The organism is Geomobilimonas luticola (genome assembly GCF_018476905.1).
GTDB classification, from domain to species: domain Bacteria; phylum Desulfobacterota; class Desulfuromonadia; order Geobacterales; family Geobacteraceae; genus Geomobilimonas; species Geomobilimonas luticola.
Genome location: NZ_JAHCVK010000001.1, coordinates 568,525 through 1,418,186 on the forward strand (window position 1 = coordinate 568,525; position 849,662 = coordinate 1,418,186).

Annotated in this window: 785 protein-coding genes, 3 tRNA genes, 1 other RNA gene, 8 pseudogenes and 9 riboswitches (1 of these 806 running past the window's edge); of the genes and pseudogenes, 439 read left to right on the top strand and 358 right to left on the bottom strand. The window is 57.9% G+C overall.

The window, feature by feature from the left end; translation table 11 throughout:
• The 5 genes from KI810_RS02725 to cdd all read left to right on the top strand — a co-directional run.
• Window positions 1-981, top strand: partial view of an AIPR family protein gene (locus tag KI810_RS02725; protein ID WP_214173937.1) — the 3' end only. The gene continues 1,098 nt to the left of window position 1, outside the view; the window shows 981 of its 2,079 coding nt (coding positions 1,099-2,079); the start codon falls outside the window, past its left edge; its stop codon occupies window positions 979-981.
• 193 nt (window positions 982-1,174) lie between these two features.
• Entirely contained in the window at window positions 1,175-2,761 is a 1,587-nt protein-coding gene (locus KI810_RS02730) for a sigma-54-dependent transcriptional regulator (RefSeq protein WP_214173938.1), read from the top strand.
• 619 nt (window positions 2,762-3,380) lie between these two features.
• A complete protein-coding gene (locus tag KI810_RS02735; RefSeq protein ID WP_214173939.1) occupies window positions 3,381-4,502 on the top strand; it encodes an HAD family hydrolase in 1,122 nt (373 codons plus the stop codon).
• Between the two features lie 3 nt (window positions 4,503-4,505).
• On the top strand, window positions 4,506-5,750 hold the full coding sequence (locus KI810_RS02740) for a hypothetical protein (RefSeq protein ID WP_214173940.1): 1,245 nt from the start codon (window positions 4,506-4,508) through the stop codon (window positions 5,748-5,750).
• Window positions 5,747-6,178 (top strand): cytidine deaminase, encoded by a 432-nt coding sequence (gene cdd / locus KI810_RS02745; RefSeq protein ID WP_214173941.1) that lies wholly within the window; start codon window positions 5,747-5,749, stop codon window positions 6,176-6,178. Before KI810_RS02740 ends, cdd begins: the two co-directional genes overlap by 4 nt.
• A gap of 262 nt (window positions 6,179-6,440) precedes the next feature.
• On the opposite strand, the gene KI810_RS02750 is transcribed toward cdd, so the two are convergent.
• From KI810_RS02750 to KI810_RS02760, 3 genes are read right to left on the bottom strand one after another with little or no spacing between them, the layout of a single operon-like run.
• Window positions 6,441-7,334 (bottom strand): plasmid partitioning protein RepB C-terminal domain-containing protein, encoded by an 894-nt coding sequence (locus tag KI810_RS02750; protein ID WP_214173942.1) that lies wholly within the window; start codon window positions 7,332-7,334, stop codon window positions 6,441-6,443.
• Between the two features lie 5 nt (window positions 7,335-7,339).
• Entirely contained in the window at window positions 7,340-8,206 is an 867-nt protein-coding gene (locus KI810_RS02755; protein ID WP_214173943.1) for a ParB/RepB/Spo0J family partition protein, read from the bottom strand.
• Window positions 8,172-9,776, bottom strand: coding sequence for a recombinase family protein (locus KI810_RS02760; protein WP_214173944.1), 1,605 nt, complete (start codon window positions 9,774-9,776; stop codon window positions 8,172-8,174). Before KI810_RS02760 ends, KI810_RS02755 begins: the two co-directional genes overlap by 35 nt.
• 135 nt (window positions 9,777-9,911) lie before the next feature.
• Here KI810_RS02760 and KI810_RS02765 point away from each other — a divergent pair, with 135 nt between their 5' ends.
• Window positions 9,912-10,103 (top strand): hypothetical protein, encoded by a 192-nt coding sequence (locus KI810_RS02765; protein ID WP_246525119.1) that lies wholly within the window; start codon window positions 9,912-9,914, stop codon window positions 10,101-10,103.
• Between the two features lie 4 nt (window positions 10,104-10,107).
• Here KI810_RS02765 and KI810_RS02770 read toward each other — a convergent pair whose 3' ends face one another.
• Complete coding sequence (locus KI810_RS02770; protein WP_214173946.1) at window positions 10,108-10,458, bottom strand: hypothetical protein; 351 nt, start codon at window positions 10,456-10,458, stop codon at window positions 10,108-10,110.
• 295 nt (window positions 10,459-10,753) lie between these two features.
• Here KI810_RS02770 and ffs point away from each other — a divergent pair.
• The 7 genes from ffs to KI810_RS02805 all read left to right on the top strand — a co-directional run bounded on the left by ffs (window position 10,754) and on the right by KI810_RS02805 (window position 18,753).
• Window positions 10,754-10,852, top strand: an RNA gene (gene ffs, locus KI810_RS02775) — signal recognition particle sRNA small type.
• Between the two features lie 74 nt (window positions 10,853-10,926).
• Complete coding sequence (gene dnaX, locus KI810_RS02780) at window positions 10,927-12,660, top strand: DNA polymerase III subunit gamma/tau (protein WP_214173947.1); 1,734 nt, start codon at window positions 10,927-10,929, stop codon at window positions 12,658-12,660.
• A 72-nt stretch (window positions 12,661-12,732) separates the two neighbouring features.
• Window positions 12,733-13,047: a YbaB/EbfC family nucleoid-associated protein gene (locus KI810_RS02785; RefSeq protein ID WP_214173948.1), complete on the top strand. Its 315-nt coding sequence runs from the start codon at window positions 12,733-12,735 to the stop codon at window positions 13,045-13,047.
• A 196-nt stretch (window positions 13,048-13,243) separates the two neighbouring features.
• Window positions 13,244-13,837, top strand: coding sequence for a recombination mediator RecR (gene recR, locus KI810_RS02790; RefSeq protein ID WP_214173949.1), 594 nt, complete (start codon window positions 13,244-13,246; stop codon window positions 13,835-13,837).
• A gap of 78 nt (window positions 13,838-13,915) precedes the next feature.
• Window positions 13,916-17,500 (top strand): pyruvate:ferredoxin (flavodoxin) oxidoreductase, encoded by a 3,585-nt coding sequence (nifJ, locus tag KI810_RS02795; RefSeq protein WP_214173950.1) that lies wholly within the window; start codon window positions 13,916-13,918, stop codon window positions 17,498-17,500.
• A gap of 155 nt (window positions 17,501-17,655) precedes the next feature.
• Window positions 17,656-18,147: a roadblock/LC7 domain-containing protein gene (locus KI810_RS02800; protein WP_214173951.1), complete on the top strand. Its 492-nt coding sequence runs from the start codon at window positions 17,656-17,658 to the stop codon at window positions 18,145-18,147.
• A gap of 18 nt (window positions 18,148-18,165) precedes the next feature.
• Window positions 18,166-18,753: a GTP-binding protein gene (locus KI810_RS02805; RefSeq protein ID WP_214173952.1), complete on the top strand. Its 588-nt coding sequence runs from the start codon at window positions 18,166-18,168 to the stop codon at window positions 18,751-18,753.
• Between the two features lie 87 nt (window positions 18,754-18,840).
• Here KI810_RS02805 and mobA read toward each other — a convergent pair whose 3' ends face one another.
• Window positions 18,841-19,431, bottom strand: a complete 591-nt coding sequence (gene mobA, locus KI810_RS02810; RefSeq protein WP_214173953.1) for a molybdenum cofactor guanylyltransferase — start codon at window positions 19,429-19,431, stop codon at window positions 18,841-18,843.
• An 81-nt stretch (window positions 19,432-19,512) separates the two neighbouring features.
• A complete protein-coding gene (locus tag KI810_RS02815) occupies window positions 19,513-20,433 on the bottom strand; it encodes a DMT family transporter (protein WP_214173954.1) in 921 nt (306 codons plus the stop codon).
• A 198-nt stretch (window positions 20,434-20,631) separates the two neighbouring features.
• Here KI810_RS02815 and KI810_RS02820 point away from each other — a divergent pair, with 198 nt between their 5' ends.
• The 6 genes from KI810_RS02820 to KI810_RS02845 all read left to right on the top strand — a co-directional run bounded on the left by KI810_RS02820 (window position 20,632) and on the right by KI810_RS02845 (window position 26,012).
• Window positions 20,632-21,390 carry a basic amino acid ABC transporter substrate-binding protein gene (locus KI810_RS02820; RefSeq protein WP_214173955.1) on the top strand — a complete coding sequence of 253 codons (759 nt, stop codon included), beginning with the start codon at window positions 20,632-20,634 and terminating at the stop codon, window positions 21,388-21,390.
• Between the two features lie 105 nt (window positions 21,391-21,495).
• Window positions 21,496-22,284, top strand: coding sequence for an amino acid ABC transporter permease (locus KI810_RS02825; RefSeq protein ID WP_246525120.1), 789 nt, complete (start codon window positions 21,496-21,498; stop codon window positions 22,282-22,284).
• Complete coding sequence (locus KI810_RS02830) at window positions 22,271-23,017, top strand: amino acid ABC transporter ATP-binding protein (protein WP_343213457.1); 747 nt, start codon at window positions 22,271-22,273, stop codon at window positions 23,015-23,017. The genes KI810_RS02825 and KI810_RS02830 overlap by 14 nt, the downstream gene beginning before the upstream one ends.
• Window positions 23,018-23,072: 55 nt before the next feature.
• Window positions 23,073-24,389 carry a hypothetical protein gene (locus KI810_RS02835; RefSeq protein WP_214173956.1) on the top strand — a complete coding sequence of 439 codons (1,317 nt, stop codon included), beginning with the start codon at window positions 23,073-23,075 and terminating at the stop codon, window positions 24,387-24,389.
• Window positions 24,390-24,468: 79 nt separating this feature from the next.
• Window positions 24,469-24,753: a hypothetical protein gene (locus KI810_RS02840; protein ID WP_214173957.1), complete on the top strand. Its 285-nt coding sequence runs from the start codon at window positions 24,469-24,471 to the stop codon at window positions 24,751-24,753.
• A gap of 74 nt (window positions 24,754-24,827) precedes the next feature.
• Window positions 24,828-26,012 carry an ABC transporter substrate-binding protein gene (locus tag KI810_RS02845; protein ID WP_214173958.1) on the top strand — a complete coding sequence of 395 codons (1,185 nt, stop codon included), beginning with the start codon at window positions 24,828-24,830 and terminating at the stop codon, window positions 26,010-26,012.
• Between the two features lie 90 nt (window positions 26,013-26,102).
• Here KI810_RS02845 and KI810_RS02850 read toward each other — a convergent pair whose 3' ends face one another.
• A complete protein-coding gene (locus KI810_RS02850; RefSeq protein ID WP_214173959.1) occupies window positions 26,103-26,819 on the bottom strand; it encodes a FadR/GntR family transcriptional regulator in 717 nt (238 codons plus the stop codon).
• 207 nt (window positions 26,820-27,026) lie between these two features.
• Here KI810_RS02850 and pruA point away from each other — a divergent pair, with 207 nt between their 5' ends.
• From pruA to KI810_RS02870, 4 genes are all read left to right on the top strand, one after another.
• On the top strand, window positions 27,027-30,038 hold the full coding sequence (pruA, locus tag KI810_RS02855) for an L-glutamate gamma-semialdehyde dehydrogenase (protein ID WP_214173960.1): 3,012 nt from the start codon (window positions 27,027-27,029) through the stop codon (window positions 30,036-30,038).
• Between the two features lie 101 nt (window positions 30,039-30,139).
• Window positions 30,140-30,931, top strand: coding sequence for an amino acid ABC transporter substrate-binding protein (locus KI810_RS02860; RefSeq protein ID WP_214173961.1), 792 nt, complete (start codon window positions 30,140-30,142; stop codon window positions 30,929-30,931).
• A 201-nt stretch (window positions 30,932-31,132) separates the two neighbouring features.
• Window positions 31,133-32,146: an ABC transporter permease subunit gene (locus KI810_RS02865; protein ID WP_214173962.1), complete on the top strand. Its 1,014-nt coding sequence runs from the start codon at window positions 31,133-31,135 to the stop codon at window positions 32,144-32,146.
• The gene (locus KI810_RS02870) at window positions 32,133-32,909 is read left to right on the top strand and encodes an amino acid ABC transporter ATP-binding protein (RefSeq protein ID WP_214173963.1); all 777 of its coding nucleotides are present in this window, start codon (window positions 32,133-32,135) and stop codon (window positions 32,907-32,909) included. The genes KI810_RS02865 and KI810_RS02870 overlap by 14 nt, the downstream gene beginning before the upstream one ends.
• 150 nt (window positions 32,910-33,059) lie before the next feature.
• On the opposite strand, the gene KI810_RS02875 is transcribed toward KI810_RS02870, so the two are convergent.
• Window positions 33,060-33,980, bottom strand: a complete 921-nt coding sequence (locus KI810_RS02875; protein ID WP_214173964.1) for a DMT family transporter — start codon at window positions 33,978-33,980, stop codon at window positions 33,060-33,062.
• A 357-nt stretch (window positions 33,981-34,337) separates the two neighbouring features.
• Here KI810_RS02875 and KI810_RS02880 point away from each other — a divergent pair, with 357 nt between their 5' ends.
• The 5 genes from KI810_RS02880 to KI810_RS02900 all read left to right on the top strand — a co-directional run bounded on the left by KI810_RS02880 (window position 34,338) and on the right by KI810_RS02900 (window position 38,873).
• A complete protein-coding gene (locus tag KI810_RS02880; RefSeq protein ID WP_214173965.1) occupies window positions 34,338-35,213 on the top strand; it encodes a branched-chain amino acid ABC transporter permease in 876 nt (291 codons plus the stop codon).
• A 4-nt stretch (window positions 35,214-35,217) separates the two neighbouring features.
• Window positions 35,218-36,147 (top strand): branched-chain amino acid ABC transporter permease, encoded by a 930-nt coding sequence (locus tag KI810_RS02885; protein ID WP_214173966.1) that lies wholly within the window; start codon window positions 35,218-35,220, stop codon window positions 36,145-36,147.
• Window positions 36,148-36,203: 56 nt separating this feature from the next.
• The gene (locus KI810_RS02890; RefSeq protein ID WP_214173967.1) at window positions 36,204-36,974 is read left to right on the top strand and encodes an ABC transporter ATP-binding protein; all 771 of its coding nucleotides are present in this window, start codon (window positions 36,204-36,206) and stop codon (window positions 36,972-36,974) included.
• A gap of 139 nt (window positions 36,975-37,113) precedes the next feature.
• A complete protein-coding gene (locus KI810_RS02895) occupies window positions 37,114-37,818 on the top strand; it encodes an ABC transporter ATP-binding protein (RefSeq protein ID WP_214173968.1) in 705 nt (234 codons plus the stop codon).
• 155 nt (window positions 37,819-37,973) lie between these two features.
• Complete coding sequence (locus tag KI810_RS02900; RefSeq protein ID WP_214173969.1) at window positions 37,974-38,873, top strand: DMT family transporter; 900 nt, start codon at window positions 37,974-37,976, stop codon at window positions 38,871-38,873.
• Window positions 38,874-38,993: 120 nt separating this feature from the next.
• Here the strand turns inward: KI810_RS02900 and KI810_RS02905 are convergent, their stop codons facing one another.
• Entirely contained in the window at window positions 38,994-40,442 is a 1,449-nt protein-coding gene (locus tag KI810_RS02905) for an aminotransferase-like domain-containing protein (protein ID WP_281412532.1), read from the bottom strand.
• A 209-nt stretch (window positions 40,443-40,651) separates the two neighbouring features.
• On the opposite strand from KI810_RS02905, the gene KI810_RS02910 reads away from it, so the two are divergent.
• From KI810_RS02910 to KI810_RS02940, 7 genes are all read left to right on the top strand, one after another.
• Window positions 40,652-40,921 carry a DUF2917 domain-containing protein gene (locus tag KI810_RS02910; RefSeq protein ID WP_214173971.1) on the top strand — a complete coding sequence of 90 codons (270 nt, stop codon included), beginning with the start codon at window positions 40,652-40,654 and terminating at the stop codon, window positions 40,919-40,921.
• A gap of 182 nt (window positions 40,922-41,103) precedes the next feature.
• Complete coding sequence (locus KI810_RS02915; RefSeq protein WP_246525122.1) at window positions 41,104-41,598, top strand: YbaK/EbsC family protein; 495 nt, start codon at window positions 41,104-41,106, stop codon at window positions 41,596-41,598.
• Window positions 41,595-42,542 carry an EamA family transporter RarD gene (gene rarD / locus KI810_RS02920; RefSeq protein ID WP_343213458.1) on the top strand — a complete coding sequence of 316 codons (948 nt, stop codon included), beginning with the start codon at window positions 41,595-41,597 and terminating at the stop codon, window positions 42,540-42,542. The genes KI810_RS02915 and rarD overlap by 4 nt, the downstream gene beginning before the upstream one ends.
• Before the next feature lie 14 nt (window positions 42,543-42,556).
• On the top strand, window positions 42,557-43,456 hold the full coding sequence (locus KI810_RS02925; protein ID WP_214173972.1) for a DMT family transporter: 900 nt from the start codon (window positions 42,557-42,559) through the stop codon (window positions 43,454-43,456).
• Window positions 43,449-44,156 carry an AzlC family ABC transporter permease gene (locus tag KI810_RS02930; protein ID WP_343213459.1) on the top strand — a complete coding sequence of 236 codons (708 nt, stop codon included), beginning with the start codon at window positions 43,449-43,451 and terminating at the stop codon, window positions 44,154-44,156. Before KI810_RS02925 ends, KI810_RS02930 begins: the two co-directional genes overlap by 8 nt.
• A complete protein-coding gene (locus KI810_RS02935) occupies window positions 44,143-44,469 on the top strand; it encodes an AzlD domain-containing protein (RefSeq protein ID WP_214173973.1) in 327 nt (108 codons plus the stop codon). The genes KI810_RS02930 and KI810_RS02935 overlap by 14 nt, the downstream gene beginning before the upstream one ends.
• Window positions 44,470-44,696: 227 nt before the next feature.
• Window positions 44,697-44,918 carry a ferredoxin gene (locus KI810_RS02940; RefSeq protein WP_214173974.1) on the top strand — a complete coding sequence of 74 codons (222 nt, stop codon included), beginning with the start codon at window positions 44,697-44,699 and terminating at the stop codon, window positions 44,916-44,918.
• A gap of 80 nt (window positions 44,919-44,998) precedes the next feature.
• Here KI810_RS02940 and cysN read toward each other — a convergent pair whose 3' ends face one another.
• The 9 genes from cysN to KI810_RS02985 form a co-directional block, all read right to left on the bottom strand.
• On the bottom strand, window positions 44,999-46,666 hold the full coding sequence (gene cysN / locus KI810_RS02945; RefSeq protein WP_214173975.1) for a sulfate adenylyltransferase subunit CysN: 1,668 nt from the start codon (window positions 46,664-46,666) through the stop codon (window positions 44,999-45,001).
• A 59-nt stretch (window positions 46,667-46,725) separates the two neighbouring features.
• Window positions 46,726-47,631, bottom strand: coding sequence for a sulfate adenylyltransferase subunit CysD (gene cysD / locus KI810_RS02950; RefSeq protein WP_214173976.1), 906 nt, complete (start codon window positions 47,629-47,631; stop codon window positions 46,726-46,728).
• Window positions 47,632-47,813: 182 nt separating this feature from the next.
• Window positions 47,814-48,509, bottom strand: a complete 696-nt coding sequence (locus KI810_RS02955) for a phosphoadenylyl-sulfate reductase (protein WP_214173977.1) — start codon at window positions 48,507-48,509, stop codon at window positions 47,814-47,816.
• A gap of 25 nt (window positions 48,510-48,534) precedes the next feature.
• Window positions 48,535-49,557 carry a sulfate/molybdate ABC transporter ATP-binding protein gene (locus KI810_RS02960; RefSeq protein ID WP_214173978.1) on the bottom strand — a complete coding sequence of 341 codons (1,023 nt, stop codon included), beginning with the start codon at window positions 49,555-49,557 and terminating at the stop codon, window positions 48,535-48,537.
• A 125-nt stretch (window positions 49,558-49,682) separates the two neighbouring features.
• Entirely contained in the window at window positions 49,683-50,552 is an 870-nt protein-coding gene (gene cysW / locus KI810_RS02965; RefSeq protein WP_214173979.1) for a sulfate ABC transporter permease subunit CysW, read from the bottom strand.
• Window positions 50,553-50,706: 154 nt separating this feature from the next.
• Window positions 50,707-51,537 carry a sulfate ABC transporter permease subunit CysT gene (cysT, locus tag KI810_RS02970; RefSeq protein WP_214173980.1) on the bottom strand — a complete coding sequence of 277 codons (831 nt, stop codon included), beginning with the start codon at window positions 51,535-51,537 and terminating at the stop codon, window positions 50,707-50,709.
• 39 nt (window positions 51,538-51,576) lie between these two features.
• Window positions 51,577-52,587 (bottom strand): sulfate ABC transporter substrate-binding protein, encoded by a 1,011-nt coding sequence (locus KI810_RS02975; RefSeq protein WP_425513887.1) that lies wholly within the window; start codon window positions 52,585-52,587, stop codon window positions 51,577-51,579.
• A 373-nt stretch (window positions 52,588-52,960) separates the two neighbouring features.
• Window positions 52,961-53,914, bottom strand: a complete 954-nt coding sequence (gene cysK / locus KI810_RS02980) for a cysteine synthase A (RefSeq protein WP_214173981.1) — start codon at window positions 53,912-53,914, stop codon at window positions 52,961-52,963.
• A gap of 69 nt (window positions 53,915-53,983) precedes the next feature.
• Window positions 53,984-54,445 (bottom strand): RrF2 family transcriptional regulator, encoded by a 462-nt coding sequence (locus KI810_RS02985; protein WP_214173982.1) that lies wholly within the window; start codon window positions 54,443-54,445, stop codon window positions 53,984-53,986.
• Between the two features lie 181 nt (window positions 54,446-54,626).
• On the opposite strand from KI810_RS02985, the gene KI810_RS02990 reads away from it, so the two are divergent.
• The 5 genes and pseudogenes from KI810_RS02990 (at window position 54,627) to KI810_RS03005 (ending at window position 58,344) form a co-directional block, all read left to right on the top strand.
• A tRNA-Asn gene (locus KI810_RS02990) sits at window positions 54,627-54,702 on the top strand.
• Window positions 54,703-55,285: 583 nt separating this feature from the next.
• Window positions 55,286-55,351: riboswitch (Fluoride riboswitch) on the top strand.
• Between the two features lie 35 nt (window positions 55,352-55,386).
• Window positions 55,387-56,247 (top strand): annotated as a pseudogene (locus KI810_RS17235) (cation:proton antiporter); the annotation flags it as partial.
• 73 nt (window positions 56,248-56,320) lie between these two features.
• Window positions 56,321-56,611 (top strand): DUF190 domain-containing protein, encoded by a 291-nt coding sequence (locus tag KI810_RS02995; RefSeq protein ID WP_214173983.1) that lies wholly within the window; start codon window positions 56,321-56,323, stop codon window positions 56,609-56,611.
• Window positions 56,612-56,629: 18 nt separating this feature from the next.
• Entirely contained in the window at window positions 56,630-57,322 is a 693-nt protein-coding gene (locus KI810_RS03000; RefSeq protein WP_214173984.1) for an iron-sulfur cluster assembly scaffold protein, read from the top strand.
• Window positions 57,323-57,339: 17 nt separating this feature from the next.
• Window positions 57,340-58,344 (top strand): GGGtGRT protein, encoded by a 1,005-nt coding sequence (locus KI810_RS03005; protein WP_214173985.1) that lies wholly within the window; start codon window positions 57,340-57,342, stop codon window positions 58,342-58,344.
• Between the two features lie 49 nt (window positions 58,345-58,393).
• Here KI810_RS03005 and KI810_RS03010 read toward each other — a convergent pair whose 3' ends face one another.
• Window positions 58,394-59,173, bottom strand: a complete 780-nt coding sequence (locus KI810_RS03010) for a plasmid partitioning protein RepB C-terminal domain-containing protein (protein WP_246525123.1) — start codon at window positions 59,171-59,173, stop codon at window positions 58,394-58,396.
• 551 nt (window positions 59,174-59,724) lie between these two features.
• Here KI810_RS03010 and KI810_RS03015 point away from each other — a divergent pair.
• The 12 genes from KI810_RS03015 (at window position 59,725) to KI810_RS03070 (ending at window position 70,970) form a co-directional block, all read left to right on the top strand.
• Window positions 59,725-60,072, top strand: coding sequence for a hypothetical protein (locus KI810_RS03015; protein ID WP_214173986.1), 348 nt, complete (start codon window positions 59,725-59,727; stop codon window positions 60,070-60,072).
• Between the two features lie 243 nt (window positions 60,073-60,315).
• Window positions 60,316-60,894 carry a peptidoglycan-associated lipoprotein Pal gene (gene pal / locus KI810_RS03020; protein ID WP_214173987.1) on the top strand — a complete coding sequence of 193 codons (579 nt, stop codon included), beginning with the start codon at window positions 60,316-60,318 and terminating at the stop codon, window positions 60,892-60,894.
• A 166-nt stretch (window positions 60,895-61,060) separates the two neighbouring features.
• Entirely contained in the window at window positions 61,061-63,778 is a 2,718-nt protein-coding gene (locus KI810_RS03025) for a cation-transporting P-type ATPase (RefSeq protein ID WP_214173988.1), read from the top strand.
• A gap of 162 nt (window positions 63,779-63,940) precedes the next feature.
• Window positions 63,941-64,423, top strand: a complete 483-nt coding sequence (locus tag KI810_RS03030) for a Na+/H+ antiporter subunit E (RefSeq protein ID WP_214173989.1) — start codon at window positions 63,941-63,943, stop codon at window positions 64,421-64,423.
• A complete protein-coding gene (locus KI810_RS03035; protein WP_214173990.1) occupies window positions 64,420-64,731 on the top strand; it encodes an MrpF/PhaF family protein in 312 nt (103 codons plus the stop codon). The genes KI810_RS03030 and KI810_RS03035 overlap by 4 nt, the downstream gene beginning before the upstream one ends.
• On the top strand, window positions 64,718-65,026 hold the full coding sequence (locus tag KI810_RS03040) for a monovalent cation/H(+) antiporter subunit G (protein WP_214173991.1): 309 nt from the start codon (window positions 64,718-64,720) through the stop codon (window positions 65,024-65,026). The genes KI810_RS03035 and KI810_RS03040 overlap by 14 nt, the downstream gene beginning before the upstream one ends.
• Before the next feature lie 35 nt (window positions 65,027-65,061).
• A complete protein-coding gene (locus KI810_RS03045; protein ID WP_214173992.1) occupies window positions 65,062-65,973 on the top strand; it encodes a hydrogenase subunit MbhD domain-containing protein in 912 nt (303 codons plus the stop codon).
• Entirely contained in the window at window positions 65,966-66,283 is a 318-nt protein-coding gene (locus tag KI810_RS03050) for an NADH-quinone oxidoreductase subunit K (RefSeq protein ID WP_214173993.1), read from the top strand. The genes KI810_RS03045 and KI810_RS03050 overlap by 8 nt, the downstream gene beginning before the upstream one ends.
• The gene (locus KI810_RS03055) at window positions 66,276-67,715 is read left to right on the top strand and encodes a complex I subunit 5 family protein (RefSeq protein WP_214173994.1); all 1,440 of its coding nucleotides are present in this window, start codon (window positions 66,276-66,278) and stop codon (window positions 67,713-67,715) included. The genes KI810_RS03050 and KI810_RS03055 overlap by 8 nt, the downstream gene beginning before the upstream one ends.
• The gene (locus tag KI810_RS03060; RefSeq protein WP_214173995.1) at window positions 67,712-69,220 is read left to right on the top strand and encodes a complex I subunit 5 family protein; all 1,509 of its coding nucleotides are present in this window, start codon (window positions 67,712-67,714) and stop codon (window positions 69,218-69,220) included. The genes KI810_RS03055 and KI810_RS03060 overlap by 4 nt, the downstream gene beginning before the upstream one ends.
• Before the next feature lie 126 nt (window positions 69,221-69,346).
• Window positions 69,347-70,498, top strand: a complete 1,152-nt coding sequence (locus KI810_RS03065) for a Na+/H+ antiporter NhaA (RefSeq protein ID WP_214173996.1) — start codon at window positions 69,347-69,349, stop codon at window positions 70,496-70,498.
• 7 nt (window positions 70,499-70,505) lie between these two features.
• A complete protein-coding gene (locus KI810_RS03070; RefSeq protein ID WP_214173997.1) occupies window positions 70,506-70,970 on the top strand; it encodes a hypothetical protein in 465 nt (154 codons plus the stop codon).
• Here the strand turns inward: KI810_RS03070 and KI810_RS03075 are convergent.
• From KI810_RS03075 to KI810_RS03115, 9 genes are all read right to left on the bottom strand, one after another.
• On the bottom strand, window positions 70,930-73,542 hold the full coding sequence (locus KI810_RS03075) for a glycogen/starch/alpha-glucan phosphorylase (protein ID WP_214173998.1): 2,613 nt from the start codon (window positions 73,540-73,542) through the stop codon (window positions 70,930-70,932). The genes KI810_RS03070 and KI810_RS03075 overlap by 41 nt on opposite strands.
• Window positions 73,543-73,546: 4 nt before the next feature.
• The gene (locus tag KI810_RS03080; RefSeq protein WP_214173999.1) at window positions 73,547-73,825 is read right to left on the bottom strand and encodes a hypothetical protein; all 279 of its coding nucleotides are present in this window, start codon (window positions 73,823-73,825) and stop codon (window positions 73,547-73,549) included.
• A 74-nt stretch (window positions 73,826-73,899) separates the two neighbouring features.
• Complete coding sequence (locus tag KI810_RS03085) at window positions 73,900-75,312, bottom strand: hypothetical protein (protein WP_214174000.1); 1,413 nt, start codon at window positions 75,310-75,312, stop codon at window positions 73,900-73,902.
• A gap of 126 nt (window positions 75,313-75,438) precedes the next feature.
• Entirely contained in the window at window positions 75,439-76,266 is an 828-nt protein-coding gene (gene ppk2, locus KI810_RS03090) for a polyphosphate kinase 2 (protein ID WP_214174001.1), read from the bottom strand.
• Between the two features lie 105 nt (window positions 76,267-76,371).
• Window positions 76,372-77,136: an MlaA family lipoprotein gene (locus tag KI810_RS03095; protein ID WP_214174002.1), complete on the bottom strand. Its 765-nt coding sequence runs from the start codon at window positions 77,134-77,136 to the stop codon at window positions 76,372-76,374.
• A gap of 19 nt (window positions 77,137-77,155) precedes the next feature.
• Window positions 77,156-78,394, bottom strand: a complete 1,239-nt coding sequence (locus tag KI810_RS03100) for an alpha/beta fold hydrolase (protein ID WP_214174003.1) — start codon at window positions 78,392-78,394, stop codon at window positions 77,156-77,158.
• A 150-nt stretch (window positions 78,395-78,544) separates the two neighbouring features.
• Window positions 78,545-82,972 carry an efflux RND transporter permease subunit gene (locus KI810_RS03105; protein WP_214174004.1) on the bottom strand — a complete coding sequence of 1,476 codons (4,428 nt, stop codon included), beginning with the start codon at window positions 82,970-82,972 and terminating at the stop codon, window positions 78,545-78,547.
• Between the two features lie 28 nt (window positions 82,973-83,000).
• Window positions 83,001-84,227, bottom strand: a complete 1,227-nt coding sequence (locus tag KI810_RS03110) for an efflux RND transporter periplasmic adaptor subunit (protein WP_214174005.1) — start codon at window positions 84,225-84,227, stop codon at window positions 83,001-83,003.
• Between the two features lie 84 nt (window positions 84,228-84,311).
• Complete coding sequence (locus tag KI810_RS03115) at window positions 84,312-84,941, bottom strand: NAD(P)H-dependent oxidoreductase (RefSeq protein ID WP_214174006.1); 630 nt, start codon at window positions 84,939-84,941, stop codon at window positions 84,312-84,314.
• A gap of 193 nt (window positions 84,942-85,134) precedes the next feature.
• Between KI810_RS03115 and KI810_RS03120 the strand changes: the two genes are divergently transcribed.
• The 13 genes from KI810_RS03120 (at window position 85,135) to KI810_RS03180 (ending at window position 105,149) form a co-directional block, all read left to right on the top strand.
• On the top strand, window positions 85,135-86,730 hold the full coding sequence (locus tag KI810_RS03120) for a sigma 54-interacting transcriptional regulator (RefSeq protein WP_246525124.1): 1,596 nt from the start codon (window positions 85,135-85,137) through the stop codon (window positions 86,728-86,730).
• Between the two features lie 560 nt (window positions 86,731-87,290).
• Window positions 87,291-87,899: a hypothetical protein gene (locus KI810_RS03125; protein ID WP_214174007.1), complete on the top strand. Its 609-nt coding sequence runs from the start codon at window positions 87,291-87,293 to the stop codon at window positions 87,897-87,899.
• A gap of 200 nt (window positions 87,900-88,099) precedes the next feature.
• Window positions 88,100-88,175: riboswitch (cyclic di-GMP riboswitch) on the top strand.
• Window positions 88,176-88,319: 144 nt separating this feature from the next.
• Window positions 88,320-88,396: riboswitch (cyclic di-GMP riboswitch) on the top strand.
• Between the two features lie 206 nt (window positions 88,397-88,602).
• Complete coding sequence (locus tag KI810_RS03130) at window positions 88,603-89,991, top strand: L,D-transpeptidase family protein (protein ID WP_214174008.1); 1,389 nt, start codon at window positions 88,603-88,605, stop codon at window positions 89,989-89,991.
• Window positions 89,988-90,290 (top strand): Lpp/OprI family alanine-zipper lipoprotein, encoded by a 303-nt coding sequence (locus KI810_RS03135; protein WP_214174009.1) that lies wholly within the window; start codon window positions 89,988-89,990, stop codon window positions 90,288-90,290. Before KI810_RS03130 ends, KI810_RS03135 begins: the two co-directional genes overlap by 4 nt.
• 223 nt (window positions 90,291-90,513) lie before the next feature.
• Window positions 90,514-91,488, top strand: coding sequence for a L,D-transpeptidase family protein (locus tag KI810_RS03140; RefSeq protein ID WP_246525125.1), 975 nt, complete (start codon window positions 90,514-90,516; stop codon window positions 91,486-91,488).
• A gap of 667 nt (window positions 91,489-92,155) precedes the next feature.
• Window positions 92,156-92,476 carry a hypothetical protein gene (locus tag KI810_RS03145; RefSeq protein ID WP_214174010.1) on the top strand — a complete coding sequence of 107 codons (321 nt, stop codon included), beginning with the start codon at window positions 92,156-92,158 and terminating at the stop codon, window positions 92,474-92,476.
• Between the two features lie 46 nt (window positions 92,477-92,522).
• Complete coding sequence (locus tag KI810_RS03150) at window positions 92,523-97,217, top strand: CxxxxCH/CxxCH domain c-type cytochrome (protein WP_214174011.1); 4,695 nt, start codon at window positions 92,523-92,525, stop codon at window positions 97,215-97,217.
• A 28-nt stretch (window positions 97,218-97,245) separates the two neighbouring features.
• Window positions 97,246-100,692 (top strand): CxxxxCH/CxxCH domain c-type cytochrome, encoded by a 3,447-nt coding sequence (locus tag KI810_RS03155; protein ID WP_214174012.1) that lies wholly within the window; start codon window positions 97,246-97,248, stop codon window positions 100,690-100,692.
• 110 nt (window positions 100,693-100,802) lie between these two features.
• Window positions 100,803-102,089 (top strand): rhodanese-like domain-containing protein, encoded by a 1,287-nt coding sequence (locus KI810_RS03160; RefSeq protein ID WP_214174013.1) that lies wholly within the window; start codon window positions 100,803-100,805, stop codon window positions 102,087-102,089.
• Entirely contained in the window at window positions 102,082-102,618 is a 537-nt protein-coding gene (locus tag KI810_RS03165) for a hypothetical protein (protein WP_214174014.1), read from the top strand. The genes KI810_RS03160 and KI810_RS03165 overlap by 8 nt, the downstream gene beginning before the upstream one ends.
• A 2-nt stretch (window positions 102,619-102,620) precedes the next feature.
• Window positions 102,621-103,562: a hypothetical protein gene (locus KI810_RS03170; protein WP_214174015.1), complete on the top strand. Its 942-nt coding sequence runs from the start codon at window positions 102,621-102,623 to the stop codon at window positions 103,560-103,562.
• A gap of 41 nt (window positions 103,563-103,603) precedes the next feature.
• On the top strand, window positions 103,604-104,935 hold the full coding sequence (locus KI810_RS03175; protein WP_214174016.1) for a cytochrome c biogenesis ResB family protein: 1,332 nt from the start codon (window positions 103,604-103,606) through the stop codon (window positions 104,933-104,935).
• Window positions 104,925-105,149: a hypothetical protein gene (locus KI810_RS03180; RefSeq protein WP_214174017.1), complete on the top strand. Its 225-nt coding sequence runs from the start codon at window positions 104,925-104,927 to the stop codon at window positions 105,147-105,149. The genes KI810_RS03175 and KI810_RS03180 overlap by 11 nt, the downstream gene beginning before the upstream one ends.
• 161 nt (window positions 105,150-105,310) lie before the next feature.
• Here the strand turns inward: KI810_RS03180 and KI810_RS03185 are convergent, their stop codons facing one another.
• The 7 genes from KI810_RS03185 to KI810_RS03215 form a co-directional block, all read right to left on the bottom strand.
• Complete coding sequence (locus tag KI810_RS03185) at window positions 105,311-106,006, bottom strand: ABC transporter ATP-binding protein (protein WP_246525126.1); 696 nt, start codon at window positions 106,004-106,006, stop codon at window positions 105,311-105,313.
• On the bottom strand, window positions 106,003-107,187 hold the full coding sequence (locus KI810_RS03190; protein ID WP_214174018.1) for an ABC transporter permease: 1,185 nt from the start codon (window positions 107,185-107,187) through the stop codon (window positions 106,003-106,005). The genes KI810_RS03185 and KI810_RS03190 overlap by 4 nt, the downstream gene beginning before the upstream one ends.
• Complete coding sequence (locus KI810_RS03195; protein ID WP_214174019.1) at window positions 107,184-107,822, bottom strand: hypothetical protein; 639 nt, start codon at window positions 107,820-107,822, stop codon at window positions 107,184-107,186. Before KI810_RS03195 ends, KI810_RS03190 begins: the two co-directional genes overlap by 4 nt.
• Before the next feature lie 53 nt (window positions 107,823-107,875).
• A complete protein-coding gene (locus KI810_RS03200; protein ID WP_214174020.1) occupies window positions 107,876-109,603 on the bottom strand; it encodes an ABC transporter substrate-binding protein in 1,728 nt (575 codons plus the stop codon).
• Window positions 109,604-109,650: 47 nt separating this feature from the next.
• Entirely contained in the window at window positions 109,651-110,094 is a 444-nt protein-coding gene (locus KI810_RS03205; protein ID WP_214174021.1) for a hypothetical protein, read from the bottom strand.
• Window positions 110,095-110,141: 47 nt separating this feature from the next.
• Window positions 110,142-110,660 (bottom strand): nitrous oxide reductase accessory protein NosL, encoded by a 519-nt coding sequence (locus KI810_RS03210; protein WP_214174022.1) that lies wholly within the window; start codon window positions 110,658-110,660, stop codon window positions 110,142-110,144.
• A gap of 104 nt (window positions 110,661-110,764) precedes the next feature.
• Window positions 110,765-111,202: a DUF134 domain-containing protein gene (locus KI810_RS03215; protein WP_214174023.1), complete on the bottom strand. Its 438-nt coding sequence runs from the start codon at window positions 111,200-111,202 to the stop codon at window positions 110,765-110,767.
• Between the two features lie 272 nt (window positions 111,203-111,474).
• On the opposite strand from KI810_RS03215, the gene KI810_RS03220 reads away from it, so the two are divergent.
• The 8 genes from KI810_RS03220 to KI810_RS03255 all read left to right on the top strand — a co-directional run bounded on the left by KI810_RS03220 (window position 111,475) and on the right by KI810_RS03255 (window position 119,586).
• Window positions 111,475-112,179 carry a hypothetical protein gene (locus tag KI810_RS03220; RefSeq protein ID WP_214174024.1) on the top strand — a complete coding sequence of 235 codons (705 nt, stop codon included), beginning with the start codon at window positions 111,475-111,477 and terminating at the stop codon, window positions 112,177-112,179.
• 858 nt (window positions 112,180-113,037) lie between these two features.
• Window positions 113,038-113,196 carry an FmdB family zinc ribbon protein gene (locus KI810_RS17515; protein ID WP_343213468.1) on the top strand — a complete coding sequence of 53 codons (159 nt, stop codon included), beginning with the start codon at window positions 113,038-113,040 and terminating at the stop codon, window positions 113,194-113,196.
• Between the two features lie 272 nt (window positions 113,197-113,468).
• Window positions 113,469-115,214 (top strand): cytochrome c3 family protein, encoded by a 1,746-nt coding sequence (locus KI810_RS03230; RefSeq protein ID WP_214174026.1) that lies wholly within the window; start codon window positions 113,469-113,471, stop codon window positions 115,212-115,214.
• A 69-nt stretch (window positions 115,215-115,283) separates the two neighbouring features.
• A complete protein-coding gene (locus KI810_RS03235) occupies window positions 115,284-115,952 on the top strand; it encodes a cation efflux transmembrane domain-containing protein (protein WP_246525128.1) in 669 nt (222 codons plus the stop codon).
• 57 nt (window positions 115,953-116,009) lie between these two features.
• A complete protein-coding gene (locus KI810_RS03240) occupies window positions 116,010-116,609 on the top strand; it encodes a class I SAM-dependent methyltransferase (protein ID WP_214174027.1) in 600 nt (199 codons plus the stop codon).
• A gap of 339 nt (window positions 116,610-116,948) precedes the next feature.
• Window positions 116,949-117,647 (top strand): class I SAM-dependent methyltransferase, encoded by a 699-nt coding sequence (locus tag KI810_RS03245; protein ID WP_214174028.1) that lies wholly within the window; start codon window positions 116,949-116,951, stop codon window positions 117,645-117,647.
• Complete coding sequence (locus KI810_RS03250) at window positions 117,644-117,862, top strand: hypothetical protein (RefSeq protein WP_214174029.1); 219 nt, start codon at window positions 117,644-117,646, stop codon at window positions 117,860-117,862. The genes KI810_RS03245 and KI810_RS03250 overlap by 4 nt, the downstream gene beginning before the upstream one ends.
• Window positions 117,863-117,909: 47 nt before the next feature.
• Entirely contained in the window at window positions 117,910-119,586 is a 1,677-nt protein-coding gene (locus tag KI810_RS03255) for an FAD-dependent oxidoreductase (protein ID WP_214174030.1), read from the top strand.
• A gap of 29 nt (window positions 119,587-119,615) precedes the next feature.
• On the opposite strand, the gene extS is transcribed toward KI810_RS03255, so the two are convergent.
• The 11 genes from extS to extH form a co-directional block, all read right to left on the bottom strand.
• On the bottom strand, window positions 119,616-120,413 hold the full coding sequence (extS, locus tag KI810_RS03260) for a selenite/tellurite reduction operon c-type cytochrome lipoprotein ExtS (protein ID WP_246525129.1): 798 nt from the start codon (window positions 120,411-120,413) through the stop codon (window positions 119,616-119,618).
• Window positions 120,389-120,802: a selenite/tellurite reduction operon b-type cytochrome membrane protein ExtQ gene (gene extQ / locus KI810_RS03265; protein ID WP_214174031.1), complete on the bottom strand. Its 414-nt coding sequence runs from the start codon at window positions 120,800-120,802 to the stop codon at window positions 120,389-120,391. The genes extS and extQ overlap by 25 nt, the downstream gene beginning before the upstream one ends.
• Window positions 120,799-121,419, bottom strand: coding sequence for a cytochrome b N-terminal domain-containing protein (locus tag KI810_RS03270; RefSeq protein WP_214174032.1), 621 nt, complete (start codon window positions 121,417-121,419; stop codon window positions 120,799-120,801). The genes extQ and KI810_RS03270 overlap by 4 nt, the downstream gene beginning before the upstream one ends.
• A gap of 1 nt (window position 121,420) precedes the next feature.
• Window positions 121,421-121,834 (bottom strand): QcrA and Rieske domain-containing protein, encoded by a 414-nt coding sequence (locus tag KI810_RS03275; RefSeq protein WP_214174033.1) that lies wholly within the window; start codon window positions 121,832-121,834, stop codon window positions 121,421-121,423.
• Window positions 121,789-123,039, bottom strand: a complete 1,251-nt coding sequence (gene extO, locus KI810_RS03280) for a selenite/tellurite reduction operon b-type cytochrome iron-sulfur cluster-binding subunit ExtO (protein WP_214174034.1) — start codon at window positions 123,037-123,039, stop codon at window positions 121,789-121,791. Before extO ends, KI810_RS03275 begins: the two co-directional genes overlap by 46 nt.
• Window positions 122,984-124,831: a selenite/tellurite reduction operon c-type cytochrome ExtM gene (extM, locus tag KI810_RS03285; protein ID WP_214174035.1), complete on the bottom strand. Its 1,848-nt coding sequence runs from the start codon at window positions 124,829-124,831 to the stop codon at window positions 122,984-122,986. The genes extO and extM overlap by 56 nt, the downstream gene beginning before the upstream one ends.
• Window positions 124,832-124,968: 137 nt before the next feature.
• A complete protein-coding gene (extKL, locus tag KI810_RS03295; protein WP_425513892.1) occupies window positions 124,969-126,321 on the bottom strand; it encodes a multiheme c-type cytochrome (seleno)protein ExtKL in 1,353 nt (450 codons plus the stop codon).
• A 43-nt stretch (window positions 126,322-126,364) separates the two neighbouring features.
• Window positions 126,365-126,682, bottom strand: a complete 318-nt coding sequence (extJ, locus tag KI810_RS03300) for a selenite/tellurite reduction operon protein ExtJ (RefSeq protein ID WP_214174037.1) — start codon at window positions 126,680-126,682, stop codon at window positions 126,365-126,367.
• 60 nt (window positions 126,683-126,742) lie between these two features.
• Window positions 126,743-127,060: a hypothetical protein gene (locus KI810_RS03305; RefSeq protein ID WP_214174038.1), complete on the bottom strand. Its 318-nt coding sequence runs from the start codon at window positions 127,058-127,060 to the stop codon at window positions 126,743-126,745.
• A gap of 115 nt (window positions 127,061-127,175) precedes the next feature.
• Entirely contained in the window at window positions 127,176-128,381 is a 1,206-nt protein-coding gene (gene extI, locus KI810_RS03310) for a selenite/tellurite reduction operon porin ExtI (RefSeq protein WP_214174039.1), read from the bottom strand.
• Window positions 128,382-128,446: 65 nt separating this feature from the next.
• Complete coding sequence (gene extH, locus KI810_RS03315) at window positions 128,447-129,775, bottom strand: selenite/tellurite reduction operon rhodanese-like protein ExtH (protein WP_214174040.1); 1,329 nt, start codon at window positions 129,773-129,775, stop codon at window positions 128,447-128,449.
• Between the two features lie 217 nt (window positions 129,776-129,992).
• Between extH and KI810_RS03320 the strand changes: the two genes are divergently transcribed.
• Complete coding sequence (locus KI810_RS03320) at window positions 129,993-130,928, top strand: LysR family transcriptional regulator (RefSeq protein WP_214174041.1); 936 nt, start codon at window positions 129,993-129,995, stop codon at window positions 130,926-130,928.
• A 118-nt stretch (window positions 130,929-131,046) separates the two neighbouring features.
• On the opposite strand, the gene KI810_RS03325 is transcribed toward KI810_RS03320, so the two are convergent.
• Window positions 131,047-132,558, bottom strand: coding sequence for a sigma-54-dependent transcriptional regulator (locus KI810_RS03325; protein ID WP_246525130.1), 1,512 nt, complete (start codon window positions 132,556-132,558; stop codon window positions 131,047-131,049).
• Between the two features lie 184 nt (window positions 132,559-132,742).
• Between KI810_RS03325 and KI810_RS03330 the strand changes: the two genes are divergently transcribed.
• The 11 genes from KI810_RS03330 (at window position 132,743) to KI810_RS03380 (ending at window position 148,672) form a co-directional block, all read left to right on the top strand.
• The gene (locus KI810_RS03330; RefSeq protein ID WP_214174042.1) at window positions 132,743-133,735 is read left to right on the top strand and encodes an amidohydrolase family protein; all 993 of its coding nucleotides are present in this window, start codon (window positions 132,743-132,745) and stop codon (window positions 133,733-133,735) included.
• A gap of 148 nt (window positions 133,736-133,883) precedes the next feature.
• A complete protein-coding gene (locus KI810_RS03335; RefSeq protein WP_214174043.1) occupies window positions 133,884-137,273 on the top strand; it encodes an acyl-[ACP]--phospholipid O-acyltransferase in 3,390 nt (1,129 codons plus the stop codon).
• Window positions 137,274-137,353: 80 nt separating this feature from the next.
• Window positions 137,354-137,920 carry a hypothetical protein gene (locus tag KI810_RS03340; RefSeq protein WP_214174044.1) on the top strand — a complete coding sequence of 189 codons (567 nt, stop codon included), beginning with the start codon at window positions 137,354-137,356 and terminating at the stop codon, window positions 137,918-137,920.
• Window positions 137,921-138,246: 326 nt separating this feature from the next.
• Window positions 138,247-140,982 carry a DUF2339 domain-containing protein gene (locus KI810_RS03345; RefSeq protein ID WP_214174045.1) on the top strand — a complete coding sequence of 912 codons (2,736 nt, stop codon included), beginning with the start codon at window positions 138,247-138,249 and terminating at the stop codon, window positions 140,980-140,982.
• Window positions 140,979-142,358 carry a DUF3999 domain-containing protein gene (locus KI810_RS03350; protein ID WP_214174046.1) on the top strand — a complete coding sequence of 460 codons (1,380 nt, stop codon included), beginning with the start codon at window positions 140,979-140,981 and terminating at the stop codon, window positions 142,356-142,358. Before KI810_RS03345 ends, KI810_RS03350 begins: the two co-directional genes overlap by 4 nt.
• Before the next feature lie 115 nt (window positions 142,359-142,473).
• Window positions 142,474-143,058 (top strand): fused DSP-PTPase phosphatase/NAD kinase-like protein, encoded by a 585-nt coding sequence (locus tag KI810_RS03355; RefSeq protein ID WP_214174047.1) that lies wholly within the window; start codon window positions 142,474-142,476, stop codon window positions 143,056-143,058.
• Between the two features lie 48 nt (window positions 143,059-143,106).
• Window positions 143,107-144,672, top strand: coding sequence for a YiiX/YebB-like N1pC/P60 family cysteine hydrolase (locus tag KI810_RS03360; protein WP_214174048.1), 1,566 nt, complete (start codon window positions 143,107-143,109; stop codon window positions 144,670-144,672).
• A 97-nt stretch (window positions 144,673-144,769) separates the two neighbouring features.
• Complete coding sequence (locus KI810_RS03365; RefSeq protein ID WP_214174049.1) at window positions 144,770-145,102, top strand: cytochrome C; 333 nt, start codon at window positions 144,770-144,772, stop codon at window positions 145,100-145,102.
• A 62-nt stretch (window positions 145,103-145,164) separates the two neighbouring features.
• Window positions 145,165-146,598 (top strand): pyruvate kinase, encoded by a 1,434-nt coding sequence (gene pyk / locus KI810_RS03370; protein WP_214174050.1) that lies wholly within the window; start codon window positions 145,165-145,167, stop codon window positions 146,596-146,598.
• 38 nt (window positions 146,599-146,636) lie between these two features.
• On the top strand, window positions 146,637-147,767 hold the full coding sequence (locus tag KI810_RS03375; protein ID WP_246525131.1) for an NADH:flavin oxidoreductase: 1,131 nt from the start codon (window positions 146,637-146,639) through the stop codon (window positions 147,765-147,767).
• A complete protein-coding gene (locus KI810_RS03380) occupies window positions 147,767-148,672 on the top strand; it encodes an AEC family transporter (protein ID WP_214174051.1) in 906 nt (301 codons plus the stop codon). The genes KI810_RS03375 and KI810_RS03380 overlap by 1 nt, the downstream gene beginning before the upstream one ends.
• A 185-nt stretch (window positions 148,673-148,857) precedes the next feature.
• On the opposite strand, the gene KI810_RS03385 is transcribed toward KI810_RS03380, so the two are convergent.
• Window positions 148,858-150,441 (bottom strand): peptide chain release factor 3, encoded by a 1,584-nt coding sequence (locus KI810_RS03385; protein ID WP_214174052.1) that lies wholly within the window; start codon window positions 150,439-150,441, stop codon window positions 148,858-148,860.
• 231 nt (window positions 150,442-150,672) lie between these two features.
• On the opposite strand from KI810_RS03385, the gene KI810_RS03390 reads away from it, so the two are divergent.
• From KI810_RS03390 to KI810_RS03405, 4 genes are all read left to right on the top strand, one after another.
• Complete coding sequence (locus KI810_RS03390; RefSeq protein WP_425513888.1) at window positions 150,673-151,536, top strand: TatD family hydrolase; 864 nt, start codon at window positions 150,673-150,675, stop codon at window positions 151,534-151,536.
• Between the two features lie 65 nt (window positions 151,537-151,601).
• Complete coding sequence (locus KI810_RS03395; protein WP_214174053.1) at window positions 151,602-152,381, top strand: tRNA threonylcarbamoyladenosine dehydratase; 780 nt, start codon at window positions 151,602-151,604, stop codon at window positions 152,379-152,381.
• Window positions 152,382-152,463: 82 nt separating this feature from the next.
• Entirely contained in the window at window positions 152,464-152,961 is a 498-nt protein-coding gene (locus KI810_RS03400) for a ferritin-like domain-containing protein (RefSeq protein ID WP_214174054.1), read from the top strand.
• Between the two features lie 8 nt (window positions 152,962-152,969).
• Window positions 152,970-153,281 carry a hypothetical protein gene (locus tag KI810_RS03405; protein WP_343213460.1) on the top strand — a complete coding sequence of 104 codons (312 nt, stop codon included), beginning with the start codon at window positions 152,970-152,972 and terminating at the stop codon, window positions 153,279-153,281.
• Between the two features lie 70 nt (window positions 153,282-153,351).
• Here KI810_RS03405 and KI810_RS03410 read toward each other — a convergent pair whose 3' ends face one another.
• Window positions 153,352-153,675 (bottom strand): hypothetical protein, encoded by a 324-nt coding sequence (locus KI810_RS03410; protein ID WP_214174056.1) that lies wholly within the window; start codon window positions 153,673-153,675, stop codon window positions 153,352-153,354.
• A 15-nt stretch (window positions 153,676-153,690) separates the two neighbouring features.
• On the opposite strand from KI810_RS03410, the gene KI810_RS03415 reads away from it, so the two are divergent.
• On the top strand, window positions 153,691-154,845 hold the full coding sequence (locus KI810_RS03415; protein WP_214174057.1) for a class I SAM-dependent methyltransferase: 1,155 nt from the start codon (window positions 153,691-153,693) through the stop codon (window positions 154,843-154,845).
• Window positions 154,846-154,912: 67 nt separating this feature from the next.
• Here KI810_RS03415 and KI810_RS03420 read toward each other — a convergent pair whose 3' ends face one another.
• Entirely contained in the window at window positions 154,913-155,893 is a 981-nt protein-coding gene (locus KI810_RS03420) for a beta-ketoacyl-ACP synthase III (protein WP_214174058.1), read from the bottom strand.
• A 245-nt stretch (window positions 155,894-156,138) separates the two neighbouring features.
• On the bottom strand, window positions 156,139-156,471 hold the full coding sequence (locus tag KI810_RS03425) for a hypothetical protein (protein ID WP_214174059.1): 333 nt from the start codon (window positions 156,469-156,471) through the stop codon (window positions 156,139-156,141).
• A gap of 145 nt (window positions 156,472-156,616) precedes the next feature.
• Between KI810_RS03425 and KI810_RS03430 the strand changes: the two genes are divergently transcribed.
• Window positions 156,617-157,198, top strand: a complete 582-nt coding sequence (locus KI810_RS03430) for a HEAT repeat domain-containing protein (protein ID WP_214174060.1) — start codon at window positions 156,617-156,619, stop codon at window positions 157,196-157,198.
• Here KI810_RS03430 and KI810_RS03435 read toward each other — a convergent pair.
• Complete coding sequence (locus KI810_RS03435) at window positions 157,195-158,532, bottom strand: HD-GYP domain-containing protein (RefSeq protein ID WP_214174061.1); 1,338 nt, start codon at window positions 158,530-158,532, stop codon at window positions 157,195-157,197. The two genes, KI810_RS03430 and KI810_RS03435, sit on opposite strands and share 4 nt — an antisense overlap.
• Before the next feature lie 3 nt (window positions 158,533-158,535).
• Window positions 158,536-160,134 (bottom strand): HEAT repeat domain-containing protein, encoded by a 1,599-nt coding sequence (locus tag KI810_RS03440; RefSeq protein WP_214174062.1) that lies wholly within the window; start codon window positions 160,132-160,134, stop codon window positions 158,536-158,538.
• A 182-nt stretch (window positions 160,135-160,316) separates the two neighbouring features.
• On the opposite strand from KI810_RS03440, the gene radA reads away from it, so the two are divergent.
• From radA to KI810_RS03460, 4 genes are all read left to right on the top strand, one after another.
• A complete protein-coding gene (gene radA, locus KI810_RS03445; RefSeq protein ID WP_214174063.1) occupies window positions 160,317-161,666 on the top strand; it encodes a DNA repair protein RadA in 1,350 nt (449 codons plus the stop codon).
• 95 nt (window positions 161,667-161,761) lie between these two features.
• A complete protein-coding gene (gene dksA / locus KI810_RS03450) occupies window positions 161,762-162,118 on the top strand; it encodes an RNA polymerase-binding protein DksA (RefSeq protein ID WP_214174064.1) in 357 nt (118 codons plus the stop codon).
• A 52-nt stretch (window positions 162,119-162,170) separates the two neighbouring features.
• Window positions 162,171-164,513 carry a GAF domain-containing protein gene (locus tag KI810_RS03455; RefSeq protein WP_214174065.1) on the top strand — a complete coding sequence of 781 codons (2,343 nt, stop codon included), beginning with the start codon at window positions 162,171-162,173 and terminating at the stop codon, window positions 164,511-164,513.
• A 90-nt stretch (window positions 164,514-164,603) separates the two neighbouring features.
• A tRNA-Ala gene (locus KI810_RS03460) sits at window positions 164,604-164,679 on the top strand.
• Between the two features lie 51 nt (window positions 164,680-164,730).
• Here KI810_RS03460 and KI810_RS03465 read toward each other — a convergent pair.
• The 6 genes from KI810_RS03465 to KI810_RS03490 all read right to left on the bottom strand — a co-directional run bounded on the left by KI810_RS03465 (window position 164,731) and on the right by KI810_RS03490 (window position 174,954).
• The gene (locus tag KI810_RS03465) at window positions 164,731-166,602 is read right to left on the bottom strand and encodes an RCC1 domain-containing protein (RefSeq protein ID WP_214174066.1); all 1,872 of its coding nucleotides are present in this window, start codon (window positions 166,600-166,602) and stop codon (window positions 164,731-164,733) included.
• Window positions 166,603-166,655: 53 nt separating this feature from the next.
• Window positions 166,656-167,390, bottom strand: a complete 735-nt coding sequence (gene bamJ, locus KI810_RS03470; RefSeq protein WP_214174067.1) for a BamJ family beta-barrel-assembly machinery protein — start codon at window positions 167,388-167,390, stop codon at window positions 166,656-166,658.
• A 92-nt stretch (window positions 167,391-167,482) separates the two neighbouring features.
• On the bottom strand, window positions 167,483-169,834 hold the full coding sequence (locus KI810_RS03475) for a multicopper oxidase domain-containing protein (protein WP_214174068.1): 2,352 nt from the start codon (window positions 169,832-169,834) through the stop codon (window positions 167,483-167,485).
• 482 nt (window positions 169,835-170,316) lie between these two features.
• Window positions 170,317-172,173 (bottom strand): cytochrome c3 family protein, encoded by a 1,857-nt coding sequence (locus tag KI810_RS03480; protein WP_214174069.1) that lies wholly within the window; start codon window positions 172,171-172,173, stop codon window positions 170,317-170,319.
• Window positions 172,174-172,474: 301 nt separating this feature from the next.
• Entirely contained in the window at window positions 172,475-174,352 is a 1,878-nt protein-coding gene (locus KI810_RS03485) for a B12-binding domain-containing radical SAM protein (RefSeq protein ID WP_214174070.1), read from the bottom strand.
• A gap of 56 nt (window positions 174,353-174,408) precedes the next feature.
• Window positions 174,409-174,954, bottom strand: coding sequence for an MXAN_5187 C-terminal domain-containing protein (locus tag KI810_RS03490; protein ID WP_214174071.1), 546 nt, complete (start codon window positions 174,952-174,954; stop codon window positions 174,409-174,411).
• Window positions 174,955-175,120: 166 nt separating this feature from the next.
• On the opposite strand from KI810_RS03490, the gene glmU reads away from it, so the two are divergent.
• Window positions 175,121-176,500 (top strand): bifunctional UDP-N-acetylglucosamine diphosphorylase/glucosamine-1-phosphate N-acetyltransferase GlmU, encoded by a 1,380-nt coding sequence (glmU, locus tag KI810_RS03495; RefSeq protein ID WP_214174072.1) that lies wholly within the window; start codon window positions 175,121-175,123, stop codon window positions 176,498-176,500.
• A gap of 73 nt (window positions 176,501-176,573) precedes the next feature.
• The gene (gene glmS / locus KI810_RS03500; RefSeq protein WP_214174073.1) at window positions 176,574-178,403 is read left to right on the top strand and encodes a glutamine--fructose-6-phosphate transaminase (isomerizing); all 1,830 of its coding nucleotides are present in this window, start codon (window positions 176,574-176,576) and stop codon (window positions 178,401-178,403) included.
• 176 nt (window positions 178,404-178,579) lie between these two features.
• On the opposite strand, the gene KI810_RS03505 is transcribed toward glmS, so the two are convergent.
• The gene (locus KI810_RS03505) at window positions 178,580-179,239 is read right to left on the bottom strand and encodes a flavodoxin family protein (RefSeq protein ID WP_214174074.1); all 660 of its coding nucleotides are present in this window, start codon (window positions 179,237-179,239) and stop codon (window positions 178,580-178,582) included.
• Window positions 179,240-179,472: 233 nt separating this feature from the next.
• On the bottom strand, window positions 179,473-180,387 hold the full coding sequence (locus KI810_RS03510; protein ID WP_214174075.1) for a LysR family transcriptional regulator: 915 nt from the start codon (window positions 180,385-180,387) through the stop codon (window positions 179,473-179,475).
• A 117-nt stretch (window positions 180,388-180,504) separates the two neighbouring features.
• Here KI810_RS03510 and KI810_RS03515 point away from each other — a divergent pair, with 117 nt between their 5' ends.
• The 4 genes from KI810_RS03515 to KI810_RS03530 all read left to right on the top strand — a co-directional run bounded on the left by KI810_RS03515 (window position 180,505) and on the right by KI810_RS03530 (window position 182,761).
• The gene (locus tag KI810_RS03515) at window positions 180,505-181,638 is read left to right on the top strand and encodes a cysteine desulfurase family protein (RefSeq protein WP_214174076.1); all 1,134 of its coding nucleotides are present in this window, start codon (window positions 180,505-180,507) and stop codon (window positions 181,636-181,638) included.
• Between the two features lie 15 nt (window positions 181,639-181,653).
• Window positions 181,654-181,911, top strand: coding sequence for a GSU3529 family protein (locus KI810_RS03520; protein WP_214174077.1), 258 nt, complete (start codon window positions 181,654-181,656; stop codon window positions 181,909-181,911).
• Window positions 181,908-182,168 (top strand): GSU3529 family protein, encoded by a 261-nt coding sequence (locus KI810_RS03525; protein ID WP_214174078.1) that lies wholly within the window; start codon window positions 181,908-181,910, stop codon window positions 182,166-182,168. Before KI810_RS03520 ends, KI810_RS03525 begins: the two co-directional genes overlap by 4 nt.
• 152 nt (window positions 182,169-182,320) lie before the next feature.
• On the top strand, window positions 182,321-182,761 hold the full coding sequence (locus KI810_RS03530) for a hypothetical protein (RefSeq protein ID WP_214174079.1): 441 nt from the start codon (window positions 182,321-182,323) through the stop codon (window positions 182,759-182,761).
• A gap of 57 nt (window positions 182,762-182,818) precedes the next feature.
• On the opposite strand, the gene KI810_RS03535 is transcribed toward KI810_RS03530, so the two are convergent.
• From KI810_RS03535 to KI810_RS03555, 5 genes are all read right to left on the bottom strand, one after another.
• Window positions 182,819-184,378, bottom strand: a complete 1,560-nt coding sequence (locus tag KI810_RS03535; protein WP_214174080.1) for a sensor histidine kinase — start codon at window positions 184,376-184,378, stop codon at window positions 182,819-182,821.
• 133 nt (window positions 184,379-184,511) lie between these two features.
• The gene (locus KI810_RS03540) at window positions 184,512-185,324 is read right to left on the bottom strand and encodes an energy transducer TonB (RefSeq protein ID WP_214174081.1); all 813 of its coding nucleotides are present in this window, start codon (window positions 185,322-185,324) and stop codon (window positions 184,512-184,514) included.
• An 87-nt stretch (window positions 185,325-185,411) separates the two neighbouring features.
• Window positions 185,412-187,451, bottom strand: coding sequence for a TonB-dependent receptor domain-containing protein (locus KI810_RS03545; RefSeq protein ID WP_246525132.1), 2,040 nt, complete (start codon window positions 187,449-187,451; stop codon window positions 185,412-185,414).
• Between the two features lie 230 nt (window positions 187,452-187,681).
• On the bottom strand, window positions 187,682-188,164 hold the full coding sequence (locus KI810_RS03550) for a hypothetical protein (RefSeq protein WP_214174082.1): 483 nt from the start codon (window positions 188,162-188,164) through the stop codon (window positions 187,682-187,684).
• A 35-nt stretch (window positions 188,165-188,199) separates the two neighbouring features.
• Window positions 188,200-188,457, bottom strand: coding sequence for a hypothetical protein (locus tag KI810_RS03555; RefSeq protein ID WP_214174083.1), 258 nt, complete (start codon window positions 188,455-188,457; stop codon window positions 188,200-188,202).
• Between KI810_RS03555 and KI810_RS03560 the strand changes: the two genes are divergently transcribed.
• From KI810_RS03560 to KI810_RS03590, 7 genes are all read left to right on the top strand, one after another.
• Window positions 188,443-190,689, top strand: coding sequence for an ATP-dependent helicase (locus KI810_RS03560; protein ID WP_214174084.1), 2,247 nt, complete (start codon window positions 188,443-188,445; stop codon window positions 190,687-190,689). The genes KI810_RS03555 and KI810_RS03560 overlap by 15 nt on opposite strands.
• A 158-nt stretch (window positions 190,690-190,847) precedes the next feature.
• A complete protein-coding gene (gene gatC / locus KI810_RS03565; protein ID WP_214174085.1) occupies window positions 190,848-191,135 on the top strand; it encodes an Asp-tRNA(Asn)/Glu-tRNA(Gln) amidotransferase subunit GatC in 288 nt (95 codons plus the stop codon).
• A gap of 137 nt (window positions 191,136-191,272) precedes the next feature.
• The gene (gatA, locus tag KI810_RS03570) at window positions 191,273-192,730 is read left to right on the top strand and encodes an Asp-tRNA(Asn)/Glu-tRNA(Gln) amidotransferase subunit GatA (RefSeq protein ID WP_214174086.1); all 1,458 of its coding nucleotides are present in this window, start codon (window positions 191,273-191,275) and stop codon (window positions 192,728-192,730) included.
• A 126-nt stretch (window positions 192,731-192,856) separates the two neighbouring features.
• A complete protein-coding gene (gene gatB, locus KI810_RS03575) occupies window positions 192,857-194,296 on the top strand; it encodes an Asp-tRNA(Asn)/Glu-tRNA(Gln) amidotransferase subunit GatB (protein ID WP_214174087.1) in 1,440 nt (479 codons plus the stop codon).
• Between the two features lie 179 nt (window positions 194,297-194,475).
• Window positions 194,476-195,516, top strand: a complete 1,041-nt coding sequence (gene mtnA, locus KI810_RS03580; RefSeq protein WP_214174088.1) for an S-methyl-5-thioribose-1-phosphate isomerase — start codon at window positions 194,476-194,478, stop codon at window positions 195,514-195,516.
• On the top strand, window positions 195,513-198,686 hold the full coding sequence (gene glnE, locus KI810_RS03585; protein ID WP_214174089.1) for a bifunctional [glutamate--ammonia ligase]-adenylyl-L-tyrosine phosphorylase/[glutamate--ammonia-ligase] adenylyltransferase: 3,174 nt from the start codon (window positions 195,513-195,515) through the stop codon (window positions 198,684-198,686). Before mtnA ends, glnE begins: the two co-directional genes overlap by 4 nt.
• Window positions 198,687-198,719: 33 nt before the next feature.
• Entirely contained in the window at window positions 198,720-199,358 is a 639-nt protein-coding gene (locus tag KI810_RS03590) for an endonuclease III domain-containing protein (protein ID WP_214174716.1), read from the top strand.
• Here the strand turns inward: KI810_RS03590 and KI810_RS03595 are convergent.
• The 5 genes from KI810_RS03595 to htpX (KI810_RS03615) all read right to left on the bottom strand — a co-directional run bounded on the left by KI810_RS03595 (window position 199,341) and on the right by htpX (KI810_RS03615) (window position 203,960).
• The gene (locus KI810_RS03595) at window positions 199,341-200,264 is read right to left on the bottom strand and encodes a diguanylate cyclase (RefSeq protein WP_214174090.1); all 924 of its coding nucleotides are present in this window, start codon (window positions 200,262-200,264) and stop codon (window positions 199,341-199,343) included. The two genes, KI810_RS03590 and KI810_RS03595, sit on opposite strands and share 18 nt — an antisense overlap.
• A 17-nt stretch (window positions 200,265-200,281) precedes the next feature.
• Window positions 200,282-200,854, bottom strand: coding sequence for a CoA pyrophosphatase (locus tag KI810_RS03600; RefSeq protein ID WP_246525133.1), 573 nt, complete (start codon window positions 200,852-200,854; stop codon window positions 200,282-200,284).
• A 79-nt stretch (window positions 200,855-200,933) separates the two neighbouring features.
• Complete coding sequence (rpe, locus tag KI810_RS03605; protein ID WP_214174091.1) at window positions 200,934-201,599, bottom strand: ribulose-phosphate 3-epimerase; 666 nt, start codon at window positions 201,597-201,599, stop codon at window positions 200,934-200,936.
• A gap of 48 nt (window positions 201,600-201,647) precedes the next feature.
• On the bottom strand, window positions 201,648-202,994 hold the full coding sequence (rsmB, locus tag KI810_RS03610) for a 16S rRNA (cytosine(967)-C(5))-methyltransferase RsmB (RefSeq protein ID WP_214174092.1): 1,347 nt from the start codon (window positions 202,992-202,994) through the stop codon (window positions 201,648-201,650).
• Between the two features lie 111 nt (window positions 202,995-203,105).
• Window positions 203,106-203,960, bottom strand: coding sequence for a zinc metalloprotease HtpX (gene htpX / locus KI810_RS03615; RefSeq protein ID WP_214174093.1), 855 nt, complete (start codon window positions 203,958-203,960; stop codon window positions 203,106-203,108).
• Window positions 203,961-204,168: 208 nt separating this feature from the next.
• Between htpX (KI810_RS03615) and KI810_RS17250 the strand changes: the two genes are divergently transcribed.
• The 3 genes from KI810_RS17250 (at window position 204,169) to cls (ending at window position 206,294) form a co-directional block, all read left to right on the top strand.
• Window positions 204,169-204,270, top strand: coding sequence for a thioredoxin family protein (locus KI810_RS17250; protein WP_246525134.1), 102 nt, complete (start codon window positions 204,169-204,171; stop codon window positions 204,268-204,270).
• 15 nt (window positions 204,271-204,285) lie between these two features.
• Complete coding sequence (locus KI810_RS03620) at window positions 204,286-204,738, top strand: tetratricopeptide repeat protein (RefSeq protein ID WP_214174094.1); 453 nt, start codon at window positions 204,286-204,288, stop codon at window positions 204,736-204,738.
• 122 nt (window positions 204,739-204,860) lie between these two features.
• Complete coding sequence (cls, locus tag KI810_RS03625; RefSeq protein ID WP_214174095.1) at window positions 204,861-206,294, top strand: cardiolipin synthase; 1,434 nt, start codon at window positions 204,861-204,863, stop codon at window positions 206,292-206,294.
• 88 nt (window positions 206,295-206,382) lie between these two features.
• On the opposite strand, the gene KI810_RS03630 is transcribed toward cls, so the two are convergent.
• A complete protein-coding gene (locus KI810_RS03630; protein WP_214174096.1) occupies window positions 206,383-207,144 on the bottom strand; it encodes a sugar phosphate isomerase/epimerase family protein in 762 nt (253 codons plus the stop codon).
• Complete coding sequence (locus tag KI810_RS03635; RefSeq protein ID WP_214174097.1) at window positions 207,137-208,192, bottom strand: potassium channel family protein; 1,056 nt, start codon at window positions 208,190-208,192, stop codon at window positions 207,137-207,139. Before KI810_RS03635 ends, KI810_RS03630 begins: the two co-directional genes overlap by 8 nt.
• 166 nt (window positions 208,193-208,358) lie before the next feature.
• On the opposite strand from KI810_RS03635, the gene KI810_RS03640 reads away from it, so the two are divergent.
• The 12 genes from KI810_RS03640 to cysS all read left to right on the top strand — a co-directional run bounded on the left by KI810_RS03640 (window position 208,359) and on the right by cysS (window position 223,151).
• Window positions 208,359-209,057, top strand: coding sequence for a GntR family transcriptional regulator (locus KI810_RS03640; protein WP_214174098.1), 699 nt, complete (start codon window positions 208,359-208,361; stop codon window positions 209,055-209,057).
• Window positions 209,058-209,175: 118 nt separating this feature from the next.
• Window positions 209,176-210,558: an L-seryl-tRNA(Sec) selenium transferase gene (selA, locus tag KI810_RS03645; RefSeq protein WP_214174099.1), complete on the top strand. Its 1,383-nt coding sequence runs from the start codon at window positions 209,176-209,178 to the stop codon at window positions 210,556-210,558.
• Window positions 210,559-210,847: 289 nt separating this feature from the next.
• Window positions 210,848-211,549, top strand: a complete 702-nt coding sequence (gene ispD / locus KI810_RS03650; RefSeq protein WP_214174100.1) for a 2-C-methyl-D-erythritol 4-phosphate cytidylyltransferase — start codon at window positions 210,848-210,850, stop codon at window positions 211,547-211,549.
• A 15-nt stretch (window positions 211,550-211,564) separates the two neighbouring features.
• Entirely contained in the window at window positions 211,565-212,038 is a 474-nt protein-coding gene (ispF, locus tag KI810_RS03655) for a 2-C-methyl-D-erythritol 2,4-cyclodiphosphate synthase (RefSeq protein WP_214174101.1), read from the top strand.
• Between the two features lie 25 nt (window positions 212,039-212,063).
• Window positions 212,064-213,749 carry a glutamine--tRNA ligase/YqeY domain fusion protein gene (locus tag KI810_RS03660; protein ID WP_246525135.1) on the top strand — a complete coding sequence of 562 codons (1,686 nt, stop codon included), beginning with the start codon at window positions 212,064-212,066 and terminating at the stop codon, window positions 213,747-213,749.
• 68 nt (window positions 213,750-213,817) lie between these two features.
• Window positions 213,818-215,656, top strand: coding sequence for a CheR family methyltransferase (locus KI810_RS03665; RefSeq protein WP_214174103.1), 1,839 nt, complete (start codon window positions 213,818-213,820; stop codon window positions 215,654-215,656).
• Window positions 215,657-215,683: 27 nt separating this feature from the next.
• Window positions 215,684-216,229, top strand: coding sequence for a chemotaxis protein CheW (locus tag KI810_RS03670; protein ID WP_214174104.1), 546 nt, complete (start codon window positions 215,684-215,686; stop codon window positions 216,227-216,229).
• A 67-nt stretch (window positions 216,230-216,296) separates the two neighbouring features.
• Window positions 216,297-218,033, top strand: coding sequence for a methyl-accepting chemotaxis protein (locus KI810_RS03675; protein WP_214174105.1), 1,737 nt, complete (start codon window positions 216,297-216,299; stop codon window positions 218,031-218,033).
• A gap of 1 nt (window position 218,034) precedes the next feature.
• On the top strand, window positions 218,035-220,086 hold the full coding sequence (locus KI810_RS17520) for a hybrid sensor histidine kinase/response regulator (RefSeq protein WP_214174106.1): 2,052 nt from the start codon (window positions 218,035-218,037) through the stop codon (window positions 220,084-220,086).
• Window positions 220,087-220,186: 100 nt separating this feature from the next.
• Complete coding sequence (cheB, locus tag KI810_RS03685) at window positions 220,187-221,212, top strand: chemotaxis-specific protein-glutamate methyltransferase CheB (protein WP_214174107.1); 1,026 nt, start codon at window positions 220,187-220,189, stop codon at window positions 221,210-221,212.
• A 2-nt stretch (window positions 221,213-221,214) separates the two neighbouring features.
• Window positions 221,215-221,586 (top strand): response regulator, encoded by a 372-nt coding sequence (locus KI810_RS03690; protein WP_214174108.1) that lies wholly within the window; start codon window positions 221,215-221,217, stop codon window positions 221,584-221,586.
• Between the two features lie 98 nt (window positions 221,587-221,684).
• Window positions 221,685-223,151, top strand: coding sequence for a cysteine--tRNA ligase (cysS, locus tag KI810_RS03695; protein ID WP_214174109.1), 1,467 nt, complete (start codon window positions 221,685-221,687; stop codon window positions 223,149-223,151).
• Between the two features lie 74 nt (window positions 223,152-223,225).
• Here the strand turns inward: cysS and KI810_RS03700 are convergent, their stop codons facing one another.
• Window positions 223,226-223,411 carry a ribbon-helix-helix protein, CopG family gene (locus tag KI810_RS03700; protein ID WP_214174110.1) on the bottom strand — a complete coding sequence of 62 codons (186 nt, stop codon included), beginning with the start codon at window positions 223,409-223,411 and terminating at the stop codon, window positions 223,226-223,228.
• A 211-nt stretch (window positions 223,412-223,622) separates the two neighbouring features.
• A complete protein-coding gene (locus tag KI810_RS03705) occupies window positions 223,623-225,920 on the bottom strand; it encodes a sigma 54-interacting transcriptional regulator (protein ID WP_214174111.1) in 2,298 nt (765 codons plus the stop codon).
• 403 nt (window positions 225,921-226,323) lie between these two features.
• Here KI810_RS03705 and KI810_RS03710 point away from each other — a divergent pair, with 403 nt between their 5' ends.
• Complete coding sequence (locus KI810_RS03710) at window positions 226,324-226,536, top strand: hypothetical protein (RefSeq protein ID WP_214174112.1); 213 nt, start codon at window positions 226,324-226,326, stop codon at window positions 226,534-226,536.
• A 158-nt stretch (window positions 226,537-226,694) separates the two neighbouring features.
• A complete protein-coding gene (locus KI810_RS03715; protein ID WP_214174113.1) occupies window positions 226,695-228,149 on the top strand; it encodes a transglutaminase-like domain-containing protein in 1,455 nt (484 codons plus the stop codon).
• Between the two features lie 22 nt (window positions 228,150-228,171).
• Here KI810_RS03715 and KI810_RS03720 read toward each other — a convergent pair whose 3' ends face one another.
• Both KI810_RS03720 and KI810_RS03725 read right to left on the bottom strand, forming a co-directional pair.
• Window positions 228,172-229,485 carry a M16 family metallopeptidase gene (locus tag KI810_RS03720; protein ID WP_214174114.1) on the bottom strand — a complete coding sequence of 438 codons (1,314 nt, stop codon included), beginning with the start codon at window positions 229,483-229,485 and terminating at the stop codon, window positions 228,172-228,174.
• A 40-nt stretch (window positions 229,486-229,525) separates the two neighbouring features.
• Window positions 229,526-230,188, bottom strand: a complete 663-nt coding sequence (locus KI810_RS03725) for a YqaA family protein (protein WP_343213461.1) — start codon at window positions 230,186-230,188, stop codon at window positions 229,526-229,528.
• Here KI810_RS03725 and KI810_RS03730 point away from each other — a divergent pair.
• The 4 genes from KI810_RS03730 to KI810_RS03745 all read left to right on the top strand — a co-directional run bounded on the left by KI810_RS03730 (window position 230,187) and on the right by KI810_RS03745 (window position 233,762).
• The gene (locus KI810_RS03730) at window positions 230,187-231,395 is read left to right on the top strand and encodes an RCC1 domain-containing protein (RefSeq protein WP_214174115.1); all 1,209 of its coding nucleotides are present in this window, start codon (window positions 230,187-230,189) and stop codon (window positions 231,393-231,395) included. The genes KI810_RS03725 and KI810_RS03730 overlap by 2 nt on opposite strands.
• Window positions 231,396-231,694: 299 nt before the next feature.
• The gene (gene aroF, locus KI810_RS03735) at window positions 231,695-232,714 is read left to right on the top strand and encodes a 3-deoxy-7-phosphoheptulonate synthase (RefSeq protein WP_214174116.1); all 1,020 of its coding nucleotides are present in this window, start codon (window positions 231,695-231,697) and stop codon (window positions 232,712-232,714) included.
• Window positions 232,715-232,795: 81 nt separating this feature from the next.
• Window positions 232,796-233,287 carry a hypothetical protein gene (locus tag KI810_RS03740; RefSeq protein WP_214174117.1) on the top strand — a complete coding sequence of 164 codons (492 nt, stop codon included), beginning with the start codon at window positions 232,796-232,798 and terminating at the stop codon, window positions 233,285-233,287.
• A 55-nt stretch (window positions 233,288-233,342) separates the two neighbouring features.
• Window positions 233,343-233,762, top strand: coding sequence for a hypothetical protein (locus KI810_RS03745; RefSeq protein ID WP_214174118.1), 420 nt, complete (start codon window positions 233,343-233,345; stop codon window positions 233,760-233,762).
• A gap of 12 nt (window positions 233,763-233,774) precedes the next feature.
• Here the strand turns inward: KI810_RS03745 and KI810_RS03750 are convergent, their stop codons facing one another.
• A complete protein-coding gene (locus KI810_RS03750) occupies window positions 233,775-235,952 on the bottom strand; it encodes an ATP-binding protein (protein WP_343213462.1) in 2,178 nt (725 codons plus the stop codon).
• Between the two features lie 240 nt (window positions 235,953-236,192).
• On the opposite strand from KI810_RS03750, the gene KI810_RS03755 reads away from it, so the two are divergent.
• The 8 genes from KI810_RS03755 to KI810_RS17660 all read left to right on the top strand — a co-directional run bounded on the left by KI810_RS03755 (window position 236,193) and on the right by KI810_RS17660 (window position 243,729).
• A complete protein-coding gene (locus tag KI810_RS03755; protein WP_214174119.1) occupies window positions 236,193-238,565 on the top strand; it encodes a peptidase U32 family protein in 2,373 nt (790 codons plus the stop codon).
• Window positions 238,566-238,634: 69 nt separating this feature from the next.
• On the top strand, window positions 238,635-239,180 hold the full coding sequence (locus tag KI810_RS03760) for a hypothetical protein (RefSeq protein WP_214174120.1): 546 nt from the start codon (window positions 238,635-238,637) through the stop codon (window positions 239,178-239,180).
• Window positions 239,171-240,061, top strand: coding sequence for an Hsp33 family molecular chaperone HslO (gene hslO / locus KI810_RS03765; protein ID WP_214174720.1), 891 nt, complete (start codon window positions 239,171-239,173; stop codon window positions 240,059-240,061). Before KI810_RS03760 ends, hslO begins: the two co-directional genes overlap by 10 nt.
• Window positions 240,058-240,618, top strand: coding sequence for a hypothetical protein (locus KI810_RS03770; RefSeq protein ID WP_214174121.1), 561 nt, complete (start codon window positions 240,058-240,060; stop codon window positions 240,616-240,618). The genes hslO and KI810_RS03770 overlap by 4 nt, the downstream gene beginning before the upstream one ends.
• 84 nt (window positions 240,619-240,702) lie before the next feature.
• Window positions 240,703-241,155: a hypothetical protein gene (locus KI810_RS03775; protein ID WP_214174122.1), complete on the top strand. Its 453-nt coding sequence runs from the start codon at window positions 240,703-240,705 to the stop codon at window positions 241,153-241,155.
• Between the two features lie 16 nt (window positions 241,156-241,171).
• Complete coding sequence (locus tag KI810_RS03780) at window positions 241,172-241,537, top strand: translation initiation factor Sui1 (protein WP_214174123.1); 366 nt, start codon at window positions 241,172-241,174, stop codon at window positions 241,535-241,537.
• Window positions 241,538-241,697: 160 nt separating this feature from the next.
• Complete coding sequence (locus KI810_RS03785; protein WP_214174124.1) at window positions 241,698-242,606, top strand: GGDEF domain-containing response regulator; 909 nt, start codon at window positions 241,698-241,700, stop codon at window positions 242,604-242,606.
• A 592-nt stretch (window positions 242,607-243,198) separates the two neighbouring features.
• Window positions 243,199-243,729, top strand: coding sequence for an HVO_A0114 family putative DNA-binding protein (locus KI810_RS17660; protein WP_246525137.1), 531 nt, complete (start codon window positions 243,199-243,201; stop codon window positions 243,727-243,729).
• A 104-nt stretch (window positions 243,730-243,833) separates the two neighbouring features.
• Here the strand turns inward: KI810_RS17660 and KI810_RS03795 are convergent, their stop codons facing one another.
• On the bottom strand, window positions 243,834-245,624 hold the full coding sequence (locus KI810_RS03795) for a GspE/PulE family protein (protein WP_214174125.1): 1,791 nt from the start codon (window positions 245,622-245,624) through the stop codon (window positions 243,834-243,836).
• 169 nt (window positions 245,625-245,793) lie between these two features.
• On the opposite strand from KI810_RS03795, the gene KI810_RS03800 reads away from it, so the two are divergent.
• A complete protein-coding gene (locus KI810_RS03800; protein ID WP_214174126.1) occupies window positions 245,794-246,471 on the top strand; it encodes a cyclase family protein in 678 nt (225 codons plus the stop codon).
• 83 nt (window positions 246,472-246,554) lie between these two features.
• Window positions 246,555-247,067: a BCAM0308 family protein gene (locus KI810_RS03805; RefSeq protein WP_214174127.1), complete on the top strand. Its 513-nt coding sequence runs from the start codon at window positions 246,555-246,557 to the stop codon at window positions 247,065-247,067.
• A gap of 262 nt (window positions 247,068-247,329) precedes the next feature.
• Here the strand turns inward: KI810_RS03805 and KI810_RS03810 are convergent, their stop codons facing one another.
• From KI810_RS03810 to KI810_RS03820, 3 genes are read right to left on the bottom strand one after another with little or no spacing between them, the layout of a single operon-like run.
• Window positions 247,330-250,803 carry a UvrD-helicase domain-containing protein gene (locus tag KI810_RS03810; RefSeq protein WP_214174128.1) on the bottom strand — a complete coding sequence of 1,158 codons (3,474 nt, stop codon included), beginning with the start codon at window positions 250,801-250,803 and terminating at the stop codon, window positions 247,330-247,332.
• Window positions 250,800-251,720 carry an RluA family pseudouridine synthase gene (locus KI810_RS03815; protein WP_214174129.1) on the bottom strand — a complete coding sequence of 307 codons (921 nt, stop codon included), beginning with the start codon at window positions 251,718-251,720 and terminating at the stop codon, window positions 250,800-250,802. The genes KI810_RS03810 and KI810_RS03815 overlap by 4 nt, the downstream gene beginning before the upstream one ends.
• Complete coding sequence (locus KI810_RS03820) at window positions 251,717-252,238, bottom strand: NUDIX hydrolase (protein WP_214174130.1); 522 nt, start codon at window positions 252,236-252,238, stop codon at window positions 251,717-251,719. The genes KI810_RS03815 and KI810_RS03820 overlap by 4 nt, the downstream gene beginning before the upstream one ends.
• A gap of 302 nt (window positions 252,239-252,540) precedes the next feature.
• Between KI810_RS03820 and KI810_RS03825 the strand changes: the two genes are divergently transcribed.
• Together KI810_RS03825 and KI810_RS03830 are read left to right on the top strand one after the other, a co-directional pair.
• Window positions 252,541-252,756: a dodecin gene (locus tag KI810_RS03825; RefSeq protein ID WP_214174131.1), complete on the top strand. Its 216-nt coding sequence runs from the start codon at window positions 252,541-252,543 to the stop codon at window positions 252,754-252,756.
• Window positions 252,757-252,881: 125 nt separating this feature from the next.
• Window positions 252,882-253,334: an FKBP-type peptidyl-prolyl cis-trans isomerase gene (locus tag KI810_RS03830; RefSeq protein WP_214174132.1), complete on the top strand. Its 453-nt coding sequence runs from the start codon at window positions 252,882-252,884 to the stop codon at window positions 253,332-253,334.
• 94 nt (window positions 253,335-253,428) lie between these two features.
• Here the strand turns inward: KI810_RS03830 and KI810_RS03835 are convergent, their stop codons facing one another.
• The 3 genes from KI810_RS03835 to KI810_RS03845 form a co-directional block, all read right to left on the bottom strand.
• Window positions 253,429-253,896 (bottom strand): ferritin family protein, encoded by a 468-nt coding sequence (locus tag KI810_RS03835; protein WP_214174133.1) that lies wholly within the window; start codon window positions 253,894-253,896, stop codon window positions 253,429-253,431.
• Between the two features lie 79 nt (window positions 253,897-253,975).
• Window positions 253,976-257,092, bottom strand: coding sequence for a PD-(D/E)XK nuclease family protein (locus KI810_RS03840; protein ID WP_214174134.1), 3,117 nt, complete (start codon window positions 257,090-257,092; stop codon window positions 253,976-253,978).
• Window positions 257,093-257,150: 58 nt separating this feature from the next.
• Complete coding sequence (locus KI810_RS03845; protein ID WP_214174135.1) at window positions 257,151-257,588, bottom strand: hypothetical protein; 438 nt, start codon at window positions 257,586-257,588, stop codon at window positions 257,151-257,153.
• Window positions 257,589-257,708: 120 nt separating this feature from the next.
• Between KI810_RS03845 and KI810_RS03850 the strand changes: the two genes are divergently transcribed.
• Window positions 257,709-258,593, top strand: coding sequence for a complex I NDUFA9 subunit family protein (locus tag KI810_RS03850; protein WP_214174136.1), 885 nt, complete (start codon window positions 257,709-257,711; stop codon window positions 258,591-258,593).
• Window positions 258,594-258,641: 48 nt separating this feature from the next.
• Window positions 258,642-260,585: a GspE/PulE family protein gene (locus KI810_RS03855; RefSeq protein WP_214174137.1), complete on the top strand. Its 1,944-nt coding sequence runs from the start codon at window positions 258,642-258,644 to the stop codon at window positions 260,583-260,585.
• Between the two features lie 8 nt (window positions 260,586-260,593).
• Here KI810_RS03855 and radC (KI810_RS03860) read toward each other — a convergent pair.
• Window positions 260,594-261,284: pseudogene (radC, locus tag KI810_RS03860) on the bottom strand (RadC family protein).
• Window positions 261,285-261,443: 159 nt separating this feature from the next.
• Window positions 261,444-262,259: an undecaprenyl-diphosphatase UppP gene (gene uppP, locus KI810_RS03865; protein ID WP_214174138.1), complete on the bottom strand. Its 816-nt coding sequence runs from the start codon at window positions 262,257-262,259 to the stop codon at window positions 261,444-261,446.
• Window positions 262,260-262,452: 193 nt separating this feature from the next.
• On the opposite strand from uppP, the gene KI810_RS03870 reads away from it, so the two are divergent.
• Window positions 262,453-263,070 (top strand): DUF47 domain-containing protein, encoded by a 618-nt coding sequence (locus KI810_RS03870; protein ID WP_214174139.1) that lies wholly within the window; start codon window positions 262,453-262,455, stop codon window positions 263,068-263,070.
• Window positions 263,063-264,064, top strand: coding sequence for an inorganic phosphate transporter (locus tag KI810_RS03875; RefSeq protein WP_214174140.1), 1,002 nt, complete (start codon window positions 263,063-263,065; stop codon window positions 264,062-264,064). Before KI810_RS03870 ends, KI810_RS03875 begins: the two co-directional genes overlap by 8 nt.
• 89 nt (window positions 264,065-264,153) lie before the next feature.
• Here the strand turns inward: KI810_RS03875 and KI810_RS03880 are convergent, their stop codons facing one another.
• The gene (locus tag KI810_RS03880; protein WP_214174141.1) at window positions 264,154-264,639 is read right to left on the bottom strand and encodes a DUF2062 domain-containing protein; all 486 of its coding nucleotides are present in this window, start codon (window positions 264,637-264,639) and stop codon (window positions 264,154-264,156) included.
• Between the two features lie 205 nt (window positions 264,640-264,844).
• Here KI810_RS03880 and KI810_RS03885 point away from each other — a divergent pair, with 205 nt between their 5' ends.
• The 9 genes from KI810_RS03885 to KI810_RS03925 all read left to right on the top strand — a co-directional run bounded on the left by KI810_RS03885 (window position 264,845) and on the right by KI810_RS03925 (window position 273,849).
• Window positions 264,845-266,191 carry a TolC family protein gene (locus tag KI810_RS03885; protein ID WP_214174142.1) on the top strand — a complete coding sequence of 449 codons (1,347 nt, stop codon included), beginning with the start codon at window positions 264,845-264,847 and terminating at the stop codon, window positions 266,189-266,191.
• On the top strand, window positions 266,188-267,303 hold the full coding sequence (locus KI810_RS03890) for an efflux RND transporter periplasmic adaptor subunit (protein ID WP_214174143.1): 1,116 nt from the start codon (window positions 266,188-266,190) through the stop codon (window positions 267,301-267,303). Before KI810_RS03885 ends, KI810_RS03890 begins: the two co-directional genes overlap by 4 nt.
• Window positions 267,304-267,483: 180 nt before the next feature.
• Window positions 267,484-270,723, top strand: coding sequence for an efflux RND transporter permease subunit (locus KI810_RS03895; protein WP_214174144.1), 3,240 nt, complete (start codon window positions 267,484-267,486; stop codon window positions 270,721-270,723).
• Window positions 270,724-270,817: 94 nt separating this feature from the next.
• On the top strand, window positions 270,818-271,240 hold the full coding sequence (locus KI810_RS03900) for a C-GCAxxG-C-C family protein (protein WP_214174145.1): 423 nt from the start codon (window positions 270,818-270,820) through the stop codon (window positions 271,238-271,240).
• Window positions 271,241-271,335: 95 nt separating this feature from the next.
• Window positions 271,336-271,734: a DUF302 domain-containing protein gene (locus tag KI810_RS03905; protein WP_214174146.1), complete on the top strand. Its 399-nt coding sequence runs from the start codon at window positions 271,336-271,338 to the stop codon at window positions 271,732-271,734.
• Between the two features lie 49 nt (window positions 271,735-271,783).
• Entirely contained in the window at window positions 271,784-271,996 is a 213-nt protein-coding gene (locus KI810_RS03910) for a YgaP family membrane protein (protein ID WP_214174147.1), read from the top strand.
• Between the two features lie 81 nt (window positions 271,997-272,077).
• Complete coding sequence (locus tag KI810_RS03915; RefSeq protein WP_214174148.1) at window positions 272,078-272,908, top strand: MBL fold metallo-hydrolase; 831 nt, start codon at window positions 272,078-272,080, stop codon at window positions 272,906-272,908.
• Between the two features lie 69 nt (window positions 272,909-272,977).
• Window positions 272,978-273,355: a rhodanese-like domain-containing protein gene (locus KI810_RS03920; RefSeq protein ID WP_214174149.1), complete on the top strand. Its 378-nt coding sequence runs from the start codon at window positions 272,978-272,980 to the stop codon at window positions 273,353-273,355.
• 221 nt (window positions 273,356-273,576) lie between these two features.
• Complete coding sequence (locus KI810_RS03925; RefSeq protein WP_214174150.1) at window positions 273,577-273,849, top strand: ArsR/SmtB family transcription factor; 273 nt, start codon at window positions 273,577-273,579, stop codon at window positions 273,847-273,849.
• Here KI810_RS03925 and KI810_RS03930 read toward each other — a convergent pair.
• Entirely contained in the window at window positions 273,824-275,527 is a 1,704-nt protein-coding gene (locus KI810_RS03930) for a methyl-accepting chemotaxis protein (RefSeq protein ID WP_214174151.1), read from the bottom strand. The two genes, KI810_RS03925 and KI810_RS03930, sit on opposite strands and share 26 nt — an antisense overlap.
• A gap of 417 nt (window positions 275,528-275,944) precedes the next feature.
• On the opposite strand from KI810_RS03930, the gene yihA reads away from it, so the two are divergent.
• The 30 genes and pseudogenes from yihA (at window position 275,945) to nikR (ending at window position 303,588) form a co-directional block, all read left to right on the top strand.
• Window positions 275,945-276,541, top strand: coding sequence for a ribosome biogenesis GTP-binding protein YihA/YsxC (gene yihA / locus KI810_RS03935; protein ID WP_214174152.1), 597 nt, complete (start codon window positions 275,945-275,947; stop codon window positions 276,539-276,541).
• Between the two features lie 202 nt (window positions 276,542-276,743).
• Window positions 276,744-276,924: riboswitch (cobalamin riboswitch) on the top strand.
• Window positions 276,925-277,003: 79 nt separating this feature from the next.
• Window positions 277,004-277,525 (top strand): bifunctional adenosylcobinamide kinase/adenosylcobinamide-phosphate guanylyltransferase, encoded by a 522-nt coding sequence (gene cobU, locus KI810_RS03940; RefSeq protein ID WP_214174153.1) that lies wholly within the window; start codon window positions 277,004-277,006, stop codon window positions 277,523-277,525.
• A 188-nt stretch (window positions 277,526-277,713) separates the two neighbouring features.
• Entirely contained in the window at window positions 277,714-278,775 is a 1,062-nt protein-coding gene (gene cobT / locus KI810_RS03945) for a nicotinate-nucleotide--dimethylbenzimidazole phosphoribosyltransferase (protein ID WP_214174154.1), read from the top strand.
• A gap of 29 nt (window positions 278,776-278,804) precedes the next feature.
• Window positions 278,805-279,548 (top strand): adenosylcobinamide-GDP ribazoletransferase, encoded by a 744-nt coding sequence (gene cobS / locus KI810_RS03950; protein WP_214174155.1) that lies wholly within the window; start codon window positions 278,805-278,807, stop codon window positions 279,546-279,548.
• 169 nt (window positions 279,549-279,717) lie between these two features.
• Complete coding sequence (cobC, locus tag KI810_RS03955) at window positions 279,718-280,320, top strand: alpha-ribazole phosphatase (RefSeq protein WP_214174156.1); 603 nt, start codon at window positions 279,718-279,720, stop codon at window positions 280,318-280,320.
• 150 nt (window positions 280,321-280,470) lie between these two features.
• Window positions 280,471-281,892 (top strand): cobyrinic acid a,c-diamide synthase CobB, encoded by a 1,422-nt coding sequence (locus KI810_RS03960; protein WP_214174157.1) that lies wholly within the window; start codon window positions 280,471-280,473, stop codon window positions 281,890-281,892.
• 147 nt (window positions 281,893-282,039) lie between these two features.
• Window positions 282,040-283,347 (top strand): phosphomethylpyrimidine synthase ThiC, encoded by a 1,308-nt coding sequence (gene thiC, locus KI810_RS03965; RefSeq protein WP_214174158.1) that lies wholly within the window; start codon window positions 282,040-282,042, stop codon window positions 283,345-283,347.
• Between the two features lie 169 nt (window positions 283,348-283,516).
• Window positions 283,517-284,254: an energy-coupling factor ABC transporter permease gene (locus KI810_RS03970; protein WP_214174159.1), complete on the top strand. Its 738-nt coding sequence runs from the start codon at window positions 283,517-283,519 to the stop codon at window positions 284,252-284,254.
• Window positions 284,255-284,351: 97 nt separating this feature from the next.
• Window positions 284,352-284,564, top strand: a pseudogene (locus tag KI810_RS03975) (hypothetical protein); the annotation flags it as partial.
• 4 nt (window positions 284,565-284,568) lie between these two features.
• Entirely contained in the window at window positions 284,569-285,324 is a 756-nt protein-coding gene (gene cbiQ, locus KI810_RS03980) for a cobalt ECF transporter T component CbiQ (protein ID WP_214174161.1), read from the top strand.
• Complete coding sequence (locus tag KI810_RS03985) at window positions 285,308-285,748, top strand: GxxExxY protein (RefSeq protein WP_246525138.1); 441 nt, start codon at window positions 285,308-285,310, stop codon at window positions 285,746-285,748. Before cbiQ ends, KI810_RS03985 begins: the two co-directional genes overlap by 17 nt.
• A 59-nt stretch (window positions 285,749-285,807) precedes the next feature.
• Complete coding sequence (locus KI810_RS03990) at window positions 285,808-286,656, top strand: energy-coupling factor ABC transporter ATP-binding protein (protein ID WP_214174162.1); 849 nt, start codon at window positions 285,808-285,810, stop codon at window positions 286,654-286,656.
• Between the two features lie 264 nt (window positions 286,657-286,920).
• The gene (locus KI810_RS03995) at window positions 286,921-287,304 is read left to right on the top strand and encodes a sirohydrochlorin chelatase (protein ID WP_214174163.1); all 384 of its coding nucleotides are present in this window, start codon (window positions 286,921-286,923) and stop codon (window positions 287,302-287,304) included.
• Entirely contained in the window at window positions 287,304-287,948 is a 645-nt protein-coding gene (locus tag KI810_RS04000) for a precorrin-8X methylmutase (RefSeq protein WP_214174164.1), read from the top strand. Before KI810_RS03995 ends, KI810_RS04000 begins: the two co-directional genes overlap by 1 nt.
• 140 nt (window positions 287,949-288,088) lie before the next feature.
• Entirely contained in the window at window positions 288,089-288,631 is a 543-nt protein-coding gene (locus KI810_RS04005) for a pyridoxamine 5'-phosphate oxidase family protein (protein ID WP_214174165.1), read from the top strand.
• 175 nt (window positions 288,632-288,806) lie between these two features.
• Window positions 288,807-289,925 (top strand): cobalt-precorrin-5B (C(1))-methyltransferase, encoded by a 1,119-nt coding sequence (locus KI810_RS04010; RefSeq protein WP_214174166.1) that lies wholly within the window; start codon window positions 288,807-288,809, stop codon window positions 289,923-289,925.
• Between the two features lie 98 nt (window positions 289,926-290,023).
• On the top strand, window positions 290,024-291,241 hold the full coding sequence (cbiE, locus tag KI810_RS04015) for a precorrin-6y C5,15-methyltransferase (decarboxylating) subunit CbiE (RefSeq protein ID WP_214174167.1): 1,218 nt from the start codon (window positions 290,024-290,026) through the stop codon (window positions 291,239-291,241).
• Between the two features lie 161 nt (window positions 291,242-291,402).
• Window positions 291,403-292,113 (top strand): precorrin-2 C(20)-methyltransferase, encoded by a 711-nt coding sequence (cobI, locus tag KI810_RS04020; RefSeq protein WP_214174168.1) that lies wholly within the window; start codon window positions 291,403-291,405, stop codon window positions 292,111-292,113.
• A complete protein-coding gene (locus KI810_RS04025) occupies window positions 292,110-292,583 on the top strand; it encodes an endonuclease domain-containing protein (RefSeq protein ID WP_214174169.1) in 474 nt (157 codons plus the stop codon). Before cobI ends, KI810_RS04025 begins: the two co-directional genes overlap by 4 nt.
• A gap of 93 nt (window positions 292,584-292,676) precedes the next feature.
• Entirely contained in the window at window positions 292,677-293,462 is a 786-nt protein-coding gene (cobM, locus tag KI810_RS04030; protein WP_214174170.1) for a precorrin-4 C(11)-methyltransferase, read from the top strand.
• 40 nt (window positions 293,463-293,502) lie between these two features.
• On the top strand, window positions 293,503-294,558 hold the full coding sequence (locus tag KI810_RS04035) for a cobalt-precorrin 5A hydrolase (RefSeq protein ID WP_214174171.1): 1,056 nt from the start codon (window positions 293,503-293,505) through the stop codon (window positions 294,556-294,558).
• Window positions 294,555-294,983, top strand: a complete 429-nt coding sequence (locus KI810_RS04040; RefSeq protein WP_246525139.1) for a GxxExxY protein — start codon at window positions 294,555-294,557, stop codon at window positions 294,981-294,983. The genes KI810_RS04035 and KI810_RS04040 overlap by 4 nt, the downstream gene beginning before the upstream one ends.
• A 40-nt stretch (window positions 294,984-295,023) precedes the next feature.
• Complete coding sequence (locus KI810_RS04045; RefSeq protein WP_214174172.1) at window positions 295,024-297,384, top strand: cobyric acid synthase; 2,361 nt, start codon at window positions 295,024-295,026, stop codon at window positions 297,382-297,384.
• 202 nt (window positions 297,385-297,586) lie between these two features.
• Entirely contained in the window at window positions 297,587-298,543 is a 957-nt protein-coding gene (gene cbiB, locus KI810_RS04050; protein WP_425513893.1) for an adenosylcobinamide-phosphate synthase CbiB, read from the top strand.
• 275 nt (window positions 298,544-298,818) lie between these two features.
• Window positions 298,819-299,898 carry a threonine-phosphate decarboxylase CobD gene (cobD, locus tag KI810_RS04055; protein WP_214174174.1) on the top strand — a complete coding sequence of 360 codons (1,080 nt, stop codon included), beginning with the start codon at window positions 298,819-298,821 and terminating at the stop codon, window positions 299,896-299,898.
• Between the two features lie 92 nt (window positions 299,899-299,990).
• Entirely contained in the window at window positions 299,991-300,419 is a 429-nt protein-coding gene (locus tag KI810_RS04060; RefSeq protein WP_214174175.1) for a Fur family transcriptional regulator, read from the top strand.
• Window positions 300,416-301,357, top strand: a complete 942-nt coding sequence (locus tag KI810_RS04065; RefSeq protein ID WP_214174176.1) for a metal ABC transporter substrate-binding protein — start codon at window positions 300,416-300,418, stop codon at window positions 301,355-301,357. The genes KI810_RS04060 and KI810_RS04065 overlap by 4 nt, the downstream gene beginning before the upstream one ends.
• Window positions 301,348-302,100, top strand: coding sequence for a metal ABC transporter ATP-binding protein (locus tag KI810_RS04070; RefSeq protein WP_214174177.1), 753 nt, complete (start codon window positions 301,348-301,350; stop codon window positions 302,098-302,100). The genes KI810_RS04065 and KI810_RS04070 overlap by 10 nt, the downstream gene beginning before the upstream one ends.
• A 219-nt stretch (window positions 302,101-302,319) precedes the next feature.
• Window positions 302,320-303,144, top strand: coding sequence for a metal ABC transporter permease (locus KI810_RS04075; protein WP_214174178.1), 825 nt, complete (start codon window positions 302,320-302,322; stop codon window positions 303,142-303,144).
• Window positions 303,145-303,168: 24 nt separating this feature from the next.
• Window positions 303,169-303,588, top strand: coding sequence for a nickel-responsive transcriptional regulator NikR (nikR, locus tag KI810_RS04080; protein WP_214174179.1), 420 nt, complete (start codon window positions 303,169-303,171; stop codon window positions 303,586-303,588).
• A 107-nt stretch (window positions 303,589-303,695) separates the two neighbouring features.
• On the opposite strand, the gene KI810_RS04085 is transcribed toward nikR, so the two are convergent.
• The 5 genes from KI810_RS04085 to KI810_RS04105 form a co-directional block, all read right to left on the bottom strand.
• Window positions 303,696-304,094: a hypothetical protein gene (locus KI810_RS04085; RefSeq protein WP_214174180.1), complete on the bottom strand. Its 399-nt coding sequence runs from the start codon at window positions 304,092-304,094 to the stop codon at window positions 303,696-303,698.
• A gap of 20 nt (window positions 304,095-304,114) precedes the next feature.
• Window positions 304,115-305,929: a bifunctional homocysteine S-methyltransferase/methylenetetrahydrofolate reductase gene (locus KI810_RS04090; protein ID WP_214174181.1), complete on the bottom strand. Its 1,815-nt coding sequence runs from the start codon at window positions 305,927-305,929 to the stop codon at window positions 304,115-304,117.
• Window positions 305,930-306,233: 304 nt separating this feature from the next.
• Window positions 306,234-306,638, bottom strand: coding sequence for a hypothetical protein (locus KI810_RS04095; RefSeq protein WP_214174182.1), 405 nt, complete (start codon window positions 306,636-306,638; stop codon window positions 306,234-306,236).
• 171 nt (window positions 306,639-306,809) lie between these two features.
• A complete protein-coding gene (locus KI810_RS04100; protein WP_214174183.1) occupies window positions 306,810-307,985 on the bottom strand; it encodes a vWA domain-containing protein in 1,176 nt (391 codons plus the stop codon).
• Between the two features lie 136 nt (window positions 307,986-308,121).
• Complete coding sequence (locus KI810_RS04105) at window positions 308,122-308,619, bottom strand: dioxygenase family protein (RefSeq protein ID WP_246525140.1); 498 nt, start codon at window positions 308,617-308,619, stop codon at window positions 308,122-308,124.
• A gap of 64 nt (window positions 308,620-308,683) precedes the next feature.
• Between KI810_RS04105 and KI810_RS04110 the strand changes: the two genes are divergently transcribed.
• Window positions 308,684-309,820 carry a PQQ-dependent sugar dehydrogenase gene (locus tag KI810_RS04110; protein WP_214174184.1) on the top strand — a complete coding sequence of 379 codons (1,137 nt, stop codon included), beginning with the start codon at window positions 308,684-308,686 and terminating at the stop codon, window positions 309,818-309,820.
• Window positions 309,821-309,827: 7 nt separating this feature from the next.
• Here KI810_RS04110 and KI810_RS04115 read toward each other — a convergent pair whose 3' ends face one another.
• Genes KI810_RS04115 through glpK form a run of 3 tightly spaced genes read right to left on the bottom strand, consistent with a single transcriptional unit; the run spans window position 309,828 to window position 313,368 of the window.
• On the bottom strand, window positions 309,828-310,286 hold the full coding sequence (locus KI810_RS04115; protein WP_214174185.1) for a hypothetical protein: 459 nt from the start codon (window positions 310,284-310,286) through the stop codon (window positions 309,828-309,830).
• The gene (locus KI810_RS04120) at window positions 310,283-311,866 is read right to left on the bottom strand and encodes a glycerol-3-phosphate dehydrogenase/oxidase (RefSeq protein ID WP_214174186.1); all 1,584 of its coding nucleotides are present in this window, start codon (window positions 311,864-311,866) and stop codon (window positions 310,283-310,285) included. Before KI810_RS04120 ends, KI810_RS04115 begins: the two co-directional genes overlap by 4 nt.
• The gene (glpK, locus tag KI810_RS04125) at window positions 311,863-313,368 is read right to left on the bottom strand and encodes a glycerol kinase GlpK (RefSeq protein WP_214174187.1); all 1,506 of its coding nucleotides are present in this window, start codon (window positions 313,366-313,368) and stop codon (window positions 311,863-311,865) included. The genes KI810_RS04120 and glpK overlap by 4 nt, the downstream gene beginning before the upstream one ends.
• Before the next feature lie 99 nt (window positions 313,369-313,467).
• Between glpK and KI810_RS04130 the strand changes: the two genes are divergently transcribed.
• From KI810_RS04130 to KI810_RS04140, 3 genes are all read left to right on the top strand, one after another.
• Window positions 313,468-314,490 (top strand): ribonuclease Z, encoded by a 1,023-nt coding sequence (locus KI810_RS04130; RefSeq protein WP_214174188.1) that lies wholly within the window; start codon window positions 313,468-313,470, stop codon window positions 314,488-314,490.
• 124 nt (window positions 314,491-314,614) lie between these two features.
• Window positions 314,615-315,058, top strand: coding sequence for a tetratricopeptide repeat protein (locus KI810_RS04135; RefSeq protein WP_214174190.1), 444 nt, complete (start codon window positions 314,615-314,617; stop codon window positions 315,056-315,058).
• A gap of 34 nt (window positions 315,059-315,092) precedes the next feature.
• A complete protein-coding gene (locus tag KI810_RS04140; RefSeq protein ID WP_214174191.1) occupies window positions 315,093-315,494 on the top strand; it encodes a secondary thiamine-phosphate synthase enzyme YjbQ in 402 nt (133 codons plus the stop codon).
• Window positions 315,495-315,582: 88 nt separating this feature from the next.
• On the opposite strand, the gene KI810_RS04145 is transcribed toward KI810_RS04140, so the two are convergent.
• The 14 genes from KI810_RS04145 to KI810_RS04210 form a co-directional block, all read right to left on the bottom strand.
• Window positions 315,583-315,921, bottom strand: coding sequence for a PilZ domain-containing protein (locus KI810_RS04145; RefSeq protein ID WP_214174192.1), 339 nt, complete (start codon window positions 315,919-315,921; stop codon window positions 315,583-315,585).
• Between the two features lie 206 nt (window positions 315,922-316,127).
• On the bottom strand, window positions 316,128-317,432 hold the full coding sequence (locus KI810_RS04150; RefSeq protein ID WP_214174193.1) for a pyridoxal phosphate-dependent aminotransferase: 1,305 nt from the start codon (window positions 317,430-317,432) through the stop codon (window positions 316,128-316,130).
• Window positions 317,433-317,664: 232 nt separating this feature from the next.
• Window positions 317,665-318,288 (bottom strand): SH3 domain-containing protein, encoded by a 624-nt coding sequence (locus tag KI810_RS04155; protein ID WP_214174194.1) that lies wholly within the window; start codon window positions 318,286-318,288, stop codon window positions 317,665-317,667.
• A 4-nt stretch (window positions 318,289-318,292) separates the two neighbouring features.
• Entirely contained in the window at window positions 318,293-318,763 is a 471-nt protein-coding gene (locus KI810_RS04160; RefSeq protein WP_214174195.1) for a WbuC family cupin fold metalloprotein, read from the bottom strand.
• Between the two features lie 298 nt (window positions 318,764-319,061).
• Entirely contained in the window at window positions 319,062-319,415 is a 354-nt protein-coding gene (locus KI810_RS04165) for a VOC family protein (protein WP_214174196.1), read from the bottom strand.
• Window positions 319,416-319,590: 175 nt separating this feature from the next.
• Window positions 319,591-319,908 (bottom strand): nucleotidyltransferase family protein, encoded by a 318-nt coding sequence (locus KI810_RS04170; RefSeq protein WP_214174197.1) that lies wholly within the window; start codon window positions 319,906-319,908, stop codon window positions 319,591-319,593.
• Window positions 319,890-320,288, bottom strand: a complete 399-nt coding sequence (locus KI810_RS04175) for an HI0074 family nucleotidyltransferase substrate-binding subunit (RefSeq protein WP_214174198.1) — start codon at window positions 320,286-320,288, stop codon at window positions 319,890-319,892. Before KI810_RS04175 ends, KI810_RS04170 begins: the two co-directional genes overlap by 19 nt.
• 77 nt (window positions 320,289-320,365) lie before the next feature.
• A complete protein-coding gene (locus KI810_RS04180) occupies window positions 320,366-320,800 on the bottom strand; it encodes an acyl-CoA thioesterase (protein ID WP_214174199.1) in 435 nt (144 codons plus the stop codon).
• 21 nt (window positions 320,801-320,821) lie between these two features.
• On the bottom strand, window positions 320,822-321,757 hold the full coding sequence (locus KI810_RS04185; RefSeq protein ID WP_214174200.1) for a D-2-hydroxyacid dehydrogenase: 936 nt from the start codon (window positions 321,755-321,757) through the stop codon (window positions 320,822-320,824).
• Between the two features lie 83 nt (window positions 321,758-321,840).
• On the bottom strand, window positions 321,841-322,089 hold the full coding sequence (locus KI810_RS04190) for a BrnA antitoxin family protein (RefSeq protein ID WP_214174201.1): 249 nt from the start codon (window positions 322,087-322,089) through the stop codon (window positions 321,841-321,843).
• Window positions 322,079-322,345, bottom strand: a complete 267-nt coding sequence (locus KI810_RS04195; RefSeq protein ID WP_214174202.1) for a BrnT family toxin — start codon at window positions 322,343-322,345, stop codon at window positions 322,079-322,081. The genes KI810_RS04190 and KI810_RS04195 overlap by 11 nt, the downstream gene beginning before the upstream one ends.
• Before the next feature lie 170 nt (window positions 322,346-322,515).
• Window positions 322,516-322,833: an NTF2 fold immunity protein gene (locus KI810_RS04200; protein ID WP_214174203.1), complete on the bottom strand. Its 318-nt coding sequence runs from the start codon at window positions 322,831-322,833 to the stop codon at window positions 322,516-322,518.
• Window positions 322,834-322,908: 75 nt separating this feature from the next.
• On the bottom strand, window positions 322,909-323,733 hold the full coding sequence (locus KI810_RS04205) for a hypothetical protein (RefSeq protein ID WP_214174204.1): 825 nt from the start codon (window positions 323,731-323,733) through the stop codon (window positions 322,909-322,911).
• 142 nt (window positions 323,734-323,875) lie between these two features.
• Window positions 323,876-324,679, bottom strand: a complete 804-nt coding sequence (locus tag KI810_RS04210) for an SGNH/GDSL hydrolase family protein (RefSeq protein ID WP_246525141.1) — start codon at window positions 324,677-324,679, stop codon at window positions 323,876-323,878.
• A gap of 536 nt (window positions 324,680-325,215) precedes the next feature.
• Between KI810_RS04210 and KI810_RS04215 the strand changes: the two genes are divergently transcribed.
• From KI810_RS04215 to lipA, 7 genes are all read left to right on the top strand, one after another.
• Window positions 325,216-326,817, top strand: a complete 1,602-nt coding sequence (locus KI810_RS04215) for a thiolase family protein (protein WP_214174206.1) — start codon at window positions 325,216-325,218, stop codon at window positions 326,815-326,817.
• A gap of 159 nt (window positions 326,818-326,976) precedes the next feature.
• Entirely contained in the window at window positions 326,977-328,068 is a 1,092-nt protein-coding gene (gene gcvT, locus KI810_RS04220; protein ID WP_214174207.1) for a glycine cleavage system aminomethyltransferase GcvT, read from the top strand.
• 207 nt (window positions 328,069-328,275) lie between these two features.
• A complete protein-coding gene (gene gcvH, locus KI810_RS04225; protein ID WP_214174208.1) occupies window positions 328,276-328,653 on the top strand; it encodes a glycine cleavage system protein GcvH in 378 nt (125 codons plus the stop codon).
• Window positions 328,650-329,990, top strand: coding sequence for an aminomethyl-transferring glycine dehydrogenase subunit GcvPA (gene gcvPA, locus KI810_RS04230; protein ID WP_214174209.1), 1,341 nt, complete (start codon window positions 328,650-328,652; stop codon window positions 329,988-329,990). Before gcvH ends, gcvPA begins: the two co-directional genes overlap by 4 nt.
• A complete protein-coding gene (gene gcvPB, locus KI810_RS04235) occupies window positions 329,987-331,432 on the top strand; it encodes an aminomethyl-transferring glycine dehydrogenase subunit GcvPB (protein WP_214174210.1) in 1,446 nt (481 codons plus the stop codon). Before gcvPA ends, gcvPB begins: the two co-directional genes overlap by 4 nt.
• Before the next feature lie 49 nt (window positions 331,433-331,481).
• A complete protein-coding gene (locus tag KI810_RS04240; protein WP_214174211.1) occupies window positions 331,482-332,300 on the top strand; it encodes a lipoate--protein ligase family protein in 819 nt (272 codons plus the stop codon).
• Window positions 332,297-333,160, top strand: coding sequence for a lipoyl synthase (gene lipA, locus KI810_RS04245; RefSeq protein ID WP_246525142.1), 864 nt, complete (start codon window positions 332,297-332,299; stop codon window positions 333,158-333,160). Before KI810_RS04240 ends, lipA begins: the two co-directional genes overlap by 4 nt.
• Before the next feature lie 21 nt (window positions 333,161-333,181).
• Here the strand turns inward: lipA and KI810_RS04250 are convergent, their stop codons facing one another.
• Window positions 333,182-333,991, bottom strand: a complete 810-nt coding sequence (locus tag KI810_RS04250) for a dienelactone hydrolase family protein (RefSeq protein WP_214174213.1) — start codon at window positions 333,989-333,991, stop codon at window positions 333,182-333,184.
• A gap of 198 nt (window positions 333,992-334,189) precedes the next feature.
• Between KI810_RS04250 and KI810_RS04255 the strand changes: the two genes are divergently transcribed.
• Window positions 334,190-334,753: a M23 family metallopeptidase gene (locus KI810_RS04255; RefSeq protein WP_214174214.1), complete on the top strand. Its 564-nt coding sequence runs from the start codon at window positions 334,190-334,192 to the stop codon at window positions 334,751-334,753.
• A gap of 6 nt (window positions 334,754-334,759) precedes the next feature.
• Here KI810_RS04255 and KI810_RS04260 read toward each other — a convergent pair whose 3' ends face one another.
• On the bottom strand, window positions 334,760-335,155 hold the full coding sequence (locus KI810_RS04260) for a DUF309 domain-containing protein (RefSeq protein ID WP_214174215.1): 396 nt from the start codon (window positions 335,153-335,155) through the stop codon (window positions 334,760-334,762).
• Between the two features lie 21 nt (window positions 335,156-335,176).
• Complete coding sequence (locus tag KI810_RS04265; RefSeq protein WP_214174216.1) at window positions 335,177-335,389, bottom strand: hypothetical protein; 213 nt, start codon at window positions 335,387-335,389, stop codon at window positions 335,177-335,179.
• Window positions 335,390-335,596: 207 nt separating this feature from the next.
• Between KI810_RS04265 and KI810_RS04270 the strand changes: the two genes are divergently transcribed.
• From KI810_RS04270 to fsa, 6 genes are all read left to right on the top strand, one after another.
• Window positions 335,597-337,144, top strand: coding sequence for a carotenoid oxygenase family protein (locus KI810_RS04270; protein WP_214174217.1), 1,548 nt, complete (start codon window positions 335,597-335,599; stop codon window positions 337,142-337,144).
• 141 nt (window positions 337,145-337,285) lie between these two features.
• Window positions 337,286-338,344: a hypothetical protein gene (locus tag KI810_RS04275; RefSeq protein WP_214174218.1), complete on the top strand. Its 1,059-nt coding sequence runs from the start codon at window positions 337,286-337,288 to the stop codon at window positions 338,342-338,344.
• A gap of 20 nt (window positions 338,345-338,364) precedes the next feature.
• The gene (locus KI810_RS04280) at window positions 338,365-339,243 is read left to right on the top strand and encodes an alpha/beta fold hydrolase (RefSeq protein WP_214174219.1); all 879 of its coding nucleotides are present in this window, start codon (window positions 338,365-338,367) and stop codon (window positions 339,241-339,243) included.
• Window positions 339,244-339,290: 47 nt separating this feature from the next.
• A complete protein-coding gene (folK, locus tag KI810_RS04285; RefSeq protein ID WP_214174220.1) occupies window positions 339,291-339,779 on the top strand; it encodes a 2-amino-4-hydroxy-6-hydroxymethyldihydropteridine diphosphokinase in 489 nt (162 codons plus the stop codon).
• Window positions 339,780-339,792: 13 nt separating this feature from the next.
• Window positions 339,793-340,029, top strand: coding sequence for a transcriptional regulator (locus KI810_RS04290; protein ID WP_214174221.1), 237 nt, complete (start codon window positions 339,793-339,795; stop codon window positions 340,027-340,029).
• Between the two features lie 182 nt (window positions 340,030-340,211).
• Window positions 340,212-340,856 (top strand): fructose-6-phosphate aldolase, encoded by a 645-nt coding sequence (fsa, locus tag KI810_RS04295; RefSeq protein WP_214174222.1) that lies wholly within the window; start codon window positions 340,212-340,214, stop codon window positions 340,854-340,856.
• A gap of 94 nt (window positions 340,857-340,950) precedes the next feature.
• Here the strand turns inward: fsa and KI810_RS04300 are convergent, their stop codons facing one another.
• Entirely contained in the window at window positions 340,951-341,559 is a 609-nt protein-coding gene (locus KI810_RS04300) for a DedA family protein (RefSeq protein WP_425513889.1), read from the bottom strand.
• Window positions 341,560-341,642: 83 nt separating this feature from the next.
• Here KI810_RS04300 and KI810_RS04305 point away from each other — a divergent pair, with 83 nt between their 5' ends.
• Window positions 341,643-343,289, top strand: a complete 1,647-nt coding sequence (locus KI810_RS04305) for a putative manganese-dependent inorganic diphosphatase (protein ID WP_214174223.1) — start codon at window positions 341,643-341,645, stop codon at window positions 343,287-343,289.
• 256 nt (window positions 343,290-343,545) lie between these two features.
• Here the strand turns inward: KI810_RS04305 and KI810_RS04310 are convergent, their stop codons facing one another.
• Complete coding sequence (locus tag KI810_RS04310) at window positions 343,546-344,847, bottom strand: NCS2 family permease (protein WP_214174224.1); 1,302 nt, start codon at window positions 344,845-344,847, stop codon at window positions 343,546-343,548.
• Window positions 344,848-345,162: 315 nt separating this feature from the next.
• On the opposite strand from KI810_RS04310, the gene KI810_RS04315 reads away from it, so the two are divergent.
• Window positions 345,163-345,342: a hypothetical protein gene (locus KI810_RS04315; RefSeq protein ID WP_214174225.1), complete on the top strand. Its 180-nt coding sequence runs from the start codon at window positions 345,163-345,165 to the stop codon at window positions 345,340-345,342.
• Window positions 345,343-345,346: 4 nt separating this feature from the next.
• On the opposite strand, the gene KI810_RS04320 is transcribed toward KI810_RS04315, so the two are convergent.
• From KI810_RS04320 to KI810_RS04340, 5 genes are all read right to left on the bottom strand, one after another.
• Window positions 345,347-345,928, bottom strand: coding sequence for a putative metallopeptidase (locus KI810_RS04320; protein ID WP_214174226.1), 582 nt, complete (start codon window positions 345,926-345,928; stop codon window positions 345,347-345,349).
• Between the two features lie 157 nt (window positions 345,929-346,085).
• A complete protein-coding gene (locus KI810_RS04325) occupies window positions 346,086-346,370 on the bottom strand; it encodes a cytochrome C (protein WP_214174227.1) in 285 nt (94 codons plus the stop codon).
• Window positions 346,371-346,492: 122 nt separating this feature from the next.
• On the bottom strand, window positions 346,493-347,257 hold the full coding sequence (locus KI810_RS04330; RefSeq protein WP_214174228.1) for an acyl-CoA dehydratase activase: 765 nt from the start codon (window positions 347,255-347,257) through the stop codon (window positions 346,493-346,495).
• Window positions 347,258-347,308: 51 nt separating this feature from the next.
• Entirely contained in the window at window positions 347,309-348,301 is a 993-nt protein-coding gene (locus tag KI810_RS04335; RefSeq protein ID WP_214174229.1) for a 2-hydroxyacyl-CoA dehydratase family protein, read from the bottom strand.
• A gap of 4 nt (window positions 348,302-348,305) precedes the next feature.
• On the bottom strand, window positions 348,306-348,647 hold the full coding sequence (locus KI810_RS04340; protein ID WP_214174230.1) for a hypothetical protein: 342 nt from the start codon (window positions 348,645-348,647) through the stop codon (window positions 348,306-348,308).
• 203 nt (window positions 348,648-348,850) lie between these two features.
• On the opposite strand from KI810_RS04340, the gene murI reads away from it, so the two are divergent.
• The 45 genes from murI to yedE all read left to right on the top strand — a co-directional run bounded on the left by murI (window position 348,851) and on the right by yedE (window position 417,917).
• The gene (gene murI / locus KI810_RS04345) at window positions 348,851-349,687 is read left to right on the top strand and encodes a glutamate racemase (RefSeq protein WP_214174231.1); all 837 of its coding nucleotides are present in this window, start codon (window positions 348,851-348,853) and stop codon (window positions 349,685-349,687) included.
• Window positions 349,671-350,261 carry a GerMN domain-containing protein gene (locus KI810_RS04350; protein WP_246525144.1) on the top strand — a complete coding sequence of 197 codons (591 nt, stop codon included), beginning with the start codon at window positions 349,671-349,673 and terminating at the stop codon, window positions 350,259-350,261. Before murI ends, KI810_RS04350 begins: the two co-directional genes overlap by 17 nt.
• A gap of 56 nt (window positions 350,262-350,317) precedes the next feature.
• Entirely contained in the window at window positions 350,318-352,732 is a 2,415-nt protein-coding gene (locus KI810_RS04355) for a homocysteine S-methyltransferase family protein (RefSeq protein ID WP_214174232.1), read from the top strand.
• Window positions 352,733-352,917: 185 nt separating this feature from the next.
• Entirely contained in the window at window positions 352,918-353,409 is a 492-nt protein-coding gene (locus KI810_RS04360; protein ID WP_214174233.1) for a RomY N-terminal domain-containing regulatory protein, read from the top strand.
• Window positions 353,410-353,450: 41 nt separating this feature from the next.
• Window positions 353,451-354,281 (top strand): transketolase, encoded by an 831-nt coding sequence (locus KI810_RS04365; protein ID WP_425513890.1) that lies wholly within the window; start codon window positions 353,451-353,453, stop codon window positions 354,279-354,281.
• A 68-nt stretch (window positions 354,282-354,349) separates the two neighbouring features.
• On the top strand, window positions 354,350-355,288 hold the full coding sequence (locus KI810_RS04370; protein WP_214174234.1) for a transketolase family protein: 939 nt from the start codon (window positions 354,350-354,352) through the stop codon (window positions 355,286-355,288).
• Window position 355,289: 1 nt separating this feature from the next.
• Window positions 355,290-355,832, top strand: a complete 543-nt coding sequence (locus KI810_RS04375; protein WP_214174235.1) for a type II secretion system protein — start codon at window positions 355,290-355,292, stop codon at window positions 355,830-355,832.
• Window positions 355,833-355,877: 45 nt separating this feature from the next.
• Window positions 355,878-357,404, top strand: coding sequence for an ATP-binding protein (locus tag KI810_RS04380; protein WP_214174236.1), 1,527 nt, complete (start codon window positions 355,878-355,880; stop codon window positions 357,402-357,404).
• Window positions 357,401-358,771: a sigma-54-dependent transcriptional regulator gene (locus KI810_RS04385; protein ID WP_214174237.1), complete on the top strand. Its 1,371-nt coding sequence runs from the start codon at window positions 357,401-357,403 to the stop codon at window positions 358,769-358,771. Before KI810_RS04380 ends, KI810_RS04385 begins: the two co-directional genes overlap by 4 nt.
• 318 nt (window positions 358,772-359,089) lie before the next feature.
• Entirely contained in the window at window positions 359,090-359,944 is an 855-nt protein-coding gene (locus KI810_RS04390; protein ID WP_214174238.1) for a cytochrome c3 family protein, read from the top strand.
• 319 nt (window positions 359,945-360,263) lie between these two features.
• Window positions 360,264-362,969 (top strand): Ig-like domain-containing protein, encoded by a 2,706-nt coding sequence (locus KI810_RS04395; protein WP_214174239.1) that lies wholly within the window; start codon window positions 360,264-360,266, stop codon window positions 362,967-362,969.
• Between the two features lie 70 nt (window positions 362,970-363,039).
• Entirely contained in the window at window positions 363,040-366,237 is a 3,198-nt protein-coding gene (locus KI810_RS04400; protein WP_214174240.1) for a CxxxxCH/CxxCH domain c-type cytochrome, read from the top strand.
• An 87-nt stretch (window positions 366,238-366,324) separates the two neighbouring features.
• Complete coding sequence (locus KI810_RS04405) at window positions 366,325-371,007, top strand: CxxxxCH/CxxCH domain c-type cytochrome (protein ID WP_214174241.1); 4,683 nt, start codon at window positions 366,325-366,327, stop codon at window positions 371,005-371,007.
• A 103-nt stretch (window positions 371,008-371,110) separates the two neighbouring features.
• Window positions 371,111-376,465 (top strand): glycine-rich domain-containing protein, encoded by a 5,355-nt coding sequence (locus KI810_RS04410; RefSeq protein ID WP_214174243.1) that lies wholly within the window; start codon window positions 371,111-371,113, stop codon window positions 376,463-376,465.
• A gap of 532 nt (window positions 376,466-376,997) precedes the next feature.
• Window positions 376,998-378,617 (top strand): ArnT family glycosyltransferase, encoded by a 1,620-nt coding sequence (locus KI810_RS04415; RefSeq protein ID WP_214174244.1) that lies wholly within the window; start codon window positions 376,998-377,000, stop codon window positions 378,615-378,617.
• Window positions 378,618-378,660: 43 nt separating this feature from the next.
• Window positions 378,661-379,767: a non-hydrolyzing UDP-N-acetylglucosamine 2-epimerase gene (gene wecB / locus KI810_RS04420; RefSeq protein ID WP_214174246.1), complete on the top strand. Its 1,107-nt coding sequence runs from the start codon at window positions 378,661-378,663 to the stop codon at window positions 379,765-379,767.
• Between the two features lie 44 nt (window positions 379,768-379,811).
• Window positions 379,812-380,723: an NAD-dependent epimerase/dehydratase family protein gene (locus KI810_RS04425; protein ID WP_214174247.1), complete on the top strand. Its 912-nt coding sequence runs from the start codon at window positions 379,812-379,814 to the stop codon at window positions 380,721-380,723.
• The gene (locus tag KI810_RS04430) at window positions 380,723-381,748 is read left to right on the top strand and encodes a radical SAM protein (RefSeq protein ID WP_214174248.1); all 1,026 of its coding nucleotides are present in this window, start codon (window positions 380,723-380,725) and stop codon (window positions 381,746-381,748) included. The genes KI810_RS04425 and KI810_RS04430 overlap by 1 nt, the downstream gene beginning before the upstream one ends.
• 1 nt (window position 381,749) lies before the next feature.
• Window positions 381,750-382,745: a glycosyltransferase family 2 protein gene (locus KI810_RS04435; RefSeq protein ID WP_214174249.1), complete on the top strand. Its 996-nt coding sequence runs from the start codon at window positions 381,750-381,752 to the stop codon at window positions 382,743-382,745.
• A 3-nt stretch (window positions 382,746-382,748) separates the two neighbouring features.
• Window positions 382,749-383,393 carry a PIG-L deacetylase family protein gene (locus KI810_RS04440; RefSeq protein WP_214174250.1) on the top strand — a complete coding sequence of 215 codons (645 nt, stop codon included), beginning with the start codon at window positions 382,749-382,751 and terminating at the stop codon, window positions 383,391-383,393.
• Complete coding sequence (locus tag KI810_RS04445; RefSeq protein ID WP_214174251.1) at window positions 383,393-384,616, top strand: glycosyltransferase family 2 protein; 1,224 nt, start codon at window positions 383,393-383,395, stop codon at window positions 384,614-384,616. The genes KI810_RS04440 and KI810_RS04445 overlap by 1 nt, the downstream gene beginning before the upstream one ends.
• Before the next feature lie 54 nt (window positions 384,617-384,670).
• Window positions 384,671-386,176: a hypothetical protein gene (locus KI810_RS04450; RefSeq protein ID WP_214174252.1), complete on the top strand. Its 1,506-nt coding sequence runs from the start codon at window positions 384,671-384,673 to the stop codon at window positions 386,174-386,176.
• Between the two features lie 167 nt (window positions 386,177-386,343).
• A complete protein-coding gene (locus KI810_RS04455; RefSeq protein ID WP_214174253.1) occupies window positions 386,344-387,792 on the top strand; it encodes a hypothetical protein in 1,449 nt (482 codons plus the stop codon).
• 284 nt (window positions 387,793-388,076) lie between these two features.
• Window positions 388,077-389,720 carry a tetratricopeptide repeat protein gene (locus tag KI810_RS04460; RefSeq protein WP_214174254.1) on the top strand — a complete coding sequence of 548 codons (1,644 nt, stop codon included), beginning with the start codon at window positions 388,077-388,079 and terminating at the stop codon, window positions 389,718-389,720.
• Between the two features lie 97 nt (window positions 389,721-389,817).
• Window positions 389,818-391,464, top strand: coding sequence for a tetratricopeptide repeat protein (locus tag KI810_RS17530; protein WP_214174255.1), 1,647 nt, complete (start codon window positions 389,818-389,820; stop codon window positions 391,462-391,464).
• The gene (locus KI810_RS04470; protein WP_214174256.1) at window positions 391,439-393,064 is read left to right on the top strand and encodes a tetratricopeptide repeat protein; all 1,626 of its coding nucleotides are present in this window, start codon (window positions 391,439-391,441) and stop codon (window positions 393,062-393,064) included. The genes KI810_RS17530 and KI810_RS04470 overlap by 26 nt, the downstream gene beginning before the upstream one ends.
• A 12-nt stretch (window positions 393,065-393,076) precedes the next feature.
• Window positions 393,077-394,957, top strand: coding sequence for a tetratricopeptide repeat protein (locus tag KI810_RS04475; RefSeq protein ID WP_214174257.1), 1,881 nt, complete (start codon window positions 393,077-393,079; stop codon window positions 394,955-394,957).
• Between the two features lie 15 nt (window positions 394,958-394,972).
• Window positions 394,973-395,656: a glycosyltransferase family 2 protein gene (locus KI810_RS04480; RefSeq protein WP_214174258.1), complete on the top strand. Its 684-nt coding sequence runs from the start codon at window positions 394,973-394,975 to the stop codon at window positions 395,654-395,656.
• Window positions 395,657-395,723: 67 nt separating this feature from the next.
• Window positions 395,724-396,734: an ankyrin repeat domain-containing protein gene (locus tag KI810_RS04485; protein WP_214174259.1), complete on the top strand. Its 1,011-nt coding sequence runs from the start codon at window positions 395,724-395,726 to the stop codon at window positions 396,732-396,734.
• 399 nt (window positions 396,735-397,133) lie between these two features.
• On the top strand, window positions 397,134-398,072 hold the full coding sequence (locus tag KI810_RS04490) for an NHL repeat-containing protein (RefSeq protein WP_214174260.1): 939 nt from the start codon (window positions 397,134-397,136) through the stop codon (window positions 398,070-398,072).
• Window positions 398,073-398,155: 83 nt separating this feature from the next.
• Window positions 398,156-404,311: a CxxxxCH/CxxCH domain c-type cytochrome gene (locus tag KI810_RS04495; RefSeq protein ID WP_214174261.1), complete on the top strand. Its 6,156-nt coding sequence runs from the start codon at window positions 398,156-398,158 to the stop codon at window positions 404,309-404,311.
• Window positions 404,312-404,631: 320 nt separating this feature from the next.
• Entirely contained in the window at window positions 404,632-405,423 is a 792-nt protein-coding gene (locus tag KI810_RS04500) for a carboxypeptidase-like regulatory domain-containing protein (protein ID WP_214174262.1), read from the top strand.
• Window positions 405,424-405,758: 335 nt separating this feature from the next.
• The gene (locus KI810_RS04505) at window positions 405,759-408,206 is read left to right on the top strand and encodes a right-handed parallel beta-helix repeat-containing protein (RefSeq protein WP_214174263.1); all 2,448 of its coding nucleotides are present in this window, start codon (window positions 405,759-405,761) and stop codon (window positions 408,204-408,206) included.
• The gene (locus KI810_RS04510) at window positions 408,203-408,907 is read left to right on the top strand and encodes a carboxypeptidase-like regulatory domain-containing protein (RefSeq protein WP_214174264.1); all 705 of its coding nucleotides are present in this window, start codon (window positions 408,203-408,205) and stop codon (window positions 408,905-408,907) included. The genes KI810_RS04505 and KI810_RS04510 overlap by 4 nt, the downstream gene beginning before the upstream one ends.
• Window positions 408,908-408,969: 62 nt before the next feature.
• On the top strand, window positions 408,970-409,518 hold the full coding sequence (locus KI810_RS04515) for a glycine betaine ABC transporter substrate-binding protein (protein WP_214174265.1): 549 nt from the start codon (window positions 408,970-408,972) through the stop codon (window positions 409,516-409,518).
• Window positions 409,519-409,540: 22 nt separating this feature from the next.
• Window positions 409,541-410,449 (top strand): cytochrome c biogenesis protein ResB, encoded by a 909-nt coding sequence (locus KI810_RS04520; protein ID WP_246525145.1) that lies wholly within the window; start codon window positions 409,541-409,543, stop codon window positions 410,447-410,449.
• On the top strand, window positions 410,440-411,384 hold the full coding sequence (locus tag KI810_RS04525; protein ID WP_214174267.1) for a HoxN/HupN/NixA family nickel/cobalt transporter: 945 nt from the start codon (window positions 410,440-410,442) through the stop codon (window positions 411,382-411,384). The genes KI810_RS04520 and KI810_RS04525 overlap by 10 nt, the downstream gene beginning before the upstream one ends.
• A complete protein-coding gene (locus KI810_RS04530) occupies window positions 411,381-411,935 on the top strand; it encodes a tetratricopeptide repeat protein (protein ID WP_214174268.1) in 555 nt (184 codons plus the stop codon). The genes KI810_RS04525 and KI810_RS04530 overlap by 4 nt, the downstream gene beginning before the upstream one ends.
• Window positions 411,932-412,921 carry a NosD domain-containing protein gene (locus KI810_RS04535; protein ID WP_214174269.1) on the top strand — a complete coding sequence of 330 codons (990 nt, stop codon included), beginning with the start codon at window positions 411,932-411,934 and terminating at the stop codon, window positions 412,919-412,921. Before KI810_RS04530 ends, KI810_RS04535 begins: the two co-directional genes overlap by 4 nt.
• A 7-nt stretch (window positions 412,922-412,928) precedes the next feature.
• Entirely contained in the window at window positions 412,929-413,243 is a 315-nt protein-coding gene (locus tag KI810_RS04540; protein WP_214174270.1) for a GeoRSP system PqqD family peptide chaperone, read from the top strand.
• Window positions 413,233-414,255 carry a GeoRSP system radical SAM/SPASM protein gene (locus KI810_RS04545; protein ID WP_214174271.1) on the top strand — a complete coding sequence of 341 codons (1,023 nt, stop codon included), beginning with the start codon at window positions 413,233-413,235 and terminating at the stop codon, window positions 414,253-414,255. The genes KI810_RS04540 and KI810_RS04545 overlap by 11 nt, the downstream gene beginning before the upstream one ends.
• A gap of 46 nt (window positions 414,256-414,301) precedes the next feature.
• On the top strand, window positions 414,302-415,165 hold the full coding sequence (locus tag KI810_RS04550; RefSeq protein ID WP_214174272.1) for a GeoRSP system SPASM domain protein: 864 nt from the start codon (window positions 414,302-414,304) through the stop codon (window positions 415,163-415,165).
• 34 nt (window positions 415,166-415,199) lie between these two features.
• A complete protein-coding gene (locus KI810_RS04555; RefSeq protein ID WP_214174273.1) occupies window positions 415,200-416,105 on the top strand; it encodes a phosphate/phosphite/phosphonate ABC transporter substrate-binding protein in 906 nt (301 codons plus the stop codon).
• Between the two features lie 204 nt (window positions 416,106-416,309).
• A complete protein-coding gene (locus KI810_RS04560; protein WP_246525146.1) occupies window positions 416,310-416,855 on the top strand; it encodes a tetratricopeptide repeat protein in 546 nt (181 codons plus the stop codon).
• A complete protein-coding gene (gene yedE, locus KI810_RS04565) occupies window positions 416,856-417,917 on the top strand; it encodes a YedE family putative selenium transporter (protein WP_214174274.1) in 1,062 nt (353 codons plus the stop codon).
• A 245-nt stretch (window positions 417,918-418,162) separates the two neighbouring features.
• Here yedE and KI810_RS04570 read toward each other — a convergent pair whose 3' ends face one another.
• A complete protein-coding gene (locus KI810_RS04570; RefSeq protein WP_214174275.1) occupies window positions 418,163-419,269 on the bottom strand; it encodes a DUF362 domain-containing protein in 1,107 nt (368 codons plus the stop codon).
• Window positions 419,270-419,482: 213 nt separating this feature from the next.
• Here KI810_RS04570 and KI810_RS04575 point away from each other — a divergent pair, with 213 nt between their 5' ends.
• The gene (locus KI810_RS04575; RefSeq protein ID WP_214174276.1) at window positions 419,483-420,220 is read left to right on the top strand and encodes a response regulator; all 738 of its coding nucleotides are present in this window, start codon (window positions 419,483-419,485) and stop codon (window positions 420,218-420,220) included.
• 109 nt (window positions 420,221-420,329) lie between these two features.
• Window positions 420,330-420,701, top strand: coding sequence for a hypothetical protein (locus KI810_RS04580; protein WP_214174277.1), 372 nt, complete (start codon window positions 420,330-420,332; stop codon window positions 420,699-420,701).
• A 19-nt stretch (window positions 420,702-420,720) separates the two neighbouring features.
• On the opposite strand, the gene KI810_RS04585 is transcribed toward KI810_RS04580, so the two are convergent.
• The 8 genes from KI810_RS04585 to KI810_RS04620 form a co-directional block, all read right to left on the bottom strand.
• Window positions 420,721-423,531, bottom strand: coding sequence for a GPMC system transcriptional regulator (locus KI810_RS04585; RefSeq protein ID WP_214174278.1), 2,811 nt, complete (start codon window positions 423,529-423,531; stop codon window positions 420,721-420,723).
• 99 nt (window positions 423,532-423,630) lie between these two features.
• Complete coding sequence (locus KI810_RS04590) at window positions 423,631-425,475, bottom strand: TIGR04442 family protein (RefSeq protein WP_214174279.1); 1,845 nt, start codon at window positions 425,473-425,475, stop codon at window positions 423,631-423,633.
• An 84-nt stretch (window positions 425,476-425,559) separates the two neighbouring features.
• Window positions 425,560-426,312: a GPMC system MBL fold metallohydrolase gene (locus KI810_RS04595; RefSeq protein WP_214174280.1), complete on the bottom strand. Its 753-nt coding sequence runs from the start codon at window positions 426,310-426,312 to the stop codon at window positions 425,560-425,562.
• Window positions 426,313-426,415: 103 nt separating this feature from the next.
• Window positions 426,416-429,388: an NAD-glutamate dehydrogenase domain-containing protein gene (locus KI810_RS04600; RefSeq protein ID WP_214174281.1), complete on the bottom strand. Its 2,973-nt coding sequence runs from the start codon at window positions 429,386-429,388 to the stop codon at window positions 426,416-426,418.
• 14 nt (window positions 429,389-429,402) lie between these two features.
• Window positions 429,403-430,506, bottom strand: a complete 1,104-nt coding sequence (metX, locus tag KI810_RS04605; protein WP_214174282.1) for a homoserine O-acetyltransferase MetX — start codon at window positions 430,504-430,506, stop codon at window positions 429,403-429,405.
• Window positions 430,507-430,643: 137 nt separating this feature from the next.
• A riboswitch (SAM riboswitch) is annotated at window positions 430,644-430,848 on the bottom strand.
• A gap of 98 nt (window positions 430,849-430,946) precedes the next feature.
• The gene (locus KI810_RS04610; protein ID WP_214174283.1) at window positions 430,947-432,872 is read right to left on the bottom strand and encodes a diguanylate cyclase; all 1,926 of its coding nucleotides are present in this window, start codon (window positions 432,870-432,872) and stop codon (window positions 430,947-430,949) included.
• Window positions 432,873-433,089: 217 nt separating this feature from the next.
• Window positions 433,090-433,944, bottom strand: a complete 855-nt coding sequence (gene rpoH, locus KI810_RS04615) for an RNA polymerase sigma factor RpoH (RefSeq protein ID WP_214174284.1) — start codon at window positions 433,942-433,944, stop codon at window positions 433,090-433,092.
• A gap of 118 nt (window positions 433,945-434,062) precedes the next feature.
• Complete coding sequence (locus KI810_RS04620) at window positions 434,063-434,518, bottom strand: hypothetical protein (protein ID WP_214174285.1); 456 nt, start codon at window positions 434,516-434,518, stop codon at window positions 434,063-434,065.
• Window positions 434,519-434,682: 164 nt separating this feature from the next.
• On the opposite strand from KI810_RS04620, the gene KI810_RS04625 reads away from it, so the two are divergent.
• From KI810_RS04625 to KI810_RS04655, 7 genes are all read left to right on the top strand, one after another.
• On the top strand, window positions 434,683-435,756 hold the full coding sequence (locus tag KI810_RS04625) for a branched-chain amino acid aminotransferase (RefSeq protein ID WP_214174286.1): 1,074 nt from the start codon (window positions 434,683-434,685) through the stop codon (window positions 435,754-435,756).
• A gap of 4 nt (window positions 435,757-435,760) precedes the next feature.
• Window positions 435,761-435,916 carry a hypothetical protein gene (locus KI810_RS04630; RefSeq protein WP_214174287.1) on the top strand — a complete coding sequence of 52 codons (156 nt, stop codon included), beginning with the start codon at window positions 435,761-435,763 and terminating at the stop codon, window positions 435,914-435,916.
• A complete protein-coding gene (locus KI810_RS04635; RefSeq protein WP_343213463.1) occupies window positions 435,913-436,152 on the top strand; it encodes a 4Fe-4S dicluster domain-containing protein in 240 nt (79 codons plus the stop codon). Before KI810_RS04630 ends, KI810_RS04635 begins: the two co-directional genes overlap by 4 nt.
• Before the next feature lie 183 nt (window positions 436,153-436,335).
• Window positions 436,336-438,930 (top strand): ATP-dependent chaperone ClpB, encoded by a 2,595-nt coding sequence (gene clpB / locus KI810_RS04640; RefSeq protein ID WP_214174288.1) that lies wholly within the window; start codon window positions 436,336-436,338, stop codon window positions 438,928-438,930.
• A 159-nt stretch (window positions 438,931-439,089) separates the two neighbouring features.
• Entirely contained in the window at window positions 439,090-439,932 is an 843-nt protein-coding gene (gene ispE / locus KI810_RS04645) for a 4-(cytidine 5'-diphospho)-2-C-methyl-D-erythritol kinase (protein ID WP_214174289.1), read from the top strand.
• Between the two features lie 7 nt (window positions 439,933-439,939).
• A tRNA-Gln gene (locus KI810_RS04650) sits at window positions 439,940-440,014 on the top strand.
• Between the two features lie 845 nt (window positions 440,015-440,859).
• Window positions 440,860-442,275 (top strand): S16 family serine protease, encoded by a 1,416-nt coding sequence (locus KI810_RS04655; protein ID WP_214174290.1) that lies wholly within the window; start codon window positions 440,860-440,862, stop codon window positions 442,273-442,275.
• 917 nt (window positions 442,276-443,192) lie between these two features.
• Here KI810_RS04655 and KI810_RS04660 read toward each other — a convergent pair.
• The 8 genes from KI810_RS04660 to KI810_RS04695 all read right to left on the bottom strand — a co-directional run bounded on the left by KI810_RS04660 (window position 443,193) and on the right by KI810_RS04695 (window position 451,290).
• A complete protein-coding gene (locus KI810_RS04660) occupies window positions 443,193-443,909 on the bottom strand; it encodes a hypothetical protein (RefSeq protein WP_214174291.1) in 717 nt (238 codons plus the stop codon).
• 304 nt (window positions 443,910-444,213) lie between these two features.
• On the bottom strand, window positions 444,214-445,743 hold the full coding sequence (locus KI810_RS04665; protein ID WP_214174292.1) for a DUF2779 domain-containing protein: 1,530 nt from the start codon (window positions 445,741-445,743) through the stop codon (window positions 444,214-444,216).
• Window positions 445,688-446,395 carry a hypothetical protein gene (locus KI810_RS04670; protein WP_214174293.1) on the bottom strand — a complete coding sequence of 236 codons (708 nt, stop codon included), beginning with the start codon at window positions 446,393-446,395 and terminating at the stop codon, window positions 445,688-445,690. The genes KI810_RS04665 and KI810_RS04670 overlap by 56 nt, the downstream gene beginning before the upstream one ends.
• Before the next feature lie 24 nt (window positions 446,396-446,419).
• Window positions 446,420-447,340, bottom strand: coding sequence for a hypothetical protein (locus KI810_RS04675; RefSeq protein WP_214174294.1), 921 nt, complete (start codon window positions 447,338-447,340; stop codon window positions 446,420-446,422).
• Entirely contained in the window at window positions 447,337-449,586 is a 2,250-nt protein-coding gene (locus KI810_RS04680; RefSeq protein WP_214174295.1) for an ATP-binding protein, read from the bottom strand. The genes KI810_RS04675 and KI810_RS04680 overlap by 4 nt, the downstream gene beginning before the upstream one ends.
• A 14-nt stretch (window positions 449,587-449,600) precedes the next feature.
• Window positions 449,601-450,167 carry an ATP-dependent Clp protease proteolytic subunit gene (locus KI810_RS04685; RefSeq protein WP_214174296.1) on the bottom strand — a complete coding sequence of 189 codons (567 nt, stop codon included), beginning with the start codon at window positions 450,165-450,167 and terminating at the stop codon, window positions 449,601-449,603.
• Between the two features lie 158 nt (window positions 450,168-450,325).
• Window positions 450,326-450,601 carry a hypothetical protein gene (locus KI810_RS04690; protein ID WP_214174297.1) on the bottom strand — a complete coding sequence of 92 codons (276 nt, stop codon included), beginning with the start codon at window positions 450,599-450,601 and terminating at the stop codon, window positions 450,326-450,328.
• A gap of 29 nt (window positions 450,602-450,630) precedes the next feature.
• Window positions 450,631-451,290 (bottom strand): hypothetical protein, encoded by a 660-nt coding sequence (locus KI810_RS04695; protein WP_214174298.1) that lies wholly within the window; start codon window positions 451,288-451,290, stop codon window positions 450,631-450,633.
• Window positions 451,291-451,418: 128 nt separating this feature from the next.
• Between KI810_RS04695 and KI810_RS04700 the strand changes: the two genes are divergently transcribed.
• A complete protein-coding gene (locus KI810_RS04700) occupies window positions 451,419-452,417 on the top strand; it encodes a helix-turn-helix transcriptional regulator (RefSeq protein ID WP_214174299.1) in 999 nt (332 codons plus the stop codon).
• On the opposite strand, the gene KI810_RS04705 is transcribed toward KI810_RS04700, so the two are convergent.
• On the bottom strand, window positions 452,400-452,774 hold the full coding sequence (locus KI810_RS04705; RefSeq protein ID WP_214174300.1) for a hypothetical protein: 375 nt from the start codon (window positions 452,772-452,774) through the stop codon (window positions 452,400-452,402). The two genes, KI810_RS04700 and KI810_RS04705, sit on opposite strands and share 18 nt — an antisense overlap.
• Window positions 452,775-452,941: 167 nt before the next feature.
• On the opposite strand from KI810_RS04705, the gene KI810_RS04710 reads away from it, so the two are divergent.
• From KI810_RS04710 to rplI, 9 genes are all read left to right on the top strand, one after another.
• Window positions 452,942-453,673 carry a tyrosine-type recombinase/integrase gene (locus tag KI810_RS04710; protein WP_343213469.1) on the top strand — a complete coding sequence of 244 codons (732 nt, stop codon included), beginning with the start codon at window positions 452,942-452,944 and terminating at the stop codon, window positions 453,671-453,673.
• Between the two features lie 313 nt (window positions 453,674-453,986).
• Complete coding sequence (locus KI810_RS04715; protein WP_214174301.1) at window positions 453,987-454,931, top strand: ribose-phosphate pyrophosphokinase; 945 nt, start codon at window positions 453,987-453,989, stop codon at window positions 454,929-454,931.
• A 63-nt stretch (window positions 454,932-454,994) separates the two neighbouring features.
• Window positions 454,995-455,582, top strand: a complete 588-nt coding sequence (locus KI810_RS04720) for a 50S ribosomal protein L25 (protein ID WP_214174302.1) — start codon at window positions 454,995-454,997, stop codon at window positions 455,580-455,582.
• A gap of 15 nt (window positions 455,583-455,597) precedes the next feature.
• Window positions 455,598-456,182, top strand: a complete 585-nt coding sequence (gene pth / locus KI810_RS04725) for an aminoacyl-tRNA hydrolase (protein WP_214174303.1) — start codon at window positions 455,598-455,600, stop codon at window positions 456,180-456,182.
• Window positions 456,183-456,272: 90 nt separating this feature from the next.
• Window positions 456,273-457,367: a redox-regulated ATPase YchF gene (ychF, locus tag KI810_RS04730; RefSeq protein WP_214174304.1), complete on the top strand. Its 1,095-nt coding sequence runs from the start codon at window positions 456,273-456,275 to the stop codon at window positions 457,365-457,367.
• A gap of 316 nt (window positions 457,368-457,683) precedes the next feature.
• Window positions 457,684-458,052, top strand: coding sequence for a 30S ribosomal protein S6 (gene rpsF, locus KI810_RS04735; protein WP_214174305.1), 369 nt, complete (start codon window positions 457,684-457,686; stop codon window positions 458,050-458,052).
• Window positions 458,053-458,077: 25 nt separating this feature from the next.
• Complete coding sequence (gene rpsR / locus KI810_RS04740; protein WP_214174306.1) at window positions 458,078-458,353, top strand: 30S ribosomal protein S18; 276 nt, start codon at window positions 458,078-458,080, stop codon at window positions 458,351-458,353.
• A gap of 14 nt (window positions 458,354-458,367) precedes the next feature.
• The gene (locus tag KI810_RS04745; protein WP_214174307.1) at window positions 458,368-459,312 is read left to right on the top strand and encodes a YybS family protein; all 945 of its coding nucleotides are present in this window, start codon (window positions 458,368-458,370) and stop codon (window positions 459,310-459,312) included.
• A gap of 22 nt (window positions 459,313-459,334) precedes the next feature.
• Entirely contained in the window at window positions 459,335-459,781 is a 447-nt protein-coding gene (gene rplI / locus KI810_RS04750; protein WP_214174308.1) for a 50S ribosomal protein L9, read from the top strand.
• A gap of 73 nt (window positions 459,782-459,854) precedes the next feature.
• On the opposite strand, the gene mutM is transcribed toward rplI, so the two are convergent.
• On the bottom strand, window positions 459,855-460,670 hold the full coding sequence (gene mutM, locus KI810_RS04755) for a bifunctional DNA-formamidopyrimidine glycosylase/DNA-(apurinic or apyrimidinic site) lyase (protein ID WP_214174309.1): 816 nt from the start codon (window positions 460,668-460,670) through the stop codon (window positions 459,855-459,857).
• 224 nt (window positions 460,671-460,894) lie between these two features.
• Between mutM and glyQ the strand changes: the two genes are divergently transcribed.
• From glyQ to KI810_RS04775, 4 genes are all read left to right on the top strand, one after another.
• Window positions 460,895-461,770 carry a glycine--tRNA ligase subunit alpha gene (glyQ, locus tag KI810_RS04760; protein ID WP_214174310.1) on the top strand — a complete coding sequence of 292 codons (876 nt, stop codon included), beginning with the start codon at window positions 460,895-460,897 and terminating at the stop codon, window positions 461,768-461,770.
• A 3-nt stretch (window positions 461,771-461,773) separates the two neighbouring features.
• Window positions 461,774-463,837 carry a glycine--tRNA ligase subunit beta gene (gene glyS, locus KI810_RS04765; protein ID WP_214174311.1) on the top strand — a complete coding sequence of 688 codons (2,064 nt, stop codon included), beginning with the start codon at window positions 461,774-461,776 and terminating at the stop codon, window positions 463,835-463,837.
• Between the two features lie 77 nt (window positions 463,838-463,914).
• Window positions 463,915-466,578 (top strand): pyruvate, phosphate dikinase, encoded by a 2,664-nt coding sequence (gene ppdK, locus KI810_RS04770; protein ID WP_214174312.1) that lies wholly within the window; start codon window positions 463,915-463,917, stop codon window positions 466,576-466,578.
• Between the two features lie 63 nt (window positions 466,579-466,641).
• Window positions 466,642-466,872, top strand: a complete 231-nt coding sequence (locus KI810_RS04775) for an outer membrane protein assembly factor BamD (protein WP_214174313.1) — start codon at window positions 466,642-466,644, stop codon at window positions 466,870-466,872.
• Window positions 466,873-467,148: 276 nt separating this feature from the next.
• Here the strand turns inward: KI810_RS04775 and KI810_RS04780 are convergent, their stop codons facing one another.
• The 14 genes from KI810_RS04780 to KI810_RS04845 form a co-directional block, all read right to left on the bottom strand.
• Window positions 467,149-467,805 carry a fumarylacetoacetate hydrolase family protein gene (locus KI810_RS04780; RefSeq protein ID WP_214174314.1) on the bottom strand — a complete coding sequence of 219 codons (657 nt, stop codon included), beginning with the start codon at window positions 467,803-467,805 and terminating at the stop codon, window positions 467,149-467,151.
• A 54-nt stretch (window positions 467,806-467,859) separates the two neighbouring features.
• Window positions 467,860-468,819 carry a tRNA modification radical SAM protein MnmL/YtqA gene (gene mnmL / locus KI810_RS04785; RefSeq protein WP_214174315.1) on the bottom strand — a complete coding sequence of 320 codons (960 nt, stop codon included), beginning with the start codon at window positions 468,817-468,819 and terminating at the stop codon, window positions 467,860-467,862.
• Window positions 468,820-468,822: 3 nt separating this feature from the next.
• Window positions 468,823-469,476, bottom strand: a complete 654-nt coding sequence (gene thiE / locus KI810_RS04790) for a thiamine phosphate synthase (RefSeq protein WP_214174316.1) — start codon at window positions 469,474-469,476, stop codon at window positions 468,823-468,825.
• Window positions 469,473-470,258: a thiazole synthase gene (locus KI810_RS04795; protein WP_214174317.1), complete on the bottom strand. Its 786-nt coding sequence runs from the start codon at window positions 470,256-470,258 to the stop codon at window positions 469,473-469,475. The genes thiE and KI810_RS04795 overlap by 4 nt, the downstream gene beginning before the upstream one ends.
• Before the next feature lie 87 nt (window positions 470,259-470,345).
• A complete protein-coding gene (gene thiS, locus KI810_RS04800) occupies window positions 470,346-470,543 on the bottom strand; it encodes a sulfur carrier protein ThiS (protein WP_214174731.1) in 198 nt (65 codons plus the stop codon).
• Window positions 470,544-470,625: 82 nt separating this feature from the next.
• Window positions 470,626-470,733, bottom strand: a riboswitch (TPP riboswitch).
• 139 nt (window positions 470,734-470,872) lie between these two features.
• Window positions 470,873-471,421 carry a menaquinol oxidoreductase gene (locus KI810_RS04805; RefSeq protein WP_214174318.1) on the bottom strand — a complete coding sequence of 183 codons (549 nt, stop codon included), beginning with the start codon at window positions 471,419-471,421 and terminating at the stop codon, window positions 470,873-470,875.
• An 86-nt stretch (window positions 471,422-471,507) separates the two neighbouring features.
• Window positions 471,508-472,314, bottom strand: a complete 807-nt coding sequence (locus tag KI810_RS04810; RefSeq protein WP_214174319.1) for a HAMP domain-containing protein — start codon at window positions 472,312-472,314, stop codon at window positions 471,508-471,510.
• An 18-nt stretch (window positions 472,315-472,332) separates the two neighbouring features.
• On the bottom strand, window positions 472,333-473,322 hold the full coding sequence (locus KI810_RS04815) for a cytochrome c3 family protein (protein ID WP_214174320.1): 990 nt from the start codon (window positions 473,320-473,322) through the stop codon (window positions 472,333-472,335).
• Between the two features lie 172 nt (window positions 473,323-473,494).
• Window positions 473,495-474,133: a cytochrome b/b6 domain-containing protein gene (locus KI810_RS04820; RefSeq protein WP_214174321.1), complete on the bottom strand. Its 639-nt coding sequence runs from the start codon at window positions 474,131-474,133 to the stop codon at window positions 473,495-473,497.
• Window positions 474,134-474,135: 2 nt separating this feature from the next.
• Window positions 474,136-475,188, bottom strand: a complete 1,053-nt coding sequence (locus tag KI810_RS04825; RefSeq protein ID WP_214174732.1) for a cytochrome c3 family protein — start codon at window positions 475,186-475,188, stop codon at window positions 474,136-474,138.
• Window positions 475,189-475,270: 82 nt separating this feature from the next.
• On the bottom strand, window positions 475,271-475,507 hold the full coding sequence (locus KI810_RS04830) for a hypothetical protein (protein ID WP_214174322.1): 237 nt from the start codon (window positions 475,505-475,507) through the stop codon (window positions 475,271-475,273).
• Between the two features lie 42 nt (window positions 475,508-475,549).
• Window positions 475,550-475,786 carry a hypothetical protein gene (locus KI810_RS04835; protein ID WP_214174323.1) on the bottom strand — a complete coding sequence of 79 codons (237 nt, stop codon included), beginning with the start codon at window positions 475,784-475,786 and terminating at the stop codon, window positions 475,550-475,552.
• Between the two features lie 53 nt (window positions 475,787-475,839).
• A complete protein-coding gene (locus KI810_RS04840; RefSeq protein WP_214174324.1) occupies window positions 475,840-476,226 on the bottom strand; it encodes a response regulator in 387 nt (128 codons plus the stop codon).
• A 51-nt stretch (window positions 476,227-476,277) separates the two neighbouring features.
• Window positions 476,278-476,526 carry a hypothetical protein gene (locus KI810_RS04845; protein WP_214174325.1) on the bottom strand — a complete coding sequence of 83 codons (249 nt, stop codon included), beginning with the start codon at window positions 476,524-476,526 and terminating at the stop codon, window positions 476,278-476,280.
• Window positions 476,527-477,072: 546 nt separating this feature from the next.
• Between KI810_RS04845 and KI810_RS04850 the strand changes: the two genes are divergently transcribed.
• Window positions 477,073-478,488, top strand: coding sequence for a sigma-54-dependent transcriptional regulator (locus KI810_RS04850; RefSeq protein ID WP_214174326.1), 1,416 nt, complete (start codon window positions 477,073-477,075; stop codon window positions 478,486-478,488).
• 14 nt (window positions 478,489-478,502) lie between these two features.
• On the opposite strand, the gene KI810_RS04855 is transcribed toward KI810_RS04850, so the two are convergent.
• Window positions 478,503-480,134 (bottom strand): ATP-binding protein, encoded by a 1,632-nt coding sequence (locus KI810_RS04855; RefSeq protein ID WP_246525147.1) that lies wholly within the window; start codon window positions 480,132-480,134, stop codon window positions 478,503-478,505.
• Window positions 480,135-480,412: 278 nt separating this feature from the next.
• Between KI810_RS04855 and KI810_RS04860 the strand changes: the two genes are divergently transcribed.
• From KI810_RS04860 to KI810_RS17270, 18 genes are all read left to right on the top strand, one after another.
• Window positions 480,413-481,222: a polysaccharide deacetylase family protein gene (locus KI810_RS04860; protein ID WP_246525148.1), complete on the top strand. Its 810-nt coding sequence runs from the start codon at window positions 480,413-480,415 to the stop codon at window positions 481,220-481,222.
• A complete protein-coding gene (locus tag KI810_RS04865) occupies window positions 481,207-481,869 on the top strand; it encodes a glycosyltransferase family 2 protein (protein WP_214174327.1) in 663 nt (220 codons plus the stop codon). The genes KI810_RS04860 and KI810_RS04865 overlap by 16 nt, the downstream gene beginning before the upstream one ends.
• Window positions 481,870-481,898: 29 nt before the next feature.
• On the top strand, window positions 481,899-483,281 hold the full coding sequence (locus tag KI810_RS04870; RefSeq protein WP_214174328.1) for a radical SAM protein: 1,383 nt from the start codon (window positions 481,899-481,901) through the stop codon (window positions 483,279-483,281).
• Window positions 483,266-484,216, top strand: a complete 951-nt coding sequence (locus tag KI810_RS04875; RefSeq protein ID WP_246525149.1) for a lysophospholipid acyltransferase family protein — start codon at window positions 483,266-483,268, stop codon at window positions 484,214-484,216. Before KI810_RS04870 ends, KI810_RS04875 begins: the two co-directional genes overlap by 16 nt.
• Window positions 484,217-484,474 carry a phosphopantetheine-binding protein gene (locus KI810_RS04880; protein ID WP_214174329.1) on the top strand — a complete coding sequence of 86 codons (258 nt, stop codon included), beginning with the start codon at window positions 484,217-484,219 and terminating at the stop codon, window positions 484,472-484,474.
• Window positions 484,471-485,772: a B12-binding domain-containing radical SAM protein gene (locus KI810_RS04885; RefSeq protein ID WP_214174330.1), complete on the top strand. Its 1,302-nt coding sequence runs from the start codon at window positions 484,471-484,473 to the stop codon at window positions 485,770-485,772. The genes KI810_RS04880 and KI810_RS04885 overlap by 4 nt, the downstream gene beginning before the upstream one ends.
• Window positions 485,773-486,615, top strand: a complete 843-nt coding sequence (locus KI810_RS04890) for an acyltransferase domain-containing protein (RefSeq protein WP_214174331.1) — start codon at window positions 485,773-485,775, stop codon at window positions 486,613-486,615.
• Window positions 486,612-487,028 carry an acyl-CoA thioesterase gene (locus KI810_RS04895; RefSeq protein WP_214174332.1) on the top strand — a complete coding sequence of 139 codons (417 nt, stop codon included), beginning with the start codon at window positions 486,612-486,614 and terminating at the stop codon, window positions 487,026-487,028. Before KI810_RS04890 ends, KI810_RS04895 begins: the two co-directional genes overlap by 4 nt.
• Entirely contained in the window at window positions 487,029-488,408 is a 1,380-nt protein-coding gene (locus tag KI810_RS04900; protein WP_214174333.1) for a lipid biosynthesis B12-binding/radical SAM protein, read from the top strand.
• Window positions 488,409-488,439: 31 nt separating this feature from the next.
• Window positions 488,440-489,180, top strand: coding sequence for an SDR family oxidoreductase (locus KI810_RS04905; protein ID WP_214174334.1), 741 nt, complete (start codon window positions 488,440-488,442; stop codon window positions 489,178-489,180).
• 183 nt (window positions 489,181-489,363) lie between these two features.
• Window positions 489,364-490,569 (top strand): beta-ketoacyl-[acyl-carrier-protein] synthase family protein, encoded by a 1,206-nt coding sequence (locus KI810_RS04910; protein WP_214174335.1) that lies wholly within the window; start codon window positions 489,364-489,366, stop codon window positions 490,567-490,569.
• Window positions 490,566-491,624, top strand: coding sequence for a beta-ketoacyl synthase N-terminal-like domain-containing protein (locus KI810_RS04915; RefSeq protein WP_246525150.1), 1,059 nt, complete (start codon window positions 490,566-490,568; stop codon window positions 491,622-491,624). The genes KI810_RS04910 and KI810_RS04915 overlap by 4 nt, the downstream gene beginning before the upstream one ends.
• Window positions 491,584-491,997, top strand: a complete 414-nt coding sequence (locus tag KI810_RS04920) for a hotdog family protein (RefSeq protein WP_214174336.1) — start codon at window positions 491,584-491,586, stop codon at window positions 491,995-491,997. Before KI810_RS04915 ends, KI810_RS04920 begins: the two co-directional genes overlap by 41 nt.
• A 56-nt stretch (window positions 491,998-492,053) precedes the next feature.
• Window positions 492,054-492,665, top strand: a complete 612-nt coding sequence (locus tag KI810_RS04925) for a LolA family protein (protein WP_214174337.1) — start codon at window positions 492,054-492,056, stop codon at window positions 492,663-492,665.
• Between the two features lie 49 nt (window positions 492,666-492,714).
• Window positions 492,715-496,212, top strand: coding sequence for an alpha-amylase family glycosyl hydrolase (locus tag KI810_RS04930; RefSeq protein WP_214174737.1), 3,498 nt, complete (start codon window positions 492,715-492,717; stop codon window positions 496,210-496,212).
• Window positions 496,205-496,894 carry an outer membrane lipoprotein LolB gene (locus KI810_RS04935; RefSeq protein WP_214174338.1) on the top strand — a complete coding sequence of 230 codons (690 nt, stop codon included), beginning with the start codon at window positions 496,205-496,207 and terminating at the stop codon, window positions 496,892-496,894. Before KI810_RS04930 ends, KI810_RS04935 begins: the two co-directional genes overlap by 8 nt.
• Before the next feature lie 6 nt (window positions 496,895-496,900).
• Entirely contained in the window at window positions 496,901-499,462 is a 2,562-nt protein-coding gene (locus tag KI810_RS04940; protein ID WP_214174339.1) for an MMPL family transporter, read from the top strand.
• Window positions 499,459-500,742 carry a B12-binding domain-containing radical SAM protein gene (locus KI810_RS17270; RefSeq protein WP_214174340.1) on the top strand — a complete coding sequence of 428 codons (1,284 nt, stop codon included), beginning with the start codon at window positions 499,459-499,461 and terminating at the stop codon, window positions 500,740-500,742. Before KI810_RS04940 ends, KI810_RS17270 begins: the two co-directional genes overlap by 4 nt.
• Here the strand turns inward: KI810_RS17270 and KI810_RS04950 are convergent.
• The 7 genes from KI810_RS04950 to KI810_RS04980 form a co-directional block, all read right to left on the bottom strand.
• Window positions 500,739-501,326, bottom strand: coding sequence for an acyloxyacyl hydrolase (locus KI810_RS04950; RefSeq protein WP_214174341.1), 588 nt, complete (start codon window positions 501,324-501,326; stop codon window positions 500,739-500,741). The two genes, KI810_RS17270 and KI810_RS04950, sit on opposite strands and share 4 nt — an antisense overlap.
• A 257-nt stretch (window positions 501,327-501,583) precedes the next feature.
• Window positions 501,584-502,477 (bottom strand): ATP phosphoribosyltransferase, encoded by an 894-nt coding sequence (hisG, locus tag KI810_RS04955; protein WP_214174342.1) that lies wholly within the window; start codon window positions 502,475-502,477, stop codon window positions 501,584-501,586.
• 241 nt (window positions 502,478-502,718) lie between these two features.
• Complete coding sequence (hisI, locus tag KI810_RS04960; protein WP_343213470.1) at window positions 502,719-503,183, bottom strand: phosphoribosyl-AMP cyclohydrolase; 465 nt, start codon at window positions 503,181-503,183, stop codon at window positions 502,719-502,721.
• Window positions 503,184-503,201: 18 nt separating this feature from the next.
• Window positions 503,202-503,516: a HigA family addiction module antitoxin gene (locus KI810_RS04965; protein WP_214174344.1), complete on the bottom strand. Its 315-nt coding sequence runs from the start codon at window positions 503,514-503,516 to the stop codon at window positions 503,202-503,204.
• 8 nt (window positions 503,517-503,524) lie between these two features.
• Complete coding sequence (locus KI810_RS04970) at window positions 503,525-503,806, bottom strand: type II toxin-antitoxin system RelE/ParE family toxin (protein WP_214174345.1); 282 nt, start codon at window positions 503,804-503,806, stop codon at window positions 503,525-503,527.
• 156 nt (window positions 503,807-503,962) lie between these two features.
• A complete protein-coding gene (locus KI810_RS04975; RefSeq protein WP_214174346.1) occupies window positions 503,963-504,448 on the bottom strand; it encodes a VOC family protein in 486 nt (161 codons plus the stop codon).
• Between the two features lie 106 nt (window positions 504,449-504,554).
• Window positions 504,555-505,529, bottom strand: coding sequence for a homing endonuclease associated repeat-containing protein (locus KI810_RS04980; RefSeq protein WP_214174347.1), 975 nt, complete (start codon window positions 505,527-505,529; stop codon window positions 504,555-504,557).
• 162 nt (window positions 505,530-505,691) lie between these two features.
• On the opposite strand from KI810_RS04980, the gene KI810_RS17535 reads away from it, so the two are divergent.
• From KI810_RS17535 to KI810_RS05000, 4 genes are all read left to right on the top strand, one after another.
• Entirely contained in the window at window positions 505,692-506,564 is an 873-nt protein-coding gene (locus KI810_RS17535) for an EamA family transporter (RefSeq protein ID WP_214174348.1), read from the top strand.
• 332 nt (window positions 506,565-506,896) lie between these two features.
• The gene (locus KI810_RS04990; protein ID WP_214174349.1) at window positions 506,897-507,091 is read left to right on the top strand and encodes a hypothetical protein; all 195 of its coding nucleotides are present in this window, start codon (window positions 506,897-506,899) and stop codon (window positions 507,089-507,091) included.
• A gap of 19 nt (window positions 507,092-507,110) precedes the next feature.
• Entirely contained in the window at window positions 507,111-508,175 is a 1,065-nt protein-coding gene (locus tag KI810_RS04995; RefSeq protein ID WP_214174350.1) for an NADH:flavin oxidoreductase/NADH oxidase, read from the top strand.
• Window positions 508,176-508,184: 9 nt separating this feature from the next.
• Complete coding sequence (locus tag KI810_RS05000; RefSeq protein ID WP_214174351.1) at window positions 508,185-508,661, top strand: DUF2127 domain-containing protein; 477 nt, start codon at window positions 508,185-508,187, stop codon at window positions 508,659-508,661.
• Window positions 508,662-508,779: 118 nt separating this feature from the next.
• Here KI810_RS05000 and KI810_RS05005 read toward each other — a convergent pair whose 3' ends face one another.
• A complete protein-coding gene (locus tag KI810_RS05005) occupies window positions 508,780-509,988 on the bottom strand; it encodes an MFS transporter (RefSeq protein ID WP_214174352.1) in 1,209 nt (402 codons plus the stop codon).
• Between the two features lie 551 nt (window positions 509,989-510,539).
• Here KI810_RS05005 and htpX (KI810_RS05010) point away from each other — a divergent pair.
• Window positions 510,540-511,397 (top strand): zinc metalloprotease HtpX, encoded by an 858-nt coding sequence (htpX, locus tag KI810_RS05010; protein WP_214174353.1) that lies wholly within the window; start codon window positions 510,540-510,542, stop codon window positions 511,395-511,397.
• Between the two features lie 49 nt (window positions 511,398-511,446).
• A complete protein-coding gene (locus tag KI810_RS05015; protein ID WP_214174354.1) occupies window positions 511,447-511,668 on the top strand; it encodes a ribbon-helix-helix protein, CopG family in 222 nt (73 codons plus the stop codon).
• A gap of 10 nt (window positions 511,669-511,678) precedes the next feature.
• Here the strand turns inward: KI810_RS05015 and KI810_RS05020 are convergent, their stop codons facing one another.
• The 4 genes from KI810_RS05020 to KI810_RS05035 all read right to left on the bottom strand — a co-directional run bounded on the left by KI810_RS05020 (window position 511,679) and on the right by KI810_RS05035 (window position 514,396).
• Entirely contained in the window at window positions 511,679-512,521 is an 843-nt protein-coding gene (locus KI810_RS05020) for an epoxyqueuosine reductase (protein WP_214174355.1), read from the bottom strand.
• Window positions 512,522-512,537: 16 nt separating this feature from the next.
• On the bottom strand, window positions 512,538-513,104 hold the full coding sequence (locus tag KI810_RS05025; RefSeq protein ID WP_214174356.1) for a flavin reductase family protein: 567 nt from the start codon (window positions 513,102-513,104) through the stop codon (window positions 512,538-512,540).
• 28 nt (window positions 513,105-513,132) lie between these two features.
• Complete coding sequence (locus KI810_RS05030) at window positions 513,133-514,143, bottom strand: YhdH/YhfP family quinone oxidoreductase (protein WP_214174357.1); 1,011 nt, start codon at window positions 514,141-514,143, stop codon at window positions 513,133-513,135.
• Between the two features lie 106 nt (window positions 514,144-514,249).
• On the bottom strand, window positions 514,250-514,396 hold the full coding sequence (locus KI810_RS05035; protein ID WP_214174358.1) for a hypothetical protein: 147 nt from the start codon (window positions 514,394-514,396) through the stop codon (window positions 514,250-514,252).
• A 282-nt stretch (window positions 514,397-514,678) separates the two neighbouring features.
• Window positions 514,679-514,755: riboswitch (cyclic di-GMP riboswitch) on the top strand.
• A 126-nt stretch (window positions 514,756-514,881) separates the two neighbouring features.
• Window positions 514,882-514,958: riboswitch (cyclic di-GMP riboswitch) on the top strand.
• 66 nt (window positions 514,959-515,024) lie between these two features.
• Between KI810_RS05035 and KI810_RS05040 the strand changes: the two genes are divergently transcribed.
• Window positions 515,025-515,633, top strand: a complete 609-nt coding sequence (locus KI810_RS05040) for a cytochrome c3 family protein (RefSeq protein ID WP_214174359.1) — start codon at window positions 515,025-515,027, stop codon at window positions 515,631-515,633.
• An 80-nt stretch (window positions 515,634-515,713) separates the two neighbouring features.
• Here KI810_RS05040 and KI810_RS05045 read toward each other — a convergent pair whose 3' ends face one another.
• Entirely contained in the window at window positions 515,714-515,914 is a 201-nt protein-coding gene (locus tag KI810_RS05045; RefSeq protein WP_214174360.1) for a cold-shock protein, read from the bottom strand.
• Between the two features lie 420 nt (window positions 515,915-516,334).
• Here KI810_RS05045 and KI810_RS05050 point away from each other — a divergent pair, with 420 nt between their 5' ends.
• The 6 genes from KI810_RS05050 to KI810_RS05075 all read left to right on the top strand — a co-directional run bounded on the left by KI810_RS05050 (window position 516,335) and on the right by KI810_RS05075 (window position 523,630).
• A complete protein-coding gene (locus KI810_RS05050) occupies window positions 516,335-516,598 on the top strand; it encodes a DUF3553 domain-containing protein (protein WP_214174361.1) in 264 nt (87 codons plus the stop codon).
• Window positions 516,599-516,821: 223 nt separating this feature from the next.
• Entirely contained in the window at window positions 516,822-517,397 is a 576-nt protein-coding gene (locus tag KI810_RS05055) for a TetR/AcrR family transcriptional regulator (protein WP_214174362.1), read from the top strand.
• A 225-nt stretch (window positions 517,398-517,622) separates the two neighbouring features.
• A complete protein-coding gene (locus KI810_RS05060; protein ID WP_214174363.1) occupies window positions 517,623-518,819 on the top strand; it encodes an efflux RND transporter periplasmic adaptor subunit in 1,197 nt (398 codons plus the stop codon).
• 62 nt (window positions 518,820-518,881) lie between these two features.
• Window positions 518,882-522,049, top strand: a complete 3,168-nt coding sequence (locus KI810_RS05065; protein ID WP_214174364.1) for an efflux RND transporter permease subunit — start codon at window positions 518,882-518,884, stop codon at window positions 522,047-522,049.
• 1 nt (window position 522,050) lies between these two features.
• Window positions 522,051-523,463: an AdeC/AdeK/OprM family multidrug efflux complex outer membrane factor gene (gene adeC, locus KI810_RS05070; RefSeq protein WP_214174365.1), complete on the top strand. Its 1,413-nt coding sequence runs from the start codon at window positions 522,051-522,053 to the stop codon at window positions 523,461-523,463.
• Window positions 523,464-523,465: 2 nt separating this feature from the next.
• Window positions 523,466-523,630 (top strand): hypothetical protein, encoded by a 165-nt coding sequence (locus KI810_RS05075; RefSeq protein ID WP_214174366.1) that lies wholly within the window; start codon window positions 523,466-523,468, stop codon window positions 523,628-523,630.
• Between the two features lie 116 nt (window positions 523,631-523,746).
• Here KI810_RS05075 and KI810_RS05080 read toward each other — a convergent pair whose 3' ends face one another.
• Window positions 523,747-526,977 carry a molybdopterin-dependent oxidoreductase gene (locus KI810_RS05080; RefSeq protein WP_246525152.1) on the bottom strand — a complete coding sequence of 1,077 codons (3,231 nt, stop codon included), beginning with the start codon at window positions 526,975-526,977 and terminating at the stop codon, window positions 523,747-523,749.
• Window positions 526,970-527,719 carry a 4Fe-4S dicluster domain-containing protein gene (locus KI810_RS05085; RefSeq protein WP_214174368.1) on the bottom strand — a complete coding sequence of 250 codons (750 nt, stop codon included), beginning with the start codon at window positions 527,717-527,719 and terminating at the stop codon, window positions 526,970-526,972. The genes KI810_RS05080 and KI810_RS05085 overlap by 8 nt, the downstream gene beginning before the upstream one ends.
• Before the next feature lie 397 nt (window positions 527,720-528,116).
• On the opposite strand from KI810_RS05085, the pseudogene KI810_RS05090 reads away from it, so the two are divergent.
• The 21 genes and pseudogenes from KI810_RS05090 to KI810_RS05190 form a co-directional block, all read left to right on the top strand.
• A pseudogene (locus KI810_RS05090) lies at window positions 528,117-528,319 on the top strand (acetyl-CoA hydrolase/transferase C-terminal domain-containing protein); the annotation flags it as partial.
• 71 nt (window positions 528,320-528,390) lie between these two features.
• Window positions 528,391-528,855 (top strand): MarR family winged helix-turn-helix transcriptional regulator, encoded by a 465-nt coding sequence (locus tag KI810_RS05095; RefSeq protein ID WP_214174369.1) that lies wholly within the window; start codon window positions 528,391-528,393, stop codon window positions 528,853-528,855.
• Entirely contained in the window at window positions 528,852-530,861 is a 2,010-nt protein-coding gene (locus tag KI810_RS05100; RefSeq protein WP_246525154.1) for an FUSC family protein, read from the top strand. Before KI810_RS05095 ends, KI810_RS05100 begins: the two co-directional genes overlap by 4 nt.
• The gene (locus tag KI810_RS05105; protein WP_214174370.1) at window positions 530,849-531,181 is read left to right on the top strand and encodes a DUF1904 family protein; all 333 of its coding nucleotides are present in this window, start codon (window positions 530,849-530,851) and stop codon (window positions 531,179-531,181) included. The genes KI810_RS05100 and KI810_RS05105 overlap by 13 nt, the downstream gene beginning before the upstream one ends.
• Before the next feature lie 53 nt (window positions 531,182-531,234).
• Window positions 531,235-531,969 carry an SDR family oxidoreductase gene (locus tag KI810_RS05110; protein ID WP_214174371.1) on the top strand — a complete coding sequence of 245 codons (735 nt, stop codon included), beginning with the start codon at window positions 531,235-531,237 and terminating at the stop codon, window positions 531,967-531,969.
• 213 nt (window positions 531,970-532,182) lie between these two features.
• Window positions 532,183-532,632, top strand: a complete 450-nt coding sequence (locus KI810_RS05115) for a MarR family winged helix-turn-helix transcriptional regulator (protein WP_214174372.1) — start codon at window positions 532,183-532,185, stop codon at window positions 532,630-532,632.
• A gap of 76 nt (window positions 532,633-532,708) precedes the next feature.
• Window positions 532,709-533,299: a YceI family protein gene (locus tag KI810_RS05120; RefSeq protein ID WP_214174373.1), complete on the top strand. Its 591-nt coding sequence runs from the start codon at window positions 532,709-532,711 to the stop codon at window positions 533,297-533,299.
• A 201-nt stretch (window positions 533,300-533,500) separates the two neighbouring features.
• Entirely contained in the window at window positions 533,501-534,154 is a 654-nt protein-coding gene (locus tag KI810_RS05125; RefSeq protein WP_214174374.1) for a hydrolase, read from the top strand.
• A 36-nt stretch (window positions 534,155-534,190) separates the two neighbouring features.
• On the top strand, window positions 534,191-536,062 hold the full coding sequence (locus tag KI810_RS05130) for an amidohydrolase (protein ID WP_214174375.1): 1,872 nt from the start codon (window positions 534,191-534,193) through the stop codon (window positions 536,060-536,062).
• Between the two features lie 63 nt (window positions 536,063-536,125).
• Complete coding sequence (gene ygiD / locus KI810_RS05135) at window positions 536,126-536,905, top strand: 4,5-DOPA-extradiol-dioxygenase (protein WP_214174376.1); 780 nt, start codon at window positions 536,126-536,128, stop codon at window positions 536,903-536,905.
• An 88-nt stretch (window positions 536,906-536,993) separates the two neighbouring features.
• On the top strand, window positions 536,994-538,076 hold the full coding sequence (locus KI810_RS05140) for an ADP-ribosylglycohydrolase family protein (protein ID WP_214174377.1): 1,083 nt from the start codon (window positions 536,994-536,996) through the stop codon (window positions 538,074-538,076).
• 32 nt (window positions 538,077-538,108) lie between these two features.
• Window positions 538,109-539,350: a bifunctional alpha/beta hydrolase/OsmC family protein gene (locus tag KI810_RS05145; protein ID WP_214174378.1), complete on the top strand. Its 1,242-nt coding sequence runs from the start codon at window positions 538,109-538,111 to the stop codon at window positions 539,348-539,350.
• Window positions 539,351-539,428: 78 nt separating this feature from the next.
• Window positions 539,429-540,337: a YceI family protein gene (locus tag KI810_RS05150; RefSeq protein ID WP_214174379.1), complete on the top strand. Its 909-nt coding sequence runs from the start codon at window positions 539,429-539,431 to the stop codon at window positions 540,335-540,337.
• Between the two features lie 11 nt (window positions 540,338-540,348).
• Complete coding sequence (locus KI810_RS05155; RefSeq protein ID WP_214174380.1) at window positions 540,349-541,251, top strand: pirin family protein; 903 nt, start codon at window positions 540,349-540,351, stop codon at window positions 541,249-541,251.
• 39 nt (window positions 541,252-541,290) lie between these two features.
• Window positions 541,291-542,058, top strand: a complete 768-nt coding sequence (gene ku, locus KI810_RS05160) for a non-homologous end joining protein Ku (RefSeq protein ID WP_214174381.1) — start codon at window positions 541,291-541,293, stop codon at window positions 542,056-542,058.
• A gap of 81 nt (window positions 542,059-542,139) precedes the next feature.
• A complete protein-coding gene (gene ku, locus KI810_RS05165) occupies window positions 542,140-542,922 on the top strand; it encodes a non-homologous end joining protein Ku (RefSeq protein WP_214174382.1) in 783 nt (260 codons plus the stop codon).
• Entirely contained in the window at window positions 542,919-543,821 is a 903-nt protein-coding gene (gene ligD, locus KI810_RS05170) for a non-homologous end-joining DNA ligase (protein WP_214174383.1), read from the top strand. The genes ku (KI810_RS05165) and ligD (KI810_RS05170) overlap by 4 nt, the downstream gene beginning before the upstream one ends.
• Before the next feature lie 321 nt (window positions 543,822-544,142).
• A complete protein-coding gene (gene ligD / locus KI810_RS05175; RefSeq protein ID WP_214174384.1) occupies window positions 544,143-545,735 on the top strand; it encodes a non-homologous end-joining DNA ligase in 1,593 nt (530 codons plus the stop codon).
• 2 nt (window positions 545,736-545,737) lie between these two features.
• Window positions 545,738-546,445 (top strand): DUF72 domain-containing protein, encoded by a 708-nt coding sequence (locus KI810_RS05180; protein WP_214174385.1) that lies wholly within the window; start codon window positions 545,738-545,740, stop codon window positions 546,443-546,445.
• A 69-nt stretch (window positions 546,446-546,514) separates the two neighbouring features.
• Complete coding sequence (locus KI810_RS05185) at window positions 546,515-546,844, top strand: c(7)-type cytochrome triheme domain-containing protein (RefSeq protein ID WP_214174386.1); 330 nt, start codon at window positions 546,515-546,517, stop codon at window positions 546,842-546,844.
• 184 nt (window positions 546,845-547,028) lie between these two features.
• A complete protein-coding gene (locus tag KI810_RS05190; RefSeq protein WP_214174387.1) occupies window positions 547,029-549,329 on the top strand; it encodes a Tex family protein in 2,301 nt (766 codons plus the stop codon).
• Window positions 549,330-549,331: 2 nt separating this feature from the next.
• Here KI810_RS05190 and KI810_RS05195 read toward each other — a convergent pair whose 3' ends face one another.
• The gene (locus KI810_RS05195; RefSeq protein ID WP_214174388.1) at window positions 549,332-550,132 is read right to left on the bottom strand and encodes a class I SAM-dependent methyltransferase; all 801 of its coding nucleotides are present in this window, start codon (window positions 550,130-550,132) and stop codon (window positions 549,332-549,334) included.
• A gap of 236 nt (window positions 550,133-550,368) precedes the next feature.
• Between KI810_RS05195 and KI810_RS05200 the strand changes: the two genes are divergently transcribed.
• Both KI810_RS05200 and KI810_RS17665 read left to right on the top strand, forming a co-directional pair.
• Window positions 550,369-550,608, top strand: a complete 240-nt coding sequence (locus KI810_RS05200) for a DUF4160 domain-containing protein (RefSeq protein ID WP_214174389.1) — start codon at window positions 550,369-550,371, stop codon at window positions 550,606-550,608.
• Window positions 550,568-551,095 carry a DUF6429 family protein gene (locus tag KI810_RS17665; protein WP_214174390.1) on the top strand — a complete coding sequence of 176 codons (528 nt, stop codon included), beginning with the start codon at window positions 550,568-550,570 and terminating at the stop codon, window positions 551,093-551,095. Before KI810_RS05200 ends, KI810_RS17665 begins: the two co-directional genes overlap by 41 nt.
• A gap of 44 nt (window positions 551,096-551,139) precedes the next feature.
• Here KI810_RS17665 and KI810_RS05210 read toward each other — a convergent pair whose 3' ends face one another.
• Complete coding sequence (locus KI810_RS05210; protein WP_214174391.1) at window positions 551,140-552,675, bottom strand: B12-binding domain-containing radical SAM protein; 1,536 nt, start codon at window positions 552,673-552,675, stop codon at window positions 551,140-551,142.
• Window positions 552,676-552,939: 264 nt separating this feature from the next.
• Between KI810_RS05210 and KI810_RS05215 the strand changes: the two genes are divergently transcribed.
• A complete protein-coding gene (locus KI810_RS05215; protein WP_214174392.1) occupies window positions 552,940-553,887 on the top strand; it encodes a hypothetical protein in 948 nt (315 codons plus the stop codon).
• A 107-nt stretch (window positions 553,888-553,994) separates the two neighbouring features.
• On the opposite strand, the gene KI810_RS17550 is transcribed toward KI810_RS05215, so the two are convergent.
• The 10 genes from KI810_RS17550 to KI810_RS05265 form a co-directional block, all read right to left on the bottom strand.
• Window positions 553,995-554,153, bottom strand: a complete 159-nt coding sequence (locus tag KI810_RS17550; RefSeq protein WP_214174393.1) for a YqaE/Pmp3 family membrane protein — start codon at window positions 554,151-554,153, stop codon at window positions 553,995-553,997.
• Between the two features lie 69 nt (window positions 554,154-554,222).
• Window positions 554,223-555,002, bottom strand: a complete 780-nt coding sequence (locus KI810_RS05225; protein ID WP_214174394.1) for an EcsC family protein — start codon at window positions 555,000-555,002, stop codon at window positions 554,223-554,225.
• Window positions 555,003-555,040: 38 nt separating this feature from the next.
• Window positions 555,041-556,330 (bottom strand): NAD(P)/FAD-dependent oxidoreductase, encoded by a 1,290-nt coding sequence (locus KI810_RS05230; RefSeq protein ID WP_214174395.1) that lies wholly within the window; start codon window positions 556,328-556,330, stop codon window positions 555,041-555,043.
• 51 nt (window positions 556,331-556,381) lie between these two features.
• Window positions 556,382-556,567, bottom strand: a complete 186-nt coding sequence (locus KI810_RS05235) for a hypothetical protein (RefSeq protein ID WP_214174396.1) — start codon at window positions 556,565-556,567, stop codon at window positions 556,382-556,384.
• A gap of 67 nt (window positions 556,568-556,634) precedes the next feature.
• Window positions 556,635-558,644, bottom strand: a complete 2,010-nt coding sequence (locus KI810_RS05240) for a transglycosylase domain-containing protein (protein ID WP_214174397.1) — start codon at window positions 558,642-558,644, stop codon at window positions 556,635-556,637.
• 120 nt (window positions 558,645-558,764) lie between these two features.
• Complete coding sequence (locus tag KI810_RS05245) at window positions 558,765-559,439, bottom strand: spermidine synthase (protein WP_214174398.1); 675 nt, start codon at window positions 559,437-559,439, stop codon at window positions 558,765-558,767.
• Between the two features lie 43 nt (window positions 559,440-559,482).
• Complete coding sequence (locus KI810_RS05250; RefSeq protein ID WP_214174399.1) at window positions 559,483-560,562, bottom strand: GTP pyrophosphokinase; 1,080 nt, start codon at window positions 560,560-560,562, stop codon at window positions 559,483-559,485.
• A gap of 11 nt (window positions 560,563-560,573) precedes the next feature.
• Window positions 560,574-561,077, bottom strand: a complete 504-nt coding sequence (locus KI810_RS05255; RefSeq protein WP_214174400.1) for a hypothetical protein — start codon at window positions 561,075-561,077, stop codon at window positions 560,574-560,576.
• A 226-nt stretch (window positions 561,078-561,303) separates the two neighbouring features.
• A complete protein-coding gene (locus KI810_RS05260; RefSeq protein WP_214174401.1) occupies window positions 561,304-564,414 on the bottom strand; it encodes an efflux RND transporter permease subunit in 3,111 nt (1,036 codons plus the stop codon).
• Window positions 564,414-565,529: an efflux RND transporter periplasmic adaptor subunit gene (locus KI810_RS05265; protein ID WP_214174402.1), complete on the bottom strand. Its 1,116-nt coding sequence runs from the start codon at window positions 565,527-565,529 to the stop codon at window positions 564,414-564,416. The genes KI810_RS05260 and KI810_RS05265 overlap by 1 nt, the downstream gene beginning before the upstream one ends.
• Window positions 565,530-565,740: 211 nt before the next feature.
• On the opposite strand from KI810_RS05265, the gene KI810_RS05270 reads away from it, so the two are divergent.
• Together KI810_RS05270 and KI810_RS05275 are read left to right on the top strand one after the other, a co-directional pair.
• Complete coding sequence (locus KI810_RS05270) at window positions 565,741-566,064, top strand: hypothetical protein (RefSeq protein ID WP_214174403.1); 324 nt, start codon at window positions 565,741-565,743, stop codon at window positions 566,062-566,064.
• Window positions 566,065-566,137: 73 nt separating this feature from the next.
• On the top strand, window positions 566,138-566,782 hold the full coding sequence (locus KI810_RS05275; RefSeq protein WP_214174404.1) for a DUF6448 family protein: 645 nt from the start codon (window positions 566,138-566,140) through the stop codon (window positions 566,780-566,782).
• Between the two features lie 59 nt (window positions 566,783-566,841).
• On the opposite strand, the gene KI810_RS05280 is transcribed toward KI810_RS05275, so the two are convergent.
• Window positions 566,842-567,264: a magnesium chelatase subunit ChlI family protein gene (locus tag KI810_RS05280; protein ID WP_246525155.1), complete on the bottom strand. Its 423-nt coding sequence runs from the start codon at window positions 567,262-567,264 to the stop codon at window positions 566,842-566,844.
• Between the two features lie 59 nt (window positions 567,265-567,323).
• Between KI810_RS05280 and KI810_RS05285 the strand changes: the two genes are divergently transcribed.
• A complete protein-coding gene (locus KI810_RS05285; RefSeq protein ID WP_214174406.1) occupies window positions 567,324-567,851 on the top strand; it encodes a helix-turn-helix domain-containing protein in 528 nt (175 codons plus the stop codon).
• On the opposite strand, the gene KI810_RS05290 is transcribed toward KI810_RS05285, so the two are convergent.
• Genes KI810_RS05290 through KI810_RS05300 form a run of 3 tightly spaced genes read right to left on the bottom strand, consistent with a single transcriptional unit; the run spans window position 567,814 to window position 569,465 of the window.
• Complete coding sequence (locus KI810_RS05290) at window positions 567,814-568,062, bottom strand: GSU3529 family protein (RefSeq protein ID WP_214174407.1); 249 nt, start codon at window positions 568,060-568,062, stop codon at window positions 567,814-567,816. The two genes, KI810_RS05285 and KI810_RS05290, sit on opposite strands and share 38 nt — an antisense overlap.
• Window positions 568,063-568,064: 2 nt before the next feature.
• On the bottom strand, window positions 568,065-568,316 hold the full coding sequence (locus KI810_RS05295) for a GSU3529 family protein (RefSeq protein ID WP_214174408.1): 252 nt from the start codon (window positions 568,314-568,316) through the stop codon (window positions 568,065-568,067).
• A 15-nt stretch (window positions 568,317-568,331) separates the two neighbouring features.
• Window positions 568,332-569,465: a cysteine desulfurase family protein gene (locus KI810_RS05300; RefSeq protein WP_214174409.1), complete on the bottom strand. Its 1,134-nt coding sequence runs from the start codon at window positions 569,463-569,465 to the stop codon at window positions 568,332-568,334.
• A 119-nt stretch (window positions 569,466-569,584) separates the two neighbouring features.
• Here KI810_RS05300 and KI810_RS05305 point away from each other — a divergent pair, with 119 nt between their 5' ends.
• Window positions 569,585-570,499: a LysR family transcriptional regulator gene (locus tag KI810_RS05305; protein WP_214174410.1), complete on the top strand. Its 915-nt coding sequence runs from the start codon at window positions 569,585-569,587 to the stop codon at window positions 570,497-570,499.
• A 199-nt stretch (window positions 570,500-570,698) separates the two neighbouring features.
• Here KI810_RS05305 and KI810_RS05310 read toward each other — a convergent pair whose 3' ends face one another.
• The 14 genes and pseudogenes from KI810_RS05310 to secD all read right to left on the bottom strand — a co-directional run bounded on the left by KI810_RS05310 (window position 570,699) and on the right by secD (window position 585,867).
• Complete coding sequence (locus KI810_RS05310) at window positions 570,699-571,283, bottom strand: LOG family protein (RefSeq protein WP_214174411.1); 585 nt, start codon at window positions 571,281-571,283, stop codon at window positions 570,699-570,701.
• 83 nt (window positions 571,284-571,366) lie between these two features.
• Window positions 571,367-571,795, bottom strand: coding sequence for a nucleoside diphosphate kinase regulator (gene rnk / locus KI810_RS05315; RefSeq protein ID WP_214174412.1), 429 nt, complete (start codon window positions 571,793-571,795; stop codon window positions 571,367-571,369).
• Between the two features lie 50 nt (window positions 571,796-571,845).
• On the bottom strand, window positions 571,846-572,118 hold the full coding sequence (locus KI810_RS17275; RefSeq protein WP_246525156.1) for a rod shape-determining protein: 273 nt from the start codon (window positions 572,116-572,118) through the stop codon (window positions 571,846-571,848).
• A gap of 161 nt (window positions 572,119-572,279) precedes the next feature.
• Window positions 572,280-572,720, bottom strand: a pseudogene (locus tag KI810_RS17280) (rod shape-determining protein); the annotation flags it as partial.
• Complete coding sequence (locus KI810_RS05325) at window positions 572,717-574,708, bottom strand: monovalent cation:proton antiporter family protein (protein ID WP_214174413.1); 1,992 nt, start codon at window positions 574,706-574,708, stop codon at window positions 572,717-572,719. The pseudogene KI810_RS17280 and the gene KI810_RS05325, both read right to left, overlap by 4 nt.
• A 34-nt stretch (window positions 574,709-574,742) precedes the next feature.
• Complete coding sequence (locus KI810_RS05330) at window positions 574,743-575,234, bottom strand: DUF3124 domain-containing protein (protein WP_214174414.1); 492 nt, start codon at window positions 575,232-575,234, stop codon at window positions 574,743-574,745.
• A 74-nt stretch (window positions 575,235-575,308) separates the two neighbouring features.
• Complete coding sequence (locus KI810_RS05335; protein ID WP_214174415.1) at window positions 575,309-575,806, bottom strand: universal stress protein; 498 nt, start codon at window positions 575,804-575,806, stop codon at window positions 575,309-575,311.
• A gap of 164 nt (window positions 575,807-575,970) precedes the next feature.
• Entirely contained in the window at window positions 575,971-577,449 is a 1,479-nt protein-coding gene (locus tag KI810_RS05340; protein ID WP_214174416.1) for a potassium/proton antiporter, read from the bottom strand.
• A 75-nt stretch (window positions 577,450-577,524) separates the two neighbouring features.
• Window positions 577,525-580,251, bottom strand: a complete 2,727-nt coding sequence (locus KI810_RS05345) for a cation-translocating P-type ATPase (RefSeq protein ID WP_214174417.1) — start codon at window positions 580,249-580,251, stop codon at window positions 577,525-577,527.
• A gap of 354 nt (window positions 580,252-580,605) precedes the next feature.
• Window positions 580,606-580,863, bottom strand: a pseudogene (locus tag KI810_RS05350) (protein translocase subunit SecF); the annotation flags it as partial.
• Window positions 580,864-580,886: 23 nt separating this feature from the next.
• Window positions 580,887-581,882 carry a sensor histidine kinase gene (locus KI810_RS05355; RefSeq protein WP_214174418.1) on the bottom strand — a complete coding sequence of 332 codons (996 nt, stop codon included), beginning with the start codon at window positions 581,880-581,882 and terminating at the stop codon, window positions 580,887-580,889.
• 49 nt (window positions 581,883-581,931) lie between these two features.
• Window positions 581,932-583,155, bottom strand: coding sequence for a cell division protein FtsA (ftsA, locus tag KI810_RS05360; protein ID WP_214174419.1), 1,224 nt, complete (start codon window positions 583,153-583,155; stop codon window positions 581,932-581,934).
• A gap of 165 nt (window positions 583,156-583,320) precedes the next feature.
• Entirely contained in the window at window positions 583,321-584,256 is a 936-nt protein-coding gene (secF, locus tag KI810_RS05365; RefSeq protein WP_214174420.1) for a protein translocase subunit SecF, read from the bottom strand.
• A gap of 9 nt (window positions 584,257-584,265) precedes the next feature.
• Window positions 584,266-585,867 carry a protein translocase subunit SecD gene (gene secD, locus KI810_RS05370; protein WP_214174421.1) on the bottom strand — a complete coding sequence of 534 codons (1,602 nt, stop codon included), beginning with the start codon at window positions 585,865-585,867 and terminating at the stop codon, window positions 584,266-584,268.
• Window positions 585,868-585,985: 118 nt separating this feature from the next.
• On the opposite strand from secD, the gene KI810_RS05375 reads away from it, so the two are divergent.
• The gene (locus KI810_RS05375; protein WP_214174422.1) at window positions 585,986-586,270 is read left to right on the top strand and encodes a hypothetical protein; all 285 of its coding nucleotides are present in this window, start codon (window positions 585,986-585,988) and stop codon (window positions 586,268-586,270) included.
• 430 nt (window positions 586,271-586,700) lie between these two features.
• Here KI810_RS05375 and KI810_RS05380 read toward each other — a convergent pair whose 3' ends face one another.
• The 7 genes from KI810_RS05380 to KI810_RS05410 all read right to left on the bottom strand — a co-directional run bounded on the left by KI810_RS05380 (window position 586,701) and on the right by KI810_RS05410 (window position 590,613).
• Window positions 586,701-587,639, bottom strand: a complete 939-nt coding sequence (locus KI810_RS05380) for a TerC family protein (RefSeq protein WP_214174423.1) — start codon at window positions 587,637-587,639, stop codon at window positions 586,701-586,703.
• A 43-nt stretch (window positions 587,640-587,682) separates the two neighbouring features.
• A complete protein-coding gene (locus KI810_RS05385) occupies window positions 587,683-587,862 on the bottom strand; it encodes a PGPGW domain-containing protein (RefSeq protein ID WP_214174424.1) in 180 nt (59 codons plus the stop codon).
• A 15-nt stretch (window positions 587,863-587,877) separates the two neighbouring features.
• Window positions 587,878-588,177 carry a TFIIB-type zinc ribbon-containing protein gene (locus KI810_RS05390; RefSeq protein ID WP_214174425.1) on the bottom strand — a complete coding sequence of 100 codons (300 nt, stop codon included), beginning with the start codon at window positions 588,175-588,177 and terminating at the stop codon, window positions 587,878-587,880.
• A gap of 63 nt (window positions 588,178-588,240) precedes the next feature.
• Window positions 588,241-588,465 (bottom strand): ribbon-helix-helix protein, CopG family, encoded by a 225-nt coding sequence (locus KI810_RS05395; RefSeq protein ID WP_214174426.1) that lies wholly within the window; start codon window positions 588,463-588,465, stop codon window positions 588,241-588,243.
• Between the two features lie 52 nt (window positions 588,466-588,517).
• Window positions 588,518-589,081, bottom strand: a complete 564-nt coding sequence (locus KI810_RS05400) for a formylmethanofuran dehydrogenase subunit E family protein (RefSeq protein ID WP_214174427.1) — start codon at window positions 589,079-589,081, stop codon at window positions 588,518-588,520.
• 29 nt (window positions 589,082-589,110) lie between these two features.
• Window positions 589,111-589,968, bottom strand: coding sequence for a zinc metalloprotease HtpX (gene htpX, locus KI810_RS05405; protein ID WP_214174428.1), 858 nt, complete (start codon window positions 589,966-589,968; stop codon window positions 589,111-589,113).
• Between the two features lie 309 nt (window positions 589,969-590,277).
• Entirely contained in the window at window positions 590,278-590,613 is a 336-nt protein-coding gene (locus KI810_RS05410; protein ID WP_214174429.1) for a hypothetical protein, read from the bottom strand.
• 113 nt (window positions 590,614-590,726) lie between these two features.
• On the opposite strand from KI810_RS05410, the gene KI810_RS05415 reads away from it, so the two are divergent.
• Both KI810_RS05415 and KI810_RS05420 read left to right on the top strand, forming a co-directional pair.
• Window positions 590,727-591,371: a DUF6448 family protein gene (locus KI810_RS05415; protein ID WP_214174430.1), complete on the top strand. Its 645-nt coding sequence runs from the start codon at window positions 590,727-590,729 to the stop codon at window positions 591,369-591,371.
• A gap of 194 nt (window positions 591,372-591,565) precedes the next feature.
• Window positions 591,566-592,051, top strand: coding sequence for a helix-turn-helix domain-containing protein (locus tag KI810_RS05420; protein ID WP_214174431.1), 486 nt, complete (start codon window positions 591,566-591,568; stop codon window positions 592,049-592,051).
• Between the two features lie 57 nt (window positions 592,052-592,108).
• On the opposite strand, the gene KI810_RS05425 is transcribed toward KI810_RS05420, so the two are convergent.
• Window positions 592,109-592,447 (bottom strand): helix-turn-helix transcriptional regulator, encoded by a 339-nt coding sequence (locus tag KI810_RS05425; protein WP_214174432.1) that lies wholly within the window; start codon window positions 592,445-592,447, stop codon window positions 592,109-592,111.
• A 234-nt stretch (window positions 592,448-592,681) separates the two neighbouring features.
• Here KI810_RS05425 and KI810_RS05430 point away from each other — a divergent pair, with 234 nt between their 5' ends.
• From KI810_RS05430 to KI810_RS17285, 9 genes are all read left to right on the top strand, one after another.
• Entirely contained in the window at window positions 592,682-593,131 is a 450-nt protein-coding gene (locus KI810_RS05430; RefSeq protein ID WP_214174433.1) for a Fur family transcriptional regulator, read from the top strand.
• A gap of 189 nt (window positions 593,132-593,320) precedes the next feature.
• On the top strand, window positions 593,321-593,824 hold the full coding sequence (locus KI810_RS05435; protein WP_214174434.1) for a ferritin-like domain-containing protein: 504 nt from the start codon (window positions 593,321-593,323) through the stop codon (window positions 593,822-593,824).
• Between the two features lie 56 nt (window positions 593,825-593,880).
• On the top strand, window positions 593,881-596,091 hold the full coding sequence (gene katG, locus KI810_RS05440) for a catalase/peroxidase HPI (protein WP_214174435.1): 2,211 nt from the start codon (window positions 593,881-593,883) through the stop codon (window positions 596,089-596,091).
• Between the two features lie 107 nt (window positions 596,092-596,198).
• A complete protein-coding gene (locus tag KI810_RS05445; RefSeq protein WP_214174436.1) occupies window positions 596,199-596,699 on the top strand; it encodes a rubrerythrin family protein in 501 nt (166 codons plus the stop codon).
• A gap of 75 nt (window positions 596,700-596,774) precedes the next feature.
• Window positions 596,775-598,265 carry an FAD-dependent oxidoreductase gene (locus tag KI810_RS05450; protein ID WP_214174437.1) on the top strand — a complete coding sequence of 497 codons (1,491 nt, stop codon included), beginning with the start codon at window positions 596,775-596,777 and terminating at the stop codon, window positions 598,263-598,265.
• Between the two features lie 37 nt (window positions 598,266-598,302).
• Window positions 598,303-598,743: a DUF4149 domain-containing protein gene (locus KI810_RS05455; protein ID WP_214174438.1), complete on the top strand. Its 441-nt coding sequence runs from the start codon at window positions 598,303-598,305 to the stop codon at window positions 598,741-598,743.
• A 30-nt stretch (window positions 598,744-598,773) separates the two neighbouring features.
• A complete protein-coding gene (sodC, locus tag KI810_RS05460) occupies window positions 598,774-599,301 on the top strand; it encodes a superoxide dismutase family protein (RefSeq protein ID WP_214174439.1) in 528 nt (175 codons plus the stop codon).
• A 164-nt stretch (window positions 599,302-599,465) separates the two neighbouring features.
• On the top strand, window positions 599,466-600,116 hold the full coding sequence (locus KI810_RS05465) for a cation efflux transmembrane domain-containing protein (protein ID WP_214174440.1): 651 nt from the start codon (window positions 599,466-599,468) through the stop codon (window positions 600,114-600,116).
• 105 nt (window positions 600,117-600,221) lie between these two features.
• Complete coding sequence (locus tag KI810_RS17285) at window positions 600,222-600,707, top strand: helix-turn-helix domain-containing protein (protein WP_214174441.1); 486 nt, start codon at window positions 600,222-600,224, stop codon at window positions 600,705-600,707.
• Window positions 600,708-600,764: 57 nt separating this feature from the next.
• Here KI810_RS17285 and KI810_RS05475 read toward each other — a convergent pair whose 3' ends face one another.
• Together KI810_RS05475 and KI810_RS05480 are read right to left on the bottom strand one after the other, a co-directional pair.
• Entirely contained in the window at window positions 600,765-601,103 is a 339-nt protein-coding gene (locus tag KI810_RS05475) for a helix-turn-helix transcriptional regulator (protein ID WP_214174442.1), read from the bottom strand.
• Window positions 601,104-601,218: 115 nt separating this feature from the next.
• Window positions 601,219-602,745, bottom strand: a complete 1,527-nt coding sequence (locus tag KI810_RS05480) for a Fic family protein (RefSeq protein WP_214174443.1) — start codon at window positions 602,743-602,745, stop codon at window positions 601,219-601,221.
• A 357-nt stretch (window positions 602,746-603,102) separates the two neighbouring features.
• On the opposite strand from KI810_RS05480, the gene KI810_RS05485 reads away from it, so the two are divergent.
• Window positions 603,103-603,333 carry a hypothetical protein gene (locus KI810_RS05485; protein ID WP_214174444.1) on the top strand — a complete coding sequence of 77 codons (231 nt, stop codon included), beginning with the start codon at window positions 603,103-603,105 and terminating at the stop codon, window positions 603,331-603,333.
• Here KI810_RS05485 and KI810_RS05490 read toward each other — a convergent pair.
• Complete coding sequence (locus KI810_RS05490) at window positions 603,271-603,576, bottom strand: helix-turn-helix transcriptional regulator (RefSeq protein ID WP_214174445.1); 306 nt, start codon at window positions 603,574-603,576, stop codon at window positions 603,271-603,273. The genes KI810_RS05485 and KI810_RS05490 overlap by 63 nt on opposite strands.
• 233 nt (window positions 603,577-603,809) lie before the next feature.
• Between KI810_RS05490 and KI810_RS05495 the strand changes: the two genes are divergently transcribed.
• From KI810_RS05495 to KI810_RS05540, 10 genes are all read left to right on the top strand, one after another.
• On the top strand, window positions 603,810-604,238 hold the full coding sequence (locus KI810_RS05495) for a MarR family winged helix-turn-helix transcriptional regulator (protein WP_214174446.1): 429 nt from the start codon (window positions 603,810-603,812) through the stop codon (window positions 604,236-604,238).
• A gap of 15 nt (window positions 604,239-604,253) precedes the next feature.
• Entirely contained in the window at window positions 604,254-604,991 is a 738-nt protein-coding gene (locus KI810_RS05500) for an SDR family oxidoreductase (RefSeq protein WP_214174447.1), read from the top strand.
• Window positions 604,992-605,052: 61 nt separating this feature from the next.
• Window positions 605,053-605,466 (top strand): monooxygenase, encoded by a 414-nt coding sequence (locus tag KI810_RS05505; RefSeq protein ID WP_246525158.1) that lies wholly within the window; start codon window positions 605,053-605,055, stop codon window positions 605,464-605,466.
• Between the two features lie 249 nt (window positions 605,467-605,715).
• Window positions 605,716-606,930 (top strand): IS256 family transposase, encoded by a 1,215-nt coding sequence (locus KI810_RS05510; RefSeq protein ID WP_214174448.1) that lies wholly within the window; start codon window positions 605,716-605,718, stop codon window positions 606,928-606,930.
• 284 nt (window positions 606,931-607,214) lie between these two features.
• Window positions 607,215-609,488, top strand: coding sequence for a PAS domain S-box protein (locus KI810_RS05515; RefSeq protein WP_214174449.1), 2,274 nt, complete (start codon window positions 607,215-607,217; stop codon window positions 609,486-609,488).
• 99 nt (window positions 609,489-609,587) lie between these two features.
• Window positions 609,588-609,911 (top strand): OsmC family protein, encoded by a 324-nt coding sequence (locus tag KI810_RS05520; RefSeq protein ID WP_343213473.1) that lies wholly within the window; start codon window positions 609,588-609,590, stop codon window positions 609,909-609,911.
• Between the two features lie 96 nt (window positions 609,912-610,007).
• Window positions 610,008-610,856, top strand: coding sequence for a YeiH family protein (locus tag KI810_RS05525; RefSeq protein ID WP_246525159.1), 849 nt, complete (start codon window positions 610,008-610,010; stop codon window positions 610,854-610,856).
• 20 nt (window positions 610,857-610,876) lie between these two features.
• Complete coding sequence (locus tag KI810_RS05530; protein ID WP_214174452.1) at window positions 610,877-611,659, top strand: FeS-binding protein; 783 nt, start codon at window positions 610,877-610,879, stop codon at window positions 611,657-611,659.
• Window positions 611,660-611,726: 67 nt separating this feature from the next.
• Window positions 611,727-612,170 (top strand): thioredoxin family protein, encoded by a 444-nt coding sequence (locus KI810_RS05535; RefSeq protein WP_214174740.1) that lies wholly within the window; start codon window positions 611,727-611,729, stop codon window positions 612,168-612,170.
• Window positions 612,171-612,176: 6 nt separating this feature from the next.
• On the top strand, window positions 612,177-612,662 hold the full coding sequence (locus KI810_RS05540; RefSeq protein WP_246525160.1) for a DUF2127 domain-containing protein: 486 nt from the start codon (window positions 612,177-612,179) through the stop codon (window positions 612,660-612,662).
• Window positions 612,663-613,009: 347 nt separating this feature from the next.
• Here the strand turns inward: KI810_RS05540 and KI810_RS05545 are convergent, their stop codons facing one another.
• The 10 genes from KI810_RS05545 to KI810_RS05590 form a co-directional block, all read right to left on the bottom strand.
• A complete protein-coding gene (locus KI810_RS05545; RefSeq protein ID WP_214174453.1) occupies window positions 613,010-613,444 on the bottom strand; it encodes a PAS domain-containing protein in 435 nt (144 codons plus the stop codon).
• A 132-nt stretch (window positions 613,445-613,576) separates the two neighbouring features.
• Window positions 613,577-614,062, bottom strand: coding sequence for a hypothetical protein (locus KI810_RS05550; RefSeq protein ID WP_214174454.1), 486 nt, complete (start codon window positions 614,060-614,062; stop codon window positions 613,577-613,579).
• Window positions 614,063-614,214: 152 nt separating this feature from the next.
• Entirely contained in the window at window positions 614,215-615,336 is a 1,122-nt protein-coding gene (locus KI810_RS05555) for an ABC transporter permease (protein ID WP_214174455.1), read from the bottom strand.
• Between the two features lies 1 nt (window position 615,337).
• Window positions 615,338-616,447, bottom strand: a complete 1,110-nt coding sequence (locus KI810_RS05560) for an ABC transporter permease (RefSeq protein WP_214174456.1) — start codon at window positions 616,445-616,447, stop codon at window positions 615,338-615,340.
• Between the two features lies 1 nt (window position 616,448).
• Window positions 616,449-617,375 (bottom strand): ABC transporter ATP-binding protein, encoded by a 927-nt coding sequence (locus tag KI810_RS05565; protein WP_214174457.1) that lies wholly within the window; start codon window positions 617,373-617,375, stop codon window positions 616,449-616,451.
• Window positions 617,372-618,298: an ABC transporter ATP-binding protein gene (locus tag KI810_RS05570; protein ID WP_214174458.1), complete on the bottom strand. Its 927-nt coding sequence runs from the start codon at window positions 618,296-618,298 to the stop codon at window positions 617,372-617,374. The genes KI810_RS05565 and KI810_RS05570 overlap by 4 nt, the downstream gene beginning before the upstream one ends.
• Window positions 618,299-618,308: 10 nt before the next feature.
• Window positions 618,309-619,292 (bottom strand): HlyD family secretion protein, encoded by a 984-nt coding sequence (locus KI810_RS05575; protein WP_214174459.1) that lies wholly within the window; start codon window positions 619,290-619,292, stop codon window positions 618,309-618,311.
• Window positions 619,289-620,611, bottom strand: coding sequence for a TolC family protein (locus KI810_RS05580; RefSeq protein WP_214174460.1), 1,323 nt, complete (start codon window positions 620,609-620,611; stop codon window positions 619,289-619,291). Before KI810_RS05580 ends, KI810_RS05575 begins: the two co-directional genes overlap by 4 nt.
• On the bottom strand, window positions 620,608-621,240 hold the full coding sequence (locus KI810_RS05585; RefSeq protein WP_214174461.1) for a TetR/AcrR family transcriptional regulator: 633 nt from the start codon (window positions 621,238-621,240) through the stop codon (window positions 620,608-620,610). Before KI810_RS05585 ends, KI810_RS05580 begins: the two co-directional genes overlap by 4 nt.
• Window positions 621,241-621,303: 63 nt before the next feature.
• Entirely contained in the window at window positions 621,304-621,906 is a 603-nt protein-coding gene (locus tag KI810_RS05590; RefSeq protein WP_214174462.1) for a TetR/AcrR family transcriptional regulator, read from the bottom strand.
• A 227-nt stretch (window positions 621,907-622,133) separates the two neighbouring features.
• Between KI810_RS05590 and KI810_RS05595 the strand changes: the two genes are divergently transcribed.
• A complete protein-coding gene (locus tag KI810_RS05595) occupies window positions 622,134-622,511 on the top strand; it encodes a hypothetical protein (RefSeq protein WP_214174463.1) in 378 nt (125 codons plus the stop codon).
• Window positions 622,512-622,522: 11 nt separating this feature from the next.
• Here KI810_RS05595 and hcp read toward each other — a convergent pair whose 3' ends face one another.
• From hcp to KI810_RS05720, 25 genes are all read right to left on the bottom strand, one after another.
• Window positions 622,523-624,124 carry a hydroxylamine reductase gene (gene hcp, locus KI810_RS05600; RefSeq protein ID WP_281412539.1) on the bottom strand — a complete coding sequence of 534 codons (1,602 nt, stop codon included), beginning with the start codon at window positions 624,122-624,124 and terminating at the stop codon, window positions 622,523-622,525.
• Between the two features lie 149 nt (window positions 624,125-624,273).
• On the bottom strand, window positions 624,274-624,969 hold the full coding sequence (locus KI810_RS05605; RefSeq protein ID WP_214174464.1) for a type 1 glutamine amidotransferase: 696 nt from the start codon (window positions 624,967-624,969) through the stop codon (window positions 624,274-624,276).
• Window positions 624,970-625,037: 68 nt separating this feature from the next.
• Entirely contained in the window at window positions 625,038-626,489 is a 1,452-nt protein-coding gene (locus KI810_RS05610) for an ammonia-forming cytochrome c nitrite reductase subunit c552 (RefSeq protein ID WP_214174465.1), read from the bottom strand.
• 238 nt (window positions 626,490-626,727) lie between these two features.
• A complete protein-coding gene (locus KI810_RS05615) occupies window positions 626,728-627,099 on the bottom strand; it encodes a DUF488 domain-containing protein (protein ID WP_214174466.1) in 372 nt (123 codons plus the stop codon).
• 14 nt (window positions 627,100-627,113) lie between these two features.
• Window positions 627,114-627,602: a ferritin-like domain-containing protein gene (locus KI810_RS05620; RefSeq protein WP_214174467.1), complete on the bottom strand. Its 489-nt coding sequence runs from the start codon at window positions 627,600-627,602 to the stop codon at window positions 627,114-627,116.
• Window positions 627,603-627,663: 61 nt separating this feature from the next.
• On the bottom strand, window positions 627,664-628,998 hold the full coding sequence (locus KI810_RS05625) for an FAD-dependent oxidoreductase (protein WP_214174468.1): 1,335 nt from the start codon (window positions 628,996-628,998) through the stop codon (window positions 627,664-627,666).
• Window positions 628,999-629,075: 77 nt separating this feature from the next.
• On the bottom strand, window positions 629,076-630,371 hold the full coding sequence (locus KI810_RS05630) for a diguanylate cyclase (RefSeq protein WP_214174469.1): 1,296 nt from the start codon (window positions 630,369-630,371) through the stop codon (window positions 629,076-629,078).
• Between the two features lie 59 nt (window positions 630,372-630,430).
• Window positions 630,431-631,357 (bottom strand): CopD family protein, encoded by a 927-nt coding sequence (locus tag KI810_RS05635; protein WP_214174470.1) that lies wholly within the window; start codon window positions 631,355-631,357, stop codon window positions 630,431-630,433.
• 92 nt (window positions 631,358-631,449) lie between these two features.
• Window positions 631,450-632,142: a hypothetical protein gene (locus KI810_RS05640; protein ID WP_214174471.1), complete on the bottom strand. Its 693-nt coding sequence runs from the start codon at window positions 632,140-632,142 to the stop codon at window positions 631,450-631,452.
• 74 nt (window positions 632,143-632,216) lie between these two features.
• A complete protein-coding gene (gene ric, locus KI810_RS05645) occupies window positions 632,217-632,930 on the bottom strand; it encodes an iron-sulfur cluster repair di-iron protein (RefSeq protein ID WP_281412540.1) in 714 nt (237 codons plus the stop codon).
• A 73-nt stretch (window positions 632,931-633,003) separates the two neighbouring features.
• Window positions 633,004-634,335 carry a cbb3-type cytochrome c oxidase subunit I gene (locus KI810_RS05650; RefSeq protein ID WP_214174473.1) on the bottom strand — a complete coding sequence of 444 codons (1,332 nt, stop codon included), beginning with the start codon at window positions 634,333-634,335 and terminating at the stop codon, window positions 633,004-633,006.
• Window positions 634,336-634,344: 9 nt separating this feature from the next.
• Window positions 634,345-635,046, bottom strand: coding sequence for a cytochrome c (locus tag KI810_RS05655; protein WP_214174474.1), 702 nt, complete (start codon window positions 635,044-635,046; stop codon window positions 634,345-634,347).
• Between the two features lie 91 nt (window positions 635,047-635,137).
• A complete protein-coding gene (locus KI810_RS05660) occupies window positions 635,138-635,434 on the bottom strand; it encodes a Rieske (2Fe-2S) protein (RefSeq protein WP_214174475.1) in 297 nt (98 codons plus the stop codon).
• Window positions 635,435-635,448: 14 nt separating this feature from the next.
• A complete protein-coding gene (gene acnA, locus KI810_RS05665; protein ID WP_214174476.1) occupies window positions 635,449-638,256 on the bottom strand; it encodes an aconitate hydratase AcnA in 2,808 nt (935 codons plus the stop codon).
• A gap of 20 nt (window positions 638,257-638,276) precedes the next feature.
• The gene (locus tag KI810_RS05670) at window positions 638,277-638,879 is read right to left on the bottom strand and encodes a hypothetical protein (protein ID WP_214174477.1); all 603 of its coding nucleotides are present in this window, start codon (window positions 638,877-638,879) and stop codon (window positions 638,277-638,279) included.
• A 19-nt stretch (window positions 638,880-638,898) separates the two neighbouring features.
• Window positions 638,899-639,123: a hypothetical protein gene (locus KI810_RS05675; RefSeq protein WP_214174478.1), complete on the bottom strand. Its 225-nt coding sequence runs from the start codon at window positions 639,121-639,123 to the stop codon at window positions 638,899-638,901.
• A gap of 99 nt (window positions 639,124-639,222) precedes the next feature.
• Window positions 639,223-639,366 carry a rubredoxin gene (locus KI810_RS05680; protein ID WP_214174479.1) on the bottom strand — a complete coding sequence of 48 codons (144 nt, stop codon included), beginning with the start codon at window positions 639,364-639,366 and terminating at the stop codon, window positions 639,223-639,225.
• Window positions 639,367-639,418: 52 nt separating this feature from the next.
• A complete protein-coding gene (istB, locus tag KI810_RS05685; protein WP_214174480.1) occupies window positions 639,419-640,156 on the bottom strand; it encodes an IS21-like element helper ATPase IstB in 738 nt (245 codons plus the stop codon).
• Window positions 640,143-641,663, bottom strand: a complete 1,521-nt coding sequence (gene istA, locus KI810_RS05690; protein ID WP_214174481.1) for an IS21 family transposase — start codon at window positions 641,661-641,663, stop codon at window positions 640,143-640,145. The genes istB and istA overlap by 14 nt, the downstream gene beginning before the upstream one ends.
• Before the next feature lie 179 nt (window positions 641,664-641,842).
• Entirely contained in the window at window positions 641,843-642,037 is a 195-nt protein-coding gene (locus tag KI810_RS05695) for a ferredoxin (RefSeq protein WP_214174482.1), read from the bottom strand.
• 71 nt (window positions 642,038-642,108) lie between these two features.
• A complete protein-coding gene (locus KI810_RS05700; protein ID WP_214174483.1) occupies window positions 642,109-642,741 on the bottom strand; it encodes a DUF6448 family protein in 633 nt (210 codons plus the stop codon).
• 34 nt (window positions 642,742-642,775) lie between these two features.
• Window positions 642,776-643,378 (bottom strand): TetR/AcrR family transcriptional regulator, encoded by a 603-nt coding sequence (locus KI810_RS05705; protein ID WP_214174484.1) that lies wholly within the window; start codon window positions 643,376-643,378, stop codon window positions 642,776-642,778.
• Window positions 643,379-643,855: 477 nt separating this feature from the next.
• Window positions 643,856-644,545 (bottom strand): hypothetical protein, encoded by a 690-nt coding sequence (locus tag KI810_RS05710; RefSeq protein WP_214174485.1) that lies wholly within the window; start codon window positions 644,543-644,545, stop codon window positions 643,856-643,858.
• A gap of 6 nt (window positions 644,546-644,551) precedes the next feature.
• Window positions 644,552-645,055, bottom strand: a complete 504-nt coding sequence (locus KI810_RS05715) for a PIN domain-containing protein (protein WP_214174486.1) — start codon at window positions 645,053-645,055, stop codon at window positions 644,552-644,554.
• Complete coding sequence (locus KI810_RS05720; protein ID WP_214174487.1) at window positions 645,052-646,116, bottom strand: ImmA/IrrE family metallo-endopeptidase; 1,065 nt, start codon at window positions 646,114-646,116, stop codon at window positions 645,052-645,054. The genes KI810_RS05715 and KI810_RS05720 overlap by 4 nt, the downstream gene beginning before the upstream one ends.
• A gap of 573 nt (window positions 646,117-646,689) precedes the next feature.
• On the opposite strand from KI810_RS05720, the gene KI810_RS05725 reads away from it, so the two are divergent.
• The 13 genes from KI810_RS05725 to KI810_RS05785 all read left to right on the top strand — a co-directional run bounded on the left by KI810_RS05725 (window position 646,690) and on the right by KI810_RS05785 (window position 654,544).
• Complete coding sequence (locus KI810_RS05725) at window positions 646,690-647,496, top strand: DNA/RNA non-specific endonuclease (protein ID WP_214174488.1); 807 nt, start codon at window positions 646,690-646,692, stop codon at window positions 647,494-647,496.
• Window positions 647,493-647,747 (top strand): hypothetical protein, encoded by a 255-nt coding sequence (locus tag KI810_RS05730; RefSeq protein WP_214174489.1) that lies wholly within the window; start codon window positions 647,493-647,495, stop codon window positions 647,745-647,747. Before KI810_RS05725 ends, KI810_RS05730 begins: the two co-directional genes overlap by 4 nt.
• Window positions 647,748-647,766: 19 nt before the next feature.
• On the top strand, window positions 647,767-648,051 hold the full coding sequence (locus KI810_RS05735; protein WP_214174490.1) for a YheU family protein: 285 nt from the start codon (window positions 647,767-647,769) through the stop codon (window positions 648,049-648,051).
• 8 nt (window positions 648,052-648,059) lie between these two features.
• On the top strand, window positions 648,060-649,640 hold the full coding sequence (gene xseA, locus KI810_RS05740) for an exodeoxyribonuclease VII large subunit (protein WP_214174491.1): 1,581 nt from the start codon (window positions 648,060-648,062) through the stop codon (window positions 649,638-649,640).
• Window positions 649,633-649,839 (top strand): exodeoxyribonuclease VII small subunit, encoded by a 207-nt coding sequence (gene xseB, locus KI810_RS05745; RefSeq protein WP_012468324.1) that lies wholly within the window; start codon window positions 649,633-649,635, stop codon window positions 649,837-649,839. Before xseA ends, xseB begins: the two co-directional genes overlap by 8 nt.
• A gap of 21 nt (window positions 649,840-649,860) precedes the next feature.
• Complete coding sequence (locus KI810_RS05750; RefSeq protein WP_214174492.1) at window positions 649,861-650,136, top strand: integration host factor subunit alpha; 276 nt, start codon at window positions 649,861-649,863, stop codon at window positions 650,134-650,136.
• A gap of 288 nt (window positions 650,137-650,424) precedes the next feature.
• Complete coding sequence (locus KI810_RS05755; RefSeq protein WP_246525161.1) at window positions 650,425-651,360, top strand: 3'-5' exonuclease; 936 nt, start codon at window positions 650,425-650,427, stop codon at window positions 651,358-651,360.
• A 20-nt stretch (window positions 651,361-651,380) separates the two neighbouring features.
• On the top strand, window positions 651,381-651,974 hold the full coding sequence (locus tag KI810_RS05760; protein WP_214174493.1) for a GNAT family N-acetyltransferase: 594 nt from the start codon (window positions 651,381-651,383) through the stop codon (window positions 651,972-651,974).
• Window positions 651,971-652,141: a hypothetical protein gene (locus KI810_RS05765; protein WP_214174494.1), complete on the top strand. Its 171-nt coding sequence runs from the start codon at window positions 651,971-651,973 to the stop codon at window positions 652,139-652,141. The genes KI810_RS05760 and KI810_RS05765 overlap by 4 nt, the downstream gene beginning before the upstream one ends.
• Complete coding sequence (locus tag KI810_RS05770; protein ID WP_214174495.1) at window positions 652,138-652,908, top strand: SagB/ThcOx family dehydrogenase; 771 nt, start codon at window positions 652,138-652,140, stop codon at window positions 652,906-652,908. Before KI810_RS05765 ends, KI810_RS05770 begins: the two co-directional genes overlap by 4 nt.
• Window positions 652,905-653,522, top strand: coding sequence for a LysE family translocator (locus KI810_RS05775; RefSeq protein WP_214174496.1), 618 nt, complete (start codon window positions 652,905-652,907; stop codon window positions 653,520-653,522). Before KI810_RS05770 ends, KI810_RS05775 begins: the two co-directional genes overlap by 4 nt.
• 12 nt (window positions 653,523-653,534) lie before the next feature.
• Window positions 653,535-654,284, top strand: coding sequence for an alpha/beta hydrolase (locus tag KI810_RS05780; RefSeq protein WP_214174497.1), 750 nt, complete (start codon window positions 653,535-653,537; stop codon window positions 654,282-654,284).
• Window positions 654,281-654,544, top strand: a complete 264-nt coding sequence (locus KI810_RS05785; protein WP_214174498.1) for a GIY-YIG nuclease family protein — start codon at window positions 654,281-654,283, stop codon at window positions 654,542-654,544. The genes KI810_RS05780 and KI810_RS05785 overlap by 4 nt, the downstream gene beginning before the upstream one ends.
• A gap of 6 nt (window positions 654,545-654,550) precedes the next feature.
• Here the strand turns inward: KI810_RS05785 and KI810_RS05790 are convergent, their stop codons facing one another.
• The 4 genes from KI810_RS05790 to lexA are packed head-to-tail and all read right to left on the bottom strand — an operon-like array spanning window position 654,551 to window position 657,399.
• Window positions 654,551-655,312, bottom strand: coding sequence for an SOS response-associated peptidase (locus KI810_RS05790; protein ID WP_214174499.1), 762 nt, complete (start codon window positions 655,310-655,312; stop codon window positions 654,551-654,553).
• 3 nt (window positions 655,313-655,315) lie between these two features.
• A complete protein-coding gene (dinB, locus tag KI810_RS05795) occupies window positions 655,316-656,548 on the bottom strand; it encodes a DNA polymerase IV (RefSeq protein WP_214174500.1) in 1,233 nt (410 codons plus the stop codon).
• A complete protein-coding gene (locus KI810_RS05800) occupies window positions 656,548-656,793 on the bottom strand; it encodes a hypothetical protein (RefSeq protein ID WP_214174501.1) in 246 nt (81 codons plus the stop codon). The genes dinB and KI810_RS05800 overlap by 1 nt, the downstream gene beginning before the upstream one ends.
• A 3-nt stretch (window positions 656,794-656,796) precedes the next feature.
• Window positions 656,797-657,399: a transcriptional repressor LexA gene (lexA, locus tag KI810_RS05805; RefSeq protein ID WP_214174502.1), complete on the bottom strand. Its 603-nt coding sequence runs from the start codon at window positions 657,397-657,399 to the stop codon at window positions 656,797-656,799.
• Window positions 657,400-657,510: 111 nt separating this feature from the next.
• Between lexA and KI810_RS05810 the strand changes: the two genes are divergently transcribed.
• From KI810_RS05810 to KI810_RS05935, 26 genes and pseudogenes are all read left to right on the top strand, one after another.
• On the top strand, window positions 657,511-658,017 hold the full coding sequence (locus tag KI810_RS05810) for a lytic transglycosylase domain-containing protein (protein ID WP_214174503.1): 507 nt from the start codon (window positions 657,511-657,513) through the stop codon (window positions 658,015-658,017).
• Window positions 658,004-658,714 (top strand): hypothetical protein, encoded by a 711-nt coding sequence (locus KI810_RS05815; RefSeq protein ID WP_214174504.1) that lies wholly within the window; start codon window positions 658,004-658,006, stop codon window positions 658,712-658,714. Before KI810_RS05810 ends, KI810_RS05815 begins: the two co-directional genes overlap by 14 nt.
• Complete coding sequence (locus KI810_RS05820; RefSeq protein ID WP_214174505.1) at window positions 658,689-660,062, top strand: type IV secretory system conjugative DNA transfer family protein; 1,374 nt, start codon at window positions 658,689-658,691, stop codon at window positions 660,060-660,062. The genes KI810_RS05815 and KI810_RS05820 overlap by 26 nt, the downstream gene beginning before the upstream one ends.
• Window positions 660,059-661,525, top strand: coding sequence for an HD domain-containing protein (locus KI810_RS05825; RefSeq protein WP_214174506.1), 1,467 nt, complete (start codon window positions 660,059-660,061; stop codon window positions 661,523-661,525). Before KI810_RS05820 ends, KI810_RS05825 begins: the two co-directional genes overlap by 4 nt.
• Window positions 661,522-662,361 carry a conjugal transfer protein TraF gene (locus KI810_RS05830; protein WP_214174507.1) on the top strand — a complete coding sequence of 280 codons (840 nt, stop codon included), beginning with the start codon at window positions 661,522-661,524 and terminating at the stop codon, window positions 662,359-662,361. The genes KI810_RS05825 and KI810_RS05830 overlap by 4 nt, the downstream gene beginning before the upstream one ends.
• A 40-nt stretch (window positions 662,362-662,401) precedes the next feature.
• Complete coding sequence (locus tag KI810_RS05835; RefSeq protein ID WP_214174508.1) at window positions 662,402-663,886, top strand: conjugal transfer protein TraH; 1,485 nt, start codon at window positions 662,402-662,404, stop codon at window positions 663,884-663,886.
• Between the two features lie 21 nt (window positions 663,887-663,907).
• Window positions 663,908-664,309 (top strand): hypothetical protein, encoded by a 402-nt coding sequence (locus tag KI810_RS05840; RefSeq protein WP_214174509.1) that lies wholly within the window; start codon window positions 663,908-663,910, stop codon window positions 664,307-664,309.
• 519 nt (window positions 664,310-664,828) lie between these two features.
• On the top strand, window positions 664,829-665,248 hold the full coding sequence (locus KI810_RS05845) for a single-stranded DNA-binding protein (RefSeq protein WP_214174510.1): 420 nt from the start codon (window positions 664,829-664,831) through the stop codon (window positions 665,246-665,248).
• 113 nt (window positions 665,249-665,361) lie between these two features.
• Window positions 665,362-666,318, top strand: a complete 957-nt coding sequence (locus KI810_RS05850) for a hypothetical protein (RefSeq protein WP_214174511.1) — start codon at window positions 665,362-665,364, stop codon at window positions 666,316-666,318.
• A 124-nt stretch (window positions 666,319-666,442) separates the two neighbouring features.
• A complete protein-coding gene (locus tag KI810_RS05855) occupies window positions 666,443-666,607 on the top strand; it encodes a hypothetical protein (protein WP_011734152.1) in 165 nt (54 codons plus the stop codon).
• A gap of 12 nt (window positions 666,608-666,619) precedes the next feature.
• Window positions 666,620-667,594, top strand: coding sequence for a hypothetical protein (locus KI810_RS05860; protein WP_214174512.1), 975 nt, complete (start codon window positions 666,620-666,622; stop codon window positions 667,592-667,594).
• A gap of 84 nt (window positions 667,595-667,678) precedes the next feature.
• Window positions 667,679-667,879, top strand: coding sequence for a hypothetical protein (locus KI810_RS05865; protein WP_011734154.1), 201 nt, complete (start codon window positions 667,679-667,681; stop codon window positions 667,877-667,879).
• Window positions 667,876-668,145: a hypothetical protein gene (locus KI810_RS05870; protein ID WP_214174513.1), complete on the top strand. Its 270-nt coding sequence runs from the start codon at window positions 667,876-667,878 to the stop codon at window positions 668,143-668,145. Before KI810_RS05865 ends, KI810_RS05870 begins: the two co-directional genes overlap by 4 nt.
• 99 nt (window positions 668,146-668,244) lie before the next feature.
• Entirely contained in the window at window positions 668,245-668,658 is a 414-nt protein-coding gene (locus KI810_RS05875) for a TSCPD domain-containing protein (protein WP_214174514.1), read from the top strand.
• On the top strand, window positions 668,648-669,571 hold the full coding sequence (locus KI810_RS05880) for a CbbQ/NirQ/NorQ/GpvN family protein (RefSeq protein WP_011734157.1): 924 nt from the start codon (window positions 668,648-668,650) through the stop codon (window positions 669,569-669,571). The genes KI810_RS05875 and KI810_RS05880 overlap by 11 nt, the downstream gene beginning before the upstream one ends.
• A gap of 10 nt (window positions 669,572-669,581) precedes the next feature.
• Complete coding sequence (locus KI810_RS05885) at window positions 669,582-669,914, top strand: WGR domain-containing protein (protein WP_011734158.1); 333 nt, start codon at window positions 669,582-669,584, stop codon at window positions 669,912-669,914.
• Between the two features lie 77 nt (window positions 669,915-669,991).
• Window positions 669,992-670,876, top strand: a complete 885-nt coding sequence (locus KI810_RS05890) for a DUF3150 domain-containing protein (RefSeq protein WP_214174515.1) — start codon at window positions 669,992-669,994, stop codon at window positions 670,874-670,876.
• 9 nt (window positions 670,877-670,885) lie between these two features.
• A complete protein-coding gene (locus KI810_RS05895) occupies window positions 670,886-672,604 on the top strand; it encodes a cobaltochelatase CobT-related protein (RefSeq protein WP_214174516.1) in 1,719 nt (572 codons plus the stop codon).
• A 76-nt stretch (window positions 672,605-672,680) separates the two neighbouring features.
• Window positions 672,681-673,124, top strand: a complete 444-nt coding sequence (locus KI810_RS05900) for a hypothetical protein (RefSeq protein ID WP_246525162.1) — start codon at window positions 672,681-672,683, stop codon at window positions 673,122-673,124.
• Complete coding sequence (locus KI810_RS05905; RefSeq protein WP_214174517.1) at window positions 673,121-673,333, top strand: hypothetical protein; 213 nt, start codon at window positions 673,121-673,123, stop codon at window positions 673,331-673,333. Before KI810_RS05900 ends, KI810_RS05905 begins: the two co-directional genes overlap by 4 nt.
• Window positions 673,334-673,417: 84 nt before the next feature.
• Entirely contained in the window at window positions 673,418-674,116 is a 699-nt protein-coding gene (locus KI810_RS05910; RefSeq protein WP_214174518.1) for a hypothetical protein, read from the top strand.
• A 1-nt stretch (window position 674,117) separates the two neighbouring features.
• Window positions 674,118-674,639, top strand: coding sequence for a hypothetical protein (locus KI810_RS05915; RefSeq protein WP_214174519.1), 522 nt, complete (start codon window positions 674,118-674,120; stop codon window positions 674,637-674,639).
• An 88-nt stretch (window positions 674,640-674,727) separates the two neighbouring features.
• Window positions 674,728-675,183 carry a hypothetical protein gene (locus KI810_RS05920; protein ID WP_214174520.1) on the top strand — a complete coding sequence of 152 codons (456 nt, stop codon included), beginning with the start codon at window positions 674,728-674,730 and terminating at the stop codon, window positions 675,181-675,183.
• Between the two features lie 36 nt (window positions 675,184-675,219).
• The gene (locus KI810_RS05925; protein ID WP_214174521.1) at window positions 675,220-675,735 is read left to right on the top strand and encodes a CHC2 zinc finger domain-containing protein; all 516 of its coding nucleotides are present in this window, start codon (window positions 675,220-675,222) and stop codon (window positions 675,733-675,735) included.
• Between the two features lie 191 nt (window positions 675,736-675,926).
• Window positions 675,927-676,301, top strand: a pseudogene (radC, locus tag KI810_RS05930) (RadC family protein); the annotation flags it as partial.
• Window positions 676,302-676,751: 450 nt separating this feature from the next.
• Window positions 676,752-678,281: a Fic family protein gene (locus KI810_RS05935; RefSeq protein WP_214174523.1), complete on the top strand. Its 1,530-nt coding sequence runs from the start codon at window positions 676,752-676,754 to the stop codon at window positions 678,279-678,281.
• A 3-nt stretch (window positions 678,282-678,284) separates the two neighbouring features.
• On the opposite strand, the gene KI810_RS05940 is transcribed toward KI810_RS05935, so the two are convergent.
• The 4 genes from KI810_RS05940 to KI810_RS05955 are packed head-to-tail and all read right to left on the bottom strand — an operon-like array spanning window position 678,285 to window position 680,875.
• Window positions 678,285-678,740: a ubiquitination-like system serine protease family protein gene (locus KI810_RS05940; protein WP_214174524.1), complete on the bottom strand. Its 456-nt coding sequence runs from the start codon at window positions 678,738-678,740 to the stop codon at window positions 678,285-678,287.
• Window positions 678,727-680,187, bottom strand: a complete 1,461-nt coding sequence (locus tag KI810_RS05945; protein ID WP_214174525.1) for a HesA/MoeB/ThiF family protein — start codon at window positions 680,185-680,187, stop codon at window positions 678,727-678,729. The genes KI810_RS05940 and KI810_RS05945 overlap by 14 nt, the downstream gene beginning before the upstream one ends.
• On the bottom strand, window positions 680,184-680,600 hold the full coding sequence (locus KI810_RS05950; protein WP_214174526.1) for an E2/UBC family protein: 417 nt from the start codon (window positions 680,598-680,600) through the stop codon (window positions 680,184-680,186). The genes KI810_RS05945 and KI810_RS05950 overlap by 4 nt, the downstream gene beginning before the upstream one ends.
• On the bottom strand, window positions 680,600-680,875 hold the full coding sequence (locus KI810_RS05955) for a multiubiquitin domain-containing protein (RefSeq protein WP_214174527.1): 276 nt from the start codon (window positions 680,873-680,875) through the stop codon (window positions 680,600-680,602). The genes KI810_RS05950 and KI810_RS05955 overlap by 1 nt, the downstream gene beginning before the upstream one ends.
• 126 nt (window positions 680,876-681,001) lie before the next feature.
• Between KI810_RS05955 and KI810_RS05960 the strand changes: the two genes are divergently transcribed.
• The 7 genes from KI810_RS05960 to KI810_RS05990 all read left to right on the top strand — a co-directional run bounded on the left by KI810_RS05960 (window position 681,002) and on the right by KI810_RS05990 (window position 686,572).
• Entirely contained in the window at window positions 681,002-681,853 is an 852-nt protein-coding gene (locus KI810_RS05960) for a WYL domain-containing protein (RefSeq protein ID WP_214174528.1), read from the top strand.
• Between the two features lie 7 nt (window positions 681,854-681,860).
• Window positions 681,861-682,637 carry a nucleotidyltransferase domain-containing protein gene (locus KI810_RS05965; RefSeq protein ID WP_214174529.1) on the top strand — a complete coding sequence of 259 codons (777 nt, stop codon included), beginning with the start codon at window positions 681,861-681,863 and terminating at the stop codon, window positions 682,635-682,637.
• Complete coding sequence (locus tag KI810_RS05970; RefSeq protein ID WP_214174530.1) at window positions 682,634-683,113, top strand: putative molybdenum carrier protein; 480 nt, start codon at window positions 682,634-682,636, stop codon at window positions 683,111-683,113. Before KI810_RS05965 ends, KI810_RS05970 begins: the two co-directional genes overlap by 4 nt.
• A gap of 86 nt (window positions 683,114-683,199) precedes the next feature.
• Window positions 683,200-684,438 (top strand): MBL fold metallo-hydrolase, encoded by a 1,239-nt coding sequence (locus KI810_RS05975; RefSeq protein WP_214174531.1) that lies wholly within the window; start codon window positions 683,200-683,202, stop codon window positions 684,436-684,438.
• A 12-nt stretch (window positions 684,439-684,450) separates the two neighbouring features.
• A complete protein-coding gene (locus KI810_RS05980; protein ID WP_214174532.1) occupies window positions 684,451-685,974 on the top strand; it encodes a hypothetical protein in 1,524 nt (507 codons plus the stop codon).
• Between the two features lie 83 nt (window positions 685,975-686,057).
• Window positions 686,058-686,207: a hypothetical protein gene (locus KI810_RS05985; protein ID WP_214174533.1), complete on the top strand. Its 150-nt coding sequence runs from the start codon at window positions 686,058-686,060 to the stop codon at window positions 686,205-686,207.
• Between the two features lie 98 nt (window positions 686,208-686,305).
• On the top strand, window positions 686,306-686,572 hold the full coding sequence (locus tag KI810_RS05990) for a hypothetical protein (RefSeq protein WP_214174534.1): 267 nt from the start codon (window positions 686,306-686,308) through the stop codon (window positions 686,570-686,572).
• Window positions 686,573-686,582: 10 nt separating this feature from the next.
• Here KI810_RS05990 and KI810_RS05995 read toward each other — a convergent pair whose 3' ends face one another.
• From KI810_RS05995 to mads2 (KI810_RS06075), 17 genes are all read right to left on the bottom strand, one after another.
• A complete protein-coding gene (locus KI810_RS05995) occupies window positions 686,583-687,062 on the bottom strand; it encodes a hypothetical protein (RefSeq protein WP_214174535.1) in 480 nt (159 codons plus the stop codon).
• Entirely contained in the window at window positions 687,059-688,147 is a 1,089-nt protein-coding gene (locus KI810_RS06000; RefSeq protein ID WP_214174536.1) for a tyrosine-type recombinase/integrase, read from the bottom strand. Before KI810_RS06000 ends, KI810_RS05995 begins: the two co-directional genes overlap by 4 nt.
• Before the next feature lie 431 nt (window positions 688,148-688,578).
• Window positions 688,579-688,842 (bottom strand): WGR domain-containing protein, encoded by a 264-nt coding sequence (locus KI810_RS06005; protein WP_214174537.1) that lies wholly within the window; start codon window positions 688,840-688,842, stop codon window positions 688,579-688,581.
• 470 nt (window positions 688,843-689,312) lie between these two features.
• Window positions 689,313-692,603 carry a helicase-related protein gene (locus KI810_RS06010; RefSeq protein ID WP_214174538.1) on the bottom strand — a complete coding sequence of 1,097 codons (3,291 nt, stop codon included), beginning with the start codon at window positions 692,601-692,603 and terminating at the stop codon, window positions 689,313-689,315.
• Window positions 692,564-694,411, bottom strand: coding sequence for a phospholipase D family protein (locus KI810_RS06015; RefSeq protein WP_214174539.1), 1,848 nt, complete (start codon window positions 694,409-694,411; stop codon window positions 692,564-692,566). Before KI810_RS06015 ends, KI810_RS06010 begins: the two co-directional genes overlap by 40 nt.
• On the bottom strand, window positions 694,404-695,627 hold the full coding sequence (locus tag KI810_RS06020) for a DUF6361 family protein (protein ID WP_214174540.1): 1,224 nt from the start codon (window positions 695,625-695,627) through the stop codon (window positions 694,404-694,406). The genes KI810_RS06015 and KI810_RS06020 overlap by 8 nt, the downstream gene beginning before the upstream one ends.
• A gap of 123 nt (window positions 695,628-695,750) precedes the next feature.
• The gene (locus KI810_RS06025; RefSeq protein ID WP_214174541.1) at window positions 695,751-696,191 is read right to left on the bottom strand and encodes a hypothetical protein; all 441 of its coding nucleotides are present in this window, start codon (window positions 696,189-696,191) and stop codon (window positions 695,751-695,753) included.
• A 114-nt stretch (window positions 696,192-696,305) separates the two neighbouring features.
• Window positions 696,306-697,175, bottom strand: coding sequence for an ImmA/IrrE family metallo-endopeptidase (locus KI810_RS06030; RefSeq protein ID WP_214174542.1), 870 nt, complete (start codon window positions 697,173-697,175; stop codon window positions 696,306-696,308).
• A 72-nt stretch (window positions 697,176-697,247) separates the two neighbouring features.
• The gene (locus KI810_RS06035) at window positions 697,248-697,931 is read right to left on the bottom strand and encodes a hypothetical protein (protein ID WP_214174543.1); all 684 of its coding nucleotides are present in this window, start codon (window positions 697,929-697,931) and stop codon (window positions 697,248-697,250) included.
• 60 nt (window positions 697,932-697,991) lie between these two features.
• On the bottom strand, window positions 697,992-698,564 hold the full coding sequence (locus KI810_RS06040) for a YkgJ family cysteine cluster protein (protein WP_214174544.1): 573 nt from the start codon (window positions 698,562-698,564) through the stop codon (window positions 697,992-697,994).
• Window positions 698,545-699,447, bottom strand: coding sequence for a GIY-YIG nuclease family protein (locus tag KI810_RS06045; RefSeq protein WP_214174545.1), 903 nt, complete (start codon window positions 699,445-699,447; stop codon window positions 698,545-698,547). The genes KI810_RS06040 and KI810_RS06045 overlap by 20 nt, the downstream gene beginning before the upstream one ends.
• 71 nt (window positions 699,448-699,518) lie before the next feature.
• The gene (gene mads8, locus KI810_RS06050) at window positions 699,519-704,978 is read right to left on the bottom strand and encodes a methylation-associated defense system ATP-binding protein MAD8 (protein WP_214174546.1); all 5,460 of its coding nucleotides are present in this window, start codon (window positions 704,976-704,978) and stop codon (window positions 699,519-699,521) included.
• Window positions 704,975-706,657, bottom strand: a complete 1,683-nt coding sequence (mads7, locus tag KI810_RS06055) for a methylation-associated defense system protein MAD7 (RefSeq protein ID WP_214174547.1) — start codon at window positions 706,655-706,657, stop codon at window positions 704,975-704,977. Before mads7 ends, mads8 begins: the two co-directional genes overlap by 4 nt.
• Complete coding sequence (gene mads6 / locus KI810_RS06060; RefSeq protein ID WP_214174548.1) at window positions 706,654-710,796, bottom strand: methylation-associated defense system protein kinase MAD6; 4,143 nt, start codon at window positions 710,794-710,796, stop codon at window positions 706,654-706,656. Before mads6 ends, mads7 begins: the two co-directional genes overlap by 4 nt.
• On the bottom strand, window positions 710,796-712,199 hold the full coding sequence (mads5, locus tag KI810_RS06065) for a methylation-associated defense system restriction endonuclease subunit S MAD5 (protein WP_214174549.1): 1,404 nt from the start codon (window positions 712,197-712,199) through the stop codon (window positions 710,796-710,798). The genes mads6 and mads5 overlap by 1 nt, the downstream gene beginning before the upstream one ends.
• Complete coding sequence (gene mads2, locus KI810_RS06070; protein WP_214174550.1) at window positions 712,196-714,217, bottom strand: methylation-associated defense system DNA methyltransferase MAD2; 2,022 nt, start codon at window positions 714,215-714,217, stop codon at window positions 712,196-712,198. Before mads2 (KI810_RS06070) ends, mads5 begins: the two co-directional genes overlap by 4 nt.
• The gene (gene mads2 / locus KI810_RS06075; RefSeq protein ID WP_214174551.1) at window positions 714,214-716,217 is read right to left on the bottom strand and encodes a methylation-associated defense system DNA methyltransferase MAD2; all 2,004 of its coding nucleotides are present in this window, start codon (window positions 716,215-716,217) and stop codon (window positions 714,214-714,216) included. The genes mads2 (KI810_RS06070) and mads2 (KI810_RS06075) overlap by 4 nt, the downstream gene beginning before the upstream one ends.
• 160 nt (window positions 716,218-716,377) lie before the next feature.
• On the opposite strand from mads2 (KI810_RS06075), the gene KI810_RS06080 reads away from it, so the two are divergent.
• Entirely contained in the window at window positions 716,378-716,728 is a 351-nt protein-coding gene (locus tag KI810_RS06080) for a helix-turn-helix domain-containing protein (protein ID WP_214174552.1), read from the top strand.
• A gap of 685 nt (window positions 716,729-717,413) precedes the next feature.
• On the opposite strand, the gene KI810_RS06085 is transcribed toward KI810_RS06080, so the two are convergent.
• From KI810_RS06085 to trxB, 34 genes are all read right to left on the bottom strand, one after another.
• Window positions 717,414-717,737: a hypothetical protein gene (locus tag KI810_RS06085; RefSeq protein WP_214174553.1), complete on the bottom strand. Its 324-nt coding sequence runs from the start codon at window positions 717,735-717,737 to the stop codon at window positions 717,414-717,416.
• 3 nt (window positions 717,738-717,740) lie between these two features.
• Window positions 717,741-721,358 (bottom strand): conjugal transfer protein TraG N-terminal domain-containing protein, encoded by a 3,618-nt coding sequence (locus KI810_RS06090; RefSeq protein WP_214174554.1) that lies wholly within the window; start codon window positions 721,356-721,358, stop codon window positions 717,741-717,743.
• Complete coding sequence (locus KI810_RS06095) at window positions 721,336-722,076, bottom strand: hypothetical protein (RefSeq protein WP_214174555.1); 741 nt, start codon at window positions 722,074-722,076, stop codon at window positions 721,336-721,338. The genes KI810_RS06090 and KI810_RS06095 overlap by 23 nt, the downstream gene beginning before the upstream one ends.
• Before the next feature lie 8 nt (window positions 722,077-722,084).
• Window positions 722,085-722,336: a hypothetical protein gene (locus KI810_RS06100; RefSeq protein ID WP_012468392.1), complete on the bottom strand. Its 252-nt coding sequence runs from the start codon at window positions 722,334-722,336 to the stop codon at window positions 722,085-722,087.
• Between the two features lie 10 nt (window positions 722,337-722,346).
• A complete protein-coding gene (locus KI810_RS06105) occupies window positions 722,347-722,841 on the bottom strand; it encodes a S26 family signal peptidase (RefSeq protein ID WP_214174556.1) in 495 nt (164 codons plus the stop codon).
• Window positions 722,819-723,211, bottom strand: a complete 393-nt coding sequence (locus KI810_RS06110; RefSeq protein WP_173201747.1) for a hypothetical protein — start codon at window positions 723,209-723,211, stop codon at window positions 722,819-722,821. The genes KI810_RS06105 and KI810_RS06110 overlap by 23 nt, the downstream gene beginning before the upstream one ends.
• Window positions 723,212-723,234: 23 nt before the next feature.
• Window positions 723,235-723,972, bottom strand: coding sequence for a type-F conjugative transfer system pilin assembly protein TrbC (locus tag KI810_RS06115; RefSeq protein ID WP_343213465.1), 738 nt, complete (start codon window positions 723,970-723,972; stop codon window positions 723,235-723,237).
• Window positions 723,973-724,196: 224 nt separating this feature from the next.
• On the bottom strand, window positions 724,197-725,219 hold the full coding sequence (locus tag KI810_RS06120) for a TraU family protein (RefSeq protein WP_214174557.1): 1,023 nt from the start codon (window positions 725,217-725,219) through the stop codon (window positions 724,197-724,199).
• Window positions 725,203-725,673 (bottom strand): hypothetical protein, encoded by a 471-nt coding sequence (locus tag KI810_RS06125; protein ID WP_214174558.1) that lies wholly within the window; start codon window positions 725,671-725,673, stop codon window positions 725,203-725,205. Before KI810_RS06125 ends, KI810_RS06120 begins: the two co-directional genes overlap by 17 nt.
• Window positions 725,670-726,326: a hypothetical protein gene (locus KI810_RS06130; RefSeq protein WP_214174559.1), complete on the bottom strand. Its 657-nt coding sequence runs from the start codon at window positions 726,324-726,326 to the stop codon at window positions 725,670-725,672. Before KI810_RS06130 ends, KI810_RS06125 begins: the two co-directional genes overlap by 4 nt.
• Window positions 726,323-729,697: a conjugal transfer protein TraN gene (gene traN / locus KI810_RS06135; protein WP_214174560.1), complete on the bottom strand. Its 3,375-nt coding sequence runs from the start codon at window positions 729,695-729,697 to the stop codon at window positions 726,323-726,325. Before traN ends, KI810_RS06130 begins: the two co-directional genes overlap by 4 nt.
• A 5-nt stretch (window positions 729,698-729,702) precedes the next feature.
• The gene (locus tag KI810_RS06140; protein ID WP_246525319.1) at window positions 729,703-731,700 is read right to left on the bottom strand and encodes a hypothetical protein; all 1,998 of its coding nucleotides are present in this window, start codon (window positions 731,698-731,700) and stop codon (window positions 729,703-729,705) included.
• Window positions 731,663-734,110, bottom strand: a complete 2,448-nt coding sequence (locus KI810_RS06145) for a TraC family protein (protein WP_214174562.1) — start codon at window positions 734,108-734,110, stop codon at window positions 731,663-731,665. The genes KI810_RS06140 and KI810_RS06145 overlap by 38 nt, the downstream gene beginning before the upstream one ends.
• Before the next feature lie 2 nt (window positions 734,111-734,112).
• On the bottom strand, window positions 734,113-734,607 hold the full coding sequence (locus KI810_RS06150; protein WP_173201755.1) for a TraV family lipoprotein: 495 nt from the start codon (window positions 734,605-734,607) through the stop codon (window positions 734,113-734,115).
• Complete coding sequence (locus tag KI810_RS06155) at window positions 734,604-735,884, bottom strand: TraB/VirB10 family protein (RefSeq protein ID WP_214174563.1); 1,281 nt, start codon at window positions 735,882-735,884, stop codon at window positions 734,604-734,606. The genes KI810_RS06150 and KI810_RS06155 overlap by 4 nt, the downstream gene beginning before the upstream one ends.
• The gene (locus KI810_RS06160; RefSeq protein ID WP_214174564.1) at window positions 735,874-736,821 is read right to left on the bottom strand and encodes a type-F conjugative transfer system secretin TraK; all 948 of its coding nucleotides are present in this window, start codon (window positions 736,819-736,821) and stop codon (window positions 735,874-735,876) included. Before KI810_RS06160 ends, KI810_RS06155 begins: the two co-directional genes overlap by 11 nt.
• A complete protein-coding gene (locus KI810_RS06165) occupies window positions 736,821-737,399 on the bottom strand; it encodes a type IV conjugative transfer system protein TraE (protein WP_078788889.1) in 579 nt (192 codons plus the stop codon). The genes KI810_RS06160 and KI810_RS06165 overlap by 1 nt, the downstream gene beginning before the upstream one ends.
• 22 nt (window positions 737,400-737,421) lie before the next feature.
• Window positions 737,422-737,688, bottom strand: coding sequence for a type IV conjugative transfer system protein TraL (locus tag KI810_RS06170; RefSeq protein WP_173201758.1), 267 nt, complete (start codon window positions 737,686-737,688; stop codon window positions 737,422-737,424).
• Between the two features lie 58 nt (window positions 737,689-737,746).
• Entirely contained in the window at window positions 737,747-738,046 is a 300-nt protein-coding gene (locus tag KI810_RS06175; RefSeq protein WP_078788887.1) for a hypothetical protein, read from the bottom strand.
• Between the two features lie 54 nt (window positions 738,047-738,100).
• Complete coding sequence (locus KI810_RS06180) at window positions 738,101-738,853, bottom strand: DsbC family protein (protein ID WP_214174565.1); 753 nt, start codon at window positions 738,851-738,853, stop codon at window positions 738,101-738,103.
• Entirely contained in the window at window positions 738,850-739,455 is a 606-nt protein-coding gene (locus KI810_RS06185; RefSeq protein ID WP_214174566.1) for an OmpA family protein, read from the bottom strand. The genes KI810_RS06180 and KI810_RS06185 overlap by 4 nt, the downstream gene beginning before the upstream one ends.
• A gap of 279 nt (window positions 739,456-739,734) precedes the next feature.
• Complete coding sequence (locus KI810_RS06190) at window positions 739,735-740,955, bottom strand: type II toxin-antitoxin system HipA family toxin (RefSeq protein ID WP_246525163.1); 1,221 nt, start codon at window positions 740,953-740,955, stop codon at window positions 739,735-739,737.
• 61 nt (window positions 740,956-741,016) lie between these two features.
• Window positions 741,017-741,298: a helix-turn-helix transcriptional regulator gene (locus KI810_RS06195; RefSeq protein ID WP_239077418.1), complete on the bottom strand. Its 282-nt coding sequence runs from the start codon at window positions 741,296-741,298 to the stop codon at window positions 741,017-741,019.
• 198 nt (window positions 741,299-741,496) lie between these two features.
• On the bottom strand, window positions 741,497-741,814 hold the full coding sequence (locus KI810_RS06200; protein WP_214174568.1) for a hypothetical protein: 318 nt from the start codon (window positions 741,812-741,814) through the stop codon (window positions 741,497-741,499).
• A gap of 9 nt (window positions 741,815-741,823) precedes the next feature.
• Window positions 741,824-742,705: a ParM/StbA family protein gene (locus tag KI810_RS06205; protein WP_214174569.1), complete on the bottom strand. Its 882-nt coding sequence runs from the start codon at window positions 742,703-742,705 to the stop codon at window positions 741,824-741,826.
• 214 nt (window positions 742,706-742,919) lie between these two features.
• The gene (locus KI810_RS06210) at window positions 742,920-743,516 is read right to left on the bottom strand and encodes a hypothetical protein (RefSeq protein ID WP_078788880.1); all 597 of its coding nucleotides are present in this window, start codon (window positions 743,514-743,516) and stop codon (window positions 742,920-742,922) included.
• 87 nt (window positions 743,517-743,603) lie between these two features.
• The gene (locus KI810_RS06215; RefSeq protein ID WP_078788879.1) at window positions 743,604-744,065 is read right to left on the bottom strand and encodes a hypothetical protein; all 462 of its coding nucleotides are present in this window, start codon (window positions 744,063-744,065) and stop codon (window positions 743,604-743,606) included.
• 55 nt (window positions 744,066-744,120) lie between these two features.
• Window positions 744,121-744,765 (bottom strand): sigma-70 family RNA polymerase sigma factor, encoded by a 645-nt coding sequence (locus tag KI810_RS06220; protein ID WP_214174570.1) that lies wholly within the window; start codon window positions 744,763-744,765, stop codon window positions 744,121-744,123.
• 146 nt (window positions 744,766-744,911) lie between these two features.
• Window positions 744,912-745,241 (bottom strand): hypothetical protein, encoded by a 330-nt coding sequence (locus KI810_RS06225; RefSeq protein ID WP_214174571.1) that lies wholly within the window; start codon window positions 745,239-745,241, stop codon window positions 744,912-744,914.
• 262 nt (window positions 745,242-745,503) lie between these two features.
• Complete coding sequence (gene trfA, locus KI810_RS06230) at window positions 745,504-746,271, bottom strand: plasmid replication initiator TrfA (RefSeq protein ID WP_214174745.1); 768 nt, start codon at window positions 746,269-746,271, stop codon at window positions 745,504-745,506.
• A gap of 13 nt (window positions 746,272-746,284) precedes the next feature.
• The gene (locus KI810_RS06235) at window positions 746,285-746,398 is read right to left on the bottom strand and encodes an ATP-binding protein (protein WP_425513894.1); all 114 of its coding nucleotides are present in this window, start codon (window positions 746,396-746,398) and stop codon (window positions 746,285-746,287) included.
• Window positions 746,399-746,596: 198 nt separating this feature from the next.
• Window positions 746,597-749,551: an RCC1 domain-containing protein gene (locus KI810_RS06240; RefSeq protein WP_214174572.1), complete on the bottom strand. Its 2,955-nt coding sequence runs from the start codon at window positions 749,549-749,551 to the stop codon at window positions 746,597-746,599.
• A 171-nt stretch (window positions 749,552-749,722) separates the two neighbouring features.
• Window positions 749,723-749,800: riboswitch (cyclic di-GMP riboswitch) on the bottom strand.
• Window positions 749,801-749,858: 58 nt separating this feature from the next.
• Window positions 749,859-750,881, bottom strand: a complete 1,023-nt coding sequence (locus KI810_RS06245) for a YifB family Mg chelatase-like AAA ATPase (protein WP_214174573.1) — start codon at window positions 750,879-750,881, stop codon at window positions 749,859-749,861.
• Window positions 750,882-751,011: 130 nt separating this feature from the next.
• Entirely contained in the window at window positions 751,012-751,962 is a 951-nt protein-coding gene (gene trxB / locus KI810_RS06250) for a thioredoxin-disulfide reductase (RefSeq protein ID WP_214174574.1), read from the bottom strand.
• A 157-nt stretch (window positions 751,963-752,119) separates the two neighbouring features.
• On the opposite strand from trxB, the gene KI810_RS06255 reads away from it, so the two are divergent.
• The 3 genes from KI810_RS06255 (at window position 752,120) to ilvA (ending at window position 755,232) form a co-directional block, all read left to right on the top strand.
• Window positions 752,120-752,866 (top strand): hypothetical protein, encoded by a 747-nt coding sequence (locus tag KI810_RS06255; RefSeq protein WP_214174575.1) that lies wholly within the window; start codon window positions 752,120-752,122, stop codon window positions 752,864-752,866.
• A gap of 55 nt (window positions 752,867-752,921) precedes the next feature.
• Entirely contained in the window at window positions 752,922-753,953 is a 1,032-nt protein-coding gene (locus tag KI810_RS06260) for a cation diffusion facilitator family transporter (RefSeq protein WP_214174576.1), read from the top strand.
• Window positions 753,954-754,023: 70 nt separating this feature from the next.
• Window positions 754,024-755,232: a threonine ammonia-lyase gene (ilvA, locus tag KI810_RS06265; protein WP_214174577.1), complete on the top strand. Its 1,209-nt coding sequence runs from the start codon at window positions 754,024-754,026 to the stop codon at window positions 755,230-755,232.
• A 44-nt stretch (window positions 755,233-755,276) separates the two neighbouring features.
• On the opposite strand, the gene KI810_RS06270 is transcribed toward ilvA, so the two are convergent.
• The 4 genes from KI810_RS06270 to KI810_RS06285 form a co-directional block, all read right to left on the bottom strand.
• Window positions 755,277-755,963 (bottom strand): TIGR04282 family arsenosugar biosynthesis glycosyltransferase, encoded by a 687-nt coding sequence (locus KI810_RS06270; protein WP_214174578.1) that lies wholly within the window; start codon window positions 755,961-755,963, stop codon window positions 755,277-755,279.
• A gap of 241 nt (window positions 755,964-756,204) precedes the next feature.
• A complete protein-coding gene (gene folE2 / locus KI810_RS06275; RefSeq protein ID WP_214174579.1) occupies window positions 756,205-757,089 on the bottom strand; it encodes a GTP cyclohydrolase FolE2 in 885 nt (294 codons plus the stop codon).
• Entirely contained in the window at window positions 757,086-757,799 is a 714-nt protein-coding gene (queC, locus tag KI810_RS06280; RefSeq protein WP_214174580.1) for a 7-cyano-7-deazaguanine synthase QueC, read from the bottom strand. Before queC ends, folE2 begins: the two co-directional genes overlap by 4 nt.
• The gene (locus KI810_RS06285) at window positions 757,796-759,181 is read right to left on the bottom strand and encodes a DEAD/DEAH box helicase (RefSeq protein ID WP_214174581.1); all 1,386 of its coding nucleotides are present in this window, start codon (window positions 759,179-759,181) and stop codon (window positions 757,796-757,798) included. The genes queC and KI810_RS06285 overlap by 4 nt, the downstream gene beginning before the upstream one ends.
• Before the next feature lie 303 nt (window positions 759,182-759,484).
• Here KI810_RS06285 and trmB point away from each other — a divergent pair, with 303 nt between their 5' ends.
• The 6 genes from trmB to KI810_RS06315 all read left to right on the top strand — a co-directional run bounded on the left by trmB (window position 759,485) and on the right by KI810_RS06315 (window position 765,416).
• Window positions 759,485-760,108 (top strand): tRNA (guanosine(46)-N7)-methyltransferase TrmB, encoded by a 624-nt coding sequence (trmB, locus tag KI810_RS06290; RefSeq protein ID WP_214174582.1) that lies wholly within the window; start codon window positions 759,485-759,487, stop codon window positions 760,106-760,108.
• 89 nt (window positions 760,109-760,197) lie between these two features.
• On the top strand, window positions 760,198-761,406 hold the full coding sequence (truD, locus tag KI810_RS06295; RefSeq protein WP_214174583.1) for a tRNA pseudouridine(13) synthase TruD: 1,209 nt from the start codon (window positions 760,198-760,200) through the stop codon (window positions 761,404-761,406).
• A gap of 110 nt (window positions 761,407-761,516) precedes the next feature.
• Window positions 761,517-761,852 carry a DUF4212 domain-containing protein gene (locus KI810_RS06300; RefSeq protein WP_214174584.1) on the top strand — a complete coding sequence of 112 codons (336 nt, stop codon included), beginning with the start codon at window positions 761,517-761,519 and terminating at the stop codon, window positions 761,850-761,852.
• On the top strand, window positions 761,845-763,374 hold the full coding sequence (locus KI810_RS06305; protein WP_214174585.1) for a VC_2705 family sodium/solute symporter: 1,530 nt from the start codon (window positions 761,845-761,847) through the stop codon (window positions 763,372-763,374). The genes KI810_RS06300 and KI810_RS06305 overlap by 8 nt, the downstream gene beginning before the upstream one ends.
• Window positions 763,375-763,387: 13 nt before the next feature.
• On the top strand, window positions 763,388-764,614 hold the full coding sequence (locus tag KI810_RS06310; RefSeq protein ID WP_214174586.1) for a putative nucleotidyltransferase substrate binding domain-containing protein: 1,227 nt from the start codon (window positions 763,388-763,390) through the stop codon (window positions 764,612-764,614).
• 7 nt (window positions 764,615-764,621) lie between these two features.
• Window positions 764,622-765,416, top strand: coding sequence for a sugar phosphate isomerase/epimerase family protein (locus KI810_RS06315; RefSeq protein WP_214174587.1), 795 nt, complete (start codon window positions 764,622-764,624; stop codon window positions 765,414-765,416).
• Here KI810_RS06315 and KI810_RS06320 read toward each other — a convergent pair.
• Complete coding sequence (locus KI810_RS06320) at window positions 765,406-765,861, bottom strand: universal stress protein (protein WP_214174588.1); 456 nt, start codon at window positions 765,859-765,861, stop codon at window positions 765,406-765,408. The genes KI810_RS06315 and KI810_RS06320 overlap by 11 nt on opposite strands.
• Before the next feature lie 411 nt (window positions 765,862-766,272).
• On the opposite strand from KI810_RS06320, the gene KI810_RS06325 reads away from it, so the two are divergent.
• Window positions 766,273-767,055, top strand: coding sequence for an IclR family transcriptional regulator (locus KI810_RS06325; RefSeq protein WP_214174589.1), 783 nt, complete (start codon window positions 766,273-766,275; stop codon window positions 767,053-767,055).
• 80 nt (window positions 767,056-767,135) lie between these two features.
• On the opposite strand, the gene coaE is transcribed toward KI810_RS06325, so the two are convergent.
• Both coaE and KI810_RS06335 read right to left on the bottom strand, forming a co-directional pair.
• A complete protein-coding gene (gene coaE, locus KI810_RS06330; protein WP_214174746.1) occupies window positions 767,136-767,744 on the bottom strand; it encodes a dephospho-CoA kinase in 609 nt (202 codons plus the stop codon).
• 20 nt (window positions 767,745-767,764) lie between these two features.
• Complete coding sequence (locus KI810_RS06335) at window positions 767,765-768,895, bottom strand: aminopeptidase (protein ID WP_214174590.1); 1,131 nt, start codon at window positions 768,893-768,895, stop codon at window positions 767,765-767,767.
• A 237-nt stretch (window positions 768,896-769,132) separates the two neighbouring features.
• On the opposite strand from KI810_RS06335, the gene KI810_RS06340 reads away from it, so the two are divergent.
• Both KI810_RS06340 and KI810_RS06345 read left to right on the top strand, forming a co-directional pair.
• Window positions 769,133-771,151 (top strand): FAD-dependent oxidoreductase, encoded by a 2,019-nt coding sequence (locus KI810_RS06340; protein ID WP_214174591.1) that lies wholly within the window; start codon window positions 769,133-769,135, stop codon window positions 771,149-771,151.
• A 58-nt stretch (window positions 771,152-771,209) separates the two neighbouring features.
• On the top strand, window positions 771,210-773,735 hold the full coding sequence (locus tag KI810_RS06345) for a molybdopterin-dependent oxidoreductase (RefSeq protein ID WP_214174592.1): 2,526 nt from the start codon (window positions 771,210-771,212) through the stop codon (window positions 773,733-773,735).
• A 76-nt stretch (window positions 773,736-773,811) separates the two neighbouring features.
• Here the strand turns inward: KI810_RS06345 and KI810_RS06350 are convergent, their stop codons facing one another.
• The 9 genes from KI810_RS06350 to KI810_RS06390 all read right to left on the bottom strand — a co-directional run bounded on the left by KI810_RS06350 (window position 773,812) and on the right by KI810_RS06390 (window position 783,602).
• Window positions 773,812-775,758: a response regulator gene (locus KI810_RS06350; RefSeq protein WP_214174593.1), complete on the bottom strand. Its 1,947-nt coding sequence runs from the start codon at window positions 775,756-775,758 to the stop codon at window positions 773,812-773,814.
• On the bottom strand, window positions 775,727-776,812 hold the full coding sequence (gene mltG / locus KI810_RS06355) for an endolytic transglycosylase MltG (RefSeq protein ID WP_214174594.1): 1,086 nt from the start codon (window positions 776,810-776,812) through the stop codon (window positions 775,727-775,729). The genes KI810_RS06350 and mltG overlap by 32 nt, the downstream gene beginning before the upstream one ends.
• Before the next feature lie 176 nt (window positions 776,813-776,988).
• Window positions 776,989-777,576, bottom strand: a complete 588-nt coding sequence (gene plsY, locus KI810_RS06360; RefSeq protein WP_214174595.1) for a glycerol-3-phosphate 1-O-acyltransferase PlsY — start codon at window positions 777,574-777,576, stop codon at window positions 776,989-776,991.
• A gap of 75 nt (window positions 777,577-777,651) precedes the next feature.
• On the bottom strand, window positions 777,652-778,080 hold the full coding sequence (locus KI810_RS06365) for a MauE/DoxX family redox-associated membrane protein (protein WP_214174596.1): 429 nt from the start codon (window positions 778,078-778,080) through the stop codon (window positions 777,652-777,654).
• Window positions 778,077-778,601, bottom strand: coding sequence for a rhodanese-like domain-containing protein (locus KI810_RS06370; RefSeq protein ID WP_214174597.1), 525 nt, complete (start codon window positions 778,599-778,601; stop codon window positions 778,077-778,079). Before KI810_RS06370 ends, KI810_RS06365 begins: the two co-directional genes overlap by 4 nt.
• Window positions 778,602-778,615: 14 nt before the next feature.
• Complete coding sequence (locus KI810_RS06375) at window positions 778,616-781,021, bottom strand: heavy metal translocating P-type ATPase (RefSeq protein ID WP_214174598.1); 2,406 nt, start codon at window positions 781,019-781,021, stop codon at window positions 778,616-778,618.
• Window positions 781,002-782,069, bottom strand: a complete 1,068-nt coding sequence (locus tag KI810_RS06380; RefSeq protein ID WP_214174599.1) for an AI-2E family transporter — start codon at window positions 782,067-782,069, stop codon at window positions 781,002-781,004. Before KI810_RS06380 ends, KI810_RS06375 begins: the two co-directional genes overlap by 20 nt.
• Window positions 782,070-782,072: 3 nt before the next feature.
• Window positions 782,073-783,119 carry an AI-2E family transporter gene (locus KI810_RS06385; RefSeq protein WP_214174600.1) on the bottom strand — a complete coding sequence of 349 codons (1,047 nt, stop codon included), beginning with the start codon at window positions 783,117-783,119 and terminating at the stop codon, window positions 782,073-782,075.
• A 48-nt stretch (window positions 783,120-783,167) separates the two neighbouring features.
• Window positions 783,168-783,602: a UPF0158 family protein gene (locus tag KI810_RS06390; RefSeq protein WP_214174601.1), complete on the bottom strand. Its 435-nt coding sequence runs from the start codon at window positions 783,600-783,602 to the stop codon at window positions 783,168-783,170.
• A 101-nt stretch (window positions 783,603-783,703) separates the two neighbouring features.
• Between KI810_RS06390 and KI810_RS06395 the strand changes: the two genes are divergently transcribed.
• Window positions 783,704-784,420 (top strand): UDP-2,3-diacylglucosamine diphosphatase, encoded by a 717-nt coding sequence (locus KI810_RS06395; RefSeq protein WP_214174602.1) that lies wholly within the window; start codon window positions 783,704-783,706, stop codon window positions 784,418-784,420.
• Here KI810_RS06395 and KI810_RS06400 read toward each other — a convergent pair.
• From KI810_RS06400 to KI810_RS06465, 14 genes and pseudogenes are all read right to left on the bottom strand, one after another.
• Complete coding sequence (locus KI810_RS06400; protein ID WP_214174603.1) at window positions 784,411-784,665, bottom strand: YkgJ family cysteine cluster protein; 255 nt, start codon at window positions 784,663-784,665, stop codon at window positions 784,411-784,413. The two genes, KI810_RS06395 and KI810_RS06400, sit on opposite strands and share 10 nt — an antisense overlap.
• Before the next feature lie 171 nt (window positions 784,666-784,836).
• The gene (locus tag KI810_RS06405) at window positions 784,837-786,195 is read right to left on the bottom strand and encodes a penicillin-binding transpeptidase domain-containing protein (protein WP_214174604.1); all 1,359 of its coding nucleotides are present in this window, start codon (window positions 786,193-786,195) and stop codon (window positions 784,837-784,839) included.
• 95 nt (window positions 786,196-786,290) lie between these two features.
• A complete protein-coding gene (locus KI810_RS06410) occupies window positions 786,291-787,649 on the bottom strand; it encodes a YhjD/YihY/BrkB family envelope integrity protein (RefSeq protein WP_214174605.1) in 1,359 nt (452 codons plus the stop codon).
• Window positions 787,650-787,725: 76 nt separating this feature from the next.
• On the bottom strand, window positions 787,726-788,040 hold the full coding sequence (locus KI810_RS06415) for a YtxH domain-containing protein (protein WP_214174606.1): 315 nt from the start codon (window positions 788,038-788,040) through the stop codon (window positions 787,726-787,728).
• A 1-nt stretch (window position 788,041) separates the two neighbouring features.
• Entirely contained in the window at window positions 788,042-788,434 is a 393-nt protein-coding gene (locus KI810_RS06420; RefSeq protein ID WP_214174607.1) for a DUF948 domain-containing protein, read from the bottom strand.
• Between the two features lie 153 nt (window positions 788,435-788,587).
• A complete protein-coding gene (gene sucD, locus KI810_RS06425; protein ID WP_214174608.1) occupies window positions 788,588-789,463 on the bottom strand; it encodes a succinate--CoA ligase subunit alpha in 876 nt (291 codons plus the stop codon).
• Between the two features lie 180 nt (window positions 789,464-789,643).
• Window positions 789,644-790,801 carry an ADP-forming succinate--CoA ligase subunit beta gene (sucC, locus tag KI810_RS06430; RefSeq protein ID WP_214174609.1) on the bottom strand — a complete coding sequence of 386 codons (1,158 nt, stop codon included), beginning with the start codon at window positions 790,799-790,801 and terminating at the stop codon, window positions 789,644-789,646.
• Between the two features lie 274 nt (window positions 790,802-791,075).
• A complete protein-coding gene (locus KI810_RS17670; RefSeq protein WP_214174747.1) occupies window positions 791,076-791,183 on the bottom strand; it encodes an RCKP-type rubredoxin-like domain-containing protein in 108 nt (35 codons plus the stop codon).
• A 63-nt stretch (window positions 791,184-791,246) separates the two neighbouring features.
• A pseudogene (locus KI810_RS06440) lies at window positions 791,247-791,900 on the bottom strand (acetate--CoA ligase family protein); the annotation flags it as partial.
• Window positions 791,897-793,240, bottom strand: coding sequence for an acetate--CoA ligase family protein (locus KI810_RS06445; RefSeq protein ID WP_214174610.1), 1,344 nt, complete (start codon window positions 793,238-793,240; stop codon window positions 791,897-791,899). The gene KI810_RS06445 and the pseudogene KI810_RS06440, both read right to left, overlap by 4 nt.
• Window positions 793,237-794,421: a dihydrolipoamide acetyltransferase family protein gene (locus KI810_RS06450; RefSeq protein WP_214174611.1), complete on the bottom strand. Its 1,185-nt coding sequence runs from the start codon at window positions 794,419-794,421 to the stop codon at window positions 793,237-793,239. Before KI810_RS06450 ends, KI810_RS06445 begins: the two co-directional genes overlap by 4 nt.
• Before the next feature lie 135 nt (window positions 794,422-794,556).
• Window positions 794,557-795,519, bottom strand: a complete 963-nt coding sequence (locus tag KI810_RS06455) for an alpha-ketoacid dehydrogenase subunit beta (RefSeq protein ID WP_214174612.1) — start codon at window positions 795,517-795,519, stop codon at window positions 794,557-794,559.
• Window positions 795,520-795,567: 48 nt separating this feature from the next.
• Window positions 795,568-796,626, bottom strand: coding sequence for a pyruvate dehydrogenase (acetyl-transferring) E1 component subunit alpha (gene pdhA / locus KI810_RS06460; RefSeq protein ID WP_214174613.1), 1,059 nt, complete (start codon window positions 796,624-796,626; stop codon window positions 795,568-795,570).
• A 208-nt stretch (window positions 796,627-796,834) separates the two neighbouring features.
• Window positions 796,835-797,044, bottom strand: a complete 210-nt coding sequence (locus tag KI810_RS06465) for a hypothetical protein (protein ID WP_214174614.1) — start codon at window positions 797,042-797,044, stop codon at window positions 796,835-796,837.
• A gap of 186 nt (window positions 797,045-797,230) precedes the next feature.
• Between KI810_RS06465 and dapF the strand changes: the two genes are divergently transcribed.
• The 12 genes from dapF to KI810_RS06525 all read left to right on the top strand — a co-directional run bounded on the left by dapF (window position 797,231) and on the right by KI810_RS06525 (window position 805,580).
• Window positions 797,231-798,070 (top strand): diaminopimelate epimerase, encoded by an 840-nt coding sequence (gene dapF / locus KI810_RS06470; RefSeq protein WP_214174615.1) that lies wholly within the window; start codon window positions 797,231-797,233, stop codon window positions 798,068-798,070.
• Window positions 798,071-798,141: 71 nt separating this feature from the next.
• A complete protein-coding gene (locus KI810_RS06475; RefSeq protein ID WP_214174616.1) occupies window positions 798,142-798,558 on the top strand; it encodes an HIT family protein in 417 nt (138 codons plus the stop codon).
• A 153-nt stretch (window positions 798,559-798,711) separates the two neighbouring features.
• Window positions 798,712-799,566 carry a deoxyribonuclease IV gene (locus tag KI810_RS06480; RefSeq protein ID WP_214174617.1) on the top strand — a complete coding sequence of 285 codons (855 nt, stop codon included), beginning with the start codon at window positions 798,712-798,714 and terminating at the stop codon, window positions 799,564-799,566.
• Window positions 799,567-799,621: 55 nt separating this feature from the next.
• Window positions 799,622-799,912 (top strand): AbrB/MazE/SpoVT family DNA-binding domain-containing protein, encoded by a 291-nt coding sequence (locus tag KI810_RS06485; protein ID WP_214174618.1) that lies wholly within the window; start codon window positions 799,622-799,624, stop codon window positions 799,910-799,912.
• Window positions 799,890-800,348 (top strand): PIN domain-containing protein, encoded by a 459-nt coding sequence (locus KI810_RS06490; RefSeq protein ID WP_214174619.1) that lies wholly within the window; start codon window positions 799,890-799,892, stop codon window positions 800,346-800,348. The genes KI810_RS06485 and KI810_RS06490 overlap by 23 nt, the downstream gene beginning before the upstream one ends.
• 29 nt (window positions 800,349-800,377) lie before the next feature.
• On the top strand, window positions 800,378-800,656 hold the full coding sequence (locus KI810_RS06495; RefSeq protein WP_214174620.1) for a hypothetical protein: 279 nt from the start codon (window positions 800,378-800,380) through the stop codon (window positions 800,654-800,656).
• Between the two features lie 96 nt (window positions 800,657-800,752).
• On the top strand, window positions 800,753-801,271 hold the full coding sequence (locus KI810_RS06500) for an O-acetyl-ADP-ribose deacetylase (RefSeq protein WP_214174621.1): 519 nt from the start codon (window positions 800,753-800,755) through the stop codon (window positions 801,269-801,271).
• The gene (dtd, locus tag KI810_RS06505; protein WP_214174622.1) at window positions 801,268-801,714 is read left to right on the top strand and encodes a D-aminoacyl-tRNA deacylase; all 447 of its coding nucleotides are present in this window, start codon (window positions 801,268-801,270) and stop codon (window positions 801,712-801,714) included. Before KI810_RS06500 ends, dtd begins: the two co-directional genes overlap by 4 nt.
• A gap of 169 nt (window positions 801,715-801,883) precedes the next feature.
• Complete coding sequence (locus tag KI810_RS06510) at window positions 801,884-802,753, top strand: TIGR02757 family protein (RefSeq protein WP_214174623.1); 870 nt, start codon at window positions 801,884-801,886, stop codon at window positions 802,751-802,753.
• The gene (gene pabB, locus KI810_RS06515) at window positions 802,750-804,534 is read left to right on the top strand and encodes an aminodeoxychorismate synthase component I (protein ID WP_214174624.1); all 1,785 of its coding nucleotides are present in this window, start codon (window positions 802,750-802,752) and stop codon (window positions 804,532-804,534) included. Before KI810_RS06510 ends, pabB begins: the two co-directional genes overlap by 4 nt.
• Before the next feature lie 15 nt (window positions 804,535-804,549).
• Window positions 804,550-805,413 (top strand): NAD(P)-dependent oxidoreductase, encoded by an 864-nt coding sequence (locus tag KI810_RS06520; protein WP_214174625.1) that lies wholly within the window; start codon window positions 804,550-804,552, stop codon window positions 805,411-805,413.
• Window positions 805,410-805,580 (top strand): hypothetical protein, encoded by a 171-nt coding sequence (locus tag KI810_RS06525; protein WP_214174626.1) that lies wholly within the window; start codon window positions 805,410-805,412, stop codon window positions 805,578-805,580. Before KI810_RS06520 ends, KI810_RS06525 begins: the two co-directional genes overlap by 4 nt.
• Window positions 805,581-805,615: 35 nt before the next feature.
• On the opposite strand, the gene KI810_RS06530 is transcribed toward KI810_RS06525, so the two are convergent.
• Entirely contained in the window at window positions 805,616-806,683 is a 1,068-nt protein-coding gene (locus KI810_RS06530) for a GGDEF domain-containing protein (RefSeq protein ID WP_214174627.1), read from the bottom strand.
• 326 nt (window positions 806,684-807,009) lie between these two features.
• On the opposite strand from KI810_RS06530, the gene typA reads away from it, so the two are divergent.
• From typA to KI810_RS06545, 3 genes are all read left to right on the top strand, one after another.
• Window positions 807,010-808,812 carry a translational GTPase TypA gene (typA, locus tag KI810_RS06535; RefSeq protein ID WP_214174628.1) on the top strand — a complete coding sequence of 601 codons (1,803 nt, stop codon included), beginning with the start codon at window positions 807,010-807,012 and terminating at the stop codon, window positions 808,810-808,812.
• Window positions 808,813-808,951: 139 nt separating this feature from the next.
• Entirely contained in the window at window positions 808,952-809,707 is a 756-nt protein-coding gene (locus KI810_RS06540) for an outer membrane protein assembly factor BamD (protein ID WP_214174629.1), read from the top strand.
• The gene (locus KI810_RS06545; protein ID WP_214174630.1) at window positions 809,707-810,108 is read left to right on the top strand and encodes a nuclear transport factor 2 family protein; all 402 of its coding nucleotides are present in this window, start codon (window positions 809,707-809,709) and stop codon (window positions 810,106-810,108) included. The genes KI810_RS06540 and KI810_RS06545 overlap by 1 nt, the downstream gene beginning before the upstream one ends.
• A 7-nt stretch (window positions 810,109-810,115) precedes the next feature.
• Here the strand turns inward: KI810_RS06545 and KI810_RS06550 are convergent, their stop codons facing one another.
• Window positions 810,116-811,393, bottom strand: coding sequence for a sensor domain-containing diguanylate cyclase (locus tag KI810_RS06550; protein WP_214174631.1), 1,278 nt, complete (start codon window positions 811,391-811,393; stop codon window positions 810,116-810,118).
• Window positions 811,394-811,769: 376 nt separating this feature from the next.
• On the opposite strand from KI810_RS06550, the gene KI810_RS06555 reads away from it, so the two are divergent.
• Window positions 811,770-812,201, top strand: a complete 432-nt coding sequence (locus KI810_RS06555) for a hypothetical protein (RefSeq protein ID WP_214174632.1) — start codon at window positions 811,770-811,772, stop codon at window positions 812,199-812,201.
• 551 nt (window positions 812,202-812,752) lie between these two features.
• On the top strand, window positions 812,753-813,175 hold the full coding sequence (locus KI810_RS06560) for a hypothetical protein (protein ID WP_214174633.1): 423 nt from the start codon (window positions 812,753-812,755) through the stop codon (window positions 813,173-813,175).
• 151 nt (window positions 813,176-813,326) lie between these two features.
• On the opposite strand, the gene KI810_RS06565 is transcribed toward KI810_RS06560, so the two are convergent.
• The 19 genes from KI810_RS06565 to KI810_RS06655 form a co-directional block, all read right to left on the bottom strand.
• Window positions 813,327-814,949: an ammonia-forming cytochrome c nitrite reductase subunit c552 gene (locus KI810_RS06565; RefSeq protein WP_214174634.1), complete on the bottom strand. Its 1,623-nt coding sequence runs from the start codon at window positions 814,947-814,949 to the stop codon at window positions 813,327-813,329.
• A 175-nt stretch (window positions 814,950-815,124) separates the two neighbouring features.
• Window positions 815,125-816,507 carry a NarK family nitrate/nitrite MFS transporter gene (locus KI810_RS06570; protein ID WP_214174635.1) on the bottom strand — a complete coding sequence of 461 codons (1,383 nt, stop codon included), beginning with the start codon at window positions 816,505-816,507 and terminating at the stop codon, window positions 815,125-815,127.
• 36 nt (window positions 816,508-816,543) lie between these two features.
• Entirely contained in the window at window positions 816,544-818,034 is a 1,491-nt protein-coding gene (locus KI810_RS06575) for an MFS transporter (protein WP_214174636.1), read from the bottom strand.
• Between the two features lie 54 nt (window positions 818,035-818,088).
• Window positions 818,089-818,763, bottom strand: a complete 675-nt coding sequence (locus KI810_RS06580; protein ID WP_214174637.1) for a respiratory nitrate reductase subunit gamma — start codon at window positions 818,761-818,763, stop codon at window positions 818,089-818,091.
• Window positions 818,757-819,311 carry a nitrate reductase molybdenum cofactor assembly chaperone gene (narJ, locus tag KI810_RS06585; RefSeq protein WP_214174638.1) on the bottom strand — a complete coding sequence of 185 codons (555 nt, stop codon included), beginning with the start codon at window positions 819,309-819,311 and terminating at the stop codon, window positions 818,757-818,759. The genes KI810_RS06580 and narJ overlap by 7 nt, the downstream gene beginning before the upstream one ends.
• Window positions 819,308-820,759, bottom strand: a complete 1,452-nt coding sequence (gene narH, locus KI810_RS06590; RefSeq protein WP_214174639.1) for a nitrate reductase subunit beta — start codon at window positions 820,757-820,759, stop codon at window positions 819,308-819,310. Before narH ends, narJ begins: the two co-directional genes overlap by 4 nt.
• Before the next feature lie 4 nt (window positions 820,760-820,763).
• Window positions 820,764-824,336, bottom strand: coding sequence for a nitrate reductase subunit alpha (locus tag KI810_RS06595; protein WP_214174640.1), 3,573 nt, complete (start codon window positions 824,334-824,336; stop codon window positions 820,764-820,766).
• Window positions 824,337-825,131, bottom strand: coding sequence for a c-type cytochrome (locus tag KI810_RS06600; protein WP_214174641.1), 795 nt, complete (start codon window positions 825,129-825,131; stop codon window positions 824,337-824,339).
• A 343-nt stretch (window positions 825,132-825,474) separates the two neighbouring features.
• Window positions 825,475-825,948 (bottom strand): dihydrofolate reductase, encoded by a 474-nt coding sequence (locus KI810_RS06605; protein ID WP_214174642.1) that lies wholly within the window; start codon window positions 825,946-825,948, stop codon window positions 825,475-825,477.
• Entirely contained in the window at window positions 825,945-827,018 is a 1,074-nt protein-coding gene (locus KI810_RS06610; RefSeq protein ID WP_214174643.1) for a phosphatase PAP2 family protein, read from the bottom strand. Before KI810_RS06610 ends, KI810_RS06605 begins: the two co-directional genes overlap by 4 nt.
• A 60-nt stretch (window positions 827,019-827,078) precedes the next feature.
• Window positions 827,079-829,439 carry an endonuclease MutS2 gene (locus KI810_RS06615; protein WP_214174644.1) on the bottom strand — a complete coding sequence of 787 codons (2,361 nt, stop codon included), beginning with the start codon at window positions 829,437-829,439 and terminating at the stop codon, window positions 827,079-827,081.
• 165 nt (window positions 829,440-829,604) lie between these two features.
• Window positions 829,605-829,994, bottom strand: a complete 390-nt coding sequence (locus KI810_RS06620) for a peptide chain release factor family protein (protein WP_214174645.1) — start codon at window positions 829,992-829,994, stop codon at window positions 829,605-829,607.
• 118 nt (window positions 829,995-830,112) lie between these two features.
• Window positions 830,113-830,481 (bottom strand): bactofilin family protein, encoded by a 369-nt coding sequence (locus tag KI810_RS06625; protein WP_214174646.1) that lies wholly within the window; start codon window positions 830,479-830,481, stop codon window positions 830,113-830,115.
• 30 nt (window positions 830,482-830,511) lie between these two features.
• Window positions 830,512-831,348: a M23 family metallopeptidase gene (locus tag KI810_RS06630; protein ID WP_214174647.1), complete on the bottom strand. Its 837-nt coding sequence runs from the start codon at window positions 831,346-831,348 to the stop codon at window positions 830,512-830,514.
• A 223-nt stretch (window positions 831,349-831,571) separates the two neighbouring features.
• On the bottom strand, window positions 831,572-832,633 hold the full coding sequence (lpxD, locus tag KI810_RS06635) for a UDP-3-O-(3-hydroxymyristoyl)glucosamine N-acyltransferase (RefSeq protein WP_214174748.1): 1,062 nt from the start codon (window positions 832,631-832,633) through the stop codon (window positions 831,572-831,574).
• 375 nt (window positions 832,634-833,008) lie between these two features.
• The gene (locus KI810_RS06640; protein ID WP_214174648.1) at window positions 833,009-834,598 is read right to left on the bottom strand and encodes a glucose-6-phosphate isomerase; all 1,590 of its coding nucleotides are present in this window, start codon (window positions 834,596-834,598) and stop codon (window positions 833,009-833,011) included.
• A gap of 230 nt (window positions 834,599-834,828) precedes the next feature.
• A complete protein-coding gene (gene arsS / locus KI810_RS06645; protein ID WP_214174649.1) occupies window positions 834,829-835,788 on the bottom strand; it encodes an arsenosugar biosynthesis radical SAM (seleno)protein ArsS in 960 nt (319 codons plus the stop codon).
• A gap of 83 nt (window positions 835,789-835,871) precedes the next feature.
• A complete protein-coding gene (locus tag KI810_RS06650; protein ID WP_214174650.1) occupies window positions 835,872-836,558 on the bottom strand; it encodes a TVP38/TMEM64 family protein in 687 nt (228 codons plus the stop codon).
• A gap of 2 nt (window positions 836,559-836,560) precedes the next feature.
• Window positions 836,561-838,087: a mercuric reductase gene (locus KI810_RS06655; RefSeq protein ID WP_214174651.1), complete on the bottom strand. Its 1,527-nt coding sequence runs from the start codon at window positions 838,085-838,087 to the stop codon at window positions 836,561-836,563.
• Between the two features lie 138 nt (window positions 838,088-838,225).
• Here KI810_RS06655 and KI810_RS06660 point away from each other — a divergent pair, with 138 nt between their 5' ends.
• Window positions 838,226-838,702 (top strand): MaoC family dehydratase, encoded by a 477-nt coding sequence (locus KI810_RS06660; protein WP_214174652.1) that lies wholly within the window; start codon window positions 838,226-838,228, stop codon window positions 838,700-838,702.
• Window positions 838,703-838,825: 123 nt separating this feature from the next.
• Entirely contained in the window at window positions 838,826-839,161 is a 336-nt protein-coding gene (locus KI810_RS06665) for a hypothetical protein (protein WP_214174653.1), read from the top strand.
• 76 nt (window positions 839,162-839,237) lie between these two features.
• Here the strand turns inward: KI810_RS06665 and KI810_RS06670 are convergent, their stop codons facing one another.
• Window positions 839,238-840,521, bottom strand: coding sequence for an O-acetylhomoserine aminocarboxypropyltransferase/cysteine synthase family protein (locus KI810_RS06670; RefSeq protein WP_214174654.1), 1,284 nt, complete (start codon window positions 840,519-840,521; stop codon window positions 839,238-839,240).
• A 171-nt stretch (window positions 840,522-840,692) separates the two neighbouring features.
• Window positions 840,693-840,950 (bottom strand): hypothetical protein, encoded by a 258-nt coding sequence (locus KI810_RS06675; protein ID WP_214174655.1) that lies wholly within the window; start codon window positions 840,948-840,950, stop codon window positions 840,693-840,695.
• A 278-nt stretch (window positions 840,951-841,228) separates the two neighbouring features.
• Here KI810_RS06675 and KI810_RS06680 point away from each other — a divergent pair, with 278 nt between their 5' ends.
• From KI810_RS06680 to KI810_RS06695, 4 genes are all read left to right on the top strand, one after another.
• Window positions 841,229-841,591, top strand: coding sequence for a hypothetical protein (locus tag KI810_RS06680; RefSeq protein WP_214174656.1), 363 nt, complete (start codon window positions 841,229-841,231; stop codon window positions 841,589-841,591).
• Between the two features lie 36 nt (window positions 841,592-841,627).
• Complete coding sequence (locus KI810_RS06685; protein WP_214174657.1) at window positions 841,628-842,080, top strand: PAS domain-containing protein; 453 nt, start codon at window positions 841,628-841,630, stop codon at window positions 842,078-842,080.
• A 45-nt stretch (window positions 842,081-842,125) separates the two neighbouring features.
• Window positions 842,126-842,458, top strand: coding sequence for a cupin domain-containing protein (locus tag KI810_RS06690; protein WP_214174658.1), 333 nt, complete (start codon window positions 842,126-842,128; stop codon window positions 842,456-842,458).
• Between the two features lie 369 nt (window positions 842,459-842,827).
• Window positions 842,828-849,004, top strand: a complete 6,177-nt coding sequence (locus tag KI810_RS06695; RefSeq protein ID WP_214174659.1) for a CxxxxCH/CxxCH domain c-type cytochrome — start codon at window positions 842,828-842,830, stop codon at window positions 849,002-849,004.
• Window positions 849,005-849,662 lie beyond the last annotated feature (658 nt).

Here is an 849,662-nt window from a genome sequence, read left to right on the forward strand (position 1 = left end):
CCGTTCCACGTTGAAATGGAGAAGATTTCAAGAAGGCTGTCTGCACCCCAGAAGGAAGGGGCATTCACTTCCGCAAAATGGTTCTACGAAAGAGCGAGAGGTCAATACCGTAATCAGCTTGCTAAAGGCAAAGCATCTGACCGGAAGAAATTCGAGGCGGAATTCCCAAGTGATCAGATTATCGCGAAGACTGATCTTGCGAAATATGTGCTGACATTTGAGCGCCTGCCCTATTTGGTGAGTCAGGGGGCACAGAAATGCTTCATGCATTTTGCCGACCGTATAGGCAAGGAGTGGGAAAACAGAGCGGACAGCTTCAATGAAGGCTATTTCAAGGATGCCATAGCGATGGCGATCATCTTCCGATGGGCCGATCAGATGATCGCCAAATCTGAGTGGTACCGGGAGGACCGGGGCTACAAGGCACAGGTCGTCACATACTCTATCGCGCTGCTCGTTCATATACTGGACAGAGCTGACGGGAAGAGAATCAGTCTTCAACAGGTCTGGAACAGACAGACACCCGGAGACGCCCTGAAGAAGATTCTAGAAAAAATTGCAGTGATGGTTGCGGCACGCATAAAGGATGCCCCATCAAATGTCAAGAATATAGGAGAATATTGCAAACAGCAGGCGTGCTGGAATGCTGTTACCGGGCTTGATGTTGGAGTACCGGCAATCTTGCTTAAGGAGCTTGTCGACAAGGATGATCACCGGCAGCAGAAGCGTGACGATGTTGCGGTAAAGAAAATTGATAAGGGAATTGAGTTCGATGAAATGCTTCTCAAGTTGAATCCATTTGTTCCAGCGATCAGGGAATTCGCTCAATCAACAAAAATTCTTTCGCCAGCTGCTGATGCTGCACTGGCAAAAGTTTCCAGAGGAAATATCTCCCTCACTTTTGCTGAGAAGAATGCTCTCGTCGTGATTCTGAAGAATATGGATGATGCTGGGCATGATATGAAAGGTATATCTGTATGATCGCCATTCCGCTTCCTTCTCACTTAATATTTATCAGTTTGAAAAAGTCGAGGACAGCAATCTCCTTGAATCTGTCATGTCGTTGATGGCACTTTGATGTGCTGGGGCTGTTTTTGCAGTCGTAGCTAATCATTAGGCATGTATATAATTCATTTCCCCAATCCTTATCGTGTGGGAGCCAAAGGACTGTAACATGTCTCATGCATACAAAAAAATATTGGTGTCATGGGTTGCACGCTCAAACGACCCTTATGAATGGGATGCAAAAAACGCCCGTGTTGCAGTTGATGAGGCTAACAATCCGATCTATGGCCCGACGTTAACATTGCTTCTTGATCGACATTCAGAGCATCAAAATATCAACAAAGCATTTTTTTTCTTCAGAACAGCATCGGATGCTGAAGCGCTAAATGGGATTCGCAGTGTTCTGAAAAAACAACGCCCGACCTTTCAGTTTGAAGCACTTCCTTGGGCTGGGAACGATCCGACAGACCACAAAGCACTTTTCAATTATCTGCAACCCGAGCTGAAACGAATACGCGAGAATCATCCGGATGATGAGCTTGTAATCAACGTAAGTCCAGGTACACCTGCTATGCATACTGTTTGGGTGCTTCTTGCCGAAGTAGGATATATCCGGCAACCGGTAACGCTCGTCCAGTGCCATCGATCACGAGAACGCAACGGTCGCCCACCAGTGGAGAGGATATCAATAGGAGTCGAAAACTATTTCAAACAGTATCAAGACACCATGAGCTACTTGAATGAACAGTCGGATTCCAGTGTTTCATGGAATCCACTCGACTTCCGCTCTGAAAAACTGAAAGCACTAGAACGTGAGGCCCGTAGATTTGCTAAAGTCAAAACCCCTATTCTTATACTGGGTGAGAGGGGAACAGGAAAAAGTACCTGGGCTGTTTGGATTCGTTCAAATAGCCCTTATAGACGACTGAAAAAAAATTGGGCGGGTGTTGCGTGTGGACAATTTACCTCAGACCTGATGCGTTCAGAGTTGTTCGGTCATGTAAAGGGTGCATTTACTGGGGCTGAAAGAGACAAGACAGGTTTATTGCAACGCATGGACAAAGATACCCTTTTTCTTGATGAAATCGGGGATATCGACGCCGATACACAACGACTATTGATAAAAGCTCTGGAAGAAAAAGAATTTCAGCCGTTAGGTAGCGAACATTCAGAGAAAAGCGATTTCAGGTTGATTACAGCTACCAATCGTCCACTTGAATCCTTGCACAATGAGATACATAAGGATTTTTTTGACCGTATAAGCCCGTTAATACTGATAATACCGCCTCTGAGAGAAATCCCTGAAGACATCCCTTGGATTTGGCGAGATGTTTATGCGCATGCACAGTCCCTAGCAGCAGTAGATCGCAGCAAGGCAGTATTCAGCAAAGTGGATCATGCAGCCATTGTTAAATATTTGCAGTGCCATACCTTGCCAGGCAATTACCGCGACCTATATCGGGTTGCATATCGTTTAATTGCATTTCTTAATGACTGTGATGCTAAAGAGAATCCAGAAGATGCGTTACACTATGCCTTGTCATCAATACAGCCGACTTCAAGTGAGCCATCAGCATTGTCCGGCTCTGCCCTGCCAACCTTGAATGAAGGTTTCTCGATTGAAGCGTACCTTTCAGATATTCGGCGCAATTTGATTCTTCATGCGTTGGAACAATCTTCTGGCAACCAGCGAAAAGCAGCTGCTCTTCTCGCGATCTCTCCCCAGGCGATCAGTAAATTCAAAAAGTCGCCGTGATGTCATCAATAATCCATGCGATAGACTTCCCCGTTGGGCATGAAATCAACTTAAGTTGTCATCTATGATGGATTGTTCGCGTGTGAACTAACCTCTTGTTGTCGCTTTATTCAGTTTTTTTAGCATGTTAACTGTCATCGTCTTTATTGGCACGCTCTTGGCTATAACGATATCAAATCGTCAGGAGGCACAACCAATGGACACAAGATTCGACAAAATGATCAGGCGCGTTGGCCAGGGATTCTATATCAATTACATAGGCTCCATACGGGACGCGGTTGCAGATGACTCTCTTGAATCATTAATCCGGAGGGTCAGTAACAACCGAAAAGACATTGTTACCGTTGAATTCCGTCTCAGGGCAATGGCTTCGGCAGTCCGCCAAGGTTATGCACGATAGGAGGGGAAAAAACATGACACCTACTGGACAGGAATACCAACAGATGTATCCAGAACGCTTCAAGGATGGGAAAATATACTGTGCGTGCGGCTCAAGTAATATCCGTGCATTTTGTGCACCTGCTAATACTGGTGACATTTTCTATGCCTGTGCAAGTTGCTGGACGACACTATTCACTGGAACAATTTACGAAAAGTATCCGATAGCGGGGGTGGGGTGGTGAAAAAGATCAAACTGGCAGTATTCGACATGGAGGGAACGCTTCTCAAGCGTTCATGCCGTTTCGATTTTATCAAGGACCGCTTCCCCCAAAACTGGAAGAATTTATGTCTCTGCCATGGGGAGGCCGTATTGGCGACAAAGCAGTTCAGCAGCGCATGGACGCTTTTGTGTGATTTGCTTGGACCTGAAGCGAGCAAAAAGAATCAGGCAAACTGGGAAAAGTGGCGGGATGGCGGCTATCCCGGTTACAGCGAGTGGGTCATTGACACAATTAAGCTGCACAAAGAGTACAGGCTCACCAAGGAGTTGTTCGATGCCGTTATTCATGACTCAGCAGAATATTTTTCTGGCGTTTCAGAAACATTCCAGGCATTGCGAGCGCACGGTATCACCATCGCCCTGGTTTCCGGCGGACTGAAAGCGATGGCCGATCGGGTATCACTTGATTTCAACCTTGAACATTGCTTCACATCTGCAGAATATTTCTGGAATCCTGACGGGACAATCCGCCACTGGAATTGTCAGCCAAGCGATTTCATCCACAAAAAGCATCTTGTGAAACTGCTGCTTCATGATCTGGGTTTTTCAAAGGAGGAGGCCGTATTCATAGGTGATGGCGGTAATGATCGTGAGGCTGCCCAGTATGTAGGACGCTCAATAGGATTCAACCCGAAACAGCACCATGAGTTTTTCTGGGATACTGTTGTAAGAGGTGATGACCTGCAACAGGTGCTTGAACCACTTGGATTCCAAACAACTGAATCAGTCAGCAACAGTAAGCGTTCAAGATCTGATAACACCAGGCCTGATCAATCAACCAAAACAGCATTCAGAAAATTCTTGGTTGAGCATGGCGGTCTGACGGAAAACTCATCCCGCTCCTACATTACGTATCTGAACAGTATCCTCATCAATATGCAGGGAGCTAAGGCCGAAACTTCTAGCAGTCGAACACCGCTCCAATTACTTGTTGAAGCGGCAAAAGCGGCAAAATCAGAAGCCTCATTCATCAAGGCGCTATCAAAACCCTTGTCTGGTCCTGAAGGAAGAATTGGCGATCTTACATCAACGGCGAAACAATTTTACCGGTTTACTCATTCGCTCGTAACGGAAGGATAAAATATGGAAAACCGTGAAACCCTCCTTGCTCGGTATATGGTCGGTCGTTACCGCCTTGGGTATGAAAATCTAGCTTTCTACCTTGCCGGGGCTTTGTTTGAGAAAATAATCGATAACAAATTGTTAACCCAGGAAACATTGAGCGCTTATGAACTGAACAGGATAAGTTTAGAAGACAAAATCGATCGGTTAAGAGATGAGGTTCTCAGGAATGATACTCTCTACAGTGATCAATGGAGAGATATTTTTTGCTGGTACATGGATACTGATCAAAGGCCTGCACTTAGAAAACCGCTTTCACAAAACACTGATGCCGTTAGAAAAAGATTGCATAATTTTAGATACTTAAGAAATTCGATTATGCACGGCAGTTTGGAGAGAATGCGAGATGATGAAGATAACAAAAAAGAGAATCTCATAACGTATGTCTGGCGTGAGTTGGCACCTAAATCATTTGAAATGGCATACCCGCATCGCCACGAACGAGGCGGCATTATCAGCTCTATGCAGGAACATACCGCAGATTACCTTGTGAGAGATATTGATGAGATTGATATAAAACCAAAAGACAAAAAAGTTGCCTTCGCTAAAGATGAGCCCCTTAAAATCCTTAGTGAAGATTTTGAAAATTTATATAAATTGCGTCGTAAGTTAGTGCCTTTCAAAAACTTTCTCGAAAACTGGGTGAACCAGTTCGGTCTATTTACTGATATTCTCACAACAATTGATACGACAAGCGGCTATATCTGGTTACCGCTTACAAGAAAAGACCCCGCAACAAAGACCGGAATTTTGACATGTTCAGTCTCAATGCTTGCAACACCGCTTGATTTCAGGATTTATATGGATTTTGGCGGGCGAGCAAAAGAAGAGCGAAAATTGTATTACCGTTTTATAAATAGTGATGAATATCTCCAGTTTGTTGAACAGAACACACAATCCGATCTGAAAGTTTTTGATATAGATTGGTACAGCCACAAGTTCAATATTCGTAACGCTGATAAGAATTGGATTGATAACAGACTGGCATCCATAGAATCAGCAGCATCAAAGATTGACATGTTGCCTGAAAAATCTGATGACCCGCTAACATGGAATCGTATGCTTCATGGATACATATTTCAAAAAGACGAATTTGGTGTGATTGAAACTATTACATTTAAGAAAATTGAGCCGAAACTCAGAAGCATTATTGACTTTTACAAGACATTCAAAAAATTTGCCCATAAAGAAGGGGTTACAATATGAGCACAAAATCAATTAAGAACTGTATCGATGCATCTACTGAACAAGTTGAATGTTACCTTAAACTTCTTGCGGATGCCCACAAGGCAAAAGATAATGCTTATTGCCGCTATTCTAATTTCCAAGTGGGAGCTGCTGTCCTAGCAAAAGATGGAAATATCATTAAGGGATGTAACGTAGAAAATGCTTCCTATGGCCTGACCATGTGTGCGGAACGGACAGCTCTCTTCAAAGCTACGTCTGAAGGTTACAAGCCTGGAGATTTCGAAGCAATTGCGATAGCAGCCAGCGCGGATGATTTTTCTCCCTGTGGCGCCTGTCGTCAGGTTATCAACGAGTTTGGTGACGACATGGTTGTCATTTTCGAATTTGGTGGTGAAACGGTCATTAACACACTCGCCGGTATTTTGCCTTATAACTTCAAACTATGAAGAAATACCAAAGGCAGTATCAAGTCGGATTACCATGATAAACGGAGTTAACCATGAGACCGAGAGATGATGAAGATGACGGACCGTTTCCGAAGCGTGTTTTTCCAACAAGCGTTTTCCCAAGGCGGATCTTCCCTTGGATGGGAGGCGACGATGATACGGAAGATAACAAACCAACGGCTTATGAATCAAGCCTGGGAAGGGAAGATCGGGGAAAGGAATAGAGACGCTTAGTTGGCGACAGAACGTCCGCATTAGCCCCTCACGCCATATTTTTCAGTCTGAAAAAGTCAAGCTCCGCAATTTCCTTGAACTTGTCATGGATAGGACCATGAAGCTCCCGCAGGTATTTTGCCACCGCGTCATTGCCGAGCAGACTTTTCAGATACGCCTGCATGGATGTCATGTCAATCATCGCGGTACCGTACTGCTCCTTCAATGAGCCGATCTCCCTTGACAGGGCAAGGCTCTCTTCTTCAAGCCGAGCCTGGCGGGCCAGTATCGCCGGAGTCTCCTTTTTCGGCCTGCCTTTATTGACAAGCTGATTCGCCGGCGTTGCGTCCAGAAGGGCCTTGGCATAGTTGGAGGTGAATTTGTTCTGGTCATTCATCAGCATGGCGGCGTTGATCTGCCGTGGCGCCTTCATTTTTTTCAACACCCTGAACACCGGTTCCGGTACAGCCTTGTCCTTCAGCAGTTCGACCGCTTCGGGGCAGATGCCTTCAAGCAGACATTTCTTGTTCCTGATGGTACTGATATCAAGGTTCAAGGCTCTGGCGAGCTTTTCCTCGGAGACGCCCGACTGCACGGCCTTCATGATCATGCGATGTTCCTGAATTGCCGAGAGCCGGTTGATGTATTTGTTGTAGGTATAGGTCTCATCATCGGTGGAGATCAGACAGGAGACACTCTCCACCCCCAATTCCTTCAGGGCCATGATCCGCAGATGGCCATCGAGCAGCAGATATCCTTTCCCTTTCTTGAGCGGAGCAACCACAGGGGCTTCGATAAGGCCCACTTCCCGGATGGAGGAAAGAACCTGGCCATACTTTCTGCACTTCATTGCATAGATGGAAACGCTTTTGGTGGTGAGCAGATCCTCCACGCCAAGTTCGATCAGATTTTCCTGGAATCCTTGCTTTATTATGTTTGCCATAGCCGCTACCTTTTCAGAAGATCCGTTACATGCAGAGGTATTTCATTCATGCCGACGGCCTTCAGCTGATTGGTGAAATGGACATCGTTCAATAACTGGCGCATGGCCATGGCCGTGTAGTCCAGGACATCCTTGATGTAGTTCGACTGAGCCAGCAGCCGCTTCTTCTCTCGGGCGCCATTCTCATAGGCCGCGATCAGATCCTCTGCAGAAAGGTTCGCCTTTTCGCGTTGCGGAGCTGAGAGCCCCTTGCCGTAATGTTTGCGCCGGGAAATGATCTTCTGCACAATGACCAGTTTTTTTCCGGTCAATGCCCCAGATTCATACGCTTCCGTCAGGGCCGTCTGTACGGCGGCGTCATCTTCGGCCGCGATGTTCAGCGCCTGGTATAACGGGATTCGCCCCTTTTCCACGGCATTGACAAGATATTCCTCTCCCTCTTCGAGCAGACGGATGATGCCGCGAATATAGTCTCTGCCGAGGTTGGTCTTGGCAGCGATGGAATCGTCAGCGTATCCCTGGCCTTTCAGATACTTGATGCTCTGCAGGAGTTCCAGGGCGCTGTTGTTGCGCCGGGCGATATTCTCCACCAGGCTCATGATGTGTGCGTCTTCTTCACTCACTTCTCGAATGACAGCAGGGATTTCCGTTTCACCGGCGGCAATAAATGCCTCGATCCTCCCTTGACCGCATACGAGGTCATATTTCTTGCCGTTTTTCGCGTCTTTCCGGGGAGCGACCGTTATGGGCCGTTTCAGGCCGATGCTCCGAATGTTCTGCCGGATCTCTTCGGCAATGATCTGGTTGCGCACCCGTGGGTTCAGGATGTGAATATCTTCAATGGAAATAAGCGCTATGGCCCCATGCTCCATGGTGCACCGCCTTGTCGAGAGAGATGTTGACGCTCAGCTTCAGCAAGTTATCCAGCGTGTCATTACGAAAGCCGTCCAGAAATCCCGCGTTCTCCTCCGACAGCTTCAACTGCCCGTCTGAAAATTCCAGCGCAGGCAGGATGTAGTAGTCCCGGATCGCTTCATTACGGACATCCATGCGTACTGCTACGGTTATGTCGGGACGGAGACCGCTGTCGAAACGGATCTTCCAGCGCCGTGTTCCGGATGGCGTGGTGAAACAGCGGCTGATGACGACGGAAATGAACAGATTGTGATTCAGTTCCAGCAGGCAGCTTTCCGGGTCCATGGGAATCCGCCTGCCGCAGAGGGTTTCAATATCACGGACAACATCGGCCACGATCTCGGCATGGAGGGAACGCAACCGCTGGTTGATGGCAACATACTGATAGTCGCGTTTCGGGGTATACCCTATCATCTGATAGACCCGCAGCAGGCCACCAAAACGATTGCGGATCAGGCTGCAGGGTGGCAGGAAATCAGCTTCGTCAATGATCAGCGCCGATAGCCGTCCTTGCCGGGCGTATAAATCCCGCAGTCCCTGCAGCAGCTCTTCGTCAGTAGCCTTCTTGTTCCGCTCCCGATAAATCCCCTGAACGGTGTAGAAACGCTCCATGTCCACTACGGGCTCGAAGGCGTGCTCCTTGCGGACCCATTCGCTTTCCGGATTCGGCTTGGCTCTGCTCTTCATCTTGCCGGAAGTGCGGTTGAACAGATTGTTGCCGACATACTTCTCATTGGTTAGCACTTCGCACACGGTTCCTCGTGACCAGGGGCGACCGAAATGGGTTTTCAGCCCTTGAGCGTTCAGCTGCGTTGCAATGTCAGTTTCGCTGCTCCCGGCGATGAACTGGTCATACATCCAGAGCACCGTCCGGCACTCCTCATCCGGTCCCGGCATCAGAATAACCCGCTCAGTGAGCAGGCTTTTCCGCTGCCCCATCGCCAGTTCCTGCTTGGGGCGACCGGCCTCGTCCAGCAGCATGCGCCGCAACCCGAACCCCGCCACACCTCCCTGCCGGTATCCTTTTGACACCAGGTTGCACTGTCCCGCCCACACCTTCTGGGAAAGCTGGCGGCAATAGTCGCTGGCGCTTTCATCCCGCAGCAAGGTCATAATCCGGTCGGCAAGGTTGCTGGTCAGCGTCACCGGCTTTTCGCAGGACTGGCAGACGACGTTTCTGCGTTCCAGCCTCATACGGTGATACTCAGCTTCGCGGCTGTCTACAAACCGTCCCCAGCGGCTTTCATCCAGATACAGGACAATGTTGTATCCGTTGCGACCCTGTTCCACATCGTCGATCAGGGTCTGAAACTGCTCCCGCTTTTCCGTGTTGATCCCGCTGACACCCAGATCCGCATAGGTCTTGATGATCTCTATGCCGTACTCAGCGGCATAGGCACGTATTGCCCGCTCCTGGTTTTCCGGTGACTCCACCTGCAGCTCTGTGGACATACGGATATACATGGCACCTTTCAGGCGCAGGCTCTTGATTTCAGCCGCCGTATATGCCGTTCCTGCTGGTTGCATCCCGGGTATCTCCTTAATTCCACACAGAATATTCCGGTAATACTTTCAACCAATAAGGAACGTATGTCTACAATGATTCTGTGGCAGATCTGCCACAAAAATGAACTCAACAATGGGGACCTGACGAGGTATATTGTGAAGTTGCTGCGGAAGCGGAAGATCACGACAAAGCAGGTGGCTCGCGACCTCAACATACCCGTCGAACGAGCACGGAACTGGTATTACAAGGACACGGGAATGACGGCTCTCGATCTGCTGAGGTTGATGCAGGAATATGAGTTTGTCAGGCAGGCGATTGATGGAGAATTGTCGCGGGATGACAGCTGAACGATTACCACCAGTAATACCAGCGCCAGTACCACCATGGGACATAACAGGGACGATAGTCTGTGCTGGAGAAGGCGTACTTGAGCAGCGTCCAGCACGGTTTCCCCTTCACATAGCCGTGGTAGAGCCGCACTTGTACCCGGTCCATCAGGATGTACGGTAGCGAGATTCCGGCGATGCCGATTGCCCAGTACCAGAATGTTGCAGAGAAACAGATGCCGACCAGCAGGCCGGCAGACACACTTGTCAGTAGCGTTACGGTAGTGGCAACAAGCAACGCAGGTAGCTTTGCCCGTTTCGGTTGCCGTTCCTGGAGCCATTGCTGGGCATCATAGTATTTGATGGTGTTTGACATATGGACCTCGTATTGCCGTATGTGAAGCTAAATAGTCTGCCCTCCGACAGGTTCTTCCCGTAATTGTGCTTGCTCCGAAAGCCGTCTTTATGGTAGAAGGAATATTCCATTCAAAAGCTCACGAAATTCTTTTGTGGTATTTTTTATGGTAGCAGTGTCAAGGCGGGTTGCTGATTCTTTTTGAAATCAGCAGGTTGAGTTTGAAGTTCAATGGACTCTCTCGCCAGTATTTTTCAGCATTGTCACCGGCCCGCTTTTCAGCTCCCCCGGTGCAGCACTTGCGGTCAGAGCTGATAGCTGGGTCCCGCGCAACGGAAGGTTATGAATCCCGTCAGGTCCGGAAGGAAGCAGCGGCAGTAACTGGCTCCGTGTGCCGTGGGGGTGCCCAGCTATCAGTTCTGACCGCAAACCCGCGACTCCACCCCCTCCCTACCGCAATCCTGTAACTGCATATGAGGTTATCATCCCTTGTCATATCTTGTGTTAGCGAGAAAATGGCGGCCGCAGACCTTCCGTGACCTGATCGGGCAGGAGCACGTCAGCCAGACCCTCCAGAATGCCATTGATTCGGGCCGGATCGCCCATGCCTTCCTCTTCACTGGCGCCCGGGGGGTGGGAAAGACCAGTTCCGCCCGGATTCTTGCCAAGGCCCTCAACTGCGAACAGGGAACGTCGACCGAGCCGTGCAACAGCTGTTCAGCCTGTACAGAGATAACGGCGGGGACGTCGGTGGATGTCTTCGAGATCGACGGAGCGTCCAATACCAGCGTGGACGACATACGCGAGTTGCGGGAGAACGTCAAGTACCTCCCGTCCCGGTGCCGCTACAAGATATTCATCATCGATGAAGTGCACATGCTGTCCACCAATGCCTTCAACGCGCTTCTGAAAACCCTGGAAGAGCCTCCTCCCCACGTCAAGTTCATCTTCGCCACCACTGAACCCCACAAGCTTCCCATCACCATCCTCTCACGCTGCCAGCGCTTCGATTTCAAGCGGATACCGCTGCCGAAGATCGTCGACCGTCTCCGTTTCATCGTCGACCAGGAGCAGGTCGGCATCAGTGACGGGGCTCTAGCCATGATCGCACGCAAAGGGGATGGGAGCATGCGCGATTCCCTTTCCACCCTGGACCAGGTGCTGGCGTTCTGCGGCGAGCAGGTGGGTGACGAGGATGTGGTCGCCCTTCTCGGTGTCGTCGACCGCCGCCTGTTGCAGGATGCGGCGCGGTTGATCTTTGCCCGGGATTGCCGGGGAGTGCTGGACATCGTGCGACAGGTGGACGGCTTTGGTTACAGTATGCGCCATTTCGGTCAGGAGCTCATCGACCAGTTCCGCACGCTCGTCATACTCAAGGCGGTGGGTGATGCTGCCGAATTGGCCGAGCTTTCCGCCGGTGAACTGGCGGAATTGCAGGAACTGGTTGAATGCGTGACCCTGGGGGACCTGCAGCGCCATCTGACCCTGCTGCTGCGGGCCGATGTGGAGATGGCCCAGAGCAGTTTCCCGAGGCTGGTTCTGGAAATGGCGCTGCTGAAAATGGCGAACCTGGCGCCGGTCATCCCGGTCGACGAGCTTCTGGCCCGTATTCAGTCATTGGAAAAACAAGGGAACGGGGTGGTGGCTTCCGGTAGACCGACCTGGGAGGCGCCTCGCTCCCGCCAGGCGGAGCCGCCTGCCATCCGTACCCGTCCCGTTGCATCTTCCGCAAAACCTTCTCCTGCCGTGGAATGCGAGGCCGACTCCCCTGCTTCGGCATCCGCTGCGCCACAGACTGAGACCCCGCACAATGGGGGTGACTGGGAGGGGTTTGTCACGTTCGTGAGGGGTAAAAAGCCGCTGCTGGCTGCCCTTCTGGAGCATGGCCGGCCGCTGCGGGTTTCTGCCCAGATCGTGGAATTGGGTTACGGCGCCGGCTCTTTCCAGTACAACAAACTGAAAGACGCCGACGTGCTTGCCGACCTGACAGGTCTGGCCCAGGCCTATTTTCGCGGGGCTACCACCCTCCAACTCAAGCCGTTGAGCGGGAATGTGGATGGACTTCCCCCAACGCTCCTGGAAAAAAAAAGCCTTGACCAGTCCGCCCGGGAGCAGGAACTGAAGGCGGCTGCTGTCAATCATCCGCTGGTGGCGGCCGCACTGGAGATTTTTGATGGTGTGATCGAATCGGTAAAAGAGGGAGATGTTTCAAATAAAGTATAACCGCGTTTTAGTATTATAAAATAAGTTCAGCGTGAGTAAAAAAATACACAACTAGCCTAAGGAGGGTTCCGGATGTCGAAAGGTTTGGCGCAGATTATGAAACAGGCCCAGATGATGCAGCAGAAGATGGCGAAATTGCAGGAAGATGCCGCACAGAAAACCGCTGAGGCCACGGTGGGCGGAGGCATGGTGACAGCGGTGGTCAACGGCAAGAATCAGCTTCTTTCCCTCTCCATCAAAAAAGAGGCGGTGGACCCGGAAGACGTCGAAATGCTTCAGGATCTTGTTGTGGCGGCGGTCAATGAAGCCCTGACCAAGGTACAGGGGGAACTGTCCGAGCAGATGGGAAAGATAACGGGCGGCCTCAGCATCCCCGGGCTGTTTTGAGCCCGGAGCCACGTCAATACCAGTTTATTTTCAACTCCCTGCTACGGGGGAGTTCTTCCGAACAGGGGCGGGCAGAGTGAACCTTCTGCCCGCCTGCAACATAGCGAAACAATTATTTATTATGCAATTTTTTTATGCATAATAAATTTTTTTATTTAAAGTATAATAAAAAAATGTTTTATCTTATTGGGAAAATATGTTACATTTTTCTGCGTCATTGACTAGGCTTCTTGGTGAATTGAAGAAACTGCCGGGAGTTGGGGAAAAAACCGCATTACGGCTCGCCTTTCACCTGTTGAAATCCCCTGCGAATGTTCATGCTCTGGCTGAAAGCCTGGTGGAAGTTGGCAGCAGGGTGCGCTTCTGTTCCACCTGTTTCGGGATCACCGAGGCGGACCCCTGTCACATCTGCACGGGAGACCGCGATTCGGCGCTTCTCTGCGTGGTCGAAGAGCCACAGGACATGCTGGCCATCGAGCGAAGCCACTCATTCAAGGGGCGTTATCATGTGCTCCACGGAGCGTTGTCCCCCTTGAGCGGCATTACGCCGGGACAGCTGAACATTCGTGAACTGATGGAGCGTCTGGAACAGGGTGGGTGCAGCGAGGTGATACTGGCCACGAATTTTACCGTGGAAGGTGAGGCGACGGCACTCTACCTGGCCCGCCTCATCAAACCGCTGGGGATACGGATCACCCGGCTCGCCCATGGCATCCCCCTCGGTTCCGACCTGGAGTACGTCGATCTGGCAACAGTGCAGCGGGCCATGGAGGGACGGTCCGAGGTTTGACGGTCGACTTATCGAGAGCACATGAAGCAGACGGGATTGCGTTTCGAATAATCCACGAAAATGAGACAGGAGGAGTTTATGAGTCGCAAAATGGTAACCATTGACGGCAACACTGCGGCGGCCCATGTGGCCCATGCCACCAACGAGGTGATTGCCATCTATCCCATTACGCCGTCATCGGTGATGGGGGAGATATCCGATGCCAAGAGCGCGGTCGGCGAGAAAAACATCTGGGGCAACGTCCCCTCCGTGGTCGAGATGCAGTCCGAGGGGGGCGCCGCCGGTGCCGTTCACGGCGCCCTGCAGGCAGGCGCGCTGACCACCACCTTCACCGCCAGCCAGGGGCTTCTGCTGATGATCCCCAACATGTTCAAGATCGCCGGTGAGCTCACCTCCACGGTCTTCCATGTGTCGGCCCGGGCGATTGCCGCCCAGGCCCTCTCCATTTTCGGCGACCATTCGGACGTCATGTCCTGCCGCTCGACCGGTTGGGCCTTTCTCTGTTCCAACAACGTGCAGGAGGTTATGGACTTCGCCCTGATCGCCCAGTCCTCCACCCTGCGCAGCCGGGTACCTTTCCTGCACTATTTCGACGGCTTCCGTACCTCCCACGAAGTGCAGAAGGTTACCGAGCTGACCTTTGACGAGATGCGCGCGATGCTGGACGACAAGTTGATCGCCGAGCACAAGGGGCGTGGCCTCAACCCCGACAAGCCGGTAATGCGTGGTACCGCCCAGAATCCGGATGTCTACTTCCAGGGTCGCGAGACCGTCAATCCCTACTATCCGGCCTGTGAGAAGATCGTGCAGGAGGAGATGGACAAGTTCGGCAAGCTGACCGGCCGCAAGTACAAGCTGGTCGACTATGTCGGCGCCAAGGATGCCGAGCGGGTTGTTGTGGTCATGGGCTCCGGTGCCGACGTGGTGCAGGAGACCGTCGAGAACCTGGCCAGAAAGGGGGAGAAGGTCGGTGTGGTCAAGATCCGGCTCTATCGCCCCTTCCCACTGGATGCCTTTATCAAGGCCCTTCCCAAAACCGTCAAGAAGATCGCCGTGCTGGACCGCACCAAGGAGCCTGGCTCCCTGGGCGAGCCGATCTACCTGGACGTGCGCACCGCCATCGGCGAGGCCATGGCCAGCGGCAAGTTCAAGTGCGACGGCTACCCCGTCATCGTCGGCGGCCGCTACGGCCTCGGCTCCAAAGAGTTCAACCCTGCCATGGCCAAAGCGGTTCTGGACAACCTCAAGGTTGCAAAGCCGAAGAACAAGTTCGTGGTCGGCATCGAGGAAGATGTCACCGGATGCAGCCTGAAGGTGGACTACTCCTACAAGAACCCGATGGAAGGGGCCTACCAGGCCATGTTCTACGGCCTCGGTTCCGACGGCACCGTAGGGGCTAACAAGAACTCCATCAAGATCATCGGCGAGGAGACCAGCAACAACGCCCAGGCCTACTTCGTGTACGACTCCAAGAAGGCCGGCTCCATGACCACCTCCCACCTGCGCTTCGGCAAGAAGCCGATCCGCGCTCCCTACCTGGTGCAGGAAGCCGACTTCGTCGCCTGCCACAACTTCTCCTTCCTGGAGAAATACGACATGCTGTCCAAGGCCAAGAATGGCGCTACCTTTCTGCTGAACGCCCCCTTCGGGCCCAAGGAAGTCTGGGACACCATGCCCAAAGAAGTGCAGCAGCAGATCATCGACAAAAAAATGAAATTCTTTGTGATCGACGGCGTCAAGCTGGGGAACGAAATCGGCCTGGGACCCCGCATCAACGTCATCATGCAGACCGCCTTTTTCAAGATATCCAACATCATACCGCTGAAGGACGCCGTGGCTTCCATCAAGGATGCCATCAAGAAGTCCTACGGCAAGGCGGGCGAGAAGGTGCTGGAGATGAACTACAAGGCCGTCGAAGCCGGCCTGAACAACTTCTACGAAGTGAAGGTTCCTGCCAAGGCATCCAGCAAGCTGAAAATGGCTGCCGCTGTCTCCGCCAAGGCGCCCAAGTTCGTGAAGGATGTCACCGGCGTGATCGTCGCCGGCCTGGGGGACAACCTGCCGGTATCCAAAATGCCGGCCGACGGCACCTTCCCGACTGCCACCTCCCAGTACGAGAAGCGCAACATCGCCATCGACATCCCGGTATGGGACGAAAAAATCTGCATCCAGTGCGGCATCTGCTCCTTTGTCTGCCCCCACGCCTCGGTGCGGATGAAGGCCTACGACGCCAAGGAGCTGAAGTCGGCACCCAAGACGTTCAAGTCGGTCGATTGTACCATCCCCGAAATGAAGGGTAAAAAGCTGACCGTCCAGGTGGCTCCGGAAGACTGTACCGGCTGCGGCGCCTGCGCCCACAACTGTCCGGCAAAGGACAAGCAGAACCCGAACCACAAGGCCCTGGACATGGCATTCCAGCCGCCGCTGCGTGCCCAGGAGGCCGAGAACTTCGACTTCTTCCTCAAGCTGCCCGATGTGGATGCGACCCAGGTCAAGCTGGAGACCTTGCGCAGCAACCAGCTGGTCCGCCCGCTGTTCGAGTTCTCCGGTGCCTGTGCCGGCTGCGGCGAGACCCCTTACCTGAAGCTTTTGACCCAGCTGTTCGGCGACCGGATGCTGATCGCCAACGCCACGGGCTGTTCCTCCATCTACGGCGGCAACCTTCCCACCACCCCTTACGCTCAGCGGGCTGACGGCCGCGGGCCGGCCTGGTCCAACTCCCTGTTCGAGGACAACGCTGAGTTCGGTTACGGCATGCGGTTGACCGTGGACCAGTTCACCAAGTCGGCCCTTGAATACCTGAACGAACTGATCGGCTGCGACTGCAAATCCTGCAAACCCAACGTCAAGCTGATGAAGGAGATCGTTGCCGCCGATCAGACCGGTCAGGCCGGTATCGAAGCCCAGCGCAAGCGGGTCGACGAACTGAAGAAGGCGCTGAAAGGGTGCAAGGAACGGGCAGCCAAACTGTTGCTGCCGATCGCCGACTACCTGGTGAAGAAGTCGGTCTGGTGCATCGGTGGTGACGGCTGGGCCTATGACATCGGCTTCGGCGGCCTGGACCACGTCATCGCCTCCGGCAAGAACATCAACCTGTTCGTGCTGGATACCGAGGTCTACTCCAACACCGGCGGCCAGGCCTCCAAGTCGACACCCATGGGAGCCGTTGCCCAGTTTGCCGCAGGCGGCAAGCCGGTTTCCAAGAAGGACCTGGGGATGATCGCCATGTCCTACGGCTCAGTGTACGTTGCCAACGTGTCGCTCGCCAATCCTGGCCAGTGCGTCAAGGCCATGCTTGAGGCCGAGGCTTTCGACGGCCCGTCTATCATCATCGCCTACTCCCACTGCATCGCCCACGGCATCGACATGACGGCTGGCGTGGATGCCCAGAAGAAGGCAGTGCAGTCGGGCTACTGGCCGCTCTACCGCTACAACCCCGCCCTGGCTGCCGAGGGGAAGAACCCGCTGCAGCTGGACAGCAAGGCGGCCACCATTGACTTCATGGAGTACGCCAACAACGAGAACCGTTACCGCATGCTGAAGAAGGCCAACCCCAAGGCGGCCGATGCATTGATGAAGCAGGCCGGTGAATGGGCCAAGACCCATTTCGCCTATTACCAGAAGCTGGCTGCCCTCAACTTCGAGGATTCCGGCAAGAAATAATCGTTGCACCCACGTTGTCCGAAAGCCCCGGCGGGAAACTGCCGGGGCTTTTCCGTGTTTAGCCGGTAAATGGTCGAAAAACCTTGAAAGGGTAGCTTGTTTCTGCTATATCTAGCCGCTGCCGGCAAATTCTCTCACCGCACAAGGGGTGCTCCATGGCGAATCCTCAGATGGTGATGTATGATGAGGAATTCAAACAGATAAACGTCGTTATCGAAAAGCTGCTGCGGGAAGCCAATGCCAAGGTGATTTTTCTGGTGGACAAGAACGGTCAGCTGATTTCCGGTGTTGGCGAGGTGGAGCGGTTCGATACCACGTCGCTGGCGTCCCTGACCGCCGGCAACATCGCCGCCACCGGTGGGCTTGCCAAACTGATCGGCGAAAAGGAGTTCTCCATCCTCTTCCACGAAGGGGAAAAAGACAACCTCCACATCTCCATCGTCGGCGGGCGGGTTATCCTCGTGGTGCTGTTCGATAGCCGTTCCTCCCTCGGATTGGTCCGGCTCCGGGTGAAAAAAGCGTCTGACGAATTGACCACCATCTTCAACCGGCTTCTCGAGAAGGCCGAGGAGAAGGAAAAGAGCGGCGAAACCGATTTCCCCTTCGCGGAAATCACCGACGACGACATAGACAATCTCTTCAGCTGAAACTTGAGGTAACGGCAGATGTCCTTTATCAACTACGCATCCCGGGAGATAAACTGCAAGATCGTTTATTACGGGCCGGGCCTGTGTGGCAAGACCACGAACCTGCAGTTTGTCTACCAGAAGACCGCCCCCGACGCCAAGGGGAAGATGATCAGCCTGGCGACGGAAACTGAGCGGACCCTTTTCTTCGACTTTCTGCCGCTGGCTCTGGGGGAGATCCGGGGGTTCAAGACCCGGTTTCACCTCTACACCGTGCCGGGGCAGGTGTTCTATGATGCGTCCCGCAAACTGATTCTCAAGGGTGTGGACGGTGTCGTCTTCGTTGCCGACTCGCAGGAAGAGAGGATGGACGCCAACATCGAATCGCTGGAGAACCTCCGAATCAACCTGGTTGAGCAGGGGTACGACCTGGACAAGATTCCCTACGTTGTCCAGTACAACAAGCGCGACCTCCCGAACATCGTTACGGTCGAAGAACTGCGCCGGGAACTGAATCCGACCAATGTCCCCGACTTCGAGGCATGTGCCTCCACCGGCGAAGGTGTGTTCGAGACCCTCAAGGCGGTGGCGAAACTGATTCTCATCGACCTGAAAAAGGGTAAATAGCCGGCTCAACACTGTTGCCGCAGATAACAAAGCCCGTGAGACGCTCTCACGGGCTTTTTGCGTTTTCGTTGGTCGAATGGTGCCTATTTATTTTCCGCGTGCTCTTTCGTAGTCGTCCGGGGTGTTGAGGTTGAGAAAGGAGGTGCCGGATGGATCGAGAGCGTTGAGTTCCGCCTTCTCGACGTAACGGGTCCTGACGTGGGAATAGAGATCGTTGATGCGGACATTGCCCGTCTCTAGCATCTGGCGCATCGGCTCCAGGCATGCCTTTGCATAGACGGCAAAGAGGGGTTCCGCACCGTGGGCGGTAATGGGGACCACGGCATCGTAGTCATCCCGCCGTGAGATGAGATACTGCATGATCGCTGCGTTTGGAAAGGGGATGTCGCAGGGGATGGCGAAGATTGCAGGGGTGATTGCATGGCTCAGACCGGTGTAGAGGCCACCCAGGGAGCTGCCGGGATAGATGTCGGCCACCATCGGCAGAGCGTAGGCGCCGAACCGTTCCGGCCGGTTGCCGACCAGGAGCACCGTGCCGCAGACCTCCCGGCAAACCTCCAGAGCCCGCTCGATGAGCGGTCGGCCGTCGAGGTCGAGAAACGCCTTGTCAGTTCCCATCCTGCGGCTCTGGCCACCGACGAGGATGACGCCGGTTATGTCGGGGTTGGAGGAGGACATGGGTGGTATAGTACCGTGTTCTCCCTTTGGCCGTCAAAAGAATTCGCGGGTTGTCGTCAGTTCCGGTAGAGTGGGTCTGCGTCAGGACGGCTCGGGGTCGGTGAGCTCTTCGATGGGAGGCGCGATCTGCTCTTGAAGCGGTTCGGACCTTCCGGGCATGATTTCCGAAATCAGCATGCCGGCAATGATCAGGACTGCGCCGAGGTAGCCGATCATGCCGAGCCGCTCGCCGGCGGCAAGGTAGGCGTATATCGCCGCGAAAACCGGTTCGGTGCAGAAGATCAGCGCGGTATGGGTAGGGCTGATCCAGCGCTGCATGGATGTCTGGACGAGGAAGGCGAATACTGTGGCAAACAGCGAACAGATGAGGAGGGCGGGGAGAATCCCGGGGTGGTAGACGGCCACCGGCTGGTGGTTGGCCGTGGCCATCACGGCACTGAGAAACGCCACGGTGCCGATCTGGAGCGTGGTGAGCCAGTAGATGTCGCTGCCCGGTTTCCGGGCGAAACTGCTCGTCAGCAGCAGGTGGAGCGCGACACAGACGGCGCAGACGGCGGCCAGGATATCGCCGTGGTTGAACGTCCAGCTGCCGTTGGTGCAGAGGAGGAACAACCCCGTCACGGAGAAGGTCACCGCCAGTTTGATGTTGGCCGGGATCGGCTGGCGCAGGACGAGGGAGGCGATGATCGGCACGAAGACCACGTTGAGCCCTGTCAGGAAGCCGGTGTTGGAAGCTGACGTAGAGAGAAGCGCGACGGTCTGGAAGGCGAAGGCGGCGAACAGGAAAGCCCCGAGCACGACGCCGTCCATGATGGTTCTGCCGGTCGGGAGGGGTCGCCGGATCAGCACGAAGGCGAGCAGTATGACAAAGGCGATGGTGAACCGCTGGGCAAGGAAGACATACACATCGACCTGGGAAATCGCCTCCTTGACGACGGTGAAGGTGATTCCCCAGAAGAAGGTGGTGATGAGCAGCAGCGTAGCGGCGAGGAATTTGTTCATAACAGGTGATCTTTCCATGGAGCAAGGCCGATAACGGGATGGACCTCCTCCGTCACGACGCAGCAGGCCAGTCATTTTGAACTTGATGGAGCTGAAAAGTCAATTGGAAAAGTTAGATGGTCTTACCAAAGCGGTTGACTTCATCAAAAAAACGTTTTATCTTTCCGAAAATAAATTCCACATGTGCATGGAGGTAGTATGAAAAAACTGAGAACGCTGACTCTGCTTGCCGCCGCGAGTATTCTTACGTTTGCCGTGTCTTCGACGGCTTTTGCCGGCAAGGACCTGAAGTCCGTGACCTTTGCCACTGACGCGACCTGGCCCCCCATGGAGATGGTCGATGCCAACAAGAACATCGTCGGATTCGAAATAGACCTGATGAACGAGATTGCCAAGGCTGCCGGATTCACGCCGGTTTACAAGAACACCGCCTGGGACGGGATTTTCGCCGGACTTGCCACCGGCCGCTACGACGCAGTCCTCTCCTCCGTCACCATCACGGATGAGCGGAAGAAGCAGTTCGACTTTTCCGATCCCTACATCAGCGTCGGTCAGATCCTCGTTGTCTCCAAGAAGGAGGGGAACGTCAAGGTGCTTGCGGACCTGAAGGGGAAGAAGGTCGGTGCCCAGATCGGCACGACCGGTGCCTTTGAAACCAAGAAGGTTGCCGGGGTCGAACTGAAAACCTACGACGAAGTCGGGCTTGCCTTCGAAGACATGGCGGCCGGCCGTATCTCCGGCGTCGTCTGCGATGAGCCGACCGCTGCCCATTACGCGCTGCAGCGCCAGGAGTACAAGGAAAAGTTCAAGATCGTCGGTAAGTCCTTTACCTCAGAGGCCTACGGCGTTGCCGTCCAGAAGGGTAACAAGGAACTGGTTGCCCTCCTCAACAAGGGTATCAAGGCGGTCAAGGCGAAGAAGATCGACGAGAAACTGAAGAAGAAATGGCTCAGATAAGATACGCCAAGATCGGCAAGGCCGGAAAGGGGCTACCGCTTTCCGGCCTTGCCGTGTAAAAAACGGGTCGGACCTTATCCCCTGACGGAGACGCAAGCTGAACGTATGATGAATATGGAACACGACAACAAGCCAATTGAAGTGGGAGATGGCGCTGCCATTCCGACCAAGGCGGACGCCGGACTCTTCACCGCCTGGCGTATCTCTTTCCTGGGGGCGGTCGGCGCTCTTGCCTATCTTGTTATTGCAAAGCCCGATCCCTACCTGAACATCCTCAAATTCGTTCCCGATGGCATCGTCGTTACCTTCAAGGTTACGATCGGAGCGATTCTCCTCTCCCTGGTACTGGGTCTCCTGACGGGGCTGGGGCGGATATCGGGCAACCGGTTCTTCAACGGCATCGCCTCGGTCTATGTCGAGGTCATTCGCGGCATCCCTCTGCTGGTCCAGATTTTCTACATCTATTACGCTCTGGGGCGGATCGTTCACGTTCCCGACATGCTGAGCGCCATTATCGCCATGGCTGTCTGTTATGGCGCCTATATGGGGGAGGTCTTCCGGGCGGGGATACAGTCCATTCCCAAGGGGCAGATGGAGGCGGCCCTCTCCCTCGGGATGACCCGTTCTCAGGCCATGGGGCACGTCATTCTCCCCCAGGCGGTCAAGGTCGTGCTCCCTCCCATCGGCAACGAGTTCATCGCCCTGCTGAAGGATTCGTCCCTCGTCTCCATCCTGGCGGTATCCGACCTGCTCCGGCGGGGACGAGAATACGCGTCGGAATCCTTTGCCTACTTCGAGACGTACACGATCATTGCCCTGGTCTATCTGATCATCACCCTGATCCTGTCGAAGCTCATCGGCATGATGGAGGAGCGTATCAATGAAAACAGGTGATCAGCGCCGGATGATAGAGGCACGGGACGTAGTCAAGTATTTCGGGCGGTTCAAGGCGCTCGACCGGGTTTCCTTCGATGTCCGGGAAGGAGAGAAGGTGGTCATCCTCGGGCCGAGCGGTTCCGGCAAGAGCACCCTGCTCCGCTCCATCAACCAGCTGGAAACGATCGATGCGGGGCGGATCGTGGTCAACGGCATCGACATCAACGATCCCGCCACCGACATCACCCGGGTGCGGGAAGAGGTGGGGATGGTCTTCCAGTCCTTCAACCTCTTTCCCCACAAGACCGTCCTGGAAAACCTCACCCTTGCCCAGGTGGTGGTGCGCAAGCGCTCCCGCCAGGAAGCCCGGGAAAAGGGGCTGGAGCTTCTCCGGAAGGTCGGCATCGCGGAAAAGGCGGACGTCTTTCCCGGGCGGCTGTCCGGTGGGCAGCAGCAGCGGGTAGCCATCGCCCGCTCCCTTGCCATGGACCCCAAGCTGATGCTCTTCGACGAGCCGACGTCGGCACTGGACCCGGAGATGATCGGCGAGGTCCTGGATGTCATGAAGGGGCTTGCCCGGGAGGGGATGACCATGGTAGTAGTGACCCACGAGATGGGATTTGCCCGGGAAGTGGCCGACCGGGTCATCTTCATGGACCACGGTGCGATCGTGGAGGAGGGGACGCCGGAACATTTCTTCACCTCCCCGACCCACGAGCGGACCAAGCTGTTCCTCAGCCAGATTCTGTAGAAGTGCTGCAAAATTTTATTGTCATGTGTAGTACCTAACCACAAAGGAGGTAGTAATGCGTATCAACAAGAAATGTCTCGCAGTACTCGCCGCCGCCACGTGCATGGCGGCCACCGCGGTTCCGGCCCTGGCGCTGGAGAACGAGTTCCACGGCATGTTCCGCCTGTTCTCCGCCGTGACCAACTTCAATGCCACGCCGGTTACGGACAACGTGTTTTATCTGCCGGAAGGGCTGGACAAAAAGCCCGACACCGCCACCTACATCGCCCAACGGGCCCGGCTCATGTACATCGCCAAGGCCAATGACGATCTGAAGCTGGTCACCCACTTCGAGATCGATTCCCGCTGGGGGGACAACTCCTACACCACCAGGCGGAACGTGGGTGGCGCCATCGGTGCCGACACCGTCAACCTGGAGACCAAGCATGTCTATCTCGATTTCAACATCCCCAAGACACCGCTCAACGTGAAGCTCGGGATGCAGCCCTTTGATGACGCCTTCAAGGGGGTCTTCGTCGGGGCCGACATGGCCGGCGCCCTTGCCTCCGCCAGTTACGGCAAGTTCAACTCGTCCCTCGGCTTCTTCCGGTTCAATGACGACGCGACCGGGTCGGTGCCCGGCAAGCGGACCCGCGACATGCTCGTCATCGACGAGAAATACAGCGTCTCCAAGGAGCTGAAGGTGGGAGGCGCCTACTACCTGGTGAATGACGACCGTCCCACCAACAGCATCGTCCACACCCTCGGTGTCAACAGCGAAGCGGTCTTCGGGCCGGTCACCGTCGATGGTTTTGTCATCTACCAGTTCGGCAACCTGGAAGCGAATCCTGCGAACCGCCAGCACCTGAGCGCCTTTGCCGCCAACGTGGGAGCCCGGGGCAAGGTCGGCGCCGGTACCGCCCGAACCGAGTTCCTCTATGTCTCTGGAGAAGGGAATCCGGGGGGCAGGGGGACCAGCAACGCCTTCCAGAGCATCGACGACGAGCACGGTTTCTACAACGGCAACATGCAGCTCCTCTTCCGCGACGCCTACGCCATGACCATCGACAATGCCATCGTCTACACCAGCAACAACCTGGACCGCGGCGTTATCGCCGGGTTCGTCGGCTACGATATGCCGTTCACCTCCAAATTCTCCGCCAGCGCCAACGCCGGCTTCGCCGCGGTGGCCAAGGATGCTGACAACCGCAAGAGCAACTACCTCGGCACCGAAATCAACGCCCAGGCCGACTACAAACTGTACGACAACCTGACGGCCACGCTGCGCGGTGCATACGTCATTCTCGGCGACTACTACAAAGGTGTTGCCCTCAACGGCCAGGATCCGGAAAACCCCTACATGACCAGCTTCATGATGAATTACTCGTTCTAGGTAATAGGGGGCGGTGGCTTGCCACCGCCCCCCTTCCTGATATTATTTTTCGTAGTCAACCTATACGAGGAGAATTGCCATGAAAAAGATCGCCGTACTCGTGATGACCGCCGTAGCCCTTTCGTCAGCCGTTCCGGCCATGGCGCAGATGACCAAGGAGGAGAAAGACCAGTGCCTCCTCGCTTCCAAGAACTGCATGACCGAAGTGGACAGCATCCAGAAGCGGATCAAGAAGCTCAACACCGAGATCAAGAAGGGGACGAAAGTTTACTCCGCCGATGAGATCAAGAAGCTGGAGCAGAAGCTCAAAGAAGCCAATGAGATCCTCTCTACCCTGGAAAAGCAGGGTGGCGGCGGCAAATGAGCGGAGTCTCCGCCCGTTTGTCCTGGGATGATTGAACGGGCATGCATGCCCGGAGATTTTTACAAGGAGGCAGTATGACTATGCGTAAGGCAGTATCGTTTCTGACCGTGGCAGCCCTCGTGGCAGCATTGGGTGCTACCGTCGGCTGCAAAAAGAAGGAAGGTGGCGAAGCCGCCAAACCTGCAGGGGACACCGTTAAGATCGGTTTCCTCGGCGCGCTTACCGGTGACGTGGCCATGTTCGGCAAGCCGACCCTGGAAGGGATGAAGATGGCCGCGGAGGAGATCAACGCCGCTGGCGGGGTGAATGGCAAGAAGATCGAGATCGTCGAGGCGGATAACCGCGGCGACAAGCAGGAAGGTGCTTCCGTCACCCAGAAGCTGATCACCCGCGACAACGTGGTGGCCATCGTCGGCGACCCGACCACCGGCATAACCAAGGTGGCCGCCCCCATCGCCCAGAAGGCCCAGGTCGTGCTCCTCTCCGCTGGCGCCACCGGCCCGGGGGTTGTGGAGAACGGCGACTTCATCTTCCGCGACACCCTGCTGGACAGCGTCGCCATCCCCGCCTGTATCGACTACTTCGCCAAGGACCTGGGATACAAGAAGGTGGCGGTCATTACCTCCGACAACAACGATTACAGCGTCGGCCTCTCCCAGACCTTCCGCGACGCCGCAAAAGGGAAGGGAATCGAAATCGTTGCCGACGAGAAGGTGAAGGACGGCGACAAGGACTTCAGCGCCCAGATCACCAACATCAAGGCGAAGAAGCCGGATGTCATCTTCTTCTCCGGTTACTACACCGAAGGCGCCCTCATCATGAAGGAAGCCCGCAAGCAGGGGCTCAAGGCCAACATGTTCGGCGGCGACGGCCTCTTCTCGCCGAAGTTCATCGAGCTGGGGGGCCCGGCGGCCGAAGGCTCAATGTCCGCCCTCGGCTTCTCCCCCGAGCAGGCTTCGCCGGTCACGGCGAAGTTCGTCGAGGCGTTCAAGAAGAAGTTCAACGGTGCGGAGCCGGGACTCTTCGATGCCCAGGGGTATGACGCCATCACGCTCCTGGCCGATGCCATGAAGCGGGCTGCCAGCAACGATCCGAAGGTGTTCAAGGATGCTCTTGCCAAGACCAAGGGGTTCGAAGGGGTATCCGGCACCATCACCATCCGCGACAACCGCGAACCGATCAAGTCGCCGCTGGCGCTTCTGGAGGTCAAAGGGGGCAAGTTCGCACTCAAGGCCAAGGTTCCGGTCAAGATGGACTAGAAGCACCCATCCGATTCCCGGACGTTCGTATAAAAAGCCCGGCAGATTCGTCTGCCGGGCTTTTTTCGTTCATGGGGTGAAAGCCGTCCGCTACGTGACTCCCTGCTGCTCCATGTGGGCGGTGAAGCGACGGACGTGGTCCTGGGCTATGGTTCTTGCCTCGTCCGGTTGTCGTGCCTCTATGGCGGTGACGAGGTTCACGATGTCCTGGTGGTTTTCCCGCAGGAGCGGCTCCTCCATGGGGAGGTAGCTTTCGTAGTAGGTATGGATGTTGTGGGAGAGGGTGGCCAGCACCGAGATGTAGAGGGGATTGTGGGTCGTTTCCGCGATGGCAAGGTGGAGCTCCTCATCCGTCCGGATGAAGGAGTCCCAGTATTCGGGACCCTTGTCGAGATAGGCTGCGGCTTTGGCGAGCAGCGTCTTGAGCCGTGCGACATCTTCGCTAGTAGCCCGCTCGGCGGCATGTGCTGCCACATCCCCCTCAAGTCCCACGCGGAACTCGGCCAAGTTCTGGAGAGAAACCTTCTTGTAGCGGATGAGAAGGTCGAGGCTTTCGCTTACCTGCTGGGTGCTTACCCCCTTGACGATGGAGCCGCCGGCAACGCCGGTCCTGATCTCGATGAGTCCCTTCTGCTCCAGTACCCGCAGGGCTTCACGCAGCGTTCCCCGGCTGATGGTAAAGAGTTCCTTGAGCTCCCGCTCGGGAGGGAGCTGGTCGCCGGCCTTCAGCTTGCCGGAGACGATGGCCTCCTGGATCTGTTCCACCACGTCCTGAAATATCCGGTTCTGCTTTGCTTTGTGAAACATTCGTCCAATCCTTGGTAAACTTCAGATGTGCAACGATTCGGCCGGTGCGGTTCATGGGCTTCTGTCACGGAACCTGCACATGGTCTAACCTTTATAACATGTTAATCCTGTAATGGCAACAAACGAGCGTGTATCAAGGAGTTGACAGCCTTGGGCAAATGGTATATGTAATGGTTAAACCATTACAAAACAGACGGGAGTCATTCCATGGAACAGGAACTGAACGGCAGGGTCGTGGCGCGGGGGAAGGAGTTCTTCTCCGCAATCTCGGGTGAGAAGCCCTCTCTTTTCAACAAGGGGGCATGGATGGGGAAGGTTATGGACTGGAGCATGCAGAACGAGCAGTTCAAGATCCAGATGTTCCGGTTCGTGGACGTCTTCCCGTCCCTCACCACCAGCAAGCTCCTGACGGAGCATATCCGCGAGTATTTCGGCAACGAGCAGGAGATGCCCGCGTTCATGTCCACCGGCGCCAAGGTGGCGGGGATGCTCGGCTCCCTCGGCGGGGCGGTGCTCAACAAGGTGCTGACCTCCAACATCGAAGAGATGGCGCGGCAGTTCATCGTCGGCGAGACGACGAAGGAAGCGGTGAAGAACCTGGAGAAGCTGCGGAAGGAGGGCTTCGCCGCCGTTATGGACGTGCTGGGGGAGGCGACCCTTTCCGAGGAAGAGGCGGAAGCCTACACCAACACCTATCTTGAGCTGCTCGAAGCGCTGAAGAAAGAGCAGGGGAGCTGGAAGGGGCTGCCGGGGAAGGGGGGGGACCCGAACCTGGACTGGGGGCATGCCCCCAAGGTCAACGTGGCGGTGAAACCGACCGCCCTCTTCTGCCTTGCCAACCCCCAGGATTTCGAAGGGTCGGTGGTGGCGATCCTGAACCGGATGCGCCGGATCATGATCAAGGTCGTCGAACTGAACGGCTTCCTCTGCATCGACATGGAGTCCTACCGGCACAAGGAGATCATTCTCGAGGTATTCCGTCGCCTGAAGCTGGAGTTCAGGGAGTACCCCCATCTGGGGATCGTGCTCCAGGCCTACCTGAAGGATACGGACCGGGATCTGGACGACCTGCTCGGCTGGGCACGGCAGAACGGGGTGCAGATTTCCATCCGCCTCGTCAAGGGGGCCTACTGGGATTACGAGACGGTGAAGGCCAAGCAGAACGACTGGGAGGTGCCGGTCTGGACCATCAAGGCGGAGAGCGACGCGGCATACGAGCGCCAGGCGCGGAAGATCCTGGAGAACCACGCCATCTGCCACTTCGCCTGTGCATCCCACAACATCAGGACGGTCTCCGCGGTCATGGAGATGGCCAGGGAGCTGAACGTTCCCGAGGAGCGCTATGAGTTCCAAGTGCTGTACGGCATGGCCGAACCGGTCCGCAAGGGGATACTGAAGGTTGCCGGCCGCATCCGCCTTTACTGTCCCTACGGCAACATGGTGCCGGGAATGGGGTATCTGGTGCGGCGGCTTCTGGAGAATACGGCCAACGAGTCGTTCCTCCGCCAGAGTTTTGCCGAGGATGCCCAGATCGAAAAGCTCCTTGAAGACCCGGCGGTTACCGCCGAGCGGGAAAGGACGGCCCGCCTGCTCATGCCTAAGAAGGAACGGACCGGCCCCGGCGGACTCAAGGCCTTTTACAACGAAGCCATGGTGGATTTTACCCGCGCCGACCACAGGGCGGCTTTTCCGTCCGCCATCGCGGCGGTCCGCGCCCAGCTTGGCAGGACCTATCCCCTCTTCATCAAGGGGAGCGAACTGACCACCACCGACCTGATCCCCACCGTCAACCCCAACAAGCCATCCGAGGTCCTCGGCCAGATCTGTCAGGCCGGCACGAAGGAGGTGGGGGACGCCGTGGCCGCAGCCAAGGCTGCCTTCCCCGCCTGGCGCGACACCGATCCCCGTACCAGGGCGGAATATCTCCTCAAGGCGGCCCAGGCGGCCCGCAAGCGCATTTTCGAACTCTCCGCGTGGCAGATCCTGGAAATCGGCAAGCAGTGGGACCAGGCCTATGCCGATGTCACCGAGGCGATCGATTTCCTGGAATACTATGCCCGCGAGATGATCCGCCTGGGTGAGCCCCGGCGGGTCGGGCATGCGCCGGGCGAGCTTAACCACTACTTCTACGAGCCGAAGGGGGTGGCCGCGGTCATCGCTCCCTGGAACTTCCCCCTTGCCATCAGCATGGGGATGGTCTCCGCCGCCATCGTCACCGGCAACTGCGTGGTCTTCAAGCCGTCGGGCATTACCTCCATCATCGGCTGGCACCTGGTGGAGCTCTTCCGCGAGGCGGGGCTCCCTGCCGGCGTCTTCAACTACACGCCCGGGCGGGGTTCGGTCATGGGGGACTACCTGGTGGATCATCCCGATATCAGCCTTATCGCCTTTACCGGCTCCATGGAGACGGGGCTGCGGATCATCGACCGTGCGGCGAAGGTCCATCCGGGGCAGGCCAACGTGAAGAAGATCATCTGCGAGATGGGGGGGAAGAATGCCATCATCATCGACGACGACGCCGACCTGGACGAGGCGGTCCCCCACGTTCTCTACTCCGCCTTCGGTTTTCAGGGGCAGAAGTGCTCCGCCTGTTCCCGGGTCATCGTCCTGGATGCGGTGTACGACAAGTTCGTGGCCCGGCTGGTCAGCATGGCCAGTGCCTCCAAGGTCGGCCCCTCGGAGGACCCGACCTTCTATATGGGGGCGGTGGCGGACGACAAGGCCCAGAAGAGCATCAGGGAGTACGCCGAGATCGGCAAGAAGGAAGGGCATCTGCTTTACGAGAGCCCGGTGCCGGCCGGCGAGGGGTATTACGTCCCCATGACCATCATCGGCGGCATCACGCCGGAGCACCGCATCGCCCAGGAGGAGATCTTCGGCCCGGTCCTGGCGGTCATGCGGGCGAAAGACTTCGACCAGGCCATCGCCTGGGCCAATTCCACCAAATTTGCCCTTACCGGCGGCATCTTCAGCCGCAGTCCCGAGCATCTGGCCATGGCTCGGCGGGAGTTCCGCGTCGGCAACCTGTACATCAACCGGAACAATACGGGCGCCCTGGTGGAACGCCAGCCCTTCGGCGGCGCCCGCATGTCCGGGGTGGGGACCAAGGCGGGTGGTCCCGACTATCTCCTCCACTTCATGGACCCCCGCGTCGTCACCGAAAATACCATGCGGCGCGGATTTGCGCCGGTGGAGGCGGACGACGACTGGGTGGCGTGATGGAGGCCTTGACGCTCGGCAGCTTTTCTGCAATAATCCGCGTTCGGTAAGGTAGAATTCCTGTTTGACGAGGTTAAATTTTTCTGAAAGAGGTGCCGCACGTGAAAAAAATTGTTCTGCTGGGCATGTCTGTTCTGCTTGTCGTCCTGGCCGCCGTGGCGTTTGCCGCTGACGGCTCCTGGAGCCGGGCCAAGGGTGCCGGGAAACTGGTCATCGGTCTGGATGACTCCTTCCCCCCCATGGGGTACCGTGATGCGTCGGGGAAACTGATAGGCTTCGACATCGACGCCGCCGAAGAGGTGGGCAAGCGCCTCGGCATCAAGATAGAGTGGCAGCCCACCGCCTGGGACGGCGTAATTCACTCTCTCAACGCCAAGAAGTTCGACTGCATCTGGAACGGCATGACCATTACCGACGAACGCGCCAAGCAGGTGGCCTTCACCAAGCCGTACATCATGGACGGCCAGATTGCCATCGTCAACTTCAAGGAAAAGCGCTTCAAGGGGCTCAAGGATCTGAAGAACTTCAAGGCCGGTACCCAGAAGGGGTCCTCCGGCGTGGAGGCGGTCAAGAAGCTTGCCACCGCACCGACCGAGCTGAAGGAGTACGAGGACTATCCCAAGGCGCTCCTCGATCTGGAGGCGGGCCGCATCGATGTGGTGGTGGTGGACAACGTCACCGGCCGCGATATGATTGCCAAGCGCCCCGGCAAGTTCAAGATCCTCCCTGGCATGATCAGCAAGGAGCCCTTCGGCGTCGCCTTCCGCAAGGAGGACACCGAGCTGCGCGGCAAGGTGCAGCAGACCCTGGACAAGATGGTCAAGGACGGCACCATGGCGAAGATCTCCCGGAAGTGGTTCGCGGAAGATATAACGAATCCGAAAAAATTCTAGACCGTTCCACGAGGCAACACGAAACTTGAAATTCGACGCAAAGGCGCAGAGACGCTAAGAAAGGCAAAACGCAGGCTTTGACGTCAATCAGAAATTGGTTTCAGATTTTGATTCTCTTTGCGCCTCTGCGTCTTTGCGTCAATAAATGGTTTTGGTTTCCTTTCGACTCTTCGTGACCTCGTGGACAAAAGGTTTTCGTCTATGCAAAAGACATTCAGCAGGGTCGCTACGGCCCTGCTTTTTTTGTGGATGGCCGCCGCCGTGGTTTTCGGTGCCGCTGCCGACCCGGATCGGCTGACCCGGCAGGCCAACGAGCTCATGGGACAGGGAGACCTGGCCGGGGCGGTGGAGGTGCTGAAACAGATTCCCCCACCGGCCGGCGGTGGTGAGGGGGAGGCGTTCGTCCGGAGCCGGCTTCAGATCGCCCGTCTCCATTTCTCCCTGGGGGAGATGGACAAAGCCCTGGCGGCCGCCCGGGAGGTCCTGGCACTCTATCCGGACAACAGCGAGGCGAAGAATTTCGTTGCGTCGGTGGAGCAGGAGGGGCAGCCCCGCTACGTGACTTTCCTCAAGGACTGCATCCGTTTCCTCCCCGCTTTGGCCAAAGGGGCCGTCATGACGCTGCTGCTGGTCCTCTGCACCATCGTGATCTCCCCCATCGGCGGGCTCCTCATCGCCCTCGGCCGGCTCAGCACCTTCCGCCCCATCTCGGCCGCCTGCTGGTTCGTCATCTGGTTCTTCCGGGGGACGCCGCTGCTGCTCCAGCTCTTCTTCATCTACTACGGGCTCCCCTCCCTCGGCATCACCCTTTCTCCCCTGACGGCGGCGGTCATCGGTCTCGGCGTCAACTACTCCGCCTATCTGGGGGAGATCATCCGGGGGGGGATCCAGAGCATCGAGCACGGGCAGATGGAGGCGGCCAAGGCCCTGGGGATGACCTACGGGCAGGCCATGCGCCGGGTCATCATTCCCCAGACCTACAAGCGGCTCATGCCCCCCATCGGCAACGAGTTCATCGCCCTCATCAAGGACACGGCGCTGGTCTCCACCATCGCCATGGTGGAACTGATGCGGGCGGCCGACCAGCTCTTCAACACCTACTTCAACGTGACGGCCCTCGTCCTGGCCGCCATCGTCTACCTGGTCTTTACGACCGTATTTACCTTCATCTTCGAAAAGATCGAGTACCGGGCGGGGATTTATGAACACCGATAGGCAGCCCCTCATCCAGCTTGAAGGGATCATCAAGCGCTACAAGAACCTGACGGCGGTTAACGGCGTGAACCTGGCGGTCTATCCGGGGGAGAAGCTGGTCATCATCGGGCCGTCCGGGTCGGGGAAATCGACCCTGCTCCGCTCCATGAATTTCCTGGAGGAGATCGATGCCGGGGTGATCCGCTTCGAGGGGCGGGAGGCGGGGTACGTCCACCGTCACGGCAGGCTTCACCTGGACCGGCAGCAGGTGGTCTGCCCCCTTCGGGCGGAGATCGGCATGGTCTTCCAGCACTTCCACCTCTTCCCCCACATGACCGTGCTCGGCAACGTGATGGAGGGACCGCTCACGGTCCAGAAGAAGCCTGTCCCGGAGGCCCGGGCCATCGCCTACGACATGCTGGCCAAGGTGGGGCTTTCCGACAAGCGGGACGTCTTTCCCGCAACCCTTTCCGGTGGCCAGAAACAGCGGGTGGCCATCGCCCGCGCCCTGGCCATGCGTCCCAAGCTCATGCTGTTCGACGAACCGACGTCGGCCCTGGACCCGGAGCTTGTGGGGGAGGTGTTCGACACCATCCATGCCCTTGCGGACGAGGGGATGACCATGATCATCGTCACCCACCACATGGGGTTCGCCCGGGAGCTGGCGGACCGGGTCATCTTCATGGATGGAGGAGTGTTCGTGGCGGAGGGGACACCGCAGGAAATCTTCGACGAGCGGATGCAGAATGAGCGGATCAGGACCTTTCTGAGCCGCATAATTTAGTCGTGAATCAGAGAGGGGTGAGCGCCCCGTTCCGCTCAGAGTCCCCTCGTACCGCAGCTGTAAGGCTCATTTCGCGCCGGCCGTCCGTCCGGCTTTGCTCCATGTCGCCAACACCGGCTGGCACTCGGGCACATTCGCTCCACGGGGCACTCACCCCTCTCTGTTTCCTTTTAAAACCTTTCCAGCCTTTGACGGTATCGATACCAGCAGAACAGCGGCAAGAATGACAGCCCCGCCGATGAAGAACGATGCTCCCAGATGCTCGCCGAGGATGAGCCAGCCGAGGAAGGCCCCCACCACCGGCTGGAGGAAGAAGAATACCGACCCCACGCTTGCCTCCACCAGCTGCAATCCCTTGTTCCAAAGAAAAAACGCACCCGCCGTGGCGACCACCCCCAGGTAGAGGACGGCCAGCCAGAGGAGCGGACGGTCCAGGCCGGTCACCGGCACGAATTGCCATTCCAGCACCATGGCGGGGGTGGTGAAGAGGCCTCCCCAGAAGATGGCGTAGGTGGTTATCACCAGTGGCGAATAGGTGATGGAAGCCCGCCGGGCGAGGACCGACAGGATCGCCCAGGTAACGGCGGCACCGAGGAGGGCGATGTTCCCCAGGAGCACGCGGTTGCCGGAGCCTCCCCCCTCCAATCCCACGACGATCAGCACCCCGGCGGTGGCCATAGCGACCGACGCGATCTTGCGCAGGTTGAGCCGTTCCCCCAGCATGGTCCGGGCGAAGATGATGATGAAGGCAGGGCTTGCCGAGGTGAGGATGGCCCCCATGTGGGCGCTGGAGAGACGGGTGCCGATGAACTGCAGCCCGACGGAGACGAAGTAGCCGATGAAGCCGATGGTCATGAAGGTGCGGCGGTCCCGGGAGAAGGGCTGGGCGAGGCCGGTCCGTACCACTAGCGCCCAGAGGACGGCGAATCCCACCAGGTAGCGGAGCCAGAGCAGGGTAAAGGGTGGGATGAAATCGAGGGCATACTTACTCACCACGTACATCCCTCCCCAGATGGATGCAGCCCCCCCCAGGGCGAGGTATCCCGCCAGATTCTGTCTGTTGTCGTGCATTTCGTCTTCCCCTGCGGTTGTGATTGTGTCGGCGCAGGATAAACTTGTTTGACCTGCCGGGGCAATAGCAAAAAAGTGAGTGTGGTGCCGTGTTCAAAGAAACGGAGGTAGCGGCTGGCACGTAACCTGCCGATAAGCAACGATAAATGAGCCACTGTTTATTTTGGTCAAACCATTTTTTATTTTCTTGCTCCCGGAGTTAAATCATGGTAAAAACCGTGAACTTTCTCTGTTCTGTCTCCGGTCCTGCGCACATCGATGGTTTTTGCCTGGCAACATCAGTCCGGCGGAGCCAGGTAAACCTGCGATGATTGTGCACCGCCGCACTTCACTCAGTTTGCCCCATAAGAGGAACCCATGTTCTTACAACAACTCATCAACGGCATAGCCCTCGGGAGCACCTACGCCCTGATCGCCCTCGGGTATACCATGGTGTATGGCATCATCACGCTCATCAACTTTGCCCATGGCGAGATATTCATGGTCGGTGCCTTCGTCGGCCTCCTGCTGGTCTCCTTTTTCAAGCTCAATATCTTCGTCGCCATGGTACTTTCCATGTGTTTCTGCATGGTGCTGGGCGTTGTCATCGAACTGATCGCCTACCGGCGGCTGCGGCGCTCGTCGCGGCTCTCCGCCCTCATTTCGGCCATCGGTGTTTCCATCTTCCTCTCCTCCCTGGCCCTGATGGTATTCGGCGCGGATGCCAAGGGGTTCCCCGAGGGGGCATTCCCCCTCCACCAGCTCCACATCGGCAATGCAGATATCTCAACCCTCCAGCTCACCATCATTGGTGTTGCTGCCCTCCTCATGCTGGGGCTGGAATTCATCGTCCAGAAGACGAAGATCGGCAAGGCGATGCGGGCGACATCGGAAGACTACGCCGCAGCCGCCCTCATGGGGATCAACGTCAACCGCGTCATCTCCTTCACCTTTGCCCTCGGCTCCGCCCTCGCCGCCGCCGGGGGGGTGCTGGTAGGGCTGCTGTACAACGCGGTGTCCTTCAACATGGGACTCATGGCTGGCCTCAAGGCCTTTGCCGCTGCGGTTCTCGGAGGGATAGGCTCCATCCCCGGAGCCATGCTCGGGGGGGTGCTCCTGGGCGTAACCGAAATTTTCGGCGTGGCGATCGGCTACTCCTCCTACCGGGATGCCATCGCCTTTGCCATTCTCGTCCTGGTGCTCCTGTTCAAGCCCACGGGTCTCCTCGGCCAAAAAATCCAGAAGAAGGTCTAAGCATATGGCGGAATTTCTCCAGAATATCGTCGGGATTGTCGATCCCTACACCATGCAGGTCATCGTCAATATCGGGATTGCCATCCCCCTTGCCCTCGGGCTGAACATCATCACCGGCCTGACCGGTCAGCTCTCCCTCGGGCATGCCGCCTTCATGAGCATCGGCGCTTTCATCAGTGCCATCTGCACCATCCGCCTCGGCTTCCCTTTCGCCCTGACCCTCGTGACCAGCGGCCTCGTGACCGCCGCCATCGGCGCCATGATCGGGTTTCCGATCCTCCGGCTGTCCGGAGATTACCTGGCCATCTGTACCCTCGGGTTCGCGGAGATCGTCAAGGTCATCTTCCTCAATCTCGACATCACCAACAAGGCCCTCGGCCTCTCGGTTCCCGCGCCGAAGTCGTTTCTCCCCATGCCGATTTACGTCTGGGGGATTGCGATTCTCAGCATAGTCTTTGTCGCGTTTCTCCAGTCCTCCCGTTTCGGCCGGGCGCTCAAGGCGATCCGGGAAGACGAGATCGCCGCCGAGGCCATGGGGATCAACCTGGCCCGTTACAAGGTCCAGTCCTTCGCCATCGGTGCCTTCCTGGCGGGAGTGGGGGGCGGTCTCTACGCCCATTTTCTCGGGTACATAAATCCCTCCGACTTCGGTTTTCTCAAGTCGGTGGACATTCTCAGCATGGTGGTTCTCGGCGGACTGGGGAGCATTCCCGGTACGGTAATCGGCGCGGCGGTTCTGACGGCGGCTCCGGAATTTCTCCGTTTCATGTCCGAGTACCGGATGCTCGTCTATGGCGCTCTTCTCGTCAGCCTGATGGTTTTCCGTCCCAACGGTCTGCTGGGGGGGGTGAATTTCACGGGGCTGCTGCTCAAGGCCATCGGCCGGAACATCAACGAGTCCATTCCCCGCGACAAGGGGCGGCGCGATCTTTAGCGCTTACAAGTTCTTAACCGGCCACTGTGCCGTCACTAAGCATGTGCAGGGATTACATGGCGATTCTCACACTCGATAACGTTACCATCCGTTTTGGCGGACTCGTTGCCGTCGACAAGGTAAACCTGGCGGTGGAAGAGGGGAACATCCAGGCGTTGATCGGCCCAAACGGCGCCGGCAAGAGCACCCTCTTCAATCTCATCACCGGAATCTATACCCCGACCGAAGGGGAGATCCGCTTCAATGGTGAGGTGATAAGCGGCAGGCAGACCCACCAGATTGCGGCCCTCGGCATCGGCCGGACCTTTCAGAACATCCGGCTTTTCAACGAACTGCCGGTCATCGAAAACGTGCTGATCGGCGCCCACACCCGCGGGAAATGGGACCTGCTCGGCTCCATCCTGCGTCCCGCCCCCTGGGTGAAACGGGAGGAAGAGCAACTGCTCGACTGGGCCATGGAATGCCTTGACCGGGTGGACCTTGCCGGCAAGGCGTGGGAAATTGCCAGCAACCTCTCCTACGGCGAGCAGCGGCGGCTTGAAATCGCCCGGGCTCTGGCGTTGAAACCCCGGATACTGCTCCTGGACGAACCGGCGGCCGGCATGAACCCCTTCGAAAAGCAGGTTCTCATGGAGATTGTCCAGAAGATCCGCCAGACGGGAATGACCGTCTTCCTCGTGGAGCACGACATGAAGTTCGTCATGGGGATATCGGACCGGATCGCCGTACTCGACTACGGGGTGAAGATCGCCGAGGGGAAACCGGAAGAAGTCCGCGTGAATCCCCAAGTTATTGAAGCGTACCTGGGCAAGGGAGCCAAACATTAAAGAGAAACGCGGCTTTTGCCCAATCTCTACGTAAGTCATCGGAATTGCTTGTGCGACGTACTTCCAGTACGTCTCCGCGAAATTCCTCGGCAGCCTTGATCTTGAACAAAATCCGCGTTTCTCCGATAAAGGACTAGTGATGCTCGTCGTCGAAGATCTCTACGTTAACTACAAGGCGATCAAGGCCCTGAACGGCGTCTCCTGCCAGGTGCAGCAGGGGGAGATCGTCGCCCTGATTGGCGCCAACGGTGCCGGCAAGACCACCATCCTCAATACCATCTCCGGCATCGTCTCTGCCTCTGCTGGCAAGATTGTCTTCGAGGGGAAGGACATTACGGAGATCCCCCCCCACGAGATCGTCAAGATGGGGGTCTGTCAGGTGCCGGAAGGGCGGCGGGTCTTTTCCAAGATGAGTGTCCTGGAGAACCTGGAGATGGGAGCCTTCGTCCGAAACGACAAGAAGGGGATACAGGAGGCGATGGAACATGTCTTCCAGCTCTTCCCCCGCCTCGCGGAGCGGAAGAAGCAGCCGGCCAAGACCCTCTCGGGGGGAGAACAGCAGATGCTCGCCATGGGGCGGGCACTCATGTCCAATCCCCGCCTGCTCCTTCTGGACGAGCCCTCCATGGGGCTTGCCCCCATGCTGGTGGAGAAGATCTTCGAGATCATCCAGGAGATCAACAAGGCCGGCACCACCATCATGCTCGTGGAGCAGAACGCACACATGGCCCTCTCCATTGCCAACCGTGCCTACGTCCTCGAAACGGGCTCGATCGTCCTCCAAGGGAATGCGGCGGAGCTGGCGGCGAATCCGGATATACGCAAGGCGTACCTGGGGGAATAGAACAGGAAACGTGCCTTTTCCGCAATCTCTGCGTTGGTCTTCAGGACTGCTTGTGCGACGTAGCGCTGTTTATGCCCGATGTTTGGGTACTACGTCTCCGCGCAATCCTTTGATCGCCTTGACCTTGCGAAAAAATCCCGTTTCCAGGGTTAGGTATGTCTATCACTAATGAAAGTCCCCGGCCGTTGATCAACCCCTACCTGGCAGTCCTGGTGGGGGTTTTTGCCGTCTCCTTCTCGGCGCTCTTTGTCCGCCTTGCCACCGCCCCCCCTCTCATCATCGCCACCTACCGTCTCCTTTTCACTTTCCTCATCCTGCTCCCCGTTGCCATGGCGGGCGGGTTCCGGGGTGTGCGGGGAATGACCCGCCGCCAGGTTGGGCTGGCAGCCGCGAGCGGGCTGTTCCTCGCCCTCCACTTCGTTACCTGGTTCACGTCCCTTCTCTACACGAGCGTTGCCAGTTCGGTGGTGATCGTGACTACCCAACCGGTTTTCGTCGTTATCGGTTCCTGGCTCTTCTTCCGGGAGCGGATATCACGGCTCGCCATGTTTGGCGGTCTGCTGGCGCTGTCGGGGAGTTTCGTCATCGGGGCGGGGGACTTCCAGATAGGGATGGGGGCATTTGTGGGAGACCTGCTGGCCCTTGCGGCGGCGATCCTGGTTTCAGGCTATCTCCTCATCGGCCGCCGCCTCCGGGGGAGCGTGGAGTTGTCCGGTTACACCTTCGTTACCTACGGCATGAGTTCCCTGGCCCTCGTGGCGACGAGCCTCGTTGCCAAGGTGCCGTTCTACCCGTACTCTTCCCGGGACTGGCTCCTCTTTCTGGCCCTGGCGGCAGTCTGCACCGTTCTCGGTCATACGGTCTTCAACTGGGTGCTCCGTTACATCCCCGCATCGGTGGTGTCGGTCAGCATCCTGGGTGAGCCGATCGGGGCGATCATCTGGGCTGCCGTCTTTCTTGGCGAGAACCCGACCCCTCGCCAGCTGGCCGGCGGGGCGCTGATCTTTGCCGGGCTTGCCATATTCACCCGGGTGTCGGCCCGGCATTCATCCTGAACGCACAACGCCCTATTCGAGCCTCACTGCGCTGCCCGTTGTCGACCTCATCAACGTACTCTCTGTACGCTTTCGGGGGCTCCGCCTCGCAGCCTGGTGATCATCCCTAATCTGGCGTTGTTATCTGACAGCATGCCCCATGGCCCCCGCCAGCTGTCCCAGGGTTTCGATGGCCCGCTCGACCCGTTCCGACCAGTAGCCGGCGTTGAGCCGGATGCAGTTCCGGTATTTCTGGGCGGCGGAGAAGATCGGCCCGGGGGCGATGGTGATGCCTGCCGCGAGGGCCTGCTCGTAGAGGACGAGGGAATCGACCCAGGGGGGGAACTCGACCCAGAGGACGAACCCGCCGGCGGGACAGGTGACCCGGGTCCCCGGTGGGGAATAACGGCCTACCGCCTGGGCCATGAGGGCTGTCTGCCGGGCGTGGATGCGGCGCAGGCTCCGGAGGTGATGGTCGTAGCCGCCGTTGGCGAGGAACTCGGCGATGGCCAGCTGGGGAGGGGTGGCATCGGCGATGGTGAGGATTCCCTTGAGACGCTCGATCTCCGTCTGATACCGTCCCGGCGCGATCCAGCCGACCCGGTAGCCGGGGGCGAGGGTCTTGGAGAATGACGAACAGAGGAGCACAAGCCCCTCCCTGTCGTAGGACTTGGCGACACGGGGCCGCTCGTGGGAAAAACTCAGGTCGCCGTTGAGGTCGTCCTCGATGAGGGGGATGTCACGACTGGCCAGAAGCTCAACCAGTTCTTGCTTTCTGTTATTCGGCATGAGGCTGCCGAGGGGGTTGCTGAAGTTGGTGCAGACCAGGCAGGCGCTGATCCGGTTGTGTTCCAGCGCGTAGCGGAGGGCATCCAGGCTTATGCCGTCCCGGGGGTGGGTTGGAATCTCCAGAGCCTTCAGACCGAGGAGTTCCAGCGCCTGCAGGAAGTTGTAATAGGTCGGGGACTCGATGGCGACGGTATCGCCGGGGCGACAGAGAGCCAGAAGCGCCAGGTTGACCGCCTCCATGCAGCCGCAGGTGGTGACGATCTGGTCCGGGGTCAGGGTACACCCCGCCGAGACCATCCGCCGTGCCACCTGCACCCGCAACTTTTCGCAGCCGGGGGGGATTTCGTAGGAGACGCTCTGCACCCTGTGCCGGCGGGCTTCCGTGGAGAGCATCCGGTTGAGACGATCGATGGGGAGGTGTTCCGGATCGGGGATCGCCGCGCCCAGCGGGACGAGGCCGGTATCCCGTGTATCCCGCAGGATCATCCGGCTCAGTTCCTTTGTGGTGACCCGCGTCGGGCTCAGGGCGGGACGGGACATTCCCGGCTCGGCGGGGAGGTCCGCCAGTCGTGCCCGGACGTAGTAGCCTGACTGGGGGCGGGCCTCGATGATCCCCCGGTCTTCCAGGAGTCCGTAGGCCTCCATGACCGTGTTGATGCTGACCGAGAGCTGGCGGCTCAGGGTCCGGACCGAGGGAATCCGTGCACCGGGGCCGAAGGTCCCTTCCTCGATGAGGCGGGACATCTGGCCGGCAACGCTCTCATAGAGCGGTGTTTTTTGCTGGCAGAGCGTGGTATCCATAGTCATGTCTCCCATCATAGTCCGGCAACCGGCCGGACAACAGTAACAGTTTTCTCCTTATTCTAGGGGTACAGTTGTAGTATTGTCAAACTGTTATGGTTACAAATAGTATTTAATGCATCTGTTATTGTTGTTCCCTCTCCTCTATAGTGCGGTCATCGTATCGGAAGATGACGGTTTTGCCTGCTACAGGCGGGAAGGGGGGAGTCGTGGAAATCGGGCTCGACAACGGTGCAGTGCTCGGAATCGACGGGAGGGGGCAGGGGTTTGTGCTGCGTTGCCTGGCGGGATGCCTCTGGGTGACGCGGGGGGATGGCCGGGATTACTTCATCAAGGCAGGGAAGACGATGGAGTTCGGCCGAAGCGACAGCGTCGTCGTGGAGGCGTGGGGGGAGGCACGGGTGCTCTTCGTGACCCCGGTCGGCAAGGAGCGGGAGGGGATAGTCGCCCCTGCCTGGCACCTGGTCAGCACGCCGTAACGTACAACGGCACGTGAACGCAGACTGACGCTGTTAAAGGCAGATTGACGCCGTTACAACAATGGGACAGAAACCGGCACACTTGCCCTGGGTCCTGGGAAGTCCCGATCCGCGTAAATCAATGAAAATCAGATTGTTTCTGCGTGAACATGCATTTTCAGGCTGAAGGTAGTGGGAAAGGGATGATGATGGATAAACCGTTGAGCAAGAGCGCCCAGAGGGTCCAGGATGCCCTGGCCGCCCTCGGGCTCGCGTGCCGGGTGATCGAGTTGACCGAAAGTACCCGGAGCGCCGAAGATGCGGCCCGGGCGGTGGGGTGTGACGTGGGACAGATCGTCAAGTCCCTGGTCTTTCGGGGAGAGACGAGCGGCAAGCCGCTGTTCGTTCTTGCCAGCGGCCGCAACCGGGTCGCCGAGGCGCGTCTTGCCGAACTCGCCGGGGAACCGATCGGCAAGGCCGATGCCAGGTTCGTTCGGGAGAAGACCGGTTTCGCCATAGGCGGGGTCGCTCCCCTCGGCCATGCGGAAGTGCTGGAAACCTACATCGACGAGGACCTCATGGAGTATCCCGAACTGTGGGCCGCAGCCGGAACGCCGAGCGCCCTCTTTTGCCTCACGCCGGCGGAACTCAGGCTCATGACGACCGGCCGGGTGGCAATGATCAAGGAAGTGGCGTGAGCCACGGTCTGACGTCGACACCTGCAGCCTCCGAAGCCGCTGCCACCCGGCAGGGGGTGCTGTGCGGCCTGGCTGCCTACCTGGTCTGGGGATTCTTCCCGGTCTACTTCAGGGCGGTAAAGCATGTGCCGCCGCTGGAGGTGGTTTCCCACCGGATCGTCTGGTCCATGCTCTTTCTCATGCTGCTCGTGACGGTGACCCGTCGCTGGGGCGAAGTAGGGGGGGCCGTCCGGACATCAAGGACCATTCTGACCCTCTGCGGAACGACGCTCCTCATTGCCGCCAACTGGCTGATCTTCATCTTCGCCATCGAGCGGGGAGAGGTCCTGCAGTCGAGCCTCGGCTACTTCATGACCCCCCTCGTGAACGTCTTCCTCGGCTTCGCCCTTCTCGGCGAGCGGCTCCGTCGCTGGCAGATCGTGAGCCTGGTGCTGGCGGCGGCAGGGGTCCTCGTCCTGGCGCTCCGTGTCGGCCAGATCCCCTGGATCGCCTTGGTGCTGGCGGTCACCTTCGGCCTGTACGGCCTGCTCCGCAAGACCGTCGCCGTCGACTCCCTCGTGGGACTTTCCATCGAAACATTTCTGGCGGGACCGGTGGCACTTGTCTTCCTCGGCTGGCTCGACGTGACGGGGAAGGGGGCCTTTCTCGCCGGCTCCCTTCACGACAATATCATTCTCCCCCTGGCCGGAGTGGTCACGGCGGTGCCGCTCCTCTGGTTCACCGCCGCCGCTCGGCGCCTGCGGCTTGCCACCATGGGGTTTCTCCAGTATATTACGCCGAGCATCCAGTTCATTCTGGCGGTCTGGGCCTTCGGGGAGCGGTTCACGCCGACCCATCTCACGGCATTCGGCTGCATCTGGGGAGGACTGGCCCTCTATTCCTGGAGCGCCATCGTCACCGCCCGCCGCGTTGCCGCACAGGTCGCTCCCGGTCATAACCAGTAGGGCATCTTCTTTTCATGAACGATTCAACCAAGGGTACAATCTTTGCCACCCTGGCGGTAATTCTCTTCGCCACCCTCGGGACCGGCTTCAAACTGAGCGTCGCTCGCCTGGATGGCTACGTGGTCGTCGTCTACATGGGAGTTTTCGCGGTCGCCGCCCTCCTGACAAACCTCCTGCTGACCGGCAAGGGGAAGGATATCCTCCCCGAGTTCCGCCGCAAACCCCTGTTCTTCATCCTGACCGGCATCATCGGGCTGGGGGTGCAGCAACTCCTCTGCGTCAAGTCCTATGAATACCTGCCGGCCGCCCAGGTGGTGATCCTCACCTATACCTATCCCCTCATGATGATCGTGCTGGCGTGGGCCGTCTATCGGGAGCGTTCCACCCCCCGCTCCGTCGCCTTCGTCCTGGTCGGCTTCTTCGGCGTCTATGTCCTCATTTCCCGGGGAACCTTCCTGCAGATCGACCTGAACATCGGTACCGTTCTCTCCCTCGCCTGTGCCTTCAGCTTCGCCCTGTTCTGCGTGCTCATCAAGCACGCCCGCTTTCACATCGGCGTCGGCATGTTCCTCTTCAACCTCTTCGGGCTGCTGTTTCTCCTCTGCCTGCTCCCGCTCTACGGTTTCACCTGGCGGCTGTCGGCGCCCCAGCTGCTGGGGCTCGTCTACCTGGGGGTATTCCCCACCGCCGTCGCCTTCATCCTCTGGAACAAGGCGCTCCAGCTCTGCCGGACAAGCCACAGTTCCAACTTCGCCCTCCTGACCCCCGTCCTTTCCCTCGTCTGCATCGCCGCCGTGCTCGGGGAGCGGATCGTCCCCTCCCAGGTAGCCGGCATGGTCATCATCGTCGGCGCCGTCTTCCTCAATGTCAATTTCGGTGGCGTGGGGGGCGGGGAGGAGCGGGCGCGTGGCTAGGAACGGTATGGCGGTATTGCGGGAAGGGTTCGGCGCAGCCTGGCCCATCTGCATGGGGTTCATACCCATCGGGCTCTCCTTCGGCGTTCTTGCCCAGAAAGCGGGGCTCGGCCCGCTCCAGGTGCTCCTCATGTCGACCCTGGTCTTTGCCGGCGGCTCCCAGTTCATCGCGGTGGCCATGCTCGGGAGCGGCGCCTCCCTCCCGGCCATCGTCATGACCACGTTTGTCGTCAACCTCCGCCATTTCCTCATGGGGTCGGCCCTGGCCGTTCATCTGCCCCGGGTGAACCGGTGGTTCCTCTCACTCTTTGCCTACGGCCTTACCGACGAAAGCTTTGCCGTCAACATGGCCCGTTTCCGGGGGGAGGGGTGGGACCGGTGGCGGGCCCTGACGGTCAACCAGATAACCAATGCCACCTGGATAGGGAGCACCGTCGCGGGGGTCTACGTGGGGAATCTCATTCCGGCCGGCGCTTTCGGCATCGACTATGCGCTGACCGCCATGTTCATCTGCCTCTTCACCTTCCAGCTCCGGGAACGGATCCACGTCCTGACCGCCGTGGTTGCCGCTCTCCTTTCCGTTACCCTCTTCCTGGTTCTCCCGGGGAATTTCTACGTCATCGGCGCATCCTGCGGCGCGGCGACCATCGGCCTCCTGGTCAAACGACTGACGAAAGGGAGGCACCATGTCCCTGCCTGACTACCTCCTGCTCATGGTCGGCATGGGGGCCGTTACCTATCTCCCTCGTTTCATTCCTCTGGCGCTTCTCTCCCGGCGACAACTCCCCCGCTGGCTCGCCGACTGGCTTGACCTGGTGCCGGCCGCCATCCTGAGCTCCATCATCGCTCCCATCCTCTTCGCGACGGAGAAGACCAGAACCCTTGACCTGGGACGGAAGGAACTGCTCGTTGCCGTTCCGACCCTTCTTTTCGCCCTGAAGACCCGTTCCCTGGCGGGGACGGTGGTCGTGGGGATGGCGCTCTACTGGCTGGCGGGGATGATCATGGGGTAAGGTAAAGGGTTGCCTCCCCCTCCCGCAAGGAAGACCGTACACCTGGAACAGACCTGCCCGGTTTGTATTCCCCGATAAGCGTAGTAACCTTAAAGTGACCCTTGGGACCTGAGCATCCGGTTATGTCTGAGTCCCTTGCGGATTATGCTTACTTCAGGACGTGACACCTGCTGATGATGTACGTATCAAGAGTTCAGGTTGTTATCAAATCAGAGGGGGAGGGGCGCATGAAAAAGGCACCATGGATTGACAAGGATGAATGCATAAGCTGCGGGCTCTGCGTTGCCAATGTTCCCGACGTGTTTCGCTTCGACGACGACAACAAGGCGGAGTGCTATGACCCTGCCGGCGCACCCGAGGAGGAGATCCAGAGCGGTGCCATTGACGCCTGCCCGGTTTCGTGCATCAGTTGGAACTCCGACCTGGAATACCTGAGGAATTTCGGCTAACGAGGAGCGTTTTGAGAGTGTGATGATCGGCAGGCGGAGTCGTCCGGACGAATGAGGACGCTCCGCCTGCCGTTTCAGGTTTATATGCCGGTCCCGCCATCAGCGGACACGCCGCTTGCGGGCCGGGTGCCCCGTTTGAAGATCAGGATGCTGACCCCTTCCGCCGTGCGATCGAATTCAAACGACAGAGTCTGTTCGTACGCCAGCAGCACCACCGCTTCCAGTTGCTCCAGACCCCGCAGGCGGAAAAGTATCCGGTTGCCCTTTCCAAGGTAGTCGAGGAAGGTGGATGAGGCGTCGAGCTCGACCGGACCCCATTCCCCGGTCAGGTCGACCACGCTTACGCCGGTGCCGTTGATGGAGGCTTCATTCAGGCTGATACGCCGGGGGTGGCCGCCACTCGTGCCTGACAGGTCCGCAACGTGTGCCGTCTGCGGTTCCAGGGGCGCTGCCGCGATGACCATCCCGGCCGCCACGGTGGCATTGGTGATGCGGTCAATAAGGATGAAGCTGCCGGTATCCCGGTTCTGCCGGTAGGGGTCGAAGGAGATCGGGCGGTCAAGTTCCAGACGGGCAACGCCGATTTCGTTCAACCCCAGTGTCGGTACCTGCTTCTGCTCCAGGGTATTCACATCCACCGCATACTGCACGGCGGTGACCCGGCCGGGGGTCACGGCAGTCGCGGTTTTGACCAGGTAGATCTGCCCCGGCTGCAGGGGCTCGTCGTGCATCCAGACCAGGTGCGCCTCCGGGTGCCGGGCGTGGGTCGGCGGGGCATCGGGTGCGGTCAGCATGTCACCCCGGCTGATATCGATCTCATCCTCCAGCGTCAGGGTCACCGCCTGGCCTGCGGTAGCCTCCGGCAGGTCACCGTCCATGGTGACAATGCGGGAGACCCGGCTGGTGCGCCCGGACGCGGCGACCCGCAGCTCGTCACCCGGCCGGATGGTTCCCGCTGCAACCGTGCCGCAGAAACCGCGGAAATCCAGATGGGGGCGATTCACCCACTGCACCGGCATCCGGAACGGCTGATCCCTGTTGTCCCCTTCCAGCCGGACGGTTTCCAGGTAGTTCATCAGGGTAGGCCCCGTGTACCAGGGGGTGTTGGCGCTCGGTTCGATGATGTTGTCGCCCCCCAGTGCCGAGATGGGGATTGCCGTAATCGAGGCAAAGCCAAGGGGCGCGGCGAACTGTACGTACTCGCGCAGAATGGATGCGTAACGCTGCTGGTCGAAATCAACCAGATCCATCTTGTTGATCGCCAGCACCACATTCCGGATGCCGACCAGCGAAACCAGGAAACTGTGGCGCCGGGTCTGGGTCAGCAGCCCCTTGCGCGCATCCACCAGGATCACCGCCACCTGGGCGGTGGAAGCGCCGGTTACCATGTTGCGGGTATACTGTTCGTGGCCGGGAGTGTCGGCGACGATGAACTTGCGCTTGTCGGTGGAAAAGAAACGGTAGGCCACATCGATGGTGATCCCCTGCTCCCGCTCCGCCTGCAGTCCGTCCAGCAGGAGGGCGTAGTCGATTGCCCCCCCCTGGGTTCCGACCTTTTTGCTGTCCGCCTCCAGCGCCGCCAGCTGATCCTCGAAGACCATTTTGGAATCCCACAAAAGACGCCCGATCAGGGTGCTCTTGCCGTCATCCACGCTGCCGCAGGTGATGAAGCGGAGCAGGGATTTCTCTTCCTGGCTCTTCAGGTAGGCGAGGATGTCTTTTTCGATCAGTTCCGATTGATGTGCCAAGTGAAATTCCTTTGTGCTTTAAATAGGTCCTATGGGACCCATACGACCTAGAGGACCTATTAGAAGTACCCTTCCTGTTTCTTCTTCTCCATGCTCCCCGCCTGGTCATGGTCGATCAGCCGCCCCTGGCGCTCCGAGGTGCGGGTCAGGAGCATCTCCTGGATGATTTCGGGCAGGGTGGCCGCCGTCGATTCAACGGCGCCGGTCAGGGGGTAGCACCCCAGGGTGCGGAAGCGGACCGATTTGTACTGCACCTCTTCGCCCGGCTTCAGCTCCAGGCGGTCGTCATCCACCATGATCAGCATGCCGTCCCGTTCCACTACCGGCCTCACCGCCGCATAGTAGAGCGGCACGATGGGGATGTTCTCCAGGTGGATGTACTGCCAGACATCCAGCTCGGTCCAGTTGGAGAGAGGAAATACCCGGATGCTTTCCCCCGGCTTGATGCGGGTGTTGTACAGGTTCCAGAGCTCCGGACGCTGATTTTTCGGGTCCCAGCGGTGATTGGCACTGCGAAAGGAGAAGATCCGCTCCTTCGCCCGTGATTTTTCCTCGTCCCGACGGGCACCGCCGAAGGCGGCATCGAACTTGTACCTGTCCAGCGCCTGCTTCAGCCCTTCGGTCTTCATGATGTCGGTGTAGAGGGCCGACCCGTGGGTGAAGGGGGAAATCCCCTGACGGACCCCCTCCTCGTTGACGTGGACGATCAGGTCCATGCCGCATTCGGTGGCCATCCGGTCCCGAAACTGGATCATCTCGCGAAACTTCCAGGTGGTGTCCACGTGCAGCAGGGGAAAGGGGGGCGGTGCCGGGTAAAAGGCCTTGCGGGCCAGGTGCAGCATGACCGCCGAATCCTTGCCGATGGAGTAGAGCATCACCGGGTTGCCGAATTCGGCAACGACCTCGCGGAGGATATGGATGCTCTCGGCCTCTAATTGCTGCAAATGAGTAAGATTTTTGTTCATGTATTTTTTCTCCCGGATTGGACAACTGAAACAAATATGAAACATTGAATGGAACGCGGAAAAAGCGGAAAAAACTGATAAGGGCGGATCAGGCCTTTAAGGCGAACCCAGAATCATGGCTTTTATCCGATTTTTCAGATGGTATCAGCGCTCAATTGCCTTGTGCCTTTTACGTTGCCACTTCAGCGGCGATGAAGTCCGCATTCCTTGTTCTCCGGATTCTCCCACCACCATCTCCCGGCACGTACATCCTCCCCCGGCTTCACCGCCCGGGTGCAGGGTGCGCAGCCGATGGAGCGGTACCCCTGACTGTAGAGACGGTTCCTGGGGAGGCGGTGCTGATCGGTGTAGGCGATCAGTTCGTCTTCGCTCCAGTTTATGAGCGGGTTTATCTTCAGGATGCCGCCGTTCAATTCGTCCCGCTCGATGGGGGCCAGTTCGCCGCGGGTGATGCTCTGCTCGCGCCGCATGCCGGTGACCCAGCCTGCCAGCCCCTTGAGCGCCCTGGAGAGGGGCTCCACCTTACGGATGCTACAGCACTCGTGGCGTTTGTCCAGGGATTCGCGGAACGAGAAAAGACCTTCCGCCCGTTCCAGCGCCTCCACATCCCCGTGCCGGGGGAAATACCAGTCGATCTTCAGCCGGTAGCGTTCCGTCAGGGCATCGGCCACCTCGTAGGTCTCCTCGTTCAGTCGCCCGGTGTCGATAGCGAATACCCCCAGTTCCAGACCAGCTTCATGGGCGAGGTGGATGATGGCCACATCCTCCAGGGAGAAAGAGCAGGCCAGGGATACCGGCCCACCGGCCGCTTCGATGCCGGCACGGAGAATATCGGCCGGGGTGGCGTCGGACGGTATGTCGGGAATGTTTTTTGACATCAGGAACCTCTCTCTTGTTTTTCAGCTATATCTGGTAGTCTTCGACAAATACTCTGACTTGTCTGGGCCGTACGTACACCTGCTCCCCCTGCTGCAGACCGAGATTCTGGAAAGCGTCCCGGGTCAGTTCCGCCTCGATCGGTTCCCCGCTGGCCAGGGTCAGGGTTACCCGCACCGACGGCCCGAGCTTCTGGATATGCCTGATCTCAGCCGAAAGGGAGCTGGAATCCTGCTGGCTGCGGTCGATGTCGATATCGTGGGAGCGGACATAGGAGACCGTCTTCCGTTCTCCCTGTGCCGGCTGGGGTATCCGCCCGTGGAACAGGTTGACGTTCCCCAGGAAATTGAGCACGAACGGGTTGGCCGGGTGCTCGTACACCTGGTCCGGCGTGCCGGCCTGCTCGATTCTCCCCTTGTTCATCACCACGATCCGGTCGGCGACTTCCAGCGCTTCTTCCTGGTCGTGGGTGACGAAGACGCTGGTAACGTGGATTTCGTCGTGGAGCCGGCGCAGCCAGCGGCGCAACTCGGCCCGAACCTGGGCATCCAGGGCGCCGAACGGTTCGTCCAGCAGGAGCACCTGGGGCTCCACCGCCAGGGCCCGGGCCAGGGCGATGCGCTGACGTTGGCCGCCGGAGAGCTGGGAGGGGTAACGTTTCGCCATCCCTTCCAGTTGCACCAGCCGCAAGAGTTCCATGACTTTCTCCTTTATGGCGGACTTGGAGGGGCGGCTGTCCCGCGGCCTGACGTTCAGGCCGAAGGCCACATTGTCGAAGACGGTCATGTGCTTGAACAGGGCGTAGTGCTGGAAGACGAAGCCGACCTTGCGCTCCCGCACGTGGCGGTCGGTGGTGTCCTCGCCGTTGAAGATGATCCGGCCGCTGTCGGGGGTCTCCAGGCCGGCGATAATCCGGAGCAGGGTCGTCTTCCCGGAACCGGAGGGTCCGAGCAGCGCCACCAGCTCTCCCGAAGGGATGGAGAGGTTGATATCGTCCAGGGCGGTGAAGCTGCCGAACTGCTTGCCGATGTTTTCTATTTCGATGCTCATAAAATTCCCCGTGATAATGGAACGCGGAAAAGACGGATTAAAAGGATCAAGGCGGATCAAGCGTAGATCCGAAATCCGGTGTTATCCGTGTATTCAGAAGTGATCCATCCCCTTTTGCATTTGCCTTACTCTCTCTCCAACTGCTGCTGCACCTTCCATTCGGCCACGGTCTTTACCACCAGCGTTACGAGAGCGAGGAGGGCGAGAAGGGAGGCGACGGCGAAGGCGGCCGTGTAGTTGTACTCGTTGTAGAGGATTTCCACATGGAGCGGGACGGTGTTGGTGCTTCCGCGGATGTGGCCCGAGACGACCGAAACGGCGCCGAACTCTCCCATGGCCCGGGCGTTGCAAAGGATCACCCCGTAGATGATCCCCCACTTGATATTGGGGAGGGTCACCCGGAGGAAGGTCTGCAGGCCGCTTGCCCCCAGGACCAGCGCCGCCTCTTCCTCGTCCTTTCCCTGGGCCTCCATGAGCGGGATCAGCTCCCGGGCGATGAAGGGAAAGGTGACGAAGATAGTGGCAAGGATGATGCCGGGGACCGCGAAGACGATCTTGATGTCATGGGCATCCAGCCAGGGGCCCAGCCACCCCTGCCGGCCGAAGATGAGGACGTAGATCAGGCCGGAGATGACCGGCGAGACCGAAAAGGGGAGGTCGATCAGGGTGATGAGCAGGTTCTTCCCCGGAAAGGTGAACTTGGCGATGGCCCAGGAGGCGATGACGCCGAACACCAGGTTGAGCGGCACCGCTACGGCGGCGGTGATCAGGGTCAGCTTGACGGAGGAGAGGGTGTCAGGCTCCCACAGCGCGGCCAGATAGGTTTCCCATCCCTTGGCGAAGGCCTGGCTGAAGACTGCCGCGAGCGGCAGAGCCAGAAAGAGGGCGAGGAATGCCAGGGCGATGGCGGTCAGCAGCCAGCGGACGGGGGCCGGTTCGGTGATGCGGTGGTTGCCGTTGTTCTTGCCAGTGTATGTCGTGGTTGGTGCGGCCATTACATTCTCCAGATCAAAACCTTGAGGGAACACGGAAAAAGACGGATTGTACGGATCAAGGCGGAGTAACCCGCACTTCGTTGCTTTTTATCCGATTTTATCTGTTGTTTCAGATGTGATCCGCGTTCCATTGCCTTGATTTTTCAACTTCTTATCAATCAGCATACCTTCTACTCCAGCGCTGCAGAAGGTTTATCACCAGCAGCATGGTGAAGGATGCCACCAGCATTACCGTGGCGATGGCGGTGGCGCCTTGGTAGTCGTACTGTTCCAGCTTGGTGATGATCAGGAGCGGGGTGATCTCCGAGACCATCGGCATGTTGCCGGCGATGAAGATGATCGACCCGTATTCCCCCACCCCCCGGGCAAATGCCAGGGCGAAACCGGTCAGCACCGACGGGGTCAGGAGCGGAAAGAGGACCCGGCGGAAGGTCTGCCAGCGGCTGGCTCCCAGGCAGGCCGCGGCTTCCTCGATTTCGGCGTCGAGCTCTTCAATGACCGGCTGTACGGTGCGCACCACGAAGGGGAGGCCGATGAAGGTCATGGCGACGATGATCCCGAGGGGGGTGAAGGCCACCTTGATGCCGTGGGGTTCCAGGTATTTCCCCGCCCAGCCGTTGGCCGAGTAGACCGTGGCCAGGGTGATGCCGGCCACGGCCGTGGGGAGGGCGAAGGGGAGGTCCACCAGGGCGTCCACCAGCCGCTTGCCGGGGAAGGGGTAGCGCACCAGCACCCAGGCCACCAGTACGCCGAAGACCGCGTTGATTCCTGCCGCTGCCAGGGCCGCGCCGAAGGTGATCCGGTAGGAGGCCAGCACCCGCGGGGCTGCCACGGCTTCAAGGAAGTCGTGCCAGGAAAGACCCGCGGTCTTGAACACCAGCGCCGACAGGGGGATCAGCACGACCAGGCTCAGGTAGAGCAGGGTATACCCCATGGTCGGGCCGAAGCCGGGGAGGACGTTGTTAGTGCGTTTCAAGATTTTCATAAGTCCAATGGGTCCTGTGAGTCGTATAAGTTTTATGTGCTACTTCCTGCCAGCGGCGCCGGTGATCTGGTCGAACACCCCCCCATCGACAAAGTGGGTTTTCTGGGCCGACCGCCAGCCGCCGAAGACCTGGTCGATGGTGTAAAGCCTGACCTTGGCCAGTTTGGACGGGATCTTGGGATCGGTCGGCCGGTAGTAGTGTTTGGCGGCGATCTTCTGTCCTTCGTCGGAGTAGAGGAATTTCAGATACTCCTCTGCCGCCTTCCGGGTCCCTTTCTTGTCCACCACCTTGTCTACCACCGTCACGGGCGGTTCGGCCAGGATGCTCTCGGAGGGGGTCACGATCTCGAACTTGTCCCGGCCCAGCTCGTTGATGGCGAGGAATGCCTCGTTCTCCCAGGCCAGCAGGACATCTCCCAGGCCGCGCTGCACGAAGGTGTTGGTGGAGCCGCGGGCGCCGGAGTCGAGCACCGGTACATTCTTGAAGAGCCGGGTCACGAATTCCTTCGCCTTGGCGTCATTGCCCCCTTTCTGGTGCAGGGCGTAGGCCCAGGCTGCCAGGTAGTTCCAGCGGGCGCCACCGGAGGTTTTGGGGTTGGGGGTGATGACCGAAACCCCCGGTTTTACCAGGTCGTCCCAGTTTTTGATCTTTTTGGGGTTCCCCTTGCGGACGAGGAAGACGATGGTGGAGGTGTAGGGGGAGCTGTTGTGGGGAAGCTCTTTCTGCCACCCCGGTTTGATCAGTCCCTTTTCAGCTATGGCGTCGATGTCGTAGGCCAGGGCCAGGGTCACGACGTCGGCGTCCAGGCCGTCGATGACCGACCGGGCCTGTTTGCCGGAACCGCCGTGGGACTGCCTGATCGTTACTTTCTGCCCGGTCTTTTTCTGCCACTGCTGGGCGAAGGCGGTGTTGACCTCCTGGTACAGTTCCCGGGTAGGATCATAGGATACGTTCTGCAGGGTGACGCTATCGGCGGCGAATGCGGGGAGCGCCGAGATGGTGGCAAGGGAAAGTGCAACGAGAAGGGTTTCGATGTTCTTGGTATGCACAATGATATCTCCTTTTATCTATAGTTATAGTAGATTGTTTGCTTAAAAAATATATGGGGTGTTTCAGGCTTTGCAGGTCGGCGGTTCGGGAAATCGATCCTGGCTGACGAAGTTACGCCGGGCCACCTATCTGCTCAGTTTTTGCATATGTTGAGAGCATATCGTAAGCGCACAAATGTTGTCAAGAATTATTTTTATTGTCTATAGATTTTATATACTATAAGCGCAGATGGCGGCATCGCCAGTCACTAGCCCAGACCAGTCACCAATGTCGAGTCGACGGGGGCCTCCACTCTCCATTTTGGACAAAAAAGGCCGGGGCATGCCTTCTGGCATAAACCCCGGCCCCGGGTTGTCCGGTCAGCTCGGCTTCCTAGATCCCCTCGAAAAGTGCGGTGGAAAGGTAGCGCTCGGCGCCATCCGGCAGAATGACCACGATGGTCTTGCCGGCAAATTCGTCCAGCTTGGCAAGCCTGACAGCGGCGGCCGCGGCCGCGCCGCAGGAGATACCGACCAGGATGCCCTCTTCCCGGGCCAGGCGCTTGGCGAACTCGATCGCCTCGTCGCTGGAGACCTGCTCCACCCGGTCGACGATGGAGAGGTCGAGGGTGTCCGGGATGAAGCCGGCGCCGATCCCCTGGATCTTGTGGGGGCCGGGTTTGATCTCCTGGCCGGCCAGCTTCTGGCTGATGACCGGGCTTTCCTTCGGTTCCACGGCGACGGAGGTGATCTGCTTCCCCTTCGTATTCTTTATGTAGCGGCTGATGCCGGTGATGGTGCCGCCGGTACCCACCCCCGACACGAGGACGTCGATGGCGCCGTCGGTGTCGTTCCAGATCTCGGGACCGGTGGTCTTCTCGTGGATCTCGGGGTTGGCCGGGTTCTTGAACTGCTGGGGGATGAAGTATTTTTGGGGGTCGGAGGCGGCGATCTCCTCGGCCCGGTTGATGGCCCCTTTCATCCCCTCGGCGCCAGGGGTAAGGATCAGGTTGGCGCCCAGCGCCGCCAGCACCCGTCGCCGCTCGATGCTCATGGTTTCCGGCATGGTCAGGGTCAGCTTGTAGCCGCGGGCCGCAGCCACGTAGGCCAGGGCAATACCGGTATTGCCGCTGGTCGGCTCGATGATCTCGACGCCAGGTTTCAGCACCCCCCGTTTCTCGGCGTCCCAGATCATGTTGGCGCCGATGCGGCACTTGACGGAATAGGCTGGATTACGTCCTTCGATCTTCCCCAGGATGGTCGCCTTGGTGCCGTCGCCGATGCGGTTGAGTTTCACCAGGGGGGTGTTGCCGATGGATTGGGAGTTGTCTGCATAGATCTTGCTCATGGATGATCTCCTCTCGTTGGCCGCTGTGTTAAAGTCTATAGACATACTAGTTTATTATAGCAAAAAAAATCAGATACTGAAGTCTACCACGTTTTTTCGTTTGCTGATCTCGTTCTCGCTCCGCTCGATCATGTCCGCCAGGGTCAGGTTTTCGAGGACGGAGGAGAGGGTCTTGTTCACATCGTCCATCACCAGTCTGATGCCGCAGGTCGCCTCGTCACGACACTCCTCGCAATGGGCATGGTTCGTCTTGCTCAGGCAGGGGACCGGGGCCAGGTCACCTTCGAGGATGCGGATAACGGCGCCGACGGTTATCCTGTTCGGCGGCAGGGCGAGGGAGTATCCGCCACCCTTGCCGATCCTGCTCTGGAGTATCCCCCCCTTGCGCAGGGAGAGCAGGATGAATTCCAGGAATTTCTTCGGTATATTCTCGTCCTGGGCGAGATCGGCAATCAGTATCGGCTGGCCGTTCGGCTGGCCGGCCAGATTGATGAGCGCCAAGAAGGCGTATTTCGTTTTCTTGGATATCATATCTATTAAAGCTATAGATAAACAATTTGTTCGGAGAAGTCAAGCGGTTTTTTCCGATTATTTTTCGGAGTTTTCTCCTGTCCGGAAGTAGAGGTTGACAGTGAGTAATCACCTTGGCCTGTTTGAGCATTTTTCGGCTTGACATAAATTTCGATGCATGTTAAACAATCTTTCTCTTTATTCCCCAGTAGCTCAGTCGGTAGAGCGGGTGACTGTTAATCACCATGTCCGTGGTTCGAGTCCGCGCTGGGGAGCCAAATCGTACAAAGGTCACTTTTCGTCTGAAAAGTGACCTTTTTTTGTTGGTAGGTACGGTTGGTAACTGTGCCTGCGGTAGGCTGCGCCAGATCGCGGTAGGAATCGGTGGTTCGGTCTACATGCCGTTGTCCACCCCGCAACTCCTGGACGAATATTTCCAGAGGGCTCTCGATACGGCTGCCGCCATCTCAGATCCCTTTGAGCAGGCATTCTTCGCCTTGGTGTGCACCTCTCTTATCTGCAACCGTTTGAAGATGTCAACAAGCGGGTGGCACTTGCACTCCTGGAACTGCTCCTTACATACGCCATTCCATTAAAGGATGTTCAGCAGCTTGCAAAGTGTCTCATTGCCGAATTTAACAGCCTTGATGGCGTACTTGCCGCAGACATTGACTCTCTTGTTACACGGTTATCTTTACTCCGGTTGGCAATTGGCCTTCGGTGGAAATTGACGTTCCTGATTATGCCTTCCGCAAGCTAGCGATCCAGGGGAGGCCCCGGTCAGCATATTTTTCAAGGCGGAAAGTCTGTTTATTTTGCCTGAACATTGACATTTGACCTAATTCAGGCTATTTATAATCCATAATTTACGGCGATGGAGTTCGCCACTAACCGCTTCTTCACGAAGCTAATGACTCCTACCTTGCAAGCGAGGTAGGAGTTTTTGTTTGTGGAGGTTCCACATGCACGAAGTCTGGGGACAGGCGGCGTTGTGGCTCGGATTGGCGCTGGTTGCAACGCTTATTTCCATTTGGTTGCGAATTGCGACGGCATTATCGGAAATAATAGTAGGCACCGTGGCGCAGCTTGTGATTGGCGCCTTGGTCGGCTCAACCCTGGGGGCTGATCAGCCGTGGATCAAGTTTCTTTCGGGTACGGGCGCTATTGTCCTTACCTTCCTGGCCGGTGCGGAACTTGATCCAACGGTTTTTCGCGCCAAATGGAAAGAGGCTTTTGCCATCGGATTCATATCGTTTCTGGCACCATTCCTTGGCTGTACCGCCATCGGTTACTATCTGCTGGATTGGACGCCGAAAGCCAGCTTGCTGGCCGGCGTCGCCATGTCAACGACGTCTGTGGCCGTTGTCTATGCAGTCATGCTTGAACTTGGCCTGAACCGTACGGATTTCGGCAAGGCAGTGCTGGCGGCATGTTTCGTTACCGATTTGGGGACAGTAATCGCCTTGGGAGCGATTTTTGCCCCATTTACCATGCGAACCGTTACTTTCGTTGGAGTGGCGCTCCCATTTTTCTTCATCCTCCCGTATTTAACCCCCTGGTTCTTCAAGCGCTATGGCGGCCGGCCCTCTGAACTGGAAGCAAAATATCTTCTCCTGATCCTATTCGGTCTCGGTTCGCTGGCGGTTTGGGCTGAGAGTGAAGCTGTGCTGCCCGCCTATGTGGTAGGGATGGTCCTTGCGGGAACCGTGGGGAAAGACCACCAGCTTATTCGTCGCCTGCGCACGTTAACCTTTGGTCTCCTCACGCCTTTCTACTTCATCCGCGCCGGCTCATATGTCTCCATTCCTGCATTGCTCAGTGCGCCACTGCCGTTGCTAGCCATGTTTATCGGTAAGATGATCACCAAAATCATTGGTGTGTATCGGAGAGTCAAAGATGTATGGCCATCGTCCGCTTTACGAGGCACTGACAGATCTGTTCCTGAAGGAGGGGTTTGCTGGAACTACGGTCCTGCGAGGCATCTGTGGCTTTGGCGCCCACAGGGTCTTTCATACCATGAAACTGCTGGACCTCTCCGCCGATCTTCCCATGATTATCGAGGTCGTTGACTCCCAGGAGAAGATAGACAGCGTTATGCCAAGGATCGACGAAATGGTGGATAGCGGCATGATCACGCTGGAGAAGGCCACGGTAATCCGCTACACCCACAAACATGAACAAGAATAAACGACAAGGAGGCAGTCGATGATCTATTCGTCAGAAGTAGACAAGATGACCTGTGTGGCCAAGGGACCGAACCATGGTCCGGCACCGATTCCGCAGGAGGGGAGATGGGTACAGGCAAAGGAGATCAAGGACATCGCCGGTCTGACCCATGGTGTAGGTTGGTGTGCCCCGCAACAGGGAGCGTGCAAGCTGACACTTAATGTCAAGGATGGTGTCATTGAAGAGGCCCTCGTGGAGACCATCGGCTGTTCCGGCATGACCCATTCGGCAGCCATGGCGGCGGAGATCCTGCCCGGCAAAACAATTCTGGAGGCCCTTAACACCGACCTGGTATGTGACGCCATCAATACCGCCATGCGTGAACTGTTCCTGCAGATCAGCTACGGTCGAACCCAGACAGCATTCTCCGAAGGCGGTCTCCCCATCGGCGCGGGACTTGAGGACCTTGGCAAGGGGATGCGCAGCCAGGTCGGCACCATGTACGGCACCACCGCCAAAGGGGTGCGATATCTGGAAATGGCCGAGGGGTATGTCACCCGGCTGGCGCTGGACGATAACAGCGAAGTCATCGGGTACGAGTTTGTCCATTTGGGCAAGATGATGGAGATGATTCAGAAGGGGACCGATGCCAATGAGGCTTTGAAAAAGGCAACATCTTCCTATGGCCGCTTCGACGAAGCAACCCGCACCATCGATCCGCGTCACCAATAATACGGGAGGAAACCGACATGGCTCTGTTTGAAGGATATGAAAGAAGAATCGATAAAATCACGGCTGTGCTCAGTCATCATGGTATCCCTTCTCTGGAGGAAGCACGGAACATGTGCGAGGAAAAGGGGGTGGATGTGTATGGCATCGTCAAGGGCATACAGCCGATCTGCTTTGAAAACGCCTGCTGGGCCTATATCCTTGGTGCTGCATTTGCCATCAAGAAAGGTGAATCAAAGGCGGTAGACATCGCCCGCACTCTGGGTGAAGGATTGCAGGCTTTCTGCATTCCCGGTTCAGTTGCTGAAGACCGCAAGGTCGGCATCGGCCACGGCAACCTGGCCTCCATGCTGCTTTCGGAAGAGACCAAATGTTTCGCCTTTCTGGCGGGTCACGAATCGTTTGCCGCTGCCGAAGGGGCCATCGGTCTGGCTCGCTCCGCCAACAAGGCCCGTACCGAGCCGCTGCGTGTAATACTGAACGGTCTTGGCAAGGATGCGGCCCAGATCATCTCCCGCATCAACGGCTTTACCTATGTGCAGACCAAGTTTGACTACACCACCGGTGAACTGGCAATCGTGCGTGAGGTGGCCTACTCCAAGGGTGAGAAGAGCAAGGTGCGCTGCTACGGAGCCGATGACGTTCGGGAAGGGGTCGCCATCAACCATCATGAAGGTGTGGATGTCTCTATCACTGGCAACTCCACCAATCCAACCCGTTTCCAGCACCCGGTGGCTGGTACCTACAAGAAGGAGTGCGTCGAACAAGGAAAGAGCTACTTCTCCGTGGCTTCCGGCGGAGGTACTGGCCGCACCCTTCATCCCGATAATATGGGCGCTGGACCAGCTTCCTACGGCATGACCGACACTATGGGCAGGATGCATTCAGATGCCCAATTCGCCGGTTCGTCGTCGGTCCCGGCCCATGTTGAGATGATGGGGTTCCTTGGCATGGGGAATAACCCGATGGTGGGTGCATCAGTGGCCGTGGCTGTTGCACTGGAGCAAGTCTTTCAGGTTACATGAACGCAGTTCCGAAACTCGGCTTTTTGAGCAGCTATTTTTTCGTGGGTAATTACTGAAGTGATACCCCGTGGCTTGCCGCGGCGTAGTTCATTTTGTCGTGGATCGGCCCATGAAGCTCCCGCAGGTATTTAGCGACAGCTTCATTGCAGAGCAGACTTTTCAGATATGCCTGCATGGATGTAATGTCGATCATCGCGGTACCGTACTGCTCCTTCAATGAGCCAATCTCCCTGGAAAGGGCAAGACTTTCCTCCTCAAGACGTGCCTGGCGGGCCAGTATCACCGGTGTCTTCTTCTTTGGCCTGCCCTTATTGACGAGCTGATTCACCGGTGTTGCGTCCAGAAGGGCCTTGGCATAGCTGGAGGTGAACATGTTCTGGTCGTTCATCAGCATGGCGGCATTGATCTGCCGGGGCGCCTTCATTTTTTTCAACACCCTGAACACCGGTTCCGGCACGGACTTGTCCTTCAGCAGTTCGACCGCCTCGGGACAGATGCCCTCAAGCAGGCACTTCTTGTTCCTGATGGTGCTGATATCGAGATACAAGGCCCTGGCGAGTTTTTCTTCCGAAACTCCTGACTGTATGGCCTTCATGATCATGCGATGTTCCTGAATCGCAGAGAGCCGATTGATGTATTTGTTGTATGTATAGGTCTCGTCATCGGTGGAGATCAGACAGGAAACCCGCTCCACTCCCAATTCCTTCAGGGCCATGATCCGCAGATGGCCATCGAGCAGAAGATAGCCTTTGGCAAGGGAACCCTCGGCAAGGTGCCGGCGAAGATAGAGGAGATGATGAAGCGCATCGCGTGACCATGTCCAACTCATCGATGGGGTTGGCGGTGCGAACAGAAAAAGTTCCTTATTTCGTCCGCCAGGGGGAGCCAAATCGTACAAAGGTCACTTTTCGTCTGAAAAGTGGCCTTTTTTTGTTGGTAGTTTTGGATGGTAACTGCCAGTAAATCAAAGGGTTTTTGGTGTTCTGTCGACAGAGCGCCGTCCTTCCAAAACGAGTTCGAAATGAGCTGCAGCCCATGTGTATCCCGAGGCTCGTTGACAGGACCATTTTTGAATTTATGCGACGCGAATTTTCATTGGGAAGTAGCGGTCCGATTGTCAAGGTCCGGGCCAAGTCATGGCTTGAGGTCGATGAGGAAATCCTGGTCGGCAAGGGGCATGCGTGCTTACTCCCTATGAAACCGGATTTATCAGTGCTCTTGCCAAAACCTTGGGGTTGCCGTTCCGGTGACCTCAAGGATATAGAAGAACACCTGAAGCTGACTTTCGTAGAAAAGCGCCAATCAAAGCTTCTTCTACTACTTGACAATATTTATTGTTTAGTCTGTAATGAAATCCGTTATGATGTACGGTGAAAAACCATGAAACGCTTTCGACCAACAATCAGATTTTCGGCGTTACTGCTGCTGGTACTGATGCTGTGCCTGCTCGCGCAAGCGTTTGTTTCGCCACGGCTTGAGTTTGTCTGGCTGCAGGAACATGCTGCAAGCTCAGCTTCTCTTACAGATAATGACAGTGAAGAGCAAAAAGAAATGGGTGATTTCAAGCCACCCAAACATTCATTTCTCGACTATTCAAACTTCTTTGCATCCAGTTGCCTTCTTCCCGCCTATAACCCGGCAGTTTCCCGATTGCTGGTATACGAGCCATTCGCTTCGCTATCAACAGTTTATATGGAGATAGTCGTTCCCCCGGATAGTCTCGCCTGATTCCCCTTGTCTTACAATTGCTCTTGATGCACAACTAGTATGCGGTTTGTCACTGAACACCGATTAACTCCGTTACTGTGCTGTTCACGCTTGCCCAATGGGAATTGCCGGTCGAGCTGCCTCATACCGGATTCATGGCATTTCATGGACACCCGGCTCTGGCCCCGCAAGCTCACGGTACAGGGATGGTGCATGCGGGTGTTGATCCATACCACATAAACACTATAAACAGGAGACCATGCCATGATCATACGCTCATGTATTGCATCAGTAATCATCTGCAGCATTGTCGCTCTGACAGGTTGCGCCAGCAAGGAAGTCGTGAAAATGGATTCCGGCTCAGCCGCCACTCTTTCGCCATCAACCTCGGAGCCCAAAGAGGGCATTCCAGAAAAAATTGACCAGGGACAGATAGCCGGGGCAGTCATTCCGGAGCATATTCCCACGGCAAGTGACGCAGCGGAGCCGATTAATGATCCCCGAAGTGAATTTCATCTCGACCCGGTTTATTTTGATTTTGATTCATATCTGCTCAGAGCCGACGCACGGGATACCCTGTCCCGCAACGCCCGCTGGCTAGCTGACAACCGGATTACGCGAGTCACCATCGAAGGCCATGCTGACGAACGGGGCTCCGATGAATATAACATGGCGCTTGCCGAAAAACGGGCTTTGGCAGCCCGGCGCTATGTGGAAACCCTCGGGGTCAGTCCGGAACGACTGGAAACCATCAGTTACGGTGAAGACAAGCCCGCTGTTATTGGCCACGATGAGGATGCGTGGTCAAAAAACCGTCGGGTCGAGTTTGTTATAAGTAAATAGACAGAGAGTGAAATGCGGGATGGGGCCCACAGTCCCCATCCCCTTCATATCCAAGGGAGAGTGAAATGATTCGAGATTCTGACAGGTTAGAAATTTCTGATACTATGTAACGAGGCGGAATATGATATGAATCTGTGGCAGGTAACTGCTTCTGGGAGGTAATTTCATGAAAGAGATCCTGGAAGAACATTGGCATCATCTGCCGGATGCAGAAGTTATCGAGTTACTGGAAACGGATCTGAACAGGGGGCTGGACACCTTTGAGGTGGGGCACCGGCAGGCGCAGTTCGGAACTAATGCGATAACCCAGAAAAAAGGCACCAGTCCACTGGTTCTGTTTCTCATGCAGTTCCACCAGCCGCTGGTCTACATCCTGCTGGCTGCCGTAGTTATTACCAGCCTTCTCGGAGAATGGGTAGACTCAGGTGTCATTTTCGGGGTAGTGCTGGTCAATGCCGTCATCGGGTTCATCCAGGAGGCCAAGGCGGTCAAGGCGATTGAGGCTCTGGCCCAATCGCTGACGACCACGGCAACCGTCATCCGGTGCGAGGAGCGCCGACAGATTCCGGCAACGGAACTGGTGCCGGGCGACATCGTCTTGTTGCAGTCCGGGGACAAGGTGCCCGCCGACATGCGGTTGCTAACCACCCGTGAGTTGCAGATCGACGAATCGGCCCTGACCGGCGAATCGGTGCCGGTGCAGAAGCAGAACGGCCTGCTCCCCCACGATACGCTGCTGGCAGACCGCTTGAACATGGCCTATTCCTCGACGCTCGTCACCTATGGCATCGCCACCGGTGTGGTGGTGGCGACCGGCAACAGCACCGAAATCGGCCGGATTAACGAATTGATCGCCTCGGCTGACATCTTGACCACCCCGCTCACCAAAAAGATCGCCCGGTTCAGCGGCCTGCTGCTGTACGTGATTCTTGGCCTGGCCACCATCACCTTTGTCGTCGGGATACTGCGGGGCGAATCCTGGCTTGAAATGTTCATGGCAGTGGTTGCGCTGGCGGTGGGGGCGATTCCCGAAGGTCTGCCTGCAGCGGTGACAATCACGCTGGCCATCGGGGTTGCCAAGATGGCCAGGCGCAATGCGATTATCCGCAAACTCCCGGCAGTGGAGACGCTGGGAAGCACGACCGTCATCTGCTCCGATAAGACCGGAACCCTGACCCAGAACCAGATGACGGTCCAGGAGCTGTATGCCGGCGGCGATCTGTTCCTGTTCTCCGGGACAGGGTATGCACCCGAAGGTCAGATTACCCGTGATAACAAAGCGATAGCACTGCCAGAGTTGCCGGCGCTCCGTGAATGCCTGATCTCGGGGTTGCTGTGCAACGATGCATCGCTGCTCAGGGTAGATGATGAATGGCGGGTGGAAGGTGATCCGACCGAAGCGGCCCTGGTTGTAGCAGCCCGCAAGGCGGGTCTTGAGCGGGATGTCTGTTCAGCAGATCTGCCCCGCTTGGACGCCATCCCTTTCGAATCGCAGTATCAGTACATGGCAACGGAGCACGGCACAGCGGGCTATCGTGTCATCTACCTGAAAGGGTCGGTTGAAAGCGTGCTTGATCGCTGCAGCAATACCCTTTCCCGCACCGGAGAGCTACTGCCCAATGATCCTGGCCGCTGCCTCCGGGCAGCGGCAGAGATGGCCGGAAAGGGGCTGCGGGTACTGGCGTTTGCCCGGCTGGGACGCGAAATTTCATCAACGGCCCTGGGGCATGGCGATGTCGCGGGTGGGCTGACCTTTCTCGGCCTGCAGGGGATGATAGATCCTCCCCGTCCCGAAGCGGTCGAGGCGGTGCGGGCCTGTCAGGGTGCCGGCATCCAGGTCAAGATGATTACCGGCGACCATGTGATTACCGCCGCAGCAATTGCCCGGCAGATTGGCCTGCTGGGTGACGCCGGCGAGCCAGGCGAGCCGCTGGCTCTGAACGGACGGGATCTGGCAGCCCTGAGCGATGCAGAGTTGATTGGAGTTGCCCAGCGGAGCGCCGTCTTCGCCCGGGTCGCTCCCGAACAGAAACTTCGCCTGGTGGAGGCGCTTCAGGCGAGCGGCAATATCGTCGCTATGACCGGTGACGGGGTCAATGACGCGCCGGCGCTGCGGCAGGCCGATATCGGCGTAGCCATGGGGATAACCGGCACCGAGGTTGCCAAGGAAGCAGCCGATATGCTGCTGACCGATGACAACTTTTCCTCAATCGAGGCTGCCGTAGAGGAAGGGCGTGGGGTCTACGACAACCTGGTCAAGTTCATCACCTGGACTCTCCCCACCAATCTCGGCGAAGGGTTGGTCATTCTGGCGGCGGTCTTTGCCGGCGTCGAACTCCCCATCCTGCCGGTGCAGATTCTCTGGATCAACATGACCACGGCGGTGCTGCTGGGGCTGATGCTGTCCTTCGAGCCAAAAGAACCGCGAATCATGCAGCGACCGCCCATCGACCCGCAAAAGCCTCTCTTGACCAGGGAATTGGTCATTAAGATTTGGATCGTCGGTTTCCTGCTGCTCGTGGGGTCTTTCGGCCTGTTCGAATGGGAACTGCAACAGGGGAGCAGCGTGGCCGTGGCACGGACCTGTGCAGTGAACCTTTTTGTTTTTGGTGAGCTGTTCTACCTGTTCAACTGCCGCTCCCTGCGCCATTCCATACGCAGCCTGGGATTTTTCAGCAACCGCTGGCTCCTGCTGGGCGTCGGCATCATGATTCTCCTGCAGCTGCTGTTCACCTACCTGCCTGTTATGCAGAACGCCTTTGGCAGCCAATCGATCGGTTTGCGGCATTGGGGGCTGATTATAGGTACATCTTTCACTATCTATGTCGTCATCGAGATTGAAAAGTGGTTTCGCCGCGGACAACTGGCCCGAACTGAGTGCTGACAGTTGCTCAGATTCAGGACATCACCTGAGCCTTCCTGAGGTTGCTATTGAGAAGGGATGGCCGGTTACCTTCAGTATCGGAAAAAAGTCGGGGGAGAATTAGTTACGAAGTGTTGTAATACACGAAAGACAAACGTGATGCGTTATTACGGAGGCTTGGAAATGGGGCTGTTTATCGCCTCTCTGCTGCGGCGCACCGTCGGCTTTGCCCTGATCTGGTGGATTGCCGCTGAGGGGAGTCTTGTCGCCTGGCCGCTGGCTGTGATTGCTGTTGCGGCATCGGTGGCCGTCAGTCTGCGGCTGCTGCCGCCGGGCAAGGCTTCAGCCATCAGCGTGATCGGGCTTGCGGGGTTCCTGGGCTACTTTATCAGACAGTCCATGCTGGGAGGATTCCAGGTGGCCCGACTGGCCCTGCAGCGCCGCCCGCAACTCCATCCGGCTATCCTGGCCGTGCCGCTGACCCTGCCGCAGGGCCTTCCCCGCATGCTGCTTACCGGAACTCTCGGATTGATGCCCGGTACACTGGGAGTCAGGCTTGAAGATGAATTTCTGCATATGCATGTACTTGACCGCGGCATGCCGATCACAGAAGAGGTAGAGCAGCTGGCTGCCCATATCGCCCGGTTATTCGGAGTGCAGCGATGAAAAGCCTTGAGCTGCCCCTGGCCCTGTTTCTGTTGATCAACCTGGCTGCAGCCCTGATACGGGCAACACGGGGGCCTACAGCGGCCGACCGGATGCTGGCGGCACTGCTGTTCGGCAGCACCGGCGTCGGTATACTTGTGCTTCTGGCGTTTGTCCAGCGCTCTTTTGCCCTGATCGATGTGGCGCTGACCCTGGCACTGCTGGCGGCCATCTCTGGCATCGCCTTTGCCCAGCGTACCTGGGGCCTGACAGGTCGCAGCAGGCAACGGAGAGCAGTGGAAAGGGAGGACGACCATGCTTTTCGTTGAGCTTTTGAGCAATCTATTGCTGCTGACAGGCGGGTTCTTTTACCTGGCCGGCACGGTGGGGCTGCTCCGCTTCCCTGATGTCTATACCCGTCTGCACACCCTGTCCAAGGCCGACAATCTTGGGCTGGGCTGCCTGCTGGCAGGCCTGGCACTGAAGGCCGACAGTCTGGTGCTGGCATTGAAACTGCTGGCCATCTGGCCCCTAACATTGATTGCCAGCGCTGTGGTCGGCTATGCCATTGCTCACCGCGCCGACCGGCTGGGCATTCCAGCCTGGCAAAGGGAAAAGCCATGACGACCGCCCTGGCCTTTGAGGCGTTGCTGGCGCTGTTGCTGCTCTGGAGTGCCTGGCAGACCCTTGCCACCCCGCAGATGGACCGTGCCGTGATCATGTTCATCGTGTTCGGTCTGCTGCTGACCCTGGTCTGGTCCCGGCTGCAGGCACCGGATATTGCCCTGGCCGAGGCGGCCCTTGGCGCCGGACTGACCGGCACCCTGCTCCTGGATGCCCTGACTGCCTTCCGCCAGCCCAACCGGTCTGCAAAGCACGGCAGGGTACTGGCAGCATTCAGGCGCTTTCCGGCGTTGCTTGCTCTTCTATTGCTGGCCGCTGCACTGTTGACTTCCCTGACCCGGCTACCATTGCCGGCGGTGGATCTGCCTGCTGCTGTGGCCGGTCAACTGGGTAGCAGCGGTGTCAGTCACCCGGTCACGGCGGTGCTTCTCAACTTCAGGGGTTACGATACCCTACTTGAGGTTGCGGTTTTGCTGCTTGCTCTTACGGGAATACTGGCGGTCGGCCTGCCTGCCGAACGTCCACTGCTCTCTCTCAATCAGCTTGTGCCGACCCTGGCCCGCTCTGCCGTACCGTTGATGGTGTTGGCGGCGTTCTATCTGCTCTGGGCCGGTGCCCACCGGCCGGGTGGAGCCTTCCAGGCAGCAGCAGTGCTGGCCGCCGCCGCGGTGCTCCTGAACCTGTCGCAGCTGCAATCCCGTTGGTTGCCGACGCAGCACTGGATACGGCTGGTGGTCGGCGCCGGGCTGTTACTGTTTGTCGGCATTGCAGCAGCACTATTGGCAGGTGGCGGCTTGTTGCGCTTTCCACCAGGACAGGCTGGTCTGCTGATCCTGCTGATTGAGAGCGGCCTGACGGTCTCGCTGGCCGTCAACCTGGCGGCCTTCTATCTGTTGCGGACGTCATCGTCAGGTCAGTGGGCTGGTCAGGAGGATAGCCATGAGTAGCGGACTGCTATTTGCGGCGGTGGGGTGCCTGCTGCTGGTACTGGGGGTGGGGGGAGTCCTGCTACTGGATCACCTGGTGCGCCGGATCTTGGCCTTTAACCTGATGGGGTCCGGGATATTTCTGGTGCTGGTGGGGCTTGCCCAGCGCAGCGGCAGGATCGATCCGGTGCCCCAGGCCATGGTGCTGACCGGCATTGTGGTTTCGGTGGCTGCCACAGCCCTGGCGCTGGCCCTGGCCCGCCGCCGGTATGCCGATAGCGGTTCTACCACGCTGCAGGACAAAGCACGCCGTGAGGATCGGCATGATTGAACACTTGTCTACTCCGCTGGTCTGGCTGATCCTGCTGCCGCTGGTCTGGGCCACCCTGGCCTTTTGCCTGGGGCCGGGACGCGGTGCCCTGTTGGGCCTGTCCGGTCTGGGGTTGCAACTGCTCTGTGCCATCCTGCTTGCGGTTGAGGTTGCTCCAAAACAGACCGTGACCCACCTGGTTGGTGGCTGGCAGGAGCCGCTGGGGATTCTGCTGGTTGCCGATGGCCTGTCGGTGACCATGCTGCTGCTGACCCAGGCCGTGTCACTGCCGGTTGCCCTGTATGCCTACAGCTACCTGAAGCAGGGCCAGCACTGGTTCTGGCCCCTGACCGGTTTTCTGCTGGCTGGCATTAACGGTCTCTACCTGTCCGGTGACCTGTTTAACCTGTACGTAACCCTTGAGCTGATCGGCCTGGCAGCGGTGGGCTTGGTGGTAACAGGTGGTGCAGCCGGACAGGTTACGGCGGCGATGCGTTACCTGTTGGCCAGCCTGGTGGGTTCGGGCGGTTTCCTGCTGGGGGTGGCGCTTTTGTACGGCTGCTTTGGCACGGTTTCCATCAGACTGCTCACCAGCTTGATCGGCTCGCAGGCACCCTTGGCAGTATGGCTGGCAGCAGCGGTGATGGTGGCCGGCCTGTTGCTGAAGACCGCACTCTTTCCGTTTCACTTCTGGCTGCCGCCGGCCCACGGTGGCGCACCGGCTCCGATTTCGGCGCTATTGTCGGCTCTGGTGGTCAAGGCCTCGTTCTATGTGCTGCTTAGACTCTGGTTGGGCCCCTTTGCCGGGTTTGTCTCGCCGCTGGCATGGCTGCCCGCGCTGTTGGGTAGTCTGGCAATTCTGTGGGGTGGATGTCAGGCGATCCGCGCAGAACGCCTGAAGATGATGGTGGCCTATTCCACCGTGGCCCAGTTGGGCTATCTGGTACTGATCTTCCCCCTGTTCGGTACCGGCAGCCATGCGATGCAGATCGGTCTGTTGCAGGCAACAGCCCACGGCCTGGCCAAGGCAGGGATGTTCCTGGCAGCCGGTACGCTGGTCAAGGCAAGCGGCAGTGAGTTGATCGACGGCATTGCAACCATGGCCGGAAGACTACCGGTAACCCTGTTTGCCTTCGGCCTATCAGGAGTGAGCCTGATGGGGCTGCCGCCGTCGGGTGGTTTTCTGGCCAAGTACATGCTCATTGATGCTGCCCTGGCTGTTGGGCATATCTGGATTGCGGTGATAGTAGTCACCGGAGGCCTGTTGGCCTCGATCTACGTATTTCGTGTGCTGCGGCTAGCCTTCCTTGGGCCGGGTGACGAGAGGCAGGTTGCTCTGCAACCGGTTTCCGCTGTCATGGAGTGGACAGCCTTCATGCTGGCAGTCTCTGCCATTGTGCTGGGGCTGGCTGCGATGCCACTCTTCAGGTTGCTTGAGGGGGTGGCTGGATGAGCTACAACGAGCTGCTGCCATTGTTGGTGATTGCGTCGTCTCTGCTGCCTGGTTTTATCATCTTCATTCTGCCGGAACGGCAGATCGTGCTGCGTACCATGTTTAATCTGCTGGGGGCTGTCACCAAGCTTTGGCTGATCGGTCTGCTGCTGGTTGGGGTGACGGCCGGCGAACAGTACGGATTCCGTTACTTCCTGGCCCCCAACATGGAGCTGGTGTTCAAGGCCGATGCCCTGGCTCTGCTGTTTGTCAGCCTCTCGGCCTCTCTCTGGCTGTTAACCACCCTCTATGCCATCGGCTACCTGGAGCATGCTCCTCATCGCAGCCGATTCTTCGGGTTTTTCAGCCTGTGCGTCACCGCCACCATGGGGATAGCCATGGCCGGCAACCTGCTCACCTTCTTTATCTTTTACGAGCTGCTAACCTTAGCCACCTTTCCGCTGATCGTTCACCGCGGCACCCCCCAGGCGATGCGGGGGGGGACGGTCTACCTGGCCTACACCCTCTTTGGCGGTGCACTGCTGTTGATCGGCATCGTCTGGCTCAATCAGATGACTGGCCAGACCGAGTTCACCCAGGGAGGGATACTTGCCGCCACGGATGGAATCTCCAGGACGCATCTCAAGCTAGTCTTTCTGCTGCTGATCGCCGGGGTCGGGGTCAAGGCCGCCATCGTGCCGCTGCACGGTTGGCTGCCCCAAGCCATGGTGGCGCCGGCGCCGGTCTCGGCCCTCCTGCATGCGGTTGCCGTGGTCAAGGCCGGTGCCTTTGGGGTGGTGCGGATCGTGTACGAGATCTATGGGATCGAGTTTGCTCAGAGCCTGGGGCTGCTACTGCCACTGGCAGTGGCAGCTGCGGTCACCATCCTGTGGGGTAGCCTGCGGGCCTTGTCCCAGGGTGATCTTAAAAGACGACTGGCCTTTTCTACAATCAGTCAGGTCTCTTACATAGTGCTCGGCGTCGGTATCTTCGGTACGGCCGGTACCGTAGGCGGTCTGGTGCACCTGGTGCACCAGGGGATCATGAAGATCACCCTGTTTTTCTGTGCCGGGAACTACGCCGAAACCCTGGGGATTCACCGTGTAGACGAGATGGACGGCGCAGGCCGCCGGATGCCGGTGACTTCGCTGGCCTTTTCCATAGGCGCCCTGGGAATGATGGGGGCGCCCCTGACCGCCGGGGCCGTCAGCAAATCCTGGCTCAAGACCGGCGCCCTGGCGGCCCAGATGCCGTGGGCGATCTGGGTGCTGTCCGCCTCAAGCCTGCTGAACATGGCCTATTTCCTGCCGATCCTCTATCGGCTCTGGCTGAAACCGTTGCCTGCTGCCTGGCCCCATGAGGAGATTCCAGTCAATGGTGTGCGGGAGACCCATTGGCTTTTGCTGCTGCCGCCGCTGGTCACGGCTGTAGCAACTGTAGCTGCTTCTACCTTCAGCGACGCCTGGATCAGTCCCCTGACTTTTGCCCGGATGATTATGGGGATTGAGTACCATACCCCGCCGTAAGCAACCCACACCGCGGGGCTTGACTATGGAATGGTATCAGCAGGATCACCATCAGGGTGACAATAATATGATGAGCAGAAAAAAACAGCCACATACTTGCCGTTAACTTGCGCAAAGGACTAAATCGTGAAAAAACATATCAACATGCTGCGTGAATTTTCAGTACCTCTTATTTCGGGAGTAGCTGTTGCTCTTCTCTGGGTGAATCTGGCTCCTGAAAGCTACTATCATTTCGATTTCGACAAGCGTTTTGGACTATTCAGCTTCCACTTTATCGTTAATGATTTCTTCATGGTACTGTTTTTTGGCATCGCAGCGGCTGAAATCACCCAGAGCTGCCTGCCAGGCGGGGACCTGCATCCTTTGCGCAAGGCAATCAATCCGTTGTTAGCAACTGTTGGCGGGGTTGTTGGGCCGGTGGTGGTTTATCTTGCCCTCAATGCGATCATTGGTGACCCGTCACTCCGCCGGGGATGGGGAATCCCGACCGCGACAGATATCGCCCTTGCCTGGCTGGTTGCCAGCCTGGTATTTGGCAGGCGGCATCCAGCCATTTCATTTCTGTTGCTTCTGGCCATTGCCGATGACGCCATCGGGCTGGCAATCATTGCCATATTCTACCCAGATCCTACCGTGCCGGTAGCACCGCAATGGCTGGTACTCGTCGTAAGCGGCATGGGGGTTGCGGCACTGTTACGTCGCCGTAACACCCAGAGCTACTGGCCTTATATCATCCTGGGTGGCGGACTCTCCTGGGCGGGGCTGTTCATGGCACATCTGCATCCTGCCCTGGCACTGGTGTTCATAGTGCCGTTTCTACCCCATCCGCCACGCGAAACCAAGCATATTTTTGAAGAAGACCCCCAGGACCTGTCGCCCCTGGCAAGTTTCGAACATGAATGGAAAGTGATGGTTGACCTGGGGTTGTTCATGTTCGGCCTGGCCAATGCAGGAGTGCAGCTTACCACTATTGGGGATGCAACCTGGCTGGTATTGGCAGCCCTCGCCATCGGCAAAACCGGCGGAATCTTCATTATGGGTTGGCTTGGTCAAAGGCTTGGCTATCCTCTCCCATCAAAGGTAGGCATGAAGGAATTAGCTCTCGTTGGCTTGATAGCGGGGGTTGGCCTGACCGTTGCCCTGTTTGTGGCCGGTGAGGCATTCACCGATTCCATAAACCAGGGAGCTGCCAAGATGGGTGCGCTGTTAAGTGTCGGTTGCGCGATTGTGGCACTTATCGCCGGGAGAGTTATGAACGTGCGACGTATTGAGGGGTGACAACGGTATGACGAGCAAATTAAACAGCCATATACTTGCCGTAGTCATGCTGACAACGCTGATCACGTACCTGCATTTCGGCGTTATGCGCCAGTTCTCGCCTGCCGTTATTCTGGAGGAGCTTTTCTATTTGCCGCTGCTTCTGGGGGTGTTCCGGTTCGGTGTAAAGGGGACGATTCTCTCCTGGCTGTTCGTGTCCGCAGCCTACCTGCCTTTCTTTTTTGGCACCTGGGCAACGACATTTCCTCAATTACTGGATAGGATCCTGCACATCGTGTTTACGGCAGTATTTGCCTTCGTCGCCTGTTTCCTGGCGGGCGTGAGCGAAAAAAACAGAAGCAGGTTGAGCGTGAGCGGTATCTCGCCGGCATCGGTCAGGTTGCCACTGTCATTGTCCATGACCTGCGTCTTCTTTTATAAGTCAGGAGTGCCTAGGAAACCAGTGGCGATTCAGTTGTCTTTGATCTTCTGATCCTTGGCGTCGGATGTATTCCCGTATCTTCCCCTTTTTTACTGTCACGTCCCTTACTCCCGGCATAGACATATTTGGTCGGGTCGATAATCGCCGTCGTCTTCCAGATCTTTTCCCCGTACTCCCTGATGGCCCGGTCGGAAGAGAATTTTCCCATACCAGCCACATTGAGGATTGACATCTCGGCCCATTTTTTCTTGTCGCAGTATGCCGCACTTACAAGGTCCTGGCAGTCGATGTACGACTGGTAATCCGCCAGAACCAGATACTCGTCACGGTTGAGAAGGTTGTCCACCAAGGGACGGAAGAGTTGCCGGTCGCCGTTGGAAAAGGTTCCTGCGTCGATCTGATCGATGGCCTGCCGAAGTTGTTCGTTCCCTTCATACCAGCATCGAGGGTTATAACCGCCAGATTTGAGACTCTGAGCCTCAGCAGCTTCGAGACCAAAAAGAAAGAAATTCTCCTTGCCGACCTCTTCACGGATCTCGATGTTGGCGCCGTCCAGGGCGCCGATGGTCAGGGCGCCGTTGAGGGCGAGCTTCATGTTGCCGGTACCCGACGCCTCTTTCCCGGCCACGGATATCTGCTCGGACAGGTCTGCCGCAGGCACGATCAACTGGCTGTTGGTAACGTTAAAATCCGGGAAGAACACGACTTTGAGCCTTCCGGCCACGTCGGGATCGGTATTTACGACGTCAGCGACCGAGGTAATCAGCTTGATGATCAGTTTGGCCATGTGGTAGCCCGGCGCCGCCTTGCCGGCGAAGATGAAGGTCCGTGGGGTGATGTCGGCCGTGGGGTCCCGTTTGATCCGGTTGTAGAGGGTGATGATGTGCAGCACGTTGAGGTGCTGTCGTTTGTACTCGTGGATACGCTTCACCTGCACGTCGAAAAGGCTCGCAGGATCGACCTCGATGCCGATCCGTTCCCGGATGACCTTTGCCAAAGCGATTTTGTTGGCCTGCTTGACCTTCAGCCATTTTTGCTGAAATGTCGTATTCTTTGCCGCACCCTGGAGCCAGGCGAGTGCCGTCTCAATGCTGCTGAGCCACCCCTCCCCCAGTTTCGACGAGATCAGCTTCGCGAGCTCCGGATTGCTGAGCGCAAGCCATCTGCGGGGGGTAACACCATTGGTGATATTGTGGAATTTTTCGGGAAAAAGTTCGTAAAAGTCATGGAGCACGGTCTTTTTCAGAAGGTCGGTATGCAGGGCTGCCACTCCGTTGATGGCATGGGAGCCGACGCAGGCCAGGTTTGCCATCCGCACGTATTTCTCGCCGGTCTCGTCGATCAACGACAGGCGCGCGATTCGCTGGTCGTCTTCCGGGAATAGGCCGCGTACCTCATCGAGAAAGCGCCGGTTTATTTCAAAGATGATCTCCACGATCCGGGGAAGGACACTGGCCATAAGCGGCAGGGGCCACTTTTCCAGTGCTTCTGACAGGAGCGTGTGGTTGGTGTAGGCAAACGATTCCCGGGTTATGCGCCACGCCTCGTCCCACTCCAGATGATGTTCATCCACCAGGAGCCGCATCAGTTCGGCTATCCCCATGGATGGGTGGGTATCGTTGATCTGGATGGCGAAGCTCTCGGAAAAGCTTTCGATGCCTCTACCCAAGGAGAGGTGGAACCAGATCATGTCCTGTAGCGAGCAGGAGACAAAGAAGTATTGCTGGCACAGGCGCAGAAACTTGCCGATTCCCGGCTCGTCGTTGGGGTAAAGCACCTTGCTGATGGTTTCCGAGAGGACCTTGTCGTCGACGGCTTTGTAGTACTCTCCGGCATTGAAGGCCTGGAAATCGAACGACGCCACGGCCTCCGATTTCCAAAGACGCAGCACCGCTACTCCCCCGGAACGGTAGCCGGCAACGGGAGTATCGTAGGCGACGCCTTTGATCACCTTCTCCGGAATCCAGCGAACCGCCAACCGCCCCTCGGGATCGTGCGCAAACTCCGTATGCCCTCCGAATTTCACTTCATAGGCTATATCAGGTCGCCGGACCTCCCAGGGATTGCCGTTCTTGAGCCAGTTGTCCCCTTTTTCAACCTGCCAGCCGTTGTGAATCTCCTGGTCAAAGATACCGAACTCATAACGGATTCCGAAACCGACAGCTGGAACCCTCAGTGTAGCCATTGATTCGAGATAACAGGCGGCAAGGCGGCCGAGACCGCCATTTCCCAGGCCCGGCTCCACCTCTTGGGCGAGAATGGCCTCCAGATCCTGTCCCAGCGCGGACAGTGCCTTACGGACCGATTCCGAAAGCCCCAGATTGACCAGATTGTTTCCCAGATGCGGACCCATAAGGAATTCCGAGGAGAGGTAACTGACGATTTTATGCTTTTCCCTTGGAGAGGACATGAAGATATCAAAGGTTGTCAGCCAGTTATGAAGCATCTGGTCCCGAACAGAATGTGCAGTTGCCATATACCAGTCGTTACGTGTAGCAAAAGGTAGCGGTTTTGCCTGAGTGTAGTGGAGGTGATTTAGAATGGACTGTTGTATCTCGACAGAACTCTGACCGGTCCGCATGGTGCCGTGATTGTTGCATCCGTTTTTTGTTGCTCGTGCCATAGCGTTACTCCTTATTGTCTGTCTTCAACTTCGCAAGAGTTACTTTGAGTTTTCCCGCTGTCAGTTGAAACTCCCTTGACTCGGCACTATCCCCCCGGAGACAGAAATTTTCCGTTATTTTCTCCTCAATCAGCCAAGATACAAGCGCAGCGTCTGCGATATCGAGAGTATTTAAGAATTCCATCATCAATTCCGGATCCTCTTCGAAAAGTTGATATGCTATGTCTCGGATGAAGGATCGTGCCGCGACGGATGAGTAAAATTTCCTGGCTTCTTTTTGCACCACGGAACCCCTTTTTCTTTGTTCTTTAGACCTGATCATGTTCTTTGGAGCAACTTCGGTTGCTCCATCTGCGCTTATCCAATAGTTTCCAGTCGACGGCGCTGCACAATGGCAAAGCGGGCAATTATCTTGTCGGAATCGTAGTCCCGGCTGATTCCTACCAGGTCGAAGAGCCCCCCGAAACGCACGTCCCCTCCTGCAAGAGCTCCGAGCTTTCCGTTCTTCATCACCATATACCCGTCGAAATGGGTCCATAACGGTTTCTGCCCCCAACTCCTCTGATGCCCGACTCGCCCGTAGACATCGGGAGGAATGCAAATTAGTCGAAAAACGCGGGGATCCAGCCCAATGTCTCGGACTATCGTGTTTCCCCGGTCAAAGAGGGCTTTTTCTATGCTAATACGACTGAGACCTCGGCGATCCTCAAAGCCGAGGGCTGAGAGGAGCGCGGAAGCAGGAGCCTCCGTGCCGGGATCCGGTTCATCGAAATCCTCAACCAGCACGTCTTCCTCTGCGAGGACGGGAACAAACCGCGCGCCACCGGAATTGACAAAGGGATGGAGTGTGAAGAGCTCAACGAGATCCCGAAAGTTTGCAGGAGCATTGGCAGGGAGCTGGATTTCCTTCTTCCGGCTAATCTCGTCGGTAAAGTCTGGTTGCCAGAGATGGTGATAGAGGGAAGCCAGGTCATCAGATGAGAGATTGAGAAACTGGCTGCCGGCTTCCATCCGAATCGGAGACAGACCTTTATCCTGGGCGCGTTCCAATATCTCCTGCGAAAACTGGATGGTTAGCTCCTGAGCTTTTCCAGTGAAACGCCAGGTGGAGCCAGTAGTCCTCTCCGCTCCGCACGATTCTTCCCTTCCCATCAGAGCGGCCATTTTTTCCAGGTTGGCAAAATCACCACTATTCAGAGCTTCGAAAGCCTTATGCTCGATCCGCGAACCGGTCAATTCTGCGTCCTCGGAGGCTTTCGATGAATACGTTTTTATAGTTGCCATGGAAATCTTTCGGGCCGCATAGAAACCCTGCCAATAAGGATCGGCTGTCTGCAGCCGTTCTAATTGTGTTGACAACTTATCCAGCAGCGCCTGGGGATCACCGTTCCTCGCCAATCCCTGAAGTCCCGGGGAGAATGGGTCTAAAGGAGGCTCCCCCGGTTTGTAGATCTTTTCCCCGAGCTTGCGGATGTTTTCTTTCTCCGTCAGAGTCCGCTTCAAGCTTGACATCCGGGAGCTCAAATCCTTTACCTCCATCCACCTTGCTTCCTTCATGGCGACAAAAATACGATTCGGCAGGTTCGATGCTTCGTTCTCCAGCAGCTGAAGTGAGGCGAATTCTGACTCGCTCATGGCCGGTTCCAGAAAATCTCGAGCACGCTGCAGATACAGGTCCCGGTAAACCGTATCGACGAGAGAAGCTTCCACGATATCTTCCGCCAGTCGCCAGCGGTCTGCGGCTGAGATGTTTTTCTCACGCTGGTTCATGATTCACTCCTTTATCGTGTCTGACTTCTGTTGGACGGACATCTATTGCACTGTTAAATTCACAGCCCAAATCTGTTGGTATCATCCTTATCCACGGCATTCCTTTATTTTCGGTCCGCTCGCAGATCAATAGATATCGGGGATATATGTGAACGGGTAATCGGGGGACTTGTACGCCCCTTCCTTCTGCCGCTTCGGGAGTACCACCTTCTTGCGAGGCGCTTCCTTGTACGGTATCCTGCCGAGCAGGTGGGTAATGATATTCAGCCGCACTTTCTTCTTGTCGTCGGATTTTGCTACGTACCACGGCGCCCACGCTGTGTCAGTCGCTGCAAACATTTCGTCGCGCGCCTTGGTGTAGTCGTCCCAGCGGCTATACGACTTGACGTCCATGGGGGAGAGCTTCCAGATCTTCCGGCCGTCGTTGATGCGGCCTTCGAGCCGGCGAGTCTGCTCTTCCGGGCTTACCTCCAGCCAGTACTTGAGTAAAATGATGCCGGATTCCACTGCCAATTGTTCGAAAAGGGGCGTAACTTGCAAAAAGCGTTTTGCCTCCTTCTCGGTGCAGAACCCCATCACCCGCTCCACCCCGGCGCGGTTGTACCAGCTCCTGTCGAAGATGACCACCTCGCCGGCTGCCGGGAGATGGGGCATGTAGCGCTGGGGGTACATCTGCGTTTTCTCCCTCTCCGTCGGGGCCGGGAGAGCTACGACGCGGAAGACGCGGGGACTCACCCGCTCGGTGATCGCCTTGATGACCCCACCCTTGCCGGCGCCGTCGCGCCCCTCGAAGATGATGCAGACCTTCAGCCCCTTGAGCTTGACCCATTCCTGGAGCTTGACCAGCTCCACGTGCAGCTTGGCCAGCTCCTTCTCATACTCCTTGGTTTTCAGCTTTTCACCGGCTTTTGCGGTGTTTTTCTTCCCCTTTTCCTCTCCTTTTTCAACTTTCATCGATATCAATCCTTTCTCCGAGATTTTCATGTCCCCCACGTCATGACAGACGCACAGGGGAAAAAGAGCTCACGTGTGCGACGGTCTGTAATCCCCTTCCCAACGTTATCTCAGGATTTTCAACTCCCGCTCCTGGCTGAAGAGATATCGGACCATGTAGTATTCGAACGGATAGTCGCTGTCGTAATACCGGAAACTTTCCCTGTAGCGCAGATCCACCGTCTCCAGACCGGTAATTCCCGTCTCGATCTCGGTACTGGCCCCAGTCCCGCCGAACGGGTCGATGGCGTTGGCAATAGCCCAGCGGACCCCGCCGTCGACCGCAAGGCCACCCGCACTCCGGGCCGTATTCGGACCGAGAATGGGCAAAACCAGGAATGGACCGGTGCCGACCCCCCAGGTTTCCAGGGTACGATCAAAGTCTTCGTGTTCCTGCCTCATCCCGAAGGCGGTTGCCGGGTCGAAGAGTCCGCCGATACCGATGGTCGAGTTGGTAAGAAACCGCCCGAGGGTCACCAGGGACTTCTTTCCCTTTGCCTGCAGGATGCAGTTGTAAAAGGTCCTGACTTCTCGGATGTTGGCGAAAAAGTTGCTCACGCCGGTCCGGGCAAACTGCGGAACTACGGCCTCGTACCCGGTAACCACCGGAAGGAGTACAAAACGGTCGGCTTCATAGTTGAACTTGTACATGCTCCTGTTGAAGCCCTCCCACGGGTCGCGGGTGCGCGAAACGTTCTCGTCGTCTCTGAACTCGTCTACCGTGTGCATAGGCGGCACTTCATCGGGGAGGACCGCTGGCCTCCCGGCACAACCGGCGAGCACCAGGAACACAACAGTGATGATTACCAACTTGATGCTATTGCTGTACATACCGTACCTCCCGCCTTGCCTACCGCGTTGCCGAGCGCAGCCGATCGATCAGAAAGGCCATGTTGTCCCGGTACTCGAGATTGCCAAGGTGCCCGCCGCTGGGATAGACCTTGAGCCGGTGGCCGAAAACCCGGCGCAGGTAATCTAGCTCCCCCGGAGCCAGGATGAAATCATCTTCGTTGGTAATCACCATTACCTTCGCCGAGGAAGCGAGGTAACTCTCGATGCTTCTGATGCTTAACGCTTCGAGGAGTTTCTCCCTGGTGAGGCCGGGGTGCCTGCTCTGGAAATAGGGGACGAAATACTCATTGAAGTAGTCCAGGAAGGAGAGGTGCAGATAGGTCCAGAAGTAGTCGTCGAGGGAATCACTGTTTTCCAACTCCCTGTCCTTCGGCACCACGTAGCCGCCATGGGTCATGACATCGGAAGCGAAGATCATCCCGGCAGAGCTGATGCGGAAGGAGACCGCGATCATCCCTCCAGCTTCGTCCCGGTTCAGCACCTGGGCCTGGTACGCCGCGAAAAGGAAATCGTCGTCGATGGCAACGAAGTCACCCTTACGATAGAAGTCGGTACTTTTCGCCATGACGCGATTGTAGAACGCGCCGATCCTTTTGGGGCCTCCGGGAATGTGTTCCAAGAGCCCCTCTATCCTCGACACCGAGTTGTAGAGGCTCACCGCCGGGTTGAGCATCAGCACCCTGCGGAAATCGAAGACTTTTCTTTCCTCGTCCAGCCTGGCGACAAAGGCGGCCTCGGTCCCGCCGAGGCTGTACCCGACAAGGGAAAAATCGGTGACCTCGATGCGCCCCTTGGTTTGGCTCCAGATCTGCTCCATGACCCGATAGAGATCGGCGGCGTCATCGGACAGATGCCCCGGGACATGGGTGGTGGAGGCGTCGATGATGAAGTTGGGAAAGGTCGGCGAGGGGAGCGCGATTACGTGGAACCCTGCGTGATACAGGTTCGTAATGAGGGCGGTTATCTTTGCCGATCTGCTGCTGCCGCCTGTCCCCGCGATGAGAAAAACCAGTGGAGCATTATGGTCCTGAAACGCCACCGTGTAGCGCAGCCCCCGGTCATAAAAGAAGATCTCCGGCTTCTTCAGGTCCGTTTCCAGGACCATGGTCTTGATCGGAATATCTCCGGGAATATCCGGCCTCAGGTTCTTCGGAGTGCCCAGAATCGTCGCCGCGTAGGAGTCGTCAATGGGATACCCGTAACCTGTGCTGCCTGCCCAGGCAAAAGCTGGAAGCATCAGCAGTGCACCTATAATCCATCCCGAAATTCTCATACCTGCTCCATTTCAGCCCAAACCGCTCACTCCACGCGATACTTGGGTTGTTCGTGACTTTAAAAAAGTCTCCCACCCCTTGAAGGAGGGCAACCGGGGTGGGGGCAATCGTAGTCAGTGACTTGCAGTCAGGTCGCCGGTAATCCGCCTTAGTTCGGAATTGGCAAGCCGATATTGCAGCGAAGCCTGCAACTCATCCATTTCTGCTTTTTTCAGCATGGCAACCACTTCAGCATGTTTTGCAGTCGTAACAGTTCCCGCCTTGATGCCGTTTTCACTCAGCCGGGCATTCTCACGGGACAGGGAAAGGGCCTCGCGGGCGACGTCCACCATCTGTTTCGAACGCTCCAGCTTCCGGTACACCTTGTCGATTTCGATGCCGATCCGTTTGTCAATCCGTGCCAGGTTCTCTTCTGCCTGCGCCTGTTGAGCGACCCTCTGTCCGATCTCCCCCTTGCGCTTCCCCCAGTCGAAGATGTTCCAGGTCAGCTCGGCCCCGAAGATGCCGATGTTATCCTTCAGAAACGGCGCTCCGTCCTGGTAGCCGTGCTTGGCAAAGAGTGTCACGTCGGGGATGTACTCGTACTTGGCCGCCTTCACCGCGTGGTGCGACTTTTCCAACGTTTGGCGAGCGGCTATAAGCTCGCTGTTTCTCGTTCTGGCCTCGTCATATGACTGGTCTTTTGCCAGTTCTGTCTGCTCCGGCAAACCTGCCTCGGTCACTTCCAGGATAGTGTCGCTCGGCAGACCCAACAGGTCATCGAGCTCCGAGGTTACGTCCGAGATGCGGTTTTCCGCTGCAATGAGCGCCTGCCTGGACTGGAGCTGATTGGCTCTGGCCGAGATGAGAACAACATCGAGCACATTTCCCGCCTTTACCGCCTCCCCGGCCTCGCGCAGGTTCTCCTGCGCGGCTGAAAGAGAGGCATGGGAGGCATCCCTCTCCTTGTACGCAACCAGCAGGGCGTAATAGAGCTGGTGCACCTCAAGAACCGTCTCGTTTGCCGACTTGGTCAACTCCGCTTCCGCAATGCCTCGATCGGCTCGGGCAATCTGATTGGCCTCATGAATCTTGAGAAGCTGCGTCGTCGGTTGGGCGAGAGTCGTTTCGCTATAGAGCATGGTGGAGTTGCCCTGCTTTAGTTTTACATCCTGGTTCGGGAAGGGGCTCCCTGAGACATTCCCCAGGCTGCCGGCGCCAATGGTGATCTCTTGTCTGTCCGAGAAGGCCATGAGCTTGGTGTTGTTGGAAAGCTGCGGGAAATATTGGGACCGTGCCGAGGCGATCTTCTGGTCGCTCTCCGTCACCTTGAAGCGGGCGATTTTGAGTCCTGAGTTATGCTGCAGAGCCAGTTCCACCGCCTGAGAGATGGTCAGGGACTGCTTCACCGGCTCCGCAGAGGCATCCCGTCCACCGGCGAGAAGCACACATGCCATGATCGCAATGGTGACGACTGCACCGTGCTTACCTGCCCCATCCTTGGCGGAGCGGGACTTGACCGCCACAAAAATGACCGGAACGACCAGAAGCGTGAAGAACATGGAGAAGAGGAGGCCGAAGGCGATAACGCTTGCCAGCGGAGCCCAAAGACTTGACCCGGAGATAATCATCGGCGTTACCCCCACGGCGGCAGCCATGGTGGTAAGGAAGATGGGGCGGAGACGCCGGGCCCCGGCGTCCCGTGCCGCCTGCTCCAGAGTTTCTCCCTCGGCGACCCGTTCATTGCAGTAGTCGACAAGGATGATGCCGTTTCGAACCACGATCCCGCACAGGCTGATGAGCCCCATGAACGCGGTGAAGCCGAAGGGGTTATGGGTGATGATGAGCCCGAAGATCGCCCCGAACAGGGTGAGCGGGATAGCGGCCATCACTATCAGCGGGTCGGAGATGTTCCTGAACTGCACCAAGAGGACCAGGAAGATCGCCACCAGGCTGGTGGCCAGGGCAACGAGCATCTGCGGGAATGTCTCTTCCTGATTGTTCTTTTCACCGCCATAGGTGATCCGGTATCCCGCCGGCAGCTCCAGAGCCTTGATCTTCGGCATTGCCTCCTCCAGTATTTTTGATGCGTAGTACCCAGGTTTGGCAAAAGCCCGGATCGTCAGGGTGCGTACGCCGTTTCTGCGGACGATCCTGCTGGTCTGCCACTCGGGCGACAACTGGGCAATAGCGCGCAGCGGCACCCGGGCACGGGTCAGGTCCGAGTTGAGGTAGGTGTTCCCGATGTCCGAGAAACTTGATCGCGAAGGCTGGTCCAGCCGCAGCTTGATGGTGACCGGGCGGTCCCCCTCCCAGAAGGTGCTGACCGCTGCACCGTCAAAGGCGCCGGCGAGAGTCTGGGACACCGATGCGTCCGTTATGCCGAGTCTGTTGGCCAGTTCGTCGTTCACTTTCACATCCACCATGTACGAGTCGTTGAAATAGTCCCGGAAGACGTAGTTGGCATAGGTCGTGTTCTCCAGAATCCCTTGAACCTTTTCTCCCAGCCCCTTCAGCTCATTGATATCGTCACCAGAGATGTGCACCTCGATGGGCGCCTCCATCTGCGCTCCCTGCTGAAGCTCCTTCACGATCACCATCGCTTCCGGCGCCACTTTTGCCAGCGCCGGGCGCAGTTCCTTCACCAGCCGCGAGGTGTCCTTTACCGATGCTGTGTTGACGATGAACTGGCCGTAGGCGCCATCGGGCTGTTGCGGATTCACGTTATAGTAGAATCGCGGGGCGCTTTGACCGACGAAGGTGGCATAGTGTTCTACCCCTTTGCTATCAGCCAATTTTTTCTCGATCCGGGTCATCACTGCGTCGGTGGTCTCGATGCGCGTTCCCTGCGGCATCCAGACATCGATCACGAACTGGTCGCGCTCGGCGGAAGGAAAGAACTGCTGCGGCACCAGCGTGAAGAGCACCACCCCGAAGGCGAACGCACATCCCCCGAGGGTGAAGGCGAGCCACTTCCGGTTCATGAAGATGCCGATCCAAATACCGTACTGCTCCTGGAGCCGATCGAGGAGGCTCTTCTTCTCCTTGCCGTGACTTTCCACGGCATCGTGGTCATGCAAACCCTTCTGGATGAAGGTTCTGCACAGAAGAGGGGTCAGCATGACCGCCACGATGAAGGAAACCGCCAGGGCGATCGCCACCGTGACCGGCAACGCCATGATGAACTCACCCACCGAGCCGGTCAGGATGAGGAGCGGCAGGAAGGAGGCGATGATGGTGATGGTAGCGGTGAGGACCGGCACGAAGACGTCACTGGCACATCGCCACGCCGCCTCCGCCTTAGGCACCTTGTGGTCCAGGAGTTCCACGTATTGGTCGGCAATCACGATGGCATCGTCCACCACGATACCGAGAACCACGATGAGCCCGGCGATAGAGACCTGGTGCAGGGCGACGCCCATCGAGTTCATCACACCGAGGGTGCCGCAAAGCGTCACCGGTATGGCAAGCGCCGCGATGAGGGCGACCCTCAGGGGGAGGAGGACTATGGTAACGATAACCACCGAAATGATGGCCAGCAGGAACTCATGGCTCAGATGCGAAATCCGCTCTTTGACGACCCCCGGCTGGTTGGCGACCAGGTCCAGTTGCACGTCAGGCGGGAGGAGCACTTTGAGGCGCTTGAAGACCGTATCCAACTGTTCGCCCAGTTCGACAATGTTCTTCCCCTTCTGCATCTCCACGGAGAGGAGCAGGCACGGGTCGCCATCATAGCGGACCATGAAGGTCGGGTCTTCATACCGGCGCTCCACGTTGGCGAAATCCTTGATGTAGGCAGGATGACCGTCCCTGGAAACGTCCACGAGCACGTTGCGGATTTCGTTTTCGGAATTGAAAATTCCGGTGGTTCTCATCGGGATCTTCGAAGTGTCGGCCTCAAAATTCCCCCCGCTTTGGATGGCGTTTCGCTGTCTGAGGGCGTTCACTATCTGGCCCGGGTTGGTCAGATACTGCGCCACCCGTTCCAGGCTGCTGGTAATCCAGACCTCTTCATTCTGGTTTCCGTAGGTTACGAGTTTTCCCACTTCACGGACGGTGCGCATCTCGTCATGAATCTTGTCCGCAAAATCTCTCAGTTCACGATATCCGTACCGTTTACCGCGGACCGAAATCAACATGGCGACGGTATCGCCGAAGTCGGAGTCGACCACCGGCCCCTTTACGCCGTCCGGGAGTTCCGTTGAGCGCACCACGTTCAATTCGTGGCGCAGCTTGGCCCAGAACTGGTCGGAGTTCTTGACGGTGTCCTCCAGTTCGACGTTGATGATGGCGACGCCGGGACGGCTCGTGGAATAGGTCTTTTCCTTCCGCACCTCGGGAAACTTGAAGATATGTTTCTCCAGGGTTTTGGTGACCTGCTTTTCCACCTGTTCGGAGGTCGCGCCGGGATAAAGGGCGGCCACCAGGCCGGTCCTGATGGTAATGCTTGGGTCTTCCGTCCGTTGCATCTTCAGAAAGGCATGAATGCCTATGGATACCACCATTGCCGTCAAGATGAGGGTGACGGCGGGATATTTGAGCGAAAACTTTATCGGTTTCATGTAATCTGTCCCTTTCGCGGTTTCCGGTCTATTTCCGGACCGGCTGTTCAGTTGCCGCTACGGCCTGACCGTTTTTCAGCTTCGTCTGGCCGGCCAGAACGATCAGTTCGTCACCGGAAAGTCCGCTCTTGACCGCGACGTTCTTGCCGACTACCGCGCCGACTTCCACGCGCTTGGCGTACACGCGCTTCTGGTCCGGATAGTAGACATATACCTGGGTCGCCCCCTGCGGATCGCGCACCACAACATCCCCGGGAAGTGTTACCATGGCAACCGTCCGGTCGCCGCGAATGCTCGCTTCCGCTATCATTCCGACCCGCAACTCACGCTCTGAATTGGCCACACTTATTCTGGTCATATAGGTTCGGGTGCTGGGGTCCGCTGAAACATTGATGACGCGCACCGTCCCCTGGAATGTCTTTCCCGGTAGAGCTGGGACACTGATATCAGCTTTCTGTCCGATTCTGACAAGATGCACGTCCGTCTCCGGCACGCCAACATTGATCTCCACCGGGTCCATCTGCACGATCTCGAAGACCGTCCGCCCCGCAGCAGCAGTATCGCCGGGCTCTATCGACCTTTTGGCGATGTAGCCGTCCATCGGTGCGCATAGCGTCGCATCGGAGAGCGCTTTCCTGGCAATGTCAAGGTGTGCGGCAGCCTGATTGAATGATGCCTTTGCCAGGGCCTTGTCTTCCTTCTGTCCCCCGATCTTTGCCTGCTCATAGTCCTGTTTTGCCCGGTCATATGCGGCCTTGTATTTTAGATAGTCATTCGGTGCCAGGCTCTTCGAGTCGTAGAGCATTTTCATGCGTCGATGCTCGTCTTCGGCTCGCTCATAGACTATGCGGGCCTGCTCCAGAAGTTCGGGTCTCGCGGAATTCATTGCCTTTTCCAGGGATGCTTGAGCAGTAGCCGCCTGCGCTGCAGCACCTTTTACAGAAAGGTTGAAGTCGGTGGGGTCGATCCGGGCCAGGACCTGCCCCTTTCTTACGTATGCCCCTTCGCGCGGCCCTACGAACACGACTTTACCGGAAACGAGAAATGACACGTTTGCCGGTGAATTTGGCGTGGCAACCGTTCCGCTCACCGATACTGTTTCACGTTCCTGAACGTGTTGAACTCTCCCAACTGCTACGGGAACGGCCTCGCCGTTCGACTCCTTTTTCTGCTGCTCACTTTTGCAGGCGGTCAGAGAGATGCCAATAATGAACACGGAAACAGTTACCAGAATGGATTTGAATGTGCCTTGCATGTGTTGACTCCTTGTATTGAACTCATCAATCTGCGTCTTCAGCTGATCTGCGGTGTTCGCCATTTCGCACGACGTTTATCTCTCTCAAAAGCGGTGGGCAAGTTCCAGCAGACTGTGCCGGGCCTTTTCGTGCTCCCCTCCGGAAACCCGTTCTAGATCGTCGCCCTCAAGGAGTAACGTTTCATGATCAGTAACCCCCAGATAGCTCAGCACCGAGCGCAGGTAGGCAACGCTCAGTTCTTGCTCCTGCAAGAAGTCGTGAGGCGAACATGCATGCAAATGCAGGGATTTTCTGCTTTGGCCGGGTAGCATGCTTTTCGCCGCCAGCGGCGTCATGCAGCTGGTAGGGTCGGGAATTCCGATCGCATCTATGTACATCTTGAATTCGGCCGGGAACCACAGGTTAAGGCTACACGTGACGAAAACGTACTTATCGCACCTGCGAAACTGATCGGCGAGACGAAAAAGGCGGGCGATCTTGTTCCGCTCTCCATCCGAAACGAAGCTGTAATCCTCGCCGCGTTCGATCCGCCACCAGACGTTGAGCACGTCCAGATCTATGCGCTGAATGCTGTCGCGGTACAGGTCAAGGATTTGCACCTCGTCCTGCGGATTCCTGCGCAGGTATTCCTCCAGGAATTCATTACCCAACGAAAGGGTACGGGATCTATCCTGAGGTCTGACATTGCAGGTGACATAGAGCAGGTTGGCCATGAAGTTCTCCTTCGTATTGATATTGTCCTCCTAATAGCGGCAACCGTGCCAAACCGTTATATCATTTGATTACAGGCGGTTACGCAGTCACAATCTACATGTCTTCGATATTTCATGTTTTGCATTGCGAAATATCAAGGAAATCTGGTACTCTGTGATATATCGTGGATTTTGATGGGAGGTCTATAAACAGATGGGAAAAAATACGGAAGACAAGCGAACTACCCACGTGGTGAGCGGCAAGGGTATGACCGGTCGCGACGAATTCACCAGGGAGATAACCCTCAGAATCTGCGGCAGCCTGGAAATAAAAGAATCGTTGCGCAGTGCCTTCGAGTATCTGAAGGAACAATTCCGCCTCGAAGCCTTGGTCCTCTTCGTCATAGACGAGCGACTGGGGGCGGTCCGGCGAATTGATCATGCCTCTGAAAACGTCGCTCTCCCTCCCCAACTCATCCCGCTGCCGGAAGGGATGCTGCAGAAAATCGCCGCCCGGAATTATTCAGAGCCATTTATCGTGGACATTGAAAAGGATGAGATTCTTGGTGCGCTCGCACCAGTACTGAAAATCGAAGGGAACACACACTTGATCGTTCCTTTGCGCATCAGGGGAGAGCTGATCGGGGGGCTGACGTTACAGGCATCGGGAGAGGGACGCTACGGTGAAGAACTTCTTGAGCTCGCCGGGTGCCTTGCGGAGCCGTTTGCGATTGCCCTTGCCAACACCCTCGCTCACGAGGAGGTACTCCGCTACCAGGCCATCCTATTGGACGACAAGCGCTTCCTGAACCGGGAGTTGTACGGTGACGCCGCGGACGGGATCATCGGCGGCAATACGGGGCTGCGCAATGTAATGGAGATGGTGCGCCAGGTGGCACCGCTCAACAGCACCGTGCTCATCCTTGGCGAGACCGGGACCGGCAAGGAGATGATCGCCAACGCGATTCACTTCTCCTCGCCGCGCAAGAATGGACCTTTCATCACGGTGAATTGCGGCGCGTTGCCGGAAAACCTGATCGACAGCGAGCTCTTCGGGCATGAGAGAGGGGCATTTACCGGGGCGGTGGCCGAGAGCCGGGGGCGTTTCGAGCGGGCCGACGGCGGGACCATCTTTCTGGATGAAATCGGCGAACTCCCGCTAAACGCACAGGTGCGGCTGCTACGGGTGCTGCAAAACCGCGAAGTGGAGAGAGTTGGCGGGAAGCGCCCGATCCCCGTCGATATACGGGTGATCGCGGCAACGCACCGTAATCTGCAAAGCATGGTGGCGGAGGGAAACTTCCGCGAGGACCTCTGGTACCGGTTGAGCGGCTTTCCCATCATGGTGCCGCCGGTGCGGCAGCGGAAAGAGGACGTGCCGGCCCTTACCCGCTACTTTGTGGCGGTCAGGAGCAGGGACCTCGGCATCGGGGTGCCCCCGTCAATCGCGCCGGGTGCACTGCAGCGGCTCATGGAATACGACTGGCCCGGCAACGTCCGAGAGCTGGAGAACCTGGTCGAGCGTGAACTCATCCTGCATCGTGGCGGGGCGTTGACCTTCAGCACGATTCTGCCGAGCTCGGAACAAAAGGACATGTCGCTCGTCGCCGGCAATAACCGCTCACTTTATCCACTCAACTTGGACGAGGCAAACGCTGTGCATATCACCGAGGTCCTTAAACTGGCCAAGGGGAAGATCGATGGACCAGGAGGTGCAGCAGAGTTGCTGGGGATCAACCCAAGCACACTGCGTTCGCGCCTGGACAAGCTCGGCATTCTTTACCGGCGTAATCGTAATGTTGCGGGTTAAATTGCTAATCTAGGACATCAGGTTATGCAACAATCTAGGCGTCAGCATTCGATGAATGAGATAGTAATTTTTATACTGTCGCCCCCGTTCTACGGAACATATACTCTGCTCGTGGGTGATTTTTCTTGATGGGACAGAAATCCGAAGTTGTATGCGAAAAAGTTCCTGATTTCGTCTGCCAGGGGGAGCCAAACAAGTCAACGGTAGATTTCTTCAATGAAATCGGCTGTTTTGTTTTTTAATGTTGTGGAGCTGCTCCCGCCAAGCCAAGAATAATCATAATTAAATACAACATTGCTGTGACGAAACGGCTCTTTGCCATCGGCCTCACGGAGCCGCAGTCAGCAGGAGCACCCCATCTGTTCGACCGGAGCGCCGTGGTCAGGGTCAGGAAAGTCCTGGGCCTGAAACGGGTCTCGGCCTCAATTCCGATGTCATGGCCCTGGTGGTGGAGCTGCTGGACCGCATTGACGAGTTGGAACGGAGATTCAATGGGTGACACAGGTAAGGTCGTGGTGTAGAGTGTCGGAAGCAAAATCCCCCATTATGGAAGGAACCGCATGCCTCAGACAATCGATGACCTTATACGACGGATCAGGGAGCTGCAGGAAGAGCTCGAAGTCGAGTTCAAGAAGAAACGGGACGAATTCGAGTTCATCATTGAGAAAAAGCGGGTCCGGTTTGCCGAGGAGGTCGCGAGACAGCAGCGCCGGCTGAAAATCGGCTGGTTCAGGTACCTGGTCAGAGCAAAACCGTTAAACGTATTGACCGCTCCGATCATCTACGCAGGGTTCATTCCCTTCATCCTGCTGGATCTGTTTCTCTGGTTTTATCAGTCGATCTGCTTTCCAGTCTATGGCATTCCCAAGGCGAAGCGATCTGAGTACCTGATCTTCGACCGTGAGGATCTACCGTATCTAAATGTCATCGAAAAGTTCAACTGCTTCTACTGCTCCTACGGCAACGGCCTCATGGCCTACGGCCGGGAGATCGCGGCCCGTACGGAACAATACTGGTGTCCGATCAAGCACGCCCGCCGGATCAAGGCTGCCCATGACCATTATCCGCGCTTCTTCGAATATGGCGATGCTGAGAGCTGGCAGAAAGGGCTGGAACGGCTGCGACGACAGTATCCAAAAGAACAGCAACCTGCAGCCGACGTAAAGTGACATGGCTATGGCAAGCTACATCGTTGCCTGCCCGCCCTGTGGTACCGGCAACCGCATCCCGGCGGACAAAGAGGGGCTCGCGGACGCTGCGGCTCTTGCGGGAGCGCAACCGCTCGATGCGTGCTCGATCTGACATGAGAAAAAATGTTGACAACCCCCCATGGAAATGTAAAATTCACGAAAATTATTTGAGAATCGATAGACGATAATACTTAACCATTCGCAAGAATGGGGCGGAAAGCCTAAGGGTCTTACTGAGACAGCCGGGTTGCCGAAATATCATGGGATATTCGGTCCCGGCTTTTTTGTTGCCCGAAAAATGCGATACCAGACAAAGCTGTCTGCGAACACGTTCCACGGCGGCAGGAAGTGCGCCTTTAAAGCGCGCCACTGTATGCCGGCATGTGAACAGTCGGTGGTATACGATAATACTCAACCATCCGCGAGGGTGGGGCGGAAAGCCTACAGGGTCTCACTGAGACAGCCGGGTTGCCGAAATGTCACCATACCTTCGGTCCCGGCTTTTTTTTATCAATCGAGGCTCTTGCAAAAAGATAAAAACTGCAGAATCTGTAACCCCCCTGCTTCGCTCCGCTCGCTTCCCCCCTTAGATAAGGGGGGATTGAAGGGGGTTATGATGCGCATACACCGGATCAACCAGATACTTTTGCAAGAAGCTCAATCATCATCGAGAAAGGTCCCCATGTACCGAACCGCAGACCTGCCACTCCTGGCCAATTGGCGCTGTTTTGCAGCTCTCTGTACAGCGCTTGTCGCTCTCAATGGATGTGCCGCCATGAGAACTGTCCAGGAGCCAGGCCATCCTGAAAGCGAGATCAAACGAAACACGTTTCCGGTTGCACGGGGAGAAGACGTAGTCGGCCGGCTGGCAGTCATCAGGCTTGAAGAGGGGGATACGTTGCCGGATATTGCGCGGCATTTCGGCCTGGGGGTCAATGCGATCAGCGCCGCCAATCCGGGTGTGGATCTCTGGGTGCCCGAGGCCGGAAAACGCGTCACGCTGCCCCTGAGGTATATCCTGCCGGACGCGCCCCGGAAAGGGATCGTGATCAATCAGGCCACCATGAGGCTCTTTCAGTTCAAAGGGGATGGCCCGTCCTTGGTGGTCTCGACCTATCCGGTCGGTGTCGGAACCGAAGAGCGGCCTACCCCCATGGGGCAGACGCGGGTGGCGCGCAAGGCAGCCCGGCCGACCTGGCATGTGCCCGCTTCAATTGCCGAGGACCATCGGAAAAAAGGGGATATCCTGCCGGCAAAAGTTCCGCCGGGGCCTGAGAACCCCTTGGGGGAGTATGCGCTCTATTTGAGCAAAACGGGCTATCTGATCCATGGCACCAATAAACCGGCCAGCATCGGTCTCAGGGCAACCAACGGCTGCATGAGGCTCTATCCGGAAAACATCGAGATGCTCTACCGGGACACCCCGGTCAATACCCCGGTACTCATTGTCAACCAGCCCTATCTCATAGGGCAACGGGATGGAGTGCTGTACCTGGAAGCCCATACCCCGTTTGAAGGCTCGGGCACTGGCGAGCTGGAGAAGATATATGCCAAATTGAGAAGCATTGAAAAGCAGTCGGCCCACACGCTTGACTGGAAAAAAGTTCAGGAGGTGCAGGCCGAGGCCCGGGGGATTCCCGTCCCCATCTTCGAGATGGGGCAAGGAGGTTCCCAGGAGGATGTGAAACCCCTGAACGTCGAACATCCGGACGCGCTCTACGGCAGACCGGCTCTACCGGAACTGAAACTGGAGGCATGGTATGTCCTGGCCGCGGATGTGCGTGAAGAGATCGATGCCCGGCGGCTTGCCGCCATCATCAACCACCAGGGGCCGCCAATACCGGCGAGGGTGCTGTCGAAGAGCAGCGGTTACCGTGTTGTCGCCGGCCCTTTCAATGATGTCTCTGCGGCCAGAGAAGCGGCCAGACGCCTGAAAATCGATCTGGACATAGACGGTATCGTGATAGAACCGGTTAAGCAGATAGAGAATCGAAAGGAGGTGATGGGAGTCGAGGCGAAGTCTTTTGGCAATCACCACAATAAACCGAACAAAAAGGAGGAGTTAATATGAAGACACGTCTATTGGTGATCTCGGTGATGCTTGTTCTTGGTGCTGGACTGACGGGTTGTGCGACATCCGGTGATCTCGAGAAAGTGCAGGCGCAGCAAAACCTGATCAATGCGAAAGCCGAGCAGGCATTGCAGGATGCGCAAGCTGCCAAGGCGGCAGCCGATGCGGCCAAGTTAAAGGCAGATGAAACATCGGTCCGTGCCGAAAATGCCGAGAAAGCGGCAGCGGAACGGGAACGGATCGCAGAAGAAAAGGCGCAACGGGCTGATGCAGCTTTCCAGAAATCCATGAGGAAGTAGCCGTTTTTAAGGAACATGCTGACTACTCGACATCGTTTCTTCCCCCACCCACCCCTCTCCCGCTGGGGGAGGGTAAAGATTTCTCCCCCCGGAGGGGGGAGTTAGAGGGGGGAATGTCGAGTAGTCAGATTCCGCCTTAGTTAACGGGCTGTTAACGTTACCGGCATTCCATGTCTTTCAGGACATTCAAACAAATGACTTCAGGTTAGCGGGTTTGTCACATATGGCTAAACAACAGATCAGGATGGGTGAGCTCTTTTGCCGTTTCTTTGTCGGCATCGTACTGGTACCAATGCTCGTATCCGGATGCGGTCACTTCAATGGAGGCTCTCAGGCCAGGGCAACCTTCAAGGAAGCGAATGACCTGTTCACTCAGGGAAACTACAACGCCTCTCTGGACAAATATGAGCAGATCGTTGCGAAATATCCCGCGAGGGGAGACCGGGTGCTCTTCGAGATGGGTATTATTTATGCGTATCCGAAGAATGAGCACAAAGATTATCAGAAAGCGCTGGGGTGTTTTCAGAAACTGATACAGGATTATCCCGAGAGCGGGTACCGGCAGGAGAGCGAGATGATGGTATTCACCATCAATAATGTCGCTCTCAAGGACAGGACGATTGCCACGCAGCAGGCACAGATCGAGACTCTCCGGCAAGAGCTTGAAAGCAGGGGGAATGAAGTCACTGCGCTGCAAAAAACGATTGAAACGCTTGAACAGGAGATCAGGAACAAAGAGACCGAGAAGTTGAAACTGTTTGCAAGCCGGAAGGGAACAGCAGACAAGATCCTGGTGGAAAAACAGGCACGCCGATTGACGTTGATGTCAAAGGGTGAGGTGCTCAAAACCTACAGGATAGCCCTGGGGGGAAACCCTGTCGGCCCGAAGGAAAGGCAGGGGGACAACAAAACCCCGGAGGGAATCTACAGCATCGATGCAAGGAACAAGGACAGTCGTTATCACCTGTCCCTTCATGTTTCCTACCCGAACGAGAGAGACAGGAAGCGGGCAAGAGAGCTGGGCGTTTCTCCGGGCGGTGACATCATGATCCACGGCATCAAGAATGGTTTTTCGTGGGTTGGTGATGCTCACGCAGGGGTCGACTGGACGCAAGGGTGCATTGCCGTAACCGACGAAGAAATAGAGGAAATCGGCACGTTGGCGCCAAATGGCACGACGGTTGAGATACGGCCTTAGAAGGACATGACGCACCGTGCTCTGGCCGCAAATCCCGCCACCGGAATTCAATTGTTTTTAGGGGGACAGGCGAAAGCTTGTCCTTTTTTCTTTTCCGAATCCACTTCCGTGCGTAAGTCCTTCGCGTCTCCAGCCCTCTCGATCAGAATGTTTATTTCTATGCAATTTATTGTATTTTTGCAGTGTCTACAGGTGTGGAAGCTGTGGCCTCTGTGTTGCCATGTATATTATATAACTATAAATAGTCTAGCTTGAAGTAGTGGTAGCATGACCCGCTTCTTTTGCTTGTCGACGGCACCGTTTCGTCTCGTTGGTTTTAGCTACGACTCGCTGATATATTATTGCTCAGAGATTGTTGCATTGGCACCTTACTTGCTCTTAATCACAGATGTATGAATAATGTAATACCTTGTATGTGGACCAGTACAGGCGGTTTTTAAGACTGTTTGAAAGAATTCATAATAATGTTAGGTGGTTGGCGGGATTGTGTGATGTTCGCTTCCCCTAAACCAAGATGAGTCACTTGACGGCACATTTTCGTTTATGTGCGGTGATTTGGCGCCGTTTTTTTTTTGCGCCATATGGCTATTGTTTAGAGAAAACAGCAACTTACAAAAGGTGTGATGTCCAGCTTTAATGAGACATGGACGACGTGCGGAGAATCGGTATGGCCGGAAACAGTTTCAATCCTTTCATCATAACGGGTGAAAACACCTCCATCATCGAGGATATCTACCTGCTGGCGGCCCTGATTACCTTCGACCCTCGCATCACGTATTCCCTTCGTTACGACAAGGTGTCCGGTCGGGTTGCGTACGAGGTGCACGGCAGGGTATCGGAGCCGATGCGCAGGTATTATGCCGGCGAGGTCGCTTCGCTGAAAACCTTCATCGGTCACGTCAAGGCGCTCCGCTCCGCGGCATTCGCGCTGAAGAATTCCGTGAAGGGTGAAGGTGCGAAAAATATTGTGAATGTAGATATCAGGTAGTCGGGATTTTCTTACGATTGAAAAATTTCAGAGTGCTGAGGATGTCATGGGCAAAACACTGAAAAGAAAACTGCGTGGCATGAATCTGGCTGCAAAAATCGGTCTTGTGGTTGGGATGACCCTGCTGACGACGTTATTCATGTATGGTAAGTGGGTAGATGCCCTCAACCAGAGCCCCAACTCCAGCTTCGAAACCGCAGGAGCAACGGCTGACTTGGCCCAGAACTGGACCGAGGGGGGCACGAGCTCGGCGGGAGGCACCAAGACCTTCCAGAGAAATACCACCGCTGGCACGGGGGCTAATGGCAGTTACTGGTATTATGGCCAGTGGAACGGTACTGCTAACAATCAGGCAACCAATATCACCCTTACCTCGGCAAATATCACAACCCCTGCCTATGCTACGAACGCAATTCTGAGAGGAAGTTACAAGAGGGATTATAAAGCAGCGGTTGACAGTTCCAGCATCGCTCTGGAGTTGTGGCAGGGGGCTGCGTTGGTCAGCGGTTCCACCACTACACTCTACACCATCTCCAATCCGGGAACCGGTGTTACTGACGCTGCCTGGCAGGGGCCGGTTGACACAGCCACCTCCTTCCCCCTTGCGGCGAGCACTGCATACAACGTTCTGGTGCGCTGGCAGTGTCAAACCGACAATACGGAATGGGGGGGTGGCGCGGTAGATGCGGTTTATCTCAACATCTCTCCCGGCAATCTGGCCGCAACTGCCAACGCGACAACGCCGAAAAATGCGGACCTGACCTGGCTCAACCAGAACCCCTCCACCGGTTCTCCCGCTCTGCATGCTACTACACCCTACAAGATTTATCGCGACACTACGAGCAATCCGGGAACGCGCACTTTTCTCGCCAATACAACCACTCTGTCTTATTCTGATACGGCTACGACAGGGAACACAACCTATTACTATGCTGTAACAAATCTCGATACCAATTCCTTCGAATCCCCCTATTCGCCCGAGGTGGCACTACTTACCAAGCCGGACGTCCCCGGTACCCCGTCATACACCTCCGTTGCAGATACCAGCCTGACAGTCAACTGGACTGCGCCGACCGGCGGGGCAGCTACCTACGATGTCTACCGGGCGCCCGACAATGCCGGAGCACCCGGTGCGTTTGCCCTGGTAGGTGCCGATGTTGCTGCGCTCAGCTACGGGGACAGCGGCCTCGCTCCAACCACAAAATACTGGTACCGTGTCGTTGCCAAGAATGTCTCTGGCTCAGGTCCGAACTCCGCCGACAACAGCGTAACCACTGCAACGCCCGTAAATAATTTCACCACGCCCGGGGTTGCAACTGCTTCCGCTGCCAGCACGACAACGATTAGCGTAAGTATGCCTTACGGCGATGACCAGAATGCAAGCAACACTTACACTGTTGACTACAAGCTGTCTTCCTCGGGCAGTTGGTCCAATTGGGTGACAAATGCTTCCCACTCGGCAAGCCCCTACAGCACTACTGTCACTTCCTTAACTCCAGGAGAGAGCTACGATGTCAGAATGACCTATAATGACGCCGATGGTTTCTCCGGCGCCAATCCTCAGATACAGACGGTTAACGGCATCCTCTTGCCTGGCGGAGGCGTGAACGGCACCACGGCCGGCACGGCAACGGCTGTTCAGGCCAGTTCGACATCCATCAGTGTCACCATGCCGTACACCGATGACATTAATGGAAACAACACATACCTTGTGGAGTACCAACAGGGGGCGGGCCCCTTTATTGTCTGGCCTCCCAATCCCCAGGGTCATACCGCCAGTCCCTTTACCACGACCATCACCGGCCTGACCGTCGGCCAGACCTATACCGTCCGCGTCACCTATCAGGATGCGGAGGGGATCGTCGGCGGAACCGCGGTTCAGACTCTCGCGCCGGTCACTCTCGTCTCCTGGACCGACAGCAACCTTGTTCACAACAGCAATCGTTTCCCCGGCACCACCAAGTGGGGCGGGAGCTGGGGTATCCCGGGCGGGCAGTACGGCGCATTCGACTGCAAGACCTGCCATATAGCCGGTTCGTCCAACATCAAGCGGGTACGGACCTCCGTCACCGCTCCATCGGGGAGTTTCCCCGGCGGTGCCGTCGTCTTCAACTCCATGACCTCGTTCGGCAACGATACCGGCGGGCATACCGCTTCACTCCATATCTGCGAGGCCTGCCACAGCCAGAACAAGTACCACAACTTCGACACCACCAATAATACCGGCGGCCTGGCCCACGAGAACAACAGCGACTGTACCACCTGCCATCCCCATAATGCCGGTTTCCGGGCGGGCTGCGATGTCTGCCACGGCAATCCACCGACGACGGCCGACAATGACGGGAGCACCGCTACCGGGCTTGCCTGGAAACCTGCTGCCACCGGCGCGACGAGCCCCGGCGCCCACAACATGCACGCCATCGCCAGGGGGATGAAGTGCGTCACCTGCCACAACGGCAACACCATGCCGACGGTGAGCAACACCATCCAGATGGGCTTCGCCATGGACAAAACCAACGTCCCCGGATTCAGTGGCACCAAGGTCGGCGGCAGCTATGACGGCTTCGTCCCCGCCGCTCCCTACAGTTTCGTTTCCGGTGACGGCGGGACCACGACGGTCACCCAGGCGGGGAGCAACAGCTGTTCGAACCTGTACTGCCATGGCGGCTGGACCGGGAGCAACGGGAGCATAACCACCCCGTCCTGGACCGGCGGAGCGACCCAGGCCGCCTGCGGCACCTGCCATGGCACGACCGCTGCGACTGCACCGACCGCCGGCAGCCACGGCCGCCATGCGGCAAACGGCGCCGGCCAGCTCGCCCTGTTGTGCAGCAGTTGCCATGGAACCGATCCGGCAAACAACAATCACGTGAACGGCAGGATATACTGGAACCTGGCGACCGGCGACAACCGCTTCGGTGCCAGCGCCACGTACAAAACCTTTGCCAACTCCTCGACGGCGGCACTCGCTCCCTACGGCAGCTGTACCGTCTACTGCCACAGCTCGGTCCAGAACGCCACCGGCTCGGCGGTGGCCTCACCGACCACGTCGGCCGTCTGGGGGACGGCGGCACCCCTGAGCTGCGATACCTCCAACTGCCACGGCAATCCACCCGCCGGGGGTAAACACAGCATCCATGCCGCCTACTCCTATGCCTGTGCCACCTGCCATTCCGGCGCCGGCAACGAGACCGCCAAGCATGCCGACTACAAGATCGACGTTGCATTCAGCGGTCTCGGCACTGGCGGAAGCTATACCCAGTCCGCCATCAACCCCCCGGGGAACGGCTTCGGCAGTTGCAGCACGATTTATTGCCACAGTTCGGGCCAGTCGGCCGACGGTCTCAGCGCCACGCCGGTCTACGCCGGTACGAATCCGGCCTGGGGCGGGACCGCAGCCTGCGGGAGCTGCCATGCAACGACGACGATGACGACCGGCAGCCATACCCAGCACCTGGCGCTTGACACCAACTGCGGCAACTGCCACACCGGCGCGAGCGCAGCAGCATACAGCGACGCGGCCCACGTCAACCAGCTGATCGACGTTGCCGGCAGCTACACCTTGGGGGGAACCCCCGGCAACGGGTACGGCACCTGTTCCACCGCCATCTGCCACGGCACAAACTCACCTGTCTGGGGTGCCAACACTACGAATGCCACCTGCACCAAGTGTCACGGCAAGCCGACAACCGTTGCCAACTACAGCACCGCCAGGGCCTGGCAGGCAGCACCCGGCTACGGGACGACGGGCAAGGATGTGGCCGGTCAGACCGGCACCTTCACCAACGGTGTTTCCAACGATCCCCAGGTCGGTGCCCACGATGCCCACCTCCGTACCTTCAACGGCTATAGCGACCGGCAGGTACTCTGTACCGACTGCCATGCGATACCGGCCAGCGGCACGCATGCCAACGGGGCTACCGACTTTGCCTGGAGCGATCTATCCAAGAACATCGGCACGACCGGCTCGGTCAGCAGCCGCGGCGCACTGGTGCCGACATACGTCACCGGCACCTGTTCCACCAACTACTGCCATGGTGGCAAACTGGCTGGCGGTTCCGACACGACACCGGGCTGGACCGAAACGGGCTACCTGACCGCCTATGCCAAGAACGCTACTAACTGCGGCAAGTGCCACGGCGCGCCGCCGACCGCAGCCCCCTCGACATTCGCCCATACGGGCATTGCGATCGCCGACGATTGTGCTGGCTGCCACAATCATAACGGTAGCGGTCCCACCCATATCGATGGTACCCTGTACGGTGCCGGCAACTGCGATTCCTGCCATGACTATGACACGGTCGGTGCTACCTATGCTGCCGGTAGATGGACCGGTGGCACCTGGGGCAAGAATTACCTGGACGGTACGGTACACGAAGGGTGGGGCGCCCACGCCAAGCACATCAACTACATCAAGACGCGGCTTAGCATAGCCACGGCGCTCGATCCGGCCGGGCAGACATACGGCTTGGCCGGGACAAACCCGGAAAAGGTATGCGGTACCTGTCATTCCAATGATACGGGGAACCACTCCATGGGCGGCAGCACGGTACGCTCGATCAATTTCGGTGACGGAACCTTCAAGATGGGTGGAGCGGCTGCCGGTACCAGCCTGCTGTTCGGTACGACATTCCCGGCACAGAACCCGCTCTACAACGGTGTGAGTGGTACTCTTTCGTCCACGACAGCCAAGACATGTTCGAACCTCAGTTGTCACTATTTCACCACACCATCCTGGTAGCCGCGTAAATCAGGGGAGGAATATAGTAATGGGAAAATTCATTCAAACCAGACCGGTGCTGACCCTTGCGCTGCTTGTCTCTATATCCATGGGCCAGGGGCTGTTCCGGCCGGTTGAATCACTTGCTTCGGGAACCATCACCACCTGCAGCGGCTGCCACGAAAATCCACCGGTTGACGGGACGGCACGCAATACTCCCGCGGGCCGCTTCCAGGGCTCCCACACTACCCATACGGGTACGGCGGCAGGTCAGTACGGGTTTCTCTGCACCAGGTGCCATGCCAATAACGGTACCAACTACGCCCATGCCGACGGGATCATCCAGATCAACAGCCCGCTCAACGGCGAGGGGGCCGGCAGGGTCTACAGCCGCACCAATCCTCCGGCAGCCAACACCTTTACCCCGGGAACCTGCTCCACCTATTGCCACAGCGACGGCAAGGCAACCCCAACTACCTACGCCACACCGACCTGGGGAACGGCGGCATCGGGCAATTGCGGTACCTGCCACCGGGTGCAGAACACCCTGGCGAACATGCAGGCCGCAGGGTCTCCCTCGGCCCTGTCATCTGCCCACTACGAGCATCTGGCAACCGACCGCTACGGCCTGAACGCCGCCTACAACTGCGGCGCCTGCCATGCCGAAACCGCCAGCGACAATACGACCCTTATCGTCGCCGGTGCCGGCTCGAAGCACGTAAACAGCGCCCGGGACTGGAAGTTCGGCACCTTTGCCGGGCTCAACCAGAGCGGCGGCACCTACACCACGAGCTGCTCCTCCACCTACTGCCACAGCAAGGGGCGCTCCACCACCGCTCCTTTCACCGCTCCGATGACGAGCATTACGTGGGCATCGGGCTACAACTCCGCCACCTGCGTAACCTGCCATGGGGGGAACGACACGACGGCCAACGTCACCGCAAACGGCCCCTTCGACAGCCATGTCGACCACATCGCCACCGACCAGTACAACTTTAAGTGCGATGAATGCCACGCGGAAACCGTGGCCAACGACAGCAGCACGACCATCAACGCCACTACTGGCTATACCAAACATGTCAACGGCGCCAAGGACTACAAGTTCTCCGCCACCATCAAAGCAACGGCTATCAGCCAGGCGACGGGAACATACACAACCGGCACCTGTGCCAATCTTTACTGCCATTCCATGGGAACCCGGAGAACTGCTGATCCCACAACCTATCCCTACACCGGTGCCGGCATCGCGCCGGTAACGGCACCAGGGTGGACCGCTACCCTCGCCTGCAACGGCTGCCATGGCGACAGCGGCAGTACGACGGGTCGTCCTTCCTATACCAACGGTACTCCCAAGGCCAACAGCCACGTGGCACATGGCTCGCTCACCTGCGAGAAGTGCCATTACACCACCACTGCCACCGGCACCACCATCGCTGCCACCGGGTTCGCCAGCCATGTTGACACGACCTACGACGTGAACAACCAGGCAGGGACCATTACCTATACGGCCGGCACAGTCGCGGCAACTGGCATACCCGCCGGCGGGACCTGTGCCGGTACCTTCGGCTGCCACGGGGGCGCTACCTGGGGGGGAGCTTCCATGTCGTGCGTCTCCTGCCATAACGCCCCCCTCGGCAACCGGCGGCAGGTCACCGCGACCGGCACCGCCCCCGACGGAACGGGAGGGACGACCGGCGGCGACTTTATCCGGGCCTCCCGCCATGTAAGCAACGGCACTACCACTCAGATCGTCAAACAGTGGGACTGTATCGTCTGCCACCTGGAGGGAGATACGGCTACCGGCAAGACGAGCGGTCAGCACGCCGGAACCCCCAACAGCAACGCCGACGTCAACCTGCGCAATGTGGACAACTACACCACCGGCTGGATATGGAACCGGCTGACCATCGGTGGCCTGTCGGCGGCCAACCAACAAATCATGCGCAATGATATGGACCGTTTTTGCGTAAGCTGCCACGATTCCGACACCTCCTCGAACAACACCGTGGTCCTGCTGACCAATGCCGCCGGCAGCAACACCACCAACTGGAACTTCACCGGTGTGACCAACTACTATGCCGTCTCAGACAACGATGCGGATACCACCTATGACCGAACGACTACGGCTGCTGCCACTATGACGGTAAACATGGACGACCTCTCCAAGTGGAAGGGGATGACGTGGAACATCACGTCGGTGACCGTCAAGGCCCTGGTCCGTTCCGAAGCCACCACGGCAACCGCCAAACTCGCACTCAAGTCGGGGGCGACCACATACAAGTCGGCGTCTGCTGTGGCAATCAATACAACGTACGCCACCATTTCAAATACATGGGCTACAAACCCCAACGGTAACGTGGCTTGGACCGTTGACGCCATCAACGCACTGGAGGCAGGGGTGGAAGCTACAACCATTTCCACGGCCACCCGCGTCACCCAGGTCTGGATTGAACTGGACGTCACCAACACCAACCGTGACATCGGCGCAGGAAGCAACAAGCTCACGTGGGGACCGAATAAGGGTGGCGCATCCACCATCGCCGTGAACGCCACCAACAACGGCATGCTTACCTCTACACCGGGGACCAAGGTTGCTCGGGCCATGACTCCGTTCAATACCTCCGACACCCAGCAGAATGCCAAAGAGGCCTCGGTTGCCCTCAAGACCTACCGCAACGGTCGAGGGGTAACCGACGTACGGGGCGCCTTTAACTACCAGGGTTTGCGCGGCAAGAGCTGGGCCAGTCATCACAATCTGAGCATCTTCCAGAAGCGCTACTCGTCGGCTGGTACGTACATCGGCAGCGGTGGATGGAACGCCATTAATACCAAGGATGGTCAGGCCTTGCAGACTGCCCAGGAGACCACCAGCCTCCACTGTTCCGACTGTCACCTGAACGAGGTCAATGCCCACGGCTCGCAGAACAGCTTCTATATGCTGCAGAACTCCAGCGGGAACGATGCGGCGTTTACAAATATCGCCTCTACCAGTACCACTGACAACTGTGCCCGCTGCCATGCGGCTGCGGCCTATAATGCGGCCTCCACATCCGGCCATTCCAACGCCCATAACGACGCCTGCTCGTCCGGATGGTTGGCTACCAAGGGGATAGCCTCCATGGGGAGCACCACCAACGTCGTGTTTGCCGAGACGGGCACCACCGAGCTGTTCTGTGTCGGCTGTCATGGCGGCTACCAGCTGGGTGGCATCCACGGCGTGAACAACTTCTACAATCCTTACAAGCAGGCGGGCTGGAAATCACGCACCTACCGGTTCATGGGAACCGGCGGTTCCATGCGCTGGTATTCACCGATCTCCAATAACCTCCCGGCTACGGCCGATCCGGACGTGGAATGGGAGCAGATGGACCAGAGCATTGGCTGCTATACCATCTCAAGCACGGATGCTGTCACCTTTGGTGCCTGCGACCATCATAATGCCGGACGTTCGACAACCACCAAGGCCCCCAACAATGCCCGGCCACTGACCTATTGATACCGGCAAGGTATCTGCCCACAACGGGGCATGCTTCGGCATGCTCCGTTTTTTTCTGGAAGAACGTCAGGATGTCAGCTATGGTACGGACCATGAAACTACGACATCACATGAGATGGGCGATAGCATATGCCTGTATTGGCACGCTGCTGTTTCTGCTGCAGGCGGCACCTGCCTTTTGCTCCGGGCGGTTTGAAGGGCGTCTGCTGAGTTACGCCCAAGGATTCCTGTTGATCCGCGACGGCAACACGGACCGGGTTGTGCGGGCTCTCCAGGGTACGTCACTGAAGAACTTCACGGAACTTTCCGATTTGCGCGACGGGGACCTCATTACGGTTTCATTTGAGTCCACCAGTCAGGGGGTGGTCCCGGCTGTATCGCTGGAACGTGTGCTTGAAAGGGAGGCAGCGGGAATCCCTGCCGTTACGAGTCGCGAACTCTTCGAATTCATGGACCACCGGGTTCCCTACATGCTTATCGATCTGCGGGAACGGAATAAGTTCACCGTTTCGCACATTCCCACGGCGGTTTGGGTGGCGGATGGGGGAACTCCGTTGACCCTGACGAACGGTGCCGGGGAGATGCCGATCATCCTGTATGGGGCAGATTTGCGCGATGACCGTGTGGCACGGGTAGCTGCAAAGTTCATGCAGGGAGGGAACAGAGGGGTCAAGGTGCTGTCCGGGGGGCTGGAGCGCTGGCAGTACGACGGTTATCCCGTGGCAACGACCATGGAAAACCTCAAGCGCATGGAGCAGCGTAAAGAGCCGGTGGTATTCATCGACTGCCGCCCCCCGGCTGTGGCAGGGGAGGGGTCAATACCGGGGGCAATGAACGTGCCGCCGGGGAAGTTGAGTGGTGATCTGCTTGTTCGGGGCGATGGGGGATACCCCCTTGTCTTCTTCGGAAGCGATATGGATGACGGTTCCTCCTGGTTCCAGGCCATGATTGCCTCCATGATCGGTTACACACGGCGCTTCGACGCACCGGTCATGATCCTCGAAGGGGGACTCGCGGCGTGGCGCGCGGCAGGCAAGCGTGTGCAGCGGGGGGAGTTGTCCCGCTCCCTTGAAGCAATGCCGCGCCCCCCGGCCCCCGCTGCTGTCGCTCCCGGCGAGTTCAGGGAGGAATGGGGCAGGCGGGACAGTGGCATCCTCCTGTTGGATGTGCGCAATCACGACGAACTGCCGGCGAGGATGCCTTCCCGTGTTGCGATTATGCCTCTCAGCCAGCTTCCGGAGCGGCTTCACGATCTCCCCAATGACAAACAGATTTTCGTCTATTGCAAGACCGGGCGACGGGCCAGAATTGCCTGGCACATCCTCACGGCGAACGGATTTCAGGCCAGGTACTACAACCATCCCGTAACCAACCGGCAGGATGGTTCCCTTGAATAGCGCCAACCCCAAGCCCATTCTCTGTCTGCTCATATCAGTGATGCTCTTCAGCTTCCTCGGCATGGCAATCGACCGACCGCTTTTCCCCTTTATCGTGAGAGGAGAACGGTCCGAGCGGGTGGAGATTACCGAAGCCATCAACCTGTACAACAAGATCCTCACGGACATCTACGTTTCCGACGGCGTTCCCAAACTGCTCAACGAATTGCCGGCAACGAAGCAGGTGAGGCATGGCTTGTTCCGGGACATTGGCCACTTGCAGGCCCTTGACAGAATACTGATTTGCGACAACGCCTCAATGGCGGTTGCGCATATCGACTGGCGCTCTCCCCGCTCGGTCGATGTGGTGGTCTACGAGGAATGGAACTATGCGTACCGGCGGCGCGGGGATCGCGCATTGACAGCTCCCGTCAAGGGGCTGGGTATAGGTATCCGGTACCACTTGGTACGGACCCGGAACCGCTGGATCGTGAGCGGCTGGGAACCTTATGATGTCAGGCCCGCAAATGCGAAGGAGTTCAAGTACTGAGCATGGACCGATTTTATCGTTTTTTCAGCCCATTGCTGATCGCCTGCCTTGCGTTCCCCATGGTACTCTGGGCAGGACTGGTCGTACTTGTCCGCAGGCAGCAGATAACCGTTGCCTTCGACAGCACTACCTGCAGGATTTTTGGTATCCTGCTGGCAGCAGTCCTTCTGATGAGGGTGATCGGCTTATTCTGGCAACGCTCGTTTCCCCTGGCACTGGTTACGGCAGGAACTCTTGTTTTTCTGGTACAGGGGGGGGTGAACTACGGTTTCCGCTATACCGCCACTGCCGCCTTGGGCGAAGAGGAGTACCTCTCCTCTTTCCATAAGGTCAGTGCAGGGCCTTGGGCGCAACGTCCGACCTTCCAGCTGATGGCGCGCGGGATCAAGGCGTATCCGGGGAAGGTGTCACTGTTGTTGGATGGCTATGAACATACGGTTGAACCGAACACGCCGTTACATTGGCATGGATTGACGTTTAAGCTCGAGCGGGTTGATCAGGCTCCGCTCATGGTTTTGCGAAACGGTCGCGACAAGGTGATGGATGGTGCTTATATCAAGCTTCTGACCGACAGCCCTGATACCAGCTACTTCCAGTTTGCTGAGTTACCTCACCGGTTTTATGCCACGTGGGAAGGTGATTCCCACATAACGTGGCGTCAGGAGTCGGGAGAATGGGTGCAAAAAGAGATGCCGACTGCCGGAGGAGCCCGGGCTCACGATAAACTCCGTCTTGCCGTCGTGCGGGGCAAACTGCCGATTGCGGAATCCACTCTTATCAAGGATGGTCGGTTGTCCTTTGAGGGGTACTCCCTTGCCTTTGAAAATACTGCGCCGTGGGTTCTTATTACCATCAGCAGGCACCTGCCGTTATGGGGGCTGTATGCGGGTCTGATATTCTGGGGGGCTGGAGGGTACTTGCTGGTCAGGAGCCGTCGGTCATGAACTTTTTGAAAAGGTTTCGTAGATTCGGCTTGATATGGGTCATGATCTGGTTGATCGGGGGACTCGGAAGCGTCAGCCTCTTAGGGCTATGGGTTCCGCAGCGAAGTGTCGTCCCACCCGGGGTCTACCGGGAATGGCAGATGTCGTCCCCCATGCTGGTTGCCTTTCTTGAATCGCTCGGTCTGACGGAAATTTATGCATCTCCCTTTACCCTTACAATCTGGGGGACATTTTTTCTCTATCTGGCATTGGTGGCTTGGTGGCGCTGGCCTGCTGTAAGAGACAGCATTCATCCCTCTTCCGATAACTATGCGGACCCGGAATCGGTAAACCATTACCCACACAAGACCAGTCTCATGCTAAGGGGACCATCGTCCCAAGAGCGGATTACTGCTGCACTGGCACAGCAGGGATACACAGTCTGCCCCGCTGCACAAGGCTTCTATGCGATTAAGAACCGTTTCGCTCCGGCGGCAAGCCTTATGTTCTACCTGAGCATCTTCCTCCTCCTGTTGGGAGTAGTGCTTACTGTCTACGCCCGTTTTACCGGCATCGTCGAGTTAGCGGAAGGGGAAGTGTTCAAAGGAGAGATTGCACAGTATGTCTCCCGGTCAGTCCCACCCAAGATCGGCGAGCTTCCGCAAAGCGCATTCCTCGTCGAACAAATCTTACCGACAATTGCCGGGCAGATTGCAACGGATGTTGCCGTTACGCTCCAGGATGATTTCGGCAAACATCACACACTGCGTACCAACCAGCCGTATGTTGCGGCTGACGGCACATCTTTCATGTATAGCGATTTTGGGGTGGCCCCGCTGATGGTCATCTATGACCCGACTGGCCGCGAGGTGGATGGTGCCTATGTGAAGTTGAAGGTGCTGCAGGGGAAACAGGACCATTTCTCCCTAGCGGGTTACCAGTTCGACGTGACGTTTTTCCCGGACCATGTCGTGAAGGAAGGGAAGGACAGTTCTATAAGTCAGGAATTCCACAATCCGGTTTTCAGGATACAGGTGTTCCGTTACAATCGACAGGTGGCCAACGGGCTCGTCCGTCCCGGGGGCGTTCTTCCCTTTGATAGTCACCTGTTGGTCATGCAAGAGATGCCCCTATGGGTCACCCTGTCTGTGGTCAAGGGGAGGGGAATGCCATTTCTCTATGCCGGTTTTGCCATAGCCATTGTGGCACTTACCTTCCGACTGCTCTGCTACCGGCGTGAGGTGGTGGGAAAACTCGTTTCGGAGGCTGAGGGACAACGGTTGTTCCTGGCGGGGCGTGCCGAATTCTTTCGAGTGCTTGCCGAGAAGGAATTTCAGCTGCGCTTGTTCCCAACGTTGTTGGCTAAGCTGGAAGAGCAGGAGCATGAACCATGAACGCCCCGAGACCTTCCATGGCTGTGAAATTATCGCCGAGATTGTAGAGCAGGGGTCGCAGATGCAGATCTCCCCGGAGTTCGATGATGAACAACTATCTGTTCGCATTGGAAACCGGATAAGGAAAAGGGCACGGCGTGAAACGTCGTGCCCTTTTCATATCATGCCTCACAACCGGGAGCACCAGCGTGCAGTTTTGCCGGAGCATTGGTAAAAAACGCTATACGAACATAACAGCTCCGTATATACAGCTGTAATATCGCCGGCTATGGGTGTCTGGCATTTACTTCTAGAGCCTTGATAAAAATAAAAGGGGGTTACGGCATGAGCCGTAACCCCCCTTTTCTGTTCGTGTGCCTTTGGTTCAACCCACCTTCAGATTTCGTGCGCCTTGCCGTCACGCATCTCCACAAGCCGTCCCCCGAGTCGTGCCAGGTCAGGGTTATGTGACACCATGACGATGGTGAGACCGGTGTTCCGGTTGAGGTCCTGCAGGATGTCTCCTATTTCCCCCGCCCGCTTCGTGTCGAGATTCCCCGTCGGCTCGTCGGCCAGGAGTATTTCCGGACGGTTCACCAGCGCACGCGCGATGGCAACCCGCTGCATTTCCCCGCCCGAAATCTGCACCGGCAGGTGGTCCATCCGGTGCTCCATCCCGAGCATCGCCAAAAGCCTCTCCACCTCCGCTTCCACCCCTGGCTTGCGGTAGAACGCAAGGGGGAGCGCCACGTTTTCCCGGACGGTGAGTGTGGGAATAAGATAGAAATTCTGGAAGATGTAGCCGAAGACCTCCCGCCTTACCCGGGTGAGGGCCCGCTCGTCCAGTTTCTTCCCGCCGCCGAAAATGCCCCTGCCGGCGAGGTCCAGTTCCCCGGCGGACGGGTTGTCGAGGCAGCCGAGCAGGTTCACCAGGGTTGTCTTGCCGGAACCGGACGGCCCCATGAAGGAGACGAACTCACCACGGCGGATGGCGAGTGATACGCCATCGACAGCCCGGATTTCCTCGCTCCCCCTGCGGTACACCCGGGTCAAATCCCGTGCCTCCAGCACTACCTTCGACTCGGTCGTCATCCGTCCCTCCTGATCGATTCAAGAGGTCGCACCCGTCCGGCCTTCCATGCCGGGTAGAGGCCGCTCAACAGCCCCGCGGCAACGATGCTCCCCAGGGTCAGCAGGGCAAGCCCCCCGTCGATGACCACGAGCCCGCCACTGGGGGCGTACGGAAGTATCCTGCGTACCAGCAGATCGGTGCCCCGGGCGAAGAGCAAGGCGAAGCCTATGCCGGCGACCCCGCCGATACCGCAGAGAATAAGAGTCTCCGTCCAGACCAGGCGGAAGATGTCGCCAGGCATGGCCCCCATGGTCTTGAGGATGCCGATCTCCGGCATCCGTTCCAGGACGGACATGAGGACGGTGTTCACCACGCCGGCCATGGCGATCAGGATGGCGACTATGGCGATGGAGAGCACCATGACCCGGGCGGTGGAGATGAGCTTCATGATCGTCTGCTTGACCTGGCTGAAGCTGACAACCTGCACGTCCTTGAGCTGGTAGAGCTTGTTTTCCAGTTTCGTAATGTCGGCGTCCTTTTTGACCTTGATGCCGATGGTGGTTATCTTGTCGATCTCCGCGATCCGCTGCAATGTCTTCAGCGGGACGAAGATCGTCCCGTCGTCCTGGGTGCCGGTCCGCTCCAGGATACCCACGACCTTGAGCTGGACGTTCTTCTCCGGCACGAGCGTCATGTCCCCCACCTCGCGCTGCTCCAGTTCTGCCGCCTCGTATCCCATCACCACTTCGGCGGCGGAATTGTCGCGGAACCAGCCGCCGCTGCGGAAACGAAAAAACGGCTTCATGGCGGGGTAGCTGTCGGGATCGACGCCGAAATAGCCGGCAATCCCTCCGCTTTCCCCCTTGTTGGGATCGAAGAAGGCCTGCATCAGGATCGGGGTGATCTTGTCCACCTCCGCTTCCTCCATGATGTCGTTTACCATGGACTGTTCCATGTAGCGCAGTCCCGTCCCCCCCTGGAGCATCATGGTGGCCGCCTCGTAGGGGCACCCCTTGGCCATCACCATGAGCTGATACCCCATGTTTTCGATGTCGCGATTCAGGGCCTTCTCGTAGCCGCGGTTGAAGCCGAAGAGGCTTACCAGCACCCACGTGGAGAGCATGATCCCCACGAGGGTGAGAAGGGTGCGCACTTTCTTGCGCAGCAGGTTCTTGCAGGCGACCTGAAAGGGAGTGATCATGGTTTCCCGCGCTCCATCGAAAAGACGAATTCATCCATGAGGACGAGGTTTTTCTTGAGGCCGCGAAGCACGCCGTAGTAATCGGTGACCATGTCGGGTGCGGGGTTGGCGATCTCGGCAATCCTCCCGGTCCCCTTGCCGCTCACCGGATCGTAGGAATCGAAATCCCTGATCGACAGGCCGACGAACTTCCTGGCAAACGCGGCATCGCGAAATCTGCCGGCCGACTTGCCGGTTATTTTCTGGATGTAGAACGTCTTGATCCTGCCGGTGAGATCCTGGGCGACAAAGACCTGGATGCCGCCGAACTGCCCTTTCTGGTTCACGCCATGGATGTAGCCGACCTTTTTCTTGTCGCGGTAGATCTCATAGAGGGTGTAGGGGACGTCGATCGGGGCGTAGAGCGCAATGTACGCGTTTCCGAGGCGGTTTTCGATCTTTCTCTGGAAGGGGGCGCCACCCCGTTGCGCGATGGAGAAATAGACCGTCTTGTAGCTCGTCGATTCCGGGAAGAGCCGCGGCACATCCCGGGCCGGGTCGTTCAGGTCGCACCCCACCGCCGCCAGAGCCGGCAGAGGCGAGGTGCACGCCAGCAGCAGGGCGAGGCAGGCGATTTTCATCATGACACTACGCATGTTGACCTCATCGGTGCGCCACCTTCTTCATGGCGCGCCACCGGATAAATTTGTCACTGAATTTCCCAGCCGCTTTTCTTGACCAGTTCCGGCGTGTCGCCGGGGGAAAGCTGGACTATGTAGCACCCCCTGGAAGCATAGCGATGGCCGGCGGCAAAGCTGATCTGTCCATAGACGGGATGCTGCTCCTCCATCATCGTCCCGGTAACGTCCAGAAGATTGTCGCGATAGTAATTGCCTTTCAGCTCTATGAGCAGGGACGTCAAGAGCTTTGTCACCGCGTTGGTCTGGCTCGTTATCATCTCCACCTCGTTTTTGAGGGGGATGTCCGCCTGTCGCAGGGTCTTTTGCGCATCGCCCTGCAGCTGCGGTTTTCCCATGCCAGCGGTGGGGAAAAATGAGTAGGGGTAGGTAAGGTAGGTGAAGTCCCGTACTGATTTCTTCAAGCTCCAGACACTCTCCCCGAGGTAGCGGGCAGAGAGAAAAACCATCGCCGGCCGGCCGTCGTGACGGGCGAGCCACTCCAGCGCGGGGATTGCCGCGGCGTCATCCCAGATGACCAGAACGGCGGTAGTGTGGCTGGCAAGCAGCCGTTGCAGGAAATCGCCGTCCAGCACTTTTCCCCGGGGCAAGGACACCGTCACCGGCGCCTTGTGCCCAAGACCCTGCCACGTCTGCTGAAAACCTGCCGCGAGGGCTGCTGCTTCCGGTGAATCCCGCACCACCTGGACAACCGGATGTTCTCCCGGCAGATCCGCCGTGTTGTTTAGATAGCGGGCGGCGCCTTCTCCCTCCTGGTAGTATCCCTTGGATGCGTAGAGCGTGTACCAGTCGGTATCGGAAATCACCGGAACGTCGGTGTTGGGGAACAGGCACGGAATCCCGTTCTCCTCGCAGAACTGGTGAACGGGTTGCCATTGGCCGCTGACCATTCCCCCCAGCAGGGCAAATACCGGTTCCTTGCCGTTGTATGCCTCCAGCTGGCTGCGCCACGTCTCCGGTGGGCCTTTCAGTATCCAGCGTGAAAGGGAGGTCGTCCTGGTTGCCAGTTCCTTTGAGCCGAACATTTTTTCCGCCATCCGGCGGTACGACCCTTTGCTCCGGGGATCGGCGACGGCCCGTACCTGGGTGTTCCGCGAATCGAAGTAGGCGTCGAAGGCAGCGAGCATTGCCGTGCTCTTTTCAGGGGGGATATCCTCGGATATCACGGTGGCGAAGCGAATGGCTGTATCGCTCACGCCGGGGGAGAATTGTGCGGAGAGGGATCTGAGGTAGGCTACGAGAACCCGGGCATCCTGGTCGTCGAGAAGGTAGCGGGGCATCACCTCACTCAGGACCCGGCCTTTGGGATCGCTGCCGGTTCGAAGCACCTCGATCAGGGATTCGTCGGTATACGCCGGGCGAAGGGGGGGCTGTGCGCTCAGTTCAAGCCCCCGGTGGAGTACGGGGCGCGGCTTGAAAAGCTTGGCGCCGTTGGTGGGAGGGGTATAGACCCCCTCCTCGAAAGCTCCGAGCCCGCTCCGCAGATGGCAGCTGACGCAGGCAAAGGTCATGCCGGGGACCGCACTGTCTCCTTTGATGGAGACGCGCAGCGGCTTCCCCGACGGGAGGATCCCCTCGCGGTAGATCCGTTCCCCCAGCCGGAGCGTCTCCTGGGAAGCGACAGCAGGCGCAGGCGATGGGGACACTTCTGCCGATACGGGTGACGCCGAAAGGGAGGTACAGCAGATCACGACGGTTGCAAGGAGCAGGGCGAGGCCGCGTTTCTTCAGTCGCTTCATGGGATCTCCATCTCCCGAGACCCGTGTCCCGGGCACTGAAAGTAATGCTACAGATCGAAAAGGTAGGCGCCGCGAAAGACCGTTTTCCCCTTCTTCTCGAACGTGAACCTGATTTCCCAGTCCCCCGGCATGACGAGATGGACCGGGAGGAGATACACCCCTTTGGCGGAGAGGGAGAAATCCTTGTTCCCCATGGCGTGGGCTCCCCTCATGGAGGGCATGTCCGCGTCCCCCTTGATGGTGAACGAGGTGTCCCGCTGCCCGTCGCGGGTGAAAACTTCCACCCGCATTATGGCCATGCCGATCTTCGGCTGCTTGTCGAAGCCGAAGGTAAAGTAGTGGCCGGCGTCGATCGGCACCTTCGTTCCCGGCTTCGGAAGGGGCTGGTACACGCCCTGCGCCGTGGGAGGAGGCGCGGCGAGGGCCAACGGAGGGACCGCAACTCCCAGGCAGAAAAACACCATCAGAACCCCTAACAGATGCCTGATCATAACCACTTCCTTTTTTCAGTAAGGTACGAACCGTTTTAAGCCCGGGATCAATGATGTGCCGCGCCTTCCTGCTGCTTGAGCCGCTTCATTTTCCGGAATTCGCGGATCATTTTCGTATCCTGGTACATGTCGTCATAGGCCGCTTTGATCGCTGCGTCGAAACTGGCAATGGTGCCGCCGTTTGCCTTGACGAACCGCTCAGCCGCCTCCCGGGAGGCAAAGGCCCACTTGGCATGGCCGGTCATTACCCCTTTCTTGCTGCCGCCTATCACCCAGACGGCTTTTTCGGCATCGATGAGCTCTTTGCTGTCGTAGTCGGCGACGCTCACCATGACCGGCATCCTGTCGATGGTGTTGGCCAGTTCAACCGATGTGCAATGCAGGCTGCAGGTGGCGACCCGCGAGCCGTCCTCATACTCGATGAGCATGCGGCTGTGGCTGAACGTTCCCCGGTTCATGCCGCAGTGGTGGCACGCGGGGGATTGTACCACGTCGGCCGGCGGGGCTGCCAGCGCTGCCGGCGCCGTTGCCAGGCAGAGCCCGACGAGCAGTAGAAAAATGCGCATAACGTCTCCTTTTCGTCTCGGGGATTCGGGAGCGTCAGCAGCTTGCAGACTGCCGATGCCCCTCATGCAGTGTTCATTGGCGAGGCGAGGATGCCCGACTCGTCCTATCCTCGCCAGGGACAGCTCAGCGGGCCTTGGCACGGTTCGGAGTCGTCGTTTCCGCATGAACTGTATCCTTGGACCACCATGCCCTTTTCATGCTCACTGTCGATGGAGGGGGCGACGTCGGGTGGCTGCATCTGCACCGTCGGCATTTCACCGACGATCACCAGGGTTTTCTGCCCCACCAGCACGTCGACCATTTTCTTGCGCGCTCCGGCAAGAAGCCTCTGCACCGTCCCCCGGGAAACGCCCATCATCTCACCGGCCCGCTCCTGGTGGAGATCCTGGCCGTCGCAGAGGTAGAACGCCTCCAGTTCGTCGCGCTCCAGCGCAACGATCTCCATATCCCTGAGCGGCGTGCCGGCCGGGTTGAATACCCGGCCCACATTCCCCCGGAGAGGGCAGGTACAGGTACGTGTCTTTTTCTTGCGTGGTGACATGACGCCCTTTGCGCAGGATTAGTGCCGTCGTGGTCTCCTGTATAAAATGTGCGTATGCACAATTATGCACAAGGAGGTATGAATGTCAACTCAAGCCCGGCATATCGCCAGGGCGGGTCGAGGTGCACGACAGAAGCCATCCTCCACTCCTGATTGACGGTTACTTGATCTAAGTCAAAGCCAATTCCGGCCTCGATGGTAATCTGATGTCACCGGATAGTTTGAACAAATGGTTGTGCAGCAGGTTGGTTGCAACCCGAGAAAGGATATGTATGCGTCTCATCACCTGCCATGGTTTCCGACTGGGTCTTGTCATGGCCCTTCTGCTCCCGATGCCGGCATGGGCCATCCCCGCCATCACCTGCCACTGTTTCACCGACCGTTCCTATGACCCGGCGCACCCCACGGTGGCCGATCCCTATTTCCTGGCCACGACCCAGAACTCGTTTTTTGCCGCAGCCTTCGGTGTCGAGAAAAAAACCATCGTGGTCAAGAAGCAGAAAGGGAACTCTGCGGATGACCTGTGGGTAGCCTACTGGCTGGCGGCAAAGTCCGGCGCCGACCCGGAGTCCCTGTTGCAGGAGCGCAAAGCCAAAGGGGCCTGGCGGCAGGTGGCAGCCCCGCTGGCACTTCCCGCCACGTCACGGGGAGGCAGGGTTGTTGAGGCACTGAAGGCCAATGCTGCTGATGACCGCCTGGCCAATGCGGTGGTCGACGAACTGCTGCTGCGCTTCCGTTTTTACGGCGAACCGGAATTGGCGGCACTTCGCAAGGCCGGCGCCGGAAACCAGGAACTGATCATGACGGGCCTGATAGCAGCAAAGACGCGTCAGCCGGCAACTCAGCTCTATCGTGATGTCAAAGGGGGGGGGACGAGTTGGGGGGGACTGCTGCAGCGGGCGAAGGTGGAGCCGTCGGAAATCCAGTCCGAGGTTGCTGCCCTGGTCAGGGCATCGAGTGAATCCCGGTCAAAATGATGAACGTATGAGCCTTGCACGGCGGCGGGCAATGTCTCGTACATGAAGCTTCAGTGCAGGCAGCTTGAATATATCCGGCTGCAACACACGAGGGGCCAGGCATACGCCTGGCCCCTCGTGTCGTTTGCGTGAGCCCCCCTCATTCCGTGCAAAGCTGCAAGGATGCCTGTCGGGGCTAAGCGGTTTCTATCTCGAAGCGGCGGTGGTCTGGATGGTGACAGAAAAATTTGTCGCGTACGAAAATGGCATGCCGGCACTGGGGATCCTCAATCAGGCACCGGGAGAATTTAGGGCCCAAGGGAAGGGCACGGCATTCATCTGTCTTTGGTTCAACTACGCGGCGCTGAACTCGTGATGCTGACATTTTAGATCCTCCTGAATTATCGCACGTTAATATAATGCTTTTAATGCGCCCTGTAAACAAAAAATCCGGAAAATAGTTTAAACTTACGGATAACGTTTGAGCAGGAGGCACGAGGGGATATGCAGAAACTTCCCGACCCGAAGATATGTCGCACCCGCAGGTTATTCGAGACAGGATACTTCCTCTGCCTGGTTGATGATCCGGGCACCTGCCCGCAACTGAACATCATCAGGGGCACCTTTATCTGCAATCATCATTTCCGGAGGAATTTCTCAGAAGAGGCTGATGTCCGAAGGGCAGGGAATGAGTCCAGACAGTAACGCTACCCTTTACCAAGGAGAGCAATGCTTCAGGGGGGTAGGCAAGAGGCCTGACCCCGTTTTGCTCTTGAAAGGGTTCAGCATTGACAGAACCGCCATGCCTGGGGTATTGTATTCAAAAATATGAATATTGCGGGAGGAGGATGAATTATGCCGCTGTTCGAGTATACGTGCATGGCATGCGGATGCCGCTTTGAAACATTGCAAAAAGCCGATGTTGCCTATCAAACGGAGTGTCCCTCATGCGGCTCCGTCGAGGTTAATAGGGAACTGTCGACCTTCTCGTCGGTGGGGAATCCGGCATCGGCAGCCGGCTGTTTCAGCGGTGGCTGAAGGGTCTGACGACGCCAGGTCGGCGTTGTGACGAAAACAGAAGTTGACTCGATGGGGGGCATCTTGAGAACGGTTTTGCTGGTGATCGCATTTCTGGTTATCTGGTTTGCACTCATAGCCATGGTACCACGGTTCCGGGCCCCCACCTGAAGGTCCGATGTCCGCGACCTCGGGGACCGGGGTACTATCGGCAAACAAGCAGTTCTCTGTCAGGGGAACGGATGACGGTTGACGAGCGTATTGCTTAACGCGGCTGGAAGGAGGTTATCGCCATGATACGGGCAATCCTTGTGGGTATCATGATCGCGGGAGCAGCGATCACCGTCGAGGCTTCGGACAGCTGCATCGAGTGCCATGGCAATCGTCAGCGGATGGAATCCCTGGGATATGGCCACTTTACCATGAACAGCAAGGAGGTGGGGGCGCAGACGCGCATGCCGGCCACCTGCAGCGAATGCCACCTGGGGAACCCGGTTGCAAAGGAGAAGGAGGGAGCCCACAGGGGAATGGCCCGCCTCCTCGTCGTGGGGAAGAAAGGGTTCACGGTCATCACGTCGGCCCGGCGCTACCCGCTCGAATATGGCACGAACCCCATGAACCGCCTCTATACCGTTGCCGGCAAGGATGGCATGCCGGTGAAGGACACATCGGTGACCGCCATCTCGTGGCACGACAAAAGAGTCGACACCCTGAGCCAGGACTTCGAGGTCATGGGGAAGACCTGTGGCGCATGCCACCGGAAGGAGTTCGAGGAGTTCTCCCGCAGCACCATGGCGATCAACGGCAAGCAGAGCCAGTACAAGGGGTGGATTACGCCCGAGCGCGGTCCCCACAACTGCGGCCCCTGGTTCGAAGGGAACTTCGGGGCGCTGCAGGCAAACACCCAGCTCCCCCTGTCGCCAGAGGGTAACCGCATCAACCAGAAGGCCTGCAATACCTGCCATGTGGGCTGCCTGGACTGCCATTTCAATCCGCAAAAGAAAAATAACGCCGACCCCTCCCGCGGGCCCCACACCTTCGTGAAAACCCCGCCGTCCGAGAGCTGCTATGGCAACGGCCGGGCCTCCATCTGCCATGCGGGGCCCGAGGACCGGCGCCGGGGGGCGGGCTATTTCGGTGGTTCGTTCTCCTTCCCCGAGGGGAACGAGCCGGATGTCCACCTGAAGGCCAGGGTCGGCTGCCTCGACTGCCACGAGAGCACGAAAAGCAACCCCGCCATCGGCCACGGCATGGTCAAACGGCAGGCCCAGGACTCGTGCGGGCGGTGCCATCCCGAAGCGGTGAAAACCCACGCGACGTCCCGGCACCGGGATCTCTCCTGCGAAGCGTGCCACATTCAAAAGGTGGCCGGCTACCAGGGGACCTACTGGGGACCGGGGAAGATCGCGGGAACGGCGACCCCCTATTTCAAGTACAAGGCCTATTACGGCTACATGCCGGAGCCGGTCCTGATCAAAGACCAGAAGGGGCGCTGGATACCGGTCAAACCGTTCCCCATGGCGGTCATGAACCAGAAAGGGTCCCCCTTCACCCCCGGCCTGCACTGGCGCTATCCGTCCGACCTTCCGGAGCTGAAGCGGACGGACGATGCCTGGGGCTATGTGGGGCTGCTTGACGGCCTGCCGGAGAACAACAAGGCGCTGCTCTGGATCCAGATGGACAAGATGTCACACAAGCTGGGGAAAAGCCGCTCCTGCGATTCGTGCCACGGCTCGCCGGACGGCGCCCAGTTGCAGAAGGTCACCTGGGAATACAGCGATCCCGGCGCAATGCCGTTCAACGGCAGCCACGAGGTGCTCGCCGACCGCAACGGCCTGTTCATCAAGGGAATGCGGTCGGAGAAGATCGAGCCGGAACAGGGGTATTCCCTTTCGGCGTTCGCCCCGTGGGTCTACCTGAAGGACGCATGGCGGATCGGAGGGGACTTCTCCCTGCCGGTCATCAAGGACAGGAAACGGTACGAGACGTTCAGGGACAGTCCCGATACCAGGGAAAATGCCGGAATTATGCACCACTGACGCTCGTAACCGTCGTGAGGCCGGTTCTCCAGGCAGTACAAGCTATTTCATTCCCTACGGAGTACGATAATGTTCTGCCCCACCATGCTCAGGCTGCGGGAGCTCTACCGCACCGCGGCGCTCCTGGCGCTCATCACCATCTTCTACAATATCGCCGAAGGGGTAATCTCTGTCTGGCTCGGCGCCGCCGACGAGACTATCTCGCTTTTCGGCTTTGGGCTCGATTCCTTCGTGGAGGTGATCTCCGGCATCGGTATCTGGCACATGGTCCGGCGGCTCGGTCACGGGGAGACGGCAGACAGGGACCCCTTCGAGCGGCGGGCCCTCACGATAACGGGGGGAGCCTTTTATCTCCTTGCCGGCGGGCTGCTGGCGACGGCAGTCATCTCCTTTTTCGAGCGCCACCGGCCGGTGACCACCACCTGGGGGATCGTGGTCGCCCTGGTCTCCATTGTCGCCATGCAGGCGCTCATCCACTACAAGGTCAAGGTGGGGACCGCTCTCAACTCACCCGCCATCCTGGCGGATGCCGCCTGCACCCGGACCTGCCTGCAGCTCTCCGTGGTGCTCCTGCTGGCCAGTGCCGGCTATACCCTGACCGGCATCGGCTGGCTCGACTCGATCGGTTCCCTCGGCATCGCCATCCTCTCCTTCCGCGAGGGAAGGGAAGCGTTCCAGAAGGCCAGGGGACTCGCCTGCTCCTGTTCCTGCTCCGGGAACTGCGATACGGTTTCCTGAAGGTATTTTTCCTCCCATCTATGACCTTTAAGCAGAAGCCGATGAAAGGATTGCACCATGGACTGGAATGAACGGTACAGTGAACCGGGCTTTGCCTACGGGACGGCACCGAACGAATTTCTCGCCTCCGTGGTGGACCGGATTCCGAAAGGAAAGATTCTTTCTCTTGCCGAAGGGGAGGGGAGAAATGCCGTCTACCTGGCATCGCGCGGATATGAGGTGACTGGTGTGGACGGCTCGGCAGTGGGGCTCAGCAAAGCCCGGGAACTGGCGATCCAGCGGAACGTCACCCTTGCCACCATCCATGCCGACCTGGGCGAGTTCGTGATAGGGCCGGAGGAGTGGGACGGCATTATCGCCATCTACTGCCACCTCCCGTCAGCCATCCGCATTCCGCTTCATCAGGCTGCTGTCAGGGGGCTGAGGCCCGGCGGGGTCTTCGTGCTGGAGGCGTTCAGCAAGGAGCAGCTTGCCTATGGCACCGGCGGCCCCCAATCCCTCGACATGCTCATGTCGTTGGATGAGCTGAAACGGGAGCTTGCCGGACTGGAATTGGTCCATGCCGTCCAGGTGGAACGGGACGTGCTTGAAGGGCGCGGCCATACGGGGCTGGCTTCGGTGGTGCAGATCCTGGGCGTCAAGGTATGTGAGCTGTAACGCGGAGTCGCATCGCCCGTGGAGGAATGTTGTGACGGACATGAGAGGTGGGAATGGCCTGTCGATTGCTGGATTGCTGTCAGCTTTTTAAGGATCTGGAGAGTTTTCCCCGGACAGCGGAGTACATACGGGAGAAACTGTGTCTCGGTGATTATGAATCCTGCAGCAGGTTCAGGATGTTCAAAGGATATGAGGGGAAAGACCCTCTCTTGTATCTTGATCCCGGCGATGAGGAATCGGTGAAAAATGTCATACGATGTCTGCAAAACAAAGAGGAGTCCGGCGGCGACTGATCTGTTGCAGATTGCCGCAAACAGCCCACAGTAACGGGAATACCATATGATTCCGGACCCTACGGACCAGTACATCACAACTATTCTGTCCCAGTGCGACATACGCGGCACGGAGCTCCTCGAAATAGGGTGCGGCAAGGGGAGGATCACTCGCGACCTGGCGCGGCATGCCGGGCGGGTTGTGGCTGCCGACCCTGATGGAACCTCGTTGAAACAGGCCCGGGCCGTCGTCGTGGCGGACAACGTGCAGTTCATGCATGCGCCGGCAGGGGTGCCCGATCTCCCCCCTGGCAGCTTCGACCTGGCCATCTACACTCTCTCCCTCCACCACGTTCCCGTCGAGGAGATGCCTGGCAGTCTGCGGAAGGTGGCTTCTCTTCTTCGGAAAGGGGGAGTAATCGTGGTTGTCGAGCCTGGGGACGGTGGCTCCCTGACTGAGGCTAAGGAGCATTTCGGAGCGGGGAGCGGCAATGAGCGCCCTGCCAGGGAAGCGGCGATTCGTGCCATGCACGCCCTGGAGGGGTGGACGGTTGGAGAGACGGTCCAGTTCCGGACCCTGTTCCTGTTTGCCGACGACGATGATTTCTTCGCCAGCATGCTGCCGGGCTGCCGACAACAGCCGGAATCTTTCCAGGTGGAAGTAAGGGCGTTTCTCGACCAGCACCGGACCGGCAACGGAATTTTTCTCGATGCCGACCGGCGACTGAATGTGCTGCGACCTTGTGGAAATGGAGAGTGTGCGTGAGAACTCTGCTGGACTACAAACTGCTCATCCCGCTGGTGCTGCTTCTTGGCTTTGCACCCTTCTATCCCCAACCCCATATCGTGGAAAAGCTCAGGATGTTGCTGTCGGGCACGCTGAAAAGGCCGATAGATATATTTGATCTCGTTTGGCACGCCTGGCCCTTTGTATTGCTGTTATACCGGGTAGGGCGGGACATGGGACAGCGAACGGGATAGTTCCCCTCTTTTTATTACAGTCTACGAAATTGTTAAGGAGTCCATCCATGAAGATGCGCATTGTGGTGATCGGTGCGAATGCCGCAGGGGCCAAGGCCGCGTCCAAGGCGAAGCGGATCAATCCCCACGCTGAGGTTACGCTTGTAGACAGAGGGAACTTCATCTCCTACGGGGCGTGCGGCATTCCCTATTATGTGTCCGACACCGTGGCCGATGTGAAGGAGCTGATGAGCACACCTGTCGGTGTTGTGCGTGATGCCTCCTTTTTCAACAAGGTGAAGGGGGTGAAGGTCCTCACCGGCACGGAGGCCGTTGCCATCAACCGGGAAGTCAGGACGGTGGAACTTTTGGAGACGTCTACTGCGAGAAGATACGTCCTCGACTACGATCGGTTGGTGCTCGCAACCGGCAGCACTCCGTTCCTTCCCTCCTTTGACAACAACAATCTCCAGGGGATCCTGACGGTGAAATCCATCGAGGATGCGGAGCTGCTCAAGTCCCATGCTGTTGCGGGGAAACAGGCCTGCATCGTGGGGGCCGGGCTAATCGGACTGGAGACGGCGGAGGCACTCAGGCAGAAGGGGCTCGATGTCACGGTGATGGAGATGCGGGATCAGGTGCTGCCGGGGGTGCTGGATGCCGAGATGGCCGCACTGGTGGAGAAGCATCTCCGGATGAACGGCGTGCGGGTCATGACCTCCTGCCGGGTCACCGGGTTTACCGGTGCCGGCCGGGTGGAGGGGGTTATTGCCGACAAAGGGGGGGTGGCCGCCCAGCTGGTGGTGGTTGCGCCCGGCGTCCGTCCCAACAGCGGGCTCGCCCGGGAGGCGGGGCTTGAGATCGGTGCCACCGGGGCCATTGCCGTCGACTCGCGCATGCAGACCAGCGACCCCCGCATCTTCGCCTGTGGCGATTGCTGCGAATCCCTCCACCTGGTCACGGGGGGGAAGGTGTTCGTTCCCCTCGGGAGCACGGCGAACAAGCAGGGGAGGGTGGCCGGCATCAACGCGGCGGGGGGAGAGGCGACATTTCCGGGGATTCTGGGGACCTCCATCCTCAAGGTCTTTACCATAAATGCGGGGAAGACGGGGCTGACCGAAGCCGAGGCCAAAGCCTGTGGCTACGGGGTGGAGACGGTCCTCTCTCCCGCTCCCGACAAGGCCCACTTCTTTCCCGGCGCCAGGCCGATTGCATTGAAGATCGTGGCGGAACGGGAGACCGGCAGGATCCTCGGTCTCCAGGCCGTGGGCGAAGGGGCTGTGGACAAGCGGCTGGATGCGGCTGCCGCCGCCATCACCTTCAAGGCCACGGCCGATCAGCTCTCCCAGCTCGATCTCGCCTATGCGCCCCCCTACTCGGCGGCCATGGACAATCTCATCGTTGCCGCCGACATCCTCAAGAACAAGCTGGCCGGCCATGCCCGCGGCATCTCTGCCGGTGAGGTGAAGCGCAAGCTCGACGAGGGGGACGACTTCATCCTGTTGGACGTCCGTTCCCCCGCCGAACACGCAGAAGTGGGGATCGAGGGGGCGAAGCTCATCCCGCTGGGAGCGTTGCGGGAAAAACTGGATTCCCTCCCCAGGGACAAGGAGATCGTCACCTTCTGCAAGATCAGCCTTCGGGGGTATGAGGCCCAGAAGATCCTGGACGGGGCAGGCTTCGGCAAAACCCGCTTCCTGGATGGCGGCATCATGATGTGGCCCTATGAGTTGAGGCGGGGGTAGCCTCACGAGCTGCGGCGGTTGGGAGGGGGTCAGCGCTCCAGATGGTGAAGCAGTTCCGGCAGCTTCTCTTCCTCCAGGGGCACGGGGCGCATGGTGGAGCCGTGGCGCACCCTGCGCGGGTTCTTGAGCCACGTTTTCAGCCTCTCCACGGTCCACGGCAGCTTCCCTTCAAATGTGCGGGGGTAGAATTCGGAGAAAATCCCGGAAAGATTCGGCCCCGCATCCCCCGTCCCCAGTCCGCCGTACTGCTCCGAAAGGAGCCGGTGACACGGGCCGCAGCTGGCGGCAAACCCTTCCTCCCGTTTCCCCCCCCTCTCCGCGAAATGCACGACCTGCGGCAGTTCCCGCCGCTCTTCCCCGGCAGCCATCCCCCCCGCCATGATCGCGTTGACCAGTGCAACCCCCTGTCGGTCGGTGACGTGGAAATCGGGCATGAACACCGCGGGACGGGTTATGGCCTGCTGGATGGCCAGGGGAGGGGTCGTTGCGTAGAGCCTGTCCAGGTTGGAGGCGCGCCGGTTCCCCTTGCCGGCAATCCGGTGGCAGCGCCGGCAGGCGAACCGGTCGATCAGCTGTTTCCCTTCCCGTACCCGGGGGGAATCGCCGCCAAGGGTGAAGTAGACCAGGCTGCCAGGGATCATGTCCCGATGGGCGATATTTTCCCGGTCGGAGCGGTCGTTTCCCCGGTGGCACGAGGTGCAGCTCCCCCGGCCGACATAGTGAGGGGCGTGGCAGGAGAGGCAGAGGGGTGGCCTCTTTCCTGTCCCGGCCTCGGCTCCACCGGCGATCACGAGGAGCAGCATCAGAATGGCGACACGAAATTCCAATTCTCCCCCCGGAAAAACAGCGCGACGATGGTAAGCAGCACAATGGCGAGGAATATGGCCAGGGTGAAGATGGTGAGAGGGAGGCGTTCCCGGGCACACCACCGTCCCCGCTCCGGAACGGGGAGGAACCCGAACCATGGCAGGAAAAGGAAGATGAGGGCGATGCCGATCACGCCGTAGATGAGCGTTTTGTCGTAACTCACCAGTTCCTGTATCCAGAGGAGAAACCAGGCAGATTTCACCGGGTTGGGAACGTTGCCGATGGAGGCCTGTTCCTGGAGCGGAGCGGGGATGAGTGCCGCCAGGGCCAGGAGAACGCAGACGGTCAGCGCCAGGGAGCGCTTTACCAGCCGGAAAAAAACGGGGGAGCTTTTTACGTAGCCTCTCATAGGTAAGGGAGCACCCCCTTGTTCTTGCGGATATGGTAGAAGTGGAGCAGTGAAAGGAAGAGGGTCAGCGTCGGCACGACGATGATGTGGAGCGCATAGAAACGGATGAGGGACAGGGTCTCACCCACGCCGTCGGGCACCAGTATCCCCTTTGCCATATTCCCCAGGGGTGCCGTTTCCAGCAGTTTCATGCCGGTCTGGGTCGCCCAGAGGGCGAGCTGGTCAAGGGGGAGGAGGTAGCCGGTGTAGGCCTCGAATATCGCCAGGCAGAGGAGGGAGAAGCCGATGACCCAGTTGCGCTGCCGGGGCTTTGCGTATGCCCCCGTGAGGATGACCCGCAGGGTGTGGAGGAAGATGAGCAGCAGGAACCCGTGGGATGCCAGCCGGTGGAGGCTTCGCACGTAACGTCCGCCGAAGACGGAGGTTTCGAGAAAGAGGATGGAGTCGAACGCCTCCCGCGGCGACGGCCGGTAGTAGAAGAGGAGCAGGATGCCGGTGGCGACGAGCACCATGAAGGTGGTGAACGCCATCCCCCCGAGGCAGAAGGTATAGCTGATCCGAAGGTTCTTCTTGAGAACGACCCGGGGGAAAAGATGCTTGAAAAAATCCTTGAACATGTCAGGCGTTCCCTCCCCGCGATCTCCCCGTGACCACCAGGTATTCTCCGTCCGATGCCACGGCCAGCGCCGCGAGGGGCTCCGTGGCGGGCCCGCTCAGCAGTTCCCCCCTCTGGTTGAACCTGCTGCCGTGGCAGGGGCAGACCATCCCCGTCGGGGTGACTGCTACTGTGCAGCCGAGGTGGGGGCAGACGAGGCTCAGGGCGATTATATTCCCTTCCTCACGAACGAGGGCGATGCGCGATTCCCGGTAGACAAGGGCGCCGTGGGAGGGGAGCTCGGCTTTCGGCACCCGGAGCAGCATCTCCCGTTTTGCCTTCCGCGGCACGAGAAACCGCCATATCCCGCCCGCAGCGGCCAGTAAGGTCACTAGCGCGACGATGAACTGTCGACGCGATTGACGAGGCTTTTCCATTTCTCCACGTACCCCTTCGTGTAGGCCGGCGTACGCGCCGACATTTCCCGGTACCGCTTCTCCTCCAGGAACGAACCGTTTACCATCCGCTGGCCGGTGCGGTCCCAGAAGGAATCCAGCGACATGCCGTCCTCCCGGAGCCGGTAGATGCGCTCCTCCGGCTTTTCCAGGAGGAAGCGGCGCCGGTTGTCATGGCACCCGTCGCACAGGGGGGTCCCCCGCCGGACGGTGTGGGGGAAAAAAGCGCGCCATTCCGCCGCCAGGAGCCGGTTTTCGGCCCCGGACACGTTGTCTCCCCTGATCTCGGTAAAGTAGGCGATAAATTCCGGCCGGACGGGACTGACCCGGCCGGCAGCGTTGACGCCGAGCGGTGGCGCATCCTGCGTCTTCAGGTAGACGCTCTTTACGTACTCGCCGTCGTTGTTTCGCAGCCGGTACTGGTTCTGGAGAGTGCTGTCGATGAAGCGGAGGTAAAAAGTACCGTACTCCTGGGGAGCCCAGGCGGAATGGCATGCGTAACACTCCATCTTTTCCAGATGGGCAGCAATCCGGTGTTCGAGGACCTTCCTGTCCGGCCGGTGACAGTCGGTGCAACCCCTGGCGGACTTCCGGCCGGAGAGAAAGCTTGCCATGTCGTGGCAGGCGGCACAGCCAAGTCCTTTTTCGAAGTGGACGTCGGGGAGCATCTTCAGGAACGGTTCCCCCTGGAACTCCACCCCCCGCTGGTAGCGCCCATGTTCCTCCCGCGGGGCCCTCCCCGCAAATTCGGCGCCGGTAAAGTACCCCTTGTGACAGGCGAGGCAGGCACTGTCATGGGGGCGGGCGACCCGGTGTCCGTTGCCGCCGTGACAGTCCAGACAGCTCCGGACGTGGCATTCGCCGCAGTTTTTCGCGAAGAACGCCGGGTCGTGCCGCCCGTAGGTGCGCTGTACGAAATCCCGCTCGCTGCTCCGGGTGGCCATGACATGTCCCGCCATCCCTTCGTACCCCCGGTGGCAGCCGGTACAGCCGGTGGCCTTGCCGGCAAAGGAGGCGGGGTCCGGGGACGGACGCGCTTCGTTCCCGTGGCAGGAAAGGCAGGAGAGCCCTCCGTGCTTACCCGTCAGGGTAACCCGGTGGCAGACCGTGCAGTTTTCAGCCCCCCTGGCGTCAGCGGGACCGGTTGCCATCCAGAAGACGGCGATGAAGAGCATCATCCAGCGCACGGTAATCGATCCTTTTCCGGTAGATGGGGTCCGCTGCCTTGTCATGGCAGACCAGGCATTCGTTGAGGGCCAGCGTCCGCTTGACCTCTCTCCCGTCGAGGGGGCGGGAGTTTTCGCGGGTAATGGCGGAGAAGGCTTTCACCTTCCCCTCCCGCATGGTGAGGAATCCGTCGAGGGGCTTGTCGGCAGATTTCTCGCAGATAAGGGTCCCCCGGATGGTCCCCCCCTCCACCACATGCTGGCCGAAGCCGAGAAACGCCGGGTTCCCGTGGCACTCGGAGCAGCCGACCGCCCTCGTGCCGGTGTTGTGGGAGTAGAACGGCGCGAAGCGGAGCTGGGGTTTCCCCTTGTACCGGGCGACGTATTCGTTCCGGGACAGGGTGCCGTCAGGTTCCACGACGGTGACGAAGGTCTGGCAGCCGGGGGTGACGGGGGAGATCCTGCCCCGCTGGTTCAGTGCCAGGGGGAAGGGGTAGAGCATCCGGTAGTCCTCGGTTTCGCTGAACCGGCCGGGGGTCTCCCGCTTCTTGATGAAATCCATCCCGTCCAATGTCTTGTCGTAACGGGTGTGGCACCCGTAACACTGGACCACCGTGCGGGAGTGGCAGGCATGGCATTCGAGCCGGCCATGGCCGACGATGGTGTGTTCCGGCGTGCCGGTGATCACCTTGCTCCGGAAAACCCTGCCGCTTTTCTTGCCGAGGAGCAGGACATTGCCGTCGGCGACAAATACGTTGGAGTAGGGGCGCCCCTTGGCGGTCAGGACCATCTCCATCCCCGGCCGCATCTGCATCCTGTACCGCTTCGACTCCCTTACCGGTTCCTCGTTCTCCCTCGTGATGACGGAGAAGCGGGGGGGGGATTTTTCGCTGCCGTGGCAGTCCTCGCAGGCGATTTCGGTCTGCTGGTACATGTTCTCGTAGGCATAGCCGTCCCCCATGGTGTCGCGGGAGGTGTGGCAGTCGATGCACTCCATCCCGGCGGCGTGGTGGACGTCCGGGGCGATCCGGACCACGTTGCGTCCGCCGCTGATCATGGCGGGCCCCGGCTTCCCGCCGCGGGTGGGAACCAGGCTGTTGTTGCCGTCGTAGAGCCCCTGGTAGGAAAGGGCGATCCTCCCGCTCCGGTTGTGGCAGCGGAAGCAGACGTCGTTGCCGGGCAGAGCGGCAAGGGCATGGGATGCCGCAGCGGGGAGTTTCCCCCGTATGGTCCGGTCGTTCCCCCCGTAGGTCCCCTGGTCGTTGTAGGGGAAGTGGCAGGCAGCGCAGCCCGACCCATGGCTCGCCGCGAGGACATTACTCGTTTCGCTTCCCACGTGGCATTGGGAGCAGAATTTGCGGTACAGCTCTCCCGACAGGTTGTTCAGCTCAACGACGCCGGCCAGCTGCAACGGCCTGCCCGCCCCGTCGAACGTTCCGGTCTGGCGGGTGGCGAAGAGCCGCGGGTCGTTTCCTTCCCACGTGAGCTGGATGTTCTTGATCATCCCCGTGTTCGTCTGCATGAGGTTCGATTGCACCCGTTCGAGCTGGTAGCGGTGACAGGTTCCGCACGATTTATCCCACGTTTCGGGGTCGGCGGGGTTGTTCCGGCCATACATGCCGCGGTGGGATGCATCCTTCTCCTTCACCCGGTCATTCCCGCCATGGCAGGATGTGCAGGAGGGGTGACTGGCGGAGGCCGCTTCTATCCCCCGGTGACACGATTCGCAGGTCGACGTTCCCCTGGTGCAACCGGTGAGAAGCATGAGCAGCATCGAAAAAATGATGACGGCACTGTTGGGTATGATAGGCATGGCCTCGGCAGGGACGCTTTCCGGAATGGCCTACTATACTGCAACCATGGGCAAATATCCAGTTGCTCGCCGGTCCGGTCCGAAAAAAATGGCCGGCGAAGGGCTCGCCGGCCAAGAACATGAAGGAGGTTGCAGCATTATTTTCCGGTCTTGCTGATGCTGACCGTCTTGCTGGCTTCCTGCCAGAGGAACGGGTCAGTTTTTTTCGTGCCGAAGGGGAGATACCAGAGCTTGACCTCGATATCCAGGTCGTAGGCGGCCGGCCTGCTGACAAACTTGCCGTCCACCTCGAGCTCCTCGAGGGGGAACATGATGTCGAACCGTTCGTGGACCGTTTTCCCCGGAGGCAGTCCGTTGTCCTCGATGATGCCGCTCTTCTCGTAGGGGCCGCGCCCCATCCGGTCACCCCGTCCCAGTTGCTGGGGAACCGGCATGTAGATCTTCTCCTGGTTGAACACCTCAACGCCATCCTTGGTTTTTGCTATGACCGACAGAACCAGTCGGTTGGGGGTCGGTCAGCCATCGGGGATGGAGTGCCCGGTACGGTTGGTCATTTCCACTTTTACGACTGCCTTCGGCTTGATCTCGGCGCCGTCACGCCAGTGGTAGCCGTAGGATTCCATCTTGAAATCCACCGCCGCCTTGGCCATGGCCGGGTCACGGTAGGACTGGATGTTGTGACCGAGCTTGCTCTTCTTCATGTGGCATTCCTGGCAGCTGTCCTGGCCCCCCTCCGACTTGTAGGCCCAGAGATAGCTCCCGTAGGAGGTGCAGCACTGGGTCGGTTCGTCAAGCTCCATGTTCGGTCCCATGCCATGGCACTGGCCGCACTGGATCGCTTCGCTCATGATGGGGCTTACTGCCATTTTGGGGAACTTGTCCGAGGGATGGTCGCCGTCCTTCGACCCGTAAACCACCCCTGCCTTCGGGTAGCCGTCCTGCCACTTGTGGGTGATGGCATTGCGGTTGTGGCAGACGAGGCAGTTGATGTTGACGCTCTTGAGCTTGTCTTCAAACTGCTTGGCTGCAACCTTGTCTTTCTTTTTCTGGGCGTCCTTCCAGCTGTAGAGGGTGTTGACGAGCTCCTGGGCCACCGAGTCCTCCGCATCGGCCAGCTGCGGCAGGTGGCACTTGGCGCACCCCATCAGGTGCTCCACCTTGACGTCCTTCGGGCTCTTCACCCCCGAATAGGGCTGTTCCATGAGCCCGTTTTCGATGGCGGACATTATGGTCGACGCCGTTCTTCCCGTTCCGTAGATCGAGCGCGAATGGATGGACTTCTGCGCTTCGTCATGCTTGTCCTGGTGGCATTCGATGCAGGAGCTGGAGTCGTACATCTTTGCCAGTTCGGCAAGGGTTTTCGCCTTGCCCGACTTTGCGGCAATGGTCTCTTTCAGGCCTATGCCCGCCTTGCCGTCGGCCAATGCCGGTCCGGTCAGGAGGGCAGTGGCCGCCAGAAAGGCCAGGGTGCCGGTTACGCTGAATTTCATCATCTTCCTCCCCTGTAGTGATAAGACGCGGAATGCAGCCGTTTCAGCACCCCTGGAGTTCGTCGCCGGCAGATTCGCTGATGGTCATGGTGCTGTCGGCCTTGATTTTTGCCGCCTTGGCCTTGCCGAATTTCAGCACGACCGTATTCCCCTTTACCTCCACTACCATGGGGGCTCCCCCCATCGCCTCGACGTTGGTGCCTTTTTTCACCCAGGCGGGGATATCCTTTTCCGCCGTCACCGTTACCTTTTCCCCGTCAATGGCGGATACTTTTCCCTTGAATGATTCGGCGGCAAAGGCTGCCGTGGCAAAGGCGGCCATGGCGAACAGAACGGAAATTTTCGTGAGCAGTCGTTTCATTGCAGATTCTCCTTTTGTTAGTGATGGTTCGAACGTTGAGAAGCGTGGAGGGGTTTGCGGTCATTCCACCGGGGGTGCCCATTCGATGCGGACGGGCGGTTTGCCGACTGCCGTAGGTGTGCCGGTATTGCGTTGGGGCGTTGGTGCCGTTTCACCGGCCGTTTTGCTGCTGTCAGCTTTCGGGGGTGATGGCGGGGTGGCGGCGGCTGCGTTGTCGTCCTGATAGCTGATGCTTACGATCCCGCTGCTCGGTTCGTCGAGGCGAAAGGTCTGGACCTTGCCGGAGCGGTATTGTATCTGTACGTAGTCGGCGCAGGCCGCGCCTCCTGCCAGGGCAAGGCAGACCGGCAGCAGTATCAGGGTGGTGAGGGGCTTCATCGCGTTTCCTTCCATGCTTCCTTTGTGCCGCCTGGATGTGCGGCGTGACCTCTGGGGGGAGGGACGGTCCGTGGTCGTGAGAGCCTGCACCAGGGACCGCCCCTTGTCCGGTTTATCAGAATATCAACTGCAGCTGGGCGATGAAGGTGGTGAAGTCTTTGCTCCTCAGCCCACCAACGGTCCCCTCGGTGCCGAAATCGGTGCGGGAGACCTCCGCGGTAAGTTTCAGATTCTGACCACGGAAGTAGTAATTTGCGCCGCCGCCATACCAGTCGACTTTCTGGTCGAAGATGTTGTTGAGGCTGGCGAAACGCCACTTCTCGTAACGGCCGAAGAACTGCAGCGGCAGGTTGGGGAGCATGTAGCCGGCCTTGGCGTACCAGCCGTTCTTCTGCCCGTTGATGCCGATGACCCCTTGGTCGGGATTGGCCCCTTTGTAAGCGTCGTCCAGGTCAACGTCCTCATAGGCTGCGGAAGCGGTGACGGTGCCGATCCCTTCGAGGGGATACTCGAAGAAGCCGTCGACCGTCCAGGCCTGGTAGTCCTTCCGGTCGGTCCTGGTGACCGTGTCGCCATAGGCGACCTCCGGCTCGAACTGGTAGGCGCCGCCGATGGTCAGGACCTTCTTCTTGCCCAGGTAGGTTCCCTTGTAGCCATAATCGTTCTCGGGGTCGAGCAGTGATACGTGACCACGGACAGAGTAGCGGAAGTTGGAGCTGGGAGCGGTATCCCCCGAAACGGCCTTGCGCCCTTCCATGGCGTCGACGCGGTACTGGAAGATGTCGTTGAACAGGTTCCCCCACACTGCCACGCCGGTGTCGCGGGTGGTGGTATAGGCGGTCCGGACGAAGAGCGACCGGTCGAGGGTCAGGGGCATTTCGCATGCCTCCAGGTTCTCGCGGGAGAGGTTGTACTTGAACTTGCCGGCGTTCACCCGGAAGCTGTCATGGAGCTTGAAGCGCATTACCGCGTCGAGGAGCTGGAATTCCGTCCCCTGGTTGGCGCTGGCGACGCCGAGGGTGGAGATGTTCTGGTCCTCGGTGAATTCGGTCTGGACATAGAGGCTCAGCATGTCGCCGTACTTGCCCATGAGCGCCAGCCGGTTGCGCCGGAAGTTGAAGTTGGTGGTGGTGTCGTCGTTGTTGTCGCCGCTGCCGGTATCCCGGACGGTCATCTGGAACTGCCCCTTGTAGTCGATCTGCAGGGCACCCTCGTCATCCGGCCCGAAGGTCATCTTCGGCCCGGCGAAGGCGGTGCCGGCGACCAGGAGCAAACCGGCCGCCATGGTGGAAATTCTTCCTGCCTTGGTGATCTTTATCATGCATGAACTCCTTTATTTGTCGGGTTTCCCCCTGCCGGGGCAGGGGGTGTCAAGCCATGACGCCATCAGCAGCCGCCGCCACCGCCGGCCGTTGCCCCTCCGCCGGTCGAGGTGGTAACGGGGCTGCGGTAGGCTGCGTCAGCCTTTTCGAGCTGGTTGCCATCGGCAAGAGACGGTTCGGGATTGTTGAGGCGGGTACTGTAGTTGATGATGTGGGTTGTTGTCAGCACTGTCGGTGTTCCAGAAATAGAGACTGTTTTTCCCACATTGTAGGTGAGACTGTCGGTCAGGAGACTCGTATCCCACACCGAACCGGCAATAAGCTTGCCGCCATTGGCGGTGCTGGATGACATTAGGCCCCACTGGCCCCAGGAGCCGTCGTACCAGACCGCTTTCATGGCGCCGGTTTCGACTTCGTTGTAATAGGCGTAGCCGTCAATGGCGAAGAACAGGGCAGAGGCGATATTGCCGGCCCGACAGATGGCATAGACCGATGTGGCCGTGGCCGGGATGTTCAGGCCCGTCTTGATGTCGGCAATGGGTTTGAACTGCTTCGTCGTTGCGTCAATAAGGTTGGCGTAGCTGTATGCCCGACCACCCTTTACCAGTCCCTCGAAGACGACGTATTTCGTCCCGTCGATCAGGTCGGTAGTCGGGCCGGGGACCGCCGGGGAGGTGGCGCGACCGTCAATGAAGTCGTTGGTTGAGGTACCGGCAGTGACAGCGGCAATCATCTCGGGCAGAGAGGCCCGCAGGTCGGTGCGGATTCTGCTGATGTTGTTGGGAGTTACACCGTAGGTGGATTTGGTGATGGTTGGAATCTCGGTAGTCATGGCAAAACCGGCAGCCTTCCAGGCCTTGTTGCCGCCATCCAGAACCTTCAGCCGATTTTTGGGAAAGCCCCAGTAACGGAACGTGGCATAGCCGCGGGTAAGGTTCCAGGGGGAGCCGACCTCGGTTTCGGAGGAGGTGAAGACGATGGTCGTGTTGGCGTCAATCCCCAGTTTCTGGATCAGAGCGTCCATCTTGGCGCCGGAAAGCACCATCTGCCCCGCCAGCATGGGGCCTTCATAACGGTTTTCCATCAGGTCGTTCGTCAGGTTGACATACTGGGCTCCCGGTATGTGGGCTCCGTTGTAGTTGGTTTCGGTGCTCACTTCGAGGAGGACAACCCGGTCATATCCCCCCGCCTTGTTCACCAGTCCTGCATCTGCCCACTGTTTCAAATCGGCTGCCTGAATCAGGGCGGTTGGCGTCTGCGTCGTTACCGCCGCGGCAGAGGGGTTGTCATACCCGCTTGTTCCGCATCCCCACAGACCGACGAGCGTGAGCATGGCGACGCCGAACAGCCCCGCCAGCATGATCCGCCCTTTTCTCCATACCTGCTGTGTCATAGTACCTCCCATCGAAGTGAATTCCGGCCGGGATGTCCCGGGCTCGGATGACAACCAATACGGGGTGAAACCTTCCTTGTTTTGATGCTAAATTACTAATATTAAAAACAATTAAAGTATTGACATTATACAATAAATTTAGTTTAACTATGAGTGAGTAATTCGCATGCCCCCCTTGCGTAAAACGCATGGGTACAAAGTCGCAGAGGGTACTTCCATGGATTTCGTACTCCTGAAGACATTCCTGAAGGTTGCGGCGGTCGGCAGCATCACGAAGGCCGCTGCCGTCCTGTTTGTCACCCAGTCGGCAGTCTCGCGGCGGATCAAGCTGCTGGAAGAGTACGTGGGGAGTCCGCTCTTCGAGCGGGCGGGGACGGTTCTGAAACCGACGGCTGCGGGGCAGCTGCTGATCGACCGGGGGCGCAAGATTCTCGAAATCGAGCATGATTTTTTCGACAACCTCACGACCCGCCAGGACAAACAAAAGATTTCCTTCTGCTGTACCCCTTCCCTCGGCATGCACCGCCTCTCCGGGTTTCTGGGTTCCTTCGTCGCCAGTCATGGCAAAACCATCGATCTCAGCTGCGTCTTCACCATGCCGGAGGAGGCACTGGCAGGCATTGACAGCGGGAGGTTCGACCTTGCTCTCATCGAGCATTGTGACGAAGTCGACCTGAAAAACCACGTCACCCACCAGCTCCCCGACGACGAAGTGGTGTTTGTCAGCAGCCCCTCACGGGGGATTCCCGAGGGGGAGGTAGGGGTGGAACGGCTCTTCGAAGAGCGGCTCTACCTGAAAAACCAACACGGCTGTGCCAAGCGGTTCATCGACAAGAACCTCCGGACGCTGGAACGTTCCTGCGGCGACTTTGCCGGCGTCGTTTACTTCGATGACCTTTCCTTTGTCATTAACGAGGTGCTGGCGGGAAACGGGATCAGTTTCGTGTCGAAGGGGTTTGTCGAAAAGGAGTTGCGGGCCGGGCAGCTGGTTTCCCACAGGGTTGCCGGCTTCCATCACTTCCGGCCCCGTACAATGATCCTTGCCAGGGAGCACCTGTCGCCCCTTGTGGAATCCTTCGTCCAGGCACTCTTTGCCGAATTCCGCATCAGCGGTTCATGTCGTTCCGGTACGAAGGCTGCTTCCGGTGCCTGAAACTGTCATGGCGGGAGCGAAACAGGGGCCACTTTTCAGAAGGAAAGGGGCCTTTTTTGCGAGCAGATGAGGGGGAGATGACATGCGGAAGGAGGGGGTGTCGGGAAGAGGCTATGGTTCATTCCACGTCCGGGCCGGCCGGGGCGGTCCGCTGGATGTACTTCTTCACCGTCCGCCGGTCGAGGCCGGTCCGGCGGGCGACCTCCTCATAGGTGCCGTGTCGTTGATGGAGGAGTGAGCAGTATGCTGCCAGCAGGGTCTGGGCATCGGTGGTTCCGGTCTCTATGTCGACACAAAGCTGTTCGCGCAGGCCGCTGCATGCACCTTGGCGGTCACCGTGATAATGCCGGCTGAGGATGAAGCGCCGCACCGCCTGTTCCAGTTCCCGGACGTTCCCTTTCCAGGGGTAGTGGGGCCCCAGGTCCCGCCGGATTCCCTCGCAGACCATTTCCGCCATGGACTTCCCTTCCGGACCGATCATGCGCGTCAAGATGCCGCCCACCAGCATTTCCAGCTCTTTCGGCTCCTCTTGCACCCTTTGCCGCAGCGACGGCACGGTGATGATATCGGAGCAGAGCCGGTAGTAGAAGTCATCGCGGAACTGTCCCTGTTGCCGCATTTCGTCCAGGGGTCTGTTGGTGGCGGCGATGACCCGGCCGTTGAAGCGGAGCCGGTCGTGCCCTCCTACCGGTGAAAAGGTCCGTTCCTGGAGGATCTGGAGAAGCTTGATCTGCACCGGTATGGAGACGTCGCCGATCTCGTCGAGGAATATGGAGCCGTGGGGGGTGCAGCGGGCGAATACCCCCTGGTGGTTTTCGATGGCGCCGGTGAAGGCGCCTTTTTTGTGGCCGAACAGTTCCGATTCCAGGAGCGATTCCGGGTACTGGGAGAGGTTGAGGGGGATGAAGTTGCGGGTGAAGCTCTCGCTGAAGCACCCCTTTCGCTCGTCGAAGGGGATGAAGCCGGAACGGCCGATGGCTGCCGCCGCCGCTCCCTTGCCGGTCCCGGTCTCGCCGAGCAGGAGGGTGGAGAAATCCTCCATCCGGTTCCAGAGATGGTTTTCATACCAGGTGATGTCGGAGGTGAAGACGTTGTTCCAGAGGTTCAACCGGAGGGTGTCCATGGAGGGGGCGAGGCCGGTGAGGGAATTTTCGATGAAGTAGAAGGCGCGGCGGATCTGGTAGAAGATGGCGAAGTAGCGCCGGGCATCGTCGCTGCCGATCCCCTGGGCGACCAGACCGGCAAGGACGTCACGGGCGAAGGGGACCTGGCAGGGGGTGTCCCCCGCTTCGATCTGGCGGAGGATGAAGGCGTCGAATTCGAAGCGGAAACGGTGGTAGACATCGAACAGGACCACCGTCCGGACGATTTCCCGGTCCTCTCCGGTGTAGCGGCGCAGGTCGGCTTTTCCCGCGGCCATGAGGCTGCGCACCCGTTCCTCCACACGGGCGATGGTCCTGGTTATCAGTTCGTCCCGGGAAACGGCCTGCGCCGCCCCGGCGATCTGCCGGTCGAACTCCACCCGCTCCCGGCTGAAAGGGTTGGTGAAGGCGGCTCGGGCCACCGTGGCGAAGAATTCCCTGTCCGTTGGGGACAGTTTCAGAGTCGGTTTCATGCACAAAATGTACATGACCCCTTCATGCAGTGTCAAGTGACTCCACGCTAAATTTTAGCTCTTTCCCATTTTCCTGCTTTATTTCTCCAGCACTATCGGTATGATAGGCGGACGTATCCCTCCTGGCACGGTCCCTGCGTTACCAACCCATGGAAACCCTCTCCCCGCCGGGGGGGACGCACCCGAGGAGCTGGAATTCATGACCGACTTTCCCATCATCGACATGCACTGCCACACCGCCGGTATCGGAGCGGGGGGGAGCGGCTGTTTCGTCTCTCCCGGTCTGCAGCGAAGCTGGAAATACCGGATCTATCTCAGGGCCTTCGGCATAACCCAGGCGGAACTGCTCCGCGAGGGGGATGGCCTGATACCGCGCCGCCTCTCCCGGACTCTCGCCGGGTCGCGCCGGGTCGCAGCCGCCGTGGTCCTGGCCATGGACGGCGTGGTTGACGAGAGGGGGGAGCTGGAGCGGGGCCAGACCGAAATCTATATCCCCAACGAATTCATCGCCGCTGCGGTGCGCTGCCATCCCAACCTCCTCTTCGGGGCGAGCGTCAACCCCTGCCGGGGCGATGCCCTGGAGCGGCTGGAGCGGGTCCATGCCGAGGGGGCGGTGCTCGTCAAGTGGCTCCCCTCCATCCAGCATATCGATCCGGCCGATCGGCGGCTCGTCCCGTTCTACCGCCGGCTCCGGGAGCTGGAGCTGCCCCTTTTGACCCACACCGGCGAGGAGAGCTCCTTCACCCGGTCGCGGGATGAACTGGGAGACCCGGAGCGTCTCCGCCTCCCCCTCCAGGAAGGGGTGACGGTCATTGCCGCCCACGCAGCGAGTAACGGCAGGAACGGGGGGGAGCCGAACCACCGGCGTTTTCTAAGGCTCTGTGCGGAGTTTCCCAATCTCCATGCCGACATCTCCGCCCTGACCCAGGTAAACCGGCTCGGACAGCTCTCCCGGCTGCTGAAGTACGAGGAGTTGCACGGGCGGCTCCTCTACGGTACCGACATGCCGCTTATCACCACCGGCATAACCTCCCCCTGGTTCCACGCCTATCGGCTGCCCCCCCCCACCCTTGCCCGGATTCTCGCCGAGAAGAATCCCTGGGACCGGGACGTGCTCCTCAAAGAGGCGTTGGGGGTGCCGGCAGAGGTATTCGGCAATACGGCGAAACTCTTGAGGCCACTCCTCCGGTGAGAGGCACAAACAAAAAAAGAATGGAACACGGATCGAATCTGAAAAAGGGATCAAAGCGGATTTTGAAACCAGGGGTCAGGTGTCATCCGCCGTTATCGGATGATTCCGTCGATTCCGTGACCGATTGCCTTTCGACAGGAGTTACTGCATGAATACAACCGTACCGGTAACCGCTCCCGGCGTCTTCAACCGCCTGAACCTGGCCCAGGCCCTGGGGGCGCTGAACGACAACCTGATCAAGTTGATCATCGTCTTTTTTCTTGTCGGCCGGCAGGGCCCGGCAGCAGCCGGTACCATCGCCGCCATCGGCAGCGCCGCCTTCGTCGCCCCCTTTCTCGTCTTCTCCGCCCTGGCCGGCTCCCTGGCCGATCGCTACCCGAAACAGCGGGTCATCGTCGGCGTCAAGCTCCTGGAGGTCGGCATCGCCCTGCTGGCCGGTGCCGGCCTGTATTTAGGGGTCTCCCCGCTGCTCTATCTGACGGTCTTTCTCCTTGGTACCCACAGTGCCCTGCTGGCGCCGGCCAAATACGGCATCGTCCCCGAGCTCGTGGAACGGGAGGAGCTCTCCCTGGCCAACAGCCGCCTGGAGATGTTCTCGTTCATGGCGATCATCGGCGGCACCGCACTGGCACCTTTCCTGGTTCAGGCGAGTGGCGGCCGTCACGGCCTGGCTTCCTTGGCCGGCGTCGTGGTTGCCGGCGCCGGCCTGCTGCTTGCCCTTTCCCTTCCCCCGACCGCCACGGCCGGCCCCGGCCGGCGACTTACGGTCATGCCGACCAGCTATTTCCGTACCCTCCGGGACCTGCGCGGTGATGGTTACCTCCTCCTCACGGTGCTGGGGGCGGCCTATTTTCTCTTTGTCGGCGCTTTCTGCCAGCTGAATCTCCTCCCTTACGGCATGGCCCGTCTCGGCCTCAGCCAGGAGGAGAGCGGCTACCTGTTCCTGGCCGCCGCCTTCGGCATCGGTCTCGGTTCGCTTCTTGCCGGGCGCCTGTCCGGGCGGACCGTCGAATTCGGCGTGGTTCCCATCGGCGCGGTCGGCCTTACCCTCTGCGCTTTTGCCCTTCATGCCGCACCGGCCGCCCTTCCGTTCGTGCTCCTCCTGGTTTTCCTGTTCGGCATCTCCGCAGGGCTCTTCATCGTCCCGCTCCAGGCCTTCATCCAGCTCCGTAGCCCCGCCGACCGGCGGGGGGAGATACAGGCTGCATCCAGCTTTCTCAGCTGGGTCGGGGTGCTCCTCGCCTCGGGGCTCCTCTGGTTTCTCTCCGGCCCCCTCGGTGTCTCGCCGGGCGGGTGCTTCACGGTGCTCGCCTGCATCACCATGGTCCTCTCCCTCATCACCCTCCGGGTGCTTCCCGACTTCCTCCTTCGTTTCGTCGCCCTCATGGTGATGCGGGTCTGCTACCGGATCAGGGTCGTCGACGGCCGCTTCGTGCCGAGCGAAGGTCCGGCGCTTCTGGTCGCCAACCATGTCTCCTGGGTGGATGCCCTCCTTCTCATCGCCACCCAGCAGCGGCGCATCCGCTTCGTCATGGACCGGCAGATCTATGAAACGCCGGTGCTGAAACAGCTCTGCCGGCTGATGCGGGTCATCCCCGTCTCGTCGAAAGACGGCCGCAAGGGGTTGGTGGAATTCATTGCCACCGCCCGCGCGGCACTGGATGAAGGGTATCTGGTCTGCATCTTCGCCGAGGGGGCCATCACCCGGAGCGGGATGCTCGGCGAATTCAAGGGGGGCTTCGAACGGATCGTCAAGGGGACCGACTATCCGATCATCCCGGTCTACATCGGCGGTGCCTGGGGGAGCATCCTCTCCTATGCCCATGGCCGGCTTCTCTCACGCTGGCCGACCCTCTTCCCCTACCGGATGACCATCATCTTCGGCGCACCCCTCCCGGCGGAGAGGGCGGCGACGGACGTCCGGCAGTCGGTCATGGAGCTTTCCTGCGCCTGGTTCGAGTCGCGCAAGCCGCGGCGCCGCTCCCTCGCGGAGCAGTTCGTTGAATCTGCGCGAGGTAACTGGAGCCGGCACGCCATCTCCGACACGGGGGGGAAGGTACTCCGTTATGGCGAGGCGTTGACCGGGGCGGTTCTCATGGCCGGGAAGCTGGACGGTCTTGTCGCCGGCCAGGATAAGGTCGGCCTCCTCCTCCCCCCGTCGGCGGGGGGGGCTCTGGCGAACATCGCCGTAACCATGATGGGGAAAGTGCCGGTCAACCTCAACTACACGGCATCTCCCGAGGGTATCCGTTCGGCAGTGGAGCAGTGTGGCATCCGTGCCATCGTTACCTCCCGGGCCTTCCTGGAAAGGCTCGGCTCTCTCCCCGAACTGGAGGGGATGGTTTTCTTGGAGGAGATCATGGCAGGAACCACGCCGGGTGAGAAGCGGGTTGCCTGGCTCAAGGCCCGCTTCCTGCCGCGCAAAGCCCTGGTCAGTACGGAAGCCTTTTCCGCAGACAGCGTCGCCACCATCATCTTTTCCTCAGGCAGCACCGGTGAGCCCAAGGGGGTGGTGCTCTCCCACCACAATATCCAGTCCAACCTGGAGGCGCTCCGGATGGTGTTCCGGGTCTCCCCCCGCGACAACATCTGCTCGGCGCTCCCCTTTTTCCACTCCCTGGGGTTCACCGGCACCCTCTGGCTGCCGCTGGTCTCCGGCTTCTCCGCCGCCTATCACCCCAATCCCCTTGACGGCGAGACCATCGCGCGGGTGGTCCGGGAACACGGCTCCACCCTCCTCATTGCTACCCCCACCTTCCTCCTTGCCTACCTGCGGCGGGCAAAGAAGGAGGACTTCGCCACCCTGCGCCTTGTCATCACCGGCGCCGAGAAGCTGAAGGCAAGGGTGGCCGACTCCTTCCAGGAAAAGTTCGGCATCCGCCCCCTGGAGGGGTACGGCGCCACCGAACTGTCGCCGGTCATCACCCTGAGCCTGCCGGACGTGGAGATCGACGGGGTGCGGCAGAAGGGGGTGAAGGAGGGGAGCGTCGGCCACCCGATCCCGGGGGTGGCGCTCAGGGTGGTCGATCCGGAGAGCGGTGCAATCCTTCCCCCGGGGGAGGCGGGACTCGTGCTGGTCAAGGGGCCGAACGTCATGCTCGGCTACCTGAATCGCCCGGACAAGACCGCCGAGGTGGTCAGGGACGGCTGGTACGTCACCGGCGATATCGGCGTCATGGATCAGGACGGCTTTCTCCGGATTACCGACCGGTTGTCCCGCTTCAGCAAGATCGGCGGGGAGATGGTCTCCCACGGGGCGGTGGAGGACGAACTGCACGCCCGGCTGGGGGAGCAGCAGGTAGTTGCGGTCACCTCCATCCCCGACGAGAAGCGGGGAGAGCGGCTGGTGGTCCTCTATACGAAAGGGATTACGGATAGCGCGAGCCTGCACCGGCTCATGGGAGAGAGTTCGCTTCCCAACCTCTGGAAGCCGGGGAAGGAGTGCTACCTGGAGGTGGAGGCGTTGCCGGTTCTCGGGACCGGCAAGCTCGACCTGAAGGGGATCAGGGAGATTGCCCTGGCGGCGCTGGGGGAGTAGGTCCCTGGATGGTTTGACTTGATGCGCAAAGGATTTAGACTTGGTACTACCGTAACGCCATGTTGCAAAGGATGTGGTTGATGAAATCGAATGTCCTGATACTTGGTGCCTTCCTGATTGCCATCGGCGTCGTTTCCGGCTGCGCCTCCCTTCTCCCCTCCGGAAAGGATGAGACCCGTTCTCCCTGGAAGAGCTTCGACGAGGCCAAGGCCGCCTACGACCGGGTCGTTCCCAACAGTACGAACGTGGCCCAGCTCCGGGACATCGGGTTCAACGTCTATTCGACGCCGAACGTGCGGATCCTCAACTACGTGGATATCGCCCAGGCCACCCAGACCATCGGAAAGGAAGAGCTTGCAGAAGGTTTCCGGAAGTGTCTCCAGGCAAAAAACGGCTGCCGGGGATATGTGCTGGAGCCGAAGAACATCCGGAGCAAGCGGCACGGCAATCTCTTGCTCGATATCCTTAATTTCAGAAGAAAGTCAAAGGAGACGGGATGGAGATTCAGGGTGCTGTTTGTCGTCGTTGACGATATTGTCGTCGAAAAACTCTGGAGCGGCGAACCGATGATCGAGGCGGAGAGGGATGTGAAGAACCCCCTCGGCCCCTTTCAGGAGGCAGGCTCCCTGCTGCCGAAGCTCTGGTAGCGTAATCCGACTATCTTCTTCATCGACCGGGTCGCATTGTGTAGGGACATAACACGTACATTCTATGTGCATCAAATGCATATCACGTTCCGGCCCATATCCTCCCTGGTTCACACTCCCCCACGATAATGCCAATGATATCCGCGTAGTACCATCACCTGCCCGTCTTTGGCACGCTCCCTGCCATAGTGGATTCAGAAGCCACAATGCCGCAACAGGGAGGGAATCATGGAAAGCTTTTTTCCCAGACTGGCCGTTGCCGTTATTCCGCTGGTCCTCCTCGTCACGCTGGTCGTCATTCTTGATAGCCGACAGACGGAGGACGTATGAACCCGGTCTCTATCATCATCGGCGCCCTCATCGGCGGGTTCCTGGGAAAATGGGGAGGTATGGTCGGCGGGGCTGTGATCGGTTACCTGTTGGGGGAGCTGGCAGGGATGGGGGAGCGGCTGGCGGAACTGGAGAACGATGTCGTACGTCTGCGGAAGCTCGTGAAACCAGGAGCCGATGAGTTTTCCAGGCCGGCGGCGCCGCAATCCGCCCATCCGTCATCGTCCGGCAGCGCACCTGAGACACCCGTCGCCACCCTGCAGGTTGCGACCTCAGGCGAATCCCCCTCCCCGGCCAGGGAAACCGCTCCTTCGGCGGTAACGGTTTCGCATCGGGAAGAAACGGCCCAGACGGATTTCGTGTTCCAGAGGGTGGAAGAGCCGGTTCCTCCCCGTTGTGAGCCACATCCGTCAAATCCCGTCAGTGACCTGTTGGGGCGTCTCTTCAGCGGTGAGAACCTGCTGGTGAAGGTCGGCGTGGTCATTCTCTTTTTCGGCGTTTCGTTCCTCGTCAAATACGCCGCTCAGCACGGCATGTTTCCGCTGGAGCTGCGGCTGGCGTCTGCTGCCCTTGGCGGCTGTGTCCTTGTCGCCACCGGCTGGCACCTGCGCAACCGCCGCGCTGCCTATGCCCAGGTCATCCAGGGGGGCGGGGTCGGCATCCTCTACCTGACCACCTTCGCGGCCATGCGGCTCTACCATCTCGTTCCCACCATGGCCGGCTTTTTCTTCCTGGTGACGATCTGCGCGCTCGCCGCCATGCTGGCGGTCATGCAGGATTCTTCCCCTCTGGCGGTACTCGGTACCGCCGGCGGCTTCCTCGCTCCCGAGCTTGCCTCCGTCGGGAGCGACAGCCCAACAATGCTCTTCAGCTACTACCTGGTCCTTAATGCGGGTATCATCGGCATTGCCCGGTACCGTGCCTGGCGCAGCCTCAACCTGCTCGGTTTCGTCTTCACCTTCATCGTCAGTGCGGCATGGGGGGGACGGTATTACCGACCGGAGTACTTTGCTGCGGTGGAGCCGTTCCTCATCCTCTTCTTTCTTGTCTACACCGGCGTGGCGATCCTTTTTGCCCGGCGGCAGCAACCGGCATTGAAGGGATACCTTGACGGCACCCTGGTGTTCGGCACCCCCATCGTCGCCTTCGCCCTCCAGGCCGGGCTGGTGAACAACTTTGAATTCGGCCTGGCCTGGAGCTCCTTTGTCCTCGGCCTCTTCTACCTGGGGCTCGCCCTCGTCCTTTTCCGCCTGGCCCCCCATACCATGCGCCCCTTCTGCGACGCCTTCCTCGCCTTCGGCATCGTCTTTGCCACCCTGGCCATTCCGCTCGCCTTCGATGGGAGATGGACCGCCGCGGCCTGGGGAGTGGAGGGCGCGGCCCTCGTCTGGGCAGGGTTGCGACAGGAAAGGCTGATGGCACGAGGCTTCGGCTACCTGCTCCTCATCGGCTCCGGCGTGGCATTCTTGGCCGATGCGGGGAGCCCGACCGGCAGTTGGCCGGTGCTGAACGGTTTCTATACCGGCTGCCTCATGCTGAGCGGCGCCTCCCTCTTCTCCGCATACCAGCTCTATCGCCAGAACCACCGGCTCGATTCGTGGGAAGCCGGTGTCGGCACGCTGCTGTTTGCCTGGGGGATGGTCTGGTGGTTCGGCAGCGGTCTCCATGAAATCGACCGTCATCTGCCTGCCGACGTCCGCTTCGGCTGCTTCCTCACCTTCATTGCGCTTTCCTGCGGCAGCTGCCAGCTTATCCGTCCCCGCCTCGCCTGGCCTCTCCTGGATGTCCCCTTCCTGGGGCTTCTGCCGGCCATGGTCGTCTTTGCCGCGGTGCAGCTGCTGACCGGCGTGGCACATCCGGCGGGGGAGGGGGGATACTTCGCCTGGCCCCTTGCTTTCGTCGTGCTCTACGCCATTCTGTGGAACCAGGAAGAACGCTACTCCCTCTTCGGCAGCTTCCACGCAGCCGCCCTCTGGCTTCTGGCAGCCCTTGGCGCGTGGGAACTCCATTGGCAGATCGGCTGCCGGCTGCCGGGAATGGCGACCTGGGCCTTGACCGCCTGGGGAGTGGTCCCTTCACTGCTGGCGCTCATGGTCATCCGCCGGGGCGAAGCCATCAATTGGCCGGTTGCGCGGCATTACGGCGCCTATTTCGGACTCGGGACCGGTCCGCTTGTGCTGTGTGCTTGGCTCTGGGTCATCGGCGTCAACCTCACCAATGGGGGGAATCCCTGGCCGCTTCCCTATCTGCCGTTTCTCAATCCTCTCGACTGTGCCACCGCTCTGGTGCTGTTCACGCTGGCAGCCTGGTACCAAAAAGCTGACACCATGTACGCCGACCTTCCCCACGGTGCCCTGCGGACGCTCTTTGCCGCCACCGGCTTCATCTGGCTCAACGCCATCCTGCTCCGCACCATCCATCACTGGGGAGGGATACCGTTCACCACCCACGCCCTTTTCCACTCCATGCTCGTCCAGGCGGCCCTCTCCATCTTCTGGAGCCTTCTGGCGCTGGTGGTCATGACCATGGCCACCCGGCGCACCCTCCGTGGCCTCTGGGGCACGGGAGCCGGTCTTCTCGCCGCCGTGGTGGGGAAGCTCTTTCTCGTCGATCTGGCAAGCAGCGGTACCGTGGAGCGGATTGTCTCCTTCGTGGTGGTCGGCATCCTCCTCCTGGTCATCGACTGGTTCGCGCCGGTTCCACCGCGTACCGGGGAAGGGGGTGGGGCATGAAACGGCTGGTCCTCGGATCAATTCTCTTTCTCGCCACGGCAACGACCGTCCTGGCCGATTCACCTGCCCCGCGGGATTTCGCCTGGGGGCAGTCGCTGATAACCACCGAAAACGAGGCGCTCCACGAACTGTCCCTTCCGGTCGATGTCTATCTCTGGTCACGGCAGCCGGGCCTGGCCGATATTCGCGTCTTCAACAACAACGGTGAACTGGTTCCCGCCATCCTCCTGCCAGCTCTCGCACCTCCGCCAGTGCCTGTTATTACCCGGCCTTTGCGGCTCTTTCCGGTGAAGGCTGCATCGATCGGGAACGCTGGGGGTATGGCGCTCCACGCCAGGACCGACCGGAACGGCACCATCATCACTCTGAACACCAGCCAGGCAACTGCGGGGGAGAAACCGCCGGCCGTCTACATCGTCGATGCATCTTCACTTGAACAGCAGGTGGCGGGGATGGAGTTTGAGTGGGAAACTCCGTCCCGCAATTACCTCGGCATGGTAACGGTTGCTGCCAGTGATGACCTCCAGAACTGGAAAACCCTCGCCATTGCACCCGTAGCAAGCCTCCGGCAGAAGGGGGACGTCCTGGAACAGCGGACGGTGGAATTTACTCCCATCAGGTCAAAGTATTTCCGGCTCACTCTTACGCCGCAACAGGAGGCGCCTCGACTCGACGGTGCGGCTGTCCGACTGTCCACCGCAACCGCCGAACCGAACCGGCAGTGGCGTCCCCTGGCCACCGTTCCGGGCAGGGAGCGGGCCGGCGACTACCACTTCGATACCGGCGGGCAGCTGCCGGTGGACCGCCTCCGGGTCCGGTTTCCGGAAACCAATACCCTGGTGCGGGCCTGCATCTACTCCCGCCCAAACGACAAGTCCCCCTGGGCATTCCGGCAATCGGCGCTTCTCTACCAGCTTAACCAGGGAGGCGGTGAACTGGCCAGTCCCCCCACGTCATTTACCGCGTGTGCCGACCGTTACTGGCTTGTGCGGGTCGAGCAGGATGGCGGCGGCATCGGCACGGGGCGTCCCCAGGTGGAGATCGGCTGGATTCCCCACCGGCTCGTTTTCGTTGCCCGTGGCCCTGCACCGTTCCTCCTCGCCTACGGCAGCGGCAGAGACGGTCTCTCTCCCCTCGGGGACGACGCGCTGCAGACAGGGCTCCGCAAAGACCAACGGGAACGGCTCATGCCTGCGCCAGCCAGTGTCGGCCCCCGCCAGGAGCTTGGCGGGAAAGAAGCCCTTCGTACCCGCATTCCCCCGACTACCTGGAAAAAGCTGTTCCTCTGGGGAATTCTCACCCTTGGTGTGGCGCTGCTGGCCGGGATGGCGTGGCGGTTGCGGCGGGAGATGGGCAGAGAGGACCGCCCGCAATGATGCGCAGGCATAGGAGTGCGCCCGAATTTTACGAGTCCTCCCCGGAAAACCGGTTGTCTTTGCGCGTTAATCACAGTATCTTTGCCATGGTCTGCTTCCGGGGAGGTGTACAACGATGAAAATGGCTATTAACGGCGTTGCAGTCATCCTGGTCGCCTTCATGGCACCATCCCCGATCCTTGCCGGCAACGGAGTCGTCTCTCCTTCCGCCGTCCACCTCCCCGAAAGTGCCCGCATCTCCGAGCGGATCTACAACCTGCCGGGACTCTCCAACGTGGGGAGGATCGCACCGGGGATCTACCGGGGGGCGCAGCCGGGGGCGGAGGGGTATGGGACCCTGAAGAAGATGGGGATCAGGACCGTCATCGACTTCCGCACCACCGACAACGAACGGCGGCAGGTGGAAGAGGCGGGAATGCGGGCTATCGCCGTCCCTATCGAGATGTCCCGTGACGGCCTCAGGGAGAAGGTGGACCGGGTGGTGGCACTCATGGCCGACCCGGCCAACCAGCCGGTCTTCATCCATTGCCGTCATGGCCAGGACCGGACCGGTATCGTCGCTGCCGCCTACCGGATGAAGGTGGAAGGGTGGTCCTTGAAGGACGCGGAGACTGAGATGCAGTCTTTCGGCTTCAACGACGTCTGGGTGAACTTCAAAAAGTTCATCAGGAATTACGCCCAGGACACCACGAAGAGGTAGGTGCGGGGGCACGCCCCCTATGAGATTTTGCGTACGGAGACTATATCCATGAAATTTTTCACCCCTTCCATCGCCTGCCTGCTCGTCATTGCCCTCTCCCTCCCCGGTCCCGCTGTATCCGGCTCCCTGCGGGAATTGGCCCGGTCCGGGACGAAGAAAGGGGCGCCGGAAGGTTGCCCCGGCCACCTCGTCACTGCCCACGGTGCCGGCCGGGCGGCCATCGAAGCCTCGCTGAACAACGAGATCATCAATTTCCGGACTCTGGCGGAACATGCTCTGGCCCTGCGTGCGGAAACCATCAAGGTAGGGAAGAGCGTAAAGGAGAAGATGGAACAAGGGAAACCCCTGTCGGGAGATGACCTGGATCTCCTCAACCAGGGCATTGTCCAGCACCTGGCGCTTCGCGAGGAGCTCCTGGCCGTGGCGGAATCCCATGAGTGCTGGCTTGACGCATCTGGCAAGGAGCTTGACGCTCTCGGCATAACCCCGGAGACCCGTCTCAAAGGGGTAATGCTTTCCCTTTCCGCGGCCCTCGTCCTCTACGACAACTACCTGCTGGCGGTGTCCCTCTTCGAAGGGGACGGCAAACTGCGGCGGTTGCTCAACGAGCGGGACCCGGGGTACGCGGTGAACAGCGCGGCCCTGGCCAGGGTTACCCTCAACTACAACTCCATCGTCAACCGGAACAGGGTGCGCAAGGCGATCAAATTCTACGAACAGGAGGCGGGCAAGCAGGGACTCACCGAAACCCCCGGGATGTCCTACGTGAATACCCTCATCGCCCAGAGTCCTTCTTTCTCAATGGTCAAGGAGTGGTCCCCCTTCTACATCGTGGGCCGCAAGCTCGGCTTCCTCGGCGCCGTGACCAGTGATACCGTGACCGGCTTGGAGCGGGACGGGGTGAGTCTCTTCAGCATGGTTTTCGGCAATGCGGTCGGTCTGGTGGAGACCCGCAAGGGGAAGCTCTACGGCCGGAAGGAGGTACTGGGTGAGGTGAAGGGTTCCCTCCGGGCGGGGGACATTCTGCTGGAGAAGACCCCCTTCCGGCTGACGGACAAGCTCATCCCCGGCTACTGGGGGCATGCGGCGGTCTGGATCGGCACGGAAGGGGAGTTGAAGGAACTGGGAATATGGAATAACCCGGTGGTGGCCAGCCATCACGAAGATATCCGCTCCGGCAGACTGGTGGTGGAGGCGCTCCGCTCCGGGGTGGAGATGAACAGCCTGGACCACTTCCTCAACATCGACAGCATCGGCATCCTGCGCAAGCCCGCCAGCGGCAGGGAGGAGCGGGCCCGGACCATCATCCAGGCCCTGCGGCAGGTGGGGAAACCGTACGATTTCAATTTCGACGTGGAGTCGAAGGAGCGGGTCTACTGTTCCAAGCTGGTCTATCTCTGCTATGGCGGCATGGACTGGCCCACCAAGAAATCCCTCGGCCGGACCACCTTCACCCCCGATGATGTGGCGAAGAAGGTGACCCGGGAGGGGACCCTCCAGCTTGTCACCTTCTACCATGACGGCAAACGGGTAAACGAGACGCCGACGGCCCGGATGGCGGAGTTGATGGGGATGGCGAACGGAAAGCAGGTGTCGTTCAACAGTCTGCGGTGATTACCGGGTTGTTTTGCCCTGCCGTTGTGGTATGATTTCTCCACCGATGTTCCCCAGAAGCCTTTCTGTATCTCTTTTCCGTCAAGGAGTGCCCATCATGAAACCGTTTGCCCTTATCCTGCTCGGGGCCGTTACCTGTATTTCCGGCTGCGCCATGTTTACGGCATGGAAGACCATCCCGCCTCCCGGGGGGTGCGACCAGTGCCATACGGTACCCATCAGCGCCAACTGGCAGGTTGCCTACAAGGCGCCCATGCTTTCCGACGAGCGGGGAGGGGAGTATTTCCAGACCGCCCAGCAGACCATGCCCCAGCCCTCGCGTCCCGCCTCCGCCCTTGAACTGCGCAAGGTGGAGGAACTTGCCTGCTTCGAATGCCACAAGTCTCCCACTCCCGCCCATACGGGCCGGAAAGGACGCTTCCACCATTAAACGGTCGGCGGAGCCCACAGCTTCGCGTCAGGCGCCATCCCACATCAACAGGTTGTCATTTCATGCAAAAAAACAATCGCAGAACCAAGATCATTGCGACCATTGGTCCCTCCAGCGCCGCACCGGCCATGATCGAGCAGTTGATCGTGTCGGGCGTGGACGTCTTCCGGCTCAACTTTTCCCACGGTGCCAACAAGGACAAGGCGGAGATCATCGCTGTGGTCCGGAGCATTTCCGGACGTCTCGGCAAGGCCGTGGCAATCCTGGCCGATCTCCAGGGGCCGAAGATCCGGACCGGCCGGATGGAGAACGGCGCCATCCAACTGCTCAAGGGTGATCGCCTCGACATCACCACGGACGAGGTGGTCGGCCGACCGGGGCTCATCTCCACCATCTACAAGCCACTTCCCCAGGATGTGAAGCCGGGGTCGCGCATCCTCATGGACGACGGTCTCATCGAGCTGAAGGTGCAGTCGGTGACCGGCAACACTGTCCACTGCACGGTGGTGGAGGGGGGGACCCTCAAGGACCTGAAGGGGATAAACCTCCCCGGCGTCAACGTCTCCAGCCCTTCCCTTACCCCCAAGGACCGGATCGACCTGGAGTTCTGCCTTGAGCACGGGGTTGACTATCTCGCCCTCTCCTTCGTCCGGAAGAGCTCCGACGTGGAAGAGTTGAAGCAGATCATCGCCGACCGCGGTCTGTCCACTCCGGTCATTGCCAAGATCGAGAAGCCCGAGGCGCTTCGCAACTTCAAGGCGATCCTCAAGGTGACCGACGGGGTGATGGTGGCCCGGGGGGACCTGGGGGTGGAGATCGAGGCGGAACGGGTTCCCCTCATCCAGAAGAAGATCATCCAGGCCTGCAACGCCGCCGGCAAGCCGGTCATCACCGCCACCCAGATGCTGGAATCGATGATCAACCATCCGCGGCCGACCCGTGCCGAGACCTCCGACGTGGCCAACGCCATCCTCGACGGCACCGACGGGGTCATGCTCTCCGGCGAGACCGCCTCGGGACAGTTCCCGGTTGAGGCGGTCCGGACCATGGTCAGGGTGGCCCGGGACGTGGAGAGCACCGGCCTGGTCCTCCCCCCTGCCGGTTCGGGGGCGCGTCGGTACAGCATTGCCGAGGCGGTGGCGGAGGCGGCTTGCCACGCCGCGGCGACCCTGAAGGCCCGGGCATTGGTGGTCTTCACCCAGTCGGGGAGTACCGCCGCTCTTATCTCCAAGTTCCGTCCCCAGCTGCCGATTTTCGCCTTCACCCCCTTCCTGGAGATCGAGCAGCGTCTGGCCCTCTACTGGGGGGTGCAGACCTTCCATGTCGGGAGCATGTCGGGAACGGACCAGCAGATCGAGGCCGTGGAAGAGACCCTGCTGGCTGCCGGTTTCAAGATGGGGGACGTGGTAGTTATCACCATGGGGGTGCCGATCGAACTGCGGGGCTCGACCAACCTGATCAAGGTGCACAAGCTGGGAGAGGGTTCCTGTATGTGAGCAGGACCTCCGGGCTGCTGGCGGCCATAGGGGAGAAAATGGCTATGAGAAAACTGTTCGACGAAACCAGGCTCAACGGCATGCTGCTGCAGAACCGGCTGGTCCGCTCCGCCACCTGGGAGGGGATGTGCGAGGATGACGGCCGGCCGACGGCGAAGCTCGCCGCCTACTACGGTACCCTGGCACGGGGAGGAGTCGGTCTCATCATCACCGGCTACGCCTTTATCCGCCCCGACGGCAAACAGCTTCCCGGCCAGCTCGGCATCCATACGGACAGTTTCGCCACCGACATGCTCGCCCTTACCGATGCGGTCCATAAGGAGGGGGGGAAGCTCTGTCTCCAGATGGTCCACGTGGGGGGGCAGACGAGCTCCAAGGCCATCGGCACGCAGCCGGTGGCACCATCGGCAATCAAGGTGGACCAGTATCCGGAGGAACCGGCCGAGCTCTCTTGTGACGACATCGCTGAACTGGTGGCGCTTTTCGCCGAAGGGGCTTGCCGGGCCAAAGAATACGGCTTCGATGCTGTCCAGCTCCATGCCTCCCATGGCTATCTCATCAACCAGTTCCTCTCCCCCCTCACCAACCGGCGGACGGATACTTACGGCGGAAGCGTGGAAGACCGCTGCCGTTTCCTCATGGAAGTCTACCGGAGCGTCCGGCGGGCGGTGGGCAAGGAATTCCCGGTGCTGGTCAAGCTCAACGGTGCCGACAACCTTGCCGGCGGACTCACGCTGGACGACGCGCTGGTGGCGGCCCGCCTCCTGGACGAGGAGGGGGTCGATGCCATCGAGGTGAGTGGTGGCACCCCCGCCTCCGGTGAGGAGACGCCGGTCCGGCAGGGGATCGAGACCCGGGAGCAGGAGGCCTACAACCTCTCCCTCGCCTACCGGATCAAGCAGACGGTCTCCTGCCCGGTCATGGTGGTGGGTGGGCTCCGCTCCTACGGGATCGTCGAGGGGATCGTCCGGCGGGAGGAGGCGGACTACGTCTCCATGGCGCGCCCCTTCATCCGCGAGCCGGGCCTTCCCCGCCGCTGGCAGGGGGGTGACGAATCCCGCGCCCGCTGTATCTCCTGCAACGGCTGCTTCAAGCCGGGGCTGAAAAGCGGCGGGATTTACTGCGTGGTGGACAAGATCGAGCGGGAGAGCAGGGGAACGTCGCTGTAATGGTCAATGTGATACTGCTCGTCGTCTGTTTCGGTGCCGGCATCTTTCTCCAGAAGACCGGCCGCTTTCCGACAGCCACCCCTGCGGTTCTGAACGGCTTCATCATCCACATCTCCCTCCCTGCCCTGGCGCTCCTCCATATCCACCGGCTCCACCTGGATACGTCCCTCCTTTATACCGCGGCCATGGCCTGGTGCCTGTTCGGCGCCGGCGTTCTCTTTTTCCGGGCTATCGGCAGACTGGCGGGTCTTTCCCGGGGTACCACCGGCGCCCTCATGCTCGTGGGGGGGCTGGGGAACACCTCCTTCGTCGGGCTTCCCATGATCGAGGCCTACTACGGCAAGGAATTCCTCGGGATCGGGCTCATCGCCGACCAGCTCGGGTCCTTTCTCGTCCTTTCCACCCTCGGCATCGTGGTGGCGACGGTCTACTCCTCCGGAGATCTCTCCCCCCGCCTTATGGCGCGGAAGATACTCCTCTTCCCTCCGTTCCAGGCGCTGGTCCTCGCCTTTCTCCTCATCCCTGTCCCCTTTCCCGACTGGCTCCCCCTCATCCTGCAGAAGCTGGGGGACACCCTTACCCCCCTGGCCCTTGCCTCCGTTGGCTTCCAGCTCCGCCTGAGCCACATCCGGGGGGAGCTCAAGCCCCTCTCCCTCGGTCTCCTCTACAAGCTGGTCCTCGGTCCCGCCCTCCTCACCCTTCTGTTCGTCGGTCTTTTCGGGGGAAGCGGCACGGTGATGCAGGTCACCCTTTTCGAGGCGGCCATGGCCCCCATGATCACGGCAGGGATCATCGCCGTGGACCACGACCTCAATCCCCCCCTCGTCACCCTCATGCTCGGCATCGGCATTCCCCTCTCCTTCGTCACCCTGCCGGTCTGGTGGTGGCTGCTGCGGGGGGTGTAGCGGGACAACGAAAAAGCCCTCCGAAGTGGAGGGCTTAAACGGCAATTGAACGCGGATGACGCGGATCAAGACGGATTAACGCTGAAACTGATACAGCGGAAATCTGCAGGACAACTTTTCGGGTTAACCTCTGAAGGTTCAACACCGCGTATATCTGCGTTTAAATGTCCTGAAGAACTGTTTCCCTAATTATGCTCACGTGTGGCGTGGAACTGCAGCTCCTTCCAGTTGTCCATGGTATTGTCCAGCCGCCACTGGCTCCCCGCCAGGTAGGCGAGGTTCCCTTCCCCGTCCCGGTAAAGGTTCATGGCTTCTCTCTTTTCGAACTCCTCCAGCTTCTTCTTCTCGCCGGTTACCCAGCGGGCGGTGACGTAGCTGACCGGCTCGTAGGTGGCCTTCACGTTGTATTCGTGCTCCAGGCGGTGCATGACCACGTCGAACTGGAGGAGCCCCACGGCGCCTACTATCCAGTCGCTCCCCATGAGGGGGCGGAAGACCTGGGTGGTCCCCTCTTCGGCCAGTTGGACGAGCCCCTTCTCCAAGGCCTTTGATTTCATCGGGTCGAGGAGCCGTACCTTGCGGAAGTGCTCCGGCGCGAAGTTGGGGATGCCGGTGTACTTCAACTCCTCACCCTGGGTAAAGGTGTCGCCGATCTTGATGGTGCCGTGGTTGTGGATGCCGATGATGTCGCCGGGGTAGGCCTCGTCCACGTTGGTCCGGTCCTGGGCCATGAATATGGTGGCGTTGGCGATCTGCACCTCCCGGCCGAGGCGGTTGTGCCGGACCTTCATGCCGCGGGTGAACTTCCCGGAGCAGATCCGGAAGAAGGCGATCCGGTCGCGGTGGGCCGGGTCCATGTTCGCCTGGATCTTGAAGGTGAAGCCGGAGAACGGTTCTTCGTAAGGGGAAACGACCCGGCTCTCGGTCTCACGGGGAAGCGGCGCCGGAGCATGCTCGATGAAGGTGTCCAGGAGTTGCTGCACGCCGAAGGTGTTGATGGCGCTGCCGAAGAAGACCGGTGTCTGCAGACCTGCCAGGTACGCCTCCTGCTCGAAGGGGTGGGCCGCCCCCTCCAGAAGTTCCACGTCGTTCCGGAGCTCCTCCACCTGGGAGCCCAGAAGCTCGTCGAGGCGCGGGTCGTCCAGTCCCTTCACCGTCTCGATCTGGCCGGTCCCGCGGTCGGCCGCCGGATCGAAGAAGGTCAGTTCCTTGCTGTAGAGGTGGTAAGTGCCGCGGAATCGCTTTCCCATCCCCACCGGCCAGGTCATGGGGGCGCACTGGATGTTGAGGGTGCTCTCGATGTCGTCCAGGAGATCGAGGGGCTCGCGCCCTTCCCGGTCCAGCTTGTTGATGAAGGTCATGATCGGGGTGTGGCGGAGCCGGCAGACCTCCAGGAGCTTCTTGGTCTGGCTTTCAACCCCCTTCACCGAGTCGATGACCATGAGGACCGAGTCGACGGCGGTGAGGGTGCGGTAGGTGTCTTCGGAGAAGTCGTTGTGACCAGGGGTGTCCAGGAGATTGATCTCGTAATCCCGGTAGGTGAACTTCATGACCGACGAGGTGACGGAGATGCCCCGCTGTTTTTCCATCTCCATCCAGTCGGAGGTGGCGTGGCGGGCCGCCTTGCGAGCCCGGACCTCGCCGGCCTGCTGGATGGCTCCGCCGAACAGGAGGAGTTTTTCGGTGATGGTGGTCTTACCCGCGTCCGGGTGGCTGATGATGGCGAAGGTGCGCCGGCGGTCGATTTCCTGCTGGTTGTGCTTGATCACTGCTCTGCTCCATTTATTTCGTTTGAATCGTAAAGAGTGTGTGAAGGGCGAGCGCCCCGTTCCGCTCAGAGTCCCCTCGACTGCCGCTGTACGGCTTATTTCGCGCCGGCCATTCGGCCGGCTCTGCTCAATTTCGCCTACATTGGCTGGCTCTCGGGCACATTCGCTCCACGAGGCACTCACCCTTCATGATGTAGAAGACACAAGAACGGCGAAGAGGAGGTCTTCGCCGTGAGAGAAATAATGACACGGGGGGGGCAAAATCGCAACAGAAAACTGCCGTTTGCCCGAGAGAAACCCCTTTCATTTTTTTGCCCCGAAATGGTACATTTTCTCATGTTCATCGACACCCACTGTCATCTCGACGACCCCTCTCTTCGTAACCGTCTCGGGAATGTCCTGGCTGCAGCGGCCGCAGCAGGGGTGGAGCGCTTCGTCGTGCCGGGGGTGGCGCCGGAGGGATGGGACGACATCATGACGCTTGCCGCCGGTGATTCCCGCATCCTTGCGTCTCCCGGCATCCATCCGATGCATGCGGAGCGATGCAGTGACGGGGAGCTGCACCAGTTGGAGACGCTTGCCTGCAAGGCTGTCGCAATCGGCGAGATCGGTCTCGACTACACGTACGATGTATCACGGGACGCCCAGCAGCGGGCATTCCGTGCCCAGCTCCGGCTGGCAATCCGTCACGGACTGCCGGTGCTGATCCATTGCCGTCGGGCCTTTCAGGACCTGCTTCGTATCCTGCGGGAAGAGGGGGCCGGGCGGGTCGGGGGGGTGATGCACGCCTTTTCCGGCAGTCCGGAAATCGCCGCAGAGTGCATTGGTCTCGGCTTCCTCATCTCCATTGCCGGGACGGTCACCTACGGGAATGCCGTCCGGCCGGTCGAGGTGGTACGCAGGACTCCCCTTGACCATCTTGTCCTGGAGACCGATGCCCCGGACATGACGCCGGAGCCGCATCGGGGGCGGCCCAATGAGCCGGCCTTTCTCCCGGAGACCGCGAGGAGGGTGGCGGAGATCAAGGGGGTCCCCCTTGGGGAGGTGGCGGCGGTGACGACCGCCAATGCCCGGAAGGTGTTTAAGCTGCAATAGTACGGCGACCATTACATTTCTCAACATTGGGGCGGCAAGCAGCGCCCCTGCAAAAGGTTTCGATCATGTCCAATCTGCATCGTTTTTCCCGCACTGAAATTCTCATCGGCCCCGAGGGGCTGGAAAAGCTGAAGAATTCCACCGTTGCCCTGTTCGGCCTGGGGGGGGTGGGGAGCTATGCCGCCGAGGCCCTCTGCCGTGCGGGGGTCGGCCGGCTCGTCCTCGTCGATTTCGACGATATCTGTCTCACCAACGTGAACCGCCAGCTCCATGCCATGGACGGCACCGTCGGGCACCCCAAGGTCCAGGTCATGGCGGAGCGCCTGCGCCGCATCAACCCGGCTGCCGAGATCATTCCCCACCGGGAGTTCTACAGTGGGGAAAGCAGCGACCTGCTTCTGGCGGACCACTACGACTACGTCCTCGATGCCATCGATCACTTCACCAGCAAGATCCACCTCATCACAAGCTGCCGACGGCGGGGGATCTCCATCGTCTCCAGCATGGGGGCGGCCATGAAACTGGACCCGACCCTGGTGCGGGTGGGGGACATCGCCGAAACGAGCAAGTGCCGGATGGCCCGGTCGGTGCGGAAACTGCTGCGCAAGGAAGGGGTCGAACGGGGGGTGAAGGTGGTCTATTCCCTGGAGGAGTTCCGGGCGCCGAAGATGCAAGATGCCGGCTGCAAGGGAGACTGCATCTGTCCCAACAAGGACGACCAGCGTTTTTCCTGCGAACACCGGCGGGTCATCCTCGGGAGCATCTCCTTTATTCCCTCCATCTTCGGTCTTACCATGGCCGGAGTGGCAGTCAATGACCTTCTGGCGGAGGTCAAAAATAAATAATCCCGCCGTTGACCCTGTTTTATTTTCCGATACACTTTTTACAAAATCGGAGTGTTATTAATTATGCGGGGAGGAACGGATCATGGGAAAAGAATACACGATGCAGGAGGCGCTTAAGCTGGCCATTCAGGGAGAGAAGGACAGCATGGATTTTTATCGCCGTGCTGGTGCGGCCACCAAAAATGAGCGGGCAAAAAAGGTCTTCGACCTTCTGGCCAACGAAGAGGTCGGCCATCTGAAGGCGTTCTTCGACCATTACAAGGGGAGCGAGTTCGGTGACCTGAAGAGCTACATGGAGTCCCCTCCCGACAAGAAGTCGGCCACCTACCTGGCTCTGGAGAAGGCTATTGACGAGAACGTTCACGAGCAGAAGGCACTGGAGATCGCCCTCAAGGAAGAGAAAGCGTGCATCGACCAGTACTCCATCCTGGTCAAGGACATCATCGATCCGCTGGTCCGCAAGGTGTTCGAGCAGGTGATCAAGGAGACCCAGAACCACTACGACATGATCGAAGACGAGTATATGCATGTGATGAAGATGGTGGACAAGTCCGATCAGGACATCTACGTGAGGGAATAATGGGTCGCGTGAGTCATATACTGGGTCCTGTGGCGATGCTGCTTGCGGTCCTCGCCGGAACGGTCGCTGCCGAGGACGTACGGGGAGTGAAGCTGCGCCAGCAGGAGTTGAAAGTGATCGAGGAGAAGTGCCTCGTCTGTCATAACCGGCAGCGGATCGATGCGGCTGCTGCTGAGAAGAGGGACATGGACAAGATCCTGCGCCGGATGGAGCAGAAGGGGGTCCTCCTTACCGAGCAGGAGCGGCAGGTGATGGGCCATTTCAAGGGGCAGAAGGTGTTCAGTCCCCCTTCCGGCGGAGATAAGCCGGTTGCCAAGTAGTCGTCGCAGCCATCGGAAAATTGAGGGCGGTCGGGAATTTCCCGGCCGCCCTTTTTCGTGGGAACATTTCCTAGCGCATGGCAGTCAAGGTGAGTCCGTTCCCGTCGGCGGTGACACGGCAGGCGGAGAAACCCAGCCGCTTCAGGCGAAAAAGGAGAAAGGGTGCAGCCAGGGGAAGCGCACCGGGGAAAAGGAGGGAAAGCTTGCCGGCGTCATTCAGGGCGTCGCTGGGGTTGGCAAGCAGCCAGGACAGTTCCACTGCCGACACCGGCCGGGGGGACGGGAACGGATTGCCCGTTTGGCCGGGTGAAGGGGGTTCGGAGAGAAATTGCCCGGGAACCAGGGCATGGCGGATAATGAGCAACGAAAAATGGAGCCTGGCAAAAAAGGACATGGCTCGTACTCTAGCATGTTGGACAGGAAGGCTCAAGCTTTCGCGGATTGCCATTTTCCCCTTTCTTCGGGCACCGATTGTGGCTACAATCCCGGCATGAGTCACCCCTCGCTCCCGTACACCCCGTCGTTCGATGATGCTGCTGTCCAGTCCGGATTGCAGCAGTTGCTGGTTCCCGGCCCGCTCCGTGACGATGACCTGGAACGACGCAGTATCCGCTTGACCGGAATGTTCAGCCTGTATGCCACCTTTTCTCCCCACGGACTATGGGCGCCCGGGCTTGTTCTGACCCACGGAATGCGGAGTCTCGCCGAGCAGTGTCTTCCTGTGGCGGAGATAGTGCGTTCCCTTGAACGGATGATTGTACGGTCTTTGCGGGTTTCACCGGTGCTGGCGGGGTCTGTCATCCGCAATGCGGCCACCTGGCTCGATCTTCTCGACCAGCTTCAGCCGCTTGTCCGTCACCCCGACCCGGGCCGGCTCCTGCGGGAACTCATGGCTGATGACGGGAAGCGCCGCCGTTTTCTCTGGCGGATATTCCTTCCTCCCCGCTACGGGTGCGACTTCGACCGCTACCCCGCGCAAGGGGCGGTTCTCCGGAACTGGCTCTCCAGGAACCGGCTCTCTGCCGGCAGCGTGGTGCGGTGCCTGGATGCCGCCTGTGGCACCGGTGAAGGGACGTACGAGCTTGCACGGATTGTCCACGAAGCGGTTGCCGGGTGGGGGGGCTGGCGGGTCGACGGTACGACACTGGAGCCGCTGGAGCTCTTTTCCGCCGCCCATGGCTACTTTCCCCATGATCCGGAACGGCAGGCGGCATTTCGTTCCCGGGTGGCGCCTCTCCTGACCGCTGTTCCGGCGAAGCGCCTCTCCTTCAGGCAGGGGGACCTGACGCTCCCTGCTCCCGCCACTGGCCACGGTTACAGGATCATCGTCTGCAATGGCGTGCTGGGGGGACCGCTTCTTCACGAAAAACGGCAACTGACGGAGGGGGTGGCCAACCTCGTGGCACTGCTCGAACCGGGCGGCATACTGCTGGCTGCCGACCGGTTCCACGGCGGATGGAAGAAGCGGGTTTCCCACAACGATCTCCGGGACCTTCTGGTGGGAGGCGGTCTGCAACCCCTTGCCGTAGAGGACGGGGTTGCCGGGGTAAGGCCCTTGGCGTGAAATGAAAAAGCGCAGCCGGGCGTTGCCGGTTGCGCTTGTTATTGCGGAAATGCGCTGGGGTCGGAAGTCAGAACTGGAGCAGCATTCCCCCCCAGGAAAGGCCTCCGCCGAAGCCCATCATGAGGACCCGTTGGCCCGGCTTGATGGTGCCGTTCTGCAGGTTTTCGTCGAGAGCGAGCCCCACGGATGCGGCGGCGGTGTTACCGTAGCGGTCCAGGTTGAGGAGGAAGCGCTCCTTGGGGATTCCCATCTTCTTGGAGATGAAGTCGATGATCCGCAGGTTGGCCTGGTGAGGGATGATATGGTCGAGCTGGTCGGGGGTTATGCCGGCCCGACCGGTAAGCTCCTCGATGATCTGGGGGATGACGTCGGTGGCGAAGACGAAGACGCTTTTCCCCGCCATCTTGAATGTATTCTCCCGTGCGGTTATGGTCTCGGCGGTGATCGGCTTGCGGGAGCCGGAGGAGGGGACCTGAATCAGTTCCCAGCCGTTGCCGTCGCTCTTGACGAGGCTTTGCAGAATCCCCTTCTTTTCCGGCGAGGCTCCCAGGATCATGGCGCCGGCGCCGTCGCCGAACAGGGGGCAGGTGGTCTTGTCCTGGAAATCGAGGATCTTCGAGTAGGTGTCGGCACCGATGACGAGGACCTTCTTGTACTTGCCCGACCGCACGAAATTGTCCGCGGTCTCCACGGCGAAAACGAAGCTGCTACAGACGGCGTTCATGTCGAAGGCGAAGGCGTTCTTTGCGCCGATGTTTTTCTGCACCATGCAGGCGGTTGCGGGGAGGATCATGTCGGCGGTTGAGGTCCCGACGATGACGCAGTCAAGTTCTTCCGCGGAGATGGATGCGCGCTGCAGGGCCTGTCGGGCCGCGGCGGTAGCGAGGTCCGACGTCGCCTCGTGTTCGGCTGAAAAGCGCCGTTCGCGAATCCCGGTACGGGAAAGTATCCAGTTGTCGGCATCTTCTACCAGGTAATTGAAGTGACTGTTGGGGACAATCCGTTCAGGGACTGCGCCGCCGGTCGATAGAATGTGAGAATATACCATGAACTTACCTCGATTCCCCGAATGCTCCAAGGTGCAATCTTTTCGTGGGTCAAATTTGGGGGTGGTTTTGCAAATATTGTTTTGCTGCATAGTGGTTGCGTGTCAAGCCAGTGCAACTTGGCTGGTGAAAGCCTCTCTCAGAAGGCTTCGTGGCACGTTGCGATACGTCGTTTCACTGACATCGTAATGGACTTTTATCGCACACCTGCAGCTTGTTTGTCAAAACAATATTCCGCAGGGTAGAATTACCGCGTTGCGCTGTTGTCGCTACATTTTGCGAGGGCTGCATCGACAACGGCATAGAGCCAGAGACCAAAAAAGCTTGCCAACAGCAGCCGCGCCATTGGTGAATGTTGCCCCAGCTGCTCCATCACGCTGCCCGCATCGATTCCGCTACGGCTTCCTGTAGCCAGCACCAGTTGTCCAACCCCTTGCAGGACAAGCCAGAGGGCGGCGAGGAGGAAAAAATTCACCAGGATGACGAGAATAATCCCTTTCCTGCGGTCTCCTTTGTAGAGCTGACCCAGTCCTGGCAGAACAAAAGCGGACAGGAGCGCTGCCTTGATGTTCACCTGCATAATTGCACGCCCCGTATCATTTCTTGTCAGTCCTTCCCGCGTGCAATCGCCGGTGTGGGTAAAACATGCACGGTTAAGGGCTGTGTGCCATGTGGAAATATAAATGTTGTCGTTGATGCAAATTTTTTGTAATAATGCCCTTGCTATGGAAACGGTGACGACGGCAAAACGGCGAACAGCCCTGACAGCTCTATTGAAAGACTCCGAGGAAGAGGTCCGTCTCGCGGCAGCACACGCTCTGGAGCAGCTGGAAGGCATCGGCAGTCTGGAGGAAGTGCTCGATCTTCTGAAAAAGGGAGATCATGCCACCAGGATCAAGGCCATCTACGCATTGGGGCGGATCGGCGGGGAGAAGGCGTTGCCAGCACTCCTTTACTGTATTGCCCGGCCCGAAGAGGATATCCGGGCGGCCGCCATAGAGGTCCTCGGCCGGCTCGGCCATCCCGGAGCCAAAGGGCCACTGTCGGAGAAACTCAAGGATCCGAGTCCCGCCCTTCAGTCCCAGGCCATTGCCGCTCTCGGCAATTTTCGGGACCCTTCGCTCATCCCGCTGCTGGTGCCCTTTCTCGATGCCGGCGACGGCCTGCTGGATGCCGAGGCGGCACGCGCTCTCGGCAAAATCCGCGCCGCGGGCTGCGAAGAAAAAATCATCTCCCTGCTCCAGTCTCCCCATGCCGCCACCCGGCAGGCGGCCGCCCTCGCTCTGGGAGAACTCCCGGTCAGCTAAAGATACCGTCCCACGTCGATGTTCTTCAGGAGCGGGTCAACCACCGTCACGATGCTGGCGTACCGGTTGCCCGCGTCGTTGACCAGTCGCAGCATGGGCGGTTCGGCCACCATTTCCCCCGCCGCATTGATCACTACCTTTATGATAGGCGCTTCCTGATTGGCCGGATTCGGCCTGACGACGAGGGCAATCTCGTTGTTGTCGAGCCTTACCAGGGTGCCTACCGGATATTTTCCCATCATTTCCACAAACCGCTGTACCATGTTGCTGTCAAGATAACTGCCGGCAAGGGTTCGCATCTGGTCCAGGGCGGCCTTCGGGTTGAGAGGGTTCTGGTAGACCCTGAGGGTGGTGATGGCGTCGTAGCAGTCGGCCACCGCAATGATCTCGCTCAATGTGTCGAAAGGAAGCTTGCGTGCCCATTCCGGATAGCCGAGCCGGTTGTTCCGTATATGATGACCCAGCACAGCCTGGGCGATCTGGGGGCTTACCCCGTCCATTTCGCTGATGATTTTCGCCCCGAATTCGGGGTGCTTTTTCATTTCGTCGAATTCGGCGGCGGAGAGCTTGCCCGGTTTGTTGAGTATCTGCCTGTCCACCTGCGTCTTGCCGACGTCATGGAGAAAGCCGGCGATACCCGCTTCCTCGATGCCCGCCTGGTCGAACCCGAGTGAGGCGGTAAGGGACATGGCGAGAACCCCCACGTTGACACTGTGGTTGAAGGTGTAGTTGTCGTAATCCTTGATCATGGAAAGGCCGAGAAGGGTGGTAGGGTCTTGCATGGTGAGAGTGACGAGCTTCTTCACCACGCCGATCACCTTGCCGCCGCTGGGGATCCTCCCCATTTCTATGTCCTTTATGACGTCGCGGATTACGTCGAGGGCCTGTCCGTAGGTTTCGAGGGCCCCTCCCGCCTCTTCTTCGGCAACTTTCAGCTTGATGCTCGTTATCTGCCGCTCTTCGAGCTTCCTCGCCATTTCGGCCCCACACACGCCTTTCTGGGCCAGAAGGGATATGAGGAAACCCAGGTCCTCCCGCGATACACCACGACATATGGTGAGGCCGCTGATCTCCTTTTCCAGGAAGCGGTCCGCCAGTTCCGTCATTGCGGGGGAGGGCGTGACGAAAAGGTGCTCCTCCACGAAGAGGATACCATCGATGACTCCCATGCGAATTTCGGGACTGGTCGCTAGAATCCCCTGGCAGCCGGCGTAAATCTCCTGCAACGGCTGCATTATTGCCGGATGCCCCACCGGGTAGAGATGCAGCCCCTTGGTTGCGCCGGAAATGAGCGTGACCAGTCGCTGCGCGTTCTGTAGGGTAATGGTTCCCATCCTCTACCCTGCCAGCCGTTCGATATTATCGACAGCTTCACCGCATGCCCTGCCGAGACCACCGCCGGCGGACATCCGTGCTTTCAGGGCGGGAATGGCTGCTTCGTCGCCAAGTTGGCCCAGCGCTGCGGCTGCTGCAGTTTTGAGCTCTTGCCATCTGCTCCAGGCAAACCAGTGCCAGCTCTGCAGAAGTCCTGTGAGGTAGGGGGTTGCCCGTCGATCACCGATACGGCCGAGGGCTTGGATAGCCTCCTTTTTAAGGGGAAGCGATTTCATGAACAGGTCCCGCTGGGCCACGATCCCTATGAGGGGCTGGACCGCAAGCTGGCTTTTCATGAGGCCGAGGGAAAGGATTGCCTGCTTTACAATGGTGATGTCGCGATCATCCAGCATGCCGATGATGGTGGATTCTGCCTCTTTGCCGCCGATGTTCAGGAGGGAGCGGATGGTTTCCTTCCTGACCCGGGGGTCGGCGTGACCGACGGCATGCTGCAGTTCCCCGACGCATTCTTGACTGCATATTTCGCCCAGGATGGCGACCATATTTCTCACCACGTACCAGCGCTCATCCTGCAGGGCCGCCACCAAGGGAGGTATGGCTGCCGGTCCGATCTTGACGATGGCGGTTGCCAGCGCCTTTCTGGCAAGCAGGCTGCTGGCGATGCAGAGGCGCTGGACGAGGACGTACACGACCTTTGTCCCCAACTGCCGCAGGACCCGGTAAATCATCTCGCTGCTGGAGGGGTCACGCTGCTCCAGTTGCTGCAGAAGGAAGTCAGTGGCCGGCCCCGCCGTAACCTGCTCCAGGGAAAAACTTGCATATTCGCGCTGGATGGTGCTTTTCCCCTGATCGTCAGTCTGCTCCAGGAGCCCCTGCATTACCGGCAGAAGAGGGGCGAAATCCCCCGTTCCCTTGCAGGTTTCGGTTTTGCCGATAAGCGTCCGGGCTAACTGGAGATAACGGTTATCGTCCGATTCTTTTTTCATCAGTGACAGCAATTCGTTGAGGGAGTACTCCCTGGCTTCTTCCTGGGCCTCGGGAGGCGTGAGGTCTTCGCCCAGGGAACCGGCATCGCCTTCTTCCTCCGCCTCTTCCTGCACGGCTTCCAGTTCCTGCCGCTTCTGCCAGATCACGGAGAGGTCGATCTCGTTGGGCCAAATGGTTGTGATGCCACGCTGTGACATGAGCTTTTCCATGCCGCCGGCGGCATGGACCTGCTGGTGGTCAAGGGCAAGCAGCAGGAGAAAGGACTGCAGGTCGGTATCGGTCAGGTCGGCCATGAACGTGAGATGCTGGATGCGCCGGATGAAGAGTTCCCGCGCCAGTGACTGGGCCATGGGGCTGACGTCGGGAAGGGGGTCGCCGGCATTGTTCACGAAACCCTTGCGGGAGACATGGAGCGTCAGTTCCTGGCCCGCCAGCAGGCGTGCCAGTGAACCATGGGCAGTGCCCAGGTTTTCCCCGCGGAGAGGATGCCCCGCCGGGTAGAAGCTGAGGGCCTTGAGGGCCTTGTGAAGGTCGGTGAGTGCTGTCCCGAGCAGGTGCGCGGCGTCGTCCTTCGGTTTTACCAGTCTGAGTGATGCATCTTTGGTCGTGGGCATAATTGATCCTTGGCTGATTTCAGCCGACAGGTGTTCCCCAGGATAACAGGCGAATTTTATCGTAGTGGCGAAAACTTTGTCAAACTTTATGCATCGTTCCCGGGATTTTCTTGCCGTCTGCCGCTGTTGACAGGGGGGGGCAAAGGGGATACTATCCGGACAAACATGGTAACGAGGCGCCCTTGAAGACGAAAACCCTGTATACCTGCCAAAAATGCGGCTATCAGTCGGCCAAATGGCTTGGCAAGTGCCCGGACTGCGGTTCATGGAACAGCCTGGCGGAAGAGATCGTCGGTCGTGACGGTACCGATACGACCGCGGGCGTTTCAGTACCTCCCGTTTCCATCAGCCAGGCGGGTGGCGAACCCGAGCGCCGCCATACCTGTGGTATCGCCGAATTCGACCGGGTTCTCGGCGGCGGACTGGTGGAAGGTTCGCTGGTCCTGGTGGGGGGTGATCCGGGGATCGGGAAGTCAACCCTGCTTCTCCAGGCCACCGACCATCTTGCCAGGTCTCTCGGCAGTGTCCTCTACGTCTCCGGAGAGGAATCCCCCCGGCAGATACGCATGCGCGGTGCCCGCATGAAGGTGCAGGCTCCGGAACTGCTCATTCTTGCGGAGACCATGCTGGAAAAAATCCTGACCCAGGTCCACCGCGTGAAACCGGCGGTGCTGGTGGTCGATTCGATCCAGACGGTATTCACGTCCGCCCTGGAATCGGCCCCGGGGAGCGTGAGCCAGGTTCGCGAAGTGGCAGGCCGTCTCATGATGCTGGCCAAGGGGAGCGGCATCCCCGTCTTCATCGTCGGCCATGTAACCAAGGATGGCTCCATTGCAGGTCCCCGGGTGCTGGAGCACATGGTGGACACCGTCCTCTATTTCGAAGGGGATGCCGGCCACCCCTTCCGGATTTTGCGGGCGGTAAAGAACCGGTTTGGGTCCACCAACGAGATCGGGGTGTTCGAGATGAAGGATGGTGGGCTGTGCGAGGTGAAGAACCCGTCCGAGCTGTTCCTTGCCGAGCGTCCCCTGGGGGTTTCAGGATCGGTCGTGGTGGCGACGCTGGAGGGGAGCCGTCCCCTGCTCGTCGAACTGCAGGCCCTGGTAACCGCGTCATCCTTCGGTGTTCCCCGCCGGACCACCATCGGCGTTGACCACAACCGGCTGGCGCTTCTCGTTGCCGTGCTGGAGAAGAAGGTGGGATTGAGTCTGGCGGGACAGGATATCTTTCTCAATGTTGCCGGAGGAGTCAGGCTGAACGAGCCGGCCGCCGACCTGGGGATGGTGGTGGCGGTCGCCTCAAGCCATCTGGACAAGACGGTAGAACCCCATACCATAATGCTTGGCGAGGTTGGCCTTGCGGGGGAGGTCCGGGGGATTACCCAGCCGGAGGTGCGGGCCAGGGAAGCCGCCAAGCTCGGCTTCAGCCGCTGTCTCATGCCTGCGGGGAACGTAAAGCAGGTGAAGGGGGTAAAGGGATTGGAGCTGGTCGGGGTGAAATCGGTCGAGGAGGCACTGGAAAAGCTCTTCTGAGGAGGCAATCCCCTCCCGTGCAGGAAAATTTTCCTTTACTTGACGAAGATATTTTCTTAATATTAAAAGGATTTATATACCTACGGAGAGCTTATATGGACGCAGAAAAACTGGAATATTTCCGGGGCATACTGTTGGAAGAGATGCGCACCCTTCTGGGTGAGGCCGGCAAGACAGTATCGGAGATGACGGCGGACAACACCAATTTCCCCGATCCGAATGACCGGGCCACCCAGGAATCGGACCGCAATTTCGAGTTGCGTATCAGGGACCGGGAACGGAAGCTGATCAACAAGATCAGGGAGGCCCTGGAGCGGATCGATGAAGGTACTTTCGGTACCTGCGAGACGTGTGGCGAGGATATCAGCGAGGGAAGACTCAAGGCCCGGCCGGTAACGACTCTCTGCATCGATTGCAAGATCGAGGAAGAAAAGCGCGAAAAAGTGCCCTGAAACGCCTCATTGCCGTGCCTTCCCCTCGCAGCGGGGCGCTTCCGGAGTACTCATGGCCGATCTGGACCGATATAACCTGCTGAGTCGCGCGGTAAGGATAGCCAACTCTGCCACTCTCTCCTATCCGGCAAGATTGAAATCCCTTGCCCAAACGGTAGAACAAACCCTCCCCATTTCCTCGTGTGCAATTTACACCCTTGACGACGATCAGCGCGTCCTGTCCCTGCTGGCAGCAAGCACGGGGGCTGGCCTGCCCGCCGCTGAGCCAGTCCCGGTAGGCGAAGGGATTGCCGGGCGGTGTGCCACCCTGAAATCGTTCGTGCACGATCGCGCCGCTTCATGTCACCCCGCCGAAGCCCTGCAGGAGACCAGCGATCACATTATGGCACTGCCGGTACTCTCGTCAGGCCGGCTGTACGGTGTGATGGCTCTCGGTATGGACGACGGCGCCATCTCGCCTGCTGAAGTGATGGTGGCGATGGAGGATGTTCCGGTGGTGGTGGCCGGTGTCATGCAGGGGTTGCGGATGGCAGCCGGTTCTGCCCGCCGTGTCAGGAATCTGTCCATCCTGAGCGAACTGGGGCAGCTCCTCAACAAGTCAGCCCCTCCCCGCTCCCTCATTCCTCTTATTCTCAATGCAAGTCATGCCTATGCCGGTGCCTGCTGTACTCTGCTCCGCCTGAACGGAAAGGGGGGGATGCCGGGAGGAATCTACCGAAAGTGCCGCACGCGCTTCCGCCCCGTCCTGCGGACCCTGCTTGACATAGAGCTGGACTGCTCGGCCAGGGCCCAGGCCAGCGGAGTACCCATTCTGACCCGGGATCTGGTCAGCAACGAAGACATTCCCCTTTCGTATATCTGCGTGCCACTGGTTTTTGAATCCAGAGCCATGGGGAGCCTGACTTTTTTTGGCAAGAAGGAGCCAAACGGTCCCCGCCAGAATCTGGACGAGGAAGACCGGGAACTGTTCGAGAGCATGGCCATGCTCATTTCCAATGCGCTGACCGGCTCTGCCAATTACCAGCAGATGCTCAGCCTGAGTGTCGAAAACGACAAGAAGCTGAAGGAACTTTCTTTCCTTTACCGGATCAGCAACACCATGCTCTCCACGATCCGGCTCAACAAGCTGATTCATCTCATCCTTACCGCCCTGACCGTCGGCGATAATCCTTTTTTCGACCGGGCCATGCTGTTTCTCATCAACAAGCGCTCCGGCGTCATGCAGGGGATGCTCGGCGTTACCCGCGAGACGTCGGCTGATCTCCATAAACCGTTGGCGGACCTTGGCGACCTGCTGGGGAGTCGCTGGGATATAACCGACGAAGATATTGCCCGGCAACGGGATGCCGATTTCAGCCGCCAGGTCAGGTCGATTCGCCTTGAACTGAACAGGGCAAAAAATATTTCAACACGGGCGGTACTCGAAAAACGCCTTGTCTTCGTGCCGAATGTCGCCACCGAGAAGCGCGTGGACCGTGAGTTCGTCCGGCGCTTTGGCATAACATCCTTTGCGTCGGCACCCCTTATCGCCAGGGAAGAGGTTGTCGGTGTTATGGTGATCGACAACGGGATAAGCGACCGTCCCATCAGCCAGGAGAACCTGCGATTCCTGCAGCTCTTCACCAACCAGGCGGGGATGGCGATTGAGAATTCGATTCTCTACAACCGGATCGAGGACGCCAATCGCAGCCTGCGTGAGGCACAGGAGAGGCTGATCCAGGGAGAGCGCCTGGCGACCATTGGCGAGATGGCGGCGGGAATTGCCCATGAGTTGAAGGGACCATTGGTGTCGATCGGGGGATTTGCCCGGCGTCTGGAGCGAAAGCTGCCGGAAAAGAGCCCCGAATGGGAATATGCCGACACCATAGTCCGGGAAGTCCTCCGGCTGGAAAAGATGTTGACCGAAATCCTTTCGTTCACCAGGAAAACCACTATCTGCTACAGCTGTTGCTGTATCACCGACATCATCGAGGATGCGCTGGCGGTGGTGGTTCTGGCATTCGAAGAGAGTCGCATACAGATCGTCAGGAACTACCCCCGGAGACCGATTTCACTGATGGCCGATTGCAAGCAGGTGGAGCAGGTATTCCTCAATCTCTTCTTCAACGCGCAGGAAGCCATGAAAGAGGGGGGAGAATTGACGATCACGGTCGCTCCCGCCCGATTGGGGGGGAAACGGGCCGTGGCGGTGAAGGTCGCCGATACGGGGGGGGGAATTCCCTTTGAAGTGCTCAACAACATCTTCAACCCGTTTTACACCACCAAGGAGACCGGAACCGGCCTGGGGCTCCCTATTTCCAACCGGATCATCCTGAATCACGGGGGTAAAATCCAGATTGATAACCAGCCGGGAAAGGGTGCCACCTTCTCGGTGCTTCTGCCGCTGAACGTCTGAGAGATTTTGCTTTGCTTGCGGAACGGTTTGAGGTATAAAATACAAATCCTCGCGGGGAACGGATCCTGCGGGTGGCGTATGATTGTTCGAGGGGATGTAGCTCAGCTGGGAGAGCGATGCGTTCGCAACGCATAGGTCGACGGTTCGATCCCGTTCATCTCCACCAATACAATAAAGGGGTTATGCCTTGAGGCATAACCCCTTTTGACTTTAGTCCTCACCAGTTTCCGACTACGGGAACCACGTTGGGGAGGCCGGTGCCGAAGGCTCCATGGGTGTCCGTCGGCTCACCGTTCCAGTCCCAGCTGTTGTTCTTGTCAAGATACCAGTTTCCGTCGCTGTATATCCCGATTTTAGTGATGCCATCGCCGTTCCAGTCACCGGTCACCGGGAGCGCGTTCGGGAGACCGGCGCCAAATACGCCATAGGTGTCTGGGGGAACGCCATCCCAACTCCAGTTCCTGTTCCTGTCCAGATACCAGCTGCCTTCACTATACACGCCGATCTCGGTGATACCGTCGCCGTTCCAGTCCCCCGTCACCGGCTTGGCATCGGGAAGGCCGACACCGAACAGACCTCGAATATCCACCCCTTCGTCCCAAGTCCAGTTCTGGTTCGTATCGAGGTACCAGATGCCATCCGCGTAAATTCCGATTTTGGTCTTGCTGTCGCCGTTCCAGTCTCCTGTGACCGGCCTGGCATTGGGTACGCCGATACCAAAGATGCCACGAACATCGATCCCTTCTCCATCCCACTGGCCGTTGCCGTTCATGTCGAGGTACCAGATGCCGTCCGCGAACACCCCGATCTCGGTTGTGCCGTCATTGTTCCAGTCACCGGTCACGGGAATCGCTCCGGCAATGCCAAGGCCGAAAATGCCGAGGTGATCGATGGTGGTACCGTCCCATGCCCAATTCCGGTTCGTGTCAAGATACCAGTAGCCATCACTGAAGATTCCGATCCTGGCAGGTTGCGCAAGCGTGATCACTGGTACTGGGGAAAGGCGTTGGGTCGTCGTCCCGTCGCCGAGTTGACCAAAATAATTGTCACCCCAGGCCCAGACCGTCCCGCCGCTTTTCAGGGCAACCGTATGTAAATCTCCCGCGGCTAAGGCACTCGTCCCGCCAAGGCCCGTCACGTCGGCCGGAACATGGCTTTCTGCTGTCGACCCGTCGCCCAGTTGGCCATAATAGTTATCCCCCCAGGCCCAGACCGTTCCGTCGTTTTTCAGGGCAATCGTGTGGACGCCCCCCGCGGCAATGTTGATTACACCGGCAAGGCCTGCAACCTGGACCGGAACATGGCTTTCTATAGTCGACCCGTCGCCAAGCTGGCCATAGTAGTTGTCCCCCCAGGCCCAGACCGTCCCGTCGTTTTTCAGAACAACCGTGTGAGACCATCCCGCGTCAATGGCAACCACCCCGGTAAGGCCTGTCACTTCGACCGGGGCATGGCGTTCAATAGTTTTTCCATCACCAAGCTGTCCATAAGAGTTGATACCCCAAGTCCAGACCGTCCCGTCATTTCTCAGGGCAACGGTATAACCATATCCTGCTGCAATGGCGACCACTCCGGAAAGTCCTGCCACTTGGACCGGAGTATGGCGCTCCGTGACCGTTCGGTCGCCGAGCTGGCCGTAAAAGTTGTCACCCCAGTCCCAGACTGTCCCGTCATTTCGCAGGGCAACGGTATGCGCATCCCCTCCGGCTATGGCGGTCACCCCGGCAAGGCCCGTCACCTTGACCGGTGATTGGCGTTCCGTAGCCGTACCGTCACCGAGCTGGCCACAGTAGTTGTCTCCCCAGGTCCAGACCGTTCCGTCGCTTTTCAGGGTAACGGTATGATAATCTCCTGCTGCAACGGCAGTTATGCCGGCAAGTCCCGTAACCCGCACCGGAGCGTGCCGCTCCGTGGTTGTGCCGTCGCCGAGCTGGCCGTAATAATTGTCCCCCCAGGCCCAGACCGTTCCATTGTAATGCAAGGCGGCCGTGTGGGCGGACCCGGCGGCTATATCTTGAATGTTGCTGAATGCAGCAGCCGTGTTCACTGCTATCACCAGCATGAGAAAAGCTGCAAGAATTGGTCTCAATCAACGCCTCCAGACCGCACGTGGAGTGTGTTGCGAGCGGCGGCCATGCCGTTTCAGTTCTCCGTCGCCGGTTTCTGTTCGACTCCCCTGGAATCAGCTTCCCTTTCGATGGCGAGCAGTTCGACCTCGAAAATAAGGGTGCTGTTGGGGGGAATGCGGCCGAATTGCCGCGTACCGTAGGCAAGTTCGGCAGGGACGAAGAGCTGCCATTTCGCACCCGTTTTCATGAGCTGAAGCGCTTCGGTCCACCCCTTGATCACGTCGTCGACCCTGACGGTAGCCGGCCCGCTCGGGCCGAACGAACTGTCGAATTCAGTGCCGTCAACCAGCGTCCCCCGGTAGTTCACCTTCACCCGGTCCGACGCCTGGGGGCGGGGACCGTCCCCCTCTTTCAGCACCGCATACTGCAGACCGCTGGGAAGGGTGGTCACTCCTTCCTTTGACTTGTTGACGGCGAGAAACTTCGTCCCTTCTTCTTTGGTATTCGCAGCCTGCCGCTTGCTGCGCAGGTTGTAGCGGATCAACACCTCCTTGCGCAGCTGTTTCAGGTTGTCCCGCATCTCATCGGGTTTCATCGCGGGCGCTTTACCCTCGAGCGCTTCGTGGATAGCAGTGATGAGTACGTTTTCATCCAGGTTGACTTCCTGCGTCCTGAGGTTGTTGCCGAAATCGTAGCCAAGGCTGTAGCTGTCCTTTGCCTTCTTGTCAGCCAGAGGAGCCCTTTCCTCCGCGCGGCAGACAGCAACCGTCAAAACTAAAACCGCAACAATCGTCATCAGCCTTATCATCTGCATTCTCCGGTCAGGATTGGATGTGAATTTCACTCAGCGGTAGAAGAAGGAGGGCCGCCGTTAAGCGACCCTCTGAAGGCTGGCAGGTATTACTTGCTGACCCTGTACGGCCGCATCATGTCCTGGTCCTCGTGATCCACGATGTGGCAATGCCAGACATAGCCGGGGCCTGCAGTCGGATCGAAGGGGTAAAGGTTTTGTCCCATCGTCGATTTGGGGGTTACCGGGACGGACGTGGGGGTGAACCGGATGAGGAATCTCAAAACCTGACCCGGGTACGCTTTCGCCGTGTCCTTCCAGCCAGATTCTTCCGGGGCTGGCTGCGTGGCCGTGCCGATCAGGTAAGGACTTATGGCGGGGTTCCCCCCCAGGGCGCCGTCGGCATTGGGAACCTGGTAAGGAAGCGGCGGACCGTAGCCGGGGCAGAACTGGCCGGCCGTACAGCCGGGGAAGAGCGCTGCCATGGTCGGGTCGCTGCCAAACGCCGCATTCCAGGCCCCCAGATACCCGCCAGCTATACCAGACCCCATGGTTCCGTCAATGTCGTATGGCTGCCGGTTCAGGATCTGGAACTGTGCCAGATGGGTATGCATCGGGTGCGCATCCATCGTCAGGTTGATGATCTCCCACTCTTCGACGGAACCCTGCTGCGGCACTTCGGTGATGCCGTCAGGGAAGAGGCCTGCATCGACACCGGGGGACATGGTACCCATGAACTGGGTATTGTTGACGAACACCATGAGTGGCCCGCCCGGGCCCTCGAATTCCTTCAGGATAAACTGGCGTTTTTTGTCAATCGTGACATTGCTGGCAATATTCCCCTTGCCGTCGGTCAGCCTGATTATCGGGTTCGGCCTGCGGCAGTCGATTCGCGGGTCGCAACTCCTGTCCTTGGAAGAGAGGGACGTGCCGACCACGAATTGCATGATGCTCGCCATCTGCGGCTGGTCGGCAGGGCAGATGTGGGTAACCGGGTCGCAGGCAGGATTCAGTGGGTCGACATACGGTACGGGTGAAAGCCCCGACGGGAACGGGACCGGCGCATCGTTGGTGACCGTGATGGTCTGACCTGCCAGTCTTGTGAAGTCGACGATCACGTCGGCACGCTCGCCGGGAGCGAGGAATATCGTGCCGTTCGCAGGTCTGAGCGGTTTGTTGAAATAGCTGTCGTCAGCGCCGACCACGTAGACGGTTGCAGGGCCGAAATCGAGGTTGTAGAAGCGGGCGTTGGAGCCGTCCAGGAGATGGAAGCGGTAGCGCCGCGGTTCCACATTGAGCTTCGGCCAGGGGGCGCCGTTCACGATGGCCACGTCTCCGGCAAATTCCGGAATCCAGAACGGATGGTTCAGCGGATTGGGGGGGCCGCCGTTCAGACAGGGGTCGCCCGGCAGGCCGGAGCCACACCCTGCGCCGCTGCCGTCGGGGAAGAACAGCTGGGCGTTGGTGTCGAACTGGCGGTCCTGGATGGCCATTTCAATTTCATAGGGGCCGTCCGGAAGCCGAATGGGCTCGTGCGAGGGGTCGCGCAGGAAATAGAACGCCGCCATGCCGCTGTAGACGTTGGTCCGGGTCTGCCCCATGACATGATCGTGGAACCAGAGGGTGCCGGGCTCCTGGGAATTGTCATAGGTAAAGACGGAGCTGCCGGTACCGGCATTGAACTGGGTGTAGTAATCCTTCCCTTTATGGCCGTCCGGGGTGAACCATTGCAGTGGGCCGCCATCGACAAACGATGAACTCTCTCCGCCATGGAGGTGGGCAACTGCGGGTGGGGATCCCTGGTATGGCGTGTTGCAGTAAGGATTAAGGTTTGCGTTGGTGGCAAAGACGTTGGTCGGGTCCTGCGGGAACATGGTACAGCCGTTTAACGCCGCGTCGCCGAGGGGGTCGGCCCAGTCGATGGTCTGGTCGACCGTGACCAGACCCTGGACGAGACCGGTTGTCTCCACACCGTTAATGGTAACCGGATCGCCGAACCTGGGGAGCACGTTCTTGTAGGTCAGCGTCGTCGGGACCCCGCGTTTCGCTTCCACGGTCACCGCCGGCCAGTTGGCAGGCGCGAGTGTTTTGCCCGTTTTGGTATCCGCTATTCCGTAGGCCCATACTCGGGTCGGCTGAATGTTGAGATCAGCTGGGGCCGGACAGTTGAGGAACGAACCGGCAAACGCGTCATAGTATTGTGCGTTGTAGAGGGCCGTGTCGGTCGGCAAGACCGCCTGTGCGGTCTCCTCCATGGTGACGGTGATGTTCTTGTACTTCAAGGCGTTCACCCGGGGAATCGGTCCTGCCGGGCCGAAGACCGGCAGGTTTACGGCGAACTGCGGAATACACCCCCCCGGCAGGGCCGCCTGTGGCACCAGGGTGCTGGCGCCGGCAATCCCGGCAGTTGCCGCAAGGAGAAGCGGGCAGATTACGGAGGCTAACTTCGATCGCTTTTGCATTGCTTCCTCCTTTCATAAACCTCCTGCCCCGTATAGAGACAGGGTTGTTTTACCTGCGTGGCCGGTTTTGGAGGTCGCCCTGAATTCCCACATACTAACTATGCCGAGCGTTCGCACGTCAGCAGGGTGTTTTCATGGCCGGTTCGACGGTGCACATCTTCTAAGTGCCTGATTGCTCGCGATTCCTAATGTAGTCTAGCACCTGGTTTAAGATACAAAATTAGTGTAATGTCTGTTTTTGCCCTAAGACACTTGAATTAAATGGTAAGTGCATTTGAGTGCGTTTACTAATCCTTGGTCTTACAAGGGGTAGGAAAAGACCTACAAAGCCGAGGAATAACGGTGGGTTGGGAGTGCCTGGCATGCAGGGAGGTTCCGGAACCTTACGGGGTGCCAGGCATGTCGCGGGAAGGAACATCAGCAAAAAAAGGGGGGGTGCCGTTATGGCACCCCCCCTTGGTTTTCATCTGACAGGCCGGATGTTAGTGGGAACCACCCGCCACGAAGGCATAGATCATGAGGAACAGCAGGGTGAGGCCGGTGAAGAGGGCCAGGAAGCCGAAGCCCTTGACGAAGAAGTCGTACATTATCCCGCTGGTGTGCTTGGCGCGGAATTTCTCGGTAATGCCGTCTTCCTCATACCGTTTCCACTGGTCGCCACGCTCTTCGATCATCTCTTCCTTGGATATCTGGCCATTGAAGATGACGAAGTCCATGGGGAACTTCTCCGGGCGGCCATGGGTGTTGAAGAAGTGGACCGAGAAGATGAAGCCGGTGGCCAGCAGTGCTTCGTCGGAGTGGACGATGGTCGCCACGTTGAACATCCAGCCCGGCAGGAAGGCGCCGAACAACTCGGGGAACCAGAGCATCAGCCCGGAGCCGCCGATGGCGAACATACCCCAGAAGACGGCGATGAAGTCGAATTTCTCCCAGTAGGTCCAGCGTTCGAAGGTCGGCTTCGGCCCCCGGAAGAGGAACCAGCGGACCATGCCGGTGACATCCCTGATATCGCGGAAGTTGGGGCAGAGGGAATCGGGCCCGAACAGCCGCTGGAGGAAGTTCCCCTTGATGTCCTTCCGGATGAAGAGGAAGTGTACGCTCATGTAAAGTGCCGAACCGAAGTAGACGAAGGTGATGCCGGCGCAGATGCGGTGGAGGAGGCCGGCATTGGCCGAACCGCCGTAGAGGTTCATGAACATCTTTGCCCACTGCTGGTCGCTGAACTTGAGCGGCAGACCGGTCAGGGAGAGGCCGAGGAAGCTGATGATCACCAGCAGGTGCAGGAAGATGTGGATCCGGTTGAAGCGGCGGTACTGGGCATGGGCCTCGGGAACATGGTGGGGAACATGGCCTTCCATGAGCGCGCGGGCTTTCTCGCGGTTTTCCACGAAGCCGCGGAACATCCAGAGGAGGGTGTGGACCCAGAAGACGGCGAAGGTGGAGACCAGCAGGCCGGTCATGGCGATGAAGGTGTAGAAGAGGATCGGGTATTTCTCACGGTCGTTGTGCTCGCCGTGGGAGTAGAACTTGGTGAACAGACCGGTCGCCCTGGTATGGCACTGGGCACAGGTCTTGACCAGGTTTTTCGGGTTGACGCTGGAGTTGGGATCCTTGGCGGGGAGGACGCCATGGGCCGTATGGCAGTCGGCGCAACCGGCGACCTTTTCCGGGAAGCCGAGACGGTAGTTCTTGCCGTGGTAGCTTGCCATGTAGGACTCGACCGCGACGGTGGTGACATTGTTCCGCTGCATCATCTTATGGTCAGCATGGCATTTCATGCAGACCTTGGTGTGGAACTCCCGGGTATCGTGGGAGGTCTTGTCTCCCAGCGGTTTTATCTCGTGGAGGTTGTGACAGTCGTTGCAGGCTGCGGAGTCCTGGTTCCCTGCCGCTACCCCTTTGCCGTGGATGGACTGCTGGTAGCCGGCCTCCTTGTCATGGCACTGGATGCACTTGGCGACAACTTTCCGCTTGTCTTTTTTCCAGTAGGTATGGGTATGGATGTCGGTATGGCACTCGGCGCAGCGGACATCTTTCTGGGCGTGGACGCTGTTGTAGTGCTCGGCGTTCTCTTTCTTGTGGCAGCGTTCGCAGGCGACCTTGGCAACCTTTACCTCACCCTTCATGTGTTTGGAGAGATCGGTGATTTCCACGTGGCAGCTTGTACAGGCGTTCTTGCCGTGCACCGATGCAGCGAAGGCAGTGGCGGATATCTTGTTGCTGTGGCAGCCGAGGCAGGTGGCCGGGTCGATGGCCATCCCCTGCTCTGCCGCTGCGGGCCCGGCAAGGCCGATGACGATCAGCAGGGCAGGAAGAAAACGAAAAATGTTCTGCAGCATGCAAACTCCTCCTAACTATTGTGTATTTAGTCCTTTGCTGGATTAATAAAACAGTATATTGACTTTGTTTGTCCGGGAAAAATTACAGTTGTGGCTGAAGTGGTTAAGGGTAAATAATAGTTAGTTATTATAATCGGTTATGGTGTGGCTGCGGCTCAGAATATTTTCAAACATGGGTATAAAAATAAAATATAACACATGAATGAAAGTCAATCCGTGAAATAGTAATACATGGCGGGGCGAAAAAGCAACAAAAATGTATAGTTTTTTTATACGGTTTAGGCAGTTGGAAGGGGGTGGGTTACGGGGCGCAGGCGCTCGTCGCTATTCCTTCGGCTGCGGCAAATTCGACGAATTCCCTGGTTTCGGCGGTGGGTATGCCAAGGTTGGCGGCGAGTTGCCCAACCGGCGTCCTCCCGTCCAGGCTCTCCAGCAGGCGGAAGTACGGCTCGATGAGTGATTCGGTAAAGACCTCGTTTCCCCGTGGGTAGATGACGGCCCATGACCCTGTCGGCTCGAAACAGGCGGTGAACTCGCGGAGGTCGATTTCTCCGGTTTCCAGGAGATCGTAAATTTCGTAGCTGAAGGTGGCCAGCCGGGCGGAGCCGGCGAGGGAAAAGGGCTCGTCCAGGAGTTCCTGCCGCTCCAGGCTCCGGTCGGTGGGGATATCAGGGGGGGGGGACATGAGGGCGGCGGCGAAGTGGTAGTGGTAGTCGACCAGGTCGAGGGCGGCCGGCAGCAGTCGCCCCTGCCTTTTTTCTTCATACAGGTGGCGGAGAAATGTCCGCTGCATCTGCCAGATGGCGTCGTCGGAAAAATGCTCTTCGTTCACCCCGGCCCCGATGGCGCTCTTCATCCAGCAGGCGAATGAGCGGAGCACCCTGGCGGGAGTCAGCTTGACCCCCTTGCAGACGGCAATGAACCAGGCAACCGCTTTCCCCCGGCTGTAGAAGATGTCGCAGGCCGTTGCCAGGGAGGCCGCCTCTCCCATGGCTTTTGCAGGAAAAGCCGGCGAGGCGAGGACGGTGTAGGGGGGGGACGGCAGGTAGTCGAGCCCCAGCGACGGGGCGTGGGCGGCCAGGGGGGTGCCGGGGAGGACCGCAAGGGGAAAAATGTCCAGATGATTCGGGTAGAGTTCGAGGGCAAAATCGAGGCTCTGTTCGAAACCCGCCAAGGTGTCGCCCGGAAGGCCGTACATGAGATCGAAACCGAATATGGCACCCGACTGGTTCAGCAGGTCCGCCCGGGCGCGGAAATCGGCCGGGTCCAGTGTGCGCCGGAGCCCCTTGAGGACCGTGGGGTGTGCGCTCTGCAGTCCTATCTGGAGCGAACAGGTGATGGCGCTGAAGAGCCGCGCCAGTTCGGCGTCAATGAATTCGCTCCGGACCTCGAAGTGGAAATGGATGTGGGGCGCCACCTTGCGTATCATGCGAAGGACGGCCTTGGCGAGGGGGAGGTCGCGGTTGAAGGTGGAATCGAGGACAAAGACCTGGGCCACCCGGTGCTGTACGAACCAGTCGAGCTCCTGTCCGATCCGCTCCATGCCGAAGCGCCGAACCCCTTCCGCACCCTGGTAGTCGAAGCAGAAGTCGCAGCCGAAGCTGCATCCCCGTGACAGCTGCCAGAGGGCGCCTCCCCCCGGTTCGATGTGGATCCGGCCTGTCAGGTAGGGGGAGGGGAGGGTGTCGAGGAAAGGAACGGGGGGGCGTGGTTGCCGCAGTACCCGTCCCTCCCCGACAACGGCAATCCCCTTGATTCCCCGGACCGGATTGCCGGCGGACAGCATTCCCATGGCTTCGACGAAGGTGTGTTCTCCTTCTCCCAGGATCAGGAAGTCAAAGGGGAACTCGGCCAGCACCCCTTCCGGAGCGGCGGTCGGTTCAGGGCCTCCGGCAAAGAGTGTCAGCCCGGGTCGTGCTTCCCTCAGCAGGCGGGCAATTTCCAGGCATGCCCCGCGGTTCCAGAGATAGATCGAGAATCCGACGGCGTCCGGCTCGGCAGACAGAATTGAGGCCGCACAGGTGGCCGCCGGATCACCGGCGAAAAAGTCGCACAGCGTGACCCTGAACCGCTCTGCCAGCCCTTCGTCGGCTGCCAGGCTTGCCGTGAGGTAGCCGTTGGCGAGGGGGATCGCCTGGGGCGAGGGGTAGGGATGGATGGCGGTGAGGATTACGTTCATCGGTGTGCCCTGTATCAATGACGGCATTTCGTCGTGGCAGCGGCCGGTTCCGGGCGCTACCGTTTCGGCCGGGCCTTTATCTTCGGCTTGCCGTCCTCGATGACGACCTTGAACTCAATCTGTTCGCAGTGGTATTTCTCGGTAAGCAGCGGCTTTTGTTTCGCGATGGTGGAGGCGATGAGGTCGAGGGTGATGGTGCCGGTCGGGAGGTGACAGGCCTTGCGGGCTTCCAGGTACTGCTGGTAGAGACGCTCGGCTTCCGCGCTCCCCACGGGCTCGTGAAGGTGCCGGCCATTGTCCCCCCCCTGCTCATGCAGCTTCATCTTGAACTGGTCCCGGGAGTATTTACCCTCTTCAATGAGGCGGACGATCCGGTTCCAGTGCTGACGGTAGCTGTTGAACCGGGCAATGAGGGCATTGTACTTGAACCTGTGCATCGTATTGACGATGTTGGCGGGGGTATACTTCCGGGAGGACTTTTCCACCGTCTGCAAGAGCTTGAGCGGTTCCCGCTTCTCAATGCCGAGAAAATACTGTTCATACTTTATGATCAGCTCCCCCAGGTCCTGTTCGAACCGGGCGATATCTTCCGGAATTGCCATGGCGTTTCTCCTGGCGGAACTATAGCAGAACGTCCCTGCAGGGTAAAGGGTAAAAAGGTGCGCTGTCTAGGCCAGTTAGCGTGCCAAGAGCCCGGATTTCCTTGACTTGGCCGAGGGCATTCGTTTAAACTAGACCGATTTTTCGCGAAGAAAAGGAGCGTTACCCATGGCGGATATAGCGGCACTGGTCCTGGCGGCAGGGAAGGGGACACGGATGAAATCGGACCTGGTCAAGGTCATGCACCCCCTTGCCGGCTGTCCCATGGTGGATTACCCGGTGACGGCGGCACGGTCCGCCGGTGCGGGCCGGCTCGTGCTGGTTATCGGTCACCAGTCGGAGAAGGTCCGGGACCATTTTGCCGGCGCGGCGGATGTGGCCTTCGCGGTGCAGGAGGAACAGCTCGGTACCGGCCATGCCGTCGGCTGCGCCGCAGGGGCACTGGCGGGGTTCAGCGGCCGGGTGCTCATCCTCTGCGGGGACGTGCCCCTCATCCGGGAGAATACCCTGGTCGAACTGCTTGCCCGGCACGACGAGCGGCAGGCGGTGGTGACGGTCCTGACTGCCCACCTCGACGAACCGACCGGCTACGGCCGGGTGGTCAAGCGGGAGGGGGGGCGGATTCTCCGCATCGTGGAAGAAAAGGACGCCTCCCAGGAGGAGCGGAGCATCCGGGAGATCAATTCGGGCATCTACTGCGTGAACGGCGACTTTCTCTTCGAGGCGGTTGCCTCCCTTTCCAACGACAACGCCCAGGGGGAATACTACCTGACCGATATCATCAGGATGGCCGCTGACCGTGGCCTCCATTGCTATTCCCTGCCGGTGGACGACCCGGCGGATGTGATGGGGGTGAACGACCGGGTGCAGCTGGCCGCGGCCGGCAAGATCCTCCAGTCGCGGATTAACGAGGCGCTCATGCTGGAAGGGGTGACCATCGTCGATCCGGCCGCCACCTATATCGAGCCGGGGGTCCGGGTCGGCCGGGATACGACCATACATCCCGGTGCCCAGATCGGCGGCGCCACGGAGATCGGGAGCGGCTGCACCATCGAGTCGAACGCCGTGCTCCGGGGGTGCCGACTCGGCAACGGCGTCCATGTCAAGGCGGGCTCGGTCATGACCGACGCTCTCCTCCACGACGGGGTGGCGGTCGGCCCCATGGCCCATCTCCGCCCCGGCACCGAGCTCATGGCCCACGTCAAGATCGGCAACTTCGTGGAGACCAAGAAGATCGTCATGGGGGAAGGCTCCAAGGCCTCCCACCTCACCTATCTCGGGGACGCCACCATCGGGAGCAACGTCAACGTCGGCTGCGGGACCATCACCTGCAACTACGACGGGGTGAACAAGCACCGGACGGTGATCGGGGACGACGTCTTCGTCGGGAGCGACGTCCAGTTCGTGGCGCCGGTCACCATCGGCCGCAATTCCCTCATCGCCGCCGGCACCACCGTGACCCGGGACGTCCCCCCCGACTCCCTGGCCATCGCCCGGGCGCCGCAGGTCAACAAAGAAGGATGGAAACTAAAAAAACGGGACCCGTGACCGGGAACCGGGAACTGGTAAGAAGCCTTTACCGGTCCCGGATCACCGGTCCCGGATCACGACGGAGTTTATTATGTGCGGAATCGTCGGCTATATAGGGGAGCAGGAAGCGGCCCCCATCATACTGGATGGTCTGAAAAAGCTTGAGTACCGGGGGTACGACTCGGCGGGGATAAGTGTACTCACCGCCGGCCGGGCCGATACCCGGCGCAGCGAGGGAAAGCTTGTCAACCTGGAGCGGCTGGTGATGGCGAAACCCCTGGCCGGTTCCATCGGTATCGGCCATACCCGCTGGGCCACCCACGGCCGCCCCTCCGAGGTCAACGCCCATCCCCACCAGGCCGGTTCCGTCATCGTCGTCCACAACGGCATCATCGAGAACTATCTGCAGCTGAAGGAGATGCTCAAGGGGCTCGGCCATGACTTCCTGAGCGAGACCGATACCGAGGTGATCTCCCACCTCATCGAAGAACGCCTGAAGGAGAGCGGCGACTTCGAAACGGCTGCCCGCCGGGCCCTCCAGGAACTCAGGGGTGCCTACGCGGTCTGCATCCTCTGCGAAAAGGAGCCGGAGACACTCATCGCGGCCAAGCAGGGCTCCCCCATGGTGGTCGGCCTCGGGGAGGGCGAGTTCTTCGTCGCCTCGGACATCCCGGCCATCCTTGCCCACACCCGGGAGATGATCTTCATGGAGGACGGCGAAATGGCCCTCTTCCGCGACGGCATCCCGGCCTTTTCCTCCGTGGCTGGAGAACCGCTCGTCAAGAAGCCGCGTCACATCGACTGGTCCCCCCTCATGGCGGAGAAAGGGGGCTACAAGCACTTCATGCTCAAGGAGATCTTCGAGCAGCCCCGGGCGGTGCAGGATACCATAACAGGCCGGCTCCTCGGGGAAGAGGGGGACGTGCTGCTGGAGGAGATGAAGCTTTCCGCCGCCGAACTGAAGGAGGTCGCCAGGGTCTGCATCGTCGCCTGCGGCACCTCGTGGCATTCGGCCCTGGTCGGCAAATTCATGATTGAGGAGCACTGCCGCATCCCCGTGGAAGTGGATATCGCTTCGGAATTCCGCTACCGCAAGCCGGTCGTCGACGGGAAGACCCTCCTTCTCGTCATCTCCCAGTCGGGGGAGACCGCCGATACCCTGGCGGCACTCCGGGAGGCCAGGAACCTGGGGGCGAAGACCGCCGCCATCTGCAACGTGGTCGATTCCTCCATCGCCCGCGAGGCCCACGGCGTCCTCTATACCCACGCCGGGCCGGAGATCGGCGTGGCATCGACCAAGGCGTTCGTCACCCAGCTCGTCGCCCTCTACCTGTTCACCATAAAATTCGGGCGTTCCATCGGCCGGATCGACAAGGCCAAGGGGCAGTCGATGATCGACTCGCTAGTCAAGGTTCCCGGCCTGCTGGAAAAATCGCTGGAACTGAACCCGGAGGTGGAAAAGGTCGCCAAGCGCTACATGAACGCCCGGGATTTCCTCTATCTTGGTCGGGGCAACAACTATCCCATCGCCCTGGAAGGGGCGCTCAAACTCAAGGAGATTTCCTACATCCATGCCGAGGGATACCCCGCCGGGGAGATGAAGCACGGACCCATCGCCCTCATCGACGAGGAGATGCCGGTGGTGATCCTGGTTCCGAAGAACAGCACCTACGAAAAGGTGGCCTCCAACATGGAGGAGGTCATCGCCCGGGGGGGGCGGGTGATCGCCATCTGCTCCCAGGATGACGTGGAGATCAGGGCGAAGGCCGAAGAGGTCCTGGAAGTCCCCTCTGCCGGCGAGGACCTGACCCCCATCCTCCTGTCGGTTCCGCTCCAGCTCCTGGCCTACCACGTGGCCGTCCTCAAGGGGACCGACGTGGATCAGCCGCGCAACCTGGCTAAATCGGTTACCGTGGAGTAAGTTCGTAGGACGTATAGAGGGAATTGTAGGTCGAAAATAAAGTTGGAAACTGAAATGGCTGCCAGATCGCTGGCAGCCATTCCTGTTTCTGTACAGTTGTCTACTTCGCAGCGGACATCAGACGGAGTTTCGTGATGTCCCGTAGCGGCGGAGCACCGAATTCTCCTTTTCCGCTGCTATGCCGCTACGCTCTCCGCCCCGGCCAGCCGCCGACCCAGTTCAAAGGCGCGTTGGCACTCCAGGGGCAACGCCTCCGTACGGCGTTTAGCTTTGTGAATCGGATCGAAGCTTTCGATCATCACCTTCGAGTAATCATCCACCTGGCAGGTGTCAAAAGCGCACAGCGACTCGGCAGGGCCAAGGAGCAGCTGCGCATAGCGCTCATTGGTGTTGAAGATCTGTTCGTATCCGTATTCCCTGCTCAATTTTTCCGGGACATTCATAGTGTAGATGAAACCGGTCTTGATCTGCTTCGAGAGCAGGGTGCCATACGGTACCGTATAGGTAAGGTATTGAAACAGCAGTCGTTCGAGAAAGCTGCGCGTCTCGCCGGTGACCGTGCCGAAGTAGATCGGTGAACCGATGACGAGGGCATCGGCGGCGGCGATCTTTTCCAGCACCGGCGCCAGGTCGTCGCGTAGGACGCATTTCCCGTAGCTTTTACCCCCGCGGGTCTTGCAGGCGAAGCAGCTTATACACCCCTTAAAGTCCAGATCGTAAAGATGAACCAGTTCCGTAGTGGCCCCTTGTGCAGCGGCGCCCTCCAGCGCCTTGGCCACCAACGTAGCCGTGTTCCATTGTTTCCGCGGACTGCCATTGATTCCGATGACGTTCATGTGTGTTGCTCCTTTCGTGACGGTTGACACGTCCCCTTATTGATTACCTTATTCACATCCCCGCCACTGCGACCTCTCGCCTGCTTTGTCCTCTCGGGGAACGACTCGCACAAAAAGGATTCCCCAACGCACAATCAGGCAATAATGCAACAGGATCAGTCTATCAGATTTAGCGCTTTCTGGAGTACCGTAAAATAAATCTGAGAAGTGCCACCAAAATAGAACTTCTGTGATCAGGGCAACGGAAACGTACCCGCTGCCTGGGTGAGCAGGTAATATTCGTCCAGTTCCTGGATGAGAAAGTCGACAAAGGCACGGTTTGCCCGGGAAAGATACGAATTTTTCTTCCACGCAATGTGAAGATCCATGAAAAGTGGCGGATCACATGATAGGGCGGCTACTTCGGCATCACGTGCAACCACCATCTTGAGGAAAAACGCCAGCCCCAGCTTCTCTTTGACCAGGCTCCGGATGAGGGAGAACAGGTTCGATTCCGCCACCACCGCCGGAGTAATCCCTTCCCTGGCACAGAGCTCGTCAATCAACTCGCGCAGGTGATATCCCTCCTTGTAGTGAATCAGCGGTTCTCCAAGCAGTTCTCGCAGTCCAACCTTTTTTCGCCCGGCAAAGGGATGCCCCGGGTACACGCAGGCAACGATCTCCTCCCGTAACAGGTGATGGGAGTCCAGCCCCTCCGGCACTTCTCCGGCGATAACGCCGATATCCAGCTCACCGGACCCGATGCTGCGCTGGATGCTCCAGGCACTGTCTCCGGAGATGGAAATCCTGAGGCCCGGATGGCTCAGCTTGAATGAAGAGATTATCCTGGGGAAGAAAAAACTGCTCAGCATCGGGGTGAGACCAACCCGCACCTCTCCCTTGAGCAGACCACGGAGATCGGCAATCTCCCGTTTCGCGTTGCTGACCCCCTGCAGTATGGCATGGGCATGGAGCAAGAGCGCTTCACCTTCGGCAGTTAGAGAAATCTGTCTGCCCCTTCGGTTGAACAGCAGCACATTCAACTCTTCCTCCAGCTTTTTGATGGCTATGCTGAGGGCCGGTTGCGCTATATGCAGTCGCTCCGCAGCCTTGGTAAAACTTTCGGATGCCGCCACACCCAGGAAGAATTTCAACTGTCGCACATCCATTGATTCGGCCCCCGCAATGTTATTCGAAATTTATATGACGTTGATAAAAACAATATATTTTTCTTATATACATGCAGTCCGTATACTTGGCAATGACTTCCGGTGAGAGGGGAATGTATGGCTATCTATCTGGACTGCAATGCGACAGCGCCGGTGGAACCGTCGGTTGCATCGGTGGTGGTGCGGTTTCTGGAAAAGGATTACGGCAATGCTGCGAGCCCGATCCATGACTACGGCGTGTTTGCACTTGCAGCGGTGGAACATGCCCGGGGGCAGGTTGCCGAGGTGGTCAGTGCGCGCCGCGACGAAGTGGTTTTCACCAGCGGCGCCACGGAGAGCAACAACCTGGCGATACTCGGTCTTGCCGAGGCGGGAATCCGGAGTGGACGCCGCCATCTGATTACCACGGCCATCGAACACAAGGCGGTGCTCGAACCGTGTGACGAGATGGCCCGGCTGGGCTTCGAGGTGGAAATTCTGCCGGTACAGGAAGATGGCCGCTTCGATCCGCAGCGATTGGCGGAGGCGCTTCGTCCCGACACGCTTCTTGTTTCAACCATGCAGGTCAACAACGAGACCGGCGTACGCCAGCCGCTGACGGAGGTGGCGGCTATGTTGTCGAACCGTGACATCTGGTGGCATGTCGATGCCGCCCAGGGATTCGGCAAGGAGTTGGAGCAACTCCGGCACCCGCGTATCGACCTCATCTCCATGAGCGGTCACAAGATATACGGCCCCAAGGGTGTCGGCGCCCTCATTGCCCGCAAGCAGAACCGTCAGTTTCCCCCGCTGCGCCCTCTCATGTTCGGCGGCGGGCAGGAACAGGGACTGCGTCCCGGCACTCTGCCCGTTCCTCTCATTGCCGGTCTCGGCGAGGCGGCAAAGCTTGCCGTGCGAAACAGCGGCGAGCGGATCGGGCACTGCCGGGCATTCCGCGAAAAGGCCCTGGCAGCGTTCTCGGCGCTTGGGGCGGAGCAGAACGGCGCTGAAGAGCATACGCTGCCCCATGTACTCAATATTTCGCTGCCGGGGATCAATTCGGAGAGGGCAATCAAAGCTCTCAAGAACACAATAGCCGTATCCAGCACCTCGGCATGCACTTCACACACCCGTACGCCAAGCCATGTCCTGACTGCAATGGGGCTGCCGTCCGAAAAGGTGGAACAATCGATTCGCCTGTCATGGTGCCACATGACTCCGGAAGTGGACTGGCATGAAGTGGAATCTATTCTCCGTGCGCTGCGCGGATAAGGAAGGCGGTGCGAAATGAACGATCTGTTCAGTGAACTGGAAGAGGCTGCCATTGAGCAGTATGACCACTCCGATCTGCCGAAATGGCTTGCCGATCCCGTACTCGTGGTGGCGAGAAACCCCGAGGCCTATCGGGGGAAGGAGTATCTGGTCGAGATACTCTTGGCCCAGGTCCGGGAGTACGACGTCTACGCCGAAGCGGGCTGCTGCAAATGGGCGTACGACCATGAAGATATCAAGCGGACACTGCGCTGGCTGGAGGAAGAGCGATGACCGCATTCGAAAAACTGCGATCAGTTACGGTAACGGCCCAGAACGAACAGGAACTGCCGGATTTTCTGGCGGAGCGTATCTTCCGGATCATTGAAAACCGGGACAGATTCCATGCCAGGGAAGCCGAGATAGACGACCTGGCGGAAAAGGTGGCGAACTACGATACCTACGGCCAGACCGGTTACCTCGGCATGGGGGTCAATAATGTCATCCTGGAAAAGACCGTGAATCGTCTGGAGGAAGTACTACGCTGTTGACTGCTGCGGATAACGTTATTTCCAGGCACCCGGCAGCGCTGCTACCGTGCGATATGAGGGGGAAGAATCCCGGGCATGGGAACACCGGTGAGCCGAACGAAGAGAATATTGGGTTTGACAACGGAAAGAATTGATACAAAGATAAAGGCGAGATGCTTTCTACCTCCAACCTTACTATTGAGTGGGTCAAGCCGGACATTGCCGCCGAACGGTGGGAGTTTACCAGTCACCCCGACAAGCAGGGCTTCTACCTGCGCCACGACATTGGCTGGGACCAGATTGTGGCCGGTTTCGATGCCGGGCGGCTGGTGGCCTATCCCCGCGCCGAGATGGTCAACGGGGTGCCGGTAGGGCTCTCCTACAGCAGCTATGACGACTATGCCCGCTACCTGGCCAAAGCCAAACGGGGCTACCGCAGAAACTATTCCCTGATGGAGGAGTCGCTGCAGCGCCGCGGAACGCTGACACTTCCGGCGCCGATCATCCTGCAGTGCGGCGATGAAGCGCTGCTCTTCTCCGGCTACCGCCGACTCTGCCTGGCCTGGAACTACGGGATGGTCCCCTTCGTCTGGCTGCTGCCCGCAGGAAAATAAAAAAAGGCTCCAGGCCATCGGCAGACAGTCTGGGGCCTTTTCTTGTAACGCAGCGGATCAAAGGGTGAAATAGAACGTCGCCCCTTCCCCCTTTGCCCCTTCCGCCCAGACCCGCCCCCCATGGCGCCGGATGATCCGTTCCACCGTGGCCAGGCCGATGCCGTGCCCTTCGTACTCTTCCGTGCCGGGCAGCCGCTGGAACGGCGCGAACAGGTTGTCCGCTTCGCTCATGTCGAAGCCGGCGCCGTTGTCGCGGACGAAATATGTCCGCTTCCCTTCGATTTCGGTAACGCCGAATTCGATGCGCGCCTCTTCCCGCTTGCCCGTATACTTCCAGGCGTTCCCCAGCAGGTTCTCCAGCACTACCCGCACGAGCTTCGCGTCGCCGTTCGCCACGACCCCGTCCGCGATGGTCAACTCCACCCGGTGATCGGGCTCCCGCTGGAGATATTCGTAGGCAATTCCCATCGCCAGCTCGCTCAGGTCGATCTCCTCCCGCGTTATCTCGCTCCGGGTCAGCCGGGAAAAATTCAGCAGGGTATCGATGAGCCGGTTCATTCTCATGGATTGGTCGTGGATCCCCTGGAGAAATCCCCGGCACTGTTCGTCGAGCCTGTCGGCACACAGCTCCTGCATGATCTGGCAGTAACCGTTTATGTTGGACAACGGGCGGCGGAGGTCGTGGGAGGCGGTGTAGTTGAAGGCCTCCAGCCCCTGGTTGGCGTCTTCCAGTTCGGCGGCCCGCGCGGCGAGGTGGGTGTTGAGCTCTTCGATCTTCTCTTCCGCCCGTTTATGATCGGTTATGTCGATACCAACCCCGATGAGGTAGGTTTTCCCGTCCGCGGTCATGGGGGAGCCGGTGCAGTAGAAGGGGACTTTTTTCCCCTGCCGGTCGAGGAGCAGCAGTTCGGCGTCGGCATCCCGGTGCATCGTGAAGACTTCCCGGAGCTTCGAGTCGAGCAGCGCATGATGCTCTTCCGCTACGACTGCAGCCGGGTCCAGGGCTGCCATCTCGTCATCCGACCGTCCGGAAAATTCGGCGAATCTCCGGTTCCAGCGGGCCATCCGTCTCTGCTCGTCAAACACGTAAAAGATGCCGGGCATGCTGTTGATGACCGTGTCGACAAAGTCCTTCTCCCGGTGCAGCGCCGCTTCCGACCGTCTGCTCTCCGTAAGGTCCTTGGTGAGTGCGAGGAGGCACTTTTCACCCCCCAACTCGATGACCTCCGCCGATACCAGCCCTTCGATGGTCGAGCCCGCCTTGTCCCTGAAACGGACCTCGATGTCGCGAACGCGTTCGTGGTTCTCCAGTGCCTCGACCATCCTGGCCCGGTCGGTCGGGTCTTCCCAGATGCCGAGTTCCCTGGTGGTGCGACCGATAACTTCCTCGCGCCGGTATTTGAACGTCCTTTCGAACGCCCCATTGACCTCGATATATCTGCCGTCTACCAGGCTGCTGATGGTAAGGAGGCTAGGGGTCGCCTCGAAGGCTTTGGCGAATTTGCGCTCCGATTGCCGGAAGGTCTCTTCGCTGGTGCGCAGACGTGCCTCACAGGCCTCCAGTTCCTTGGTCCGCTGTTCCAGCAGTGCCTTCATGTCGTCGGAGCTTTCAGGCATGGAGTGGTCTCCCTTTCCGGCATCGGTGTGTCGATGACGTGGCTGGCTGAACATAGCACAGGTTGCACAGGCTGACAACCGGTTGGAGAAGAGTGGGGAGGCTGAGTGCTGCGGTGTGTGCGGCACATTCCCCTTACCGGCCGGAACTCCCGGTAAGGCGGAAAGAGATGGGGACCTCGAACGAGACGTCGGGGCAATCCCCCTCATGGGGAGGGGGTGGAAACCTGCCGACGTTGTTCACCGCCCGCAGGCCTGCCTTGTCGAGCGTGCCGTACCCGGAAGACGATACCACGTCGACCGATTTGACGGTACCGTCGCACGCCATGGTGCAGCGTACGTTGCAGGTCCCCTGCTGTCCCGCCTTGCGGGCAAAGAGCGGATACTCCTTGTTCCGGTCGATGAGGGAAGCGATCAGCGTCCGGTAGGCCGCCCTTGCTTTGGCCAGCTTGTCGGTATCGCCCGCCTTCACGGGAGCCAGGTGGGGTACAGGCGGTGCAACGGGGGGTAGCGCCGCGGGTTTTCGTTCGGCAGGGGGGCCTGCCGGAAGATTCATCTCTCCCCTTGGCGTTGAATGCCCGGCGTTCTCTCCGATGGCGGCGGCAGGGACGGGTGGGGCGGCGGGCACCGGCGGGACGGAGTTCTGACGGCTGGCCACCGGTGGTGACGGCGCCCGGGTTCTCGCCGGCGGAGTAGGGGTGGCGATTCTCGCCGCAGGGGGAGCGATTGCAACTGTCTTCGTTTCGTGGGGTTGCGGCAGTGTCAGATCGACCATGAACAGCCGGGGAGGGGCATTCGTCGGGGGCTTGTTGTCGTGCGCAAGTAGCGTAAAAACCGTAATATGGAGCAGGAGCGAGGCAACAAAGACCTTCCCGAACAGGCGGTCGTAATGGGCCTGCCGGTGTCCCGGATATTCCTCAGCGTTGATTTCGAGTGCCTGGGTTGCCATAAGTCCTTCGTGGGATCCCGGTGGGTTGGGCCCACCGGCTGAACGGGCCGGGACACAGGTCCCGGCCCGCGCAAGAAAGCATCTGCTTCAGAACGTGTACTGTGCCGTTATGTAGTAGTTGCGACCGTTTTCCGGAACCTTGGCTCCGCTGGCGAAGGGGTCGCGCTGGTACGAGAGGTAGTTGTAGTACTGCTTGTCGAGAAGATTGTTGACCCCGGCAAAGACAGACAGTGCTTTGAACCTGAATCCTCCCTTGAGGTCAGTGGTGGCGTAGCCGGCGGTGGGTTGCTCCTTGAGGTTAAGGTCGACCCGCTCCTGGCGGGATGAGAGGTTTTCCGCGACTTCCGCGAAGAATGCGTTGTTGTCGTAGCGTACCCCGATGGTTCCCCGCAGCGGCGGAATTTCGGAAAGGGGGGCGTGGGTATCGTCGTTATCCCCCCAGGTGTAGGAGAGGGAGCCCTTCAGGAAAAAGTCGCGGGGGAGTACTACCTGGGAACCCACCTCGTAACCCCACATGGTCGCGTCGACGTTCCGGTAGCTCTTGAGCGTGGGACTCGCCTGGTAATAGTTCACGTAATCGGACAGGTCGCTGTAGAAGAACGAGCCGGTGATGAAGAAGGTTTCGGTATGGTATTTGAGGCCGAGATCGACCTGATGGTTGACGGTCACCTTGAGATCGGCGTTTCCCCGCTGACCGGGATTGAGCACTCCCGGCATCACGATGGCCGGCAGGTCGATGTACAGTTCCTGGGGATCGGGGGTCCGGGAGCCCCTGCCGAACCCGACGTAGGTTTCCACCCCCTTCAGCGGGGTATAGGTGAGCTGCACGTTAGCGTTCACCGTCCTGAAATCCGTGCTGTCGTTCTGGGGGGTCACATACACGTTGGAAGCGTCGGCCTCTGCCCAGGCCAGGTCGCCGCGGACCCCGGCGGTCAGCTTCACCCTTTCGCCGAGGGGGACCGTGTACTCGCCGAACAGGCCGAGGTTGTCGATGGAAACGTCGGGAATCATGCGTACCGGGAGATAGTTCATGTACATCTTCCGGACGTTCGTCGCGTTCCAGTTCCGGTTGTAGTAGTCGATGCCGGTCCTGAGGTCTCCCGGCCCCACGGCCAGCGTGCCGTTGATCTTGGCGCCGTACACCATGGTGTCGGCATTGGTCTGCATGGAGTAGTCCTGCGGCAGGCCGAGGGAACTCACCCGGTACTTGTCGCTCATCAGGTGCGTGATGTGGTTCCAGTACCCCTGGAGCCTGATTTCCTTCAGCAGCGGTGAGATCCTGGCTGCCGTATAGCTCCAGTTCACCCGGTTGGTCGTGTCGGCAGTGCCGTCCATGAGGAGATAGGGATACAGGACGTGCAGCGCCTCCTGGAGAGAATAGCCGACTTCCATCCGGGAGTTTTCGTTCGGGTTGAACCCGAGCCGGGTCCAGGCGGAATTGATGGAATAGGCGGCGGAGTCCATGTCGGTGTCGCGATAGCGGTTCTTGCTGGTGGCAGGATAGATGTCGGTTATGAGTTTTCCGTCGCCGGATGTGGGAACGCGGGAAAATTTGTAGGCGTAGCCGAGAAGCCCGTCAAACTTCTCGCCGCCGTAGGACCCGACTGCGGAGGCATTGACGCTGTCATAGGAGCCGCCGGTGGCGGAAATGTCGGCGTCGAAGCCTTTCTTCGGCTTCTTGCTCCGCGCCTCCACCACTCCCCCCAGTCCGCCCGGATTGGCGAGGTCGTAGGGCCCCTTGATCACCTTGATCTGCTCCACTTCGGCAAAGTCGTAGTGGAAGGAGGGTGGGTCCATCCGTGAGGGGCAGGCTCCGTGGATCCGCTCCCCGTCGAGAAAAACGTTGATGTTGTCCTTCTGGAAGCCGCGGATCACCACATCGTTGGCGATGGCCCCCTTGTGGACGATGGAGACACCCTCAACCGCCTTCAGCGCCTCGCCGATATCGCGGGCCGGACTCTCCCGCACTTCCCGGATGGTCAGGCTTTCTTCCCGGGGGGATTCCTTCTCCCCCCGTACCACGATTTCGTCGAGCATGAGATTGTTGCTATTGTCAGCCCCGAAGGCCGGGACTCCTGTCATCAGGCCGGCGAGCAGCAGGCCGGCAAGAAGTTGACGTGATTTCATGGTATCTCCTCAAATGGTCAGTATTCATGGTGAGTTATGTTGCATTCCCTGCATCGTCGTATCTCCATCTCACAGAAATGGTGCGTGCAGGCAGCCGTTGCAGGAAAACGAGAGCTGTGCCACTGCCGCCTGCCGTTTGCTGGCCAGGGCATCCGTGGCGGGATGCACCTCGCCTGTTCCACATGACCGGGTTTCCGGAAGCGTGAATGATGCGGGGAGACAGGCAATTGTCAGGAGGGGATGACGAGTTTTGGAGGGGGGTCGGGGGGGGCGCCGTGACGGTCCGTCTGGCGACGTTGCTCATGGGGGGTGATGCGTTCCTCGTTGACGACGGGGAGTCCATCGCTGAAATGAAACGGCAACTGCTCGAATCGTTCCGTACCTGAAAAAAGGGGTGATTGCCGGTCGCCGCACGGGCAGGCGCAGGTCAGCACGGGTGTGGTGTCGCGCTCCTTTTTCTTGCAGCAGTCGGGCACCTGCTCCTGTTCCTGTTTTCGCTCGTCCTGCAGCTTCTTCTGCCAGCAACAGCAGGTGCGGCTGGCGCTCCTCTCGGGAGAGCAGTCGCAGACGGAGCAATCTCCCGCGCATTCACCCGTAATGGCATGGGCGATGGCCGTCGACGGGAGGACAAATGGCTCCAGGGGGCTCAGGGCGATCAGCGTATAGACCACTGCAAGGACCAGAGCCTTTATGTGCCGTGAGGGACGTTTCATGGGTTGTTACCATAATCTATGTGCTGGACGGTAAGTTAGATGCAAGGATACACCATATTTTCAAAAATCAAACCATTGACCGGCAGGGGAGTACGATTTCCGTTCGCCGGCCGGAAGATGGTCTGCTCCGGAAACCGAGCCGTCGTAAAAAACCAGTGCCCGAAGCGTAGGTTCCCGGGCAGAATTTTGCCTTGCCTTGCCGTCGCAAAAATCTTACAGTGGTCTCCCTCTGCAGGTTTTTCAGTCCATGCATCGACACCATCCCCGAAGGACGTCCCATGAAGCTTCTCCACAATCTCAACCCTCCCCAGAAGGAGGCGGTCCTCCACGGCGAGGGGCCGCTCCTGATCCTGGCGGGGGCCGGTTCCGGCAAGACCCGGGTGATCGTCCACCGGATCGTCCACCTGGTCACCGAGCGGGGCGTCCCCCCCTGGCAGATCCTGGCGGTCACCTTCACCAACAAGGCAGCGGGGGAGATGCGGGAGCGGGTGGAGCGGCTCCTCGGGGGGGGGGAACTCCCCCTCATCTCCACCTTCCACTCCGCCTGCGCCCGGATCCTGCGGCGGGAGATCCACCATCTCGGCTACGACAGCAGCTTCGCCATCTACGACGACAAGGACAGCGAGAAGCTCCTCAAGGAAATTGTCACCCAGATGGGGCTCGATGAAAAGCGGTTCTCAGTGAAGTCACTCTCAGCGGCTATCGACGACTGCAAGAATGCGGGGCAGTCGCCCGAGGAGCTTCCCGCCGGCGACTTCTACGTGGAGAAGCTGGCGAGGGTCTACGCCGCCTACCAGGAACGGCTCCGGAAGTGCAATGCCCTCGACTTCGGCGACCTGGTGCTCCTGACCGTGCGCCTCTTCGAGGAGCACCCTGAGGTGCTGGATCGTTACCGGGAGCGGTATCGCTGGATCCTGGTGGACGAGTATCAAGACACCAATCCGGTCCAGTACCGGCTCGTGCGCCTTCTGGCCGGTGAGCGGCGAAACCTCTGCGTGGTAGGGGACGACGACCAGTCCATCTACCGCTGGCGGGGGGCCGACATCCGGAACATTCTCGATTTCGAAAAAGATTTTCCCGGCGTGAAGGTGGTGAAACTGGAGCAGAACTACCGTTCCACCCGGACCATCCTCGCCGCCGCCGGCAAGGTGGTGGCCCGGAACCGGGGGCGCAAGCCCAAGACCCTCTGGACCGATAACCCGGAGGGGGAGCGGATCGTCTACCGCCGGCTGGAGGACGAACGGGGGGAGGCGCGCTTCGTCTGCCGGGAGATCGAGCGGTACGTGCGCCAGGGGGGCGACCTGCGGGGGGTGGCGGTCTTCTACCGGACCAACGCCCAGTCCCGGGTGGTGGAGGACGCCATGGTGGCCGACGGCATCCCCTATCACATGGTGGGGGGGATGCGTTTCTACGAGCGGCTGGAGATCAAGGACATCCTCGCCTACCTGAAGGTGCTCGTCAACCCTGCCGACGAGATCGCCCTGAAACGTATCATCAACACCCCGGCGCGGGGTATCGGCGCTGTCACCGTGGACAAGATTGCGGAGATGGCCTCCCGCCGGGGGCTCATCTTTTTCGATGCCCTCCAGGAAGCGGCCACGGGGGGGCTTCTTGCCAGCGGCCCCCGGGGGAAGATCGCCGGCTTCGTCCAGTTACTGGAGCGGTTCCAGGGGCTGGTCGCCACCCTCTCCCTGGCCGACCTGGCGGCGCGGGTCATCCAGGATACGGGGTACGCCGCCCGCCTCCAGGAGGAGCGAAGCGACGAGGCGGAGGACCGGCTCGCCAACCTCCAGGAACTGGTCTCCGCCCTGACGGAGTTCGAGCGGACGAGCGAGGAGAAAACCCTTCCGGCGTTCCTGGAGCAGGTGGCCCTCATCTCCGACCTGGAGCGGGGGGAGAAGGGGCAGGAGTCGGCGACCCTCATGACCCTCCATTCGGCCAAGGGGCTGGAGTTTCCCCTGGTCTTCATCATCGGCATGGAGGAGCGGCTCTTCCCCCACGTCCGGGCTCTGGACGACCCGGAACAGATGGAGGAGGAACGTCGTCTCTGCTACGTGGGAATGACCCGGGCCCGGGAACGGCTTTTCCTCTCCAACGCCCGCCGGCGGCGGATCTTCGGCCAGGAGCAGTACAATCCCCCCTCCCGGTTCCTGGACGATATCCCGCGGGAGCTTTTGGAGCTGGAAGAGGAGTATCAGCCTCGGCTGGGACTCGGGACCGGGGACCGGGGATCGGGAAACTACGCAAAGCAGGGTCTTGCGAGCAGGGAACCGGCAGGACACAACCTGGCGGCGGTGTTCGAGGCGGAGATGGAGCCGGAATTTGACAACGAGGTGCGGATGGTACCCGACGACGAGCCTGAGGAAGGGGTCTGGCTCGGGATGAAGGTGCGCCACGGCAAGTTCGGGGTCGGCGTCATCCGGAAGATCGAGGGGCGGGGTGACGAGCAGAAGGTGATCGTCTGGTTCAACTCCGTCGGTCCGAAAAAGCTCCTTGTCCGCTTTGCAGGACTCGAAAGGGTTTGAAGGCAGGCGCGGGGCGCTGGGCTATGGGCAATGGGGAAACCTCCATGCATTCAAGCCTATTGCCCCTTGCCTCTCGCCCATCGCCCATTGCCTAAAAATTCCTTTCATGCTAAAAATACACTCTTCTGTAACGACTTTTATTCCCCTTGGAGACCCCCATGAAAATAACCCGCGCCGACGTGGAGCATGTGGCGAAACTCGCCCGCCTGGAGCTGACTGATGAGGAAGCGGCCACCTTCACCGGCCAGATGGACGCCATCCTTGCCTACGTGGACAAACTGAACGAGCTGGACACTTCCGCCATCGTCCCGACGGCCCATGCCGTCCCGATGGAGAACGCCTTCCGGGATGACGTGGCAACCGACTCCATCGGCATCGACAACGCCCTGGCCAATGCGCCGTCGCGAGTGGAAGGGTTCTTCCGGGTACCGAAGGTCATCGAATAATTCGGGAATTAAACGCAGAAGGACGAGGAGAAAAACGGATCAACGCAGTTCTTCGGTTATGGAGACTTAACCGTGTTCATCCAAAAAATCCGCGTCAGTCAGCGTTGAATGGCATTTGATTCTATGTGGAGAAAACGATGGAACTTTATGAACTGACCATACACGAATTGCACGACAGGCTGAAACGGAAGGAGGTCTCCTCCGTGGAGGCTACGCGGGCGCTCCTTGCCCGGATCGAGGCGACCGACCCCAAGGTCAACGCCTTCATTACCGTGACGGCCGACGAGGCGCTGACGGCCGCCCAGGAGGCGGACAAGCGGATCGCCGCCGGGGAGATGGACGTTCTCACCGGCATCCCCGTGGCCCTCAAGGACATTTTCCTCACCAGGGGGGTGCGAACCACCTGCGGCTCGAAGATCCTCGCCGGATTCGTTCCCCCCTACGACGCCACGAGCTGGGAAAGGCTCCGGGAGAGGGGGGCGGTGCTCGTCGGGAAACTGAACCAGGACGAGTTCGCCATGGGCTCCTCCTGCGAGTCCAGCGCCTTCGGCTCCACGAAGAACCCGTGGGACCTGGCCTGCATCCCCGGCGGCTCCTCCGGCGGTTCCGCCGCGGCCATCGCCGCCCGGCAGGCGACGGCGACACTGGGGACCGACACGGGGGGCTCCATCCGCCAGCCCGCCTCCCACTGCGGCTGCGTGGGGCTCAAGCCGACCTACGGCCGGGTCTCCCGCTATGGGGTCATCGCCTACGCCTCGTCCCTGGACCAGGTGGGGCCGGTGACCCGGGACGTGCGGGATGCCGCCATTATGCTCGGCGCCGTGGCGGGTCACGACCCGAAGGACTCCACGAGCGTGGACCGGCCGGTCCCCGACTACACCAGATCCCTCGTCCCGGACGTGAAGGGTCTCAAGGTGGGGCTTCCCCGGGAATACCACATCCCCGGGCTCGACCCCGACGTAAAGCAGGCCATGGACGCCGCCATCGCGACCTACCGGCAGCTGGGGGCCGAGTTCGTGGACATCTCCCTTCCCCACACCGACTACGCCGTGGCGACCTACTACCTCATCGCCACCGCCGAGGCGAGCTCCAACCTGGCTCGCTACGACGGGGTCCGCTTCGGCCACCGGTCGGCGGAAGCGGGGGGGCTTGTGGACATGTACAACAAGAGCCGGGCCGAGGGATTCGGCGCCGAGGTGAAGCGGCGGATCATGCTCGGCACCTACGCCCTCTCCTCCGGTTACTACGACGCCTATTACCTGAAGGCCCAGAAGGTCCGCACCCTCATCATGCACGACTTCCTCAAGGCGTTCGAGACGGTGGACGTCATCCTCACCCCCGTGGCGCCGACCCCCCCCTTCCGGATCGGCGAGAAGGTGAACGATCCGCTCCAGATGTACCTTTCGGACATCTTCACCATCCCGGTCAACCTGGCCGGTACCTGCGCCGTCTCCGTCCCGACGGGGCTGAGCCAGTCCGGGCTCCCCATCGGCCTCCAGCTCATCGGCCGCCCCTTCGGCGAGGAGAGCATCATCAAGGCGGCCTACGCCTTCGAACAGGCGACGGAGTGGCATAAGAAGAAGGCTGATATCTGAGAATTAAACGCGGACAGACGCGGATTTTTCCGGAGTTACGCAGCAAGCCCGGTTTGTTGTCAGATCCGCGCAAATCCGTCTTGTTCCGTGTCCATCCGTGTTGAATCGAATTTTGGAGATTAATGCATGAACTACCAAGCCGTCATCGGTCTCGAAGTCCACGTCCAGCTTCTCACCAACAGCAAGATATTCTGCGGCTGCTCGACCAAGTTCGGCGCCGCTCCCAACTCCCAGACCTGCCCGGTCTGCCTGGGGCTCCCCGGCGCTCTGCCGGTGCTGAACAAGAAGGTGGTTGAGTACGCCATCCGGGCGGGACTTGCCACGAACCACACCATCGCGCCCCGGAGTGTTTTCGCCCGGAAGAACTATTTCTACCCGGATCTTCCCAAGGGGTACCAGATAAGCCAGTACGAGCTTCCCATCTGCATAAACGGCCACCTGGACATCGAGGTGGAGGGGGAGGCGAAGCGGATAGGCATCACGCGGATCCACATGGAGGAGGACGCGGGGAAGCTGGTCCATGCCGACGTCCCCGGCGTGGGTGACGATTCCTGCGTCGACCTGAACCGGGCCTGCACCCCTCTTCTGGAGGTGGTCTCCGAGCCTGACCTCCGGAGCGCCGACGAGGCGGTGGCCTACCTGAAGAAGCTCCACCAGATCGTGGTCTACCTCGGGATCTGCGACGGGAACATGGAGGAGGGGAGTTTCCGCTGCGACGCCAACGTCTCCGTGATGCCGGTGGGGTCCGCTACCTTCGGGACCCGGGCGGAGATCAAGAACGTCAACTCCTTCCGGTTCGTGAAGCAGGCGATCGAATACGAGATCGAACGGCAGATCGAGCTGATCGAGGAGGGGGGGAAGGTGGTGCAGGAGACCCGGCTGTTCGACCCGAACAGCGGCACAACCCGCTCCATGCGGGGGAAGGAAGAGGCCCACGACTACCGCTACTTCCCCGACCCGGACCTGGTGCCGCTCGTTATCTCCGACGACTGGGTGGAGGATGTGCGCCTCTCCCTTCCCGAGCTCCCCGCAGCACGCCTTGCGCGCTACCAGGCGGAGCTGGGCCTCCCCTTCTACGATGCGGAGGTCCTGACCGCCAGCCGGGAGCTGGCCGACTACTTCGAGGCGTGCCTCAACCGCTACCCCCAGGCGAAGCCGGTGGCCAACTGGGTGATGGGGGAGGTGACCCGCGGGCTGAACGACAGCGGGCTCGCCATTACGGCCTGTCCGGTGTCGCCGGAGCTGCTGGCGGAGCTCCTGAAACTCATCGACGCGGGGACCATCTCCAATAAAATCGCCAAGACCGTCTTCGACGAGATGTGGCAGAGCGGCAAGGCGCCAGCGGCCATCGTGGAGGAGAAGGGGCTCGTCCAGGTCTCGGATACGGGGGAGATCGAAAAGATCATCGACGAGATCCTCGCCGCCAATCAGGGGCAGGTGGAGGAGTTCCGCGGCGGCAAGGAGAAGGTGTTCGGCTTCTTCGTCGGCCAGGTGATGCGGGCCTCCAAGGGGAAGGCGAACCCGGCGGTGGTGAACGACCTGCTGCTGAAGAAGCTCAAAGGTTGATGTAACACCTTACCACAGAGGCACAGAGACACGGAGAAAACCTATTTAGCTGCGAAGTAATGGGCACAAAACAAATAAGTCCTTGGATTTGTTTTTGTAGCCTGCTGTGTGGTTAACTGTTTCTCCGATGTGTGCTTTTCTTCTGTGGCTCTGTGACTCTGTGGTGAAAAGAGGTTTCCATGTCCTTCAGAACGATCGAATGGCGCGACGACAAGGTGGTGATGATCGACCAAACCCGGCTCCCCGGCGAAGAGGTGTACATCGAGTACAGCGACTTCAAGAGTGTGGCGGAGGCGATCCGGGGGATGGTGATCCGCGGCGCTCCCGCCATCGGGGTGGCGGCGGCCATGGGGGTCGCCCTCGGGAGCAGGGAGATCATCGCCGATACCCACGAATCATTCTACCAGCAGCTCAGCAACGTCTGCGACATCCTGGCCCGTACCCGCCCGACGGCGGTCAACCTGTTCTGGGCCATCGAGCGGATGAAGCGGGTCGCCGAGGCCCATCGGGACAAGGACCTGAACAGCATCCGCGCCTTCCTCAAGGCAGAGGCGATCAGCATCGAGCAGGAGGACCTGCAGATCTGCCGGGCAATCGGCAGGAACGGCGCTGCTCTCATCAAGGAGGGTGCCACCATCCTTACCCACTGCAACGCCGGCGGTCTGGCCACGGCCGGTTACGGCACGGCACTCGGGGTGATACGTGCCGCCCACGAGGCGGGGAAGAACATCCAGGTCTTTGCCGACGAGACCCGCCCCTGGCTCCAGGGGGCGCGATTGACCGCATGGGAGCTGATGAAGGACCACATCCCGGTGACCCTCATCTCCGACAACATGGCCGGTTTCTTCATGAAAAAGGGGGAGATCTCCTGCTGCGTGGTGGGGGCGGACCGGATCGCCGCCAACGGCGACACCGCCAACAAGATCGGCACCTACAGCGTGGCGGTGCTGGCCAGGGAGAACGGCATCCCCTTCTACGTGGCCGCCCCCATCTCCACCCTCGACCTATCCCTTGAAAACGGCGAGGCAATCCCCATCGAGGAGCGGCACTCCCGGGAGGTGACTCATCTCCAGGGGCTCCCCGTGGCGCCTGAGGGGATACGGGTTCGCAACCCCGCCTTCGACGTCACTCCCGCCAAATACATCACCGGCATCATCACCGAAAAAGGGGTGGTGCGGGGTGACTACGAGCGGGTACTGAAGCGGCTGGTGGGTCAATGACCCGGAGCGCCGAATTCGCCGCGGCGCTGGAGCATTCCCTGACGGGAGAGCCGGCGGCGGAAAAGGACCGGCACCTCAGTACCTTCCTTGAACGCCACGGATTCGCCTACGGCGCCCGGTCGGCCACCAATCTGCGCCTGCTGGCCGATGTCCTCCCCCTCGACACCCTGAAGTCCATTGCCATCGCTGCGCTTGGCACGGCACTCCCCGATATGGCCCTCAACGGCCTGGAACGGATCAGCACCGTCGTCTCCCGCGACGAACTCCTTGCCGTCTGCGGCAGGAAGCAGCGGCTGGCTCAATTGATAACCCTCTGCGGCGCCTCCCCCTTCCTCACCAACATCATCGTGCGCGATCCCTTCTATTTCCGCCAGCTCTTCCATGAGCGGCAGATCGATCTCTGTCGCACCGAGGAGGAGACCCTTGTGGTCCTGCGGGGACTGGCAGGGGAAACGGACGACTATCCCGCCATTTTCAGGATCCTGCGCCGCTTCAAATTCGCCGAGATCCTCCGGATCGCCGCCCGGGACCTGAACGGCCTTGCTCCCCTCGAAGAGGTGACCGGTGAACTCTCCTCCCTGGCCGCCGCCTCACTCCAGGTGGCGTACGAGGTTGCCCGGCGCCGGCTCGTCGCCGAGCATGGCGTGCCGCTCATGCAGACCCCCCAGGGGGAGCGGGAGGCGGACCTGACCGTCATCGGCATGGGGAAATTCGGCGGTCGCGAGCTCAACTTCTCCTCGGACATCGACATCATCTATTTCTACTCCTCCGATCAGGGAGAGACGGCCGGCGTTCCCGACGGCCAGGGGGGGGTGAAGGGGAAAATCTCCCTCCACGCCTTCTTTGTCAAACTGGGGGAGATGATCTCCAAGGCGGTTTCCCAGGTAACGGAGGACGGCTTCGTGTTCCGCGTGGACATGGGGCTGCGCCCGGAGGGGAAGAGCGGCGACATGGCCTGTTCGCAACGCTCCGCCGAGGTGTACTACGAATCGTGGGGGCAGTCGTGGGAACGGGCCGCCATGCTCAAGGCGCGGCCGGTTGCCGGCTCCATTCCCCTGGGGGAGCAGCTGCTGGCGGCTATCGAGCCCTTTGTCTACCGCAAGTACCTGGATTACAACCTGGTGGAAGACATGATGGGGATGAAGAAGAAGATCGACGCGTCCCTTGCCCGCTCCCAGGAGGGGGAGTACAACATCAAGCTCGGCCGGGGCGGCATCCGGGAGATCGAGTTCTTCATCCAGGCCCTCCAGCTGGTCTATGCCGGCAAGAACCCGGCACTGCGCCAGAAGAACTCACTCCAGGCTCTGGCCGCCCTTCTCGAGGCACGCATCATCAAGGAGGACGACTACAGCGCCCTTCGCGACGCGTACCGTTTCCTCCGCACCGTCGAGCACCGGATCCAGGTGGTGCAGGAACGCCAGACCCATTCGCTTCCCCACAAAGAGGAGGAGATGAGGGCGCTCGCCCGCCGTTGCGGGTATCTGCGCGCCAACGGCCTGGAGAAGTTCCGGCAGGACCTGGAAGTGCATCGCACTGCTGTTTCCGTCATCTACGGCGGGCTCTTCCTCTCCCGGGATGAAAAACTGCGGGAAGAGGTGAATCCTGACATCTATTTTTTCCTCGACCGCAAAGCCGATCCGGACCTGATCAAGGACATGCTGGCGGAACGACGCTTCGAAAGGGTGGATGCCGCCTACGACCATCTGCTCCTCCTGCGGGACGGCCCTCCCCGGGCCAATCTCACCGAGCGGGCACGGCGGCTCCTGGAGAAGATCGCCCCGCTGCTGCTCCAGGAGATATTCGCCTCCCCCGACCCGGACATGGCACTGACCAACCTGGAACGCTTTCTCTGCGCCATCGGTTCCCGCTCCTCTTTCTATGCCCTCCTTGCGGAGAACCGGGAGATCCTCAAGCTGCTGGTTTCCCTGTTCGGGATGTCGGAATTTCTCTCCAAGATATTCTTCGGCCACCCTGAACTGCTTGACAGCATGGTGTCCCGCACCTATGCCACCTTCATCAAAGAGCGGGAGGAGATGGAGGCTGAGCTTGCAGGGCTTCTCGACCTGGCGGAAGACTTCGAGGAGCGGCTCGACGTGCTGCGCCGTTACCGCCATGAGGAGTTCCTCCGGATCGGGATGAACGACACCTACGGCAAGCTCGGCCAGACCGAGATCGCCACCCAGCTCACCAACCTGGCGGATATCTGCCTGGCGGCCGCCCACCGGATGGCGCAACGGGAGCTGGCCCGGTTCGGCCGGCCCACCTGGACCGGCGCCGACGGGGTGGCTCGGGAAGCGGATTTCGCGGTGATCGGCATGGGAAAGATGGGGGGGTACGAGCTCAACTATCACTCCGACCTGGACATCATCTACATCTACGATCACCAGGGGGTGACCGACGGCGAGAAGCAGCTGACCAACCACGAGTACTTCGCCAAGCTGGCCCAGAAGATCATCTCTATCCTCACCACCCAGACCAGGGAGGGATACGTCTACAAGATCGACACCCGCCTCCGTCCGTCGGGAAACGCCGGCCCGCTGGTCACCTCCCTGGAGTCATTCCGGAACTACCACCGGGAGGAGTCCCAGCTCTGGGAGCGCCAATCCCTCACCAAGGCGCGGGTGGTGCTGGGGGGGGAACTGCTGAGGGGGAGCATCGAGGAGATTATCCGGCAGACGGTGTACGGCGTCTGCGTGACCGATGATGCCCGCCGGGAGATCCACCGTCTCCGGATGCGGATGGAGAACGAGATCGCCCGGGAGAGCGAGGGGAGCTACAATATCAAGACCGGCCGGGGGGGGATGGTGGATGTGGAGTTCATCGTCCAGTACCTGCAGCTGCGGCATGGTTGCGACCATGTCGGTATCCGGAGTTTCAGCACCCTCACGGCCCTGAAGGGGATGAAGGGGGACGGCCTGGTCGGCGAGGAGGACTTTGCCGTGCTTTCCCACGGCTACAAGTTCCTGCGGCGGCTGGAGAACCGCCTGCGGATCCTCCACGACCACTCCATGAACGACCTGGGGGGGCCGCGGGAGTACCTGGACAAGCTGGCCCGGCGCCTCGGTTACGATCCGAAGCTGAAGCATCCGGGGGATGTGCTCATGCGGGACTACGAAGAGGTGACGGAGCAGGTGCGGCGGGTGTACGACAGGATTCTTGGCGAGGAGTGAAGGGTGAGGCGCGAGGTGAAGTCAGGGCGTCTCATGGAGATCTACGGCCTTCTCCTGGCCCGCTACGGGCACCGCCACTGGTGGCCGGCGGAGACCCCCTTCGAGGTCTGCGTCGGGGCGATCCTGACCCAGAACACCAACTGGGGGAACGTTGAGAAGGCGATCGCCAACCTGAAACGGGACCGGCTCCTCACCCCCGGGGCGCTCCGCGACGTCCCTCTCGACCTGCTCGCGGAGGCAATCCGTCCCTCCGGCTTTTTCAACGTGAAGAGCGTCCGTCTGAAGGGGTTCGTGTCGTGGCTGTTCGAGCGGTTCGGCGGGAGCCTGGAACGGATGTTCGCCGGGGAGTGGGGGGAGTTGCGGGAAGAGCTCCTGAAGGTGCCGGGAATCGGCCGGGAGACCTGCGATTCGATCCTGCTCTATGCGGGGGAGAAGCCGTCCTTCGTGGTGGATGCCTACACCAGGCGGCTCTTCGCGGCCCTCGGTCTCGTCTCGGAGAAGGCCGACTACGAAACGGTCCGTTCCCTCTTCATGGCTGATCTTCCCGCCGATCCCCGCCTCTACAACGAGTACCACGCCCTCATCGTCCAGCACGGCAAGGAACATTGCCGCAAGCGCCCCCGCTGCACCGGCTGCCCCCTCCACGTCTGTCCCTCAACAATGCTCCCGTGACTCTACCCGGTTGCGGCCGTTTTTCTTTGCACGGTAGAGTGCCTCGTCTGCACTCCGCACCAGTTTGTCAATGGAGTCGATCTGCGGGGAAGGGAAGGTGGCGACGCCGATGCTGATGGTGACGGTGAGTGGCTGGAGTCTGCCGGAAAAGGTGAGCGCTTCGACCCCCTTGCGCAGTCTTTCAGCAAACTGGATGGCCTGGGCGGCGTCGGTATCAGGAAGGATCACGGCGAACTCCTCGCCGCCGTAACGGGCAGCAACGTCGTAGCGGCGGATCAGGTTGCGGATGAAGGTGGCAACTGTTGTCAGGACCATGTCACCTTCCTGATGGCCGTACGTGTCGTTGATCTTTTTGAAATAATCGATGTCTCCCATGGCGAGGGAGAACGACTCGTTTTTTCTGACGGAGCGAGGAAATTCCCGTTCGAGTGTTTCCGCGAAGTAGCGACGGTTGCTGAGCCCGGTCAGGGGATCCGTATTGGAGAGCTCCGTGAGAAGCTCGTTGGACCTTTTCAGTGCGTCCTGGAGGGCCTTGATCTTGAGCTGTACCTTGACCCGCGCCACCAGTTCGCCGGCGTCGAAGGGCTTGGTGACGTAGTCGCAGGCCCCCTGTTCCAGCCCCCGGATTTTCAATTCGGTGTCTTCGCGGCCGGTCAGCATGATGACCGGGATGTCTTTAAGCCCCTTCTGGGACTGCATCAGGGCCAGGAACTTGAAACCGTCCATCCGGGGCATCTCCAGGTCGCAGAGCACCAGATCCGCCGGTTCGGTGATCAGGGCCTTGAATCCTTCGATACCGTCGCCGGCCTCACGGTACTGGTCGAACAGGGTGCATTTCCGCAGGGTCTGGATTATCTGGTCACGGACCATTTCCGAATCATCGATGACGAGAACGCTGGTTGGCATGGATTCCATTACTCCGATCAAGGCTGTGTCAGACGTCCAAAGACCAGGTCGAGGAACTGCTTCAGAATGGCTGCGGTGAGCCCCCAGATTTCGTCATCGCCGAAGGTGTAGAAATGGACCGGATGCTGGCGCCCCTTCCAGTTCCAGTCCTCGGTCCGGAAGACCTCGGGACGGAGCAGATGGGAGAGGGGGACTTCCAGTATCCGTTCGATCTCCCAGCTGTTGACCTTGAGGGGGTAATCGGCGGGAAAGAGGCCGACGTAGGGGGTGACCAGGTAGTTGTGAATGGAGTAGAAATCGTCCAGCACTCCCAGGATATCCACGTCCTCCGGCGCGATCCCCACCTCCTCCCAGGTTTCCCGCAGGGCGGTCTGGAGCAGGTCGGTGTCGTCCGGGTCGGCGCTGCCGCCGGGAAAGGCTATCTCCCCCCGGTGGTGGTTCAGGTGCTCGGTCCGCTTGGTGAGGAGGACGTGGTATTCCCCTGACTTCGGAAAGAGGGGGAGGAGCACCGCCGCCGGTACCGGCCCGGGAGCCATGGGTACCCGGACATGGGCTGCCAGGGCGGTCTTTATGTGATCTTTCAGGTCCATGGGAACGTCAATTTTGGATTTTGAATTTTGAGTTCGGGATTACAATTCAAAATTCATAACTCAGAATTCAAAATTGCCTCTAAAGTACCGGCTCCTTCGCCCGCCGCTTCAGCTCCGCGATGGTGGCGGCGTAGTCCGGGCTGCCGAATACGGCGCTCCCCGCCACGAACACGTCGGCGCCGGCATGGGCGATCCGGGCGATGTTGTCGGTCTTGACCCCGCCATCCACCTCCAGTTCCGTCTCCAACCCCCGCTTGTCCAGCATCCCCCGCAGGGCATGGATCTTGGGGAGGCATGCCTCGATGAACGACTGGCCGCCGAACCCCGGGTTGACGGTCATGAGCAGCACCAGATCGAGCTCGTCCAGGATGTATTCCAGGAGGTTGAGGGGGGTGGCCGGGTTGAGGGAGACACCCGCCTTCTTGCCGAAGGATTTGATGAGCTGGATGGTCCGGTGGAGGTGGTTGGTCGCCTCGGCGTGTACCACGATGATGTCCGAGCCTGCCCTGGCGAATTCGGGGATGTAGAGGTCGGGGTTCTCGATCATCAGGTGGACGTCCAGGGGGAGGTCAGTCACCCGTCGCACTGCGTCCACCACCAAGGGGCCGATGGTGATGTTGGGGACGAAATGGCCGTCCATGACATCCACGTGGATATAGTCGGCACCGGCGGCCGCCACGGCCCGCACCTCGTCGCCAAGGCGGGCGAAATCGGCGGAAAGGATGGATGGGGCGATCTTTTTCATGTAAACCTCCGAACATAGGTCCTATAGGTCGTATAGGTCCTATGAGACCTATGATAATCTTTTCAGCCGGGCGGCGAAGAAGCCGTCCATGCCGTGGCGGTGGGGCCAGCTCCGGAAGAAGCCCCGGTCGGTGAACAGTTCCCGGTGAGAGGGGAAGAGCTCACGTAAATCTTCTACCACGAACTCTCCCTGTTCGGAAAGAAAATCCTCGATGACCGTGTCGGTTTCCTCCCGGTCGGTGGAGCAGACGCCGTAGAGAAGGGTCCCCCCCGGCATGAGAATCTCTGCGGCGTTGTGGAGGATAGCCCTCTGGGTCCGGGCCAGGGCGGTTATGTCGGCCGGGCTCTTCCACCATTTCCCCTCTGGATTGCGGCGGATGACCCCCAGGCCGGAGCAGGGGGCGTCCACCAGGATCCGGTCGAACCGCTCCCCCTGCAGGTCTGTGAGGGGTTTGGTCCCATCGACGGGTCTGGTGGTGATGATGGTGATGCCGAGGCGGTGGGCGGTCTCCTCGATGAGCCGGAGCTTGCGGGCGCCGATGTCGCAGGCGAGGATGGTCCCGCTGTTTCCCATGCGCTGGGCCAGGTGGGTGCTCTTCCCCCCGGGGGCCGCGCAGAGATCAAGGATGCGCTCGCCCGGCTTCGGGTCCAGAAAGATGGCCGCCAGCTGGGACGATTCGTCCTGGACGGTGCAGAGCCCCTCCCGGAAGCTTGCCAGCCTGCCGATGGCGGTCGGTGTGTCGACACGGACCCCGTCAGGTGAATAGCGGCAGGGGGTAGCGGTGATCCCTTCCCCTGCGAGCCGGGCCTGGAGTTCGTCGCGGCTTGTCCGGAGCGTGTTGGCGCGGATGGTAAAGGGTGCCGGTTCCACCATGGCCCGGGCCAGGGCTTCCGCCTCTTCCCTCCCCAGCTGGTCGAGCCAGCGGGCGGTGAGCCACGCCGGTTCGGACCAGGCGGCTGCCAGGTAGGCGGCCGGCTTGTTCACGGGATCAGGAAAACGGATGTTCTGCCGTTCCCGGTCGGCCTGGCGCAGCACGGCGTTGATGAAACCGCTGGCACGGGGTGCCAGGGTCTTGGCGAGTTCCACGGTGGCATGGACTGCCGCGGCGGTCGGAATCCGGTCCAGGTAGAGAAGCTGGTAGAGGCCGAGGCGGAGCAGGAGGTGGACGGAGCGCTCCAGGCGGCTGCACTTCTGGCTGGCGAACTGGTCGATGACATGGTCCAGGGTACCCTGGCGCCGGAGCACGCCGTAGACCAGCTCGGTCAGGAGTCCCCGGTCGGGCCCCTGCAGCGTCCCGTGGGTCAGTTCATGGTCGAGGAGGATGTCGGCGTAGGAACGCTCCTTCTCGATGCGGAGGAGGATGTCGAAGGCGGCGCGGCGCGGGGTCGTAGTCACGTTGGCTCCTCAGTGGGGATGATTGAACGTGGGGGACGAGAAAAGCGCGGAGCGGGAAGGTGACAGGCTAGGCTTCCGCACGTCCGCGCTTCGAACTTCCGGGTTGAGGCGTCAGCCTCTCGGCCCGTACGCCATCTCTTCCAGGCGTCGTACCCGTTCCTCCATGGGGGGATGGGTTGAGAAGAGGGACATGAGCCCTCCCCCCGTGAGGGGGTTGACGATGAACATGTGGGCCGTGGCGGGACTCGCTCCCCCCATGGGGATCTGCCGGTTGGCCATCTCCAGCTTGCGGAGTGCATTGGCCAGGTAGAGGGGGTTGCCGGCGACCTGGGCGCCACCACGGTCGGCGCCGTATTCACGGGAGCGGGAGATGGCCATCTGGATGAGCATGGCGGCGATGGGGGCGACGATGGCCATGACAATCAGACCGAACCCTCCCCCTTCCTCGTCCCGGTCGCGGCTACCGCCGAAGATCGCTGCCCATTGTGCCATCTGGGCCAGATAGGTTATGGCGCCGGCTATGGTGGCGGCGACAGAGGATATGAGGATGTCGCGGTTCTTGACGTGGGACAGTTCATGGGCCATGACCCCCATCAGTTCTTCACGGGTCAGAATCCGCATGATGCCGGCGGTCGCCGCTACGGCGGCGTGTTCCGGGTTGCGCCCCGTGGCGAAGGCATTGGGGGTTTCCGAGGGGATGATGTAGACCCGGGGCATGGGGATGGCGGCCCGCGTTGCCAGTTGGCGCACCAGCCCGTAGAACTCGGGCTGCTCGGACTCGGTCACCTCTTTGGCGCCGTACATGGCGAGCACGATCTTGTCGGAGAACCAGTAGGAGACGAAGTTCATCACCCCGGCCATGATGAGGGCGAAGGTCATACCCCCCCTGCCGCCGATGGCGCCGCCGGCCAGGACCAGCAGCATGGTGAGCATGGCCATGAGAAATGTCGTCTTCAGTGTATTCATAAGGGGTCCATCCTTTGGGCTCGTAATTTCTGCGGTATCTGTCCGTTACCAAGCCAGTATAATCATTGCCGGACGAAACTGCAAGGGGGAGCGCCTGCGGCCGGGTCTCCTTGACTCCGGTGGTGAGTGAGCTAGGATTTTATCCATGACCTGATGTGCCGACGAAGACATGGTTAACGACGCTCGAGCAACCAGAGGAGGTAGCGCCATGGCAAGTGTCATAAACTGGGAAACCGATTTGAACAGGGCTCTCGCCCGGGGGCAGACCGAACACAGGACGATTCTGCTGGACTTCTTCAATCCTGGCTGAATCGGCTGCAAACAGATGGATGCGGTCACGTATCCCAATGTGAAGGTCTTCGATTTCATCAACGCGAACGTAGTGCCGATCCGGGTTCCGGCGGACAGCAAGCCACTGGCCGATGACTTCAAGCTCACCTGGACCCCCACCCTTATCACCCTCGATTATTACGGGAAGGAGCACCACCGGACCGTCGGCTTCCTCCCCCCCGACGACCTGATAGCCTCACTGATCCTCGGGATGGGGAAAATCGATTTCGATGCGGGAGATTTCAATGATGCCATCGTCCACTTTGATCGGGTGCTGGCCGAATTTCCCCAGAGCGGTTTTGCCCCCGAGGCGGTCTATCTCCGGGGTGTGAGCCGGTTCAAGGCGAGTCACGATGCCGCGGCGCTCAAGGAGGCCTACGAGAAGCTGAAGGCCGAATACCCCGCCAGCGAATGGGCGAAGCGGGCGGAGCCGTATAGTTTGCTGTAGAGAAGCTCCTGCAGGGGTGATTGGACGGGGGCGCAGTCTTGCCCCCGTTTTTTGTGCCTGTATTTTGCCCTGACTTATGTTATGTAATTAATTAACAAGTCCATGGGGAGCCGGGGGGGCGATTGGACCACTTTCTGCTGGGGATACTGATCTCGTTAGTCGTGGCGCTGTCGCTCACGTCGGCGCTCCACGCGCTGATCATGAAACGTGATCCCCGCTCTGCCCTGGGATGGATTGTCACCAGCATCACCCTGCCGGTAATCGGGCCGTTCTTCTACTGGACCATGGGGGTGAACTGGATTTACCGGACGGCCCGGCAATGGCAGGATAGCGGACGGCTCTTTGCCGGTTGGGATAAGTTCTCCGACCGGCTGCAGTTGCGGGTGGCCGGAGAACTTCCCCCCGAATCCCTGTACCTGCGGGAACTGCGGGCGCTTTCCGACCGGCTGGTCAGTTCCGCGCTTCTGTCGGACAACCGCATTGAACCGCTCATAAACGGCGAAACCGCCTATCCTGCCATGTTGGCGGCAATAGATGCCGCCACCCGTTCCATCCACCTGAGCACCTATATTTTCGATTCCGATGCCACCGGCCGGCGGTTTGGCGAGGCGCTGAAATCGGCAGCCGACCGGGGGGTCGATGTGCGGGTGATCATCGACAGTCTCGGTGAAAAATACTCCCGGCCCACCATCCGCAGCTTCCTGCGCGGGTCGCGCGTCAAAATCGGCCGGTTTCTCCCCCTGCGTCAGGGGGGGTACGTCAACCTGCGCAACCACCGGAAGATCCTCGTGGTGGACGGCCAGACCGGCTTTACCGGCGGGATGAACATCGGCGACCGCCACCTGGTGGAGAGGAGCGGCAAACCACCGGCGGTAGCGGACATGCATTTCCGGGTGGAAGGGCAGGTGGTGGCCGACCTGCAGCGGATTTTTCTGGAGGACTGGTACTTTGTCACCGGCGAACTACTGACAGACCGAAGCCATTTCCCCCCCTTGGCACAAGCGGGGAGCGCCATCGCCCGTGTTGTCGGCGATGGCCCGGACAAGGAGTTCCGCAAGCTCCACTGGATCATCATGGGAGCACTGGCCTGTGCCCGCAAGCGGGTTCTGATCATGACCCCCTATTTCATACCCGACCGTCCCCTGGTCTCCGCCCTTATCACCACGGCGCTGCGGGGCGTCGACGTGGCGCTCGTGCTTCCGGCCCGCAACAACCTTCCCTTTGTGCACTGGGCCAGCCGGGCCTATCTCTGGGAATTGCTGCAACTGGGGATAAAGGTCTATTACCAGCCGCCACCGTTCGTTCATACCAAGCTTTTCCTGGTGGACGGCGTCTGGAGTCTCATCGGTTCGGCGAACATGGACCCCCGCAGTCTCCGGCTCAATTTCGAGCTCGACCTGGAAGTCTACGATGCCGGGTTTACCCGCCAGCTGGAAGAGTATTTCATGGCCGCCGTGGCCCGTTCCCACCAGGTCTCCCTGGCGGAGATGGATGCCCGCAACCTTCCCGTCAAGGTGCGGGATGCTGCAGCCAAGCTGTTTTCTCCGTATTTATGAAGGTGTGAACTGAACTGACGGTGGGATTGTTGGAAGGAAGCCGGCGGGGAGGACCCGCCGGCTTTTTTTCATGGGTGAAAATATGCGCTTACAGAAACGTCTGAATGTTCACAAGGGACCGGTCCAGGTCTTCCTTGCTGTGGGCCTCGATGGTCCAGGCGGCCTGGGGTGCGTATCGGGCCATGAGCCGGAAGAAGAGGTGGAAATCAATATTTCCCTCCCCCACCGGGGCGTGGTCGTCGCGCCGGCCGTGATTGTCGTGGATATGGGCCTCGGCGATGAGGCTGCCGACGGCGGCGAACCACTCCTCCATCCCCACTTTGGTGAACAGGTTCCAGTGGCCCACGTCAAAGCAGTGCCGAAGCTGGGGGAGCGCCCCGAACAGCGCCTGGAGGGTGGACGGCTCCTCTTCGAAGATGTTTTCCACCGCCACGGTAAAGCCGATTTCCGCGGCGCGCGGCAGTACCTCCTGCCAGGTGTCGATACTGTGCTTGAGCCATTTGTCCTGACTCTCCCCGTAACGCCAGCGGTCGTACCCTGGATGGAAGACCACAACCCGCGGTTTGAGAATGGCGGCGGCATCGAGCACCTGGGCAAGGCGGTGGCGGGTGACGTCCCGGATGAGCCGTTCCACGGAGCCGGGGTTCAGGTCCATGAAGGGGGCGTGGATGGTGGTCGCCAGGCCGCTGCCGGCCAGGGTGGCGGCGATGGCTGCCAGTTCCTCGGGAATAAGGGCGTCGAGCATGTCGCCGGAGAAGAATACTTCCGGGTTGACCCCTTTGGCAAGGACCAGCTCCAGGTTCTGTTGCAGGAATGAGTAGGGAACGTGGACGAACAGTCGGTCATTCATGGGGAGTCGGTTCTCCCTTGTGTTTTTGTATGATGGCGGCTGCGGAGTTACTGCAGCTGATCAGCTGCTCCAGTTTCTGGATGGCCGCCGGCTCGCCGAGGACGATCAGGGTGTCGTTCGCCTCCATCTTGGCGTGGGGATTGGGGTTGAACACCATCTTGCCGACGGCTTTCTTGATGCCGATGATGATGACGCCGGTTTCCTTGCGGAAGCCTGAGCTGACCAGGTTCTCCCCGGCAAAGCTCGAATCGGCCGGAATCAGGATCTCTTCCATCTGCAGTTCCAGGTGTTCCCGGCCGGTGGCGATCTCGATGAAGTCCACCACGTTGGGGCGAAGGATTGCCTGGGCCATGCGACTGCCCCCAATCACATACGGAGAAACCACCTTGTTGGCGCCGGCCCGCTTCAGCTTGATTTCCGACCCTTCTTCCCCCGACCGGGCCAGGATGAACAGGTCGGGGTTGAGCCCCCGTGCGGTAAGGGTGATGTACACGTTCTCCGTATCGGACGTGACCACCGAGATGAGCCCCTTGGCCCGCTTGATTCCCGCCCTGAGCAGGGTTTCGTCCTCGGTGGCGTCCCCCCTGATGTGGAGGTACTCCTCCTGGTGCAGCTTGTCGTGTACCTCGGGGTGTTTTTCGATGACCAGAAACGGGAGGGGCTTGGCGGCGAATTCCTTGCATATCAGGGCGCCGATGCGGCCGAAACCGCAGATTATGTAGTGATCCTGCAGGGCATCGATCCTCTTTTCCACCTTTTTCCTCCCGATAATCCGCTGGAACTGTCCTTCGAACATGATCTGGGCAAGGCTTCCGACGATGTAGCCGAGGACGCTGACGCCGACCACGATCAGTCCCACGGTGAACAGCTTGCCGGCATCGCTCAGGTCGTGGACTTCCCTGAATCCCACCGTCCCCAGGGTAATGACGGTCATGTAGAGGGCGTCGAGGAAATTCCACCCCTCGATCCCCATGTAACCGGTCACGCCAACACTGATGAGCAGGCCGAGTACGAAGACCGAAATTTTCAGATGCCGGACAGGATCCATGCCGAGCTCCTTGCGGGAAACAAGATTACTATCTGGAAGCGCAAAATTCAAGATAATTGCATGGTTTCAGTTTCGCTCATGCTCGACTGGAAGCCGGATTTGAGGGAATTTCTTGACAAATAATGTATACTGTATACAATTCACCTATCCTCATAAGGGGGCATTTATGAAGAAAAGCATTGAAAAACACCTGACCCTCAGGGAAAAAATACTGGAAACGATCCGCGACGCCATTATGAGCGGAGGACTGAAGCCGGGTGAAAAAGTGGCCGAGCCCGAATTGGCGGAGCGGTTCGGCATCAGCAGGACTCCGATACGGGAGGCATTCCGGCAACTGGAGTCGGAAGGGTACCTGACGGTCATCCCGCGTAAGGGGGCGGTCGTGACCGCCTTTTCCCCACGGGATGTGGAGGAGTTTTACGCCATAAAGAGTATCCTGGAAGGATATGCGGCACGATGCGCGTGCGAAAAGCTGTCGGACAAAGACCTTGAGAAGCTCGATGCGATCAACGCCAAGCTGCGACAGATGGCGGACGAAGGTGACGTGCGGCACTTCTTCAAGATTCACAATGATTTTCATGATCTGTTCATCCGGGCGTCAGACAACGATAAGCTCCAGGAATTGATCTCCAATCTGCTCAACAAGTTCCAGCGCCTCAGGGTTGCCTCCCTGAGCCTCCCCGGCCGGATGCACATCTCGGTGCAGGAGCACGAAAAGATCATCGAGGCGTTCCGCAAGCGGAATGCCGACCTGGCCGAAAGGCTCGTGCGCAAGAATGCGGAGTACGGCGGCAAGGTGCTCATGCAGGGGAGTTCGCCCCTCAAGGCTGCGGAACGAAAAGCTGCCCTCCATATGGATATCTGAATTCCCGCCATAACCGGAAAGCGAGCGCCGGTCAGAGACTGGCGCTTTGCCGTCTCTTCTGCTACACTCTCCCCTCCGAGCCCTTCGCTCCATCTTCCCTCTTTCCCAAGGAGTTTTCGTGTCGATCCTCAAGAATATTCCCAAGGTTGACAAGGTGCTGGAGTGGCCCGCGGTCCAGACGGTGCTGGCTGCCTATCCCCGTTCGGTGGTCCTCAAGGGGGTGCGGACTGTCCTTGAGGCTCTGCGCCGGGAAGCCAGGGGGGAGGCATCGCACGTGGTGCCGTCGGAGGAAATTGTTGCGGCCAGAATAGCTGCGGCGGTGGAGCGGATTACGGCTCCGAGCCTGAAACGGGTAGTGAACGGCACCGGGGTGGTCATCCATACCAATCTTGGCCGTTCCCCCCTCCCGGAGAAGGTCAGGGCGCAACTTGAAAAGATAGCCTACGGCTATTCCAACCTGGAGTTCGATCTGGCTGAGGGAGCGCGGGGGAGCCGCTATTCCCATGTGGAAGCGCTCCTCTGCGAGCTGACCGGCGCCGAAGCGGCGCTGGTGGTGAACAACAATGCAGCTGCCGTCATGCTGGCGCTGGCGTCGATGGCTGCTGGCCGGGAAGTGGTGGTTTCCCGGGGGGAACTGGTTGAGATCGGCGGATCGTTCCGGATTCCCGACATCATGGGACAGAGCGGAGCCCTGTTGCGGGAAGTGGGGACGACCAACCGGACCCATGCTGCCGATTATCGTGCCGCCGTAACCGCCGAGACGGCCCTGTTCCTCAAGGTGCATGCCAGCAACTTCGCCATGACCGGCTTTACTGCCGAAGTGACAGCGCCCCGGCTGGTGGAGCTTGGCAGGGAGTGCGGCCTGCCGGTCATGGCTGACGTGGGGAGCGGCAATCTTGTTGATCTGGCCCGTCTTGGCGTGGGGAGCGAGCCGACGATCCAGGAATTCGTCCGGGCCGGCGTGGACGTGGTCACCTTCAGCGGCGACAAGCTCCTCGGCGGCCCCCAGGCGGGGGTCATCGTCGGTAAAAAAGCGTGTCTCGACCCGATGAAGAAACATCCGCTGCTCAGGGCATTCCGGATCGACAAGCTCACCCTTGCGGCTCTGGAGGGGACCCTGGCGCTCTACCGGGACGAACGGCAGGCCCTTACCTCCATTCCGACCCTGCGCATGCTCACGGCCGGTCCCGCCGAACTGGCGGAAAAGGGGCGGCGCATCGTCCGGCTTCTGCGCCGGAATCTGTCCTCCCGTATCGAGGTCGCCCCGGTGAAAGGGGTCTCCCAGGTAGGGGGAGGGGCTCTTCCCGGTCAGGAGCTTCCCACGGTTCTCCTGTCCGTCCGGGTGGCCGGCCTTTCCCCCCAGGAACTGGAAACCCGCCTCCGTTCCGGTGCCGTGCCGGTCGTCGGCAGGATTGCCAAAGGGGAGTTCCTCCTCGATATCCGGACCATCCTCGATACCGATGTCCCTCTCCTTGTTGCCGCGCTCAAAGCATTGGGGTGATGCTTCTGCAAGGCCCTCCCTTTTTCCCTCTCTCTGTTCAGTTGGCCCATTCCGTTAAATAACAGGTTGCTTCTTTGCTGAGTGCCCCATCATGGGTTGAATTTCATCTCCCGGAGCGGAATAAAAGCTGGTTTTTTTCGTTTTATTTTGTATAATAAAACGGCTTTTTATATATACGGGGATTTTTTCGTTGACCGGGAAAGTAACCGGTCGTTATAGTTGGGCGAGTTTTGTTTGATTTTTATGTGTTGCGCCGTTTTCCACCGGCGCAGCGCCAGGGACCCTGTTCATGAAAGTGATTGCGCTCATCCCCGCTGCGGGAATGGGAAAACGGATGGGTGCCGCCATCAACAAGCAGTACCTCCTCCTGAACGAAAAGCCGATAGTCGCCCATACCATCGGGGTATTCGAGTCCCTTCCCGAAGTTGACGATATTTACGTCATTTCGCCGGAGGCGGAGATCCCCTATTGCCGTGAACAGGTGGTGGAACGGTGCGGGTTCCGCAAGGTGCGGGACATCGTGGCTGGTGGTGCCGAGCGCCAGTATTCGGTGCTCAACGGGTTGCGGGCCATCGACGGGACACCGGACGATGCGGTGATCCTCATCCACGACGGCGTACGGCCGTTCATTCCCGTGGCGGTGCTGGAAAAGGCGATCCGGGTGGCGGCGGAACATGACGGCGCCCTCGTGGCGGTGCCGGCCAAGGATACGGTCAAGGTGGCAGTCGACGGGATCATCCGGGAGACCCCGCCGCGGGAACAGCTCTGGCTTGCCCAGACCCCCCAGGCGTTTCGTTACGGCGTGATCCGGGCCGCCCACGAAATTGCCGCCGCCGAGGGGTACCTGGGGACCGACGACGCCTCCCTGGTGGAGCGTCTCGGGAAGGATGTCCATGTGGTCATGGGTGATTACCGCAACATCAAGATTACGACGCCGGAGGACCTTGTCCTGGCGGAAGCATTCATAAAATCCGTGAAACGTGAAGAGTGAAAGGTGAAAAGTTCTATGCGCATTGGTCACGGGTATGATGTGCACCGGCTGGTGGAGGGGCGGAAGCTTATTCTTGGGGGGGTGGATATCCCGTGGGAGAAGGGGCTTCTGGGACATTCGGATGCGGATGTTCTGCTCCATGCCATCTCCGACGCCATCCTCGGTGCCATCGGCGAGGGAGACATCGGCCGGCACTTTCCCGACACCGACCCCCAGTTCAAGGGTGCGGACAGCCTCAAGCTGCTGGCCCATGTCATGGGGCTGGCCGACCGGAAGGGATACCGGCTGGAGAACGTGGATGCCACCATCGTTGCCCAGCGTCCCAAGCTCGCTTCCCACATTTCCTCCATGCGGGAGAACATCGCCAGGGTTTTGGCCGCGAATACGGACCAGGTCAACGTCAAGGCGACAACCACCGAGGAACTCGGGTTCTGCGGGCGGGGGGAAGGGATCGCCGCCCATGCGGTGGCGCTCATGGAAGTAAAATAACCATGCTGGAAGGTAGATGAAATCAATGAGTACATCCGAAACTGACACGAAACAGGCTACTGCCAACTTCATCCGCACTATTATCGATGACGACCTGCAGAGCGGCAGGCATACGTCCATCGTGACCCGTTTCCCGCCGGAGCCCAACGGCTACCTTCACATCGGCCACGCCAAGTCCATCTGCCTCAATTTCGGGCTGGCCCGGGATTTCGGCGGCCGCTGCCACCTCCGGTTCGACGATACCAACCCGGCCCGGGAGGAGATCGAGTACGCCGAGTCCATCAAGGAGAACGTCCGCTGGCTCGGCTTCGACTGGGGAGAGCACCTCTACTACGCCTCCGACTACTTCGCGCAGCTCTACCAATGGGCGGAACAACTCATCCGGCAGGGTGACGCCTACGTGGACGACCTCTCCGCCGATGAGATCCGCGCCCACCGGGGGACCCTTACCGAACCGGGGAAGGAGAGCCCCTACCGGAACCGCCCCGTCGAGGAAAATCTCGACCTTTTCCGGCGGATGCGGGCCGGCGAGTTTCCCGACGGTGCCCGGGTGCTGCGGGCGAAGATCGACATGGCTTCGCCGAACCTGAACCTGCGCGATCCGGTCATGTACCGGATACTCCATGCCCCCCATCCCCATGCCGGCGATGCCTGGTGCATCTACCCGATGTATGACTACGCCCATGGCCAGAGCGACTCCATCGAGGGGATTACCCATTCGGTCTGTACCCTGGAATTCGAGTCCCATCGTCCTCTCTACGAATGGTTCCTCGTGCGGCTCGGCATCTATCGCCCCCGCCAGTACGAATTTGCCCGTCTCAACCTGACCTACACGGTGATGAGCAAGCGGAAGCTCCTCCAGCTGGTGCAGGACGGCGATGTGGCGGGCTGGGACGACCCGCGCATGCCGACCCTTGCCGGCCTCCGGCGGCGCGGCTATACCCCCGGCTCCATCCGCACCTTCTGCGAGCGAATCGGGGTGGGGAAAAGCGACAGCTGGATCGACATGGGAGTCCTCGAGGAATGCGTCCGCGACGACCTGAATGCCAACGCGACCCGGGCCATGGCGGTGCTCCGCCCCCTGAAGCTCGTCATCGAGAACTTTCCCGAGGGGGACGTGGAGGAGTTCACGGCGGCCAACCACCCCCAGCGGCCCGAACTGGGGAGCCGCCAGATTCCCTTCTGCCGGGAGGTGTACATCGAGCAGGACGACTTCATGGAGACCCCGGTCAAGGGGTTCCACCGCATGGCCCCCGGCCAGGAGGTGCGGCTGCGGTACGCCTACATCGTGAAGTGCACGGAGGTGGTGAAGGACGGGGAAGGAAATGTGGTGGAAGTCCGCTGCACCTATGATCCCGATACCCGCACCGGCGGACCTGCTGCCGGCCGGAAGGTGAAGGGGACCATACACTGGGTATCGGCGCGCCATGCCGTAACGGCGGAAGTACGCCTCTATGATCGCCTTTTCTCCGTTCCCCATCCGGACAAGGGGGGACAGGAGTACAAATCGTTCATCAACCCCCGCGCCCTGGAGGTGCTGCCTGCCGCCCGTCTGGAACCGGGCCTGGCGGACGCTGCAGGGGAGAGCCGTTACCAGTTCGAACGGCAGGGATACTTTACGGTCGATGCACGGGATTCCCGCCTTGGTGCGCCGGTGTTCAACCGGACTGCCACCCTGCGGGACTCCTGGAGCCGGGAGCAGTCCGCCTGACGTTGGATCGGCTGGACTCTTCAGCAGGACCTCAATTCTTGCATGGCATTGCGAAGAGAGGATAAGCCATGCCCCGTACCATTCTTCTGGTTCATGCCAATGAGGCCCTCGGGCGCTTCCTGACGGTCCTGCTGGAGCAGGACGGCTACGGAATCGTTCCGGCAGCCTCCGTGAAGGAGGCGCTGCGGATGGTACCGGCAGCGGCACCGAGCGTGGTGATCATCGAAGACGGCTGCCCGGAGATATCCACCGTCGATCTGGTGCAGCGGCTGCAGCGAGGGGAGGGGAAGCATCTCCCCGTCATCGTCATTTCCGCCGATCCGGCGATGGAATACGAACTTCAGCAGGTATTCGATTTTCTCCTCAAGCCGGTGGACGTGAACCGGCTTCGCCAGGATCTGGCGCTTCTCTCCCGAGGGGGACGCAAGCGGGCGTCACCTGCGCCGCCGGGGCACCTGACGGAGGATGAAAGCCGGCTTTACTGCGACTACCTCCTGACCAACAGCGGTCTCCACTTCGAACGCCGCAACCAGAAGATCCTGGAGCGGGGGATAACCAGCCGGATGGCTGCCCTCCACATCGCCTCGTACCGGGACTACTTCGACTACCTGGCCGAATACGGGGAAAGCCGTCAGGAACTGCAGAAGCTTCTCCAGCACCTGACCGTCGGCGAAACGTTTTTTTTCCGCTACCGGGCCCATTTCGATGCCCTCCGCCAGCTGGTGAGCGGGGAGATGGCCGACAAGCCCCTCCGTATCTGGTCGGCCGGCTGTTCCACCGGCGAGGAACCCTATTCACTGGCCATGACCATCATGGAGGCCCTGCCTGACTGGCGCAAGCGTGACATCAGGATCCTGGCCACGGACATCAACAACCGGTCGCTGCAGCGGGCCCGGGAAGGGGTGTACCGCCCCTGGTCCCTGCGGGCCACGGAACCGCGCTATCTGGAACGGTACTTCACCCGCGTGGGGGACAGCTATCTCGTCCGTGACGAGGTGAAGCAGCTGGTGGAGTTTTCCCACCTCAACCTCCAGACAGCCGCGTTCCCCCAGCCGGACGGCCCCTTGCGGGAACTGGACGTCATTTTCTGCCGCAACGTGACCATCTACTTCACCCTGGCCACGACCCGGCAGATCGTCGACAAATTTGCCGCTACCCTTGCACCGGGGGGATACCTGTTTCTCGGCCACGCCGAAGCCCTCACCCATATTTCCACCAGGTTCGAGCGGGTGAGCCGGGAGAGCGGTTTCTATTACCGGAAAAAATCCCCGTCGGCCCCCGGGGTGCCGGAGCTGAAGCCCCCGCGGCCCCGGCCGGTGAAAAAGACGGTTGAACCTCCTCGCCCGGCGGTATCGCTGCATCCTTCGAAGATGCCGCCGCCGATCCCGCCGCCAGCGCCGGTACCGACACCGGAAGAGCTCTATCGCCAGGCCCGGGAGCTTTTCGACGGAGAGAATTTCAAGGAGGCCGAGGCGCTGCTCGGGGAGATTCTGCGGCAACGGCCCGACCATCTGGACGCCCTGGTCATGAAGGGATTCATCCATGCCAACAGGGCCCAGTTCCGGGACGCTCTGGCCCTGTGCGACCAGGTGCTGGCGAGGAACGACCTTCACCCCGATGCCTATTTCCTGCGGGGGCTGGTCCTGGAGATCGAGGAACAGCTGCCCGATGCGCTGGTCGAATACCGCAAGGCACTGCTCCTCAGCATGGATTTCGTCATGCCCCACTACTGCATGGGGCGGCTCTACTTCCGTATGGGAAAGGAGCGGGACGGGATGCGGGAGTTCCGCAACTGCCTCAGACTCCTGGAGCAGTCGCCCGAGGGGAACGTGGTTCCCTATGGAGGAGGATTGTCGCGGGAGGTATTCATGGAGCGGGTGAGGACGGAACTGGCACGCGTTGCCTAAAGAGACGGTTTTCGGGAGAGTTCGGCAATGGAAGAGGGGAAGAAGGTCGGCTACAACATCGATGACATCCTCAGGGAGATGCGCGATGAGTACTGGCAAGGGCTGGAAACGGTGGAGGAAGCACTCGAAGAGCAGCTGGAGTGCGTGACGTTCACCCTCGGCGGAGAAACCTACGCCTTTGAAACGGTTCATGCGGCGGAGGTGCTCCGCATCCCGCGACTGGTGAAGGTTCCCAAGGTGCAGGAGCTGATAGTCGGGGTGTTCAACCTGCGGGGAGAGATCGTCGCCGCCATGGACATCCGGTCCCTCCTGGGGCTTCCCCAGCTCCCCTTCGGCCCGTCGGGTCGGATCATCGTGGTGAAGGGGGAGAAATTCCACACCGGCCTCCTGGTGGAGTCGGTCAAGGGGGTTACGGCGCTCCCCCTCGATACCTTCGAGGTAGCGGTCAAATCCCTGAGCGGCGCCCAGCGCGACTATCTGCGCGGCCAGCTCCAGCTCCCCGACGGTCTGGTGATCCTGCTGGACATCAAGCGGCTCCTTGCGGCGCCGGAAATCGTGGTGGACAACGGCTGAGCGGCCTTTCACATTTTCTGTATTCACGATCACCATTTGCAACCTTATCGGGTAAGGAGTGATTCACATGTTCAATAAACTCTCAGTCAAGATCGCCGGTATTCTCATTCTGGTCATGATCGTCATCATGTCGATCTTCACCATCTACTTCGTCCGGTCCCGCAGCGCGTCCATGGAAGAGGAGCTTCTCTCCAAGGGGCGGATGGAGGCCCTGACCGGTGCCAAGCTGATGGAGCGGATTCTGGAGGATGCCATTGCCAGCGGCCGTTTTACGGCGGAGGATATCTTCGATACGAACTACGTACCGATCCCCGGCACCGATCCCCAGAAATACCATACCAAATACGATACCTACCTGGACAAGACCATTCAGGAGCTGGAGGACGAGTACCTGAAGGACGACCAGGTGGTATTTGCCGTCCTGGTGGACCGGAACGGCTATCTGCCGACCCACAACACCAAGTACTCCCAGCCCCTTACGGGTGACAAGGAAAAGGACAAGGTCGGCAACCGCACCAAGCGTCTGTTCAACGACGAGGTGGGGCTGAAGGCCGCCAAGAACGAGCAGGAACTCCTGAAACAGGTCTACTCCCGGGATACGGGGGAGCGGATGTGGGATATCTCGGCGCCGGTGTTCGTCAACGGCAAGCACTGGGGGGGATTCCGCATCGGCTTCTCCATGGAGAAGACCGACAAGAAGATCGCCGCGCTCCGGACCCAGATCATCGTCGCCATGCTCATCATGCTGCTGGTTGCCAGCTGTACCATCTACCTGGTGGTCAGCGTCACGGTTCGCCCCCTTCTCCGCCTGACCCAGGTGGCCCGGCGGATCGCCGACGGCAATCTGGATGAAACGATCCCCATCGAGAGCGGTGACGAGATCGGGACCCTGGCCGAGGCGTTCAACAAAATGACCAACGTCATCGTCAAGAACCTGAAGGGGGAGATCGAAAAGACGAACCGTCTCGTTGCGTCCATCAAGGAGGCAATCATCCAGCTTTCCAGCTCGGCCAACGAGATGATGGCCATCAGCGCCCAGCAGTCGGCAGGGGCGACGGAGCAGGCGACGGCGGTGCAGGAGGTATCCACCACGTCCGAGGAGATTGCCATCACCGCAAAGCAGATCACCGACAACGCCAAATCGGTGGAGTCGATGGCGGAGGAGACCACCCGGAGCTGCATGGCCGGCACGGGGGACGTGAGCAACGCCATCGAGGGGATGGCGAACCTCAAGAGCCAGGTCCAGAGTATCGCCCACAGCATGCTGCAGCTGGGGGACAACAGCCAGAAGATCGGCGGTATCGTGGAGATCATCGACGAGATCAGCGACCAGACCAACCTCCTGGCGCTGAACGCCGCCATCGAGGCTGCCGGAGCAGGTGAGGCGGGAAAACGCTTTGCCATCGTGGCCCAGGAGGTGCGGCGTCTGGCAGAGCGGACGGTGGAGGCGACTCGGCAGATCAAGGGGCTCATCGAGGAGATCCAGAAGGCGACCAACAGCACCATCATGGTGACGGAAGAGGGAACCAAGGGGGTGGATGCGGCAGCGACCCTGGTGGACAAGGTGCAACTCTCCTTCGGCAACATCATCGGCATGGTCGAGGAGACGGCCCGTTCCGCCAAGGAGATCACCCTCTCCACCCAGCAGCAGACCTCGGCCTGCGAGCAGATGGCTGAAACCATGGCGGAGGTGCGGGATGTGGCCCAGCAGGTTGCGGGAAGCGCCCGGGAGACCGAACAGTCCATCAGGGAGATCATGGGGCTCACGGAGCGGTTGAAAGACCTGGCGGAGGAAGAGGGGTAACGTGTCCAGCAAGTACCTCGACATCTTTCTCCGCGAGGCTGAGGAGCACCTGACCTCCCTCCAGCAGGGGTTGTTGCGGTTGGAGAAGGAACCGGCAAACAAGGTCCTTATCCACGAACTGCTCCGCAACGCCCATACCCTCAAGGGGTCGGCGCGCATGCTCGGCTTCGAAGGGGTCAGCAATGTTGCCCACCGGCTGGAAGACCTGCTCAAGGAGATCGAGGACGGGGAGCGGGAGGTGGACGAGCGGGGAGTCGATATCCTGTTACGGGGGAGTGACGCCATGGCCCGGTTGGTCGGTGCCCTGGCCAAGGGGGAGGCTCCTCCCTTCGCCGTGGAGGATTTCCTGGCGGCACTGGACCGGGGGGACGTGCCGGAGATCGTCGCACCGGAACCGGTGGGGAGGGACGAGGAAGGGCTGGGCGACACGGTGCGGGCCCGGGTCAGGACCCTGGACAGTCTGGTGAATCTGCTCGGGGAACTGATCATCAACAAGAAGCGGCTTGAAGCCAGGGTAACCTCACTGAAGTCGCTCGTCCGCGGCAGCGAACCGCCGTCGCTCCGGGAACTGGGGCAGTTCCAGCGGGAACTGGAGGACGACGTCCTCTATCTCGACTACCTCATCCAGGAGCTGCACGGCGAGGCGATGGAGCTGCGCATGCTCCCCCTGCGCACCATAACCGACGGATTCCAGCGGCTGGTGCGGGACCTGGCGCGGGAACAGGGTAAAGAGGTGGAGCTGGTCATGGAGGGTGACGGCATCGAGCTGGACCGGGTCCTCCTGGAAAGCCTGAAGCCGATGTTTCTCCACATGCTCACCAACGCCGTCGATCACGGTATAGAACTTCCCGACGAGCGGAAGGCCAAGGGGAAGCCGGCTAAGGCGACCATCAGGATAAGCGCCCGCCACGAAGGGGACAGCGTGCAGATCCTCGTCCGGGATGACGGACGGGGGATGGATCCGGCCCGGATCAAGCAGGCGGCCCTGCGCCGCGGGGTGATCGACAAGGAGGAGGCTGAACTCCTGCGGGACGAAGAGGCCCTCTATTTGACCCTCCGTCCCGGTTTTTCCACGAGCGAGATTGTCACCGACGTTTCCGGACGGGGGGTCGGCCTGGACGTGGTGCAGAAAAACCTGGAGCGGGTCAAGGGAACCCTTTCCCTCCGGAGTGAAGTCGGCGTCTGTACGGAAATCAGCCTCCAGCTTCCCCTGAGCCTTTCGGTCGTGGAGGCTCTGCTTGTGGCGTGCGGCGGAGAATGCTACGCCGTCCCGGCCAGTTACGTGCTGGAAACCATCAAAATCCGGAGTGAGGACATCATCACGACCGGCGGCAAGGAAGTCGTCTCCCTGCGGGGAGTTACGGTGCCGCTGGTTTCCCTGGCGTCCCTGTTCGGGCTTCCGGGACAGAAGGAACTGCTGGAAACGGGGAAGGTTACGGCGGTCGTTCTCCGGCTGCGGGAGCAACTGCTTGCCTGTACCGTCGACCGCCACCTGGGGAGCGGAGAAGTGGTCGTGAAACAGCTGGGAGCCCAGTTGAAACGGGTGACCTTCGTGTTCGGCGCCACGATCCTGGGGGACGGCAATCCCGCCCTGATTCTCAATGTCCCCGACCTCTTCGCCCACGCCGAAGGGGGGGCGACGACCGGCTTCCGTCGTGCCTTCGCGGAACACGAGGCGGCGCGCGTGCGCGGGCGCATCCTGGTGGTTGATGATTCCATTACTACCCGTACCATGGAACGGAGTATCCTGGTGAGTCACGGTTACCAGGTGGAGGTGGCGGTGTCGGGAGAGGATGCGCTGGAGAAGGTGGCCGGTTTCCAGTTCGACCTGGTGGTCTCCGACGTGGAGATGCCCGGCATCAACGGATTCGAGCTGACCCGGCAGTTGCGGGGACTGGACGCCTACCGGGAGATCCCGATCATCATCGTGTCATCCCTTTCCCGTGACGAGCACAAGCGTCAGGCGCTGGACGCCGGGGCGCAGGCCTATATCGTCAAGGGGAGCTTCGACCAGGGGACGCTCCTTGATACGGTCGAGACGCTGATAGGATGAAACGTTCTACAAGGCACGTTCGAGGGGGCGCGGCGTCCGGACGATCCGGCTTCGCGTGCCTGCTCCGGCGCTGCCGGGAATACGGGGAAGTGGCGGATACATGATCAAGGTGCTTCTTGCAGACGATTCGCCCCTGGTGCGGGCGGTCCTGAAGGATATTTTCGCAGCGACCGACGATATCCGGGTGATCGGGGAGGCTGCCGACGGCCGGGAGGCGGTGGAGCTTGCCGCGCATCTACGGCCGGACCTGATCGTAATGGATCTCATGATGCCGGTACTCGACGGACTGGCAGCCATCGAGGAGATCATGTCGGGCTTTCCGGCGCCTATCCTTGTCCTGTCGGGAACCCTGGACGATCATGAGGTGAACCGCGCCTTTGCCGCCATCAAGAAGGGTGCTCTGGACGTCATGAGCAAGCCGGACGGCGGCGGACTCACCAGCCCATCGGAGTTCAGCGCCGGTATTGTAGAGAAAGTCCGGCTTCTGGCGCGCATCCGGGTCATACGGCGCCCTTCCCGGCACCGGGAACAGCCGGCGCCGCCTCCCCTGGCCGGGGGGAGGAAGATCCTCGCCATAGGCGCATCCACCGGCGGACCCAAGGCGGTGATGAGCATAGTCCGGAAGCTCCCCGCCGACTTCAGGGGGACGGTCCTGATCGTGCAGCACATCGCCAGCGGGTTCGACCGGGGATTCGCCCAGTGGCTCGACGGGGAATGTCCGCTCAAGGTGAGACTCGCTGCTGAAGGGGACGCGCTGAAAGAGGGGGAAGTCCTCGTGGCCCCCACCGACTGTCACCTGATGGTGGTCGATGGGCGGACCCGGCTGACGTACGGGCCGCAGGTCAACTGCTGCCGCCCTTCCATCGACGTGCTGTTCTCGTCGCTGGTTCCCCTGGGCAGTCAGGTGGTCGGCGTTCTCCTTACCGGCATGGGGAAGGATGGCGCCCAGGGGCTGCGCGGTATCAAGGAACAGGGTGGGGTGACGATCGTGCAGGACGAGCAGAGCTGCGCGGTCTTCGGCATGCCCAAGGCGGCAATTTCACTGGAGGCGGCCGATCGGGTACTGCCGCTGGATGCGATCCCCGCCGCCATCATCAAACTGTTTGCGAATTCGACGGAGGAATAGATATGGCACAGAAAAGGATTCTCATTGTAGACGACAGCGAACTGGTGCTGGTCATGGCCAAGGACGCCCTGGAAGCTGCCGGCTACGAGGTGTTCACCGCCTCCAGCGGCATCGAGGCCAACAGCTACATCTTCTCTCCCCGCAAGCCGGACCTGATCATCCTCGATGTCATGCTTCCCATGCTCGACGGGAACAAGAAGGCCAAGCTGCTCCGGGAAAAGGAGTTCAGCCGGGAAATCCCGATCCTCCTCCTCTCGTCGAAGAGCGAAGAAGAACTGCGCCACATGGTTGTGGAGTCCGGGGCCGACGGTTTCATCCGGAAACCGTTCACCAACGAGGGGATTGCCACTCGGGTCCGGTCACTGCTCGGCTGATCTTCATCTTGCCCCCAACCGACTGGAAATCGCTTCACATGGGGGGAGCATTGTGGTAAAAATCGGGGTCTGCAGTCAATTACCCTGTGAGGATGATCATGGCATTGCGAGTTTACAATACCCTCTCCGGCCGGAAGGAGGAGTTCGTTCCTCTCACGCCGGGTGAGGTAAAAATGTACGTCTGCGGCGTCACGGTCTACGACCATAGCCACATCGGCCATGCACGGGCCAACGTGGTGTTCGACGTGATCTACCGCTATCTGCGCACCCGCTATGCGGTCACCTACGTACGGAACTACACCGACATCGACGACAAGATCATCAACCGGGCCAACAAGGAAGGGGTGACCTACGACGTCATCTCCGAGCGCTACATCAGGGCGTTCGACGAGGACATGGCGCGGCTGGGACTGGTCAAGCCCACGATCGAACCGAAGGCGACGGAGCACATCGCCGAAATCATCGCCATCGTCCAGCGGCTCATCGACAAGGGGTGTGCCTACCAGGCGGAGGGAGACGTCTATTTCTGCGTGGAGAAATTCGATTCCTACCTGAAGCTCTCCAGGCGCAACCTGGACGAGATGCAGGCGGGGGCCCGGATCGAGGTTGACGAGCGGAAGCGGCATCCCATGGATTTTGCGCTCTGGAAGGAAGCCAAGCCGGGTGAGCCGTTCTGGGAGTCCCCCTGGGGGAAGGGGCGGCCGGGGTGGCACATCGAGTGCTCGGCCATGAGCATGAAATACCTGGGGGAGAGCTTCGATATCCATGGCGGCGGCAAGGACCTGATCTTTCCCCACCACGAGAACGAGATCGCCCAGTCGGAGGCCGCCAACGGCAAGCCCTTCGTCAAGTACTGGCTGCACAACGGGTTCGTCAACATCAATGCGGAGAAGATGAGCAAGTCCCTGGGGAACTTCTTCACCATCAAAGAGGTCCTGGATAAATACGATCCGGAGGTGCTCCGCTTTTTCCTCCTTTCCGCGCACTACCGCTCCCCCCTCGATTTTTCCGACCAGAACCTGGCCGAAGCAGGGTCTGGGCTGGAGCGGATTTATTCGGCGCTGGCTGCGATCGGGCGGGTTGAAGGAGTGACGGCAGGGGAGGATGCCCCCGCCGGGACAGAGGCAGAGCGGGAATTGCAGGAGAAGCTGGGTGGCTTCATGGGCCGGTTCGAGCAGGCGATGGACGACGATTTCAACACCGCCCAGTCCGTCGGCATCGTGTTCGAGCTGGTCCGGGCGGTGAACCGGGTACTGACGGAAGACGGCGGGGAGTCGGCGGCTGCCCGTGCCATGTTTGTGGCGGTGCGGAAGACCGTTGCCGAAATCGGCAGTGTGCTGGGGGTGTTTACCTCGGAGCCTGAAGAGTATCTGGAGCGGATCAAGGGGAGAAAGGTGGCCGGGATGGAGATGTCAGCCGCCGAGATAGAGAAGCTCATCGAGGAGAGGAGGGTTGCCCGCACGGCGAAGAACTTCGCGCGGAGCGACGAGATCCGGGATTATCTCCTGTCCCGGAACATCCTCCTCCTGGACGGGCCCCAGGGGACGACCTGGAAGGTGAAGTAGACCGGTTCGCGTCGTACCGTGCTTGCAACAGAGAAGGGCCGCACTCACTTGTGCGGCCCTTCTCTGTTGCCGTTTCAGGCGGCGCGCTGACTGAAGTTTTCTCGGTCGATGCGGGTCTTGAACAGGTCCATCGCTTCCCGCATGATGTCGGAGACACTCTTGTGGGTGGACTCCATGATCATCTGGAGGGTTTCCCTCTCCTCGTCGCTGATCCGCATGGAAATTACATTGTACCGGGGGTTCTCTCTCATTCTGCCCATTGCTGTTTCCTCCTTCGTATGTCCCTATGGTGAGTGTTTGTTTTTGTCGAATACACTATATAATGCCATATGCGTGCCAACTTTAACCATCTGTTGTATGGCCCGTAACATGCCGAAATCAAAAGATATTGAAACGTTAATGATGTCTAATTGTGTGGCAGAGGGGGTAGGCCTGTGCCGAGTTTGGCACAGGTGTGTCCAGAATTGCACACTAGGGGGTGGCCGTCACGTCGGCAAGCGGCGACTTGACGCTTTTTCCCTTGAGCCCGTACTTGTCCAGGAGACGGTAGAACGTCCTGCGGGGGATGTTTGCCAGTTTGGCCGCCTTTGACACATTGCCGCCGGATTCGGCCAGATAGCGCTGGATGAGGTGCTTTTCGGTCCGGGTGACCTGTCGCTCCCGTTCGGCCTTGAAGGACGTCTTGGTGTTGATGGTCAGCGGGGGGCCGTCGGCGTAGCTTTCGGTAAAGATGATGGGGAGGTTCTCCAGCCGGATGATATCGTCGTGGGTCAGGACCGCGGCCCGTTCGATGATATTTTGCATCTCCCGGATGTTTCCCGGCCAGGGGTACTGGAGCATGGCCTTGATGGCCCGCTCCTCGATGGCGACAATCTTCTTGTTCAGCTTGGTGCTTGCCTTTTCCAGGAAATGATGGGCGAGGAGCGGGATCGATTCCACCCGGCTGCGGAGGGGTGGCATGGTGACCGCGAACACATTGAGTCGATAGTAGAGGTCCTCCCGGAACCACCCTTCCCGGACCCCCTCCTCCAGTTTCTTGTTCGTGGCGGCGATGAGGCGTATGTCGACTTTTCTGGATGCCGTTCCCCCTACTGGCCGTACTTCTCCCATGTCGAGAACGCGCAGAAGCTCTGCCTGAAGCTTGGGGGTGATGTCGCCGATTTCGTCCAGGAAGATGGTGCCGCCGTCGGCTGCCTCGAAGAGCCCCTTCTTGTCAGCGATGGCGCCGGTGAAGGATCCCTTCTTGTGGCCGAACAGCTCGCTTTCCAGGAGGGAGTCGGTGATGGTGGTGCAGTTGACGGTGACGAGCGGTTTGTCGTTCCGCTTGCTGTAACGGTGGATGGCCCGCGCCGTCAGTTCCTTGCCGGTGCCCGATTCGCCGCGAATGAGGACGGTGGTGGGGGTGGGGCCGACCTGCTTGATAAGGTCGAGGACTTCCAGAGTCTTGCGGTCGGTGCCGACAATGAATTCGTCGCCGTACTCCTGGTCCAGTTCCCGTCGAGCCAGTTCGTATTTCTGGATCAGACGCCCGCGGTCCTCTTCCAGTTGCTGCAAATTGTAGGGGAGACACATCTCCAGGTTTGCCAGCCCCTGATGCACGGCAACCGCGTAATCCCGGCAGGTGCGGTAGCCGCAGGCGCGGCAGTTGAGTTCATCCTTCTGGGCGAACTTGTTGGTGCTCTGGAGGATTTTTCTGACGTCGTCCCCCCGTGGCACATCAAGTTTGGATGATTTGTTGGCGAAGGCCCTGGCGAGGTTCGGTCGTTTCTGCCGGTGCAGGTAGTGGGGAGCCGTTGCGTAGGGGACGGCACGCTTGAAGTGGGATATGACCAGGTTGCGCTTGTAGAGGCCGGTCAGCTCCTTGTTGCGGCCCGGGCTGCCGATGCAGCCGTCATAGCAGAATCTGACATCGGCAATGCGGGGGTTGATCCGGCCGCTTGCCAGGTCGCGGATGATTTCCATGACGTTCGCCTCCCCCTCGGCGGTGATGATCTCGCAGTCCAGGGGGTCGGTGGCGATGGAAAAGGCCTTGAAGGTCCCCTCGGAGATGGGGAAGATGCGACCCAGGCGGGGCTCCATGCCGTCAAAGGGCTCTTCCTTGAGGGAAGGGACACCGATTTCCCGGTTGCGGAACATCCCTTCCAGCTCCCGGTAGGTAAGGACGATATCGATGGCACCGCCGGTCTCGTCGGCCTGGGCTTCGAATTTGCCGGCTATGCAGGAACTGATGTACACGACTTTCGTCTCCGGCCCGCAGGTCTCTTTGAGGAATCTTCCCATGGCCACCATGGGAGAAACGGTGCCGACCAGGTTCTTGATCAGTTTGGGGTAGTGTCGCTCGATCAGGTCGACCACCGCCGGACAGTGGGATGAAATGAGGGGGTGGGTCGCTTGTTCGATGGCCCTTGCGTAGCTTTCCGCGATCAGTTCGACGCCGTACGCCCCTTCATGGACTTCGGCGAAGCCGAGCCGCTTCAGGCCGGCTGCCAGCTGTCCCGGTGAAACATAGTGGAAGAAGGCGGGGTAGGAGCTGCCGAGTACGGCGATGACCCGCTGTCCCGAGGAGAGAAGCTGGGTGGTGACCTCTACCTTGTCGCAGACGATCTTGGCCTTCTGGGGACAGTTGCTCAGGCAGTTGCCGCAGCCGATACAGCGGTCGAAGATGATGTCGGTATAGCTCTGGTCGACCTTGATGGCCTTGACAGGGCAGCTCCGGACGCAGGAGTAGCATTTGCGGCACTTGTCCTTGACGGTTACGATCGGTTCCATGTTCCCTCGGCAGAAAAACGAACTGAAAATTTTCCCTCACCATACCCTAAAAAAACGTAATGTGCAAGTATTGGCACAATGGTCCGCTAATGCGCCATGCATGGCACACGTGAAGGCAAAAAAACACCCTAGCGACTAGGAGGGCAAGTCAGCTAGGGCATAATGAGAGTCTCGCGACTCTCGCAACTCTGTGTAGTTTTATTATACTCCCACCTCGGGTTTTGACAAGTGAAAAAATTAGCTAACTAACTAAAAATTATGGATATTTAACGATTGCCCGCCAATGGTGACATAGGGCCGGGCAGGGTAATGCATGGCACGGTGGACGGCCATTGTCGGATTGTATCGGTTGCCGGATTATGGTATAAAAGCCGTAATGAATCTGGAGGAGGATAGTGAGCCTATGGACCTGAATCTGGAAGAACAGAAACTCCTCGCCGACTACAGGAGGCTTGACGGTGCCGGCCGGCAGGAACTCCTGAGGCTTGCCGACCTGCTCGTGAAAAAAAGCCATGTCCTGGGGATTGATGAGCCGGCACCGGCGGGCAACCAGTGCAACCTCCCTTCCCGGGAAAAACGGCCGGAATCCGACAAGGAGCCGATTTTTACCGAATGATGGCGGATTTTTTTCACGGCAGGACCCGGACCGTCCGCCGCTTGACCGGTTCGTGCGCTGCAGATTCAAGGTCTTCTGTCGGTGCCGTCCCCTCACCTCAGTTTAAACGGCAGACTGTAAAGACTGCACTCCCTCCCCACCCTTAAGGAATTCCCGTTATGAAGGCTTGTCGGCGTTCCCTGTTCCTGTCGTTTTTCGTCTCGTGCGTTCTTCTGCATCTCTCCATCACCGCTTTTGCCGGACCAACGCCTTCCCTGACCCAGCTTCCCCTCGGAGTGCGCTGGTTCAGTATCAGCATGAACGGAGAGCGGACAGGATTTTCCCGTCTCGCCATCGATTCCGTACCGGAGGGGTACAGCATTTCCGGTGAAGGAAGTGTCAAGATGCTGGTGCTCGGCTTTTCCCGTGAGGCATCGTCCCAGGAAAACTACCGGGTGACAAGGGACCTGGCCCTGAAGTCGTTCAGCGTCTCCCAGACCATCGACGGAAGTCACATGCAGGTTACCGGCGAAAGGACCACCCGTGGGGTCAAGGTGACCGTCGACACGGCGGGGAGTCGGAAAGAGAAGCTCCTCAAGACGAAAGTGCCGGTCTATCCCATGGCCGCGCTGAACCTTCTTCCCCTCCTGCGGGGGACGCCGCCGGGAAAAACCATCCAGGTGTCGGTGCTCGATGTCGAGGCAGTGAAGGTCAAGTCGGTGGAGATACGGGTCATCGGCCGGGAGCCTCTTCCCGCAGGGGGTATGGCGACCCATCTGCGCAACGACCTCTATCCCTTCGTGGACAATGATGTCTGGGTTGATGACGCGGGGAATACGGTGCGGGAGTCGGTGCGCAACGACCTGATCGTAACCGAGGCCGAAGATGCCGCCAGCGCTGCACGCTTCCTCGCCGAGGCGGCCGTGGCGAAACGCGACCTGGTCCTCGACTTCAGCCTCATCAAGGTTGCGACACCGATCGAGCGTCCGGCGGATGTGCGGCAGTTGGTGGTCGAGCTGTCGCCCCTGCCGGCCGGGTTCATCCTGCCGGCAGGGGCGGGTCAGACGGTTGTGCGCGGGGATGAAGGGCGGGCGGTCGTGACGGTTGAACGTGGCGCGGGAACAGCCGGGGAAAAGAACGGTACCGAAGACCATTCTCCCTATCTGCAGGAAACCGGGCGGATACTCTCCAACAGCAGGGAGATCAAGGACCTTCTTCCCGGAATCATCGGCTCTGAGCAGTCACCGCGCGGCAAGCTGGACTGGCTGGTGCGGTGGGTTGCCGCCAATGTGGACGAGGCGGTGACCGACAGTTTTTCCCCCCTGGAAACGCTGGCAAGCCGCAAGGGGAATTGCCAGTCTCATGCCCGGCTTTATGCCTCCCTGGCCAGGGCGGCCGGCATTCCGACCCGTTTCGTGTCGGGGCTGGTCTACGTTTCCGGCAAGGGGTTCCTCTATCACAGTTGGGCGGAGAGCTTCGCAGGGGGATGGGTGGCCGTGGACCCCACATTCGGCCAAGTGCCGGCTGATGTCACCCACATCAAGCTGGTGGAAGGGGATTCGCCGGAGGAGATGGCGGCCATTGCAGGTTTAGTGGGGAAAATTTCGGCGCGGGTTGTGGAGCAGCGCTACTGACCGGGCGCGGGACTTCAATCGGTCAGCAGCGGCATGATAACGCGCACGGGAAGTCCCTGGCGTAGGCCTTTACCAGTTTTTCCACCTGTCGTTTCATGTCGGCACGCCATGGCCCGACCGCAACCAGGTTGAGGTTTTCCGGGGCAAACAGGACTGCCGCCGTTGACTGAACCGTTGCCGCGTCGATGGATGCCGCTTCGGCCCGGTCCTCCTCCGTGTCCCGCACCATTCCCATCAGTTCTCCCCAGCCGTAGCGCACCTGCATCTCGTAGGTGGAATCCCTGCTGTACTCCAGGTCGAAGAAATATCCCTGGCGGACCCGTTCCAGTTCCTGAGCGGGGACGGGCTCCCGCGCGAGGCGTCCCGTCTCTTCCAGCACCCGTGCGACCGCCAGGGGGAGGTTCTCCTGGGCAGTGGAGAGTTCTATGGCGAAGCTGCCCGTTTCCTCGTAGGCGGAAATGGATGCGTCCACCGCGTAGACGATGCCCAGTTCCTCCCGCAGGGCGAGATGAAGGCGGGAGCTGCCGCCGCCGCACAGGATGCGCCGCAGCAGGCGGGTCGGCATGATGCGCCGGTCCTGGCGGGCGAAACCGCGGAAGGCGAGTTGTAGGTGGACCTGGCTGTCCGAATCCCTGACAAAGAGAGTGGCGGCGCTCTTCTGTCCCCCCGTTGCGGGCTCGGCCCCGGGTGCTGGCGCACCCTGCCAGTCGCCGAAAGCGGTGGCACACGCGGCAAACACCCGGTCGGCTTCAATGGCGCCTGCCGCAACCGCGACGGCGTTGGACGGGACATAGTAGCGGGCAAGATGGTTCCGCAGGTCGTTGACCGTGAAGCCGGCGATGGTGTCAAGGTAGCCGATGGTCGGCATCCCCAGAGGCTGGTCGGGCCAGAGCAGGCGGCTTGCCAGGTTGTGGGGGTTGATCTCCTCTCCCCGCTCGTTGATGTCCTCCAGGGCTTCCTCGGTGATGATCCGCTTTTCCACCTCAAGGCCGGCCAGGGCCGGCCGGAGCAGCATGGAGGAAAAAAGCCGGAAACCCTCGGCCACGTGGCGGGGATGGATGCGGGTGTAGTAGCAGGTAGACTCCTCGTCGGTGGCCGCATTGACGTTCCCTCCCAGCGCCTCGAAGGCGGTTTCCAGTTCAAGGGAGGTGGGGTGCTCGGAGGTGCCGCGGAACAGCATGTGCTCGAGGAAATGGGCAAGGCCGGCCGTGGACCGGCTGTCGTTGCGGCCGCCGACCTTGAGGTAGACCGCGATTTCGGCACTGTGGAGATGGGGCATTTCAACCGCCACCACGCGCAGGCCGTTGGAAAGGGTCGTGGACCGGCTGGTGATCATGGCTATCCTTTCAACTGGGGAGGATGTGTGTCGAAACCCTTTACCCTTTTGCCAGCAAATCCGCCCCGCGCAGCGTAAGCCAGGCGACCACGGTGTAGCGGGCAAGCTTGCCGGTCAGGACCAGCAGGGTAAAACGCCGCATCCCGACCTGTAATATCCCACCCACCAGGCAGAGGGGGTCGCCGACAACCGGCAGCCAGGATACGAGGAGGGACCAGGAACCGTAACGGTCATAAAATAGCTCTGCCTTTTCCCTTGTGGCGGTGTCGATACGCAGCAGTTTTTCTGTCAGCCATGGCCCGCCGTATCTGCCGATAAGATACGTCGTAAAGGCCCCCAGGCAGTTGCCCGTGGTGGCTACCGCCACGGTCATGAACGGATTGTGCCGGTCGAGGAGCATTGCCACCACCAGCCATTCCGAACCGAGGGGGATGAGGGTCGCGGCGAGGAAGCTGAGCAGAAAGAGCCCCGGATAACCGAAACTGGCAAGCAGATCATGCATGGTGTCAAGGTAGCGGAAAGGGGGGAGGTTGTCAAAGGGTTTGGCAGAAGGGAATACCCCGTTTTCAGCCAGCCGGCTTGACTTTTTACGGCGGCTGGTGTTAAATCCGCAGGCGAAGTTACTCTGTCTGACGAGGAAAAGAGGACGTTTTATGGGAACCATCTCCAGGATGTGCACGTGGATAATCGCGGGCGCTCTCATGACGGCGCTGCTGCAGGGATGCGGCGGAAAAAGTTCGTCTTCCGTCGCTGTCTCCACCACGGCTCCCGGCATATTCTACGGCAACAGCGTGGTGTTCTCCAACCATTCCACCGCCCTCACCTGGGGGAACAACTCCTACGGGCAGCTGGGGAACGACACCATAAACAGCGGCCCGGCTCCCGTCACCATTTCTCTTGCCACCGGCCTGAAGAGTGCCGTGGCGGGGGGGACCCACACCCTGGCGTTAACCAATGAGAACGGGGGGACCGCCTGGGCCTGGGGGAACAACGGCTATGGCCAGCTGGGGGATACGTCGACGACCGCGCGCATGAGTCCGGTCCGGGTTGTCAACCTGACGGGACTTACGGCCGTTGCCGGAGGGGGCCAGCACAGCCTCGCCCTCAAGTCGGACGGTACGGTCTGGTCCTGGGGATATAACGGGTCCGGCCAGTTGGGGGACTCCACGAATACAAACCAGAGTGCCCCCGTACAGGTCAATTCCCTGGCCGGTGTGACCGCCATAACGGCCGGCGGAAGCCACAGTGTTGCCCTGAAGGGGGATGGGACCGTGTGGTCCTGGGGGTACAACGGTCTCGGGCAACTGGGGAACAACGGCACGGCCAATAGTGCCGTACCGGTTCAGGTGGTGACGGATGCCGGCAACACGCCGCTTGCCGGCGTGACAGCCATAGCGGCCGGGGGAAGCCACACGGTCGCCCTGAAGGGGGATGGGACCGTCTGGTCCTGGGGATACAACGCGCTCGGTCAGTTGGGGAACAATACCATCATCTCCAGTCTGCTGCCGGTCCCGGTCGTCATGGCGGACGGGGTGACCCCGCTTTCCAATGTGACCGCAGTCGCTGCCGGCCTCGACCATACCGTTGCCCTGAAGGGGGATGGGACCGTATGGGCCTGGGGATTCAACGGCATCGGCCAGCTGGGGAACAACGACGCCATCTCCAGCACGGGGTTCAGGACTACGCCGGTCCAGGTCGTGTATCTTGACGCTAACAGTACGGCGCAACCCTTGACCGGTATCCGGAGAATCGTCGTCATCGGACACCATACCATAGCCATTGATGGCTCGGGAGCCGTCTGGACATGGGGCGACAACAAGTACGAACAACTCGGTGTCCCAACATCAAGCACGCCGTTGTTCTACAGCAAGACCGCGATCCGGGTGCCGGGAGTGGTCGTTAAACCCTGACGGTGCGGGCACAGGCAGTTTTCTCTTGACAGACGCGGGACGATTACGCGAAGATGGCGCCATGGTAACCACGGGCTTCAGCTATTTTAACTTTTACTTTTGGTACGGCTTTTATTTTCGGCCGTCTGCCCAGGGTAGGGGTTTGAGGTAGGGAAGCACACCACATCAAACAAACCGAAAGCCGAGGGTGGACGAATCCATCCCCGGCTTTTTCTTTTTCAGATACTGGGATAGTATCGACAGGGCCGGGGAGAAATCTCCGGCCCTGTGCGTTTCGGGAATCGGAAAGGAGAGGGGAGATGATCATTGTCATGAAGGCGGGTGCGGTTAAAAAGGATCGGGACGAGGTGTTGAAGCGGATAAAGGAACTAGGGTACAAACCCCATGTCATCCACGGCACGACCCGGGACGTGATCGGGGCGGTGGGGGACGAACGGGGGAAGCTGGTCCTCCAGACCATCGAGTCGATGCACGGGGTCGAGAGCGTCGTTCCTATCCTGCAGCCCTACAAGCTCGCTTCGAAAGAGGTGAAGAAAGAGTCGAGCGTGATTGCCGTCAGCGACACGGTTGCCATCGGCGGTCGGCAGATCGTCGTCATGGCTGGCCCCTGCTCGGTGGAGAGCGAGCGCCAGATCATCGAATCGGCCATCGCCGTGAAGGCTGCCGGGGCCCATATCCTGCGCGGCGGGGCGTTCAAGCCGCGAACCTCACCCTATTCGTTCCAGGGACTGGAAGAGGATGGGCTGAAGCTCCTTGCCAAGGCGCGGACGGAAACCGGGCTCCCCGTCGTCACCGAGGTGGTGAACCCGGAGACGGCGGACCTGGTGGCGGAGTACGCCGACATTCTCCAGATAGGTGCCCGCAACGCCCAGAATTTTGCTCTCCTCAAGAAGGTCGGACAGCTGAGGAAACCGATCCTCCTCAAGCGGGGGATGTCCATGACCATCCAGGAGTTCCTCATGAGTGCTGAGTACATCATGAGCGAGGGGAACCAGGCAGTGATCCTTTGCGAGCGGGGTATCCGCACGTTCGAAACGGCCACCCGCAACACCCTCGACCTCTCCGCCATACCGGTCCTCAAGGAGCGGACCCACCTGCCGGTCATCGCCGATCCGTCGCACGGCACCGGCAATTACCACTACGTGGCACCCATGGCGTGCGCCGCCGTGGCTGCCGGTGCCGACGGGCTGATTATCGAGGTCCATCCCGATCCGGAAAGGGCTTCCAGCGACGGGCCCCAGTCATTGAAGCCGAAGAAATTCGCCGTACTGATGGATCAGCTGCGGCGCATCGCCCCGGCGATGGAGCGCGAGCTGTGACGTCGGCCTGACCGCTTTTATGCTTGCCCTGCCGGGAACTTTTCATTACCATGAGAAAAACTTCATCATAGGGGGGTGGGGATGGGAAAGCTCATGGCAGTGGCGGTGTTGGTAGGTATTGCCTGTTTTGCGGGGACGGTGCGGGAACTGCCGGCCGCCTCCGCCGACAGTGGCGTAGAGGCCGAGGTCAAGCGGGACATGGAGTTTGCCCTCGACCTGTGGCGGGATGGCAGGTATGATGATCTTTACGAACAGGTGGTTCCCGGCGGCAAGCAGAGCAAGGAGACGTTCGTCAGAAAAATGCAACTGGCGACCAGGCGTCCCGCCTGCTGCTGGGAAAAGGTGCAGGAGGTACGGGTGACGGTGAAAAGCGAAACGAGCGCGACGGTCCGGGCCAAACTCGGGTTCGAAGAGGGGGTCGGGACCGAATACCTCACCCGTACCTTCAAGGTAGTGAAGCAGGGAGATACGTGGCGGCTGGCCCAGGCGGACGTTGTCTCTCTCGCTGCGGTGAGCAAGAAAAAGCGCTATGTGACAAAGCGCCGGAGCGACCATGGGGAGAACGGCAGATAAAACTTTTCACCAGCGGTGGTTATGGCTGTTGCTTCTGACAGTGTGCTGTCTCTTTATGACCGCGCCGAAGCTTCTGGCCGACCAGGTGGACGATGAGATCGCCGCGCGTCAGGGGTTTGAGGAGATCCTTGACCTCTGGCGCGGCGAAGAGTTCGAGCTCCTTTCCCTGCGGGTGACCCCTTCTGACGGCAGCCGTGGTTACTTCCTCGAACGGATGGTGTATGCCAGCCGCGTTCCGGCATGCTGCTGGGAAAAGCTGCAGGATGTCAAGGTGACCTGGCAGGGTGAGGGGAGGGTTTCCCTCGCTGCGCGGGTAGGGCTGGAAGCGGAAGGATTCGGGGTCCGTTTCGTGAACCATGTCTTTTCCCTCGTGCGGGAGCATGGCGTCTGGAAAGTACCGGCCGTCGACATCCTCACCCTCGCTGCCCCCAACCCGCAACGTGTTCCGCGCAAGATACCCCTGCGGCAGGAATAGGGTATGCCGATTTCAGGCAGTTGAGGAGGGGGCTGATTCCGCGGTCTCCTTCGCCGCCACCGGCAGCGCGATGTAAAAAGAGCTTCCCTTCCCCGGCTTGCTTTCGACCCAGGCCCTCCCCTGGTGGGCGTGGATGATTTCCCGGACCAGGGACAAACCCAGCCCCGTTCCGCCGATGGTCCGGCGGTCTGTATTGTCCACGCGGTAAAATCTCTCGAAGACCCGCTCCAGTTCCTCCGTTGGAATGCCAATCCCTTCGTCCCGCACCCGGACAATGACCATTTCCTCTTCGTGGCGGGCGCCGATGGTGACGGTGCCCCCATAGGGTGAATATTTGATGGCGTTGGAAATGAGGTTGGTGAGCACGTGGTATAGCTGTGCGCCGTCACCATGCACCTTCGGCAGGCCGGTGGGACAGTCGATCACAAGGTGATGCTTTTCCGATGCGGTCTGAAACAGGGCGACCGCTTCTCCTATCACATCTTCCATGGCGAGGGGGGCGAAGACGAATGATTGGCGCCGGGCGTTGAGACGCTGCAGGTCGAGGAAATTGCCGATCAGTTCGTTGAGCCGCAGCGTTTCGCGCTGCATGGTGCCGAGATAGGTCTGCTGCTCTTCCCGCGGGACTTCGTTCTCGAGCATGAACTCCGTAAAGCCGAGCATGGCCGTCAAGGGAGTACGCATTTCATGGCTCACGGCGGAGACCATTTCGTCCTTGAGCCGTTCCAGGTCTTTGTGCTCGGTGATATCGACGGCGATCTCCATCCTCACCAGCCGACCGTCTATCCAGCGGATCGCCTTGTCGGTGCACTGGTACCATCTGCCGGTCCTGGTGTTCTGGAATTCCCAGACACAGGGGGGGAGCGGCTCGCCATCCTTTACCAGCCGGTCATTGGTGCAGAAGTCGCAGGGTCTGGTCTGCCCCTCCTGAAGAACCTCGTAGCAGGGTCTTTCCCGCCAGTCTCCGCCGAAGAGGGTGGCAGCGTAGTTGTTCATGTAGAGAAGCCGGTAATCCTCCAGGCCGGCGACATACACGATGGCATTGAGGGAGTCGAAAATGGTGCTGATCTGGCTGAACTGGGTCAGCATGGCTGTTTCGGCCCGCCGACGTTCGGTCACGTCATTGGCCAGCACCAGTTTGGCCGCCTTGCCGTCGAAGGTTAACGTATGCGTGGTGATTTCCACGTCGATCACCGTGCCATCTTTTTTCCGGTGTCGCCAGTACCCGGACTGGCCAAGTCCAGGGGGAACCTGCGCAATGCTGTCAAGGAGCCGGGGGAGGTCTTCGGGAGGACGGATATCCCTGATGGTCATGGCGAGAAATTCTTCGCGCGAATAACCGTAGTGGCTGACGGCTGCATCGTTTATTGCCAGGAAGGCGAGGGTTTCCAGGTCGTAGACCCACATGGGGTGAGGATTGCTCTCGAACAGGAGGCGATAACGTTCTTCAGCGGCCCGCAGGTCGTCCACCCGCTTCTTCCGTTCCAGTTCCGCCGCGGCCCGCACCGCGAAGATCCGGAACATTGCCTCCGCCTCGTCCTTGCCTTCAAGGGGCTGGCAACCTAAAATAGCCATGATCCCGAGGACATGCCCTTCCGAGTCGCATAGCGGTACACCGACGTAGCTCTCAATCCCCATGGCGGCAAGCAGATGATCCTGGGGAAACTGTCGTGCTGCGCCCGCCGGATAGCAGCAAATCCTCCCCTCTCCCTGGGTAACGTCAGCGCAGGGGGTCCCGGCCAGGTCGTACTCGAAGTTCTCCATGGGGTTCCCCTTGCCGAATACGGCAATGGTCCGCACCCTTGCCAGTCCTTCGCCGGTCAGTTCGCCGACCAGGACATAATCGACCCGCAGGAGCTCCGCAAGTTTCCGGACCAGGGACTGGAAGAATGCCTTGCCGGTGGTCGCCGATACCCCCTGGACGACCTCGAACAGATTGTCGTCCTTGCGCTGGAGGGCCTTGACATAGCGGTACACGAGGAAATAGAGCAGATTGGCGGTTACGACGGTAAACAGCCACCCCTTTGCGATGGAAATCCGGGTGATGGTAGTCGGGTTCTTGAACAGCAGATGGAGCAGTTCGTCGGAAAGGAGTATCCAGAGCCCGGCCACGGCGGCATAAATCAGTGCGATCTTGAGGGGGATCAGGGAGCCGTAGTTATTGTTCAGGACCCGGGGGCGCTTTTTCACTCTTCCTTCTCTCCTCGTGGCAAATAGTGACGGACATACGTAAGGACGAAAGCAGCATTGCAGAATGGAGGCGCGGTGACAGCCGTCGCTGCGCCCACCATATTCTAGCAAAGGAGTGCAGAATTGTCAGCCCTTCTCCGGAGAAAATACATGACGAAGTGAAAAACCGGCCAGCGCGTGTCAGTGTTGGTGGGGGGAATGGAACTTGACGCAAATTTTTGCATCGGGTAGTGTGAAAGGATGTCACCTATCGTAACCGAACGGAAAAAACCGGAGCTCCTCTCTCCGGCCGGATCACTGGAGTCGTTTTTCGCTGCCATGGAAAAGGGGGCAGATGCCGTCTATGCAGGCCTCAAGGAATTTTCCGCCCGGGCCAAAGCGAAGAACTTCACCCTGTACGAGATGGAGCGGCTCACCGCCTACGCCCATTCTCTCTCCCGCCGGGTCTATGTCACCCTCAATACGCTCGTCAAGGAGCAGGAACTCCCCCAGCTGGTGGAAACCCTGGCGGACCTGGAGGCAATGGGGACGGACGGCGTGATCCTCCAGGATCTGGCGGTGGCCCGCCTCATCCGCCGGCATTTCCCCGGCATCCCCCTCCACGCCTCCACCCAGATGACCATCCACAACTCGCTCGGGGTCCGCCAACTGGAGGAGCTCGGCTTTCAGCGGGTGGTGCTGGCACGGGAACTCCATATCGACGAGATCGCAACCATCGCGAAACAGAGTACGGCCGAGATCGAGTGCTTCATTCACGGCGCCCTCTGTTTCTCCATCTCGGGACAATGTTACTTCTCCTCCTTCCTCGGCGGCCACAGCGGCAACCGGGGGCGCTGCGCCCAGCCCTGCCGCCGCCAGTACACCTACCGGGGGAAGGAAGGGTACTACTTCTCCACCAACGATTTTTCCTCCATCGACATGCTCCCCCAACTCGTGGAGGCGGGGGTCGCCTCCCTGAAGATCGAAGGGCGGATGAAATCGGCCGAGTACGTGGCGAGCGTCATCGGCGCCTACCGGCTCGTCCTCGATGCTCCTCCCCACCGGCGCGACGAGGCGATTGCCGGGGCCAAGGAGCTCCTGAAGCTCTCCTTCGGACGAGTTCCCACCAAGGGATTTCTCGCCTCCCACCAGCCGACCGACATCGCTACGCCGTCCCTCAAGGGGGCCACCGGCCGTTTTCTCGGTGAAATCCGCGCCATCCAGGGGGACCGGATCAGCTTCGAAACCCGGGACCGCCTCCATGTGGGGGACCGGATCCGGGTCCAGCCGAAAAGCGACATGGCGGGGCGCGCCTTTACCATCAAGGAGCTGTACACCGGCCGGCAACAGGTGAAGAATGTCCGGGAAAAAACCGTCGTCAGCACCGTTTCCCCCTTCCCCTTCAAGATAGGGGACACGGTGTTCAAGGTCTCCTCGGAAACCGCCTTCACCATGAGCGAGAGCGCCTGCAGAAAGCGGCTGGAGGGGGTGAAAGGGGGCAAGTTCCCCTGCGATCTCAACCTCGCCCTCGACGGTGACGTCATGCGGATAACAGGAAGGGTTGCCGGGTGCGAGATCGTCGAGGAGTACCCCCTCGGCGTCCTGGAGCCGGCCCGCACCAGCGACATGGCCGGGGTGCTCCAGGCCCAGTTCTCCCGGAGCGGCGACACCCCCTTCGAACTGCGAAGCCTCTCCGCCGTCGGCTTCCCGGCAGTGCTCATCCCTCCGGCCCGGCTCAAGGATATCCGCCGCCAGTTCTACCAGTCCCTGGCGGACCGGGTGCTTCCCGACCTGCAGAAACGGCGCGGCGCGGCGAAGAGGGGTGCCTTGGCGGAGCTGGTGAGGCCGCGGCCGACCCGGAATTCCCGTCGCAGCGAGCTGATCCTCCGCCTGGAACATCTGCGGGATTATCATCTCCTCCACCGGGAGGGGGTGGACGTCATCGGCCTCCCCGTCTCCCGCGCCAACCTCCACCAGCTGCCGCTCTTTGCCCGGAAGCTGCGGGGGCGGGAAGAGCAGGTGCTCTGGCGGCTTCCCTTCATTATCTTCGAGGCGGACCTCCCTTTTTACCGGCAGGGGGCGGAACAGATCGTCGCGGCCGGCTTCCGCCGCTTCGAGGCGGCCAACCTCTCCCACTTCCCCCTGCTCAAGGGACTGGACGTGGAGGTTTCAACCGACTACCGGCTCTTCTCCCTCAACAGCCAGGCGCTCCAGTCCTGGCAGGAACTGGGTGCGGTTGCGGCCACACTCTATATCGAAGACGATGGGGAGAACATGGCGGCACTCCTGGCGGCGGACCTTCCCATCGGCCGACGGGTGCTGGTGTACGGCGGGGTTCCTGCCATCACTTCCAAGATCGCCATCCGGAGCGTCAAGAACGATGCGCCGGTCCTTTCCGACCGGGGTGACGGGTACGAGGTGACGGTAAAGGACGGCCTGACGGTGATAACCCCGACCCGCCGCTTCTCCCTCACCCGGTTTCGGGGGCGGTTGCAGGAGATGGGGTGCTCCAGCTTCATCGTCGACCTCTCCGGCGTTCCCCCGGACCAGTGGCCCTCTGTCCTGGAGGCATTCGGCCGGGGGCAGGAGATTGCGGGGACGTCGGAGTTCAATTTCACCATGGGGCTTGTTTAGAAAAACCGTTCAACGTTCAAGGTTCAGGGTTCTGTCCTTCAATGTTGAACAAGGTTTCGGAGGATAGAGGTGGGTATTTTCGACCGTTTGAACAACACCCTGAAGAACCCGGCGTTCAAGGAACTGCTCAAGGACCAGCGCCTGAAGGAAGTGGTGACGCGGCGGGAGTTCCGGGTGACGGAGGAGTATTTCCAGCGGGAATTTCTGGATCTTGCCATGGACGAGGAACTGCGGGGACTTTCCCTCCGCTTTTTCGACGGCTACGGGGAGATCGCCGGTGAGGTGAAGAAACGGCTTCTCCCCTTTGCCATTCCGTTCACGGCCCGGTTCACGGTGCAGAAAGTCGCCTTTACCACGTGGGAGAAGCAGGTCTACCTGCAGGTGGAACAGATCAAACCCCTGGATCTGGAGTGGGTGACCGCCCGCCTGGTGGGAAAGATCCCCTTTCTCTCCTGCCGGGACGGGGTCATTGCCTGTGACCTGGCCCGGGTGCCGCGCCTGGCCGAATTTTTCAGCTACAGCCTGAAAGGGATGCGGCTTGCCGACATGCTCACCGTGAAGGAACTCTCTCTCCGCGAAGGTGAACTGGTGGGACGTCTGGGGGTCTGCCTGTGAGCGATTACCGCGATTACCTGGTGCGGATCATCAGCCGGTCCGGCAGCTTCCGGGCCCTGGCCTGCGTTACGACGGAACTGGTCCGGGAGGGGTGCCGCCGTCACGAAACCAGTCCCACGGCGTCGGCAGCCCTGGGACGTGCCTTGACCGGCGGCGTGCTCATGGGGGCGCTCCTCAAGACCGGCCAGCGGGTGGGGCTCAAGTTCGAAGGGAACGGGCCGATCCGGAAGATTCTCGTGGAGGCGGAGAGCAATGGCGCGGTGCGGGGGTATGTGGGAGAGCCTGCCGTCGATCTTCCCCTCCGGAACGGCAAGCTGGACGTGGCGGGAGCTCTGGGGCGGGCCGGCTTTCTCACCGTCACCAGGGACCTGCGGATGAAAGAGCCGTACCATGGCACGGTGCAGCTCTACTCCAGCGAGATCGCCGAGGACCTGGCCTATTACCTTACCGACTCGGAACAGGTGCCGTCGGCGGTCGGACTGGGGGTCTACCTGGGGACGGACGGCAGTGTGGCGGCAGCCGGCGGCTTCCTGATCCAGGCCCTTCCCCCTCAGGATGAGGCGGCCATCGACCGGCTCATGGAGCGGATTGCCGAACTCCCCCCCCTGTCCGAACTCCTGCTCCGGGGGGAGACGCCGGAACTGCTCCTGGAAAGGCTGTTCGAGGGGATACCCTGCGACACCCTGGAGAAGCGGGCGGTGGCCTTTGCCTGCTCCTGCAGCCGGGAAAAGATCGAGCGGGTGCTCATCTCCCTCGGTCGGGAGGAACTGACCTCCCTGCTGGAAACGCAAGGTGAAGCGGAGGTGACCTGCGAATTCTGCCGGGAACGGTATCACTTCGAACGGGCCGAACTGGAGCGGCTTCTCGCCGAGCTGCCATGAATCCGGGGGGGATTGACGCGACAACCGATCATTTTTTCGGGCTCATCCTGGTCATCGTCCTGACTGCCGTCCATGGCCGGATCGGCACCGCCGGTCCCCTCTGGCAGATACTCTATGCCCTTCCCGCCACCCTGCTCCATGAGCTTTCCCACCTGGTCGTCGCCTTCATTACCGGCGGCCGCCCCACCGGCTTCAGCATCATACCGACGCCGCGCTTCATCCCGCTGGCGGACGGTACGGTGCGCCGCGGCTGGGTGCTCGGCTCGGTGACCCTACGCAATGCCGGCATCATTGCCTCCTTCCCGACCGGCCTGGCGCCGCTTCTCCTCATCCCCCTCGCCTGGTTTCTCTATCGCCACTGGTTCACCTGGTTTCCCGCCGACCTGTACCATGCACTGTATCTCTACCTGGCGGTCTATCTCTGCGCGGCCGGCGCGGTCCCCTCGGCCCAGGACCTCCGGGTCGCCTTTTCCAGCCTTTCCGGGGTGGCGCTCTACGGCACGCTGCTGGCCCTTGCCTGGGTGTGGCGGAGCGAACTGGCGGGGCTGTTTGTCTGAAACATAAAAGTAATCGGCAAAGGATTTGAAGCGGCGGCAGTTCCGGGGTAGACTGGAACGAGGAAAACGAAAAGGGGGACAAACATGATACTTCGACAATTCATGGCGGTTATGGTGTTTTCACTGCTGGCGGGAGGCATGATGCCCGGCTTCACGGGAAGCGCCCGGGGAGGAGAACCGGAATGGGCGGAGGTGGATTCCATCCCGGACCATTCCACCTTCACCTATGACAAATCGGCGGTGGCCCGGCCGGCACCGGGGATGGTGGGAGTGCTGACTCGTCTGGTGTACCTGCCGGAGGGGAAGGCGGAGACCCTGGAACTCCTGGGGAATGCCAGGAAGTACGAAGGGCTTGCCGTCTCCTTCTTCAGCTATGACATCGACTGCAAGGGGGTAAAGAGCCGCCTCACCCGGGTGGTGCATCGGGACGGAGAGGGGAAGGCCATCGCCGAATTCGACCTGGCGGGGAAGACCGAATGGGAGGATATCCCCCCCGACTCGCGGCTCGACATGATCCGGGAGGTGGAGTGCAAATGAGAAGGGGAGCAAGGCCATGACCACACGCCGGTCCGACGATTACCGCCTCGTCTACTCCTCGGAGCAGGGGCGCATCTGCCCCGGCTGCGGCCAGCCGGCGGGAAAGTGCGCCTGCCGCACGTCCAAGGCGCCACCGGTGGGTGACGGCATCGTGCGGGTGGGGCGGGAGACCAAGGGGCGGGGGGGAAAATCGGTGATTACCATCAGCGGCCTCCCCCTGGACGAGGAAAAACTGAAAACCCTGGCGGGTGAGCTGAAGCGGCGCTGCGGCACCGGTGGGACCGTCAAGGACGGGGTCATCGAGATCCAGGGGGAGCATCGCGACCTGCTGGTGGGTGAACTGGAGAAGCGCGGCTACCGGGTGAAAAAGGCCGGCGGCTGACAAGCGGAGCGGGAAAACGCCTGCCACAAAGCAGGCGTTTTTTTACGCCCGTGATTGTACAACGCTTTGAGTGTGTTAATCTCATTAGGCGCAACTATGATAAAGGCCCGCAGGCAGTTCCCCTGATGCCGGGACCTGGAACTTCACGCAAGGGAAAACCATGAAGTTATTGATTGCAGAAGATGATACCAGCCTTCGAAATCTTCTGAAACTCTATCTGTCCCGATGGGGCTACGACGTCATTGAAACCCGGGACGGCAACGAGGCGTGGCAGGCGCTGAATTCCGAGGATGCGCCACGGCTTGCCCTCCTGGACTGGCTGATGCCGGGTCTGAACGGTGTGGATATCTGCCAAAGGGTGAGGGCCGAACTGAAAGAACCCTATACCTACATAATTCTCCTCACCGGCCAGCACAAGGAGCAGGATATCATTGCCGGCATGGAATCGGGCGCCGACGATTACATTACCAAGCCGTTCAAGAGCAACGAGCTGCGGGTGCGGCTGCGTGCCGGCAGGCGGATCCTGGAGCTGCAGGACGAACTGCTGATGGCCCGGGAAATACTCCGGGCGAAGGCCTCGCGCGACTCCCTCACCGGGCTCTGGAACCATGCGGAGATCTACCGCATCCTCGTGGACGAACTGGCGCGGGCGCAGCGTGAACGTGCCTGTGTCAGCCTGATCATGGCAGATCTGGACAATTTCAAGATGGTCAACGACACCTACGGCCATCTGGTGGGGGATGCGGTGCTCCGCCAGTCTTCGGAAAGGATGCTCTCCCTCATGCGTTCCTACGATTACGTGGGGCGCTACGGCGGGGAGGAATTCCTGATCGTCATGCAGGGATGCGAGCGGAAGGACGCCGAAGGGCTGGCGGAACGGCTCCGCTATTGTATATGCAGCGAACCGATGGATACCCCGGAGGGGATGATCCCGGTCACCATCAGCCTCGGCCTCGCCATGAGCAGTCCTGACAACCGGCTGGATGCGAACGCGCTGGTGAAGGCCGCCGACAAAGCCCTCTACCGGGCAAAGGAAAAGGGACGCAACCGGGTGGAGATGGACGGCTGAGTTCCGGCGCTACCGGGAAAAGACGAAAAGCTCTCAACGGCCTGCTCACGCAGGCTTTTTTTTGTCTGACGACGCGGCAGGGCTCCCCTTCCCCTTTCCTGCCATATTCCCCTTGACAGCCGGAACGCGGAGGGTTACAAACGTCTCATCTTTCTGAATGCGTCACCGTCCGGGAGCGCGCCATGAACAGCCTTCTTACCTCGTTGAAACCGCCCACGCCGGCAATACGCCGGCCGGGCGGTTTTTTGCGTTATGAAGTGCATCGCAAAAGCTGCAAGGGGGAGCGTCTAGAAAACTAGGGGCAATTCAGGCTCTAACTGCTCAATAACTAGTTATAGGGAAAGAGAAAAATGAAACTACAATACCTCGGAGACTCGAAGGATAGCTTCAAGTGGGACTATCATGACTTTCTCGCCGATACGCTGAAAGTGCCATCTCTTGACGTGCTTTTCATGATGACGCCTGATGACGGTGGAGACGACGGCAATAAGCGATGCTGGATGGCAAGATTCTATGGAATATCGCTACTTGAAGTCTCTCGCTCAGAACGGCAACGACTGGGCCAGGGTGACATTGGAAACAAACATTAAAAATGGCATGGCTGGATATCCCCGCCAAAAATAGATGCGGGATGGAAATCTTGATAGCCAATATGTGTCTCAACCAGGTCCATGGATGCCGCCCTCCCGAAGATGTCGGGCGGGCGGGTCATGGCCCGCACCGTTGCACTAAGGTCTGCCGAAACTTCGACGCACTAAAAACCCTCCTAGGAGGCCTTGATATGCGTACCGTGACATTGGAAGTATCTTCCCGCGAAAAGATCAACCGTAGGTTCCTCCGTGCGTTCGATGAAGAATCGCAAGGGGAATTCATCAGCTTTGAATCGCCCGAACTTCTTTTCAAGGTGATCTCCGGCAAACGGTGGGAACTCATCAAGATAATGACGGGGGCCGGGCCAATGACGATTCGCGAGGCGGCTCGGCGAATGGAGAGGGATGTTAAGGGGGTGCATGGTGATGTGCATGCGCTTCTCAAGGCAGGAATATTTCAGAAAACCGAAGAAGGGCTGATTGTTTTCCCCTTCGACGCCGTCCATGTGGATTTCCTGCTGAAAGCGGCATGATCGTCCAGAAACAACCGGTCGACATCGTTTCACACCTGCCAGTAACAAGAAAGCCCGCTGCATGAGCGGGCTTTTTCGTGTGCGTCTGTCTGTCGGAAGGAAATCTACCCCGTTATCCCGATCACCTCGGCGTAGGTGGTGACCCCTTCCAGCATCTTGTGGATAGCCACCTGGCGCAGGGTGGTGAGCCCTTCGGCCTGGGCCGCCTTCTGCAGGGTCCGCAGGTCCATGTTCTCGGTGATGACCTCCTTGATCCCCTCGGTCACATCGAGCACCTCGAAGATCCCCGTTCGCCCCTTGTAGCCGGTCCCCCGGCACTCGCCGCACCCCTTCCCCTCGTAGACCCGGTACGCCTTCTTTTCCAGCTGCAGGTAGCTGATCTCCTCGTCGGTGAGCATCCGCTCGGTCTTGCAGGTGGGGCAGATGCGCCGCAGCAGGCGCTGGGCGACGATGCCGATGATCGTTGAGGAGATGAGAAAGGACGGGATCCCCAGGTCGAGGAGACGGGTGACGGAGGACGGGGCGTCGTTGGTATGGAGGGTGGAGAGGACCAGGTGGCCGGTGAGGGCTGCCTGGACGGCGCTGTCGGCCGTTTCCTTGTCGCGGATCTCGCCGACCATGATGATGTCCGGGTCCTGGCGCAGGATGGTGCGCAGGATGGTGCCGAAGCTGACGCCGATGGCCGACTGCACCCCCACCTGGTTGAACTCCTCCATGACCATCTCGATGGGGTCCTCGACGGTGACGATGTTGATGTCCGGCGACGACAGCGCCCGGAGGGACGAGTAGAGGGTGGTGGTCTTGCCGCTGCCGGTGGGTCCGGTGACGAGGATGATGCCGTTGGGGCGGCGGATGAAGGAGTTGTAGAGCTGGTATTCCCGGGGGTAGAAGCCGATCTGGTCGAGATCCTGCATCAGGACCTCCGGGTCGAAGATGCGGATGACCACCTTTTCGCCGAAGGCGACCGGCAGGGTGGAGACGCGGAGCTCGACCTCTTTCCCCTTGGAATCGGTCTTGATCCGGCCGTCCTGGGGGCGGCGCTTCTCGGCCAGGTCCATCCGGGAGAGGAGCTTGATGCGGGAGACCATGGGGGGATGGAGCTTGCGGGGGATGGTGTGGATGTTGTGGAGGACGCCGTCCACCCTGAGGCGGATGAGGGAGAATTCCCGCTTCGGCTCGATGTGGATGTCGCTGGCGCGCTGGTCGAAGGCGTAGTGGAGAAGGAACTCCACGGCGCTGACGATGTTGGCGTCGCTCCCCTCCGCCTCCATGTCACCCTTGAGGCGGACGAACTGCTCCATGTTCGCCAGGTCGATCCCCTCGGCGAGTTCGGACTGGGCGGCCAGCACCGATGCGCGGAAGCCGAAGAACTCCCGGACGACCTTGATGATGTCGCTCTTGGAGGCGAGAACCTGGCGGATTTCGATCTTGCGGGCACTCTGCAGGTCGTTGATGACGTCGGTGTTGAACGGGTCGGCAACGGCGACGGTGACTATCCCTTCCGCCTCGGCTATGGGGACGATCAGGTGCTTGATGGCGAAGGGGCGGGGGATATGGGCGGTGACGACGTCCAGGTCGAGCTTGAGGGGGTCGATCTTCACGTAGGGGACCCCGACCGTCTCGGCGATCGCCTCGGTGATGATGTCTTCGGTCAGCATCCTGCCGCTGCCGCTGGGAATCTCCAGGTTGAAGGAGGAGATGACCTCGGCCGGCGAGGGGATGTCGGTCCCCGGGCGGAAGCGGCGGGAGTAGCCCGCCTGCTGGTGGCTCTGCAACCGGGTTGACTGGGCTTCACCCTTGGCGAGGATGAGCTGGTAGTGGGCGGTGGAGATGAGCCCCTTCTTGCCGAGGAGTTGGGCGACATTCTTGATGGTGAGGGTTTTCCTGTGGGACATGGGGGCCTCGTCGTGGGTAGGGCTGAACTGCATGCTGCACAGCGGGAAGAATACCAGAATTGAGAAGTTTAGGAAACCCCTCACCTGTTAACGTGCCGGGGTCGCAAATTATCCGGGAATTGGTATACTTTACGCTACGCACCCCTAGCACGAACGGGACGAGGTGACCATGAAGATCTACGACATTTCCATCCCCCTATCGGCCGATCTCCCCGTCTATCCGGGTGATCCCCCCGTCACGATTGAACCGGTGACCCGCGTCAGCCGGGGGGATACCGCCAATGTCTCCCGCCTCACCATCTCCACCCATTGTGGAACCCACCTCGATGTGATGCGGCACTACAGCGAGCACGGCATGGGCGTCGACCAGGTTCCCCTGGCCCTTCTCGTGGGGAAGGTGCTGGTGGTCGAGCTCTCCGGCGTGCGGGAGATCGGCCGTCGGGAGCTGGCCCGTTTTCCCGTTAAGGGGGAGGACAGGGTACTCCTCAGGACCGACAACTCCCTCCTCTGGGCGCGCCCCGGCTTCCACGAGGAGTATGCCCACCTCACCGCAGAAGGTGCCCGTTTTCTTCTGGATGTGGGGGTCAAGCTGGTCGGCATCGACTATCTCTCCATAGAGCGGTTCGACGGTGACGGGGAGGTGCACCGGCTGCTGCTCGGTAACGGCGTGGTGGTGCTGGAAGGGCTGAACCTGGACGGGGTGGCGGCCGGTCATTACGAACTGATCTGCCTGCCGTTGAAGATCAAAGACGGCGATGGCGCACCGGTCCGGGCGATCCTCCGGAGCAATGAACGGGCATCTCCCTCCACCCTGGAACCCCACACGAGCAGGTGGCCCCTTTCCTGATTTTCCCCTCCGCGCTGCGTCATGGTGGGGGAAACGTGATATACTGAACTTACCAGGGACTTCCTGGAGAAAGGAGTTGTCCTATGGCACGTCTGTCCAACAAATTGGGAGTCGACGAGAAGGGGCAGCGGACACCCCGGAGCACCAGTGTCTATCTCCCCAAGGGAGGCACCGGGGAGGTTGCCCTCTGCCGGAAATGCGGCGCCCTCTACCGGAACAAGCGTTGGTGCATCGACGAGACGGAACTGGTCAAGCTCCGGGGGGAAGCCGACACAGGCAAGGTAGTCTGCCCGGCCTGCCAGCGGATGGAGGACCATAACCCCGCCGGCGTGATCACCCTGAGCGGCGAGTACCTGCTCCGGCACGAGGACGAGATCCTCAACATCATCAAGCACGTGGAGGCCAAGTCCCGGGCCAAGAACCCCCTCGGACGGATCATGGAGATCCAGCAGGAGCGGGACGTGATGACCATCGGCACCACGGAGGACAAGCTGGCCCAGAAGCTGGGGCGGGAGATTTACAAGGCCCACAAGGGGGAACTCCACTACCAGTGGAGCCACGACCAGGAGTTCGTGCGGGTCAGCTGGTCGCGGTGACATAGTCGTTTCGACGCAAAGAAAGGCCTTCCGGGAGGAGGGCCTTTTCTTTTTGAGCTCCCGGGATTGGGGCATCCGCCGCAGCCTCGTCCGTTCTGGTCGGCCCTACGCTGCGGACCCTGACCAATTCAGTCAGAAGGGGATGGGGTGCCGTTTCCAGCATGGCTCGAAATGCAGGATTTCGGCGGGTGTCCGCTTGCCGCTCGGGCTTTCCCTTCGCTTCCGAGCCTGCGACGGATTCCCCGAACATGCCTGAAGAACTTTAACCGTATGCTGCCGCGCCACACCGTTGCCGGAAGGGGCAGTGACTCCCGTCGCACCCCGCCATCAGGGCAAAATCCCTTTCCCCGCTTCTCTCCCGGATGGCGTCCATGAGTCCCAGAAGCTGCGCCTCGAAGACCTCCGGATCGCATGTCACCGGTTCATTCCCCCTGTCCTTGAGGAACAGCAGCCGCGCTTCGAGCCGTCGGCCGGGAAAGGCCCGGCCAAGGGCGACCAGGTAGGTGCTGAGCTGGAAACGGTATCCTTCCAGGTCCGCTCCGTCCCGCGCCATGTATTTGTAGTCGTAGACGGTCACCAGGTCGTTCCCCACCGCAACCAGGTCCATGGCGCCACGGATGTAGTAGTCGGCGGCACCCTTCAGATGGAGGGTGAAGGGGAGCTCACGCAGGAGCCGTGCCGTGGCGAGTTCTTTCCCGAGGGGAGAGGAGGCGAGTGCCAGGACCTGTTCGACCACCTCCTCCGCTTCCGCCTCGCCCGAAGACAGGGAAGCGGCCAGGCGCTGGCACTGGCGGTGCCGGGTGTCCGCATCCGCGCCGAAATCGAGCCGTTCCAGGATGGCATGGGCCAGGTTCCCCTGTTCCAGGGGTGACATCCCTTCCCGTGTTTTCTGCCGCGAAGTACGGCGGGGAGCGAGGAGCCGGGCAAAGAGCCCTTCGTCGAGGCCGAGCACCCCCTTGTAGTAATATTTGCGCGGGCAGTGGGCGAAATCCTCCAGCGCGGTGGGGGAAAAGACCATGGCGGAAGGAAGGGGGGGAACGTAGTGGAGGGCACGGTCCGCCGCCAAGGCGAGAAGCTCCCGCGGCAGGGGCTCCAGCTCCATGATCGCTGGTTCTGGCGGCATGGCGCTCTCCGCCAGCATCTGTTCGACTTCGACGGTTGCCACCTGGCTCCCCTCCGGTCCCGCCCGGAATGCGTCGATCCAGCCGCGCCACTCGCCTCTTCCCTCGCCGGAGAGGATCAGGTAGTCACGGGCCCGGGTGACCGCCACATAGAAGAGCCGTTTCAGTTCGGCCGCCTCTTTGGCCTTGCGGCGGTCGACTATCGCCCGGTAGGCAAGGGTGGGGCACGGGATGCCGCCGGGAAGGGAGAGCTTGAGGCCGAGTCCGAGGTCGGGGTCGTGCTGGACGGCGGCGTGGTTTCCCGGCTGCCCTGCCCCCAGTTCGGGGACGAAGACGAGGGGGAACTCCAGTCCCTTGCTCTGGTGGATGGTCATGAGCCGAACCACGTCCTCTCCCTCGGCGGCGATGGCCGCTTCCGCCTCGGTCGGCTCCCGTTCCACCAGGTCGGTCAGGTGGTTGATGAAGCGACGCAGCGAAATCTCGCCGGGACGGGTGAAGGAGCGGGCCAGTTCGATCAGCTTGCGCAGGTTGGCCACCTTCTGGTCACCCTGGAAGGTAGTGAGGAGGGTGGAGGCGAAGTCGCTGCCGGTGAGGATCTCTTCCAGGAGCTCTGCCAGGGTGAGCCGGTCGCGGAGGGGACGAAGCCGGTTGACGAGCGCTGCCAGGGATGCGAGCCGTTCCTGGTCGGCCGGGGCTATACGGTCTAGAATCGGGGACCGGGGACCGGACCCAGAAAACGGGCCTAAAGGGACCGGGGACGGGCAAAACCAGGTAAGGCAGGTGGCGAGGCCGCCATCAGCGCGGGCGAGCCAGTAGAGGGTTTCATCGGATATCCCGCAGAGGGGGGAGCGGAGGACACCGGCCAAGGCGGTCAGATTCCTCCCGTACTCCAGGAAGGTGAGGAAGTTGAGGATGTCCAGCACCTCCTGGCAGCGGTAGAACCCCCGCCCCTTCACCACGTAGTAGGGGATGCCGGCCCGGCGAAGTTCCCGTTCGAACAGCTTGAGGTTGCTGAAGCGGCGAAACAGGATGGCGATGTCGCCATAACGGGGACGGCGTGGGGTGAAATCCTGCCGGGCGCGGTCTTTATCATAGGCATGGATGTCGGCCGAACCGCTGACAATCTCCCTGATCCGGCGGGCGATGGCGGCCGCTTCCCGGCGCCTTCTGGTGTCGGCGTCCCCCTCGCATGAACCGGCGAGCAGTTCGACGCAGGGGGTGCCGTCCCCGTCCCGCCGGCTCGGTTCCATGATGTCGCCGTCACCGTAGGAGGGGTCGAAGTCGGCGCCGCTTCCTCCCATCACCTGGCCGAAGAGGCTGTTGACGAAACGGATGATCCCTTCCCGGGAGCGGAACGACTCCTGGAAATAGAGGTTCTGGCCGCCGGTTGCCCGTATTTCCCTGCTGGTCTGGAGAAACACCCCCACGTCCGCCCCGCGGAAGAGGTAGATGGACTGTTTCGGGTCTCCCACCACGAAGAGCCGCTGTTCCGGGCCGCAGAGAAGGCCGACCAACTCTTTCTGCAGGGGGTTGGTGTCCTGGAACTCGTCCACCATGAGCACCCGGTATCGCTGCCGGTAGTCGTTCCGGACGGCGCTGTTTCCTGCCAGGAGATCGCGGCATGTTGTCTGGAGATCGTCGAAATCCAGGGCACCGCGCCGCGCCTTGCGCCGGCCGTAGGCGGCGGCGACCTGTCCGGTGAGACCGAGGAGGGCTTCCGCCACCGGGGCACTTCGGATCTGCCAGTACGCCAGCTGCAGCTGCACGAGGCATGCGGACAGCCTGTCCCTGACCGGTTTTTCCTTACCCCAGTTGCCGGCGATACAATCCGCCATGGCCTGGAGCCGTCTGCCGGTCCCGGGGTCGGACAGGTCGAGGGGGCCTGCCCCATGCAACGTCGGCAGCGGGGCGAGGGAGCGGTGGAAGGTAAGTTCCTTCATGCCGAGAATCCGCCTGACCTCGCCCGCCAGGTCGGCCAGTTCCCGGCAGTCGGATGCGAACAGCGCCTCTGCCTCTGCCTGCCATTTCGCCCCCTGCCAGTCGGCGGCCGCGAGAGTCGCTTCCCGGCGGAGCAGGTCCCGCACGTACTCGCGGAGTCCCTTGCCGTGGCCGTGGCCGGAGAGGGGAAAGTTCCCGAGCAGGAGCCGGATGGCAGGGGTGCGGGCGGCCAGTTCGGCCTCGATCACTTCGTCCAGGGCAGCTTCCAGCTCTGCCCCCGCCTCAAGTTCGTCCATGAGGGAAAAGGCGGGATCCACCCCCGCTTCGGCCGGATTCTCACGCAGAATGCGGGCGCAGAAGGAGTGGAAGGTGCTGATGCCGGCCGCCGCCAGCTCCCGCTGCCGATCTTTCCAGAGCCGCTCCCCCGTCAGCTTCAGGCGCTCCCCGACTCCCTCCCGGACCCGCTCCCTCATCTCCGCCGCCGCTTTGTCGGTGAAGGTGATGGCGACGATCCGGTCGACGGCGAGCGGTTCCCCCAGGGAGGTCTCGCCGGCGAGCAGGCGGAGGTAGAGCTCCACCAGGGCGGCTGTCTTTCCCGAGCCGGCGCCGGCAGAAACCGCGATGTCGGTGTCGAAACGGAAGAGCTGCTGTTTGGCGTCGGACCAGTGCATCGTCATGGGGTTGCGTTCTCCGCCGGCGGGGTCAGGAGGGGGGCAAGGTCGATCCCGTGTCCGGCGCAGAAATCGGCAAAGGCCGCGTCAACCGGCGCCGTGGCTGCGACGGTGCGGCCGTCGCGGGCGATGAAGGACATGGAACGGCAATGGAGCATCATGCGCGGCGCGGGAAGGCCGCCGTAGGGGAGATCGCCGACGATGGGGAGGCCGCAATGGGTCAGGTGGACCCGGATCTGGTGGGTCCGGCCGGTGATGGGGCGCGCTTCCAGGAGGGTGGCGCCCCGCCCGGCGGCCAGGACCCGGAATTCCGTGCTCGAATCCTTTCCCGGCAGGGCGACCCCGTAACGGAACTTGCTGATCTTGGCGACGGGGGCGTCGACCCGCCAGGCATCCTGGTCGGGGAGGTCGGCCACCAGCGCCCAGTAGACCTTGGTGACGAGCCCCCCCTTGAGCTGCCAGGAAATGTGGGTGGCGGCCGGCTTGTGCTTCGGGAAGAACATGACCCCGGAGGTCCCCCGGTCGAGGCGGTGGATCACCCGGGCCGGCTCGGCGCTCCCCTCCCCCTTGAGGTACATGGTCACGGCGTGTTCCACCGTTCCCTTGAGCTGGTAGGGGGTGCGCTGGCAGTTGAGCCCGGCCGCCTTGTTGACCGCCAGGTACTCGCCATCGTCCGTGAGGAGTTCGTCCCGCCGGTAGGTGAGTTCCACGTAGCGTTCCGGTTCCATGACGCCGAGGATGATCTCCTCACCCCCCTTGAGTGTCCTAGAGGCGACCCGCACCATGGTCTGGGCGACGGTGCATCCTCCCCAGTCGATGATCTTCCTGATCTGCCCCTTGGAGAGCTGGGGGAAGAGGGCCTTGGCAGCGTCATCCAGGCGCATTCCCGCCTGTTCGGCCGTTACGGTGGCGGTCAGGATCATTCTCCCCTCCCGGCTGCACGGAACAGGGCGGCAATGGTCTTGCCGTCGCTGATCCGGCCGTCACGTGCCATCTCTAACGCTTCGGAAAGGGGGATCCTGACCGTTTCGATATCCTCGTAGGCCTCCGGTGCCGCTTCTCCCTGGGTGAGGTCCCGGCCGAGGAAAAGATGGATCACCTCGTCGAACACCCCGGGCGAGGAGTGGAGTATCCCCAGCGGTTCCAGGGTGCCGGCGGTGAGCCCCGTTTCCTCCATGAGCTCGCGCCTGCCGCAAACTGCCGGTTCCTCTTCCGGAGCGAGCCTCCCGGCGGGGACCTCCAGGAGCTTCCCCCTGGCGGCGGGGCGCAACTGCCGGATCAGGGTGACGCTGCCGTCGGCGTGAAGCGGCAGCACGCCGACCCCACCCGGGTGGCGGACGATCTGGTAGGTGTGCCACCCCTTGTGGCCTATGTTCACCTCCATCTGTTCCAGGTTTACCACCAGCCCCCGGAACAGGATGGCGCGGTTGCGGGTCTCCATGACGACAGTCTCTCCTTTCGGACTACAAAAAATAAAGATATCACCGGGGGGCGGGGAAGGGAAGTGTTGAGTTGCGGGTGACGGGTGGTACACTTGTCAATAATACCGTGAGTTTGTGAGGACTGAACACACTGTTCCGCTCAGAGTTCCTTCGAACCGCCGCTGTACGGCTCATTCCGCGCCGGCCGTTTGGCCGGCTCTGCTCCATTTCGCCTACAGTGGCTGGCTCTCGGGTACATTCGCTCCACAATGCATTCAGTTCTCACGGGTTCAGGAATACACTGGCTGGAAGGAGGTTACCTATGTACGGAGCGAGCAGGGTCTACAAGAAGGTCGAAGTGATCGGCGTAGCCAAGGAGAGCATCGAGGCGGCCATTCAAGCGGCGGTGGCCAAGGCCCATAAAACCCTGGAAAAGATTTCCTGGTTCGAGGTCCAGGATGTGCGGGGGCATGTGGGGGAGGATGGTGCGATTACCGAGTACCAGGTGGTGCTCAAGGTGTCGTTCGAGCTGAAGTAGCAGGGCCGGTTTTTATGGTGTTTGGCGCCAGCGCGCCGCTTGCGGCGTCCGTTTATAATGGCATAATCCCTTCCGCTCTGCTATAGTCGCGCCTGGGGTAAAATCGATCGGGAAAGGCGGGAGCCATGGCACAGGCAAAGAAGGGGGACCGGGTCAAGGTCCACTACACGGGAAAACTGTCGGACGGCGAGATATTCGATTCATCGGAGTGCAGGGAGGGGGATTGCGACTGCACCTCGGACCCCCTGGAATTTACCATCGGCGCGGGTGAGGTCATCCCCGGCTTTGAGGATGCAATTGTCGGCATGACTCCGGGAGACAGCAAGACGGTCGTCATCCCGGTCGACCAGGCCTACGGCGAGCGGGTCGAGGAGATGGTGGCCGAGGTGGAGCGGTCGGCCCTCCCCCCGGACATGACGCCGGAACTCGGCCAGCAGCTGGAGGTGGAGCAGGAGGGGGGCCATGTCTTCCAGGTGGTCATCACCAATGTGACCGACACCATGGTAACCCTGGATGCCAACCACCCCCTGGCGGGGCGGGACCTGACCTTCGACCTGAAACTGATGGAAATCTGCTGACAGCCTGCGTTGCGGGCCAGGGAAAACGAAAAGGGGCCACGTGGTGAACGTGGCCCCTTCTTGCGTCTGCAGCTGACGGCCGACCGGGTCGGTCTCAGTTTTCCGTCATGAAATGGTCTTCGTACATGTCCTCCAGGGACTGGAGGTGGCGGCTTTCGTCGGCCAGAAGCTGCTCGAACAGTTTCGCCATGGGCGCCCCGGCGCAGCCCGTCGCCATCCGCTTGTAGAAGTCGATGGCTCCCTTTTCCAGGTGGATGGCGTAGGCCAGTGCCTGGCGGGCGTCGGAATCCTGGCGCAGTTCCTGCTTTGCCAGCACGTAACCCAGGTTCATGGTGGGTACCGGCTTGCTGAGCCCTTCTCCCCCCTCCATCTGCCCGTCGACGAGCGCCTTTTCCAGTTCGTGCTTGTGATTCAGCTCGTCCAGGGCTGCATCCCGGAGGATTTCCCGGGCGCCCTTGTTCTTCACCACCCGCATGGCGTCCAGGTAGTGCCTGAACCCCTCGTCTTCCATCTTCACCGCCATTTCCACGGCGGCCTCAAAGGTATAACATACGTCGCTCATCGTGTCAGCCTCCCCTTGAAGGATATGATTCTTTTAACATACCGGGAAGATGAGCACAAGCACTTTGTATACAGTATACTCATTCTCCCCCCTCTCCGTCCCGCAGGCCGACCGCCACGTAGCGGCAGACGCTGGCAAAATCGCACCGCTCGCATTCCCGGGGAGTCACGGGGAACTCTCCCCGTTTCATGGCCCGGACCTTTGCGCAGAGCCGGTTGAGAAAATTTCCGTCACCCAGCGCGCTTCTTTCCCTGGGGTCGGTGGCGAAAAAAGCTGCAGATTCGCCGCCTCCGAACGGCCTTTCCAGCGATTCCACCTTGCGAAGCAGCCAGTAGCGGGCGCTCATCTTCCGCAGCGGTCCGTGCCCCTGTCGTTCCAGTTCCGCTGCGGCGGCAAGGAGGTAGACCGGGACCTGGAAAGATATCTCCCCCAGGTTCTCCTCTTGCATCAGTTGGCGGTAGCGCTGGGAATTGCCGGCCAGCTTGTAGTCAACCACCCGCACATCTCCGTCGGGGGAGACGTCTACCCGGTCGATCTTCCCCCTGAGGAAAATACTGCTCCCGTCCAGGTCGATTACCTCCAGGTCGGTGAAGGGAAGTTCGCAGGCCGTCGGGACGAGTCCCGCGTCGTCCGCCGCTTCCAGTTCCACCAGCCGCTCCAGGAGCGGGAGGAGCTTTTCCTTCCCCAGTTCCCACAGAAGCGGCTCCCCTGTCGTCCGTTCCGCCTCCCAGCGGGCGAAGACTTCGGCGGCAGCGGCGGCCATGGCGTCTTTGTCGGCTGTATCGCCCCGCAGGGGAAGGCGTCCCCCCTCCTGCCGTTCCTCGAAGAACCTCTGCAGTATCTCGTGGACCAGGCTCCCCTCGTCCTTTACCGCCAGCTCCAACTCCGGCTTTTCCACCGGAGCGAGGCGGACGAGCCGTTTCAGGAAATAGCGGAACGGGCAGCAGCCGAACTCTTCCAGGGTGGTGGGGGCGAACCGGTTGCCGGGGGACGAGGTATAGTAGGCGCGGAGGTCGGTCTGAATGGCCGGATCACGCAGGGTGCCGGTGTAGGGGGTGGAAAGGGCGGCCCGGACGGCCACCTCCTCGGCGTTGAAAAAGGCTTCCCGTTCCGCTTCGATGGCGGCCGTGGCGGCGATGCGCTCGATGGCCGGCGCGAGTTCGGGCACTGCAAGGGCCGCATCGAACCGGCGGCTGCGGGCGAGGGAGTTGAGAAGCTCCTCCCGCTCCCGGCAGTCGGCCGGTTCGGGAATGAGGCGGTTCATGGGGATCCGCACCTCCGCAAGGGGGACGGCGGCCAGCAGTTCGTCCAGGAGGGGCGAACGGAGCATGTCGTTTCCCCGCCCGTCCACATAGCTGTAGGAAAGGGTCAGGGTTTCACCGGCGCAACCGATGGCGAGGTAGAAGAGGAGCGGCTCCTCCTCACCCTTTTCCACCGCGGTGCGGAACGGGCGCGTTCCGGCTGTTTTCTGGAACGGGAGCTTGTCGTTGTCCTTGAAGAGGGGGTGACCGTCGTGGCGCGGGGGACAGATCCCCTCGTTGAGGCCGGCGATGAAGACATGGGGAAAGCGGAGCCCCCGGGCGTCGTGGAAATTCATGATGCTTACGCCGCTTTGCCGTTCCCCCGCCAGGAAAACCCCGGTCATCCCCTGCGGGAGGAGTTCCAGAAAGCCGGCCGGCGTGAAGGTCCGTTCCTCCATGCCGAGGACGCGAATGTCCCGTGCCAGATCGGCCAGCACCTGCTGGAGAAGGGTGATGGCCGAGGCGTCCCGCTTCAGCGCACGGGGGTCGGCTGCGTCGATGGCGCGGCGGTAGAGCCGGTGGCGGTCAATGAATTCCGCCAGCAGGGTGCTGAATTCTTCGAAGGTCCTGGCTCCGCCGAAACGGCGCAATTCTCCGATAAGTGGCCCAAGCTCCCGCGCGACTGCCCTGGTGGAGGCAAGACGGCGCTCCGTTTCCCGGTCCTCCCGGTTGGCGGCATGTCGGCGGCTCAGCCAGGCGATACGTCTCTCCAGAAGCTCCTCCAGTCGCCCGAAGGTTTCGTCCAGGTAGCGGACGTCCAGGAGGACCTCCTCCAGTTGGTCCGGGTCGAGGCCGTGGGAGGCCAGGTCGAAATAGCCCGACTTGAGGAGGGCGAGGAGCTCTTCTCTTCCCAGCCGGGCCTGCACCAGGGTCAGCGGAGCGAGGCAGGCGTGCACCAGCGGTGCCGTGGCAAGGGGGGCGCCCCGCCGGTAGGAGACCGGGATGGCGAAGCGGCGGCAGACGTCCTCCAGCATCGGGCCGTAGTTCCGCAGGTCACGACAGATGACGGCGATGGAGGCGGGATCGGTTCCTTTTTCCATGAGGTCGCGGATTCGCCGGCCGATCTCCTCGCATTCACGGTAGGAGCCGGGGGCGGACATGAGGGAGAGGCTGGCCGGCGGGACGATCGGCCTCTCCTCTCCGGTGCTGAATACCGCCGACCGGAGGAGGGAGAGGAACCTCCCCTGTGGCTCCTCGAATACCGGCTCAAGGAGCAGGTCGCTGTCGCCAAGCGACTCGATCCGGTCGGCAGTCCGGGCCACATAGGCATAGAGAGTCTCCCGGTCAGGGTTGTAGGGGAGGTGGAGAGTCACGGGCATGCGTCGCGACAGTTCGGCAATGAGGGCAAGCTGGAGGGGGGTGAAATCGTAGATGGCATGGACGGTCACCCCGGTGATGCCGTCGAACAGGGGAGGGAGACGTTTCCCGTTTCGCAGCTCCTCCAGCGCCAGGTGTTCCTGGTCGTGGCTGTCCAGGAGTCCCTGTTCCGTCATCGTCTGGCAGTACAAGCCGTAGAGTGCGGCAAGTTCGGTGAGGCGGCCGTTAGCCGGCATGGCACGGACAGTGACGGTAAAGGCATCGGCGGTGATGAGTGCCTGTTTCAGTTCGCCGAACAGGCTGTCCAGGCTGGTGACGAAGCCGGGAAAACCGATCAGCCGGGCCAGCACGCCGGCGCCGTCTGCGTAATGCCGTGTTGCCACATCCCCCAGAAGGAGTTTTCGCCCCACTGCCGAGATCGGCCGGCGTTCGTCGTCGGCAGCGGCGTACAGTTCCTCGCTCAGCCGCTTTAACGTGAGCGCCCGGGTCCCGAACCGTATCCCCCTCTCCGCCAGGGCATCGCGGTCGAACGCCTCCACCGCGGCGGTGGAGGGGAATATGTGGAGTCTGTCGGTCATGGTCTGTTTTCAGTTACGGAAGGTTTGGAGTGGCGGTCATAGTCTGGGTTTCCCGCCGTCAATGGGGCATGCCGCCCATTCCGCCATGTCCCTGGCCGCTGCCACCATCGCCGCTGCCATACACCCCCTTCAGGCAGAGTATCTCATGGTCGTCCACCATCAGGGCAAGGTCCTCCGGAGGAAGCCCGGCCATGATCTTGTCTACCTCCGGTCCCGACTGGAGCGCCATGCCGGTATAGAATCGGGCAATGAAACCGGCATCGCCCAACGAACCCTTGTATCCGCGGGAAGCGAGAAGTTTTTCCGCGGATTCCACCATGTTTTCCGGTGAACTCTTCGCCTTGATCTTCAAGAGCTCGACGGCAAGTTCCGCGGTCACGCGGCAGTCCAGGGCGATTGCCTCCTCGCTTGCATCGGGCAGGCCGATTCCCCCTTCTCCCGCAGCAGGGGAGAAGAAGAGTAGTGACAGCAGGCAGGTGATGAGGGGTACACGCATGGTTGTTACCTCCGGAGTAGAGCGACGGGCCGATTATAACCGAGCCGGCCCGGGGTGGCAAACGTTCAATTATGCGCTACACTCTTTCCATATCTCATGAGAACGGGTAGGGGGGAAGCCATGAAGATATTTCTCACCGGCGGGAGCGGCTTCATCGGCGGGCATCTGCGCCGGGAACTCCTCTCCAGGGGCCACCAGCTCCGTCTTCTCGTGCACAGGCGCGAGGCAAAACCGGAGCATGGTGTCGAGTTCGTCGAAGGGGATGTGACCCGACCGGAGAGCTTTGTCGGCCAGGTGGCCGGCTGTGATGCGGTCATCAACCTCATCGGGATCATCCGGGAGTTCCCGGGGCGGGGGATTACCTTCGCCGGCCTTCACGTGGGGGCGACCCGCACCATGCTGGATGCTGCCCGGCAGGCGGGGGTGCAGCGCTACCTGCAGATGTCGGCCCTCGGCACCCGTCCCGATGCCATCTCCAATTACCACAAGAGCAAGTTCCAGGCGGAGGAACTGGTCCGTGCCTCCGGCCTCGACCATACCATCTTCCGTCCCTCCATCGTCTTCGGTCCCCGGGATGCCTTCATAAACCTGCTGGCCGGCTATATCCGGAGCTACCCGGTTGTACCGGTGATCGGCGACGGCAGGTACCGGCTCCAGCCGATCGCTGCCGATGACGTGGCTCGCTGCTTCGCTCTGGCGCTGGAGATGCCGGAAACCGTCGGCCAGACCTTCGAGTTGTGCGGTCCGGACCGCCTCACCTACAACGAGATGCTCGACACCATCGGCCGGGTGCTGGGCAAGTCCTCTGTCCCCAAGCTTCCCAACCCCCTCGGGATCATGAGGCTGGTGGTCCCCCTGCTCCAGGGGTTTTCGTTCTTCCCCATCACCATGGACCAGATTGCCATGCTGACGGAGGAGAATATCTGCGATGGTCGATGGCGCGACACGTTCCGCTTTGAACCGGAGCATTTTCTTCCCGGGATCAGCAAATACCTGCGTCCGTGAATCACATTCATAGTGCTGCGATGACATTGAGGGAACAGGAGGTGGAAGATGCCGGAAAAACTGGGTGAATTGCTCATTCGTAATGGACTCGTTTCGGAGGCCCAGTTCATGGCGGCCCTGGAAAAACAGCAGGAGTTTCCCTGCGTCCCCATCGGCCAGGTCCTCTGCCAGCTCGGCTTTCTTTCCTCCGTGGATCTCAACATGGTGCTCGACTACAACCGGAAGCGCCTCAAGCTCGGAGAGATCCTGGTCAAGCAGAACCATCTGGACGAGGCAAAGCTGAACAATGCTCTGCAGATAGCGGAAAAAGAGCATATACCCCTGGGGCAGGCCCTGGTCAGGCTCCATTATCTCGACGAGGAGAAGGTGGCCCGTGCCATTGCCGCCCAGTATGACCTTCCCTTCGTCCCCCTCGACACTTTTTCCTTCGACCCGGAACTGGCGCGGCTCATCAATGTCAACTATGCCCAGCGGCACCGGATAGTCCCCATCGGCAAGGTGGGGAAAGTCGTTACCCTGGCCATGGCCTTTCCCCTCAGAAGCGCGGAGCTTCACGAACTGGCGGCGGTCATCGACATGGAGATCAAGCCGGCCATCGCCCGGGAGAGCGACATCACCACCGCCCAGCATCGGATATACCGCATCGTCGCCCGCACGTCCCAGACGGAGAAGGAGAACCTCCATTTCGAGGTGTCGGAAGACATAGTGCGGGAGAGCGGCAAGTCCCGCTATGTGGACGACTTCATCAGCGCGGACGTGGACTATCTGGTCAAAAAGATAATCTCCGTCGCCATCAAGACGGCAGCAAGTGATATCCACCTGGAGAGCAGGGAGCACGGGATGGAAGTCCGGTTCCGGATCGACGGCGTGCTCCAGTCGCTGGACCTGGGGCAGGATGCCGTGGTTATCAACGACAATGCAAAGCAGATCGTCTCCAAGATCAAGATCCTCTGCGACATGGACATTGCCGAGAAGCGCCGTCCCCAGGACAGCAGTTTCAAGCTGAAGGTGACCAGGGACGGGGCGGTGCGGAGCGTCGATTTCCGGGTTTCCACCGTGCCGACCCAGTTCGGGGAGAACGTGGTAATCCGTATACTGGACAAGCGGGGCGGGGCGATTTCCCTCGACACGCTCGGGTTTCAGCCGTCCCACGTGGACAGCCTCTGCCGGACCCTGGAGAAGCCGACCGGCATCTTCCTTGTCACCGGTCCGACCGGTTCGGGGAAGTCGTCCACCCTCTACGCCATCCTCAACCGCATCAGCAGCAACGAGGTGAAAACCCTGACGGTGGAGGACCCCATCGAGTATTCCATCGACGGAGTCTGTCAGTCGGAGGTGAACGAGGCGATCGGCAATACCTTTGCCAGGTTCCTCCGTTCCTTCCTCCGCCAGGACCCGGACAACATCATGGTGGGAGAAATCCGTGACCTGGAAACGGCGTCCATCTCGATCCGCGCGGCGCTGACCGGTCATACGGTCATGAGTACCCTCCATACCAACGACGCCACGAGCGCGTTCACCCGGCTCATGGACATGGGGGTGGAGCCAAGCCTGCTTTCCTCGACGCTTCGCTGTGTGCTGGCCCAGCGGCTGGTGCGGCGCATCTGCGATCACTGCAAGGTGAGGTATACGCCGGCGAAGGAGATTCTCGGGGAGTTCCGCTTTCCCGAGACCACGAGCCACCCTTTTGCCCGCGGCAGTGGCTGCGTGCGGTGCAATTTCACCGGCTTTGCCGGCCGCCGGCCGATTGCCGAGCTCTGGGTGCCGACCGGCGGCGAAGTGCTGCTGTTCAACAAGCGCCCCGACAATCAGACACTGCGGGAGATGGTATTCAACCAGGGGCAGAGGATGACCTTGATAGAAGACGGGCTGCGCCGGGTGAAAACGGGGGAAACGACCCTGGAGGAACTGCTGCGGGTAGTCCCCTACGAACACGTGGAGGAGTGCCGCAACCGCATGGCCGCAAAGCTGTTCAGCTGGGATGCCCTGTAACTTTGAAGTTACAGCATCCCTTCACTGGTGAAGCTGACGAAGGCGCCGTCGCCGATGATGATGTGATCGAGGACCTTGACCCCCATGAGGTCCCCCGCCTCCTTGAGGCGGCGGGTGATCTCCCGGTCCTCCCGGCTCGGTGCCGGGTCGCCGGTGGGGTGGTTGTGGACGAGGATGATGGCGGCGGCCGATTCCCGGACCGCCGGATTGAATACTTCCCGGGGATGGACGATGCTCTGGTTGAGCGATCCCTCGGATATACGGACCTCGCGGATCACCCGGTTCTTGCCGTCCAGCAGCAGTGCCAGGAAGTACTCCTTGCGCCGGTCACGGTAGGTGAAGTTGTAGTGCTCGTAGACCTGCTCCGGCGAAGTGAACCGGTCGCCGTTGGCGAGTCGCCGCCCCTGGCAGCGGTTGGCCAGTTCCAGGGCCGCAATGATGGATGCGGCCTTGGCCGTGCCCGCCCCTTTGACCCGGCAGATTTCCGCCACACCGGCGGCCGCCAGGGTGCGCAGGTCGCCGAATTCCAGCAAGAGCTGTCGTCCCAGGTCGATGGCGCTCTGGCCGGTTGCGGCATCCCCCGTCCGGAGGGAGGATGAGCGCCAGAAGCTCCGCGTCGGTCAGGGTGTCCACTCCCTTGTTCAGAAGCTTTTCCCGGGGCCGTTCGGCCTCGGGCCAGACCTTGATCCCCCCTGCCATGCATTCCCTCCGTTGCGTCCTGGTTTACAAAAGTCGACGGCAGGTTAGCACGGAAAAAGTCATATTAAAATAATTTTATGAAATAATATTGCCCTCTCTTGCGGAAGAAGCCCCCACCTTGGCCCTCTCCCCCGGGGGGAGAGGGAACATCGTGCCGGGTCAGTGAAAGAATGCAAGATAGGCGAGGACACCGCTCCCGGCGACCAGTCGGTACCAGACGAAGGGGTAGAGGGTATGGCTCTGGACGAAACGGAGGAGGAAGGCGATGCTTGCGTAGCCGAAAAGGGCCGACGTGGCGATGCCGATGACGAGCGGCTGTACATCACCGGCGGGGATGCCCTGGCTGATCAGATGGCCGACCTTGAGAATGCCGGCGCCGGCGACGATGGGGAGGGAGAGGAGAAATGAAAAGCGGGCCGCTGCCTCCCGGTTGAAACCGAGGAACAGTGCAGCGGTGATGGTTATGCCGGAACGGGAAACTCCCGGTACGAGGGCAAGGCACTGGGCAAGGCCGATGATGAGAGCGGCCCGCAGGGTTAGCCCGTCCATTTTCCAGCGTTTGGCGCCGATGGTGTCGCTGAGGGCGAGAACAAGGCCGAAGACGATGAGGAAGGTGGCGATGAGGGCAGGGTTGCTGCGGAACAGCTCTTCAATGGGGCCTTCAAGGGTCTTGCCCGCAATTGCCGCCGGGATGGTGCCGGCGATGATATAGAAGGGGAGTCGGTCGGAGGAGGTATGGAAACCGCCGCCGGAGATGCCCCGGAAGAAATTGAAGGCCAGTTCGATGATATCCCGCCAGAAATAGAGGGAGAGGGCGAGGAGGGTTCCCAGGTGGAGGGCCACGTCGAAGGTGAGTCCCGACTCGGGCCAGTGGAGTAGCCAGGGAATCAGGATCAGGTGGCCGGAACTGCTTATGGGGAGGACTTCGGTCAGGCCCTGGAGTGCGCCGAGAACGGCGGAATGAAGCGGGTGCATGGAATATCTCCTCGCATGTATATCGGGCAGGAAGAGTAGTTGATACGGATGGCAAAATCAAGTTAATTCCCGTCTGTTTTTCCGTCGTCCTGTAACATTAATGTGGTACGAACGGTGAAATTATGCTATGAATGGCAGGTTTCTAAAATCAACCGGCTCCGCGTGTAAGCGCACCGGCCGTCTGGAGGCAGCAATGTTCGGATTGATCCCCAAGGAAGAAAAATTCTTTGTCCTCTTCAAGGATATGACGCGCAATATTAACGAAGGTGCCCTGTTGCTGAAGGACATGCTCGACAATTTCACCGATCCCCAGGGGAGCCAGCGCAAGATCAAGGATGTGGAGCACAAGGGTGACTCCATAACCCACGAGATCATCCAGAAGCTGAACAAGAGTTTCGTCACCCCCCTCGATCGGGAGGATATCTATGCACTTTCGGGTGCCCTCGACGATATCCTTGACCTGATCGACGCGTCGGCCCAGCGGGTCGTCATGTACAACGTGGAAAAGCCGACCCCGGAAGCCAAGGAACTGGCGTTCATCATTCTCAAGTCCTGCCAGACCCTGGAGAAGGGGGTTTCCCTCCTGGGTGGCAAGCTTGAGCACATCAGCGAGTGCTGCGTCGAGGTGAACGCCCTGGAAAACGAGGCGGACCGGGTCTGCCGCGAAGCGGTCAGCAGGCTGTTCGACGAGGAGAAGGACCCGATCCAGCTCATCAAATGGAAGGAGATCTACGAAACCCTGGAGCGGGCTACCGACAAGTGCGAAGACGCCGCCAACATCCTGGAAAGCGTGGTGGTAAAAAATGCTTGATATCACCCTCGTCATGCTGGTCCTCGTGATCGCCGTGGCGCTACTCTTCGACTATATCAACGGCTTTCACGATACCGCCAACGCCATCGCCACCTGCGTCTCGACCCGGGCGCTGTCGGTCAAATGGGCGATTATCATGGCTGCGGGGTTGAACTTCGCCGGGGCCATGATCTCCACCAAGGTGGCCGCCACCATCGGCAAGGGGATCGTCGACGCGAACAACGTCACCCAGATGGTGGTGCTGGCCGGTGTGGTGGGGGCGATCATCTGGGACCTCATCACCTGGTACTACGGACTCCCTTCTTCCTCCTCGCACGCCATCATCGGCGGCATCATGGGGGCGGTCATCGCCCACGCAGGTACGGCGGCGCTCCACTGGGCCGGACTGCAGAAAATACTCCTCGCGCTGGTTATCTCCCCCATCCTCGGCACGATCATCGGCTACATCTTCATGCTGCTCATGATGCAGATATTCCGCAACAGTTCCCCCTATGGCCTCAACAAGGGGTTCAGAAAACTGCAGATCGTTTCTGCGGGATTCATGGCCTTTTCCCATGGCACCGCCGATGCCCAGAAATCCATGGGGGTCATCACCATGGCCCTGGTAAGCTACGGCATGCTGCCGAGTTTCGATGTACCGACCTGGGTGAAGATCGCCTGCGCGGTAGCCATGGCGCTCGGCACCGCAGCCGGCGGCTGGCGGATCATCAAGACCGTCGGACACGATTTCGTCAAGCTTCAGCCGGTGCATGGCTTCTGCGTGGAGACCGCCTCGGCCGGCGTCATTCTCGGGGCATCCGCCCTCGGAATGCCGACCAGCACCACCCACGTCATTACCTCCAGCATCCTCGGGGTCGGCCTCTCCAAACGGATCACCGCCGTCAACTGGAACGTCGCCTATCGCATTCTCTGGGCATGGATACTCACCATCCCCGCGTCGGCCCTGGTTGCCTACATGACCTACATGGTGATGAGCCCCACCCTCGGCAAATAGCAGTTCTCTCCGCAAGATACGAGAATAAAAGAAGGGGCGGTCGTCGATGACCGCCCCTTCTTTGTTTGCTTCTCCCTGCAGGTTTTTCCCTACTCATCCAACTCCTCTCCCGTCTCTTCCATCTCATCCGTCAATTCAGCCAGGGCTTCGTCCTTCTGCCGGAAGCGGACAACCAGGTAATAGCAGAAGAAGTAGGCAATAACGGCGGCGATAAAACCGAAGATGGACGTGCCGAGAAGGAGGGATGCGGCGTGCCCCTTCATTGCCTGCCACTCAAGGCTCTTCAGGTGCAGCTCCTGGGGGGGGAGTCCCCGGATCGTGCGTCCGATCTTGTAGCTGATTGCCAGCACCGGAAAGACAGTAAAGGGGGTGTTGACCCAGGCGCCGGTTATGCAGGTAAGCTTGTTAAGGCGGAAGATAAAGGCAACAGCGATGGCCATGGCGGTGTGGAAGGCGAAAAACGGCGTGAAGCTGATGAAGACCCCAACGGCGAAGCCGGCGGCGATGTGACCCGGATGGCTGTCGAGGGAGAGGATCTCCTTGAAGCGCTTTTTCCATTTTGCCTTGTCCAGCATTGCCACCTCGCCGAGAAAGAGCCTCAAGTCTAAGGGGCGCTACCCGGTTTGTCAACAAATTCCCCCCGGACTGTCAGTAATGTGAGGAAGTTTTCATGGCATGGCTGCACATCGGGATTAATTCAGCTATAATTTGACTTGACAATATAATGCTTGCAATATATATAAAAAACCATATATTCATCAAGTTGCTTCACGGTGGAGGATGACGGTGAAAAGGATTTTCACGCTGTCGTGGTTGATGGTGATGTTCCCCTTGGGGGCATTTGCAGAAAGTGACCGGCTTGGACTGGGGGATTCGATTCGGCTGGCCCTGGAGAAGAACCATCTCCTCAAGGCGGCTCTCTACGAGCGTAAAGCCGCAGAACGAAGCGTTGCCATCGGTCGTGGCGGCTATCTTCCCAGGGTCTATCTTGAGGAAACGGCCGCAGTCTCCAACTCACCGACCCGTACCTTCATGATGAAGCTGGACGAGGGGCGCTTTGGCCAGAGTGACTTCGAGATCGGCAACCTGAACAATCCGGGACGTTATAGCGATTTCCGCACCGCCTTAACCCTGGAACAGCCGCTTCTGGACTTTCGCATCGGCCGCGCCCTGGAGATGGCCCGTGCTGAAGACGCATCCCGCTCTTTTGCCCTGGAGCGCCGCCGCCAGGAGGTGGCGTTTCTGGTGTATGGCGCCTATCTGGAGGTTCAGAAGGCAAAGGCGGGCCTCGCCGTTGCTGACCAGGCCGTCCGGGATGCCCGGGAACACCAGCGGCTGGCCCAAGTCCGCACCGCCGCCGGCGTCGGTCTGAAGTCCGACGAACTGCGGACCCGCACCTTCCTGTCGGAGATGGAACAGCAGCAGATAACGGCCGCCAATAATGTCCTTCTCGGCAAACTGCGGCTGGCCCAGGTAGTGGGTATGGAAGCGGGAGAGACCATCGATACGACCGAGAACCTAGATGCACCTGTGCTGAAATACACCAGTCAGGAGTTGGTCCAGGAGGCGCTCGCGACCCGACCGGACCTGAAGGAACGGGAACAGGGGACGGAAAAGGCGGACGCAGCGGTGGCGATGGCCCGGAGCGCCTATCTTCCCACGGTTTACGGGAGTGCCACTTACCAGGTGAACGACCATGATGTCCCCTTTGGGCGGGACAACGATTCGTGGGTGCTGGCAGCCAATCTTCGCTGGGACCTGTTCGATGGCATGCGGAGGTACAACGAGGTCGGCCGTGCCCGGTTGCAGCAAAGTGCAACAGCCGAATACCTGGAAAGCTACCGCAAGGAAGTCGCCCTTCAGGTGCAGGAAGCCTATCTGCGCCGGGAGGAGACGGGTAAACGGCTTGAAGTCGCCCGCCATACCGTTCTCGATGCAGAGGAGGCCGTACGCCTGGTCAGCCGCCGCTACGAAAACGCCCTCGCCACATCGGTGGAGCTGCTCGATGCCCAGACAGCCCTGAACCGGACGAGGGTGCAGCTGGTGGATACGGAGAGCGGGTACGCCCTGGCAACGGCCCGGCTCTACCATGCAGCGGGAATATTCCTCAAGGAGGTTGCGCAATGAAAGGAACTGCGGCGCTGATAGCCGTTTCGCTGATGACGGTTGCCGTGCTGGGAATTGCCGGCTGCGGCGACAAGGGCAAAGATGAGGCAGGGAAAACCGCTCCCCGGGTCATACCGGGGGTGGCCGTCCAGGCAGTGGCGGAGGAAACGATCGCCGACCGGCAGGAAGCCGTCGGCACGGTCCGGGCGAAGAACGCCTTTGCCCTTGCCGCCCGTATTCCCGGCACGGTCAGCTCGGTGCTGGTGAAGGAGGGGGACCGGGTCGCGAAGGGGAAGCTTCTTCTGACCCTGGACGCGGCGGAGAGCACCTCAGGAGCAGCCAGTGCCCAGGCCGGCGTGGAAGAGGCGCGGCACGGTGTGGAGGAGGCCCGGGCCCGCAGGCAACTGGCCGATGCGACCTTCGAGCGTTATCACAAACTCTTCGTCGAGCAGGCGGTTACCCGCCAGGAGTTCGATGGCCGCCAGACCGAAAAGGAAGTGGCTGCCCAGGGACTGGCCCGGGCCGAAGCCCGGCTGGCCCAGGCACGTGAAGCCGCCCGGACTGCCGGTGCTGTTGCAGGCTACACCCGCATTACCTCTCCTCTCGCAGGCATCATCACCGGCAAATCCGCGGATGTGGGGATGACGGTTTTTCCCGGCACCCCGCTTCTCACGGTGGAAGGAGAGGGGGGGTACCGGCTGGAAGCGGCTGTGCCCGAATCGCTGCTCGGCACGGTGCGGACCGGCCAGCAGGTGAGCGTCACCATCGACGGTGTTGCCGGAGCGCTCTCCGGAAAGGTCGCCGAAGTAGTGCCGATTTCGGATCCCGCCAGCAGGACCTTCACGGTCAAGGTGGATGTTCCGGCAAAGGGACTCCGTTCCGGAGCCTATGGCAGGGTCGAATTCCCGACGGGCTCCCATCAGGGAATCCTGGTGCCGAAAACCGCCGTTGTCGAGCGAGGTGCCCTCACGTCGCTCTGGGTGGTGGAGAAGGACAAAACCGTCCGGATGCGGCTGATCAGGACCGGCAAGACCTATGGCGAGAAGGTGGAAGTGCTTTCCGGTCTTACCGCCGGGGAGGCCATTGTCACCGGCGGTATGGAGAAGGTCGTCGACGGAGCGCGGGTGGAATAGAAAACCATCTACAGAGATAACTGAGATGTGAGGAGATCAAGAGCAAAAGCGTTCCCCCCTCCTGCCTCCCCCCTCCGGGGGGAGAACACTTTGCCCTCCCCCAGCGGGGGAGGGGTGGGTGGGGGAAGCTTTTATGTTTTTCTCTGTGGCAGATTTTGACTGATTTGGGAGATGATTTACATGCAAAACCTCGGGTTTGCCGGCCGGATTGCCCGCGCCTTCATTAATTCCAAGCTGACCCCCCTCATCGTTGCGGCATCGCTGCTTCTCGGCGTCTTTGCGGTCAAGGTGACCCCCCGTGAGGAAGAGCCCCAGATCAAGGTGCCGATGATCGACATCTACTTCCCCCTTCCCGGCGCGTCTCCGAAAGAGGTGGAAGAACGGGTCGTCAAGCCGTTCGAATGCAAGATGTGGGAGATCAAGGGGGTCGAGTACGTCTATTCCATGAGTCGTCCCGGCCTCGGTGTCGTCACGGTCCGTTTCCTGGTCGGGCAGAATACGGAAGAGTCGCTCGTCAAGGTCTACAACCAGATCATGAGCAGCCGCAAGCTCCTTCCTCCCGGGGCGGGCGAGCCGTTGGTGGCCCCCAAGTCCATCGACGACGTGCCGATCCTGACGCTCACGCTCTGGTCCGAGCGGTACGACCACCATATGCTCCGTCGCATCGCCCGAGAGGTGTGCGACGATCTCAAGAAGAGCCCGGAAGTCGCCGAAACGGATATCAAAGGGGGGCTTCCGCGACAGGTGCGGGTCCAGCTCGATGCGGGCCGGTTGGCGGCCCGGCAGCTCTCCCCCTTGCAGGTGATGTCGGCGCTTCAGAAAGGCAATGCGGCGCTCCAGACCGGCAGCATGGCCACCGGCAACCGGCAGTACCTGGTGGAGACCGGTGAGCTTCTTGGTGATGTGGATGGGGTCCGGCGGCTGGTGGTGGGTGTTGCCGCCGGCAAGCCGGTCTATCTGGCCGATGTGGCCACCGTGGAGGACGGCCCGGAGGAGCCGAAGAACTACGTCTTCTTTGGTCTAGGTGCAGCCGATAGGACCTATGGGTCCCATGGGACCTATAACAAAAAAACCGATTACCCCGCCGTAACCGTCTCCGTCGCCAAACGAAAGGGGGCCAACGCCACCTGGGTTGCGGAGGACCTGGTCAAGCGGGTGGAGAACCTGAAGGGGAAAGTCATTCCTTCCGACGTGCAGGTAACGGTTACCCGCAACTACGGCGAGACGGCACGGGACAAGAACAACGAACTCCTCTTTCACATGTTCCTGGCGGCCATTTCGGTCACCATCCTCATTGCGGTCTTCATGGGGTGGCGCGCCGGGGCCGTGGCGGCCATCGCCATTCCGGTCACCCTGGCCCTGACCATGCTGATCTTCTATCTCATCGGCTACACGCTCAACCGTATCACCCTCTTTGCCCTGATCTTTTCCATCGGCATCCTGGTTGACGATGCCATCGTGGTGGTGGAGAACATCCACCGCTACTTCACCACCACCCGCCTGAAACCCTTGGAAGCAGCCGTCCGGGCGGTTGACGAGATCGGCAATCCGACGGTGCTCGCCACCTTCGCGGTTATCGCCTCCATCCTCCCCATGGGATTCGTGGGGGGGCTGATGGGGCCCTACATGCGGCCGATTCCGGTGGGCGCGAGCATGGCCATGCTCTTTTCGCTCCTGATTGCCTTCATCGTGACCCCCTATTATGCCTATCGCTTCATGAAGGGTGAGTCCCATTTTGATTCCACCGCCGAGCCGGAGGAGTCCAGGCTTACGGCGTTCTACCGCCGGGTCATGGGGGCGCTCCTCCACCGGAAACCGGTCCGGAACGGTTTCCTGGCCGGGGTGGTGGTGCTTCTCCTCCTCTCCTGCTCCCTCATATATTTCAAGCTCGTGACGGTCAAGATGCTCCCCTTTGACAACAAGAACGAGCTGCAGGTGATCATCGATACCCCCGACGGCAGCACCCTGGAGGAGACGGCGCGGCTGACGGCGGAGCTGGGGGACGCCCTGCGCAAGGTGCCGGAGGTGACCGATTTCCAGACGTATGCGGGGACAAGCGCCCCCTTCAACTTCAATGGCCTGGTGCGGCATTATTACCTGCGCAGGGGGCCCAATGTGGCGGACATCCAGGTCAACCTGCTCCACAAGGAAGAGCGGAAGGAGCAGTCCCACGACATCGCCCGCCGGATACGGCCCCAGCTGAAGGCCATTGCCGACAGATACGGGGCGCGGATCAAGGTGGCGGAGATCCCCCCCGGACCACCAGTTCTTTCCACGCTGGTTGCCGAGGTCTACGGCCCCGATGACGCCACCCGGTCGGATATCGCCCGGCAGGTCAAGGAAATCTTCAGCAAGACTCCCGGCGTGGTCGACGTGGACTGGTACCGGGAGGATGACCAGACCAAATATACCTTTGCCGTGGACAAGGAGAAGGCGGCCCTTGCCGGCATCGACACCGCCGAGGTAGTGAAAACCCTCCGCATCGCCCTGGACGGTGAGGATGCGGGGCTTCTCCATGTCCCCCACGAAAAGGAGCCGGTCGCCATCAACCTGCGTCTCCCCGTGGCGGACCGGAGCTCCGTGACGAGCCTCTCCTCCATCTACGTACCGGGAGCACGGGGTAATGTTCCCCTCTCCGAACTGGTACGGGTAACGAGCGGCAACGAAGAGAAGTCCCTCTATCGGAAGAACCTGAAAAGCGTGGTCTACGTCACCGGCGACGTGGCGGGGGTGATCGAGGCGCCGGTCTATGCCATCCTGAAGATGCAGAAGGAGATCGAGAATATCCCCCTGCCGGGGGGGTACCGGATCGAGCAGCTGGCTTCCCGCCAGCCCTGGAGCGAGGAGAAGCCGGGGCTCAAGTGGGACGGCGAATGGCACATAACCTACGAGGTGTTCCGCGACCTGGGGCTCGCCTTCGGGGCGGTCATGGTTCTCATCTACATCCTGGTGGTGGCCTGGTTCAAGGACTTCACCACCCCACTGGTGATCATGGCCCCCATCCCCCTCACCCTCATCGGCATTCTGCCGGGTCATGCCGTCATGGGGGCGTTCTTCACGGCGACGAGCATGATCGGCTTCATCGCCCTGGCGGGGATCATCGTCCGGAACTCCATCATCCTCATCGACTTTGCCGAGATGAAACGGCGGGAGGGGATGGCGCTGGACGAGGCGATCATCGAGGCGGGGGCCGTCCGCTTCCGTCCCATGCTGCTGACGGCCGCTGCCGTGGTTGTGGGGAGTTTCGTCATCGTCTTCGACCCCATTTTCCAGGGGTTGGCGCTTGCCATGATGTGCGGTGAGATAGCCTCCACGGCTCTTTCCCGGATCACTATTCCGGTTTTGTATTTCATGGTACAGTCATGGAAAGAGCGGCATCAGAGGGTGGTGAAGGAGAAAGATAAGTCATTGACCCCCTAGAGATGGGGCGAGGGGGCGCTCCGAAACAGATCAACAACGCCGAGTTGCCGTGCATGATGGGGTTTTGACGGGAAGCAAAATCAGGGGAGGCTGGATGTTCTGGCAGAAAAGTAAACCGGTTGGGAATGAAGGGATGGGCCTGGCGGAAAAAGTGGCGACGGAGGCGGAGGGGTTCTACCGCTCCAAAAAGATGCACTGTGCCGAGGCGGTGCTCCTGGCGGTGAAGAACAACTTCAGGCCGGAGGTCCCCGACTCGGTTATAGAGGTGGCGATCGGTTTCGGTGGTGGCTCGGGTACCGGCTGTCTCTGCGGTGCCGTGGTTGGCGGGACCATGGCCTTCGGGCTGGTCATTCCCCACGACCAGAAGCGGGTCAACAAGCTTACCCAGGAGCTTCACCACTGGTTCAAGAGCCAGTACGGCGCTGTCTGCTGCAGGACCGTCCGCGCCAACCATAAGGGGATCTGTGCCGAGTTGACGGGGGCCGTGGCGGGCAAGGTCGCGGAGTTGCTTTCGTAGAGGCTGGGCGCGATCTTCCGACCATCTCGCCGAAATCTCGCACCCGAGAAACGTTCAGGAATCCAGGTAAGGTACTCTCGCGAAGGAGGCCAGCAATGGAACTTACGACGGCGTATGCATTCGGCAAGACCGTTTCACTCCCCTATGCCGAGGTGGAACGGAAGGTGCGGGAAGAGCTTCTGAAGGAAGGATTCGGCGTCCTGACCGAGATCGACGTGAAGGAGAAGTTCCGGGAGAAGCTCGGTCGGGAATTCCGGAACTACATCATCCTTGGCGCCTGCAATCCGGCCCTTGCCTGGGAGGCATTCGGCCGGGAACTCGCTATCGGGACGCTGCTCCCCTGCAACGTGGTGGTCTATGCCGGCGACGACGGACAGACGGTGGTGATGGTTATGGACCCGGTGGCGGCCCTCGGCGTGATCGGTAACCCTGAACTGACCGACCTGGCCGGAATTGTCAGGGAAAAGATGGAACGGGTGCTCGCGGCGCTCTGATCAAACACCTTGGGGGAAATTCCCCCCATTACACAAAGAGGAGAATTGCATGTATATCGATCGACTGCTCAGAATCATCGCCGGCAGCTTCATCGTCCTGTCGCTGCTGCTGGCCCACTTTCACAACATCAACTGGCTCTGGTTCACCGGTTTCGTGGGGCTCAACCTGTTCCAGTCCGGATTCACCAACTGGTGCCCCATGATTACCATCCTGGAGAAGGCGGGGGTGCCCAGGTTTCCCAAGGAGTGCTGCGGGAAGTGAGAGGGAGATATTCCCCCTCCCTTGATGGGAGGGAAACTTTGAGTTTTCAAGATGTGAGTTGCATGCCAGCGGGAGGGGACCATGAGCTACCGGATTACCGTTCTGTGCGACAACAGCGTCGGTCCCATGACCGGCACCCTTGGCGAGCACGGGTTTGCCGCCTTCGTGGAGTACGCTGGAGGGGCACTCCTGTTCGATACCGGCCAGGGGGAGACTTTGATCCACAACGCCCGGCGGATGGGGAAGAACCTCTGTAGGACGGACCGGGTGGTGCTTTCCCATGGGCACTACGATCATACCGGTGGTCTGAAGCCCCTGCTGCAGACCTGCGGATCGAAGGAGGTGCTGGCCCACCCCGGTGTCTTCGCGAGCCGCTACCGGGTGAAGGATACGGGGGAGAGTGTCCCCATCGGCATCCCCTTCGGGGAGGCAGAACTGCTCAAGTTCGGTGCGACCTTCGATCTTTCCTCCTCCTTCCGGGAGATAGGGCCGGGGCTTTTTCTCACCGGGGAGGTGCCACGCCTGACCCCGTTCGAGAAGGGAGACAGCGGCCTCTACTGCGACGAAAAGGGGTGCCATGCCGATACCCTGCCGGACGACCAGTCCCTGGTAATCACCACCGGCAAGGGGCTCGTCCTGCTGCTCGGCTGCTGCCATGCCGGGCTCGTCAATACCGTCCGGCTTTCCCGGGAACGGACCGGGGTGGCGGACGTTCATGCCGTGGTGGGCGGGACCCATCTCGGCTTTTCCTCGCCGGAACAGCTGGAAGAAACTATAAAGGCCCTGCGCGGCTATGGCATGCTGAAGCTCTGCGTCAGCCACTGTACCGGTTTCAACGCGGCGGCACGGCTGGCCCGGGAGTTTCCGGCGGAGTTCCACCCGGCACAGGTCGGCTACACGCTGGAAGTATAATACCGGCACAATCAAACTGCCGAGGTTTGGTCTGGTCGGTGAAATAATAATGAGAGAGGTTCTCCATCGATGAAGACGGTTCTTGCTGTTACTGCAATCGTAACGGTCCTGGCGGCATCGGCTGTTGCCGCGGGATACAAAAACATCGCGTCCGGTGAAGCCAAAGGGCTGCTGGCAAAGAAAAAGTCGGTCTATCTGCTGGATGTCCGGACGCCGGACGAGTACCGCCAGGCACGTCTGGCGGGATCGGTGCTGATTCCGGTCAACGAGATCGAGCGGCGGCTGGGTGAGATCCCGAAGAACAGGCCGGTGCTGGTCTACTGCGCGGTCGGTTCCCGTTCCGGAATGGTGGCCGGTTATCTGGCGGGGAAGGGGTACGGGGAGGTGTACAACATGCAGGACGGGATTGTGGGATGGTATCGCAACGGTTACCCCATCTCACGTTAGCAAACGTGAGTTTTGTGAGTGATGAGTGCCCCGTTGCGCTCAGAGTCCGCTCGCCCCGCCGGCTGTACGGCTCATTTCGCGTCGGCCGATCAACTCACCCTGACGGGCTCGAACAGGATCGACCGACTTTGCTCCATTCGCCTACAGCGGCTGGTTCTCGGGCACATTCGCTCCACGGGGCATTCACCCCTCACTGATTCGGGAAAAGAAGGAATGGATTTATGAACAACGGTTTTCAGGAAAAGGCATCGCTGCTCAGGGTGCTCGGGCATCCGGTGCGGCTCAGGATCGTGGCAGGACTGGCCCGGGAAGGGGCCTGCGTGAAGGATATCTGGGAGTGCCTGGAGATACCCCAGGCGGTGGTGTCGCAGCATCTCAAGGTGATGAAGGAGCACGGCATCCTGGAGGCGCGGCGGGATGGTACGCGGGTCCGTTACGCCCTGCGGGGTGAGATGCTGACGGAGCTGGTCAGGGTTCTCCGGCTTGCGATTTGAAGGGGTTCAGCTCCTTCTGGAGTTTGGTGTTCAGGTCGGTGATCGCCTCGATCTCTTCCATGTTCTGCTTTGCCAGGGCGGCGTTTGATTCGATGAGCCGGCCTGCTTCACGCACGTAGTTCAGAAGCACATCCCCCATCATGATCTGCTGGATGCTCGTATCCCGGAGCTTCTTGACCTTTTCGTTGTCCTCGAGCACGCTCTTGAGGTAGAGACGGTTTCCCCGCGCCTGCTCCTGGGTGGAGGTGGTGATCCGCTGGGAGAGGAGCCGCATCTGCTCCAGCGCCTTGACGATCATGCTGATCCCCCGCTCCTGCTCCTGGGTGGCCCGCGTCACCTGTTTGACCCGTTCCAGGTTCTTTGCCGCCTCTTCGGTGATGAGCCGGCTGCCGGACGCCTGCTCCACCGTGGCGGTGGCGATCCTCTGCACCATGTCCGATGCTTCCGCCGCCCCCGTTTCGATCCTCACCAGGGCCTCGTTGGTCATGGCCGAGATCTTCACCCCCTCCTTGATCCGGTCCTTTCCCTGGGCCACCGATCGCTGCACGGCGGCGGTCTCCTTCTGAATGTCCTTCACCAGATCGTCGATCTCCCTGGCCGATTGGGCGGTACGGTGGGCCAGGGAACGGACCTCTTCGGCCACCACGGCGAACGCCTTTCCCCGTTCCCCCGCCTGGGCGGCGATGATGGAGGCGTTGAGGGAGAGAAGGTTGGTCTGCTCCACCACGTCCTGGATCACTTCCAGGAAACTGCCGATGCGGGCCGAATGCACCGACAGGCGGTGGATAGCCTCGTAGGATTCCTCGGTGCTTTTTTCGATGGCATTCATGGCTTTCATGGTGGAAGTCATGGACTGCAGGCCATCCTGTGCCTGCTTGCGGACTCCCTCGGAACACTCGGCGGTCCGCTGGGCGTTGTCGCGGACGTTGCTGATGGCGGCCCCGATCTGGCTGATGGAGCTGGATGTCTGCTCGGTGGATATGGCAAGCGCCTCGATGTTGTCCGCGGACTGGCGGATGCTGAGGGCCATCTCCTCGATGGAGGCCGAGGTCTCCAGGACCGCGGCGGAGTAGTCCTTGATATTCTCGGCGATGGTGTCGGTGGTGGCGCTCATCTCCGTCGAGATCGACGCCCGCTCGTCGGTCCGCACCGCCAGTTCCTCGATTTCCCGGATCAGGACGTTCAGGAAGGCGTTCATCTCCTCCACCGCCCGCAGGGTTTCCGCCTCCTTTTCCGCCTGCTGCTCGTTTCCCGTCACCATGGTGAGGGATTTCTCCTTCAGGTGGCTGTGGAGGGGGGTCACCCGGTCCATGAGGAGCGAGATGTTCTCCGCCATGGAGAGGACCTTGCCGAGCATCGTGTCGTAACACCCCATGAGCGCGTTCAGTTCGTCGCCGTTTCCGGTCAGCGTGGCAGCGCAGTCGCTGGTGGATATCCGGCTCAGGGCTTGCCACTGGCGCTCAAGGTAGATTTTCATCACCTGCTTGATGATGTAGTAGCAGAAGGTGCCGACCAGGACGCCGGCAGTGAGGCAGCCGATCACATAGAGGGGGGTGAAGGCGCGGGCGCCGAAGAAGAGTGCGGAATAGAAGGGAAAGACAAGCCCCATGAGAAGGCCGAAGCCGAGCATGAAGTAAAAGGTGCTCCGGAGGGACGACAGGTATCTGCGCAGGTCCATGGAACGCTCCCGTTCGAGGATGTTCGTCTAAGTGGCGAATTTATCACGGTCTCCGGGGGGTGTCAACGAAATTGGCGGGTGTTCATCGGTCTTGGCACACGTCGGGTGCGTGAACGGCGGAGGGGGAGCCGGCAGCGGAAAGCTGCCGGCTCTTTTCGTCTGTGGTCCTTGTCCATATCTGCCTTGACACGTTCTGTTGAAAAGATTACAGCAGGAAACAACCATAACTCCTTGGCACAGATCAGGGGGAAAATGTACCTGGTTCCCCGTGACAATGCTACGGTTTAGACTCTTGCGCGACACAGTCGCGCAGGTCACGCCGTGGCCTACCCCCAGCCCCTGCCACGAAATTCACATTGCCAGTCGCCTCCCCGCAGTCTATACTACCGCCTCAATCAAATCCCATCGGGGAAAACCGTGCTCGTCAAAACCACCGAATTCATAACCAGCGCCACCAGGCCTTCCCACTATCCGCCGGGGGAGATGCCGGAGGTCGCGTTTGCCGGTCGCTCCAACGTGGGGAAATCGTCCCTCATCAATGTGCTGCTGAACCGGAAGAACCTGGTCCGGACCAGTTCCACGCCGGGGCGGACCCAGCTCATCAATTTTTTCGGGGTCAACGGCGCGTTCATGCTCGTGGACCTGCCGGGATACGGCTTTGCCAAGGTTCCCCTGGCGGTGAAGAAACAGTGGGGCCCGATGATGGAGACCTACCTCTCCAGCCGGGAGAACCTGCGGGTGGTGGTGCTGATTCTGGACATCCGCCGGGTGCCGACCGCCGAGGACCGGCAGATGCTGGAGTGGCTCCGTGCCTACAGTGTGCCGCCTCTGCTGGTCGTGACCAAGTGCGACAAGGTCTCCAAGAACGAACGGGCCCGCCAGGCGGCGCTCATCGCCCGGACCCTGGAGGTGGAGAAGGAGGAGCTGCACTTTTTCTCCGCCCTCTCCAAAGAGGGTAAGGACGCCATCTGGGTGGCGATCGAACGACTGCTGTCCGCGCCCGAAACTGCGTGATTCCCGCTTCCGGCGCAAGACGGCGCGGCTCGGCCCGCCGGCAGTAGGCGTCAGCCAAACAGTAGGCGTCAGCCAAATAGTGTTTGACTTCGGCCGGCCACTCTGCTAGAAATTTTCCTACAACCGAATAAGCAGAAATGCAGCGTCAGATTTGAGATGATCACAAGGCGGCGACGAGCCAACGCAGTGAGCGCTCGAATGTGGCGTCGCGTATCGATCTGGTGCTCTGAAAAGAGTTAAAAGGGAAGGGGGTGCGAATCCCCCACTGTCCCGCAACTGTGAACGGTGATGAACGCCGCACGACGCCACTGAGTTTTATCGGGAAGGCGCGGCTAGTAAAGTGACCCGTAAGTCAGGAAACCTGCCAGGCTGAACCCAGTACGTAACCTCCGAAGGAGAGGGGCCGGGCAGACCAGTACCTGTTGACACCCCCTTTCCCTTGCGGAAGCGGGGTGTTTTTTTATGGCAAAATTGACCTTCATTACCGGCGGAGCCCGGAGCGGCAAGAGCCGCTTGGCGGAAAGCCTGGCTGTGGCCTATGGAGAGCCCCTCGGCTACCTGGCCACTGGCCATGCCGGCGACGGGGAGATGGCGGAGCGGATCGCCCGGCACCAGGCCCGGCGCGGTGCGGAGTGGCAGACCATGGAGGAGCCCCTGGACCTGGCGGGGGTGCTGAGGGGGCACGACTGCTACTTCCGGGCAGTGCTCGTGGACTGTGTAACCCTCTGGTTGACCAACCTCCTCCTCACTCACGACGATCCGGCCCGGGTGATGGAGGAGGTGAGAAGCCTCGCCGACCTCCTTCCGACGCTCCAGACCCCGGTCATCCTCGTCTCCAGCGAGGTGGGGATGGGGATCGTCCCGGAGAACCGCCTGGCCCGCACCTTCCGCGACCTGGCAGGGGAGGCGAACGAACTGCTGGCGACGGCGGCGGACGAGGTGTACGTCATGTTCTCCGGCCTGCCGCTGAAGCTCAAGGGATAAGCGTTTTTTACCAGAGAGGACACAGAGTAAAGGCGAAACCCTTAATGGAACACGGAAGAGGCGGAACCTCCCGATAAAGGCGGATTTAACGCCAATAACCAGACCCAATGTGATCATATCCGCCTTTATCCGGTTTTTTCCGCTTTTTCCGTGTACTATTCCGGTTATCTTTGAACAAAGGAGCTGTAATGAACCTTCTGACTGAAACCCTGGCCGTTATCAAGCCTGTCGACGCCGCCCTTCTCCAGGAGGCGCAGCGCCGACTGGACAACAAGACCAAGCCCCTCGGCTCCCTCGGGAGGCTGGAGGAGTTCGCCCGCCGCTTTGCCGCCATCAGCGGCTCCCTGGAGCCGGACACGACGAAGAAGGTCATCTACACCTTTGCTGGTGACCATGGGGTGGTGGAGGAAGGGGTGTCGGCTTTTCCGAAGGAGGTGACCCCCCAGATGGTCCTCAACTTCCTCAACGGGGGGGCGGGGGTCAACGTCCTGGCCCGCCATGCGGGGGTGGAAGTCCGGGTGGTGGATGTGGGGGTAGATTATGACTTCGGGCAGGCTCCGGGGTTGCTGAACCGCAAGGTGGCCCGGGGGACGCGGAATTTTGTCAAGGGACCGGCCATGACCAGGGAAGAGACGGTGGCGGCCCTGGAGGTGGGAATCGAGCTGGCGAGAGAGGCAAAGCGCGAGGGGGTGGCCATGCTTGGCACGGGTGAGATGGGGATCGGCAACACCACCCCGTCGTCGGCCATCATCGCCGCCTTTTCGGGAAAAACGGTGGAGGAGGTGACCCACCGGGGGACCGGGATCGGCGACCGGGCGCTGGAAAACAAGGTCCAGGTCATCGAGCGGGGTCTGGCGGTGAACCGCCCCGATCCGAAGGACCCCCTCGACGTGCTCGCCAAGGTGGGGGGACTGGAGATCGCCGGCATCGCCGGGCTCGTTCTGGGCGCTGCCGCCAACCGGATACCGGTGGTGGTGGACGGTTTCATCTCCACCGCCGGGGCGCTCATCGCCTGTGAACTCAACCCCCATGTGCGGGGATACATCTTCGCCGCCCACGAGTCGGTGGAGATCGGCCATCGCTTCATGCTGGAGCGGGTCGGCGCCGAACCGATCCTCGACCTCCACTTCCGCCTTGGCGAAGGGACCGGCGCGGCCCTGGCCATGGGACTCATCGAGGCGGGTGTCAAAGTCTTGAAGGAGATGGCAACGTTCGAGCAGGCAGGTGTTGAAGGGAATACGGTGAGGTAAAGGGCTCGGGATAGGGGGTTGGGGAATTTATGAGACTTTATTTCATCGCACTGCAGTTTCTCACCATCATCCCCCTCCCCTTTTCGGTTCGCTGCGAAGAGGAGGACCTGGGGCGTTCCATGGCCCTCTTCCCGGTGGTGGGGCTGACCATCGGCCTCTTTCTGGTGGGGCTCGACTACCTGCTGGGGTTCGTCTTTCCCCGGCCGGTGACCGACCTCCTCCTCGTTACCGCCCTGGCTGCGGTTACGGGGGCGCTCCACCTGGACGGACTGGCGGATGTGTGCGACGGCCTGGCGGCCCGGGGGGGGAAGGAGCGGTTCCTGGCGGTGATGAAGGACTCCCGTACCGGGGCGGTGGGGGTGGTGGGGCTGGTGCTGGGACTTCTTCTCAAGTACCAGGCACTTCTTCATGTTCTGCCGGACCAGAAGCGGGCGGCACTCCTCTTCTTTCCCATGGTCGCTCGCATGGCCCAGGTACAGATGACGGTCGGCGCATTGAAGGCGCGAACCGACGGTCTTGGCGCCGCATTCGTCGGAGGCGCCGGGGCGGTCCAGTTCGCCGTCGCCTACATTGTCACCCTTTCTGCAGCGTTTCTCCTCCTGGGGGTGCCGGGGATATCCTGCTGCATCATCCTCTATCTCCTCACCTGGGGGCTCAAGGCCTGGTTCCACCGGCGCCTCGGCGGGATCACGGGGGACATCATCGGTTGCGCCAGCGAGCTGAACGAGATTGCCGCACTCCTGGCGATTCTGGCATTGACAAAATTGACCTGAACAAGGCGAATGGAACGCGGAAAAGTCGAAAAAAACAGGATAACGGCGGATTTAAGCCACTACGGCAATCGACGTAAGGATGAAATCTGAAATCCGGGGTTTATCCGCATTTATCAGAGATGTTATCCGCTTTTTCCGCGTTCGAATGCCGTTACACAAGAGAATGCCAATGACACCGAAAACGAGAATCTATCTTATCCGCCACGGCGAGGTGGTGGGGGCGGGAACTCCCCGCTACAACGGCCATGCCGACGTGGGGCTCACCGAGCGTGGGGTGGCCCAGTACCACGAACTGACGGGGCGCTTTGACGGGGCGCGGATTTCCGCCTGCTATACGAGCGACCTGACGCGCTGTACGATCGGGGCCGGCATACTCGGCGGTCATTTCGGCGTTGAGCCGGTGCGGGAGGCGAACCTCCGGGAGCTGAACATCGGCATCTGGGAAGGGATGACCTGGCAGGAGCTGATGGCCACCTACCCGGTGGAGTGGCAGGCGCGCCTGGACGACATCGTCAACTACCGGGTGACGGGTGGGGAGAACATGCTCGACCTGGAGAGCCGGGTCATGCCGGTCATCGACGGCATCGTGGAGCGGCACCGGGGTGAGGAGGTGCTCGTGGTGGGTCACGGCGGGGTGAACCGGGTTATCCTCCTCAATGCCATCGGCGCGCCGCTGTCGGCGCTCTTCAATATCGAGCAGAACTACGCCTGCCTCAACATCATCGATTATTATGGGGACGGCAAGACAGTCGTGAAGCTGCTGAATGGATGAAACGCGCCTTTTCCGCAATCTCGGCGTTGCCTGCATCATCGCTTGTGCGACGTAGCGCTGCTACGCCTCCGCGCTCTTCCTTGGCGCCTTGACCTTGCGAAAAAATCGCGTTTCATGGGTATGTTGTTTGATGTCTGAGGAATAAATGCCATGAAATCCATCATCATCGCTGCCCCCATGAGCGGGTCGGGCAAGACCACCGTCACCCTCGGCATCATGGAGTGCCTCAAGCGGCGCGGGCTGAAGGTCGCTCCGTTCAAGGTGGGTCCCGACTACATCGACCCGGGCTACCACCGGCTCGTGACCGGCCGTCCCTCCATCAACCTGGACGGCTGGATGTGTCCTCCCGACTTCGTTCGGGAAACGTTCCTCCATCATGCCTCCGGCGCCGACATCTCCGTCATCGAGGGGGTCATGGGGCTGTTCGACGGCGTGGGAGGGGTACGGGAAGAGGGGAGCACGGCCCAGGTGGCCAAGCTGACCGGCGCACCGGTCATCCTGGTGGTGGATGCCCGCGGTCAGGCCCGGAGCATGGCGGCGCTGGTCAAGGGGTTTGCCGAATTCGATCCCCAGGTGCGGGTTGCCGGGGTGATCTTCAACAATGTGGCGAGCGAGAACCATGCCCGTATCCTGCGGGAGAGCGTGGAATCCCTCGTGAACGGCCCGAAGGTGGTGGGGTGGCTTCCCCGGGAGAGCCGGCTTGCCATCCCGTCCCGCCACTTGGGGCTCCTGACCGCGGAGGAAAACCCGCTCCCGGCAGAGTACCTGGACCACCTGGCTGCGGTCACCCGGCAGCATATCGACCTGGGGCTGATCTGGGCCATGGGGACGTCCCCCGCGGACCGGCCGCTCCCCTTCGATACGCCGGCGCTGGCGGTGACTCAGGGCTCGTCGGTGCGCATTGCCGTGGCGCGGGACGAGGCGTTCTGCTTCGTCTACGAGGACAACCTACGGCTCCTGCGGCGGGCGGGGGCGGAGATCGCATTCTTCTCGCCGTTGCGGGACGAGGCGCTTCCTTCTGATATCGGGGGGATCTACCTCCCCGGCGGCTACCCGGAGGTCTTTGCCGATGCCCTGGCCGATAACGGCGCCATGAAAGGGGCCATCCTCGATGCCATTGCCGCCGGCATGCCGCTCTATGCCGAGTGCGGCGGGTTCATCTACCTGACCCGGGGGGTGGAGGACTCACCACCCCCCATCCCCCTCCTGAATCAGGAGGGGGTGCCCGGCAGGGCGGGGGTGGTAGATTTTGTCGGGGTCTTTCCCGTCACCACCCGCATGTTGCCGCGCCGCAAGGCCCTCGGCTACCGGGAGATCGAGACGGTCGCCGACTCCATCATCGGCCCCACGGGGACCATCGCCCGCGGCCACGAATTCCACTACTCGGAGATGGAGGAGATTCCGGCGGTGGCCGAACGGCTCTACCGGGTACGGAGGCAGGGGGTCGAGCTGGAGCCGGAGGGATACCGCTTCAGGAGCTGCCTCGCCTCCTACATCCATCTCCACTTCGGCAGTTGTCCGGAGATGGCGGCGGCATTCGTGGAGAGTTGCCGGAAATTCAAAAGCATGTAAAGACGGATGGGACGCAGATTAACGCAGAGGTACGCAGATAAAACCTCAAACCAATAAAGGGTTTGTTTCTTGACTTAAATCCGCATTTTCTGCGTTCATCTGCGTCCCATAACAGTTTGATTTTATGAATTTAGTCAAGGAGATGCCATGAAAACCCAGATCGAACTGGCCCGGGAGGGTATCGTTTCCACCCAGATGGCCAGCGTTGCGAAGGACGAGGGGGTGTCGTCCGAGTATGTGCGGCAGATGGTCGCCGAGGGGAAGATCGTCATCCCCTGGAACCATGGCCGCAAGCCCCGGGCCGTCGGTATCGGCAAGGGGCTCCGGACCAAGGTGAACGCCTCCATCGGCACCTCGTCGGACATCGTCGATTACGGGGCCGAGGTGCGCAAGGCCAAGGCTGCCCAGGAATCGGGAGCCGACACCCTCATGGAACTCTCCGTGGGGGGGGACCTGGATCGGGTGCGGCGGGAGGTGATCGCCGCCGTGGACCTTCCCGTGGGGAACGTTCCCCTTTACCAGGCCTTCTGCGAGGCGGCCCGGAAATACGGCGATCCCAACAAGCTGGACGAGGAGATGCTCTTCGACCTGATCGAGAAGCAGTGTGCCGACGGGATGGCCTTCATGGCGGTCCATTGCGGCATCAACCTCTACACCATCGAGCGGCTCAGGAAGCAGAGGTACCGCTACGGCGGCCTCGTCTCCAAGGGTGGGGTCTCCATGGTCGCCTGGATGCTCGCAAACAAACGGGAAAACCCCCTCTACGAGAAGTTTGACCGGGTGACCGCCATTCTCAAGAAGTACGACACGGTCCTCTCCCTGGGGAACGGCCTGCGGGCCGGGGCGATCCACGATTCCTCCGACCGGGCCCAGATCCAGGAGCTTCTCATCAACTGCGAACTGGCGGAGATCGGCCGCGAGATGGGGTGCCAGATGCTTGTGGAAGGCCCCGGCCATGTGCCGCTGGACGAGGTGGAGGGGAACATCCAGCTCCAGAAGCGGATGAGCGGCGGCGCGCCGTACTACATGCTCGGCCCCATCTCCACCGACGTGGCGCCGGGCTTCGACCACATCACCGCCGCCATCGGCGCGGCCCAGTCGAGCCGTTTCGGTGCCGATCTCATCTGTTACATCACCCCCGCTGAGCACCTGGCCCTCCCCAACGAGGAGGATGTGCGCCAGGGGGTGAAGGCGGCCAAGATCGCCGCCTACATCGGCGACATGAACAAGTACCCGGAGAAGGGGCGGGAGCGGGACCGGGAGATGTCCAAGGCGCGCCGGGACCTGAACTGGGAGAAGCAGTTCGAACTCGCCCTTTACCCCGAGGATGCCCGGGCCATCCGCGCCAGCCGCACCCCCGAGGACGAAGCCACCTGCACCATGTGCGGCGACTTCTGCGCCTCGCGGGGGGCGGGGAAGCTGTTTGCTGCTGATTTGCGCGGTGATAAAATCTGATAGACGAAAACCTAAAAGGGACACGGAAAAGGCGGATAAATCGGATAAAATCGGATTAATTAAGGGGCAAGGCAACGTCTGTATAATCTTCATTGCGTTAGAAAAATAATCCGCCGTTATCCGTTTTTTCAGATTTGATCCGCGTTCCATTCAATGTTTTGAGGTTTTGATGCAAAAGATTCTACCCATAATGTTGCTTTTCCTTACCACCCCCGCCCACGCCATGCACATCTCCGAAGGTATCCTCCCCTTTTCCTGGGCGGCGCTCTGGTTCGCGGTGGCGGTGCCGTTCGTAGCTCTGGGGATCAAGCGGTTGAACGATCTGGCGAAGGACGATCTCTCCTTCAAGCCGTTGGTGGGGCTGATGGCGGCGGTGGTGTTCATCATATCCTGCATGCCGGTCCCGGTTCCCACCGCCGGCACCTGTTCCCACCCTTGCGGGACGGGTATCGCGGCTATCCTGGTCGGCCCCTTCGTCAGCGTGGTTATCACGGCGGTGGCGCTCCTCATCCAGGCGCTCTTCCTCGCCCATGGCGGACTTTCCACCTGGGGTGCGGACATCGTCTCCATGGGGGTGGTCGGTTCTTTTGCGGGGTGGTTTACATTCCGGGCACTTCGCGCGATGGGGGCGAGCCTTGGGGTAGCGGGGTTCGCGGCGGGGCTTCTGGCCGACTGGGCCACCTACGCCACCACCTCTCTCGTCCTCGCCGCCGGCATCCGGGGGGACTCCCCCTTTCTACCCCTGGCGGGGAAGATCGTCCTCGCCTTCATCCCGACCCAACTTCCTCTCGGTCTTCTGGAAGGGGCCATGACCGCCGGGATGGTGATGCTTCTCCAGAGAAAACGCCCTGAACTCCTCGTCAGGATGCGGGTCATCACGGAAAAGGAGCTGACAGCCCATGCCTGAACGGAAACGGAAATGGAGGATTTTCCTCCTGCATATCATCCTTCTGCCGACGGTGATGTACGTCTTCTACTTCTTCACACTCGGCCCCAAGCCCTACACCGGCGTGGACGAAGCGGTGGTGGAGAAAATCGCGAAGGAGCATGGCCGGGAGGCGAGCCCCCCCCTGATCAACACGGAAGGGGATATGCTCCTCTTTGTCTTCCTCCTTGCCGGGGCGGTTGGCGGTTTTGCGGCCGGCTACGCCTGGCGGGTGCTGGTGAGCGAGAAAAAGGTCAAGACCCCTCCCGACGATGCCGGGCCCAAGGGATAGCGGCATGCACCACTTCGTCCGACAACCTGCACTTGACGATCATCCCTTGACCCGCCTCGATGCGCGGGTGAAGCTCCTCAGCGCCCTGGCGCTCCTGTTGATGGTGATCAGCTGCAGGGGGATCGTTTTCCCCCTGCTGGTGGCGGGGATCTGCGGCGGAATATGTCTCTCTCTCGGCGTCCGCCCCAGGGTGCTGGCGCTCCGTTTCGCCGAACCGCTCTTCATCGCAGGGATGGTGCTGGTTCTCAAGCTCTTCTTCACCGGCACTGAGCCGCTCTTTTCCTTTTCCCTCGCCGGGTGGGAGGTGGTCGGCCATCGGGACGGGCTCATGGAAGGGGTCCGGATTGCCAGCCGGATCGCCGGGGCGGTAACGGTGGTGGCGGCGATAGGTTTCGCAACCCCCTTCACCGACCTGATGGCGGCCCTGGCCTGGCTCCGGGTGCCAAAAGGGTTCATCGAGGTTGCGCTCTTCGCCTGGCGCTACCTGTTCCTCCTCCTGGACGACGCCCAGGTGGTCTATGCTGCCCAGAAGAACCGCCTCGGCTACGCCTGCTACCGGCGGGGGCTCCGTTCCTTCGGAACCCTGGCCGGGGCCCTGGTCATCAAGGCCTTCGACAACAGCCAGAACATTACCACCGCCATGGTACAGCGGGGCTACGACGGCACCATGCCGCTCATGAAGCACCGGCCGTTCCATGTCGGGGAAGTAGCGGTGGCACTGTTGGTTGTGGTCGGAATGGGGTTTGTCTGGAGTCTTTGAAAAAACGGAATGGAACACGGAAAATGCGGAAATAACGGATAAAGGCGGATTTGTGAAACAGAAAGAACTCACTGATGCAATAATCTGCTGTTTCTATACGGTCTACAACACACTGGGGTACGGTTTTTTGGAAAAGGTGTACGAAAATGCTCTGAAGGTTGAACTGGGAAAAAGAGGACTTAAAGCTAAAGTCCAATATCCCATTACTGTCCAGTATAATGGTGAGCCGGTTGGAGAATATTTTGCCGATATTCTTGTCGAAGACGAAGTGATTGTCGAAATCAAGGCTGCAAAAACGTTACTGAATGAACACGAGGCGCAGCTTCTCAATTATCTGAAAGGTACCGGCAAAGAGGTTGGACTTCTGTTGAATTTCGGACCATCGCCCCAAGTTAAAAGAAGGGTGTTTGACAATAGCCATTGATCCGCTTTTATCGGTTTTTTCCGAATTTTCCGTGTTCCATTGAGGTTTAAGCTTTTTACATGACGGAATTACGAATTTCTCTAACCATTGAAAGTTATAAATACCCCGACGGCACGTTGGCGCTGGCGGATATCCGTCTTGACGTGAAACAGGGTGAGTTCTGCGGCATTCTCGGCTCCAACGGTTCGGGGAAGACGACGCTGCTGAAGATCATGGACGGCCTGATCAAGGAATACACCGGACAGGTTGCGCTGGATGGGGAGGACGTGCGCCGGCTCCACCCCCGCGATATCTACCGGAAGGTGGGGCTGGTGTTCCAGAACCCGGACGATCAGCTCTTCGCCCACACGGTGTTCGAGGACGTGGCCTTCGGCCCGCGCAACATGGGGTTCGACGAGCCGGAGGTGAAGCGGCGCGTGGAGGGGGCGTTGGCGAGCGTGGAGATGGCCGAGTACGGGGGGAAGAACATCCATGCCCTCAGCTTCGGCCAGAAGAAGCGGGTCTGCATCGCCGGACTCCTTGCCATGGGGCACGGGATACTCCTCCTCGACGAGCCGACCGCCGGCCTCGATCCCATGGGGGAACACCGGATGCTGGAACTGCTCACCAGGCTCAACCGGGATGAGGGGGTGACCATCGTCATGGCGACCCACAGCGTCGACCTGGTGCCGCTGTTCCTCCATCGTCTCCATATTCTGAGCAAGGGAAGGCTGGTGCGCGGCGGCACCCCGGAAGAGGTGTTCACCGCTCCGGCCGAGCTGGAGCAGGTGAAACTCCGTCTCCCCCACATTGCCGAGCTGATCCATCGGCTCACCCACGAGGACGGCCTTCCGTTTCAGCGCCTCCCCCTCACCGTCGGCGAGGCACGGCGGGAGATTGTGGAAATGGTGCAGAGAAAACCGAATTAACAGGGATATTCAGGATAATCAGGATAAAATTAAAAATCTATAAATCCAAACGGCAATTGAACACGGAAAAAGCGGATAAGATCAGATAAAGGCGGATGAACCCCAAATTTCAGGTTTCACCCGAAAGTCCATTGAGGTTGTGGCCTGAATCAGTAGCTGTCCTGGTTTTTCGACATTTTTGTGTTCCAAATGCTTTTTTCAGTTTCTTGTCTTAATCCTGATTATCCTGAATATCCCTGTTAAATATGCTTATGTGAGGTTTGTATGAAAACTGCAATTCTGCTCATGGCCCACGGGAGCCGCATCCCCGAGGCGAATGACGCCGTGCACGAGATCGCCGCCATGGTGAAGGAGATGACCGGGTACGACAACGTGGAGGTGTCGTTCCGGGAGCAGCACAAACCCGACATCCAGCAGGGGATCGACGCCTGCGTGGCGAAAGGGGCTGAGCGGATCATTCTCATGCCGTACTTCCTCTTCATCGGGGCCCACGTGCAGGAGGACCTGCCGGCGGAGATGGCCGAGGCGCGCCAGCGTCATCCCCAGGTGGAGTTTGCCATGGGAAAACACCTGGGGGTGCACCGGAAGCTGGCAGAGGTGGTGGTGGAGCGGATCGCCGAGTCACTGACCGCCACGGGGTGGCACTGATGTCGGTACATCTCCGGCCGGAAGAGATCGAAGCCCGGTCGTTTGCCATGATCGAGGCCGAGGTGGGGGCTCACCCCTGGTCCGCCGTCGAGTGGCCGGTGGTGCGCCGGGTGATCCACACGAGCGCCGATTTCGAGTATGCCCGGTCCATGGTCTTTTCCTCCACCGCCATTGCGGCGGGGGTTGCCGCCCTTGCCCGCGGGCGCGGCATCGTCACCGACACCACCATGGCCCTGGCCGGCATCGCCAAGCCGCGCCTGGCACGCTTCGGTATCCAGGGGAGCTGCTTCGTGGCCGATCCGGAGGTGGCGCAGAAAGCCAGTTCCCTCGGTATCACCCGCTCCATCCTTGCCATGCGCAAGGGGGCGGCCGATCCGGGGAACGGCATCTTCGTCATCGGCAACGCCCCGACCGCGCTGTTCGAGCTGATCCGCCTCATCCGGGAGGAGCATATGCGCCCCGACCTCATCGTCGGCCTTCCCGTCGGCTTCGTAGGCGCTGCGGAAAGCAAGGCGGCCCTCGTGGAGCTGGAACGGGAGTTCCCCGATCTTCCCTTCATCACCAACCGGGGACGCAAGGGTGGGTCCAACGTGGCGGCGGCGGTGGTGAACGCGCTGTTGATACTTGCTGAAGAGAATAGCTGATGGGGCGATGATGAGCGCGAATAGCCACGAATAAAAGCAAATAGGACACGGAAAAGGCGAAAGCTGCGGATAAAGGCAAGAAAAAGGGTGTTTCGATCAGATTGTTTCGTTTCTTCCGCGTCCTATTGACAAAGGTAATCATGCGCAAACAGAACAAGAAGATCATCGATTCGGCGGTCATCATCAACCTGCTGGACACCTGCCCCGTAGGACGCCTCGGGACGGTGGGCGCGGACGGCTGGCCCATGGTGAAGCCGCTCAACTTCGCCTACCGCGAGGGGCGGATTTACTTCCACTGTGCCCTGCAGGGGGAGAAGCTGGACGATATCCGCCGCGACCCCCGTGTCTGCTTCGAAGTTGACCTCCCGATCGCTTACGTGAAAGGGGCTCCCGACAACCCCTGCCGGGCCGAGTACCTCTACCGGAGCGTCATTATCCGGGGGCGGGCCGTTATCGTGGAGGATCGGGGGGAGCAGATCGCCGCCCTCGACGCCCTCATGCGCAAGTACCAGCCGGAAGGGGGATACGGCCCCTACCCGGAGGAGAAGCTTGCCCTGACCGGCATCGTCCGGATCGATATCGAGGATCTGTCGGGGAAGGAGGAACTGGGGAAGGACGGGATGCGGGAACGGGCGTTGCAGCTTATGGCCGAAGAGGCACCGCTGCCGGTGGTTTTTGAGTAGTAATCACGTCGTTGCATATGAACCTTTTAAAATTTCCCCCCTCCCTCGATGGGAGGGGGTCGGGGGGAGGGTGATCTGCACATGACAGATTCCTTTGGCACATTCACCCCCACCCTGGCTCCCCCATCAAGGGGCGGGGGAACACTCCAAGATTTTGTTTTTCAGAGATTTCACTATGGGCAGAAAAAATCTTCGCCACGGCTATACGACCGGCGCCTGTGCGGCGGCGGCCGCCAAGGGGGCTGCGCAGATGCTGCGGGACCAGGCTCTCGTGGATGCGGTCGACCTCAATCTGCCGACCGGCGAAACAGCCCGGTTCACGCTCCATGGCCAGCAGCTGACGGATACCACTGCCTCCTGCTATGTGGTCAAGGACGCGGGGGATGATCCGGACGTGACCAATGGCGCGGAAGTCCATGTGACCATCCGGGTGGAGTTCTTCACACCCCACCGGATCGTCATCGAGGGAGGGACGGGGATCGGCAGGGTGACCAAGCCCGGTCTGGCGGTGCCGCCGGGGGAGTGGGCCATCAATCCCGTGCCGCGCCGGATGATAACGGAGGCTATCAAGGAAGTGCTGGCCATGCGCTGCATGCCGGCGACCCTGACGACGACGGTCAGCATCCCCAACGGCGCGGAACTGGCGAAAAAGACGCTGAACGAGCGGCTCGGCATCGTCGGAGGGCTCTCCATCCTGGGCACCACCGGCATCGTCCGTCCCATCTCGGCGAAGGCGTGGACCGACACCATCGATACCTCCCTCGACGTGGCCCTGGCCTGCGGCTGCCGGACGGTGGTCCTTTCCACGGGGCGGACCAGCGAACTGGTGGCGCAGAAAGCCGGGATCGGGGACCCGGGATCCGGGACCGGTGAAGCCCTTGAGGAAGAAGCCTTCGTTATGATGGGAGACCATGTGGGGTATGCCCTGCGTGCCTGTGTCCGGAAAGGAGTGAAAGGGGTGGTCATCGCCGGTCAGTTCGCCAAGCTCCTGAAGATCGCCTGCGGCCATGAGCAGACCCACGTCAGCTCGTCGGAACTGGACCTGAAGATGTTGGCCGAATGGTTTGCTGATACCAGTCCCCGGTCCTTTAGGCCCGACGTCTGGGTCCCAATCCCCGGTTACTGCCGCAATGCCAACACCGCCCGCCACGTGCTGGAGGCGTCGGGAAACGACCGGTCGCTGGTGGAAATGGTCTGCGACAGGGTGAAGCGGTTTGCCGGCGAGGTGGCGCCCGGTGTCGGGGTGAAAGTTTTATTGGCAGGGTACAACGCAGAAGTGCTATATTTCGGGTAAAATTTAGACGGTTTTTTTATGTGGTGCGGTTTATAACTAGTGTTGCCGAAGAGTTGCGCAGATAGTGCGGAAAAGAGTTCATTTCACAGGAGGGGGATATGCCTCAGCAGAAGGTCTATCTGGTCGGTGCCGGCATCGCGGGATGGGAAGGATTCGGCTCCAAGGCGCTGGAGGTGATCAACAAGGCCGACGTACTCATCGGGCACAAGCGGCACCTGGATATTTTCCCCGACTTTGCGGGGGAGAAGCAGGTGCTCGGCGATCTTTCCCTCATGCTCGACTTTCTCAAGAAGACGGAGAAACGGGTGGTGGTGCTCGGTTCCGGCGACCCGAACTTCTTCGGGGTGGGACGGTTCCTCCTGCGCAACCTTCCCAAGGAGCGGGTCGAGATATTCCCCAACGTGACGAGCATCCAGTACGCCTTCGCCCGGATCAAGGAGCCGTGGGACGATGCCATCTTCGTCTCCGTCCACGGCCGGGGGATGAAGGGGGCCATCGACCGGATCATCGCCGCGGAGAAGGTGGCGATCCTTACCGACGAGACCAATTCGCCGGCGGCCATAGCGAAGGAGCTGATCGCCCGCGGTGCCGAGGGTTACGATGCCTGGCTCTGCGAGGATCTGGGGATGGCGGGCGAGAAGTTCACCAGGACCGACGTCAAGGGGCTGGTTGATATTTCCGCCTCGGCGCTCAACATCCTCATCCTCATCAAGGCGTGGGAACCGTCTCTTACCCAGTATCCGCTCATGGGGATCGACGACGACGAGTTCGCCACCGCCAAGAAGCTCATCACCAAGCAAGAGGTGCGGGCGGTCACCCTGGGGAAACTGCAGCTTCAGGACGACCTGATCATGTGGGACATCGGCGCGGGGAGCGGTTCGGTCTCCATCGAGGCGTCCAACCTCCTCCCCAACGGCCGGATATTCGCTTTGGAGAAGAACCCCCAGTACCTGGCATTCATCCGGGACAACCTGAAGAAGTTCGTCGCCCGCAATGTCATGCTCATCGAGGCGTACGCGCCGGAGGGGCTGGACGATCTTCCCGATCCGGACCGTGTCTTCATCGGTGGCTCCGGCGGCATGCTCGACGAGATCATCGATGCGGTAGCGCGGCGTCTGAAGCCGGACGGACGGATCGTCCTCAATGCCGTGACCCTGGACACCCTCACCAAGGCGGTGGAATTCCTGGAGGACCACGGCTACACCGTGGAGGTGACCTGTGTCAACATCGCCAAGACCCGGGGGCTGACCGAGTACAAGATGTTCGAGGCGCATAATCCGGTGTACATTGTCGCCGCCTGGAAAGGCGAAGAGTAGGCGAATCCGCCTTCACGCGGATAGCTGCGTTGCCGCGTCGTCGCTCTCCTCGACGTAGCGCTGCTACGCCTGCGTCGGCTCCTCCTTGCTGCCTTGCTCTTCGCGCGAAATCGGATTCGCTGCTGGTGCTTGTTAAAATCTGGTTCCGAAAGGATCGGTGAATGGCAAAGATATATGCGGTCGGGGTGGGCCCCGGCGACCCGGAACTTTTGACCCGCAAGGCCGAGCGGATCATCCGGCAGGTCCCGGTCATCTGCTCCCCCACCGGCGCCGCCGATGCCGCCAGCTACGCCCTCTCCATCGTCGAGGAGTTCCTCGACCGTTCCCGCCAGGAGGTGCTCGTCCAGGTATTCCCCATGAAAAAGGACCCGGCCGACCTGGAGCCGTTCTGGCAGGAGGCCGCCGCCCAGGTGGCGGAGCGGGTCCGCCATGGGCAGGACGTGGCCTTCATCACCATCGGCGACCCGTTCCTCTACTCCACCTTTCTCTACCTTTACCGCATCTTCCGCGAACAGTATCCCGAGATCCCCGTCGAGGTAGTTCCCGGTATCTCCAGCGTCGGCGCCGCCGCCGTTGCCGCCGGGCTCCCCCTCGGCATGGCCGCCGAGCGGATCGCCATCCTTCCCGCCACCTTCGAGACGGAGAAGCTCCTCAAGACCCTCATCGACTTCGACACCGTGGTCTTCATGAAGGTGCACCGGGTCTTTGACCAGGTCTACGGCATGCTCAAGGCCCTGGGGCTGGAAAAGAAGGGGGCCTTCATCCGGCGGGTCGGGTCGGCGGAGGAAGAGGTGGTGTACGACCTGGCGTCCCTGGTGGGGCAGAAGCTGGATTACCTGTCGTTGCTGATTATCAGGAAAGACGAGCGATGACCAGGTCTTCCCGATTACCTACCCCGGTTGGCCACGAAGAAGATTGGGCACCCTCCCCTGATAAGGGGAGGGAAGGGGAGGGGTTAGGGCAGGTTGGGGAAAGGAATCCTTTCCTTCCTTACAACAAGAAACTTGTTGAACTTGCCAGGAATAATCGCAAGAGTCCCACTTGTACTGAAAGCAAGATATGGAACGAGGTGCTTCGTAAGAGACAGTTTTCCAGCTACAAGTTTCTTCGCCAAAAGCCGATTGACAACTTCATCGTGGATTTCTACTGCTCGGAATTGCGGTTAGTGATAGAGGTTGACGGTGATGGTCATGCAGGGACAGTGGAATATGACAACGAAAGAACGCGCGTACTGGAGGCTTATGGGCTTACTGTTGTGCGCTACACCAACGATGAAGTTCTGCGCAATATCGAAGGGATTTACGAAGATTTGTCGAGACGTGTTCGGATCCTGGAGTGCTAACCCCTCCCGACCTCCCCTTGTCAGGGGAGGAGCCGTCTGGTTTACGTAGGTATTGAATATATTCCAGATTTTGAGGTCTTCTCCGTGTCCTCTGTGGTTGAAAAAAATATCGTTCATTTCGTCGGCGCCGGACCCGGCGATGCCGAGCTCATCACCGTGAAGGGTGCCCGGCTTCTGCGGGAGGCGGACGTGGTGGTCTATGCCGGGAGCCTGGTGGACCGGGAGCTGGTCCGGACCCATGCCCGCGACGCGGAGGTGCACGACTCCGCCGGGATGACCCTGGAGGAGACGACCGCCGTCCTTGCCCGGGCAGTGGCGGACGGGAGGCGCGCGGTGCGGCTCCATACGGGGGACCCCTCCATTTACGGAGCAATCCAGGAGCAGATGGCGGAGCTGGACCGGCTCGGGATCGGTTACGAGGTCGTGCCGGGGGTGACGAGCGCCTTCGCCGCGGCGGCGACCCTGAAGCAGGAGCTGACGCTCCCGGAGGTCTCCCAGACGGTCATCATCACCCGCCTGGCGGGGAAGACGCCGGTTCCCGAGGGGGAACGGCTGCGGGAACTTGCCCGCAGCGGCGCTACCATGGTCATCTACCTCTCTGTCGCCATGATCGACCAAGTGGTGGCAGAGCTCCTGGCAGGGGCCTACACCCATGCGACCCCCGTGGCGGTGGTGGCCAGGGCCAGCTGGTCCGACGAACAGGTGGTGGAAGGGACGCTGGCGGACATTGCAGGGAAAGTCCAGGTTGCCGGGATCGGCAAGCAGGCGCTCATCCTCGTGGGGGACGTGCTGCGGGCGCGGCGGGAAGGGCTGAAGGCGAAGTCGCTCCTCTACGACAAGGGGTTCAGCCATGGTTGTCGTGAGGGGATAATTACGTAGTTTTCTCTCGGTGACCTCTGTGGCAGAGGAGTTAGGCGTCATGCATATCGCTATCATCGCCATAACCCGTAACGGAGCCCGGCTCGGGACACGGTTGAGGGAGGGCTTCCCCGATGCCCGGCTGTTCGTCCTGCAGAAGTATGCGGGGCAGGCGGGGAAGGGGGCGCAGGGGTTCACCGGCGAGTTGTCCGGCCTGGTGCGGTCACTCTGGCCGGAGGCGGAAGGGTTCGTGTTCGTCATGGCCGCCGGCATCGTGGTCCGGCTGGTGGCGCCGCTTCTGGAAAGCAAGGAGAAGGACCCGGCGGTGGTGGTGATGGACGACGGAGGGCGGTTCGCCATCTCCCTCCTCTCGGGCCACCTGGGGGGAGCCAACGAGCTGGCCTGCCGCTGCGCCTTCATCACCGGCGCCCGGGAGGTGATAACCACCGCCACCGATGTGAACGACCTCCCCTCCTTCGACTTGCTGGCAAAGGAAGAGGGGTGGGTGATCGACGACCTCTGCCGCGTCAAGACCCTCAATGCCCTGCTCCTTGACGGGGAGGAGATCGCCGTGGTGGATCCTACGGAGCGGGTCCGTTCCTACTGCCGAGGCCGGGGGAAACTCTCCTTCTTCGATACCTTTGTGGAGGCGCTCCAGAGTCCGGCCAAAGGGTATCTTTTCGTCACCAACCGGTTTCTCCCCCCCCAGCTCCAGTCGGAGCGGCTGCTGGTGCTCCGTCCCCAGAACCTGGTGCTCGGCATCGGCTGCAACAGCGGCACCTCCGCCGATGAGATCGAAGAGGTTGTGCTGGCGAACCTGAAGCGGCTTTTCCTGGCCATCAGGAGCGTGAAATGCGTCGCCACCGCCCTTGCCAAGCGGGACGAACCGGGGCTGACCGCCTTCGCGGCGAAGTACGCCCTTCCCCTCGTCTGCTACGGGAGCGAAGAGTTGAACAGTATCCCGGTCCCTTCCCCACCGTCTCCCCATGCCCAGACGGCCATCGGCGCCATCGGCGTGGCCGAGCCGGCTGCCATGCTTGCCTCGGAGGGGGGGAACCTGCTGCTGAAGAAGGTGAAGAGCGGGAACGTGACCCTGGCGGTCGCGGAAATGGCATGAAGCAAATTAACAGGGATATTCAGGATAATCAGGATGGAAGGCACGATCCTATGCTCTATGAAGATTTGACCAAAAGCATTCTTGGAGCCTGTTTTGAAGTTATGAATGAACTTGGAGCGGGATTTCTTGAATCTGTCTATGAAAAAGCCTTGATGATAGCACTCTGTGACAGGGGGCTCGCAGTTCACTCTCAAGTGCCACTTTCGGTTTTATTCCGCGGCGAAAAAGTCGGCGAATTCTTCGCAGATATTTTTGTCGAAGGAAAAGTAATTGTGGAGTTAAAGGCTACCAAATCCCTTGCTCCAGAGCACCAGGCCCAGCTCATCAACTATCTCAATGCTACCGGTAAAGAAGTTGGTCTTCTCGTCAATTTCGGCCCGACGAAGCTGGAATACAGAAGATTAGAACGTAAGATTTTATCCTGATTATCCTGAATATCCCTGTAAATTGATTGAGGTTTTTTTTATGTCCAAGTTATTCGTCGTCGGGACCGGTCCCGGCGATCTGAAACATATGACCTACGAGGCCCGGTCGGCACTGGAGGCGGCGGAGGTGGTGGTCGGCTACAAGACCTATCTGGACCTCGTCGCCCCTCTTCTCTGGGGGAAGGATGTTGTGTCATCCGGCATGCGCGGCGAGGTGGAGCGCTGCCGCGAGGCGCTCCTCATCGCGTCGGAAGGGCGCGACGTGGCCCTGGTATCCGGCGGCGATGCAGGGATCTACGGCATGGCCGGGCTGGTCCTGGAACTGGCCCGGGAGCTGCAAAGTCCGCCGGAGGTGGTCATCGTGCCGGGGGTGTCGGCGGTCCAGGCGGCTGCTGCGGTGCTTGGCGCCCCCCTCATGCACGACTTCGCGGTAATCTCCCTTTCGGACCTGCTGACCCCGTGGGATGCCATCGAGCGCCGGCTGGCGGCGGTGGCGGCCGCCGATTTCGTGGTGGCTCTCTACAACCCCCGCAGCAAGGGGCGGGTGACCCAGATCGAGGAGGCGCAGCGGATCATGCTCGCAGCCCGCTCCGCAACGACGCCGGTGGGGATCGTCCGGAACGCCCTGCGCGCCGGGGAGGAGCGGGTGGTCACCACCCTGGAGGAGATGCTCGATCACGACATCGACATGTTCTCCCTTGTCATCATCGGCAATTCAACCACCTTCGTGGACGACGGGGGGAGGATGATCACGCCGCGGGGGTATGATGCCGGGACCAGGAACCCGGGACCAGACTACGGGCCTGAAGGACCCGGGACCGGGAAATCCCTTAAAACGACCGCCGAACACCGGTTCCCAGTCCCCAATCCCCGGTCCCTGATGATCTGCGGTACCGGGTCGGACGTGGGGAAGTCGGTGCTGACGGCCGGCCTCTGCCGCATCCTGAAACGGCGCGGGCTCAATGTAGCTCCGTTCAAGTCCCAGAACATGGCCCTCAATTCGGCGGTGACGCCGGAAGGGGGGGAGATCGGCCGGGCCCAGGCGGTACAGGCTGCGGCGTGCTGTCTCCTTCCCCATACCGACATGAACCCGGTGCTCCTGAAACCCAATTCCGACACGGGAAGCCAGGTAATCGTCCAGGGGAAGGTGGTCGGCACCATGGCGGTCCGGGAGTACAACGCCTACAAGCCGAAGGCGTTCAGGAAGGTGGAGGAGAGCTACGGCCGGCTGGCGTCGGCCCATGACTTCGTCGTCATCGAGGGGGCGGGGAGCATCGCCGAGATCAACCTGAAGGCCCACGACATAGCCAACCTGCGGGTGGCGAAGATGGCCGGCTGTCCGGCCATTCTGGTCGCCGATATCGACCGTGGAGGGGTGTTCGCCCAGATCGTCGGTACCCTGGAACTGCTGGAGCCTTCCGAACGGGCGCTGGTCAAGGGGGTGGTCATCAACAAGTTCCGTGGTGACCCTTCGCTGCTCACCCCGGGGATCGACTTCGTGGAGCGGCGGACCGGCGTGCCGGTGCTCGGGGTGGTGCCGTACTTCACCGGCTTCCGCCTGCCGGAAGAGGACAGCGTCGCACTGGCAAGGCGGGGACCGGGGACCGGGGACCGGGGACCGGGAACTGCCAAAGACAAAATCAATGTTGGCGTGGTGAAGCTGCCGCGCATCTCCAACTATACGGATTTCGACACCCTGGAAGCAGAGCCGGACGTGGAACTCCGCTACATCGAGCATCCCCATGAACTGACGGAACTCGACCTGCTCATTCTGCCGGGGAGCAAGTCGACCATCGCCGATCTCTTCTTCCTCATGGAGAACGGGCTGTTCGGGGCGATACTGGCGTTCCCCGGGCAGATCGCCGGCATCTGCGGTGGTTTCCAGATGCTCGGCAAGCATATCCTCGATCCGGTCGGCGTGGAGTCGTCCATTGTGGAGGCTGACGGACTGGGACTTCTCGACGCCACCACCACCATGCTCCCCGAAAAAGAGACCCACCAGGTGGAGGCCCAGCTGCTGCAGGGGGGGAGCATGGTCGCTCCCAAGTGCCGGTCCGCGGAACTGAACGGCTACGAGATCCACATGGGGGAAACGCTGGTCGGCGAAGGTTCGCGGTCGTTCGCCTTCATCTCCAGCCGGTCGGGCAACCCGGTGAAGGTGCGGGACGGCGCGGTCTCTTCCGACGGGCGGGTGTTCGGTACCTACCTGCACGGCATCTTCGACAATATCCCGTTCCGCACCGCCTACCTGAACCGCATCCGGAAAGAAAAGGGGTTGCCGCTGCCGGTCACGGCTGGAGTGACGGACGACCCCTTCGATCTCCTGGCTGTGCACCTGGAAAAGCACCTGGACATGGAGCGGCTGCTGGCGATCTGCGGCCTGGAAACCACCGAAGGTTAACCGATGAGGCAGAAACAAAAATCCTGGTAAGGAAACACGGAAAAAGCGGAAGCTACGGACAAAGGCGGATTTAACGGCAACACCACATTCGATTATGATTTTATCCGCCGTTATCCGGTTTTTCCGCTTCTTCCGTGTGCTATTCCGGATTGGGGCTGTTTATCCCATCCCATAGTTGCGAACTGTTCAGGGCTACGTGATAGTGCATTTTCCCCAGACTACGGCAGTGATCCTTGCCGCCATCATCCTCGACCTTCTTCTCGGCGACCCGCGCTGGTTTCCCCATCCCGTGGTGGGGATCGGGCGGCTCATCACGTTCCTGGAGCCCCGCCTGCGCCGGCTGATTCCTTCCGAGCGCGCGGCCGGCTTCGTCCTCCTCGTCATGACGGTCGGCATCACCGCCGGTCTTGCCTTTGCTCTCCTGCGGGGCGCCTATTCACTCAACGCCGGTGTCGGTTTCGTCGTTGCGGTCGTTCTTGCCTGGAGCTGCCTTGCCGCCCGTTCCCTCCACCGGGAATCCCGGCTGGTGGCGGACGCCCTGGAGCGTGGCGATATTGGCGCGGCGCGGCGCTCCCTCTCCTGCATCGTCGGGCGGGACACGGCGGCGCTTGAGGAACCGGAAATCTGGCGGGGGGTGGTGGAGACCGTGGCGGAGAACAGCTCCGACGGGGTGATCGCCCCCCTTCTCTGCCTCATGCTTGGCGGCCCCCCCCTTGCCCTGGCCTACAAGGCGGTCAATACCCTCGACTCCATGGTAGGCTACCGGAACGAGCGCTACCTCCAGTTCGGCTGGGCATCGGCCCGTTTTGACGACCTGGTCAACTGGCTGCCGGCCCGGCTGACCGGCCTCCTCATGGTTGCGGCTGCTCCCCTTGTTGGTCTCTCCGGGACCAACGCCTGGCGCATCATGCGGCGCGATGGCCGCAACCACAGCTCCCCCAACAGCGGCATTCCCGAGGCGGCCGCCGCCGGGGCGCTGGGGGTGCAGCTGGGGGGGACGAATTTCTACTTCGGGAAACCGGTGGAGAAACCGACCATCGGCGATCCCGAAAAACCCCTTGGTTTGGCTGCCTACCGGGGGGTGGTGCGGCTCATGTACGGATCGTTGTTTCTGCTGGTGGGAGTGTGGATTGCCATGCGGGGAATAGCATTGTTGTGACAGAGTCAAAGACGGAATCGGACGCGGATAAAAGCGAAACCGGCGGATAAACCAGACCCGAATAGTACACGGAAGAAGCGGAAACCCTGAATAGCACACGGAAACGGCGGAAACTTCCGATAAAGGCGGATTTAACGGCAAAATCCAGGTTGAAGGTTTTTTTATCCGCTTTTATCCGGTTTTTTCCGCCTTTTCCGTGTCCCCTTAAAGGGTTCCAGCTTTTAATCCGTGTCCCGTTCAATTTCGAGATCTCTGTGCTGAAAGGTTTTAACGTAATGTCCACTGACTTCGAACATGGCGGCAATGTCTTTGCCGTTGCCCGTTCCCTCGGGATCGCCCCGGAGGAGCTGCTGGATTTTTCCGCCAGCATCAATCCCCTCGGTATGGCCCCCGCCGTGCGGGAGGCGGTCATGGCCTCCTTCGACCGGCTGCTCCACTACCCGGACAGCGAGGCGACGGAGCTCAGATGTGCCCTGGCGGCGCTCCACGGGGTGACCGAGCAGAATATCTGCGTGGCCAACGGTTCCACGGAACTTATCTACCTGGCTCCCCGGCTGGTGGAGGGGAAGCGGGGGCTGATCGTCGCTCCCCCCTTTGCCGAGTACGCCAAGGCCCTGACGCTGGCCGGCTGGTCCGTGGACTATCACGAGCTGCGCCCCGCGGACGGGTTTGTACTCGATCCGGAACGGCTGAGGGAGCAGCTGGGGGGGGGATACGACATCCTCTTCCTCGGCAATCCGGGGAATCCCACCGGTCGGCTGGTTCCCCGGGCCGAGGTGGCGGAACTCCTGGATATCTGTCGTGCCGCGGGGACCTTCCTGGTCCTGGACGAGGCATTCATGGACTTCTGCGAGGAGGGGTCGGCGAAGGAGCTGGTGTGCCGGAACGACCGGGCCGTGCTTTTCCGCTCCCTGACCAAATTTTATGCCCTCCCCGGATTGCGGCTCGGGTGCGCCATCGGTTCCCCCAAGGTGATCGCACGGTTGCAGGCGCTGCGTGGCCCCTGGAGCGTGAACGGCGTGGCCCAGGTGGCGGGGCTTGCCTCCCTGGCCGATGGAGAGTATCGTGGACGGACTCTCGCCCTTATCGACAAAGAGCGGGAACGGCTTCTGGCCGGCCTTGGCCGGATAGCGGGGCTGAAACCATACCGCTCGGCGGCCAACTACCTGCTCGTGGAGATCGTGCAGGGGCCGGCAGCCGGCGAGCTCTGCCGCAAGCTGCTCGCGGAACGGATTCTCCTGAGAAACTGCGCCAATTTTGCCGGGCTTGACAATCGTTTCTTCCGGGTGGCGGTACGGGGCCGGGAAGAGAACGAACGGCTCCTGGCAGCTCTTGCCACTGTCCTGGCCACCTGACGACATCTCCCCTTCCCCCTTTCTCCTTGACAAGCGGTCCAGGACCGGTATCATCTGGATGGAAACCATTTTCATTTAGGACGGGCCCCCCCATGCCCCACGATTTCCCTTCCATGCTGAAAGAGCTGCATCTCAAGGTAACCCCCCGCCGGCTGGCAACGCTGGCCGCCCTTGCCACCGCCACGACCTACGTCAGCCCGGAGGAAGTTCACAAGCGGCTCCAGGGGGAATTTGCCCGGATCGGCCTTCCCACCGTCTACCGCAATCTGGAGGAACTGGCCGCCGGTGGCGTGATCACCAAGGTTCTCCATCCCAACCGGCAACTCTATTACTATTTTTGCCCCAACCGGAGCCACCACCACCACTTCGTCTGCCTGGCCTGCCGGACGGTGGAGGACCTGGAATGCTGCGGACTGGAGGAGGTGGAGAAACAGGTGGGGGGGCGGGTGCTTTCCCACATCGTCCAGGCCAACGGCCTCTGCCAGGCATGTCTCCAGGCCGGACGGGAGGCTGCGGCATGAAACGTCTCCTCTGGTGTGCCGTACTGCTGTTGATCCTTCCCCTTGGAGCCTGTACGCAAAAGGAACCGGCACTAGGGAAGGGGAAAGTGCAGGTCGTCACCACCATCTTTCCCCTCTACGATTTTGCCCGGGTCGTCGGGGGGGATCGGGTCGAGGTTGTCCTTCTCCTCCCCCCCGGGGTGGAGCCCCACAGCTTCGAGCCCACGCCGGAGGATATGGTGCGGATCAGCCGGGCCGGCCTGTTCGTCTATACGAATCCGTACATGGAGCCGTGGGTGGCCGGCCTTCTCAAGGGGATCGACCGGCAGCGGCTGACGGTGGTGGATGCCAGCGCCGGTGTCTCGTACCTCCCCGCCGCTGGGGAGGACAACGGCCACGACGTGAACGAGGGGGGACATCACCATGGCGGCATGGATCCCCATGTCTGGCTCAGTATCCCCAATGCCCGGAAAATGGTGGAGAACATTGCCGCTGCCCTGGGGACGAAGGACCCGACCAATGCCGCTTTTTACCGGCAAAATGCCGCTGTCTACGAACAGAAGCTGACGGAGCTGGACCGGAAGTTCCAGGTGGGTCTCGGCAACTGCCGGACGCGACGGTTCCTCCATGGCGGCCACTACGCCTTCGGCTACCTGGCCGACCACTATGGGCTCCAGTACGTCTCCGCCTACGCCATCTCGGCCGACGCAGAACCGCGCCCGAGGAAGCTCGTGGAGATGATCGCCCTCATGCGGAGCAGCGGAACCAGGTATATCTTCTACGAGGAGCTGATCTCCCCCCGGGTGGCGGAGACGATCGCCCGGGAGACCGGCGCAACCCTGCTGCGGCTGAACGGTGTCCATAACCTCAGCCGGGACGAACTGCAAGGGGGGGCCACCTACCTTTCCCTCATGGAACAGAATCTAGTCAATCTCAGAACGGGGCTGCAATGTCGCTAGATCTGGTTGCCACAACAGAGCTCTGCTTCAGCTACAACGGTGCCGAGGTCCTCGACAAGGTGTCGTTCCGCGTCCGGCAGGGGGATTATCTGGGTATCGTCGGTCCCAACGGTTCGGGCAAGAGCACCCTCGTCAAGACCATTCTCGGGCTCAACCGCCCGGCCCACGGGACGGTAACCCTGTTCGGCAATCCCCAGGAGCAGTTCGCCGACTGGCAGAAAATCGGCTATCTCCCCCAGCGCCTGAAATTTTTCAATCCCAATTTCCCCGCCACGGTGGAGGAGCTGGTGCGGCTGGGACTCCTGGCCGGCAAGAATTTTCCCAAACGTCGGGCAAGGGGGGATGACGCCGCGGTGGAGGAGACCCTTGCCATCATGGGGATCGCCGACATCCGAAAACGCCTGATAGGAGAGCTGTCCGGCGGCCAGCAGCAGCGTGCCCTGTTGGCCCGGGCCATTGTCGGGAGGCCGGAACTCCTCATCATGGACGAGCCGACCACCGCCCTCGACCCGGAAACCCGGGAGCGGTTTTACGAGCTTTTGCAGCTCCTGAACCGGGAGCGGAACACTACGGTCATCCTCGTTACCCACGACACCTGGAGCATCGGCAAGTATGCCACCCGTTTCCTCTACATCGACAAGCGGGTGGTGTTCGACGGCACCTTCGACCAGTTCTGCCAGTCGGAGGAGATGACGGGGTTTTTTGGGGAGCATGCGCAGCACATCATCTGCCACAGGCATTGACAGAGGAAACGCGGCTTTTCCGCAATCTCCGCGTTGATCTTCGGGGTTCCTTGTGCGGCTAGTCCCTCATCCTATCCTTCTCCCAGAGGGAGAAGGGACCCAATTACCCTCTCCCTTCGGGAGAGGGTGGCCAAAGGCCGGGTGAGGGGACCTCGCACAAAATCCACGTTTCTGCACCATTGTCGATTAGTAACAAAACCGGCGTTAGGAATTTACTGCATGACCATCACCGAAATCCTCAGCTACGGCTTCATCCAGCGGGCGCTCGTTGCCGGATCGCTCATCGCGGTGCTCTGCGCGGTGCTCGGGGTGTTCCTCGTGCTGCGCCGACTGTCGCTCATCGGTGACGGGCTTGCCCACGTCACCTTCGGCAGTGTCGCCATCGCCCTCTTTCTGCGCATCAACCCGGCCGTGGTGACGCTTGCCGCCATTCCCCTCGTGCTCCTGTCGTCCTTCGGCATCCTCAAGCTGACCGACAAGGCCCGTATTTACGGCGATGCGGCCATCGGCATCGTCTCGTCGCTGGGAATCGCCTGTGGCGTGCTTCTGGCGAGCGTGGCGGGGGGCTTCAACATCGACCTGTTCAGCTATCTGTTCGGCAACATCCTCGCCATCGGCACCGGAGACCTCCTGCTGGCGCTGGTCCTTTTTGCCATCGTGCTGCTGGCGGTGTTCTTCTTCTATTACGACCTGGTCGCCATCACCTTCGACGAGGAGCTTGCCCGGAGTTCGGGCATCCACACGAAGACCATCAATACGGTTCTCGTGCTCCTGACCGCCCTTACGGTCGTGCTCGCCATGAAGCTCGTCGGGATCATGCTCATCTCGGCGCTCCTGATCCTGCCTGCCGTGACGGCACTCCAGGTTGCCGCGAGCTTTCGCGTCACCATCCTGGTTGCCGCCATGCTCGCCGTCGGGTCGGTGGTGTTGGGGATATTCGGCTCGTTCATCCTCAACCTTCCCACCGGCGCGAGTATCGTCGTGGTGAATTTCGCCGTCTTCATGCTGGTATTTTCCGTCAATAAACTGCGGCAGGCCCGCTGACAAACGTCTGACGAGGGAGAGACCATGGGAGAGACCATCCGTTTCGGCATATCCATCGACGACAAGCTTCTGGAGAGTTTTGACCGGCTCATCGAGGAGAAGGGGTACCTGAATCGCTCCGAGGCGATCCGCGATCTGATACGGGGTGCCCTGGTGGAGGAGAAGTGGGAGGGGGGGGATGCGGAGACCGTCGGAACCGTGACCCTGGTCTACAATCACCATGTCCGCGATCTTTCCGACAAACTGACCGAGCAGCAGCACGTCCACCACGACCAGGTCATCTCGGCGCTCCACGTCCACCTGGATGCCCACAACTGCCTGGAGGTTCTCGTGGTGCGCGGAAAGGCCCGGGACGTGAAAAAGATCGCCGACGAGCTCATCGGCGTGAAGGGGGTCAAGCACGGCAAGCTGGTGATGACCACCACCGGGGAGGAACTGCATTAGGAATCTGCAGTTCCCTCTAAATCTCCCCTTATCTGAGGGGAGACTTCCCTTATTAGGCAAGGTGGGACTGAGAGGGGCGCCTTTGCGTTAAAGATTTCAGGGATATCTCACTGAAACGCGGGGGGCATGCTCGTGAGTCTCCACCCGTCCTTTTCCACGTAGTGCCACTGCTGCCGGTCTTCCACCGTCCTGAGGGTCAGGCCCGACGGGCCATAGTAATCGAATTCCACCAGCACCTCTGCGCTTTTCTTCTCTTCATCGTAGTCCACACTTTTCACCCGGAAGTCGGCGATTTTCACCCCCCTGGCGGCGGCGAGATGTTTTTCATACTCGGAGCGAGTGGCCTTGTCCGCATAGTTGACGGCGGCCTGGTTCAACTCCGACCAGCGGACCATCTTGTTGTAGTCGCGGGAGCTTTTGTCGAACTGCTCCCGGTAGGGGTAGAGCGTCTCGCAGGCGGTAAGAAGCGCCGTGAGGCAGAGGAGTGCGATGATGGATCTCCACATGGTGTTTGCCTTTCGGGGTGTTATCCCTTGATGAATTTGACCAGCTCGACGGCGATCTCGTACTTGCCGAAGGGGGGGATGAGGTAGAAGCCCCCCACCCGGCTCCGCACCGTTTCGATGAATTCCCTGGCGATGGCGAGCCCCTCCCGTACCCCGGCATCCTTCTCCTTCCCCCGCATCCGTTGCCGGATCCCGTCGGGGATGACGATTCCCGGCACCTCGTTGTGGAGGTATTCGCAGTTCCGCTCGCTCACCAGCGGCAGGATGCCGGGGAGGACCGGAATGCCGAGGGGGGCGGTCCGTTCCAGCATCTCGTCCAGTCGGGCAACGTCGTAGAGCGGCTGGGTCTGGGCGAATACGGCGCCGTTTGCCACCTTTTTCTCCAGCCTGGCCGCCTGCACCTCCATCCTGGGGGAATTGGGGTTGAAGGCGCAGCCGATGGTGAAGCCGGTGCCGTCGCCGATGGGGTTCCCCAGGCCGTTGACGCCGGCGTTCAGATCAGCCAGGAGCTTGATGAGGGTGAAGGAGTTGAGGTCGAAGACCGACGTGGCGCCGGCGTGTTCCCCGAGCCGGGCCGGGTCCCCGGTCACCGCCAGGATCGAGCGGATGCCGAGGAGGCTTGCCCCCATCAGGTCCGACTGGAGGCCGAGGAGGTTCCGGTCGCGGCAGGTGATGTGGACGATCACCTCGATCCCCACCTCCCGCTGGATGAGGCTCGCCAGGGCGATGTTCCCCATGCGTACCCGGGCCAGGGGGTTCTCCGCCAGGTTGATGGCGTCCGCCCCGGCCGCTTTCAGGGCACGGCTGCCGGCAAGCACCTTGCCGCAGTCCATCCCCCGGGGAGGGTCGAGTTCCACGGTGACGACCGGCTCCTTCCCCCAGCGGGCAAGGAAACCTGCTGTCTGGGGTGGGGGCTCCGGCTTGCTCTCCACGACACCCGCAGCGACGGCAACCTGCCGGGCCACGGGGCGCATCCCGGCGAGCCGCTGGGCCAGGAGCCGGATGTGATCGGGGGTGGTGCCGCAGCAGCCGCCGATGAGGCCGGCTCCCGCCTCCACCATCTCCCGTGCCCGGTCGGCGAAATAGTCGGGGGTGGTGCGGTAGATGGAGCGGCCGTCCACGTATTCGGGAAAGCCGCTGTTGGCGAAGGCCGCCAGGGGGAGGTCGGTGGCTGCCGCCATGCGGCGCAACGTAGCGAGGATTTCCAGCGGTCCCGCCCCGCAGTTGGCTCCCACCAGGTCGGCACCGGCCTTGGTCAGCTCCCGTGCGGCCGTTGCCGCCTCGGTACCGCCGCCGGTACGCCCCCCTTCCAGGAAAGCCATGCTGGCAACCACGGGGAGTCCGGTGGCCCTGGCGGCCGCCAGGGCGCAGAGAAGCTGGGGAAGGTCCGAAAAGGTCTCCAGCTGGAAGAGGTCGATCCCCCCTTCGACGAGGGCTTCCGCCTGCTCCCGGAAGATGGCGGTCATCTCCGCCGGCGACAGCTCCTTCTCCTCCCCCTTCAGCCGGGCCAGGGGGCCGATGGAGCCGGCGACGAAAACCTCCCGTCCGGCCGCAGCCTGCCGGGCCAGCTCCGCCCCCCGCCGGTTGATCTCCCGGACCTTCCGCTCCAGGCCGATGGGGGCAAGTTTCGTATGGTTGGCGCCGAAGGTGTTGGTCTCGATGACCCGGGCGCCGGCCGCAAGGTACTCGGCATGGAGTTCGGCCACGAGGGAGGGACGGACCAGGTTGAGGTGCTCGAAGTTGGCATCCAGCCCGACACCCTTGCCGTAGAGCATGGTGCCGATGGCGCCGTCGCCGACGAGTATTTCGTTGTGCAGCCGTTCCAGGAAATTCACGAAAACTCTCCACTACAATTTCACCGCAGAGGTCACGGAGGGGCGCGGAGTAAGAATACTAAACGGAAGATATCCCATGCACCGGTGCAAATCAATACACAAATCGGTAAGGGGCGAGTGCCCCGTTGCGCTCAGAGTCCCCTCGTACCGCCGCTACGAGGCTCATTTCGCGCCGGCCGGTCGGCCGGCTCTGCTCAATTTCGCCTGCAGCGGCTGGCACTCGGGCACATTCGCTCCACGGGACACTCGCCCCTTACCGATCATCTCTAAGCGAACATGCTGGAGTTATTCCCACCGTTTGTCACTATATATCTCCCGTCAGTTCCTGCAGCAGGTAGAGTTTAGGGTTCAGCCCCTGCACGCAGGCGATGATTTCCTTGAGTCGCTCCTCTTCGATCCCTTCCTCCAGGTCGGTCCCCTGGAAATAGGGATACCCCTTGGGAAGGGGGGAATAGCTGCCGTCCTTCAAGAGCGACACGTCCACCATGTCATTGACCCGTCCCGCCCCCTCCCACGGGTCGCGGTAGTTGAACTGGCGGGCGACGACGTGGAGTCCCATGCCGTTGGGGAAGACCCCCTTCACCTCGAAGGAAAAATCCCGCGGCGAGCCGTAGTGCTCGGACCGCCCATCACGGGCCATCACCTGTGCCCCCGCCGCTTCCAGCAACTGCCGCACGGAGTCGGCGGTCATCGGTGCAAATTCGCTCATGGATAAAGTCCTTTCAAAATCGTTTCAAAATTGTTTTACCGCAGAGGACACGGAGAAAAAATCTGAGTAAAACCTTAAAATCGCTTTTTTGGGTTAAACCCCTAAAGGCATTTGATTCTGGTTTTCCTCCGGTTTACTCCGTGTCCTCTGCGGTAAATGCTTTTTTGACAATCACACATCCAGTCGCAGTTCCACTCCCCACGGCACCGGCTTCTCCCCCTCCCGGGTCAGCACCCAGAGGGTGGGGAATTCCATGGTTTCCGGCGCCTCGCCGAAGCCGTCGGTGAGGTAGATCACCGCTGCCGGGCGGGGGTGGAGAGTCCGGGCGTGGTCGAAGACCGGCCGAAGATCGGTGAAGCCGCCGCCGTGGTAGCTCTCCACCGCCACTCCGCTCCCCTTGAGGCTGGCGATACGCTGGATGCGGCTGTTGGCGTAGAGGACGGTGATCTGTGCTTCCCTCCCCCGGGCGATCCGGACCAGTTCCCGGGCGAACTCCTCCCGCAGTTCCGGCGCATTGGTGGAGTCGCTCACGTCCACCCCCACGAGAAGGTTGAGACGATGGCGCTTACGGATGCCGGGGGTGAGGTGTTCGAAGCGGCGATGCTCCCGGCCCCAGGTGGTCTGTCGCCCGACCCGGCCGGCGGTTGCCACGAACTGGCGCAGCACCTGCCGCCAGGGGATGGGGGACGGCGCGAGGAGCCCCCCCACCAGTTCACGTACGTCCGCCGGCACCTCTCCGTCGCAGGCGCGCCACGCGTCCCGGACCATCCCCCGCACCACCTCCTCCGCCAAGCGGAGCGGCGTGCTGTCCGCTTCGTCCCAGAGGGTGTGGTCGTCCACCGTGGTCCCCGCCAGTAAGGGGAGATCCCCTTCCCCCGGTCCGGCATGGCCGCCGGCGTCCCTGCTGGCGTTGCCGATGCCGCTTCCTTCCATATTGCCGGTGTCGAAGGGGGGGGTGAGCCGGGCGTAGTATTCCTCGGCGGCCAGACCATCCGGCTGACGATAGGCGGCGGGGAGCGGCGCATCGTCGGGAAGTCTGGCGATGGAAGGGTTGATGGCCAGGTCGCAGGAGATGTCCCAGTCATGCCGGTTCCGCCCCTTGCGGCGCGCCATGTGAAGGTGGAGGACGTGCTTGATGGCATGCTCCAGGAGCCCCTCCTGCACCGCCGGTTCCAGCCGGGCGAACGTTTCACCGTTCACCGCCAGCACCGGTACCCCGGCGCGGATGGTCACCCCGAGGGGGTGCCCGCTTCCCACCTCCTCCCGGCGGAAGCCGAGGAGAAACTGGCCATAGAAGGGGCGCTCCCTGAGGAGGCGGACGACGGCGTTTTCCAGGATTCTGTTCATAGAGTCAATTCTGTTGCCGGAAAGAAACTGCACGGCGTCACGGTGAAAGCAGTTGTCACCGGTACGGCACTGTCTGTGAGTGTAATTAACAAGCGGCGGATTCGTCAAATACTAATCTCGGATGTGGTGTTTTCTGTCAGCGGGTGGGGAGGGGTGGCATGCCCAGGTCGAAGCTTCCCTTCCTGGTGCCGGGACGGGGATAATGCTGGGTGACCAGTTCGTCGAAGCCGGGGGCGGTGACGCGGATGTGGATGTGGGGTGGGCGGCTGTAGAAGGGGGGCGGGACGTTGCTGGTGAACCGGTATCTCCCCTTTCCGTCAGTTATGACGGTGGCCCGATGGGCATCGTCGTACTGTCCCTGGGGTCCCACGAGCCACAACTCGATGCGTGCCCCATTGACGGGGCGGCAGTCGGCGGCCGACCTGACCGTGCCCCGGAGCAGGTAACCGCTCCCGACGCTTGAGCGGAGCGGCGCGTCCGGTCGATAGAAGGGGCCCATTTCATCCTGGGGGGTCGGTCTGCAGGAGGCGGCATTTCCCGACCCCGCCAGTGAGATGACGATGGCCAGAAGCGGCAGCGCGGCGCGCCGCACGATGTTTGCGGGAGAGCGGTTCATGGGTATACTGTAACCCATTACGCCCCGTTGACAAGCGGGTCCGCCGTGGGATCGAGGGGAACGGCTCCGGCAGGGAGGGACCATGGACAGAAAAGACGATGCGGGTGGCTTGAAGGTTCTGACGGCAACGCTCTTCCTGCCGCTGATCCTCATCTGGTGCTGTACGGCCTGCGCTGCCCGCGAACTTCCCCTGGGAGACATCCGCCTCCCCTCCGGCTTCGCCATAGGCCTTTACAGGGAGAAAGTGCCGGGAGCCCGCTCCCTGGCCGTCGGCGCCCGGGGGACCGTCTTCGTCGGCAGCCGTTCCGCCGGCAAGGTCTACGCCCTGGTGGACACCAAAGGTGCCGGCAGGGCCGATACGGTCCACACCATCGCCAGCGGCCTCGATTCACCCAACGGCGTTGCCTTCCGGGATGGCGCCCTCTATGTGGCGGAGATCCACCGGGTGCTTCGCTTCGACGACATCGAGTCGCGCCTTGCCAATCCCCCCAAGCCGGTGGTGGTGAACGACACCTTCCCCCGGGAGGGGCACCACGGCTGGAAATTCATCCGCTTCGGCCCCGACGGCCGCCTCTACGTGCCGCTTGGGGCACCCTGTAATGCCTGCGAGAGCAAGGACCCCCGCTTTGCCTCCATCATGCGGATGAAGCCAGACGGGAGCGGCCTGGAGGTATTCGCCAGCGGGGTGCGCAACACGGTCGGCTTCGACTGGCACCCGGTCACGGGGGAACTCTGGTTCACCGACAACGGCCGGGACTGGCTGGGGGACGACCAGCCGCCGGACGAGCTGAACCGGGCGCCGGTCAAGGGGCTCCATTTCGGCTTCCCCTACCGCTACGGCCGGAATATTCCCGATCCCGACTACGGCAGAAAACGGCCGACGGGTAATTTCGTCCCTCCCGAACAGGAACTGGGACCTCACGTGGCGTCGCTCGGCATGCGCTTTTACACCGGCAGCATGTTCCCTCCCCCTTACCGCAACCGGATCTTCATCGCCGAGCACGGCTCGTGGAACCGGAGCGATCCCCTCGGCTACCGGGTCACCATGGTGCGGCTGGAGGGGAATCGCCCCGTGGCCTACGAGGTCTTTGCCGAGGGGTGGCTGCAGGAGGGGAATGCGTGGGGACGGCCGGTCGATCTGGAAATGCTGCCGGACGGGAGTCTGCTGGTTTCGGACGACAAGGCGGGGGCGGTGTATCGGATAACGTACCGGCGCTGAACGCTGCCTATCCGGTAGGTTTGCCTGGTGAGCCCGGCACGCCGAGCCAACCGGTGCCCAGGACCATCAGGGAAGCCGTCGTCACCATCAGCCCGCCAAACGAGCCGCTGAACAGCGACACCAGCAGGGTGGAGAGGGGGAAGAACGCGACGTAGATGACCATCTCCCCTACCCCCATGGGCGTTTTCATCGTCTTCGCGTAAAACAGCAGGTAGTAGAGCGGCCCGCCGAACCAGATGCCGAGCAGCATGGCCATGGCAGACGTCATGAGGAGCGCCTGGGACGAAGTCCTTTTCACGAAGAACCAGCAGGTCAAGCCGCAGGCAAGGGGAAGCAGGAGTATTTTGACGATGATCCATACCGCGGTGGAGAGTTCGGTCGCGAAACGGGTGATCAGCGCGTCACCCCCCCAGAACACAAGCCCGCCAAGCAGGGGGCATATGAGCCAGATGTGAGATTTCTTCATGGGCTTCCCGCCACGGCGATACCAGGGAGGTATCCCGTTGCCAGCCGCCGGTACGCATCGGCCTGGTCCCTCTCCCAGGCGGCATCCCTCCCCAGTTCCACCGCCATGAGCTGTGCCACCGCCGGCGCCATCTCCATGCTGGCCCGGGCATCGAGGAAGAGCGCCCGGGTCCGGCGCGCCAGGACATCTTCCACGGTCCGGGCGTATTCCAGCCGCACCCCCCAGATCACGTCGACCCCCCGCCAGTGGTATCGTGGATGAAGCATGTCCCTCCAGGCGGGGTTCTCCTCCGCCAGCCCTTCCACCTCTACGGCGTCGCTGCCGTACTCCCCGCCGGTCATCCCCTTTTCGGTAGCTTCTCTCCACCCATGGACCCGCAATTCCTGCGTGACCGGTGGTCGCTCGACGAGCCCGGCAACCGCGGCGGCAGCCGTGACCGTCTCTTCCCCCATGTGGCGGTAGGTGGTCCATTTCCCCCCCGTAATGCTGACGAGGCCGGAGTTGCTGACGAGGAGGGTGTGGTCGCGGGAAAGGGAGGCGGTTGTTCCCCCCTTGTCACTCCTGACCAGGGGGCGCAGGCCGGCGAAGACGCTCAGCACGTCATCGGGTGCCGGGTCGCGGGTAAGGTAGCGGGCGGCGTGGGCGAGGAGGAAGCCGATCTCCTCTGGCAGGGGGCGCGGTTCGAGGGGGGTGCTGTCCACGGGGGTATCGGTGGTGCCGACGATGACCCGGTCGTGCCAGGGGACGGCGAACAGGACCCGGCCGTCGTCGGTGTGGGGGACCATGATGGCGCTGTCGCCGGGGAGGAAGGAGCGGTCGAGCACCAGGTGCACCCCCTGGCTCGGGACGATGACCGGCGCACATTCCGGTTCGTCCAGCCGCCGGACACCGTCGGTGAAGACGCCGGTGGCGTTGACAACCACCCGGGCCGGGAGCTCGAACTCCTCGCCGTTCTCCTCGTCCCGAGCTGTCACCCCGGTCACCAGACCGTGCTCCTTCATGAGTCCCGTGACCCGCACGTAGTTGAGCGGCGTTCCCCCCAGGTCATCCAGGGTCCGGGCCAGGGCGACGGCCAGGCGGGCATCGTCGAACTGGCCGTCGTGGTAGATCACCCCCCCCTTGAGCCCCTGGGGTTCGACGGTCGGGATGCGGGCCAGGGTCTCCTCCCGGGAGAGGAGCTGGGAAGGCCCCAGGCCGAGCTTTCCCGCCAGCATGTCGTAGAGCTTCAGGCCGATGCCGTAGAACGGCCCTTCCCACCAGTCGTAGAGGGGGACCACGAAGGAGAGGTTGTGCACCAGGTGGGGGGCGTTCCGGATGAGGAGACCCCGCTCCCGCAACGCCTCCAGCACGAGGGAGACGTTTCCCTGCTGGAGGTAGCGGACCCCGCCGTGGATCAGCTTGGTGCTCCTGCTCGACGTCCCCTTGGCGAAGTCGTGCTGCTCCAGGAGGAGGGTGCGGTACCCCCGCCCGGCGGCATCCACCGCGGTGCCGAGGCCGGTGGCCCCGCCGCCGATGACGATGATGTCCCAGGGAGTTCTGTCCTCCAGCCGCTGGATAAACCGGTCGCGGTCGCTATTCATGACGAGGGTTCTCCCGGCACGGCCCATCCCTTGGCCCTTTCCAGCGCCCGGCTCCAGCCGGCGCGCAGTTCCGCCGCCCGTTCTGCCGGGAGCGTGGGGGCGAAGGTCCGGTCCAGCTGCCAGTGGGTGGCGATCTCTGCCTGGTCCTTCCAGTAACCCACCGCCAGCCCGGCCAGGCAGGCGGCACCGAGGGCGGTGGTCTCGTGAACGGTGGGGCGGGTCACCGGTACCCGGAGGAGGTCGGCCTGGAACTGCATGAGCAGGTCGTTGCCAGCTGCGCCGCCATCCACCCGGAGCTCCGCCAGGGGGAGGCCTGCGTCGTCCTCCATGGCCTGGAGGAGATCGGCCACCTGGAAGGCGATCCCTTCCAGGGTTGCCCGGGCGATGTGGGCAGCGGTGGTCCCCCGGGTGATGCCGACCATGGTCCCCCGGGCGTACTGGTCCCAGTGGGGGGCGCCGAGCCCGGCGAAGGCGGGGACCAGGTAGACCCCGCCGCTGTCCGGTACCGACGCGGCCAGCGGTTCAACCTCGGCGGCGGAACGGATGATGCCGAGCCCGTCCCGCAGCCACTGTACGGCGGCACCGGCGATGAAGACGCTCCCCTCCAGGGCGTAGTCGGTACGGTCGCCGATGCGCCACGCCACGGTGGTGAGGAGGTTGTTCCGGGAAGGGACTGCCGTGGCGCCGGTCTGCATGAGCATGAAGCAGCCGGTGCCGTAGGTGTTCTTGGCCATGCCAGGACGGGTGCAGGCCTGGCCGAACAGGGCTGCCTGCTGGTCGCCGGCGATGCCGGCGATGGGGACCGGCACGGCGAAGAGGCCGGGAGTGGTCTCGCCGTAGACCTCGCTGGAGCCGACCACCTCGGGGAGGAGGTTAGCCGGTATCCCCAGCAGTTCCAACAGTTCCCCGTCCCAGCACCCCCGGTGGATGTCGAACATCAGGGTCCGGGAGGCGTTGCTCACGTCGGTAAGGTGGCGTCTCCCCCCTGTCAGGTTCCAGACCAGCCAGGAGTCGACGGTGCCGAAGGCGAGTTCGCCCGCTTCGGCCCGCTCCCGGGCACCGGGAATGTTGTCCAGGAGCCAGGCGAGCTTGGTCCCCGAGAAATAGGCATCCAGTACGAGGCCGGTCCGCTCCCGGAAGAGCGGCTCCCTCCCCGCTTCCTTCAACCGGTCGCAGGCGGCCGCGGTGCGGCGGTCCTGCCAGACGATGGCGTTGTGGAGCGGTTTGCCGGTCTGCCGGTCCCAGAGAAGGGTGGTCTCCCGCTGGTTGGTGATGCCGATGGCCGCGATGTCGGCCATGGTCAGTCCCGCCCGGGTGACCGCCTCCATGGCGACCCCGACCTGGGACGCCCATATCTCGTTCCCGTCCTGCTCCACCCACCCCGGCTGGGGGAAGAACTGCCGGAACTCCCGCTGTGCCATTCCCCGTATGGTGCCGGCCCGGTCGAATACCATGGCTCGGGAGCTGGTGGTCCCCTGGTCGAGGGCGAGGATGAATTTCATGGTTCCTCCGCGAAAAGTGGTCTGCCATCCAGTATACTTGAAGCAGTGCAAAGGGCAAAGCGTCGTCTTTGCCCGGTCCGCCACGGAGAATGACATCCCATGCGCCCCAGCTTCCATCCATCCCTCATAAACGGCCCCTTCGACGACCCGGGGGTCTACGTCGATTTCCTCTTCGAGCGGCGGGCGCTCCTCTTCGACCTGGGAGAGCCGGGCCCCCTTACCCCCCGCAAGCTTCTGCGGGTCAGCCACATCTTCGTCTCCCATACCCACGTTGATCACTTCATCGGCTTCGACAACCTGGTGCGCCTCTGTCTGGGGCGGGACAAGCGCATCCATCTCTTCGGCCCCACCGGTTTCACCGACCGGGTCGGCCATCGGCTCGCCGGGTACACCTGGAACCTGGTGCAGGACTATCCCACCGATTTTACGGTGGTGGCCACCGAGCTCTACCCGGACGGCACCGCTCTGACGGCGGAATTCCACTGCCTGCGCCAGTTTGCCCGGGAAGCGGACCGTCGTGAAACCTTTTCCGGCGGCATCATCCTGGACGAGGAAACCTTCCGGATCCGTGTCGCCTTTCTCCAGCACCGGATTCCGTCTCTCGCCTTTGCCCTGGAGGAGAAACGGCACGTCAGCGTCCGGAAGAACCGGCTGGAGGAACGGGGATGGCGGGTCGGGCCGTGGCTCGCCGAACTGAAGCGGGCCATCCTTTCAGAGACGGCGGACGATGTCCCGTTCCGGGTCTGGTGGCGGGAGAGAGGAGCGGTACACGAGGAGTTTCACCCCATCGGCGTGTTGAAAGAAGAGATCGTGACCATTGTCCCGGGCCAGAAGATCGCTTACGTGACCGATGCGGTCTTTACGGCGGAGAATGCCGACCGGATCGTGGAACTGGCCCGGGGGGCCGACTACCTGTTCATCGAGGCGGTGTTCCTCCATGTCGAGGAGGAACGGGCTTTTGACCGCTGCCACCTGACGGCGCGCCAGGCGGGGGAACTGGCCCGGGCTGCCGGGGTGGCCCGGGTGCAGCCGTTTCACTTCTCCCCCCGCTACCAGTATGTCGAAGAAGAGGTGCGGCGGGAGGTGTCGCAAGCTTTCGCCGGCAGCGGAACGCCGGAGTGAGGAAGGGGCTGTCGCCAGATGTCACCTTCATTTCGGTTTATTTTTGCGGATTTTCCTCTATAATTACTCTGGCGTTTTTGCTGGCTGCGCGGGGTGTCGCCTGGTGCGGGGAGAGGGGGACAAGATGACGTTTGACCAACTGGAAGAGCTCTCTGCTGCCGCGATGGAGGCCATGCAGGAGGGGGACACGGCTGCGGCCCTCCTCTGTTTCGAGAGGCTTTTGGCCGTGGAACGCCGCCCCCTGTACGTCTCCTGCCTGGCGTACTGCGTGGCCCGGGAGCGGGGGGAGTTCAAACGGGCTGTATCTCTTTGCAAGAACGCCATCAAGGATGAGCCGAAAAACGCCGCACATTTCCTGCTGCTTGGGCGGATCCACCTGCTGGCAGGACAGAAAAAAGACGCCATCAGGATATTCCGGATGGGTCTTCGGCATCAGCGGAGTGTCGACATCCAGAGGGAACTCGATCGGCTGGGGGTGAGAAGGGACCCGCCGGTCCCCTTTCTGCGGCGGGATAATCCGGTCAACAGGGTGCTCGGCAAAGCGCTGAAAATAATCGGCGTGAGGTGACCAGGCGTTCGAAAGGTCCAGTTCAGGGGGGAGAATGATTCGTCATATTACCTTGAAGAGCCATGCCAGGACCGAATTTATCGACATCACCGGTGACGTGAGGGAGCTGGTGAAGCAGGCCGGCATCAAGAGCGGGGTCCTCCACCTGTTCATCCTCCACACCACCGCGGCAATCACCGTGAACGAGGGGGCAGACCCGGCAGTGCAGCGGGACATCAGTCGTTTCCTCAGCAAGCTGGTTCCCAACGATCCCTACTTCACCCACAGTGAAGGAAATTCCGACGCCCACATCAAGTCGTCACTGGTCGGCACCTCCCAGACCCTGCTGGTGGATGGGGGAAAACTGGTGCTCGGCACCTGGCAGGCGGTCTACTTCTGCGAGTTCGACGGGCCGCGGGAGCGGAAGGTCGCCGTGCGGATCGCCGCCGACGACTGAAACAGCATCCCTTCAAACACGAACGGCACCATTCCGGTGCCGTTTTTTATTCCCTGGTGTCTCAGGAGTGGGTCGTACCCCCAGTCCGTCAGCGGGCCATGAGCTCGTTGCACAAATTCTGATAAATTTCTTCTCCGTTGATGAAACGGGTGATCCTCACTCCCATGCCGCACTTCTTGACGATGTGGATCATCTGGGGGGGAACCTTCTTGGCCCACATGACCCGTCCTTCGAGGTGGAGGATCTGGTCGTTGGAGATGGTCAGGATGATCTTGATCTTGGTTCCCGGCGGACAGATGTTGGTGGTCTTGATGAACAGTCCTTCGGGGGAAATGTCCTCCGTGAAGGCCATGCGAACCGGTTCATCCACCCCGAAGCGGAGCGCAAACCGCTTGCGCAGCCGTATGATGTCCCGTTTCTCCGCCATTCCCCGATCCTCCCCCCGCTAATTAAAAGAGTCGACCCTAACCTATCATTTTTTTTGCCAATGTAAATAATTTTTTAAAGAAATAATTAATGCGGGAGGCGAACAGGAGGGTGTCCGGAGAGGAGAAATATCTTCTTCCCTCCATCTGTCTGGAGCCGCGAGGGGTGAGCGGCATGGTGCGCTCACCCCTCGCGTGTCGCAGGTTATCAGGATTTGAGGTAGGCGCCGATTTTTTCCGCCAGGGTCCGATAGATACGCTCGCACTCCGCCGCGTCCTTCTCCAGGAGGGTGACCCGGAATCCCTGGAGGGGGGAGTTGAAGGAGGAGAGGGGGACGATGCAGATGCCGGTGTGGGCGAGGATGTAGTAGACGAAACGCTTGTCGGGCGATACGCCGGGGGCGTTGACGAGCCCTTCCACCAGCTCCTTCACCTCCGGATTGGAGATCGGGAGGCTCTGGCGGTGATTGAGGAGGCCGTCTTCGAAGGCGACCGCCATGTAGAAGGCGCCGTTGGTCCGGTTGACCATGAGTCCCGGCACCTCTTTCAGGCAGTTGTAGGTGATGTTGCTTGCCTTCTCGTAGCAGGCTATCCGCTCCGCCAGGTAGGAGGCGTAGAGGGGGTGCTGCATGATCGCCGGGATGGTCCGCTGGGGGAGGGTGGTGGAGCAGACCTCGTTCATCTTGGAGGTGAGGATGGCATTGATGTACTTCTTGAAGCGCTCGTCCCGGCCGTAGTTGTAGACTTCGGTCCAGCCGCAGCGGGAGCCGGGCCAGGGGAACTCCTTGGAGATACCCTTCATGGCGATGGCGGGGACGTCACCGATGACGTCGGAGATGGGGACGGTCCGCTCGCCGTTGTAGACGATGTTGTTGTAGACCTCGTCGGCGATGATGAAGAGGTCGAACTCCCGGGCGATGGCGACGATTCCCCGCAGGGTTTCCACGGGATAGACCATCCCCGTCGGGTTGTCCGGGTTGATGATCATGATGCCGGCGATCTGGGGATTGTACTTGACGTGGTTGCGGAGATCCTCAAGGTCCGGGAGCCAGTTGTTGGCGGGATCGAGCCGGTAGCAGACCGGCGCGGCGTGGGCGTGGGCCGCTTCGCCGAGTGAGTGGGTGGTGTAGGTGGGGGAGGGGAGCAGGACCCGTGTTTCGGGCCGCAGGCAGCCATATACCTTGGCGATGGCGTCCCCTAGGCCGTTGAAGAAGATGATGTCGTCCGGGGTGATCTGTGCCCCGCCGCGACTGTTGGTAAGGTTGCAGATGAATTCCCGGGTCTCCAGCACGCCGCGGGTGTGGCAGTACCCCCAGCTCTCGTTGTGCATAGCCTCGCGGGCCACGATTTCCTTCATCCACTCCGGGATGACCTCCCCCTTGACGATGGGGTCGCCGATATTCTCCCAGTTGATCTTCACGCCGTGCTTCTGGAGCTTCTCCGCCACGTTGACGATGTTCCTGATCTCGTAGGTCAGTTCCCCCGCGCCGTGGCTTACAATGTCGCTTCGCATGATGCCTCCCTGATGCTGTGTAATGGTGAACGGTGTCCGTGTTTCAAAAACAAAAAGGCCGTGGGGGATGCCCACGGCCATTAGGTAGAAGATAAGCGGAGAGTGCTTACATGGCGGCGGGCGAACCTGCGGCGAAAGACGCCGCGGCGCTGATAGCTCGTGCCGGTGCTGCTGCCATGTTCAGTGCGATCCTTTTCATGCTGTTTCGAATACCACAGAACATTGGCCTAAGTCAACGTTTTTGTGGGTCAAATGTCTCGTCGATGACGACGAGGAAACGGCCGTCACCGTCCCGCCACCGTATCCAGCCGGCTGCGGCCAGGTCGATCATTGCCAGTGCCCAGTCCTCCTGCACCTGGATGACCCGCAGGTTGCGGGAGGCGGAAAGAGTCTGTACTTCGGGGGAGGTGGTGGCCGGCTCCTTCCGGAGACTGTACAGGTTCTTTTTCATGCCGGCAAACAGCCGCACCACCCGCCCTTTCAGAAAGGTGTCCCAGTCGTCGTACTGCCAGTGCCGCTGGAGCTGGACCCACCCCTCCCGTCCCGCCTCGTCATAGGCGATGCGCAACCATGCACCCCTTTTACCCTGGACCGCCACCGCCGTTTCCCCTGGCGCCGCTTTCAGCACCTGGCTCAAGGTGGGGAGCTTTGCCGGTGGCAGCTCTGCCAGCCGGCCGACTCCCGGTTCCCGGTAGAGGGTGATGGTGCCGGGCGCCACGGTATCCGTCGGCGAAGCTGGGCGGATCAGAAGGATGCCGATCCCCGCGAACGGGCGTGGCTTGGCGGCAGCGTGCCCGACAGGGGGTACGAGCAGGGAGAGCGAGAGGAGAACGGCGAGAAACAGTCGGGTCGGCATCGGTTTACGGGGTGAAGAGGGCTTTCAGGCGGGCGAGGTATTCCACGCTCTCCGGCGATCCCTCCTCCGGTGCCCAGGGCGCCAGTTCGTCGGCGGTCAGGGGGCGGTAGGGGCCGGCCTTGGCCTCGAAAAAGACGGTGCCCGGCTCCAGGCTGATGGCGGTATGGTACCGGCCGTGGGGGATGTCGACGGCGAAGGTCTCCCCGCCGGCCGCGATGATCCTGGTCTCCTGCACCCGGCCGTCGTCGTCGAACGCCACCACCCCCATGCGGCCCCGCACCATAACCATGGACTCATCCTTGTTGGGATCGGCGTGGCGATGGGGGCGGATGTAGGTGTCCGGTTCCACGGCGTTCAGGAGCCGGTGGCAGCAGAAGTCGTCGGTGGGGTGGAGATTATGGTTCTTCCGCTGGCGCGGCGCATCCTTGGCCGCGGCGGAGAGCCGGTCCAGGAGTGCCTGGTCGAGGTAGTTCATTTGGTGCTCCATAAACGGCAATTGAACACGGAAAAGGCGGATAACATCTCTGATAACGGCGGATAAAAACCCACAAAAGGTTGTCGCTTCAAATCTGCAGTTATCCTGTTTTGCCGGTTGATATGTGCTCTTGAATCTCAAAAAACGGCAATTGAACACGGAAAAGGCGGATAACGTTACGGATAACGGCGGATAAAACCCCCAAAAAGGTTGTTGCTTCAAATCCGCAGTTATCCAGTTTTTTTCTGCGTTTTCCGCGTTCAAATTAGGTTTTTCAGGTTTTCCCGATTTTTCAGCGTTACCCCTCCACCAGGGCGAACTGGTTGCCGTCCGGGTCTGCCACCACCGCCATCTTCCCCCAGGGGGACTTCTCCAGCGGCTCGGGGAACGTTACCCCTGCGGCGACCAGCTCCTGGTACAGTTCGTCCAGGTTGCTCACCACCAGGGTGATGCCGGTGTGTCGTCCCACCAGCGGCATCGCCGCCTCGTGCATGGCGAGCGCAACGCCGAGATTCGAGGTGGCGCCGGGGAAAAACTCCATGGTGGCGACCGACTCCTGGGAGAGGGGAAGCTTCAACTGCTCCTTGTAGAAATGGCGGGCCTTGTCCAGATCGCGGACGAAGACCACCACGTTTTTCATCTTGGTGACCATGGCGAATATCCTTTTCTAAAGGGTTTAGGGGAAGAAAATAGCAGAGCGGCGCACGGCTGGCAAGGGCAATTTGCTCCACTGCCGAGGTGAATAATCCGGTATGGGTAATGCCGGCATTTTCCGCTGATCACGTCCGATTGGATGGGGGGGCTGAGGTTGGGGCTGCGGGGAGGCGTTAAAGGGGATAGAACAGCTGGCCGTGCCTCATGATGCTCTCCTTGAGCTTCTGTTCCCCCAGCCTGTCCCAGTGGAGCACGTCCAGCTTGAATACGAGCGGCAGGGCATCCAGCTCGTTCCAGAGCCGATTGAACTCCTGATCGTTCATGTTCGGGGCCACCACCGCCAGGTCGATGTCCGATGAGGGGGTTGCCGTACCCTTGGCGCGGGAACCGAAAACAAGCACCCGCTCAATGTTTGGATAACGGACGAATATTCCCGCAAGATCGGTGTAGTGCCGTTCCGCTATGCCGAATATCAGGTTGTCGTCTGCCATGATGTTGCCTTCTCGGCCAGTTGCCGGAACAGTGTCACCGCATGTTCGGTGACGTAAGCATACACGTCATCGGCAAGCTGCTCGTTGTACGTGTGGCTGGTGAGGTTGCGCATTTTCTGCAGATCGCTCCAGGCGTTGCCGTCATCGATCAATCCTGCCTGCAAGGCTGCCTGCAGGGTTTCGCGGGGAGTCCTGACAAAAACATCCTCGGCCTCCAGCCGGAGCTTGAGCATCTTCCAGGCGATTTCGTGGGTGAATTCGAAGCGCTGGATGACTGAATCACGCAGGAATTCGTCCTTGGGCTGCTGCGCCGCCTTCACAAGCTGGTCAAGTGCTTTGAGGTAGTCTGCAATCCGTTCCTGCAGGCGTTCAGTATCCATTGATGCGCTCCTCGTTTCGACTTCATGCGTGTATTACGGTTATGGACAGAAATTTCACCTACGTCAAACCCTTTTTCTCACATTTTTGTTGCAAGCTGTACCCGGTTTTCCAGGGAATGGATCTTTGCCTTCAGGGTGTCGGGTATCTTGAGTTTCGTGTTGGCCGCAAAGTCGAAGAAAACGATGATGTCGGTGACCTCGGTGGCGAGTTCCCCCTTGTCGTCATAGATGTAATGCTGCAGGGTGAAACTGGTGTTCTTGATGGCGCTTACCGTCGAATAGACGGTTACATTGCCGGGGTAGAACAGCTGCTTCTTGAACTGGGTGCTGCTGGAGGCCAGGACCGGCCCCTTCCTGTCGGTGAGTTGCAGCTGCATGAGGCCGAGCGCCTCCAGGTAGTGGGTCCGCGCCGACTGGACATACCGCAGCACCGATATGTTGTTCACGTGGTGGAACATGTCGATGTCACACCAATCGATGCGGAGTTTCATCTTGCTGGCAAACTGTTGCATTGAAGCTCTCCCTGTTTGACGTCAATTCGGGGTCGGACGGAGGACCCCGAGCAGTTCCTCGATGAAGAGGTCGATATACTCCCGGCTGATGGCGCTGGAATGGGGGGTGATCAGCACCTTCGGCTCATGCCATAAAGGGGATTCTGGGGGAAGCGGCTCGGCGGCGAAGACGTCCAGCCCCGCCCCGGCCAGCGGGCCGTCGTGCAGGGCCTGCAGCAGGTCCGCCTCACGGTAGCAGTTGCCCCGTCCCAGGTTGTAGAGGCAGGCTCCCGGTTTCATGGCGCTGAAATGCCGGCCGGTGAAGATCCCCTCGGTTTCCCTTCCCCCCGGCAGGAGGAGCACCACGTGGTCGGCATGGGGCAGCTCCTCCTCCAGCCGGTCGAAGGGGACGACCCTGTCGACCACCGGGGGGGCCGCGTACCCTTCCACGCTCCGTTTCACCCCCGTGACCCCGGCCCCGAACGCCTTCAACAGTTCCGCCACGGACTTCCCCAGCGCGCCGAAACCGACGATGAGCACCTGCTGGCGGAAAAGCGCCACGCAGTCGCTGTACCCCATCCGTCCCCAGACCCTGTTCCTCTGGTCGTCCAGGGATGTGCCGATGCGCTGGTTGAAATGGAGCATCATGGAGAGGAGGCTCTCCCGCATGATACGGCCGTGGAAGGTGCCGTAGCGGGTCATCACCCGGCCGGAAGGGTCTTCGTCAACCCAGTCGTGGCCGGCGGCAGGGGTAAAGAGCGCCTGAAGTTTCGGGGCGTTATGGTACCATTCCGCCTTGAATCGCCAGGCCAGGACGCATTCCGCATCGGGGAGGCGGGCCAGGAAGTCATCGGTGTCCCGTGCCACGGTGATGGGAATATCGGGAAGCGCCGCGCGGAGCTGGTCGAGGTGACGCGGCTTGAAGGCAAAGGCGTCGATGGTGTGATGGAGATGGATGAGGAGGTTGGTTGGTTTCATGATGGTTTCAGTTGTTTGTATAAATGGGAATGTCCGTGATCAAGCCGGTGCCTGCCGTTGGTTGTGCGTTTGCCGTTGTAGAATCAGGCGGCCCGCCCCATTTCTTCACGAATGACTTTGCGCAGGGTCTCTTCAAGGGTGCCTGAATCCTTCGAGAGGTACTCTCGTAAGGCATCATTAATCAGGGTCTGATACCCTTTGCCTGCCGCATCAGCACGTTTGCGAAACTCTTCGAGAACAGCATCGTCAAGATACATGGTGATGCGCGTTTTTCCGGTCTGCGGCACGACAGCGCCACGCTTTGCTTTGGAAAAATCGTATTCAGCTTTCATAGTATCCCCTTTCTTTCGCGGTTGCGGGGCGTGCCGAAATCAGCCGGATTTCCTCACCGCGGTACATGAAGACGACAACAAGAACTCTCCCGGTTGCATCCACACCAATCGTAACGAATCTCTGCTCTCCGTCCGCGTCTTTATCCTCGCGCGTTAAGGCCATCGGATCAAAAAGCACCGCTTCAGCATCGGAAAACCTGATCCCGTGCTTACGGTAGTTGGTAGCAGCCTTGTTCGGATCGAAAGTGATTCTCATAGTCTATCTTGATTGTATGTATTTTGTATGTATATGTCAAGGAGGGAAACCGGCAGGATATGTTTGGGCTGAAGCTTATTCGCATGGAAGATTAAAGGGGCGGAACCATGCATTTGACGCATCAGCTCTCTTATTGTCAAATGCGTAGGTCTGACCCCTTATTCCCTTCCCTATTTCCCGTGGCTTACCCGAAGGATTCGACCATCGTCTTTGCTGATCTCAGCCTCCGGTACGCCACCTTTCCACCCGTGGGGGAGGGAGCCCCTCACCTGCCAGATTCCATCCTTGAGAATTGCTTTGTAGGGCTTTTTCCCTTCTACCCGGTCTTTCCCATAGATCGGTACCCAGACGGCAACCGCAATCGCGATGGCGGTCGCTTCATCGGGAACATACCCTTCAGCAGGCTTCCCGGCTGCGTGCAACACTCCATGGGGTGCAATTACTGCAAACAGCATGACAATCGTTATCATTCTTTTTATTGTCTTCATGTTGACCTCGCAACGGGGCTAGGCGAGCTTTCTTGGCCGGTGTTGTGCTTAGTTGAATAGTTTTTTAGCCGCAAACTATTCGTATTTCTTATATCTTCCCCATTGATATAGTAGATGGTCTAAATGAAAAGGACTCATTTTGAGGGAATTTGCAATGGACTGAGACAATACAAAATGATCTTTAGAACTAAGCTTATTGCAATCGCTATAACCAAGTAATGCTGGAAATTCATTCTTAAAATGATGGTCAACTTTCACAAATTGGTCACATCCAATATCTTTCAAAAAATCGCAAATAAGGGCTGTCCCCACATTATAAATGTTGGTTGAGAACCCAGATACATAGGCCCAGATTTCATATCCTGATTTACCATTTATCTCTTTCAGTTCAGAATAAAAAGACTCTAAACCTAATTTAAGCCGGCGATCCATTTCCATGCTTCCGTCCAACAGAACAGAAATCATCCTAGGTTGAAATTGATTTGATTTTAGGTCGAACTTTTCTCGTGCTTGGATATTTTCAGCAATCTCATGGAGTTTCAGAGGGGTCCAGTTTTGGTCTAAAAGAAAGGCCTTTTCAGAATATATCTGTGACAAACAATCAGGCAGCATCTCAGGGGTTGGGATACTCCCCGCTATTGAGGAAAGATATTTTCTTAACGGAGCGTAGGTAAAGCAGCAAGTGAAAAACGTCTTCATCAAATCAGGAATGCACACCGGTCTTTTGGGGAGTTCCCATCGCTCGAAAAATGTGACTATGCATTCTCTATCCAGATTTTCCATCGAGATTTGATTGTCATGGGCAAAATTTATTAATAAATCCCGCCTTCTCATCAATTCAGAGTGTACCCGATTTACTTCGTCGGGACTGATATATGAATCAAATCTTGCGAGTTTCATTATGATTGCCTCCAGTCTTGTATCATTCAACGACATAAATCTGACCGGCTGTTTTAGTGTAGGTCTTGGCGCTAGTTGAGCATTATCCTTTCAACACAAAATAGATCTGTCCCGGGTTTTCCCTATTCGACTGAATTTAGAATTACACGTATCTTCCTGTATCCACGACACTCAGATCAAATGTTGCAGGGGCGGCGACGATGTCGGAAACCTTCTTGAAAAAATCGACACGCACCATCTCGATCCCGGGAGACCCTGCCAGTGACGCCAATAGTGCGTCGAGCCCCGCGTTGAATGATATCGATAATACGTGGGCTGACTGGGCTGCACCGGGGATTATTTTGTCGAGTGTGAGAATAGCGGGGGTCAGGGAGATGTCGGGTGCGTTGCATACGAGGAACTTCCTTGCACCTGCCGCATACAGGGCACCGACATTGTTGCCGATGGAGGTGAGGGCGCTGGCGAGGATGGTAGGATCGGCTGCCGCCAGTGCGTCGCGGACGTCGTTGCTGCCGAACTCGATCACGTAGAGGGCATCGGCCGGGGCAGTGCCGCCAAAGGCGTTGAGAAAAGCGTTCACCTGGAAGCCGAAACCGGCGTTGCCCACACCTTCGCGCGCCCTGGCGCCGCCGACCGCGTAGTTGGTCGCGTCGGTTCCCAATTCCCGGAAGGCGGGACGGGTATTCCCGGCGAACCCCAGCGGCCGCGCGAGCTGTTCGATCCAGGTCGCACCGTTACTGAAGTGGAGTCCCCCTTTCGCGTAGGGTCTGTCCGGAATGAGGAGCTGGTCAAGGTACGCGTAGGGTGGCGTGTTCGCCGCACCTACGAAAACAAATGCGTTGCCGGGGTCTGACAGGCTGTCTCCGAATACCACGATGCGGCTGAACGTGGTTTGGGCCGCGGCCCAGCCCGGCACCTGCAGTACGAGGATCAGTAAAATGCCCATAACGGTCCATCTGGTAGTGCTCATCGTTTTCATATGTGTATAGTCCTCACTGGTTGTCGATTGAGTCGGCCCCCACCCAACCCTCCCCCGCTGGGGGAGGGTAAAGAGTTCTCCCCCCGGAGGGGGGAGGAAGGAGGGGGGCATGGCGAAATAGTTAACAGAACTAATCCCTGCAATTGTGCCGATGGTGACGGTGCCGGATTCACCCCCTTTTGATGTGGATTGATTAATATTTTCCAACACATCCTACATCAATTCGTGGGCATTGCAAGGTTCACCATAATGACAATCAATCGACAAACTGCAAATTGTCATACCCCGTCCCATCGGCTACAATGTGAGTCACACTACGCAAAGCCGGGTTCTCCTTGTAACCCCACACGTCCTCCCCCTCACTCGGCCTTTAGCCACCCTCTCCCAGAGGGAGAGGGGAACTGAATCCCTTCTCCCTTCGGGAGAAGGATAGGATGAGGGCAGGGGCAAAGGGAGTTATGGTCCGGATGAATAATCATGAATTGCCGAGGAAGGAATCAGCCATGAAAACCGCTTTCCACCCCCGCAGGGTCTATGTCGCCGCATCCTACATGGCGCCGGTCGGCCGGTACAACGGCAAGGAGCGGGAGGAGCTTTCGTTCCTCGGGCTGGCGGAGAAGAGCGGGGCGGTGTTCGAGGGGAGCCCGGTCCGGCGCAAGGAGATCGAGGCGGTGGTCGTGGGATGCCAGAGCCCGGTCGCTTTCTCCCGCGTGGACAACACCGCCGCCAAGGTGGCAGGGGTGCTGGGGGTGTCGGGGACCAAGTCGATCCTCATCGACACCGCCTCCTCGTCGGGGGCGACCGCCTTCGAGGTCGCCTACCAGATGGTCGCCTCGGGGAGCTGCGATCATGTGCTGGCCATCGGCATCCAGAAGATGAGCGACGTCTCCACCCCGGAGGCGACCCGGATCGTGGCGGGGGTGATCGACCGTGACGAGGCGGAGTTCGGCCTGAGCATGCCCGCCTGCGGGGCGCTGGTGGCGCGGGCGCTCATGGAACGGCTCGGACTGTCTCTGGACGAGTGGACCGCTTTTTCGTCGCTGCTCACCCAGCGGGCCCACCGCTACGCCGCAAAAAACCCCGACGCCCACCTGAATTTCGAGATCGAGGTGGAGGAGTACTACCGCCAGATCGTCAGCGGGAAGAACTACCCGTACTGGTGGCCGCTCCGTTACCACGACTTCTGCCCCATGTCCGACGGGGTGGCGGCGGTGATCCTCACTTCCCGTCCCCAGGAGGTGCTGGCGGCCGGGGTCGGGAGCGCCACGGACATCCCGACCATCGCCGACCGGAATTACTTCCACTCCTTCCCCGCCACGGTCCGGGCCGCCGCCGAGGCGTACGGCATGGCGGGGCTGAAGGAGGTCCGGAGCCTGGAGGGGATTCTCCACGTGAACATGCACGATCCCTTCAACGGTTTCGGCCCCATCAACATGGTGGACCTGGGGATTCTCCCCCGCCACCGCCTGCTGGACGGCCTCCTGGACGACGAACTGACGGGGGAGAAGGGACTGTTCCCCACCAACCTGACGGGGGGGCTGAAGGGGCGGGGGCACCCCCTGGGGGCGACGGGGATGATCCAGGTGGTGGAGAACCACCGCCTCATCCTGGAGCGGGGATTCGGTGCCGGGCTCTCCCACTCCATCGGCGGCCCCATCAATAACAACGTGGTGATTCTGCTGGAGCGGGAGGACCATTTCGACAAGCGGCGCCACGAGCCGTTCAAGCCGTGGGGATTGCCGTCCCTCGGGCGGACCAAGCCCGCCAACATGACGGTGGAGGCGCTCCTGGCACGGAACGGGCCGGTGGAGGGGGATTTCGTCACCGCCACCACCCGCTTCGACCACAAGAGCGGCGAGCCGCTCAACACCGTCATGGTGGTCTCCTGCCGCTGCGAGGCGGGGGAGCGCTACAACTTCCTCTTCGGCATCGGCGGCGAGTTCTACGACCGGACCGCCCCCCTGACGGCGGGGGACCGGGTCACCCTGGAGCGGTCGAATGGGGATATCCTCGTCAACCGGATGCCGGTCCGGCGCTTCTACCGGCGGACCCTGGACGGTCTGGTGGAGCTGGCGGAAGCGGCGCGGCGCAGGCTCATGGGGTGAGGGAACGGCGAAGGGAATAATGCCCGTAATGCCCCATCCAGAGCCGGTTTGTGCATGCCTCTTCCGCTCCTGAAAAAATCCCAACAAACCTGTTTACAAACCGTCCGTATTTTTTTACAGTGGGACCTCCATTCGATGTCGCACACCAGGGAGAACGCCATGGAACAGCTGCAGAGCACCCCGCTTCTGGCGGAACACGAACGACTCAAGGCGCTTCTTGCCCCCTTCGGCGGCTGGAACATGCCGATCCAGTACGAGGGGATCATCGCCGAGCACCGCTGGTGCCGGGAAAAGGCGGCACTGTTCGACATCTGCCACATGGGAGAGTTCCTCTATAAGGGGGACCTGGAGGCGGGGGGGCTGGAGGACGTCTTCACCTTCTCCGTCAAGACCATCCCGGTCGGCCGCTCCCGCTACGGCTTCCTCCTCAACGATGTCGGCGGGGTCATCGATGATCTCATCGTCTTCCGCCTCGGCGAGGACGAGGCGATGATCGTGGTGAACGCCGCCACCATCGCCAACGACTTCGCCGTCATCCAGTCCCGCCTCAAGGATGGCGCCCTCTTCGCCAACATATCCGCCGATACCGGCAAGCTCGACCTCCAGGGACCCCTCGCCCGCCAGGTGCTGGTGGACGCATTCGGCCCGGAGATCGGCCAGATCCCCTATTTCAAGTTCATCAGGACTACCATCCTCGGGGTGGAGGCGATCGTCAGCCGGACCGGCTACACCGGCGAACTGGGATACGAGCTTTTCCTCCCCGCCGACAAGGTGGTGGAGCTCTGGAACCTGCTCCTGGCGGACGGGCGGGTGAAACCGGCCGGCCTCGGCGCCCGTGACGTGCTCCGCCTGGAGGTGGGGTACAGCCTCTACGGCAGCGACATCGACGAGGCGACCACGCCGCTGGAGGCGGGGCTTGACGCCTTCGTCAACTTCGACAAGGCGTTCGTCGGGAAGGATGCGCTCCTGAAACAGCAGCGGGAAGGGGTAAAGCGGACTAAGGTCGCCTTCCAGGTAGGCTCTCGCCGCTCCCCCCGCCACCACTACGAGATATGCTTCGAAGGGGAAGGGATCGGCACCGTAACGAGCGGGGTCTTCTCCCCCATGCTCGGCTGCGGCGTCGGCATCGGCTTCGTCCGCCCCGACGTGGCCGCCCTCGGAGCTCCGCTTACCATCATGCACGACAAGGTGAGCATGGAGGCGACGGTGGTGGAATTGCCGTTCTATAAAAACGGCTCACTGAGAAGCTAACCGGATAGCCTGCTCCAGAGTTGCATAGCGAGGTGCATTTATTGTTTTGAACCCTTCTCCCTGAGGGAGAAGGTGGCTGAAAGCCGGATGAGGGGTTTCTCCCCCTCACCCTGTCCCTCTCCCTCAGGGAGAGGGAACGTTGATGCTGCCTGTGGCGGATGTTCAAGAAACTTTATATATCTCAACAATACAGGGGAGGGGAATGTTATGGCTGAGACTTATTTCACTAAAGAACACGAGTGGGTCAAGATCAAGGAAGGGATCGCCAGCGTCGGCATCACCGAGTATGCGGCCCACCAGCTGGGGGACGTGACCTTCGTGGAGCTTCCCCAGGTGGGGAAGACGGTCAAGCAGTTCCAGGTGCTCTGCGCCATCGAGTCGGTGAAGGCGGCGAGCGACATCTACTCCCCCGTTTCCGGGACGGTGACCAAGGTGAACGAGGCGCTGGAGGACCGGCCGGAGATCGTCAACGAGGCGGCCGAGGATGCGGGGTGGATGGCCTGGATCGAGATGAGCGACCCCTCCGAGGTGAAGGCGCTCATGGACCGGGCCGCCTATGACGAGTATCTCCGGGGTCTGGAATGAGCGATTCCCATTACTGTCCCAATACTCCCGACGAAATCCGGGAGATGCTCGCCGCCATCGGTGTGGCGAGCGTGGAAGAGCTGTTCGCGCCGATCCCGGCGGAGCTTCGGGCCAGTTCCTTCGACCTGCCGGAGGGGATGTCGGAGTTCGAGCTGTTCCAGCGGATGCAGTCCCTGGCAGGGCAGAACGCCCAGGGGATGACCAACTTCATCGGCGGCGGCTACTACGATCACATCATCCCGGCGGTGGTGGACCACCTCTCGGGGCGGGCCGAGTTCTATACCGCCTATACTCCGTACCAGCCCGAATGTTCCCAGGGGACCCTCCAGGCGCTGTTCGAGTACCAGACCGCCATCTGCCGCCTGACCGGGATGGAGGTCGCCAACGCCTCCCTCTACGACGGGGCGACGGCCCTGGCGGAGGCGGCCATGATGGCCCTGCGGGTGACCAACCGGAACCGGCTCGTCATGGACGGCGGGGTGAGCCCTTTCACCCGGCAGGTGGTGCGGACCTACCTTGACAATCTCGACGTGGAGATCGTCGAGATCGCCCCGCAGCAGGGGGGCACGGATCGGGCGGCGCTGCTGGCTGCCCTGGACGACCAGACCGCCGCGGTGCTGGTGCAGAATCCCAACTTCTTCGGCACCCTGGACGACCTCACCGGCCTGGCGGATGCCGCCCACGCCAAGGGGGCGCTCCTGGTGGCGTCGGTCTACCCCATATCCCTCGGGCTGGTGCAAAGCCCCGGCGCCATGGGGGCCGACATCGTGGTGGGTGACGGCCAGAGCCTGGGGAATCCCCTCTCCTTCGGCGGTCCCTCCTTCGGCTTCATCGCCACCACCAAGAAGTACATCCGGAACCTCCCGGGACGGATCATCGGCGAGACGGTGGACAAGGAGGGGCGGCGCGGCTTCGTCCTCACCCTCCAGGCCCGGGAACAGCACATCAAGCGCCACAAAGCGACCTCCAACATCTGCAGCAACCAGAGCCTCTGTGCCCTGCGCGGCCTCATCTTCCTCGCCAGCATCGGCAAGCAGGGGTTCGCGGAACTGGCCCGGCTCAACCATGACAAGGCGGAATTCGCCAAGAGCACCCTCGCCGCCATCAATGGTGTGACCGTCGTCAACCGCGGCGCCACCTTCAACGAGTTCACCCTGGCGCTGCCGAAAAACGCCGACGAGGTGGTGGCGAAGCTCCTCCAGTCCCATACCGCTGCCGGCGTACCGCTCGCGGCCTATTACCCGGGGATGGAGAACTGCCTGGTGGTGACGGTGACGGAGAAGCGGACCAAGGACGAGATACTGGCCCTGGCCAGGGAACTGGAGAGGGCGCTATGAAACTGATCTACGAACAATCCGTTGCCGGTCGCCCCGGCGTGAAACTGCCGGCCGCCGACGTCCCCCGGGCAGCCGACCTCCCCGCCGGCCTGCTCCGGGACGAGCCGGCCGGTCTTCCCGAGGTGAGCGAACTGGACGTGGTGCGCCACTACACCAACCTGTCGCGGCGCAACTTCTCGGTGGACACCAACTTCTACCCCCTCGGCTCCTGCACCATGAAGTACAACGCCAAGGTGCTGGAGAACGCCGCCGGCCTTTTCTCCCCCTACCACCCCATGACGGCGCTTCTCCCCACCGGCGAGCGGTTCAGCCAGGGCTCCCTCGGGATGCTCCATGAACTGGGGAGGTGGCTGGCGGAGATCACCGGCATGGACGAGGTGACCACCCAGCCCCTGGCCGGCGCCCACGGCGAGATGACCGGCATCATGCTCATCGCCGCCTACCACAAGGCGAAGGGGAACAGGAAGAAGTACGTGGTGGTCCCCGACTCATCCCACGGCACCAACCCGGCATCCGCCGCCATGGTGGGGTACGAGATCATCACCGTCCCGACCGCCCCCTACGGCGACATGGACCTGGAGCTGTTCCGGCAGGCGATGAACGACGAGGTGGCGGCGGTCATGATGACCTGCCCCAACACCCTCGGCCTCTTCAACCCCCATATCAGGGAGATCGCCGACATCGCCCATGCCCACGACGCCCTCATGTACTACGACGGCGCCAACCTGAACGCCATCCTGGGGAAGGTGCGGCCGGGAGACGTGGGGTTCGACGTGATCCATGTCAACCTCCACAAGACCTTCGGCACCCCCCACGGCGGCGGCGGGCCGGGGAGCGGTCCGGTGGGGGTGAAGACGTCCCTCGTTCCTTTCCTCCCCATGCCGCGGATCGTCAAGAAAGATGACGACAGCTACGCCCTGGAAACGGACCGCCCCGCAAGCATCGGCCGGACCGCCAACTTCTTCGGCAACTTCGGGGTGATGGTCAAGGCCTTCGCCTACATGGCCATGCTCGGCCGGGAGGGGCTCATCCAGGTGAGCGAGCAGGCGGTCCTGAACGCCAACTACATCATGAGCCAGTTGAAGGATTACTACGACCTCCCCTACGACCAGACCTGCATGCACGAGTGCGTCTTCTCGGCGGGCAAGCAGCTCAGGCACGGGGTGCACGCCATCGACATCGCCAAGTACCTCATCGACCGGGGATACCATCCCCCCACGGTCTACTTCCCCCTCATCGTCAAGGATGCGATCATGATCGAGCCGACCGAGACCGAGAGCAAGGCGACCATGGACGCCTTCATCGCGGTGATGCGGGAGGCGGCCGCGGCGGCGGAGAAGGACCCGGAAGCCCTCCATACGGCGCCGGTCTCCATGCCGGTCTCCCGTCTCGACGAGACCAAGGCGGCGCGGGAGCAGAACGTCTGTCACATGAAATGGTAACGATGGGCGGGGTGGGGAGTTCCTCCCACCCCTTTCCCGCAGCTCCGCTATGAACAGTTCCCCTTGCCACTGGCGCCTCATCGATACCGGCTCCCTTTCCGGCCCTGCCAATATGGCGGTGGACGAGGCGCTCCTCGACAGTTTCGACCCGGCCGTTTCCCCGCCGGTGCTCCGCCTCTACGGGTGGGAGCCACCGGCTTTTTCATTGGGGAAATTCCAGGTGGCGGAGGAGGTTCTGCGCCTGGACCGCTGCCGGGAGGCGGGGATCCCGGTGGTCCGGCGGGTGACGGGGGGTGGGGTCATCTACCACGCCGCCGAGCTGACCTACAGTATCGTCTGCACCCAGCGCCACATCCCCGATGCCACCTCCGTCAAGGGTGCGTTCCGCTCTCTCTGCGGGTTCCTGCTCCTTGCCTACCGACAGCTCGGCCTCGATGCCTCCTTCGCCGTCGACCGGCATTCCGGCCACGGGCGGCTGGGGGGGCGGACCCCCTTCTGCTTCGCCGGCAAGGAGGAGTACGATATCGTCGTCGGTGGCCGGAAGGTGGGGGGGAATGCCCAGCGCCGCGTCCGGGAGACGATTTTCCAGCACGGCTCCATTCCGCTGGAAAACAGGGTTGCCATGGCACTCCCCTTTCTCCGGGAACGACCGGCGGGGGTGGAAGAAGGGACCGCCAGCCTGGCGGAGCTGGGGGTGACGCTGCCGGTGGAGCGGCTCAAGGGGGTGCTCGTGACGGCGTTCCGGGAAAACCTGGGGGTCGAACTTCGCGAAGAGGGGCTCACTGCCGCCGAAGCTGCCCTGGCGGAAAAGCTGCAGCGGGAGAAGTACGAAACCGACGGATGGAATCGGGAAGGAAGAGAGACATGAAGATCACCCGCCGGCCGGAATGGCTGCAGAAGAAGATATCGCCCGCTGCCCACGCCGACATGGAGCGGCTCCTGGGGGATCTGCGACTCCACACGGTCTGCCAGGAGGCCCACTGCCCCAACATCTCCGAGTGCTTCCGCCAGCGTCAGGCGACCTTCCTCATCCTCGGTCGGCTCTGCACCCGCCTCTGCTCCTTCTGCAACGTCACCAAAGAGGCGCCGGAACCGGTGGACCCGGCCGAACCGGGGCGTGTGGCGGGAGCGGTCGTCCGTCTCGGCCTCAGGCACGTGGTGATAACGAGCCCGACCCGGGACGACCTGCCGGACGGGGGAGCAGAGCATTACGCGACGACGGTTGTGGCCATCCGGGAGAGTGCTCCTGAGACGCGCATCGAGCTTCTCGTCCCCGACTTCCAGGGGGAACGGGCCAGCCTTGCCGTGGTGGTGGCGGCCCGGCCCGACATCGTCGGCCATAACCTGGAAACGGTCCCCCGTCTCTACCATATCCGCCAGGGGGCCGACTACATGCGCTCCCTCCGTGTCCTGGCAACGCTGCGGGAACTGGCACCAGACCTCCCCACCAAGTCGGGGCTCATGCTCGGCCTTGGTGAGGAGGAAGGTGAGGTTATGGAGGTACTGGCCGACCTGCGGAGGGTGGGGTGCGCGTATCTGAGCCTCGGGCAATACCTTGCACCGAGCAAGGGGCACCAGCCGGTAGAGCGCTTCGTCGAGCCGGCGGAGTTCGAGCAGTACCGGGAGAAGGCACTGACCATGGGGTTCGCCCACGTGGAGAGCGGCCCCTACGTCCGGAGTTCCTACCACGCGGAGCAGTACGGCTCCCTTAATACGTCCCAAGCTTGAAAAGCCAAACCGACACTCATATCATTCCACTTTGAAATTCGATGGCGCGGAAATCTGCCGGAAGATTTCCCCGAAAAACACCCGCATCGCTTCCCAGGAACGCATATCCGCCTTCTTGTTGTAGGCGGCTCCCTTCAGGTGATAGCCGTCCGCTTCCGGGTTGGTGAAGCTGTGGACCGCTCCGCCATACTTGACGAGCTGCCAGTCCACTCCCGCCTGGCGCATCTCGTCCTCGAAGGCCGCAATCTGCTGTGCCGGAACGAAGGGGTCGTCGGCGCCGTGGAGGACGAGGACCTTCGCCTTGATGGCCCCGGGCTTGGCAGGGAGCGGCGTGTCCAGATTGCCGTGGAAGCTCACCACCCCCGCCAGCGGCGCACCACCCCGTGCCATCTCCAGGACCGTAGTGCCGCCGAAGCAGTAGCCGATGGCAGCCACCCGTGCGGGATCGGTCATCTTCTGCTGCAGCAGGACATCGAGCCCCGACCGGGCCCGGGCGCGCCCCAGGGGGCGGTCATTCTTGAACTGTCCCGCCAGCTTTCCCGCCTCTTCGGGGGTCTTGACGAGCACCCCCTTGCCGTACATGTCCAGAGCGAAGGCTATGTAGCCGAGTTTTGCCAGCTGCTCGGCGCGATGCCGGACGTAAGCGTTGTGTCCCCACCATTCATGCACCACCAGCACACCGGGGCGTTTTCCCTTCACGCTGTCATCCCAGGCCAGGTACCCCTGGAGCAGGGTGTCGCCGTGGCGGTAGTCGATGGCCTTGGTCCGGACCTTCGCTTCGGCGGTGCAGGTGAAAAGCAGGATCACGAGAAGAGGGAGCAGAACTTTCATGGTTCACCTCCTGGGCACAAGCGGCCCGGTTTTTGCTGTCGGTTTACCTACAGGTGGAGTTATACCACGTCGGTGATGCATTGCAATGTGGCGGAGATCGCCGGCCGGCGGCCGTTTGCGCGGGTGGGGTTGACCTTCCCGGTTATGACGGGGTATAACTGGAATGTATCGAATGGTTATGAAGGAGATGGTGAAGGTATGAAAAATTTGCGGATATGGTGTGCCGTCCTGCTGCTTGCTCTGCCGACCGGTGCTCTGGCGGCACGCCAGCTGCCGGTGGATTGCGGAACGGTCACCTCCGGCATCGGCTGGCGTCTCGACCCCTTCGGGAGCGGCAGGATGATGCATCATAATGGCGTGGACATCGCCGTCCCGCTGGGGACCCCTGTCTATCCGACCCAGGTGGGGACGGTCTATTTTGCCGGGCTGTACAAGGGGTACGGCAACATGGTCGCCGTGGACCATGGCAACGGCTATATCTCCATCTATGGCCACAACGGGGAGATCAAGGTTCAGCCGGGACAGAAGGTCGATACTTCCACGGTGCTGGCCCTCTCCGGCAATACGGGGCGTTCCACCGGTCCCCATGTCCACTATGAAGTCCGGCAGCTTCCCGGTTACGCCAAGGTGCGTCAGGAGCAGCTGGAGCGAAGCGTCGAGGCGGTGGTCAGGAAGAATATCGACAGCTGGGCTGAAAACATCGTCAGCGGCAAGGGTGGCCCCGAGCCGGAGAGCTTCCTCCCGGAGGACCTGAACGAGTAACGTCCGTCAGCCGAGCAGGCGGATGCGGGGGAGCATATCCCGCTCCAGTTCCCCCATCCGTTCCGGTCCCAGTGCCTCAAGCCGTTCCCGCAGGCGGTCCGCATCTTCCATCAGTGCCGCCAGGTCCACCCCATGGCAATCTCTCTCCACGTGTCCCAGCAACCCGACCCCCTTGCGCAGCAGCGATACCGAGCCCCCGTAGTTCCCCTCCCGCCAGTGGTGCAGGCCGACCGCAATCTGCAGGATTCCCTGGTACATGTCCCGAATGAGCCCCGGCTCGCCGATCCAGAGATCTTCGAGGGTTTCGTGGCAGTCGTACCACTCCCCGTTGTTGAACTGGGCTATTCCCTGGAGAAGCCCGTGAGGGGGTGGCTGGCGACAGTCACCTTCAGGCCGGTTCATGCCCATTTCCCGACCTTGTCCTTACCGCTCACCGCAACCGTCCCGCTTGCCGTACACCTCCATGGCGAGGGGAACGGTACTGATGGCACCGACGAGGAACAGCGTCCACCCCACCGAACGGCGCTGCTCCTTCGTGAGGCGGTCGGCGAGCAGCAGGGCGACACCCGCCCCGAGAGCGCCACGGGTCCCTGCGATGAGCGCCAGTTCCGGTAACGTCAATTTCATTTCCTTCATAGTGCCTCCCTGGTGCATCATGGAGGTCAACGGGAAACGGCACCTGCCCCGGGCTCCCGCTGTACCTCATGTTCTGCCTGTCACCAGTTTACCGCAAACGGGAGAGCGGTGCAGGAAAAATCATCTGCCGAAGGGGCCGGCATGGCTGTCGGCAGTGGCGGGGAAAAGCTGCTATAATGGGACGTGAGTACACATTCCGGAGAACCGATGCCGACCCGTCGTCAATTCCTTCAACTTGCCGGGGGTGTGGGGGGTGCCTTCCTCCTTCCTTCCTGCGCTTCCCATCCCCCCTTGAAAAAAGGGATCTTCCCCGATTTCGGCGATGCAGATCGCCCCTACCTGGGGCTGGCCACCTCCCTGGCCGCCGAGAACGATTATCTCGCGTCGGTGGAGGGACGGCTGCCGACGGAGGTCCGCGGGGTCCTCTACCGGAACGGACCGGGGCTGTTCGAACGGGGGGTGCTGCGCAAGCGGACCCTCCTTGACGGCGACGGGATGGTGCAGGCGTTCCGCTTCCACCCGGAGGGGGTACGCTACCAGAACCGCTTCGTCCGGACCCGCAGATTCGTGGATGAGGAGAAGGCCGGCACGTTCCTCTATCCCTCCTGGAGCACCCAGGCACCCGGCGGCTGGTGGGCCAATGTCTGGGCGGTGGACAGGCTGCTGAGCCAGGCCGGCATCACCGTTTACCTGCGGAACAACCGGCTCTACGCCTTCGACGAGTCGAGCTTTCCCTACGAACTCGACCCGGCCACCCTGGCGACCATCGGGGAAAGCCGCCTCGGCATGCCGGCGGATGGTGTCCTCTTCTCGGCCCACAGCAAGATCGACCGGCGGACCGGCGAATGGCTGCTGTTCGGCATACAGTACGGGCCGTCTCCCCGTCTTCACCTCACGCAGTTCGCCGCCGACGGCTCCCTGCGGCGCTATCGGGCCATGGACCTGCCGCGCAATCTCTATTTCCATGATTTCTTCGTTTCCGACCGGCACGTGATCTTCAACCTTCAGCCGGTTGAGGTCGGCGTCTGGAGCTTTCTCCTCGGCCGGGAGAGCATGGCCGAGTCCCTCACCTGGCGACCGGAGCAGGGAAGCGAGATCCTTGTGCTGGAACGGGAGGGGAACAGTCCGCCGCTAAGATTGACGACGGACGCCTGCTTCATGTGGCACTCCTTCAATGCCTGGGAGCGGCAGGGGGAGATCGTCGCCGATTTCATCGGCTATGCCGACCCGGACCATGTGATCGGCAGCGACCCGGTCGCCTTCGCGGTGATGGAGGGGCGCCGGGGGAATTATCAGTATCCCGGCGAACTGCGCCGCTACCGGATCGACCCCGGCCGGCGGACCATCCACCAGGAGATCCTCGACCGGGGGAGCTATGAATGGCCCCGGATCAACGATCTCCACCTCTGCCATCCCTACCGGATCGGTTACGTGGGGAAATGCCGGCCGGGGGAGTTCTTCTGGTCCATCATCACCCGCATCGACATGGCGACCGGGGCCACCGTGAGCTGCGACTTCGGGGCGGGGAGCTACTGCAGCGAGCCGGTCTTCATCCCTTTCCCCGGCCATCGCTATGATCCTGACGATCCCCGGGAACCGGGGTGGCTGGCCACGGAGGTGTACGACAGCCGGACCCGCCGGAGCTACCTGGCGGTGCTTGCGGCGGAACGGCCGGAGGAGGGGCCCCTGGCAAAGATCCATCTCGACCACCATGTACCGTTCAGCTACCATGGGTTCTGGCAGCCGGGCGGATGAAGATGGCCATATCCCCTTTGTCGGGCCGGAAAAAACTGTTGACCCCCGGAAAGGGTAGGGGGTACCATTGAAAAATTGCGCCATATCATGGCGTTATCACGCCGGCTGCTGCCGGCCATGCAAGGAAGAGATTGGCCAGCCATGAATGTGGAACAGATGAAAGCCGTCCTGCGGGAAATCCTGACCAAGACCGACCTGACCCCCTGCGTCGTGGGACACCGTGGGGTGGGGAAGACCGCCGGCATCATCCAGGTCTGCCGGGAGATCGGCCGGAGTTATGTGCCGCTCCGGCTCGGACAGATGGAGGTAGGTGACCTGGTGGGGATACCGTACCGGGAGGGGAAGGTGATGCACTGGTCCCGTCCTTCCTGGTGGCCCGCCGACGAGGCACCGGAGACCATCGTCCACTGCGACGAGCTGAACCGGGCCCAGCAGGAGGATACCCTCCAGGCGATCTTCCAGTTCGTGGAGCCCCCCGCCGAGGGGCAGCAACGGGCGCTTCACACCCACAAGCTTCACCCCCGCCACAAGGTGGTAGTGACCATCAACCCCCCCGACGGCACGTACCAGGTCGCCACCCTCGACCGGGCGCTCATCGACCGGATGGTGATGCTCTACGTGGAGACCGACTACGGCTGCTGGGCCCGCTATGCCCTGAGCCGGGAGCTGGACAGCGGCGTGCGAGGGTTCCTGGCCGGCAATCCCCATTTCCTCTCCCGCCAGGGTAGCCCCCTCGACATGGAGGTGGAGCCGACGGAACGGGGATGGGAGATGGTGAGCACCCTGCGTCGACTCTGCCGCTTCCCGAAAGAGCTGGAGATGGAAGTCTATGCCGGCATCGTCGGGAAGGAGGCGGCCATCACCTTTCTCCGCTGGTGCGCGGACCGTCTGAACCGGCCGGTTGCGGCTGCCCAGGTGCTCGACAACTGGCCGGCCGTGGCGGAAGAGGCTGCCGGTCAGCGTGACGACGCCCAGGCTGCGACCATGAACGAGCTCGTCACCCTCCTGCAGTCAGCGCCGGGGCTCACCGAGCCCCAGGAGGAAAACCTGGTGGCCTATCTGGACTGTCTTCCCCGGGACATGCGTTTCGGCCTCGTCAAGTCGCTCATCAAGATACCCCCCGTGGCGCTGGCCCTGGCCCAGGATAAGTACGACGGGGTGGTGCTTGATGCCATCGCGGCGATCAGCGCCGAGGCGTGAGATTCGGGAAACAGCCCGCCATGTCTGAACCGGGAAACCCCAGGGAAATCTTTTCCTACTCCGCCACCGTGGAGATCGCCTACGAGCGTCACGGCCACGGTCCGACCCCCGTCGTCTTTCTCCACGGCTTTGCTGCCGCTCTCACCACCTGGCACGACCTTGTCCCTTTTTTCCCGCAAGAGAGCCACACGCTTTATCTCCTCGATCTGAAAGGGTTCGGCTTTTCATCAAAGCCCCGGGACCGCCGCTACACCATGGAAGATCAGGCCGCCATCGTGACCGCCTTCCTGGAACGGATGGGTTTGTCGAACGTGGTGCTTGTCGGTCACTCACTGGGGGGCGGGATCGCACTGCTTACCTGTTTGCAGGCCCGTGACGGAGGAAAGGACGACATCGTCGGCCGGCTCGTCCTCATTGCGCCGGCCGCCTACCCCCAGCGGCTGCCGCGCATCATGCGCTGGTTGAGGAACCCCCTCCTCGGATGGAGCATCCTCCACCTCCTGCCCCTCCGTTTCATGGTCCGCTACACCCTGGAACATGTGTTCTACGACCACCGAGCCATCACGGCGAAGCGGATCGCCCGCTACATGACCTGTTTCGGCCGGCGGGGGATCGGCTATGTCTTCATCACCACCTGCCGCCAGCTTGTTCCCGAGCGATATGCCCATCTCCCCGACCGCTATCCGGCCATTGCCGTTCCTACCCTCATTATCTGGGGCGAGCATGACCGGATCATCCGGCCGCGCCACGGTGAAAAACTCCACGCCGCCATCCCCGGGTCACTGCTGACGGTAGTTCCCTGCTGCGGCCACAACCCCCACGAGGAGCGACCCGGCGAGACGTACGAGATTCTGGAGGGATTCCTCAGGAATGATAACCCGTTCGATAACGTTCCCTAATCCCGTTCCCGTTGAAAAATGCGGCGATATGTGTTCTAATCGGACCTGTGGAAAGCGATGTGTTTATATCCCTCGGCTCCAACCAGGGGGACCGGGAACTGAACCTGCTGCGCGCGGTCGCGGAGATCGGCAAGCTGCCCGGGTGCCGCATCACGGCCCTTTCCAGCTTTTACGACACGGAGCCGGTGGGAGGGGTGGAGCAGGACAGCTTCCTCAACGCCGTCCTGAGACTGGAGACGGCATTCGACCCCCGGGAACTCCTGGGCCGGCTGCAGGGGATCGAAACCGATGTCTTCCATCGCCGGCGCACCGTTCCCAACGGACCGCGGACCATGGACCTGGATATCCTTTTCTATGGCAGGCAGGTGGTGGCTGAGGAAAACCTGGTCATTCCCCACCCCCGTCTCCACGAACGGCGCTTCGTGCTGGTGCCGCTTGCCGAGATTGCCCCGGAATTCATCCATCCCCTGCTGCAGACAACCGTGGCCGGGCTGCTGACCGCGCTCAAATCGGACGAGCGGGTCACCAGGATATAGGGAATACAGTATCGTGCGATTTCTGATCTGGGCACTCATCGGTTACTGCGTCTACCTGATGTTCAAGGGGCGCGCCCGCAAGGAAGTGGAAGCGGCGAAACCGGCCGGTGAGGAAACCCACAAGGACCCGGTCTGCGGCACCTACGTGACCGAGGACGATGCGGTTATCGGCCTGGTGGAGGGGGAGCGGGTCTACTTCTGTTCCATGGAGTGTCTGGAGAAATACAGGGATAAGCTGGAACAAAAATAAGATTTTTTGGCACCATACATACCACAAACATGAAACGTGATTTTTTCGCAAGATCAAGGCTGTCGAGGGAGAGCGCGGAGGCGTAGTACCCAAACGGCGGGCATAAACAGCGCTACGCCGCACAAGCGAACCCGAAGACTTACGTAGAGATTGCGAAAAAAGCGCGTTTCCCCGGAGGAACAATGAAGTTTTTTATCGACACTGCCGACGTCAAAGAGATCCGCGAAGCCCACGAGCTGGGTGTGGTGGACGGCGTTACCACCAATCCGTCCCTCATCGCCAAGTCGGGGCGCAAGTTCGAGGAGGTGATCAAGGAGATCACCGCCATCGTGGACGGTCCCATCTCCGCCGAGGTAATCTCCCTCGATCACGACGGGATGATCAAGGAAGCGAAGAAACTGGCCAAGCTCCACAAGAACATCGTCATCAAGCTCCCCATGACCCCGGAAGGGCTGAAGGCGACCAAAACCCTGTCTGACATGGGGATCAAGACCAACGTCACCCTCATCTTCACCCCGATGCAGGCGCTCCTGGCCGCCAAGGCCGGCGCCACCTACGTCTCTCCCTTCGTCGGCCGGCTGGACGACATCTCCCAGGACGGCATGGGGATCATCGAGGAGATCCGGACCATCTTCGACAACTACGGCTACACCGCCGAAATCATCGTGGCGAGCGTCCGGAACCCGGTCCACGTCCTGAACTCAGCCCTCATCGGCGCCGATGTCGCCACCATCCCCTACTCGGTCATCATGCAGCTCGCCAAGCATCCCTTGACCGACGCGGGGATCAAGAAGTTCCTGGAGGACTGGGAAAAGGTGCCGAAGTAGGCATTTACTGCTTGATCACAACAAAAACCCCCGGCAGATGGCTGTCGGGGGTTTTTGCATAAATCGTTATGAAGGGGCCGTCTGGGCCCCATTTTTATTCCTGCGCCGCCTTCCGCCGGTGCCGCCAGACGTAGACCGCGACGAGCAGCACGCTGAAGAGCACCACGCCGATGACCGCCTGGTGGGAGTACTTCATGATGAGCTCCTGGTTCTGGCCGATGAAGTAGCCGATCCAGGTGAGCACCGTGCACCATATGCCGGCACCCAGGAGGGTGTAGATGCAGAACTTGGTATGGTGCATTCCCGCAAGCCCGGCGGGGAGTGAAATGAGGTGGCGGATCACGGGGAGAAGTCGGCCGATGAAGGTTGAAATCTCACCATGTTTGTGGAAGAATGTTTCTACTTTGGCGAACTTTTCTTCAGTTATCCAGACATATTTCCCGTACTTGAGGAGGAGCGGCCTTCCCAGGTAGTGGGCCGCGAAATAGTTGGCGTAGGCGCCGACCAGGCTTCCCACCGTCCCGCAGAGGATGGCGGCGAGCATGTTCATCTCCCCCTGCTGGGCGAGATAGCCGGCGGGGGGCATCACCAGTTCGCTGGGGATGGGGATGACCGAACTCTCCATGGCCATGAGCAGGAAAATGCCTGGATACCCCAGGGCGCCGATGGTTGTCAGGAGCCAGTTGATTGCTTCGTGCAGCATGCAGGACCTCTCTCGTGGAATTCAGGCGCGGGCATTGTAGCCCTGCCGGGCGAAAAACTCCAGCAAAACCGCAAGGACTCCCCATGGAAAAGAAAGTTTACGTCATCGGCCACAAGAACCCGGACACCGATTCCGTGGCGTCCGCCATCGCCTATGCCGAGCTGAAGCGCCGGCAGGGGTGGTCGAATGTGGTGGCGGCCATGGCCGGCGAGCCGAACCCCCAGACCCGCTTCATCCTCGACAGGCTCGGGCTTCAACCTCCCCTCTATCTGGCGGATGTCCACCCCAAGGTCCGGGACGTGCTCCAGCGCACCCCGGTAACGGTCGATGCCGCCACCCCCCTGCTGAAGGGGCTGGAACTGTTCCACCAGAACAACATCCGGGTGCTGCCGGTGGTGGACGGCGCAGGAATACCGACCGGACTCGTCTCGCTCCTCAAACTGTCGGAGAAGTATCTCCTGACCGGACAGGACCGGCTGCGGGGGGTCGACACCTCCCTCGAATCCCTTTGCCACTGTCTGCAGGGCACGTTCCTCGCCGGCAGTCCGGTTGGGGAGATGGAACACCTCCACCTCTTCATCGGCGCCATGCTCGAAGAGTCGTTCTCGGCCCGCATTGACGGGTATGACCCCGCATCCCTCCTCATCATGACCGGAAACCGTCGCACCATCCAACAGGCTGCCATCGAGAAGGGGGTGCGCCTCCTCGTCGTCACCGGCGGACTTGCGGTGGAGGAGGAACTGGTGCAGCTGGCCACGGCAAGCGGCGTCACGCTCATCAGCACACCCTTCGACACGGCGACTGCCGCCTGGCTGGCGAGGCTTTCCACGCCGGTCGGCCACTTCGCCGAGGGGAAATTCGAACAGGTCGGCGTCGCCGAGCCCCTCTCCCACCTTCGCCTGAAACTTCTCCACGGGGGAGAATCTGCGGTGGTGGTGGTGGAAGAAGACGGCACCCTGGCCGGTATCGCCACCAAGTCGTCCCTCCTTGCCACGGTTCCCTATGCGCTCATCCTGGTGGATCACAACGAGCTGGTCCAGGCGGTCCCCGGCGCCGAGGAGGTGGAGATCCTGGAAGTGATCGACCACCACAAGCTGGGAAATCCCCCGACCAACCAGCCGATCTCCTTCATCGCCTCGCCGGTGGGGAGCACCTGTACCCTGGTGGCAACCCTCTACCGCCAGCAGGGGGTCGAGCCGCCGACGGAGATCGCGGCGCTCCTCCTGGCCGGTCTGTTGTCCGACACGGTCATTCTCAAGTCCCCCACCACGACCGACCAGGACCGGGAGCTGGCGCTCTGGCTGGAAACGAAGGGAGGGATGGACCATCTCGCCTTCGGCCGGGAGATATTTTCAGCCAGTTCCGGGCTTGCGAGCTACGGCTCGCCGGAAAAGGTGATAACCACCGATTTCAAGAGCTTTTCCGGCAGCGGCGGCGCCTTTGGCGTCGGCCAGGTGGAAGTGATCGGTTTCGACGAGTTCCACAGCCAGAAGAACGAGCTGCGGCAGGCACTGGCGCGGATCAAGGAGCGGGACGGGCTGCAACTGGCGGGGCTCATGGTGACCGATATCTATTCGGAAACCACCCTCTTCCTCGTGGAGGGGGGAAAGGCACTTGCCCATGTCATGGACTACCCCCAGCTGGAGCCCCATCTCTACGAGCTGAAGGGGGTCATGTCCCGCAAGAAGCAGATGGTTCCCCATCTGCTGAAGGTGCTGGGGAAGCTCTAGCCCCTTTTGGCAACAGGTGAATGCGTGAATGGTGAATGGTGAGTGCGTGAGGGGAGAGTGCCTCGTGGAGCGAATGTGTCCGAGTGCTAGCCGCTGTGGGCGAAATTGAGCAGAGCCGGCCGAATGGCCGGCGCGAAATGAGCCTTACAGCGGCAGCACGAGGAAACTCTGAGCGCAACGGGGCGCTCTCCCCTCACTGATTATGGAGCATCAGTTAAAGGGGTGCGCGGCAATGCCGGCGCACCCCTTTTTTTGTCTATTTGTAGGGATAGAAGATGTAGAACGACAGTGACAGGGCGGCCAGAACCCACATGCCGGCCCGCACCTCTTTCCCCCTGCCGGTGAGGGTCTTGAGGAGCGGGTAGGAGAGGAGCCCGGCGGTCATGCCGACACCGATGTTGTAGGTGAAGCTGATCAGGACGATGGTGAGGAAGGCGGGGATCAGCTCGGTGTAGTCGCTGAAGTCGATCCTGGTGATGGGGCTGATCATGAAGACGCCGATGATGATGAGGGCAGTCCCGTAGGCGTGGGGGGGGACGGCGGTGAAGAGCGGGGCGAAGAAGAGGGAGAGAAGGAACAGCCCGGCCACCACCAGGGAAGTGAAGCCGGTCCGGCCCCCTTCCTCGATGCCGGCCGCCGATTCGATGTAGGCGCCGGTGGTCGTGGTGCCGAGGACCGGCGCCACCATGTTGGCAAGGGCGTCGGCCAGCATCGGTTTTTCGATCTCCGGGAGGTTGCCGTTTTCATCCAGGAGTCCAGCCCGCGACGAGAGGCCGATGAGGGTTCCCACCGTATCGACGAAGGCCATGACGAAGATGATGAGCACCACCGGCAGGGCCTGGGGGGAGAGCGCACCCCTTATGTCCAGCTGCATGAAGATGGGGGTCGGGTCGGGGGGGAGGCTGACCAGTTCCCGGGGGAGCGGGGTGATGCCGAGGATGAAGGAGAGGACCGTTGCCGTGAGGATGCCGATGACGATGGCGCCATGAATCCGCTTCACCATGAGCCAGGCGATGACCGCGAATCCCAGGATGGAGAGGAGGACCGGTGCGGTGTTCACCTTGCCGAGGCAGACCGGTGCGCCGGCCACCCCGAGGGCGACGATTCCCGTTTCGTTCAGGCCGATGAAGGTGAGGAAGAGGCCGATTCCGACGGAGAAGCTAAACTTCAGGCAGGAGGGGATGGCGTCGGCCAGCCAGCTCCGGACTTTGAATACCGTAAGGACCGTGAAGAGGGCTCCGGCGATGAAGATGGCCCCCAGCGCCGTCTGCCAGGAGTAGCCGAGGACTTTCACCACGGTATAGGCGATGAAGGCGTTTTCGCTCATGTAGGGGGCGATGGCGAAGGGGCGCTTGGCGTAGACCCCCATCACCAGCGTGCCGAAGGCGGCGGAGATGATGGTGGCGGTCATGGACGGCCCCTTGGGGATGCCTGCCGCCTCAAGGATCGCCGGGTTGACGATGATGATGTAGGCCATGGTGAGGAAGGTGGTTATCCCCGCGATGGTTTCCTGGCGGTAGCTCGTTTCGTGGCGGGCGAAGTCGAAATAGCGGTGCATGGCTTCTCCGTTGCGGTCAGGTGTCGTGCTCTATCCGTTGTAGGGGAAAATGGGGCGGCAGTCAAGATGGAGGATAGCATGACCGTTCCGCTTTGCTATACTTTTCAGGGGGAATATGATGCTAAAGGGGGCGGGGGCTCTCCCTCCGAAAAGAGCCAAGCGTCACTGGCCCGCTTTCTGGCAGACAGACTGCTGTTTCAGATGCTTTCGCTTCGATTCCGAGAGGCGTTTTTCTGCGGGACTCTTTTCTCCACGAGAACCCCCGCCCCCTCTTAGAGGTTGGCAACGTATCAATGTGCGGAAAGGAGAAACACCATGGTGCGATTCTATGATCCCAAGGATGAGGGGGAACAGGTCCGGGTGGAGAGGGTGCTGCGGAAGGGGGGAGTGGAATACTTCCTGCGCCGGAGCGGGGAGCCGGGGATCGGCCCCCTGGAGATAATGGTTGCCGAGGAAGATATTCCCACTGCCGAAGAGTTGCTGAAGCGGGGATAGACGGTCAGGCGGAAACCAGCAGCTTCGGCACCGGGTATTTCCGGGCAAGGACCTTGTCGTGGCGCGCCCGGAGAGTATCCATGTCGCCGTCGAGGAAACTGGCCAGGTCCTTTGCCTCCGGTTGTGCCAGATAGACATCGACCAGTTCGGCCATGCGGGCGTTGTACGCCTTGGTGGAACGGCCGTGGGCGTAGTTGCGGCCGGGGAAGCGGCGGAGGTCGCCGTTGCATTCGGGCGCGATGTGGTAGAGTTCGTGGAAGACGGTGATGAGCTTCTCCCGCAAGGGGAGATCGAGGAAGCGGGGGACGAGGAAGTAGATGAGGTAGAGCATCTCCCGCCCCTGGAAGGTGACGGCCGGCATGGTGCAGGTGAAGGTGCGCCGGCGTCGCCTGATGGTCCGGCTGGTGGCCCCTCCGGCGAAGCGCAGAGGGTGGATCTTGGCGTAGGTGCCATGCACCCCGCCTCCGCGGGTGCTGGTGACGCAGAGGAGCAGTCGCTGGGGGTCGATGTGCCCCAGTTCCGGAACCCGGTCAGTGATATCCTTGATCAGCCGTTCCAGTTCTGCCGTCAGGTTCAGTGTGCTCATAGTGACGATTGTGTAGGTCGGGGTGATGAGTTGTTGCCGCACTGTAATGTGGATTTTTCGCAAGGTCAAGGCGATTGAGGGATGACGCGGAGGCGTAGCAGCGCTACGCCGCACAAGGAATCCCGAAGATCAACGCAGAGATTGCGGAAAAGCCGCATTACTTTTGCAGCTTGTGACAGAAGAGGCAGCGCATGGGCCCATCCTTCGGCTTGACCGGGTGCTTTTCCGGAAACGGCACCCCTCCCGGCTCGTAATGACAGGCGGGGCACCCCTTGTCCGCCTCCATCTTGCTGCCTGTCTTTTGGAAAATCTCGTAGGAGGGGCGGTGTTTGTCGTCAAGGGGGACTTTCTTGGTCTTTTCCTCCCCCGAGATGGCGATGAAGATGAGCAGCACCGCGCCGACGATGGCGATGAATATCCAGTCTTTTTTCCCGATGGCCATACAATTCTCTCCTGTTAACGTGCATACGGTCTGCGGAAAACGTTCGGTAACGATACGAAGAATCCGTTTTCGCGAGCGTTCCTGTCTTGGCGCCTTTGCGCCTTTGCGTCAATTGATTGTATTCACTCCATTGCAGCGCAGCCGATGGCGCCGTTGTGCTGGGGATGGGGCGGGACGACGACCTCCCGGCCGGTCTCCTGCTCCAGGAGCTTGCCCAGAGCCCCGTTCAGTGCCACCCCGCCGGTGAGCACGATGGTTGGCGAGGGGAACCTGTGCAGGAGCGGCAGCACCCGCCGCACCAGCGTCATATTCACGCCGGCGCAGAGCCGTGACACCGGGTGTCCCCGCAGGATCTGGCCGATCAGTTCCGATTCGCCGAAGATGCCGCAGGTGGCGTCGAGCTTCACCGGTTCTTCCCAATGGGAGGAGAGCTCTTCCAGGCTCACCTCCAGCACCGCGGCCATGTTTTCCAGGTACCTGCCGCTGGAGGCGGCGCACTTGTCGTTCATGACGAAGTCGGTAAGCCGTCCACTCTGCACCTGGGCCACCTTGGTGTCCTGCCCCCCCATGTCGAGCATGGTGAAGTCGCGCCGGCCGGTCTGCAGGACGGCGCCGGCCACGTGGGCACGGATCTCGGAAATGACCTTCGCACCCTTGAGCCCCAGGGAATTGCGACCGTAGCCGGTCACCCGGATAATGGCCGCGTCCAGTTCTTCAGCGTCGAACAGGCCGGTGCCGGCCAGGTCAAGGGTAAGCTCCTCCCCTTCCAGACGTCCAAACCGTTTGTAGAAGGTGATGGTGTCGTAATCCGCCAGACGGATTACCCTGTCTTCTTCCAGCACCGCAAACTTCGCCTTCCTGCTCCCCAGGTCAATCCCGATCTTCATCAACGTTCCTTCTCTCGTATGTCCCGGTCACTGGTCCCCAGTCCCTAGTCCCTAGTCCCTAGTCCCTCGATCTTCCAGCATTTCCAGAAAACCCTCGATACGGATCCTGGTCCGGGCGTCGAGGGGTGACGGCTTGTCCCCCTCCAGGGTGAGCACCGGCACGGTCAGCTTTTTCCGGATGATCATGTCCTCGATTTGGCGGAAACAGAAGGACTGGACATAGTGGACCACCGCATCGACCCTGCGCCTCTCGATCTCCAGGAGGATGTCGGCCAGCCGGTGGAAGATGTCGTAGGGGTACGTGTAGGCCCGGTACTGTTCGACCAGGTCGGTGATCCCGTAGGGCATGGCGAACTGGCGCTGGGTTTCGTTGAGGACCACCCGGGCGCCATGTTTTTCAAGGAACGGGTAAATATCTTCGAAGATGGGGGGAACCCCGATGTAGGCGAGGCGCAGCCGCTCCCTCTGCGGCTCGCGGGAGGCCGCTGCGAGCAGGAACGCGTCCACTTCCGCTTCGAACGTGTCGGGATCGCCGTTCATGTCCGAGGTGCAGACCTGGAAATAGTGGTTCTCTCCGCCGGTGACCCGGTTCTCCTCCCAGGTGAGCCGGTCGATCTCCCGCACCTTGTGCCGGATCCGGTCAAGCCGTTCCTTGGCGGCAACGACATCCGGCCACGTCACCCCGAAATGTTTCATGAGTTTTTCGATCTCGTTCCGGAGCGTAGTTCCGTCCCGGTCATGGGGGTAGGCGAAGGGGACGACGGCCACCCCCTCCAGGGAGAGCACCTCCATGAGCGCCCTGGTGTAGCTGCAGTCCCCTTCGGTGACCGCCACCATCTCCCGGATGCCGCTCTCCACCACCGCCCCGTAGATCCCCTTGATCCAGCCGCAGACGTTGCGCGGGAAGCCGGCGAGTTCCGCCTCTTCCATCATCCGGTGGCTCCGGTCGCTGGTGATGAAAATATTGTTCAGATCGACCGGGGTGCGGTGGGCGGCAACGAGGATTTCCAGCGGGATGGTAGTGGTGAAGCCTGTTCGATTCAATGACTTATTCCGATTTGATGAAGACGAAATAGATCAGTGTCGCCCCGATGGCGAGGGCTCCGAAGGTGAAGGGGAGGGTGGACTGGAGAGTCAGTTCGTTCCCCGTTTCTCCCATGAGGGTGTAACGGATGAGGAACATGATGGAGATGAAGGCGAAGAGGGAGACGAGGACCGCTTTGGAGCGCTTGACCACCGCGAAGAAGAAGATGATTATCAGAAACCCGAGGAGCCAGGGGTTCTCCATGACCGATTTCATGCTCATGTTCTTGAGGAACTCGACAATATGCTCGGTTTCAAAGGGGGACAGGGTCTCCCGGGTCTTGTCCAGCATCTCCTGCTTGTCCATGGCCCCTCCACTCGGGAATCCGGCGGCTTTTCGCTTCAACTACACATAGTTCAATAGCAGATTTTTCGAAAAATTCAAAGCTGGATTAACGGCTTTCCGGCCACGTGCAAATGCCTTGACAACTCCACGGCCGGCAAACTACTATATACTGCTTGTGCGCAGGGTGTAAAAACCTGCGGAATTTTGACGGCTTGGAGCGTGTTTTGACCTGGAAAGCGATCGGCATATTCGATTCCGGGGTCGGTGGCCTGACGGTGTTGAAGGAGATAGTCAGGACGCTTCCCCAGGAAGATACCATATATCTTGGCGATACGGCAAGGGTTCCCTACGGCACCAAGTCCCCCGAGACAGTCACCCGCTATGCTCGACAGATCACGGCGTTTCTCGTCCAGCGGGACATAAAACTGCTGGTGGTGGCGTGCAACACGGCATCGGCCGTCTCCCTCGATGCGCTCAAGGAGAGCTTCGACCTTCCCATCGTCGGCGTCATCGAGCCGGGGGCGCGTCGGGCAGCAGCGGTGACCCGGACCGGCAAGGTCGGTGTCATCGGCACTGCCGGGACCATCAAGAGCAGTGCCTATTCCAAGGCGATCAAGCGGATCAATCCGGAGATCCAGGTAGTTACCCGTGCCTGTCCCCTGTTCGTCCCGCTGGCCGAGGAGGGGTGGGTCGACAACGAGATAGCCAGGCTGACGGCGCACGCCTACCTGGAGGGGCTTCGGGAGGAGGGGGTCGACACCCTGGTGCTCGGCTGCACCCATTACCCACTGCTCAAGGGAATAATTGCCGACGTTATGGGTGATGACGTGAAACTGGTCGACTCGGCCGAGGAGACTGCCCATACCGTGGCGGAAATACTGGGTCGGCAGGAGATGCTCCGTCCCGAGGCGGAGCGGGGAAACCATCACTACTTCGTTACCGACGTTCCCGCCGGCTTCATCAGGGTCGGCAACCGTTTCCTCGGCGGCAAGCTGGGGGATGTCTACCAGGTCAATCTGGATGAGGAAGATGTGGGGGAGGTAGATGGTGAAACGTCCTAGGCACCCCCGGCGGGGGATGACCATTCTTGGCTTTGCCTTCGTTATCTCGGCCGCGGTGTTCGGTGCGCTCATGCTGCAGAGGTACGAACAGCGCCGGACCCCTCCTCCTGCTCCTCCCCAGACCCAGGCAGGGGGAACGGTTCTCGTGACCCTGTTCTTCGCCGCACCCGACGGAACAGGTCTCGTGCGCGAGGGGCGCGAAGTGGATGCCTGTGACGGGCCGGAGGAATGTATCGGTGGACTCATCGAGGAACTGGCCAGCGGCCCCCTCGGTGAACTGGAACCGATTCTCCCTCCCGCCACGTCAGTGCTGGGGGTCGAGGTGACCGGCGATCTCGCGATGGTCGACCTGGGGCGGGAGTTCGTCGATGGCCTGCCCGCCGGCAGTTCTGCGGAGATGACGGCCATCTATTCGATCGTCGATACCGTCGCGGTCAACTTTCCCCAGATACACCGGGTCGGCTTCCGCGTGGAAGGAGAGCCGGTCAGCACCTTTGGGCATCTGGACTTGAGCCGGCCGCTGGCGCCCGACTTCTCCCTGGAACAAAGGAACGTCCCTCCTCCGGCCAGATGAACGTACGGCCGATTTCTTCCCCTTCCACAAACTACTACGGCAAAGGATATCTCTCCATGAAGCAGCCTTTTCTGCAGGCCATACGCGAGCGGGTGCTGGTGCTGGACGGTGCCATGGGAACCATGCTCCAGGAGCGGGGTCTCAAACCTGGCCAGTCCCCGGAGGAACTCAACCTCACCCTGCCCGACGTGGTGGCGTCGGTCCATCAGGATTACCTGGCGGCGGGCGCCGACATCCTCGTCACCAACACCTTCGGTGGAACCCGGGAAAAGCTTGCCCACTACGGGCTGCAGGACCGGCTCGTGGAAGTCAACGCCCGTGCCGTGGAGATCGCCCGGCAGGTGGCGGGGGACCAGGCCTATGTCGCCGCATCCATCGGCCCGACCGGCCGGTTCGTGGAGCCGGTGGGGGATCTTTCCTTCAATGCCATGGCGGATCTGTTCCGGGAACAGGCAGCGGCGCTCATCGGGGCCGGCGCCGATCTCGTCACCCTGGAGACCTTTCTCGACATCAAGGAGATCCGGGCTGCGGTGATCGCCATCCGGGAGATATCTCCCACCATCCCGGTCATCGCCATGCTCACCTTCGACGACAAGGGGCGGAGCGTGCTCGGCACACCTCCCGAGGCGGCGGCCATCACCCTGGAGGCGGTCGGCGCGGACATCGTCGGTTCGAACTGCGGTCTTGGGGTGGATGGCATTTATGACATTCTTGCCGCCATGCGCCGGGTCACCCGCCTGCCCCTCATTTCCCAGGCCAATGCCGGTCTGCCGGTGCTCAAGGACGGCAAGACGGTTTTCCCCGGCACCCCCGAGGAGATGACCGCCTACCACGACAGGATGCTGGCGCTGGGGGTGCGGATCATCGGCGGCTGCTGCGGCACCACCCCCGCCCATATCAGGGCCATAAAAGAGGCACTGTCGGGGCGGGAGCAGGTGCTTTGCCCCGCGGGCCCCCCTGCCGGAACGACCTTCCTCTCCAGCCGGAGCGGTTACGTTGCCATGGGGGGGAATAATCCGGTGACCATCATCGGCGAACGGATCAACCCCACCGGCAAGAAGGGGTTCGCCGCCGAACTGCGGGACGGCAAGGTGGCCTATATCCGTCGCGAGGCGATGGAACAGGTGGCGGCGGGCGCTCACCTGCTGGACGTGAACGTCGGCACCCCCGGCATCGACGAACCGGCAGCCATGGAACGGGCGGTATTCTGCGTCACCGGGGCGGTATCAGTCCCGCTGGTGCTCGACTCATCAAGTCCGGAAGCCCTGGAGCGGGGACTCAAGGCGGCGGATGGCAAGGTGCTGGTGAACTCGGTCAACGGCGAAGCGAAGAGCCTGGCGCGGGTACTCCCCCTCGTCAAGAAATACGGCGCCGCGGTGATCGGCCTGACCCTGGACGAGACGGGGATTCCGGATACCGCCGATGCCCGCTGCCGGGTGGCCGAAAAGATCGTGACGGCTGCCGGGGAACTGGGCATATCCCGGGACAACATTATCATGGACTGCCTGACCCTGACGGTGAGCGCCGAGCAGAAGCGGGCCATGGAAACCCTGGCAGCCATCAGGCTGGTGAAGGAACGCCTGGGGGTGAACACGGTCCTCGGGGTGAGCAACATCTCCTTCGGGCTCCCCTGTCGTCCGGTCATATCCTCTTCCTTTTTCGCCATGGCCATGGCGGCCGGCCTCGATGCGGCGATCGTCAACCCCAAGGAACAGGCGATGCTCGACGCCTGGCGCTCCGCCATGGTGCTCCTCAACCGTGACCCCAATGCCGCTGCCTACATCGATGCCTACAAGGGGGCGGTGGCGGCCTCCGCAGATATTCCGGCTGCCGACGCACCCCGGGATATCCGATCGCGCATTTCCCGTGCCGTCATCGACGGTGAGCGGGAGACCATCATCGGCCTCGTGGAGCAGGCGTTCGCTGAAGGGGTGACCCCCCTGCAGATCAGCAACGAGGCGCTCCTCCCCGGCTTGGAAGAAGTGGGGCGGCGCTTCGAGAAGAACATCTTCTTTCTCCCCCAGGTGATGCTGGCTGCGGAAACCATGCAGACCGCCTTCGGCCGGCTGAAGCAGGAGATGAAGGGGGAGGCGTTCGCAAGCCTCGGGAAGATCCTGATGGCCACGGTGGAGGGTGACATCCACGACATCGGCAAGAATATCGTCTGCACCCTTCTGGAGAACCACGGTTTCCAGGTGGTCGACCTGGGGAAGAACGTGCCGGCGGAGAAGATCATCGCCGCGGCGCGGGAGCAGGGGGTCGACGCGGTGGGGCTGTCGGCACTCATGACCACCACCATGGCCGAGATGGAAAACGTCATCGCCCGCCTCAAGGAGGCGGGAATCAGGACCTTCACCATGGTGGGGGGGGCGGTGGTCACCCAGGATTACGCCGACCGGATCGGTGCCGACCTGTATGCCAGGGACGCCATGGAGGCGGTGGCGCGGATCAGGCAGCTTCTCGGCAAGTGAAAGGAGACCGGGATTCGTCCCCTGTCCCCCAAGGATATCATTCGGGGGGAAACGGATAATCGCCGAGATACCTGAAATCTTTCACCCTTGCCGTTGCCCGAACCTGGATTTTTTACTTGTTGCAACTATTTGATTTATGTGGTAGTTTGCATTAAATTACGCCATTTGACGGACAGGAAGCGGCCATGGTAGTGGGATTCAATCACAACGTGATGTACAAGGGAGATGTCTTCCATATCCAGACCGAGGACAGCGGCGTCAACAACCCCCACATCATCACCCTCCTCTACCGGGGAGGGACCATAATCTCCTCGAAAAAGACCAGCTATGCCGACATCCTCAAGGTGAACAACCTGGAGCAGGTCGTCGAAGAGCTGATGAAAGAGCAGCACAAGGACATGCTGCGCCGCCTCAAGGGGGGCGAATTTGACGCCCGCGCCTTTGGCGGAGCAGCGGCATCTCACCCGCCGGCAGCTCCCGCTCCTCGGCCGGCGCCTTCCTCCGCACAGCCGGCAGCACCCCAGCCCGTACAGCCTTCCTCCCCCGCAGCAAAACCGGCGGCGTCCCCGTCTCCCCCTTCCGCCTCCCCCCAGAAAGCTTCACCCGAGGCTTCACGCCCCAAGCAGAGCCTTGATGAAATCATTCTCGACTACCTGGTTGCCGGCGACGACAAGTAGGTGCAGAACCATAACTCCGCTGCTGGAAAGGACACATACTGGTGAACGAACTGGTTACCCATCTGGAAGAAAAGGCCCGGCAACTCCGCGTTGCCATCGTCAAGACCCTCCATGCGTCACAATCGGGACATACCGGCGGCTCCCTGTCTGCCATCGACATGGTGACCGCCCTCTATTTCCATAAAATGCGCCACAATCCGGCGGACCCGTCCTGGGAGGGGCGTGACCGGTTTGTGCTCTGCAAGGGGCATGCGGCTCCGGCCCAGTACGTGGCCCTTGCGGAGGCGGGATATTTCCCCAGGGAAGACCTGATGATGCTGCGCCGTCTCGGCAGTCATCTGCAGGGGCATCCCGACAGCAAGGGAACTCCCGGCGTCGAAGTCTGTACCGGCTCCCTCGGCCAGGGGCTTTCCATGGCGGTCGGCATGGCTCTGGGCCTCCGGCTCGACCAGCGGGACAACCGCGTCTACGCCCTGCTCGGCGACGGCGAGCTGCAGGAGGGGCAGGTATGGGAAGCGGCCATGGCGGCCGCCCACTACAAGACGGACAACCTCTGCGCCATGGTGGACGCCAATGGCCTGCAGATCGACGGTGACGTGACGAAGGTGATGAATGTGAACCCCATCGCCGACAAATTCCGCGCCTTCGGCTGGCAGACCCTGGAGATCGACGGCCACGACATGGCGGCCATCCTTGCCGCCCTCGACCAGGCGGAAACCCTCAAGGGAGGGCCGACGGTCATCGTGGCCCGCACCGTCAAGGGGAAAGGGGTTTCCTTCTTTGAGAACAAGGCTGCCTACCACGGGGTTACTCCGAGCGACGAGGAGCTGCCCAGGGCGCTGGAGTGCCTGGGGGAGCAGTGCAACCTGTAAGGGTGAGTTGACCCTAGGCCTCATGAGGCCTAGGGGACTTATACGACCTATTGAAAGGAATTTGACATATGAGTTCAATGATCGCGACGCGTGATGCGTACGGGGAAACACTGGCGGAGCTGGGGGGGGAGGACCCCCGGATCGTGGTGCTGGATGCCGACCTGTCAGGCTCCACCAAGACCGGGGTGTTTGCAAAGAAATTCCCCGAGCGCTTTTTCAACATGGGGATTGCCGAGGCCAACATGGTCGGCACGGCTGCCGGGCTGGCGGCCATGGGCAGGGTCCCCTTCGTCTCCACCTTTGCCATCTTCGCGGTGGGCAGGGCCTGGGAACAGGTACGCCAGTCCGTCGCCTATCCCAAGGCCAACGTGAAGATCGTTGCTACCCATGGTGGCGTCACGGTCGGCGAGGACGGCGGTTCGCACCAGTCGGTGGAGGATGTGGCGATCATGCGGGCGGTTCCCAACATGACCGTCATCGTGCCGGCTGATGGTGTGGAGACCAGGGCGGCCATTCGCGCCGTGGCTGCCTACAAGGGGCCGGTCTACGTCCGCCTCGGGCGGAACAAGGTGCCGACCGTGTTCCCGGCAGATTACCGGTTTGAAATCGGCAAGGGGACCGAACTGGTGGCCGGCACCGACCTGACTTTCGTCACTACCGGGCTTATGACCGCCCAGGCGGTTGCCGCCGCGGAGCAGTTGAAAAAGGAAGGGGTCAGCGCACGGGTCGTGCATATCGGCACCATCAAGCCGCTGGACCAGGAGCTCATCGTCAAGGCTGCCCGGGAAACGGGCGCCATCGTGACGGCAGAGGAGCATTCCATCGTCGGCGGACTGGGGAGCGCGGTGGCAGAAGTGCTGGCTGAGCAGTGCCCGGTGCCGCTCAAACGGATAGGGGTCAACGACCGGTTCGGGACCTCCGGCAAGGCGGAAGAGCTTTTGAAGTACTTTGGCCTCACCGCGGAGCATCTGGTGGAGGCGGGCCGGGAGATGCTGTCGAGGAAATAGCATGGGAACCAGTCCTGTCGGATCGAACCGGGGCTTTACCTACATAGTGGTGCTGATGATGGTGCTGATCATCGGCATCATGCTCGGGGCTGCGGGACAGGTCTGGACGACGGTCATGAAGCGGGAGCGGGAGGCTGAGCTCCTGTTTCGCGGTGGTCAGATCCGGAACGCCATCGAACAATGGCATACGTCGTTCAAGCGGGGAGGACCGCCACCCCATCCGATCGTCGATCTCAAGGATCTGCTGCAAAACCCCTATTCCCTGCAGAAAATACGCTACCTGCGCCGCCTCTACAAGGACCCGATTACCGGCGAGGACTGGGTTATCGTGAAGGACCCGGCGAAGGGGATCATCGGGGTGGCAAGCTCCAGTGAGCAGACTCCCCTCAAGCAGGGGGGGTTCCCCGAACCCTTCACCGATTTCGAGGGAAAGACCAAGTACAGCGACTGGCAGTTCGTCTACCGCCAGACGGTACCGGGTGCGACGACGGCGACGACGTCGGGTGCGACGACGGTGATGACACCGGGACAGAAGAGTAAGTAAGCACGGCTGCCGTCCTGCCGGGGACAACTATTCAATGGAGGCAGGTTGGTCTTCAAAAGTCTGACAACCAGGGTCATCATCCTTACCATAAGCCTTCTGGCCTTCGGTATCAGCATCTATACCTACCTTAATCTCAAGCGGGAACAGACCCAGCTCATCAATGCCGCACGGGAAAGCACCGAACTCCTTCTCAATACCATCGAGCGAAGCATCTACAGCTCCATGCGGATCGGCAACACGGAGGATACGCGGGCCATCCTGGAAATGGTCGGGCAGAACACGAAGCTTGCCGGGGTGCGGATATTTCATCCCCACGGAACGATACTCAAATCCTCCATACCGGGAGAAGTGGGGGGGTTGCTCAACCCTGCGGATTACCAGCTTTTTCTGCAGGGAAAGAACGAGGGTGTATTTACGCAAGACGGGCGGGGGGAAGTGCTCGTCATGCAGAAGCCGATTTACAACGACGAGCCGTGCCACATCTGCCATGGCAATAAAAGCCGGATAATCGGCATCCTGGACGTCAACTATTCGCTTCAGGAGACGAGGAGGCGGATGTGGGAGGCGACCAGACTGTTCATCCTCTCCACGGTGGCGATCGTCTGTTTTCTTGCGATCACCATCTCGCTGGTCATGTTCAAGTTCGTCAAGAAACCACTCACCCGCCTCACGGAAAAGATGGCCCTGGTGGAGCAGGGGGACCTGTCGGTCAGGATGCAGCCGTTCGGGAAGGACGAAGTGGGGCGGCTCATGGCCAGTTTCGACTCCATGGTGGAGCGACTGGACAATGCCAAGCGCGAGCTCGAACAGTTGCACTTCCAGCAGATGGAGCGTGCCGACCGGCTGGCGTCGGTGGGGGAGATGGCCGCCGGCATAGCCCACGAGATCAAGAACCCTCTGACCGGCATCGCGGCGGCCATCACGATCATCAAGGACGATTTCACCCCCACGGACCCACGGACGGAAATCGTCAACGAAGTGCTTGAACAGGTGAAGCGGCTGGACAAGACGGTCAACGATCTGCTCTTCTTTGGCAAGCCGACACCGCCGGAACCGACCTACGCCGATCTGAACGCCCTGCTGAAGAAGACACTCATGTTTGCATCCCAGCATCGGGGCGTAAAGAGCATCGAGAAAAGACTGGAGCTGCAGGAAGACCTGCCGCCGGTATATGTGGACGGCAAGCAGATCCAGCAGGTGCTGCTGAACCTGATCCTCAATGCCGTCCAGGCCATGCCGGCCGGCGGCCTGCTGACCATAACAAGTCAGCTGGCTGAACAGGATGGCAAGCGGTGGGTGCGGGTCAGTATTGCCGATACCGGCCAGGGAATCCCCCCCCTGATTCTGGGGAAGATTTTCACACCGTTTTTCACCACCAAGGCCCAGGGAACCGGGCTTGGTCTGGCCATCTGCCACAAGCTTGTCACGCAGCATCAGGGAACCATTGCCGTTACCAGCGAGGACGGGCGGGGAACCGTTTTCACCGTTTCCCTTCCCGCCGATCAGTTGCCGGGCGACCCTGACCATGATCGACCGACCGACCCCATTCCGGTAGAAAAGGAGCACCTGTGAAAAAAACGAAAATTCTGGTTGTTGACGACGAGCATCTGATCCGCTGGTCGCTCGAACAAAACCTGAAGAAGCAGGGATACGAGGTGACTTCCGCGGGTAACGGGGAAGATGCCCTGAGACTGGTGCGGGAGGACCAGCCGGATCTGGTGCTCCTCGATATCCAGTTGCCGGGGATCAACGGTCTGGAGGTCCTGGAGCGGATCAAGGAGATCGACGAGGAAATCATCGTCATCATGGTCACCGCCCACGGGGGGCTGGAAACGGCGGTCAACGCCATGCGCCTCGGCGCCTATGACTACATTAACAAGCCATTCAATCTGGACGAGATGGCGATCGTCATCAAGAAGGCGCTGGAGACGTCCGACCTGCGCCGCGAGGTCGCCCGGCTGCGGAGCGAGCAGAAGAAGATCGGCCCTCCCCAGATAATAGGCACCAGCAAGCATATGAAAAATGTCCTGGAGATGATGGACAAGGTGGCCAAGAGCGATGCCACAACCGTCCTGATCCAGGGAGAATCGGGGACCGGCAAGGAACTGGTCGCCAAGTGGATACACTACGAGTCGAGCCGCGCGGAGAAGCCGTTTGTTGCCATCAACTGCGCCGCCGTCCCTGCCACCTTGCTGGAAAGCGAACTGTTCGGTCACGAAAAAGGGGCCTTTACCGACGCCAAGGCGACCAAAAAAGGACTCTTCGAACTGGCCGACGGCGGTACCGTGTTTCTCGACGAAATCGGCGACATGGAGATGGGGATGCAGGCCAAGCTCCTCCGCTTCCTGGAAGACCGTACCTTCCGCCGGATCGGCGGTTCCAAGGTGATGAGCGTCGATGTCCGGATCGTCTCCGCAACCAACAAGGACCTGCTCAAGGCAATCGACGATAAATCATTCCGCAATGACCTCTATTACCGGCTCCAGGTAATCCCCATTTTCCTCCCCCCCCTGAGGGAGAGGAAAGACGACATCCTCCTCCTCGCAAAGTATTTCATCGAGCACTACTGCAAGGAATTCAACAAGCATGTCAGGAGCATATCCAACATGGCGGAGAAGCTCCTGGTGGAATACCACTGGCCCGGCAATATCCGCGAACTGAAGAACGTCATCGAGCGTGCCCTGATCCTGGGGAGCGAGGAAACGCTGCTGCTGGAGCATCTCCCCCTGGAGATCGTGGCCCGGGCCTCCTCATCCGTGGCCCCCGTGGCGACCTTCAAGCTTCCATCCGAAGGGGTCGACATCGAGGAGGTCGAGAAGGAGCTGATCCGCCAGGCGCTGGAGATATCCGACTGGAACCAGTCCAAGGCGGCAAAAAAACTGAGTCTCGGTATCGACGCCTTCAGGTACCGGATGAAAAAATTCGGGTATCTCAAGTAAGCGGCGAGTACGCGCAATCCCAGCAGGCAGATCGACAGACTTTGACCAGGGTTTATCCATATTAATGATTATGGCACCGTTGTTGCACTTTTACTGCCGTGCGTAGATGTGGCCGGCAGGGAGCGCACCTTGTAACATTCTGAAATAAGGCTGCTTCGGGGAAATTGGTTGCAAGGTCATACGGTCCCGAATGTGCCCGTTGTTGGCTATTTCGCCGTAGCGTACGTGCTATTTCGCGATTATGAAGCGTAATGGGATTCTGGGCAGCTGCCTGCATGCGATCGAAGCTGTGGAAAGCCTGAAAGAGGTGTGGATTACATGAACAAGATAGTCGGAATGATGGCAGCGGTTGGCGTATCGCTGGTGATGGCTTCGACCGTCCTGGCCGCAGCGGGAAAAGTCGCCTATACGGTGCACAACATGTCCAGCACCAACCCTGGTGGCCTTAATCGCTATATAAAAAGCGATACGGAGACCCAGATATGCATCTTCTGCCATACCCCCCATAATGCCCGTCCAGCGGTTCCCCTCTGGAACAAGGTCATGCCCTCCCAGGCGTTCAACATGTACACGTCATCCTCGACCCTGTCACCCGCCGCCAGTGCGGTCACCGCTCCGGGACCGGAGTCGCTCCTCTGTCTGAGCTGCCATGACGGTCGAACCGCCATCAACGTGCTGCACAATTCGAGGAACCCCGCTGCCCAGTCAGTCGGGACGGACAAAGTTGTCAGTCTTGACGGGTTTGCCTATAACGACCCGAATGTGCCGGCCAATGGTACGGAGGGGATTGGCGTCGGGATTGGTATATCCATGGGAACGCTCGGGTTCATTGGCAGCTACAGTCCGAACATCGGCAAGACCTCCAGCGACGACTATTACGGCGGCAACCTCATGGATGACCATCCCATTTCGTTCTCGTATACTGATGCCCAGGGAGACAAGCCGGCCAAGCTTAACAGTCTTGCGGACGTAGGTTCCAAAAGCGGTTATGCGATCCGTTTTTTTGGCCCTGAGAGACGGTTGGAATGTTCCAGTTGTCACGATCCCCACGTTGCCTACCAGGCGGACCGGATGGGAACGCCTGGTTTGACGGAGGGTGACCCGAAGCTCAGGCCGTTCCTCGTCATGTCCAACGAAGGAAGCGCGCTCTGTTTTGCCTGTCATAACAAATAGGCGTGCGCTGGGAATAAGGAAGGGATAGTTAGTATGGGGATCGAGCAGGGGCCTGAGTAATGGCGACTGACGATCCCTATATTTTTATGCGTTATTTAGCGTACCGGTTTTTATTTCTTAGCAATATACTGTGGGCGGCAATCTCTGTTGTAAAGCAGATAGGTGAATAATTATCGGCAATTGAAAAATTTCATCACTCCCCCGTTTTTAGTGCCTGCTGAAGGCACCTATATTGCATTGTTAGTGTTACCGCGGGACTCTTTATTTATTCGACATAGTAATTAACCATCTGTTTTTATTAGTATCCGGAGGCATTCACATGCTAACCAGATTGTACACCATGCTCGTAATCGCTGTCATCATGCCGGCTGTTCTGGTTATATCGCTGACCAGCACGTCTTCTGCCGCCACGGTGCCTGTTGTAACCGTGTTGAGTCCTGTCACGCGAAACGTCAGTTCACCGGTCAGGATTGTGCTGGATCAGCAGGGGAATTACTATGTGACCGATCCCCGTGCCGGTGGTGTGTCGAAATTCAACACCTATGGCCGACTGATGAAGAGCATTCCGACCCCGCTGCCGCCCCTCGGTGTCGCGCTGAACGACCAGGGGAACCTGGTGGTGACCCAGGGGAGTTACGTGGTGGTCCTGGACCAGAACGGCGCAGAGCTGGGACGGCTCGGTTCGGGTGCCGGACAGTTCAAGAAGGCAAACGGCATTGCCATCGACGGAAATGGCTACATATATGTCGTGGACAGTCTCGATGATAATGTCAAGGTGTTCACGGGTGACGGGCAGTATGTCAAGGCTATTGGCTCCACCGGGACTGCTGTCGGGCAGTTCACCATGCCTACCGCCATCGCCTACGAAAAAAAGGCCAACCAGATCGTCGTGACCGATACACTCAACGGGCGGGTGCAGTTTTTCAATGCATCGACCCATGTTGCGGAGAAAAGCATCGGCAAGCTGGGGGCCAATGCCCTGCAGTTCAGCTCACCCCAGGGGATTTCGTTTGAGTATGACGCAACCGGCACTGCGAGCAGGATGTACGTGGTCGATACCTTCCAGAGCACCGTACAGGTGATCGACCCGGCGGGGGCAGGGACGTTTCTCGCCTTCATCAGTTCCTTTGGCACCGCTAACGGCCAGCTGGTCGTACCCGGGGATGTCGCCTACGATCCGCTCAACAAACGCCTTATCGTCACCAATGGTTACGGTTATCTGACCATGTTCGGCATAGATGGCGGAACCAATCCTGCCAAGACCACCCCGCCTGTCCTTGCCATCGATCCGGTGGCTGCCAACGTCAGCACGTCGAACATAACTATCAGCGGCACCGTCGAGGCCAGCAGCACCGTTGCCGTCGCGACCGGCAGCACCGCCGTGGCCTCCGCGGTTGCCTACACCTCCGCAACGACCTGGACATGCGACATCACCGGGCTTCTTCCCGGCAGCAACGTCATTACCGTTACCGCTACCGACGGGGCAGGAAATACGGCCAGCCAGACGGCAACGGTCGTCTATACCCTTCCCGCACCCTCGCTGACCTTGAACGCAGGGCTGCCTACTCTTGTCAGGGACGCAAGTCTGACCATGTCGGGTTCGGTCGAGGCGGATGCGACCGTAACGGTCAGCAACACCACCACCGGCACGACTGAAGCTGCCACAATTGCCGGTACTGCCTGGAGCTACACGGCAACCCTGGCTGCCGGGGTGAACAATATCACGGTTACCGCCCAGAAGCCGGGTAGCAGCCCTGCCGTTATCAGCACCAGCGTGACGCTCGACGCGGTCGCACCGGTACTTGCGGTTTCCGCCCTTCCCACCGGCAGCTATACCAGCACACAGACCCAGAACATAAGCGGCACAGTGAGCGACGCGAACCTGGACAGTGTCACCGTTAACGGCCAGCCGGTCGTCGTGACCAACGGCACCTTCAGCACGTCGGTGACCCTTGTCACGGGCGCCAACACGGTGAACGTCGCCGCCAGCGACCTGCTCGGCAACACGAGTTCCGACACCAGGACGATCTACTTCGATGCGGCGACGCCGGTCATCATCGTCGCGTCCCCCGCCGACAACGCCATGACCAACGCGACGACACTCACCGTCAGCGGCAGCGTGGACAAGGCCGCGACCGTGACCGTCGCCGGCAAGGCCGCCAAGGTGGACGGCAGCAACAACTGGACCGCCAATCTCGAACTGCTGGCCGGACAGAACACCATCACCATCACGGCAGTGGACCTGTACGGCAATACGTCGACCCTGAAGCGAACCGTGACGCTTGACGCGGCAAACCCCGTACTGGCAATCACGTCGCCGTCGCAGGACCTTACTACCAAGAAGCCCAACGTCGTCCTTGCCGGTACCGTCAGCGATTCCAGCGAGGTTGCCCTGTCCAGCTCGGTGAACGGTGTCATAACCCCGCTTGTTGCCGTGGCTGGTACCTATTCGTTCAACGTGGATTTCACGGCGGAAGGGACGTACCCGGTCCAGGTCATCGCGACCGATGCGGCGGGCAACTCGACAACAACGACCAGGACCATTACCTACGACAAGACTCCGCCGAAACTGACCGTCAACAAGAGCAGTGCCTACCAGCCTGCCAGGTTGAGCGGCACGGTCGAACCGGATGCGACCGTGCAGGTTAAAGAGGGGGAGGTTGTTCTTGCCACTGCCGCAATCAGCGATGCTGCGTGGAGTGTCGACCTCGGTACCGCCACCTATGATCCCGCCGCCCTCAGGATCTTCGCATACGACGCCGCCGGCAACAGCACTGCCCTGGGACTGACCTACCAGTTCCCGGACGGCGACGTGGACGGCAACGGGACGGTCACCATGGCCGATGCCCTTACGTCCATCCGGCTTGTGGTCAATAACGGAACGCCGACAGCCGCACAGCTTGCCCATGGCGACATCGGCCCGCTGGTCAACGGCAAGCCCAATCCTAACGGAACCATCGACCTGGTCGATGCGCTGCTCATACTGAGAAAAGCGGTGGGCCTGAAGAGCTGGGACCTGCCGTAAGCGGTAGCACAGGTGACGCAGGATGCTGAGTACAACGTTTAATTTCATAAAGCTTTTCGGGAGCGCAACCATGAAAAGACGATTTGCATACACTCTGGGGGCCGTGGCGCTTGTTCTGCTGACGACGACCGCGGCACTGGCCATAGACGCACCGCACAATTATAACTGTACGGTCTGTCACGTCACCCACCGGACCCTGGGGCTCAATAACACGGTCAACATCTGTCTCGCCTGCCATGCGTCTCCCTCGACCACCACGCACAACTTCAGACCGATGGACCAGGCGAATCCCTTCGGGACCGTGTCGCTGGGGAGTTACACGTCTTCCACCAAGGGGCGGCAGACCTCCCACAACTGGAATGCTCCCGACACTCTCCCCGCCGCCGCGGCGACCCCGCCGGCAACATTGGCCATGAATACGCCGTCTTCCATCACGAAGACCGTGACATGCGCCCGTTGCCACTCGATCCACGTCGGGTATGCCGATTACACCGGGACCAATCCCAAGCGCTCCAAGCCGCTTCTCAGGATGAGAAACGACGAGGACCAGATGTGCATGGACTGCCACAAGAGCCGCAACCAGACGACATCCACCCAGGGAACGCACCCGGTCAACTTTGCCTACAACGACGCGAGCCGTGGACCTGCGACCAAGCCGAACAACTATTACAGTCAGCCGGTAGCCAATGCCGCCAACCCGACCGCACAGATGAAGCTCATCAACGGCAAGGTGCTCTGCTCGACCTGCCATGCTCCCCACTTTGCCGACTCCAATGCCAGCACCTTCGACAACAATTCCAGCGCGGTCATGGGACGGCTCTCCTCGTCGACGGGGCTCCTGCTGCGGACCAATCTGAAGGGCAAAACGGTCACCGACAGCAATATCTGCGTCAACTGCCACAAATCGGCCGACAACCCCGCCAATCCCCTGGCCTCCATGCGTAACCACAACGGGGCGAAGAACCAGAACATCCAGTGCGCCGACTGCCACGGCGGCCACGTCGATTACGATCCCCTGGGGGATCCGAACGGGCTCAAGAATGTCTATCTCATCAACCGGTACATGAACGTCTCCACCCAGTACGGGGCGGTGAGAAACGTCCGGGTGCTGTACCAGTACACCTCGGCCGCCAAGAAAAATTTCAACAAATCCACGGGGGGCGGCGTCTGTCTTGGCTGCCACTCGCCACTCCCCAATACTGTTGCCGACCATGCCTACGAGAATGCCAGTGAATGTCTCAAGTGCCACAGCCACTCCCAGGGGTTCTCGGCCAACTGTACTTCCTGCCACGGTTATCCTCCGACCCTGAATGTCGCCAAGGGGCCGAGCGGTTACGCGGTCGATGGACCGAGGGATTATACGACTTCCGGCGTATTCAAGGATGAGTCCCAGACTCCCCACGGTGCCCACGCCGCCGGCGGTACCGGCTACAACTTCGGCTGCGTCGAGTGCCACAAGGGGAACAGCCACAACAACGGCCAGTTCCAGCAGGTGTTCATCACCAAGACCGGCATCATCGCCGCCGGTGGCGGTGCTGCCAACCCGACCTACAACACGGCGTCAACCGGTACCTGTACAACCACCTACTGCCACAGTAACGGCAACCCGGCAGGCGTCGGCATCGCCTATCCCGGCACTGCCCCGAAATGGGCGGGCGGGAAGGATGACATCATTGCGCTTGGTGGTGCTGCCCGCTGCGGATCCTGCCATGCGGCAGTCCCCGCCACCAACGCCCACACGAAACACGTTGCCGGTACGGCCGGGAACATGTCGTATGGTTGTGCCCAGTGCCATGCCGCGACGGTGAGCGGCAACACGACCCTGCTGGATGCTGCGCGCCAGTCGGGCGGAACCCACGTCAACGTCGTCAAGGACGTTCTCTTCTCCGGTACCGTCGGCGCCAGGGTCCTGAGCGGTTCCAGCTGTTCCACCGTTTACTGTCACAGCAACGGCGGTGCCGCGAGCACGACCGGTGTGGCTGCTGTTTACTCCAATCCGGTCTGGACCACCCCTGCTTCCGGTCAGTGCGGCTCCTGCCACGCAACCAACGCACTTGCCACCAACGGCCATGCCGCTCACCTTACGGCAACCTATGGGCCCAATTTCAACGGGTCGGCACTGCCGGTAAACTGCCAGAACTGCCACGATACCTACGTCAATGAAACCTCCGCACCGCATGTGAGTGGCACCATTGACTATAACGCCACCGCCTGTACCCCCTGCCATCCGACGGCAGGCACCTATATCTGGAACACCGGTCGCGTCACCTGCCAGAGCTGCCACTCGGGTGCGACCCTCTCGGTCATCGGCGGAGCGGCTGCTCCGTTCAAAGACGGTGCCGTCTTTACCGCCGGTGGTCACGGCCAGTATCCGGCGAGCAACACCTGCCAGAGCTGCCATGATGCCAACAAGGCACATATCTCATCGGTTGCGTTGGCAGATCCCAAGCGTCTCACCGCGGCAAATGACAACAACCTCTGCATAAACTGTCACAACGCGAACGCTCCGGCGGAGAAGCAGGTGCCGACCCATGTCACCGGCAAGAACGCTTCCCAGGAATCGAATCCGACCATGGACTGCAAGGTCTGTCACGACGTCCACGGCACGACCTTCAGCAGGATGGTCAGGGCGAAGATCAAGTTCGGTACCCTTTCATCCACTACCATCAACTACAACGGCAGCAACTTTGTCCAGCTGACCCCGCCCTACAAGGGGCTCTGCCAGGTCTGCCACACCTTGACGACCCATTACCGGAACGGGGTCAACGAGGGGACCAATCACCCGACCACCAACTGCCTCGGGTGCCACGCCCACAAGGATACCTACGCGTTCAAGCCGAAGGCCTGTGACCAGTGCCATGGTTATCCGCCGGTTCCGAGCACGGAGCTTGCCGGTCTGCGCATCCAGGGTAATTACACCAGCGCCAGGGCAGAGGATTACAACTACGGCGGCGGTGTCCATGCCCGGGCCGGCCACATCAAGAAGGACGCCCGGCCGTCCGAAGGGTGGGCCAACTGTACGGTCTGTCATGCTAACGGGTCCATGGCCCCCACAACCCACATCATAACGGTGCCGGCACCGTACACCCCGGTCCAGCGGGACATCACCATCGACGTGGATGATGCCTACAAGTTCAACAACGGTACACCTCTTGGCCGCGCCCAGTACAGCGGTCCGCTGAATGGCACAGGCACGACGGGCAACACGGCCGGCAGCTGCTCCAACGTGAGCTGCCACTTCAAGCCCACACCGAATTGGGCTCCGTAACCTGCTGACGTTAAATTCGGGGGTGGCGACACCACCCCCGCTGAAAAAAACATAGAGTTCGGTTTGCTTATTTATAAGGAGTTGGCAATGAAAAGACATCGTGTAGCTGGGAACAGTCTGATACCCGTGATTGCTGTCTTGTTCTCGCTAATGGCGTTACTTGTCCAGACAGGCATCGTATATGCTGCACCGATAACGGACTGTGCCGGCTGTCACGGCATGCCGCCGCTGGACGATGCCACACGCAATATCACGACTGGCGGATTTCAGGGGAACCACCAGACCCACCAGCCTGCAGCCGCAGTGGCGGGTAACTGCGGAGCCTGCCACGGTGGCGGGGTAGTCGGCTACAACAACGCCCACCGCGACGGGTTTATCCGGTTCTCCTCCAGCATCAACGGCTCACCGGCAACCGGTGCCTACTCCAGAGGAACATTCTTTGCCCAGTCCGCCACGCCGGCGTTGGGTACCTGCTCCAATATCAATTGCCACTTCGAGAAAGTGACCCCCACCTGGGGAAGCGCCAGCTTCACCTACACCGACAGCGCCACCAATGACTGCGACCAGTGCCACGGGGCAGCCCCCAGTGACGGCAACCATCCCGTCACCGGCCAGAAGCATGCAGCCTACTACGGCACCACCACCGGTTCCTGCGTAAAATGTCACTCCGACCACACCGCCGAGGCGAACAAGTTCGCCCACGCCACCAGCGCCGGCAACCGCGGCCTGCAGGTGCTCTTCACCGCCGCACCCAACGACAGCGGCACCTACAGCGGCAACGTCAGTTATCCCAACTACCTGCCGAGCAAGAGCCCCGCGCGCAACGGCACCTGTACCAACCTGTACTGCCACAGCCCCGGTACCAAGGCGACCGGCGTCGATCTTCCCAATGCGACCGCAACATGGGGGGGGACGCTCGACTGCAGGGGGTGCCACAAGGCCGATTTTAACGGTACTGCAGGCAGTGATATCCAGACCGGCAGTCACCGGGCCCACGTCAACGGGTTCGGCGTTGCCTACAACACCATCAAATGCGTAACCTGCCATGCCGTTACCGCTACCGCAGGCATGACCATAGCTACCTACGGCAACCACGTCGACAAGCAGGTCCAGGTTGCCTTCGACAACACGTCCAGTGCTGCGGCCGGTTCCTACAACGCCCAGCTTGCCACACCCGCTTCGCCGTCGGTCAAGGCCCCCGGATCCGCAGTCGGCCAGTGCTCCAATGTCTACTGCCATTCCACCGGCCAGGGGGCAAACGGTTCCTGGCCCCCGACCTACCAGACTCCCACCTGGGGGACCCCTGCAACCGGCAGATGCGGTACCTGCCATGCCGTCAACAATGACCATAGCGGCCAGGCGTCGGTAGCTCCCGTGAACAGCGGAAGCCACACGAAGCACCTGACCTACACATTCGGCATTGCCCAAGAAGAAACGCGGTGCGCCGCGTGCCACATGACGTCCACGAATCAGGCCGATTTCAGCCCGTCAGCCTGTAGCTCCAATGCCTGCCATGCGGTCATGAACCAGAAACATGCCAATTACGAGATCAACGTTGGCATGCCTGACTACTTCGGCGTGTCTGCTACCTACAACGGCACCACCAAGCCGGGTGACGGGTACAACTCCTGTGTCTCCGTCTACTGCCACAGTGACGGCCAGGGAACCCCCACCTACGCACCGGCGGTTACCTGGGGAAGTGGAACGCTCAACTGCGCCTCCTGCCACGGCACTGCCGCGGCCAATGGCGCCGGCGGCTCGGCCCTGTCCGGCAAGCATGCCGCCCACGTGAACAATGCCGCGGCCTTCGGTACCAACAACAGCTTCGGCTGCGTTGACTGCCATCAGAAGACGGTGGCGGACAACAGCACCCTGAATGCCACCACCGGCACCACCGTCCACGTCAACAAGTTCGTGGATTACACCGGACTCCGGGCTGGCGGATCTGCCCGCTACAACAGCGGTACCAAGCAGTGCTCCAACATCTACTGCCACTCCAACGGCAATGCCACGAGTCTCGTCTACGTCAATCCGGCGGCGTGGAACTCGGCCACCTCTTATGGCTGCAACGGCTGCCACGGTACCAGCAACGCGACCACCGGCGCACCCGATTACGCGAGCGGTGGCGCCGACAGCGCCACCCGCAACAGCCATACCAAGCATGTGGCCGGTGCTGGTGTTACCGATACCACCGGTTGCGCCACCTGTCACTACAGGACGGTCGATGCGGCGGTTGCCGGCAAGCTGCGCAACTACTCCACCATGCACCTGAACGGTGCAGAGAACGTTGCCTTCAAGGTGATCGCTGGCAAAACCGGCGTCTACAACGCGGACACAACCTGTTCCGCCACCTACTGCCATGGTACCGCAGCTTCGCCCAAGTGGGGACTCACCGTCGGCGTGCCGCTGGCCTGCAACACCTGTCACGGTGCCAGCAATGCCCTGCCCGGTGCTCACGCCCAGCACTGGGAGACGGCAACACTCGCCACCAGCTATACCCTCACACCGGTCAACAGCGGCAACGCCGGTTCATACCAGTTCAACTGCTCCTCCTGCCACCGGCCCGGTTCCGCCTACGCCGTCCATGCCACCGGCCCGGCCCATGCCAACGGCGCCGGCCAGGTGTTCTTCGGCTACACCTCTGCCACCCGCAAGGGGACCTATACCTTCGCGACCACCCAGGGGAACGACAACGGCTTCACCTGGACCAACGGCACCTGTGCTTCCACCTACTGCCACAGCAACGGCAACGGTGCCAACCCGGTCAACGCTGCATTCACCTGGGCATCGCCGAACGGCACCCTCAACTGCGGCGGCTGCCATAACAAAGCGGGTGACGCCACCTGGTCGGGAAGCGCCTCCCATCTCAAGCACGTCACCGCCTACTCCGGCAGCAACACCATATCGTGCGGTTCATGCCACAGCCTGACGGCATCGAGCAATACCGCCGTGAGCGACAAAACGAAGCATGTCAACAAGGTGAAGGACGTCAACTTCTCTGCGTGGGCCGGCGGTACCTGGTCGGGTACAACCTGTTCCAACACCTACTGCCACAGTACCGGCGTTAACCCGGGCGCACCCACCCATGCCGCCATCTCCTGGGCTGCGCCGCCGACGGTCAACTGCGACAGCTGCCATGGCGGCACCGCAGCCAATCCGCCTGCATCCTCTCCCCACGTCAAGCACGTGGGTACCGCTGCCGGCTATAAATTCGCCTGCGTCAAGTGCCATGCGCGGACCGTCAAGGCCACGGCCGATTCCACGACCTTCGCCACCATTTCCAGCGTTCACCTGCACCTGAACAAGCTGAAGGATGTGGCGTTCGACAGCACCGTGAACGGAAGCTGGGACGGCACCACCTGCAGCGCCACTTACTGCCACAGCAAGGGAACCGGCGGCACCTCACAGACCGGTGATGTCCGCCCGATCACCGCCGGCACCAACCCGACCTGGTCGGGGACGCTGAACTGCGGTGCCTGCCATGGCGGCGGCAATGCCAACGGCCAGCCGGAGTACGCTAACAACTCGCTCAAGACCAACAGCCATGGCAAACACCCGACGGATTGTTCCCGCTGCCACTATGCCACCACCACCGACGGGACAACCATTGCCACCCCGGCCAACCATGCCAACAGGACCTATGACCTGCTGCAGAAAACCGGCACCATCTTCAGCTACACCTATGCATCCAACGGCGGTACCTGTTCGGGGATCGGTGTGGCAGGGGCTGCGGGCAGATGCCATTTTGCCGGCAATGCCCAATGGGGAGAGACCCTCACCTGCGACAGGTGCCATGATATCAATACCCTGTCCGGCGCACACAAACGGCACGTCGGCGGACTCAACCTGGCAACCATCCCCTTCTATGCCTACACCGCCAACCAGTCGGTGGGCGGCGACACCGACGGCGTAACCTGGAAAGCCTACTCCTTCGGCTGCGCCAACTGCCACCCGGTAGACCGGGGTGTGTATCACGCCAACGACTCCGTTCAGGTGCAACTTGACAACAGGGTCGGTGTCAGCAAACTCCGGAGTCTGAACCCGGTCACTGCCGCCACCAGCAAGGCGCCGGGTGCAGGTGACCTCCAGTGCCTGAACATCTACTGCCACAGCGACGGCAAGGGGAACTACGTGACGACCCCGGCCTGGAATACGACTGTCTCGGTCGCCAACCGTTGCGGACTCTGCCACGGCAATTCGCCCACCGGAGACTCCCATGCGGCCCATACGAACTACGCCTCCATCCACGAGGCTGACATATACCAAGGTCCGGGCTACTCCGGGAAGCTTTCGACGAGCACCGTGTCCAAAACCCACGGTGATCCGGCCCAGTCCACAACCATCAGCTGTAACATCTGTCACAAGGATACGATCAACTTTGCCCGTAACAAGTACAACAGCAGCTGTTCCGCGGCGAGCTGTCACGGTAACGCCACGGGCAACAACGCTGATGCCCTGGGCGCCGCCCGGATCACCGGTCTCGACAAGCACGTGAACGGCACGAAGGATGTCTCCTTCACCACCGTCGCCGTGAAGTCCAAAGCCCAACTCCGGCCGGCCAGCTACGACTCCACGGTCTGGACGCGGAGCGCTTACAAAGGTGGCCCGACAGCCTCCGGTTCCTTCGACACCGCCAAGACCGCACTCAGCAACACCATGTTCAGCGGCGGCAACTGCTCCAACATCTCCTGCCACAACGGCAAGTCGGTCAACTGGACCAACGATTACGGCAAGGCGGTCAGCTGCACCATCTGCCACGACAGCCTGTAGTTAACGCAACGCCTGCCGGTCTGCCTCGAAAGGGTGGACCGGCAGGCATACTGATGCTATAGTTCCGTTTCCAACGACGATAATTATCTGAGGTGAGGTCACCATGGGAAGAGTCATAGCGAAGAAAATCCGGGGGATGAATCTGTGGGTCAAGGTCGGTCTGGTGACGACCCTCACATTGCTCGTCAGTGTTTTCATGTACCAGGGGTGGTACAAACCGAAAGCGTCTCAGGCAGTTGTTACTGACACCTTCACAACAGCCGGGACGGGTACCTGGACCGCACCAGCCGGAGTAACTTCAGTAACTATCGAATGTTGGGGGGGCGGCGGCGCCGGTGCGCAAAGGTCGACTAACGGCAATGGCGGTGGTGGTGGTGGTGGCGCGTACGCAAAAGTAAATACCTTCAGCGTTACTCCCGGTAACAACTACTCTTATACCGTCGGTGCTGCGGGTACTTCGGCAGCTACGCCGACAAATGGCGGAGCATCTTCCTTTAACGCCACTACCTGCGTAGCTGCAGGTGGGACCAGTGCTGCTACCAACTCGGCCACTGGTGGTGCTGGTGGTCTCGCATCTGCATCAACAGGTAATGTGAAGTATAATGGTGGCAACGGATGGACGGCAACCGGTACTGGTGGCGGTGGGGGCGGGAGCTCCGCTGGTACCGCATCGGCAGGTAATAATGCGACGTCTTCCACTGGTGCCACAGCAGTAACCGGCGGCGGTCCCGGCGGAAATGGTCGGACCGGATCACAGGGAGCAGGCTCACCCCCGGCTTCTGGCCCCGGTGGCGGTGGCGGGGGAGCCTATAGGACAGGTTTCGGCACAGTCGTCGGCGGTGACGGCTATGCCGGTCAGGTCAGGATCACCTATGCCGTCAATATGACCACTGCAGGGGCAGCCACGGCGACTGCCGGTACCAGCAGCAATATCGCTGTCAGTATGCCGTACACCTATGACGAGAACGGTACCAACACCTACACGGTAGCCTACAAGCTTTCGTCTTCCAGCGATTGGACGAACTGGGTGACCGATGCTCCCCACGTGGCAAGCCCCTACGCAACGACCATTACCGGCCTGGCAGCAGGGCAGACTTATGACGTCATGGTCACCTATGATGACCCGGACGGTGTTAACGGGACGAACCCCCAGACCTTTACCGGCATCGCGGTCACCGATACCAGAACGGTCACCGGCATGGCGACGGCAACAGCAGCGAGTACGACGACCATTGCCGTGACCATGCCGTACCTGGCGGATTCCAATGCAAACAACACCTACACGGTGGCTTACAAGCTGACATCTTCCGGCACCTGGACGAACTGGGTAACCAATGCCGCCCACACGGCAAGCCCGTACACGACGACGATCACCGGCCTCACTGCGGGAACCGCCTATGATGTGAGAATGACCTACAACGATGCCAACGGTATCATCGGCAGCAACAACCAGATTGTCACCGTGGGTACACCGTTTGCTCCAGCCACTGTCACGTTTACAACCGCTGGAACGGCTAACTGGACCGCGCCCGCCGGGGTCACTTCCGTCACGGTCGAATGCTGGGGAGGTGGTGGTGCCGGTGCGCAAAGAACTACCACTGGCAGTGGCGGGGGCGGGGGCGGGGGCGCCTATGCAATGGCAACGGTAGTTGTTGTACCTGGTAACAGTTATTCCTATACCGTCGGTCCCGCTGGTGTCTCAGGAGCAACGCCGACTAACGGCGGCGCTTCTTCATTCAACACTACCGCCGTTGTAGCTGCCGGCGGGACCAGTGTCGCTCAAAATACGGCGACCGGTGGTGCCGGCGGTCTCGCATCGGCATCCACCGGTGATGTGAAGTATGACGGGGGTAGTGGTTTTACAGCTGCTGGTGGTGGCGGTGGTGGTGGCGGCTCCGGCGGCACCTCATCGGCAGGGAATGCTGCTACCTCCTCGACCGGCGCGGCTGCAGTCGCGGGAGGCGGTCCTGGGGGTAGCGGGCGGACTGGTACGTCTGGTGCTGGTACTGCGCCTGCATCAGGCCCCGGTGGCGGTGGCGGTGGTGCTTACAGAACAACAAACGGCACATCGCTTGGCGGTAACGGCTATGCCGGTCAGGTGACTCTTACCTATACCCCCGGGGTTTTGGCGACAACTGTCGGTATAGGGACAGCGGCTGACGGTGGTGCCGGCAACATCGACGTCACCATGCCGTTCGTATTTGACGATAACAACAACAACTCGTACACGGTGGAATACAAGCTGTCGTCTTCCGGCACCTGGACAAACTGGGTGACCAACTCGCCCCATGTTGACAGCCCCTATGTCACGACCATCGCGGGACTGACACCGGGTAGCTCTTATGATGTGAGACTGACCTGGAATGACCCGAACGGCGTGAACGGAACAAGTCCCCAGACCATTTCCGGCATTGCGGTTACCGATAAGAGGACTATCGCCGGAACGGCGACGGCTGTGCGTTCGTCGACGACAACTATCGACGTGACTATGCCCTACTCGAACGATGGAAACGGCAACAACACCTATACCGTGGATTACAAAGATAGCACATCCGATACCTGGACGAACTGGGTAACCGCCGCGCCTCATACGGCAAGTCCTTACACCACGACGATCACGGGGCTAACTGCGGGAAACTCCTATGACGTGAGAGTGACCTATGACGACCCTGATGGTGTTGTGGGGGCGAATCCGCAGACATTCATCCTGGGTACCCTTGCCGGGGAAGCGTCTGTTGTGTCGAATGCGACCAGCATCAGCTACACCATGCCGTATACCGGTGACTCGAACGGTAACAACTCATACACTGTGGAGTACAAGCTGACGTCCTCCGGTACCTGGACGAACTGGGTAACCAACGCGCCCCACGTTACATCTCCCTATACCGCTACAATCACGGGCCTCACCGAAGGGCTCTTTTACGACATTCGTCTGACGTACAATGATTCCGATGGGGTTAGCGGCACCAATCCCCAGACCTTTACCGACATCTTTACCATAAACCCGTTGCTTCATAACAGCGTCACGACGACAAACATTTCCAAGAGCGCTCCCTATTGGAGCCCATCGACTCCTCCTGCCACCGTTGCCGGATGGGGAATAACCGGGGCAAAATACGGGAAATTCGACTGCACCACCTGTCACATCCCGGGGACGACCAATATTTCCCGGATCAAGTTGACTCTCACCCCGCCGGATGCGACAACCTTCCCCGGCAGTGCGGTGCTGTTCCAGTCCAAGACGACTAAAAATGACGCCGTCAATCCGAGCTTCGGCGTCTACTCGACGACCATCACCAACTCCAAGCAGATTTGCGAGGTCTGTCACACCTATACAAGCTACCACAAGCAAAATCAGCCGCTCCCGGTAGTCAGCCACGAAAACCTGGCGAAGCAGATAGACTGCATCGAGTGCCACAAACATAACCAGGGATTCAAAGCCATCGGCGGCTGCACCATCTGTCACAAGTACGTCCAGCGTAAGAATCCTTTAGGTACCGCAACCCGCACGCCTGTCATGAGCCAGTTCAGCAGCGGCAACTCACACCATATCCAGGGTGTGGAAGTAACGGACAAGCTTTGCTACCAGTGCCACTGGGAAGCGAACAGCGACGGTACCGTTAATGTCAAGTATCACGGGGGTACGCTCAAACCCAATTCACCGGTCAATCTGGTGGTTTACCAGGGGGGGGCACGTCCGTCAATACCCAACTCGACGACGTTCATCTCCTATAGTGCGACCGGTACCAGAAACGACGTGGGCAAGCTGAACAAGGTCTGCCTCGGTTGTCACAGCTCGGCAAATGACGCCGCAACTCCCTTCGGGGACGGAAAGACTCCCAAGCAGTATGCATGGGACGACCGGAGCATCGACGAGCGGTACAGCCAGACCGGTACGACGCCGTGGGGCAAGAAGAGCGGTAACAACACCACCCCCAAGGCAAGCGTCACCAAGGCGTTCTCCGCCCACGGCAATGCCGCCAACAACCAGCAGGGCTTTGCCCATAACACCCTCAATGCCGCTACGGAAGCGTGGACAAATAGCACCGGTTCGGGCAAGGTCGTCTGTTACGATTGCCACAACTCACACGGCTCCAAGGTTGCCGGCGTGACCAGCAGCTACTCCAGCGCCACCGGCAAAGGGCGGGGTGCGATACTCAAGGACACGACGGCAGGCCAAGGGGGCTACACTGTCACCTACAAGCCTGCAGCGGGCGGTTCGGCCGCTACCAAGAACGTGTATAACGCCGGTGCCGGAATCTGCTTCGACTGCCACCAGACCGCAAGCGCCGGGACAACCCCATGGGGTTATGGAACCTATGGCGCAACCAAGTCCATCCTCGGTTACTGGGATACCCCCTATTTCGGCGCAGCGGGTGGCACCTTCCCTCCCACGCAGCGCTACACCTACAAGGCGGGGACTGCCGGTGCCAAGAATGCCAATGCGGGTGGCCACTTCGGCGCATCATCGACTCTCGACAATCCTCCCGACGCTGCCCACCAGATCGGTGGCCTCTGTACGCCTTGCCACGACCCCCACGGCGTCACCAAGAACACGGCGAAGGTCAGCGACCAGAACTACGCGGTACCGTTGCTGAAGGGGACCTGGGTCACTTCGTTCTACCAGGAGGACCTGGCTCCTGCCGCCACCAACGATAAGCGGGGCGGTGGCAGCAAGCAGGCTATTTTGGCTGGTGGTAGTACGCCGGCGTACAAGATCGACCAGAACACTCTGCAGGCCAATAAGGCTGCGGTTTCCCAGAACTCGACGGACACCAACCTTGCCTGGACCTGGGGCACCGCGGGGAGTTCGCTCAATACCCTGACGGAAGACCAGTTTGCCGGGCTCTGCACCACTTGCCACAACAAGTCGGCCCTTGCACCGAAGGCGGGGCAGAATACCGCGCCGGATGCTTGGAAGTCGCGTTCCAGGATCCACGGCACGGTTGAAGGATGGGCGACCACGGCCTCCGCGACAGATGCCAACGCCAACAATGCCATCCACGCGTTCACCTGCTCCAAGTGCCATACGCCGCACAACTACCGACTGCCGCGGCTGATGGTCACCAACTGCCTCGACTACAGCCATCGCGGAAAGGTGGCTTCTGGCGGGACCGTTGCTGCTACTCGCGGCAATAATGCCACTACCAATAACGGGAACATGATGTCCAGCGCCTACAGCACCGGTAACGGTGCAGGCCGTTTCCCGAGCGGCGGTGCGCGGTACAACGGGACCAGGGGGATTGGCTCCAATAACAGCAGCGCCCATTACCCCGGTCCCTGGTTCTTCGGTATCAATATGGATACTAACAGTCAAACTCCGCCCACGGTTCCGCCCACAGAGACATCGCCGCTCTCGTACTCAACGTATTGTCATGATACTGCCAATGCTGGGCGCAGTGGGGACACACCCACCTATCCCGCAAGCCAGCGATGGAATAGCAAGACTCCGTGGTAATGGGACATAGACGGATGGGACGTAAGAACAGATTTTTCAGTGTGGAGTGAGAACAGAGCACGAAGAATTGCCGTGCGGAAAGGAGATGAAACGATGAAGAAGCGTACCTACACTGCACCGAAGGTGGTTGGCTCGGCAAACGTTCATCCCTGCTAAGCCACGATGCACTGGGGTGAGGCTGTATCGGCCTCACCCCGTTTTTATGTATTTCTCATCCTTGTGCTAGGATTGTGTTGCTCGTTCATGCAACCCCGCTTACAATCTGTGTATCCCCTTGGCATGGGCTGTTGCCCATCGCTCATACAATACTCCTACAGTCTAATTCTAAAGAAATCTTTTGTGCCATAGGGGTAACTCGTGGCAATATTGTGCATGCCAGATAGAGTGTCATACCGCTTGAGACAAAATTTGTCGTCTTACGGCACGCATGCGGTACGATAGTCAGGATAATTGCCTGATGGGAAAAAAAGTGTCAATATCAGGCCATAAGACTAGTCTGGTCTGTTGTTAGAACGTCATCGGGAAACAGCTCATGGCCTCATCTTCATATAATGGTTTGTTGCGGCGACGTTTGCTCGTTATCTTGCTGCTTTCAGTTTTCTTCATTCAATCCTACAGTAGTCTGAAGTCCAAATCTGCAAGCTTCGACGAAGTCATCTACTTCGGCATAGGCAAATACTTGCTGCTAAACCAGAAGTGGGACATCATGGGTTCTATTGTCCACCCACCCCTCACCTACTACCTTAACAGCCTGCCTTTCCTGTTTGTTGACGAAGATAAGAGCTTGTGGCAGTACGAAAATGTCGAACGTGACCTGATATTTCTGGGGGCGTCCGATATCTATCGAGGACAGAGGTTTCTTGCTTCGCCTGAAAACCATAATGACCGGCTACTTATACAATCGCGAATGATGACACTACTGGTCGCTTTGCTGCTAGGCTGGTACGTGTACCGTTTCGGCAGGGACCTCTACGGCGAATGGGCCGGTCTGTTGGCGCTACTGCTCTTTACTTTCTGCCCCAATACCCTTGCTCTCTCCGGCATTGCTGTACCGGATATCCCGCTGACTGCCTTCAGTTTTATCTTCATCTATTATCTGTGGAAATGTCTGAGAGATAGGGGCACTCTAAATATCCTCCTGGCAGGATTCTTTCTTGGCCTGGCATTGTTATGCAAGTTTACCGCATTGATTCTTCTCCCCATTGCCGGAATGCTCTGCCTGATGGTTGCCTGCTTCGAGCAGAAGAGGGTTGTTACGCCAGCATTGATTATCGGTGGAGTTTCAATTTTTCTGCTGCTGGCAGGGTACGGGTTTCAACTCACCCCTTTTCTGCAAGGCATGATCTACCGCATCAACCAAGTGGAGGGGGGGCATCTCTCGTTTCTCATGGGAGAATACTCTCACAAAGGATGGTGGTATTACTATCCGGTCGCTTTTTTGTTGAAAACGCCGTTGGCATTTATCATGATGCTAAGCGTCGCTCTGGTGTTTCTGGCAAAAGCACGGGGCGCAGCCTTGCGTGATGCGCTGTTTCTCTTTATTCCCGCTGCGGTCATATTTCTCCTGTTCTGCAGTTCATCCTATTCGGTCGCGCTGCGCTATATTCTGCCCATGTATCCTTTTCTTTTCGTTCTGGCGGGGAGTCTCGCCACCGAGGAGACAAGATTCAAGCCGCTTATCGTGGTGGGGGTACTCTGGTACATAGGGGCATCACTGTACATTGCCCCTCACTATCTTGCCTACTTCAACGAATTGGCCGGCGGGCCCGACAACGGCTACCGGTATTTGGTAGACGGCAATCTGGACTGGGGGCAGGACCTCAAGGGCCTGAAGAAATTCATGGACAACAACGGAGTCCAGCGGATCACTTTCAGCTATTTTGGCGCAGACTCGCCCCGTCGCTATGGGATCGACTATGATTGGCTCCCCAGCTACCACCTGGAGAATCTGCATCCGGACAGGCCAATCCCCGCGCCGGAGGAGCAGCTGGTTGCAGTCAGCGCTACCAATTTAATGGGTACTTACCTGGAACCCCACGACCAGTATGCCTTGTTGCGGAACAAGAAGCCCGTTGCCAAGATCGGTTACAGCATCTTTGTTTATGACTTCTCCGGGAAGAGTCGGACATACAAGACCAATACGAAGTTTTAACACGGTCGTTCGTGAAAGAGCGCACGGGGCTGGGGGGCAATAGATGAAGATCATCAATGTGGTAGGAGCCCGCCCCAATTTTGTGAAGATGGCGCCGATCATGACGGCCATGGCCCGGTGCCCGGAGCGCATCCAATCGCTGTTGCTGCATACGGGACAGCATTATGACTGTCAGCTGAGTGGGACGTTCTTTACACAGCTGGGGATGCCCCGACCTTCGGTCTGTCTAGAGGTGGGCGATGGCACACCTGCGGAGCAGACAGCCCGGATCATGATCGGCTTCGAAAAGGTCTGCCAAGTGGAACGGCCCGATCTGGTACTGGTGGTGGGGGATGTGACCTCAACCCTAGCCTGCGCTCTGGCTGCTCGTCAGTGCGGAATTGCTGTTGCCCATGTGGAGGCGGGGCTTCGCTCCTTTGACTCGACCATGCCGGAGGAGTTGAACCGCCGCTGCACGGATCAAATGAGTGATTACCTCTTTACCACCGAGCCGAGTGCCGGCGAAAATCTGCTGCGGGAGGGGATAGGGGCGGAAAAGATTCACTTTGTGGGTAATGTGATGATTGATACTTTGCTCCAGCAGCGCCAACGTGCTGCCGAACGTTCCCTGCTCCGGAACTGGTGCCTGCAGCCAGGGGAATATGGCCTCCTGACCCTACATCGCCCGGCGAACGTGGATTCACCGGAAGTGCTGGCGAGATTGCTGGAAGTACTGGCTGTGGTTGCCCAGCAGCTGCCGCTGATCTTCCCGGTGCATCCGCGAACCCTGAAGGTCATTGACCGGGCGGGGCTGACCGGCTTTTTCACCCGCAGTTTTGGGACCGTCGGTATACGGCTCGTGGATCCCCAGGGATACCTGGATTTCCTCCACTTGATGATGCATGCCCGACTGGTTCTCACTGACAGTGGTGGAATACAGGAGGAGACTACGGTGCTCCGCGTACCCTGTCTTACCCTGCGGGACAATACAGAGCGGCCGGTGACCTGCGAAGTTGGGACCAATGTACTTGTGGGCAGCCGCGGGGAGCGACTCCTGCAAGAGGCCGGGGGGATCCTTGCTGGCAGGGGTGTAGCAGGGGCTGTTCCTGAGAAGTGGGATGGTAGGGCGGCCGAGCGGATTGTCGAGGTACTGCTCAATCGCTTGCCATAAGTTTCAGAGGGGTTATAGATTGGTGACAAGGAGATCCTGATTCGATGAAAATATTCATTACCGGCATTTGCGGGGTGGTGGGTTCGGAACTAGCACGGGAGTTGCGCAGCAGGGGGCACCTGGTTACGGGGTGCGACCTCGAGCACACTCACCTAGCCGATTACTACCGCTGCGACGTTGCCGACTACCGGCAACTGCGCTTGGTGCTGGAGTCAGTGAAACCCGATTATGTCTATAACGCTGCTGCCGAGTTCGGTCGCCGCAACGGTGAGGAGTATTATGAGCAGTTGTTCCGCACCAACATGATCGGTACTAAAAACCTGATTACCCTGGCGAGGGAATTCGATTACGGCATCGTCCAGTTCAGCTCCAGCGAGGTTTATGGCGATTATGACGGGGTGATGACCGAGGATGTCCCGGAACGAGTGGTAATAAGGCCGCTGAATGATTATGCCGGCACCAAGATCTTCAACGAGTGGCAGATGGTTAACGGCCATGCCATGTTCGGCATCCGGTACGTGACGGTGCGTCTGTTCAATCTCTACGGCAACGAACCTTATTCCCCCTACCGGAGCGCCATCTGCAGATTCTGTTATGATGCCCTCACCGGCAGGCGTATTACGGTCCACCAGGGTCATCAGCGCTCGTTTATCTATATTGCCGATGCTGTGCATACCCTGGCCAACATCGTTGACACTTTCCAGTGCGGGGAGGTGTACAACATCGGAAATTCCAGGGAGATGTTCCGCATCGAGGAGGTGGCGGAACTGATCGTGCGCAAGGCCGGCGCCTCACCGGCACTTCTGGATATCCGGGAGGCAGAGCCCCTGACCACCCGCATTAAGGTCTGTGACACTACCGCGGCAGAACGGGCTCTGGGGCACCGGATTACGGTCGGCTTCGAGGAAGGGATTGAACGCACCCTGGCTTTTTTGCGTGCAGAGCACTGGTTATAATGTTTCTCTCCCATTTCATTGATTTCCAGCTGCGTCGTAGTCTGCAGCACCTCATCATCCAGGTGACCGACCGGTGCAATATGCAGTGTGGCCACTGCTTTGTCACTGGAAGGGACGGTGCGGAGCTGTCGCTGGAAAACTATCGGAAACTGGGGAGGGAGGCGGGTAAACTCCTCTGGCTGGATGTCGCCGGGGGTGAGCCGTTCCTGCGGAGCGATCTGCCGGAGATCGTTGCCTCCTTTGATGCCGAGGTGGTGCAAATTCCGACCAACGGCAGCATGACTGAGGAGGTAGTTGCAGGGGTGCGGCGCATCAGGGAGAAGTCTTTGGCCCAAGTGGCTGTGTCGGTAAGCATCGATGATTTCCCGGAGGAGCATGACCGGCTGCGGTGCCAAGCCGGCTCCTGGGAACGGGCCTGGCAAACCTTCGAGGCGCTTCGGGCGCTCAAGGTACCGGTCAAGATCAATACGGTGCTGACCAGCAATAACCTGACCCGGATGCCGGAGCTGATGACCCATGTGCGGCAGCGTAACCCAGATTTTCACTCAGTTATCTTCCATCGTGGCATTTCTCGGGATCCTTCCATCCGTGTGCCGGAGGTGGCGGAGTTGAAACGCCTGGCCCCCCGTGCATTGCAGATTTTGGGGAGCTATGACTATGGCCGGAGGGGCTGGACCGCCCGCATTCTCAGGAACTATCACCGCTTGCTCTGGGCCACCAGTATCCGGGTACTGGAGGAAGGGATGCAGGTAGTTCCTTGCCTGGCCGGCGCCGCCCAACTGGTGGTTTATGCTGATGGCGGAGTAGCACCCTGCGAACTGCTGCCCGCGATAGGCAATGTGCGGGAAGAGTCGCTGGCCGATATTCTGATGGGGGAGTCCCTGCGTCGTCAGCGTGCCACCATTGCGGCTAATGGCTGCCACTGTACCCATAACTGCGCTTTGCTGGACAGCATCCTATTCCGGCCCGGAAGTATTTTCCCACTGTTGTACCACCCCAGTACCTCTTCTCAAGAGGCTGCCTAGAATGGGAGATGAACGGAAGATGACCATTGCGTCGGAACAAAGGCCGCTGCTGTCGGTGGTGGTTCCCTGTTTTCGGGCGATGGGCACACTGCCGGCCCTGCTGGAGAGCCTTGAGCTACAGACCATTGGCCGGGACAACTTTGAGATCATCATTGTCGATGACGGTTCCGACGATGGGACCTGTGATTATCTTGCGGCGCAGCCGGCGATCCGGCTGGTACGCCAGGAGCGGCGTGGCCCCGGAGAGGCACGGAATGTCGGTTTTGCCATGGCTGCGGCTGAATTGGTGCTCTACCTGGACGCTGATCTGGTGGCATCCCCCAGTCTTTTAGAAGCCCACTTGCTTCACCATCGACAGAATCCGCACCTGGCTGCAACGGGGGGAAGTGTCGCGCCGGCCAGATCGTATCCCCTGCTCTCCTGGGGTCTGGTGGATCATCTCTGCAGCTGGTTCAATGCCTATCCGGACTTTGATCATGGTGGGGAACCTGAGTATCTGCCAAGCCTGAATTTCTGCGTCAAGAAGGGTGATCTGCTGGCAGTAGGCGGGATTGCCTGGCAGGACGGACTGACCGTGACCGGCGAGGATGTTGTGTTCTGCTATGCGCTACACCGGGCAGGCCTGGCCATTGCCTTTGTTCCGGAAGCCGTAGTGTATCACCGGGATCGGGAGACCATGGCAGGCTATCTACGCCACATGTTCCGCTGGGGGGAGCATGCCCCGTCGGTGCGGGGTACTTATCGGGACCTGAAGTACAGTTTTCTATTTCCTCCAAGCCGTGGCAGGCTGCTCGTAACTATTCCTGTCATCGTGCTGGGCTATACTTGGTTTCTCTGGTATTCCTGGGCCAAGGTGCGGCCGCTGGCAGTCACCCTGGCTCTACCCCAGATCTTTCTCGGCAGGCTGGCCTATGCCTGGGGGGTCTGGCAGGGGATGGTGCTGGCGTCGCGTGGAGCTGGGTCATCCCGTCTCATAACCGAAATTGACAGAGGATAACATATGAACATTCTCGCTGTCGGCTGCCATGCTGACGACATCGCCATTGGCTGTGGCGGGACCCTGGCCAGGTACGTCCGGGCCGGGCACCGGGTTTACGGCATGACCCTGACCGACTCGGAAACCCATTTTGCATCCAGGAACATTCACCGCAGCCGGGAGCAGGCCCACGCGGAGGAGTGTGCTGCCGCTGGGATTATCGGTTATGAAATGGTTGACTGCCGGGAGGTCCAGTGTGTTGTCGGAGAATTGCACTATTCGGTGGAGATGATGCGCTATCTGGAGCAGTTCCTCTTTGCCCGCGACATCGGAGTGGTGCTTACCCACTGGCGCAATGACCTGAACATGGATCACCAGGAGTGCTACCGCCTGGTCAGCACGGCAGCACGGCATGTGGGGAGTCTATTTACCTTTCGTGCCAACTGGTATTCAAATGCCGCCAGCACCCTGAGCGAAAACGTGTTCTCAGATATCAGCGAAACGGTGGAGATCAAACGGGCAGCGCTCAATGCCTTCCAGTCGGAGATCGGCAATCGGGGGGCGGAATGGCTGCACAGCTTTATCGAGTACAACCGGATTCTCGGTGGCTGGCATGGTACCGGTTTTGTTGAGCCGTTTGAGTGCGTCCGGCTGAAGCTGGAGGTGTGATGACCCGTATGGCCACTGACAGCTTACCGGCGCTTCTGGCTTCGACAATTGCCCCGCAAGCGACCATCCTTTATGTGGGGGAGGCCATTTCCCGGGAACTGATGCTGTCACTGCAGCCTGCCCGGGTGCTGGTGTGTACTCAGGGGCAGGTTCAAGACGGAGAAGATGGTACAGTTCTGGAGTATTGCCGGACGCCGCTGGAGGCGCTGGCTCCCGAAACCTTCTTTGATTGTGTCATTGTTGCTGATGTCCTGCAGGATCAGGAGGCTATTTCCCGGACCCTGCACATCCTGCGCGGGCTGTGTCGGGAGGGGAGCACCTTGGTCATTTCGTCAGGAGAACGTCCGTCCCTGGCGCACCGTGCCCTGACGATCTTCTCTCATTATGACGGCATGCGCGCCAACTGGCTTCCCCCGCAGTTGTTACATAGTCTACTGGAGATAGCCGGTTTCTGCTTGGCAGAGTCTGCCGGCCCCTGGTTGCGGGCCCAGGCAATGCCAGTACGGGAGCGGCGGCGCTACAGCTACTCCATCATGATCCCCTGTTACAACGAGGAGGGGAACATCGCCGAATGTGTGACGCGGATTCCCGACCTGCAGCGGGACTGTGAAATCATTGTGGTTAATGACGGGTCCACGGACCGGACGGCGGAGGTGGTTCGGTCACTAATGCCGAGCCGGCCCAATCTCCGACTGGTGGATTATGGGGATAACCGGGGCAAGGGCTATGCCACCATGGTGGGGCTCAATGCCGCCACCAAAGAGGTGCTGATGATCCTAGACGCAGACATGGCGGTGCGCCCGGAAGACCTCCCCCTATTCATGGAGCCCTTTGAACTGGCAGATGCGGAATTCGTCAACGGCACGCGGATGGTCTATCCCTTCACCCGGGAAGCCATGGGACCAGTGCACGTGTTCGGCAACCGGATGTTTTCCTGGCTTCTGTCACTCCTGCTGGGCTCTCCGTTCACCGATACCCTGTGCGGGACGAAATGCCTGTTCCGACACGATTACCTCCGCCTCCAGTTGAAGGATTTGGATTGGCCCGATTTTGACCTCCTGTTTGGCGCTTCCCGATTGAAGCTGAAAACCGTGGAGGTCCCGATCCGCTACCAGCCGCGCCTGGCCGGCGTGTCGAAGATGAAAACCTTCAAACATGGCTTCCTGATGTTCATGGCGTCCATTCGCGGGTATTATTACCTCAAGCTGAATTCCCAGTCATAACGTTTTCAGAATAGCTGCCCGGTTTAGTGAATTCAGCAGGTGGTGTCTTTTCCTATGGTTGATAACCAGGTCATTACGAATGTAACTAGCCATCCGCGTCGGGAGGGCTGGTGGCGGGTGCCCGCCTGGCTTCTCTTCTTTACCTTCCTCGTCTGCCTGCTCCAGTGGTATATCCCCCATCCCCTCGATGATGACACCGCCTACCACTTCTCCGTCGGGCAACTGATGGCACGGCATGGCATTCTCCACAACTTCCCCTGGACCCCTTTCAGCTGGCAGTTCGACCACTACGCGGACAAGGAATTTCTCTTCCATCTGCTCTTCGTACCCCTTGGCGGACTCGGATTAGTCAACGCGTCACGGGTAGTGGGTGTCGTTGCAGGAACATTGATTCTATCCACCCTCTACCTTATCCTGCGGTCGGAAAAAGTCATGTTGGCGGGGGTATGGGCCTTGATTCCCCTTGGTGCCAGCGCGTTTGTCTATCGTTTTGCCATGGTCCGCCCCCATCTGCTGTCCATCGCCCTGGCCCTTATCGTGCTCTGGGCATGCGCCCGTGGACGGCTGTACATCCTTGCGTGTGCCGCGGTCATCTATCCACTGGCCTACGTGGCATTCTGGCAGATCCCGCTGATTCTCCTGCTCGCCACGGAATCGTCACGACTCTTCACCGGCGAACGCCTGCGCTGGAAACCGGCCGTCACGCTTCTGGCCGGGATCGTCGCCGGTGTACTCCTTCATCCCAATACCGCAAATCTTCTCGGGATAAACTGGATCCACATGGCCGATATTCTGTTCCGTAACGCCTGGGGGGAGAAGGTGGAGTTCTCTTTGGGCACTGAATTCAATCCCTTTCCCCTGAGCGGCTGGTGTTACTACCTGCTGGTTGCCCTGTTCATGGCCGCGTTTGCGCTGGTTCTTGCCTGGCGGGAGCGGCGACAGGATTCTTTTCCGCTTGCCTGTGCCATCGCTACCATGGTTTTCGGTCTTCTCACCGTTAAAAGCGGCCGGTTTCTGGAATATTTCGTCCCCTGTGCGGTCCTCAGCCTGGCTGTGACCACCCGCCACAGGGGAAAGAGGTTCATTGCTCCCGTGCTCCTCGGTATCTCGCTGCTCTATACTCTGTTATTCGGGACATATCCCTATACTGTCCTGGGGTCACTGGATGACAAAGCGGCCTACCTGGAACCCGCCACCGCAGAATTTTTTGCACAGCAGGTCCCGGTCGGGGCGCAGGTCTTTACCACAAATTGGGACTACACGGGGAACCTGATGGTGGCGTTGCCGGAACGGCAGTTCCTGGTGGCGGCGGACCCGACTCTTTTCTACAAGAAAGACTCGCAACTTTATGCTCTTTGGCAGCGCCTGCTCGAAACTGCCCCTCCCGATGCGGCGGAGCAAATCCGCAGGTATTTCAGCAGCAGGTTTGTCATCAGCCGAAACGACCCGAAATTCTGGCCATTTTTCGATGCCCTTGCCAACGATTCCCATGTAAAATGCCTTTTCGCCGACAAGAAGTGGGTGATGTTCGATCTGGGAAGCTTTACCGGGCCACAGTAGCCCGGCGAGCTGCCAGCGTGTCGTCCCGGTGGCATTGCAAGGTCACCGTCACAACGATGATCAGATAATGAGATTCCTATCCTGAAAAAGGTTGTGTCTACGCTATGCACAAGGATCCACTGCCCGAACAATTGACTCCGCCTTCTCATCTGGACACCAGGTGGACCGTGTCGGGCTGGATACTTCTCTTCATCCTGCTGGTAAGCCTGCTCCAGTGGTACGTCTCTTATCCCATAGACGATGACACCGCCTATCACTTCTCCGTTGGCCAGCTCATGGGCAAGCACGGCATCCTCCAGAGCTTCCCCTGGACCCGCTTCAGCTGGCAGTTTGACCATTATGCCGACAAGGAGTTTCTATTCCACCTGCTTTTCGTGCCGCTGGGAGGGCTTGGCTTCGTCAATGCTTCACGGGTCGTTGGCGTGATCGGGGGCGTGCTGGTGCTGACTACGCTCTATCTTATTCTGCGTTCGGAGCGGGTGCGGTATGCGGGCATCTGGGCATTGTTACCCCTTGGTACAAGTGTGTTTGTCTACCGCTTTGCGCAGGTCAGACCCCAACTGCTGTCGATCGCTCTTGCACTGATCGTGCTCTGGGCCTATTCCCGCGGCAGGTTGCGAATCCTGGCGGTCGCCGCTTTCCTCTATCCCTTGACCTATGTCGCATTCTGGCAGATTCCCCTGATCCTCGTCATTGCTGCCGAAGTTGCGCGCGCCTTTAACCGTGAATGGTACAGCTGGAAGCCTGTGGCGACCCTGGTGGCCGGAATAGTTGCCGGTGTTGCCCTTCATCCCAATGCCTCCAACCTCCTGGCCATCAACTGGATCCATATGACCGACATCCTGCTGCACAACGCCTGGGGGGCGAAGGTGGAGTTCAACATGGGGGAGGAGTTCGATCCCTTTCCGCTCATCACCTGGGCACAGTATCTGACGGTCACGGTGCTGATGGCGGGTGCTGCCCTGGTGCTTGCCTGGCGTGAACGCAAGAAGGACTCGTTTCCCCTTGCGTGTGCGCTGGCCATGCTGCTTTTCTGGCTGCTGACCATCAGGACCAACCGTTTTCTGGAATATTTCGTTCCCCTTTCCGCATTGGCCCTGGCAGTGGCGACCCGCTCGTCGGGAAAGAGGCTTCTGGCCCCGGTTTTTGTGGGGATTTCCATCTTCTATACCGTCCTGTGCGGTATTACTCCTTACCGTTATCTAGCTTCTTTCGAACTGAAAAACTGGTACATGGAGCCGGAGGTGGTGAAGGTTTTCGCCCGGGAAATCCCGGTTGGGGCAAAAGTATTCACGACTGGCTGGGAATATACGGGGAGCCTGCTCCTGAACCTGCCGGATCGTTATTATATGGTGGCCCTGGACCCTACTCTTCTCTACAAGCGGGACCCGGGGCTTTATGACGTGTGGTATCGTACTCTGCTCGATGCCCCGGCTGATTCAGCGCGGATTGTCCGTACCCGCTTCGACAGCCGATTCGTGGTTGCCCAGAACTACCAGCCGCTCTGGCCGTTCTTTTCCGCTCTGCAGGCCGATCCGACGGCCCGGCTCATCTTTGCCAACGACAAGTGGCTCCTCTTTGACCTGGGGGAACCGCCGCCGGTAACGGGGCGCTAAGGATGACCAGCGCAATCTCTGCCTTATCGGGTTCGCACTCGTGTTTGTTGGGCTCAGTTTCATGAACCGACTGGATGCGGGGATCCGCTACCTGTTGCCGGCGTATCCATTATTGTGCTACCTTTAAGCTGCAATTTTGCGGACTGCTCCGACCGTGAACGTTGATGGACGTTGCTGTTGACGGTGACACCCCGTGTTGCCGGTGGTTCGCGTCGAGCCATTATACGGAGCAGTATGGCAATTCATTCATGATATTTCGTGTCAGGTAAAGGGAAGAGAGTCCGGTGGAGATTGGCAGAAAAATCGCTATTTCAAGCGCAGTCGCCGCGGGGATGATCACTCTGCTGGTCTACCTTCGGGCACTTACCTGCGGGTTCGTCAACTTTGATGACACGTTCTACGTTGTGCATAACCTCGATATACGTCACCTTGACGGGAGCCTTTTTTCCCAAGCTTTCACCACCCCATTTGTTGAATTATGGATGCCGCTTACCTGGATATCCCTTGCCGTCGACTATCATTTCTGGGGCTTGAACCCGATGGGATACCACCTGACGAACATCCTTCTCCATGCCGTCAATACGGGCCTGGTGGTCCTCATCGCTGACCGGTTCTGCAGGGAAAGATTTATCGGGTCGGACGACGAGCCTGCCAGCCCCAACTACCTCTATCCTGGCATGTTGCTTCTGGCAGGTCTGCTGTTCGGCATTCATCCGCTGCGCGTGGAGTCGGTTGCTTGGGTGGCGGAGAGAAAGGATGTCCTGAACGGGGTGTTTTCCCTTGGTGCGATTCTCTGGTATCTGCGGTATGCACAGTTAAGGGATATGGCGGAAAGCAGAGGTGCTGCTGTCCGTTCCTATGCGTTCTCCCTGGTTTTTCTGTTGATGTCTCTGATGGCCAAACCGGTGAGCGTCGTTATACCTGCGATGCTTCTGGTGGCCGACTGGTACCCCTTGGGGAGGTTCCGGCGAGAAGAGATCGGCCGAGTCTTGTTGGAGAAGGTTCCATATTTCACTCTTTCGGTGGCATCCTCCGTCGTGACGATCTACTTTGCACAACAGATAAATATCATGGTGCCGCAGAGCGACCTTTCTCTTGTGCAGAGGTTCATGTTGTCGGGCAATGCCGTTTTTGAATATTGCAGGATGCTGCTTTATCCGGTGGGGATTCTCCCCCTGTATCTGATTCCGAACCCAATACCTGTCGAGTTTGCAGTGACAGCTGCGCTGGTTGCAATCTTTACCTGCGTCTGCCTGGGTTTCGGAAGAAAGTATCCCTGCCTCACAGCCACCTGGCTTTGTTTTATCATCCCGCTGTTGCCTGTGCTGGCGTTTTTCCAAAATGGTGTCCAGGCTTTTGCCGCCCGCTATACCTATCTCCCCTCCGTGGCGCTCTCCGTTGCCATGGCTGCCATGATTGCCGGGGCTTACAGGTCGCTGACAAATGCTGGCCGCGGATATGTGCGCTTCGTGGTTGCCGGCGTCATGTCGAGCATTCTCTTGTTCTACGCGGGGATGACGGTACATCTCATCGGCTCGTGGAAAAACACAGAGACCCTCTGGACACGGGTCATCACTATCAGGCCAATCGGGAGGGCTTTTTACTTCCGGGCAGAATATTACCTGGAGACCGGGAAGCATCAGGCCGCGGCTGATGATCTGCTGACATCCATCCGCATTGCGGAGAGTGCGGGTAATCCGGAGGCATTCAATCTTTACGCGCTTCGGGGAGACGCGCTGAGCAGAGCGGGACGCCATGAGGAATCGGTGCGGGATTTTACGGCTGCCATTGAAAGGTATCCGGAGCCAAACTATTTCTATCACCGGGGGGTTGCGTTGAAGGCCATGGGGAAAGCGAACGAGGCGGAAGCGGATTTCAGACGGGCCGGCACGGCAACCGGCCCCATTCAGTGGGTCAACTTGCAGTGAAGGTGCCGATCCGTCCGGTGAAAAGCGGTGCGGCATGCCAGATGATGTACGGTGTCTGTGCGGCGCAGCATGCAAAATCTGGCAAGATGGAGATACGGTGAGAGTTTACGGGAAGACCACGGCCATTGTGGCGTTGTCTGCAGGAGTGGTCTGTCTGCTGGTCTATCTGCGGGCGCTCTCCTGCGGGTTCGTCAACCTGGATGACCCGGACTACGTGCTGAACAACCCGCTGATCCGGCAGCTGGACGGCAATCTGTTCAGAGCGGCATTCACCCAGGCCCATGTGGGGTGGTGGATGCCCCTCACCTGGATTTCCCTTGCCGTGGACTACCACTTCTGGGGGCTGGATCCGGTCGGCTACCACCTGACCAATATCCTGCTGCACGCCGCCAATACCGGGCTGGTCGTAATTATTGCCGACCGCCTTTATCAGTATGCATTGCCGGAGTCTGTTCGGATGGGGAGTCACCGCTTTCTCTATCCGGTGACCCTGTTGCTGGCCGGGCTCCTCTTCGGCCTGCACCCGTTACGGGTGGAGTCGGTGGCGTGGGTGACGGAGCGCAAGGACGTTCTGAACGGCCTGTTTTCATTGGGGGCCATCGTCTGCTACCTGCGTTATGCGGAGGAACGTGCTCGGGGAGGGGCGGGAGCGGTCAGGCTGTACATGGCCTCCCTGGGGCTCTTTATCTGTTCGCTGATGGCGAAGTCGGTGAGCGTTGTGCTCCCGGCGATGCTGCTGGTGCTGGACTGGTATCCCCTGGGACGCTGGCGGCAAAACGCTGCCCGGCAGCTGCTGGGTGAAAAGCTTCCCTTTCTGGTTTTGTCGCTGTTGATGTCGGTGGCGACCTTGTATTTCACGGCACAGACCCGGTACCTCGTCTCCTACGACATCTTCCCGTTCATGCAGCGGCTCGTCGTTTCCGGCACGGCGATTTTCGAGTACTGTCGTCTGCTGCTGGTGCCTGCTGGCATCATCCCGTTGTTCATGATCCCCGATCCCATACCGACGGCCTATACCGTCAAGGCGATTGCTGCCGGGATCATCTGCATCGGCATCTATTTCGGCCGGAAACATGCCTGGCTGCCCGCAACCTGGCTGGCCTTCGTCCTCCCTCTGCTGCCGGTATTGGCCTTCTTTCAGAATGGCGACCAGGCCTATGCCGCCCGATTTACCTATCTTCCGTCGCTGGGGGCGAGCATTACCGCTGCCGGTCTGCTGGCGGTCGGGTATGGAAGGCTGGCGGCCCTGTCCCGGTGGTGGGGTGGCCTAGTGGTCACGGCCATTCTGGCGCTGCTGGTGTGGTATGCCGGCACGACGCTACGTCTCATTGCCGTCTGGGACAATCCGGGAACGCTCTGGTCGAGGGTGATCGCTTTTGAGCCTAGGGCCCAGGCCTACAAGGAGCGTGGCGTCTACCACTACAATGCCGGCGACCATGGGGCAGCGGTGGCCGATTTTACGGAAGCGATCAGTCATGTGACGAACGTCTGGCAGCCGTATGCATATAATCTCTACGCGCATCGCGGCGAGGCGCTGCGGGCGGCGGGACGCTATGATGAGGCTGTACGGGATTTTACGGAGGCGATCGAGCTCTATCCCCATCCCTCGTATTACTACTATCGCGGACTTTCCTTGCAGGCATTGGGCCGGAAACAGGATGCCGCCGAAGATTTCCGTCGCGCCGGGCCGGCTCCCGGTTCGATCGACTGGTACTGGGATGCACGCCAAGACAGCAGAAAATAGCGCGTCGCGCGTTGCGCTGGTTGCCGGCCTGATCTGCCTGCTGGTCTATCTGCGGGCACTAGGGTGCGGCTTCGTCAATTGGGACGATCAGGATTACATCCTCAACAACATCGCCATCAGGACTCTCGATGCGAACCTGGTCAGCTGGGCATTCACCAACCATGCCGTTGGCTGGTGGATGCCGCTGACCTGGCTGTCCTTTGCCCTTGATTACCATTTCTGGGGACTGAACCCCCTTGGGTACCACCTGACGAACATCGTCCTCCACGCCGTCAACACGGGGCTGGTGGTTCTTATCGCAGCTCGCGTTGCCAATTACGCTGTTCCGGAGTCCGTTTCGGATTGCCCACGCTGGTTGTTTGCGGGTGCATTGCTTCTGGCGGGGCTGCTGTTTGGCATCCACCCTCTGCGGGTGGAATCGGTCGCCTGGGCGACGGAGCGCAAGGATGTTCTCAATGGGCTCTTTTTCTTCGGGGCCGTGCTCGCCTATCTGCGTTATGTCCGGAAACGTGACACGGGGGGAGCGGGGGCGGGACGTGACTATCTGCTTGCCGTTGTCCTGTTCTGCTGTTCCCTGATGGCCAAGCAGGTAAGCGTCGTCCTGCCGGTCATGTTGCTGGTGCTGGACTGGTATCCGCTCGATCGGCTGCGGCGCATGGGCCTTCGCGCGGTCCTTCTGGAAAAGGTGCCGTTCCTTGCCCTTTCAGTGGCCATGACGGTTTTCACGATAACGATTGCCATGCAGGACAACGCCCTGGCTCTGGGTTTGTCCTTCGGGCAGCGGCTGGTCATCTCAGGCAATGCCGTCTTTGAATATGTACGGCTCCTGCTGTATCCGGTAGGAATTATCCCGGTCTACATAATCCCCCAGCCCATCCCGGGGGCCTATACCGCTAAAACGATTATTGCCGTACTTGTCTGTGTCGGAGTCGCTGCCGGCTGGAAGCGGGCGTGGCTTCCGGCAATCTGGCTCTGCTTTCTGCTGCCGTTGGTACCGGTGCTTGCCTTCACCCAGAACGGGATTCAGGCCTTTGCGGCCCGGTTTACCTACCTTCCGTCCGTGGCTCCATCCATAGCGACTGCACTGGCGCTCATTGTTTTTTTGCCAAAACTGGCTGGAGCGGTGGGCAGGTGGGGGCAATTCTTCGTCGTGAGTCTGCTCGTGATGGTGCTTGTGCTGTACGGCTTGACGACGCAGCGACTCATCAGCGTGTGGCACGACTCGGGAACGTTCTGGACCCGGGTGATCGAGTATCAGCCGTTTGACAGGGCATATTTTTATCGGGGCCTGTTTCATGTGGATGAAGGTGCTTATGACGCTGCGGTGTCCGACTATACGGCGAGCCTGACGCTGGCTCTCAAGGATGGTTTCCCCGAGGCGTTCAATATCTATGCTTTTCGCGGAGAGGCGCTGGTCAAGGCCGGACACTATGCGGATGCCGTGGCTGATTTCACGACGGCCATCGACCGCTCCCCCCATCCGCTCTATTTTCACCACCGTGGACTGGCGTTGCAGGCACAGGGGAGGATGGCGGAGGCTGCAGCTGATTTCTTGCGAGCCGGCCAGGCCCGGGGGCAGATGCGCTGGTTCCCGCAATAGGGAAGGTGGTCATTGAATACGCCACAAAACAACGGGATTCGTTTCCACGGTGGGGTTCTGCTGGCATTGCTGGTTGTCACCGCCTGTGTCTATGGCCGGATTCTTGGCCACGAGTTTCTCCATAACTGGGACGACAATATCTACATCACGGCCAATCCGGCCATTCAGGGTTTTTCCTGGGACCATGTCCGTACCGTGTTCAGTACCTACTATGCCGGCAACTATGCACCCGTGCAGATGTTGTCCTACATGGTGGACTACCAGCTCTGGGGATTGTGGCCCGGTGGATTTCTCCTGAGCAACCTGCTGATCCATGGCGTGAATGGGATGTTGGTATATGGCCTGCTGCTGCGCTGGCATAATGATCGCTTGCTGGCCATTGTCGGCGCGTCGGTGTTTCTGCTCCATCCGGTGCAGGTGGAGTCGGTGGCCTGGATATCCCAGAGGAAGAACCTGCTGGCGATGCTTTTTTTTCTGATGGCCTGGGAACGGTACTGCTCTTATCGGGATGGCGAGACGGAAAGACGGGGGTGGGCGTACGCCGCATCGGTTGTCGCGTTTGTCCTGGCTCTTCTGGCAAAGTCAGCGGCGGTGATTTTGCCGGTAGTGCTTGTCGTGCATGACCGATGTTTTGGGATGGGTGTCCGGCGGGCACGTTGGCTGGACAAGGTGCCGTATCTCGCCTTTGCGGGCATTGTTGCTGCCGTTGCCCTGCATAGCCAGTTACCGAACGATCAGGTGATGGGTGAGGGCGGAGGGCGGGCAACCGGTTACCACGGTGGTAGTCCGCTGGCGACCTTTTTTACAATGCTGCCGATCTTCTGTCGCTATCTTGGTCAGTTGGTCTGGCCGTTTGGACTCAGTGCGGAATACGATCCGGCCATTCACAGGACCCCTGATTTAACGGTTATCGGTGCAGGGCTCGTTTTTGCCGGCATGGTCTGGCTGGCGGTGCGGCTCTACCGGAACAACCGCCAATACGGTTTCTGGCCGATATATATTCTCATCGCGTTTCTGCCGGTATCCCAGGTTGTGCCGCTGGTGACTCTGATGAACGACCGTTATTTCTATTTTCCTCTGGTCGGCGCGGCGGCACTGGCCGGAATCGGGGCGGTTCAGCTTCGGCAGTGGCTAGGAGAGCGTCGAAAGGGATGGCTCTATCCGGTACTCCTTGTGCCGCTGGTGTTTCTGTCGTATTGTTCCTTCCAGAGGGCCGCTGTCTGGCGAAACGCGGTAACGCTCTGGCGTGATGCCGTCACCAAAACCACCCACAAGGCGAGCACGTGGGAGCGTCTTGGGGAGGCATGTCACTATGCCAATCAGCCGCTACGGGAGGAGGCGGAACGGGCTTACCGGCGCGCTCTGGAACTTGACCCTAAGTTCGACCTGTCGTGGTATAACCTTGGCGTGCTGCATACCGAAATGGGGGAGTATGACAAGGCGTTTGCATCCCTCGGCTCTCTGCTGAAGAACAACCCGACCCATGTCATGGGACTGGCGGCGCTGGGTGACGTGCATTTTGCGCGCAAAGAATACCTTGCAGCGGAAAGAGCCTACAAGCGGGCCAATTCGCTCCAGCCGGAGGCGATGCAGGTGGTGATGCTCTTGGGGGGGGTGGCTTTCGCGCAGGGGAAACTCGATGAAGCTCGCGACTATTTCCGCCGGGTCGAAGCGCAGTGGCACGACCCGGAGAGCGCATTCCGGCTGGCAACGGTTGAAGCACGCACTCTGCGGAAGGATGAGGCCCTGACATGGCTGGAAACGGCCCTGGCCCGAGGTTTTGCCGATGAGGGGCGCATCGCGTTGAGCCAGGAACTGGCAACGCTACGCGATGACCCGCGTTTTGCAGCGCTGGTATGGAGATACTTTCCCGAGCGTCCGGCAGGAGAATGAACAAGGAGGGATAGGGTGAAGTTATCTGTCGTCATACCGGTCTATAATGAAAAGGACACCATTTGCCGTCTTCTTGATGAGGTACGTTCGGTTCCCATTGCCAAGGAGATAATCCTGGTCGATGACTGTTCCAACGATGGCACTCGCGAGATTCTGACAGGGCTGGCTGACGACACTACCCGGGTGGTGCTGCACGAGCGAAATATGGGCAAGGGCGCTGCCCTTAGAAGCGGTTTCAGAAGGGCTACTGGAGATATCGTGATCATTCAGGATGCCGACCTGGAGTACGATCCCCGCGAGTACCCGAAGCTCATTCAGCCGATCTTGGATGGCAAGGCCGACGTTGTGTACGGGTCCCGCTTCGTAACCGGGGAGTACCGACGGGTACTGTTTTTCTGGCACATGGTAGGGAACAAGTTTCTGACTTTTTTGTCAAACATGCTGACCAATCTGAACCTCACTGACATGGAGACCGGCTACAAGGTTTTTCGGCGACAGGTGCTGGAACGGATAACCATTGAAGAAGACCGTTTCGGTTTCGAGCCGGAGATTACGGCAAAGATCGCCCGGCAGAAACTGAGAATTTATGAGGTTGGTATTTCCTATTCCGGCAGGACTTACCGGGAAGGGAAGAAAATAGGCTGGAAAGACGGCATTTCCGCATTGAGATGTATTCTCAAGTACAACTTGTTGCGGTAGCTGTCCATTTGAACGGTTTCAGGTTGTCGGAGCAGCAATCGATTTCAACTATGGTGGGAGGATATAGATGAAAAACTTTATACTTTTTACGGCAATGACTGTGCTAGCAATCAGCACTCCTGCATATGCCAGGGATGTGGCTACCAGCATTGAGGATATGACGGCCGACCTTGGCGTGCCGGCACAGCACAAGAAAAACAACGGCAAGGTCCTCAAATGCGAGCATAGAGGGACGAAGCAGGTAACACTATCTTCCGACAACGAGACGACAACCTATAAAGCCACGTATTTGAACTGCAGGGAAAAAGGCACGGTGCGGGACGGTATTTTTGAAATCGTCAAGAAGGGGGATGAGGTGGTGGCGAATACTGCCAAACGTTCCGTGAATGGGGAATTGTTCGACGCAGTGCTTGCCAACGACACTGGAAAAGTAAAAACACTTCTCAAAAAGAAGGCAGATGTCAACTATTCCGAAAGCATAAACAAAGCCAAAGGTGGTGCCATAGACGAATGGACGCCGCTCATGTCCGCTGTCATGAACGAAAATACCGAGATGGTAAAGCTGCTCGTCGGAGCTGGAGCATGGGTGAATTACATGAACAGCGAAGCAGTCAATGCCCTTTGGATAGCTGCAAACAAGGGTAACCTCCCTCTAGTGAAATACCTGGTAAGTCGCGGGGCCTATATCGATAATCAAGGTGTAGATGACATGACACCTCTGATGCTGGCTGCAATTAACGGAAACTATGCACTCGCTAAATTTTTGATCAAATCAAGGGCTGATCTTAATTTGAAACATAAGGAAGGGGACAGCGCATTGATGTTTGCCGTATCCCGCGGACATATGGAAATGGCAAAACTTCTCATCGATTCAGGAGCGAATTTGAACATTCAAAACAAGTACGGCATTACTGCTCTTATAATTGCCTCTGTGGAGGGAAATTCTGAAATTGTGGAAAAACTGGTAAATAGCAAGGCCGATCAGACCTTGACGACCGATTTCGGAAAAACGGCGTTGGAAATCGCAACCGCCAAGGGACATACAAAGATAGTTGAACTGCTTACGCAGCACCGGTAGCAGGAATACTCATTCTTTCTTCACAGCATTTCATGCCGCTGCTTTAATCGAGCCGCTGGCGCTAGTCGTCAGCGGTTTTTTTATGCTAGTATCGCAATTGCCTCGTTCTCGTCACATTGTCCTTTCCAACTTTCCCCTTAGAATAGCCGGATACAACAACAGGCATCACATGTCCCCATCGCCTCGCCCCGAACAATACTAAAAAAAACTAATCTTTGTGTTTACAAATTAGAAAAAATTTGGTATTAGTCTCCTACCGACTGACGCGCATTTTCCTCCCCGTCTTGTAAATGCCACTCCTACCCCGCCATAACTTCATGTAGTAACGCAGTCGTGAGGCTGATTCCGACCTCGTGGTCGAGTTGTTTTCTCAATGAACCAACGTCCGGAGGCATACAGATGCTAACCAGATTGCAGAAACTCGTTCCCGCTGCCGTCATCCTGCTGACCATCCCGGCAATTTCGCCGACAACCGCTGCGCACGGGGCCACGGTGCCGGTGGTAACCGTTCTGCCGCCGGTGGCGGAGAATGTCGGTTCGCCCCTTCGTCTCGTGTTCGACAGCAAAGGGAATTTCTACGTGACTGACCCCCGCAAGGGAGGCGTCTCAAAATTCAACTCCACCGGCCAGTTGATCGGGGTGCTGAAGACCCCGAACCTCCCCCAGGGGATCGCCTTCAACGACAGGGGAAATCTGCTGGTGAGCCAGGGAGACGCGGTCGTTATTCTCGATATGGCCGGTACGGAGATCGGCAGGCTCGGATCAGGCGCCGGCCAGTTCAGGAAGGCGAACGGGATCGCGGTCGATGCTGCCGGTTACGTGTACGTGGTTGATACGCTGGACAACAGCGTGAAGGTTTTCACTGCGGCGGGTCAGTACGCGCAGACGATCGGTTCCCGGGGTGCTGGTAACGGAGAATTCTCCCTGCCGACCGGGATAGCCTATGAGAAGTCGACCGACCAGATCGTTGTTGCCGATACGGAGAACGGGCGGGTACAGTTTTTCAATGCCTCGGGCAATCACGAGTTCATCAAAAGCATGGGGACGATCGGGATCAAGCCCCTTCAATTCAAGTCTCCCGTGGGTGTCGCCTTTGACTACGATGCCGCTGGCGGACTGAACCGGATGTACGTGGTGGATACCTATCGGAATGATGTGCAGGTGATGGATCCCTCCGGTGAGGGGGCATACCTCGCCACCATCGGCGGCGACGGCCTGGCCAATGGTCAACTCACTGTGCCGATGGATGTGGCCTTTGACCCGGCCAATCGGCGGCTTGCGGTTGTCAATGGCTACGGTTACCTGACCATGTATGGCATAGACATCAGGAAAAAGTAGCGTCGGGTCCTCTCAACATCGGCAAATAGGGCGCATATCCGGCCTTAAACCTTCATACCAAATCTTTTTTCCGGAGTTAGACCATGGCACGAGCAATGGCAGGTTTGTTGAGTACGTTGTTGAGCGTTCTGCTGTTTGCAGTCACGGCACAGGGGGTTGAATCGCCGCATACGCCGACTCTCGGCTGCACCGGCTGCCATGCACTTATCCCTTCGGGTAGCGGCGGTTTCGAATTCGACATGTCCAATACAGTCGGTGTCAACAATCTCTGCCTTACCTGCCATAACCCGGCGATGATGAACAAGGCGTTCAATCCAAAGGATATAGCCAATCCGTTCGGCAGTACGGACACGGGTGTCTACACAGCAGGCCAGATGCAGACTTCCCACAACTGGGCAGCGCCGGTCAGCGTGCCGGCGGCAGGTGCCAGCACGCCGCTGAACGCGGATATCAACTCCCTCCGTGCAACACGGCAAGGGGTCATAAGCTGTTCAAGTTGCCATTACCAGCACGGCGTCGAGGGGAACAACCTCTTCCGGTTTCCCAATGACCGTGACCAACTCTGCTTCGACTGCCACCGGTCCCGCAACCAGAGGACCCATCTGACCGGTACCCATCCCGTCAACTTCAGCTATACCAGTGCCACCTCGAAGGTCAAACTCAAGCCGGCCGACTATCTCCCCCTGCCGGTGAACGCCAATCCCGCCAACCCTACGGCGGCCATGAAACTGCCGGGGGGGCAGGTGCTCTGTACGACCTGCCACGGCGTCCATTTTACCGATTCCAATGCCCGGACCTTCGATAATGCGTCGTCTTCCACCTTCGGCAGGCTCTCCTCGTCCCGGGGGGATCTGCTGCGGACCGATTTGAGAGGGGGGACGGCCAACGGGATCAACGTCTGCACCAACTGCCATGCCAACAAGACGGCCCACAACAACAAGGGGCAGAATATCCAGTGCGCCGACTGCCATGCCGCCCATGTGGATTCGGGTGACGGTACGGCTCCCAACGTCTGGCTCGTCCGCCGGTACATGAACTACTCGGCCGGGGTTAAGCTGGATTCGTACCGGAGGAAGGTCCTTAACCAGTTTACGGATGCCCAGAGCAACTGGTCCGGTCCCGACGGCGTCTGCCAGGGATGCCATAACGTTCCGGTCGGCGGTGCGTATCCCCCCGAACATGCCAGCACCAATCCGGATCTCTGCCGGTCGTGTCATTCCCACGGCAGCAGGAGCGGCTCCTTCTCGGCAGACTGCCAGGGGTGCCACGGATTCCCGCCGGTGCAGAACACCCCCGGTGGGCCGAACGGCTATGCCAATACTCCCCATAACTATGCCAGTTCACCTGCATTCAAGGACGAATCCAAAACCGGCCATGGCGCCCACGCCGGAAAGGTGCTCCTGAGTTACGGCTGTAACGAGTGCCACGCTGGCAATACCCATGCTTCGGGCAATTTCCAGCAGGTATTCATCGCCAAGACCGGCATCATTGCCGCAACCGGCGGTGCCATTCCCCAGTACGACACAAGCACGGGGACCTGTACCGTTACCTACTGTCACAGCGACGGGAGGCAGACCTACGCCTCTCCGGTATGGACGAACCCCGCCTCCGGCGCCTGCGGCACCTGCCATGCCACGACGCCGTACATTGGTGGCCCCTTTATCAACAGCAACGGCCACTTTGCCCACTTCAGTTCCAATGGCAGTTCCTATGGGCCGATGCTGACTCCGCGGAATGTGAGCGGATGCCAGGCCTGCCACACAGCATTCACCGGCGAGTTCGGTGCGACCCATGTGGACGGGGCCGTTCAGGTCATCTCCTCCTGTAATCCCTGCCACCGCCAGGCGGGTACGTACGTCTGGGCGACGGGGCCGGTTTCCTGTGAAAGCTGCCACACCGGCATTCTGTCCGAGATCAACGGTGTCACGGCACCAGACAAGTCCCCGTTTGCCTCCCTTGGTCATGGCAAGTTCTCCGGCAAGAGCGACCGGTGCCTCAACTGCCACGTACGCAGCGACCGGCACATCACCTCGACCCCGGGAGCCCACGTGACCCGTCTCGGCAGCAGCTATCAGGGAATCGGCCAGAATGATCTCTGCGCCTCCTGCCACAATGATCCGGCCATCGTGACGACCCCTGCCCGGCAGAATATGGCGACCCACGTGACTGCCAAGACTGATCCGCCCCAGCCGGGCGTCTGTTCCGCATGTCACGATGTTCATGGCACCACCAACCTGAACGCCATCAACTCCAGGTTTACCTTCAGCGGCACGTCAACTGCCACAGTGACGTTCACCAATACGTCCACAGGATTTGTGAACAACAAGACCAATCGCGGTATCTGCCAGATCTGCCATACCCGGACCAACCACTTCAAGCGCGACGTGGCGGAAAGTGCCCACCCGGTCAGAGACTGCCTGGCCTGCCATAGTCATAAAGACACGTATGCCTTCAAGCCGAACGGCAACTGCGACACCTGCCATGGTTACCCGCCGGTCTCATCCATGGCCGGTCGTGGCGTAAGCGGCAACTACTCCAGCGCCCGTCCTGAGGTTTTCAATGGCGGTGGTTACGTGAATGGTGGTGGCTCCCATACTGTCTCCGCACATGTCAATCCTGGAGCCGTATGGCAGCAGGCCTGGTCAAACTGCGGTGTGTGCCACGATTCCGCCAGGCATAAGATGGTGATGCCGCTCCAGCAGAAGGGGATCAATGTCACCTTCGACCCGGCGACCTGGACAGACAGCACCATTCCCGCCACGTACTCCGGTCCGCTCAGCGGTACCGGCACGGGACCCCAGGTCACCGGTTCCTGCAGCAACCTCTATTGCCACAGTAATGGTAACGGAGCAGCGCCGAACAATACCGCCTTTACCTGGTCGTCGCCCCGGGGAACCCTGGGCTGCACGGGGTGCCACGGCAACAACGCGGCGAGCAGCAGCCCGATTACGACCGGCAAGCATACTGCTCACATCAGTACCGCCACGCTGGGTACCGGCAACGCCTTCGGCTGTGTGGAATGCCATGCCAAGACGGTCGACAATGACACGCACATCAACAATCCGGCGAACCATGTCAACAGGTTCAAGGATTACTCCGGCGTCAAGGCCGGCGGTAGTTCCAACTACAACACCGCGACCAGGCAGTGCTCGAATATCTACTGTCACTCCAACGGGAACAAGGGGGCGCTGGTCTACAGCAATCCGGCTGCCTGGGATTCCGTCACAACCTATGGCTGCAACGGCTGCCACGGTACCAGCAACGTCCTGGGAGCTCCAGACTATGCCAATGGAGGACTCGGGACAGGCAGTGCCAACAGCCACAATGCCCATACCGCCGGCTACGCCGATACGAGCGTCTGCTCCAGTTGCCACTTCACGACGGCCAGTACCATCGGCGGCAAACTGGTCACCAATTCGGCCCACCTCAACAGGGTTGTCAACGTCGTATTCAATACGGCGGTGGCCGGTACGAACGCGAGCTACGATCCGGCCACCGGTCGGTGCAGCAATGTCACCTGTCACGGCAATGCTCCCATACAATGGGGAGACAAGGCCGGCTGCCTTGCCTGCCACGCCGTGTCGATCAACGGTCGCGCCGCTATCTCACCCCAGTTCAGCGGGAACTCCCACCATGTCCAGGGGGTCACGGCGACGGGTGAACACTGCTACCAGTGCCACTGGGAGGCGAACAGCGACGGCACCATCAATCGCACCTACCACCATTCGAGCACTCCTGGCGCGCCGGTAGAACTGGTGATCTACGGAGCGGGGACAAGACCTTCGACCTACATTGCCGGAACCACGGCCGTCCCGTACACGGCGAACGGCACGAGGGCCGAAATGGCCAAGATCAACACCCACTGCATTGGCTGCCACAACGACCAGAACAAGGCGATCCAACCGTTCGGCGATGGCAAGAGCCCAAGCGCGTATGCCTGGGACGGGAACAGCATCGGTGCGAAATACGGCGATACCGGCACGACCCCGTGGGGCAAGTACAGCGGCGGGAATACCACGCCGAAAAACACCGTGACGAAGGCCTTCTCCGCCCACGGAAACGCCAATGCCAACAAGGGTGGGTGGAATACCAGCGAAACCTGGCCAGACCGGATGGCCACGGTGAACGTCCTCTGCTTCGACTGCCACAACTCACACGGTTCGAACGTAAACGGCACCACCACCAGTTACACGAGCGCCACGGCCAATGGCGGTATCCTGAAAGAAACGGTAGCCGGAAACGGTGGGTATTCGATGACATACAAACCGGCTGCCGGTGGATCAGCTGCCGACCACAACACCTACAATCCAGGTGCCGGTCTCTGTTTCGATTGCCACCTCAATCCATCTGCAGAAACGACCCCGTGGGGATACAATACCACCTTCAGCTCCACGCAGCAGATCATGAATTACTTCGATACGGCCTACTTCGGCAACTATACCTCCGGGCCCGGGCATCGGTATCCTTACAAGGCAGCATTGGGCAACATGGGGGGGCACTTCGGCGCGTCGTCGCCGCTTTCCGTCAACGCCTCCCGATCCATCCAGGGGCTCTGCACGCCCTGCCACGATCCCCACGGGGTCAGTCCGACCCTCGGGACCAACAAGCAGTACAGCGTACCCCTTCTCAAGGGGACCTGGCTCACTTCTCCCTACAAGGAGGATGTGGCAACTGCTGACAATGTGGCGTACAGGTACATGAACGCCAGCGCGAGCGGAGACGATGCGCCACAGCCCTTAGCCGGCACCGCCAACGCGTACCTTGCAGCGAAGAACTCGTACAAGATCGACCAGAATACCTTTGCCTCGGGTACCATCACCGAGACGGACCAGCAGTTCGCGGGGCTCTGTCTCAACTGCCACGCCAAGCAGACCCTCACCAACGGCACGAACCACACCTGGAAAGGCAAGGACCGGGTCCACGAGTCGGTGAAGGGGTGGAAGACCGCTAACGCCACCGTCAAGCACACCTACTCCTGTTCCAAGTGCCATGCGCCCCACAACGCGACCCTGCCGCGGCTCATGGTTACCAACTGCCTCGACGGCCGCCACCGCGGTCAGGTAACATACAACGCCAATGCCGTTACATCCGGCAGTGGCACGGGATCGAAGGGTAACGGGTCCGGAGGGATGCCGGGCTTCTGGGCAGGTGGCAGAGAAGGCGATCGCGGCGGGTACAGCACTTCCTCCAGCGATGCTCCGGCCGTCAAGCCATCCCCGAGTGTCGGTTCCTGCCACGAGGGGAACGACACCACTCAGCAGTGGAACGTGAAGACGCCGTGGGGTTCCACCACTGCAACCACCGGCCCCTCGTTACCGGTGTTGATCACCGAGCCCAATGGCACCTGCTCCAGTTCCTGTACCGTTACGCTGCAGTGGAACGCCTCCACCAACCCGGGAGGTGGGGCGGTGCAGTACCAGGTGCAGGTAAGTTCCGACGCCACATTCGCGACGGTCAACTACTCATCGGGCTGGATCACCGGCACGAGCTATACGCGAACATTGGCTAACGGCACTTGGTACTGGCGCGTCCAGGCCCGTGACGCCGTAGCCACCACCAAGGTGTCGGCATGGTCAACCGTGGGGAGCTTCACACTCTCATCATCCAGTTCCTCATCCACACCCACAATACCTGTGCCGATAGCCGAAGCGGACAGCACCTGTTCGGGGTCGTGCGCAACAACCCTTGCGTGGAACGCTTCGACCATCTCCAGCGGCACCATCCAATACTCGGCGCAGGTCAGCTCCAGTTCATCCTTCTCGACCATCACCGCATCGTCCGGTTGGATCAGCGCCACAAGCTGGACACCGAACCTGGGTGTCGGCACCTGGTACTGGCGCGTCCAGGCGCGCAACGCAACCAGTACGTCGCGTGTTTCTTCCTGGTCGACGGTCGACAGCTTTGTCATCTCAGCCCCGGCAACAGCCAATCCGCCAACGGCACCAGTTCTGGTGGCAGAACCGAATGGGAGATGCTCTAACTATTCAGGTTGTTCCATTGGTATGGCGTGGAACTCCTCCACGAACCCGAGCGGAGGATCGATACAGTACCTGGTACAGGTCAGTTCCAGTTCCTCGTTTTCTTCCATCAAGACTCAATCGGCCTGGCAGTCCGGAACCAGCTGGAATGCCACGCTGCCGAGTGGCACCTGGTACTGGCGCGTCCAGGCCCGGGATGCGGTGAGCCAAAAAACGTCACCCTGGTCCACGGTCGATTCCTTTGTGCTTAGTCGTTATTAAGGGTTATCTCCCGATACCAATGGAAAGGAGGGTGAACATATGAAAAAGCAGGCCTACGTCAAGCCGAGAATCGTTGGTTCAGCAGACGTCCATCCTTGCTGAGAGTCATGGGCTGCGGATTCGTGGCTGAGCGGCTGCACAAAACGTGCAGCCGCTCTTTTTCGTGGTGTGCAATGACGCTTTTCAGCATGCCGTCAGCCTTCCTGTGGGGGGCGCTGATGGAAAAGTACATGTATTTGTGACCGTTTTTGTGGTAGGGTGAAAGGCGGTTTATGAAGGGATATTCTTATCGTGTGGCAGTGGCGGGAAGGAGGAATGCGATGACAAAAATCTGCGGGTTTCTCATGGTCTTTTTACTGTGCAGCGTGGCAACGGCGGTCGGTGCCGAGGATGCCAGGACGGGAACCATTTCCGGCAAGATGAAGATCAAGAACGGGGGGCCGCTGGCGAACGGGGTCGTCTTCTTTTTCAATGAGGCTTCCGGGCCGCCGCCGTCACCTGAAAAATACTGGCGGGTGCCGGATGAGATCGTCGGTACCGATGGTGAAGGGAATTTCAAGGCGGTGCTCCTTGAAGGGAAGTACTACCTGGGGGCAAGCAAGCGAAAATCGGGGCAGGAGGTCGGCCCTCCCCAGGAAGGTGATTATTTCCTGCCGGCAATGGAAGAAAAGGGCGTTTCCAAGACGTTCCATGTGGAGAAAGGGAAGACGGCCGATATCGGCACTATTGCGGAAGCGATTCCTTTTTCCCGGGCAACCGTCAAGACCGGTAGCGGCATCACTGCCATCGAGGGTTCCATTACGGATGCGGAGGGGAAGCCCCTGGAGAGGGCCATGGTGTTTGCGTTTCTCACTCCCGCCATGGTGGGGAAGCCCCTCTTCGTCTCCGAGCGGACGGGCAAGGACGGGAAATACCTCCTCAGGGTCAACCAGGGGGGGGATTACTATCTCAAGATCAGGGACGTGTATGGTGGGGGTGCGCCGAAGGTAGGAGAGATCATGGGGGGGTACGGGCAGGACAAGCCGATGCCGGTTACCGTAAAGACGGGGACGACCGTCAAGGGGATAGACATAAAAGGGGTGCGTTTTCTCGGGCGGGGACCGAATCAATAATAACGTTTTGCAATGATTTTTCTGTATTTACCTTTGTCCCGTTGACACGGTATAATGGCACCGTCTGCAAGATTGCCACTGCTTTTGCCTAAAATGGTCGTACCAATTATGATGGAAGGAGGCACTCCCAGGCGATGAAAAGAAAAAAGTATGTCAGCCCAAGAATTGTGGGGAACGCCGTGGTACATCCCTGCTGATGCCGTCGTGAACTTTGGAGAGAGGCACTGGGACCCCGTTTTCAGTGCCTCTCCATTATTTCAGGTTCTCTGCCATCAATGGAAAAACTCGTGAAACTCGTGAATAAACATTCAGCTGCATGGGTACGCAATGCAATAATGCTTGCGTTTTTTATTGTTGTCTCTCCGTCTGGTGTGCGTGCCGGCGTTATTGCGACGGACACCGTCTGGCAGGGAGAGGTCAGGGTTGCCGAGGATGTGTTGGTGCCCGAAGGGATCACCCTGACCATAAAGCCCGGAACGGTCATCAGGGTCGTTTCTGCGGAAAGCACGAAGACCGATCCCGAATATGTGTCGCCCCTGACGGAGATAACGGTCCGGGGAAGCCTGAAGGTTGAGGGGACGACAACGTCCCCCGTGGAGTTTGCCGGCGAAGAGAAAAAAGCGGGGAGCTGGGCAGGGATCGTGGTCGACCATGGCTCTGCCACCCTTGCGGGGTGTCAGATAGCCCATGCGGAGACGGCGATTCACGTCTTTGACGGGAACCTCCGGCTCAACGACTCGACCATCGGGGAAAACCGCTACGGTGTGGTGGCCCAGGGGGAGAAGAGCGGAATTTCGGTCGAAAATTCCCGTATTGCCGACAATGACTACGGCCTGTTCTCCCTTCAGGGGGCACACGTGGCAACCACTGCCTCTGTCGTCAGGGGGAACAGGAAAAAAGACGTCTATTCTGCCCCTGGCAAGGAATACCGGCCGGAAGTATTTCCTGCCGTTGTCGGGGAACCTCCCGTGGGCAGGACGTATGGGGATGAAGTCGTGCGGGGGGACACCGTCTGGCAGGGGAGGGTCGAGGTTGGCGGGATCGTCAGGGTTCCCGAGGGGAGCAGGCTGATTGTCATGCCGGGAACGATTGTCGAATTCTCCAAAAAGGATACCAATGGTGACGGTATCGGCGAAAACGGCCTCCTGATCCAGGGGCGCCTCATCGCCAAGGGAACCAGGGAGCACCCCATAATCTTTCGGTCTGCCGCAAAAGGGAAACGGATGGGTGATTGGGACGCCATTAACATCATGAATAGTGCCGGGGCCCAGAATCTCATCGAGTATTGCCGGATAGAGCATGCGTACCGCGGGCTCCATTTTCATTTTTCAGCGGTTGTGGTGCAGCAGTCGGTGCTGATGAACAACTATCGCGGTATCCAGTTCCAGGAGTCGTCGGTTGACATAAAGGGGAATCGTCTCTATGCCAATAAGAGTGGCGTCCAGGGAAGGGACTCCGACATAACATTCTCCGATAATGTTATCGCTGACAACTATGTCGGCGCCAATTTCTTCCGCACCAACATCATTGGCCGCGGCAACAGGATCGTGGGGAACTGGAAAGAGGGGATGAGAGTCCGGGAGGGGGTGTCGTCACTGCAGGAAAACCTTTTCGACGGCAACCGGTACGGTCTCATGGTGGCGGATACCTATTACGGCGACTACAGCCGCAATGGCATCACCAACAATCTGGAAACCGGGCTCTCCCTCAAGAATGTCGACAATGTGGAGATACAGGGGAACGTTGTCGCGGCAAATGGCATCAATGGTTTGAATGTCCAGGATAGCCGGGCAATTATCAAGGGGAACCAGATAGCCGACAACGGTGAACGGGGAATGGGGGTTATCTCCTTTGACGGGGTGATCACGGAAAACAATTTCATCGCCAATGGTCTGTACGCCATCGATCTTGACGGACCCAAAGACGTTTCAGCCCCCTCCAACTGGTGGGGTGGTGGTGATGTTGACACGGTTCTTCTCGACAGGAAGGATGATCCTTCACGTGGCCGGGTCGTGTATGAAAAAACGGGCGATGGCCCGTATCCGTTTGCCTGGCCGTTACGGTCCGTGTCGACGGATACGACGTGGCGTGGCGTCATCAACGTCACGACTGCCGTGACTGTTCTTCCCGGTGCCGTCCTGACGGTTGCTCCGGGGACAAAGGTGGTTTTTTCTCCGGGGACCGGCCTTGCCGTTAAAGGCAGAATAATTGCAAAGGGAAGGGATGACGGGAAGATCCTGTTCACGTCGTCACAAAGAACCGGTGCATCCGATTGGGATGAAATCCTCCTTGAATACGCCACCGGCAGCGAGATAGCCCACGCCGTTTTTGAATATGCCACGTGGGGTATTCACTGCCATTTCACCAATCTTTCCATTTCGGACAGTTATTTCAAGCAGAATTATGGGGGGATGCGGTTCAGAAGCGGCCCCGTTCAGGTTAGCCGCTCGGTTTTCGAGGGGAATGTGATCGGCATCAGGGCATACAGGGGAAATGCCGTAATCCGGGAAAACATTATAACAAAGAATGAGACGGGTATTTTTGTCCGCGAACAAGGGGGAGGGTTGACCATTACGCGGAATAACATCTTTGATAACAGCAACTACAACATCCGCGTTGGGGATTTCAATAACGAAGATATCGACGCAAAGGGAAACTGGTGGGGAGCAGGGGATCCGCTTCAGACCATATTCGATGGAAGAAATGAGCCTGGCATAGGAAATGTCCTGTTCGAGCCCCCCCTCAAGGAACCGGTGAAGCCGGGAGGCAGGGATCTGTCATGAAGTGGGTGGTTCTGTTCAGTGTGCTGTCGATGGCAGTCTGTGTCCTCGCCTTGTCTCTCAATGGATTTGCTGTGGAAACCTCCCTGCTGAAGGTGCAGGTCCTCGATAGCGAAGGAAGGCCTGCCGAGGGGGCCAAGCTGTTTATCTATGGCAGCTCGAATGTGAAACGGCAGGCCGACTTTATATCGCCGATGTCCGGCAGCGACGGGCGCATGCTGATTACCTTGCCGGCAGGAAAATACTGGGGAGTGGCACGGCTGAAAAAGGATGGCAATTACGGGCCGCTCATGCCGGGGGACAAGCATTCGGGAGAACCGGTCGAAATAGAAATGGAAGCCGGCAGGGATACCGACGCCAGTTTTGTGGTCGCCGATATCCGCGAGGTCGGCCAGAAGAAGCGTGCCGATGCTGCCGATTCGGTGAGGTTGTGGGGTCGGGTCGTGGACGCCCAGGGGAATCCCGTTGCCAATGCCTATGTCTTTGCCCACAGGGCAAAAGACGTTGACTATGTTCCTGACTATCTCTCGGCATGGACCGACGAGACGGGCAATTACTCCCTTTCCATCCCTGCAACGGGAAGATACTTCGTTGGAGGTGCCCGGCAATTCCCGCTCACGTCGAAAATCACCGTGGCGAAGGAGATTGGACCCGCGCCGGGGAAATCAGATATTGCCTTGGATATTCAATTAATAGTATATTGATTGCTGTAGTATTGTACTCAACAATTGTTACACGTGTCGCAAACCTAGATGGGAGTGAAAAAATGAAACGGGTTATCTCATGGTGTCTCGTCGTATCGATCTTCGCTGTGGTCCAGATATCGTCTGCCTGTGTCGGCAAGACAATCCACCTGGGGGTAACCAGTGCCGCCGGTGAACGGTTGCTTGCCGAGATGGCATCCATCCTGATCACCGAGCGTACCGGTTCTTCGGTCAAGATAGATGTCTACAAGGACTCAAAAGAACTGTATAACGCTGTCAAGCAGGGGAACGTGAACGTTATTTTCGAAAACCCCGGTCGAGCGGCGGAGGTTGTGGGGAAGCCCAAGGATTCAACGTACGACCAGATCAAGAGCGAGTACAAAGCCAGGCTGAACCTTACGTGGCTTGAACCGATCGGCGGCTCCCTTAAATTTGCGCCGGTCCTGACGGCGGACACGCTCGCCAACTATCCGGCCCTCCCCAAACTGTTGAACAAGCTTTCCGGTGCGCTGGTAAACGACACCTACCCGAAGCTGCTCAAAACTGCGGAGTCGGATGAAAAGTCGAAAAAGACCGCAAAAGAATTCCTGAAGGGAAAGAAGCTGATATAACGGGATGACGATACCCGAGGGAATGAAGAAGAAACTATCCTGGCTGGCTTCAACCGAATGTGCGGTCGTACTGTTCCTGGCGATTGCTGCCCTTGCCATCCCGGGGACCTTCACCGAAAGCAGGACCATCTATTCGAGCCCCCCCTTCCTGTTGCTTCTGGGCTGCTTTGGACTGAACCTCGCGCTCTGTACCATTAAGCGGCTCAAGACCCTGTCGAAGCCTGTCCTGGTCATGCATGGCGGCGTGCTTCTGACGCTGGCGGGATGTATCGCCACGTCGTTCGGCTTTGTCGCCACCGTCAATGTCTACGAAGGGGATATGGTGGATCAGGTTTACCGTTGGGACCGGGAGCAGGATGTCCCCCTCGGTGCGGAACTGGTCGTGAAGAAGGTAAACCGGGAATTTTACCCCATCCCGGTAAAGGTTGGTGTTCTGCGGGGGGAGGCGAAAGAGGGGCTTTTTGTCCTGAAGACGGGGGAGAGTTTTGACCTGAAAAACTACCGGGTGAAGGTCGAGTCCCTGGAATTTCCGGCGGAAACCCTGAAGCTTTCCGTATTTGACCAGGGCCGGTTGATAGGGAATTGTGATACTTCAGGGGCCTCAACCCTTCCTCCTGGATTCCCCTACGCATTTAAGCTGGTTGCCTACCAGAATCCTTCACTGAAAAGGCTCTGGGTTGACCTGGAACTTGCCCGCGGTTCCGAAAAGCTGGTCGAGGGGACTTCCGAAGTCAATAGCCCGTTTCAGTGGAACGGCCTCTATTTCTACAACACACGGGTTGACCGGGATGCTGCCGGCGCGGTGTACGCCGGTATTCAGATCGTACGGGATCCGGGAAGACCCTATGTCTTTGCCGGTTTTGCCATCATGGGCCTTGGAGCGGTATTGTCCTTCATAAGGCGCTTTTACGGGAAGGTTCTATGGAGATAACGAGTTCGGGGATGTTCGGCATCTATGTTGCCGCCTTTTTTCTGGGTGCTGCCCATTCCCTGGAGCCGGGGCATGGGAAGACGGTGGTGGCCGCCTATCTGGTCGGTTCCCGCGGGAGAAACATCGATGCCATCATTCTTGGTCTCGTCGTCACCTTCACCCACTCCTTCAGCATCATCCTGCTGGGGCTGCTGGCGAAATTTTCCGCCCGGTACCTGTCGGAACAGGAGATTCATGCCTATCTCGGGATCGTGGCAAGCATCATCATCCTGGGCATCGGCCTCTGGATGCTGCGGCAGCGGTGGATCTGCCTGAGGGACCCTTCACGCGCCCATGACCATTTTCACCTCTTCGGCCACAGCCACAGCCACCATGGCCACCCCCATAACCATGACCATGGCCATGGGCACAGCCATTCCCCTGACCACGATCATCATGATCACGACCATGGCCATTCGCACCCCCACGATGCCCAGGACCATGTTCACGACCACCATACGCATGGTGACCACGGCCACGACCACGACCATAGTCACGGGGGGCACGACCATGTAGACGCACACGTCCATTCCCACCACCACGGGCATGGCCATCATCATCCGGCCGGCGACAAGCCGCTTGGTCCGTTGGGGCTGATTTTGCTCGGGATATCCGGAGGGATCGTCCCCTGTCCGGCGGCACTGGCCATTCTGCTCGCCTCGGTTTCCGTCGGACAGGTGGCAAAAGGTCTTGCCATGGTCCTTGTCTTCAGTCTCGGGCTTGCCGCCTGTCTCGTCGCCATCGGGCTTGCGGTGGTCAACGGCGTGAAGGCGACAAAGCGCTTTCTGGATACGGAACGGTATGCTCCCAAAGTCGCCTTTGCGAGCGCTCTCATTGTCACGCTCATCGGCATCGTCACCATGTATACGTCGATAAGCCATTTCAGGCAGTTATGAACTATTTCACCGTTCTGCTCATAAGCGCTCTCCTCTTCGCCCCCCATGCGGCGTCTGCCCACCCTGAAACCGGCCTGCTTCCCGATGCCATTGCCGAAACCGAGTACAAGATCGTGCTGGAGATCAATCCCCGGGATATTCCGACCAGGACCAAGCTCGGGATGGTGCTGTACCGGAAAAACAAGCTCAGGGAAGCGGAGCAGCAGATTGCCGAGGTGCTGAAGTCGGCCCCGAAGGATTTCGATGCCCATGACGTGATGGGGCTGATCCGGCTGAAGGAGAAAAAACCGGCCGAGGCCATTGCCTGGTTCCAGAAAGCCATCGCCCTGAAAAGCGAGGATACTATGGTCCATCACAGTCTTGGCCTGGCATTGGAGCAGAGTGGGCGGTACCAGGAGGCCGAGGCGTCCTATCGCCGGGGGCTGGAGGTCAACGACAGGCTGCTCCGCAAGGGAGCGAACCGGGAGAAGGAGAAGGAGCGTCGGAATACGCTTCTCTCGGCATTGCAGGGAGTTGAGTCCAGGCTGAAAACATCACGAGGGGGGATATGACCATGCGTGCAACCATGAAGTCGCTGTCGCTTGCCGTTGCTGCCGTAGCGCTCATCACACTGGCCGGCGAATGCCGGGCGGCAACGCGGGAAATTGGCATGATGACGATCGCGAAGGACGCCACCTGGGAGGGAGACATCGTGATTACCGGCGATGTCCATGTCCCCGCAGGCATTACCCTCACCATTGCACCGGGGACGACAGTCAGATTCAGAAAGATAGCTCCCGATGGCGACCGGAACCTCTTCGGGGTTGAATCCCCCTATTATCCCCAGGCCGAGATTATCGTCACGGGAAGGCTCATTGCCAGGGGTACGGCCGGGAAGCCGGTCATCTTTACCTCTGCTGAAGCGAAACCCGAGCCTGCCGACTGGGGGTCCCTCAATTTCCTGGGGAGCAAGGGGAACGTGATCGAACAGTGCCGGATCGAATACGCCTATAACGGTGTCCACTCCCACGGCGGACAGGTTTTCATCAAGGATAATACGTTCGTGAAAAACGCCGTGGCCATCAGCGTCAAGAAGGAAGACGAGGCGGTCGGTACCCCCGGATTCGGCATCCCCGCCGATATCACGGTCACCGGTAACCTCGTCGAGGAGAACAAGGGTGGCATCAACGTCCGCATCTCGAAAGGAGTCATCACCCGCAACACGGTCCGCGGCAACAAGTTCTTCGGCATCTGGATCAAGGGGAAGTGCGAGGGGGAGATCAGCCGCAACGAAATCACCGCCAACCAGAAGGGGATCTTCTTCTACAAGGCCGGCGGGATGACCATCAAGGATAACAATATCTTCGACAACATCGACTACAACCTTGCCATTGCCGACGAGCAGGGGCAGGATATCCCGGCTGCCGGCAACTGGTTCGGCACGGTCGACCGGGTGAAGATCGAGGAACTGGTCTTTGACGGCAAGGCAGACCCGGCCCTTGCCCGGATCGTTGTCGAGCCGTTCCTGTCGGAGCGTGTCAGGGATGCGGGGAGGTAGGTTGCCCATGCCCACGATACACCGCAATCCGAATGTCATGTGGCGCGAGGAGGATGACGCCCTTGCCGAAGCGGGCGACGCCCTTGCCCGCGGCGAGGATGCCGGCGAGATCGGCACGGCGGTCCTCTTTTCCGGTGGCACCATGCTGTCGGTCAATTACCTCGGCATGGAAATCTGGAAGCTGTGCGACAACCGGACTGTCGACGGGATTGTGGCCGAGCTGCTGGAGCAGTTCGAGGTGGAGGAGGACGTGCTTCGCACCGATGTCCGTGCGTTTCTCGACGAACTTGCCGTGAAAGGGTTCATCGTCTATGCGGAATGATACCATCCCCCAACTGCAGGCACCCCTCACCATCAACTGGGCCATCAACAACAGCTGCAATTTTGCCTGCAGCCACTGCTACAGCCGTGAGGATACCCACGAGGAGCTGCCGCGGGACGTGCTCTACGCCTGTCTGGAAAAGGTTGCCAGGGCGGGGGTCTTTTCCGTCAACTTTGGCGGTGGCGAGCCGTTGCTCCATCCCCAGCTTCTGGAGATTGCGGCATTCGCCAGCGGACTGGGACTGCGGGTCTCCATGAACAGCAACGGCTGGCTCCTGGACGGCGAGAAGGCGGTCGCCCTCAAGGCGGCCGGTTTCACCAAGGTCGGGATCAGCATCGACAGTCACATCGCCGATGTCCATGACACCTTCCGCGGAGTGGCCGGAAGCCATGCCCGCGCCCTTGCCGCGCTCGGCCATCTCCAGTCGGTCGGTATCGCCACCTCCATTTCCACGGTCATCTGCCGCATCAACAGCACGACCATCGATGAACTCGTGGAAATGGCCCTCAGGCATGGGGCGGGCCAGCTCAATTTCCACAACTTCAAATGTTCCGGTCTCGGCCTGGCCAACAAAGACGATCTGGATCTCACGCCCGATGAGTGGAAAGAGTTCTACCGCCATGCCCTCGTTGTGAAAAAAAGCGTGAAAGGGCTCGATGTCTCCCTCGACGACCCGATCATCGCCCTGCTCGGCGAACGGGACGCGGGAAGCCTCGTCAAGGGGAGTGTCTGCGGCAAGCTTTCGCTCAACATCAAGGCCAACGGTGACATGACCCCCTGCGGCTTTATCCCGATCGTCATCGGCAACATCGTCCGGGATGACCTCCGGCAGGTCTGGAAGGATTCGGCGGTCCTGGAGAAGATGCGCAACAAGCAGCCGACCGGCAAATGCAGCGGCTGCAGCAAGTACGAAGACTGTCTGGGGGGGTGTACCGCCCGGGCACTGGCCCTGACCGGCGACATGAACAGCCCCGACCCGCACTGCTGGGGAGACGACGAACCGTCCCGGTGACGCGCTGCGGTCCGCCCGCAGCGGTTCATGGCCGAGGAATATCTGCATGGAACTGGCTACACCGATCACCGTCTACTGGGACCTGGCGCCCGGCGCTCCCGCCAGCGATTACCTCGTGCGGATAGCTGCCGACATCATCGCGAGCCGCCCGCTCATGCTCCAGCTGTACGACCCGTCACCCCGGCCCGGAAAGGCCCTGCATGTCGTTCTGGAGCAGTTGAAAGGGACGTCGGTCGCCGTTTCGCTCACCATGACCCCCGGCTCGTTTTCGCTTCTCGACGGGAATGCTATCGAGGAGCTTGGCGTCAAGGAAATCCTTCTGGCTGCCGACTCTCTCGATGAACTGGAGAGCCTGGCCGGTCGGCCTTCCCTCGGTATTTCCTGGTCGGTGACCCGTGATGCCTGGCGTGTGCTTCCGGATATCGTTGCGACCTGCCGTGCGCGGGGATTCAGCCGTCTGGTGCTGCCGATGCAGCGTCTGTACAATGGTGAGACTCCGTTCTTCCTGTCGCGGAACGAACAGGGGAAACTTGAGAGAGACCTCGCGGCATCCGGTGGCACGGAGGGGATTACCCTTACCATCCACGACCCTTTCCTCTGGCGCCCCTTCAACCCGGGGGTGCCGTTTCCCCAGGGGGGGTGCCAGGCAGCCAATACCATGATTGCCATTTCTCCGGATGGTGGCGTCTACCCCTGCCCGTCCCTCCCGGTCCGCCTGGGCAAGATCGGCGCAACATCGTTGAAGGAGATCATCGCCTCAACGGGGAAAAAGGAGTTCAGGCGCAGGCTCCTGCTCGATCCCGAAGGGTGCCGGGATTGCCGGGAACTGGCTGAATGCCGGGGAGGCTGCCGGGGGAGGGGATACGTCATGCATGGCACCCTCGACGGCATGGATGAAGCGTGCAGATGACTACTATTTCAATGTATCACTACAGGAACCCACCATGCGGATAACTCAACTGATGAGACTGTTCATCGTCCTGGCCCTGCTGCTGGTCGTTGCCGGTTGCAAGACCGAAGGGAAACGTCCGGTCGTCAAGATCGGCTACATGCTCTGCAACAGCGAGGAGGAAACGACCCAGCGTTTTCTCCCCCTGACCCGCTACCTGTCGGACAAGGTGGGGGTCGACTTCGTCATGGTGCCGGTGGATACCCACGACTTCGAAAAGCGCTTCAAGGCGGGCGAATTTGCCTTGACCCATACAAACTCGCTCCTCTACATCATCCTCCGCGAAAACGAGGGGGTTGAGATCATCGCTTCCGAAAAGCGGGGCAAGTTCGGTGCCCGCACCGCCGGGGCGATCATCGCCCGGAAGGGGAGCGGCATCGAAAAACTGGCCGACATCCGGGGGAAACGGCTGGCGTTCGGCCCGATGCTTGCGCCGACCGGCTATCTGGCGGAGTACGACCTGATGCTCGCCGCGGGAATCAACCCGGAGAATGACCTGGCGTTCTACTCGATCCCGCCGGGCTCCTATAAGCACGAAAAGCTCATCTACGGCGTCCTTTACGGCAAGTACGACGTGGCCGCGGCACCGGTCCTGGATCTGGAGACCATGGCCCGGGAGGGGAAAATAGCCCCTGACGATTTTGTCGTTCTTGCCCAGAGCAAGCCCATTCCCTACTGTACCTTCGCCGCGGCCAAGGGGACCGATCCCGCGCTGGTGAAGAAGGTGAAGGAGGCGCTCCTCGCCCTGAAGCCGGCGGACACCGCCGAGGTTGACGGCGAACGGCTGAAGGTGATGAAGGCGGCCTGGATCGACGGCTACGAGGAGCTTCCCGACAGCGACTACGACCCGATCCGGGAGATGGCGAAGCGGGTGAACATGCCGCCGTATCAGAAATACTGACCCGTGGTTGGCAGGTGGTGCTGTCCTGCGTTCGTTCCGAGAGCTCTGTTTCTGTAGCTCTAAGGCTCATTACGCAGCAGCCGATCAACTCGCTCTCAGGGCTCAAACAGGATCGGCCGCTTTTGCTCCACTTCGCCTTGAGCCACAACGAAACAGCGCTCAGTCACTCTCTCCGGACAGCACCAGCTGCTGATTCCATGGTTAATGACTATGTTTAAAGACACCTTCGACAAACTATGCTGGGCATCTCTGGCGATCGTCCTTATCGCCCTCCTCGTCCTTCTCGGCATGAACGCCGGTTCAGAAGGGAAAGCTGCTTCAGGTCTGGACAAGGCGGTGGAGCGGGAGATGGCCTACCACGCCCGTGTCGAGCTCATTGCCAAACTTTACGGTCCGGTAGACGGGTTGCGCAAGGAGGGGAAGAATCAGGAAGCCCTTCTGAAACTGGACGAACTCGTCCGCAAGTACCCCGGTGAGGCCCATGGTCATATTCTCCAGGGTGAAATCTTGCGGGAGATGGGGGCTCTGGACGAGGCGGTGGCATCCTACGTCGCCGGGGTCAAGCTGAACGGTGATTACCTTGACGACAAGAGTCCCCTGTCGCGACGGGGGGACATCCAGCGGCTCGTGGATGAAGGGCTGAAAAGAATTGGTGCACGGGCCGCGGCCAATCCGGGGAATCGGACTATTGCCGCTTCGTTGCAGAAGGTCAACTATCTCCGGAGCCGTTTGGCGGGAGGATGCGAGTAGATGGTGCGCGACCGGCATTTCTGGATAGTGGTGGCGGCGGGACTTCTTCTCGGGGGGCTCGGCGTGTTGCTGGCGGTGTGGGGGAACCCGGAAAATTCGGGGATCTGTGTCTCCTGCTTCATCGAAAACAGTGCGGGGGCTCTCGGTTTTCAGGATAATTCCCGCATGCAGTACCTGCGCCCCGAATTGATCGGCTTCGTTCTCGGCTCGCTGGCGAGCGCCGTCATCTTTCGGGAATTTCGCTCCCGTGGCGGGAGTGCACCTTTGCCGCGGCTTATTGCCGGGATGTTACTCATGATCGGCTGCGCTGTGTTCATCGGCTGCCCCATCAAGCTTTTCCTCCGTCTGACTGCCGGCGATCTGACTGCTCTGGCAGGTGTGGCCGGACTGGTGGCCGGTGTGTGGATAGGGGTACGGGGGCTTGCCAATGGAGTTGAGCCCGGTCCTGCCGACCGTGGCGGGAGAGGGGAAGGTCTTCTCATACCTGCAGCCTTCCTCTTCCTGCTGGTACTTCTTTTTGCCCGTCCCGGATTTCTCGTCTTTTCGGCGCGGGGGAGCGCCGCCCAGCATGCACCTCTGCTCATATCGCTTGCCGCCGGCTTGCTGCTCGGGTTTATCGCACAGCGCAGCCGCTTTTGCATCACCGGCAGCGTCCGCGACATCATGCTGATCGGATTCAGGTCCTACATGCTCTGGGGGTTTCTGGCTTTTCTCGTGGCGGCCGTCGGATTGAGTGTTGTCAGCGGCACATTCAATCCGGGGTTCTACGGCCAACCCGGCGCCCATCTGGAACATGTATGGAGCTTTCTCGGGATGGCCCTGGTGGGGTGGGTTTCGGTGCTTATCGGGGGGTGCCCGTTCCGGCAGCTGATCAAGGCTGGCGAGGGAGACGCGGATGCCGGCCTCGTGGTGGTCGGCATGTTCATCGGCGGGGCCCTCGTGCAATCCTGGGGCATTGCTGCCACTGCTGCCGGCGTTTCTCTCTACGGCAAGGCGGCAATTCTCGTGGGGTTTGCGGTTGTCGCGGCGGGATGTCTCCTGTTTCGCGAACGGAGCGTGTAACGCCTTTCAATTTCAACCAAATGATTTGCCGTGAAAAAGGCCGGGAGAAATTCCCCGGCCTTTTCAGCTACTGATAGCGTAATGATGAAAAAATCAGCTGGGACAAGGAAGATGGGGAAAAATCGGGGTAACGGCGGATTCGGTCCACAACCCCAACCATCCATTACCTGAGACCCGAAATCAGGGGGTTCATCCGCCGTTATCGGGTGTTTTCCGCTTTTTCTGCGTTCAATTGCCGTTTGTGGTTAAATCCTCACCAGTTCATACTTCCGTGACCCCAGCCCGATCTTCTCGCCGTGCTCCAACTGGATCTCCCAGTCAATGTCGGGGTGGACGCCGCGGAACTTGTCCCCTCCCGGCTCAAGCCCGCTGGCGAGGGCCGTGTCCGGGTTGCCCCGGGCGGCGTTGACCAGGTCGGCACAGGCCTGATCGAGGGCCACCGGATCGGTGGAGGCGCAGATGCCGATGTCATTGACGATGGGGGCGTCGGCGTGGCCGTAGCAGTCGCAGGCGGGGGATACCTGGGTGATGAAATTGATGAACAGGGACTTGTGCTCCTTTCCCCGGATCGCCCCCAGGGCGAACTCGCTCATCTTCTTCATGACCAGGGGAGTGGCCTCGTTCCACTGGATGTTGATCGCTTTCAGTTGGCAGGTGGTGATGCAGCGGCCGCAGCCGGTGCACTTTTCCGGGTCGATCCGGGCCTTTCCCTCGACTATGGCGATGGCGTCGTGGACGCAGGCCTTGAGGCAGAGGGCGCAGCCGGTGCAGAACTTTTCCGCCACCTTGGGGGCCACGTTGGAGTGCTGGGTCAGTTTCCCCTGCCGGCTGGCGCATCCCATGCCAAGATTTTTCAGTACGCCGCCGAAACCGGTCAGCTCGTGGCACTTGAAGTGGGAAACCGCCACGAGGGCGTCCGCCTCGACGATCTCCGCACCGATCTCCACAGACTGGAGCAGTTCGCCGGGAATGGGAACCTTGACCGCCGTATGGCCGCGAAGCCCATCGCTCATGATGAGGGGGGCACCGACCACTGCGTAGGCAAAGCCGTTTTCGATGGCGCAGGTGAGGGCTGAAACCGCCTCTTTCCGCTCCCCCGGGTAGAGGGTGGACGAGTCGGTAAGGAAGGGGCTGGCACCGCAGCTCTTGAGCTCCTCCACCACCCGCCTGACGAAGATGGGACGGACGAAGGCGTGGTTTCCCCGTTCGCCGAAATGGGCCTTGACCGCCACCAGGTCGCCGGGGGCGACCCGCTCCCTGATGCCGCATTCCTGCATGAGCCGGCCGATCTTGCCGAACAGGTTTTCCTTGTGGCCGGCGCGCATATCGGCAAAGTACACGGTGCTTGACATGATCATTCCCCCTTGTGGACTTTCCTGGCCGGAGGTCGGGATGGGGCATTATCCGGTCCCCGATTCCCGGTCCGCTTTCCCGAACGCTACCACATACCGGCGCGGTTTTCAACGGGGGAGAGCTGTCCGGGGAGAAACTTTCTTTGCGGTGGGCGGAAAATGTGGTATCTACTTAATTAAGGACGATGAACGCCGACATAACGGGAGCGTCTTATGGCTGCAACGGCGAACGAACGGGAACTCTGGATAGTGGGGCTGGGTGACCGGCCGGAGCGGGGTGAAATCGTGGCAAGGTACCTGGCGGCTGCCGGCTATGGCACCCGTATTGCGGAGCCCCACGAACTGGCATCCGGCAGGCCGCTCGGGGTCGTCCTTGACCTGTCTCCCCATTCTACCGATGGATGGGGAATCCTGCTGGCCATGAAACACGATCCCGCAACCCGGGATATACCGGTTCTTCCGGTGTTCCTCAGCGAGAGGGGGAGGGTCGGAGGGGTCTTCCCCGTCTCGGGCTTCTTCACCCTGCCCGTTGACAGCGATTATCTGGCGGAACGACTGGCCGTGTTCGGTCTTACCGAGGACGTTGATGACTACGATCTGCAGGCTCTCATCATTTCCCGCAAGGGGGAGGAGAGGGTTGCCAGGACAGTGGAAACCCTCGGTTTCGAGGTAGTCAACGCCTACACCGGCAAGGAGGGGATGGCGCTCGCCACCACCGGCCGCCAGTACCTGATCTTCTGCACCCTCATGCTTCCCGACATGTCGGCCTTCGAGCTTGTCGACCGCTACCGCCTCTATCCCCAGACCCGCAACATCCCCTTCTTCGTCCTCGTGAAGGACGGGATGAAACAGGGAGAACGGGGGGCCATGAGCCGCCAGATAGAGCATCTGGTCCGGAAGAAAGAGCTTTCCCAGGAGGAATTCCTCTCCTACCTGCGGCGGCGGGCCTGACGAGGATTTTCACCGTCTTGTGGACTTGAAGATATTAAATGACAGAACGTTGTAAAAAACCGGCCTCCCTTCCCAGGGTGAGCCGGTCTTTTGTCAAGAGGTGTAATCAGTGTACGAAATATCTTATCATTCCAAGACCACCTACCTTCATGCCATTATTACGGGTGATTGTAATAAAATGAATGTATTGGGATTTCTGGAAGAAGTGGTCAGTAAATGCTTTGAACTTAACCACAAGAAGGTGTTGTTCGAAGAAAGACTGATAGGCCCTCGCATAGAGACCGAAGATGTATATCGCATTGTTTCCAGTATGTGCGCTAAAGTCGACGGTTTCTTCGAAGCGGTAGCGTTCGTTGATACTGAGGCGGAAAGTGTAATAAATACGAAATTTGCGGAAAGCATTGCTGATAGACGCGGAATTCCGCTAAGGGTATTCTTTAAGGTTGAAGATGCTAAAAAGTGGCTGAATAGCAAGAAATGATCTGGTGTGATCGGCTCCTTCATATCTTCACCGTCTTGTAGAGAAAATTCTTGAACTTGAAAAACCGCTTCCGCTCTTCCTCATCCCCGTTCACGTCGCCGTTGATCGCCTTAAGGTCCCGGGCGACCTGGGGCATCCCCTTGCCGGCCCTTCCCCTGCTCTGTTCGATCACGAGCCGTACCACGTCCCGTGAAATCATGTTGCGCGAATAGGGCTCGTAGACCGCAGTCCAGAAATCCTTCCCCTTGTCGATGTCGGTCAGGATCTCCCCCGCCACCTGTTCGTTGAGGGTTGCGGCTGCCAGGGGGAGGGCCTCCCGTATCCCGTCCCTGATGGCTCGGCGGATATCGTCCCCCGCCACCACCTTCCCCTTGCGGAAGAAAAGCGCCCGCAGAAGGATACTGCGCAGTTCACGGATGTTCCCTTCGTAACTGTGGCCGACGAGCACCTGCTTGGCGTCGTCCGAAAGCGCGGGGGGGTCGTCACGCGTGTCATCCTTGCCGCGGTAGGTCCGGTAGAGCTTGCCGAGGAAGTGGACGGCAAGGTCCGGGATATCCTCACGCCGCTCGTTGAGGGACGGAACCTGCATGGAGAGTTCCGAAAGTCGGTGGTAGAGGTCTTCCCGGAAATTTCCCCTGGCGATCTCTTCCCGCAGGTTCCTGTTGGTGGCGGCCACCAGAAGAACACGGCTGTAGCGCTCCAGGTTGTCCCCCAGGCGGACGAAGCCGCCGTTGTCCAGGAAGCGGAGCAGCTGCACCTGGGTCTTCGGGTCGGCGTCGCCGATTTCGTCGAGAAAGACGACCCCTCCTCCCGCCTCTTCCAGTATCCCTTTCCGGTCGCTGTAGGCTCCGGTAAAGGCCCCCTTCTTGTGGCCGAACAGCTCCGAATAGGTCAGTTCCCCGCTGTACGCCGCGATGTTCGTCTTTTTCACCGGGAGTTCGCCGTTGGGGTTGATTTCGCTCCGGTACATCTCGTTCAGCTTGTTGTAGAGGTTGTTGAAGAAGAACTCCTTGCCGGCGCCGGTCTGGCCGAGGACGAGGATGGAGGGGAGGCCGATGGTCGCCTCCTGGAGAATGTTCTTGCTCCAGAGGGTGATCCGGTTGAAGAGCGGCACCGAGACCGTGTTGATGAAGTCGACGATCTCCTGGGCCTTGCGGCTGTTGCCGATGATGTTGCCGAGCCGGTAGGAGGAGACGTGGGGGTCCTTGTAGGCCACGTCCGACTGGAGCCGGGTCACTTCGTCCTGGAGCCGCTCGATCCTCTGCAGGTCGGAGATGTGGCGGCTGGTCAAGCGCTCGATGATCTGGAGTATCCGCTTGTGTTCTTCGGTGAAGAAGGCCGGTTTGAGGGAGTTGAGGCAGATGACGGCGATCACTTCGTCATCGCTCACCACCGGCACGGCGATTTCGCTCTTGATGAGTTCGTGCATGGAGCGGTGGAATCCGCCCCGCTGCTGTTCTTCTTCCACGTGGTGAATGATTTTCGGCTGCTTGGCCCAAGCCACATAACCGGTCAGGCTCCGTTCGGGAGCCGCCAGTTCGGGACCGCCGACACGGAACGGGGGAATGTTCTTCTTCAGCCATTCCTTGCTCTTGGCGCCGACGATGGCGCCGGTTTCATCCTCCACCACGAGCCATTTCCCTCCCTCCCGCTCCGCGACGACCGCGATGCTGCCGGTGTCGGCACCGATGAGTTCGGTCGCCTTGGAGAGGACCTTGGTCAGGAAGGGGTGGAGCTCTTCGTTCCGTTCCCGGAGCAGTTCGGTGATTTCGGCGAGCACTTGAATCTCCAGGTGTTCGCCGCCGATTTCGGTTATGACCCGTTCCACCATCTCCGCGTGGGTCTGGAGAAGCCCCATTTCGAAATCCGAGAACCGGTACAGCTCGTGGGTGAAGTAGTTGATGAGGCAGATGACCTTGCGGGTTTCCGGTTCGTAGCGGGGGACGACGTAGAGTGAACGGAGTGCCATCTGCTCGGTAAGAGCCCGTTTTTGCAGGGTGTGCTGGGTCAGGTCCGGGATGTAGAGCGGACGGAGGAGGCGATTGTCGGCGATGACCGCATCGTCCCGCAGGTAGGTGGCGAAGAGGGATTTCCCCCGCTGAAGGACGATGTCCCCCTGGGCGTCGTACTGGGCCTTCAGTTCCGGGTCGTCCGAGTGGCTGGCGAGGATCGCCAGGGTCCGGGTCCCTTCCGGGCCGCTTACCGGTACGAGCACCGATGCCAGGGAAAGCCGGTCGATCAGCTGCACCGCCGAGCGGACCATGAAGCCGGCGGCTTCCCGCTTTTTGTACTCTTCCACGCGGCGGGCGAGGAGGAGTTGCTGGTGATACTTCCGGGCATGGTCGAGCCGTTCGGCCGCAGTCGTGACGAATTCGCCGAGGAGTGCCTTGCCCCGCGCCTGCAGTACTTCACCGGACCGGTCATTGTCGATGCAGACCACGCCGATGGATTTTCCCTGGCTGGTGATGGGTATCAGGTAGGTGGCGGCGATGCCGAAACGCTCGGCCCAGGTACGGTCCAGTGCCAGCCCGTGACGGTGGGTGTCGCGGAACTCCGCCGGGTACTGGGAAACGAACACGCTCGAGACCATGGCGTCGCCGGAGATGATCGGGAAGGTCGCCTCACGGAGTTCCGCAGCATGGGGGCCGGTTGCGTAGACGCAGGAGAGGGCGCCGCGGGTCAGGTCCTCCAGGTAGACCCGGAGCTGGTTCCGCCCCGTCACCAGTACGACCCCCTCGGCCACGGCGTGGAGCATCTCGTCCAGATTCTCCTTGCCGAAGCCGGCGATCTTCTCCCGCAACTGGGCGAGGCGCGTCTTCGCAGATTCCATGGATACCTCTGTTCTGCTTACTGAGTAGTATTTTTACACACTGGGGTTACTTTAGGAGAAACAGCGGGGGGTTGTCAAGGGGGATGTGGGGGCTGGGGGCTAGTTAAGCCCTTTCCTGATCTGGTAGAGTTCTTCCATGTTGAGGCCGTTCAGTTCGTAGTACTCCCGCTCCAGTTCTTCCACGTAGAAGCGGTCGAGGCCCGAGTTTTCCAGGAAGTCCTCCCGCAGTGCGATATCCCTGCCGTCGATGATGGAGGGGAGGAGGTTGTGGATGTAGATGGCTTCTTTCTTGATGGCGAGGATGGTTTCGCGGAACAGGGCATCGGGGATTTCGCCGTCGATGAGTTTCTTGTGGCGCAATTCTTCGGTCACTTCGCGCTTGAGTGCATCCTGGTCGGCCTTGGTGGCGTACTTGGAGTAGAAGTTGCGAATCCGGTCCCGCACATGCTCCAGGAGGACGAGGGATATCCGCTCTTCGGTATCGATTGCCCGCAGCTGCTGGAGGAGGTCGGGGATGGTGAGGCGCTTTTCCTCGATGAGGTTGAGGCCGCGGATGAGGGTGGTGACCTTTTTCCGGCCGTAGTTTCCCAGGTACTTGTTTTCCAGGATGCCGGTGATGAAGAGTGTCTCGAAAAGCTTCGGCTTGAGAGCGTCGAACTCGCTCTTGTTGCCGAGGAGGCTTCGCAGCATCTCTTCGGAGCTCTTCACGTTCTCCATGAACGCCAGTTGGCTGATGATGGAAGATGCGGTGTCGTACCGGTCGAAGTAGGTGATGATGTAGGAAAACCCTTCCAGCAGGGAGATGTCGGCGCCGTCGCGGATCTTTTCGTCACAGGCCTTGCTGGCATCGAGGAGGATCTCTTCGAAGGTGTGGTCGCGGTTCTCGGCTGCCTGCTTCTTGGCGAAGAGGAGCTTGAGCATGTCCTCCCGGTCGATGGTGCTTTCGATCTGGCTTTCGGTGAGGAAAAGCCCTTCGAGGATCTGTCTGGTCTCTGAAATGTAGTCGTTTTCCTCCAGGTCGACCATCTTCTTGTCTTTTTTCAGCATCTCGTCCAGGGTGTAGAAGAGCGCACCGGGGATCTTGTTCCGGACGGAAAGGGTCTTCAGCCTGGTGAGGCGGGCGTTTTCAAGCTTGTTGATCTCTCCCTTGCGGTTGCAGGCGATGAGGATGTTCTTGTATTCGTCGACGATCCGCTTGTTGTCCTGATGCTTGTACATGACGTCGATGCGGATCCGTTCCTGCTGGTAGCGGTCGATGCCGTAACGGTTGGCGAGTTCGGAGAGGCGGGCGAACTCTTCGTCGGCGATTTTCTTGTTGCGGAAATAGAGGGACTTGAAGATGTCGCAGTATTCCTGGTGTTTCTTGTTGACCAGTTTGAAGAGGTAGAGCTGGGCCTTGGGGTCATCGAGAAGGGCGAATACCTCGTTGATGAGGGCGTTGTCGTCCTGGTTGCCAACGGCGGTAGAGCGCTTGATCGCCTTTCCGAGAAGCCGCAGGATCAGTTCCTGCTGCTGCTGGGGGGTGCCGACGATCTTTTCCGAATGGAGGAAAAAGAAGTAGTTGAAGACGGCGTTCCCCTCGAAAAAGATCTTTTCGTAGCTGAGGGAGCCGTTGGTCACATCGCTGAATCTGAGGTTTCCGGCATCCTTGTCGTAGCGGCCGCCGTAGAGGACAAGCCGGTTGATGACGTCACCCTTGGCCAGGTCGGCGATGGGCTGGTCGACGCCGAACATGTATTCGCAGAAGGAGCCACCGTTCCCCTGATGGGTGATGCCGGTCGTGCCGATGGTGAATTCGTTGCCGGGAGAGAAAAAGCGGAGATCATCGTCTCGCGACTGGTCAAAGTTGAAAAAGAACCGCTTGTGGGCGTCGATGCCGGCGGCAATGGCATAGTATTCGATATGCTGGTCTGGTTGTCCGTGCAGGCGGATGTCAGTATGCATCAGCACCGTCCATGGTCAGTTTTGAAATAGAGTAGCGCAGACCGGCGTAAAAGTCCATGCAGCAAGTCGAACGGCTATGGCGGATCACTCCAGCGTCATGCCGTCGTAGGCGAATTCCACCCCCGCCGGCAGCTTCGTCCCGTCCCGGTAGGGGACTTCGTGGGTCAGATGGGTGAATACGGCCCGTTCCGGCCTGAGCCGGGCAACGACGTCCAGCGCTCCCGCAATGTTGAAGTGGTTCTCGTGGGGGGTGTAGCGCAGGGCATCGATTATCAGAATCCGCAGACCGGTAAGGAGGTGGAGGGAGTCGGTCGGGATTCTGCTGCAGTCGGTCAGGTACGCCACGTCGCCGAACCGGTAGCCGGTTGCGGGTATTTCCCCGTGGAGAAGCGGAATCGGGACGATGGTGGTGTCGAAAAGGGTGAACGGTTCCGAAACGACATGGGGCTCCAGGAGAGGTGCATATCCCGCCGATGACTGCCCCTGGAAGATGTACGCAAAATTCCGGGCGATGGTCGCCATGGTTTCCGCGCTGCCGTAACAGGGAATCACCCGCTTGTGGATGAAGTGGAAGCCCCGCAGGTCATCTATCCCGTGGATATGGTCGGCATGGGAATGGGTGAACAGTACCGCGTCGATGTGCGGGAGCTGTTCACGGATAGCCTGTTTTCTCAGGTCGGTGGAGGTGTCCACCAGGATGTAGCGGCCGGCAATCTCGACGACAATCGAGGCGCGCGTCCTCTTGTCCCGCGGGTCGCCTGAGACGCAGACCGGGCAGCGGCAGCCGACCATCGGCACACCGGTGGACGTCCCGCTGCCGAGAACAGTTATTTTCATGGACAGTTACTCCGGCTCGGATGCTACTACATAGCATGATTGCCCACCGCAGGCAAGGAGTTTGTCCGGTTTCCCGGCACTTACGGGGATGGGTGTCCGGCGTTCATTCGGTCGGGAAGGTGCGGGTCAGGTGAAGCCTGATGGCATCCTCGAATTCCGTTTCACGGTCCCCCTTGTAGACCATGGAGGAGCCGATCTCGGCGGCCAGAATGGCAGACAGGTACTTGGGGGGAAGCCTGGTGAGACGGCGGCGGTACCGGGGCTCCTCCCGGAGCATGCGCGGCAGGTGACTGAGGATGGCGCGGCGGTACAGCGGCTGCCGGCAGAGTTCCGGCCGCTCCTGGAAAAATCGGAAGAGACGGGTGTAGTTGCTGTTGATCTCGGTACTCAGGGCGTTGGAGATATCGGTGAAGAGCAGTCCCGACTGCTCACGATGGCGTTTCAGAATGAGTCGTGCCTCGTCTCTCGCCCGCTTTTCCAGGATTTCCAGGACATCGCGGACGTACCGTTCCTTCTCCGCCATGAATTCCTCTTCGGAGAGAAGGAGGTTGGCGATGATCTCGTAGGAGGAGGAGATGACCCCGCACTTGTTGGCCGAGGCGTCCCGCATGATGATGATCCCTTTCTTCTGGAGCTCGATTCTTGCCGCGGGGGTGATGAAGGAGTTGGCCCCCTCCACGATGACCCGTGCCGACGGGGTGCCGTCCGGAAGGATGAACCGTTCCCAGTTCCCTTCATCGATGGTTTCGGGGCGGCCGCCGGCGGGAATGAAGATATCCGCCGGGACGGTGAAGGGGAGCTCGCCGTATTCCCGGGAAAATTCGTCGATGGATATCCACTCCTCGTGGAGCCCTGCAGGACCCCTGCTCACCTTGCGGTAAAGTTCCCGCAGACCCTCCTTCCTGCTGCCGGTCCTGAAGAGCATGCTTCCGCCGGGACTGAGCGTTGCGGGATCGAAGGCATCCAGGTCCCGGGCGAGGAGTATGCGCCGGAGTTCTTCATGGTCGGCCCCCTGGGGATCTGCCACGGCAGCGGTGCCGTCCAGAATCAGGGTTATTTTCATCTTCGGGCAGCGCTCCAGCATGATCCGCATGGCGTTGCCCGCCACATCGCCGTTGGGGCCCCCGGTGAACTTGACGGAGAACGGGTCCCGGCGGATGTCGATTCCCCGTTCCTCCATGGTTATTTCGGCGAAGGTGACCACGCCGGTGGAGGTGACGCCATACTCCTTGTGGTTGATCCCCACCCGCTTGCTCGACATGATGCCGATGCCGAGCATATAGCCGCGGCGTTGGGAAAGACGGGCGATGGCTTCGATCATGCCGTCATGCATGTTTTCGTCGGGGCCGAGTTCGATCGGTTCGTCTTCCCGGTAGTAGTCGACAACGGCGGGGTTTCGCGCCACGCCGTTGTCGGTGACGAAGATGTCGAGGAACGCATTGGTTATTCCGTACTGGAGCTTGTAGAGCCGCCAGATTTCCAGTTCCCGCTCCCGCGCCCGCATCAGGTCGGAGGCGTCCAGGAGCATCACCAGCTTGGAGCCACCTTCGTAGATATCCTTGTTCTTGAAGTGCTGGGTATGGGCCAGGACGAAGTTCTCCCGGAACAGGGTGGCGGCGTTGGTGGTGAAGTCGTCCGGCGAGCGGGCGATGACGGTGCGCCACCCCCCCCGGGCAATGTCCGAAAAGCCGATGTGGTAGCCGAAGCCGTACCGGCTGAAGAAAAAGGTGACCCTGAACGGCGTCGCGGGGGGGAGGTCGGCGGTGAAGTCGGTCCCCAGGTCGGTCAGGTAGGCGGGGTCGAGGCGGAAGGCGAGCGCCTGTTTTTCCGGGACGAAAAAGTTGGTCTTCATGATATGCCTGATGAAGGTGAGGCCGCAGCGGAAAATGGTGCGGCGCACCTCGTCCAGGTGCCGGTGGCCGGTATTGTACCCTTCAACCTCCCGCGCGGTTTCGGCAAGGACATTCGGGTAGAGTTCGTCACGGTTGGCGACGGCCGGATCGAACCGGACCCGGAAGAGCCTGATGAGCTGGAGCCCCATTTCCGGATGGCTGTGGAATGCACCCTGCACGTCATCGAGGCCGAAGCGGTCCGGCTGGTTATGGGCCAGGTTGGAATGGCAGAAGGCGATGAAGGCGTTAACGAGGGAGGCATCCTCCCCGGACATGAGGCCGTTGACGACGAGCTCCCGGTAGGTGTAGGAGCGGGTCGCAAGGATCTGGGTGGTGGCGAGTTCCTGCCGGAGCCTGATATAGGGTTTGGAGCCGCAGCCCAGGGGTTCGTCCCCCTGGCTCCGCACGTAAAAGGTCCCGAGGAAGTAGGGGTGGACGCCGTTGGAGATGATCAGGCAGTAGGCGCGGTTGACTCCCAGTTCCAGACGTTTGAAGATTTCCATGATCTGGATGAGAAAATCCTTCTGGGGAGGGTTTCCCACGGCGAAGTGAACCCGGGATTCGTTGCCCGCGGCAATCGGCTCAACATCCAGGAAGAGTCCTCCCCCCTGGTTACCCTTCTGGAAAAGGTTCAGAACCTGGGCGATGCGGACCGGCGGCGCCACCCGGACATACCGCTCATGGTTCAGCCAGATGAGCCGGAGCAACCGGTCGAAATCCCCCATGTCGAAGCCGGGATAGTTCCGGCGCAGTTCCTTTCGCACCTTTGCCCGGACAGCGGGGGGAACGGTGATATCCCTGCCGGCGTTGATCTCTTCGTTGCTCTTCCGGTCGAATTCGAACCGCTGGATCTCCAGTGATTCGGGAAGCCCCGGCAGCGCCCCTTCCGAGTGGACGAACATGGCGAAGGATATCTCCCGCTCCTGGACCTCGCGCAGGGTGAGGGTCTCGTAGAGCGATCCCGGGTAGTTGCGGACGGCGAGTATCTGTGCCTTGTCCCGGTCGGCCAGGATCAGCCGACGGTTCCCCCTGAGGCTTCCCAGTTCCCGTTCCAGGATGCCGAGAGCTTCCGGTTCGTCCTTCATGGTGATGAAGAAGTAGGGGGTCATCTGCTCCCGGAGCCAGCGTCGGTTCTCCGTTTTTCCGCTGACTCCTCCCTTGCCGTCGGTTGTCGGTTCGCTCATGGCAGTCTGCTCCTTTATCCCCCGACCCGCTCCAGCAGCGCCTTGACCATGGGGGTGAACGTCTCGTGTTCGAGGAGGAAGGCGTCGTGGCCGTAGGCTGACGGGATGAGGTGGTATTCCACCGGGTTGCCGATCTTCTGCAGGACGTTCACCATCTCTTCGGTCTGGTAGGGGGGGTAGAGCCAGTCGGAGGTGAAGGCGAAGAACTGGAGCGGTGCCTTCACGAGCGAGAATACTTCCTCCATGGATTCGTATCCCCATGCCACGTCATAGAGGTCGAGGGCCTTGGCCAAGTAGAGGAAGGAGTTGGCGTCGAAGCGGTCGACGAAGTTGTAGCCGTTATAGGAGAGATAGCGCTCCACCTCGAACTGGCCGAAGAAGTCGAACTGCCCGTCCTTGGCGGAGAAGCGGCGATCGAACTTGGCGGTCATGGATTCGTCGGAGAGAAAGGTGATGTGGCCGATTCCCCGGGCGAGGGCCAGGCCGTCCTTGGGGTTCTTGCGGTATTCCCCCTTTTTCCAGGTCGGGTCGTTGAAGATGGCCCAGCGGGCTACGGCGTTCATGGCGATGGCCTGGGCCGACGGGCGGGGTGTGGCGGCAAGGACGACCGCGGAGGCGATGCGTTCCGGCAGCTGGGTCGCCCATTCCAGTGCCTGCATCCCCCCCATGCTCCCCCCCAGGACGGTCAGGAGCCGGTCGATTCCCAGGTGGTCGATGAGGAACTCCTGGGCCCGCACCATGTCGCGCACGGTGATGACGGGGAAAGAAAGATTGTAACGCTTCCCCGTGCGCGGATTGATGGAGGCGGGGCCGGTGGAGCCGTAGCAGGAGCCGATGACGTTGGAGCAGATGACGAAGTACCGGTCCGTATCCAGGAGTCGTCCGGGACCGACGATGGCGTCCCACCACCCCGGTTTCGGGTCGTCTTCGGCGAGTTTTCCCGCCAGATGGGCGTTGCCGGTCCAGGCGTGGGTCACCAGGATGGCGTTGGAGCGGGCGGCGTTGAGGGTCCCGTAGGTCTCGTAGACGAGGGTGATGGGCGCCAGAATACGGCCGCTCTCCAACCGGAGCCCCGTCTCGATGGTCAGGGATTGTTCTTGTACGATGCCGACGGACATTTGATTCTCGCTTATCAGTGCGGAAGGGGAGACAGAGACTCCCGTCTTCCGTTCAGCCCTTCTTGATAGAAAAAAGCCCCTTCTCACGAGTGATGATGAGAAGGGGCTTCAGATGTATGGCTAACGTCCAAGCGCCTCTCTCATCTTTGCCTTACGGCAGGATTTAGCACCTGACGCCTCCACTTCGTTTTCGGTTCGACATCTGCGTGGCTTCGTCGGAACCTCCTTGGCGTACTTCCCGTACGCCACCGTCGTGCCACCTTGACCTCTAACCGAAATCGAGCCGGAAGACCGGTTGCTGTGGCTTCACAGGGCCTGTCCCTCCACCACTCTCGATAAGAAAGCTAGCTATTCGATTTTCATGAAAAAGGATACGAGAGGGTCGCGGTTTTGTCAACGCAATAGTTGCCGTTGCACCCTTTCTCTCCTGCTTGCGACTCCTAGAACTGCTCCCCGGTCCACATCTCTTCGGTAAAACGGATGGCCTTGTTCCGGCCCGTTTCCTTTGCCTTGTAAAGAGCGACATCGGCGTATTTGATGGCCTGCCAGAAGAGCTGGGTATCGATGGGGAACTCGCTGACACCGAGGCTGATGGTCTTCTTGAGCACCCCGTCCTGGACCTTGAACTTGGCGTTCTGGATGTTTTCCCTGATCTTCTCCGCCACCTTCATGGTTTCATCCTTGTTGGTGTCCAGAAGGACCACGAGGAATTCCTCGCCGCCGAACCTGATGACGAGGTCGGAGCTTCTGACACTGCTTCTGATGAGGGCGGAGGTTTCCTTGAGTACCGCGTCGCCGGCATTGTGGCCGTATACGTCGTTGACCTGCTTGAAATAATCCAGGTCGCACATGATGAGGCCGATATTCTTGCCCCGCCGCATGACCCCGGCGACCATGTTCTCGGTGCACTCCTGCAGGAATCTCCTGTTGTACAGGCCGGTCAGGGAGTCCTTGAGCGCAGAATCCCGCAGCGTGTTCATGAGCCGCTTGGCCTCGATCACGGAGAGAGACTCCTTGACGTATTGCCGGGCCTTGAACACCTTCCGGTCTATGGCGTGCTGGTCCCGGTACCGGGGGTCGGATTTGTCGAACACGAGTTGTACCACCCCGCCGGTTCCCCCGCCGACGATCATCGGGATGCAGTAGTGCTCCTTGCCTTCGACGATCTGGAACTGCTTGCAGATGTGGGGGTAGACCAGGGACGAGATGGCGTGGCCGGTCTTCTTCGCCTTGCACAGTTCGCTGCTGTCCAGGATGTCGGGGCTGCAGAACGACTCGCTGTCGGAGAGGAGAAGGGGGTAGACGGGGTTCATCTTGTTCTGATTGAGAGATATCTCGTAGATGAGGAATTCATCGATGCCGACCTGCTCCCGCAGAACCCTCCCCAGGCGGGAGTAGACATCCTCGAGGGTATCGTCCTCCTCGATGACCTTTTTGAAGGTCGTCATGCCATGTATCGATTCCATCAGCCCGTTGAATTCCGTCGACAGTATTCCTATTTCATCCTTGGAATGGATGGCGATCTTCTTGGACAGGTCGACGTCTCCCGTTCCCAGGGCGTGGATCTGCTCTATGATGGAATTTACCGGGTTGGCTATGGATCTTGATATCCAGATGGTAAAGACGCCGAGGAGAAGGAGGGCGATGACCAGAACCACGGCAATGGTGCTGGAGGTGTAGGTGACGGTGGAATTTATTTTTTCGGCGTTCTGTGCGTAGAGGAGCGATGTGCTGGTCGAATAATCGTTGGACAGGGTCAGGGCCTCGGTGAGTGACTGCTGATACTCCCTCAGTTTCGCGTCGAGACGGCCGTTGTCCTGAATATTGTCATGGAGGTTGCCCATTTTCAGGTCAACGAATGCCTGGAGTTTTTTGACGAGGACCCCCTGAACGGCCGCCATTTCCCGGAGGTATTTCTCTCCGGCCAGATCCCCTTTCACGGAGGAGGTGGTGAACGTTTCGAGCAGCTTGCCGCTTTCCCGGGAGTAGTCGTTCACTTTTCCCCCCGCCTCCAGTGCGGAGAGAAAGGCGTTGATATCCTCGATCCGGGCCTTGGATGTCTCGATTCTGCGCAGGGCGTTCTTCAAATCGGAGGTCCGGGCAAGTTCCAGGGCGTCCAGATTCAGGCTCTGGATGTTCCGGGCGATTTTCTGGGCAAGCCTGTCCTGGGGTATGAGGTTCCTGACGATGTTGTCGGTCTTCCTGTCAACGGTGAGGAGCGCGGCCATGGTGACGACGAAGAGCATCACGAACCAGAAAAGGACACCGACGGAAAAGAGGCGGAATTTTTTCTTGATGGGGAGATCGATAAAGGTGATGAAATTGATGAAACGGCGGGACATGTCTTTGATGTCGTTTTCAGGCATGCAGTGCACTCTCCCTCGGCAATGGTTGTCATGAGGACAATGGGGGCGATTATTCCAGATAAAGGCCCATTAATCAACACTATTTTGTGGGGTGGCGGAGCGGAGGGGGTGCTCAGTGTGGGTTGGGATGTCGGGGTGCAAGGTTTTGTGCGTGCGACAAAAAAGGGAGGCCCGAAGAACCTCCCGATTGCTGAGAAAAATGAAAAACAAGCAGATGTCAGGCTGCGCGGGCCTGGGCGAGGAGCGGAGTAAGGGCGGTTTTCATCTTCCTGAGAGCACCCTCTTCGATCTGGCGCACCCTCTCGCGGGAGATGGCAAAGTGGTCGGCGATCTCCTGGAGAGTAAGGGGCTCATCGGCGGTGATGCGGTGCTCGATAATGTAGCGCTCCTTTTCATTGAGGGAGGTAAGGGCGGAAGCAATCTCCCGCTGCAGCAGACTGTTCTCCTGGAGTTCGGCCAGTTGCTCTTCCTGGTTATGGCGCTCGTCGGCCAGGCTGTCAAGGAGGGTAAGTCCGTCACCATCGACGATCTCTGCATCGAGGGAGTGCTCGCCACGCATGCGCTGTTCCATCTCCACGACGTCCGACTCCCTTACATCGAGGGAGATGGCGGTTGCTTCGTTGTCGTCGAGGCCGGTCATCTGCTTGATGGCGTTCTTTGCCTGGTTAAGCTTGAAAAAGAGCTTCTTCTGCGCCTGGGTAGTGCCGATTTTCAGGAGACTCCATCCCGAAATGATGTGGTTCTGGATATAGGCCCGAATCCACCAGACGGCATAGGAGATGAGGCGGAACCCCTTGTACGGGTTGAACTTGCGTACCGCCATCATGAGCCCCACGTTTCCTTCCTGGATCAGATCGATCATCTTCATGCCGTAGTCCCGGTATTCGGCGGCAATCTTCACCACGAAGCGGAGGTTTGCGGTAATCAGGCGGTGTGCCGCTTCCAGATCCTTCTCTTCGTAAAATTTCACGGCAAGAAGTTGCTCTTCTTCGGGGGTGAGAAGGGGAAATTTCTTTATTTCGGCCATATAGAGAGTGAGACTGTCGGCAACGACAGGCATGGTCATTGTCATGGTATATGGTCTCCTTCAGCAGTCGTGCCGCTATTGCCGACACGGTTTGTTAGCACTCTGCAGTGGCGAGTGCTAACTACATATATATCAACCGTCGAGGAAAAAATCAAGGGGGGGATTACTTCTGCTGGAATACCATGATGGTCATATCGGGGCGTTTCGGCATATAGCCGAAGGAGATGCGGGTTTTCGCGCCTTCCCAGATATAGCTGATAACGTGGGGTGAGGGGGATTGTTCATAGACCCCTTCGCCGAAACTCTTCCGGAATCTGGCAAGGAGTTTGTCGGTGCCGCTTTTCTTGACGTAGTCGGGGTTGAATTTGATGGAAACCCCGGTGAGGTGGTCGTCTTCGAAGATGAAGGTCCGGACGAAAATCTCCCGGTTGGGGCGGAATTGGCGGTAGACATAGTCGTTGTGGAGCCGCTCAAGGTTTCCCCCGGGGTAGTCCTTCATGACCTGACGCAAGTCCGTTCCCCAGAGGGTTTCCCCGTAACCGTCGGGCAGCCTGTCCGCAGCGGCGGCCATGGCCGTCAGGCAGAGGAGGATAATGATCAGGGGTATCAGCCTCTTCATCGGGGCTCCGCTTAATGAGTTATGATCCTGATGCTACAATACAGGAGAATTTCACCAGATGTCAATGGCGGGAGGAAAACCCTTGCCCGCTAAGGGCTTTGTATGGTAAACGATTCTAGGTAGATAATTCCGACGCAGAGCGCCGCAACCGGAGGTTTTTGCAGATGAACATCGCGATTTTACCCCTTTCCGACGACAAGAAAAAAGCCAAATGTGCCGATGAATCCAAGCTCGGCTTCGGCCGGCTTTTTACCGACCGGATGCTGCTGGTCGAGTGGAAGACGGGTGAAGGGTGGGTTGATGGCCGTATCGAGCCCTATGGCCCCTTTTCCCTTGACCCGGCATGTTCTGTTTTCCATTACTCCCAGGAGATTTTCGAGGGGCTCAAGGCCTACAAGTGGGCGGACGGCACCATAACCCTCTTCCGCCCGGAGATGAACGCCCGGCGTTTCAACCAATCCGCCGACCGGCTCTGCATGCCGGAGGTGCCGGAGGATATTTTTATCGGCGGCATCGAGAAGCTTGTTTCGCTGGAGCGCGACTGGATTCCTTCCTCGGAAGGAACCTCCCTCTACATCCGCCCTACCATGATCGGTGTGGAACCGGCCCTGGGGGTGAAGCCCGCTGATCATTATTACTTCTATGTGATCCTCTCGCCGGTCGGCGCATACTACTCCGCGGGGTTCAACCCCATCAAGATCATGGTGGAAGACAACTATGTCCGCTCTGTTCCTGGAGGAACCGGGGAGGCCAAAACCGGTGGCAACTACGCCTGCTCCCTCAAGGCCGGCCTTGAAGCGAAAAAGAAGGGGTACGACCAGGTCCTCTGGCTCGACGGCGTCCACAAGCGCTACGTGGAAGAGGTGGGGGCCATGAACATGCTCTTCGCCTACGGGAAGACCATTGTCACGTCACCCCTTACCGGCACCATCCTGAACGGCGTCACCCGCGATTCCACGCTCAAGCTGGCAGCGAGCCTTGGCTATACCGTCGAGGAGCGACTCATCGACGTGAACGAGCTGATGGCCGATGTCCGTTCGGGGAAAGTGACCGAGGCCTTCGGCAGCGGTACCGCTGCAGTCATCAGCCCGGTCGGCGTCCTTGCCTACAAGGGGGAGGACTACATGGTGGGCGACGGCGGTGTGGGCGCAATTACCCGCCAGCTCTACGACACCCTTACCGGCATCCAGACCGGCAGGCTCGAAGACCGGTTCGGCTGGGTGAGAAAAATCGGGTAGATAAATGAAAGAGCGGCACATCGAGGCAAACAGGCTCTGTCTTTCCTGTCGTCGCACCTGCAAACAGCCTGCTGCGGTGGTGATCGCCTCCTGTCCCCGCTACTACGCGGGACCGAAGGTGAAACGCTGCACCTGGAAACAGCTGGAACTCGGTCTGTGACCGATTCCGCTGAGTTGTCCGCAGCGACGCCGCAGGTCGATTGCCAGCGATGCAGTGCTTGTGGCCGCTGCGTGGCGGCCTGTCCCGCGAAACTCTTTACCCTCGATGTTGACGGATTCCGAAAAACCGCGCGCCGGCAGGTTTCAACCGACTGCCGGCGCTGCTTTGCCTGCGGCCGGAGCTGCCCGGTTCGGGCTATAAGTCCTGCGCCAGACGCTGACCAGAAAAACCGATAGATATCCTTCCCCTCAACTCTTCTCCAAAAGTTCTTGGTTCTTTTCACTTCACCCGTTATCGCTGCGATCCATCAGTTTGTCCCTGCCTTGACAGCTTCCCCTGCCGTACTTATCATTCCTGTAGAACGTAGTGCCGTGCCTGTTATGCAGTGATCAGCGCCGGCGCGAAAAGGAGATTGTGAGATGATACGACCGGAAAAGATGACCATAAAAACCCAGGAGGCACTGGCGGGAGCACAGGAACTGGCAAGCCGGCAGGAGAACGCTGCCATTGAACCGGAACATCTCCTTGCCTCACTTCTGGAACAGGAAGGGGGAGTGGTCGTTCCCCTCATCCAGAAGGTGGGCGCGACTCCAGCCGCCATACGGACACAGGTCGAGACTGCCCTGCAGAAACTCCCCCGGGCGAGCGGGACGACCATGCAGCTCCACGTTTCGTCGGCGCTCCAGCACCTGCTCGACACGGCCCAGAAGGAAGCCGATGCCATGAAGGACGAGTTCGTCTCTACCGAACACCTTCTGCTCGGTATCGCTGCGGAAAGGGGGTGTGATGCTGCCCGCATCCTGGCCGATGCCGGTGTCACCCGACAGGCGCTTCTGGCCGCCCTCAAGGAGATGCGAGGGGAGGAGCGCATAACGGACCAGAACCCGGAGGAGAAATACCAGGCCCTTGCCAAGTACGCCCGCGATCTGACCGACCTGGCCCGACAGGGGAAGCTCGACCCGGTCATCGGCCGGGACGACGAGATCCGGCGGGTGCTCCAGGTCCTTTCCCGGCGTACCAAGAACAACCCGGTGCTCATCGGCGAACCGGGGGTGGGGAAGACCGCCATCGTGGAGGGGCTGGCCCAGCGGATCGTGGCCGGTGACGTGCCGGAAACCCTCAAGGAGAAACGGGTGGTGGCCCTGGACATGGGGGCGCTCGTAGCCGGGGCGAAGTACCGGGGAGAATTTGAAGACCGGCTCAAGGCGGTGATCAAGGAAGTGGCCAAGTCCGAGGGGCGGATCATCCTCTTCATCGACGAACTCCATACCCTGGTGGGGGCCGGTGCCGCCGAGGGGGCACTCGATGCCTCCAACATGCTCAAACCTGCCCTCGCGCGGGGAGAGCTCCACTGCATCGGCGCCACGACCCTCAACGAATACCGCAAGTACATCGAGAAGGATGCTGCACTGGAACGCCGCTTCCAGCAGGTCTACGCCGGCGAGCCGAGCGTGGGGGAGACCATCTCCATCCTGCGCGGCCTCAAGGAGAAGTACGAGGCCTATCACGGCATCCGGATCAAGGACAGTGCCATCATTGCGGCGGCGACCCTCTCGGACCGCTACATCACCGACCGGTTTCTCCCCGACAAGGCCATCGACCTGATTGACGAGGCTGCGTCACGGCTCCGGATCGAGATAGATTCCCTGCCGACCGAGATCGACGAGATTGAGCGGAAGGTCATCCAACTGGAGATCGAGAAGCAGGCACTTTTGAGGGAACAGGACCCCCACGCGCTGGAACGTCTGAAGAAGGTGACCGACGAGCTGGCGGCCCTGCAGGGGGAAGCGGCGCTGTTGAAGGACCACTGGCGGAAGGAGAAGGGGATCATCCAGATCCAGCGGGAGCTGAAACAGCGCCTGGAGGAGAAAAAGGAGGAAGGGAAGAAGAGCGAGCGGGAGGGGAACCTGGCACGTACCGCCGAAATCCGCTACGGTGAGATCCCTGCCCTGGAAAAGGAAATGGCGGAAAAGGAACGGGAACTCGCGGAACTCCAGCAGGAAGGGAAAATGCTCGCGGAGGAGGTGGATGCCGACCAGGTGGCGGAGATCGTGGCCAAGTGGACCGGCATACCGGTCAGCCGGATGCTGGAGACCGAGGCGGAGAAACTGATCCACATGGAAGAGCGTCTCCGGACCCGGGTGGTCGGGCAGGATGATGCCCTTCTGCTGGTGGCCAACGCCATACGCCGGGCCCGTTCCGGCCTTTCCGACCCCCATCGCCCCATCGGCTCCTTCATGTTTCTCGGCCCGACCGGCGTCGGCAAGACCGAAACCGCCAAGGCGCTCGCCTCCTTCCTGTTCGACGATGACCAGGCGGTGGTCCGGATCGACATGAGCGAGTACCAGGAAAAGCACACGGTTGCCCGTCTTATCGGTGCGCCTCCCGGTTATGTGGGGTACGAGGAGGGGGGGCAGTTGACCGAGGCGGTCAGGAGGCGCCCCTACAGCATTATCCTGTTCGACGAGATCGAGAAGGCCCACCCGGAGGTGTTCAACGTGCTCCTCCAGGTGCTGGACGATGGCCGTCTCACCGACGGGCAGGGGCGGACCGTTGATTTCAGGAATACGGTCATCATCATGACGAGCAACCTGGGGTCCCAGTGGATCCAGCAGTACGGGGCGAGCGACTACGCAAAGATGCGCACCATGGTCACGGAGACGCTCCGAGAAAGCTTCAAACCGGAATTCCTCAACCGGGTCGACGAAATCGTCATCTATCACGCCCTCCCCCTGGAGCAGATCAAGAAGATTGTCGACATCCAGGTCGGGGAACTGGAAAAGCGGCTGGCCGAACGGCGCATCTCCCTTTCCATCAGTGACAAGGCACGGGAATACCTGGCCCGTGAAGGGTTCGATCCGGCCTATGGTGCCCGCCCCCTGAAAAGGACCCTGCAGAGAAAGGTCCAGGACCCGCTTGCCCTCATGCTCCTGGATGGAAAGTTTGCCGAGGGGGATACGGTGCTTGTGGATCTCTCCATGACCGGGGAGGATCTGGTTATTCGCAAAAAATAAATGACGTAGCATGGAAGGTGTTTTTTGCCAGCGGCTCGTTCTCCGGACGGGCCGTTTGTGCTTGCCGGTTTACGGATTTTACCCTTGATTTATGGGGCATTTTGATTTAGAAAAAGTCTCCTTTCAAACACCGGATCAACATCTCCTAGGGAACGGTCAATGCGAACTCTTACTCTACAAGCCCCTGCCAAGGTCAACTACCGGCTCGACGTGCTGCGGCGCCGGCCGGACGGCTACCATGACCTGCGCATGATCATGCAGCGGTTCGACCTGTGCGATGATGTCCGTATTGCCCTGAGCGATATCCCCGGCATTCGGGTCACCTGCGGCAGCGAGGGGGTGCCCGATGGACCGGAGAACATCGCCTGGCGTGCGGCCGATGCGCTCCTCTCCCTTGCGGGCAGGGAGACGGGGGTTGAAATCACGATCACCAAACGAATCCCGGTGGCGGCCGGTCTGGGCGGTGGCAGCAGTGACTGTGCAACGGTTCTCATGGGGCTGAATCAGCTCCTCGGGTTGGGGTTGTCCGATGCCCGGCTCATGGAGATCGGGGTGAAGCTGGGGGCCGACGTCCCGTTCTTCATATTCGGGAAGACCGCCCTTGCCGAGGGGATCGGGGAACAGCTGACCGCCATCGAGCAGATTCCTCCGGTCTGGCTGGCGATTGTCAATCCGAATGTTCCCGTTTCCACCGCCTGGGTATATCAAAATTTACAATTGACAAACCGCTCAGATGACTTTAAAATGCCTCGTTTATATAGCAGTATCGCGGACATCTGCGCCATCCTCGGTAATGACCTGGAGGCGGTAACCGTGAAGCGTTACCCGGTCATCAGTGAGATCAAGGAGCGTTTGCGGTCCCTGGGAGCAGTCGGAGCTCTGATGTCAGGCAGTGGTCCGACGGTGTTCGGCATTTTCGAGAAGGAAGAAGAGGCACGCCAGGCTGTGGCGGACCTGGCCCGGGAAACCGGCTGGTTCGCCGTTGCTGCCCGCACGTTGTAATGTTTGATGGGGTGTCGCCAAGCGGTAAGGCACCGGATTTTGATTCCGGCATTCCCAGGTTCGATCCCTGGCACCCCAGCCACTAATATCAAAGGGTTAGCTCACAAGGCTAACCCTTTTTTATTGCCTTGACGCAGATTTTGACGCAGGTGGAATGCAAAAATCCGGTTGGCCTTATCTCCGTACCATGCAGGAAGACCAGCAATGGTACTCCGAGAAGTGTTTGATGCATCAAGCCACTTACACGCTTGGCTAAACTAAAAGCTAACTCCCATCTTTACTTACCAACCTAAGACCGAATTACCGCAGTCCCCAGCAATTCCTGAAGAGTTGAATACCACTGTAACGGGACATTCTCCTCAGCCACCAGTGCAACACGCTTATGTGATTGACCGCTGCTTTGATCCCACACCCAAAAACAATTCAAGAGGTGCCTGAATGGTTATGTTGGATATGAGGGGATTCTGTCCATTGCAGGGAAAGAGGATGTTGGCAAGCTTGTCCTATGTTCGAGTATCAACGCTTGCGCGTTGTTCGGTCACTCAGATGCATCACTACGTTCTGCATCATCGTGATCCGAGCCTATAAAACCTTGTCTGTTGTGGGATCGTTAGGTTTACGATTCCCCGAAAACGAATCAGTTTTGCATCAATTATCGCGTCAACATCATGTAACATGCCATTTTTATTGCATGTTTACCGGATAGATAGTCCCGTTGTTGAATCCCAGTATCCCCAGCAGGAATTCAATGGCATCATAACCCCTCCGTTCAATTCATCTTTCTCGCTATCAAATTTCCGTTGTGCGCCGTTTTTTAAAAAAATTGATAGACCTTATTGCAATGGAGTGGCGTGGGGGCTTATATTGCGTTTTGTGTCCTGAACCAGGCAAGCGACATGATGAATGCTACTATCCGGAGAGAATTTCATGGGTAATTATTCTAGAGACCATTCAAATGTATTTGCGATGAAGCATATTTCTTGGCTTAACAACCTTGCAAAAACTAAAGGAAAGTTGTTTTTTGAGGAGGAATGTCATTCAATTTCTGAGTTAATAGCAATACTTCTCTCCTCAGATGAAAGCATTCCAGATCACCCGAATGAAATTCAAGGACAGTTATTCCGTCAATACTATAGATTGCTAGTTAATGGAATTGAAGAAGGTGAAATTATTGAAGTTAAAGGAGTTAAGAGGTCATCAACGCCTATAGCATCTTTTTTGGCAGATATTCCTGGATATATTGAGATGCTGCCACATTTACCTCACGAGAAGTACTATCACCTTTTCGAGCCGCTTCCAGATTTCCTCCAGGTGATTGCCTTCCTCGACAGGATACATGCTTATCTCCCTGGCTGGGAGATCCCGAAGCTTACGCCGAACAGTTATTCCAAGGACTACGGCTTTATCACCGACTATTTCTGCGAGATCATGCACGAGCTCCGCAGGATTGATCCGCTAGCATCGGTTCGGTCGCGTTTCGAACTAGTGGATATTGCCAGAACCGCCCAAGGAATATCTGGACGTGACCAGCGAGCAATAATGAAGACTTCCTCGGGTCTGCTCAAACTCCTTTATCCAGATGGCCAGGTGACTGACGAAGAACTCACAGAAGTCCTACAGCTATCATGTGAACTCCGGCAAAGGGTCCGTGAGCAGCTACACATGATGGCCCCCGGTGAATACGACAAGCTTCTGTTAGGGGTCAGAATGACTTCAACGGGAGAGAACGTGTCACCTGTCTTGCCGGATGCCAATAGGATTCAACGAGTGACTCTATCTGAAAAACCATCGGTAGGAGAAGTAATTGGGCTAGCAGTCGATGGGGACTTTGGATGCATTCTTCATTTCGAGATGCAGGCAACGAAAGGGAACGGCAGAATTGTGCCTCTCGGATCGATACAGCGCGTTATGCGAGAGAGCATTGAGACGGCGGCACAGTTCATCAGGGCGAAACATAACGATTTTGGTATATCTGCCGAATGGCGGCAAAATTTTGATGTTGCGGTACTAGCCACATTCATGGGGGTGCCGAAAGAAGGTCCATCCTCTGGAGTTGCTATCGTAGCAGGTATAGTATCGGCGCTGACAAGTAAGCCAGTTCGCAATGATATTGCTATGACTGGAGAAATAACAATTATGGGCAAAGTCCTTCCAGTTGGAGGCATTCAGCAGAAGGTGCGTGCTGCCTATGATTCAGGGATCAAAGAAGTTCTCCTCCCCAGAGACAATCTTCATGAAGCGCATGGCCTACCGCAATATATTCTTGATACGGTCACACTAACACCAGTTGATACGATCAACGACGTTTTGACTTCAGCACTCGTTGACGTCGAATGTAGCTGATGAACCTGATGAACCTGTTTTGTCCAAATCATTTCAATTCAATTTTGTATCGTCAAATAGTTCTATTTCGCAATATCATGTAACGTTAAATACTCAGTACTATCAGGCATACTCAAAGTATGCCCGGTTAATACTATGTTTATTCAATGTATAAGCAATAATACAATCCAATACAATACACAATTAAACAAATATACTTTTTAATTGTATAGCTTCATTAGCTTCATTAGATACACTTATTATATAAGGTATTAGCTTAACATATATTGTACCAACCATTATTACTATTTAGAATCAATATCTGATATTAGCAATCAGTACTACTGACAATTGTTAATTATAAAAGGCCCTGTCATGTTCAGGGCCTCTGAGTTTTCATCTTGTACTAGATACTCTCATTCTCGATACAGTAGTTATAGTTCGAATACTGTAAATCAAGATGCTACGTTTGAGCTAATAACATACCAGAATCACATGGATATATGCTGTAATTAATGTCCATATTACATCCCTAATAGCAGAAAATATGATTCCGATATCAAATTCAAATTTAAAAGTTGCTGTCAGGTAGAGTTTTGAGATACGAAAGCCAAATTAAACCGAACCGGAGCCCCTCCCTATCAATCTAAATAGTACCAATTTGACCGATTGTTGTGAAAATCGGCTATAATAATTGTCAATGACATCGACGTAAAACACAGATAGTTAATTGATACAAATAAGGGCAAAAGAAATTGACATTTGGAATGGCCATGACCTCGTTGACAATTTCTTTTTCCCTTTTTTCACACGCCATTATCGTAAGACAATCTATTACAACTTATTACTGCAATCATGTCGATTGTATTAATGCATAAGTAATCCATTCTTATTTTCACATTTACTCAATTACATGTCCTGTCGTAGTAAACCTTAAATTAGATGAGTTGTTTTGTTTTTAACTCAACGTTGATATCCCTAATTAAAATTTCCAATTTCGACCAAGACATTCTTCCCGGGTGATTCATTTCATAAAAAACTCGCTTATCTGTATGATACTTTGTAATATTAGAATCGCCAATTTCAGTACCAGGTCCAAAATTTACTTTATTTGATAATGTACCAAATGTTTTTGTGAAGAATACATTGACTGGTGCATTAACAATTTCAACTTCTTTGAAAATAAAATTTAATTTGTTGCATTCTTCATGTAAACTCCATTGAACATCTGGATTATAGCATTTGCATGCGTTACTTATTGCTATTAGATCCAAATATTCATACCAATGAGATTTATCACCAAAAATGTCTTTGCATATATCATAAACTTTTTTCCAAAAGCCTGGCATATAAGCTGTTTGAAAAAAAGAAAACCATAATGGTAAAGCCAAAGCAGTTTCTTCATTGAAGTCATGCGCTCCAATCCAATCATAGTTTTCCCTGCCGACAAAAAAAATTATTGGATTCTTTCCCACCCAATATATCCCTTGTGGCCCATCAATATTATTTCCATAAGCATTAGTACAACTAGGAACACAATTAGGCATTTCGACCCGATAAAAATTCCAAATTTCTTCATATTTTTCCTTAGAAGCCTCAAACCTACTAAGAAATTCTGTATTGTAATGTTCCATTAATTTTTTCAGATTTTCCATTTTGGTCACCATATCAGATAAATTTAAATGTTAGATTTCATATTTATAAGTTCCTGAATAGACATGAAGTTTCAAAAGGATCAAACTTTTGGCCAGATTCTTAATATGGGATCATCTTCGTAAGATTCACAGACACCATATTGCCATCTGTTTTTCGTAGGTAGCAGTCTGTTCCCTCTCTTTTGCTCATAGATTACTCCAATTCTTTAGGTAATTTATCTCCCTTTCGGGCCAAACAGAATTGCTTCGTCAACCATGATAGAGTGGTCAAGAACTCAATCTCAATTTCGGCTTTAATTTTTCTCTAACCACAAAATTTATTCAGCTCATCTAGAATTCTCACCATCGCTAAGGTATCCAAATGGCAATACTCCAAGAGATCCCCCCCTATTTTCTTCTGTTCATCTGGATCGCTTGAGGCCCGCATTTGAAGCCACGCATCGGCAGCAGTCCCGCCATCGCTTATTGCCAATGCTTCATATGAAAGCTCAGGAACCAAGGCAGGTAGGACAGCCTTGATGGAATATGAGCCGTTAAATTGCCAGTGGTATATCTGCTTGCTGCGGAACGGGGTCATTAGATCCACAAGGTTATCGATGTGGTGTTGGAGTCGCTCGCCATGCATTGAAAAACGTTCTGCAAGCATTCGGAGAATTTTCCCTTCGAATCCTTTATTCCAGGAGAGGATACAGGCGTTTTCCGGCAGAGCATCAAGAAGGGCATGCAGGAATGGTTCTTGGGGATCTCCAACTGCTGGTGCCAGAAATTCCCGATGCTGTACAGGGGCATCAGAAGAATTCCGCATATGCAATGAAAACTGGAATGGGACCGGCTGGAATGGTCGCGTACCCTCAAAAAGGGGTACCGCCATCAAGCAGGTGGTTTCAAAGTCGAGGAAGGCGAGAGGATACCAGAGAGAATCAAGAAATTCCTTGATAGCAGCAACATCGACCACATTTTTCTGATGCAGGTACCCATCAAGCTGCATCTGCTGTCGCCAGCCAAGGGTCTCGCGAGAGACGTCCTCCATCTTGACGATCCCCTGCTTATATAATGCAAAACCATCCGGCTTGCCTAAGTCTGCAAAATCGAATACGGATGGCGATGGGATATGAGACCAACAATGCCCAGAAAACGAGCACTCGTAAGGATCTGAGCAGTGCGGACCGATGTCAATGGCTGGCATCTCCCCCTGAAGCATGCCACGCATGGCAGCGATGTTTTTCTGCAACTCGGCTTGCTTGTCGATTATCTCGTCTGTGATGTCAAGTATGGTGAAGAGCTGCTGTACGTCAATATCGCCATGACGAACATACTGGTTATTGATATGAACAAGACATGCAGAGCTCACGGGAATCTCTGATCCCGTGACAATATGGTACTGGATAGCGATGTCATTCACATAGACATCTTTCCTGTCGGTTGAGTTCTTAACTTCGTAAAGCTCCCACCCGTCCACTCCCTTATGAAGAATATCAACCTTACAGAAGAGGTTGTCGAAATTGAAAGCTGCCTCGTAAATGGTTTCAACGCCCTCGGCAATGAGCCTCCGGGTCATGGTTACCTGCTGGGCCGTTGTAAGACCGTCGTAAGGGACTTCGACACCCCCGGGGAAAAGGTGCTGTGCCAAAATTCCCACATCGGTGCCAGCATCGAAAACCACCTGTTGCGCCGTCGAAACTTCGTCCTTCAACTCAGGTCGGTTCTTGTGGAGCCACAGAGCTTTATGGCACTGCAGCCCTTTGATATAGAGAGATTTACTGAGAAAGGGGGAATATTTAGTCATTTCTTGCTCCTGCAGGGATTTGATCCCATCGACGTAGATGATCGGCAAAAAGGGCCTCGACAGGGCCTATGTTTTCAAGGTTTTCCAGAATACCGATAACTTCTTGAAACGATATTATTTTCGCATACTCTGAGATAACTTTTAGTTTTTCTTTTTTCATTCTGGGAGCTATGTATACAACCTGAATTTCTGGTCTAAGGACTTTTTCGTTCGGTGGCTCATAGGTTTTTCCATTATTTGATAATAGTTTTAGTTTTACAAGTAATTCGAATAAATGGCTGTATTTCCCTTTTTGTTTGGTAGCAGTATAGACCTTCTCAATAAGATATTTGATATTATCCATAAAATCCATTTTTTTACTGGCTCGTTCTAAATATGTTTCCTGTTTTTCTCTAAATGAGTTTGTATCGGTTTTTAGTTCAACAATATAGGCAAGTGAACAGTCTTTTGATAAAATAACATAATCAAAATTAACCGTAGTATTAGTATCTATATCATCATCTTCAGTATCTTTATTATTGCAATAAGGAAACTCAGGAATTATGATTTCATGGGTTGGATGTCCGAAACGGCATGAAATAATGTCCCGTATAAACAGCCCGAAAAAAATATCTGCTCTACGTTCAAGTTGGTACTTAGGAAGATGTCTCCATTTATCCAGGTTTTTCAGCATCGATTCGATTGCGGTTGCGTGATCCACAAAGCCTCCTTTTTGCAAATATAGTCAGTCTTTCATGTGCTGTGCAGCTTGCGGAGTCCGGCTTAGGGAAGGATGAAGAAGCTTCTTTGAGATGCCTACAATATCGTTAAGTCTGTACTGTAAGCCCGCTATCGTTGAACGACCCCATGATTTTGCGGCACAATCCATGTACTCATAATAATCGCGAAAATCACTGACAAGGGCGTCCAGTTCTTGGTATAACCAAATGGCACAGCATTCGTCAAGTGGGTATCCCGTTATTTCAACCAGCCTGAGCATGGCATCCGGCGGTGTGGCTACCGCATTATAATGCCGACAGAATTCACGAATGCCGCTTGCGCAGTCAGAGCAGATAGGTTGCTCGCTTACATAGCACCTGGCAAATGGTTCAACGGAACTATTCCCACAGAACTGACAGATGTTATCTTCAATGAAACCTTCTACCACAAATGAACCATAATTGGGATTAGGATTAAAATATGGTCTTTTGCCAAGAGGAGGTGCTCCCCCACCAGTTACATAATATCGACCAGCGTACCAGAACTCCCCTTTGCGAGGTACTCGGCTTGCTTTGACTTCTACCGGGAAAAAAGCGTTGATTGCTTCAAAGTTTTCGACCGATACGGGACGTGTCTCAGGGTAAAGGAAACTAAACCCTCCCCCCAGCAAGCTAAATGTGCTATCTACCCAATGCAATGATCCAGGGGAATAGATGTTCAGCAGTCTGTTCACCTCTTCGTCATCACCATCGTCTGCGCTGAACATCATATCCATGAACACCACGTTCCACATGCCATCTAGGGCAAAACCACCAATTGAAATCTGATTCCATGGTCTCTCACCTCCATTGTGGAAGACATTGCAATCGATGACTTTTACTACGGTGACAAGTTTTATGCCGTTCAAAGGTGACGTGGTCACTGAATCTTGTTCGTTCCCGATCATCGTGTACCTCCAAACAGTACTGGCATACTCCGCTTTTGACGATAACGTCCGATAACCTCTCTGATGCTTTTTATTGTCGGTTTTCCGTTCATCCCCTTGATAATCGACTGGGTTGCAGCCTGACGGGCAATAAAGTCGATCTCTGCGGTGTGCATGGGATAACTCTCCACCAGTGACACCAGCTGATCATCACTGACTGCCTTATCTCCCAGATAAAGTTCCCACTGCCTCATCTGCAGTTCCTCCGGGGGATACTCCAGTTGATAATGGAGATTGAACTCTACAGGCAAGCTCGTATTCTGCAATTTGGTAGTTACCATGCAAAATAGACCACTATATTTCCGCAAATGTCCTGTCAAATCAGACAAGAGCAGTCCTTTCCCCCCAACATCCTCGTCACCACTCAGTATTTTGTCTACCAGTCCTTCATGATCCACAAACAGAAGCATGGCAGCATCTCCCGTTCCGTTGGAAAACGCATACTGCATCGGATAGATTTTCCGTTGGCTGACTGGGTCAACCATCTTGTTGTCTTCGGCCATCGATACCACTCTTCCATAGTCGAAGCACCTGACCTTGAGGCCACAGGCAGTTGCGAGGGCTTCTGCTGCCTTGATACCGGTGATCACGTCTGTAGAACTGATCAACAAATTGAGCCCCAACCCTTCAGTTTTCAGCCGCTGCCAAGCCCGAGTAGTGTTACACAATTGCTCTTTTTGAATTTGATGGAGTGGCAAAGCGTCCAAGGAGCTCTTCGGAGTATAAATCTGGCAGATGCCGTTAGTATCTGAGAGGGATACGGACTGTTGACTTGCAGCCTGTTCAAGAAGTTCACAGGTAATAACGGTCTGCCCGGCGGCAATGGCTGCGTTTGATGCCATGAAGATACTGTTCTTGATCAGACCACCAGTGAAAAAGTAGCGCTCAGCCAGGCTGTTGAGATCCACATCGTCAGCATACAAAAGAAAATCTGGCATCAGTGCTTGCCACATGCGCTTACGAAGGAACACATCCGGCAAAGGGAAATGGATCTTCAAGGCCAGACGGCGTTCCATGGCTGGGTCGAGTTCCACCGGACGGTTGGTTGCAAGAATCGTAATACAACGAGATTTTTCCAGTTCCAGAAGTAGTGCCCGACTCAGTTTCGAGTTGCCGCGACCGCTGAAAATATCGTCACACTCGTCCAAAAAGACAATGGCTCCCATCAAAGCAGCTTCTCGAAATAGAAAACTCAGAATATCAACCTCGTTCATCCGCATTTCCGACATATCTTCCAGATTGAGAGTAAGGAGTGGAGCACTAAAGTAGTGAGCGAGCCCCTTTGCCATCATGGTCTTGCCTGTCCCCGACGGCCCGTGGAAAAGTATGGCCAAGCCGGTACCATAGCCGAAAAACTGGTCCAAACCGGCAAGTGCACCGGCCTGACGCCCAGCCATGAACCGCTCTACGCTGGAGACAAGGTCTTCTTTCAACTTTTCAGGCAATACCACCTGCTCCAACGGCACCCCACTCCGTTCCCGTTTGATGAAGTTGAAGGCATGATGGTAAAGATTGTTATCCCCCAAAATGTAGCGAACGTTTCGCTCGTGCAGGTAAACCGACATTCTCAGGATCGTACTGGACCCGTCAATGTCACCGTATTGTGTTAGTACTCTTTCTCGAAAGAGCGTGCTGTTTATACTGAAATAGCGTCGGCAGTCGAGTTGCTGCCGCAGATCTGGTGCGATGATGGTCAGTAAGGTGCCAATTTCCATCCCATTGTCGCAATGTTCTTCGAAACCGCTTTTCCTGAAGCATGCACTGAAATCAGGAGCCGTATTCTGCAAGAGAAGCAGCATGACCACAGTTCGCTCGAAGCGATCGAGCTGCCATTTTTCGCAGAACGTCACAAAATTCAGAGCAATCCCTGCCTGACTGGATGCATTTTCCCGTTGTCGGTTTTCTTCGAAGGTTTTAGTTAGCAATTCTTCGACCTGTTCCAGACCAACATCCTCTCCCAAAAAGGGAAAGATACTGGTGAGGCTTTCTTCCTGGCCATGCTTATCTCGGCCCTTGTTCCAGCCACGTCGGAGCATGGCCACTGCCAGCATCAGCTTGGCCTCCTGTTCCAAGGCCTGCAGATGGGTAAGGTTATCAGCGAACAGCGCAACCTGGAGGTTTGTGTCTCGTTGCGGAAAAAACGGTATAACCTGGCCTGCCTGGTCGGAAGTGGCAAAGGTAGTTTGAGCGCTCATTGGTTTATTCATTCTTCCCTCCATGTCTACTGGCGCTTCCGCACAGGTTCAATGATATCGGCAATACCATGCTCTATTGCTTCGTTCGGAGCCAGCCAGGTATCCACGTCCCGAAGCAGGTAGCTCTCCAACTCCTTACGGTCTTTGATGTTGGAATAGGTCAGATAATGGTTGATGATCCGCTCATGTTCCAGATCTTCTTCCTTGCGACCGGCAATAAGTTGGCTGTGGTTACCAAAGTTGAAGGCGGAAAACCGGTGGGAAAGAATGGAAGTGCGAGGCGTTATTACCCTGCGGCCCTTCTCTCCGGTCATGAAGACGAGAAGCCCCATGCTGGCAATCATGCCGATGCCGGTGGTGTAGATGGGAATGCGGGACCATTCCATGATGTCGATGATGGAGAATCCAGCCGGGCACGAACCACCCGGAGAATTGATGATCATCTGGATCTGGTTGACTTCCCCCTTAATGTTGTACTCTATGATCTGCTTTGAGACAGCCTCGGCCGTGCCGCCGTTGATCGGCCCGGAAAGATAGATGATACCGTAATCGTTGAGACCTGACTCTTTTTGTTCTTTGTCTTTTTCTGCCATGGGGATGACCCTCCTGAAGTATGTGATGATCTACAGGTACACCCGGCGAGTGACATATTTGGACAATGTTCAGAATATTTTTTCGAGGGGTATGAAAAGAAAATGCCCGGCGGAGAAACCAGGCATTTAAAGCATTGAACGGATATCGTGAAAAGTGGCTATGGCAAATCGGTCTTGCCCACAATAATGGTCAGGAGATTTTTTTCAGGGTCGATCTCATAGCGGATGACCGGGCAACGGTATGCATCAAAATACATGGAACGAAAGAACGAGTCATCTGCGGGGTCAATCAGCCGATTGATCTCGTGCCAATGCATTGTTTTCGGGGGCATCGAGCGGTGACTGTCGCTCTTGTCGCTGAATTTTACGCAAACCGTAACCGGTCCATTGTCTGAAAAGATTTGATTATATTCGGGCTGGTCGGGCCAGGACATATCATCCTCCTGTATGATGACTGCTGTTATTATAAAGGGTAATTTTTCAGTATGTGCTCTGTTCCCTTACTGGTCTTGATACGATGGCGGAAATCGGGAGGAAGCGTAACCCCACTCCGGCAGGCCAAGCAATCGTCTCCGATTAACTGCTGAACATATCTCTCTAAGCAATCCACAAAGGCATTTTGTTCTTTATCGGATAATTTGAGCCAGGAAACATCGATGTAGGTGACATATAAATTGTCGATGTAGGTTTCTATATGAGGTGTAAGCTCAACAAGCTTATTAGGAGGAAGGATGCTTTTCGGAGCGTTCTTGCCGTCCTTGTCGCGCACATGCAGGTATGCGCAATGATCGCTTTTCTGAGAAGCAAAGTATGTCTTACGACAATGTTCCCAATTATCATCCCAGTTTGCCTTCTTGAGGAGCAGATCTTTTTTCAGAATCTTATGCGTTCCTGTGCGAAGACCTTCAACATGTTCCTGTATGCGCCGATGAATGTTACTTCTGTGTTTACCCACATAATAGGGGATAAAATCCGACGTTACTTCCTTCTTGGGGTCAAAGAAACGGAATCCCCATATATAGACGCCACACTTGCCACCAAGGTTCTTTGGGTTACGGAGAAAGTCAGCATAACTTTCAAGATCGCTCAGTGTCAGATCATGCAATTTTGCATTAACGTCCATCTAATTTCTCCTTGGTAGCGTATTTATCTTGCAGATTGCATTGGTATATGCGAAATACCGACTCATTACAAGTTTAAGTTATGCCTCCCGAATGTCATTTTTGGACACTGGGGCAGATCGGAGGAACGATGCGCGGACGGAATCTCAAGAAATTGCTTGATGCTATTAATCTGCTGGCAACTCCGTGCGGAACGACCATTACAGAATTGGGTTCTAAGCTTGAAATCGACAAGCGTCAGGCCTACCGGGTTATCGAGACCCTCCAGGATGATTTCAGGTTTGTGATCGATAAAGACAAGGCGATGGTAGGCGGCGAAGTTCGATATTATCTGGAGAAAGACCAGTACAAGCGCCTGTCTGACATGAAGGTAGCCGATCTCAATCTCTCCCTCACCGAAATTATCGCCCTTTATTTTCTGAAAGGCCACGCGAAGCTCTACCGGAATACCGACATCGAAGCAGAAATTGAACAGGCCTTTGCAAAACTCGATGTATTCGTCCCGGAAGGGTTAGCCGACCGGTTGGATAAGGTCAAAACCCTCTTTATTCCATCAACCAAATTTGCCAAGGACTATTCGGGCAAGGAAGAAACTATCGAAACCTTGACCGATGCAATCCTGCAACAAAAGACCTGCCTTGTGGAATATCACTCCTTTTACGATGACAAAGTAAAGGTATTCAAGATTGACCCTCTCAGATTTTTTGAGCGAAACGGGGGATTGTATCTCTTTGTCAGAACCACCAGCTTCGGCCACATTCGCGTCATGGCCGTCGAACGTATCGTTAAATTAACACTGACAGAAGAGACCTTTTCTTCCCCTGAAAACTTTGACCCGGATGCTCTCCTGGAGGAAGCATTCGACCTCGTATATGACGATCCCATCTCGGTGAAAATCAGATTTTCGGCAGACCAAGCCCGTTATATTCAAGAACGCCGCTGGGCAAAGGAGCAGAAGATCAGGAAGCAAAAGGACGGAAGCATCATTCTGGAAATGACTACATCGGGTTGGTGGGATGTGAAGCGATGGGTGATGACGTTCGGAAGCGAGGCAGAGGTCATCGAACCAGTTGAGATGAGGGACGACATCAGGGCTGACTTGGAAGCGGCTTTAGGTCTGTATAACTAGCGGCTCAAATCCAAAATCGTGCCGAAACTCATTGGCTATTTCAACCATTTTTCTTTCTGATACATGGTTTTTTATCGGCCACCACATTACAGGTAAATACCAACCAGCTTTTCGATATATCGCCGGTCCGACCCCCATTTCCAGCTTGCCGCTATCAGCATGTATCCGTGTGACAGACCCCCACGGCAACCCTGCATACTTAGCCAGCGGCTCTGCATTAGTGAGAGGTATCGATTTCCCACCCTTCTGCAACTTCGCATATTCGGTCTCCGGCAGCCGAATGTCTATCATTTCCACTTCCCCGCCCGGCCACTCAACAACCGTGACCTGCTCCTTCCTTTTACGGGCGAATTTCAAGACTAGCTTAGCAACTGTGGTTCGATGGCAGCCTCGTGGTTCCGGACAGGAACAGAAGAAGATTACACGTCGTCCATCCATTGCACATTTGAGGGCGAGAGTAAGCAGATCGTTCGCTGCATCCGGGCTCTTGATCTGAATACAGGAATGCGATCAGGTTCATTGCCATAATTGGAGATTTGACGCTTGGGAGCATAAACGAAGAGGTGGTGTACGACTACATCACCCAGCTTGAGGCTACTAAGGTCAGCACCGCAACAGTAAATAGGTATCTGGCAGCGCTTAAAACCGTTCTGAGGTTCAAGAAGCAACCATTTGACTATATCAAGTTAGGACGGGAACCCAAAGGAAGAATACGGGTAATCACCAAAGAAGAAGAAACAACTTTGCTGAATATTATACGCGGAGCAACCCCGAACGTCAGAAACCACTTCTATGCAGAGACCGCAGACCTGATCGAGGTATTGATTGATACTGGAATGCGGCTTTCGGAGGGTATTGGCATCAAGTATGAAGATGTAAATTTTGAAACCAACCTGATATCCATATGGGTAAACAAGGGGGAAAAGCCGAGAAGTGTCCCTATGACAAATAGAGTCAGGCGCATCTTGGAAAGGAGAAAAGAGGGGAAGAACGATGGACCATTTACCATTACCAGACATCAGGCAGGTCATGCGTGGAACTGGGCACGCAAGAAAATGGGTATGGATAAAGATAAGGAATTCATTATGCATGCACTAAGGCATACGTGTGCCAGTAGGCTAGTCAACAAAGGGGTTGACTTGTATGTAGTGAAGGAGTACCTCGGACACAGTACGATTCAGGTAACGGAGCGGTACGCACATCTATCTCCTGATAAATTAGCGCATGCTGCTGTAATTCTTGAAGAATACCAATAAAAAATTGACGCAGGCAGGTTTTTGGCCTTGACGCAGAATTGACGCAAATTGATGCAGAAAGGGGGTAACTGGCTGATTTAGGTAAAAGTATGGGAGTTGGCTAACAGGCTGATTTTTATATTGACTTCAGATTTGAGTTGTAGTAAATATTCTCTCTTCTCTGGGGAATTGGCGATTTTGATTCCGGCATTCCCAGGTTCGATCCCTGGCACCCCAGCCACGCAATAAAGCTCCATCCGTTAAAAGTACCTCGCCGAAAACCCGGATGGAATCACATAATTAATTCATAATCATCGAGAAAGCAGCGGTGCGCATGGAAAACAAGATCAGGGTGTTCAGCGGCAATTCCAATCCGGGACTGGCGGAAAATATCTGTACCCATCTGGGGGTTCCTCTCGGACAGGCCAAGGTAAAGACCTTCTCCGACGGCGAGATCATGGTGGAGATCGGCGAGAACGTCCGCGGTCGCGATATCTACGTGGTGCAGTCAACCTGCGCACCGAGCAATAACAACCTGATGGAACTGCTGATCATGATTGACGCCCTGAAACGGGCCTCCGCAGCCACCATCACGGCGGTCATCCCTTATTACGGTTATGCACGGCAGGACCGCAAGGTAGCCCCCCGGACCCCCATCACATCAAAGCTCGTGGCGGACCTGATAACCACCGCAGGTGCCGACCGGGTAGTGACCGTCGATCTCCATGCCGGCCAGATACAGGGGTTCTTCAATATCCCGGTGGACAATCTCTATGCCGCCCCCGTCATTCTGGAGAAACTGCGGGAACGCTTTCCCCACAACAATATCGTCATGGTTTCGCCCGATGCGGGTGGCACCGAGCGGGCCCGGGCTTTTGCCAAACGGCTTGGCTGTACCCTTGCGGTTATTGACAAGCGGCGAACCGGTCCCAATGTGGCGGAAGTCATGCACCTCATCGGTGACGTGAAGGACAAGACCGCCATCATTCTCGACGACATGATCGACACGGCCGGCACTCTTACCCAGGCTGCCAAGGCTTTGAAGGAGCATGGCGCCAAGACCATCTACGCCTGCGCTACCCACGGAGTGCTGTCGGGGCCGGCCATCGACCGGATCAACGATTCGGACATAGAGACGGTCCTGATAACCGATACCGTTCCCCTCGGAGAGAAGGCGCAGAAGACAGCCAAAATAGCGGTGCTGGGTGTCGCGGAACTTCTGGCCGAGGCAATACGACGAATACACGAAGACGAGTCGGTCAGTTCGCTGTTCGTGTAATATTTATCCGGCCTGCCCGGAATGCTTGAAGACCTTGCAAACTAAATAAACATCGGAGGATGTATGGAACAGAGAGAGTTGACTATCGAACTGCGGACAAAGACCGGGAAAAACGCCTGCCGGCAACTGCGGAGCAAGGACCTTGTCCCCGGCGTGGTGTACGGAAAGGGTATGGAAGCCGTTGGCATCACGGTAAAGCCGAAGGAGCTTGCCGCTGCCATAGCCGGTGAAGGTGGCCGCAATCACCTTATCACCTTGAAGGGGGGCGGAAGCCTCGACGGCAGCGTGGTGATTGTGGCCGACCTGCTGCGCGATGCGCTCCGCCGTGACATCCAGCACGTTGACCTGCACAAGGTCAACCTGACCGAGAAGGTTCGGGTAGAAGTCGCTCTCAATCTGGTCGGCACTGCCAAGGGGGTGAAAGATGGCGGTCTGCTCGATTTTGCCATGCATGCCGTTGAAATCGAGTGCCTGCCGACCCAGATCCCGGAGCATATCGACCTGGACATTACCGAACTCACCATTGGTCACTCAATCCACGTGTCCGACCTGCAGCTTCCCGCCGGGGTGAAGGCGCTCGCGGATTCCAGGGCATCTATCGTCAGCGTGCTCGGCAAATCCCGCGAAGAGGCCGCACCCGCCGCCGAGTAATTGGCTCGCTGCGTCATGGCTGCAAAACTTATCGTCGGGCTGGGAAATCCTGGCCCCAAGTACCAGGGAACCCGCCACAACGCGGGTTTCATGGTTTTGGACCGTTTGGCGCACGAGGCGGAGATTCATGTCACCCGCAAGGCATTCGGCGGGTTTTACGGCGAGGGTAATTTTCAGGGGGAGCGGCTTCTCCTCCTCAAACCCCAGACCTTCATGAACCTGTCCGGCCGTTCCGTCGCCGAGGCACTCCGTTTCCACAAGCTCACTCCGTCTGACCTGGTGGTTATTCATGACGATCTGGACATCCCCTTCGGCCGGGTAAAGCTCAAGGATGGTGGCGGCCATGGTGGTCACAACGGCCTTCGCTCCCTTATGCAGGAGCTTGGGGGAGGCCAGTTCTTACGGGTTCGTATCGGGGTCGGGCGTCCGGTGCATGGCGATGCCGCCGACTATGTCCTGACCAATTTTTCCCGGGATGAACAGAACGTTCTCTACCGGCTGCTCGACGGCGTAGTCGGCATGCTGGTCATGCTCATGGGGGAGGGACTCCCCAAAACCATGAGCCTGTACAACAACAGGGATTTTCTGGAAGAACCATAGGGCGGCCCCGGATGGTAGCCCACGTTGTGAAGACGTCGTGAACTCGGGCACCTGCAAAGGGTGCCCCTACATTTTTTAAGGAAGCACGCTATGGGTTTCAATTGTGGCATCGTCGGGCTCCCCAACGTGGGGAAGTCCACCATTTTCAATGCACTCACCTCGGCCGGCGCGGAGTCCGCCAACTATCCCTTCTGCACCATCGACCCCAACGTTGGAATCGTGCAGGTGCCTGATCCCCGGCTCCAGCAACTGGCCGAGATCGTCAATCCGGAGCGGATTCTTCCCACCACCATTGAATTTCTCGACATCGCTGGACTTGTCAAGGGGGCAAGCCAGGGTGAAGGGCTGGGGAACCAGTTCCTCGGTCATATCCGCTCGGTGGATGCCATCGTTCATGTGGTACGCTGTTTCGATGACGAAAACGTGGTACATGTTTCCGGGAGCGTCGACCCTATTCGGGATATCGAGATCATCAAGACCGAACTGGCCTTGGCCGACCTGGACACGGTGGAGAAGAAATTCCAGCGGGTTGAAAAACAGTCGAAAAGCGGCGACCGGAAGATCAAGGACGAGGCGGATTTCTACTCTCGCGTGAAAAGCGCTCTGGAGAAGGGTGCTGCCGTTACCGGCCTGGCGGAAAACGTGGACGAGCGGCTCTGGATGCGGGATCTGCACCTCCTTACCGACAAGCCGGTCCTTTACGTTGCCAACGTGGCCGAGGACGACCTGGCGGGGAACCACCCCTTCGTGGCACTGGTGCGGGAACTGGCGGCCGGCGAGGGGGCGAAGGTGGTCACCATCTGCGGCAGGATCGAGGCGGAGATATCCGAACTGGAAGGGGAGGAGAAGCAGGTATTTCTGAACGAGATGGGGCTCGCTGAATCGGGGCTCGACCAGCTCATCCGCTCCGGCTACGAACTGCTCGGTCTCATCACCTACTTTACCGCGGGGGTCAAGGAAGTACGGGCCTGGACCATTACCAGGGGGACCAAAGCCCCCCAGGCAGCCGGTGTGATCCATTCCGACTTCGAGAAGGGATTCATTCGCGCCGAAGTGATTGCCTTTGCAGACTACCTGGCTTCGGGTGGCGAGACGGGGGCCAAAGAGAAGGGCCTGATGCGGCTGGAAGGGAAAGAGTATGTGGTGCAGGACGGGGATGTCATGCACTTCCGGTTCAACGTATAAAGGAGACGCAGCTTTTCCCCAATCCCGGCGTTGGGCTGCGGTTTTGGTTGTGCAGCGTAGCGCTGCTACGCTTCCGCCCAAATCCTCGCCCGCCTTGGCCTTGGAGAAAATCCACATCTCCTGGGATGTAGACGATTAGTTGTCGATGTAGGTGTAAGTAGGGTAATAGACTGCCACTAGAGCGACCCGCAATAAAAAGCTTGTCAATAATCTGTAAGTGTAGTAAAAATCATAGTTTCCAAAGAGCAGCCATAGTGGCTGTATCTCCTTGCTCCGGGTCGGACCGGGGCTACAAAACCGTGAGGAGGAAGTAACCATGAGGATGTACGAGACGATTTACATCGTCCAGCCCGACCTCGGTGATGACGACATCAAGGCGTTGTCGGCCAAGGTGCAGGATGTCATCGCCAAGAAGAACGGCGAGATGAAGCGGCTGGAAGACTGGGGTAGCCGGAAACTGGCCTATCCCATTGAGAAATTTAGCCGGGGGCGCTATTTCTACCTCCGCTGCGACGGGGATGAGACCCTTATCGCCGAGCTGGAGCGCCGCCTCCGTCTTGACGACAAGGTGCTCCGGTACCAGAGCATCAAGCTCGAAAAAGAGGTCGAGGCACCTGCCGCGGCCGCGCCGAAGGCTGTCGTTGAAGAAACGGCTCCCGAAGCTGCCGCCCCTGAAAGCGAATAACAATCAATTCGGAGGATTATCATAGATGAGCGACGAAAGAACTCCCCAGAGAAGCTCGGGCCCGCGCAAGAAGCGGCCGTTCCAGCGCAGGAAAGTCTGCCGTTTCTGCGCCGATAAGCAGGTTACCATCGATTACAAAGACCCCCGCACCCTTCGGTACTTTATCACCGAGCGGGGCAAGATCATTCCGCGCCGTATCTCCGGCAACTGCTCCAAGCACCAGCGGGAGATCACCGAGGCCATCAAGCGGGCCCGCAACATCGCCCTGCTGCCGGTTGCCGGTACGCACGTATTGCCGTAACGGGTGCTGATCGGATGAAATCCCTGACACCCGGCCCCTGGCTGGAGATGGTCAAGGGGAGCGTCATCACCCTGGCATTGTTTCTGGCCTATGTCAGTTTCCCCTTGCTGGGGATGTTTCCCGGCTTCTTCGTGCCGCTGCCGGGAATATACTTTGCGCAGAAGCACGGAACAATGATGGGGGTGGCGATCGTTGCAGTCAGCGTGCTTGTGCTGTTGCCGGTTGCCGGGGTCTCCACCGCCATCCTCTACCTTCTGCAGTGCGGCATTTTGACCCTAGCACTACCCGCCTTTCTCTCCCGTGGATGGGGCGGGGCACGGAGCATCGCGACGGCGGTGGCACTCAATACCGCGGTCGTGGCAGTGTTTGCCATTGTCTTTGCCCTCAGCCAGGGGGTCGATCTCCATGGGCAGGTGCTCAAGGGGATCAACGCCAGCATCAGCCAGACCGCAGCGGTCTACGAGAAGAGTGGGCTGACGGGTGAAGAGCTCCAGACCTTCAAGACGGCGATGGAGCAGGCCGGTGGCCTTATCGGCCGGATCTATCCGGCGCTGGTCATTATTTCCCTCGTAACCATTGCGGGGCTTAACCTCTGGCTGATGGCCCGGCTGGCGATGCGCCTGCCGACCCCCCCCGCTCTTGGAGAATTCAGCCGCTTCAAGAATCCGGAGCAGCTGATCTGGGTGGTCATTGCCTCCGGTTTCTCCATGCTCCTTCCCCAGGGGGAGGTCGCGGGAGTGGCGCTGAACGTGCTGATCGTCACCCTTTCACTCTACTTCGTACAGGGGTTGGCCATCATCTGCTGGTTCTTCAACCGATTCGCCGTACCGGGTCTGGTGCGGGCCATTTTTTACATCCTGCTGACGCTGCAACCCTATCTTGCGGTAGCGGTGGCTGCGCTCGGCATATTCGACCTGTGGGGCGATTTTCGAACCCCCAGACAACCAGAAAACCTGTAACTCAGGCTAGGAGGAAAAGGACATGAAGGTAATTCTGAAGGAAAACGTGGAAAATCTCGGTCACATCGGTGACGTGGTGAAGGTTGCTCCCGGCTACGCCCGCAACTTTCTTATTCCGAAAGGGTTTGCCATCGAGGCGACTCTCAAGAATACCAAGGCGCTTGACCATGAGAAGCGCCAGCTGGAGTACAAGAAGAACAAAGTGCTGGAAGCGGCTAAACAGCTTGCTGCCAAGATTGAAGGGTTAGCCCTGAGCATTGCCCACCAGGCTGGCGAAGAAGGGAAGCTGTTCGGAGCCGTCACCAATATGGAACTGGCCGAGCTGCTCAAAGCCCAAGGGGTCGAGATCGACCGGAAGAAGATCATGCTGGCCGAGCCGATCAAGCATATCGGCGAGTTTGCCGCCAGTGTCAAGCTCCATCCGGAAGTGAGCGCCAACCTGAAAGTAACCGTTACCAAGGCGGAGTAATCAGCGTTTGCTGTGCATGAAGTGAAACGGCGGCCGGGAATTCCCGACCGCCGTTTTTTTCGTTTTGAAAGGGTCAGTTCTGGCAGCGGGAGCAGAAATAGGTGGAGCGGCCTCCCTGGCGGTGCATGACAATGGGGGTCCCGCATGTCGGACACGGTGCACCGGCCCGGCCATAGACCTTGAGTTGCACGGCAAAGTACCCCGTCTGTTCCTCTCCGACGCGGAAATCGCGAATGGTGGTTCCTCCTTCGGCAATCGCCGCCCGCAGTACCTCACGGATTGTTATGACGAGCCGTCGACAGTCCGTTTCGGAGAGCTTTCCCGCCGGCCGTTCCGGGCGCATCCCGGCGCGGTACAGCGCTTCGTTGGCGTAGATATTTCCCACACCGACAACGGTATGGCTGTCCATGATGAACTGCTTGACGGCCACTGTGCGGTTGCGGCTCTTCGTGAACAGGTAGTCGTCGTCAAATCCCTCCTCCAATGGTTCGGGGCCGAGTTTCACGAGGAGGGGGTGCTGCAGGGGATCGCCGTCGGTCCAGAGTGCCGTGCCGAAGCGCCGCGGATCGTTGAACCGCAGGGCAATGCTGTTCTCAAGAAGGATATCCAGGTGGTCATGTTTTCCGGCCGGTGTTGCGGCCGGGACAACGGAAAGGCGTCCCGACATCCCCAGGTGAAGGATCAGTGTGCCGCTGCCGCAACGGACAAGAAGGTATTTCCCCCGTCGGTCGACGCTCATTATCCGCTGGCCGGGGAGAAACATTTCCAGTTCGGGTTGAACCGGCCAGCGGAGGCCGGCGTTTCGCACCAGCACCTCCGTAATGGTTTTTCCCTCGATGAACGGCGCGATGGCGCGCCGGGTCGTTTCCACTTCCGGCAGTTCGGGCATTGCATGGGTCCTTTTATCTATGAATCTTCAGCAGATAGAGGGGGTAGCGGGTGTCGGGCATGGTAACGCGGCAGGTTGGGCAAGTCAATAATCCTTGACAGAGGGCGTTAAAAATGTAATCTTACGCGTCTAACTTATTGGATACTATATGCTTTTTTCAGCCTGACGAAACCACTTTTACAGGGGGTAAAATCGCGGGCTGATTTCCCACGGGAGGTGCGCGTTTGACTTTTCAGGATCTGATCCTTTCGCTGCAGGGGTACTGGGCCAAGCAGGGGTGCGTCATCCAGCAGCCCTATGATACGGAGAAGGGGGCGGGAACCTTCAACCCGGCCACCTTCCTTCGCGTCCTCGGACCGGAACCGTGGAACGTGGCGTACGTGGAGCCGTCCCGGCGGCCCACCGACGGCCGGTACGGGGAAAACCCCAACCGCCTCCAGCACTACTACCAGTTCCAGGTCATCATGAAACCTTCCCCCCTGAACATCCTCGACCTCTACCTGGATTCCCTCCGCGCCTTCGGCATCAACCCCAACCAGCATGACATCCGTTTCGTGGAGGACGACTGGGAATCACCGACCCTCGGTGCCTGGGGACTCGGCTGGGAGGTTTGGCTCGACGGGATGGAGATTACCCAGTTCACCTACTTCCAGCAGGCGGGGGGGATCGACCTGAAGCCGGTAGCCGGCGAGATCACCTACGGCTGCGAGCGGATCGCCATGTACCTGCAGGGGGTGGACAACGTCTATGACCTGGAGTGGACCAAGGGGGTCACGTACGGCGACATCCACCACATCACCGAGGTGGAGTTCTCGACCTACAACTTCGAGGAGGCCAACGTGCCGCTCCTTCTGGAATCCTTCACCAACTTCGAGAAGGAGTGCATCCGCTTGGTGGAGAAGGAACTGGTCTTCCCTGCCTACGATTTCGTCATGAAGTGTTCCCATACCTTCAACCTGCTGGATGCCCGGGGCGCCATCTCGGTCACCGAGCGGGCCTCTTATATCGGCAGGGTGCGGAATGTGGCACGCCTTTGTGCCGAAGCCTATGTGCGCCAGCGCGAACGTCTGGGGTATCCAATGCTGAAGGGGGGGTGCTGAGCCATGGGGAAGGAACTGTTTCTTGAAATAGGTACGGAAGAGATCCCGGCGGGATTCCTCCCCAAGGCGATGGCCGACATGGAGACGCTGATCGGGAAAGAGCTGGAAAATGCCCGGCTTTCCTGCACTTCCATCAGGACCGTGGCGACGCCGCGCCGCATTGCCCTCTGCGTGGAGGGACTGCCGGCGGCGCAGTCCGACGCCGAGACGACCGCCCTGGGGCCGGCAAGGAACATCGCCTTCGGGCCGGACGGCAAGCCGACCAAGGCCGCTGAAGGTTTTGCCCGGGGGCAGGGGGTTGATGTCGCTGCCCTGACCGTCGTCAGCACCGACAAGGGGGACTACGTAGCCGCCGTCAAGAAAGAGACGGGGCGTCCCGTGGCGGATCTCCTCACGGAGATGCTCCCCCGGTTGATCGGCAACATCCCCTTCAAGAAATCCATGCGCTGGGGTAGCCAGGATATCCGTTTCGCCCGGCCGATCCACTGGATCGTCGCCCTGTTCGATGGTATCGTGGTCCCCTTCACCTTTGGCAACGTCGAGAGCGGCACGGTCTCCCGCGGCCACCGGTTCATGGCAAACAGCACCTTCCCGGTGCGGGATTTCGCCCACTACCTGGAAGAGTGCGAACGCCACTTCGTCATCCCCGATCCCGGGAAACGCAAGGAAATTATCCGTCGCGAGATCGAGCGGGTCGCCGCCGGGGCAGGGGGGAGCGTCCTGCCGGACGAGGCTCTGCTGGAGCAGGTTACCTACCTGGTGGAATACCCTTCCGCCGTGCGCGGCGGTTTCTCCACCGTCTTTCTCGATGTCCCCAAGGAGGTGCTCATCACCTCCATGCGGGAGCACCAGCGGTACTTCACCCTGGTGGACGGCGAAGGGAAGCTCCTTCCCAACTTCATCACCATCAACAACACCCTGACGGAAGACCCGTCGGTGGTGGTGAAGGGGAACGAGCGGGTGCTGCGCGCCCGCCTCTCCGATGCCCGCTTCTTCTTCGAGGAAGATCAGAAAGTGCGGCTTGAGGCTCGCGTGGAGTCTCTGAAATCTGTCGTCTATCAGCAGAAGCTCGGCACCTCCTATGAGAAGATGGAGCGCTTCCGGGCGCTGGCGGAGGGGCTGGCCGACCGGCTGAACCCGGCCGTCAAGGCCAAGGCCTCCCGTGCCGCCTTCCTCTGCAAGGCCGATCTCGTGACCGGCATGGTGGGGGAATTCCCCGAGGTGCAGGGGATCATGGGGCGAGAGTACGCGCTGCTCCAGGGTGAGGACGCCGAAGTGGCGGCCGCCATCGCCGAGCACTACCTCCCCACCCAGGCGGGGGGAGATCTCCCGGCTTCGGACATCGGCGCCATCGTCTCCATCGCCGACAAGCTCGACACCATCTGCGGCTGCTTCGGGGTGGGGCTCATCCCGACCGGCTCGGCCGACCCTTACGCACTGCGTCGCTCGGCTCTCGGCATCATCAACATCATCGTCGACCGGGGATACGGACTGTCGCTGCGGACCCTCATCGACAGCGCCCTCGAACTTCTCGTCCCCAAACTGACCCGTCCCCGGGACGAGGTTGCGGGGGATGTGCTGGAGTTTTTCCGCGGCCGTCTGGTGAATCTTCTTGCCGACCGTTACCCGGCCGATGCGGTGGATGCCGCCGTATCTGCCTCCTTCGACGATCTGGTGGACGTTGCGGCACGGGTTGCGGCCCTGTCCGAGTTCAAAACCCGTTCCGACTTCGAACCCCTTGCCATCGCCTTCAAGCGGGTCTGCAACATCGTCAAGGAGGAGGTTACTGCGCCCGTGGCCGCCGGTCTGTTCCAGGATGCTGCGGAAGGGGAGCTGCACGCCGCGTTCCAGGGGGTGCAGGCCAGGGTTGCTGCCGCCGTCGCCGGCCGCGCCTATCTGGATGCCCTGACGGAGATAGCCACCCTGCGCGGCCCGGTGGATACCTTTTTCGAACGGGTCATGGTCATGGCCGAGGACGAACGGGTCCGAACCAATCGACTGGCCCTTTTGCAAGAGATAAAAGGGCTTTTCAGAGACATCGCAGACTTTGCAAAGATAGCCGCTTAGCCGAAAGGCAAGCGGCTTTTTTCTTGTTTTAATTTGCCTAAACCCGCTTGATTATTAATAAAATGAGGAGGAGTGCCATGGCTGCAAAGTATGTTTATTTCTTCGGTGACGGGAAGGCCGAGGGGAGCGCGGAGATGAAAAATCTCCTGGGGGGGAAGGGTGCCAACCTGGCGGAAATGACGGCGATCGGTCTGCCGGTTCCGGCCGGATTCACCATTTCCACCGAGGTCTGCACCGAATTCTATAAGAACGACCGTCAGTATCCGGCCGGTCTCACTCACGAGGTGGCATCGAACCTGAAGATGGTCGAGGACCTCATGGGGAAGAAGTTCGGTGATCCCGCCAACCCCCTGCTGGTTTCGGTCCGTTCCGGTGCGCGCGCCTCCATGCCCGGCATGATGGATACCATCCTCAACCTCGGCCTCAACGATACGACGGTCCAGGGGATCATCGCCCAGAGCGGCGACGAGCGCTTTGCCTACGATGCCTATCGGCGTTTTGTCCAGATGTATTCCGACGTGGTGATGGGGATGGACAAGGAGGCCCTTGAGCACATCCTTGAGCACAAGAAGGAAGACCGGGGCGTGCGGCTCGACACCGACCTGACCGCTGAGGACTGGAAGGAACTGGTGGGGAAGTTCAAGACGAAGATCAGGGAGACCCTGGGGCAGGAGTTTCCGGAAGATCCCCAGGAACAGCTCTGGGGGGCAATCGGGGCGGTGTTCGGCTCCTGGATGAACGCCCGCGCCATAACCTATCGCAGGCTCAACAACATACCGGCCGACTGGGGGACCGCGGTCAACGTCCAGTCCATGGTCTTCGGCAACATGGGGAACGACTGCGCCACCGGCGTTGCCTTTACCCGTGATCCCTCCACCGGAGAGAACTATTTCTATGGTGAATACCTGGTCAACGCCCAGGGGGAGGACGTGGTGGCCGGCATCCGGACCCCCCAGCCGATCAACAAGGCGAAGAAAAAGGATGGCGACCTGCCGGCCATGGAAGACGTCATGCCCGACTGCTATCAGCAGCTGGTCAATATCCGGAGCATCCTGGAAAAGCACTACAAGGACATGCAGGACATCGAGTTCACCATCGAAAAGGGGAAGCTCTACATGCTCCAGACGCGGAACGGCAAGCGGACCGCCAAGGCGGCCATAAAGATCGCCGTTGACATGGAGAAGGAGGGGCTCATCGACGAGCGGACCGCTGTGCTTCGCGTGGCTCCGTCCCAGCTGGACCAGTTGCTCCACCCATCCCTCGACCCGAAGGCCGAGAAGAAAGTGATCGCCAAGGGGCTTCCCGCATCCCCCGGCGCGGCCAGCGGCGAGGTGATCTTTAACGCCGATGAGGCGGAAGCTGCCGCCAAGCTCGGCCTCAAGGTTATCCTGGTCCGGGTAGAGACGAGCCCGGAGGATATCCACGGCATGCATGCGGCCCAGGGGATTCTTACCGCCCGGGGCGGCATGACCTCTCACGCGGCGGTTGTTGCCCGCGGCATGGGAAAATGCTGCGTGGCGGGGTGCGGCGATATCAAGGTCAACTACGCCGCCAACCAGTTCACGGACCGGAATGGCAATATCGTCAAGAAGGGGGACATCATCACTCTGGATGGTTCCACCGGCGAGGTTATCCTCGGCATGGTGCCGACCGTTTCCCCCGAGTTGACGGGGGATTTCGGTACCCTCATGGAATGGGTCGATCGGTTCCGTCGCCTCAAGGTGCGGGCCAACGCCGACAACCCCCACGACTCCAAAGTGGCCCGCGAATTTGGCGCACAGGGGATCGGCCTCTGCCGGACGGAGCACATGTTCTTCGAAGCGGACCGGATCGCCGCGGTGCGGGAGATGATCCTCTCGGAAGACCTGGAAGGGAGGCAACGGGCTCTGGCCAAGATTCTCCCGATGCAGAAGGGGGACTTCGTCGGCATTTTCCGCGAGATGAAGGGACTTCCCGTCACCATTCGTCTCCTCGACCCGCCGCTCCACGAGTTTCTCCCCCAGGAGGAGAAGGATATCGAGTCCCTCGCCAAGACCATGGGGGTCAGTATCCAGGCCCTCAAGTCAAAGGTGGAGTTCCTCCACGAGTTCAACCCGATGCTCGGTCACCGTGGCTGCCGTCTCGGCCTTACCTTTCCGGAGATCTACGACATGCAGGTGCAGGCCATCATGGAGGCCGCCTGCGAACTGGTGAAGGACGAGGGGTTCACCATCGTTCCCGAGATCATGATCCCGCTGGTTGCGGTGGTGGATGAGCTGAAACGCCTGCGGGAGAACGCCATCCGGATATGTGAGGACGTCATCGCCCGCTACGGGGTAAAGGTCGATTACCTCATCGGCACCATGATCGAGCTCCCCCGGGCGGCGCTCACTGCCGACGAGATCGCCACCGAGGCGGAATTCTTCTCCTTCGGCACCAACGACCTCACCCAGACCACCTTCGGCCTTTCCCGGGACGATGCCGGCAAGTTTCTCCCTTTCTACGTGGAGACCGGACTCCTGGAGGAGGACCCGTTCGTTTCCCTGGACCAGAATGGCGTCGGCCTGCTGGTCAAGATGGGGTGCGAGAAGGGGAGATCGACCCGGCCGGAGATCAAGCTCGGCATCTGCGGGGAGCATGGCGGTGACCCGGCGTCGGTCATCTTCTGCCACAAGGTCGGACTTGATTACGTTTCCTGCTCGCCGTTCCGGGTCCCCATCGCCCGGCTCGCAGCTGCCCACGCGGTGCTGATGGAGCAGTAAGGAAGAAAACAACAGGGGGAACCAGTGAATGGTTCCCCTTTTTTAGTGAAAGGAGGATGTCTCATGGTGAGATTCGCGGTCAGGATGCTGCTTGTTACAGGCCTGTTGGCCCTGGCTGGTTGCGCCGGAGAGAAGGGGAAAGAGCAGCTGGAAACCGCCCGGTTCGAGGAGAAACAGCACAACCTGGAACATGCGGTGAAGCTCTATGAGGAGATCGTCACGAAATATCCCGGCACACCGGCGGCCGCCGAGGCAGAGAAACGGCTGGCGGAATTGAAGAAGGGGAAGCCGTAGAACAGGTTTTATGCCGCATCTATACGTGAAATGAAAAGGGGGCGTTTCCGCCCCCTTTTCATTTGCAACCACACTCCTGCATGTCTCCGCTGGCAAAAGGAATCTTCTTGCCGCACTTCTGGCACCGCCAGAAGAGGCCCCCTCAACCGGGGAGAAGGACCATTTTCCCCTCGCATTCGGGGCAGGTTTTTTCCGTTTCCATGGATCACCTCCTGAAATGTATGGTCAAACTGTAATCCGGTGGGATGCAGGATGTCAATGATATAAATGTAGCTCTTACGTTACTGTTACCGTGAGCGAGCCGACTTCGCTGATTTCGGCGCAGACCCGGTCTCCCGGGACAAGGGGGCCGACCCCTGCCGGTGTGCCGGTGAGGATGATGTCCCCCGGTTCCAGGGTGAAGATGGAGGAGATGTGGCTGATGATCTGGGCGACGGAATGAATCATGAGGGAGGTGCTGCCATCCTGACGCAGGGTGCCGTTGACCGTAAGCCTGATCTGGAGTTGCTGGGGGTCTGCAACAGTCGAGGCGGGAACGAAGTCCGACAGGGGGCAGGCGGTATCGAACCCCTTGGCGATCTCCCAGGGGAGCCCCTTTTTTTTCAACTCGTCCTGCACGTCCCGCAGGGTCAGGTCGATGGCCACGCCGTAGCCGGCAAGATGGGAGAGCGCCTTGTCGACGGGGATGTCCTTGCCGCCGGTGCCGATGAGGAGCGCCAGTTCCGCCTCGTGGTGGCAGTTAGCGGAATAAGGTGGAATGACGATCTCGTCGCCATCGCCGATGACGGAGGTGGCAGGCTTCATGAAAATGACGGGGGCGGCCGGCGTCTCGTTTCCCAGCTCTTTTATGTGGCCAACGTAGTTGCGGCCTATGCAGAGGATCTTGCCGATGGGTAATTCCGCGCCGACGGCGGGGATGCGGGCTATTTTCATGGACGGTTCTCCTTCAAGCGTGGGAAGTATGGTCAGGCGTGTTTTTTGACTGAATCACAGATTCCCCACCCTGCAACATTCCCCCGTCAGCCTGCACCCCTGCCAGGTGCCGCGCCGGTGCAGTTCGTTGACGATGGTGTACCACATCTGGTTGTTCTTCAGGTCCCAGGTGGGGGCGACGCGGATCGCCAGGGGGGCCGAACCGTAGAGGCGCTGGATGGCGACCTCGGCGGGGAGGCGTTCGAGGAAATCGCAGGCCGTTGCCACATATTCGTCAAGGGTGAGAGGAACGAATTCACCCCGGTAGTAGAGGTCGGCCAGCCGGGTTCCGGCAACGGCATGAAGCTGGTGGAGCTTGAGGGACGTGACGGGGAGGGAGGCAATCAGTTCTGCCGTCCGGAGGAAGCCTTCCCGCGTCTCGCCGGGGAAGCCGTAGATGAGGTGGGTGCAGAGGTCGATGCCCCGCCCCGCCACCCGTTCCACTGCCCGGAGATATTCCGCCAGGGTGTGGCCACGGTTGATCCGTGCAAGGATGGCGTCGTCCATGGACTGGAGACCGAGTTCCAGGCAGACGTAGTGCTCCCTGGCCAGTTCCTCCAGGAAGGCGATTGCTTCGTCATCCAGGGCGTCGGGACGCGTGCCGACGGAAATACCGACTACGTCCGGATGGGCGAGGGCGCGGCCGAAAAGGTCGCGGAGCTTTGCCGGCGGGCCGTAGGTGTTGGTGTGCTTCTGGAAATAGACGATGAATTTTTCACTGCCGAGACGACGGCGGTGGTAGGCCATCCCCTCGGCCATCTGGGTTTCCAGGGGGATGACCGGTTGGGTGCCGCCGGGGGAGAAGGAGCTGTTGTTGCAGTAGATGCAGCCGCCGCTTCCCCTGCTGCCGTCACGGTTAGGGCAGGTGAAGTCCCCGTCCACGTTGACCTTGCTGATGCGACAGCCGAACCGTCTGCGGAGCCAGGAGCCGTAGGAGTTGATCCGGAGCTCGGGATGAATGAGGGTGGACGGCATGAATCAGTCTTCGTGCTCTTCAGGAAGGAGCGCAATGATTTCCCTGGCTTCGTCGCGGGGATTGTCGGCGGTGAGTACCGCCGAAACCAGGGCGATGCCGTGTACGCCGCATGCGACGACCTCCGGTACCTTGTTTCTTTTTATGCCGCCAAGGGCGAAAACCGGGATCTGGAGGAGGCTGGCTATCTCTTCCAGTTTTGCGGTGCCGAGCGGTTCACCGTACACCGCCTTGGACGGTGTGGGGAACACCGGGCCGAAGGTAATGAAGTCCGCTCCTTTTTCCTGGGCGGTGATTGCGTTGACCTGGTTGTGGCAGGAGACGCCGATGAGCTTCTTCTCCCCCATCACCATCCGCGCCCGGTAGATGGGCATGCTTTCGCCTCCCAGGTGGACTCCGTCCGCATCCACCGCCAGGGCAATGTCGACGCGGTCGTTGATCAAAAGCCGTGCATCATACCGACTGGTCAGCTTGCGCATTTCATAAGCCAGTTCGTACAGTTCCCGGCTGGAGAGGTCCTTCTCCCGCAGCTGGACGGCGCCCACCCCACCCCGCAGGGCTTCCTCCACAACGGCGCACAGCTCCCTCCCCGCCGTATTGCGGCGGTCGGTGATGAGGTAGAAGTTGAAGTCTATCCAGGGGGTTTCCCTGCTAGTCATGAGATAGTCCCTTCAATGGGGCTGGAGGCGGTGGCGTAGAGTTTCTTCGGAATCCGTCCCGCCAGGTAGGCCAGGCGCCCCGCCCGTACGGCCAGGTTCATGGCCTCTGCCATGGCAATGGGATCCCGGGCGCCGGCAATGCCGGTATTCATGAGAACGCCGTCGCAGCCAAGCTCCATGGCGATGGCGGCGTCCGATGCGGTGCCGACCCCTGCATCTACGATGACCGGAACCTTGACCGTGTCCATGATAATACGGATGTTGTAGGGGTTCCTTATGCCGAGGCCGCTCCCGATGGGTGCACCGAGGGGCATGACGGCGGCGCAGCCGATATCCTCCAGTTTCTTGCAGACAATGGGGTCGTCGCTCGTGTAGGGGAGGACGGTGAACCCTTCCTTGACCAGTACCGCCGCGGCCTTGAGCAGTTCCTCGTTGTCCGGGAACAGGGTTTTCTCGTCACCGAGCACCTCCAGCTTGACGAAGTCGGAGAGACCGGCCTCCCGGGCAAGACGGCAGGTGCGGATGGCGTCATCTGCCGTATAGCAGCCGGCAGTGTTGGGGAGGAGGGTGTATTTCTTCAGGTCGATGTGGTCGAGGAGCGACTCCTTGCTCCGGTCGCTGATGTTCACGCGACGCACCGCGACGGTGATGACTTCGGCGCCGGAAACCTCGATAGCCCGGACCATCTGTTCCATGCTGGCGTATTTGCCGGTTCCGACCATGAGCCGGGAAGTGAATTCCCTCTCCCCGATCACGAGTTTGTCAGAGGTCTGCTGAGACATGTGAAGGTTCTCCTTTATATGGGTGCGTAAGGGGTGCAGAGATGTTGTCATGCTGGATTTTTCAGGGTTTTTGTGCGCCCCGACGGGTTATCCGCCCCCCACGAAATGGACGATCTCCAGCCGGTCCCCCTGGTTCAGGCGAGTAGTGGCGTATGCCCCCTTGGGAAGGATATCAAGGTTAAGTTCCACAGCCACCCGCGACGGGTCGATCTCCAGCGAACGAAGGTAGTCGAGGACGGAGAGGGGAGGAATGGTACGGCTTTCGCCGTTGACGATGATTTCCAGAGACATGGTGTATTCCTTGACTGGTGGGAAAGGAGTGCTGATATGAAACAAAAAGGCCGCGGAGGCGGCCAAAGAGTTGGAAAGGTCTTGTGGTCCGCTTCCCTACGCCGGAATTAACCGGATCAGGTTCAAAGGGTTGTCCGCTCCTGTTCGGATGGGACTCTCAGCCGAAACACCCCCAGCGAGTAGCGCCGATATGTAATTGTCGAACCTGCTGCCGAGCGGTCGCTCAAGACGCCCGTTACGAAGGTAACCTAGCAATATGGCGTAATTCTGTCAACTCTTTTCTTGGCTGAGGTGCCCTCTCCAACCGGTGCCGGGAAACGTGTTCAACGGGGTTCGTCATCGGACCAGAAGGCACGTTTGCGTTCCAGCTCGATCAGCCGTTCCTGCTCCTTGCGAATCTCGTCATTGCAGTGGGTCCAGATCCGGTAGCTTTCCAGCCCAAGGACAGTTATCCCCGCGGCGAAGACCGCCCAGAAGTTCTCATCGAGCCCCTTGGCAAAGTGGTAGAAACCGTAGAAGGCCGTCAGATAGAGAACGTGGGGGAAGGGGCTTCCTTCCCCCGAGCCTCCCATCATCCGGGAGAGGATCAGAATGATGGCTGAGAAGCTGTAGAGGACGAGGGCGCCACTGATCATATTGAAGGACGGTGGTTTGCCAAGCATTGCCTGGAATTCGTCGGGGAGAGACGGGAAAAAACTGAAATCCCCCAATGCACAGGTGCTGATCGCAATGAAAAGTGCCATGGCCCAGAGTCCATGGTTTGCTGCAGCCTGCAGTCTGCCGATCCTGGCCTTGATCTCCTGGCGGAGTTGGTCCGGGGTCCGGGGTTTGCCGGCCATTTCTTCAATGTGGTTTTCAAGGTTGTGCGTCATGCCTTGGGAGCAACTTTCTGGCGGTACTGGTGACCGCTGTGTCATGATCGACCGACAGGACGGTACGGCTCTGGCGGTTGCCTCCCCTATTCACGCCGTGACCGGGATTCCCGCAATTCCCTGGACATCTGCTGGAGCGTCCCGGTCACTTCTTTCAGTTCTCCTTCGCAGGGGGGGGGCGAGGTTTCAAGGTTGCCGTTTCGCAACTCGGCGGCGTAGCTTCGCAACAACTCGAGCGGGACGAAGACGCTGCGGCGCAGCAGTGCCGCCACTCCTCCGATCGTGAGGGCAAGGATCATGAGGGTAAAGACGGCCATTCGTTCCCCCATGGTGATGAGGGTCTTTTGCAGTGGTTCCTGGGAAAGGCCGATATCGAGAGTTCCCAGCACCTTCTGACTCGCGTTGTGGACGTGGCAGGGTGCGGTGTAGCAGGCCGGCTCGTTATAGACTGGGGCGGTTATGGCCAAAACCTTTCGTCCTTTTTCATTTTTGAACTGCCGGGCCTGATCCATCTTTCCGAGAGTCGTGATCGGTTCCGGGCCGCTGTGGCAACCGATGCACCCCTCCGCTTTCTTGTCGACGAAGTGATTCAGTTCGTCGCTTGCGGCAGAGAACATGACAAGCCCCTTCTTGTTGAAGATGCGGACATGCTCCACTCCCTGCTGATCGCCGATGTTACGGATGATGTTCCCCACCGTTTCCCGGTCCGACTTGAGCATCGCGTAGCGGGTCGACTTGACGATGGTGTCGGCAAGATTCGTGGCATGCTGCACTGCATCCCTCGTCATATCCCGTTTCATGACAGAATAGAGAAGCAGGCAGCAAACCACGACGAAGCCGGTTATGGCAAGGGCGACCGGGACAATCGCCCGGGCGGAAAAGCTTTTCGGCATGACGTATCCTCGCTTACCCTACATGTTCGGATGGCATTTGATACAGTCTTCGCGGACGGTGAAGGCGGTTTTGCCGTCGTGGCATGCTCCGCACGATTTCCCTTCTCCCATGGCCAGCATTGACACCGGCTTGCTTTTCTTCCCCTGGGGGTAGATGCGGGAATGGCAGTCGCTGCATTTGTAAAGCCCCATGTGTACCTTGTGGCTGAACCTGGCGTCCCCCGCTCCGGTGACCTTGAAATTCACATCCTTTACCGCATGGCACTTGCCGCAATCCGCAACGCTGAAGGCATCCTTGCCGTTATGGCAGGCGCCGCACGATTTTCCCTTTTCCATCTCGGCCATGGATACCCGCTTGTTGGGGCCGGCGGCAAACAGCTTGGTATGGCAATCGCCGCACTGGTGCATTTCAAGGTGTTTCTTGTGGCTGAAGGGGGTGGGGCCGGTTTCTTTAACCTTGAAGGTAATCTCTTTTACCGGGTGGCAGGCGGTGCATTTGTCGAGGCCGAACGCCTTCTTGCCGTTGTGACAGGCCCCGCAGGATTTTCCCTTGCCCATTTCCGCCATGGTCACTGGTTTGTTGGCGCCGGTGGCAAAGAGTGCCGGATGGCAGGTGCCGCATGCGGTGGTGGCGGGAAGATGGACTTTGTGGCTGAAGCGGACCGGTCCTGTTGCCTTGACCGGCATGATGACGTCCTTGACCATGTGGCATCTGGCGCAATCCTTGAGGGGAAAGGCATCCTTGCCGTTGTGGCAGGCACCGCAGGATTTTCCCTTGTCCATGTCGGCCATGGTGTAAGTTGTCTTCTTCTTCATGTTGAAAAGGGCGTCGTGACAGGCCTTGCAGTTGTTGTTGATCCCCTTCTGGCGGATGTGCAGTTTGTGGCTGAAAACCACCTTGCCTCCACCTTTGGTGCTGTAGGTGACGTCCCGCAGGTCCAGAGCAATGGCCGCAATGGCTGACAATAAAACGACAAGAGCAGGGAGAAGGATGAAGCGGAATTTCATGATTGCCTCCTGTGTGAATGATAGCTGGTTCCCGGGGGGAGTCGGTGAGGATTATAAGGAACCGGTGCCAATTAGTCAAATTTAAATATGTTTACCTAATTTGTCCGATGCCGACACAAAAACGGCGCTCCGGCAGTTTTGCCGGAGCGCCGCGACGTCGCAGCGAGGGATGTCAGTGATGATCTTCCACCTCTTCCCATCCGTCCCACATCGGCTTGAAGTGGGCGAATGGAGAATGCCCCAGGGTTGCCAGGTAGATGTGGACGAAGAGGAAGGCGAAGAAGCAGCAGGCGATGAGGAAGTGGGCGCTCACGAGCACCTTGATGCCACCGACGATGAGAATCAGTTCCCGCAGGGGGGAAACATTCATGAGCAGAATACCGGTCAGAATCACCAGGGGGAGGAGAACCAGCATGATCATGAGGTAGGCGGCCTTCTGCATCGGGTTGAACTTGTTGTCCGGGGTGCTGTGATGGGGGTTGGGACGTCCCAGGAAGTAGTTGAAGAAGTAGAAGAACGCCTGGCGGAAGATGCCGCTCTTCAGGTCCTCAAGGTTGGGAACGTAGAGCTTGGCCAGGGTTCCGGCCACGAACATGTAGTAGAAGAGCCAGAGGCCGTACGATATGGAGACTACGATCCCGGCAGTGTTGTGGAGAGTTATCGCGGACTTGTAGGTGCCGAAGATGTTCACGTATTCGGGAAACCGTATCTGCAGCCCGGTGATGCAGAGGGTGACGATTCCGAGGGCGTTCAGCCAGTGCCAGATCCTGACCGGCATGGGGGTGAGATAGATATATTCCTTGTGGCTCATGATCAGTGCTCCTTTCTGTTTTTACGGGTCAGGAACCGGAAGGTGCCGTGGCCGATCGGCATCATGAGTCCTCCGACGAGTATGAGGGCGCCGATGATATTGAGCGGCGTGCTGCGTGTCGAGCCCATCATGTAGAAGTCGGGGGTTCCGTAGAGGAGGTCGAGCACCGCACCCTTTTCCACGGCAACGCGGTTGTAAGTGCCGTTCTGATCCGGGAATGCCACGTAACTGGTCTGCATGGCTTTGGGTCCGGAGGCGTGACAGAACGAGCAGTCCCACCGATTATCGAGAATCTGGTAGCTATGGGTTACAACTTCCGGGGTCATCATTCCCCAGAGGCGCATGTTTTTCTTGCGGGCTTCACGGTTGAACGTCCGGAGTTCCTGCAGGGAAATGAGGCCATCCCCGTTCTTGTCCACCAGGCTTCGGACATCTTTCCCTTCCGGCACAAGGCTGGCGAGTTCTGGATATGAGGCGACTTTGAAGTCGGCGTGGTTTTGCTTTGCCGGGCGATCCTGGATGTAAAGGGTGATCACATAGTTTGTGGAGCCTGTGTGGCAGGTAATGCAGGGAATCGCATCGATGTGAAGGTCGGCCTGGGGCAGCCACTTGGTGTGGCTGGTGACGATCTTTTTCGTATCGTGGCATTTGGCGCACTGGGCATTGATATCATCGCCCGACACGCTCAAGGGCTTTTTGACAGCATGGGGGTTGTGGCAGTCGGCACAGGCAGCCTTGCTGCCATGGAGACTCTGGGCATATTCGGTCTGGATATTGCCGTGGCACTCCTTGCACCTGGCTTTCGGCGGCCTGAAACCATCCTGCGGATGGCCGGGAGTGACCCCTTCGTGGCAAGAGGTGCAGCCGATCATGGCGTGGGTTGTGGCTGCGAACTTGGCCGCATCGACATAAAGCCGCTCTTCCCCTTTGCCGATGATTTCTTTGCTGCCATGGCAGCCGAGACATTTTTCGTTCTCCGCTCCCGTAGCGGCTGCGACGCTGACTACCGACAGCACCAGCATGATTAGATACGACATGAGCCTGCATGATTGCATATTCACGAGTTTCCTCCTTCTCCGTACCGGTATTGGCGTCGTGCAGATGACGAGGCGGTGTCACGGTGTTTACTCTTGATTCTCACTCGGTCGCGTTATCGGTTACCTCTGCCGACGCTTCTTCACCCTTGCGGGGGGAGCGGAAGGTGACGATGAGTGCCCTGATTCCGTGGGGTACGATGATCAAGGCGCAGTACGCTACGAAAATCCAGAAAACGATCCCGATCAGATCGTCGGGCGGCCCCTCAGCGGCATGGGATGGCAGGGCGGATGTCACTGCCAGTGCGACCAGTGGTGCTATGTGTCTAATTCCGTTCATGTCAACCTCCCGCGTCAGTTGCCGGACGGTTCTGTCGGTGCATTACTTCGTCGTGGTCTGGTGTGCCATGTCCTTTTCTTTGCCGAGTGCTTTTGCGAACCCGAGCGTCACGAGAATGGCAGGAATCAGCTGGGCGGCTATGATGAGGGCACAGAAACCGAGGAAGATCCAGACAAAGAGTCCACTGTTGTCTTCCCGTGCACCCGAGGCTGCGAATGCTGAGGATGTGGAGCCGATGACCATTGCCAATGCACTTTTCAAAGTTGTTCCCGTTTTCATGACGTCCTCCTTGAGCTGTCGTTTGTTATGTCCTGCTGCACGAAGGCAGCGATTTACCATTTGTGGTTGGCCTGCAACTGGTTGATGTTCTCGAAGGCGCACTGCACCGCCTCGCGGATTTCGTCCTTGTCCTGCTTAAGAGCGTGAAAGAAAATACCCTCGCGCCGTACCTTGCGAATCAAGGGGAGAGATACTTCGTCGGAGACCAGGATGATGGTCAGGTTACGGTTGCATTTTTTAAGGAGCGGAATAAGGTCAACTGCCGTAAGCTCGTCAAACTCGTTCCCGAGGATAACCACTTGTGCGGATTTTTTCAGGATTCCGTACAGGGCGGTGACCGCCGAATTTGTTACCGTTACATTGTATCCGGCCTCGATAAAGATGTCGGCCATCTGTTTACGGGCATCCACGTCTTTGTCTGCAATGAGAAGTCCTAACATTGCCGTGTCCCTCTCTTTCCAGGTATCAGTCCAGGGGGCATGGTGAAGCCCTCAGGCAGATTCCCCGCCTTTGCTTCCCTTTGCCAGAGACGTTTCGCCGACGGATTTGGAGAACATTCCCTTGAGCATGGACCCGAACAGGATCATACCGGGCACCAGCTGGAAGGCGATGATGAGAGCGCCGAAGCCAAGGAACAGGGTAACCAGCAGACCGTTTCCTTCAGATTCGGCACCGGAAGCGGCGACTGCTGACGAACAGGCTATCAGGAGCATGGCAATGATGTTGGTTAATGTTTTCATGACGTCCTCCTTGTTGATCCATCTGTGTGGCGTTTCTGTCTTGGTATGTGCACTGGTCGTGCCATGATGAATCTCATTTTATTAAATATCTTTAACTGGCTGTTTTTTTGAAGATAATTCTTGCAGGGGAGTTGGTGGGGCATGCGCTAACATCACAAAATGTATAGTTTGCGTATGCGGTAACAGGAGGGGAGTACCTGCTCGTGTAGGACGGTTAAAGAGGGACGTTTCTCGTGAAAACAAGGAGTTATGGTGATATCGGTGAGGTGCATAAAAAAAATATACTCACGTTGGCAGGTGAATATGCTGTGGGAAATTGCCGCAAAGTGTTGCCCTGTGCTGTTTTACAGGCTATTCCGGGCTTTCCGGGGGCATGTTTCCCGGTATTTATAAGGTTTGACTTGTGGGGCCAAATACGGTATTTTTTTGAAAAAGTTCATTATAGTCTGCAAACTGGCGGCAGTTCGGCGTTCAGGATTATGACTGTCTCCAGAGTGAAGTCCGGCAGGCCGGTAGCCACGACAATGGAAGAAGGGAGCTACAGTAATGGAAGTAATCGATGTCCTCGTGGTGGATGACGAAGCGATTATCCGTGAAGGGCTCAAGCGGATTCTGGAGCATGCAGGGTATAATGTCGCGAGTTCGGCCAGCGGCCAGCATGCGCTTGAGTGCATGCAGGAAGAAAACTTCGGGCTCGTGATTACCGACCTTAAAATGCCGGGTATGAGCGGGATGGAGGTGCTCAAGGCGATCAAGGTTCTGCAGCCTGAAGTTCCGGTTATCATCATTACCGGCTATTCCACGGTGGATACCGCGGTTGAGGCTATGAAGAATGGTGCGTTCGATTACATCGCAAAGCCGTTCACTCCCGACCAGATTCTTGAAAAGGTGCGCAAGGCTCTCGAGCAAAAGGCGATGATGCAGGAAAATTTCTGTCTGAAGAAAGAGCTTGGAGAACATAACGGCTTCGACATGTTCATCGGCGAAAGCCGCGAGATGCAAAAGGTCTACCGGCGGATCATGCAGGTAGCACCCACCGACAGTACCGTCCTGGTTACCGGAGAATCCGGGACGGGAAAAGAACTCGTGGCGCAGGCGATCCACCGGCACAGCAAACGCAGGGACCAACCCTTTGTGGCGGTGGACTGTACCTCCCTGTCGGAGAATCTTCTCGAGAGCGAACTGTTCGGCCACATCAAGGGCTCTTTCACCGGTGCCATTCAGACAAAAACCGGTCTCTTCAAGGTTGCCGACGGCGGCACGCTTTTCCTCGACGAGGTTGCCAACATCAGCCTCACCACCCAGGCCAAACTGCTGCGGGTCCTGCAGGAACGGGAGATAACCCCCATAGGTGGCACCCAGCCGGTTTCAATCGACATCCGGCTGGTGGCGGCGAGCAACAAGGGGCTGCGTGAGATGGTGGCCAATGGCACCTTTCGGGAGGACCTCTTCTTCCGGCTCAACATAATTCCCATCGACCTCCCTCCCTTGCGAGAGCGAACCGGGGATATCCCCCTTCTCATTGGCCACTTTCTCCGGCAGTTTTCCGAGGAAATGGGAAAAGACCTCAAAGGGATTGCTCCCGATGCGCGGTCAGTCCTGGAGGAATATCCCTATCCGGGGAATGTTCGGGAACTGGAAAACATCATTGAACGGGCTGTCGTGCTGGCAGAAGGGGGTGTCATCCAGCGGGAAGACCTGGAAATGCAGGTGGCAGGCGAGGAGCAGCCGGAGCAGGCTGGCGATTACGTACCGTTGAATGCCGACGAACTCAAGGAAACCAAGCGTCAGATACGGGAACGGGCGGTAGAGCCAATTGAGAAGGCCTTTGTTCTCCATGCCCTCAAACGGAATAACTGGAATATCACCCGGGCGGCCGAGGAAACCGGGATGCTTCGTCCCAATTTCCAGGCACTCCTGAAGAAACTCAAGATTTCGGTCCGGAACGAAGCCAACAGCTGACGGCCGGGACAGTCCTACAGCACAGCCGATGAGGGCATATCCGCATCGGATCTTCCCGTTGAATGTTCAACGCTCTCCCCATCCGAAGGGAGTGGTAGCCGGATGGTAAACACAGTTCCCACCCCCACGGTGCTCTGCACCTCGATATTCCCTCCGTGGCTCTCGACAATCCCGTAAGACACTGCCAATCCAAGACCGGTCCCCAAATTTTCCTTGGTGGTAAAGAACGGATCGAAAATCTTACCGAGGTTTTCTTCCGGGATGCCGCAACCCGTGTCGCTGATGCTGACGAACAGCCTGTTGTCACCACATGTCAGACCGGTAGCGACGGTCAGTTTTCCTCCCGATGCCATGGCATGGCTGGCATTGAGCAGCATGTTCACGAGAACCTGCTCGATCTGGTTTGGATCGACGAGAACCTGGGGGAGCGTGTGCTGGTATTCCCTGACGACCGTTATGTCGTGGAAGCTCGACTGGTGCGTTACCAGGTCAAGACTGGCATCGATGAGGTCGTTAATCTGGGTCGGAATCTTGTGGGGTACCGATTCGCGGGCGAAGTCGAGAAGCCCGCGGACAATCTTGGCGCAGCGCTGGGTTTCCCGCCGGATCTTTTCCAGATCGTCCTTGAGTTCCGGATTGAGACGGGGGTCGTCTCCGACGAGGGAAGAGAATACCAGTATCCCGGTCAGGGGGTTATTGATCTCATGGGCGATGCCTGCCACCAGTTCTCCCAGTGAGGCGAGCTTTTCCGAGCGGATCAACTGGTCCTGGATCTGCTTCAACTGATGGGTGCGCTCCTCGACCTTGACTTCAAGATTCCGTCCCCAGTCTTCAAGCTCGTCGCGGGCTTTTTTCAGACTGATGGTCATGGTGTTGAAAGAGCTGGCCAGTTCTCCCAGTTCATCGCTTGAGGAGGTGAGGACTTTGGAGTTCAGTTCACCGCGGGCGAGGAGGTTGGTGTGCTTGAGAAGCTGCTTGACCGGACGGCTCACCAGTGCCTGGGTGCACAGGGTGATGCTGAGCCAGATGAGCAGCAAGAGAAAGACCGTCAGCGAAGTGAATTTATACCGGTAGGAACTGGTGATGGCCATGACCTTATCGAGGGACACCACGACATCAAGTACCCCCAGGACCCGGAAATTTTCCGGGTGAAAGTGGCATTTGGCCGTGTAACAACTCTCCTCATTGTAGATGGCCTTTGCCAGTCCCAGCACCTGCTTTCCCTGGGCATTCGTGAAAAAGCGGCTCCTGTTCATGGTTGATGCATGGGTCAGGGGGGTTGCTCCGGAATGGCACATATTGCAGGCGGCAGCCTTCTTGTCGACAAAAGTGCCGATCTCGTCGTCCCGGGTGGAATAGATGATGCGTCCGTCTTTGTTGATCAGCCGGATGCTTTCGATACCGTTCTGGGTCCCCACCTCCTGGATCATCTGGTACGCACGCAGCCGGTCGTCGTCCAGCATCTGGTGGTGAGTGGTCTTAATGATGGCCTCGCTCAGGTTTTCCGCATCGGAGACGGCTTCCTGGAGAAAAATTTCTTCCAGCGTTTCGATGTTGATATAGGCAAAGATAGCCATGAATACCAGCAGGACGAGACTGGTCGATATGGCAAGCTTGGCTATGAGGCTGAGGCGAAGGGTCTGCAAGATGAGGTCCTGTCATTTCAGACAAGGTGGCAAAACTGTATATTAGATTACATTAAAGTATAAAATCACTATTCGTCAAGAGTTTATCGTCGCCATGGGGAATTACCATGCCGGTCGCGCGCTTCTTCCCCTGTCCCATCCCAACTTCGTGTGCTATGTCCCTGTTCCCCTGCAGATATTGACTTGTCGCCATAAATGGTGTACCCTCAACCTCCTTAATTCATGCAAAATCAAGGGGATTGCCGGATATTTCGCCACACGGAGCAGTACTGAATGCGTTGACCATAGATGTGGAAGACTGGTACCATGTCTGTGGCGAGGAAGAAAGGGGGGCTTCGCTCTCTCCGGAGCGTCGGGTCCGCCGGAACGTCGAACTGATTCTGGACCTCCTGGCGGAGGAGGGATGCATGGCCACCTTCTTCATGCTCGGTTCCGTGGCGGAACAGGAACCGGAACTCCTCCCCCTGATCGCCAGTGCGGGACATGAGATCGCGTCCCACGGCTATTCCCATCGTCTGGTCCCAGAACTCGGTGCGACGGCCTTCCGGGAGGAACTGCGGCGGACAGCCGGCGTTATCGAGCGCCAGGCCCGGGTCGTACCGGCAGGTTTCCGGGCGCCCCGCTGGTCGCTCTCCCGCGAGACCCCCTGGGCATTCGACATCCTTGCGGAAGAGGGGTACTTATACGATTCTAGCCTCAACCCCCTCCCTTTCGTGGGTGACCGGCTGGGGGCCCGGCTGCCGTTTCGTCGCGGGACGTCAAGCGGAGACCTGCTGGAGCTGCCGCCGCTGGTAACAGGGGTTTCCGGCTTCAACCTCCCGACGGGTGGAGGATGGGGGCTCAGGTTTTTTCCGCTTCCCCTGATAGGTGCCACCATTGAAAAGCTGAACCGGCAGGGGGCGCCGGCAGTACTCTACCTGCACCCCCGGGAACTTGACCCCTTCGGCCCGCGGCTGGAATTGGCTCCGCTGATATCATTCGCGGTCTACGGCCCGCGAACGGACGTCCGGAAGCGCCTGCGGCACCTTTTACGGCGGTTTCGCTTCGGGACCATGTACCAGTTGGTTGAACAGTGGCAATCTGCGTAATCATACCGGCGTACAACGCCGTCAGCACCCTGCCGGCAGTGGTTCATGAAGTCATCCAGGCGGGTATGCCCGTTCTGGTGGTGGATGACGGTTCCAACGACGGAACAGCCGCCAGCGTGGCCGGGCTGCCGGTCAACCTGCTCCGACACCGGGAAAACCGGGGAAAGGGCGCTGCGCTCCGGACCGGCTTTTCCTGGGCGCTGCAGCACGGGTTCGTCGGGGCGATCACCCTGGATGCGGACGGCCAGCACGAACCAACGGCCATTCCCCTCCTGGCCGAGACAGCCCTTCGCGAAGGCTGGGATGTCCTCCTGGCGTCCCGGTTCGTCCAGTTCCAGCAGATGGCGGGACTCAGACGCCACTGGAACCGTTTCGGCGCCTGGTGTATGAAGAAGCGGACCGGCTTCGACATCGACGACAGCCAGTCGGGATTTCGCTACTATTCGGCCCGGCTGCTCCGGACGATTACACTGGTGAACGACGGTTACGACCTGGAGATGGAAATCCTGATAAAGGCATGGAAGGCGGGCATGACCATCGGCTCGATTCCCGTCCCTGCCCGGGTCGCCGACGGCCGGGCGACCAGCCACTTCCGGCCGGTGCGGGATACCTGGAACATCTGTATGACCTTCCTGCGGTACATGTAGCGACAACCGCGCTAAAGAGAGACCACTGAATGCTGCAGAGCATTAAAAACTATTCGACGGAAAAAATAGTCTCGCTCCTCCTCTCCCTCGCCACCACCTCGTCCAACGAGACCCTGGCCCGGATGACCTACCTGATGGAACTGATTCCGAAGAAGGAGTACTACAAGGAGCGGATACGCTGGATTCGCCAGCTGATCCGGGAGAACCACCCGAGCATCGAGTTTCCCCGGCGCATCCTCCGTGACGTCCACCCCAACCAGCGTCAGAAGTGGATCACCAATCTGGCGGTGAATCATCTCCTGGCCGGCACCAACAAGCGGAAGGCATGGGCCGACCGGGAAGGGTTCTATCCTCCTTCCACGGTGGTCATCAGCCCGACCATGAAGTGCAATCTCTCGTGCTACGGCTGCTATGCCGGCGACTACGGCAAGAACCTGGAACTGAGCCTGGATGAGGTCGATTCGGTTCTCATGCAGATGAAGGAGATGGGAGTCTATTTCGCAGTCATTTCCGGCGGAGAACCGTTCTTCAAGAAGGACATCTTCGAGATTTTCAAAAAACACGCGGACATGGCCTTCCTGGTCTTCACCCACGGGGGGCTGATCGATGAGCAGGTCGTGGATAAACTCATCGAAGTGGGAAACGTGATGCCTGCCTTCTCCCTGGAGGGATACGAGGCGGAGACCGATGCCCGGCGTGGTGCGGGGCACTTCAAGAAGGTTATGCGTGCCATGGATCTCCTGCGGGAGGCCGGACTTTCCTTCTGCGGCTCCTTCACCCAGACCAGCAGGAACACGCACGTCATCACCGACGGTAGTTACATCGACATGCTGCTGGAGAAGGGAGTGTTCGCCCTCTGGCTCTTCACGTACGTACCGGTGGGGCGGGAGCCGAGTCTGGAGCTCATGGCAACCCCCGAGCAGCGCGATTTGATCCGGACGAGAGTTGCAGAATTCCGGGCCACCAAGCCGATGCTCTTCGTCGACTTCTGGAACGACGGGCCGATCATCAGCGGCTGTATCGCCGGTGGCCGCAAATATTTTCACATCAATGCCAACGGTGATATCGAGCCGTGCGTCTTCTGCCATTTCGCGGTGGACAATATCCGCCGCACATCCGTCAAAGAAGCCCTTAATTCCCCCCTGTTCCGGAGGATCCGGGAGAAACAGGGAGAGCATGACAACCTGCTCCGTCCCTGCATGCTGATCGACCATCCTGAAGTGGGGCGCGAGTTGTATAGCTCTGCCGGCGCCTATGCCACCCATGAAGGAGCGGACGAAATCTTTACCGACCTGGCCGGGCAGATGGATGAGTATGCTGAAGCCTATGCAACCATCGCCGATCCCGCCTGGGAGAAGGAGTTCGCAGAGCCCGGCCGGGACGGGAAACGGGGCTGTTGCCTGAAACGATGAGCGGACGTTCCGAGGCAGGCACTACAGGGTACGTGGAAGGGGTATACAGCAGTCTCAGCCTCTTTCTCATCAGTCTCTTTACCGTTCTGGTACCGCGCTGGCTCTTCCCCCCCTTTGCCTTTGTCACGGGGGGGCTGTTCTATCTCCTGACGGTCGAGCGGCGACGGGGAATCCGGGCGAACCTGCGGGTCATAACCGGTCGTGGCGATGTGGAGCGGCTGGTTCTCTCCACCTACTACAAATTCGCCCGGAACTGGTGCGACATCATGCTGATGATGCGGCTCAGGGGAGAGCGGCTGGAGCGGCTCATCGCGTCGAAGGGATCGGGACGCCCCCTTGACGAGGCACTGGCGAAGGGGAATGGGGCGATTCTCATTACCCCCCACCTGGGAAACTGGGAGCTGGGGGGACTCGGGCTGGCCGAGCGGGGGTACCGGATCAATGTCATGACCTTCCGGGAGCCGGACGAGAAGATCAACGCCATGCGGGAGCGGGTACGGGAGGAACGGGGGATCGGCTTCATCTACGTCGATCGGGATGCCACTTCGCCGCTGGCCATCATCGAGGCGGTCAACGCCCTGCGCCGAAACGAGGTGGTCGCCCTGCTGGGGGACCGTGACGGTTCCTCCCACACCCGGCAGATGGAGTTCTTCGGGCGACCTACCGCCATTCCGGTGGGGGCCGCCTATCTGGCGCTGGCGAGCGGTGCTCCGATCCTGCCGGTCTTCCTCCCCCTCGAGGGGAATCGTTACGCGACCTACATGGAAGAAGCGATTTATCTTTCGGGGCGACACGGTGACCACGACGATGTCATCCGGACCGGCATCGGCAAGGTCCTCCGGGTATTCGAGACCTACCTGCGGAACTACCCTGACCAGTGGTACAACCTGTTCGACTACTGGCAGATCACTACCAGAGACACAAAGGATGCATGAATGGCTGAAGAACTGATTGACAAGGTTAAGCAACTGATCATCGACGCACTCCGTATCGAGGGGATGACACCGGCTGACATCGAAACCGACGCGCCGCTCTTCGGCGAAGGGTTGGGACTCGACTCCATCGACGCGTTGCAGCTGGTGGTAGCCATGGAGAAGGAGTACGGCGTGGTGGTTCCCGACGCGGCCACCGGGACCAAGGTCTTCCGGTCGGTCCGCAGCATGGCCGACTATATCGCGGAACATCGCAAATGAAGCTCCTGCTTGTCTCTCCCGGCTGGGAACGGGGGAGACTGTGGGGTGAACTGGGGTTCAAGTTCCCCTCGCTGTCACTGGCCGCCCTGGCGGCGGTAACCCCGCCGGCATGGGAGATCGCGCTCTGCGACGAGAATATGGAGCCCCTCCCCCTTGATACCGATGCCGACCTGGTGGCGCTCACCGCCATGACTCCCCAGGCGCCCCGTGCCTACCGGATTGCCGCGGAGTTCAAGTCCCGGGGTAAGACCGTGGTGATGGGTGGGTTCCACGCCAGCAATCTTCCTGACGAAGCGCTACAGCATGTGGATGCCGTGGTCGTCGGCGAGGGTGATCTGGTCTGGCCGCAACTGCTGGATGATTACCGCCAGGGGTGTCTGCAGCGACTCTACCGTTCTTCCTCCCTCATCGACATGACCGCCATACCGGTTGCCCGGCGGGAGATATTCGCGGGCAAACGGTACCTCCTCACCAATACCCTGCAAACGACCCGCGGCTGCCCCTTTGATTGCGAGTTCTGTTCCGTCACCGCCTTCTACGGCCGGAAATACCGAAAACGTCCGGTGGAGAGCGTGCTGGCCGAGCTGGAGACCCTGCGCAAGGCCAACTCCTTCGCCTTTTTCGTCGACGACAACCTGGTGGCAGACCGGAAGTACGCCATGGAGCTCTTTGCCGGGATGAAGGGGATGGAGTTCAAATGGCTCTCCCACGCCCCCATCGACTTCGCCCGTGACCGGGAATTTATCGCCGCCGCCGGGGAGGCGGGATGCGTCGGCATGTTCGTCGGCTTCGAATCCCTCAACCAGCAGGCACTTTCGGCCATGGGGAAGGTGACCAACACGGCCCGCTCCTACCTGGATGACGCCAAGGTCTTCCGCGACCACGGCATCGGCATCCTCGGTTCCTTCGTCCTCGGCTACGACGGCGACACGCCCGACGTCTTCGAGCAGCTCCTCCGCTTCTGCGAGGAGGCCCGGATCGAGGCGGCCATCTTTCCCATTCTCACCCCCTATCCCGGCACTGACGTCCGCCGCCGCCTGGAGGCGGAAGGGCGGATTACCTCCAATGCCTGGGAAGACTACGACATGGAGCATGTCAATTTCCGGCCGGTGGGAATGAGCGCCGCCGAACTGCAGCAGGGGTACGACTGGCTCAACCGGGCTTTCTATTCCCTCCCCTCCATGTACCGGCGTATTTTCAAGCTGCACCGCTCCGTGCAGGTATTCGCCCCCATGAACTTTGGCTTCAGGGGCGCACTCAAGCGCACCAGACGCACCATTACCGGAGATGTCCCGTAAATGAACTGCTTCATGTTTCCCGGCCAGCCCCTTTCCCACGGGACCGAATGGCCCGATGACCCCGATTTCAAAGCCATCGCCGACATGACCCGGCGTCGGGCCTTTTTTGATCTTGAGACGTTTTCCTGGGTCGGCGCTGTCGGCACCGACAACGTGAAACTTCAGCTGTTCGGCACTGCCATGAGCCTCTACCGGTTCAGGGTGTTGCGCCGGGAGCGTCCCCTCCCCGATTTTGTCGCTGAGCACAGCATGGGGATCTACCCGGCCCTGGCCGCGTGCGGGTCTCTCCCCGAAGAGGCGGCGCTGGAGATGACCTTCCGGGTCGGGACATGTCTTGCCCGGATGGGGGAGCGCTGCAGCTATGCCCTGGGGTGCGTGGTCGGCCTCCCCCGGGAACCGCTTCTCGCCATTGCCGAAAACCACGGGGTGTATATGGCCAACTACAACACTTCCCGCCACTTCCTCCTCTCCGGCGAACGTTCTGCCATGGAAGCGGCGATGGCGGAAGCCCTCGCCACGGGCGCCTTTTCCGCCCGGACCTTCCCGTGCGACACTCCGCTCCATACCCCCCTTATCGGCGAAATCGACGGTGAATTGCGGGGGATATTCAACCACTACCGCTACGGGGAACCCCGGACCCGTCTCATGGACCACATCAATCAGGATTATCTCGGTGCAGCGGACGTTGCCCCCTTCCTCCGCGAAGAGCTCCAGCGGCCGGTATTCTGGGAAAAGAGCTACCGTGCCTTGCGTGCCGCCGGTGTCACCAGCTTCGTGGAGGTGGGGATGGGGGATTCCCTGAAGAAGTACAACCGGTGGATCGACGGCGAGCTGCGGTCATGACGTACCACGAAACCCCCATAAAGGTCCGTTTCAACGAGGTGGACGCCTACCGGGTGGCGTGGCACGGCCACTACGTCACCTGGATGGAAGTGGGGAGAAGCGACCTGGCCGGCCGGTTCGGCCTGAACGCGTTCGAGATCGAGGCTGCCGGCTACCAGGCTCCGGTGGTGGAACTGGAGCTCAAATTCAAGCGGCCGCTCCGCTACGACGAGGAAGCGCGGGTCATGACCACGGTCCGGCGGACGGAGACCGCCACCCTGGAGTTCGTCTGCCGCATCGTCGGCAGTGACGGGATAGCGGCCACCGGCCGGACGGTCCATGTCCTGACCGACCCGTCCGGTGTCCTCCAGTATACCCTGCCGCCGGTGATCGGCGAGCGGCTGGAGCGCCTCATGGCCTACCTGGAGGTGTAAGTGAAGATACTGCTCATCTCCGCCAACCGGGAGCGGAGCCCCTATCCGGTATTCCCCCTGGGGCTCGCCTACCTTGCCGGTCCCCTGGCCAGGGCAGGGCACTCCCTGGAACTCCTGGACCTCTGTTTCGAATCCGAGCCCGTGGCTGCCGTCGCCGCTGCCATCGAACGGTTCGCCCCCGCTGCCGTTGTCCTTTCCATCCGCAACATCGACAACGTTACCTATCCCGGGTCCCGCTCCTACCTGGAGGGAGTCAGGGAGGTGGTGGCGGCCTGCGGCGTGCGGGTACCCGTGATCCTCGGCGGGTCCGGGTTTTCCATCATGCCGCGGGAGGTTCTGGGCGCTGTCGGCGGGGATTACGGCATCGTGGGGGAGGGAGAGGAGATCCTTCCCGAGCTCCTGACGGCCCTGGAGCGGGGGGATGCTCCCGGTCCCCTGCCGGGGGTCGTTGCCCGGGGGGGAGGGGAGTACCTTGCTCCCCGGCCGGTCCAACGGATCGGTACCCCTGACCGCCGGCTTTTCCCCGTGGAGCGATACAACCGGGAGGGGGGGATGGCGAACCTGCAGACCAAGCGGGGGTGCCCCTTTTCCTGCGTCTACTGCACCTATCCGCTCCTGGAGGGGAGCCGGATGCGCCTTCGCCCCATCCCCGACATCATCGCCGAAATCCGGGAACTCCGGGACCGGTACGGCGTCAGCTACGTCTACTTCGTGGACGATATCTTCAACTTCCCCATGGATTTCGCCGCTGACCTCTGCCGGGCCATGGTCGACGCGAAACTGAACGTCAACTGGTCCGCCTTCATCAATCCCGGTTTCGTGACGCCGGCCCTTCTGGAAGCGATGGTGGCTGCGGGGTGCGACGCGGTGGAGTTCGGTACCGAGGCGGGATCACCGGTAATGCTGAGGAACCTGGGGAAATCCTTCGGTGTGGCGGAGATACGGGACGCGTCCCGGCTCTGCCGCGATCTGGGGGTGGATTTCGCCCACTACATCCTGTTCGGCGGACCGGGGGAGTGCGAGGCGACGGTCCGGGAGACCTTCGCTCTCATGGACGAGGTGGGGCCGACGGCGGTCATCGCCATGACCGGCATCCGGATCTTTCCCGGCACGCCGCTGTACCGGCAGGCACTGGAGGAAGGGGTGATCACCCCGGAGACATCGCTTCTGGAGCCGGTCTTCTATATTTCCTCGGCGATTCGTGATACCCTCTGCGACCTTGTGACCGAAGAGGCGATGAAACGGAAAAACTGGGTAGCGGCCGGCCTCGAGATCAACATCAGCGACGCCATGCTCGATGCCCTGCGCCATTTTCCCGTGCGGGGGCCTCTCTGGAAACTGATGAAGCGGCTGGGGAAAAGCCGGCTGAAGCCGATGTGAAACTGAAGCATGTGACGTGAAAGGTGTGACTATGGAATTCTATGGTAAGATCGTCGTCGTCACCGGCGGCACCCGGGGAATCGGGCGTGCCATCTCCCTTCACTTTGCCCGGGAAGGGGCTAGGGTGACTGCCGCCTACTTCGCCGACGAAGGGGCTGCACGGAGTCTGGAAGCGGAAACGGCAGGGTTAGCCGGCTCCATCGTCACGGTGAAGGCCGACGTCAGTACCTCCGACGGGGCGATCTCCGTCATCGAGGCGGCCGCGAAGGAGTGCGGGCACCTGGACGTGCTCGTCAACAACGCCGGCATCATCCGCGACGGTTTTCTCCCCATGATGGCCGAGGAGGACTGGAACGCCGTTATCAGGACCAACATCGATCCCCTGTTCCACTGCTGCAAGTGGGGGGTGCGGAAGATGCTCGGCAGGAGAAAGGGGAGCATCGTCAACCTGTCCTCCGTCTCCGCCCTGACCGGCACCGCCGGACAGACGAACTACGCCGCCACCAAGGGGGCGGTCATCAGCTTCACCAAGGCGCTTTCCCGCGAGGTGGGCTCCATGGGGATACGGGTAAACGCCGTGGCGCCGGGACTGATCGAGACCGAGATGGTTGCCGGCATGAAACGGGAGGCGGTGGATGCCATCCTCAAGGGGGCGGCCCTCGGGCGGATCGGCCGGTCCGACGAGGTGGCCGAGGCGGTCGCCTTCCTGGCGTCGGAGCGGGCCGCCTATATCACCGGCCAGTGCCTCGTTGTAGACGGAGGCATAGTTTAAGCCGAACCGGACCCTGCCGGAACACCCGCTGAGAGAGCAAAGAGAACGCATGGAGAGCTGCTGTGTGCAGGTTTCCTTTGCGTTCTTTCCGTTTTTGCGGTTAAAATGGAAAAGTAATTTTTCCAAAGTTGCGCGGCGCGATGAGCCGCCATTTTCCTGCGATACTGCAATCCAGAAAGTTCCATGCTACGTAAACGGATCGCCATAACCGGTCTCGGCGTGTTCAGCGCCGCCGGCAAGAATGTCCCCGCCTATCGGGACGCACTACTCAACGGTCGCAGCGCCGTCGGGCCGGTGGACCTGTTCGACGTCTCCCCCTTCCCCTCCCGGATAGGTGCCCAAGTGCGGGACTTCGACCCCCGGGACCATTTCGATCGCCGGACCGCCGACCGGCTCTCCCGGGCTGACCAGTTCGGCGTCATCGCTGCCGGCGAGGCCCTGACCGACAGCGGTATTGACGGCTACTATTCCCCCTACGATATGGGAGTATCCATGGGGGCCGGTGCGGGAGGGATGTTCCAGGCCGAATTCTGGCTCCAGGACACGCTGTCGGGGCGCAAGGGGCATCCCAATGCCCTGCGGGGGCTCCTTCCAGACCGTACCTCCACCTCCATCGCTGGCATCTATAACCTGGCGGGGTACCAGGGGAGCATAACCACCGCCTGTTCGTCGTCGGCAACCGCCATCGGCTGGGGTGCCGACCTCATCGCCACCGGGCGGCAGAAGGCGGTCCTCTGCGGCGGTTCCGACAGCCTCTGCGTTCTTACCTATGCCGGTTTCAACTCCCTGCGGGTGGTGGATCCGGAACCGTGTGCACCGTTCAGCCTCGGTCGCCAGGGGATATCCCTCGGCGAAGGAGCCGCGTTCGTGGTGCTGGAGGGAGAAGACGATGCCCTGCGTCGCGGAGCCAGGATTTACGGTTATGTCCTCGGGTATGCCATCGTCGGCGAGGCGTACCACATGACGGCTCCCGAGCCGAACGGCACCGAGGCGGCCCGGGCGATGACCGGCGCGCTCCGCGCGGCCGGCGTGGGTGTCCATGACGTGGGGTGGGTGAATGCCCACGGCACAGGTACTCCCCTGAACGACGTAGTGGAATCGAAGGCGACACGGCAGGTCTTCGGCAACCGTGCTGGGGAAGTCCCTCTCGTTTCCACCAAGGCGCTCACCGGCCACTGTCTCGGCGCAGCCGGTGCCATGGAGGCGCTTGCCACCATCATCGCCCTGAACGAGGGAATCATCCCCCAGACCCTCAATTTCCGGGGAGTCGACCCCGAATGCGACCTGGAGTACTGCCACGAAGGTCTGCGCCGGAGCGATGCCACGGTGGCGCTCTCCAACTCCTTTGCGTTCGGGGGAAACATTACCTCGCTGGTGATCGGTACATGATAACAATGGCGAGCGAATTCGACACGATAGTTGTTACCGGCATGGCTGCCATCTCGGCGGCGGGTGTGGGATTGGATGCTCTGCGGGAGGCACTGGCCGACGGGGTGAGCCGCCTGTCACCTGTTCCCGAAGAGGTGCTGGGGGAGGCCGGCCATGTCTGGGGGAAGGCCACCTCCTTCCGGGCTGCCGACTTCATTCCCCCCCTCAAGGCACGCAAGTTCGACCGGGCAAGCCTTTTTGCCGTTGTCGCCACCGGCATGGCCCTGAAGGACGCCGGGCTCGACATGGAAAAGGTGGACCGGACCCGCGTCGGTATCATGCTCGGCTGCGGTTTCGGTGGCATCGCCAACTCGGAGGAGTTCCTGCGGGGATACTTCACCAAGGGGGGCGACGGACTGGTCCCCATGCTCTTCCCCAACACGGTTCCCAACGCCCCGGCCAGCAACGCCTCCATCGAGCACGGTCTCAAGGGGCCCAACGTCACCTTCGTGCAGCGCTTCTGCTCCGCCGAATCTGCCCTGTTCATGGCCATGCATGTCCTGGAGAAGGGAGAGGTCGACGTCATGGTGGTGGGGGGAGTGGACGAGCTCAACCCCATGCAGATGCGGGGATTCAGGTCCATGGGGCAGCTCTCCCGGTATGGAGGCGGTTTCGGTGAGGGATCCGGTCTCCTGGTCCTCGAACGGGCCGATTACGCCAGACGTCGCGGCGCCCGTATCCTTGCCGGAATAGGAGGGGCTCGGACCGTCGGGTTGCTCTTACCGGGTGCCGAGGGGGACGGAGTGGCACGGCTTCTCGATGGGCAGCCTGCAGCGGAACTGGTCTCCCTGTCCGGTACTGCCGCCGATGCGGCCCTCATGGTGGAGCACCTTACTGCCATACCGCGCCTGGAAACCGCGCCGCTCACCGGCCGTTCCCTCGCCATGGGAGGGCTGGCCCTGGTGGCCCATCTCCTTGTGCTTCCTGCCGGCGCCCATGGTCTCCATCTTGCTGCATCGCCGGAAGGGCCCTATTATGCGTTCCAGCTTCAGGGAGGCTGCCCTGGTCAGCCCTGATCCTGCCGCCTACCTCCCCCATCGTTATCCCTTTCTCCATCTCGACCGGATCGTCGCCCTGGAACCGGGGGTCAGCGCTGTGGGCATGGTCGGCGTGACCGCCGATACCCTCTCATTTCCGCCGCTCCTCCTCGTGGAAGCCATGGCCCAGCTGGGAGGGATTGCCGCCGGCCAGGAGGAGGGGAGCAGGGGGATACTTGCCGCCCTGGATCGGGTCGAACTGCCAGAGACCGTGTTGCCGGGAGTACGGGTGCGGGTGACGGTCCGGATCGTCAAGGCCTTCGGCACGCTCTTCCTCGTGGAGGGGGAGGCACGGGAGGGGGAGCGGCTCCTCGCCCGGGCGGAGCTGACGCTGGCGGTCAGCAAGGGGTGACGGTCGAGATTGCCGTGCCCGACACGATGTTCCTATCCCATACGACGAGTTGACGAATGAAAAAAGCTTTGATTCTCATCTTTGTGTTGTTTAACGTTGCGGCGGCTCCCGCCCAGGCCGTGCCTGACAAGAAGGCTCTGGAGGGACTTGAGGTGCTGCGGCGGGGTTTTGCGGAACTCACCGACTTCACTGCCGAGATCACCCAGGAGAAACAGCTGGCGCTCATGAAGCAGAAGATGGTCTCCCGGGGGGTTATCCGCTTCCGGAAGCCCGGGACCTTCTATATGGAGCTTTACCCCCCCAACGGGAGCCTTCTGCTCATGCGGGACAACGTCCTGACCATCCGGCTGCCGGAGCAGGGGATGACCGACCGGATGGTGCTCCCGCCGGAACAGAGCCTGGAGAAGTGGATGGCCTTCCTCTCCCGTCCCATCACCACCCTTCCCGAGGGGATGGAGGTCAAGGGTGTCCGCCAGGGAGACAACTGGACCGTACACATCCTTCCCGCCGGCACGGGGGGGGTGAAGGAGCTGCAGATCACCTTCGACCTGGAGGGGCGGATCAGGCGGCTGACCATCGAGGAGCGGAACCGGGACCGGACCGTCATCAGGTTCACCTCCATGCGCAGGAACGTGGGGTTGAAGGAGAAGGATTTCCAGCTGAACTGAGGATCATACAGATGGGTTATTCCCTGCAGCAGGAACATTCGGGGGCATGATGAACCAAACCGGCAAAGGACCATCCTATTTCCCCTACGATATCCAGATCAGGGGGGACCTGTGGGGGCTTCTGGAGCTTGATGACGCGGCGCGGGAAGTCGAGGGGCGGGGGATGCCCCGGATCATGTTCTTCCGCCGTCTGGCCGAACGACTGAGCCACTATTCCGGCCAGCCGGTACAGGCGGGACTTCTCAACCTCTATGCCCTCTACATGAAGGCCCTGCGTCACCTGACCGATATCCACACCGAGAAGCGAAAACCTGCCCTGCTGGAAGAGGCGCTGGCGACCGCCGGCTTCCCCTGCGGGTCGCCTGAACTGGCTCGACTGCTGGAGGGATTCGGCGACTGCTTCCCCTGCGGCGACCTCCTGAACGGGACCGTCCCCGACCCGGCCGCCTGGCTGGCGGGGGACAGCCCCGACCACGGCAGGAAAAAGCTCGGTGTCAAGGAGCTGCTCCTCCTCCGTGCCGCCATCGAAAACCCCGCCCTGACGACGTTCCGGGTGATGCTGGACGACAGCGAGCTGGAGGCGCGGAGCGCGTACCGGTCGGCGGTTGCCGCCCTGGAGCGGGAACTGGCCAAGGGGGGGCCGGTTGTCCCCTTCGCCCTCTCCCTCCCCGAACTTCTGCGTGCCCCCGCCAAGGCCTCCCCCCATTCCCTGGAAGGACAGATGGAGTACATCCGCTCCCGGTGGGCCGACGTCCTCCCGCCGGAACTGGTGGCGGAGCTGACGGCCGCCTTTGCCGTGCTGGCGGAAGAGGGGCAGATGTTCACTCCCCGGGGTGAGCCGGGTGGGGCCAACGTGCTGGAGTTCCTGAAAGGGGGAAAGCTCGGGAAGGGGGGGTACGACTACCCGGAGTACGAGCGGTTCTCTCCCGATGCCGACTGGATGGCCAACGTGGTGATGCTTGCCAAGATGACCTATGTCTGGCTCGACCAGCTCTCCCGCAAGTACCAGCGACCCATCAACCGCCTCGACCAGGTGCCGGACGAGGAGCTGGATATCCTTGCCCGCTGGGGGTTCACCACCCTCTGGCTCATCGGGCTCTGGGAGCGCTCCCCCGCGTCCCAGAAGATCAAGCAGATAGCCGGCAACCCCGATGCCATCTCGTCCGCCTACTCCCTCTACGACTACGTCATCGCCCACGACCTGGGGGGGGAAGAGGCGCTCGGGAACCTGAAAGAGCGCTGCCGGCAGCGGGGGATCCGCCTGGCGAGCGACATGGTCCCGAACCACACCGGCCTCTATTCCCGCTGGACCGTGGAGCATCCCGACTGGTTCGTCCAGCTCGACTACCCGCCGTACCCCGCCTACACCTTCAACGGCCCGGACCTCTCCTTCTCCCCCGAGATCAGCCTCCACATCGAGGACGGTTACTGGGAGCGGCGCGACGCGGCGGTGGTGTTCAAGCACTACGACCATCGCGACGGCCGGACCCGCTACATCTACCACGGCAACGACGGCACCTCCACCCCCTGGAACGACACCGCCCAGCTGAACTACCTCATCCCCGAAGTGCGTGAGGCGGTTATCCGGACCATCCTCCACGTCGCCCGGCAGTTCCCGGTCATCCGCTTCGATGCCGCCATGACCCTGGCCAAGAAGCACTATCAGCGCCTCTGGTACCCCCAGCCGGGGAGCTGCGGGGTCCCCTCCCGCGCCGAGCACGGCATGGGACGGGAGGAGTTCGACGCCGTCTTCCCCGAGGAGTTCTGGCGCCAGGTGGTGGACCGGGTGGCGGCCGAGGCCCCCGGCACGCTCCTTCTCGCCGAGGCCTTCTGGCTCATGGAAGGGTACTTCGTCCGGACCCTGGGGATGCACCGGGTTTACAACAGCGCCTTCATGAACATGCTCAAGCTGGAGGAGAACGCCAAGTACCGCCAGACCATCAAGAATGTCCTGGAGTACGACCACCGCATCCTGCAGCGGTTCGTCAACTTCATGAACAATCCGGACGAGAAGACGGCGGTGGAGCAGTTCGGCAAGGAAGGGAAATACTTCGGCGCCTGCGTACTGCTCGTTACCATGCCGGGTCTTCCCATGATCGGCCATGGGCAGGTGGAAGGGTTCCACGAGAAGTACGGCATGGAGTACCGGCGCGCCTACTGGGATGAGCCGGTTGACGAACATCTGGTGGCGGTCCACGAACAGAAGATTTTTCCTCTCATGCGGCGGCGCTGGCTCTTTTCCGGCTCGGAGAACTTCATCCTCTACGATTTCTTCGCCGACGGCCAGGTGGACGAGAACGTCTACGCCTATTCAAACCGGGCCGGGGACGAGCGGGGGCTCGTCATCTACAACAACCGTTACGGGGATACGGCGGGCTGGCTACGCACCTCCACCTCCCGGGGGGTGCAAAACGCCCGGGGCGAGACGGAGCTTGTGCAGACTACCCTGGCGGAAGTACTCGGGTTCGACCCGGACGGCAGCTCCTACTATGCCTGGCGCGACTCCATCAGCGGCCTCCACCACCTCCGGTCGGGGCGGGAGTTGTGCGAGCAGGGTCTGTTCGTGGAACTGTCGGCCTACGAGTGCCGTGCCTACCTGGATTTCACGACAATCCGGGACGACGAGTACGGCACCTGGGGACGCCTCTGCTTCCAACTGGCCGGCAGGCCGGTGGCGAGCCTGGACGAGGAGGTGAAGCAGGTGCGGCATGCCGAGGTTAACGTGGCATTCCGGGAGGTTTGCGGGGAGCTGGACCGGCACCTGGCGGAGTCGCCGGCGCTCAGGGAAAATGTGGCGGCACTCGAACCGGCGCTGGAATCGCTCTTCGACCTGATTAACCGTCACACCTCCTGCCACGGGGACGGGAAGGGGGTGGCTGCCGAAACGCTCACGTCCCTTGAGGTCGTGGAGCGGCTCACCCTGCTGCAGAAGGATGAGAAACTCACCCTCCCGATGGTCGTCCTCGATCTGCCGGCGGACCGCCTGGTGGCGGCGGGATGGCTTGTTCTTCACCGGGCGGGACGGCTGGCCGGGGGTCCCGACATTGCTGCAACGGCGGCCTGCTGGTGCGACGAACTCGGCCTGCTCCGACCGTTCGCCGACCTGTTCCGGTTCGCCCAGGCGGCCGCCGGGGCGCCGATCCCCATGGACGAGTCGGCGGCCGGCTCCCTCCTCCTCACCCTGCTGCGCCGGCAATCGTTCTTTGCCGATGGGGAGGGGATGGCCGAGGCGGAACGGTTCCGTGAACTCTTTGCCGAACCCTCGGCGCGGGAGTTCCTCGACTGCCACTGGAGCGGCGATGGGGAATGGTTCGTGAAAGAGCGGTTCGAGATACTCCTCGGCTGGCTCCTGCTGACCACCGTCGTCACGACAGGGGGGGCCTCCACTGCTACTCCCCACAACCTGGCGGCGTTCATCCCCCATCTGACGTCGGCCTGCCAATCCTGCTACCTGACCGCAGCCCGTGCCGGTTACCGGACCGACCGGTTCCTTGCCCTGCTGGCAGGGGAGGAACTATCCACAGGAGTCGATCACATTGATGCATAGATGTATCCCCCTTGTTGTGCTGCTGGTCTCATTGTGCCTTGCCGGCTGTGCCGCGGCTCCCAAGCCGCTGGTCGGCCTGGTACCGGGGAAGGAGGCGGAAACGCTCCAGTCCCCTATCTCCATCGCCATCCGGACCCCCGAGGGGGGGAGGGGAGGGCGGGGATACCTGATCTTCAAGCGCCCGGACCGCTTCCATCTCGCCATCCTCTCCCCCTTCGGCCTGACCATGCTGGAGGTGTTCAGCGACGGCGACCGGCTAACCTGCCTCATCCCCTCGAAAAATACCGCCTACAGCGGCAGGATCGCCGACCTGCCGGCCCGGGAAGGGTTGCGCACCTGGGGGCTCATGCGCTGGGTGGTGGAAAAGCCGCCGGTGGCCGGCCCGGCACTGAAACGGGACCATGTCACCGCCGACGGCAGGCGGGAGACCGTCTTCTACGACGACCAGGGGGTGGTGCTCCGGAAGGAGACCGACGAGGGGGACCGGGTGGTCTTCAGCGACTACCAGGTGTATGACGGTGTGGCGTTCCCGTCGGTCATGGAAATTTCCGCTGTCACCGGCGAATCGGTCCGGATCACCTTCGACGAACCGGAGCTGAACAGGCCGGTGGAGGAGGGGGCGCTTAAGCCGAACCTGGACGGGGTGACGGTACTCCCCTTCTCCGCGTTTCAGGGTTTCTAGCCGGCCATGCTGAAAGACTTCCTCGCAACCATAACCGATGCCACCAACCGGGGGATTCGGGCCCACCTGGAGTGGCTGTTCCGGACAACGAGCCGCCGGCCGCTCCTCGTCATCGTTCTTTCGGTGTCTCTGCTGGCGCTCTCCGGCATCTCCATCGCCACCACCCGCTTCGAATCGGACATCTTCAAGCTCTTCCCCTCCGACAAGGGGCCGCTCAAGCTGTTCCTCGACTCCTTGAAATGGAGCGGCGGCGCCCAGGACGCCTATTTCATCCTGGAAGGGGGCAAGGAGCAGCTGATTGCCGAGGGGGAGCGGTTCGCCGGCAGACTCACGTCCCTGCAGGTGGACGGCCAGCCAGCCTTCCGCAAGGTGACCTACCGGACCTTCGATCCGGCGGAGGCCCAGGCTTTCGCCGATTTCGTCGGGTATGCCGTGACCCATCCCCAGCTCTTCGTCTCACCAGACGATGCGGGGCGGTTCGCCGAACTCCTGACGCCGGGCGTCATGACCCGGAGCCTGGACAAGGCACGGGCCGAGCTGGCAAGTCAGGCGGGAATGGGACTTCGTGAGATCATCGCCGCCGACCCCTTTTCCCTGCGGGATCTGGTCCTTCCTCGCCTGAAAAAAGCAAGCCAGGCACTCGATCTCGATACGACCTCCCCCTATTTCCTCTCCCGTGACGGACGGGTGCTCATCATCATTGCCGAGCCGGCGCGGCCGGTGCAGGACATGGTCTTTGCCCGCAAGCTCGTGGCGGGGATCAACGAGGCCCGGCGCGGGGCGACGGTCACCATTACCTGCACCGGTGCCCACCTGGCGGCGGTGCTGGACGAGGCGGCGGTGAAGGGGAATGTCATCTCCTGCGTCCTCTCGTCGCTCGTGGTGGTGCTCCTCCTCTTTTATCTCACCTACCGCCGCTTCCTCCCCACCCTCCTGATCCCGTTCATCCTCTTTTGCGGCGTGGTGCTGGCCCTCGGGACGGCGGGGCTTTTCCTCTCTTCCATAAGCCTCATCTCCTTTGCCTTCACCGCACTCATCATCGGGCTCGGCACCGACTATTCCATCCATATCTACGACCGCTTCCACTCCGAGCGGAGCGCCGGGCGTGATACGGACGAGGCCCTGCGCCTTGCGGTGGTCGATACGGGGCACGGCGTCTTCACCGCTGCCGCCACCACCGCGCTCCCCTTTCTCGCACTGACCATATCCGACGTCCGGGCCCTGTCCGAACTGGGACTCCTGGTGGGGCTTGGGGTGATCTTCTCCCTCTACGCCACCTTCCTCTTCCTGCCGCCGCTTCTCCTCTTCTCCGAGCGCCGCTTTCCCGCCGCGGCCTACAAGCCGCTCCCCCGCTTCGGTCTCGGTTGGGCATGGGAGATGTGTCTCCGTCGGTATCGTGCCGTTATCCCTGTTTCAGTGGCGCTCGTTGCCCTGCTTCTGGTGGCCGCGTTCTTCATCCGTTTCGAAGGGGACCTGAAGAACCTCCAGCCTCGCCACTCCGAGGCGTTCCAGGCCCAGGAGAAGATCGAGCAGCACCTGAGCCTTTCCCCGAAACAGATGCTCGTCGCGGTGGAAGGCGAAGAGCTGGAGGATGTGATGAGCCGGGGGGGGCGGGTGGAGAAGCTGGCGGAGCGCTACGTGCAGGGTGGGCAGCTCGTTTCCTTCTCCTCACTCGGCCAGGTGGTCAACGATCGGGAGAACCAGCAAGAGCTGCTGGCTGCTATGGCGGGACCGCTGGCGTCCCTCAGAGTGGCGGAATCGGCAACCGCCGCGCTCTCCAAGGCCGGTTTCGATCCCGCTCCTTTCGAGGGGACGGTTGCCGGCCTGGCTGTCCTGAACAAGGCCCGACCGGTCCCTCCCGCCGAGGCAATCGAGCGGATCGAGCGCTCACCGCTGCGGGGAGTGGTGGCACGGCACCTTATGCGTGGGGATGGCAGCCATCATCTCCTCTTCTACCTCAACTACCGGGGGAACGAGTTTTCCCAGCAGTCGTTTCTCAAGGAACTGGCCATCGTCGATCCGACGGCGCGGGCCACCAGCACCGACCTGGTGAGCGGTCAGCTGGCCGGATCGGTGAAGAAAAGCTTTTTCTGGGGCTTTCTCCTCGGCGGCGCAATGGTGCTGTTCCTCCTCCTCTCCCACTTCGACTCCCTCGCCGCCCTCTTCACCTCCCTCTTTCCGGTGGCCGGCGGGGTCGTCGCCATGCTCGGCCTCATGGCCCTCACCGGGATGGGGATCAACTTCATGAACGCCATGGTCCTTGTGACCATTCTCGGCATGGGGAGCGACTACGGCCTCCACGTGGTGCACCGGGTGACGGGGGATGACGAGGTGGAGCGACGGGGGCGGTTCATCCAGTCGGGCCGTGCCGTTCTCCTTTCCGCCCTTACCACCATCGCCGGCTTCGGTTCCCTCGCCTTCACCGACTACGCTGCCCTCTCCTCCATCGGCTGGGCCACCAATTTCGGCATCGGCGCCACCATGCTCTTTTCCCTCATTGCTCTTCCTTCCTTCCTGGAAGCGGGCAGACGGCGGATGTTGCGGAAAAACAGTGAGGTGTCTTCGTGAGTTCACCTTCCGGTTCGAATCCCCGCCTCCTCCTGGTCTATCCGGCTACCCACAAGCTGGGGTGGGTGAAGCGTTTTCAGCTTCCACCCCTTTCCCTGAAGCAGGTAGCTGCCGCCACGCCACCGCCGTGGGAGGTGGTCCTGGTGGACGAGGTCCACGAGGATATTCCCTTCGACAGCCGGTTCGACCTGGTGGGAATCACCGCCATGACCCACCAGGCGCTCCGCGCCTACGAGATCGCCGACCGGTTCCGGGCAAGGGGGGTGCCGGTGGTTCTCGGCGGAATCCACCCTACGGTCCTCCCCGACGAGGCGGCTCTCCATGCGGACGCGGTGGTGGTGGGGGAGGCGGAGCCGGTCTGGGAAGAACTCCTGGACGATCTCCTGGCGGGGCGACTGGCACCCCTCTACCGGGCGCCGATCCCCGAAGGGGACCGACTCTCCATCCCGTGGGGGAGGCGGGACATCCTGGCGGGGAAGACGTACCTCACCACCCAGACCCTCCAGGCGAGCCGGGGGTGCCCCTACGACTGCCCCTTCTGCATCACCACCAACTACTTCGGCAGGAGTTTCCGCTACCGGGACCCGGAGGACGTGCTGGCCGAGCTCCGTTCCTACGAGGGGAAACTGACGGTCTTTCTCGACGACAACATCCTGGGGGACCCTCTCCGGGCCAGGCCGATCCTGGAGGGGATGGCGGGGATGAACATCCGCTGGGGGGGGCAGGGGAACCTCCGCTTTGCCGAGGACCCGGAGATGGTGAAGCTGGTGGCCCGCTCCGGCTGCATCGGCATCTTCGTCGGCATCGAGTCGGTGACCGGCGCCCATGCCAACCACCCCAAGACCGGGAGCCGTTACACTCCGGTCGAGCTGGTGAAGCGGGTGCGGGACGCGGGGATCGTGCTGGAGGCCTCCATGGTCTTCGGCTTCGACGATCACGACGAGGGGGTGTTCGAGCAGACGGTCCGCTTCCTGGAGGAGTGCGCCCCGAGCCTCCCCACCTTCCACATCCTCACCCCCTATCCCGGCACCGCCCTGTTCAGCCAGTTCGATAGGGAGGGAAGGCTCCTCCACAAGGAGTGGAACCGGTACGACCACGGCACGGTGGTTTTCCGGCCGAAGCGGATGACCCCGGAGCGGCTCTACCGGGGGTGGCAGGAGGCACGCTGGGAGGCGTACCGGCTGCCGGCGATCGCCAGGCGGGTGATGCAGGGGAAGGGGAAAGGGGTGAACCTGATGTACAACCTGCTGCGGCGGGGGGGGATAGAGCGGCCCGATTAGCGGAAGAGAGTGATTCCCAGTAACAAGATGCTCGAATTGAGGGGCTCGTTGGGGGTGGAGGTGCTGGCGTTGGAGACGTGGTGGTAGCGGTATTCCCCCGTCAGGGCCAGGTCCTTCTTGATGAAGTACTGGAGGCCGGTTCCCCCCTGGTAGGAGAAGTCGAGCCGCGTCCCCATGGTCGGGAGTCCCAGGTCGACGAACAGGACGCCGCCACCGGCGAAGACGTAGGGGACCATTTCCTCCAGGGAGGTGAATTTCCAGCTCCCCAGAACATAGCCCCCCGTCATGACCCGGCCGTCGTGGTTGACCGCCATGTGGAGCGGCAGTTCCAGCAGGAGTTCGTGGCGCCCCTGGTACCAGTTCCCCTTCCCCACCTCGTCGGAGAGGAACCAGCCGTAGCGGAGGATGTTGGTGAAGGTCTGCACGTCGGTGCGGGTGGCGCCGAACTCCCGGTGGGTGGCGCCGTAGCCGGCGAGCCAGGTGTACTCGTGGTCCGCCTCGCGGACAAAGGCGTTGTCGGCGGCGGAGACGGCGGCGGGGAAGAGGGTCAGGGCGAGCATAACGGTGAAAAGGATCTTTGTCATAAGGTATCCATGAAAGAAATGGGCGCGGGGCCATCCATCGTAGCCTCGTCCGTTGTGGTCGGCCCTTCGCTGCGGACCTTGACCGATGATAGCCGGAAGATCATTCGGTGCCGCACCCAGGTGTGGCTCGTCATGGCGGATGCCGGCGGGCGTCCGCTCGCCGCTCGGGCTCTCCCTCCGCTCCCGAGACTACGCCGGATGTCTCAGAACGTGTGGGAAAACAAAGAAAGCCCCCGGTTTGCCGGGGGCTTTTTGAGTTAGTCCGTGATGGCGGGCTGGATGATTTTGGAGAGGGGGTACTCCACGATCCCCTCGGCGCCGAGGCTGATAAGTTCCGGGACGATGCGGCGCACCTCCTTTTCCGGGAGGACGCTCTCGATGGAGACCCAGTCGGAGTTGTAGAGATGGGCCACCGTCGGGTTGTTGAGGCTCGGGAGCACCTTCGTGATCGCCTCCACCCGGTCGTTGGGGGCGTTCATCTTGATCCCCACCATCCCTTCGGCGGCCAGGGCCGACTTGAGGAGGGTGGCGATCTGCTGGATCTTGGCCCGCTTCCAGGGATCGGCCCAGGATGCCTTGTTGACGATCAGCACCGGCACCGACTCCATCAGGTCGCAGACGATCCGCAGGTTGTTGGCCCGGATGGTGGAGCCGGTCTCCGTCACCTCCACGATGGCGTCGCAGAGCCCGTCCACCACCTTCGCCTCCGTCGCCCCCCAGGAGAACTCCACCGTCACCGGTATGTTCCGCTCGGCGAAGTAGCGCTTGGTGAAGCCGACCAGCTCGGTGGAGATGGTGGCGCCATGGAGGTCTTCCGGCTTCTGCACCTTGGAGTCCTGTGCCACCACCAGTACCCAGCGGACCGGCCGGCGGGAGACCTTGGAGTAGACCATCTCGCAGACTTCCATCACGTCCGAGTCGTTTTCCCGGACCCAGTCGCGGCCGGCGATCCCCACGTCGATGGTTCCCCTCTCAACGTACTTCCCCATCTCCTGGGGACGGATCAGCTTGCAGTTCATCTCGTCGTCGTCGATGGTGGGGAAGTAGCTGCGGGACGAAATTCCCACCTTCCACCCCGCCTGCTTGAACAGGTCAACGGTGGCGTCTTCCAGGCTCCCCTTGGGAATGCCGAATTTCAGTATATTTGACATGGAAACCTCTCAATTCTTGACTATGAATTCTGACGCAACGATGCTAAGGCGCAAAAAAATACATTTAACCCAAAAACACAATTGAACGCGGAAAAAGCGGAGAACATCCGATAAAGGCGGATAAACCTCTGATTTGGGTTTGGTTGAAGTTGGGCCTGAATCCGCTGATATCCCGATTTTTCCGACTTTTCCGTGTCCCGAATGATTTAAGGTTCTCTTTGCGCATCTGCGTCAAAAAAGCTTATTTTTTGTAAACTTCGTTCGGGTCGAACAGCGGCTTGGAATGCTCCACCCACTGGTCGTTCTCCCAGCGGACGTAGAAACAGCTCCGGTTTCCCGTGTGGCAGGCGGCGGGGCCGTTCTGTTTCACTTTGATCACCACGGTGTCGGCGTCGCAGTCGGTGAGAACCTCCATCACCTCCTGGGTGTTCCCCGACTCCTCCCCCTTCATCCAGTACTTGTTCCGGGTCCGGCTGAAAAACCAGGTCTTGCCGTCCTTCAGGGTCAGGTCCAGGGTCTTCTGGTCCATGAAGGCGACCATCAGCACCTCACCGTTCTCGTAGTCCTGGATGATGGCGGGGATCAGCCCCCCCATCTTGTCGAAATCGATCTTGATCATTGCGTCGTTTCTCCTCTTTTCCGAGTAAAAGCCTTCATGTAATACACCGCTCCCCGGCGGGGTGTCAACAGGAGAATAGGCGGCAATTACCGTGAAGAAGTTGTGTTACGCCGCCCGGAGGGTGCGAATCCGTCCCAGGTCGTTCGCCAGTTCCTTCTCTGCCTGCCACAGGTCCACTGCCCGTTGGGCATTGAGCCAGAATTCGGGGCTGTTGCCGAACAGGCGGGAAAGCCGGAGCGCCATGGCTGGGGTAAGTGCCCGCCGCTCACGGAGCAGTTCGTTCACGGTCTGGCGCGACACGCCGAGCGTTTCGGCAAGAGTGGCGACGGTCAACCCGTAATCCGGCATGAAATCCTCGCGGAGCATGGCACCGGGGTGGGTCGGGGGAATCTGGCGTTTTCCTCTGTTCTTGATACTCATGGTGTACCTCAGTGATAGTCGGTTATTTCCACGTCAAAAGCGTCGCCGTCTTCCCAACGAAAGCAGATCCGCCACTGATCATTGATGGATATTGAATGCTGGCCGGTACGATCTCCCTTCAGTGGATGGAGACGGTTGCTGGGTGGGACTTTCAGGTCGTCGAGGCTGCTAGCCAGGTCTATGTATTCCAGCCGGCGAACCGCCCTGCCAGTGACATCCGCAGGCAAACGTCGTGACTTGCCGGTGAGGTAGAGTTGCTGCGTATGCTTGTCGGCGAATGTTTTGATCACATGAACCACTATAATTTGTCACGCGGTGCGTGTCAATAGCTTGTGTCACTTTGTGCGTGACAAAAACTTGGACGATTCCTTTGGGCAGGGGGGATAGTTTTGGGGATGTTAACGGGGCCCTGTGCTTCCGAGATGCACGCTTCGAAGATTACACATTCAATCGTGGCGCGCCGCCTCGATTGCAGCGATGTCGATCTTTTTCATCTCCAGCATTGCATCGAAAGCACGCTTGGCAGCGGCGGGATCGGGATCGGTTATCGCTTCTGTCAGCGCGATCGGCGTAATCTGCCAGGACAAGCCCCATTTATCCTGGCACCAGCCGCACGCATTCTCTTCACCACCGTTGCCGACGATGGCGTTCCAGTAACGATCGGTTTCGGCCTGGTCGACGGTTGCGACCTGAAACGAAAATGCCCAGTTGTGTTTGACCTCGGGTCCGCCATTGAGCCCGAGGCAGGGAATTCCCATCACGGTAAACTCGACCGTCAACACATCCCCTTTTTTCCCGGAAGGAAAGTCCCCCGGCGCGAGGTGCACCGCGCCAACGGATGAATCTGGAAAGGTCCTGGCATAAAATCGCGCCGCCTCCTCGGCGTCGCCATCGTACCAAAGGCAAATCGTATTCTTTGCGTGCTTATTCATGTCACCCCTCCTGGTCTATGGACGTGTTACTTCATCTTAATTCGCATAACGTCGTGGGCGGTGAGCGGGGCGGCGGCTTTTCGCCGTAGCCGCTCCACTGGCCTTGTTAGGCACCCTCTTCCATTCGATTGCTTTTACCAAGATTGCAGTGCTGACAAAGCGCGCGAAGGTTACAAATCTCTGTCTTGCCTCCCTTCGAAAAGGGGATAATGTGGTCTACATGAAGGCGGCAATCAATAGACATAGCTGGAGAATTTCCGCAGAGTACGCACTTAAAGCGGTCTCGGTTGAGTACGGTATATCGAAGCCCCAGTTTTATGTCCCGACAATTTTCTTCTTCTACTTTTGATTTTTTTGTTGAATATTGACTGATTGAAGCACCGGAATCGATTCCCGGCGGGGCATCAGCGGACTGAACATCGCTGTTGACCCGCTCCACAAATGCATATAGTGCCTTTGTCCACGAGCCCCACCTGAGAGTGTATGCCTTGGGGCCAACTACGGACGGGGCAATTGTCATCTCTCTATGCTGTGGAGCTCGCCCGTAATGGCTCCAGACCTGCAATAAATTCTCGAAACACTCTTCATCTGTGTACCGTTTGCCCAATGCATTTGTTGACAAACCAGCAGCCTGCATTGCCTTGTGCCACGTGCCAAAGGCTCTTCTGATTACAGCATCTGTAAATTTTGCATTCGCATTGAACTGCTTCCTACTGAACTCTTTGACACCAAGAAGATTCGAAACCCTTTGGAGTTCTGAGATAATATCCTCTTTGCGCACTTCCTTATTTGAAGAATCGAAACGTTCAGATAAGCCGGCAGCACAAAGTGCTTGCTCCCAACTTCCGAAACGCTTCTGAATTGTAGACGGACTGACTCGGGAGTGTTTCCTGAACTCCGTGGTGGAGATCGTTGGATGCTGAATAAGTTCGGCTACACGTCTAATTTCCATAAACAGTGCTTCGTCCGTATACTCTGGAAGGCGTTTTAGCACAAATTCCATTTTCTTCCTTTTCTGCGTAACTACTTCGTAACTACTTGTATTGGCGTGAACCCCTCGTTCGTTTTTCCCTTTTGCCATGGTTCAATACATCAAAAATATACGCATTCCTCGACAGGCTGTAAATGATTTTTCCAATGAATTTAAATTATTGCTGAACTGCTGAGCCAACTTATCCCGACTATCAAGTATAATTAAAATTTTAGTCTCGCTAAAAAAATCCGTTTTCGCTATACTCCCCGGGTGAGTACCCTCGCCTTTATCCTCATCGTCATCTCTGCCGTCATGCACGCCCTCTGGAACCTGCTGGTGAAGCGGAGCCGTCACAAGACGGTCTTCATCTGGTGGATGTTCGTCGCCTCAGGCGGACTCTTTACGGTCACCCTGCCGCTGGTGCCGGAGCGGTTCCACTGGCCCGACGTGACGACGCTCCTGCTCGTGACGGTGGGGGCGGTCTGTTTCGTCCTCTACCACCTGCTGAACGGCCGCGCCTACCAGGAGGGGGACCTGTCGGTGGTCTACCCCCTCTGTCAGACCTCCATGGTCTATGTCCCCATCTGGGGGATGTGGCTCCTGCGGGAGCGACTGACGCCCCTCGGGATCGCCGGCATTCTGGTCGTCATCTTCGGGGCCTTCTCGGTGCAGATGGAGCGTCTCTCCTTTTCCGAGTTCATCCGCCCATTCCGCAATCTCGGTTCCCGGTCGGTGCAGTACGCCCTGGCGGCGGGATTCATCTACTCCCTCGGCTCCATCGCCGAAAAGGTCGGCGTCCGCGACTACTCCCCCCTCTACTTCACCTATTTTCTCGTCCTGATCATGCTGGGGATCATGAGCTTCAATATCCTCCGCCCCCGCTACCATCCCCACATTGTTGCCGAACTGCGGGAGCACTGGGGGCTCATCCTCGTGAGCGGCCCGGTGATGATGGCGTCGTTTCTCACCTTTCGCTACGGCCTCAATCTCTCCCCCGTGAGCTACGCCGTGCCGGTGCGCCAGGTGAGCATCCTCATGGGGGTGCTCATCGGCATCTTCTTCCTCGGCGAGTCGTGCGGCCGGATACGGTTCGGGGCGGCGCTGGTTATCCTGGCCGGCGCCCTCCTCATCCGCCTCGGCTGAATAACCTCCGCTAGCATTACCTCGGGTTCAACCGTCACGGTTGTCCTTCTCGCGTGCTGCCATGGGTGTCAATCTCCGCATTTTTATGGTATAGATTAAAAGCTACAGATTGAGCGTGTTGCAAAACTTCCACAATATTCCCTCCCCCCTTTGTGGGGGAGGGCCAGGGAGAGGGGAGTGAAGGCAGTTTTGCCCTCCCCCTGACCCCCTCCCATAAAGGGAGGGGGACTTGTCAAGGCTTTTGCAAAAGGCTCGATTGAAAGCAGGAGGTTCAAAAGTCAACCGACCCGGCTGTTCCGGCCAATCTGCCGCTGACCTGAAGGAGGCTCGATATGTTTCTGGCACGCGACAAGGATAAGCATCTCTACCTGTTCGACAAGCTCCCCGTCCGGGGGGAGAACTGCTGGTGGGCCGAGTCGGGGGTGGACGGCACGTACCTCCGCCTCAACGACTCCCTCTACCCGGAAGTGACCTGGGAGTCGGACCCGTTCCCCGTCTATCTCACCACTACCCCTCCGGGGAAGTAGCCTGCGCAAGGAGAACACCATGAGCCGTCTGTTTTCACCCCTCACGCTACGCGGGTTGACGTTTCGCAACCGTATCTTCGTCTCCCCCATGTGCCAGTATTCCAGCCGGGACGGCATGCCGACCGACTGGCACCTGGTCCACCTGGGGAGCCGTGCCGTGGGTGGGGCGGGGTTGGTGATGGTGGAGGCGACGGCGGTCTCTCCCGAGGGGAGGATCAGCCCGGACGACAGCGGCATCTGGAGCGATCCCCACGGGGAGGCTTTTGCCCCCATCGCCCGCTTCATCCGGGAGCAGGGGGCCGTGCCGGCCCTCCAACTGGCCCATGCCGGCCGCAAGTCCTCCTGCAGCGCCCCCTGGCATGGGGGCGGTCCCGTGGAAGCGGGCAATGGCGGCTGGCAGACTGCGGCACCGAGCCCGCTTCCTTTCGATACCGGCCACCCCGTCCCCCGGGAGCTTGCTCTTGAGGAAATGGAGGAAATCCGGGAGCAGTTCGCCGCCGGTGCGCGTCGGTCGCTGGCGGCCGGGTTTCAGGTGGTGGAGGTGCACATGGCCCACGGCTACCTGCTGAACGAGTTCCTCTCCCCCCTTGCCAACCGGCGGACCGACGACTACGGGGGGAGCCTGGAGAACCGGATGCGCTTTCCCCTGGAGGTCGCCCGGACGGTGCGGGAGATCTGGCCTGCCGACCTGCCGGTGTTCGTGCGAATTTCGGCCACCGACTGGGTGGAGGGTGGCTGGGACCTGGAGCAGTCCCTGGTCCTCTGCCGGCGGCTGAAGGAGCTGGGGATCGATCTCATCGACTGCTCGTCGGGGGGGCTGATGCCCCATGCGAACGTTCCCGTGGGGCCCGGCTACCAGACCCCCTTTGCCGCTGCCATCCGGCGGGAGGTGTCGATCGCCACCGGGGCAGTGGGGATGATCACGAGCCCCGTGCAGGCGGAGCAGATCATTGCCACGGGGATTGCCGACACGGTGCTCCTGGCACGGGAGATGCTGCGAGATCCCTACTGGCCCATCCATGCGGCAACGGTGCTGAAGGCGGAGCATGTCTGGCCGGTGCAGTACGAACGGGCGAAGGGGTAGGGAGCGTCCTTGGGTAAAAAGAGGAAAAAATTCCATCCGTCGTCGAGAGGGCTGCGGGCGATTGCGCTGTTGGAAGGGGCGAAGGGTGCACTGGTGCTCCTGGTGGGCTTCGGTCTGCTGGCCCTCATCCACCATGACCTCCATGCCGCGGCGGAACAGCTGGTCCGCCACTTCCACATCAACCCCGCCAGCCACTATCCCCGGGTCTTTCTCGATCTCTCCGGCAGGCTGACGGACATGAAGCTCTGGTCCATGGCCCTGGGGGCCATGTTCTATGCCGCGATCCGCTTCGCCGAGGCGTACGGACTCTGGAAGCAGCGGCCATGGGCCGAGTGGTTCGGGCTTCTGAGCGGCGGGATGTACATTCCCATCGAGCTGTACGAAGTGGTGCAGGGGATAACCTGGCCCAGGATGACGGTCCTGGCGGTGAACGGGGTGGTGGTGGCGTACCTGTTGGTGGTGGTCGTGCGGTCGAAGGGGAAGTGATCCTGTCCCGCCGTAGGACGTGCATGATGGGGTGGTTACAAAGGGAGGGGCGCTATAGGGCGCCCCTTTTGCATCTCGGACTCTTCTGAAGGGGGCGCGTCTGCGTTTGCCGCCCCGGCTACGGCGACTCGCCATCAGCCACCAGTCGCGGACGTTCCGGGTGGTTCCGGTCACAGGTCTGCCGGTAGAGGAGGGTGACGGCCAGGACCAGCAATCCGAGAAGCTGGTAGATGCGTGAATATCCCAGGTAGGGAATGGCGGCGCCGACCAGGTAGGCGCTGGCGCTCATGCCGAAATCGAAAAAAGTGTAGTAGGTGGCGGCTGCGGCGCCTGTCCGGTGGGGAGGGGATTTGGCGAAGGCGAGGGTTTGCATGGTCGGCACGAGAATGCCGTAGGTGAAGCCGATCAACAGGGCGGCGGCGAACATTTCGACCGAGCTGCGCGCTGTGCTGAGGAGAAACAGCCCCCCGGCAAGGAACATGGTGGCAGGGTAGATGACGGCGTTTGCGCCGTAACGGTTATAGGCGTTGCCGGCCAGCAGGCGGGAGCCGACCGCACAGAGAGCGAGCACGACGAAAAAATAGGCCGAGACCCTGGGTAGGTGGAGCGTATCGGCATAGACGGATACGAAGGAAAGGACCGCGGTCACTGCCAGCATGATGAGCATCATGACGATGGCCGCGGGTATGGCCCGGGGCTCGAAAAGGGTACGGAAGCCGATCGTCTCCGCCGCGGCAGGCATGGTTCCCGTTCGTTGGGGAATCGCTATGAGCAGGGAGACGAGCGCCCCCCCGAGGGTCATGAGGGCTGCAAGCCCGAATACCAAGGGATACCCGCTCACCCTGGCACAGGTTAAACCGAGAAACGGACCTACCGCCATGCCCACGGTGACGGCTGCCGCCACGTAGGCAATCCCTTCCGCCTTCCGGGCGGACGGGACGATTTCACCCCCCATGGCCATGAGGCGCGTGCTGGCGACGGCAAAACAGGCACCGCTGAAAAAGCGGATGGCCATGACCGCCGTGGTGGAGCCGGCAGCGAGCAGCAGGGCGTTGCTTACCATGAAGAGGAACGCCGCACCGGCCAGCGTTTTTGTTTTTCCCATCATCAGCTCGAACCGCTCCGTCTGGGTTCGGAACAGGACCACGGCAAGAAAAAACAGGGAGTTGGCGCCCCCGGCGGCCAGGGTGGAGCCGTGCAGTTCTTTCATGACGTAGACCGGCAGGACGGGGAGAAAAAGGGCAAAGGGGGTGTAGATGAGAAAGGTTGCCACGATGGTGAGAAGGTATGGTTTTGTCCAGAGCACTTTTGCGTCGGAAGAATCCATGATGCTCCTGCTGTGTCCGGCGGTTTCCGCCGGCAATGTCGCTGTCTTGCCACGCCTGTTCTGACGGTGTGCTGTTGACAAGGGACAACTTACAGGGAGGTATGGTGGGCTGTCAATATGAAATAAAATTGTTTTACATTTGGCTGGAAGCCGGGGTGTTTTTTTGTTTGCGTTTGGCTTAACAGATTAAGATAATTGGTTGTACATCATTCAACCAATGTTCTTGTGTCGCGAGCACGAGGAAAGGTAGAAGGCAAACAGAAAGAAACTGCGAATTTTCGGAGCAACTCGGAAGGGATTCTTTTTCCCCTTGACATCGGCCGCATGAATTATTAAATTTGGGACGTAGCATAAAGGGGAGTAGTTATCGGCCACACGTACAAGGCCGACCCGGATCCCGTCAATACGGCCGCAAGGCCCGGGACCGGGGCAGATTCCTGCCAACAAGACCTTTATTCCAGGCAACCATGCCGGGGGTGAAGGTCTTTTTTATTACCCCCGGCGAACAACAGCCAGGATTTTCCCTGGCCATATCGTCGGAGGTAAACACGATGAATCGACTCAAGACAACCCTTCTCCTCTCCCTCCTCACCGTGCTGATGGTCATCATGGGAAGCGCCATCGGCGGCAGGACCGGCATGGTCTTCGCCTTCCTCATGGCCCTCGCCATGAACTTTTTCTCCTACTGGTTTTCCGACAAGATCGTCCTGAAGATGTACGGCGCCCAGGAGATCGGTGAGCACGACCACCCCTCCTTCTACGGGATGGTCCGGCGTCTGGCCCAGCAGGCCGGCCTTCCCATGCCCAAGGTCTACATCATCCCGTCCGAAAGCCCCAACGCCTTTGCCACCGGCCGCAATCCCGCCCATGCTGCCGTTGCCGCCACGGAGGGGATTCTCCGGATCCTCTCCCCCGAAGAGCTGGAGGGGGTCATGGCCCACGAACTCGCCCACGTCCAGAACCGGGACATCCTGGTCGGCACCATTGCCGCCACCTTTGCCGGCGCCATTTCCATGCTGGGGAACATGCTCCAGTGGGGAGCGATGCTGGGCGCCGGGCGAGGCGATGACGAGGAAGGTGCCGGCGGCCTCATCGGTTCCCTGGCCATGGCGATCATCGCCCCCATCGCCGCCATGCTGATCCAGATGGCGGTCTCCCGTTCCCGCGAGTATCTGGCGGACGAAACCGGCGCCCGCATCTGCGGCCGTCCCCTGGCGCTGGCCAATGCCCTGCGCAAGCTGCACAACGCTTCCCAGGTGCTGCCGATGCAGGAGGCCCGCCCGGCAACGGCCCACATGTTCATCGTCAACCCCTTGACCGGCGGCAGCCTGCTGAAGCTGTTCTCTACCCACCCCCCCATGGAGGAGCGGATTGCCCGACTGGAGGGTATGGCCCGGGGTGGATGGTAACTGATGTGGGGGAAAGAGGAAGAAACCAGACAAGAAAGGAGAATGACCGATGTCCATTCACAAAAAATATTCCCGCGAGCCGAAGAAAATAAAGACCCGGAAAAAGGATGAGCATGCCCTGACCAACGTCGTCTCCCTGAGAATCAGCGACCAGGAAAAACGGCTTCTGGAGCGGGTCACCAAGAGCACATCCCGGAATGTCTCGGAAGTCGTCCGGGAAGCTCTCGACCTGTGGATGGCGCGGCGCAGGAAGCTGTGTCTTGATGCATGATGCCGGGCGGTTACCTGCCCGTGTCCGTCGGTGCCGCTGAGTGCAATCTCCCCCGCGGCACGGCCGCCTCGCACGGAACGCGGGTCTGGCAGAGGCCGCAGCCGGTCTGCTGGACGCCGTAACGCTCGCTTACTTCCCGGGGGGCGGCGCCATAGACGAATTCGCGGCAACGGGGCTTGTCATGGCCGGCAAAGGTGATGGCCCCCACGGGGCAGCGGCCGATGCAGATGCCGCAGCTCCCCTCCCGGTACCAGAGGCAGTTGTGCCGATGGTCCGGGGCGGTACGGTGGGTGGGGGAGAGGGTAAGGGTGGTGATGACGCTCCCCACCCGGTGGGCAATTCCCCGCTCGGTGATGAGGCCGTCGGAAAGGCTGAAGGTGCCGAGGCCGGCGGCGTAGGCGGCGTGTCGCTCGGACCAGGTTGAGGCGATGCCGACCGGTGTGTCGGCGAATTCCTTCCAGGCGGGGGAGTACTGGGGGGCTACGGCCTGGTGGCCGAGCCCTTCCAGGTGTGCCACCAGGTGCCGCCGGAGAGTGCCGTTCAAGGTCTCGCCGTGGCTGCGGGTGAGGGCCCACTTCCGGGAAGGCCAGTCGCTTTCCAGGCGATTGGTCATCCGCGTTGCCGCCGTGACTGGCAAAACCCAGACTATCACCGTTGCCGCCCCGTCCAGCAGTTCGGACGGCATCAGGTGGAAGTCGCCGATGATCTTCTTGTAGTCGCTGAACAGCGGGTCAGCAGCCGCCGCGAAACCGACGAGAGGTTCGTCGAAGTAGGGGCCGCTGTCATCGGGAAAACGGTTCCCCTGACTCTCCGCCACGAAACGCCGGATTTCTTCTCCTATCCGCTCTTCCATGCGCATCCCCCCCCGGTTACAGCTTTTTCCCCACCGAGAATGCCTGCCCCAGGAACGGCCCGATACCGTGGTAGCCCCGGTGTGCGGTATCGAAGACGAGAGGCTTGATTTTCAGGATATCGGGAAGGCCGTCTTCGCCGAGCACCGCGATATCCGCCTTTACATCGACGATCTCACCGACGAACTGGGTGTGGATGCCGAGTTCCAGGGTATGGAGCAGGCGGCACTCCAGGACGATGGGGACCTCCGCCGCGTAGGGAGCGTCCACCAGGTCGCTTCTGACGGGGGTGAGGCCGGTGGCGGCAAATTTGTCCGTGTCCCGCCCCGAAAAGATGCCGACGTAATCGGCTTCCTTCATCCGGGCTTCCGACGGGATGCCGATGGTGAATGCCTTGCGTTCCACGATGGCGGCAAAGGAATGCCGCTCCTTACGCAGGGAGACGGCGATGCTCGGGGGGTGGGAGGAGCAGATGCCACCCCAGGCGGCGTTCATAAGGTTCGGTTTTCCTTCATGATCATAGGTGCCTACCAGCAGGACCGGCGTTGGGAAGAGGAGGGTCTTTGCCCCCACAGATTTCTTCATGGTTCTCTCCTGTCGGTGTGTAAATGGTTCAGCTTTCCAGCAGGTTGACCACCACGCGCCCCGTGATGCCGCCGTGGAGGATCGCCTGGAACATCAACTCCAGCCCCGGCAGGGTGCACTCGGTCACCATCCCGTCGAGCCGGTCCGGCTTCCAGCTGGTGGCGAGACGCCGCCATACCTCTTCTCGCGTCTCCCGGGGGGACTGGACCGAGTCGATGCCGACGAGGCTCACCCCCCTGAGGATGAAGGGGTAGACGTTCACCGGCAGCTCCGGTGAGGCGACCAGTCCACAGCAGGTGACCGTGCCGCCGTACTGCGTGCTCTTGAGCACTGCCGCCAGGGTCGTGCCACCGACCACATCGACCCCGCCGGCCCACCGCTCGGGGAGAAGGGTCTTCTCCGCTCCTGCCGCCACCTCGTCCCGGCCGATCACCTCTGCAGCACCCAGGTCCTTGAGATACTCTTCGTCGGCGCTCTTGCCGGTGGCCGCCACCACCCTGTATCCTGCCTGGGAAAGGATCGAGACGGCGATGCTGCCGACGCCGCCGGTGGCGCCGGTGACGAGGATGTCGCCGTCATCCGGCTTGACGCCTGCCAGTTCCAGCTTCAGCACCGACAGGGCCGCCGTGAAACCGGCAGTCCCCAGCGCCATGCTCTCCCGCAACGTCAGCCCTTCAGGGAGCCGAATCCCCCAGGCCGAGGGTATACGAATGTACTGCCCGAAACCGCCGTCGGTCTCCATCCCCAGGTCGTAGCCGGTGACGAGCACCTTGTCCCCCGGCGCGAAGTCGCCGCTTTCGCAGGAAATAACCACTCCAGCCGCGTCGATGCCTGGGGTGTGGGGGAACTGCCGCGTCACCCCCGGATGCCCCGTGGCGGAGAGGGCATCCTTGTAGTTGAGGGAGGAGTAGTGGACCCGCACCACCAGGTCTCCCGGCGGCAGGTCGCCGATGCTCCGCTCCCGGATTTTCCGCAGGAACTGCTTGTCAGGCGTCTTCTCAACCACCAGCGCCTTGAACGTCGTTTCCCCTTGTTCCATCTCTTCTCCTCCCTTGATCCAGCTTAACGACACATTATCCGCGAAAGCGGGGTGGGGCGTCAACATCTATGGGGCTTATGAGCGGATGGCAGAGGCCCTCCCTGCTTCAATCCGTTTCCTCAACGGGTTGCTCCGGATTTTCTTCGGTCAGACCAAGGCTCTTTTCACGTTTACGTTGCAGTTTTTCTTCATTTTTCTTTTTTCGTTCCAACTCTTTCTGCCGTTTCTGAAACTGGAAATTTGGCTTTGCCATCGGATTACCTCGTGGAGAATTCTGGGAAGATCATGGTGACCGCTTCATTGGTACCACACCGAGTTCATTAAATATACTGCCAATACCTTAAGTCCTATTCAGCGCGGTTTCGAGGGATACTGAACTTGCGGCAATCCGTCACGAAGGGATCTGGACTCTGACAGGATCAACATTGCCTTACTACAGGGGCCGGCTAGGCAACTCGCTGATATCATGAGAAAAAGGTTGACAGCTGGGGAATAATGCATATAATGGGCAAGAAAATAACTTTGTTTTACTGATAGGCGATACTACTCAACCATCCGTGAGGATGGGGCGGAAAGCCCACAGGGTCTCAACGAGACAGCCGGGTTGCCGAAATATCATTGATATTCCGGCAACCCGGCTGTTTTTTTTATAGGGAAAGGGGGTGATGGCAGGAGACGACGAGACACACTATGGCAATGACACGGGAATAATCCCGAAACTATCATTCACCAGTTGATAGACGACAATACTTAACCATCCGCGAGGGTGGGGCGGAAAGCTCACAGGGTCTCACTGAGACAGCCGGGTTGCCGAAATATCACGCATTTGGCCCAGGTTGTTGCGTGAACTGCTTGGCAACCGGGCCCAGGAGGGTCTGTCTATGGTGAACAATCATCACGTAGTAAATTGGTTCAGGAAAGGTCTGGTCGCGGCGAGCATCTGCTCGGCCGCCTTGCTTGCAGTGGTGGCTGACAGCGGCCAAGTGACGGCGGAGAGCACCTCCAATTCCATGTGCGACTATGCGGTCTACCTGGGTGAAACCGGCCCGCGAGAAAAATTTCTCACCATGAGAGACGAGATGCATCGGGCGGCTCAGGAACGGGCGACCAGCGATGAACGGTTCCGCATCAATCTGTCGATATTTCCCGGAGGCAAACAGGAGCGACAGATCGATTCGGTTTCCCAAGGTTGTCTCGGTTGCCATGACGAGAAGGGAGTGGTGGTCAATGGCGGTCCGGGCTTGCCGGCCGGCGTCGTGAATGCGGAGATGGCGAAAATGTCCTCCAATCACCCCATCGGCATGGATTACGAGGCGGCATCGCTCCTCAAGAAGAACCTGCACAGTGCGGCGGAACTGCCCCAGAATATGGTACTCGTGGAAGGCAAGCTGAGCTGCATCACCTGCCATGACCCGCTCAACCGCGAGTCGAAACACCTCGCCGTGGGTTCTAACCGAAGCATCCTCTGTTTCGCATGCCACAACATGTAGGAAAACGCGTGCCAGGATGGTGCCACACAAAAAAAGCCCCGGATTTCTCCGGGGCTTTCTGGTTCCGACTCGAGTTCTATTTAGACTCGTGTCACGTTCGCGGCCTGAAGCCCTTTCGGACCCTTGGTTACTTCGAACGTTACGCGATCGCCTTCGGCAAGGGATTTGAACCCGTCGCCTGTGATGGCGGAGAAATGACAAAATACATCTTCACCGCTTTCCTGCTCAAGAAACCCAAAACCCTTCGCGTCGTTAAACCACTTCACTGTTCCGTTTACCATTGTGTTCTTTCTCCTGATACTTCTTCTTAGTTTTGTCCGGCACAAATTCCGAACGTACGTCACCCTAACAGCTTTCAATAAGCAATGTCAATCTATTTAATCTGGGGTGTCCTGAAATAAATAGCAGGGAAAATCCGGCCAGCCTTTTTCCCACTGGATTTGCCGGGAGCCGATATGTGGAATCTCTTACACTATGAGCAGTATCAGTTTGCCCATTAAGATATGACAAGACGGCAGTATCTTAGACGGCACAAGCGTAAACGTATATATAGCTTGCTATAAATGCTGTATTGCGTCATTATGTAGTGTATGTTGCCCTGACTGGCCAAGTAATAAATTGACTGTGAGGGACGGCTGATACTGTCTATGAATATTAAATGCAGGACCTACCACCCCTTCAGATAGATGAGGTCAGAACCAATGATAATCAAGACAGGCAAGTTTGTAAGTCACGCGGGTGCCCTGCAGTGGGGTTCCGGCAAGGTGTTGGATGTGAATGACAACCGGGCGACGATCCTGTTCAGTGACGGCGTTAGTCGGAAAATAGCGGCATCTCATTTCGACACCCTGCAACCGGCTGAAGCTGCATCCTATTTACCTCCCCCGGAAGTCGTTGCCGTGGTGAAAGCCCGGCCGGCACCCAGAAAGGCAAAAAAGGAAACGCTCACTCCTGCCGAAGGTTAACGAAGTGTACTGATTCTGGCCGGCAGTGGCATGTCACATTCCGAAACAACGAAAGCCCCCTTCCTTCCGGAGCGGGGGCTTTCGTGTTTGTTTCTGTCACAGTGATCCCTCCCGTTGAAGAACAGAAGATTTCTTCAACGCTGACTGACCATTGGCAAAAACAACTTGACAACGGTGGCCACTAATTATAGTTTGGAATGAACGTTCATTCCGGGAGCTGTTTATGATGAAACTTGAAAAACGAGAAGAGATTTTCCGTGCCGCCCTGGAACTCATCGCCGAGCATGGATTCCACGGCGCCCCGATGGCCATGATTGCCGAAAGGGCGGGGGTCGGGGCGGGGACGATCTACCGCTACTTCGAGAACAAAGACGTACTCATCGCCGAGCTCTACCGCGAGGTGGAAGACAAGCTGTCCACAGCTATACAGGAGGGGTATGTAACGGAAAAACCGTTCCGCGAGCGATTTCTCCATATTGGTACGGCGGTGCTCAGGTTCTTCATCGAAAACCCCCGCGATTTTCGCTACCTGGAGCAGTTTCACAACTCACCTTACGGCGTGGAGCATCGTCGGGACAAGTTGCAGGGGAAAAAGGGGGAAGGCAACCTCTTTTGCATGCTCTTCGATGAGGGAATCTATCAGCAGGTGATGAAGGATTTCCCCCTTCCGATCCTCTTTGCCCTGGCCTTCGGCCCCCTTCTCTCCGTGGCGCGGGATCACATCCTCGGGTTTATCACCCTGGACGACGCCCTTATCGTCCGGACCGTGGAGGCATGCTGGGATGGGGTGAGGCGGTAAGGGCGTTAGTAACGGAGTATATGGGCTGATTTTTGAATGAATATTCATTCAGTTGGTCTCCTAGGCAGAGGATGATGCGGATGAACCTCTTTGTTGCTGTCACAATGGCGCTCTGGGCGCTTATCGTTGTTATCGCTTTTTTCAGAAAAGACAAATAAGGCTGGCTTCCAGCCAGATAGCTCCAGCCGGCTCGGCTGGTAATTCTTCAAATCCATTGAGGTGTTTATGCAAACCACGAGCAGAGCAAAGCTGATTGCCGTTGCAGGAATTCTGGTTGTCGGCGTGACGGTGACCGGATGCGGCAAGAAAAAATCCACCCCTCCGCCCAGCGGTCCCCCCGAAGTCGGCGTAATAACCATCCAGACCCAACGGGCTGCAGTTACTACGGAACTTCCCGGCCGCACTTCCGCTTATCTGGTAGCTGAAGTCAGACCTCAGGTGAGTGGAATCGTCCAGAAACGGATTTTCACCGAAGGGAGTGACGTCAAGGCCGGCCAGGTGCTGTACCAGATCGATCCGGCCACCTACCAGGCTGCATATGCAAGCGCAAAGGCGGCTCTTGCCCGCGCCGAGGCGAACCTGATCCCTGCCCGTCTCAAGGAGGAGCGCTTCCGCGACCTCGTGAAGATCAAGGCCGTGAGCCAACAGGACTACGACGATGCCAGTGCCTCGCTCAAGCAGGCCGAGGCGGAGGTGGCAGCTGCCAAGGCCTCAGTGGAGACGGCAAGGATCAACCTGGCGTACAGTAAGGTGACAGCACCCATATCGGGTCGTATCGGCAAGTCGACGGTGACCGACGGGGCGCTGGTGACCGCCAACCAGTCTGCTCCCCTGGCCACAATCCAGAATCTGGGTTCCATGTATGTGGACATCACCCAGTCAAGCGCCGAACTGCTCCGCCTGCAGCAAAGCCTGGCAAGCGGCCTGCTCAAAAAGGGAGGAGCGGCCGGCGCAAAAGTTAAGCTGCTGCTGGAAAACGGTGCGACCTATCCGCTGGAAGGAACCCTCAAGTTTTCCGACGTCACCGTGGAACCGACCACCGGATCGGTCACGCTCCGCGCCTTGTTCCCCAACCCGAAGCAGCAGTTGCTGCCGGGGATGTTCGTCCGGGCCGTGGTGCAGGAAGGGGTGAACGAGCAGGCGATACTGGTGCCGCAGCGAGGGGTTACCCGCAACCCGGTCGGCGAAGCCATGGTCATGGTGGTCGGGGCGGAAGAAAAAGTGGAGCCGCGGACCATCAAGGTCGCCCGGACCGTCGGCGACAACTGGCTGGTGGGCGAAGGCCTCAAAGCGGGTGATCGGGTCATCCTGGAAGGGATCCAGAAGGCGCGTCCCGGCACCACCGTCAAGGCTGTCCCGTTCGGCAGCAAGCCGGCGGAAGGCGCACCGGCGGCTGCTGCACAACCTGCGGCGAAAAAATAATAGGTCGTATTGGACCTACAGGTCCTATAGGCCTTAGTTGACGATTCTTTAAGGAGCTTTTCATGCCTCGTTTTTTCATTGAACGCCCCATTTTTGCCTGGGTTATCGCCATCATGGTCATGCTGGCCGGTCTGCTGTCGATCAAGACCCTGCCGGTCTCCCAGTACCCGCCGATCGCGCCCCCCCAGATCACCATCAATGCCATGTATCCCGGTGCCTCTGCCCAGACCGTGCAGGACACCGTCACCCAGGTAATCGAACAGAAGCTGAACGGCATCGACAACCTGATCTACATGTCCTCCACCAGCGACTCGGCCGGGGCCGTAGCCATCAACCTGACCTTCAAGGCCGGTACCGATCCCAACATCGCCCAGGTTCAGGTGCAGAACAAGCTCCAGCTTGCAACGCCACTGCTGCCACAGATCGTCCAGCGGCAGGGGATCCAGGTGGTCAAGTCCACCAGGAACTTCCTGATAATCGTCGGTCTGGTGTCGGAAGATGGTTCCATGGGACGGCATGAACTGACCGATTACCTTGTGTCCAACGTCCAGGACATCATAAGCCGGGTTGAAGGGGTCGGCGAAGTACAGATGTTCGGCTCACAGAATGCCATGCGGATCTGGCTGAACCCTTCCAAACTGAATAACTATCATCTGACCACCAATGACGTGATTGCAGCAGTTCAGGCACAAAATGCCCAGGTTTCCGCCGGCCAGTTCGGTGGCAACCCGGCAGCTCCGGGGCAGCAGCTGAACGCTACCATCACCGCCCGAACGCTGTTGCAGACGACGGAACAGTTCGGTGCCATCGTCCTGCGCACCAACCCCGATGGTTCCACGGTCAAGCTCAAGGATGTGGCTGAATGTAAAATCGGCACCGAGAACTACGAGATCGAAGCCCGTTACAAAGGGAAGCCGCTGGGGGGTATGGCAATCCGGCTGGCGGCAGGCGCCAACGCCCTGGATACCGGGGACCGGATCAAAGCCAAGATGGCGGAGCTGGAAAAATACATGCCACCCGGCGTGAAGGTGGTCTATCCCTACGACACCACCCCCTTTGTCAAGATCTCCATCGAAGAGGTAGTCCAGACCCTGCTTGAGGCGGTATTCCTGGTCTTTGTCATCATGTTCCTCTTCCTGCAGAACATCCGTGCCACCCTGATCCCTACCATCGCCGTGCCGGTGGTGCTTCTCGGTACCATGGGGGTACTGTCGGCGGCCGGCTTCTCCATCAACACCCTGACCATGTTCGCCCTGGTCATTGTCATCGGTCTTTTGGTGGACGACGCCATCGTCGTCGTCGAGAACGTGGAACGGATCATGTCCGAGGAAGGGCTGTCGCCCCATGACGCCACCATCAAGTCCATGGGGCAGATCACCAGCGCCCTCTGGGGCATTGCCACCGTGCTCACGGCGGTCTTTCTGCCGATGGCCTTCTTCGGTGGTTCCACGGGCGTCATCTATCGCCAGTTTTCCATCACCATCATATCCGCCATGATTCTCTCGGTACTGGTGGCGATGATCCTGACCCCGGCCCTGTGCGCCACCCTTCTCAAGCCGATCGAAAAGGGGCATGAGCCGGGGGAGTGCGGCTGGTTCTGCCAATTCTTCCGGTGGTTCAATAAACTGTTCGACTTCTGCAGGACGAAGTATGAAGGAATCGTCGGCCGCTCCTTCGGCAAGCCGGTGCGCTACCTGGTGATATACGGTGCCATAGTCGCCGCCATGGTGTTCTTTTTCCTGCGGCTTCCCACCGCCTTCCTGCCGGATGAAGACCAGGGGTTCATCATCTGCCAGGTTCAGCTGCCGGCCGGAGCCACTCAGGAGCGGACCTTGAAGCTTATCGAGCAGATGGAACATCATTTCCTGGAAAAGGAGAAAGATGCCGTAGAAACGATCATAACGGTTGCCGGCTTCAGCTTTGCCGGGCGTGGGCAGAATATGGGGCTGGCCTTTGTCAGGCTCAAGGACTGGAAACTGCGCAAGACGCCTGACCTGAAAGCGCCGGCCGTTGCCGGCCGGGCCATGGCGGCGTTTTCCAAGTACAAAGATGGTCTCGCCTTCGCTTTTTCGCCTCCGGCAGTTGTGGAGTTGGGCCAGGCAAACGGCTTTGACTTCATGCTGCAGGATCGCAGCGGTCTTGGGCATGAAAAGCTGATGGAGGCGCGCAACCAGTTGCTGGGGATGGCCATGAAAAACCCCAAACTGATTGCGGTCCGCCCCAACGGCCAGGATGACTCCCCCCAGTTCAAGCTGGATATCGATGATGTCCGGGCCGGCGCCCTGGGGGTCTCCCTGGCCGATGTCAACAACGTGCTGTCCACTGCCTGGGGGAGTACCTATGTCAACGACTTCATCCAGAACGGCAGGGTCAAGAAGGTCTATCTCCAGGCGGACGCCAGATACCGGATGCTGCCGGAGGATATCAACAGCTGGTATGTAAGCAACAAAACCGGCGAAATGGTGCCGTTTTCGGCTTTTGCCACCGCCCACTGGCGGTACGGTTCACCCCGTCTGGAGCGTTATAACGGTATTCCTTCGGTGGAGATCATGGGACAGGCGGCTCCTGGAGTGAGCACCGGCGAGGCGATGGCGGAGATGGAGAAGATGGCGGCCCAGCTGCCGGCCGGGATCGGTTACGAGTGGACCGGTCTATCCTACGAGGAAAAGAAGGCGGGAGCCCAGGCTCCGGCGCTCTATGCCATCTCGCTGCTGGTGGTGTTTCTCTCCGTTGCGGCACTGTACGAGAGCTGGACCATACCTTTTGTCAACCTGCTGATGCTCCCGCTGGGTCTGGTCGGCGCAGTCACAGCGGTTTCGCTGCGGGTGCTCCCCAACGACGTTTATCTCCAGATCGGCCTGCTCACCACCGTGGGACTTTCCACCAAGAACGCCATCCTCATCATCCAGTTCATAAAGGCCCAGTTACATGATGGCCATGAACTGGTGGATGCCACCCTGAAAGCGATCAAGATCCGGCTTCGCCCGGTCATCATGACTTCGCTGGCCTTCTTCTTCGGCACCCTCCCCCTGGCTCTTACCAAGGGGGCCGGTGCCGCGGCCCAGAACGCCATCGGCACCGCCGTCACCGGCGGACTGCTCTCGGCCACCTTCATCGACCTGATCTTCATCCCGTTCTTCTTTGTCATGGTCTCGCGGCTGTTCGGCCGGAAAAAATACACGTCGCACGCAGGAGAACCTGCCGTAGCAACTGTTGGAGAGGAGCACTGATATGACGTTCAGGAATTACTGTCTCGCCGGCACGCTGCTGCTGTTCACCGGCTGCACCATGGCCCCCGGCTATACCCGTCCCGAGCCGCCGGTACCGGCCAACTGGCCCGGCGGTCCGGCCTATACAACGGAAACAGGGACGTCAGCGCAGAAACCGGTAGCTGACATCCCCTGGCGCGATTTCTTCGTCGAGCCTCGACTGCAAAAGGTTATAGACCTGGCACTTGCGAACAACCGGGATCTGCGGGTCGCAATCCTGAATATTGAACGGACCCGTGCCCAGTACCAGATCCAGCGGTCCGATCTCGTGCCGCATGTCGACGCCAATGCCGCCGCTACCTTGCAGCGTCTGTCCGAAGACTTTTCCGGGAAAGGTGTGCCGGTGAACATTCATCAGTACACCGTCGGTCTTGGCGTCAGCTCTTATGAACTCGACCTGTTCGGGCGAGTGCGCAGCCTCAAGGACCAGGCGCTGGAGCAGTACCTCGCCACCGAACAGGCGCAGCGGAGTGTGCAAATAAGCCTCGTTTCCCAGGTCGCCACTACGTGGCTCGCGCTTGCGGCCGACCGGGAGCGGCTGAATCTTGCCAAAGAAACCCTTGCAGCCCAGCAGGAGTCCCTCAAGCTCACCAGGAGCCGCTTCGAGGCGGGCGTCTCTTCCGCCCTCGACCTCAACCAGGCCCAGACCAGCGTGGATACGGCGCGGGTCGACATTGCCCGTTATACCACCCTGGTGGCCCAGGACGAGAACGCGCTGAATCTGGTGGTTGGCTCGCCAGTCCCGACTGATCTCATTCCGGGATCCATCTCTGAAGCCATTACCGCCATGAAGGATGTGGCTCCCGGTCTCCCCTCCGACGTCATGCTCAATCGCCCCGATATTCTCCAGGCCGAAAATCTCCTCAAGGGGGCAAACGCCAACATCGGTGCGGCGCGGGCCGCGTTCTTTCCGCGCATCACGCTTGTTTCTTCCGTAGGCTTCGGCAGCGACGATCTGGGGGGGCTCTTCACGTCAGATTCCTTTGTCTGGAAATTCGCACCCCAGATTTCCCTCCCCATCTTCGACGGTGGCAGCAACCGGGCCAAGCTGAAGGTGTCGGAAGTGGACCGGGACATTGCCGTGGCCCAGTACGAAAAGGCGATCCAGACTGCCTTCCGGGAAGTGGCCGACTCCCTTGCCCAGCGGGGGACCATCGACGACCAGCTGGCGGCGCAGCAGTCCCTCACCGACGCCACCTCCGAAAGCTACAAGCTTTCCCAGGCTCGCTACGAAAAGGGGGTGGACAGCTACCTGCAGGTGCTGGACGCCCAGCGCGCCCTTTACGGCGCCCAGCAGAACCTGATCGGGGTCCGGTTGACCCGGCTGGCCAATCAGGTGACGCTCTACAAGGTGCTGGGTGGAGGGACGAAATAAGGATGGAGGCGAAGGATCCCGGCAAAGAAACCATGAAGCCGTCGAGAATAGCCCTTTACATCATCATCGGCCTGCTCGTCGTGATGATAGCCTACTCTATTCTGGTCAAGGAGCCACCGCCCGGCTGGCCCATAAATCTGATTCATCTGCTCTTCGGACACAGATAGCGGGGTCGCCATTGCATGTGAAAGTGTTGGTGCTTTACTATTTGAACATCAAAGCAAAAGGGGCGGTCCCGTAACGGGTTTCCGCCCCTTTTGCTTTGTGCCCTTGGTAGAAAATCCTATACCTTGACCAGTTTCACCTTCGTGTCATAGAAGGACACGCTGCCACCCACCGTGTCGATCATGCAGGTGTTCTTCAGGTGCGGGTCGATCCACATGGCGGCGTTGGCGTGAATGCCTGCGGCGCGGCGCTTGTCGGCCTTGACGGTCTTGCCGTCGATGACCACGTCCGCGGCCCCCGAATCCCAGTGGCCGTGGCCCAGGGTGAAGGTTATGACGCCAGGGCGGATGGTTTCGGTCACCTGGACCGTGCCGACCATCGGCTTTTTCGTGCCGTTCTGCAGGTTCCATACCCCGTCCGGGTTGGTGGAGGAGACCACCTTCACCTTGTCGCCGCTCTTCACGCCCAGTTTCTTCGCATCGCTGGTGTGGATGATGATGCCGTTCTCCGGCATGCTGTCGGTCAGGTACTGGTTGGTGATGGTCCTGGCTTTGCAGTGGCGGACGTCCCGCTGGGTGATGAGGTGGAGCGGGTATCCCTCCGCCTGCTTCGTCGGCGCGTTCCCCAGGGTGTCGGTTACCGGCACATAACGGGCCATGCCATGGAACGACTTGCCGGTGAAGGCGTCCTTGCAGCCCGCGGTCTTCTCCTGGTAGAGATTGATCTGCTTGCCGTACTTGTTGGCCACCTGATCGCCTTTATAGGTGACGGACTGGCTGTCGAACCGGCCGCCGCGGTTCAGCACCGTCACCACCTTGGGCCAGGCGGTGCCGCTGATCGCCTTCCAGCGGTCCGGGTCGAAGACATCTTTCGGCAGATGGCGGCGGCTCTTCAGGAACAGCTCCATCTCAGACTGGCTGGCGTCGGCGACCGGTTCCTTCCGGTCCAGGGCGAGGTTGACCACCATCCGGATATAGAAATCATCGGGGCGGTTGAAATCCTGTCCCGGGCCGAAGCCGTCTTTGCCGAACCCCTTCATGCCCAGTTTTTCCGCCAGGGCGAGCCAGAAGGTCTCGTAGGAGAGCGGCTGCTGTTCCCCGAATACGGTCACTACCTCGTTGGGGGAGGCGATGACCGGTTGCCGCACCGGCTGGATCCGCACCGGCATGTTGGGGTGGGAACCCTGGAACTCCCAGCGCTCCAGGTAGTGGAGGTCGGGGATGATGTAGTCGGCATACATGGAGGTGGGTCCGACAAGTATGTCGCTGGCGATGTAGAGCGGCAGTTTCTCCAGATTGGTGAGGGCCTCGATCTGGGTCTGCCCCGCCGGCAGCGAGTAGGTGGGGGCCCCCATGTAGGAGAATACCACCTTGGCCCCGTAGGGGTAGGCGTCGGCGATGGAGGGGAGGATCTCCTCGTAGACGTCGGAGGAGATCGGCCACCAGTTCCGCTTGGCTGGGTAGGAAGCCTTCCCCGCGAACAGCGAGGACTCCTCGTATTTCCAGTCGTGGCGGATGATGGAGGTGCCGAAGGTTTTCTGCCCCTTGGGGCCGATCTTCTTGAAGTTGAATGGCTGCTTGTCGGTGCTGGAGCTGGTGCCGTCGAAGTTGAAGGTGGAGGCGGCGATCATCCCTCCCTTCCAGTCGAAGTTGCCGATGAGGAGGTTCAGGTTCATGAGGGAAGAGATGGTGTAGAAGCCGTTGGTATGCTGGGCCGGACCGCGGTGCATGTCGACGCACGCTTTCTTGCCGAAGCTCGTGAACTCCTTGGCCACCGCCTCGATGGTGGCGGCATCGGTGCCACAGAGTGTGGCGTAGTCGGCAATGGACTTCTCCTGTGCCGCCTCCTGCATCAACTGCAGGCCGCTCTTCACCTTGACCGGCTTGCCGTCGGCGTCCTTCAGCTCAGTAGCGACGAACAGCTCCCCCTTGACTGCTTCCTTGTCGTCGTTCGGGTCAAAGGCAACCGGCTTGCCATCCTTCATTGCTACCAGGTATTCGAAGTCGAACTCCTTGCCGTCCTTGTCCTTGCGCTTTTCCGCTGGTTTCAATCCAATTTCGTGGGCGCGGAGGAACTTGCCCGGCTTGCCGTCCTTGTCCAGCTTCACCAGCCAGGCACTGTTGCTCCAGGTGGCTTCCTTCTCGGCTGAAGCCGCAGCCTTGTTGCAGTTGGCGAGGTATTTCGCGTCGAACCGCTTGTTTTCCAATATCCAGCGGGTCATCCCCATGGCGAAGGCTGCGTCGGTGCCGGGCTGGATCGGGACCCAGCGCTGGGCCTTCGCCGCCAGCTTGGTAAACCGGGGATCGAGGACGGTCATTTTCAGTTTCCCGTCGGCGAGCCGCTGGGTCATCCGCATGGCCCGGTTGGTGGGACCGTAGTTGCCGTCGAACAGGTTGGCGCCGACGAACAGGACATAGTCGCTGTTCTCCTGGTCCGCCTGCCAGTAGAACTTCTGGCCGTCCTTGAACCCGTTCCCCACGTACTGCTCGCTCATGGCCTTGCAGGCGAAGTAGAGGGATCCCTGGCAGACCGTGGTGTGGCCGTGGGTATTGACCGTGCCGAAGGCGCCGTTGAAGGCGGCGGCGAAATTGGAGCGGCCACCTTTCTTCCGCCCCCAGAAGTAGACGAACTGGTTGTTCTTCGGTCCGAAGTCCGGGTGGTCCGGGTCGATCAGCACCCCCAGATTGGCGGCGTGCTTGACCTTGAATTCGTCGATGGCCTTCTTCCGCTCTTCCGGCTTCTTCTTGCGCAGGGCCGCAATGTCTTTACCCATCTCTTCGAACAGCTTGCCGTCCTTCAGGGCATAAAGCTCTTTGAGTCCCGTAACCTGGCGGCTCTCTTCACCCGCTACGTTTTTGAACAGCAGGCCGCCATTGACGATCTCGGTGATGGCCTGATCGAAGGGGATCGACTGCCACCGGTTCTCGCCCCGTTTCCCGGCACGCTTCAGCACCCTGGTGATCCGGTACGGGTCATAGGCCCCCTGGTGCCCCGACTGCCCCTTGGGACAGAGGCCGGCATCCACCTTGACGGCGGTCTCCGGCGCATCCTTCATCTCCAGGTGGGGGTGGAGGTTGAAGGGGTTGTAAGGGTTGCCGTCGATCTTCACCGCCACCCCGTCCAGTATCTTCACCTTGATGCCGCAGCCGGTGTTGCAGTTGAGGCAGACGGTGTAGAGGGTGTTCTCGGCCCTGAGCAGTTCGTAGGCCTCGGCGGCGGTCAGCTCCCCCGCTTCCACCCGGGCGATGAGACCGCGGGCGAAATCGAGCTGGGAAGCGACGATGGCGCCACAGCCTGCCGCGGCAGTTGTCTTGAGAAAGTCGCGTCGCGACATGCCCTGCTTAGACATAGAGCACCTCCAGCTTTTCATTGGCAATGTAGTAGACGCGGGGAGCCGTCCCCTTGTTCGCCTTGAGGATCTGCATCTTCGCTCCCTTCTTTACTTGGGCGATAAGGCTCTGGGGGTCGTTCTCGTCGCCGAAATAGGTGGCGCGGCCGATGCAGGTGGTGACGCACATGGGAAGCTGGCCGGCGGCCAGGCGGTGCAGGCAGAAGTGGCACTTGCGGGCTTTTCGTATCGGCAGCCCCTTGCCGTCCCGGGCCAGCTTCCGGCCATACTCGAACGCGGGGAGCTTCTCGTACTGCTGTACCGCCGGGGTGCCGTCGGTGTGGAACCCGCCGGGGTCAAGGGTGCGGGCGCCGTAGGGGCAGGCCTTAACGCACTTGCCGCAGCTGATGCACTCGCTGTAGTTGACCGGCACGATGCCGGCGCCGGTCCCTTTCGTCTCCTTCCAAGTGGCCTTGCCGACCTTGGGGCAGACCGGAACGCAGGGGGGCTTGTCGCACTGCATGCAGGGGCGGGGGAGAAAGGTGCGGGAGACAAGGGGGTACTTCCCCTGTTCGTATTCGTGCACCGGTCGATACTGGAGCTTGGGAGGCAGCTTGTTCTCCGAGACGCAGCCGATGGTGCAGGCGTGGCAGCCGACGCACTTGCGCACGTCGATCAGCATCGCCCAGCGTCGCTTGTCGGTTGACTGTATGAGCGCCCGCTCCAGGTCTTCCTGCATGGTCAACAGAATGTCTTTCTGCATGGAACCCTCCTCCTCTGTATGTATGTCGCGCAATCGTTTGTCCGGTCGTTGTGTCTGGCGCGCCCCATGCCCCCTGGCTTGCCGCGGGAGGAGGGCGCCGATGACCTGTTTCACCCGGGTCCCCAGTCGAAACAGAGGGTACAGCGTTTAACTGCAGTGCACTATAGTCCCAAAAACACAAAATTTCCAGGAAATATATTCTTTTCGTTGTCCGGGCGGTGTGCATCGCAAGATTTTGTTTATTCCTGGGGGTGACGTTACTGGTGGCGGACTGATTGGGGCATGTCATTCCATTTTATTCCGATGTTTCAAATAATCTAAAACGGCTGCCCATTTTTCAATTTTGAAAAAAAATGCAGATTCGCTCTGGAGAATGATTTGCTATCAGTCCACTATTATCCAGGCGGGGATCAACGAGGGGCGCATCCGGATGGGGGACCGGCACCTTTCCATGTTCGCCCAGGACCTGGGGTACGGCTTTTACACCAAGGACAACGGCGGCCGGCTCGAACCGCGTCCTGCGGGGCGGTGCCGGAAATCGTCCAGATTGCCGACAAGATCGAGGCCTGTTTTGAAGCCCTTCCGGTCGCGGAAGGGCTTTTTTTGTGAACGCACGTGCAGATAACGTTAAAAAGGTAGCAATAAAATAGATAGTTTGCTATCTATATTACATGCGTGCCTTTAATTCGACGATTGACCGAAGCAATCTCATCTTCCGTCTCGCCCTCCTGACACGGCGCTGGCGCCAGGTGCTGGACACCGAAGCACAGGCGGCCGGGCTGACGGATGCCACCTGGCGTCCCCTCCTGCATCTCCATCTCCACGGGGACGGAATTCGCCAGAAGGATCTTGCGGCATCCGTGGGCATCGAAGGTCCCTCCCTGGTCCGCCTCCTCGATACCCTCATCGCCAAGGGGCTTATCCAGCGGTCGGAAGACAGTACGGACCGCCGGGCGAAACTGCTCGGTCTGACGCCGGAGGGGGAGCGTGTCGTTGACCGGATCCGGAAAACCGTGGCCTCCCTTGAAAACGAGCTGCTCGGTCCTTTCAGTGACAGCGAAATCGCACAGGTAGCTGACTTTATCGGACGCCTCGAATCCGCCGTAAACGACGTTCGGGAGCGAGTGAAGCGATGATGGCCCAGAACCTGCGCGGTCTGTTGTGTCGCGAGCGGCCGCGCATCGTGCTTGCACTCCGCGGTACCGCAGCCGCCCTCGTTGCACTGACGGTGGCCGTACTGTTGAAGCTCGAATGCCCGTTCTGGGCGGCAATGACGGCGATCATCGTCATCCAGCCGACGCGCGGGCTGTTGCTGGAAAAGAGTTTTTACCGCCTTGTCGGGACGGTGGTCGGTTCCGGGGCGGGGATACTGCTTCTCCTGTATGCCACATCGCCGGTAACGTTGACCATTGCCCTTTCCCTCTGGATTGCGGGATGTGTCGTCATCGGGAACCTGTCCTACGGCCTCCGTTCCTACTCGTGCCTTCTGGCCGGTTACACCTGCTCCGTCATCGCCATCCTCGGCTACCAGGATCCCCCCAATCTCCACGACCTAGCCTTCGGCAGAATCGCCGGGACCTTCATCGGCATCATCGTCGCCACCACAAGTACCCTCCTCTTTACCCCCCGCCAGTCGAAGGGGGAATTTGTGGAGCGCCTGCAACGGGCTGTCGGAGAAACGGTCGCATGGCTGGCGTTGGCGCTTCGCCAGGGGAGAGGGAGCAGATCGGTCCGGCAGGAGCGGGATATCCTCATGGAAATTGCGGACATCGAAAGTCTCGTGGATATCGTGGGGGCCGGTTCGTTCAGGTTCAAGAAAAGAAAGCGTCACGTGCGAAGCCTTATCGCCTCGCTCCTTGCTTTGTTGGCCGTTGGCCGGCTGGCCAGTGAGCGGTTCGCCCGGCATGGTGGGGAGCAGTGCCCGGACGATTACTGGCGTGAGCAGCTTTCCCTGCACCTGGAGAGGATCGCCGGGGGTCTTGAGGGGAGCGGGCCGGCGATAACGTGCGCAGACGAACTGCAGACGGTTGCCATCGAGGCAACTGCCCGTCTCCCCTTTCTGGGGGAGACGCTGGACGAGCTCGTCGCTTCCCTCAAGCTCGTTCTGGCGGATTATGGCGCCGTAACAGCCGCCCCGGAGACGAAACCGGAGAGCCGGCTCGTCGGCCATCGCGATTGGCGGGAGGCGCGGCGGGCGGGAATGCGAGCGGCGACGGCAATCCTTGCCGTCGGCCTGGTCTGGCATGTCACCGGATGGAAGCAGGCATTACCCCTGGTGATGGTGACGTCCATCATGGTCAGCCTCTTTTCCACCAGGGAACATCCATCCGCTACCCTGGCCCAGGTTTTCATCGGGGCGTCAACGGGAACCATGGCCGGTCTCTTCTGCCGGCTGGTCGTGCTGAAGGGTGTGGTCGATCCGGGGATTGAAATCGCCGTCATCGCCCCTTTCATCCTGCTCGGTGTCCTGCTGATGCAGTATCGAAAAACCGTGGCAGCGGCTACCGACGCCACCCTCATCTTCATGTTCGTCGAACAGCCGGGGGCGTCGCTCCTCCCTGAACCATTTCTCCAACTGCAGGGTGCACTGGCCACGGTGGTCGGAATAGGGTTTGCCTGGGCTTCATTTCGCTACCTGCTGCCGGTAAATCCTGCCAGTCGGTTGCGCTCCCTGTTGGCCGCCATAGTTCGTGATCTGGAAGCCATGGCCTCAGCGGATTCAGCAGCGGTGATAGAGAGGCTGCAGGCACGGCTCCAGCATCGTGTCATCCGCCTGGTGGTCATGGCGAGGAAATTCGATGCCGATCATCAAGGGATTGTGGAGGGGGGGCTCACGACCCTGGCCATCGGCAGGTGCATCCTGCGCCTGCAGGAAGCCCGTACCCGCAAGGATATCCCTCCCGCTACCGCGCGGATAATACACCAGGCACTGCGAACGCTGGCCGATCCCTCGCAGCGGCCGAAAAACGCCGAGGCGGTGCTGCGGGGTGCCTCAAGGGCGCTTCACGGTGTTCCGGAACCGGATGGGGGAGAGCATGGTGCGCCGGGAAGGTGCGCTGCCGAAGCGATGGGTGATGCGGCCGCCCTTTTCCACGGGAATGTCATCTTGATGAGAGGTCAAAGAACGCAATGCCCTACCTGAGATTCAAGGGATTCGATGAGGAGCCTCTGCGGCGGGCGCTTCCCGTGCTCGTGGAGGAGTTTTCCCGCATTGCCGCCGTGCCCCGGGAAATTGTCAAGGTCGAGTTGCTGAATATTACCCGGCTAACCGCAACCCCCCGGTCACTGGAGCTATTCATGTTCCCGCGGACCCAGGAAAAGCATGACCGTATTGCCGAAAACCTCTACAACCTGCTCAGCCATTTCGGCTGGGGGGATGTGCACATATTCTTTGTCCTGCTTGCCCCTTCTCTCTACTACAAGGAGGGGATGCCGTTGAAAGAGGTAAGCTGGTTGCCTTGAGCGACCGGGAGAAGAGGCCGTATCGCATTCGGCCATTAAGGGAAGGAGTCAACATGGAGATCAAGGGGAAAATCGTGCTGGTGACCGGCGCCAACGGGGGGATCGGCGGTGCTCTGGTCAGGGGACTGCTGGACAAGGGGGCCGCGAAGGTCTATGCGGCGGCGCGGTCCATCGCATCAGTCGCCGAATTGGCACAACTCGATAAGGAGAGGGTTGCCGCGATCCGGCTGGACATCACCCATGCCGCCAGCGTGGCGGCGGTGGCGGAGCAGTGCGGGGATGTGGCTATGCTTATCAACAACGCCGGCCTCAACCGCTGCGTGCCGCTCCTCGGTCCAACCGGCATTGAGAGCGCCCGTGAGGAGATGGAGGTCAACTTCTTCGGCACCCTGGCCATGTGCAGGGCATTCGCACCGGTGCTTGCCTCCCGGGGCGGAGCGATCGTGAACGTCTGCTCCATCATCGGCCTGGTCAATCTGCCGGTCAACGGAACCTACTGTGCCTCCAAGGCTGCTGTCCATTCCCTGATACAGGGGGTGCGGGCCGAACTGGCCCCACGCGGGGTCCGGGTGGTCGGCGTCTACCCCGGCCCGGTGGATACCCGGATGACCGCCGGCCAGGAGATGCCCAAGGCGACGCCGGATCAGGTTGCCGCCGCGATTCTGGCGGGTATCGACGCCGGTGACGAGGAGATTTTCCCTGACCCCATGTCCCAGGCAGTTCATGGCAAACTGCTGCAGGATCCCAAGCAGGTTGAGAAGGAATTTGCGACAATGATACCGGCCTGAGCCAGAAAAGGCGATACCCCGCAGGTAAGAGAGTAGAAATATTAAAAAGTCTGCCCGTGAAAAGAGAAATTTCCCTGCTCACGGGCAGACTTTTTTGTTTCCTGTCCCCTTGTCTGGTTCTGGTTTTCATGCCCGTCGAAAAAAATCTTGACAGAGCAAGGCTAAAGATATAGTTTAGCGTTAAATCATTTGATGTTGAAAGAAGGAGCAACCATGAAATCCACCGGTAACCCGACATATCGCGCCCTGAACTGTTACACCAAGCTGATGCGCGCAGCTGAGACCGTGACCTTACGCACCAGCCGGCAGATGGCGGCGGCAGGGCTGACCATCAGCCAGTTCGGCGTGCTGGAGGCCCTGCTGCACAAGGGACCCTTGTGCCAGCGGGACATCGCCGCCAAGATCCTCAAGAGTACGGGGAACATCACCATGGTGATCGACAACCTGGAAAAGAGGGGACTGGTGCGGCGCGAACGGGACAGCGAGGACCGGCGCTATCTGACGGTTCACCTGACCGATGCGGGGTCCCAGTTGATCGAAACAGTCTTTGCCGACGTCGAGGCGGCGATTATGGCCGAAATGGGTACGCTCTCCGCGACGGAGCAGGAACAGCTGGGTACGCTGTGCAAAAAACTGGGATTGAATAAGGAGGGAAGAAGCTGAGAAAAAAATTTGAAGAAATGGTTTAATGTCGAATCATGTCTACATAGAAGCTGCACACAAAAAAGGAGACATAATCATGAAACGCATTATCGCATCAATCAGCACTATCGTCGCCCTTTCCCTTCCGGCCTTCGCCTTCGCTTCTACCTGGGCCATCGACCCCGACCACTCCAATGTCGGTTTTAAAGTCCGTCACCTGATGGTGTCCAATGTGAAGGGGAGTTTTGACAGGCATACCGGCACGGTTGAAATCGATGACAAAGATATCACCAAGTCAAAGGTGAACGTCAGTATCGACACCAGTTCCATCAACACCAACGTGCAGAAGCGGGACGAGCATCTGCGCAGCGCCGATTTCTTCGACGTGGCCAAATATCCGACGATGACTTTCGTCTCGAAGAAAGTGGCCAAGGCCGGCAAAGACAGGTTGAAAGTCACGGGCGACCTGACCCTGCACGGCGTGACGAAAGAGGTGGTTCTTGATGTGGAGCCGATCTCCAGGGAGAGCAAGGACCCCTGGGGTAACATCCGGCGCGGTACCACCGCGACCACCAAGATAAACCGCAAGGACTTCGGCTTGGTCTGGAACGCAGCCCTGGAGACTGGCGGTGTTACCGTGGGTGATGAAGTGACCATCACCCTGGAAATCGAGATGATCAGGAAGTAAGGGACGCTGGGTTTTTCGACAAGGGGGGGGCAGCCAGGAGGCTGTCTCCCCCTTGTCGGTTGTGCAAGGGAAAAGCAGCCAATGGTGTAGCTGGTCCTCCCGTGAAGCGGCATGCGGATGATGGAGATGGTGTGTTGAATACGGGCGCGATAACGATACACTCTTCAAAGGTAGATTAGCAGGCCCGAAAGGAGAATCACCATGAACTACACAGAATTGCTCACTCCCCAGAACTCTGCCCTTATCCTGATCGACTTTCAACCCCAGATGACCTTCGGTGTCGCCAACATCGACCGGCAGACCCTCTTCAACAACGTCATGCTCCTGGCCAAGGCGGCGAAAATCTTCAACGTGCCGACCATCCTCACCGCGGTGGAGTCGAAAAGCTTCTCCGGCAACTTGTGGCCGCAACTCCTCGACCTTTTCCCCAACCAGGAACCGGTGGAACGGAGCTCTATGAACTCGTGGGAGGATGAGAAGTTTGTGGCGGCAGTCAAGGCCACCGGACGGAAAAAACTGGTCATGGCGGCCCTCTGGACTGAAGTCTGCCTTGCGTTCCCGGCCCTGGGCGCACTTAAAGATGGTTATGATGTCTATGCCGTGGAAGATGCCTCGGGAGGGACCAGCGTCACCGCCCACAATGCCGCCATGCGGCGCATCGAGCAGGCTGGCGCCGTGCCGATGACCGCGCTGCAGACCCTCCTTGAGTACCAGCGTGACTGGGCGCGCAAGGATACCTACGACGCCGTCATCGAAGCGGTGAAAGAACACTGCGGCGCCTACGGCCAAGGGGTGGAGTATGCCTACACCATGGTGCACGGTGCGCCACCCAGCCGCAAAGTCGCGGGGAAATGACCGGCTGGAGAGATTTGCCGAGCGGGAGGTAACGCTATGAAAGCACCCGACCTGATTCTGTATAACGGCAAGATCACCACCCTCGATAATGCCAAGCCCCAAGTCTCGGCCATTACCATGGCCGGAGGCCGTATAACCGCCACCGGGGGGGATGAACTTCTCGCCACCGCAACCGATAAAACAGCGCGGATAGATCTCAAAGGGCGCCGGGTCATCCCGGGGCTCAACGATTCTCACATGCATGTGATCCGCGGTGGTCTCACCTACAATCTGGAGCTGCGCTGGGACGGTGTTCCATCTCTTGCCGACGGCTTGCGCATGCTGAAGGAACAGGCGCAGCGCACTCCCCCCGGCCAATGGGTCCGGGTCATCGGCGGTTGGAGTGAGTTCCAGTTTGCCGAGCGGCGCATGCCCACCCTCGAGGAAATTAACTCCGTCGCCCCCGATACGCCGGTCTTTGTCCTGCACCTTTACTGTCGCGGCATGCTGAACCAGGCCGCCTTGCGGGCCTGCGGCTACACGAAGGACACCCCGAATCCCCCCGCCGGCGAGATCCAGCGGGATGTACATGGCAATCCCACCGGGCTCCTCATCGCCCGTCCCAATGCCGGCATCCTCTACGCCACCGTCGGCAAGCAGCCGAAGCTCCCCCCCGAACACCAGATGAATTCATCGCGGCACTTCATGCGGGAACTGAATCGCCTTGGCCTCACCTCCCTGGTGGACGCGGGGGGCGGCTCGCAGATCTACCCGGACGACTACGCCATCATCGAGGAACTGCACCGGCGGGGTGAATTGACCGTGCGGATGGCCTACAATATTTTCACGCAAAAGCCCAAGGAGGAAAAAGAGGATTTCCTCCGCTGCATGAAGCTGACCGCTCCCGGTACGGGTGACGATTTCTATCGCTGCAACGGCGCCGGGGAGATGCTGGTCTACTCGGCGGCGGATTTCGAGGATTTCCTGGAGCCTCGGCCCGATCTCCCGTCCAACCTGGAGAAGGAGCTGAAAGAGGTCGTTTCACTGTTGGCTGCCAATAAGTGGCCGTTCCGCATTCATGCGACCTATGACGAAAGCATCTCCCGCATGTTGAGCGTGTTCGAAGAGGTGAACCGCGACATCCCCTTCACCGATACGCCGTGGTTCTTCGATCACTGCGAAACCATCTCCGACAAGAGCATGGAGCGGGTCAAGGCGCTGGGAGGAGGCATTGCCATCCAGAACCGCATGGCCTTCCAGGGGGAGTATTTCCTGGACCGTTACGGGAAGCAGGCCGCGGAGCGGACCCCGCCGGTGCGAAAGATGCTCGATCTCGGCATTCCCGTGGGGGCGGGGACCGATGCCACCCGCGTCTCCAGCTACAACCCCTGGGTTTCCCTCTACTGGCTGGTGGCGGGGAAGACCGTCGGCGGCGCCTTGCTCTACACCGAGGCAAATCGCCTCAGCCGGGAGGAGGCACTGCGGCTTTATACCCAGGGGAGCAGCTGGTTCTCCGGTGAAAACGGCAGGAAAGGGGCCATTGCCGTCGGCCAGCTGGCGGATGTCACGGCGCTCACGGAGGATTACTTTGCGGTGCCGGAAGAGAGCATCAAGGGGATCGAGTCGGTCCTGACCATCGTTGACGGGAAGGTTGTCTACGGCGCGGGTGAATTCGGGAACCTTGACCCGACCCCGTTGCCGGTGCTGCCGGAGTGGTCACCCGTGAAGGTTTACGGCGGGTACGGGGCGCCACTGGACATGCGCAAAGCCGCCCTGCACGGCGTACCTGTTCCCCAGCACCTGCACACCGCCGAGTGCCACTCGCACGGTTGTAGCCATGCTGCCCAGCAACTCCTGGCCGGTTGTAAAGCCGGGGCTCCCCGGTACGGTGACTTCTGGGGCCTGGGCTGCGACTGCTTCGCGTTTTGACCCCTCAAAAGGAGAACCGCTGGGGAAAGACCATTCGAGTTATACAAGGGAAGGGGCTCCTGAATGTCCGAAACATTACCTTCGATCTTTCTCGGTCATGGCAATCCCATGAACGCCCTGTCACACAACAGCTACACCGACGCTTGGCGGCGCATAGGGGAACAGACGCCACGACCGACGGCCATTCTGTCGATTTCCGCTCACTGGTATGTGCCGGGAACCGCCGTTACCGTAAACGCGGCACCGCAGACCATTCACGATTTCGGCGGGTTCCCCCGGGAGCTGTATCAGGTGCAGTACCCCGCGCCCGGCGACCCGGCACTGGCCCAGAGGGTGCGGAACATGCTGGCGCCTTTGCAGGTCGCGCCCGACGATTCCTGGGGACTCGATCACGGGACATGGTCCGTGCTCTGCCACGTGTATCCCGACGCCGACATCCCGGTGGTGCAACTGAGCATCGACAAAACACGCCCTGCTCCCTTTCATTTCCAGGTGGGTCAAAAACTCGCGCCGCTGCGGGACGAAGGGGTCCTCATCGTGGGGAGCGGCAACCTGGTCCACAATCTCCACGCCTATGCGTGGGGAAGGCATATGCCCGATCCCTATGACTGGGCCGTCCGGTTCGAAGCAAACGCAAGGGAGCTGCTGCTCGCCGGTGACTACCAGCCGCTCATCGAGTATGAGACGCTCGGTCAGGATGGGATGCTGTCCATTCCGACCCCCGATCACTATCTGCCGCTGCTGTATGTCATCGGCACCAGACGGGAGAGCGATGCCGTCACGTTCCCCGTCGAAGGGGTCGATGGCGGCTCCATATCCATGCTTGCCGTGCAGGTGGGGTAGTATGACCTGCAGCGGCGGGCGAAAGACTGACCTGAGGACAAAAAAAGAGCATTATTGGGGAGTAAGGTTCGAGAAACAAGGAGGCCACATGTCTGACACGACTATCAGGGATCGGGCAGCCGGCGCCGTCATGGGCGCTTTCATCGGTGATGCCATGGGGCTCGGACCCCACTGGTACTACGATCTCGCCGAACTGCGACGGGACTACGGAGAGTGGATCAGTGACTATACCGATCCGCGGCCGGGGCGCTACCACGCCGGTCTCAAGGCGGGCCAGCTTTCCCAGGCAGGTTTTATCCTCAAACTGCTGCTGAGTTCGCTGGTTGAACGGGGCCGTTATGACGAAGCGGACTTCTGCCGCCGCATGGACACGGAGCTCCTGCCGCTCCTGGACGGCACCCCCATCTGCGGGCCGGGGGGCTATACCAGTCAGTCGATCCGCGAGCTGTGGCGACAGAGAGTGGAGCAGAAGCTCCCCTGGGGGGAGACCGGCGGCCATGCCGACACCACGGAGGCGATCGAGCGCACCCTGGTGCTGGCGGTGCGTTATGCGCTGCACCCCGCAAAGCTCGCCGGCGCCATCGCGGACAATACCATCCTGACACAGAACGATGACGTCATCGTCTCCATGACCGTTGCCTATGGCGCGGTGCTGGGGCTGCTCGTCCAGGGGAACCCCCTGGATGAGCACCTTTCGGGCCGGCTGATGAAGCTGGTGCAGAAAGGAGAGCTTCCCTTCCACGCCGTTACCAGCGAGAACCTCCAGCCACCCCGGCCGGGCGCCCCGGATCCGCCGCGGGCCGGAAAATTTGCCTCTCCCGATGCCCTGCTTACCCCTTCCTACATGGCTGCCGCCGCCGTGGACCTGGACATCCGCATCGAGCCGGCCTGGAAAGTTTCCCTCGTGTACGGCATGCCCTGCGCCATCTATCACCAGCTTCCGGCGGCCTACTACCTGGCGGCCCGTTTCCATGACGATTTCGAATCCGCCCTCCTCCATGCCGTCAACGGCGGCGGCCAGAACCAGGCGCGCGCCATGCTGGCCGGAGCACTGGTCGGCGCCCAGGTCGGGCTGTCACGGATTCCGCAACGCTTTCTGGACGGGCTGGCGGACTCCGTACCCCTCTGCCGGCTGGCGGTTGAGCTGGCCGCGCAGATGGAAAATCCGTAACAAGATCCCGGGGTAACCATGGGGGAGTACCGATGAAAACCGAGAGGATCACCTTTCCCAACGCCCAGGGGCTGCGGCTTGCGGCCCGCCTGGAACTTCCCGAAGACGGGCCGCCACTGGCCTACGCCCTGTTTGCCCACTGCTTCACCTGCTCCAAGGACCTGACTGCCGCGGTGCACATCACCCGTGCCCTGAGCAGCCGGGGGATCGCCGTGCTCCGTTTCGACTTCACCGGACTTGGCGAGAGCGAGGGAGAATTCGCCGCAACGACGTTCTCTTCCGAGGTAAGCGACCTGGTGGCGGCAGCCCGTTTCCTGGAGCAGGAATACCAGTCCCCGCGGCTGCTGATCGGCCATTCCCTCGGGGGGGCGGCTGTGCTGGCTGCGGCGGCGGAGATCCCCTCCATAACAGCCATCGCCACCATAGCTGCGCCCGCCAAGCCCGGCCATCTGCGGTTGCTGCTGGGAGAAGCGGCGAAGGGGATCGAGCAGAGCGGCCAGGCCACAGTCAACTTCGGTGGCGGCGATTTCATCATCCGCAAGAGCCTGCTGGACGACCTGGAGACCCACAACCCCCTCGCGGCGCTGCGCCGGCTCAAGGTCGCGCTCCTGGTGATGCACTCCCCCCGCGACCGGATCGTCGGGATCGATAATGCCACCGCCATCTACCAGGCCGCGTTCCACCCCAAGAGCTTCATCTCCCTCGACCCGGCGGACCATCTGCTTTCCGACGGGAGGGACTCCCGGTACGCCGGCGAGATGATCGCCGCCTGGGCCGGCCGCTATCTGGAACTCCCCGAGCCACTCGCACCTTCCCATCGATCTCCGGAGGAGGCCGGGACGGGGGTGACGGCGCGCACCGAAGCCGGGGGATTTCGAACCGACCTCTTCGTGAAGGGGTTCAATCTGGTGGCTGACGAGCCGTTGGAGGAGGGGGGAGGCAACCGGGGACCCTCTCCCTATGACTACCTGCTGGCCGCCCTTGGCGCCTGTACGGGAATGACGGTCCAGATGTATGCCCGCCGCAAGGGGTGGCCCCTGGAGGAGGCGGTCGTACGCCTCTCCCAGAACAAGATCCACGCCGAGGACTGCCGCGACTGCGACGAAAAGGACCGCCGCATAGACAGGTTCGAACGGGAACTGGAACTGCGCGGGGAACTGGACGAGACGCAACGGCAACGCCTGCTGGAGATAGCGGGGCACTGCCCGGTGCATCGCACCCTGACGGGTGAGGTACAGGTTGTGACCACCCTGCGGCCCGATTCCCCGATCTGAGACAGGGCACCGGAAACCCGGCCAGGAGATTGCCGCTACGGACTATTACGCTATGAACATCAGGAAAGGATACAACGCATGAATGCCACGCTGTCGTGCAATGAACTGATGCGGCACATGGGTGCCGGCGCAGTGGTGGTCGACGTGATGACGCCGGAGGAGTACGCGGCCGGCCACATACCCGGCGCCGGGAATGCCTGTATCTACGAGATGGTTTTTCTCGACCGCATCGCCGAACAGGTCCCCGCCCGGGATATCGACCTGGTCCTCTACGACGCCACCGGCACGACCAGATCGGCCGAACTGGCGCGGGAAAGGCTGCGTCAGGCCGGCTACACCCGTGTTTCCGTGCTTGCCGGCGGTCTTGCCGCGTGGCGCGGCGCAGGGCTCCCGGTGGAAGGGGACGGGGCCTTCGTTGCCGGACCGGAGCTGCGGGACGGCAGTTACCGGATCGACACGGAACAGAGCGCGTTGGAGTGGATCGGCCGCAACCTCGGCAAACGTCACCACGGCCGCATCGCCATTCAGGGGGGCGAGCTGGTCGTTACGGGAGGGAACCTGTCGTCAGGGAACATCGTGCTGGATATGACCGCCATTTCCTGTCTAGATCTGCAGGATCCGGTATGGCGTGACATGCTGATCCGCCACCTGAAGTCCGATGACTTTTTCGCGGTCGAAAGCTTTCCGACCGCCTCGTTCTCCCTGAACCGGTGGGAAAAACAGGGCGAGGTTTCTCCGGAAGCGCCTGAAGGGACCTTTACCGGGGACCTGACCATCAAGGACGTGACCCGGCCGGTCAGCTTCCCGGCCATAGTCGCTCCCCGGCAGGATGGCGGCATCCAGGCCCATGCGGCCTTCGACATCGACCGGACCCTCTGGAACGCCTGCTACGGGTCGTGCCGGCTGTTCGAACATCTCGGCATGCATCTGGTTCATGACATGATCACCCTGGAGTTGTTCGTCGTGACGCGCGACGTTAGAATGTGAAAGGAGCTTCCATGACCACGCGGCATATCAAGAAACTGTTCAAGAGTCGTCCCACCATCGAGGGGGCGGGTGTCCATCTCAAGCGGGCCTTCGGCTACTCCCAGGTCCCCCAGTTCGACCCGTTCCTCATGCTGGACGATTTCCACTCGTCCAATCCCGCCGATTACCTTCCCGGCTTCCCCTGGCACCCCCACCGGGGGATCGAGACCATCACCTATGTGCTGGAGGGGCTCGTGGAACACGGGGACAGCATGGGGAACAAGGGGGTGATCGGCGCCGGCGACGTGCAGTGGATGACCGCCGGCAGCGGCATCATCCACCAGGAGATGCCGAAAGAGAGCCCCACCGGCACCATGTGGGGGTTCCAGTTCTGGGCCAACCTCCCCGCCAGCCAGAAGATGATGGCGCCCCGCTACCGGGACGTGAAGGCGGCCGATATCCCCGAGGTCACGTTGGAGGGTGGCGTGGCGGTGAAGGTTATCGCCGGAACGGTCGGCGGGGTGCAGGGGCCGGTGAAGGACATTGTCATCGAGCCGGAGATGCTGGACATCAGCGTGCCGGCGGGAACCGTCTTTCGGCGCCCGCTCCCCGCGGGGCACACCGCCTTTGCCTACATCCTTGCGGGGGAGGGGTATTTCGACGAGTGCCGCGATGCCTACGCCCACGAGGCGGCCAGCGCCGGCTGGCTGGATACTGAGCGCCGTTGCATGTGCGGGCCGGAAACCGTGGCGCTGTTCGGCCACGAAGGGGAGGCCGTCCAGGTCACCACCGCCGACAGGCCGGTCCGCTTCATCCTGGTCGCCGGCAAGCCGCTGGGTGAGCCTGTCGCCTGGTACGGCCCCATCGTTATGAACACCAACGAAGAGCTGCGGGTTGCCTTCGAGGAGTACGAGAAGGGGACCTTCATCAAATAGGAATGGGCCGGAACGCCCGCGAAGAGCTGCGGAGGAGCGATGGGAGCAACGATCTGGAAAGGGTCCATTCACTTCGGGGACACGGATGTGCCCGTGAAGCTGCATGCCGCGGTCAAGGAAGAGCGTATCCAGTTTCATCTCCTTCACCGGCGTGACCAGGTGAAACTGCACCAGCAGATGATCTGTGCGTATGAAAAAATACCCGTGCCGACGGAGGCACAGGTCAAGGGGTTCGAAGTGGAGGAGGGGAAATATATCATCGTCGATGCGGCGGAACTGGAGCAAACCACTCCGGAAAGCAGCCGGATGATCGACGTCCACGAATTCGTCAGGACCGGGCAGATCGATCCCCTCTTCCTGGAGCGCGTCTACTACCTGGAGCCGGATGTGTATTCGGTTGGATATAACGAGCTTGCCGCGGCGTTACGGGAAATGGACGTGGAGGGCATCTGCACCTGGACCATGAGAAAACGGTCCTACCTCGGAGCGCTGCAGGCGCGGGGGAGGATTCTTCGCCTGACTACCCTGCGGCATGCCGATGAAGTGATTGCGGTGAAATCTCTCGGGCTGGAAGACATTCCCCTGTCCGAAAAGGAACTGAAAATTGGGAGCGATCTGATTGCCCAACTGACCGGTCCATTTCAGCCGCAGAAATTCGAGAACGAACATCAGAAAAAGCTGCAGGCGTTGATCGAGAAAAAGGCCCGGGGAGAAAAAATCGCGGTACTGCGCCCCACGCGCTTGAAACCGACCACGGCGGACGAGCTGCTCCAGGCCCTTGAAGCGAGCCTGAAGAAAGTCGCTTAAATACAGGCGCGAGGCGCTAGGCATCAGGCTCTGGGACTTGTCTGGAGCCCGGTGTCCAGCGCCTGCTCTTGGAGGAACGAAATGGCGGTACAGGGAATATGGAGCGGGACGATCAGTTTCAGCCTGGTGGCGATACCGGTTCAGCTAGTGAAAGCGGTCAATCCCGGCCGGGTCTCGTTTCGCCTGCTCCACGACAAGGACTACTCTCCCCTCGCGCGAAGGATGTTCTGTCCGAAACAGGAAGAGATGGTCCCCCCGGAGGAGATTGTCAGGGGGTACGAACTCGCCCCCGACCGATACCTACCCATAACCGACGAGGAACTGGAATCCGTGTCCCCCGAACGGAGCCGCACCATCGAGATCGTCGAGTTCATCGACCTGAACGAAGTGGACCCGGTCTATTACGATCACCCCTATTATCTCGTTCCCTTGAAGGGGGGCGAAAAACCTTACCGGCTGCTGGTCGAGATCATGCGCAGGACAAGCAGGGCCGGGCTCGCAAAATTCGTGCTTGCCGAGCGTGAGTATCTCGTGGCGGTCAAGAGCACGGAAGGAGCCCTCGCCCTGACCACCCTTCATTACCATGACGAAATACTTCCCGATGAAGAGATTTCTCCGAAAGAAGGCAAGGTCGAAGCCCTGGAAACGGGCCGCATGAAAAAAAGCATCACGACCATGATGGCGGACTTCAATCCGGGGAAATATGCGGACGAGCGCCGGGAAAAGGTCATGGCTATCCTGAAGAAAAAGGCCAAAAAGGGGGCCGTGGAAGCTCCTGCAGGAGAAAACGTGGAGGGAGAAGGTCCTCCCGATCTGATCGCCGCGCTGGAGGATATCATGCGCGACGTGAAGAAGAACCGGTGAGCCAGAAAGTCGTCGAGATTGCCGGGAGAAGGCTTTCCCTGTCCAACCTGGAAAAGGACCTCTATCCCTCCCATGGTTTCACGAAGGCCCATGTCCTGGAATACTACCGCCGGATTGCGCCGTGTATCCTGCCCCACCTGAAAGACCGGGCATTGACCCTGAAGCGCTATCCCGAAGGGGTGGAAAAGGATTTCTTTTTCGAGAAGCGCTGTCCTCCCCATCCGGCCTGGGTGGAAACGGCCGAAATCAGCCGGGATGACGGGGAGCGGATGACAGTCTGCCTGGTCAACAACCTGGAGACCCTGATGTGGGTGGAGAACCTTGCGTCCCTTGAACTCCATGTACCCCTGGCACGGGCCGGTTCCCCCGAAACGCCCGATTCCATGGTCTTCGACCTGGACCCCGGCGAGCAGGCTGACATCCTGGATTGTGCCCGGGTCGCGCTGATCCTCCGGGACCTGCTCTCCCGGTTGGGGCTTGCATGCTACGTAAAAACCTCGGGGCAGAAGGGACTCCATGTCTACGTCCCCTTGAACTGCGCGGATATATCCTTCGAGGATACCAAGACTTTTACCAAAACCATGGCAGTGGTCCTGCAGAAAAACTACCCGGACCTGGTGACCGAAAAAATGGCGAAAGAGCACCGGAAAGGGAAGGTGTTTATCAACTGGTCCCAGAACGATTCGTCAAAGACGATGGTCTGCGTCTATTCCCTGCGGGCCCGGGAGACACCGATGGTTTCGTTTCCCCTCGAATGGAGGGAATTGGAGCGCCTGGCCGGGGAGGGTGACCCGGAAAGGCTGCAGGTCAGCCATGGGGAAGCGTTGGGCAGGGCCGAAAAAGAGGGGGACCTGTTTCACGAGGTGTTGGTGAAAAAGCAGAGGCTTCCCCATCTATAACCGGCTTTGCCATCCTTGAACCGGACAAGCCGGAATATGAACAAATCTTGTTTTTCAGGCTTTTGCCAGGGCAAAGAGGCGGCTAGTACCGTGTAACAGCTAAAGCTAACCCCCCTCAATCCCCCCTTATCAGGGGGGAAGCCTTTAAGCCTCCCCTGACAAGGGGCGGTTTGGAGGCAGAGTTTCAGGCCATGGCGATAGTGGAGGCCATCGGCCCTTTAAGCCTCCCCTGATAAGGGGAGGTTTGGAGGGGTTAGCCGCGAATGAACAAGTGTTACAAGGTACTAGAAATTCTTGTGGTTACAGGGATGGATTTCCACGATGGGATTGAAGGATTACGCATCCAAGCGAAAATTCGAAAAAACCCCCGAGCCGAAACCGGCCGTCCTTCAGGGGGGGCACCGTCTCGTGTTCGTCGTGCATAAGCATGCGGCCCGGGCTCTTCATTACGATCTCAGACTGGAACTGGAAGGGGTGCTCAAGAGCTGGGCCGTACCGAAGGGCCCCTCACGGGATCCTTCCCAGAAAAGACTGGCCATCATGGTTGAAGACCATCCCCTCGAGTACAAGGACTTCGAAGGCGTCATTCCGGAGGGGAATTACGGCGCGGGGAGCGTCATCATCTGGGACCGGGGCTTTTACCGCCACCCTTCAGACGAAACCGGAAGCGAGAAGCGTCTTCTGGAGGGGTTGCGAAAAGGGGACATGAAGTTTGTTCTCGAAGGGGAAAAGCTCCAGGGAGAATTCGCCCTGGTCAGAACGGGAAAGGACGGGAAGTCGTGGCTGCTGTTGAAGAAACAAGATCGCCATGCGAACAAAGAGGAGGTTCTCAAGGAGAACCGTTCGGTCGAGTCCCATAAAACGTTGGAGGAGATGCTCGAAACCGGCGCGCAGAAATCGTTCCGGCAAAAAAAAACCGACCAGATCCGGCACCACGAAGCACTGGAAAGCGAAGCCCTGAAGGATGCACCGGTAACACCCATGCCCCACCGGATAAAACCGATGCTGGCGACCCTGGCCAGGGAGCCGTTCGACCATCCCGACTGGATATTTGAAGTGAAATGGGACGGATACCGGGCCGTGGCCGAGATCCGGGACGGAGACGTCGAGCTTTTTTCCCGAAACCTGATCTCGTTGAACCAGAAGTTCTTCCCCATCGTGGAGTCACTGCGCAAGTTCAGATTCGAGGCCGTTCTGGACGGCGAAATCGTTGTCGTGGACGACCGGGGCTATCCTGATTTCCAGCTGTTGCAGAATTACCAGAAATCCGGGAACGGCCACCTGCTCTACTACGTCTTCGATCTCCTGCACTTTCAGGGACACGACCTGACGAACCTCCCCCTGATCGAAAGAAAGGAACTCCTGAAAAACATTCTCCCGTCCACCCCGAATGTACGATTCAACGATCATCACGGAAAAGAGGGTATCCTGCTTTTCCATGTCGCCAGAGAGAAGGGACTCGAGGGAATAATCGCCAAGCATTCCCAAAGCGTGTACCAGCCGGGGAGAAGGAGCCGGCAGTGGCTGAAGATAAAGACGAAGCTCACCCAGGAGGGGGTGATTGCCGGGTTCACGGAACCGAGGGGGGGGAGAATGCATTTCGGCACCCTTGTCCTGGGGGTGTTCGACGGGGACGAGTTGGTCTACATCGGCCATGCGGGGGGGGGATTCGGGGAGAAAGATTTGCAGGATATCCGCGCACAACTGGACCTCCTGGCCCGGCAGGAATGCCCGTTCCGCGTGCAGCCGGAGACCAATGCGCCGGTTACCTGGGTAAAGCCGGAACTTGTCTGCGAGGTTGCCCTGACCGGCTGGACTGAGGACGCCGTCATGAGGCACCCGGTCTTCCTGCGGATGCGGGAGGATAAAGCCCCCCGCGACGTGACGCGCGACAGCGGCGGCCAAGGAGCGTAGGTATGGATATCCATGTGGGGACGAGCGGGTACGGGTACAAGGAGTGGAAAGGGATTTTCTACCCTGAGAAGATCTCGCCCAAGGAAATGCTCCATTTCTACGGGGAGCGCTTCGATGCGGTGGAGATCAACTACACGTTTTATCACATGCCGACGGTGGCGGGCCTCACCTCCTGGGCGGAACAGGTTCCCGACGATTTCACCTTCGCGCTCAAGGCGCCCCAGGTCATAACGCACTTCAAGCTGTTGAAAAATGTCGGCGAGGAGACCAGGTATTTTTTCAAGACGCTGTCGGTCCTGGAGAGGAAGGCGGGGCCGGCCCTGTTCCAGTTTCCCGGGAGTTTCCGCGCGAACCGTGCCGCGCTGGAGGAGTTTCTCCCCCTTATCCCCGGCACTATCCCCTGCGCGTTCGAGTTCCGGAGCAAGACCTGGCTCAAGGACGATATCCTGGACCTTCTCCGGGCGCGGAACTGCAGCCTGTGCATCGCGGATACCGACGAGAAGCCGGCAGCGGAGATCATCAGCACGGCGCCCTGGGGGTACCTGCGCCTGCGCCGCTCCGACTACACGGATGCCGACCTGTCCCGATGGCTGGAACGAATACGTGCACAGCAATGGGAGCGGGCTTTCGTCTTTTTCAAACACGAAGAAGAGGCCAGGGGACCCGAAATGGCGGCACGTTTCCGTGTCCTTGCCGATCACGGAGGGTAAAATCGGCAACATGAAGCATACTTGCATGAAGAGGTTCATCCAAAACCAAAACAAAGAGGAGGTCTCATCATGAAAAAGCGGATAACGGCAATGAGCTTGATGCTGACGGTAATGGCGAGCGGTTATGCCCTCGCCGTCGGGCCGGGGAAGACGCTTGAGTTCAAGGGAAGCCCGATGGGGACGGTGCTGTTCGACGGGGCAGCACACAAGAATGCCGGATTGGCCTGTTCCGACTGCCACAATCCGGAAGTTTTTCCCAAGATGAAGCAGGGGACCGTGAAAATGACCATGAACGAACTGTACGCCGGCAAGTACTGCGGCAGATGCCATGATGGCAAGAAAGCCTTCATGATCAAGGACAACTGTACGCGGTGCCACCATAAACCTGCGGGCACATAAAGGATTAATGAGGTGTAAGAAGGTCCGCCATCTTTTCCCTAAAAATCATATAAGTCGGGATGAGTCGTGTGAAACGTGATTTCGCACGGCTTTTTTTTGCTCAAACCCCTTTCCCTTCAGCGACCTCCTGTAGTACTATGCTCCCCCCGGTACAGGCCGGGACGACACACCCACAGGAGCGGCAATGAGCATCAGCGACGGCCAACTGGCGACCATCATCACCTTCATCATCGACGAGACCGGGCTCAAGCCCTTCCAGGTTCAGCAGACCGTGGCGCTGCTGCGCGAAGGGGCCACGGTCCCCTTTATCGCCCGCTACCGCAAGGAGCAGACCGGCGAACTGGACGAGGTGCAGATCCGCACCATCGAGGAACGCTACGGATACTTCAGCGAGCTGGAGGAGAGAAAGGGGACGATCCTCGCCACCATCGGGGAGCTGGGGAAGCTGACCCCGGAGCTGCGCGCCCGGATCGAGGCGACCCGCCTGAAGACTGAGCTGGAGGATCTGTATCTCCCCTACAGGCCCAAGCGCCGCACCAAGGCCACCATCGCCCGAGAGCGGGGGCTGGAACCCTTGGCCGACCTGATCGCCGCCCAGGAGCTTGCCAGCGGCTCGCCGGAGGAAGCAGCCGCCCCCTTCGTGGCCCCGGAGAAGGAGGTCCCCGACGCCCTGGCGGCTCTGGAGGGGGCCGGTCACATACTGGCCGAGCGGTTGTCGGACGATGCTGACGCCCGTGCCATGGTCCGGCGACTCACCTGGGAGCAGGGGGTGTTCTCCTCCCGGGTGGCCGGCGACAAGCGCGATCAGGTGACCAAGTTCGAGATGTACTACGATTACCAGGAGCCCCTGAAGAGCGTCCCTTCCCACCGGATGCTGGCCATGCGCCGGGGGGAGAAGGAGGAGGTGCTGTTCCTTTCCATCCAGGCGCCGGTGGAGGAGATCCTTGCCGGGCTGAAATGCCGCCTGGTGAAGAAGGAGAGCATCTTCAGACCGCTTTTGGAGGGGGTGGCCGAGGATGCCTACAAGCGGCTGATCTCCGTCTCCATCGAGGGGGAGCTGCGGCTCCAGGCCAGGGACCTGGCCGACGAAGCCGCCATCGGGATCTTCGCCCGGAACCTGCGCAACCTGCTCCTGGCGCCGCCGGCCGGAGGAAAGCGGGTGCTGGGGATCGACCCCGGCCTACGCACCGGCTCCAAGCTGGCGGCCGTGGACGCCACGGGGCGCTTCCTGGAGCATGCGACTATCTATCCCCATACCGGCGAGGCGCGCGTGCCCCTGGCGAAAAAGGAGTTTTTGCGGCTTCTGGACGCCCACGTCATCGAGATGGTCGCCATAGGCAACGGCACGGCCGGCCGGGAGATGGAGCTGTTCGCCCGGGATACCCTGGCCGGCGCGGGGAAGAACCTGCCGGTGGTGATGGTGAGCGAGGCCGGGGCCAGCGTCTATTCGGCCTCGGATATCGCCCGCGAGGAGTTCCCCGACCTGGACTTGACCGTGCGCGGGGCGATCTCCATCGCCCGCCGGCTGCAGGACCCGCTGGCCGAACTGGTCAATCTCGATCCCAAGAGCATCGGCGTCGGCCAGTACCAGCACGACGTCAACCAGGCCATGCTGAAGAAGGCGCTGGACGACGTCGTGGAGTCGTGCGTCAACTACGTGGGGGTCGATCTCAACACCGCCTCCTGGGCGCTTTTGTCCTACGTCTCCGGCCTGGGGCAGTCGCTTGGCAAGGCCATTGTCGCCCACCGCAACGAGCAGGGCACGTTCCCGACCCGGAAGTCGCTGCTCAAGGTGCCGCGCTTCGGGGCCAAGGCGTTCGAGCAGGCGGCCGGCTTTCTCCGCATTCGCGGCGGCACGCACCCGCTGGACAACAGCGCCGTGCACCCCGAACGCTATGCGGTGGTGGAAGCCATGGCCGCCGACCTGGGGGTGACCCTGGAACAGCTGGCCGGCGACCCGGCCCTTGCGGCCGGAATCGACCTCAAGCGCTACGTCACCGACCAGGTGGGACTGCCGACCCTGCGCGACATCGTCGAGGAGCTGAAGAAGCCGGGGCGCGACCCGCGTAAACAGTTCGAGACCGCTTCCTTCCGCGACGACATCCGCGAGATCGGCGACCTGAAGGAAGGGATGATCCTCCAGGGGGTGGTGACCAACGTGACCGCTTTCGGGGCCTTCGTGGACATCGGGGTGCACCAGGACGGCCTCGTGCATGTGAGCCATCTGGCCAACCGCTTCATCAAGGATCCCAACGATGCGGTGCGGGTGGGGGATGTGGTGAAGGTGAAGGTGCTTTCGGCCGACGTGCAGCGCAAGCGGATCGCCCTCTCCATCAAGGAGGCCGAACCGGGCGGGGCGGCGCAGAAGGAACGACCTCCGCGGCCGAAAGCGGCCGGGGAGCAGAAGGTGCCGGCGGCGGAATCAACGGGGGGATTGGACCTGGGCGCCCTGGAACGGGCGGGATTCAGGATGAAGCGGACGTAGTCCTAGGGTTTCCGGCAGACGAGAACTATCTTGTTCTGTGGCCGGAACGGGGAGGAATGGACGCGGACGACTGAGAAGCCGATGGTTTCCACGAGCTGCAGCAGCTGCCGAAGAGTGAACATCTGCTTGTGGCGGAAGGGGAGGGGGGAATAGAGGGATTCGAGAAAGAGGGGATTCGTGCCGCCACTGGCACGATACGACCACTCACCGATCCGGTAAAAAAGCGCATCCCGGCGGGGGGTGTCGAGAAACAGCCAGCCTCCCGGCTTGGTGACGTTATAGGCGTTGCGCAGGGTCTCAGCGGGAAAGTTGACATGCTCGAGCACATCCCAGAGGGTGACCAGATCGAAATAACCGGCGAACCCCTCCTGCCAGTGCCGGGCATCGATGGTCTCGCCATTCAGCTCGATGCCGAATTTCCGCTGGGCGAACTCCCGGAATACCCCTTGCGGTTCGATGCCATGGACTGAAGCACCCGCTTCGGCGAGGAGATGGGCGAACAGCCCGGCGCCGGCGCCGATGTCGAGGCAGTGCGTCCCCGACAGCGAAAGGTGGCGCTTGACGAGGAGCAGGTTTTGCCGGAGCTGATTCCCGTTTGCCGGGAGCTTTCCTTCGATATAGTCCCACGCCTTCTGGTCGAGGGCCGGGCTGGCATCGCCCGAAGTCCCGGACGGCATGGTGTCCAGGTGGTCGATGAAATGAAAGCCGCACGCGGCGCACGCATACACCGTCGTCTTCTTCAGTTTGTACGTCGGGCTGGCGGCATTTGTCGCGCACAGTTTGCAGCGGCTGAAATCGTACACCTGTTGTGTTCTCCCGGGACTACTCAAGAATTACTGGCGATGGACCCTTGACCCCTAAGACTGACTTTATCGTGCAGAGTCTGGCACAGGAGGTTTCCCCTGTCAATCGTCGGATTGTTCAGATGGTGAATGGAGGAGCCTTGACTTGACACACTGCCAGGGGTATTTTAAGGCGTATTAATGGTGTTTATTGTTCAAGTAACCTCTCTGTACTTTGGCAATGTGGAGGGCAATCTGTGAGTCCCACCGTATTCCGGGAAGGTGGTTTTCGTTTTTTCTTCTTTTCGCTCGAAGAGCAGCGGATGCATATTCATGTGCATGGCGAAAGCGGAGAGGCGAAATTCTGGATCGAACCCCGGATTGAACTGGCCCGAAATTACGGATTGTCGGAATACGACCTGGGCAGGGTCCGAAAGCTGATAGAGGAGCATGAGGATGACATTCGCAGCGCGTGGCGCCGGCACTTCGGTGGTTGAAGTCACGAACATCTCACAACACGGGTTCTGGCTCCTGATCGATGACCAGGAGGTCTTTCTCCCCTTCGAGACGTTTCCCTGGTTCAAGGATGCTCCGGTGGGGAAGATACTCCATGTCGAACTTCCTTCGGCGCACCATCTGTACTGGCCTGATCTGGATATCGACCTTGAGATCGAGAGCGTCTACCATCCGGAGCGTTATCCTCTTGCAAGTACGGTGCATGAAGCGAGGGAAGGGTATGCGGCTTCGGAACAAGTAGTGGATGGGGACCGGGACCTGATCGACGACTGCGTGCTTGCGCTCCTGCAACTGACCCTGCACCAGGGGGCACGGGCGTGGAAGGGTTTCGATTACGAAGTGATGGATCGGCTCTTCAAGAAGGGGTTCCTCCTCGACCCACGGAACAGGGCCAAATCCATTGTGCTTACTGAGGAAGGGCTGGCGCGGTCGGAAAGGTTGTTTGGAGAGTTGTTCGGGAAGAAGTAGGAGGCACTTCCTCGATTTAATCAATAAAGCTGCCTGTATCTTTTTCATGTATAGCCATCATTTTCCTGCCATGCACCATTGCCATCGAACATCCCGCTTTCCCGGTACTTTTCCGCGACCTTCCTGAAGTGGAACCCGTAGATGGCATAGGTTATGGCCAAAGGGAAGAGCCGCGGCTTCCTGAAGAGAGACCAGAAGAAGAGTTTCCAGAACTGGAATCTCTCCCTCCCCAATACCCCCAGAAACAGGATCGATTTGAAGAGCGCCCCCACATACCCCTGCTGGAGGTGGAATTTCCCCAGATGCAGCGGCCGGTACTCCCTGAGGAGACGTATCACCCGCTGGTAGTAGTTCCTGGGGGAGTAGATGGTTTCGAGAATGGTCCGGTAGCCGCCGATGAGCGCTTTGACCTCCATCCGGGGAACAAAGTTGAGCTCGCTGTCCATGTTGTTGCCGGAGCCGTCCCCCAGAAGTCTTCCCTCCCGCACCATGCGCTGGTGGAGCCTCGTCCCGCGGATGGCGGAAAGCAGGCCAACCATGGCGGTGACGATGCCGCTTTCCTGGATAAAACGGATCTGTCGGTCGAAGATCGAAGGGGGATCGCTGTCGAAACCGACGATAAACCCCCCATGCACCTGCAGGCCTGCCCGTTGGATACGCTTCACCGAGGCCAGCAGGTCCCGGTTCCTGTTCTGCACCTTGCCGCTCTCGGCGTGGCCCTCCTCGTAAGGGGTTTCGATGCCGATAAAGACCTCCTCGAACCCCGCCCTCACCATGAGTTCCATGAGTCGGGGGTCGTCGGCCAGGTCGATGGACGCCTCGGTGTAAAAGTAGAAGGGGCGTTCTTTCCGCTCCATCCAGTCGATGATGGTGGGGAGGACCTCCCGCTTCAGTTTTCCCTTGTCACCGATGAAGTTGTCGTCGACGAAAAAGATCGCCCCGCGCCATCCTCGGCGATGCAGGCTGTCCAGTTCGGCGATCAGCTGCTTCCGGCTCTTGCTCCTCGGTCTTCTCCCGAACAGGGCGGTGATGTCGCAGAACTCGCAATCAAAGGGGCATCCCCGGCAATACTGGATATTCATGGCGGCATAGTTCCGGACATCCACCAGGTCCCAGAGGGGTATGGGGGTGTCCGTCAGGTCCGCCCACCGGCCGTCGGCATAGAGATGCCGTGCCCCCCCTTTGCCCAGGTCCGCCAGGAAGGGAGGAAGGGTGAGTTCCGCTTCCCCCAGCACCAGGTGGTCCACGTCGGGGAAATCTTCATGGCAGGCGGTGAAAAGGGGACCACCGACAACGGTTTTCACCCCCAGCTGCCGGCACCGAGCGATCACCTCCTGCGCAGATTCCCGCTGGATGGTCATGGCGCTGATGAAGACGTAATCCGCCCATGCCAGGTCATCGTCGGAGAGAGCCTGGACGTTCATATCGACGAGTCTCTTTTCCCACTCAACCGGGAGCATGGCAGCCACCGTCAACAGCCCCAGGGGGGGGAAGCTCGCCTTTCTGCCGATGAATTTCAGGGCGTGCCGAAAGCTCCAGAAGGTGTCCGGATAGCGGGGGTACACGAGGAGAATCTTCATGTGACTGCTCCCTTGGGGGGATATGCAGGAAAGTGATTTTTAAAGTGTATAACTCTTTCTGCGACTGTCATCGATGCCAATGTAAAGGAATTGTAAAAGATGAGCCAACGTGGGTGGGACGTGCTGTCAGCTGACTGCCGCTCTCGGTAATCGCGCAGTGTGGGTACTATGGAAATCGGCGCAGAAGGTGGTACACTTTGCCGGTAAATGCGAAGAACGCAGAGCCGGCCATTGCGGCCACCGCTCAAGGGAATGGAGGAAAGAATGCGGAAAATACGTTACGGAATCATTGTGTTGTTGATGCTGTCGTGCTTGGCGACGCCCGCCGTTGCCCAGGTGAGCATCGGCATCGGGTTGCCCAACGTGAGCATCGGGATCAACCTGCCGTTGTTCCCGGAATTTGTCCGGGTGCCGGATTACCCGGTCTATTACGCTCCACGGGTGGATGCCAACTATTTCTTTTACGATGGCATGTACTGGGTTTTCCAGGGCGATAACTGGTACGCGAGTTCCTGGTACAACGGCCCCTGGTGGGTTGTGGATCCCTATGATGTGCCGGTGTTCATCCTGCGAATTCCCGTAAGTTACTACCGGCGCCCTCCTGTGTACTTCCGCGGATGGCAGTCGAATGCGCCGCCCCGTTGGGGCCAGCACTGGGGTCATGATTGGGAGCGGCATCGAGGGGGATGGGACAGGTGGAAACGCGGCTCTCGTGGTCCGGCACCCGCCCCCCTGCCTCTCTACCAGCGACAGTATTCGGGGGACCGGTATCCCCACCAGGTCGAGCAGCAGCAGAGGATACGCAGCGAGCAGTACCGTTACCAGCCGCGTGACAGGGATGTCCGCCGGCACTTTCAGCAGCAGGGGGAACAACGGGGGGGCGCACCCGGGCAGCGGGGAAGACAGGAAGAGCCGCGGGGGAGAAGTTCGCGGCCGCAGGATATCCAGCGTGCAACGCCTCCCCAGCAGGGAGGTCCGGCTGGCGTTCCTCAGAGGCAGCAACGGGGCCCGGAGCTAGAGGATCGGCGGCAGCAGCGCGGCCCGGCAATGCAGGAACAGAGGCAGCAGCCGGCTATCAAGCGTGAGCAGCGGGAACCGAGGTTGCAGGGCCAGGAACAGCGACCGCAGGGAAGGGGAGAGTCGCAGGGGCAAAGGGGCCAAGGGCAGGGACAGAGGAGAGATGAGGACCGGGGCCGGGAACGGGGCAATTAACCCGTTGGGACGAGACATTCAAGGGCGAAAGATACTGTAGCCCGAGACGTTCGGTTCACTAAAAAGGGGCGCACCACGGTGCGCCCCTTTTCGCGTTCCCCTCGCTGTCATGTGCGGGCCTTCGTGCAGACAACCAGGGCGGCAATCGCCCCGGGAACCCATCCACACAAGGTCAAAAGCGTAACAATCAATATCGTCCCGCAGCCCTGGTCTAACACTGCCAATGGTGGCAATAGAATGCAGAGCAAAGCTCTTCCAATACCCATGTTGTCTTCTCCTCTCTAGGTTCGACCGGGTTCCAAGTGCCCCGTCATTGGAACATACCGATGTTCACATCATAATGTATCATAAAGCCGGCGAACCTCTTCCTGACCATGAAGGCGCTCCAGTCTTCTGATAATAAAATGGCCTCGCCCCATATCCTGAAAATGGTCTATGAACAGCATGTTTATCGCTGCACCACCGAAGGCTCCAACCACCGGCACTGCTTGGACTGCTGTCTTTTCCGAGACGACGATTGAAAACCGCGCCGCGACCTGGGTGATCAGCCTGACGATTGCGGGAGCCCCTTTCTGGGACAGCCCTTTTTTTGCCAAATGCTCTGCGGCATCCGAGACAGCCCTGGCAAGAGCCGTTCTTGCAGCAAAGTACCCTGCCTCGGTCACATCGTCTGCAGGTGATTTTCCGCCAAGAGCCAGGACCTGAAGGCATTGAAGCCTGCCGTCAGGGTGACGCAAATCTTCACCTTCGCTGCGTGCAATGTCGGCAATGGAACGAAGCATGATTGTTGTGGAAATGGGTAATTCTATTGCCAGCGCCGGCAAGCCAAACAGACCGCCGGTGGCACCGGTCGCCCCAGCTGCAATTTTGTGCCACCAGTTGGAAGGTGGTTCTCTATCATCATGATCCATCGTCACCAGGGCAATATCGAGCGCCTTCTCAATTGATTTTCGCGCGGCAGTATTGATGGTTGCGTTCCACGATCCCGGCAGTTTTTTAAGTCCGGCTTCGATGGGAGAACCTACAAAATTGCTGACTTTGGCAACGAGTCCAGGATTTTCAAGGATAGACTTTGCGGTCTGAAGGTCGCGAAGTTCTGTGGATGATAGTGCCATCAAAGCGCTCCATGTGGGTTTTTCTCAAGATGTATCCGTCAGTATTGATCCTGCTGTTCTGACAAAATCCCCTCCGCGGACCTGATCCCGCTTGCCCAGGCGCCGGTTATGCCGCGGGATGTGCCGGCGCCGTCCCCCACCATGTAGACGTTGGCACTCACGCGGAAATGGGAGTCGAGAAAAGCGGGCTTGTTGGCGTACATCTTGATCTCCGGGTAGTACATGATGGTGCTCGGGTGGAGGACGCCCGGGACGATGGTATCGAGTTTCTTCATGGCGGCCCAGAGATGGCGCATGATCTTGGCCGGGACGGCAAGCCCCAGGTCGCCGGCCGTGACCGGGCAGCTGGGGGGGAAGTCGTACAGGTCCTCGTTGAAGGTCTCGGCGGTGGAGCGTTTCCCCATGCGGAAATCCCCCACCCGCTGCATGAGCGGCTTGCCGCCGCCGATCTCGTTGGCCAGCCGGGCAAGAAAGACCGCCATCTGCTGGCCGCTCCGGACCGGGTTCTTCAGGCCGATGGTCTTGAGGAGGGCGAAATTAGCCAGGTTGTTCCCTGTCTGCTCTTCCGAGAGGGCGTGACCGTTGACCAGGCTGAACCCCTGATACCGTTCGAGCACCACCCGGGCATGACCCGAGTTGGTGCAGAAGGTGCGTACCGCGTCGGGGAAGAGGAATTTGGGGTCGTAGTAGTCGTTGACGATGGGGTAGTTGCCCACGCTCGTCTCAACGCGGATCCCCACATCCACCACGTTGTCGATGTAGGTGATTCCCATCCGCTCCATCACCTGCTGGAGAAAGCTGAACCCCTTCCGCCCGGGGGCGACGATGACTTTCCGGGCGCGGACCTTTCCCGTGTCGGCGATGACGACCCCCGGCCCTTCGGTATCGTCGAAGACGTCGGTCACCTCCTTTTGCAGCATGAACTGCACCCCGCGGCGTCTGAGCTCGTCCAGGAGACGCTGGATAAGTACCCGGCTCCGGTCGGTCCCCACATGGGCCTGGCGGACGTCCAGCAGGGTTACGCCCAGCCGTTCCGCCCGCCGCCGGTAGATATCAAGGTTCTGCTTCTCCTTGACGGCCGGCTGCAGCCACTTCTCCACCTGGGGGAGAAGCCGTTCGGCCTCTTCCCGGGTCCAGTTCCCGGCAGCGAAACCGATGGGGTAGGTGTAGTTCTGCTTGCAGTCGTTCAGCAGGCCGCCGGAGCAGATCTTTTCCCGGTCGATCATGAGGATGGAGAGGGAAGGTGTCTGTTCGGCGAGATGGAACGCCGCGCCGAGACCCGCAGGGCCGGTACCGACGATGATGATGTCGTAGACTGGAGAGGACATGGGATGCTCCGTGGGACGATTTACTGCCACCAACACGAACCAGAAATAGGTTCATTCCTCGTTTCTTTTGCCGAAGAACCGGATCAGGAACTCCGCATCCAGGGGTGAAAGGTCAAACTTGAAGATCGCTTCCTGGACGAGGGGCTGGACAGGTTGGCCGGGGTTCTCCTGAAGGTTGCCGGACACCCATTTCACCGCGCGCCGCAGGTCTTCTCCATCGGGTAACAGGTCATGCATGGCTTTTGTCTCCTGATACAAAGTATGAATTATGAAGGATGAATTATGAAATTTCATCCTTCATGCGTTAATCCTCTGCATCCGTGTCAGGCTGCTGTTCATTTCCATTCGGATGTGCAAGGGGCTGAGGTGGCGGGTTGACGGGGGCTCCGCCATGTTTGGCGCAGTACTCGGTCGGCTCGGTCCCCGCAATATAGAATTCGTCCCGTTGTTCCGGGCACTCCCCATTGGCCAGGTAGCCGGTTGTGGGGTCGATGGTGACTGACACCACCGTATCCGGTTTTGTGAAATCCATGGCCGGTGCGGCGGCCAGGGCCGTTCGCATGAACCGTTCCCAGATGGGGGCGGCGATACCTCCGCCGGTAAAACCTTTCCCCCCCGGTTTCGGCTTGTCGTAACCTACCCATATGCCGGTTATCACTTGGGGGGTATAGCCGATGAACCAGGCGTCCCGGTAGTCGTCGGTGGTGCCGGTCTTGCCGGCGGCGGGATGTTCCTGGCTGAATTTCCTGAGGGACTTGGCGGTTCCGTACGTCAGTACGTCCTTCAGCATCCGGGTCGTGACAAAGGCGGCAGCCGGGGAAAGGGCCGGGGACACGGTGGTCGGGTTTTCCGACCAGGCCCGTCGGTTGTGCTCATACACCCGGATGATGGTCCGTGATTCGGCCCTGAGCCCCCCGTTTGCCAGGGGGGTGTATGCCTGCACCAGGTCGTGCAGGGTGACCTCGTCGGTGCCGAGGGCGAGGGAGAGATCGTTGGGCGAGCGCAGGGGCAGCCCCATCTTTCCGGCGAAGTCGACGAACGAGGGGACACCTATGGTATCCAGTACCTTGACCGTGATGACGTTGTTGGAGTACGCCAGCGCCTGCCTCAGGGTAAGCTCCCCGTACTGCTCTCTCCCGTAGTTCTGCGGTTTCCAGGCCGCATTATTTCCCCGGTTGTAGGTCACCGGCGTGTCATCCCAGATGCTGCTCGCGGTCACCCCCTTTTCCAGGGCGGCGGCATAGATGAGCGGCTTGATGGCCGAGCCGGGCTGACGCTTTGCAACAAAGGCGCGGTTATAGGGGCTCTTGGTAAAATCTGTCCCCCCTACTGCCGCCAGCAGGTCACCCGTGGTGGGGTCCAGACAGACCAGCGCCCCCTGCAGTTCGGGGGAAATCCCCGTCACCCCTTCGCGCACTGTTTTTTCCGCCAGCTTCTGCAGATTCAGGTCCATGGCGGCGGTGACTTCCAGCCCCCCCTGCTCGACGATACCCGCCCCGTACCGTTCGATCAGTTTGTTCCGGATGTGGGCCAGGTAATAGGGGGCCTGTCCGGGGGGGGTGACCGTTGCCCGGGTGGCTCTCACGGCCTCCCGCTGCCGGGGGGAGATTGCCTTGACCTCCACCATTCGCTTGAGCACCACGTCCCTGCGCAGCGCGACCTTGGCCGGTTTCCCCAACGGGTTGTAGGCTCCCGGATTTTTGGGGACGCCGGCAAGCAAGGCACATTCGGCGTCGGTCAGCTCTTCCGGGTTTTTGTCGAAATAGAGACGGGCGGCCTGGGCAATCCCCCAGGCACCGTTCCCGTAGTAGATTTCGTTGAAATACATTTCCAGGATCTGCTTCTTGCTGTATCTGCGCTCATACTCGATTGCCAGGCGGGCTTCATCGATTTTCCGTTCTATCGATTTCTCCCCCGACAGATGTCTGTTCTTGATCAACTGCTGGGTGATGGTCGAACCGCCTTCGGCCAGCCTCCTCTTGACAACATCCTTCACCAGCGCCCGCGCGATTCCCCGGACATCGATGCCTCCGTGTTCGTAAAAACGGGCGTCTTCAACGGCAACCACTGCCTTCTGCAGGAACGGGGGGATGCGCTCGATGGGGACCCAGTACCGTTTCTCGGGAAGTATCCGGCCGACGAACCTTCCCTGGCGATCGAAGACCTTGATCGTGGAGTAGCCGGCCGGCAGGGGGGGGTAGGTGGCGAAGTTTTCCTGGGTGCGGGCAGGCGGGGCCAGGATCAGGACCAGGAAAAGGCACAGGACTATGGAATGGGGTGCCTTTGCAAGGGGAGAGGGACAATGGGAAAACACGATGGTTTCACTCCTTCAAGGGACGTATCTGGCTGGGCATTGGCCGTGGGAAAGTCTGTCACACCTGTTACAGGGGCAAGTCCGGATAGGGACATTGTTTCATGCCGTAAAACGTTCGCTTCAACTGCGGGTGGCGACCCAGATCGTGTGCCGGTTCCCGCCGGCGGAGCCGCGCGCCCTCACTCCGAACTCCTCCACGTCAAAACCGGCCCGGCACAAACGCTTGGTGAAGGCCAAGTCAGGACCGGCCGACCATACGGCCAGTACGCCGGCTGGCTGCAGCGCGGTAAAGGCAACCTTGAGGCCGGCGTCGGTATAGAGCCAGTCGTTGCCTTTGCGGGTCAAGCCCTCGGGGCCGTTATCCACGTCGAGCAGGATGGCGCTGTAGGCCTGATGCTCCGTCCGCAGGACGAGGGCGACGTCGGCCTCCCGGACCGTGACGCGAGGGTCCCGAAGGGGGTGGCCGGTCAGTTCCCCAAGGAATTTCCGGTTCCATTCCACCACCGCCGGCACCAGTTCGGCCACTACCACCCTGCTTTCGGTGCCGAGCAGCCGCAGTGCGGCAGCGGTGGTGAACCCCATGCCCAACCCTCCGATCAGGATACGGGGAGACGGCCGGTTGCCGATACGTGCACACGCATACTCGGCCAGGGCATCTTCCGAGCCGTGGATGCGACTGTTCATGAGTTCACAGCCGTTCACCCGTATGGAAAACTCCTTGCCCCGGGCATAGAGGCCCAGTTCGGCGCTGTCGCCGGGTACCCGTGCTCTGTCAACAAACTCCCAGGGAATCATGACCATCTCCACGCGCTGCTATCGGTAATGTTTGGCGGGTGCATCAGGCAGAGGCCCCCCGGGCTGCTTTCAACCAACCCGCGAAGCGTTCTCGCGGCCTCTTGGATAAAATCCGCCCGAAGCGCTGCTGGTCGTAAAGATACAGGCAGTGCCTGATCGAGGTGTAGGGGCTGAAGGTTCTGTCGGGGTTTTCCGCAAGCAGATGGTCGCGATAATCCCGGACGGTTTTCAGATTCTCGGTCAGGCAGGTATGCAGTTCCGCCTTTTGAAAGCTGCTGTCAAGCTCCAGGATGTCCTGCACGAAGTCGTCGACTTTGTGGTCTTCGAATTCGAAATCCTTGAAAAAATGGCCCGCGATCCGCAGAAAATTGAAGGCATTCACGGTTTTTGCGCTGGCAGCCGCGGCTTTTTCTCCCGCACCACGGGCGTCATCGAGAGGATCGCTGATGGGGGCAACCGTCGCCTGTTGCATCAGTTCGGCCGTGGCGTTGCGGATTTCTTTGAATTCCCGGTCGGCCAGCTCGAACAGGGCGGAGAGGATGTTGATCCTCCGCTTGAGATCGTTGGGGATCGATTTTTTGTATTTGATCTTGTGGTCCAGCACGCTCCAGGCATCCTGGATCAGGGACCTGATCTGCACTTCGAAGGGGCGGTCCGCATAGGGCTGGTACTTCGGCTGGGACGCCATCTCGGCGCTCAGGGCCAGGTCCAGGTGCAGCCCCTTGTATCCGAAGGAGTCCTCGGTACTCTCCACGGCCGCTATCTTGTCGGTGACGTCGAGGGTCTTGAAGTGTCGTTGCAGTACCTCCGACACCACGGGGATCTGGTCTTCGTAGAGGCAGACGATCCGGATGCCGATCAGGTCGGAGATGAAATCCTTGATCTCGTAGGGCTGTTCATCGGCTTCCAGGGTGCCCTGGTACTTGCGATGGAATTTTTTTATGCACTCTTCCCTATCCTTGACCCGGCCTTCGATTTTCGTCACCTCCCCCACATCCGACCGCTTGAGCAGTGAGCCGATGACACGGACATAGGTGTCCCTCGCTTCAGCGAACTGCTTCCGGTTGCTTTCATAGTAGTTGCCGAAGACGCTTTTTTCCTGCTCAAAATCAAGAGAGGCCATGGTGAGTCCCTTTATTCTCCCTTCGCATTCCAGATCGGGTTTTGTTTGTCGTCGGGGTGCAGCTTTTCGAGTTCCTCCGGATCAACATGCCAGAAGGATTTGTCGATGGCCCCTTCCTCGTATTCCCGTTTCTGGTCGTGGGCAAACGGGCACCACCAATTTTCCACTATTTTCACCAAATACACAACATACCTGAAGAGGGCGACACTCAAGGGGCAGTAGAGCTTGCAGTTGAATATCCAGAAAAACCGGTAGTGTGCCGGATGAAACCGGGAAATGTTTATGGCTGGCTGCTCATGGTTTCCATACCGATGGGAAATCCAGGCGGGGATGAACTCATCATATGATTTGATGTCCATGCCGCCGACATACTTCAAATGTGTTTTGATGAGAACGACCCCGATGACCACGAACGGTACGGTCGTAATAATCGGCAGGTAGATGAGGGGGACTCCGAGGATCACTTTCCAGAAAGGTTGTCGTTCATAGTTACAGCCGATTTTTACTCTGTCCATTGTTTTTCCTGTTCCTGCAGGTGAATGCATACACGGCATGTGATCGTGAAAAGAGTCCAAAGAACTGAAGCGCAGTCCGTAACGCAATTCCCTGCGTCAGGAAACAGAACCCATACCAATTGAGATGACCGGAAAACAGGGGGGCGTCGAAATGACGAAGGGAAATGATTTCTGGTGACAGGTCAGTTGGGTAACTGTACGCGGTTATCGGGTTTATAGCCAGGTATTACGACTCCGTACCGGCAGAGACAGTGCTTTCCGGTAACGCCGCTTTTCGTGGCCGCACCTTGTGCAGCAGCCGGTCCATATAGTAGTAGACCACGGGAGTGATGTAGAGGGTCAGCAACTGCGACGTGAGCAACCCCCCCACGACCGCAAGCCCCAGCGGTTGCCGTGACTCTCCGCCGGCTCCCAGCCCCAGGGCAATGGGGATGGTTCCCATCAGGGCCGCCATGGTGGTCATCATGATCGGCCTGAAACGTACCATGGCGCCTTCATAAATGGCGTCCAGCGGGCACTTTCCGTCGGTTCTTTCGGCTTCCAGGGCGAAGTCGATCATCATGATGGCGTTCTTCTTGACGATGCCGATCAGCATGATGATGCCGACAAAGGCATAGATGTTCAGATCGCATTTGAAGGCCATCAGGGTGATCAGCGCCCCGAAACCCGCTGCCGGCAGCCCCGACAGGATGGTGATCGGGTGGATGTAGCTTTCGTACAGCACGCCGAGCACCACGTAAATGACGAAGATCGCCATTGCCAGGAGCAGCCACAAGCCGCTGAACGAGGACTTGAAGGCCTGGGCCGTACCCTGGAAGCTGGTGCTGACCGTTGGCGGGAGAACGGTGCCGGCAAGCTTGTCGACCAGCTTCATGGCATCTCCCAAGGCGACACCGGGGCGGAGATTGAACGAGATAGTCACCGCCGGCAGCTGCCCCAGGTGGTTGACCGCCAGCGGACCGATGGTTTTTGAAATGGTGGCGATGGTTTCCAGCGGCACCAGCTGATCTGTTTTGCCGCGAATGTAGAGCATTCCCAGCGCTGCCGGATCCCCCTGGTAGAGCGGGTCGAGTTCCATGATCACCTGGTACTGGTTGGTCGGGGCAAAGATGGAAGAGACCTGGCGCGAGCCGTAGGCATACGACAGTGCATCCTCCACCTGGAGCACGGAGAGCCCCAGGGCCGCCACCTTGTCCCGGTTGATATCCACATGCACCTGGGGATTGCTGATCTGCAGGTCGCTGGTCACGTCCAGAAGCTCCGGCAGCTCCCGCAGCTTCGCCTCGAACTCGGTGGCGGACCGGTACAGCTCATCCGTATCCTGCCCCTGCAGGGTGAACTGGTACTGGCTTTTGGAGCTGGTCCCGCCGATCTGGATGGAGGGGACGTTTTTCAGGAAGACACGGATCCCCGGAACCGTGGCAAGCTTGGGGCGCAACTCCTGGATAATCTCGTCGGCAGAGAGTTTACGCTCCTCGCGTGGTTTGAGGCGCATGAACAACCGGCCGGTATTGCTGCTGCCACCGCCACCGCTGCCGATGGACGACATGAACCCCTCGATATTGGGATCCTTGGCGATGATGGCCGCCACCGCTTCCTGGTGCAGTTTCATGTCGGCAAAGGAGGTCCCTTGGGCGGTCTCGGTGTCGGCGTTGAGCCGGCCGGTGTCTTCGGTCGGCAGAAAACCCTTGGGAACAGTGGTGAAGAGCCAGCCGGTAAACAGGGTGAGAACGATGGTCACCGCCATGACCGTCCGCCGGTAGTGCAGCACCCTTTTCAGGGAACGTTCGTACAGATGGAGCATGCCGTCGAAGAACCGCTCCATCACCAGGAACAGTCGGCCATGGTGTTCAGTTGCCGGCGGTTTCAGGAAACGGCTGCAGAGCATGGGGGTCAGGGTCAGGGAGACGAAGCAGGAGACCAGGATCGCCGCGCTGATCGTTATGGCGAATTCGTGCAGCAGGCGCCCCAGGATTCCCCCCATGAACAGGACCGGGATGAAGACCGCTACCAGCGATATGGTCATGGAGATAATGGTGAATCCGATCTCTTTGGAGCCCTTGAAGGCGGCCTCCATGGCGCTCTCACCCTTTTCCATGTGCCGGACGATATTTTCCAGCATGACGATGGCGTCATCCACCACATAGCCGACCGCCAGGGTCAGGGCCATCATGGAGATGTTGTTGAGGGAAAAGCCGAGGAGATGCATGACGGTGAAGGTGCCGACGATGGACATGGGGAGCGCCAGCGACGGAATGATCGTGGCGGAAAGGTTGCGCAGAAAGAGGAAAATCACCATGATGACCAGGCCGATGGTCAACACCAGGGTGAACTTTACGTCGTGCATCGACTCGCGGATCATGGTCGAACGGTCGTACAGGACGTTCAGATCGACCGAGGCCGGTATCTGGCTGCGAAACCCGGGGAGCAGATCCCTGACCCTGTCCACGACCTCGATGGTATTGGTTCCGGGCTGGCGGTAGACGGCCAGCACGATGGCTCGCGTGCCGTTGTACCAGCTGGCGGTCTTGGTGTTCTCCACACTGTCAAGAACAGTTCCGAGCTCTTCCAGCCTTACCGGCGAGCCGTCCCTGTACGCCACCACCAGCTTCCGGTAGGCGGCCGCCTTGAAGAGCTGGCCGCTGGCTTCGATGGTATAGGCCTGTTTTGTCCCGTCCAGAGTCCCGGTCGGCAGGTTGACGTTTGCCTGATCGATGGCGGTTGCCACTTCGTCGATGCCGATCCGGCGGGAGGCCAGTGCCTTCGGATCGAGCTGGGCACGCACGGCGTATTTCTGCGACCCGAACACATTCACCTGGGCCACGCCGCTGATGGTGGAGATGCGGCGCGCGATCAGGGTCTGGGCATACTCGTCCACCGTCGAGAGCGGCAGAGTCGGAGAACTGAGCGCCAGGTAGAGCACCGGCTGGTCAGCCGGGTTCACCTTGCGAAACGATGGCGGCGTCGGCATGTTTTTCGGCAAAAAACGGATGGCCAGGGAGATGGCCGCCTGGACATCCTGGGCTGCGGCATCGATATCCCGGTCGAGGTTGAACTGGAGGGTGATCCTGGTCGAGCCGATACCGTTGGTCGAGGTCATGGAATCGACACCGGCAATGGTGGAGAGCTGGTTTTCCAGCGGGGTCGCCACCGCCGCGGCCATGGTGTCGGGATTGGCGCCGGGGAGGCTGGCGTTTACCTGGATGGTGGGGAAATCCACGTTGGGGAGGTCGTTGACCGGCAGCCCGCGATAGGAGACCACCCCGAAGATCAGGATGGCGATCATGACCAGGGAGGTCATGATCGGCCTGCGGATGAAGATATCCGCGATATTCATTACTTCCCGCTCCCGGCAGGCTGCGTCTCTTTGGTTGCAACGGCCGCGCCGGGAGTCAGGCGCAGCTGGCCGTCCACGACCACGGTCTCACCCGCTGCCAGCCCCTTCTCGATGACGGTCTCATCACCCGTAGCAACTCCGGGAGTCACCTGTCGCATCTCTACCGTCTTGTCCTGCTTTACCACGTAGACGAACTCTCCCTCCTGGCTGGTCTGGATGGCATGGGTCGGAATGACCACGGCATTTTGACGGGAGGCGAGCGTCATGACCACATCGGTAAACTGGCCCGGCCAGAGCTTGCGTGCCTTATTGGCAAAAACGCCCTTGAGTTTGATCGTGCCCGTGGCCGGATTCACGGCATTGTCCAGAAAACTGATGGTGCCGGTTTCGGTGGTTCCCGGTTCATGGGGGATAACGGCCTCGATCTTCAGTTGACCGGCGGCCATGGCCCGCTTTATTTCGGCAAGCCGTGTTTCGGGGAGGGAAAAGGTGACATAGATCGGGCTCAGCTGATTGATGGTCACGATAGGGAGATCGTTCGCCTTCACCAGGTTGCCCGGTTGCAGGGCAACGGTGCCGGTCCGGCCGGAGATGGGGGACCGGATGGAACAATAGCCGAGCTGGATTCGGGCGTTCCTGATGGCGGCCCGGTCGGAAGCCAGGGTGGCCGCCAGCGATTCGGCGTTGGAATGGAGCGATTCATACTGGTCCCGGGTTACGATGCCATCCTTCAGCAACCCTTCGTAACGGTTCGCCTGTTCACGTGCAAATTTCGCCTGGGCCTGATCCTTGGCCAGAGTGGCCTCGTACTGGCTCAGTGTTGCCTGGAACGGCTCCGGGTCGATGCTGACCAGCAGGGCGCCCTTCTCCACGTCACTCCCTTCCGTGAAATGGACTCGCGCTATCTGGCCGGTCACCTGTGACTTTATGGCAACAGTGGTGTATGCCTCGATGTTGCCGATGGCCTTGATCTGGACCGGAACGTCTTTTTGCACCGCCTGAGCCACCTTTACCGGCACCGGCGGCTTTGCTTTGGGCTTTTCTTTCTTGGCTGTGCAGGAAGAACAGCAAAGGAAAAGAACGGTGATAATCAGCGTTAGGGGGGTTGGCTTCAAGAGGCCTTCTCCTGGTACACGAAAAATGGCGACAAAGCCGTAGTCTAAGCGTTTTGGGGGCAGCCGTCAATAGAGGACACCAGCTTGCTCATGTGGCCTGTAATTATCGGTGGAATCGGCGTTTCGCGGACACTAGAGTCGATTTTCTTGATGCAGGTCAAAGAAATGTGCCTGCAAGCATGCTATTTATGTGACCATGAGCATGCTTCCTATGACCATACGGAATGTTGCCATCCTAATGCTGGTGATCATTCTGATGATGCCTGCCGCTGTTCATGCCCACGCGCTGGAAATGCGGGGGGCTGAGACGTCCCCTGCGGCTGCTGGTGGTTGTCATGATGCAGACCACGACGCTGATCAGGACTCGACCGGCAATCACCAGTTCGATGTCCGCTGCTGCGAACTCGACACGCCTTACGCCCTGCCATCCCCCCAGTCCCTTGTGAAACCCGCCGTGACCGGGATTCTTGCCTGCACTCTCAACGGCAGGCAACTTGACGGTTATTCCCGAAGGATCTACAAGCCTCCCCGATAAACCTTATCCGGTTTCAGAATGAGAATTCACCGTAACGGCTTATCAACAACCACAATTCACAGGAGGCATTTCGATGAAAACAATACAGGTAGTGAAGATCACATTGACAGGAATCGCCGTAGCGGTGGCGCTCACCTTCGCAATCCCCCATAATGCCGCAGCCCATTGCGACACCCTCGATGGCCCCGTTATCCAGGATGCTCATAAGGCGTTGGAGGCGAAGGATATCACCCCGGTTCTCAAATGGGTGAAAGCGAAAGATGAGAAAGCGGTCAAAGCCGCATTTAACAAGGCAGTGGCAGCAAAAGGGGCAAACGCTGAAGCTGCCCACAACAAGTTCTTCGCTACCCTGGTGAAGATCCATCGTGCCGGCGAGGGGGCGCCCTACACGGGATTGAAGCCAGCCGGCGCCGTGGAACCAGCGGTAGCCGAAGCAGACAGGGCCCTGGCAAGCGGTTCAGCTGATGCACTGGTAAAGCTGGTTGCCGATGACATTACCGCAGGCATAAAAAAACGCTACGAACGGGCCGCGGCCGCCTACAAGCACAAGGATGAAAGTGTTGCCCAGGGGCGCGAGTTCGTTGAGGCGTATGTGGAGTTCACGCACTACGTGGAAAAACTCCACATGGATGCCACCGGCAAAGGCGCTCATGATGAGCATAAGGAACATGCCAAGCAACATGGTGGCCATGCCGGGCATGGCGCTGACAAGCACTGACAGGTAGACGAAAGGGGCCCATTTCCGGGCCCCTTTCTTGTGTATGCCGAAGAAATGAATTACATCGTTTTCCGGTCCAGACTCCGGTACTGGATCGCCTCGGAGATGTGGTTCTCCCTGATCCCCTCGCTTCCCGCCAGATCAGCGATGGTGCGGGCCACCTTGAGGATGCGAGTGTAGGAGCGGGCAGAGAGGCCGAGGCGGTCGGTGACGAGTTCCAGCATCCGGTGGCCGGCGGCGTCCGGCTCGCAGAATTTGCGGATGAAGCGGGGGGGCATGTGGGCGTTGCAGTGGACTTTCGTCCCCTTGAACCGCTCCCGCTGGATATCGCGGGACCGTTCTACCCGCTCCCGGATGGCCGTGGAGCTCTCCCCCTCCCGCCGGTCGGCCAGCTCGCTGTACTTCACCGCCGGCACCTCGATGTGGATGTCGATCCGGTCCAGGAGCGGTCCTGAGATGCGGGAGCGGTAGCGCTGGATCATGATCGGGGTGCAGGAGCACTGGTGCTGGGGATCGCCGCTGTAACCGCAGTGGCAGGGGTGTGTTAACCTTTCTCTACTATACCCACTTGAAACGGCACTCGTTCTCAATTCAAATTCCTCTCGAAAAACAGCAGGTTCCCGGTTATCCCGAATTTCCCATCACCGTTGGCGAACACATCCGCAAGAAACGAATGGATCTTGGTCTCCTCCAAAGAGAAGTCGCGGAGATCATCGGAGTCACCGAGTCCTCTATCTGGAACTGGGAACATGGCACCGAACCAGAACTGCAATATAATCCAAGTATTATCAAATTTCTAGGTTATATTCCGTTCGACTGTCCGGATGACACTGTTGGCAGGCTTGCGTGGTATAAGAGAGCGAATGGGCTCACCCTGAATGAACTGGGTCAGCAGATGCAGCGACACCCGGATCAGTTACAAGAATGGTTGAGTGGGACGCGATTCCCATTCAGAAAAAGTCAGGAAAGGATCGAACTGTTCCTGGTAAATCAGAAAACTTTCCTTCATCAAGGGAAAAAGCAAGGGCATATTACCCTTCCAGACGAATCAATGCCTTTTCCAGGATGACATTGTTGACTCCCATGCCCAGATAACCGGTCTGGCCATATGTGTCGTAATTCACCACCTTTTCCGCCAACTCATGTATGTCGGCTTCCCTGTCGTGGAATCTGTCCCGGTTTTCAATAATCCAATAGATACGCTTTGCCAAATAATCAGGCAGTTCCTGTTCATTCTGAGCAGTTTCAGTAACGGATTGCAACTTCTCGAATACGGTCATATCTAATCCTCCAGCCAGCGAAGTGTCCGTTTGATGTCTTCATGGTCGTATGCCCATTTACAGCAACCTGCTTCGGCGTAGACATCGTACTCCCGGACTTGCGCGGCAAGAATTTCGACCAGATACTCCTTACCCTGATAAAGCTCTGGGCTTCTCGCCACCAAAAGGACGGGATCGGCGAGCCATTTCGGCAGATCGTAGTGGTCATATTGCTCAACGGTTACCTCTTCCAGCTCTTTGAATATGTCGCTCATTTTGAACCACCTTTCTTATCCACGCAGTGCGCAGAGAATATTTTCCACTTCAGACCAGTCAACATCCGGGGTCATGTGACACCACGACAAGCGGATTGATTGTTCAATTTTTTCAGACGATAACCCCATTGCTGCAAGTACATAGCTTGGCGTGTGAGTATGTGAGGTGCATGCTGAGGTGCTGGATACGGAAATAACATTCTTCAGAGCTTTAATTGCCAGATCCGAGTTGATTCCTGGCAGCGACACATTGAGCACATGCGGCAACGTATAATCTTCTGCGCCGTTCCTCTGCGCGCCAAGTGCCAAGAACGTTGCCAGAGCCTGTTCCCGAAAAGCCCGGCATTTATGCGCCCGCTCATTGTTGTTTCGTACCGCAAGCTTTGCAGCCTCCCCGAGACCAGCAATCAGGGGAACTGGTAGAGTGCCGGGGCGAAGTCCCTGTTCCTGCCCGCCACCAAACATGAGCGGGCGCAGCGGCGGAAACTGTCGCTCATGCTTGCGGGCAATGAGAGCGCCGATGCCTTTGGGGCCGTATATCTTGTGACCACTTATGGAAATGAGATTGATACGCGGATGGCGGAGCTGCTCCAATCCCTTACCAAACCCCTGGGCTGCATCGACATGCCACCAGGCGTCATGGTTCGATAAAATCTCCGCAACTTCTGTCAACGGCTGGAGGACACCGGTCTCGTTGTTCACCTGCATGGTCGAAACCAGAAACGTGTCGGGGCGAAGCGCATCTGCGAATCTCTGGGGGTCGAAACGACCATCTGCACCTACCGGCAGTATATGCACATCAAAGCCCAGACGTGCCATCTCCTCAAACGGCTCAAGTACTGCCTTATGTTCGATGGCAGTGGTAATCAGATGGCGGCGGCCACTCCGAATTCCCTCCTCTGCGAGCCCGAATATCGCCAGGTTGTTACTCTCCGTAGCGCCGCTGGTAAAAATTACTTCATCGCGGCGTACCTTGACCACTTCGGCTACTTGACCCCTGGCATGCTCCACTGCAGCAAGCGCAAACACGCCGTAGTCATGGATGGGACTCGCAGCATTGCCAAAGTCCTTTTCCAGAAATCGCATCACCACCGATGATACTGATGGTTCAACCGGCGTTGTCGCGTTGCAATCCAGATAAATAGCCATATATCCCTCTCTCACCTGAATTTATTGCCAATTATACGCAGAGCATGTATATAAGAAAAATATATTGTTTTTATGGTTGTTATATAAATATCGAATAGCTCTGACGAGGTACCGCAATCATGGATGTGCGCCAGCTAAAATTCTTTCTGGGTGTGGCTGAATGCGAGAGTTTTACGAAGGCAGCAGAGCAACTACATATAGCTCAACCGGCCCTCAGTATAGCCATCAAAAAATTGGAGGAGGAGTTGGAGGTGCTTTTGTTCAACCGGCGGGACAGAAAAATTTCTTTAACTGCCGAAGGTGAAGCACTGCTACTTCATGCTCAAGGTATTCTAGAGGGGGTCAACAACGCGAAACGGGAGATTGCCGATCTGCGGGGTTTGCTCAAGGGAGAAGTGCGCGTTGGCCTCACCCCAATGTTAAGCAGTTTTTTCTTCCCGAAAATAATCGCATCATTCAAGCATAGTCATCCTGGCCTCAGGATTTCCATTTCTGGTGACAGTGCCTGGAACATTCAGCGAAAAATTGAATCCGGTGAGTTGGATGTCGGAGTTATCTCCGGAGAAGTGCCGGAGTGTTTGGACTCCCACCACCTTTTACGGGAAGAAATCGTTGCGTGCGTGTACCCCGGACACCCCTTTGCCGGGCGTAAAAAGGTTGCGCTGCGCGAACTGCTCAAAGAACCGCTGATTCACTTCAAGGAAGGGTATCACCTGCGCGAGTTGATTGATGAACTACATGTTGGAGAAGGGATAACACCTGTGGTTGTGGCAGAATCAAACTTGTTCACCTTGATCCGAAGTCTGGTTAAGGAGAGATTGGGACTAGCGTTTTTCCTTAAGATGGTGGTAGCACGCGATACCGAAGTAGTCGCCATCTCATCTGAACCGCAACTTTTTATGGATCTCCACATCGCGTGGAAGAAAAATTCGTATCTTTCGAGGGCAAACCGTGCCTTTGTAGATTTTCTTATCCGGGAACTGGATGAGTATTACATGATCACGCAAGCAGCTGGGTCGTTTCCATTACCTTGATCATAGAATTTCAAACCTCACGAAATGGTTTCATGGCTAACGATCCGCCAGAAAAAGCTGGCGGGTAAGATACAACCACTTTTGCATTGATCTGGTCCTTTATCGATGTACGAGCTGTTTCCGTGTGCTGGTAGTGCCACGGGAATATAATTCCAACGCAAAATCGATGCCTGTCTATTCCATAGGATTATCCTGACAATTAGATTGCGTCGAATTTAATCCATTTATTTATTTGTACAGGAGATGTGTATGCCATGAAATGCTCAAGAAGCCGTTGTGGGTTGTGTTCGATAATCAGCAATGAACGGTGCTCGTCTTTTATGAATTGTTCGCTGACCGCGTGATCCAAAAAAGTCGAGAGCCCATTGTAAAATCCAAGCAAGTTAAACAGTGCGCACGGTTTTGAATGTAAACCAAGCTGGGCCCAGGTTAGTACTTCAATTATTTCCTCCATTGTGCCAAGGCCGCCAGGCAAGGCAATGAAACCGTCTGATAATTCTGCCATGAGAGCTTTTCGTTCGTGCATCGAACCTACAATTTTCAACTCAGTCAAAGCGGTGTGGGAAATTTCCTTATCAACAAGACTTTGAGGAATAACCCCGACAACCTTGCCGCCAGCTTCTAATGCGGTGTCAGCAACGGCCCCCATAATGCCGATACTTGCTCCTCCATAAACAATCCCAATATTTTGAGCAACGATTTCACGAACAAGTGAACGAGCACCATCAATATATTCGGGGTCTTTTCCTGGATTGGAACCACAATAAAGGCAGATATTTTTCATTTTGGCATTTTCTCATTATATCAGCTTGTTAGAGTTGTTTTCTGCATACTGCTGGCATGACACGACACTGTCAGTAGCTGTAATTACAAATGATAGTCCCCTGCAGCTTCAGGCTGATAGTGCATGCTCTTTACTTTGAATTTCCTTGTCCCTGCCGGTACCTGCCATTTTATGATATCACCAACTCGGTAGCCAATCATGGCAGTCCCAATCGGGGCAAGCACTGAAATTTTACCACTCTCCAAGTTGGCATCTGTAGGGAAGGCGAGGGTATAAACCAGATCTTCTCCTGTCTCCAAGTCCTGCAGGCAAACACGTGAGTTCATGGTGATCACATCAGGCGGGATGCCGGCAGGAGGCACGACATCTGCCTTGGACAGTTCCTGTTCCAGTTCCTCAAGATGTTTGCCATCACGCGATGATCTGCGGCTTGTATTTTCGATGAGATTTTCAAGACGTTCCAGATCAAAATCCGTGATAAAAATTTGCCTGCTGTTGGCATGTTCTTTCATGATCATACCTCTGAAGTTTTTAGAACTGCTCTTTGTGATGCTTATTGAAACTATTGCCATTGATTGAGATACATAACAACTGGCACGATGGCCCGCGCTCCTTCAACTACCGCGGTACGAGGATTACTGACAACAGTGGTGGTGATGCCGGTTCTTTGTTCCAAATAATTTTTGACGCCGGGAATCAAAGCTCCTCCGCCGGTAAGAGAAATGCCGCTGTCAATGACCTCACACCCCACTTCATGAGGGAGGTCCTGCAAAAACGAATCAATGGTATTGGCGATTTCCTTGAATATCGGTTGAATTGCTGTAGCAGCGAACAAACTGCCTGCGTGTTCGGCCGAGCGAGCGAGCCCGCACCTGTGCAGCACAGTATATCTGCGTACGTACCGCCTATATGGACGTATCCATACTTAGGGCCTTCATTCTCGATAGCTTGGCGCATTCGACCACAGCCAATTTTGATTGCGCTGGTAACAAGAATTTTACTCGATCGAATGACAGCGCAATCCGTAACTCCCTCTCCAATATCAATTACCATCTGAGCATACGGAGAGGAGACGTCAAGGCCTGAGCCGATGGCAGCGGCAAGCGGTTCGGGTATGATTGATACCGAAAAGGCGCCAGCTTTCATAATGGAATCAGTCAGCATTTGCCGCTCTTCGTCTTTCGCGTTGCTGGGTGCGCAGGCCAAAACACATGGTTTTAAAATGCCGAACCGACGTGCCAGCGCAAAAAATGGTTCCAATATACTAGAAACTGCCTCGCCATCCACAACCACTCCATCGCGGAGTGCCCGTTTGCAACCGATCAACGAGGGTCGTTCCGCCAATGATGACTGCCCTGTTGCAATTCGTGTCATTGCAGTCCCAACATCGAGGGCGATATGCTGACGCCAGTGTGTGCTCTTGAACATTGATCTCATGGCTTCTCGTTGATCGGAAGAAACAGCTTACCCGCTGCAATCAATTGCTCCGGCGCTCCCAGCAACAATAAGATATCGTCTGCTTTAAGATCCCACATCGGGTCCGGGTTGGGAACCATTTCCTCTCCGCGCTTTATTACCATTACCGTAGCCCCGGACCGATTTCTGATGGTGCCATGGCTCAGACTCTGCCCTTCCAGAATTGACCCTTTCTGAACCCGGAACGTTGCCAGCTCTGCACCGGACAGATAACCGCTGATTCCCACGGCATGGCTGTGACGCCGGCTCATGGTCCGGAGCATTTCGTAGCCGTCACTGCGGATTTCAGTGATGCATTGCTCAATGTCATCGTGCGGGACAAGATAGTTGCGTAACACCCGTGAGAGAATTTCCACCGATGTTTCAAATTCTTCCGGTACCACCTCGTTGACTCCCAGCTTGTAAAGCGGCTCGACTTCAAGGATGTAACGGGTTCTGACAATGATGTGAATTGCCGGATTGAGTTGCCGCGCAAGTGACGCAATGCTTCTGCTGGCGGCGGCATCCGATATGGCAACGACCATCCCTCGTGCTTTTTCAATGAGGGCATGATTGAGGATTTCAGCCTTCGATGCGTCACCGAAAATTATGTGATGGCCTTTTTTTAACTCCTTTTTCACGGTGTATGGGTTGGTTTCAATGACGACATACGGAACATGCATCTTATTCAACACCCGAGCCAGGTTTTTTCCATTTACGCCATAACCGACAATGATCATGTGATCGTTCAGATCAATCGGTTTTTCATGCCGGGCGAGCACCCCTTTCCCCTTTGTCCAGTTGTGAGGAAGTAATCCGACCACATAATCCGCAAGAGGTGGCGAGAATTTGATGCATAACGGAGTGAGGCTCATAGTTGCAATGGATGCCGCCAGGAATATCTGGTAGAGCTCTTGTGTGAGCAGGCCAGCCTTGATGCCAACCTGGGACAGAACAAAGGAAAACTCGCCGATCTGGGCCAGGCAGAGCGCCGTAATGATGGCTATGCGCATGGGGACGCCCAATGTCATGGCGGCGCCGGTGGTCACCAGCGTTTTGATAATAATGATGGCGGCTACCAGCACCCCTATCTCCAGGGGATACTTCAGCAGGATTGCCGGATCGAGTAGCATCCCCACAGAGATAAAAAACAGGCTCATAAATGCTTCCCGGAACGGGATGATATCGCTCAGCGCCTGGTGGCTGTAGTCCGACTCTGAAATCGCCAGGCCGGCAATAAATGCACCCAGAGCCAGCGAAAGTCCGGCCAGCGAGGTAATCCAAGCCGTGCCCAGGCCGATGACGATGATGCTCAGGATAAAAAGTTCACGGCTGCGTGTCTTGACAACCTGACTGAATATCCAGGGGACCAGGAATCGAGCCCCATAGTGGGCTGCGAGAACCACCATGGTCGCCTTGGCAAGTACGGCCAGCAATCCTTCCACTCCACCGCTGCTGCCGGCCAAAATCGGCGTGAACAGTACCATCGGCACAATGCAAAGATCCTGGAAGATCAGGATTCCCATGGCCATCCTGCCGTGTGGCGAGTCGGCCTGCCCGGAATCAATCAATAGCTTGATGACGATAGCCGTGCTGGAGAGGGCAACCAGAAAACCGAAAAATGCCGCTTCCCTGACCTGATAGCCAAACAACGGCCCTGCAGCAAGCACGGCCAGAATCGTGACCCCTACCTGCAAACCACCACCCCAAAGAAGCAGATGCTTTATCCTCACCAATTCTTTGAGTGACAGCTCTATCCCGATGGTAAAGAGCAGCAGCACCACGCCAATCTCGGCCATTTTCTCTACGTCATGGGAATTTTTGATGACTGCGAGGGCATGGGGTCCCGCCAGTATTCCTGTCACCAGAAATCCGATAATCGAAGGGAACATGAGTTTACGGAACAGCACGACTGTCACCAGTGCGAGACAGAACAGGATCTCAATATCTTTAAGGACTTCATATTCCATTTTGTCGATATCCCCTCTTCAAAGAATGTCCGGCTTACTCCTTGATTTCCTGCCCAGGACTGACAAAAGAGATGCCTTGCCCACCGGTTGCCCCGATCATGACGCACTCGATGATGGGACTGTTCATCATCCTGTCTGAGTTCCATTTGACAATGAAGTTGGCTCCGAACCCGCCGCTGGTGTCTTTCTCCTCTATATGAACGAAGGAAGAAGCCAAAGGACCTAGGATCTGTGGTTTTTCAAGGTAGCGGCGAACCAGTTTGCCGCCCGTGTCGTAATAGTCAATGGCAGTGATCTGAAATGAGGCCGACAGGTCTGTGTTCCTGATGCTCAGCGTCGTGGCCAATTGAAACGGCAGTTTTCTGGGACCGGTAAATACATTGGAGTAGGCAGGCACGTAGACGGTCTGCCCTTTTGATAGCCTGACCTCAGATGATGCCGACCAGCTCGCTTCAGGGGTTGTCAGTAACAAAAGCAAAAGAAATAATATTGACGTTGAGAAGGATATTCGTGGCAGGTATCGCATAGTTTGCTCCTTTTCTAGGAATTTGTGAAATTTATTGGAGTCAGGGTCTTTGAACTGCCGTGTTCATCTCTCGTTTATTGCCAGGGGCTGTCGCTGTCAAGTGATGACAAATCTGATCTACTTTGAATAGGCAAATGACGTACTATCTCGACAGAGCAGGGTGCATAGAGAGCGACGGCCAATGATACCGAGCCAAGCACGAATCGCTTGATTGAACCATAGCCATTTGAGCCGATAACTATCAAATCGGCACTCCACTGTTCCGCTTCGTCGACTATGGCTTCTTTCGGCAACCCTTCCAGTAATCTGGGGGTGACTTGAAGGCCGGGGGCACGTTGAGCCAGGTCATCTACGATTTCACTTAGACGCTTTGCCGCTTCCATCCCCTGTTGTTCCAAAATATCGTCGAAGTTCACAGGGCTATGTGCTGCCTCTTGCATCAGAATATAATCTATGGGAGACAGCACAGTCACTACTCTGACTTCGCTCTCAGGAGGCCAAGGCCGACGACACACTTCATCAACAGCAGCTTCGCTACCAGGTGACCCATCCACAGCAAGCAGAATTCTCATTCCAGCACCATCCTTTCATAATTGATAAACATAGATTCTGTGGGGCGTAAAACTGAAACCTCTCAGGTGTTGAATCACCCGACAATTTGGCTCTGTCCTCTCCCGCTCGTGGTCTATCTTTACATCGGTAGCACCGAGTTTTCCGCAACATGCCGGTCATACATTCATTCGTTTAAGCGAACCGGGCAGCACCCTGCGGCAAGGCACCGCTCTACTTCGGCCAGCAACACTCTGTCTGCCAGCAGATGCAGACGATCGCCAACGCTGATCACCGAACTTCCTCCCGGCACAAGATATTCGCTCCCACGCTGGATATAGACAATTAGCACCCCTGCGGGGAGGCCAAGGTCCACCAGTTGTCTGCCCACCACGGGTGAATCCGGCGATACTGTCACGACGTGCAGGGTGCCAGGAGTTTCCGGCTCATCTGAGAGCAATGATTCCGGCTCGGCTCCGTGCGGAGTTGCTTCGAGCTTCAGCCAGCGGGCCACCAGAGGAATGGACGAACCTTGGAGCAGCGCCGAGGTGAGAACGATGAAAAAGACCATGTTAAAGAGAATTTCTGCCTTACCGATACCTGCCAGCAACGGAAAGGTGGCAAGAACAATGGGGACCGCCCCCCGGAGCCCGACCCACGATATCAAACCTTTCTCCTGCAAAGTGAGCCGTGAGAGTGAGAGTGCGGCGAAGACGCTGACCGGTCTGGCTATCAGCATCAGGAATGCTGCAACCGCCAGACCAGTGGCCACTACCGGCAGCAGGTGGGAAGGGAAAACCTGAAGTCCCAGCACGAGGAACATGGCGATCTGCATCAGCCAGGCCAGTCCGTCGTGAAAGCGGAGCAGGCTCCTTTTCTGGACAAAGGCGCTGTTGCCCATCACCATGCCGGCCAGATACACGGCCAGGAAGCCGTTGGCTTTTGCCAGACTAGCAAGACCGTAAATAAAGGGAACGAGCGTCAACGTCAAGACTGAGTAAAGCCCTTCATAGTCCAGGCGCAGCCGGTTAATGAGGATGACTGACGCCTTGCCGAGCAGGTAGCCCATTGCAGCGCCGGCAGCCATCTGCCAGATAACCATTGGTGCCAGGGAGAGTACGGAGGTGTTCGGTTCGGTCAGCAGCATGACCATGCCCAACGTCAGGAATACCGCCATGGGGTCATTGCTCCCCGACTCCAGTTCTAGTAAAGGCTTCAGGTTGCCCCGCAGATTGACGCCGCGCGAACGAAGCACCGCAAAGACAGCGGCAGCGTCAGTTGAAGAGACGATGGCCCCCAGCAGCAGACCTTCAAACCAGGAAAATTCAAGGGTGATATGGACGAACCAGCCGACAAGCAGGGCGGTCATTGCAACACCGATTGTAGAGAGGACCATTCCTTCGCGAAGGACTGGCCGGACACTGCGCCAGTTGGTGTCCAGGCCGCCGGCGAACAGTATGTAGGCCAGAGCAAAGACCCCCATCGTCTGCACCAAGCGAGGATCATCGAAGTGGATCCCTCCCGGTCCCTCGGAGCCGGCCAGCATGCCGACGGCAAGGAATAGAACCAACGCCGGAATCCCGAGTCGGCTGGAGACCTTACTGGCCAGTATTCCGAGAAGGAGCAGGACTGATCCGGCCAGCATGAGCAGTTCTGTCTGGTCCATTAGCGACTCCTCACCTTATTGAACTCCGTGCATGTCAACGGCACGGCGGCCTTGTCGTTTTCTCCGTTTTCGTTTTCAACCGTTCATCCGCCACTGACCGCGATCATACAAGTGGGGGGCAACTCCCTTCCGTATCCCCTCGATAATGACGGCAATCACACCAGGCATCAGTGTCCAACACAATTCGATCGCACTCAGCGGATGAGTGTGAAAGATTTTGTTGGCTAACGGTAAATAAATTACCAGTAATTGCATCCCCAGTCCGAGTACCATGCAGACCAGCAACCATGGGTTACTGAATATTCCGAGCCGCATAACGCCACGTTCTGTGGAGCGTGCCTGGAATGCGAACAGCCATTCGAACACGACAATTCCTGTAAAGGTGACTGTTTGTCTGATTTCATGGGCAGTCTCACCATCAATACCTACCGGCAACGGGGCATGATGGAAGATCCATGTGAATAGTATGCTCATGGACACGCCAGCTACTACTATCCTCATCAGCATACCGGGGTAGAGCAATCCGACACGGGAGTCGCGTGGCGGTTGCTGCAGCTCGTTACCGACTCCGGGCTCCATGCCCAGCGGAATCGCCACCATCGCTCCGGTGACGAGGTTCACCCAGAGGATCTGGATCGGCTCAAGCGGAGATTCGCCATAAAGAGCCACACTGAGGAACAGGGTCAACAGCTCAGCGCAGCAGGCCAGTAGAAGGAAAAAGGTGACGTTGCGTAGGCGATTGAAGACGATTCGACCCTCTTCGACTCCGGCGACGATGGAGGCGAAATTGTCGTCGGCCAGTACCATGTCCGCCGCCTCCTTGGCCACATCGGTGCCCGTGATCCCCATAGCCACCCCGATGCCCGCCGCCTCCAAGGCCGGCGCATCGTTGACGCCGTCACCGGTCATGGCGGCAATATGGCCATCCCGCTTGAAGGTGTTGACGATGCGCAGTTTATGCAACGGCTCGATGCGGGCGTAGACGTTGTGAGAGCGTGTGTTTACGAGCAATTGCTCGTCGGTCATTGCTTCGATTTCGTGCCCGACCAGGGCCGGGTCGTCCGGTAAGCAGATTCCGAGCTGGGAGGCAATGGCGCGTGCCGTCAGCGGATTGTCGCCGGTGATCATGGCGACGCGGATGCCGGCCTGCTTGCACTGGTGAATAGCCAGTTTCGCCTCTTCACGGGGAGGATCGATCATGCCGACCAAACCGATCAGTACCAGACGGCCTTCAAGGCTTTCCGGCTCCAACTTGCCGAGTTCGACCGGATAGGACGCCACGGCAAGAGCCAATACCCGGAGTGCCTGACTGGCCATGGAACGGTTGGCGGCCAGCACTGCCTCGCGGATCTCATCGGTGATTGGCATCTCCTTGCCTGCCATCACGACGCCGGTGCACATCGGCAGTACTTTTTCAACAGAACCCTTGATATAGGCCATACGCTGGCCATCTTCAGCATGCAGCGTCACCATGAACTGCTTTTCGCTCTCGAACGGGATTTCGTCGAGGCGTGGCTGGACTTCCTCCTGTTCATTCTTGTGCAGACCCGCCTTGCCGGCCACGGCAAGCAGCGCCCCTTCGGTGGGGTCGCCGATGATGTCCCACCCGTTAGCGCCTTGGTCCAGAATCGCATCGTTGCATAATGCGCCGACCCGCAGGACATGCATCAGCTCCTGGTCACCTTCCGGGGCAATCGGTTCGCCATTCAGGTCGAAACTACCTGCAGGCTCATAGCCGCTGCCGCTTACGGATATTTGCCGCCCTCCCGTCCAGATCCCGCGCACTGTCATCTGATTGAGGGTGAGGGTGCCGGTCTTGTCGGAACAAATGATCGTCGCGGTGCCGAGAGTCTCGACTGCCGTCAGCTTGCGGATGATGACATTACGACCGGCCATGCGGTTGACGCAGATAGCCAGCACGACGGTGACAGCGGCGGGGAGCCCTTCAGGGATGCCGGAGACTGCTGCAGCAACGGCCAGCAACAATACCTCGATCCAGCTCATGTCGCGCAGAAGCCCTGCGACCGCAAGCATAACGCAGGCCCCCACCACCACCCAGATCAGGGAATGCCCCAGCTTTTCCACATTTTGCTGCAGAGGGGTTTTATCCCTCTTGGCGCTCCGGATGGCATCGGCGATACGGCCGATCTCCGTATTCATCCCGGTTGAGGTGACGACTGCCACCGCCCTGCCGGAACTGACGGTTGCCCCCATGAACACCATATTCTTGCGGTCGTGTATGGCAGCATCAGGAGCCACCGCCTTGACACTCTTTTCTACCGGCATGGACTCACCGGTGAGAGTTGATTCGTTGACTCTGAAATTGGCGCTGTCCAGCAACCGGGCATCGGCCGCCACCCGGTCACCGGCCTCCAGAACCAGTAGGTCCCCCGGTACTATTTTTACGGCATCCAGCAGCTGTGTCGTGCCGTTGCGCCGGACCTTGGCCTTCGGTGCACTGAGCTTGAGCAGAGCCGCCATGGCCGAACGGGCTTTCATCTCCTGGGCAAAACCGATAATGGCCATGATCAGCAATGCCGCAGCAATAACCAGCGCATCTACCAGCCCCTTCAAATATCCTTTTACGGCAGCCGCACCGATCAGCATGTAGACTAGAGGGTTGGCAAACTGCTCCAGGAAAAGCAGATACCATGGCTCCTGGTCTTTGGCGGCAAGGGTATTGTTCCCAAAGTGAGTCAACCTTTGCCTGACGGCCTCATCATTCAATCCGCCATGACTCCCTCCGCTTTCTCGAAGAACATCCTCGCCAGGCATGGCCCAAGGGACAGTAATTTTATTCATGTGTAGTTTCTCCAGCAGCGGATCTTGATCACTCCCTGTAAAGAGCGCAAGTATTTCGATGCGGGCCAGCGAGTGCCACAGACGCTCTGGCCGCTACACCCGACTCGAAATATTCAACACGTCGATCCTGCATTTCCCGGCTCAGTCGAATTGTTTCCATGAGGACCATTCCGGAAAATTTCAGTTATCCATGACAGCCCCAATTCATTTGCTTACTCATCAATAATCAGTGAGCATGAGTAACTATCCCCCACCAGAGGTGGGGGATTACCTACAGGAATTTACCGTTCAACTGACGGGGAGTTCAACCCTGACGTAACCGTTACTCTCCAGATTAGTCATTATAGTGCTTCATCAATTTTTTTTTTCCAATTCAATAACAATTGGGCTCGCGATGAATATTGAGGAATATGTTGCCACAATAATACCAACAACCAAGGCAAAGGCGAAGTCATGAATCACTTCCCCACCAAAAAGCAGAAGAGAAATTGCAGCGAGAAATGTTGTGAGTGAAGTAATAACCGTACGGGAAAGAACTTCGTTAATGCTTCCATTGAAAACATCTGTTAAAGGTTCACTCAGTTTTTTATGCAGATTTTCCCTTACGTGATCCTTTCATCAATAAATTAATTTCACTACCCGTTGATCGACGTTAAAGGTAGGTCTATCAAAACCTCGGTCCCAAAATGTTTTTTGCTCGATATTCGAATAGCTCCGTCATGCGCCTCAATGATTTTCTTTGAAATCGGTACACCAAAACCAGTCCCTTCATTTTTGGTCGTGTATGTCAATGTGAAAAGATTATCAAGGGTCTCTTGCTCCATCCCCTCTCCATAGTCCTTGATTGTAATCGTCATTTTGTTTTTGTCCGAAGTCGCGGTAACGTTGACCTCTCCTCCATGGCACGAGGCATCTACAGAGTTGTCAATCAGGTTGATCAGCGCCCGTTCCATTTGGTAACTGTCTATATTGCTCAATATAGTTTCCGGCGGTAGGGTCACTATCAGCTTGATCCCTTTCTCTTCCGCTTTCGTCCAGCAAGTTTCACATGCCCGCTGGATACTCTGTCTTAGATCATCTTTTTTCGGATTTAATCGTACAGGTCTGGCAAATTCGAGTACATCATTCACAATTCTTTGCATCACTTGTGCTGATTTCGTGATCGTTAGCGCCGCAAGTGCCGTATCTCCCTTTCCCTCCTGAATTCGTCGAGCAAAACCCTGGATAGATATGAGTGGATTCTTGAGGTCATGCACGATTACAGTTGCGACCTGACCTATGCCGGAAAAATATCTTTCCTGTTCTGTCTGCCGATGTCTTTTCTTCAGGCGATCAACGAGAATACCGACGAGAAGTACGACCAGACCACTGAACACCAGGTGGAGTACCCTGCCAGTCGGTTGCGGCGATGCCGTTGCCCAGGCCCCCACAACGTATGCTGCAGAGACGAAGATATAGGTGGCAAAAGCACCTTTAAAATCAAATCGCAGCACCCCTAGGACCAGCGGAAGGTAATAAAGCTCGCTCAGAACAAAGTAATATGAACCCCACTGTGGCAGCAGCAAATGCAGTACCAGTATTAACGTCGTTACTGATACAATCGCGGTAATCTGAATAGTTTGCTTGTTCATGCTTGCTATCCTCTAAAGAAAAAACAAGTCAGCAGTAGTCGACTGAGAGTCACATTTCATTCCAGAGGCGTCCGAGTGTCCGTTTGAAAGTTGCAACCAGTGAAGAAGGTTGATCTTCTCGCGCAATTACTCCCTGGAGACCATTCAGGACCAACCCGATTCCAGTTGCAAACTGAGGTACGCGGCCATTATCGGTATATATTCTTATGTTCGTCGGCTCGCCAACCCTTACCGGCATGGAGAACATCTGTTCTGCCAATGTATCCATGCCGGTAAGAAGCGAAGAACCACCCGTGAGTACTGCACCGGCTCCAAGTTCGCTTTCGTACCCCGAGCGACTCAACTCTTTGCCAATGATGGTGAAGAGTTCGTGAATCCGGGCCTGGAGGATGGCGCATATACCCCGCCTTGTAACATTCTTATTACGACCGCCTCCGGTCATATTAAGTTCAACCGACGTTTCCTCGTTTAGCATATTTTCTAAACAGCACCCAAAAAGACACTTGACGCGTTCGGCCTCACGTATGCTGACATGCAACCCAACCGCCAGATCATTGGTCAAGTGGTTTCCAGCAACCGGGATCACCGAAGTATGTCGAACCTTTCCACCAGAGAATATGGCAATATCGGTAGTGCCGCCGCCGATATCAATAAGAACCACTCCCAAATCGCGCTCTTCCGGCATCAGCACAGCCTGTGCAGATGCCAGAGGCTGAAATACGATTCCATCCACTGACAATTCAGCCTTTCCACAGGCATTTACGATGTTGGCAATGCTTGTGGATGCTGCCGAAACAAGATGCACACGAGCCTCTAGTCTCTCTCCACTCATCCCCAAAGGTTGTTCGATTCCAGCGTATGCATCAACGATGAATTCCTGAGGAATGACATGCAGCGTTTCACGACCATCAAGCAACGGTACTGCCTGAGTCGCTGCAATAACCCGCTGTACATCAATCTGACCAACCTCACGCCCCTTGAGCATCACCATGCCGGTGGAGTTTTGGCCGCGAATAAACTTGTCAGCAATCCCCACCACCGCACTTTTTATACTATGCCCGGACATGAGTTCAGCCTCTTTGACCGCACTGCGAATGGACATTGCCGTGTCATCGATGTTAATCACAAATCCTTTGCGCAACCCATGGGTCTGACATTGGCCAATGCCAAGAAATTTAACGTATCCGCTACATTCCAACCCCACCACAGCGCATATCTTGCTTGTCCCCACATCCAACCCAACAATTATCTTTTCATTCTCATGCTGCATCATGACTCCGCTCTTTTGGTCAGGTACTCATTGAATTTGGATGCTAAACTGATCCTTACAACGAATCAACAAACTCAAAGCACCTCGTAATTCACCATCTAATACATAGAAATTTGCAGAGCAGCCAATCGAGATTGACTCTTTTTACGCGAAATTCAACCAAAATCGTCATTCGTTACTCTCCAAACAAGTCATTTTATTGTTTGAATCACTTTTTCTGATTTCTAATTCAATAACAATTGGACTCGCGATGAATATTGAGGAATATGTTGCCACAATAATGCCAACAACCAGGGCAAAGGCGAAGTCATGAATCACTTCCCCACCAAAAAGCAGAAGAGAAATTGCAGCGAGAAATGTTGTGAGTGAAGTAATAACCGTACGGGAAAGAACTTCGTTAATGCTTCCATTGAAAACATCTGTTAAAGGTTCACTCAGTTTTTTATGCAGATTTTCCCTTATCCGGTCGAAAACCACCACGGTGTCTGTCAATGAATAGCCGGCAATTGTCAGAACTGCAGTGACAAAGAGAAGATTTATTTCTTTGTTAAGCAAGTAAAACACCGCAACCATGGCCAATACGTCGTGAAGTGTGGCAAGCGTGGCGCCTACGCCGAATTTGAAATCAAAGCGCCAGGCAATGTACAGGATGATTCCCAACAGTGAGATCCCAACCGCGATCAAGGTGTCCTGTTTCAGTTTGTCACCAATGGATGGGCCAATCTCGGTAGAACTTTCCACAATAAAGGCATTCTCCGGAAATTCCTTCGTGAAAACGCCCTTTATTGTTTCCGCAACGTTTCCCGATGCCAATGTAGTTTTACCCACCTTGATGAGTAATCTGTTCGTGTCTTTAACTTCCTGCAGATTGGCCTCTTTTAGATTGTTATTCGCCAAGACAAGCCTGGCCTTATCAATAGGAACCGGTTGATTAAAGTTGAGCTGGACGGAAGTTCCGCCTGAAAAATCAATCCCCATATTAGCTGCGTTACGTGCTATCTGGACAATGCCAATAACGCCGATAATCGCGATTATCGCTGAAATAACGAAAGATATCTTCCTCTTGCCGATAAAGTCTATATTGGTCTTTTTTATGAGTTGCATCGCTGCCTCCTATATACTGAGCTTCTTCACATCGACACGGCGAAGGAAACTGTCAAAAATGACTTTGGTTGCCACAAGCGATGTAAAGAGGTTGATGATGATGCCAAGGCTTAACGAGACCGCGAATCCCTTTACCGGTCCGGTTCCGAACTGGAAGAGAACAGCTGCCGTAATCAGGGTGGTAACGTGTGAGTCCATAATTGTCATAAACGCCTTGTCGTAGCCCGAATCAATGCTCATTCTTGGCGTTCTCCCAAGCCTGATTTCCTCTTTGATCCGTTCAAATATCAGCACGTTTGAATCGACCGACATACCGACCAGCAGTACGATAGCCGCAATGCCAGGCAAGGTCAGGGTTGCGCCAAGCGCCGCCAGAGCGCCCATCAGATAAAGAATATTCAGTACCATCCCGAAATTTGCCACGAATCCCGCCAATCGGTAGTAAATTGCCATGAAGATTACGACCAGTGCGACTCCAGTCGCGCCAGCAAGTAGCCCCTTATGGATGGAATCCTGGCCGATTGACGGCCCTACTGTCACATTTTGAACGACTTTGACTGGTGCGGGAAGCGAACCGGCACGCAACACGATAGCCAGATCGGCAGCTTCTTTCTCTCCATATGATCCGGAAATTTGGGCGCTGCCACCAGAAATCCGCTCGCGAATCACTGGCGCCGAATACACGGTGTTGTCGAGCACGATAGCGAAGCGTTTCCCCACATTTGCAGCGGTAACCTGGTCGAAAAGTCTGGCTCCGGTCGCATTAAATTCTATCCCGACATAGGGTTGATTAAACTGAGAGTCGATCCGTACCTGAGCGTCGGTAAGAAGATCGCCGGTAATTATCGCCTTTTTCTTTACGACAATGGGGATATCCGAAACAGCACCGGTTGAAGGATTGGATATTCTCTCCATAAGAATTTCATCGTCTTCAGGTATTGTCCCGGGGGTGGCGGCGCTGGCATTGACACTTTCGTCAACGAGTTTGAATTCGAGACGAGCCGTTTTCCCAATCAGTTCTATGGCCCGCTTTGGGTCCTTGATTCCCGGAAGTTGAACGACAATATGATTGACGCCTTCCCGCTGGATTAGTGGTTCAGATACGCCAAACTGGTCGATTCTGTTTCGGATAGTTTCCAGAGCCTGCGCAACAGTCTTATCTTTTCTGTCTCGTACGGCATTTTGATCCATACGGAGTTGGAGACTTACAAATCCTCCGTCATCAACTGGTGCAAGTTGCTCCAATTCAGGATATTTGTTTTTCACCTGTCGCTGGACATCTTCAGCAGATCCTTTATCGAATAAGGTTATCTGCACAAGATCTGTACCGATACGAGCCACCCGTTTGAATCGGATGTTTTTTGAATTCAATACATCTTCAAGGTCTGAAGCGATCAAATCAAGGGTGCCTTCAATAGCTTTCTGCGTTTCTACTTCCATCACAAGATGGGTACCACCCTGCAGGTCGAGGCCAAGATGGATTTTGTCCTTGGGGAGAACACCTGTCCACCAAGAAGGGAGAGTGGTACATACTGTCGGGGTGAGATAAAGAAATGATAGAAATATGAAAATAAGTATCAGACTTATTCGCCATGCGAGATTCTTGGCCATAATAAATGCTCCTTGTGAGTTCCTTCTCTTTCAAGCTGTAGATAACCTGTTGTTCTCAATACACATTTGAAGTATCGATACTTGGGCAAACACCTTATTGACGCTCGTACAACGCAGCATGGGAGTGAGCCTGACAACAGTAGTTTCCGTTGCAGGTAATGCTCAAAACGCGAATAACCGCCCGCATCACCTCGATGAATTCGAGTGCGCGAGTAGTGAGAAAATCGCGAGTTGGCAGTACAACGGAGATTTCAGCAGCAGATTATTGAAAGAGGTTAGGCAGGTGGAGCTCTGGCGGGAACAGATGAATCTATTGACAGGCCAACAACGTGGTATTGCTGACTTAAAGCTGAACGGTACGATGGTTGCTGATTTGTTATTTCGACTTTGCTCTGAAGCGTAACATACGGGACAACTTTTACTATCCTGCATTGTGAGGATTTCAGCTGTGCCTTGCTGATGATACAGGAAAGCGGTTTAACTTCTTGCGGTTTGGAAAGCCGTGCTTCCTGTGGACTGACCAGATACGGGAGAACTATTCCTTGGGAAATAAAAAAAAGCGATACCGTCACCAGCAACGGTAGCAAATATCTCCTTTTTGAAATTATCTCTCCAAATGAATTCATAGTTTATACCATATACCAAACCAATTGCCATACACAAGTGAATACGAGCTGGCGCTTCACAGGCCTTGGTACGACAACGTAAGATGCGTCCTTGACAGGACAGTGACGCCTATAATTTACCAGTAAAGCAGAACAACATTGATTAGTAATGCATATGAAGATACCCGAGTGGCGACCAGACATTTTTTGTTGCAGTTTTGCCTATAGTCAATCCGATTTATCGGAGATTCTGTGCCGCTTGTTGCCAACTACTATCGAGGTGATTATGGAAATCGCCAGCACACCAAAGATGACCCCGAGTGAAAAAAGCACCGGTATCTCGAATCGGGTATCAACCAGGAGCATCTTGACCCCGACGAATGCCAGGACACACGATATCCCCAGCTTCAGATAGACGAACATGCCCATGACATTGGAGAGGAGGAAGTAAAGCGCCCTGAGTCCCATAATGGCAAAGACATTTGAGGTATAGACGATAAAAGGATCTCTGGTGACGGCAAATACGGCCGGTATGGAATCCAGGGCAAAGATCACGTCGCTTGACTCGACCATCACCAGAGCCAGAAAGAGTGGCGTAGCAGCCCGAACGCCTCTTTTGGAGATAAACAGCCGATCTCCCTGCACCCGTTTCGTGATGGGGACGAACCGTCTGATCAACCTGACCACCGGGTTTTTCTCCGGTTCGATTTTCTCATCTCCGCCGAACGCCATCTTGATGCCGGTCACGATCAGGATCGCACCGAAGACGTAGATCATCCAGTGGAATGCCTCCAGCAGTTCGATCCCCAGCCATATGAAAAGCGCCCTCATCACAAGTGCGCCGATGATGCCCCACTTCAGAATCTTCGGCTGGTAGAGTCGTGGCACATGGAAGTAGGTAAAGATCAAGATAAAGACAAACAGGTTGTCCACCGAGAGCGATTTTTCAATAACATATCCGGTGAAGAACTCCAGTGCCCTGGCCTGCCCCTGAAAATAGTAGATACCGGCATTGAAGATCAGCGCCAGCGAAATCCAGATTATGGTCCATGTAAGCGCTTCCCGAAAGGAGATCTCATGGCTGCTACGGTTCAGACCGAGATCGATGACCAGCATGACGGTCACCAGCAGTCCGAACACACTCCACAGTATCATTTGCTCTGACATCAGTTCCCTTTTCTCATGTTGTCAATGCGATTCTTTACCGCCATCAGACGCATTTTCGCCCAGAAGAATCAGTGGCAAGCAGTGCAAGTCCGATCGGGATCACGACGACAGCCGGTCCTGCCAGCACGACCATGGCTATTCCTATCGCCAGAATCGTGAAGCCGATCACGGTTATGGTCAGCCGTTTGGCCTGTTTTACCGTATGGATGATAATGTGATTCAATATTCAGCCTGCCGGTTAATCGAACAACTCCTCAAGGAATGACTTTTTCCGGTAGGGCTTGTGACCATGTCCATTGTGATAATCTGGAGCATGTTTTTTGTCATAGTGCGGCTGCTGTTGAGGATAGCCGGGTTGATTCAAATACTGCGGAGGGGGAGGCGTGCTGACGGTCTCCCGGGAGGCCGAACGTTCGATAATCTTGTCGAGCTCTCCGCGGTCGAGCCAGACGCCGCGGCATTCGGGGCAGTAATCGATCTCAACTCCCTGACGATCGGACATAACCAGGTTGACGGATGTGCAGACGGGACATTTCATGTGTTGTTCCTCCTTTTTGTTTAGTGCTATTCGTGTTCAAGTGAGTCCGTACAAATACGATTGTTAAACGTCGAGACACAACCTCTTCCGCTTCGCTATCCATAATTCAAGGGCTTCCCTGACTATTTCCGAGATGTTTCTGGCGCTTGATTTTGTAATTTTCTCCAACTCGCGCTTTTCCTGATCGCTGATGCGCAGGGAGACTACGTTGGTCAATGCGCTTTCATCCCTATGCCGCTTCGCCTTCTGTTTCGTTTCGCCGCGATACTGTTTCTGGTGATGCTGCATGGCCTCTGCTCCTTTCGTTTCAGGTTAATGTTTTGATATTGTCATACTGTCATCAGCTTGCTTTAGTACCGCTCAGGTGAGTAACGTTCACCACCTCGCTAGTCGGAGCATTTTTCAGCCAGGCATAGATATCCTCGATCTCCCGTTCCAGATTCAGCCGCTCCGGAGAACCGATAGCCAATGCTTTGGCTTTTTCCCCGATATCACGACTTTTAAGGCCCAACTCTTCGGCCTTCTTTGTAAGGCGGGCCTCTACTGCTCGCTTGTTTCCCGACGCGGTCAACACCAGTCGGTGCTCATCCTGCTCCTGTACCGTCAAGGCCTTGTTGCAGTAGGTGGTGCCCGCTGCCACATGAATGCCGTCCACCGGACAGGAGAGTTCATAGTATCTAGCGGTGAATCTGCCGGTCCCCCCTGCTTCTTTCAGCGCATCTTTTGCTGCCAGACCGAGACGTGCCCCAAATATGGTCCCGGCACAAACATGCCCGTGGAATGCCTCCAGTTGGCTGTAAAGCGCCGGGGGTGGGTTTCCATCACCGGCATACGAGTTGGTGCCCATGACCGCCAAGGCCATAACACCGGCAAATGCTACACAGGGAACGATCTTAAGATTCATACAATACCTCCGTGATTAGATTGTGGCGATTACCGCAAACCGGTTGCCAAGTTTTCCAGCCTGGATATGCGCTCTTCCATCGGCGGGTGCGTCGAGAAGAGCGACATCAGTGAACCGCCAGTGAGTGGGTTGACGATGAACATGTGAGCCGTAGCTGGTTGAGCCGCCTGCATCGGGATCATCTGCGAAGCGTTATGCAGCTTGCGCAGGGCATTAGCAAGGGCCAGCGGTCTGCCACAGATTCTGGCCCCGGTCTCGTCAGCCAGGTATTCCCGGGATCGCGAGACAGCCATCTGAATCAGCATGGCGGCAATGGGGGCGACAATAGCCATCACAAGGGAACCGATCAGCCCGCCGCCCCCTTCCTCGTCATCACTTCGCCCAGCGCCAAGCATGGCTCCCCACTGGAGCATATTGCCGATCATGGAGATGGCGCCGGCAAAGGTGGCGGCAATGGTACCAACCAGGATGTCCCGGTTTTGCACATGGGCCAGTTCGTGGGCCATAACACCTTCCAGTTCCTCCGGCGAGAGAATGCGTAGTATCCCCTCCGTGGCAGCGACTGCCGCATGCTGCGGGTTGCGGCCGGTTGCGAAGGCGTTGGGGCTCTGGTCGGGGATGATATAGACCTTGGGCATCGGCAGGCCGGCACGTTGCGCCAACCGTCGGACCATTCCGTAAAAGGCGGGATGGTCGTGCTCGCCGATTTCCTGCGCCCCGTACATCCTGAGGACGATCTTGTCGGAAAACCAGTAGGAGAAGAAGTTCATGGCGGCTGCCATGAAGAAGGCGAAGACCATGCCGGTCTTGCCGCCGATGGCGCTGCCCATCATCACCATCATGACAGTCAGCAGGGAGAGAAGAAGGGTTGTCTTGAGTCTGTTCATTGTTCATTACCTCCGACGATGCTGCCAATAAAATCTTGGCTTTTTTATCGCCGGGGGTAATAAAAAAGACCTTTACCCCCGGCATGGATGCCTGGATAAAGGTCTTGTTGGCAGGTGTCTGCCCCGGTTCCGGGTCTTTCGACCGTATTGACGGAATCCGGGTCGGCCTTTTCGGGTGGCCGATAACTACTCCCCTTTACGTTGATCTTAACGTAATGATTGGCGACTCAAATGTCAAGTGCTTTGATAAACAGCTTTGATAAAGAGGCGATATGCCACTCGGACATGAAGTAATTATCTTGATGCAGGTCAAAGTATTGCGACGAAACGTATGATATCCATGTAATCATGAGAATACTTCGTAAGGCCATAAAGAATGTTGCCATCTTGACGCTGATGGTAATTCTGATTATGCCTGCCGCTGTTCATGCCCATACCCTGGAATTGCTGGGGGCTGAAACGACCCATGCGGCTGGTGGCGGTTGTCATGATGCAGATAACGGCACTGATCAGGGAACGAACGACGACCACCAGCTTGATGTTCGCTGCTGTGAACTTGACACCCCTTACGTCCTCCCATTCTTCCAGTCCCTTGTAACTCCTGCCGTGACCGGTAAACTTACCTTGCATTTCAGCAGCAGGCAACGTGACGGTTATTCCAGAAGGATCTACAAGCCTCCCCGATAGCCTTTCCGGTTTCAGAATGAGAAATTCACCGTAACGGCTTATCAACAACCATATTTATAGGAGGCATTTCGATGAAAACGATACAGATAGCAAAAATCACATTAACAGGAATCGCCGCGGCAGTGGCGCTTACCTTCGCAATCCCCAATAATGCAGCAGCCCATTGCGACACGCTTGATGGCCCTGTTATCCAGGATGCCCATAAGGCGTTGGAGGCGAAAGACATCACCCCGGTACTCAAATGGGTGAAAGCGAAAGATGAAAAAGCGGTCAAAGCTGCGTTTCAGAAGGCACTGTCAGCAAAAGGGGCGAACGCAGAAGCTGCCCACAACAAGTTCTTCGCTACTCTGGTGAAGATCCATCGGGCCGGTGAAGGCGCTCCCTACACGGGATTAAAGCCGGCCGGTACCGTGGAACCTGCGGTGGCCGAAGCAGACAATGCACTGGCAAGCGGCTCAGCTGATGCACTGGTAAAGCTGGTAACAGATGATATTACAGCGGGCATAAAGAAACGCTACGAGAGAACCGCTGCCACCTACAAGCACAAGGATGAAAGCGTTGCTCAGGGGCGAGAGTTCGTTGAGGCGTATGTGGAGTTCACGCATTACGTGGAAAAACTTCACATGGATGCCATCGGAAAAGGCGCTCATGGTGAGCATAAGGAACATACCAAGCAGCATGGTGACCATGCCGGGCATGGCGCAGACAAACACTGACAGGTAGACGAAAGGGGCTCATCACTGAGCCCCTTTCTGTCTTTGTGTATAGGCCAGATTAAGGTACTAGGAGATCGGGACTTCGATATAAATATAGATATGGTCCGGAGAGGTGCGTCCGATATTGGAAAGCTTAACACTCCGTCGAAGTGTAACAGCCTGTTATTTCGGTGTTTACGTGCAAATCCAGGGGTGTGTTAACCTTTCTCTACTATACCCACTTAAAACGGCACTCGTTCTCAATTCAAATTCCTCTCGAAAAACAGCAGCTTCCCGGTTATCCCGAATTCCCTATCACAGTCGGCGAACACATCCGTAAGAAACGAATGGATCTTGGCCTCCTCCAGAGAGAAGTAGCAGAGATCATCGGCGTCACCGAATCCTCAATCTGGAACTGGGAACATGGCACCGAACCAGAACTGCAATATAATCCAAGAATTATCAAATTTCTAGGTTATATTCCGTTCGACTGCCCGGATGACACAGTGGGGCGGCTTGCGTGGTACAAGAGAGCGATGGGGATGAACCTGGATCATCTGGGTGAAGCGATGGGGCGTGATCCGGAGCAGTTATCAGACTGGTTGAGTGGAAGACATAACCCATTTACGAAGAACCGAGAGAAGATCGAGCTGTTTCTGGAAAACCAGAAAATCTTCCTTCTGCCAGAGATAAAACTATGATTATCTTCTCTCGTAAAGGGAAGCAATCAATTCCTTCACCTCCGGCACAACTTGCCGTCAAAAATCATCATTGACTTTAACCGCTTTGCGTACCCGCTTGGGCAGCAAGGCCAGTTTATCGTCAATGTGCCTCCCGAAGGTGTAGCGGATCGAATTAGCTTCGTCGCTAAAAAACTTCACTCCGACAATGTTGGCGACCTCGAACACCAGACCGATCTCACACTTCGGGTCGCCACGCTCGATTTTCTGCAAGGTCCTTCTGGAAATGCCGGCGCGTCCCGACAGGTCCTCCTCGGTCATCTTACGCTCTTTCCTGCCAAGTCGGATGAGTTTGCCCAGCAGTTCAACTGCATCCAGGGTCTGACGGAGATATGTGCGGTTCATAGGAGATGCCATAAATCACATTTTGCTTATTATCGTAGCCATAAGGCCAATTATTGATTACGATAATAGCCATATTGTGGCGATTGCGTCAACCGGATTACATCCGAGCGGTCACTTTCGCTCTGCTAACTGCCTCCCACCATGTTCGTCCACCCCAAGAGTGGATGACTATTTGTATTTGCGTAAATATTTTGCCAATCGTGTTGACATTTATAGAAGGTGTAGTACCATTCCTCCTAATCAGGAATGATTATTGACTGGGGTGTTATTATCAAACGGGAACAGTTCAAAAAAGCGATTGTTAAGGGGCTGAAAGAACGGGGAATGAAACTGACTCCCCAGCGGCGGACTATTGTCGACATCTTGACCCTTGACAATTGTCATCCCTCTGCCATGACCATCTATCGGGCGGCACGGGAAAAACACCCTAAAATCAGCCTCTCTACTGTTTACTCCACCCTGTCTCTACTTAAATCTCTCAAGCTGGTCAGGGAGTTGGAGTTTGAAGCTATGGATAATCGATATGATATGGATACAAGCAATCACCTCAATCTGATCTGTACCCGTTGCGGGCGGATTGAGGATTTCACCGATACTGCCATGATCCCCCCTGAAATAGTTGAGAAACTAACTGGCTTCAAGGTGCATGACGTGCGTTTTGAATATTACGGCGTGTGCAGCAAATGTGCTCAATAGCCTCGTATCAAAACGCATTCCAGGGCAAGAAACCATTTCGCTCACCATTTTTTTTGCGCATTAAGCAGGAATGATTCTTGATTGGTTGAGTAATATATTGCGGCACAATGCTTAATTCCACGTAAACACTATCCGGCATGCCCGGATAGCAGGAAAAGCTAAAACTATATTTTCAAAAAGGAGAAGAACATGGGATCGAAGGGACGTGAAATTATCGGTATGGATGTGAATGAATTGCTTGGGCTGTTACGCAGCGCATACAGTGACGAATGGCTGGCCTATTACCAGTACTGGTTGGGAGCCAAGCTGGTAAAAGGACCAATGAAAGATGCCGTGGGGGCAGAACTGTTACAGCATGCCACCGAGGAACTGGCACATGCTGACATGGTGGCCATGCGCATCATCCAACTGGGTGGAGCGCCAGTCACCAAGCCTGAAGAATGGTACAAGCACACAAACTGCGGCTACGATGCCCCTGACGACCCGTTTGTCAAGGTGCTGCTGGAGCAGAACATCAAAGGGGAACAGTGCGCCATTGGCGTTTACAAACGGTTAATGGATATCACCAGAGACAAGGACCCGGTCACATACAACATGGTGTTGACCATCCTGCAACAGGAAGTCGAACATGAAGAGGATCTTCAGTCGCTGCTGGAGGATTACGATCTGCTGGTCAGGGCGATGAAGGAATAGGCGGCAACGGATCTCATAAATCGATTCATAATAGCACAAAGGAAAGGAGAGCAGAGATGAGTGAAGAAAGTAAATGCCCGGTAACGGGAAAAACGGCCATACCCATGACCGGCAGAGGCACATCAAACCGGGACTGGTGGCCGAATCAGTTAAAGCTTAAAATTCTGCACCAGCATTCCACCCTATCCAACCCGATGGGCGAGACTTTCAACTACGCAGAGGAATTCAAGAAGCTCGATCTGGAGCCGCTGAAAAAGGACCTCTATGCGCTGATGACCGACTCGCAGGAGTGGTGGCCCGCTGACTGGGGTCACTACGGCGGGCTCTTCATCCGGATGGCCTGGCACAGCGCCGGCACCTATCGCCTGGGTGACGGCCGCGGCGGCGCCGGGTCCGGCAACCAGCGCTTTGCGCCGCTCAACAGCTGGCCCGACAACGTCAACCTGGACAAGGCACGTCGTCTGCTCTGGCCGATCAAGCAGAAATACGGCCGGCAAATCTCCTGGGCCGACCTGTTGATCCTCGCCGGCAACTGCGCCCTGGAGTCGATGGGCTTCAAGACCTTCGGTTTCGGCGGCGGTCGCGAGGATATCTGGGAGCCGGAAGAGGACGTCTACTGGGGGGCTGAAGAGGAATGGCTGGCTACGAGCGACAAGCCCAAGAGCCGTTACAGCGGCGACCGCGATCTCGAAAATCCCCTTGCCGCCGTGCAGATGGGGTTGATCTACGTCAATCCGGAAGGGCCAGACGGCAACCCGGATCCTGTTTTGTCTGGCATCGACGTGCGCGAGACCTTTGCCCGCATGGCCATGAACGACGAAGAGACCGTCGCGCTCGTCGCCGGCGGGCACACCTTCGGCAAATGCCACGGAGCCGGACCGGCGACCCATGTGGGGCCTGAGCCTGAAGCCGCTCCTATAGAGGAACAGGGGCTCGGCTGGCGGAGCAGCTTCGGCAGCGGCAAAGGTGGCGATACCATCAGCAGCGGCATCGAGGGTGCCTGGAAGCCAAACCCGACCACCTGGGACATGGGCTATCTGAAGGTGCTGTTCAAATACGAGTGGGAACTGGTCAAGAGCCCGGCCGGCGCGAATCAGTGGCTGGCCAAGGACGTGGCAGATGAGGATATGGTGGTTGACGCGCACGACCCGACAAAGAAGCGCCGGCCGATGATGACCACGGCTGACCTCTCGTTGCGTTTCGATCCGATCTACGAGCCGATCGCACGGAATTACCTGCAGAACCCCGATAAATTCGCGGATGCCTTCGCCCGGGCGTGGTTCAAGCTGACCCACCGCGACATGGGCCCGCGCTCGCGCTATCTCGGCGCAGAAGTGCCTGCGGAGGAACTCATCTGGCAAGACCCGGTGCCCTCAGTTGATCACAAACTGATCGACGAGAATGACATAGCAGACCTCAAGGGCAAGATTCTCGCTTCGGGGCTGTCTGTCTCTCAACTGGTTACGACGGCCTGGGCGTCTGCGTCCACGTTCCGTGGTTCTGATAAGCGCGGCGGGGCCAACGGGGCGCGCATCCGTCTCGCCCCGCAGAAGGATTGGACGGTCAACCAGCCGGCACAATTGCAGACGGTGCTGCAAACCCTTGAGGGAATCCAGAAAGCATTCAACACCACTCAACCCGACGGCAAGAGGGTTTCCCTCGCTGACCTGATTGTCCTAGGGGGCTGCGTAGGTATCGAGCAAGCTGCCAGAAGTGCCGGTCACGACGTGACAGTTCCCTTTACACCGGGACGCACGGATGCCACTCAGGAGCAAACCGACGTAGAGTCCTTTTCGGTGCTTGAACCGGTTGCCGACGGCTTCAGAAACTACCTCAAAGCCAGATACTCCGTATCTGCAGAGGAACTGCTGGTTGATCGGGCGCAGTTGCTGACGTTGACAGCTCCCGAAATGACGGTTCTCGTTGGCGGCATGCGCGTTTTGAATGCCAATTTCGGACAGACACAACACGGCGTCTTCACCAAGCGTCCCGAGACGCTCACCAATGATTTCTTCGTCAATCTGCTTGACATGGGCACGATGTGGAAACCAACCCCGGAAGACAAAGACCTGTTCGAGGGGCGTGATCGCGCAAGCGGTGAACTCAGGTGGACCGGCACCCGTGTCGACCTTGTCTTTGGTTCGAACTCCCAACTCCGGGCCGTCGCGGAAGTCTACGGTTGTCAGGACTCCCAGGAAAAGTTCCTGCACGACTTTGTAGCGGCGTGGAACAAAGTAATGAACCTTGACCGATTTGACCTCGCCTGATCCGGCTGAGAGGCTAAAACAGGTAAACCGTAGTGCTGAAGGATGTTTCACACAATTATCCCGGGTGCTCTTTAGATCACCCAATCTAAAACCAGGAGGTAGCACCAGTGTCCACAAAAGAGAATCTCGCCGGAGCCTTTGCCGGTGAAAGTCAGGCCAACCGCAAATATCTTGCATTTGCCAAACAGGCCGAGGTAGACGGCTTCCCACAGGTAGCCAAACTGTTCCGGGCAGCCGCCCATGCCGAAACCATCCACGCCCATGCCCATCTGCGAGCTATGGGTGGAATCAAGAAGACCGCCGAAAACCTGGTGGAAGCGATAGAAGGTGAAGGATTCGAATTCCAGCAGATGTATCCACCTTATCTGGAAGAAGCACAGAAAGAGGGGGATAAGATGGCGGAGATTTCGTTCCGCAACGCCCTGGCTGTTGAGGAAATCCACCACGACCTGTACCAGAAGGCTGCCGCTGCCGTTAACAGTGGCGGTGACCTGACTGCACGACCTGTCTATGTCTGTGAAGTCTGCGGCAATACGGTTTATGACGGGGCTCCGGACAAATGCCAGGTCTGTGGCGTACCTAAAGAACGTTTCACCCTGATTAACTGATCCGTAACCAATCAGAATTGATGAATCACCCGGCCACTGTCAATCCGACAGTGGCCGTCTATTCAGGAGGATTTTATGGCAGATACACGCTGGTGCTGCACGGTTTGCGGTTATATCCATGAAGGGAATACCCCGCCGGACTGCTGTCCGGTTTGTGGCGCAACGCCGGACCTCTTCGAACCATCAGCTCCCGCACCAACTCCTGTAAAGGCTGTGCCCTCTAAATGGCGCTGCATCAACTGCGACTACGTCCACGATGGTGTAGCCCCTCCCGAATGCTGTCCGGTCTGCGGGGTTGGCCCGGACCAGTTTGAGCCGGTTGAAGAACTGGAGAAGCGTAGCGCGAACTATGTCATATCGGGTGCCATTGTTATCATCGGCGGCGGCATCGCCGGTCTCTCGGCTGCTGAAGCCGCCCGCAGCGCATCGCCCGAAGCGTCCATCACCCTGATCTGCCAGGAGAACGATCTTCCCTATTACCGCCTCAATTTGACCCGTTATCTGGCGGGGGAGATCACTGTCAGTGACCTCCCTGTCCATCCAGAATCCTGGTATACCGAGCAACGGATCACCATTTTAAGCGATGCCGAAGTGACTGCCATTGATCGCTCAGCCAGAATTGTTACGCTCAAGCGACATGCCGATCTTTGCTACGACAAGCTTGTCCTAGCCATGGGCGCTCACCCCAGCATTCCGCCCATTCCGGGCGCAGACCTGAACAATGTGGTCACACTCCGCACCTGCCGTGATGCCGAGACGATCCTGAGGCATAGCCGGGCCAATGCCAGCTGTGTGATTATCGGCGGCGGCGGACTTGGACTGGAGGCCGCAGCGGCACTGGCCCGCCGCAAGGTGCAGGTTACGCTGGTGGAAGGGTTTGACTGGCTCCTGCCGCGCCAGCTCAACCGGGCAGCCGGGGAGCGTCTGGCTGAGCTGGCCATTGCGCTCGGTATCACCCTGATTTGTGGCGCCCGGATAAAAGAGCTGAAAGGTGATGCGCATGTGCGGAGCGTTCTGCTTGAATCAGGGGAATCAATCCCTGCAGATCTGGTGATAATTGCCGCCGGAGTGCGCAGCAACAGCTACCTTGCCCGTATGGCCGGCCTCGACGTCAACTGCGGGGTGGTTGTAAATCAGCATCTGCGCACCTCCGATCCGGACATATTCGCTGCGGGCGATCTGGCGGAACATTTAGGCACGGTTTACGGCACCTGGGCCCCGTCCCAGTTCCAGGGAACGATTGCCGGCATGAACGCTGCCGGCGGGGAGGCCATATTTGCCGGCATTCCCCGCTCCAATAGCATCAAGGTTCTGGGAGTTGATCTCTTCAGCATCGGTACGGTTCACCCTGACGATGCCAGCTACCTGACTTTTGAGGAGGAAGGCGATCATTACCAGCAGTTTATCTTCCGTGATTCGCATCTGGTGGGAGCAATCCTTTTTGGTGACACATCCATCGCCCCTAAACTGAAAAAGCTGATTGAGAAAAACATATCCTGTGCAGAACTTCTGTCAGGAACCAGTGACGCCAGGGAAATTCGCGCCGGGATCTCACTCATGGCATGAACGACTGAACAACTGATATTATTCTGAAAGGGATTCCATGCACTATCTTTCAATTATCTATCGCCTTGTAATTGCCTTCTGGGTGGGTGGCGCCGCACTGTTCACTTTCATCCTCACCCCGATTATATTCAAGAGCTATGACCGGGATATGGCAGGTGCCATTGTCGGTGCCCTTTTCCCTGGGTACTTTCGTTGGGGGCTGGTCTGCGGAATCGTTGCACTGATATGCCTGGCGCTGGCGCGTGTTAGGTTTCCCAAGACCTCGCTGGTAATACTTGTGGCTATGTTGATAATCACCGCGTTGCATACCTTTGTGATTGAGCCCAAGGCTGCATCCCTCAAAAAGGATATCCCCTCATTTGTCACCACTCCAGCTGATCATCCACTGCGCCAACAGTTCAGAAAACTCCACGCCATTTCACAAGCCGGTAATCTTGCCGTGATCGGTGGTGGGATTGCCCTGATAATAATGCTGTAATATCTTTAACGTCTTGAAAAGGAGTCTTCCATGAAAAATACAATTCTCTTACTCATCGGTTTACTGTTCTTCACTGGCATGGCGTACGCGGAAGGAACACTCAAAGTAACCATGAACATTGCTACTGCGGATGGTCCCGGTAATTCCGTCGGCACCATTACAGTATCCCAAACACCCTATGGTGTCCTCCTGACACCAGACCTGAAGGGTTTGGCCCCTGGCATTCACGGGTTCCACCTCCACCAGAATCCCGATTGTTCACCGAAGGAACAGGATGGCAAAATGGTACCGGCGCTGGCGGCCGGCGGCCATTACGACCCGGCAAAGACAGGGGTGCATGAAGGGCCCTATGGCAATGGCCACCTCGGTGATCTGCCGGCCATATTTGTGACCCAGGACGGCACTGCAATGTATCCAGTGCTGGCGCCACGGCTTAAACTTTCTGACCTGAAGGGGCACTCACTGATGATCCACGCCGGTGGCGACAACCATTCGGACCATCCCCAGAAACTTGGCGGCGGCGGTGCCCGTGTCGCCTGCGGGGTCATTGCCCCGTAACATTCCAGTACAGATAACATACCGCATTCATGAAAAGAGCCCTGTTAATCAAGGGCTCTTTTTGTTGTAAACGATTTTCAGCAGGCTTGTTGTTGGCCGTGATCTTGATGTATATAGACTCAGGATCTATTTGATGCTTTCTAGGAAATGGGATACTGTAGATTATGGGAATTGATACTGCTGAACAACGCAAGCTTTACACCAGAGCACATCTTCTGGCCATTTTGACGATTTACTACAATCTGGTCGAAGGCATTGTATCTGTTTGGGCCGGGGCCTCTGATGAGACCCTGGCTCTCTTCGGCTTCGGAGTTGATTCGTTCATCGAGGTCATCTCGGCGATAGGTGTCTGGCACATGATTCGTCGGATCAGGGCAAACAACGGCGAGACCAAGGATGCATTTGAACAGAGAGCACTCAGGATCACCGGTGGTTCGTTTTACGTTTTAACCGCTGGCTTGGTTGTCATGGCCATTATGAATATCTATCAGCAGCACAAGCCGGATACGACATTCTGGGGAATTGTCATATCCCTGCTATCAATTTCCTTCATGTGGCTCCTGATCCATTACAAGACAAAGGTAGGCAAAGCTCTTAACTCTTCCGCGATTCTGGCGGATGCTGCCTGTTCCCGGGCCTGCGTCTACTTGTCAGTTGTTTTGTTGGTGGCCAGTGTTGGTTTTGAGTTAACCGGTCTTGGCTATCTGGATGCGATTGGTGCGCTGCTTATCGCCTGGTTTGCATGGAAAGAAGGACGGGAATCCTTTGATAAGGCGAAGGGGTTGAATGATTCTTGTGGCTGCTGCAGGGTATAGATTGAATAACTGGCAGGAAATTCGGAACAGTAATGTTGGAAAGCTTAACACTCCGTCGAAGTGTAACAGCCTGTTATTTCGGTGTTTACGTGCAAATCCAGGGATGTGTGCACCTTTCTCTACTATTCTGACCCAAAACGGCACTCGTTCTCAATTCAAATTCCTCTCGAAAAACAACCTCTTCCCGGCTATCCTGAATTTCCCATCACAGTCGGCGAACACATCCGCAAGAAACGAATAGACCTCGGCCTCCTCCAGAGAGAAGTCGCGGAGATCATCGGAGTCACCGAATCCTCTATCTGGAACTGGGAACATGGCACCGAACCTGAGCTGCAGTATAACCCCAAAATAATCGAATTTCTAGGGTACGTTCCGTTCGACTGTCCAGATGATGCTATTGGACGGCTTGCATGGTATAGAAGAGTGAATGGCCTCACTCTAAATGAACTGGGACAGCAGATGCAGCGACATCCTGATCAACTACAGGAGTGGTTGAGCGGAACAAGGATACCATTTAGAAAAAACCAGGAGAAAATAGAGATGTTCCTTGAAAACCAGAAAACTTTCCTTATGCCGGAGAAAGAAACGTGATTATTTTCTCCGGAAGAGGGAAACATTCATTGCCTTCACTCCCAGTACAAGCCACGATCAGAAATCGTCATTGACATTTACCGGCCTATGAACCCGCTTGGGTAGCAAGGCCAGCTTATCGTCAATGTGTCTGCCGAAGGTGTAGCGGGTCGAATTCTCCTCGTCGCTGAAAAGCTTCACTCCGACTATGTTGGCAACCTCGAACACAAGGCCGATCTTACACTTCGGATCACCACGCTCAATCTTCTGTAAGGTCCTTCTGGAAATCCCCGCCCGTCCGGACAGTTCTTCCTCGGTCATCTTGCGCTCTTTCCTTCCAAGCCGGATGAGCTTGCCCAGCAGTTCAACTGCATCCTGGGTTTGACGGAGATATGTGCGGTTTACGGGAGAGGCCATAAAATCACAAAATGGGTATTATCTTAATCATAGAATGTCTTTAAGTATACGATAGTATCCTTCATGGTGAAGAGTTAATGCTACCCGTTTACAGATTCATGGGGAGCACGTTAGCTTAACCAACACGGCATGAACGGACGAAAGCGGCAAATTGTCGTATATCCCCACCATATGAAGCAGCATCCAGGGCTTCCATATATTCCCGGCGCCGTTCCACCGGAATGATGGTCCAACTGAAACCGCCCGAAGCAAGCATGGCATTCATCAGAAAACGGCCGATCCTGCCGTTGCCATCCATATAGGGGTGAATATAGACAAAGATGAAGTGGCCCAGTACACCTCTGACAGCCGAAGATGGCTCCGCTTCGAGCAGATCACATAACTCCGGCATCATCTCACGCACGGCCTCCTTCGAGGGGGGCACATGGGCAGCGTTACGGATATACACCTGTGCGTTGCGGTATCCCGCCAGGTCGACAGCTGACAGAATGCCGGCATCCACACTGGGCGAAAACAGACTGCGATACCAACCGGCATGGTCTGAACGGAATGCCGTGCCCGGGTTCGTGCCTGAAAAAATCCTTCGGATCGTGGCCATCACTTCATTGTGGGCCAGCCAGTAACCGCGGGCAGCCATGGCATTGCGTGACTCGGAATCCTCCCGGCTCTTTTCCGGATTCCAGTCACCACGGGATACACGCCTGATCAGTTCATCGGTTACCCGGTATCCTTCTATGGAGAGAGAGTGGTAGGCATCCAGTTGATACTGCTCTTCAATGAATGACATGAAGTGATCGACATCAGCAGGAATACCCGGTTCCTGCGGAAACAGTTCAAGAACCGACTGGCGCATCTCATGCCACATCAGACGTATCCGTAGGGCATGGCGGGAGTCGTTGCGCGTCAGCAAACTCATTGGCAGAAGTTCCGCGAACGGATTAGACTCCGTAACCATGTAACCGGCAGAACGCATGGTTGCCAGTATCTGATCAGCATGTTCCGTTCGCCCCACAGCCCGCAGCGCGCCGACAAGCCTACCAGCAATGGTGCTATGCCCCCCCACCAGAAGTTCCCGCAGAAGAGTGGATACATCCCTGACCCCGGACAGCACAATCTGCGCATCACGGGAATGGTTCCGGTAAAAGGAGGGCGGGGCCTTGATCAGTGCAGTTTCAGGCACGAGAACACGGAGATTCCCTATCAACGTCACTTTGTCGGCAGCCATGGATTCCGAAACTTTGTAGTCAAAGAGACTGCAACCGTTGGGCAAAGAGAGGGTTCCGTTCTTTGCCAAGGCGGAGTGAACCGTGACCTGTTTCGGCAACAGCGTGCTGCCGGCATGAATGGTCAGAGAGAGGTCGGGCGATACATGCCAGTTATCACCGAACCGTTCCGAGCAGTATCCGGCGATAAACTCACGCATGGCGGCAAACCAAGGGGTGCTGTCACCTTCCGATTCATCCGGGCGGGACGGCATATACCAACCCTTGAGGATCTGTTTCAGGAAGCCGTTCTTAACAAGCGAGGACAACTGAACCCTCTTGAGTTCAGTTGACTTGATGACACTCTTCCCGTTGTCCTGCAGTCTTTTCAGGACAGTCAGGGCATCTGCCAGATGTTGTTGGGCCGGACTGGTCTTCATGGTTACCTTGCTGTTACACTATTATTATGGTCGAGCATTACAAGATTATTGTTGCGATGACAAGGAAATAGTGGCACTAAACAGGCGCAGCAGTTGTTGGAACATTGAGAGTTGACAATCATGCCTCGATGCAGGTGAAGGGGCGAGGATATTCGATTGTCAGAGAACTTTGTCTACGATGTGCTGGCACATTTTTCTGTCCACGATGTTGTGGCACTCAACACGTAATGCATTGCTGACAGCAGACGTCGATGTCTGGGGAGCTCTTGATATTCAATATAAAAACTCAAGTTGACTGTCCTTGATGTCGATTACTCAACGAATAACTATGTGTTTTCAACCATTGAAGGAGGTTGCATGAAAAAGTTCAATTCAATGGGGGCAACAACAATTCTCGTGTTTTGTACGCTGATGGTTGTCAGTACCGCACCAGCCAGTGCAGTTGATTTAGAAGCTCTGAATACCCCGATCAGTATTCATGGTTTTGGCCATCAAGGGTATTTGATGCCTACCGGCAATAAGTTCTTAGGTGCAGATAAGCAGTGCCAGTTTATCGTCGATGTGCCTGCCGAAGGTATAACGGATTGAACTCTCATCGTCATTGAAAAGCCTCACTCCAACGATATTGGCAACTTCGAACACCAGGTCGATCTCACACATCGGATCACCCCGCTCGATCTTCTGCAAGGTCCTTCTGGAAATCCCCGCCCTTCCGGACAGTTCTTCCTCGGTCATCTTGCGCTCTTTCCTTCCAAGCCGGATGAGTTTGCCCAACAGCTCAGCGGCATCCCGAGTCTGACGGAGATATGTGCGGTTCACAGGCGAGGCCATAAAACACCAAATGAATACTATCGTAGTTATTACAAAGTTTATTGACTACGATAGTATCCACATTGTGGTGATTGCGTCAACCGCATACATCCGAGCAGTCACTTTGGTTCTGCCTTCTATCCTTGTGGTCATCCCCTCAAGCAAAAAGCTTCTCAAAAGCAAAATATGTCCTAACAATAATTGTCTTGACAACTAATATTGGGACATCTAATGTTTCTGTAAAGGAAATCAAAATGCAACTGGCAATGAACGAATCTATTGGCTTTACCGTCTACAAGACCGCTCTTAAGCTCCGAACTGAAATGATGCGCCGCCTCAAGCCATTTGGGCTGACCCCGGAGCAGTGGACGCTGCTAGGTTGCCTGGCGGAACAGGACGCAATAACTCAGCGTGAACTTGCAGAGCGTACATTCAAAGACGGGCCAACTACTACACGGCTTCTGGACAAGTTGGTGGAAACTGGGCTTGTCAGGCGTGATGGGTCTGCGTCCGACCGCCGCTCTTTTATTATTTCTATTACGGATAAAGGTCGAGCGCTTCGCGATGAAATACTGCCTGTAGCAGCACGTATGAACGAGGACGCCGGGAATAACATTTCAAGCGACGAGAAAGCATTACTGTTCTCATTACTTAATAAAATCCAAAAAAACATCGAAGCATAACGAAAGGAGATAAATGTGCAACTAAAAGGGAAAATAGCATTAGTGACTGGTGGTAATGGCGGTATTGGAACTGCCTTTGTAGCTCAACTGCTCCAGAGAGAAGTGTCAAAAGTTTATGCAACCGTTCGCAACGCGGATTCCGGCAACCATCTGAAGCAACTTGACCCGGAAAGGGTTGTGGTTATTGAGCTTGATATTACTGATGAAGTAAAGGTTGAGCAAGTTGCCAAAATGTGTAGTGATGTAAATGTTCTTATCAACAATGCAGGAGTTAATCGAGGTTCGTGGCTAATGGCACCTGATGGTAAGGCGGCTGCAAGAGATGAACTGGAAGCAAACTTCTTTGGCACGCTTAATATGTGCCTGGCATTTGCTCCGGTCATCGAAAACAATGGCGGTGGTTCTATCGCCATTGTCTGTTCGCTCCTTGGCCTTGTAAGTATGCCGGTGATGGGAACTTACTGCGTTTCCAAAGCAGCTCTGCACTCATTGATTCAGGGTCTGCGTGGAGAGTTGGCGTCAAAAAATATTTCGGTTAGAGGCATCTACCCTGGCCCTGTAGATACCAAAATGGCAGATGGTGTTGAGATGCCAAAAGCATCGCCGGAACTGGTAGCCTTAGTTTCTCTTGAGGGGCTAGAAAATTGTGTCGAAGACATCTTCCCCGATCCGATGTCCCAAGAGGTGCATACCATGTTGCTGGCAAGTCCAAAGCAAGTCGAAAAAGAATTTGCGAAGTATGTTCCCGCATAAGGTGAAAATGAATCGACCTGACAGTTTCTAAAAACTTATCCCTAAATTTAAGGAGATACACATGAAAACAATACTTAATAAGTTTACTGTTTCTTTGATGGTTATGTTCGTAGTTACAGCGGTGTCACTCCAGGCACAGGCTGCTGAGACTGTGGCAAAGCGAGGACCAATTCTGGTTCAATTCGACTTTTCTTACAAAGGGCCATTTGGAAAAGATATGACTGCTGCCATGACAGATTTAGCAAAGTCAATCACGCAGGAGCCTGGTTTCATCTGGAAAATCTGGACCGAAAATGAAAAAGCACAGGAAGCTGGTGGGATTTATCTGTTCGAGGATGAAAAATCAGCACAGGCATATATCAACAAACACTCTGCACGGCTGAAGATGTTTGGCATCAATCAGGTGAATGCCAAGGTATTTGATGTAAACGCTCCTCTCACAGAAATCACAAAGGGTACGTTAAGAGCACGATAATACATGCTTAAGAGCTTTTAGTATCTGAGCATGATGTTTCATGGGGAGGTTATACGCGGTAGTTATCGGTAATTTTGCGTTCTAACAGAATTTTGGAGTGATCATTATGGAGATGAAAATCACGTTTCCCGGTGGGAAAAAGGTAAATGCAGAAATGGATGGGGTGGTAATTCCCACGGACCGGACCTGTAAACTCGTTTGTGTAAATGCCAAAATTCGGTAAAACCAACCCCAAGGAGGGACCGACCGATGGCTACCACAGACGAATTGCTCGATGTCTTGATGAAGGACTACAAGAAACCCGAAGACCTAATTGGCGAGAACGGGCTTCTGAAACAACTGACCAAGAGACTGTTGGAACGGGCGATGCGAGCCGAATTGACCGAGCATCTTGGTTACGAGAAACATGCCCCACAAGGCAAAAACTCTGGCAACTCCCGTAATGGCTGCTACAAGAAAACCATTACTGGGGATTTTGGCAACCTTGAAGTTATCACTCCACGTGACCGCAATTCAACATTTGAACCGCTCATTCTTCCCAAAGGCGAAACGCGCTTTACCGGCTTTAACGACAAGATTATTTCCATGTACGCCCGTGGCATGACCACTCGCGACATCCAAGGGCATCTACAGGAAATATACGGGGTAGATGTATCACCCACCCTGATCTCCCAAGTGACAGATGCAATCAGCGAAGAAGTGCTGCTCTGGCAGAACCGTCCGCTGGATGAGGTTTATCCCATCGTTTATCTTGATGCCGTCCGGATAAAGGTGCGCCATGACAGCAGAGTCATCAACAAGGCGGTCTATCTAGCCATTGCCGTCAACATGGATGGCATCAAAGAAGTTCTCGGCATGTGGACTGCCGAAAACGAGGGTGCCAAGTTCTGGCTTCAGGTTGTCACGGAACTGAAGAACCGGGGAGTCAAAGATATTTTCATCGCCTGCGTGGACGGACTCAAGGGTTTTCCAGAAGCAATAGAGGCAATATTTCCCAAAACCCAGATTCAACTTTGCATCGTCCATATGGTCCGCCACAGCCTGAGTTACGTTTCATGGAAACAACGGAAGGAAGTGGCTGATGACCTCAAAACTATTTACCAAGCAACGACTGTAGAATTCGCAGAGAGGAACCTTGAAGCCTTTGCCACCAAATGGGATGCCAGCCATCCGTCAATAGCAAAATCTTGGCGAATCAACTGGGAGCGAATCATTCCATTGTTTTCCTTCCCTATAGATATTCGCAAAGCAATCTACACGACCAACACCATCGAATCGCTGAATATGTCGCTCCGTAAGGTCACGAAGAATCGGGGACATTTTCCCAGTGACGAAGCCATGTTCAAGCTTCTCTACTTGGCTCTGAGTAACATCGCAAAAAAGTGGACAATGCCCATCAGAGACTGGAAATCAGCAATGAATCAGTTCAGCATCATATTTGAAGAGAGGATGCCACATCATTAGAATATTGGACGCCCACTTTTTTCCAGATTTGTGATAGTAGTTTGCTGGAATAACTATATAGTTCCTTCGACAATTCTGTTCCAGAAGAGGTCCCAAGTGGCAACACTATTGCACAGACAGACAAATACCTCTGTCAACAATTATTCTTATTTAGGCCGTTATAAACGGGCGTTGCGGCTTTCCCGTGCGTAGGTTTTTTAATTTGTAAATGGTGGACCTCTTGACAACCAGAAAAAAAGAAACTAATCGTTACCCCTAATCACTTTGCACAAAGAATGGAATGCATGCCAATGGCCAGCCCACACACCTATCGTTTGATCTTCAGACACTTTAGTCGCTACATGGTTGCCCTCGGGTTGGTGGGAGCGTGTGTCCTGCTGTGCATGGGCATACCTCAATTGCTGGCCCCCCGGCCTTATCTGGCTTTTTGGCCAATGGTGGTAGTAGCGGCAGAATTTGGGGGCATAGGTCCGGGACTGTTAGCGGCCGTCGCGTCCATACTGTGTGTACATTTTATCCTGAATCCTGTCTTGGGGGGGGCGCTGAACCTGTTCGATTGGGTTGGCATTACCTCCGCAGGGATCTTTTTCGCTGGTACATCGGTAGTAATTATTTTCATCGGAAGGAAGTGGAATTTGCAGTCACTCCAGCGCCTGCAAGTCGCCGCAATGGAGTCCGCCACCAACGGCATAGCCCTTACTGACGTTCAAGGGGTTCTCCTGTGGGTTAACCCTGCCTTCTGCACCATGACAGGCTATACCTCTATGGAAATTGTTGGCAAGAACTATCGGCTGCTCGACAGTGAAAAACAGAATGAAGCCTTCTACAATAATATCTGGAGCACTGTTTTGAAACGGGAAGTCTGGCACGGTGATCTGGTTGTGAGGCGCAAGAATGGCACGACCTACATGGAAGAGCGGAGTGTGGCACCTGTGACCAATGCAGACGGTCGGCTCATTAACTGCGTTATCATAATGCAAGACATCACCGAGCGTAAAAGAACGGAAGTTGTGCTCCGTGAACAGGCGGATCTACTGAACCTTACGCATGAAAGCATCCTTGTCCGAACAATGGATAATATTATTACCTTCTGGAACAAGGGAGCCGTTATTCAATATGGCTGGGAAGCGGAAGAGGTAGTAGGGAAGATTACAACACATGATTTATTGCAGACCCAATTCCCACTTCCTATTGATGAAATTAATAACTTTCTACTGATCAATAACTTTTGGGAAGGTGAGCTGACACAAACCAAGCGTGATGGCTCCTTGATCACTGTTTTAAGTCGATGGGCACTGCAACGTGACAAAAGCAATGTACCTGTTGCGATTATGGAGATAAACAGCGACATAACCGACCGTAAAAGGGCTGAAGAGGAAAAGCTGATACTTGAACAACAATTCCAACAGGCACAAAAGCTTGAAAGCCTTGGGGTGCTTTCTGGTGGAATTGCTCATGATTTTAACAATATACTTGCTATTATAATGGGTCACTGTTCACTAATAGAGATGGATTATGAAAAAGCAAGAGATCACGTTCCAGAAATTGAAAAAGCAGCCACCCGTGCGGCTGAACTATGCCGACAAATGTTGGCTTATGCTGGAAAGGCACAATTTGTCCAAGCACAAGTGAATATTGGTGAACTGGTCAATGAGATGGTTAATATGCTGAGATCGACCATCAAACAGAATATTGAAATACAATCGACCATTGACACCGATATACCTGCTATTCAAGCTGACGCCAGCCAAATCAGGCAGGTTGCCATGAATCTGATCATTAATGCAGCAGAAGCCATTGGCGATGCTCAGGGTGTAGTTCAAGTATCGCTTGCTAAGACAAAAATAAAAACGGGGCATTCAATAAAAGATTATCTCGGCAAGTTGATACCTCCAGGCTGGTATGCCTGCCTGGAAGTGACTGATAATGGTAGTGGCATGAGTGATGAAACATATAATCGAATCTTTGAACCCTTTTATACAACAAAGTTTACTGGGCGTGGTTTGGGAATGTCCGCAATACTTGGCATTGTTACAACTCAAGGCGGAAATTTACAACTTTTCAGCCAGGTTGGAAAAGGAACTACCTTCAAAGTGTACCTTCCATTACTGAACAGTGACTCTGCTTTTCATGAAGCTCCGTCTTTGATTAAACAAGCTGAACAATGGCGTGGGAGTGGCACTATTCTGCTGGTGGAAGATGAAGAACCGATTATGCAAGTTGCTAAAGCTATGTTGATGGAATTGGGATTTGAGGTCATTGAAGCCAGAAATGGCAAGGAAGCTCTGCACATTTATCAACAAAACGCCTATGATATTATCTTGGTGATGACAGACATGGGAATGCCAGTAATGGATGGTTACAATTTATTCCTTGAGCTGAAGCGTCTTAACGCCGTACTCCCTATCGTTATTTCCAGCGGTTTTGGCGACGCTGATATAACCTCCAGAATATCCAGAGATGATATCGCTGGTTTAATAAGTAAGCCATACAACTTTAACTTGTTGCAGAATGTTATAAGAGATGCAGTTGGCCATGCAGTGCCGAAACATACTTAGAAGTAGAAAAAGTGACTTTTTTTTAAAACAGAATTCCGCCATACAAACAACCGATATTCCGTTTACACAAAAGACTGCACAGGTCCCACGGACCAGCCAATCGCAGATGGCGGAGATGGCAGCGCACCAAGCCCGTTCAGCTATTTCCTTGCCTCAATGGGCACCTGTGCGGGTATCTACGTTCTCAGTTTCTGCCAGCAGAGAAATATTTCGACTGTAGGTATGTCTCTAACCCAGCGAATGGAATTCGCTGCTGATGATTCAGGCCATAAACGACTGTCGAAAGTCACGCTTGATATCATGTTGCCGGTCGGGTTCCCGGAGAAGTATCGCAATGCCATTGTGAAAACAGCGGAACTTTGCTCCGTTAAGAAAGTGATCTTGAACCCTCCGGAGTTTGAGATCACCGCGCACTTGCCATAGTCGTTGCCAATACTTGCGATGAAATCACCGTCTCGGTTTATCTTTTTTCTTCTAGTCCTTGGCACTGCAACTCCCTGGTGTGGCCCCGCAATTGCCTTGACTGCCGGCATTCTTTTCAGCCTCATCATGGGGAACCCATGGCCAAAGAGCACCGCCGTCTGGAGCAAAAAACTGCTGCAATTGTCGGTTGTTGGTCTGGGCTTCGGCGTTGGGATCGTTGACGTCTGGCATGCCGGACGGGAGGCGGTTCTCTATACTCCGGTGAGCATCGGTGTCACGGTGGCTGTTGGGCTACTCCTGGGGAAAATGTTACGTACACCGACTAAGGCATCGGCTCTTATCTCCTTCGGTACGGCTATCTGCGGTGGTAGTGCCATTGCTGCCATGGCACCGGTCATTGAGGCCAGTGACGAGGACATCGCCATCTCACTGGCTACGGTTTTCAGCCTCAATGCAGTTGCTTTATTTATTTTTCCTCCTCTTGGTCATCTCTTCGTCTTGACTGAGCGTCAGTTCGGACTCTGGTCAGCACTGGCAATTCATGACACAAGTAGCGTAGTCGGTGCCGCATCGGCTTACGGATCTGTGGCTCTCTCTAACGGCACCACGGTCAAATTGGCGCGAGCAGTCTGGATCGCCCCAGCAGCATTGCTCACTTCCCGCTTTACCAAGACCCAGACAAAAGTTGGCATACCACTTTTCATCGTCGGCTTTATTGCTGCATCTGCCGTGCGGTCATTCCTGCCAAGCCTCAGCCACATATGGCAAATATTGTCGATTGTGGCACGCCAAAGCTTGGTGGTGACTCTCTTCCTGGTTGGCAACGGTCTGACACGGGAAGTACTGCAGAAGGTCGGCATACGACCACTGGCCCAAGGAGTTATACTCTGGATTGTCGTGAGTGCAGCCGTTTTGATTGCAGTTTCAGGTGGGATGATCCATTGATATTGATGACGAGGTTACCGATGTTACCCAAAACTTACCTGATCTATTTTTCACCAACCAGAACGACCAGAAAAATTGTTGAGCAGGTTGCAGCAGGGCTTGATTCACAAAGTATCGAACACCATGACCTGACCAGGATGGAGCAGGAGTTCACGCTGCGTCTTGATGACGGGGTCGCAGTCATTGGCGTACCGGTCTATGCCGGAAGAGTTCCGGAAATATTCTTGAAACGTATTGAAAAGCTTTCAGGGGAAGGAATTCCTGCCGTTCTGATAGCACTCTACGGAAACCGTGCCTATGAGGACGCACTTGTTGAATTACGGGATGTGATCATCGCTAAGGGGTTCAATGTCGTTGCTGCAGGTGCTTTTATAGGAGAACATTCATATTCAACTGATGGACGTCCTATCGCTGCAAATCGACCCGATACGGAAGACCTGAAATATGCCATAGTGTTTGGTGTTGCCATCGCCAACAAGCTACAAGGTGACTGCAATCTGGCAACTCTCGATATTCCAGGTAACATCCCCTATAAGGAAAGAGTTCCGCTGGGCGGTATTTGCCCGGAAACAATGCCAGAGTTGTGCACACTCTGTAAAACCTGTGCACGTATTTGCCCAGCATTCATTATCACGGTGGATCAAGAGGTCACCACGAAAGCGGAAAACTGTGTCATGTGCTGCGCATGTGTCAAATTTTGTCCGTATCATGCACGAGTGATGCGTCACCCAATGGTCGAGGCCAGGCGGGATATGCTGATAAAAAATTGTAGTGAGCGCAAAGAACCATCCTGCTTTTTGTAGAACTGGTACTTTAACGGTTAAAAAGTTGATACAATTCTGAGGAAACATACAAGAGAGGTGATGTAAGATAAGCTCTTCAAGTTACATCGTTTCCTGCCCCTCATGTGGCACAGGTAACCGTATCCCGGCCGATAAAGAGGGCCTGCGTGGGCGCTGCGGCAATTGCAAGTCAGCTTTGCCGTCGTTGTACTGTCATCCCCAGCAGATGACCGACCGGACATTCGACTCGTTCATAAATTCCTATCCCGGTCCGGTGCTGGCAGAGTTCTGGGCCCCTACCTGACCTCACTGCCATACCTTCGCACCGGTGGTGCGAACCGTAGCTGAAAAACTGGCCGGCCAGGCCGCAGTAGTGCAGATCAATACCCAGGATAATCCAAATCTGGCAGCTCGATTCGGTATCAGGGGTATTCCGGCCATAGTGCTGTTGAAACAGGGACGTGTTGTCGATCAACTGCCGGGAGCGCAACCGCTTGATGCGGTGCTGGCATGGTTCCGTCGAAAGGCATGATAAATTTTGAACATTACTTCTGCAAAACGGAGGGAAAATCTAATTGCAGCCGCTCCACGTCACACCAAAGGTCTGCATATTGTCGCCCTGTTCGAGGGAGCCAAGGGGGTGTTGGTCCTTCTGGCCGGCTTCGGACTGCTGGCACTCATCCACAAAGATGTCCACGAAATTGCCGCGCGCCTGATCGCGAATTTTCATTTCAATCCTGCAAGCCGTTATCCGCGGATCTTCCTCGACTTGTTGGAACGTCTCGACGACCATAAGCTGTGGGCAATGGCTTGGGCGGCACTGCTCTACTCGACAATGAGACTGGCAGAAGCGATCGGCCTGTGGTTGAGGAAGAAATGGGCCGAGTGGTTTGGCGTGCTGTCTGGCGGGATCTACCTTCCGGTTGAAATCTACGAACTCTCACTTGGCATTACCTGGCCCAAGGTTTCAGTATTCGTTTTCAATCTGAGCGTTGTGCTATATCTGCTGTTTGTATTGATCTGAAATGGCGAGAACGACAGATAATTAGCAGGTTGGAGTTGGAAAGCTTCACACTCCGTCGGAGTGCAACAGCCTGTTATTTAAGGACTACCTGGCAAATTCACAGTTTCAGTGTGACTAGTTTCGCTCGAACTCACATTAGTTGAGATGTAGAGCGACCCGGAAAGCGGCAGGCAGAGTTGAACCAGCAGTAATAGTACAGTCAGAATCCTGCTATGTCTGTTAGTAATAATCATAATCATTATTCTGTTGCATCATGTTCTGAAGTCGCTAATCCCGGATCGACGATCCCATAAGACGTGTGAAAAACTTTGATGCAGGCAATATTTGAGTAAATATTCTAAAGAAACCTAGGCCGTTGTTTCTGCTAGCTTTGTTTCGCAAGCAGCCAAACTCTCCTTCAATGACTTTTCTTTCATCCACCGCTCAGTCACATCACGCATGATTGAGGCACAGCCAGCCATGACACCATCTTCATCTCGTAGAAGAACCATGCTGAATTCCAAGGAAACACGGGAGCCGTCTTTACGAACCCCTGGTGACGAGAGAAGGCCGGTTTTGTATTTCGTCTCCCCAGACGCCATCACCCGCCAATAACCTTCCCAATGACGACTCCGCAGGTTCTCAGGGATAATTAGATCAAGTGATTGACCGGCCGCTTCGGCTGCAGTATGGCCAAACATCTGCTCTGCCCCGCTGTTCCAGAAGCGAATAATTCCTTTCTGGTCCGAGATAAGAATCGCATCCGGCGCATCGCTGACTAACTGCTTCAATAGTCTGTCCATATACCCTCCCGTAATCTGCCTGTATTGTGATTATACGTTACGGCAATAGAGTGTACGGATGATTGACCTATATCAAGAATAAGTTGAAATCTTCAAATACAAACTGGTTCAAGCTTTAGAGTAAATTCCGTATTACTGAACCATTAGAAGATCTTCCAAACTAAACTTACTGGTTGCATCTATTTTGGCAATTATGTTGTTTTCCTTATCAACCACATAAATCCACACATAATCTGTTCCAGGTGGCACTGACCACCTAGCGCTTTTGTGTTCCCAATCAAGCCAAATCGGTGGCGCGTTGCTCCATTGCAAGGAGCGTTTTGCACTCCCTTCCATAAATTTGGGGACAGCGCTTAAATTGGGAATCATCACTATACTGACTTTTTTGTGGAGGTAGGAACCCTGTATCACTGTTGTCACTTTTTTTGCCCTTTCGAAGCCCTTCCTAGTCATGCTTATAGCAATAAGATATTTTTTGTTGTTATGGAATAACGACTCCATGTTTAATTGCTTTCCATACTGATCAGTCGTATCCAGCGTGGGAAACGTGTCATAGCCAAATACAGGCTGGTGGATAATAAACGTGATTAATACCATCAAGCACCATTTCAATTTCACAACAAACTCTCCAATATAACGTTTTACAAATATTCTTCATTAACAAGTTGATAAATTTAATTCATAATCGTTAATTTAATTGTGCATCAGGTTATACATGTTCAACAGACTTGAACAGTTATCTATAAATAAGCATCTTTATCGCTCGTCTCTCACCCGAGCCTCTTCCTGAACCGAAGGGAGCTGGTCATTATGACTACTACACCAAGTAAAAGAAGGGCGGCCATCTGCGGCCAGAGAATATCGATCCCGTTCCCCTTGAGGAAGATCCCTCTGATGATGACCAGAAAATATCGAAGGGGATTCAGGTAGGTTCCATACTGAATAGCCACCGGCATGTTCTCGATAGGAAACATGAAGCCAGAGAGGAGGACGGCCGGTATGTAGAAAAGGAAGGTAGCCATCAGCGCCTGCTGCTGGGTCCTGGAAATAGTAGAAATAAAGAGCCCAACTCCTAATACCGAGAGTAGATAGATCGCCGTGGAGAGAACAAGAAGTGGAATACTCCCTTTGATCGGGATGTCAAACCAGAAGACACCGATGGTTGTAACAAGTGCCATGTCGAAATAACTGATGAGTGCAAAAGGGATAGTCTTCCCCAGCATCAATTCCACCGGTTTCAGCGGCGTAACCATCAACTGCTCCATGGTGCCGATCTCCCGCTCTCGCACCACTGCCATGGCAGTCAACAATAGGCAGGTGAGCATGATGATTATAGCGATGACCCCTGGCACATTGTAGTTTCTGCTCCGCAGATCAGGGTTGTACCAGGCCCGGGAGCGCAGGTCGATCCGTGCCGGTTTTACAACCCGTTGTATGCCGGCCCGAGTCCCGAATTCCTTGCCGAATCGGTTGATGACACGCGTAGAGTAGTCCATGGCAACGGATGCGGTATTCGAATCGGTTCCGTCCACAATCATCTGTACTTCTGTGGGAACACCTCGCGCCAAATCCCGACCGAATCCCTTATTCACCTGTAGCACGGCGAGAACCTTTCCCCGGTCGAGGAGGTCCCCCATCTCTTTTGCCGAAGAGGGGGTTCCAGTGATGATAAAGTAACCGGATGCTTCGAGCCGCCGGCCCAGTTCCCGGCTTTCATAGGAGTGATCCAGGTCGTAGAAGGCGGTATTTATGCTTTTTACGTCAGTAGTGACCGCATAGCCGAAAATGAGAAGCTGCAGGATCGGGGTAACAAAAATGATAGCCTTCATCCTTCGGTCCCGAAACACTTGACTGAACTCCTTGACCACCATTTCCTTGATCCGTTCGAACATATCACACGATCCTTTTCTTGAATTTTCTGACCGAAAGGACGAAGGTCAGCAAGCCAAAAATTGTAAGAAGAATCGTTTCCGTTGCCAGCTGTCTGAGAGTGCTCCCTTTGAGAAAAATTCCCTTGAGAATCGCTACGAAATAACGGGCAGGGATGATTCTGGTCATATTCTGGAGTGGCAGCGGCATATTGCTGATGGCGTACATGAACCCTGACAGCAGGAAAGCCGGCAGAAAGCTCACTACCATGGCGATCTGGCTGGCAACCAGCTGTGACTTGGCAACAACCGAGATGAGTATTCCCAGAGAAAGACCTCCAAAAAGAAAGAGGGAGGTAAGGAAAGCGAGCAGTAACAGGCTCCCCCGCAATGGGACGTCGAAGATAAATACCGTCATGGCCACGGAAACGGCCACGTCGATAAAGCCGATGAAGAAGTAGGGCAGCAGTTTGCCGGCAATCAGCTCTGTGGTTTTTACCGGCGTGGCGATCAGCTGCTCCATGGTGCCCCGTTCCCATTCCCTGGCGATGGTTAGCGAGGTGAGCAGTGCCGCAATGACCGCCATGATTACCGCAATCAGTCCGGGAATGATGTAATTGCGCGATTTAAGCTCCGGATTGTACCAGACACGCACCCTGGCATCTATGGGCGCGCGCGCTATTCCACCTGTAACCCGTTGGCCAAAGCGTTCCGTCACCCCCTCCAGATAACCGAGGGCAATGGTGGCTGTGTTGGAATCACTGCCGTCAACAACCACCTGCAGCGGTGCAACCTTTCCCCTTCGCAGATTCTCTGAGAAGTCAGCGGGGATCCAGAGCGCCACCTGCCCCCGGTTAGCGTCGAGCGCTGCATCAACATCCGATGGACGATCCAAGATAGTGACAATCGTGAAGTATCCCGACTCCCGGAACTGGGCTACCAGCTCACGACTCAGGCTGCTTTTGTCCAGATCGTAAACCACGGTCCTCAGGTTGTTCACGTCCATGGTAATGGCGTAGCCGAAGATCAACAGCAGGATCACCGGCATGAGGAACGCCATGGCCAGACTCAGGGGATCACGGAGCACCTGGATCAGCTCTTTTTTTGCTATGGCGCGGACGCGGATAAGTTTCATATCACGACACCTCGATCAGGGTTACAAACACATCTTCCAGCGACGGGACGATCTTTTCGATGCGGACGACCTTTAGCCCCGCTTTGACGAGTGATTCCCTGATCCGTTGGGACTCCTGCCCAGCGTCAGTCACGGTGGCATGCAGGACGCTGCCGAAAATGGCTGTTTCGATGCCGCTCTGTTCAAGGACTTCCAGCGCATCCACCACCTGCTCAACCTCGATTTCCAGAACATCCCTTTCCATATACTCCTGCTTCAGGGCGGTCGGTGTCCCTTCGGCGATGATCTTCCCCCGGTAAATGAGGGCCAGCCGGTCGCAATATTCCGCTTCGTCCATGTAGTGAGTGGTAACAAAGATGGTTTTTCCCTCCCGGGACATGGCATAGATGAGCCGCCAGAAATTGCGCCTGGAGATCGGGTCAACCCCCGAGGTCGGCTCGTCGAGAAAGATGATGGGAGGTTCGTGAAGGATGGCGCAGCCGAGTGCCAGCCGTTGTTTGAAGCCGCCCGAGAGGGTTTTGGTCAGAGCTCCCCGCCGGTCCGCGATCCCGGCCATCTCCAGAACCCATTCCTTACGCTCACGTTTCTTCTCCCTGGGAACCCGGTAGATACCGCTAAAGAAGTTGATATTCTCCTCCACCGTCAGGTCATCGTAGAGAGAAAACTTTTGGGACATGTAACCGATATTCTTCTTGATCTCTTCCGCCTCGGTCATGATGTTGAATCCTCCCACTGTCCCACTACCGGCGGAGGGGGTGAGGAGACCGCACAGCATCTTGATGGTTGTCGATTTGCCGGCTCCGTTAGGGCCGAGGAAACCGAAGATTTCTCCCCTTCCAACCGCGAGGCTGATCTGGTCCACGGCAGTGAAGTCGCCGAAAATTCGGGTCAACCCGGAAAATTCTACTGCTGTTTCGATATGGTTCATGGCTCCTCCACCATAGCGATGAAGACATCCTCCAGGGAAGGGAGGATCGATCGATGATCCCGGACAATAATCCCCTCTTTCTGAAGCCTGCCGATGACGCCATCCAGCGCTTTGCTCCGCTCCAGGGCGACATGAAGACGGTTGCCGTAGATGCTCACGCTACGAACCCCCGGACAGCCCCTTGCGATATCCTCGGCCGTGCGCGCATCCCCGGTCCATAGTTCCACCATGGGAAAGCCAAGGGAACCCTTGATCCGTGCCGGGCTGTCGTCGATCAGTATCTTTCCGCGGTGCATGAGACCAACCCGTGTGCAACGTTCCGCCTCGTCCAGGTAGGCAGTGGAGACAAAGATGGTAATCCCGTCCTTCAGCAGGCCGTAAAGGATACGCCAGAAATCCCGCCGTGAAACCGGATCGACCCCGTTGGTCGGTTCGTCGAGGAAGAGAATCTCAGGGGTGTGGATCAGGGCACAGGCAAGGCCGAGCTTCTGTTTCATCCCTCCGGAAAGCTTCCCGGCCAGTCTTCCTTTGAAAGGGGTCAGGTTGGAAAAACCCAGCAGCCGCTCGATCCGCTCCGGACGTTCTTTCTGTGGGACTTCGTAGAGGTCGGCATAGAAGATGATATTCTCCATGACGGTGAGATCTTCATAGAGGCCGAACTTTTGAGACATATAGCCGATCCGTTCCTTGATCCGCTCCCCTTCCTTCAGAACCGAGTGACCCGCTACCCATGCATCACCGGAAGTGGGTTCCATGATGGCGGTTAACAGGCGCATAGTGGTGGTCTTGCCGGCACCATCCGGTCCGACAAGACCGAACAACTCCCCTTTTTTGATCTCCAGGGTGAGGCTGTCGAGTGCAATGTTGCCGTTGAAGGTCTTGGTCAACGTTTCTGCTTTAATTGCTGCGGTATTCGTATCCATTTTGCAACGCCTACCTTACCCTGATCTTGACGTCCGCCGGCATGCCCGGTTTAAGCTCCTGGTTCGGATTATCCACGCTCACCTTGACGCCGAAGACCAGCTTCACCCGTTCTTCCTGAGTCTGCACGTTCTTGGGAGTAAACTCCGCTTCCGAGGAGATATAGGTCACTACCCCGTCAAACTTCTTTCCCGGATAGGTATCGACCGTTACCTCCGCTTTTTGACCCAGTTTGACCAAGCCCAACTTGTCCTCCTTCACATAGATCTTTACCCATGGATGTGTCAGGTCGCCGACGGTAAAGATGGGCGTTCCGGCAGTAACGGTTTCACCCGCTTCCACATTTTTTCTGAGGACCACTCCTTGCACCGGTGTTTTCAGATCCATATCCGCCAGTTGCTCCAGATAAACCGCCAGCTGCGCTCTGGGCTGTCGGACCTGGGCTTCAGCTGCCTTGATTGTTTCCGACCGCGGCCCTTCGTTCACCAGGCTCTCGTTTTGTAAAGCCTGATCGTACTGCGCCTTTGCCACCTCAAAGGTCCGCTTGGCGGAGTCGCGCTGTTGTGCCGGGATAGCGCCGTTTTTAAACAACATCTCGGCACGTTCGAAATCCTTGCCTGCTTTTTCCAGGTCAGCGGAGGCGGAGGACACGAGCGACCGGGCGCTCTTTTTTTCCTGTGGGCGCGAACCACGTTGCAACTCGAGAAGTCTGGCGCTGCTGGAATCGATAACGGCCTGCTGCGCCTCCATCTGGCGCAAAAGCTGTGTGCGGTCCAGCTTTGCCAAGATCCCGCCTGCCACGACGTTCCTACCCTCGTCGGTCAGGAGCGTTTCCACCCTGCCGGGGACCTTGAACCCAAGATCCACTTCGGTCACCTCGACGTTCCCCGAGCTGAGCAGTATCCCTGGATCATCGGTTTTTCGATGGAGCAGGAAGTAGGCAATAGACGCTGCGACAATTACCACCAGGCCAATTAGTATCAGTCTCTTTTTCATCGTGAAGCCACCTCCCCAGGTACATTACTTCCCAGTGCCTTTTCAAGGGCCGCCTGTGCCGTTAACAGATCGTACGAAGCCTGGTGCCAATCAGTGATCGAACGCAATAACGCTGTCTGGGCGTCAATCACGTCTTTGGTTGTCCCATCACCGGTTTCATACTTCAATTGCTCTACTCGCAGGTTTTCCTCGGCAAAAGAAATTGCCTCTTTAGAAACCGAGACTCTTTTCTCCGCATCGGTGACCGCAAGGAAAGCCTCCTTTACTTCCTGCACAATCAGCAGCCGAACGGCACGGAGCTCTCCGTGACTGCGTTCAAGTTCTATTGACCCTTTATTGATCTCCGCCCGCGTTATACCACCGTCGAAAAGTGGATATGAGAGCCGCAAACCAATATTCCAGTTATCCTTGAATGAAAAGGAGTCTCCTGCTTTTTCTGTGAAATCGCCGGCCAGATCCAGAGAAGGGAGACGCTTTCCCTTGGTCAAATCCAGCTTGGCCTGCTGAAGTTCCGCCTGAGCACTGGCCTTCCGGTATTCCGGACGTTGTTGCAAAGCTACCTTCACCCCTTCGGCCTCCTGTGAATGTACTTTTAAAAAAAGAGGTTCCCCGGCGATAGTGAATTGCGGATATGTCTCGTCCGCTCCCATCAATGTCCGGAGCAGCGCGTATGTAGCCGCCAAGGCGTTCTGTGCTTCCAGCGCCTGCTGCCTGGTATGGGCCAACTCCACATCAGTTTTCATGAGATCCACCCGCGCTGACCTGCCGGCCTTGACAAATTGATCAGTGACCCTGCGATGCTCTTCAAGCTGCTTTACCATCTGCTCGCGCGCCTTGAGAATCGCCTCCAACTCCAGTATCTTGCAGTACGTGCTTGTCAGGTTGTAGACGAGTTCCTGCTTCCCCTGGCGAAAGGTTCCCTCCGTGACCATCTTGGTGATCTTGGCTATATCAATGTTTTTTTCGAGTCGTCCGCCCCGGTAAAGGGGAATTTTAAGTGAGACTCCTGCATCGTAGATGTCTTTATCAAAGTCAGGGAAACTACTGTTTTGCGGCGAGCCTGCTATGGGGGAAATGGCGGTGGGATAGCGGTAACGCGTAATGCCGGCTCCCAGATCAACTTTTGGCCACCGCTCCCCTTTGGCAGCGTCGATAGCATATTCAGTCGCTTTGACATCCTTCCCGAGCCCGGTGAGCCTCGGTTCGTTCTTCAGGGCAAACTCGATCACTTGGGGAAGATTGTAAGATGGCACGTCACTTTCCGCAAAAAGCGCTGATGGTAATAAAAAAATCCCAAGCATGGCCAATTTCTTTTTCATTTCTGCCTCCGCACGATATTGTTATCATAAGTCAAAAAATCCTCATAACCATGCCACAGCATTATCCCTTCATCTACGAGAGGAAAGGAAAAGTCGCTTACCAGCCACTTTAAAGTTATCGCCTGCACCATTCCAATCAGCACCATGGCGGAGGCCTTTGAGTTCACAGTCTTCCTGATGTCGCCGATTTTCTTCCCTTTTTCGATGACGTTTACCAGACCGGCAGAATAAGTATCAAGCAGGTAATCAATCTTTCTCTGCGATGCACTTCCGGCTTTGAGGATTCCTCCTGAAAAAGCTAGACGTGCAATCCCTTTCCTGGTCTCCAGGAAATCAAGATGGAGGAGATAAAACCGCTTTAGGCTTATAAGTGGAGAAGGATCGCTGTCGTAGAGATACGTCAGGTTCTTCATCAATTCTAGGTGGACCTTCGTAACCATTTCTTCGATGATTTCATCCTTGTCCTTAAAATGCCGATATATATCGCTTGTTGACACTCCGGTCTCCCGTGCAATGGCGCCTATCGTTAGTGCATTTATCCCTTCACCGGCAGCAAGGATGTTAAATGCGGCACGAACGATCTGCTCCCGTCGTGCGCTATTTTGAACTTTTGAAACGATATGGGACATATACCCTCCGCAGGAAGTAAATGCTCACTTACCTATATCATAAATGTTTTACCACTTTATGCTTCAGCATTTAGTTGTTATGGCAGCAGCAAAGGTCATCCAAAGTATTTCTACCTCAGCGGACAAAGAATTGGAAAAGTCGTTCATGACCCACTGGATAGCAGTAAAGTTAATCGTACCAATAAACATGCTTGTCAAAACACCGGGATCCAGTTTCCGGTTAATAATACCGGCATCCTGCGCCTGAGAGATGATGGAGCAAATACCTCTGGAGTACTGTGCGATGTTGTGTCTGACCTTCGTCCGGAGGTTCTTGTCCAATACCAGCACTTCATCAGAAAAAATTAAGCGGGGAATACCGATATGTTCTTCTATGTAAGACAGGTGGCGTTTAAAGATTTCTGCCAGTTTTTGCAGCGGATCATCAATCTCTGAAGCTGCATCAAGCAGCGATTCCAGGTCTTTCCCTATCTTATCAATCACCGCAATAAAAATTTCTTCCTTGTTTTTGAAGTGGCGGTAAATATTGCCCTCGGAAATACCAGTGGCAGAGGCAATCTCCGCTGTAGTCGCCCCGTTTATACCCTTCTGCCCGATAACCTTCAAAGCAGCCTTAGTAATCTGGCTCTGCCTAACCTCAGTTGTTTCCCTTATTCTGACTGCCATCACATTTCCTTTCACTATGTGCAAGTGAGCATTTGCTTGCATATAACGATATAAAACGAATTCCCACCTTGACCTAGGTCAAAATTTGTAATTTATCACAACGATTTTCCTGACTCCGTGACGACAAAGACAAAGTAAATTGATTTTAACAGATGTAACTAATTGATGTCCTTTGACAATTGAGCTATTTTGCTACGCAACAAAAACTAACCCTGCAGTTGAATCCAATGAAGCGTTTCATCATAGAGCAGTCCGAAGATGAATTCTACTCCTCCCACTCTGGGCTTGCCCTTGTTGGCCTAGCCATGAACCGTTTCACTTCCCTTGCATCATCTCTTGCCGCAGCAGTCCCCGCAAATGACAGTATCTCTCATGCAGATGTCATCAAGAGTTACTGCGGGATTCTTGCCCAGGCTAAGAGTGATTTCGTCGCCGTGGAACAGTATCGAACCGACGACTTTTTCCGTGAGGCCCTTGGTTCTGCCCAGGTTCTCTCCGAAGGCACCATGCGCCAGCGGATGGACGTGCATGCAGAAGCGTTTCTCCCTGCCGTAAACAATGAGCGCCCCGCAGTTAACCGCGAGGCGCTCATTGTTCATAGGTAGTTATTTTTCAGTTATCCCAGCATGGCCTTCATATCGGCATCGACCGTGGTGATCGGACCGACGTTGAAGTTCTCCACCAGGAAGTTGAGCACGTTGGGGGTGATGAAGGCCGGCAGGGTCGGCCCGAGTTTGATGTTCTTGATTCCCAGGGAGAGCAGGGTCAGCAGGATGACGACCGCCTTCTGCTCGTACCAGGAAAGAACCATGGAGAGCGGCAGGTCGTTGACGTCGCACTCGAATGCCCCTGCCAGGGCTACGGCGATCTGGATGGCAGAATAGGCGTCATTGCACTGGCCTATGTCCAGAAGACGGGGGATACCGCCAATATCGCCGAAATCCAGCTTATTGAAGCGGTACTTGCCGCAGGCCAGGGTCATGATGACAGTGTCCTTGGGAGCTTTTTCAGCAAATTCGGTGTAGTAGTTGCGGCCTGATTTGGCGCCGTCGCAGCCGCCCACCAGGAAGAAGTGCTTGATATCGCCGGATTTGACTGCGGCTATGACCTTGTCGGCCACGCCCAGCACAGCGTTGTGGCCGAAGCCGGTCAGGATCTCCTGGCCGGGGTTTTCCGGCAAGGCTGGGCACTCCAAGGCCTTGTTAATTACCGGGCTGAAATCCCAGCCGTCAATATGCTTGACGCCGGGCCAGGCCACCAGACCCCAGGTAAAGAGGCGGTCGGTGTAGGAATCGGCTGGGCGCTGGATACAGTTGGTATTAAAGATAATTGCGCCAGGGAAGTTGACGAACTCCTTGGCCTGATCCTGCCAGGCGCCGCCGAAGTTGCCTACCAGGTGGCCGTATTTTTTCAGGCCGGGATAGCCGTGAGCCGGCAGCATCTCGCCGTGGGTATAGACATTGATGCCCTTGCCTTCGGTCTGCTTGAGGATCTCTTCCATCATTTTCAGGTCGTGGCCGGAAACCAGGATGGCCTTGCCGGCCTTGGTTCCCAGTTGTACCGGAGTCGGTACCGGGTGGCCGTAGGTATCGGTGTGGGCGGCGTTCAGCAGGCCCATGACGGTCAGGTTGTGCTTGCCGCACTCCATGGCCAGGCCGACAAAATCCATCAGACCCAGGCTGGAGTCAGTAGTAGCGGCCAGCGCTTTCTGGAAGAAGGCCATAACGTCATTATCGGTCTTACCCAGGATCATGGCGTGGTCCATATAGGCGGCCATCCCCTTCAGGCCGTACATCACGATCTCGATCACGGAACGGATGTCTTCGTTGACATGCTGGGTGTTGATGCCGTGCTGCTCGCCCTGGCTGGTCATGCCGGCTAGGTCATCGGCCGGTTTCCAGTCGGCTACCGGACCGGAAATGGTTACGCCGGCCAGCAATTTTGCTTTTTCTTTCAGTTCATAGCATCGCTTGATCAGGCCGCCGATGCGGGCTGCTTCGAAATCGACGTTAGTGACAGTGGTGAAGAGCCCCTCGATAGTGAAACGGTCGATCTCGGCGTTACGGCCGATCTCGTTGGCATACAGCGCCAGGCTTTTGAGTCCGTAGATCAGGTGATCTTGCAGGGCTGCCACGTCAGGTTTTTTACCACATACACCGGAAATGTGACAGCCGGTGCCGTTCGCAGCCTGCTCGCATTGGTTACAGAACATACTCATTTGTGTTTCTCCTTTTGTTTGTTGTTCCAATAGCCTGGATTGGTGAATTCTGAATTGGATGAAGACAAATGATACCGTTGTTTTCTACTATCCGTGTTTGACAGTAGTCAAAAATCAGGTAAAAGCCGGGTTCTCGCTTTTTCAAATAATCACAACTTGTAGCCACGTGTGACATAAGATAGCACTTTCCCCATAAGACTATTGATCTCTTCATAAGCAGGATTATTTACCGCCCTCATTTCCGATTCAGTCTGAATGTAAGGCCCTGGAATCAATTCACCACGACAATTCTTCAAGATAGCGTTAACATTTTCTGGTGTTGTTTCGAGGTGAAACTGCAATCCGATAACATTTTGTCCAAATTGAAAGGCCTGGTTTTCGCTGGCAGCGCTTCTAGCAAGGCAGACAGCTCCGCTGGGCAGGTCGAATGTTTCGCCGTGCCAGTGAAAGACTTTACATTTTTCGGGGAAATTAAAATTGTTAGTCACATTTTGATTTGCTTCAATTTGAAACCACCCTATTTCTTTCTGGGCATTCTTATATACACGAGCTCCAAGTGCACTGGCAATGAGTTGTGCTCCAAGGCAAATACCCACAACAGAGACACCAAAATCTATTGCTTCGCGAATCAGCTGTTTTTCCTGACGCAGCCATGGAATGCGTAACTCGTCGTTAACACTCATTGGCCCGCCCATTACGATTATAAGGTCAAAATTATCCGCTTGTGGCAAATCATGATCCTCGAAGAAACGAGTATAGCTAACGTCAGCTCCATGCTTCTCTAACCATAGCCTGATACTCCCGATACCTTCAAAAGGCACATGCTGAAGCACATGAACTTTCAATCTATTATCCAATTCACGAATGTTGATAAATACTGGGGGGGCATACGCATGCCCCCCCAGAGCTGATTTTACTTAACTTCAGGTGATTTTATCTCGTGTTCCGGCCTAAACATGATCTTGTTCACGCCTCGGTTGTTCGTGTATTTTGAAAGCTCAAGGTCAATCTTTTCCGGCACCTTCTCTCCCGCCTGCGCAAGCAGTTTGCGGAGCTGTGAATCGGCGGACGCGGCATATTTTGCTGCATCGTTCAAAACACGCATGGTTTCTGTTGGGTTGTGGAAACCGTTAGAGTTCTCCGCTCCTATGAATATAAGCCGATAGAATGCCTGTTCGTACTGCTCTCGTGCCTGAGCGTAAAGAGCCTTGTCGATCTTTTTACCGGATGCCTCGACCTTATTCGCTATCTCGAAAAGCTTGGCGTCGGTTGCCGTTGCGTAGCCCGCCTTCAGATACACGATCATGGTTTGATCCTGGATAGCAAAGATCTTATCGCGGAGCACTTGCGATGTCTCGGTATGGCAGGCGGCGCACGCGATCAGGTCATTTTTCAGCGGGCTCATGATTCTATGGTCCGAGACTTTCTGACCATCCCTTGTAACGGTCGGCATGTGACAATCCGCACAGCTTACACCGTTTGCCCAATGTGGGCTGTTGTTGGAGAAAAGCTCATACTCAGGGTGACGAATGAAGCCCAATTTGAAGCCGGTCACGCTCTGCGTCCACTCCAGGTTTGCAGGTGAACTCTTGATCTCGGCAATTATATTTTCAATGCTTATGTTGCCAACTTTGCTACCCTGCCAGGGAAAGACGACATCCGTCGAATGCATTTCCTTATCTTTGGTGATCATGTAACTGACATGACACTGGGCGCAGACCAGGGTCCGTTTTTCTTGCGCAGTGAGCTTTTCCTCATCTGCACCGATCTTCTTGAGCGCCTTTCCTAACGTGAAACCACGGGAAATCTTGAGAGCCATCCCCCTGTTGTCGTGACAGTCAATACAGGCGACACCGAGGGTCTGCTGATCCTTCGGAAGTTTCGCCAGCACTTCCTTGTAAGGAGTTGAGAAATAGGCTTTCCCCATCTGTTTTTCAAGTATCGGGGCGTAGGGAGTTTTGCATGTCAGGCATGAGCCCCCGGCTTTCACTCGCCCGGGGTCGACCTCAAGCTGATCCTGAACCATGAAGAAGTGTCCACGCGGTTCGCGGTATTCGGAGCCAAAACCCCAGCCGTTGTAAAGTAGCGCCAGAAACGGATACTCATCGAGCTTGTCACGACGGTCCTCGCCGACATCGTAGCCTTTTTTGTATTTGCTCTTGCCGGCGGGGGTCGGTTCACCAGTTTGCCGCCAGAGTTTATATTGAAGTGGATATACTTTACCCCACTCGGCCGGGTCAATTGTGCCGTCTTCAATGGCGACAGTCTTCATAGGCTCCACCTTTTTCGGCGAGCATCCTGACCAGACTGCCGTGGCTACCAGAATAGCCAGCACGGCGTATCCCCTTGTGTGTTTCATTTGCATATCCTACCTCCCTTGGCCGGTTTATTTGACTGCAACAGCTACTAACTTCTGCGTTAGTTATTACTCCTACATGCAATAAATAACTTGATCCACGTCAAAATTTACTTGCATACAACTTATTTGAATCTCATTTTTTAATATTGAAGCCTTCTCTGGCAGAACCACCTTGGATAAAAGTGGACTAACAGATACCAACAACCTCTTCCTGATCGTGTCTTGAGATGCCATCGCCAGATTATTAACTTCCACATTGGCAGTCATCTGCCAGTCGAGCCTCAAGAAACGACCGAAACACTACGGCATTGTTGTGCTCATTGTCATGGGCACTGTAGAGTAATGTAATGTCCTGTTTTCTTGCCATATCCAGGATGGGCCGCCAGGCAGCGCTGTTGTATTCCAGCTCAGCATCGTAACGACGACAGAACTCCTCCCACTTGGCAGGGTCATGCCCGAACCAGTGTCGTAATGCATCGCTGGGGGCCGCATCTTTCAGCCACCCATCCATACGGAGGTTTTCTTTCTTCATACCTCGCGGCCACAAGCGGTCAACAAGAAAGCGGGGACCATCGTCCGGTTCATACGGGTCATATACACGTTTGATTCGTATCATGATACTTTTACACTTTAGTCGAACTTCTTGAGGTTACTGAATTCGGCATTGGCGAGGTAGTACTTCGGTGACTCAACAAAGAAGTATATATGTTCAACAATGCTCAAATGCTTCCGCTCCTCGTCGGCGATCAAGAGCAGAGTCTCGCGAGTTCCCTCATCCTTTACCTGCGCAGCCAGTTCCTCGTAAAATCGGATGCCCTCTTCCTCTTCCTTTACAACGTTACGGTAAGCATCAGGGTCTTCCTTGAGCTCCTCCATGAGGTCACGCTTTGCCAGTAGAGGTTCGAAAAGGCATTCTGCATCCGGCAGTGTATTGAACTGGGACTTTAGGGGAGCAATACTCCCTTTCATTTCCAGCAGGGCATCGTGATGTCCCTGTTCGGATTTCGCCAATATGGTGAAAAGATTCTTTAATTCGGGAACAACGGAGAGCGTCGCAAGCTTTTCGTAATATTTCACGGACTCCTCTTCCCTTTTGATAGCACAATCAAAAACATTCATAGTGATTTCCCTATCTCCTCTTTCTTGATAATGATTTTTTGTAACACCTCCGTACTGCCACTCACACGTACTTGATCGCCTTGTTCGCTGCAATGAGGAGCGGATCCCAGACCGGCGAATATAGAGGTGAATAGCTCAGATCAAGTTCGGCGAGTTCGAACACCGTCATCTGTTTGTATATTCCGGTGGCAAGAACATCGAGCCGTTTTGCCACGACGTCCTGCCCGATCATCTGCCCGCCCAGCAATAATCCTGTCCCTTCTTCAAACAGGAGCAGTACTCGCATGGTGCCGCCTCCAGGAAATGCGCCCCTGGTCGAAGTGTCCACGTAGACCTTTACATAGTTTGCGCCGTTCTCCTGAAGTTGCCGTTCACTGAGACCGCTGGTGGCCACCGTCAGGTCGAAGAACTTGAATACCGCGGTCTGGTCAATGCCGTAAAACTCCTTCATGGCATTACTATTGACGATATTGCTGCCGGCAAGCCGTCCCTGCTTGTTTGCCACCGGGCCGAGCGGCATGTAGCCGTTCCTGCCGAGCTGGCGGACGTAGTGCTCGGCACAGTCACCGGCAGCGAAGACATCAGGAAGGTTTGTCCGCAAAAAGCGGTCGACCTTTACCGCTCCGCCAACACCCAGTTCGCCGCCGGCAGACGAGAAGAGTGCCGTATTCGGTCTTACGCCGATGGAAACAACCACCATGCCTGCTTCGAAGTCTCTGGTTGTAGTCCTGACCACGGAACCTTGCTTCTCAGTGATATCAACATTGGTATGGAGCTTGATTCCCTTCTCCTCCAGCTTTTCAAGCACCTTGGCCCGGATTTCTTCGGCAAACGAAGGGAGGATCGTGGCAGACTTCTCAAGGATGACCGGCTTGATCTTCATGTTGTAGAGGACATCAACCAGCTCAAGATTGGTATAACCGGAGCCTATGAGTATGACATTGGAAGGAGATTTTTCGTAGATGATGCTTTTGACCAATCGAGTGTCGTCCAGTGTTTTGAAATAGAAGACGTCAGCATCATCAAATCCGGGAAGGGTCAGCCTGTTCGGTTGATTGCCTGTGGCATACACAAGGTAATCGTAACTCTCACGATATTCCCGAGAAAGCTGGTGATCAACAACCGTCACCTCCTTGCGTAGCGGGTCGATAGTGACAACTTCATTGTGCAGCCGATAATCGATACCGCGTTCCTTGCGGATCGCTTCAAGGCTCATCGCATAGAGATCCTCGACCGGCTTATCCTTGTAGAAAAGATTGTAGGGCATACCACAAGCAGCGTAGGAAACATCGCCTGACTTTTCCAGGACGACCACCTGCGCTCCGTGGTCTTCGCGCTTGATCTGGCTGGCGGCAGACAGTCCACCGGCTATCCCGCCAATAATCACTGTTTTCATCTGATTACCTCCAACATCTTAATGTTGGCAGCTCCTTCCACTTAACATTCGGGTGCTGACAAATAAACGCATCTGGTTTAAACCGTTCCGGTATTGCAGTCACAACGGGTTTCGACTCGGTTTCTTCCTGCCTGCTTGGCGGCGTACATGGCATCATCGGCGCGCTTGATGATGGTCTCCGGTGTGTCGTCCGGATAAAACTGGGCAACGCCGAAACTGCAGGTCACGGTGCCCATCAGCGGGAACCGGTGTTCACCCACCGTGTATCTGATTTTTTCAGCGAGTTCCCGCCCCGTCCTAACATCGTTGTTGTGTACAAGAATGACAAATTCCTCTCCGCCGAAGCGGGCGAAGATGTCAGTCTGGCGAATCATGTTGGTAACGATGCGGGCAAGTTCCTGTAATACGGTGTCGCCGGCTTCGTGCCCATAGGTGTCGTTAACTGATTTGAAATGGTCGATGTCGAAGAAAATGAGCGCCAGCGGCATGCTGTAGCGCTTTGCCTCTTGTATTTCCGCCTGAAGCAATTCCAAAAATCTGCGCCGATTGCAGATACCGGTCAGAGAATCGGTAGTTGCCTGGTTTTCAAGAATTGCATTCACTCGTTTCAGCTCTTCTTCCGCACGGTCGCGTTCTTCAGTGCGCCGCCTCAGTCCCGTGTAGCCGACATACAGACCGGTAAGACCCATCAACCAGATGATGCCATGACCTGCCCAGAGCAATTCGATCTGTTTGCGTGTAGCTGACTCAAAGAGTGTCATCGGCAATTTTATACTGATGCCGCCGCGAATATCGCCTTTTCTATACCCTTGGTGGGCATGACAGGGAAGACAGCTCTCTTCTGTCACCAAAGGCCGCATGAGCCGCACGTAACCAGTTCTCCCCTCCGTTACCACACTGCTGACTTCCTGGACCCCGCGTTCAAAATCCCGCAACGCCGATTCCTCCCAAATGTCGGCCCTGTTCTCGGGTCGTAATGGTTTGAGACTCGTAATCCGTCCGGACACTTTATGTTCCTTGAGTGCGTATTCATAAATCTGGCGTGTCATATACGAAGGATTTACCAGTGTAAGGTGACGTCCGGATGGAGTTGTCACATCCCGCTCCAGGATCGACGGAGGGTAGAACGGATTGGGCGAGAGTCCCCGATCTGCAGGCACATAGATGCCGCCATGGAGGGCATTCCAATTGCGGTAGAGGATATCTTTATCTATATAGGCTCTGGCAACATTCTGGGCGATGGCCACGATTTCCTGCCGATGAACCGAAATGCTTACCAGAAGCGATACGGCAATGACGATTGTCCAACCAAGGGCAAGAATCAGGGAATAGGTTCCCGGCTGGGTTAGACGTAATTGTTGCTTGATCTGCATAGTGTTGACCCAAATACCACATTTAGTAGTTTCGGCCGCCAGAGATTGTTTTTCACAGTCTATCCCCACCGCCAGAGAGAAAGTATCAGGATGATGATAAAGACAATCGTAAGGTTCATGTGCGCCATGAAGAAAAACACCCGTTCGTGCAGTGGAGCTTTTCGGGGACCGGCAGCGATGACTTCTCCCGCAGTTGCCATGGTAGTCAACTTCTCCCGACCATGCGGTGCAAGCGACAGTGCCTCCGTCAAATCGTTACCGGCATTGTGCCGTCCCATGTGAACCCCTTGCTTCCAGAGTTTACTTTGGGTCGCATCGTAAACCTTTCCCTCGAAAGCAAAATAAGCGGGTCGACCATCCTTCCCATCGTATGCTGTCAAATCTTCAAGTGTCAGTCCACCTGCCGTATCCGCAGACGACAGCTCCTTCCTTTTTGCCTTGAGGCGCGGCCCGATGACGGTAATTACGAACAGGGCAGAGATCACCATCACCAGATAGAGGCAGACCTTTATAAACAGGAGAATGCCGAAGCGAGTGTGGAAGAGTGTGTCCAATGAATACACCCGATAGTAGGTCAAGATAGAGCCGGTTACACCCATGACAATCATCGAGACGATCCCGACTCTCAGTTCACCGCGTGGGAGACCGCTTGCCGCATAAGCCGGCTTAAGAATTAAGTGCACGTAGAGGATCGTACCGAACCAAAAAATGGCAGTCAGAAAGTGAAAATAGCCAATTACCAGTCGGAACCCTTTTACGAACGCGCTCCTTTCAGGATTTACTGTCTGAGCTCGGAGCGATTCGGCAAATGCCTTGCCTGTTGTTGTAAGTTCGCCGCCACCGCCCGGATCAAGGTGACAGGCAGCACATGCCTGGCCGGTCTGCTTGGCATACTCCTCGGTAGCACCAACCTGCTGGGGTACCAAAATCGCGAATGACGTAAAAAGAATTAATCCGATAAGGTGCTGTAAAACTATTTTAGACATGAGGTTCCTTCCTACTATCGTCTTGCGGACTGAAACCTGATTGCAGAGGGCGATTAGATTCAGCATTTATGCAGACAAGCCGTACGCACAACTTAAACCATTCGTCCTACCAGTTCAGAATGACTCTGCACTTGGAAAACATAACGGGGCACGTTGTGGCTGGCTGTCCTTGCCATAAACGGTTCTCCCCAAAAACTCAGCAAACATTCAGTTTTGCCCTCTTTGTCAAGATCGGAGATGACTGCTGAAACTCCTCCTGAGATGGAGGTCCAAATAGTATTTCGAACTTTACTCTTGCTTGCACAACGCTTGATTTTTGGCATAACTTCGCTTTCCCACATCTCTCGATCACTAGTATCGAGGATAAACTGGATCGACTTTACTGCGGGGTTTTCGATAGCGGTTTTGAGAAGTGCATCAAATAACTCCTGGCGCTTGAACATGACGGGGCAGACGTGGAACCTCAACATCTCATTGCACGCTCGGTGGGAAAAATCTTCCATCGTCTGGTGAATGCTCAGTGGCCCGACCAACACTGCATCCGGTGGGCTCAGCTGAGATAGAATATCCTTGACAGTTACTTCGGTCTGGTGAAGAGATGCTTCGATATGTTCGGATTGTCGCTCACGGCGTAAATCGCGCAGGAATAACAGGGCGATGAGAACAACGGAGATCATTAACAGGACTTCCGCTTCAACCACATGCAACATGTGCATGACAATTGCCGCAACTGCCGCAATTATTCCGGCAATAGCATCCCAGTCATATTTCAGGATCCTCTTCATGACTTCCTTTCTTGTACTGTCTTGGAACCAATCACAATAAACCCGGCACAAATCCCTCGTAAAGTAGCACGATATTAAAGTTGCGCCGCCTTCAGAAAGAGAATGTTATTCTCCAGATGAACATGCTTGTGGAGATCATCCTCAAACTCACTGAGCTTCTTGTAGGTTAGCATGAAGGTATTGCAGACATCGTCAGGGATCGCATAATTTTTTGCGAGATGGCGGATCTCATGGATGGCATCGCCGATCTCCTCATGTTCACGATGGAGCCTGATGAGGGATACACGGATAGTTTCCCGATCCGTGACATCCGGTGTAACACCGGCAATTCTAGCCGCATCGGCACGCTTGAGAGCTGGAAAGAACACCTCTTCTTCCTCCTTCAGGTGTCCAACCATGTCGGTTGCGATCTTCTCGAAAATTGTCGCGATCCGGATCACTTCAGGATGGTGTGCCCCATGAACACCGGCAATCTTTCGGGCATAAGCGGCAATCTGTTCATCATTTTCCTTGAGATAGACATGGTGGGTATTGACGATATAGTCGGCGAGAAACGGCAACGTCCATGATGAATAATTCTGGTCCCGTCCGACCGGTTCATTCTGCACTGCCTCAAGTTCGCTTGTTAGCGTGGCAAGATCGAGTCTTTTCTCTGTGCAGGTCGCCGCGAGAGCAACGTTGCCGCCACAGCAGAAATCAATGCCGTGGTTTTCAAAGACTGTGGAAGTCCGGAAATCTGCGGCGACAATCTCACCGATGGTATTGTCCCCTGTTATTGATTTTTTCATGGTCATCTCCTTTTTACGGTGAGGGGGGCTGCAATAAAAGCCGTTCACACTTTGCATTGATGTTGAACTGTTTTCAATCCAGCCTCTCTGTTGCAGCTTTTGGTGACAATAGATCAAACACGGTAATCAGCACGCCGCCCAAGAAAAACACCCCCAGCACAAGCGTGACCCCCATCCAGAGCCGCATGTAGGATTGGGCCGTCATGTACCCCATGCCAAGCACTCTCTCCAGGTAACTTTGCAGGACACCCGCAATGCCGAAGGTGAGTCCCATGAGCATCATGGCGCTGCACATGGTCCAGAAACCAAGTTTGGCGCGGGTCGGCTGGTAAATCTCGATCCCCCGCAGGCGGGGCATGGCAAAATAAAAAACCAACAGGTTAAGGAGCGCATAGGCGCCAAAGAAAGCCAGATGTCCATGGGAGACGGTGACCTGGGAGCCATGGGTATAGTAGTTGATCTGCGGCAGGGTATGGGCGAAGCCCCAGACACCGGCTCCTATCATGTGAAACACCGCGCACCCCACGGCAATGGTCCAGGTGTGGGGATTGATAATTTTGGCATGTCGATGACGGACGTGGTTCATGGTGTCAATGACCATCAGCAGTATGGGGAGCGGCTCCAGAGCGGAAAAGACTCCGCCGACCCAGAGCCAGTATTTGGGAGCGCCGATCCAGTAGTAATGATGCCCGGTTCCGGCGATTCCGGTAAACATGAACAGGCCAATCTCAACATAGAGCCATTTTTCGACAACCTGCCGATCCACGCCAGTCAACCGCATCAGGATGAAGGCCATGATGGCGCCGGTGACCAGCTCCCAGGCTCCTTCGACCCAGAGATGGATAACCCACCACCAGTAGTACCAGTCAATTACCTCATTGCGATAGAAAGGGATACCGGCCAGATAGAGGAGTGCCAGAAAAACCAAGCCGCCAAGCAGTGTCCCCTGGATGACGGTCCAGCGTCTGGCCTTGAACATGGTCATCCCGACATTGAACAAAAAGACCAGTGCACCAACCACCACCATGTAGTTAAGGGGCGGCGGAATCTCCAGGAGTGGCCGTCCCTTGGTCCAGCCAAATGCAAATCCGATTAGCGCAACAACTCCTGTTACAACTAGGGCGATCAACTGAAACCATGCAAGATTTGGTGACCAGATCTCGCTCTCGGTTTCCATGGGGACGATGAAATAGGTCCCCCCCATAAAGGCAAGCAGCATCCAGAGAACCAGGAGGTTGGTATGCATGGCCCGTGCTGTGGCGAACGGAAATACGTTGACGATCTCTTGCGGAATGGTGAAGACATAGTTGGATATCAGCCAGAGCCCCATGACTACCTGGAGGACAAAGAGGAACAAGGCGATTGTGAAATACCAATTGGCAATTTTCTGTGATTTATACACCATTACGTCCTCCTATTTCAGGTTTCCCAGGAATTTTGCCACTTCGTCCCGTTCACGGTCGGAGAGTTCAGTCTGCGGCGGCATCTTGGCATTGGGGTTCACACTCTTGGGATTATTGATGTAGTGTTCAATCTGCTCGACAGTCAACTTGCGACCGATGGTATCCAATACCGGGCCGAAGGTTCCGCCAACACCGTGCAGCGAATGGCAGTTCATGCATCCTTTTGTCTGAAAAACCGCTGCTCCCGGAGAGACCGCTGCTCCCAGTGACAGGCGTTGCTCACTGCGGGACAGGCGTTTTTTGCTGTCCTGCGGAGGCCAGTCGCCATTATCAATCTCACCGACCCAGTTGAAGAAGGCAACAAGATTTTCAATTTCCACTTCGGACACATGCTGCTGCGGCATTTTCCGTGCTGACTTGGCGAAAGCTTCTTCAGGATGCCTGACACGGTAGCGGACACCATCCTCACCAACTCTTTGCACCACTTTGGTAAGGTCGGGCGCGTAGTAACCGCCAAAGCCGAGGATGGTGTGGCAGTCGTTGCAGTTGTACTTTTCAAAGGCCCGCTTGCCGGCAACCACATTCTCCGACAGCTTGTCGGCGTGGGACAGAGAGGCAACCTGACGATGGGTGTCCACCGTCAGGCCAAGAAACAGGACTGCCGAGGAGAGAGTGCCCAGCAGAAAAATCCAAAAAGCAATTTTTTTGGTCATCGAATGGTCTCCTTAGAGGCTTAGTATAAATTCGTGTTGCCGCAGACATTAACCAGATTTCATGCATATGATGCCTTTGACAGTCCTACCTTTATAATTCAATCATTATGTCGTCGCCGACCACTTCTACCTGATACGTTTTCAGGGTATAACCCGGATGGTCCGTGCAAGTGCCACTTTGCAGATCGTAGTGCCAGCCGTGCCGAGGGCAGGAGATGACGCCTTCCTTGACTATTCCTGCCAACATCGTACTTCCCTGGTGTGGGCAATAGTTTTCACAAGCCGAAATAGTGCCATTGTCATTAATCAACACCACTTCTTCCCCGTTAACGGTGATGAGCTTCTTGCCCCAGAGGGGGACCTCAGCAAGTTTTGCGGCAAAAATCATGTCAGTATTCTCCTTTACTTCTTTAATGCCTGGCGCAGCACGTATGATAAAATCCCGCCGTGGTGATAATAGTCGAGCTCGTTGTGTGTATCGATGCGGACCAGCGTCTGGAATTCCCTGATGGTTCCGTCCATGGCCCGTGCTTTGACTCTGAGTGTCTGGGCCGGAGCAAGAGATTCGAGCCCCTCGATATCAAACAGCTCATCTCCGCCAAGTCCAAGAGAGCTATATGTTGCGTCTGGCATAAACTGGAGTGGGAGTATCCCCATCCCCACAAGATTGGAACGGTGGATCCGCTCGAAACTTTCGGCGATCACTGCGCGGACTCCCAGGAGTAGCGTTCCCTTGGCGGCCCAATCCCGCGATGAGCCGGTCCCGTATTCCTTGCCGGCAATGACGATGAGCGGGACAGCCTCTTCGCGATAGCGCATGGCAGCATCATAGATGGACATCTGCACACTCCCTTTGCCGTCTGTTGGCATCCAGACGGTCACCCCCCCCTCCACCCCCGGCACCAGCCGATTCCTAATGCGGATATTGGCAAAGGTCCCCCGGACCATCACCTCATGGTTGCCGCGGCGGGAGCCGTATGAGTTGAAATCATGCGGCTTCACGCCGAGAGAGATGAGGTAGCGACCTGCCGGTGACTCCTCTCCAAACGAACCGGCCGGGGATATATGGTCGGTAGTGACGGAATCCCCGAGGAGCACAAGGACCCGGGAGCCCCTGATGTCTGCGACCGGCGCCGGTACTGCCGTGAAATCGGCAAAAAACGGGGGTTCCTTGATGTAGGTCGATTGCTCCTGCCACCGGTAAAGTTCGCCGGTTGGTGTTTCGAGCCCGTTCCAGAGTTCGCCGCCATTAAAAACGTCCCCATAGGTGTTGTTAAATTGTCCTGCGGAGACATGGCTGTGGGCAAGCTCCGCAACATCTTCGTCCGCAGGCCAGATATCTTTGAGGTAGACGGGCTGGCCATTCGGGTCGATCCCAAGCGGATCGCGGGTGAGGTCAATGTTGATGTTTCCCGCCAAGGCATAAGCGACAACGAGCGGGGGGGAAGCGAGATAGTTCGCCCGGATGTAGCTGTTGATTCGCCCTTCGAAGTTACGGTTGCCAGAGAGTACCGCCGCAACCGACAGGGAGCCGTCAACGATGGCCTTGGTGATATGCTCGGCCAGAGGCCCGCTGTTACCGATACAGGTCGTGCAGCCGTAGCCGACCAGGTGGAAGCGCAACCCTTCGAGATAGGGCATCAGCCCTGTGGCCACAAGATAATCGGCTACCACTTTCGAACCAGGAGCGAGACTTGTCTTTACCCACGGCTTGACCTGAAGGCCGCGCCGTACCGCGTTTTTAGCCAGAAGCCCGGCAGCTATCATCACCGAGGGGTTAGAGGTATTGGTACAACTGGTGATTGCGGCAATAACAATAGAGCCATGGCAGAGACTGTACGCGGTGCCGTCAGGTTGCCGTAGCGGTACGCACTGGCCCAGAGCTCCGAGTTCCCGGTCGGGATGGAGTGCCGTCAATTCCGGGGCAACGGTCATCGGCGAGCCTCCCTCGCCAAGCCATCGTTCCCTGGTCTCCTTATCCAGCTTTACTGCTTCATGCTGCATGAGGGTGACCAGTGATGTGCGAAAGGAACTACGAACATCCTTGAGCAGCAGCCGGTCCTGCGGTCTGGAGGGTCCGGCCAAGCATGGTTCGACTGTACCGAGTTCCAGTTCCAGCGTGTCGCTGTATGCCGACTCAGACTGACCGGGCGTGTGCCAGAGTCCTTGTGCCTTGAAGTACGTTTCAACCAACGGTACTAGCGACTCCCGACCGGTAAGGCGCATATAAGCGGTGGTCTGCTCGTCAACCGGGAAGATGCCGATTGTGGCGCCATACTCCGGCGCCATGTTGCCGATTGTTGCGCGGTCGGCCACGGAAAGCGAGGCGAGGCCGGGGCCGAAGAACTCAACGAATTTCCCCACGACCCCTTTTCTGCGGAGCATCTGCGTTACTGTCAAGACAAAATCGGTGGCCGTTGCTCCAGGCTTGAGCCGGCCAAGGAGGCGGAAGCCGACCACTTGGGGGATGAGCATCGAACAGGGCTGGCCGAGCATGGCCGCCTCCGCTTCGATACCACCTACCCCCCATCCGACCACCCCCAGCCCGTTAATCATGGTGGTGTGAGAATCGGTTCCGATCAGCGTGTCGGGGTACACCCATGTTGCACCATTGAGTTCCGACGTCATAGCGACCTGGGCGAGGTACTCCAGGTTCACCTGGTGGCAAATGCCGGTTTCAGGAGGGACGACGCGGAAGTTCGTAAACGCGCCCTGTCCCCAGCGAAGAAACTGGTAGCGCTCATGGTTACGTTCAAACTCGATGGCTGAATTCGCCTTCAGCGATGCAACAGTGCCGTACCTGTCCACCTGCACCGAATGATCGATGATCAGGTCGACCGGCTGCAGGGGGTTGATGCGGGAAGGCTTCCCCTGGAGCCGATGCAGGGCCGCGCGCATGGCGGCGAGATCGGCGACGGCCGGCACGCCGGTGAAGTCCTGGAGGAGCACTCGCGCCGGCATGAATTGTATCTCCCTGTCCGGGACAGCCGCCGGGTCCCACTGGGCAAGCGCCTCTATATCTTCTTTCCTGACGGTTACCCCGTCTTCCCGGCGAAGGAGGTTTTCCAGGAGTATTTTCAAAGAAAAGGGGAGTCGTGAAAGATCAAAGCGGGCGGATTTGGAAAACTCCTGCAGGGAATGGTACCGATATTTTTTACCGCTGACCTCAAGGGTCATGAGGGAGTCAAAACTGTTCAGCATATTTCCCATAACCGCCTCCACATTAGTTATCAAGTGCTCCGTTCCAATTCTTCAGCACGCTCTTTGATCCGCTGCAGTTCAGTCTTGATTGCCAAAACCATTTCATTTTCACGGTCAACTACTTCTTTGGCCCATGCAGATTTTGGTACTAACACGATAAAAAATTGCAGATCAACAGGTGACATGGGGTTCTGCGCAGAATAGGGAGCAACCTTTATAGTGATTTGCCCGGAAAAGACAGGGTGATCGACCAGTTTGCGGCGGATATCCTTATACTTTTTACTTACCATATACTTTTCAATGTATGGTGTGCCCCGCACCGTTATTTTTCTAACAATTTCGCTTTCATACTCAAAGGACCTCAACAACCCGGGTTCATAATCGTTTCCATTTTTCTGAGCCTTGATTTCCCTGAGGGCCCCCTGGTCGAACACAAAATAGTCAAAACCGTCAGGCACGAGGCATTCCCAACCAATTTTTAGTTCCTTGGCAGTCCCCCCAACAAGTCGCTCCACCACACTGGAGCCGTCCACATCCGGCATGTAGCGCTGAGGGTCTTCAATACTGTCTAAAAGCACACTCCAAACAGTTACAGGTTGGGCATGGATCAACATGCTTAACGTTTTTACCATGGGTTCCTCACTATCTCAGTCACAGTGTTTGCTTGGGCAGATACGCCATAAATTCCTTTAAACGGTTCAATGCCTTTTCAATTTCGACAAGGTTTGCTTTCAGCTGCATCAAATCACCCGTATCCAATTGAGGTGCGAATTCTTGAATTATTGCAATTTGCTCCGACAACACATCATTCATTCTGAAGTGTTCCTCTGACAGACATAAATCTGGCTGCTTGTTTATTTGCTCGTTGCCTTTCATGTCTCCCCCCTTGAATATAAACAGTTACCTTTTATATCAGGCCCCGACAGTTGATCAGGGCCATCATTGGATAATACGTCGAATCAAAAACTCCCTTTATTATAGCTCCTCGAAGGAATCTTTTCCGGCACCACACTCAGGGCAGACCCACTCAGCCGGAAGATCTTCGAAAGCGGTTCCGGGTGCAATCCCATGCTCCATGTCTCCGACAGCCGGATCATACACATACTTGTCAATCGGCATTGAATTTTGACCCACCGCAGGCGTGCTTTTTGACCCACCCCCAGCAGTATTTTTAGTTAATGATCCTCGTTCTGATTCTCCAGCTTTCGTTTCCTGTTTCAACAATCTCGCAGTGGTGAGTAACCCTGTCTAACAGTGCCGTTGTCATTTTTCCATCACCGAACACTTGTGGCCATTCTCCGAAGGTCAGGTTTGTTGTAATGATCAGTGACGTTCTTTCATAGAGCTTCGAGATCAGGTGGAACAGGAGTTGTCCTCCGCTTCTGGAGAACGGCAGGTAGCCCAGTTCGTCCAGTATGACCAGATCGTGTCGGGCGAGGTGTTCCGCCAGCTTTCCACCCCGGTTGTCCATTTTTTCCTGTTCCAGCTGGTTCACCAGATCAAGCACATTGAAGAACCTGGCCTTCCTGCCGTTTCTGATGCTTTGCTTGGCAATTGAGATGGCCAAGTGCGTTTTACCGGTTCCGGTGCCGCCCACCATGATGACGTTGGTGTGGTCGGAGATAAAGCGCCCTTCGTTTAAGTTTCTGACCTGCATCTCGTTGACTGGCGAAGCGGTGAAGTCGAACCGGTCGAGATCCTTTTCTACCGGGAACCTGGCCAGACTCATGCGGTAACGGATGCTTCTGATTTTCCGCTCAGCCATCTCGGCTTCAAGAAGATCACAGAGGATCTTCTCCGGGGTGGCCCTGCTCTTGATTCCCGCTGCCAGTATCTCGTCAAGAGTGACCTTCATGCCATAGAGGCCAAGGGTTCCTATAGCTTCCATCAGGCGGTCACGCAGTACCATATGCGCCTCCCGACAGCAGACGGTCATAGCGGTAGCAATCCACCACCGGAATCATGGTCAGAAGCGGAAGCTGCGCCGATAGTGTGACCTGCGCCGGCTGCGGTTCATCATGCTGCCGGGAAAGTATGGAAAGGATGACGTCACTGCTGATCGTCTTGTCGGACAGAGCCTTGGCGCAGGCATCGGCCACATCCTCAATCCCGTAGCGCTTGACCACTGACAGGATGCTAACGAACTGGCGGTCGCCATCGGAACGAGCCTCAAGGAATGTTCTGACCTCCTTCATGGCCTCCGGCAGGTTCCATTCCTTGAAGGGTGCCCCATTGCGCAGGGCTCCAGGTTTTTGTTCCAGTACGGCCAGGTAATGCCAGGGATCGTAGATGACCTTGTCCCTGCCAAGATGACGGCGATGGATACCGACTACCGTGCCGTTCATAACAACAATGATCCTGTCGGCGTAAGCCCGTACCTCAACGCTCTTTCCTACAGCCATTGCATTGACGCTGTAGCGGTTGCGGTCAAAGCTAATCAGGAGTTGCGAACTGACCCTGGTGGTGTTGCCTTGGTAACCGTCGAAGGGGGAAACCGGCAAAGCCAGGAGATGCGTTCTCTCTTCGGCGAAGACCTGGTCGATGGTCCTGTCTTTCAACTCGGGATGTTTCGCCGTGGCAGCACGATTACGGCATTCACCGGCCAGCCATTCATTCAGTTCCTCAAGGTCGGCAAAGCGTCTGCGCGTGGCGAAGAAGCGGTGACGGACCACGCCGACCTGGTTCTCCACCTGACCCTTCTCCCAACCGGCAGCCGGGGTGCAGGCAACCGGGTCGAAGAGATAGTAGGACGCCAGGTTCTGGAATCTCCGGTTAAAGACTCGGTCCTTGCCCATCAGGACCTTGGTGACTACGGTTTTAAGATTGTCGTAGATGCCTCGTCTGCAGACGCCGCCGAAGAACTCGAATGCCCGGGAATGGGCATCGAGGACCATCTCCAGGGTCTCACGGGTGTAGGCGATGCAGAATAGCTTGCGGCTGTGGCACAGGCGGAACTGGGCGATCTTTACCTCGGCCGGCATACCGCCCAACTCGACCTGCTCATAACTCCAATCGAACTGGAAGGCATCGCCGGGATCATATTCAAGTGGAATGAAGGCTTTTGCCGGAGCCTTGCCTTTTTCTCTCCTCCAGGCACCGACATAGCGCCTGACAGCGTCATAGCCTCCGGCATAGCCCTCACGCTGCAGTTGCTCGAACAGGATCTGCGCACGGCGACGTTGTTTGACCGGCTTGGTTTCATCCTCATTCAGCAGTTCAACAAGACGCTCAATAACAGCCCCGAGCTTGGGACGGTGCTTGTCGATCCGGCAGTAGCTCTGATCGACTATTCCACTCCGGATGATGGTTCTGACGGTGTTACGGGAAAGATTTAAATCGCGGGAAATCTCGCGAATTCCTTTCCTCTCTACAAAATGGGCAATACGTACATCACGGATGGTATCCACCTTCAGCATCTCCTTTCTGTCTCCTCTCTCCGATAAGTTCGGAGAGTATGGAGCAGGCTGCTGGGGTGGGTCAATTTGGACGCCGATTCAGGCTATAGGTGGGTCATTTTTGCATGCCGATTCACACATACTGGCAGATGGTACATTGCCAACTCTTCATATTTTCTCCTTTGGCTACGATTTACACTTCACTCTTCCCAATGGATACACGATACAGGGCATATATCGATGGCATTGGCCTGGATTTCATCCTCGGTTGCAGCAGAGGAATCGAAACATTCCGCCTTGCCGCTATCATCAAAACGGAAGACATCGGGAAGGTTGTCAACACATAGTCCGCAACTGATACATTCAGCCTGATCAACCCATGCTTTTTTTGCCATTGTCGTCTCCTTGTGCTTGTGTCAGTTTTTCTTTCAAAATAATTATCTCAAACCAACTGCATGGTGCATGATCAATGGCCATGCTCGTGTTTTTGAATCTCATGCTTTTTGTGGGCAGCCTCCCCATGATGCGCCGCATGTCCCTCCGCAACCATCTGCAAGCGCTCCACGTAATGGGTATACTCGACGTAGGTCTCCACGTATTCTCGACCTTTCTGTACGCTCTCATCCTTGTGCTTGAGCGCTTCAGCCACCTTCTCGTATCTCTGGCGAATACCTTGGTTGACCGAATCGGTCACCATCTTTACCAAACTGTCGGGAGAGCCTCCGGCCAACGCTTTGTCCGCCTCGGCGATAACCGGCTCCACTTCGCCTGCGGGCTTCAGCCCTGTGAAGGGTGCGCCTTCGCCAGCACGATGGATTCTTACCAGTGATTCGAAAAACTTCTTCTCCGCGGCTGGCTGTTGTTTCTTACCTTGTGCGGCGAGTGCTTTCTTGAATGCATCTTTCACAATTTTCTCATCCTTGACCTGTATCCACTTGAGAACCGGTGTGACATCTTTAGTATCCAAAGCCTTGCGGGCATCCTGAACAACCGGGCCATCCATGGTGTCGCAATGGGCCGCGGCAAACCGTGGAGTCAGCAGACCTAAGCAGGCAACAAAAACAACCATGAGTCCGACAACTTTGTTAATCAGTTTCATTTTAATTTCCTCCTGTTATGGTGTGTTGATAATTTCAATCTTTGTGAGTTACTGCTCTTGCAAAGTTCTTCCAAAGCCCCTCCGCATCATCGGTCAGTTTCGGTGAAAAATTATTCATCAACCACCACGTGACAGCAAAGTGGATAGTGCCTATGAACATGCTGGTGATTGCCTGAGAGTCCATTTCAGTGTCAAGAACGCCAATCCTCTGTCCTTGTTCAACTATTTGCTTGATACCTTGGAAATACATTAAGATAGTGTTTTTCACCCTTGCTCGAAGATTTTCATTTGCCACAATTGTTTCTTCTGAGAAAATTGTTCTTGGTATACCGACATTCCCTTCTATGTACTTAAGGTGGCGTTTAAATGTGATTTCTAGTTTTTGTAGAGGGGCACTAACTTCTACCACGGCAGCCAGTATCGCTACCAAGTCGCTCCCGATCTTGTCGATTACCGATTTGATTATTTCTTCCTTGTTTCGAAAATGCCGATAAAGGTTCCCTTCGGAGATGCCTGCCGCAGAGGCGATCTCAACCGTAGTAGCACCGTTTATCCCCTTCTGCCCTATAACCTGTAAGGCTGCCTCGGTTATCTGCTTCTGTCTGACCTCAGTTGTTTCCCGCATTCTTTTAGCCACTTAAACCTCGCTTGCAAGTGCGCGCTCACTTTAGATTATCACAAAAAATAACAGCTGCAAGTGCATATTTCACGTCAATAAATTCAATATATTTTGCCATGACAACTAAATGAATTAATATCGATTCGTGAATAAAGGCCCGAGCGATGGCTGTGTACATTTGCCGGACAGATGGGTATTTCTGAAATAACCGGAGGATCACCTTATGGTGCGTCAACCATTACTGGCGGTCAAGGTGAACGGATGCCGAGTGATAACGAACTTGCAGGTGCGCGTTTTCAAGGAGCGCATGTCGCTGGTATCGCAAAGAAACTGGCCTGATGGGTAGTTAATGCTGACAAGACTGTCTCCTCTTAAAGAGGAGGCAGCCTTGTCAGTAAGTTATGTTGGTCAAGTTGATCAGAAATGATTGGAGCGAAAAATAACTAGCTGGATGGAGCTGGAAAGCTTTACACTCCGTAGGAAAGTAACAGTCTACTATTTTAAGAGTTGTGGTATTTGCACCGCTACGAATTTATTAGCCATTAATGCAAATTGGTCCCAGCCAATGACGATGGTTATTATTGAGCCTACAAATCCAACCAAGGTCACAAAAGTTGAAATGAATTTGAAAATGATATTGCCTGTCAAACGATCAATAACTGGTTCTTTAATAACTCCAAGCCAAAATGCTGCGTAGAGTGGGCTTGAAATCAATAGCTGCACTCCTTCACGGAACCAAATAATGGGGTTCTTCAATTTCTTCCTGTTGAATTCCTCAATTTCTTCTATGGAGCCAATATGTCGAATGATTACTTCTTGAATCGTTGCAGCATATTGATCTGCTAATCTTCTCAGTGCATATGAGTCACTGAGAGCATTTCTGAGTTCAGGAAGCATGTTCAAGATTATCGGGTAATTTGTGTACTGGAAATTAGCAAATGGTGGCTTGTATGCAGCCATGATACCCGCTGAACCCAACTGGTTTTGCATTTTATTTGACTTGAGAGTAAGCCAGCTATAGGCACCCCCATCACTGCCATTGCTTGATAGATACGTCTTTAATTTATCGAGGAACTCAATTGCGAATGTTTTTATGTCTGAAAGGTGTTTGCAATAATGATTCACCCGCAGGAAACCGATTATGCAGATGCATATTATTGCGGATGCAAGATACAATCTATCCATTGTCATCTATCCCTTGCCAACTTTGCCACATTTTAAAAGGTGGTAAAGCCTGTCTAGCTCTTTTAGTGGAAGCCTACGACCTACGGATAGCCACATAGTGAGCCATCTGCAAAGTTCAGTTGGTTGTACCAAGCCTCTCCGGTGAGCCTCCTCAACGACCCAGATAGCGCCTTTGAATTCAATCCCTGCCTCTTGACACTTATCTCGAAGAGGGCGATCTCCAGCAAAGACTATGCGATTCGTGTTTGCAGCGTAGCAAAAGGTAAGCTTGTCCTGAAGACTCAATAGTTTTGCCTGTAGAGAATTAGCTTCTTTCAGCAGGTCATCTGAGACTGGAATCACTGAAATCCCAGACTGTTTGATAGATGCTACCAAGCCAGGCTGACTTTCATGTTCGCATTCCATGAGTACCAGATCGAGCACTTCACAGGTTCCCAACTTGGGCAGGACATCAATTCCATCAACAAAACCCAAGTCAATGAGGATGCTTGCATCGGAAATGAGGATCAAGCAAACGCCTCCCCATCAATCCATTTGAGAAGATCTTTCCGGATATCCATAATCGGCCTGCCAAGAATCTCCGCGGCCCTCGAAGAAGATATCTTTTCATCAGCAAGGGCTTGGAAGGCAAGTCGTTCAAGGCGTGAAGGGATGCTTGGCTTCTCCAGACGTACACCTTCATCGTTTTTGCCATATTTATCTATCAGTTTACCCATCTGTTGGCCTCGCTGTTTTGAGGAAATAATGCCTGCCTGTTCAGCGCGGAACAAAACGGTCTTCATGCTTACATAGTATCGTTTCTTGATGTACTGAAGGACAGGTTCTGGTATCCAGCGGTTCTGGTAAAAGCCGAGTTCTTCCTCTATAACGGCTCTAGGAAGAATGACTGCGCCGGCAACCGCATCTGCAAACTTCTCTCTCGGATCTTTTCCTTTAACTGTTGATGCGGTCGGTCTACGGTATTCCATTCGGTGATAAATCAGATGGACAAGTTCGTGGATGGCCGTGAAGTATTGCCGTTCTGTTGCATGTTCTGCATTGACAATAATTACTCCCCCCAGTTCTTCTGTGTATGCTGAGAACCCTGATACCTGCTGAGGCAGAGGGCATTGAATTATCTTGATACCCCTGTCTTCAAGTAATGCGAGCACGTCACCCAAAGGTCCATTCTCTACTCCGAGCCAGTTTCTGATTCGTTCAGCATGGGTATCAATCGCATCTAGGGCCTGGTCTGGAACTTTCCGGGATTCTGGCAATACTGGTTCAGCGCCGACAATCTGTTCGATTGCCGCATAGTCTTCTACCTTTTGGGTGAGAATATGCCGTAAGTCCTGGGAAAGAGCTGAAGGCATGTCAGCCCTGAATAACAATACCGGTTCAGCGCCAGGTTCACTTTCGATAAACAGGCTAAGTGAAACACCAAGAGCTTTTGCCAAGCGGCCAAGTTGCTCAACTGATGGCTTCCTGTCTCCGGATTCCCACACGGCAATAGTCTGACGCGTTACACCAACCTTTTCGCCCAGTGTGTCCTGCGTCATTCCTGCCAGCTCTCTAAGCTCTCGCAAGATCATGGCGCTACCTACCTTTCCGTAAAAACGGCTGCATTTCATGTCTACCATAGTTAACATTATAGCTAAAAATACTCATTTGACAATATGTAAAATGTTAAGTAATATGGTCGCAATAAAAAAGGCCGCGAGGGTTGGGGAACCCTGTGGCCTTCCGCAAGTCCGGTATCGGTCACCGGACTGCTCGTATGAGGAGTGGTCGCACACTCTCTGATGAACTATTATCAGAGCTTTAGCCAAAATACAAGCAAGGATAAAGCTGCCCGGGAAAGGAAGGTGTATTCCAATGGCTGGAAAATCCATCAAAATTGGCAGAGATGCCAAAACCGGGCAGTTTATTCCGGTAAAAGTGGCCATAAAGCGGCCGAGCACAACGGTTATCGAAACCATTAAGAAGTAGTGCTCAACATCAGGAGGGGGAAATTCCCCCCTCCTGAGTCTTTTTCTAATGTATGAACAAGGTTGCTACTCGTAACGCAAGGCCATCACGAGTGGCAATGTTGCTCTTTTCCAGCTCTCTCCTTGTAAAATCACACGTGAATTGATAGAGTTACGCCTTCTTTTGGAGGTTTGCAGATGTGCATCAAAAGATTTATTCTTGTAGGACTGACAATATCCAGTCTTCTGTTGTCCGTTACAGGAATGGCGGCTCAAACAGGGTGCCCAGATCACTTCGCCAACGGTATAGCCCCTGACGTCATCAATCAAAATCTCACCACAAAAACGCGTGAAATCTGCTATTCGGGTTTTGCGGTCAAGCATTCCGGCGTGACCAGGACGCCGCTCTATGCAGCTGAGCACTTGACGCGAGAGTGGATTTTGCAAGGTAAAGGTCTAAAACGGCAGAGCAAGTTCCACCCCGACGAGAATATCCCGCGTTCGGAACGAGCTAAACTGCATCATTATGCCAGATCTGACTATGACCGTGGCCATGTAGCACCATCTGCTGACATGTTCGACATTAAATCACAGTATGAATGCTTTTCCTTGGCGAATATGGTTCCCCAGATACCCGAAAATAACCGCGGGCCATGGGGGGGCATAGAATCTGCTGTGCGGATGATGGCGAAGAGGTCAGGCGATCTGTATGTAGTGACTGGCCCAATTTTTCAGGGTGGCGAGGTTCAACAAATCGGTGGCGCCGTAATGGTCCCTACAAAATTGTTCAAAGCTGTGTACGACCCACTGAGAAAAGAAGCCGGTGCATACCTTATTGACAACGATGCTGATGCCCAACCCCAAAAAATCTCGATAACAGAGTTAGAAAAAGTGGCGGGTATCAGTATTTTCCCGTCAGTTGAAGAAAATGTGAAATCAAGACTCATGCGTCTTCCTAATCCCAGATCATTTAAAGATCGTAAACGTAAAGGAGGGCGAGTGTGAACAATAAAATTATCAACCCATTCAAGAACGAAAGTGAATGCCTTCAGATAGGCTCCCTTACTGTTGAGAATCGTATTGACCGGGTGTCCATCTATGGCAGCATAGATATTACTCGGGATAAAGAGGGGTTGGCTGTTGCGCGAGAACTGAAGAGTATTTTGGATCTGACCCTGACGGAACTGGAAAGCGCCGAGCTACCTGACAAAGTGACACAGAAACCGGCCAAGATCGTTAAGAACCCCTTTGAGTAGGCAGATCACAGTATGGAGCATGGAATTGCCGAAATCCATTGAAGTGACGATCGAACCTGATGATAACAACCCCCATCAACTTCAACCCGAACATGACGAGGATGGGGTAGATGTACCTTGGGACAGCATCAACCCGGAAACACTTCGCAACCTGATTTCCGAATTCGTCACCCGGGAGTGGCCAGACACGGAATACTCCCTCGAAATCAAAATTGATCAAGTGCTGAAGCAACTCCGCACCGGGCAGGCGAAAATTGCGTTCGACCTGGTATCCAAGACATGTAACATCATTCCGAGCAGGTGACCGCATCGATGGAGAAACGATTCTTTCCCCTCTCCGCTATCACAAAGCGGATCAATGAACTGCTGGAACCTGCCATCAGTAAGCAGTTCTGGGTCAAGGCAGAGATATCCACTGGCCGGGAACGAGGTGGAGCTTTTTACTGTGATCTGGTTGAAACGGATGCAAGCGGAAAAATCGTCGCAAAGATAGCCTGCACCATCTGGCAGAGAGAACTTTCCACCATAAAGGAGTTGTTCAAGACCAGGAATATGGATTTTGTGCTGACAAACGGCACGGTGGTCGGCTTTCTCTGTTCTCTTCAGTTTAGTCCCCAGTATGGCTTGTCCCTCAGAGTCATTGATGCCGATCCATCGATTGCTTTGGGCGAAATGGAGCTGAAAAAGAGGGAGATTATCGAGCGCCTGCAAAAGGAAGGGCTGTTCGAGACGAACAAGGAACGCTTCGTACCGATCCTTCCGATAAGGCTCGGCCTGATTACCAGTTCCGGGAGCGCGGCATACAATGACTTCATCCAGACCCTCACGGCGTCAGGCTACGGCTTCAAGATCTACCTGGCTGATGCTATGGTCCAGGGGGATCAGACAGAGAAATCGGTACTTCGAGCCTTGGATGCCCTTACCGGACTCGATGTCGACCTTGTGTTTATCATCCGGGGCGGTGGCAGCAAGACGGATCTCTACTTCCTGGACAATGAGGCCATTGCCAGGAAAATTGCCGGATACCCCAAGCCGGTGTGGACCGGTATCGGCCACGAAATCGATACGAGTATCCTGGACTATATCGCCAACCGCTCTTTCAAGACGCCGACGGCGGCAGCAGAGGAGTTGGTGGCCCGCTTTGTCCAGATGCGCCGGCAATTGGACGAGGCAACCAACACCTTGAAGACCGTCTGGGCCTACCGGTTGAAAATCGACCAGGACTATCTGGCAAGGGCGGTGACCGGCATCCAGCAGGGGCCGAGAAAGCTGCTTGATGTGACAGCAAGCAATTTGAGGGAGCAGGCACAAGAACTGCGTGCCCGAGTGCAGCGACGGTTGTCAACTGAACAGATTGGAATAGGGAGAAGAAGGGAAAAATTACGTTCTCTCCCGCTGACATTGACCAAAAATCACATGGAGCGCCTGGCAGCAAAACGGCAAGAACTCTCATCGGGAGTAACTCACTGTCTTACCCGAACAGGAGAGACTCTGTCCGGACTGAAGCAACGCTTTGAAAAGGAGCGCTTTTTGCGGCGCCTGGCAGTTGAGCGTGAGCGCAACGAGAAAAACCGGCAGCAATTGAAAGCCCGGTTCTTTTCGGTATTCAAAATGAAATCAATGCTTCTCGCGAATATCAAGGGTCGGCTCAAGCAAGAGCGGGTTTTGCAGAGGATTGCTTTGGCTCGTACCAGCCTGAATGACAAAATGGCCACCCTGAAAGCTATTGACCCGCAGACTGTTCTGAAGCGTGGCTTTGCCCTTGTCTACAGCCAACAGGGCACTCTTGTCAGATCCATTGCTGATGTCGCTGAAAAGCAGATAATTCAAACCCGCTTAGCTGATGGTTCTCTGATCAGCGAAGTTACTGCAAAGGAGATAAACCATGAGTGACACTACCGAACCTACTTATGAGCAGAAAGTTGAAAAGCTGGACGAGATCCTGACCAAGCTTGACAATTCAGAGACCCCCATCGACAAACTTGCAGAAGATGTCAAGGAAGGAACCCGGTTAATCAGGGAACTGGACAAAAAGCTCAAGCAGGTCGAGACTGAAGTGCTTGATGCCTTTAAGGAACTGGAAAGCGACTGATATTAATAAAGGACACAGCAAATGACCAAAGCAGATATTGTTGAAAAAATCCATACCAACACAGGTATGACCCAGAAGGAGTCAGCTGAAATGGTGGAGGCAGTCTTTTCCATCATGAAATCGACCCTTGAAACCGGCGAGACTTTGAAAATCTCTGGCTTCGGCAGTTTTGTGGTGAAGCAGAAAAACGAACGGCGGGGCCGTAATCCTCAGACTGGCGAAACGATCACCATTGAGGCGCGTCGTATATTAACCTTTAAACCAAGCACTGTGCTGCGCGATGCAATCAACAAGTAGAGATTGCAATCTCAGCGAGGACGTGACCTCATGAAGTTTGGTATTCGTACACCATCGCTGACGAAACGGATAGCCGCACGGACATCACTGAAGAGATACGTCCGGCAGTCGTTGGGGCTCAAAGCTCCGAGAGGATGGGGGTGGCTGACGAATCCCAAGAAGGCAGCCTATAACAGAGTCTACAATCGAACGTCTGTAGGTTGCCTGATTCCGTTGACAGTAATTTTCGTAATTATTTCCCTTGCGGTATTCGCTATGGCAAAGATTCGATAAGTGTAGAGGTAAGAGTTGGAAAAACCCTGCAAAGACATACCGATGAACTCCCTTGAAGCTGAGATTGCAGTTACTTCCCTTAATGCGACTGGCGATTACAAGGTGTTGCGCAGAATGAACCTGAGCCAGGACAACCGTTTCGCCGGCAAGGTTATAGCCAATCCCAGGATCGGTCTCTGCCTCGACACGGAAACAACCGGGTTGAACCCTGCTTGCGACAAGATAATTGAGCTTGGGATCGTGGCTTTTCAGTATGACCCGCTTACAGCAGGAATAATAAAGATCATCGACCGATATGCCGGATTTGAAGACCCTGGATTTCCTCTTTCAGCCGAAACAACGGCGATTACCGGCATCACTGATGAGATGGTGTCTGGCCAGTCCTTCGATAACGCCCAAGTATGCCGGCTCGCCGATCAGGCAAGCCTGGTAATTGCCCACAATGCCGCGTTTGACCGCAAGTTCGTCGAAGCGCGATTTCCGGTCTTCTCAAAAGTGCCCTGGGGCTGTTCCATGACTCAGGTCGACTGGCAGGCAGAAAGGATTTCCACCCGGGTTCTGGAATACCTATTGTTCAAGTTCGGCTGGTTTATCAATGCCCATCGCGCCTTGGACGATGCTGAAGGACTGCTCGGTATTCTCCTGGAATCTCTTCCTGTCAGTGGTACCCCAATATTCAAGGTGCTGTTGGAGAGATATGATGAGGTCACCGCGAAAGTCTGCGCGGTAGGTGCCCCCTATGAGAAGAAGGACGTACTGAAACAGAGAGGGTACCGCTGGAATGACGGAGCGCAAGGTGGCTGCAAGGCATGGTGGACAAGTGTTCCCGGTGATATGGAAAGAGAAGAACTTACCTGGCTTGCCAACGAGGTTTATCCTCGTGGCATAACGGACAGCGTGGAGATAACCAGAGTCGACGCACTTGATCGCTTCTCAATTCGGGAGAGATAATATTTTATGTGGAATGTCTCATGGCGATAACCGAGCAAATATTGACTGGTTCAGCCGTTGACGACTGCCTCAACGATATAGCATCACTTCGAATCGAGATTTTTAGAGAATTCCCCTACCTGTACGATGGCCGCCGCGAGGACGAACTCCACTATCTGAAGCTTTACTCCCTAACCCCTGATTCATTCGTGATCATCGTCAAAGAGGGGGAAAAGGTCGCAGGAGCGGCCACCGGGATGCCGCTGCGACATGAGGCAACGGAACTGGTCGAACCGTTCAGCGGCACATCCTATCCTGTCGAAGAGATCTTCTATGTGGGTGAACTGCTTTTTTATCCCGAACATCGCAATCGAGGTATGGGGATGCAGATAGTGCGAATGATCGAGGAGCATGTTCGTTCCTACAGTACGTACCGGTACCTGACCTGTGCCACTGTGGTAAGGCCTGACAACCACCCGCTGCGTCCGTCAGACCATATCCCCATTGACAGGTTTCTCGTACACACCGGTTTCAACCTCCTGCCCGGAATAACGACGAGCTTCACCTGGCTGGAAACGGATGGTGTCAGGCGCTCCCACCCCATGAACTTCTGGATCAAGGAGTTGCAGGTATGATCTGGCAATTGTGGCGTCAGGACGATAACGGCGGCAGGTACCTGGTCGGGACGTACGGCACGAAGGAAGCGGCCCAAGAGAAGATAACGGAACTGACCAGGTGTCACCATAAGCAGACCTACTGGGTCAGTGAAGCAATAGAAGCTATAACAGGTTCTGAATCATGAGAAAGCCGACGATAACCACAGAAAGCGGCAGGTACTTCCTGACAGACCGGATCAGGGAAGAGGTCAATTTCTATTGCACCCCGCAGTCTGAAGGGGTCGATCCGCCTCCAGTCCAGAAACCGGCGCAACCGGGCAGCCGGATCATCCCTCTACCACCCCGGCATGAATGGCCGATTAAGGCGTATGACCTGCAGACAGCAATCTCCGATCGTGAGAGCCACCGCCGCTTTACGGGCGAGCTCCTTTCCCTCGATGAATTGGCCTTTCTTCTCTGGGCTACCCAGGGTGTTCGTGCTGTGGTCCACGAAGCGGCAGTTCTGCGCACTGTCCCTTCAGCTGGTTGCCGTCACCCCTTTGAGACCTACCTTGGTGTGCTCAGGGTAGCCGGTCTCAACCCGGGCCTGTACCGCTACCTCCCTCTTGATCACGCTCTGGTGCATGAACGGGATCTCCCGAACCTGCCGGCCTATCTCACCGCCGCCTGCCGCGGTCAGGCATTTGCCGGGCAAGCAACCGTAACCTTCATCTGGACTGCGGTAATGGCTCGCACCGAGTGGCGCTACGCCGAGGCATCCTACAAAGTCATCGCCCTCGATGCCGGCCATGTTTGCCAGAACCTGTACCTGGCCTGCGAAGCGATCGGCTGCGGCACCTGTGCCATCGCTGCCTATAATCAGGGTCTGGCAGATGAACTGGTTGCCGTCGATGGTAATGAGGAATTCACCGTCTATATCGCTCCGGTCGGTAAGGTTCCCTTACAGCCGTGATAGATTTTCTGACTATCGGTATCATATTAGGCCTCTCAGCAGGCTTTGCTCCGGGGCCGCTTCTGACACTGGTTATCTCTGAATCCCTGCAACACGGCGTTAGGTCGGGGATCAAGGTTGCTCTTGCGCCGATTATCAGCGATCTGCCGATAATTCTTTTGACACTCTTTATCGCTTCAAAACTGTCCGGCTTCCAGTACGGGTTGGGTATCATCTCACTGGTAGGAGGTATATTTATTCTCTATACCGGGTACAACTGCATGCGCACGAAACCGGTAAAAGTGTCAATTCTGACTGAACCACCGAGGTCTCTATTGAAGGGTGTTGTGGTAAACGTTCTGAATCCTCATCCCTACCTTTTCTGGATCAGTGTCGGCGCACCAACCATGGGCAAAGCCCTCAAAGTTGGTATCATGGGGGTCACTGCGTTCCTTATGGCCTTCTATATGATGCTGGTAGGCTCAAAAATCATGCTGGCTATAGCTGTCGGTAAATCAAGGTCGTTTTTGAGTGGAAAGGTTTATCTATATACTCTTCGTTTTCTCGGATTGCTGTTATGTGTTTTTGCGTTCGTTCTTTTCCGTGATGGCGCTAGACTGTTGGGACTGATGTAGGAGTGCATACGTATGACCGACCCGATTCTTGATCATCCAACCCTCACGGCACGCTACTTCTACCCCTGGCCGAACCAGTTTGACGATCCTTTCTTCGTGCAGGGGGATGGTTTTCGTCTGGGGTGTCACTATCGGCACATCTCGGATGACCTGCCGACGATTATCCATTTCCACGGGAACGGAGAGACCGTAGCAGACTACCTTGGCGACTTCGAAGATCGGATCGCTGGCTTGGGGGCCAATCTGCTACTGGCAGAGTACCGGGGCTACGGGATGTCCGACGGCGAACCGGGACTGGCAGCCATGCTGGACGATGTCCGACTGATCACGGAGGCCAGCGGAGTGCCGCCGGAGAAAATCATCTTCTTCGGGAGGTCCCTGGGGTCGCTCTACGCGGTCCATGGTGTGTCCCTTTACCCAAAAGCCGCCGGTCTCATCGTGGAAAGCGGCCTGGCAGAGCCGCTGGAAAGAATTTTGGTCCGGATCGAACCGCATCATGTTGGTGCTACCATGGATTCACTCAAGGAATCGGTGGCCCGTCATCTCAACCAGAAGCGGAAGATCGCCTCGTTTCGGGGACGGCTGCTGATCCTGCATACTCAGAACGACGATCTGGTTAGCGTTTCACATGCCGAGAATCTTTACGAATGGGCGCAGGAGCCGAAAGAATTGCTGATTTTCGAGCGGGGGGACCACAACAATATCATGGCGGTGAATTCGGAATCATATTTCAGAGCGATAGCGAAATTCCTCAGCGCATGAACTGGTGCGTCTATGTCATCCTCTGTTCCGATAACACTCTCTACACAGGGATCACCACTGATATTGAGCGCCGGCTCCGGCAACATGCCTCTGGGATTGGCGCTAAATACTTCCGGGGACGGCAACCATTACGGGTTATGTATCTTGAAAATGGCCACAGCCGATCTTCTGCTTCCAGGAGAGAATCTCAAATCAAGACCATGGACAGGGCTGACAAAATGCAGTTGGTAGGGGGTTTAAATTCAGCCGCTTCTTTCTGAAATTCTTCACTTGTAGAATTCATCGATAATCTCATCCGGCAATTGGTCAAAATCATCAGACATCTTTATCTGACCCTTGGCAGTACCAAGTATTCTGATTGGGGCAATGCAATCAGCAGAATCGTTTTTCGGACTGTTAACCATAGGGGAGACGGGATACGCATTCAGGATATCTGATGGACAAGGTCGACAAAGCTCCTGCAGCAGGACGCCATCTGTCAGTTTGGGGTTGAGCCACGTTGCATGGTCATCATGGCTCAGAATAACCGGCATCCTGTCATGTATGGGTGCCATCAGCTCATTCGCGCTGGTTGTCAGGATGGAACAAGATTCTATTACCTGGCCATCACTCCCTTGCCAATGTTCCCACAACCCAGCAATCGATACGGGGCTTCCATCGGGCATCCGAAAATACCATGGCTGTTTTCTTTTCCCATCCTGCCGCTGCCATTCGTAAAACCCTCCTGCTGGAATGACACAGCGACGGCGCTTGAATGCTGACCGGAATGACGGCTTCTCCGCAGCGGTCTCCGAACGGGCGTTGATAAGGCTATTGCCGATGGAGATGTCTTTTGCCCAAGAGGGGATGAGTCCCCACCGGACAAAGGCAAGCTCCCGGCCACCTTCAACATCCACCCTGACAATGGGTACTGTCTGGGATGGAGTCACATTGTATCTGGGATTAAGCTCCCGATCGATTTTCCTGATGATCCCGTAGATCTCTATGATCATTTCCGGCGACAGATCGATTACCAGACGTCCGCACATTGGTTACCTCACCTGTACATTCCTGATCCCCTCCGGCTTCCAGGCCGGCGAGATCACGTGTGAACCCTTCTCCTCATTGTTGCCCAAAAGACTGCCATACGTCACGGTAAAATCGCCGAACCGGTCATTCACTGTATCCATGGCGTTGATCATGAAGGCTTTGCGGCGCTCCTCCTCAAACAGGGGTAACTGTTCGCGCTGGTAACAGAGATTGGTAATTCTAACCCCCAGCAGGCGAACGGGCTGTTCCAGTTCAATGCTATCCAGGATCTTAATGGCGCCCTGGTATATATCATCACTCTGGTTGACATGACAGGAAAGGGTTTCCTGTTTCCCGAAGGTGCTGAAGTCGGCATAACGAATGGTCAGATGAACCGTCTTGCCGGCCACCCCGCAGCGCCGAGCCCGACGCCCAACCATTTCCGAGAGCTGCAGCAGGTAGCGCAGGATCTCGTTTCGGCTGCTGATATCCCTTTTGAGGGTCATTGAATGCCCGACTGACTTGACCTCCTCGGCATCTTCCGCCGGGATTACCGGGGAATCGTCAATCCCCTGTCCCATCTGCTTCAAACGACTACCGATGATGCCGAATTTTCTCTTCAACCGACCCTCATCACAACGCCCCAAATCCCCGCAGGTATAGATGCCCATCATATTGAGATGTCGCTCCATTTTTTTACCAATGCCGCACAGTTCCTTGATCGGCATATGTTCCAGAGTTGAACTGACTTTATCAGGCGTGATGATGGTAAGCCCGTCAGGTTTCATCATTTCCGAGGCAAGCTTTGCCAGCAGCTTGTTCGGAGCAATGCCGATGGAACAGGTAATATCGAACTGGTGCTTGATCCGTGCCTTGAGCAGATAGGAGATGTTTTCAGCACTGGTGAAGATCGACAGAGAATGGGTCACATCCAAGAATGCTTCGTCTATGCTGAAAACTTCCACCAGGGGAGTGTAGTCCAGCATCATCTTCATGATTTGAGCAGAGGTGTGGGTATATTTCCGGTTGTCAGCCGGTACCATGATGACTTCCGGGCAGAGGCGTTTGGCCTCGTGCAGCATCATGCCGGTCTTTACCCCAAATTTCCTGGCCTCATAGCTGGCCGTGAGGATAACCGTTCGCTGCTGCGAACCAGTGACCACGATAGGCTTCCCTTTGAGGTCGGGGTTGTATGACTGTTCAACGGAGGCAAAAAAACTATTCATATCGAGATGCATGACAACCCGGTTGTCCATCACTTAACCTCGATTCCGTTCAATAGCCAGCTTTGGTCGAGCGTGTTATAGACCAGATCGTAGAGGGCCTCACCGTCGGTAACGGAAAAATGCATCAGTGTGGCTGCGCCGACATGCTCCTTCCAGTGGTAGGTTGTCTCCAGGATGGTGTGCTTCCGGTTGTGCCAGTCGAACCATACCGGCTTGATCAATCTGCCGGGAGTAAAGATCGTGGCTATCCGTATTTGTTCTTTAATCCGCTCCACGACTTACTCCAGCTGACGATAAATTCCGACTACTTTGCCAACTATCGAAACGTTTTGATCCGGTCCCACATATATCGGTTCCATATTGGGGTTGGCGGGTTGCAAACGGATGCGATTCGGTTCGCGGTGAAACCACTTGAGGGTCGCGTCCCCATCCACCATGACAACTACGGTATCGCGGTTCTCAGCCACCGGCTGAGGACGAACCAGTGCCAGATCACCATCAAAAATCCCTGCACCGATCATTGAGTTACCCTTCACCCGCAAAAAAAAGCAGCCTTCCCCTTTAACCTGCCCTTGATCCACAGAAAAGAATCCTTGGATGTCTTCGATAGCCGGTTGTAATTGGCCGGCGCGAACCGTGCCAACTATCGGTAGGGGAATCGACTGTCCTCCGTGTGAAGTAAGTACTATCCCGCGGGATGCCCCTGTTTTCTTGAGCCATCCTTTTTTTTCGAGAGCTTCGAGATGCCGATTCACCCCGGAAGGGCTGCTGACACCAAGGTGAGCCGCGATGTCACGCACTGTCGGTGAGTATCCATGCATCTGCGTAAAACGGGTAATGAAGTCTAAAACCTTTTGCTGCCGTTCAGTAAGGGCGATCACGGTGTTCTCCTTGTAATAGTGTACACCTGTTCACTATATACTCTCGATCATATCTTCTTGTCAAGACGGTGCCACCTTCCCCCCTACAAGATTATCAGTCAGGAGGAACGAATGTGTCGAATACCAGGTATCTGCCTGCTCATGATCAGTCTTGCCTGCGTGCCGGTCCAGGCCAGAGCTTTCTGCTTCGAGGAGGCCGGGAGTCAATACGGCATATCGCCACAACTGCTCTGGAGCATCGCCAAGACGGAGAGCAACTTCAACCCCCGGGCGATCAATCGCAACAGTAACGGAACCTACGATTATGGCCTGATGCAGATAAATTCTAGTTGGGCAAAAAGGCTTGGCAAAACATGGAATGAACTGGGAGAGCCATGCACGAATGTAAAGGTGGGAGCCTGGGTGCTGGCCCAATGTATCCAGGATTATGGCTACACCTGGCGGGCTGTCGGTTGTTACAACTCGCGCACCCCGTCGAAGGGGGACCGTTACGCCGGGAAAGTGTATCGCATCCTCGCTGAGCATACGAAGCCACAGGCGACGACACTCATCGCAGCCATCAGCACGTCCAGGATCGAATCACCATGGGATGAGGTGTTCGGCAATGCTGTCCGCTGATCTTCTCCACAAATACGGATTGCCGGAGGACGAGATAGTCGATGCTGTTGAATGCGCTGTGGCAAGGACACTGATGGCAGCTTTTCAAAGGACGGTTACTGTCCGGGCAGAGGGTGAACTGGAAATAATTGCCTATCCCAAACTGGGACACCCGGTCGAAATGCAGTTGAAGGACATTCCCAAGAAGCTGCGCCGGCATATCATTCACAATGTCGAAACGGAACTGCAAACACGCCAGATCCTGCTGGAAGCAAAAAAACTGCAGGAACTTCAGGGGAGGGTTTTTTGCGGCGCCGTGGGGCGTATCGGTTCCCGAGGGACATTGCACGTAACACTGGAAATTGACGACTTACTTAAGCCGCTGATCCTGTTCGGAGAATGCCCGTTACGCTATCAGCCGCCACATGAACGTTCCCGTTATCGCATAGGTGAGCAGCGCAGCTTCCTGGTGACAAGCGTGCGTCCCGTCATGGTGGGTGGCGACATCGCAAAGGTTCGACTTATTCTTAACCGGACATCCCGTGCCTTGCCGGCTTTGCTGCTTCAGGACCTGACCGGCATTACCGGGATCAAATGCCGACGTCGTATCGCCGGCGGCTTCAGTGAAGTTGTTACGCCGGTTCGGATACCGAAGGCCTCTATCAATAAAGTCGGAAAGGAGTTGAGGGAACATGTTCAGATCCTCATCGCCCCATAAAACCACCAACCCGGAATTCATGACATCCATCGGCAACGGAGTCCAGATGGAACGACCGACACGGATCGTTCCGATTTCGATCCCTGATGAATACCGAAAACGGCACATGTTCGTATTTGGCACTACAGGGGTTGGCAAAACGCGACTCTGCGAGAACCTTATTGAGCAGGACATCATGAAAGGCAACAGCGTGGTCTACTTCGACCCCAAAGGTGACCAGCAGATCTTCACCAAGATCTTCGAGGTTGCCCGTAAGGCAGAGAGACTCAAGGACTTGATGCTGGTAACGCCGATTTTCCCGGAATACTCAGCGGTCATCGATCCTATGGCCTATTACTTCATGCCGGACGAACTCGTCGGACATATCGTTTCAGGCATCCAGGGCGGACGTGAGCCATTCTACCGTAACATTGCAAAGGAAATCACTACGGCCATCATCTCGGCCAACATCATCATCGCCGAGTGGGAAAAACGTCTTCCCAGGCAAAACATGGATGCCATCAGACAAAGCATTCGCCGTTCATCATTGAGCAGCACAATGGGGCTACTGCAGGAAATCAAGACACCCGAAGCGCTGCTAAACGCCGGCATGATCCAGGATATCCTTGAATCTCCCCAGGAGTATTACTCAAAGGTGTCTTCAACATTACGCACCTGCTTGATGGAGCTTTCCTCTGGCAACATCGGCAAGATTATCGGCCAGGCCGACAGCAACCGTTTCATCAGCCGACTTGAACGAAAGAAAGGGGTAATCATGGTCGTGCACACCGGTACCATGATTACCAGGGAGGCAGCCACAACACTTGGCAAAGTCCTCCTGTCGATGATCCAGTCCTTCATCGGCAGGGTCTATCTCTCTGACAAGCAGAAAGTATTCCCTCCGCTGTCCATCTACATAGATGAAGCCCAGAGCCTGTTCTACCAGGGCATTGAGGACCTATTCGCCAAGGCTGGATCAGCAGACGTAATGGTGCATGCCTTCGCCCAGTCCGTGAACCAAATATATGCTGCCATTGGCGAGGAATACGGTAAATCGATCCTCGACAACACCAACACCAAGATCTTCATGCGCTGTTCTGATGCTGAAACATCCGAGTACGTCGTACGGCATTTCGGCGTGCGCAACGTGCTGACCGGAATTTTCGGGTCCAACCAGGTCACTACCCGTGAAGTGGAACAGGACATTTTGAAAGTGCAGGATATTCTGGGGCTGCAACCAAGGGAATTCTACATGCTGACCTACTCCGGTAGGTACAAGGGTGTGACTCGTGATGCCAGAGACCCGCAGTTGAAGATAGTCTTCCCGTCGGCGCCATCTTCCATAACCATGAGCAGAGGGACTGCATGATAATCCTGCTCTACTGCTGTGGTGTTATCGGTTTCCTGATGGTCGCTTACAACCTGTGGCGAATTTTAACCAGGCGTCCGGCTGAAGTAGAGCAAGAACCGTGGGTTCCACTGTCAATTTCGGAACTGGAACCGGATGACGACCTGCCGTGCACCGACCTCGCCACGGTATCTTCAGTATGGACAGGCCGTGTTGTTCACTTCACGGATCTGTCTCGACTCTGGCGTGAACCTACTCCAAAACAGGAGGAAGAAGCCGCATTTCCACGGCCGACATTCCGGCATTCGGAGATTGAAGAGTTCTACAGGGACATTGTGGAACCGGAACCGCTTATCAATGGGAACCGCAAGGTTGTGATCGTCTATCTGCTTAAGATCCTTGACGCGGAAGGGACATGCCCATCGGTTGTCGGAATCAAGAAATACGCAGCTGTCGGCAAGCAGATATCAGATCCGGATTCGGCGTACGGGGCAGCAGCTCTTGCTCAATTGGCTACCGTACCACTCTATCGGCATTCTCTGGGGGTTGCCCGCAAGTTCGTAGAAAAGAACTCTGAAAGAATCATGCTGCCTACGATCCTCATCGTCTCACTGGCGCATGACATCGGGAAAATTCCCTCTTTCCACAGCCAGTATTATTCGACTGCAGATCATCCGCAAATAGCGCTCCTCATACTCGCGAGCATACCGGAATACGTTGCGCTGTCGAACAGGGCTGAGCTCGACAGCATCATCCGCAACCATCACCAGATAACTCCGAACAACCCGCTCACGGCCTGTTTGAAACGGTGTGACCAGGAGGCCCGTAATGATGAGATGGGGGCTTTTATTGGGCAGATGGCGCAGGTGAGGGCTTCTGAAGAAAGTTCGCTGCCAATAGCTGAGTCGCTGCCACAACCTGATGTGCCTGTCGCTAAAGAAAACATTTCGCAGGAATGGGATCACCCGCTCGGATCTCCAGAATCGGGAAAGTACGTTCCCCAGAAGATAAAGCTTCCTGCATGGTTCAATGCCGATGCGATCCTTGGTGGCATCCACGGATTGATCAACCAAGTGGAGAAAACTTCGTCCGGAGTCAAGTGGCTGGCCGTTTCACTGCCGAACGGGTTGGTCTATGTGAAGCCAGAAGCACTTTGGCAGGTGATCCATCAAGTTAGCGATGGCGATCCCATGATCTTGGTGGCTGATGCTGATGAAGAAACCAAACGTAATCTTCTCTATACCGTCGTCTGGGAACTGAGTGCCTCCAGAGATGCCATTGCCACGGAACTCATGACCAATGCGTACTACACAACGAATGCATCCATCGTGTCGAATAACGATAAGTCATTCAACAAACTCCTGATCCCGTTCCGGGTCGATGCCTTCGGTGTGCTCACCTCCGATCTGGAAAGCACCAAACCCCCGGTCTTGAGAAAAATCGTCAAGGACATCAGACCAAAGCAGGCGGAGGATAAAGAATGAGGAGACTGATACTGGCTTCTATTCTCCAACTCTCCGTGACCACCGCTTCTGCCGGCTACTATACCGACTCGGCCAAGGGTTGGTGGTGGTACCAGAAAGAACCTGAGAAGCAGGCCGAAAAGCAGGAAAAGAAGAAGAAACCGCCCAAGAGTACGCCATCGCTCAAGGATTATTCTTATGAGCAGGTTTGGGAGATGCATCCCGACCAGTTCCAGGAGTTCGCCGAGGCATTGAAGAAGAAGGCTGTCCAGAAGCCGAGCGAAGAAAATGTGAAGGAGTACTTCGAGATCCAGGAGATCGCCCGCAAGAAGGCGCTGGCTTTTTCCAACGTGGCCCAGTTCGTCTGGCAGAAGTACCCGGAGCTGACCACCAAGAAGGACTATCCGATCACGACTCCCGGCAACCTGGCCAGGATCTCCCAGATCAATGAGGAACGGCAGCGTATCCTGCGGGACAACCGGGATGACTTTGCCCTGATCTATTTCCAGAGACCTGACTGCAGCTACTGCGATGAGCAATCCCGCATCCTTGACTGGTTCACCAACGAGACCGGCTGGACCGTGAAGAGGGTCAATATCAGTGAAAACCCGGGGCTTGCTGCAAAATTCAGTGTGGAGATCACGCCAACCCTGATTCTGATCCAGAAAGGGAATCAGGATTATCTACCGGTCTCGGCAGGCGTCATATCCGCAGACGAGATCGAGGACAAGGCATACCGGGCCGTACGGCTCCTGAAGGGGGATATCTCTCCGGAAGAATATTCGCTCTACGAATTCCAGAAGGGTGGCAGCTTCGACGTGAAGAAACGCCGTCTTCTTGAAAAGGAGCGGCCATGAGTCTGCTTGTCTTACAGCAACAGAGAGAAGAGGTGTCAGTGTGAAACGAACCGTTATTACCAGAACCACCGCCGCCTGCCTGGCGGCAGCCATAGCCTTGAATCCGGTCCTTTCCTGGTCCGGCTGGGTCGACGACTGGGTGCAGCAGAAAAGCTCCACTTCTCCCAGCTATTATGAAGGGTCAAAGCGTGGCTACTACACTGGCGGCAGTTTCTCTGCCAGGTGGGCAAACACCGACGACCATCTGTTCACCGCTTCTCTCCCAAAGCTGAAATCCGGTTGCGGCGGGATCGACATGTTCCTCGGCGGTTTTTCGTTCCTGAACGTGGATTACCTGGTCCAGAAGCTCCAGAACATTCTGTCAGCAGCACCGGCGGCTGCTTTCGATATCGCCCTGAAGACCCTGGCACCCCAGGTGGCCGACACCATCAAGACCCTCGAAGCCATTACCGATCGTTTGAACTCGCTGCAGTTGAACGACTGCAAGGCGGCCAAGGCACTGGTGGCGACCGCTGCCAGTCCGTTTTCGTCAGTCATGTCCGACAGCCTGAAGGCTGAGATGAAGACGGCCCAGACCGACTTCATGGTATCGAGTGGCGCCAAGGATCTGTATCAGGATGTCAGCAAGCTGTTCGAGAGCGAGCAAAAGACCAATGCTGGCAACAAGCCTGGCGTTCCGGGCACGACCCAGACCTCGGCCACCAGTGCCACTGCCGGTTGCCCGACGGAAGTCCTGCAGGTATTCGGGGACGGATCGGTCCTGGAGAATCTGGCCGGCAAGAAAGGGATGAGTAGCGAGTACGTCAAACTGGTGCGCGGATTCATCGGCGATGTGGTCATCCAGAACCCGGCGACGACCGGCACCACCTACCAGGCCCAGTACATTCCTCCGTGCGATAAGAATAACAGCTTCGATTCCTTCATCAGCGGCTCTGCCCAGGGACGGGATACCGCCGGGGCCTGTGCCGATATCACCGATGCCAACAAGAACCTGATGGTCTACATGGCCGGCAAGATGCAGTCCATCGCCACCAAGATCAAATCGAAAACGGCACTCACCGCCGACGAAGAGGCGTTTCTCAAAAGCACGCCGTTGTCGGTCGGCCTGATCCTCAAGAATGCCACGGCCACCAACACCGAGGGCGAGGTCATCGGTAAGCTGGCGGAACTGACGGCCCGTGCCTACGGCTACTACATGCTGCTCGACCTGTTTGGGCGTGCAGTCCAGTTGCAGGAGATGGCCCGCAACATCATGTCTACCCAGAAGGGGAATAAAGCCGGGGCTTCGCCGGAGACCTGCCAGTTGGCGCTCCTCGGCGAAGGTATGCAGCATATCCAGACGCTTGAGGAAAAGACGCTGCAACTTCTGAGCGTTGCCCAGCAAAGTTACGCCAATGCAGCCTCTGAGATCAATGCAGTGGATATGATCGTCCAGAATATGAAGAAGTTCGACGACACGGTGTTTTCGGAATTATCAGATCGGTTCGGCAAGGGCATCGCCATGCGGGCGACCGGTAGAATCTAACAACAATAAAAGGGAGGAATCATGGCAGACAAGAATACCAAGGCGGATAAGGGCAACAGCGCCCCTCCGGCTTCCAAGAAAATCGACTGGCAGGCGAGAAAACTGGAGAATGCAAAACGCGACGATACAAGTGTTGTTTTCTGTCGCGCTCGTGATACCGGCGACTTCATCAACATTCTCAACTCAAACGATAATCTCGTCTACCAGATGCGGATGAACATGGGGAGGAGGGAGTCCCTGACATTTGAGGTAGTGAAGAGCTACATCGACCGGAGCCGGCGGATCAAGGAAGAACTCAACCTCATGAATGCAGAAATGTGCCAGTTGCTCGACTACACGTACAAGCCGCCCCGGGGATTCGATCACCCTCTCAAAAAGCAGGAGAAGCAGGCAGTCCCTGGGGCAGAAACCGGCAAGAAATGATTACTCTGTTTCAGTCGAACCGGGACGATGCCAAATGGGTCGTCCCGGGTAAATCCTCTTGACTTGCAAGAGGAATATCGATAGCGTTTCAGTATTATAGACTCTTTCAAGAGACTCCGTGCGGCCTTAGAGCCCCGGACAGACTTTTTCGGATAGCCCGAAGAAGAAATGCCCCCGGCAGGGATGAACTACCTGGAAAGACAAGGCCGCAGTTGCCCCTTTCCGGATGACACCAGGAACGGCTTATGCCTTCCTCGATCAGTCGTATGGGTAATGCGACTTGAACCCAACCTGAAGGTGCGCCCATCTATGTAGCGCGTGCCTCTGACAACCAATAATCATGAAGAACAGTGACCTATTCTGGCAATGGCCGGAGTGGGTTTTTTGTTGTTCAAAATCCGCGACAAGCCTTGTAAGCGGCGGATACTTTCACCACATCCCGACCGGGAGACACTATGTTCTCTCCCTACGGGACAGACATCTGTCTCTTTGCTTCGGGAAAACCAACAAGGAGGCAGTATGGCAAGTTTGAACCGCGTAGAACTCATCGGCAATCTGGGTCGTGATCCTGAAATCAGGTACACACCAGGAGGCACCGCTGTCGCAAGTTTTTCACTCGCGACTAGTGAGAAGGTAAAGACCAAAAGCGGCGAATGGGAGATCCGGACCGAGTGGCACAACATCGTCCTCTACGCACGTCTCGCAGAAGTAGCTGGCGAGTACCTGTCGAAAGGAAAGAGTGTCTACCTCGACGGCAAACTCAAGACCCGCAAATGGCAAGATCGGGACGGTAAAGATCGCTACACAACCGAGATCATCGGCGACAAGCTTCTCATGCTTGGTAGTAAAAATGGCAGCATTCCCGACGGGAGTGACGAACAGCCATCAAGCAGCCAGGCACAAGAGGACATTCCGCATGATGACACTGATCCGTTCTAAGTAACAACCAGTAACCACAACTCAACAGTCCTACGGGGAGACATTACCAAATCCCCAAAGGGATTGGTCTGTCTTCCCTGTCGGACACAACCCACAGAAAAGGAGACAGACAGATGCACGCACCAGCTCAAATCATTCCCATCAGTCCCACCGCATCATCCCTCACTCACCACGCCGTCAACATCAGTGAACTGAAGGCCCAGGTAAACCTGATCCAGTACGTCATGCGTGACGTTATGAAATCAGGCGAGCACTACGGCACCATTCCCGGTTGCGGAGACAAAGCAGTTCTTCTCAAACCGGGCGCCGAAAAGCTCATGCTGACCTTCAGGCTGGCAAACGACGTGGAGGTGGAAACCATCGACCTGCATCTCGGCCATCGTGAGTATCGCATCAAGGTGACGCTCTACTCACCAGCAGGCCAGCGTCTTGGTACAGGTGTCGGTTCGTGTTCGACCATGGAAAGCAAGTATCGTTTCCGAGTCGGTCCAGTTGAACTGACGAATAAGCCGGTACCGAAGGAATACTGGGATCTTCGCAAGGAGAATCCGGCAAAGGCGCAGGAGATCATTGGTGGACGCGGCTTCAGCGCAAAAAAGGATGACAGCGGCAACTGGAAAATCGCCAGGCAGGGAGAAAAGGTCGAACACGACAATCCTGCCGACTTTTACAACACCTGCCTGAAAATGGCCAAGAAGCGGGGATTGGTGGATGCAGTACTCACCTCGACCGCTGCCTCGGACATCTTCACCCAGGACATCGAGGAAGATCCTGACCTTTACAGGCAGACGGAACACAACGGGGGATACAGTGCCGGCAGTACCAGCACTACCTCCGGGACATCGCAGACTGCCAAACCGGACAGCGACCCATCATCCCACGAAGCCGAACCAGTTTCGACTTCCGAGATCATCGGGTATCTAACAGCCAAAGGGATCAGGATGGAACTCTCCGCAGATGAATCGGAGATTTTCGCCTTCCCGGACTTCAACGACACCTCAGCCCGCCAATGGCTGAAAGACCACGGCTTCAAATGGGACGGCAAGGGCAAATGCTGGCAGTACCGGTAGCACCTGACGTACCAGACTGAACCTCACTCACAACCTACCTCAGCAGGGAGACAACGACTTTCTCCCTACCGGGGGTGTCTTGTCTCCTCTGCCGGGTACAACCCACAGACAAGGAGACAGGATCATGACTACCCACATCATCAAACACGTAACAATCAAAGGTTGTCAGATACCGGTCTATGCGCCCGTTAAGGAGCGACAGATCAGCATCGATGTCACCAGGATCATTGCCGGCGTTATTTTCGGTTCCCTGCTCACCGCAGTCGGAACTCTGCCGTTTCTGATCTGAAAGGAGACAGCCATGAGCAAGCTCGCTGCATTTCTGGGACGGGCTATTCCGACCCATCAGCAGAAACAATCTTCACATCTTGGTGACCGTACCGGATACGTCGGAGCCTCCGATATTGCCGGCTGCCCGCGTAAAGCAGCTCTCGGCAAACAATGCCCGTCCAGTCACGACATCACGACACTCCTGCGCTTTTCCCGTGGCCATGCTGCGCAAGCCATGTATGCCGAGTTTTTCAGGACTGGCGGCGCTCTCTTCGAGGAAGAAGTCGAAGTACGTCACCCGGACATCCCTGCAATCAGGTGTCACATTGACTTTCTGTTCTATGCAAACCGGCAGACCAAACGGCTGCACATCGTGGAGATGAAATCGACCGATGGCATCCCCGACGAACCCTACGCATCATGGGTGGATCAACTGCATGTCCAGATGGGCCTGCTGCATCTCACCCTCGATCCTGAAGTGGAAATCGGCGGCTCAATTCTGGTGGTTGACCTCAATGCGGGAACATATCGGGAATTCAATAACTATGCACCCAACAAGCTGGTGTTTAATCAGCTTATGGAAAAAGGTCAGCACATCCTTGCGGCAACACGAGGCGAGTGTGCACCTAAAACGGAACCTGGCTTTCTCTGCGGATACTGTTCGTTTCGCCACGGATGTCCCGCTCATGCGATTGACATGGAGCTCCCCCCGGAAATCCATCACGCTGGCAGGGCATACCTGGAACTGAACGAACAGAAAAAAGGGATCGAAGCTCGACTGGAAGTCCTGAAGAACGAAATCCTCACGTTTGCGGATGGAGTATTCAAGGGGGCTTCAGACGGAATCCTGGTCAATGTAACCTCGGTGGCTGACTCGGTGATCGTCGACAGCAAGAAGCTGAAGAACTCGTATCCGGATATCTATGATCAAGTCACGAAACCGAAATCCGGTTTTCTGAAGCTTGAAATCAAACCATTCATGCCGCTCGCAACACAGGCGGCCTGATCCAACCCCACAAGGGGGCGTTACGCTCCCCATGGGAAATCTCCATTCATGGAGGCGTGCGCCCCCATTGAAAGGAGATCCCCGATGAAAATCTATCGTACCGGCACGTTGCCCCCCGACCTTAAATCTTTCTCAAGTGAGAAAAGGCATGAAGACCTGAAAGAGGCCCTGCATGCCATCGCCTCACTGTTGCTGATCGCGGCCATGCTTTTCATGTTCATGATTGCCGCAGCAGCGCCTGAACCTCAGGTTCATCCTGTGGGGTGGGAGGAGGTGCGAGGATGACGGAGCCAACCATTGCCATCTATACGGAAGAGGAGACTGGCCCGTCTGATTCTGTTGTGAATGAGGTCAACCTCTCGTTGCACGGAGCCAACCGGGTTTTGGAACGTGACATCCCTCTGGAAGCTCTCGAAGGTGTTCGTCATCTTCTGCCTCTCCTCAACACGAAACCACTCAAATTCAGGTACAAGGGGGTTTTCGTCGTGGCCCGCCTGGTAAATGGTTCACCAAGAATCATCACCGCCTGGCGCCTACTTCCCCCCTCGTAGATGTCTTAGTAGGACAGCGAAATTAACCATCACCCTTGGCGGGATGCATGTCATCTCCGCAAAGGAGAGGTAACCCGCCGTCATTACAAGGAGGCATCCATGAGTCCTAAAATCCCACGTCCCAAGGCTGTTCCCGGCTTCACCATCGAACGCCGGTCTGCCTGCGGGAAAATTTACACTACCGTCACCCTGTCCCCCACGACAGCTGTACCAATGGAAGTCTTCATCCGCTTCGGCAAGGCCGGGGGTTGTGGTTCTGCCATGGCCGATGGCATCGCTCGCCTGGTCTCCTACGGTCTCCGTTCGGGACTGGAGCCAGTCGATGCGTTCAAGGCTCTCACCGGCATAGGTTGTCATCTCGGGGCCAATACCTGCCTCAATTGCGTTGCCGAATCCATAGGCATCGTTTTGGAGCATCTGAAAACAGGGCGCGATCTCAACGACCTCATCGAGGAAGCTGACTTCGCGGCACTTAACCAAATCGGACAAGGAGCTGATCACCATGAAATATAGCATCAAGGACATCTTCAATATTCCCGTGAAAGAGAGTCTCTGCGTAGAAGGTCGGCCTCAGACCGACAACCCCTTCATCCCTGAAGTTGACAGCGACTATGTGTTCAGGAAGGAAATCCTGTCGGATGTACTTTCCTGGTACATGATGGGTGCCAACGACGGTCTGTACCTGACCGGTCCGACCGGCAGCGGCAAGTCTTCGATCGTTTTGCAGACCGCCGCCCGGCTCAATATACCGGTCATGGTCGTCACAGGGCACAGCAGACTCGAAACCCCGGAACTTGTGGGGCATCACGTAATTGTCAACAACTCGATGGAGTATGTCTACGGACCGCTCGCCATGGCCATGAAGGAAGGTCACTGGTTCCTGCTGGACGAGATCGACTTGCTCGATCCCGCAACTGCAGCAGGTTTGAACGGCATCGTCGAAGGAAGACCCCTCACCATTCCGGAAAAGGGTGGTGAAGTCATCAAACCGGCACCGGGCTTTCGTTTCATTGCGACAGCCAACACCGCCGGCAGCGGTGATCGCTCAGGTCTCTATCAAGGTACCTTACGGCAGAACGGCGCATTTCTGGATCGCTTCTGGATGGTTGAAGTCGACTACCCTGACGAAGTCCAGGAAAGACAGATTCTGGCCAAAGCCATGCCCAGCTTAGCGGATACGGTCAGGGAAGCTTTGGTATCGTATGCCAACGAAATCCGCAAACTCTTCATCAAAGGGGAAATAGAAGTCACTTTCTCTACCAGAACCCTCGTCAGATGGGCCAAGCTTGTGTATCTCTTCCGCCCGGCGTCTGCCGAAGGGAAAAACCCGATCATCCATGCTCTCGACCGTGCTCTCGGGTACCGAGCAGAGCCGGAAAGCCGCGAGGCGTTGCACGAACTGGCGCAACGCGTTTTCGGCGGATAGGGGGTGCGGCATGGCATTACGACAGCATCTCCACCTCCAGTGCAACACTGCGGCTGGCGGCAAGTTCTGGATCGCCCAGATTCATGACGATCCGCCACGGGTTACGGTCAACTGGGGGCCAACGCGCAGCCAGGGGCAGACGAAGTCTTATGACGTCAACTCAATGTCCGAGGCTTTCACGTTCGTTTCCAAGAAGAAGAAGGAAAAGCTGGCCAAAGGGTACTACGAAGTCGCTTCATCGCCGCCTCGTGAACCTGTTCAGCCAACACCCCGGAAACAGACCGACAAAACAATCATGAAGGATCTCATGTCCGGTGCAGACACCAAGGACTGGTTCTTCTAATGCCCTTCAGGGGAGGCCTTCTCCCTGCTGGGGGCCTCCCTTGATCACACCATCAAACTGATCAAAGGAGAAAGAACATGAACGAAATACTTTCAAAGCTGGTAGTTGTGTCCCTGTCCATTTCACTCTGGACTGGCCGGAAGAAACTCTCGCCGGAAGACCTTGGACTCGACTTTTCCAAACTCCCTCCCGAAAAACTGGCCACTCTCGGTAGCAAGAAGATCTGCGACCCGGAGAAACTTGCCGTATTCAGTGCCCTGAAGCGTCGTGCCGAACGGCAGTGTGAAGCGGTAGGTGTCAGATTCCTCGGTGGCTACGCCATACCGGAGGGTAAAGCCGACGAGGTGATGAAGATCCTCGACGGTGTCCGGGATGAGTTTGAGAAGGAGAAGCAGGAATTTCTGTCGGAGTACGACCGCAGTCTGAGGGAATGGATTGATGCGAACCCCGAATGGGCAGCCATCATCGAAAAGGGAGTAGAACCAGCGTCAACAGCGGCACGTCGTCTGGGCTTCGCAGTCCAGGCGTTCAAGGTCAAGAACATCGACGGACTGGACAAGGGGCTGAACGAACATGCCAGTACCCTGTCAGAACGGCTGATCTATGAAATCAATCAACAAGCCAGGCAAGCCTGGGAGGAGTCGTACAAGGGACGCCCTTCCGTAACCCGGAAAGCGCTACGCCCGATCAAGTCCATGCTCGAAAAACTGCGTGGTCTTGAGTTCCTCTCTCCCTACCTGCTCACTCTGGCTGTCCAGGTTGAAGAAGTACTGGCCTCATTGCCAAAGAGCGGTCCCATTGAAGGACGGAATCTGACCTCTCTTATCGGGATATTGCATGTCCTCGGTGATTTGCCGCTGGATGAAGTCCCGGCAGAGGAAGAAGACGAGGTCGCCGAAACCATCCTTCTCGAAACCAGAACCGCTGAGCCGGTAAGCTTGCCCAGCGAATGGTTTTTCTAGGAGGCCGCCATGAAACACACGACACTGCCCCTGGTTGCCAAGGCACTCGGGGAAAAATACGACATTCAGGTACAGATCTCCGGCGACCAGGCATACACCAACGGACGGATTATCAATCTTCCGTCCCTGCCGGACAGCAAAGAGGCGGCACTGCTTGCCCGTGGCTATATCGACCACGAGAGCGCCCACATCCGGTTCACGGATTTCAGCGTTAAAAGCAGTACCTCCATGCACAAGTGCCTGACAAACATCCTTGAAGACATCCGTATCGAGAAGATGATGGGAGCGAAGTATCCCGGGTGCCGGTCGAATCTGAAAGATCTGGCCGAGCACCTGAAGGAACAGGGGAGTTTCACACCGTCACTTCAAGACCCTCCGCAGACCCTGCTGTCATGGCTATGCGCCAGGGGACGGCTGACCTTGAATCAGGACTTCAGTGACATCCTTGCCATGACCAGCAGTACGGTCAACGGTTTTCTCGGCAACGGATACAAAAGGTTGCTGGATCTGACCGAGAGAATTCCGAATCTCGTCTCCACCAGGGACTCACAATCCATGGCGGAAGAGATCCTGCGGTTGATCCGTGATGAAAAACAGCAACAGGAGCAGGAACGGAAACGTCAGCAAGGCGAGAAGACGAAAACCACCTGCGCCTCTGATGGGTCAAAACCTGATGGCAGTTCCGATGATCAGGAAGAAAACAATAAGACATCCGGCACTGACCAGCAGTCAGGGCAATCGGAACAGGGTGCCGGTGGTTCATCACCCGATGGTGATAGCACCGGTACTGCAGCTGGCGATGACTCTCAGTCCCAAGCTGCGGCCAATCCATCGCCTTCTGTTCCCAAGAGTGGTTCCGGTGGGCAACTGGATGGTAATCCCGAGGCCCTTCAGGAAATGCTCGATTGTGACCCTGGCGGGTTTGGCGATGTCGGTGAAATTCTCAAACAGGAACTGATAACGGAGGGTGAAACAGTCGGCAATCGGGGTGGCGTTCTGCTTCCACCGGAGGCCTCTCTGCGCACCTTTCCCATCGATATTCATGAAATCAGAAGACATACGGCGCTGCTCAGAGCCCGGCTCAGCGGATTGATCCAGGCAAGCCGGCTGAGGAGACGTCATGCACGCCGCACCGGTAGCAAGATTGATAACCGGGTGGTGCATCGTCTCGCATTACACGACACCAGGCTGTTTCTGCATCAGGAGGAGAAGACGGAGGTCAATACCGCCATCATGATTCTCGTGGACAGAAGCGGGAGTATGCAACACCAGAAGATCGAGGTGGCAACGAAAACCGCCTTTGTCGTCGCTGAAGCACTTGATTCCATCCCCGGCTGTTTTGCCGCTGTTGCCGCTTTTCCAGTTGGCAACAGCGAAGGGGTAGCACCTCTGGTGCGGTTTGGAGAGCGTCCCTGCTCGTCCAGATTTGGAATGTCGGCAGGTGGCGGCACACCTTTGGCCCAGGCGCTGTACTGGTCTGGGGTTGAATTGCTTAAAAGAGAGGAACCACGGAAAATCCTGCTCACCGTCACTGACGGCGAACCAGATGACCGGCGTACCTCCAAGAGGGCAATCAAGTGGTTATTGGAGCAAGGCATCGAGCCCATGGGGCTTGGTATCTGTGAAGAGTCGGTACGTACGCTCTTCCCGACCAACGGCGTCGTCTATAGCGTCGAAGAATTGCCACCTGCACTTTTCGGTATGCTGCAGGACAAACTGACACGATAAAAATTCGTTTACCCGGACGGGAGGTGATCCCCCGTTAGGGACGCCTCCCTACAACACCCAACAAGGAGGCTTTACGATGAAAAAACTGATCATTCCTGTTCATGACAACAGCGAGTTCTGCTCCGACAACGCGGACTACGCCATCATAGATCTTGACGCCAAGCTCATCGAGCGGATCAAGGCGCTGGCAGTCGCAGTCCGTGATCTGAAAGTCTACAAGGTCTCGGAGTTCAACTACGTCTGTGATTTCATGACGGCAGACTGGGACACCGACTCGGTTGACGGGAAGGTTGCCCTGAAGGAATTCGATGGGCGGATGGAGTGCCACACTCTGAACGTCACCGACAGCGATTTCTTCTGGTCGGGGTACTACAAACATACAGATGTCAGGTGGGAAACCGACACCGTGCTGCTCACGGTGCTCGATGAGCCGGATGTCTATGACGAACGGGAAACCTACGCGGAAAGTGGAGACAACGAATACAATCTCCACGGTTCCGGGGAAGGAGTGGCGCCATGAGAGGAAAGGACCTCAGCTGTCTCGCCTGGCAGCCCATGAACGACCCCATTGGTATGGCCGCCTATGAAGCCTTTGATGCCAAGGGCCGCGGCTACTATCTCGTACGGAACAAGCACCGCCCCGAGATGTTGTTCGTTGTCTCGGACGGCATGTCAGTTCCCCCCGGGTGGTATACCGACAAAGGCGGCACCATCAGAAGGGTTTCCTGATTACCAATTGCCAACCCCGCCGGGGAGACACGTCTCCCTACGGGGGATCTGTTTCCCCGCAGCATCAAGCAAAGGAGACTGACCATGGCAGACTATTATTCCCAAGCAATTTTTCAACCTTCCATTCCAAAACATCTGCTCACAGACGAGGATCGGCGTTTCATCGAGGCGTTCAGTATCACTCTCGAACCCGACGGCGAGGACAAGTTCTACCTCTACGCGGATGAGTGGTGCTGCAACGGCTACCTCGACTCGGAAGAACCCGACGGTGAAGAGATCGAACTCACCGAGGACGATCTTCTCAACCGGTTCCAAAAGATTATTCGCCGCTCCAACGGCGAACTTCCCTGGATCTCCAAGGAGAGCGCCTACACCTGCTCAAAGATGCGACCGGATGGCTTCGGCGGCGGAGCGATTTTCATTACTGCCGACGACATCCAGTACAGCTTTACCGGCCAGTGGCTGGAAGAGCGGATCAGTGAGACTGAAACCGGCAACATTGGCCCGGGAACGGATGACTCGCCCCCAGCAAAACCGATTGTCGGTGTCATCCTCGAAGGAGGACTGGTGCAGAGCGTTATCAGCAATGCACCGGAACGGATCTCGGATCTGGACCTGATCATTCTCGACTACGATGTCGAGGGATTCGAGGAGGAATGTCTCCTCAACGTACCCCAGAGCAGCGGCGAAATCGCCCATGCTGTTGGACACATCGAGAAGATTACCGAGTCCGGAATCGATCTGGAAATGGTTCTCAATCAAATGAACGCAAGGGGGTGGTGACATGAGCCCTCTTGAACAAGCGACAGACGAACCGACCAACGAGGAACGTGCCGGCAGGATCGACACGGTCATGCAGGCTTACTGCCTGACCCTTGAAGGTCGGGATTTCGATGGCGACGAAGACGACGTCAAGGACATGCTCACGGACCTGATGCATTTTTGTGAGCGGATGGAAATTGACTTTGAGGAGAATCTTTGCGTCGCCCGCAACAATTACGAACATGAGAGAAATACCGAAAGCGGTATACCTGATCATTTCGGCTGCCCGGTATGCGGCTGTTTTCTGGAAGTCTCACGAACCGACACCCTGTTGGGGATCGACCGGGAGATTTTTGAATGTCAGAACTGCGATGGAACCTTCATCCGAGAACTGACGGTAGCAGACAGCCCCATTGAACGGGCAGTGAAGTGCGTCGGCTGCGGCAACATGATTCCGCAACCCTCCGCACGCATCTTCTACCAGAGAGACGAATACGCTCATTTCATCGGCGAGTGCTGCTGGGACGAACGACTGCGCGACTGACCCAATAATCATAATCCATCCAGCGGGGAGACACGATACTCCCCGGGGGGAAGTCTGTCTGCCTGGCTAATGGCAAAGGAGATTGACCATGCCCACAAAAATCACTCTCAACCCCGGCTATGCCGGCGGTGTTTATGTTCTCGACCATGGCGAGTTCTATACCTGCCTGGGCTTCGATGTCGTCTTGAACAAGGCGGCAGCCTTGGCAACTGAACTGAACTCTCCTGAACATTCCCCTGTTCCAACCGAACGCGGCACCATGGCAGCTTATCGCAAGTACGCTGCCCTGGTTGATAAAGCTCGCCAGAAGAATATCTCGACCGGATGGCGCTCGCGTGTCGACCTGACAGCCGACCTGATCGGTCTGGAGGGAAAACGCGTGGAGGTCATCGACTGCTACGGGGATCGCCGACGTTTCATCGTCGGACGGTCAACCGGGTGGATACCATGCCACCTGGAGATCAAATCCCGGAGCAGTTCCGGCGGCGAAGCTGTCTGGGGGACTCCTTTTCGTTCGGTACGAGTAGTCGGAGGCACAGCATGAACATTAGGCCATCACACTACAGGAGGTACGAGAAGAATGACTGTGAAAACCGTCATCTCTGCGGCAAAGGAATTCGGCGTACCGGAACGCTATGCGATCATGCGCCGACTGGCCTTCCTGCAACCGCAAATCAAACATCTGGAGCGTGAAATCTGGGGAGCCCAACGGCGGATCGAGCGAAGTTCTGATCCGCTGGTCAAGGCCCTGACTGAATCCTTCATCAGAGACCAGGAAAAGGAGCTGCGCCCCCTGAAACGGGAGGCAACAGCGCTTCTCAACCACGTCAACGGCAAGGAGACGGTGCAGGCACCCGGTGGGATAACCCCGGAGATGATCGACCAGGCCCGTCAGTATCCCATCACCAGCATCATCGACTTTTCCAAGGGGCGGTACCGCTGCTGTCCGTTTCACAAGGACCGCAATCCGTCCATGGCGCTGTACGATAACCATGTCCATTGCTTTGTCTGCAACCGGTCATGGGATTCGATCAGCGCCACGATGGAAATGGATGGCGTGAACTTTCGGGAGGCTGTACTGGCTCTCCAGAGCTGAATCAATAACAATCAACCCTGTGGGGGCGAAGACTGCCCCCTGGGGGAAGTCCGCCCTCTCTATCGGAGGAGGACATGAAACTCAATCTTTTCGGTGAGCCGGTACCACCGGTCACCAAACGTATCATGATGAAATCTATCGAGGCCCGTTACCGTAACGAAGTGGTGCGCGATGATGCCCCTGAGTGGGTATCCATGCGCTTCACGAAACCCGAGCAGGTCTATGAGATGTTCCGGGATCTCCGGCGTGAGACGAAGGAGCATTTTGTGGTGCTGCATCTGGACGGCAAGAACCGGATCGTCTGTTTCGACCGGGTGTCCATCGGCTCACTCAACCAGGCCATCGTTCATCCACGGGAGGTTTTCAAGACAGCATGCCTGTCCAATGCGGCAGCCATCCTTCTCGTGCATAACCACCCGACAGGTGACCCGACACCTAGCCAGGAAGATATCGCCATTACCAGACGTCTCAAGGAAAGTGGCGAGATTCTCGGCATCAAGGTGCTGGATCACATCATAGTAGGTGATGACGAGTTCCTGAGTTTTGTCGAAAAGGGACTCTTATAAATAACGGGGGAGCGGTGCTATGCACCCTCCCTCGACTCTTCCCCCAGCCCAAAAGGGTTCCTTAGAGCCACCGTCCAAGCGGTGGTTGTAGGGAGCCCTTTTGGGCCACCATCAAAACGATAAGGGGGATAGAGTCATGTCAGTTCGAGCACGCATTAACGGTAGGGAGTTCACACTGAGTTGGGAGGAGTTTGAGAAGGCTCTGCAGAGAAGCAATCTTGCAGGAGGCGAATTCGAGGTTCTTGCCATTCTTTCTGGGGTGAAACCCTACTAGCATCTTCAGTCCGGATACCCGTCCGGTCTGGATAGAGGCGGCCCAAGTGGTCGCCTTTTATTCGTTGATGCACAGAATAATCTTGCCGCAACAACACGCAATAATCTAGCGTTGACAATGCATAATAATCTAGCTATTGTGAATCACAATAATCTAGCTATGAAAGAGGGAGTGCAATGGCTACAACTCCGGCACAACGCAGGCTTGCCGATGCTCTAACCGCCCTGAAGAGGTTGCAGGACGACGGTAAAACCGCCATAAAGTCGAGTGATCTGTCACGAATGCAGCGGGAAAGTCTAGTCAAGAATGGCTTCCTGCGACCGATTGTCAAGGGGTGGTATATGCCCTGCCGGCCTGGCGAAGAGACCGGTGACAGTACACCCTGGTATGCTGCGATGCGTGACTTCATCCAGGGCTATTGCACCGAGCGGTTTGGTGAACAATGGCATGTGTCAGCTGAATACTCATTATTTCTGCATTCGGGTAAGACTATTACGCCGCAGCAGGTTGTGGTCCATTCTCCGCTTGGACAAAACGGCCTGTTGAAGCTGCCTGATAATTGCTCGATCCTGGACTACAAGGCAAAGGATTTTGTTCCTGCCGCTAAAATCCAGATGGTGGAGCGAATCCGTGTTCTGACACTTGCGGTAGCTCTCGTCCGTGTGCCGGAAGCGTTTTTTACAACCTACGCCCAAGATGCCCATATCGCACTTCATCAGTTGCGGGACGCGTCGGATCTCAACAGGGAACTGCTTGAAGGAGGGCATAGCATTGTTGCCGGGCGCCTTGTCGGGGCTTTGCGGGCTTCGGGGCGTGAAGAATTGGCGGATAATGTATTGGCAACCATGAGAGCAGCAGGATATGTGGTCAACGAGACAAATCCATTCAGTGTAGCACCGCCGGCTCTGGCATTCACCAGAGCGCAATCGCCTTATGTTCTGCGGATGCGTTTAATGTGGCAAGCCATGCGAGAGACCGTTTCCGGATGTTTTCCGCCTGAACCCGGCATCCCGTCTGACATTGAGAAGTTTATGGACGTAGTTGAAGAAAACTACAAAACCGATGCATATCACTCTCTCTCCATTGAGGGGTATCGAGTCACTCCGGAACTTATTCAAAAGGTCGCTACCGGGGACTGGAATCCGGACAGTAATGACTCTGACGCGGAAATGAAAAATGCCATGGCGGCACATGGGTACTGGCTTGCTCATAATGAGGTCAAAAATACGATCAGAAGTATTTTGATAGGGGCAAACCCAGGCGCTGTTTTCCGGCAGGATCACGCTTCATGGTATCGCAAACTTTTCTCACCCAATGTAGATGCTGGTTTTCTCAAGCCGGCGGATCTGGCTGGTTACAGAACTGACAAGGTTTTTATCAGGGGAGCAACCCATGTTCCACCTTCACAGGATGCAGTCCGCGACATGATGCCGGAACTGTGCGACCTGCTGGAGGCTGAACCCAGCGCAGCAGTAAGAGCTGTTCTGGGACATTTTCTTTTTGTGTACATCCATCCGTATTTTGACGGCAATGGTAGACTGGGGCGGTTTCTGATGAATGCCATGCTGGCTTCTGGCGGGTATCCGTGGACAGTAATCCGAATTGAGCAGCGGAGTAATTACATGGCAGCACTTGAGGCAGCGAGTTCGCGTGGGGAAATTAAACCGTTTGCGGAATTTATCGCAAGGTCGACGCCATTACACTAATGTTCAGGCTTTTTTTGGTCTTGAGTAATGTTCTGGGTCAGCAATCCATGGCTCGACTCCTGAGTTCCCGCACCAGTGGACTCTGCCATCTTTTATCCAAAAATGACTGCAACATCCCTTGTTTTGCCATACTGACGGGTAAAGAGAAGGTCGCCCATAGTTACTTTTTTCTACGGTCCAACTTGGCTTATGGATTCTTTGTAACGATAGAGAAATAACAGTTCCGCATCCGCACGGGCATCTAAACATTGCCCAATATGGGGTATTTTCGTGGACCACAGCTATGAATTCATTTTCTTTGATAGCTGCATTCCCAGGAGTTTTGTTGGCGATTTGCAGGGAGTTATAATGTACTTTTGGCTCTGAGAAACTGCTTTCAGGGTAAGCATCATGATTTTTTGTCTGCTTTTGCGGAAAAACAAATTCATATATTTTACGGAAAAAATTATTCAGGCCCATTTATCTCACCCAATATTGGCATTTCCAATCGGTATTTACCTTCATTCCTGAGCAGAAGCAAATGAGTTCGACAACATATACAGTTAGGGTCGTCAACAGGTTCATTGCTATGAATTGTCATGTGGACAAAATCAATCCAGATGTTGTCCTGCCTGAGTTCTTCTGAAATGCTTCTATAAGGTCTGATCAGATCCATAAACGTCGCAACAACGTTATCCGCAGTTGCACTTGTAAATGGCCCAACCCCTGGTGCCTGTTCACCTCCACCTACCAAATAATATTCTCGCTTTAAGGTGTCAGGATCAAGTTTTGCCAGTTCCGGATTATCTTTAATTGCCTGTTCATACTTCAACTTTTCGTCAGTGACAACACGCTGGCAGCGAAGACATGCGCCATAATCAGGCAGAATACAACTAACCCTGCCACGATGGTCACGAAGGTACGGAAAGCCATCCTCATGGACGTCGACTCGTCCTGTCAATCCACAATCGATGTAGACTTGGGCATGATAATAGATGGCCTGGTTCATCAAATTCCTTCCAGCGATGTCATCCGTACACCCAAAGACCACATCTGCACTCGAAAGTGCGTCAATTGCTTCGTATGATTCGTTCAAGTAGCCATTAATTGCCGTAACAATTATGTTTAATTTGAGGCTGTCGATAAAGTCCTTAAGGGAGACGGCCTTATTATTCCCAATATCTTTAGCTCGATATCCACGAACACGGTTCATATTGGACCCGGAAAGGTCGTCACCATCTATAATGATCAACTCCCCAATACCAGCCCGCGCCAATAGTGTTGCAACCGCCGATCCAGTTCCTCCTGCGCCAACCACTACTGCGCGTAGCGAATGGAGTTTGGAGTTAAAGGGTTTTCCGAATGCTGCTTCCTGACGCAACAGAATTTCCGGGGTCTCATCAGGAAGCGTAATGCCATGGAGATCAATTTTGTCTGACAACACGCTCAGGTGCCGAACTGGCAATACTGATCTTGGTGAATGACCTTGACGTATCCTTGAATTCCACCTGCCATCAGTTAATGTCATGGCAACCAGAATGGATGCTTCCCCGTTGCAACCTGACAGGCCATGGAGGATGTTGAGTTCGTTGATTTCGTCCTGAGTTGAAAACTCTATGCTGCTTACGGGGTGATTATGGACGAACCCAAGGACAAGCCCTTCGGTCTCACATTTAAAGTAAATATCCGGCAACTTGCGCATGTTTATTGTGAGGTGGGTTGATGAACTATCAATGATCCAGTCACCAGTCAACTCAATCACATGAACTGCCAAAAAACGATCTGATGCAGGGATATGATTCACTACTCGCGCTAATCGTCGAAACAGTACGAGTGCACCACGTTCATGGCCATCGGGGTGACCGCAGAGCCACTCTTGTAGAGCACTGTCATGGCTACCCAACATTGTAATACGGTGGCCGGTCATCGTTTCGCATCCGGATTTTTCAACGCCCATTCAATTCGATCAAGAACCTTCTGGATGTTGTCGGATTTTGGTTTCCATGATGCGCTATTCCAATGGCGCGACCACCGGCAGTACTCCTTCCCCTTGAAATTACGAGCATCGCCACCACCAAAGCCGAAGACCGAAGGAATCTCTTTCCCGTCGGCCCGTGACAGGGCTGGATGAACCCAAAACATATCCCCACCACTTGTATTGTAGTCAGATGGGACAATCCAAAGGACCTCTACCTTCTCAAGGGTAACGCCTGAATGAACGTATAAGCCATTCGTGAGCGGGAAGTTCTTGATCAGAAGAAATCTTTGGGCTTCGTCCTCTTCGTATTCCAACCCTGATTCTTGGAGAATCAGGTAATCTTCGTCAAAGAGGAGTGGCATTAATTGGTACCTGCACTTGAACTGGACTCTTGGGAGTAGAATTTCTCGATCCCTGGATCAGCAAGGTCGATCACGTCTTCATTGGCCACCAAACTGCCAGGTTTCCCCTTAACCTTGATGAACAAGTCCATGCTCTCTGGAATTCCAGGGCCAACACTCCTGACCTCCGCCCCCGTGATAAACTGCTGATCCCACGTGTAGGGGGTGTTGTCAATTTTGAAATGATACTTTTTCTTGTCCTGCTCAGGATGATCTGGGTGGTTTTCCGTGCTCATGATGTACTCCTTTTTTCCTTGAAGTTTTCCGCCAAGACGGGTATAAAAACTGTACGCATAATATATATACGAATAGTTTCTATGTCAATATAGTTTTTATTCGCACCGACAGAAGGGGAGGCTAATATGGAAGATCAGTCAGTTACGATTCCATGGAGTACGCAGAAACGTCTTCAATTTCTTGAATTCAAGTTGTATTGGGAAGGAAGGGTTAACCGAGGTGACTTGACGGCAGAATTCGGGATATCCATCCCCCAGGCATCGGTTGACTTCACGAAATACCAGGAAATGGCCCCACAAAACATCACTTATAATTCAAGCGCTAAATACTACGTGCCAACCGATACATTCGCGCCGATATTCATCGAGTTATCAGCTAATGCGTATTTCTCTACCATTTTGTGTCCACCAGTCGAGAACATTGCCACTTGTGGATCGGATTATGTTGGTGTTGCTCCAAATCCTTCACGTGTCATAGACCTTGATGTATTACGGACATTGGTTCAGGCAATAAAGAACAAGAAGATCGTCTCGCTGGATTATCGATCATTCAACAATTCAAAGCCTGGAAACACTCGACTGATTTCTCCACATGCCTTTGGAACGGATGGATCAAGGTGGCATGTCAGGGCATACTGTCACGAAAGTAATATCTTCAAAGATTTTGTGCTCGGTAGGATAGCTTCAGCCTCTACGGCATCTGAATCTGATGTTGACGCGAATAGCGACTACAAGTGGTTTAACTATATAGATGTTATAATCGGACCTAATCCAAAACTGAACGAAGCACAGAAAAATATTGTCGTCATGGATTATGGAATGACTGATTTTGAATTGAAGTTTAAATGCAGGATAGCCCTTCTTTACTATTTGGTAAAAAAACTGGGGATAGATCGAAAAGAGAGTGATCGGGCTGGAGAAGAGCAGCAAATCGTGGCAATAAATTTGGATGAAATCAACGCTGCTATGCGTCAATGAAGTGATTATGAAAATGAGTATTTCCGAGCAACTTTCGAATATCGAAACCGCCCATGGCGTGCGTATTCTCTACGCAGTAGAATCCGGCAGCCGTGCCTGGGGTTTTGCCTCCCGTAACAGCGACTACGATGTCCGGTTCATCTATATTCACATACCGGACTGGTATCTCTCGATTCGAGACCGGCGGGACGTGATCGAGTGTCCGATTTCAGATGACCTCGACATCAGTGGTTGGGATCTGAGAAAAGCGCTGGGCCTTTTCAGTAAGTCCAATCCGCCACTCCTGGAGTGGCTCGGTTCTCCGATCATCTATAAGGATGCTTTCGGACTTGCCAATAAGTTGCGGGAAATGTTGACCACTTCCTTTCAACCGCAACGCAGCATGTACCACTACTTGCATATGGCACGAGGCAATTACCGTGAGTATCTGAAAGGAGAGGTCGTCAGGCTCAAGAAGTATCTTTACGTGCTGCGTCCGATACTTGCCTGCCTCTGGATTGAAAAGCACGGGACCATGCCTCCAACCGAGTTCAGCAAACTGGTAAGAGATTCCCGGTTATCTGTCACTCTCAATGCTGCCATCGATGAACTTCTTGCTCGGAAAATGTCAGGTGATGAGTTAGACACGGCGCCAAAGGTACCAGTGCTGAACGAATTCATTGAGCAGATGCTTGATCATTACAGCTTGTTGTCTGGCAAAAGGCCGACTCCGGTCGCTGACTATGATGCCCTAGATCAGCTCTTCAGAGAGATGCTGCAATCGGTGTGGGGTAACACACTGTGAATGTCCAACTGGAAAAAATCGTATCCGGCGGCCAAACCGGTGCCGACCGTGCCGGGCTTGATGCCGCCATGAAAGTCGGACTCCCTGTCGGTGGTTATTGCCCTAAGGGTCGTCTGGCTGAGGATGGCATAGTGCCCGAGCACTATCCACTAGTTGAAATGGCCAAGGGAGGTTATTCCGCCCGTACCGAAAGAAACGTCATAGAATCGGACGGGACCCTGATTTTTAATATCGGCAAGCTGTCCGGGGGAACCCGGCTAACCGTGGAGTGTGCCCATAAGCACCACAAACCTCACCTGGTAATCCAGTTGGATGCGGACAAACCGAAGGTGGCCACGCTTGCGGAATGGCTCAACCAGAACAAAATCAAGGTGCTGAATGTCGCTGGCCCGCGCGAGAGCAAAACTCCCGGGCTGCATCAGCTGGCCTGCCGCTATTTGGATGAGTTTTTCCAAAATAGTGACATAGAACCATGATCATAAACGTTACCCAGGTCCTATCGCATTATGGAGGAGTGACGTGATTTATACATATACTACAAAGCTAATCATCGGAAATCGCGATGCGGATTAAAATTCATCGTGGTGCCATTGAAATTGGTGGTACCTGTATCCAACTCTCAACTGGACAGAGCACGATTCTCCTTGATCTCGGTCTGCCGTTAAGCAAGGGCAGTAAAGATCTTGACGTTGCCAATCTTTCGCCAGATGCTGTGCTTATAAGCCATCCTCACCAGGATCATTTCGGACTGATCGAGGCTCTTGATCACGATATCCCAGTCTATATGGGGGAGTTGAGTAAAAACCTTATTAATGCCACCAGAATGCTTCTCGGCAATGATTTGCTGAAAAATGAAATCCAGTATTTCAAAGCTTGGCAATCTTTTATCATCGGTGATTTCACCATTACTCCATACCTGATGGATCATTCTGCCGTTGATGCCTATGGTTTCCTGATAGAATCAGAAGGAAAGAGATTATTCTACAGCGGAGATTTCAGGGCTCATGGCAGAAAGTCCATACTCTTTGACAAGATCATCAAGAATCCGCCCAAGGATATTGATCTCCTCTTTATGGAAGGGACGATGATTCAGCGGAGTAACGACGACTTCCCTACGGAAGCCGATGTCGAACGGAAGATATATGAAACCATAGCTGAGCAGGAAAACATAACTTTTCTCATCTCATCTTCACAAAACATTGACAGGGTAGTATCAGCCTTTCGAGCGTGCCGACATGCTGGTAAGACATTGGTTCTTGATATTTACACAGCCTGGGTTCTGGAAAAGCTCAAGTTGGTATCACATAACATACCAGCCATGGAATGGGATCAAATAAAGATCAAGCTTTCTTACAGCCAACACGAGAAGCTGAAAGATAATCCGGATTTTTTTGGAGACTTCCGTAAACGGGTTTATCAGCATCGAATTTCCAAAGAAGAGATTCAGGCAAATCCCGCTGATTACCTGTATTTCGGCAAGATGTCACATTATAAGACCATCAACTTTTATAAAGGAATAAAACCGGTCAATGTCATTTATTCTCAATGGCTTGGGTATCTTTCATACAAGGATGAAGATTATTTCGGTGCTGAAGCCATGGCAGGTTATCGAAGCGATGCGCAGGTCAACTTCGTGTATGCCCATACCAGCGGGCATGCAACAGTTGAGGATTTAAGGATGTTTGCAGAGGCACTGAACCCAAAAATGCTGGTCCCGGTGCATACGGAGCACAGTGGCCAATATGGCAAATTATTCCAGCATGTTGAAATTATTGAAGATGGCGTAGAATTTATTCTTTAAATTGGAGGTAAAATGCGACGGCTTGAATCTGAATTCATGGCAGCATTAAAGGATGGGGGAATACTCCATCCCATTGTGAATCGCATACAAAAAGATAGAACACTAGATTTTCAGATCCGATCAAACGAAGTCCATATTTATTATCGTGGCGGTAAAATATTAGGAATCAAGCCAAGTACTAATATTTATATTTGTGAGTTCGATGCAAACTATGACAGGTATAAGGAATTGCAATTACCTGTATTCCCGAAGAAAGTATCTAGTGAAAGTGATTCCAAAAGCATAGTGGAAGCATTCCCACAAATGAAACAGGCAATTGATTTTTATTTCGCGAGTCACAAAGATGGAAGTGAAAGAGAGTTTCAACAACTTATTGTGCGAGAAAACAACTACTCCATTGTTTCGAACGCTACTGATTATTTTATCGTTGATATTGAATATGATTCCATGGCGAATGACAAGAGAGCTCGATTCGATCTTCTGGCAATCAAATGGGAATCTGATGGAAGTCATCGTAAAAATCCCAAAAAATTCCTGCCTAAACTGGCAATTTGTGAATTGAAATACTATACACAAGCCTTGAGTGGAAAAGCGGGACTAATGGATCATGTTAAAGATGTATCCGCTTTCATTGCAAAACCAGGCAACGTTGAGCAACTTAAGATAGATGTGCTTGAGATGTTTAGGCAAAAACGGGAGTTGGGGTTAGTTGATTTTGGAGTGGGAGATAATAATAATCCTGTCGAGCATCTCGATAATTCAATCGAATTGATATTGATGCTTGCCAACCATGACCCGGAATCAACAAAGCTTAAAAACCTAGAAGAAATCCCTGATGAAAATGGATTAGTTGTCAAAGTCGCAGTTGCGAACTTTCTGGGCTATGGTCTTTACAAGGAGAGTGTTTATGACTTATCTGACTTCAGGGAGAAATACAAAAAACAAATATATTGCAAATTGACCGATAAAGACAAAGCAAGGCAACTCTTCCAAGACGCTGGTTTTGACCTGCCTGCAATTCCCAAAGAACTTGCAGTGCGCTTGAAAAAGCGGACAGATTTGGATTTTTCCACGCGGGAAATCCCTACGTCACCGAACTATCTACAGTTCTATGTGGATGAGGCCATCAAGAATCAGGTGGATGATTACGTTATCCTCTCGAGAGCAGTTAACAGCCCAACCAGATATGCAATACATTACTTCCTAGTTTTTGGTCCCTTACGAATGTTCTTACAATTATTTTGGGCTGCTACTTACATACATCATGGGGGTGATACCTACGTAAATAATGATGACTTTGAAGCTCAGATCCGGGAGATCCGGCAGTGCTTTATACTGGCAGACCAGATTGTTACGGCAACATCGGCGTGCAAAGCTAGCGATCGACTAACTATCGTTTGTACTAATGACGGCGGCAGTTATTGGGAGGCTCCAGATCAAGGTCCCCAAGAGGAAAAAAGGTATTTGAAACGTCCATCGGAGATACTCGGCGAGGCTCTACAATGGATTGAGAAGCAACGTGGGAAAGTAATGTGAAATTTCGCTACTACTTAGCAAAGTTTTTTCGAAATGAGACAACATTACTTGGCACAATGATTTGAGAGGATATTATGACATTCATGGAAGATGTGCTGATGATGGCGAAAGATATGGATGAGAAGGATAGAGCAGAATTTATAGCTATGGCTGAGCAGGTTGACAGAGAAGAAGACGCGTATGACCAGCGAAAGGTAATATATTTAAGTGACTATAGAAAACAACTAAACTGAAGAAACTATCATGATCCCAGATAGTATTATTATTTGACGTATTGAGTACTCAGAATTAATCATATAATGCGGATACCCCTAAATTATAGGAGTGCCCAATGCCTAAATATGGAAGAGGGTTAAATCGAGAAATTGTGGCGGCAGTCAATGCAGGGATGATCCTGGAGCCGTTCTCAATAAAAGATGTCAGAAAGTTGGTCCAAGCAAAAAACTGGAAGCCTGAGCCTAGTGAGAACCATATCAATGTCACGCTTGCAAACGGAGCCAGTGACAGCCACAGCATCACCTACAAAAAATTCTTCCTTTCTGTCGGTGACGGTCAGTATAAAGTCAAACCGCACTACAAGGGTGATGAATGGCTCTAAACATGACAGTTCAGGCGCTCAAAGCTGCGTTCTGAACCCAGCTTTGAACGGCTTCCCGTTTCCGAAAGTCTGTCAATTCCCATCGCCAGTGCATCATAGCGCATTCATCGGAACAATAGGATACAACCCGAATGCGCGGGTCGTCTTCCTCGGTGAACCTCACATGAATCATGCCGACCTTCTGCCGGGGCGAGGTGCAGGCTTCACAATGTTGAACTGCCGGGCCATTGAGTCCGTCATCATTGCTGACTGACAGGAACCGAGTGCCAGATGTGTTGATGAAGGTGTGGTGCCAATAGGCGTCTCCTTCGACAACCAGGATATTGCGTAGGTGATGGCATGACAATTCCTGGGTGTAGCTTCTGTTACAAAAAGGGCAAGTCCCACGATCGAAGTGGTCGCTTATCCCGGAAATCATGGTCAGCACCCCAGGAGTGAGATCCTTATGATCACAGACAACGGGCTTGCCTTCGTGGTCCCAGAGAATCATGGAGACTCCTCTGTCTCCTGATCAGGAGCCGATGGGATGCATGAATCACCAACCGGCGGTGTCGGCGCCGTAGTGATTGCCAGAGGAATTTTCCTGGTGAAGCGTTTATGCTCCCGGCCACTGGCGGCATAGATGGCGCTGGTGCTGATGTCCTCATGACGCAGCGTATCCTGAACAGCCCGGATGTCCTTGGTGACATCGTATAGCATTGTGCCGCAGGTGTGCCGCAGGGCATGGCAGGAAACCCGTTTCCGTTTCAGGCCGGCTTTGCTCAGGTAGCCGTCAATGACGCTATTGAGGCCGATACGCGATATCCGCCCCCTGCCTCGGCCATTCTTGCGCACGCTGAGAAACATTGGCGTAACAAACGCTTGCCGGTGATGGATGGTGGTTTCCTCGACGGTGACCTCACCCCTGGCCGCAAGGTAGGCCCGGATGGCGGCCACTGTATCTTCCCGGGGATAGATATAACCATCTTTGCGCTTGCCGTGGACCAGGATGCGCACACCACCCTCGACGTCTTCGATGTCTTCGACGTTGGCCCGTTTGATTTCGACACGACGGAGCCCTTCGAGCAGCATAAGGGCTATGATGGCCCGGTCGCGCAATCCCTTGATGCTGCCCAGTTCGGGAAGGTGCATGATTAGCAGTTCCGCCTGGCCGGCGGTAAGATGCTTTTGCTCAGATTTAGCTTCCCGTGCGACAGGGGGGCGAACATTGGCCGCCGGATTGATGGCGATCAACCCCCGGTTCATGGCGACCTGGTAAAATCGTCTGATGACGGTCAGCTTCACCGCGATTGACGATGCTTTCATGCCGGCCTGGATGAGTTCGTGGCGAAAGCTCTCCACATCGGCCTGGGTCATGGCAGCCGGAGTGATGCCACGGGCGTTACACCAGCGGAGCCAATGGTTGAGGTGGGACGTGTAGGTTTTGATCGTGTCTTCGCGTGGATCACCCAGGGCAACTTCACGTTCCAGCCAGTTTCGTACTGCGGCTTCAAGATCCGCTGGCAGGTTGTCGGGGATCTGGCTGGAGATCAGTGCCGAATGGGGGCCACCGGTCGGGATGATGTCATTATTCATGCGAATGCTCCGATTCGTTGCAGTTCAGGGAGGTTTGCGCTACGGCGCTGACAAACCCGCTGATGAAAGCCATGACTTCCCGAGGAGGGCCGTGGTAGAGCGATACACTTGGCACCCGGTCTGGCCGTGGGCGTCGATAAAGACGGTTAACGGTGAACCCGGTCCCGGTTCGCTCGACCTTCAGACCCGAGTCCCAGGATTTGAGCTGATTGTTGTTTGCTGAAATACACGCTTTGCTGAGAGCGCGTTCCGTGATCTTTGACAACCTGCCCCCCCTTGTAATTTTCTGTCGAAGTGTGACGTAAAACCGGCCAGTCAGTTGGCCGTTTTTTTGGGCGGAATACCTATACATAATTGGGGAAATGTATAGTTATCCGTCTAATTCAGCCGATTACAGATTCTTGTCGAACATTGACTGAGAAATAGACATCTCATTTCAGTGGCGTCTCCCGGTACCCCTTGCGTGTCTTCTCGCGATAAAGGCGATTAGCTTCCTTAATGGCATCCTCAATTTTAGGGTACCATTCCTCTTTACATCGCACCCGATAACCGATCCTGCCCCATGCCCTGAACAGGACTACATGGAATAGCCCCTGGCAGACCTCCAGGAAGTAGATCCGTCGGCGGTTCAGTGCCGGGTTGATCAGGACGAGTTGACACCGGGAGTAACCGGTGAACCTCGAAGTGACTGACATTAACGTCTCTGTGGCAGCGGAAATTTATTGCTTCTATTATGTATATCTATTGGGGGGGAAGGTGCAGCGGGGTTTTTCTTGTAAATACTGGGACTGCGTCAACTACTTTGGCTAACGACCATAATGTTACGCCGGCTTTTATCGATAGGCAGTCTGTTCTTCTCTGGTTGATTCAAAGAGTGAGACTATGTGCCGATTCGGGATGATCAGGCAGTGGCCAGGGGAAACGTGGTAACCGTCATAGATGGCAATGGCAGGGGGTATTGACCCTTAATTAATCTAAAGCTGTTTGAAGTGCAGAAGGGACAGCAGACTGTTTGTTATTACCATGTAATGTCACATTTTTTCGCAGACCCCATTATTATTTTCATATGCGCATTTGAACTAAAGCGTAGGTATATTGTTCGAGGAAGTCTTATATCCCTACTAACTCATTAACAACTCATTGCCCGAAACACAATAACTTGGTTTCACAAGGGCGGCTCAAGATTAATACTTAACTGTTGAGTAATTCGCGAAGCCTCGGATTCAGGAAACCTGGATAGCAGGTATTCAACCAGATCCTCTTGCCTTGCCTGACCAAAAACCATTCGATAGACAACAAGCGATTTACGCAACGCAATTAGGCGATCACGATCCCTGCTGAGTGGTAATGTTGGAACATGTCGCTCAATTTTAGCCCCACCCACCAAAGGGTAAATCCAGAATGGCACAAGATCAGTCGCATCGCCTGCACGATCTTGCTTCCCATGGTCAAAAATAGCCTCCCATGGATCATTTTTTTCTGCTGATCTGACTTTACTCACTCCATAATAACTTGCAAGATTCTTGCGAACGGCATGTCCTTTGTAACGATGAACACGTCCTTCCCGCTGTTCCATATCAACAGGGTTCGAAGGTAGATTCCAGTGAACAACGGCATGGCAATAGGTGTGAAAGTCGAGACCTTCCTGTCCCACTGAAGTCGTCGCCAAAACAAACGGCCAGAACGGAGAATTGAAAGCATCCCTTACCTGCCCCGCCCGGGTGATAACAGCGCCATCATCGTTTTTTTCCTCCCCAAAGCGGAGAGCAAAATGCCCACGCATTCTTTTTCCTTCCACCTTGACGGTATTGCTATCTATATTTACGACAACGTCATCTACCCCAAGGGTTGACGTTCGTAGACTGAGCGATTCCCCCATAACCATGGAAACTTGCCGGGCGATCTCCCCTGGCGCATGATCTACAAGGCCCAGCGACTCTCGCAGGGTATGAGCATATTCATCTAGAACCGACTGCAATCCCCCTGCCGCAGAGTATTCAACTACTCTCCGCCAGTAAGGTTCTTCACGATTCAGGCCTCTTATAAAGGCTGTCACTTCGGGGAGATTGAACAGGGATCGAAAACGCCAGGCAACCTGCCCGGCATACCCTTTAATGACCGAGGTAATGTTATTGACCCCTCCGGTAACCCTGGCTAGCGACCGGAGAGCGGAGACACCCGGTCCTGCAAGCGCGATTTGTGCAAGGACGCGGGATAAATCAGCCGGCTTTCGGCCTAAAGTAAGTTCGCCATTTGCCAGCTTCAGGGCATATTCCACATGAGAAGACCAGGCAGACTCGTCCTCGCCGCCTTCTTGCTGATCATGGGTGCCGTCAGACCAACTACCCGCTAGGTTAGGGGAACGCAACCATTCTCTTGACAATTCGGCATCAAATTGGAGATCAAGAAGAATCGGCGCTGCCCAGTACCATGTTTCGTCTTCGGGACCGGTACCTTCGCCCCCAGACTTAATACTTACCAGCAGTTGTTCAATTACCCGCTCTGCCCATTCAAGGACCTCTACCAGAGACGGCAAGTCAAGACTTGTTTCATACTGGAGCGGGTCGCAATACTTCGTAAGGGTTGTACACGGATAGAGGAGGCCGAGCAATGGCATGCCGGTTAATCGTTCGTCAGTGCGGGCAAAGCGAAGGAGGGGGCGTCGCCGCTTCCTGGCGTCCAGCGAATTCTCAGGATGTTCTTCGAAAGAGGAAATCATCCTTCTCTCGACAGCATAACTGAGCATCGTGGCCACGACCTTGGGAACCATCCGCCACGAGGAAAAAACCAGTCGCTTGGTAAATTTACGTAAGGCAGGATCTGCGAAAGGTCCCTCAAGCCGGTAATACGGAAGAGCCGGGGGAATCCAAAGTAACTGCCAGGCACCGGTCTCTATAACATCTGCATGCAATGCGCGCAGGCGAGAATTGTTAGGATCAATTTCGTGATATTTGACAATTTCACCCCAAGGAAGGAGAAGGTTATCAGCGGTAGTAAGGGCTTCGGCAAGTTCTTCATTTTTATTTGAAATGCAGATGGCGTCCACGAAAACCTGTTTCAGCTTGTAGTCATCCATGAAATTGAGCAGATACGGAGCTGACTTCCAGTACTCTAGAACATTACCCTGATCCAGAACTTTCGTTATTTTCTGCATCCCCAGGAAAGAATTCAGATCCTGAGTTTCGAGAGTTACGTTGACAGGGGGTATTTCCATAAGCATGCCATCACGGTCTTCTGTTGCTGCGAGCCGCTCTGTCCGAACCATGATTCGGCGAAGTTGCGCTTCCAGACCAAGTTTGGATTCTTCGAGCATTTCGCTGCTGCCGTTCCCAAGGCGATAAAGTTCCCGACGATAATTACCCACCAGCTTTTCGAAGAGAGGGGAATTCCCCGGCTCCAGGAAACGCATGGTACGCATGAAATCCTCATAATGGTCATCTTCGCCAGATTCCTCGGAGAGCGTGTACATCTTGTAGGGAGTCGCAGAAAGAAGAAGAACACGAGCACAGGAGTTTTCATCCGCATAATCAAATAGGCCATGGGCAAGCCGGCTCGTCTCGCTTTCCGCGTCCAGAAGATGCTTGAAACGCTGGAACTCGTCCAGAATGATAAGATCCGGCTCCAACGCGGCCAGACACGTTTCTGCAAGCAAAGATCGCATTTCCCCGACGAAGTTCAGACGCTCCCGTTTCTCTACATCAGGAATGTTTTCATATTTGCGTGCCCGAGCGAAACTGCTGCAGAGGCTATCAAAGCGAGACCTAAAATCTGTTCGACCAGCTTCCTTGTCATTCTTTACATACCTGGTCAGAACATCGGCGAACTTCTGGGCCAGGGATGAATCAATATGGTTTCTCTCGCGGTACCCATTAACAAGTGCGCGGAAACGGTCCTTGTCGGCGTATCCTTGCAGAACATTGAAAGGGCCGGTGCTCCCCTCAATCCCCCACGCCCTGTTCAGAAGCCAGTAGAGCAAAGCACGCTCATCGGCAGTTCCCAGACTCGATTTGAGGTCAAAAGATGTGCTCGGGGTAAACGAGATGAAATTCAGTTTGTTTTCCTGCAGGGACTTGATCTCAATCGGCAGGAGGGTTATCCGTGATGAGAGGGCGAACTCACTCTGCCCGCTTGGTTTGAGCCTATTGATATTCTGACGTGCGATGTCAGCATTGGAGCAGATGTAGACGATATCTATACGCGGAACCTTATCCCACAGATGCTCGATTGCCTTGGCAATGACCCCCCTTGCGACCATTGTCTTGCCAAGACCGACTTCATCGGCGACGAGAAACCTATGCGAGGGATCATCATTGCCATAAAGCCGAGAGAATACGTAATCAACCGTTCTGCGTTGGAAGTCCTTCAACCCAGCGAGAATGGATATTGTATTCGGCCGCACTGCGTTCTTTACCGACATTATCGGTTCCTTTCCCGTGCAGCCCAGATCGGTTTCCATATAGCGTCGAAACTCTCAGGAAGAAGCAGTTGTCCATCCTCGGTTTTTCTTAGGTCAGCAACAAGGCGCTCTATCTGATCCAGTTTTGCAGGATTGCGCTCCAGCGTGCGGACCATTGTTTCAAACAGGGGAATACCGGCGCCAGAGGAACCATTGCCTGCGCCTCCCGATAGCAATGCCCGACCGTTGAGAATCGCCTGATAGACGTCGCCTCCACCTTCTGCCAGCAGCATAAAAATGAACTTGATCACTTGGTCACGTGTTTTAAGCAGCGACTTCATGATGCGGTCTGAACGATCCTCAGGCGCTCCATCGAGCGGCAGATTTAAAACAAATCGGCAACCGAACTTTTTCTCGTTCCTGCTTGCCGTCACCTCAAAGGCGAAAAAAGATGTTAAAGCCTCAAAAGAAACCTTGATAAATTCAGCAACATTTCCTGGGTCCTTCTTTACTTCAATCCCCATGGCATCACTAAGAGTAATGGGCCAGCAACGTATCGAGACCCCGACAGGAAGAAGGAGACCCTTATTCCCTTGATGAACAAGCTGCAGCCGAAAAAGGTCTTGTTCCTCCAGACCCATTACGTTTACCGACAGTCCGATGGCGGCAAGGCTTCGGCATACATCAGTTGCAGTATCTTCCAGCGCTTTCATCTCCAGATCGACGGGAGTTGAATCAGGATTTGGGGAGTACTCCTGCAGCAGTTTCATGAAACCTGTTCTCTCGCCTGTCTGAGGCGTCAGGGTATTGATCCCCCATCGACTTTTCTTACCGGTCAATTGGACTAGAAATTCCACATTGTTTTTGAAGGCGGCATTGGTGGCATTCGCGGAACCGGTCCACACGTTTGCATTCCAACCGGCATCGGCAACGAAGAGCTTAGCATGCAAACCTGACAGAGAATTCCCCTTTTCTTTTTCAGGCTCCGCTCCCCCATCATCATCCGGATCTGCTGCAGGACTTAGCAGATAAACCCGCTCAAAACAGTTTAGGGTCGCTGGAGCAAGAGTGTCGAGTTCCTCAGTACGTGACACTAGAATATGCCCCTGGCCGACCTTGGCAATGCGGGAAAGTAGGCCATCCGAAACAAACGGAGAGACTATCAGCATGCGATCGATACGCGTTTCAAACGGCCAACGACGGGCTCCCTTGAAACCGAGTGGCCAGAAAGAGATTTCATCGAATCCGTCCGGCAGTTCGAAACTTACCCGGCGCAGTTCATGCTGGATCATATCAACGGTTGTCTTAATTTGGTCAGGAATCTGGCGGAGCGCTAATTCTGGGAGTGCTGCGACAAAATCACCAAGAGGATTGTTGGTACCAAATGCCCGCTGCCTGTCGGCTAACACGCCCTCAAGGACAAGTGCGGTGTCCCAGGATCGGTCAAAAGTGAGATTACGGCTCAAGCATAAGAGCCGGTAGCGGGTCTGAGCATCTGGAGCGGTGAACCGAAGCACCCAAATTTTGGGGTGGAAAACTCCTTGATCATTGGGTGGCATGACTTCGAAGATCGACTTTTCCAGATATCCGTAAAGCTGGTGACTTCCCCGCGGCACAGAAATCTGGCCAGCCTGGCAGAATATACTTACACGCCCGGCATAACGTCGTAGCGTCTCAAGCAAGGCCAGAGGGTCTGCATTCAGATTACCGTTCTCATCTTCCCAATCAAAAAGTGTGAACGCCAGCGGCGCAATGAGAAGTGCCAGCAAATCCAGTGAAAAGGTGGTGCCGATTGCATGGTCGAGTTCGTAACCAGGGGGTGGGCGCAGTGACTCCAGCAGGTGCCGACGGTCGTCTGGATCAAGCATCTGCCCCTCCTTTTGCCAATCCTTTCAAGATATCTGAAACAATTCTCTGTGTCACCGGCCACCGGTAGTTGAGCTGGGTTGAACCGGCAGCACCGGTCCACAGTTCGAGTGCCCGAGTATTGTCCAGCCTGGCGAGAGTTGTTTTGAGCGCCCTTTCCCGCTCATGAATCAGACGGCGCACCTGCTCATTGTCGGTGACGGTATCTCCATTAACTGAATTCAGTGTAATATCCAGCCAGGAATTTATGAAAAGTTTGGTTGGATAAGCTACCTGTTGCCCTGATGACTCGACAATTGACCAGAATTTTTTTCTATCCCATGAGATGAAGGCAGTATTCCTGTCTTTGATTCTAACAGCCCATCCATCGAGCTCCTCTCTGTATTCGTCAGTCCATTTAACATTCTCTGCTTTTTCGGCCAGCATAAGGTTATAAAGCAGTGAAGCACCATGGATTGCTTCCGAAAAATTACGGGCATGTTTCAATTGTTCCTTTATTTGGTGTGGAAAGTCGCCGTACTGGCTATGCTCCCAGGGGTACTCAACCGGCTCGGTCATCACTCCTCGATCCACCAGAAACGCCATCAGCGAATGAGTAACGCGGCTACAGATGCGCTCCCGGAGGTAATGCGCTTCATCAAAATTCAGCACAAATGTGGCAACCTTGGGGAAATCTTTCGGAGTGGGTGGGATAGTGGCATGCCAGTTTCGTGCAGCATGGCCTTCAGCGAGATCTCCATCATCAGTCCGCAAGGTCCGGGTGGACGATTGATAAAAGGCATCAATTGAACGATGATACTGATCCTGAGAACCTGGGAATAGTCTGATGCCCCAGGCTCCCATCCCTTGCCAGTAAACATTGCTGGGAAGCCTCTTCAATGAAGCCCGCGCATCTATACCAATGGTTCCTTCCTTGTCATCAGATTTCGCAAGAGCGTCAATGAGGGCAACCTCTAGCGATCTGGCCTGCGCGGCAAACTGGTTCGACGGAATCTTTCGTTTTTCTAGGTCACGATGTATCCAGGGAATAAAGAGGAAATATTTCGCACGAGTCTGGATGGTCGTTGTTCCAGGAAAAAAGAGATCGGCGAAGGAATCACGCACTGCGCCGATGCCAAGTTCGTCACGTGTCCCTTTTTCATCAAATAGGTGAATTACGTCGAGCATCTTGCGACGCTCTCGCTCGGAATAATCAAGCCAGGTGAATGTTGACGACACGGAAATATCCTCCAGTCAAACTTCGAGCCTACAAACTACATTGATATTGCATTTATCAGAAATCGGCAATTGACCGTTAGTTGGCACAGGCAAGAGTACTTGTACATCGGAGAGCCTGAAATGCTACCCCGCAGCAAGTTCCTCAGATGCTTTCTTTCTTGAAGCAGCTACCGCTGCCTGAAGAGAATCCGGAAGTTGAGCATACAGCACCGTTATATTTCCTGGCAGTTTCCCAGCACTTATCTCTCCAGCAACGAGTTTCCTCATTTCTGGGTCAGTGTAAATCAGCAATCGTTCGACATCTCCTCCTACCATCGATAGGAACAGAGCATCAGCACGAACTTTAGATAATTTACCTCTGCCTACTGAGCCGTTTGGAACCAGGGGGGTGCTAGTCGAAATAAACGCAACAATCTTACCATCATTGCTAACAGCACTAAACTCTACTTCCCCACCTGTGATGAGTCTGTAGTTTGATTTCTGAAATATCTGGTTGTATCTCTCCTTGAGAAACGAAGTTCTCACCCATTCTGCGGCACATTTTTGCAAAGATGTATCTGCCATGACACCTCCAAATATACGCGAGAATATGCTCGGTCAATTGTTGCTACGATTTTAAGCAGTTACGTTGGTTCCACCATCCCCCGAAATCAGCCAGACATATTATGACAAATCTACTCAGCGACTCTTTCCTGCTGGCCGGTCGTATTTGGTATGAGCCGAGAGACCGAGAAGCGCTTCAACTTGCCCGGCTGCTCGCATAATTTGGTAAAGGTCTACATCATTCACTGTCGTATTGTCTGTGACATAGGTTGAGAGGTATGTTTCGGATTTCGATTTTACGCCATTCCGTGCGCAGACCAAGAATGCGACCGACTCAGCTTCCAACTCAATCTGGGCATGTTTCATCGCAGCACGTTTAGGTACGCTGAGAAACGGATCCGATCCGAGGTGGCCCAAGAATAGATGTCCCAGTTCGTGTGCAAGCGTGGCGAACTGAACAGCCGCTCCATGGTTGCGGTTGATGTTCATTCGGTAGAATGTGGGCTCCTTATCCTTGGTTTCTCTCTCAAGGATACGAATTGCCCCAGCCTTTTGGTCGCCAGTATCAAGCCAGCAGCACTCGATATTTTTCTTTGCCATTTGAGGTACAAAGGAGGCGATCCGATTTTCATCAATAGACCCTTGAGCAAAAAAAGCCGACACGTCTTGTGGCAGTTCTTTTCCCTCTGTGTCCATGACATCATAAACCAGTGCAACAGGACCGAAAGGCCAGAGGATCAGGAGAGGACGCGCACCTTCCTTCGGCGTACGTCCAAAGCGCTCCCGCCAGTCCCATGTTGAGGCAGCATAACTGAGACCGGGTTTCTGCACCTGTAACAACATGGCGTTGAAGGGAGCAAAGTTACGCAAGCGCACAACGAAATCAAGTAATTCTTTGTAATCTTTGGTTCGTGTATAGAGCCGCGAGTCCGACAACAACTGATCAAGCAAGGATCGAGCGGCTTCGCTCTCAAATAGATCTTTCTGTTCCCATTCAGTTTGCATAATTCCTCCCGCGGCATGTCTTCTCTTAGCCACGTTGAGCTGGGTCTACTAGAAATATCATCATAGATCAGGTTATATTGCACTTTCACATGATGTTTCAAAATACTCAGCGTTGAGCTGTTCATTCGGCAAATAAGCAGAAGCCAAAGTTAATGCATCTTTTGTATCAATAACACCATCGAGTCTAAACCTTTTTTGATAGTATGATCCTTTCATTTTGATTCCATTTTCGAAGAGCATCCTAGCATCGTCTTCTTCATGAATCATTGTTGCTCCGTCAAGATGGTTGAAGGTTTCGCAAGAGCTATCGAGTAAACCATGGAGGTAATAAGTTATTGAATAAGCTCCGATAAATTGCCAAGCCTCAATTTGTATGTACTCTGGATCTTTTCGAATGTGCACAACTAACGTAGCGCACAAACCGTATTCATGAAATTTATCAGGGTCAATCAACTTGAACATAGACTTGAGGAGAAATCTTGGTCTAGCTTGTTTCGCCTTTTCAACTGCCAGGTCAAAGGAGAGACCAAATATCGGCACTCCCTTCATTCCAAGATCACTTTCATGCAACTGAAGCTTGGCAATACTTATTAAATCAGGTCGATTGAGGATTATATCAGCAACCCCAAATGCATTCGGCTCGATATAAACCTGTTGGTGATTCGTTTTTAGAAATAGCTTCCGAGGCCAAATCGGGTCGAAATCAACATTTTGAAGAGAAATGAGACCATCGTCATCTTGAAGCGATTCAAGCATTTAGATTGTTCCTAAAATATAGATCAATGATCACTGGCTTACGCATGCAGATAATCAACATTAATAACCAAACGCCTCTCTTATATCTAACCGTGTATTCTTTCCACTGGCGTGCAAAAGAAGCTCATAAAATTTATCGATTTCAGAAAAAGTTAACTGCGTAAGCGTGATTTTATCGCATACGTCAACATGACACCATTTTGCAGTCTCATCTAACATCACATGCCGCCTACAGACAAAAGGTCGGACTTTGTAAATGGCACATGCTCCTTTTTTCAAGAACGGACATGGGCCTTTATCTACGTTAACGAGCGAGGTTACCTTTGGCCGCTTTATATTTGTCAGCTTTATAATATATTCAACTTCAAGCTCAGATATTGACACAGGAATATGACAACAGTGATTGCAGCCTTTTTTACATGGAACGTGATTACCTACAAACCCATAAACATCTCCCATAAAGTCATATAAATATTGCAGTTTGCTATATGTATTTCCGTTGTGCCTGGCAAATGTATATGCAAACTGCTCTTCCTTATCTTTGAGAGAGGGAGGCATTAATCGTTCAATTTTATTAACAGTTTCCTTAGCTGTCAGTTGAGAGGCTTCAACTTCATTCTGATTCGCAATCACCGTGTGCCCCCTTCAGTGCAGACTCACCTCCATGTGATGTATTCTCCTGAATATGTTTCAATGTCTCGCCCTTACTGTTTTTCCATTCGATCCTTCCATTCGCGGTCCTTCCAAGAACAACGCCGGCAGCTGTAGATGGAGAGTTGAAAAAATAATCCTGGGTAAAGACAAGTGCATCTCCGGATTCAACAAGAACTCCTGTTTCCATCAATTCGCGTCGCAGTACAGACATGTAATGGTGGATAGAAGGAACTTCAGCTTTTACAGCCTGTGCCCCTTCCTTTACTATGAATCCCTCGGGAGACTCGTAGCCAGTTACTTTTATCCCCTTGGACTCAATCGTCAATAATTGCTGCTTCTTTACTTTGCTGAGACCGACTTTTTGAAAAGCACTTAGCCCCAGCAAAGGGAATATGCTCAGCATGTCCTCCAGAAAGCTTTCAACGTCGGCAATTTCTGCCTCCGAGAGCGACGGTTTCTGGGGTTCATTGAGATTGTCAAAAAATGAACGCTTTGCCTCCCGGGCAATACGAACCAGTTGAGCTTCAAGATGTTGTACGTGGGCTTTATTAAGAGAACGGTCTTTTGATACGAAGAAGACTCCCCAGGTCCAGAAGTCTTTCTTCGAAAAATGCTGCTCAAGGCGAGATTTTACCGGATCTCCTTCACCAATGTAGATTTTTGGCAATTCCCCATCCTCTGAAGGCCCCACAAGGACGTAGACACCAGTTTCCTGGAACTCGTCCCTCTTCTTGATGTCGGGGAAAAGAGAGCGAGGGAATACAATACCTCGACCTGTCCAGTTGGATTTATCTACGATTCGAAGACCATCCGGCTGTCCATGGGGAAGGAAAATTTTTATCGAAAATGGTCTATCGCCCATATTTTTAACCTCATTTTTTGAATCCTTTTCAAATGATGCCTGTAAATCCTTAGTGACTGTGATAACAAATATTATTTTTTAACAGCTGTCTTTGTGCTTCCACCATGCTGCGTTATACGAGGGCGGCACTTGATCTTCACAGCTCCACGGGTGAAAGAATCGTCCGATGCCTTGCTCGACCAGATGTATGCCTCTCCAGTACCAAGATGACTCATCTTGTCGGAAGTCAGCTCTCCAAGGGCAGCATTGGCCTTCTGAATATGCTTAAGCCAAGCCGGAGAGTTGAACTTATGCATGATTATCTGCGAGGACAGTTCAATTAATGAAACCGGGACGGATGGTGGATCTTGGGATGCCACCATAATACTGGTTCCCTTATGGCGCATTTCGCGAACGACTTCGACGAGCCCCGATACCAAGTCGTCATTCTCGATGTATTTGTGAGCCTCATCGAATACGACCAGTTTATTGAATGCACTTCCCTGGTAGGTTGCTTCTGAGAAGATCTGCAACATCACCACGAACAGTCCAAGTGCCTCGTCCTTTTCAATATATTCGTCGCGTAGATCAACTATGATTAGTCGTCCAGGACGGATCAAATCATGAAGGCGTTGTCTGTCATCTATGTATTCACTCGCGAAAAGCAGACGTGTTTGAGCCAACTCCTTCAAATGGTCAGATAGCCCCGAATTGTCGATACTGTTTCTCAGTGCATCCAGGGTTAGGTTTTCTCTGAGTCCGCGCATTATGAGATTGATCTGACGCATATACATGCTCTGGCTGCCAATCGCACCCATCAGGAATTTCCAGTGGGCAGCCTTCAATTCGGAAGCAGAAAACGCAATGGGAAGGACTTCGATATCGGGGTATTCAGCTCTGCGTTCGTCTACCTTGTTCGAGGGAGTAAGAATCAAGACATCCTTCAAAGCCTCAGGATTGGTCTTATATCGCTCTCGCAGGACTCGGACCTCCTCATCCACCGAGTTCGCATGGATCATTGATGTAAATTCAGGAGCATAATCTTGCGTCGGGCTGTAATGGAAAATCACTGTGGCTAGTGGGCTTGGAAGCACATTGATGTGTTCTAGTGGCATGGAAGCCATCTCGATGACCGTACCAAGTGTGTAGCTCTTGCCACCCCCTTGTACACCGAAGAGGCTGATAGTATGGGTATGGTTCAAGTCCAGAGCGATCTTTCTTCCGGACACTTCACCCAGTAATCCATACTGGGGTGAGTCCCCATTCACACCAAGCATAATGTCGTAGCTGACATCGGCAGCACTCATCTGCTCAACCACTGCCTCTCGTGGCTTAATTTCTTCAGGATCGGAAGGCGTTAGCGGTTCGACCGGCACTACTTCCTCCTCTAGTTTTTCGTTTTCTTCGGAATTATCCGAAGATTGCGACTCCTGAACCGGGATGTCAGCCCTCTCTTGAACTTCAGTAGTTACATGGGCTTTTTCTAAAGCCGAATGATTGTCCATTGCTACTGGCACAGGCAACACTTCCGGTTCTTCCCAGAGCTTATCCAAAGTCCAAGACGTGGACCGTTCCCTTTTGGGAGCGATAAAGGCGGCCGTTTCGAGCTTAGGAACATTCGGAATGAATTGCTCACTGATGAAATATTCTGTTGGCTCTTCCTCAATTTCCACCGAAACGGGCTTGCGGCAATTATCAAGTAAAGCGTGAATCAGATTCTTGCCGATGCGATGATATTCAATACCGACCTCGTTATCAGGAGCTTCAGAGCCGTTCTTGTCAAAATCAAAGATCAGAGCACAGCGCCGGAACTGAAGAGAATAGCCTTGTTCAACGGACTCGAGTAGGCCCCGAGCTTCCTGCGCAGCCGTCGCATCAAAAATGCCATAACGAATGGCTCTCTCAAGATAGAACCGAAGAATCTGGGCCAGCTCACGGCTCTTGAGCAAGCGGTCTGGCCGATCCGGCTTTTTAAGTGACGGGTCAAAGTGCCGCTGGAGTATGCGTTCACTTTGATTAATCTGCGAAGAGATCCGTTCCTTAAGTTGGTTGAAAGCAGCAAAGTCACCTACCTGTGAATAACATTTCACTTCAATCAGATTGCAGGTAATAATCCTTTTAGCCAAGTCAAGATCAAATAGTGCCAAATCGGTGCGCTGCAGACTGATTGCATCGTTGACGTCATCAGTTTCACTGCTGGAACGGTAAAGATCTGTATGCGCATCCAAAGGAACTATGACTTGATTGTTCAAAGCCCCTTGATATTCAAGGTAAAGCCTTGCCAATGCCAATCCGAGGGCTTCGGCCTGCTGTGTGCGCGCAGAAATCAGTTTCAACGCAAGCTGCCCAGAGAGAGACCGCAGGTTTGCTAAAATCTGAGCCGATTGCTCACCATCTGCCGATAGGCCGTGCTCGAGAAGAACCGGCTTTAACATCGCCTCAAGCTCGTCACTTGATCGTGAAGAAATAATTAAATTGTGAGTAGACTGTGAGCTGGCCCCCGGGACGTAATCAATTAGGTAATCAGGTCTATTCTTCCGGCCACCATGATCGAAGAACTCAATACCCATGTTGCGATCAATGGTGAACACCCAGTCGCTGATCTGATGGACTTCATAAATCAGTTCACGTTGTGCTACATCCAATCCAAGAGTAACCACGGGTACTGCTTTGAAGCTCGATCCGGATGCCGCGACGGCAGAGGTAGCAAAACACAGATGGCGACTCATGGAAGAAAGCAGGTCAAAACAGGCAGGCTGGCTATCCGCATTGAGTGGACGGCCAACCACTGGACGTTTGTTCCAGTAAGTTCCAGAATCATCATCAACAAACTCGGTGTCGAAATCCTGTATCAGGCCGTGCATCGGTGTAATTCCTTGAGGTCTTTCGACAATCGAAAGCTCCTCAGCCGGGAACACATCCAGCAAAACGCTAATGTGGGCAGAATAGTCCTTAGTGTTGGTGTGGAATTCTGACAACGCGTGTTTGGCCAGATTCAACTTTGAAAACAGGTGGCTACCAGTCGAAGTAGCAAAGGCATCTGCTGCTTCGTTTACAATAGCACCGGGGCGAACCATCGATTCAAGAGCCTCTCCCAAGACTGGCGAATCTGGATCCGTGGTAAATAGGCGTATGTCATAACGCAAGTCGGCATACTCTCTCCTCTGCTGTAGTGACAGCAAAGCATCCGCTATGACGGACCCGGCACCGGGATTAAAGATATTGAGTGACAGTTCACGGACGTAAGGATGCTGTGAGAGGTAGCGTTCAATCTTGTCTGCAATCACTTTGCCGGAGATGTCAGCGCCCGCTGCCGATGGTTCGGCCAGACCAAGTGCGGAACAGATTTCAGCCATTAAGCCCCGAGAGTTCTCTTCCGTCGTAGGGGCATAGAGTGCCCAAAACGGGTTCAGGTTATCGACAGGTGTGAATATTCGTCCGTCTGCGACAGGGACTCCCACGGGGTAAGCCGAGGGCACCAACCCCTCCAAGAGAGCTGATCTAACATGTGGGATATGATCTTTCCCGCCTGCTTTGACCTTTTCAATCCAGTCTTTTCCTAGCGTTACCCAGCTTGCCAGCCACAGCGCACGAAGTGGATGCGTCGGTGATACCAGAACAGCCTCACGATGCCTGCTCCGAAAATCGGTTACAACCACATGAATGGAATCCACAGCAAGTACATTGCGCAGAGTTTGGAGATGCTGTTGTCGCTCAGCCCCTGACGTTGTTTCTGCTTGTCGAATCAGGTTACGAACCAGCTCGAGATAGGCCTCAGCATAAGCCAAACTCTCCTTCTCGGCATCTCGGAAAGACATCCCCTGCGTAATCAGTTCAGCAGTACCCTTTCGAATTGTTGCAAACATCTCTTCACGAGCAGCCAGGAATGATGCCATGGCAGTTGACGATGGAAGGGTCAGTCCAACCTCCGAAGGTGGTTCGGCTGTGTCCATATTTATCTGCATCCTCCATCCGGAAGGATGCTTCGGTTCTGCCAGTATCCGCTGCTCGATGTTTTTGAGCATTCGTGACAACGGGATCTGAACAGCACCTTCACGACCAAACTTCGCCAACAGAATCTCCTGTCGTGAGGCCTTTTTCGAGCGCCCCCCCTCAGCCCACGCAACACCGGTCAAAACGATCTCCTCAGGGTCACGTTCATCACTGAGTGCTGTAAGTTGTAAACGAAAACGAGCGTGTTCAAGACTCAGCTCAATCGGAATTGCTCTTTGCGGCGGTTCTTCTTCAATGATGCCACCCGGAAGAACATAAAATGGTTCGCTCTCATTTGAACGCTTGGCCGCTTCAGAAATTGAGTCAGATTCTAGAGGTATTGGGTCACCGTCGATAGTCCAAGGGAGAACCCGTATAAAATGCCAGCCCTCTTCAAACTCAATCTTGTTTAGCTTGTCCAAGCTAATTGTAGATTGCAGTCGGTTCGGAGTCCACGCTTTGACTTTCTTGGATTTACCAACTGGGCCATCGTTCTGGGAAACGATCTGCACCGTGAAGTGATCCAGGCCACTAACTTTACCCGGATGAGGGGAGACCTCAAAAACTATATTCATCTTTCGGCGGTCATTAGGCACTAGAACCTGTTGACCAATCAGTTCGGACAGTTGATCATCGGTTTCATCTGTCTGTACCATGGGCAGATCAGTTTCCAGAACCGTCAGCAATACTTTGTCCAGAGAGATTTCTTCCTGAAAAGTCCATTTGTCGAAGGAAATGCTCCACCAGCTCTTGTCAGTCGCGATGGGTGCAGTCCAGACTTCCGGTTCTTGGACGTCATGCTTTTCAAAGTATGCAAACAGAAGGGACTCTAGGCCCTTGCTACTCAGCCCCAGATCTGCAATGCGGCCACGCACTGATTTATGCGAACCCATCAGATTTCTGACACTATTTAAATTCCGTCGGATTTTACCATTGACCATCCCGGGATCGGCAAAGAGCTTAAAGTCCGGAATCAGTGTCAATTCATACAGGCTGGCCCCCAGCGTTTCACCATCGATGCCGTTTTCCAGTGCAGTAAGCAGGTAGCTTACCCGGGCAACATCGTCGGCAAACAGCCATTCTTCTTCGGAGAGGATTCCAAAAATATCACGAACATGGCCGACCAAAGTTACTGGTAGGCGTTCAATCAACGAGCTGATGAGATCTTCATAGATGCCAGTAAAGGTCAGCTCCTCAAACGTGGCCACACCAAAGGAATCTTCGGCACTGGTGCGCAATGAAGTCGGAGTGAAAACCAGTAGCGGTTGGCGCAGTTCTCCATCGACATCGGGGTTTCGTAGTTCTACCAGTTTGGTGGAAGTAACCCGATGTGGCAGCCTTTCCTGATCATGGCTGCCTAAAATAAATATATTTGCATCAGGACGAGACCGGCGCAACTGCTTGCAAACTGACTCCATGACCTCGTCATCAAGGTCGGTAACTCGCATGCAGTGTCCCGGACCACGATCACCCAGGATCGCTTCAATACGTGGGCACAGCAAACCTGCAACTGCCGCGTTCAATTTCCCTTGAGTTAGCTTGGTGAACGCGTTACTCATGCGTGCCTCCCGCTCATATCTGTTCCGTTGTTTCTCTCAATAGCATAGCGTGGCGATACCTTCTGGGTCACGTAGGCATCTGATAGGTCCTCATAGAAACCAATTTCTCGTAGACGCCGTTTGAACGCCTCAAGGTTCAGGCGCAACGCTCGACGATCCAGTATGCTACTGTTGGTTTTGCCGTTTTCCGGCAACCGATCTATGTATAGGCCGTAACGATTCCTCAGGAAAGCGAGTAACTCTTCGATGCGTACTTCCCGTGTTATAAAGCGGCCACCATCCTGGGTCAAAACTGCTAACTGTAAGAGCACTTCAAGCAATTTGCTGCCCAGCATGAATCGACGCGGACTTCCCTTGGATCGTGATTGCGCCAACAAACCGTTATCCTTGTTCTTGAGAAGAAGGGAGTCCAAACACTCTGTAATGTACTGACGGTGATACTTGCCCCGGTAAGCCATCAGAATCTCAATGAACGACTCAAACTCATCGAGACCCATGGCATTTACTTCACGAATTTCCGGATCAACATCCTCTTTGCTCGCTGTGGACTCCTCTATCAAGCTTGCCAGGCGGAACTTAAAATAGGCCTGGCGATCAGCATCGTGCTCTGGTTTTAACAGCGAAACCAGATCACTGACAGAAAACACGCCGCTGGCTGGCGAGGCTAGCTTGCCGATTTTCTTGCTCAGGTATTCGGCCATCTCATCGAGTTTCTTTACTATGAAATTGGCCTGCACGAAGGCTGGAATCTGTCGGTACATGCGATCGGTCGATTTCCGCGCCAGCTCAGCCATGTGGGGATTGTTCACATCACCCATATCCACAACCAACGAAACCCGGTAAGGGCAGTTCTCAAGCGCATTGTCGAGCCCTGGATTGACAGGGCATTCCTTAGTGTTACAAAGGTCGTTACCAGCGCGTTGTTTTACCAGTTTGGGGAGCATCTGCAGGAGTTTTAGGTGATAGAGTGCCAGGTGGAACGCCATAAGGGCCTTGAGATAGTCTACCAGCACCGAACGTGGGATGTACGGTTCATAAGCCAAAAGCCTTAAAATGTCGTCAGCCATGATGTCGGCCTGACCAATACACAACGGTTGAAACCGAGAGGGTTCCTTGGAGTCTTTCATGTCCTGGGTGACCTGGTGATCCAGGCGCAGAATCGCCTGGGTTTCAACATCCACCGAGGCACTGGGATCGTAACGATCTGTGACCAGGTCAATCCCAGGGAAGAAGAATCGCTTCAAAGCATCGCGGGCCGCCTGACCTTTACCTCTACGGGCATAAAAAAGCATCCAATAGACTTGCTCTGCAGCACCGTAGTCTCTGGTGTGCTTGGCATTTCGGAATTTGTAAGTGTTGCCATGCAAAGGCCTTGGTGCAGCAACAGCCTGATTGGCCTTGCCCCGGTTCACCACATCCATGAGGTCGGTCTCGATCCAGCGATAAACCACATGCGGATAACGGTCGAAACCTGCAAACCACTCAGGATGTTCTAGAAAATCCTCCATGAACTCTTCAACTGTGAGGTCACCACCACGCGGCGGACGTCGACTGGCATAGCCATCGTACTTCAGGCGTGGGAAAAGCATTGTCAGCACTCGATCCATCTCGATGTGTTTGAAATCCACATAGGTGGATTTTGGCGTCCGAAACTCCTTGTCTCTGCCTTTGATACTCATGCTTCAGCCCTCCTGCTGACTTTCCCCAGATGCAGGATGCCGCTCTCATCACGTCGAATCTGGAAAAACTCGAAGCCGCTTTCCGTCAGGAGTACCTCCTGATACGGAGCCGCCGATAAGACATTTTTGAAGACAGCCAAGCTCAGGTAGAAGCCTTCTTGTTCCTCAATACTTGGCCGATAACCGTTATTTAAACGCATCAGCATCTCATATATGTCGAGGTTGATTCGCAAACTCGCTTTGTGGCCATCGCCCGAGACGTAGAAAAGGACAAGTGCTTGGGACAGGCATTCCAAAAAGGGATGTGCCACTGTTTCCTGCTCGGTGCGTAGTGTAAATTGGTCACCATCGAATAGCCGATAGCTCTGAATGGTGCCCTTTTCCACTTGGCGTACACGTAACGCTAACTGATTGCCAAGACGCGCCGGATCGTTCAATCCTTCACCCCGGTTGATCGCCCGGAGGATGGCCGTTACCTCATCAACACACTTCACACCGAGCTGTCTGATGGCGTCAAGGAAAGGATCGATGCTTCCGTAGGGCAGCATCTCTTTCCAGCCTATGTCACGGCGTTCGAAAAAATGGCGGCGACGCATGTGGGACAGGTAGTTTCGATGCTTGACGATCAGTCGAGCACGGTTCTTTGACGAGTAATCACGAGGCAGATTACTGAACAGCGTCTCAACAAGTTTGTCGTCATAGCTGGAACGCTCGGCAAACGAGAAACGACTCATGGCCTTGGTCTTGGGATTCAAGAAGCCTAACTCTCGATCCAGATCCGGATTGCTGACCTCGGCGACATCGATCTCGCGCAACAGCGAAATTAGCCGATCATTCGAGCCTTCACCGCCACCAAGCCAGGAATTGAAATAGAACCCATCGAGAATTCGATTTTGGTTCTCTTCACCACCATTGTGGTAAAGCTGATGGATACCATCGCAGTCGCGGGTGCCAACCAGCATGAATGCCAGAGCAGAACGCAGGTCGCGCATCGTAATGTGCAAACGGCCTCGTAGGTGGGTGATGGTGTAAAGCATCTTTAAACGCTCGATAACCTTTGGGCCGGCAATAAGGTCCTGAAAAGTTCTGGCATTGTGATAGGCGTAGCACTTGCCGCTGAGATCGCACTTATCACATGCCTGCCAATATTCCTGCTGAGTCATACGGACAACCAAGCGCTCCAGAATAGAGGGATGGTCTTCCACAGGCTCGGCAACTACAGAGCGCAAATTGAGGTTGATTACCGCCACGCCATTTTCGGGGACAGAGCCCGCCAACCCCTGCTGAATTTGCTGGGAAAGCAGCGGAAATTCTTCTTCATGCTCGAGGAAAAAATCAACCAATCGTCCCTCGTTGATCGCAATGAGGCGGGTCTGGTTTACAGGCCAACTCGTGTTGTCTTTACCCGCAAAAGGGCCAAAGAATTTCTTGAGCACGGCGTCATTGCACTCGTCGCCTTCATCCTGGCTACCGTCGTAGTTGCTCTGGTAGACGTGCCCCTTTACTTGGAAAACGGTACCATTTGCGCCTCGTTGCAGCTGTGCGCCATTACTCTCCGCAAAGGTCTCGAACTGCTGAATGAAGGCCGTTTTCCCGTCGCCGGCGTTCCCGCTGATGATCACCAAACGGAACTCGCCCTTGAGTAAAGCTGGCTTGAGCTTCTCGTCCAAGTAGGTCGGCACATAGGTTGCCTTCCCAACCTCATCCAGACCACGGGTTCCCGCGTTGGATACCTGGCTCTGGCTGTAAATAGTCAGCAGATGCGTTACGAAAGGATTGGTATTCGGTTTGGTTGGCTCAAAGCCCAGGTTCGCCACGATCTTCGGTCCTGCACCAATTTCACCAGTGGTGAGCACTGAGCGGTATTGCTTAACCTCGGCCAGGGTCGTCAGGAATTCCGACGATGACGCAAAGCGGTCCTTGCGCTCAGGAGCAATCATCTTCACCAACACGTTTACCAGCGATGGGCTAAGTTCCGCGCAGCCTTTGAACTGCTTGGGGTCCTTCGGTTGATCTTTGATGGGCGGCGTTGGTTCATCAAATGGGTATTTTCCGGTCAAGCACTCGTAAAAGGAGATGCCCAAGGCATAAAGGTCGCGATCCATCCGATCTGAAGCATCGGGTTCGTTCGAGTAGTCATAATCCGGTGGGAGATAACGGCGCGTGCCACCACCGCCTTGAACTTCGTCGTTCTCGGTAACAGCAACATTGAAGTCAATAATGCGAACGCCCTTGTCGGTCCAGAGTAGATTGGAAGGTTTAATGTCCTGATGGTAAACCCCGTGCTTGTGCAGATGACCCAGCCCTTCAGCAGATTCACGTACGATCCGCACGGAGTCTTCCAGCGATAGAGCCTCGGCATCGATTAAATCAGAAACGTCAAGACCTTCCACATATTCAAAAACTATATAAGGTGTCTGCTTGGCATCTGCCATACGATCCGCCCAGATCACTTTAACCACATGCGGATGGTCGGGCAGATTGGTCAAGGTCTTATACTCCCGACGCAGCCGCTCATAAACGCTGCGACGATCCTTGGTCACCAACTTGATGACCCGCACCACATCACCCAGGGAATCGAAGACCTTATAGGCGACACCAAAGCCACCGCTGCCCAGTTTTTTCTGGATACAGAAGCGATCAGCCAGGATAAAATCTTGCGGTAGATCGGTCAGGTTGTCGGGAAGATGCGTTAGCAAACCAGTCGGACCACTCACCTCTGGGGCGGAGTCATTCTTGGCTTCGGGCAAAATCAGGTCGTCGAGGGCCTTACGGGCAATAGCCGCGCTGGTATGACGATCTTCTGGATCAAACTCACAAAACTTCTGAAGCCATTCGTCGATGCCCTTGGGCAGGTCCGGCTTGTGCTCTGAAGGCTTCATCGAGAACTTGCCATCTGCCTCCATCATCTGGTCGATGTTTTCGAATGGCAGTTCACCGGTCAGCAGCTCATAAAAGATGAGCCCGGCTGCATAGAGGTCGGAGGCAATGCTGGCCTGGGTCGGATCCTTGAAGCACTCCGGTGCCTGATAAGTTACTTCGAGGTCATCAATAATTTGATCAGCGATTGTTGAAGTGCGGTTCTTGCCCACCCGGGCAAAGTCAAAGCCGGTGACGCGGGCTTGCCCACCTTTGGTCACCAGAATGGCATCCGGGGATAGGTTGCGGTGGATCACCTCGTGACGGTGGGCATGGTCCAAAGCTGACAATACATCTCGCATCACCTGAAGCTTTTGATCAAAAGTGAGCGCCAGTGAGGCTTTGTTGATGTGTAGCCGCAGGGCTTGTCCGGGAAGATCTTCGGTGACCAGCACCACCTTATCTTCATCGTCATTAACGAAGAGATCCTTCACCGCCAGCACATTGGCGTTGGTTGGCATGTGCGCAACTGCACGGTAAGCATTGCTGATCTTTTTGAACTCATCCTTGCGGGCAGCTTCATCCTGGTACGGGTCGGCCTTATACACCCGTAGGCGAGCCAATCCGCCGCTTTTGCCCAACAAGTTATGTTTGGCTCGGTATTCAGTATAGCGGTCAGTGCCGCCCAGTTTCTCCTCCACCTGCCAGTCGCGGAAAACGAGAGCCGCACTCTTGGGTTTGGCATTGCCAGTGATCGCTTTTGCAATCTGAGAGTGAAAACGGGTGATGTTATCAAGTCGGTTGTTGGGAATACGGCTTTGGTCTCGGAAGTATTTAAAGCAGTGTTTGAAGTCGGTCACGTCCGGACCGTCAATTCCGGAGGGATCATGGATTGCTGCACTGTCACAGGTGAGCAGTACCGTGGCATGCACATGGGCTTTGCGCAGTTCGATCAGGCCAGTGTTACTCTCCCGGATGATGGTAGCCATGGTCTTCGCGTGACTGCGCAGTTTTGCCAGAGGTGAGAAGAATGGTTGCCGTCCCTCAGGATACCACTTTGAACCATACACATCGATATTGCCCCGAGTACCCTTCACGTCCACCAGATAAACTGCGTGAGGCGCAAGGATGGCGATGTCGATTTCAAACACCTCCGCCCCCTGGCGCATCTCCAAGTTATGGAAGATCAGCCAACCCTCAGGCAAGAGATCCCGGAGAAAGCCAATGGCCTGACGTTCAGACTCGTTTGCTGGTTGCCCGATGGGTATAACCTTCGCCATTAGCGGCCTCCCTCCTCGATGGTGCGCTCGACGAGAGAAATGGCGGCATCCTCCAAAGATAGTGCGTGGTCTTGAAGGACTCCTGCAAGGTCCACCATTTCACCGATTTTCTTTTCAATCTTTTTATCAATTCGAGGTATAGGAAATGCTGCCATCAGCTTGGGATGCTGATACTGCTGTTTGCTTCCGATACTAATTGACCGCATCATTCTAAATGCAAATCTTGAACGTAAAAAAGCATACAGATATCCGGGATCTATTGATCCATTTGGAATACACCTATAAAAATGCCCTGAATATGCATATTGAGAGCACCTTTCAGTTACATAAACTGCGCGACAATAAACCTCAGATTCACCAAAAGTACCTTGACAAGGGATTACGGTTGTTTTTGGAGGAACAATAAGCCCAAGTCCTTCAATTGACTTACGCGAAATCCATCGTCCTCCTGGGCGTAAGAAAAAAGCTTCGCGTTGGCCTATCAATAAAGAGCCGTGCTCTGGCTCACAATCAATCCTAGAAAAGACGATATATCCTTCAAAATTATCTCTTTTAACGATGTCACCAAGCTTGTCATGATTTATCGACGAAACATAATTCCACAATTCTTTAGCCCGTGGGTCATAATTAAGTGCCCGTATAGTAAAGGCATTAGATGATTTCTCAGCCCAACCATTTCTTCTATTATCAGACAGATAAGATTCATTCTCTGATTCCGACAACCCAGCGGTTTGAAAAAGGAGAGCGGTCGCATCTCTCATAAGGCGAGAGGATTCAGTAAGTTCATCGGCGGCCTGTTGAACCAGATCATGTGCCTGCTTCTCTATTTCACTTAAGCGAGGAACCGGAAGGTTTGCAATATGGCTAGGTTCAAGATGAGTGATTATGGAACCATAAGTTCCTGATGTTACAAGAGGCAACCCAAATTTAGTTTTCAAGTATGCGAAAATATAACCTGGCAAAACCTTTTTCCTGTCAGGGATTACCCTCAACACATCCTCTGTGCATGCCATGCCATCCATTTCACCTCTGGCGTATGCCATTCTCCCGATAGTTCCGGACCTTGAAATAAGAGTCCACCCTTCCTTAATAAGTAGATTTTTATTTTTATTTGTAGCTGACTTTGCAATGAAGCTCAGATAACTGAGATCTGAATAAAGGATGTCTGTGCTAGAAAGAAATGGGTATCCGTATTCAGGACTATCAACCCAGATTCTTGCAATTCTACCAGCATTTATTATTCCAGAAATTCCCCCTTCTGTTAGTTCGCTAAGCCGATCCTTGGGAGCGGTAAGTTTTTCAAGATGATGTCGAGCTTCAATTGCACCAGACATGTAAGGGCCACAGTCAAGGCGGCGACCTTCTAGTACAATTAGGGCGCTGGATATGGTTTTTACCTTCATTCTGCCACCTCGCCGTTTTTCATAAATGCCGTAAATTTATCTGCTACTATGGGAAGCTCGTCGTTGATTCTGCGGGCTCGGCGAACCACGCGTTTCACTTTTACCTCACCACCTTCACGTACCCGCTCGATAACTTCCTCATCGAAAATCAGTTCATCACCATCGGGAGCACGCTGGAACAAGGGATTTCCCTTTCGGTCCATGCCTGCTCGATCAATTACCGCCATGAATACTTTGTACTCAGGGTGTTCCGGACGGATCAGTTCTTCTTGACCTCTCCTCCTCAGAATTAGCAATGAGCAAAGTGCTGGCGAAAGACCAAATTCTTTGACCGTGGTAATAAACGGTTCAATTGGCAAGTCCACGCTGGCATTCACCTCACAATGGCGAAGAATCCACCAGCGTATTGGTTCATCGCCGGGGTTACCCAGCAGACCGTCAGGTAGCAGAATTCCAACACGACCAGTGTTCGGCTTCACCCATTGCAGAGCTCGCTCTATGAACAACACTTCGGGTGGTACGCCGCCGGAGTTCAGGTTGCCGGTATTGCGAAAGCCGTCATCCTCGTCGCGCTCCCAAACATGTCCTAAGTCATACGCGCTCAAAATGGACGCGTCAGATATCTTGTCTTGGCTGGAGAACCACGGGTTGAGCAGAACCATGTCCATGCTTCCCAGGGGTAACGCCGGGCGGGCGGTCTCGATGCCATCTAAATCGCCGTCTGGGAACGTGCGGGCATCGATGCGGAAAATGCGGCCGGGGTTTCCGGTGGTAAACAACATGTTCATACGACTGGCCACCGCCAGAAACGGATCAATATCACAGCCCAAGGCATTGTTAGCGGCCCAGGCCACTGTGTAGTTTTGTGCTTGCCGAATCTGTTCGGCGCTGGCCTCTTCGGGAGTAGTGCCGAGGGCGGCCAGATGCTGCTTGAAAATATGGGCGGCAGTCATGGCCAAAAAAGTTCCGGTACCACTGGAGCAATCCATAATACGTTCACCCGGCTTTGGATCGAGCATCCGTACCGCCATCTCAGCAACGTTCAGTGGCGTAGGGTAACGGCCTTCGCGACCATCCATCACGCTCCTGGCAACTGCACGGAAGGCGACGGTACGGTATCTGGGCTGAGTCTCGCTCAAAGAATAACGGGCCAACTCGGTGACCACCCGGGCTGTTTCATGGGGCTCCAAGGTCAAATCCCAGCCGCGTGTCAGTAGGTTTGGCTGCCAGGCCTTGGCCGCGGTGATGCATTCAGCGATTCGCCGCTGAATGGCCTGTTGACCAGGTTCGGTAAACGGTTCGTCACCCTTAATCCAGAATTTGCGCTCAGCACTCGGACGGGTTTCGTCGTAGATCTTGGCGAGCATCAACACGGCCAACTGCTTGAAGGAATCTTTATGATCGAGACCTAGGTTCCGGTTCAGGTACTGGCGGCAACGCAGGAGAGCATCCTCAAGGCCTTCTGCCTCAGCACTAACCTGGATCACGCCACCAGTGCGGTCAAGATCGGCTGTGAGCTCTCCAGGCACCGGCCAAACGCCGAGAGGTTTCGTTCGAACTTCGAAGCGAGTTCGCTCAACCTGACAATAAAAATCTTCCTGGTCGTTAGTCCACATGCCCAGCGACGCGCCGGGAATCAACTCCAGCAGCTCTTTCAATTCACGCAAGTCGGCCTCGGCTTCAACGATGGAGCGAAGTTTGTCGCGCTTCTTTTGTGGCTTGCAGACGATGATCCGCTGAAGGTTATCGTTTGTATGCGCGGTGTCAGAACGAAAAATAGCGATGTCGATACGTTTGCGTCCCTGGCCGGGAATCTGGGGGTTGTAGCTCACCTCAAGGTCATTTCGGTCAAAGCCATAGCTCTCAATGAGCTGACGTAGCACCTTCTGCATCAGCAACTTCTTGGCAGAGGCGCTTTCCTTGTTGCCAGTCAAGATGTCGATTAAGAAGTTATCCGGGCCGCTGTCTTCCGCTGCATCCTGAGTTGCTTCAATGATGTCGTCGTTGTGATCGGTCATTCATTTTGCTCCTTAAGAAATTCGCGGTACTTTTCAGCGATGACCGGCAAGTCATTGTCCTCTATCTTTTCACTGCGAGTAAGGGTCCGTTCAACGAAGCGCCCGCCGATACGGATTCGTTCAATATGCTGGCGCGGTTCGACGATTTCTTCCCCATCTGGAGTGCGCTTGTAGAGCTTGTTGCCACGACGATCGAAACCAACCTTATCGGCCACAGCCATGAAGACAGGGTACTCCTCGGTTCCACCCAAAGCCTCTGCGCGTTTTTCCTCTTCGCTCTTGCGCCGCAGGAATAGTAGGCTGGTAAGGATGTTGACGTTGGCCTCGGCGATGAATGCTTCCACAGGGAGGTCAATGGAGGCAAGCACTTGCGTTTCGCGCATGATCCACCAGCGGATATATTCTGCAGCGGGATTACCAAGAACACCGTCGGGCAAAACGATACCCATACGTCCGGTGCCAGGTTTCAGCCACTTAATGCAGCGCTCGATGAACAAAATTTCCGGAGCGACGCTGCTCTTGGGTACTCCGGTGTTGCGGAAACCGCATTCGCCGTCCGATTCCCAGCTATGAGCCAGTTCGTATTGCTCCAGAATATGTTTGTCAGTGATCGGAATATCGGACCCGAACGGGGGATTGGTTGCGATGATATCCACGGATCCCAGCTGGATTTCTTTCTTTGCGCTTGGCAGGTCAGCCAGATGTCCAAGAGGAAACTCCAGTGAGTTGATATTGTATATGTGCCCACGGCCATCACCAGCCAGAACCATATTCATCTGCGCGGCACGTATCAGAAACGGGTCGAAATCTGCTCCGAAAACATTGGCTGCGGCATACTCTTTCAATCGTTCATGGACATTCAGGAATTCAGTGGTGTCTTCATTTCCAGGTTGGGTATTTTGCTCATGTCGGAACTTTTTCAGCATGTGGCCGAGGGTGGCAACAAGGAACCCGCCAGTCCCACACGCTGGGTCCAGTAGTGTTTCGCTTTCTTCTGGGTCGAGCATTTCAATGACCAGCTTTACCACACCTCTTGGAGTGAAGTATTGACCCCGGTCACCACGCAGGTTCACACCCACTAACTCCTGATAGGCGACGCCTTTGGCATCGACATCGGTGCGAGTGAAGTCGTATTTGGCCAACTCGGAAACGATAAATGACAGGGCGCGATCAGAGAGACTAATCTCTTCATTGCCCCGAAATATGTTCTTGTACTGTAGTTTGACCTCGGCGAAGAGCTCCTCGATACGCTTGCGGATTGCTTTACGACCCTCGTCTTCAAATTGTTCTTTTGGCCCAGCCCAGAAGCGGCGCTGCCAGGCTTGGCGCTGTTTGGCCCGCAAATTCTCATCGTGCATCTTGCAGAAGATCAGGTAAAGGAACTGCCAGAAGGCTGCATCCTTGGGCATGCCTTCGTTGCCGTGTATGTAATTATGGCAACGACGGAATGTGATCTTTAGCATCTCGTTATCGGCAACACGGGTATGTGCGTCGGAGAGGACATCTTTGGTACCGAGTGATTCTTCAGCCATCGGCCAGTCGCCAATAGGATTACACTTGGTCTCGAAACGTTTTTGTTCTTTTTCGATGAAAAAGAATTCCAGACCGTTCGTCCACAATCCGTACTGGATGGATTCAACCTCACGCATGATGTTTTCAATCTCGTCGAGATCCTTTGCGGCCTGTTCGAAATCGCGAATACGTGCGGCATTTTTGCCAACATTAGGCTCTGGACGGCAAAGCACTGCACGACCCAAGTTCTCAATCACGTGTACCTTATCGTGATGGAAAATAGCGACATCAACCTTCTTGCGCCCACCTATGGAAAAATCTATCTCCATGTCTTCTGGCGAAAAACCGTATTCATGAATCAGTGCTCGTGCAATTCTCTGGCGGACAAGCTCTTTGGGTGTCTCTTTAACCTGGTTACCAGAGACATAGTCGAGGGTGTATCCTGCAGGAATTGTATTCTCAACTTGTACATTCTTTGTTCTGCTCATATAAAAACTCCAATGCAACTGGTGGATAACGTTAGCTAAAATTTGCCAATCAGCTTCAGATAGACCTGTGAAATCTGACAGACTATATCAAACAATAAAAAAGAATTCCAGACAATAATTTAGTGTTGCAAAACACTAAACAGCTGGGTATATTACACTTATGAAAAACTTTGGTGAAATTATTCGTGACCTGAGAGTAGCTCAAGATCTGGGACTGCGCGAAACGGCGACCAAGGTGGGGATTTCTCCAGCCTACCTGAGTCGGATTGAGCGTGGAAAGGAAAGCCCCCCTCGACCAGAAATAATCAAAGAGCTGGCGAAAGTGCTGGCAGCGGATCCTGATGTGTTATTCCGACTGTCATCCTCCACAGACCCAGAAGTCGTTAGTTTTCTGCATGATCAACCCGAGATCATGAATCTTCTACGCTTTATCAAAGACGCGAATTTCTCTAGCGATGAAATAATAAGCCTCATCCAGGTGGCTGAAGGCATGAAGAGCAAATCACACTGAATTAGCCACTACAGATTGAATGCCTGCAATAATGAAAAAAGCCGCCTGTCAGCACTTAGCAGACAACGCGGCTTTTTTGTCCCACCTATATTTCTGAAGGGCACAAAGCCCATAGCCTCACCCTCCATAAATGCATGAAATTACGCCAAGTTAATACATCTTTTAGCCTCAAAAGTCAATTGATATGCAACTGCACGCAATATGATTCGAAATTCCCATAAACAACATACCCTGTCCGATCAGAACAGAGTGATACAACGCACTGTAATAATAGCATTTTGACACCAAAATGAGTTGACAATTAAAATTGAGCTGGTCAAACTATCTTATGAAATCCAATCGAAGTCAGACCGTCAGAGAAAGGAAAGAATTAGGTGAGAATAAAACTTAGAGCATTCGTTATATCGGTAGCTGGAACTCTATTTCCCTGCCTTCTTGCGGGAACAATTGTCGGCATATTCTTTCGGTCATCATTCTGGTACTGGACACTGGGTATCGCTGCCCTCGCGTTTTTTTATGCGTGCTTGGATCGTATACCAGTTCGCTTGTTTGCAGGGGTTATGAAAGGGCTGCCTTTGGGTGGGTTATTAAGGTATGGCTACGCAAGTACAGACAAAAGACCTGTACCCACTGACTACGAAATCGAAGACCGAGAACGATTCAACATCTATTCTTACGATCATTATTATGGTGATCGTGAAAAGTAATCCCATGCGCCTTTAGCTTTCAGCACTTCATCTCTTCGGAGAGTTATAGATCCCCTATATTCAGGAATTAACTCATACGGTGAAACGGCGTAGAAATAAATGCTGGTACCCTCAGCATTCTCGAAATGTTCAAGGATGGCTCCCGGAAGAGCAACCTCATTCCCTTTGACTGTTAATATAGCGCCGAAATCTTTGAGACTTACTTCTACGTCTGTATCACTCAAAGATTCAGGAACTGTAAAATCATCTTGCATCAAACATATGATGCCATCTGAAACAGGTATCAAACGTTCGACTATCATTGGCTATCTCCCCTTTCTAGTAGGTGGTGGCCCACCGGATTTCGGCAAATTGCTTGACTTGCTCTGGTGCTGCAGAATTTTTGATGTACGTTGGACTTCCTGTTGAACGTCTCTGGCTTTATCTGCTTTTACCCTCTCTATAGACCTGACAACTTGGGCTTCTTCACGGACATATTCTTTCGCTGCACGTTCTCTTCTTTCCGCCATCTTTAAGTTTGGCCCTACGACTCCTTCTACATCTCTGACTACTCCCGCCGTCTCATGCAGCGCACCCTGCCCAACAGCAATCATAGTGGCAGCCGTGCCGGCATCAATTGATCGCCCATCGGTGAATTCCTGAGTAGCTGCACTCCCAGCCAGATTCTGCTTGGATTCAACTCTCGTCCCAACCACCTGCGAACTCGAATAATCCGCCTTGACCCCACCATCAGCACGGACACTTCCGGTAATTCCACCTCCTGACCTGGTGCTGACAACAGCCGCCCCCTGCTGTGACGACTGAACAAATTGATCCTCGGTGATTTCGGAACGTTGTCCCGCAACAAGATTCCCGCTTTTGTCCATCTTCCCCTGAACCTGGGAATAATGAAGGTTGCCATCCTTGTCCTTGGCGTACATAAGGATATTTCCGTCGAGTCCGTTGGAGAACGATCCGCCGACTACCTCCATCTTTCCGGTCTTATCGTTCTTGGCATAATACCAGTCGCCATTGACCATCATCTGCTTGCCGGCTGTCTGGATCATATAGCTGCCTGATTTCCTGGAAACATTCAGTGACTGGTTTTCGTAACCAGTCTTGATAAAATCACCAACTGTCTTACGAAGCCCCTTGTCAGTAGTTGACACATTCCGGTCCAGGCGCTCGATATCTGTCCCGGTCTTGCTCTGACCGAGATCGAACTTCTGCACCCGGCCTCCCTGGTCAACGGCAAACGACGCGAGATTGCCGTTCCGGTCGTAATCAGCCTTGTAATCGAAGGCCTGGCCGGACAGCTTGGCGACATGGGCTGCAGCACTCTGGAAGCCGGAAGCACGAAGTTGCTTCTGCAGTTCGAGTGCCTGATTCCTGTCCCCTTTGGCCACGGTGCCGGAATCCGACGAATTGACGATCCCGCCATCCATGCCGACATTGACCGCACTCTTGCCGTCAGATGTTGTAAAGTTGATGTTCTGCCCCTCCATTGCCTTCTGCATCTCGGCAAAGCCCCGTTCGGTCAGGTGGCCGTTCTGGTACATCTCCGGATCGTTCTTGAGTTGTGGAGCAATCCTGCCAACCATTTGATCCGCTGCTGCGTGGACCAGTTGATTGCGGGCGATCCTCCCGGAAACATCATTGCTGGTCAGCTGCTGATAGTTGTCGTAACCACCACCTGCATAGATTCCCTGGATCTTGCCACCGGTTTCCGTTGCCAAGACATGACCAGCTTCCGTGCCGGCAGCAACCGGACCGCCCATTTGATTCGAGAGCCCGGTTACCTCTGAAGCGTGCTTGCTCTGCTGGAACTGGGCATTCATCTGCATGAGCTGCCCGGAAGAGATCCCGTAGTTATCGGCAATTCTGTTCACCGCATCGGCATTGGCAAAGTCCCCAAGGGCCGAAACCTCAGAACGCATGGCATGGAAATCTCGCCAGTTTCCGGCAAAACCCAATGACCTGGCAGCGGCATAAGCACCCATCTCCCCCTGCAGTTGCCCCACACTCTTGTCCATGTTGGCAGTTAGGAAGTCAGAGTAGTTTTCACCGGAGCCAAAGACATTTGCCAAGGCCCGGTCATTGGCAACTCCCATCTTGGCAAATGCCAGAGTGTCGCCGCCATAGCTGCCTGAAACAACATCTTTGGTCGCAGCCGACTTGTCGAGTCCCAACCGGCCATCAAATGATTTCAATTCATAGGCAGATGACAGACCGCCTTCCCGCATGGCCCTGCCACTTCCACCGAAACCGATTGATCTGCCAATCTCGCTGTCGGCAGAGATCCTGCTCGAAAACTCCATCCCAAAGTCCCGGATCATATCGCTCGACGCCGTGGTCTTGGCCGACATCCCGACCAGCGATTGCGCCTGTCTGGCCTGGAAGCTGTGCTCGTTACTCCATGCTTGAGTTGGCATAGCGGTGACATTGCGTTGCATGGCAGAAGCCCTGCCGGCAGGATCTTCAACCTCATGTGCCGCCCGGCTGCCAGCCGACTGCACCTGGTTGACCATTCCCCCGGCCATCATTGCCATGGCATGCCCGCCGAACCGGATCAACATCCCGGTGATAACCGTAGCCAGCATCATCCCGCTCATTCGGAGGGTGCCGAACATCCCGAGGATTTTTACAGTCTGATCGGGGAAGAAGTAGAGTGCATCCATACCGAGCTTGTTCTGCCGGACCATCTCGTAAGCCTGGTTGGCATAATCGACGGCAAACTGATGGACGATAGCATCGGTGACACCCCAGGCAGTGAGCCAGATGAAAAAGCCGGCAATGATTCCCACAGCCTTGCCGATCAGCGGCGTGGGTATGAATAGCGCCAGGAACGGCAGCAGACCAACTGCAATGGCTGTAAGCGCCGCCTTCATGATCGGCAACCACTCGTTGGCTGACTTCATGGCACCGGAAGCGCTAAGCAGGAATTGGTAATTGGTTGCACCGGCAGCATTGCCGCTGCGGAAAATCTCCTCCAGCCGCTGGGAGACGTAGGCCTGCTTCAGAAAGTCATCTATGCTCGCAGCTCCGAGGCCGGTTCCAGCATTGACGTTATTCAGAACCGTCTTGCACTGGGTCAAAGCGGCGGCATCAGTAACGTCGTAACCAAGATTGGCGCAAACCGATTCGATATTCTTCCCCAGGTTGGCCGGGGTGAGAGCAGCCTTTATGTTGGTCCAGGAATCAGTACAGGTAAGCGCTTGGCCCTGCGGGTTGGCGGCATTGAAGTAGACCGTCCAGATGGCCGGGTTGACCGCCTTATCCAGGGAGCCAACAAAGTTGGTGGTGGTCTTCCTCAGTTCATCCACCGTAAGGTTGGCATTGGGATTCATCAGAGCGTAGGAAACGCAATCCTTGACATAGCGCCGCATGGAGGCGTCCAGATTGCTGTCCACTGCTGACAGGGGAATGCTGGTGAGTTGGGCGAGACCCAGGAATCCTTTTCCACCGGCCTGCGTCTGGTAATTCAGGGGATCTCCGGCAGTAGTGACGATATCCACCAGTCCCCGCTCGATCTTATTCAGGATACCGGCCACTGCCACAACACCGTCCGGTATTCCGCCAACCGCCTGGTTCTTGTTGAAGACCGGGTCGTACACGTGAATTGTCCCCTTGGGGACGACCAGAGCGAGATAGACCATGACGCCGATCAGGGTCGGCACGATCCAGGTCATGACTGAGCCGTTGGCAGTTCCAAGCGACTTGGCAAAGACCGTCACCCCGCCAAAGAAGAGCCCGGCGGTGATGACCACGAAATAGAGCGATTTGTAAGCATTGTCACCGAAGATCAGTGCCAGCTTGCCGAAAGCGTTCACGACGGCATCGTGGCCACCCCAGACGTAGAACTCCATATCCAGAGCCAAAGCCATGGTTGGGATCAGCACCAACAGTGCCGTAAGAATGAGCCTAGATACTGTCCGTATCGACATGTACTACTCCTGCATCTATCAATTTACGGTTGCGCCTCCATGCGACCAGCATGGCGATAATGGGAATGATGATGAACACCGCCGTGGAAATCAGGACAAAGTAGGCGGAAATGAGGAAGATCCCCTTGAATCCCTGGACCCAGTTATATATCGAGGTAACGGTGCCTTGAGAGGTCTTGGTGTAGTAGAGCTTGGTCACTGCCCACACCACATTATTGTCTGTGAAGATTTTGAAATAGAGGAAATGGAAGGCAATGAAGGCCACAACTGCCTTGACAATTGCCCCGAAGATCATTCCGCCCAGGAGGTTTAGCACCATGGCACGAGTGTACTCGCCGATGAAGCACGTGGAGGCCTTTGCCATGAAGATGGCGTACCCCAATGAGAAGCCCAGCGCCAACAGGAAGGCGCTGAACTTGTCGAAGAAGGTCGGCGACGGGTCACCGAACATGGGGATGTACTGTTCGATCACCCCTATGGCAACAGGAGTCAGGAATGCCGAAACAATCCCCGAGGCAAATGAACTCCTGAATCCCACCTCCATGAATTCAAGTCGCTGCTTGGTGGTCAGGAAGCGGGACTTGATCATGCAGCCTCCCAGTTCGTTGGCGAAGTTCTGATCGATATACGATATTGCCTCCAGGAGTCCTCGCGGGTGGATCTCATTGCTTGGCGGTACCGGCATGATATCCGGTGTGCTGTTACTATCCTTCGACACGTTCTCTCCTATCCCGTGAACGATCTGATCAGGTTCATGATCCCGCCGCCATAGGCGACGATTGCCGCCAGTAGCAGGCAGATGGCAGCCAAGGTCGGATTCCGCTGTCGGACTCCAACCCAGAAGGCCGAGACCACGAGGGCAACGAAGAAGAAACGCCCCCAGAAACCGTAGAGCAGTGTCGCGAAGAGTTTCTGCCAGAAGCCGGTATATGCAGCCTGCCCCATGTAATGCAGGGGGTTGAGTTTCTCAATAGGCACGTAATTCCTCTCAGAAAATCGGGTAAGCTTTCGCCAGGATGCGGTTCTTGTCCACGAAACCGAAATAGCGGGAGTCGTAGCTGTCTTTGTGCTGTCCCATGACGAACATGACTCCCTTGGGGATTTGACCATTGAAGACGAAGTGCTGCAGCGGCTCCCCCTTCAGCGAGATGTCTTTGGCCCGGACCATATACTCGCCGTTGCAGTAGAACTTCTTCTCCGCATCGACGGTGAGCTGATCCCCTTCGTTGCAGCCGAGAACCTTCAGCATCTCCTCCGACTTTTTCATACCAACCTTGGCCGCAAGTTCCTTATGGTGAAACAGGACGTAATCACCTCTCACCACCTTGTCCGGATTACGCGTGAGCCAGTAGATCCTGTGCTTGAGCGAAGGCGTGAGAGTAACACTGAACTTGTAAGGGAGCAGAGTTCCCGCAACGAGCAGGCAGGTGATAGCCATCCAGAGCCGCCAGTTATGGAAATCAAGGTTTAACGGTTTCGGCATTGCGCACCACCGCGTCACCCATGATGATCACCCGGTTCTTTGGAATTGCCGTGATGACGGTTTCCAGTCGGTCGAAACTCTTTTTCAATTCGTCATCATTCAGTTTGCCGGCCAGATAGTTGTCCCGCTGCTGGGAGATGTACCCCTTGATATCGACTGCAACTACCTTCTGGGCGAACCAGCGGTCATAGCCAACTATGGTTGCCAAAGATGCTCCAATAGACACCGCCACACAGATCGCTATCATGGAAACAAGGCTTGGATGCTGTTTGGGATGCTTTTTGGGATACTCTTTGGGTACCGAAACGGCATCCTTGTTGTTTTCCGATTCCTGAGAGATGTTAGACTCCATGCTGGTTTCATCATTCATGCGAATGTTTCCTCTTTCCTTTTTCAGTTTTTGTTTGCCGGAGTGGAAAGCAAAGCGGCCAGGGACTGCGATCCAGTTTCCCTCTGGATCTGATCAAGCAGGTACTCCAGGCGGGCGTCACCGTATGCCGTATGGTAATCCGCAATAGTGGTGTTCTTGGCATCTCCTTCACTTAAGCCGGCATCCTCAGCTTTGAGCCCCCTGGCATAGACCACGGCGGGAACCCGATCGATCTGGTACCGCCGGAACAACAGAGGATCGACTGCCAGGCTTGCCGGTACCATCTCGCATTCCCCTTCCTGTGGGCGGCACGACAGGTCACGCTGCAGTACTGAGGCGATGAAGCTGATGGTCGGCTGGATCTTTGCCATCCCATCGATGAACCCGCACATGACCAGGGTGATGTTCGGATCTCCCAGGCGGGCCACCGAAGCGGCGTAGTTCCTGATCGTCTGGAGCGGCATTGCCGAGGATACGAAGACATAGATTCGTTCGGAGTTGGTGAGTTTCCCTTTGCTTTCCTGTTTGGCCTTATCCGCGTAATAGCTGGCGACCTTATCTCCAAAGACCTCAGTCTTGATTCGTTCCGTCTCACTCAATACGTGCAGCTGGAATTCATCCGAGTGGTAGTAGGAATCAAGCGTTCCGGCCAAATCCGACATTTCGCGTTCATTGCGGTTTTTGGGAACTGTCATTCGCTCTGCGAGTTGGTCGGCCTTGGTCAGGGTATTGGCAAGATCCGGTACACTCAGTCCTTCCACATCAGTCTCCTTCCACACGGTTCCATTCATAACGACCTTCACCTTTTTAAGCTTTGTCTGGATGAAGGCTCTGCCGGGTTTGCCGCTACAAGTGCCCACTTTACTGAGATACACCGTATCCTCGACGATCTTGTCGACGATGCAGCAGGTATCAGGGGTAGTGATGTATCCAGGATTACCGGCAGCAGATACCACCCAGGGCGCAGCGATAAATAAACAGGACATCAATTGAGTGCATAGCCGACGCAACAGACCCTCCTTCGTGTAAGTGACCAGAGAAAATTATCCGGTGAGGTGTTGGTTGTGCCAAAGGGCGGATTCTTTGCCGTCCCCCAAATCAGCGACGGCCTGCCAATGGGTATGCAGTCGTTTCCCCGTACCGGTCTTGCTATCTGGAGCCGGTAATTGCTTTTGACGAGAATCGGTGTCACGACCCCGGCACTGGCACACTGGTTGATGCCGGTATCATAGAGGAGCGTCTCTCGCCCGAGCTTGAACAGCATCCGAGCCGCCAAGCCCGCATTCACATTGAAGGGGTTGTTCTCGATCATGCTCCCCGAAAGAGGGTAGAACGATCCCCAACTACCCATGCACCAGAACAGGGGATCGATTGGGTAGGACATGGTTGCTCCAACGCTGTCGGCAACGCACGCCAACTGCGATACCGGATTGCCGAACAGGAGCGCCTCCGGGTTTATGATGAACGACAGACTGTCATCGTTCCACATCGGGTCCACTTCCGTCATGTAGGCCAGGTCGAACGCCCGGTTCTCGGCGCAGGGGAAATCCATGAACAGTTTCAGAATCGACCAGGCCGGGAAGTAGAAGTAATGAGCCTGCTGGAAGGCAAAGTCCGAATCGCCATACTCCTTGCTACGGATCTCGCCTGAAGAGAAGCCGGGTTTCGGGTTGGTCATGCCGGTGCCCATGACCGGGAAACAGAACGGGTCCTTGACCGTCTCGATCAGACGGGCATGCTCCCAAAACGCGGTTGACACGCCAAGGATCAGTATCCCTTTGCTGTCCGGACAGGCACAGACCGGCGAGGTAATGTTGCCTGGAGCCGGCTCGGCGCCATTGCCGTAGGAGACGCTCCCCATCTTCACCGGGAACATGCACTGCCAGCAGATATCGGTAACCGGGTTGAGCACCTTTCCCTTGCAGGAACCGCCTGCCCCGTAGGCAACCGGTACTGTCAGAAAAAGCGTGACCATTGTAATGATCGTTATGTTATTGCTCAGGTTCATCCTCATACCGCACCTTGAATTCGGACCCTTCGTCCGTGATGATGATGGCCGCTCCCTTGCTTCCGGTCGGATATCGACCGACAGATCCTTTGCCACGATTGGAACTGTTGTTGCCCTGTAGTTGCTCTGGCGAAACAGCACCCCAGTCATGGGCACGGAATCGGCTCTGCACTGCTTGCAACTCTTCCATGAATTTCCCGTCGTTGCTGAAGTCATCCATAACTCTGCGCGACAGGACAAATTGCTTACCTCTATCTGTATCTGAAGATTCCGAGGACTTGCTGGTGACAGCCCTCCCTGCTTTGGCAACCCAGTTGACCGGTGCCAGAATGGGTGCCGCCACGGACGGTAGCCGAGTAGTTTCTTCGACGTTTGTCCAGGATTCGTGTGAGCAGCCGGCGCAAAGCGCCAAGATGCCAGCCATGCAGAGTGATTGAGTAATAAGTGAATTCATTGGGCTCCTTTCTTGTCTTGTGACGATCTGGACGCAGCTTTTGCCTTGCCAACCGGCAGCGCCACTTCAGTTACCTCCATCAACCGACCCTTCTGCTTGATGACCGATGGTACGGCCTTCAGCTTGAGGCGTTCGATCATCTTACTGTCGGCATAGAACAACGGACGGCTGATCCGCTTCGACACGGCCCCGAAACTCCCCTCGGTCAGAAGTAGCGTTACATCGAGCCGCTTGTCATACTCGGATGCGGCAAACCACTTCACTTGCTCCGGGTCGGTGCCGTCGATGACCACCAGCGTTTTCGGGTAGATCACGTAGTCGAGCGGGTTAAAGGTGTAACCCTTGGGGTAAAGAATCCCCCCCTTGCCGTCAGGCACATCGATCTCGGTGGTATAGGTCATGTCAACCGGGAAGCTCCGGTTCCGCTTCGCTCGGGGCAGGCTCGCCTTGTCCGGCGGTCCCTGGTAGTTCTCGACCTTGCGTTTGTCCAGCACCTTGTTCCAGTCCACCTGCCGGGCACGCTCCTCGATCTCGGCCAGGGCATCCCGTTCCGTGATTCGGTATGTGGTTCCGAAAGTGCCAATCACCTTGGCTTGCACCGACGAAACGCCAAGCACCAGAGCTATCGCTGCCAATCCTGTGCGCCTGATCATTTCGGCGTCGCCTGGTACTTGTTCTGGATGTTTTGCATGATGGTCTGTTGTGAACCATCAATCTTGGTAGCAAGATCCTTCTGTACGTCTTCGAAGTATTCCGAAAGATCGATCCTCGAAAAATCCAGTGCCTGGAATTCGTCTGGCGTAAAGCCGCGGCAGTTGGGTGCTTCGGGTACGCCCCAGCCGCCGTTCGGCTGAAACGATTGAAGTTGCGGTCTCCCCTGTTCATGTATGATCCTCGCCATTTTCGAGTTGAAGCAGCAGAAGCTTTTAGCCTTCTGCACACATCCCACCAGCGGCCATTTTTTATAACAATAGTCCCCCACGTAATGACAATCTTTGGCGGCATTCTGCATCCCGGTCTGAATGTCACCCTGATCGCATCCGCTCCCCATCAGCACCTTCATGACTACCAGGACGACTACCGCGATGATGATGGTGGCCGGGTTGAACAGGGCAGCGGCATACGCCTGAAGTCCGGCACCGATAGCCGATGCCCCTGTAGCACCACTGGCCATGGTTGCGTATGCTCCAGTTGCCGCCGCTCCCGAAAGTGTTGTCGTAGTACCGGCAGCGGAAACAACTGTCATGGAGGTGACTGCACCTGTAGCGGTGGTAGATATCGCCGAAATCTGCGCAGCACCGGTCACCAGTGCATTGCCGTAATAGGCGACCTGACCGATTTCATAGGCCATCTGGATACCCTGAACCGCTGTCGAGATGCTGGTGCCGGTATCCTCCGAAGCCACCTTGTCGCTCTCGCAGCAGTTGTTGAGGTACCCGACCGTCAAGCCGGGGGGACGGCAACGCGACGCCTTGCCGTTGAAAATGTAGATTTGGCCGAGGCAGTTGCCGTTCGCATCTTTCGGCCCGTCATTCTGAAGCATGGACTCGTCAAGAGTGGTCGTTACCTCAGATCCGGGCGCTCCGGGATTGAAACAGGGGTTCGGGGAGCACTGCATCTTGCCCTGGTATTCCATGCAAGCGTACTGAGTCCCGAGCGGACAGGTATTGAACCCCTCAAAGCAGCTGTCCTTCTGCGGATTGTAAATGCCGGCGCCACTGCAGATCGGCACAGCCTCGCACTTGCCGATAGGAAGTGGCGTATAGGTCGTTCCCGCCGGACAGTCGTGCTGGACTTCTGATACGCACTTGTCGAGCGTGGTTGAGAACGTAGTGGTAGCGACCTGTGAGAAGGCAGCGTCCTTGGGACAGGTAACCGGCTGAAGACATTTGAAGTCTGCCTGGCTCCAACTGTAGGTGCCACAATTACGGGTCAGCGTGGCCTGACAGACATTGAGAGCCGCGTCATAAGCACCATTGGCGCATACCGGTGAAGAAAAACAGAGATTTGCGGCAGCATCAAAGGAGTAGGTGCCGCAGTCCCTGGTGATGTTTGCCTCACAGAGGTCAGTTGTGGTGTTCAGGGTGCCATTCGGGCAGGAAGGCGCAAGAATGCACAGCCCGCTGGCGCTGTCATATGTCCCCTGGGAGCATGTTGGTGTATAGGCGGCCCAGCAGACATCCATGTTCGGGTCGAAGTTACCGCCTGAACAGGTCGGGTTGGTGGCGGAAAGACACTGATTACCATTGATGAGAGCCTGACCGGCTGGACAGACCATCTGTGTCGAGGCCATCGTGAATGAACCGGACAACATCCAGGCACTGGCCGGTGACCCATCGGCACAATAACGGTCCATGAAATAGTAGCTGCAGTTGCCGACGCTGTCGCATTGCAACGCCGACAGGGCATAACCGGTACTGGTCAACTCGGTTCGGGTCAGAAGGTCGAGGGGTGACTGAATCGTGATGGCGTCAGAACCGAGACAACAATAATTAGCTGCAACACTCACCTGTCCTTGTGGGCCGTTGGGGCAGGAGATACTTACATTGCAGCAGGAGTCGGCATAGGGTGCGCAAAGAAACGATTGAGGACTGCAGGATAAAACCTGTTGTGCGCTGGCACCGGTGATAGCGTCACACTTGTTTGTGACCACATTGTAGGTAGTGCCTGCCGGGCATTCGGGTGCTTTTTCGCAGCGCCCCCTGGAACTGTTATAGCTGTAGCCGCTTGGACATGATGGCACGAAGGGCTGGACGCAGAGATTGTACGAGGCGTTATAACTGCCATAGGTACAGATCGGCGAACGTTCGCACTTGCCGGTCGCGCCGTTGTAGGCATAGCCATTGGCAGTGTCGCAGACCGGCATCCAGGCTTTTTCGCACCGATCCTTGGCCGCAATGAACGCACCTCCGTCAGTGCACGTTGCCGACTTCACACAACGGTCGTATGTCTGGCTGGCCGGGTTGGTGTCATAGGTATAGCCAACGGGACAATCGTTTTGAACCAGTTTCTCACAGCGGTCGGCAACCGGACTGAAGGTACCGTTTTCCGGACAGACCACAGTCGCGATGCATTTGTCGATACCAGAGTCCCAGGTATAGCCGCTGCCACACACGTTCTGGGCGGTGGCCTGGCACATATCACGGGTTGTCTCAAGAGTAGAGCCAGCCGGACAGACCGGTGCGGTATAGGTTTCGACGCATTCCGTGGAACCGACCGGGCAGAATTGTCCTTGAGTCGTCTGAATGCAGTTGGCTGTTTCCCCCGGATCACCGGCATAGCCGTTGTTATTCAGATCCTGACCGCACATAATGTTATTGATGGCATTGGGATCAGGTGGTGGCGGAGGAGGTGGCGGCGGTGGAGGGGTGATCGTGCCTGGGTCGATGTACGACAGGGCACAATCGAGCTTGCCGGGAAATTCGACTATCTGTGAGCTTCTTGTCCCATCAAGACCGCTGGCCCAGATCCCGTCACTTCCCATGACGACTGCCTGCGGGTCCTGTCCGGTATAGGCACCAGCAGCCGGCCATTTTGTGAATGGAAGTCCCGATCCGTCAATGGCGTTGAATCCAACGGGCCCGAACTCTTTCCAGGCGTCGATGTAGGTGCTCTTATCCGAGGTTGCTGTCCCCAGATAGGTGCCATAGCGCTTGATCAGGAAATCCAGTGTCTGCTGGCTGTCCACGCTGACCGGCTTGGCCGCCCCGAACTGTCCGAGAGACAGCATTCTCTTGAGCGAGGCCGTGTCAGTACCGGTCATCAGGTACTCCCGGCTGATGTTCGCAGAGAAGTCGAAATAGATGTCGGGAAGCGACTGGCTGCCACTGACGGCTGATTTGGCAATGGCGTAGGTCTTGCCGTTGAATTCGGTGAAGAAAGCCAGGGCATCAATGTAGCGATAGGTGGTACCGGTCGAGATGGTGTCCTGGCAACTGACAACTGCCTGCGCCGTGGTGGTTACCCCGGAGAGGGAGAGCAGGAGAACGGCATAAAGAACTGAATAGGCGATACGGAATAGCATCTGGTTTACCTCGACTGCATCGGCTGTTTCTGGCCGCTCGAACAGATATTGTCTTTGCCTGCCAGCCTGAGCGTCTGGATGACCGTGGCAGCCTCGGCAAACTCGTTGATGCACTGGCAATCGATGACGATTTCTTCGCCCGGGTCGGCAGGACAGCTATTGTTGATGCAGGTCTTGTAGAAAATGTCGTATGACTGGGCGGGAACACGCATGTCGGTGACGGTACCGGTCGTCGTTACCTGGGTATCGGTCTTGGCGATGCGGGTTTTGCAGGCTACTTCGCATTCCGAGGCCGGGTCCCGTTGCGGCAGGTTGATGCTGCCGTTGGCAATGTTCCAGCCCGTGGGGCCGAGACGTGGGTCCTGGAAGGTCAGATTAGCTGTGTTGTCGCTTGCAGAGGAGACCACCTTCCCGAAACGGGTTGCCACATCAGAGAAGTCGTATTGCTGACTGCCGCAAACGTAAGTACGCTTCTTGTGCCACCAGTCGCGGCAGATCTTGTTAGTACCCACCTGTCCGGTAAAATTCTTACAGGAAGGAAGTGGGTTGAAGCCGGTCGGATTGAAGTTCTGGTAGGTCACGACACCATCGATATCCTCTTCCTTCAGACGGCAGTCCGGGTCGTTGGCCAGGGTAGCGCACTTATCCTCAACGGCTTCCGTGTAGGTATCCTCTTTGAAGTCGAAGAAATAGCTCCAGTCGAACGACACCCCTTGAGCACCCTTGGCTGGACAGACAATGCCGGTCTGAACGGAGGTATCGAAACCGTTAATGACCCCGTCGACCGAAGCCGAAGCGGAATTGCAGCCGCCGCCGCTCATATTGTTCATGTTGAAGGTCGCTGACATGAGCTGACCGAGCTTGGCCGGGTCAGGTGTGGACACGGTGACGGTTTTGACGTTATGCCAGCCATCGCCTCCAGGGCTTCCGCCGCAGTTGTTGTGTGCTGCTCCCGGTCCTCCAGGTCCTGTATCCAGGTATTCCAGCTGATAGGTCAGGTCATCGACCTTGTGAACCCGTATGTAGACCAGGTGATCGGTACAGAGTGCGCTGTTCCCTAAATCGTTGAAGGACTTGGTGGTGGTATCAACACGTCCAGCCCGGTCGACAGTACAGATGCTTGATTTGCCTTGGGCCTCCCGGGCCGCACCTGAGTTGGAGATCATGTAGTAGAAACTGCTCGGATCGGATGACTGGGAAATGGCAGCGGAATCCCTGGCTGCCGTCAACTGGGGCCAGTTGGTGTAGTAACCGGACAGGGTGGAGACAGTCGGCGAAGATGAAAAGGCCGAGACACTGGAGGCGGCGTTATTGGTCTGGGTGGTAACCTGGCCGTAATAGGTGATAGTGGTAATGTCGGTATTAACGTTGGTGATGGTGAAGGAGGTATTGCTGGTATGAACAGCATTGACAATACCCCCGCCGATATCCTTCAGCACAATGGCACTGTTGACCCAGACCAGGTTGCTGCCGCAACTGCTGTTGATACAATAGCAACCGCCGAGATCAGTAATGGATGCCGGAGCCTCAGTGACCCGGCCATCGGCATCGGCGGCCCATGTGTAGTATTTGCAGTTTGTCCAGGTACCGGCATTACATGAGATGAAGCCGTTGGCGCAGACCCCTGACACAAGCGACGGCACGGCGTGGACATTATCGATAGTGCCATCAGTATTGAGATCCTGGCTGATGATGACCTGCTGCAAGTCACCGGTTCCTGACGGCTGTATCATCACCTCCAGGAACTTTGCTGAAGAAGGAGCACTCAAAGTTGCCGGAAAACTATTGGCACCGTTGACGGTCTGCATAAGGTTCGATGAGTTGGTCATCGGCAACGAGATGTTGCTGTTGACACCATTTTTACTGCCGAACCTGGAGAGCGCCGTCTGACCGGCATTCTGGCCAGCGGTCTTCCCATCGACTCCGAAGGCAGACGTGCTACCCAATGCAACAGACATCATCAGGCTAACTACGGTATTTCTTGACCATCTCACGGATTGCATCCTCATAACTCACTCCGCCATCAACCATTGCCTCTATTTCAGTTATCTCGCTCGCATCAGACGTAAAGACGTAGTAGGAGAAGGGATCTACGGCCAATCTGCCAACCCCGACGCCAAAAGGAGTGTCCATGAAGATCTCTGAGTACTTGGGCTTGTTGCTCTTAGTTGACTTGAGAATCCTCATGGTAAATTCGTCGTAGTCCATCAGCTTCTCGTCCAGCGCCTTCTCGAAGTCAGATGACTCCAGATAGAACTTGAAGGCCGAGTTATTCCGGATGACATCGCCAACCCCGCCGAAGAGCTTCATGTCGAGCACCGACTGGGTAATTATGGTGAAACTGCCATGGTATTTGCGGGCACGACGGTACCCTTCCTCGATGACCTCCTTCAGGGTCGAACTCTCACCAAGGAATTGCCACGCCTCGTCAAAAACGATCAGCCGCTGATCTGACTTGTCAGAGAGATAGAGATCCTGGGTGACTGCATTGATCACCTGAAGGGTGACGACCCGGAACAGTTCCTTGCGGGACTTGAGGTGCTCCAGTTCCAAAACCACGAACTCGTCATTGGAGATGTCGAGGCTGCTTTTGCCGTTGAAGAAACGGCCAAAGGTTCCGTCGCTCTTGAAGTCGGCCAGGTTGAAGGCAAGTCGGGAAGCAGCCTCCTTGATCTCGCCACCCTCGGATGAGTACTGGTCGAAATTGAACAGGTACTCGTAGACGGTATCGATATCTGCATCGTTGCCCTCCTGCTGCCAGGCCCAACGAACTGCCCCCTTGATCAGGGTCATCTCCGTCTCGCTGGGAATGGTCTTGCCGGTGGAAAAGACCATCTGGGCAACGATGGGGGCGATAACCGGTATGTCGAACTCGGGATCGATGATGTTGGTGAAGGGGTTAAGACAGACCTGGGAATCTTCGCTGAAGTCCAGATAGCGGGCTCCGAAGAGCTTGGTCATCTTCTTGTAGGAACCGCCGATGTCGATAATCCGAATCTTCGATTTCATTGCGAAGTAGTTGTAGACCAGATAGTTGATGAAGAAGCTTTTGCCGGCGCCGCTGGAGGCACAGACCATGGCGTTATGGTTGTTGACCCCTTTGTTGAAGATGTCGAGGCCGAACAGATTCCCTTTCCTGCCTGCGAAGAGCATCACCGGCTTGCCTAGTCCGGAGAAGTCCCCCTGCACCGGCAGGGTGACAGCAATACTATCCACCGGAAGAATATGGTCGCGGTCGAGAGTGTCGATGTTGCTGCCGTGGTCGTAGAGACCGAATGGCAGGGAAGAGATGAACAGGATGGGAAGAATCCCCTTATCCTCCTGCATGACGTACCCTTGCCCCTCCCAGACCCGCTTGGCCCTGGTGACGGACTCGTTTACCAGCCATTCGTCGCTGCCGTACACCCACATGATAGGAATGACACGGTAGAACTTCGTGCCCCGTTCCAGTTCATCGACCGCCCAGAGGTACTCGTCTTTCTTTCTGGCCAGCGATGGGGCGAAACTGCCGACACCCTGCTGCTGCAGGACCAGGTTGCACTTGGTGTGAAGCTTGTTCTTCTGGTTCCGTAGGACGATATTCAGCGTAAAGAAGAATGGCGTCCGGATCTGATCAGAGTCGGTAGCCATCCCCATGATCCCGCCGAAGAGCTGGTTGGTCTGGATCGGATCGCCGTTCAGGGGGAATGACTTCGGGGTGACGCAGCGGAAGTGCCGGGAACCGAACTTGAGAGAAGAGAACCTTTTCTCTACCTTGGTCCCGAGCAGTACCTGCTTACGGATGATATTGCGTTCGTCATAGTGGGTTGAATTCGCAGACGGGTCCTCATTCAGCATGCGCCGCAGCCAATCCAGCAAGTTACCCGGATTGACAACAACCGGTGAAAGGCCGGCGCCACGCAGCACTTCCTGGATCGTGCCGAACACTTCTTCAAGATTTACATGGGCACTGTCCTTCACCGGAAACTTGACTGTAAAAAACATCCTGAAGTTCCGGATTGGAATACCGCTCAGACAGCCGAGACCTTCCACACCTTCCTGAAAGAAGCGGGACACGTTGTCAGAAACCTCGCGTACCAGTTTGCTGTCGCGCAATTTCATGGAAGTATAGGTATCCACAATATGCTTAACAAAAGGGTCGGCGAATAGAATGAACTGCATGATCGAACCGTCAGGCAGGTTTACACGGAATATCCCCTCTAGGGTCCTGATGGTAGTCTCACAGGCAAAAGCCAGTGGAGCACACTCCCACATCATCCCGAAGGTGTTATCGGTATTCAGGTAGATCTGATTCTTGGGGTCATGGGCAATCCACGGGAAATATTCGGAAAAATTGTCCCGTTCGGAGAGGCGGCGTAACTCGCTCCTGGTGAAGCCCCCTCCACTTCCAAACAACGCTGACGCTACGCCCATGTCTAGTCCTCCTCGCCGGATGTAACGGAGTCACCCATCAACCAGCGCGGTTCATCAACGAAGAAGTAGACATAACGCAGCATGTAGAATTCATTGTCCTGGCCGGTGTATGGCAGAAGGAGCACCCGCATGGTTTTCGGGGGAGCAACAACCGGTGTGACCGGTTCTTTCAGGAGTCCGCTGAATTTGTCGAACAGTGCCGATTGGTAGCGGTTGTAGGTACCGTTCTCTTTGGCCGACGGATGCAGGGAGATATCCTTCTTGCCTTCGGTGCAGAGACCAGCTGCAGCACTGTCAGCATTACAATCGTCTTCCTTGTGTTCTGCAGGTGCTTCGCTTGATTTGCCAGGGCTTGCTGTCGATTCCTTGTAGGCGGTTTGCACCGAAACGCACTTGCCGTTGCTGGTTTCAGGGCAGCTAAAGCTGCTTTCGTAGGGGTTGAGCAGGGCACAGCCGCTCATTGTCAGCATTCCTATAGTAATAAGGGCTTTCTTCACTTTCCGCCTCCCTTGGCAATTTTCTTGATGTCCAGATTGATTCCTTCGCTGATGACCAGTGTCACCGGCTTTGTGGCTCCGACTTCTATGACCGGCATGGTTTGCCTGGCCAGTTCCATGTAAAACTTCTGGATCTCTTTGAAGCCACTCGACAGGCCGGACCCAAGCCCAGACATGGCAATGTCTTTGGGGTCAACGGTTTGTGTTGTACCGAGAGGGCTTACGGACATGGTCGTGGCCGCAGACTTAATCGCGTCACCGGCACCGCCGAAAAAGCCGGCCAACATGCTCCTGGCGATCATGGAGCCCATCTTGGCAACGACCCGGCCTCGCAGGCCAATTTTGCCGTCTTCATCAACGACGAACCCTTTGATCTTCTGGTCGACTACCGCCTGCCCCTTACGGTCGAGACATGACAAGGAAACGAGCAGCAGTTCCGCACGCTCGGTGGCCAGGTTCCCCTTGCCGTCGGCTATAACAAAGCACCCTTTGAGGTTTGCTTTGACGCTATTGGGCAGTACCGCTGGAGTCTTTACCCTGAGCAGCACCGGTACCGGATTTCCTTTGGCTTCCGAAGTGGTTGGAGCGTCCAAGCCACTCAACAGAGTCGCCTCCATAAAGGAAGGTGGCAGATAGACCGAGACGGTCCCGACGTCTTTTTTTTTATCTTCCGCATCAGCCTTGGCGTGCTTGCCTGATCCAGGAGACGAGACGATGGCGATATCGCCGATTTCGGTTTCGGGTGGAGATTGCAACTGGCCTGCAGCCATTCCTTGAGGTGCGGCAGGTGGGGGAGGAAGCGAAAAGCTGCTGCTTTGCGGCATCGGTGGAAGTGGCGGCAACGGCTGTTTTGATATCACTGTCCTGCCGGAACCGGCCTTTTGCGTCTGGCCCTGCTGTTGAGCAGTGATGGCAAGATGATTGTCACCAGCTACAGCGGGTGTAGTGCCGGCCTGAAGCACCGGTGCTGGAGTCGGGTCACCCTTTTTCTCTCGGGTGATCTCATCGAGTTTTTTCTGGAGTTCGGCAACTTTGTCGTCACGCTTGGCAATCTCCTTCTGACTTTCGAGGAACTGTGACTTTTCCAGGAGTTTTGGCTCGATGCTCAAGGGCGCTTGTTTCACACTTTTTGTGGAAACGGAATCTTTCCCCCTGTTCATGGCGTAATATCCAATCGCGAATACGGACACAAGAATGCAGCCTGCCGCACACCAGGCAAGATTCCGACGCTGACTGCCACTGAGTCCGTTCCAGAAGGACAGGAGCTTATTTTTCATCGTCTGCCTCCTGGACATCTGACTCGGTACGGTTTTCTGTGGGCTCTTTTTGGTTTCCCGACTTGTTTGCTGGCAGACTCTGCCTTGCCTGATCCATTACCGGCAGGTCACCGGTCAGTCTCCGAACCCCCTGTTTCTCGGCACGCTGCTCCACCACAAACACTCTGGAAGAGTCACCTGTTCGCAGAACATGACGTTCAAGTGTTACAGCTATTGGGTTGTCCACCAGCGCCGTACGCAGAAACATCTTCTCGTTCATCTTGAACTCGGGAGTTTCGCCCCGCAGCGATGCCTCGAACTCCTTGATCCGGAGACCTTCACCCTCGATGTCCACGGTTCGTTTGAGGGTCAGAAGGATTTCCCGGAACGTGAAGAATCGTTTTTCCTTTTTGCTGATGGTGTAGGAGTCAGGAATGTTCTCGGTGTAGACTTCCCTGATCGCCTTGAGTACTTTCTTCTCGAAGGGTAAGCCGGCATAGAGAGACAGGTTCTCTTTGATCTTCTTCTCCTGGCCGGAAGTGAGGCGAATTGTTTGGGATGGTACTCTTTGGGGAAATGCGACCAAGCTGAAGACTTTTTCGCCACATACGACATAAAGCTCGGTCGGTGTAGATGAGTAGAAGAACTTGTCCCCCTTCTTGGTCACCTTGAACTTCACGAAGGCATCCTTGCCGGTGATCTTGATCGTTATCCCTTTCTCGGTTGAGGTCAGGACTTCTCGAATGTCACCTGGGCAGGAGATCCGATTTATGTCGGAACTCGACAGCCGAATACCGGTTGACGATTCGGGTAAGACAACGGTCGGAAACTCACCCTCGACCGGCTTTTCAATAGCCTGGTCAATTGCAGTCTTCTGTTTCTGGATAGCACCTTGTTCCAATGCATGCGCCAATGTCGGCACCAGCAATGCGGTTAGTAAAGCTATTGTTTTGCGCATCACGCCCCCTTGTTTTCGCCTAACGCCGGCTTTTCATAGAGCCGCACCAGGATGAATTTTCCGTTCTCGAAGCGGTATTCGATGAGGTAGACCTTCAGAACGTCCTCTGCCTTCTGATCCACCATGTAGGTCTTCTTGGTACCGGTCACTACGAGACGCCGCTTCTCGGCGTCATTGATGATTGAATGAATGTAAAAGGCACTGGAGGCCTTGGTGTTTTCGATTTTGTCCGCCAGTTCGTACAACTCTTTCCGTGATGCCTGGAATTCGGCGGGGTCGTAGACGGCTAGCAGTTCGCTGAACTGCGACCGGACGTTGACCGGGTTGTAGGTAAGCGCCAGACTCAGGATGTAGCGGGTGAATTCCTTGAGGTATTCATCCGAGGCTTTGTCGCCGGAAACCGAGATCTTTGAATTGATGGTCGGCGGCACGAGAATCACCCGCTGACTGTTCAATGCAGTGAATAGTCCGGCTGTGTTGATGACAACGGCAATGCCAAGTGCTACGACCACGAACTTGAGCAGCCGGTTTTCGGCGAAAATGTTGGAACTTTTCTGTAGAAATATGTCGAGGTTCACTTCTTTCTCCCTCTGTTTGTGGTCATTCCAGAAAATCTCTTTCGAAGAACTGCGGGTACCCCTTCATCGGTGCCAGACCGATGAAATAGAGAACGTGGCGCAGGAAACCTCGCGGGTACTGACGCTTGAAGCGGCTGTATGCCCACGGTACGATGATCATTGTCAGCCAGAGATATCCCCCGAACTGCTGGGCGAAGATAAAACTTGCCGTCATGATGGCCAGGTCATCGGGTTCGAACCAGAGGACCTGGAACGGCTGCGTCAGATATTGGGGAAACTTGCGGATCAAGTACGCCTCCGTTCATGGCTACAAGATGGTGGGGGGGCTTTCGCCCCCCCGGTTGTGGCTAGATGATCATCCCGAGTGAGGTGACGATCTTGTCCGAGTTGATGACGAGTACTCCTCCCAGGATGCAGAGGACTGCCGGGACCATCTTCTGCTGGATCATGACAACGACGCCGGCGATGATGGAAAGGACACCGGCGATGGCGCCGAAAGGTCCCTTGAGGATGTTGTTGATGAAGAAGTCGTAAGCCTCGAAACCGAATGAACCGGCTACGGGGGCAACGAGGGCCATGGCCTGGGATGCCGCCAGCGTTACGATCATCGCAACGAGGGTCATCAGAAGCATTTTCCGCTTGTGCATTCATTTCTCCTTTGAGCTGTTGGTGTGATGGTCAGACGATGTTGCGAAATAGATTCAGTGTGATTGCGGCTTGCTCACCTCCTTTCCCTTGTCCAGCAACCCGGTGATCCGTTGGATGTCTGCACCATTCACGTGAGCACCTTCGATCCAGAGTGCCGGTGTTCCACGTACGCCAAGCCCAGCGGCAATTTTCTCCATCTCCTCCAGTTGCTGTTGCTGTGTGTCATCGGTTATGGAGATTGGCTTTCCGTCCAGCACTCCCTCGAATACATCATGGAATGCCTTGTCCCTGTCAGATTGCGACAGGATGTAGCGAGCCTTTTTCTCTGCGTCGGGATGTATCCTACGTAGTGGGACGAAATAGACGTAACGTGTCACGTCAGTGCGCTTCGAGAGGAAGTTGTCAACTTTGCGGCAATAGGGGCAGTCAGGGTCGGTGAACTCTATGACCTTTTTCGGGCCGTTGCCGATTTTCAGGGCTTTATCCAGAGGGAGAGTGTTGATTCGTTCTGCAACAACCTTCTCCCGCATCTCGGCTGTCAGGTTCTTGCCGTCTTTGGTCCAGATTTCACCAAAAAAAAGGTATCCTTCGGGGCTGAAGTAAAATACCTGTTCGCCTGCGGTGATCTCATATAGGCCCTTGAGCGGCGATTCCCTGAAGCCATCCAATTTCATATTTGGAAAGGTCTTCATCAGAGTCTCTTTCTCCGTTCTCAGATTGTCGTTAGCCATAGAGAAACCCGCCGCAGTCACGATGAACATCATCAGCCCGCCGACCATAAGTTTCTTGTTATTTGCGGTCTTCACATCTCCTCCTTTTGTAATCCGATGATTTCTACTCTTCTGTTCTGTTGCTTGTCCTGCGAGGCGGGGCAGCATTTGCCTCTGCCTTCAATAGTGTTGATGTTCACCCCCTTGGCCTTCAGTGCCGTGGCGACGGCCTCTGCTCTTCTGAAGGACAGTTTCTTGTTGTAATCATCCGTACCGATTGTGCAGGTGTATCCGGTTACATTGACGGCATTACCTGCGGGAATATCCCTTGATATCCTTTCCAAATTGCCCTGCTCTAATTGGGAAAGCCTGGAACTGTCGAACTGAAAGTGAACCGTCCCGAGTAGCCCCTTGATTTCAGGCTGCTCATTTCTGGGTGCAACGGCAACAACCTCAGATTGAGTAGTAGTCGGCTGTATTGGCATGGATTCGCTTATTCTCACTGCAAGCTTTGTAATGGCAGGGAGGATGGTCAGCTTGCTGTCCGGGCAATTTGAACAGACAACAAAAGTGTCTCCACTCTGGGCTGATGCTGCATCAAAGGAATACGCGAACGGTCGTTGGCGTATATCGGAAGCGAAGCTTGACAGTGGAACGAGAAAAACGAGCGACGCAGTGGTCATGAACTTTGCCAGCATGTGTCCTCCGGAAATTTGATCTTCATATTGATTATCTTCTGGGGGGGAAGGTGCGAGGGTGGTCTTTGCGAATTCCTCTTTGACGAGGTAGGAAAATTCTTAAGATAGGCCACGCACTGGCGGCCACGGCCATACACTTGCCGTTACCAGTTGTGGCGGGACAGCGAGTAGCGTGAATTGTTCAAATATGAGGAGTTCTGAAAAAGGATTGGGTTACAGAAGGAAGGGGGTCTTTATAAAAAAGCCGCAAACTCCAGAAGAAGTCCGCGGCTTTCAGTCTCATCCTCGCTGGTGCCGTCTAGCGAGATCTTTTAGGGGCCCTGGTTCCAACCCCTCGAAAACATATGGATTCAATATCTGATTCCCCCACATCAAATTTCGATCAACTTCGCTTAACGATGCATCGTCACAGACAGTCGACCAATTTTGTTCGATGCACGCTATCTGTTTAGCGATAATGTCGACGGCCTCCTCTTCAGAGAGGAGAAATTGCGGAGCGGCAGCAATGCATGTGGTTATCCGACTTGAACGGTCGTCTCCCATAACCAGCATTGCTTGAGTGGCGATCTGCCCATGGCGAGCCTGTGGGCAGATATCGTATGCCGGGGTTAACGTCAGCATCTGTCCGTCCCAGAAAGCTGCATGGTTGCGGGCATGGTCGTCAGTATTGCCAACCAGAATATTGAACACGATACGGGAAAACAGTTCGCGCAATGTTCCGGGAGCATTTGTGAATTTACTCCGGATAATTTCAGCCAACGTTTCATAGCTTGCGTAACGGGCCATCATCTCATCCAGAGTCAACATCGTCAGAGCCGAAATAAGGCTCTTGCGCTGCCACCCATTAGCCGTTGCCTTCCGATCAAAACGATCGACAAGCAGCACATCCTTGCCGGCGGCACGTTCTAGTGAGACCGGCGCCACATCAATGTCAGCCATGGCAGCTAGTCTCATTGCGACATACTCTGCTTTGACGACGGAGTAGAGATCGGTGGAAGTGGAAAATTTCGCTATGAATTTCCGGGATTCACTTTCAATGAGGGCCTTGGGTCGTGCTCCACCGATAGAGGTGCCATGCTGAAGTGCCTGGGCAAGCTCAGGAGTTAACGGTATACCCTTCTCGACACGCTCGGTCGCCTCAATCAGTTCTTCAATAGGGGCTCCGGAGGCATATCGTGGCTCGTACTGCGTAGGCGATAACTGGAAATCAAGGGCGCCTATCCGGTCGGACCCAGACTCAATAAGGTAACTGAGTTCGTCGAGTGCTGCCGGGTCGATTCCAGACGCTTTATTTCCGAACTTCTTGTTGAGAATTACCCTGCGTCCCCAGGCATCAGGAGCAGCGTCCCTTAAACACCCCGGGATGGAAAGCCCAGAAAGGAGAGGGAGTAGCCCCTGACGCAGGGGAAGTTCAGCGTCGTAAATCGAAATAGCATTGTCGCGCTGCAGGTAGCTTTTACCGTAGTTGAAGACATATGTCGTCCCTACGGTTGTAAGCATTCCAGCCACCACCGGATGTGTCTCTCCAGGGAGCCAGATCCAGACATATAATTCTTTGTACTCAGAATTCATCGTTTACTTTCATAGAGCTGCGAACCAGTTGGGGAAGGAGAGCCAGCTTATCGTCAACCCGGCTTATATTTCTGGAGATATTCGCGTTCCCTTCATCCCCAAATAGGTTTACCCCAACCAGGTTGGCTACCTCAAACACCAGACCAATCTCACACTTCGGGTCGCCACGCTCGATCTTCTGCAAAGTCCTTCTGGAAATCCCGGCCCGGCCAGACAGGTCTTCCTCGGTCATCTTACGTTCTTTCCTGCCGAGCCGGATGAGTTTGCCCAACAGCTCTGCTGCATCCCGGGTCTGGCGGAGATATGTGCGGTTCACTGGAGACGCCATAGATCACCAATTGAGTATTATCGTAGTCATGTGATAGCTTCGTGATTACGATAATAGCCAAAACATAAAAAGACGTCAATAGAATTTCTGTTTAGCTGTTGACTCACCATGACTCAATATCTATCCAAATGAAGCCAGAAGTCATTCCAGTATTTTACCAAGGACCGAGGAACAATAGTCATCCGTAACTTCCCCTGATGGGATGATATGCCTTTCTACTACCGCTGCCGGTTTTGGCAGCATTTCTCTTGGCTGCTCCGTGGCTATCTGGGGTTTGGTACGTGTTGGCGGAGTTTCGCGGGACATGAGATCCATGACCTGCATCCCTTGCTCTGATGCAAGAAAGTATTTGAGTGCTTCGTGAGTGTATGCTGACTGCTTCCGACTTTTACGGAGGCGTGCGAAAGCATTGACGATGTCGGGATCATAGGTTTTGATCTTGAGCGTGAACTGGGCCATGACTCACGCTCACATTCCGCCTGCAAGTGATCGGAATCCGCGGGCATTCGCAAATTCCGGAACCGGCAGGACGATTACCTCGATATTCTTTGCTGGGAAGCCATCTTTGAGCAGTGCGGCACCACCACCAAACAGCAATACCCTGTCGAAGTCGGCATGCATTCCAACGTGCGCCTGCAGCTCTCCCTGGACATCCCGGAGGATGTGCTCGATGTAGGCAACGCCGGCATCATTGATTTCTTTCCTGACGTCGTGTCGCTCGAAACCGTATTGCAGATAGCCTTTCTCGATCAGGAAAGCTATTTCTACCGGGGTGAAAGTGCCGGAAGGTGCCAGGTCCTTGATGCGTGGCAGCAGATAGCTGGTTGCCATTTGGTGAACACCCCGTTTGTTGAGGGTCTTGCCGTAGATGATCTGTCTTTTCTGAGGAGAAAAGAGCGTAAAGATAATCGTGTTGAATCCGATGTCTATTCCCAAGACGTTTCCATCTGGCCGTTCCTCGACATTGTCCAAGTAATCCCTGAGTCCACCGAGACCTTGCGGGAATATGGCGACATCAGTGACGAGTGCTCCAGACAATGCCTTTGCTAAGGCCGGAACCGCTCCGCCAGGTTTGTTTTGATCCTGCCAATAGGAAAATGGCAGACCAACCGCGAGCGTGACCGTCCCTTCAGCCTTGGCTGCCTTGAAGCAGTGGCCAACAAACTCTGGATAGAACCTCACAAGCTCTTCCATCGTTTTCAGGTAGGACGAACCCGATGACAGAAGTGCTTCTTCTCCCACCATCAAATTATCTCCGTCATATCTGAATGCGGAAATAATTCTCCCCTTACGATCCTCATACATCCACTTTGCTGACGAAAAACCCAGATCACAAACCAGCACACTCATGACTGCCTCCTTGGAGAATATTTTGGGGAACAAAACGTCCCCTACACCTATAATCTTGCGGGGGGGAAGGTGAAGGAGACGTTTTGGGGGAATATTTCGGGGAATATTTAGGTTCCTTCCGATTATGGACCCTGTATAGGTACCTATTTATTCCCCCAAAAAGGTTCCTTGTCTCTGTTTGTAATACATGGAGAGCTATTGTCTCCATGTTGCGTTATTGGTTTTGTCTCTGAGCGATCAAGAGTTCTAGTCGTTTGATTTGCTCATCATAACGGAGCGCCACCTGGAAACGCTGCAGTGCATGCTCCAGATCGATGCCGCCGGCATTTATCGCAGGATTGCCGATCATCTCGGCAACATAGGCATTGCGGTCGGGATGCCAGACGATTGTTACTGATGGATGTGGATCGTGTATTCTGGTGGTTGGGACCCTCTGCGGCGGATCTTCGCCAAACATCCGCGCATAAACGGCAGGAAAGTCTCTCTTCAATGCTTCATGAATGTCGCCCTGTTCACCTAGTGCCAGTTCTCGTGCTGCTTTTACAGGATCAAACCCCCATCCTATGCACCAACGCGGGAAGGAATACCCTATTTTTTTCAGTGCTGATTCCCACTTGTCATCGATTCCGTATGAACGGCGTAGTCCAACTTTTTCAAGGGTATCAATGTCGCCGGTACCCTTGAGTAGGTTATGGATATGTGCGACCCAGCTTTTATTCACCGCCCTGCTTATTTCAATGACGCTCAAACCGGCGTTAAATGCCTCAACGATTCGCGAGTTGAGCTTTTCTTCCAGATTTTCTACTCTCATTCCGATTCTCCTTGCGTTGATGAGGTACAACATATCTAAAAGAACAAGTTCTTATAGATATGTTTAGTTGTCGACTCTGACAGATGTTTATGACCAAAAATTATCGTGGTTACCCTCCAACATGGCCAGCTGGATCAAAGTATGTTTGCGGCTTCCGATACGAGAATGACGGCGAAGGTTATATGCCGCCTGTCGAACCCGGTGGATTTTGAATTGCGGATACTCGACCTCGAAGTGCTGCTGGATGCGACTTGCCATTTCTCTAACGCTGAGTTTTGCTCTAGGTTTGAGATTGAGGTAGCTACTAAGGATGTATCGTTCAATTTTGCCGAAATCGGGGAAAGCCAGCATGACCGCCCTTTTGTCTGGTTTGAAGGTCTTATTCATTTGGGCAACGTACCATTCGTCTGTCCAGACTCGACAGAGAGCAGAAATAAGCAGCTGATTACTGTCAGTAAGCGGGAATTCGATGATGCGGTCTTCAGCAAGGCGCCTGAGCACCTTCTGGGATAATGGTTTGAACTTCGTGATTGCAGTATTGAGTTTCATAATGGCTCCTTTACAGGTTGTAATAGTCAACTGCTGTTGCCGTGAAGATCCTAAATCAGGAAGGCGGGCTTCTTGCTGAAAAACCCAAAGGCGTGAAGTCCTGAATGGCTACACAGCCAGACATTATTTCCTGGTGCTGTTGGGTCACGAGCCTCATGCGGTCAACGACTATGGTTCCGTTGTCTGCGAGCTGCTTTATTCGTCTGAACGCCCTTTTCAGAGTGTCTCGGACATTAAAGTCAGAACAGCCGTAGAGATCAGCGATCTCGTATGTGGATAGTTTCCCTTGGTCCGCAACCCCCAGGGAGAGAGATAGAGTTTCCCTTTCCTTTTCCGTCAAGTGGTGGGAAATAGCCTCGAATATCGCCTCGATGTCAGCACCATCATCACTCCCGTGAATCGTCTGTTCGACTGCCTCAATGTCGCCATAACAGATATGCGAAGGAATCGAATTGGACCCATGGGTGAAGTTAGGGTCGGGAGTCAGAACGCTGATCTTGTTCCGGAATGTGGTCCAGAAGGCAGCCTCGAACGGGATATTCTTCTCCTGACTGCGAAGAACCGCGACGAATGCAGCCTCGTATGCCTCTTGCTGAAAGTCGCACATTTCATAGGGGGTGAATTTCCGATACTGCCTGATCTTGCTCTTGATCGTGGGTTCGTTGTCCTGCACCCATTGCATTGCCTTGAAGAAATCCATGTGACCTCCGCTCAAACAAAAAAAGCCGGTCACGGAAGTTTTCTCCGTAGACCGGCTTTGCCAGCACATTGAAGTGCCCGGCCGTGCCAGATTGAATCTGTGCTATTAGGTTGTCGTACTACTACTGGAGACCGGGTGTTCCCGGATCACTTTACGGTTTCAGAAAGTCTTACTCCTAAGCATGAAGCGATACGGATGATTTCCTCTGTAGAGGAGATCTTCCGAAGATGATCTTCAACCTTTCTCCTGATTCTCACGGTGTCCCATCCTGAAGGAAGGTAGACGCCAAAAAGATGAATGGTACCGTCTTCAGCAATGCTGATGGTTTGATCACGGAATGCCTTGATGACGACATTGATGTTCGGCAGGCCTTCATCCAGGCGGTATGCATTTCCGGTATGGGTAATGGTGAGTCCTTGCTGACGTAAATAAGCGATGACAATTGTCACAGCGTCATCAGGAACTGGGCAGTTCATGGGGGTCCTCCTTGATGTTTTTCAGCCCCTAATGGTTATAAAAGGTTAAAAGAAGGTTAGGGGGTTGTGGAAAACTCTGTAACATCGCGTGCTGCAAAACGAATTTCCGATGTGCTTGTCGGCCAAAGGTCAATAGTTCTGCCGGTCTAAAGTCAATAGGTTTGCCGGTCAAAAGTCAGTACCTGTAGGGCTTAGGTCTATACTTTGTCGGTCAAAAGTCAGTAGTTCGCCGGTCATAAGTCAATACTTGGTAAGTCATAGGTCAATGCCTCCGTGCGACGGTAACCAGGTCATCCTTGACCTCCCAGGATTCGAGGAAACTCACTTTCACGAGAACATCGAGCGCTTTTCTCAATTCGATACGGAAATGCCTCAGCTCCATTTCGGAACCGCACAGCTTGATGAGAGTCTCAGCCTTTACCGGGAAAGGTTTCCGATGACTTGACCAGTAACCAAACAACTTGGATGCGATGCCGTCTGGAAGCGCTCGCCTCGTTTCCCAGTTCACTCTCGTCAGGAACTCTTCGTCAAATAGGAGGCGCATTTCCTCGCCAACCCAGACTTCCCATCGGGACAGATTTTCATTGTTATCGTTTCTGGATCTGAACTTAAGGATCAGAGAAACACTGATGAAGGTATCAAGGCGTTTTGATTGGAAGCGGATTGCTGTAGCCTGCATCCTGCTCAAGCAGACACGGAGTCGGTCGTAGCTTTGGCCCTTGATGGGCCAGCCAAGCATTTTGATGAAAGAATAGGGGGTGAAGTCGATGCAATCGCCAAGATGGGTCTTTTTTGCCAGGTGCATCAGGTGCAACCAGACAAGTTCATCATCCTGGCGCAGTTCCTCACCACGATAAATTACCTGGCCGTCTCCGATCACAGCTATTTCTGCGTCCTTCATGAAGAGACGAGCTTGATTACGGTTCCGGCAATTGAAAAGTGCCGAACGAAGGATTTCATTCGGCATTGCTCTTTGAGTATCAGGCCACTCTGGAAGATACTTCGGTCTCGCTACGAGGCTTTCGAGAATGCGTTCGAACGAATCAACAGGGGTTCATGGCGGAGACGAGCATGAGGCGGGAGGGATAGGTGATGGAGGAGAGCGCCCGGGAGATGGTGACCCGGCCATCCTCCAGGGGCTGACGCAGGACTTCCAGGACGTGTTTCTTGAACTCCTACTGGGAAAATCCAATAGTACTTGCCAATAGTTCCAATATTGTTTTACTTTCCACCTGATTTCAATAGGTTATTCGATAGTGATGATTTTTGGTTCCGATCCGCACAATAAAGCTGCTCACAACTGACAAAAAAGGGCCTGGCAATTGCCAGGCCCTTTAAGGCAGTCATTGTTTCGTTTACCAGTTCCCGACCACCGGGACAACGTTCTGCAAGCCCATGCCGAAAGCGCCATAGGTGTCTGTCGGCTCACCCTCCCAGGCCCAGTTGTTGCTCTTGTCCAGGTACCAGTTCCCGTCGCTGTACACGCCGATCTTGGTGATACCATCGCCGTTCCAGTCACCAGTAACGGGAATCACGTTCGAAAGGCCGGCCCCGAAGACGCCATACGTGTCGGTGGGGGTGCCGTCCCAAGCCCAGTTTCTGTTGTTGTCCAGATACCAGATGCCGTCCGCATAAATACCGATTTTGGTCTTGCCGTCACCGGTCCAATCGCCGACCACCGGTTTGGCATTGGGAACGCCACTGCCGAAGTACCCCTGTACATCGGTCACTGCGCCATCCCATGCCAAGTTCTGGTTCATGTCCAGATACCAGATGCCGTCTGCATAAATACCGATTTTGGTCTTGCCGTCGCTGGTCCAGTCGCCGACCACCGGCTTGGCATTGGGTATCCCGACGCCGAACACACCTTTGATGTCAACCCCTTCGCCGTCCCACTGGCCGTTGCCGTTCATGTCGAGGTACCAGATGCCATCGATGAAGACTCCGATCTCGGTCTTGCCATCGCCGTTCCAGTCCCCCACCACCGGAATCGCTCCGGTAAGGCCGATACCGAAAATGCCGAGGCTGTCCGTGGGGGTACCGTCCCATGCCCAATTCCGGTTCGTATCCAGGTACCAGTAGCTATTGCTGAAGATGCCGATCTTGGCGGCAACTGCAGAGACGAGAGGTGAAGAGGCATCAAGGTTTATCAGCGCCGGGTGGGGTGTGATGTTCACCGCGACCCCCAACTGGCCGTTGCCGTTCTCCCCGCAGGCCCAGACCGTGCCGTCGATTTTCAGAGCCACGGTGTGGTACCAACCCGTGGCGATGGCGCTTATGCCGATGAGGTCGCTTGCCTGCACCGGGTTCGTGCGATTGCTGGTGGTGCCATCCCCCAGCTGGCCGTTGCCGTTATACCCCCAGGCCCAGACCGTGCCGTTGTTTTTCAGTGCCACGGTGTGTTGTGCACCCGCGGCGATGGCGGTTATGCCGGAGAGGCCGCTCGCATGCACGGGTGTAGTGCGTATGCTGGTGGTACCATCCCCCAGCTGGCCGTAGTAGTTAAACCCCCAGGCCCAGACCGTGCCGTCGTCTTTTAGCACCACGGTGTGTTCTGCACCCGCGGCGATGGCGGTTATGTCGGAGAGGCCGCTCACCTGCACCGGGGTCGTGCGGTAGGTAGTGGTGCCATCACCCAGCTGGCCGTAGTAGTTATACCCCCAAGCCCAGACCGTGCCGTCGTTTTTCAGCACCACGGTGTGGTACCAACCCGCGGCGATGGCGGTTATGCCGGAGAGGCCGCTCACCTGCACCGGGGTCGTGCGATAGGTAGTGGTGCTATCCCCCAGCTGGCCAAACCCGTTATTCCCGCAGGCCCAGACCGTGCCGTCGTTTTTCAGCGCCACGGTGTGGTATCCACCTACGGCGATGGCGGTTATGCCGGAGAGGCCACTCACCTGCACCGGCGTCAGACGATCGGTGGTGGTGCCATCCCCCAGCTGGCCGTAGTAGTTACCCCCCCAGGCCCAGACCGTGCCATCGTTTTTCAGCGCCACGGTGTGGTCTCCACCCGCGGCGATGGCGGTTATGCCGGAGAGGCCGCTCACCTGCACCGGCGTCAGACGAACGGTGGTGGTGCCATCCCCCAGCTGGCCGTAGTAGTTATCCCCCCAGACCCAGACCGTGCCGTTGTTTTTCAGCGCCACGGTGTGAAAGGCACCTGCGGCGATGGCGCTTATGCCGATGAGGTCGCTCGCCTGCACCGGGGTCGTGCGTATGCTGGTGGTGCCATCCCCCAGCTGGCCATAGTTGTTACCCCCCCAGGCCCAGACCGTGCCGTCGTTTTTCAGCGCCACGGTGTGGTACCAACCCGCGGCGATGGCGGTTATGCCGGAGAGGCCGCTCACCTGCACCGGGGTCGTGCGTATGCTGGTGGTGCCATCCCCCAGTTGGCCGTTGCTGTTATAACCCCAGGCCCAGACCGTGCCGACGTTATTCAACGCCATGGTGTGGTGTCCAGCCGCGGCGATGGCGGTTATGCCGGAGAGGCCGCTTACCTGCACCGGCGTTGTGCTGCTAGTAGTGGTGCCATCCCCCAGCTGGCCGTAGTAGTTATATCCCCAGACCCAGACTGTGCCGTCGTTATTCAACGCCACGGTGTGTTGTGCACCCGCGGCGATGGCGGTTATGCCGGAGAGGCCGCTCACCTGCACCGGCGTTGTGCTGCTAGTAGTGGTGCCATCCCCCAGCTGGCCGTAGTAGTTATATCCCCAGGCCCAGACCGTGTCGTCGTCTTTCAGCGCCACGGTGTGTGATTCAGTTCCGGCGATGGCGGTTATGCCGGAGAGGCCGCTCACCTGCACCGGTTTCGTGCGGTAGGTAGTGGTGCCATCCCCCAGCTCGCCGTTGCCGTTACTCCCCCAGGCCCAGACTGTGCCGTCGTCTTTCAGCGCCACGGTGTGTTTATAACCCGCGGTGATGGCGGTTATGCCGGAGAGGCCGCTCACCTGCACCGGCGTTGTGCTGCTAGTAGTGGTGCCATCCCCCAGCTGGCCGTAGTAGTTATCCCCCCAGACCCAGACCGTGCCGTCGTTTTTCAGCGCCACGGTGTGGTCTCCACCCGCGGCGATGGCGGTTATGCCGGAGAGGCCGCTCACCTGCACCGGTTTCGTGCGGTAGGTAGTGGTGCTATCCCCCAGCTGGCCAAACCCGTTATCCCCCCAGGCCCAGACTGTGCCGTCGTCTTTCAGCGCCACGGTGTGCGCATAACCCGCGGCGATCTGGGGAGTGACAGCGGCCTGTGCCGGATTCAACAGCGCAAAGCCAAGAAGCAGTATGACGACGCAAATCAGGGAATGGACAGCTTTCATCTTGGGTAACCTCTTTAAATATCAATGGAGAATGTATCGAAAGGTAGTGGTGTCGCTGCTCCAGGCGTTATTAACGAAAAAACGCCCGCCTCCGGTTCTGCCGAAAGCGGGCGTCTATTCGTTCCAGGGGGAGTAGGTGCCTTGGGAAACGGTCCGAATAATGCAGTTCTCTTCGGCTACTGGGCTGCCTCGATGGCGAGGCCCCTGGCTTTGCGTCCCCGGATCGCTCCGGGTTTGCTCTTGTCAGAAAACTATTATAATTTTTTTACAAGCTACCATTTGCTTGAGCGTAGTGTCAATAAAATTGCTACGCAAAATACTGCACTGGATGCAATAAAGCCCCACAGTCTATGCGGTTGAGAAGGCTTTTCTGTTTAGCTAACTGTCTGAAATATTGTAACTTTGGGAGCTCGTCGAGGAAGAGGACGCCGTTGTGGGAAAGGGAGACCTCCCCCGGTCGGGGGGTGTTGCCGCCGCCGATCAGGCCGATGTCGGAGATGGTGTGGTGGGGAGACCGGTAAGGGCGGTGGGCGATGAGGGAGCGCTCCCGTTCCAGGAGCCCCATGACGCTGTAGATCTTGGTGGTTTCCAGCGCCTCGTCGAAGGACATGCGCGGCAGGATGGAGGGGATGCGGCGGGCCAGCATGGTCTTGCCGGAGCCTGGGGGGCCGAGAAGCAGGATGTTATGGGCACCGGCGGCCGCCACCTCAAGCGCACGCTTGGCGTGCTCCTGCCCCTTTACCTCGGCGAAGTCCTCGCTGTAGTCGGAATTCTGCCGGAACAGCTCCTCCACGTTCACCGTGCAGGGGGGAATGGCCCGGGTTCCGTTGAGAAACTCCACAACCTCAGCCAGTTCCCGCACCCCGATGACCTCCACACCTTCCACGACTGCTCCTTCGGGAGCGTTGTCCAGGGGGACGATGATGCCGGCGAAGCCTGCCGTGCGGGCGGCGACGGCCACGGGGAGGCACCCCCGGACCGGCTTGACGCTTCCGTCCAGGGAAAGCTCACCCAGGATGAGGTAGTCGGTGAGGCGCGGGCTCCTGACGACACCGGTGGCGGCGAGGATGCCGATGGCGATGGGGAGGTCGAAGGCGGTCCCTTCCTTTTTCAGGTCGGCGGGGGCGAGGTTGACGGTGATTTTTCGCTGGGGAAAGTCGTAGCCGGCGTTCTTGAGGGCCGACTTGACACGGTCCTTGCTTTCCTTGACCGCGCCGTCCGGAAGGCCGACGGTGGCAAACTGGGGGAGCCCCTGGGCGATGTCCACTTCCACGTCGACCGGAATGGCGTCGATGCCGAGCAGGGCGCTGCTTAAGACCTTGGCGAGCATGTCACCTCCCTGGAATACAGTTAGAGGTGGCTAATGTATACCAGCAGGGTTTGTTTGCCAAGGAATTTTGTGGGGCAGAGGGGGTAAGACTGCGCCGGCATGGAAGATGTTGTGCCGGCGCAGGTCGGATTCAGGATTTAAGCATCTCCAGGTAACGGTCGGCGTCCAGGGCCGCCATGCAGCCGGTGCCGGCGGAGGTGATGGCCTGCTTGTAGAACTGGTCCTGCACGTCGCCGGCGGCGAATACGCCGGGGACGCTGGTTGCGGTTGCGTTCCCTTCGCCACCGCAGAGGGTGCGGATGTAGCCGTTGTCCATGTCGAGCTGGCCGTCGAAAATCTGGGTATTGGGCTGGTGACCGATGGCGATGAAGCAGCCATGGACCGGTATCTCCTTGGTGGAGCCGCTGGTATGGCGGATCCGGATGCCGGTTACCCCGGTCACGTCGCCGAGCACCTCGTCCAGGGTGTGATGCCATTCGATGGTGACGTTCCCCCCCTTGGTCTTTTCGATCAGCCGGTCGGCCAGTATCTTCTCCGCCCGGAACTTGTCCCGGCGATGGATGACGGTGACGTGGCTGGCGATGTTGGCGAGGTAGAGGGCTTCCTCCACCGCCGTGCTTCCGCCGCCGATGACCGCCACCGGTTTCCCCCGGTAGAAGAAGCCGTCGCAGGTGGCACAGGCAGATACCCCTTTTCCCATGAACGCCTTTTCCGAGTGGAGCCCCAGGTAGCGGGCAGAGGCGCCGGTGGCGATGATGAGGGCATCACAGGTGTAGCTGCCGGCGTCTCCGGTCAGGACGAACGGCCGCGTGGAAAGGTCTGCCTTGTTGATGTGATCGTAGATGAAGGTGGTGTTGAAGCGCTCGGCGTGACGGCGCATCCGCTCCATGAGATCGGGGCCCTGGACGCCGTCCGGGTCGCCGGGCCAGTTGTCCACCTCGGTGGTGGTCATGAGCTGTCCCCCCTGCTGGAGACCGGTGATCATAGCGGGTTCGAGGTTGGCGCGGGCTGCGTAAACGGCGGCGGTATAGCCGGCGGGGCCGGAACCGAGGATTATCAGGCGATGGTGGGTTGTTTCCATGGGATGTCCTCCGGGATGTGTCGGGTGCCACGTGTCGTGTAAAGATAGCAGCAGGGGGGGCAAATTGCAAGACCGCTCAACGGGAAAGGATTGACCCGCGGGGAGCGGTTTGGTACACTCCACGCAGAATCCACGCGCTGAATCAAGGAGTGAAAAGATGGTGAGAGTTCTTGCGGTCCTCGTTCTGACCCTGCTGGTGAGCGGCCAGGCCCTGGGCGCCGATATCGGCTTTACGTCTGCTATCAGCCAGGGTGCCTTCAACAGTCTCAGCAAGGAAGCCGGTGTCGCCCTGGCCTACAAGAATGTGGCTCCGCCCCACCCCCTGGGAGTGACCGGCTTCGACATCGGCGTGGAAGCGGAGGCAGTCGATATCAACAAGGAGAGCGCCTACTGGAACGCGGCGTTCAACAACGACGCCCCGTCCTATCTCGTCCTTCCCAAGCTGCGGGTGCGCAAAGGGCTTCCCTTCGGCATCGACGTGGGGGGGATGTATTCGAACGTTCCCGACAGCAACATCCAGCTCTACGGCGCCGAGGTGAGCAAGTCGATCCTCGACGGCGGTGCCGCCACCCCCGCTCTCGGCGTGCGGGCCACGTACACCAGGCTTGCCGGACTGAACGACCTGGATATCCAGACCTACGGCGTGGATGCCTCCATCGGCAAGGGGATTCTCTTCCTGACCCCCTATGTCGGGGGTGGCTACCTCTGGGTCAACAGCAAGGCGTCGGGAGATCTGCAGCGCCTGGCGACAGCCGCCGGTGCGCCCCTCAGGGCAGAGAAGCTGTCCCTGGGTCGTGTCTTCGCCGGCGTGGAGATCAAGCCGTTCCCTCTCTTCCGGATCACTGGTGAATTTGAGTATGCCATCCGGCCGATCTACTCGCTGAAGGCAGCCATAGGGTTCTGATGAAACCGGCGGTACCGATGTCATTGTAAGGGCACCCGGTGCCCGGAGTAATTGCATGCACGCTGAAGCACACCTGGACAAAAGCATCGCCGGTCGGTTCAAGTACGCCATAATCCTGACATCGCTCACCCTGATCGCCGAGGTGATCGGCGGGTTCTGGACCAATTCCCTGGCCCTCCTCTCCGACGCCGCCCACGTCTTTCTCGACCTGTTCGCGCTCCTGCTGTCGCTTCTGGCCATAAAACTCGCCGCATTCCCGGCGTCCGATACCCGCACCTTCGGCTGGCACCGGGCCGAGGTGTTCGCCTCCTTCATCAACGGCGCATCGGTGTTCCTGATGGCCATTGGCATATTTTACGAGGCATGGGGGAGGCTGTTCCGTCCGGAAGAGGTGAAGAGCCTTCCCATGTTCATCATCGCCGCCATCGGCCTGGTCATGAACCTGGTATCGGCATCGGCGCTCCACAGCCATTCCCACGACGATCTCAACGTCCGGAGCGCGTTTCTCCATGTCATCGGCGACGCGGCCGCATCGGTGGGGGTCATTGCCGGCGGCATCGTCATGTACTTCACCGGCTGGTTCGTGCTGGACGCCATAATCTCGGTGGGGATAGGCGTGGTGATCTTCTGGGGGGCCTGGCGTGTCCTGCGGGAATCCACCCATATACTGCTGGAAGGGGTGCCGCGGGGGATGAGCACGGCCGAGGTTGCCGACGCGATCCGCTCCGTCGCGGGGGTGAATGACGTCCACCACCTCAATCTCTGGACCATCTGCTCCCACATCCTGGCCCTCTCTGCCCATATCGACGTCGAACCGGAGTACAAGGGAAAGCAGGCGATGGTGCTCCGGGAGATCGAGGAACTGCTCCTGGCGTCGTACCATATTTCCCATACCACCCTGCAGGTGGAGTGCACCATGTGCATCGAGACGCCGATGCTCAAGGAGTTGCGCCACCGGCCGCGCAAGGGGCTCCACGGGCATGGACACGGTCATGGGCATGGACACAGCCATGGCCATGGCACGTGCAGTCATGACCACCATGGCCATGATCATGGCCACGGGGACGACCATGACCATGAAAAATGAAAATCAGCCGTTGCTTGCAACCGCACTGCGAATCTGACTACGTGGCCAGGGGACCGTCCCCGGAGATTTCATGCTTGATTACGTCCTCATCCAGGAAGCGGCCGACCGCCTGAAGAAGCGGGTGCGGCGCACCGAACTTATCCATTCCCACCACTTCAGCGATACGCTCGCCTATCCCATCCATTTCAAGTGCGAGAACCTGCAGCGGACCGGTTCGTTCAAGATCCGCGGTGCACTGAATTTCATGACCTCCCAGCCGCGGGAATCCCTGCGGAATGGGGTAATTACCGCTTCGGCCGGCAACCACGCCCAGGGTGTGGCCTTTTCCGCCGACCTGCTGGGGGTGAAGGCCACGGTCTACATGCCCGAGGCGACCCCCCTGCAGAAGGTGCTCGCCACCCGCGACTACGGGGCTGAGGTGGTCCTGACCGGAAAGAATTTCGACGAGGCGTATGCCGCGGCGGTGCAGGCGGGCAAATCGAGCGGCGCGCTGTTCGTCCACCCCTTCGACGACCCGCTGGTCATGGCGGGGCAGGGGACCATCGGCCTGGAGGTGCTGGAGGAAATTCCCGATCTGGCCAACATCCTGGTCCCCATCGGCGGCGGCGGACTGATCGCCGGGATCGTCACCGCCATCAAGGAGACCCACCCTCATGTGCGGGTAATCGGCGTGGAGTCGGCGGCGGCCCCTTCCATGCACTATTCCCTCAAGAAGGGGAGCATCATGGCTGCTCCCCTGACGGTCACCCTGGCCGACGGCATAGCGGTCAAGCGGGTCGGGAAGAAGACTTTTCCCATCGTGCGGGAGCTGGTGGACGAGGTGGTGCTCGTGGAGGAGGAGGAGATCGCCCAGGCGATCGTGGCGCTCCTGGAACGGACCAAACTGCTGGTGGAAGGGGCGGGAGCGGTTACCCTGGCGGCGCTCCTGAACCACCGGGTCAGGGATATCGCCGGCAAGACCGTCTGTGTCCTGTCGGGGGGAAACATCGACGTCAAGACCATCGCGCTGGTGGTTGAGCGGGGGCTGCTGGCGGCGGGGCGCTACCTGAAGCTGAAGGTGGAACTGGACGACGTCCCCGGCTCACTGGCCCGTCTCTCGACAGACATCGCCGAAACCCGTGCCAATATCTCCCTCATTACCCACGACCGGCGTTCCAAATCGCTCCCCATCGGCCGGGCAGAAGTCCTCCTGGAGCTGGAAACCCGCGGCTTTGACCACATCCAGCAGGTGGTTGGCTACCTCAACAGCCAGGGATACGAGGTCGAGGTAATGAAATAAGGCAAGGCAAGGGGCGATAGGTAATAGGCGATAGGTGAATTTTCCTAAAGCCTCGTGCCTCGTGCCCCGAGCCTGTTTTCGATGAACTCCCTCGTCAGGGGGGCGTCGTTTTCTCTGTCCCGCAATTCAGGCCTCTGCAGGTCTTCAATCGTATCCACATCGTACCAGCCGGGGAGGAGCGCCACCCGGATCCCCGCTTCAGCTGCTTTGCCAAGGCTCTTCGCCAGTACATCACTCCGCGACCATTCGATCCCTCTGAACAGCTCAGCATGCATCTCCCCCAGGGCGACGAGATAATACCCGCCGTCCTCGCTCGGGCCGAAGACCGCCGCCTTGCCATTTGTCAGGTTGGCGAAGGCGTTTTCGATGAAGGCGAGGGGGAGGTCCGGCGAGTCGCTGCCGATGATGGCCACACCTTGGTAACCATGGGCGAAAGCGGTGCTGAAGGCGTTAGCCATGCGTTCCCCCAGGTCTTTCCCCTGCTGGGGGAAGAGAGGAAGCGATGGGGCAAGCTGGCGGAAAAAGGGTTCTGCGCCCGGTTCGTCCACGTAAAAAAGCATGTGATCGATGCCTGCCAGGCGGGAGGTCCGGCAGAGGGTATCCCGGAGCATGCATTCGTAGAGCCGGCCAGCTTCAACAGCGGTAAGAGGGGGGATAAGGCGGGTCTTTACCCGGCCGGGAACGGGGTGTTTGGCAAAGATGATGAGGGCCTGCTTACGGGGTTGGGGCATAAGATGTTGTTTTGTAAGGAAATGGCAATATGGCGGTGAAAGTCCGTAAAACCGCTGCTGTCAAGGTTTTGACAAGGGGCTGACAAACAAAAAGTCTAGCGTTTTCCACAATTTCGGAGCTTTTCAACAGGGTTTTGAACAGGTGCTGTTAGTCCGCGGTTGATAACGACTTACGGCCGGCGGCATCCGTTTCCCCCCGTTACGGCGCTAACTCCAGGGATTCATTGCTGTTATGCCGCTGTTACCGCTTATCTCGCTCCACTGCCGCATAGGCAGAATGGTTGTGGATCGATTCGAAATTTTCCGCCTCGACCGAGAACCAGCTGATGTTCTCGTCGGCAGTGAGGCGCAATGTCGCTTCCCGGACCATGTCCTCCACGAACCGGGGGTTTTCGAACGCCTGCTCGGTGACGAATTTCTCGTCCTGGCGCTTGAGGAGTGAATAGACGGGGGAACTGCCGCAGCTCTCCATGAGCGTCACCAGGTCCTCGATCCAGATGAATTCCCGGTAGCGAACCTGGACAGTCATGACGGAGCGCTGGTTGTGGGCGCCGTACCGGGAGAGCTCCTTGCTGCAGGGGCAGAGAGAGGTGAGGGGGACCCGCACCTCCAGTACGAAATCGAAGGTGTCGTTCAGGCTCGCCCGGAAGGCGCAGGTGTATTCCATGAGGCTCCGCGCGCCGGAGACCGGGGCCCGCTTCTCGATGAAGTAGGGGAACTCTATCTCCAGGTGGGCGCTGGAGGCCCCCAGTTTCTGCTTCATCTCCTCCAGCATGGTCTCCATCTTGTCCAGGGCGATCTGCTCCCGGTAGCTGTTGAGGATCTCCACGAAGCGGCTCATGTGGGTCCCCTTGAACTGGTGGGGGAGGTCCACGTACATGTTGACCCGGGCCACCGTGTGCTGGACCTTCTTCAGCTTGTCCATCACCACGATGGGGTAGGAGATGTCCTTCACTCCCACCTTGTTGATGGGAACCCGGCGGGTGTCGCGGGATTTCTGGACGTCGTGGAGGATCGGGGACCGGGGATCGGGGACCGGGGACTGAGAAGCGGCAGCCGGCGAATGATCGCTGGTGGCTGGTGTTGTGCGATTGGAGACAGAGGATCGGGGTTTTCTGGTTTTCATGCCGGTTCCTTCCTGGTCCCTGGTCCCTGGTCCCTGGTCACGTATTTCACCGGATCCGGTATTCCCGCCTCGGCGAACCCCTTGAGCCGCAGCCGGCAGGAATCGCACAGCCCGCAGGCAAGCCCTCCCGGGGTCGGGTCGTAGCAGGAATGGGTCCGGCTGTAGTCCACGCCGAGATCGAGTCCTTTCCTGATGATCTCGGCCTTGGTGAGATGGATGAGCGGGGTGTGGACCGTGAACCGTCCCGTTCCTTCCACTCCTGCCTTGGTGGCCAGATTGGCCATCTGCTCGAAGGCGGCGATATACTCCGGCCGGCAGTCGGGATAGCCGGAGTAATCCAGGGCGTTGACGCCGATGAAGATGTCGAAGGCGCCGAGCGCTTCGGCCCACCCCAGGGCGAAGGAGAGGAAGATGGTGTTGCGGGCCGGCACATAGGTGACCGGGATGTCGCTCCCCACCCCTTCCTTCGGCACGGCGATGTCGCTCGTCAGGGCACTTCCCCCCACCTGCCGGTAATCGAACTCAACCACCAGGTGCTCCACGGCGCCGGCTCCCCTGGCGTTCCGCTTCGCCAGCTCCAGCTCAACGCTGTGCCGCTGACCGTAGGCGAAACTCATGGCATAGGGGGCAAACCCTTCCGCCTTTGCGATAGTCAAGCAGGTGGTTGAATCGAGCCCGCCGCTGTAGAGGATGACAGCTTTTTTCGTCATGCGGGAGTTCCTTCCCCCGCAGGTTTCTTTTTCCGCGGCCGGCGGCGCTTCTTCTTCACTTCCCCTTCGCCCGCTCCGGCCACCGGGCTGGCTTGAGCCGCTGCAGGTGTCGGGGAACCCTTCTTCTCGTGCCGCGTCCGTTCGCCGCTCCTGCCCCGGTCGTTGCCGCGTCCCTGCCCGGGCTTTCCCTTGCCCACCGGCTTCTCAACCCGCGGTCGCGCCTTGACCCTGATGTAGTCGTGGACGAACATATCGTCTTCTGCCCATTCGACCGGGACCTTGTGCTTGATGTACTCCTCGATCGCTTCCAGGTAAAAGGCGCCGTCCTCGTCGGCCAGGGATATGGCCTTCCCCTCGGCGCCGGCCCGGGCGGTGCGGCCGATGCGGTGGACATAGTCCTCGGCGTCCTGGGGGAGGTCGTAGTTGATGACGTGGGAGACCCCCTCGATGTGGAGGCCGCGGGATGCCACGTCGGTGGCGATCATGATGGGGAGTTTGCCGCTCTTGAAGTCCTCCAGGATCTTCAGGCGTTTTCTCTGCTCCACGTCGCCGGAGATGACCTTGGCCGGGAAGCCGTTGGCGTTCAGCCGGTCGTAGAGGAATTCCCCCTCCCGCTTGGTGTTGATGAAGATCATGGTCCGCTCCATCCCTTCCTTCCTCAGGAGTCCCAGAAGGAGCGGGAACTTCTCCTTGCGGGAGGCGTGGTAGAGAATCTGCTCCACGTTGTCGGCGGTCATCTTTTCCGGGGTGACCGAGACCTTGGTGGGTGCGTTCATGAACTCATAGGCCAGTTCCATGACCCGCTGGTTGAGGGTGGCGGAGAAGAGCATGTTCTGGCGTGCGTCATAGGGGGGAAGGCGGCGGAGGATGAAGCGGAGGTCGGCGATGAATCCCATGTCGAACATCCGGTCCGCCTCGTCGATGACCAGCGCCTCGACGCTCTTGAGGTTGTAAACCTTCTGCTTCAGGTAGTCGATAAGCCGTCCCGGTGTGCCGATGACTACGTCCGCCCCTTCCTTGAGGGCGTTTTTCTGGAGCATGTAGTCAACTCCGCCGTAGATGGCCTGGATGCTGAAGCCGGCATGTTTGCCGAGCGCCTGGGCGTCCGCTTCGATCTGCACCACCAGTTCCCTGGTAGGGGCGAGGATCAGTGCCCGGGGCTGGCGATCCTTTCCTTCCCGTGGCGTTTGGAGGAGTTTGGTGAAGAGGGCAATGAGAAAGGCGGCGGTCTTTCCGGTGCCGGTCTGGGCCTGGCCGGCAACGTCCTTGCCTGCCAGGGCGAGGGGAAGGGTCTGTTCCTGGATCGGGGTGCAGTCGGTGAAGCCGGTTTCGGTAATTCCCTGCTGTACCGGTTCCGGCAGGTTGAGTTCGCTGAATTTCATGGATGACGTTTCCTTTATTTCGTTATTTCAAGAGGATAGCTATAGCACAGCGGGCGGGAAATAGCAAGCCGCGCCGGGACAGTTGATGGGGTACCTCAATCATGCAAATTACCCTGATATCAGCAGATTGCCACTGCTGACACTAAAACGCGAATGTTTTTGCGGCATGACGGCGAGCATATTCGTGAAAATTTCGGTTATCGATTTTCTTAAGATTTTTCTCACTGCCAACACTTCCATACTTCCGCTTTTCTGGGCAGTTGTGCTATGGTACGCCCACAAATATGTTCCAAGGACACCGAGATGCAATCCTTCATCCACATCGACTCCCCAAACTACCTCCGCGAGGAGCAGCTGCCCGCACCGCTGAACTGGTCGGCGGTGTTCGGCAACGATCATCCCATAGCGCTCGAGATAGGCTGCGGTATCGGCGACTTCATCGTCAAGACCGCCCTCGAAGCCCCGGAACGGAACTTCATCGCCATCGATTTCTACAACAAGGGGTGCTACAAGACCTGCCGTCGTATCGATAGCCACGGGCTGACCAATGTGCGGGTGCTGCGGGTCGAGGCGCGCCAGTTCATTCAGGAACGGTTGCCGAAGGGGCTTTTGGCAGCGGTTTACATAAACTGCCCCGATCCCTGGCCGAAAAAGAAGCACCGCAAGAGGCGGCTGGTCAATCGCCAGTTCCTGGAATTTCTCCGCGACTACCTGGTGCCGGGGGGGGATTTCTATTTCGCTACCGATTTCGACGATTACGGTATCGATGTGGCGGGGCTTCTGCCGGGGATGGCAGGGTACGGGAACTGCCTGACGCCGGACCTCTACCGTCATGAACTGGAGGGATACCATCTTTCCAAGTATATGCGGAAGTTCATGGCAGAGGGGAAGAGGATTTACTTTGTCCATTACCGGAAAATTTCATAGACCGGAAGTACTGAAGATCGGAAGCGCGGAAGTCAAAGTTTTTTCTTCGGACTTCCCCGCCTGTACCCTCCGAGCTCGAGAGGCCTGATTTGACCACGTATCTTACGGCAGATATCCCCGGTGCCGGCGGGACCATCAAGGAGTCGCCGGAGGATTTCCAGGTGACGGAGCTCCCCCTCTATTTCCCCTGCGGCGCCGGCGAGCATACCTATGCGGAGATCGAGAAACGCGGAGTCACCACCCTGGATGCCCTGCGCCGGATCGCCCGGGCTCTGGGGGTGTCCGATCGGGACATGGGGTACGCGGGAATGAAGGATGCCCGGGGGATTACCCGCCAGACCGTATCTATCCCGCGGATGGATCCCCAGTTGGTGCTCGGCCTTGCGCTCCCCGGCATCAAGGTCCTGACGGCGGCGCGCCATACCAACAAGCTGAAGCTCGGTCACCTGGCCGGCAACCGGTTCCATATCAGGCTGCGTGATGTCGAGTCCCACGCCCTGGAGCGGGCCAGTGCGGTGCTTCAGGTCCTTGTTGAGCGGGGGGTCCCCAATCGGTTTGGCGAGCAGCGCTACGGTGCCCAGGGTAATTCCCCTCTTATCGGCGGCGCCTGGCTGCGGGGTGACTACCGGGGCGCGGTGGACGCTCTCATGGGGAACCCCGAACTGGTGCGGGACGAACGGTGGCGAACCGCCATCGCTGCCTACCGGCGGGGGGAGCTGGAGGAAAGTCTGCGGCTCTTTCCCGGCCACTGCCGAACCGAACGGGATGTCCTGCAGCGCCTGGCCAAGAATCCCGGGGCGTGGGGCAAGGCCCTCAATGCGGTCCACCCCCGCCTGAAGAAACTCTATCTTTCCGCCTACCAGTCCTTGCTGTTCGACCGGCTGCTGGAAACACGGCTGGCAGGCTTCGACCGGGTAGTAGCCGGCGACCTTGCCTTCAAGCACGACAGCGGCGCCTGTTTTCTCGTTACCGACCCGGCGGTCGAGACTCCCCGTGCCGAACGCTTCGAAATATCCCCTACCGGCCCGCTGTTCGGCTGCAGGATGAAGTCTCCGGAAGGGGCGCCGGGCGACATGGAAGCGTCCATCCTTGCCGGGGAAGGGCTTACTCCTGCCAGCTTCGACCTGCCGGGAGGGATGCGGCTGGAGGGGGAGCGGCGTCCGCTGCGGGTCCCACTCCGAGAACCGCTGCTGGCGGAGGACGGGGCTGATCTGATTCTTGAATTCTCGCTTCCCAAGGGCTCCTACGCTACGGCGGTCCTGCGGGAGATTATCAAGCCGGTCTGTATGGACACGTGAATCTTTATTGCTAGAATCAGTAGGAGAAAAACGTTGGGTGGCGGACCCAGCCACGGCGGGCGATCACGGGGGTCGCTCCAGCAGAGCGCACTGCTCTTGGAGGCTTACGCATGAACCGGCACGAAGAGCACGAAGAGAAGTATGTTGTCAACCTGTTCAATCCCAAGCAGGGGTACATGCGTGGAGAGGTGGTTATCATTCTGGCGATCTTGGTCGGCTGGGGGGTGATGAACTTCGGCTTCCAGGCAGTGCTCTGGCTTCTGGCTGAAAATCCGCTGGGAGAAGGGATTTTTACCCGGCTCACCTTTTTCAATCTTCCCTACCATTTCTGGTTCACCGCCCAGTTTCTTCCCCTCTGGTTCATCATTCTCTGCGTGATTTTCAATGTCTACCTCGATCGTCTCACCGAGCGCCACAGCAGAAGGAGAGACAGGACCTATGAGTAACGATCCGGTTAAATTCTGGCCGCTTCTTATCGTCACGGGGGTGCTGGTCTCCTTTGTCGTGGCCGGTCTGCGCGCAAAATCCCAGGAAATGTCCGACTACGGATTTTCCGGCCGCTATATCGGCCGTATCGGCGGCGGGGCGGCAATCGCCAGCAACTGGATGAGCGCGGCCAGCTTTCTCGGCATGGCGGGTCTCCTCTATCTCCAGGGGTACTTCGCCCTCGCCTACGTCATCGGCTGGACCGGCGGCTACGTCCTTCTTCTGGTGCTCATGGCGGGCCAGATCCGGCGGTTCGGCAAATATACCGCCCCCGATTTCGTCGGCACCCGCTACGATTCCGATGTCGCCCGTCTCCTGGCGGCGCTCATTTCCATCACCATATCCGTCATATACTGCGTCGCCCAGTTCAAGGGGATCGGCATGCTGTTCGGCTGGCTGTTCGGCATCGACTACGGGCGGGGGGTCGTCCTCGGCGGCAGTATTGTCGTCTGTTACGTGGTGGTCTGCGGCATGCTCGGGGTGGCCCGCAACCAGCAGTTGCAGTACTTCGTAACCATCGTCTCTTTCATCCTCCCCCTCATGTACCTGGCCCACCGGTTCGGCTATTTCTGGATACTTCCCCAGTTCGGCTATGGTGAGGGAATTCAGGACCTGGCTACGGAGTTCAGCATCAACTTTTCCGCCCCCTTTGCCAGCGGTTCCCCGTTCCAGTGGGTCGCTCTCTGTTTTACGCTCATGGTCGGCACGGCCGGGCTTCCCCATGTCCTGTCCCGTTTCTACATCCTTCCCAACATCCGGGATGCACGGTGGAGCGTGGTATGGGGACTGTTTTTCATCGCCCTCATTTACTGGTCCGCGCCGGCCTACGCCGTATTTGCCCGGCTTCTGGAAGCACGGGGGGGGTATATCCCCGATCCTGGGGCGGCCCATAAGATGGCCGACATCATGGTGCTCAAGACGGCGGTCATGGGTGGGGTGCCGGTCTGGCTGACCGGCCTGCTGGCAGCCGGAGCGGTCAGCGCCGCATTCTTTACGGTTACCGGGCTCCTCATGACCGGTGCCGCGTCCCTTTCCCACGATATCTATTACCGTCTTATCAACCCCCGGGCTTCGGAATCGCGAAAAATGACGATCGCCAAGGGGGGGACCCTGGTGCTGGCAGCCCTGGTGCTGCTTATCGCCCTCAAGCCCCCTGCTCTCATAGCTGAAATCACGGCGGTTGCCTTCGCCCTGGCCGGCAATACCATCTTTCCCGCTTTCCTGCTTGGCATCTGGTGGGGACGTGCCAATCGTCACGGGGTCATAGCCGGCATGGTTCTGGGGGTCGTGATAACCTTTGCCGCCCCTCTGGCGGGAAATATGGTTCCCCTGATTGCCACCCTTTTTCCGGCAACCTCTTCCGCATTCTGCGGAGCTCCACTGGTGATACTCGTCATGGTGGTGGTGTCGCTCCTGACGCCTCCCCCATCGGATGAAATGAGACGTTTTCTGGCCGAGCAGGTCCACGGCCATCTCGATTAGGAGGATAAATGCCATGTCGATGTTTCCGGTGAACAGGGGGGGCGACATCCTTGCCTGGCATGACACGGTGGAACTGATTGATGGTGTGAAACGTCAGCTGGCTCAAAAGATTGCGTACCTCACCGGCGGGGACGAGATTGTTCTGCTGCAAGGCTTTCAGGGGCGGATCGAGGAGGAACTGGCAGTTGAATCCCGCTTTGCGGAAGATGTTGAACAGGTTCTGTCTGCACTGGAGACGGCAGGCACGGCGGACGAGGTGGCTGCCGGTTACCGGCGGGGCAAGCAGCTGGCGACCGACTATTTTCAGCGGCGGGGGTCGGTACTGGTGGTGCAGTCGCTCTGCGCAACCCTGCAGGACCGGCTGGTCTCTCGTGCTTTGGCCCTTGCCGGAGAATGGATGGCGCGGAGCGGTTTCGGCCCGCCTCCCGTGCCTTATTGCTGGTTTGCCTTCGGCGGGGCGGGGAGAGAGGAAGGGACCATTGCCGGAGAGTGCGACGCACTACTCGTGCATGGCGAACTGACTGGAGACCATGCCGGGTATTTTGCCGGGTTTTCCCTGAGAATAATGGCCATACTGGAAAATTGCGGCGTCAAGAGTGTGGCGGGCATTACGCCGGCACATTCTTCATGGCGGGGGAGCATCAACGAATGGCGAATGCGGCTGATCGAGGGGGTTTCCGGTGAAAAAACGCTCGAAGACCACTCGTTCCTGGTGCGATTTGCCGACTTGCGCCTGGTCGGCGGGGATTCGGGCCTTTGTGGCGAGACGATGAACCTGGTTCGCAGTCTGTTCGATTTCAACCGTCGCGGATTTGACGAGGTGGCCCGCGGTGCGGCGGAGATGACGACAGGGCTCGATTTTTTCGGCAGGCTGCGGGTGGCGAAAGGGGGAGAGCACCGGGGTGAATTCAACCTGGAGCTGTTTGCGCTGGGACCGCTGGTGGAAAACATCCGGATACTGGCGGTGCGCACAGGCCTGCCGGAAACTGCGACAGTCGAGCGGATCAAGGCGCTGCTTGGGCGGGGGGAACTCGGAGTGGACCTGTCCCAGCGACTGCTGCGTGCCTATCACGATTTTGTGAGCCAGAAGCTGCGGCTGGAAATTGGTCGCAACGGTGAGGGATCATTCTTGAAGCCGGAAGAGCTTGGCGAGTCCGAGATCGAGTCTTTGAAGGAGGGAGTGGAAGCGGTGGTGAACCTGCAGCGGATAGTCTACCAGCGTTTCGTCGCTAACGGCTAGGAGAGCTATGCGGATATCCCTCTCCTCAGGAACCCTGTTCACCTACCCGCTTCACAGGGTGTTCGAGATAGCCCGCGATGTCGGCTTTGACGGACTGGAACTGATTATCAACCAGGATTTCCAGAAGGTCAACCCGCGCTCGGTGGTTCGGGACCTTGCCCCGATCCTTCCCATCCTTTCCATTCATGCGCCATTCATGCCGCTGGACGGCTGGGGAGGGCCGGTCGATTCCGTCAGGCGTTCCGTCGAGATCGCCGCAGACTGCGGTGTGCCGTTGGTCAATTTCCATCCCGCATCCTGGCTCGGGTTCGAGCTTGCGTTCTGGCGCTGGATGTACAGGATAATCGACTTCCAGAAGGAGGTAGGGGATGAGGGGGTGATCCTTACCCTGGAGAACATGCCGTGGGTCGGAAGGTTCAAGATCAATCAGTATATCCTTTCCCATACCGGCAAAATGATCGACTTCCTCCAGGAGCGCAATCTCTACATGACCTTCGACTGTACCCACATGGGGTCGGGCAAGACCAACTTCATCAATGATTTTTATCTGTTCTACAACACCGGCCGGATTCGCAATGTCCATTTTTCCGACTATGGTCACGGCCGTGAGCATCTCCTCCCCGGTCACGGTATCCTGCCGCTGACACGTTTTCTCAATCACCTGCGCAACACCGGCTACAACGAAACCCTGACCCTCGAACTGTCTCCCCATGAATTTTCCCGGGACGAGCGGGTTATGATCGAGAGTCTGCGGGAAATTCTCCGGTACCTCCGGCGGGAGACCGCGCCGGTTACCCCCTGACCACGTAGACCGAGCACTTTGCGTTCTTGACGACCTTGTTGGAGACGCTTCCGAGCAGGTTCCGCTTGAGAAAACCCTTCCCCGTGCTCCCGATGATGATGACATCGATCTCTTCCCGTTGTGCGAAGGCGATGAGTTCGTCGGCCGGGTCTCCGTAGACCACAATTGTCGTCAGGGGAATATTCTGTTCGGATGAGTTCTTCTCTATAACGTAGAAAATGCGCTGCCGGCGCTCTTCCCACTCCTTCGCCTCGGTGATGGGGGGGGCCGGGACGAAGTCGGTAAAGGTGGTCCTTGGTGCGTTGGGGAGGACCAGCATGGCGTAAATGCTGCTTTTGAACTGGCTTGGGTTGCCGGCCGCCATCCGCACCGCTTCCTCTGCTGCCTTGTCGGAGAGGGGAGAGCCGTCGATGGCCACCAGGATTTTCTTCGGCAGGTTAAGCATGGGACGTCCTCCTCGCGTGCTTTGTCATTAGTTAAACTCTTTTGCCGGGGAAGTGCCGGTTCGGGTTGTCGAACCAGGTGAAAACGCCGTGCCTGGGGTATTTCGAGCCCTTGTATACAAATTATAACCACATAATATTTCTTCCTTGACAATTATAAAACATTATTCTATATTTTACGAAGTAATTTTGCATAATTTTTCAAAGACATCAGCTGGCATGTGATCTCCATGTCCCCAATCTGAAAGTACTGCAAATCTCTAATAGAACAATAAACGTGTTGTTTTTTTGCAGGATAAGAAATTGGTTTGGAATAGGCAATCCCAATTTTCGAGCACCAAGAAACCCCTTGACATATTCGGCCGAAGAGCTTATTTAAAACGGTTGGAATCTAACTAACTACAGGTGTAACCATGGCCAAAAAAGAAAAATCGGAGTACCTCATCCAGGCTGTTTCCCACGCCCTTGATCTTCTCGAGCAGTTTCATGACGATATCGACGAGCTTGGCGTGACAGAACTTTCCAAGCGCCTCAAATTGCATAAAAACAATGTTTTCCGGTTACTGGCGACCCTTGAATCGCGCGGTTATATCGAGCAGAACAGGGTGACCGAAAACTACCGCCTCGGTCTTAAGACTCTGGAACTGGGGCAGACCTTCATCAAGCAGATGGGGCTTCTTCGCCAGTCCCGTCCCGTGCTGGAGTCGTTGGTCAGTGAATGCAATGAAACCACCTACGTGGCGATTCTCAAGGATTTCCACATCGTCTATCTCGACGTCGTGGAGACCGACCTGACGGTGCGGGTGGTCCCGCGGGTGGGCGCACGCCTTCCCGCATACTGCACGGCTGCCGGCAAGGTACAGATCGCCTACATGACTGATGAGGAGTTGGAGAACTACCTGCCGACCAAGGAACTGAAACGCTTCACTCCCAACACGATTACCGATCGTGATGAGTTGAAGAAGCATCTCAAGGTCATCGCCGAGCAGGGTTACGCCATGGACAACGAGGAACTGGACATCGGCGTACGCTGTGTCGGGGCGCCGATCCGCGACTACACGAGACGGATTATCGGGGCGGTGAGCATATCCGGTCCGTCCATGCGCTTTACCGACGAGCGGGTGGAAAAAGAACTGATTCCGATGGTGAAGCGGGCGGCGGAGGAGATTTCCACCAAGCTCGGCTATCACAAATAAGGAAAGTTTCGTGATCAGCGAATGAAAAGGCCCTCGATCTCCGGGGGCCTTTTTTGTCGCCGTAGTCTGAAATCAAGCTGCTAATCCCCGGTTCTCCCCAGGATTTCCCGTTCCCATGTTTCACGTATCGTCCGAGCGAGATCTGCTTTTGTCCCCCGGTTGTCGATGACCACCCGTGCCAGCTTCCGTTTTTCCTCCATAGGCATCTGGCTGGAAATTCGCTGCAGGGCATCGGCCGCGCTGAGTCCTTCCCGCTGCATGAGCCGCCGTACCTGGGTGTCACTATCCACGTAGACCACCCATACCTCGTCAACCCGGCCGGTGATCCCTGCTTCGATGAGGAGGGGGGCCATGTAGACAGCCAGGCGGGTCCCCCGGCGGCGCAGTTCGGCCAGTGAATTCTCCGCCAGCCGTGCGATGGCCGGATGGGTGATGGATTCCAGCCGCCTGCGGGCTGCCGGGTCGGCGAAGACGATGGCTCCCAGAGCCGCCCGGTTGATGGTTCCGTCTTCGTTCAGCACGTCGGTGCCGAAGGCCGCAACGATTGCACGGTAGGCAGGTTCTCCGGGGCGGACCACGTCCCGCGCCAGCTGGTCGGCATCGATTACTTCCGCGCCCAGCTCGGCGAGAATTTTCGCCGCAGTGCTCTTTCCCGATGCTATTCCGCCAGTAAGACCGATGACCCGCACCGCCTCACCCCCCTCTGCACTCATATCTCAAGCTTGCCATCCTTCAGTAAGACCTGCTGGTTTCCATCGTCCATGATTGCCGTCAGGGTAGGTCTGTAGAAGACGTAATCTTCGTGGAACGGCGTCTGGACAGTGCCCCCGAAGCCCGAATTGTCCCCCAGGGCGATATGGATGGTGCCGAGGATTTTTTCCGCCTCAAGGATGTTATCCGGTCGGGAGGCCTTGTCGTTGGTGCCGATTCCCAGTTCGGCTATGTTGCGGTTGTCGGCATTCTCCGCGAATTTCTGCTCCAGTTTGCGACGATGGGGCTCATCCCCCTGTATTTCGACAACCCTGCCGTCGGCGACGGTGAGGGCAAGTGGAGACGCCAGCTTGCGGGTCGGCCCGTACTCGAGCACCATCACCCCCGAACTCGTCCCCTCCAGCGGGGCAAGGTAGACCTCGCCGGCAGGGAGATTGCCGAAGCTTCCCGGACTTGTCAGCATGCCGTCATCCCCCTTTGCCGTTCTTCCCCGTTTGCCGAAGCGCATCCGGGTCCCGTTGGGGGTTTCCACCACAATCTCCGCTGCCAGGTTGACAGCTGCTGCCAACCTGGCGGTACGTTCTGCAAGGGCCTGCCAGTCAACCTTCATGGAGGTGAAGAACATGTCCGGATCAAAGGCGGGGAGACTTGCAAACCTCCCTTCCGCGGCGTTGACGAGGGTACGGAACCTGGTATGGCTCGTGGAGTTGTTGGAGAGGGCGATTACCACGTCCGCCACCTCCTCTCTGGCTGCCGTGACGATGCCGGTTGCTTTCCGGATATCGTCCTTGTCGGCCGTCTTGGCCAGAAGGCGACTGAAGATGCCCGATGCGATGAGTTGACTGACTATGTTCTCGCCCAGAACGGCGCGCCAGAGAATCTCCGGCGGTTCTGCTCCCGATGCAGCGGTCGCCGGGAACGAAACAAATGCGGCATTACCGTACGTGTCCTGGGCAAACTCCCCTGCCTTCCGTGCCACGTCGAGCAACCGCCGGCGACGGTCTGCGTCTGCAGGCAGGGGCGTTTCGTCGGAACGGATGGTGTCGCCGAATACTACGATCCGTTCCCCCTTTCTTACCCCCATGTTGGTGGTGAACAGTGATGTAAAAGCGTCGTCCAGCTGCGACATGGTTTTCCCTCCCGGATGGGTTCTGTGCTCTCCCTCTTCTCCCATGAGATATAGCAGAGCCTTCACCTGTTTACAATCTTTAGTAAAATCCAATTAGTGTATTTTTCCCTTGATTTCACGGGGATGGTTGTGGTACTTATTGCATACTGTATACAATTGTGACGAGTGAATTTGTTCAATAAAAGCGAATGGTTAGCCGCATTTTGCGGCTATCTTCACGTTCGCGCGGAGGCTGAAGTGGCACAGGTGGTTTTTTCCAGCTGGGGGAGAAACGTAGTCGATAATCGCTCTGGTGGCGAGACAAAGGAGGCGACGTTCCGTCTCCCAACAACCTTTGATGGAGAAACCGTACTCGGTGCCTTCATGGGGTGGGACGGGATAATTCTCTACGACAAAGAGGTGGATGTCCCCGCCATGGCGGCTGAATATATGCGCAGGCTCCAGACCCTTTACGTCTGCGGCAAGTGCACGCCCGGCAAAAAGGGGACCAGGGTGGCGATGGATGCCCTTGGTGCCATTGTGGCCGGCAAGGGGAAGGAATCGGACCTGGCGGTCATCGAAGAGCTGGCTGAGCTCCTGAAAAACTGCAAGTGCACCCTCTGTCCCACCTCGATGGTTCCGGTCTTCGACGCGGTCAAGCATTTCCGTGACGATTTCGTCGCCTACATCAACGGCTCAAAATCTCCGGCCAACAGGCATCGTCTGGTACACAAGTACACTGCTCCCTGCCAGGACAAGTGCCCCGCCCATATCGACATCCCCGCCTACATCGAGGCGATCAAGGAGTACCGCTATGACGAGGCGCTGGAGGTAATCCGCGACAACATGCCACTTCCGTCGGTCTGTGGCCGCGTCTGCCCCCACCCCTGCGAGACTGCCTGCCGCCGCAAGCAGGTGGACGAGCCGATCAGCATCATGGTCCTGAAGAGGACCGCGTCCGATTACGAGTGGCAGCACAATATCAAACCTCCCATGGTTCCCAAGCCCAGAAAGAACAAGACTGTCGGTATCATCGGTGCCGGCCCGGCCGGCGTCGCCGCAGCCTACTACCTTGCCCTGGAAGGTTACACCAGCACCATTTACGAGGCACTTCCGGAAGGTTTCGGCGGCGGCATGATCGCCGTCGGCATCCCCCCGTACCGCATGCCGCGTCACCTGCTGCAGCGCGATATCGACATCATCTGTTCCATGGGATCGGAGATCAAGTACGGCGTCCGCGTCGGCAAGGATATCTCCCTTGCCGAACTGAAGCAGAAGCACGACGCCGTCTTCATCGCACCGGGCGCCCACCGCTCCAAGCCGATGGGTGTCGAGGGTGAGGACAAGGGGTACAAGGGGTTCCTTCGTGGTGGTATCGACTTCCTCCGTGAGGCGTACATGAAGCAGCCGACCGGGATGGGGAAAAAGGTCTGCGTGGTGGGGGGCGGGAACACGGCCATCGACTGCGTTCGCGTGGCGCTTCGCGAAGGTGCCGAAGAATCGACCCTGCTCTACCGTCGTTCCCGGAAGGAGATGCCTGCGGATGTCTGGGAAGTGGACGGGGCGGACGAGGAAGGGGTACGGTTCGAGTTCCAGGTGCTCCCCACCAAGATTCTGGTTGACGCCAACGAACAGGTGACCGGCGTGGAGTGCGTCCGGATGGCGCTGGGCGAGCCGGATGCATCGGGCCGTCGTCGTCCCGAGCCGGTTCCCGGCAGTGAGTTCGTTGTCGAGTGTGACACCGTCATCCCGGCCATTGGCCAGGACCCGGACCTCTCGTTCATCCCGCCGGACCTCGGCATCGACATCACCAAGTGGAATACGGTTGTCACCAAGTATGTCCCGCTCAAGGGGGCTGACGGCAAGGGGCTCCTCGACGGCATGGGCAACCCCCTCTCCCGTATCCTGATCACCGACATGGACGGTGTCTTCGCGGGCGGCGACGCCGAGATCGGCCCGCTTACGGTCGTTGCCTGCATCGGTAACGCCCACCGTGCCGCCAGGGTCATCCAGCGCTGGCTGGAGGAAGGGAAGGCGTATCTTGCCGACGATGACCTGATGGAAGATATCCTCAACTACCTGCCGGTCTACGACAAGAACGAGCAGGTTCCCTGGCTCGACTCCGTCGCACGTGCCCATCAGACTGAAGTCCATGGCAAGGAACGCGCCAGCAAGGGGAACTACCAGGAGGTCGAACTCGGGTTCAAGGATACCCAGGCGGTCAAGGAAGCCGAACGGTGCCTCCGCTGTTACCGCATGGCAATGATAGCTGTATAGGTTCACCGATTCATCGGGTTCAGGACTTCAGATTTTTCTCTTTCAGGGAGTTAAGAATATGGTCACATTGACAATCGACGGCAGGGACGTAACCGTACCGAAGGGTTCTACCATTCTGGAGGCTGCCCGTCAGATCGGTATAACGATTCCAACCCTCTGCTGGCTGGAGAAAGTTTCTCCCACCGGCGCCTGCCGTATTTGCGCGGTCGAGATCGAAGGGATTGACCGGACCATGACCGCCTGCAACACACCGGTCAAGGAAGGGATCAAGGTTACCACCCAGTCGGAAAAGCTTGCCGAGATCCGTCGCAAGGTCATGGAACTGATGCTGGTCAACCATCCGCTGGACTGCCCGGTCTGCGATGCGGCAGGCGAGTGCGACCTTCAGAACTGCACCTACGGCCTGCAGGCGGCCAAGCCCGAATACGCAGCCAACCTGGAGAGGCACAAAATCCGCTATGACTGGCCACTCATCGAGAGCGATCCCAACCGCTGCATTCTGTGCGAAAAGTGCGTCAAGGTCGACCATGAGGTGGTCGGGTGCGACGCGATCCATGTGGTCAACCGCGGCGACAGCACCATCATCGACACGGTGGACGGCAAGCCGCTCAACTGCGAATTCTGTGGTAACTGCGTCGGTGTCTGCCCCACCGGAACCCTGATCTCCAAGCCGTTCAAGTTCCGCGGCCGTCCCTGGTCGTTCACGGTTACCAAGAGCGTTTGCGGATTCTGCTCCACCGGCTGCCAGATCGAATACCATTCCCGCAACAACCGCGTGGAGCGTGTTACCAGCGATGACAGCACCTACAACAGCGGCAATCTCTGCATCAACGGCCGCTTCGGCTACAGCTATCTCAACGCTGTCGGCCGGCTCAACGCGCCGCTGGTCGGGGGGGCCAAGAGCGACTGGAACGGTGCCATGGCCTTTGCGGTCGGCAAGCTGCAGGAGATCGTCAAGACCCACGGTGGGGGAGCCGTTGCCGGTATCGGTTCCCCCCGGGTTACCAACGAAGAGAGTTTCCTCTTCCAGAAGCTCCTGCGTGAGGGGGTTGGAACTGGCAACATAGATTCAGAAGCCCGCCTCGGTTACGCGCAGACGAAAACGATCCTCTGGGAGCGTCTCGGCAGCAGCGGGGCCGGCTCGTCCATCGATCGGCTCGACCGCGCCGGTGCCATACTGGTGGTGGGATGCGACCTGAACGCCGAATCCACCGGCATGGAGTACCGGGTCATCAAGGCTGCCACCAAGAATGACGCCAAACTGGTGCTTGCCAATCCCCGTGCTGTCAAGTTGAAAAAATACGCCAATGTTCATCTCCAAAACCGACCCGGTGCCGAGCTTGCCCTGGTTTCCGGTCTTGTAAAGGCAATTGTCGACGAAGGGCTTGAGAACAAGGAATTCGTCGCCAGCCGGACCAGCGGTTTCGACACCCTGAAGAGCTCCCTGGCCGGTCAGTCTCTTGCAGATCTGGCTGCTGCCGCGGGGGTCACCGAGGCTGAACTGCTCGATGCTGCCCGCAACCTGGGTGGCAAGGCCGACGTGGCGATCGTTTTCGGCGCCGATGTGATTCGCGGTGTCGCCCGCAGCGAGACGGTTCGTGCCATAGCCGATCTCGCCCTTGTTCTCGGCGCACCTGCCGGCGAGCAGGGGGGCGTTTTCCCGGTGGAGCAGAAGAACAATATTCAGGGGATGCTCGACATGGGGGTCAGTCCGGACTTTCTCCCCGGCTACAAGCCGGCCGCCGCACCGGGAAAGGATCTGTGGCAGATTGTCGAAGGAATCGAGCAGGGAAGCATCAAGGCACTCTATCTGCTTGGTTGCAACCCCCTGGTCTCTTTCCCGGAGAATGCCCGTATCAGGGCCGCCCTGGCAAAACTCGATCTGCTCATCGTCCAGGACATCCAGAGCAGCGACCTCTCTTCCATGGCCCACGTGGTTTTTCCCGGTGCCGCCGCCGCCGAGAAAAGCGGTTCGTTCACGACACCCGATAACCGGATCCAATGCCTGAACCGTGCCGTTACCCCTCCGGGTGAGGCCCGGGAGGACTGGGATATTCTGGCCGAGGTCTACAGCCGCCTGACCGGCAAGCCCCATGCCCGCAACGTCGCCGAGGTCACTGCCGAACTGAAGGTTGAAACGGGTATCTACGACGGCAGCTGCCAGATGAACGACGGCCGTTGCTCCGGACTCATCAAGGCCATGCCGCCGGCGCCGTCCGTCTATGGTTTCGGCACACTGCCTTCGATTCCCCCTGCCGTTGCCGGCAAGCAGCCGTTCACCCTGATCGTCGGCGCCATCGGTTTCCACAACGGTACCATGTCCACCGCCTCGGAGAACAACCTGACCGTTTCGGCCGAGGGGTACATCGAGATCGCTGCCGAAGATGCCGCACGGATCGGTATTGCCGACGGTGCCCGCCTGAAGGTCAGCTCACCTGCCGGAAGCATGAACGGTCCGGCCAAGGTGAGCAACAAGCTCCAGCCGGGCATTCTCTTCGCTCCCCACCACTTTGCCGGCCTGAACGCCAGTGCCCTTCTGCCGGCCGGGTCCAGTTTTGTCGGCGTCACGGTGGAAAAAGGTTAGACAGGATAGTGACCATGTAATGAAAAAGCCCTCGGGACCTCCCGGGGGCTTTTTTTTTGTAGATGTGATGTGATGTTTAACCGAAAATTTTCCGGAAGAATCCTTTGCTTTCCGCTTCCCGTTTCTCCGTTATCTGTCTGATCCCCTTGCCTGCGTAAGAGTCTTTTGGGTTTATGCGCAGCGCCTTCTGGAATTCCCCCTCCGCCAGCCCGTCCCTCCCCTCGTCGAGAAGCATCCATCCGCGGAAAGCGAATGCCTCGGCAACCTTGCCAATCTGGACTGACTTGGCCAGAAGCATGCGGGCCCTTTCCTGTGCCGCCTTGGAGTTTTTGCTGGCCGGATTGTTGTAGATGGCCCAGGCAAGGTAGGCGCAGTGCTGCGGGTTGTCCGGTTCCAGGGTGAACGAGTCCTGGAGTGCCTTCTGGGCGTTTTCGAATTCCCCCATTTCCAGGAAAACCTTGCCCGACTGGAACTGGATCTTGGCTTGCAGCTTGTCGTCCTGACGGCCGTCGAGTCCCACCCGGTCGGCGTTGAGCATCTCGTCATAGCGCTCCTTGGCGACGACGCTGGAAAGGGTATTGTAGGCGTTGGCATAGACGGCGAGTACGTCCTGGGCCAGGCTCTGGGTCGCTCCCGACAACTCCATGAATTTTTCCGGAGAATACTGGCGCGTCTTGGAAAAATAGGCCTCTTTCAGTGCATTGAAGCTGAAACTGTTGGGAGAGAGCCCGAACAGCTCATAGTAGTTCTTGTCCTTGATGAACGCATGGTCCCGCTGTACCGTCTGTTCGAAACCGATCTCGTCGCTCGAAAGAGGCGAGGCCATTCCTTCGTTCCCCACCGCCAGTTCGACGGTGCCGGAGAGTTCTTCGACCAGGTCGTCGAATCCCACGGCCTGCCCGTCATCGGCGGCGATTTCCTCCAGAGGGCGATTGAACAGGTCCTTCTGGGGGAAGTCGGGGGTGGCGTTGGCGGTTGGCTTCGCGTGCATGGCCAGCATGCCGAGAGAATGGAGGAAATGGAAGAAGGCGGCCGCTTCATGGGGAACCGTTCCCATGGCGATGATCTGCTGCAGGGTTTTCTCACCGTCCACCAGCTCAAGAAGCTCGATGTCTCCCTGGCGCATGGTGACGAGGTTGGCGCGCCGGAAGAACAGTGGAGTGCGTGCCGGATAACAGCTTGCGAAACGTTCCATGAAGGCTTGTCCGTGCAACTGGTTGCCACGGCCCTTGCTCGCTTCATAGATGAGATGGGGAATGGAGATGGGAACGAGGGGTGCCTCCAGTGGCGGCATTCCCTCGCTGAAACCGATACCGCTCTTCATGTCCAGTGCATCCACCAGTTTCTTGGTGAGAAAGAGGCGGGACTCCTCAACGAGTTCATCATAGGTGAGGAGACCTGACTGGGTGAGGAACAGTCGTTCTTCGCCTCCGGCCAGAAATGTCTTCCGGTCGGCAAGGGTGATTTTCCCCCGTGCCACGAGGTGGTCGCGAAAGTCCTCCTTTCCCTTGGTCATGAAGGAGACGGGCTCTCCCTTGAGGAACGCAACGGGCGACCCTTGGGGAAAGGCGAGTAAGCCGCTCTTTCCCGTTTCGTAGACATCTACCAGAAGGTCGCGCAACGTCGCAGCTTCCTTCGCGGGAGGGTGGGCCTGGTCCTGTAACGTCGACTGAACGGCAGTTAGGAATGCCTGCTGGGTGAACGGTTTTTCAAGGTAATGCCTTACGCCGAGGCGCCGGGCTGCTTCGGCGTATTTGTCACCCTTGTAGACGCCGGTAATGACGATCACCGGGAATTCTGCCCATTTCTCCGACTTGCGGAGTTTTTGCAGAACATCTGCACCGCTCAGTCCGGGGAGGCGCAGGTCAAGAACGAGAAGGTCGAAGCTGCCGGCAGTAAGCGACTGCAGGACTTCCAGTCCGGTCCTGACCGCCACAACGGCGTATCCCTGCCCAGACAGGAACTTCTGGAGCATCTGGGACAGGGATTCGTTATCTTCTGCCAGTAAGATTCGGGCGGTCATTCCGATACCCCGCAACGGAACCGGTGGATGGTGAGGACGCGGTCGCTGCTGATTTGAGATACCTGTCTACGGCGCGATTGTGTTCGGCGAGGGTGGCAGAGAAGTGGTGGCTGCCATCCTTCTTGGCCACGAAATAATAATAACCGGTCCGGGCGGGGGTGAGCACCGCCTCAATGGAGTCGCTCCCGGGGTTGCCTATGGGGCCGGGAGGGAGTCCCTTGATCTGGTACGTGTTGTAGGGTGATGCCCGAAGGATGTCCCGCCTGCTGACGGGGCCGGCAAAGGCCCGAACTCCGTAGACGGCGGTCGGATCGCTCTGGAGCGGCATCCTGCTCCGGAGCCGGTTAAGGAAGACCGAAGCGATGAGGGGGCGTTCCGCCGGAATGACGGCCTCCTTTTCAATCATGGATGCCAGGGTCACCAGTTCCCCCTTGCTCATGCCGGCCGCTTCGAGCCGCCCCGCGAATTTTTGGTCGAATACCTTGTCAAACTGCTCGACCATCTGGAGGATGAACTGTTCCGGCGTGGTCCGGGGGGGTATGGTGTAGGTGCTCGGATAGAGGAACCCCTCCACGCTCCGGCCGGATATCCCCAGTTCCTTCAGAAGCTGCCGGTCGGCGCATGCCCGAAGGAACTCATCTTTGAGAAACAGCCGACGGCTTTCCAGCAGTTCGGCTATCTGGTAGATGGAATACCCCTCCGGCACGGCGAACCGCTGTACGTAGACATCACCGTGTACCATCCGGTCGAGGATTTCCTGGGGGGGCATCCCATCGTTCACCTGATAGGGGCCGGCCTGGACCTTCCCCGTGGCACCCCGCAGCCTGGCGAGGATCACGAACAGTTTTCCGTTGGTTATGATCCGCTTTTCTTCCAGTTCAACGGCAATCCGGCGGAAGGGTGCCCCCGCTGCCAGTTCCACCAGGGCAACGCGTTTGCCGGTGCCGGCCGGTCTGAACACGAACATGCCGAAGCTGCAGACCAGAATGAGCAGGACGGTCGCCAGGGCAAAGATTGCCAGCCGGTACCTTTTCTTTCGCCACGATGCTTTCATTGACAGGGTAACGCAATGCAGTGTTTCAAGGTACACCAAAGAAAGAGAGATACATTGTAACCATATCTCTAGGCCATAACGCGTTCCATGTCAAGCCTAAATCCCCGACTGGCGCGATGGTGACTTCTTTCCGTCACCTTGTCGGCCGGTGATTTCACGGCAGGAAACCGGTTTCGTCAGGCCTTGAATTTACTTTCGGTGCCGTTTCTGAGACGGTCGATGTTTTCGCGGTGTTTGTAGATGACGAGGGCTGAAATCAGCAGGGTCATGACAACGATGGGGGGGGGATTCCCCAGGAGGAGGATGAAGATCGGCATGGTCGCCGCAGCGGAGATAGAGGCGAGGGAAACGTAGCGCCATGTCAGGATCACTACGATGAAAACAGCGAGGGCGCAGAGCACCGCCAGGGGTGCCATGGCAAGGAATACACCGAGTGCGGTGGCAACCCCTTTTCCCCCCTTGAAGCCGAGGAAAATGGTGTAGACGTGTCCGAGGAAGGCGGCGGCACCGACCGCCGCTGACCATTCGACGGAAAGCCCCATCTGTTGTGCAATTACGACAGGAATGGCCCCCTTGAGACAGTCCCCCACCAGGGTCATTATCCCAACCTTCTTTCCCAGTGTGCGGTAGACATTGGTTGCGCCGATATTGCCGCTGCCGGTGGTCCGGATGTCGACACCCCCCAATGCCTTGGCAAGCAGCAGGCCGGTAGGAACCGAGCCGACCAGGTAGGCACCGATGACGAGAAGGATTTCTTTCAACACGCAAGACTCCGTGGCTTGTGGTTAATGAAAACGGCCCGCATACTACACCATTTCCGGCCAAACTTCAAGCGCCGCTCAGGGGGACCGCTGACGGTCCTTCCTCAGCAGGGTGAGGGCCATGGCAATGAGTACGATGTCGCGCCCCATGGCCGACCAGGCGGACGTTTTGTCTCCCCCCTGCTGGAAGCAGCCGCAGTCGATGTCCAGTCCCCGCAGGATGGTCGAGGCGAGGGCGACGATGAATACCCCGTTCAGAATACAGGTTATGAGGGCTGCGGTTCTGGCCCGCCAGCCGATGACCAGCAGCAGGCCGCAGATAGCCTCCAGCCAGGGGAGTGTGGCTGCCACTAGGTAGTTGCCGAAGTAGGGGAGTATCCTGTAGGCGGCGATGTTCCCGGCGAAGGCAACCGGATCGGCGATTTTCAGTATTCCTGCATAGAGGAACACCAGCCCCAGGACGACCCGGACAATGGTCGAGAGGTGTTTGCCGGCGGTGCTGGTCATTGGTTGCCCTCCATAACCGGGTAGCCGGCAGCCTGCCATTCGGGGAAACCCCCTTCGAAGACGAAGACCGTCGGGTAGCCGGCGGCCAGAAGCTTGTTGGCCAGGTCATGGCTGTCGTGGCAGGCATAACCGTTACAGTAGACCACCAGCAGGGTAGTGGGGGGGTAACGTTTTGCGAAATCGGCCAGTCGACCATCCGCTTCGCCGAGGGGGAATGAGACCGCGCCGGTTATGTGGCCGGCGGCAAAGGCAGTTTCGTCCCGTGCGTCCACGATGACCGCTTCCTTCCGGTCGTGGAACTCCTTTACCTGCATGAGGCCGAGGGGGAGGGGAACGGGAACGGCCTGCTGCGCCTGTCCCGATTGGTCAGGCGGTGCCGATGCCGCTACCGGTGCGGTGGATGGTGCGTTGCCGGTCCAGGCGTTGTAGAGGAGCTGGTGGTTCCAGACCAGCCCGATGGCGACTGCCACGAGGCAGATGCCAGCCATTTCCCGCAGAAGTCTGATGGTGCTCTGGTGCATGGGTACGTTTCCTTTCAGGCCTGACGGTCGTCCCGCAGGTGCTGGCCGACCCGCTTGAGAAGGAGCGAGTTGGCGACGACGGACACCGACGAGAAGGCCATGGCGAGACCTGCGTACTCGGGTTTCAGGGTGATGCCGAACGGGTAGTAGAGGGCGCCGGCGGCGATGGGGATGCCGAGGATGTTGTAGAAGAGCGCCCAGAAAAGGTTCTGCTTGATCCGGGCCAGGGTCGCTTTCCCCAGGCGAATGGCCGCCACCACGTCCATGAGGTCGTCCCGCACCAGGATGATATCGCCGGTCTCCTTGGCCACGTCGGCGCCGCCACCGATGGCGATTCCCACATCGGCCTGGGCCAGGGCGGGGGCATCGTTGATGCCGTCACCCACCATGGCGACGTAATATCCCTTCTGCTGGTATTCCTTTACCACCTGCTGTTTGCGGTCCGGCAGCACCTCTGCCTCGAACCCGTCCACCCCGGCCTGGCCCGCCACCGCCGCTGCCACCAGCCGGTTGTCCCCCGTAATCATGTACGTGGCGATCCCCATCTGCTTCAGTGCCGCCACCGACCGGATGGAACTGTCCCTGACCTGGTCGGCGAAGGCGGCCACCCCTGCCAGCCTGTCTTCCACGGACACGTAGATGAGCGATTTCCCCGCGTTGGCCAGCCTGTCAGCCTCCGCAGCGAAGGGGCCGATGGTGATGCCCGTATCTTCCATGAACCGGGCGCTGCCGGCAAGGACCCTGTTGCCGCTGTAGCTGCAGGACACGCCGAATCCCTCCCGCTCCTCGTAGCCGTCAACGGTGCCTGGCTGTATCCCTCTGGATGCGGCAGCTTCCAGGGCGGCCTGGGCCAGGGGGTGGTTGGAGCGGGATTCGGCCGCTGCCAAGTATTCCATGAGCCGGTCGGATTCCCCCGGAGAAGCGGGCAACAGGTCGGTCAGGACGGGCCTGCCGCTGGTGATGGTGCCGGTCTTGTCGAGGAGGACCGCCTGAAGTCCTGCGATGTTCTCCAGTACCGACCCGCGCTTGATGAGAATTCCCCGGGCGAGGCCCACGCCGCTTCCGACCATGATGGCGGTCGGGGTGGCCAGCCCCATGGCGCAGGGGCAGGCGATGACCACTACGGCGATGGCGAGCTTGAAGGCAAAGAGGAAATCCTGCTGGAGTGCCAGGAACCAGACTAAGAAGGTCAGGATTGCAAGGGCGATCACCACCGGCACGAATATCCCGGATACCCGGTCGGCGAAGCGCTGGATCGGTGCCTTGTCCGCCTGGGCCTCGCGCACCATCCGGACGATCTGGGCGAGCATGGTCGCCTCGCCGACTCTGGTCGCCTGAACCGTCAGGGGGGCCCGGCCGTTGACGGTGGCGCCGGTGACGGCGGAGCCGGCATTTTTTGCCACCGGCAGTGATTCGCCGGTCACCATCGCCTCGTTGACGCTGGAGTTTCCTTCGAGGACGATGCCATCCACCGGGATGGTTTCTCCCGGCCGGACCAGCACCACGTCACCGACCTTGACCAGGGAGGCGGGGACCTCCCGCTCCGTACCATCCACCAGGAGCCGTGCCTTGTCGGCCTGAAGCCGGAGGAGCTTCTTGAGAGCTTCCCCCGCCTTCCCCCGGGCCCGCGCCTCCAGGTACTTGCCGAGACGGATGAAGGCGATGAGCATGGCGGAGGTCTCGAAAAACACTTCGCCGTGCCCGCCGAAGGCGCCGAAAAAGGCGGCCAGGGAGTAAAAGTAGGCGGCCGAGGTGCCGAGCGCCACGAGGACGTCCATGTTGGCGCTCTTGTTTTTGAGTGCGTACCAAGAGCCGCGGTAAAAGGTAAGGCCGGCGGAAAACTGGACTGCCGTAGCGAGGACGAGGTTAATCCAGCCAACGGTCCGGTTGCCGTGGAGTCCCATGGTGAGCATGATGGGAATGGATGCGGCGAGGCTGGCGATGAACCAGTTTCGCTGGCTCCGGAACTGGGCGGCAGAATCGTCGGGTGCCGCCGGTTCCACCGGCTGGTAGCCCGCCTCGGTCACCAGGGCGAATATCTCGCTCTTGTCGAGCCGGCCTGCGTCGAAGCGGACAAAGGCCTCTTCCTGGGAGAGGTTGACCACGGCGGCGGATACCGCCGGATGGCTGAGGAGCCTCTTCTCCAGGGTTGCCACGCAGGAAGCGCAGTGGAGGCCGCGCACGCCGAAGCGGATTTCTCCAGGCTCCCCGCGCGGAACGGCACCGTAAGCGAGTCCTTTGACCAGTGTTTCGATGGTTTCCCGGCCGACCAGGGTTTCATCATATTCCACCGTCAGCTCTTCAAGGGGAAAGTTGACCACCGCCCGCGTAACACCGGTTGTGCCGGCCACCCCCTTTTCAATGCGGGTGGCACAGTTGGCGCATGACATGCCGGAGATGCTAAAGGTCGTCGTTTGCATGGTCGTTCCTTGATGCCATGATCTGTCGTACCTCGGTGGAGCAGACCTTGACCACGGCGGCGCAGGGGATGGCGAGCACGATGCCCCAGAAACCCATGATCTCGCCGAGGGCCATTACCGAGAAGATGACCGCCAGCGGGTTCAGTCTCAGGGTGCCACGCATGACAAGCGGCTTGATGATGTATCCGTCAACCACCACGTTGATGAGAAAATAGATGGCGCATACCTTGGGGATGATGAGGATGTCGCCGCTCTTGGCATAGCCTATCAGGGCAGGGGGTATGACGGCAACCAGCGCGCCGACGAAGGGGACGATGGTGGCGAATCCTGCAAACATGCCGTTCAGGAGGGGGAATTCGATGTCGAGAAGGGCCAGTGCTGCCGCACAGAGGATGCCCACCAGCAGGCAATCCACGACCATGGCGAGAACGAAACGTTCCAGGGTCCGGTTGATGCGGTTTCCCAGCTGTTTCAGTTCCTTCCGGACTTCGCGGGGGGTGATGCGGAGCAGGATATCCTTGAACTCCTCCTTGTAGTAAAGCATGAAAAAGACCAGGATCGGGGCAAGGAGAAGGTCGAACAGGGCGAACAGTATCCCTTTGAGCTGCTCGTATCCCATGCCGGAGACATCGGTTGCCAGCTTGTTGAGGGACCCCTGTATCTTGGCCATGAGCCAGTCCAGGTCGGCGGCGCTGTAATAGGGGAGGAGTTCGTCTTTCCAGTCGTCGAGAGCCTGCTTGATCCCCTGGACGTAATCGGGAAGGGCCGAGGTGAGGGCGTTCAGCTGGTGGCCGATATAGGGAATGAGGAAGAACGACGAGTAGAGCGCCACCAGGGCAATGATGCCGTACATGAAGGTAATGGAGAGTGAACGGGAAAAACCCCGTTTCTCCAGGTACTTCAGTAGGGGGTTGAGAAGATAGGCAAGGGCCAGGGAGGTGAGAAGGGCCGAGAAGGTGTGGCGAATGAAGATGCTTGCCAGGAGGGCCAGGACGAAGCAGCCTGCCAGGAAATAGTACATGCGCCCCTTGGCGCCGACGCTATCCATGAATTATCCCTCTTCGGCAAATTTCCCCTGCCGGATGTAATTCGTGACGATCTTGCCGGCGGCGGCGATGGGTATGGCCAGCAGTATTCCCCAGAACCCCATCAGTTCGCCGAACGCCATGACCACGATGACGGTGACGAGGGGGTTGAGGTTCATCGCCTCCTTGAATACCAGCGGTTTGATGACGTATCCTTCCAGGAAATAGATGACGGAAAAGGCGGCGACTACCTTGAGCATGACAATGCCGCTCTGGAACTCGACGTAGGCGAAGAAGAGGGCGGGAATAGTGGCCAGAATGACGCCGATGAAGGGGAGGATCGAGGCGAGGCCGGCGAATATGCCGTTGAAGAGGGCATAGTCCACGTTCAGAAAAAACAGGGCGATGCTGGAGAGGACCGCCACGATTGCCGACACCGCGAACTGGCCCCGGATATAGCCGCCGATACTGCCGTTGATCTCCCGCCCCAGAGAGAGCAGTGTTGCGCGTTGCCGGGTCGGCAGCCAGGAGGTTATCCCGTCCATGATGGCCTGTTTGTAGAAGAGCATGAAGAAAACAAGGATCGGCGCCAGCACCAGGTTGAAGAGATTGAAGACCATCCTTGTCAGTGCCGCGTATATCCCGCCACCGATTTTGCCAAGTATCTTGTCGAGGTGGCCGGTGCCCGATTCCACCAGCCAGCGCCACTCCTCTGTGGCTGCGGAAGGGAGGAGCTGGGTCTTCCACCCTTGGGCGAGCACCTGAAGCTTCTGCATATAGCCCGGAAAATCGTGGAGCAGGTTCTGCCAGCGCAGGGTCAGGAAGGGAACGAAAAAAGCGAAGAAGACGACCGACAACAACGCGAGGACAATGTACAGGATGGTGATGCCGTAACTGCGCCGGATCCTGTTCCGTTCGAAGAACGTCAACAGCGGGTCGAGCAGGTAGGCAAGCACGAAGGAGAGGAGAAAGCAGGAAAGCGTGTGCCGCAGGGCGTAGCCGGCGGCACAGATGATGGCCGCAAGCATCAGCAGAAGCAGGTATCGGTTGGCAGCCGGGTGGGCGGGCTTCATGGTGGTTCTCCAGGGGAGCCGTGGGGCGGATTGTTATTCCCCAAGTGGTCAGGGTTCGTGGAAAGGGAAAATATCGTGTTCCTCAAGCCATTGCTTGATCCGCTCGGTGGTCAGTTCCTCTTTCAACGCCTGCAGCCGCTCCATTTCCTCGGGGTAGAAGGAGAGTATCTCGTCCATCCTCCCGTAGGGTCGCTTGCCGATGAAGGCCCTTTCCAGCAGGTCCTTCAGGCTGGTGTTGCTGATGCCCTTGATGAATTCGTTGAGCAGGTGCCGTTCCTGGTCGTAGTCATAGCCGGGAATCGGCAGGAATCGCTCTTCGTCTTCTTCCATTTCTTCCCAGAAGGCATCATCCTCGTAGTCGACCGGGACAAAAAATACTTCCCCCGTATCCCTGTCCAGAAAATAGACCAGCTCACCGTCCGGGTTTTCAAATGCATCCAGGAGGTCGTCCCAGACTATTTCCACATCCCGCATTACTCCCATCAACCTGACACTCCGAAGCGGCTAACGGTCAAGGGAGACCCGCAGCGGTTTCCCCCAGCTCCACCTTTACCTTTACCCGCATTTCCTATATAGTTGCCGCCATGCGTACAGTATTCATTGCCGATGCCCACCTGCAGGATCCGGACGACGCCAATTACCGGCTATTGCTGCGGTTTCTCGACAGCCTGGCGGGAAATACGGCCACGCTCTTCATCATGGGAGACCTGTTCGAGTTCTGGCTCGGTTACCGGTCCAACCCCTTTCCCCACTACGTCCCGATCCTCGACAAGCTTGCCGAACTGCACGCAGGAGGGATCAAGATCGTCTATTTTGAAGGGAACCATGACTTCCACGTGGGGGCGTTTTTCACGGAAACCCTTCAGGCCCGTGTGTTTTCCGGTCCGACAAGCCTGGAGCTGGAGGGGAAGCGCTTCTATCTCTGCCACGGCGACCAGATCAACCGCCGGGACTACGGCTACCATCTCCTCCGGTTCATCTTCCACAACCGGCTGACCCGTGCCCTCGTCCCCCGCGTGCCGGCCGCCGTTGCCATCGCAATCGCCGAGCGACTGGGGAAGCGGAGCAAGGGGAGTCACCCGCAGCGCCAACAGCGCTGGGACTACCCGGCGATTCTGCGCGAATTCGCCGCAGCCCGGTTTCGGGAGGGGTATGATGTGGTCATATCCGGCCACTTCCATATACCGCTTCTGGAAACGGCACCCGATGGCAAGGTCCTCCTTTGTCTCGGGGACTGGCTTACCCATTTCACCTACGGCGAGCTGGTGGACGGCCGGCTGACGCTCAATACCTACCGCTGACCGCACTGCATCTCCTCTTCCAGGCCGAACAGTTGCAGGTAGTTGGCCACCCGTTCCGCAAGGGTCGGGGCCTTTACCCGCAGGCAGATTTCATCGGGCCGGTAGTTCTGGCAGATGGATGGCCGCATCGCATACATTCCGCATAAGCCGTCCGCACCCAGGTGCGGGCACGTCACTCCTACCGGCTTCCGCAGGGCGCTGATATCCGGCGCCGTGCAGCATGTCCCGCATTTCATGCACTCCATCGAAACCTCACCATTTGGCAATATGACGTTTTTCGATCTGATGGTAGCTGGAAACGTGGATATTGTGCAAGGTCAAGGCGCTTGAGGGATGACACGGAGGCGTACCTGATGGTACGCCGTACACGGAATCCCGAAGAGCAACGCAGAGATTGCGCAAAAGCTGCGTTTCCCTCATTTGAAAAAAGCTTCCAGTGCCTGCTCTCCCACATACGAAGCCTTGATCCGCCACTTGTCACTGTTGACGACGAGCGCTACCAGGGCAATCTGCGGGTCGTTGGCAGGGGCGTAGGCGGCAAACCAGCTGTAATGGCCGGTGGGATTGATGCCATTAATGGAGCCGGTTTTTGCGGCAATGTCGACTGTTGCCAGTTTCGGTCGACCTCGCCGGTCGTGAAAGGCCTTCCGGGATGTGCCGCTGCTGACGGTGGATGAAAGCATCTTCCCCAGTTCGGAGGCGTTTTCGGGGGTGACGAGACGCCGCAGGGGCTGGGCCTTGGGACTGTAGATCTCTTCTCCCTTGCCGTTTCGTATCTCTTCAGCCAGAAACGGTTTCATGAGAGTGCCGTCATTGGCAATGGCAGCCATGAGTGCCGCGGCGTGGAGTGGAGAAATTTTCACTTCCCTGCTGAGACCGGCACCCATCCGCCTGAGATCCAGATTGTCCCGGGGTTCCTGGGCGACGCTCGGGGTTACCGGCGTTTCGGGGAAGAGGGGCTGGTTGAAGCCGAAGAGGACAGCGGATGCCATGAGGGAATCGCGTCCGACCACATCGCTGGCTAGCCTTCCGAAGACCGGGTTGACCGATTTTCCCATGGCCATGGTCAGGTCCATCTGTTGCCCCTGTCTCCCCTTGCGGGGGGGCGGGGCGTCCCAGTATTTGGGGTTTTCCGAGGTGAGTCTTCCACTGAACGGCATGACCGTCGTGGCATTGACCTTCTTCTGTTCGAGGGCGGCGGCTGCCGTGACGATCTTGAAGAGGGATGCCATTGGGTAAAGATTGTAGCAGGACTGGTCCGCCCATGACGGATCGGCCGCCGAATAGCCGGCCATGGCGAGGATTCGACCGGTTTTCGGCTCGATGGCGACAAATGCACCGTAGGGGACCCGATAACTTTCCAGGACTTTCATCACCCGGGTTTGCAGTTCCTGGTCAAAGGTGTAGACCATTTTGCCGCCGTCGGCGAGGGGGGCCACCAGGCGCTCCCCCTCATATCGGGAAGCGTGGAGGGCTTCGGTTCCGAGACGGAACGACTGGCCATCAGTCAGTTCCCCGTAGGGTTTGACCTTGGTAACCGGCGGCGGTGTCTTGTTGACGCTGGAGACGGCGTTTCGCGCGCTGAAGAGGAGGCTGCCCACCGGATAGGCCGCAAGAATGACGGCCAGGCATGGCAATACGTAGCGAAGCCACTTTCTGTCCGGTTTTGGCTCGACCTGCATCTTGAAGGAGTTCAAGGAGTTTGTCCGGTGACGACCGAACAGTCGCAGCCTGAACGGACGTTTCCGCCCCGCTATATGTTTGAAATCCCGCATGGACCGTATCTCGCAAGTGCCTGTTTTTAGGCCCACTATATGTTATTCGTCCCGCTTTGTCAACGCACAGCCTGTCGCGGTATGGTTATAAACGGCTAATCTGGCGGGGCCGAGGCGGCAGGTGTGGCAGGAGGTTGGGTGGCGACCAGGTCGTGGAGGGTCATTCCTGCCAGGGCGTCTTCTCCCCCCTTTTCCACCCGGTCCAGGATTGCCCTGAGCCACTGTTCTCTACGGGTCAGGCGCGTGATGCGGCATCCGATGCCGTGTTCCTTGATGGTCTTCAAAACCTCTTGCAGGGGGATGCATTCCAGGTCTCTGGCGGGCTGCCAGCCTGGGTGGGGGCTGGCCGTTTCCGCCAGGTAACCGGCGGTCGCCAGAAGGTCGAGCAGTTCCCGTACCACCCGCAGGGGAACATCCAGGTCCTCTGCGAGCTGTTCGGCAGTCCAGGCCGCATGACCTTTATGGAAGGCCGCGGCAATGTCCTGAAGTATGGCCAGCGCCAGCAATTCCCTGACGCTGTGGCTCATGGATCCGGCCCGCTGTTCGCGGAGGAAGGTCCGCAGGTTCTGATGGGCGTAAACCATCTCCACACCGAACAGCACGATGAGCCAGCTGGTATAGATCCAGACCATGAGAACAGGGAGGGCGGCCATTGTCCCATAGATGGCGTTGTAACGGGATACGCCGACCTGGAAATGGATATAGCCCCACTGGGCAATCTGCCAGGACGCACCTGCCAGGAGGCCACCGATGAGGGCCGACCTGAAACGGACGGTGGTGTTGGGGATGAAGATGTAGAGGAAGACCAGGGCGAGGGCGATGCTGAGATAGGGAACGAGCTGGAAACCGAACAGGAGAATGTCGCCGAGATAGGTGGTGCTGATGAACCGTTTGACGAGAGCCTGGCTCTGCAGGCTCGTAGTGATGCTGGTCGCGGCCAGAAGCAGCAGCGGACCGCTCACCACCACGCTCAGGTAGTCGCTGAACTTGCGGTAGAGGGAACGGGTTTCCCGCACCCCCCAGATGACGTTGAAAGCTTCTTCGATGTTGGCCAGCAGTGCTATCACCGTGACAATCAGGCCCACCAGTCCGACTGCCCCCATGGAGGTCATGTTGGTGTTGTTGATGTAGAGGACGATGTTGCTGATCATCTGTTGGGAGCCGGCGGTCACCTGCTCCAGGATGAGGGGCTCCAGCTTGTTCTGGACTCCCAGCCCCTTGAGGACGGCGAAGGTGAGGGCAAAGAACGGCACAAGTGACAGGATGGTGGTGAAGGAAAGGGCTGCAGCCCGGAGCGGGCACTGGTCGAGCCAGAAATCCCGCGCGACGAGGGCAATGATCTGCAGGTATCGCAGCCCGTGCCGGCGCACGCCGCGGTAATGGTCGGGCTCCAGTTCCCACAGGGTGGTGGAAAAGAAGGTCAGTAAACCGTTGTGACGTTCGCTGTTTCCCATGATTTCTTCCTGCAATCGTCAGTGTGGGACAAAAAAAGCCCACGCGAGGTGGGCTTTTGGCAAACAAAGGGGAGGATCATGCTTCCTTGTACTTTTCCTTTTCCCGTTCCATTGCCTCTTTACCCGCTTCGATCGCGGTGGAGAGGATCGACTTCTTCTCCTTGATGATGTCCTTCCCCTCTTCCAGGGTGGACTTGACTTTTTCCTGCGCTTCCTTGGTGTACTCCTTGATCTTGTCGACCGCATCTTCGGCCAGATCCGAGATCTGCTCCCGCAGTTCCCTCCCCGACTTGGGGGCGTAGAGGAGCGCCAGTCCAGCGCCTACCGCCGCGCCGGCCAGAAAAGAAAGCATAACAGTACCCGTGCTTACCCCGTTTTCGTTGTCTGACATGTTATTTCCCTCCCTTCCTTGAAATTCTTTCGAGAATGAATTTGCCGGCGACCCTGGCGCCGGTGAGCCACATGGAGGAGCTTGCAAGCACGCCCGAGACCGACCCGACCACGCCGTTGATGGTCCGCAGGTTGCGTCCCGCATCCCCCAGCGCCTCCATAAAGCACTTGACGTCGTCGGTCCGGGTCGATGCTTCGCCGGTGATGGCTTTTAAATCGGCAAGGGTCGATTGCAGGTCCCTCAGCAGTGGTTTCAGTTCGCTGTCCGTTCCGGTGATGAAGTCGCGCAGGGCGGAGGCGGTTTTCCTGATTTCTATGACGGCCGGAATCAGGAAGGCGGCCAGAACCACCAGGGTTAATGCCACGATAACCGCGGCAATGCCTACAATGTCCATAGAGGCTCCTTGCAGAGTGAAGTCAATCCAGTATATACGAAACGTAGAGGAATGCAACCGCCAACGCGCGGGAAATCCCGTTCTTCCGGGGAAGAGTGACGTACATGAGGGGAAAACGCCGGAGGGTTCTCCTCCGGCTCGGTGGGATGTCTCTTACTTTCTTTCCAGAGCGGCCAGCATTGCTTCCCCCATGCGGGTCGGGCTTTTCGTTACCATGACGCCGCACTCTTCCAGGGTCTGTATCTTGTCCTCCGCCTTCCCCTTGCCGCCGGTGATGATGGCGCCGGCGTGCCCCATCCGTTTCCCCGGCGGTGCGGTGACGCCGGCAATGAACGAGGCCACCGGCTTCTTCATGTTCTCCTTTATCCACCAGGCGGCTTCTTCTTCCGCCGTGCCGCCGATTTCACCGATCATGAAGACCCCCTCGGTCTTCGGGTCCTCGTTGAACAGCTTCAGGCAATCGATGAAATTCATGCCGATGATCGGGTCGCCGCCGATCCCGACGCAGGTGGACTGCCCCAGGCCCGCTTCGGTCACCTGCTTGACCGCCTCGTAGGTAAGGGTGCCGCTGCGGGAGACGATGCCGATCTTCCCCTTCTTGTGGATGTAGCCGGGCATGATCCCCACCTTGCATTCGCCGGGGGTAATGATGCCGGGGCAGTTGGGGCCGATGAGACGGGTCTTGCTCTCCTGGATGATCCGCTTGACCGGGACCATATCCCGGACCGGGATCCCCTCGGTGATGCAGACCGCCAGGTCGATGCCGGCGGAGGCCGCTTCGAGGATGGCGTCGGCCGCCCCCGGCGGAGGTACGAAGATCATGGAGACGTTGGCGCCGGTGTAGCGGACAGCCTCCTCGACGGTGTTGAAGACCGGGATACCCTCGATGTGGATCCCTCCCTTGCCGGGGGTGACGCCGGCGACAATGTGGCTCCCGTAGTCACGGCACTGCTGGGTGTGAAACAGGCCGCTCCTGCCGGTGATCCCCTGGACGACGATCTTGGAATCCTTGTTGATCAGTATGGACATGATTCATCTCTCCTGAAAAGTGCGATGATTATAGACGTAAGCCGGAACCGCGATTTTTTCGCCAGATCAAGGCGTCGAGGGAGAGCGCGGAGGCGTAGTACCCGAACACCGGGCATAAACAGCGCTACGCTGCACAAGCGATCCCGAAGACTTACGCAGAGCTGGCGGAAAAGGCGCGGTTCATCCGAGCATCTTCACGATGCGCGCGGCGCCGTCTCCCAGGTTGTCGGCGGTCTGGACGTTGAGCCCCGACTCCGCCAGGAGCCGCTTCCCTTCCTCAACCTGGGAACCGTCCATCCGCACCACGATGGGGAGAGTGCAGTGGACCTCGGAGGCAGCCTCGATGATCCCCTGGGCGATGACGTCGCAGCGCATGATGCCGCCGAAGATATTGACGAAGACCCCCTTCACGTCTCCGTCTTCCAGGATGATCTTGAACGCCTCGGCCACCTTCTCCCGGGTGGCTCCCCCCCCCACGTCCAGGAAGTTGGCCGGTTCGCCGCCGCACTCCTTGAGCACGTCCAAGGTGGCCATGGCCAGGCCGGCCCCGTTCACCATGCAGCCGATGTTGCCGGCGAGCTTGATGTAGGAGAGGTCGTACTTGCCGGCGTTGATTTCCAGGGGGTCGAGCTGGGAGTAGTCCATCATGTCCGGATATTCCCGGTGGCGGAAGATGGCGTTGTCGTCGAAGGTGATCTTGGCATCCATGGCCATGAGCCACCCCGCCTTGGTCACCACGAGGGGGTTGATCTCCACCAGGGCGCAGTCCTTTTCCAGGCAGACCCGGTAGAGGTTGAGCATAAGTTCCACGCAGTCTTCGCAGAGGGTGCCGGTGAGCCCGAGGGCCAGGGCGATCTTGCGGGCCTGGAAAGGGCGCAGGCCGGTGAACGGATCGATGAAGAGCTTGTGAATCTTCTCCGGTGTCTTCTGGGCCACCTCCTCGATCTCCACCCCCCCCTCGGCCGAGGCGATGAGGCAGTAGCGGGAAGAGCCGCGGTCGAGGGTGATGGAGAGATAGAATTCGCGGGCGATCTCCACCGCCTCTTCCACCAGGATGCGGCGCACCTTGAGCCCTTCCGGGCCGGTCTGGGGGGTGACGAGGCGGCGACCGAACAGCTCTTTGCCGTAATCCTGGGCCTGCTCAGGATGGTGGACCAGTTTCACCCCGCCTGCCTTGCCGCGCCCGCCGGCATAAATCTGCGCCTTCACCACGCAACGCCCGCCAAACTCCTTGGACGCCCGCTCCACCTGGTCCGAGGTGAGCGCCACCCGCCCACGGGGGATCGGGATGCCGAAGGCATTCAGAATCTCCTTTGCCTGGTACTCATGGATGTTCATGGCTACTCCGTTTTTTAGCGAAAGTAAATTTTTTTACTTATATCATATTGAAGGTAAAATACAATGACAATTACGACCCATGAGGGATGGGTGTTCCGCGGAGCGAATGTGCCCGAGCGCCAGTCGCTGTAGGCGAAATTGAGCAAAGCCGACCGATCGTGTTCGAACCCGTCAGGGTGAGTTGATCGGTCGGCGCTCAATGAGCTGTACAGCGGCGGCGCGAGGGGACTCTGAGCACAACGGAACACCCATCCCTCACGGCTTCAGGTTAGTTTCACTCAGCTTTCTCGAAATTCCCCTTCGACTGACACTGGGGGCATTTCTGGGGCTTGCAGCGCCCTTCCTTGGTATAGCCGCAGGTTGTGCATTTCCAGGTTGCCATGTTCTCTTCCTCCTTTGTGGGGTTATGGGCAACTTCAGGCGTATCCCTGAAGCGCAGCTTTGCATCGAGCACTATGGCGCCGGCAGGGTAGAGGGTCACCGGGTTGAGGTCTATCTCCTCCACCATGCCGGTGGCCATGATCTCGGAAACCGCTACCATGATCCGTACCAGCGCCGGCATGTCCAGCGCCGGCCTGCCACGGAACCGGTCCAGCAGTTGGGCACCCTTCGGCTGACGGACGAGGCGCAGGGCATCTTCCTCGGTCAGGGGGGCAAGACCGAAGGCCACGTCCCGGTAAAGTTCCACCAGGATGCCGCCCAGGCCGAACATGACGATGGGGCCGAACTGGGGGTCCCGGCTGCCGCCGACGATCACCTCTAACCCCGGCGGTGCCATCTCCTCCACGAGCACCCCCACGGCACCGGGGATGGCGGAGAGTTCCGCCACGCTCCGGTACAGGTCGGCACCATCCCTGATAGCGATACGGACTCCTCCCACGTCGCTCTTGCCGGCAAGACCGGGTGCTGTCACCTTGGCCACGAGGGGGAACTCCAGGCCGAGCGGTTCGGGGAGCGGCCGGCCGGTGGTGATAAAACAGCCGCGGGGAACCGGCAGTCCCAGTTTCGCCAGCATTCCCTTCACCTCGTGCTCCAGGCAGGAACCGCGACCGAGAGTGGCGGTGCGGAGTGTCAGAAGTTGTGCACGTGCCCGGTTCATCCCCCTCCCCCCAGAAGCAGTCTGATCCCCCGTGCTGCCCGTTCCGGCGTCGGGAAAGCCGGTATCCCGGACTTCACCAGGAGCTTTTCCAGCTTGCCTGCCAGTCTCCCTTGAGCCACGTGGGCGACAAGGGGTTTGGAGATGCCAGCTCTGAATTTCACGAGAATGTCAGCCAGGCCGAGGGTCACCCCCGCCACACCGGTCAGGGCAATGACCAGGAAGGCGTCATAGTGGTCACGGAGAGCCGCGAGAGCTTTGCCGTAGTCGGCGTCCCGCACCTGACCGGTCAGGTCGAGTGGGTTGCCGACGGCATAGAACGGAGGAAATGACTGGCGAAGTCCTTCCAGCACATCACGGGGAAGGGGAGGGGTTTCCAGTCCTCCCCGCATGCAGGCGTCGACGGCAAGCACTCCCGCCCCGCCGGCGTTGGTTATGATGCAGACCCTCGCTCCGGAGACTTGCCGTTGCAGGGAGAGGGCCCGGGCCCCGTCGAGAAGTTCCTCGAATTCACCAACTTCCCGGAGGCCGTTTTGTTGCAGGATGGAGCTGAAGACTTCGTAGCGTCCCGCCAGGCGGCCGGTGTGGGAGAATGCGGCACTCTGGCCGCTCCGCTCCTTGCCGGCCTTGAGGAGCAGAAGTGGCTTGCGTCCCGCCAGCCGCCGGGCCGCCGCAATGAAACGGCGGCCGTCTCCCACCGATTCCAGATAGGCGAGGACTACGTCGGTTCCGCTATCTTCCGCCAGGTAATCGTACAGTTCGGGGGCATCCAGGTCCACGGCATTGCCGTAATTGACCGCCCGGGAAACGCCCGATCCGATCTTTGCCAGTCCTTCCAGGAGAGAGACCAGGACGGCGCCGCTCTGGGAGACCACCGCCACGTTGCCCCGCCGGGGCCGCCGCATCCGGTCGGCAGGGAGAAAAAATGTATCGAGCTGCCGGGCGGGGTTGAACACCCCGAGGCAGTTGGGACCGAGGAGTCGTATACCTGCTTCATGGCCGGCCCGTGCCAGTTCCTCCTGCAACGCTCCCCGACCGGTTTCGGCAAAACCGGCGCTGACCACGATGGCATAGCGACACCGGTTGCGCAGCCCCGCTACTACTGCCGGCACCTCGGCAGCGGGGCGGAGGATGACTGCAAGGTCGACGTTTTCCGGCAGCGCCGCCGGTTCCGGGTAACAGGTCAGCCCGCGGATTTCCCGATGGGCAGGGGTGACGGGGTAGATATCTCCACGGAAACCGGAGAGGTTGTGCAGCAGTATCCCTCCCGGGCTGTCGGTGCGGGGACTGGCGCCGATGAGGGCGATGCTGCGGGGCGCAAAGAGCGGGTCGAGGGAGTTCATACGCTTTCGATGAAGAGCAGTGCAGGATCCTCCAGGTACTTCACCACTTTCCGGAGGAAACGGGCCGCGTCCACCCCGTCGGTTACCCGGTGGTCGAAGGTCAGGGAAAGGTGGAGTATCCTGCGGATGAGGATGGCGCCGCTGACCACCCAGGGGCGTTCGGCGATCCGGCCGCATCCGAGGATCGCCACGTCCGGGTAGTTGATGATGGGGGTGGCGTAGGTGCCGCCGAAATGGCCGTAGTTGGTGATGGTGAAACTGCTTCCCCGCATCTCCTCCAGGGTGATGGTGCGTGCCCGGGCACGCTCTCCGAGACGATCCAGTTCCTCGGCCAGTTCCAGCGGTGATTTGTGGGCCACATCCCGGAGGACCGGTACCATGAGCCCGTCGGTCGTGTCCACAGCAATGCCGACGTTGCAGTATTTCTTGAGGATGATCTCGCCGGCGGTGTCGTCGATGGAGGCGTTGAGGTAGGGGTGTTCCTGGAGGGCGTGCTGCACCGCCTTGATGATGAAGGGGAAGAAGGTGAGGTGGATACCCCGCTCGTGCATCTCCCCCCGCTCGCGGACGCGGAGTTGCCAGAGCTCGGTGACGTCCGCCTCCTCCATGCCGGTGACGAAGGCGGTCTGCCGCTGGGAGAGAAGGAGGTTGCGAGCGATGGTGCGGCGCACCCCGCGAAGCGGTACCCGTTCCACCTCGCCGAAGAGGTCCGGGGGAGAAGTCGCTGTTCCCGTCGACGTGAGGAGGTCTTCACGCGTAATGCTTCCCCGCGGCCCGCTTCCCGTGATCCCCTCCAGATCGACCCCCATCTCCCGGGCCAGTGCCCTGACCGCCGGGGTGGCGAGCACATCTTTCCCGACCTTCGGTTCGATCCTGACCTCTTCCGCCTCGGGGAGTTCTCCCACGATCCCCACGGACCGCGGCCGGGGTGTCGCTTCTTCCCCATCGAGCGCGATGGTGAGCAGTACCGCGCCCACCGGCACCAGTTCCCCTTCCTTTCTCAGGAGATGCACAACCTGCCCGGCACGCGGCGAAGGGATCTCCACTACGGCCTTATCCGTCTCCACCTCGGCAATCCCCTGGTGCTCGGCGACCCGGTCCCCCTCCTTGACCAGCCAGCGGCGCAGCTCTGCCTCGGTTATCCCTTCGCCAAGATCGGGGAGTTTGAATTCAAAGGGCATGATCTACTCCAATTCCGTTATAGAAGTCAAAGAGGTGCGAACCCCTCTCCCCGTCCCTCTCCCACGAGGGGAGAAGGAGCTAGATTGTTGGGGGAGGGTGAACATGAGTCACAATCAGCGAAATTGTCAGTGCAGTCAGTACGTCAGCACCTCGTCGAGCGCCTTCCCTATCCGTTCCACCGACGGGATGTAGTGGTCCTCCAACTTGGGGAGCGGCATGGTCACGTCGAAGCCCGCGACCCGCACGATGGGGGCGCGAAGGTGGAGGATCGCCCGGGCGGCTATGGTGGCCGACAGTTCCGCACCGAAGCCGCAGGTCTCGGCCGCCTCCTGGACGATGACCACCCGGCCGGTCTTGCGCACCGATGCCAGGACAGCCTCTTCGTCGAAGGGGGAGAGGGTCTGGAGGTCCAGGAGGTCGACGCGGTACCCCTCCGTTGCCTTGAGGGACCGCTCCACCATGCTTCCCCAGGAGATGACGGTGATGTCGTCCCCTTCCCGTGCCAGTCGTGCCTGGCCGAGGGGAATGGTGTATTTCTCCTCGGGGACCTCTTCCCTGATGAGGCGATAGAGGCGGGTCGGCTCCAGGAACACGACCGGGTCGGGGTCGCGGATGGCGGCGGCGAGGAGCCCCTTGGCGCTATAGGGGCCGGAAGGTACCACCACCTTGATCCCCGGCATGTGACAGAAGAACGCCTCGGTGCTTTCCTCGTGGAGTTCCGGTGCCTTGATGCCGGCGCCGTAAGGGGTGCGCACCACCAGCGGGCAGGTGAAGCGGCCCCGGGAACGGGAGCGGATCCGCGCGGCGTGGGAGCAGAGCTGATCGAAGGCGGCGTAGATGAATCCCATGAACTGGATCTCCGCCACCGGCCTGAGACCATAGAGGGCCATGCCGATGGCGGTGCCGACGATCCCCGATTCGGCGAGGGGGGTGTCGATGACGCGATCCGCACCGAACTCCTCCTGGAGCCCTTCGGAGATGCGAAATACCCCGCCGTCCCGCCCCACGTCCTCCCCCAGGAGGAGCACATTCGGATCCCGCTCCATCTCCTGGCGAAGGGCGAGGTTCAAGGCCTGTACCATGTTCATCTGGGGCATGGGAAATCCTTTAGCGAGGAAGCCGGAAGCGGAAGGGGGAAGGGAGCACTAACCGGTTTCCTTTCTCTGGCGTTCCTGACGCGGACTCAGCTCTGCGTTGGTGTAATCGAATATCTCCGTCGCTGCCGGTTTCGGAGCGCTTTCCGCCCGGCGCACCGCCTCGTCTACTGCTGCCGTTGCCTCATCCAGCACGCGCCGCTCGTACTCCTCGTTCCAGAGGCGGCGTTGGGTCATGAAGCGGCGGAGGCGGAGGACCGGGTCCTTGTCCCGCCAGTCGGCAACCTCTTCGGGGGGGCGGTAGCGGCTGGCATCGTCGGCAGTGGTGTGGTCGGCCATGCGGTAGGTGTGGCATTCGATGAAGGTCGGACCGCCGCCGCTGCGCGCCTTTTCAAGGGCGGCACGGGTGGCCCGGTAGACGGCGAAGACATCGTTGCCGTCCACCTGGATCCCTTCGAACCCGTATCCCCACGCCTTCTGGGCCAGGGAGGGAGCGGCGGTCTGGTGGTCGTAGGGGACCGAGATGGCCCACTGGTTGTTCTGGCAGATGAAGACCACCGGCGCCCGGAAGACCCCTGCCATGTTCAGCCCTTCGTGGAAATCCCCCTTGGAGGTGGCCCCGTCGCCGAAATAGCAGACCACGGCGTTCCTGTCCCCGCGGTAACTGGCGGCCATGGCCGCCCCCACCGCGTGGGGGATGTGGGTGCCTACTGCCACGCAGACGGGGAGGATATTCAGGTCGTCAGGGGAAACAAGGCCGCGCTCGTCGCCGGCCCAGTACTGGTAGAGGAGGTGCATCGGGTAGCCGAGGGTGATGTGCATCCCCATTTCCCGGAAGGAGGGGAAGACCCAGTCGCTCTTTTCCAGGGCAAAGGCGCTTCCGACCTGGGCCGCCTCCTGGCCGAGAATGGAAGGGTAGGTGCCGAGTCGCCCCTCCCGCTGGAGCGCCAGTGCCCGACCATCGAAGGTGCGGGAGAGGACGAGCAATTCGTAGAGGCGACGGATATCCTCTCCCCTCAGGGGAGGGAGAAGGATCTCGTCCGCGTTCCCCTGTGGATCCAGGATACTCAGTCGCTTGACGGTACAGGAGCCGATAGTTTCCTCGGGCATGGGGCTTCCTTCCTGTTCTGGCTGGACAGGCCACTAGGGGAAGTTTATCGGACTGCATCCGACTGTCAACGGCGGGTCGTGCAAAGGAGGAGGATGTCGTGCAGGTTTGAGATGGGGTGGGGGTGGAGATGCCGGGCTGTGGGCAGGGGAAAAGGCGGGTTTCCGGGTTTGCGCAGACGGATACGCAAACCCGGGTCGGCCGGCCGGCTTACCAGTGTCTCTCGGGAGGAGCGACCCGCTCCAGGAGGATGATCTCGCCGTTTCTGACCTCGAAGACGTCACCCAACTGGTTGATCCACCGGTCTCCTTCCTCCAGGGGGTAGGGGACTTCCCTCTGGCCGAGATAGACCTCTTCGCCGCCGATGTAGGCGAACCACTCAAGGCTGCCGGTCATCCATATCCTGTTCTTCAGTTCCATGGAACGTCTCCGCTTTCGTTTAGTGGTGAATTCGCGAGACATGAGCATCACTCACGGATTCACAGTGTCGTATGATAGCGGAAAAGGTCGGGCCCGGTCAAGCAGGGCGGTTTTTTGTTGTTGCCTTCGGGAGTTTTTGCTATTACTGAAACTTATTCAAGTCCTCTGTGATAAAGGAGATAGAGCATGAAATTCACCAAGATGCACGGTGCCGGCAACGATTACGTTTACGTGAACTGCTTCGCGGAACAGGTCGAGAATCCGGAGCAGGTGGCCATACGGGTTTCCAACCGCAATTTCGGCATCGGTTCCGATGGACTCATCCTCATCATGCCGTCGGACAAGGCGGACGTGCGGATGCGGATGTTCAACTCCGACGGTTCCGAGTCGGAGATGTGCGGCAACGGCATCCGCTGCGTGGCAAAGTACGCTTACGACCACGGCATCGTGACCAAAAAGGAGATATCCGCCGAGACCGGCGCCGGCATCCTCACCCTGCAGCTCTTCACCAACGGCGTCGACAAGGTGGAGAAGGTGCGGGTCAACATGGGCCCCCCCCGCCTCACCCGCGCCCAGATCCCCATGCTTGGCGACCCCCAGGACAGCCAGGTGGTGGGTCTTCCCCTCAATATCCTCCACGAGACCTTCGCCATTACAACCGTCTCCATGGGGAATCCCCACTGCGTCATTTTTGTGGACAATGTGGAGCACTTCCAGGTGGAGAAGTACGGGCCGCTCATCGAGAACCACCACATGTTCCCCCGTCGTACCAACGTGGAGTTCGTCCAGATCATCTCCCGCACCGAGGTGCGCCAGCGGACCTGGGAGCGGGGCGCCGGTGAGACCCTGGCCTGCGGCACCGGCGCCAGCGCGGTCTGCGCTGCCGGGGTCCTCAACGGCCTTACCGAGAAGAAGATACTCAACCACCTCTCCGGCGGCGACCTGGAGCTGGAATGGGCAGAAGACGGCAGCGTCTATATGACTGGGCCGGCAACCGAGGTGTTTTCAGGCGAAATCAATCTGTAACCCTGTAGGGGCAAACCTTGTGTTTGCCCTTTTTTCGCGCGATCACGGGGATCGCCCCTACGAGGTTTGCCATGAATGGTTGCCCGATGTGCAATAAATGGGAAGTGGAGCCCGATCTCCGCATCGCGGAGCTTCCCCATTGCTACGTCCTTTTGAACCGGGACCAGTTCTTTCCCGGCTACTGCTTCGTTTTCACCAAAGATCACGTCACCGAGCTGTTCCACCTGGAGCAGGAGGTCCGGACGGCCGTCATGGAAGAAGTTACTTCCGTGGCGGCCGCCCTTTACCGGCTGTTCCAGCCGGCCAAGATCAACTACGAACTCCTCGGCAACATGGTCCCCCACATGCACTGGCACCTCATTCCCCGCTTCGCCACCGACTCCCTCTGGCCGCGCCCCATCTGGGCCGAACCCCATGCCGAGGTGCACCTCACCCCAGCCGATTATGCCGAGCGGATCGCGAAAATCAGGGAAAATCTGAAGCTCTGACCACAGAGGACACAGAGAAAAGCTGAGGACAAACAACTCTGGACACGGATTTAGCATCAGGGCGCATTAGGTTTTTCCGACTTAATCCGTGGTTCCTGAAGGTTTTGCTTTACTCCGAGTCCTCTGTGTCCTCTGTGGTAAAGAAAGGTTCTTATGAAAGATTATCTCGGTGCCCACATGTCCATCGCCGGTGGACTCCACCTTGCCCTTGAACGGGGAGTGAAGGCTGGCTGCGGTGTTATCCAGGTATTCACCCAGAACTCCAACCAGTGGCGGGGGAAAATGCCCACCGATACCGAGGCGGCGCTGTTCCGGGAAAAGTGGGCCGGGTCCGGCCTCCACGAGATCGTCTGCCACGACATCTACCTCATCAACCTGGGGGCCGCACCGGGTGAGGTGCGGGACAAGAGCCTTGCCGGCTTCGCCGAGGAGATGCGGCGCTGTGAACGTCTTGGCATCAGCAAAATCGTCATGCACCCCGGCTCCCACAACGGCGATGGGGAAGAGGTGGGGATCAAGCGGGTCTGTGCCTCCTTCGACGAACTCTTCGCTCTGGTTCCCGAGTATACGGGAAAGGTGTTGCTGGAGACCACCGCCGGCCAGGGGACCAACCTGGGGTACCGTTTCGAGCACCTGCGCGCCATCATGGACGGCACTGCCTATCCCGACCGCTTCGCCGTATGCTACGACACCTGCCATACCTTTGCCGCCGGCTACGACATCACCACCGAGGCGGGATACCGTCAGGTCATGGCCGAGTTCGACCGGATCATCGGCCTTGACCTGCTTCAGTGCTTTCACATCAACGACTCCAAGAAGGGGCTCAACTGCCGGGTCGACCGCCACGAGCATATCGGGCAGGGGGCCATGGGGCCGAACGGTTTCCGCTTCATCATGAACGACCCGCGCTTCGTGAATATACCCAAGATACTGGAGACCCCCAAGGGGGACAATGACGAGATGGACGAGGTGAACCTCAAGGTTCTTCGGGATATGGTGAATACATAGCACTATCAAATTTTCTGAATTCTGATATACTGAATTCAGAAAAAGGAGGTGCTCCATGAAAGCGGCAAGAAGCTGTGTCACTGAAATAAGGCAGCGGGGACAATTGACCATTCCCAAGAATATCCGTGAGGCCAGCCGGCTGGAAGAAGGGCAGGAGGTTTCCATCATTCCTCTTGGCGACAGCATCCTGGTGACACCCAAGCGGCTTGAACTGGACGAGGCACGGCGACAGATCAGAACCATTATCCGGGCCACGGGCCTTGCCGCCGATGATGTGCTTGCAGGGTTGGAAGAAGAGCGAGCCGCGCTGTTCGAGGAACTGTATGGCAAAAAAACGGCCCGCTAGCAGGGTGTTCCTCGACTCGAACGTGATCATCTCCGGCCTGCTGTCCGACCGGGGGGCGCCACGCATCATCCTCGACCTGCTCTGCCTCGATCTGACTCCACTGAAGGGGCTAACGGGCGCCTATAACCTCATGGAAGTGGAGCGTAATCTTTCCCGCAAGCTCCCAGCCGCCCTTCCCCTGTACCAGGAATATCTTCCTCGCCTGAACCTTGAAGTAGTTCCGCTGCCAACCTGGCAGGAGCTTGTTCCCTATCTCGGCATCACGGCGGACAAGGATGTGCCGGTGCTTGTGTCGGCGGTGAACGGCAAGGCGGATTACTTGGTGACAGGGGACAACAAGGATTTCGGGGTGCTGAAAGAGGAGGAGAGATTCCCGTTCAGGATTGTTTCACCGGCTGAATTTCTGGATGTTTTCAGCGAGGTTATCGCGAGCTGATCTCAGCGCCCAACCGAAGGTTGCTTGAAATGACCGAGTTTCTATTAAAATACGGATTTCTGATTATAGCCGTGTTGTTTTTCACAGGGTTTATTATCTGGATCATCCTGAGAAATGACTCAACCAAAGAAGGCCAAGAATTCAAACCGACAATATGGAGTTATCTGTTTATTTGGCCTTCACTGCTTACCAGAAAAGAAGGAGACAGAACCATCCAGCGTGGGTTCACAAAACGAGAATGGATTGGCTGGCTGATCTTTGCCTTAATAGCCCTGTTTGCAATCCTTTTCACACCGACAAAAAAATAGCACATACATGGCTTTGGACGCCGACCGGGGCTGAGAAGTGCGCCAGTGCGGGTCAAGCCCGGCCCGTTATTCAATCTTTCCCCAGGAGCCACCACCGTGAAAGAAAAAATCGAAATCATCCAGGCGGACATCACCAGGCTTGCCGTGGATGCCATTGTCAATGCGGCCAACAATACGCTGCTGGGGGGCGGCGGAGTGGACGGCGCCATCCACCGGGCGGCGGGGCCGGAGCTGGTGGCGGAGTGCGCCACCCTGGGGGGGTGCGCCACGGGGGATGCGAAGATTACCAGGGGGTACCGACTCCCGGCGAAACATGTCATCCACACGGTGGGTCCGGTCTGGCACGGGGGGAACGAGGGGGAGCCGGAGCTCCTGAAAAACTGCTACCGCCGCTGCTTTCAGGTGGCCCACGAAAAAGGGCTCACGTCCATCGCCTTCCCCGCCATCAGCGCGGGGGTTTTCGGCTACCCCATGACGAAGGCGTGCGAGGTGGCCCTGACGGAAGCGAAGGGGGCGCTTGCCGCCTACCCTGAGCTGGAACGGGTGGTGTTCGTCCCCTTCAGCGCCGAGGCGCTGGCCATCTACCGGGAAACGTTCGCGAAGGTATTCGCGTGAAAGCGGTCATTCAGCGGGTTGCCGAGGCGCGGGTGGAGGTGGCCGGCGCGACGGTGGGCGCCATCGGCCGCGGCATGCTCGTGCTGCTCGGGGTGGAGAAGGGGGACGGAGAGCGGGACGCGGCCTGGCTGGCGGAGAAGATCGTGGGACTGCGCATCTTCGAGGATGCTGCCGGCAAGATGAACCTGGCGCTGCAGGACACCGGCGGTGCGATGCTGGCGGTCTCCCAGTTCACCCTGGCGGGGAACTGCGCCAAGGGGAGGCGCCCTTCCTTCGATACGGCCGCCCCTTCCGACGAGGCGAACCGGCTCTATGAACTGTTCGTTGCGAAGGTAAAGGAGCTGGGGATTTCGGTCGCCACCGGCATCTTCCAGGCGGATATGCAGGTGCATCTGGTCAACGACGGGCCGGTGACGTTCATTCTAGAAAGTCGTGAAAAGTGAATCGATAACGGCAATTGAACGCGGATGACGCGGATGGACGCCGATAAAACAAATAGACAGATAAACAACCTGATCAACCTTTTGGGTTAACCCTTTGAAAGGTTCTAAATCCGCGTAAATCCGTCAAAATCAGATTTGATCTGCGTTAAATGTCTTTTTTCCAGGGTGAATGGTGAATAGCAAAAATCTGAAAACCATCCTCGACGGTCTTTACGCCGCCCGCTCGTCGCGGCACCTGGCCAATGACCCGCTCTCCTTCTGCCACCGCTACCCCGATCCGGCGGACCGGGAGATCGTCGGTTTCATCGCCGCGGCGTTCGCCTACGGCAACGTGAAGATCATCCTGAAAAACCTGGAAGCCGTCTTCGCCCCCATGGGACCGTCGCCGCGTCGCTTCGTTGAGACGTTCGAGCCTGCCGGTGAGCTGCGGAGCTACGCCGGCTTCAAACACCGCTTCAACGACCATCGCGACCTCTGTGCCCTGTTGCTGGCGGCCCGCACCATGCTGGAGGAGGCGGACTCCATCGGCGACTACTTCCTCGGCTGTTACGACGCAACGGCGGAGGATATCACCCCGTCCCTCATCGAGTTCACGGCGGCGCTCCTTGCCATGGACTACACGCCGGTCTTCGGCCCCGCAGGCATCCCTGCCGACTCCTACTTTCCCTTCTTCTTCCCGTCACCCGCCGCCGGCAGCGCCTGCAAAAGGCTTTGCATGTTTCTGCGCTGGATGGTCCGCCCTGCCGACGGGATCGACCTGGGGCTCTGGCGAGAGGTCTCCCCGTCCAAGCTGGTGATCCCCGTGGATGCCCATATCCAGCGGATAGGGCGCAACCTGGGGCTCACCTTCCGCAGGCAGGCGGACTGGCGCATGGCCCGGGAGATTACGGCGGCCCTGCGGAAGCTCGATCCAGCCGACCCGGTGAAATACGACTTCTCCCTCTGTCATCTGGGGATTTCGGAGGGGTGCGACGGAACGGTTCGCCCCCTCTGCGGTGAGTGCCCGGTGACGACCGTCTGCACGGAAAGATCGTCATGAGCACTACCCCCATCGTCCTCCTCGATTCCTTTGCCACGCGTCATCACCCCGCTTCGTACCGGTTCGACGGCTTCGTGGAGGAGATCGTCGCCCATGCACCAGATGAGGTCATTCCCGCCTTGCGCCGGGTGGAGGCCGCCGTGGCGGAGGGGCTGCATGCCGCCGGCTTCGTTTCTTACGAGGCAGCGCCGGGGTTGGGAACCGGTCTGACGACCCATTCCCCCGGCCCTTTCCCCCTGGTCTGGTTCGGCATCTTCCGGCGGCGGTATGGTCTTGCGGCGCGACAGCCTTGCGGGGTGGAGAGGGCGCATCACGCCGGTTACGGAACGGCGGACTGGACCTCGTCCCTCGGCCCGGAAGCATACGGCGGGTTGGTGGGGCGGATACGAGAGTACATCGCCGCCGGCGACACCTATCAGGTCAACTTCACCCTCCGCCAGCATTTCCGGCTGGACGGCGATCCCCAGGAGTGCTACCACGACCTCTGCCGCTCCCAGAAGGCATCCTACTGCGCGTTCATGGATACGGAGCGCTTCCAGATACTTTCCGCCTCCCCCGAGCTCTTCTTCGAGCTGAAGCGCGGCGTGATCACCTGCCGCCCCATGAAGGGGACGGCGCGGCGGGGACGGTGGCTCGGAGAGGATGAGGCGGTCAAGGAGCAGCTGAAGGAGAGCGAGAAGGAGCGGGCGGAAAACCTGATGATCGTCGATCTCCTGCGCAACGACATGGGGAAGGTGGCGGAAACCGGGTCGGTTCGGGTGGAATCGCTCTTCGACGTGGAGACGCTGGAAACGGTCCACCAGATGACCTCAACCATCACCGCCCGTGTGAGGGAGGACGCGGGACTTGTGGAGATATTCCAGGCGCTGTTCCCCTGCGGTTCGGTGACGGGGGCTCCGAAGAAACGGAGCATGGAGATCATCCGTGAGCTGGAGGCGAGCCCGCGCGGGCTGTATACCGGCTGCATCGGCTATGTCTCGCCGTCGGCGGGTAATGCGACCCAGAACGAGGCGGTTTTCAGTGTCGCCATCAGGACCGCCGTCATGGACACCCCCGCGGGGAGGGCTGAACTGGGGGTCGGCAGCGGCATTACCATCGGTTCAACCGCACATGCAGAGTACGAAGAATGTCTGGACAAGGGGCGCTTTGCCCGGCACGTGATACCGGAATTCCAGCTCGTGGAAACCATGCTCCATGAAGAGGGGAAAGGCTATTTCCTCCTGGAACGGCACCTTGCCCGCCTGTCCCGTTCGGCGGACTATTTCGGGTTTCCCCTTCGACTGGGGCAGGTTGCCCTGGTGCTGGAACGCCGTGCGGCACCCCTCACCGGTCTCACGAGGGTCAGGCTCCTCCTTAACCGGCGGGGGGCGTTTTCCATCCAGACGGAAGCGCTTCCCCTGTCTGCAGCGGAAGAGCCGGTACCGGTCGCCATCGCGCCGATGCCGGTGGATTCGGCCGACCCGTTCCTCTACCATAAGACCACCCATCGCCACTTCTACCGTTCGGTCCTGGACCGGTATCCCTATTGTGGAGACGTGCTGTTCGTGAACGAACGGGGGGAGGTTACCGAAGGTGCGAACCATAACGTCGTTGCCCGTCTGGATGGCGAACTGGTCACCCCTCCCCATACGGCAGGCCTTCTTTCCGGCACCTTCCGGGCGGAACTTCTGGCGAGGGGAGAGATACGGGAAAGGGTCATAACCCCCGTGGATCTGGCCCGGGCGGAGGAACTCTGGCTCATCAATTCGGTACGGAAATGGCGGCGGGCAAAACTACAATAATACAGGGGAGCAGCTATGCAGACATTCGGCTTTATCGGCCTCGGCATCATGGGGAGTGCCATGGCGAAGAATCTGATAAAAGCGGGGTTCACGGTAACGGTCTGGAACCGCTCGGCGGACAAGTGCCGGGAGCTTGAGGCCCTCGGCGCCACGGTGGCGGCGACGCCAAGGCAGGTGGTGGAAGCATGCCCGGTCACCTTTGCCATGCTGGCCGACCCGGCTGCCGCCCTGGCGGTCTGTGACGGCCCGGACGGGGTGCTGGCGGGGGTATCCGCGGGGAAAGGGTACGTGGACATGTCCACGGTCGATGCCGCCACTTCCGTTCAAATCGCCGCCGCGGTCACTGCCCGGGGAGGCCGGTTCCTGGAGGCGCCGGTATCGGGGAGCAGGAAGCCGGCCGAGGACGGGACGCTCATCATCCTTGCCGCCGGCGACCGCTCCCTCCACGACGAAGCCCTTCCCGGGCTGGAAAGGATGGGGAAGAAGATGCTCCATCTGGGGGAGGTGGGGAACGGTGCCCGGATGAAGCTGGTGGTGAACATGGTCATGGGGGGGATGATGACGGCCTTCTGCGAAGGGCTTGCCCTGGGGGAGAAGGCCGGTCTCCATCAGGCCGACATCCTTGACGTCATAGACTCTGGCGCCATGGCCAACCCGATGTTCAGGCTGAAGGGGGGGCAGATCGGCCAGGGGAAATTCGCTGCAGCCTTTCCCCTCAAGCATATGCAGAAGGATATGCGGCTTGCGGTGGCCCTGGGTGACGGGGTGGAACAGCCGCTTTTTTCCGCTGCCACGGCCAACGAACTCTTCAAGCGGGCCAAGGAGATGGGGTTCGGCGACGAAGACTTCGCGGCTGTCTTCAAGGCGATCCGTGCATGAAGGGAGCGCTCCAGTTCCTGTCGGTCGTTCTCCTTACCTGGTCGTTTCTCTATCCCCTTCTTTTTGGTGGTATCGGTCGGCGGGTCGCCTGGGGGTGGGTCGCCGGCATGGCGGCGGGAGGAGTGGTCTGTCTCTATCTTCTCGTCAGGTACCGGCGGGAACTCTAATGCCCCCTTCGCCGTCGGCCAGGAGTGCGGCTCCGTTATGTTGTGGCATTCCCGGCAGTATGGATAGTCACCCGGTTCTTCCCTTCCTTTTTACTCAGATACATCGCCTCGTCCGCCTTCACGATCACCGTCCTGATGTCGGCACCGTCCTCGGGGAAGGCTGCAACGCCAGCCGATATGGTGGTGGAGAGTCGTATCCCCTCGTAATCGAAGGGGGTATCGGCCAGGTTGGAGACGATGCGACGGATGGCGATGAGGCTTGACTCCTTGCTGGTGCCCGTGAACATGACGAGGAATTCGTCTCCGCCGTAACGGGCCGCGATGTCGCTCGACCGGATGTTGCGATTGATGGTACGGGCGACATGCCGGATCATTTCGGTCCCCGCAAAATGGCCATGGCGATCGTTGATCTGCTTCAGGTTGTCGGCGTCCAGCATGCAGACGGTCAGGGTCGAACCGTTCCGTTGTGCCAGTTCCTTGTGGGCTGCTGCCAGGTTGAAGAAATTGCGCATGTTGTGGAGGCCGGTGAGGTCGTCGGTAAGGGAGAGCTGCTCCGCTTCCTGGCGGGCGTTCTCCGCTTCGCTGGAGAGCATGGCACCCAGATGGGCGATGAACATGAAGGGGAGTATCTCCAGGATGTTGGAGACAAAGGTCTCTTCGAAGATGTTGAGGGAAACCTGATCTGCGGCGAGGAAAACGTAGGCTGTCACCGCCAGGGTGGCCATGAAGTACGTGGCTTTGCGCCCCTGGGTCAGGGATGTGGCCATGAGGATCAGATACATGAGGGAAATAAAGGGGCTCGCCACCTTGCCGGTCAGCCAGCATACCGCGACAGTGAAAGCAAGGAAGACAATCAGGTCGATGAAGGTCTTGAGTGATTCCCGTGACGGCATGGCATAATGGGCGCCCACCCTGTATGCCAGCAAGAGAAAACAGAAAAACACGAGGTACAGGGTTGTTGTCATGCCGGGGGGGAGAAGCAGAATGTTCAGGGCGACCAGGGCAATGAGGAACCAGGAAATATTCCCCATGATACGGTTGTACCTGGCGTAGCGGGAATTGGCACCCGTTCTGGGCCTGCTGTAGATGTCGAAATCTTCCATGGCTTGCCGTGCGCCCTGTTGACAGTGATTTCGCAAGCGGGTCTTTGCCGTGCAGGCATGGAATGTACTGTATAACAAATTACGTAATTTTTCAGCGAAATTGTTGCAGTTCACCTGGTGCCGTGGGGCACACAGGGTTACGGGCCCTTGTACGGCATTTAATGTTTGATGGGTGATAAAAAAGCTTGTTATTGTGCGGATAAACAGGCATAATCACAGATTGTCAAGGCGGGCGGTTGCCCGTCTTTTTCTTTTCAGCCGCTCTGTCCTTCGCTGCCGGCGTCGGCCTTGCAATTTTCAGCAGTTTGTAAAAGAGGAGAATGTCTATGCAGGAACGTATCAGAAATATCGCCATCATCGCCCACGTCGACCACGGCAAGACCACCCTGGTGGACGCCATGCTGCGTCATGCCGGGGTATTCCGCGAAAACGAGCAGATCACCGAGCGGGTAATGGATTCCAACGACCTGGAAAAGGAACGGGGGATCACTATCCTCTCCAAGAACCTGTCGGTCCACCATGGCCGCTACAAGATCAACATCGTCGACACCCCGGGCCATGCCGATTTCGGCGGCGAAGTGGAGCGGGTCCTCAAGATGGTGGACTCGGTGCTGCTCCTGGTGGATGCCCTGGACGGCCCCATGCCCCAGACCCGGTTTGTCCTCAAGAAATCCCTCGACCTGGGGCTGAAGCCGATCGTCGTCATCAATAAGGTCGACCGTCCCGGCGCCCGCCCCGCCGAGGTGGTGGACATGGTCTTCGATCTCTTCTGCGAACTGAACGCCACGGACGAGCAACTCGACTTCGCCATCGTCTACACCAGTGCAAAGCTTGGCTACGCCATGCTCGACATGAACGCCGCTTCCACCAGCATGGAGCCCCTTTTCGCGGTGATCGAATCCAATGTCCGGCCGCCGGCCGGCGACCCCAATGCTCCGTTCCAGCTGCTGGTCACCAACATCGATTACAACGACTACATCGGCCGGATCGCCACCGGCAAGGTATTCAACGGCAAGGTCATTGCCGGCGAGACCATCGCCCACGTCAAGCGGGACGGGAGCATCGTCAAGGGGCGGATATCCAAGCTTCTCGGCTACGAGGGATTGAAGCAGGTTGACGTGCCCGAGGCCTGCACGGGGGACATCGTCACCCTGGCCGGCTTCGACGAAGTAGGGATCGGCGAAACCCTGGCCTCTGCGGAAAACCCCATCCCGCTCCCCTACGTCTCCATCGACGAGCCGACCATCTCCATGAACTTCATCGTCAATAACTCCCCCTTTGCGGGCCGGGAAGGGAAGCTGGTCACCTCACGCAACATCCGCGAGCGCCTCGACAAGGAGCTGCGCACCAACGTCTCGCTCCGGGTGGAGGACACCGCCAACGCGGATACCTTCAAGGTCTCGGGCCGTGGCGAGCTGCATCTCTCCATCCTCATCGAGAATATGCGCCGGGAAGGGTTCGAGATGGCGGTCTCCAAGCCGGAAGTGATTTTCCGGGAGGTCGACGGCAAGAAGCTGGAGCCGATGGAGTACCTGGTGGTGGACGTACCGGCCGAGTACCAGGGGGCCATCATCGAAAAGATGGGGCCGCGCAAGGGGGAGATGGTCGCCATGAACCCCATGGGGGAGACCATCCGGCTCGAATTCATCATCCCGGCTCGGGGGCTCATCGGACTGCGGGGTGAGGTGCTGACCGAAACGCGCGGTACCGGCGTCCTTACCCATACCTTCCATGACTATGCACCGTTCAAGGGAGAGATCCCCGGCCGGAAGAACGGGGTCCTCATGGCCATGGAGCATGGCGAGACAACCGCCTACTCCCTGGACGGACTGCAGCCGCGGGGCGTTCTCTTCATCGGCGCCGGCGTGGAGGTCTACGGCGGGATGATCATCGGCCAGCATGCCAAGGACAACGATCTGGACGTGAACCCCTGTAAGGGGAAGAAGCTCACCAACGTCCGTGCCTCCGGTTCCGACGACGCCATCAAGCTGACCCCTCCCCGTATTCTCACCCTGGAGCAGGCGCTGGAGTTCATTGACGACGACGAACTCGTCGAGGTCACCCCCAAGTCCATCCGTCTGCGCAAGAAGGAACTGGACCCGAACAAGCGGAAGCGGTCGAGCAAGTAATTCCTTTTTCCAGGAAATAGAAGCAAGGAAGTCGAGGCGGAGAGGAAACTCTCCGCCTTTCTTGCGAGGGCAACTTTGCATTGACATCGCCACCCGTTTCCACTACTTTTTCCGTAATACTCACGTGCCAGGGGAAACAATGTCCTATCTTACATCACACAATCTTGCCGCATTACTCTGCCTGGGCTTTGCCCTTGCCCTTGCCGGCTGCGCTTCGGCGCCCCAGCCGATCAAGACCCCCGAGACCTACCTCAAGGAGGGGGATGCGTTCTATGCCAATCGCAACTATGAGGATGCAATTGCCGAGTGGAAGAGGGTGAAGGAGAGCTACGCGTCACCGGAACTTACCATCATGGCGGAGTTGAAGATCGCCGATGCCCAGTACGACAACGGCAATTACATCGAGGCTGCAGCCTCCTACGAGGAGTTCCGCAAGCTCCATCCCGCCAACGAAAAGGCCGACTATGCACTCTACCGGCTCGGGCTCTGCAATTACAACCAGATTACCGGCATCGATACTGACCAGACCCCGGTGAAGAACGCCGTCACCCTCTTCGAGTCGTTCCTCCGTCTTTACCCCAAATCTTCCTATGCCTCCGAAGTCCAGGATAAACTCGACGTCTGCCGGATGAAGCAGGTCCAGTACGAGATTTACGTCGGCCGGTTCTACCTGCGCAACGGCAACTACCAGTCTGCCATCAAGCGGCTCGAGGAGGCCCTGGCAACCTTTCCCAAGTCCCCCTTCCACGACGAGACCCTCTTTTACCTGGGTGAAGCGTACCTGCGGGCCGGCAACCGGGAGAAGGGGCGGGGTGCCTTCACCCGGCTGTTTAGCGAATTCCGCACCAGCAAATACGTGGAAAAGGCCCGCAGCGTCATGGACAGTTATTACTGATGCACCGTTTTTTTCCCCTCCTCCTTCTCCTCATTTTCCTTTCTGCCTGTAGCGACACGTCCGACCGGGATGCGGTCCTGGCCGTGGCCGTCAAGCGCCAGCAGGCGCTCACCAGCAGGGACATCAGTCTCTATCTCCCCCTCATTTCACCCCACTACCAGGACAAGGGTCGCGATCACGCCGCCAAGGCGCGGGAGTTGGCAGACATCCTGGCCTCCTTCGACAAAATCGACTACCGCTCCCTCGACCGTCGGGTTGAGGTTCATGGCGATTCGGCCACCGTTACCGGCAGCTATGAACTGCGGGTGACGGGGAAGGGGAAGGAGATGGAACTGGCGGGGAAAGAGGAGCTGCGGTTGCGGAAGGAAGCAGGTGTCTGGAAAATAGTCGGCGGCCTGTGAGGTCGCACTAGCTGTCAGAAGCTTCCTTGATTTGTTCCTGCCGGGCAAGCTTGTCTTCGTACATCAGTTCGTCGGCCCGTTGCCACGCCTCGATGAGCCCTTGCCCGTCCAGGGCGGTTGCGCATCCGAGGGACAGGCTCAAAACGGGCCTGCCGTCATCACCGAGAATGGCCGCCAGACTCTTCCTGATCCGCTCGATGACCTCCTGGGCCGCGCCAATGGCCGTTCCGGGAAGTATGACGGCGAATTCGTCCCCGCCGATCCTTGCCACCAGGTCCTCCGTCCGGAACGCCCCTTTCATCACCTGTGCCGTCAGTTTCAGGAGTTCATCCCCCGCCGCATGCCCCTGCCGGTCATTGACCAGTTTCAGCCGGTCCACGTCGGCCACCACGATGCTGACGGGGAAGGTCCTGCCGTTCTTCAGACGTTCCAGCTCCTCGTCGTAATATGCCCGATTGTAGAGCCCGGTCAGCATGTCGTGGGTGCTGAGGTAGCGGAGCTTGGCCTCCGTCTCCTTCCGTTCCGTGATGTCCAGGATGGCCCCCGCCACCCCACCCACCGATCCGTCGCTGTTCAAAAAGGGTGCCTTGTAGAAGACTACGTCGTGGCGAGTTCCGTCGGCGCAGACCAGTGAGCTCTCCTGAACCTGGACCTGCCTTGTCTCAATGATGGCTCTGTCCGTCTGCTGGAAGATGTCCGCCAGCTCGCGGGGGACGAGATCATGATCGGTTTTGCCGACGATCTGTTCCCTGGTCAGACAGATATGCTCCTGAAAGGCGCGGTTGCAGCCAAGATACCGCCCATCGGCGTCCTTGTAGAAGATCGGGACGGGGATGGTAGTGATGAGAACCTGGATGAAATGGAGTTTGTCCTGAACGGTCTGTTCCGCCCGTCGGCGGTCGGTGATGTCCCGTACGACACAGATGATCCCACCCTCTTCGAGAGCGGTGAGGGAAAGTTCCTGGGGAAAGGTGCTGCCGTCCTTCCTCCGTCCCGTTGCCTCGCCCCGCCACCTCCCGGTCTCCAGAAACAGCGGCATGATGACTTCGTCGAACCATTCCAGCCCTGCTTCGTTATAAAGGCTTCGCCAGCTTTTGCCGATCAGTTCCGCCGGTGAGTCGTAGCCGTAGATGCTGGCGTGGGCCTGGTTCATGTAGAGATAGGCGCCTTGCTCGTCGAGTATCGCCATCCCGTCCATGGCTTCTTCCATGGCAGCGAGGTATTTGTGGAGATCTGTTTCCGGCAGCGGCTTGTTCACGGAGTACCTTTCGAACGGCTTCGGCATGGTGCGTTGCACGTCAAGGTAAGCTTATACCATTTGGCTGGCGCTGCAACCCTGAGCCAACTGGGGGTTACAGTAGGCGCAAGGACAGAATACGCTGATCTCCGCTGGGGATTTTGCTCGGCAAGTGAATTGCCATAGACTCTTCTAATAAAAACCTGTATATGATTCTGCAGCGGCTTGGAAGGTTGTCGTTGTAATGGGCTGATAGTCGGATGGGAATTGAGATGCGGCAATATGATGGGGGCTGAACGGGAAAAGCATATAGATGTAGATGCAAAGGACAAGCAGCAAAAACTCAAAAAGCATCTACAGGTAGATGCATCATTCTAACTGGTCAATAACGAGTTAGACATAAAATGAAAACAAAGAGACAAAAATGACAAAATCCATTTTGAGATGGGGCTTGATGGGCATTCTGATTTGGATTGCGCCTCTTATTTTCGTAGAAGTACAAGGATACATCACCATCCATGCGGCCTTTCCTGTACTAAATGCATTCTCAGCCAAATCAATAATGGCACTAGCCATATTCACAATTTTCAACTTCCTATGTGCAATTTTGACAGCAATTCCCACGGCACTGCCGTGTGGATACTTAGCAAAAAAACAATCTAAAATTATTGCCATACTTATTATAATTTCAATTCAAAGCATTCCAGTTTATCTCTTCTTTCAAGAACCAAAAGTAGGGACTTTTGTCACAGTAGTCTGGATTGGACAATTTGTCGCAGTAGTAATATCAGCCTTTGCTTTTGCAGAGATAGGCCGCCGTATGGCAGCAAAGAGGCAAAATAACGCGGCTGTCTAACACGCGAATAGACCTGTTTCGCTACACTCACAGGTCATCCGCATAACCGTTGGGCCAAGAAAGAAAATGAAATCAATTCAAAAGAAAATTACTCCGCACTTTTTCAATTCAATCATGTCTTCTTCTCTTCAGGAGGGAGCAACCCGATTTACTCTTTGGTTTTACCCTGAGACAACAGAACGAGAGAGGAAAAGGATTATTGGACGATTGCAAGGCTTTATTCGTAGACGAGAATTGGTAGAACCAGTCACACTTTACTGGGATAACTGTAACGACGAAGGTGCGCCAGTCGAGGAAATGCCCATTACCTTCAAACTGTCTTCCGCTTCTATTGACAAGTTAACGACTCACTTTAACAAATTGATCCGGACTTGCGATAGCGTTGCGACATACTGCGATGACAATCATTCTTTTCGCTGCGCCGTGATTTTCCATGAGAGGCAAGTGCTTCTGCCGGAATTGCTATAAAGAAAAGCCCAACCAGAAAAATACACCTGACCAAAAGACTGTCAGGTGATTTTCCACAACGTTGAGCAGAGAATGAGATTAAAATGAAAAGTGCCTGGAAGATAATCACCTGCTTGCTGCTCACGGTTTCTGTTTGCCATGGAGAAGGCATCACTCGGAAAATCAATCATAAGACCGAGGCAAGATATGACGGCGGTTATAACTTGACTCTTGGCGGCACAATACAGAGTCTGATGCCGATCACGGCTGAAGGCTTTTTTCCAAAGAGCCCAATCAACTACAAAATCATACTCAAGGGAAAAGGAAAAGAATGGAGCTACAGGAATCAGCCAGGATATTTCTATTCATTCCCTGAGGACATCGATGCGAAGCCTCAATCGTGGGATGTGGGCTACGCATGGGTGGACAAGAACCGAGAAACAATCTACCTGAATTTTTATTGGGTAAAGTCGCCTGACTCTCTTACAGAATCAGAAATTAACGGGGCATACAAAGTAAAGCCATAGCTCAACAAGGTGGCGGCACACAGGCGTTGACGCGCTGGTGCCCGTTGTAACGGAAAAAAATAATAACATCCAACAACAAGAAAGCCCGGACTTCCGAAGAAGTCCGGGCTTTCTTGTGTGTTTCCCTGCCTGTTCAGGGCACGTCAGTGTGCTATTTGGCCGGTGCGGCTTCCTTCTTCGGCTCCATGGCATCGTTCAGGATCTTTACTCCTGCCTTGGAAGCGGCGATGGAGTGGGTGAGGGTGTCGCGGGCCAGGTCAGGGTTGTGGAAACCGTCACTGTTTTCGGCGGTCCACCACTCCCAGAGCACGTGGGCCTCTTCGTGCTTTTCGCGGGCCTTGGCGAGGACGTCTTCGCCCACTCCCATCCGTTTGGCGGTGGCATAGGTGTCGATCAGCTGGCCGAGCCAATATTCCGCCTTGCGCATCTTCCCCTTGCTGTAGTTCTGAATGGCGGTGATCTGGTAGAGCTTCTGCTCGGCAGTGAACTTGGGATGACAGCGGAGGCAGGCCTCCTTCACGTGGTCCTTCGGCTTGATGACCATGTGAGAGGTAAAGGCTTTGCCCTGTTTGTTTTTCAACACCGGCATGTGGCAGTCCTTGCAGGTGACCCCCGCCTTGTCGTGCACGCTTCCCGCGAAGGTCTCCGCTTCCGGATGCTGGAGTTTCACGAGCCGGGCGCCGGTGACCGCGTGCTTGAAGTCATAGAAGTTCTGGGTCTTCTTGTAGTGCTCCAGGAGCTCTTTCGGTCCGGTGAGGGGGAAGTGGTTGGTGCGCTGGTCGTCGTAGCCGACAGGGTTACCCGTGCTGAACTCGAATCCCTTGCCGCAGGCGTATTCCACGTGGCACTGGGCGCACATGAGGCGTCCGTCTGCCTTCTGCATCACACCGATCTTCCGGAAGCCGTCGCGGAACGAAATCACCTTCAGGTCGGTCTTGCCGTCCTTTCCGGCAAACATCTTCGAACCTTTTTCGATTCCCTGGATGAGGGCATCGCGCACCACCCGCGGCTGTGTGCCGTGGGGATCGTGGCAATGGATGCACCCCACCACGTGATTGGTCTCCTTGGCCACGGCAATGACGTCAGAGGTCCGGTCCCACTGGGCCTTCGGATCCTTGTCCCCCATGAATTTCCACTTCAGTATATGATCGCTGGTTTTGCACTGGATGCAGGTGGGGTTTCCCGCCTTGGCGGTCTCGGCCATCTTGAAATCGGGGCCATTGTCCTTCAGGATGTCCCAGGTATTGCCGGCCTTATCCACATCGGTCCAGCCGTTCTTGTACTGGAAACGGCCGCCGGCGAACCGGTCCACCACGAACTGGTCGGTCACCATGAAGGCGTGGCCGCGCGGCTCATTATGCTCGATGGTGAAACCATAGGGGGCGAGGAGCTTGTCCATCATGGGGGAGCGGCCGGTCGGTATCCCCTTCTCCTTCCTCGCCTGGGAGTCGTAGTTTACCTTGAAGAAACTCTCCACCTGGTCTTTGTGGCATTTGCCGCAGAGTGCCTGGTCGATGACGGTGCCCGGTTTGGTTTCGCTGTCGGCCAGATGCTCCTTCAGCTTGCTGTGGCAGACGTCGCAGGCCAGTTTTGCATGCTTGGAGCCTTCCTTGAGGGCCTTGACCTCCTCATGGCAGGCGTAGCAGTCCTCCCTGCCGTCCTTGGTCTCTTTTGCCGCCGGTTTCCCCTTGGCGGCGGTGGACATGGCCGGCAGCGAGACAGCCAGCAGGGCACCCCCCACGATGGCCAACGTTGCGATACTCTTTTTCCACATAATTTCCTCTCCTTTCCGGTGATGGTATCAGCTGCAATAAAACCTGGATGGGCGACTGCCGCATCCAGGGAAATTCTCGTGGGCGTACCAGTAAAGCTAACAAAATTGATGTAGATAGCAAGCTGGCCCTGACCCGGTTTGTTGTGATGGTACCGTTTCATCAAGCGACGAGGGTTCAGCATGGCACCTCGGCGCTCTTGCGTGCATAGAACCACCAGGTCAAGGCGATGCAGCTCACGTAGAAGGCGACAAACCCGTAGAGGGCCGCATCAGGACTGCCGGTGAGGGAAATCGAGCTGCCGAAGCTCTTGGGAATGAAGAATCCGCCGTATGCCGCGAAAGCGGAGGTGAAGCCGAGCACGGCGGCCGCTTCCTTGTTGGCGTCCTTGATCGCCTGTTCTTCCGCCGCCGTTCCTTTGCCTGCCGCTTCCCGCTGCCGCTCGGTGAGAAAGATGACCGGGATCATCCGGAAGGTGGAGCCGTTGCCGATGCCGGTGGTGGCGAACAGGAGGATGAACATGGCGAGGAACCCCCAGAAATTCCCTCCCGCACCGCCATGGGGGAGGAATGAGAGGACGCCGAAGACTGCAGCCGCCATGATGATGAAGTTCCAGAAGGTGACCCTCGCGCCGCCGAGCTTGTCGGCCAGCCAGCCGCCGACGGGGCGGACCAGGGCACCGACGAGAGGGCCGAGGAAGGCGTACTGGGTCGGGTTGATACCGGGAAACTGGGACTTGGTCAGGAGTGGGAGACCTGCCGAGTACCCGATGAACGAACCGAAGGTCCCCAGGTAGAGCCAGCACATGAGCCAGTTATGCTTGCGCCTGAAGATGATGGACTGGTCCTTGAACGAGGCCTTGGCGCTGGCGATGTCGTTCATGCCGAACCAGGCGGCCAGGGAGGAGAGTGCTATGAACGGTACCCAGATGAAGCCGGCGTTCTGCAGCCAGATGGGGCGGACTTCACCCTTGATGACGCACATCTGCGGATCGCCGCAGAGGGCACTGAAGACGCCGGTGGTGATAATGAGCGGTACGATGAACTGCATGGCGCTCACTCCCAGGTTGCCGAGCCCTGCATTCAGCCCCAGGGCAGTTCCCTTCTGCGCCTTGGGGAAAAAGAAGCTGATGTTGGCCATGCTGGAGGCGAAGTTCCCACCCCCGAAGCCGCACAACAGGGCCAGTATCAGCAGGGTCGAGTAGCTGGTATTCAGGTCGCGCACGGCAAAACCGATTCCCATGGCGGGAATGAGCAGCGTCGCGGTGCTGATGGCCGTCCACTTCCGCCCGCCGAAGATGGGGACCATGAAGGAGTAGAAGATGCGGAGCGTTGCACCCGACAGCCCCGGCAGCGCCGCCAGCCAGAAAAGCTTGTTGGCGTCGAACTTGAAACCGATGAGGGGGAGGTTCACGCAGACGATGCTCCAGACCATCCAGACGGCGAAGGCGAGAAACAGGGCGGGTATGGATATCCAGAGATTGCGCGTCGCGATGGCTTTCCCTTCCTTTTCCCAGAATTCCTTGTCCTCAGGGTTCCATGTCGTGAGTACTCGAGCCATCGTTGTCTCCTCGTCCGGCGTTAATTAGTGACTGCGTTACTTGGTTTCAAACTGCCGCATATCTTCGGGATGTTTTTCATGCATCATTTTCTCCACGATATAGTGCAGCGAAATCAGGCAGGCAACGGACAGTGTCAGCATGAACATCCAGCAACTGGTCCAGAGACCGGTCCATTCCAGTAGGTAGCCGAAGACGATGGGGCAGACAAAACCACCCAGGCCCCCCAGGACGCCAACCATTCCGCCAACGACTCCCACCTCTTCCGGGAAATAATCCGGTATCAGCTTGTAAACCGCCGCCTTGCCGATTCCCCAGATGGTGCCGAGCACCAGGACGAGTACGGCAAAGATCCAGACGTTTGCCTGGAAGTAAATCCTGGTAACTCCTTTTGCGAGGAGTTCCTTTTTCTTGACGGTCTGCCCGGCCGTGACCACCGGTTCCTGCCAGGTCTGCTTCCCGGGCAGCACCAGAACTCCACTGTCAAAATTTTCCAGAGTTGCCGGTTTTCCCTTGAGGGTGTAGGCCTGATCGCTCATCACCACGGCCGCGGGGGTCACGTCCTTGACCACGCCGGCCCGCTTGGCCATCACCCCGCGCCCCGGGGAATAGATTTCCATTTTCGGCACGATCAGCATGAAGCAGATCAGCGTGGAGGAGCCGAGCACCCAGTACATGATCCTGCGCCCGCCGAACATGTCGGACAGCCAGCCACCCAGGGCGCGAATCACCCCCGAGGGGAGGCTGAACATCGAGGCGAACAGTCCCGCGGTGACCAGCGGCAGGTAATAGACATTGACGAAATAGGGGACGAGCCACTGGGAGAAGGCCACGAAACAGCCGAACACGAGAAAGTAATAGAGGCCGAAGCGCCAGACGCGCATGTGTTTGAGGGGCGTCAGCATTTCCGTGAACGACTTGCCGGAGCTCGCCGGTTTCCTGTTCTCGCTGAAGATAAAGAAGATCACCCCCATGCCGGCCAGCATCAGTGCATAATATACCGGCAGCTGGCGCCATCCCTCGATGTTGGCACCGTTGTCGGTCAGCTTGTTGAGCATGGTCGGCGCCAGCAGCGTGGTCAGTGCGGCCCCGGCGTTACCGGCCCCGAAGATGCCGAGCGCCGTTCCTTGCCGCTCCCGGGGATACCAGACCGAGGTGAAGGCGATGCCGATGGAAAAACTCACGCCGGCCATGCCGAAACCGAAGCTGCACAGGGCAAAGGAGGTAAAGCTGTCGGCCTTGGAGAGCAGGTACATGGGAATGGCGCAGAGAATCAACAATGTTCCGTATACCGGTTTGCCCCCGAACTTGTCGGTGAGCATGCCGGCGGGGAGGCGGAACAGGGAACCGGTCAGGACCGGAATCCCGAACAGCCACCCTATTTTCACCGGGCCCCAGTTGAAGACCTGATTGTCCACCAGGTAGGTCACCAGTACGCCGTTGAACATCCAGGCGGCGAAACAGACCGTGAAGGCCAGGGTGTTGAGAAAGAGGATCTTATGTGATTTCCACGTTGCGACTTCGAGCATGGGAAGTCCCTGTCAGAACATGTAGTGGTGGCTCGTCTCTGGCCGGCCTGTCCCTTATGGCATGTGCTTCGCTCTCCAGCGGTAAAGAATGGGAGGCTCCTTGATAAAGCCGATCGGCAGGAAGAGGAGGTGGACCAGCTTGGTGAACGGAAGGAGCGCCACGATCAGGAACGCCCCGGCGGCGTGCAGCTTGAGGACCATCGGGAAATCGGCCATGTAGTCGACCCGGGGGCTCATGGCTGCCAGCGACCAGAGGTAGGGGACCGCCGTGTGGAGGTACCACTGGGAGCCCCAGCGCATGAATGTGGCGATGTAGATGCCGGTTGCCGTCTGGAGTGTCAGCAGGATGAGAAGGATATAGTCGGAGGCGAAGGTCACCCGCTTCAGGAGCGGCGAGTTGACGCGGCGCGGCAGGAGCACCAGGCAGCCGAACAGGGCGAAGAGGCCGAGGCCGAGGCCGAGGCTTTCGAGGATGATCAGGGTGTCCTGGTTGGCGAGGAACCCCTTCACGGTTCCGGGGGCGACGACGCCGACGACGTGGGCCGCCAGTATGGGGATGATGCCGTAGTGCCAGGGATTGATCCCCCAGAAGAGGGCCTTCCGTTCCAGGAACTGGGTGGAATAGGCCGACCAGGTGAGCCGGTTCGTGAGGTAGCGGTAGGGGGTCACGAAGATGAGGAGCGCCAGCGCCACGTAGGGGAGAACGACAAAAATGAAGGTGTTCAGCATGGTTGTACCTCCTCGCAGGTTGCGCTGTCGGCAGAGCACAGGAGTCTTGCCGCATCGACCGCCGACTTCCAGGGAGAGTGCGGCCTGCTGGCGAACCCGACGGCCAGTTTTTCGATTCCTGTCAAGACGTAGTCGGCGATGAACGAGCGACGCTCGCCGTCGTTGCTCTGTTCCGCCAGGTGCGCAAGGAAGCCGAGCACCAGCGGAAGGTGGTCGGGGAGTTCGTTGCCGGCGGGAGCATAGCCGTACCGGCCGAACTCCTGCTTGAGCCTGATCAGGTAGGCACCCTTGTTCTGGTTGTCGCCATGGAGATGGTGTCCCAGGTAGGGGGTGACCGCCGGATTGAAATCGAAGGTGGCGACGTAGTCCTCCTGAAGTTCCGCCAGGGTCGAGGACGCTACGAATGCGGCGAAGGGGGCAAGAGGGGGGTCTATGTCGCGTTCCCGGAGGAAACGGTTGACGCTGTCGCTGGCGGTCAGCAGGATTTCCTTCTTCTTGGGGTACTCGAGCATCCGGGCGAGGGATGCATAACTTTCGGCGATGGTCATCTTCCCCTCCCGGTCTTTTTGAGGATGCCGAAGCCGCTCGCACCCTTCCGGGTGTGGGGATCCTGCTCCTCCCGCTGCTGGGGCGGGATGATGTTCCGCTCGTCGTGGCCGCCGATGGTGAAGAGACGGTAGAGGCGGCCGGCCGCAGCCTCGTCAAGCCCTGCCCCTTTGAGAATGGCTTCATCGGCGGGCTCGTTGAGGTTCCTGCCGCGCATGTATCCCCGCAGGGCGATGAGCTTCGCCAGTACCGACGCCACTACCTCCCGATTGCCGCCGGCGAGGAGGCTGGCCAGGTAACCGATGGGGGCTCGCAGCTTTTCCAATGCGGGGAAGGTGCCGTGCTCCGCCAGTTCGTGGGTATCGCCGAGGGTCGAGAGAACCGGCGAGAGGGACGGGATGTAGTAGGCCATGGGCATGGTCCGGAACTCGGGGTGGAGCGGCAGCGCCAGGCCGAATTCCTTGACCAGTGCGTACACCGGCGATTTCTCCGCCGCCTCCAGCCACTGTTCGGAGACGCCGTTCTTCCTGGCGGCATCGCGGATTGACTCATCCCGCGGGTCGAGGATCACTGCCCGGTGCGCCTCCACGAGCTGGTCGTCGGGCTTGAGCAGTGCCTGCTCCACCTGCTCGGCGTCATAGAGGAGAACCCCCACGTAACGGATCCGGCCGACGCAGCTGTGGGCGCAGGCGTTGCACTGACCCGTCTCGGTACGGGGGAAACAGAAGATGCACTTCTCCGCCTTGCCGCTGTTCCAGTTGAAGTAGACCTTCTTGTAGGGGCAGGCGCTGGTGCAGAACCGCCACCCCTTGCAGACGTTCTGGTCCACCAGGACCACGCCGTCCTCTCCCCGCTTGTAGATGGCGCGGGAGGGGCAGGAGGCAACGCAGGCCGGGTTGAGGCAGTGGTTGCAGATCCGGGGGAGGTACTGCATGAACATGGTGTCGTATTCCTCGATGATCTTCCTGTCGTCGAGGTTGATGTCCTCCGCCGCATAGAGCGGGGAGCCGGAGAGGTCGTCGTCCCAGTTGGGGCCACCCTTGATCTCCGCCATCTTCTCCCCGGAGATCTGGGAGAAGACCTCCGCCACCGGCTGGTCGTTCCCCTCCTTAGCCCCGTAGAGGTTGCCGTAGTCGAAATCGAACGGCTCGTAATAATCCTCCAGCTTGGGCATGTTGGGCTGAAAGAACATGGAGAGGAGGGTTCCCCCCTTCCCCATGGCCCTGAGCCGCAGGTTCTTCCCGTCGGCGACCCATCCCCCCTTGAATACCTTCTGGTCTTCCCACTTCTTCGGGTAGCCGACCCCGGGCTTGGTCTCCACGTTGTTCCACCACATGTATTCGGCACCCTTGCGGTCGGTCCAGATGTTCTTGCAGGAGATGCTGCAGGCATGGCAGCCGATGCACTTGTCCAGGTTGAAAACCATCACCAGTTGCGCTCTTACGTCCATCGTCTCACCCCCTCAGCTTTCTGACCACCACATAGCAGTCCCGGTTCACTCCCGTCGGTCCCCAGTAGTTGAAGTAGTAACTGAACTGGGCGTAGCCGCCGAGCATGAGGGTCGGCTTCAGGCGGATGCGTGACAGGCTGTTGTGGACCCCCCCCCGCTTGCCGGTCCTGTTCGATTTGCCGATGTTGAGGGTCCGCTCCGGCGCATGGTACATGAACGCCGTCCCTTTCGGGATGCGGGAGGAGAGGACGGCACGGCAGACGACGACGCCGTTGAAGTTGTAGACCTCAATCGGCTCGTTATCCTCGATGCCGGCGCCGGCTGCATCCTCGGGGTTGAGCCAGACCACCTGCCCGGCGCGGGAGAGGGTCAGCATCCGGAGGTTGTCGCTGTAGGTGGAGTGGATGCTCCACTTGCCATGGGGGGTGAGGAAGTTGAGCACGAGCCCCGTTTCCCCTTCGGTCTCGTCCAGGAGTGCCGGGTTGAGCTTTGGCTTGAAGGTGGGGAGCCCCTCGTGGAACTGGCCGTAGTAGGGGTGATCCAGGTAGAGTGACTGCCGGCCGGAGAGGGTCCGCCATGGCACGCCGTGCTCCACGTTGAGGGTGTAGGGGGCGTAGGGGCGGCCGTTGTTGACCAGGCCGCTCCAGACCGGGGTGCTGACGAAGCGCCGCGGCTTCTGGGTAATGTCTTCCCAGTTGATGCGCAGGTCGCGGCTGCCGGCGGCAATTTCGCTCAGTGGCTTGCCGACCCGTTTCTCCAGGTTCCGGTAGGCGCGCCAGGCGAGCTCCCCGTTGGTTTCCGGCGCAAAGGAGAGGATCACGTCGGCGACCACCTTCTCGTCTTCCAGGTCGATGAAGGATCTTCCGTTCCAGCTGCGGGTCGGCATCTCTTGCAGGAGCTTCTCGTGGACGTCGTCCGCTTCCCAGCTGACGCCATGTGCACTCAGGTGTCCCATCTGCGGCCCGACCGACACGAAACGGTTGTACAGGTTCACGTAGTCCCGTTCCACGATGGCCAGGTTCGGCATGGTCTTGCCCGGCACCGGCTCGCATTCGCCGAGCTTCCAGTCCTTTACCGTCCGCTGGGCGATCTCCCCCGGCGTATCGTGGAGGAGCGGCGCGGCGATGATGTCCTTCACGGGGGTGGGGAGGTGCTTGGCCGACAGCTCGCTCACCTTCTTGGCAATGAGGCTGAAGGTCTTCCAGTCGGGTTTGGATTCCCAGGACGGCGGCACGGCGGCGTCCATGCAGTTGACGAAGGAGTGCATGTCGGTGCTGTTGAGGTCGGACTTCTCGTACCAGGTGGCCGCCGGGAGGACGATGTCGGAGTAGAGGGTCGAGGTGTCCATCCGGAAGTTGAGGTCCACCACCAGGTCCATCTTCCCTTCGGGGGCCTTGTCGTGCCAGACGAGATCCTTCACCTGCCCCTTGGCCACTTCCTTGGCGGTGCAGTTGGCGTTGGGGGCACCGATGACGTGCTTGAGGAAGAACTCGTGCCCCTTGGCGCTGGCGGAGATGGCGTTGGCCCGCCAGATGAACCAGACCTTGGGGGAATTCCCCGCGCCGTCCGGATCCTCGATGGCGAAGCGGGTATCGCCGCTCTTAAGGCGGCCGACGAGCCAGGCGCGGATCTCGTCGTCCGTCTGGGCCCCCGCCGCCTTCGCCGCCTCAACCAGCCGCAGGGTGCTGTCGTTGAAGTGGGGGGCGAAGGGGAGCCAGCCAAGCCGGACCGCCTTGGCGTTCATGTCGGCGGCGTGGAGCGGCATGTTCTCGCCGGTTTCGGGCTTGAAGTAGTCGACGAAGGTCCGGTCGTAGCGCCACTGGTCCGAATGGATGTACCAGAAGCTCGGCGTGTTCTGGAGCCGGGAGGGCTTGACCCAGTCCTGGGCCATGGCGATGGAGGTCCAGGGGGCCAGGGGGACCACCTTCTCCTGGCCAACGTAGTGGGCGAGCCCTGCGCCGTTGCGGCCGACGCTTCCGGTGAGGATCAGGGAGGTGATGGCGGCCCGGTATATCAGGTCGTTGTGGTACCAGTGGTTGATACCGGCACCGACGATGATCATGTTCCGGCCGCTGCTCTTCTCACCGTTCTCCGCCCACTCGCGGGCGATTTTCAGCATGGAGGCGGCGGCGATACCGGTGTACTTCTCCTGCCATTTCGGGGTGAACGGTTTGTCGGAGTTGTAGTCCTTCGGGTAGTCCCCCCCCAGTCCGCGGGAGACGCCGAACTGGGCCATGAGGAGGTCGAAGACGGTGGTGACCGTCACGTCACCGTTCTTCGTCGTGACGCGCCGGACCGGCACCTCGCGGATGACGTCCCCGTCCGCCTCGAAGCGGAAGCGGACCCTGCCGGTCTCGCCGCCGAGGAAGCTGAGGCTGCAGTCGATGGGGGCGCCATCGACCAGGTCCGTCATGTCCAGGTTCCAGTTCCCCTCCTCCTTGCTCCAACGGGAACCGAGGCTCCCCTTGGGAATCCGCACCTCTCCCGTATCGTTTGCCACGCAGAGGGTCCAGTCGGCATGTTCGAGCCCCGCGCTCCGTTCCAGTTCCGCCGCCCGGAGAAACTCTCCCTGCTTGAGGACCCCGTCCTTCTCCTCCAGTTTTACGAGGAACGGAAGGTCGGTGTACTTCCGGGCGTACTCCTGGAAGAAGGGGACCTGCCGGTCGGCGTAGCATTCCTTGAGGATCACGTGGTTCATCGCCATCCAGAAGGCGCCGTCGTGCCCCTGCTCCACCGGGAGCCAGTTGTCGGCGAACTTGGTGGCGATGTTGTAGTCGGGGGACATGACTACCACCTTGGCGCCGCGGTAGCGGGCCTCGGTGAGGAAATGGGAGTCGGGGGTCCGGGTCATGGGGACGTTGGAGCCGCAGAGGACGATGTAGGAGGCGTTGTACCAGTCAGCCGACTCGTTGACGTCGGTCTGTTCCCCCCAGACCTGGGGCGAAGCAGGGGGGAGGTCGCAGTACCAGTCGTAGAAGCTCATGCAGACGCCGCCGAAGAGCTGGAGGAAGCGGGTGCCGGCCGCGTAGCTTATCATGGACATGGCCGGGATCGGGGTGAAGCCGATGACCCGGTCGGGGCCGTACTTCTTGGCCGTATGGATGGTGGAAGCGGCGATCAGCTCCACGATCTCGTCCCATTCCCCCCGCCGGAACCCCCCCATGCCGCGTTTGCCGGTATAGGCCTTGCGGGATTCGGGATTCTCCACGATGCTGGCCCAGGCGTCCACCGGGTCGGCGTGCCGTTTTCGCGCCTCCCGCCAGAGGTCGATGAGGGCGCCGCGTACGTAGGGGTATTTCACCCGGAGGGGGCTGTAGAGATACCAGGAGTAGCTGATTCCCCGGGTGCAGCCGCGGGGCTCATGGTTGGGGATGCTGCCGTCGAACTGGGGGTAGTCTTTCGCCTGGAGTTCCCAGCCGACGATGCCGTCCTTGACGTGCACCATCCAGCTGCAGCTCCCCGTGCAGTTGACCCCGTGGGTGCTCCGCACCACCTTGTCGTACTGCCAGCGGTTCCGGTAGAACTCTTCCCAGCTGCGATCAGCGGAGTGGTCGTCGTGTATCCGTTCACGGGACATTTATCTGGTCCTCCTCTTGTAGAGAATCATGCCGGCAATGAATACGATGAAAATCCCGACTCCGCCGACGGGGAACAGCGTGGCAGCGGTTACGCCCTTAGTGCCGGCCGCATCCTTGTAAAAGGCGATGAGAGCGGATATTTCGTCCTCGGTCAACGGTCGGTCCCGGTAGATATTTTGCATCACCGGGAATTTGAGCGACTTAAGCGCGCCCCCCATGCCCCGCTCCCCCATCTTTGCGTAGGAATCGCTCAGGTTGGCGATGGACATGTTTCCACCCGCAATTCCCGGGGAATTGATCCTGTGACAGGCGATGCATGGAGCTCCCCCCTTTGCGAACGAGGCCTGTCCGGTGAAGAGCGCTTTCCCCTTGGCAACAAGGGCCGGTGTCACCACGACTTCCGTATGTTCGCCCGCCGGTGCGGCGCCCGTCTCGGTACCCGCCCCGGCGGCCCCGCCGAGATAGCCGATGATCTTCAGCGCATCGTCATGGCTGATCCCCAGACTCGGCATTTCGTAGCCGTATTTCTTGATCAGCTCCAGCTGGACCGGGTCCTTGGCCTTAGTCAGCTTGTCCGGCTCCATGATGATCGTTTCGAGCCACTCATGGGGACGTGCGGCAGTTATCCCCTTCAGGTCCGGCCCCCCGCTATCACCGCCGCCGATGGTGTGGCAGGAGGCGCACTGCTTGTCGAACAGGTCCTTGCCGGGGTCGGCATGGGCAACTGAAAGAGCGGCCGCCAGGAAAACCGGTACCAGGATGAAACGGTTCAGTCGAGTACGTTGAGTCCCCATTCGTAACTCCTTTGGTCCTTGATCCATATTTTGGGGGGCAAGGACCGGCCCGGGCAGCAAAGCGGAGCCGGTCGTCGATCGTTGGTCATATCTAATGATGCAGTCGAGCTGTGGAAAGTGTATCTCAATCTTTTGATGCGACAAGTTAGAACACTGTTTAATAAATTGTTCTTTGACTTGAGTCAAAAAATGACGGGTTGGTTCGGGCAATACTATCCAGGAGAGCGTTTTTTGTGGAGGTTCATGGGTGAGATGGTGCAACCCGAACGACAAAGCCCCGACCATGACGGCGGGGCTTTGTGAGCACTGCTTCCGTTGAGACCGGGGCTTCCGGTGAAACCGCCTACCGGTGACGCTTCAGGACGAGCCAGCTGAAAGGGGGGGGGCCATCTCTTTCCTCGCGCAGCACTTCCCTGAAATCCCCTGGTATCTCCGGGAAAAAGGTGTCTCCCTCGTAGTAACGGTGGACGACCGTGAGGTAGATCCGGTCCGCCCGCGGTAGTGCCTCCCGGTAGACCTCACCGCCACCGCCGATGAAGACCTCATCCGCTCCGGTGCAGGCGGCCAGGGCATCTTCCAGGCTGGCGAATACCTCCACCCCCTCTGCCCGGAATCCCGCGGTCCGGCTCAGCACCAGGTTGCGCCGGCCGGGGAGGGGACGGCCGATGGAGGCGAAGGTCGTCCTCCCCATGATGACCGGGTGTCCCGTGGTGAGTTCCCGAAAATGCGCCAGATCGGCGGGGAGGTGCCAGGGGATGCCCCCCTTGCTGCCGATGACCCGGTTTTCCGCCATGGCGGCGATGAGGGAGACGATCATGGCGGATCCCCTCCTTCCGTATCTCTTGCGGAGATATATTCCATGGTGCGGCCGGTCAGAGTGGTGACCAGTATTCCCAGGTAGGTGCCGGCGACCAGGTCGCTGAGGAAGTGGTAGTCGGTAAGTATAAGGGCTATTCCGAGGATGAGCACCGCCAGGACAGAGGGGACGCGATACCGGGGGAAATGGTACCAGACGGCGGCAAAGAAGGCGGTAAAGACCAGCATGTGTCCTGAGGGGAACCCCCCGTCTCCGTGAAACCAGGTGAAACCGAAGGAGCCGTGGTGGTGGAGCCAGCTCCGCGTATACCCCCTGCCGAAAATCCCCTGGAGCAGCTTTTTGAAAACATAGGCGAGGGGGATGGCGGTGGCGGCGAGGAGCAGGAACCTCCCCTTTCCACCGTCCCGCCCGCTCCGTTGCACGAGGAAATAGTCGATCCACATGGCCACCGTGGCAACGCAGACCAGGGGGAAGAGGAGGTCCGGCATCCTCCTGGTGCCGAGGAAGGAAAGGTTCCAGGATCGCAGAAAATCCAGGACAGCACGGGCCAGCCATGCATCCACGTAGTGATAGCTGATGCCGACCACCAGTGTCGCCAACAGGAACAGTCCCGCCTGGTAGCCGAGGTTGACGTACCTGCTTGACCGCATCAGGGAGTCCCCCTGTTCCCCGTTCTCACGGTCATGGCGTTGCCGGTGGTGCTGGTCACTCCCCTTGTGGTTTCCCAGCCAGTAGCCGACTCCGGCAGCAACAACAGCGATAAGGATGACGATAAGGAGGGTGGCTGCCGATTTGCGTCCGAACTCGTTCAAGATGAACATGCCGTGGGCGCCTGCCTGGCTAAGGGGATCCCGGGTGGCCAGGTAGATGCCGAATATCTCCAGGCTGGCGGCCGAAAGGGCGAAGAGGAGTACCCTCGTCCAGCTCCAGCTGCGGCTGAACACGCCGAGCAGACCGGCGACCAGCACCAGCGCCAGTCGTTCCCCCCAGGGGATGAACGTCATGGCGGCAAAGGCGAGCGCCACGTATCCGACAAGGGCGGTCAGTGCCGCCAGAATATCTTTTCCCATCGAAGCTCTTCCTTTCAGGTGCTCCAGGCAGATGACGTTTCGTCCCTGGGTGCCATCCCCTTACCGGAGCGTTACCACGGTCACGCCGCTTCCCCCCTCGAACGCCTCTCCTTCCCGCACCTCCCGTACCAGCGGGTGACCGTCCAGAAACTGCCGTACGCCGCGCATGAGGGCGCCGGTCCCCTTGCCGTGGACGATCCGCACCTCGCCGTACCCCGCCAGGGACGCATGGTTCAGGAATTTCTCCAGGTGGGGGAGGGCGTCGTCCACCCGGCTGCCGACCAGGTTGAGTTCTCGCGTCGGCGCTTCCTCTTCCGGCGCCGGACGCTTCCCCTTTACACCACCCTTGGCGGCCTTCCCCCGAGGCGGTGCAACGCCGTCCAAGGGGACTTCGATCTCCAGGGCGCCGGCCCGGACCCGCAGCCGCCCCCGCCCCGTGTCCAGCGCCACAACCTGGGCGTCGTACCCGAGGGAGCGGACAAAAACCGTTTCCCCCACGGCAATTTTGTCGGGGGGGAGTTCCTCCTCGGGATGGAATTCCCGCAACCGCGTCTCGGCCTGTTCTTCTAGTTCGGCGACCTTCTGCCGTGCCGCCTTATTCTTCTCCCGCCGTGCTTCGTCCAGAATGGCGTTCACCTCCCGGCGTGCCGCCTGGATGACCTCCTTCGCCTCCCGGTGGGCCTTCTCCATGGCATCCCGCTTGTCCCGTTCCGCCGCTGCCAGCCGTTCCTTCAGCTGCGTCTCACGGGTGGCCAGGTCCCGGTTATGACGTTCCTGTTCGGCCAGGAGCAGGTCCTGGCGATTGCGCTGCTCCTGCAGTTCTCCCAGCAGGGCATGGAATTCCGATTCCATTCTACCCAGAAGACCACGGGCGAAGTCGATGAGCCGGTCGGGGAGGCCGTAGCGGCGGGCGATCTCCAGGGCGTGGGACTGGCCCGGTTCCCCGCTCTTCAGTTTGTAGAGGGGGGTGAAGGTCTGTCGATCGAACTCCATGGCGGCGTTGACCATCCCCTCCCGCTGGTGGACGAAGCCGACGATGTCGGTCAGGTGGGTGGTGGCGAGCACCAGCGCCCCCTGCTCCTGGAGCTCCTTCAGGACGGCGCAGGCGATGGCCGCCCCCTGGAGCGGTTCGGTGCCGGTCCCGAGCTCGTCCAGGAGCACTACGGTGCGGTGGTCCGCCTTGCGGACGATGCCGGCGATACGGTTCACGTGGGAGGAGAAGGTGGAGAGGCTGGCCTCGATGGACTGCTCGTCACCGATGTCCACCAGCAGTTGCGACGCCAGGGGGAAGACGGAGGTGGCGGCAGCGGGAACCGGGATGCCGGAGAGGGTCATGAGGAGAAGGAGCCCTGCGGTTTTTATGGCGATGGTCTTGCCCCCTGCGTTGGGACCGGTGATAACCATGACCCGGCTCGGCGTTTCCCCCGGGGTTTCACTTCCCAGGTCAAGATCAAGGGGCACCACCCCCCGGCCGCTCTCCCGTGCCTGGAGAAGGAGGAGGGGGTGGCGTGCCCCCACCAGCCGGAGGCCGGTTCCCCCCAGGCGGGGGACCTCCCCCTGCACCAGCTCTCCGAAGCGGGCGATGGCGTTAAGGAGGTCGAGGAGGACGAGGGAGGCAAACTGGGCGGAGAGGGGCTCGGCCTCCTCCCGCAGCCAGCGGCAGAGTTCGCGCAGGATGCGGATCTCCTCCACCTTCTCCTCGGCGACCAGGTTCTCCAACTCGTTGGCCAGGCCGATGATCTCCAGGGGTTCCATGAAGGCGGTCTCCCCCGAGTTGGAAACGTCGTGCACAACCCCGGGGACCATCCCCTTGGAGTCCATCCGGACCGGGATCACCCACCGGCCGTTCCGCTGGGTGATGAAGTCGTCCTGGAGGAAGATGGCGGTCTGTCGCTCCCGGACGATCTCCTCCAGCCGTCGGCGGATCCGCTGGACCAGCCCCCGTTTGCGGCCGCGCAGGTCGTGGAGGAGGCGGGAGGCGGTGTCGAGGATCGCCCCTTCGCTGTCGAGGGAGCGCTCCAGGGATTCCAGCAGGTCGGGAAAGCCGGTGACGTGGCCGGCCAGCTGCTGCAGGCGGGGGATGTCGGTCCGGTAAGCGATTTGCCGGGCGATGGCGGTCATGATGCGCAGGACCGGCATGAGCAGCGCCAGGTCGCGGGGGTCGAGCACCGCCCCGGTGGGACGGACCTGGGCCAGCACCGGCCGGATGTCGGCGAACGTGGCAAGGGGGAGGGTGATGCCGAGCTGGGCGAGGCGGCGGATCTCCTCGACCCGGGCGAAGCGGGTTTCTATCTCTTCGCGATCCGCCAGGGGAGCGAGCCGGTCGATCTCATCGACCGTGGCGTCGCTGTGGGCAAAGCCGGCGACGAGCCGGACGATGCGAGGGAACTCCAGGGTGCGGAGGGTTTCGGTGGTGATCATTTATTAAAGCCTTTGTTCAAACAGAATTGGCAAGATAAACCCAAAAAAAGCAATAGAACGCGGAAAAAGCGGACAAGGCGGATAACTGCGGATGTGAAACCGAAAAACTTGCTTTTGTTTTCTTTATCAGATTTTTCCGCCGGTACCGTGTACTATTCGCCTTGGTTAGGGGCTTTCCTGACTATCCTTGTCAATTTCGGGTTTGGTGTATTTCGTCGTTGCCTTGCGCTTGCGTCGCGCCTTCTGCCGGCGGAGCTTGTCAGCCTTGTCGTCCTTCGTGGTGGGGAGCCCGTTGAAGGCTGCCAGTTTCTCCGCCATCTCCCGCCGGGCCAGGAAGCGGTTCAGGGACTGGCTCCGCTCCGCCATGCACTTAACCTCCAGGCCGGTGGGGCGGTGGCGGAGCCAGATGCAGGTGGCGGTCTTGTTGACGTGCTGTCCCCCTGCGCCGGAGGAGCGGACGAACCGTTCCTCCATATCCTCCTCCCGGAGTCCGACCGCGGCCATCCGTTCCCGGAGCCAGCGGTTCTTTTCCTCGCTGACGGCAAAGTTAGTCATGATTCCTTGTACCACGAAACGGAAGATTGGGCCAGTTCCTGGAAAGGTTAATGCTTTCGACGCAAAAAAGCCCGCATCCGCGGGCTCTTGGCGTGCTGCCGTTTACAGATGGGCTTGTTCACGCTTCCACGGGCTTGAACTCGATCTCCAGGTTGTTCTTCTGCATGGAGGAGCGCCCGTCGAACTGGCCTCCCTCGGCAACCGACAGTCGCGTGGTGACGATGTCGCCGCACAACTCCCCCTTCGGCTGCACTTCCACGCTCTCGCTCGTGCGGGCGTTGCCGGTGAGCTTTCCCCCGACGATCAGCGCCTTGGCCGTCACGTCCCCCAGGACAGACCCCCCCTCGCCGATGATGATGCAGTCGGCGACGAGATTCCCTTCGAACCTGCCATCGATCTTGACCGTCCCCTTCGAGGTAAGTTCCCCCTTGATGGTCGTTTCCGGGCCGATGAGAACTTCCAGTTTCGGGTGCTTGGGGCTGAACATGCGGTCAGGCTCCTTTCTCTGCAGTGCGTATCAGTTGCTCGCCTCGATGAACGGCTTCGGGTTCACGCTCTGGCCATTCTTCCAGACTTCATAGTGGACATGGGGGCCGGTGGAGGCGCCGGTGGATCCCGAGTGAGCGATGACCTCTCCCCGCTTCACCGTCTGTCCGGGGCGGGCCAGGTTCTTGGAATTGTGGGCATATACCGAGCTGAAGCCGTAACCGTGCTCGATGACGACGATATTGCCGTTGCCGGCGTTCCGGCCGGCGAAGCTTACCACCCCATCGGCCGTGGCGTGCAGGGGGGTTCCCTTGGAAAGGGTGATGTCGATGCCGGTATGGAACTTCCGGCCGCCGTAAAGGGGGTGCTCCCGCATGCCGAATCCGGAACTGACCTCTCCCGTCGCCGGCCACCCATGGGGGGTTGCCTGGAAGACGTCGTGCTGCTTGGCGAGGTACGACTTTATCTCCTGCACCGATTCCACCGATTCGGTGATCTGCTTCTTGAGCGCCTCGACGTCGATGGAGCCCCCGTCGTCGGTGGGGAGGTTGCTGAGGACCTCCTTACGGGAGCCGAGGGAAAAGAGCTTCCGGAATTGGGATTCGGACTGCTTGAGGGACGCCATGGTGGATTCCATCTCGTTGAACTGGCGGGACATGGCGGTGTACTGCTTCTTCATCCGGTAGTAGTCGAAGGCCTGCACGGTGAGGGAGGCGGTGTAGACCAGCCCCAGGCAGGAAAAGGCACAGAACGCCAGGGCGAGAATGAACGGGATCCGGATGCTGCGTGCGCTGAAGCGTGTGTGTGGCACCAGCATGATGGTGATCGGCGTGTGTATCTTTCTGATCAGCAGGCGGAGCTTGTGCATCGGCAACATCCTCGACCGGTCCAGCCGTTCATTAAGAATGGAGAAAAAAGGGAGGCAAGTTTATCCCGTTATCGGGGTAAATTCAACAAAAAATCATGGAAAAGACCGTGTAGAGCGGCTTGGAGGGGGACGAGCGGGCTGGTGGAATAGCAGTTTTATCTCAACCGACTGCACATACAAGAAAGGCCACGCCAGGCGTGGCCATGGGGGGGTGGTAATAATCTCAAACTGCCAGGGGAGTTATTTGGAGCGGCTCCAGTTGTTCTTCCACCTTGCTCAGTCGCGCCCCCATCCTGGCAAGCGTCTTGCGCATTTCGGGCAGATGGGGGAAAACGGCGGCAGCCTTGAGCCTCGTCTGGTGTGGGATGGCCGGGGTGCCGCTCAGGATCTCGCCGGCTGCCACATTGCCGAAAACACCCGATTGACCGGAAATCATGGCGTTGTCACCGATCACGGCATGGTCGACGATCGCAGCCTGCCCCCCGAGGGTTACATGCCGCCCGAGTTTGACGCTGCCAGCAATGCCGGTTTGTGCCACGATGATGCAATCCTCTCCGATCTGGCAGTTGTGAGCCACCTGGACGAGGTTGTCGATTTTCGTGCCGCGTCCGATGCGGGTCGTCTCAAGGGCTGCCCGGTCCACCGTCGCATTGGCCCCGATCTCCACGTCGTCTTCTATGACGACGTTGCCGATTTGGGGAATCTTTGCCCAGGAATGGCCATCCGGCGCGTAACCGAAACCATCCCCGCCGATGACCGTGCCGTTGTGGATGGTTACCCGGTTCCCGATATGGCACCCCTCGCGCACCGATACTCCCGCGTGCAGCGTAACGTCATCTCCCACGACGACACCTTCGTAAAGGGTTACATTCGGATGAAGCGTCACCCGGTCGCCGATACGGACACCCTCGGCAATAAAGGTACCGGGATAGACGGACGCCTCCTCGCCGATGACGGCGCCAGTGTCGACAAAAGCCCCATCCATTATTCCCCTGGCCTTTCTGGGCTTGGCGGAGTACAGGGCAAGCAGTTTGGCGAAGGCGAGGTAGGGACTTGCCACGATAAGGGCATTGCGGTCAAAGTGGTCGGCGTTGGGGGGGATGATAACCGCCGTCGCCCGTGTCGACTTTACCTTGGGGGCATACTTGATGTTGGCAAGAAAGGTTATCTGCCCCTCAGTCGCGGTATCGAGCGTTCCGAGACCTCCGATGCTGACCGTAGGGTCTCCTATAACGCGGCCGCCCAGATAATCGGCCAACTCCTGCAATGTTTTGTTCACGCGAATTCCTTTTCTACACTTACCACGTTGTGAGAATGGTGAGCGGGTTCAGTCTTGCGGCGGAATGGGGCCATTTCTGCTTTCCCCGTTCGTGGTGGTCGGTGTGTGGACTCGCTGGTGCGGCCTCGGTGAGGTCAATAGGATGTCGCCTTATGCGGTAGGAGGCAGTGGCTGTTGGAGGAATTTACGGCTGGTATTGTCACTGATTGAATGGCTTGAACTTGATACGAGTATGCATGGTACCAATAATGCTTGTAAAAGTATATTAAATAGACGGACGGATTTATTATATAAATTCAATGCATGGCCTGTGATCTCATGTCTGGCGAAAAAGCCCGCTGATGCGGGCTTTTTCATGTGCAGAAATGCATGTGACGGCAGTTACCCCTTTGCCGCAAAGCTGCCGGTGCAGAATGATTCCGACCGTTCCATCTCCACCCCGTGATCGGGGTTGGCCGCCAGGTGGAGGAGGATGCGGAAGACCGTCTCCGTTTCCTCTTCGCCCAGTTCTGCCGCCAGTTCTTCGGCCGTAAAGGCCTTTCCCGCGATCCTGCGCAGGGCGGCAAGAATGTTCCCCTGCAGGGCCAGTACCTCTCCGGCCGCTTTTTTTCCCGCTTCCACCCCCGGCTGGTGGTAGGCGTTGATGTTGACGAGGCTGGCGTAGAGGCCTACGGCCCGCTCGTAGAGGGCAATGAGAGCGCCGACAGCCCGGGCATCAAGCTTTTCTACGGTGATGGTCATGGATTCACGCCCGTTGTCGTAGAGGGCGGTGCGGGTTCCCTGGAGGAAGCCGGCCAGGTAGTCGCCACTGGTGACGTCCGGTTCCACCAGGAGCGACCTTCCCTCCCGGTCGGCGAGCACCTCGATGAAGGTGGCGAAGAAGTTGGGGATCCCCTCCCGGAGCTGCTGGACGTAGGCGTGCTGGTCGGTGGACCCCTTGTTGCCATACACCGTCAGCCCCTGGTTTACCACCCGCCCGTCCAGGTCCGTCTCCTTGCCGATGGACTCCATGATCAGCTGCTGCAGGTAGCGGGAGAAGAGGAGGAGCCGGTCCTTGTAGGGGAGGACCACCATGTCCTTTGTTCCCCTTCCGTCCGTGGCGTAGTGCCACATAAGAGCGAGGAGTGCCGCCGGGTTGGCGCGGGCGATCGGGCTGCGGGTCGTTTCGTCGCAGAGCCGGGCACCTGCCAGCAAACCGTCGATGTCGAGCCCCTGGAGGGCGGCGGGGAGGAGCCCCACTGCCGAGGTGACGGAGGTCCGCCCTCCCACCCAGTCCCACATGGGGAAGCGGGCGAGCCATCCTTCGGCGACAGCGGTCGCGTCCAGCTCGCTTCCGGCACCAGTGATCGCCACGGCGTATTTGCCGAAGTCGAGTCCCGCCTTGCGGTACGCCTCCCGGGCCTCCAGCATGCCGTTACGTGTCTCCTTGGTGCCGCCGCTCTTGGAGATGACGAGGGTGAGGGTCTCGGCAAGGGCCGGCCCGATTTCCGCCAGCACCCGGTCCATGCCGTCCGGGTCGGTGTTGTCGAAGAAATGGACCTTAAGCCGGTCCGCAGCCGATCCGAGGGAGTCAGCGACGAACTGGGGGCCGAGGGCCGAGCCGCCGATCCCCACCACTAGGAGACGGGTGAAGGGGCGTCCGTTCGGCGCACATACCTTGCCGGCGTGGATGTGGGCGGCGAACGTCTGCACCCGTGCCAGCGTGCCCTCGATCTCCGTAGCGATGGCCGGGGTGGGGGCCAGGGACGGGTTGCGGAGCCAGTAGTGCCCCACCATCCGCTGCTCGTCAGGATTGGCGATGGCACCTCCCTCCAGGGCGGCCATGTCGGTGAACGCCTTCTGGATGCCGGACTCCATCCGATCGAAGAAATCGGGCGGAAAGTTCATCCGGCTGATGTCGAGCATGAGCCCCAGTTCGTCGCTGACGTAAAGGTATTCCTGGTAACGCTCCCAGAGCTGCCGTTTGTCCATGTGTCCCTCCAGAAAATCTTTTGTTAACCACGAGGATCAAATAAACTTAAAAGAAGAAAATCCAACAATCATTAACGCAGAGACGCAAAGACGCAGAGAGCATCAAAACCTTAAACCCGTTATTAACTTTGAAGATTTGTCTTTTGTATTTCTTTGCGTCTCTGCGCCTCTGCGTCAAAGCCTTTGTTTTTAGCCCATTTTGGCTCTTCGTAGAGACATGTCTTTCACGGTTATACCGCCAGAGCCCCGGTACAGCTCGATCCCTCGCCGGCGGTGCAGCAGTAGCAGTGCTGGGCGAGGAACAAGTCGGTGCCGGTCCGGGCAGCCGACTCCAGGTCGTCGATCTTCAGGATGCTCCCGTCGTCGCCGGTGATGGGGAGGCCGATGGCCTGGTTGAAGTCGCAGTTGTAGAGAAACCCTTTCCAGTCCACGCTCACCAGGGTGCGGCACATGATGTTGCCTGCCGCATCGGGGTTGAAGCGGGTGGCGAGCTGGTTCAGGTAGCGGTCGTAGGCTCCCTGGGCCTCCAGGTACTCCCGGAAACGGCCGATGGGGGCATTGGTGATGGTGAAGAGGTTGTTGAAGTGGATGCCGTACCGTTCCAGAAGCTCCTTCTTGTAGGCGGCCTCCAGGTGTCGCTGGGAGCCGGCGACGAAATCACCACCCGGGTTGTAGACCAGGTTCAGTTCCAGTTCCTTGCCGTACCCCATGGCGTTGAGCTGCTGCAGGGCGGCGATGCTCCGACCGAAGACCCCTCCACCCCGTTGACGGTCAACGTTCTCCTCCTGGTAGCAGGGGAGGGAGGCGACGATAACCAGCCCCTGTTCCCGGTAGAACCGGGTGAGCCATTCCATCCCCGGTTCGTCGATAACCGTCAGGTTGCTCCGCACCATGCGGCGCGGGGAGAGGCCGGCGGTCATCTCCACGAGGTGGCGGAAAAGGGGATTCAGTTCGGGGCAGCCGCCGGTGATATCCAGGATGGTCCCCGGACGTCGGGTGAGGAGGGCGGCAACGGTCTCCATGACCTCCCGTCCCATGACCTTTTCCCCCCGGGGAGAGGCCCCCACGTGGCAGTGCCTGCAGGAGAGGTTGCAGCGGTCCCCCAGGTTGAGCTGGAGGGTCTGCAGGGTATGGAACTTCACATAGCCCGGGTTGATCTGTCTGAGGCGTTCCTTGAAAGCGGCTACCATCTATGGCTCCGAGAATGGTGAAAAGTGAATCGTGATATGTAAAAACTGCTTTTGTGCATAAATAGGGTTTTCCCGGTCCCGGATCACTGGTCCCGGGTTCCGGTTTTTTTCATTTTACCATATACCACCGGCGCCAGGGCGAACAGACCGAGGAGGGCGAAGGAACCGAGCACCCGGGGGGAGGCCACATCCCCGGCGGAGGTGATGGTGGCGAGGCTGGCGCCGGCATTGCAGTAGACGAATCCGCCCGGGATGATCCCCACCAGGGTGCCGATGACGAAGGTCCGGAGCGGCAGGCGGGTGATTCCCGCCGCCAGGTTGATGAGGAAGAAGGGGAAGACCGGCACGAGCCGCAGGAAGAGGAGATAATGGAGCCCCCGCTCCTCCAGTTCACGGTTGATCCTTTCCAGTTTCGGGCCGAACCGGGTGAGCACCGCATCCCGCAGCAGGTAGCGGGTGACGAGGAGGGCGAGGGTGGCACCGACGGTGGCGCCGATGACGGCATAGAGCGTTCCCAGCACCGCACCGAAGATCGCCCCGGCTGCCAGGGAGAGGATCGCGGCGCCGGGAAGGGAGAGGGCGGTCTGGACAACGTAGATTCCCATGAAGCCGGCTATCATGCCCACCCGATGATCTCCATAATAGTCGAGGAGAGCCTGGCGGTTCTCCTTCAGCGCTTCCAGGGTGAAGAACCGCCCCAGGTCCAGGACGAAAAAAAGCACCAGGGCGGCAATGATGGCCAGTGCGATGGCAAGCTTTTTCCCGTTCACCGTCACCCCCTCTGCCAGGCGAGCCAGGCGGACAGCATCCGTTTCACGAAGGGGGTGAGACGGGCCCGGTTGTGGGCGTCGGCCAGCTTCCTGATCGCATCCGCCTGGGTCGGGTAGGGGTGGATGGTCCGGGCGATTGCCGAGAGACCGAGACCTTCGGTGATGGCCAGAGAGAGCTCGTTTATCATCTCGCCGGCATGGCGGGCGACGATGGTGGCGCCGAGGATGCGGTCGCTCCCCTTTTTCAGGTGCACCCGGGCGAACCCTGCCGTTTCGCCGTCCAGCACGGCCCGATCCACATCGGCGAGCGGGACCGTCAGGGTGGTTACCTCGATCCCCTTCGCATCCGCGTCCTGCTCGTACATTCCCACGTGGGCGATCTCCGGGTCGGTGTAGGTGCACCAGGGGATGGTGAGGGCCGATGACTTCTGCCGTCTCAAGAAGAGGGCGTTGGCGATGACGATCCGGGCCTGGGCGTCGGCGGTGTGGGTGAATTTATAGGGGGAGCAGATGTCGCCGGCGGCGTAGACCCGGGGGTTGCTGGTCTGCAGGGTGTCGGTCACCGTGACGCCCACCTTTGCATCGTAGGCGATACCCCCCCGTTCCAGGTTGAGTCCCTCGACGTTGGGGGCTCGGCCGACACCGAGGAGTATCCGGTCGACCAGCACCTCTTCCGTGACCCCGTTCCGTTCCATGATGATGGCCTTGCCGTCGCCCCGCGTTTCGACGCGCAGGATGTTCACGCCGAGCCGCAGCTCTATTCCTTCCCGGATGAAGGCGGCGTGGAGGATGTCTGCTGCATCACGGTCTTCCCGGCCGAGAATCCGGGGTGCAGCTTCGATCAGGGTGACTTGGCTGCCAAAGCGGGAGAAGCTCTGGGCAAGCTCGCAGCCGATGGGGCCGGCGCCGATGACCGCCAGCCGTGTCGGCAGCTCGGTCAGGGAGAACACCGTCTCGTTGGTGAGATACCCCGCTTCCTTCAGGCCGGGAATGGGGAGGGCAGCCGCCCGGGCGCCGGTGCAGACGACAGCCCGGTGGAAGAAGAGCCGGGTGCCGGCAACCTCCACGCAGTCCGATTCCGCGAAGGACGCCTGCCCGAAGTAGACATCCACCCCCAGTTCGTCCCGGAACCGGCGGGCTGAATCGTGGGGACTGATCTCGCTCCGGAGCCGGCGCATCCGCTCCATGGCGGCGGCAAAGTCGACGGTGATGCCGACTCCCCCCCGGGCACCGAAGCCGGCACCGGTACGGGCGTCGTGCACGGCCCGGGCCGACCGGATGAGCCCCTTGGAGGGAACGCACCCCACGTTCAGGCAGTCTCCCCCCAGCAGATGCCGTTCGATAAGGGCCACCTTAGCACCCAGGCCGGCGGCGCCGGCGGCGCAGACAAGGCCGGCGGTGCCGCCGCCGATCACCACCAGGTTGTACCGACAGGTCGGCACCGGGTTGACCCAGTCGTCGGGGTGGACGTTGGCGACGAGTGTGCGGTTATGGTCGTCGTCGGGGAGAAGGGGGGTGATGTTGTCCATGGGCTGCTCCTGTCCGGTGTGAAGCCACATAGTAGCAGAATTGCCCCGATAATCAAGCCACCAGGGAGTGATGGCGATTCGGGGTGCAAACTGCCATGAAGCATGCTATATGAAGGTTAAAACAGCCTTGGAGGTCCCATGTCCGCAGCCGACAAACTCATGGAATTCCTTGCTCCGCAGCTCGACACCGAGATACATGTCGGCCCCTGGCTCGCAATCGACCAGGAACGAATCGACCGCTTCGCCGCGGCGACCGGCGATGTGCAGTGGATCCACACCGACCCGGAGCGGGCCCGGCGGGAGTCACCCTACGGTGCCACCATCGCCCACGGTTTCCTGACCCTGTCACTTCTCCCCTACCTGACGGAGAGTAACCATCCCGACTTCTTTCCGCGGAATTATCCGGGGATGCGGCTACGGGTGAACTACGGCCTCAACCGGCTTCGTTTCCCCACGCCGGTGGTGGTCGGTTCCCGCATCAGGGCGCGCACCCATCTCTTGGCCACGGAAAGGATCGAGGGGGGCGCGCAGATTACCTACCGGCTTACTGTGGAGATTGAGGGTGGGGAGAAGCCGGCCTGTGTGGTCGAATCGCTCTACCGCGTCTACGAGTGAGTTTCGGCCGGGAGTCGCCCTTCCTGTCAGGGAACGCCGAATAGCCGTTGACAGGCTATCCGCACACGTGTATGTTGAACGCCATTGATTCGAAAAACTGAATGTATCAGCAAAGGAGTGCCCATGAACAGAGTAGTCATCATCTTCCTCTTTGTCGTTGCCATAGCCGTGTCGGTCGTGACCAATGCCGTCACCGCCACTTCCGCACCGGCCGAGCCCGCGGCGACGGTGGGAAAATGTGCCAACTGTCCGAAACAGATGGATTGCGCAAACTGTCCGAAAAAAGCCACGTGCGACTGTGCCAACTGTCCCGGTCCGAAGGATTGTCCGCAGATGAAAGGGGCACAAGGAGAGATTAACTGCGCCAACTGCCCGCAGAAGGAGTGTCCTAACAAGGAGTGCCCCCAGCAGGCGGCGACCGTGCCGTGCGACAAGTGTCCGAAAAAAGGGGGCAACTGACGGACCATCCGTCGAGCCCCACCATAAAAAAGCCTGCCGATTTCCGGCAGGCTTTTTTTCGTTGTGAAGAACGGACTTACTTCTGGCTGGTCGCCAGGGCCTGATCCACATCGGCGATGAGGTCATCGATGTGCTCGATGCCGACAGAGAGACGGATCAGGTCGGCAGTGACGCCGGAGGCGGCCTGCTGCTCAGGGGTCAGCTGGCGGTGGGTGGTGCTGGCCGGGTGGAGGACGCAGCTGCGGGCATCACCCACGTGGACCACGAGGGCGACAAGTTTGCACGCCTCCATGAACTTCTTGCCCGCCTCGGCCCCCCCCTTGATACCGAAGGTGAGGACACCGCTGCATCCCAGCGGCAGATATTTCAGTGCTCGGTCGTGACTCGCGTGGCTTTTCAGCCCCGGATACTTGACCCAGGAAACGGCGGGGTGACCTTCCAGGAATTGGGCCAGGGCCAGGGCGTTGTCGCTGTGCCGCTGCATCCGGAGCGGCAGGGTCTGGAGCCCCTGGGTGAAGAGAAAGGAGTTGAAGGGGCTTGGCGTCGCCCCCAGGTCGCGCATGAGCTGGACCCGTGCCTTGATGATGTAGGCGAGGCTGCCGAAGGTCTTCACGTACTGGAGCCCGTGGTAGGATTCGTCGGGTTCGGTCAGTTCCGGGAAGCGGCCGTTTCCCCAGTCGAAGTTCCCGCCATCGACGATGATGCCGCCGACGCTGGTGGCGAGGCCGTCGATGTACTTGGTGGCCGAATGAACGACTATGTTGGCCCCATGCTCGAAGGGGCGGCAGAGATAGGGGGTGGCGAAGGTGCTGTCAATGACCAGCGGCACTCCCTTCTCCCGGGCGATGGCGCCGAACTTGGCGAAATCGAGGACGTTCAGCCCGGGGTTGCCGATGGTCTCGGCAAAGAGCGCCTTGGTGTTGGGGCGGAAGGCCTTGAGTATCTCGCTGGCCGGGGCTTCCGGATCGACGAAGGTCACTTCGATCCCCATTTTGGGGAAGGTGCAGGCGAACAGGTTGTAGGTGCCTCCGTAGAGGGTGCTGGCGGTTACGAAGTGCTGGCCCGCCTGGCAGATGTTGAAAATGGCGAGGGTCGTGGCTGCCTGGCCGGCCGAGGTGGCCAGGGCTCCGACTCCCCCTTCCATCATGGCGAGTTTCTGTTCGAAGGCGTCGGTGGTGGGGTTGCCGATGCGGGTGTAGAAAAAGCCCGCCTCCTCCAGGTCGAAGAGTTTCGTCACGTGTTCGGCGCTGTCGTACTTGAAGGTGGTGCTCTGGCAGATGGTGACGACGCGAGGATCCCCCGGCTTGGGGGCGTACCCCCCCTGGATGGCCTGGGTCTCGATTTTCCACGCTGGTTTCATGGATGCAGCTCCTTTCGGCGGGTTTCAGGCAGGACGGGTTGGTTCTCCACAGTGACCTGCTTGGTATCTGTAGTGACAAGCCGGGAAATCATAGCAGATTAGACCTGCTTTGTCACACGGTTCATCGTGGCCAACACCTCCATGCCGGGTTCCCTTGAGCGGCCAGCCCGGTCAATGGAGCGCAAGCACCGCGTCACCCACCATCCGGCGGACAGCACTTTCCTCCACGAACTCGAACAGCCCCCCCCTGCCGAAGGCCACCTCCACTCCATTTCGTCCGCGCCGGACTTCCACCGCCACTTCGCACACCCCGTTCCCCAGAAGGCCGTAATAATGATGCTCGATGGTTCCGGCACGGCGATGGGGTTCCCTCCTGCGCAGGTCAAAGTAGACTGCCTGGTCATGGTTGTCGTTGGTCAGATAGATCACGGCATACCTCCTTCTGTGTTATAGTGCCATGCTATCAGAGTATTGCGACAAAATATGTCTCACACCAGTATCTGGCTGCGCAATTAGCTGCCGATTGGGTGCTTGCGGACATTATGGAAGGAAGATGACGACGAATGGGATCCTGGATGCACCGGTAGCATTCACGTTCCGTGGAGAGGGTCAAGCCGATATGGACAATCCAGTGGTGCGGGGTGGAATCAGAGTGTTGATACGGTGGCGATCAGGCGCCGCCGGGTACTTCTTGGCAGGGGCGCTTCGTGGTGCTGCGTCGTTTTCCCGAGGTTGACCCACAAGCCTTCACGGAAGAAAGCGGTGATCAGGCCGTCGCGGATGAGATCGGAAAGGCGGGATTCCAGCGCAGGGACACAGGTGTCGTTCGAACAGCGGACAAGTACGACCATGACGTTTTTCTCCTTGTGCATCGTTCTGCGGTTGATGAAAAGAAAACAGGTCTCAGTTCGCGAACAAGCCGATTAGGGAGTGTTAATATAGCTAAAAGCTGTGGGCGTGGCAAGGAAAAATTTTACGCAGGTAAAATCTACCCTGAAGATTTATACGGCCGCTTGGCTAACTGGGCGCCTTTGACCTGGGTCAATTGCATTCCCGTCGTTGCGCTGTAGAGTAAGAGCATAAAATGACAGGAGGTACATTGCACTATGGCAGATTATTCTTTTGACCATCTCAGCCGGGAAATCGTCGCTGGCTGCAGCGAGGCGGTGCTCTTTTCCGACCGGGAGGGGCTCATCCGGTTCTGGAATCCTGGAGCCGAGAAATTGTTCGGCTTCAGCCGGGAAGAGGCAATCGGGCAGTCCCTGGATATCATTATTCCGGACAAGATGCGGGAAAGGCACTGGGACGGTTATTACCGGGTCATGGCTACGGGGGAGACCCGGTATGCCACCGAACTCCTCACTGCACCGGCGCTCTGCAAGGATGGCCGCCGTCTTTCGACCGAGTTTTCCATGGTGCTCGTGCGGGATGACAAAGGGGTCGTGCAGGGGGCCGGGGCAGTCATACGGGACGTAACCTCCCGCTGGGAGCGGGAAAAAGCACTCAAAGAGCGCTTGTCCACCCTGGAAACCCAGGCTGTGCAGGCTAAGTCTGCATAAACAAAGATCTGCCGGCATGCCGGCTCACGGAAAGAGAGGATGACCATGAGCGAGGAAACGACGAATCTTGCGGCCCGGGCGCTGACCATGACCGAGCTGATCGCCTACCAGGAGGGGGCAGTGGTGAGCCGCACCCTCATCGACAAGAAAATAGGTACGCTCACCCTGTTCGCATTTGGCGCCGGGCAGGGGCTCTCTGAGCATACGGCCCCCTATGACGCTGTCGTCCAGATAGTGGACGGGGAAGCGGACATTACTATTGCCGGGACGGCCCACCATCTCGTGGCGGGGCAGATGATCATCATGCCCGCCAACCAGCCCCACTCCCTGCGGTCCGATCAACGCTTCAAAATGCTCCTCGTGATGATACGCGCCTGAAATAAATATAAATACTTGGTCAGGCAACGGTTTTTGCCCCAAGTCATTTGCCGCTAGACCGCCTTTCCGGGAAAACCCCAGGAAGGCGGTTTTTTTTGTATGGATTTACCATTCCAGGATCGGTGGATGCAAACAGTCGGTAATCATTACAGTAAATGAATAATCGGGTTGATGGCACATAACTTGCTGTTAATCATAGGGTTTTGTTGTCTTTATTCTGGGCGTGTTATGGGGGGTTGCGTCAAAAACCGATATGATTTGGCGTGGTTCATATGTTTTATGATTAATTAATAACTTCTAGGCAATAGCCGTCATAGCACGAGCATGACAGGTTATATAACTGGTATAAAAACATACAGGAGCCAGACCATGAAAAGACACTGTGCATACATTATTGGGCCGATGGTGCTGGCCCTGCTGGTTGCAACAACGGTCTTTGCGGTCGACTATCCCCATAACACGGCCAACGGCTACACCTGCAGCGGCTGTCACCAGAGCCACAGCACCCTGGGGACCCAGGGGTACACCAATCTCTGCCTCACCTGCCACAATCCCGCTGACGGCAAGGGGGGGAACAAATCCTTCGTTCCAGGGGACGCCGCCAACCCGTTCGGCAACGCCACCTCGGCGCGGCCCGGCACCCTCTACCAGACCTCCCATAACTGGGCAGGTTCGGACAACGTTCCGCAGGCGGGGGCGCTGCCCCCCCTCAACCCGCAGATGACCAAGGACAACATGCGGGGAACCATCAGCTGCGTCCGCTGCCACAACGTCAAGAACCCCCGTTCCTCCGCCTTCAACTCCGCGCCGTTTCTGCGTTCCCTCAACGAGCGGGACGAGATGTGCCTCGACTGCCATCGGCAACGGAACAGCAGCAGTCACTTAAGCGGCTCCCACCCGGTCACCGTCAGCTACTCCGGGGCGACCAAGGCGCGGCCGGCAGCGTTTTACAGCGAACCGGTCAACAGCAACCTGGGCAATCCGACCTCAGCCCTGAAACTTATTGGCGGAGAAGTCCTCTGCACCACCTGCCACCGGGTGCACTTCGCCGACTCCGCCAGCGCCACCTACGACAGCGCCACCAGCGCCCGGCAGGGGAGCCTCGTTCCGTCCGGGGGGAAACTCCTGCGGACCGACCTGCGGGGGGCGAGCGCCGCGGCGCCCAACATCTGCAGCGACTGCCACGCCGGGAAGGGTTCCCACAACAACAAGGGGCAGAACGTGCAGTGCGCCGACTGCCATAGCGGACACGTGGCGTACGACGCCAACGCGGTGAGCGACGAGGAAAAGCGCCCCAACGTCTTTCTGATCCGGCGGTACATGAACATCTCCAGCAGTGCGGGAGCGGTGCGCAACGGGCGAGTGTTCTTCCAGTACACGGGGAGTAGCCGCAACTACGTCGACTACCGGGGTACCGGGGTCTGCCAGGGATGCCATGCCGTGCCGCAGGGGGCGGGGTATCCCCCCGAGCATGCAAGCAGCGAAGCCAACGTCTGCGCCAGCTGCCACGGCCACCAGAGTGCCATCGGGTCCTTCTCCGCCAGCTGTTCCAGCTGTCACGGCTATCCGCCGCCGGCCGCGGCAGCCGGTTACGCGGGGGTGAACGAGACCACCTCCCCCCACCGGCGGCACGCCGGTGGGGGGGTGAACTACCAGTACAGCTGCAACGAGTGCCACAAGGGGAACAGCCACAACACCGGCACCTTCCAGGATGTGTACCTCGACCGGACCGGCATCCTGGCCGGCTCATCTGCAACTTACGATATCGCGACCCGCACCTGTTCCGGTACCTACTGCCATGGTGGCAGTAGCAGCTGGCAGAGCAACGGGAGCCAGCCGTCTCCCCGCTGGGCGAACCCTGCCGACGCTGCCTGCGGAGCGTGTCATTTTGCTAGTAATGCAAGTGCTAACAACGCTTCACCAAGCCACGTCATGCATGCATATGTCTATGCGATATCCTGTACCACCTGCCACCCTTCCCGATTTTCGGGAGATCGCCATGTTGACGGCTCGGTACAGTGGCGCTTCTCTTCGGGCAAGGCAACAGTTGGCGTACTTGGTGGTAAATATGACCGGGCGGGTGCCACCACAAGCGATGGTGGAAAGTCTGGAGCATCCAATAACCTTGCGGGGACCGGTAACGGTACCTGCACGAACCTTTACTGTCATTCGACGGTCCAGGCCGACGGCGGGGTCGATGCCCCCACGTATGGTTCGCCTGTCTGGGGTACGGATCTTGGCTCATGCAATTCGACCTGTCATGCGGTTCAAGCCGGTAGCCATGGTTCAACGACAACCATAACAACCGGCAGCCATACAAAGCATCTTGCGTATAACTTTGGTCAATCACTTACAAATTCGGTACTTAACTGTCCGACCTGCCATCTGTGGAATCCTTCTCCCACACCCGGTTGTGGAGGCTGCCACATCTCTCACGGACCAGGACCACAACCTCTGTTCCCAGCGGAGATATTCACAACGCATGTGAATGGCTCAATAAACGTCGCTTTCAGTCCTCTGTTCACTCCTGGTACTTACAATGGCAGTTCTATTCCCCGCAGCGGTTACGGCAACTGCACCAGCCTCTACTGCCACAGTAACGGCACCTCCGTAGCCACTGGTACCGTCCCGGTCACCACCACACCCGCTTGGGGTTCCGGCAGTCTGACCTGCTCCGGATGCCACGGCAATCCACCTGCGTATGCAACCGGTTTGCCCAAGGCCAACAGCCACCAGCGACATAACTTTACCTGCAACAGTTGCCATAATGGCACCACCAGTGACGGTACCACCATCACCAACGCAGGCAACCACGTCAACCGGGCCTACAACGTCGATCCGGGCGGCGGGGCATCCTTCAGCTATACCTTTAACACGACAGGAGGCTCCTGCAGTGCCATATCCTGCCATGGCGCCACCAGCGCCCAGTGGGGGGCAAGCTCCTGCCTCGGCTGCCACTCCGTAGCCCAGGGTAGCCGTGCAGCGGTCACCGGCCAATTCGGGGGGAGCTCCCACCATGTCCAGGGAGAGCTGACCGACGCCAAATGCTACCAGTGCCACTGGGAGGCCAACAGCAACGGCACCATCAACAGCGCCTATCATGGCGGAGCGGCCGCTTCCGGCTCGCCGGTAGACCTGGTCATCTACGGTGCCGCCGCCCGTCCGACCACCTTCACCGCCGGGGCCACCGCGGTCCAGTACACCGCCGACGGGTCGCGGGGACAAATCGAGAAAGTGACTAGCCACTGCCTGGGATGCCACAGCGACCAGAACAATACCACCGACCCCTTCGGCGACGGCAAGACCCCCAAACAGTACGCCTGGGACGGCACCAGCGTCGCTGCCCGCTATGCCCAGACCGGCAAGACCACCTGGGGCAAATACTCCACCGTCGGCAACGCGGCCCAGAAGCGGATTGCCAAATCCCTGTCGGCCCACGGCAACGCGGCGGGGAACCAGCGGGGTTGGAACACCAGCACCGGTGTGGATGGCGCCATAACGAACACCAGCGGCGGCACCGGTGTCCAGTGCTACGACTGCCACAACTCCCACGGCTCCAGCGTGGCGGGGATCACCAGCCGCTACTCCAGCGCCACGGGCAAGAAGCGGGGCGGGCTGCTGAAAGAGACCGTCACCGGTCAGGGGGGCTACGCCACCAGCTACAAGCCCCAGGCGGGAGGGAGTGCAGCGGACAAGAACGTACGCAATCCTGGGGCCAGCATCTGCCTCGACTGCCACCTCAACCAGACGGCAACCACTACTCCCTGGGGCTACGGCTCCACCTACGGTGCGACTCAGGCGATCCTCGGCTACTGGGATGCGCCGAAGTACCAGGATTACAGCACCTCCGGCGCCGAACGGCGCTATCCCTTCAAGAAAAAGAACCCGGTGATGGGTGGTCACTACGGCGCCTCGGCACCGCTGTCCAGCACCCCGACAGGGTCCATCGACGGGCTCTGTACCCCCTGCCACGACCCCCACGGGGTGAGCCCGACCCTGGGGGCCAACCAGCAGTATGCGGTGCCGCTCCTGAAAGGTACCTGGCTCACCTCCCCCTACAAGGAGGATACGGCGCCGCAATATGATATTGGAGGCACCATCCGCGCGGACTATGGTTACGAAGGTGCCACGTACCGTATCGACCAGAACACCTTTGCTTCTGGCAACATCACCCAGACCGCCAGTCAGTCGGCAGGTTTGTGCCTCGGCTGTCACCCCAAAACCGCCCTGACGAACGGAACGACCCATACCTGGAAGAGCAAGGACAGGGTTCACGAGTCGGTGATGGACTGGAAAACCGCTCCCGGGACAAGGCAGCACAGCTATTCCTGCTCAAAATGCCATACCTCCCATGACAACTCGGTACTGCCGCGCCTGATGGTCACCAACTGCCTGGATGGGCGCCACAAAGGGCGGACCGCATACAATCCAAATCCGGCGATCACCGGGTCCGGTGCCGGAGACTATGACGGCTGTTACGGCCCGGCATGTTCTAGCCCGGCCTGGTACTACTCTTATGACTTGTGGGCATCCGGAAGCGGCCGCATCCCCGGAAACTATTACGGGGGAGACGGGAGTAATAGCCAGATAAGCTGTCACGAAGGAAACACGGGCAGTGGCACGGACCAGGGTTGGAATGTGGTTACGCCGTGGGCCATTGTTTATCCTCCCTCGGCACCGACCGGCATATCGGCTATCTCCGGCAATACCCTGTTGACATTATTCTGGACTGCCGGTACGGGTTCCTCCTCGTCGCTTATCCTCTATGGCACTGCCAGCGGAGTCTACGGGACCACCATCGATCCGGCCACATCCCCGCGGACAATCACCGGGCTTACCAACGGTGTAGTCATCTATTATCAAGTCGGCGCCAAGAACCCGGCAGGCACTGCCTGGAGTAACGAGTACAGTGCAACGCCTGCAGCTCCACCGACCGTTATCTCGCCGACCGCGACGGCAATTGCCAGAACCACAGCGACCCTTGGGGCGAATGTGGCCTCTAACGGAGGATCGGCACTTACGGCCAACGGCACCTGCTGGGGACTGACCGCGAATCCGGTTACCAATTGTGTCGACCAAGGCTCTCATGCTATCGGGGTATTTACCCAGGACAGAACCGGTCTTACCGAAGGATCGCGTGTCTACTATCGTGGGTATGCGACAAACTCGGCAGGCACAGGCTACTCTCCAGGAGGTACTATTTACACAGAGCCGACACAGCCCACTACCCTAAGCTTTACAAGTGTGGGTGTTGCCGGGATAACGGTTAACTGGGCAACAGGCAGTAGCGGTAATGCGAAAAATGTGATCGTGGTGATGAGATCCGGTTCGGCAGTTAACTCCGATCCAGTCGACGGCGTTACCTATACGGCCAATGCGGCATTTGGCAGCGGCACACAGATAGGCACCCTGAATTACGTTGTCTATAAGGGGACAGGAACCACGGTTGCAGTAACCGGCCTTTCGCCAGGCACCACCTATTATGTAAAGGTTTATGCGTTTGCGGCAGGCGCAGCTGGAACCGAGAACTACAACATCACGTCTCCACTTGCCGGCAGTCAGGTCACCAGCACGCCAACGGCACCGACCCTCACTTTGCCGACCGCGACCGCAATCGGCACCACCACGGCGACCCTTGGGGCGACTGTGGCCTCTAACGGAGGCGCAGCCATTACCGCGCGCGGCACGGTCTGGGGAACATCAGCGAATCCGACTGGCAATGCTGTGGCAGAAGGGGGGACGGCAACGGGCATCTTCACCCTTGGAAGAACAGGACTGACAGCCGGCACGAAACTATACTACCGTGGTTACGCGACAAACGGCACAACAGGATATTCCCCTGATGGCAGCTTCTATACGGAACCGTTGACACAGGCGTCGGGGGTGAACTTCACCGCAGTTGGCTCAACGGGTATGACCGTGAACTGGACGCGGGGGAGCGGTGACGGGGCCATAGTATTGATGAAGCAGGGGTCAGCAGTGAATTCGGACCCGGCAGACGGTACGTACACTGGTTATACATCGAACTCGGTATTCGGCGGGGGCACGCAGATTGGCGCAGGCAATTATGTGGTGTACAAAGGTACAGGCGCCAGTGTTGCGGTAACCGGTCTGGCTGCCGGCACCTCATATTACGTGGCGGTATATGAATACCAGGGGACTGTGGACACCTTCGGCACGAACCAGGGAACTAACTACAAACCAACCCCGGTAACTGGAAACCAGTCCACCAACTCAGGGGCAGCGCCGCCAGCGATTCCCACGCTTTCATCGCCATACTCAGGATTTAACGGTCAAGTCGGTTTTGAGGATGAGTACACCCCGTTAGAAATTTTAGTTTGGAATGCAGCCTCGGGGGCCACTGAGTATTACTGTGAAGTCTTGAACTACGGTGTCGTCGTCTCCAACAGCGGCTGGACTACTGCCTTATCGTACGACCCGGGCGACCTGCCCGACAACACTGATTACGATTGGCACGTCAAGGCGCGCAACGTAGAGGGTGAGAGCGGCTGGAGCGAAACCTGGACCTGGTTCGACCAGTGGTAAGGGTAAACTTTGAATTCAGCGCATAAACCAGCTGCACGACTGGTTGAAGTGCAAGAAGCTATTAAGTAAGCGCTTCACCGATGCTCCTCGTGATGATATGTCATGAGCTTTTCATCTTCTTTGCAGTACATAAGCCCGCACCTGCGGGCTTTTTTATGTCCGCAGTCTTGGAGGTAGCAGCTACGGGCGACAAAAATCTTGTTTGTTTTGCCGTATCAGTCATATGGCGGAACACATTTCCTGACGCAAAATATTTCAGATATCTCTTCCCCCCTTGACGGATAAATCCGTTGAACCCATCTCACTGTAATGTATACACAAAATTACATATTCGTATTTCTTTGAAATATTATATGGATTGTTGGCAATTTACGTGGTTTTTGGCGTTAGTTTTGCTTAATTACTTATTGGATAATTGGTTTCAAGATTGAAGATATAAGCGCTAACGTTCGGGATCCCGCCACCAGCGCTTAGTTGTTCGATCTGGATAACTCCATCATCCGATCTAGTGGGATGCCAACTAAAAATAATGTGTCTTGGACGGTATGATAATGATGAACCTCAAGGGGGGTATATGCCATCCGTAATGAGAAACCTCTTTACCGTAACGGTGATAGCGCTAGTGGTGCAGGTGATATGGCAGGGGGGTGTTGCGAGT

Bases quoted from the DNA above. Each gene is read 5' to 3' on its own strand.
- htpX (WP_214174093.1), bottom strand. From the start codon at position 203,960: ATGAATACACTGAAGACGACATTTCTCATGGCCATGCTCACCATGCTG.
- KI810_RS03105 (WP_214174004.1), bottom strand. From the start codon at position 82,972: ATGAAACCGATAAAGTTTTCGCTCAAATATCCCGCCGTCACCCTCATC.
- KI810_RS04450 (WP_214174252.1), top strand. From the start codon at position 384,671: ATGGTTGATAACCAGGTCATTACGAATGTAACTAGCCATCCGCGTCGG.
- KI810_RS05270 (WP_214174403.1), top strand. From the start codon at position 565,741: ATGACCATACGGAATGTTGCCATCCTAATGCTGGTGATCATTCTGATG.
- KI810_RS04795 (WP_214174317.1), bottom strand. From the start codon at position 470,258: ATGTCTCAGCAGACCTCTGACAAACTCGTGATCGGGGAGAGGGAATTC.
- KI810_RS06390 (WP_214174601.1), bottom strand. From the start codon at position 783,602: ATGGGAGTAATGCGGGATGTGGAAATAGTCTGGGACGACCTCCTGGAT.
- KI810_RS05180 (WP_214174385.1), top strand. From the start codon at position 545,738: ATGGATATCCATGTGGGGACGAGCGGGTACGGGTACAAGGAGTGGAAA.
- KI810_RS04820 (WP_214174321.1), bottom strand. From the start codon at position 474,133: ATGAGCCACAAGGAATATATCTATCTCACCCCCATGCCGGTCAGGATC.
- KI810_RS05760 (WP_214174493.1), top strand. From the start codon at position 651,381: ATGGCGATAACCGAGCAAATATTGACTGGTTCAGCCGTTGACGACTGC.
- KI810_RS06200 (WP_214174568.1), bottom strand. From the start codon at position 741,814: ATGGCCCAGTTCACGCTCAAGATCAAAACCTATGATCCCGACATCGTC.
- KI810_RS05290 (WP_214174407.1), bottom strand. From the start codon at position 568,062: ATGACCGTATTCGAGAAGTTGCAATCCGTTACTGAAACTGCTCAGAAT.
- KI810_RS05380 (WP_214174423.1), bottom strand. From the start codon at position 587,639: ATGTCAGAGCAAATGATACTGTGGAGTGTGTTCGGACTGCTGGTGACC.
- KI810_RS03435 (WP_214174061.1), bottom strand. From the start codon at position 158,532: ATGGGAACCATTACCCTACAGAACGCGCAGCGACTGGTCACGCTCATT.
- KI810_RS06335 (WP_214174590.1), bottom strand. From the start codon at position 768,895: ATGTCGCAGCTGGACGACGCTTTTACATCACTGTTCACCACCAACATG.
- KI810_RS04910 (WP_214174335.1), top strand. From the start codon at position 489,364: ATGCTACGTAAACGGATCGCCATAACCGGTCTCGGCGTGTTCAGCGCC.
- KI810_RS03545 (WP_246525132.1), bottom strand. From the start codon at position 187,451: ATGAAATCACGTCAACTTCTTGCCGGCCTGCTGCTCGCCGGCCTGATG.
- KI810_RS05670 (WP_214174477.1), bottom strand. From the start codon at position 638,879: ATGGTAAAAACGTTAAGCATGTTGATCCATGCCCAACCTGTAACTGTT.
- KI810_RS04300 (WP_425513889.1), bottom strand. From the start codon at position 341,559: ATGCTGCACGAAGCAATCAACTGGCTCCTGACAACCATCGGCGCCCTG.
- KI810_RS03640 (WP_214174098.1), top strand. From the start codon at position 208,359: ATGAAGAAAAGCATTGAAAAACACCTGACCCTCAGGGAAAAAATACTG.
- KI810_RS04250 (WP_214174213.1), bottom strand. From the start codon at position 333,991: ATGAAAGTTCTGCTCCCTCTTCTCGTGATCCTGCTTTTCACCTGCACC.
- KI810_RS05330 (WP_214174414.1), bottom strand. From the start codon at position 575,234: ATGCGATACCTGCCACGAATATCCTTCTCAACGTCAATATTATTTCTT.
- pth (WP_214174303.1), top strand. From the start codon at position 455,598: ATGGCTGCAAAACTTATCGTCGGGCTGGGAAATCCTGGCCCCAAGTAC.
- KI810_RS03110 (WP_214174005.1), bottom strand. From the start codon at position 84,227: ATGCAAGGCACATTCAAATCCATTCTGGTAACTGTTTCCGTGTTCATT.
- KI810_RS04470 (WP_214174256.1), top strand. From the start codon at position 391,439: ATGCACGCCAAGACAGCAGAAAATAGCGCGTCGCGCGTTGCGCTGGTT.
- KI810_RS03125 (WP_214174007.1), top strand. From the start codon at position 87,291: ATGCCTCAGACAATCGATGACCTTATACGACGGATCAGGGAGCTGCAG.
- KI810_RS03665 (WP_214174103.1), top strand. From the start codon at position 213,818: ATGCCCCGTACCATTCTTCTGGTTCATGCCAATGAGGCCCTCGGGCGC.
- KI810_RS05675 (WP_214174478.1), bottom strand. From the start codon at position 639,123: ATGAAAGGCAACGAGCAAATAAACAAGCAGCCAGATTTATGTCTGTCA.
- KI810_RS06160 (WP_214174564.1), bottom strand. From the start codon at position 736,821: ATGCGCAAAACAATAGCTTTACTAACCGCATTGCTGGTGCCGACATTG.
- KI810_RS03040 (WP_214173991.1), top strand. From the start codon at position 64,718: ATGCTTTTCGTTGAGCTTTTGAGCAATCTATTGCTGCTGACAGGCGGG.
- KI810_RS02820 (WP_214173955.1), top strand. From the start codon at position 20,632: ATGAAAAAACTGAGAACGCTGACTCTGCTTGCCGCCGCGAGTATTCTT.
- KI810_RS05225 (WP_214174394.1), bottom strand. From the start codon at position 555,002: ATGGCACTATCATCCACAGAACTTCGCGACCTTCAGACCGCAAAGTCT.
- KI810_RS02865 (WP_214173962.1), top strand. From the start codon at position 31,133: ATGCAAAAGACATTCAGCAGGGTCGCTACGGCCCTGCTTTTTTTGTGG.
- narH (WP_214174639.1), bottom strand. From the start codon at position 820,759: ATGGACGTAAGAGCGCAACTGGTGATGGTTTTCAACCTGGACAAGTGC.
- aroF (WP_214174116.1), top strand. From the start codon at position 231,695: ATGATCATTGTCATGAAGGCGGGTGCGGTTAAAAAGGATCGGGACGAG.
- KI810_RS03870 (WP_214174139.1), top strand. From the start codon at position 262,453: ATGTTCGGATTGATCCCCAAGGAAGAAAAATTCTTTGTCCTCTTCAAG.
- KI810_RS05995 (WP_214174535.1), bottom strand. From the start codon at position 687,062: ATGATTCTCTGGGACCACGAAGGCAAGCCCGTTGTCTGTGATCATAAG.
- KI810_RS03815 (WP_214174129.1), bottom strand. From the start codon at position 251,720: ATGATCCTGACCGCCACCGTAACGGCCGAACAGGCGGGAATGCGCCTG.
- KI810_RS03780 (WP_214174123.1), top strand. From the start codon at position 241,172: ATGACCACACGCCGGTCCGACGATTACCGCCTCGTCTACTCCTCGGAG.
- KI810_RS03915 (WP_214174148.1), top strand. From the start codon at position 272,078: ATGAGCTACCGGATTACCGTTCTGTGCGACAACAGCGTCGGTCCCATG.
- KI810_RS06685 (WP_214174657.1), top strand. From the start codon at position 841,628: ATGGCAGATTATTCTTTTGACCATCTCAGCCGGGAAATCGTCGCTGGC.
- KI810_RS03030 (WP_214173989.1), top strand. From the start codon at position 63,941: ATGGGGCTGTTTATCGCCTCTCTGCTGCGGCGCACCGTCGGCTTTGCC.
- KI810_RS06105 (WP_214174556.1), bottom strand. From the start codon at position 722,841: ATGCCGAAACCGTTAAACCTTGATTTCCATAACTGGCGGCTCTGGATG.
- KI810_RS03960 (WP_214174157.1), top strand. From the start codon at position 280,471: ATGAAATCCATCATCATCGCTGCCCCCATGAGCGGGTCGGGCAAGACC.
- KI810_RS04775 (WP_214174313.1), top strand. From the start codon at position 466,642: ATGGTGAGATTCGCGGTCAGGATGCTGCTTGTTACAGGCCTGTTGGCC.
- KI810_RS05210 (WP_214174391.1), bottom strand. From the start codon at position 552,675: ATGAAGATTCTCCTCGTGTACCCCCGCTATCCGGACACCTTCTGGAGC.
- KI810_RS02960 (WP_214173978.1), bottom strand. From the start codon at position 49,557: ATGAGCATCGAAATAGAAAACATCGGCAAGCAGTTCGGCAGCTTCACC.
- KI810_RS03895 (WP_214174144.1), top strand. From the start codon at position 267,484: ATGCAAAACCTCGGGTTTGCCGGCCGGATTGCCCGCGCCTTCATTAAT.
- KI810_RS05590 (WP_214174462.1), bottom strand. From the start codon at position 621,906: ATGGCAGTCAGAATAAGGGAAACAACTGAGGTTAGGCAGAGCCAGATT.
- KI810_RS03205 (WP_214174021.1), bottom strand. From the start codon at position 110,094: ATGATCAGGCATCTGTTAGGGGTTCTGATGGTGTTTTTCTGCCTGGGA.
- KI810_RS05020 (WP_214174355.1), bottom strand. From the start codon at position 512,521: ATGGAAGAGCGGATAGGAGAAGAAATCCGGCGTTTCGTGGCGGAGAGT.
- KI810_RS03480 (WP_214174069.1), bottom strand. From the start codon at position 172,173: ATGCTGCAGAACATTTTTCGTTTTCTTCCTGCCCTGCTGATCGTCATC.
- KI810_RS02730 (WP_214173938.1), top strand. From the start codon at position 1,175: ATGTCTCATGCATACAAAAAAATATTGGTGTCATGGGTTGCACGCTCA.
- KI810_RS04085 (WP_214174180.1), bottom strand. From the start codon at position 304,094: ATGTGGAGATCCATCATCGCACTCCTCTGCCTCACGGCGCTTCTTACC.
- ychF (WP_214174304.1), top strand. From the start codon at position 456,273: ATGGGTTTCAATTGTGGCATCGTCGGGCTCCCCAACGTGGGGAAGTCC.
- glnE (WP_214174089.1), top strand. From the start codon at position 195,513: ATGACCCGGAGCGCCGAATTCGCCGCGGCGCTGGAGCATTCCCTGACG.
- KI810_RS04180 (WP_214174199.1), bottom strand. From the start codon at position 320,800: ATGCAACAGTTTGCCAGCAAGATGAAACTCCGCATCGATTGGTGTGAC.
- KI810_RS03455 (WP_214174065.1), top strand. From the start codon at position 162,171: ATGGCCGATCTGGACCGATATAACCTGCTGAGTCGCGCGGTAAGGATA.
- KI810_RS03835 (WP_214174133.1), bottom strand. From the start codon at position 253,896: ATGAGCGACGTATGTTATACCTTTGAGGCCGCCGTGGAAATGGCGGTG.
- KI810_RS05495 (WP_214174446.1), top strand. From the start codon at position 603,810: ATGCAACTGGCAATGAACGAATCTATTGGCTTTACCGTCTACAAGACC.
- KI810_RS04175 (WP_214174198.1), bottom strand. From the start codon at position 320,288: ATGGATACTGAACGCCTGCAGGAACGGATTGCAGACTACCTCAAAGCA.
- KI810_RS06405 (WP_214174604.1), bottom strand. From the start codon at position 786,195: ATGCGGGATTTCAAACATATAGCGGGGCGGAAACGTCCGTTCAGGCTG.
- cobS (WP_214174155.1), top strand. From the start codon at position 278,805: ATGAGACTTTATTTCATCGCACTGCAGTTTCTCACCATCATCCCCCTC.
- KI810_RS03025 (WP_214173988.1), top strand. From the start codon at position 61,061: ATGAAAGAGATCCTGGAAGAACATTGGCATCATCTGCCGGATGCAGAA.
- KI810_RS03690 (WP_214174108.1), top strand. From the start codon at position 221,215: ATGGCACAGAAAAGGATTCTCATTGTAGACGACAGCGAACTGGTGCTG.
- KI810_RS06445 (WP_214174610.1), bottom strand. From the start codon at position 793,240: ATGAACTCCCTCGACCCGCTCTTTGCGCCCCGCAGCATCGCCCTCATC.
- KI810_RS06325 (WP_214174589.1), top strand. From the start codon at position 766,273: ATGGCCAAAAAAGAAAAATCGGAGTACCTCATCCAGGCTGTTTCCCAC.
- ric (WP_281412540.1), bottom strand. From the start codon at position 632,930: ATGAAAAAATCAATAACAGGGGACAATACCATCGGTGAGATTGTCGCC.
- KI810_RS03560 (WP_214174084.1), top strand. From the start codon at position 188,443: ATGAAGCTTCTCCACAATCTCAACCCTCCCCAGAAGGAGGCGGTCCTC.
- KI810_RS06380 (WP_214174599.1), bottom strand. From the start codon at position 782,069: ATGGATAGCGTCGGCGCCAAGGGGCGCATGTACTATTTCCTGGCAGGC.
- KI810_RS05585 (WP_214174461.1), bottom strand. From the start codon at position 621,240: ATGTCCCATATCGTTTCAAAAGTTCAAAATAGCGCACGACGGGAGCAG.
- bamJ (WP_214174067.1), bottom strand. From the start codon at position 167,390: ATGATAAGGCTGATGACGATTGTTGCGGTTTTAGTTTTGACGGTTGCT.
- KI810_RS05355 (WP_214174418.1), bottom strand. From the start codon at position 581,882: ATGAACAAGCAAACTATTCAGATTACCGCGATTGTATCAGTAACGACG.
- KI810_RS05880 (WP_011734157.1), top strand. From the start codon at position 668,648: ATGAAATATAGCATCAAGGACATCTTCAATATTCCCGTGAAAGAGAGT.
- KI810_RS03490 (WP_214174071.1), bottom strand. From the start codon at position 174,954: ATGGCAATTCCGGAAGATATCGCCCGGTTCGAACAGGACCTGGGGGAG.
- KI810_RS03990 (WP_214174162.1), top strand. From the start codon at position 285,808: ATGACGGAATTACGAATTTCTCTAACCATTGAAAGTTATAAATACCCC.
- KI810_RS03000 (WP_214173984.1), top strand. From the start codon at position 56,630: ATGATCTATTCGTCAGAAGTAGACAAGATGACCTGTGTGGCCAAGGGA.
- KI810_RS03140 (WP_246525125.1), top strand. From the start codon at position 90,514: ATGGCTAAACAACAGATCAGGATGGGTGAGCTCTTTTGCCGTTTCTTT.
- KI810_RS04825 (WP_214174732.1), bottom strand. From the start codon at position 475,188: ATGCAATCATGCAGGCTCATGTCGTATCTAATCATGCTGGTGCTGTCG.
- KI810_RS06400 (WP_214174603.1), bottom strand. From the start codon at position 784,665: ATGGAGTGCATGAAATGCGGGACATGCTGCACGGCGCCGGATATCAGC.
- KI810_RS03010 (WP_246525123.1), bottom strand. From the start codon at position 59,173: ATGAGTTGGACATGGTCACGCGATGCGCTTCATCATCTCCTCTATCTT.
- KI810_RS04135 (WP_214174190.1), top strand. From the start codon at position 314,615: ATGACGTTTGACCAACTGGAAGAGCTCTCTGCTGCCGCGATGGAGGCC.
- KI810_RS03060 (WP_214173995.1), top strand. From the start codon at position 67,712: ATGAGCTACAACGAGCTGCTGCCATTGTTGGTGATTGCGTCGTCTCTG.
- KI810_RS02850 (WP_214173959.1), bottom strand. From the start codon at position 26,819: ATGTTTCACAAAGCAAAGCAGAACCGGATATTTCAGGACGTGGTGGAA.
- ppk2 (WP_214174001.1), bottom strand. From the start codon at position 76,266: ATGAAAGTTGAAAAAGGAGAGGAAAAGGGGAAGAAAAACACCGCAAAA.
- KI810_RS06005 (WP_214174537.1), bottom strand. From the start codon at position 688,842: ATGTCAGTCACTTCGAGGTTCACCGGTTACTCCCGGTGTCAACTCGTC.
- KI810_RS06525 (WP_214174626.1), top strand. From the start codon at position 805,410: ATGAAGGGAGCGCTCCAGTTCCTGTCGGTCGTTCTCCTTACCTGGTCG.
- KI810_RS04505 (WP_214174263.1), top strand. From the start codon at position 405,759: ATGCTTGCGTTTTTTATTGTTGTCTCTCCGTCTGGTGTGCGTGCCGGC.
- KI810_RS04105 (WP_246525140.1), bottom strand. From the start codon at position 308,619: ATGGGTTACAGTATACCCATGAACCGCTCTCCCGCAAACATCGTGCGG.
- KI810_RS05530 (WP_214174452.1), top strand. From the start codon at position 610,877: ATGTTACCCAAAACTTACCTGATCTATTTTTCACCAACCAGAACGACC.
- KI810_RS05150 (WP_214174379.1), top strand. From the start codon at position 539,429: ATGAATGCCACGCTGTCGTGCAATGAACTGATGCGGCACATGGGTGCC.
- KI810_RS04255 (WP_214174214.1), top strand. From the start codon at position 334,190: ATGAAAAATTTGCGGATATGGTGTGCCGTCCTGCTGCTTGCTCTGCCG.
- ispF (WP_214174101.1), top strand. From the start codon at position 211,565: ATGCGCATTGGTCACGGGTATGATGTGCACCGGCTGGTGGAGGGGCGG.
- KI810_RS05635 (WP_214174470.1), bottom strand. From the start codon at position 631,357: ATGTCTAAAATAGTTTTACAGCACCTTATCGGATTAATTCTTTTTACG.
- yedE (WP_214174274.1), top strand. From the start codon at position 416,856: ATGGTGCGCGACCGGCATTTCTGGATAGTGGTGGCGGCGGGACTTCTT.
- KI810_RS05335 (WP_214174415.1), bottom strand. From the start codon at position 575,806: ATGAGAATTCTGCTTGCTGTGGATGGGTCACCTGGTAGCGAAGCTGCT.
- KI810_RS05245 (WP_214174398.1), bottom strand. From the start codon at position 559,439: ATGATTCCCTGGGAGTTTGTTGACAGAGCACGGGTACCCGGCGACAGC.
- KI810_RS04525 (WP_214174267.1), top strand. From the start codon at position 410,440: ATGGAGATAACGAGTTCGGGGATGTTCGGCATCTATGTTGCCGCCTTT.
- KI810_RS05560 (WP_214174456.1), bottom strand. From the start codon at position 616,447: ATGAAACTTATCCGCGTCCGCGCCATAGCAAAAAAAGAGCTGATCCAG.
- KI810_RS02760 (WP_214173944.1), bottom strand. From the start codon at position 9,776: ATGCAACCAGCAGGAACGGCATATACGGCGGCTGAAATCAAGAGCCTG.
- KI810_RS02925 (WP_214173972.1), top strand. From the start codon at position 42,557: ATGAACGATTCAACCAAGGGTACAATCTTTGCCACCCTGGCGGTAATT.
- xseA (WP_214174491.1), top strand. From the start codon at position 648,060: ATGGAGAAACGATTCTTTCCCCTCTCCGCTATCACAAAGCGGATCAAT.
- KI810_RS06085 (WP_214174553.1), bottom strand. From the start codon at position 717,737: ATGATAGTCGAACGTTTGATACCTGTTTCAGATGGCATCATATGTTTG.
- KI810_RS04590 (WP_214174279.1), bottom strand. From the start codon at position 425,475: ATGCATACTGACATCCGCCTGCACGGACAACCAGACCAGCATATCGAA.
- KI810_RS06575 (WP_214174636.1), bottom strand. From the start codon at position 818,034: ATGCTCGAAGTCGCAACGTGGAAATCACATAAGATCCTCTTTCTCAAC.
- KI810_RS03710 (WP_214174112.1), top strand. From the start codon at position 226,324: ATGGACCTGAATCTGGAAGAACAGAAACTCCTCGCCGACTACAGGAGG.
- KI810_RS06620 (WP_214174645.1), bottom strand. From the start codon at position 829,994: ATGACTAACTTTGCCGTCAGCGAGGAAAAGAACCGCTGGCTCCGGGAA.
- KI810_RS05060 (WP_214174363.1), top strand. From the start codon at position 517,623: ATGCAAACCACGAGCAGAGCAAAGCTGATTGCCGTTGCAGGAATTCTG.
- KI810_RS05860 (WP_214174512.1), top strand. From the start codon at position 666,620: ATGAGCAAGCTCGCTGCATTTCTGGGACGGGCTATTCCGACCCATCAG.
- KI810_RS05910 (WP_214174518.1), top strand. From the start codon at position 673,418: ATGGCAGACTATTATTCCCAAGCAATTTTTCAACCTTCCATTCCAAAA.
- rpsF (WP_214174305.1), top strand. From the start codon at position 457,684: ATGAGGATGTACGAGACGATTTACATCGTCCAGCCCGACCTCGGTGAT.
- KI810_RS03905 (WP_214174146.1), top strand. From the start codon at position 271,336: ATGGAACTTACGACGGCGTATGCATTCGGCAAGACCGTTTCACTCCCC.
- KI810_RS04425 (WP_214174247.1), top strand. From the start codon at position 379,812: ATGAAAATATTCATTACCGGCATTTGCGGGGTGGTGGGTTCGGAACTA.
- KI810_RS02955 (WP_214173977.1), bottom strand. From the start codon at position 48,509: ATGTCAAAAAACATTCCCGACATACCGTCCGACGCCACCCCGGCCGAT.
- KI810_RS17660 (WP_246525137.1), top strand. From the start codon at position 243,199: ATGGCATGGCTGGATATCCCCGCCAAAAATAGATGCGGGATGGAAATC.
- KI810_RS05005 (WP_214174352.1), bottom strand. From the start codon at position 509,988: ATGGATTCTTCCGACGCAAAAGTGCTCTGGACAAAACCATACCTTCTC.
- glyS (WP_214174311.1), top strand. From the start codon at position 461,774: ATGGGGAAGGAACTGTTTCTTGAAATAGGTACGGAAGAGATCCCGGCG.
- KI810_RS17250 (WP_246525134.1), top strand. From the start codon at position 204,169: ATGGCAAGTGTCATAAACTGGGAAACCGATTTGAACAGGGCTCTCGCC.
- ygiD (WP_214174376.1), top strand. From the start codon at position 536,126: ATGTCCGAAACATTACCTTCGATCTTTCTCGGTCATGGCAATCCCATG.
- KI810_RS17665 (WP_214174390.1), top strand. From the start codon at position 550,568: ATGACATTCGCAGCGCGTGGCGCCGGCACTTCGGTGGTTGAAGTCACG.
- KI810_RS04890 (WP_214174331.1), top strand. From the start codon at position 485,773: ATGAACTGCTTCATGTTTCCCGGCCAGCCCCTTTCCCACGGGACCGAA.
- cysW (WP_214173979.1), bottom strand. From the start codon at position 50,552: ATGGCCGCACCAACCACGACATACACTGGCAAGAACAACGGCAACCAC.
- KI810_RS02870 (WP_214173963.1), top strand. From the start codon at position 32,133: ATGAACACCGATAGGCAGCCCCTCATCCAGCTTGAAGGGATCATCAAG.
- KI810_RS06485 (WP_214174618.1), top strand. From the start codon at position 799,622: ATGAAAGCGGCAAGAAGCTGTGTCACTGAAATAAGGCAGCGGGGACAA.
- KI810_RS03900 (WP_214174145.1), top strand. From the start codon at position 270,818: ATGTTCTGGCAGAAAAGTAAACCGGTTGGGAATGAAGGGATGGGCCTG.
- KI810_RS05480 (WP_214174443.1), bottom strand. From the start codon at position 602,745: ATGAAGACCAGTCCGGCCCAACAACATCTGGCAGATGCCCTGACTGTC.
- KI810_RS06270 (WP_214174578.1), bottom strand. From the start codon at position 755,963: ATGCCCCAACCCCGTAAGCAGGCCCTCATCATCTTTGCCAAACACCCC.
- KI810_RS04550 (WP_214174272.1), top strand. From the start codon at position 414,302: ATGGAACTGGCTACACCGATCACCGTCTACTGGGACCTGGCGCCCGGC.
- KI810_RS06580 (WP_214174637.1), bottom strand. From the start codon at position 818,763: ATGCTGAACACCTTCATTTTTGTCGTTCTCCCCTACGTGGCGCTGGCG.
- KI810_RS04445 (WP_214174251.1), top strand. From the start codon at position 383,393: ATGACCCGTATGGCCACTGACAGCTTACCGGCGCTTCTGGCTTCGACA.
- KI810_RS04370 (WP_214174234.1), top strand. From the start codon at position 354,350: ATGAGTTCAATGATCGCGACGCGTGATGCGTACGGGGAAACACTGGCG.
- KI810_RS06030 (WP_214174542.1), bottom strand. From the start codon at position 697,175: ATGCAAACTGAATGGGAACAGAAAGATCTATTTGAGAGCGAAGCCGCT.
- KI810_RS04265 (WP_214174216.1), bottom strand. From the start codon at position 335,389: ATGAAGGAAATGAAATTGACGTTACCGGAACTGGCGCTCATCGCAGGG.
- KI810_RS04555 (WP_214174273.1), top strand. From the start codon at position 415,200: ATGCGGATAACTCAACTGATGAGACTGTTCATCGTCCTGGCCCTGCTG.
- KI810_RS03635 (WP_214174097.1), bottom strand. From the start codon at position 208,192: ATGGATCCTGTCCGGCATCTGAAAATTTCGGTCTTCGTACTCGGCCTG.
- KI810_RS05875 (WP_214174514.1), top strand. From the start codon at position 668,245: ATGAGTCCTAAAATCCCACGTCCCAAGGCTGTTCCCGGCTTCACCATC.
- gcvPB (WP_214174210.1), top strand. From the start codon at position 329,987: ATGAAACTGATCTACGAACAATCCGTTGCCGGTCGCCCCGGCGTGAAA.
- KI810_RS03235 (WP_246525128.1), top strand. From the start codon at position 115,284: ATGTTCTGCCCCACCATGCTCAGGCTGCGGGAGCTCTACCGCACCGCG.
- KI810_RS05025 (WP_214174356.1), bottom strand. From the start codon at position 513,104: ATGAAGAAATCTGTGGGGGCAAAGACCCTCCTCTTCCCAACGCCGGTC.
- KI810_RS05035 (WP_214174358.1), bottom strand. From the start codon at position 514,396: ATGGCAAAGCCAAATTTCCAGTTTCAGAAACGGCAGAAAGAGTTGGAA.
- KI810_RS06625 (WP_214174646.1), bottom strand. From the start codon at position 830,481: ATGTTCAGCCCCAAGCACCCGAAACTGGAAGTTCTCATCGGCCCGGAA.
- KI810_RS06090 (WP_214174554.1), bottom strand. From the start codon at position 721,358: ATGTCGATACGGACAGTATCTAGGCTCATTCTTACGGCACTGTTGGTG.
- mutM (WP_214174309.1), bottom strand. From the start codon at position 460,670: ATGCCCGAACTGCCGGAAGTGGAAACGACCCGGCGCGCCATCGCGCCG.
- KI810_RS05050 (WP_214174361.1), top strand. From the start codon at position 516,335: ATGATAATCAAGACAGGCAAGTTTGTAAGTCACGCGGGTGCCCTGCAG.
- KI810_RS05780 (WP_214174497.1), top strand. From the start codon at position 653,535: ATGACCGACCCGATTCTTGATCATCCAACCCTCACGGCACGCTACTTC.
- KI810_RS04625 (WP_214174286.1), top strand. From the start codon at position 434,683: ATGAACATCGCGATTTTACCCCTTTCCGACGACAAGAAAAAAGCCAAA.
- KI810_RS05580 (WP_214174460.1), bottom strand. From the start codon at position 620,611: ATGAAAAAGAAATTGGCCATGCTTGGGATTTTTTTATTACCATCAGCG.
- KI810_RS05785 (WP_214174498.1), top strand. From the start codon at position 654,281: ATGAACTGGTGCGTCTATGTCATCCTCTGTTCCGATAACACTCTCTAC.
- KI810_RS05990 (WP_214174534.1), top strand. From the start codon at position 686,306: ATGCCTAAATATGGAAGAGGGTTAAATCGAGAAATTGTGGCGGCAGTC.
- KI810_RS04170 (WP_214174197.1), bottom strand. From the start codon at position 319,908: ATGGCAGACGACAACCTGATATTCGGCATAGCGGAACGGCACTACACC.
- KI810_RS02805 (WP_214173952.1), top strand. From the start codon at position 18,166: ATGTCCTTTATCAACTACGCATCCCGGGAGATAAACTGCAAGATCGTT.
- KI810_RS03595 (WP_214174090.1), bottom strand. From the start codon at position 200,264: ATGCCAACCAGCGTTCTCGTCATCGATGATTCGGAAATGGTCCGTGAC.
- KI810_RS05430 (WP_214174433.1), top strand. From the start codon at position 592,682: ATGATTATTGACTGGGGTGTTATTATCAAACGGGAACAGTTCAAAAAA.
- KI810_RS02940 (WP_214173974.1), top strand. From the start codon at position 44,697: ATGAAAAAGGCACCATGGATTGACAAGGATGAATGCATAAGCTGCGGG.
- sucC (WP_214174609.1), bottom strand. From the start codon at position 790,801: ATGAACATCCATGAGTACCAGGCAAAGGAGATTCTGAATGCCTTCGGC.
- mads8 (WP_214174546.1), bottom strand. From the start codon at position 704,978: ATGAGTAACGCGTTCACCAAGCTAACTCAAGGGAAATTGAACGCGGCA.
- KI810_RS03305 (WP_214174038.1), bottom strand. From the start codon at position 127,060: ATGAAGCCCCTCACCACCCTGATACTGCTGCCGGTCTGCCTTGCCCTG.
- KI810_RS03730 (WP_214174115.1), top strand. From the start codon at position 230,187: ATGACGGCGCTGCTGCAGGGATGCGGCGGAAAAAGTTCGTCTTCCGTC.
- cbiQ (WP_214174161.1), top strand. From the start codon at position 284,569: ATGCACCACTTCGTCCGACAACCTGCACTTGACGATCATCCCTTGACC.
- cobT (WP_214174154.1), top strand. From the start codon at position 277,714: ATGAACCTTCTGACTGAAACCCTGGCCGTTATCAAGCCTGTCGACGCC.
- KI810_RS04390 (WP_214174238.1), top strand. From the start codon at position 359,090: ATGAACAAGATAGTCGGAATGATGGCAGCGGTTGGCGTATCGCTGGTG.
- KI810_RS04695 (WP_214174298.1), bottom strand. From the start codon at position 451,290: ATGGACGTTAATGCAAAATTGCATGATCTGACACTGAGCGATCTTGAA.
- KI810_RS04415 (WP_214174244.1), top strand. From the start codon at position 376,998: ATGGCCTCATCTTCATATAATGGTTTGTTGCGGCGACGTTTGCTCGTT.
- KI810_RS04115 (WP_214174185.1), bottom strand. From the start codon at position 310,286: ATGAAGAAATCTCACATCTGGCTCATATGCCCCCTGCTTGGCGGGCTT.
- KI810_RS03715 (WP_214174113.1), top strand. From the start codon at position 226,695: ATGAAGGCTTGTCGGCGTTCCCTGTTCCTGTCGTTTTTCGTCTCGTGC.
- KI810_RS03365 (WP_214174049.1), top strand. From the start codon at position 144,770: ATGAAACCGTTTGCCCTTATCCTGCTCGGGGCCGTTACCTGTATTTCC.
- KI810_RS05920 (WP_214174520.1), top strand. From the start codon at position 674,728: ATGCCCACAAAAATCACTCTCAACCCCGGCTATGCCGGCGGTGTTTAT.
- KI810_RS03200 (WP_214174020.1), bottom strand. From the start codon at position 109,603: ATGAAGCGACTGAAGAAACGCGGCCTCGCCCTGCTCCTTGCAACCGTC.
- KI810_RS06285 (WP_214174581.1), bottom strand. From the start codon at position 759,181: ATGAAATTCAGCGAACTCAACCTGCCGGAACCGGTACAGCAGGGAATT.
- KI810_RS04400 (WP_214174240.1), top strand. From the start codon at position 363,040: ATGAAAAGACGATTTGCATACACTCTGGGGGCCGTGGCGCTTGTTCTG.
- KI810_RS06130 (WP_214174559.1), bottom strand. From the start codon at position 726,326: ATGATCAGGCGCACAGGATTGGCAGCGATAGCTCTGGTGCTTGGCGTT.
- KI810_RS03830 (WP_214174132.1), top strand. From the start codon at position 252,882: ATGGCACAGGCAAAGAAGGGGGACCGGGTCAAGGTCCACTACACGGGA.
- KI810_RS06670 (WP_214174654.1), bottom strand. From the start codon at position 840,521: ATGAAACCAGCGTGGAAAATCGAGACCCAGGCCATCCAGGGGGGGTAC.
- glpK (WP_214174187.1), bottom strand. From the start codon at position 313,368: ATGAAATTCATCCTCGCCCTCGACCAGGGGACCACCAGCTCCCGAGCC.
- KI810_RS03525 (WP_214174078.1), top strand. From the start codon at position 181,908: ATGACCGCATTCGAAAAACTGCGATCAGTTACGGTAACGGCCCAGAAC.
- KI810_RS05545 (WP_214174453.1), bottom strand. From the start codon at position 613,444: ATGGACAGACTATTGAAGCAGTTAGTCAGCGATGCGCCGGATGCGATT.
- KI810_RS05900 (WP_246525162.1), top strand. From the start codon at position 672,681: ATGAAAAAACTGATCATTCCTGTTCATGACAACAGCGAGTTCTGCTCC.
- sodC (WP_214174439.1), top strand. From the start codon at position 598,774: ATGAAAAATACAATTCTCTTACTCATCGGTTTACTGTTCTTCACTGGC.
- nifJ (WP_214173950.1), top strand. From the start codon at position 13,916: ATGAGTCGCAAAATGGTAACCATTGACGGCAACACTGCGGCGGCCCAT.
- KI810_RS05120 (WP_214174373.1), top strand. From the start codon at position 532,709: ATGAAACGCATTATCGCATCAATCAGCACTATCGTCGCCCTTTCCCTT.
- KI810_RS06210 (WP_078788880.1), bottom strand. From the start codon at position 743,516: ATGAGAGTAGAAAATCTGGAAGAAAAGCTCAACTCGCGAATCGTTGAG.
- KI810_RS03400 (WP_214174054.1), top strand. From the start codon at position 152,464: ATGGGAAAAGAATACACGATGCAGGAGGCGCTTAAGCTGGCCATTCAG.
- KI810_RS04005 (WP_214174165.1), top strand. From the start codon at position 288,089: ATGCGCAAACAGAACAAGAAGATCATCGATTCGGCGGTCATCATCAAC.
- KI810_RS06420 (WP_214174607.1), bottom strand. From the start codon at position 788,434: ATGGACATTGTAGGCATTGCCGCGGTTATCGTGGCATTAACCCTGGTG.
- KI810_RS04315 (WP_214174225.1), top strand. From the start codon at position 345,163: ATGGTGCGATTCTATGATCCCAAGGATGAGGGGGAACAGGTCCGGGTG.
- KI810_RS02800 (WP_214173951.1), top strand. From the start codon at position 17,656: ATGGCGAATCCTCAGATGGTGATGTATGATGAGGAATTCAAACAGATA.
- KI810_RS05515 (WP_214174449.1), top strand. From the start codon at position 607,215: ATGCCAATGGCCAGCCCACACACCTATCGTTTGATCTTCAGACACTTT.
- KI810_RS04655 (WP_214174290.1), top strand. From the start codon at position 440,860: ATGGGTAATTATTCTAGAGACCATTCAAATGTATTTGCGATGAAGCAT.
- KI810_RS04840 (WP_214174324.1), bottom strand. From the start codon at position 476,226: ATGTTAGGACTTCTCATTGCAGACAAAGACGTGGATGCCCGTAAACAG.
- KI810_RS05630 (WP_214174469.1), bottom strand. From the start codon at position 630,371: ATGCAGATCAAGCAACAATTACGTCTAACCCAGCCGGGAACCTATTCC.
- KI810_RS05295 (WP_214174408.1), bottom strand. From the start codon at position 568,316: ATGAGCGACATATTCAAAGAGCTGGAAGAGGTAACCGTTGAGCAATAT.
- KI810_RS04850 (WP_214174326.1), top strand. From the start codon at position 477,073: ATGGAAGTAATCGATGTCCTCGTGGTGGATGACGAAGCGATTATCCGT.
- KI810_RS04685 (WP_214174296.1), bottom strand. From the start codon at position 450,167: ATGGCAGAAAAAGACAAAGAACAAAAAGAGTCAGGTCTCAACGATTAC.
- KI810_RS06660 (WP_214174652.1), top strand. From the start codon at position 838,226: ATGTCCGCAGCCGACAAACTCATGGAATTCCTTGCTCCGCAGCTCGAC.
- KI810_RS05870 (WP_214174513.1), top strand. From the start codon at position 667,876: ATGACGGAGCCAACCATTGCCATCTATACGGAAGAGGAGACTGGCCCG.
- KI810_RS04980 (WP_214174347.1), bottom strand. From the start codon at position 505,529: ATGGCAAAAGGGAAAAACGAACGAGGGGTTCACGCCAATACAAGTAGT.
- KI810_RS04025 (WP_214174169.1), top strand. From the start codon at position 292,110: ATGACCAGGTCTTCCCGATTACCTACCCCGGTTGGCCACGAAGAAGAT.
- glmS (WP_214174073.1), top strand. From the start codon at position 176,574: ATGTGCGGAATCGTCGGCTATATAGGGGAGCAGGAAGCGGCCCCCATC.
- KI810_RS03355 (WP_214174047.1), top strand. From the start codon at position 142,474: ATGAAAATGGCTATTAACGGCGTTGCAGTCATCCTGGTCGCCTTCATG.
- KI810_RS03320 (WP_214174041.1), top strand. From the start codon at position 129,993: ATGGATTTCGTACTCCTGAAGACATTCCTGAAGGTTGCGGCGGTCGGC.
- KI810_RS05275 (WP_214174404.1), top strand. From the start codon at position 566,138: ATGAAAACAATACAGGTAGTGAAGATCACATTGACAGGAATCGCCGTA.
- KI810_RS05185 (WP_214174386.1), top strand. From the start codon at position 546,515: ATGAAAAAGCGGATAACGGCAATGAGCTTGATGCTGACGGTAATGGCG.
- KI810_RS04540 (WP_214174270.1), top strand. From the start codon at position 412,929: ATGCCCACGATACACCGCAATCCGAATGTCATGTGGCGCGAGGAGGAT.
- KI810_RS05840 (WP_214174509.1), top strand. From the start codon at position 663,908: ATGGCAGACAAGAATACCAAGGCGGATAAGGGCAACAGCGCCCCTCCG.
- KI810_RS04490 (WP_214174260.1), top strand. From the start codon at position 397,134: ATGCTAACCAGATTGCAGAAACTCGTTCCCGCTGCCGTCATCCTGCTG.
- KI810_RS03360 (WP_214174048.1), top strand. From the start codon at position 143,107: ATGAAATTTTTCACCCCTTCCATCGCCTGCCTGCTCGTCATTGCCCTC.
- KI810_RS05750 (WP_214174492.1), top strand. From the start codon at position 649,861: ATGACCAAAGCAGATATTGTTGAAAAAATCCATACCAACACAGGTATG.
- KI810_RS03970 (WP_214174159.1), top strand. From the start codon at position 283,517: ATGCAAAAGATTCTACCCATAATGTTGCTTTTCCTTACCACCCCCGCC.
- KI810_RS03910 (WP_214174147.1), top strand. From the start codon at position 271,784: ATGTATATCGATCGACTGCTCAGAATCATCGCCGGCAGCTTCATCGTC.
- KI810_RS06120 (WP_214174557.1), bottom strand. From the start codon at position 725,219: ATGAACCTGAGCAATAACATAACGATCATTACAATGGTCACGCTTTTT.
- KI810_RS05960 (WP_214174528.1), top strand. From the start codon at position 681,002: ATGGAAGATCAGTCAGTTACGATTCCATGGAGTACGCAGAAACGTCTT.
- KI810_RS03515 (WP_214174076.1), top strand. From the start codon at position 180,505: ATGGCTATCTATCTGGACTGCAATGCGACAGCGCCGGTGGAACCGTCG.
- KI810_RS06035 (WP_214174543.1), bottom strand. From the start codon at position 697,931: ATGCTTGAATCGCTTCAAGATGACGATGGTCTCATTTCTCTTCAAAAT.
- KI810_RS03160 (WP_214174013.1), top strand. From the start codon at position 100,803: ATGAGATGGGCGATAGCATATGCCTGTATTGGCACGCTGCTGTTTCTG.
- KI810_RS03505 (WP_214174074.1), bottom strand. From the start codon at position 179,239: ATGAACGTCATCGGAATCAATGGCAGTCCGCGGAAACAATGGAACACG.
- KI810_RS05425 (WP_214174432.1), bottom strand. From the start codon at position 592,447: ATGGCATCTCCTATGAACCGCACATATCTCCGTCAGACCCTGGATGCA.
- KI810_RS04585 (WP_214174278.1), bottom strand. From the start codon at position 423,531: ATGGAATCTGCGAAGACGCGCCTCGCCCAGTTGCGGGAGAAGATCGCC.
- KI810_RS03230 (WP_214174026.1), top strand. From the start codon at position 113,469: ATGATACGGGCAATCCTTGTGGGTATCATGATCGCGGGAGCAGCGATC.
- KI810_RS03675 (WP_214174105.1), top strand. From the start codon at position 216,297: ATGTTCAATAAACTCTCAGTCAAGATCGCCGGTATTCTCATTCTGGTC.
- KI810_RS03705 (WP_214174111.1), bottom strand. From the start codon at position 225,920: ATGGAACCGATCGTAACCGTCAAGGACAAGTGCCGCAAATGCTACTCC.
- KI810_RS05435 (WP_214174434.1), top strand. From the start codon at position 593,321: ATGGGATCGAAGGGACGTGAAATTATCGGTATGGATGTGAATGAATTG.
- KI810_RS04165 (WP_214174196.1), bottom strand. From the start codon at position 319,415: ATGGTCACCAAGATGAAAAACGTGGTGGTCTTCGTCCGCGATCTGGAC.
- KI810_RS05660 (WP_214174475.1), bottom strand. From the start codon at position 635,434: ATGATTTTTGCCGCAAAACTTGCTGAGGTCCCCCTCTGGGGCAAGAAG.
- KI810_RS04120 (WP_214174186.1), bottom strand. From the start codon at position 311,866: ATGAATAGCGACCGCGACCGGTTTATCCAGCGGCTGGAGGACAGAACT.
- KI810_RS03845 (WP_214174135.1), bottom strand. From the start codon at position 257,588: ATGCGTGTACCCCTCATCACCTGCCTGCTGTCACTACTCTTCTTCTCC.
- KI810_RS06245 (WP_214174573.1), bottom strand. From the start codon at position 750,881: ATGCTCGCCAAGGTCTTAAGCAGCGCCCTGCTCGGCATCGACGCCATT.
- KI810_RS04520 (WP_246525145.1), top strand. From the start codon at position 409,541: ATGAAGAAGAAACTATCCTGGCTGGCTTCAACCGAATGTGCGGTCGTA.
- KI810_RS03245 (WP_214174028.1), top strand. From the start codon at position 116,949: ATGATTCCGGACCCTACGGACCAGTACATCACAACTATTCTGTCCCAG.
- KI810_RS04485 (WP_214174259.1), top strand. From the start codon at position 395,724: ATGAAAAACTTTATACTTTTTACGGCAATGACTGTGCTAGCAATCAGC.
- KI810_RS04620 (WP_214174285.1), bottom strand. From the start codon at position 434,518: ATGAAGAGGCTGATACCCCTGATCATTATCCTCCTCTGCCTGACGGCC.
- KI810_RS05855 (WP_011734152.1), top strand. From the start codon at position 666,443: ATGACTACCCACATCATCAAACACGTAACAATCAAAGGTTGTCAGATA.
- KI810_RS03630 (WP_214174096.1), bottom strand. From the start codon at position 207,144: ATGAATGACCGACTGTTCGTCCACGTTCCCTACTCATTCCTGCAACAG.
- KI810_RS06140 (WP_246525319.1), bottom strand. From the start codon at position 731,700: ATGCAATCCGTGAGATGGTCAAGAAATACCGTAGTTAGCCTGATGATG.
- KI810_RS04805 (WP_214174318.1), bottom strand. From the start codon at position 471,421: ATGACGCACAACCTTGAAAACCACATTGAAGAAATGGCCGGCAAACCC.
- KI810_RS05595 (WP_214174463.1), top strand. From the start codon at position 622,134: ATGAAGCGTTTCATCATAGAGCAGTCCGAAGATGAATTCTACTCCTCC.
- KI810_RS03215 (WP_214174023.1), bottom strand. From the start codon at position 111,202: ATGTCACCACGCAAGAAAAAGACACGTACCTGTACCTGCCCTCTCCGG.
- KI810_RS04075 (WP_214174178.1), top strand. From the start codon at position 302,320: ATGACCATCACCGAAATCCTCAGCTACGGCTTCATCCAGCGGGCGCTC.
- trmB (WP_214174582.1), top strand. From the start codon at position 759,485: ATGCAATCCTTCATCCACATCGACTCCCCAAACTACCTCCGCGAGGAG.
- KI810_RS04885 (WP_214174330.1), top strand. From the start codon at position 484,471: ATGAAGCTCCTGCTTGTCTCTCCCGGCTGGGAACGGGGGAGACTGTGG.
- KI810_RS03755 (WP_214174119.1), top strand. From the start codon at position 236,193: ATGTCACCTATCGTAACCGAACGGAAAAAACCGGAGCTCCTCTCTCCG.
- KI810_RS04035 (WP_214174171.1), top strand. From the start codon at position 293,503: ATGCATATCGCTATCATCGCCATAACCCGTAACGGAGCCCGGCTCGGG.
- KI810_RS02755 (WP_214173943.1), bottom strand. From the start codon at position 8,206: ATGGAGCATGGGGCCATAGCGCTTATTTCCATTGAAGATATTCACATC.
- KI810_RS17670 (WP_214174747.1), bottom strand. From the start codon at position 791,183: ATGGCAACCTGGAAATGCACAACCTGCGGCTATACCAAGGAAGGGCGC.
- KI810_RS06370 (WP_214174597.1), bottom strand. From the start codon at position 778,601: ATGCACCAGAGCACCATCAGACTTCTGCGGGAAATGGCTGGCATCTGC.
- KI810_RS05305 (WP_214174410.1), top strand. From the start codon at position 569,585: ATGGATGTGCGCCAGCTAAAATTCTTTCTGGGTGTGGCTGAATGCGAG.
- KI810_RS05230 (WP_214174395.1), bottom strand. From the start codon at position 556,330: ATGTCCTCTCCAGTCTACGACATCATCATCGTCGGTACCGGCCCTGCG.
- KI810_RS03135 (WP_214174009.1), top strand. From the start codon at position 89,988: ATGAAGACACGTCTATTGGTGATCTCGGTGATGCTTGTTCTTGGTGCT.
- ftsA (WP_214174419.1), bottom strand. From the start codon at position 583,155: ATGATGCAGCATGAGAATGAAAAGATAATTGTTGGGTTGGATGTGGGG.
- KI810_RS03670 (WP_214174104.1), top strand. From the start codon at position 215,684: ATGGAAGAGGGGAAGAAGGTCGGCTACAACATCGATGACATCCTCAGG.
- KI810_RS05955 (WP_214174527.1), bottom strand. From the start codon at position 680,875: ATGAGCACGGAAAACCACCCAGATCATCCTGAGCAGGACAAGAAAAAG.
- KI810_RS04595 (WP_214174280.1), bottom strand. From the start codon at position 426,312: ATGAAAATAACTGTTCTCGGCAGCGGGACGTCCACCGGTGTGCCGATG.
- KI810_RS05830 (WP_214174507.1), top strand. From the start codon at position 661,522: ATGAGGAGACTGATACTGGCTTCTATTCTCCAACTCTCCGTGACCACC.
- KI810_RS05700 (WP_214174483.1), bottom strand. From the start codon at position 642,741: ATGAAACTGATTAACAAAGTTGTCGGACTCATGGTTGTTTTTGTTGCC.
- KI810_RS06630 (WP_214174647.1), bottom strand. From the start codon at position 831,348: ATGCACAAGCTCCGCCTGCTGATCAGAAAGATACACACGCCGATCACC.
- hcp (WP_281412539.1), bottom strand. From the start codon at position 624,124: ATGAGTATGTTCTGTAACCAATGCGAGCAGGCTGCGAACGGCACCGGC.
- KI810_RS06410 (WP_214174605.1), bottom strand. From the start codon at position 787,649: ATGGGAAACAGCGAACGTCACAACGGTTTACTGACCTTCTTTTCCACC.
- KI810_RS17550 (WP_214174393.1), bottom strand. From the start codon at position 554,153: ATGGGTATTGGAAGAGCTTTGCTCTGCATTCTATTGCCACCATTGGCA.
- KI810_RS03930 (WP_214174151.1), bottom strand. From the start codon at position 275,527: ATGGACCTGCGCAGATACCTGTCGTCCCTCCGGAGCACCTTTTACTTC.
- thiC (WP_214174158.1), top strand. From the start codon at position 282,040: ATGAAAACCCAGATCGAACTGGCCCGGGAGGGTATCGTTTCCACCCAG.
- KI810_RS04560 (WP_246525146.1), top strand. From the start codon at position 416,310: ATGACTATGTTTAAAGACACCTTCGACAAACTATGCTGGGCATCTCTG.
- KI810_RS02905 (WP_281412532.1), bottom strand. From the start codon at position 40,442: ATGGATACCACGCTCTGCCAGCAAAAAACACCGCTCTATGAGAGCGTT.
- KI810_RS04325 (WP_214174227.1), bottom strand. From the start codon at position 346,370: ATGGCCATCGGGAAAAAAGACTGGATATTCATCGCCATCGTCGGCGCG.
- KI810_RS04660 (WP_214174291.1), bottom strand. From the start codon at position 443,909: ATGGAAAATCTGAAAAAATTAATGGAACATTACAATACAGAATTTCTT.
- KI810_RS06450 (WP_214174611.1), bottom strand. From the start codon at position 794,421: ATGCCCTTTGAATTCAAACTCCCCGATCTTGGCGAAGGGATAACCGAG.
- KI810_RS03255 (WP_214174030.1), top strand. From the start codon at position 117,910: ATGAAGATGCGCATTGTGGTGATCGGTGCGAATGCCGCAGGGGCCAAG.
- KI810_RS03420 (WP_214174058.1), bottom strand. From the start codon at position 155,893: ATGGTATATTCTCACATTCTATCGACCGGCGGCGCAGTCCCTGAACGG.
- KI810_RS06010 (WP_214174538.1), bottom strand. From the start codon at position 692,603: ATGGAAACCGATCTGGGCTGCACGGGAAAGGAACCGATAATGTCGGTA.
- KI810_RS06145 (WP_214174562.1), bottom strand. From the start codon at position 734,110: ATGGGCGTAGCGTCAGCGTTGTTTGGAAGTGGAGGGGGCTTCACCAGG.
- KI810_RS05820 (WP_214174505.1), top strand. From the start codon at position 658,689: ATGTTCAGATCCTCATCGCCCCATAAAACCACCAACCCGGAATTCATG.
- KI810_RS04510 (WP_214174264.1), top strand. From the start codon at position 408,203: ATGAAGTGGGTGGTTCTGTTCAGTGTGCTGTCGATGGCAGTCTGTGTC.
- ppdK (WP_214174312.1), top strand. From the start codon at position 463,915: ATGGCTGCAAAGTATGTTTATTTCTTCGGTGACGGGAAGGCCGAGGGG.
- KI810_RS06300 (WP_214174584.1), top strand. From the start codon at position 761,517: ATGAACCGGCACGAAGAGCACGAAGAGAAGTATGTTGTCAACCTGTTC.
- KI810_RS06320 (WP_214174588.1), bottom strand. From the start codon at position 765,861: ATGCTTAACCTGCCGAAGAAAATCCTGGTGGCCATCGACGGCTCTCCC.
- uppP (WP_214174138.1), bottom strand. From the start codon at position 262,259: ATGCACCCGCTTCATTCCGCCGTTCTCGGCGCACTCCAGGGCCTGACC.
- KI810_RS03745 (WP_214174118.1), top strand. From the start codon at position 233,343: ATGACCGCGCCGAAGCTTCTGGCCGACCAGGTGGACGATGAGATCGCC.
- KI810_RS06220 (WP_214174570.1), bottom strand. From the start codon at position 744,765: ATGGATTTCTTCAAGGCAATGCAATGGGTGCAGGACAACGAACCCACG.
- KI810_RS03535 (WP_214174080.1), bottom strand. From the start codon at position 184,378: ATGCCTGAAAGCTCCGACGACATGAAGGCACTGCTGGAACAGCGGACC.
- KI810_RS04630 (WP_214174287.1), top strand. From the start codon at position 435,761: ATGAAAGAGCGGCACATCGAGGCAAACAGGCTCTGTCTTTCCTGTCGT.
- KI810_RS04040 (WP_246525139.1), top strand. From the start codon at position 294,555: ATGAAGCAAATTAACAGGGATATTCAGGATAATCAGGATGGAAGGCAC.
- KI810_RS03070 (WP_214173997.1), top strand. From the start codon at position 70,506: ATGACGAGCAAATTAAACAGCCATATACTTGCCGTAGTCATGCTGACA.
- KI810_RS04610 (WP_214174283.1), bottom strand. From the start codon at position 432,872: ATGCCTGAAAACGACATCAAAGACATGTCCCGCCGTTTCATCAATTTC.
- KI810_RS05450 (WP_214174437.1), top strand. From the start codon at position 596,775: ATGGCAGATACACGCTGGTGCTGCACGGTTTGCGGTTATATCCATGAA.
- KI810_RS04195 (WP_214174202.1), bottom strand. From the start codon at position 322,345: ATGAGAATCACTTTCGATCCGAACAAGGCTGCTACCAACTACCGTAAG.
- KI810_RS03240 (WP_214174027.1), top strand. From the start codon at position 116,010: ATGGACTGGAATGAACGGTACAGTGAACCGGGCTTTGCCTACGGGACG.
- KI810_RS06365 (WP_214174596.1), bottom strand. From the start codon at position 778,080: ATGACCAGCACCGCCGGCAAACACCTCTCGACCATTGTCCGGGTCGTC.
- recR (WP_214173949.1), top strand. From the start codon at position 13,244: ATGTTACATTTTTCTGCGTCATTGACTAGGCTTCTTGGTGAATTGAAG.
- cysD (WP_214173976.1), bottom strand. From the start codon at position 47,631: ATGAACAAAAATCTTACTCATTTGCAGCAATTAGAGGCCGAGAGCATC.
- KI810_RS05905 (WP_214174517.1), top strand. From the start codon at position 673,121: ATGAGAGGAAAGGACCTCAGCTGTCTCGCCTGGCAGCCCATGAACGAC.
- KI810_RS06520 (WP_214174625.1), top strand. From the start codon at position 804,550: ATGCAGACATTCGGCTTTATCGGCCTCGGCATCATGGGGAGTGCCATG.
- clpB (WP_214174288.1), top strand. From the start codon at position 436,336: ATGATACGACCGGAAAAGATGACCATAAAAACCCAGGAGGCACTGGCG.
- pyk (WP_214174050.1), top strand. From the start codon at position 145,165: ATGCAAAAAAACAATCGCAGAACCAAGATCATTGCGACCATTGGTCCC.
- KI810_RS06565 (WP_214174634.1), bottom strand. From the start codon at position 814,949: ATGTGGAAAAAGAGTATCGCAACGTTGGCCATCGTGGGGGGTGCCCTG.
- KI810_RS05075 (WP_214174366.1), top strand. From the start codon at position 523,466: ATGGAGGCGAAGGATCCCGGCAAAGAAACCATGAAGCCGTCGAGAATA.
- KI810_RS05300 (WP_214174409.1), bottom strand. From the start codon at position 569,465: ATGGCTATTTATCTGGATTGCAACGCGACAACGCCGGTTGAACCATCA.
- KI810_RS05915 (WP_214174519.1), top strand. From the start codon at position 674,118: ATGAGCCCTCTTGAACAAGCGACAGACGAACCGACCAACGAGGAACGT.
- KI810_RS04495 (WP_214174261.1), top strand. From the start codon at position 398,156: ATGGCACGAGCAATGGCAGGTTTGTTGAGTACGTTGTTGAGCGTTCTG.
- KI810_RS04270 (WP_214174217.1), top strand. From the start codon at position 335,597: ATGCCGACCCGTCGTCAATTCCTTCAACTTGCCGGGGGTGTGGGGGGT.
- KI810_RS02845 (WP_214173958.1), top strand. From the start codon at position 24,828: ATGACTATGCGTAAGGCAGTATCGTTTCTGACCGTGGCAGCCCTCGTG.
- KI810_RS03055 (WP_214173994.1), top strand. From the start codon at position 66,276: ATGATTGAACACTTGTCTACTCCGCTGGTCTGGCTGATCCTGCTGCCG.
- KI810_RS05250 (WP_214174399.1), bottom strand. From the start codon at position 560,562: ATGGCCTCTCTTGATTTTGAGCAGGAAAAAAGCGTCTTCGGCAACTAC.
- KI810_RS06310 (WP_214174586.1), top strand. From the start codon at position 763,388: ATGTCGATGTTTCCGGTGAACAGGGGGGGCGACATCCTTGCCTGGCAT.
- KI810_RS03325 (WP_246525130.1), bottom strand. From the start codon at position 132,558: ATGTACATTTTGTGCATGAAACCGACTCTGAAACTGTCCCCAACGGAC.
- KI810_RS06225 (WP_214174571.1), bottom strand. From the start codon at position 745,241: ATGAACTGCCCAGTTCCTGATGACGCTGTGACAATTGTCATCGCTTAT.
- KI810_RS05965 (WP_214174529.1), top strand. From the start codon at position 681,861: ATGAAAATGAGTATTTCCGAGCAACTTTCGAATATCGAAACCGCCCAT.
- KI810_RS03330 (WP_214174042.1), top strand. From the start codon at position 132,743: ATGACCGACTTTCCCATCATCGACATGCACTGCCACACCGCCGGTATC.
- KI810_RS05475 (WP_214174442.1), bottom strand. From the start codon at position 601,103: ATGGCCTCTCCCGTAAACCGCACATATCTCCGTCAAACCCAGGATGCA.
- KI810_RS04430 (WP_214174248.1), top strand. From the start codon at position 380,723: ATGTTTCTCTCCCATTTCATTGATTTCCAGCTGCGTCGTAGTCTGCAG.
- KI810_RS04895 (WP_214174332.1), top strand. From the start codon at position 486,612: ATGACGTACCACGAAACCCCCATAAAGGTCCGTTTCAACGAGGTGGAC.
- folE2 (WP_214174579.1), bottom strand. From the start codon at position 757,089: ATGAAAACCAGAAAACCCCGATCCTCTGTCTCCAATCGCACAACACCA.
- KI810_RS04185 (WP_214174200.1), bottom strand. From the start codon at position 321,757: ATGAAACCAACCAACCTCCTCATCCATCTCCATCACACCATCGACGCC.
- KI810_RS05975 (WP_214174531.1), top strand. From the start codon at position 683,200: ATGCGGATTAAAATTCATCGTGGTGCCATTGAAATTGGTGGTACCTGT.
- KI810_RS04810 (WP_214174319.1), bottom strand. From the start codon at position 472,314: ATGCCGAAAAGCTTTTCCGCCCGGGCGATTGTCCCGGTCGCCCTTGCC.
- KI810_RS03740 (WP_214174117.1), top strand. From the start codon at position 232,796: ATGGGAAAGCTCATGGCAGTGGCGGTGTTGGTAGGTATTGCCTGTTTT.
- metX (WP_214174282.1), bottom strand. From the start codon at position 430,506: ATGTCCGTCGGCATCGTACAAGAACAATCCCTGACCATCGAGACGGGG.
- KI810_RS05485 (WP_214174444.1), top strand. From the start codon at position 603,103: ATGAAAAAGTTCAATTCAATGGGGGCAACAACAATTCTCGTGTTTTGT.
- KI810_RS04070 (WP_214174177.1), top strand. From the start codon at position 301,348: ATGTCGCTAGATCTGGTTGCCACAACAGAGCTCTGCTTCAGCTACAAC.
- KI810_RS17515 (WP_343213468.1), top strand. From the start codon at position 113,038: ATGGCATGCGGATGCCGCTTTGAAACATTGCAAAAAGCCGATGTTGCC.
- KI810_RS05040 (WP_214174359.1), top strand. From the start codon at position 515,025: ATGGTGAACAATCATCACGTAGTAAATTGGTTCAGGAAAGGTCTGGTC.
- fsa (WP_214174222.1), top strand. From the start codon at position 340,212: ATGAAGTTTTTTATCGACACTGCCGACGTCAAAGAGATCCGCGAAGCC.
- KI810_RS04690 (WP_214174297.1), bottom strand. From the start codon at position 450,601: ATGTCCTGGCCCGACCAGCCCGAATATAATCAAATCTTTTCAGACAAT.
- KI810_RS05325 (WP_214174413.1), bottom strand. From the start codon at position 574,708: ATGGAATATGAAGTCCTTAAAGATATTGAGATCCTGTTCTGTCTCGCA.
- secF (WP_214174420.1), bottom strand. From the start codon at position 584,256: ATGCAACTCATAAAAAAGACCAATATAGACTTTATCGGCAAGAGGAAG.
- KI810_RS04920 (WP_214174336.1), top strand. From the start codon at position 491,584: ATGCGTTCCAGCTTCAGGGAGGCTGCCCTGGTCAGCCCTGATCCTGCC.
- extQ (WP_214174031.1), bottom strand. From the start codon at position 120,802: ATGAGAGGCTACGTAAAAAGCTCCCCCGTTTTTTTCCGGCTGGTAAAG.
- KI810_RS03085 (WP_214174000.1), bottom strand. From the start codon at position 75,312: ATGAACCAGCGTGAGAAAAACATCTCAGCCGCAGACCGCTGGCGACTG.
- KI810_RS04410 (WP_214174243.1), top strand. From the start codon at position 371,111: ATGGGAAGAGTCATAGCGAAGAAAATCCGGGGGATGAATCTGTGGGTC.
- wecB (WP_214174246.1), top strand. From the start codon at position 378,661: ATGAAGATCATCAATGTGGTAGGAGCCCGCCCCAATTTTGTGAAGATG.
- KI810_RS03485 (WP_214174070.1), bottom strand. From the start codon at position 174,352: ATGAACGTAATCCTCACCGCCATCCATCCCTACCCCTCGCCCCAGGCG.
- KI810_RS05725 (WP_214174488.1), top strand. From the start codon at position 646,690: ATGTGCATCAAAAGATTTATTCTTGTAGGACTGACAATATCCAGTCTT.
- KI810_RS03840 (WP_214174134.1), bottom strand. From the start codon at position 257,092: ATGACCGACAGACTCCACATATTCCCCTCCACCGCCGCGGTGGAGGCG.
- KI810_RS02835 (WP_214173956.1), top strand. From the start codon at position 23,073: ATGCGTATCAACAAGAAATGTCTCGCAGTACTCGCCGCCGCCACGTGC.
- KI810_RS03720 (WP_214174114.1), bottom strand. From the start codon at position 229,485: ATGATCACCAGCCGGTCCACGACCCTTTCCAACGGCCTGCGCGTGGTG.
- KI810_RS03475 (WP_214174068.1), bottom strand. From the start codon at position 169,834: ATGCAAAAGCGATCGAAGTTAGCCTCCGTAATCTGCCCGCTTCTCCTT.
- dksA (WP_214174064.1), top strand. From the start codon at position 161,762: ATGGACGCAGAAAAACTGGAATATTTCCGGGGCATACTGTTGGAAGAG.
- KI810_RS05655 (WP_214174474.1), bottom strand. From the start codon at position 635,046: ATGACCAAAAAAATTGCTTTTTGGATTTTTCTGCTGGGCACTCTCTCC.
- KI810_RS06080 (WP_214174552.1), top strand. From the start codon at position 716,378: ATGAAAAACTTTGGTGAAATTATTCGTGACCTGAGAGTAGCTCAAGAT.
- KI810_RS04100 (WP_214174183.1), bottom strand. From the start codon at position 307,985: ATGAACAGAATCCTGGAAAACGCCGTCGTCCGCCTCCTCAGGGAGCGC.
- sucD (WP_214174608.1), bottom strand. From the start codon at position 789,463: ATGTCCATACTGATCAACAAGGATTCCAAGATCGTCGTCCAGGGGATC.
- KI810_RS06695 (WP_214174659.1), top strand. From the start codon at position 842,828: ATGAAAAGACACTGTGCATACATTATTGGGCCGATGGTGCTGGCCCTG.
- KI810_RS03270 (WP_214174032.1), bottom strand. From the start codon at position 121,419: ATGTTCAAGGATTTTTTCAAGCATCTTTTCCCCCGGGTCGTTCTCAAG.
- KI810_RS04950 (WP_214174341.1), bottom strand. From the start codon at position 501,326: ATGACAAAGATCCTTTTCACCGTTATGCTCGCCCTGACCCTCTTCCCC.
- KI810_RS05555 (WP_214174455.1), bottom strand. From the start codon at position 615,336: ATGTTCGAACGGATCAAGGAAATGGTGGTCAAGGAGTTCAGTCAAGTG.
- KI810_RS03785 (WP_214174124.1), top strand. From the start codon at position 241,698: ATGAAGTTATTGATTGCAGAAGATGATACCAGCCTTCGAAATCTTCTG.
- KI810_RS04375 (WP_214174235.1), top strand. From the start codon at position 355,290: ATGGGAACCAGTCCTGTCGGATCGAACCGGGGCTTTACCTACATAGTG.
- KI810_RS04915 (WP_246525150.1), top strand. From the start codon at position 490,566: ATGATAACAATGGCGAGCGAATTCGACACGATAGTTGTTACCGGCATG.
- KI810_RS05575 (WP_214174459.1), bottom strand. From the start codon at position 619,292: ATGAAAAAGAGACTGATACTAATTGGCCTGGTGGTAATTGTCGCAGCG.
- KI810_RS05310 (WP_214174411.1), bottom strand. From the start codon at position 571,283: ATGAAAAATATCTGCCTTTATTGTGGTTCCAATCCAGGAAAAGACCCC.
- KI810_RS05985 (WP_214174533.1), top strand. From the start codon at position 686,058: ATGGAAGATGTGCTGATGATGGCGAAAGATATGGATGAGAAGGATAGA.
- KI810_RS03440 (WP_214174062.1), bottom strand. From the start codon at position 160,134: ATGCCCACGACCAAAGATGCATCACTCAGACTGGTAAAACCGAAGGAC.
- KI810_RS04000 (WP_214174164.1), top strand. From the start codon at position 287,304: ATGTCGGTACATCTCCGGCCGGAAGAGATCGAAGCCCGGTCGTTTGCC.
- KI810_RS04160 (WP_214174195.1), bottom strand. From the start codon at position 318,763: ATGAACTACCTCGACCAGGCACTCCTGGACCGGCTCTCCGCCGCGGCC.
- ilvA (WP_214174577.1), top strand. From the start codon at position 754,024: ATGCTTGATTACGTCCTCATCCAGGAAGCGGCCGACCGCCTGAAGAAG.
- ku (WP_214174382.1), top strand. From the start codon at position 542,140: ATGGCGGTACAGGGAATATGGAGCGGGACGATCAGTTTCAGCCTGGTG.
- KI810_RS05140 (WP_214174377.1), top strand. From the start codon at position 536,994: ATGTCTGACACGACTATCAGGGATCGGGCAGCCGGCGCCGTCATGGGC.
- KI810_RS03340 (WP_214174044.1), top strand. From the start codon at position 137,354: ATGAAATCGAATGTCCTGATACTTGGTGCCTTCCTGATTGCCATCGGC.
- KI810_RS06540 (WP_214174629.1), top strand. From the start codon at position 808,952: ATGTCCTATCTTACATCACACAATCTTGCCGCATTACTCTGCCTGGGC.
- KI810_RS04355 (WP_214174232.1), top strand. From the start codon at position 350,318: ATGAAGCAGCCTTTTCTGCAGGCCATACGCGAGCGGGTGCTGGTGCTG.
- KI810_RS04340 (WP_214174230.1), bottom strand. From the start codon at position 348,647: ATGGACAAGCAGGAGATGCTGGACAAGACCCGGGAGACCCTGTCCCCC.
- KI810_RS04780 (WP_214174314.1), bottom strand. From the start codon at position 467,805: ATGAAAATAGCCCGCATCCCCGCCGTCGGCGCGGAATTACCCATCGGC.
- KI810_RS05215 (WP_214174392.1), top strand. From the start codon at position 552,940: ATGCGGAAAATACGTTACGGAATCATTGTGTTGTTGATGCTGTCGTGC.
- KI810_RS04060 (WP_214174175.1), top strand. From the start codon at position 299,991: ATGCCCCACGATTTCCCTTCCATGCTGAAAGAGCTGCATCTCAAGGTA.
- KI810_RS04715 (WP_214174301.1), top strand. From the start codon at position 453,987: ATGGAAAACAAGATCAGGGTGTTCAGCGGCAATTCCAATCCGGGACTG.
- KI810_RS05765 (WP_214174494.1), top strand. From the start codon at position 651,971: ATGATCTGGCAATTGTGGCGTCAGGACGATAACGGCGGCAGGTACCTG.
- KI810_RS06595 (WP_214174640.1), bottom strand. From the start codon at position 824,336: ATGTCCCGTGAACGGATACACGACGACCACTCCGCTGATCGCAGCTGG.
- rpsR (WP_214174306.1), top strand. From the start codon at position 458,078: ATGAGCGACGAAAGAACTCCCCAGAGAAGCTCGGGCCCGCGCAAGAAG.
- KI810_RS03210 (WP_214174022.1), bottom strand. From the start codon at position 110,660: ATGCGCATTTTTCTACTGCTCGTCGGGCTCTGCCTGGCAACGGCGCCG.
- KI810_RS05935 (WP_214174523.1), top strand. From the start codon at position 676,752: ATGGCTACAACTCCGGCACAACGCAGGCTTGCCGATGCTCTAACCGCC.
- KI810_RS04680 (WP_214174295.1), bottom strand. From the start codon at position 449,586: ATGAATAAACCAATGAGCGCTCAAACTACCTTTGCCACTTCCGACCAG.
- ispD (WP_214174100.1), top strand. From the start codon at position 210,848: ATGAAAGTGATTGCGCTCATCCCCGCTGCGGGAATGGGAAAACGGATG.
- KI810_RS03130 (WP_214174008.1), top strand. From the start codon at position 88,603: ATGTACCGAACCGCAGACCTGCCACTCCTGGCCAATTGGCGCTGTTTT.
- KI810_RS04045 (WP_214174172.1), top strand. From the start codon at position 295,024: ATGTCCAAGTTATTCGTCGTCGGGACCGGTCCCGGCGATCTGAAACAT.
- KI810_RS05030 (WP_214174357.1), bottom strand. From the start codon at position 514,143: ATGGAACAAGGGGAAACGACGTTCAAGGCGCTGGTGGTTGAGAAGACG.
- KI810_RS03005 (WP_214173985.1), top strand. From the start codon at position 57,340: ATGGCTCTGTTTGAAGGATATGAAAGAAGAATCGATAAAATCACGGCT.
- KI810_RS04110 (WP_214174184.1), top strand. From the start codon at position 308,684: ATGGACAGAAAAGACGATGCGGGTGGCTTGAAGGTTCTGACGGCAACG.
- mads2 (WP_214174551.1), bottom strand. From the start codon at position 716,217: ATGAGCAGAACAAAGAATGTACAAGTTGAGAATACAATTCCTGCAGGA.
- mtnA (WP_214174088.1), top strand. From the start codon at position 194,476: ATGTCCTTCAGAACGATCGAATGGCGCGACGACAAGGTGGTGATGATC.
- KI810_RS05845 (WP_214174510.1), top strand. From the start codon at position 664,829: ATGGCAAGTTTGAACCGCGTAGAACTCATCGGCAATCTGGGTCGTGAT.
- KI810_RS04140 (WP_214174191.1), top strand. From the start codon at position 315,093: ATGATTCGTCATATTACCTTGAAGAGCCATGCCAGGACCGAATTTATC.
- KI810_RS05235 (WP_214174396.1), bottom strand. From the start codon at position 556,567: ATGCATGACCTGTTACCCGATGGAGAAGACCTGCGGCGCGCGGTGAAA.
- KI810_RS05940 (WP_214174524.1), bottom strand. From the start codon at position 678,740: ATGGGCCTGAATAATTTTTTCCGTAAAATATATGAATTTGTTTTTCCG.
- KI810_RS04150 (WP_214174193.1), bottom strand. From the start codon at position 317,432: ATGCGAAGCGACATTGTAAGCCACGGCGCGGGGGAACTGACCTACGAG.
- KI810_RS06385 (WP_214174600.1), bottom strand. From the start codon at position 783,119: ATGAAGCCCGCCCACCCGGCTGCCAACCGATACCTGCTTCTGCTGATG.
- KI810_RS06545 (WP_214174630.1), top strand. From the start codon at position 809,707: ATGCACCGTTTTTTTCCCCTCCTCCTTCTCCTCATTTTCCTTTCTGCC.
- KI810_RS06665 (WP_214174653.1), top strand. From the start codon at position 838,826: ATGAACAGAGTAGTCATCATCTTCCTCTTTGTCGTTGCCATAGCCGTG.
- KI810_RS03550 (WP_214174082.1), bottom strand. From the start codon at position 188,164: ATGAAACGTCCCTCACGGCACATAAAGGCTCTGGTCCTTGCAGTGGTC.
- KI810_RS06510 (WP_214174623.1), top strand. From the start codon at position 801,884: ATGGTGAATAGCAAAAATCTGAAAACCATCCTCGACGGTCTTTACGCC.
- KI810_RS03195 (WP_214174019.1), bottom strand. From the start codon at position 107,822: ATGCGTAGTGTCATGATGAAAATCGCCTGCCTCGCCCTGCTGCTGGCG.
- dinB (WP_214174500.1), bottom strand. From the start codon at position 656,548: ATGGACAACCGGGTTGTCATGCATCTCGATATGAATAGTTTTTTTGCC.
- KI810_RS04215 (WP_214174206.1), top strand. From the start codon at position 325,216: ATGAAAACCGCTTTCCACCCCCGCAGGGTCTATGTCGCCGCATCCTAC.
- KI810_RS05615 (WP_214174466.1), bottom strand. From the start codon at position 627,099: ATGATACGAATCAAACGTGTATATGACCCGTATGAACCGGACGATGGT.
- KI810_RS02985 (WP_214173982.1), bottom strand. From the start codon at position 54,445: ATGATATCCAAGAAAACGAAATACGCCTTCTTGGCGCTCATCAATCTG.
- KI810_RS04700 (WP_214174299.1), top strand. From the start codon at position 451,419: ATGCGCGGACGGAATCTCAAGAAATTGCTTGATGCTATTAATCTGCTG.
- KI810_RS05085 (WP_214174368.1), bottom strand. From the start codon at position 527,719: ATGCAGAAAGACATTCTGTTGACCATGCAGGAAGACCTGGAGCGGGCG.
- KI810_RS06615 (WP_214174644.1), bottom strand. From the start codon at position 829,439: ATGATCACCACCGAAACCCTCCGCACCCTGGAGTTCCCTCGCATCGTC.
- cysT (WP_214173980.1), bottom strand. From the start codon at position 51,537: ATGAAAATCTTGAAACGCACTAACAACGTCCTCCCCGGCTTCGGCCCG.
- KI810_RS04280 (WP_214174219.1), top strand. From the start codon at position 338,365: ATGTCTGAACCGGGAAACCCCAGGGAAATCTTTTCCTACTCCGCCACC.
- KI810_RS03925 (WP_214174150.1), top strand. From the start codon at position 273,577: ATGAACAACGGTTTTCAGGAAAAGGCATCGCTGCTCAGGGTGCTCGGG.
- KI810_RS05610 (WP_214174465.1), bottom strand. From the start codon at position 626,489: ATGCAAATGAAACACACAAGGGGATACGCCGTGCTGGCTATTCTGGTA.
- mads7 (WP_214174547.1), bottom strand. From the start codon at position 706,657: ATGAGTATCAAAGGCAGAGACAAGGAGTTTCGGACGCCAAAATCCACC.
- KI810_RS05890 (WP_214174515.1), top strand. From the start codon at position 669,992: ATGAACGAAATACTTTCAAAGCTGGTAGTTGTGTCCCTGTCCATTTCA.
- extH (WP_214174040.1), bottom strand. From the start codon at position 129,775: ATGACACAGCAGGTATGGAGAAAAGGGCGGATCATGCTGGCGGGGCTG.
- htpX (WP_214174428.1), bottom strand. From the start codon at position 589,968: ATGAACAGACTCAAGACAACCCTTCTTCTCTCCCTGCTGACTGTCATG.
- KI810_RS04870 (WP_214174328.1), top strand. From the start codon at position 481,899: ATGCTGCAGAGCATTAAAAACTATTCGACGGAAAAAATAGTCTCGCTC.
- KI810_RS04155 (WP_214174194.1), bottom strand. From the start codon at position 318,288: ATGCCGACCCGACTGTTTCTCGCCGTTCTCCTCTCGCTCTCCCTGCTC.
- KI810_RS04720 (WP_214174302.1), top strand. From the start codon at position 454,995: ATGGAACAGAGAGAGTTGACTATCGAACTGCGGACAAAGACCGGGAAA.
- KI810_RS06190 (WP_246525163.1), bottom strand. From the start codon at position 740,955: ATGCTTACAACCGTAGGGACGACATATGTCTTCAACTACGGTAAAAGC.
- KI810_RS06570 (WP_214174635.1), bottom strand. From the start codon at position 816,507: ATGGCTCGAGTACTCACGACATGGAACCCTGAGGACAAGGAATTCTGG.
- KI810_RS05815 (WP_214174504.1), top strand. From the start codon at position 658,004: ATGCTGTCCGCTGATCTTCTCCACAAATACGGATTGCCGGAGGACGAG.
- KI810_RS05925 (WP_214174521.1), top strand. From the start codon at position 675,220: ATGACTGTGAAAACCGTCATCTCTGCGGCAAAGGAATTCGGCGTACCG.
- KI810_RS03275 (WP_214174033.1), bottom strand. From the start codon at position 121,834: ATGGAAAAGCCTCGTCAATCGCGTCGACAGTTCATCGTCGCGCTAGTG.
- KI810_RS02815 (WP_214173954.1), bottom strand. From the start codon at position 20,433: ATGAACAAATTCCTCGCCGCTACGCTGCTGCTCATCACCACCTTCTTC.
- KI810_RS03725 (WP_343213461.1), bottom strand. From the start codon at position 230,188: ATGAGAGCGCCCGCGATTATCCACGTGCACATCCTGGAGATGGTTCCC.
- KI810_RS03795 (WP_214174125.1), bottom strand. From the start codon at position 245,624: ATGTCCCACAGGAAAACCCTCACCATCAAGAATGTCGCCCAACTCCTC.
- cysS (WP_214174109.1), top strand. From the start codon at position 221,685: ATGGCATTGCGAGTTTACAATACCCTCTCCGGCCGGAAGGAGGAGTTC.
- KI810_RS06690 (WP_214174658.1), top strand. From the start codon at position 842,126: ATGAGCGAGGAAACGACGAATCTTGCGGCCCGGGCGCTGACCATGACC.
- cheB (WP_214174107.1), top strand. From the start codon at position 220,187: ATGATCAAGGTGCTTCTTGCAGACGATTCGCCCCTGGTGCGGGCGGTC.
- KI810_RS04240 (WP_214174211.1), top strand. From the start codon at position 331,482: ATGAACAGTTCCCCTTGCCACTGGCGCCTCATCGATACCGGCTCCCTT.
- KI810_RS03115 (WP_214174006.1), bottom strand. From the start codon at position 84,941: ATGGCCAACCTGCTCTATGTCACCTGCAATGTCAGACCTCAGGATAGA.
- KI810_RS06155 (WP_214174563.1), bottom strand. From the start codon at position 735,884: ATGAAAAATAAGCTCCTGTCCTTCTGGAACGGACTCAGTGGCAGTCAG.
- KI810_RS04435 (WP_214174249.1), top strand. From the start codon at position 381,750: ATGGGAGATGAACGGAAGATGACCATTGCGTCGGAACAAAGGCCGCTG.
- KI810_RS03350 (WP_214174046.1), top strand. From the start codon at position 140,979: ATGAAACGGCTGGTCCTCGGATCAATTCTCTTTCTCGCCACGGCAACG.
- istB (WP_214174480.1), bottom strand. From the start codon at position 640,156: ATGGTACTGCGTGACCGCCTGATGGAAGCTATAGGAACCCTTGGCCTC.
- KI810_RS05130 (WP_214174375.1), top strand. From the start codon at position 534,191: ATGAAAGCACCCGACCTGATTCTGTATAACGGCAAGATCACCACCCTC.
- KI810_RS04440 (WP_214174250.1), top strand. From the start codon at position 382,749: ATGAACATTCTCGCTGTCGGCTGCCATGCTGACGACATCGCCATTGGC.
- KI810_RS03145 (WP_214174010.1), top strand. From the start codon at position 92,156: ATGGCCGGAAACAGTTTCAATCCTTTCATCATAACGGGTGAAAACACC.
- arsS (WP_214174649.1), bottom strand. From the start codon at position 835,788: ATGGTAGCCGCTTTCAAGGAACGCCTCAGACAGATCAACCCGGGCTAT.
- KI810_RS02995 (WP_214173983.1), top strand. From the start codon at position 56,321: ATGTATGGCCATCGTCCGCTTTACGAGGCACTGACAGATCTGTTCCTG.
- KI810_RS02900 (WP_214173969.1), top strand. From the start codon at position 37,974: ATGTCTATCACTAATGAAAGTCCCCGGCCGTTGATCAACCCCTACCTG.
- pabB (WP_214174624.1), top strand. From the start codon at position 802,750: ATGAGCACTACCCCCATCGTCCTCCTCGATTCCTTTGCCACGCGTCAT.
- KI810_RS06260 (WP_214174576.1), top strand. From the start codon at position 752,922: ATGCACGCTGAAGCACACCTGGACAAAAGCATCGCCGGTCGGTTCAAG.
- KI810_RS03175 (WP_214174016.1), top strand. From the start codon at position 103,604: ATGATCTGGTTGATCGGGGGACTCGGAAGCGTCAGCCTCTTAGGGCTA.
- KI810_RS04940 (WP_214174339.1), top strand. From the start codon at position 496,901: ATGCTGAAAGACTTCCTCGCAACCATAACCGATGCCACCAACCGGGGG.
- KI810_RS03520 (WP_214174077.1), top strand. From the start codon at position 181,654: ATGAACGATCTGTTCAGTGAACTGGAAGAGGCTGCCATTGAGCAGTAT.
- KI810_RS06415 (WP_214174606.1), bottom strand. From the start codon at position 788,040: ATGTCAGACAACGAAAACGGGGTAAGCACGGGTACTGTTATGCTTTCT.
- rnk (WP_214174412.1), bottom strand. From the start codon at position 571,795: ATGAAAGAACATGCCAACAGCAGGCAAATTTTTATCACGGATTTTGAT.
- KI810_RS05620 (WP_214174467.1), bottom strand. From the start codon at position 627,602: ATGAATGTTTTTGATTGTGCTATCAAAAGGGAAGAGGAGTCCGTGAAA.
- KI810_RS04200 (WP_214174203.1), bottom strand. From the start codon at position 322,833: ATGAAGACAATAAAAAGAATGATAACGATTGTCATGCTGTTTGCAGTA.
- KI810_RS03380 (WP_214174051.1), top strand. From the start codon at position 147,767: ATGGTCAATGTGATACTGCTCGTCGTCTGTTTCGGTGCCGGCATCTTT.
- KI810_RS05490 (WP_214174445.1), bottom strand. From the start codon at position 603,576: ATGGCCTCGCCTGTGAACCGCACATATCTCCGTCAGACTCGGGATGCC.
- KI810_RS06255 (WP_214174575.1), top strand. From the start codon at position 752,120: ATGGTGAGAGTTCTTGCGGTCCTCGTTCTGACCCTGCTGGTGAGCGGC.
- rpoH (WP_214174284.1), bottom strand. From the start codon at position 433,944: ATGACAATGACCATGCCTGTCGTTGCCGACAGTCTCACTCTCTATATG.
- KI810_RS05395 (WP_214174426.1), bottom strand. From the start codon at position 588,465: ATGCAGCATCACCAGAAACAGTATCGCGGCGAAACGAAACAGAAGGCG.
- pdhA (WP_214174613.1), bottom strand. From the start codon at position 796,626: ATGCCCGAGGAAACTATCGGCTCCTGTACCGTCAAGCGACTGAGTATC.
- KI810_RS02740 (WP_214173940.1), top strand. From the start codon at position 4,506: ATGGAAAACCGTGAAACCCTCCTTGCTCGGTATATGGTCGGTCGTTAC.
- mltG (WP_214174594.1), bottom strand. From the start codon at position 776,812: ATGAAAGCATCGTGGCGAAAGAAAAGGTACCGGCTGGCAATCTTTGCC.
- KI810_RS05895 (WP_214174516.1), top strand. From the start codon at position 670,886: ATGAAACACACGACACTGCCCCTGGTTGCCAAGGCACTCGGGGAAAAA.
- KI810_RS06305 (WP_214174585.1), top strand. From the start codon at position 761,845: ATGAGTAACGATCCGGTTAAATTCTGGCCGCTTCTTATCGTCACGGGG.
- KI810_RS03220 (WP_214174024.1), top strand. From the start codon at position 111,475: ATGCGTCTCATCACCTGCCATGGTTTCCGACTGGGTCTTGTCATGGCC.
- ispE (WP_214174289.1), top strand. From the start codon at position 439,090: ATGCGAACTCTTACTCTACAAGCCCCTGCCAAGGTCAACTACCGGCTC.
- hisG (WP_214174342.1), bottom strand. From the start codon at position 502,477: ATGTCAAATATACTGAAATTCGGCATTCCCAAGGGGAGCCTGGAAGAC.
- KI810_RS03050 (WP_214173993.1), top strand. From the start codon at position 65,966: ATGAGTAGCGGACTGCTATTTGCGGCGGTGGGGTGCCTGCTGCTGGTA.
- rplI (WP_214174308.1), top strand. From the start codon at position 459,335: ATGAAGGTAATTCTGAAGGAAAACGTGGAAAATCTCGGTCACATCGGT.
- thiE (WP_214174316.1), bottom strand. From the start codon at position 469,476: ATGACTAGCAGGGAAACCCCCTGGATAGACTTCAACTTCTACCTCATC.
- KI810_RS06240 (WP_214174572.1), bottom strand. From the start codon at position 749,551: ATGAAAGCTGTCCATTCCCTGATTTGCGTCGTCATACTGCTTCTTGGC.
- KI810_RS05695 (WP_214174482.1), bottom strand. From the start codon at position 642,037: ATGGCAAAAAAAGCATGGGTTGATCAGGCTGAATGTATCAGTTGCGGA.
- KI810_RS04360 (WP_214174233.1), top strand. From the start codon at position 352,918: ATGGTAGTGGGATTCAATCACAACGTGATGTACAAGGGAGATGTCTTC.
- KI810_RS03805 (WP_214174127.1), top strand. From the start codon at position 246,555: ATGGCACGTCTGTCCAACAAATTGGGAGTCGACGAGAAGGGGCAGCGG.
- KI810_RS06495 (WP_214174620.1), top strand. From the start codon at position 800,378: ATGACCGAGTTTCTATTAAAATACGGATTTCTGATTATAGCCGTGTTG.
- KI810_RS02895 (WP_214173968.1), top strand. From the start codon at position 37,114: ATGCTCGTCGTCGAAGATCTCTACGTTAACTACAAGGCGATCAAGGCC.
- KI810_RS03530 (WP_214174079.1), top strand. From the start codon at position 182,321: ATGCTTTCTACCTCCAACCTTACTATTGAGTGGGTCAAGCCGGACATT.
- KI810_RS06185 (WP_214174566.1), bottom strand. From the start codon at position 739,455: ATGCTGGCAAAGTTCATGACCACTGCGTCGCTCGTTTTTCTCGTTCCA.
- KI810_RS05400 (WP_214174427.1), bottom strand. From the start codon at position 589,081: ATGAATCTTAAGATCGTTCCCTGTGTAGCATTTGCCGGTGTTATGGCC.
- KI810_RS05865 (WP_011734154.1), top strand. From the start codon at position 667,679: ATGAAAATCTATCGTACCGGCACGTTGCCCCCCGACCTTAAATCTTTC.
- gatA (WP_214174086.1), top strand. From the start codon at position 191,273: ATGGAACTTTATGAACTGACCATACACGAATTGCACGACAGGCTGAAA.
- KI810_RS06025 (WP_214174541.1), bottom strand. From the start codon at position 696,191: ATGGCAGATACATCTTTGCAAAAATGTGCCGCAGAATGGGTGAGAACT.
- KI810_RS03510 (WP_214174075.1), bottom strand. From the start codon at position 180,387: ATGGATGTGCGACAGTTGAAATTCTTCCTGGGTGTGGCGGCATCCGAA.
- KI810_RS05055 (WP_214174362.1), top strand. From the start codon at position 516,822: ATGATGAAACTTGAAAAACGAGAAGAGATTTTCCGTGCCGCCCTGGAA.
- KI810_RS06465 (WP_214174614.1), bottom strand. From the start codon at position 797,044: ATGGAACTGAAGAACAGGATATGGATGACCGGCAGCCTTGAGTGGTTC.
- KI810_RS03430 (WP_214174060.1), top strand. From the start codon at position 156,617: ATGGAAACGGTGACGACGGCAAAACGGCGAACAGCCCTGACAGCTCTA.
- cobC (WP_214174156.1), top strand. From the start codon at position 279,718: ATGACACCGAAAACGAGAATCTATCTTATCCGCCACGGCGAGGTGGTG.
- KI810_RS04835 (WP_214174323.1), bottom strand. From the start codon at position 475,786: ATGAAAACGGGAACAACTTTGAAAAGTGCATTGGCAATGGTCATCGGC.
- KI810_RS04930 (WP_214174737.1), top strand. From the start codon at position 492,715: ATGAACCAAACCGGCAAAGGACCATCCTATTTCCCCTACGATATCCAG.
- KI810_RS03885 (WP_214174142.1), top strand. From the start codon at position 264,845: ATGACGGTGAAAAGGATTTTCACGCTGTCGTGGTTGATGGTGATGTTC.
- KI810_RS03880 (WP_214174141.1), bottom strand. From the start codon at position 264,639: ATGCTGGACAAGGCAAAATGGAAAAAGCGCTTCAAGGAGATCCTCTCC.
- KI810_RS04275 (WP_214174218.1), top strand. From the start codon at position 337,286: ATGAATGTGGAACAGATGAAAGCCGTCCTGCGGGAAATCCTGACCAAG.
- KI810_RS04500 (WP_214174262.1), top strand. From the start codon at position 404,632: ATGACAAAAATCTGCGGGTTTCTCATGGTCTTTTTACTGTGCAGCGTG.
- trxB (WP_214174574.1), bottom strand. From the start codon at position 751,962: ATGGAAACAACCCACCATCGCCTGATAATCCTCGGTTCCGGCCCCGCC.
- pruA (WP_214173960.1), top strand. From the start codon at position 27,027: ATGGAACAGGAACTGAACGGCAGGGTCGTGGCGCGGGGGAAGGAGTTC.
- KI810_RS06455 (WP_214174612.1), bottom strand. From the start codon at position 795,519: ATGCCCCAGATGAACATGGTACAGGCCTTGAACCTCGCCCTTCGCCAG.
- extJ (WP_214174037.1), bottom strand. From the start codon at position 126,682: ATGAAACGACTGCTCACGAAAATTTCCGTTCTGTTCGCCATGGCCGCC.
- KI810_RS05980 (WP_214174532.1), top strand. From the start codon at position 684,451: ATGCGACGGCTTGAATCTGAATTCATGGCAGCATTAAAGGATGGGGGA.
- KI810_RS04350 (WP_246525144.1), top strand. From the start codon at position 349,671: ATGGTGAAACGTCCTAGGCACCCCCGGCGGGGGATGACCATTCTTGGC.
- queC (WP_214174580.1), bottom strand. From the start codon at position 757,799: ATGACGAAAAAAGCTGTCATCCTCTACAGCGGCGGGCTCGATTCAACC.
- KI810_RS06125 (WP_214174558.1), bottom strand. From the start codon at position 725,673: ATGAATTCACTTATTACTCAATCACTCTGCATGGCTGGCATCTTGGCG.
- KI810_RS02785 (WP_214173948.1), top strand. From the start codon at position 12,733: ATGTCGAAAGGTTTGGCGCAGATTATGAAACAGGCCCAGATGATGCAG.
- KI810_RS05260 (WP_214174401.1), bottom strand. From the start codon at position 564,414: ATGAATATCGCGGATATCTTCATCCGCAGGCCGATCATGACCTCCCTG.
- gatB (WP_214174087.1), top strand. From the start codon at position 192,857: ATGAACTACCAAGCCGTCATCGGTCTCGAAGTCCACGTCCAGCTTCTC.
- KI810_RS06350 (WP_214174593.1), bottom strand. From the start codon at position 775,758: ATGACCGCCCGAATCTTACTGGCAGAAGATAACGAATCCCTGTCCCAG.
- KI810_RS05825 (WP_214174506.1), top strand. From the start codon at position 660,059: ATGATAATCCTGCTCTACTGCTGTGGTGTTATCGGTTTCCTGATGGTC.
- KI810_RS05680 (WP_214174479.1), bottom strand. From the start codon at position 639,366: ATGCCGATTGACAAGTATGTGTATGATCCGGCTGTCGGAGACATGGAG.
- KI810_RS05950 (WP_214174526.1), bottom strand. From the start codon at position 680,600: ATGCCACTCCTCTTTGACGAAGATTACCTGATTCTCCAAGAATCAGGG.
- KI810_RS05850 (WP_214174511.1), top strand. From the start codon at position 665,362: ATGCACGCACCAGCTCAAATCATTCCCATCAGTCCCACCGCATCATCC.
- KI810_RS04845 (WP_214174325.1), bottom strand. From the start codon at position 476,526: ATGAAAACATTAACCAACATCATTGCCATGCTCCTGATAGCCTGTTCG.
- KI810_RS04305 (WP_214174223.1), top strand. From the start codon at position 341,643: ATGGAAAAGAAAGTTTACGTCATCGGCCACAAGAACCCGGACACCGAT.
- KI810_RS03660 (WP_246525135.1), top strand. From the start codon at position 212,064: ATGAGTACATCCGAAACTGACACGAAACAGGCTACTGCCAACTTCATC.
- gcvPA (WP_214174209.1), top strand. From the start codon at position 328,650: ATGAGCGATTCCCATTACTGTCCCAATACTCCCGACGAAATCCGGGAG.
- traN (WP_214174560.1), bottom strand. From the start codon at position 729,697: ATGCTATTCCGTATCGCCTATTCAGTTCTTTATGCCGTTCTCCTGCTC.
- KI810_RS03590 (WP_214174716.1), top strand. From the start codon at position 198,720: ATGGAGATCTACGGCCTTCTCCTGGCCCGCTACGGGCACCGCCACTGG.
- KI810_RS03180 (WP_214174017.1), top strand. From the start codon at position 104,925: ATGAACCATGAACGCCCCGAGACCTTCCATGGCTGTGAAATTATCGCC.
- cbiE (WP_214174167.1), top strand. From the start codon at position 290,024: ATGCCTCAGCAGAAGGTCTATCTGGTCGGTGCCGGCATCGCGGGATGG.
- KI810_RS06640 (WP_214174648.1), bottom strand. From the start codon at position 834,598: ATGGACAAACGGCAGCTCTGGGAGCGTTACCAGGAATACCTTTACGTC.
- KI810_RS06045 (WP_214174545.1), bottom strand. From the start codon at position 699,447: ATGGGCGATAGACCATTTTCGATAAAAATTTTCCTTCCCCATGGACAG.
- KI810_RS02915 (WP_246525122.1), top strand. From the start codon at position 41,104: ATGATGATGGATAAACCGTTGAGCAAGAGCGCCCAGAGGGTCCAGGAT.
- KI810_RS06375 (WP_214174598.1), bottom strand. From the start codon at position 781,021: ATGCAAACGACGACCTTTAGCATCTCCGGCATGTCATGCGCCAACTGT.
- KI810_RS05710 (WP_214174485.1), bottom strand. From the start codon at position 644,545: ATGGATAGATTGTATCTTGCATCCGCAATAATATGCATCTGCATAATC.
- KI810_RS03810 (WP_214174128.1), bottom strand. From the start codon at position 250,803: ATGACGATGCACTGGTCCGACGCCAAACAGCAGCTCTTCCGTTTCGAC.
- KI810_RS03775 (WP_214174122.1), top strand. From the start codon at position 240,703: ATGATACTTCGACAATTCATGGCGGTTATGGTGTTTTCACTGCTGGCG.
- KI810_RS04145 (WP_214174192.1), bottom strand. From the start codon at position 315,921: ATGGCGGAGAAACGGGACATCATACGGCTGCGCAAGCGGTTTGCGCTC.
- KI810_RS03820 (WP_214174130.1), bottom strand. From the start codon at position 252,238: ATGGAGACCCGCAACCGCGCCATCCTGTTCCGGGGGCTGGTGGTAAAC.
- KI810_RS06110 (WP_173201747.1), bottom strand. From the start codon at position 723,211: ATGAATGATGAAACCAGCATGGAGTCTAACATCTCTCAGGAATCGGAA.
- KI810_RS05465 (WP_214174440.1), top strand. From the start codon at position 599,466: ATGGGAATTGATACTGCTGAACAACGCAAGCTTTACACCAGAGCACAT.
- KI810_RS03700 (WP_214174110.1), bottom strand. From the start codon at position 223,411: ATGGGCAGAATGAGAGAGAACCCCCGGTACAATGTAATTTCCATGCGG.
- KI810_RS03335 (WP_214174043.1), top strand. From the start codon at position 133,884: ATGAATACAACCGTACCGGTAACCGCTCCCGGCGTCTTCAACCGCCTG.
- KI810_RS03890 (WP_214174143.1), top strand. From the start codon at position 266,188: ATGAAAGGAACTGCGGCGCTGATAGCCGTTTCGCTGATGACGGTTGCC.
- KI810_RS05065 (WP_214174364.1), top strand. From the start codon at position 518,882: ATGCCTCGTTTTTTCATTGAACGCCCCATTTTTGCCTGGGTTATCGCC.
- KI810_RS06395 (WP_214174602.1), top strand. From the start codon at position 783,704: ATGCGTACAGTATTCATTGCCGATGCCCACCTGCAGGATCCGGACGAC.
- KI810_RS03995 (WP_214174163.1), top strand. From the start codon at position 286,921: ATGAAAACTGCAATTCTGCTCATGGCCCACGGGAGCCGCATCCCCGAG.
- KI810_RS04815 (WP_214174320.1), bottom strand. From the start codon at position 473,322: ATGAAATTCCGCTTCATCCTTCTCCCTGCTCTTGTCGTTTTATTGTCA.
- KI810_RS04965 (WP_214174344.1), bottom strand. From the start codon at position 503,516: ATGAGTATCAAGAACAGAGGAAAACGCCAGATTCCCCCGACCCACCCC.
- KI810_RS04905 (WP_214174334.1), top strand. From the start codon at position 488,440: ATGGAATTCTATGGTAAGATCGTCGTCGTCACCGGCGGCACCCGGGGA.
- KI810_RS06530 (WP_214174627.1), bottom strand. From the start codon at position 806,683: ATGGAAGATTTCGACATCTACAGCAGGCCCAGAACGGGTGCCAATTCC.
- KI810_RS04530 (WP_214174268.1), top strand. From the start codon at position 411,381: ATGAACTATTTCACCGTTCTGCTCATAAGCGCTCTCCTCTTCGCCCCC.
- KI810_RS04830 (WP_214174322.1), bottom strand. From the start codon at position 475,507: ATGAACGGAATTAGACACATAGCACCACTGGTCGCACTGGCAGTGACA.
- KI810_RS04925 (WP_214174337.1), top strand. From the start codon at position 492,054: ATGAAAAAAGCTTTGATTCTCATCTTTGTGTTGTTTAACGTTGCGGCG.
- KI810_RS04405 (WP_214174241.1), top strand. From the start codon at position 366,325: ATGAAAAGACATCGTGTAGCTGGGAACAGTCTGATACCCGTGATTGCT.
- rpe (WP_214174091.1), bottom strand. From the start codon at position 201,599: ATGAAAAAGATCGCCCCATCCATCCTTTCCGCCGATTTCGCCCGCCTT.
- lipA (WP_246525142.1), top strand. From the start codon at position 332,297: ATGAAGATCACCCGCCGGCCGGAATGGCTGCAGAAGAAGATATCGCCC.
- KI810_RS02770 (WP_214173946.1), bottom strand. From the start codon at position 10,458: ATGTCAAACACCATCAAATACTATGATGCCCAGCAATGGCTCCAGGAA.
- KI810_RS03075 (WP_214173998.1), bottom strand. From the start codon at position 73,542: ATGGCACGAGCAACAAAAAACGGATGCAACAATCACGGCACCATGCGG.
- KI810_RS05255 (WP_214174400.1), bottom strand. From the start codon at position 561,077: ATGGACAGAGTAAAAATCGGCTGTAACTATGAACGACAACCTTTCTGG.
- KI810_RS05095 (WP_214174369.1), top strand. From the start codon at position 528,391: ATGCGTGCCTTTAATTCGACGATTGACCGAAGCAATCTCATCTTCCGT.
- KI810_RS04935 (WP_214174338.1), top strand. From the start codon at position 496,205: ATGCATAGATGTATCCCCCTTGTTGTGCTGCTGGTCTCATTGTGCCTT.
- KI810_RS04190 (WP_214174201.1), bottom strand. From the start codon at position 322,089: ATGAAAGCTGAATACGATTTTTCCAAAGCAAAGCGTGGCGCTGTCGTG.
- KI810_RS05110 (WP_214174371.1), top strand. From the start codon at position 531,235: ATGGAGATCAAGGGGAAAATCGTGCTGGTGACCGGCGCCAACGGGGGG.
- KI810_RS05145 (WP_214174378.1), top strand. From the start codon at position 538,109: ATGAAAACCGAGAGGATCACCTTTCCCAACGCCCAGGGGCTGCGGCTT.
- KI810_RS03920 (WP_214174149.1), top strand. From the start codon at position 272,978: ATGAAGACGGTTCTTGCTGTTACTGCAATCGTAACGGTCCTGGCGGCA.
- katG (WP_214174435.1), top strand. From the start codon at position 593,881: ATGAGTGAAGAAAGTAAATGCCCGGTAACGGGAAAAACGGCCATACCC.
- ligD (WP_214174384.1), top strand. From the start codon at position 544,143: ATGGGATTGAAGGATTACGCATCCAAGCGAAAATTCGAAAAAACCCCC.
- KI810_RS03150 (WP_214174011.1), top strand. From the start codon at position 92,523: ATGGGCAAAACACTGAAAAGAAAACTGCGTGGCATGAATCTGGCTGCA.
- KI810_RS04570 (WP_214174275.1), bottom strand. From the start codon at position 419,269: ATGTCAAGCACCGTGTACTTTGCCGATATGCGCGCCGGCCACAAGGAA.
- KI810_RS06000 (WP_214174536.1), bottom strand. From the start codon at position 688,147: ATGAATAATGACATCATCCCGACCGGTGGCCCCCATTCGGCACTGATC.
- cysK (WP_214173981.1), bottom strand. From the start codon at position 53,914: ATGAGCAAGATCTATGCAGACAACTCCCAATCCATCGGCAACACCCCC.
- KI810_RS03120 (WP_246525124.1), top strand. From the start codon at position 85,135: ATGGGAAAAAATACGGAAGACAAGCGAACTACCCACGTGGTGAGCGGC.
- KI810_RS05770 (WP_214174495.1), top strand. From the start codon at position 652,138: ATGAGAAAGCCGACGATAACCACAGAAAGCGGCAGGTACTTCCTGACA.
- KI810_RS02750 (WP_214173942.1), bottom strand. From the start codon at position 7,334: ATGGCAAACATAATAAAGCAAGGATTCCAGGAAAATCTGATCGAACTT.
- KI810_RS03825 (WP_214174131.1), top strand. From the start codon at position 252,541: ATGTACGGAGCGAGCAGGGTCTACAAGAAGGTCGAAGTGATCGGCGTA.
- KI810_RS05790 (WP_214174499.1), bottom strand. From the start codon at position 655,312: ATGTGCGGACGTCTGGTAATCGATCTGTCGCCGGAAATGATCATAGAG.
- dapF (WP_214174615.1), top strand. From the start codon at position 797,231: ATGAAATTCACCAAGATGCACGGTGCCGGCAACGATTACGTTTACGTG.
- KI810_RS04095 (WP_214174182.1), bottom strand. From the start codon at position 306,638: ATGAGCGAATTTGCACCGATGACCGCCGACTCCGTGCGGCAGTTGCTG.
- KI810_RS04880 (WP_214174329.1), top strand. From the start codon at position 484,217: ATGGCTGAAGAACTGATTGACAAGGTTAAGCAACTGATCATCGACGCA.
- KI810_RS04545 (WP_214174271.1), top strand. From the start codon at position 413,233: ATGCGGAATGATACCATCCCCCAACTGCAGGCACCCCTCACCATCAAC.
- KI810_RS05640 (WP_214174471.1), bottom strand. From the start codon at position 632,142: ATGAAGAGGATCCTGAAATATGACTGGGATGCTATTGCCGGAATAATT.
- KI810_RS02830 (WP_343213457.1), top strand. From the start codon at position 22,271: ATGAAAACAGGTGATCAGCGCCGGATGATAGAGGCACGGGACGTAGTC.
- KI810_RS04260 (WP_214174215.1), bottom strand. From the start codon at position 335,155: ATGAACCGGCCTGAAGGTGACTGTCGCCAGCCACCCCCTCACGGGCTT.
- KI810_RS03800 (WP_214174126.1), top strand. From the start codon at position 245,794: ATGAAGATCTACGACATTTCCATCCCCCTATCGGCCGATCTCCCCGTC.
- cobD (WP_214174174.1), top strand. From the start codon at position 298,819: ATGTCCACTGACTTCGAACATGGCGGCAATGTCTTTGCCGTTGCCCGT.
- KI810_RS05720 (WP_214174487.1), bottom strand. From the start codon at position 646,116: ATGATCTTGCGAGAGCTTAGAGAGCTGGCAGGAATGACGCAGGACACA.
- KI810_RS03155 (WP_214174012.1), top strand. From the start codon at position 97,246: ATGGGAAAATTCATTCAAACCAGACCGGTGCTGACCCTTGCGCTGCTT.
- KI810_RS04975 (WP_214174346.1), bottom strand. From the start codon at position 504,448: ATGAATAAGCACGCAAAGAATACGATTTGCCTTTGGTACGATGGCGAC.
- KI810_RS05375 (WP_214174422.1), top strand. From the start codon at position 585,986: ATGGGAGTGAGCCTGACAACAGTAGTTTCCGTTGCAGGTAATGCTCAA.
- mads5 (WP_214174549.1), bottom strand. From the start codon at position 712,199: ATGAAGGTAAAAACCATATCCAGCGCCCTAATTGTACTAGAAGGTCGC.
- KI810_RS05105 (WP_214174370.1), top strand. From the start codon at position 530,849: ATGCCCTACCTGAGATTCAAGGGATTCGATGAGGAGCCTCTGCGGCGG.
- KI810_RS03015 (WP_214173986.1), top strand. From the start codon at position 59,725: ATGAAACGCTTTCGACCAACAATCAGATTTTCGGCGTTACTGCTGCTG.
- pal (WP_214173987.1), top strand. From the start codon at position 60,316: ATGATCATACGCTCATGTATTGCATCAGTAATCATCTGCAGCATTGTC.
- KI810_RS02880 (WP_214173965.1), top strand. From the start codon at position 34,338: ATGTTCTTACAACAACTCATCAACGGCATAGCCCTCGGGAGCACCTAC.
- KI810_RS03875 (WP_214174140.1), top strand. From the start codon at position 263,063: ATGCTTGATATCACCCTCGTCATGCTGGTCCTCGTGATCGCCGTGGCG.
- cobU (WP_214174153.1), top strand. From the start codon at position 277,004: ATGGCAAAATTGACCTTCATTACCGGCGGAGCCCGGAGCGGCAAGAGC.
- KI810_RS05100 (WP_246525154.1), top strand. From the start codon at position 528,852: ATGATGGCCCAGAACCTGCGCGGTCTGTTGTGTCGCGAGCGGCCGCGC.
- KI810_RS02885 (WP_214173966.1), top strand. From the start codon at position 35,218: ATGGCGGAATTTCTCCAGAATATCGTCGGGATTGTCGATCCCTACACC.
- KI810_RS05390 (WP_214174425.1), bottom strand. From the start codon at position 588,177: ATGAAATGTCCCGTCTGCACATCCGTCAACCTGGTTATGTCCGATCGT.
- KI810_RS05735 (WP_214174490.1), top strand. From the start codon at position 647,767: ATGGAATTGCCGAAATCCATTGAAGTGACGATCGAACCTGATGATAAC.
- KI810_RS03410 (WP_214174056.1), bottom strand. From the start codon at position 153,675: ATGTCCTTTTTTGCCAGGCTCCATTTTTCGTTGCTCATTATCCGCCAT.
- narJ (WP_214174638.1), bottom strand. From the start codon at position 819,311: ATGACCATCGCCGAAAGTTATGCATCCCTCGCCCGGATGCTCGAGTAC.
- KI810_RS05415 (WP_214174430.1), top strand. From the start codon at position 590,727: ATGAAAACGATACAGATAGCAAAAATCACATTAACAGGAATCGCCGCG.
- KI810_RS04995 (WP_214174350.1), top strand. From the start codon at position 507,111: ATGAGCCGTCTGTTTTCACCCCTCACGCTACGCGGGTTGACGTTTCGC.
- nikR (WP_214174179.1), top strand. From the start codon at position 303,169: ATGGGAGAGACCATCCGTTTCGGCATATCCATCGACGACAAGCTTCTG.
- KI810_RS05885 (WP_011734158.1), top strand. From the start codon at position 669,582: ATGGCATTACGACAGCATCTCCACCTCCAGTGCAACACTGCGGCTGGC.
- KI810_RS02935 (WP_214173973.1), top strand. From the start codon at position 44,143: ATGTCCCTGCCTGACTACCTCCTGCTCATGGTCGGCATGGGGGCCGTT.
- KI810_RS04990 (WP_214174349.1), top strand. From the start codon at position 506,897: ATGTTTCTGGCACGCGACAAGGATAAGCATCTCTACCTGTTCGACAAG.
- secD (WP_214174421.1), bottom strand. From the start codon at position 585,867: ATGGCCAAGAATCTCGCATGGCGAATAAGTCTGATACTTATTTTCATA.
- KI810_RS03375 (WP_246525131.1), top strand. From the start codon at position 146,637: ATGGCTATGAGAAAACTGTTCGACGAAACCAGGCTCAACGGCATGCTG.
- KI810_RS06560 (WP_214174633.1), top strand. From the start codon at position 812,753: ATGAAAAGTGCCTGGAAGATAATCACCTGCTTGCTGCTCACGGTTTCT.
- KI810_RS05045 (WP_214174360.1), bottom strand. From the start codon at position 515,914: ATGGTAAACGGAACAGTGAAGTGGTTTAACGACGCGAAGGGTTTTGGG.
- mobA (WP_214173953.1), bottom strand. From the start codon at position 19,431: ATGTCCTCCTCCAACCCCGACATAACCGGCGTCATCCTCGTCGGTGGC.
- KI810_RS06490 (WP_214174619.1), top strand. From the start codon at position 799,890: ATGGCAAAAAAACGGCCCGCTAGCAGGGTGTTCCTCGACTCGAACGTG.
- KI810_RS04395 (WP_214174239.1), top strand. From the start codon at position 360,264: ATGCTAACCAGATTGTACACCATGCTCGTAATCGCTGTCATCATGCCG.
- KI810_RS06655 (WP_214174651.1), bottom strand. From the start codon at position 838,087: ATGGACAACATCACCCCCCTTCTCCCCGACGACGACCATAACCGCACA.
- KI810_RS04010 (WP_214174166.1), top strand. From the start codon at position 288,807: ATGGGCAGAAAAAATCTTCGCCACGGCTATACGACCGGCGCCTGTGCG.
- KI810_RS05155 (WP_214174380.1), top strand. From the start codon at position 540,349: ATGACCACGCGGCATATCAAGAAACTGTTCAAGAGTCGTCCCACCATC.
- KI810_RS03185 (WP_246525126.1), bottom strand. From the start codon at position 106,006: ATGACGACCGAGTCGAAGGTAGTGCTGGAGGCACGGGATTTGACCCGG.
- KI810_RS04330 (WP_214174228.1), bottom strand. From the start codon at position 347,257: ATGAAGATCGGGATTGACCTGGGGAGCAGGAAGGCGAAGTTTGCGGTG.
- KI810_RS06605 (WP_214174642.1), bottom strand. From the start codon at position 825,948: ATGATCGTCTCCCTCATCGCCGCCATGGCGGAAAACCGGGTCATCGGC.
- KI810_RS03095 (WP_214174002.1), bottom strand. From the start codon at position 77,136: ATGTACAGCAATAGCATCAAGTTGGTAATCATCACTGTTGTGTTCCTG.
- KI810_RS03600 (WP_246525133.1), bottom strand. From the start codon at position 200,854: ATGGACCTGAAAGATCACATAAAGACCGCCCTGGCAGCCCATGTCCGG.
- KI810_RS05565 (WP_214174457.1), bottom strand. From the start codon at position 617,375: ATGAACCATATCGAAACAGCAGTAGAATTTTCCGGGTTGACCCGAATT.
- mads2 (WP_214174550.1), bottom strand. From the start codon at position 714,217: ATGACCGATCACAACGACGACATCATTGAAGCAACTCAGGATGCAGCG.
- KI810_RS02890 (WP_214173967.1), top strand. From the start codon at position 36,204: ATGGCGATTCTCACACTCGATAACGTTACCATCCGTTTTGGCGGACTC.
- KI810_RS05190 (WP_214174387.1), top strand. From the start codon at position 547,029: ATGAGCATCAGCGACGGCCAACTGGCGACCATCATCACCTTCATCATC.
- KI810_RS05115 (WP_214174372.1), top strand. From the start codon at position 532,183: ATGAAATCCACCGGTAACCCGACATATCGCGCCCTGAACTGTTACACC.
- KI810_RS04130 (WP_214174188.1), top strand. From the start codon at position 313,468: ATGCGCCCCAGCTTCCATCCATCCCTCATAAACGGCCCCTTCGACGAC.
- acnA (WP_214174476.1), bottom strand. From the start codon at position 638,256: ATGGGAAATATGCTGAACAGTTTTGACTCCCTCATGACCCTTGAGGTC.
- glmU (WP_214174072.1), top strand. From the start codon at position 175,121: ATGGCGGATATAGCGGCACTGGTCCTGGCGGCAGGGAAGGGGACACGG.
- KI810_RS06475 (WP_214174616.1), top strand. From the start codon at position 798,142: ATGAATGGTTGCCCGATGTGCAATAAATGGGAAGTGGAGCCCGATCTC.
- KI810_RS03540 (WP_214174081.1), bottom strand. From the start codon at position 185,324: ATGGCAACCCAGGCACTCGAAATCAACGCTGAGGAATATCCGGGACAC.
- typA (WP_214174628.1), top strand. From the start codon at position 807,010: ATGCAGGAACGTATCAGAAATATCGCCATCATCGCCCACGTCGACCAC.
- KI810_RS05125 (WP_214174374.1), top strand. From the start codon at position 533,501: ATGAACTACACAGAATTGCTCACTCCCCAGAACTCTGCCCTTATCCTG.
- KI810_RS03855 (WP_214174137.1), top strand. From the start codon at position 258,642: ATGCCGGAAAAACTGGGTGAATTGCTCATTCGTAATGGACTCGTTTCG.
- KI810_RS06315 (WP_214174587.1), top strand. From the start codon at position 764,622: ATGCGGATATCCCTCTCCTCAGGAACCCTGTTCACCTACCCGCTTCAC.
- KI810_RS05080 (WP_246525152.1), bottom strand. From the start codon at position 526,977: ATGTCTAAGCAGGGCATGTCGCGACGCGACTTTCTCAAGACAACTGCC.
- cobI (WP_214174168.1), top strand. From the start codon at position 291,403: ATGGCAAAGATATATGCGGTCGGGGTGGGCCCCGGCGACCCGGAACTT.
- KI810_RS06015 (WP_214174539.1), bottom strand. From the start codon at position 694,411: ATGCTTGATCCAGACGACCGTCGGCACCTGCTGGAGTCACTGCGCCCA.
- KI810_RS05650 (WP_214174473.1), bottom strand. From the start codon at position 634,335: ATGGTGTATAAATCACAGAAAATTGCCAATTGGTATTTCACAATCGCC.
- KI810_RS06215 (WP_078788879.1), bottom strand. From the start codon at position 744,065: ATGAAACTCAATACTGCAATCACGAAGTTCAAACCATTATCCCAGAAG.
- htpX (WP_214174353.1), top strand. From the start codon at position 510,540: ATGAATCGACTCAAGACAACCCTTCTCCTCTCCCTCCTCACCGTGCTG.
- KI810_RS03395 (WP_214174053.1), top strand. From the start codon at position 151,602: ATGTCCAATCTGCATCGTTTTTCCCGCACTGAAATTCTCATCGGCCCC.
- KI810_RS04205 (WP_214174204.1), bottom strand. From the start codon at position 323,733: ATGAAACTCGCAAGATTTGATTCATATATCAGTCCCGACGAAGTAAAT.
- KI810_RS02840 (WP_214173957.1), top strand. From the start codon at position 24,469: ATGAAAAAGATCGCCGTACTCGTGATGACCGCCGTAGCCCTTTCGTCA.
- gcvT (WP_214174207.1), top strand. From the start codon at position 326,977: ATGGAACAGCTGCAGAGCACCCCGCTTCTGGCGGAACACGAACGACTC.
- KI810_RS03190 (WP_214174018.1), bottom strand. From the start codon at position 107,187: ATGATCACTCCCTTTCAGGTCGCCTGCAAGAACCTGCTGCGCAAGAAA.
- KI810_RS05625 (WP_214174468.1), bottom strand. From the start codon at position 628,998: ATGAAAACAGTGATTATTGGCGGGATAGCCGGTGGACTGTCTGCCGCC.
- KI810_RS03100 (WP_214174003.1), bottom strand. From the start codon at position 78,394: ATGCTTCCAGCTTTTGCCTGGGCAGGCAGCACAGGTTACGGGTATCCC.
- gcvH (WP_214174208.1), top strand. From the start codon at position 328,276: ATGGCTGAGACTTATTTCACTAAAGAACACGAGTGGGTCAAGATCAAG.
- ku (WP_214174381.1), top strand. From the start codon at position 541,291: ATGGGAGCAACGATCTGGAAAGGGTCCATTCACTTCGGGGACACGGAT.
- xseB (WP_012468324.1), top strand. From the start codon at position 649,633: ATGAGTGACACTACCGAACCTACTTATGAGCAGAAAGTTGAAAAGCTG.
- KI810_RS05015 (WP_214174354.1), top strand. From the start codon at position 511,447: ATGTCCATTCACAAAAAATATTCCCGCGAGCCGAAGAAAATAAAGACC.
- KI810_RS04310 (WP_214174224.1), bottom strand. From the start codon at position 344,847: ATGCACCGCTATTTCGACTTCGCCCGCCACGAAACGAGCTACCGCCAG.
- KI810_RS03425 (WP_214174059.1), bottom strand. From the start codon at position 156,471: ATGCAGGTGAACATCAAGGCAGCGCTCCTGTCCGCTTTTGTTCTGCCA.
- KI810_RS03770 (WP_214174121.1), top strand. From the start codon at position 240,058: ATGAATCCGGGGGGGATTGACGCGACAACCGATCATTTTTTCGGGCTC.
- mads6 (WP_214174548.1), bottom strand. From the start codon at position 710,796: ATGGCGAAGGTTATACCCATCGGGCAACCAGCAAACGAGTCTGAACGT.
- KI810_RS03035 (WP_214173990.1), top strand. From the start codon at position 64,420: ATGAAAAGCCTTGAGCTGCCCCTGGCCCTGTTTCTGTTGATCAACCTG.
- mnmL (WP_214174315.1), bottom strand. From the start codon at position 468,819: ATGCCGTCCACCCTCATTCATCCCGAGCTCCGGATCAACTCCTACGGC.
- KI810_RS05505 (WP_246525158.1), top strand. From the start codon at position 605,053: ATGAAAACAATACTTAATAAGTTTACTGTTTCTTTGATGGTTATGTTC.
- KI810_RS03415 (WP_214174057.1), top strand. From the start codon at position 153,691: ATGTTGGACAGGAAGGCTCAAGCTTTCGCGGATTGCCATTTTCCCCTT.
- KI810_RS05810 (WP_214174503.1), top strand. From the start codon at position 657,511: ATGTGTCGAATACCAGGTATCTGCCTGCTCATGATCAGTCTTGCCTGC.
- KI810_RS04535 (WP_214174269.1), top strand. From the start codon at position 411,932: ATGACCATGCGTGCAACCATGAAGTCGCTGTCGCTTGCCGTTGCTGCC.
- KI810_RS02875 (WP_214173964.1), bottom strand. From the start codon at position 33,980: ATGCACGACAACAGACAGAATCTGGCGGGATACCTCGCCCTGGGGGGG.
- KI810_RS06550 (WP_214174631.1), bottom strand. From the start codon at position 811,393: ATGCCGAAGCCGTTCGAAAGGTACTCCGTGAACAAGCCGCTGCCGGAA.
- KI810_RS05280 (WP_246525155.1), bottom strand. From the start codon at position 567,264: ATGATCCAGCGCTACCGCTCCCGCATCTCAGGACCGCTCCTGGACCGG.
- KI810_RS03620 (WP_214174094.1), top strand. From the start codon at position 204,286: ATGGATGCGGTCACGTATCCCAATGTGAAGGTCTTCGATTTCATCAAC.
- KI810_RS06480 (WP_214174617.1), top strand. From the start codon at position 798,712: ATGAAAGATTATCTCGGTGCCCACATGTCCATCGCCGGTGGACTCCAC.
- KI810_RS06175 (WP_078788887.1), bottom strand. From the start codon at position 738,046: ATGCACAAGCGGAAAATGCTTCTGATGACCCTCGTTGCGATGATCGTA.
- KI810_RS06600 (WP_214174641.1), bottom strand. From the start codon at position 825,131: ATGGGGACTCAACGTACTCGACTGAACCGTTTCATCCTGGTACCGGTT.
- KI810_RS05510 (WP_214174448.1), top strand. From the start codon at position 605,716: ATGGCTACCACAGACGAATTGCTCGATGTCTTGATGAAGGACTACAAG.
- KI810_RS02825 (WP_246525120.1), top strand. From the start codon at position 21,496: ATGATGAATATGGAACACGACAACAAGCCAATTGAAGTGGGAGATGGC.
- KI810_RS04210 (WP_246525141.1), bottom strand. From the start codon at position 324,679: ATGGGCATTTTACTGATCCTCGTACTGCAGGTGCCGGGCTGGGCCGCG.
- KI810_RS04675 (WP_214174294.1), bottom strand. From the start codon at position 447,340: ATGATCGGGAACGAACAAGATTCAGTGACCACGTCACCTTTGAACGGC.
- KI810_RS06610 (WP_214174643.1), bottom strand. From the start codon at position 827,018: ATGGGAAAAGATATTCTGGCGGCACTGACCGCCCTTGTCGGATACGTG.
- extM (WP_214174035.1), bottom strand. From the start codon at position 124,831: ATGCCTATCATACCCAACAGTGCCGTCATCATTTTTTCGATGCTGCTC.
- adeC (WP_214174365.1), top strand. From the start codon at position 522,051: ATGACGTTCAGGAATTACTGTCTCGCCGGCACGCTGCTGCTGTTCACC.
- KI810_RS03850 (WP_214174136.1), top strand. From the start codon at position 257,709: ATGAAGATATTTCTCACCGGCGGGAGCGGCTTCATCGGCGGGCATCTG.
- KI810_RS06205 (WP_214174569.1), bottom strand. From the start codon at position 742,705: ATGAGTGTGCTGGTTTGTGATCTGGGTTTTTCGTCAGCAAAGTGGATG.
- gatC (WP_214174085.1), top strand. From the start codon at position 190,848: ATGAAAATAACCCGCGCCGACGTGGAGCATGTGGCGAAACTCGCCCGC.
- KI810_RS03170 (WP_214174015.1), top strand. From the start codon at position 102,621: ATGGACCGATTTTATCGTTTTTTCAGCCCATTGCTGATCGCCTGCCTT.
- KI810_RS05945 (WP_214174525.1), bottom strand. From the start codon at position 680,187: ATGACCGGCCACCGTATTACAATGTTGGGTAGCCATGACAGTGCTCTA.
- KI810_RS06555 (WP_214174632.1), top strand. From the start codon at position 811,770: ATGACAAAATCCATTTTGAGATGGGGCTTGATGGGCATTCTGATTTGG.
- istA (WP_214174481.1), bottom strand. From the start codon at position 641,663: ATGCTGAAGGTGGATACCATCCGTGATGTACGTATTGCCCATTTTGTA.
- KI810_RS04600 (WP_214174281.1), bottom strand. From the start codon at position 429,388: ATGAGCGAACCGACAACCGACGGCAAGGGAGGAGTCAGCGGAAAAACG.
- KI810_RS04065 (WP_214174176.1), top strand. From the start codon at position 300,416: ATGAAACGTCTCCTCTGGTGTGCCGTACTGCTGTTGATCCTTCCCCTT.
- cdd (WP_214173941.1), top strand. From the start codon at position 5,747: ATGAGCACAAAATCAATTAAGAACTGTATCGATGCATCTACTGAACAA.
- KI810_RS04515 (WP_214174265.1), top strand. From the start codon at position 408,970: ATGAAACGGGTTATCTCATGGTGTCTCGTCGTATCGATCTTCGCTGTG.
- KI810_RS03345 (WP_214174045.1), top strand. From the start codon at position 138,247: ATGAACCCGGTCTCTATCATCATCGGCGCCCTCATCGGCGGGTTCCTG.
- KI810_RS04745 (WP_214174307.1), top strand. From the start codon at position 458,368: ATGAAATCCCTGACACCCGGCCCCTGGCTGGAGATGGTCAAGGGGAGC.
- KI810_RS06345 (WP_214174592.1), top strand. From the start codon at position 771,210: ATGGTCACATTGACAATCGACGGCAGGGACGTAACCGTACCGAAGGGT.
- KI810_RS05570 (WP_214174458.1), bottom strand. From the start codon at position 618,298: ATGGATACGAATACCGCAGCAATTAAAGCAGAAACGTTGACCAAGACC.
- extI (WP_214174039.1), bottom strand. From the start codon at position 128,381: ATGATAAAGATCACCAAGGCAGGAAGAATTTCCACCATGGCGGCCGGT.
- KI810_RS04320 (WP_214174226.1), bottom strand. From the start codon at position 345,928: ATGAGCACACTGAACCTGACGGCAGAACTGGAACGGCTGATCAAGGAT.
- KI810_RS05345 (WP_214174417.1), bottom strand. From the start codon at position 580,251: ATGAATAAAATTACTGTCCCTTGGGCCATGCCTGGCGAGGATGTTCTT.
- KI810_RS05455 (WP_214174438.1), top strand. From the start codon at position 598,303: ATGCACTATCTTTCAATTATCTATCGCCTTGTAATTGCCTTCTGGGTG.
- KI810_RS05340 (WP_214174416.1), bottom strand. From the start codon at position 577,449: ATGGACCAGACAGAACTGCTCATGCTGGCCGGATCAGTCCTGCTCCTT.
- KI810_RS04575 (WP_214174276.1), top strand. From the start codon at position 419,483: ATGGCTGCAACGGCGAACGAACGGGAACTCTGGATAGTGGGGCTGGGT.